Annotated in this window: 850 protein-coding genes, 24 tRNA genes, 3 rRNA genes, 1 other RNA gene, 11 pseudogenes and 4 riboswitches (2 of these 893 only partly in view); of the genes and pseudogenes, 421 read left to right on the plus strand and 468 right to left on the minus strand. The window is 70.2% G+C overall.

The genetic code is table 11. The annotated features are described in order from the left end of the window. The 3 genes in view from tsaD to tsaB are tightly spaced (each overlapping or abutting the next) and all read right to left on the minus strand, a layout consistent with a single transcriptional unit that may run on beyond the window. A protein-coding gene (tsaD, locus tag OG623_RS13350) for a tRNA (adenosine(37)-N6)-threonylcarbamoyltransferase complex transferase subunit TsaD (protein WP_406146575.1) crosses the window boundary here: on the minus strand, positions 1 to 324 show its start. The gene continues 786 nt to the left of window position 1, outside the view; only the first 324 of its 1,110 coding nucleotides appear in the window; it begins with the start codon at positions 322 to 324; its stop codon lies beyond the left edge, outside the window. After that, positions 324 to 812, minus strand: a complete 489-nt coding sequence (rimI, locus tag OG623_RS13355; protein WP_406146576.1) for a ribosomal protein S18-alanine N-acetyltransferase — start codon at positions 810 to 812, stop codon at positions 324 to 326. Before rimI ends, tsaD begins: the two co-directional genes overlap by 1 nt. Then, positions 809 to 1,456: a tRNA (adenosine(37)-N6)-threonylcarbamoyltransferase complex dimerization subunit type 1 TsaB gene (gene tsaB / locus OG623_RS13360; RefSeq protein WP_406151806.1), complete on the minus strand. Its 648-nt coding sequence runs from the start codon at positions 1,454 to 1,456 to the stop codon at positions 809 to 811. The genes rimI and tsaB overlap by 4 nt, the downstream gene beginning before the upstream one ends. A 169-nt stretch (positions 1,457 to 1,625) precedes the next feature. On the opposite strand from tsaB, the gene OG623_RS13365 reads away from it, so the two are divergent. Next, positions 1,626 to 2,183, plus strand: a complete 558-nt coding sequence (locus OG623_RS13365; protein WP_406146578.1) for a hypothetical protein — start codon at positions 1,626 to 1,628, stop codon at positions 2,181 to 2,183. 76 nt (positions 2,184 to 2,259) lie between these two features. On the opposite strand, the gene OG623_RS13370 is transcribed toward OG623_RS13365, so the two are convergent. From OG623_RS13370 to glmS, 8 genes are all read right to left on the minus strand, one after another. Beyond that, on the minus strand, positions 2,260 to 2,445 hold the full coding sequence (locus OG623_RS13370) for a hypothetical protein (RefSeq protein ID WP_406146580.1): 186 nt from the start codon (positions 2,443 to 2,445) through the stop codon (positions 2,260 to 2,262). A 160-nt stretch (positions 2,446 to 2,605) separates the two neighbouring features. Further along, a complete protein-coding gene (gene tsaE / locus OG623_RS13375) occupies positions 2,606 to 3,139 on the minus strand; it encodes a tRNA (adenosine(37)-N6)-threonylcarbamoyltransferase complex ATPase subunit type 1 TsaE (RefSeq protein ID WP_406146581.1) in 534 nt (177 codons plus the stop codon). Positions 3,140 to 3,158: 19 nt separating this feature from the next. Then, positions 3,159 to 4,379, minus strand: a complete 1,221-nt coding sequence (locus OG623_RS13380) for an alpha/beta fold hydrolase (protein ID WP_406146582.1) — start codon at positions 4,377 to 4,379, stop codon at positions 3,159 to 3,161. Between the two features lie 74 nt (positions 4,380 to 4,453). After that, complete coding sequence (gene alr / locus OG623_RS13385) at positions 4,454 to 5,635, minus strand: alanine racemase (protein ID WP_406146584.1); 1,182 nt, start codon at positions 5,633 to 5,635, stop codon at positions 4,454 to 4,456. Between the two features lie 60 nt (positions 5,636 to 5,695). After that, positions 5,696 to 6,079 carry a DUF488 domain-containing protein gene (locus tag OG623_RS13390; RefSeq protein WP_406146585.1) on the minus strand — a complete coding sequence of 128 codons (384 nt, stop codon included), beginning with the start codon at positions 6,077 to 6,079 and terminating at the stop codon, positions 5,696 to 5,698. A 37-nt stretch (positions 6,080 to 6,116) separates the two neighbouring features. Next, the gene (locus OG623_RS13395; RefSeq protein ID WP_406146587.1) at positions 6,117 to 7,565 is read right to left on the minus strand and encodes an NAD(P)H-hydrate dehydratase; all 1,449 of its coding nucleotides are present in this window, start codon (positions 7,563 to 7,565) and stop codon (positions 6,117 to 6,119) included. 4 nt (positions 7,566 to 7,569) lie between these two features. Then, on the minus strand, positions 7,570 to 7,938 hold the full coding sequence (locus tag OG623_RS13400) for a holo-ACP synthase (RefSeq protein WP_406151807.1): 369 nt from the start codon (positions 7,936 to 7,938) through the stop codon (positions 7,570 to 7,572). Positions 7,939 to 7,950: 12 nt separating this feature from the next. Further along, positions 7,951 to 9,798: a glutamine--fructose-6-phosphate transaminase (isomerizing) gene (glmS, locus tag OG623_RS13405; RefSeq protein WP_406146589.1), complete on the minus strand. Its 1,848-nt coding sequence runs from the start codon at positions 9,796 to 9,798 to the stop codon at positions 7,951 to 7,953. A gap of 136 nt (positions 9,799 to 9,934) precedes the next feature. Between glmS and OG623_RS13410 the strand changes: the two genes are divergently transcribed. Continuing rightward, positions 9,935 to 10,402, plus strand: coding sequence for an HIT family protein (locus tag OG623_RS13410; RefSeq protein ID WP_406146591.1), 468 nt, complete (start codon positions 9,935 to 9,937; stop codon positions 10,400 to 10,402). 111 nt (positions 10,403 to 10,513) lie between these two features. Here the strand turns inward: OG623_RS13410 and OG623_RS13415 are convergent, their stop codons facing one another. Then, the gene (locus tag OG623_RS13415; RefSeq protein ID WP_406146593.1) at positions 10,514 to 10,924 is read right to left on the minus strand and encodes a PIN domain-containing protein; all 411 of its coding nucleotides are present in this window, start codon (positions 10,922 to 10,924) and stop codon (positions 10,514 to 10,516) included. After that, positions 10,921 to 11,142 carry a type II toxin-antitoxin system VapB family antitoxin gene (locus OG623_RS13420; protein ID WP_406146595.1) on the minus strand — a complete coding sequence of 74 codons (222 nt, stop codon included), beginning with the start codon at positions 11,140 to 11,142 and terminating at the stop codon, positions 10,921 to 10,923. The genes OG623_RS13415 and OG623_RS13420 overlap by 4 nt, the downstream gene beginning before the upstream one ends. A gap of 150 nt (positions 11,143 to 11,292) precedes the next feature. Between OG623_RS13420 and coaA the strand changes: the two genes are divergently transcribed. From coaA to OG623_RS13435, 3 genes are all read left to right on the plus strand, one after another. Continuing rightward, on the plus strand, positions 11,293 to 12,285 hold the full coding sequence (coaA, locus tag OG623_RS13425; RefSeq protein WP_406146597.1) for a type I pantothenate kinase: 993 nt from the start codon (positions 11,293 to 11,295) through the stop codon (positions 12,283 to 12,285). Between the two features lie 16 nt (positions 12,286 to 12,301). After that, the gene (locus OG623_RS13430; protein ID WP_406146598.1) at positions 12,302 to 13,258 is read left to right on the plus strand and encodes a DUF389 domain-containing protein; all 957 of its coding nucleotides are present in this window, start codon (positions 12,302 to 12,304) and stop codon (positions 13,256 to 13,258) included. Positions 13,259 to 13,428: 170 nt separating this feature from the next. After that, positions 13,429 to 15,015: a PH domain-containing protein gene (locus OG623_RS13435; RefSeq protein ID WP_406146599.1), complete on the plus strand. Its 1,587-nt coding sequence runs from the start codon at positions 13,429 to 13,431 to the stop codon at positions 15,013 to 15,015. Between the two features lie 7 nt (positions 15,016 to 15,022). On the opposite strand, the gene glmM is transcribed toward OG623_RS13435, so the two are convergent. From glmM to OG623_RS13455, 4 genes are all read right to left on the minus strand, one after another. After that, positions 15,023 to 16,381 carry a phosphoglucosamine mutase gene (gene glmM, locus OG623_RS13440; protein ID WP_406146601.1) on the minus strand — a complete coding sequence of 453 codons (1,359 nt, stop codon included), beginning with the start codon at positions 16,379 to 16,381 and terminating at the stop codon, positions 15,023 to 15,025. A 212-nt stretch (positions 16,382 to 16,593) separates the two neighbouring features. After that, positions 16,594 to 17,121: a 30S ribosomal protein S9 gene (gene rpsI, locus OG623_RS13445; protein WP_356714199.1), complete on the minus strand. Its 528-nt coding sequence runs from the start codon at positions 17,119 to 17,121 to the stop codon at positions 16,594 to 16,596. Positions 17,122 to 17,167: 46 nt separating this feature from the next. Beyond that, positions 17,168 to 17,611 (minus strand): 50S ribosomal protein L13, encoded by a 444-nt coding sequence (gene rplM / locus OG623_RS13450; RefSeq protein ID WP_030914195.1) that lies wholly within the window; start codon positions 17,609 to 17,611, stop codon positions 17,168 to 17,170. 225 nt (positions 17,612 to 17,836) lie between these two features. Continuing rightward, positions 17,837 to 19,456, minus strand: coding sequence for an ABC-F family ATP-binding cassette domain-containing protein (locus OG623_RS13455; protein WP_406146602.1), 1,620 nt, complete (start codon positions 19,454 to 19,456; stop codon positions 17,837 to 17,839). Between the two features lie 81 nt (positions 19,457 to 19,537). Here OG623_RS13455 and OG623_RS13460 point away from each other — a divergent pair, with 81 nt between their 5' ends. Beyond that, positions 19,538 to 20,398 carry a hypothetical protein gene (locus tag OG623_RS13460; RefSeq protein WP_406146603.1) on the plus strand — a complete coding sequence of 287 codons (861 nt, stop codon included), beginning with the start codon at positions 19,538 to 19,540 and terminating at the stop codon, positions 20,396 to 20,398. 62 nt (positions 20,399 to 20,460) lie between these two features. After that, positions 20,461 to 22,350 carry a hypothetical protein gene (locus OG623_RS13465; protein WP_406146605.1) on the plus strand — a complete coding sequence of 630 codons (1,890 nt, stop codon included), beginning with the start codon at positions 20,461 to 20,463 and terminating at the stop codon, positions 22,348 to 22,350. Here the strand turns inward: OG623_RS13465 and truA are convergent. The 32 genes from truA to OG623_RS13625 all read right to left on the minus strand — a co-directional run bounded on the left by truA (position 22,319) and on the right by OG623_RS13625 (position 40,777). Beyond that, a complete protein-coding gene (gene truA / locus OG623_RS13470) occupies positions 22,319 to 23,173 on the minus strand; it encodes a tRNA pseudouridine(38-40) synthase TruA (RefSeq protein ID WP_406146606.1) in 855 nt (284 codons plus the stop codon). The two genes, OG623_RS13465 and truA, sit on opposite strands and share 32 nt — an antisense overlap. Positions 23,174 to 23,251: 78 nt before the next feature. Then, entirely contained in the window at positions 23,252 to 23,758 is a 507-nt protein-coding gene (gene rplQ / locus OG623_RS13475) for a 50S ribosomal protein L17 (RefSeq protein WP_205018356.1), read from the minus strand. A gap of 229 nt (positions 23,759 to 23,987) precedes the next feature. Continuing rightward, entirely contained in the window at positions 23,988 to 25,010 is a 1,023-nt protein-coding gene (locus tag OG623_RS13480) for a DNA-directed RNA polymerase subunit alpha (RefSeq protein ID WP_003966937.1), read from the minus strand. A gap of 137 nt (positions 25,011 to 25,147) precedes the next feature. Then, positions 25,148 to 25,552 carry a 30S ribosomal protein S11 gene (gene rpsK / locus OG623_RS13485; protein WP_003956432.1) on the minus strand — a complete coding sequence of 135 codons (405 nt, stop codon included), beginning with the start codon at positions 25,550 to 25,552 and terminating at the stop codon, positions 25,148 to 25,150. 105 nt (positions 25,553 to 25,657) lie between these two features. Then, the gene (rpsM, locus tag OG623_RS13490) at positions 25,658 to 26,038 is read right to left on the minus strand and encodes a 30S ribosomal protein S13 (RefSeq protein ID WP_362836198.1); all 381 of its coding nucleotides are present in this window, start codon (positions 26,036 to 26,038) and stop codon (positions 25,658 to 25,660) included. Positions 26,039 to 26,234: 196 nt separating this feature from the next. Further along, entirely contained in the window at positions 26,235 to 26,348 is a 114-nt protein-coding gene (rpmJ, locus tag OG623_RS13495; RefSeq protein WP_003956441.1) for a 50S ribosomal protein L36, read from the minus strand. Between the two features lie 60 nt (positions 26,349 to 26,408). Next, positions 26,409 to 26,630 carry a translation initiation factor IF-1 gene (gene infA, locus OG623_RS13500; protein ID WP_014047798.1) on the minus strand — a complete coding sequence of 74 codons (222 nt, stop codon included), beginning with the start codon at positions 26,628 to 26,630 and terminating at the stop codon, positions 26,409 to 26,411. A 303-nt stretch (positions 26,631 to 26,933) separates the two neighbouring features. Next, complete coding sequence (gene map, locus OG623_RS13505) at positions 26,934 to 27,770, minus strand: type I methionyl aminopeptidase (RefSeq protein WP_406146607.1); 837 nt, start codon at positions 27,768 to 27,770, stop codon at positions 26,934 to 26,936. Positions 27,771 to 27,933: 163 nt separating this feature from the next. After that, complete coding sequence (locus OG623_RS13510) at positions 27,934 to 28,593, minus strand: adenylate kinase (RefSeq protein WP_406146608.1); 660 nt, start codon at positions 28,591 to 28,593, stop codon at positions 27,934 to 27,936. After that, entirely contained in the window at positions 28,593 to 29,912 is a 1,320-nt protein-coding gene (secY, locus tag OG623_RS13515) for a preprotein translocase subunit SecY (protein WP_406146609.1), read from the minus strand. The genes OG623_RS13510 and secY overlap by 1 nt, the downstream gene beginning before the upstream one ends. 223 nt (positions 29,913 to 30,135) lie before the next feature. Then, positions 30,136 to 30,591: a 50S ribosomal protein L15 gene (gene rplO, locus OG623_RS13520; RefSeq protein WP_362888549.1), complete on the minus strand. Its 456-nt coding sequence runs from the start codon at positions 30,589 to 30,591 to the stop codon at positions 30,136 to 30,138. Position 30,592: 1 nt separating this feature from the next. Further along, entirely contained in the window at positions 30,593 to 30,775 is a 183-nt protein-coding gene (gene rpmD, locus OG623_RS13525) for a 50S ribosomal protein L30 (protein WP_093594204.1), read from the minus strand. Next, positions 30,775 to 31,374, minus strand: a complete 600-nt coding sequence (gene rpsE / locus OG623_RS13530) for a 30S ribosomal protein S5 (RefSeq protein ID WP_103514101.1) — start codon at positions 31,372 to 31,374, stop codon at positions 30,775 to 30,777. Before rpsE ends, rpmD begins: the two co-directional genes overlap by 1 nt. A gap of 47 nt (positions 31,375 to 31,421) precedes the next feature. Then, a complete protein-coding gene (gene rplR, locus OG623_RS13535; protein ID WP_033297607.1) occupies positions 31,422 to 31,805 on the minus strand; it encodes a 50S ribosomal protein L18 in 384 nt (127 codons plus the stop codon). A gap of 2 nt (positions 31,806 to 31,807) precedes the next feature. Beyond that, positions 31,808 to 32,347 (minus strand): 50S ribosomal protein L6, encoded by a 540-nt coding sequence (gene rplF, locus OG623_RS13540; RefSeq protein WP_406146610.1) that lies wholly within the window; start codon positions 32,345 to 32,347, stop codon positions 31,808 to 31,810. A gap of 21 nt (positions 32,348 to 32,368) precedes the next feature. Continuing rightward, positions 32,369 to 32,767 carry a 30S ribosomal protein S8 gene (gene rpsH, locus OG623_RS13545; RefSeq protein ID WP_356714189.1) on the minus strand — a complete coding sequence of 133 codons (399 nt, stop codon included), beginning with the start codon at positions 32,765 to 32,767 and terminating at the stop codon, positions 32,369 to 32,371. A gap of 221 nt (positions 32,768 to 32,988) precedes the next feature. Continuing rightward, positions 32,989 to 33,174 carry a type Z 30S ribosomal protein S14 gene (locus tag OG623_RS13550; RefSeq protein WP_003948630.1) on the minus strand — a complete coding sequence of 62 codons (186 nt, stop codon included), beginning with the start codon at positions 33,172 to 33,174 and terminating at the stop codon, positions 32,989 to 32,991. Positions 33,175 to 33,176: 2 nt separating this feature from the next. Further along, positions 33,177 to 33,734: a 50S ribosomal protein L5 gene (gene rplE, locus OG623_RS13555; RefSeq protein WP_362888554.1), complete on the minus strand. Its 558-nt coding sequence runs from the start codon at positions 33,732 to 33,734 to the stop codon at positions 33,177 to 33,179. Next, positions 33,734 to 34,057 carry a 50S ribosomal protein L24 gene (rplX, locus tag OG623_RS13560; protein ID WP_406146611.1) on the minus strand — a complete coding sequence of 108 codons (324 nt, stop codon included), beginning with the start codon at positions 34,055 to 34,057 and terminating at the stop codon, positions 33,734 to 33,736. Before rplX ends, rplE begins: the two co-directional genes overlap by 1 nt. A gap of 2 nt (positions 34,058 to 34,059) precedes the next feature. Continuing rightward, complete coding sequence (gene rplN / locus OG623_RS13565; protein ID WP_003966950.1) at positions 34,060 to 34,428, minus strand: 50S ribosomal protein L14; 369 nt, start codon at positions 34,426 to 34,428, stop codon at positions 34,060 to 34,062. A gap of 100 nt (positions 34,429 to 34,528) precedes the next feature. Then, positions 34,529 to 34,816, minus strand: coding sequence for a 30S ribosomal protein S17 (gene rpsQ, locus OG623_RS13570; RefSeq protein ID WP_362888558.1), 288 nt, complete (start codon positions 34,814 to 34,816; stop codon positions 34,529 to 34,531). After that, positions 34,816 to 35,040: a 50S ribosomal protein L29 gene (gene rpmC / locus OG623_RS13575; protein ID WP_014047786.1), complete on the minus strand. Its 225-nt coding sequence runs from the start codon at positions 35,038 to 35,040 to the stop codon at positions 34,816 to 34,818. The genes rpsQ and rpmC overlap by 1 nt, the downstream gene beginning before the upstream one ends. Further along, the gene (rplP, locus tag OG623_RS13580) at positions 35,040 to 35,459 is read right to left on the minus strand and encodes a 50S ribosomal protein L16 (RefSeq protein WP_014154587.1); all 420 of its coding nucleotides are present in this window, start codon (positions 35,457 to 35,459) and stop codon (positions 35,040 to 35,042) included. The genes rpmC and rplP overlap by 1 nt, the downstream gene beginning before the upstream one ends. Positions 35,460 to 35,464: 5 nt before the next feature. Continuing rightward, positions 35,465 to 36,301, minus strand: coding sequence for a 30S ribosomal protein S3 (gene rpsC / locus OG623_RS13585; protein WP_103492852.1), 837 nt, complete (start codon positions 36,299 to 36,301; stop codon positions 35,465 to 35,467). After that, on the minus strand, positions 36,301 to 36,648 hold the full coding sequence (gene rplV / locus OG623_RS13590) for a 50S ribosomal protein L22 (protein WP_073733141.1): 348 nt from the start codon (positions 36,646 to 36,648) through the stop codon (positions 36,301 to 36,303). Before rplV ends, rpsC begins: the two co-directional genes overlap by 1 nt. 42 nt (positions 36,649 to 36,690) lie before the next feature. After that, positions 36,691 to 36,972, minus strand: a complete 282-nt coding sequence (gene rpsS, locus OG623_RS13595; RefSeq protein ID WP_015610726.1) for a 30S ribosomal protein S19 — start codon at positions 36,970 to 36,972, stop codon at positions 36,691 to 36,693. Between the two features lie 12 nt (positions 36,973 to 36,984). Further along, a complete protein-coding gene (gene rplB / locus OG623_RS13600; protein ID WP_406146613.1) occupies positions 36,985 to 37,821 on the minus strand; it encodes a 50S ribosomal protein L2 in 837 nt (278 codons plus the stop codon). A gap of 39 nt (positions 37,822 to 37,860) precedes the next feature. Further along, positions 37,861 to 38,184, minus strand: a complete 324-nt coding sequence (gene rplW / locus OG623_RS13605) for a 50S ribosomal protein L23 (RefSeq protein WP_003966958.1) — start codon at positions 38,182 to 38,184, stop codon at positions 37,861 to 37,863. Then, a complete protein-coding gene (rplD, locus tag OG623_RS13610; protein ID WP_362888562.1) occupies positions 38,184 to 38,834 on the minus strand; it encodes a 50S ribosomal protein L4 in 651 nt (216 codons plus the stop codon). The genes rplW and rplD overlap by 1 nt, the downstream gene beginning before the upstream one ends. Before the next feature lie 4 nt (positions 38,835 to 38,838). Next, the gene (gene rplC, locus OG623_RS13615; RefSeq protein ID WP_014154591.1) at positions 38,839 to 39,483 is read right to left on the minus strand and encodes a 50S ribosomal protein L3; all 645 of its coding nucleotides are present in this window, start codon (positions 39,481 to 39,483) and stop codon (positions 38,839 to 38,841) included. Between the two features lie 14 nt (positions 39,484 to 39,497). Continuing rightward, positions 39,498 to 39,806 (minus strand): 30S ribosomal protein S10, encoded by a 309-nt coding sequence (gene rpsJ, locus OG623_RS13620; RefSeq protein ID WP_003948644.1) that lies wholly within the window; start codon positions 39,804 to 39,806, stop codon positions 39,498 to 39,500. 512 nt (positions 39,807 to 40,318) lie between these two features. After that, positions 40,319 to 40,777 (minus strand): MarR family winged helix-turn-helix transcriptional regulator, encoded by a 459-nt coding sequence (locus OG623_RS13625; protein ID WP_406146615.1) that lies wholly within the window; start codon positions 40,775 to 40,777, stop codon positions 40,319 to 40,321. Between the two features lie 186 nt (positions 40,778 to 40,963). On the opposite strand from OG623_RS13625, the gene OG623_RS13630 reads away from it, so the two are divergent. From OG623_RS13630 to OG623_RS13655, 6 genes are all read left to right on the plus strand, one after another. Then, on the plus strand, positions 40,964 to 41,938 hold the full coding sequence (locus OG623_RS13630; protein WP_406151809.1) for an alpha/beta hydrolase: 975 nt from the start codon (positions 40,964 to 40,966) through the stop codon (positions 41,936 to 41,938). A 137-nt stretch (positions 41,939 to 42,075) separates the two neighbouring features. Continuing rightward, complete coding sequence (locus OG623_RS13635; RefSeq protein WP_406146616.1) at positions 42,076 to 42,960, plus strand: hypothetical protein; 885 nt, start codon at positions 42,076 to 42,078, stop codon at positions 42,958 to 42,960. A gap of 53 nt (positions 42,961 to 43,013) precedes the next feature. Next, complete coding sequence (locus tag OG623_RS13640) at positions 43,014 to 43,235, plus strand: hypothetical protein (protein WP_406146618.1); 222 nt, start codon at positions 43,014 to 43,016, stop codon at positions 43,233 to 43,235. Positions 43,236 to 43,288: 53 nt separating this feature from the next. Continuing rightward, a complete protein-coding gene (locus OG623_RS13645; RefSeq protein ID WP_406146620.1) occupies positions 43,289 to 43,558 on the plus strand; it encodes a hypothetical protein in 270 nt (89 codons plus the stop codon). Between the two features lie 12 nt (positions 43,559 to 43,570). Continuing rightward, positions 43,571 to 44,050 (plus strand): GNAT family N-acetyltransferase, encoded by a 480-nt coding sequence (locus tag OG623_RS13650; protein ID WP_406146622.1) that lies wholly within the window; start codon positions 43,571 to 43,573, stop codon positions 44,048 to 44,050. Positions 44,051 to 44,083: 33 nt separating this feature from the next. After that, complete coding sequence (locus OG623_RS13655) at positions 44,084 to 44,830, plus strand: SDR family NAD(P)-dependent oxidoreductase (RefSeq protein WP_406146624.1); 747 nt, start codon at positions 44,084 to 44,086, stop codon at positions 44,828 to 44,830. 35 nt (positions 44,831 to 44,865) lie between these two features. On the opposite strand, the gene OG623_RS13660 is transcribed toward OG623_RS13655, so the two are convergent. After that, positions 44,866 to 45,072 (minus strand): DUF397 domain-containing protein, encoded by a 207-nt coding sequence (locus tag OG623_RS13660; RefSeq protein ID WP_406146625.1) that lies wholly within the window; start codon positions 45,070 to 45,072, stop codon positions 44,866 to 44,868. After that, the gene (locus OG623_RS13665) at positions 45,069 to 45,896 is read right to left on the minus strand and encodes a helix-turn-helix domain-containing protein (RefSeq protein ID WP_406146626.1); all 828 of its coding nucleotides are present in this window, start codon (positions 45,894 to 45,896) and stop codon (positions 45,069 to 45,071) included. Before OG623_RS13665 ends, OG623_RS13660 begins: the two co-directional genes overlap by 4 nt. 156 nt (positions 45,897 to 46,052) lie before the next feature. Here OG623_RS13665 and OG623_RS13670 point away from each other — a divergent pair, with 156 nt between their 5' ends. The 4 genes from OG623_RS13670 (at position 46,053) to OG623_RS13685 (ending at position 49,593) form a co-directional block, all read left to right on the plus strand. Then, positions 46,053 to 46,487: an ATP-binding protein gene (locus OG623_RS13670; RefSeq protein ID WP_406146628.1), complete on the plus strand. Its 435-nt coding sequence runs from the start codon at positions 46,053 to 46,055 to the stop codon at positions 46,485 to 46,487. Positions 46,488 to 46,802: 315 nt separating this feature from the next. Next, positions 46,803 to 47,759, plus strand: a complete 957-nt coding sequence (locus OG623_RS13675; protein ID WP_406146630.1) for a helix-turn-helix domain-containing protein — start codon at positions 46,803 to 46,805, stop codon at positions 47,757 to 47,759. A 145-nt stretch (positions 47,760 to 47,904) separates the two neighbouring features. Next, positions 47,905 to 48,363, plus strand: coding sequence for a peptidoglycan-binding protein (locus tag OG623_RS13680; RefSeq protein WP_406146632.1), 459 nt, complete (start codon positions 47,905 to 47,907; stop codon positions 48,361 to 48,363). Positions 48,364 to 48,573: 210 nt separating this feature from the next. Beyond that, positions 48,574 to 49,593, plus strand: a complete 1,020-nt coding sequence (locus OG623_RS13685; protein ID WP_406146634.1) for an ArsR family transcriptional regulator — start codon at positions 48,574 to 48,576, stop codon at positions 49,591 to 49,593. Here OG623_RS13685 and OG623_RS13690 read toward each other — a convergent pair. Next, positions 49,579 to 50,028, minus strand: coding sequence for a hypothetical protein (locus tag OG623_RS13690; protein WP_406146635.1), 450 nt, complete (start codon positions 50,026 to 50,028; stop codon positions 49,579 to 49,581). The genes OG623_RS13685 and OG623_RS13690 overlap by 15 nt on opposite strands. Before the next feature lie 27 nt (positions 50,029 to 50,055). After that, positions 50,056 to 50,997, minus strand: a complete 942-nt coding sequence (locus OG623_RS13695) for an alpha/beta hydrolase fold domain-containing protein (protein ID WP_406146637.1) — start codon at positions 50,995 to 50,997, stop codon at positions 50,056 to 50,058. 75 nt (positions 50,998 to 51,072) lie between these two features. Here OG623_RS13695 and OG623_RS13700 point away from each other — a divergent pair, with 75 nt between their 5' ends. Beyond that, the gene (locus OG623_RS13700; protein WP_406146639.1) at positions 51,073 to 51,663 is read left to right on the plus strand and encodes a TetR/AcrR family transcriptional regulator; all 591 of its coding nucleotides are present in this window, start codon (positions 51,073 to 51,075) and stop codon (positions 51,661 to 51,663) included. Positions 51,664 to 51,765: 102 nt separating this feature from the next. On the opposite strand, the gene OG623_RS13705 is transcribed toward OG623_RS13700, so the two are convergent. From OG623_RS13705 to OG623_RS13770, 14 genes are all read right to left on the minus strand, one after another. Further along, positions 51,766 to 52,929, minus strand: a complete 1,164-nt coding sequence (locus OG623_RS13705; RefSeq protein WP_406146640.1) for a hypothetical protein — start codon at positions 52,927 to 52,929, stop codon at positions 51,766 to 51,768. Positions 52,930 to 53,278: 349 nt separating this feature from the next. Further along, positions 53,279 to 54,472 (minus strand): elongation factor Tu, encoded by a 1,194-nt coding sequence (gene tuf / locus OG623_RS13710; RefSeq protein WP_406146641.1) that lies wholly within the window; start codon positions 54,470 to 54,472, stop codon positions 53,279 to 53,281. A gap of 158 nt (positions 54,473 to 54,630) precedes the next feature. Further along, complete coding sequence (fusA, locus tag OG623_RS13715) at positions 54,631 to 56,760, minus strand: elongation factor G (RefSeq protein WP_406146643.1); 2,130 nt, start codon at positions 56,758 to 56,760, stop codon at positions 54,631 to 54,633. 38 nt (positions 56,761 to 56,798) lie between these two features. Continuing rightward, a complete protein-coding gene (rpsG, locus tag OG623_RS13720; protein ID WP_018101248.1) occupies positions 56,799 to 57,269 on the minus strand; it encodes a 30S ribosomal protein S7 in 471 nt (156 codons plus the stop codon). 2 nt (positions 57,270 to 57,271) lie between these two features. Further along, positions 57,272 to 57,643, minus strand: coding sequence for a 30S ribosomal protein S12 (gene rpsL / locus OG623_RS13725; RefSeq protein ID WP_003948652.1), 372 nt, complete (start codon positions 57,641 to 57,643; stop codon positions 57,272 to 57,274). Between the two features lie 501 nt (positions 57,644 to 58,144). Continuing rightward, a complete protein-coding gene (locus OG623_RS13730; RefSeq protein WP_406146645.1) occupies positions 58,145 to 62,044 on the minus strand; it encodes a DNA-directed RNA polymerase subunit beta' in 3,900 nt (1,299 codons plus the stop codon). A 129-nt stretch (positions 62,045 to 62,173) separates the two neighbouring features. Then, complete coding sequence (rpoB, locus tag OG623_RS13735; protein ID WP_406146647.1) at positions 62,174 to 65,659, minus strand: DNA-directed RNA polymerase subunit beta; 3,486 nt, start codon at positions 65,657 to 65,659, stop codon at positions 62,174 to 62,176. 608 nt (positions 65,660 to 66,267) lie between these two features. Then, the gene (gene rplL / locus OG623_RS13740) at positions 66,268 to 66,651 is read right to left on the minus strand and encodes a 50S ribosomal protein L7/L12 (protein ID WP_099173857.1); all 384 of its coding nucleotides are present in this window, start codon (positions 66,649 to 66,651) and stop codon (positions 66,268 to 66,270) included. Between the two features lie 86 nt (positions 66,652 to 66,737). Beyond that, positions 66,738 to 67,301, minus strand: a complete 564-nt coding sequence (rplJ, locus tag OG623_RS13745; RefSeq protein ID WP_406146649.1) for a 50S ribosomal protein L10 — start codon at positions 67,299 to 67,301, stop codon at positions 66,738 to 66,740. A gap of 403 nt (positions 67,302 to 67,704) precedes the next feature. Then, complete coding sequence (gene rplA, locus OG623_RS13750; protein WP_406146651.1) at positions 67,705 to 68,427, minus strand: 50S ribosomal protein L1; 723 nt, start codon at positions 68,425 to 68,427, stop codon at positions 67,705 to 67,707. A gap of 82 nt (positions 68,428 to 68,509) precedes the next feature. Next, positions 68,510 to 68,944, minus strand: coding sequence for a 50S ribosomal protein L11 (gene rplK / locus OG623_RS13755; protein WP_018550660.1), 435 nt, complete (start codon positions 68,942 to 68,944; stop codon positions 68,510 to 68,512). Between the two features lie 178 nt (positions 68,945 to 69,122). Next, entirely contained in the window at positions 69,123 to 70,046 is a 924-nt protein-coding gene (gene nusG / locus OG623_RS13760; protein ID WP_406146653.1) for a transcription termination/antitermination protein NusG, read from the minus strand. A 74-nt stretch (positions 70,047 to 70,120) separates the two neighbouring features. Further along, a complete protein-coding gene (secE, locus tag OG623_RS13765) occupies positions 70,121 to 70,408 on the minus strand; it encodes a preprotein translocase subunit SecE (protein ID WP_406146654.1) in 288 nt (95 codons plus the stop codon). Positions 70,409 to 70,514: 106 nt separating this feature from the next. Further along, a tRNA-Trp gene (locus tag OG623_RS13770) sits at positions 70,515 to 70,587 on the minus strand. A 213-nt stretch (positions 70,588 to 70,800) separates the two neighbouring features. On the opposite strand from OG623_RS13770, the gene OG623_RS13775 reads away from it, so the two are divergent. Both OG623_RS13775 and OG623_RS13780 read left to right on the plus strand, forming a co-directional pair. Next, positions 70,801 to 72,027 carry a pyridoxal phosphate-dependent aminotransferase gene (locus OG623_RS13775; protein ID WP_406146656.1) on the plus strand — a complete coding sequence of 409 codons (1,227 nt, stop codon included), beginning with the start codon at positions 70,801 to 70,803 and terminating at the stop codon, positions 72,025 to 72,027. Between the two features lie 125 nt (positions 72,028 to 72,152). Continuing rightward, a complete protein-coding gene (locus OG623_RS13780; RefSeq protein WP_406146658.1) occupies positions 72,153 to 73,172 on the plus strand; it encodes an adenosine deaminase in 1,020 nt (339 codons plus the stop codon). Positions 73,173 to 73,367: 195 nt separating this feature from the next. Here OG623_RS13780 and OG623_RS13785 read toward each other — a convergent pair whose 3' ends face one another. The 6 genes from OG623_RS13785 to OG623_RS13810 all read right to left on the minus strand — a co-directional run bounded on the left by OG623_RS13785 (position 73,368) and on the right by OG623_RS13810 (position 75,948). Then, the gene (locus tag OG623_RS13785) at positions 73,368 to 74,423 is read right to left on the minus strand and encodes a UDP-N-acetylmuramate dehydrogenase (protein WP_406146660.1); all 1,056 of its coding nucleotides are present in this window, start codon (positions 74,421 to 74,423) and stop codon (positions 73,368 to 73,370) included. Between the two features lie 78 nt (positions 74,424 to 74,501). Beyond that, complete coding sequence (locus OG623_RS13790; protein WP_406146662.1) at positions 74,502 to 74,930, minus strand: MaoC family dehydratase; 429 nt, start codon at positions 74,928 to 74,930, stop codon at positions 74,502 to 74,504. Beyond that, positions 74,930 to 75,382 carry a MaoC family dehydratase N-terminal domain-containing protein gene (locus OG623_RS13795; RefSeq protein ID WP_406146664.1) on the minus strand — a complete coding sequence of 151 codons (453 nt, stop codon included), beginning with the start codon at positions 75,380 to 75,382 and terminating at the stop codon, positions 74,930 to 74,932. The genes OG623_RS13790 and OG623_RS13795 overlap by 1 nt, the downstream gene beginning before the upstream one ends. Before the next feature lie 120 nt (positions 75,383 to 75,502). Continuing rightward, positions 75,503 to 75,667 carry a 50S ribosomal protein L33 gene (rpmG, locus tag OG623_RS13800; protein WP_003956487.1) on the minus strand — a complete coding sequence of 55 codons (165 nt, stop codon included), beginning with the start codon at positions 75,665 to 75,667 and terminating at the stop codon, positions 75,503 to 75,505. A gap of 89 nt (positions 75,668 to 75,756) precedes the next feature. Beyond that, a tRNA-Met gene (locus tag OG623_RS13805) sits at positions 75,757 to 75,829 on the minus strand. Positions 75,830 to 75,875: 46 nt separating this feature from the next. After that, a tRNA-Thr gene (locus tag OG623_RS13810) sits at positions 75,876 to 75,948 on the minus strand. 285 nt (positions 75,949 to 76,233) lie between these two features. Between OG623_RS13810 and OG623_RS13815 the strand changes: the two genes are divergently transcribed. From OG623_RS13815 to OG623_RS13825, 3 genes are all read left to right on the plus strand, one after another. After that, the gene (locus OG623_RS13815) at positions 76,234 to 77,457 is read left to right on the plus strand and encodes an amidohydrolase family protein (protein WP_406146666.1); all 1,224 of its coding nucleotides are present in this window, start codon (positions 76,234 to 76,236) and stop codon (positions 77,455 to 77,457) included. A gap of 34 nt (positions 77,458 to 77,491) precedes the next feature. Then, positions 77,492 to 78,148: an SDR family oxidoreductase gene (locus tag OG623_RS13820; protein WP_406146668.1), complete on the plus strand. Its 657-nt coding sequence runs from the start codon at positions 77,492 to 77,494 to the stop codon at positions 78,146 to 78,148. Positions 78,149 to 78,316: 168 nt separating this feature from the next. Next, positions 78,317 to 79,513: an MFS transporter gene (locus tag OG623_RS13825; RefSeq protein WP_406146670.1), complete on the plus strand. Its 1,197-nt coding sequence runs from the start codon at positions 78,317 to 78,319 to the stop codon at positions 79,511 to 79,513. Here the strand turns inward: OG623_RS13825 and OG623_RS13830 are convergent. From OG623_RS13830 to OG623_RS13850, 5 genes and pseudogenes are all read right to left on the minus strand, one after another. Further along, positions 79,500 to 79,799: an alpha/beta hydrolase gene (locus tag OG623_RS13830; RefSeq protein ID WP_406146672.1), complete on the minus strand. Its 300-nt coding sequence runs from the start codon at positions 79,797 to 79,799 to the stop codon at positions 79,500 to 79,502. The genes OG623_RS13825 and OG623_RS13830 overlap by 14 nt on opposite strands. A gap of 70 nt (positions 79,800 to 79,869) precedes the next feature. Then, positions 79,870 to 80,202 carry a hypothetical protein gene (locus tag OG623_RS13835; protein ID WP_406146674.1) on the minus strand — a complete coding sequence of 111 codons (333 nt, stop codon included), beginning with the start codon at positions 80,200 to 80,202 and terminating at the stop codon, positions 79,870 to 79,872. A 49-nt stretch (positions 80,203 to 80,251) separates the two neighbouring features. Then, positions 80,252 to 80,548, minus strand: a pseudogene (locus OG623_RS13840) (transposase); the annotation flags it as partial. Between the two features lie 96 nt (positions 80,549 to 80,644). Then, positions 80,645 to 81,997: an MFS transporter gene (locus tag OG623_RS13845; RefSeq protein ID WP_406151810.1), complete on the minus strand. Its 1,353-nt coding sequence runs from the start codon at positions 81,995 to 81,997 to the stop codon at positions 80,645 to 80,647. A gap of 730 nt (positions 81,998 to 82,727) precedes the next feature. Then, a tRNA-Tyr gene (locus OG623_RS13850) sits at positions 82,728 to 82,809 on the minus strand. A gap of 163 nt (positions 82,810 to 82,972) precedes the next feature. On the opposite strand from OG623_RS13850, the gene OG623_RS13855 reads away from it, so the two are divergent. Next, entirely contained in the window at positions 82,973 to 83,461 is a 489-nt protein-coding gene (locus tag OG623_RS13855; protein WP_362888621.1) for a YajQ family cyclic di-GMP-binding protein, read from the plus strand. A 97-nt stretch (positions 83,462 to 83,558) separates the two neighbouring features. Here the strand turns inward: OG623_RS13855 and OG623_RS13860 are convergent, their stop codons facing one another. From OG623_RS13860 to OG623_RS13925, 14 genes are all read right to left on the minus strand, one after another. Then, positions 83,559 to 83,831, minus strand: a complete 273-nt coding sequence (locus OG623_RS13860; protein WP_406146676.1) for a GlsB/YeaQ/YmgE family stress response membrane protein — start codon at positions 83,829 to 83,831, stop codon at positions 83,559 to 83,561. A 108-nt stretch (positions 83,832 to 83,939) separates the two neighbouring features. Beyond that, complete coding sequence (locus OG623_RS13865) at positions 83,940 to 84,332, minus strand: YccF domain-containing protein (protein ID WP_406146678.1); 393 nt, start codon at positions 84,330 to 84,332, stop codon at positions 83,940 to 83,942. Beyond that, complete coding sequence (htpX, locus tag OG623_RS13870; protein WP_406146680.1) at positions 84,329 to 85,192, minus strand: zinc metalloprotease HtpX; 864 nt, start codon at positions 85,190 to 85,192, stop codon at positions 84,329 to 84,331. Before htpX (OG623_RS13870) ends, OG623_RS13865 begins: the two co-directional genes overlap by 4 nt. 307 nt (positions 85,193 to 85,499) lie before the next feature. Continuing rightward, positions 85,500 to 85,964 (minus strand): large conductance mechanosensitive channel protein MscL, encoded by a 465-nt coding sequence (gene mscL, locus OG623_RS13875; protein WP_406146682.1) that lies wholly within the window; start codon positions 85,962 to 85,964, stop codon positions 85,500 to 85,502. A gap of 110 nt (positions 85,965 to 86,074) precedes the next feature. Beyond that, the gene (locus OG623_RS13880; protein WP_406146684.1) at positions 86,075 to 87,631 is read right to left on the minus strand and encodes an NADH-quinone oxidoreductase subunit N; all 1,557 of its coding nucleotides are present in this window, start codon (positions 87,629 to 87,631) and stop codon (positions 86,075 to 86,077) included. Beyond that, complete coding sequence (locus OG623_RS13885; RefSeq protein ID WP_406151811.1) at positions 87,628 to 89,208, minus strand: NuoM family protein; 1,581 nt, start codon at positions 89,206 to 89,208, stop codon at positions 87,628 to 87,630. The genes OG623_RS13880 and OG623_RS13885 overlap by 4 nt, the downstream gene beginning before the upstream one ends. Positions 89,209 to 89,235: 27 nt before the next feature. Then, on the minus strand, positions 89,236 to 91,236 hold the full coding sequence (locus tag OG623_RS13890) for an NADH-quinone oxidoreductase subunit L (RefSeq protein WP_406146686.1): 2,001 nt from the start codon (positions 91,234 to 91,236) through the stop codon (positions 89,236 to 89,238). Continuing rightward, positions 91,233 to 91,682 carry an NADH-quinone oxidoreductase subunit NuoK gene (gene nuoK, locus OG623_RS13895; RefSeq protein WP_406146688.1) on the minus strand — a complete coding sequence of 150 codons (450 nt, stop codon included), beginning with the start codon at positions 91,680 to 91,682 and terminating at the stop codon, positions 91,233 to 91,235. The genes OG623_RS13890 and nuoK (OG623_RS13895) overlap by 4 nt, the downstream gene beginning before the upstream one ends. Continuing rightward, positions 91,682 to 92,293 carry an NADH-quinone oxidoreductase subunit J gene (locus OG623_RS13900; RefSeq protein ID WP_406146689.1) on the minus strand — a complete coding sequence of 204 codons (612 nt, stop codon included), beginning with the start codon at positions 92,291 to 92,293 and terminating at the stop codon, positions 91,682 to 91,684. The genes nuoK (OG623_RS13895) and OG623_RS13900 overlap by 1 nt, the downstream gene beginning before the upstream one ends. After that, positions 92,290 to 92,886, minus strand: a complete 597-nt coding sequence (locus tag OG623_RS13905; protein ID WP_406146691.1) for a NuoI/complex I 23 kDa subunit family protein — start codon at positions 92,884 to 92,886, stop codon at positions 92,290 to 92,292. The genes OG623_RS13900 and OG623_RS13905 overlap by 4 nt, the downstream gene beginning before the upstream one ends. Continuing rightward, entirely contained in the window at positions 92,886 to 93,854 is a 969-nt protein-coding gene (locus OG623_RS13910; protein WP_406146693.1) for an NADH-quinone oxidoreductase subunit H, read from the minus strand. Before OG623_RS13910 ends, OG623_RS13905 begins: the two co-directional genes overlap by 1 nt. After that, positions 93,851 to 94,837, minus strand: coding sequence for an NADH-quinone oxidoreductase subunit C (locus OG623_RS13915; RefSeq protein WP_406146695.1), 987 nt, complete (start codon positions 94,835 to 94,837; stop codon positions 93,851 to 93,853). Before OG623_RS13915 ends, OG623_RS13910 begins: the two co-directional genes overlap by 4 nt. Beyond that, positions 94,834 to 95,502: an NADH-quinone oxidoreductase subunit B gene (locus OG623_RS13920; RefSeq protein ID WP_406146696.1), complete on the minus strand. Its 669-nt coding sequence runs from the start codon at positions 95,500 to 95,502 to the stop codon at positions 94,834 to 94,836. The genes OG623_RS13915 and OG623_RS13920 overlap by 4 nt, the downstream gene beginning before the upstream one ends. Further along, the gene (locus OG623_RS13925; protein ID WP_406146697.1) at positions 95,493 to 95,894 is read right to left on the minus strand and encodes an NADH-quinone oxidoreductase subunit A; all 402 of its coding nucleotides are present in this window, start codon (positions 95,892 to 95,894) and stop codon (positions 95,493 to 95,495) included. Before OG623_RS13925 ends, OG623_RS13920 begins: the two co-directional genes overlap by 10 nt. Before the next feature lie 261 nt (positions 95,895 to 96,155). On the opposite strand from OG623_RS13925, the gene OG623_RS13930 reads away from it, so the two are divergent. The 5 genes from OG623_RS13930 (at position 96,156) to OG623_RS13950 (ending at position 103,066) form a co-directional block, all read left to right on the plus strand. Further along, the gene (locus tag OG623_RS13930; RefSeq protein WP_406146699.1) at positions 96,156 to 97,367 is read left to right on the plus strand and encodes a sensor histidine kinase; all 1,212 of its coding nucleotides are present in this window, start codon (positions 96,156 to 96,158) and stop codon (positions 97,365 to 97,367) included. Positions 97,368 to 97,608: 241 nt separating this feature from the next. Continuing rightward, complete coding sequence (locus OG623_RS13935) at positions 97,609 to 98,961, plus strand: sensor histidine kinase (RefSeq protein ID WP_406146701.1); 1,353 nt, start codon at positions 97,609 to 97,611, stop codon at positions 98,959 to 98,961. Between the two features lie 205 nt (positions 98,962 to 99,166). After that, on the plus strand, positions 99,167 to 99,826 hold the full coding sequence (locus tag OG623_RS13940; protein ID WP_362888678.1) for a response regulator transcription factor: 660 nt from the start codon (positions 99,167 to 99,169) through the stop codon (positions 99,824 to 99,826). A 233-nt stretch (positions 99,827 to 100,059) separates the two neighbouring features. Then, complete coding sequence (locus OG623_RS13945; protein ID WP_406146703.1) at positions 100,060 to 102,015, plus strand: 2-oxoacid:acceptor oxidoreductase subunit alpha; 1,956 nt, start codon at positions 100,060 to 100,062, stop codon at positions 102,013 to 102,015. After that, positions 102,008 to 103,066, plus strand: a complete 1,059-nt coding sequence (locus OG623_RS13950) for a 2-oxoacid:ferredoxin oxidoreductase subunit beta (protein WP_406146704.1) — start codon at positions 102,008 to 102,010, stop codon at positions 103,064 to 103,066. The genes OG623_RS13945 and OG623_RS13950 overlap by 8 nt, the downstream gene beginning before the upstream one ends. A 49-nt stretch (positions 103,067 to 103,115) precedes the next feature. Here OG623_RS13950 and OG623_RS13955 read toward each other — a convergent pair whose 3' ends face one another. After that, complete coding sequence (locus tag OG623_RS13955; protein WP_406146705.1) at positions 103,116 to 103,586, minus strand: winged helix-turn-helix transcriptional regulator; 471 nt, start codon at positions 103,584 to 103,586, stop codon at positions 103,116 to 103,118. 110 nt (positions 103,587 to 103,696) lie between these two features. On the opposite strand from OG623_RS13955, the gene OG623_RS13960 reads away from it, so the two are divergent. The 5 genes from OG623_RS13960 to OG623_RS13980 all read left to right on the plus strand — a co-directional run bounded on the left by OG623_RS13960 (position 103,697) and on the right by OG623_RS13980 (position 107,587). Next, positions 103,697 to 104,557: an SDR family oxidoreductase gene (locus tag OG623_RS13960; protein WP_406146707.1), complete on the plus strand. Its 861-nt coding sequence runs from the start codon at positions 103,697 to 103,699 to the stop codon at positions 104,555 to 104,557. Positions 104,558 to 104,712: 155 nt separating this feature from the next. After that, on the plus strand, positions 104,713 to 105,702 hold the full coding sequence (gene rarD, locus OG623_RS13965) for an EamA family transporter RarD (RefSeq protein WP_406146709.1): 990 nt from the start codon (positions 104,713 to 104,715) through the stop codon (positions 105,700 to 105,702). Between the two features lie 55 nt (positions 105,703 to 105,757). After that, a complete protein-coding gene (locus OG623_RS13970) occupies positions 105,758 to 106,216 on the plus strand; it encodes a hypothetical protein (protein ID WP_406146711.1) in 459 nt (152 codons plus the stop codon). Positions 106,217 to 106,241: 25 nt separating this feature from the next. Further along, positions 106,242 to 106,691, plus strand: a complete 450-nt coding sequence (locus OG623_RS13975; protein ID WP_406146712.1) for a VOC family protein — start codon at positions 106,242 to 106,244, stop codon at positions 106,689 to 106,691. An 86-nt stretch (positions 106,692 to 106,777) separates the two neighbouring features. Next, positions 106,778 to 107,587 carry an HAD family hydrolase gene (locus tag OG623_RS13980; RefSeq protein ID WP_406146713.1) on the plus strand — a complete coding sequence of 270 codons (810 nt, stop codon included), beginning with the start codon at positions 106,778 to 106,780 and terminating at the stop codon, positions 107,585 to 107,587. Positions 107,588 to 107,597: 10 nt separating this feature from the next. Here OG623_RS13980 and OG623_RS13985 read toward each other — a convergent pair whose 3' ends face one another. The 5 genes from OG623_RS13985 to OG623_RS14005 form a co-directional block, all read right to left on the minus strand. After that, a complete protein-coding gene (locus OG623_RS13985) occupies positions 107,598 to 108,221 on the minus strand; it encodes a TetR/AcrR family transcriptional regulator (protein ID WP_406146715.1) in 624 nt (207 codons plus the stop codon). Positions 108,222 to 108,484: 263 nt separating this feature from the next. Then, positions 108,485 to 109,366: an ABC transporter permease gene (locus OG623_RS13990; protein WP_406146716.1), complete on the minus strand. Its 882-nt coding sequence runs from the start codon at positions 109,364 to 109,366 to the stop codon at positions 108,485 to 108,487. Further along, positions 109,353 to 110,339, minus strand: coding sequence for an ABC transporter ATP-binding protein (locus OG623_RS13995; RefSeq protein WP_406146718.1), 987 nt, complete (start codon positions 110,337 to 110,339; stop codon positions 109,353 to 109,355). Before OG623_RS13995 ends, OG623_RS13990 begins: the two co-directional genes overlap by 14 nt. Before the next feature lie 115 nt (positions 110,340 to 110,454). Beyond that, the gene (locus OG623_RS14000) at positions 110,455 to 111,723 is read right to left on the minus strand and encodes a LolA family protein (protein WP_406146719.1); all 1,269 of its coding nucleotides are present in this window, start codon (positions 111,721 to 111,723) and stop codon (positions 110,455 to 110,457) included. A gap of 209 nt (positions 111,724 to 111,932) precedes the next feature. Further along, positions 111,933 to 112,943 carry a polyprenyl synthetase family protein gene (locus tag OG623_RS14005; protein WP_406146720.1) on the minus strand — a complete coding sequence of 337 codons (1,011 nt, stop codon included), beginning with the start codon at positions 112,941 to 112,943 and terminating at the stop codon, positions 111,933 to 111,935. Positions 112,944 to 113,099: 156 nt separating this feature from the next. Between OG623_RS14005 and OG623_RS14010 the strand changes: the two genes are divergently transcribed. The 4 genes from OG623_RS14010 (at position 113,100) to OG623_RS14025 (ending at position 118,592) form a co-directional block, all read left to right on the plus strand. Continuing rightward, positions 113,100 to 114,599, plus strand: a complete 1,500-nt coding sequence (locus tag OG623_RS14010; RefSeq protein ID WP_406146721.1) for a peptide MFS transporter — start codon at positions 113,100 to 113,102, stop codon at positions 114,597 to 114,599. 9 nt (positions 114,600 to 114,608) lie between these two features. Beyond that, entirely contained in the window at positions 114,609 to 116,603 is a 1,995-nt protein-coding gene (locus OG623_RS14015) for a CocE/NonD family hydrolase (RefSeq protein WP_406146722.1), read from the plus strand. 109 nt (positions 116,604 to 116,712) lie between these two features. Next, entirely contained in the window at positions 116,713 to 117,942 is a 1,230-nt protein-coding gene (fahA, locus tag OG623_RS14020) for a fumarylacetoacetase (RefSeq protein WP_406146723.1), read from the plus strand. Then, a complete protein-coding gene (locus OG623_RS14025) occupies positions 117,939 to 118,592 on the plus strand; it encodes a GPP34 family phosphoprotein (protein WP_406146725.1) in 654 nt (217 codons plus the stop codon). The genes fahA and OG623_RS14025 overlap by 4 nt, the downstream gene beginning before the upstream one ends. Before the next feature lie 50 nt (positions 118,593 to 118,642). Here the strand turns inward: OG623_RS14025 and recQ are convergent, their stop codons facing one another. The 15 genes from recQ to OG623_RS14100 all read right to left on the minus strand — a co-directional run bounded on the left by recQ (position 118,643) and on the right by OG623_RS14100 (position 136,792). After that, entirely contained in the window at positions 118,643 to 120,646 is a 2,004-nt protein-coding gene (gene recQ, locus OG623_RS14030; RefSeq protein WP_406146726.1) for a DNA helicase RecQ, read from the minus strand. A gap of 124 nt (positions 120,647 to 120,770) precedes the next feature. Further along, complete coding sequence (nuoN, locus tag OG623_RS14035; RefSeq protein WP_406146728.1) at positions 120,771 to 122,435, minus strand: NADH-quinone oxidoreductase subunit NuoN; 1,665 nt, start codon at positions 122,433 to 122,435, stop codon at positions 120,771 to 120,773. Beyond that, the gene (locus OG623_RS14040; RefSeq protein WP_406146730.1) at positions 122,432 to 124,003 is read right to left on the minus strand and encodes an NADH-quinone oxidoreductase subunit M; all 1,572 of its coding nucleotides are present in this window, start codon (positions 124,001 to 124,003) and stop codon (positions 122,432 to 122,434) included. The genes nuoN and OG623_RS14040 overlap by 4 nt, the downstream gene beginning before the upstream one ends. Before the next feature lie 4 nt (positions 124,004 to 124,007). Then, positions 124,008 to 125,903 carry an NADH-quinone oxidoreductase subunit L gene (nuoL, locus tag OG623_RS14045; protein WP_406146732.1) on the minus strand — a complete coding sequence of 632 codons (1,896 nt, stop codon included), beginning with the start codon at positions 125,901 to 125,903 and terminating at the stop codon, positions 124,008 to 124,010. A gap of 12 nt (positions 125,904 to 125,915) precedes the next feature. Next, positions 125,916 to 126,215, minus strand: coding sequence for an NADH-quinone oxidoreductase subunit NuoK (gene nuoK / locus OG623_RS14050; RefSeq protein ID WP_099173920.1), 300 nt, complete (start codon positions 126,213 to 126,215; stop codon positions 125,916 to 125,918). Next, positions 126,212 to 127,084: an NADH-quinone oxidoreductase subunit J gene (locus OG623_RS14055; RefSeq protein WP_406146733.1), complete on the minus strand. Its 873-nt coding sequence runs from the start codon at positions 127,082 to 127,084 to the stop codon at positions 126,212 to 126,214. Before OG623_RS14055 ends, nuoK (OG623_RS14050) begins: the two co-directional genes overlap by 4 nt. Next, the gene (gene nuoI / locus OG623_RS14060) at positions 127,081 to 127,677 is read right to left on the minus strand and encodes an NADH-quinone oxidoreductase subunit NuoI (RefSeq protein WP_406146734.1); all 597 of its coding nucleotides are present in this window, start codon (positions 127,675 to 127,677) and stop codon (positions 127,081 to 127,083) included. Before nuoI ends, OG623_RS14055 begins: the two co-directional genes overlap by 4 nt. Next, the gene (gene nuoH, locus OG623_RS14065) at positions 127,670 to 129,103 is read right to left on the minus strand and encodes an NADH-quinone oxidoreductase subunit NuoH (protein WP_406146735.1); all 1,434 of its coding nucleotides are present in this window, start codon (positions 129,101 to 129,103) and stop codon (positions 127,670 to 127,672) included. The genes nuoI and nuoH overlap by 8 nt, the downstream gene beginning before the upstream one ends. Beyond that, positions 129,100 to 131,607: an NADH-quinone oxidoreductase subunit G gene (locus OG623_RS14070; protein ID WP_406146736.1), complete on the minus strand. Its 2,508-nt coding sequence runs from the start codon at positions 131,605 to 131,607 to the stop codon at positions 129,100 to 129,102. The genes nuoH and OG623_RS14070 overlap by 4 nt, the downstream gene beginning before the upstream one ends. Continuing rightward, the gene (gene nuoF / locus OG623_RS14075; protein ID WP_406146738.1) at positions 131,604 to 132,977 is read right to left on the minus strand and encodes an NADH-quinone oxidoreductase subunit NuoF; all 1,374 of its coding nucleotides are present in this window, start codon (positions 132,975 to 132,977) and stop codon (positions 131,604 to 131,606) included. The genes OG623_RS14070 and nuoF overlap by 4 nt, the downstream gene beginning before the upstream one ends. Beyond that, the gene (nuoE, locus tag OG623_RS14080; protein ID WP_406151813.1) at positions 132,977 to 133,795 is read right to left on the minus strand and encodes an NADH-quinone oxidoreductase subunit NuoE; all 819 of its coding nucleotides are present in this window, start codon (positions 133,793 to 133,795) and stop codon (positions 132,977 to 132,979) included. Before nuoE ends, nuoF begins: the two co-directional genes overlap by 1 nt. A 29-nt stretch (positions 133,796 to 133,824) precedes the next feature. Continuing rightward, the gene (locus OG623_RS14085) at positions 133,825 to 135,147 is read right to left on the minus strand and encodes an NADH-quinone oxidoreductase subunit D (RefSeq protein WP_406146739.1); all 1,323 of its coding nucleotides are present in this window, start codon (positions 135,145 to 135,147) and stop codon (positions 133,825 to 133,827) included. Further along, positions 135,147 to 135,863 carry an NADH-quinone oxidoreductase subunit C gene (locus tag OG623_RS14090; RefSeq protein ID WP_406146741.1) on the minus strand — a complete coding sequence of 239 codons (717 nt, stop codon included), beginning with the start codon at positions 135,861 to 135,863 and terminating at the stop codon, positions 135,147 to 135,149. Before OG623_RS14090 ends, OG623_RS14085 begins: the two co-directional genes overlap by 1 nt. Continuing rightward, the gene (locus tag OG623_RS14095; protein ID WP_406146742.1) at positions 135,860 to 136,414 is read right to left on the minus strand and encodes a NuoB/complex I 20 kDa subunit family protein; all 555 of its coding nucleotides are present in this window, start codon (positions 136,412 to 136,414) and stop codon (positions 135,860 to 135,862) included. Before OG623_RS14095 ends, OG623_RS14090 begins: the two co-directional genes overlap by 4 nt. An 18-nt stretch (positions 136,415 to 136,432) precedes the next feature. After that, entirely contained in the window at positions 136,433 to 136,792 is a 360-nt protein-coding gene (locus tag OG623_RS14100; protein ID WP_003992243.1) for an NADH-quinone oxidoreductase subunit A, read from the minus strand. Positions 136,793 to 137,569: 777 nt separating this feature from the next. Between OG623_RS14100 and OG623_RS14105 the strand changes: the two genes are divergently transcribed. Next, positions 137,570 to 138,385 carry a C40 family peptidase gene (locus OG623_RS14105; RefSeq protein ID WP_406146744.1) on the plus strand — a complete coding sequence of 272 codons (816 nt, stop codon included), beginning with the start codon at positions 137,570 to 137,572 and terminating at the stop codon, positions 138,383 to 138,385. A gap of 55 nt (positions 138,386 to 138,440) precedes the next feature. Here the strand turns inward: OG623_RS14105 and mptB are convergent, their stop codons facing one another. Together mptB and OG623_RS14115 are read right to left on the minus strand one after the other, a co-directional pair. Continuing rightward, positions 138,441 to 139,922, minus strand: a complete 1,482-nt coding sequence (gene mptB, locus OG623_RS14110) for a polyprenol phosphomannose-dependent alpha 1,6 mannosyltransferase MptB (protein ID WP_406146746.1) — start codon at positions 139,920 to 139,922, stop codon at positions 138,441 to 138,443. Positions 139,923 to 139,977: 55 nt separating this feature from the next. Beyond that, positions 139,978 to 141,261, minus strand: a complete 1,284-nt coding sequence (locus tag OG623_RS14115; protein ID WP_406146748.1) for a geranylgeranyl reductase family protein — start codon at positions 141,259 to 141,261, stop codon at positions 139,978 to 139,980. Between the two features lie 96 nt (positions 141,262 to 141,357). Between OG623_RS14115 and OG623_RS14120 the strand changes: the two genes are divergently transcribed. Beyond that, positions 141,358 to 141,876 carry a GNAT family N-acetyltransferase gene (locus OG623_RS14120; protein WP_406146749.1) on the plus strand — a complete coding sequence of 173 codons (519 nt, stop codon included), beginning with the start codon at positions 141,358 to 141,360 and terminating at the stop codon, positions 141,874 to 141,876. A gap of 45 nt (positions 141,877 to 141,921) precedes the next feature. Here OG623_RS14120 and OG623_RS14125 read toward each other — a convergent pair whose 3' ends face one another. Further along, the gene (locus OG623_RS14125) at positions 141,922 to 142,614 is read right to left on the minus strand and encodes a demethylmenaquinone methyltransferase (RefSeq protein ID WP_406146751.1); all 693 of its coding nucleotides are present in this window, start codon (positions 142,612 to 142,614) and stop codon (positions 141,922 to 141,924) included. Positions 142,615 to 143,013: 399 nt separating this feature from the next. Between OG623_RS14125 and OG623_RS14130 the strand changes: the two genes are divergently transcribed. Further along, a complete protein-coding gene (locus OG623_RS14130) occupies positions 143,014 to 143,784 on the plus strand; it encodes a DUF3152 domain-containing protein (RefSeq protein WP_406146752.1) in 771 nt (256 codons plus the stop codon). A 40-nt stretch (positions 143,785 to 143,824) separates the two neighbouring features. On the opposite strand, the gene OG623_RS14135 is transcribed toward OG623_RS14130, so the two are convergent. The 4 genes from OG623_RS14135 to OG623_RS14150 form a co-directional block, all read right to left on the minus strand. Then, on the minus strand, positions 143,825 to 144,472 hold the full coding sequence (locus OG623_RS14135) for an imidazolonepropionase-like domain-containing protein (protein ID WP_406146753.1): 648 nt from the start codon (positions 144,470 to 144,472) through the stop codon (positions 143,825 to 143,827). Positions 144,473 to 144,479: 7 nt separating this feature from the next. After that, positions 144,480 to 145,679: a cyclic dehypoxanthinyl futalosine synthase gene (mqnC, locus tag OG623_RS14140; protein WP_362895193.1), complete on the minus strand. Its 1,200-nt coding sequence runs from the start codon at positions 145,677 to 145,679 to the stop codon at positions 144,480 to 144,482. Positions 145,680 to 145,751: 72 nt separating this feature from the next. After that, entirely contained in the window at positions 145,752 to 147,416 is a 1,665-nt protein-coding gene (locus OG623_RS14145; RefSeq protein WP_406146755.1) for a serine/threonine-protein kinase, read from the minus strand. A gap of 395 nt (positions 147,417 to 147,811) precedes the next feature. After that, positions 147,812 to 148,690, minus strand: a complete 879-nt coding sequence (locus tag OG623_RS14150; RefSeq protein WP_406146756.1) for a menaquinone biosynthetic enzyme MqnA/MqnD family protein — start codon at positions 148,688 to 148,690, stop codon at positions 147,812 to 147,814. Between the two features lie 285 nt (positions 148,691 to 148,975). On the opposite strand from OG623_RS14150, the gene OG623_RS14155 reads away from it, so the two are divergent. The 4 genes from OG623_RS14155 to OG623_RS14170 all read left to right on the plus strand — a co-directional run bounded on the left by OG623_RS14155 (position 148,976) and on the right by OG623_RS14170 (position 153,728). After that, positions 148,976 to 149,179: a cold-shock protein gene (locus OG623_RS14155; protein WP_003967102.1), complete on the plus strand. Its 204-nt coding sequence runs from the start codon at positions 148,976 to 148,978 to the stop codon at positions 149,177 to 149,179. Between the two features lie 194 nt (positions 149,180 to 149,373). Next, positions 149,374 to 150,198 carry a MerR family transcriptional regulator gene (locus tag OG623_RS14160; RefSeq protein WP_406146758.1) on the plus strand — a complete coding sequence of 275 codons (825 nt, stop codon included), beginning with the start codon at positions 149,374 to 149,376 and terminating at the stop codon, positions 150,196 to 150,198. 178 nt (positions 150,199 to 150,376) lie between these two features. Beyond that, positions 150,377 to 153,346 carry an AfsR/SARP family transcriptional regulator gene (locus tag OG623_RS14165; protein ID WP_406146759.1) on the plus strand — a complete coding sequence of 990 codons (2,970 nt, stop codon included), beginning with the start codon at positions 150,377 to 150,379 and terminating at the stop codon, positions 153,344 to 153,346. 208 nt (positions 153,347 to 153,554) lie between these two features. Continuing rightward, positions 153,555 to 153,728 (plus strand): hypothetical protein, encoded by a 174-nt coding sequence (locus OG623_RS14170; protein WP_406146761.1) that lies wholly within the window; start codon positions 153,555 to 153,557, stop codon positions 153,726 to 153,728. A 145-nt stretch (positions 153,729 to 153,873) separates the two neighbouring features. Here OG623_RS14170 and OG623_RS14175 read toward each other — a convergent pair whose 3' ends face one another. Then, positions 153,874 to 154,416 (minus strand): hypothetical protein, encoded by a 543-nt coding sequence (locus OG623_RS14175; RefSeq protein ID WP_406146762.1) that lies wholly within the window; start codon positions 154,414 to 154,416, stop codon positions 153,874 to 153,876. A 214-nt stretch (positions 154,417 to 154,630) separates the two neighbouring features. Between OG623_RS14175 and OG623_RS14180 the strand changes: the two genes are divergently transcribed. Next, positions 154,631 to 155,347, plus strand: a complete 717-nt coding sequence (locus OG623_RS14180) for a hypothetical protein (RefSeq protein WP_406146764.1) — start codon at positions 154,631 to 154,633, stop codon at positions 155,345 to 155,347. An 8-nt stretch (positions 155,348 to 155,355) separates the two neighbouring features. Here the strand turns inward: OG623_RS14180 and OG623_RS14185 are convergent, their stop codons facing one another. Continuing rightward, the gene (locus tag OG623_RS14185; protein ID WP_406146765.1) at positions 155,356 to 157,740 is read right to left on the minus strand and encodes a PQQ-binding-like beta-propeller repeat protein; all 2,385 of its coding nucleotides are present in this window, start codon (positions 157,738 to 157,740) and stop codon (positions 155,356 to 155,358) included. 204 nt (positions 157,741 to 157,944) lie between these two features. Continuing rightward, the gene (locus tag OG623_RS14190; protein ID WP_406146766.1) at positions 157,945 to 158,751 is read right to left on the minus strand and encodes a VOC family protein; all 807 of its coding nucleotides are present in this window, start codon (positions 158,749 to 158,751) and stop codon (positions 157,945 to 157,947) included. Positions 158,752 to 159,098: 347 nt separating this feature from the next. Between OG623_RS14190 and OG623_RS14195 the strand changes: the two genes are divergently transcribed. The 5 genes from OG623_RS14195 (at position 159,099) to OG623_RS14215 (ending at position 163,420) form a co-directional block, all read left to right on the plus strand. Next, complete coding sequence (locus OG623_RS14195; RefSeq protein ID WP_406146767.1) at positions 159,099 to 159,746, plus strand: TetR family transcriptional regulator; 648 nt, start codon at positions 159,099 to 159,101, stop codon at positions 159,744 to 159,746. A 107-nt stretch (positions 159,747 to 159,853) separates the two neighbouring features. Further along, positions 159,854 to 160,531 (plus strand): pyridoxal 5'-phosphate synthase, encoded by a 678-nt coding sequence (locus tag OG623_RS14200; RefSeq protein ID WP_406146768.1) that lies wholly within the window; start codon positions 159,854 to 159,856, stop codon positions 160,529 to 160,531. A gap of 94 nt (positions 160,532 to 160,625) precedes the next feature. Beyond that, positions 160,626 to 161,537, plus strand: a complete 912-nt coding sequence (gene htpX, locus OG623_RS14205; protein ID WP_406146769.1) for a zinc metalloprotease HtpX — start codon at positions 160,626 to 160,628, stop codon at positions 161,535 to 161,537. Between the two features lie 9 nt (positions 161,538 to 161,546). Then, positions 161,547 to 162,137, plus strand: coding sequence for a hypothetical protein (locus OG623_RS14210; protein WP_406146770.1), 591 nt, complete (start codon positions 161,547 to 161,549; stop codon positions 162,135 to 162,137). A gap of 95 nt (positions 162,138 to 162,232) precedes the next feature. Beyond that, on the plus strand, positions 162,233 to 163,420 hold the full coding sequence (locus tag OG623_RS14215) for a flavin-containing monooxygenase (protein ID WP_406146771.1): 1,188 nt from the start codon (positions 162,233 to 162,235) through the stop codon (positions 163,418 to 163,420). A 10-nt stretch (positions 163,421 to 163,430) separates the two neighbouring features. Here the strand turns inward: OG623_RS14215 and OG623_RS14220 are convergent, their stop codons facing one another. Both OG623_RS14220 and OG623_RS14225 read right to left on the minus strand, forming a co-directional pair. Beyond that, complete coding sequence (locus tag OG623_RS14220; protein WP_406146773.1) at positions 163,431 to 164,780, minus strand: MFS transporter; 1,350 nt, start codon at positions 164,778 to 164,780, stop codon at positions 163,431 to 163,433. Positions 164,781 to 164,859: 79 nt separating this feature from the next. Further along, positions 164,860 to 165,285, minus strand: a complete 426-nt coding sequence (locus OG623_RS14225; protein WP_406146774.1) for a DUF2809 domain-containing protein — start codon at positions 165,283 to 165,285, stop codon at positions 164,860 to 164,862. Positions 165,286 to 165,351: 66 nt separating this feature from the next. Between OG623_RS14225 and OG623_RS14230 the strand changes: the two genes are divergently transcribed. Next, positions 165,352 to 166,341, plus strand: a complete 990-nt coding sequence (locus OG623_RS14230) for a GlxA family transcriptional regulator (protein ID WP_406146775.1) — start codon at positions 165,352 to 165,354, stop codon at positions 166,339 to 166,341. An 81-nt stretch (positions 166,342 to 166,422) separates the two neighbouring features. On the opposite strand, the gene OG623_RS14235 is transcribed toward OG623_RS14230, so the two are convergent. The 3 genes from OG623_RS14235 to OG623_RS14245 form a co-directional block, all read right to left on the minus strand. After that, the gene (locus OG623_RS14235) at positions 166,423 to 166,884 is read right to left on the minus strand and encodes an ATP-binding protein (RefSeq protein WP_406146776.1); all 462 of its coding nucleotides are present in this window, start codon (positions 166,882 to 166,884) and stop codon (positions 166,423 to 166,425) included. A 473-nt stretch (positions 166,885 to 167,357) separates the two neighbouring features. Next, complete coding sequence (locus tag OG623_RS14240) at positions 167,358 to 167,894, minus strand: EF-hand domain-containing protein (RefSeq protein WP_406146777.1); 537 nt, start codon at positions 167,892 to 167,894, stop codon at positions 167,358 to 167,360. Positions 167,895 to 167,976: 82 nt separating this feature from the next. Continuing rightward, positions 167,977 to 168,351 carry an STAS domain-containing protein gene (locus OG623_RS14245; RefSeq protein ID WP_406146779.1) on the minus strand — a complete coding sequence of 125 codons (375 nt, stop codon included), beginning with the start codon at positions 168,349 to 168,351 and terminating at the stop codon, positions 167,977 to 167,979. A gap of 289 nt (positions 168,352 to 168,640) precedes the next feature. Between OG623_RS14245 and OG623_RS14250 the strand changes: the two genes are divergently transcribed. Together OG623_RS14250 and OG623_RS14255 are read left to right on the plus strand one after the other, a co-directional pair. Then, a complete protein-coding gene (locus tag OG623_RS14250) occupies positions 168,641 to 169,222 on the plus strand; it encodes an RNA polymerase sigma factor (protein WP_406146780.1) in 582 nt (193 codons plus the stop codon). Beyond that, positions 169,219 to 170,466 carry a maleylpyruvate isomerase N-terminal domain-containing protein gene (locus OG623_RS14255; protein WP_406146782.1) on the plus strand — a complete coding sequence of 416 codons (1,248 nt, stop codon included), beginning with the start codon at positions 169,219 to 169,221 and terminating at the stop codon, positions 170,464 to 170,466. The genes OG623_RS14250 and OG623_RS14255 overlap by 4 nt, the downstream gene beginning before the upstream one ends. Before the next feature lie 21 nt (positions 170,467 to 170,487). Here OG623_RS14255 and purU read toward each other — a convergent pair whose 3' ends face one another. Continuing rightward, the gene (gene purU / locus OG623_RS14260) at positions 170,488 to 171,387 is read right to left on the minus strand and encodes a formyltetrahydrofolate deformylase (RefSeq protein ID WP_406146783.1); all 900 of its coding nucleotides are present in this window, start codon (positions 171,385 to 171,387) and stop codon (positions 170,488 to 170,490) included. Positions 171,388 to 171,415: 28 nt separating this feature from the next. Further along, a complete protein-coding gene (locus tag OG623_RS14265) occupies positions 171,416 to 171,862 on the minus strand; it encodes a hypothetical protein (RefSeq protein WP_406151815.1) in 447 nt (148 codons plus the stop codon). Between the two features lie 174 nt (positions 171,863 to 172,036). Here OG623_RS14265 and OG623_RS14270 point away from each other — a divergent pair, with 174 nt between their 5' ends. Beyond that, positions 172,037 to 173,305 carry an ABC transporter substrate-binding protein gene (locus OG623_RS14270; protein WP_406146784.1) on the plus strand — a complete coding sequence of 423 codons (1,269 nt, stop codon included), beginning with the start codon at positions 172,037 to 172,039 and terminating at the stop codon, positions 173,303 to 173,305. Between the two features lie 59 nt (positions 173,306 to 173,364). Here the strand turns inward: OG623_RS14270 and OG623_RS14275 are convergent, their stop codons facing one another. Further along, positions 173,365 to 174,903 (minus strand): hypothetical protein, encoded by a 1,539-nt coding sequence (locus tag OG623_RS14275; protein WP_406146785.1) that lies wholly within the window; start codon positions 174,901 to 174,903, stop codon positions 173,365 to 173,367. A gap of 160 nt (positions 174,904 to 175,063) precedes the next feature. Then, a complete protein-coding gene (locus OG623_RS14280) occupies positions 175,064 to 176,446 on the minus strand; it encodes a transcriptional regulator (protein ID WP_406146786.1) in 1,383 nt (460 codons plus the stop codon). Between the two features lie 256 nt (positions 176,447 to 176,702). Between OG623_RS14280 and OG623_RS14285 the strand changes: the two genes are divergently transcribed. Genes OG623_RS14285 through OG623_RS14295 form a run of 3 tightly spaced genes read left to right on the plus strand, consistent with a single transcriptional unit; the run spans position 176,703 to position 179,889 of the window. Beyond that, complete coding sequence (locus OG623_RS14285) at positions 176,703 to 177,380, plus strand: bifunctional DNA primase/polymerase (protein WP_406146787.1); 678 nt, start codon at positions 176,703 to 176,705, stop codon at positions 177,378 to 177,380. A 38-nt stretch (positions 177,381 to 177,418) separates the two neighbouring features. After that, positions 177,419 to 178,249, plus strand: a complete 831-nt coding sequence (locus tag OG623_RS14290) for an ABC transporter ATP-binding protein (RefSeq protein WP_406146788.1) — start codon at positions 177,419 to 177,421, stop codon at positions 178,247 to 178,249. After that, positions 178,246 to 179,889 (plus strand): transporter, encoded by a 1,644-nt coding sequence (locus OG623_RS14295; RefSeq protein WP_406146789.1) that lies wholly within the window; start codon positions 178,246 to 178,248, stop codon positions 179,887 to 179,889. Before OG623_RS14290 ends, OG623_RS14295 begins: the two co-directional genes overlap by 4 nt. A gap of 43 nt (positions 179,890 to 179,932) precedes the next feature. Here the strand turns inward: OG623_RS14295 and OG623_RS14300 are convergent, their stop codons facing one another. Both OG623_RS14300 and OG623_RS14305 read right to left on the minus strand, forming a co-directional pair. Continuing rightward, positions 179,933 to 180,826 (minus strand): alpha/beta fold hydrolase, encoded by an 894-nt coding sequence (locus tag OG623_RS14300; RefSeq protein WP_406151817.1) that lies wholly within the window; start codon positions 180,824 to 180,826, stop codon positions 179,933 to 179,935. A 683-nt stretch (positions 180,827 to 181,509) separates the two neighbouring features. Beyond that, a complete protein-coding gene (locus OG623_RS14305) occupies positions 181,510 to 182,202 on the minus strand; it encodes a metal-dependent transcriptional regulator (RefSeq protein WP_406146790.1) in 693 nt (230 codons plus the stop codon). A gap of 208 nt (positions 182,203 to 182,410) precedes the next feature. On the opposite strand from OG623_RS14305, the gene OG623_RS14310 reads away from it, so the two are divergent. Further along, positions 182,411 to 183,166 carry an SIS domain-containing protein gene (locus OG623_RS14310; protein WP_406146792.1) on the plus strand — a complete coding sequence of 252 codons (756 nt, stop codon included), beginning with the start codon at positions 182,411 to 182,413 and terminating at the stop codon, positions 183,164 to 183,166. 45 nt (positions 183,167 to 183,211) lie between these two features. Here OG623_RS14310 and OG623_RS14315 read toward each other — a convergent pair whose 3' ends face one another. Together OG623_RS14315 and pdxH are read right to left on the minus strand one after the other, a co-directional pair. Beyond that, a complete protein-coding gene (locus OG623_RS14315) occupies positions 183,212 to 184,609 on the minus strand; it encodes a PAS domain-containing protein (RefSeq protein ID WP_406146793.1) in 1,398 nt (465 codons plus the stop codon). 408 nt (positions 184,610 to 185,017) lie between these two features. Then, entirely contained in the window at positions 185,018 to 185,650 is a 633-nt protein-coding gene (gene pdxH, locus OG623_RS14320; RefSeq protein ID WP_406151818.1) for a pyridoxamine 5'-phosphate oxidase, read from the minus strand. 257 nt (positions 185,651 to 185,907) lie between these two features. On the opposite strand from pdxH, the gene OG623_RS14325 reads away from it, so the two are divergent. After that, the gene (locus OG623_RS14325; RefSeq protein ID WP_406146795.1) at positions 185,908 to 187,017 is read left to right on the plus strand and encodes a citrate synthase 2; all 1,110 of its coding nucleotides are present in this window, start codon (positions 185,908 to 185,910) and stop codon (positions 187,015 to 187,017) included. A 12-nt stretch (positions 187,018 to 187,029) separates the two neighbouring features. Here the strand turns inward: OG623_RS14325 and OG623_RS14330 are convergent, their stop codons facing one another. From OG623_RS14330 to OG623_RS14380, 11 genes are all read right to left on the minus strand, one after another. Then, entirely contained in the window at positions 187,030 to 187,272 is a 243-nt protein-coding gene (locus OG623_RS14330) for a hypothetical protein (RefSeq protein ID WP_406146796.1), read from the minus strand. 44 nt (positions 187,273 to 187,316) lie between these two features. After that, positions 187,317 to 187,841 carry a hypothetical protein gene (locus tag OG623_RS14335; RefSeq protein ID WP_406146797.1) on the minus strand — a complete coding sequence of 175 codons (525 nt, stop codon included), beginning with the start codon at positions 187,839 to 187,841 and terminating at the stop codon, positions 187,317 to 187,319. A gap of 35 nt (positions 187,842 to 187,876) precedes the next feature. After that, positions 187,877 to 188,026 (minus strand): hypothetical protein, encoded by a 150-nt coding sequence (locus OG623_RS14340; protein ID WP_406146799.1) that lies wholly within the window; start codon positions 188,024 to 188,026, stop codon positions 187,877 to 187,879. A gap of 124 nt (positions 188,027 to 188,150) precedes the next feature. After that, positions 188,151 to 188,729, minus strand: a complete 579-nt coding sequence (locus OG623_RS14345; protein WP_406146800.1) for a TetR/AcrR family transcriptional regulator — start codon at positions 188,727 to 188,729, stop codon at positions 188,151 to 188,153. After that, positions 188,717 to 189,457: an enoyl-CoA hydratase family protein gene (locus tag OG623_RS14350; protein WP_406146802.1), complete on the minus strand. Its 741-nt coding sequence runs from the start codon at positions 189,455 to 189,457 to the stop codon at positions 188,717 to 188,719. The genes OG623_RS14345 and OG623_RS14350 overlap by 13 nt, the downstream gene beginning before the upstream one ends. Further along, on the minus strand, positions 189,454 to 191,031 hold the full coding sequence (locus tag OG623_RS14355; RefSeq protein WP_406146803.1) for a 4-coumarate--CoA ligase family protein: 1,578 nt from the start codon (positions 191,029 to 191,031) through the stop codon (positions 189,454 to 189,456). The genes OG623_RS14350 and OG623_RS14355 overlap by 4 nt, the downstream gene beginning before the upstream one ends. 73 nt (positions 191,032 to 191,104) lie before the next feature. Then, complete coding sequence (locus OG623_RS14360) at positions 191,105 to 192,271, minus strand: acyl-CoA dehydrogenase family protein (RefSeq protein WP_406146804.1); 1,167 nt, start codon at positions 192,269 to 192,271, stop codon at positions 191,105 to 191,107. Next, positions 192,268 to 194,289, minus strand: coding sequence for an acetyl/propionyl/methylcrotonyl-CoA carboxylase subunit alpha (locus tag OG623_RS14365; protein WP_406146805.1), 2,022 nt, complete (start codon positions 194,287 to 194,289; stop codon positions 192,268 to 192,270). Before OG623_RS14365 ends, OG623_RS14360 begins: the two co-directional genes overlap by 4 nt. A gap of 8 nt (positions 194,290 to 194,297) precedes the next feature. Further along, positions 194,298 to 195,893, minus strand: coding sequence for an acyl-CoA carboxylase subunit beta (locus OG623_RS14370; RefSeq protein ID WP_406146807.1), 1,596 nt, complete (start codon positions 195,891 to 195,893; stop codon positions 194,298 to 194,300). Continuing rightward, entirely contained in the window at positions 195,890 to 197,620 is a 1,731-nt protein-coding gene (locus OG623_RS14375) for an acyclic terpene utilization AtuA family protein (RefSeq protein WP_406146808.1), read from the minus strand. Before OG623_RS14375 ends, OG623_RS14370 begins: the two co-directional genes overlap by 4 nt. Beyond that, complete coding sequence (locus tag OG623_RS14380) at positions 197,617 to 198,426, minus strand: TIGR03084 family metal-binding protein (RefSeq protein WP_406146809.1); 810 nt, start codon at positions 198,424 to 198,426, stop codon at positions 197,617 to 197,619. Before OG623_RS14380 ends, OG623_RS14375 begins: the two co-directional genes overlap by 4 nt. Positions 198,427 to 198,568: 142 nt before the next feature. Between OG623_RS14380 and OG623_RS14385 the strand changes: the two genes are divergently transcribed. Continuing rightward, on the plus strand, positions 198,569 to 199,309 hold the full coding sequence (locus OG623_RS14385; protein WP_406146810.1) for a hypothetical protein: 741 nt from the start codon (positions 198,569 to 198,571) through the stop codon (positions 199,307 to 199,309). Between the two features lie 38 nt (positions 199,310 to 199,347). Here the strand turns inward: OG623_RS14385 and OG623_RS14390 are convergent, their stop codons facing one another. Further along, positions 199,348 to 199,728, minus strand: a complete 381-nt coding sequence (locus OG623_RS14390) for a signal peptidase I (protein ID WP_406146811.1) — start codon at positions 199,726 to 199,728, stop codon at positions 199,348 to 199,350. Positions 199,729 to 199,800: 72 nt separating this feature from the next. Between OG623_RS14390 and OG623_RS14395 the strand changes: the two genes are divergently transcribed. Together OG623_RS14395 and OG623_RS14400 are read left to right on the plus strand one after the other, a co-directional pair. Beyond that, complete coding sequence (locus tag OG623_RS14395; RefSeq protein ID WP_406146812.1) at positions 199,801 to 200,043, plus strand: ribbon-helix-helix domain-containing protein; 243 nt, start codon at positions 199,801 to 199,803, stop codon at positions 200,041 to 200,043. Continuing rightward, complete coding sequence (locus OG623_RS14400) at positions 200,040 to 200,474, plus strand: type II toxin-antitoxin system VapC family toxin (RefSeq protein ID WP_406146813.1); 435 nt, start codon at positions 200,040 to 200,042, stop codon at positions 200,472 to 200,474. Before OG623_RS14395 ends, OG623_RS14400 begins: the two co-directional genes overlap by 4 nt. Before the next feature lie 278 nt (positions 200,475 to 200,752). Here OG623_RS14400 and OG623_RS14405 read toward each other — a convergent pair. After that, positions 200,753 to 201,709: pseudogene (locus OG623_RS14405) on the minus strand (EamA family transporter); the annotation flags it as partial. Positions 201,710 to 201,899: 190 nt separating this feature from the next. Here OG623_RS14405 and OG623_RS14410 point away from each other — a divergent pair. Together OG623_RS14410 and OG623_RS14415 are read left to right on the plus strand one after the other, a co-directional pair. Next, positions 201,900 to 202,820, plus strand: a complete 921-nt coding sequence (locus OG623_RS14410; RefSeq protein ID WP_406151820.1) for a LysR family transcriptional regulator — start codon at positions 201,900 to 201,902, stop codon at positions 202,818 to 202,820. Between the two features lie 74 nt (positions 202,821 to 202,894). Continuing rightward, positions 202,895 to 204,049 carry a serine hydrolase domain-containing protein gene (locus OG623_RS14415; protein WP_406146815.1) on the plus strand — a complete coding sequence of 385 codons (1,155 nt, stop codon included), beginning with the start codon at positions 202,895 to 202,897 and terminating at the stop codon, positions 204,047 to 204,049. Positions 204,050 to 204,206: 157 nt separating this feature from the next. On the opposite strand, the gene OG623_RS14420 is transcribed toward OG623_RS14415, so the two are convergent. Then, on the minus strand, positions 204,207 to 205,979 hold the full coding sequence (locus tag OG623_RS14420; protein WP_406151821.1) for an LCP family protein: 1,773 nt from the start codon (positions 205,977 to 205,979) through the stop codon (positions 204,207 to 204,209). Positions 205,980 to 206,440: 461 nt separating this feature from the next. Between OG623_RS14420 and OG623_RS14425 the strand changes: the two genes are divergently transcribed. The 7 genes from OG623_RS14425 to serC all read left to right on the plus strand — a co-directional run bounded on the left by OG623_RS14425 (position 206,441) and on the right by serC (position 213,084). After that, entirely contained in the window at positions 206,441 to 207,988 is a 1,548-nt protein-coding gene (locus OG623_RS14425; RefSeq protein WP_406146816.1) for a sensor histidine kinase, read from the plus strand. Next, entirely contained in the window at positions 207,985 to 208,419 is a 435-nt protein-coding gene (locus OG623_RS14430) for a roadblock/LC7 domain-containing protein (RefSeq protein WP_406146817.1), read from the plus strand. Before OG623_RS14425 ends, OG623_RS14430 begins: the two co-directional genes overlap by 4 nt. Beyond that, positions 208,416 to 208,787 (plus strand): DUF742 domain-containing protein, encoded by a 372-nt coding sequence (locus OG623_RS14435; protein ID WP_406146818.1) that lies wholly within the window; start codon positions 208,416 to 208,418, stop codon positions 208,785 to 208,787. Before OG623_RS14430 ends, OG623_RS14435 begins: the two co-directional genes overlap by 4 nt. Then, positions 208,768 to 209,427, plus strand: a complete 660-nt coding sequence (locus OG623_RS14440) for a GTP-binding protein (protein WP_406146819.1) — start codon at positions 208,768 to 208,770, stop codon at positions 209,425 to 209,427. The genes OG623_RS14435 and OG623_RS14440 overlap by 20 nt, the downstream gene beginning before the upstream one ends. Positions 209,428 to 209,438: 11 nt before the next feature. Beyond that, positions 209,439 to 210,659, plus strand: coding sequence for a cytochrome P450 (locus tag OG623_RS14445; RefSeq protein WP_406146821.1), 1,221 nt, complete (start codon positions 209,439 to 209,441; stop codon positions 210,657 to 210,659). Further along, positions 210,656 to 211,870, plus strand: a complete 1,215-nt coding sequence (locus OG623_RS14450; protein ID WP_406146822.1) for a cytochrome P450 — start codon at positions 210,656 to 210,658, stop codon at positions 211,868 to 211,870. Before OG623_RS14445 ends, OG623_RS14450 begins: the two co-directional genes overlap by 4 nt. 95 nt (positions 211,871 to 211,965) lie before the next feature. Then, a complete protein-coding gene (gene serC / locus OG623_RS14455) occupies positions 211,966 to 213,084 on the plus strand; it encodes a phosphoserine transaminase (RefSeq protein WP_406146823.1) in 1,119 nt (372 codons plus the stop codon). Positions 213,085 to 213,212: 128 nt separating this feature from the next. Here serC and OG623_RS14460 read toward each other — a convergent pair whose 3' ends face one another. Further along, positions 213,213 to 214,958: a GAF domain-containing SpoIIE family protein phosphatase gene (locus OG623_RS14460; protein WP_406146824.1), complete on the minus strand. Its 1,746-nt coding sequence runs from the start codon at positions 214,956 to 214,958 to the stop codon at positions 213,213 to 213,215. A gap of 128 nt (positions 214,959 to 215,086) precedes the next feature. Next, complete coding sequence (locus tag OG623_RS14465) at positions 215,087 to 215,644, minus strand: GNAT family N-acetyltransferase (RefSeq protein ID WP_406146826.1); 558 nt, start codon at positions 215,642 to 215,644, stop codon at positions 215,087 to 215,089. A 75-nt stretch (positions 215,645 to 215,719) separates the two neighbouring features. On the opposite strand from OG623_RS14465, the gene OG623_RS14470 reads away from it, so the two are divergent. Beyond that, entirely contained in the window at positions 215,720 to 216,121 is a 402-nt protein-coding gene (locus OG623_RS14470; RefSeq protein ID WP_406146828.1) for a PPOX class F420-dependent oxidoreductase, read from the plus strand. A gap of 42 nt (positions 216,122 to 216,163) precedes the next feature. Here OG623_RS14470 and OG623_RS14475 read toward each other — a convergent pair whose 3' ends face one another. After that, on the minus strand, positions 216,164 to 217,141 hold the full coding sequence (locus OG623_RS14475) for a WD40 repeat domain-containing protein (protein WP_406146830.1): 978 nt from the start codon (positions 217,139 to 217,141) through the stop codon (positions 216,164 to 216,166). Between OG623_RS14475 and OG623_RS14480 the strand changes: the two genes are divergently transcribed. Beyond that, the gene (locus OG623_RS14480; RefSeq protein WP_406146831.1) at positions 217,140 to 217,898 is read left to right on the plus strand and encodes a GDSL-type esterase/lipase family protein; all 759 of its coding nucleotides are present in this window, start codon (positions 217,140 to 217,142) and stop codon (positions 217,896 to 217,898) included. The two genes, OG623_RS14475 and OG623_RS14480, sit on opposite strands and share 2 nt — an antisense overlap. A gap of 94 nt (positions 217,899 to 217,992) precedes the next feature. Then, a complete protein-coding gene (locus tag OG623_RS14485; protein ID WP_406146832.1) occupies positions 217,993 to 218,958 on the plus strand; it encodes an endonuclease/exonuclease/phosphatase family protein in 966 nt (321 codons plus the stop codon). Between the two features lie 29 nt (positions 218,959 to 218,987). On the opposite strand, the gene OG623_RS14490 is transcribed toward OG623_RS14485, so the two are convergent. From OG623_RS14490 to OG623_RS14500, 3 genes are all read right to left on the minus strand, one after another. Further along, positions 218,988 to 219,629 (minus strand): TetR/AcrR family transcriptional regulator, encoded by a 642-nt coding sequence (locus tag OG623_RS14490; RefSeq protein WP_406146833.1) that lies wholly within the window; start codon positions 219,627 to 219,629, stop codon positions 218,988 to 218,990. A gap of 269 nt (positions 219,630 to 219,898) precedes the next feature. Beyond that, positions 219,899 to 220,762 (minus strand): DUF4429 domain-containing protein, encoded by an 864-nt coding sequence (locus OG623_RS14495; protein ID WP_406146834.1) that lies wholly within the window; start codon positions 220,760 to 220,762, stop codon positions 219,899 to 219,901. Positions 220,763 to 220,807: 45 nt separating this feature from the next. Further along, a complete protein-coding gene (locus tag OG623_RS14500; RefSeq protein WP_406146836.1) occupies positions 220,808 to 221,434 on the minus strand; it encodes a TetR/AcrR family transcriptional regulator in 627 nt (208 codons plus the stop codon). Positions 221,435 to 221,588: 154 nt separating this feature from the next. Here OG623_RS14500 and OG623_RS14505 point away from each other — a divergent pair, with 154 nt between their 5' ends. Continuing rightward, positions 221,589 to 222,707: a hypothetical protein gene (locus tag OG623_RS14505; protein WP_406146838.1), complete on the plus strand. Its 1,119-nt coding sequence runs from the start codon at positions 221,589 to 221,591 to the stop codon at positions 222,705 to 222,707. Positions 222,708 to 222,711: 4 nt separating this feature from the next. Here OG623_RS14505 and OG623_RS14510 read toward each other — a convergent pair whose 3' ends face one another. Beyond that, positions 222,712 to 223,740: an aldo/keto reductase gene (locus OG623_RS14510; protein WP_406146839.1), complete on the minus strand. Its 1,029-nt coding sequence runs from the start codon at positions 223,738 to 223,740 to the stop codon at positions 222,712 to 222,714. Positions 223,741 to 223,855: 115 nt separating this feature from the next. On the opposite strand from OG623_RS14510, the gene OG623_RS14515 reads away from it, so the two are divergent. After that, entirely contained in the window at positions 223,856 to 224,467 is a 612-nt protein-coding gene (locus OG623_RS14515; protein ID WP_406146841.1) for a TetR/AcrR family transcriptional regulator, read from the plus strand. Positions 224,468 to 224,543: 76 nt separating this feature from the next. Here OG623_RS14515 and OG623_RS14520 read toward each other — a convergent pair whose 3' ends face one another. After that, a complete protein-coding gene (locus OG623_RS14520) occupies positions 224,544 to 225,605 on the minus strand; it encodes a zinc-binding dehydrogenase (RefSeq protein ID WP_406146842.1) in 1,062 nt (353 codons plus the stop codon). A gap of 72 nt (positions 225,606 to 225,677) precedes the next feature. Between OG623_RS14520 and OG623_RS14525 the strand changes: the two genes are divergently transcribed. Then, entirely contained in the window at positions 225,678 to 226,259 is a 582-nt protein-coding gene (locus tag OG623_RS14525; RefSeq protein ID WP_406146843.1) for a TetR/AcrR family transcriptional regulator, read from the plus strand. On the opposite strand, the gene OG623_RS14530 is transcribed toward OG623_RS14525, so the two are convergent. Both OG623_RS14530 and OG623_RS14535 read right to left on the minus strand, forming a co-directional pair. Then, complete coding sequence (locus OG623_RS14530) at positions 226,243 to 227,595, minus strand: FtsX-like permease family protein (RefSeq protein WP_406146844.1); 1,353 nt, start codon at positions 227,593 to 227,595, stop codon at positions 226,243 to 226,245. The genes OG623_RS14525 and OG623_RS14530 overlap by 17 nt on opposite strands. Before the next feature lie 3 nt (positions 227,596 to 227,598). Next, the gene (locus OG623_RS14535; RefSeq protein WP_406146846.1) at positions 227,599 to 228,402 is read right to left on the minus strand and encodes an ABC transporter ATP-binding protein; all 804 of its coding nucleotides are present in this window, start codon (positions 228,400 to 228,402) and stop codon (positions 227,599 to 227,601) included. 203 nt (positions 228,403 to 228,605) lie between these two features. Between OG623_RS14535 and OG623_RS14540 the strand changes: the two genes are divergently transcribed. Further along, positions 228,606 to 228,884, plus strand: coding sequence for a metal-sensitive transcriptional regulator (locus OG623_RS14540; RefSeq protein ID WP_406146848.1), 279 nt, complete (start codon positions 228,606 to 228,608; stop codon positions 228,882 to 228,884). 60 nt (positions 228,885 to 228,944) lie between these two features. On the opposite strand, the gene OG623_RS14545 is transcribed toward OG623_RS14540, so the two are convergent. From OG623_RS14545 to OG623_RS14570, 6 genes are all read right to left on the minus strand, one after another. Continuing rightward, complete coding sequence (locus tag OG623_RS14545; RefSeq protein WP_406146850.1) at positions 228,945 to 229,445, minus strand: hypothetical protein; 501 nt, start codon at positions 229,443 to 229,445, stop codon at positions 228,945 to 228,947. 100 nt (positions 229,446 to 229,545) lie between these two features. After that, positions 229,546 to 231,231 (minus strand): ABC transporter family substrate-binding protein, encoded by a 1,686-nt coding sequence (locus tag OG623_RS14550; protein ID WP_406146851.1) that lies wholly within the window; start codon positions 231,229 to 231,231, stop codon positions 229,546 to 229,548. Positions 231,232 to 231,275: 44 nt separating this feature from the next. After that, entirely contained in the window at positions 231,276 to 233,366 is a 2,091-nt protein-coding gene (locus OG623_RS14555; protein WP_406146853.1) for a dipeptide ABC transporter ATP-binding protein, read from the minus strand. Further along, on the minus strand, positions 233,363 to 234,235 hold the full coding sequence (locus OG623_RS14560; RefSeq protein ID WP_406146855.1) for an ABC transporter permease: 873 nt from the start codon (positions 234,233 to 234,235) through the stop codon (positions 233,363 to 233,365). Before OG623_RS14560 ends, OG623_RS14555 begins: the two co-directional genes overlap by 4 nt. Before the next feature lies 1 nt (position 234,236). Further along, positions 234,237 to 235,220: an ABC transporter permease gene (locus tag OG623_RS14565; RefSeq protein ID WP_406146856.1), complete on the minus strand. Its 984-nt coding sequence runs from the start codon at positions 235,218 to 235,220 to the stop codon at positions 234,237 to 234,239. A 292-nt stretch (positions 235,221 to 235,512) separates the two neighbouring features. After that, the gene (locus tag OG623_RS14570; protein ID WP_406146858.1) at positions 235,513 to 236,739 is read right to left on the minus strand and encodes a S8 family peptidase; all 1,227 of its coding nucleotides are present in this window, start codon (positions 236,737 to 236,739) and stop codon (positions 235,513 to 235,515) included. A gap of 252 nt (positions 236,740 to 236,991) precedes the next feature. Here OG623_RS14570 and OG623_RS14575 point away from each other — a divergent pair, with 252 nt between their 5' ends. The 6 genes from OG623_RS14575 (at position 236,992) to OG623_RS14600 (ending at position 241,719) form a co-directional block, all read left to right on the plus strand. After that, entirely contained in the window at positions 236,992 to 237,270 is a 279-nt protein-coding gene (locus OG623_RS14575; RefSeq protein ID WP_406146860.1) for a hypothetical protein, read from the plus strand. Further along, entirely contained in the window at positions 237,267 to 238,097 is an 831-nt protein-coding gene (gene nadE, locus OG623_RS14580; RefSeq protein WP_406146862.1) for an ammonia-dependent NAD(+) synthetase, read from the plus strand. The genes OG623_RS14575 and nadE overlap by 4 nt, the downstream gene beginning before the upstream one ends. A 105-nt stretch (positions 238,098 to 238,202) precedes the next feature. Beyond that, positions 238,203 to 238,811 carry a hypothetical protein gene (locus OG623_RS14585; RefSeq protein WP_406146863.1) on the plus strand — a complete coding sequence of 203 codons (609 nt, stop codon included), beginning with the start codon at positions 238,203 to 238,205 and terminating at the stop codon, positions 238,809 to 238,811. Between the two features lie 31 nt (positions 238,812 to 238,842). Then, a complete protein-coding gene (gene pip / locus OG623_RS14590; RefSeq protein WP_406146865.1) occupies positions 238,843 to 239,817 on the plus strand; it encodes a prolyl aminopeptidase in 975 nt (324 codons plus the stop codon). 45 nt (positions 239,818 to 239,862) lie between these two features. Further along, entirely contained in the window at positions 239,863 to 240,858 is a 996-nt protein-coding gene (locus OG623_RS14595; protein WP_406146866.1) for an aldo/keto reductase, read from the plus strand. Positions 240,859 to 241,137: 279 nt separating this feature from the next. Then, the gene (locus OG623_RS14600) at positions 241,138 to 241,719 is read left to right on the plus strand and encodes a Uma2 family endonuclease (protein ID WP_406146867.1); all 582 of its coding nucleotides are present in this window, start codon (positions 241,138 to 241,140) and stop codon (positions 241,717 to 241,719) included. A 52-nt stretch (positions 241,720 to 241,771) separates the two neighbouring features. Here OG623_RS14600 and OG623_RS14605 read toward each other — a convergent pair whose 3' ends face one another. Continuing rightward, entirely contained in the window at positions 241,772 to 243,106 is a 1,335-nt protein-coding gene (locus tag OG623_RS14605; protein WP_406146868.1) for an MFS transporter, read from the minus strand. 90 nt (positions 243,107 to 243,196) lie between these two features. After that, the gene (locus OG623_RS14610) at positions 243,197 to 243,637 is read right to left on the minus strand and encodes a MarR family winged helix-turn-helix transcriptional regulator (protein WP_406146870.1); all 441 of its coding nucleotides are present in this window, start codon (positions 243,635 to 243,637) and stop codon (positions 243,197 to 243,199) included. A 133-nt stretch (positions 243,638 to 243,770) separates the two neighbouring features. On the opposite strand from OG623_RS14610, the gene OG623_RS14615 reads away from it, so the two are divergent. Further along, a complete protein-coding gene (locus OG623_RS14615) occupies positions 243,771 to 243,986 on the plus strand; it encodes a hypothetical protein (RefSeq protein ID WP_406146871.1) in 216 nt (71 codons plus the stop codon). Between the two features lie 42 nt (positions 243,987 to 244,028). On the opposite strand, the gene OG623_RS14620 is transcribed toward OG623_RS14615, so the two are convergent. Then, entirely contained in the window at positions 244,029 to 245,480 is a 1,452-nt protein-coding gene (locus OG623_RS14620; RefSeq protein ID WP_406146873.1) for an NCS2 family permease, read from the minus strand. A gap of 185 nt (positions 245,481 to 245,665) precedes the next feature. Here OG623_RS14620 and OG623_RS14625 point away from each other — a divergent pair, with 185 nt between their 5' ends. Both OG623_RS14625 and OG623_RS14630 read left to right on the plus strand, forming a co-directional pair. Then, positions 245,666 to 246,001 carry a DUF2530 domain-containing protein gene (locus OG623_RS14625; RefSeq protein WP_406146874.1) on the plus strand — a complete coding sequence of 112 codons (336 nt, stop codon included), beginning with the start codon at positions 245,666 to 245,668 and terminating at the stop codon, positions 245,999 to 246,001. 92 nt (positions 246,002 to 246,093) lie between these two features. Continuing rightward, positions 246,094 to 248,502 (plus strand): HAD-IC family P-type ATPase, encoded by a 2,409-nt coding sequence (locus tag OG623_RS14630; RefSeq protein WP_406146876.1) that lies wholly within the window; start codon positions 246,094 to 246,096, stop codon positions 248,500 to 248,502. A 41-nt stretch (positions 248,503 to 248,543) separates the two neighbouring features. On the opposite strand, the gene OG623_RS14635 is transcribed toward OG623_RS14630, so the two are convergent. Further along, the gene (locus OG623_RS14635) at positions 248,544 to 249,395 is read right to left on the minus strand and encodes a DUF5707 domain-containing protein (RefSeq protein ID WP_406146878.1); all 852 of its coding nucleotides are present in this window, start codon (positions 249,393 to 249,395) and stop codon (positions 248,544 to 248,546) included. 222 nt (positions 249,396 to 249,617) lie between these two features. On the opposite strand from OG623_RS14635, the gene OG623_RS14640 reads away from it, so the two are divergent. Next, the gene (locus OG623_RS14640; RefSeq protein ID WP_406146879.1) at positions 249,618 to 249,878 is read left to right on the plus strand and encodes a hypothetical protein; all 261 of its coding nucleotides are present in this window, start codon (positions 249,618 to 249,620) and stop codon (positions 249,876 to 249,878) included. 31 nt (positions 249,879 to 249,909) lie between these two features. On the opposite strand, the gene OG623_RS14645 is transcribed toward OG623_RS14640, so the two are convergent. Both OG623_RS14645 and OG623_RS14650 read right to left on the minus strand, forming a co-directional pair. Then, positions 249,910 to 253,089 (minus strand): sacsin N-terminal ATP-binding-like domain-containing protein, encoded by a 3,180-nt coding sequence (locus OG623_RS14645; protein ID WP_406151823.1) that lies wholly within the window; start codon positions 253,087 to 253,089, stop codon positions 249,910 to 249,912. Between the two features lie 296 nt (positions 253,090 to 253,385). Then, a complete protein-coding gene (locus tag OG623_RS14650; protein ID WP_406146880.1) occupies positions 253,386 to 254,321 on the minus strand; it encodes a DUF3027 domain-containing protein in 936 nt (311 codons plus the stop codon). Positions 254,322 to 254,782: 461 nt separating this feature from the next. On the opposite strand from OG623_RS14650, the gene OG623_RS14655 reads away from it, so the two are divergent. From OG623_RS14655 to OG623_RS14670, 4 genes are all read left to right on the plus strand, one after another. After that, entirely contained in the window at positions 254,783 to 256,291 is a 1,509-nt protein-coding gene (locus OG623_RS14655; protein WP_406146881.1) for an MFS transporter, read from the plus strand. Positions 256,292 to 256,318: 27 nt separating this feature from the next. Continuing rightward, a complete protein-coding gene (locus OG623_RS14660) occupies positions 256,319 to 256,801 on the plus strand; it encodes a DUF2771 domain-containing protein (RefSeq protein ID WP_406146883.1) in 483 nt (160 codons plus the stop codon). A 70-nt stretch (positions 256,802 to 256,871) separates the two neighbouring features. Continuing rightward, complete coding sequence (locus OG623_RS14665; protein ID WP_406146885.1) at positions 256,872 to 257,591, plus strand: futalosine hydrolase; 720 nt, start codon at positions 256,872 to 256,874, stop codon at positions 257,589 to 257,591. After that, positions 257,563 to 258,468: a 1,4-dihydroxy-6-naphthoate synthase gene (locus OG623_RS14670; protein ID WP_406146886.1), complete on the plus strand. Its 906-nt coding sequence runs from the start codon at positions 257,563 to 257,565 to the stop codon at positions 258,466 to 258,468. The genes OG623_RS14665 and OG623_RS14670 overlap by 29 nt, the downstream gene beginning before the upstream one ends. A gap of 50 nt (positions 258,469 to 258,518) precedes the next feature. Here OG623_RS14670 and OG623_RS14675 read toward each other — a convergent pair whose 3' ends face one another. Then, positions 258,519 to 258,902: a cold-shock protein gene (locus OG623_RS14675; RefSeq protein ID WP_406146888.1), complete on the minus strand. Its 384-nt coding sequence runs from the start codon at positions 258,900 to 258,902 to the stop codon at positions 258,519 to 258,521. A 165-nt stretch (positions 258,903 to 259,067) separates the two neighbouring features. Here OG623_RS14675 and OG623_RS14680 point away from each other — a divergent pair, with 165 nt between their 5' ends. Further along, complete coding sequence (locus tag OG623_RS14680; protein WP_362893081.1) at positions 259,068 to 259,304, plus strand: hypothetical protein; 237 nt, start codon at positions 259,068 to 259,070, stop codon at positions 259,302 to 259,304. Positions 259,305 to 259,329: 25 nt separating this feature from the next. On the opposite strand, the gene OG623_RS14685 is transcribed toward OG623_RS14680, so the two are convergent. Further along, entirely contained in the window at positions 259,330 to 259,947 is a 618-nt protein-coding gene (locus tag OG623_RS14685) for an HAD family hydrolase (protein ID WP_406146890.1), read from the minus strand. A gap of 156 nt (positions 259,948 to 260,103) precedes the next feature. Between OG623_RS14685 and OG623_RS14690 the strand changes: the two genes are divergently transcribed. The 4 genes from OG623_RS14690 to OG623_RS14705 are packed head-to-tail and all read left to right on the plus strand — an operon-like array spanning position 260,104 to position 264,053. Next, on the plus strand, positions 260,104 to 261,114 hold the full coding sequence (locus OG623_RS14690; protein ID WP_406146892.1) for a FecCD family ABC transporter permease: 1,011 nt from the start codon (positions 260,104 to 260,106) through the stop codon (positions 261,112 to 261,114). Continuing rightward, the gene (locus tag OG623_RS14695; RefSeq protein WP_406146893.1) at positions 261,111 to 262,196 is read left to right on the plus strand and encodes a FecCD family ABC transporter permease; all 1,086 of its coding nucleotides are present in this window, start codon (positions 261,111 to 261,113) and stop codon (positions 262,194 to 262,196) included. Before OG623_RS14690 ends, OG623_RS14695 begins: the two co-directional genes overlap by 4 nt. Next, entirely contained in the window at positions 262,193 to 263,065 is an 873-nt protein-coding gene (locus tag OG623_RS14700; RefSeq protein ID WP_406146895.1) for an ABC transporter ATP-binding protein, read from the plus strand. The genes OG623_RS14695 and OG623_RS14700 overlap by 4 nt, the downstream gene beginning before the upstream one ends. 1 nt (position 263,066) lies before the next feature. Further along, the gene (locus OG623_RS14705) at positions 263,067 to 264,053 is read left to right on the plus strand and encodes an ABC transporter substrate-binding protein (RefSeq protein WP_406146896.1); all 987 of its coding nucleotides are present in this window, start codon (positions 263,067 to 263,069) and stop codon (positions 264,051 to 264,053) included. A gap of 62 nt (positions 264,054 to 264,115) precedes the next feature. Here OG623_RS14705 and OG623_RS14710 read toward each other — a convergent pair whose 3' ends face one another. From OG623_RS14710 to OG623_RS14725, 4 genes are all read right to left on the minus strand, one after another. Further along, positions 264,116 to 265,033: a DUF6891 domain-containing protein gene (locus tag OG623_RS14710; RefSeq protein WP_406146898.1), complete on the minus strand. Its 918-nt coding sequence runs from the start codon at positions 265,031 to 265,033 to the stop codon at positions 264,116 to 264,118. Positions 265,034 to 265,054: 21 nt separating this feature from the next. Beyond that, the gene (locus OG623_RS14715) at positions 265,055 to 265,600 is read right to left on the minus strand and encodes a TetR/AcrR family transcriptional regulator (RefSeq protein ID WP_406146899.1); all 546 of its coding nucleotides are present in this window, start codon (positions 265,598 to 265,600) and stop codon (positions 265,055 to 265,057) included. Positions 265,601 to 265,613: 13 nt separating this feature from the next. After that, complete coding sequence (locus tag OG623_RS14720; protein WP_406146901.1) at positions 265,614 to 266,195, minus strand: sugar O-acetyltransferase; 582 nt, start codon at positions 266,193 to 266,195, stop codon at positions 265,614 to 265,616. A gap of 124 nt (positions 266,196 to 266,319) precedes the next feature. Next, positions 266,320 to 267,621: a hypothetical protein gene (locus OG623_RS14725; protein WP_406146903.1), complete on the minus strand. Its 1,302-nt coding sequence runs from the start codon at positions 267,619 to 267,621 to the stop codon at positions 266,320 to 266,322. Between the two features lie 64 nt (positions 267,622 to 267,685). Here OG623_RS14725 and OG623_RS14730 point away from each other — a divergent pair, with 64 nt between their 5' ends. Then, positions 267,686 to 270,196, plus strand: coding sequence for a helicase-associated domain-containing protein (locus OG623_RS14730; protein WP_406146905.1), 2,511 nt, complete (start codon positions 267,686 to 267,688; stop codon positions 270,194 to 270,196). 50 nt (positions 270,197 to 270,246) lie between these two features. Here OG623_RS14730 and OG623_RS14735 read toward each other — a convergent pair whose 3' ends face one another. Next, the gene (locus OG623_RS14735; RefSeq protein ID WP_406146906.1) at positions 270,247 to 271,083 is read right to left on the minus strand and encodes a uracil-DNA glycosylase; all 837 of its coding nucleotides are present in this window, start codon (positions 271,081 to 271,083) and stop codon (positions 270,247 to 270,249) included. A 191-nt stretch (positions 271,084 to 271,274) separates the two neighbouring features. Between OG623_RS14735 and OG623_RS14740 the strand changes: the two genes are divergently transcribed. Continuing rightward, entirely contained in the window at positions 271,275 to 271,655 is a 381-nt protein-coding gene (locus OG623_RS14740) for a DUF5980 family protein (protein ID WP_406151824.1), read from the plus strand. Positions 271,656 to 271,835: 180 nt separating this feature from the next. Beyond that, positions 271,836 to 273,497, plus strand: a complete 1,662-nt coding sequence (locus OG623_RS14745) for a DNA repair helicase XPB (protein ID WP_406146907.1) — start codon at positions 271,836 to 271,838, stop codon at positions 273,495 to 273,497. 20 nt (positions 273,498 to 273,517) lie between these two features. Here OG623_RS14745 and OG623_RS14750 read toward each other — a convergent pair whose 3' ends face one another. Then, positions 273,518 to 273,709 (minus strand): hypothetical protein, encoded by a 192-nt coding sequence (locus OG623_RS14750; protein WP_406146908.1) that lies wholly within the window; start codon positions 273,707 to 273,709, stop codon positions 273,518 to 273,520. Between the two features lie 118 nt (positions 273,710 to 273,827). Then, positions 273,828 to 274,808 (minus strand): zinc-dependent alcohol dehydrogenase family protein, encoded by a 981-nt coding sequence (locus OG623_RS14755; protein WP_406146909.1) that lies wholly within the window; start codon positions 274,806 to 274,808, stop codon positions 273,828 to 273,830. Between the two features lie 179 nt (positions 274,809 to 274,987). Between OG623_RS14755 and OG623_RS14760 the strand changes: the two genes are divergently transcribed. The 3 genes from OG623_RS14760 to OG623_RS14770 all read left to right on the plus strand — a co-directional run bounded on the left by OG623_RS14760 (position 274,988) and on the right by OG623_RS14770 (position 279,017). Then, entirely contained in the window at positions 274,988 to 275,362 is a 375-nt protein-coding gene (locus OG623_RS14760) for a winged helix-turn-helix transcriptional regulator (RefSeq protein ID WP_406146910.1), read from the plus strand. 270 nt (positions 275,363 to 275,632) lie between these two features. Next, positions 275,633 to 277,693 (plus strand): HelD family protein, encoded by a 2,061-nt coding sequence (locus OG623_RS14765; protein WP_406146911.1) that lies wholly within the window; start codon positions 275,633 to 275,635, stop codon positions 277,691 to 277,693. A 364-nt stretch (positions 277,694 to 278,057) separates the two neighbouring features. Beyond that, positions 278,058 to 279,017 carry a lytic polysaccharide monooxygenase gene (locus tag OG623_RS14770; RefSeq protein WP_406146913.1) on the plus strand — a complete coding sequence of 320 codons (960 nt, stop codon included), beginning with the start codon at positions 278,058 to 278,060 and terminating at the stop codon, positions 279,015 to 279,017. Positions 279,018 to 279,263: 246 nt separating this feature from the next. On the opposite strand, the gene OG623_RS14775 is transcribed toward OG623_RS14770, so the two are convergent. From OG623_RS14775 to OG623_RS14805, 7 genes are all read right to left on the minus strand, one after another. Next, positions 279,264 to 279,953: a copper homeostasis protein CutC gene (locus OG623_RS14775; protein WP_406146914.1), complete on the minus strand. Its 690-nt coding sequence runs from the start codon at positions 279,951 to 279,953 to the stop codon at positions 279,264 to 279,266. 213 nt (positions 279,954 to 280,166) lie between these two features. Next, positions 280,167 to 281,585 (minus strand): lipase family protein, encoded by a 1,419-nt coding sequence (locus tag OG623_RS14780; RefSeq protein ID WP_406146915.1) that lies wholly within the window; start codon positions 281,583 to 281,585, stop codon positions 280,167 to 280,169. A 150-nt stretch (positions 281,586 to 281,735) separates the two neighbouring features. After that, a complete protein-coding gene (locus OG623_RS14785) occupies positions 281,736 to 282,695 on the minus strand; it encodes a CU044_5270 family protein (protein WP_406146917.1) in 960 nt (319 codons plus the stop codon). Next, positions 282,688 to 283,344, minus strand: coding sequence for an RNA polymerase sigma factor (locus OG623_RS14790; RefSeq protein ID WP_406151825.1), 657 nt, complete (start codon positions 283,342 to 283,344; stop codon positions 282,688 to 282,690). The genes OG623_RS14785 and OG623_RS14790 overlap by 8 nt, the downstream gene beginning before the upstream one ends. 226 nt (positions 283,345 to 283,570) lie before the next feature. Then, positions 283,571 to 284,485, minus strand: a complete 915-nt coding sequence (locus tag OG623_RS14795) for a biotin-dependent carboxyltransferase family protein (RefSeq protein ID WP_406146918.1) — start codon at positions 284,483 to 284,485, stop codon at positions 283,571 to 283,573. Next, complete coding sequence (locus tag OG623_RS14800; protein ID WP_406151827.1) at positions 284,482 to 285,117, minus strand: allophanate hydrolase subunit 1; 636 nt, start codon at positions 285,115 to 285,117, stop codon at positions 284,482 to 284,484. Before OG623_RS14800 ends, OG623_RS14795 begins: the two co-directional genes overlap by 4 nt. Before the next feature lie 80 nt (positions 285,118 to 285,197). Then, the gene (locus OG623_RS14805; protein ID WP_406151828.1) at positions 285,198 to 285,947 is read right to left on the minus strand and encodes a LamB/YcsF family protein; all 750 of its coding nucleotides are present in this window, start codon (positions 285,945 to 285,947) and stop codon (positions 285,198 to 285,200) included. Between the two features lie 119 nt (positions 285,948 to 286,066). On the opposite strand from OG623_RS14805, the gene OG623_RS14810 reads away from it, so the two are divergent. Together OG623_RS14810 and OG623_RS14815 are read left to right on the plus strand one after the other, a co-directional pair. Continuing rightward, on the plus strand, positions 286,067 to 286,711 hold the full coding sequence (locus OG623_RS14810) for a hypothetical protein (protein ID WP_406146919.1): 645 nt from the start codon (positions 286,067 to 286,069) through the stop codon (positions 286,709 to 286,711). Positions 286,712 to 286,847: 136 nt separating this feature from the next. Further along, positions 286,848 to 288,089 carry a Cmx/CmrA family chloramphenicol efflux MFS transporter gene (locus OG623_RS14815; protein WP_406146920.1) on the plus strand — a complete coding sequence of 414 codons (1,242 nt, stop codon included), beginning with the start codon at positions 286,848 to 286,850 and terminating at the stop codon, positions 288,087 to 288,089. Positions 288,090 to 288,164: 75 nt separating this feature from the next. On the opposite strand, the gene OG623_RS14820 is transcribed toward OG623_RS14815, so the two are convergent. After that, the gene (locus tag OG623_RS14820; protein WP_406146922.1) at positions 288,165 to 288,509 is read right to left on the minus strand and encodes a DUF4031 domain-containing protein; all 345 of its coding nucleotides are present in this window, start codon (positions 288,507 to 288,509) and stop codon (positions 288,165 to 288,167) included. A gap of 7 nt (positions 288,510 to 288,516) precedes the next feature. Next, complete coding sequence (locus OG623_RS14825; RefSeq protein WP_406146923.1) at positions 288,517 to 288,885, minus strand: hypothetical protein; 369 nt, start codon at positions 288,883 to 288,885, stop codon at positions 288,517 to 288,519. Positions 288,886 to 289,058: 173 nt separating this feature from the next. Between OG623_RS14825 and OG623_RS14830 the strand changes: the two genes are divergently transcribed. The 6 genes from OG623_RS14830 (at position 289,059) to OG623_RS14855 (ending at position 294,742) form a co-directional block, all read left to right on the plus strand. Beyond that, positions 289,059 to 289,976, plus strand: coding sequence for a MurR/RpiR family transcriptional regulator (locus OG623_RS14830; protein ID WP_406146924.1), 918 nt, complete (start codon positions 289,059 to 289,061; stop codon positions 289,974 to 289,976). 115 nt (positions 289,977 to 290,091) lie between these two features. Next, positions 290,092 to 291,060, plus strand: coding sequence for an N-acetylmuramic acid 6-phosphate etherase (gene murQ / locus OG623_RS14835; protein WP_406146925.1), 969 nt, complete (start codon positions 290,092 to 290,094; stop codon positions 291,058 to 291,060). Positions 291,061 to 291,095: 35 nt separating this feature from the next. After that, complete coding sequence (locus OG623_RS14840) at positions 291,096 to 292,763, plus strand: PTS transporter subunit EIIC (RefSeq protein ID WP_406146927.1); 1,668 nt, start codon at positions 291,096 to 291,098, stop codon at positions 292,761 to 292,763. 172 nt (positions 292,764 to 292,935) lie between these two features. Then, complete coding sequence (locus tag OG623_RS14845) at positions 292,936 to 293,103, plus strand: hydrophobic protein (protein ID WP_406146928.1); 168 nt, start codon at positions 292,936 to 292,938, stop codon at positions 293,101 to 293,103. Between the two features lie 162 nt (positions 293,104 to 293,265). Beyond that, positions 293,266 to 293,619 carry a PRC-barrel domain-containing protein gene (locus OG623_RS14850; RefSeq protein WP_406146930.1) on the plus strand — a complete coding sequence of 118 codons (354 nt, stop codon included), beginning with the start codon at positions 293,266 to 293,268 and terminating at the stop codon, positions 293,617 to 293,619. Positions 293,620 to 293,716: 97 nt separating this feature from the next. Further along, positions 293,717 to 294,742, plus strand: coding sequence for a hypothetical protein (locus tag OG623_RS14855; protein ID WP_406146931.1), 1,026 nt, complete (start codon positions 293,717 to 293,719; stop codon positions 294,740 to 294,742). On the opposite strand, the gene OG623_RS14860 is transcribed toward OG623_RS14855, so the two are convergent. Both OG623_RS14860 and OG623_RS14865 read right to left on the minus strand, forming a co-directional pair. Continuing rightward, entirely contained in the window at positions 294,717 to 294,950 is a 234-nt protein-coding gene (locus tag OG623_RS14860) for a hypothetical protein (RefSeq protein ID WP_362893006.1), read from the minus strand. The genes OG623_RS14855 and OG623_RS14860 overlap by 26 nt on opposite strands. After that, positions 294,940 to 295,179: a hypothetical protein gene (locus tag OG623_RS14865; RefSeq protein WP_406151829.1), complete on the minus strand. Its 240-nt coding sequence runs from the start codon at positions 295,177 to 295,179 to the stop codon at positions 294,940 to 294,942. The genes OG623_RS14860 and OG623_RS14865 overlap by 11 nt, the downstream gene beginning before the upstream one ends. A 118-nt stretch (positions 295,180 to 295,297) precedes the next feature. Here OG623_RS14865 and OG623_RS14870 point away from each other — a divergent pair, with 118 nt between their 5' ends. The 4 genes from OG623_RS14870 to OG623_RS14885 all read left to right on the plus strand — a co-directional run bounded on the left by OG623_RS14870 (position 295,298) and on the right by OG623_RS14885 (position 298,907). Next, positions 295,298 to 296,140: a Scr1 family TA system antitoxin-like transcriptional regulator gene (locus OG623_RS14870; RefSeq protein WP_406146933.1), complete on the plus strand. Its 843-nt coding sequence runs from the start codon at positions 295,298 to 295,300 to the stop codon at positions 296,138 to 296,140. Further along, a complete protein-coding gene (locus OG623_RS14875; RefSeq protein WP_406146934.1) occupies positions 296,121 to 296,387 on the plus strand; it encodes a DUF397 domain-containing protein in 267 nt (88 codons plus the stop codon). Before OG623_RS14870 ends, OG623_RS14875 begins: the two co-directional genes overlap by 20 nt. A gap of 170 nt (positions 296,388 to 296,557) precedes the next feature. Next, positions 296,558 to 298,228 (plus strand): histidine kinase, encoded by a 1,671-nt coding sequence (locus tag OG623_RS14880; RefSeq protein WP_406151830.1) that lies wholly within the window; start codon positions 296,558 to 296,560, stop codon positions 298,226 to 298,228. A gap of 25 nt (positions 298,229 to 298,253) precedes the next feature. Then, a complete protein-coding gene (locus OG623_RS14885; RefSeq protein WP_406146936.1) occupies positions 298,254 to 298,907 on the plus strand; it encodes a response regulator in 654 nt (217 codons plus the stop codon). A 10-nt stretch (positions 298,908 to 298,917) separates the two neighbouring features. Here OG623_RS14885 and OG623_RS14890 read toward each other — a convergent pair whose 3' ends face one another. After that, positions 298,918 to 299,871 carry an NAD(P)-dependent alcohol dehydrogenase gene (locus OG623_RS14890; RefSeq protein ID WP_406146938.1) on the minus strand — a complete coding sequence of 318 codons (954 nt, stop codon included), beginning with the start codon at positions 299,869 to 299,871 and terminating at the stop codon, positions 298,918 to 298,920. 59 nt (positions 299,872 to 299,930) lie between these two features. Here OG623_RS14890 and OG623_RS14895 point away from each other — a divergent pair, with 59 nt between their 5' ends. Next, positions 299,931 to 300,629, plus strand: coding sequence for a TetR/AcrR family transcriptional regulator (locus OG623_RS14895; protein WP_406146939.1), 699 nt, complete (start codon positions 299,931 to 299,933; stop codon positions 300,627 to 300,629). Between the two features lie 33 nt (positions 300,630 to 300,662). On the opposite strand, the gene OG623_RS14900 is transcribed toward OG623_RS14895, so the two are convergent. Next, a complete protein-coding gene (locus OG623_RS14900) occupies positions 300,663 to 303,407 on the minus strand; it encodes a LuxR C-terminal-related transcriptional regulator (RefSeq protein WP_406146940.1) in 2,745 nt (914 codons plus the stop codon). A 336-nt stretch (positions 303,408 to 303,743) separates the two neighbouring features. On the opposite strand from OG623_RS14900, the gene OG623_RS14905 reads away from it, so the two are divergent. The 3 genes from OG623_RS14905 to OG623_RS14915 all read left to right on the plus strand — a co-directional run bounded on the left by OG623_RS14905 (position 303,744) and on the right by OG623_RS14915 (position 307,407). Then, entirely contained in the window at positions 303,744 to 304,403 is a 660-nt protein-coding gene (locus OG623_RS14905; protein WP_406146942.1) for a LuxR C-terminal-related transcriptional regulator, read from the plus strand. Between the two features lie 194 nt (positions 304,404 to 304,597). After that, positions 304,598 to 305,281 carry a DUF4255 domain-containing protein gene (locus OG623_RS14910; RefSeq protein ID WP_406146943.1) on the plus strand — a complete coding sequence of 228 codons (684 nt, stop codon included), beginning with the start codon at positions 304,598 to 304,600 and terminating at the stop codon, positions 305,279 to 305,281. Further along, entirely contained in the window at positions 305,278 to 307,407 is a 2,130-nt protein-coding gene (locus OG623_RS14915; protein WP_406146945.1) for an ATP-binding protein, read from the plus strand. The genes OG623_RS14910 and OG623_RS14915 overlap by 4 nt, the downstream gene beginning before the upstream one ends. Before the next feature lie 36 nt (positions 307,408 to 307,443). Here the strand turns inward: OG623_RS14915 and OG623_RS14920 are convergent, their stop codons facing one another. Further along, positions 307,444 to 308,832, minus strand: coding sequence for a hydrolase (locus OG623_RS14920; RefSeq protein ID WP_406146946.1), 1,389 nt, complete (start codon positions 308,830 to 308,832; stop codon positions 307,444 to 307,446). Between the two features lie 257 nt (positions 308,833 to 309,089). On the opposite strand from OG623_RS14920, the gene OG623_RS14925 reads away from it, so the two are divergent. The 4 genes from OG623_RS14925 (at position 309,090) to OG623_RS14940 (ending at position 311,859) form a co-directional block, all read left to right on the plus strand. Then, positions 309,090 to 310,682, plus strand: a complete 1,593-nt coding sequence (locus OG623_RS14925) for a phage tail sheath subtilisin-like domain-containing protein (protein ID WP_406146948.1) — start codon at positions 309,090 to 309,092, stop codon at positions 310,680 to 310,682. 69 nt (positions 310,683 to 310,751) lie between these two features. Beyond that, positions 310,752 to 311,195, plus strand: coding sequence for a phage tail protein (locus tag OG623_RS14930; RefSeq protein ID WP_104787890.1), 444 nt, complete (start codon positions 310,752 to 310,754; stop codon positions 311,193 to 311,195). Then, the gene (locus tag OG623_RS14935) at positions 311,195 to 311,704 is read left to right on the plus strand and encodes a hypothetical protein (protein WP_406146950.1); all 510 of its coding nucleotides are present in this window, start codon (positions 311,195 to 311,197) and stop codon (positions 311,702 to 311,704) included. The genes OG623_RS14930 and OG623_RS14935 overlap by 1 nt, the downstream gene beginning before the upstream one ends. Continuing rightward, complete coding sequence (locus OG623_RS14940; protein ID WP_362892978.1) at positions 311,701 to 311,859, plus strand: DUF6760 family protein; 159 nt, start codon at positions 311,701 to 311,703, stop codon at positions 311,857 to 311,859. Before OG623_RS14935 ends, OG623_RS14940 begins: the two co-directional genes overlap by 4 nt. A gap of 53 nt (positions 311,860 to 311,912) precedes the next feature. On the opposite strand, the gene OG623_RS14945 is transcribed toward OG623_RS14940, so the two are convergent. Then, positions 311,913 to 312,227 (minus strand): hypothetical protein, encoded by a 315-nt coding sequence (locus tag OG623_RS14945; RefSeq protein ID WP_406146952.1) that lies wholly within the window; start codon positions 312,225 to 312,227, stop codon positions 311,913 to 311,915. 2,062 nt (positions 312,228 to 314,289) lie between these two features. Here OG623_RS14945 and OG623_RS14950 point away from each other — a divergent pair. The 8 genes from OG623_RS14950 (at position 314,290) to OG623_RS14985 (ending at position 323,520) form a co-directional block, all read left to right on the plus strand. After that, positions 314,290 to 315,852, plus strand: coding sequence for a hypothetical protein (locus OG623_RS14950; RefSeq protein ID WP_406146954.1), 1,563 nt, complete (start codon positions 314,290 to 314,292; stop codon positions 315,850 to 315,852). A 77-nt stretch (positions 315,853 to 315,929) separates the two neighbouring features. Beyond that, positions 315,930 to 316,352, plus strand: a complete 423-nt coding sequence (locus OG623_RS14955; RefSeq protein WP_406146955.1) for a phage tail protein — start codon at positions 315,930 to 315,932, stop codon at positions 316,350 to 316,352. Positions 316,353 to 316,380: 28 nt separating this feature from the next. Continuing rightward, the gene (locus OG623_RS14960) at positions 316,381 to 317,103 is read left to right on the plus strand and encodes a LysM peptidoglycan-binding domain-containing protein (RefSeq protein WP_406146956.1); all 723 of its coding nucleotides are present in this window, start codon (positions 316,381 to 316,383) and stop codon (positions 317,101 to 317,103) included. Next, on the plus strand, positions 317,103 to 319,013 hold the full coding sequence (locus OG623_RS14965; RefSeq protein ID WP_406146958.1) for a VgrG-related protein: 1,911 nt from the start codon (positions 317,103 to 317,105) through the stop codon (positions 319,011 to 319,013). Before OG623_RS14960 ends, OG623_RS14965 begins: the two co-directional genes overlap by 1 nt. Before the next feature lie 97 nt (positions 319,014 to 319,110). Continuing rightward, positions 319,111 to 319,566, plus strand: a complete 456-nt coding sequence (locus OG623_RS14970) for a GPW/gp25 family protein (RefSeq protein WP_406146960.1) — start codon at positions 319,111 to 319,113, stop codon at positions 319,564 to 319,566. After that, entirely contained in the window at positions 319,566 to 321,524 is a 1,959-nt protein-coding gene (locus OG623_RS14975) for a putative baseplate assembly protein (RefSeq protein ID WP_406146961.1), read from the plus strand. The genes OG623_RS14970 and OG623_RS14975 overlap by 1 nt, the downstream gene beginning before the upstream one ends. A 23-nt stretch (positions 321,525 to 321,547) precedes the next feature. Beyond that, positions 321,548 to 322,105: a phage tail protein gene (locus OG623_RS14980; RefSeq protein WP_406146962.1), complete on the plus strand. Its 558-nt coding sequence runs from the start codon at positions 321,548 to 321,550 to the stop codon at positions 322,103 to 322,105. Then, on the plus strand, positions 322,102 to 323,520 hold the full coding sequence (locus tag OG623_RS14985; protein ID WP_406146963.1) for an NADase-type glycan-binding domain-containing protein: 1,419 nt from the start codon (positions 322,102 to 322,104) through the stop codon (positions 323,518 to 323,520). Before OG623_RS14980 ends, OG623_RS14985 begins: the two co-directional genes overlap by 4 nt. A gap of 148 nt (positions 323,521 to 323,668) precedes the next feature. Here the strand turns inward: OG623_RS14985 and groL are convergent, their stop codons facing one another. The 4 genes from groL to thrC form a co-directional block, all read right to left on the minus strand. Then, positions 323,669 to 325,291 (minus strand): chaperonin GroEL, encoded by a 1,623-nt coding sequence (gene groL / locus OG623_RS14990; RefSeq protein WP_406146965.1) that lies wholly within the window; start codon positions 325,289 to 325,291, stop codon positions 323,669 to 323,671. A gap of 302 nt (positions 325,292 to 325,593) precedes the next feature. Continuing rightward, a complete protein-coding gene (locus tag OG623_RS14995) occupies positions 325,594 to 325,800 on the minus strand; it encodes a cold-shock protein (protein ID WP_003967346.1) in 207 nt (68 codons plus the stop codon). 415 nt (positions 325,801 to 326,215) lie between these two features. Beyond that, complete coding sequence (locus OG623_RS15000) at positions 326,216 to 326,491, minus strand: MoaD/ThiS family protein (protein ID WP_406146967.1); 276 nt, start codon at positions 326,489 to 326,491, stop codon at positions 326,216 to 326,218. Positions 326,492 to 326,524: 33 nt separating this feature from the next. Next, positions 326,525 to 327,823 carry a threonine synthase gene (thrC, locus tag OG623_RS15005; protein WP_406146968.1) on the minus strand — a complete coding sequence of 433 codons (1,299 nt, stop codon included), beginning with the start codon at positions 327,821 to 327,823 and terminating at the stop codon, positions 326,525 to 326,527. A gap of 18 nt (positions 327,824 to 327,841) precedes the next feature. Beyond that, positions 327,842 to 327,969: riboswitch (SAM riboswitch) on the minus strand. Between the two features lie 153 nt (positions 327,970 to 328,122). On the opposite strand from thrC, the gene OG623_RS15010 reads away from it, so the two are divergent. Together OG623_RS15010 and OG623_RS15015 are read left to right on the plus strand one after the other, a co-directional pair. Beyond that, positions 328,123 to 329,073 carry a glucosyl-3-phosphoglycerate synthase gene (locus tag OG623_RS15010; protein WP_406151832.1) on the plus strand — a complete coding sequence of 317 codons (951 nt, stop codon included), beginning with the start codon at positions 328,123 to 328,125 and terminating at the stop codon, positions 329,071 to 329,073. A 64-nt stretch (positions 329,074 to 329,137) separates the two neighbouring features. After that, positions 329,138 to 330,514 (plus strand): trehalose-6-phosphate synthase, encoded by a 1,377-nt coding sequence (locus tag OG623_RS15015; RefSeq protein WP_406146969.1) that lies wholly within the window; start codon positions 329,138 to 329,140, stop codon positions 330,512 to 330,514. Between the two features lie 40 nt (positions 330,515 to 330,554). Here OG623_RS15015 and otsB read toward each other — a convergent pair whose 3' ends face one another. From otsB to OG623_RS15035, 4 genes are all read right to left on the minus strand, one after another. Continuing rightward, the gene (gene otsB, locus OG623_RS15020) at positions 330,555 to 331,397 is read right to left on the minus strand and encodes a trehalose-phosphatase (protein ID WP_406146971.1); all 843 of its coding nucleotides are present in this window, start codon (positions 331,395 to 331,397) and stop codon (positions 330,555 to 330,557) included. Positions 331,398 to 331,459: 62 nt separating this feature from the next. Then, positions 331,460 to 332,917, minus strand: coding sequence for a hypothetical protein (locus tag OG623_RS15025; protein ID WP_406146973.1), 1,458 nt, complete (start codon positions 332,915 to 332,917; stop codon positions 331,460 to 331,462). Positions 332,918 to 333,141: 224 nt separating this feature from the next. After that, positions 333,142 to 333,462, minus strand: coding sequence for a DUF3263 domain-containing protein (locus OG623_RS15030; protein WP_406146974.1), 321 nt, complete (start codon positions 333,460 to 333,462; stop codon positions 333,142 to 333,144). A gap of 22 nt (positions 333,463 to 333,484) precedes the next feature. Beyond that, positions 333,485 to 334,759: an extracellular solute-binding protein gene (locus OG623_RS15035; protein ID WP_406146975.1), complete on the minus strand. Its 1,275-nt coding sequence runs from the start codon at positions 334,757 to 334,759 to the stop codon at positions 333,485 to 333,487. A 235-nt stretch (positions 334,760 to 334,994) separates the two neighbouring features. Here OG623_RS15035 and OG623_RS15040 point away from each other — a divergent pair, with 235 nt between their 5' ends. From OG623_RS15040 to OG623_RS15050, 3 genes are all read left to right on the plus strand, one after another. Continuing rightward, positions 334,995 to 335,888, plus strand: coding sequence for an ROK family protein (locus tag OG623_RS15040; RefSeq protein ID WP_406151834.1), 894 nt, complete (start codon positions 334,995 to 334,997; stop codon positions 335,886 to 335,888). Next, entirely contained in the window at positions 335,888 to 337,042 is a 1,155-nt protein-coding gene (gene nagA / locus OG623_RS15045) for an N-acetylglucosamine-6-phosphate deacetylase (protein ID WP_406146976.1), read from the plus strand. Before OG623_RS15040 ends, nagA begins: the two co-directional genes overlap by 1 nt. A 194-nt stretch (positions 337,043 to 337,236) precedes the next feature. Continuing rightward, entirely contained in the window at positions 337,237 to 338,169 is a 933-nt protein-coding gene (locus OG623_RS15050; RefSeq protein ID WP_406146978.1) for a 1-phosphofructokinase family hexose kinase, read from the plus strand. 18 nt (positions 338,170 to 338,187) lie between these two features. Here the strand turns inward: OG623_RS15050 and OG623_RS15055 are convergent, their stop codons facing one another. Next, a complete protein-coding gene (locus OG623_RS15055) occupies positions 338,188 to 339,138 on the minus strand; it encodes an NADP-dependent oxidoreductase (protein WP_406146979.1) in 951 nt (316 codons plus the stop codon). A 48-nt stretch (positions 339,139 to 339,186) separates the two neighbouring features. Here OG623_RS15055 and OG623_RS15060 point away from each other — a divergent pair, with 48 nt between their 5' ends. Continuing rightward, complete coding sequence (locus OG623_RS15060) at positions 339,187 to 339,810, plus strand: TetR/AcrR family transcriptional regulator (RefSeq protein ID WP_406146980.1); 624 nt, start codon at positions 339,187 to 339,189, stop codon at positions 339,808 to 339,810. Positions 339,811 to 339,990: 180 nt separating this feature from the next. On the opposite strand, the gene OG623_RS15065 is transcribed toward OG623_RS15060, so the two are convergent. After that, positions 339,991 to 341,103, minus strand: coding sequence for a saccharopine dehydrogenase NADP-binding domain-containing protein (locus tag OG623_RS15065; protein ID WP_406146982.1), 1,113 nt, complete (start codon positions 341,101 to 341,103; stop codon positions 339,991 to 339,993). Between the two features lie 93 nt (positions 341,104 to 341,196). Between OG623_RS15065 and OG623_RS15070 the strand changes: the two genes are divergently transcribed. Next, entirely contained in the window at positions 341,197 to 341,835 is a 639-nt protein-coding gene (locus tag OG623_RS15070) for a TetR/AcrR family transcriptional regulator (protein WP_406146983.1), read from the plus strand. Between the two features lie 65 nt (positions 341,836 to 341,900). On the opposite strand, the gene OG623_RS15075 is transcribed toward OG623_RS15070, so the two are convergent. Together OG623_RS15075 and cdgB are read right to left on the minus strand one after the other, a co-directional pair. Beyond that, entirely contained in the window at positions 341,901 to 342,911 is a 1,011-nt protein-coding gene (locus tag OG623_RS15075; RefSeq protein ID WP_406146984.1) for a carbohydrate-binding protein, read from the minus strand. A 132-nt stretch (positions 342,912 to 343,043) separates the two neighbouring features. Continuing rightward, a complete protein-coding gene (gene cdgB / locus OG623_RS15080; RefSeq protein ID WP_406146985.1) occupies positions 343,044 to 344,699 on the minus strand; it encodes a diguanylate cyclase CdgB in 1,656 nt (551 codons plus the stop codon). 369 nt (positions 344,700 to 345,068) lie between these two features. Here cdgB and OG623_RS15085 point away from each other — a divergent pair, with 369 nt between their 5' ends. After that, on the plus strand, positions 345,069 to 345,575 hold the full coding sequence (locus tag OG623_RS15085; protein WP_406146987.1) for a flavin reductase family protein: 507 nt from the start codon (positions 345,069 to 345,071) through the stop codon (positions 345,573 to 345,575). A 90-nt stretch (positions 345,576 to 345,665) separates the two neighbouring features. Here OG623_RS15085 and arfB read toward each other — a convergent pair whose 3' ends face one another. Then, positions 345,666 to 346,100, minus strand: a complete 435-nt coding sequence (gene arfB / locus OG623_RS15090; protein ID WP_267074401.1) for an alternative ribosome rescue aminoacyl-tRNA hydrolase ArfB — start codon at positions 346,098 to 346,100, stop codon at positions 345,666 to 345,668. A gap of 172 nt (positions 346,101 to 346,272) precedes the next feature. On the opposite strand from arfB, the gene OG623_RS15095 reads away from it, so the two are divergent. The 4 genes from OG623_RS15095 (at position 346,273) to OG623_RS15110 (ending at position 350,477) form a co-directional block, all read left to right on the plus strand. After that, a complete protein-coding gene (locus OG623_RS15095) occupies positions 346,273 to 346,848 on the plus strand; it encodes a TerD family protein (protein ID WP_406146988.1) in 576 nt (191 codons plus the stop codon). A 274-nt stretch (positions 346,849 to 347,122) separates the two neighbouring features. Beyond that, complete coding sequence (locus OG623_RS15100; RefSeq protein WP_406146989.1) at positions 347,123 to 348,709, plus strand: M4 family metallopeptidase; 1,587 nt, start codon at positions 347,123 to 347,125, stop codon at positions 348,707 to 348,709. Between the two features lie 119 nt (positions 348,710 to 348,828). Further along, positions 348,829 to 349,890: a hypothetical protein gene (locus OG623_RS15105; RefSeq protein ID WP_406146990.1), complete on the plus strand. Its 1,062-nt coding sequence runs from the start codon at positions 348,829 to 348,831 to the stop codon at positions 349,888 to 349,890. Between the two features lie 89 nt (positions 349,891 to 349,979). Beyond that, a complete protein-coding gene (locus OG623_RS15110) occupies positions 349,980 to 350,477 on the plus strand; it encodes a hypothetical protein (RefSeq protein WP_406146991.1) in 498 nt (165 codons plus the stop codon). 13 nt (positions 350,478 to 350,490) lie between these two features. On the opposite strand, the gene OG623_RS15115 is transcribed toward OG623_RS15110, so the two are convergent. Further along, positions 350,491 to 351,198: a pentapeptide repeat-containing protein gene (locus OG623_RS15115; RefSeq protein WP_406146992.1), complete on the minus strand. Its 708-nt coding sequence runs from the start codon at positions 351,196 to 351,198 to the stop codon at positions 350,491 to 350,493. 98 nt (positions 351,199 to 351,296) lie between these two features. Between OG623_RS15115 and OG623_RS15120 the strand changes: the two genes are divergently transcribed. Beyond that, positions 351,297 to 352,493: an NAD(P)-binding protein gene (locus OG623_RS15120; protein WP_406146993.1), complete on the plus strand. Its 1,197-nt coding sequence runs from the start codon at positions 351,297 to 351,299 to the stop codon at positions 352,491 to 352,493. 66 nt (positions 352,494 to 352,559) lie between these two features. Next, entirely contained in the window at positions 352,560 to 353,549 is a 990-nt protein-coding gene (locus OG623_RS15125; RefSeq protein ID WP_406146994.1) for a zinc-binding dehydrogenase, read from the plus strand. Positions 353,550 to 353,562: 13 nt separating this feature from the next. Here the strand turns inward: OG623_RS15125 and OG623_RS15130 are convergent, their stop codons facing one another. Together OG623_RS15130 and OG623_RS15135 are read right to left on the minus strand one after the other, a co-directional pair. Next, positions 353,563 to 354,042 carry a GNAT family N-acetyltransferase gene (locus OG623_RS15130; RefSeq protein ID WP_406146995.1) on the minus strand — a complete coding sequence of 160 codons (480 nt, stop codon included), beginning with the start codon at positions 354,040 to 354,042 and terminating at the stop codon, positions 353,563 to 353,565. A gap of 37 nt (positions 354,043 to 354,079) precedes the next feature. Next, positions 354,080 to 354,964: an aminoglycoside phosphotransferase family protein gene (locus OG623_RS15135; protein WP_406151835.1), complete on the minus strand. Its 885-nt coding sequence runs from the start codon at positions 354,962 to 354,964 to the stop codon at positions 354,080 to 354,082. A gap of 104 nt (positions 354,965 to 355,068) precedes the next feature. Between OG623_RS15135 and OG623_RS15140 the strand changes: the two genes are divergently transcribed. Then, complete coding sequence (locus tag OG623_RS15140) at positions 355,069 to 356,469, plus strand: NAD(P)/FAD-dependent oxidoreductase (protein WP_406146996.1); 1,401 nt, start codon at positions 355,069 to 355,071, stop codon at positions 356,467 to 356,469. A 22-nt stretch (positions 356,470 to 356,491) separates the two neighbouring features. Here OG623_RS15140 and OG623_RS15145 read toward each other — a convergent pair whose 3' ends face one another. The 4 genes from OG623_RS15145 to OG623_RS15160 are packed head-to-tail and all read right to left on the minus strand — an operon-like array spanning position 356,492 to position 361,467. After that, positions 356,492 to 357,688 (minus strand): XdhC family protein, encoded by a 1,197-nt coding sequence (locus tag OG623_RS15145; protein ID WP_406146997.1) that lies wholly within the window; start codon positions 357,686 to 357,688, stop codon positions 356,492 to 356,494. Further along, the gene (locus OG623_RS15150; protein WP_406146998.1) at positions 357,681 to 359,813 is read right to left on the minus strand and encodes a xanthine dehydrogenase family protein molybdopterin-binding subunit; all 2,133 of its coding nucleotides are present in this window, start codon (positions 359,811 to 359,813) and stop codon (positions 357,681 to 357,683) included. Before OG623_RS15150 ends, OG623_RS15145 begins: the two co-directional genes overlap by 8 nt. Continuing rightward, on the minus strand, positions 359,810 to 360,802 hold the full coding sequence (locus OG623_RS15155; protein WP_406147000.1) for an FAD binding domain-containing protein: 993 nt from the start codon (positions 360,800 to 360,802) through the stop codon (positions 359,810 to 359,812). Before OG623_RS15155 ends, OG623_RS15150 begins: the two co-directional genes overlap by 4 nt. Then, the gene (locus OG623_RS15160) at positions 360,799 to 361,467 is read right to left on the minus strand and encodes a 2Fe-2S iron-sulfur cluster-binding protein (RefSeq protein WP_406147001.1); all 669 of its coding nucleotides are present in this window, start codon (positions 361,465 to 361,467) and stop codon (positions 360,799 to 360,801) included. Before OG623_RS15160 ends, OG623_RS15155 begins: the two co-directional genes overlap by 4 nt. Before the next feature lie 198 nt (positions 361,468 to 361,665). Between OG623_RS15160 and OG623_RS15165 the strand changes: the two genes are divergently transcribed. Beyond that, positions 361,666 to 362,295, plus strand: a complete 630-nt coding sequence (locus OG623_RS15165; RefSeq protein ID WP_406147002.1) for a TetR/AcrR family transcriptional regulator — start codon at positions 361,666 to 361,668, stop codon at positions 362,293 to 362,295. Between the two features lie 12 nt (positions 362,296 to 362,307). Here the strand turns inward: OG623_RS15165 and OG623_RS15170 are convergent. After that, positions 362,308 to 362,385, minus strand: a tRNA-Thr gene (locus OG623_RS15170). 176 nt (positions 362,386 to 362,561) lie between these two features. Between OG623_RS15170 and OG623_RS15175 the strand changes: the two genes are divergently transcribed. From OG623_RS15175 to OG623_RS15185, 3 genes are all read left to right on the plus strand, one after another. Further along, the gene (locus tag OG623_RS15175) at positions 362,562 to 363,698 is read left to right on the plus strand and encodes an ABC transporter ATP-binding protein (RefSeq protein ID WP_406147003.1); all 1,137 of its coding nucleotides are present in this window, start codon (positions 362,562 to 362,564) and stop codon (positions 363,696 to 363,698) included. Positions 363,699 to 363,903: 205 nt separating this feature from the next. Further along, a complete protein-coding gene (locus OG623_RS15180; RefSeq protein ID WP_406147004.1) occupies positions 363,904 to 364,317 on the plus strand; it encodes a hypothetical protein in 414 nt (137 codons plus the stop codon). Between the two features lie 36 nt (positions 364,318 to 364,353). After that, positions 364,354 to 365,073 (plus strand): NDP-sugar synthase, encoded by a 720-nt coding sequence (locus OG623_RS15185; RefSeq protein WP_406147005.1) that lies wholly within the window; start codon positions 364,354 to 364,356, stop codon positions 365,071 to 365,073. 75 nt (positions 365,074 to 365,148) lie between these two features. On the opposite strand, the gene OG623_RS15190 is transcribed toward OG623_RS15185, so the two are convergent. The 10 genes from OG623_RS15190 to OG623_RS15235 form a co-directional block, all read right to left on the minus strand. After that, complete coding sequence (locus OG623_RS15190) at positions 365,149 to 366,816, minus strand: DoxX family membrane protein (protein ID WP_406147007.1); 1,668 nt, start codon at positions 366,814 to 366,816, stop codon at positions 365,149 to 365,151. Positions 366,817 to 366,943: 127 nt separating this feature from the next. Then, positions 366,944 to 367,900 carry a 23S rRNA (guanosine(2251)-2'-O)-methyltransferase RlmB gene (rlmB, locus tag OG623_RS15195; RefSeq protein ID WP_406147008.1) on the minus strand — a complete coding sequence of 319 codons (957 nt, stop codon included), beginning with the start codon at positions 367,898 to 367,900 and terminating at the stop codon, positions 366,944 to 366,946. Positions 367,901 to 368,007: 107 nt separating this feature from the next. Continuing rightward, positions 368,008 to 369,405, minus strand: coding sequence for a cysteine--tRNA ligase (gene cysS, locus OG623_RS15200; protein WP_406147009.1), 1,398 nt, complete (start codon positions 369,403 to 369,405; stop codon positions 368,008 to 368,010). A 60-nt stretch (positions 369,406 to 369,465) separates the two neighbouring features. Beyond that, positions 369,466 to 370,728, minus strand: coding sequence for an MFS transporter (locus OG623_RS15205; RefSeq protein WP_406147010.1), 1,263 nt, complete (start codon positions 370,726 to 370,728; stop codon positions 369,466 to 369,468). Next, entirely contained in the window at positions 370,725 to 372,437 is a 1,713-nt protein-coding gene (locus tag OG623_RS15210; RefSeq protein ID WP_406147011.1) for an ABC transporter permease subunit, read from the minus strand. Before OG623_RS15210 ends, OG623_RS15205 begins: the two co-directional genes overlap by 4 nt. Positions 372,438 to 372,441: 4 nt before the next feature. After that, positions 372,442 to 373,959: an ABC transporter substrate-binding protein gene (locus tag OG623_RS15215; RefSeq protein ID WP_406147013.1), complete on the minus strand. Its 1,518-nt coding sequence runs from the start codon at positions 373,957 to 373,959 to the stop codon at positions 372,442 to 372,444. A gap of 27 nt (positions 373,960 to 373,986) precedes the next feature. Then, positions 373,987 to 374,568, minus strand: a complete 582-nt coding sequence (locus OG623_RS15220; protein WP_406151837.1) for a GNAT family N-acetyltransferase — start codon at positions 374,566 to 374,568, stop codon at positions 373,987 to 373,989. 121 nt (positions 374,569 to 374,689) lie between these two features. After that, on the minus strand, positions 374,690 to 375,217 hold the full coding sequence (ispF, locus tag OG623_RS15225) for a 2-C-methyl-D-erythritol 2,4-cyclodiphosphate synthase (protein WP_406147015.1): 528 nt from the start codon (positions 375,215 to 375,217) through the stop codon (positions 374,690 to 374,692). Then, a complete protein-coding gene (ispD, locus tag OG623_RS15230; RefSeq protein WP_406147017.1) occupies positions 375,207 to 375,974 on the minus strand; it encodes a 2-C-methyl-D-erythritol 4-phosphate cytidylyltransferase in 768 nt (255 codons plus the stop codon). The genes ispF and ispD overlap by 11 nt, the downstream gene beginning before the upstream one ends. Positions 375,975 to 376,355: 381 nt before the next feature. After that, a complete protein-coding gene (locus OG623_RS15235; RefSeq protein ID WP_006380568.1) occupies positions 376,356 to 376,838 on the minus strand; it encodes a CarD family transcriptional regulator in 483 nt (160 codons plus the stop codon). Positions 376,839 to 377,473: 635 nt separating this feature from the next. Here OG623_RS15235 and OG623_RS15240 point away from each other — a divergent pair. Then, positions 377,474 to 378,172 (plus strand): DUF461 domain-containing protein, encoded by a 699-nt coding sequence (locus tag OG623_RS15240; protein ID WP_406147018.1) that lies wholly within the window; start codon positions 377,474 to 377,476, stop codon positions 378,170 to 378,172. Positions 378,173 to 378,233: 61 nt separating this feature from the next. Here OG623_RS15240 and OG623_RS15245 read toward each other — a convergent pair whose 3' ends face one another. Continuing rightward, a complete protein-coding gene (locus OG623_RS15245) occupies positions 378,234 to 378,914 on the minus strand; it encodes a response regulator (RefSeq protein WP_406147019.1) in 681 nt (226 codons plus the stop codon). Next, positions 378,911 to 380,179, minus strand: coding sequence for a sensor histidine kinase (locus OG623_RS15250; protein ID WP_406147021.1), 1,269 nt, complete (start codon positions 380,177 to 380,179; stop codon positions 378,911 to 378,913). The genes OG623_RS15245 and OG623_RS15250 overlap by 4 nt, the downstream gene beginning before the upstream one ends. 191 nt (positions 380,180 to 380,370) lie before the next feature. Between OG623_RS15250 and phoU the strand changes: the two genes are divergently transcribed. After that, the gene (phoU, locus tag OG623_RS15255; protein ID WP_406147022.1) at positions 380,371 to 381,045 is read left to right on the plus strand and encodes a phosphate signaling complex protein PhoU; all 675 of its coding nucleotides are present in this window, start codon (positions 380,371 to 380,373) and stop codon (positions 381,043 to 381,045) included. A 168-nt stretch (positions 381,046 to 381,213) separates the two neighbouring features. After that, positions 381,214 to 381,360 (plus strand): hypothetical protein, encoded by a 147-nt coding sequence (locus tag OG623_RS15260; protein ID WP_406147024.1) that lies wholly within the window; start codon positions 381,214 to 381,216, stop codon positions 381,358 to 381,360. A gap of 84 nt (positions 381,361 to 381,444) precedes the next feature. Here the strand turns inward: OG623_RS15260 and OG623_RS15265 are convergent, their stop codons facing one another. Then, entirely contained in the window at positions 381,445 to 382,773 is a 1,329-nt protein-coding gene (locus OG623_RS15265; protein WP_406147025.1) for an MDR family MFS transporter, read from the minus strand. 219 nt (positions 382,774 to 382,992) lie between these two features. Between OG623_RS15265 and OG623_RS15270 the strand changes: the two genes are divergently transcribed. From OG623_RS15270 to OG623_RS15285, 4 genes are all read left to right on the plus strand, one after another. Continuing rightward, positions 382,993 to 383,754, plus strand: coding sequence for a phosphoglyceromutase (locus tag OG623_RS15270; protein ID WP_362892855.1), 762 nt, complete (start codon positions 382,993 to 382,995; stop codon positions 383,752 to 383,754). 179 nt (positions 383,755 to 383,933) lie between these two features. After that, positions 383,934 to 384,182 (plus strand): hypothetical protein, encoded by a 249-nt coding sequence (locus OG623_RS15275; protein WP_406147028.1) that lies wholly within the window; start codon positions 383,934 to 383,936, stop codon positions 384,180 to 384,182. Then, positions 384,179 to 384,421 carry a hypothetical protein gene (locus OG623_RS15280; protein WP_362892851.1) on the plus strand — a complete coding sequence of 81 codons (243 nt, stop codon included), beginning with the start codon at positions 384,179 to 384,181 and terminating at the stop codon, positions 384,419 to 384,421. Before OG623_RS15275 ends, OG623_RS15280 begins: the two co-directional genes overlap by 4 nt. A gap of 10 nt (positions 384,422 to 384,431) precedes the next feature. Then, positions 384,432 to 385,463 carry a phosphotransferase family protein gene (locus OG623_RS15285; RefSeq protein WP_406147030.1) on the plus strand — a complete coding sequence of 344 codons (1,032 nt, stop codon included), beginning with the start codon at positions 384,432 to 384,434 and terminating at the stop codon, positions 385,461 to 385,463. Here the strand turns inward: OG623_RS15285 and OG623_RS15290 are convergent. After that, complete coding sequence (locus OG623_RS15290) at positions 385,435 to 385,941, minus strand: YbjN domain-containing protein (protein WP_406147032.1); 507 nt, start codon at positions 385,939 to 385,941, stop codon at positions 385,435 to 385,437. The genes OG623_RS15285 and OG623_RS15290 overlap by 29 nt on opposite strands. A 114-nt stretch (positions 385,942 to 386,055) precedes the next feature. Continuing rightward, positions 386,056 to 387,405 (minus strand): D-inositol-3-phosphate glycosyltransferase, encoded by a 1,350-nt coding sequence (gene mshA, locus OG623_RS15295; protein WP_406147034.1) that lies wholly within the window; start codon positions 387,403 to 387,405, stop codon positions 386,056 to 386,058. 192 nt (positions 387,406 to 387,597) lie between these two features. Here mshA and OG623_RS15300 point away from each other — a divergent pair, with 192 nt between their 5' ends. The 3 genes from OG623_RS15300 to OG623_RS15310 all read left to right on the plus strand — a co-directional run bounded on the left by OG623_RS15300 (position 387,598) and on the right by OG623_RS15310 (position 391,393). After that, positions 387,598 to 388,383: a class I SAM-dependent methyltransferase gene (locus OG623_RS15300; RefSeq protein WP_406147035.1), complete on the plus strand. Its 786-nt coding sequence runs from the start codon at positions 387,598 to 387,600 to the stop codon at positions 388,381 to 388,383. Positions 388,384 to 388,651: 268 nt separating this feature from the next. Further along, entirely contained in the window at positions 388,652 to 389,761 is a 1,110-nt protein-coding gene (locus OG623_RS15305) for an NlpC/P60 family protein (RefSeq protein ID WP_406147037.1), read from the plus strand. 306 nt (positions 389,762 to 390,067) lie between these two features. Next, positions 390,068 to 391,393, plus strand: coding sequence for a PP2C family protein-serine/threonine phosphatase (locus OG623_RS15310; RefSeq protein WP_406147039.1), 1,326 nt, complete (start codon positions 390,068 to 390,070; stop codon positions 391,391 to 391,393). Here the strand turns inward: OG623_RS15310 and OG623_RS15315 are convergent. The 3 genes from OG623_RS15315 to OG623_RS15325 all read right to left on the minus strand — a co-directional run bounded on the left by OG623_RS15315 (position 391,375) and on the right by OG623_RS15325 (position 393,103). Then, complete coding sequence (locus OG623_RS15315; RefSeq protein ID WP_406147041.1) at positions 391,375 to 391,710, minus strand: DUF2516 family protein; 336 nt, start codon at positions 391,708 to 391,710, stop codon at positions 391,375 to 391,377. The genes OG623_RS15310 and OG623_RS15315 overlap by 19 nt on opposite strands. A gap of 165 nt (positions 391,711 to 391,875) precedes the next feature. Then, the gene (locus OG623_RS15320; protein ID WP_406147042.1) at positions 391,876 to 392,565 is read right to left on the minus strand and encodes a hypothetical protein; all 690 of its coding nucleotides are present in this window, start codon (positions 392,563 to 392,565) and stop codon (positions 391,876 to 391,878) included. A gap of 28 nt (positions 392,566 to 392,593) precedes the next feature. Continuing rightward, a complete protein-coding gene (locus tag OG623_RS15325; RefSeq protein ID WP_406147044.1) occupies positions 392,594 to 393,103 on the minus strand; it encodes a helix-turn-helix domain-containing protein in 510 nt (169 codons plus the stop codon). Between the two features lie 262 nt (positions 393,104 to 393,365). Between OG623_RS15325 and OG623_RS15330 the strand changes: the two genes are divergently transcribed. From OG623_RS15330 to OG623_RS15365, 8 genes are all read left to right on the plus strand, one after another. Then, positions 393,366 to 394,145: a TnsA-like heteromeric transposase endonuclease subunit gene (locus tag OG623_RS15330; RefSeq protein ID WP_406147045.1), complete on the plus strand. Its 780-nt coding sequence runs from the start codon at positions 393,366 to 393,368 to the stop codon at positions 394,143 to 394,145. Next, on the plus strand, positions 394,111 to 396,186 hold the full coding sequence (locus OG623_RS15335) for a Mu transposase C-terminal domain-containing protein (protein ID WP_406147047.1): 2,076 nt from the start codon (positions 394,111 to 394,113) through the stop codon (positions 396,184 to 396,186). Before OG623_RS15330 ends, OG623_RS15335 begins: the two co-directional genes overlap by 35 nt. Continuing rightward, positions 396,177 to 397,232, plus strand: coding sequence for a TniB family NTP-binding protein (locus OG623_RS15340; RefSeq protein WP_406147049.1), 1,056 nt, complete (start codon positions 396,177 to 396,179; stop codon positions 397,230 to 397,232). The genes OG623_RS15335 and OG623_RS15340 overlap by 10 nt, the downstream gene beginning before the upstream one ends. 2 nt (positions 397,233 to 397,234) lie before the next feature. Next, positions 397,235 to 398,134 carry a hypothetical protein gene (locus tag OG623_RS15345; protein WP_406147051.1) on the plus strand — a complete coding sequence of 300 codons (900 nt, stop codon included), beginning with the start codon at positions 397,235 to 397,237 and terminating at the stop codon, positions 398,132 to 398,134. Between the two features lie 59 nt (positions 398,135 to 398,193). Next, on the plus strand, positions 398,194 to 398,901 hold the full coding sequence (locus tag OG623_RS15350) for an N-acyl homoserine lactonase family protein (protein ID WP_406147053.1): 708 nt from the start codon (positions 398,194 to 398,196) through the stop codon (positions 398,899 to 398,901). A 585-nt stretch (positions 398,902 to 399,486) separates the two neighbouring features. Then, positions 399,487 to 400,455, plus strand: coding sequence for an SDR family NAD(P)-dependent oxidoreductase (locus OG623_RS15355; protein WP_406147055.1), 969 nt, complete (start codon positions 399,487 to 399,489; stop codon positions 400,453 to 400,455). After that, the gene (locus tag OG623_RS15360) at positions 400,452 to 401,084 is read left to right on the plus strand and encodes a TetR/AcrR family transcriptional regulator (protein WP_406147056.1); all 633 of its coding nucleotides are present in this window, start codon (positions 400,452 to 400,454) and stop codon (positions 401,082 to 401,084) included. The genes OG623_RS15355 and OG623_RS15360 overlap by 4 nt, the downstream gene beginning before the upstream one ends. Beyond that, the gene (locus OG623_RS15365) at positions 401,081 to 402,358 is read left to right on the plus strand and encodes a M24 family metallopeptidase (protein ID WP_406147058.1); all 1,278 of its coding nucleotides are present in this window, start codon (positions 401,081 to 401,083) and stop codon (positions 402,356 to 402,358) included. The genes OG623_RS15360 and OG623_RS15365 overlap by 4 nt, the downstream gene beginning before the upstream one ends. A gap of 133 nt (positions 402,359 to 402,491) precedes the next feature. Here the strand turns inward: OG623_RS15365 and OG623_RS15370 are convergent, their stop codons facing one another. Continuing rightward, entirely contained in the window at positions 402,492 to 403,217 is a 726-nt protein-coding gene (locus OG623_RS15370; RefSeq protein ID WP_406147059.1) for a class I SAM-dependent methyltransferase, read from the minus strand. Positions 403,218 to 403,427: 210 nt separating this feature from the next. On the opposite strand from OG623_RS15370, the gene OG623_RS15375 reads away from it, so the two are divergent. From OG623_RS15375 to OG623_RS15385, 3 genes are all read left to right on the plus strand, one after another. Further along, a complete protein-coding gene (locus tag OG623_RS15375) occupies positions 403,428 to 404,507 on the plus strand; it encodes a protein phosphatase 2C domain-containing protein (RefSeq protein ID WP_406147061.1) in 1,080 nt (359 codons plus the stop codon). A gap of 214 nt (positions 404,508 to 404,721) precedes the next feature. Further along, the gene (locus OG623_RS15380) at positions 404,722 to 405,162 is read left to right on the plus strand and encodes a VOC family protein (RefSeq protein ID WP_406147062.1); all 441 of its coding nucleotides are present in this window, start codon (positions 404,722 to 404,724) and stop codon (positions 405,160 to 405,162) included. Between the two features lie 205 nt (positions 405,163 to 405,367). Further along, entirely contained in the window at positions 405,368 to 406,201 is an 834-nt protein-coding gene (locus OG623_RS15385) for an NAD(P)H-binding protein (protein ID WP_406147064.1), read from the plus strand. 134 nt (positions 406,202 to 406,335) lie between these two features. Here OG623_RS15385 and OG623_RS15390 read toward each other — a convergent pair whose 3' ends face one another. Continuing rightward, complete coding sequence (locus tag OG623_RS15390) at positions 406,336 to 406,719, minus strand: cupin domain-containing protein (protein WP_406147066.1); 384 nt, start codon at positions 406,717 to 406,719, stop codon at positions 406,336 to 406,338. Positions 406,720 to 406,796: 77 nt separating this feature from the next. On the opposite strand from OG623_RS15390, the gene OG623_RS15395 reads away from it, so the two are divergent. Both OG623_RS15395 and OG623_RS15400 read left to right on the plus strand, forming a co-directional pair. Continuing rightward, on the plus strand, positions 406,797 to 407,237 hold the full coding sequence (locus OG623_RS15395) for a MarR family winged helix-turn-helix transcriptional regulator (RefSeq protein ID WP_406147067.1): 441 nt from the start codon (positions 406,797 to 406,799) through the stop codon (positions 407,235 to 407,237). A 149-nt stretch (positions 407,238 to 407,386) separates the two neighbouring features. Beyond that, the gene (locus tag OG623_RS15400) at positions 407,387 to 408,001 is read left to right on the plus strand and encodes a DinB family protein (RefSeq protein WP_406147068.1); all 615 of its coding nucleotides are present in this window, start codon (positions 407,387 to 407,389) and stop codon (positions 407,999 to 408,001) included. Between the two features lie 205 nt (positions 408,002 to 408,206). Here OG623_RS15400 and OG623_RS15405 read toward each other — a convergent pair whose 3' ends face one another. Continuing rightward, on the minus strand, positions 408,207 to 408,896 hold the full coding sequence (locus OG623_RS15405; RefSeq protein ID WP_406147069.1) for a TetR family transcriptional regulator: 690 nt from the start codon (positions 408,894 to 408,896) through the stop codon (positions 408,207 to 408,209). Positions 408,897 to 408,994: 98 nt separating this feature from the next. Between OG623_RS15405 and OG623_RS15410 the strand changes: the two genes are divergently transcribed. From OG623_RS15410 to OG623_RS15420, 3 genes are all read left to right on the plus strand, one after another. Further along, positions 408,995 to 409,912 carry an SDR family oxidoreductase gene (locus OG623_RS15410; RefSeq protein ID WP_406147070.1) on the plus strand — a complete coding sequence of 306 codons (918 nt, stop codon included), beginning with the start codon at positions 408,995 to 408,997 and terminating at the stop codon, positions 409,910 to 409,912. Positions 409,913 to 410,138: 226 nt separating this feature from the next. After that, on the plus strand, positions 410,139 to 410,627 hold the full coding sequence (locus OG623_RS15415) for a MarR family winged helix-turn-helix transcriptional regulator (RefSeq protein ID WP_406147071.1): 489 nt from the start codon (positions 410,139 to 410,141) through the stop codon (positions 410,625 to 410,627). A 244-nt stretch (positions 410,628 to 410,871) separates the two neighbouring features. After that, entirely contained in the window at positions 410,872 to 412,227 is a 1,356-nt protein-coding gene (locus OG623_RS15420) for an MFS transporter (protein WP_406151839.1), read from the plus strand. A gap of 60 nt (positions 412,228 to 412,287) precedes the next feature. On the opposite strand, the gene OG623_RS15425 is transcribed toward OG623_RS15420, so the two are convergent. Next, complete coding sequence (locus OG623_RS15425) at positions 412,288 to 413,061, minus strand: TetR/AcrR family transcriptional regulator (protein ID WP_406147072.1); 774 nt, start codon at positions 413,059 to 413,061, stop codon at positions 412,288 to 412,290. Between the two features lie 130 nt (positions 413,062 to 413,191). Between OG623_RS15425 and OG623_RS15430 the strand changes: the two genes are divergently transcribed. Both OG623_RS15430 and OG623_RS15435 read left to right on the plus strand, forming a co-directional pair. After that, positions 413,192 to 414,190 carry an ATP-binding cassette domain-containing protein gene (locus tag OG623_RS15430; RefSeq protein WP_406151841.1) on the plus strand — a complete coding sequence of 333 codons (999 nt, stop codon included), beginning with the start codon at positions 413,192 to 413,194 and terminating at the stop codon, positions 414,188 to 414,190. Then, positions 414,183 to 414,995, plus strand: a complete 813-nt coding sequence (locus OG623_RS15435; RefSeq protein WP_406147073.1) for an ABC transporter permease — start codon at positions 414,183 to 414,185, stop codon at positions 414,993 to 414,995. Before OG623_RS15430 ends, OG623_RS15435 begins: the two co-directional genes overlap by 8 nt. Positions 414,996 to 415,044: 49 nt before the next feature. On the opposite strand, the gene OG623_RS15440 is transcribed toward OG623_RS15435, so the two are convergent. From OG623_RS15440 to OG623_RS15450, 3 genes are all read right to left on the minus strand, one after another. After that, complete coding sequence (locus OG623_RS15440; protein ID WP_406147075.1) at positions 415,045 to 416,298, minus strand: GNAT family N-acetyltransferase; 1,254 nt, start codon at positions 416,296 to 416,298, stop codon at positions 415,045 to 415,047. A 99-nt stretch (positions 416,299 to 416,397) separates the two neighbouring features. Beyond that, entirely contained in the window at positions 416,398 to 417,369 is a 972-nt protein-coding gene (locus OG623_RS15445) for an asparaginase (protein WP_406147077.1), read from the minus strand. Between the two features lie 52 nt (positions 417,370 to 417,421). Next, positions 417,422 to 418,099, minus strand: a complete 678-nt coding sequence (locus OG623_RS15450; RefSeq protein WP_406147079.1) for an ABC transporter substrate-binding protein — start codon at positions 418,097 to 418,099, stop codon at positions 417,422 to 417,424. 115 nt (positions 418,100 to 418,214) lie between these two features. On the opposite strand from OG623_RS15450, the gene dtd reads away from it, so the two are divergent. Next, positions 418,215 to 418,664, plus strand: a complete 450-nt coding sequence (gene dtd / locus OG623_RS15455) for a D-aminoacyl-tRNA deacylase (RefSeq protein ID WP_362894858.1) — start codon at positions 418,215 to 418,217, stop codon at positions 418,662 to 418,664. 96 nt (positions 418,665 to 418,760) lie between these two features. Here dtd and OG623_RS15460 read toward each other — a convergent pair whose 3' ends face one another. From OG623_RS15460 to OG623_RS15470, 3 genes are all read right to left on the minus strand, one after another. Then, on the minus strand, positions 418,761 to 419,726 hold the full coding sequence (locus OG623_RS15460) for a YgfZ/GcvT domain-containing protein (protein WP_406147081.1): 966 nt from the start codon (positions 419,724 to 419,726) through the stop codon (positions 418,761 to 418,763). 58 nt (positions 419,727 to 419,784) lie between these two features. Further along, on the minus strand, positions 419,785 to 420,273 hold the full coding sequence (locus OG623_RS15465) for a Fur family transcriptional regulator (protein WP_406147083.1): 489 nt from the start codon (positions 420,271 to 420,273) through the stop codon (positions 419,785 to 419,787). Between the two features lie 122 nt (positions 420,274 to 420,395). After that, the gene (locus OG623_RS15470) at positions 420,396 to 420,968 is read right to left on the minus strand and encodes an FABP family protein (RefSeq protein ID WP_406147084.1); all 573 of its coding nucleotides are present in this window, start codon (positions 420,966 to 420,968) and stop codon (positions 420,396 to 420,398) included. A gap of 312 nt (positions 420,969 to 421,280) precedes the next feature. On the opposite strand from OG623_RS15470, the gene OG623_RS15475 reads away from it, so the two are divergent. Continuing rightward, positions 421,281 to 421,643, plus strand: coding sequence for a DsrE family protein (locus OG623_RS15475; RefSeq protein WP_406147085.1), 363 nt, complete (start codon positions 421,281 to 421,283; stop codon positions 421,641 to 421,643). 286 nt (positions 421,644 to 421,929) lie between these two features. On the opposite strand, the pseudogene OG623_RS15480 reads toward OG623_RS15475, so the two are convergent. From OG623_RS15480 to OG623_RS15515, 8 genes and pseudogenes are all read right to left on the minus strand, one after another. Further along, positions 421,930 to 422,166: pseudogene (locus OG623_RS15480) on the minus strand (DUF3099 domain-containing protein); the annotation flags it as partial. Positions 422,167 to 422,250: 84 nt separating this feature from the next. After that, positions 422,251 to 422,538: a DUF1416 domain-containing protein gene (locus tag OG623_RS15485; protein WP_362894863.1), complete on the minus strand. Its 288-nt coding sequence runs from the start codon at positions 422,536 to 422,538 to the stop codon at positions 422,251 to 422,253. Between the two features lie 48 nt (positions 422,539 to 422,586). Then, positions 422,587 to 423,426, minus strand: coding sequence for a sulfurtransferase (locus OG623_RS15490; RefSeq protein WP_406147086.1), 840 nt, complete (start codon positions 423,424 to 423,426; stop codon positions 422,587 to 422,589). 154 nt (positions 423,427 to 423,580) lie between these two features. Then, positions 423,581 to 423,661: a putative leader peptide gene (locus OG623_RS15495; RefSeq protein ID WP_350310325.1), complete on the minus strand. Its 81-nt coding sequence runs from the start codon at positions 423,659 to 423,661 to the stop codon at positions 423,581 to 423,583. A 298-nt stretch (positions 423,662 to 423,959) separates the two neighbouring features. Next, positions 423,960 to 424,658 (minus strand): DUF2993 domain-containing protein, encoded by a 699-nt coding sequence (locus tag OG623_RS15500; RefSeq protein ID WP_406147087.1) that lies wholly within the window; start codon positions 424,656 to 424,658, stop codon positions 423,960 to 423,962. A gap of 184 nt (positions 424,659 to 424,842) precedes the next feature. Continuing rightward, on the minus strand, positions 424,843 to 426,066 hold the full coding sequence (locus tag OG623_RS15505; protein WP_406147088.1) for a hypothetical protein: 1,224 nt from the start codon (positions 426,064 to 426,066) through the stop codon (positions 424,843 to 424,845). 10 nt (positions 426,067 to 426,076) lie between these two features. Further along, positions 426,077 to 426,331 (minus strand): MoaD/ThiS family protein, encoded by a 255-nt coding sequence (locus tag OG623_RS15510; protein ID WP_406147089.1) that lies wholly within the window; start codon positions 426,329 to 426,331, stop codon positions 426,077 to 426,079. A gap of 41 nt (positions 426,332 to 426,372) precedes the next feature. Then, a complete protein-coding gene (locus tag OG623_RS15515) occupies positions 426,373 to 427,395 on the minus strand; it encodes an alpha/beta hydrolase (protein WP_406147090.1) in 1,023 nt (340 codons plus the stop codon). Between the two features lie 372 nt (positions 427,396 to 427,767). Here OG623_RS15515 and OG623_RS15520 point away from each other — a divergent pair, with 372 nt between their 5' ends. From OG623_RS15520 to OG623_RS15545, 6 genes are all read left to right on the plus strand, one after another. Beyond that, positions 427,768 to 428,592, plus strand: a complete 825-nt coding sequence (locus tag OG623_RS15520) for a winged-helix domain-containing protein (RefSeq protein ID WP_406147091.1) — start codon at positions 427,768 to 427,770, stop codon at positions 428,590 to 428,592. 24 nt (positions 428,593 to 428,616) lie between these two features. Beyond that, entirely contained in the window at positions 428,617 to 429,660 is a 1,044-nt protein-coding gene (locus tag OG623_RS15525; RefSeq protein ID WP_406147092.1) for a LacI family DNA-binding transcriptional regulator, read from the plus strand. 218 nt (positions 429,661 to 429,878) lie between these two features. After that, positions 429,879 to 431,093 carry a S1C family serine protease gene (locus OG623_RS15530; RefSeq protein WP_406147093.1) on the plus strand — a complete coding sequence of 405 codons (1,215 nt, stop codon included), beginning with the start codon at positions 429,879 to 429,881 and terminating at the stop codon, positions 431,091 to 431,093. Between the two features lie 33 nt (positions 431,094 to 431,126). Further along, positions 431,127 to 431,339 carry a hypothetical protein gene (locus OG623_RS15535; RefSeq protein ID WP_406147094.1) on the plus strand — a complete coding sequence of 71 codons (213 nt, stop codon included), beginning with the start codon at positions 431,127 to 431,129 and terminating at the stop codon, positions 431,337 to 431,339. Positions 431,340 to 431,388: 49 nt separating this feature from the next. Next, positions 431,389 to 432,120 (plus strand): response regulator transcription factor, encoded by a 732-nt coding sequence (locus OG623_RS15540; RefSeq protein ID WP_406147096.1) that lies wholly within the window; start codon positions 431,389 to 431,391, stop codon positions 432,118 to 432,120. Beyond that, a complete protein-coding gene (locus OG623_RS15545) occupies positions 432,117 to 433,541 on the plus strand; it encodes a sensor histidine kinase (RefSeq protein ID WP_406147097.1) in 1,425 nt (474 codons plus the stop codon). The genes OG623_RS15540 and OG623_RS15545 overlap by 4 nt, the downstream gene beginning before the upstream one ends. A 7-nt stretch (positions 433,542 to 433,548) precedes the next feature. Here OG623_RS15545 and OG623_RS15550 read toward each other — a convergent pair whose 3' ends face one another. Further along, complete coding sequence (locus OG623_RS15550) at positions 433,549 to 434,091, minus strand: putative toxin-antitoxin system toxin component, PIN family (RefSeq protein ID WP_406147098.1); 543 nt, start codon at positions 434,089 to 434,091, stop codon at positions 433,549 to 433,551. A 34-nt stretch (positions 434,092 to 434,125) separates the two neighbouring features. Then, positions 434,126 to 434,572 carry a helix-turn-helix domain-containing protein gene (locus OG623_RS15555; RefSeq protein ID WP_406147099.1) on the minus strand — a complete coding sequence of 149 codons (447 nt, stop codon included), beginning with the start codon at positions 434,570 to 434,572 and terminating at the stop codon, positions 434,126 to 434,128. Between the two features lie 217 nt (positions 434,573 to 434,789). Here OG623_RS15555 and OG623_RS15560 point away from each other — a divergent pair. Further along, positions 434,790 to 434,984, plus strand: a pseudogene (locus OG623_RS15560) (alpha/beta hydrolase); the annotation flags it as partial. 23 nt (positions 434,985 to 435,007) lie between these two features. Here the strand turns inward: OG623_RS15560 and OG623_RS15565 are convergent. Further along, entirely contained in the window at positions 435,008 to 436,018 is a 1,011-nt protein-coding gene (locus tag OG623_RS15565) for a GlxA family transcriptional regulator (protein WP_406147100.1), read from the minus strand. Between the two features lie 69 nt (positions 436,019 to 436,087). Here OG623_RS15565 and OG623_RS15570 point away from each other — a divergent pair, with 69 nt between their 5' ends. After that, positions 436,088 to 437,062, plus strand: coding sequence for an NADP-dependent oxidoreductase (locus tag OG623_RS15570; RefSeq protein WP_406147102.1), 975 nt, complete (start codon positions 436,088 to 436,090; stop codon positions 437,060 to 437,062). Positions 437,063 to 437,094: 32 nt separating this feature from the next. Here OG623_RS15570 and OG623_RS15575 read toward each other — a convergent pair whose 3' ends face one another. The 3 genes and pseudogenes from OG623_RS15575 to OG623_RS15585 all read right to left on the minus strand — a co-directional run. Further along, positions 437,095 to 437,322: a helix-turn-helix domain-containing protein gene (locus tag OG623_RS15575; RefSeq protein WP_406147104.1), complete on the minus strand. Its 228-nt coding sequence runs from the start codon at positions 437,320 to 437,322 to the stop codon at positions 437,095 to 437,097. After that, on the minus strand, positions 437,322 to 437,906 hold the full coding sequence (locus tag OG623_RS15580; protein WP_406147106.1) for a DUF2975 domain-containing protein: 585 nt from the start codon (positions 437,904 to 437,906) through the stop codon (positions 437,322 to 437,324). The genes OG623_RS15575 and OG623_RS15580 overlap by 1 nt, the downstream gene beginning before the upstream one ends. Before the next feature lie 90 nt (positions 437,907 to 437,996). After that, positions 437,997 to 438,362 (minus strand): annotated as a pseudogene (locus OG623_RS15585) (alcohol dehydrogenase); the annotation flags it as partial. Between the two features lie 30 nt (positions 438,363 to 438,392). Between OG623_RS15585 and OG623_RS15590 the strand changes: the two are divergent. After that, on the plus strand, positions 438,393 to 438,548 hold the full coding sequence (locus OG623_RS15590; RefSeq protein WP_406152138.1) for a hypothetical protein: 156 nt from the start codon (positions 438,393 to 438,395) through the stop codon (positions 438,546 to 438,548). A gap of 101 nt (positions 438,549 to 438,649) precedes the next feature. Here the strand turns inward: OG623_RS15590 and OG623_RS15595 are convergent, their stop codons facing one another. Next, positions 438,650 to 439,276, minus strand: a complete 627-nt coding sequence (locus tag OG623_RS15595; protein ID WP_406147108.1) for a hypothetical protein — start codon at positions 439,274 to 439,276, stop codon at positions 438,650 to 438,652. Positions 439,277 to 439,632: 356 nt separating this feature from the next. On the opposite strand from OG623_RS15595, the gene OG623_RS15600 reads away from it, so the two are divergent. Continuing rightward, entirely contained in the window at positions 439,633 to 440,835 is a 1,203-nt protein-coding gene (locus tag OG623_RS15600; protein WP_406147110.1) for an IS110 family transposase, read from the plus strand. Positions 440,836 to 441,085: 250 nt separating this feature from the next. Beyond that, the gene (locus OG623_RS15605; protein WP_406147111.1) at positions 441,086 to 441,592 is read left to right on the plus strand and encodes a hypothetical protein; all 507 of its coding nucleotides are present in this window, start codon (positions 441,086 to 441,088) and stop codon (positions 441,590 to 441,592) included. 7 nt (positions 441,593 to 441,599) lie between these two features. Here the strand turns inward: OG623_RS15605 and OG623_RS15610 are convergent, their stop codons facing one another. Together OG623_RS15610 and OG623_RS15615 are read right to left on the minus strand one after the other, a co-directional pair. Then, complete coding sequence (locus OG623_RS15610) at positions 441,600 to 442,493, minus strand: phosphatidylinositol-specific phospholipase C (RefSeq protein WP_406147112.1); 894 nt, start codon at positions 442,491 to 442,493, stop codon at positions 441,600 to 441,602. Between the two features lie 128 nt (positions 442,494 to 442,621). After that, a complete protein-coding gene (locus OG623_RS15615) occupies positions 442,622 to 444,445 on the minus strand; it encodes a bifunctional metallophosphatase/5'-nucleotidase (protein ID WP_406147114.1) in 1,824 nt (607 codons plus the stop codon). Positions 444,446 to 444,633: 188 nt separating this feature from the next. Here OG623_RS15615 and OG623_RS15620 point away from each other — a divergent pair, with 188 nt between their 5' ends. The 12 genes from OG623_RS15620 (at position 444,634) to pstB (ending at position 457,495) form a co-directional block, all read left to right on the plus strand. After that, complete coding sequence (locus OG623_RS15620; RefSeq protein ID WP_406147116.1) at positions 444,634 to 445,710, plus strand: YhcG family protein; 1,077 nt, start codon at positions 444,634 to 444,636, stop codon at positions 445,708 to 445,710. A 42-nt stretch (positions 445,711 to 445,752) separates the two neighbouring features. Beyond that, positions 445,753 to 446,676 (plus strand): mycothiol synthase, encoded by a 924-nt coding sequence (mshD, locus tag OG623_RS15625; RefSeq protein WP_406147117.1) that lies wholly within the window; start codon positions 445,753 to 445,755, stop codon positions 446,674 to 446,676. Between the two features lie 92 nt (positions 446,677 to 446,768). After that, entirely contained in the window at positions 446,769 to 447,176 is a 408-nt protein-coding gene (locus OG623_RS15630; protein ID WP_406147118.1) for a GntR family transcriptional regulator, read from the plus strand. Continuing rightward, positions 447,176 to 448,075 (plus strand): ABC transporter ATP-binding protein, encoded by a 900-nt coding sequence (locus tag OG623_RS15635; RefSeq protein ID WP_406147120.1) that lies wholly within the window; start codon positions 447,176 to 447,178, stop codon positions 448,073 to 448,075. Before OG623_RS15630 ends, OG623_RS15635 begins: the two co-directional genes overlap by 1 nt. Continuing rightward, complete coding sequence (locus OG623_RS15640) at positions 448,072 to 449,055, plus strand: hypothetical protein (RefSeq protein WP_406147121.1); 984 nt, start codon at positions 448,072 to 448,074, stop codon at positions 449,053 to 449,055. Before OG623_RS15635 ends, OG623_RS15640 begins: the two co-directional genes overlap by 4 nt. A 277-nt stretch (positions 449,056 to 449,332) precedes the next feature. Further along, complete coding sequence (locus OG623_RS15645; protein ID WP_406147122.1) at positions 449,333 to 451,579, plus strand: RNA degradosome polyphosphate kinase; 2,247 nt, start codon at positions 449,333 to 449,335, stop codon at positions 451,577 to 451,579. After that, the gene (locus OG623_RS15650) at positions 451,566 to 452,594 is read left to right on the plus strand and encodes a CHAD domain-containing protein (protein WP_406147123.1); all 1,029 of its coding nucleotides are present in this window, start codon (positions 451,566 to 451,568) and stop codon (positions 452,592 to 452,594) included. Before OG623_RS15645 ends, OG623_RS15650 begins: the two co-directional genes overlap by 14 nt. Continuing rightward, positions 452,591 to 453,004 (plus strand): NUDIX hydrolase, encoded by a 414-nt coding sequence (locus OG623_RS15655; protein ID WP_406147124.1) that lies wholly within the window; start codon positions 452,591 to 452,593, stop codon positions 453,002 to 453,004. Before OG623_RS15650 ends, OG623_RS15655 begins: the two co-directional genes overlap by 4 nt. 330 nt (positions 453,005 to 453,334) lie before the next feature. Continuing rightward, on the plus strand, positions 453,335 to 454,468 hold the full coding sequence (pstS, locus tag OG623_RS15660; protein ID WP_406147126.1) for a phosphate ABC transporter substrate-binding protein PstS: 1,134 nt from the start codon (positions 453,335 to 453,337) through the stop codon (positions 454,466 to 454,468). 132 nt (positions 454,469 to 454,600) lie between these two features. Next, the gene (gene pstC, locus OG623_RS15665; protein WP_406147128.1) at positions 454,601 to 455,596 is read left to right on the plus strand and encodes a phosphate ABC transporter permease subunit PstC; all 996 of its coding nucleotides are present in this window, start codon (positions 454,601 to 454,603) and stop codon (positions 455,594 to 455,596) included. After that, complete coding sequence (pstA, locus tag OG623_RS15670) at positions 455,593 to 456,681, plus strand: phosphate ABC transporter permease PstA (protein ID WP_406147129.1); 1,089 nt, start codon at positions 455,593 to 455,595, stop codon at positions 456,679 to 456,681. The genes pstC and pstA overlap by 4 nt, the downstream gene beginning before the upstream one ends. Positions 456,682 to 456,718: 37 nt before the next feature. Next, a complete protein-coding gene (gene pstB / locus OG623_RS15675; protein WP_362894906.1) occupies positions 456,719 to 457,495 on the plus strand; it encodes a phosphate ABC transporter ATP-binding protein PstB in 777 nt (258 codons plus the stop codon). 161 nt (positions 457,496 to 457,656) lie between these two features. On the opposite strand, the gene OG623_RS15680 is transcribed toward pstB, so the two are convergent. Next, a complete protein-coding gene (locus OG623_RS15680) occupies positions 457,657 to 458,655 on the minus strand; it encodes an anion permease (protein WP_406147132.1) in 999 nt (332 codons plus the stop codon). Positions 458,656 to 458,660: 5 nt separating this feature from the next. Next, positions 458,661 to 459,281 carry a DUF47 domain-containing protein gene (locus OG623_RS15685; protein ID WP_406147134.1) on the minus strand — a complete coding sequence of 207 codons (621 nt, stop codon included), beginning with the start codon at positions 459,279 to 459,281 and terminating at the stop codon, positions 458,661 to 458,663. 220 nt (positions 459,282 to 459,501) lie between these two features. Between OG623_RS15685 and OG623_RS15690 the strand changes: the two genes are divergently transcribed. Next, positions 459,502 to 459,849 carry a metal-sensitive transcriptional regulator gene (locus OG623_RS15690; protein ID WP_406147136.1) on the plus strand — a complete coding sequence of 116 codons (348 nt, stop codon included), beginning with the start codon at positions 459,502 to 459,504 and terminating at the stop codon, positions 459,847 to 459,849. A 40-nt stretch (positions 459,850 to 459,889) separates the two neighbouring features. Here the strand turns inward: OG623_RS15690 and OG623_RS15695 are convergent, their stop codons facing one another. Then, positions 459,890 to 460,099, minus strand: coding sequence for a hypothetical protein (locus tag OG623_RS15695; RefSeq protein WP_406147137.1), 210 nt, complete (start codon positions 460,097 to 460,099; stop codon positions 459,890 to 459,892). A gap of 99 nt (positions 460,100 to 460,198) precedes the next feature. After that, the gene (locus OG623_RS15700; RefSeq protein ID WP_406147139.1) at positions 460,199 to 461,083 is read right to left on the minus strand and encodes a hypothetical protein; all 885 of its coding nucleotides are present in this window, start codon (positions 461,081 to 461,083) and stop codon (positions 460,199 to 460,201) included. Positions 461,084 to 461,239: 156 nt separating this feature from the next. Here OG623_RS15700 and OG623_RS15705 point away from each other — a divergent pair, with 156 nt between their 5' ends. After that, on the plus strand, positions 461,240 to 461,455 hold the full coding sequence (locus OG623_RS15705) for a hypothetical protein (protein WP_406147141.1): 216 nt from the start codon (positions 461,240 to 461,242) through the stop codon (positions 461,453 to 461,455). Here the strand turns inward: OG623_RS15705 and OG623_RS15710 are convergent. The 3 genes from OG623_RS15710 to OG623_RS15720 form a co-directional block, all read right to left on the minus strand. After that, positions 461,452 to 464,439 carry a tetratricopeptide repeat protein gene (locus tag OG623_RS15710; protein ID WP_406147143.1) on the minus strand — a complete coding sequence of 996 codons (2,988 nt, stop codon included), beginning with the start codon at positions 464,437 to 464,439 and terminating at the stop codon, positions 461,452 to 461,454. The two genes, OG623_RS15705 and OG623_RS15710, sit on opposite strands and share 4 nt — an antisense overlap. 149 nt (positions 464,440 to 464,588) lie before the next feature. Further along, positions 464,589 to 465,320: a phosphatase PAP2 family protein gene (locus tag OG623_RS15715; protein ID WP_406147144.1), complete on the minus strand. Its 732-nt coding sequence runs from the start codon at positions 465,318 to 465,320 to the stop codon at positions 464,589 to 464,591. Between the two features lie 302 nt (positions 465,321 to 465,622). Further along, a complete protein-coding gene (locus OG623_RS15720) occupies positions 465,623 to 466,630 on the minus strand; it encodes an NlpC/P60 family protein (protein ID WP_406147145.1) in 1,008 nt (335 codons plus the stop codon). A 377-nt stretch (positions 466,631 to 467,007) separates the two neighbouring features. On the opposite strand from OG623_RS15720, the gene OG623_RS15725 reads away from it, so the two are divergent. Together OG623_RS15725 and OG623_RS15730 are read left to right on the plus strand one after the other, a co-directional pair. After that, positions 467,008 to 467,637 (plus strand): histidine phosphatase family protein, encoded by a 630-nt coding sequence (locus OG623_RS15725; protein ID WP_406147147.1) that lies wholly within the window; start codon positions 467,008 to 467,010, stop codon positions 467,635 to 467,637. A 103-nt stretch (positions 467,638 to 467,740) separates the two neighbouring features. Then, a complete protein-coding gene (locus OG623_RS15730) occupies positions 467,741 to 469,339 on the plus strand; it encodes an adenosine deaminase (protein WP_406147148.1) in 1,599 nt (532 codons plus the stop codon). A 147-nt stretch (positions 469,340 to 469,486) separates the two neighbouring features. On the opposite strand, the gene OG623_RS15735 is transcribed toward OG623_RS15730, so the two are convergent. Further along, on the minus strand, positions 469,487 to 470,341 hold the full coding sequence (locus tag OG623_RS15735) for a helix-turn-helix transcriptional regulator (RefSeq protein ID WP_406147149.1): 855 nt from the start codon (positions 470,339 to 470,341) through the stop codon (positions 469,487 to 469,489). 86 nt (positions 470,342 to 470,427) lie between these two features. On the opposite strand from OG623_RS15735, the gene OG623_RS15740 reads away from it, so the two are divergent. Next, positions 470,428 to 471,225 (plus strand): SDR family NAD(P)-dependent oxidoreductase, encoded by a 798-nt coding sequence (locus OG623_RS15740; protein WP_406147151.1) that lies wholly within the window; start codon positions 470,428 to 470,430, stop codon positions 471,223 to 471,225. Between the two features lie 10 nt (positions 471,226 to 471,235). On the opposite strand, the gene OG623_RS15745 is transcribed toward OG623_RS15740, so the two are convergent. Continuing rightward, complete coding sequence (locus OG623_RS15745) at positions 471,236 to 471,973, minus strand: Uma2 family endonuclease (RefSeq protein ID WP_406147152.1); 738 nt, start codon at positions 471,971 to 471,973, stop codon at positions 471,236 to 471,238. Positions 471,974 to 472,014: 41 nt separating this feature from the next. Further along, complete coding sequence (locus tag OG623_RS15750; protein ID WP_406147154.1) at positions 472,015 to 472,494, minus strand: ATP-binding protein; 480 nt, start codon at positions 472,492 to 472,494, stop codon at positions 472,015 to 472,017. Between the two features lie 214 nt (positions 472,495 to 472,708). On the opposite strand from OG623_RS15750, the gene OG623_RS15755 reads away from it, so the two are divergent. The 3 genes from OG623_RS15755 to OG623_RS15765 are packed head-to-tail and all read left to right on the plus strand — an operon-like array spanning position 472,709 to position 474,051. Further along, positions 472,709 to 473,560: a Scr1 family TA system antitoxin-like transcriptional regulator gene (locus tag OG623_RS15755; protein WP_406147156.1), complete on the plus strand. Its 852-nt coding sequence runs from the start codon at positions 472,709 to 472,711 to the stop codon at positions 473,558 to 473,560. Between the two features lie 10 nt (positions 473,561 to 473,570). Then, a complete protein-coding gene (locus tag OG623_RS15760) occupies positions 473,571 to 473,759 on the plus strand; it encodes a DUF397 domain-containing protein (RefSeq protein WP_406147157.1) in 189 nt (62 codons plus the stop codon). Beyond that, complete coding sequence (locus OG623_RS15765; protein WP_406147158.1) at positions 473,752 to 474,051, plus strand: DUF397 domain-containing protein; 300 nt, start codon at positions 473,752 to 473,754, stop codon at positions 474,049 to 474,051. Before OG623_RS15760 ends, OG623_RS15765 begins: the two co-directional genes overlap by 8 nt. A 28-nt stretch (positions 474,052 to 474,079) precedes the next feature. On the opposite strand, the gene OG623_RS15770 is transcribed toward OG623_RS15765, so the two are convergent. Together OG623_RS15770 and OG623_RS15775 are read right to left on the minus strand one after the other, a co-directional pair. Beyond that, the gene (locus OG623_RS15770; protein ID WP_406151843.1) at positions 474,080 to 476,296 is read right to left on the minus strand and encodes a WD40 repeat domain-containing serine/threonine protein kinase; all 2,217 of its coding nucleotides are present in this window, start codon (positions 476,294 to 476,296) and stop codon (positions 474,080 to 474,082) included. A gap of 161 nt (positions 476,297 to 476,457) precedes the next feature. After that, positions 476,458 to 477,192, minus strand: coding sequence for a dienelactone hydrolase family protein (locus OG623_RS15775; protein ID WP_406147159.1), 735 nt, complete (start codon positions 477,190 to 477,192; stop codon positions 476,458 to 476,460). Positions 477,193 to 477,482: 290 nt separating this feature from the next. Here OG623_RS15775 and OG623_RS15780 point away from each other — a divergent pair, with 290 nt between their 5' ends. From OG623_RS15780 to OG623_RS15825, 10 genes are all read left to right on the plus strand, one after another. Beyond that, the gene (locus OG623_RS15780; protein ID WP_406147161.1) at positions 477,483 to 478,043 is read left to right on the plus strand and encodes a GNAT family N-acetyltransferase; all 561 of its coding nucleotides are present in this window, start codon (positions 477,483 to 477,485) and stop codon (positions 478,041 to 478,043) included. Between the two features lie 58 nt (positions 478,044 to 478,101). Beyond that, positions 478,102 to 478,755, plus strand: coding sequence for a class I SAM-dependent DNA methyltransferase (locus tag OG623_RS15785; RefSeq protein ID WP_406147162.1), 654 nt, complete (start codon positions 478,102 to 478,104; stop codon positions 478,753 to 478,755). 88 nt (positions 478,756 to 478,843) lie between these two features. Further along, positions 478,844 to 481,489 carry a polysaccharide lyase family 8 super-sandwich domain-containing protein gene (locus tag OG623_RS15790; protein WP_406147163.1) on the plus strand — a complete coding sequence of 882 codons (2,646 nt, stop codon included), beginning with the start codon at positions 478,844 to 478,846 and terminating at the stop codon, positions 481,487 to 481,489. Next, positions 481,486 to 481,641 carry a hypothetical protein gene (locus tag OG623_RS15795; RefSeq protein WP_406147164.1) on the plus strand — a complete coding sequence of 52 codons (156 nt, stop codon included), beginning with the start codon at positions 481,486 to 481,488 and terminating at the stop codon, positions 481,639 to 481,641. Before OG623_RS15790 ends, OG623_RS15795 begins: the two co-directional genes overlap by 4 nt. Positions 481,642 to 482,209: 568 nt before the next feature. Further along, positions 482,210 to 482,518: a hypothetical protein gene (locus OG623_RS15800; RefSeq protein ID WP_014047394.1), complete on the plus strand. Its 309-nt coding sequence runs from the start codon at positions 482,210 to 482,212 to the stop codon at positions 482,516 to 482,518. 194 nt (positions 482,519 to 482,712) lie between these two features. Continuing rightward, on the plus strand, positions 482,713 to 483,582 hold the full coding sequence (locus OG623_RS15805; RefSeq protein WP_406147165.1) for a hypothetical protein: 870 nt from the start codon (positions 482,713 to 482,715) through the stop codon (positions 483,580 to 483,582). Beyond that, entirely contained in the window at positions 483,572 to 484,918 is a 1,347-nt protein-coding gene (locus tag OG623_RS15810; RefSeq protein ID WP_406147166.1) for a hypothetical protein, read from the plus strand. The genes OG623_RS15805 and OG623_RS15810 overlap by 11 nt, the downstream gene beginning before the upstream one ends. Beyond that, positions 484,915 to 486,465, plus strand: coding sequence for an SCO6880 family protein (locus tag OG623_RS15815; RefSeq protein ID WP_406147167.1), 1,551 nt, complete (start codon positions 484,915 to 484,917; stop codon positions 486,463 to 486,465). The genes OG623_RS15810 and OG623_RS15815 overlap by 4 nt, the downstream gene beginning before the upstream one ends. Positions 486,466 to 486,483: 18 nt before the next feature. After that, a complete protein-coding gene (locus OG623_RS15820; RefSeq protein ID WP_406147169.1) occupies positions 486,484 to 487,902 on the plus strand; it encodes an ATP-binding protein in 1,419 nt (472 codons plus the stop codon). Between the two features lies 1 nt (position 487,903). Beyond that, positions 487,904 to 489,547, plus strand: coding sequence for a type VI secretion protein (locus OG623_RS15825; protein ID WP_406147170.1), 1,644 nt, complete (start codon positions 487,904 to 487,906; stop codon positions 489,545 to 489,547). A 76-nt stretch (positions 489,548 to 489,623) separates the two neighbouring features. Here OG623_RS15825 and OG623_RS15830 read toward each other — a convergent pair whose 3' ends face one another. After that, entirely contained in the window at positions 489,624 to 490,973 is a 1,350-nt protein-coding gene (locus OG623_RS15830; protein ID WP_406147171.1) for an alpha/beta hydrolase, read from the minus strand. A gap of 79 nt (positions 490,974 to 491,052) precedes the next feature. Here OG623_RS15830 and OG623_RS15835 point away from each other — a divergent pair, with 79 nt between their 5' ends. Further along, positions 491,053 to 491,670: a TetR/AcrR family transcriptional regulator gene (locus tag OG623_RS15835; protein ID WP_406147173.1), complete on the plus strand. Its 618-nt coding sequence runs from the start codon at positions 491,053 to 491,055 to the stop codon at positions 491,668 to 491,670. A gap of 40 nt (positions 491,671 to 491,710) precedes the next feature. Here the strand turns inward: OG623_RS15835 and OG623_RS15840 are convergent, their stop codons facing one another. The 6 genes from OG623_RS15840 to OG623_RS15865 all read right to left on the minus strand — a co-directional run bounded on the left by OG623_RS15840 (position 491,711) and on the right by OG623_RS15865 (position 496,679). Continuing rightward, the gene (locus tag OG623_RS15840) at positions 491,711 to 492,259 is read right to left on the minus strand and encodes a GNAT family N-acetyltransferase (protein ID WP_406147175.1); all 549 of its coding nucleotides are present in this window, start codon (positions 492,257 to 492,259) and stop codon (positions 491,711 to 491,713) included. Between the two features lie 171 nt (positions 492,260 to 492,430). Next, positions 492,431 to 493,078, minus strand: a complete 648-nt coding sequence (locus OG623_RS15845) for a response regulator (RefSeq protein WP_406147177.1) — start codon at positions 493,076 to 493,078, stop codon at positions 492,431 to 492,433. Beyond that, entirely contained in the window at positions 493,068 to 494,351 is a 1,284-nt protein-coding gene (locus OG623_RS15850; RefSeq protein WP_406147178.1) for a sensor histidine kinase, read from the minus strand. Before OG623_RS15850 ends, OG623_RS15845 begins: the two co-directional genes overlap by 11 nt. Positions 494,352 to 494,568: 217 nt before the next feature. After that, on the minus strand, positions 494,569 to 495,315 hold the full coding sequence (locus OG623_RS15855) for an ABC transporter permease (protein WP_406147180.1): 747 nt from the start codon (positions 495,313 to 495,315) through the stop codon (positions 494,569 to 494,571). Then, on the minus strand, positions 495,312 to 496,229 hold the full coding sequence (locus tag OG623_RS15860) for an ABC transporter ATP-binding protein (protein ID WP_406147182.1): 918 nt from the start codon (positions 496,227 to 496,229) through the stop codon (positions 495,312 to 495,314). The genes OG623_RS15855 and OG623_RS15860 overlap by 4 nt, the downstream gene beginning before the upstream one ends. An 81-nt stretch (positions 496,230 to 496,310) precedes the next feature. Further along, positions 496,311 to 496,679 (minus strand): MerR family transcriptional regulator, encoded by a 369-nt coding sequence (locus OG623_RS15865; RefSeq protein WP_406147183.1) that lies wholly within the window; start codon positions 496,677 to 496,679, stop codon positions 496,311 to 496,313. A gap of 48 nt (positions 496,680 to 496,727) precedes the next feature. Between OG623_RS15865 and OG623_RS15870 the strand changes: the two genes are divergently transcribed. Beyond that, the gene (locus OG623_RS15870; RefSeq protein WP_406147185.1) at positions 496,728 to 497,612 is read left to right on the plus strand and encodes an SDR family oxidoreductase; all 885 of its coding nucleotides are present in this window, start codon (positions 496,728 to 496,730) and stop codon (positions 497,610 to 497,612) included. Between the two features lie 111 nt (positions 497,613 to 497,723). On the opposite strand, the gene rrf is transcribed toward OG623_RS15870, so the two are convergent. From rrf to OG623_RS15890, 4 genes are all read right to left on the minus strand, one after another. Further along, a 5S ribosomal RNA gene (rrf, locus tag OG623_RS15875) occupies positions 497,724 to 497,840 on the minus strand. A 79-nt stretch (positions 497,841 to 497,919) separates the two neighbouring features. Further along, positions 497,920 to 501,044 (minus strand): 23S ribosomal RNA (locus OG623_RS15880). Between the two features lie 296 nt (positions 501,045 to 501,340). Then, positions 501,341 to 502,866 (minus strand): 16S ribosomal RNA (locus OG623_RS15885). Together the 16S, 23S and 5S rRNA genes form the textbook arrangement of a ribosomal RNA operon. Before the next feature lie 681 nt (positions 502,867 to 503,547). Continuing rightward, on the minus strand, positions 503,548 to 504,105 hold the full coding sequence (locus OG623_RS15890) for a MarR family winged helix-turn-helix transcriptional regulator (protein ID WP_406147186.1): 558 nt from the start codon (positions 504,103 to 504,105) through the stop codon (positions 503,548 to 503,550). A gap of 142 nt (positions 504,106 to 504,247) precedes the next feature. On the opposite strand from OG623_RS15890, the gene OG623_RS15895 reads away from it, so the two are divergent. Next, positions 504,248 to 505,564 (plus strand): MFS transporter, encoded by a 1,317-nt coding sequence (locus OG623_RS15895; protein ID WP_406151845.1) that lies wholly within the window; start codon positions 504,248 to 504,250, stop codon positions 505,562 to 505,564. Positions 505,565 to 505,618: 54 nt separating this feature from the next. Here OG623_RS15895 and OG623_RS15900 read toward each other — a convergent pair whose 3' ends face one another. Next, positions 505,619 to 507,292: a SpoIIE family protein phosphatase gene (locus tag OG623_RS15900; protein WP_406147188.1), complete on the minus strand. Its 1,674-nt coding sequence runs from the start codon at positions 507,290 to 507,292 to the stop codon at positions 505,619 to 505,621. Between the two features lie 322 nt (positions 507,293 to 507,614). Further along, positions 507,615 to 509,048: an NAD(P)/FAD-dependent oxidoreductase gene (locus tag OG623_RS15905; protein ID WP_406147190.1), complete on the minus strand. Its 1,434-nt coding sequence runs from the start codon at positions 509,046 to 509,048 to the stop codon at positions 507,615 to 507,617. Between the two features lie 338 nt (positions 509,049 to 509,386). On the opposite strand from OG623_RS15905, the gene OG623_RS15910 reads away from it, so the two are divergent. Both OG623_RS15910 and OG623_RS15915 read left to right on the plus strand, forming a co-directional pair. Continuing rightward, positions 509,387 to 510,202, plus strand: coding sequence for a TetR/AcrR family transcriptional regulator (locus OG623_RS15910; protein WP_406147192.1), 816 nt, complete (start codon positions 509,387 to 509,389; stop codon positions 510,200 to 510,202). A 223-nt stretch (positions 510,203 to 510,425) separates the two neighbouring features. Next, positions 510,426 to 512,438 carry a sigma-70 family RNA polymerase sigma factor gene (locus OG623_RS15915; RefSeq protein ID WP_406147194.1) on the plus strand — a complete coding sequence of 671 codons (2,013 nt, stop codon included), beginning with the start codon at positions 510,426 to 510,428 and terminating at the stop codon, positions 512,436 to 512,438. A 50-nt stretch (positions 512,439 to 512,488) separates the two neighbouring features. Here the strand turns inward: OG623_RS15915 and OG623_RS15920 are convergent, their stop codons facing one another. Then, positions 512,489 to 515,815 carry a BTAD domain-containing putative transcriptional regulator gene (locus OG623_RS15920; RefSeq protein ID WP_406147195.1) on the minus strand — a complete coding sequence of 1,109 codons (3,327 nt, stop codon included), beginning with the start codon at positions 515,813 to 515,815 and terminating at the stop codon, positions 512,489 to 512,491. Between the two features lie 71 nt (positions 515,816 to 515,886). Then, positions 515,887 to 517,995, minus strand: a complete 2,109-nt coding sequence (locus OG623_RS15925) for an asparagine synthase-related protein (protein ID WP_406147197.1) — start codon at positions 517,993 to 517,995, stop codon at positions 515,887 to 515,889. A gap of 953 nt (positions 517,996 to 518,948) precedes the next feature. Between OG623_RS15925 and OG623_RS15930 the strand changes: the two genes are divergently transcribed. From OG623_RS15930 to OG623_RS15945, 4 genes are all read left to right on the plus strand, one after another. Beyond that, positions 518,949 to 520,457, plus strand: a complete 1,509-nt coding sequence (locus OG623_RS15930; RefSeq protein WP_406147198.1) for a sporulation protein — start codon at positions 518,949 to 518,951, stop codon at positions 520,455 to 520,457. A gap of 99 nt (positions 520,458 to 520,556) precedes the next feature. Next, complete coding sequence (gene lhgO / locus OG623_RS15935) at positions 520,557 to 521,807, plus strand: L-2-hydroxyglutarate oxidase (protein WP_406147200.1); 1,251 nt, start codon at positions 520,557 to 520,559, stop codon at positions 521,805 to 521,807. A gap of 130 nt (positions 521,808 to 521,937) precedes the next feature. Beyond that, complete coding sequence (gene trmB, locus OG623_RS15940) at positions 521,938 to 522,774, plus strand: tRNA (guanosine(46)-N7)-methyltransferase TrmB (RefSeq protein WP_406147202.1); 837 nt, start codon at positions 521,938 to 521,940, stop codon at positions 522,772 to 522,774. 76 nt (positions 522,775 to 522,850) lie between these two features. After that, positions 522,851 to 524,287, plus strand: a complete 1,437-nt coding sequence (locus OG623_RS15945; protein ID WP_406147204.1) for a PrsW family intramembrane metalloprotease — start codon at positions 522,851 to 522,853, stop codon at positions 524,285 to 524,287. A 105-nt stretch (positions 524,288 to 524,392) separates the two neighbouring features. Here OG623_RS15945 and OG623_RS15950 read toward each other — a convergent pair whose 3' ends face one another. The 5 genes and pseudogenes from OG623_RS15950 to OG623_RS15970 form a co-directional block, all read right to left on the minus strand. Further along, the gene (locus tag OG623_RS15950; protein ID WP_406147206.1) at positions 524,393 to 525,337 is read right to left on the minus strand and encodes an aldo/keto reductase; all 945 of its coding nucleotides are present in this window, start codon (positions 525,335 to 525,337) and stop codon (positions 524,393 to 524,395) included. 263 nt (positions 525,338 to 525,600) lie between these two features. After that, on the minus strand, positions 525,601 to 526,644 hold the full coding sequence (locus OG623_RS15955; RefSeq protein ID WP_406147208.1) for a M23 family metallopeptidase: 1,044 nt from the start codon (positions 526,642 to 526,644) through the stop codon (positions 525,601 to 525,603). A gap of 11 nt (positions 526,645 to 526,655) precedes the next feature. Next, a riboswitch (cyclic di-AMP (ydaO/yuaA leader) is annotated at positions 526,656 to 526,808 on the minus strand. 233 nt (positions 526,809 to 527,041) lie between these two features. Next, positions 527,042 to 528,199 (minus strand): PP2C family protein-serine/threonine phosphatase, encoded by a 1,158-nt coding sequence (locus OG623_RS15960; RefSeq protein ID WP_406147209.1) that lies wholly within the window; start codon positions 528,197 to 528,199, stop codon positions 527,042 to 527,044. A 168-nt stretch (positions 528,200 to 528,367) separates the two neighbouring features. After that, positions 528,368 to 528,694: pseudogene (locus OG623_RS15965) on the minus strand (TipAS antibiotic-recognition domain-containing protein); the annotation flags it as partial. Next, positions 528,656 to 528,729: transfer RNA gene (locus OG623_RS15970), tRNA-Met, on the minus strand. The gene OG623_RS15970 and the pseudogene OG623_RS15965, both read right to left, overlap by 39 nt. A 393-nt stretch (positions 528,730 to 529,122) precedes the next feature. Here OG623_RS15970 and OG623_RS15975 point away from each other — a divergent pair. Together OG623_RS15975 and OG623_RS15980 are read left to right on the plus strand one after the other, a co-directional pair. Then, positions 529,123 to 529,281 (plus strand): hypothetical protein, encoded by a 159-nt coding sequence (locus tag OG623_RS15975; protein WP_406147211.1) that lies wholly within the window; start codon positions 529,123 to 529,125, stop codon positions 529,279 to 529,281. A gap of 111 nt (positions 529,282 to 529,392) precedes the next feature. Beyond that, positions 529,393 to 529,614, plus strand: a complete 222-nt coding sequence (locus OG623_RS15980; protein ID WP_406147212.1) for a hypothetical protein — start codon at positions 529,393 to 529,395, stop codon at positions 529,612 to 529,614. A gap of 24 nt (positions 529,615 to 529,638) precedes the next feature. Here the strand turns inward: OG623_RS15980 and OG623_RS15985 are convergent, their stop codons facing one another. The 3 genes and pseudogenes from OG623_RS15985 to OG623_RS15995 all read right to left on the minus strand — a co-directional run. Then, complete coding sequence (locus tag OG623_RS15985; RefSeq protein WP_406147213.1) at positions 529,639 to 530,979, minus strand: ABC transporter substrate-binding protein; 1,341 nt, start codon at positions 530,977 to 530,979, stop codon at positions 529,639 to 529,641. A gap of 213 nt (positions 530,980 to 531,192) precedes the next feature. Then, complete coding sequence (locus tag OG623_RS15990) at positions 531,193 to 531,327, minus strand: hypothetical protein (protein ID WP_406147214.1); 135 nt, start codon at positions 531,325 to 531,327, stop codon at positions 531,193 to 531,195. Positions 531,328 to 531,347: 20 nt separating this feature from the next. Further along, a pseudogene (locus OG623_RS15995) lies at positions 531,348 to 531,554 on the minus strand (MFS transporter); the annotation flags it as partial. A gap of 171 nt (positions 531,555 to 531,725) precedes the next feature. On the opposite strand from OG623_RS15995, the gene OG623_RS16000 reads away from it, so the two are divergent. Both OG623_RS16000 and OG623_RS16005 read left to right on the plus strand, forming a co-directional pair. Continuing rightward, complete coding sequence (locus OG623_RS16000) at positions 531,726 to 532,181, plus strand: MarR family winged helix-turn-helix transcriptional regulator (RefSeq protein WP_406147216.1); 456 nt, start codon at positions 531,726 to 531,728, stop codon at positions 532,179 to 532,181. Between the two features lie 169 nt (positions 532,182 to 532,350). Beyond that, positions 532,351 to 533,106 carry a hypothetical protein gene (locus OG623_RS16005; RefSeq protein ID WP_406147217.1) on the plus strand — a complete coding sequence of 252 codons (756 nt, stop codon included), beginning with the start codon at positions 532,351 to 532,353 and terminating at the stop codon, positions 533,104 to 533,106. Between the two features lie 88 nt (positions 533,107 to 533,194). On the opposite strand, the gene OG623_RS16010 is transcribed toward OG623_RS16005, so the two are convergent. The 5 genes from OG623_RS16010 to OG623_RS16030 form a co-directional block, all read right to left on the minus strand. Further along, a tRNA-Lys gene (locus OG623_RS16010) sits at positions 533,195 to 533,268 on the minus strand. A 91-nt stretch (positions 533,269 to 533,359) separates the two neighbouring features. Next, positions 533,360 to 534,916, minus strand: coding sequence for an amino acid permease (locus OG623_RS16015; protein ID WP_406147219.1), 1,557 nt, complete (start codon positions 534,914 to 534,916; stop codon positions 533,360 to 533,362). A gap of 116 nt (positions 534,917 to 535,032) precedes the next feature. Beyond that, complete coding sequence (locus OG623_RS16020) at positions 535,033 to 537,252, minus strand: DEAD/DEAH box helicase (protein WP_406147220.1); 2,220 nt, start codon at positions 537,250 to 537,252, stop codon at positions 535,033 to 535,035. Between the two features lie 239 nt (positions 537,253 to 537,491). Then, positions 537,492 to 538,052, minus strand: a complete 561-nt coding sequence (locus OG623_RS16025) for a hypothetical protein (protein ID WP_406147222.1) — start codon at positions 538,050 to 538,052, stop codon at positions 537,492 to 537,494. A 461-nt stretch (positions 538,053 to 538,513) separates the two neighbouring features. Beyond that, the gene (locus OG623_RS16030; protein ID WP_406147223.1) at positions 538,514 to 538,867 is read right to left on the minus strand and encodes a metallopeptidase family protein; all 354 of its coding nucleotides are present in this window, start codon (positions 538,865 to 538,867) and stop codon (positions 538,514 to 538,516) included. Positions 538,868 to 538,990: 123 nt separating this feature from the next. On the opposite strand from OG623_RS16030, the gene OG623_RS16035 reads away from it, so the two are divergent. The 9 genes from OG623_RS16035 to OG623_RS16075 all read left to right on the plus strand — a co-directional run bounded on the left by OG623_RS16035 (position 538,991) and on the right by OG623_RS16075 (position 547,438). Then, entirely contained in the window at positions 538,991 to 540,553 is a 1,563-nt protein-coding gene (locus OG623_RS16035; protein WP_406147224.1) for a metallophosphoesterase, read from the plus strand. 80 nt (positions 540,554 to 540,633) lie between these two features. Beyond that, positions 540,634 to 540,706: transfer RNA gene (locus tag OG623_RS16040), tRNA-Glu, on the plus strand. Between the two features lie 39 nt (positions 540,707 to 540,745). Further along, positions 540,746 to 540,820, plus strand: a tRNA-Asp gene (locus OG623_RS16045). 22 nt (positions 540,821 to 540,842) lie between these two features. Continuing rightward, positions 540,843 to 540,919: transfer RNA gene (locus OG623_RS16050), tRNA-Phe, on the plus strand. 241 nt (positions 540,920 to 541,160) lie between these two features. Continuing rightward, positions 541,161 to 541,751, plus strand: coding sequence for a TetR/AcrR family transcriptional regulator (locus OG623_RS16055; protein WP_406147225.1), 591 nt, complete (start codon positions 541,161 to 541,163; stop codon positions 541,749 to 541,751). 110 nt (positions 541,752 to 541,861) lie between these two features. After that, positions 541,862 to 542,596: an SDR family NAD(P)-dependent oxidoreductase gene (locus OG623_RS16060; RefSeq protein ID WP_406147227.1), complete on the plus strand. Its 735-nt coding sequence runs from the start codon at positions 541,862 to 541,864 to the stop codon at positions 542,594 to 542,596. 218 nt (positions 542,597 to 542,814) lie between these two features. Next, positions 542,815 to 546,735, plus strand: a complete 3,921-nt coding sequence (hrpA, locus tag OG623_RS16065) for an ATP-dependent RNA helicase HrpA (RefSeq protein WP_406147229.1) — start codon at positions 542,815 to 542,817, stop codon at positions 546,733 to 546,735. A gap of 116 nt (positions 546,736 to 546,851) precedes the next feature. Beyond that, a tRNA-Asp gene (locus OG623_RS16070) sits at positions 546,852 to 546,926 on the plus strand. Between the two features lie 149 nt (positions 546,927 to 547,075). Beyond that, on the plus strand, positions 547,076 to 547,438 hold the full coding sequence (locus OG623_RS16075; RefSeq protein WP_406147230.1) for a DUF6274 family protein: 363 nt from the start codon (positions 547,076 to 547,078) through the stop codon (positions 547,436 to 547,438). A gap of 566 nt (positions 547,439 to 548,004) precedes the next feature. Here OG623_RS16075 and bldC read toward each other — a convergent pair. Together bldC and OG623_RS16085 are read right to left on the minus strand one after the other, a co-directional pair. Further along, positions 548,005 to 548,211, minus strand: coding sequence for a developmental transcriptional regulator BldC (gene bldC / locus OG623_RS16080; protein ID WP_003949541.1), 207 nt, complete (start codon positions 548,209 to 548,211; stop codon positions 548,005 to 548,007). Positions 548,212 to 548,872: 661 nt separating this feature from the next. Then, positions 548,873 to 549,709, minus strand: coding sequence for a hypothetical protein (locus OG623_RS16085; RefSeq protein ID WP_406147232.1), 837 nt, complete (start codon positions 549,707 to 549,709; stop codon positions 548,873 to 548,875). Positions 549,710 to 549,908: 199 nt separating this feature from the next. Here OG623_RS16085 and OG623_RS16090 point away from each other — a divergent pair, with 199 nt between their 5' ends. Beyond that, entirely contained in the window at positions 549,909 to 551,000 is a 1,092-nt protein-coding gene (locus tag OG623_RS16090) for a Leu/Phe/Val dehydrogenase (protein WP_406147233.1), read from the plus strand. Positions 551,001 to 551,346: 346 nt separating this feature from the next. Beyond that, positions 551,347 to 551,604: a DUF3073 domain-containing protein gene (locus tag OG623_RS16095; RefSeq protein WP_362886814.1), complete on the plus strand. Its 258-nt coding sequence runs from the start codon at positions 551,347 to 551,349 to the stop codon at positions 551,602 to 551,604. A 141-nt stretch (positions 551,605 to 551,745) separates the two neighbouring features. Here the strand turns inward: OG623_RS16095 and purM are convergent, their stop codons facing one another. Then, complete coding sequence (purM, locus tag OG623_RS16100; RefSeq protein ID WP_406147234.1) at positions 551,746 to 552,819, minus strand: phosphoribosylformylglycinamidine cyclo-ligase; 1,074 nt, start codon at positions 552,817 to 552,819, stop codon at positions 551,746 to 551,748. Positions 552,820 to 552,879: 60 nt separating this feature from the next. After that, the gene (gene purF, locus OG623_RS16105) at positions 552,880 to 554,406 is read right to left on the minus strand and encodes an amidophosphoribosyltransferase (protein ID WP_406147235.1); all 1,527 of its coding nucleotides are present in this window, start codon (positions 554,404 to 554,406) and stop codon (positions 552,880 to 552,882) included. Between the two features lie 422 nt (positions 554,407 to 554,828). Here purF and OG623_RS16110 point away from each other — a divergent pair, with 422 nt between their 5' ends. Both OG623_RS16110 and OG623_RS16115 read left to right on the plus strand, forming a co-directional pair. Beyond that, on the plus strand, positions 554,829 to 554,948 hold the full coding sequence (locus OG623_RS16110) for a putative leader peptide (RefSeq protein ID WP_406147237.1): 120 nt from the start codon (positions 554,829 to 554,831) through the stop codon (positions 554,946 to 554,948). Positions 554,949 to 555,170: 222 nt separating this feature from the next. Further along, on the plus strand, positions 555,171 to 556,664 hold the full coding sequence (locus tag OG623_RS16115) for a sulfatase (protein WP_406147238.1): 1,494 nt from the start codon (positions 555,171 to 555,173) through the stop codon (positions 556,662 to 556,664). 99 nt (positions 556,665 to 556,763) lie between these two features. Here OG623_RS16115 and OG623_RS16120 read toward each other — a convergent pair whose 3' ends face one another. The 7 genes from OG623_RS16120 to purS all read right to left on the minus strand — a co-directional run bounded on the left by OG623_RS16120 (position 556,764) and on the right by purS (position 563,306). After that, positions 556,764 to 557,606: an META domain-containing protein gene (locus tag OG623_RS16120; RefSeq protein WP_406147239.1), complete on the minus strand. Its 843-nt coding sequence runs from the start codon at positions 557,604 to 557,606 to the stop codon at positions 556,764 to 556,766. Positions 557,607 to 557,643: 37 nt separating this feature from the next. After that, positions 557,644 to 558,453, minus strand: a complete 810-nt coding sequence (locus tag OG623_RS16125; RefSeq protein ID WP_406147241.1) for a sterol carrier family protein — start codon at positions 558,451 to 558,453, stop codon at positions 557,644 to 557,646. 65 nt (positions 558,454 to 558,518) lie between these two features. Continuing rightward, positions 558,519 to 559,415, minus strand: coding sequence for a M23 family metallopeptidase (locus OG623_RS16130; protein ID WP_406147242.1), 897 nt, complete (start codon positions 559,413 to 559,415; stop codon positions 558,519 to 558,521). Between the two features lie 26 nt (positions 559,416 to 559,441). Continuing rightward, the gene (locus tag OG623_RS16135; protein WP_406147243.1) at positions 559,442 to 559,993 is read right to left on the minus strand and encodes an ArsR/SmtB family transcription factor; all 552 of its coding nucleotides are present in this window, start codon (positions 559,991 to 559,993) and stop codon (positions 559,442 to 559,444) included. 138 nt (positions 559,994 to 560,131) lie between these two features. After that, a complete protein-coding gene (gene purL, locus OG623_RS16140; protein WP_406147244.1) occupies positions 560,132 to 562,381 on the minus strand; it encodes a phosphoribosylformylglycinamidine synthase subunit PurL in 2,250 nt (749 codons plus the stop codon). Then, positions 562,378 to 563,058, minus strand: coding sequence for a phosphoribosylformylglycinamidine synthase subunit PurQ (purQ, locus tag OG623_RS16145; protein ID WP_406147246.1), 681 nt, complete (start codon positions 563,056 to 563,058; stop codon positions 562,378 to 562,380). The genes purL and purQ overlap by 4 nt, the downstream gene beginning before the upstream one ends. Beyond that, on the minus strand, positions 563,055 to 563,306 hold the full coding sequence (gene purS, locus OG623_RS16150) for a phosphoribosylformylglycinamidine synthase subunit PurS (protein WP_362886794.1): 252 nt from the start codon (positions 563,304 to 563,306) through the stop codon (positions 563,055 to 563,057). The genes purQ and purS overlap by 4 nt, the downstream gene beginning before the upstream one ends. Positions 563,307 to 563,690: 384 nt before the next feature. Here purS and OG623_RS16155 point away from each other — a divergent pair, with 384 nt between their 5' ends. From OG623_RS16155 to OG623_RS16180, 6 genes are all read left to right on the plus strand, one after another. Further along, positions 563,691 to 564,026 (plus strand): Lsr2 family protein, encoded by a 336-nt coding sequence (locus tag OG623_RS16155; RefSeq protein ID WP_406147249.1) that lies wholly within the window; start codon positions 563,691 to 563,693, stop codon positions 564,024 to 564,026. 152 nt (positions 564,027 to 564,178) lie between these two features. After that, positions 564,179 to 564,250 (plus strand) — tRNA-Gly (locus OG623_RS16160). A gap of 79 nt (positions 564,251 to 564,329) precedes the next feature. Then, positions 564,330 to 564,402 (plus strand) — tRNA-Gly (locus OG623_RS16165). Positions 564,403 to 564,569: 167 nt separating this feature from the next. Beyond that, positions 564,570 to 566,048 carry a sensor histidine kinase gene (locus tag OG623_RS16170; RefSeq protein ID WP_406147250.1) on the plus strand — a complete coding sequence of 493 codons (1,479 nt, stop codon included), beginning with the start codon at positions 564,570 to 564,572 and terminating at the stop codon, positions 566,046 to 566,048. Then, entirely contained in the window at positions 566,045 to 566,671 is a 627-nt protein-coding gene (locus OG623_RS16175) for a response regulator (RefSeq protein WP_406147252.1), read from the plus strand. The genes OG623_RS16170 and OG623_RS16175 overlap by 4 nt, the downstream gene beginning before the upstream one ends. A 22-nt stretch (positions 566,672 to 566,693) precedes the next feature. Then, positions 566,694 to 566,769 (plus strand) — tRNA-Gly (locus tag OG623_RS16180). 65 nt (positions 566,770 to 566,834) lie between these two features. Here the strand turns inward: OG623_RS16180 and OG623_RS16185 are convergent. The 6 genes from OG623_RS16185 to ffs all read right to left on the minus strand — a co-directional run bounded on the left by OG623_RS16185 (position 566,835) and on the right by ffs (position 575,670). Next, the gene (locus tag OG623_RS16185) at positions 566,835 to 567,761 is read right to left on the minus strand and encodes a phosphoribosylaminoimidazolesuccinocarboxamide synthase (RefSeq protein ID WP_406147254.1); all 927 of its coding nucleotides are present in this window, start codon (positions 567,759 to 567,761) and stop codon (positions 566,835 to 566,837) included. Between the two features lie 104 nt (positions 567,762 to 567,865). Then, positions 567,866 to 569,329, minus strand: coding sequence for a N,N-dimethylformamidase beta subunit family domain-containing protein (locus tag OG623_RS16190; protein ID WP_406147255.1), 1,464 nt, complete (start codon positions 569,327 to 569,329; stop codon positions 567,866 to 567,868). Between the two features lie 227 nt (positions 569,330 to 569,556). After that, entirely contained in the window at positions 569,557 to 571,269 is a 1,713-nt protein-coding gene (locus OG623_RS16195; protein ID WP_406147256.1) for a hypothetical protein, read from the minus strand. A gap of 397 nt (positions 571,270 to 571,666) precedes the next feature. Then, the gene (purD, locus tag OG623_RS16200; protein ID WP_406147257.1) at positions 571,667 to 572,920 is read right to left on the minus strand and encodes a phosphoribosylamine--glycine ligase; all 1,254 of its coding nucleotides are present in this window, start codon (positions 572,918 to 572,920) and stop codon (positions 571,667 to 571,669) included. A 210-nt stretch (positions 572,921 to 573,130) separates the two neighbouring features. Then, positions 573,131 to 575,482, minus strand: a complete 2,352-nt coding sequence (locus tag OG623_RS16205) for a DNA polymerase III subunit gamma and tau (RefSeq protein ID WP_406147259.1) — start codon at positions 575,480 to 575,482, stop codon at positions 573,131 to 573,133. A 91-nt stretch (positions 575,483 to 575,573) separates the two neighbouring features. Continuing rightward, positions 575,574 to 575,670: signal recognition particle sRNA small type (gene ffs / locus OG623_RS16210), an RNA gene on the minus strand. Between the two features lie 132 nt (positions 575,671 to 575,802). Between ffs and OG623_RS16215 the strand changes: the two genes are divergently transcribed. Further along, positions 575,803 to 575,890: transfer RNA gene (locus tag OG623_RS16215), tRNA-Ser, on the plus strand. 64 nt (positions 575,891 to 575,954) lie between these two features. On the opposite strand, the gene OG623_RS16220 is transcribed toward OG623_RS16215, so the two are convergent. The 5 genes from OG623_RS16220 to OG623_RS16240 all read right to left on the minus strand — a co-directional run bounded on the left by OG623_RS16220 (position 575,955) and on the right by OG623_RS16240 (position 581,012). Then, on the minus strand, positions 575,955 to 577,232 hold the full coding sequence (locus OG623_RS16220; RefSeq protein ID WP_406147261.1) for a tyrosine-type recombinase/integrase: 1,278 nt from the start codon (positions 577,230 to 577,232) through the stop codon (positions 575,955 to 575,957). Positions 577,233 to 577,307: 75 nt separating this feature from the next. Beyond that, on the minus strand, positions 577,308 to 577,535 hold the full coding sequence (locus OG623_RS16225; protein WP_406147262.1) for an excisionase family DNA-binding protein: 228 nt from the start codon (positions 577,533 to 577,535) through the stop codon (positions 577,308 to 577,310). Positions 577,536 to 577,986: 451 nt separating this feature from the next. Further along, entirely contained in the window at positions 577,987 to 579,459 is a 1,473-nt protein-coding gene (locus tag OG623_RS16230; RefSeq protein WP_406147264.1) for an ATP-binding protein, read from the minus strand. 3 nt (positions 579,460 to 579,462) lie between these two features. After that, positions 579,463 to 580,290, minus strand: a complete 828-nt coding sequence (locus OG623_RS16235; RefSeq protein ID WP_406147266.1) for a DNA primase — start codon at positions 580,288 to 580,290, stop codon at positions 579,463 to 579,465. Further along, positions 580,287 to 581,012, minus strand: coding sequence for a DNA methylase (locus OG623_RS16240; protein WP_406147268.1), 726 nt, complete (start codon positions 581,010 to 581,012; stop codon positions 580,287 to 580,289). Before OG623_RS16240 ends, OG623_RS16235 begins: the two co-directional genes overlap by 4 nt. A gap of 377 nt (positions 581,013 to 581,389) precedes the next feature. Here OG623_RS16240 and OG623_RS16245 point away from each other — a divergent pair, with 377 nt between their 5' ends. Further along, a complete protein-coding gene (locus OG623_RS16245; RefSeq protein WP_406147270.1) occupies positions 581,390 to 581,593 on the plus strand; it encodes a hypothetical protein in 204 nt (67 codons plus the stop codon). Between the two features lie 47 nt (positions 581,594 to 581,640). Here OG623_RS16245 and OG623_RS16250 read toward each other — a convergent pair whose 3' ends face one another. The 10 genes from OG623_RS16250 to OG623_RS16295 all read right to left on the minus strand — a co-directional run bounded on the left by OG623_RS16250 (position 581,641) and on the right by OG623_RS16295 (position 588,008). Beyond that, positions 581,641 to 582,099 carry a hypothetical protein gene (locus OG623_RS16250; protein WP_406147271.1) on the minus strand — a complete coding sequence of 153 codons (459 nt, stop codon included), beginning with the start codon at positions 582,097 to 582,099 and terminating at the stop codon, positions 581,641 to 581,643. 206 nt (positions 582,100 to 582,305) lie between these two features. Continuing rightward, the gene (locus OG623_RS16255) at positions 582,306 to 584,423 is read right to left on the minus strand and encodes an ATP-binding protein (protein WP_406147273.1); all 2,118 of its coding nucleotides are present in this window, start codon (positions 584,421 to 584,423) and stop codon (positions 582,306 to 582,308) included. Positions 584,424 to 584,489: 66 nt separating this feature from the next. Next, entirely contained in the window at positions 584,490 to 585,044 is a 555-nt protein-coding gene (locus OG623_RS16260; protein WP_406147274.1) for a hypothetical protein, read from the minus strand. Positions 585,045 to 585,070: 26 nt separating this feature from the next. Beyond that, a complete protein-coding gene (locus OG623_RS16265; RefSeq protein WP_406151847.1) occupies positions 585,071 to 585,403 on the minus strand; it encodes an RRQRL motif-containing zinc-binding protein in 333 nt (110 codons plus the stop codon). Continuing rightward, the gene (locus tag OG623_RS16270) at positions 585,403 to 586,269 is read right to left on the minus strand and encodes a protein spdB (protein ID WP_406147276.1); all 867 of its coding nucleotides are present in this window, start codon (positions 586,267 to 586,269) and stop codon (positions 585,403 to 585,405) included. The genes OG623_RS16265 and OG623_RS16270 overlap by 1 nt, the downstream gene beginning before the upstream one ends. Continuing rightward, positions 586,266 to 586,556, minus strand: coding sequence for a DUF6303 family protein (locus tag OG623_RS16275; protein WP_406147277.1), 291 nt, complete (start codon positions 586,554 to 586,556; stop codon positions 586,266 to 586,268). The genes OG623_RS16270 and OG623_RS16275 overlap by 4 nt, the downstream gene beginning before the upstream one ends. Continuing rightward, positions 586,556 to 586,840, minus strand: coding sequence for a DUF6303 family protein (locus OG623_RS16280; RefSeq protein ID WP_406147279.1), 285 nt, complete (start codon positions 586,838 to 586,840; stop codon positions 586,556 to 586,558). Before OG623_RS16280 ends, OG623_RS16275 begins: the two co-directional genes overlap by 1 nt. Next, positions 586,840 to 587,103 carry a DUF6284 family protein gene (locus tag OG623_RS16285; RefSeq protein ID WP_406147280.1) on the minus strand — a complete coding sequence of 88 codons (264 nt, stop codon included), beginning with the start codon at positions 587,101 to 587,103 and terminating at the stop codon, positions 586,840 to 586,842. The genes OG623_RS16280 and OG623_RS16285 overlap by 1 nt, the downstream gene beginning before the upstream one ends. A 189-nt stretch (positions 587,104 to 587,292) precedes the next feature. After that, on the minus strand, positions 587,293 to 587,496 hold the full coding sequence (locus tag OG623_RS16290; RefSeq protein ID WP_406147282.1) for a hypothetical protein: 204 nt from the start codon (positions 587,494 to 587,496) through the stop codon (positions 587,293 to 587,295). A gap of 89 nt (positions 587,497 to 587,585) precedes the next feature. Then, positions 587,586 to 588,008, minus strand: coding sequence for an NUDIX domain-containing protein (locus OG623_RS16295; RefSeq protein WP_406147284.1), 423 nt, complete (start codon positions 588,006 to 588,008; stop codon positions 587,586 to 587,588). Positions 588,009 to 588,884: 876 nt separating this feature from the next. On the opposite strand from OG623_RS16295, the gene OG623_RS16300 reads away from it, so the two are divergent. Next, entirely contained in the window at positions 588,885 to 589,643 is a 759-nt protein-coding gene (locus OG623_RS16300) for a helix-turn-helix domain-containing protein (protein WP_406147285.1), read from the plus strand. A gap of 2 nt (positions 589,644 to 589,645) precedes the next feature. After that, a complete protein-coding gene (locus OG623_RS16305) occupies positions 589,646 to 590,119 on the plus strand; it encodes an NUDIX domain-containing protein (RefSeq protein WP_406147287.1) in 474 nt (157 codons plus the stop codon). Here OG623_RS16305 and OG623_RS16310 read toward each other — a convergent pair. From OG623_RS16310 to OG623_RS16320, 3 genes are all read right to left on the minus strand, one after another. After that, on the minus strand, positions 590,107 to 590,673 hold the full coding sequence (locus tag OG623_RS16310) for an HD domain-containing protein (RefSeq protein ID WP_406147289.1): 567 nt from the start codon (positions 590,671 to 590,673) through the stop codon (positions 590,107 to 590,109). The two genes, OG623_RS16305 and OG623_RS16310, sit on opposite strands and share 13 nt — an antisense overlap. Position 590,674: 1 nt before the next feature. Then, a complete protein-coding gene (locus OG623_RS16315) occupies positions 590,675 to 591,136 on the minus strand; it encodes a GntR family transcriptional regulator (protein WP_406147290.1) in 462 nt (153 codons plus the stop codon). A 97-nt stretch (positions 591,137 to 591,233) separates the two neighbouring features. Next, entirely contained in the window at positions 591,234 to 592,436 is a 1,203-nt protein-coding gene (locus tag OG623_RS16320) for a HEPN domain-containing protein (RefSeq protein ID WP_406147292.1), read from the minus strand. A 652-nt stretch (positions 592,437 to 593,088) separates the two neighbouring features. On the opposite strand from OG623_RS16320, the pseudogene OG623_RS16325 reads away from it, so the two are divergent. The 13 genes and pseudogenes from OG623_RS16325 to OG623_RS16385 all read left to right on the plus strand — a co-directional run. Continuing rightward, positions 593,089 to 593,843 (plus strand): annotated as a pseudogene (locus OG623_RS16325) (phosphorothioated DNA-binding restriction endonuclease); the annotation flags it as partial. Positions 593,844 to 594,021: 178 nt separating this feature from the next. Further along, the gene (locus tag OG623_RS16330) at positions 594,022 to 594,708 is read left to right on the plus strand and encodes a Crp/Fnr family transcriptional regulator (protein ID WP_406147293.1); all 687 of its coding nucleotides are present in this window, start codon (positions 594,022 to 594,024) and stop codon (positions 594,706 to 594,708) included. Between the two features lie 169 nt (positions 594,709 to 594,877). After that, entirely contained in the window at positions 594,878 to 595,786 is a 909-nt protein-coding gene (locus OG623_RS16335; protein WP_406147295.1) for a hypothetical protein, read from the plus strand. Next, positions 595,783 to 597,858, plus strand: coding sequence for a hypothetical protein (locus tag OG623_RS16340; protein ID WP_406147297.1), 2,076 nt, complete (start codon positions 595,783 to 595,785; stop codon positions 597,856 to 597,858). Before OG623_RS16335 ends, OG623_RS16340 begins: the two co-directional genes overlap by 4 nt. Beyond that, positions 597,855 to 598,763 carry a hypothetical protein gene (locus OG623_RS16345; protein ID WP_406147299.1) on the plus strand — a complete coding sequence of 303 codons (909 nt, stop codon included), beginning with the start codon at positions 597,855 to 597,857 and terminating at the stop codon, positions 598,761 to 598,763. The genes OG623_RS16340 and OG623_RS16345 overlap by 4 nt, the downstream gene beginning before the upstream one ends. Positions 598,764 to 598,819: 56 nt before the next feature. Then, positions 598,820 to 599,284, plus strand: a complete 465-nt coding sequence (locus OG623_RS16350) for a Pycsar system effector family protein (protein ID WP_406147300.1) — start codon at positions 598,820 to 598,822, stop codon at positions 599,282 to 599,284. A gap of 109 nt (positions 599,285 to 599,393) precedes the next feature. Further along, positions 599,394 to 599,612 (plus strand): WYL domain-containing protein, encoded by a 219-nt coding sequence (locus tag OG623_RS16355; RefSeq protein ID WP_406151849.1) that lies wholly within the window; start codon positions 599,394 to 599,396, stop codon positions 599,610 to 599,612. A gap of 63 nt (positions 599,613 to 599,675) precedes the next feature. Beyond that, a complete protein-coding gene (locus OG623_RS16360) occupies positions 599,676 to 601,097 on the plus strand; it encodes an ATP-binding protein (protein ID WP_406147301.1) in 1,422 nt (473 codons plus the stop codon). Between the two features lie 514 nt (positions 601,098 to 601,611). Then, complete coding sequence (locus OG623_RS16365; RefSeq protein ID WP_406147302.1) at positions 601,612 to 601,827, plus strand: type II toxin-antitoxin system VapB family antitoxin; 216 nt, start codon at positions 601,612 to 601,614, stop codon at positions 601,825 to 601,827. Continuing rightward, positions 601,824 to 602,246, plus strand: coding sequence for a PIN domain nuclease (locus tag OG623_RS16370; protein WP_406147304.1), 423 nt, complete (start codon positions 601,824 to 601,826; stop codon positions 602,244 to 602,246). The genes OG623_RS16365 and OG623_RS16370 overlap by 4 nt, the downstream gene beginning before the upstream one ends. 458 nt (positions 602,247 to 602,704) lie before the next feature. Further along, entirely contained in the window at positions 602,705 to 603,046 is a 342-nt protein-coding gene (locus OG623_RS16375; protein ID WP_406147305.1) for a PadR family transcriptional regulator, read from the plus strand. Then, positions 603,043 to 604,002: a hypothetical protein gene (locus OG623_RS16380; RefSeq protein ID WP_406147307.1), complete on the plus strand. Its 960-nt coding sequence runs from the start codon at positions 603,043 to 603,045 to the stop codon at positions 604,000 to 604,002. Before OG623_RS16375 ends, OG623_RS16380 begins: the two co-directional genes overlap by 4 nt. Before the next feature lie 170 nt (positions 604,003 to 604,172). Beyond that, the gene (locus OG623_RS16385; protein ID WP_406147309.1) at positions 604,173 to 605,132 is read left to right on the plus strand and encodes a phosphatase PAP2 family protein; all 960 of its coding nucleotides are present in this window, start codon (positions 604,173 to 604,175) and stop codon (positions 605,130 to 605,132) included. Between the two features lie 105 nt (positions 605,133 to 605,237). Here the strand turns inward: OG623_RS16385 and OG623_RS16390 are convergent, their stop codons facing one another. Together OG623_RS16390 and OG623_RS16395 are read right to left on the minus strand one after the other, a co-directional pair. Next, on the minus strand, positions 605,238 to 606,590 hold the full coding sequence (locus OG623_RS16390) for an LCP family protein (RefSeq protein WP_406147311.1): 1,353 nt from the start codon (positions 606,588 to 606,590) through the stop codon (positions 605,238 to 605,240). Continuing rightward, on the minus strand, positions 606,587 to 608,677 hold the full coding sequence (locus tag OG623_RS16395; protein ID WP_406147313.1) for a bifunctional polysaccharide deacetylase/glycosyltransferase family 2 protein: 2,091 nt from the start codon (positions 608,675 to 608,677) through the stop codon (positions 606,587 to 606,589). Before OG623_RS16395 ends, OG623_RS16390 begins: the two co-directional genes overlap by 4 nt. Before the next feature lie 550 nt (positions 608,678 to 609,227). On the opposite strand from OG623_RS16395, the gene OG623_RS16400 reads away from it, so the two are divergent. Then, positions 609,228 to 610,361, plus strand: coding sequence for a metallophosphoesterase (locus OG623_RS16400; RefSeq protein WP_406147315.1), 1,134 nt, complete (start codon positions 609,228 to 609,230; stop codon positions 610,359 to 610,361). 66 nt (positions 610,362 to 610,427) lie between these two features. Here the strand turns inward: OG623_RS16400 and OG623_RS16405 are convergent, their stop codons facing one another. After that, complete coding sequence (locus tag OG623_RS16405) at positions 610,428 to 611,228, minus strand: class I SAM-dependent methyltransferase (protein WP_406147316.1); 801 nt, start codon at positions 611,226 to 611,228, stop codon at positions 610,428 to 610,430. A gap of 257 nt (positions 611,229 to 611,485) precedes the next feature. On the opposite strand from OG623_RS16405, the gene OG623_RS16410 reads away from it, so the two are divergent. Together OG623_RS16410 and OG623_RS16415 are read left to right on the plus strand one after the other, a co-directional pair. Further along, complete coding sequence (locus OG623_RS16410) at positions 611,486 to 612,727, plus strand: sensor histidine kinase (protein WP_406147317.1); 1,242 nt, start codon at positions 611,486 to 611,488, stop codon at positions 612,725 to 612,727. Next, complete coding sequence (locus tag OG623_RS16415; RefSeq protein ID WP_406147318.1) at positions 612,724 to 613,407, plus strand: response regulator; 684 nt, start codon at positions 612,724 to 612,726, stop codon at positions 613,405 to 613,407. Before OG623_RS16410 ends, OG623_RS16415 begins: the two co-directional genes overlap by 4 nt. Before the next feature lie 63 nt (positions 613,408 to 613,470). Here OG623_RS16415 and OG623_RS16420 read toward each other — a convergent pair whose 3' ends face one another. Beyond that, a complete protein-coding gene (locus OG623_RS16420; protein ID WP_406151850.1) occupies positions 613,471 to 613,845 on the minus strand; it encodes a MerR family transcriptional regulator in 375 nt (124 codons plus the stop codon). A 177-nt stretch (positions 613,846 to 614,022) separates the two neighbouring features. Between OG623_RS16420 and OG623_RS16425 the strand changes: the two genes are divergently transcribed. After that, on the plus strand, positions 614,023 to 615,042 hold the full coding sequence (locus OG623_RS16425) for an alpha/beta hydrolase family protein (RefSeq protein ID WP_406147319.1): 1,020 nt from the start codon (positions 614,023 to 614,025) through the stop codon (positions 615,040 to 615,042). On the opposite strand, the gene OG623_RS16430 is transcribed toward OG623_RS16425, so the two are convergent. Next, positions 615,043 to 615,918 carry an alpha/beta fold hydrolase gene (locus OG623_RS16430; RefSeq protein WP_406147320.1) on the minus strand — a complete coding sequence of 292 codons (876 nt, stop codon included), beginning with the start codon at positions 615,916 to 615,918 and terminating at the stop codon, positions 615,043 to 615,045. It lies immediately after the preceding gene. A 110-nt stretch (positions 615,919 to 616,028) separates the two neighbouring features. Here OG623_RS16430 and OG623_RS16435 point away from each other — a divergent pair, with 110 nt between their 5' ends. Beyond that, positions 616,029 to 616,589, plus strand: a complete 561-nt coding sequence (locus OG623_RS16435; protein ID WP_406147321.1) for a CGNR zinc finger domain-containing protein — start codon at positions 616,029 to 616,031, stop codon at positions 616,587 to 616,589. 21 nt (positions 616,590 to 616,610) lie between these two features. Here the strand turns inward: OG623_RS16435 and OG623_RS16440 are convergent, their stop codons facing one another. After that, entirely contained in the window at positions 616,611 to 617,534 is a 924-nt protein-coding gene (locus OG623_RS16440) for an SDR family oxidoreductase (RefSeq protein WP_406147322.1), read from the minus strand. Positions 617,535 to 617,667: 133 nt separating this feature from the next. Between OG623_RS16440 and OG623_RS16445 the strand changes: the two genes are divergently transcribed. Continuing rightward, positions 617,668 to 618,240: a TetR/AcrR family transcriptional regulator gene (locus tag OG623_RS16445; protein WP_406147323.1), complete on the plus strand. Its 573-nt coding sequence runs from the start codon at positions 617,668 to 617,670 to the stop codon at positions 618,238 to 618,240. 59 nt (positions 618,241 to 618,299) lie between these two features. Here the strand turns inward: OG623_RS16445 and OG623_RS16450 are convergent, their stop codons facing one another. Beyond that, entirely contained in the window at positions 618,300 to 619,049 is a 750-nt protein-coding gene (locus tag OG623_RS16450; RefSeq protein WP_406147324.1) for an IclR family transcriptional regulator, read from the minus strand. A gap of 100 nt (positions 619,050 to 619,149) precedes the next feature. After that, entirely contained in the window at positions 619,150 to 622,749 is a 3,600-nt protein-coding gene (gene cobN, locus OG623_RS16455) for a cobaltochelatase subunit CobN (RefSeq protein WP_406147325.1), read from the minus strand. 69 nt (positions 622,750 to 622,818) lie between these two features. Then, a riboswitch (cobalamin riboswitch) is annotated at positions 622,819 to 622,963 on the minus strand. Positions 622,964 to 623,195: 232 nt separating this feature from the next. Between cobN and cobG the strand changes: the two genes are divergently transcribed. The 4 genes from cobG to OG623_RS16475 all read left to right on the plus strand — a co-directional run bounded on the left by cobG (position 623,196) and on the right by OG623_RS16475 (position 627,313). Then, positions 623,196 to 624,515, plus strand: coding sequence for a precorrin-3B synthase (gene cobG, locus OG623_RS16460; protein ID WP_406147326.1), 1,320 nt, complete (start codon positions 623,196 to 623,198; stop codon positions 624,513 to 624,515). Positions 624,516 to 624,588: 73 nt separating this feature from the next. Beyond that, positions 624,589 to 625,215, plus strand: coding sequence for a precorrin-8X methylmutase (locus OG623_RS16465; protein ID WP_406147327.1), 627 nt, complete (start codon positions 624,589 to 624,591; stop codon positions 625,213 to 625,215). Continuing rightward, positions 625,212 to 626,741, plus strand: coding sequence for a precorrin-2 C(20)-methyltransferase (locus OG623_RS16470; protein WP_406147328.1), 1,530 nt, complete (start codon positions 625,212 to 625,214; stop codon positions 626,739 to 626,741). Before OG623_RS16465 ends, OG623_RS16470 begins: the two co-directional genes overlap by 4 nt. Before the next feature lie 56 nt (positions 626,742 to 626,797). Further along, positions 626,798 to 627,313, plus strand: coding sequence for a DinB family protein (locus tag OG623_RS16475; RefSeq protein ID WP_406147329.1), 516 nt, complete (start codon positions 626,798 to 626,800; stop codon positions 627,311 to 627,313). A 19-nt stretch (positions 627,314 to 627,332) separates the two neighbouring features. Here the strand turns inward: OG623_RS16475 and OG623_RS16480 are convergent, their stop codons facing one another. Next, positions 627,333 to 628,082 (minus strand): cobalt-precorrin-6A reductase, encoded by a 750-nt coding sequence (locus OG623_RS16480; protein ID WP_406147330.1) that lies wholly within the window; start codon positions 628,080 to 628,082, stop codon positions 627,333 to 627,335. Between the two features lie 15 nt (positions 628,083 to 628,097). On the opposite strand from OG623_RS16480, the gene OG623_RS16485 reads away from it, so the two are divergent. Beyond that, positions 628,098 to 629,237: a cobalt-precorrin-5B (C(1))-methyltransferase gene (locus OG623_RS16485; protein ID WP_406147331.1), complete on the plus strand. Its 1,140-nt coding sequence runs from the start codon at positions 628,098 to 628,100 to the stop codon at positions 629,235 to 629,237. A 19-nt stretch (positions 629,238 to 629,256) separates the two neighbouring features. Here the strand turns inward: OG623_RS16485 and cobM are convergent, their stop codons facing one another. Together cobM and cbiE are read right to left on the minus strand one after the other, a co-directional pair. Then, on the minus strand, positions 629,257 to 630,006 hold the full coding sequence (cobM, locus tag OG623_RS16490) for a precorrin-4 C(11)-methyltransferase (RefSeq protein ID WP_406147333.1): 750 nt from the start codon (positions 630,004 to 630,006) through the stop codon (positions 629,257 to 629,259). Further along, positions 630,003 to 631,274, minus strand: coding sequence for a precorrin-6y C5,15-methyltransferase (decarboxylating) subunit CbiE (gene cbiE, locus OG623_RS16495; RefSeq protein ID WP_406147334.1), 1,272 nt, complete (start codon positions 631,272 to 631,274; stop codon positions 630,003 to 630,005). Before cbiE ends, cobM begins: the two co-directional genes overlap by 4 nt. Positions 631,275 to 631,456: 182 nt before the next feature. Between cbiE and OG623_RS16500 the strand changes: the two genes are divergently transcribed. The 6 genes from OG623_RS16500 to OG623_RS16525 all read left to right on the plus strand — a co-directional run bounded on the left by OG623_RS16500 (position 631,457) and on the right by OG623_RS16525 (position 635,531). Continuing rightward, a complete protein-coding gene (locus tag OG623_RS16500) occupies positions 631,457 to 631,882 on the plus strand; it encodes a YciI family protein (protein WP_406147335.1) in 426 nt (141 codons plus the stop codon). Between the two features lie 10 nt (positions 631,883 to 631,892). Beyond that, positions 631,893 to 632,015, plus strand: coding sequence for a hypothetical protein (locus tag OG623_RS16505; protein WP_406152140.1), 123 nt, complete (start codon positions 631,893 to 631,895; stop codon positions 632,013 to 632,015). A gap of 65 nt (positions 632,016 to 632,080) precedes the next feature. Continuing rightward, positions 632,081 to 632,692 (plus strand): HhH-GPD-type base excision DNA repair protein, encoded by a 612-nt coding sequence (locus OG623_RS16510; RefSeq protein WP_406147336.1) that lies wholly within the window; start codon positions 632,081 to 632,083, stop codon positions 632,690 to 632,692. 81 nt (positions 632,693 to 632,773) lie between these two features. Continuing rightward, positions 632,774 to 634,378 carry a M28 family metallopeptidase gene (locus OG623_RS16515; protein WP_406147337.1) on the plus strand — a complete coding sequence of 535 codons (1,605 nt, stop codon included), beginning with the start codon at positions 632,774 to 632,776 and terminating at the stop codon, positions 634,376 to 634,378. Between the two features lie 118 nt (positions 634,379 to 634,496). Continuing rightward, the gene (locus OG623_RS16520; RefSeq protein WP_014155093.1) at positions 634,497 to 634,793 is read left to right on the plus strand and encodes a type II toxin-antitoxin system VapB family antitoxin; all 297 of its coding nucleotides are present in this window, start codon (positions 634,497 to 634,499) and stop codon (positions 634,791 to 634,793) included. Between the two features lie 141 nt (positions 634,794 to 634,934). After that, entirely contained in the window at positions 634,935 to 635,531 is a 597-nt protein-coding gene (locus tag OG623_RS16525) for a LytR C-terminal domain-containing protein (RefSeq protein ID WP_406151852.1), read from the plus strand. A 55-nt stretch (positions 635,532 to 635,586) separates the two neighbouring features. Here the strand turns inward: OG623_RS16525 and upp are convergent, their stop codons facing one another. After that, positions 635,587 to 636,222 (minus strand): uracil phosphoribosyltransferase, encoded by a 636-nt coding sequence (gene upp / locus OG623_RS16530; protein WP_406147338.1) that lies wholly within the window; start codon positions 636,220 to 636,222, stop codon positions 635,587 to 635,589. 115 nt (positions 636,223 to 636,337) lie between these two features. Between upp and OG623_RS16535 the strand changes: the two genes are divergently transcribed. From OG623_RS16535 to OG623_RS16550, 4 genes are all read left to right on the plus strand, one after another. Next, a complete protein-coding gene (locus OG623_RS16535) occupies positions 636,338 to 636,574 on the plus strand; it encodes a hypothetical protein (protein ID WP_406147340.1) in 237 nt (78 codons plus the stop codon). 218 nt (positions 636,575 to 636,792) lie between these two features. Beyond that, positions 636,793 to 637,374, plus strand: a complete 582-nt coding sequence (locus OG623_RS16540) for a hypothetical protein (protein ID WP_406151854.1) — start codon at positions 636,793 to 636,795, stop codon at positions 637,372 to 637,374. A gap of 81 nt (positions 637,375 to 637,455) precedes the next feature. Continuing rightward, entirely contained in the window at positions 637,456 to 637,884 is a 429-nt protein-coding gene (gene tadA, locus OG623_RS16545) for a tRNA adenosine(34) deaminase TadA (protein WP_406151856.1), read from the plus strand. A gap of 78 nt (positions 637,885 to 637,962) precedes the next feature. After that, positions 637,963 to 638,047: transfer RNA gene (locus OG623_RS16550), tRNA-Ser, on the plus strand. 64 nt (positions 638,048 to 638,111) lie between these two features. On the opposite strand, the gene OG623_RS16555 is transcribed toward OG623_RS16550, so the two are convergent. Next, positions 638,112 to 638,903, minus strand: a complete 792-nt coding sequence (locus OG623_RS16555; protein WP_406147341.1) for a hypothetical protein — start codon at positions 638,901 to 638,903, stop codon at positions 638,112 to 638,114. A 262-nt stretch (positions 638,904 to 639,165) separates the two neighbouring features. On the opposite strand from OG623_RS16555, the gene OG623_RS16560 reads away from it, so the two are divergent. The 6 genes from OG623_RS16560 to OG623_RS16585 all read left to right on the plus strand — a co-directional run bounded on the left by OG623_RS16560 (position 639,166) and on the right by OG623_RS16585 (position 644,591). Then, complete coding sequence (locus OG623_RS16560; protein WP_406147342.1) at positions 639,166 to 639,813, plus strand: TetR family transcriptional regulator; 648 nt, start codon at positions 639,166 to 639,168, stop codon at positions 639,811 to 639,813. Between the two features lie 112 nt (positions 639,814 to 639,925). Continuing rightward, a complete protein-coding gene (locus OG623_RS16565; protein WP_406151857.1) occupies positions 639,926 to 641,554 on the plus strand; it encodes an MDR family MFS transporter in 1,629 nt (542 codons plus the stop codon). A gap of 423 nt (positions 641,555 to 641,977) precedes the next feature. Beyond that, positions 641,978 to 642,142: a hypothetical protein gene (locus tag OG623_RS16570; protein ID WP_362886675.1), complete on the plus strand. Its 165-nt coding sequence runs from the start codon at positions 641,978 to 641,980 to the stop codon at positions 642,140 to 642,142. A gap of 10 nt (positions 642,143 to 642,152) precedes the next feature. Continuing rightward, entirely contained in the window at positions 642,153 to 642,446 is a 294-nt protein-coding gene (locus OG623_RS16575; RefSeq protein WP_406147344.1) for a Dabb family protein, read from the plus strand. A gap of 186 nt (positions 642,447 to 642,632) precedes the next feature. After that, positions 642,633 to 643,490, plus strand: coding sequence for an RNA polymerase sigma factor SigF (locus OG623_RS16580; RefSeq protein WP_362886671.1), 858 nt, complete (start codon positions 642,633 to 642,635; stop codon positions 643,488 to 643,490). Positions 643,491 to 643,724: 234 nt separating this feature from the next. After that, positions 643,725 to 644,591, plus strand: coding sequence for an RNA polymerase sigma factor SigF (locus OG623_RS16585; RefSeq protein ID WP_362886669.1), 867 nt, complete (start codon positions 643,725 to 643,727; stop codon positions 644,589 to 644,591). A 193-nt stretch (positions 644,592 to 644,784) separates the two neighbouring features. Here OG623_RS16585 and OG623_RS16590 read toward each other — a convergent pair whose 3' ends face one another. Then, positions 644,785 to 645,000: a hypothetical protein gene (locus OG623_RS16590; RefSeq protein ID WP_362886667.1), complete on the minus strand. Its 216-nt coding sequence runs from the start codon at positions 644,998 to 645,000 to the stop codon at positions 644,785 to 644,787. 327 nt (positions 645,001 to 645,327) lie between these two features. On the opposite strand from OG623_RS16590, the gene OG623_RS16595 reads away from it, so the two are divergent. From OG623_RS16595 to OG623_RS16615, 5 genes are all read left to right on the plus strand, one after another. Next, complete coding sequence (locus OG623_RS16595; protein WP_406147345.1) at positions 645,328 to 645,840, plus strand: MarR family winged helix-turn-helix transcriptional regulator; 513 nt, start codon at positions 645,328 to 645,330, stop codon at positions 645,838 to 645,840. A 23-nt stretch (positions 645,841 to 645,863) separates the two neighbouring features. Next, positions 645,864 to 648,353, plus strand: a complete 2,490-nt coding sequence (locus OG623_RS16600) for an MFS transporter (protein WP_406147346.1) — start codon at positions 645,864 to 645,866, stop codon at positions 648,351 to 648,353. A gap of 207 nt (positions 648,354 to 648,560) precedes the next feature. Beyond that, entirely contained in the window at positions 648,561 to 649,376 is an 816-nt protein-coding gene (locus tag OG623_RS16605) for a YceI family protein (protein ID WP_406147347.1), read from the plus strand. 39 nt (positions 649,377 to 649,415) lie between these two features. Next, positions 649,416 to 649,886 carry a PPOX class F420-dependent oxidoreductase gene (locus OG623_RS16610; RefSeq protein ID WP_406147348.1) on the plus strand — a complete coding sequence of 157 codons (471 nt, stop codon included), beginning with the start codon at positions 649,416 to 649,418 and terminating at the stop codon, positions 649,884 to 649,886. A 7-nt stretch (positions 649,887 to 649,893) separates the two neighbouring features. Next, positions 649,894 to 650,859, plus strand: a complete 966-nt coding sequence (locus OG623_RS16615; RefSeq protein WP_406147349.1) for a D-2-hydroxyacid dehydrogenase — start codon at positions 649,894 to 649,896, stop codon at positions 650,857 to 650,859. A gap of 58 nt (positions 650,860 to 650,917) precedes the next feature. Here OG623_RS16615 and OG623_RS16620 read toward each other — a convergent pair whose 3' ends face one another. The 8 genes from OG623_RS16620 to OG623_RS16655 all read right to left on the minus strand — a co-directional run bounded on the left by OG623_RS16620 (position 650,918) and on the right by OG623_RS16655 (position 661,588). Further along, positions 650,918 to 651,691: a TetR/AcrR family transcriptional regulator gene (locus OG623_RS16620; protein WP_406147351.1), complete on the minus strand. Its 774-nt coding sequence runs from the start codon at positions 651,689 to 651,691 to the stop codon at positions 650,918 to 650,920. A 69-nt stretch (positions 651,692 to 651,760) separates the two neighbouring features. Beyond that, positions 651,761 to 653,266, minus strand: coding sequence for an MFS transporter (locus OG623_RS16625; protein WP_406147352.1), 1,506 nt, complete (start codon positions 653,264 to 653,266; stop codon positions 651,761 to 651,763). Positions 653,267 to 653,449: 183 nt separating this feature from the next. Beyond that, complete coding sequence (locus OG623_RS16630; protein ID WP_406147353.1) at positions 653,450 to 655,693, minus strand: ArnT family glycosyltransferase; 2,244 nt, start codon at positions 655,691 to 655,693, stop codon at positions 653,450 to 653,452. Further along, entirely contained in the window at positions 655,690 to 656,994 is a 1,305-nt protein-coding gene (locus OG623_RS16635) for a glycosyltransferase (protein WP_406147355.1), read from the minus strand. Before OG623_RS16635 ends, OG623_RS16630 begins: the two co-directional genes overlap by 4 nt. Positions 656,995 to 657,020: 26 nt before the next feature. Further along, the gene (locus tag OG623_RS16640) at positions 657,021 to 658,757 is read right to left on the minus strand and encodes an ATP-binding protein (RefSeq protein ID WP_406151859.1); all 1,737 of its coding nucleotides are present in this window, start codon (positions 658,755 to 658,757) and stop codon (positions 657,021 to 657,023) included. A gap of 22 nt (positions 658,758 to 658,779) precedes the next feature. Beyond that, on the minus strand, positions 658,780 to 659,517 hold the full coding sequence (locus OG623_RS16645) for a response regulator transcription factor (RefSeq protein WP_406147357.1): 738 nt from the start codon (positions 659,515 to 659,517) through the stop codon (positions 658,780 to 658,782). Positions 659,518 to 659,712: 195 nt separating this feature from the next. Continuing rightward, positions 659,713 to 660,594, minus strand: coding sequence for an amidohydrolase family protein (locus tag OG623_RS16650; protein WP_406147359.1), 882 nt, complete (start codon positions 660,592 to 660,594; stop codon positions 659,713 to 659,715). Between the two features lie 88 nt (positions 660,595 to 660,682). After that, positions 660,683 to 661,588: a DUF2797 domain-containing protein gene (locus OG623_RS16655; protein WP_406147361.1), complete on the minus strand. Its 906-nt coding sequence runs from the start codon at positions 661,586 to 661,588 to the stop codon at positions 660,683 to 660,685. 130 nt (positions 661,589 to 661,718) lie between these two features. On the opposite strand from OG623_RS16655, the gene sigJ reads away from it, so the two are divergent. Beyond that, positions 661,719 to 662,663, plus strand: coding sequence for an RNA polymerase sigma factor SigJ (sigJ, locus tag OG623_RS16660; RefSeq protein WP_406147363.1), 945 nt, complete (start codon positions 661,719 to 661,721; stop codon positions 662,661 to 662,663). A gap of 105 nt (positions 662,664 to 662,768) precedes the next feature. Next, positions 662,769 to 663,965, plus strand: coding sequence for an NAD(P)/FAD-dependent oxidoreductase (locus OG623_RS16665; protein WP_406147365.1), 1,197 nt, complete (start codon positions 662,769 to 662,771; stop codon positions 663,963 to 663,965). A gap of 584 nt (positions 663,966 to 664,549) precedes the next feature. Here OG623_RS16665 and OG623_RS16670 read toward each other — a convergent pair. Further along, a pseudogene (locus tag OG623_RS16670) lies at positions 664,550 to 665,306 on the minus strand (GntR family transcriptional regulator). Between OG623_RS16670 and OG623_RS16675 the strand changes: the two are divergent. Beyond that, positions 665,299 to 665,430: pseudogene (locus tag OG623_RS16675) on the plus strand (site-specific integrase); the annotation flags it as partial. The pseudogenes OG623_RS16670 and OG623_RS16675 overlap by 8 nt on opposite strands. 216 nt (positions 665,431 to 665,646) lie before the next feature. Here the strand turns inward: OG623_RS16675 and OG623_RS16680 are convergent. From OG623_RS16680 to OG623_RS16690, 3 genes are all read right to left on the minus strand, one after another. After that, positions 665,647 to 666,060: a signal protein gene (locus OG623_RS16680; protein WP_406147366.1), complete on the minus strand. Its 414-nt coding sequence runs from the start codon at positions 666,058 to 666,060 to the stop codon at positions 665,647 to 665,649. A 407-nt stretch (positions 666,061 to 666,467) separates the two neighbouring features. Continuing rightward, a tRNA-Arg gene (locus OG623_RS16685) sits at positions 666,468 to 666,540 on the minus strand. Positions 666,541 to 666,744: 204 nt separating this feature from the next. Further along, positions 666,745 to 666,835: transfer RNA gene (locus tag OG623_RS16690), tRNA-Ser, on the minus strand. Between the two features lie 373 nt (positions 666,836 to 667,208). On the opposite strand from OG623_RS16690, the gene OG623_RS16695 reads away from it, so the two are divergent. Together OG623_RS16695 and OG623_RS16700 are read left to right on the plus strand one after the other, a co-directional pair. Then, entirely contained in the window at positions 667,209 to 667,679 is a 471-nt protein-coding gene (locus OG623_RS16695) for an SSI family serine proteinase inhibitor (protein WP_406147368.1), read from the plus strand. A gap of 616 nt (positions 667,680 to 668,295) precedes the next feature. Continuing rightward, positions 668,296 to 672,459 carry a PAS domain-containing protein gene (locus OG623_RS16700; RefSeq protein WP_406147370.1) on the plus strand — a complete coding sequence of 1,388 codons (4,164 nt, stop codon included), beginning with the start codon at positions 668,296 to 668,298 and terminating at the stop codon, positions 672,457 to 672,459. A gap of 161 nt (positions 672,460 to 672,620) precedes the next feature. Here the strand turns inward: OG623_RS16700 and OG623_RS16705 are convergent, their stop codons facing one another. The 3 genes from OG623_RS16705 to OG623_RS16715 form a co-directional block, all read right to left on the minus strand. After that, positions 672,621 to 674,267 (minus strand): long-chain fatty acid--CoA ligase, encoded by a 1,647-nt coding sequence (locus OG623_RS16705; RefSeq protein WP_406147371.1) that lies wholly within the window; start codon positions 674,265 to 674,267, stop codon positions 672,621 to 672,623. A 286-nt stretch (positions 674,268 to 674,553) separates the two neighbouring features. After that, on the minus strand, positions 674,554 to 675,108 hold the full coding sequence (locus tag OG623_RS16710; protein WP_406147373.1) for a SigE family RNA polymerase sigma factor: 555 nt from the start codon (positions 675,106 to 675,108) through the stop codon (positions 674,554 to 674,556). A gap of 239 nt (positions 675,109 to 675,347) precedes the next feature. Next, positions 675,348 to 675,659 (minus strand): hypothetical protein, encoded by a 312-nt coding sequence (locus OG623_RS16715; RefSeq protein ID WP_406147374.1) that lies wholly within the window; start codon positions 675,657 to 675,659, stop codon positions 675,348 to 675,350. A 290-nt stretch (positions 675,660 to 675,949) separates the two neighbouring features. Between OG623_RS16715 and OG623_RS16720 the strand changes: the two genes are divergently transcribed. Next, the gene (locus tag OG623_RS16720) at positions 675,950 to 676,834 is read left to right on the plus strand and encodes a bifunctional DNA primase/polymerase (protein ID WP_406147376.1); all 885 of its coding nucleotides are present in this window, start codon (positions 675,950 to 675,952) and stop codon (positions 676,832 to 676,834) included. Positions 676,835 to 676,898: 64 nt separating this feature from the next. Here OG623_RS16720 and OG623_RS16725 read toward each other — a convergent pair whose 3' ends face one another. Then, entirely contained in the window at positions 676,899 to 678,908 is a 2,010-nt protein-coding gene (locus OG623_RS16725; protein ID WP_406147378.1) for a hypothetical protein, read from the minus strand. Positions 678,909 to 679,184: 276 nt separating this feature from the next. Here OG623_RS16725 and OG623_RS16730 point away from each other — a divergent pair, with 276 nt between their 5' ends. Together OG623_RS16730 and OG623_RS16735 are read left to right on the plus strand one after the other, a co-directional pair. Beyond that, entirely contained in the window at positions 679,185 to 679,883 is a 699-nt protein-coding gene (locus OG623_RS16730) for a FadR/GntR family transcriptional regulator (RefSeq protein WP_406147379.1), read from the plus strand. A 102-nt stretch (positions 679,884 to 679,985) separates the two neighbouring features. Next, the gene (locus tag OG623_RS16735) at positions 679,986 to 681,260 is read left to right on the plus strand and encodes a CynX/NimT family MFS transporter (RefSeq protein ID WP_406147381.1); all 1,275 of its coding nucleotides are present in this window, start codon (positions 679,986 to 679,988) and stop codon (positions 681,258 to 681,260) included. Positions 681,261 to 681,524: 264 nt separating this feature from the next. Here OG623_RS16735 and OG623_RS16740 read toward each other — a convergent pair whose 3' ends face one another. Beyond that, a complete protein-coding gene (locus OG623_RS16740; RefSeq protein WP_406147382.1) occupies positions 681,525 to 682,139 on the minus strand; it encodes a helix-turn-helix domain-containing protein in 615 nt (204 codons plus the stop codon). A 106-nt stretch (positions 682,140 to 682,245) separates the two neighbouring features. Here OG623_RS16740 and OG623_RS16745 point away from each other — a divergent pair, with 106 nt between their 5' ends. Together OG623_RS16745 and OG623_RS16750 are read left to right on the plus strand one after the other, a co-directional pair. Then, positions 682,246 to 682,887, plus strand: a complete 642-nt coding sequence (locus tag OG623_RS16745; RefSeq protein WP_406147383.1) for a class I SAM-dependent methyltransferase — start codon at positions 682,246 to 682,248, stop codon at positions 682,885 to 682,887. Positions 682,888 to 682,929: 42 nt separating this feature from the next. After that, positions 682,930 to 683,430: a DinB family protein gene (locus OG623_RS16750; RefSeq protein WP_406147384.1), complete on the plus strand. Its 501-nt coding sequence runs from the start codon at positions 682,930 to 682,932 to the stop codon at positions 683,428 to 683,430. A 93-nt stretch (positions 683,431 to 683,523) separates the two neighbouring features. On the opposite strand, the gene OG623_RS16755 is transcribed toward OG623_RS16750, so the two are convergent. Then, a tRNA-Ser gene (locus OG623_RS16755) sits at positions 683,524 to 683,610 on the minus strand. 418 nt (positions 683,611 to 684,028) lie between these two features. Here OG623_RS16755 and OG623_RS16760 point away from each other — a divergent pair. Next, positions 684,029 to 684,694, plus strand: coding sequence for a DnaB-like helicase N-terminal domain-containing protein (locus OG623_RS16760; protein WP_406147385.1), 666 nt, complete (start codon positions 684,029 to 684,031; stop codon positions 684,692 to 684,694). Positions 684,695 to 684,864: 170 nt separating this feature from the next. Here the strand turns inward: OG623_RS16760 and OG623_RS16765 are convergent, their stop codons facing one another. The 12 genes from OG623_RS16765 to OG623_RS16820 form a co-directional block, all read right to left on the minus strand. Then, positions 684,865 to 686,043 (minus strand): tyrosine-type recombinase/integrase, encoded by a 1,179-nt coding sequence (locus OG623_RS16765; protein WP_406147386.1) that lies wholly within the window; start codon positions 686,041 to 686,043, stop codon positions 684,865 to 684,867. Further along, positions 686,043 to 686,264 (minus strand): helix-turn-helix domain-containing protein, encoded by a 222-nt coding sequence (locus OG623_RS16770; RefSeq protein WP_364619172.1) that lies wholly within the window; start codon positions 686,262 to 686,264, stop codon positions 686,043 to 686,045. Before OG623_RS16770 ends, OG623_RS16765 begins: the two co-directional genes overlap by 1 nt. A 2-nt stretch (positions 686,265 to 686,266) precedes the next feature. Beyond that, positions 686,267 to 687,682 (minus strand): replication initiator protein RepSA, encoded by a 1,416-nt coding sequence (repSA, locus tag OG623_RS16775; RefSeq protein WP_406147387.1) that lies wholly within the window; start codon positions 687,680 to 687,682, stop codon positions 686,267 to 686,269. Positions 687,683 to 687,773: 91 nt separating this feature from the next. Next, complete coding sequence (locus tag OG623_RS16780; RefSeq protein WP_364619178.1) at positions 687,774 to 688,088, minus strand: SpdD-like protein; 315 nt, start codon at positions 688,086 to 688,088, stop codon at positions 687,774 to 687,776. Positions 688,089 to 688,115: 27 nt separating this feature from the next. Next, on the minus strand, positions 688,116 to 688,271 hold the full coding sequence (locus OG623_RS16785) for a hypothetical protein (RefSeq protein ID WP_010060553.1): 156 nt from the start codon (positions 688,269 to 688,271) through the stop codon (positions 688,116 to 688,118). 12 nt (positions 688,272 to 688,283) lie between these two features. Next, entirely contained in the window at positions 688,284 to 688,475 is a 192-nt protein-coding gene (locus OG623_RS16790) for a mobile element transfer protein (protein ID WP_003967784.1), read from the minus strand. A 5-nt stretch (positions 688,476 to 688,480) separates the two neighbouring features. After that, a complete protein-coding gene (locus tag OG623_RS16795; RefSeq protein WP_406147388.1) occupies positions 688,481 to 688,669 on the minus strand; it encodes a hypothetical protein in 189 nt (62 codons plus the stop codon). Positions 688,670 to 688,687: 18 nt separating this feature from the next. Next, a complete protein-coding gene (locus OG623_RS16800; protein WP_406147389.1) occupies positions 688,688 to 689,353 on the minus strand; it encodes a DUF2637 domain-containing protein in 666 nt (221 codons plus the stop codon). Then, the gene (locus OG623_RS16805; RefSeq protein ID WP_406147391.1) at positions 689,353 to 689,538 is read right to left on the minus strand and encodes a hypothetical protein; all 186 of its coding nucleotides are present in this window, start codon (positions 689,536 to 689,538) and stop codon (positions 689,353 to 689,355) included. The genes OG623_RS16800 and OG623_RS16805 overlap by 1 nt, the downstream gene beginning before the upstream one ends. A gap of 79 nt (positions 689,539 to 689,617) precedes the next feature. Beyond that, on the minus strand, positions 689,618 to 690,970 hold the full coding sequence (locus OG623_RS16810) for an FtsK/SpoIIIE domain-containing protein (RefSeq protein ID WP_406147392.1): 1,353 nt from the start codon (positions 690,968 to 690,970) through the stop codon (positions 689,618 to 689,620). A 2-nt stretch (positions 690,971 to 690,972) separates the two neighbouring features. Further along, positions 690,973 to 691,332, minus strand: coding sequence for a hypothetical protein (locus OG623_RS16815; protein WP_086670847.1), 360 nt, complete (start codon positions 691,330 to 691,332; stop codon positions 690,973 to 690,975). 139 nt (positions 691,333 to 691,471) lie between these two features. Next, complete coding sequence (locus tag OG623_RS16820; RefSeq protein ID WP_406147394.1) at positions 691,472 to 692,251, minus strand: GntR family transcriptional regulator; 780 nt, start codon at positions 692,249 to 692,251, stop codon at positions 691,472 to 691,474. Between the two features lie 18 nt (positions 692,252 to 692,269). Here OG623_RS16820 and OG623_RS16825 point away from each other — a divergent pair, with 18 nt between their 5' ends. The 4 genes from OG623_RS16825 (at position 692,270) to OG623_RS16840 (ending at position 696,842) form a co-directional block, all read left to right on the plus strand. After that, entirely contained in the window at positions 692,270 to 692,734 is a 465-nt protein-coding gene (locus OG623_RS16825; protein ID WP_406147395.1) for an NUDIX hydrolase, read from the plus strand. A 483-nt stretch (positions 692,735 to 693,217) separates the two neighbouring features. After that, a complete protein-coding gene (locus OG623_RS16830; protein ID WP_351774338.1) occupies positions 693,218 to 694,402 on the plus strand; it encodes an ABC-three component system protein in 1,185 nt (394 codons plus the stop codon). Further along, positions 694,399 to 694,905 (plus strand): three component ABC system middle component, encoded by a 507-nt coding sequence (locus OG623_RS16835; protein ID WP_351774341.1) that lies wholly within the window; start codon positions 694,399 to 694,401, stop codon positions 694,903 to 694,905. Before OG623_RS16830 ends, OG623_RS16835 begins: the two co-directional genes overlap by 4 nt. Next, positions 694,902 to 696,842 (plus strand): DUF3732 domain-containing protein, encoded by a 1,941-nt coding sequence (locus tag OG623_RS16840; RefSeq protein WP_403944324.1) that lies wholly within the window; start codon positions 694,902 to 694,904, stop codon positions 696,840 to 696,842. Before OG623_RS16835 ends, OG623_RS16840 begins: the two co-directional genes overlap by 4 nt. Before the next feature lie 177 nt (positions 696,843 to 697,019). On the opposite strand, the gene OG623_RS16845 is transcribed toward OG623_RS16840, so the two are convergent. The 4 genes from OG623_RS16845 to OG623_RS16860 all read right to left on the minus strand — a co-directional run bounded on the left by OG623_RS16845 (position 697,020) and on the right by OG623_RS16860 (position 699,091). After that, complete coding sequence (locus OG623_RS16845; RefSeq protein ID WP_365772917.1) at positions 697,020 to 697,328, minus strand: hypothetical protein; 309 nt, start codon at positions 697,326 to 697,328, stop codon at positions 697,020 to 697,022. Continuing rightward, a complete protein-coding gene (locus OG623_RS16850; protein ID WP_351774349.1) occupies positions 697,325 to 698,068 on the minus strand; it encodes a GntR family transcriptional regulator in 744 nt (247 codons plus the stop codon). The genes OG623_RS16845 and OG623_RS16850 overlap by 4 nt, the downstream gene beginning before the upstream one ends. Beyond that, complete coding sequence (locus OG623_RS16855; protein WP_365772919.1) at positions 698,065 to 698,289, minus strand: hypothetical protein; 225 nt, start codon at positions 698,287 to 698,289, stop codon at positions 698,065 to 698,067. The genes OG623_RS16850 and OG623_RS16855 overlap by 4 nt, the downstream gene beginning before the upstream one ends. 523 nt (positions 698,290 to 698,812) lie before the next feature. Further along, positions 698,813 to 699,091 (minus strand): hypothetical protein, encoded by a 279-nt coding sequence (locus OG623_RS16860; RefSeq protein ID WP_351272929.1) that lies wholly within the window; start codon positions 699,089 to 699,091, stop codon positions 698,813 to 698,815. A gap of 78 nt (positions 699,092 to 699,169) precedes the next feature. Between OG623_RS16860 and OG623_RS16865 the strand changes: the two genes are divergently transcribed. Together OG623_RS16865 and OG623_RS16870 are read left to right on the plus strand one after the other, a co-directional pair. Next, positions 699,170 to 699,925, plus strand: coding sequence for a GntR family transcriptional regulator (locus OG623_RS16865; RefSeq protein ID WP_351774355.1), 756 nt, complete (start codon positions 699,170 to 699,172; stop codon positions 699,923 to 699,925). Between the two features lie 47 nt (positions 699,926 to 699,972). Further along, positions 699,973 to 700,311 (plus strand): hypothetical protein, encoded by a 339-nt coding sequence (locus tag OG623_RS16870; protein ID WP_403944319.1) that lies wholly within the window; start codon positions 699,973 to 699,975, stop codon positions 700,309 to 700,311. 149 nt (positions 700,312 to 700,460) lie between these two features. On the opposite strand, the gene OG623_RS16875 is transcribed toward OG623_RS16870, so the two are convergent. Together OG623_RS16875 and OG623_RS16880 are read right to left on the minus strand one after the other, a co-directional pair. Further along, positions 700,461 to 700,547: transfer RNA gene (locus tag OG623_RS16875), tRNA-Ser, on the minus strand. Between the two features lie 175 nt (positions 700,548 to 700,722). Then, a complete protein-coding gene (locus OG623_RS16880; RefSeq protein WP_406147399.1) occupies positions 700,723 to 701,310 on the minus strand; it encodes a hypothetical protein in 588 nt (195 codons plus the stop codon). 229 nt (positions 701,311 to 701,539) lie between these two features. On the opposite strand from OG623_RS16880, the gene OG623_RS16885 reads away from it, so the two are divergent. Next, the gene (locus OG623_RS16885; protein WP_406147401.1) at positions 701,540 to 702,463 is read left to right on the plus strand and encodes an FkbM family methyltransferase; all 924 of its coding nucleotides are present in this window, start codon (positions 701,540 to 701,542) and stop codon (positions 702,461 to 702,463) included. Positions 702,464 to 702,477: 14 nt separating this feature from the next. Here OG623_RS16885 and OG623_RS16890 read toward each other — a convergent pair whose 3' ends face one another. The 4 genes from OG623_RS16890 to OG623_RS16905 form a co-directional block, all read right to left on the minus strand. Then, the gene (locus tag OG623_RS16890; protein WP_406147403.1) at positions 702,478 to 703,245 is read right to left on the minus strand and encodes a glycosyltransferase family 2 protein; all 768 of its coding nucleotides are present in this window, start codon (positions 703,243 to 703,245) and stop codon (positions 702,478 to 702,480) included. Between the two features lie 5 nt (positions 703,246 to 703,250). Continuing rightward, a complete protein-coding gene (locus OG623_RS16895; RefSeq protein ID WP_406147405.1) occupies positions 703,251 to 704,039 on the minus strand; it encodes a GntR family transcriptional regulator in 789 nt (262 codons plus the stop codon). Positions 704,040 to 704,520: 481 nt separating this feature from the next. Further along, complete coding sequence (locus tag OG623_RS16900) at positions 704,521 to 708,516, minus strand: hypothetical protein (protein WP_406147406.1); 3,996 nt, start codon at positions 708,514 to 708,516, stop codon at positions 704,521 to 704,523. A gap of 462 nt (positions 708,517 to 708,978) precedes the next feature. Next, a complete protein-coding gene (locus OG623_RS16905) occupies positions 708,979 to 710,469 on the minus strand; it encodes a S1C family serine protease (protein ID WP_406147408.1) in 1,491 nt (496 codons plus the stop codon). A 197-nt stretch (positions 710,470 to 710,666) separates the two neighbouring features. Here OG623_RS16905 and OG623_RS16910 point away from each other — a divergent pair, with 197 nt between their 5' ends. The 3 genes from OG623_RS16910 to OG623_RS16920 all read left to right on the plus strand — a co-directional run bounded on the left by OG623_RS16910 (position 710,667) and on the right by OG623_RS16920 (position 713,385). Continuing rightward, entirely contained in the window at positions 710,667 to 711,494 is an 828-nt protein-coding gene (locus tag OG623_RS16910; protein ID WP_406147409.1) for a glycerophosphodiester phosphodiesterase, read from the plus strand. A gap of 140 nt (positions 711,495 to 711,634) precedes the next feature. After that, positions 711,635 to 712,225: an ATP-binding protein gene (locus tag OG623_RS16915; protein ID WP_406147411.1), complete on the plus strand. Its 591-nt coding sequence runs from the start codon at positions 711,635 to 711,637 to the stop codon at positions 712,223 to 712,225. Positions 712,226 to 712,419: 194 nt separating this feature from the next. Beyond that, positions 712,420 to 713,385 (plus strand): DUF5926 family protein, encoded by a 966-nt coding sequence (locus OG623_RS16920; protein ID WP_406147413.1) that lies wholly within the window; start codon positions 712,420 to 712,422, stop codon positions 713,383 to 713,385. A gap of 652 nt (positions 713,386 to 714,037) precedes the next feature. On the opposite strand, the gene OG623_RS16925 is transcribed toward OG623_RS16920, so the two are convergent. After that, on the minus strand, positions 714,038 to 714,721 hold the full coding sequence (locus OG623_RS16925; protein WP_406147415.1) for a bifunctional DNA primase/polymerase: 684 nt from the start codon (positions 714,719 to 714,721) through the stop codon (positions 714,038 to 714,040). A 598-nt stretch (positions 714,722 to 715,319) separates the two neighbouring features. On the opposite strand from OG623_RS16925, the gene OG623_RS16930 reads away from it, so the two are divergent. After that, positions 715,320 to 716,744, plus strand: coding sequence for a PP2C family protein-serine/threonine phosphatase (locus OG623_RS16930; protein WP_406151861.1), 1,425 nt, complete (start codon positions 715,320 to 715,322; stop codon positions 716,742 to 716,744). 139 nt (positions 716,745 to 716,883) lie between these two features. Further along, entirely contained in the window at positions 716,884 to 718,347 is a 1,464-nt protein-coding gene (locus tag OG623_RS16935) for an aminopeptidase P family protein (RefSeq protein ID WP_406147417.1), read from the plus strand. 41 nt (positions 718,348 to 718,388) lie between these two features. Here the strand turns inward: OG623_RS16935 and OG623_RS16940 are convergent, their stop codons facing one another. Continuing rightward, positions 718,389 to 718,946 (minus strand): ATP-binding protein, encoded by a 558-nt coding sequence (locus OG623_RS16940; RefSeq protein ID WP_406147418.1) that lies wholly within the window; start codon positions 718,944 to 718,946, stop codon positions 718,389 to 718,391. Between the two features lie 262 nt (positions 718,947 to 719,208). Here OG623_RS16940 and OG623_RS16945 point away from each other — a divergent pair, with 262 nt between their 5' ends. The 9 genes from OG623_RS16945 to OG623_RS16985 all read left to right on the plus strand — a co-directional run bounded on the left by OG623_RS16945 (position 719,209) and on the right by OG623_RS16985 (position 729,065). Further along, positions 719,209 to 720,036, plus strand: coding sequence for a hypothetical protein (locus OG623_RS16945; RefSeq protein WP_406147419.1), 828 nt, complete (start codon positions 719,209 to 719,211; stop codon positions 720,034 to 720,036). 103 nt (positions 720,037 to 720,139) lie between these two features. Beyond that, entirely contained in the window at positions 720,140 to 720,871 is a 732-nt protein-coding gene (locus OG623_RS16950; RefSeq protein ID WP_406147420.1) for a YcnI family protein, read from the plus strand. 50 nt (positions 720,872 to 720,921) lie between these two features. Next, a complete protein-coding gene (locus OG623_RS16955; protein ID WP_406147421.1) occupies positions 720,922 to 721,578 on the plus strand; it encodes an SCO family protein in 657 nt (218 codons plus the stop codon). Further along, positions 721,575 to 722,021, plus strand: coding sequence for a copper chaperone PCu(A)C (locus tag OG623_RS16960; protein WP_406147423.1), 447 nt, complete (start codon positions 721,575 to 721,577; stop codon positions 722,019 to 722,021). Before OG623_RS16955 ends, OG623_RS16960 begins: the two co-directional genes overlap by 4 nt. Positions 722,022 to 722,033: 12 nt before the next feature. Further along, a complete protein-coding gene (locus OG623_RS16965) occupies positions 722,034 to 724,040 on the plus strand; it encodes a copper resistance CopC/CopD family protein (protein WP_406147425.1) in 2,007 nt (668 codons plus the stop codon). 5 nt (positions 724,041 to 724,045) lie between these two features. Continuing rightward, entirely contained in the window at positions 724,046 to 725,317 is a 1,272-nt protein-coding gene (gene efeB, locus OG623_RS16970) for an iron uptake transporter deferrochelatase/peroxidase subunit (protein WP_406147427.1), read from the plus strand. Positions 725,318 to 725,385: 68 nt separating this feature from the next. Then, on the plus strand, positions 725,386 to 726,321 hold the full coding sequence (gene pheA / locus OG623_RS16975) for a prephenate dehydratase (RefSeq protein WP_406147429.1): 936 nt from the start codon (positions 725,386 to 725,388) through the stop codon (positions 726,319 to 726,321). A gap of 630 nt (positions 726,322 to 726,951) precedes the next feature. Further along, complete coding sequence (serS, locus tag OG623_RS16980) at positions 726,952 to 728,229, plus strand: serine--tRNA ligase (RefSeq protein WP_406147430.1); 1,278 nt, start codon at positions 726,952 to 726,954, stop codon at positions 728,227 to 728,229. 20 nt (positions 728,230 to 728,249) lie between these two features. Beyond that, entirely contained in the window at positions 728,250 to 729,065 is an 816-nt protein-coding gene (locus OG623_RS16985; RefSeq protein ID WP_406151862.1) for an HAD-IIB family hydrolase, read from the plus strand. 159 nt (positions 729,066 to 729,224) lie between these two features. Here the strand turns inward: OG623_RS16985 and OG623_RS16990 are convergent. The 6 genes from OG623_RS16990 to OG623_RS17015 form a co-directional block, all read right to left on the minus strand. Further along, positions 729,225 to 729,310 (minus strand) — tRNA-Ser (locus OG623_RS16990). A gap of 263 nt (positions 729,311 to 729,573) precedes the next feature. Beyond that, entirely contained in the window at positions 729,574 to 730,266 is a 693-nt protein-coding gene (locus OG623_RS16995) for a hypothetical protein (protein WP_406147432.1), read from the minus strand. A 282-nt stretch (positions 730,267 to 730,548) separates the two neighbouring features. Then, on the minus strand, positions 730,549 to 731,268 hold the full coding sequence (locus OG623_RS17000) for an ABC transporter permease (RefSeq protein WP_406147433.1): 720 nt from the start codon (positions 731,266 to 731,268) through the stop codon (positions 730,549 to 730,551). Between the two features lie 30 nt (positions 731,269 to 731,298). Continuing rightward, on the minus strand, positions 731,299 to 732,210 hold the full coding sequence (locus OG623_RS17005; RefSeq protein ID WP_406147435.1) for an ABC transporter ATP-binding protein: 912 nt from the start codon (positions 732,208 to 732,210) through the stop codon (positions 731,299 to 731,301). Further along, positions 732,207 to 733,118, minus strand: coding sequence for an ABC transporter permease (locus tag OG623_RS17010; RefSeq protein ID WP_406147437.1), 912 nt, complete (start codon positions 733,116 to 733,118; stop codon positions 732,207 to 732,209). The genes OG623_RS17005 and OG623_RS17010 overlap by 4 nt, the downstream gene beginning before the upstream one ends. Next, on the minus strand, positions 733,115 to 734,119 hold the full coding sequence (locus tag OG623_RS17015) for an ABC transporter ATP-binding protein (protein ID WP_406151864.1): 1,005 nt from the start codon (positions 734,117 to 734,119) through the stop codon (positions 733,115 to 733,117). Before OG623_RS17015 ends, OG623_RS17010 begins: the two co-directional genes overlap by 4 nt. Positions 734,120 to 734,367: 248 nt before the next feature. Here OG623_RS17015 and OG623_RS17020 point away from each other — a divergent pair, with 248 nt between their 5' ends. The 4 genes from OG623_RS17020 (at position 734,368) to OG623_RS17035 (ending at position 739,160) form a co-directional block, all read left to right on the plus strand. Further along, positions 734,368 to 736,230 carry an SDR family oxidoreductase gene (locus OG623_RS17020; protein ID WP_406147439.1) on the plus strand — a complete coding sequence of 621 codons (1,863 nt, stop codon included), beginning with the start codon at positions 734,368 to 734,370 and terminating at the stop codon, positions 736,228 to 736,230. A 348-nt stretch (positions 736,231 to 736,578) separates the two neighbouring features. Further along, a complete protein-coding gene (locus OG623_RS17025; protein ID WP_406147441.1) occupies positions 736,579 to 737,136 on the plus strand; it encodes an RNA 2'-phosphotransferase in 558 nt (185 codons plus the stop codon). 79 nt (positions 737,137 to 737,215) lie between these two features. Further along, complete coding sequence (locus tag OG623_RS17030; protein WP_406147443.1) at positions 737,216 to 738,127, plus strand: LLM class flavin-dependent oxidoreductase; 912 nt, start codon at positions 737,216 to 737,218, stop codon at positions 738,125 to 738,127. A gap of 190 nt (positions 738,128 to 738,317) precedes the next feature. Then, entirely contained in the window at positions 738,318 to 739,160 is an 843-nt protein-coding gene (locus OG623_RS17035) for a Cof-type HAD-IIB family hydrolase (RefSeq protein ID WP_406147445.1), read from the plus strand. A 21-nt stretch (positions 739,161 to 739,181) separates the two neighbouring features. Here OG623_RS17035 and OG623_RS17040 read toward each other — a convergent pair whose 3' ends face one another. The 5 genes from OG623_RS17040 to hisC form a co-directional block, all read right to left on the minus strand. Next, positions 739,182 to 740,957, minus strand: a complete 1,776-nt coding sequence (locus tag OG623_RS17040) for a GAF domain-containing protein (protein ID WP_406147446.1) — start codon at positions 740,955 to 740,957, stop codon at positions 739,182 to 739,184. A 92-nt stretch (positions 740,958 to 741,049) separates the two neighbouring features. After that, complete coding sequence (gene cydD / locus OG623_RS17045) at positions 741,050 to 744,613, minus strand: thiol reductant ABC exporter subunit CydD (RefSeq protein ID WP_406147448.1); 3,564 nt, start codon at positions 744,611 to 744,613, stop codon at positions 741,050 to 741,052. Between the two features lie 56 nt (positions 744,614 to 744,669). Next, positions 744,670 to 745,671, minus strand: a complete 1,002-nt coding sequence (gene cydB, locus OG623_RS17050) for a cytochrome d ubiquinol oxidase subunit II (RefSeq protein WP_406147449.1) — start codon at positions 745,669 to 745,671, stop codon at positions 744,670 to 744,672. 19 nt (positions 745,672 to 745,690) lie between these two features. Further along, positions 745,691 to 747,199 (minus strand): cytochrome ubiquinol oxidase subunit I, encoded by a 1,509-nt coding sequence (locus tag OG623_RS17055; protein ID WP_406147450.1) that lies wholly within the window; start codon positions 747,197 to 747,199, stop codon positions 745,691 to 745,693. A 381-nt stretch (positions 747,200 to 747,580) separates the two neighbouring features. Then, positions 747,581 to 748,660, minus strand: a complete 1,080-nt coding sequence (hisC, locus tag OG623_RS17060) for a histidinol-phosphate transaminase (protein ID WP_406147451.1) — start codon at positions 748,658 to 748,660, stop codon at positions 747,581 to 747,583. A gap of 402 nt (positions 748,661 to 749,062) precedes the next feature. Here hisC and OG623_RS17065 point away from each other — a divergent pair, with 402 nt between their 5' ends. The 3 genes from OG623_RS17065 to OG623_RS17075 all read left to right on the plus strand — a co-directional run bounded on the left by OG623_RS17065 (position 749,063) and on the right by OG623_RS17075 (position 752,414). Further along, on the plus strand, positions 749,063 to 750,175 hold the full coding sequence (locus tag OG623_RS17065; RefSeq protein ID WP_104787461.1) for a LacI family DNA-binding transcriptional regulator: 1,113 nt from the start codon (positions 749,063 to 749,065) through the stop codon (positions 750,173 to 750,175). 174 nt (positions 750,176 to 750,349) lie between these two features. Then, the gene (locus tag OG623_RS17070; protein WP_406147452.1) at positions 750,350 to 751,408 is read left to right on the plus strand and encodes a metallophosphoesterase; all 1,059 of its coding nucleotides are present in this window, start codon (positions 750,350 to 750,352) and stop codon (positions 751,406 to 751,408) included. Between the two features lie 181 nt (positions 751,409 to 751,589). After that, complete coding sequence (locus OG623_RS17075) at positions 751,590 to 752,414, plus strand: hypothetical protein (RefSeq protein WP_406147453.1); 825 nt, start codon at positions 751,590 to 751,592, stop codon at positions 752,412 to 752,414. Here the strand turns inward: OG623_RS17075 and OG623_RS17080 are convergent. Further along, positions 752,371 to 753,045 carry a hypothetical protein gene (locus OG623_RS17080; protein WP_406147454.1) on the minus strand — a complete coding sequence of 225 codons (675 nt, stop codon included), beginning with the start codon at positions 753,043 to 753,045 and terminating at the stop codon, positions 752,371 to 752,373. The two genes, OG623_RS17075 and OG623_RS17080, sit on opposite strands and share 44 nt — an antisense overlap. A gap of 121 nt (positions 753,046 to 753,166) precedes the next feature. Between OG623_RS17080 and OG623_RS17085 the strand changes: the two genes are divergently transcribed. Continuing rightward, positions 753,167 to 753,808 (plus strand): TetR/AcrR family transcriptional regulator, encoded by a 642-nt coding sequence (locus OG623_RS17085; RefSeq protein WP_406147456.1) that lies wholly within the window; start codon positions 753,167 to 753,169, stop codon positions 753,806 to 753,808. 11 nt (positions 753,809 to 753,819) lie between these two features. On the opposite strand, the gene OG623_RS17090 is transcribed toward OG623_RS17085, so the two are convergent. Further along, entirely contained in the window at positions 753,820 to 755,511 is a 1,692-nt protein-coding gene (locus OG623_RS17090) for a DUF885 domain-containing protein (protein ID WP_406147458.1), read from the minus strand. Positions 755,512 to 755,674: 163 nt separating this feature from the next. Then, positions 755,675 to 757,483 carry a phosphomethylpyrimidine synthase ThiC gene (thiC, locus tag OG623_RS17095; protein ID WP_406147460.1) on the minus strand — a complete coding sequence of 603 codons (1,809 nt, stop codon included), beginning with the start codon at positions 757,481 to 757,483 and terminating at the stop codon, positions 755,675 to 755,677. Then, positions 757,476 to 757,609: riboswitch (TPP riboswitch) on the minus strand. Its footprint overlaps the gene before it by 8 nt. A 71-nt stretch (positions 757,610 to 757,680) precedes the next feature. Here thiC and OG623_RS17100 point away from each other — a divergent pair. Continuing rightward, complete coding sequence (locus OG623_RS17100) at positions 757,681 to 759,036, plus strand: YibE/F family protein (protein WP_406147461.1); 1,356 nt, start codon at positions 757,681 to 757,683, stop codon at positions 759,034 to 759,036. Between the two features lie 16 nt (positions 759,037 to 759,052). Here OG623_RS17100 and OG623_RS17105 read toward each other — a convergent pair whose 3' ends face one another. The 4 genes from OG623_RS17105 to OG623_RS17120 all read right to left on the minus strand — a co-directional run bounded on the left by OG623_RS17105 (position 759,053) and on the right by OG623_RS17120 (position 761,297). Further along, positions 759,053 to 759,490 (minus strand): SsgA family sporulation/cell division regulator, encoded by a 438-nt coding sequence (locus OG623_RS17105; RefSeq protein WP_073750747.1) that lies wholly within the window; start codon positions 759,488 to 759,490, stop codon positions 759,053 to 759,055. Positions 759,491 to 759,591: 101 nt separating this feature from the next. Further along, positions 759,592 to 760,359 carry an IclR family transcriptional regulator gene (locus OG623_RS17110; protein ID WP_406147462.1) on the minus strand — a complete coding sequence of 256 codons (768 nt, stop codon included), beginning with the start codon at positions 760,357 to 760,359 and terminating at the stop codon, positions 759,592 to 759,594. 251 nt (positions 760,360 to 760,610) lie between these two features. Further along, positions 760,611 to 760,823 (minus strand): DUF5326 family protein, encoded by a 213-nt coding sequence (locus tag OG623_RS17115; RefSeq protein WP_406147464.1) that lies wholly within the window; start codon positions 760,821 to 760,823, stop codon positions 760,611 to 760,613. 156 nt (positions 760,824 to 760,979) lie between these two features. Beyond that, on the minus strand, positions 760,980 to 761,297 hold the full coding sequence (locus OG623_RS17120) for a cupin domain-containing protein (RefSeq protein WP_406147466.1): 318 nt from the start codon (positions 761,295 to 761,297) through the stop codon (positions 760,980 to 760,982). A gap of 78 nt (positions 761,298 to 761,375) precedes the next feature. Here OG623_RS17120 and OG623_RS17125 point away from each other — a divergent pair, with 78 nt between their 5' ends. From OG623_RS17125 to OG623_RS17145, 5 genes are all read left to right on the plus strand, one after another. Then, positions 761,376 to 761,753: a phage holin family protein gene (locus OG623_RS17125; RefSeq protein ID WP_406147468.1), complete on the plus strand. Its 378-nt coding sequence runs from the start codon at positions 761,376 to 761,378 to the stop codon at positions 761,751 to 761,753. A 64-nt stretch (positions 761,754 to 761,817) separates the two neighbouring features. Then, a complete protein-coding gene (locus tag OG623_RS17130) occupies positions 761,818 to 762,942 on the plus strand; it encodes a cystathionine gamma-lyase (protein WP_406147470.1) in 1,125 nt (374 codons plus the stop codon). Between the two features lie 271 nt (positions 762,943 to 763,213). Then, positions 763,214 to 764,110 (plus strand): LysR family transcriptional regulator, encoded by an 897-nt coding sequence (locus OG623_RS17135; RefSeq protein ID WP_406147472.1) that lies wholly within the window; start codon positions 763,214 to 763,216, stop codon positions 764,108 to 764,110. Positions 764,111 to 764,162: 52 nt separating this feature from the next. Next, positions 764,163 to 764,642 (plus strand): NUDIX domain-containing protein, encoded by a 480-nt coding sequence (locus OG623_RS17140; protein WP_406147474.1) that lies wholly within the window; start codon positions 764,163 to 764,165, stop codon positions 764,640 to 764,642. Between the two features lie 167 nt (positions 764,643 to 764,809). Then, positions 764,810 to 765,322, plus strand: coding sequence for a DUF2269 domain-containing protein (locus OG623_RS17145; protein WP_406147475.1), 513 nt, complete (start codon positions 764,810 to 764,812; stop codon positions 765,320 to 765,322). On the opposite strand, the gene OG623_RS17150 is transcribed toward OG623_RS17145, so the two are convergent. Beyond that, on the minus strand, positions 765,222 to 766,466 hold the full coding sequence (locus OG623_RS17150; protein ID WP_406147476.1) for an MFS transporter: 1,245 nt from the start codon (positions 766,464 to 766,466) through the stop codon (positions 765,222 to 765,224). The genes OG623_RS17145 and OG623_RS17150 overlap by 101 nt on opposite strands. A 142-nt stretch (positions 766,467 to 766,608) precedes the next feature. Between OG623_RS17150 and OG623_RS17155 the strand changes: the two genes are divergently transcribed. From OG623_RS17155 to OG623_RS17165, 3 genes are read left to right on the plus strand one after another with little or no spacing between them, the layout of a single operon-like run. Beyond that, positions 766,609 to 767,067 (plus strand): MarR family transcriptional regulator, encoded by a 459-nt coding sequence (locus tag OG623_RS17155; protein WP_362886368.1) that lies wholly within the window; start codon positions 766,609 to 766,611, stop codon positions 767,065 to 767,067. Between the two features lie 27 nt (positions 767,068 to 767,094). Continuing rightward, complete coding sequence (locus tag OG623_RS17160; RefSeq protein ID WP_362886366.1) at positions 767,095 to 767,547, plus strand: GNAT family N-acetyltransferase; 453 nt, start codon at positions 767,095 to 767,097, stop codon at positions 767,545 to 767,547. A 45-nt stretch (positions 767,548 to 767,592) separates the two neighbouring features. Beyond that, positions 767,593 to 768,756, plus strand: coding sequence for a winged helix DNA-binding domain-containing protein (locus OG623_RS17165; protein ID WP_406147478.1), 1,164 nt, complete (start codon positions 767,593 to 767,595; stop codon positions 768,754 to 768,756). Between the two features lie 99 nt (positions 768,757 to 768,855). On the opposite strand, the gene OG623_RS17170 is transcribed toward OG623_RS17165, so the two are convergent. Both OG623_RS17170 and OG623_RS17175 read right to left on the minus strand, forming a co-directional pair. Beyond that, positions 768,856 to 770,235 carry a serine hydrolase domain-containing protein gene (locus tag OG623_RS17170; protein WP_406147480.1) on the minus strand — a complete coding sequence of 460 codons (1,380 nt, stop codon included), beginning with the start codon at positions 770,233 to 770,235 and terminating at the stop codon, positions 768,856 to 768,858. A 37-nt stretch (positions 770,236 to 770,272) separates the two neighbouring features. Beyond that, entirely contained in the window at positions 770,273 to 770,881 is a 609-nt protein-coding gene (locus OG623_RS17175) for a helix-turn-helix domain-containing protein (protein WP_406147481.1), read from the minus strand. Positions 770,882 to 770,950: 69 nt separating this feature from the next. Here OG623_RS17175 and def point away from each other — a divergent pair, with 69 nt between their 5' ends. Both def and OG623_RS17185 read left to right on the plus strand, forming a co-directional pair. Beyond that, on the plus strand, positions 770,951 to 771,517 hold the full coding sequence (def, locus tag OG623_RS17180) for a peptide deformylase (RefSeq protein WP_406147482.1): 567 nt from the start codon (positions 770,951 to 770,953) through the stop codon (positions 771,515 to 771,517). 98 nt (positions 771,518 to 771,615) lie between these two features. After that, complete coding sequence (locus OG623_RS17185) at positions 771,616 to 772,182, plus strand: dihydrofolate reductase family protein (RefSeq protein WP_406147483.1); 567 nt, start codon at positions 771,616 to 771,618, stop codon at positions 772,180 to 772,182. A 27-nt stretch (positions 772,183 to 772,209) separates the two neighbouring features. Here OG623_RS17185 and dnaB read toward each other — a convergent pair whose 3' ends face one another. Beyond that, the gene (gene dnaB / locus OG623_RS17190; RefSeq protein ID WP_406151866.1) at positions 772,210 to 773,667 is read right to left on the minus strand and encodes a replicative DNA helicase; all 1,458 of its coding nucleotides are present in this window, start codon (positions 773,665 to 773,667) and stop codon (positions 772,210 to 772,212) included. Positions 773,668 to 774,143: 476 nt separating this feature from the next. Between dnaB and OG623_RS17195 the strand changes: the two genes are divergently transcribed. Next, positions 774,144 to 775,481 carry an MATE family efflux transporter gene (locus tag OG623_RS17195; protein WP_406147484.1) on the plus strand — a complete coding sequence of 446 codons (1,338 nt, stop codon included), beginning with the start codon at positions 774,144 to 774,146 and terminating at the stop codon, positions 775,479 to 775,481. A gap of 129 nt (positions 775,482 to 775,610) precedes the next feature. Here the strand turns inward: OG623_RS17195 and rplI are convergent, their stop codons facing one another. From rplI to rpsF, 4 genes are all read right to left on the minus strand, one after another. After that, positions 775,611 to 776,057, minus strand: a complete 447-nt coding sequence (rplI, locus tag OG623_RS17200; protein WP_362886356.1) for a 50S ribosomal protein L9 — start codon at positions 776,055 to 776,057, stop codon at positions 775,611 to 775,613. Positions 776,058 to 776,075: 18 nt separating this feature from the next. Beyond that, complete coding sequence (gene rpsR / locus OG623_RS17205) at positions 776,076 to 776,312, minus strand: 30S ribosomal protein S18 (protein WP_003967857.1); 237 nt, start codon at positions 776,310 to 776,312, stop codon at positions 776,076 to 776,078. Between the two features lie 43 nt (positions 776,313 to 776,355). Further along, the gene (locus OG623_RS17210; RefSeq protein ID WP_406147485.1) at positions 776,356 to 776,976 is read right to left on the minus strand and encodes a single-stranded DNA-binding protein; all 621 of its coding nucleotides are present in this window, start codon (positions 776,974 to 776,976) and stop codon (positions 776,356 to 776,358) included. 71 nt (positions 776,977 to 777,047) lie between these two features. Continuing rightward, positions 777,048 to 777,338, minus strand: coding sequence for a 30S ribosomal protein S6 (gene rpsF, locus OG623_RS17215; RefSeq protein ID WP_280887590.1), 291 nt, complete (start codon positions 777,336 to 777,338; stop codon positions 777,048 to 777,050). Between the two features lie 285 nt (positions 777,339 to 777,623). Between rpsF and OG623_RS17220 the strand changes: the two genes are divergently transcribed. The 3 genes from OG623_RS17220 to OG623_RS17230 all read left to right on the plus strand — a co-directional run bounded on the left by OG623_RS17220 (position 777,624) and on the right by OG623_RS17230 (position 780,335). Beyond that, the gene (locus OG623_RS17220; RefSeq protein ID WP_406147486.1) at positions 777,624 to 777,977 is read left to right on the plus strand and encodes a hypothetical protein; all 354 of its coding nucleotides are present in this window, start codon (positions 777,624 to 777,626) and stop codon (positions 777,975 to 777,977) included. Between the two features lie 138 nt (positions 777,978 to 778,115). Then, positions 778,116 to 779,234 carry a lipid II:glycine glycyltransferase FemX gene (locus OG623_RS17225; protein WP_406147488.1) on the plus strand — a complete coding sequence of 373 codons (1,119 nt, stop codon included), beginning with the start codon at positions 778,116 to 778,118 and terminating at the stop codon, positions 779,232 to 779,234. 69 nt (positions 779,235 to 779,303) lie between these two features. Continuing rightward, entirely contained in the window at positions 779,304 to 780,335 is a 1,032-nt protein-coding gene (locus tag OG623_RS17230; protein WP_406147489.1) for an alanine racemase, read from the plus strand. A gap of 16 nt (positions 780,336 to 780,351) precedes the next feature. Here OG623_RS17230 and OG623_RS17235 read toward each other — a convergent pair whose 3' ends face one another. Next, the gene (locus OG623_RS17235) at positions 780,352 to 781,857 is read right to left on the minus strand and encodes a glycosyltransferase family 87 protein (RefSeq protein ID WP_406147490.1); all 1,506 of its coding nucleotides are present in this window, start codon (positions 781,855 to 781,857) and stop codon (positions 780,352 to 780,354) included. A gap of 127 nt (positions 781,858 to 781,984) precedes the next feature. Continuing rightward, positions 781,985 to 784,663, minus strand: coding sequence for a transglycosylase domain-containing protein (locus OG623_RS17240; protein WP_406147492.1), 2,679 nt, complete (start codon positions 784,661 to 784,663; stop codon positions 781,985 to 781,987). Between the two features lie 386 nt (positions 784,664 to 785,049). Between OG623_RS17240 and OG623_RS17245 the strand changes: the two genes are divergently transcribed. The 3 genes from OG623_RS17245 to OG623_RS17255 all read left to right on the plus strand — a co-directional run bounded on the left by OG623_RS17245 (position 785,050) and on the right by OG623_RS17255 (position 788,278). Further along, complete coding sequence (locus OG623_RS17245) at positions 785,050 to 785,751, plus strand: helix-turn-helix transcriptional regulator (protein WP_406147494.1); 702 nt, start codon at positions 785,050 to 785,052, stop codon at positions 785,749 to 785,751. A gap of 62 nt (positions 785,752 to 785,813) precedes the next feature. Next, complete coding sequence (locus OG623_RS17250) at positions 785,814 to 786,896, plus strand: inositol-3-phosphate synthase (protein WP_406147495.1); 1,083 nt, start codon at positions 785,814 to 785,816, stop codon at positions 786,894 to 786,896. Positions 786,897 to 786,988: 92 nt separating this feature from the next. Further along, the gene (locus OG623_RS17255; protein WP_406147496.1) at positions 786,989 to 788,278 is read left to right on the plus strand and encodes an MFS transporter; all 1,290 of its coding nucleotides are present in this window, start codon (positions 786,989 to 786,991) and stop codon (positions 788,276 to 788,278) included. 102 nt (positions 788,279 to 788,380) lie between these two features. Here the strand turns inward: OG623_RS17255 and OG623_RS17260 are convergent, their stop codons facing one another. Beyond that, entirely contained in the window at positions 788,381 to 789,823 is a 1,443-nt protein-coding gene (locus OG623_RS17260) for a CCA tRNA nucleotidyltransferase (protein WP_406147498.1), read from the minus strand. Positions 789,824 to 790,005: 182 nt separating this feature from the next. Here OG623_RS17260 and OG623_RS17265 point away from each other — a divergent pair, with 182 nt between their 5' ends. The 7 genes from OG623_RS17265 to trxA all read left to right on the plus strand — a co-directional run bounded on the left by OG623_RS17265 (position 790,006) and on the right by trxA (position 799,482). After that, entirely contained in the window at positions 790,006 to 792,303 is a 2,298-nt protein-coding gene (locus tag OG623_RS17265; protein WP_406147499.1) for a DUF6049 family protein, read from the plus strand. 49 nt (positions 792,304 to 792,352) lie between these two features. Continuing rightward, positions 792,353 to 794,512: a murein biosynthesis integral membrane protein MurJ gene (gene murJ, locus OG623_RS17270; protein WP_406147500.1), complete on the plus strand. Its 2,160-nt coding sequence runs from the start codon at positions 792,353 to 792,355 to the stop codon at positions 794,510 to 794,512. A gap of 130 nt (positions 794,513 to 794,642) precedes the next feature. Next, the gene (locus OG623_RS17275) at positions 794,643 to 796,349 is read left to right on the plus strand and encodes a serine/threonine protein kinase (protein ID WP_406147501.1); all 1,707 of its coding nucleotides are present in this window, start codon (positions 794,643 to 794,645) and stop codon (positions 796,347 to 796,349) included. Between the two features lie 42 nt (positions 796,350 to 796,391). Further along, positions 796,392 to 797,096 carry an RNA polymerase sigma factor SigM gene (gene sigM / locus OG623_RS17280; protein ID WP_406147503.1) on the plus strand — a complete coding sequence of 235 codons (705 nt, stop codon included), beginning with the start codon at positions 796,392 to 796,394 and terminating at the stop codon, positions 797,094 to 797,096. Beyond that, positions 797,093 to 798,004 carry an anti-sigma factor family protein gene (locus tag OG623_RS17285; RefSeq protein WP_406147504.1) on the plus strand — a complete coding sequence of 304 codons (912 nt, stop codon included), beginning with the start codon at positions 797,093 to 797,095 and terminating at the stop codon, positions 798,002 to 798,004. The genes sigM and OG623_RS17285 overlap by 4 nt, the downstream gene beginning before the upstream one ends. Before the next feature lie 125 nt (positions 798,005 to 798,129). After that, the gene (gene trxB, locus OG623_RS17290) at positions 798,130 to 799,101 is read left to right on the plus strand and encodes a thioredoxin-disulfide reductase (RefSeq protein ID WP_406147506.1); all 972 of its coding nucleotides are present in this window, start codon (positions 798,130 to 798,132) and stop codon (positions 799,099 to 799,101) included. Positions 799,102 to 799,146: 45 nt separating this feature from the next. Further along, positions 799,147 to 799,482, plus strand: coding sequence for a thioredoxin (trxA, locus tag OG623_RS17295; RefSeq protein WP_362886322.1), 336 nt, complete (start codon positions 799,147 to 799,149; stop codon positions 799,480 to 799,482). A gap of 100 nt (positions 799,483 to 799,582) precedes the next feature. Here the strand turns inward: trxA and OG623_RS17300 are convergent, their stop codons facing one another. The 9 genes from OG623_RS17300 to rpmH all read right to left on the minus strand — a co-directional run bounded on the left by OG623_RS17300 (position 799,583) and on the right by rpmH (position 806,529). Next, positions 799,583 to 800,200, minus strand: a complete 618-nt coding sequence (locus OG623_RS17300) for a GNAT family N-acetyltransferase (protein ID WP_406147508.1) — start codon at positions 800,198 to 800,200, stop codon at positions 799,583 to 799,585. 306 nt (positions 800,201 to 800,506) lie between these two features. Continuing rightward, on the minus strand, positions 800,507 to 801,607 hold the full coding sequence (locus OG623_RS17305; RefSeq protein ID WP_406147510.1) for a ParB/RepB/Spo0J family partition protein: 1,101 nt from the start codon (positions 801,605 to 801,607) through the stop codon (positions 800,507 to 800,509). Continuing rightward, entirely contained in the window at positions 801,604 to 802,701 is a 1,098-nt protein-coding gene (locus tag OG623_RS17310) for a ParA family protein (protein WP_406151868.1), read from the minus strand. Before OG623_RS17310 ends, OG623_RS17305 begins: the two co-directional genes overlap by 4 nt. Positions 802,702 to 802,994: 293 nt before the next feature. Then, on the minus strand, positions 802,995 to 803,711 hold the full coding sequence (gene rsmG, locus OG623_RS17315; protein ID WP_362886314.1) for a 16S rRNA (guanine(527)-N(7))-methyltransferase RsmG: 717 nt from the start codon (positions 803,709 to 803,711) through the stop codon (positions 802,995 to 802,997). A gap of 99 nt (positions 803,712 to 803,810) precedes the next feature. Continuing rightward, positions 803,811 to 804,320, minus strand: a complete 510-nt coding sequence (locus OG623_RS17320) for a protein jag (protein ID WP_406147512.1) — start codon at positions 804,318 to 804,320, stop codon at positions 803,811 to 803,813. Positions 804,321 to 804,334: 14 nt separating this feature from the next. Further along, positions 804,335 to 805,642, minus strand: a complete 1,308-nt coding sequence (gene yidC / locus OG623_RS17325) for a membrane protein insertase YidC (protein ID WP_406147514.1) — start codon at positions 805,640 to 805,642, stop codon at positions 804,335 to 804,337. A 3-nt stretch (positions 805,643 to 805,645) separates the two neighbouring features. Beyond that, positions 805,646 to 806,005, minus strand: a complete 360-nt coding sequence (yidD, locus tag OG623_RS17330; protein ID WP_406147515.1) for a membrane protein insertion efficiency factor YidD — start codon at positions 806,003 to 806,005, stop codon at positions 805,646 to 805,648. Next, a complete protein-coding gene (gene rnpA, locus OG623_RS17335; protein WP_406147517.1) occupies positions 806,002 to 806,373 on the minus strand; it encodes a ribonuclease P protein component in 372 nt (123 codons plus the stop codon). Before rnpA ends, yidD begins: the two co-directional genes overlap by 4 nt. A gap of 18 nt (positions 806,374 to 806,391) precedes the next feature. Then, the gene (gene rpmH / locus OG623_RS17340; protein ID WP_014047156.1) at positions 806,392 to 806,529 is read right to left on the minus strand and encodes a 50S ribosomal protein L34; all 138 of its coding nucleotides are present in this window, start codon (positions 806,527 to 806,529) and stop codon (positions 806,392 to 806,394) included. 381 nt (positions 806,530 to 806,910) lie between these two features. On the opposite strand from rpmH, the gene dnaA reads away from it, so the two are divergent. The 9 genes from dnaA to OG623_RS17385 all read left to right on the plus strand — a co-directional run bounded on the left by dnaA (position 806,911) and on the right by OG623_RS17385 (position 819,552). Beyond that, entirely contained in the window at positions 806,911 to 808,692 is a 1,782-nt protein-coding gene (dnaA, locus tag OG623_RS17345; RefSeq protein WP_406147519.1) for a chromosomal replication initiator protein DnaA, read from the plus strand. 935 nt (positions 808,693 to 809,627) lie between these two features. Further along, complete coding sequence (gene dnaN, locus OG623_RS17350; RefSeq protein WP_406151870.1) at positions 809,628 to 810,758, plus strand: DNA polymerase III subunit beta; 1,131 nt, start codon at positions 809,628 to 809,630, stop codon at positions 810,756 to 810,758. A gap of 144 nt (positions 810,759 to 810,902) precedes the next feature. Next, positions 810,903 to 811,781 (plus strand): phosphogluconate dehydrogenase (NAD(+)-dependent, decarboxylating), encoded by an 879-nt coding sequence (gene gnd, locus OG623_RS17355; protein WP_362886305.1) that lies wholly within the window; start codon positions 810,903 to 810,905, stop codon positions 811,779 to 811,781. Positions 811,782 to 811,843: 62 nt separating this feature from the next. Then, entirely contained in the window at positions 811,844 to 812,974 is a 1,131-nt protein-coding gene (recF, locus tag OG623_RS17360) for a DNA replication/repair protein RecF (protein ID WP_406147521.1), read from the plus strand. Between the two features lie 74 nt (positions 812,975 to 813,048). Further along, entirely contained in the window at positions 813,049 to 813,552 is a 504-nt protein-coding gene (locus tag OG623_RS17365) for a DUF721 domain-containing protein (protein WP_406151872.1), read from the plus strand. A gap of 403 nt (positions 813,553 to 813,955) precedes the next feature. Beyond that, complete coding sequence (gene gyrB, locus OG623_RS17370) at positions 813,956 to 816,025, plus strand: DNA topoisomerase (ATP-hydrolyzing) subunit B (RefSeq protein WP_406147523.1); 2,070 nt, start codon at positions 813,956 to 813,958, stop codon at positions 816,023 to 816,025. 43 nt (positions 816,026 to 816,068) lie between these two features. Continuing rightward, the gene (gene gyrA / locus OG623_RS17375) at positions 816,069 to 818,696 is read left to right on the plus strand and encodes a DNA gyrase subunit A (RefSeq protein ID WP_406147525.1); all 2,628 of its coding nucleotides are present in this window, start codon (positions 816,069 to 816,071) and stop codon (positions 818,694 to 818,696) included. A 93-nt stretch (positions 818,697 to 818,789) separates the two neighbouring features. Then, positions 818,790 to 819,404: a DUF3566 domain-containing protein gene (locus OG623_RS17380; protein WP_406147526.1), complete on the plus strand. Its 615-nt coding sequence runs from the start codon at positions 818,790 to 818,792 to the stop codon at positions 819,402 to 819,404. Positions 819,405 to 819,475: 71 nt separating this feature from the next. Further along, positions 819,476 to 819,552 (plus strand) — tRNA-Ile (locus OG623_RS17385). Positions 819,553 to 819,781: 229 nt separating this feature from the next. On the opposite strand, the gene OG623_RS17390 is transcribed toward OG623_RS17385, so the two are convergent. Further along, on the minus strand, positions 819,782 to 820,141 hold the full coding sequence (locus tag OG623_RS17390; protein ID WP_406147527.1) for a DUF6344 domain-containing protein: 360 nt from the start codon (positions 820,139 to 820,141) through the stop codon (positions 819,782 to 819,784). A gap of 282 nt (positions 820,142 to 820,423) precedes the next feature. Between OG623_RS17390 and OG623_RS17395 the strand changes: the two genes are divergently transcribed. The 3 genes from OG623_RS17395 to OG623_RS17405 all read left to right on the plus strand — a co-directional run bounded on the left by OG623_RS17395 (position 820,424) and on the right by OG623_RS17405 (position 822,573). Further along, positions 820,424 to 820,558 (plus strand): DLW-39 family protein, encoded by a 135-nt coding sequence (locus OG623_RS17395; protein ID WP_003958712.1) that lies wholly within the window; start codon positions 820,424 to 820,426, stop codon positions 820,556 to 820,558. 495 nt (positions 820,559 to 821,053) lie between these two features. After that, entirely contained in the window at positions 821,054 to 821,224 is a 171-nt protein-coding gene (locus OG623_RS17400; RefSeq protein WP_406152141.1) for a hypothetical protein, read from the plus strand. Next, on the plus strand, positions 821,221 to 822,573 hold the full coding sequence (locus OG623_RS17405) for a hypothetical protein (RefSeq protein WP_406147528.1): 1,353 nt from the start codon (positions 821,221 to 821,223) through the stop codon (positions 822,571 to 822,573). Before OG623_RS17400 ends, OG623_RS17405 begins: the two co-directional genes overlap by 4 nt. A gap of 46 nt (positions 822,574 to 822,619) precedes the next feature. Here OG623_RS17405 and OG623_RS17410 read toward each other — a convergent pair whose 3' ends face one another. Together OG623_RS17410 and OG623_RS17415 are read right to left on the minus strand one after the other, a co-directional pair. Continuing rightward, positions 822,620 to 824,014 carry a serine/threonine protein kinase gene (locus OG623_RS17410; RefSeq protein ID WP_406147529.1) on the minus strand — a complete coding sequence of 465 codons (1,395 nt, stop codon included), beginning with the start codon at positions 824,012 to 824,014 and terminating at the stop codon, positions 822,620 to 822,622. 105 nt (positions 824,015 to 824,119) lie between these two features. Beyond that, positions 824,120 to 824,668, minus strand: a complete 549-nt coding sequence (locus tag OG623_RS17415; RefSeq protein ID WP_362886289.1) for a DNA-binding protein — start codon at positions 824,666 to 824,668, stop codon at positions 824,120 to 824,122. A gap of 170 nt (positions 824,669 to 824,838) precedes the next feature. Between OG623_RS17415 and OG623_RS17420 the strand changes: the two genes are divergently transcribed. Next, positions 824,839 to 824,911, plus strand: a tRNA-Ala gene (locus tag OG623_RS17420). 227 nt (positions 824,912 to 825,138) lie between these two features. Continuing rightward, a pseudogene (locus OG623_RS17425) lies at positions 825,139 to 825,267 on the plus strand (LuxR C-terminal-related transcriptional regulator); the annotation flags it as partial. A gap of 154 nt (positions 825,268 to 825,421) precedes the next feature. On the opposite strand, the gene OG623_RS17430 reads toward OG623_RS17425, so the two are convergent. Beyond that, positions 825,422 to 826,144 carry a DUF5324 family protein gene (locus tag OG623_RS17430; RefSeq protein ID WP_406147531.1) on the minus strand — a complete coding sequence of 241 codons (723 nt, stop codon included), beginning with the start codon at positions 826,142 to 826,144 and terminating at the stop codon, positions 825,422 to 825,424. A 347-nt stretch (positions 826,145 to 826,491) separates the two neighbouring features. Between OG623_RS17430 and OG623_RS17435 the strand changes: the two genes are divergently transcribed. Together OG623_RS17435 and OG623_RS17440 are read left to right on the plus strand one after the other, a co-directional pair. Further along, complete coding sequence (locus OG623_RS17435) at positions 826,492 to 827,019, plus strand: peptidylprolyl isomerase (protein ID WP_406147532.1); 528 nt, start codon at positions 826,492 to 826,494, stop codon at positions 827,017 to 827,019. Positions 827,020 to 827,184: 165 nt separating this feature from the next. After that, positions 827,185 to 828,099 (plus strand): rhomboid family intramembrane serine protease, encoded by a 915-nt coding sequence (locus OG623_RS17440; RefSeq protein ID WP_406147534.1) that lies wholly within the window; start codon positions 827,185 to 827,187, stop codon positions 828,097 to 828,099. 243 nt (positions 828,100 to 828,342) lie between these two features. Here the strand turns inward: OG623_RS17440 and crgA are convergent, their stop codons facing one another. Then, the gene (crgA, locus tag OG623_RS17445; protein WP_362886269.1) at positions 828,343 to 828,597 is read right to left on the minus strand and encodes a cell division protein CrgA; all 255 of its coding nucleotides are present in this window, start codon (positions 828,595 to 828,597) and stop codon (positions 828,343 to 828,345) included. A 178-nt stretch (positions 828,598 to 828,775) separates the two neighbouring features. Between crgA and OG623_RS17450 the strand changes: the two genes are divergently transcribed. The 5 genes from OG623_RS17450 (at position 828,776) to OG623_RS17470 (ending at position 832,593) form a co-directional block, all read left to right on the plus strand. Next, complete coding sequence (locus tag OG623_RS17450; protein WP_406147536.1) at positions 828,776 to 829,501, plus strand: DUF881 domain-containing protein; 726 nt, start codon at positions 828,776 to 828,778, stop codon at positions 829,499 to 829,501. A 76-nt stretch (positions 829,502 to 829,577) separates the two neighbouring features. Beyond that, the gene (locus tag OG623_RS17455; RefSeq protein ID WP_362886265.1) at positions 829,578 to 829,766 is read left to right on the plus strand and encodes a hypothetical protein; all 189 of its coding nucleotides are present in this window, start codon (positions 829,578 to 829,580) and stop codon (positions 829,764 to 829,766) included. Next, positions 829,763 to 830,401, plus strand: coding sequence for an aminodeoxychorismate/anthranilate synthase component II (locus OG623_RS17460; protein ID WP_406147537.1), 639 nt, complete (start codon positions 829,763 to 829,765; stop codon positions 830,399 to 830,401). Before OG623_RS17455 ends, OG623_RS17460 begins: the two co-directional genes overlap by 4 nt. Continuing rightward, positions 830,398 to 831,828: a class E sortase gene (locus OG623_RS17465; RefSeq protein ID WP_406147539.1), complete on the plus strand. Its 1,431-nt coding sequence runs from the start codon at positions 830,398 to 830,400 to the stop codon at positions 831,826 to 831,828. The genes OG623_RS17460 and OG623_RS17465 overlap by 4 nt, the downstream gene beginning before the upstream one ends. 36 nt (positions 831,829 to 831,864) lie before the next feature. Further along, on the plus strand, positions 831,865 to 832,593 hold the full coding sequence (locus tag OG623_RS17470) for a class E sortase (RefSeq protein ID WP_406147541.1): 729 nt from the start codon (positions 831,865 to 831,867) through the stop codon (positions 832,591 to 832,593). Between the two features lie 91 nt (positions 832,594 to 832,684). On the opposite strand, the gene pknB is transcribed toward OG623_RS17470, so the two are convergent. From pknB to OG623_RS17500, 6 genes are all read right to left on the minus strand, one after another. Then, positions 832,685 to 834,649 carry a Stk1 family PASTA domain-containing Ser/Thr kinase gene (pknB, locus tag OG623_RS17475; RefSeq protein WP_406147542.1) on the minus strand — a complete coding sequence of 655 codons (1,965 nt, stop codon included), beginning with the start codon at positions 834,647 to 834,649 and terminating at the stop codon, positions 832,685 to 832,687. 168 nt (positions 834,650 to 834,817) lie between these two features. Further along, on the minus strand, positions 834,818 to 836,275 hold the full coding sequence (locus OG623_RS17480) for a peptidoglycan D,D-transpeptidase FtsI family protein (protein WP_406147544.1): 1,458 nt from the start codon (positions 836,273 to 836,275) through the stop codon (positions 834,818 to 834,820). Beyond that, on the minus strand, positions 836,272 to 837,672 hold the full coding sequence (locus OG623_RS17485) for an FtsW/RodA/SpoVE family cell cycle protein (protein WP_406147546.1): 1,401 nt from the start codon (positions 837,670 to 837,672) through the stop codon (positions 836,272 to 836,274). Before OG623_RS17485 ends, OG623_RS17480 begins: the two co-directional genes overlap by 4 nt. A gap of 21 nt (positions 837,673 to 837,693) precedes the next feature. Further along, positions 837,694 to 839,190, minus strand: a complete 1,497-nt coding sequence (locus OG623_RS17490) for a Stp1/IreP family PP2C-type Ser/Thr phosphatase (RefSeq protein ID WP_406147548.1) — start codon at positions 839,188 to 839,190, stop codon at positions 837,694 to 837,696. Positions 839,191 to 839,319: 129 nt separating this feature from the next. Next, positions 839,320 to 839,841 (minus strand): FHA domain-containing protein, encoded by a 522-nt coding sequence (locus OG623_RS17495; RefSeq protein WP_362886249.1) that lies wholly within the window; start codon positions 839,839 to 839,841, stop codon positions 839,320 to 839,322. A 10-nt stretch (positions 839,842 to 839,851) separates the two neighbouring features. After that, positions 839,852 to 840,715 carry an FhaA domain-containing protein gene (locus OG623_RS17500; protein ID WP_406147551.1) on the minus strand — a complete coding sequence of 288 codons (864 nt, stop codon included), beginning with the start codon at positions 840,713 to 840,715 and terminating at the stop codon, positions 839,852 to 839,854. A 327-nt stretch (positions 840,716 to 841,042) separates the two neighbouring features. Here OG623_RS17500 and OG623_RS17505 point away from each other — a divergent pair. After that, positions 841,043 to 841,125, plus strand: a tRNA-Leu gene (locus OG623_RS17505). Between the two features lie 240 nt (positions 841,126 to 841,365). Here OG623_RS17505 and OG623_RS17510 read toward each other — a convergent pair. After that, positions 841,366 to 841,977: an FMN-dependent NADH-azoreductase gene (locus tag OG623_RS17510; protein WP_406147553.1), complete on the minus strand. Its 612-nt coding sequence runs from the start codon at positions 841,975 to 841,977 to the stop codon at positions 841,366 to 841,368. Positions 841,978 to 842,106: 129 nt separating this feature from the next. Here OG623_RS17510 and OG623_RS17515 point away from each other — a divergent pair, with 129 nt between their 5' ends. The 4 genes from OG623_RS17515 (at position 842,107) to OG623_RS17530 (ending at position 845,422) form a co-directional block, all read left to right on the plus strand. Further along, positions 842,107 to 842,451, plus strand: a complete 345-nt coding sequence (locus OG623_RS17515; protein ID WP_406147555.1) for a winged helix-turn-helix transcriptional regulator — start codon at positions 842,107 to 842,109, stop codon at positions 842,449 to 842,451. Positions 842,452 to 842,596: 145 nt separating this feature from the next. Further along, positions 842,597 to 844,054 carry a DUF2252 domain-containing protein gene (locus OG623_RS17520; RefSeq protein WP_406147556.1) on the plus strand — a complete coding sequence of 486 codons (1,458 nt, stop codon included), beginning with the start codon at positions 842,597 to 842,599 and terminating at the stop codon, positions 844,052 to 844,054. 57 nt (positions 844,055 to 844,111) lie between these two features. Continuing rightward, positions 844,112 to 845,017: a J domain-containing protein gene (locus OG623_RS17525; protein WP_406147558.1), complete on the plus strand. Its 906-nt coding sequence runs from the start codon at positions 844,112 to 844,114 to the stop codon at positions 845,015 to 845,017. A 60-nt stretch (positions 845,018 to 845,077) separates the two neighbouring features. Then, a complete protein-coding gene (locus tag OG623_RS17530; RefSeq protein WP_406147559.1) occupies positions 845,078 to 845,422 on the plus strand; it encodes a rhodanese-like domain-containing protein in 345 nt (114 codons plus the stop codon). 218 nt (positions 845,423 to 845,640) lie between these two features. Here the strand turns inward: OG623_RS17530 and OG623_RS17535 are convergent, their stop codons facing one another. The 5 genes from OG623_RS17535 to paaA are packed head-to-tail and all read right to left on the minus strand — an operon-like array spanning position 845,641 to position 849,198. Next, on the minus strand, positions 845,641 to 846,702 hold the full coding sequence (locus OG623_RS17535) for a 2Fe-2S iron-sulfur cluster-binding protein (RefSeq protein ID WP_406147560.1): 1,062 nt from the start codon (positions 846,700 to 846,702) through the stop codon (positions 845,641 to 845,643). After that, a complete protein-coding gene (gene paaD, locus OG623_RS17540) occupies positions 846,703 to 847,200 on the minus strand; it encodes a 1,2-phenylacetyl-CoA epoxidase subunit PaaD (RefSeq protein ID WP_406151873.1) in 498 nt (165 codons plus the stop codon). Next, positions 847,197 to 847,898 (minus strand): 1,2-phenylacetyl-CoA epoxidase subunit PaaC, encoded by a 702-nt coding sequence (gene paaC, locus OG623_RS17545; protein WP_406147561.1) that lies wholly within the window; start codon positions 847,896 to 847,898, stop codon positions 847,197 to 847,199. The genes paaD and paaC overlap by 4 nt, the downstream gene beginning before the upstream one ends. Further along, positions 847,895 to 848,182, minus strand: coding sequence for a 1,2-phenylacetyl-CoA epoxidase subunit PaaB (gene paaB / locus OG623_RS17550; RefSeq protein WP_406147562.1), 288 nt, complete (start codon positions 848,180 to 848,182; stop codon positions 847,895 to 847,897). The genes paaC and paaB overlap by 4 nt, the downstream gene beginning before the upstream one ends. Then, positions 848,179 to 849,198, minus strand: coding sequence for a 1,2-phenylacetyl-CoA epoxidase subunit PaaA (paaA, locus tag OG623_RS17555; RefSeq protein WP_406147563.1), 1,020 nt, complete (start codon positions 849,196 to 849,198; stop codon positions 848,179 to 848,181). The genes paaB and paaA overlap by 4 nt, the downstream gene beginning before the upstream one ends. 115 nt (positions 849,199 to 849,313) lie before the next feature. On the opposite strand from paaA, the gene OG623_RS17560 reads away from it, so the two are divergent. The 3 genes from OG623_RS17560 to OG623_RS17570 all read left to right on the plus strand — a co-directional run bounded on the left by OG623_RS17560 (position 849,314) and on the right by OG623_RS17570 (position 852,185). Beyond that, complete coding sequence (locus tag OG623_RS17560; protein WP_406151875.1) at positions 849,314 to 850,174, plus strand: DUF5819 family protein; 861 nt, start codon at positions 849,314 to 849,316, stop codon at positions 850,172 to 850,174. 104 nt (positions 850,175 to 850,278) lie between these two features. Further along, positions 850,279 to 851,478, plus strand: coding sequence for an HTTM domain-containing protein (locus tag OG623_RS17565; RefSeq protein WP_406147564.1), 1,200 nt, complete (start codon positions 850,279 to 850,281; stop codon positions 851,476 to 851,478). After that, the gene (locus OG623_RS17570; RefSeq protein ID WP_406147565.1) at positions 851,475 to 852,185 is read left to right on the plus strand and encodes a TrmH family RNA methyltransferase; all 711 of its coding nucleotides are present in this window, start codon (positions 851,475 to 851,477) and stop codon (positions 852,183 to 852,185) included. Before OG623_RS17565 ends, OG623_RS17570 begins: the two co-directional genes overlap by 4 nt. A 34-nt stretch (positions 852,186 to 852,219) precedes the next feature. Here OG623_RS17570 and paaN read toward each other — a convergent pair whose 3' ends face one another. Continuing rightward, positions 852,220 to 853,920, minus strand: a complete 1,701-nt coding sequence (gene paaN / locus OG623_RS17575; protein ID WP_406147566.1) for a phenylacetic acid degradation protein PaaN — start codon at positions 853,918 to 853,920, stop codon at positions 852,220 to 852,222. 122 nt (positions 853,921 to 854,042) lie between these two features. Between paaN and OG623_RS17580 the strand changes: the two genes are divergently transcribed. Continuing rightward, positions 854,043 to 854,633 (plus strand): TetR/AcrR family transcriptional regulator, encoded by a 591-nt coding sequence (locus tag OG623_RS17580; RefSeq protein ID WP_406147568.1) that lies wholly within the window; start codon positions 854,043 to 854,045, stop codon positions 854,631 to 854,633. 59 nt (positions 854,634 to 854,692) lie between these two features. On the opposite strand, the gene OG623_RS17585 is transcribed toward OG623_RS17580, so the two are convergent. Beyond that, positions 854,693 to 855,199 carry an Lrp/AsnC family transcriptional regulator gene (locus OG623_RS17585; RefSeq protein ID WP_406151877.1) on the minus strand — a complete coding sequence of 169 codons (507 nt, stop codon included), beginning with the start codon at positions 855,197 to 855,199 and terminating at the stop codon, positions 854,693 to 854,695. Between the two features lie 225 nt (positions 855,200 to 855,424). Here OG623_RS17585 and pdhA (OG623_RS17590) point away from each other — a divergent pair, with 225 nt between their 5' ends. The 7 genes from pdhA (OG623_RS17590) to OG623_RS17620 all read left to right on the plus strand — a co-directional run bounded on the left by pdhA (OG623_RS17590) (position 855,425) and on the right by OG623_RS17620 (position 863,898). After that, positions 855,425 to 856,588, plus strand: coding sequence for a pyruvate dehydrogenase (acetyl-transferring) E1 component subunit alpha (pdhA, locus tag OG623_RS17590; RefSeq protein ID WP_406147570.1), 1,164 nt, complete (start codon positions 855,425 to 855,427; stop codon positions 856,586 to 856,588). Beyond that, the gene (locus tag OG623_RS17595; RefSeq protein WP_362886213.1) at positions 856,585 to 857,616 is read left to right on the plus strand and encodes an alpha-ketoacid dehydrogenase subunit beta; all 1,032 of its coding nucleotides are present in this window, start codon (positions 856,585 to 856,587) and stop codon (positions 857,614 to 857,616) included. The genes pdhA (OG623_RS17590) and OG623_RS17595 overlap by 4 nt, the downstream gene beginning before the upstream one ends. Then, a complete protein-coding gene (locus OG623_RS17600; RefSeq protein WP_406147571.1) occupies positions 857,616 to 859,112 on the plus strand; it encodes a dihydrolipoamide acetyltransferase family protein in 1,497 nt (498 codons plus the stop codon). Before OG623_RS17595 ends, OG623_RS17600 begins: the two co-directional genes overlap by 1 nt. A 51-nt stretch (positions 859,113 to 859,163) precedes the next feature. Continuing rightward, positions 859,164 to 860,039 (plus strand): NTP transferase domain-containing protein, encoded by an 876-nt coding sequence (locus OG623_RS17605; RefSeq protein ID WP_406147573.1) that lies wholly within the window; start codon positions 859,164 to 859,166, stop codon positions 860,037 to 860,039. After that, on the plus strand, positions 860,036 to 861,709 hold the full coding sequence (locus tag OG623_RS17610; RefSeq protein WP_406147574.1) for a molybdopterin molybdotransferase MoeA: 1,674 nt from the start codon (positions 860,036 to 860,038) through the stop codon (positions 861,707 to 861,709). The genes OG623_RS17605 and OG623_RS17610 overlap by 4 nt, the downstream gene beginning before the upstream one ends. Then, positions 861,667 to 862,809 carry a potassium channel family protein gene (locus tag OG623_RS17615; RefSeq protein WP_406147575.1) on the plus strand — a complete coding sequence of 381 codons (1,143 nt, stop codon included), beginning with the start codon at positions 861,667 to 861,669 and terminating at the stop codon, positions 862,807 to 862,809. Before OG623_RS17610 ends, OG623_RS17615 begins: the two co-directional genes overlap by 43 nt. 102 nt (positions 862,810 to 862,911) lie before the next feature. Continuing rightward, positions 862,912 to 863,898: an NAD(P)H-quinone oxidoreductase gene (locus OG623_RS17620; RefSeq protein WP_406147576.1), complete on the plus strand. Its 987-nt coding sequence runs from the start codon at positions 862,912 to 862,914 to the stop codon at positions 863,896 to 863,898. A 232-nt stretch (positions 863,899 to 864,130) separates the two neighbouring features. On the opposite strand, the gene OG623_RS17625 is transcribed toward OG623_RS17620, so the two are convergent. The 6 genes from OG623_RS17625 to OG623_RS17650 all read right to left on the minus strand — a co-directional run bounded on the left by OG623_RS17625 (position 864,131) and on the right by OG623_RS17650 (position 871,459). Further along, a complete protein-coding gene (locus tag OG623_RS17625; RefSeq protein ID WP_362886201.1) occupies positions 864,131 to 864,679 on the minus strand; it encodes a bacterial proteasome activator family protein in 549 nt (182 codons plus the stop codon). A gap of 129 nt (positions 864,680 to 864,808) precedes the next feature. Continuing rightward, positions 864,809 to 867,679, minus strand: a complete 2,871-nt coding sequence (locus OG623_RS17630) for an FtsX-like permease family protein (RefSeq protein ID WP_406147578.1) — start codon at positions 867,677 to 867,679, stop codon at positions 864,809 to 864,811. Further along, complete coding sequence (locus OG623_RS17635) at positions 867,676 to 868,440, minus strand: ABC transporter ATP-binding protein (RefSeq protein WP_406147579.1); 765 nt, start codon at positions 868,438 to 868,440, stop codon at positions 867,676 to 867,678. Before OG623_RS17635 ends, OG623_RS17630 begins: the two co-directional genes overlap by 4 nt. Positions 868,441 to 868,536: 96 nt before the next feature. After that, on the minus strand, positions 868,537 to 869,172 hold the full coding sequence (locus tag OG623_RS17640; protein ID WP_406147581.1) for a PadR family transcriptional regulator: 636 nt from the start codon (positions 869,170 to 869,172) through the stop codon (positions 868,537 to 868,539). Positions 869,173 to 869,278: 106 nt separating this feature from the next. Continuing rightward, on the minus strand, positions 869,279 to 869,740 hold the full coding sequence (locus tag OG623_RS17645) for a hypothetical protein (protein WP_406147582.1): 462 nt from the start codon (positions 869,738 to 869,740) through the stop codon (positions 869,279 to 869,281). A gap of 108 nt (positions 869,741 to 869,848) precedes the next feature. Continuing rightward, positions 869,849 to 871,459 (minus strand): protein kinase domain-containing protein, encoded by a 1,611-nt coding sequence (locus OG623_RS17650; RefSeq protein ID WP_406147584.1) that lies wholly within the window; start codon positions 871,457 to 871,459, stop codon positions 869,849 to 869,851. Between the two features lie 294 nt (positions 871,460 to 871,753). Between OG623_RS17650 and OG623_RS17655 the strand changes: the two genes are divergently transcribed. Further along, positions 871,754 to 873,322 (plus strand): protein kinase domain-containing protein, encoded by a 1,569-nt coding sequence (locus OG623_RS17655; protein WP_406147586.1) that lies wholly within the window; start codon positions 871,754 to 871,756, stop codon positions 873,320 to 873,322. Between the two features lie 67 nt (positions 873,323 to 873,389). On the opposite strand, the gene OG623_RS17660 is transcribed toward OG623_RS17655, so the two are convergent. The 3 genes from OG623_RS17660 to OG623_RS17670 all read right to left on the minus strand — a co-directional run bounded on the left by OG623_RS17660 (position 873,390) and on the right by OG623_RS17670 (position 875,658). Further along, positions 873,390 to 874,445, minus strand: a complete 1,056-nt coding sequence (locus OG623_RS17660) for a phosphotransferase (RefSeq protein ID WP_406147587.1) — start codon at positions 874,443 to 874,445, stop codon at positions 873,390 to 873,392. Positions 874,446 to 874,470: 25 nt separating this feature from the next. Next, positions 874,471 to 874,917: a pyridoxamine 5'-phosphate oxidase family protein gene (locus OG623_RS17665; protein ID WP_406147589.1), complete on the minus strand. Its 447-nt coding sequence runs from the start codon at positions 874,915 to 874,917 to the stop codon at positions 874,471 to 874,473. A gap of 81 nt (positions 874,918 to 874,998) precedes the next feature. Continuing rightward, positions 874,999 to 875,658: a response regulator gene (locus OG623_RS17670; protein ID WP_406147590.1), complete on the minus strand. Its 660-nt coding sequence runs from the start codon at positions 875,656 to 875,658 to the stop codon at positions 874,999 to 875,001. Positions 875,659 to 876,004: 346 nt separating this feature from the next. Here OG623_RS17670 and pdhA (OG623_RS17675) point away from each other — a divergent pair, with 346 nt between their 5' ends. The 4 genes from pdhA (OG623_RS17675) to OG623_RS17690 all read left to right on the plus strand — a co-directional run bounded on the left by pdhA (OG623_RS17675) (position 876,005) and on the right by OG623_RS17690 (position 880,452). Beyond that, on the plus strand, positions 876,005 to 877,165 hold the full coding sequence (pdhA, locus tag OG623_RS17675) for a pyruvate dehydrogenase (acetyl-transferring) E1 component subunit alpha (protein WP_406147592.1): 1,161 nt from the start codon (positions 876,005 to 876,007) through the stop codon (positions 877,163 to 877,165). A gap of 2 nt (positions 877,166 to 877,167) precedes the next feature. Next, positions 877,168 to 878,148 carry an alpha-ketoacid dehydrogenase subunit beta gene (locus OG623_RS17680; protein ID WP_406147594.1) on the plus strand — a complete coding sequence of 327 codons (981 nt, stop codon included), beginning with the start codon at positions 877,168 to 877,170 and terminating at the stop codon, positions 878,146 to 878,148. Between the two features lie 10 nt (positions 878,149 to 878,158). Further along, positions 878,159 to 879,562: a dihydrolipoamide acetyltransferase family protein gene (locus OG623_RS17685; protein WP_406147595.1), complete on the plus strand. Its 1,404-nt coding sequence runs from the start codon at positions 878,159 to 878,161 to the stop codon at positions 879,560 to 879,562. A 221-nt stretch (positions 879,563 to 879,783) separates the two neighbouring features. Then, positions 879,784 to 880,452, plus strand: coding sequence for a DUF4232 domain-containing protein (locus OG623_RS17690; RefSeq protein WP_406147597.1), 669 nt, complete (start codon positions 879,784 to 879,786; stop codon positions 880,450 to 880,452). 96 nt (positions 880,453 to 880,548) lie between these two features. Here OG623_RS17690 and OG623_RS17695 read toward each other — a convergent pair whose 3' ends face one another. Beyond that, the gene (locus tag OG623_RS17695; protein WP_406147599.1) at positions 880,549 to 881,448 is read right to left on the minus strand and encodes a D-alanyl-D-alanine carboxypeptidase family protein; all 900 of its coding nucleotides are present in this window, start codon (positions 881,446 to 881,448) and stop codon (positions 880,549 to 880,551) included. Between the two features lie 193 nt (positions 881,449 to 881,641). On the opposite strand from OG623_RS17695, the gene OG623_RS17700 reads away from it, so the two are divergent. Then, complete coding sequence (locus OG623_RS17700; RefSeq protein WP_406147601.1) at positions 881,642 to 882,328, plus strand: GntR family transcriptional regulator; 687 nt, start codon at positions 881,642 to 881,644, stop codon at positions 882,326 to 882,328. After that, a complete protein-coding gene (locus OG623_RS17705) occupies positions 882,325 to 883,632 on the plus strand; it encodes a nitrate/nitrite transporter (RefSeq protein ID WP_406147602.1) in 1,308 nt (435 codons plus the stop codon). The genes OG623_RS17700 and OG623_RS17705 overlap by 4 nt, the downstream gene beginning before the upstream one ends. Before the next feature lie 63 nt (positions 883,633 to 883,695). Here the strand turns inward: OG623_RS17705 and OG623_RS17710 are convergent, their stop codons facing one another. Further along, on the minus strand, positions 883,696 to 884,520 hold the full coding sequence (locus tag OG623_RS17710; protein WP_406147604.1) for a maleylpyruvate isomerase family mycothiol-dependent enzyme: 825 nt from the start codon (positions 884,518 to 884,520) through the stop codon (positions 883,696 to 883,698). Positions 884,521 to 884,719: 199 nt separating this feature from the next. Between OG623_RS17710 and OG623_RS17715 the strand changes: the two genes are divergently transcribed. Further along, entirely contained in the window at positions 884,720 to 885,517 is a 798-nt protein-coding gene (locus tag OG623_RS17715) for a carbon-nitrogen family hydrolase (RefSeq protein ID WP_406147605.1), read from the plus strand. A 78-nt stretch (positions 885,518 to 885,595) separates the two neighbouring features. Here the strand turns inward: OG623_RS17715 and OG623_RS17720 are convergent, their stop codons facing one another. Further along, positions 885,596 to 886,090 carry an LURP-one-related/scramblase family protein gene (locus OG623_RS17720; protein ID WP_406147606.1) on the minus strand — a complete coding sequence of 165 codons (495 nt, stop codon included), beginning with the start codon at positions 886,088 to 886,090 and terminating at the stop codon, positions 885,596 to 885,598. 64 nt (positions 886,091 to 886,154) lie between these two features. On the opposite strand from OG623_RS17720, the gene OG623_RS17725 reads away from it, so the two are divergent. Further along, positions 886,155 to 887,966, plus strand: coding sequence for an NHL domain-containing thioredoxin family protein (locus tag OG623_RS17725; RefSeq protein WP_406147607.1), 1,812 nt, complete (start codon positions 886,155 to 886,157; stop codon positions 887,964 to 887,966). 13 nt (positions 887,967 to 887,979) lie between these two features. On the opposite strand, the gene OG623_RS17730 is transcribed toward OG623_RS17725, so the two are convergent. The 3 genes from OG623_RS17730 to OG623_RS17740 form a co-directional block, all read right to left on the minus strand. Then, positions 887,980 to 888,201, minus strand: a complete 222-nt coding sequence (locus OG623_RS17730) for a DUF6458 family protein (protein WP_406147609.1) — start codon at positions 888,199 to 888,201, stop codon at positions 887,980 to 887,982. Positions 888,202 to 888,305: 104 nt separating this feature from the next. Then, positions 888,306 to 889,604 carry a M18 family aminopeptidase gene (locus tag OG623_RS17735; RefSeq protein WP_406147611.1) on the minus strand — a complete coding sequence of 433 codons (1,299 nt, stop codon included), beginning with the start codon at positions 889,602 to 889,604 and terminating at the stop codon, positions 888,306 to 888,308. Positions 889,605 to 889,706: 102 nt separating this feature from the next. Beyond that, the gene (locus tag OG623_RS17740; protein ID WP_406147613.1) at positions 889,707 to 891,533 is read right to left on the minus strand and encodes an acyl-CoA dehydrogenase; all 1,827 of its coding nucleotides are present in this window, start codon (positions 891,531 to 891,533) and stop codon (positions 889,707 to 889,709) included. Positions 891,534 to 891,703: 170 nt separating this feature from the next. On the opposite strand from OG623_RS17740, the gene OG623_RS17745 reads away from it, so the two are divergent. The 3 genes from OG623_RS17745 to OG623_RS17755 all read left to right on the plus strand — a co-directional run bounded on the left by OG623_RS17745 (position 891,704) and on the right by OG623_RS17755 (position 894,477). Continuing rightward, positions 891,704 to 892,144, plus strand: a complete 441-nt coding sequence (locus OG623_RS17745; protein WP_406147614.1) for an SseB family protein — start codon at positions 891,704 to 891,706, stop codon at positions 892,142 to 892,144. Between the two features lie 156 nt (positions 892,145 to 892,300). Further along, positions 892,301 to 893,257 carry a pirin family protein gene (locus tag OG623_RS17750; RefSeq protein ID WP_406147615.1) on the plus strand — a complete coding sequence of 319 codons (957 nt, stop codon included), beginning with the start codon at positions 892,301 to 892,303 and terminating at the stop codon, positions 893,255 to 893,257. 140 nt (positions 893,258 to 893,397) lie between these two features. Next, a complete protein-coding gene (locus tag OG623_RS17755) occupies positions 893,398 to 894,477 on the plus strand; it encodes an AI-2E family transporter (RefSeq protein ID WP_406147616.1) in 1,080 nt (359 codons plus the stop codon). Here the strand turns inward: OG623_RS17755 and OG623_RS17760 are convergent. Then, on the minus strand, positions 894,472 to 896,595 hold the full coding sequence (locus OG623_RS17760) for a SpoIIE family protein phosphatase (protein WP_406147617.1): 2,124 nt from the start codon (positions 896,593 to 896,595) through the stop codon (positions 894,472 to 894,474). The two genes, OG623_RS17755 and OG623_RS17760, sit on opposite strands and share 6 nt — an antisense overlap. Positions 896,596 to 896,779: 184 nt before the next feature. Between OG623_RS17760 and aspS the strand changes: the two genes are divergently transcribed. After that, positions 896,780 to 898,597, plus strand: a complete 1,818-nt coding sequence (gene aspS, locus OG623_RS17765; protein ID WP_406147619.1) for an aspartate--tRNA ligase — start codon at positions 896,780 to 896,782, stop codon at positions 898,595 to 898,597. A 219-nt stretch (positions 898,598 to 898,816) separates the two neighbouring features. Beyond that, on the plus strand, positions 898,817 to 899,578 hold the full coding sequence (locus tag OG623_RS17770) for a hypothetical protein (RefSeq protein WP_406147621.1): 762 nt from the start codon (positions 898,817 to 898,819) through the stop codon (positions 899,576 to 899,578). A gap of 99 nt (positions 899,579 to 899,677) precedes the next feature. On the opposite strand, the gene metG is transcribed toward OG623_RS17770, so the two are convergent. Then, complete coding sequence (metG, locus tag OG623_RS17775; protein ID WP_406147622.1) at positions 899,678 to 901,291, minus strand: methionine--tRNA ligase; 1,614 nt, start codon at positions 901,289 to 901,291, stop codon at positions 899,678 to 899,680. Between the two features lie 147 nt (positions 901,292 to 901,438). Between metG and OG623_RS17780 the strand changes: the two genes are divergently transcribed. Together OG623_RS17780 and OG623_RS17785 are read left to right on the plus strand one after the other, a co-directional pair. After that, positions 901,439 to 902,092: a response regulator transcription factor gene (locus OG623_RS17780; RefSeq protein ID WP_161198899.1), complete on the plus strand. Its 654-nt coding sequence runs from the start codon at positions 901,439 to 901,441 to the stop codon at positions 902,090 to 902,092. Positions 902,093 to 902,157: 65 nt separating this feature from the next. Further along, positions 902,158 to 903,354 carry a sensor histidine kinase gene (locus OG623_RS17785; protein ID WP_406151879.1) on the plus strand — a complete coding sequence of 399 codons (1,197 nt, stop codon included), beginning with the start codon at positions 902,158 to 902,160 and terminating at the stop codon, positions 903,352 to 903,354. On the opposite strand, the gene OG623_RS17790 is transcribed toward OG623_RS17785, so the two are convergent. Then, positions 903,288 to 903,881, minus strand: the end of a protein-coding gene (locus tag OG623_RS17790) for a VWA domain-containing protein (protein WP_406147623.1). It continues 783 nt past the right edge of the window; the window shows 594 of its 1,377 coding nt (coding positions 784–1,377); its start codon lies off the right edge, out of view; the stop codon is at positions 903,288 to 903,290. The two genes, OG623_RS17785 and OG623_RS17790, sit on opposite strands and share 67 nt — an antisense overlap.

The raw sequence follows: 903,881 nt of genomic DNA on the forward strand, positions 1-903,881 counted from the left end.
CGGCTTGTTCAGCGCGTACGCGTACGCCTTGGCGGCCGACACCCCGACGAGCAGCGCCCCGGCGAGCCCGGGTCCCGCCGTGACGGCGATGCCGTCGAGGTCACGGGCGCTGATCCCGGCGTCCTTCAGCGCGCGCTCGATGGTGGGCACCATCGCCTCCAGATGGGCGCGGGAGGCGATCTCCGGGACGACACCGCCGAAGCGGGCGTGCGTCTCGACGCTGGAGGCGACGGCGTCGGCGAGGAGCGTCGTGCCGCGCACGATGCCGACACCGGTCTCGTCGCAGGAGGTCTCGATGCCGAGTACGAGCGGTTCGTCAGCCATCAGTCTGTCTCTGTTCCTTGTACGGTCAGGCGCATGACGAGTGCGTCGATGTTCCCCGGCTGGTAGTAGCCACGGCGGAAGCCGATGGGTTCGAAGCCGAAGCGTTCGTAGAGTTTCTGCGCGCGGGTGTTGTCGACACGGACCTCCAGGAGCACGGCGGTGCACTCGAAGGCCGTGGCGTGCCTGAGCAGGTCGGTCAGCAGCTCGGATCCGAGGCCGCCGCCCCACTGACCCCGGCTGACCGCGATCGTCTGGACGTCGGCGAGGTCGCCGGCCGACGCGAGGCCCGCGTAGCCGACGAGCCGGCCTTCGGGGTCCTCGGCGACGACATAGCGGTGGGTGGACCCCGGCCCGCGCGCACGGGCCAGCTCGGACCAGAACATGCCGGCCGACCAGGCGTCGTCGGGGAACAGCTCGTGTTCAAGATCCAGCACCGGCTCGATGTCCCACCAGCGCATCTCGCGGAGCACAGCGGTCGCGGTCGTCACTGGGGGGTGACCACCTTGTAGTTCTTCGGGACCTGGGCGTCGGGCCTGCGCAGATAGAGCGGCTGCGGTGGCAGCAGCGCGGCGCCGGCGGCCAGCCGTTCGGCGGCCAGGGCGGCGAGCGCTCCGGCGCGGACGTGTTCCGGGCCGCGGGCCTCGGTGAAGACCTCGGGGTAGAGCAGCGCGCCCGCACCGGCGACGGGCAGTCCGGCGAGCCGGTCCGCGATGTCGGCCGGCCGGTCGACTGCGGGTTCACCGTCCCGGGTGCGGAAGTCCTCGTACCGCGCCCAGTAGACCTCCTTGCGGCGCGCGTCGGTCGCGACGGCGAAGGGGCCTTCGAGGCCGTCCGAACCCGCGGCGTACGCGAGGGCGTCGAGCGTGCACAGCCCGTGCACCGGCACGGAGAGGGCGGAGCCGAAGGTCGCGGCGGTGACGAGGCCGACACGCAGCCCGGTGTAGGGGCCGGGGCCGACCCCGACGGCCACATCGGTCACGGCGTCGAGCGTCACCCCGGCCTCGGCGAGGACCCGGTCGACGGCGGGCAGCAGCAGCTCCCCGTGCCTCCGGGCGTCGATCCGGCCGGTCTCGGCCACGACGGACGACCCGTCGTGGAGGGCGACGGTGACGGCGGGGGTGGCGGTATCCATGGCGAGCAGCAGCACACAAACAGCCTACGGCTCCGCCGACCCGGTCATGGCAGCCCGTGCATCGTCCCGGTCTCCCCTTCCGCTGCTGGTACCGTCGCCGGGTATACGCGTGTACGACGTAAATGCTTGTACGACATATCGCGCACGGCATGTGAAAGGGGACCTCACGGTGGCAAGGGGCAGCTCGGGAATCGTGGCCGGGCTCACTGCCGCGGCGCTGGCCGCGGTCTGTTTCCTCGCCTACCAGGCGTCCGCGAACGCACCCGATTCGGTCGCGGCGCCCTCGGCCGCCCCCTCGGGGGCCACGCCCGCGCCCTCGCCGAAACCGAAGGCCCCGAAGCAGCCGCTCGCGATCCCCGAGGACTCCGACACGGGGACCCGCGTCGTGTACGCGCTGAAGGACCGCCGGGTGTGGATCGTGAACGACAAGGAGAAGGCGCTCCGGACGTTCACCGTCATGCCGAGCTCCGTGAGCCCGCTGCCCGGCGTGTACCCGGTGACCTCGCGCTCCGGCAGCATCAAGGGCTCGGACGGCGTCATGATCGAACACGTGGTGCGTTTCGCGAACGTCGGCGATGTGTCGGTCGGCTTCAGCGCGGCGCAGGACGACTCGATGGCGAGCCCCGACCCCACGATCAAGACCGGCGGGGTGCGGATGAAGCGGGCCGACGGCAACGCGCTGTGGACCTTCGCCACGATCGGCGTGAAGGTCGTCGTCGTCCCCTGAGGTCGCTACGGGCTGCCCCCGGCAGCACGCGCCACCGGCAGCACACCCGCCACCGGCACGGCGGCCGACGGCCGGCTCACGCCGCGTCGCGCCCCACGTCTTCGGCCTCGTCCTCGTCGGCGTGCCCGTCGTCGCGGGGCGGTGTCGAGACCGCCGTCGCTGCCGCGCAGGAGGCCAGCAGGTCCTTCATCGACACCGCGGACACCGACGGCTGCTCCGCCTGCGACGGCTGCGGCCGCACTTCACGCTCGGGTACCGGCATGGATGCCTCCTCGGGCTTCGGCGAGAGACCTGGTTAGGTAGACCTAACCAGTCTCCGTGTCCCATGTGACCACGACGGGCCTCCCCCGCGCAACATTTTACCGACAGGCCGTCGGAAAAAGACGACGCGCGGGGCCCGGGATGCCACCTGGCCGGGCGGTTCAGTCCTTCGCCAGCTCCGCGCCCAGTCGGGCCCAGCGCGCGCCGATCCCCACCAGGGTCACCGTGCGGCGCTCGTCGTCCGTGTCGCCGACCGCGCGGTCGATCACCACCCGCAGCCGGTCGTCGGAGAGCTCCTCGACCTTGCCGTCGCCCCACTCCACGACGATCACCGAGTCCGGCAGCGACACATCGAGATCCAGGTCCTCCATCTGGTCGAGGCCGCCGCCCAGGCGGTACGCGTCGACGTGGACCAGGGCGGGGCCGTCGCCCAGCGGTGGGTGGACCCGGGCGATCACGAAGGTCGGCGAGGTGACGGCGCCGCGCACCCCGAGGCCTTCGCCGAGGCCGCGGGTCAGGGTCGTCTTGCCCGCGCCGAGCTCGCCGGTGAGCATCACCAGGTCGCCGGGGGCCAGCACACCGGCGATGCGGCGGCCCAGCTCCTTCATCTCTTCGGGGGACTCGACGGCGACGTCCAGGGTGACGGTGCCCGGTGCGGCGGTGCCGGCCACCGAGCCGTTGTGCGCTGCTTCCATGCCGACCAACGGTAGAGGATCAGCCTCCCTGGGCCGGAACCGCTCCGATCCGCACCAGCAGGTCCGCGAGCCGGTCGGTGACCGTCTCGGGGTGCTCCAGCATCACCAGGTGACCGGCGTCCGGCACGATGACCAGCTCCGCGTCCGGAAGCTCGTCCGCGATGGCCTCGCTGTGCGAGCTGGGCGTCACCAGATCCTTGTCCCCGGCCAGGATCAGCACCGGGATGTCGCGGAAGGCGGGCAGCGCCCCGCTCTTGTCGTGCTCGGTGAAGGCCGGATAGAACTCGGCGACCACATCGATCGGGGTGGACTCGATGAGCCGCTCGGCGAACCGCGCGACGGCCGGATCCACGTCCCGCGAGCCGAACGAATACCGTTTGATCAGCCCCGCGAACAGGTCGGCGGTCGCCCGCCGGCCCCGCTCCACCAGCTCCGCCTGCGAGCCGAGCGCCTTCAGCACCCCGGGCAGCACCCGGCGCACCGCGTTCACCCCCGCCATCGGCAGCCCGAAGTTGACCTCGCCGAGCTTCCCGCTCGACGTCCCGACGAAGGCGACCGCGGCCACCCGGTCGCGGATCAGCTCCGGGTACCGGTCGGCGAGCGCCATCATCGTCATGCCGCCCATGGAGTGCCCGACCAGCACCAGCGGGCCCTCGGGCGCCGCCGCGTCGATGACCGCCCTGAGGTCGCGGCCGAGCTGGTCGATGCCCACCGGTACGCCATCGGCCTGCGCCCTGCCCCGCTCGGAGCGGCCGTGGCTGCGCTGGTCCCAGTGGACGGTGCGGACCAGGCCGCGCAGCGCGGCACGCTGGAAGTGCCAGGAGTCCTGGCCGAGGCAGTAGCCGTGGCTGAAGACGACGGTCAGCGGGGCGGGGTCCTTGCTGCCGAAGAGTCTGCGCCGGCGCGAGCCGGAGCCCGCTGCCGCACCGGCGCGCGTGGCCGCACGGCTCGTCCCGCCGCCCGGATCGATCTCGTCGACCTCGTAGTACAGCTCGGTGCCGTCGTCCGCGACGGCACGGCCCGGCATCCCGCGCAGCGAGCCGTACGGACCTGAGGCGTCCAGGGCGAGACGGGCCTTCTTGCGCATGCCCCGGCCCACGGTGAGCCGCTCGACGGCGACGCCCGCTGCGGCGCCCGCTGCGATGACGCCTATCGCCGCCCCCGCGACGCCTGCCCGGCGCCAGCCGGCCGCCGCGACGGCCGCTGTCGCCACCACGTCCTCCGCGCTGGTCTCGCTCACCGTGCCGTGCTCCTTCGTCGTCGTTGTGGCCGCCGTCGTCGGGCCATGATCCCCGCCGGGCCCGGGCCGGGGTCTCAGCCCCGGCCGGAGTCCTCCGGGTCCTCGGAGTCCTCGGCGTCCTCGTGGAGATGGACGCGGGGGACGCGGGTTCCGATACGTGTGACGATCTCGTACGCGATCGTGTCCGCCGCCCGTGCCCAGTCTTCGGCGCTCGGCTCGCCCCGATCCCCGGGCCCGAACAGCACCGCTTCCGCGCCCGCGTCGAGCCGGTCGCCCCCGAGGTCGACCACGAACTGGTCCATCGCCACCCGCCCCGCGATCCTGCGGACGGCGCCGCCGACGAGGACGGGGCCACGGCCCGAGGCATGGCGCGGGACGCCGTCCGCGTACCCGACGGGCACCAGGGCGAGCGTCGTCTCTGCGGGCGTCGTGTAGTGGTGTCCGTAGCTGATGCCGTGGCCCGGGGGCACCTGCTTGACGAGGGCGACGGACGCGGCGAGCGTCATGACGGGCCGCAGCCCGAAGTCCGCCGGGGTGCCGAGCTCGGGGCTGGGCGAGATGCCGTACATCGCGATGCCGGTGCGTACGAGGTCGAAGTGGGACTCCGGCACCGTGAGCGTCGCCGGGGAGTTGGCGATGTGCCGCACCTCGGGCCTGACGCCCTCCTTCTCGGCGTAGGCCACCATGTCGCGGAAGACCTTCAGCTGGGCGGCGATCGAGGGGTGGCCCGGCTCGTCGGCGCAGGCGAAGTGCGACCAGAGGCCGGTGACGCGCAGGGTGCCCGCGTCCTCGGCCGCGCGGGCGGCCGAGACGAGCTCGGGCCAGTCGGCGGGCTGGCAGCCGTTGCGGCCGAGGCCCGTGTCGGCCTTGAGCTGGACCCGGGCCGGAATCCCGGCTTCCGTGGCGGCGGCGACGACCTCGTCAAGGGCCCACATACCGCTCACCGAGACATCGATGTCCGCCTCGACCGCCTCGCGCCAGGGGCCGCCCGGTGTCCACAGCCAGCACATCACCCGGCCGCCGATCCCGGCCTCCCGCAGCGCGAACGCCTCCTGCGGGGTCGCGGTGCCCAGCCAGGCCGCGCCGGCCTCCAGCGCCGCCCTGGCGCAGGGCACCGCCCCGTGCCCGTAGGCGTCGGACTTCACCACGGCCATGAGCTGCGCCCCGGACGCCCGCGCACGCAGCACGCGCACATTGGCACGCAACGCGGCGAGGTCGATCTCGGCACGGGCTCTCAGGGTCGCTGTCTCGTTCATCGCGCCCAGTGTCTCAGAGCCGTACGCCTGTGCCCTCGACCTCCGTGCCCGGTGAGGCGGTCACCGGTGGTCGAGTGAGTGCTCCAGGTGCTCGACGAGAACCGGGACCTGGCTGGTCGGTACGTCCTTCACGGCCGTGACGAACGTGACCGCGCCACCCCGGCGCAGCAGGGCGAGCAGCTCCTGGACGGCCTCGGTGTGCGCGGGGTCGCCGAGCTCGGTGCGGTAGCGGTCCACGAAGTCGTCGTACCGGTTGCCGGGGTCCTCGTGGTACCAGGTGCGGAGTTCCTTCGACGGCGTCACCTCCTTCGCCCACAGGTCGACCGCCGCGTGTTCCTTGGAGATCCCGCGCGGCCAGAGCCGGTCGACGAGCACCCGGGTGCCGTCGTCCTCCTCCGGCGGGTCGTAGACCCTGCGTACGCGGATGTTGCTGCCGCTGCTCACGTCCGATCGCCTCCGTTCCGGTCCTTTCCAGCGTGGCTCAGGCCCTTACGTCCCGCCAGGCGGCCGGCACCGCGTCCGCGACGTCCTGCGCGGTGAGCGGCGCCCCGCCCGCGGCGCGGCGCGCCGCGAGCCCGTGCAGATGGGCGCCCACCGACGCGGCGTCGCGCGGCGCGAGACCCGCCGCCAGCAGCGAGCCGGTCAGCCCGGAGAGCACATCGCCGCTGCCCGCGGTGGCCAGCCAGGGCGTGCCGGTCGGATTGACCCGCACAGGCGTGTCGCCGGGCCCGGCGACGAGGGTCGTCGACCCCTTCAGGAGCACCGTGGCGCGGTAGCGCGCGGCCAGTTCCCGTACGGCGGCGAGCCGTCCCGCCTCGACCTCCTCGCGCTCCACACCGAGCAGGGCGGCGGCCTCGCCCGCGTGCGGGGTGAGGACGGTGGCGGCGGTCCGCTCGCGTACGGCGCCCGCGTCCATCAGCCGGAGCCCGTCCGCGTCGACCAGTACGGGGACGTCCATGGCCAGCGCGTCGGAGACCGCCGTGGCGGCCTGCGTGCCGTCGCCGAGCCCGGGTCCCACCACCCACGCCTGGACACGCCCGGCCTTCGACGGCGGCCCCGGGTGCACCAGCGTCTCCGGGAAGCGGGCGATCACCGCGTCGGCGCCGGGGCCCGCGTACCGGACGGCTCCGGCGCCGCCGCGCAGCGCGCCCGCGACCGCGAGGACGGCCGCGCCCGGGTAACGCCCGGACCCCGCGGCCACCCCGACGACCCCCCGCCGGTACTTGTCGCTCTCGGCGTCGGGCTGGGGCAGCAGGGCGGCCACATCGGCGTACTGGAGTGCCTCCAGGTCGGGGCGGTCCGGCAGTTCGGGGCCCAGGCCGATGTCGACGAGCCGGAGCGCGCCCGCGTGCTCGGCGGCCGGGTCGATGAGCAGCCCCGGCTTGTACGCACCGAAGGTGACCGTCGCGTCGGCGCGTACCGCCGGGCCGAGCACCTGCCCGGTGTCCGCCTCGACTCCGCTCGGCAGATCCACCGCCAGCACGGGCGCGTGGCCGGCGGTGACCGCGCGGACCAGCTCCGCCGCCTCGGGACGCAGACCGCCGCGGCCCCCGATCCCGGTGATGCCGTCCACGACGAGGTCGACACGGCCCAGCCCCTCGGAGGTGTCGAGGACGACCTGCCCGCCCGCCGCCAGCAGGGCGGCCAGTGCGGCCCGGTGCACCTTGCCGGGCGCGGTGAGCACGGCCCTGACACCGGCCCCGCGCCTGGCCAGCCTGGCCCCCGCGTACAGCGTGTCGCCGCCGTTGTCACCGCTGCCGACAAGGAGCAGCACCCGGGAGCCGTACACCCGGCCGCGCCGCCGGAGCAGGTCGCCGCAGGCCACCGCGAGCCCGGCGGCGGCGCGTTGCATCAGCGCACCCTCCGGCAGCCGTGCCATGAGCGCCTTCTCGGCGGCCCTTACGCTTTCGACGCTGTACGCATGTCGCATACCGTCAACCCTCCGCGATCACCACGGCGGACGCCACCCCCGCGTCGTGGCTCAGCGACACGTGCCAGCTGCGCACGCCCAGTTCGGCCGCCCGCGCGGCGACGGTGCCGCGGACCTCGATGCGCGGCTTCCCGCTGTCCTCGACACACACCTCGGCATCGGTCCAGAGCAGCCCGCCCGGGGCTCCGAGCGCCTTGGCCAGGGCCTCCTTCGCGGCGAACCTGGCCGCGAGCGAGGCGATCCCCCGCCGTTCCCCGCCGGGCAGCAGCAACTCCCGCTCCAGGAAGAGCCGCTCGGCCAGCTGCGGCGTGCGCCCCAGCGCGGCGCCGAAGCGCTCGATCTCCGCCACATCGATCCCGACCCCAATGATCACGCGCTCACTCACTCACTCGACTGTCACGGACTTCGCCAGATTGCGCGGCTGGTCCACCTCGTTGCCCCGGGCTGTCGCCAGTTCGCAGGCGAAGACCTGCAACGGCACCGTGGCGACCAGCGGCTGAAGCAGCGTAGGCGTAGCCGGGATCCTGATGAGGTGATCGGCGTACGGGACGACCTCCTCGTCCCCCTCCTCCGCGATGACGACGGTACGGGCGCCACGGGCCCTGATCTCCTGGATGTTCGACACGATCTTGTCGTGCAGCACCGAACGGCTTCGCGGTGAGGGCGCGATCACCACGACCGGCATGCCCTCCTCGATCAGGGCGATCGGCCCGTGCTTGAGCTCCCCGGCGGCGAAGCCCTCGGCGTGCATGTAGGCGAGCTCCTTGAGCTTCAGCGCGCCCTCCAGAGCCACCGGGTACCCCACGTGCCGGCCCACGAAGAGCACGGTGTCGCGGGTGGCCAGCGAGCGGGCCAGCGCGCGTACGGGCTCCATGGTGGCCAGGACGCGGTCGACGGCGCCCGACATCTCGGAGAGCTGGCGTACGACGGTGCGGATCTCGTCGCCCCACTTGGTGCCGCGCACCTGCCCGAGGTACAGCGCGACGAGATAGCAGGCGACGAGCTGTGTCAGGAACGCCTTGGTGGAGGCGACGGCGACCTCCGGCCCCGCGTGCGTGTAGAGGACGGCGTCCGACTCCCTCGGGATGGTCGACCCGTTCGTGTTGCAGATGGCGAGGACCTTCGCCCCCTGCTCACGGGCGTGCCTGACCGCCATCAGGGTGTCCATCGTCTCGCCGGACTGCGAGATGGCGACGACGAGGGTGCGCTGGTCCAGGATCGGGTCGCGGTAGCGGAACTCGCTGGCCAGCTCCGTCTCGCAGGGCAGCCTGGTCCAGTGCTCGATGGCGTACTTCGCGATCATCCCGGCGTGGAAGGCGGTCCCGCAGGCGACGACGACGACCTTGTCGACCTCCCGGAGCACGGCCGCCGGGATGCGCACCTCGTCGAGACGCAGCACCCCCTCCCCGTCGATCCGGCCCAGCAGCGTGTCCGCGACGGCCTTGGGCTGGTCGGCGATCTCCTTGAGCATGAAGGAGGCGTAGCCGCCCTTCTCCGCCGCCGACGCGTCCCAGTCCACGTGGTACTCGCGTACGTCGGCGGGCAGACCGTCGAAGCCGGTGACCGTCACCCCGTCCCGGCGCAGCTCGACCACCTGGTCCTGGCCCAGCTCGACGGCGTCCCTGGTGTGCGCGATGAAGGCGGCCACATCGGAGGCGAGGAACATCTCCCCGTCGCCCACCCCGACGACCAACGGCGAGTTCCGCCGGGCCCCGACCACCGTGCCGGGCTCGTCGGCGTGCACGGCGACCAGGGTGAACGCGCCCTCCAGCTGCCGGCACACCTGCCGCATGGCCTCCGCGGGGTCACCGCTGGACGAGTACGCCTCGGCGAGCAGATGGGCGACCACCTCGGTGTCGGTCTCGGACGCCAGGTCATGACCGCGCCCGGCCAGCTCGTCCCGCAGCGCCGCGAAGTTCTCGATGATCCCGTTGTGCACGACGGCCACCCGGCCCGCGTTGTCGAGGTGCGGGTGGGCGTTGGCATCGGTGGGCGCGCCGTGCGTGGCCCAACGGGTGTGCCCGACCCCGGTGTTCGCGGCCGGCAGCGGCCGGTCCTTGAGCTCCTTCTCCAGATTGAGGAGCTTCCCCGCCTTCTTCGCCGAGGCCAGCCCGCCGTCCGCGAGGACGGCGACCCCCGCGGAGTCGTACCCCCGGTACTCCAGCCGCTTGAGCCCCGCAACCACGACATCCTGCGCCGACTGCGACCCGACATAACCTACGATTCCGCACATATCGGCACCATAAGGCCGCGCGGGGAGGAGGGACAGCAGGGGTGGTCCGTCGCGGTCGGACCCGGACCGTCGCTACGCACACATACGCAAGCCGGCCATCGGCCCCACGTGACACCGGGCCCTACGCTCTGGGGTCATGACAACGTCCGAGTGCTACATATGCGTGAAGGAAGCGAAGTTCGACGATCTGCCGCCCAGGGAGTGCGTCGCTTTCGACCAGCACTGGCGGGTGGCCCATGCCTTCGACACCGCGCTTCCGGGCTGGCTGGTGCTCCTACCCCGTCGCCATGTCACGGCCGTCCACGACCTCACCGACGCGGAGGCCGCCGCCCTGGGAACGTGGCAGGTCGGCCTCTCCCGGGCGCTCCGCGGCGTGACCGGGTGCGACAAGACCTACGTCGTCCAGTTCGCCGAAGCCGAGGGCTTTGCCCACGTGCACTTTCACATCGTGCCGCGCACGGCGGATCTACCGCAGGAGCAACGCGGTCCAGGCGTCTTCGAGCTGCTGAGGCGCCCGAAGCCCGAACGGGTGACGGACGAGCAGGCGGACCGGATCGCCCTCTCGCTCCGAGCCCGGCTTCGCGAGCACCCGGATCTCGCGTAGCCCGGCAGCAGGGCGGGGCCGCACGGCCCGTAGCGCGCGTACGGGTCGCCGCAGACGGGTACCTCGGTCACCGCCAGGCGTCGACCCACCCGATCGCCCCCTGGTCAGCCGTCAGCCGACGTCGTGGATACGGTGCTCCCGCAGGTCCGGGGCGTGTTGAGCGACGGTGCGGTAGTCCGCGTCGTCGTGGAGGACGGTCAGCCCGTGGTGCGCGGCGGTAGCAGCGATGATCAAATCCACGGCCGAGGCGCTCCGATGCTGTCCCGCCCTGGCCATGCGCTGTTGCACCGCCCCGATCCAGCGCCCCGCGTTCTTCGGGACCGAGACTTCGGGATACAGGTCGGTGAACATCTCCACGATCTCGTCGTACTCTCCGCCGGTCCGAGCGCTGAACAGGAACTCCGCGCGCTGCGGATAACAGGAGCCCACCGCGCCGGCGCAGATGGTGTCGTACCAGGCGGACTGCAGCTCGGCGTCGCCGAGCAACCGCACAAGGCCGGACGTGTCGAGCAGGTAGATCACCGATCGGCCTTCTCCGCACGATGACGGCGCTCGGCATCCTCCACAGCTCCCCAACGCTGCGCACGCTCGAAGTGCCTGCTGATTCGCGCCGCGCGGTCCTGCTGGTCCGCGTAGTACCGGAGCGCCAGGTTGACGGCCTCCTTCTTGGTCCTGGCCTTGGACAGCGCCATGGTGCGTTCCAGTGCGTCATCGTCTATGTCGATCTGGGTCACGGACATCCGGCGCCTCCCATCAGGTCAAGGCGATGTGGGTCATGTACAAAAAATTGTAGGCCATCCACACACGGGTCCGCCCCTCAGCCCGCAGAACCGCGCCCACGTGACCGAGCCCACCCTCCACTCCGTTCAAACTCCCGCAACAATGAGTAGGTGATCACCTCACCCGCACGGAGCCCCCGTCGCACCGAGCACGCGCCGACGCCCTACGTCGACCTGACCAGGGACGAGTGGAGCGCTCTGCGTGACAAGACTCCGCTGCCGCTGACCGCCGACGAGGTCGAGAAGCTGAGAGGGCTCGGCGACGTCATCGATCTCGACGAGGTCCGGGACGTCTATCTGCCGCTCTCCCGGCTGCTCAACCTCTACGTCCAGGCCACATCGGGCCTGCGCGGCGCGCTGAACACCTTCCTCGGGGACGCGGGCAACGGGCACGGCGAGCAGCGCGGTACCCCGTTCGTCATAGGGGTCGCCGGGAGTGTCGCCGTCGGCAAGTCCACCAGCGCCCGCATCCTCCAGGCGCTGCTGGCCCGCTGGCCGGAGCACCCCCGGGTGGAGCTGGTGACGACCGACGGGTTCCTGCTGCCGATGAAGGAGCTCCAGGCGCGCGGCCTGATGTCGAGGAAAGGCTTCCCCGAGTCGTACGACAGGCGGGCACTGACCCGGTTCGTCGCCGACATCAAGGCCGGCAAGGACGAGGTGACGGCCCCCGTCTACTCACACCTGATCTACGACATCGTGCCCGGCGAGCGGCTGACCGTACGCCGCCCCGACATCCTGATCGTCGAGGGGCTGAACGTGCTCCAGCCCGCGCTGCCCGGCAAGGACGGCCGCACCAGGGTCGGGCTCGCCGACTACTTCGACTTCAGCGTGTACGTGGACGCGAAGGCCGAGGACATCGAGAACTGGTACCTGCACCGCTTCCGCCGGCTGCGCGAGACGGCGTTCCAGAACCCGTTCTCCTACTTCCGCAAGTACACGCAGGTGTCCGAGGCCGAGGCGCTCGACTACGCGCGCACCATGTGGCGGACCATCAACAAGCCGAACCTCCTGGAGAACGTGGCTCCGACGCGCGGCCGTGCCACTCTGGTGCTGCGCAAGGGGCCGGACCACAAGGTCCAGCGCCTGTCACTGCGCAAGCTCTGACCAGGAAAGGTGCACCGTGCTGCATCTGCGCCTCATCGTGCCCGCCGACCGTACCGACGAGGTCGTGGAGCTGGTGGAGCGTACCGTCGGCGCCACGCATCTCGCGGTGCTGGCCGGCGCCGCCCGGGGCCCCGCGGGTGACGTCGTGGTGTGCGACGTGGCGCGGCAGGCGGCCGACGAGCTGATCGACGCCCTGCGCGAGCTCGGCATCGACAGGTCCGGGGCGATCACCGCCGAGAAGATGGACCTGGCGCTGTCCACCCACGCCGAGGAGGCGGAGAGGCAGGCGCCCGGCGACAGCGCGGACGCGGTGCTCTGGGAAGAGCTGACGGAGGTCACGCACGAGGAGTCCACCTTCAGCGCCACCTATGTGTCCTTCCTCGGTGTCGCGATGATGCTGGCCGCCTGCGGGGTGATGCTCGACAACGTGATTCTGATCGTCGGCGCGATGGCGGTCGGCCCGGAGTTCGGCCCGCTGGCCGGTGTCTCCACGGCCCTGGTGCAGCGTGCACCGCGTCTGGTCGCCACGTCCCTGTGGGCGCTCATCGGCGGGTTCGCCGCCGCCATCGCGCTGACGATGGGGTTCGTGTGGCTGATGGACGCACTCGGGTCCTTCGACGCCGCCATGCTCACGGCCGACCGGCCCAACACCAACTTCATCTGGCACCCGGACCGGCTCTCCTTCGTGGTGGCGCTGCTCGCGGGCGTCGCAGGCACGCTCTCGCTGACCTCCGCGAAGTCCGGGGCGCTGATCGGCGTGGCGATCTCCGTGACGACGGTCCCGGCCGCCGCCAACGCCGCCATCGCCTTCAGCTACCAGGATCTCCAGCAGGCCTGGGGGTCCTCCCAGCAGTTGCTGGCCAACCTCGGCGGGATCGTCCTGGCGGGCACCCTGACGCTGCTGGTCCAGAAGGCGCTGTGGAACCTGCAACGCAGGGCGGACCCGGCCGTGAAGCCGAACCCCGGGAAGTAGGAACCGGCGGCAGGGACCGTCGGCAGGAACGGGCGGCAGGAACAGGCGGCAGGAACCGTCGGCAGGAACAGGCGGGAGGAACCAGCGGCAGGAACCGGCAATGCGGCGGCCCCGAAGCTGCCGTACACCGCACAAGCGGCCGCGACCCCGCCGATGAAACGATCCCGGGCATGAACGCTGTCCCGGAAGTGACCTACAGTCCGCTCAGAGCGCGCGCCCTGTGGTGGTTCGTCGCGCTCGGCGCCGCCGGTGCCGTTCTCGCCGCGATACGCGCGGCCGACCGGGGCACGCTCCTGGACGTCTGGGCGGGCGTGGGCCTGCTGCTCGCGTTCACGGGCGTCATCTGCCTGTACTCCGTCACCGTCCGGGTGAGTGCGGGGCCCTACGGCCTCCGCTCCAGGACGCTGCTGCGCCGTCGGAACATGCCGTGGTCGGACATCGTCGACCTGCGCGTGTACGTCCAGTACGGCCGGAACCATGAGATCCACCGCGTCAGCGTGCTGCTGCGCGACGGACGCACGCGGCGGCTCCCCCTGCCGGTGAGCGCGTCCTCCGACGACCGTCCGGAATTCGACGCGAAGCTGGACGCACTCCGCGCGCTGCACCGCCGCCATGGATCTCCGGCGTCGGACCACGTCCCCGTCATCTCGTACCGCGCCGCCGGACGCGGCTCGACCGTGTCGTGGGTCCTGTGCGTGCTCCTGCTCGCGGGCGCGGGCCTGGCCGCGTGGTTCGTACCGCCCACCGCGTCGACGCGACAAGCGTGGATCTCGGCCGTCCCCTGCACCGCCGACACGCCTGCCGCGCAGCACGCCGAGTGCCTGAGCTCCCAGCGTGCGGTGATCGAGCGGGCGCAGATCGGCCAGGGGAAGCAGACCAGCTGGCTGTACTTCACCGACGACCGACCGGTTGACCGGATCGGCGTCTCGCGGGAGGGGGCTCGGGGATTCCTCCCCGGTGACAGGGTCGGGCTGACTCTCTGGCGCGGCCAGGTGCGGGAGGTCGCCGGCGAACACCACGTGTGGCGCGAGCACTTCCCCGACGCCGGTGAGGTGGCCGTCATCGCCGCCGGGCTCGCCCTCGCGGCGGGCTACCCGGGCGCCCGTCTGCTGCTGAGCCGGCGCGGGCGCCGACTGCCGGACGACGAGGTCCTTCCCTCGGCCCTGCCGTTCGCCTACGCGCTCGTCTGTACGGCCGGGTGGCTGCTGCCCTTGTGCTACCGGCGCCCCATGGACCCGCTCGGCTCTCCGGCGGCCCTCGCCTGGGCGGCCTCGGGCACCGTGGCCACGCTGGGAATGCTCGCCTGGGCCTGGCACGCCACCCGCATCCGTACGCCGGAAGCCGCCACGGCACCGGAAGCCGCCATGACGCCCGAAACCGGGGCGGTCGAGGAGCAGGAGGACCGGTTCCTCGCCGCCCGGTTCCTCGAACACACTGAGTACAACCCGAACGGCTTCGGCACCCACATCGTCCTGGGTGGCGGCGGTCCACCCGCGGTGACACCCCACCCCGGCCCCGGCAGGTTCGCCGCGAGACGCATCCCGGTGGAACGGCTCACCGTCACGAAGGTGCGGCGCGCGAGGGGCAGCGACGGCGACACCGTCCACCGGAGCTGGCACATCGCCGAGATCGACGACGCCGGGGAGCCGGTCCGCCTCGCGGCCGCACCGGCCGACCTGATCCGCATCACCGCCGAGCTGGAGCGGGCCCGACGCGCGAAGGACCCGGCCGCGGGGCCGGGCCCTTCCGGGAGTTGACGGCAGGTCAGCCGAGCGCGGACTTCACCACGTCGGCCAGCTGCCCCGCCACGGCGCGCGCCTGTTCGAGGTCGGCGGCCTCGACCATGACCCGTACGAGCGGTTCGGTGCCGGACTTGCGCAGGAGTACGCGCCCTGTGTCGCCCAGCGCGTGCTCGGCCTGGGCCACCGCGGTGGCCACATCGGGCGAGGTGTCCACCCTGGACTTGTCGACGTCCGGCACATTGACGAGCACCTGCGGGAGGCGCTGCATCACGCCCGCCAGGTCGGCGAGTGTACGTCCGGTGGCGGCGACCCTGGCCGCGAGCATCAGCCCGGTCAGCGTGCCGTCACCGGTCGTGGCATGGTCCAGGACGATGACATGGCCCGACTGCTCGCCGCCCAGCGCGAAGCCTTCGGCTTTCATCGACTCCAGGACGTAACGGTCACCGACGGCGGTCTGGACGAGCTGGATGCCCTCCCGCTCCATCGCCGTCTTGAAGCCGAGGTTCGACATGACCGTGCCGACGACGGTGTCCTTGCGCAGATGGCCCGACTCGCGCATCGCGACGGCGAGCACGGCCAGGATCTGGTCGCCGTCGACCTCCTCACCGGTGGCGTCCACGGCCAGGCAGCGGTCCGCGTCGCCGTCGTGCGCGATGCCGAGGTCGGCGCCGTGCTCGACGACGGCGGCCCGCAGCAGGTCCAGATGGGTGGATCCGCAGCCGTCGTTGATGTTCAGGCCGTCCGGCTCGGCGCCGATGGTGATGACCTCGGCCCCGGCCCTGGCGAACGCCTCGGGCGAGACACGGGCCGCGGCGCCGTGCGCCTCGTCCAGGACGACCTTCAGCCCGTCGAGCCGGTTCGGGAGTACACCGATGAGATGGGCGACGTAACGGTCGAAGCCCTCGTTGTAGTCGGTGACACGGCCCACGCCGCCGCCGGTCGGGCGGCTCCACGGCTCACCGCCCCGGTGCTGCTCGTAGACCGTCTCGATGCGGTCCTCCAGCTCGTCGGCGAGCTTGTGCCCGCCCCGCGCGAAGAACTTGATGCCGTTGTCGGGCATGGCGTTGTGGCTGGCGGAGAGCATCACACCGATGTCCGCGCCGAGCGCGCCGGTGAGGTACGCGACGGCAGGAGTGGGCAGCACCCCGACACGCAGCACGTCCACGCCCGCGCTGGCCAGGCCCGCCACGACGGCGGCCTCCAGGAACTCCCCGGACGCGCGTGGGTCACGGCCCACCAGAGCGGTCGCCCGATGCCCTTCGAAGGTGCCCGCCTCGGCCAGTACGTGCGCCGCCGCGACCGAGAGTCCGAGCGCGAGCTCGGCTGTCAGGTCCGCGTTGGCGACGCCGCGCACGCCGTCCGTGCCGAAGAGTCGTCCCACTGGTGTCCTCCGAAGGTGCTCCGAAACCGCAAACCAAAGTAATCAAAACAGGGCAGAGCGAGGCAAGGCACAGCAAAGAGAGGGTGCGCCTGAGGCTTCCGACCCTATAAACGTGCAAACGTCTTAAGCCGTTATACGCCCGCGAGGGCCGATAAACGAACGCCCCAGCAGCACGAGGTGTGCCGCCGGGGCGAACGGGTAAAGCAGGCGATTTAGCGCTTGCTGTACTGCGGGGCCTTACGGGCCTTCTTGAGACCGGCCTTCTTGCGCTCGACCGCACGGTCGTCGCGGGAGAGGAAGCCGGCCTTCTTCAGCGTGGCGCGGTTGTTGTCCGCGTCCGCCTCGTTCAGCGCGCGGGCCACGCCGAGGCGCAGGGCGCCGGCCTGACCGGAGACGCCGCCACCCGAGATACGGGCGATGACGTCGTAGCGGCCGTCGAGCTCGAGCACCTTGAAGGGCTCGTTGACTTCCTGCTGGTGCACCTTGTTGGGGAAGTAGTCCTCAAGGGTGCGACCGTTGATCTTCCACTTGCCGGTGCCCGGGACGATCCGGACACGGGCGATGGCGTTCTTGCGACGGCCAAGGCCGGCGGCGGGCTGCGGGTCGCCGAAGCGGCCGGCGAGCGACTCGGAGGTGTACTCACCCTCGACGGGGACCTCCGACTCGAAGGTGGTCACCTCGGCGAAGGTCTCTTCGCCCTCGGTGCCCTCGACGGGCGTCTCTGCAGTGGTCTCGGCCACGATTCTCCTCAGATCTTTCTTTAACGTCTTAGGGGGGAGGCCGGAACTACTGCGCGACCTGGGTGATCTCGAACGGGACCGGCTGCTGCGCAGCGTGCGGGTGCTGGTCGCCCGCGTAGACCTTGAGCTTCGAGAGCATCTGACGGCCCAGGGTGTTCTTGGGGATCATGCCCTTGATGGCCTTCTCGACGGCCTTCTCGGGGTTCTTCGAGAGCAGCTCGTCGTAACGCACGGAACGGAGACCGCCCGGGAAGCCCGAGTGGCGGTACGCCATCTTCTGGGTCTTCTTGTTACCGGAGAGGTGAACCTTCTCGGCGTTGATGATGATGACGAAATCGCCCATGTCCATGTGGGGGGCGTAGATCGCCTTGTGCTTGCCTCGGAGGAGGTTCGCAGCCGTGGTGGCAAGACGGCCCAGGACGATGTCCTCGGCGTCGATGATGTGCCACTGGCGAGTGACATCGCCGGGCTTGGGGCTGTACGTACGCACTTCGTAGCCTTCGCTTCTTCAGTGGATGGGGTGAAGACACACTGCACCTCTGAAGCGATCATGCAGCTGGGGCTCACAGTGCCGGGACGCCGCCCGTATGCGAGCCACTGGTAACTGCTCCAGAGAACCTACGCAAGGCCCTTCGCGTGAGAACGACCAGGCCCATACGTATAACAACAGTCGAGACTACCCGCCCCGCCCCGGACCGGTCAAAACGCCCCGTCCCTACCGTGCGCGCTCCACCCTGCGCTCGTCCCAGACGGGCTCCGCGGACTCCCGCACCACCCCGTCGGAGCCGAAGACCAGGTAGCGGTCGAAGGACTTCGCGAACCAGCGGTCGTGCGTGACGGCCATGACCGTCCCGTCGTACACCTCGAGACCGTCCTGAAGGGCCTCGGCCGACTCCAGGTCCAGGTTGTCCGTCGGCTCGTCGAGCAGCAGCGCGGTCGTGCCGGCCAGCTCCAGGAGCAGGATCTGGAAGCGTGCCTGCTGCCCGCCGGACAGCCTCTCGAAGGCCTGGTCGCCCTGGCGCTCCAGCTCGTAGCGCCGCAGCACCCCCATCGCGCCACCGCGGTCCTTGGCGTGCTCCGTCCACAGGATCTCGACGAGCGTCTTGCCGAGCAGCTCCGGATGGGCGTGCGTCTGCGCGAAGTGGCCGGGCACGACCCGCGCGCCGAGCTTCCACTCACCGGTGTGCGCCACGGGCTCCCCCGCCAGCAGCCGCAGGAAGTGCGACTTCCCCGAGCCGTTGGAGCCGAGCACCGCGACCCGCTCGCCGTAGTAGATCTCCAGGTCGAACGGCTTCATCAGGCCGGTCAGCTCAAGCCCCGTGCACGTCACCGCCCGCACCCCGGTCCTGCCGCCGCGCAGCCGCATCCTGATGTCCTGCTCGCGGGGCGGCTCCGGAGGCGGGCCCGCCTCCTCGAACTTCTTGAAGCGGGTCTGCATCGCGTGGTAGCGGTTCGCCATGTCGGGACTGTTCGCCGCCTGCTGCCGCATCCGCAGGACGAGTGCCTTCAGCCGCTTGTGCTCCTCCTCCCAGCGCCGCAGGAGCTCCTCGAAGCGCGCGAACCGCTCCTTGCGTGCCTGGTGGTAGGTGGCGAATCCGCCGCCGTGCACCCAGACGTCCGAGCCGGCCGGGCTGGGCTCCACACTGACGATCTTCTCGGCGGCCCGTGAGAGCAGCTCCCGGTCGTGGGAGACGAAGAGCACCGTCTTACGGGTCTCCTCGAGCTTCTCCTCCAGCCACCGCTTGCCGGGTACGTCCAGATAGTTGTCCGGCTCGTCGAGCAGCAGCACCTCGTCAGGGCCCCGCAGCAGCGCCTCCAGGACCAGCCGCTTCTGCTCGCCGCCACTGAGCGTGCGCACCTCGCGCCACTGCGCCTTCTCGTACGGGACACCGAGCGCGGCCATGGTGCAGACGTCCCACAGCGTCTCGGCCTCGTAGCCGTGGGCCTCCGCCCAGTCGCTCAGGGCCTGCGCGTACGCCATCTGCGCGGCCTCGTCGTCAACCGTGAGGATGCGCTCCTCCGCCACGTCGACCGCCCGGGCCGCCTCCCTGATCCGGGGCTGGGCCACCGAGACCAGCAGGTCACGCACGGTCCGCTCGTCCCGCACCGAGCCCACGAACTGGGCCATGACCCCGAGCCCGCCGCTCACCGAGACCGAGCCGCCGTGCGGCTGGAGCTCCCCGGCCAGCAGCTTCAGCAGGGTCGTCTTGCCCGCCCCGTTCGCGCCGACAAGGGCGACGACCGCGCCGTCGGCCACCCGGAACGAAGCGTCGCCGAGCAGCACCCGCCCGTCCGGTAGGTAGTACTCCAGGTGGCCCGCTTCGAGATGTCCCATGCAGAGCATTGTCACGGCATGCGAACCGTTGACCCAACCGGATTACGGTCGGTCGCCTGCCGCGGCGCTAGGATTCGCCGCATGAGCTACGGGCAAGGGGGGCCCTCCTGGGGGCCGGGAGGACCGGGAGAGAGCCGGACTCCGGACTGGGCGGCGCTGGCCGAGGCGTCCGCCGCGCGCGGCAGACGCAGGAAGTGGCTGCTGATCGGCGGTGGCGCACTGGCCACCGCCGCCGTGGCCGCGATCGTCGCCACCGCCGTCATCACGACCAACGGGAGCAGCAGCTCGGGGTCGGACAAGAACGCGAGCGAGCTGCCGGCCCCCGCCGAGCTGCCCTCGGAGTCCTCCGCGCCCGAGCCCTCCTTCTCCTCGGTCGCACCGCCGCCCCCGCCGGACCCGAAGGACTACATAGCCGACGAGAAGAAGGACAGGACCCCGGTCACCGTCGACGCCTTCTTCCCCGGCAAGAAGCTGACCATGGGCGACCGCGTCTACGCCAAGGGCGCCACCGCCCGCACCAGCAGCTGCGCCACGACGACCCAGGGCGCCCTCGGCTCGATCCTCGACAGCAACGGCTGCGACCAGGTCATCCGCGCGACGTACAGCAAGGGCGGCACGGCGGTCACCGTCGGGCTCGCCGTCTTCGGTACCGAGGCCGAGGCCAAGAAGGCCGCCCAGCAGGCGTCCGGCGGCATCGCGTCCCTCAGCGGTGCGGGAGTCCCCACCTTCTGCCGCGGCGGATCCGTCTGCCGGCGCACCGCCAACTCCTACGGCCGCTACGCCTACTTCACCATCAGCGGCTACACCAGCGGCAAGAACGTCACCACGTCCGCCAAGGACGTGTACGCGGTCGGTGACGACCTGACCGACTTCACCTTCCGCCAGATCCGTCACCGCGGCGAGGTCCAGGCCTCGGCTGCCGCAGGAGCCCCCGCCGCCTGACCGGCCGTGCTCTCCCCCCACGCACAGTCCCAGTCCCTCCCCTCGACCGAGGACCCGTCGCCGTGCGTCTGACCACCCTCTTCAGCCTCCCCCGCGTGCTGCGCCACAGCCACGCGATGGGCGCAGGGCTGCCACCGGACGAGGCCGTGGTCCTCGACGCCCCCGACCCCTCGCTCCGGGTGGCGCTCGCCGCCGCCGCGACGGGGAACCACGCCCCGGCCGCCGAGCTGCTCGCCCTCACCAGGGAGCACGCCCAGTGGGAGCGCAGGGACACCTGCGTCTCCCGCCTGGCACGGGCCTCGCTGCACCACCCGGGCTGGCTGGACAGCTGGCTCGACGACTCCCCGGAGAACCCGGACGCCGTGCTGGTCAAGGCCGACCAGTACATCTACGAGGCCTGGCAGATACGGACCGGGGCCCGCGCGAGCCATGTCGAGGACGACCAGTTCAGGGCGTTCCACGCGGTGCTGAGGGACGCCGTTCCGGTGATCTCCACCGCCGCCGAGCTCAACCCCGACGACCCTGTCCCCTGGCGCGTGGCCCTGACCCAGGCCCGGGGCATCCAGGCCCCCAGGAACGTCTTCGACACCTATCTCGCCGAGGCGAACGCCCGCGACCCGCACCACGAGGGCTGCCACGTCCAGGCGCTCCAGTACCTCTGCACCAAGTGGTACGGCTCCCACGAGGAGATGTTCGCCTTCGCCGAGCGGGCCGCCGGCCAGGCACCCCCCGGCTCCAGGCTGCACGCGCTGCCCCTCCAGGCGGTCGTGGAATACCTGATCTCCGAGGAGGAGACACCCGGCGCCGCCCCGTACACCGCGCGGGCCGAAGCGGCGGTGGCGCGCGCACAGGCCCTGTCGGACAGCTACGCACCCGGGGAGCGGGAGGCCGCCGGCTTCCGCAACCACCTGGCGCTCGTCCTGTGGTCGATGAACCGCTACGAGGAGGCCCTCACCGCCTTCCGCACCATCGGCGTGCACGCCACCACGTTCCCCTGGACCTACTTCGGCGAGCCACGTGCCGAATTCCTCGAAGCCCGCTCCGACACCTGTGTGGAGCTGGCGATGAAGGTCCCCTTCTTCCGCGCCGCCCCCGAGCCCCCGGCCGCCGACCTGCCCGACTGGGAGCGCGACCTGGCACCGCGGTCCCTCGCCATCGCGTCCACCGGTCCCACGGAGGTCGCCCGGGCCGCCCTGATCTGCGGTCAGAGCCTCAGGACCGCCCCCGCCGGCAACCACCACACCTACGTCGAGATCGTCCCGGACCCCGTACGCGGCAAGCGCGCGGTCCTGCTCCCCGAGGACCCGCTCACCTCGGCGGCGGACAACTTCACCACGGCCGAGGAGTGGCCCACCCTGGTCCTGCACCGCACCCCGGAACGCGGCAGCTTCACCCTGCTGCACCGGGGCAAGCAGGTGGCGGACCACACCTGGGAGACCGCCGCCCCCGCCGCCGACCACGCCGAAGCGACCAGGACGGCCGCCGCGCTCGCCCGGGTGTACGGACTGCCCGACCCGCGCCCCCTGGCGCACATCCTGCGGGCCACGGACGACCCCGCCCGCCACCAGAGCGAGCTCGTCGCCGCGCTGCGCCTTCCGCCGCTGCCCGCCGGATACGGCGGTGAGCAGGAGATACTCGCGGCACTCCCGGGCGCCCGCCTCCTCGCCCGGCGGGGCTTCCTCGCGGGGATGCGGGACACCATGACGACGAAGGCCGGTGTCCACCCGGAGGCTCCCGCCTCCGACGAACCGCGCCCTGTCCACTGGTGGGTGCTGCGCATCGCGGCCCTGCTGCTCTTCACCGCGGCGGCGGTCTACGCCTGGTGGACCCCGGACATCGGCTGGTTCCGCTCCAGCGCTTCCAGCGCCCTCGCCCTGTACTTCGCGGCCAAGCTGTACCGCGCCGTGCGCCGGAGACCCGTCAGCAGCAGCCCGCCCCCGGAAGCGTCCTGACGTTCCGCGCCTCAAGGGCCCTGGCCGCCAGCAACTCATCGGCCGGGTACGCCACTTCCTCCAGCGTCAGCCCGTGCGGCCGCACCACGTGCACCGCCGGATCCCGCACCTTCGCGGCCAGCACATCGGCGGGCCACCCGGCCGGCCTGCGCCCGTCCCCGACGAACAGCGCCGCACCGATCAGCGCCCGCACCATGTTGTGGCAGAACGCGTCGGCCTGCACGGTCGCCGTCAGCACACCGGACTCCGCGTCCCGTACCCAGTGCAGCTTCTGGAGCGTACGGATGGTCGTGGCACCCTCACGCTTCTTGCAGTACGCGGCGAAGTCGTGCTCCCCCGTCATCAGAGCCGCCGCCTCGTTCATCGCGCCCACGTCCAGCGGCCGGTCGTGCCACAGCACATGCCCGCGGGTCAGCGGGTCCACCCCGCCCGGCCTGTCCCCCACGCGGTAGGCGTAACGCCGCCACAGCGCGGAGAAGCGCGCGTTGAACCCCGCGGGCGCCTCGGCAGCCCGCCAGATCCGTACGTCCAGCGGCAGGCGCCCGGCCATCCGCCGCAGCAGCTTCTCCTCGTGCTCGGCCCACACCTCGGCCGGCAGGTCGACGTGCGCCACCTGCCCGCGCGCGTGCACCCCGGCGTCGGTGCGCCCCGCGACCGTCAGGTCGTACGTCACCGCCGACCGCGTCACGGTCCGCAGCGCGTCCTCGATCTCGCCCTGCACGGTGCGCCTGCTGGTCTGCTTCGCCCAGCCGGAGAAATCCTTCCCGTCGTAGGAAAGGTCCAGTCGTACCCGTACAAAGCCGGGCTCTGCCTCGTCACTCACCCGCAGATCCTCTCAAAACCGAACGGGCCCGCACCGCCCCGAAGGGTGATGCGGGCCCGTACCTGGGTCTAGGTACGCTCAGGCGTCCTTGGACTCCTCAGCAGCGGCGTCGGCCGGCTTGGCGTCCTCGACGGTCTCGGCCGGAGCCTCGTCCTTCTTGAGGGCGTCTTCCTTGACCGCGCGCTTCGTGGCGGCCTCGGCCTCACCGGTGGCGGCCTGCGCCACGGTCAGTGCCTCGACCAGCTCGATGACAGCCATCGGGGCGTTGTCGCCACGACGGTTGCCGATCTTGGTGATGCGGGTGTAACCACCGGGGCGGTTCTCGTACCGCGGGGCGATCTCGGTGAAGAGCGTGTGCACGATGCTCTTGTCCGTGATCGACTGCAGCACCAGGCGACGGTTGTGGATGTCGCCCTTCTTGGCCTTGGTGATGAAACGCTCGGCGACCGGACGCAGGCGGCGGGCCTTGGCCTCGGTCGTGGTGATGCGGCCGTGCTCGAACAGCGACTTCGCGAGGTTGATGAGAAGAAGCTTCTCGTGCGCAGCGCTGCCGCCCAGACGGGCACCCTTGGCGGGCTGAGGCATGGTGTTTCTCCTTGTGTGCTGCACCGGCCGTATCAGGTACCGGTGTCAGTTCCCGCGAGGCGGCCGCCCCGCGGAAGTCTTCGTACGTCAGCCGGACATCGGCCAGGATCCAAGCCGGTCCGACTTCCACCGGACACGAGCCAAAATCCAGCCCGTCCGGCGATTGAGGACAAAGCCTCAGCCCGGCACGGGGGCACCCTCAAAACCGGGCACCCCCGCCGGGAGGCGCTCAGTACTGCTCGGTCTCCACGAAACCCGCATCCGCGTCATCGTCCGCGCCGAAGGCGTCCGCCGCGGCGGTCGGGTCGAAGCCGGGAGGCGAGTCCTTCAGCGCCAGGCCCATACCGGCCAGCTTCGCCTTGACCTCGTCGATCGACTTCGCACCGAAGTTACGGATGTCGAGCAGGTCCGCCTCGGAGCGAGCCACGAGCTCACCCACGGAGTGGATGCCCTCGCGCTTGAGGCAGTTGTACGAACGGACCGTGAGCTCAAGCTCCTCGATCGGCAGCGCCAGATCGGCGGCGAGCGCGGCGTCCGTCGGGGACGGGCCCATGTCGATGCCCTCGGCGTCGATGTTGAGCTCGCGCGCCAGACCGAACAGCTCGACCAGGGTCTTACCGGCCGACGCCATGGCGTCACGGGGACGCATGGCCTGCTTGGTCTCGACGTCGACGATCAGCTTGTCGAAGTCGGTGCGCTGCTCGACACGGGTCGCCTCGACCTTGTACGTGACCTTGAGCACCGGCGAGTAGATGGAGTCGACCGGAATACGCCCGATCTCCTGGCCCACCTGCTTGTTCTGGACGGCGGAGACGTAGCCGCGACCGCGCTCGACGGTCAGCTCCATCTCCAGCTTGCCCTTGCCGTTGAGCGTGGCCAGGACCAGGTCCGGGTTGTGGACCTCGACACCGGCCGGCGGGGCGATGTCAGCAGCGGTGACCAGGCCGGGACCCTGCTTGCGCAGGTACATCACGACCGGCTCGTCGTGCTCCGAGGAGACGACCAGCTGCTTGATGTTGAGGATGAGGTCGGTCACGTCCTCCTTGACGCCCGGCACGGTGGTGAACTCGTGCAGGACACCGTCGATCCGGATGCTGGTGACAGCGGCACCGGGGATCGAGGAGAGGAGCGTGCGACGCAGGGAGTTGCCGAGGGTGTAACCGAAGCCCGGCTCCAGCGGCTCGATCACGAACCGGGAGCGGAACTCGTCGACGACCTCTTCGGTCAGCGACGGACGCTGAGCGATAAGCATGGTGTGATCCTTCAGTCGTGGGCACCCGCTATTTGATGCCCGACAGATGAGACAAGGGTACGGGCGACACGCCCCCGAAGGGACATGCCGCCCGCAACCAGCGCTACTGACGCACGGTCGTCACCGACCGTAGCGACTCAGACGCGGCGACGCTTCGGCGGACGGCAGCCGTTGTGCGGCGTCGGGGTGACGTCCTGGATCGAACCGACCTCGAGGCCGGTGGCCTGGAGGGAGCGGATCGCGGTCTCACGGCCGGAGCCGGGACCCTTGACGAAGACGTCGACCTTGCGCATGCCGTGCTCCTGCGCGCGGCGGGCGGCCGACTCGGCGGCCATCTGCGCGGCGAAGGGGGTGGACTTGCGCGAGCCCTTGAAGCCGACGTGGCCGGCGGAGGCCCAGGAGATCACGTTGCCCGAGGGGTCCGTGATCGAGACGATGGTGTTGTTGAACGTGCTCTTGATGTGCGCGTGGCCGTGAGCGACGTTCTTCTTTTCCTTGCGACGCACCTTCTTGGCTGCGCCCTGACGACCCTTGGGGGGCATGTCTTGACTCCAGATGGAGAGGGGAGGTGATCGGTCCTACAGCGAAGACCGCTGGTTTCCGCGAACATCCGGTGGCCCGGACCCCCGCGGTGCGTCCGCTGAGGACTACTTCTTGCCCGGCTTCTTCTTACCGGCGATGGCGCGACGCGGGCCCTTGCGGGTACGCGCGTTCGTGCTGGTGCGCTGACCGTGGACCGGCAGACCACGACGGTGCCGGATGCCCTGGTAGCAGCCGATCTCGACCTTGCGGCGGATGTCGGCCTGGATCTCGCGGCGAAGGTCACCCTCGGTGCGGAGGTTGGCGTCCACGTACTCGCGGATCTTGACCAGGTCCTCTTCGGCCAGGTCACGAACGCGGGTGTTCGGGTTCACGCCGGCGTTGGCGAGGATCTCCTTGGACCGGGTACGCCCGATGCCGAAGACGTAGGTGAGGGCAACCTCCACGCGCTTTTCGCGCGGGATGTCAACACCTGAAACGCGTGCCATTCAATGGCTCCAGTTGTTATTTCGGGGGTCTTCCGCAGTGCCGCTCCCGGACGCCGACCTCGACCGCGTGGAGGAAGTGGTACGCCCAGGTCCCCGGCCCCCGCCGGAGGTGTCGTCAGCCGAAGCTTGGACGGGCACTGCGTATGTACGTTTACGTGCGTCGCGCGAAGAACTGCGAGATGCAGGTGGTCGTGCGTCAGCCCTGGCGCTGCTTGTGGCGCAGGTTGTCGCAGATGACCATGACCCGGCCGTGACGGCGGATCACCTTGCACTTGTCGCAGATCTTCTTGACGCTCGGCTTGACCTTCATGGGATGTCAGGTTCTCCGGGTCAGTGCCCTCACCACGCCGAAGCGGGATGGCGGCAAGATCTACTTGTACCGGTAGACGATCCGGCCACGCGTCAGGTCGTACGGAGACAGCTCCACGACGACCCGGTCATCGGGAAGAATACGGATGTAGTGCATCCGCATCTTGCCGCTGATGTGCGCGAGGACCTTGTGACCGTTCTGGAGCTCCACCCTGAACATCGCGTTAGGGAGAGACTCGATCACGGTGCCCTCAATTTCGATGGCACCTTGCTTCTTGGCCACGCTTCGCCTTTCGAATCGGCTACCTTGATCGACTCACGTCCCGCCGCATGTGGACACACGGATGCACGAGAGCCGACGAGTCAGTCTACGTCAGCGGACTCCAAAAGACGAATCCGTCAAGTTTGCCCACTCCCGCTGATCCTTAGACACGGATCAGCCGGACAGTCCTGTCGGACGGCTACTTCAGCGGATCCGGCGCCGCCTCGATGCCGGCCCCTCCTTCACGCAGCCCTCGCGAGCTCGGCGCCGGAGCGCCTCACAGGCTTCGGCCCGCTGGGCCGGACTCCGTCCGGCGCCCGGGCGTCAGCCCAGCGGATCCGGCGCCGCCTCGATGCCGTACTGGGCGAGCTTCGCCCGGCCGCAGTCCGGGGAGGTCAGGACCAGCGGGCCCTGCTCCGTGAGGGCGATCGAGTGCTCCCAGTGCGAGGACCAGGTGCCGTCGGTCGTCAGGACCGTCCAGTCGTCCGCCAGGACCTTCGTCCGCGCCGTGCCCAGCGACACCATCGGCTCGATGGCCAGGCAGACGCCGGGGACCAGCTTGATGCCCTTGCCGCGCTTGCGCGAGACGTAGTTCAGCAGGTGCGGGTCCATGTGCATCTCGGTGCCGATGCCATGGCCGCCGTAGTCCTCGATGATCCCGTACTTACCGGTCGCCGGGCGGGGCTGGCGGCGGATGTAGGACTCGATGGACTTCGAGATGTCGACGAGCCGGTTGTTCACCTTCATCGCGGCGATCCCGGCCCACATGGACTCCTCGGTCACCCGGGAGAGCTCGATGAGCTCCGGCGCGTGCCCGGTGCCCACGAACGCGGTGTACGCCGCGTCCCCGTGCCAGCCGTCGATGATCGCGCCGGCGTCGATCGAGATGATGTCGCCGTCCTTGAGGACGGTCTTCTCGTCCGGGATGCCGTGCACCACGACCTCGTTGACCGAGGTGCAGATCGTCGCGGGGAATCCGCCGTACCCCAGGAAGTTCGATGTGGCGCCGTGGTCGGCGATCACCTTGCGGGCGACCTCGTCCAGATCCTTCGTGGTGGAGCCGGGCACGGCCGCCTCGCGGGTCGCGGCGTGAATGGCAGCGACCACGAGGCCCGCCTCGCGCATCTTCGCGATCTGCTCGGGGGTCTTGATCTGCACCATTGCGCGGCGCCTCTCTGCGTACGAAGGGGACGGTGGAAAGGAAGGGGACGACGGAGAAGAGGGGACGGTGGAAAAGCCCGTACTCCACGATACGGCGCACACGCAGTCGGCCGCGACGCCCGAGGGGCGCCGCGGCCGGACGCGGTGACTGCGGACGAGAGGGTCAGCCCTCGTCGGACTTCTTCAGGGCCTCCATGGCCCGCTCGGTCACCTCGGTGACCTTCCCGAGCGCGGAGATCGTCGCCACCAGTCCCTGGGACCGGTAGTAGTCGATGATCGGCTCGGTCTGCGAGTGGTAGACCTCGAGACGGGTACGCACCGTCTCCTCCGTGTCGTCGTCCCGCTGGTAGAGCTCGCCGCCGCAGGTGTCACAGACACCCTCGGTCTTCGGCGGGTTGTACGTCACATGGAAGACATGCGCGCTGTCGTTACGGCAGATACGGCGGCCTGCGATGCGCTTGACCACCTCGTCCTCGGGGACTTCCAGGTCCAGAACCGCGTCGAGCTTGACGCCCTTGCCGTGCAGCATCTCGTCGAGCGCCTCGGCCTGCCCCACATTGCGGGGGAAGCCGTCCAGGAGGAAGCCGTTCTCGGCGTCCGACTGGGACATGCGGTCCTCGGCCATGGCGTTGGTGACTTCGTCCGGCACCAGCTGCCCCGCGTCCATGTAGGAGCGGGCCTGCTTGCCAAGGTCCGTGCCCTGGCTGATGTTGGCGCGGAAGAGGTCGCCCGTGGAGATGTGCGGAATCGAGAGATTCTTGGCAAGAAACGCGGCCTGCGTTCCCTTGCCGGCACCGGGCGGCCCGACGAGGACGATTCGCATCAGCGGAGGAACCCTTCGTAATTGCGCTGCTGGAGCTGACTCTCGATCTGCTTCACGGTCTCCAGACCCACACCCACGATGATCAGGATGCTTGTCCCGCCGAACGGGAAGTTCTGGTTAGCGCCACCGAAGCCTGCCAACGCCATTGTCGGCACCAGAGCGATCAGACCCAGGTACAGCGAGCCCGGCCAAGTGATCCGGTTGAGCACGTAGCTCAGATACTCGGCGGTAGGTCGACCAGCCCGGATACCCGGGATGAAGCCACCATACTTCTTCATGTTGTCCGCGACTTCCTCGGGGTTGAACGAGATCGCCACATAGAAGAATGCGAAGAACACGATCAACAGGAAGTACGTCGCGATGTAGTAGGGGTGGTCGCCCTTGACGAAGTGAGCCTGAATCCAGGTCGCCCAGCCCGCGGTGGAGTTGGAGAACTGAACAATTAGAGCAGGAATGTAGAGCAGCGAAGAAGCGAAGATGACGGGGATCACACCCGCCTGGTTCACCTTCAACGGGATGTAAGTGGACGTACCGCCGTAGGACCGGCGTCCGATCATCCGCTTCGCGTACTGCACCGGAATCCTGCGCTGGGCCTGTTCGACGAAGACGACGAGACCGACCATCACGAATCCGATGAGGATGACGGTGATGAACTCGATCCAGCCCTCGGCCAGCTTGCCGCTCGTCTTGATGGCCCAGAGGGCGCCGGGGAAGCTGGCGGCGATCGAGATGAACATGAGGATCGACATGCCGTTGCCGATGCCGCGGTCGGTGATGAGCTCACCGAGCCACATGACGGCCGCGGTGCCGGCGGTCATGGTGATCACCATGATGATGGTGGTGAAGATCGACTGGTTCGGGACGACCTGGTCGGCCACGGAGCAACCGCTGAAGAGCGCGCCGCTGCGAGCGGTCGCCACCAGCCCGGTGCCCTGGAGGATGGCCAGCGCGACGGTCAGATAACGCGTGTACTGCGTGATCTTGGCCGTGCCCGACTGCCCCTCCTTCTTCAGGGCTTCGAGTCGTGGGATGACGACGGTCAGCAGCTGGAGAATGATGCTGGCCGTGATGTACGGCATGATGCCGAGCGCGAAGATCGTGATCTGCAGCAGCGCACCACCGCTGAACATGTTGACCAGGCCGAACAGGCTGTTGTTGCCCTGACTCGCCTGGTCGACACATGTCTGGACGTTCTCGTAGCTCACTCCCGGTACGGGAATGTGTGCCCCGAGCCGATAGAGCACGATGATGCCGAGCGTGAAGAGCAGCTTCTTGCGCAGGTCGGGCGTCTTGAACGCCCGGGCGAACGCGGTGAGCACGGTGCCTCCTGCGACCCCCGCGCAAAGCGTGAGGTGACGGTCTTGAGGATCGACGAATAGGTAACAGCCAAAGGACCCCGGGCGGTTGCCCAAGGCGTACCACAGCTACAGTGCCCGCCACCTTACCGGCGGACATGCCCCCCTAGGAACGACCAACCGGGGATGCCCCAAATGAGAGGCATCCCCGGTCGGATGTTCAGTCCACCTGCTTGTCCGAGTTGTCTCAGACGAGTTCGGTGACGGTGCCACCGGCGGCGGCGATCTTCTCCTTGGCGGAGCCGGAGACGGCGTCAACCGAAACCTGCAGCGCAACGGAGATCTCGCCCTGTCCGAGGACCTTGACGAGGTGGTTGTTGCGGACGGCGCCCTTGGCGACCAGATCGGCCACCGTGACCTCTCCACCCTCGGGGTAGAGCGTCGCGAGCTTGTCCAGGTTCACGACCTGGTACTCCGTCTTGAACGGGTTCTTGAAGCCCTTGAGCTTCGGGAGACGCATGTGGAGGGGCATCTGGCCACCCTCGAAGCGCTCCGGAACCTGGTAACGGGCCTTCGTACCCTTGGTACCACGGCCTGCGGTCTTACCCTTGGACGCCTCACCACGACCCACACGGGTCTTGGCGGTCTTGGCGCCCGGGGCAGGCCGGAGGTTGTGGGCCTTCAGCGGGCTGTTCTCCGCCATGTCAGTCAACCTCCTCAACCGTCACGAGGTGGCGGACGGTGTGCACCATTCCGCGGAACTCGGGGCGGTCATCCTTGACAACCACGTCGTGCAGGCGCTTCAGCCCGAGCGAACGCAGGGTGTCGCGGTGGTTCTGCTTGCTGCCGATGTACGACTTCGTCTGCGTGATCTTGAGGCGAGCCATTACGCACCCGCTCCCGCACGTGCACGAAGCAGAGCCGCGGGGGCGACGTCCTCGAGGGGCAGACCGCGGCGGGCCGCGATCTCCTCGGGACGCTGCAGGCCCTGGAGGGCCGCCACGGTCGCGTGCACGATGTTGATCGGGTTCGAAGAACCGAGCGACTTCGACAGGATGTCGTGAACGCCGGCGCACTCCAGAACGGCGCGCACCGGGCCACCCGCGATCACACCGGTACCGGGGGAAGCAGGCTTGAGCAGGACGACGCCCGCAGCCTTCTCGCCCTGGATCGGGTGAGGGATGGTGCCCTGGATACGCGGGACCTTGAAGAAGCTCTTCTTGGCCTCTTCGACGCCCTTGGCGATGGCCGCGGGAACTTCCTTGGCCTTGCCGTATCCGACACCGACGGTGCCGTCACCATCGCCCACCACGACCAGCGCGGTGAAGCTGAAGCGACGACCACCCTTCACAACCTTGGCGACGCGGTTGATCGCGACGACACGCTCGACGTACGCGGTCTTCTCGGCCGCAGCACCGTCACGGCCCTTCCGGTCCCGCCGCTCGCCGCCACCGGCACCGCTTCCGCGGCGCTGGGGTCCAGCCATTGGATTTACCTCTCTCTGTTACGTCCGCTGTGCGTTGGAACCGGGGCTTAGAACTTCAGCCCGGCTTCACGGGCGGCGTCAGCCAGAGCGGCAATCCGCCCGGCGTACTGGTTACCACCGCGGTCAAACACGACGGCCTCGACGCCTGCAGCCTTCGCACGCTCGGCGACCAGGGCGCCGACCTGCTTGGCCTGGGCGCTCTTGTCACCCTCCGCACCGCGGATCGACGTGTCCAGGGTCGACGCGGACGCGAGCGTGTGGCCCGCGATGTCGTCGATGACCTGGGCGACGATGTGGCGGTTGGAACGCGTCACGACCAAGCGGGGACGCTCCGGCGAACCGGAGATGTGCTTGCGGACGCGGATATGGCGCCGCTTGAGAGCGGCACGCTTGTACGCGTCGCCCTTGGCGATCTTCACACCGTATGCCATGGCTACTTACCAGCCTTTCCGACCTTGCGCCGGATGACCTCGCCGGCGTACTTGACGCCCTTGGCCTTGTACGGGTCGGGCTTCCGCAGCTTGCGGATGTTGGCGGCCACCTCGCCGACCTTCTGCTTGTCGATGCCCTCGACGCTGAGCTTCGTGGGCGACTCGACCTTGAAGGTGATGCCTTCCGGAGCCTCGATGAGGATCGGGTGGCTGTAGCCCAGGGCGAACTCCAGGTTGGAGCCCTTCGCCTGGACGCGGTAACCGACACCACTGATCTCGAGCGCCTTGCTGTATCCCTGGGTCACACCGGTGATCATGTTCGCCACCAGCGTGCGGGACAGGCCGTGAAGGGCCTTGTTCTGACGCTCGTCGTTCGGGCGGAGGACGCTGAGCACGCCGTCCTCACCCTTGGTGACCTCGATCGGCGCTGCGACAGTGTGGGAGAGGGAACCCTTGGGGCCCTTCACCGCGACCGTGCGGCCATCGATGGTGACGTCCACACCGGCGGGAACCTGGATGGGGAGCTTGCCGATTCGCGACATGAGCTTTCCTTCCTTTCCCGACTACCAGACGTAGGCGAGGACTTCCCCACCTACGCCCTTCTTGCCTGCCTGCTGGCCGGTCAGGAGACCGTGGGACGTGGAGATGATCGCCACGCCCAGGCCGCCGAGAACCTTCGGCAGGTTGGTGGACTTTGCGTACACACGCAGACCCGGCTTCGAGATGCGCTTGATGCCGGCGATCGAACGCTCGCGGTTCGGCCCGAACTTCAGCTCGAGAACGAGGCTCTTGCCGACCTCGGCGTCCTCGACCTTCCAGCCGGTGATGAAGCCCTCCTGCTGGAGGATCTCCGCGATGTGCGACTTGATCTTGCTGTGCGGCATCGAAACATCGTCGTGATACGCCGAGTTCGCGTTACGCAGACGCGTGAGCATGTCTGCGATGGGATCAGTCATGGTCATGAGTTGGCCTTCGGCCTCTCTCGCCGGGGTTTCCTGTATGCGCCATCCCTCTCCCCACTCAGTGGCGGGACGGGTGCGGTGCGGGGACCTACGGCGTAGTAAGTCGGTCAGGGCGGCAGGCGCCCAACCCTTCAAGCCTACGGCATGAAGAGCGGGGCTCCTGCCGTCCGGATACTTACCGAGAGCCTCCTGGTCCTACGACGCCCGAGGGCGACGGAGGATTACCAGGAGCTCTTGGTCACGCCCGGCAGCTCGCCACGGTGAGCCATCTCACGAAGGCACACGCGGCAGAGGCCGAACTTGCGGTAGACGGAGTGGGGCCGGCCGCAGCGCTGGCAGCGGGTGTAACCGCGCACACCGAACTTCGGCTTACGGGCGGCCTTAGCGATCAGAGCCTTCTTCGCCACGGTCAGTTCTCCTTGAACGGGAAGCCGAGGTGACGAAGCAGGGCACGACCCTCGTCGTCGTTGGTCGCCGTGGTGACCACGGTGATGTCCATGCCCCGGACCCGGTCGATCTTGTCCTGGTCGATCTCGTGGAACATGACCTGCTCCGTGAGACCGAAGGTGTAGTTGCCACGGCCGTCGAACTGCTTCGGCGACAGACCACGGAAGTCACGGATACGCGGAAGCGCGAGCGACAGCGTACGGTCCAGGAACTCCCACATGCGGTCACCGCGGAGGGTGACGTGGCAGCCGATCGGCTGCCCCTCGCGCAGCTTGAACTGCGCGATCGACTTGCGGGCCTTCGTGACGGCCGGCTTCTGGCCCGTGATCGTGGTGAGGTCCTTGACGGCACCGTCGATCAGCTTGGAGTCGCGGGCGGCGTCGCCCACACCCATGTTGACCACGATCTTGACCAGACCGGGGATCTGCATGACGTTCTCGTACGAGAACTCCTCACGCAGCTTGCCGGCGATTTCCTCGCGGTACCGCGTCTTGAGACGCGGCGAAGTGGTGGTCGTCATCAGATGTCCTCACCGGTCCGCTTGGCAACGCGGATCTTCTTGCCCTCGTCGTCAAAGCGGTAGCCGACGCGGGTGACGACCTTGTTGCCGTCCTTCTCCACGACCAGCTGCACGTTGCTGACGTGAATCGGGGCCTCGGTGGTGACAATGCCACCCGTCTGCGAACCGCGAGCCGTCTGACCGGCCTTGGTGTGCTTCTTGACCCGGTTGACACCCTCGACGAGGACGCGGTCCTGAGCGGGGTAGGCCACGATGACCTTGCCCTGCTTGCCCTTGTCCTTACCGGTGATGACCTGAACCAGGTCGCCCTTCTTGACCTTCATGCTTACAGCACCTCCGGCGCGAGCGAGATGATCTTCATGAACTTCTTCTCGCGCAGCTCACGGCCCACCGGGCCGAAGATACGGGTGCCGCGGGGGTCGCCGTCGTTCTTGAGAATGACAGCGGCGTTCTCGTCGAAGCGGATGTACGAGCCATCCTGACGACGACGCTCCTTCACGGTGCGAACGATGACCGCCTTGACGACGTCACCCTTCTTCACGTTGCCACCGGGGATCGCGTCCTTGACGGTGGCAACGATGACGTCACCGATGCCCGCGTAGCGGCGACCCGAGCCACCGAGAACACGGATGGTGAGAATTTCCTTCGCACCCGTGTTGTCGGCGACGCGCAGTCGCGACTCCTGCTGGATCACGTCTATCTCCTGATCGTCTGCCGGTTCCCGGCGGGGGCTCCGGTGAAGGAGCCCCCGCCGAGCCTGGCGGAACTTACCTGTGGGGGATGCCCCTCAGGGATTACTTGGCCTTCTCGAGGATCTCGACGATGCGCCAGCGCTTCGTGGCGGACAGCGGACGCGTCTCCATGATGACAACGCGGTCGCCGACGCCCGCAGCGTTCTGCTCGTCGTGGGCCTTGAGCTTGTTCGTACGGCGGATGACCTTGCCGTACAGCGCGTGCTTGACGCGGTCCTCGACGGCGACGACGACGGTCTTGTCCATCGTGTCGCTGACGACCAGACCCTCACGGGTCTTGCGGAAACCGCGGTCGGTCTTGGTGGTCTCAGTCACAGTCTTCTCGCTCATCAGACGCTCTCCACCGTCTCGATGCCCAGCTCGCGCTCGCGCATCAGGGTGTAGATCCGGGCGATGTCCTTACGGACGGACTTGAGCCGACCGTGGTTCTCGAGCTGGCCCGTCGCCGCCTGGAAGCGGAGGTTGAACAGCTCTTCCTTGGCCTCGCGAAGCTTGTTGAGAAGCTCCTCGTTGCCCAGCTCGCGCAGCTCGGACGCCTTGGTACCGGCCGACATCACGACTCACCTGCCTCGCGCCGAACGATCCGGCACTTCATCGGAAGCTTGTGAGCAGCGCGGGTGAGCGCCTCACGAGCAATCTTCTCGTTCGGGTAGGACAGCTCGAACATCACCCGGCCAGGCTTGACGTTCGCGATCCACCACTCGGGAGAACCCTTACCGGAACCCATGCGGGTCTCGGCAGGCTTCTTCGTCAGGGGGCGGTCCGGGTAGATGTTGATCCAGACCTTGCCGCCACGCTTGATGTGGCGGGTCATCGCGATACGAGCTGCCTCGATCTGGCGGTTCGTCACGTACGCCGGGGACAGCGCCTGGATGCCGTACTCGCCGAACGCAACCTGCGTGCCACCCTTGGACATACCGCTGCGCTTCGGGTGGTGCTGCTTGCGGTGCTTGACCCTACGGGGGATCAGCATTTCGGTCAGGCCTCCGTTCCGGTGCTCTCAGCCGGAGCAGCGGCGGCGGGAGCCTCGGCCTTGGGGGCCTCGGCTGCCGGCGCGGACTGCTGCGGCTTACGGCCGCGACCGCCACGCTCGCCACCACGGCCACCACGGCCGGCCGGGCGGTCAGCGCCGCCACGAGCCGGACGGTTGCCGGCGCGAGCCGCTGCGTTCTCGGCGCGGACCTCGGCGATGTTCTTGACGTCGCCCTTGTAGATCCAGACCTTCACACCGATACGGCCGAAGGTCGTCTTGGCCTCGAAGAAGCCGTAGTCGACGTTCGCACGGAGCGTGTGCAGGGGCACGCGGCCCTCGCGGTAGAACTCCGAGCGGGACATCTCGGCGCCGCCGAGGCGGCCACCGCACTGGATCTTGATGCCCTTGGCGCCCGCCTTCATCGTGCTCTGCATGCTCTTACGCATGGCACGACGGAAGGAGACACGGGAGGAGAGCTGCTCGGCGACGGCCTGGGCCACCAGCTGAGCGTCCACCTCGGGGTTCTTGACCTCGAGGATGTTCAGCTGGACCTGCTTGCCGGTCAGCTTCTCCAGCTCGCCACGGATGCGGTCGGCCTCGGCGCCGCGGCGGCCGATGACGATGCCCGGGCGGGCGGTGTGGATGTCAACGCGGACGCGGTCGCGGGTGCGCTCGATCTCGACCTTCGAGATGCCGGCCCGCTCCATGCCCTTCGTCATCATGCGACGAATGGCGACGTCTTCCTTGACGTAGTCCTTGTACAGCTTGTCGGCGTACCAACGGGACTTGAAGTCCGTGGTAATGCCGAGCCGGAACCCGTGCGGGTTTACCTTCTGGCCCATTACCGGGTTCCTTCCTTGCTGCTGACGACCACGGTGATGTGGCTGGTCCGCTTACGGATCCGGTAGGCACGGCCCTGAGCACGCGGACGGAACCGCTTCAGGGTCGGGCCCTCGTCCACGAACGCCTCGCTGATGACCAGCGAAGAGGCGTCAGGGTGGTCGTAGTTGTGTGCAGCGTTGGCGATGGCGCTGTCCAGCACCTTGCCAACCGGCACGCTCGCGGCCTGCGGGGCGAAACGCAGGACCGCCTGAGCCTCCGTGGCATCCATGCCACGGATGAGGTCCACCACGCGGCGGGCCTTCATGGGCGTGACGCGGATGTACCGCGCCTGGGCCCTGGCTTCCATGGTTGTCCCTTCGGTGTGAGTCATAGTCGTTTCCACCCCGCGCTAGCGGCGCTTCGACTTCCGGTCGTCCTTGACGTGGCCGCGGAAGGTGCGAGTCGGCGAGAACTCGCCGAGCTTGTGGCCGACCATCGACTCGGTGACGAACACCGGGACGTGGATCTTGCCGTTGTGCACCGCGATGGTGTGACCCAGCATGGCCGGGATGATCATCGAGCGACGGGACCAGGTCTTGATGACGTTCTTGGTGCCAGCTTCGTTCTGGACGTCCACCTTCTTGACGAGGTGGCCGTCGACGAAGGGCCCCTTCTTGAGACTGCGCGGCATCTAAACCCGCTCCTAGCGCTTCTTGTTCGTCTTGCGGCGGCGGACGATGTACTTGTTCGATGCCTTCTTCGGCGAACGCGTACGACCCTCCTTCTGACCCCACGGCGAGACCGGGTGACGTCCACCGGAGGTCTTGCCTTCACCACCACCGTGCGGGTGGTCAACCGGGTTCATCACGACACCGCGGACGGTCGGGCGGACGCCCTTCCAGCGCATGCGGCCGGCCTTGCCCCAGTTGATGTTCGACTGCTCGGCGTTGCCGACCTCACCGATCGTGGCGCGGCAGCGGGCGTCGACCAGCCGGATCTCTCCGGACGGCATACGAAGGTGGGCCATGGTGCCCTCCTTCGCCAGCAGCTGCACGGAGGCACCCGCGGAACGGGCGAACTTCGCGCCGCCGCCGGGCCGCAGCTCGATGGCGTGGAGGGTCGTACCGACCGGGATGTTACGCAGCGCCAGGTTGTTGCCCGGCTTGATGTCGGCGCCCGGACCGTTCTCGACGCGGTCACCCTGCGACAGGCCACGGGGGGCGATGATGTAGCGCTTCTCGCCGTCCGCGTAGTGCAGCAGCGCGATGCGCGCGGTGCGGTTCGGGTCGTACTCGATGTGCGCGACCTTGGCCGGCACGCCGTCCTTGTCGTGACGACGGAAGTCGATCACGCGGTAGGCGCGCTTGTGTCCGCCACCCTGGTGGCGAACGGTGATCCGACCGGCGTTGTTACGGCCGCCCTTGTTGTGCAGGGGGCGGACCAGCGACTTCTCCGGCGTGGACCGCGTGATCTCGACAAAGTCGGCGACGCTGGAGCCACGACGGCCCGGGGTCGTCGGCTTGTACTTGCGGATACCCATTTCTCAGTCCTCGTCCGATTCCGGACGACTCGACCTCACTTAAGAGGTCGGGCCGCCGAAGATGTCGATACGGTCGCCCTCGGCGAGGGTCACGATGGCGCGCTTCGTGTCGGCGCGCTTGCCGAAACCGGTGCGGGTGCGCTTGCGCTTGCCCTGCCGGTTGATCGTGTTGACCCCGGTGACCTTGACCGAGAAGACCGCTTCCACGGCCTGCTTGATCTGGGTCTTGTTGGAGCCAGGCGCGACGATGAACGTGTACTTGTTCTCGTCGAGCAGCGCGTAGCTCTTCTCGGACACGACGGGCTTGACGAGAACGTCACGCGGGTCCGAGTAGGTCTTGCTGGTAACGGTCGCCTCACTCATCAGGCGGCGCTCCCTTCGGTCTCAGCGGTCTGGGGGCCAGACACGAAGGACTCGAAAGCGGCCTGGGTGAAGACCACGTCGTCAGAGACGATCACGTCGTACGTGTTCAGCTGGCCCGGCTCCAGGATGTGCACCTGGGGCAGGTTGCGAGCGGACAGCCACGCGGCCTCGTCGGCGCGGTCGACGACCAGGAGCAGGTTGCTGCGCTCCGAGATCTTGCCGAGCAGCGTCTTGGCGGCCTTGGTGGAGATCCCACTCTCGACCACGCCGGTGACGACGTGGATGCGGGAGTGACGCGCCCGGTCCGAGAGGGCACCGCGCAGAGCGGCGGCCTTCATCTTCTTCGGGGTGCGCTGCGAGTAGTCACGCGGCTGCGGGCCGTGGACGACGCCACCGCCGGCGAACTGCGGCGCACGGGTCGAACCCTGGCGCGCGCGGCCGGTGCCCTTCTGGCGGTACGGCTTGCGCCCACCACCGCGGACCTCGCCGCGGGACTTGGTCTTGTGCGTGCCCTGACGGGCAGCTGCCAGCTGTGCGACGACGACCTGGTGGATCAGCGGAACGCTGGTCTTCGCGTCGAAGATCTCCGCGGGGAGCTCGACGGTACCGGCCTTGTCGCCTGCCGGCGAAAGGATGTCAATGGTGCTCATTACCTCAAGCCCCCTTGGCCGCGGTACGGACCAGGACGAGGCCGCCGTTCGGACCGGGGACCGCGCCCTTGATGAGCAGCAGACCCTTCTCCGCGTCAACCGCGTGGATGGTCAGGTTCTGGGTGGTGACGCGCTCGTTACCCATCCGACCGGCCATGCGCATGCCCTTGAAGACACGCCCAGGGGTGGCACAGCCACCGATCGAACCGGGGGAACGGTGCTTGCGCTGGACGCCGTGACCGGCGCCGAGGCCCTTGAAGTTGTGACGCTTCATGACACCGGCGAAGCCCTTGCCCTTGCTCTTGCCCGTGACGTCGACCTTGACGCCGGACTCGAACACCTCGGCAGTGACCTCCTGGCCCAGCGTGTACTCGCTGGCGTCAGGGGTGCGGAGCTCCACCAGGTGGCGGCGCGGGGTGACGTCGGCCTTGGCGAAGTGGCCCTTGAGGGGCTTGTTCACCTTGCGCGGGTCGATCTCGCCGAAGGCGATCTGGACCGACTCGTAGCCGTCGCTGTCGTTCGTACGAACCTGCGTCACGACGCACGGCCCGGCCTTGACGACGGTCACCGGGACGACCCGGTTGTTCTCGTCCCAGACCTGGGTCATGCCGAGCTTCTCGCCCAGGACGCCCTTGATGTTCTTGCTCATCTCGGCCCGTCCCCTCAGAGCTTGATCTCGATGTCGACGCCCGCCGGCAGGTCGAGGCGCATCAGCGAGTCAACCGTCTTCGGCGTGGGGTCGAGGATGTCGATGAGGCGCTTGTGCGTGCGCATCTCGAAGTGCTCGCGAGAGTCCTTGTACTTGTGCGGCGACTTGATGACGCAGTACACGTTCTTCTCAGTGGGCAGCGGCACCGGGCCTGCGACCGACGCACCAGTGCGGGTCACCGTCTCGACGATCTTCTTCGCCGAGGAGTCGATGACCTCGTGGTCGTAGGCCTTGAGCCGGATGCGGATCTTCTGTCCCGCCATGGCTACTAGTAGTCCTGTCTCTCAATAACGCTCTGGAACCCGGGAGTTCTCGTAACTCCGCCTCCGACCCACGCGGTCGGGCGTGTCGCATCCCCTCTACGTAGATCTCCCGAAGGATTTCCCAACCAAGGGGGTGCGGGCCGAAACCGCGCTGCCGGGGGCGAAACCCCACCGGGTGCCTGGTCAGTGCCCCACTGACACTTCCCGGAAGATTCCCGTACGTCCGGCCCTGGGGGGCCGACGAGTACTGTGGGACTCGCTTCCGGTCCTCCCGGCGGGAGGCGCGCAGCATTGACACTCAACCGAGCAACCTGGCTAGTGTGACACACGGGCCATGGCACTGGCCAATCGGGTCGGGGATCTTACCCCCTGCGAGGGACCGGTCAAACGCGGGCGCGCCCTGGGGGCCCTCACCTGCGGTCACACATCCACCCGGCGTGGGCCCGGCGCAGGCCCGGCGTGGGCGTCAGGCGTGGGCGGCGTTCCCGGTCAGGCGCGGGTGACGTTCTCGGTCAGGCGCGGGTGACGTTCTCGGTCAGCAGTCGGAGCAACTGCTTGGCAGTCGCGTCCTGTTCGGGCGTCAGGCCCATCACGTCACCGATGGCGAGCGGCACCGCCTGCGCCCGCTCCCGCAGGTCCGCGCCGGCCTCGCTGAGGCGCACCGACACCGAGCGCTCGTCGTCCACCCGGCGCTCGCGGCGGACCAGGCCGTTCGCCTCGAGGCGCTTGAGCAGCGGCGAGAGCGTGCTCGACTCCAACTGCAGCGCGCCGCCCAGCTCCCGCACGGAGACGTCGGCCCGCTCCCACAGGACCAGCATCACCAGGTACTGCGGATAGGTCAGGCCCAACTCGTCCAGCAGGGGCCGGTAGCGCGCCGTCACCGCGCGCGAGGCGGCGTAGAGAGCGAAGCAGAGCTGATCCTGCAGCTGGAGCGAGCCCTCGGCGGGCGGGGTGTTCGCTGCGGCGGCCATGGACCTGACTCCTCACTTCACTTCGGTACGACGACGGACACTCCAGCCTACCTCCAGGTACTCGCTACCCCTTCGTACTCGATTAAGTTGTGCACGACTTAATCGAGCGCTATGGTTTCACTCGTGTCCACCACACCACCCCGGACGGCCACCCCGTCCACCGGCCCTCACCCCAAGGAGACCGACATGTCCTCCGAGCAGAACACTCCCCGCCCGGTCGTACTGGAACCCGCAGCAGCCGCCTTCGCCGAGGCGACAGCGAACCCGCCGTATCTGTTCGACCTCGGCCCGGTCGAGGGCCGCAAGGCCGTGGACGAGGTGCAGTCCGGCCCCGTCGACGCCCCCGAGGTCGCCCAGGAGTGGGTCACCGTCGAAGGCGGCCCGACCGGATCCGTCCGGGCCCGCATCACCAGGCCCGCCGGCGTCGAGGGACCGCTGCCCGTCGTGCTGTACGTCCACGGGGCCGGCTGGGCGTTCGGCAACGCCCACACCCACGACCGCCTCGTGCGGGAACTGTCGGTCGGAGCCCGGGCCGCCGTCGTCTTCCCGGAGTACGACCTCTCCCCCGAGACCCGCTACCCGGTCGCCGTGGAACAGAGCTACGCGGTCGCACGCTGGGTCACCACCGAGGGAGCGGCTCACGGGCTCGCCCCCGCACGGCTGGCCGTGGCCGGGGACTCCGTCGGCGGCAACATGGCGACCGTCCTGACGCTGCTGGCCAAGGAGCGCGGCGACGTCACCTTCGCGCACCAGGTCCTCTTCTACCCGGTGACCGACGCCGCCTTCGACACGCCCTCGTACCACGAGTTCGCCGAGGGCTACTTCCTGCGCCGCGACGCGATGCAGTGGTTCTGGGACCAGTACACGACCGACGAGAAGCAGCGCGCCGAGATCACCGCGTCGCCGCTGCGCGCCACCGTCGACCAGCTCACCGGACTGCCGCCGGCCCTGGTCATCACCGGCGAGGCGGACGTCCTGCGCGACGAGGGCGAGGCCTACGCGGCCAAGCTCCGCGAGGCGGGCGTGCCGGTGACCGCCGTCCGCTACCAGGGCGTCATCCATGACTTCGTGATGCTCAACGCCCTGCGTGAGACCCACGCCGCCGAGGCCGCCATCGCCCAGGCCGTCGCGACCCTGCGCACGGCGCTCGCCACCTCCTGAGGCACCGAGCCCGTGGTGGCGGCGGTGGCCGCGGTGGCGGTGGCGGTGGCCGCACGAAAGTGCGAGGCATCCCCTGCCCGGGTGAAGCTGTCGCCTCCGGCATATGCCGGAGGCGACAGGGCCCTAGCGTCCTGACCATGGTCAACTCATCGCACGAGGCGATGCACCGGATCTTCCAGGAAGATCCGGGCATCTTCACGAGGACGTTCAGGACACTGGGCATCCCGTTCCCCGACACCACCGAGGTGTCGGTGCTCACCACTGATCTCACCGAGACCCAGCCCCTGGAGCGCCGTCTCGACACCCTGCTACAGGTGGGGACCGTCGACGGCAGGAGCTATCTGCTCGCCGTGGAGGCCCAGGGCCGGAAGGACCCGGCCAAACACAGCAGCTGGACGTACTACCTGGCGCACCTGCACGCCAAGTACGGCCTCGATCCAGTGCTGCTCGTCGTCTGCCAGGACGAGTCGACGGCACGGTGGGCCGCGCGGACCATCCACATCGGGCCCCCGGAGTGGCCATCCCTCACCGTCCGGCCCCTGGCGCTGGGTCCGCACAACGTGCCCCGCGTGACCGACCCCTCGGCTGCGGCGCGCGATGTCCCGCTCGCGGCATTCTCGGCGATTACGCATGGTAAGGATCCGAATGCGGCTGCCATACTCGAAGCGCTGGCCACCGCACTGAAGACCGTCGACGAAGAGACCGCCACCATCTTCGGCGAGCTCACCGAACTCGGGCTGGGCAACACCCCGGCCGCCCAGATCTGGAGGGACCTCATGGCCATCGACCTTTCCTTCTTCCGCTCCGAGTCCTCACAACGACTGCGCGCGGAAGGCAAGGCGGAAGGCAAAGCTGAGGGCAGGGCCGAAGCCGTGATCACCGTTCTGGAGCGACGCGGAATCGCAGTCGGGGACACCGTCCGCAGCCGCGTCCTCGACTGCACCGACGTAGAGACGCTCGACCTCTGGCTGGGCAAGGCACTCACAGCAACCACTGCCGAGGAGCTCTTCAACCAAGCCTGAGACCGCCAGCAGTGCCGGGCAACATCCCGGCCGCCCAGATCTGGAGGGACCTCATGGCCATCGACCTTTCCTTCTTCCGCTCGGAGTCCTCACAACGACTGCGCGCTGAAGGCAAAGCGGATGCGGTGGTGCAGGTCCTGGAGGAACGCGGGATTACGGTCACCGCCGAGGCCAGGCAGCGCATCCACGCGTGCACCGACACGGAGACCCTCAGCCGCTGGCTGACTCGCGCACTCGCGGCAACCACGGCGCAGGACCTGTTCGCCGGGTCCTGAAGCCGTCGACCGTACCGGGCAACACCCCCGCCGCCCAGATCCGGAGGCACCGCATGGCCATCGACCTTTCCTTCTTCCGCTCAGAGTCCTCACAACGACTGCGCGCGGAAGGCAAGGCTGAGGGCAGGGCGGAAGGCAGGGCGGAAGGCAAGGCTGAGGGCAGGGCCGAAGCCGTGGTCGCCGTTCTGGAGCGGCGCGGAATCGCCGTCGGGGACGACGTTCGCAACCGCGTCCTCGGCTGCACCGACATGGAGACCCTGGACCTCTGGCTGGGCAGGGCACTCAAGGCCACCACCGACGAGGAGCTCTTCGGCCAGGCCTGACAGAATCCGGCCATGCCGACAAGCACCGTCCAGGCGTGGAGCCTGCGTCCTGCCACGGCCGAGGACCTCGATGTCATGGCCGAGCTCCGGGCCGTCGTCATGCGCCCCGACCTGGAGCGCCTGGGCCGGTACGACGAGCACCGCGTCCGACAGCGCCTGCGTGACAGCTACGTCCCCGAGCACACCTCGGTCGTGGAGGCGGACGGGGCCTTCGCCGGCTGCGTCACCCTGCGCCCCTTCGAGGACGGCCGGGTGCTGGAGAACTTCTACCTGGACCCGGCCCTCCAGGGCAGGGGCATCGGCGGCGCGCTCCTGGCCGGGCTCCTGGCCTGCACGGACACCGAGGGCGTGCCGGTCCGCCTACAGGTCCTCCAGGGCAGCGACGCCCGCAGACTGTACGAGCGGCACGGGTTCGTCCTGGAGCGTGAGGACGCGGTGGACGTATACATGGTGCGGGCACCCCGAGATCGCGGGATGCCTGTGACCTCTTAGCACTCATTCATATGCCCAGCCCGGAGGACCGACATGGCGGAACAAGGAGAGCGGCAGCAGCAGCGGGTGACCGTGGTCACCGGCGGCAGCCGGGGGATCGGCGCGGCGATCTGCCTGCGGCTGGCGGCCGAGGGGCACGACGTCGCCATCGGCTACCGGTCGGACGCCGAGGCAGCCGAGGGCGTGGCCGAAGGTGTGCGCGCGCTGGGCCGGGCGGCCGTCGCGGTCGCGGTCGACACCGCCGACGCCACGGACGTGGACCGGCTGTTCGACACCGCCGTCGCACACCTCGGCCCAGTCACCGGCCTCGTGAACAACGCCGGGGTGAGCGGGCCGGTCGGCCCCTTGGCCGACGCCGATCCGGAAGGGATGCGGCAGGCCCTGGAGGTCAACATCCTGGGTTACCTGCTGTGCGCCCGCCGAGCCATCAGCGGTATGACGGCCGGCGGGGCGATCGTGAACATCTCCTCCGCCGCCGCGACCCTCGGCAGCCCCGGCACCTACGTCCACTACGCGGCGGCGAAGGCCGCCGTGGACGCCATGACGGTCGGGCTGTCCAAGGAGGTGGCGGCCAACGGCATCCGGGTCAACTGCGTCGCCCCCGGCACGATCTGGACCGATTTCCATGCCGACCCGCAGCGGCCCGCCAAGGTGGCGGCGATCATCCCCATGGGCCGCGCAGGCCGGCCCGAGGAGATCGCCGGATCGGTCGCCTGGCTGCTCTCGGACGACGCCTCCTACGCCACCGGCACGGTGATGCGGATCGCCGGCGGTATGTGAGCACGGACGGGCGGTTCCGCCTCCCGGAGCGGGGGTCAGCTCGCGGACGCGTGCGACACGAAAGCCGTCCACGCGCCGGGCGCGAAGCCCAGCTGCGGGCCCTGCACGTTCTTGGAGTCGCGCACGTGCACCGTGGCCGCCGTTGCTGCGACCTCTATGCAGTCCGGGCCGTCGTTGCTGCTGTAGCTGCTCTTGAACCACCTGAGCACGGAGTCTTCTCCGGCGGCGGACTTGATGATCATGTCTCCCCCCGCACTTTCTCGATGAAGGCCAATGACTCACGCGGAGTGAGTGCCTGGGCACGGATCATTCCATACCGCATCTCGAGGATCTGCACCTCTCTGGGGTCCGAGATCAGGCGGCTGGTGAGCTGCGCTTCCGAGTAGCCCACCGTCGTACCGTCTTTGATCTTCAACACCCGCAGCTCCCCGGCCATACCTGCGTGTTCGTCGCGGTCGGTCGGCATCACCTGGATTGCGACATGGCGTAACTCGCCGACCTCCGCGAGGCGTTCGAGCTGGCGCCGCAGAATTATCGTGCCACCGATCGGCCGTCGCAGCGTCACCTCCTCCAGGACGAAGGTGATGAGTGGAGCGGGTCGACTGTCGAAAATCAGCTGCCGGGCCATACGGGCAGCCACATGCCTCTCGATCTCTTCCTCGCCGTATGCCGGACGACGCATGGTGAACAGCGCTCGCGCGTACTCCTCCGTCTGGAGCAGGCCGTGCATGTTGTGGTTGCTGTAGGCCCCCAGCTCAACCGCATCCGCCTCCAGCTTCGCGAGGTCCCGCACCTTTTTCGGGTACCGCGCCTCCGCGACGTCCCCCTGCATCGCCGCGATCTTGCCGCCCGCGCCCAGGACCCGGTCCGCGTTGTCCAGGAACTCGGGCTTCGGGGCGCGGCGGCCGCGTTCGACGCAGGAGACCATCTCCTCGCTGTACCCGATGGCCTCGCCCAGCTCCGCCTGGCGGAGGCCCGCCGACTCCCGCCAGAGCTTGATCTGCCGACCGACCGCCTTCATCACCGCTCCGGAGTCGTCCTCCAGCCCCGCATCGACACCACCCATGCGCGTCCACCCCCGTCGTCCCCTCGTGAGCAACCGGATCCGTTGCCGTGCGTCACGGCGTACAGGCCGGGCCGATCCAGGCCGCAGCCGGACAAGAAGCCTCCGCACGGGCTTCGCTTCTTCCGAGAATAGCTACGAATGGCCACTCTGAGTGACGTGAGCAGAGAAATCACCCGAACCGGAAATTCCGCTCCCACCAGGGAGTTCAGGGAGTTCACCGTGCTGCTGTCCCCCACCCGCCGCGGAGCGCGTCTGGCCCGGTTGCTGGCCACAGCGCAACTGGCCGACTGGGGCGTCTTCTCCGACCCGGCGGCGCACATCGTCGCCGAGCTGGCCGCCAACGCCGCCGTCCACGGCCGGGTGCCGGGCCGGGACTTCCGGCTGAGCCTCACGGTCCACGAGGACGGACTGCTACGGATCGAGGTCACCGACACCCGGGGCGATCAGTCGCCCGCACCGAGGGCGCCCACCGGCGACGCGGAGAGCGGGCGCGGTCTGCTGATCGTCGAAGCCCTCGCCGACCGCTGGGGCGTCGACCAGGGGCCCGTGCCCCGTAAGACCGTCTGGGCCGAGATCGACCTCGCGCCATGACCCGTCGCCACCGGGTCGCGGGATTCCGCGACCCGGTGAGCCGCGACCCCGTGAACGGGGTCCCCGCGAACCGCGTCCCGGTGGCCCACGACGCATAAAGCTTTTGAGTATGTGGAGAAATGACTTCCCCCACCCCACCCAAACCCACCCCAATTCGGTCTCGTCACTCACTCGGGTGACATAGGGCAACTGGGCTGGATTAGGGACGGGTTGCCGTGCATATGCTCGGCCCGACAACCACAGACATGAGACGGCCCCCGACGGGACAGGAATCCCGGCCGAGGGCCTGACCACCGAGGAAGCAGGACCTTCCCGATGGGTACCCAGCAGGTTAGCGCGCCTCCGTGCGCCCCACCCGGCCCGGCCGGGGTTTCCGGACCCACGTCCGGCGTCATTCACGTCAATGTCCGGCACACGGCAGGCTTCACGGTCATCGGCAACCACCTCAGCCAGCACAGAGGGCTGTCCCTGGTCGCCGTCGGGCTCGCCGTGCACATCCAGTCGCTGCCCGCCGGAGCGAAGATCGGCATCAAGCGGCTCGCCGAGCGCTTCCCCGAGAGCGAGACCCGCATCGCTGCCGCCCTGCGGGAGCTGGAGGCCGCCGGTTATCTGCACCGCAGCCGCCTACGCCTGGCCGATGGCCGGGTCGTCACCCGTACCGTCTCGTACAACCAGCCCGGCGCCGAGGCCCCTGCCGTCGCCGTTCCTCAGCAGCGGCAGCGGCAACGGACCGCACGGCCCGTAGCGGCGGCTCCCGCGTCACCCCCGGCCCCGGCCCCGGCCCCGACCCCGCCTCCCCATCCGCCGAGCGCGCCCCTGCCCGTCCACGGGCCCGCCCCCACGGCCCGTACGGCGCCGCCCCCGCCACTCCCCCGGCCGTCGACGGCCGCCCCCGAGCTGCACCGGGCCGCCGCCGCGCTCCTCGCCGATCTGCGCCGCCACGCACCGGAGTTGGCCCTCGCCGAGCGCGACGTCGAGGCACTCGCCCCCGGTGTCGCCGCCTGGCTCGAACGCGAGGCCCGCCCCGAGGACGTACGCCGCGCCCTCACCGCCGACCTGCCGGTGCCGCTGAAGCACCCGGCGAAGCTCCTGCGGCACCGGATCACGGCTCTTCTGCCCCCTCCGCTGCCGGGCGCCCACGAACTCACACCCGTACGCCGGGCCGGCATCGTGATCCCCCTCCAGAACTGCGACCACTGCGACCGCGCCTTCCGCTCCCGACACCCCGGCCCCTGCCGCGACTGCCGCGCCGACGCGCACCTGGCCGCCTGACCGGAACATGCGCTTCCTCCCTTGCGCACAGGGCTTTTCGGGCGGAGCCGAAAGACCTGGGCCTGGCATGCACGGGTCCGGGATGCTCAGGTCCATCGCGGTACGGGGAAAGCGAACCCCGCCGCCCGAACCAACGGGGGAACACATGCGACAGAAGATGCTGGCAAGGACGCTCGTCAGTCTCACCGCGGTCGTCGGGATCGCCGCCGGGAGCCTGGCGGGCGCGAGCGCGAGCTTCGCGGCGCCGGCGCAGAGCACGACGGCGGCGGAGGCGAGCGTACTCGCTACGAACAACCTCGGCCTGAGTGCGGCGCAGGCCAAGCGCGTCCAGGACGCGTTGAGGCGCTGGGGCTACACCGGTGAGGCCGACGGGGTACTCGGCACCCAGAGCTGGATCGCGATGCAGCACTTCCTCAAGAAGCACCACGGCTACACCGGCGCATACGACGGAGACCCCGGGCCCAAGACGATAATGGCCCTGCAGCGTTACCTGAAGAAGCGCTACCAGTACAAGGACGCGATCGACGGAGACGCAGGGAAGAACACCCAGGCCGCCTTCAGCCGGATGGCCAACACCTGCCCCGGCGGTTGCCTGGTGCCCTGACCCACCGGTCGCGCAAGCCCGGCCCGCCCCAGCACCACGCGGGCCGGGCCTGCGCACGTCCGGAACCCGTGCCACGGAACGAACGTCACGGAATCCATGGCACAGCCCCCTCGCGCCGCTTTGCCCACGTCCCCCGGTGGCGCCAGCATGGCCGGGCAAGGGCTTTCGTACGGACCGACAAGCCCGGCACGCGCATCAGGGGGAGATGCCATGCTTCGCATCCACTTCACCGACGCCGACCTGGTCAGGACCCGTGTGGCTGCCGGGCCCGACCCGCTGTGGGAGATCTGCACGAGCCTGCACCGGTTCCAGACCCGTCACGGCCGCTGGGCCTACGCCGACTGGTACCGCACCGCCCGCGACCGGCTGCATGCCGACCACTTCACCCGCACCCTGCGCACGCTCCTGCTCCCGCTGGTCCCCCGGGCCGCCTACTTCCCGGACTTTCTGACCCCGCCCGAGGCCTCCGAAGGACTGGACAGCGGCCTGGAAGCCATCCTGGCCACCCCGCCGCGCCGGGTCCTGGACGAGGTACGCGTCCTCGGGCGCGGCGGCGGGGCTCCTGCCTGGGCGCCGCGTCTGGCCGAGCCGGACATACGGAAGGAGCTGGTCCAAGCGATGCGGACGTACTACGACACGATCATCGCACCGCACAGTGATCGTGCCCTGGCCCGTATCGAGGCGGAACGGTCCGCCCGCGCACGCGCCGTGCTCGACCACGGGAACGAGGGGATCCTCCGGGATCTGGGCCCCTGTCTGCGATGGCGACGGCCCGTCCTGCACACCGTCTATCCGGAGGACCGCGACCTGTATCTGAACGGCCGCGGGCTCCGGCTGGTCCCGTCGCACTTCTCCTGGGGCAACCCGGTCTCCTTCGCGGAGCCGACGCTCGAACCGGTCCTGATCTATTCGCTCAACCATGAACCGCACCACTCCACGCTGCCCGGGGATCTCGGATCGGGCGCGCCCCTGGGGATACTGCTGGGTCGCACCCGCGCCACCGTCCTGCGCGCTGTGGCCAACGGCGCCACCACGGGCGAACTCGCCCGTGTCGCCGGGGTCTCGTCGTCCTCAGCCAGCCAGCACGCCACCACGCTCCGGGACAACGGTCTGATCGTCAGCAGCCGCCACGCCTCATCCGTCCTGCACACCCTCACCCCGCTCGGGGCCGCCCTGTTACGGGGCAGCACCCGAGCTCCGCGCGCGTGCGGGCCGTCACGCCGGTCGTGATCGCCTCCACAGCAGCGTGACCGCCAGGAGCGCGGCCAGGCTGGGGGCGGTGCCGGCCAGGCCCAGTACCGGGGGCAGGCCGGTGTCGCCCGAGGTGTCCCTGGTGAGCAGCCCGGTCAGTGCGATGCCCGTGCCGATCACGAACAGCACGGTCGCGGCCGGGCGCGCCCACCGCTTGCCTGCCTTGACCGCCCGGATCGTCCAGAGCCAGCCGAGGACGCCCAGCGCTCCGACGACGGACAGCAGGACCAGATAGGTGGTGACGGCCGAATCGACACGCTCATCGGTGTACGAGGGGTAGCCGGCCCGGATGTGGTCGGCCAGCAGGTGGGTGGTGGCGCGGTCGACGTACGGCAGGATCGTCGCGACGACGGTGAGCCCCAGCCCTGTGTACATCGCTCCGAGGGTCATTCGCTCATGACCTGTCTTCGTCATAGGTGCTTCCTTTCGTACCAAGAACGGTCATGCCGCGAGAGCGGTCCTCAGGAACTCCACGATCTCCGCCCGCGCGGGCACGGCCTGTTCCGCCAGGCCCGGCATGCTGAGGAACCCGTGCCCCGCACCCGGGTATTCGGCCAGCCGCGCGCTCGTGCCCGCCGCTCTCAGCCTCTCGGCGTAGCGACGGCCGTGATCGGCGATGGGGTCATGGGTCGGCACCACCACGAGCGCCGGGGCCAGCCCGCCCAAGTCGTCGGCGTACAGCGGTGACAGCGCGCGAGCGTCGGCCCCCGAGGGGACCGCGAGGCGCTGGAACACCCGCAGTTGCTCCACCGCGAGGGTCGGGGTCTGCGCGTGCTCGGTGATGGAGGGGTGGTCGAGCATCGTCCCGGTGAGGTCGACGGCCGGGTTGACCAGCACCTGCGCCCGGAGGGACAGACCGGCCCCGCCGGCCCGGATCGACGTCAGGGCGGCGATCAGCGCTCCGCAGCTCTCGCCGAACACGGCCGTACGCGACGGATCGATGCCCCACCGACCCGCGTGCCGCAGCAGGTGCTGGAGCACGTCCCAGCCGTCGTCGACCGCGTCCGACAGCGGGCTGTCCGGGGCGAGGAGACGGTGCTCGACCGAGACGACGACCGCGGGCAGGTCGACGGCGGTGTGGCTGGCGACCCAGTCGCACTGCGCTGCCGTCCCGACGAACCCGCCTCCGTGCACATGGACCACCAGGGGCAGGCCGCCGGCGCTCCCGTGCGCCGGCCGGTACACCCGGACCGGGAGGTCGCGGCCGGGCAGCGCCACCTGCTGCCAGGCGATCACCGCACCGGGGTCCGGCTGCCCGGTCATCGCCCGCGCCGCTTCGGACGCCCGGAAGCGGTTCTCCGCGTCGCGGTAGGCGAACAGTTCCTCGGTCGTCACCGTCTGCCAGTCCGGCGGGGCCGGCCGTGGCGCAATGACCTCACTCATGCCTTCTCCTCACACAGAGGGTTTCGCTACCTCGGGTATCGAAACCAAGAGTAGCGAAAAGGTACTGTGGGGGTCATGCCTTCGCACACATCCGCCGGACCGCCGTCCGCGCGACCGCCCGGCCGTCCACGTGCCGGTGTCCACACGGCGGTGTTCGCCGCGACGCTGGGCACGGTCCAGGAGCTCGGCTACGCACGCGCCACCGTCGAGCGGATCGCCGCCGCGGCCGGCGTCGCGAAGTCGACGGTCTACCGGCGCTGGCCGTCCAAGGGGGAGCTGATCGTGGACTGCCTCCTCGACGCGTTCGGTCCGGCACCACTGGAGGGCGCGGACCGGGCGGAGCTCATGTCCTCGGCCATCCACTGGATCGCGGCGAAGATCGGGGAGCCCGGCGTGGGCGACGCGTTCGCCGGGGTGTTCAGCGACGCCGTCAGTGACCCGGCCCTGCGCGTGGTCCTGTCCACGCGGCTTCAGGACCCGTACCGGATCGCGCTCCAGGACGCACTCGACGAGCCGGAGGAGCGGGTCCTGTTCTTCATCGACACCGTGGTCGGTACGTTGCTCCACCGGATGGGCATGACCGGTGAACCGATGGTCGAGGCCGACGTGGCCGCGCTCGTCGAGATGGTCCTGCCGCACTTCGCCGAGGCACCCGGCCGACCGTAGGGCCTTGTCGGCGCACCCCGGCCGACCGTAGGGCGTCGTCTGCGCACCCCGGCGGGTCCGGCAGGGCCCAGCACAGGGCCCCGCCGGCGGACCGCACCTGCGTCAGGTGCGCGTGACCGTGCCGCAGGAACCGTCGCTCTGCCACGCGTCGCGGTCGTACGGGTCCACGTCCTCGCCGCCGGCCCCCGGGGCAGGCATGTCGCTCGGGAAGGACGGGTGCAGGAAGCCGTCGTTCACCTCGCAGGCGGTGTTGCCGAAGTTCTGGTCGGACGAACGGATGGAGAGCTTGCCGCTCGTCGCCTCGAACCGCTTCGGATCGTGCAGCACCGTGGTCAGCCGCCGCCGCACGATGGTGCGCGCCACCTCGTCGCCTCCCGGCTTCACCAGCGGGTACACGAAGCTGTAGTCGGCATGCACCTCGACCGAGCCGGGGTCGCCCGCCTCGAACGTCATCACCCCGCGGGTCTTGACCACATCCCCCGCCAGCTGCGCCTCGTCCGGATCGAACCGGCTGAACATCATCAGCGGGTCCTGCTCTTCGGTGGGCTCCACGAGCGACCGCTCCAGCCGCTTGCGTTCGCCCTTCTGCAAGGGGTCGAGCAGGTCCAGTGCCGCGCCGGGCCTCTCCCCCCGCAGGGTGGCCGGATCGAGGTTGGCGGCGATGAGCAGCTGACGGGTCGACCGCAGGGCCTGCTCGACCTCGGCCCGGCTCATCCCGCCGGCCGCCTCCGCCTCGGGCAGCTCGATGCCCTCCGCCGCGTCCGCCCAGTTCAACGCGGGTGAGCCGTCGAAGGGGCGCGCCAGGGTCGGCCGGTCCGCACCGGACTCAGCGGCCCCTCCCGCCCCACCTGCCCCGCCTGCCCCGCCTGCCCCGCCGGGAAGGTGGTCGGTGACCAGGCTCGGCCGCATGGTGACCACGAAGATCCCCAGGATCACGCAGAACCCCAGTACCGCGGCGATGCGCCGCCCCTTCCGGGGGCGCCCGGCTCGGGTCTGCGCACCGGGTCCCGTGCGCCAGCCGTCGGGCTGCCACGGTTCGGCCGGCTTCCTGCGCCAGGGCCGCCCCCCGCCGCTGGCCTTCGCGGCCTCCTCGTCCAACGCCCGCAGACGTGCGGTGACCATCCGCGCGCGGGCCGACGGTTCCTTCGGCGCGCCGCCCCCACCGCTCTCGGCCTGCCGGATGAATTCCGCCCACTGTTCGTCCGGGACGGAGCCCCCGCGGTCCGGATGCTCGGACGACTCCCCCGGTGGCGTACTGGTGCTCACTGTTCTGTTCAACTCCCCCACACCGTGCTGGCACCTCTACTCCATTGCGCCGCGCCGATCCGGACAAGAGTGCGGAAGAAACTGTGACGAGCACGTGACGATCATGTGCCGCCCACCCCGCGCCCCCGCCCCGTTCCTCACCCGGCCAAAGTGAGTTAGGGACGACGAAGGGTCACAAATGTCCGTTACGGGTGTCCGTAACTCCCGTCCGAGGGGGAGTTACGGGTGTCCGTAACTCCCCCTCGGACGACAGACGGCAAGCGAAGGGGCCCCGGCCCACCGCTTGCGCGGCGGGCCGGGGCCCCTCTCGGTGCTCTGTGCGGAGCGACCAGGTCAGACGATCAAGTAATTACTTGATGATCTTGGTGACCTGGCCGGCGCCCACGGTCCGGCCACCCTCACGGATGGCGAACTTCAGGCCCTCTTCCATGGCGACCGGCTGGATCAGCGCGACGTCCATGAGGGTGTTGTCACCCGGCATGACCATCTCGGTGCCCTCGGGAAGGGTCACAACGCCCGTCACGTCCGTGGTACGGAAGTAGAACTGCGGGCGGTAGTTGTTGAAGAAGGGGGTGTGACGGCCACCCTCGTCCTTCGACAGGATGTAGGCCTGGGCCTGGAACTCGGTGTGCGGCGTGACCGAACCCGGCTTGATGATGACCTGGCCGCGCTCGACGTCCTCGCGCTTGATGCCACGGAGGAGCAGACCGACGTTCTCACCGGCCTGGCCCTCGTCGAGCAGCTTGCGGAACATCTCGATACCGGTGACCGTGGTGGTGGTCTTCTCCTGCTTGATGCCCACGATGTCAACGGTCTCGTTGACCTTCAGGACACCACGCTCGATGCGGCCGGTGACGACCGTACCGCGACCGGTGATCGTGAAGACGTCCTCGATCGGCATGAGGAACGGCTTCTCGACGTCACGCTCGGGCTGCGGGATGGCCTCGTCGACAGCCTTCATCAGGTTGAGGACGGACTCACCCCACTCCTTGTCGCCCTCGAGCGCCTTGAGCGCCGAGACCTTGACGACCGGAACGTCGTCGCCCGGGAACTCGTACTCGGAGAGGAGCTCACGGACCTCGAGCTCGACGAGCTCCAGGATCTCCTCGTCGTCCACCATGTCGGCCTTGTTCAGCGCGACGACGATGTACGGCACGCCTACCTGGCGGGCCAGGAGCACGTGCTCCTTGGTCTGCGGCATCGGGCCGTCGGTGGCCGCGACCACGAGGATGGCGCCGTCCATCTGCGCAGCACCCGTGATCATGTTCTTGATGTAGTCCGCGTGACCCGGGCAGTCGACGTGCGCGTAGTGACGCGACTCCGTCTGGTACTCGACGTGCGCGATCGAGATGGTGATACCGCGCTGGCGCTCCTCGGGCGCCTTGTCGATCATGTCGAAGGCCGAGGCCTCGTTCAGGTCCGGGTACGCGTCGTGCAGCACCTTGGTAATGGCGGCCGTGAGGGTCGTCTTACCGTGGTCGATGTGACCGATGGTGCCGATGTTGACGTGGGGCTTAGTCCGCTCGAACTTTGCCTTCGCCACTGGGGTCCTCCTGAGTGGTTCTGTACGCCTTGCTTCATCGGCGCCAGGTGATCTTTGCTGGAATGCCGGTGCCGGGGGCATCCGCCACGCCGCCTACGCGGTGTGACGCATGCCCGACCGGGCTCCGGTGACAAGCCTAAAGCGTGAGCTCGGGAGAGCTACTCGCCCTTGGCCTTCGCGATGATCTCCTCGGCGACGTTCCGCGGAACCTCGGCGTAGGAGTCGAACTGCATCGAGTAGCTTGCGCGACCCGAGGTCTTGCTACGGAGGTCTCCGACGTAGCCGAACATCTCCGAGAGGGGCACGAGGCCCTTCACGACGCGAGCGCCGCTGCGCTCCTCCATGGCCTGGATCTGGCCACGGCGGGAGTTGATGTCGCCGATCACATCGCCCATGTAGTCCTCGGGCGTGGTGACCTCGACGGCCATCATCGGCTCGAGGAGCACGGGGGACGCCCTGCGGGCACCCTCCTTGAACGCCTGCGAACCGGCGATCTTGAAGGCCAGCTCCGAGGAGTCGACCTCGTGGTAGCCACCGTCGAGAAGGGTGATGCGGATGCCGACCATCTCGTAACCGGCCAGGATGCCGAACTGCATGGCTTCCTGGGCGCCCGCGTCCACCGAGGGAATGTACTCACGGGGGATGCGGCCACCGGTGACCTTGTTGACGAACTCGTAGGACGCGTCGCCACCCTCGATGGGCTCGATGGCGATCTGCACCTTCGCGAACTGGCCGGTACCACCAGTCTGCTTCTTGTGCGTGAAGTCGATACGGTCGACGGCCTTGCGGATCGTCTCGCGGTACGCGACCTGGGGCTTGCCGACGTTCGCCTCGACGCGGAACTCGCGCTTCATGCGGTCGACGAACACCTCGAGGTGAAGCTCGCCCATACCACCGATGATGGTCTGGCCGGTCTCCTCGTCCGTGTGCACCTGGAAGGAGGGGTCCTCCTCCGAGAGCCGCTGGATGGCGACACCCAGCTTCTCCTGGTCACCCTTGGACTTGGGCTCGATGGCGACCTGGATGACCGGCGCCGGGAAGTCCATGGACTCCAGGATCACCGGCTGCTTGTCGTCGGACAGCGTCTCACCCGTGGTGGTCTGCTTCAGGCCCATGACGGCGACGATGTCGCCGGCGCCCACCGAGTCGATCTCCTCACGCTTGTTCGCGTGCATGCGGTAGATCTTGCCGATGCGCTCCTTCTTGCCCTTGACCGAGTTCAGCACCGCGGTGCCGGCCTCGAGGCGACCGGAGTAGATCCGGACGAAGGTGAGCTTGCCGAGGTGCGGGTCGCTCGCGATCTTGAACGCCAGGCCGGAGAACGGCTCGTCGTCCGAAGGCTTGCGCGAGACGACCTTCTCCGGGTCCTTGACGTCGTGGCCCTCGATGGCCTCGACGTCCAGGGGGGAAGGCAGGTAACGGACGACCGCGTCGAGCAGGGGCTGGACGCCCTTGTTCTTGAACGCGGTGCCACAGAACACCGGGGTGACCGTGACGGAGTCGGCGCTGCCCTTGGACGCGAGCGTGATGCGGCGGATCGCCTCGTGCAGCTGGTCCTGGGTGGGCTCGGTGCCCTCCAGGTACAGCTCCATCATCGCGTCGTCGTTCTCCGAGACGGCCTCGAGGAGCTTGCCGCGCCATTCCTCGGCGGCCTCCTTGAGGTTGTCCGGGATCTCGACGACGTTGTACATCTCGCCCTTGGCGGCCTCTGCGGGGTACACGAAGGCCTTCATCGACACGAGGTCGACGACGCCCGTGAAGTCCGCCTCGGCACCGACGGGGAGCTGCATGACGATCGGGACGGCGCCGAGGCGCTCCACGATCATGTCGACACAGCGGAAGAAGTCCGCACCGGTCCGGTCGAGCTTGTTGACGAAGCAGATACGCGGCACGCCGTAGCGGTCCGCCTGACGCCACACGGTCTCGGACTGGGGCTCGACGCCGGCCACACCGTCGAACACGGTGACGGCACCGTCGAGGACGCGGAGCGAACGCTCCACCTCGACGGTGAAGTCGACGTGACCCGGGGTGTCGATGATGTTGATCGTGTGATCGACATCATCGAGCGGCCAGTGGCAGGTCGTCGCGGCGGACGTGATCGTGATGCCGCGCTCCTGCTCCTGCTCCATCCAGTCCATCGTGGCTGCGCCGTCGTGGACTTCACCGATCTTGTACGAAACGCCGGTGTAGAAGAGGATCCGCTCGGTGGTGGTCGTCTTGCCCGCGTCGATGTGGGCCATGATCCCGATGTTGCGGACCTTGGCCAGGTCAAGCGAAGTGGTGGCCATGAGGCTCAATCTTCTCTCGGTCTCGATGGGGTGAGCGACTACCAGCGGTAGTGCGCGAAGGCCTTGTTGGACTCGGCCATCTTGTGGGTGTCCTCGCGCTTCTTGACGGCAGCGCCAAGACCGTTGGAGGCGTCGAGCAGCTCGTTCATGAGGCGCTCGGTCATGGTCTTCTCGCGACGGGCGCGGGAGTAACCGACGACCCAGCGGAGCGCGAGGGTGGCGGCGCGACCGGGCTTGACCTCGATCGGCACCTGGTAGGTGGCGCCACCGACACGGCGGGACTTGACCTCGAGCGAGGGCTTGACGTTCTCAAGCGCGCGCTTCAGCGTGATGACCGGGTCTGCACCGGTCTTCTCGCGCAGGCCTTCCATCGCGCCGTACACGATCCGCTCGGCGGTGGAACGCTTACCGTCGAGGAGGATCTTGTTGATCAGCGAGGTGACAAGAGGAGAGCTGTAGACCGGGTCGATGATGACCGGGCGCTTCGGGGCGGGGCCCTTACGAGGCATTCTTACTTCTCCTTCTTGGCGCCGTAGCGGCTGCGGGCCTGCTTGCGGTTCTTGACACCCTGGGTGTCGAGCGAACCGCGGATGATCTTGTAACGAACACCCGGCAGGTCCTTCACACGGCCGCCACGCACGAGCACGATGGAGTGCTCCTGCAGGTTGTGTCCCTCACCCGGGATGTAAGCCGTGACCTCGATGCCGGAGGTCAGACGCACACGCGCGACCTTACGGAGCGCCGAGTTCGGCTTCTTCGGGGTGGTCGTGAAGACACGCGTGCAGACGCCACGGCGCTGGGGCGAACCCTCGAGCGCGGGCGTCTTGTTCTTCTCGACCTTGTCCTGCCGGCCCTTCCGGACCAGCTGCTGGATCGTAGGCACTACTTCTCCGGTTTCTGTGTGCCGTTCGTGAAACTAACCTGGAACACGCTCCGACCCACGCGGTCGGGTGTGTCGAATACTGCAGGCCCCTGCCGAAAGGCAGGAGAGACACAGATTGCGGTGGCCACTTACGGACTCGCCATGCGGCTGAGGACACGCACCCGAGCCCAGGCACACCCCAGGCACAAGGCTTGAGCGTACCTACCTCACGGAGCTGGGTCAAAACAAATGCCGTCCACCACGGGCCCATGACCTCGGCGATCGGACGCAACCGGACGTGACGGCCACCCCCGGCGACTGCCGTACGGCACGCACACCCGCTCCCACCAGCGCGAACGACCCGCCCGGCAGCCGTGACCACGCCATTTGTCCGGACGTCCCCCGCCGCCCATCGGTCACCCCGGGTGACCGACCTCACGGCGGCACGCGCACGCCACCCGGCGGGCACGCAGAAGGGCGGCCACCCCGCCGTAGCAGGATGACCGCCCCTCTCACTCACTTCTACTGGTTGTACGGACCGTAGTCGTAGTCCTCCAGCGGAACGGCCTGGCCGGAGCCCGTGCCGAACGGCGAGTAGTCGATGTCGTCGTAGCCGACGGCCGAGTACATCGCGGCCTTGGCCTCCTCGGTCGGCTCGACCCGGATGTTGCGGTAGCGGGACAGGCCCGTACCGGCCGGGATGAGCTTACCGATGATGACGTTCTCCTTGAGGCCGATCAGGGAGTCCGACTTGGCGTTGATCGCCGCGTCGGTCAGGACCCTGGTCGTCTCCTGGAAGGACGCCGCCGACAGCCACGACTCGGTGGCGAGCGAGGCCTTGGTGATACCCATCAGCTGCGGACGGCCGGAGGCGGGGTGACCGCCCTCGGTGACCACACGACGGTTCTCGGTCTCGAACTTCGAACGCTCGACGAGCTCGCCCGGCAGCAGCTCCGCGTCGCCGGACTCGATGATCGTCACACGGCGCAGCATCTGCCGGATGATGATCTCGATGTGCTTGTCGTGGATCGACACGCCCTGCGAGTTGTAGACCTTCTGGACCTCGCCGACCAGGTGGACCTGGACCGCGCGCTGACCGAGGATCCGCAGCACGTCGTGCGGGTTGGTGGCACCGACGGTGAGCTTCTGGCCCACCTCGACCGCGTCGCCCTCGCCGACCAGGAGACGGGCACGCTTGGAGATCGGGAACGGCGTCTCCTCGCTGCCGTCGTCCGGGGTGACGACGATCTTCTTGGTCTTCTCGGTCTCCTCGATACGGACCCGGCCCCTGGCCTCCGAGATCGGGGCGACACCCTTGGGCGTACGCGCCTCGAAGAGCTCGACGACACGCGGCAGACCCTGCGTGATGTCGTCACCCGCCACACCACCGGTGTGGAAGGTACGCATCGTCAGCTGGGTGCCGGGCTCACCGATGGACTGGGCGGCGATGATGCCGACCGCCTCACCGATGTCGACCAGCTTGCCGGTGGCGAGCGAGCGTCCGTAGCAGAAGGCACAGGTGCCGACCGCGGACTCACAGGTCAGGACCGAGCGGGTCTTGACCTCCTCGACGCCGGCGCCCACCAGGGCGTCGATCAGGACGTCACCGAGGTCGACGTTGGCAGGCGCGATGACCTTGCCGTCGACGACGACGTCCTCGGCGAGCATGCGGGCGTAGACCGAGGTCTCGACGTCCTCCGTCTTGCGGAGCACGCCGTCGGCGCCCTTGACGGCGATCTTCAGCTTGAGGCCGCGGTCGGTGCCACAGTCCTCCTCGCGGATGATCACGTCCTGCGAGACGTCCACCAGACGACGGGTCAGGTAACCCGAGTCGGCGGTACGCAGGGCGGTGTCCGCCAGACCCTTACGGGCACCGTGCGTGGAGATGAAGTACTCCAGGACGGTGAGGCCCTCACGGAAGGACGCCTTGATGGGACGGGGAATCGTCTCGTTCTTGGCGTTCGACACCAGACCACGCATACCCGCGATCTGACGCATCTGCATCATGTTTCCTCGGGCACCCGAGTCGACCATCATGAAGATGGGGTTCGTCTTCGGGAAGTTCGCGTTCATCGCCTCGGCAACCTCGTTGGTCGCCTTGGTCCAGATCGCGATGAGCTCCTGCGTGCGCTCGTCCTTGGTGATCAGACCGCGCTCGTACTGCTTCTGGACCTTCTCGTCCTGGTCCTCGTAGCCCTTGACGATGGCCTTCTTGGCCTCGGGTACGACGACGTCGGAGATGGCCACGGTCACACCGGAGCGGGTCGCCCAGTGGAAACCGGCCGCCTTCAGGTTGTCGAGCGTCGCCGCCACGATCACCTTGGGGTAGCGCTCGGCCAGGTCGTTGACGATCTCGGAGAGCTGCTTCTTGCCCACCGAGTAGTCGACGAACGGGTAGTCCTCGGGCAGCAGCTCGTTGAAGAGCGCGCGGCCCAGGCTCGTACGCAGCCGGAAGGTGTCACCCGGCTGGTACTCGGGCTCGCCCTCCTCGGCGACCGGCGGCACCCAGCCACGCGGCGGCATGGTGCCGACCGGGAAGCGGATGTCGACCTTCGCCTGGAGCGAGAGCTCCCGGGCGTCGAAGGCCATGATCGCCTCGGCCGTGGAACCGAAGGAACGGTCCGCGCCCTTGACGTCGCGGCCCTCGTCGTCCGTGGTGAGGAAGAAGAGGCCCAGCACCATGTCCTGGGTCGGCATGGTGACGGGACGACCGTCGGCCGGCTTCAGGATGTTGTTCGAGGACAGCATCAGGATGCGGGCCTCGGCCTGCGCCTCCGCGGAGAGCGGCAGGTGCACGGCCATCTGGTCACCGTCGAAGTCCGCGTTGAACGCGGTGCAGACGAGCGGGTGGATCTGGATGGCCTTGCCCTCGACCAGCTGCGGCTCGAAGGCCTGGATGCCGAGGCGGTGCAGGGTGGGCGCACGGTTCAGCAGCACCGGGTGCTCGGCGATGACCTCTTCGAGGACGTCGTACACGACGGTGCGGCCACGCTCGACCATGCGCTTGGCCGACTTGATGTTCTGCGCGTGGTTCAGGTCCACCAGGCGCTTCATCACGAACGGCTTGAAGAGCTCCAGCGCCATCGCCTTCGGCAGACCGCACTGGTGCAGCTTGAGCTGCGGACCGACGACGATCACGGAACGCGCGGAGTAGTCCACACGCTTGCCGAGGAGGTTCTGACGGAAACGGCCCTGCTTGCCCTTCAGCATGTCGCTGAGGGACTTCAGGGGACGGTTACCGGGACCGGTGACCGGGCGACCACGACGACCGTTGTCGAAGAGGGCGTCCACGGCCTCCTGGAGCATGCGCTTCTCGTTGTTCACGATGATCTCGGGCGCGCCGAGGTCGAGAAGCCGCTTCAGGCGGTTGTTGCGGTTGATCACACGGCGGTACAGGTCGTTCAGGTCGGAGGTCGCGAAGCGGCCACCGTCCAGCTGCACCATCGGACGCAGGTCCGGCGGGATGACCGGCACGCAGTCGAGCACCATGCCCTTGGGCTTGTTGCTGGTCTGCAGGAACGCGGAGACGACCTTGAGGCGCTTGAGCGCACGGGTCTTCTTCTGGCCCTTGCCGGTACGGATGATCTCGCGGAGGCGCTCGGCCTCCTCGTCGAGGTCGAAGGACTCCAGGCGCTTCTGCAGGGCGGCGGCGCCCATGCAGCCGTCGAAGTACGTGCCGAAGCGGTCACGCAGCTCGCGGTAGAGCAGCTCGTCGCCCTCGAGGTCCTGGACCTTGAGGTTCTTGAAGCGGCTCCACACCTCGTCGAGACGGTCGATCTCGCGCTGCGCACGGTCACGCAGCTGCTTCATCTCGCGCTCGGCACCTTCGCGCACCTTGCGGCGAACGTCGGCCTTGGCGCCCTCGGCCTCCAGCTCGGCCAGGTCGGTCTCGAGCTTCTTGGCGCGGTTCTCCAGGTCGGAGTCACGGCGGTTCTCGACCTGCTGGCGCTCGACGGAGACATGCGCCTCCAGCGACGGGAGGTCACGCGTGCGGCGCTCCTCGTCGACGAACGTGATCATGTACGCGGCGAAGTAGATGACCTTCTCGAGGTCCTTCGGCGCGAGGTCCAGCAGGTAGCCCAGACGCGACGGGACGCCCTTGAAGTACCAGATGTGGGTGACGGGAGCGGCAAGCTCGATGTGACCCATGCGCTCACGGCGCACCTTGGCACGCGTGACCTCTACGCCACAGCGCTCACAGATGATGCCCTTGAAGCGGACACGCTTGTACTTGCCGCAGTAGCACTCCCAGTCCCGGGTCGGACCGAAGATCTTCTCGCAGAAGAGTCCGTCCTTCTCGGGCTTGAGCGTGCGGTAGTTGATGGTCTCCGGCTTCTTCACTTCGCCGTGGGACCAGGTCCGGATGTCGTCCGCGGTGGCAAGGCCGATCCGCAGCTCGTCGAAGAAGTTGACGTCGAGCACTTGTCGTCAATCCCTCTTTCGGGGGTTCGAGCCCCCTCGCGTCACGCGAGAAATCGGGGCACTTCAGCAATGGTCTGAACGGGTCCGGGGAGAGCCGGCCGGATCACGAGGATCCGGCCGGCCAACCCGTCAGACCTCTTCGACGCTGCTCGGCTCGCGCCGGGACAGGTCGATACCGAGCTCCTCCGCCGCGCGGAAGACGTCCTCGTCCGTGTCACGCATCTCGATGGACATACCGTCCGAGGACAGCACCTCCACGTTGAGGCAGAGCGACTGCATCTCCTTGATGAGCACCTTGAAGGACTCGGGGATGCCGGGCTCGGGGATGTTCTCGCCCTTGACGATCGCCTCGTACACCTTCACGCGGCCGGTCACGTCGTCGGACTTGATCGTCAGGAGTTCCTGGAGGGCGTATGCGGCGCCGTAAGCCTCAAGGGCCCACACCTCCATCTCACCGAATCGCTGACCACCGAACTGCGCCTTACCACCCAGCGGCTGCTGCGTGATCATGGAGTACGGGCCGGTCGAACGGGCGTGGAGCTTGTCGTCGACCAGGTGGTGCAGCTTGAGGATGTACATGTACCCGATCGAGACCGGGTCCGGGAACGGCTCGCCGGAGCGGCCGTCGAACAGGTTGGCCTTGCCCGAGGGCAGGACCAGCCGGTCGCCGTCGCGGTTCGGGATCGTGGCCTGGAAGAGGCCGGTGATCTCGTCCTCGCGCGCACCGTCGAAGACGGGCGTGGCGACGTTGGTGCCGGGGTCGACCTGGTCGGCGCCGATGGCCTGCAGGCGCTGGGCCCACTCGTCACCGAGGCCGGAGACGTCCCAGCCGCGGCTGGCGAGCCAGCCGAGGTGGATCTCCAGGACCTGTCCCGGGTTCATTCGGGACGGGACACCCAGCGGGTTGAGGATGATGTCGACCGGGGTGCCGTCCTCAAGGAACGGCATGTCCTCGATCGGGAGGATCTTCGAGATGACGCCCTTGTTGCCGTGACGGCCGGCGAGCTTGTCACCATCGGTGATCTTGCGCTTCTGCGCGACGTAGACGCGGACCAGCTGGTTCACGCCGGGCGGCAGCTCGTCGCCCTCCTCGCGGTCGAAGACGCGGACGCCGATGACCTTGCCGATCTCGCCGTGCGGGACCTTCAGCGAGGTGTCGCGCACCTCGCGCGCCTTCTCGCCGAAGATCGCGCGGAGCAGACGCTCCTCCGGGGTCAGCTCGGTCTCACCCTTGGGCGTGACCTTGCCGACGAGGATGTCGCCGGCGACGACCTCGGCACCGATACGGATGATGCCGCGCTCGTCGAGGTCGGCGAGGACCTCCTCGGAGACGTTCGGGATGTCCCGGGTGATCTCCTCCGGGCCGAGCTTGGTGTCACGGGCGTCGACCTCGTGCTCCTCGATGTGGATCGAGGAGAGGACGTCGTCCTGCACGAGGCGCTGCGACAGGATGATCGCGTCCTCGTAGTTGTGACCCTCCCACGGCATGAACGCCACGAGCAGGTTCTTGCCGAGCGCCATCTCACCGTTCTCGGTGGCGGGCCCGTCGGCGAGCACCTGGCTCTCGATGACCCGGTCGCCCTCGGAGACGACGACCTTCTGGTTCACCGAGGTGCCCTGGTTGGAGCGCGAGAACTTCGAGATGCGGTACGTGGTGTACGTGCCGTCGTCGTTCGTCACGGTGATGTAGTCCGCGGATACCTCCTGGACCACACCCGCCTTCTCCGCCTTGAGCACGTCACCGGCGTCGGTGGCACAGCGGTACTCCATGCCGGTACCGACCAGCGGCGCCTCGCTCTTGATGAGCGGGACGGCCTGACGCATCATGTTCGCGCCCATGAGGGCACGGTTGGCGTCGTCGTGCTCCAGGAACGGGATCATCGCGGTGGCGACCGACACCATCTGGCGCGGCGAGACGTCCATGTAGTCGACGTCGTCGCCGGGGATGTAGTCGATCTCGCCGCCACGACGGCGGACCAGGACGCGCGCCTCGCTGAAGCGCATGTCCTCGGAGAGCGTCGCGTTCGCCTGGGCGATCACGAAGCGGTCCTCTTCGTCGGCCGTCAGGTAGTCGACGTCGTCGGTGACGACGCCTTCGACGACCTTGCGGTACGGCGTCTCGATGAAGCCGAACGGGTTGATGCGCCCGTAGGAGGCCAGTGAGCCGATCAGACCGATGTTCGGGCCTTCGGGCGTCTCGATCGGGCACATGCGGCCGTAGTGCGACGGGTGAACGTCACGGACCTCGAAGCCGGCGCGCTCACGGGACAGACCACCCGGGCCGAGTGCGTTGAGACGACGCTTGTGCGTCAGACCCGACAGCGGGTTGTTCTGGTCCATGAACTGGGACAGCTGGCTGGTGCCGAAGAACTCCTTGATGGAGGCGACGACCGGCCGGATGTTGATCAGGGTCTGCGGCGTGATCGCCTCGACGTCCTGGGTGGTCATGCGCTCACGCACGACACGCTCCATACGGGCGAGACCCGTACGGACCTGGTTCTGGATGAGCTCACCGACGTTACGGATACGGCGGTTGCCGAAGTGGTCGATGTCGTCGGTCTCGACCATGATCGAGCGACCGGACTCGCCGACCGTCTCGGTCTCACCGGCGTGCAGCTTCACCAGGTACTTGATGCTGGCGATGATGTCGTCGCTGGTGAGGACACCGGCGTCGAGCGGCTCGTCGGCGCCGAGCTTCTTGTTCACCTTGTAGCGGCCGACCTTCGCGAGGTCGTAGCGCTTCGGGTTGAAGTAGAGGTTCTCGAGCAGCGTCTGAGCGGCCTCACGCGTGGGCGGCTCGCCCGGACGCAGCTTGCGGTAGATGTCGAGCAGCGCGTCGTCCTGGCCCTGGGTGTGGTCCTTCTCCAGGGTGGCGCGCATGGACTCGTACTCGCCGAACTCCTCCAGGATCTGCTCGGTGGTCCAGCCGAGAGCCTTCAGGAGGACGGTGACGGACTGCTTGCGCTTGCGGTCGATGCGGACACCGACCATGTCGCGCTTGTCGATCTCCATCTCCAGCCAGGCACCCCGGGACGGGATGATCTTGGCGGAGAAGATGTCCTTGTCGGACGTCTTGTCGATGGAGGAGTCGAAGTAGACACCCGGCGAGCGCACGAGCTGCGACACGACGACACGCTCGGTGCCGTTGATGACGAAGGTGCCCTTGTTGGTCATGAGCGGGAAGTCGCCCATGAAGACCGTCTGAGACTTGATCTCGCCGGTCTCGTTGTTGGTGAACTCGGCCGTGACGAAGAGCGGCGCGGCGAACGTGAAGTCGCGCTCCTTGCACTCGTCGATCGAGTTCTTCGGGGGCTCGAAGCGGTGGTCGCGGAACGTGAGCGACATCGACCCGGAGAAGTCCTCGATCGGGGAGATCTCCTCGAAGATTTCCTCCAGGCCGGACTTGGTGGGGACGTCTTGTCCGCTGTCCAGAGCAGCCTCGACGCGAGCCTTCCAGGCGGCGTTGCCGAGGAGCCAGTCAAAGCTCTCGGTCTGCAGCGCGAGGAGGTTCGGAACCTCGAGGGGCTCCTTGATCTTTGCAAAAGAGATGCGCAGCGGGGCGGTGCTGGCACCGTTGTTCGTATTCGAGGTCGAGGCGTTGCGCGAGGCGGCCAAGAGGGGGTCCTTCCGAGGGCTCGGACTCACTACGCGCGTACCGGCCCCAAGCCGCACACAGAGACAGGAATCCCAAGGTCAGGGAATGTCCGGTCATCGGTGCTAGGCGTGGGCATGCCCCTGGTGACGGGCAGGAGGCAGCTAACAGGCAGCGCAAAGGGTCAGTGTAGCCAAGCGGCACACTGATGTCCAGTCGGGGTTCTCAGAGACCCACGTTGCTCTCAACAGCTGTTCTCAACACCTATGAATAGCCCTCGCGCGGTGTGCGCTCTTCTTTACTGCCCTCTTCGCTCCCGATCCATGCCTCGGATGCGGATCGAGATGACGACGCGTCCTGAGAATTGCGCGCCGCGTGCGGTTCGTCAAGGCCCCCGAGTCCCGGCGAGCGCTCGTCGATCTTCACCTGCGCCCGAGGGACGCCTGTTGACGCCCCGCGGCGCCCCGGAGAAACGCACGGCGAAAGATCACCCTACTCGTCGCGCGCGGAAGATCAAGGCAGCCTCCGATGGCACGCCAAAGGGCGATCACCCGGATGGGTGATCGCCCTTTGCGATGTGACATCCCGCCTCGCGGCGGGACGGTCCTACGGAGTCAGAGGACTCGCAGGGTCACTTGACCTCGACGGAGGCGCCGGCGGCCTTGAGGGACTCGGCAGCCTTGTCCGCGGCCTCCTTGGCGACCTTCTCGAGGACCGGCTTCGGGGTGCCGTCGACGAGGTCCTTGGCCTCCTTCAGACCCAGCGAGGTCAGCTCACGCACGACCTTGATGACCTGGATCTTCTTCTCGCCGGCACCCGTGAGGATGACGTCGAACTCGTCCTGCTCGGCCTCGGCCTCGGCGGCGGGGCCACCCGCGGCGGGACCGGCGACGGCGACCGCGGCGGCGGCGGTGACGTCGAACTTCTCCTCGAACGCCTTAACGAACTCGGAGAGCTCGATGAGGGTGAGCTCCTCGAACTGGGCGAGCAGGTCTTCCTGGCTGAGCTTCGCCATGATGGCGTCCTTCCACTAATTCGGCAGGTGCCGGATGTATATGTAGGCGGGCGTACGGGCCCGCTTCGAGCCGTGGACGCGGAGTGTTACTCCGCCGCCTCGGCGTCGGCGGGAGCCGACGTGTCGGCACCGCCCTGCTCGGCCTTCTTGGCGCGAAGCGCTTCCGCGGTGCGGACGAACTTCGACGGCAGAGCCTGGAAGAGCTGCGCAGCCTGAGTCTGCTTGCCCTTCATGGCGCCGGCCAGCTTGGCGAGCAGAACCTCGCGGGACTCGAGGTCCGCGAGCTTCTTGAACTCGTCGGCGGTCAGCGCCTTGCCGTCAAGGACACCGCCCTTGATGACGAGGTCAGGGTTCTCCTTGGAGAAGTCACGAAGACCCTTCGCCGACTCCACCGGGTCACCGGTGACGAAGGCAACCGCCGTCGGACCCGAGAACAGGTCGTCCAGCGTGTCGATCCCGGCCTCGTTGGCCGCAATCTTGGTCAGCGTGTTCTTCACCACGGCGTACTGGGTGTTCTCACCGAGCGAACGGCGCAGCTCCTTGAGCTGTGCCACGGTGAGACCCCGGTACTCGGTCAGCACGGCGGCGTTCGAGCTGCGGAACTGGTCCGCCAGCTCGGCTACCGCGGCAGCCTTGTCGGGCCTTGCCATGAGCGTCGGCCTCCTTCCGGGTGATGAGGACCGCTCAGAAGGGACCGGGAAAGAAAAAACGCCCCGGCACAGGCGCCAGGGCGTAGCTCGACCGAATGAATCCGGGAGCCTTCCACAGTCACCTGCGCAGGTCGTCCGTTCTCGACGGATCCTTCGGTCACCGTCCCCTCTTACGAAGGAAGCGGCGACGACCAGCGGTCTTTGGCTTCTTATTGAGACTACGCGACCGGGACCGTTCGGAGCAAATCCGTCCCGGTTCGACCACTGCGAGAGGTTTAAGGGGCTTCCCGGCCGGCCACGAGCGGCCCCGGGCCCCCAGGTACGAGCGCGGGCCCCGCGGTCTCCGAAGAGGCTGCGGGGCCCGTGCCATGCCGTGACGCGGCTACCGGGTGAGCACGGGGGCTCAGACGGCGGCCGGGTCCTCCTCGACGAGGAGGTTGCGCACGCGGTTGGCGTCCAGCGGGATGCCGGGGCCCATCGTCGTGCTCATGGTCGCCTTCTTGATGAAGCGACCCTTGGCGGCGGACGGCTTCAGACGGAGGATCTCCTCCAGCGCCGCACCGTAGTTCTCGACCAGCTTCGTGTCATCGAAAGAGGTCTTTCCGATGATGAAGTGCAGGTTCGAGTGCTTGTCGACGCGGAACTCGATCTTGCCGCCCTTGATGTCGTTGACAGCCTTGACGACATCGGGGGTGACGGTGCCGGTCTTCGGGTTCGGCATCAGACCACGCGGACCGAGCACGCGGCCCAGGCGGCCGACCTTGCCCATGAGGTCCGGCGTGGCGACGACGGCGTCGAAGTCCAGACGGCCCTTCGCCACCTCGTCGATGAGCTCGTCGGCGCCGACGATGTCGGCTCCAGCGGCTTCCGCGGCCGCAGCACGGTCACCGGTCGCGAAGACCAGGACCCGGGCGGTCTTGCCGGTGCCGTGCGGGAGGTTCACGGTGCCACGGACCATCTGGTCGGCCTTGCGCGGGTCGACACCCAGCGTGAACGCGACCTCGACGGTGCCGTCGAACTTGGTGGTGGAGGTGTCCTTGGCGATCCGGACGGCCTCGAGCGGGGCGTACGTACGCTCCCGGTCGATCTTCGCGTCCGCAGCGCGGAGGTTCTTGCTGCGCTTCACATCTACTCCTGTGGTTTTCAGAGTGTGGAGTCGTGGTGCGGACCAGCGCTTGGTCCTACCACTGTGGGGCTACGAGGCTGACTCAGCCTTCGACCGTGATGCCCATGGAACGGGCGGTGCCAGCGATGATCTTCGACGCGGCGTCGAGGTCGTTGGCGTTCAGGTCGGGGAGCTTGGTCGTGGCGATCTCGCGGACCTGGTCGGCCGTGAGCTTGGCGACCTTGGTCTTGTGCGGCTCGCCGGAGCCCTTGTCCACACCAGCGGCCTTGAGGATCAGCTTGGCGGCCGGCGGGGTCTTCGTGATGAAGGTGAAGGAGCGGTCCTCGTAGACCGTGATCTCCACCGGCACGACCATGCCACGCTGCGACTCGGTCGCGGCGTTGTAGGCCTTGCAGAACTCCATGATGTTGACGCCGTGCTGGCCCAGTGCGGGACCGACCGGCGGCGCCGGGTTGGCCGCACCGGCGTTGATCTGGAGCTTGATAAGCCCCGTGACCTTCTTCTTCTTGGGAGGCATTGCTCTCTCCGGGTCCTAGTGAGAGTGTTTCGCCGCCATTCCGGTCATCCGGATGGAGGCATACCGCACAACGATAACGGGTATGGCTGCGCGACCAAAAACCAAGCAGGTCAGACCGGCTGCGAAGCCTGTCTGACCTGCTCGGTAGGCATGTGTCCAGGAACGGGCGGAAAGACCGTCAGTTCTTCTGGATCTGGTCGAAGCTGAGCTCGACCGGGGTCTCACGACCGAAGATCTCGACGAGGCCCTTGACCTTCTTCGAGTCGGCGTTGATCTCGTTGATCGTCGCCTGCAGGGTCGCGAACGGGCCGTCGGTGACGGTGACCGAGTCGCCCACCTCGAAGTCCAGGACCTGCACCTCGACCTTGCGGGCCGGAGCCGGCTTGCCCTCGGCCTCGGCAGCCTCGCGGGCAGCCTTCTCCTCGGCCTCGGGGGCGAGCATCTTGACGATCTCGTCCAGGGTCAGCGGGTACGGGTCGTAGGCGTTGCCCACGAAGCCGGTGACGCCCGGGGTGTTGCGGACGACGCCCCAGGACTCGTTCGTCAGGTCCATGCGCACCAGGACGTATCCCGGGAGCTTGTTCTGACGGACGTTCTTCCGCTCACCGTTCTTGATCTGGACGATCTCTTCCTCGGGCACCTCGGCCTGGTAGATGAAGTCCTCGACGTTGAGCGAGACGGCGCGCTGCTCCAGGTTGGCCTTCACGCGCTTCTCGTAACCGGCGTACGTGTGGATGACGTACCACTCACCGGGAAGGCCACGCAGCTCGTCACGGAGGGCGGCGACGGCGTCCACGGGGGCGGCCGGCTCGGCGTCCCCGGCATCGGACTCGTCCGGGGTCTCGTCGGCCTCTGCGCCCTCGGCAGCCGCTTCGTCCTCCGCGACCTCTTCGGCCGCCGCGTCCTCGGCGGCCTTCTGGTCCTCGTCGGACTCGGCACGCACAGCATCCTGCTCGGCGGGCTCGCCCGCGGCGGCGTCAGCAGCGTCGACCTGGTCCGGGGCCACGGCATCCGCCGCCTCGACGATGTCGAGCTCGTCCTCGGCGGACTCGACGGCGCTCGCCGTGGGCTCGGCGTCGTCGTTCAGGTTCGGGTCAGACACGATGGCTGCTTCTTCCTGGATACATATGGGTGGAACATGCGAAAGGGGCGCCGGTGAGGCGCCCTCCGCGGGGATCAGCCGAAGACGTACTTGACGAGCCGCGCGAATCCGAAGTCAATCACGGTGACGAGGCCGATCATCACGACCACGAACACGATCACCACGGACGTGTAGGTCGTCAGCTGGCCGCGCGTGGGCCAGACGACCTTGCGGAGCTCGGCGACGATCTGGCGGTAGAACAGCGCGAGACGGCCCAGAGGGCCCTTCTTTCCGCGCTTGCCGCCCTTCCGTGTCTTCTTCTTCGACTCGGGGGCTTCATCCTCGGCATCAGGCATGTCGATGGAGCCCACGGCGTCCGTCACGCTACTCACCTGATTCCGGGTCGTGGCCGTGCCGCGCCCGGTGGAGCCGCACGGCGGTGCATTGAAGTACGTACATGCGCACACATCCTGGCGAAGGAGTGTGTAGCAGGGCCGGAGGGACTTGAACCCCCAACCGCTGGTTTTGGAGACCAGTGCTCTACCAATTGAGCTACGACCCTTTGTGGTTTCCACCAACCTACCGCATCCTCCCCGGCGGGCCGGTCGGGAAAACGGTGTGGCTGATGAAGGCCAACGACAGGTGAGTGTACGTGTTCAGGGCCGCCGCGTCGAACAGACAACTACCGACCGGTCCTGTCCGGATGCTGTCCGAGTCCTGTCCGGTCCCTGAAACCCCTGTGCCGGGGGGATTTCCGGTCTGCGAGCATGGGGGCATGAGCGCTGCAACTTCTCCGTCCGAGCGCCGGGTTTCGGCCCGCATCGGTGCGATCTCCGAGTCCGCCACCCTCGCCGTCGACGCCAAGGCCAAGGCCCTCAAGGCCGCCGGACGTCCGGTGATCGGTTTCGGCGCCGGTGAGCCCGACTTCCCGACCCCCGGTTACATCGTGGACGCCGCCGTCGAGGCGTGCCGAAACCCGAAGTACCACCGCTACACCCCGGCGGGAGGACTCCCCGAGCTCAAGGCGGCCATCGCGGCGAAGACTCTGCGCGATTCCGGCTACGAGGTCGACGCCTCGCAGGTCCTGGTGACCAACGGCGGCAAGCAGGCCATCTACGAGGCCTTCGCCGCGATCCTCGACCCGGGCGACGAGGTCATCGTCCCCGCCCCGTACTGGACGACCTACCCCGAGTCGATCCGTCTCGCCGGCGGTGTCCCGGTCGACGTGGTGGCCGACGAGACCACGGGCTACCGCGTCTCGGTCGAACAGCTGGAGGCCGCGCGCACCGAGCGCACGAAGGTCGTCCTGTTCGTGTCCCCCTCCAACCCGACGGGCGCGGTCTACAGCGAGGCCGAGACCGAGGCGATCGGCCGCTGGGCCGTGGAGCACGGTCTGTGGGTGCTGACGGACGAGATCTACGAGCACCTGGTCTACGGTGGCGCGTCCGCCGTCTCGCTCCCCGCGGTCGTGCCCGAGCTGCGTGACAAGTGCATCGTGGTCAACGGTGTCGCCAAGACGTACGCCATGACCGGCTGGCGGGTGGGCTGGATCGTCGGCCCCAAGGACGTCGTGAAGGCCGCGACCAACCTGCAGTCGCACGCCACCTCCAACGTCAACAACGTGGCGCAGGCCGCCGCGCTGGCCGCCGTCTCCGGGCCGCTGGACGCGGTCGCCGAGATGCGGACGGCCTTCGACCGCCGGCGGACGACGATCGTGCGCATGCTCAACGAGATCGACGGCGTGCTCTGCCCCGAGCCCGAGGGCGCGTTCTACGCGTACCCGTCGGTGAAGGGGCTGCTCGGCAAGGAGATCCGCGGCAAGCGCCCGGCGGACTCCGTCGAGCTGGCCGCGCTCATCCTGGACGAGGCCGAGGTCGCGGTGGTTCCCGGGGAGGCGTTCGGCACGCCGGGTTACCTGCGGCTGTCCTACGCGCTGGGTGACGACGACCTCGTCGAGGGTGTCTCCCGCCTCCAGAAGCTGCTGGGCGAGGCCCGCGACTGACCCGAGGCCGGCACGGCGACAAGGGCGACTCCCGGCTCAGACCGGGGGTCGCTTTTTCGTTCGAGTGGTAACTCACAGGGGGATCCCGCTACCGCGACACGCCCCACGTGCGGCAAGATCTTCCAATGGAGCGTGACGTACGGCTGTTGCCCAAGGCCCACCTGCACCTGCACTTCACCGGGTCGATGCGGCCCACGACCCTGCTCGAACTCGCGGACAAGTACGGCGTCCGCCTGCCCGACGCACTGACCGGCGGTGAGCCGCCCAAGCTGCGGGCCACCGACGAGCGCGGCTGGTTCCGTTTCCAGCGCCTCTACGACATCGCCCGGTCCTGCCTCCGCTCGCCCGAGGACATCCAGCGGCTCGTGCGCGAGACCGCGATGGAGGATGTCGCGGACGGTTCGGGGTGGCTGGAGATCCAGGTCGACCCCACCTCGTACGCCCCGCTGCTCGGCGGGCTGATCCCGGCGATCGAGATCATCCTGGACGCCGTGGACCGTGCGGCCCGCGAGACCGGGCTCGGGATCCGGGTGGTGATCGCGGCGAACCGGATGAAGCATCCGCTGGACGCCCGGACACTGGCCAGGCTCGCCGTGCGGTACGCGGACCGTGGCGTCATCGGCTTCGGTCTCTCCAACGACGAACGGCGCGGGATGGCCCGGGACTTCGACCGTGCCTTCGCCATCGCCCGCGAGGGCGGGCTGCTCGCCGCCCCGCACGGCGGCGAGCTCTCAGGTCCGTCCAGCGTCCGGGACTGCCTGGACGACCTGGACGCGGCCCGGATCGGGCACGGCGTACGGGCGGCCGAGGACCCGAGGCTGCTGCGCACGCTCGCGGAGCGGGGGGTGACCTGCGAGGTCTGCCCCGCGTCCAATGTGGCGCTCGGGGTCTACGAGAAGCCCTCCGACGTGCCCCTGCGCACCCTGTTCGACGCCGGGGTCCCCATGGCGCTCGGCGCGGACGACCCGCTGCTCTTCGGTTCCCGGCTGGCCGCGCAGTACGACCTCGTACGGCGGCATCACGCGTTCACCGACGAGGAACTGGCCGACCTGGCCCGGCAGTCCGTGCGGGGCTCGGTTGCGCCCGTCGATGTGCGGGAGAAGCTGCTGAGCGGGATCGACGCGTGGCTGGCGCCGGTCGGCTGATACCGGTCAGCTGATGCCGGCCAGCAGGGTGCGCGCCAGGGACACCGCGAACTCGTCCGCCGACTGCGGGGCCTCGTCCATGTCGTACGCGAAGGCACGCTGCGCGTAGGTGTCCGCTCCGGGGCCGGGGGCCCGCGCCCCTCTCGCGCAGCGCCGCTTCGTGACGGCGCTCGAGCCGGGGCCCGGCCCTGCGGGCTACAGGCTGACGCCCACCGTCACCGGTTCGTTGACGAGGGTGACTCCGAAGGCCTCGTGGACACCGGCGACGACCTCGCGGGCCAGGGCGAGCAGGTCCTCGGTGGTGGCGCCGCCCCGGTTGGTGAGGGCGAGCGTGTGCTTGGTGGAGATGCGCGCCGGGCCTGTGCCGTACCCCTTGGTGAAGCCCGCCTTGTCGATGAGCCAGGCGGCCGAGGTCTTCACCCTGCCCTCCCCCGCGGGGAAGACCGGGGGTGTGGCCTCCGCTCCGAGACGCTCGGCGACCCGGCCGACGAAGGCGGCGTGCTCCGCCTCGTCGAGGATCGGGTTGGTGAAGAAGGAGCCGGCGGACCAGGTGTCGTGGTCCTCCGGGTCGAGCACCATCCCCTTGCCCGCCCGCAGCCGCAGGACGGTCTCGCTGGCGGAGGCGGCGGGCACACGGTCGCCCTGTTCGACGCCCATGGCCCTGGCCGTCTCGGGGTAGCGCAGCGGCGCGGACAGCCCGCCCGCGTCCTCCAGGCCGAACCTGACCCGGAGCACGACGTAACGGTCGGGTTCGCCCTTGAAGCGGCTGTGGCGGTACGAGAACGCGCAGGCCTCGTTCGGGAGGGTGACGGTCTCCCCGGTGTGCCGGTCGTAGGCGACGACCTCGGTGATGACCGAGGACACCTCCTGCCCGTACGCACCGACGTTCTGGATCGGTGTCGCCCCGGCCGATCCGGGGATCCCGGCCAGGCACTCGATCCCGGCAAGGCCCGCATCGACCGTACGGGCCACGGCGTCGGTCCAGACCTCGCCCGCGGCCAGTTCGAGCGTCGTACCGGAGAGGGCGAAGCCCTTGGTCGCGATGCGCAGGGCCGTTCCGTCGAAGCCCTTGTCGCCGATGACGAGGTTGGATCCCCCGCCGATGACCAGGAGCGGGGTGCCGGTGTCGTCGGCCTCGCGTACGGCGGCGATCACCTCCGCGTCGGTGGTGGCCGTCAGCAGCCGCCCGGCAGGACCGCCGAGCCGGAAGGTGGTCAGGGGGGCGAGGGGGGCGTCATGGAGTTCCTGCACGGGGACAAGACTACGGTCCATGACCCCGGTACGGGGCCATGGACCGTAGTGGGCGCATCCGCCCCCGACTGCGCGTGGTCAGGCGAGGCGGACGACCGCGCGGGCCATCCCCAGCACCTTCTTGCCGTCGTTCATCGCGGTCAGGTCGACCCGCACCATGTTGTCGTCGAGCTTCGCGGCGACCTTGCCGCTGACCTCGATCAGCGCACCGGTCTCGTCGTTCGGCACGACGACCGGCTTGGTGAACCGCACCCCGTACTCGACGACCGCACCCGGGTCACCGGCCCAGTCGGTGACGACGCGGATCGCCTCGGCCATGGTGAACATGCCGTGCGCGATCACGTCCGGCAGGCCGACCTCGCGCGCGAACTTCTCGTTCCAGTGGATCGGGTTGAAGTCGCCGGACGCACCCGCGTACCGCACGAGCGCCTCCCGGGTCACCGGGAACGACTGCGCCGGCAGCTCCGTACCGACCTCGACCGCCTCGTAGGCAATGCTCGCTGTCATCACGCCTCCTCGGCGGCGCGCGCCACCAGCTTCATCCACGCGGTCACCACGTGTTCACCGGACTCGTCGTGCACCTCGCCGCGGACGTCCAGGATGTCGGTGCCCGCCATCGTCTTGATGGCCTCGATGGTCGAGGTGACCGTCAGCCGGTCCCCCGCCCGCACGGGGCGCGCGTAGGCGAACTTCTGGTCGCCGTGCACCACACGGCTGAAGTCCAGGCCCAGCTGCGGGTCCTCCACCACCTGGCCCGCGGCCCGGTAGGCGATCGAGAAGACGAACGTGGGCGGAGCGATCACATCCGGATATCCCAGGGCCTTGGCGGCCTCCGGGTCCGTGTACGCCGGATTCGCGTCACCCACCGCTTCCGCGAACTCCCGGATCTTCTCCCTGCCGACCTCGTACGCCGGGGTGGGCGGATAGGTCCGCCCCACGAAGGACTGGTCGAGCGCCATGTGCCCGGTACCTCCTGAAGAAAAGTCGAATGGGGCGACGAGGCGACGAATCACCCGAGTCGCCGGATAAACGACACGAGGCCGCCCCCAGGTGGGGACGGCCTCGTGTACGAGCCTGTTTCAGCGCGTTTCGCGGTGCGCGGTGTGCGAGTTGCAGCGCGGGCAGTGCTTCTTCATCTCAAGACGGTCCGGGTTGTTACGCCGGTTCTTCTTGGTGATGTAGTTCCGCTCCTTGCACTCCACGCAGGCCAGCGTGATCTTCGGGCGGACGTCGGTGGCAGCCACGTGAGTGCTCCTTGGACGGACGGATGGACGGATGAACGCAAAAAAGAGTAGCCGATCGAAGGACCGACCCCACAATCGGCTACCGTTAGTAGCGGTGACCGGACTTGAACCGGTGACACAGCGATTATGAGCCGCTTGCTCTACCGACTGAGCTACACCGCTTTGATGACGGCTTTCCCCCGCCGAAGCGGGGTTACCCGATCACCAGAGCCCCAATGCGGAATCGAACCGCAGACCTTCTCCTTACCATGGAGACGCTCTACCGACTGAGCTATTGGGGCGAGCGAGGAAGACATTACACGCTCCGTCGCCGATCGCCCAAATCCGTTTCCGCCGCCCTCACCCGGCCCCCCGCCACCCCTGCGAACACCCCCCTGATCAGGGGCTTGATCAGCCGGTACGGCACCTCCGCGCACCGGCACGCGGGCCCCGGTGACGCACCTCTCCCCACCCCGCCCCGCGGAGCCACATTCGTATGACTGATCCGCTGCTCCTCGGAGCCGGCGGGACAGCCCTTAGGCTCGGCGCACTCTGCGTGATCTTGTATTCCCTCCAGGAGCGGCGCGATGCCCGAAACCCCCGGCGAGGCACCAGCGCTCCTCCTCAGCGGGGCGCGGCTGGCGGACGGGCGCACCGTCGACGTACGGATCGGCGGCACCCGTATCGAGGCCGTCGGCACAGCGGGCAGCCTCAGCACCGCCAGGAACCGCCTGGACCTGCGCGGATACCTCCTGCTTCCGGCCCCGGCCGAGCCTCACTCGCACGCCGACACCGCGCTCACCGGCGACTCGGGCGGCCCGCCCTCCCGCCGCCCGGAGGACGTGAGGCGCCGCGCGACCGAGGCCGCACTGCTCCAGCTCAGCCACGGGGCCACCGCGCTGCGCGCCCATGTGCGCGTCGGCGACGTACAGGGGCTCGGCCCGCTGGAGGGCGTACTGGCGGCCGGCCGTTCCCTGCGGGGCCTCACCGAGCTGTCCGCCGTCGCGGTGCCCCGGCTCCTCACGGGCGTCGCGGGCGCCGACGGCCGCGCCGCGCTCCGCGACGCCGTGGACATGGGGGCCGGCGCCATCGGCGGCTGCCCCGACCTCGACCCCGACCCGGCCGGCCACACCGAAGCGGTCCTGGAACTCGCCGCCGCCCACGGACTCCCCGTGGACCTGCACACGGACGGTGACGACCCGGCCCGCCTCGCCCGGCTGACCGCCATGGCAGGCGGGCTCCGCCCCGGCGTCTGCCTCGGCCCCTGTACGGGCCTTTCCCGGCTCCCCTCCGAAGAGGCGGCCCGCGCCGCCGACCGGCTGGCCGCGGCCGCCGTGACCGTGGTCTGCCTCCCCCAGGGCGGCTGCTCGGGCGCCCGGCTGCGCGGAGCCCCTCCCGTGGGGCTGCTGCACGCCGCGGGCGTACGGGTGGCCGCGGGCAGCGGGGCCCTGCGCGACTGCGCCAACCCGGTCGGCCGGGGTGACCCGCTGGAGGCGGCGTACCTGCTGGCCTCGCGGGAGGGCCTCGGCCCCGAACCCGCCTACGACGCCGTCGCCGGCTCCGCCAGGGCGGCACTCGGCCTGCCCCGCGTACGCGTCGAGGCCGGCTTCCCCGCCGAACTGCTCGCCGTGCGCGGGGATGGGCTGGCCGGGGCGTTGTCCCTCGCGTACAGCAGGATCGTGGTGCACCGCGGACGCGTGGTGGCCCGGACCAGCGCCGTACGCGAGTACAGCGATTCGGGGGCGGCGGCGGAGGCCCTGGACCTCCCCCGCCAGGGCCGCGCCGATTCCGGCCCCTGCGGCGGGCCTTGAGCGCACGAGCTCCCCGCGGCGTACGGTCGGACGTATGCGCATTGTCATTGCAGGTGGACATGGTCAGATCGCGCTGCGGCTGGAGCGGCTGCTCGCCGCGCGCGGTGACGAAGCGGTGGGCGTCATCCGCGATCCGCAGCAGAGCGAGGACCTGAGGGCGGCAGGGGCCGAGGCCGTCGTGCTGGACCTCGAATCGGCGTCCGTCGCGGATGTGGCGGAGGTCCTGCGGGGCGCGGACGCCGCGGTGTTCGCGGCCGGCGCCGGCCCGAACAGCGGTTCGGCACGCAAGGACACGGTGGACCGCGGAGCGGCCGTGCTCTTCGCGGACGCGGCGGAGCAGGCGGGGGTGCGGCGCTATGTCGTGGTGTCCTCCATGGGCGCCGACCCCGCGCACACCGGGGACGAGGTCTTCGACATCTACCAGCGGGCCAAGGGCGAGGCGGACGCGTACGTACGCTCCAGGGGCGGCCTGGACTGGACGGTCCTGCGCCCCGGGATGCTCACGAACGAGGCCGGCACCGGCCAGGTCCTGCTCGCGGCATCGACGGGCCGCGGCCCGGTCCCGCGCGACGACGTGGCGGCGGTACTGCTGGAGCTGCTGGACACCCCGGCGACGGCCGGGCTGACGCTGGAACTGATCAGCGGGAGCAAGCCGGTCGCGGTCGCGGTGAAGGACATCGCGGGGAACTGAGCGGGGGCGGGTGCGGGGGCCTCGCGCGGGGGCGGGGGCCTCGTGCGGGGCGGCCGGGGCCTCGTGCGGGGGCCGGGCTCCCGGAGGTACGGAGGTACGCGTACCCGCTGCCACGCTGCGAGGCGTTGCTGCCGCCTGTCGGCCCGTCAGCGGGATAGCGTCGGCCGCATGGACGGTGGCCCGAACAGCCGGGGCTGGATCCCCTGCTACCTCAGCGGAATGGTGTTCGCCGTATGCATGGCCGGGACCACCCTGCCGACCCCGCTCTACGGCCTCTACCAGGACAAGCTCGGGTTCTCCGAGCTGACGGTGACCGTCGTGTACGCCGTGTACGCCTTCGGCGTCATCGGGGTGCTGCTGCTGGCCGGAAACGCCTCCGACGCGCTCGGCAGACGCCCCGTCCTGCTCTGGGGCCTGGTCTTCGCGGCGGCGAGCGCCGTCTGCTTCCTGTGTGCCGACGCCCTGGGCTGGCTCTTCGTGGGGCGGCTGCTGTCGGGCCTGTCGGCGGGGCTGTTCACCGGGGCGGCCACCGCGTACGTCATGGAGCTGGCGCCCCGTAAGGGCTCCTCCCGGGCCTCGTTCGTGGCGACGGCCGCCAACATGGGCGGTCTGGGCTGCGGACCGCTGCTCGCCGGAATCCTCGCGCAGTACGCACCCTGGCCGCTGCACCTGCCGTTCATCGCGCACCTGGCGCTGGTGGCCGTATCGGCGGCCCTTCTGATCGGCCTGAGGGAGACGGTGGCCGAGCGGCGGCCGCTGCGCACCGTACGGCCGCAGCGTCCCGGGCTGCCGCCGCAGGTCCGGGCGGTGTTCGGGCCCGCGGCACTCGCCTCCTTCGTGGGGTTCGCCCTGTTCGGGGTGTTCACCTCGGTCAGCCCCGCGTTCCTCTCCGAGTACCTGGACGTGGACGACCACGCCGTGAGCGGACTGGTCGTCGCACTGGCCTTCTTCGCCTCGGTCGCCGGCCAGTCGACGGTCGGCCGGATCGGCGAACAGCGTTCACTGCCGCTGGGCTGTGTGGGCCTCCTGGCCGGTCTGGCGCTGCTCGCCGGCGCGCTCCAGTGGCAGCTGCTGCCCCTGGTCGTGCTGAGCGCGCTCCTCGGCGGCGCGGGTCAGGGACTCGCGTTCCGGGCAGCCTTGTCGCAGGTGGCAGCGGCATCGCCCGCGGACGGGCGCGCGGCGGTGATCTCGACGCTGTTCGTGGTGGCGTACGCGGGCATCTCACTGCCGGTGATCGGCGTGGGCATCCTTTCGAGCCCCCTCGGGCTCCAGGACGCGGGACTCGTCTTCATCGCCTGCATGGCCGTCCTGGTCATCTGCGCCGGCGTCTACCTCCTGCGCCGCCCGGCCCCTACCCGGCAGTGAATCCGGCCGGCTCGACGGCGAGGCAGCCGGCACCGCGGGGCGGGACCTTCAGCGAGATCAGATGGGCGTCGGCCACGTCCCGCACGCAGGGGCTGCTGTTGTACGTCCCGTGGCCCCAGCCCTCATAGGTGTGCAGGACCGCGCTGGTGCCGAGCGGCCCGGACACGTGCGTGGCCCAGTTGTAGCCGGGGGCCTGCCCGGCCGCCTGCGCCGCTCGTCCCGCCGGCGGTGTGTGCGACGGAACGGGGCGCCCCCAACTTCGGCGCTCGTGCGCCCGGCCATGCAAAAGGGCCCATGAGCAGCATTTCTGCTGTTCACGAGCCCTCCCCTCGGTGAGCTTCCCCCGAAAGGGCGGGCTACGAGGCGCCTGTTCCTTGGTTCTGGTAAGAGGCGGCCCTGGTGGCTACCAGGGTGCCGTTGGCTCCCGGGTCCTGCGGCACGGGAAGCACCTTCTCGCTGCTGCAAATCAACTGAACCTTGCCCGCCGTCGCCAGGGTCACAACTCCGGTGGCGCTCAATGACGCCTCGTTGTACCCGCTGCCTCGGGGCGTTGCCATTGTGGGGCCACCCGTGACGTAGCAGCTCGCCTTGTCCGCGTATTTGAGGTGGGCGGAACCGGTCAAGGTGTAGGTCCCTGCAGGAAGCGACAGAGCGACAACCTGCTTGTTGGTCGTGCCGATCGAGTTCACCGCTGCGGCCTTGTAGACATCACCCGGGGCTGCGGACGCGGCGGCGGCCGAGGCCGATGGCCTCGTCGTATGCCTCGCGCGCCAGCCGGTGTAGCCGCTCGAAGAGGCCACGGGCGATCCACTCGTCCCGCCGAGCCCTCATCGTGGTTGCCGAGCAGGTGTGGTCGGCATGCTGCTGGTAGGTGCCTCCGAGCACGAGGCGGGCCAGGAGCTTGTCGAACACGACCCGATCGGGGATGCGCGGACGGTGGCAGCCCAATGGATGAACGGCCACTGCCCGCTTTGGCAGGAGGGCTTGGAACTGGTCCCACAACGGGTCGGTCATGGATGAGGGCAGGACGGGCACGTGACCTTCGCTCGGCCGTGGAGGACGTTGACCAGCAAGTCCCGCCGAGGTGCACCGCCCTGGCCCTCGGGGAGGCACACCCCGGCGGGGCGAAGGTCACCCGGCCTGTTCCTGCAGGTCCGCTACGCAAACGGGCGCGGGCATGCGCCAAGCCACAACCGCACCGGTCACGAGCCCCATGACGGCCAGCAGGGTGGCCACCAGGAACGGATCGAAGGAGTGCAAGGACGGGGCGAACCCGATCCCGACGCAGACTGCTACCCCGGTCGCACCGCCCAGCTGGTCAGCCGCGCGCTGGATGCCCGAGGCGGTCCCGGCGTCGTCCTCGGTGACGCCGCTGACCGCGAGGTACTGGAGCCCCACGATGCCGAACCCCATCCCGGCCGCGATCAGGAGCATGGCCGGGATCATCGTCAGGCCGCTTGCCCGCAGGGCCGCGATGGCCGCGATCGCGGCCATCGCGGCCGCGGTGAACCCGATGCCGGCAAGCACACACGCGCGTGCTCCCCAGCGGCGCAGCAGACGAGGCACGAGCATGGAGAACACGATCAGCGAGACCGCCAGAGGCAGCATCGTCAGACCCGCGCCCAACGGGCCGATGCCCAACCGGTCCTGCAGATAGAAGGTGAACAGCAGAAACGAGGTCGACAACCCCCCGCTCAACAGCATCGTGGCCAGGTTGGCCGCTACACGCGTGCGGTTCGCGAAGAAGCGCAGCGGCAGCAGCGGGTTGCGCGAGCGTGCCTCGACCCGCACGAACCCGGCCCCGGCGGCCACCGCCCCGGCCAGCGCCCCCAGGACCACCCATGCGTGCGTTCCGGGTTCGCCGGCCTCGACCACGCCGAAGATGAACAGCAGCGGGCAAGCGGTCAGCAACAGCGCGCCGCGAAGGTCCAGCCGCGGGGCGTCCTTGGCCACTGGCCGGTCCCCCTCGACGAGGAAGACAGCGGCCAGCAGCACGACCAGGACGAACGGAACCGAGACCAGGAAGATCCACCGCCACCCCAGGTGGGCGGTGACGATTCCGGACAGGACGAATCCGAGCACGAGACCGCAGCTGGCCACCGCCGCCCACACGCTCAGGGCCCTCGACCGACGCGGACCTTCGGGGAACATCAGGACGATGGTGGCCATTGCAGCGGGCAGCGCGATGGCCTCACCGGCGCCCTGCAACAGGCGCGCGACCACCAGTAGAGAAAACGTGGGGGCCAGGCCCGCCAGCAGCGACGCGGCGCCGAACAGGCCGGTGCCGAGCAGCAGCACGCGCCGCCGCCCGAGCAGGTCGCCCAGCCGGCCACCGAGCATCAGCAGCCCACCACCGGCGACTGTGTACCCGACCACAACCCAGGTCAGGGAGTGCCCGTCGATGTCGAAGTCGGCGCCGATCGAGGGCAGGGCGATGTTGACCACGGTCACGTCGACCGCAATGAAGAACTGCAGCATGGACACCGCGCACAGCACCAGCCATGCGCGTGCCGGGGACGGGCTGTGCCCGCGGAAAGAAAGGATGCCTGGAAGCATCAGGTGCTCCGTCGCTCAGAAGAAGTTCTGAGCAGCACAAACGTGCCGCTCCGGTCTGATCACGAAGCGGCTGGACGTCCAGGAGTGTGTGAGTCGAACGTCCCGCCGCTAGCGGGACGTCCTGGTCACTGCGGCGCAAGCGGCCGCACACGAAGTAGCAGACATGCCGTGAACGCTACCAGGGCGGAGACGCGCTCAGACACCTGCCTGACGTCTCATCTCTTCACTCGTAGGCCCGTTGTACAGAGCTTCCTGGGCACGGGAAGCGCGTCGCCGCGGAGTACCTATCCACGCGATCTCTTAGGCGTAGATCTTGTTGCGGCGGCGTTCACGGGACTGCTGCACGGATGGGTGGCACCTTGACCTGACCTGGTTTGCTGAGAGGCGGCCTGGAAGGATGTTGCCGTGCCCGTGCCCGTGCCCGGACGGAGCCGCAGCAACAGCGAACGCCCGGATCGAGGCGATGCTGCGGGGCGGGCGGCCGGTAGCCGCCGAAGGTGCCCCATGCCCGCCCCACACAGGCTGGTCAACGGTGGGATTTGGGTGAGACAAGGTGAGAACACCGGCCGCCCGGCACCTTCCGCGGCCACGCCTCCACACATGCAGAAACCCCGCCCGACCTGGTGTTTAAGCAGGTCGGACGGGGTTTCCCGTCCTGTGGCGGCGCCAGGGTTCGAACCTGGGTAGGCTGAGCCGGCAGATTTACAGTCTGCTCCCTTTGGCCACTCGGGCACACCGCCTGGAACGACGCGTCGGATCCCGGTGAGAGGTCCTTGGCGACGTCGTAAACGATACCTGATGCCCAGGGGTGCTACGCCACCTGGTTGATCAGCGCCGGGCGCGCGCGGCGGTGGCTAGGCTTTGCGCTGTACCCACCGCATACGACGCAAGGAGCCACACGTCATGGCCGACTCCAGTTTCGACATCGTCTCGAAGGTCGAGCGGCAGGAGGTCGACAACGCCCTCAACCAGGCCGCCAAGGAGATCTCCCAGCGCTACGACTTCAAGGGCACGGGCGCGTCGATCGCCTGGTCCGGCGAGAAGATCCTGATGGAGGCGAACGGCGAGGAGCGGGTCAAGGCGATCCTCGACATCTTCCAGTCCAAGCTGATCAAGCGAGGCATCTCCCTGAAGTCGCTGGACGCGGGCGAGCCGCAGCTTTCCGGCAAGGAGTACAAGATCTTCGCCACGATCGAGGAGGGCATCTCCCAGGAGAACGCCAAGAAGGTGGCGAAGATCATTCGCGATGAGGGCCCGAAGGGCGTCAAGGCGCTGGTCCAGGGCGACGAGCTGCGGGTCAGCTCCAAGAGCCGTGACGACCTGCAGACCGTGCAGGCGCTGATCAAGGAGAAGGACCTCGACTTCGCCGTGCAGTTCGCCAACTACAGGTAGCGGACTCGCTGTCAGATGCAGTGGCTACGGGGCGGGTCGTACCGAGGGGCACGACCCGCCCCGTAGCCGTGTTCGACAAGGGATATGCGGGACGCGGTCAGCGGCGGCTGCGGGAATTGCCGAAGAGCAGCCGGTAGGCGATCAGCAGGACGAGGGAGCCGGCGATGGCCGCGACCCAGGTGGCCGTGTCGTAGAAGTCCGTGCTGATCGGGCGGTCGAGGAAACGGGACGACAGCCAGCCGCCCAGGAAGGCCCCCACGATGCCTATGAGGGTCGTGCCGACGATGCCACCGGGGTCGCGGCCCGGCAGAATGAACTTGGCTATGGCTCCGGCCAGCAGCCCGAGGATGATCCAACTGATGATGCTCATGTTCGCGTACCTACCCGTCACTTGTTCCTGCAAGCCAAGACGTTTGCGGGGAGGCGTGCGGTTGCTTGCCGGGGCCCCTTTCCAGCAGGTCCGGCAGGTCCGGCAGGTCTAGCGGGTCGCGAACGGTCGGTCCGTGCTGACGATCTCCTTGCCGAAGGGCATCAGCGAGACCGGGATGAGCTTGAAGTTCGCGATGCCCAGCGGGATGCCGATGATGGTGATGCAGAGGGCGATGCCGGTGAAGATGTGGCCGAGTGCGAGCCACCAACCGGCCAGGATCACCCAGAGGACGTTGCCGATGAGGGAGGCGCCTCCGGCGTCGCGGCGCTCGACGACGGTGTAGCCGAAGGGCCAGAGGGCGTAGACGCCGATACGGAACGACGCCAAGCCGAAGGGGATGCCGATGATCGTGATGCAGAGCAGGACTCCCGCGGCCAAGTAGCCGAGGAACATCCAGAATCCGCACAGGACCAGCCATATGACGTTCAGGATTGTCTTCACGGTCGATACCCTGCCATCTGCTCGAGCCTGGCGATGCGTTCAGCCATGGGCGGGTGGGTGGAGAACATCTTCGCCATGCCCTGACCCGGGCGGAACGGATTCGCGATCATCATATGGCTCGCGCTCTCGATCCGCGGTTCGGGCGGGAGCGGAAGCTGCTTCGTCCCGGCGTCGAGCTTGCGGAGGGCTGACGCCAGAGCGAGCGGGTCGCCGGTGAGCTGGGCGCCTGACGCGTCGGCCTCGTACTCACGGGAACGGCTCACGGCGAGCTGGATCACGGAGGCGGCGAGGGGGCCGAGGATCATGACCAGGAGCATCCCGACGAGGCCGGGACCCTCGTCGTCGTCGGACCGGCCGACGGGAATGAGCCACGCGAAATTGACCAGAAACATGACGACGGACGCCAGGGCGCCGGCGACGGAGGAGATGAGGATGTCGCGGTTGTAGACATGGCTCAGCTCATGGCCGAGTACGCCGCGCAGCTCGCGCTCGTCGAGGATCTGGACGATCCCCTCGGTGCAGCACACGGCTGCGTTGCGCGGGTTGCGGCCGGTGGCGAAGGCGTTGGGCGCCTGCGTCGGGGAGATGTAGAGCCGGGGCATGGGCTGGCGGGCCGCCGTGGAGAGCTCGCGGACGATGCGGTAGAGCCGCGGCGCCTCGAATTCGCTGACCGGGCGTGCCCGCATCGCGCGCAGGGCGAGCTTGTCGCTGTTCCAGTACGCGTAGGCGTTGGTGGCGAGCGCGACGAGGAGCGCCACGATCAGGCCGGCCCGTCCGAAGAAGCTGCCGATGACGATGATGAGGGCCGAGAGGCCCCCCAGGAGTACAGCGGTTTTCAGCCCGTTGTGCCGGCGGTGCACGGTACGCCCTCCAAGTGGTGCAGCAGGGGAACCCTTGCTCTGTGGTGCTCCACTCCCCCAGTGGAGCCTCCCGTACTGGTCAACGCGAGGCGGCGGAAGCTAGTTCCCTTGTGCGAGGTGGCCACAGGCACAGGCGAAAAGGGGCGGATCCGGGTGGATCCGCCCCTGAGCCGTACGGGTGGATGTGCGCCTGCGTGCGCCTGCGTGGGGCTGTGTGGCCGGGACAGTGCGCCTGTGTCGGGCCTCTGCGGGCCTGTGCGGGCCTCTGCGGCCGGAGGCCAGGCTGTGCGGCCGGCGCGGCAGCGGGTCAGCGCTGGGCGGGGAGTCCCGCGAGCGCGAGGGCTTCCGCGTCCGGTTCGACCTCGCTGGTGCAGTGGGCGCAGCGGGTGGCGACGGACGGGATCTCGCTGAAGCAGCGGGGGCAGTCGCGGAGGGCGGCCTTGATGTCGGCCTTCTCCTCCTCTTCCTTGGTCGTGAAGCGGTTCTGGACCTTGGCCATGGGGACGACGACCAGGAAGTAGAGGACCGCGGCGGTGATGATGAAGGCGATGGCCGCGCTGATGAAGAGGCCGTAGGGGAAGATCGCGCCGTCGACGGTGAAGGTGGCCTCGGCGAAGTCGCCGGTGCCTCGGGTGACGAGGCCGATCAGCGGCACGATGAACGCGTTGCTGAAGCCCGTGACCACGGCGGTGAAAGCGGCTCCGACGGCGAGGCCGATCGCCATGGAGATGACGTTCCCGCGAAGGATGAAGTCCTTGAACCCGTTCAGCACCGCTCTGGCTCCTCTGTGCTCTTCTGATCTGTTCCTCATGCGTCCAGGCGACGCGTGCACGCATGACCATGCCCTGTGCGCGGCTCCCCGGGCAAGCCGGGCCGAGTCGGTCAGAAGAGGCTGAGGGCGGCGAAACGGAGGATGAGCTGGGGGGCTCCGGAGAGTGTGATTCCGGCTACGGCGGTGAGGGCGATCACCAGGGTGAGCGGGGCGGGGACCCGGTGCTCGGGTGTGGTGGGCGCCTTCCTGGAGGCCGTGTCGGAGGCCTCGGACGCCGGGGCCGTGTCCGGGGTCCTGAAGAGCGCGGCGGTCCACCGAAGGTAGTAGTACAAGGCGATCACCACGTTGACGGCCATGACGACGGCGAGCCAGCCGAGCCCGGCGTCGACGGCCGAGGAGAAGACGGTGACCTTGGCGAAGAGACCGATGATGCCGGGCGGCAGGCCGGCCAGGCAGAGCAGGAAGAAGCCCATGGCGAGCGCGGCCAGGGGGCGGGTGGCGTAGAGGCCGCGGTAGTCGCCGAGCCGGTTGCCCGGGTGGGTGCGGGCGACGAGTGCGGCCACCGCGAAGGCGCCGAGGTTCACGACGGCGTACATGAGCGCGTAGGCCACGGTCGACCCGGCCTGTGCGTCGTCGGCGTACGCGGCGGCGGCGATCGGGACGAGGAGGTAGCCGGCCTGGCCGACGGACGACCAGGCCAGGAGGCGTACGGCGCTGCGGGCGCGGGTGGCGGTCTGCCGGAGCGCGGCGAGGTTGCCGACGGTCATCGTGAGCGCGGCGAGGACCGCCAGGGCGGGTCCCCAGACGTGCGCGTAGGACGGGAAGCCGATCACCGTGACGAGGATGAGGCCGGAGAAGCCGACCGCCTTGCCGACGACCGAGAGATAGGCGGCGACGGGGAGCGGAGCCCCCACGTAGGTGTCCGGGACCCAGAAGTGGAACGGTGCGGCTGCTGTCTTGAAGGCGAAGCCGACGAGGGTGAGGACGACGCCTGTCTCGGCGAGGGTGGAGAACCCGCCCGGTACGTCGTCGAGGCGGCCCGCGATCTCCGTGAGGTGCAGGGTCCCGGTGGTCGCGTAGACGAAGCTGACGCCCAGGAGCATCACGGCGGTGGCGACGACGGATGACAGGAAGAACTTCAGGGCCGCTTCGGAGGAGCGGCGGTCGCCGCGCTTGATGCCGACGAGCGCGAACGCGGGCAGCGAGGCGACTTCGAGGGCGACGACGAGGGTGGCGAGGTCCCGTGCCGCCGGCAGCAGTGCGGCGCCCGCGGCGGAGGACAGCAGCAGGAACCAGAACTCGCCCGCGGGCAGCTTGCGGGTGTCGCCGATCGAGAGCAGCGCGGTCAGCAGGGCTCCGCCGAGCACGAGCGCCTGGATGACGAGGGCGAAGTGGTCGGCGGTGTAGCTGCACGCCTGGGTGGTGCCGGTGAGGCAGAAGGTGGAGCGGTCCCCGGTGTGCAGCGGGATGAGCATGGCGAGCGCGGCGACGAGCCCGACGACCGCCCCGTAGCCGAGGAGGGGCTTGCGGCGTTCGCCGGTGAAGAGGTCGGCGACGAGGACGAGCAGGGCCGTGGCCGCCGCGATGACGGGGGGTGCGATCGCGAGCCAGTCGACGGACTGGACGAGGCTTGCCGCCCCGGTTGCGCTGCCGGCTGCCACGGTCACGACTTGCCTCCTGCGAGGAGCTTCTGCACGGCCGGGTCGGTGAGGCCGAGGAGGACGGCGGGCCAGAGTCCGGCGAGGACGGTCAGGGCGGCGAGCGGGGTCCAGGCGGCGAACTCGTGGCGCTGGATGTCGGCGACCGGGTGCGGCTGTTCACGGTCGCCGACAACCGGGTGCGGCTGCTCACGGTGCTCGCCCATGCAGACGCGGCGTACGACGATCAGCATGTACGCGGCGGTGAGCAGGGTGCCGATGGCGCCGATGGACATGAAGGTGAGGAAGGCGGGGCGGCTGAGCCCTTCGGCCGGGTCGAAGGCGCCGAACAGGGTGAGCATCTCGCCCCAGAATCCGGCGAGGCCGGGAAGTCCCAGCGAGGCGACGGCTGCGAAGGCGAGGAGGCCGCCGAGGCGGGGCGCACGGCCGTAGAGAGCGGCCCCTGTGGCGCCGGACAGGGTGTCGAGGTCCGCGGTGCCGTAGCGGTCCTTGATGGCGCCGACCAGGAAGAACAGCAGGCCGGTGATGAGGCCGTGGGCGATGTTCGCGAAGAGCGCGCCGTTCACACCGGTGGGGGTCATCGTCGCGATGCCGAGGAGCACGAAGCCCATGTGGCCGACGGACGAGTAGGCGATGAGGCGCTTGAGGTCACCCTTGGTGCCGGGGCGGGCGAGGGCCAGGCAGGCAAGGGACCCGTAGATGATCCCGGCGACGGCGAACGCCGCGAGATAGGGCGCGAAGATCCGCATCCCGTCGGGGGCGATCGGGAGCAGGATCCGGACGAAACCGTACGTACCCATCTTCAGCATGACGCCGGCGAGGAGGACCGAGCCGACGGTCGGAGCCGCGGTGTGGGCGTCGGGGAGCCAGCTGTGCAGGGGCCACATCGGAGTCTTCACCGCCAGCCCTATCCCGACCGCCAGTACGGCGATGACCTGCACGGATGTGGTCAGGCCCCGGCCGTTGTCAGTGGCGAGTGCCACCATGTCGAATGTGCCGCTCTTCAGTCCGATGAGGAGCAGCCCCAGCAGCATGATCACGGAACCGAGCAGCGTGTAGAGGATGAACTTCCAGGCGGCGGGCTGTTTCCGGTCGCCGCCCCAGCGGGCGATGAGGAAGTACATCGGGATGAGGACCATCTCGAAGGCCAGGAAGAACAGCATCAGGTCGAGGACGGCGAAGGTCGCGAGGGTGCCGGACTCCAGGACGAGGATCAGGGCGACGAAGGCCTTCGGGGAGGGGCCCGCGGGGAGCTTGAAGTAGCTGTAGAGCGCGCAGAGGAAGGTCAGCAGCGCGGTCAGCACGAGAAGGGGGAGCGAGATGCCGTCGGTGCCGAGGTGGATCCGCACGTCGAGTGCGGGGATCCAGCTGATGTCCGTGGTGGCCTGCATCTTCGACGGGTGGGCGTGGTCGAAGCCCGCGGCCAGGACGAGCGCCGCGAGCAGCACGGCGCCGGTCACGGTCACTCCGTGGCGGAGCACGGCCTGGTCGGGGTTCCTGCCCTTGAGCCCGGGAGGGGCGGGCAGGAGCGCGGCGACCGCGCCGAGGAGCGGGACGACGACGGTGAACGCCAGAAGGAACTGCATCACGGACGCGCTGATATCGAACACGGTTCACGCCCCGGCGTAGACGTTGGCAAAGACGACGGCGGCGATCGCCAGGACAAGGGTTCCGGCGAGCAGCGCGCCGAGGTAGGTCTGCACGTTGCCGGTCTGGGCGCGGCGGATCAGTGTGCCGAGTCCACGGGCGATGCTGCCCGCGCCGCGTACGTAGGTGTCGACGACCTCACGGTCCAGGAAGCGGACGAGCCGTGCGGCGGCCCCCACGGGGCGGACGAACAGCGCCGTGTACAGCGCGTCGAGGTGGAAGCCGGTGACCGCGTGGCGGTGCAGTGGGCCGAGCAGGAGCCTGCCGGGGTCCGAGGGGTCGGGGGCGTCCGCGACCGTGCCGTACGCGGCGGTGTGCGAGGTGATCGCCTCGGCCTCGACCAGCGCGGGCTCGGCCTGGGGGTGGGCGGCGACCGCGCCGACCGGGGGGCGGTCGGCGAGCGCCGTGGTGTGGCGCCATGCCCCGTAGGTGACGAGTCCGCCGACGAGCCCGACGCCGGTGGACAGGACGGCTGTCGTGAGGGAGGGGGTGAGGCTGTGTCCGTCGAACCAGTCGGTGAGGACGCCGGTGGTGAGACCGAAGGCGATGGTGGGGACGGCGAGGACCCAGAGGACGGAGGTCATCGCGGCGGGCTGCCTGCCGTGGTCGGGGGCCTCCGGGCCGCGCCCGCGGAAGGCGAGGAGCCACAGCCGGGTGGCGTAGGCGGCGGTGAGGACCGCGGCGGCGAGTCCGGCGACGAGGACCGTCCAGCCGGCCGCGGCCGGGGCGATGTCGCGGTCCCCCAGGGCGGTGTGCTCGGCGGCGACGAGAACGGCTTCCTTGGAGAAGAAGCCGGCGAACGGAGGGATGGCGGCGAGCGCCAGAAGGGCGACGGTCATCGTCCAGTAGGCGTCGGGGATGCGCTTGGCCAGTCCGCCCATGCGGGACATGGCGGCGAGTGAGTTGGTTCCCGCCGCGTGGATGACGACACCCGCCGCGAGGAAGAGGACGGCCTTGAACGCACCGTGCGACAGGAGGTGGAAGACGGCGGCCCCGCGGTCGCCGACGGCCAGGGCGCCGGACATGTAGCCGAGCTGGCCGATCGTCGAGTAGGCGAGGACGCGCTTGATGTCGTCCTGTGCGAGCGCGGCGAGTCCGGAGCCGACCATCGTGACGGCCGCCATGACGGCGAGGACGACGAGGGCGGCGCCGGAGGCGGCGAAGACGGGGAGGAGCCGGGCCACGAAGTAGATGCCGGCGGCGACCATCGTCGCGGCGTGGATGAGCGCGGATACGGGGGTGGGGCCGGCCATCGCGTCGGGCAGCCAGGTGTGCAGGGGGAACTGCGCGGACTTGCCCGCGACCCCGGCGATGAGCAGCAGGGCGATGAGGGTGGGGTGGTCGAGTCCGCCGTTGGTGACGGCGGCCAGGATCCCGGTGATGCGGAAGGTGCCGGTGTCGGCGGCGAGCGCGAACAGGCCGATGAGGAAGGGCACATCGCCGAGCTTGGTGACGAGGAAGGCCTTGAGGGAGGCCGCGCGGGCCTCGGGGGTCTCCCAGTAGTGGCCGACGAGGAAGTACGAGCAGATGCCCATGATCTCCCAGCCGACCAGGAGCACCATGAGGTCGCCGGAGTAGACGACGAGCAGCATCGCGGAGGTGAAGAGTGAGACGAGTGCCGCGTACGAGGGGTAGCGGGCGTCGTCCTTGAGATAGGCCGTCGAGTAGATCTGCACGCAGGTCGCGACGAGCCCGACGAGTACGGCGACGAGTACGGCGAAGCCGTCCAGGTGCAGGGCGAGGTCGATGGGGACCGAGCCGGTGGGAGTCAGCTGGGTCGCGGCGTCGATGGCCCGGCCGCCGCCCTGGCGTGCGGCGACGACGGCTGCGATGACGGCGGCCGTGAGGGTCGGTAGGACGGCGAGGGGGCGGACGAAGCCGGGCGCGGACCTGCCCAGGAGCAGTCCAGCGGCGGCGCCCAGGAAGGGGAGGAGGGGGACGAGGACGGCGAGGGTCGTGGTGGTCACGGGGTGGCCTCTGCCTTCTTTGCCTTCCCTGCCGGAGCAGTGGCCTGGTCTGCGGGGGTGTCCCGGGCGGCGTCGGTGGCGTCCACACCGCCGGCGTCGAAACCGACGTCACCGGCGTCGGGGAGGCTTTCGGCGTCGTCGGTCTCCGCGGTGTCGCGGAGGCGGTCGACGTCCGAGCTGCCTCGGTTGCGGTACACGGCCAGGACGATCGCGAGGCCGATACCGATCTCGGCCGCGGCGATGGCGATCGTGAAGAGGGTGAGCGCCTGGCCCGCGTGGAGTGCGTCGCGGAGCCAGACGTCGAAGGCGACCAGGTTGAGGTTGACGGCGTTGAGCATGAGCTCGACGGACATCAGGACGAGGATCGCGTTGCGCCGGGCGAGTACCCCGTACAGCCCGATGCAGAAGAGGAGGACGGCGAGGACGGCCGGATAGGCGAGGTGCATCAGTTCGTGTCCTCCCCGTTCGCGGCTGCCGGCTGTTCCTGCCCCTGCTCCTGTCCCGTCGAGTCAGCCTGGCGGCCCTTGCGGGACAGGATGATCGCGCCCACGAGCGCGGCGAGCAGCAGGACGGAGAGCGCCTCGAAGGGGAGCACCCAGTTCCGGAAGAGGAACTCCCCGGAAGCCTTGGTGGATCCCTGGGCGGGGCCGTCCAGATTGATCCAGGTCGTACGGAAGGCGTCCACGACGACCCAGACGAGGGCGGCGGCGGAGGCGACGGAAGCAGCGAGCGCGATCCACCGGTTGCCCGAATCGGCGTCCGGTGAACGGCCGATGGGGGCTCTGGTCAGCATCAGCCCGAAGAGGAGGAGGACCACGATGGAACCGACGTAGATCAGGACCTGCACCCAGGCGATGAACTCGGCCGTGAGGAGCAGGTACTCGACCGCGATTCCGCCCAGCGCCACGACCAGCCAGAGGGCCGCGTGCACGAGTTGCTTGGTCGTGACGGTGATGAGGGCCGCGCCGAGGGTGGCGAGGCCGACCAGGAGAAAGGTGATCTCGACGCCGGTCGGTGAGAGGAAGCCGGGATGACCGGCAGCAGCAGCGAGGGTCACTCCTGGCCCTCCTGTTCCCCGGCCTCCGCGGCTTCAGCTGCTTCGGCGGCTTCCGCGGCCTCTGCGGCTTCCTTGGCCTGGAGCTTGTCGGCCGTCTTGCGGGCGGCGGCGATCTCCTTGGGCTCCTCGGCTCCCGGGTCGAGCGCGGGCGGCTCGGGGACGGTCCACATCCACTCCCGGAGCTTGTCGCGCTCATGGGTGAGCTCGTGGATGTCCGTCTCCGCGTACTCGAACTCGGGCGACCAGAACAGCGCGTCGAAAGGACAGACCTCGATGCAGATACCGCAGTACATGCACAGGGCGAAGTCGATCGCGAAACGGTCCAGGACGTTGCGGCTGCGCTCACGGCCACCGGGGGCGGCCGGGGGCACCGTCTCCTTGTGGGAGTCGATGTAGATGCACCAGTCGGGGCATTCACGGGCGCAGAGCATGCAGACCGTGCAGTTCTCCTCGAACAGTCCGATGACACCCCTGGTGCGGGGCGGCAGTTCGGGCTGGACGTCCGGATACTGCGCGGTGACCGTGCGCTTCGTCATGGTCCGCAGGGTGACGGCGAGACCCTTGGCCAGGCCTGAGCCGGGGATCGGGGGCACTAGTTGATCGCCACCTTCACGATGCCGGTGAGCGCGATCTGCGCGAGAGCGAGGGGGATGAGCGTGGTCCAGGCGAGCTTCTGCAACTGGTCCTCGCGCAGCCGGGGGTAGGTGACCCGGAGCCAGATGACGACGAACGCGAGGACACCGGTCTTGAGCAGGGTCCAGACCCAGCCGAGCCCGTCACCGCCGAGCGGTCCGTGCCATCCGCCGAGGAAGAGGACGGTGGTCAGACCGCACAGGACGACGATCCCGGCGTACTCCGCGAGCAGGAACAGCGCGAACCTGAGGCCGGTGTACTCCGTGTATGCCCCGAAGATGATCTCCGAGTCGGCGACCGGCATGTCGAAGGGCGGGCGCTGGAGTTCGGCGAGTCCCGCCACGAAGAAGACCAGGGCGCCGACGATCTGCCACGGCAGCCACCACCACTCGAAGGCGTCGAGGATGCCGGGCAGCGAGACAGTGCCGGCCGCCATGGCCACGGAGGCGGCGGCGAGCAGCATCGGCAGTTCGTAGGCGAGGAGTTGCGCTGCGGTGCGGAGGCCGCCGAGGAGGGAGAACTTGTTGGCCGATGCCCAGCCCGCCATCAGCGAGCCGAGCACGCCGACGCCCATGACGGCCAGCACGAAGAAGATGCCGGCGTCGATGACCTGGCCGACCGCGCCTTCGCCGGGTCCGATCGGGATGGCGACGATCACGAGGAGGTACGGGAGCAGGGCGACGGCGGGTGCCAGCTGGAAGATGCGGCGGTCCGCCTCGGCGGGTACGACGTCTTCCTTCTGCGCGAACTTCACCCCGTCCGCGACGAGCTGGGCCCAGCCGTGGAAGCCGCCCGCGTACATGGGGCCCAGGCGGCCCTGCATATGGGCCATCACCTTGTGTTCGGCCTGTCCCACGACGAGCGGGAGCACCATGAACACGGCGAAGACGATGACGAGGCGGAGGGCGACGTCGAGTACGTCGTTCACGCGGTATCGCCTCCGGCGGGGGTGTCGGTGTCCGGGGTGTCGGTGGCGGGGCTGTCGGTGGCAGGGGTGTCGGTGGCAGGAGTGTCGCCGCGCGGGGCCTCTTGCTTTTTGCCGGGTTCGGCGGGGGTTTCCTCGGATGCCGGGCGCGGCTCGTGCCACGGTGCGTCCGGCTGCGGGGCCGCCGGCGGCTGCTGGCTCGCCGAGCCCTGGGAGGCGCTGCGGGCGCGACGCGGGCGCGACGGTTCCTGCGCCGGCGGAGTGCCCTCGGCAGGCGGGGTCGCCTCGCTCGCGCTGCGGGACCGGCGCACCGGGCGGTCGCCCGCCGCGCGCGCTCCCCTGGCCGGGCGCGCCGGCGCGGGCGGGAGCTGCCCCTTGAGCGGCCCCCATTCGTTGGGGTCGGGCACCCCTGGCGGCAGCATGGTGCGCCTCTTGGGCCCACCGTGTTCGGACTCGCCCGGCTCCTTCGCGCCCGGCCAGGCCTTGGCGACCCTGGCCGCCAGGACGAAGTCCTTGCGCAGCGGGTGGCCCTCGAAGCTCTCGGGCAGCAGCAGCGGCACCAGATGGGGGTGGTCCTCGAAGCCGATCCCGAACATCTCGTGCGTCTCGCGCTCGTGCCACGCGGCGCCCGCGTAGACACCGACGGCCGTGGGCAGGGTGGCCGCGTCGTGCGGGACGGTCGTACGCACCAGCAGGCGCCGGACCCTGCCGCCGCCGACGGCCGCGACATGGGCGCAGACGCGGAAGCCGGTACCAGGTTCGTCGACGGCGCTCAGCCAGTCGAAGTAGGTGCAGGCCAGCTCGTCGCGTGCCGTCCGGAGGGCGGCGGTCCAGGAGCCGGCGGGGACGTCGACCGTCAGCAGGTCGTACGCGTACGCGGCGGTGGCCTCATCGCCGAACAGGTCGGTGACCGCGTCGGGCAGCCGGTCGTACGCCTCCGAGGCGGACGCGGAGGTGGGGGCCGGGGCGGAGTCCGGAGAGGTCACTTCGTCTCCTCCGCCGGTGCCGGGCCCTTCGGGGCGTTCGGGTCCTCAGGAGCGTTCGGCGCCTCGATGAGACCGCTGCGCAGCGCGGCGGCCGAGGGCCGGGCCGTGTCCTGCGTGCTGTAGCGCTCGGCGAGCGATTCGCGGGCGATCTTCTCCTGGAGCTTGAGGATGCCCTGGAGGAGCGCCTCGGGCCGGGGCGGGCAGCCCGGCACGTAGACATCGACGGGGATGATCTGGTCGACGCCCTTGGTCACGGAGTACGAATCCCAGTACGGCCCGCCGCAGTTGGAGCAGGCGCCGAAGGAGATGACGTACTTCGGCTCGGGCATCTGCTCGTAGAGCCGCTTCACCGCCGGGGCCATCTTGTCCGTCACCGTGCCGGACACGACCATCAGGTCGGCCTGCCGTGGGCCGGGCGCGAAGGGGATGACGCCCAGCCGGATGAAGTCGTGCCGCGCCATGGAGGCGGCGATGAACTCGATGGCGCAGCAGGCGAGTCCGAAGTTGAAGACCCAGAGGCTGTAGCGGCGGCCCCAGTTGAGGACCACCTTCATCGGTTCGGGCGCGAGCCGGGACAGCACGCCGAGCTTCTTCGGCTCGGGCAGCGTCGTCGGGTCGGGCAGTGACACGGGGGGTTCCGGGTTCGGCCGGCTCGTCACGCCCATGCGAGGACGCCCTTCTTCCATGCGTAGAGCAGTCCCACGGCCAGGAAACCGAGGAAGATGAACATCTCCACCAGCGTCGTCGCCCCGTATCCGGGGGCCGCGAACACCGTCGCCCACGGGAACAGGAAGATCGAGTCGACGGCGAAGATCACGTACAGGAAGGCGTACACGTAATAGCGAACCTGGGTGTGGGCCCAGCCCTCGCCCACGGGGTCGACACCGCACTCGTACGTGAGGAGTTTCTCCGGCGTCGGGACCACGGGCCTGAGCAGCTTGCCGCCCCCGAAGGCGACGGCGACGAAGAGCACGCCGACCAGGGCGAGCAGTCCGACCACGGAGTAGCTCTGGAAGTAGTCCGACGCGAGAACGTTCGGATCCGGCACGTCCGCCACGTCCGCCCCTCGCTCCCTCAACCTGTTCGACGGTCTGTACGCACGGGAGTCTAGGCCCTGTTAAAGAGACCGTAAGCAGCCCCGTCGCGGAACAGGTGGGGCAGGAGGCGACAGGGGAGCCGCGACCCGGGGGACGCAAGGTCGTGACGCGCGGGGCACGCGAGGCCGTCACGCGCAGTGGACGCAAGGTGGGGTTATCCCTACCCGGCCTCACCCACGAACCCCATGGCGTGGGCGGGCCCGGCCCGGCACGCTGGGTGTATGACCATGAGCCCCTCCCTGCCGGACCCCGACCGGCCGCCGCCTCCGCGCTTCGCCTTCGACCGGTGGACGTGGAAGGAGATCGCGTTTCTCCTCGCCAATCTCCCGATGGCGATCGTCGGGTTCGTGTACACGGTGGTCCTGGTCTCCGTGGGCGCCGCACTCTCCATCACCGTGATCGGGCTGCCGCTGCTCGCACTGGGGCTGCAAGGTGCGCGCGGACTCGGCCGGGCCGAGCGCGGCCGGGCGCGGAAGCTGCTCGGGGTGCGGATCGAGGAGCCGAGCCCCATGCCGCGCGGCCGCCGGGGCCAGGGGTTCTTCAGCTGGCTGTGGTCGGGGCTGAAGGACCCGGTGGGCTGGCGGGCATTGCTGTACGCGTTCATCCGGCTGCCGTGGGGCGTGGCGACGTTCGCCGTGGCCCTGGTGAGCCTGTTCGTCCTCTGGCCCGTGCTGCCCTATCTCGCGCGCGGGCTGGCGAACGTGGACCGGGCCATGGTGCGGGGGCTGCTCCCGCCCTCCGACGAACTGGAGCACAGGATCGCCGAGCTGGAGTCGGACCGTGGTGTGGTCGTGGACACGGCCGCCGCCGACCTGCGCCGTATCGAACGCGACCTCCACGACGGCGCGCAGGCCCGCCTCGTCGCCCTCGCGATGGGGCTGGGGCTGGCCAAGGAGAAGCTCACCGACGATCCCGAAGCCGCGGCCCGCATGGTCGACGAGGCACACGGCGAGGTCAAGGTCGCCCTCCAGGAACTCCGCGACCTCGCACGCGGCATCCACCCCGCCGTCCTCACCGACCGAGGCCTGGACGCCGCACTCTCCGCCATCGCCTCCCGCTGCACCGTCCCCGTCGACGTGACCGTGCAGCTGTCCGGCCGGCCGGCCGAGGCCATCGAGGGCATCGCCTACTTCACGGTCTCCGAACTCCTCCAGAACGTCAGCAAGCACAGCCGCGCCAGGTCGGCGTCGGTCGACGTATGGCGGTCGGGCGAGCGGCTCATGCTCCAGGTCATGGACAACGGGGTGGGCGGCGCGCGGCTCGACGGCGGTACGGGCATGGCGGGGCTGGCGGAACGACTGGACGCGGTCGACGGGCTGTTCGTCCTGGACTCCCCCGAGGGCGGCCCCACCACGGTCACCGCGGAGCTGCCCTGGCGTGACCGCCTGCCCGCCGGAACCGGGGCAGGCGCCGAACGGGCCGGTGCGGCATGACACGACCACGCGCCCGGCCGATGTCCGCGGCCCGTGTGTCCCCGGACCCGATGTCCCCGACCCCCGTGTCACCACCCCCGATGTCCCCGCCCCCGGTGCGCCCAGGGTGGGGAAAACCCCCTGCCGGATACGGAGACCCCCCTCATGGCGTGGCGATCCCCGGCACAGCAGTCTTGAGACATCAGCCGTTGTATCGGCCCGCGGGGAGTTCCCGCCCAGAAGAAACGGACGGACGCCACTGATGGCCACGGCATACGGACCGGACACGCGGGACCAGCACAGGCCCGGCACCGGAGCGGGGGACCACCCGCCGGCGAAGCACGTCCTCCCCGCCCCACTGCGCGCCCCCTTCGAGGCACGTGCATGGCGCGAGCTGGCCTATGTGTTCCTGAGCCTGCCGATCAGCGTGGTGATGTTCAGCTTCGCGGTCACCATGACGTCCCTGGGCCTCGGACTGCTGATCACCTTCCTCGGCATTCCGGTGCTCGCCGCCGCCCTCGGCATGTGCCGGGGCTTCGGCGTCATGGAGCGTGGCAGGGCGCGCGGACTGCTGAAGCTGGACGTCGCGGAGCCCGCGCCGGTGCGCGGGAAGGGCGGCCTGATGTCCTGGGTCGGCGCGGCGCTGAAGAGCGGGGTGTCCTGGCGGCATCTGCTCTACTCGGTGCTGCACCTGCCGTGGGCGATGTTCTCGTTCACCGTCGCCGTGATGTTCTGGGCGTACGGCTGGGCGGCGTTCACGTATCCGCTGTGGCGGTGGGTCTTCCCGGCGTACGTGGGAGTCGACGGCATCCAGCTGTACGGCGACAGCACGCACCAGGTCTACCTCGACTCGCCCTTCGAGCTGGCCGTCACCTGCGCCATCGGCCTGGCGCTCGTCCTGATCACCCCGTGGGTCGTCCGCAGCCTGGTGTTCGTGGACCGGCTCATGGTCCTGGGTCTGCTCAGCCCTTCCCGGCTGGCCACCAGGGTCTCGGAGCTGGAGTCGGACCGTGGTGTGGTCGTGGACACAGCCGCCGCCGACCTGCGCCGTATCGAACGCGACCTCCACGACGGCGCGCAGGCCCGCCTCGTCGCCCTCGCCATGGACCTCGGCCTGGCCAAGGAGAAGCTCACCGACGATCCCGAAGCCGCGGCCCGCATGGTCGACGAGGCACACGGCGAGGTCAAGGTCGCCCTCCAGGAACTCCGCGACCTCGCACGCGGCATCCACCCCGCCGTCCTCACCGACCGAGGCCTGGACGCCGCACTCTCCGCCATCGCCTCCCGCTGCACCGTCCCCGTCAACGTGACCGTGGACCTGGAGTCGCGGCCCGCGCAGGCCATCGAGGGCATCGCCTACTTCACGGTCTCCGAACTCCTCCAGAACGTCAGCAAGCATGCCCGGGCCACCCGGGCCACCGTCGACGTGTGGCGGGTGGCCGACCGGCTGATGCTCCAGGTCGGGGACGACGGCCGCGGCGGGGCGGGTACGGCGACGGGCAGCGGGCTGGCCGGGCTGGCGGAGCGGCTGGGCGCGGTGGACGGCATCCTCGTCGTCGACTCCCCCACCGGCGGCCCGACGACCGTCACCGCCGAGCTGCCCTGGCGGGGCTGACCCGGGCGGAGGACGCCCGCCGCGAGTGCCCCGGCCGCCATCACGGCGGCCGGGGCACCCTGGCGCGTCGGGCCCCGGCCGAACTGCCGGTGTACGGCCCATCGGGGCCCCGATGCTGGGATGCTGGACACACGGGCGGCTGTGCGAACAGCGGCGTACACAGGGAACACGGAACAGTGGGGGACTCAACGTCGTGGAGGAAAGAGTGCGGGTCGTCATCGCCGAGGATTCGGTGCTGCTCCGGGAGGGACTCACCCGGCTGCTGACCGATCTCGGGCACGATGTCGTCGCGGGAGTCGGGGATGCCGAGGCGCTGATCAAGACGGTGGACGACCTCGCCGGCCAGGACGCCCTGCCGGACGTGGTGGTCGCGGACGTACGGATGCCGCCGACCCATACCGACGAGGGGGTGCGGGCGGCGGTGCGGCTGCGCAAGGACCACCCGGGCGTCGGGGTGCTGGTGCTCTCGCAGTACGTCGAGGAGCAGTACGCCACCGAACTGCTGGCCGGCAGCAGCCGCGGCGTCGGGTACCTCCTCAAGGACCGGGTCGCGGAGGTCAGGGAGTTCGTGGACGCCGTCGTGCGGGTGGCGCAGGGCGGAACCGCCCTGGACCCCGAGGTGGTGGCTCAGCTCCTGGGTCGCAGCCGAAAGCAGGACGTCCTTGCGGGGCTCACCCCGCGCGAGCGGGAGGTCCTCGGCCTGATGGCTGAGGGGCGTACGAATTCGGCCGTCGCCCGACAGCTGGTGGTCAGCGACGGAGCGGTGGAGAAGCACGTCAGCAACATCTTTCTCAAACTCGGTCTGTCCCCCAGTGATGGGGATCACCGACGCGTTCTCGCCGTTCTCACTTATCTGAACTCATGACGAAGCGATGATCTACTCGCGATGATCCGGTTGATCCGCCCTCAGCCAGGGTGGATCATCCGGTGACCGATGGATCCGGAAAAATATGGCAAAGCGTGATGCATTCACGTCTCGAAAACGCGTCCGCCATATGACCGGTCCGAGGAAGGCGACCCTTACAGAAGTAGGGTGGGGCCTGGACCGCCGGCGGGCCGGCCGGTCCCGAGCCGCCGCCCCGAGGGAGGTCCAGTTCAGTGACCAGCCAGGTCAGTAGCCCAGCCGGAAAGTCCGATGAGGCCAGCGAGACTGTCGTCGGGGAGCAGCGAGCCCCGCACATTGATCGTACGGGTGCCACCGAGAAGGAAATCCGCCGTCTGGATCGGGTGATCATCCGTTTTGCGGGTGATTCGGGTGATGGTATGCAGTTGACGGGTGACCGGTTCACGTCGGAGACGGCGTCGTTCGGGAATGATCTGTCGACGCTGCCGAACTTCCCGGCCGAGATCCGGGCGCCCGCGGGTACGTTGCCGGGTGTGTCGTCGTTCCAGCTGCATTTCGCGGACCATGACATCCTGACTCCGGGCGACGCACCGAATGTGCTGGTCGCGATGAATCCCGCCGCACTGAAGGCGAATATCGCCGATGTGCCACGCGGCGCGGACATCATCGTGAACACCGACGAATTCACGAAACGCCCGATGGCGAAAGTCGGCTACACCCGGTCCCCGCTGGACGACGGGTCGCTGGAGGCGTTCAATGTCCATCCGGTGCCGCTGACGACGCTGACGATCGAGGCGCTGAAGGAGTTCGGGCTTTCCCGTAAGGAAGCCGAACGCTCGAAGAACATGTTCGCGCTCGGTCTGCTGTCCTGGATGTACAACCGTCCGACCGAGGGCACCGAAACATTCCTGCGGTCGAAGTTCGCGAAGAAACCCGATATCGCCGAGGCGAACGTGGCGGCGTTCCGGGCGGGCTGGAATTTCGGCGAGACCACGGAGGACTTCGCTGTCTCCTACGAGGTCGCTCCGGCATCCCGGGCGTTTCCGACGGGCACCTACCGCAACATCTCGGGGAATCTGGCCTTGTCCTACGGGCTGATCGCGGCGGGCCGGCTGGCGGACCTGCCGGTGTATCTGGGCTCGTATCCGATCACTCCCGCATCGGACATCCTCCACGAACTGAGCAAGCACAAGAACTTCGGTGTGCGCACGTTCCAGGCGGAGGACGAGATCGCGGGCATCGGCGCGGCTCTGGGGGCCGCGTTCGGCGGCTCGCTCGGCGTGACCACGACCTCCGGCCCCGGGGTGGCCCTGAAGTCGGAAACCATCGGCCTGGCGGTGTCCCTGGAGCTGCCGCTGCTGATCATCGACATCCAGCGGGGCGGGCCCTCGACGGGGCTGCCGACGAAGACGGAGCAGGCGGACCTGCTCCAGGCCATGTACGGGCGAAACGGTGAGGCGCCGGTACCGGTCGTGGCACCGAAAACCCCCGCCGACTGCTTCGACGCCACGCTGGACGCCGCCCGCATCGCCCTCACCTACCGCACCCCCGTCTTCCTGCTCTCCGACGGCTACCTCGCCAACGGCTCCGAGCCGTGGCGGATTCCGGAGACCGACAGTCTCCCGGACCTACGGACCCAGTTCGCGACCGGCCCCAACCACGAACTCGCCGATGGCACCGCGGTGTTCTGGCCCTACAAACGCGACCCGCAGACCCTGGCCCGCCCCTGGGCGGTACCGGGAACACCGGGTCTGGAGCACCGGATCGGCGGGATCGAGAAGCAGGACGGCACCGGGAACATCTCCTACGACCCGGCCAACCACGACTTCATGGTCCGCACCCGCCAGGCCAAGATCGACAACATTGTGGTCCCGGACGTGGAGGTCGACGACCCGGCGAACGCCCGCACCCTGGTCCTGGGCTGGGGCTCCACCTACGGCCCGATCACCGCAGCCGTCCGCCGGCTACGCGCGGCCGGGGAGACGATCGCCCAGGCCCACCTGCGCCACCTCAACCCCTTCCCGGGCAACCTGGGCGAGGTACTCAAGCGCTACGACAAGGTCGTCATCCCCGAGATGAACCTCGGCCAGCTCGCCCTGCTGCTGAGAGCCAAATACCTCGTCGACGCCCAAAGCTACAACCAGGTCAACGGCATGCCCTTCAAGGCCGAGCAACTCGCCACCGCCCTCAAGGAGACCATCGATGCCTGACGCCGACAATCTCCTCCAGCTGGTCCCCAAGGCCGAGGGCAAACAGTCCATGAAGGACTTCAAGTCCGACCAGGAAGTGCGCTGGTGCCCCGGCTGCGGCGACTACGCCGTCCTGGCCGCCGTCCAGGGCTTCATGCCCGAACTCGGCCTCGCCAAGGAGAACATCACCTTCGTCTCCGGCATCGGCTGCTCCTCCCGCTTCCCCTACTACATGAACACCTACGGGATGCACTCCATCCACGGCCGCGCCCCCTCCATCGCCACCGGCCTGGCCACCTCCCGCCGCGACCTGTCCGTCTGGGTCGTCACCGGCGACGGCGACGCCCTCTCCATCGGCGGAAACCACCTCATCCACGCCCTGCGCCGCAACGTCAACCTCAAGATCCTCCTCTTCAACAACAGGATCTACGGCCTCACCAAAGGCCAGTACAGCCCCACCTCCGAACTCGGCAAAATCACCAAATCCACCCCCATGGGCTCACTCGACGCCCCCTTCAACCCCCTCTCCCTCGCCCTCGGAGCCGAAGCCACCTTCGTCGCCCGCACCATCGACTCCGACCGCAAACACCTCACCAGCGTCCTGCGCGCCGCAGCCGACCACCCCGGCACCGCACTCGTGGAGATCTACCAGAACTGCAACATCTTCAACGACGGCGCCTTCGAAGCCCTCAAGGACAAGGACCAAGCCCAAGAAGCGGTCATCCGCCTCGAACACGGCCAGCCCATCCGCTTCGGCACCGACCACACCAAAGGCATCACCCGCGACACCTTGACCGGAGACCTCTCCATCGTCACCGTCACCGAAGACAACCAGTCCGACATCCTCATCCACGACGCCCACAACCCCAGCCCCACCACCGCCTTCGCCCTCACCCGCCTCGCCGACGCCAACACCCTCACCCACACCCCCATCGGCATCCTGCGCAGCGTCCAACGCCCCGTCTACGACACCCTCATGGCCGACCAACTCGACACCGCCGTCGAACAGAACGGCAAGGGAGATCTGAGCGCCCTGCTGGCGGGCAAGGACACCTGGACCGTGGTCGGCTGACCCGCCGCCCGTCACGGCCCACGAGGCCCGGAGCGCCGGCCCGGAAGGGTCAGCCCCGGGCCTTGTCCTTGTCGTGAGCGGCACGGTCGTCGGCAGCGCGGTCGTTGGCAGCGCGGTCGTTGGCAGCGCGGTCGCGGTCGTAGGCAGCGCGCGCCGACTCGACCTCGTCCAGCCGCTGCTCGGACCAGCGGGCGAGCGCCCAGACCTGGTCGGCGGCCTGCCGGCCGAGCGGGGTCAGCGAATAGTCCACGCGGGGCGGGATCACCGGCTTCGCGTCCCGGTGCACGAATCCGTCGCGCTCCAGTGTCTGGAGGGTCTGGGCCAGCATCTTCTCGCTGACCCCGCCGACCATGCGACGCAGTTCGCTGAACCGGTAGGAGCGTTCGAGCAGCGCGGCGAGCACGAGGACTCCCCACCGGCTGGTGACGTGTTCGAGGACCAGCCGGGAGGGACAGGTCTGCTGGTTGACGTTCGGGCGGCGACCGCCCACTTCGTCCAGAATGCTTGTGGTTATGGGCATAGTAGTACCTTACTTCAAAGTGGGTACTTTCCCAGAGTTAGTACAGCTCCTAGGGTGAGTGGTGTTCCATTCGTACAGCACGCGATCAGCACCTCCAGGAGAGAACCCTCATGAGCATCGTCGTCACCGGAGCCACCGGAGCCCTCGGCCGTCTCGTCGTCGAGCAGCTGCTCGACACGGTCCCGGCCGACCAGATCGTCGCCGTCGTCCGTGACAAGGACAAGGCCGCGCCGCTCGCCGCCCGGGGCGTCGAGCTCCGTATCGCCGACTACGACCGCCCCGAGACCCTCTCCGGCGCGTTCCGGGCCGGCGATCGGGTCCTGCTGGTCTCGGGCAGCGAGGTCGGCAAGCGGACCGCCCAGCACACGGCGGTGATCGACGCCGCGAAGGCGGCCGGGGTCGCGCAGCTCGCCTACACCGGCATCCTGGGCGGACCCGACGCGGACTTCCTGCTGGCCGACGAGCACAAGGCGACGGAGCAGCTGATCCTCGACTCGGGTCTCCCCCACACCTTCCTGCGCAACGGCTGGTACACCGAGAACTACACGGCCAATCTGGCACCCGTCCTGGAGCACGGCGCCGTCATCGCCAACGCGGGCGACGGGCGCATCGCCTCCGCCACGCGGGCGGACTACGCGGCGGCGGCCGTCGCCGTACTGACCGGCGATGGGCACCTCGGCGCCGCGTACGAGCTGAGCGGCGATGTGGCCTGGTCGCTGGCCGAGTACGCCACCGTGATCTCCGCCGCCACCGGCAAGGAGATCGTCTACAAGAACGTGCCGGCCGCCGCGCACCAGGAGATCCTCGTGGCCGCCGGACTTCCCGAGGCCTTCGCCGCGATCATGGTCGACGTCGACGAGGCCATCGCACGTGGTCGGCTCGCCGGGACGAGCGGCGATCTGGCCCGCCTGACCGGCCGGCCGACCACTCCGCTGGCCGACACGGTCGCCGAGGCCGTCGCCGCCGCCTGAGGGGGCGCCCGCGCCGCCTGAGCGGGGCCCCGGCCGCCCCCGTCATGGCCACCGTGTCACGACCGTTTCCGTGAGACGGCAATGACAGAGGGCTCCTTCCGGCGCTACCGTCGTGCAGTCGGCCGACCGCCGGCGCAGGACGGCCGGGAGGGCCCGTGAAGGGGAAGAACGAACAGCGGGCAGGTCTGCTGTACGGAATCGGCGCGTACGGGATGTGGGGCCTCGTGCCCCTCTTCTGGCCACTGCTCGAACCGACGGGTGCGGTGGAGATCCTCGCCCACCGGATGGTGTGGTCGCTGGGCGTCGTCGCCGTCGCCCTGCTGTTCCTGCGCCGCTGGGCGTGGATCGGCGAGCTGATCCGGCAGCCCCGGCGGCTGGGACTGATAGCGATAGCCGCGACCGTGATCTCGGTGAACTGGGGTCTCTACATCTGGTCCGTCAACAACGGCCATGTCGTGGAGGCTTCACTCGGCTACTTCATCAATCCGCTGGTCACGATCGCCATGGGCGTCCTGCTGCTCGGTGAGCGGCTGCGGCCCGTGCAGTGGACCGCGGTGGCGACCGGTTTCGCCGCGGTGCTCGTGCTGGCGATCGGCTACGGTCAGCCGCCGTGGATCTCGCTGGCGCTCGCCTTCTCGTTCGCGACGTACGGCCTCGCGAAGAAGAAGGTCAACATGGGCGGGCTGGAGTCCCTGGCCGCCGAGACCGCCGTGCTGTTCGTGCCCGCGCTCGGGTTCCTGCTGTGGCTCGGGGCGAGCGGCGACGCGACCTTCCTGGCCGGGGGCGCGGGGCACGGGGCCCTGCTCGCCGCGACCGGGCTCGTCACCGCCATCCCGCTCGTCTGCTTCGGCGCCGCGGCGATCCGGGTGCCGCTCTCGGTGCTCGGCCTGTTGCAGTATCTGGCCCCGGTGTTCCAGTTCGGGCTCGGCATCCTCTACTTCCACGAGGAGATGCCGCCCGAGCGATGGGCGGGCTTCGCGCTGGTCTGGGTGGCTCTGATACTGCTGACCTGGGATGCGCTGCGGACGGCACGGCGTACGAGGGCCGAGGCCCTGCGCCTGGCCGTACAGGCCGCAAAGGCCGCGGCCCCCACCGGGACTGCCTCCGCTTCTACGCCGGACGCGGACACCCCTGCCGTCACGTAGGACCGCTCGCGCAGGCATGGTGGACGGCACCCGCAAAGGCTGGTTGAGTGCCCGGATGGGGACGATCCTGAAGGACATGAGGCACGTTCAGTGGCATGAGCTGCGCCATGCCCAGGGCTCCGCCTCCCAGGTCCCCGGGATGCTGTCACGGATCGCCTGGGGCGACAGCGAGTCGGCCGAGGACGCGCTGAGCGATCTGGAGCAGTGGATCGGCGCCCTTCCCGTGTTCGACGCGACGGTCGCCACGGTGCCTTTCCTGTGGGAACTCGCCGCCATGGAGACCGTGAAGGACCGCGCGGGGGTCATCGGGCTGTTGGGGACGATCCTCGCCCACGACCACGCGCACCGCCAGGAGTGGACCAGGGACGCGCACCTGGCGGTCCTGGCCGGCCGTGCGACCGCCGAGCGGCTGGCCACGGACAGCGATCAGGTGGTGAGCACGGCGGCGGCCGAGCTTCTGACCGCCTGCGACGCACACATCTGCGCGATCTGCCCGCCCCGCGCCCTCCCGTAGCGCCGGGACGGTATAAACGCTGTCCATGACCCTGCACTGGAAGCTCGTCATCGATGCCCAGGATCCGCACGCGCAGGCCGACTTCTGGGCCGAGGCGCTCGGTTATGTCGTCGAGGACCACAGCGCCCTGATCGAGGAACTGCTCGGCGCCGGTGCCGCGCCCGAGGCCGCCACCGTCGAGGCGCACGGGCGCCGCGCCTGGCGCGATCTCGCGGCGGTGCGGCATCCGGACGATCCGTACGAGGAGAAGAGCGGGACCGGGCTCGGGCGGCGGCTGCTCTTCCAGCGCGTACCGGAGCCCAAGACGGTGAAGAACCGCCTCCACATGGACGTCCACTCGGCTCCTGGGCAGCGCGAGGCCGAAGCGGAGCGGCTGGTGGGGCTGGGCGCGAGCGTGCTGCGCCGTGTCGAGGCGCAGGGCGGGTCCTGGCAGGTGCTCCTTGACCCGGAGGGCAACGAATTCTGCGTCCACTGACCGCCCGCGACCGGCGTCGACCGGTCCCGACCGTCCGCGCAGGTCAGCGGCGTACGGCGGAGAAGCGATCTCTCTAGGCTGATCCCATGTTCACGCCACCCGCCGCATACACCCTCGTCGCCACGGATCTGGACGGCACACTGCTGCGTTCCGACGACACCGTGAGCGCACGCTCCCGCGCCGCCCTCGCCCGTGCGGCGTCGGCCGGCGCAGCGCATCTGATCGTCACGGGCCGGCCGGTGCCCGGCATACGCACCCTGCTCACGGACCTCGGCTACGACGGGGTCGTGGTCTGCGGGCAGGGCGCCCAGGTGTACGACGTGGGGGCGGCCCGCATGCTGCGTTCCGTGACGCTGGACCGGGATCTGGCCGACGCCGCGCTCGGCAAGATCGAGGCAGAGGTGGGGCAGCTGTTCGCGGCGGTGGACCAGGACGGCGCCGACGGCCGGACCCTGACCGAGCCGGGCTACCGCATGCCGCACCCTTCACTTCCCGCACAACGGGCCGCGAGCCGCGCGGAGCTGTGGGCGGCGCCCCTCATCAAGGTGCTGATACGCCACCCGGAGCTGACGGACGACGCGTTGGCGGCTGCCGCGCGCGGGGCGGTGGGCGATCTGGCGTCCGTCACGATGGCGGGCCCGGGGACGGTGGAGCTGGCGCCGTTCGGCGTGGACAAGGGCACCGGGATCGCACTGGCCGCCGAGGCGCTGGGACGTGACCTCGCCGGCGCTGTGGCGTTCGGGGACATGCCGAACGACCTGCCCATGTTCCGCCGCGTCGGCCACCGGGTGGCGATGGCCGGCGCACACCCGGAGCTGCGGGCCGCCGCCGACGAGGTCACGCTCTCGAACGAGGACGAGGGCGTCGCGGTGGTCCTTGAGCGGCTGTTCCCCTGACCACCGTTCTTCAGCCGACCTGTCCCGGGGCGGCGGCCTCCTCCGGGGCACTGCCCGCGGACAGGGACCGCAGGGCATGGGCCACCAGTGCGGCGACGGTCGCCTCGTCCTGCGGAGGCTTCCGCAGCACATGGCGGTAGTAGACGGGGCCGTAGAGCAGTTCCACCGCGAGCGGCAGATCGGCGCCCTCCGGTATCTGCCCCTGCTCCTGGGCGCGCCGCAGGCGCCCCACCGCGGCCTCGAAACGAGGGTCGACCAGCTGCTCACGGACCGACCGCGCGAGCTCTTCGTCGTGATGCATCTCCGAGAGGATCCCGGAGTAGGCCGGGCCGTACGGCGGCGTCGAGATCAGTCTCACCAGACTGTTGATGTGGGCCCTGAGGTCGGCCGCGATGTCGCCCGTCTCCGCGAACGGCGTGGCGCCGACGAGCACCTGGGCGAAGGCCTCCAGCATCACGGCCACCTTCGACGGCCACCAGCGGTAGATCGTCTTCTTGCTCACCCCGGCACGGGCCGCGATGGCCTCGACGGTGACCCGGCCGTACCCCTTCTCCGTGCACAGCTCCAGAGCGGCGTCCAGCGTCGCCCGTCGTGACCTCTCGCTGCGGCGGAGAGAACTCGGCGATGTGATCATTCGGTGAGCATAGGGGGATTCCACCCACCGCTTATTGACAGGTCGTCGCCAAAAGTCGAACAATAACCAGGCTGGAAACGGAACGTACCGTGTCGTGACGTTCCGTGCATTGCACCGTTCGTGCCGTTCGTGCCGCGACGAGCCGATCGGGGGACGGCTCGACCGGCCGACGGTACGGACGGGTCGGTGCCGCCCCTCCCCGGACGCAGCGACGTCCCGATGTCCCGGCGCCCTGACGTTCCGGCGCCCCGGGTCCCGACGGGTCAGACAGTGATGTCCTTCGTCGTGAAGCGCGCCCAGGCCGCGGAGCCGAACACCCCCGCGTACACCACTTGAAGGCCCAGATTCCTGACCAGCTCGTCCCAGTAGACCGGGTCGCGCAGCAGGTCGGTGAAGGACAGCCAGTAGTGCGGGAAGAGATACGGGTGGATCCCGTCCAGCTGCGGCATCGTGTCGAGGATCTGCACGGTGATCAGCACCCCGACGGTGGCCGCCATCGCGGCGATCCCGCTGTTGGTGAGCGTCGAGACGAAGAGACCCAGCGCCGCGAAGCCGGTGAGGGACAACGCCACCACGACCGCGATCAGTCCGGCCCGCAGCAGTCCCTCGCCGAAGCCGATCCGGGTCCCCGAGATCGTCGTGACCTCACCGACGGGGAAGAGCAGCGCCCCGGCCGCGAGCGCGGACACCGCCACGACCACCGTGGCGACCAGGCAGAACACCAGCACGGACGCGTACTTCGCGAGCAGCAGCCGGGTACGGCCGGCCGGCGCGACCAGCAGATAGCGCAGGGTGCCTCCGCTCGCCTCCCCCGCGACGGAGTCCCCCGCGATGACACCGACGGCCATCGGGAGGAAGACCGGGAGCGTCGCGGAGAGGGCCGCGAAGACCAGGAACAGGCCGTTGTTGGTGACCTGCGAGAGGAAGGCGGGGCCGCCGCCCGGTCCGCCCCGCCCGCCGCCGCCCGTCTCGATCCGGACGGCGATCCCGATGAGGACGGGCACGGCCGCCAGGACACCGAGCAGGGCCAGGGTGCGCCCCCGGCGGAGTGTGGTGACCAGCTCGGAGCGCAGGATCCCGAAGGTCCACAGCGCACGGCGCGCCGCACGGGGTGCCGGGAGCGCCGTGAGTTCAGCCTGCGACATCGAATCCCTCTCCGGTGAGTGCGACGAAGGCGTCCTCCAGCGAGGCGCGTTCGACGCCGAAGGCACGTACGCGGACGCCGCCGCGCACCAGGGCCGCGTTCAGATCGGCCAGTTCCACCTCGCCGGGCGGCGCGTCGGCGCTCACCCGGTCCCCGTCGGTCACCAGGCCCGTCGCCCCGTGCTCCGCGAGGACACGGGCCGCGTCACCGGCGTCGGGGGTGGTCACGGCGAGCCGGCCACGGGCGCCCGCGGAGAGCGCGGCGACCGGGCCCTGGACGAGGAGCCGGCCGCGGGCCATCACCGCCGCGTGGGTGCAGACCTGTTCGATCTCGTCGAGCAGATGCGAGGAGAGGAAGACGGTGGTGCCCTCGCCCGCCAGCTCCCTGACCAGGGCGCGGATCTCCCGCATGCCCTGCGGGTCGAGCCCGTTGGTCGGTTCGTCCAGCACGAGGAGTCTGCGCGGCTGGAGCAGTGCGGCGGCCAGCCCGAGGCGCTGCTTCATCCCGAGTGAGTACGCCTTGGCCTTCTTGCCCGCCGCCGACGCGAGCCCGACGCGTTCCAGGGCGTGCTCCACCCGTGCGCGCCGGGTGCGGGGATCGGCCGCCGGGTCCGCGGAGTCGAGGCGTACGAGGTTGTCGCGGCCGGTCAGGAACCCGTACAGCGCGGGTCCTTCGATGAGCGCGCCGACCTGCGGGAGCACCGTGCGGGCCGCGGCCGGCATGGGGCGGCCCAGGACGTGCGCGGTGCCGGATGTCGGGGCGATGAGCCCCATGAGCATCCGGATCGTGGTGGTCTTGCCCGAGCCGTTGGGCCCGAGGAAGCCGAAGACACTTCCCGGGGGGACGGCGAGGTCGAGCCCGTCGACGGCGAGCTGTCCACCGCGGTAGCGCTTGGTGAGCCCGCGCGTCCCGATCACCGCGCCCTGCTCCGGCTCCGTGTCCGGCCCGGCCGTCGCGGCCGCTGTCTCGGTCATGCGCACTCCCGGTCCTGTTCCCGCCGTGCCCGGCACCCGCGGCCCGTGTCCGCCCCTGTCGCACGAACCGCCCCGCCGTACGGAGCGTACGGCGGGGCGGGGCGTACGGGGTGTCCTACTTGGCGGTGTCGGCCGCCTTCACCAGCGCGTCCTTGGTGACCGCGCCGACGTAGACCTTGCCGTCGTCCGTCAGCAGGGCGTTGACCAGGCGCGTCTTGAAGAGCGTGCCCGAGCCGAAGTCGCCGGTGACCTTGTCGCCGAGCGCGTCCAGGAACTGCTCCGCCTGCGCGGGCATACCCTCGGAACCCTGGGTGGGCAGCCCCGCCCCGCCCGGGATCTCGATCTGGGCGACGGCGTTCCAGCCCTCGCCGATGACGTTGGCGCCCTTGAAGTCCTCCAGTGCGCCCAGGTCCTCCAGCGCCTTGCCGGCCGCGCCCTTCTCCGCCGCGCCCTTCTGCTCGGCGCCCTTCTTCTCAGCCTCGGCCTGCACCTCGTCGGCCTCGGTCACCTTCGCGCCCTTGGGCGGGGTGAAGGAGAAGGAGGAGGCGTCCGGCTTCGCGAAGTCGACCTTCGTGAAGCCGGCGTCGACCGCGGCCTTGCCGCCGCTGCTCGGTGCCAGCGTGAACTTCAGCGGTACGCCGGTCGAGGCGTCGACCGCGACGGTGATGGAGCCGATCGTCGAGCCGGACTGCTTCGGCTTGATCACGAGCTTGTAGGCGTCGCGCCCCGCCACCTGCGCCGTGCCGCCGACGGTGACGGACGTCGTGTCACCGGCGGCGGCCAGGGCCTCGTCGGCGAACTGCTTCGGGGTGCCGGGCGCCGCCTTGTGCTCCCCGCCCTTGCCGCCCGCACGGGCCTTCTTCCCTTCGGCCTGCGCGTGGTAGACCTCGTTGCTCTCGCTGTCGTAGCCCCAGACGTCGTCCCCGTTGTGGACGAGGCTGTACTCGGAGCCTTCGCCGAGGATCGAGAGGCGCTGCCGCTCCTCGCCGTCGACCGCGACCCGGAGCGTGTGCGTCCCGGAGGCCAGCTCCATCAGCTTGGTGTCGGGGGACGCGCTCGACCCGTCGGACCCCGGTCCCGCTCCGGCGCCCTGGGCGAAGGAGCCCGCGAGCCCGCCGAGCGACGGGATGCCGAGGTCGGTGCTGACCTTCACCGTGCCGGAGAGCTGCTCCTCGTCCGACGCGGCGATCTTCTCGATGAGTTTCTGCGCGGTGATGTCCGGCAGCTCCGGGTCTCCGGAGTCCGCGAGCGCCGGGACGAGTCCGATCGTCGCCGCCGCCACACCCGCCACCGCGAGCGGGACGATGTAGCGCGCCGCCTTCCGACGGCCCACGACAGTGCCCGTGGCCTCGCCGTTGGTCTCTGCGCTGTCGTTCGGTGCCATGTGTGCTCTACCTCCGTGGTCGGCGGCTGCCATCCCGTTGCGCGTTTCCACTCCCCGCCGCCATTCTCACCCGATGTGGTCAGGAGTGGTTGTTCTCCATCTGACCAAATCGGGCGCGGACAAGCGTCAGCCCCCGGGAGCAACTGTGCGTACCTCTACGGGATGACCCGGGTCGAAAGACCCTAGGGGTCGGCCCGAGGCCCCAGGGGTCAGCCCGCGCGGTGCACCACAGCGTCGCACAGCTCCTCGAGCGCCGCCTTGGCGTAGCACTCGGGCAGCGGTGCCAGCGTCGCCCGCGCCTCCTCGGCGTAGCGGACGGTGTCGCGCCGCGCCTGTTCGAGGGCCGGGTGGGCGCGCAGGGCGCTCAGCGCCTCCGCGAGCCTCGCGTCGTCGGCGAGGTCGCCGTCCAGCAGCGCCACGAGCTCCTTGTCCTCGGGACGGCCCTCGGCCAGTGCCCTGGCGCGCAGATGGAGGACCGGCAGGGTGGGGATGCCCTCGCGGAGGTCGGTGCCGGGCGTCTTGCCCGACTCGTGGGAGTCGGAGGCGATGTCCAGGACGTCGTCGGCGAGCTGGAAAGCGATGCCGAGGCGTTCGCCGTACTGGGTGAGGATGTCGACGACCGACTCGTCGGCCCCCGCCATCAGCGCGCCGAACCGGCCGGACACGGCGACCAGCGAGCCGGTCTTGCCGCCCAGCACGTCCATGTAGTGGTCGACGGGGTCGCGTCCGTCGCGCGGGCCCGCGGTCTCCAGGATCTGACCGGTGACCAGGCGCTCGAACGCCTCCGCCTGGATACGGACGGCCTCGGGCCCCAGGTCGGCCAGGATGTGCGAGGCGCGGGCGAAGAGGAAGTCGCCCGTCAGGACCGCGAGGGAGTTGCCCCAGCGGCTGTTGGCGCTCTCCACCCCTCGGCGTACGTCCGCCTCGTCCATCACGTCGTCGTGGTACAGCGTCGCCAGGTGCGTCAGTTCGACGACCACGGCAGCGGGGACGACACCCGGGGCGTCGGGATCTCCGAACTGGGACGCGAGCATCACCAGCAGCGGCCGGAAGCGCTTGCCCCCCGCGCTGACGAGGTGCTGCGCGGCCTCCGTGATGAACGGGACCTCACTTTTGGTGGCATCCAGAAGCCCCGCCTCGACAGCGGCCAAACCGGTCTGGACATCGGCCTCAAGAGCCTGGTCCCGCACGCTCAGTCCGAACGGCCCGACGACGGTCACGAGGGGATCTCCTGTCTGCTGACGATCACATGGATTGTCGATGTGTCGCTGTCCTCACTCAACTCAGCGTATCCGGTCCCCTTTGGATCACCGTGGGCGCCTTCCCGCCACCGCCGGTATGTTCGGCATGAGCTCATACGATCAGGAGTTGTCGCTTTGTCCCACGCCCCGGCCGATACGGAACCGTCCCAGCCACCGTCCGAAGACGATCGCGCCTTCTTCGGTCAGCCACGGGGCCTGATGACCCTGTCGGGACTTGAGGTCTGGGAGCGTTTCTCGTTTCTCGGGATGCAGGCGATCCTGGTCCTCTTCTTCGCCGACACGGTGAGACACGACGGCATGGGCATGGACCCGGGCACCGCCGCTTCCGTGTCCGCCGCCTACGGCACCCTGGTCTATCTGGTGTCCGTCGCGGGCGGCTGGCTGGCCGACCGGATCCTCGGTTCGTACCGCGCCGTCCTCTACGGCGGCATCCTCATCGCCTGCGGCCACTACTCCATGGCCGTGCCGACGGCCACGATGACCTGGGTGGGCCTCGGCCTGATCAGTGCGGGAACGGGCCTGCTCAAGCCCAATGTCGCCTCGATGGTCGGCAAGCTCTACAGCACCGAGGACCAGCGCCGCGACGCCGGCTTCGCGCTCTACTACATGGGCATCAACATCGGCGCCTTCGCCGGGCCGCTGGTCACCGGATGGCTCGGCGACCACGCGGGCTGGCACTGGGGTTTCTCGGCCGCCGCGATCGGCATGACGTTCGGTCTGATCCAGTACGTCGCCGGCCGGCGTCACCTGGCCGGGCGAAAGCACGCGGCGGAGTACGCGCTGGCCCCGGGGCCGATGCGCCGGGCCGTTCTGACGATCGTGGCCGGCGTCGCGGTGGTCGCCCTCGTGGCGACGGCCCTGGCGCTCGCCGGCTGGCTCACGATGGACCGGTTCGTCGACCTGCTCACCCTGGTCTCGGTGATCGCGCCCGTCGTGTACTTCGTGGTGATGTTCAAGAGCCCCCGGGTCACCCCGGAGGAACGCGGCAGGCTCCGGCCGTACGTCGTGCTGTTCCTGGCCTCCGTGGTCTTCAACTTCATCCTCTTCCAGGCGTACTCGACGATGATGCTGCTCGCCTCGACGAACGCGCGTACGGAGATCTTCGGATTCCACTTCCCCGCGAGCTGGTACGCCTCCGCGCTGGGCGCCTTCGAGGTCGCGCTGGCGCCCGTCGTGGCCGCGGTCTGGGCGCGGATGGGGCCGCGCCAGCCGCACGCCTCGAACAAGATCGCGTTCGGGGTGATCCTCGGCGGGCTCTCCTTCCTCCTGATGGTCATCCCCACCTCGGGTCACTCCGACGAGACGTACCGGATGGCCGCCTGGTGGATCGTCGGCTCCTATCTCCTGCTCGGCCTCGGCGACATCCTGCTGGAGACCTCCGGCATGTCCGCCACCACGAAGCTCGCCCCCAAGGCCTTCGCCAGCCAGACGATGGCGCTGTGGTTCCTGTCCCTGGCCCTCGCCAACGGCATCCAGGCACAGATCGTGAAGCTCTACGGCGAGGTCTCCAACCCCGCCTACTTCGGTGTCAATGGCGCTGTCGCGGTCGCGGCCGGTGTGGCCGTGATCGCCGCCGCTCCCTGGCTCAAGCGCACCATGCACCCCGTCCACTGAGGTACGACCATGCAGATCCGCACCGATTTCCCGTACCAGACCACCCATGAGGACCTCTACATCCCGCTCCCGGACGGGACCCAGCTGTACGCCAGGATCTGGCGGCCGATCACCGACGAACCGGTGCCCGCCCTGCTGGAGTACCTGCCCTACCGGCTCAGCGACTGGACGGCGCCACGCGACTGGCAGCGCCATCCCTGGTACGCGGGCCACGGCTACGCCTCCGTACGGGTCGACGTCCGCGGGCACGGCAACAGCGAGGGCATGCCGGGCGACGAGTACGACGCGACCGAGCTCGCCGACGGGGCCGCCGTCGTGCACTGGCTGGCCCAGCAGGAGTGGTGCTCGGGGCGGGTCGGGATGTTCGGCATCTCCTGGGGCGGCTTCAACTCGCTCCAGATCGCCGCGCTCGCCCCCGAGCCGCTGAAGGCGATCGTCACCGTGTGCTCCTCCGACGACCGCTACGACAACGACGTCCACTACATGGGCGGCTCCGTCCTCGGTGTGGACATGCACGCCTGGGCCTCCACCATGCTGGCCTTCGTCTCCCGGCCCCCGGACCCGGCGGACGTCGGCGACGACTGGCGGGACATGTGGCTGCGACGGCTGGAAAAGGTGGAGCCGTTCATCCACACGTGGCTGGCGCACCAGACCCGCGACGCCTACTGGAAGCACGGCAGCGTCTGCGAGGACTACGGCGCGATCAAGGCGAAGGTCCTGGCGGTGGGCGGCTGGCACGATCCGTACCGCGACACCGTCCTCAGACTCGTCGAGCATCTGGACCCGGAGCAGGTCCGCGGGCTGATCGGCCCCTGGTCCCACCAGTACCCGGACCGCGGACTGCCGCCGGGCCCCGCGATCGGCTTCCTCCAGGAGACGCTGCGCTGGTGGGACCAGCACCTCAAGGACGAGGACACCGGGGTGATGAACGAGCCCCTGCTGCGGTCCTGGATCAGCGGCTCGCACCCGCCCGCCACGGTCTACGAGACGCTGCCGGGACGCTGGGTCGGCGACGCGAGCCGGCCGTCCGAGAACGTCGCCCCGGTGACGTACGCCCTGGGGGGCGGCGAGCAGCTCGTCCGCTCGCCGCAGCAGACCGGACTCGACGCGGGCCGCTTCTTCCCGTTCGGCAACGACGCCGACCTGCCGCCCGACCAGCGGGACGAGGACGCCAAGTCGGTGTGCTTCGAGTTCCCGGTCGAGGACGCCCCGATCGAGATCCTCGGCCGTCCACGGGTGACGCTCCTGATCCGGATGGACGTACCGCGCGGCCAGGTGATCGCCCGGCTCTGCGACGTGGCCCCGGACGGGGCCTCCACCCTGGTGACCCGTGGGGCCCTCAACCTGGCCGTCCGGCACGGGCGCGACCGCGCGGAGGACTGGCCCGTCGGGGAGACCGAGTACGTGAACTTCGAGCTGAACGGTATCGGGCACACCTTCCCGCCCGGCCACCGGATCAGGGTCGCCCTCTCCTCCTCGTACTGGCCGTGGATCTGGCCCCAGGCCGGTTCGGCGGGCTTCACGCTCCAGGCGGAGGGCAGCCTCGTCGAACTCCCGGTGCGCCGGCACACCGAGGACCCCGGCATCACCTTCGGTGAACCCGAGCAGTCGGAGCCGCTCGGTGTCGTCACCCCGGCCACACTCGACGAGCAGCGCCCCGAGCGCCTGGTGGTCAGGGACGTCGCCAAGGGCGAGTGGCGGCTCGAGGTCGACCCCCGCTACGGCGGCACGCGCGTCTACCCCGACGGTCTCGAATTCACCGAGGACGCCCTGGAGACGTACACGATCCAGGAGGACGACCCGCTGTCGGCGCGGGCCCGTTCGGACTGGACGATCAGGCTGCACCGGCCCGAGATCCCCTGGGACGTGCGGATCGAGACGCATTCGGAGACCAGCGCCGACGCGGACGACTTCATCACGTCCAACGAGGTCGTGTGCAGGGACGGTGAGGAGATCGTCTTCCACCGGACCTGGGAGAAGCGGATCCCCCGCACGGCGGGCTGACCAGGGTTAACGTGTAACTTTCCGGGCATTACGCCTACTTGAGGCTCTGCCGCCGTCCGGTGGCGCCGACGTACCGTGTCCTCAAGCGACTGGAAAGGGGCAGCGACAGATGCCCGAGCAGAGCAGCCCGCTCGACCTGGCCGAGGGCGATCCCTTCGGTCCGCACAACCTTCCCTACGGTGTGTTCTCCACCCCTGAACACCCCGAGGACCGAAGGGTCGGAGTCCGTGTGGGCGCACATGTGCTGGATGCCGGAGCGGCGGCCCACGCACTCGGTTCGCCGTACGCCAGACTGCTGGCGCAGCCGAGCCTCATGCCGCTCCTGGCGGCGGGGCGCACCGCGTGGCGGGATGTGCGGCGGGCGCTGACGGCCTGGGTGACGGTCCCGTCCCACCGCCCGGACCTGGAGCCGCTGCTGTATCCGCTGGACTCGGTGACCCTGCACCTGCCGTACGAGGTCGCGGACTACGTCGACTTCTACGCCAGCGAGCACCACGCCACCAATGTGGGGCGGATCTTCCGCCCCGACAGCGCGCCCCTGACCCCCAACTGGAAGCATCTGCCGATCGGTTACCACGGGCGGGCCGGCACGGTCGTCGTCTCGGGTACGGACGTGGTGCGCCCCTCGGGCCAGCGCAAGGCGCCGGCCGACCCCGCGCCCGTCTTCGGCCCCTCGGTGAAGCTGGACATCGAGGCGGAGGTCGGCTTCGTCGTCGGCGTCCCCTCGGAGCAGGGCTCCCCCGTGGCGCTCGGCGACTTCCGCGAGCACGTCTTCGGGCTCTCCCTGCTGAACGACTGGTCGGCGCGGGACATCCAGGCCTGGGAGTACGTGCCGCTCGGCCCCTTCCTCGGCAAGTCCTTCGCCACCTCCGTGTCGGCGTGGGTCACCCCGCTGGAGGCCCTGGACGCGGCCCGCACGGCGCCGCCCGCCCGGGACGCCGAGCTGCTCCCCTATCTGGAGGACGCGGACGACGAGGAGCCGGGCGGCTTCGACATCCGGATCTCGGTGGAGATCAACGGCCAGGCCGTCTCCGAGCCGCCGTTCGCCTCCATGTACTGGACGGCGGCCCAGCAGCTGGCGCAGATGACGGTGAACGGCGCCTCGCTGCGCACCGGCGACCTCTACGGTTCCGGCACTGTCAGCGGCGCGGATCCCGCTCAGCGTGGCTCCCTGCTCGAACTCACCTGGAACGGCCGCGATCCGCTGGATCTGCCCGAAGGCAAGCGGACGTTCCTGGAGGACGGCGACACCGTCACACTGACCGCCTGGGCACCCGGACCGCACGGCACCCGGGTCGGGCTCGGTGAGGTCACCGGCCGGATCACGGCCTCGGCATGACCGGGGCCGTGCTCACACTCCCCGAGGAGCTGCTGCTGCTCGCCCTCGATCCCGTACGCGGCAAGCCGTACTGCCGGGGCCGGTTCCTGGCGTACGGCATCGCCGGGGCGGCCCTGGCGGAGCTGGAGCTCCAGGGCCGGATAGCCGAGGAGCGCGGCCGGGTGGTCGTCGTGAAGCCGCTGGCCCCGCCGGATCCGCTGCTTGCGGAGTTCCTGCGGGGCCTTCCGCCCGCGGGCAAGAGCCGATTCGGGTCGGGGGTCCCGGCCAGGCGCTGGGTGCGGCGGTCGGCGCGGCGGGCGGAAGGGCTGTATCTGGACGCCCTGGTGAAGCGCGGTGTCCTGCGCAGGGAGCGCCATCGCTTCCTCGGCCTGTTCCCGTACCACCGCCACCCGGCGGGCGCCGCGTCCACGGCGGAGCAGGTGTGGCAGAGGTTCGATGCGTCGCGTGCGGCGGGCCACCCGGACCGGAGGGGCCGGCTGCTCGCGGCGCTGGCGGCGGCGGTGGAGCTGCCGTCGGTGGTGAGACAGGGCGACCGCCGCACCCGGAAGGCGGCGCGGGCCCTGGCCCGCGAGGAGTGGCCGGCGCTGGCCGTGCAGCGCAATGTGCGCCAGGACAGGGCGGCGCAGGCCGGTGGCGGCGACGGGGGCTGAGGCCGCGGGCCGGGCGGCGGACCCCCGGTAGCGCGCGTCCGCCGTCCACCTCAGTCGAACTCCGGCGGCTCCTCGTCCCAGCCGAACTCCGGGCTCGTGTCCTGGGCCGGGGTCTCGGTCCTGGCGGGTGGCACAGCAGGGGTGGGGGCCCTGTCCGGGGCCGGGGCGGCCTGTGGGGCCGTATCCGGCGCCGGGGCGGCCGGGGCCGTGTCGCCCAGGCCCGCCAGTACCTCCAGCACCCCCTCGCCGTACGTCGCGAGCTTCTTCTCGCCCAGGCCGCTGACGCCGCCCAGCTCCGCCAGGGACGCGGGGCGCAGTGTGGCGATCTCCCGCAGCGTCGCGTCGTGGAAGATCACGTACGCCGGGAGGCCCAGCTCCTTGGCCTGGGCGCCGCGCCAGGCGCGCAGCGCCTCGAAGACCGGGACGGCCTCGGCGGACAGGTCTGCCGCCGCGGCGGCCTTGCTCTTGCGCTCACCGCCGGACGACGACCGCGTCGTCGGCCGCTTCGGCTCCTTGCGCAGCATCACCTCGCGCTCCCGGCCGAGCACGGAGCCGCTCGCCTCCGTCAGCACCAGCGTGCCGTACTCCCCCTCGACGGCGAGCAGCCCCTGCGCCAGCAGCTGGCGGACCACGCCCCGCCACTCCGCCTCGGCCAGCTCCTCGCCGATACCGAAGACCGAGAGCTGGTCGTGGTCGAACTGGATGACCTTCGCCGTACGGCGGCCCAGCAGGATGTCGATGATCTGCCCGGCGCCGAACTTCTGGTTCCGCTCGCGCTTCAGCCTGACCACCGTGGACAGCAGCTTCTGGGAGACGACCGTGCCGTCCCAGGTCTCGGGCGGGGTGAGGCAGGTGTCGCAGTTCCCGCAGGTCTGCTCGCCGGGCTCCTGGCCGAAGTACGTCAGGAGCTGGGCCCGCCGGCACTGAACCGTCTCGCAGAGCGCCAGCATCGAGTCCAGGTGCGAGGCGGCGCGGCGCCGGAAGGCCTCGTCGCCCTCGCCGCCCTGGATCAGCTTGCGCTGCTGGACGACGTCCTGGAGGCCGTACGCCATCCAGGCCGTGGACGGGGCCCCGTCACGCCCGGCGCGGCCCGTCTCCTGGTAGTACCCCTCGACGGACTTGGGCAGGTCCAGATGGGCGACGAAGCGCACATCCGGCTTGTCGATGCCCATGCCGAAGGCGATCGTCGCGACGACGACCAGGCCCTCCTCCCGCAGGAAGCGCGACTGGTGGGCGGCGCGCGTGGAGGCGTCCAGACCCGCGTGGTACGGGACGGCCTCGATGCCGTTACGGCAGAGATAATCGGCGGTCTTCTCCGTGGAGTTGCGCGAGAGGCAGTAGACGATGCCCGCGTCCCCCGCGTGCTCCTCCTTGAGGAAGGTCAGCAGCTGCTTCTTCGGGTCGGACTTCCCCACCACGCGGTACTGGATGTTCGGCCGGTCGAAGCTGGCCACGAAGTGCCTGGCGTCGGGCATGCCGAGCCGCTGGGTGATCTCCTTGTGCGTGGCGTCGGTCGCCGTGGCCGTCAGCGCGATGCGGGGTACGCCGGGCCAGCGCTCGCCGAGGACGGACAGGGCCAGATAGTCGGGGCGAAAGTCGTGGCCCCACTGGGCGACGCAGTGCGCCTCGTCGATGGCGAAGACGGAGATCTCACCGCGGGCCAGCAGCGCGAGCGTCGAGTCCAGGCGCAGCCGCTCGGGGGCCAGATACAGCACGTCGAGCTCGCCCGCGACGAACTGGGCCTCCATCGAGCGGCGCTCGTCGAAGTCCTGCGTGGAGTTCATGAAGCCCGCACGGACACCGAGCGCGCGCAGGGCGTCTACCTGGTCCTGCATGAGCGCGATCAGCGGGGAGATCACGACGCCGGTGCCGGGCCTGACCAGGGCGGGGATCTGGTAGCAGAGGGACTTGCCGCCGCCGGTGGGCATGAGCACGACCGCATCGCCGCCCTCGACCACATGCTCGATCACCGCGCCCTGCTCGCCGCGGAAGCTCTCGTACCCGAACACCCGGTGCAGCGTCTGCTGCGCGGCACTCTCGGTCGTCACACTCATGGTCGCGCCCGTCCGTCCGTTCACCCGCTTCACCCGTCCACAGCAACCATAGGCGCCGCCTACGACAACGCCGGACGGGCTTGACTTTCCAAGGCCCGTCCGGCGTCACCGCGTACTTCTGCCGTTACCGCACGAACACACCCGCCTGGCTCGCCAGGTCGAGGAAGTACTGCGGGGCCAGGCCCAGCACCAGGGTCACGGCGACCCCGACGCCGATCGTGGTCATCGTCAGCGGGGACGGGACGGCGACCGTGGGGCCGTCCGCCTTCGGCTCGCTGAAGAACATCAGGACGATGACCCGGATGTAGAAGAACGCGGCGATGGCCGACGAGATCACACCGACCACGACGAGACCGCCGGCGCCGCCGTCCGCCGCCGCCTTGAAGACGGCGAACTTGCCGGAGAAGCCCGAGGTGAGCGGGATACCGGCGAAGGACAGCAGGAACACGGCGAAGACCGCCGCCGTCAGCGGTGAGCGCCGGCCGAGTCCGGCCCACTTCGACAGATGCGTCGCCTCGCCCCCCGCGTCCCGCACCAGGGTGACGACGGCGAAGGCGCCGACGGTCACGAAGGAGTACACCCCGAGGTAGAAGAGGACCGAGGAGACACCCTCCGGGCTGGCCGCGATGACACCGGCGAGGATGAACCCCGCGTGGGCGATCGAGGAGTAGGCCAGGAGCCGCTTGATGTCGGTCTGGGTGATCGCGACGATCGCCCCGCCCAGCATCGTGACGATCGCGACGGCCCACATGACGGGACGCAGGTCCCAGGTGAGGCCGGGCAGCACCACGTACAGCAGGCGCAGCAGCGCGCCGAACGCGGCGACCTTCGTGGCGGCGGCCATGAAGCCGGTGACCGGGGTCGGAGCCCCCTGGTAGACGTCCGGGGTCCACATGTGGAACGGGACCGCGCCGACCTTGAAGAGCAGGCCCATGAGAACCATCGCCCCGCCGATCAGCAGCAGCGCGTCGTTGCCCATGGTGTCGGCGAGCGCCGGGTCGATGTTCTGGACGGTGCCGTCGACGACGTTCGCGATGCCCGCGTAGGAGACGGTGCCCGCGTATCCGTAGAGCAGGGCGATCCCGAAGAGCAGGAAGGCCGAGGAGAAGGCGCCGAGCAGGAAGTACTTCACGGCGGCTTCCTGCGACATGAGCCGCTTGCGACGGGCCACGGCACACAGCAGGTAGAGCGGGAGCGAGAAGACCTCCAGCGCCACGAAGAGCGTCAGAAGGTCGTTGGCCGCCGGGAAGACCAGCATGCCCGCCACGGAGAACAGGGCGAGCGGGAAGACCTCGGTCGTGGTGAAGCCGGCCTTGACCGCGGCCTTCTCCCCCTCGCTGCCGGGCACCGAACCGGCCTGGGCGGCGAAGGAGTCCACCCGGTTTCCGTGCGAGGCGGGGTCGAGGCGCCGCTCGGCGAACGTGAACACGGAGACCACGGCGACGAGCAGGATGGTGCCCTGGAGGAACAGGGCGGGTCCGTCGACCGCCACCGCGCCCATCGCGGCGATGTGGGCGTTCTTCGTGGCGTATCCGTCGGCCGCGAGCCCCACCACCGCGGCGAACGCGGCGGCGATGGCGACGATCGTCAGGAACACCTGGGTGGTGTAGCGCGCCCTTCGCGGGACGAAGGCCTCCACCAGGATCCCGAGGACGGCTGCGCCGACCACGATCAGGACGGGTGCCAGCTGGGCGTACTCGATGGCCGGTGCGGTGATCTTGTCGCCCGCGGCAGCCGATGTCACCCCGCTCGCCGTCGTCCACAGGCTGTGGACAGCTGTTGCGCTCACTTGGCGGCCTCCACCTCGGGCTGGGGGTCCTTCTTCTGTACGTCGTGCATGGTGTGCTGGACCGCCGGGTTGACGACCTCGGTGAGCGGCTTCGGGAAGACGCCCAGGAAGATCAGCAGGGCGATCAGCGGAAGGGCCACCACCAGCTCACGGGCCTTGAGGTCGGGCATGCCCCTGACCGGCTCCCTGACCGGTCCCGTCATCGTCCGCTGGTAGAGGACGAGGACGTACAGCGCGGCGAGCACGATGCCGACGGTGGCGATGATGCCGACCACCGGATACGCGCTGAACGCGCCGACCAGGACCAGGAACTCACTGACGAACGGGGCGAGTCCGGGCAGCGAGAGGGTGGCCAGACCGCCGACGAGGAACGTCCCCGCCAGGATGGGCGCCACCTTCTGCACCCCGCCGTAGTCGGAGATGAGCCGCGACCCCCGCCGGGTGATCAGGAATCCGGCGACGAGCATCAACGCGGCCGTCGAGATCCCGTGGTTGACCATGTAGAGCGTGGCACCGGACTGGCCCTGGCTGGTCATCGCGAAGATCCCCAGCACGATGAAGCCGAAGTGCGAGATCGACGCGTAGGCGATGAGCCGCTTGATGTCCCGCTGGCCCACGGCGAGCAGGGCGCCGTAGACGATGGAGATCAGCGCCAGGACGAGGATCACCGGCGTGGCCCACTTGCTGGCGTCCGGGAACAGCTGGAGGCAGAAGCGGAGCATCGCGAAGGTGCCGACCTTGTCGACGACCGCGGTGATCAGGACGGCCACCGGGGTGGTCGCCTCTCCCATGGCGTTGGGCAGCCAGGTGTGCAGCGGCCACAGCGGGGCCTTCACCGCGAAGGCGAAGAAGAATCCGAGGAACAGCCACCGCTCGGTGGAGGTCGCCATGTCCAGCGATCCGTTGGCGCGGGCCTCGGCGATCTCCGAGAGCGAGAAGCTCCCCGCGACGACGTAGAGCCCGATGACGGCGGCCAGCATGATGAGGCCGCCGGCCAGGTTGTAGAGGAGGAACTTCACGGCGGCGTAGCTGCGTTGCGCCGCGGCGTTCTCGTCGCTCCCCGAGTGCGCCCGGTCCCCGAAGCCGCCGATGAGGAAGTACATCGGGATGAGCATGGCTTCGAAGAGGATGTAGAAGAGGAAGACGTCGGTGGCCACGAAGGAGAGGATCACCATCGCCTCCACCATCAGGATCAGGGCGAAGAAGCCCTGGGTGGGGCGCCATCGGCTGGAGTGCGTCTCCAGGGGGTCCGCGTCGTGCCAGCCGGCCAGGATGACGAAGGGGATCAGCAGCGCGGTGAGCGCGAGGAGCGCCACCCCGATGCCGTCGACGCCCAGTTCGTAGCGGACGCCGAAGTCCTTGATCCAGGCGTGCGATTCGGTGATCTGGTAGCGCTCGCCGCCCGGTTCGAAGCGGGCGAACACGATGCCGGCCAGGACCAGCGTCGCCAGCGAGACGACCAGGGCGAGCCACTTGGCCGCGGTGCGCCGGGCGGCCGGGACGGCGGCGGTGGCGATCGCGCCGACCGCCGGAAGCGCCGCCGTCACTGTCAGGAGGGGAAAGGACATGGGATCAGACCGCCCTCATCAGCAGGGTCGCGGCGATGAGGACCGCCGCACCGCCGAACATCGAGACCGCGTAGGAGCGGGCGTAGCCGTTCTGCAGCTTGCGCAGCCGGCCGGAGAGCCCGCCCATCGAGGCGGCCGTGCCGTTGACGACACCGTCGACCAGGGTGTGGTCGAGGTAGACCAGGGAGCGGGTGAGGTGTTCGCCACCGCGGACCAGGACCACATGGTTGAAGTCGTCCTGGAGGAGATCCCGGCGGGCCGCCCTGGTGAGCAGGGAGCCGCGCGGGGCGACGGCGGGGACGGGCCTGCGCCCGTACATCGCCCAGGCGATGGCGACACCGATGACCAGCACCACCATGGTGGCGGCGGTGACCGTGGTCGCGCTGACCGGGGCGTGTCCGTGGTCGTGTCCTGTGACCGGCTCCAGCCAGTGCAGGAAGCGGTCGCCGATGGAGAAGAAGCCTCCGGCGAAGACCGACCCGAAGGCCAGCACGATCATCGGGACCGTCATGGACCTCGGTGACTCGTGCGGGTGCGGCTCATGGCCCTCAGCGTCCGGCTGCCAGCGCTTCTCGCCGAAGAACGTCAGCAGCATCACGCGTGTCATGTAGAACGCGGTGATCGCGGCGCCCAGCAGAGCCACGGAGCCGAGGATCCAGCCCTCGGTGCCGCCCTTGGCGAAGGCCGCCTCGATGATCTTGTCCTTGGAGAAGAAGCCGGACAGACCGGGGAAGCCGATGATCGCGAGATAGCCGAGGCCGAAGGTGACGAAGGTGACCGGCATGTACGTCCGCAAGCCGCCGTACTTCCTCATGTCCACCTCGTCGTTCATGCCGTGCATGACCGAACCCGCGCCGAGGAAGAGCCCGGCCTTGAAGAAGCCGTGCGTCACCAGGTGCATGATCGCGAAGACGTAGCCGATGGGGCCGAGGCCCGCGGCGAGGATCATGTAGCCGATCTGCGACATCGTCGATCCGGCGAGTGCCTTCTTGATGTCGTCCTTCGCGCAACCGACGATCGCACCGAAGATGAGCGTGACGGCACCGACGACCACGACGACCAGCTGGGCGTCGGGCGCCGCGTTGAAGATGGCACCGGAGCGGACGATCAGATAGACGCCCGCGGTCACCATCGTGGCGGCGTGGATGAGGGCCGAGACCGGGGTCGGGCCCTCCATCGCGTCACCGAGCCAGGACTGCAGCGGCACCTGGGCCGACTTGCCGCAGGCGGCGAGGAGCAGCATCAGGCCGATCGCGGTGAGCTTGCCCTGGCCGGTGTCCCCGGTCGCTTCGAGGACAGGCCCGAAGGCGAACGTCCCGAAGGTGGTGAACATCAGCATGATCGCGATGGACAGGCCCATGTCGCCGACCCGGTTGACCAGGAAGGCCTTCTTCGCGGCGGTGGCCGCGCTGGGCTTGTGCTGCCAGAAGCCGATGAGCAGGTACGACGCCAGACCGACGCCCTCCCACCCGACGTACAGCAGGAGGTAGTTGTCGGCGATGACCAGGATGAGCATCGCCGCGAGGAACAGATTCAGATAGCCGAAGAACCGGCGGCGGCGCTCGTCGTGCTCCATGTAGCCGATGGAGTAGATGTGGATCAGCGTGCCCACACCCGTGATCAGCAGGACGAACGTCATCGACAACTGGTCGAGCTGGAAGGCCACATCGGCCTGGAACCCCTCGACGGGGATCCAGCTGAACAGCTTCTGGTGCAGGGCGCGGTCCTCGGCGCCCTTGCCCAGCATGTCGGTGAACAGCACGACACCGATGACGAACGACGCGGCGGCGAGCACCGTGCCGATCCAGTGGCCGGCCCGGTCGAGCCGACGGCCGCCGCAGAGCAGGACCGCCGCTCCGAGCAGGGGCGCCGCGACCAGCAGCGCAATCAGGTTTTCCACGATTCCGACCCCTTACAGCTTCATCAGGCTGGCGTCGTCGACCGAGGCCGAGTGACGGGAGCGGAAGAGCGACACGATGATCGCGAGCCCGATGACGACCTCGGCGGCGGCGACGACCATCGTGAAGAAGGCGATGATCTGACCGTCGAGGTTGCCGTGCATCCGGGAGAACGCGACCAGCGTGAGGTTGCAGGCGTTGAGCATCAGCTCGATGCACATGAACACCACGATCGCGTTCCGCCTGATCAGCACGCCGGAGGCGCCGATCGTGAACAAAAGGGCCGCGAGGTAGAGGTAGTTGACGGGATTCACTTGGCGACCTCCTCCTCTTCTTCCGCCTGGTCACTGGATGGTCCGCGGTCAGGAGCCGGTGTGCGGCCACGGCCGAGCCGCTCCCCCGAGCGCTGCTCCAGCGCCTTTAGATCGGCGAGCGACTCGTCGGACACATCGCGGATCTGACCGCGCTGCCGCAGCGTCTGCATGACGGTGAGCTCGGACGGGGTGCCGTCCGGGAGCAGTCCCGCGATGTCCACGGCGTTGTGCCGGGCGTAGACACCCGGGGCAGGCAGCGGCGGCACATGGCTGCTGCGCACCCGCTCCTGGGAGAGCTCCCGCTGTGTCCTGGCCCGCTCGGTGCGCTCGCGGTGCGTGAGCAGCATCGCGCCGACGGTCGCCGTGATCAGCAGCGCACCGGTGATCTCGAACGCGAAGACGTACTTGGTGAAGATGAGGTTGGCGAGGCCCTCGACGTTGCCGCCGTGCAGGGCGTTCGCCGCTCCAAGGCCGTTGAAGCTGCTCAGCGACGCCTGTCCGATGCCGGCGATCAGGAGGATACCGAAGCCGAGTCCGCAGGCGGCGGCCAGCCAGCGCTGGCCCTTGAGCGTCTCCTTGAGCGAGTCCGCCGCCGTGACACCGACGAGCATGACCACGAAGAGGAACAACATCATGATCGCGCCGGTGTAGACGACGATCTGGACGATGCCCAGGAAGTAGGCGCCGTTGGCGAGGTAGAAGACGGCCAGCACGATCATGGTGCCGGCGAGCGAAAGCGCGCTGTGCACCGCCCGCTTCGCCAGGACGGTGGAGAGGGCACCGATGACCGCGACGGTGCCGAGGATCCAGAACTGGACGGCCTCGCCGGTCGAGGTGGCGGTGGCCGCTGCGGCCAGCGTGGCGGTCATGCGTCCACCTCCTTGTCCGACTCACCCTTGGACACGGCCACCTGACGCTCCGCGCCGGGCGCCGCCTCGGTCACCACACCGCGGTAGTAGTCCTGTTCGTCCATGCCGGGGAAGATCGCGTGCGGGCTGTCGACCATGCCCTCCTCGAGCCCCGCGAGCAGCTCGTCCTTGGTGTAGATGAGGCTCTCGCGGGTGGTGTTGGCGAGCTCGAAGTCATTGGTCATGGTCAGCGCACGGGTGGGGCACGCCTCGATGCAGAGCCCGCAGAGGATGCAGCGCGCGTAGTTGATCTGGTAGACGCGGCCGTACCGCTCGCCCGGGGAGTAGCGCTCCTCCTCGGTGTTGTCCGCGCCCTCCACATAGATCGCGTCCGCCGGACACGCCCAGGCACACAGCTCGCAGCCGATGCACTTCTCCAGCCCGTCCGGGTGGCGGTTGAGCTGGTGCCGGCCGTGGAAGCGCGGCGCTGTCACCTTCTGCGTTTCCGGGTACTGCTCGGTGAGCCGCTTCTTGAACATGGCCTTGAAGGTCACGCCGAAGCCGGCCACAGGATTCTGGAACTTCTCCCCTGAGGGTTCTGATGACTCAGACACCGTCAGCCTCCCTTCCGTCACTCGAACTTCCGCCACTCGAACTTCCGGCACCCACAGGGTCGTCACTCTGAGTATCGGGCCCACCACTGACAACGAGCTCCCGCTCCCGTCGCGGGCGCCGTCGCGGCACCGGTGGCAGGGTCTGCCCGGGCAGGGGTGGCACGGGATAGCCGCCCGCCATCGGGTCGAACGCCGGCTCCGGCCCGGCCGCTTCCTCCGCGGCCTTGGCCTGCCGGTCGCGGAAGATGTCGATCACGAAGGAGATCAGCAGGACCGCGATCACGGCCCCCGCGACATACAGAAGGATCTTCGAGTAGTCGTAGCCCTCGTTGTTCAGCGCCCTGACGGTGGCCACCAGCATCAGCCAGACCACGGAGACGGGGATCAGGACCTTCCAGCCGAGCTTCATCAGCTGGTCGTAGCGGACCCGTGGCAGGGTGCCGCGCAGCCAGATGAAGAAGAACAGGAGCAGCTGCACCTTGATGACGAACCAGAGCATCGGCCACCAGCCGTGGTTCGCGCCCTCCCAGAAGGTGCTGATCGGGTAAGGAGCCCGCCAGCCGCCCAGGAAGAGGGTCGCGGAGACCGCGGAGACCGTGACCATGTTGACGTACTCGGCGAGCATGAACATCGCGAACTTGATCGAGGAGTACTCGGTGTTGAAGCCGCCGACCAGGTCGCCCTCGGACTCCGGCATGTCGAACGGCGCACGGTTGGTCTCACCGACCATCGTGACGACGTAGATGATGAAGGAGACCGGCAGCAGCAGGACGAACCAGCGGTCCTCCTGCGCCGCCACGATCTCCGACGTCGACATCGAGCCCGAGTAGAGGAACACCGAGGCGAACGCGGCACCCATCGCGATCTCGTAGCTGATCATCTGGGCGCAGGAACGCAGACCGCCGAGCAGCGGGTACGTCGACCCGGAGGACCAGCCGGCCAGCACGATGCCGTAGATCCCGACGGAGGCGACCGCGAGGATGTACAGCATCGCGATCGGCAGGTCGGTCAGCTGCATCGTCGTACGGTGGCCGAAGATCGAGACCTCGTTGCCCGCGGGGCCGAACGGGATCACCGCGATGGCCATGAACGCCGGTGCGGCGGCCACGACCGGGGCCAGGATGTACACCACCTTGTCGGCCCGCTTGACGATGACGTCTTCCTTCAGCATCAGCTTGACGCCGTCGGCGAGGGACTGGAGCAGACCCCAGGGGCCGTGCCGGTTCGGGCCGACGCGCAGCTGCATCCAGGCGACGACCTTGCGCTCCCACACGATGGCGAACAGCACCGTCGCCATCAGGAACGCGAAGCAGAACACCGCCTTGACGACGACGAGCCACCACGGGTCCGTACCGAACATCGAGAGGTCCTCGGCGGCCAGGACCGTGCCCTGCGGTGCCGCGGCGAGTTGGGCGAGGCCGGTCACTCTCCTACCTCCGTTGTCACGACGTGCGAACCCGGGGCGGCCGGGCCGATCCGGACCAGTCCGCCCGGCTGGGCGCCGGTGTCGGCGGGAACGCCCCGGCCGACGGAGTTGAGCGGCACCCACACCACCCGGTCCGGCATCTCGGTCACCGTCAACGGGAGTTCGGTGGTGCCGGCCGGGCCGGTGACGGCCAGCAGATCGCCGTCCTTCACTCCGGACTCGGCCGCGGTGGCCGGGGAGAGCCGGGCGACGGCCGCGTGCCGGGTCCCGGCCAGCGCCTCGTCACCCTCCTGGAGCCGGCCCCGGTCGAGCAGCATCCGGTGGCCCGCGAGGACCGCCTCGCCGTCACCGGCCCTGGGCACCGGGCTGGACGCCACCCGGGGATCGTCGGCGAAGCCGTCCTCCCGGCCGCCGAGGCGGTCGAGCTCACCTCGGGCCGCCCTCAGATCGGGCAGGCCCAGGTGTACGTCGAGGGCGTCGGCCAGCATGTGCAGCACCCGCGCGTCGGTCGGGCAGAGCGTCCTCGGCAGCTGCTCGGGCTTCAGCGCGGCCTCGAACATCCGCGCCCTGCCCTCCCAGTTGAGGAAGGTGCCGGCCTTCTCCGCGACGGCCGCGACGGGCAGGACCACGTCGGCGCGGTCCGTGACCGCGCCGGGCCGCAGCTCCAGCGAGACCAGGAAGCCGACCTCGTCCAGCGCCCGGAGCGCACCCGCCGGGTCCGGCAGGTCCTCCGGGTCGACCCCCGCGACCAGCAGCGCGGCCAGTTCGCCGGTGGCCGCGGCCTCCACGATCTGGCCGGTGTCACGGCCGTAGCGGGCGGGGAGCTCGGCGACGCCCCAGAGGGCCGCCACCTCCTGACGGGCCCGCGGGTCCGTCGCCGGACGGCCGCCGGGCAGCAGCGACGGGATCGCGCCCGCCTCAAGCGCGCCGCGCTCGCCGGCCCTGCGCGGGATCCACACCAGTGCGGCGCCGGTCGCCGTGGCGGTGCGCAGCACCGCGGTCAGCCCGCCCGGCACCGCGGCGAGCCGCTCGCCCACCACGATCACGGCACCCTCGCCGCGCAGCGCCTCGGCCGCCACCGCCCCGTCGTCGTCCAGGCCGACTCCGCCCGCGAGGGCGTCGAGCCACGCGGTCTCGGTGCCCGGTGCGGCGGGGAGCAGGGTGCCGCCCGCCTTCTCCAGGCCCCGGCTGGTGTGCGAGGCGAGCGCGAACGTCCGCTGCCCATGCTTGCGGAAGGCCTTGCGCAGCCGCAGGAAGACGCCGGGCGCCTCCTCCTCGGACTCGAAGCCGGCCAGCAGGACCGCAGGCGCCTTCTCCAGAGCGGTGTAGGTGACCCCACTGCCGTCCAGATCGCGCCCGCGCCCCGCCACCCGCGAGGCGAGGAAGTCGGCCTCCTCACCGCTGTGGACGCGGGCCCGGAAGTCGATGTCGTTGGTGTCGAGGGCGACCCGGGCGAACTTGCTGTACGCGTAGGCGTCCTCGACGGTCAGCCGGCCTCCGGTGAGCACCCCCGTCCTGCCACGCGCCCCGGAGAGACCGGCCGCCGCGGCTTCCAGCGCCTCCGGCCAGCTCGCGGGCTCCAGCACACCCTCCGCGTTGCGGACCAGCGGCGTGCTGAGCCGGTCGCGCTGCTGGGCGTAGCGGAAGCCGAAGCGGCCCTTGTCGCAGAGCCACTCCTCGTTGACCTCGGGCTCGTTGGCCGCGAGTCGCCGCATGACCTTGCCGCGCCGGTGGTCGGTCCTGGTCGCGCAGCCGCCGGCGCAGTGCTCGCACACCGAGGGCGTCGACACCAGGTCGAAGGGCCGGGAGCGGAAGCGGTACGCCGACGAGGTCAGCGCCCCGACCGGGCAGATCTGGATGGTGTTCCCGGAGAAGTACGACTCGAAGGGGTCGCCCTCACCGGTGCCGACCTGCTGGAGCGCGCCGCGCTCGATCAGCTCGATCATCGGGTCGCCCGCCACCTGGTTGGAGAACCGGGTGCAGCGTGCGCAGAGCACGCACCGCTCACGGTCCAGCAGCACCTGGGTGGAGATGGGCACGGGCTTCTCGAAGGTGCGCTTCTTCCCGTCGAAGCGGGAGTCGGCGCCGCCGTGCGACATCGCCTGGTTCTGCAGGGGGCACTCGCCGCCCTTGTCGCAGACCGGGCAGTCCAGCGGGTGGTTGATGAGCAGGAGCTCCATCACCCCCTTCTGGGCCTTCTCCGCGACGGGAGAGGTGATCTGCGACTTCACGACCATGCCGTCGGTGCAGGTGATGGTGCAGGAGGCCATCGGCTTGCGCTGGCCCTCGACCTCGACGATGCACTGCCGGCAGGCGCCGGCCGGGTCGAGGAGCGGATGGTCGCAGAAGCGCGGGATCTCGATGCCGAGGAGTTCGGCGGCCCGGATGACCAGGGTCCCCTTGGGGACGCTGATCTCGATGCCGTCGATGGTCAGCGTGACCAGGTCCTCGGGCGGAACGGCCGCCTCGCCGCCCCCGGAGGGCGCACTCGTCGTGACTGTCATGCGTTCACCCCCCGGTGAGCGTTCTTGTCGTCCTCGTCGTCGGCCCAGAGGGTCGACCTGGCCGGATCGAAGGGGCAGCCCTTGCCGGTGATGTGCTGCTCGTACTCCTCACGGAAGTACTTCAGGGAGGAGAAGATCGGCGAGGCCGCGCCGTCGCCGAGTGCGCAGAAGGACTTGCCGTTTATGTTGTCGGCGATGTCGTTCAGCTTGTCGAGGTCGGCCATCTCGCCCTTGCCCGCCTCGATGTCACGGAGCAACTGGACCAGCCAGTACGTCCCTTCGCGGCAGGGTGTGCACTTGCCGCAGGACTCATGGGCGTAGAACTCGGTCCAGCGGGTGACGGCGCGCACCACGCAGGTGGTCTCGTCGAAGCACTGGAGCGCCTTGGTGCCGAGCATCGAGCCGGCGGCGCCGACGCCCTCGTAGTCCAGGGGGACGTCGAGGTGTTCGTCGGTGAACATCGGGGTGGACGAGCCGCCCGGTGTCCAGAACTTCAGGCGGTGCCCGGCCCTGATGCCGCCGCTCATGTCGAGCAGCTGGCGCAGGGTGATGCCGAGCGGGGCCTCGTACTGGCCGGGGCTGGTGACATGCCCGCTGAGCGAGTACAGCGTGAAGCCAGGGGACTTCTCGCTGCCCATCGACTTGAACCAGTCCTTGCCCCTGTTCAGGATCGCGGGAACCGAGGCGATGGACTCGACGTTGTTCACCACGGTGGGGCAGGCGTACAGACCGGCGACCGCGGGGAAGGGAGGACGGAGCCGTGGCTGGCCACGCCGTCCTTCGAGCGAGTCGAGCAGCGCGGTCTCCTCACCGCAGATGTACGCACCGGCACCCGCGTGCACCGTGAGTTCGAGGTCGAGCCCCGAACCCAGGATGTTCGTCCCCAGGTAGCCCGCCTCCCGGGCCTCACGCACCGCCTCGTGCAGCCGCCGCAGTACGGGGACGACTTCGCCGCGCAGATAGATGAAGGCGTGCGAGGAGCGGATCGCGTAACAGGCGATCACGATGCCCTCGATGAGGCTGTGCGGGTTCGCGAAGAGGAGCGGGATGTCCTTGCAGGTCCCGGGCTCGGACTCGTCGGCGTTGACCACGAGGTAGTGCGGCTTGCCGTCGCCCTGCGGGATGAACTGCCACTTCATCCCGGTGGGGAAGCCCGCGCCCCCGCGTCCGCGCAGACCGGAGTCCTTGACGTACGCGATGAGGTCGTCGGGCTCCATGGCGAGGGCCTTGCGCAGGCCCTCGTATCCGTCGTGGCGGCGGTAGGTGTCCAGCGTCCAGGGCTCCGGCTCGTCCCAGAAGGAGGAGAGGACCGGGGCCAGAAGCTTCTCCGGGCTTGTCCCGTTCTTGTCGATCTCGGCGGCCACGGTCATCACTCCCCCTCCTCGGCTGCCGGCCCGGCCGGGTGCTCCGGGTCGGAGGCCGACGTCGGCTGCGGTGCGTCATGGGAGCTGAGGTGCTCGGCGCCCTTCTGCGGCGGTGCGTCCCGCGGCGTCTCGCCCCGCTGTCCGACGACGCGTGCGTGCGGTACGGCCTCGCCCTTGGCCAGCTTCAGACCGATCAGCGAGGCGGCGCCCGCTCCGCCGCCGGCCTCGACGGCGCCGGGGCGCTCGTCGGGGAAGCCGGCCAGGATCCGGGCGGTCTCCTTGTACGAGCACAGCGGCGCGCCGCGGGTGGGTTCGACGGTGCGTCCCGCGATCAGGTCGTCGACGAGCCGCGTCGCGCTCTGGGGCGTCTGGTTGTCGAAGAACTCCCAGTTGACCATCACGACGGGCGCGAAGTCGCAGGCCGCGTTGCACTCGATGTGTTCGAGGGTGACCTTGCCGTCCTCGGTCGTCTCGTCGTTGCCGACGCCCAGGTGCTCCTTGAGCCGGTCGAAGATGGCGTCGCCGCCCATGACCGCGCAGAGCGTGTTGGTGCAGACGCCGACCTGGTAGTCGCCGCTCGGCTTGCGCCTGTACATCGAGTAGAAGGTGGCGACCGCGGTGACCTCGGCGGTGGTGAGGCCGAGCTGGTCGGCGCAGAAGGCCATGCCCGTACGGGAGACGTAACCCTCCTCGGACTGCACCAGGTGCAGCAGCGGCAGGAGAGCCGAACGGCTGCCCGGGTAGCGGGCGATCACCTCCTTCGCGTCCGCTTCGAGCCGGGCGAGCACCTCGGCCGGGTAGGCGGGGGCGGGGAGCTGCGGCATCCCCAGGCTGACTTCTTGGTTGGATGCGGTCACCGGTCGACGCCTCCCATCACGGGGTCGATGGACGCGACGGCGACGATGACGTCGGCGACCTGGCCGCCCTCGCACATCGCCGCCATGGCCTGCAGATTGGTGAAGGACGGGTCGCGGAAGTGGACCCGGAACGGGCGCGTGCCGCCGTCCGATACGACGTGCACGCCGAGTTCGCCCTTGGGGGACTCTATGGCCGTGTACGTCTGTCCGGCCGGGACCCTGAAGCCCTCGGTCACCAGCTTGAAGTGGTGGATCAGGGCCTCCATGGAGGTGCCCATGATGTTCTTGATGTGGTCGAGGGAGTTGCCGAGTCCGTCGGGCCCGAGCGCGAGCTGCGCGGGCCAGGCGATCTTCTTGTCGGCGACCATGACCGGGCCCGGCTCGAGCCGCTCCAGGCACTGCTCGATGATCCTGAGCGACTGGCGCATCTCCTCCAGACGGATGAGGAAGCGGCCGTAGGAGTCGCAGCTGTCCGCGGTGGGGACCTCGAAGTCGTAGGTCTCGTAGCCGCAGTACGGATCGGACTTGCGCAGGTCGTGCGGGAGTCCGGCGGACCTGAGGACCGGCCCTGTGGCGCCGAGCGCCATGCAGCCGGCCAGGTCGAGATAGCCGACGTCCTGCATACGGGCCTTGAAGATGGGGTTGCCGGTCGCGAGCTTGTCGTACTCCGGCAGGTTCTTCTTCATGGTCTTGATGAATTCGCGGAGCCGGTCGATCGCACCCACGGGCAGGTCCTGGGCGAGCCCGCCGGGCCGGATGAACGCGTGGTTCATCCGCAGTCCGGTGATCAGCTCGAAGAGATCGAGAACGAGTTCACGATCGCGGAAGCCGTAGATCATGATCGTCGTGGCGCCGAGTTCCATGCCGCCGGTGGCGATGCACACCAAGTGCGAGGAGAGCCGGTTGAGCTCCATCAGGAGCACACGCAGGACCGTGGCACGGTCCGGGATCTGGTCCTCGATACCGAGGAGCTTCTCGACCCCGAGGCAGTACGCCGCCTCGTTGAAGAACGGGGTCAGGTAGTCCATGCGGGTGACGAAGGTGGTGCCCTGCGTCCAGTTGCGGAATTCGAGGTTCTTCTCGATGCCGGTGTGGAGGTAGCCGATGCCGCAGCGGGCCTCGGTGACGGTCTCGCCGTCGATCTCCAGGATCAGCCGCAGCACGCCGTGGGTGGACGGGTGCTGGGGACCCATGTTCACGATGATGCGCTCGTCGTCCGACTTGGCTGCGGACTCGACGACCTCGTCCCAGTCGCCGCCGGTGACTGTATATACAGTCCCCTCGGTCGTGGTGCGGGGTGTTGCTCGGGGAGTGGTCATCAGCTGTACGACCTCCGCTGGTCCGGAGCCGGGATCTGGGCGCCCTTGTACTCGACGGAGATGCCGCCGAGCGGGTAGTCCTTGCGCTGCGGGAAGCCCTGCCAGTCGTCCGGCATCATGATCCGGGTCAGGGCGGGGTGCCCGTCGAAGATCAGCCCGAAGAAGTCGTAGGTCTCGCGCTCGTGCCAGTCGTTGGTCGGGTAGACCTCGACGAGGGACGGGATGTGCGGGTCGCTGTCCGGGGCGGACACCTCAAGACGGATCAGCCGCCCGTGGGTGAGCGAGCGCAGGTGGTAGACCGCGTGCAGCTCGCGTCCCTTGTCCTCCAGGTAGTGGACTCCGCTGACGCCCGTACAGAGTTCGAAGCGCAGGGCCGGGTCGTCGCGCAGGGTGCGGGCGACCTGGACCAGGTGCTCGCGCGCGATGAAGAAGGTGAGTTCGTCCCGGTCGACGACCGTCTTCTCGATGGCGCTGTCCGGGAGCAGGTCCTGTTCCTCCAGGGCGCCTTCCAGCTCGTCCGCCACCTCGTCGAACCAGCCGCCGTACGGCCGGGAGGTGGCCCCGGGCCGCGTCACCGTGCGGACGAGTCCGCCGTAGCCGGAGGTGTCGCCGCCGTTGTTGGCGCCGAACATGCCCTTGCGTACGCGGATGACCTCACCGGAGTCGTCGCGCGGGGCGGGCGCCCGGCCGTCGTTGCCGTTCTGCTCGTCGCTCATCGCAGCAGCCCCTTCATCTCGATCAGGGGAAGTGCGTTGAGCGCCGCCTCCTCCGCCTCGCGGGCGGCCTCCTCCGCGTTGACCCCGAGCTTGGTGCCCTGGATCTTCTGGTGGAGCTTGAGGATGGCGTCGATCAGCATCTCGGGGCGCGGTGGGCATCCCGGCAGATAGATGTCGACCGGGACAATATGGTCAACACCCTGAACAATGGCGTAATTATTGAACATTCCACCTGATGATGCGCAAACCCCCATGGAGATCACCCACTTGGGGCTCGGCATCTGGTCGTAGACCTGCCTCAGGACGGGCGCCATCTTCTGACTGACCCGCCCGGCGACGATCATCAGATCCGCCTGCCGCGGCGATCCGCGGAAGACCTCCATCCCGAAACGGGCCAGGTCGTACCGCCCGGCGCCGGTCGTCATCATCTCGATGGCGCAGCAGGCGAGGCCGAAGGTGGCCGGGAAGACGGATGACTTCCGTACCCAGCCGGCGGCCTGCTCGACAGTGGTCAGCACAAAGCCGCTCGGCAGCTTCTCTTCGAGTCCCATGGTGTGCCCCTCAGCCCCTCAGTCCCATTCCAGGCCGCCCCGACGCCACACATACGCGTAGGCGACGAAGACGGTGAGCACGAAGAGCAGCATCTCCACGAGCCCGAAGATCCCCAGGGCGTCGAAGGTGACCGCCCAGGGATAGAGGAAGACGATCTCGATGTCGAAGACGATGAACAGCATCGCCGTCAGGTAGTACTTGATGGGGAAACGGCCGCCTCCGGCTGGCGTGGGGGTGGGTTCGATACCGCACTCGTACGCTTCGAGCTTTGCTCGGTTGTACCGCTTCGGGCCGATAAGCGTGGCCATGACCACGGAGAAGATCGCAAACCCTGCCCCGAGGGCGCCGAGCACGAGGATGGGCGCGTAGGCATTCACGCTCCTCGCTCCTTCCAGTCGTCCTTGACCGTTGGACCGCATCGGGCGACCGGCTCGCCACCTCACCAAGATCGCTTTCATGTGAGGCAGTTCACAAGCCCGACTGCCCCGCATCCTATGCCCGCCGTCCTGTGATCTGCGACACGGGGTACACCAACGTCTTTGTGATCTCCACCACCTGACGAACGATCATGAAGTCGGATGAGCGGTGATCTTCGTACGCGAAGCGGCCGTCCGGCTACGAGACGTGACATCTTGCGGCGTTACCGCTGGTCAAAGGCGCGTGGCTCTATCAATGGACAGCCCTTACAAGCAAATTGGCGATGGACACCGCAGCGGTGATATAGGGCGCGACCATGGGTGACGGACACCCGGACGAGGGGCTCGGAGGTACCGATGTGGACAATGCGCACGCATTCACGAACTTCCGGACGCCGGGAGGGTGCGGGCCGGCACACCGGCGGCCGGCCTCGCCCCGCACGCGACGCACGGCCGCGCGGTTGCCCCTCACGGGAGAGTCATGCTGTGACCTGCGCCACTCCACGCCCACTTCAAGACAAGCGGGCTTGGCCAACCGTGTGAACGGATGGTAAGCGACGGGCAATTCGGACGTATTGCAAGAATGCCGTGATCACAGCCGTGTTCAAGGGTGCCCGTTTTGCCCGTTAGGGCGTCAATAAAGGCCGCTAATAAGCGGATTCATAGATTCCGAACGTAACTGTGTCGCAACACACGTTTCTTGAAGGGACCCCTGAGGCCCTGATAGCGCTAGTACCCATGTCCCACACCGCTCACATACCCAGCCACCGGAAGCCCCGCCAAAGCGCCTCGAAGACGGCGCTGCGGGCAGGAGTTGCCGGTGGCGTCCTCAGCACCATCGCGGTCGCGGGTGCCGCGGGCCCCGCTCAGGCCGAGCCCGTGACCCGGACCGTCGAAATGCCCACCATCACGGCCGGGCTCTCCACTTCCGTCGCCGCGTCCGCGCAGGCGACCCAGGCGGTCGCTCTCGACCTCGAGACGCAGGCCCACGAGGACGCCGAGGCAGCCACCGCGGCCAAGACCGCCAAGAAGGCCAAGGCCGAGGCGGTCCGCAAGGCAGAGGCCAAGAAGAAGGCCGAAGCAGCCGCCAAGGCAAAGGCGGAGGCCGCCGAGCGTGCCTCGCGCACCGCCGAGCGCACCACGCTCAGCGCCTCCACCGAATCCTCCACCACCTCCGCACCCGTGTCGTCCAACGCCACCGGGTCCGCCGCGTCCGTCATCGCCTTCGCGCAGTCGCACGTCGGCGACGCGTACGTCTCCGGTGGCACAGGCCCGAACTCGTGGGACTGCTCCGGTCTTGTCCAGGCCGCCTTCCGCACAGTGGGCGTCGAGCTTCCGCGTGTGTCGCAGAGCCAGTCCACGGCCGGGACCCAGGTCTCGCTCGACAACCTCCAGCCCGGCGACATCCTGTACTGGGGCGGCGCCGGCAGCGCGTACCACGTGGGGATCTACGTGGGCGACGGCCAGTTCGTCGGTGCGCAGAACTCCAGCACCGGCGTCGTACAGAAGTCCCTGGACTACGACCCGCCGTCGGGCGCCGTCCGCGTTCTCTGATTCACAAGCTCCACAGCCCGGCACCGCGCACTCCGCACGGCACGATGACGACCCGTCATCGTGCCGTGCGCGCGTCCGGCCCCACGACGGGTTCCGCCGGCCGGCGCTGGCCCGGCACCTCCGCCTGACCCTCTCCCCCGCGCTCCCGGCGCAGGAGCAGCACGCCCGCCGCGCACGCGAGAGCGGCCAGCACGAAGCCGTAAGCGGGGGTCGACCCGGACGGCTGGGTCTCGTAGACGAGCGCCGCCGACAGCACCGTCACGGCGACCGGTGCCCGGCCGCCGCCCGCGGTGGCGGCGAGCACCGCCGTCGGCCACAGCAGATACCACGGCTGCACCATCGGCGAGAGCACGACCAGGGCCAGCAGCGCGAGCCCCAGGGCGTGCGCCGGTTCCGTACGCCCGGTCGTCGCCTGCCACGCGAAGCGGGCGATCAGCACCAGGGCGACCAGCAGACCGAGGTTCTGCACGGCGGACTTGACCGGCTCGGGGTCGGTCCCGGCCAGCAGCCGCAGGAGCTCACCCAGGCCCAGGCCGAGGTCGCTGCTGAGGGACAGCGCGGTGTGGATGCGCCCGGCGACTCCCTGGGTCCCGGCCCAGCCGAAGCCGGTGCCGCTCATGAGCGTCATGCCGACGGCGACCGCCCCGGCGACCAGGCCGGGCGCCAGCAGCCCCTTCGCCACCCGCCGTACGGCAGGACCGCGCGCCGCCCGGCCCACCACGACACCGATGAACAGCAGCGCCACCGCCGCGGGCGACTTCACCATCACGGCGAGCCCGACGAGCGCCGACCCGGCGATCCATCTCCCGCGCAGGGCGAGGAGCACACCGGCCAGCATCAGGCCGATCATCAGCCCGTCGTTGTGGATGCCGCCGACCACATGGATGAGCAGCAGCGGATTCAGCGCACCCAGCCACAGCGCCGCGCTCTCGCCGCGGCCGTGCTCCCGGGCGAGCCCCCGCAGGGCCCACACGAGCAGCACCAGCCCACCGAGGGCGATCAGACGCATCCCCAGCACTGCGGGCACCAGCGTGCCGCCCGTCGCCCAGGCCACGCAGCGCGCGAGGACGAGGAAGAACGGCCCGTACGGTGCGGGAGTATCGGTCCAGTGCCGCCCGACGCTCGCCGCGGCATCGCCGCCCTGTCCGCCGGGATCGAGGACGGACGGCCCCGCGCTGTAGACGTCGTGCCCTTCGAGGACCATCGTCCCCTGCGCGATGTAGCTGTAGACGTCGGCGCTGTACAGCGGCGGCGCCAGAACCAGCGGAGCCGTCCACCAGGCGAGAGTGACCAGGGTGGCGCGTACGGGCGCTCCGGCCCTGCCGTGCAGCCACCAGGCGACGACGAGCACCGTCAGACCGGCGTACGCCAGGGCGTACCCCGCGACGTTCACCGCCGTCCCGTGGGGCACCCAGAGCCCCCAGGGATCGCGGGCCGGCAGCGTCCCGACGGCCCAGCCGCCCGACGCGACGGCCCCTGATCCGGCCGCGCCCAGCCATCGGCAGCGGCGGGTGGTCCATGCCCCTGTAGCCCCCATGGGCCGAACCTACCGCAGGGGCGTACCGCGGGGGGCGGGGGCCGGGGCGGACCGCTCAGGCCTTCGGGGCGACCTTCGAGAGGCCGTTGATGATGCGGTCCATGGCGTCGCCGCCCGTCGGGTCGGTGAGGTTGGCGAGCATCTTCAGCGTGAACTTCATCAGGACGGGGTGGGTCAGACCGCGCTGCGTCGCGACCTTCATGACCTTCGGGTTCCCGATCATCTTCACGAAGGCGCGGCCCAGCGTGTAGTAACCGCCGTAGGTCTCCTTGAGGACCTTCGGGTAGTGCTGGAGGGCCAGTTCGCGCTGGGCGGGGGTGGCGCGGGCGTGCGCCTGGACGATGACGTCCGCGGCGATCCGGCCCGACTCCATGGCGTACGCGATGCCTTCGCCGTTGAACGGGTTGACGAGCCCGCCCGCGTCGCCGACGAGCAGCAGGCCCTTGGTGTAGTGCGGCTGGCGGTTGAAGGCCATCGGGAGCGCGGCGCCGCGGATCGGCATCGTCATGTTCTCCGGGGTGTAGCCCCAGTCCTCCGGCATGGAGGCGCACCATGCCTTGAGCACCTCGCGCCAGTCGAGCTCCTTGAAGGCGGCCGAGGAGTTGAGGATGCCGAGGCCTACGTTGGACGTGCCGTCGCCCATGCCGAAGATCCAGCCGTAGCCGGGCAGCAGACGGTCCTCGGTGCCGCGGCGGTCCCACAGCTCCAGCCAGGACTCCAGGTAGTCGTCGTCGTGGCGGGGCGAGGTGAAGTACGTACGGACCGCGACGCCCATCGGGCGGTCCTCACGGCGGTGCAGGCCCATGTTGAGGGAGAGCCGGGTGGAGTTGCCGTCGGCGGCGACGACGAGCGGGGCGTGGAAGGTGACCGGGGTCTTCTCCTCGCCGAGCTTGGCGTGGACACCGGTGATGCGTCCGGTGCGCTCGTCCTTGATCGGCTCGCCCACGTTGCAGCGCTCGTACAGCCGGGCGCCCGCCTTCTGGGCCTGGCGGGCCAGCTGCTCGTCGAAGTCGTCGCGCTTGCGGACGAGGCCGTAGTCCGGGTACGAGGCGAGGTCCGGCCAGTCGAGCTGGAGGCGGACGCCCCCGCCGATGATGCGCAGGCCCTTGTTGCGGAGCCAGCCGGCCTCTTCGGAGATGTCGATGCCCATGGAGACGAGCTGCTTGGTGGCGCGCGGGGTGAGCCCGTCGCCGCAGACCTTCTCACGGGGAAAGGCCGTCTTCTCCAGGAGAAGGACGTCGAGTCCGGCCTTGGCGAGGTAGTACGCGGTCGTGGAGCCGGCTGGACCCGCTCCGACGACGATCACGTCCGCGCTCTGTTCGGAGAGGGGCTCGGTCACGGTCGGATCTCCCGAAGACTCGAAATCGCGTGCCGCGCGGCACATGTCGCGTGCAGTCTATGGGTGCCTGCTGATCGACTCCCGAAGGGCTCCCCGATGCCGCGTGTGCCTGACCCGACTCCCTCCGTACATCTGCGCGTCCCGACCGACGAGGACGCCCTGGCCTGGTACCGGGTGTTCGACGACCCGGAGGTGATGGAATTCCACGGCGGCCGCCCGGCGGAGTACTCCGTGTACGAGGAGTTGACCGCACGCCAGCGCCGCCACGACGCGGAACTCGGCCACTGTCTGTGGACGGTGCTGGACGACGCGGATGAGGTGCTCGGCTTCACGGGCGCCCAGCCGTGGCCGCACGCCTCGTTCGGCCCGGTGGGCGAGATCGAGCTCGGCTGGCGGCTGGGCCGGGCCTCCTGGGGGCACGGTTACGCGACCGCCGCCGCGCGGACCACGCTGGAGCGGATACGGGACCTCGGGGTGCGGGAGGTCGTGGCGATGATCAACGTACGCAACGCCCGCTCGGTGGCGGTGGCCGTACGGCTCGGTATGCGGCAGGCCGAGACGTACACGTCCCCGGTGTCGAAGCAGGAGGCGTACTGCTTCCGTCTTGAGCTCTGAGGCCCCGCCGCCCCCGGTCCGAGCTCCGGGCCCCCGCGGGGGCTCTCAGTCGCGCACGCCTCGGTGGAGTGCCACCACGCCGCCGGTGAGGTTGCGCCAGGCCACCTTCGACCAGCCGGCCTCACGCAGCAGCGTGGCCAGGCCGGCCTGGTCGGGCCAGGCGCGGATCGACTCGGCCAGGTAGACGTAGGCGTCGGGGTTCGACGACACGGCACGCGCCACCGGGGGCAGTGCGCGCATCAGGTACTCGGTGTAGACGGTCCTGAAGGGCGTCCACGTCGGCTGGGAGAACTCGCAGATCACCACGCGTCCGCCCCGCTTGGTGACCCGGTACAGCTCGCTCAGCGCGGCGCGGGTGTCCTGGATGTTGCGCAGCCCGAAGGAGATCGTGACCGCGTCGAAGGTCTCGTCCTTGAAGGGCAGCCTGGTGCCGTCGCCCGCGGTGAACGGCATCCAGGGGTGGCGCGCCTTGCCGACCTGGAGCATCCCGATCGAGAAGTCGCAGGGCACCACGTAGGCGCCGGTCCTGGCGAACGGCTGCGACGAGGTGGCCGTGCCCGCCGCCAGGTCGAGGATCTTCTGCGCGGGGCGGGCGTCGACGGCGCGGGCGACCTCCTTGCGCCAGAGCCGCGCCTGTCCGAGCGACAGCACGTCGTTGGTGAGGTCGTAGTTCGCCGCCACGTCGTCGAACATCGAGGCGACTTCGTGCGGCTGCTTGTCCAGGGAGGCTCGGGTCACCCTCCCATTCAAGCAGCCCGGTCCCCGGCCCCCGGCGGCGGCGTGCGGCGGGGCGCGCCGCGGTCCGCCGGAGCGGACGGGGACATCCTCGTCATCGGATCAGGGAACAGCACCGGCCGGATCCACGTCTCTTCCCGTGAGGGGAACGGAGGTTGTGCACAAGACAGCGTGTGGGGCGGGTGAACGATCCGTCCTGGACGTCCACACCGAAACCACGGATGATCGTCGGAAATGCACAGAGACGGCACAGATCGAATACGCAGCGCCACCGGTTCACGCCGGGCGGCCGGGGGTCCCTCATCGGGCGGCGGTCCCTCGCGCGCGCGGTCGCGCAAGCGCTTGGCCCGGCGAAGACGGACACGGAGACGGCGGGCGGGCCTCGCGGGGGCGGTGGTCGCGGTGACCGCAGCCGCCGCGTTCCTCTACCTCGACGCCCCGTGGCAGGACGAGGACGCAGCCGCGGCCGGCCGGGAGGCGTCCAGGGCCGGTTCGGCCCCGGCGACGCCCACTCCGGAGGTGTCCGCCTCGCCGAAGGCGTCCAGGAGCCCGAAGGCGTCGAAGTCCCCCACGGCCTCACCGGAGGCCGATGAGTCCGTCGATCCGGCCTCCGTGCCGAAGTCGGGTCCCGGCACCTTCACCGTGGCGCGCAAGGGTGTCTCGTCCGGTGGCGGCGGCAAATACCGCTACCGCGTCGAGGTGGAGGACGGCATCGGCGTGGACCCGGACAGCGCCGCCGACGACGTGGCGGAGATACTCTCCGACCCACGGGGCTGGAGCACCGGAGGGGCCAGTTTCCGCCAGGTCGCGGACGATTCCGCGGGTCTGGTGGTCCGGATAGGGACGGCGAAGACCACCGACAAGCTCTGCGGGGACTACGGGCTGGACACCGGGGGCGAGGTGAACTGCCGCGGCGGGAAGAACGTCATGGTCAACCTGGACCGCTGGCAGCTGGGTTCGCCGACCTTCGACGGTCCTGCGACCGGCTACCGCGCCCTGATCATCAATCACGAGGTGGGCCACTGGCTCGGGCACGGTCACGAGACCTGCCCCGGCAAGGGAAAGCCGGCCCCCGCGATGATGCAGCAGATCAAGGGCCTCGAAGGCTGTACGTCCAACGCCTGGCCCTACGACCGGAACGGCCACTATCTGGGCGGCCCTTCGGTGCCGTAGGCCACCGCCCCGCTCAAGGGCTCACCTTCGCCCAAGGGCCTCACCGTCTCCGGTGGACCAGCCGTCCGCCGAGCACCGTGGCGACGCAGGTCCCGGCGCCCGCCGCGACCAGCGCCGCCTCGTCGGGGGCGTCGAAGACCGCGAGATCGGCGCGCCCGCCGACGGTGAGCGGGGCGTGCACGGAGCCCGGCAGGCCGCCGCCACGGGCGAACGGATCGAGGTCCGGCTCCCCGGGCGGCCCGCCGGGAGCCCCGGCGACGGCCGTGAGACCCGAGCGGGCCACGGCGGTGCGTACGGCGTGGTCGTCGAACGGACCCGCGACATGAGTGGTCCCGTGCCGCAGCATCCGCTGCAACCCCCGGCGTACGCTGCCGGCCCGGCGCGGCTCGTCCATCCGCCCGGCCAGGGCCTCGAAGTCCGCCCCGGTGAGCGGCTGTTCGCCGAGCTCGTCCGCCTCGCGCGGGTCGGGGTGGTAGCAGCGGGTCAGCAGGGCGACGCCGTCCCACTGACGCAGGCCCGGCGTGAGGACGCCCGGCCACCGCCGGACCCGGGCCGTGGGGTGTGCGGCCGTCACCCCGTCGTACGGTCCGATGGCCACGATCCGGTCGCCCTCCACCGCGACCGCGCCCCCGGCGACGGCCGCCGCGCCGACCGGCAGGACCAGCGGCGCGGCGTGAACGGTCAGCACGGGCGGCTCAGTTGGCGTCCAGGAGCTTCAGCTCCGGGTGCGCGGTGCCGCCGCTGATCGCCGTGGAGGAGATGTGCGAGACGACGCGCTCGTCGACCGGGTCGTTCGCCGGGTCGTCGTGCACCACCAGGTGCTCGTAGGTCGTGGCGCGCTGGGCGGGGACGCGGCCCGCCTTGCGGATCAGGTCGATGATCTCCAGCCGGTTCGAGCGGTGCTTGGCGCCGGCCGACGAGACGACGTTCTCCTCCAGCATGATCGAGCCGAGGTCGTCCGCGCCGTAGTGCAGGGACAGCTGGCCGACCTCCTTGCCCGTGGTCAGCCAGGAGCCCTGGATGTGGGCGACGTTGTCGAGGAAGAGCCGGGCGATGGCGATCATCCGCAGGTACTCGAAGAGCGTGGCCTGCGTCTGCCCCTTCAGCTTGTTGTTCTCCGGCTGGTAGGTGTACGGGATGAAGGCGCGGAAGCCGCCCGTGCGGTCCTGGACGTCGCGGATCATCCGCAGGTGCTCGATGCGCTCGGCGTTGGTCTCGCCGGTGCCCATCAGCATGGTGGAGGTGGACTCGACGCCGAGGCCGTGTGCGATCTCCATGATCTCCAGCCAGCGCTCGCCCGACTCCTTGAGCGGGGCGATCGCCGTACGCGGCCTGGCGGGCAGGAGTTCGGCGCCCGCGCCGGCGAAGGAGTCGAGCCCGGCGGCGTGGATCCGCTGGACGGCCTCCTTCGCGGAGACGCCCGAGATGCGGGCCATGTGCTCGATCTCGGAGGCACCGAGCGAGTGGATGACCAGCTGCGGGAACGCCTTCTTGATGGCGGAGAAGTGCTCCTCGTAGTACTCGACGCCGTAGTCCGGGTGGTGTCCGCCCTGGAACATGATCTGGGTACCGCCCAGCTCGACGGTCTCCGCGCAGCGCCGCAGGATGTCGTCGAGGTCGCGGGACCAGCCCTTGGCGGTGTCCTTGGGCGGCGCGTAGAACGCGCAGAACTTGCAGGCCGTGACGCAGACGTTGGTGTAGTTGATGTTGCGTTCGATGATGTACGTCGCGATGTGCTCCGTACCGGCGTAGCGGCGGCGGCGCACGGCGTCCGCGGCGGAACCGAGCGCGTGCAGCGGTGCCGACCGGTACAGGTCGACGGCCTCTTCCGGAGTGATCCGGCCGCCTTCGGCTGCGCGGTCGAGGATGGGCTGAAGGTCGGCCTTCTCGGTCACCGGGCTGTCACCTTTCGGCGGTTTTTCAACGGTTCTACGGACCGATCCAGCCTACGCCAGCCCCTGCCGGGGTCAGTCGCCGGACCGGCTGAGCGTGCCCTTCGGGTTGCCCGCCGCCTCCTCGTGGGACTGGTAGCGGAGCGTGCCGGCCGATGTGAGCGTGAAGACGAGGTCGGCGTCGCCTCCGGTGCACAGGGAGTCGTCGGTGTGGTCCGGGTCGGTGCGCTCCCGGATCTTCACCTCCTTCGCCGTGCCGGAGGTGAGCTTGCCGATGCCCTTGCAGACGACGCTCGTGCCCAGCACATCGAGCCGATGGGTCAGCCGGACCACGTCGTCGCCCTTCGCCCCCTCGGTGAACACGGCGGTGACCGTGCCGTGCGGCAGCCCGCTGCGCTCGGTCGCCGGCCCCTTCCAGGTGCCGGCGAACTCCTCGGGCAGCGCGCTCACCGGCGCGGAGGCGGCGGGGGCTTCCGAGGCGGAGTCCGTCGGGGTGCCCGAGCCGCTCGCCGCCGGGGGCTTCGCCGCGTCGCTGCCGTGGCTGTCGTCGTCGCTCCTGAAGAGGTCCCCCATCGTCGCGGCGCCCAGGGTCACCACGGCGAGCGCCCCGGCGACGGCCAGCGCGACGGTGCAGCTGATCCGTCTCCCCCGGCGCGCGCCGGGCTGCGGGCCGGTGTCCAGGGTGACGGCGACACGGGCCCCGGAGCCCCGGTCCCCCGGGGTGTCCGCGGCCGCCGGCGGCCCCGGCGGCATCGGGGGCAGCGGCGGTCCGAAGGTGCCGAGCGCCGCGTTGCCCAGGGAAGCGCTGCTGAACGGCACGGGCCCCGACTGCACGGGCGCGTCCTGCGGCTCCAGGTCCAGCAGGGCCACCGCCGAGCTGCTGACCTCCCGCACCAGCGGGCCCGGCAGCCAGCCCGGCGCGACCAGGGACGCGGCGCCGCCGGGCGCGAGCCCCCGGGCGAGCTCGGCGGGGGCGGGCCGGAGGGCTGGGTCCTTGGCCAGGCACGCGGCCACCAGCTCCCGGAGTTCGCCGTCCAGGTCGCCGAGTTCTGGTTCCTCGTGCACCACCTTGTAGAGCAGTACGGCCGACGAGTCGCCGAGGAAGGGCGCGGCGCCGGTCGCCGCGTAGGCGAGGACCCCGCCGAGCGAGAAGACATCGGCCGCGCCCGAGATGTCCTCGCCGCGGATCTGCTCCGGCGCCATGTAGCCGGGCGAGCCGACGGAGACCCCGGTGGAGGTGAGGGAGACGGTGGCGCCCAGGGCACGGGCGATACCGAAGTCGATCAGCCGTGGGCCCTCCAGTGCCAGCAGGACGTTGGACGGCTTCACGTCCCGGTGGATCAGGCCGTGCGCGTGTACGGCGTCGAGCGCCTCGCCGAGCCCTGCCCCCAGGGTCCGTACGGCGTACTCGGGCAGCGGGCCGTGCCGGGTGACCGCGTCCGAGAGCGGCGGCCCCGCCACATAACCGGTCGCCACCCACGGCACCGCCGCGTCGGGGTCGGCGTCCAGGACCGGGGCCGTCCACCGCGCGCCCAGGCGCCGAGCGGCCTCCACCTCACGCCGGAAACGCGCGCGGAACTGCTCGTCCAGGGCGAAGTGCGGGTGCACCACCTTGACCGCGACGGTACGGCCGCCGGCGCTGCGGCCCAGATAGACGCGGCCCATGCCGCCGGCGCCGAGCCTGCCGAGCAGCCGGTAGGCGCCGATGGTGCGCGGTTCGCCGGCTTCCAGCGGCTGCATACGGTCTCCCCCTGAGATCCCCGGGACTCGGACGGCAGCCTAGGCGGACCGCGTCGCACGGTCACGGAGACCCCTTACGCCGATTTCGCCCCTATGGGCACGAAGCAGGGATTTCGCCACACCGAAAGGCGTGAATACGTCGTTCGTCCGCACCGATCAGGGTTCACCGGAGGGAAACCGGAAGGGGTTCCCCGAGCCATCCCCTATTCGCCCGAGCGTCCATGAGGAGTCACCCCGCGACGGAACTCCGGACATTCACCCCCATTCAAGGGAACGGAATGCCGGAGTCACGCATCAGGGGGTAAAGGGCGGCCGGTGAAGGAAGGCGCGGGAAGGTACGGGAAGGCGGGCGGCATTCCTCTCGTCCGCCGCGCCATTCCCGTACGCCCACGGTGTCAGCCGCCGAGGAGTTCGACGTTCACATCCGCCGGGAAGCCGGACGTCGGGCCGGTCCGCCGGGCGAACTCACGCACGCCCGCCAGCTGGTCCGGGCCGAAGCGGAAGTCCAGCGTGGTGAAGTAGCGCTCCAGCACCTCGGCGTCGAAGGACTCCCAGCGCGCCGCCTGCTCCGCGACCTTGGTGACCTCCTCCAGCGAGAGGTCCCGGGAGGCCAGGAACGCCTCGTGCACCTTCTCGACGTACTCGGGGTGCGAGGCCAGGTAGTCCTTGCGGGCCGCCCAGACGGCGAAGACGAACGGCAGCCCCGTCCAGTCCTTCCACATCTGTCCCAGGTCATGGACCTTCAGGCCCAGCCTGGGGGCGTCGTGGAGGTTGGCGCGCAGCGCGGCGTCACCGATGAGGACGGCCGCGTCGGCCTCCTGCATCATCAGGCCGAGGTCCGGCGGGCAGGTGTAGTAGTCGGGGGCGACGCCGTAACGCTCGGCCAGCAGCAGCTGGGCCAGCCGTACGGAGGTGCGCGAGGTCGAGCCGAGGGCCACCCGGGCCCCGTCCAGCTGCTCCAGGGGGAGCTGGGACACGATCACGCACGACATGACGGGGCCGTCGCAGCCGACGGCGATGTCGGGGAGAGCGACCAGGTCATCGGCGTTGCGGAGGAACTCGACCAGCGTGACGGGGCCGATGTCGAGGTCCCCCCTGACCAGCTGCTCGCTGAGTCTTTCCGGGGTGTCCTTCGAGAGCTCTAGATCGAGCAGGGTCCCGGTCCGTGCCAGACCCCAGTAGAGGGGGAGGCAGTTCAGGAACTGGATGTGGCCGACGCGCGGCCTGCTGCGACGGTCGTCGCCTTCTGCGGGAGAGACGGTTGAATTGTCCACATCGCGAGGCTAGACCTCTCTCCCCCGACCGGCATCATCGGGTCGCCCGGAGTCGCCCGCGGGGGCCTTGTCCGTCAGCTCTCCGACGGCTCAATCAAACATCCGGGTGAAGTGATCTTTCCCTCTACCGCTCTCCACAGAGTGCGTGCTAGGCTCGCCGCAAGTTGCAGTTTGGTTTCCCTTGCAGTACAGAGCCTGCGGAGCATGTAACCCGCAGGCTTTTGTAGTTTTCAGACTTGTTTGCAGGTTCTGGAGCAGGGCAACCCTTTGGCCCAAGGAGGGCTTATGGCTACCGGAACCGTCAAGTGGTTCAACGCTGAAAAGGGCTTCGGCTTCATCGCCCAGGACGGCGGCGGCCCGGATGTCTTCGTCCACTACTCCGCGATCAACGCGTCCGGGTTCCGCTCCCTCGAGGAGAACCAGGTCGTGAACTTCGACGTCACTCAGGGACCCAAGGGTCCGCAGGCTGAGAACGTCACCCCGGCCTAGTTGCCCGGGTCGGCCGATCGCGGCCGAGTGAGCAGTACCCAAGGAGCCCCGCTCCCCCGCTTCGGCGGAGGAACGGGGCTCCTGCCTTTTCCTCGTGGAAGGCCTCGGCCTCGCCTGCGGAGGGCCTCAGCCCTCTCGTCCTCACGTCCCTTCTTGACCTTCCCCCCGTGTGAACCGTTGCAGTGGGAGTCGTCATGTTCACCATCGGAGACTTCGCCCGCCACGGACGGGTGTCGGCCCGGATGCTGCGCCACTACGACGCCATCGGCCTGCTGCGCCCGGACCGCACCGACCCCGACACCGGCTACCGCTACTACGGCGCCGCCCAGTTGGCGCGCCTCAACCGCGTCATCGCGCTCAAGGACCTCGGCTTCACGCTCCAGCAGGTGCGGGCCGTACTCGACGAGCGGGTGGACGCGGACGAGCTGCGCGGGATGCTGCGGCTGCGCCGCGCCGAGCTGGAGGCCACGATGGCCGCGGCGGCGGCCAGGCTGGCCCAGGTCGAGGCGAGGCTCCGGTCCATCGAGAGCGAGGGACACATGCCCGAGAACGACGTGATCGTCAAGACGGTGCCCGCGGTACGGATCGCCGAGCTGACCGCGACGGCCGGGAGCTACCAGCCGCAGGACATCACCCCGGTCATCGGCCCGCTGTACGAGCGACTGTTCACCCTGCTGGCCGCCGCGGGCGTCAGCCCGTCGGGGCCCTGCGTCGCCCGGTACGAGGACGACCCGGCCGGCGACGACGCGGTCACCGTTCACGCCGGGGTCACCGTCGAGGCCCCCGCCGGGCCCCTCGGCGACACCGGTTTCACCGCCGTCGAACTGCCCGCCTTCGAGGCGGCCACCATCGTGCACCGGGGCTCCATGGACCATGTCCTGGCGACCGAGCAGATCCTGGCCCGCTGGCTCGACGACCACGGACGACGCCCCGCCGGCTACGCCAGGGAGGTCTCCCTGGAGTGCCCCGACGACCGTGCGAAGTGGGTCACCGAACTCCAGCTGCCGCTCCTCGGCTGACCTGACGTCACGCTCCGTACAGGCCCTCGCCCCCCGGCTCATGTCGAGGGCCTGTGCAGAGCACCACCCGATACTGACGAGCCCGCGCATAACAAGGCAGACTGTTGACGGCGACACCAACTGCTCTGAGCGGAGCGGTATCAGCAGGACCGGCGGGGCAGGCAGGACAGGGGGCATCATGGACCGCGACAACGGACCCGGCATGCGCGTTCCGGAGCAGCGCGCCGCACGGGAACGGGCCGCCGGCACCGCACTGCGCTTCACCGTGCTCGGCCCGGTACGCGCGTGGCGCGGGAGCGAGCTCCTGCCGTCCGGGTCCCCGCAGCAACGGGCCCTGCTGGCCGCCCTGCTCCTGCGGGACGGCCGCACGGCCACCGCAGGCGAGCTCATCGACGCCCTCTGGGGCGAAGACCCCCCGTCCCAGGCCCTGGCCACCGTACGGACGTACGCGTCACGGCTCCGCAAGATCCTCGGCCAGGACACCCTGGTCAGCGAGTCAGGGGGCTACGCGGTCCGGATCCCGCGCGAGACCCTCGACCTGACGCTCGCCCAGGATCTGGCCGCCGAGGCCGAGAAGGTCCGCGGCGGCGACCGTGCGCAGGCCCGCGCCCTGATCAACAAGCTGCTCGGCCTCTGGGACGGCGAGGCGCTCGCCTCCCTCCCCGGCCCGTACGCGGAGAACCGGCGTACGAGCCTGGAGGAGTGGCGCCTCCAGCTCACCGAGACCCGTCTCGACCTGGACCTGGAGGTCGGCTCCCACGCGGAGGCCGTCTCCGAACTGACCGCGCTCACCGCGGCGCACCCCCTGCGCGAGCGGCTGCGCGAGCTGCTGATGGTCGCCCTGTACCGCAGCGGCCGGCAGGCCGAGGCGCTCGCGGTGTACGCCGACACCCGCCGGCTGCTCGCCGAGGAGCTCGGCGTCGACCCGCGCCCCGAGCTCGCCCAACTCCAGCAGCGGATCCTTCAGGCCGACGAGGAGCTGGCCCGCCCGGCCGACGAACCTGCCCCCGCCCCCGCGCCGGTCCGCCCGGCCCAGCTCCCGGCCACCGTCCCGGACTTCACGGGCCGCGCCTCCTTCGTACGCGAGCTGAGTGACCGGCTCGGCGCCGCCGAGGGCTCCGTGATGGCCGTCTCCGCGCTCGCCGGCATCGGCGGCGTCGGCAAGACGACCCTCGCCGTGCACGTCGCCCACCAGGCTCGCCCGCACTTCCCTGACGGCCAGCTGTACGTCGACCTCCAGGGCGCCGGCGCGCGGGCCGCCGAACCCGAGACCGTACTCGGCGCGTTCCTGCGCGCGCTGGGCACGGCCGACTCCGCCATCCCCGACACCCTGGACGAGCGGGCCGCGCTCTACCGCTCCACACTGGACGGCCGCCGCATCCTGGTCCTGCTCGACAACGCCCATGACGCGGCCCAGATACGGCCCCTGCTCCCCGGCACCGAGGGCTGCGCGGCGCTGGTCACCAGCCGTGTCCGCATGGTCGACCTGGCCGGCGTGCACCTCGTGGACCTGGACGTGATGTCCCCCGAGGAGGCCCTCCAGCTCTTCACCCGCATCGTCGGCGACGAACGCGTCCGCTCGGAGCGCCAGGCGGCCCTGGACGTGGTCGCCGCGTGCGGCTTCCTGCCACTGGCCATCCGTATCGCCGCCTCCCGGCTGGCCGCCCGCCGCACCTGGACAGTCTCCGTGCTGGCCGAGAAGCTCGCCGACGGACGCCGCCGCCTCGACGAACTACAGGCCGGCGACCTCGCGGTGAAGGCCACCTTCGAGCTCGGCTACGGCCAGCTGGAGCCCGCCCAGGCCCGCGCCTTCCGGCTGCTGGGCCTCGCGGACGGCCCCGACATCTCACTCGCCGCGGCGGCAGCCGTCCTGAACCTGGACCTCCACACGGCGGAGGACCTCCTGGAGACCCTGGTCGACACCAGCCTCCTGGAGTCCGCCGCCCCGGGCCGCTACCGCTATCACGACCTGGTGCGCCTCTACGCGCGTGCATGCGCGGAACGCGACGAACAGCCCCCGGTGGAACGGGAACTGGCGCTCTCGCGACTGCTGGACTTCTACCTGGCGACGGCGGCGGGGGTGTACGCGCTGGAGCGGCCGGGTGAGCGGGTGCTCGACCACTTCGCGCCCACCGCATACCCGGGGCTCACCTTCCAGGTCCGGGAGACCGCGCTGGACTGGCTCTTCTCGCAGTCCAGCGGGCTGTTGGCCTGCGCGACCCAGTCGGCCGGGTCCGGCATGCCACGGCGCGCCGCCGATCTGCTCATGGCGATGGTGGACCTGGGGGAATCCGGGGCCAACTCCCATCAGTTCGCGACCGCGGCCAAGGCGGTAAGCGACGCGGCCCGGACGGCGGGCGACGCACAGGCCGAAGGCCGGGCCCGGACGATGCTGACGCATGCCCTCAGCGTCTCCGGACGGTTCGCCGAGGCCGAGACCGAGGCCCTGCGCGCGCTGGAGCTCGGGCGGCTGGCCGATGACCCCGTCTCCCTCGGGCAGGTCCCGAATCAGCGGGGCATCATCGCCCTGTACGAGAACCGGCACTCCGACGCCGAGGACCACCTGCGCGAGGCGCTGGCCGCCTTCCGCGCCGACGGCAACAAGCCCGGTGAGGCGTCCGCCCTCTGCAACCTCTCCCGTGTCCATCTGGCCACCGGGAGGACGACGAGCGCCGTGGACCTCGCCCAGCAGGGCGTCAGCATCTACGAGGCGGACACCTCGGGCCTTGCCCTGCGCCTCGCCAACGGCAAGTACGCCCTGGGGCTGGCGCTCACCGGAACCGGGCGGACCGTCTCCGCCCAGGAGGTGCTCACCGAAGCCATGTCGATATTCCGCGACAGCCGGCAGCAGCTCTGGCACGGAATGACGCTGTTCCGGCTGGCCGAGCTGCACCTCACCATCCGACAGCCCGCCCACGCCGCGTCACACGCCGAGCAGGCGCTGGCGATCCTGCGCGGCATCGGTGGTGAATGGCGACGCGCCAACGTGCTCACCACGTTGGGCCGTGGGCTCGCGGGTATCGGCCAGACCGACCGCGCCCAGGTCTGCTGGAACGAGGCTCTCTCGATCTTCGACGACCTCGGCTCACCCGAGGCCGCCTCCGTGCGTGAGCTTCTGACCCCGGCCCCGGTCGCCACAGCATCCTGACCCGCGCTTCCGACAGGCGTTCATCAATCGTTTATCGCCTGACGGCACTCTCTACTCATCGATCCGTCGCGTCGGGGGGCAGACGGATTGGCGAGTGGCCTCACCGTTAGGGTGATCGGCCCTGGGAGACCCGCCCGGAGATCCACGGGGGAACCGCCGGGCGGGCTCTCCATCCGCAGTCCCCATATTTTTTCAGGAGTTGAACTTCATGGCCGACAAGAGCGACATCCTCAAGCCGACGGACGCGCACGCGACCGGCGAGGAGATCACCACCCAGGACGCCCACGCCACCGGTTCGCCGCTCAAGCCGACGGACGCGCACGCGACCGGCGACGAGGCCACCACCGATGACGCGCACGCCACGAGCGAGCCTGCCAACTAGACCTGTCCCGCACGGGGAGCGGCCGCGGCGGCGCGGAGGGGGAGCCGTCGCGGCCGCAGGACATCCGCACCGAGCAGGGCCCGAGCCGGTCGGCTCGGGCCCTGCTCGTGGTCGCGGTCTTCCGGGCTGCCGAGCCCCCGTCGAGTCAGTAGCCCACATCCGCCGTGACCCGGCAGCCCTTCACCCGGGAGACCGAGCGCGGGCTGTCCATGGCGACCGTGAGGACCTTCGTCTCGCCCGCGCCGACCTCGACGTCCGCGTCACCCGTGTCCACGGTCAGCCCCTTGGCGTCGACGAACTTCACGTCCACCTCGTACGTCTCCGACTGCGCCGCCGTCGAGCGGATCTCCACCGACGAGGACGTCATCGCCCTGCGCTTGCCCTTCTTCGGCTGGGCGCAGCGGATGACACGCACGGCCGGCGCGTCCGACGCGTTCGCCGCCGGGGTGGCGGACTCGTACGTCGACCCGCCGGTCGTGCTGCCGTAGTCGTCATCGTCGTCGTAGTCGTGGTGGTGGTAGCTGCCGTTGCTCTTCTTGGAGTTGGAGCAGCCGCCCCCCGAGCTGCTGCTGCTCTTGCCACTGCGGCTCTTACCGCTCTTGCCGCCGTGGCTGGACGTGGAGAATCCGGTGAGTGCGAGCACCACCACGACCAGTACCGCCGCGAACCTCATCTGTCGCCGCACCATCGATGCAGTCCCCCTGCTGTGAGTCGGATCCCTTGGCCGTCGCACGGTCGCGCGGCGCTGTCACGCACAGCATCCCGGTTGATCACCCAAGGTCAGGTCATGCCCCTGTCACAGTCTCGTCATGGTCCCCGATGGCAGGGAACGGGGGCCGGGCGTAGCGTCGATGCGGGGAAGCGGTGCGCACCTGTGTGCGCCAAGGCCCGGGAGGCTGTTGATGATCCGCAATGTCCTCGGTTCCGTCGTCGCCCTCCTGGGAGCGGCGGCGGCCGTGCAGAGCCCCTTCCACAGCTGGTACGAGGACCGCCTCGGGCGGGACTACCGCATCCAGGACCTCTTCGACGGCATCACCGGGGTCTCGTCGTCCGTCCTGGGCTCGGTCCTGCTGCCGATGCTGTTCGCCGCCCTGGTCACCCTCGTGGGCGTCCTGCTCCGCTCCCGCTGGGTGGTCGCCGTCGCCGGGCTGGTCGTCCTCGGCTTCACCGTGCTGTGGATGGTGCGGCAGGGGCAGGAGGCCGGAAGCCTGACGGTCGGCGGGGACGGGGCCGGGCTGCGGTGGGGCGTGGCGCAGGCACTGGCGGGCGGTGTCCTGCTCCTGCTGGGCGCGCTGCTGATGTCCGGGCGCCGGGGCGCACAGCAGAGGCAGCGGCCTGCCGCCGAGCCCTATCCCGTGCCGCCCGACGACCGCCCCGACACCTGGCCGCCGACCCAGGAACCCGGTCCCGCCTCGCAGACGTCCCCGGGGCCGGAGCCCGAGGCCGATCCGTACACCGGGCCCGGCCGGCACCGGGCGCCCCGCGACACCGAGGGCGCCCCCGGCGCCGCGGACACCGCGGACACCGCCCAGTACCCCGTCGTGCGGGACCCGAACGCCTACCCGGAGGAGCAGGACGGGACACAGGGCCAGGACCGGTACCACCCGCCGCACCCCTGAGCGGCGTCTCAGGCGCGGGCCGCTCTGTTGCCCGTTCCCGTCCCCGTGCCCTTCAGCGCGTCCAGGGCGTACACACAGCGGTCCTTGCTGCACGCGTACACCACACCCGCCTGCGCCACCGGGGAGCCGGTGATCTCGCCGCCCGTGGCCAGCTTCCAGCGGAGCTGGCCGCCCGCCGCGTCCAGGGTGTAGAGGACATGGTCCGCCGAGCCGAAGTGGACCCGGCCGTCCGCGACCACCGGTGCGCCGACGACCTCGCCGCCCGCGGCGAAGCGCCACTTCGGCGTCCCGGTCACCGCGTCCAGCGTGTACAGCGCACTGCCGCTGCCGACGTGCACATTGCCCGCCGTGACCAGCACGGGCTCCATGGAGTGCCTGGCCTCCGTCGCGATTCGCCACCGGTCCTTGCCCGTCGCGGCGTCCAGGGCGTACACGGTGCCCAGGTAGTCGGCGAGGTACACCCCGCCGCCCGTGACCGCGGGGCCGGGCGCGAAGGCGGCCGGGGACAGGAAGACGGCCGGTGACTCGAAGTGCCAGCGCACCCGCCCCGATCCGGTGTCCACGGCCAGCACCCGGGTGCCCGCCACGATGTACACGAAGCCGTCGGGCGCGGGCGTGACCCGGACCGGGACCCCGCCGCAGGAGGCGGCGTCGCCGATGGGGTAGGACCAGCGCTCGGCGCCGGTGCGCGCGTCGACGGCCCGCAGCCGGGCGTCCTGCCACAGGTACACCGTGCCCTCGTGTATGACGGGGCCGGCCTCCGGCGTCTCGAAGTCCGTCTGGACGCCGCTGGTCTCCCACAGCTTCTCGCCGTTCGACGCCTCCCACGCCTGTACGCCGCCGCCCCGCGTCCCGGTCACGACGGTGCCCCGGTCGGCCTTGAGGGCGTACACCCAGGCGTCGCTACGGAGCCGCCAGCACTCGCTTCCGGTGGCCGCGTCCAGCGCGTACAGGGACGGGCCGTCCGAGGCGTGGATCCGGCCGCCGTCGACGGCCATCGACCAGGCCACGTCGCGGGTCTTGAACTGGCGTCGCCCGTTGCCCACGTCCAGGGCGTGGACCTCGAAGGAGGTGACGTACAGCAGGTCGCCCACCACGACGGGCGTGCCCCACACGTCGTTCGACATACGGAAACGCCACGGCCGCCAGCGGTCGGGCGCGGCGGGCTCCGCGTCCGGTGCCTGCCCCGGGGCGGGCACCGGAGCCACCGGCGCGGCCGCGGACTGCCCGCCGGGCGGGCGCACCCAGCCGGTCGCCGGGTCGGGGTGCGCGGCGGCGGGGCCCCGTACGTCAACGGGGCGCGGCCCCGGGCCGATCGGCACCTGGGCGCCGGCCAGCCGCACGGGGCCGCCGTCGGGCGCGGGGCCGGTCGGCGGCGCCACGGTGGGTGCCGTTGACGGCAGGCCGTTGCCGCGCCCGAGTCCGGCGAGGTCGGGGCCCGGCGGCGGCTGCGTCGGGGGCGGGGGCACGGCCACAGGCGGTGCGACGGCGACCGCGCGGCCACCCCCGCGACGCTGCTCGATCATCGCGGTCGCGACGGTCGGCAGCCAGGCCGACGCCGTGCCGCTGTCGTCGCCTCCGGAGGCGAACAGATGCGGGGCCAGCTGGGACTGCAGATCCGCCGGGCTGGGCCGCAGGGAAGCGTCCATCTGCATACAGGACTCGATGAGCGGACGCAGGTCGTCGGGCAGCCCTTCGGTGTCGGGACCGTCCCGCAGCAGCATGAACACGGTCTCCACGGGGTTCGCCCCGTGGAAGGGCGCGTGCCCCGTCGCCGCGAAGACGAGGGTCGAGCCGAGCGAGAACACATCGCTGGCCCCGGTCACACTGCGCGAGTCGCGTGCCTGCTCGGGAGACATGTACGCGGGGGTGCCCACCGCGACGTTCGTCATGGTCAGCCGGGTGTTGGAGACGCCGGACGCGATACCGAAGTCGATGACCCGCGGCCCGTCCTCGACCACGAGCACATTGGACGGCTTCAGGTCCCGGTGGACGAGACCCGCCCCGTGGATCGACTGCAGGGCCTCGGCGATCCCGGCGGCCAGCCAGCGCACGGCCTGGGTCGGCATCGGCCCGCACTCGTTCACTATCTCCTCGAGGGAGGGGGCGGGGACATAGGCGGTGGCCAGCCAGGGGACCGCGGCCCTCGGGTCGGCGTCGACCACGGCGGCGGTGTAGAAACCGCTGACCGCGCGTGCGGCCTCCACCTCACGTGTGAAGCGGACCCGGAACAGCTGGTCCTCGGCCAGTTCCGTACGGACCGTCTTGATCGCCACCCGTCGGCCCGACGCCGACCGCGCCAGATAGACCAGCCCCATGCCGCCGGCCCCGAGCCGTCCCAGCACCTCGAACGGGCCGATCCGCCTCGGGTCATGCTGCGTCAGCTGCTCCACTTGCCTGCCACCTCCCCGTACGGACCTCAGGAACAGAAGCCCGCGAAATCCCGCCCTGTGCAGCGTCTCACCACTGGGCACCACTTGGCGGTGCGCACCCTGATTCTTCCTGGCTCGGGGCCTGGTTGCGAACCCGGGGGCGGAACGGAGTGTTGTGTGGCACTCCATCCCTTTCAGGACACCCGCGGACAGCCGCCGCTGCGGCTACGTGATCGGCCCGGTCGGCCGGAGCACACCGAAAGCCGCACCCTGATCGTCCTGGAGGACCGCCACCCGCCCGTACGGGATGTCCAGGGGAGGCGCTGTGATCCGGCCACCGAGGCGTACGGCGGTCTCGGCGGCCCGGTCGCAGTCGGCGACGGCGAAGTAGCTGAGGAAGGAGCTGGGCAGCATCGCGGGGACCGCGTCCGTGATGACCGCGCGCCCGCCGACCGCGGTGTCCCCGCCGGGCTCGGTCCCCGCGAGGGACCAGGTCCGGAACGGCGGCGTGGCCCCTGCGGGGCCCTCGGCGACCGGCAGTGCGGGGTCGTCGCTCCCCCGGAAGCCGAGCACCTCCTCGTAGAAGGCGTCCACGCGCTCCGGCTCACGGGTGTGGACCTCGGTCCAGCAGAACGCGCCGGGCGCGTATCGCTTCTCGAATCCCGCGCGGTCGCCCGCCTGCCAGAGGCCGAAGACCGCGCCTCCGGGGTCGGCCGCCTGGGCGAGTACCCCGGCACCGCCGGCCCGTACCGGTTCGGTGATCACCTGTCCGCCCGCCTTCCTGACGAGGGCGACGGTGGCGCGGATGTCGTCGGTGGAGAAGTAGACGCCCCAGGCCGTGGGCATGCGGCCGTCCTGCTTGGCGGCGAGCGCGGCGACCAGGGCGCCGTCGCTGTACGCATCCGCGAAGGGCATGCCGTCACCGGCGTGGAAGGTCCAGCCGAAGAGCCCGCCGTAGAAGCGCTTGCCGGCCTCCAGGTCGGAGAGCTGCACATCCACCCAGCAGGGCGCGGACTGCGCGAATACGGCCATGGCCCGGGTCCTTCCGTCGCGGTGACGCACATCACACTCAACGTAGCGTCGAGGGCCTTCCCGCGCGCCCCGAGGGGCCGAATAGAACCTTTGCCCGAATCGTGAAGGTTCTGCGACCCGTGTGGACGAAAGTTGTCCACCGAAGTTATCCACAGGCTGTTGATAACACCATCGCACCGGAGGGGGTCCGCCGCCGTGAGAAGGGCAATTCCATAAACACGCACAGCCGGACGGGAAATGGATCACACCGCATCGGGAATTGCGTTCTTCGCCCCGTCCGCACTGGGTCGTTCCCCATTTGCAGTCGGTCAGATCGCGCTCGGTTCACCCCTCGGTAAGCTGACGGCATGACAGGACAAGTACGCACCGTCGACGGCCGCGTGGCTGGTCGGCGAGGCCAGGCGACGCGGCAGAAGCTGCTCGACTGCCTCAGCGAGATGCTCAGCTCCTCGCCGTACCGTGACGTCAAAGTCATCGACGTCGCACGGAAGGCGGGGACTTCACCCGCGACTTTCTACCAGTATTTCCCCGACGTCGAGGGCGCCGTTCTCGAACTCGCCGAGGAAATGGCCAAGGAAGGTGCCGGACTGACCGAACTGGTCGGCGGCCGCTCCTGGGTCGGCAAGGCCGGCCGGCAGGCCTCCGAAGAACTCGTCGAGGGATTCCTCGACTTCTGGCGGCGCCACGACGCGATCCTCCGCGTCGTCGACCTGGGCGCCGCCGAGGGCGACAAGCGGTTCTACAAGATCCGCATGAAGGTCTTCAGCTCCGTCACCAACCCCCTGACGGACGCGGTCAAGGAGCTGCAGTCCAAGGGCAAGGTGGACAAGGACGTCAACCCGGCCGCGATGGCGGGTTCCCTGGTCGTCATGCTCGCGGGGGTCGCCTCGCACCAGAAGGGCTTCACCACCTGGGGCGTGAAACAGGCCGAACTCCGGCCGAACCTCGCCCTGTTGGTCCATCTGGGCATCACCGGCAAGAAGCCGGTCAGATAGGCCCCGGCGGCTCCGCCTCCCCACGTCCTGTCTCACCGACGGCGGACCACCCCTGTGGTCCGCCGTCGGCGTTTCCGCGGCGGCGCGGGACGCGGTGGAATGAGCCCATGAACGAAGCACAGAGTGACACGCAGAAGGAATTCCGCGCCCTGCTCCACGCGCAGCGCGTCTGGGACGTGCCCCTGCCCTCCTTCGACCCGTCCGCCGCCCCCTCCGCGCCCCTCCCCCTCTTCCACAGCTGGTTCGCCGATGCGGTGGCGGCCGGGCAGACCGAGCCGCACACCATGACCCTGGCGACGGCGGACGCGGAGGGCAGGCCCGATGTGCGCACGCTGATGCTGCACGACGCCGACGAGCGCGGCTGGCACTTCGCCACGCACACCACCAGCGCGAAGGGCCGCCAGCTCGCCGCCCGCCCGGACGCGGCGCTCGGCTTCTACTGGCCCGCCCAGGGCCGCCAGGTGCGCGTACGGGGTACGGCCTCCCCCGCGAGCCGCGAGGAGAGCCGGGCCGATCTGCGGGCCAGGTCCACCGGCGCGCTGGCCGCCGCGCTGACCGGTTCGCAGAGCGAGGTGCTGCCCGCGCTCGACGCTCTCGTACGGGCCTCCGAAGCGGCCTGGGAGCGCGCCGTGGCCGAACCTGACGCCGAGGCGGTGACCTGGACACGCTATGTGGTCGAACCGCGCGAGGTGGAGTTCTTCCAGGGCGACGGCCGGCGCCGGCACGTGCGGCTGCGCTACCGCCGCGAGGGCGCGGCCTGGACCCGCGAGCTCCTCTGGCCCTGATCCGCGCGCGTCCCGGACCCTCTTCACCCCCACTTCACACGGTTTCCCCGCGAAAGGAGCACTATGGGAGTCAGGTGAGCTGATGGAGGCACCCATGGCACGAACCCGTTCCCGTTACGCCCCGGACCGCGGCCTTACCACCCGCATGGTGAGCACGATGTTCTTCATCGGCCTGCTGTACGTGGTCCTCGTGGGCGTCCTGCTGGCTGTCCTGCGCGGCTCCTGGCCCATCATCCTGATCATCGCGGGCGGTCTGTTCATCGCCCAGTTCTGGTTCAGCGACCGCATCGCGGCCTACGGCATGGGCGCCCGGGAGGTCACCCCCGACGAGGCCCCCGAGCTGCACGGCGCGATCGACCGGATCTGCGCACTCGCCGACATGCCCAAGCCACGGGTGGCCATCGCGCAGAGCGACGTACCGAATGCCTTCGCCACCGGCCGCAGCGAGAAGACCGCCCTGGTCTGCGCCACGACCGGGCTGATGCGCAGACTCGAGCCCGAGGAGCTCGAAGGGGTGCTCGCCCACGAGATGTCGCACGTCGCGCACCGCGATGTGGCCGTGATGACGATCGCGTCGTTCCTCGGGGTCCTGGCCGGCATCATCACCCGGGTCGCCCTGTGGGGCGGCTTCGCCCGCAACAGCCGGGGCAACGACCCCGCGGGCATCATCATCATGCTGATCCCGCTGATCAGCGCGGTGGTGTACGCGCTGAGCTTCCTGCTGACCCGGCTGCTCTCCCGCTACCGGGAGCTCTCCGCCGACCGTACGGCCGCCCTGCTCACCGGCCGGCCGTCGGCGCTCGCCTCCGCCCTGACCAAGGTGAGCGGACAGATGGCGAGGATCCCGACGGAGGACCTGCGGAAGGCGGAGCCGTACAACGCCTTCTACTTCGTGCCCGCCTTCGCCGCCAAGGAGAGCCTGGGGCGGCTGCTCTCCTCCCACCCGACCCTCGAACAGCGTCTGGACCAGCTGGCCCGCATCTCCGCCGGCCTCTCCCACCCGTAAGGAGCTTCTGTGGGCCTGCTCGACAGCATCCTGGGGCGCAGCAAACCCGTACGCCCCGATCTGGACCAGCTCTTCGCCGTACCGTCCGCCGCGCTCACCCTCCAGGCCGGCACCGGTTTCACGCCCACCGGGCTGGGGTCGGTGTGCTTCGCGGGGGTGGAGGGCGGCACGTTCGCCCGTGTCCAGCAGGACGTGCGGGAGCTGCTCGACGCGGACACGGGGCGGGGCGGGATCCCGGTGGAGTTCAGCCGGGACACCTATGGCTACACCTGGCTGCTCGCACGTCAGGACCCCGGCCCCGATGGCACAGCCGCCCTGGTCAACGACCTGCACGCGGTCAACACCCTCCTCCAGGACGGCGGCTTCGGGCCGCATCTGCTCTGCTCGCTGATCGGGTTCCGGAACCCGGAGGGGCGTTCGCTGGCACTGGTCTACCTCTACAAGCGGGGGACCTTCTATCCGTTCGCCCCGGCCCCCAGCAGCGGCGAGAAACGCGACAACCAACTGGAGCTCCAGGTGCGGGCCACTCTGGGCGACGACCTCCGGGTGGAGGACGACCTGGGGCGCTGGTTCCCGGTGTGGGGCGCGCCTGGGCTCTGAGCGGGGGCGGGGTGAGCCGGGTTCGTGATCATTTCGCAATCGATTCCCGCCCGGACCGGAACCCATCATGTTCATGTCCTATTACGCTCCGAAGCATGCCCGAATCAACCCCCACCGCCGGCTACGCCCTGCCCTCCTCCATCGACCGCACCGACGGCCGGCCGGTCTATGTGATCGGCGGCGGCCCCGGCGGCCTCGCCGCCGCGGCGGCACTGCGGGAGCAGGGCGTACGAGCGGTGATCCTGGAGAAGTCCGGCAGCGTCGGGGCGTCCTGGCGCCGCCACTACGACCGGCTGCACCTCCACACGACCCGGCGCTGGTCCTCGCTGCCCGGTCTGGCGATGCCCCGCCGCTTCGGGCGCTGGGTGTCGCGCGACGACATGGTGCGCTACCTGGAGAAGTACGCCGAGCACCACGAGCTCGAGGTGGTGACGGGCGTCGAGGTGTCCCGGATCGAGCGGGCCGGCGACGGCACGGGCTGGCAGCTGAGCGCGACCGGCGGCCGGGTGCTCACCGGGCGGGCCGTCGTGGTCGCCACCGGCTTCAACCACACCCCGAGGATCCCTCGGTGGCCCGGCAGCGAGGCCTTCACCGGCGAACTCACGCATGCGTCGGAGTACCGCGGCCCCGCCCCGTACGCCGGCAGGGACGTCCTGGTCGTCGGCGTCGGCAACACCGGGGCCGAGATCGCCGTGGACCTGGTCGAGGGCGGCGCGGCCCGGGTGCGGATCGCGGTCCGTACCGTCCCGCACATCGTGCGCCGGTCCACGGCCGGCTGGCCCGCCCAGGCGAGCGCCGTGCTGGTCCGCAGGCTGCCGGTCGGGCTCGTCGACCGGGCAGGGCGCCTGATGTGCCGCATCACCGTCCCCGACCTCACGGAACAGGGCCTTCCGCGACCTGACACGGGGCTGTACTCCCGGGTCAAGGAGGGTGCGATCCCCGTCCAGGACGTCGGTCTCGTCGACGCGGTGAAGACCGGCCGTGTGGTGCCCGTGGCGGCGATCGAGTCGTTCGACGAGGACGGGGTGACCCTGGCCGACGGAAGCCGGATCACCCCGGACACCGTGATCGCGGCCACCGGCTACGACCGCGCCCTGGAGGACCTGGTCGGCCACCTCGGCGTACTGGACCACCGGGGCCGCCCCGTGGTCCACGGCGCCCGCACCCCGGACGGTGCCCCGGGCCTCTACTTCACCGGCTTCACCAACCCGATCAGCGGGATGCTCCGCGAGATGGCCCTGGACGCCCGGAAGATAGCCACCCGCCTGGCCAAGGCGGGCTGAAGCCGGACGCTCAGCGGGCGGCGGGCACCGGCTCCACCGCGCCGCGGCGGATCACCAGGGCCATCAGGGCCGCCGTCGCGCACAGGGCGCCCGCGGCGTACCAGACCAGGTCGTACGACCCGGTCTGGTCCCGGACCACCCCGCCTGCGAACGCCACCACGGCCGCCCCCACCTGGTGCGAGGCCAGGACCCAGCCGAAGACGATCGCGCTGTCGTCGCCGTACTGCTCCCGGCACAGGGCCAGGGTCGGCGGGACCGTGGCGACCCAGTCGAGGCCGTAGAAGACGATGAAGAAGACCATCGGCGGGTGCACCGTCGGGGCCATCAGCATCGGCAGGAACAGCAGCGAGATCCCGCGCAGGGCGTAGTAGACCGCCAGCAGCCTGCGGGCCTCGAAGCGGTCAGTGAGCCAGCCGCTGAAGACCGTGCCGATGATGTCGAAGACGCCGATGACGGCCAGCAGCGACGCCGCCGCGGTGATCGGCATCCCGTGGTCGTGGGCCGAGGGCACGAAGTGGGTGCGGATCAGGCCGTTGGTGGAGGCACCGCAGATCGCGAACGACCCCGCCAGCAGCCAGAACGGGCCCGTGCGGGCCGCGTCGAACAGAACGCGCAGCGCACGGGCCGCGGCGCCCGTCGCGGGTGCGGGCTTCTCCACGTACGCGCCGCCGTACGGAGCCACCCCCACGTCGGCCGGGTGGTCGCGCATCAGGAGCCAGACGAAGGGGACGACGACGAGGGCGGCCAGCGCGACCGTCACGGAGGCCGGCCGCCAGCCGTGCCGGTCGACGATCCAGGCGCACAGCGGAAGGAAGATCAGCTGGCCGGAGGCGCCGGCAGCGGTCAGGATGCCGGTCACCAGGCCGCGCCTGGCCACGAACCAGCGGTTGGTGACGGTCGCCGAGAAGGCCATCGCCATCGAGCCCGTGCCCAGGCCGACCAGCAGGCCCCAGTAGAGCATCAGCTGCCAGGACGCCGTCATCCAGACGCTCGCCAGCGCCCCGGCCGCGACGGCGGCGAGCGCGACGACCACGACCCGGCGGATGCCGAACCGGTCCATCAGCGCGGCGGCGAACGGCGCGGTCAGCCCGTACAGCGCCATGTCGAGGGAGACGGCGAGACCGATCTCGCCGTGCGACCAGCCGAACTCCGCGTTGAGGGGGTCGATGAGCAGGCCGGGCAGCGAGTTGAAGGCGGCGCCGCCGATGATCGTCACGAAGGTGACGGCGGCGACGATCCACGCACGGTGGACCCGCGGACGGGGGCGGCCCCGGAGGGCGGCCCCATCGGCCGCGCTGCCGGTCGCCGTGCCGTCTGTTGCCGCGCCGTCTGTTGCCGCGCTGTCGGTTGTCGGGGTCACGCCGCTCAGCTTCCGGTCGGCGGCCACCCCCGGGCGAGTGGCTGGTAGGACACCCTTCGCAGGGATCGGGCCATCCGGATCAGGGCCGCCCCGGACCACGCCCGGTCCTGAGGCGGCTGTGGACGGCCCAGGCCAGGCCCGCCCCCGCTACGTACCACAGGAGGTCAGGGGCGTTGAAGGTCGAGCCGAGCACCAGCCGTGCCAGCGCGCTCCGGCGCGACAGCTCGGCCGGCACACCGGTGAGCTGGGCAAGCTCCACCGCCCAGCTGAAGGCCAGCGCGGCGCCCGCGGCCGTCAGCGGCCTGACCCGGGGCGCGACGAGGACCACCAGGGTGTGGATCAGCACGGTGTACAGGGCGTCGCCCGCGTACTTCGCCACGTCCCCGTCCACCGCCGAGCGGACACCGAGCCCCGCCAGCACGGTCACGAGCGCCGCCGCGGCGGCCGTCGCACGGGCGGGGACGGCGCCGGGAATGGATGCGGGGAGGATCGGCTTTGCCTTCATGGCCAGTACGTCTATCAGGTGGCCACCACCCGGCCGGGGCCCGGCCGCACGAGAGCAGGAGTCCGGATGCGTCACCGCGTCGCCGTGCTCGCCCTGGACGGGGTGATCCCCTTCGAACTCGGCATCCCCCAGCGGATCTTCGGCCGCGCGCGGATCCTGGAGTCCCCCGGCGCCGACGAGAAGCTCTACGACGTCGTGACCTGCTCCGTGCGCCCGCCCGGCCCGGTCCGCACCGACGCCGACTTCAGCATCATGGTCGAGCACGGCCCCGAGGCTCTCGCCACCGCCGACACCGTCGTCGTCCCCGCCTCCTACGAGCTGGGCCCGGTCCACGAGGAGGGCCGGCTGACCGACGAACTGGCCGCCGCCTTCACGTACATCGCGCCGGGCACCCGGATGGTCTCCATCTGCACGGGCGGCTACGTCCTGGCCGCGGCCGGGCTGCTCGACGGACGCCCCGCCACCACCCACTGGTCGTCGGCCGACCACTTCCAGCGGCTCTTCCCGAAGGTCCGTGTCGATCCGGACGTCCTGTTCGTCGACGACGGGGACGTGCTGACCTCGGCAGGGGTCGCCGCCGGGATCGATCTCTGTCTGCACATCGTGCGCCGCGACCACGGCACGGCCGTCGCCAACGACATCGCCCGCCGCAACGTCGTACCCCCGCACCGTGACGGCGGGCAGGCGCAGTTCATCCGGCGCCCGCTGCCCGAGGCAGGGCTCGCCACGACGACGGCCGCGCGTACCTGGGCGCTCGGACGGCTGGAACAGCCCATCCTGCTCCGCGACATGGCGCGGCGGGAGTCCATGAGCGTGCGCACCTTCACCCGTCGCTTCCGCGAGGAGGTCGGCGTCAGCCCGGGGCAGTGGCTCGCCCAGCAGAGGGTGGAGCGGGCGCGGCATCTCCTGGAGTCCACGGAGCTGTCCATCGACCAGGTGGCGCGGGACGCCGGTTTCGGCACGGCCACCTCCCTGCGCCAGCATGTGCGGGCCGCGCTCGGGGTGTCCCCCACGGTCTACCGGCGTACGTTCCGGTCGACGGCCGCGAGACGCTGAGACGGCCGCAGGACGCCGGGAAGGCCACGGCGCCGGTAAAGCCACGGCGCCGGTAAAGCCGCAGAGCGCCGGGCGGCCTGCTCAGAGAGTGGCCCGGTCGCCGGGCTGCTCCTGGATCACCGGGACCATCACAGGGCCCCCGCGGTCGACCTCGCACCAGATCCGCTTGCCCGCGCCCTCCGGCTGCCAGCCCCAGCGGTCCGCCAGGCCGTCCACCAGCTCAAGACCACGGCCGTTCGTGTCCTCGCCCTCCGCGTGACGCGGCTGGGGCGGACGGCAGCTGGTGTCGGCCACCTCGACCCGCACCGTCCCCGCCGAACCGGCCGGGCTCGCCGAGCCGAACAGCATCCGCAGCACGGCCGGACAGCCCGTGTGGACCACCGCGTTGGTGACGAGCTCGGAGATCAGCAGGATCAGCGTCTCCGCGAGCGGTTCGTCGTCCTCCATCCCGGACCCGATCAGCCGCGACCGCGCCCATCTGCGGGCCCGTCCCACTTCCGCGGGATCCGGCCCGACCTCCAGCTGAACCTGAAGCACCTGCACCGCTCACACCATCCGAACCGGCGGACACATCGCCTAGCGCCTCCTCGGGGTCACGGAACGTGACTCCCCTGCGAGACAGCATGGTTGACGTACAGTCACCGCAACAAGCGCTTCGGGCATATTCCAGCGCGAAGGAGTACGCGTGGTCCATACTGTGCGACGCGTGCTGCGGAGAGTCGAACAGAAGCGTGCCGTCGCCCCGGGGACCGAGTCCCCCGCGGGTCCTTCGCAGCTCCGTGGGGTGCGAGCAGCACACCGTGCGCCGTCCGGGGCAGCCTCTGGGGCCACGTCCGGATCCTCCGCCTCCCGTGCCACTCGCATCCAACGGAGCGTACCCGAGGGCAGGCCCGTGACTCCGCCCCGTGACAGAAATCCCCGGGGCGCACATGCGTTCCGGAAGCACTGCGTCACCCCAGGGGCACGATTCGTGCGCCCCCCGGCCCGCCACGACAGCCCGAACGCGACCCCGTCGGCTAGGCGTCGGGCTCGATCACGGTGAAGTACGCGGAGAAGGCGGCCACGGCGTCCGGCTCCGCGATCCGGCCGTCCTGGTCGGTGTCCAGGCTGCGGGCCGCCACGCTCGCGATGTCGTCGGCGGCGCCCAGCACCCGCAGGGCCCGCTCCACCGCGGCCACCGGGGCCGAGGCAGGGGCGGCGCCCTCGAGGTCCGTACCGGCGGCGACGGCGAGGGCCGCGCGCAGGAAGGGGCGCGCGATCTCCGCGAAGCGTTCCGGGTTGTCCCGCAGCCGCTTCACGGCGCCGCCCACGAACTCCTGCCGGTTGACGCGCTGGTCCCCGTCGACGTCGGCGATGCCCGCCATGCCCTGCCAGAAGGCCTCGGCACCCGAGTAGAGCGACTGGCCCAGGTCACAGCGGGCCTTCGTGCCGAACTCGGCGAGGAGCCGGGCCGCGGCGGCATTGAAATCGGCGCGATCGATGTAACCGTTGCCGTCCTGGTCGAAGGCGGCGAAGCGGTGCGCGATCTTACGCTCGTACTCTGCGCTGTCCATGCGGGGAGCGTACGACGCCGGGAGGCGTCACGTGTCACCGAGCCTCGTCGGGGCTGTGACGACTTCGTGTCGGGCCGGCCCGTCAGGCGGTGAGCGGGCGGCTTTCGTCGTCGGTGGCGGCGTCCGAGTCGGGGTACACCTCGAAGAGCCGTCGTACGCCCAGGGCGCCCAGCACCTTGTTGACGTGCGAGCCGTCGACCGCCCCACGGGCCGGGAGGACGATCCTCAGCCGGCCGCCGCAGGACTTCATGAGGCGGCGGGAGGCGATCAGGACACCGACCCCGCTGGAGTCGCAGAACAGGACACCGGAGAGGTCGAGGATCACGTCGTGGCGGCCCGCGGCCACCGCCCCGTGGACGGACTGACGCACGACGGGTGAACTCACGAGGTCGAGCTCGCCATGGATCCGCAGCACGGTCCACGCGTCCTGCTCCGTCTCGTACACCTTCAGCGTCACGCGACTCGGCCTCTCGTTCCGGGGGCTCCGGAGGATCCGGAAGTTTCCGTTCCTCCTCGCGGCTGCCCGCGTACCGGCCCGTGAAACACTCTTCTACCCACCGGCCTGGTACAGGATTCATCCAGAAACGATCACTCCAGGATCGTTTACATGATCAGGAATCGGCAAGGGGTTGAGCATTCTCTATCATCCGGCGCCACTTGAGGGACGTACTTGCTGTAAAGGTACGTGCTCGGACTATGCCGCCGACTACATTCGACATGACGAGGGGCACAGGGCTGGGGGCTGGATGGCGAAGGACGCACCACCGCGCTGGGACCGCCGGATGCAGCAGCGGCTGGCGCGCGGCGAGGCGGCGGCCCTCGGCGAGCTCTACGACCGTTTCGCCGCCCTCGTGCACAGTCAGGCCCACCGCATGCTGGACGACGACGACGCGGCGGACCAGGTGACACGCGAGGTCTTCGGCTACGTCTGGGAGAACCCCGAGGCCTACGACCCCAAGCACGGCTCCATGCGCTCCTGGGTGGCGCGGCTCACCCACCGCAGTTCCGTGCGGCGGCTGCGCACGACGCACGGCGAGACCGAGGGCCCGGACGCCGAGGCGCGGGCCGACGAACTGGAGCACCGGGTGCGGAAGGCCACGGCGGCGGCCAGGGCCGACTACATCGTCTCCTCCATGCCCGCGCCGCTGCGCGCCGCCCTCGAACTCGCCTACGTCCAGCGCAGGGACTACCGGCAGGCCGCCGCCGACCTGGGCGTCACCGGGGACGAGGCCAGGCGCAGACTGCGGCTCGGCCTCCAGCTGCTCTCCACCGCGAACACCCGGACGTCGGCCGACTCGGCGCCTCCCGGATACGGACCCACCCCGTGACCGGCGGCCACCGCGGCGACGGCCGCGACGGGGAGCAGCCGGTGGAACGGCGCATACCGGGGCCGAGGCGGGCCGCGGACGACCGGGAGAGGCTGCCCCGGGCCTGGCCCGAACGGCCGGAACGGCTCGAACGGCCCGCCCCGCCGCTCCCCCACCAGGTGCTCACGTCCCTCCTCGGCGCCTGGGCGCTGGCCTCCTGCTCCCCCGAGGAGACCGCGGCCGTAGAGGATCACCTCACCTCGTGCGCGCCCTGCGCCGACGAGGCGCTGCGGCTGCGGGACGCGGTGGGCCTGCTGCACACCGACGGCAACCTCGACCTGGACCCGATGCTCAGGTCCCGCGTCCTCGAAGGCTGTCTCGGCCGCCGCCCGGCGCGCATCCCCGTACCGGAGTGGGCCGCTCCGTACGACGCGGAGACCGCGCGGCTCGACGCGCTCCTGCGGGACATCGGCTCAGCGGAGTGGCACGCGCCGGTGCGGCTCAAGTGGTTCGAGGACGACCGGCAGGTGAACCGCAGGACGACGGTCGCCGGGGTGATCTGCCATCTGACGGCGGTCGACGGCCTGGTGTCCAGGGCCCTCGAACTCGACGACCCGCTCGGCAAGGGCGACCAGCCCCTCGCACCGGCCGAGCGCACCGAGGCGTGCTGGTCGGGCGCGGTCCAGCCACCCACCCGGGTCGTGCGCGAGCCCTGGCGTGACCAGAGCCACTCCCTGATCCGTACGGTGTCGTTCGCCGGCCGCGGCGTCGCGGAGCGCTCCGTCCCCTACGGGCGCTTCACCCTCCCGCTTCAGGACTCGCTCCTGGAGCGGGCCTTCGAGTGCTGGGTGCACGGCGGTGACATCGCGGACGCGGTGGACTACCCGTACGAGCCGCCCGCCGCCGCCCATCTGCACCGGATGATCGACCTGGCGGCCCGGCTGCTGCCCGCCACCCTGGCCGGACGCCGCCGGGCCGGGCTGGCCGCACCGGCGCGCCGTCTGGTCACAGCGGGCTCGCCCGGCCGCTCCCTCCATCTGGAGGTCGAGGGCCATGGCGGCGGCGACTGGTACATCGCGCTGGATTCACCGGCCGCCCTCGGCTCCCCCGCGCACACGGTGGCGCAGGTCGCGGTGGACGGGGTGGAGTTCTGCCGGCTGGTCTCCGGCCATGTGCCGCCGGCCGAAGCCGCCGCGGGGCAGGACGGCGACCGCGAGGCGATCCGCGACGTCCTGTTCGCCGCCGCCTCCCTCAGCCGGCTGTGAACCGGATCGGCCCGCGGCCCCTCAGGCGAAGACGACCGTACGGCGGCCGTTGAGCAGGATGCGCCGCTCCGCGTGCCACTGCACGGCGCGGGCCAGTGCCTGGCACTCCACGTCGCGTCCGACGGCGACGAGCTGGTCCGGCGTGACGCCGTGCCCGACGCGCTCGACCTCCTGCTCGATGATCGGCCCCTCGTCGAGGTCGGCGGTCACGTAGTGCGCCGTCGCACCGATCAGCTTCACCCCGCGCGCATGGGCCTGGTGGTAGGGCTTCGCACCCTTGAAGCTCGGCAGGAACGAGTGGTGGATGTTGATGATCCGGCCGCTCAGCTGCTTGCAGAAGTCGTCCGAGAGCACCTGCATGTAGCGCGCGAGCACGACGAGTTCGACGTTCTCCCCACGGACGAGCTCCAGGACCTGCGCCTCGGCCTCCGCCTTGTTCTCCTTGTTCACCGGGATGTGCCGGAACGGAATGCCGTACGAGGCGACGAGCTCGGCGAAGTCCGTGTGGTTGGAGACGACCGCCACGATCTCCACGGGCAGCGCACCGGTGCGGGAGCGGAACAGCAGGTCGTTCAGGCAGTGCCCGAACTTGCTGACCATCAGCACGATCCGCATCCGCTCGCTCGCCCGGTGGATCTGCCACTCCATCCGGAAGGATTCCCCGATCGCGGCGAAACTGGCACGCAGCTTGTCCACCGTGACCGTGGCGTCCGCCGAGAAGTGGACGCGCATGAAGAACAGGCCGGTGTCGTGGTCGCCGAACTGCTGGCTGTCCTCGATGTTGCAGCCGGTCATGAAGAGATAGCTCGACACGGCGTGCACGATGCCCTGCTTGTCGGGGCAGGAGAGCGTGAGGACGTACTGCTCGGCGACGGTGTCCGAGGCAGCGGGTACGGATTCGGCGGGCTGCGGCGCGGTCATTCCCGTAGGGTGCCACACCGCCCGTGGGTCACGCGGAACTGGTCATGATGCGGAGCACATCCAGGGAGCGCGGCGGAATGTCGGGATCCTCCCCGTCATGGGTGGCGAGCATCACATGGGCCTCGCGGGCGGCCACGACCGCCTCCTGCCAGCCCGGATGTTCCAGATAGGCCGATACGGGGGCGTCCGCGCCGATCTGGTGCATGATGCGCAGCACCCGCAGGGCGGCGACGTCCACGAGAGCCGCCTCGGCGGAGTCGCGGAAGATCGTTCCCACGTATTTCTCGGCGGACCAGTTGTCCAGCCAGGTGTCCTCGACCAGGCGGTACACGGCGTCGGTGACGTCGCCGTACCCCTCCCGGCCGGCCAGCCAGCACTCGTGATGGAAGACGGGGTCGGAGAGCATGTGCAGCGCCGAGCGCACGTTGCTGCGCCAGCGCCACCACGGCATGTCATTGAGCGGCATGTCGCCCATGGTGGAGGAGCGACGGCCGCGACGGGAAGTGTTCTCCGAACCTTGCTGCACGGTTGCCGATCGTACGTTCCCTTGCCGAGCCCCTGCGCGGCCCCCCGTAATTCATCTCCACGTCACCCTCCGTTGACCGTCCCTCAGCGTGGCGTTGCCCGTGAGCCTGGAGGGTCCCTATCCATGACCGGATGGCGACGCCTCACCTCTCCCCGCCCCCTCGGACTCCTCGCATCGGCGGCGGCCGGGGCCCTGCTGATATCCGGCTGCGGTGTCATCCCAGGAATCTCGGAGGACTCCAGGGAGACCGTCACCGTGATGACGTGGGCCCCCGACACCACCGCGGCCGACGCGGTGAACATGGCGGGGATGACGGCCATGGCGAGCACCTACGCCCGCTGGATCAACGAGAACGGCGGGCTCGACGGCCACGAGCTGCGGGTCCTGACCTGCAACGAGCAGGACACCTCGTCCGGTGCGTCGAAGTGCGCCCGGAAGGCGGTCGACTCCGGCGTCGCGGCGGTCGTCGGCTCGTACAGCAGATACGGGCGGTCGTTCCTGGCCCCGCTGGAGGCGGCCGGGATCCCGTACATCGGCGGGTACGGCGCCTCGGCCGACGAGTTCACCAGCTATCTCTCCTATCCGGTCAACGGCGGCCAGCCGGCGCTCGTCGCGGGCAACGGCGAGCAGCTGGCGGCCGGCTGCGAGCGGGTCTCGCTCGTGCGGCCCGACACCCTGGTCGGCGACACCATGCCGGGCCTGCTCGACACGGGTCTCAGCCGGCGCGACCGGCCCGCCTCCTACGACATCAGCGCGGCCGAGGGAGCCACCTCGTACGACCCCGAGGCGGCCAGAGCCCTCGAACACGCGGACGGCGGCTGTGTGACCGCGGTGCTCGGCCAGGGCACGGAGACGTTCTTCGACTCCTTCCGCCGGCTCGAACCCGAGGGCAGCGACGTACAGATCTCCTCCGTGCTCGGCAGCGTCGGCCAAGGCCTCATCGACGGCTCCGGCGGCCGGAACAGCCCCTTCGAGGGTGCCCGCGTCACCGGCTGGTACCCGGTGTCCGAGGACGCCCGCTGGGACGAGATGCGCGAGGTGATCCGGAAGTACGCCTTCGGGGACGACCGGATCGATCCCGAGGACACGGGCGTGCAGACGACCTGGATCGCCTACACCGTCCTCAAGGCGGTCGTCGAGGCGATGGACCAGCCGGAGATCTCCGCGGGCGGGATCTCCGTCAGCCTCAACCGCGGCACCGAGGTGGACACCGGCGGCCTCACCCCGGTCCTGCGCTGGCGCTTCCAGGACATGGTCGGCACGGCCGCCTACGGGCGCATCGTCAACGGGCAGGTGACGTTCCAGGTGGTCCGTGACGGGCGGCTCATCCCGGAGAAGAAGGGCTTCGTGGACGTCACCGAGACCCTCGCGGACGCCCCGACCGGCGGCTGACGCGCGCCGTGCGCTCCGGTTTCCTGCCCCGGCCGGGGCAGGAAGCCGGGGCGCTGCCGTCAGAGGTCCGTGGGGGCGCGCTCGGTCAGTTCGTACTTCTTCGCGATGGCGTTCCACAGCCCCGAGGCCTTCTTCTTGGCCTCGGTGGCCTCGCCGCTCGACGCGTTGGCCTTGGCGGTCGCGCCGGTCGACGACGCCTTGCCGCCCTTGCAGACCTTCTTGTTGTTCTTGGCCTGGCCGGCCCACGTGGCGTAGTGGTCGTCGGCCTCCGCCGACGCCTGCCACGCCTTGGTCAGGGAGGCCTTCAGCTCCGCGTTCGCGGGGAGCTTGTCGACACTCAGCGCCTCCAGCTGGGTCACCAGGCCCCGGCGCTGCTCGGCCGCACCCTTCAGATCGGATGCCGCCTGGTCGAGTGCCTTGCAGCCCTTGATCTTCTCCACGGCGCCGATCACCGCCGAGCGGCTGTTGTTGCTGTCCGCGAGCAGCTTGTCGAGCTCCTCGGCCTGGGGCTTCGCGGGATCCTCGGCCGGCTCACCCGCACCGTCCGCGGGTGAACTCTGCGCGGCCACCGGCTGCTTGTCGTCCGCCGGCTTGTCGTCGCCCCCGCTCATCAGGGCCCCGGCACCCAGCCCGATGACGGCGCAGCCGACGACGACGGCCCCGATCAGCGGGATGTGCGCGGACCGCTTGCGCGGCGCGTCGCCGCCCCGGGCCCGGTCATCGCCGCCGTAGCCCCCGTGACCGCCCTGGAAGCCCGCCGGGCCCGACTGGTAGGGCTGGGCGCCCTGTGGCGGCTGCTGGGCGGCCGGAGGGCCCTGGTAGGGCTGCTGAGGCTGGTTGGGCGGCTGCCCGGCTTCGTCGAAGCGGGGTATCTGCTGCGTGGCGCCCGCGGGCTCCTCGCTGCGGAAGAGGCTGTCGAACTCCGCGGGCGGCTGCCGGTCACCCGGGGCTCCCGGCCGGATCCCGTACGGAGCGCCGCCCGGGACCGGGGGAATGTACTGGGTCGCGTCGGCGTCGGACGACTGCGCGGGAGCGACGGGCTGCCCCAGATACTGGGTGGAGTCCTGATGCGCGGGCGGCAGCCCTCCGGGCGGGCCCTGGCCACCCGGGACCGGCGCGATGTACTGCGTGGCGTCCGCGTCCCCGCCAGGTCCCATACCGAGTCCGGCGTGCTGACCCGCGTGCTGCCCGGCGCCCGGCCCCGGTGGAGCGGCTTCGGGCGGCAGGGGCTGGGCGTACGGCTGCTGCTGTGGCGGCTGCTGCTGTGGCGGCTGCTGCTGGTAGGGGTCCTGCTGATAGGCGCCCTGCTGCGGCGCGTACTGCTGCGGGGGCTGGTACTGCCCCTGCTGCTGGTACCCACCCTGCTGGGGCTGCTCAGGTGGCAGCTGCCCCGGGGGCGGACCGTCCTGGTGCGCGGCCTCCGGCCCCCAGGCGTTGCCCCACGGCTGCCCGCCCGCGGGGACGGCCTGGTCCGGCTGCCCGCTCTCCGGGCCACCCATGCGCCAGCGGGGGCCACCCTCCGCGGGCAGCACGACACCTTCGTGGGCGTGCCGTACAGCGGGAAGCTGCGGCTCGTCACCCTGTCCGCTCTGCGTCACCGGGACTCCTACGTGTGAACCTATGGAATCGTCGGCTCACGCTACCGGGTGCCCCGAGCCCGGCGCCAAGCGCCCGAGGGCGCTCACCACCCCTTCACACCGGGGGTAACACCTGCGGCACCCCTGGCGCTGTTCATGGTCAACTCGCCGAACACGCCGGTCAGGCGGCCTGGAGCTCCAGCCTGGCGCCGAACTCCCGGACCGCGGGCTCGTTCGCGTACGGCTCGAACCGCTGCTGGAGGTCGTCGAGATATTCGGCACCCCTGCTGGAGCGCACCGTCCCCAGCAGCTCCATCGCGCGCAGCCCGGTGTGGCAGGCCTGCTCCACCTCACGCTGCTGCACCTGCGCCGAGGCCAGCAGCACGAGCCCGATGCCCCGGCGCCTGGCCCGGGACTCCGGGAGGGCCGCCAGGGCCTCCTTCGCCCGGCGCGCGGCCGGCTCGGCCTGCCCCAGGTCCCGGTGGCAGTGGGCGAGTTCATCGGCGAGATAGCCCGCGTCGAAGTGGGCGATCCAGACCGGGTCGTCGCCCTTCGCCGAGTCGGCCTGCTCCAGGGCGGCCAGCGCACGGCCCGCCGAGACCTGGCAGGTGCGGGCATCGCCCATCAGCGCGTGGCCCCGGGCCTCCGCCGCGTGGAACATCGCCTCCGCCCGCGGGGTCACCCGCCCCCGCGCACCCTCCTGCGCGGCCCGCGCCAGCTGGGCGATCTCGCGCGGATTGCCCAGCTGGGCCGCGAGATGGCTCATCGACGCGGCCAGCACATAGCCGCCGTACGCCCGGTCACCCGCGGCCTGGGCCAGCCGCAGCGCCTGGATGTAGTACCGCTGGGCAAGACCCGGCTGGCCGGTGTCCACCGCCATGTAACCGGCGAGCTCCGTGAGGGTGGCGACCGCGCCGAACAGCTCACGGCCGACCGATTCGCGGTAGGAGCCCGCGAGCAGCCCGGACACCACGCTGTTGAGGTAGTGCACGAGGACGGGCCGCACATGCCCGCTGCCGAAGCGGTGGTCCAGGTCGACGAGCGCGGCCGTCATCGCCCGCACCGCCGTCACGTCCGGCATGCCGACCCTGTTCCCCGCCGTCCGCGCCACCTGGGGGTCGGCGCCCGTGATCAGCCAGTCGCGGCTGGGCTCGACCAGGGCGGAGGCGGCCACCGCCGATCCGGACAGCAGGTCACGGCGGCCCACGTCGCTGCGCCAGAGCTCGCAGACCTGCTCGACGGCGCCGACCACGGTGGGCGCGAACTGCAGACCGACACCGGAGGCCAGGCTCTTGCCGTTGGCCATGCCGATCTCGTCGATCGTGACCGTGCGGCCGAGTTTTCGGCCGATGGCCTCGGCGATGATTCCCGGCGCCCTGCCGCGTGGTTGCTGGCCGCGCAGCCAGCGGGCCACGGAGGTCTTGTCGTACCGCAGATCGAGTCCGCGCTCCGACCCGACCATGTTGACCCTGCGGGCAAGGCCGGCGTTGGAACACGCCGCCTCCTGGATGAGCGTCTGGAGCCGTTCGTTCGGCTGGCGGGCGACGAGAGGCCTGGCTGCCATATTTCCCCCTGAGACCGCAGTGATCCGATGAGGGGATCACTGCCCGGCACGACACGAGAAATGCGCATATTCATCTGTATCGGGTACGAGCGATGGTGAATTGGCGTGGTCCTGCACCTGGTTACCCGTACAACGGTGCATTTCCTACCGCGCGCCCCCGGACATGCACCCGTGCGCCCCACATGCAGGATCGATCCGCCCGGAAGGGGCGCACGCGCCCCCGTAACCCTTGCTGACAGCGGGAGTTGAGCGGAACGTGGAAGAGCCCATCGGAGTGACGGAAGCCGCCCGCATCCCCCAACAGCGAGGTGAACAGCTGCTCGAAGCCGCCACCTGGTACGCCCAGGCCCGCCACTGGGACGTGTTCCCCGGCGCCTGGCTCGATGCCGACGGGGGGACGGAGCGCTGCTCGTGCGGTGACGCCGGCTGCGCCTCCCCCGGAGCCCATCCGACCCGGCCCGACTGGGCGGGCCAGACCACCGGCAACGCCGCCGCGGCCCGCCGGATGTGGTCCAGGCACCCCGGGGCGTCGGTCCTGCTCCCCGCGGGCCGGACCTTCGACGCCCTGGACGTACCGGAGTCCGCCGGTTTCCTGGCGCTGGCCAGGATGGAGCGGATGGGCCACACGCTCGGCCCGGTGACCCGCACCCCGGACCGCCGGATGCTGTTCTTCGCCCTGCCCGGCACGGCCGCCAAGGCACCCGGGCTCGTGGCCGGGCTCGGCTGGAACGCCGAGGCGATCGGCCTGGTGGGGCGCGGCGAGGGTGACTACGTCGCCGGGCCGCCGACCCGGGTGGCGGGGCGCGGCGCCGTGCAGTGGGTCCGCCGCCCCTCCCGCGGCGATCTGTGGCTGCCCGACGCGGACGAGCTGATCAGCCCCCTCGCGTACGCCTGTGCCCGGGAGACGGCCGACGCCCGCGCACGTCTTTCGTAGGGTGGTCCCCACACGTGGGGATATCGAAAGGCAGTGCCATGCCGGACCAGGCGGACAGCACAGGCGGGACGGACACGGCGGCGGGGGTGGCCAGGACGCCACCGCCCGCCGTGCGGGTGGAAGGGCTTTGGAAGCGGTTCGGGGAACAGGTGGCGGTCGCCGGGATCGATCTCGATCTGCCGGCCGGCAAGTTCGTCGGTCTGGTGGGCCCGAACGGCGCGGGCAAGACGACCACGCTCTCGATGGTGACCGGACTGCTCAGGCCCGACATGGGCCGGATCGAGGTCGGCGGCCACGACGTGTGGAGCGACCCGGTCGAGGTGAAGTCCCGGATCGGGGTGCTCCCCGAGGGACTTCGGCTCTTCGAGCGGCTCTCCGGGCGTGAACTCCTCGGCTACACCGGCCGGCTGCGTGGGCTCCCTGGGGCCGAGACGGACAAGCGGGCCACCCAGCTGCTCGACGTGCTGGACCTCGCGGGCTCGCAGCACAAGCTGGTCGTCGACTACTCCACCGGGATGCGCAAGAAGATCGGACTGGCGTCCGCGCTGCTGCACAACCCCGAGGTGCTGTTCCTCGACGAACCCTTCGAAGGCGTCGACCCCGTGTCGGCACAGACCATCCGCGGGGTTCTGGAGCGCTACACACGCTCCGGCGCGACCGTGGTCTTCTCCAGCCATGTGATGGAGCTGGTGGAGTCCCTCTGCGACTGGGTGGCCGTCATGGCGGCCGGACGGATCCGGGCGCAGGGCACGCTGGCCGAGGTCCGAGGCGACGCGGCCTCGCTCCAGGACGCCTTCCTCGAGCTGGTCGGCGCGGGGGCCCGGGACACCGGCGCCTCCCTCGACTGGCTGGGCGGTGCTGCCCGATGACGGTGCTGGACGCCCCCGCGGGATCCGCGGTCCCGGCCGTTCCCGGCCGGGGCATCGTCCCCGTCTTCGTACGTCTCAAGCTGGCGCTCCTGCGCAACGGGCTGCGCCAGTCGACGGGGCGGCGGGCCGCCTACGTCACCTCGCTCGTCGTCACCCTGCTCTTCGCCGCGGGCCAGCTGATCGGCCTGGTCGCGCTCCGCGGTCATGCGGGGGCCGACACCCTGGTCGTGCTGCTCGCCGTGGTGGTGGCGCTGGGCTGGGCGGTGCTGCCGCTGTTCTTCGCGGGCGGCGACGAGACCCTGGACGCGAGCCGTCTGGTGATGCTGCCGCTGCGTCCCCGCGCCCTGATCGGGGCGCTGCTGGTGGCCTCGCTGATCGGCATCGGGCCGCTCTTCACGCTCACCCTGGCCCTCGGCTCGGTGATCGCGGTGGCGCACGGCGCGGCAGCGGTCGTGTTCGGTGTGGTCGCCGTGCCGCTGACGCTGCTGGTCTGTGTGGCGCTGGCGCGCTACGTCGCCACGGCCAACATTCGGCTGCTGACCTCGCGCAAGGGCCGTGACCTCGCGGTGCTCAGCGGTCTCGTGATCGCGGTGGGCGCCCAGTTCGTCAACTTCGGCGCACAGCGTCTGGGCCGGGCCGGCGGGCTGTCCTCGCTCGAACCCGCCGCGGACGTGGTGCGCTGGCTGCCGCCCGCATCGGCTCTCGGAGCGGTGGGTTCCGCTTCGGAGGGTTCGTACGGCACGGCGCTGGGCCAGCTGTTGATCTCGGTGCTCGCACTGGGCGGCCTGATGTGGCTGTGGCAGCGGAGCCTGGTGAAGCTGATGTCGTCGCCGGACGGCTCCACGATCGCCGCCGCCGAACCCTCGCGCGACCGGTCGCGCGCGGACCGCTCCGGGCTCGCCTCGCTGCTTCCCGAGGGGCGTACGGGCGCGGTGATGCAGCGGAGCCTGCGGTATGTCGTACGGGACCCGAAGACCAAGGCGTCCTGGGTGACGGCGCTGGCGATCGGCCTGATCGTGCCCGTGCTCAACGCGTTGCAGGGCACCGGGTCGATCTATTTCGCGTGCTTCGCGGCCGGAATGCTCGGCATGCAGATGTACAACCAGTTCGGGCAGGACACCTCCGCCTTCTGGATGGTGGCGCTCTCGGTCTCGTCGACCCGGGACGCGTATCTCGAACTCCGGGCACGGGCCCTGGCGTTGCTGCTGATCACCCTTCCCTTCACGGTCCTGGTGACGGCGGTGACCGCGGCGGTGCTCGGGAACTGGACGGCGCTGCCCGGGGTCATGGGGCTTTCGTTCGCCCTGCTGGGCTCGATGCTGGCGACGGGCGCCATGGCCTCGGCGCTCTTCCCGTACTCGATCCCCCAGGAAGGGGCGCTCAAGAACGTCGCCCCTGGCCAGACCGGGATCGCCTGGATCTCCATCTTCGGCGGAGTGATCGCGTCCGCGGTGCTCAGTGGGCCCGTGATCGGGCTGACGATCTGGCTGCATGTCGCCGACCACCAGGGCCGGCTGTGGCTGCTGCTGCCGGTGGGCGCGGTGTACGGGGCGGCCATCGGGTGGCTGGGTGTACGGCTGGCCGCGCCGCGCATGGCGAACCGGCTCCCGGAGATCCTGGCCGCCGTCAGCAAGGGCTGAGGGACTCCCAGGACTGCCGGGGGAGACCGGGAGGGTCAGAGGGTCAGGGGCTGACGGACTCCCGGTCATCCCTGAAGCCGTCCGAGAGGCGCTCCAGGAAGGGCTCCACCGCCCTGCGCCAGCCCTCGGGCCGGTCGTAGTGGACGAGATGGCCGGCGTCCTCCACCTCCGCGTACTGCCCGCGCGGCAGGACCCGGACCATCTCCTGGGCCTCGGCCCTGCCCAGCTCCCCCTCGATCCCGCGCAGGACCAGGGTGGGGCAGCGCACCTGCGCCAGCTCCTCCCAGTGCGCGTCATGGACCCAGGTGGCCCGGGACGTCAGCATCTGCTCCTGGGAGAAGACGGGCCGCCAGCCGTCGGAGCTCTCGGCCATCACCTCCGCGAAGAACTCCCCGCGCGAGGGGTTGGGCCGCTCCACCCAGGGGTCGTCCTCGCCGAACCACTTCCGCACATCGGCGAGCGTCGCGAAGGGGAGCGGCCAGGTCCTGAACCAGTCCTCCCACTCGCGCTGCGAGGCCGCTCCGAGCGCGGAGGCCCGCATGTCGCAGATGACCAGCGCCTTGACGAGATCGGGGCGCTTCGCGGCGAGCTGCCATGCGGTGAGCGCGCCCATCGAGTGCCCGATCAGGGTGACGGGGCCGAGGCCGAGCTGTTCGATCGCGGCCTCGGCGTCCGCGACGTAGGCGTCACGGGTGTACGCGCCGTCGGCCGGCTTCTCGCTGCGTCCGTGCCCGCGCTGGTCGAGGCCGACCGGACGGTGCCGCTCGGAGAGCCAGCGGGCGGTGGAGGCCCAGTGCGTGGCCCGGCCCATCAGGCCGTGGAGCATTAAGATCCCGGGGGCCTGCCCGGCCTCCGGGCGCCCCTTGGGCTGATCGGCGAACTCCCAGGCCGCGAGGCGTACGCCGTCCGATCCGGTCACATCGATGCGCCGCACCATAGGTTCTGGCACCCCCTTCTGGTCCTCGATCACCGTGTGTGCCTACGCGCCAGACTATCGAACCTTTATTCGAAAACTCGCTTCCGGCTCGCAACATCCCACGTTTGAGTGACAGCGGTTCAGGATTGACGACGGCCCCCAGGGGGAGACCTTCTCCGGGAAGCGGACCACTCGGGGACAGGGGTCCGCAGGGACTGACCTCGAGAGCTCGGGGCTCCAGGTCAGCGCAGGGGAGGACCGGCCCCGGCGCCTTCGGGCGCCGGGGCCTTCTCCCGTCGTGGAACACATGGGTCCGCGCGCGTCGCGGACCGCAGGGAGCCTTCGGCCGACCACCGGAGCGGCACGGTGACCGGCCATGGCGATTCGAACACCCCGAACACCCTCGACGGCGCGGGGAGGCGTGACGACGCCGCAGCGGACGAGGGCATCGAAAAGCCCGGCAGCCACCTCGCGGTGCGCGTGCCAGTGCGACGGGCGCATTCCCTGCTCCCTCCCCGACCGCGCGGCAGTCTCTGCCGGCACCCTCAGGTCATAGGCCTGGCCACAGCCTGGCACGCGTTTCGCCCGGGCGCTGCGATTCCGGACGGAAAACCGAAAGCGGGCTTACCCGCTCAGATCTGCACGTGCATCCGCACCGGCGCCTGCATGTGCGATCAGGCCGCCGGTGCCCTCGAAAGCCCTGCTCAGCGCTTCGCGACGAACACGTGCGAAGCGACCTCGGAGTCCAGCTCGGCCGCCTCACCGCTGGAACCGACCAGCACCCCGCCGGCCGACTCGGTCACGCTGACGACCGAGCCGGGCTGCACGCCCGCACGCCGCAGCGAGTACATCAGCTGTGCGTCGGTCTGGATCGGCTCACCGATCCGCCGCACCACCACGGTCTTGCCGTCCGCGCCCGGGTCGAGGTCGGCCAGGCTGACCAGGCCCTCGTCGAGGAACGGATCGGCCTCGGCCTTCTCGCCCAGTTCCTCGAGCCCCGGAATCGGATTGCCGTACGGAGACTCCGTCGGGTGCCGCAGCAGCTCCAGCACCCGGCGCTCCACGGCCTCACTCATCACGTGTTCCCAGCGACACGCCTCGGCGTGGACCTGCTCCCACTCCAGGCCGATCACGTCGACCAGCAGGCACTCCGCCAGCCGGTGCTTGCGCATCACCCGTGTCGCCAGACGGCGCCCTTCCTCGGTCAGCTCCAGATGGCGGTCACCCGCGACCCGGACCAGCCCGTCCCTCTCCATACGCGCCACCGTCTGGCTGACCGTCGGACCGCTCTGGTCCAGCCGTTCGGCGATCCGGGCGCGCATGGGGACCACGCCTTCCTCTTCGAGCTCGAGGATGGTGCGGAGATACATCTCCGTTGTATCGATCAGTCCGGACATACGTGCCCCTCGATGCTGTGACATGAAGTCGTCGTGCGATGGCCCTGCACCAATTCTGACGCATACCGCCGACAACCGTGCCCCGCCGTCGGGAGTCGGCGCCCGCCGCCCCGCCCCAGCGGTATTGACAGCCCACTGGTCCAGACCGCAACGTGATCCGCGACACGGGCACCGCACGGGCCCCACCCCCGCAGGAAAGGCCTCCTCGATGAGCGACAGCAAGCTCGCCGGTCAGTTCTTCGACGCAGCGATCGGCCTGCTGGAGCGGGTGCGCGACGAGGAGTCCGGAGCGATCGCCGCGGCCGGAGCCGCCATCGCCGACACCGTCGCCGCGGGCGGCCGGCTCTTCGCCTTCGGCGCCGGGCACTCCTCGCTCGCCGCGCAGGACGTCGTCTACCGTGCGGGCGGCCTGGCCCTGATGAACGTGCTCGCCGTGCCCGGCACCCTCGGCGTCGATGTCATGCCCGCCACCCTCGGCTCCGCCCTCGAACGCGTGGACGGCCTGGCGAGCGCGGTGCTCGACTCGAGCCCGGCCAGGGCCGGCGACCTCCTCGTGATCATCTCCCTCTCCGGGCGCAACGCGCTGCCCGTCGAGATGGCGCAGAACGCGCGAGCACTGGGGCTGAAGGTCATCGGCGTCACCTCGGTCGCGTACACGACGGGCACCAGATCCCGGCACGCGTCCGGCGGCTTCCTCCGGGACCACTGCGACATCGTGCTCGACAGCAAGATCGCGATCGGTGACGCGGAGCTGACCACGGAAGGCGTCGAGACACCCTTCGCACCCGCGTCGACGGTCGTCACCAGCGCACTGATGCAGGCCATGATGGCCACCGCCACGGAGGAGCTCCTCACCCGGGGGATCGAACCGCCCCTGCTGCGCTCGGGCAACGTCGACGGCGGGCACGAGTGGAACGGGCGCGTGATGCGGGAGTACGGCGACCGCATCTTCTACCGGCACTGACGGCCGCCGGCACCGGACGCACGCGCGGTCCACGGCCCCCTGGGCTCAGACCCCGCCCGCCCCGGGCCCGGCCGTCAGCCGCGCCAGGTCGACCGCCGAGGCGACCCGCACCGCCACACTCTCCGCGTACATCACATCCGGACGTTCGAACGCGCCACGGTTCGCCGCGCGCAGGAACGTCACCACACCCAGCGTCCGCCCCCGGCTCCGCAGCACCGCGCACAGCGCGTGCGCCGAGTCGCCGGGCCACTGGTGCTCCACCGCCCACTCCTCGCCCGCACCCGCCGGCACCACGGCACGGACCGAACCCGTACGCTCCACCGCCTGGAGCGCCGGGTGCCCCGGCGCGTACCGCACGGGCAGCGAACCACCGGAGACCGGCAGACACGGGCCCGGCGCGTCGGACGGCGTGGACGCGGCCCGTACGAGCTTCTCCCCCGCCGCCAGATCCTCCAGCAGGTCGACCACCACATGATCGGCGAACCCCGCCAGGGCGAAGTCCAGCGACGTGGTCGCCGCCTCCATGGGGTTCTCGCACTCCGCCGCCTGGCGGGCCGCCCGGTGCAGCTGGTTGGAGCGGAAGCGCACCCGGTCCGCGTCCTGCTCCGCGAGCTTCGCCGCCGTGACATCCCGGAACAGCCAGCCGACCCCCAGCGGAACGGGCTCCTCGGCCAACGGCGACGCCAGCCGCAGGAACCCGCTGCGCCAGCAGCGCCGCCGCTCGCCCTCCGCGGTCCGCAGCGTCACCCACAGCTCCGCCGGAGCCGACGGGGCACCCTCGGCGAGCACATGCTGCAACGCGCCCTCCAGGTCCTCGACCCCCCGCACGATCAGCTCACCCAGCGGACGCCCCAGCAGCGCGGTACGCCCGCCGCCCAGCGCCCGCGCCGCGTACGCGTTGACCACGGTGGGCCGCAGGTCGACGTCCACGGCGACGACACCCCAGGACGCCTCCTCGAACAGTGCCTCGCTGAGCGCGATGGACCGCTCCAGATCGATCTGCGCGTGCACCTCGCTGAACGCGCAGTACACCCCGGCGGGCTTCCCGTCCTCCCCGCGCACCCCGGACGACTGGGTCCGCACGAGCACACGCCCACCGTCCTTGCGCAGCAGCGCGAACTCATGGACCTGACGCCCCGGTGCGTCCATGACGGCCAGCAGCCGCTCCTGCACGTCCTCCGCGTCCGCGCTCCGCGCGGCCCACCCCGCGAAACCCCGGCGCCCGACGGCCTCGGCCGCGGTCCAGCCGAGGACCCGCTCGGCCTCACGGTTCCAGTGGGTGATGGTGCCGTGCGCGTCGAAGGCACAGAGCGCGGCGTCCATGCCGTCGAGCAGCGCGGCGAGAAGCCGGGACCCCGGAATCACCGCCGCCGACGGATCCCGCCCGGGGTCCTCGTCGGGACCGAGCGCGTCGGTGGTCCCGGTGCTCCTGGACGCACTCACTCCGTACCTCCCGCAGGACGTATTCCGCTTCGCGTTCCGCATTGCCGCACGTCAGACCATTGAACTCGAATGTGAGCCACCACACAGCCACTTCCAGGAAATCCGGTGTCCACCGGTGGTCCCACGAGAGTCCCGTTAATTCACTTGTGTGGCTCCGGGGGAGATTCGTAGGCTGCTGCCAGCGAAGAAAGGAGGTGTTCCGGAAGTGATTTCTTCTCGGACTCGTGAGGTGGCTGCGGGCTGACGCCCGTCGTCGCGCTCTTTGCAGTGCAGGCCGGTAGTCGGCCAATCCCAAGCAGTCACCGACCCGCAGGCTCGCCGGTAAGTCCGGCCGGCTCCTCCGCAAGGAGGGACCAGAGCCTGCGGGTTTCTGCGTGCCCGGGGCGGTGGGCGGGCCCGGCCGGTGGCTCAGGGGCAGAGGCGCTCCACCCGCCAGGCGGCCGCCGGGCTCTCCCGGACGTACCGCAGCCGGTCGTGCAGCCGGTTCTCGTGGCCCTGCCAGAACTCGATCGCGTCCGGTACGACGCGGAATCCGCCCCACTGCGGCGGGGCGGGGACCTTCTCGCCCTCCGGGTAGCGGGCGGCGAGCTCCTCGTAGCGGTCGACCAGCTCCTGGCGGGAGCCGATCACCGTGGACTGGTCGCTGGCCCAGGCGCCCAGCTGGGAGCCGTGGGGCCTGGTGCGGAAGTACGCGACCGTCTCCTCGCGCCCGACACGCGCGGCGGTGCCCGTGACGATGACCTGGCGGGCGAGCGGGTGCCAGGGGAAGAGCAGCGAGACGTACGGGTTCGCGGTCAGCTCGCGGCCCTTGCGGGAGCCGTAATTGGTGTAGAAGACGAAGCCCCGGTCGTCGTAGTGCTTCAGCAGCACGGTCCGGGAGGACGGCCGGCCCCGGGGGTCGGCCGTGGAGACCACCATCGCGTTCGGCTCGTGGAGCGCGCCGCCCCCGGCGATCTGGCGGAACCAGTGGGCGAACTGCTCCATGGGGTCACCGGCGAGATCCTTCTCGGTGAAGTCCTCGGAACGGTACTGCTCGCGCATCGCGGCCGGATCGGTGGTGCAATCGGATGACGGGCCACGGGAGGAGGCGGAAGCGGAAGACGGAGTGGCATCTGCTGTGGACACGGGGCCCATCCTGCCGCAGCGGGCCGGAATCCCCGAGGGAAGGGTCTTTCGGCAGGTGCGAGCGACGACGGTTGTGCCGGATGTCACCCTTCCCCGTGTCGTGGTAACCCGCCAGTATGCGTGGACCGGCCTTTGTGGCCGTCGTACAGCCGCCGAGTCGAGGGAGCCGCCCGATGTCCGACTTCGTACCCGGACTTGAAGGAGTCGTCGCGTTCGAGACGGAGATCGCCGAACCTGACAAGGAAGGCGGCTCGCTCCGTTACCGCGGTGTCGACATCGAGGACCTCGTCGGCCATGTGTCGTTCGGCAACGTCTGGGGTCTGCTGGTGGACGGGGCGTTCAACCCCGGTCTGCCGCCCGCCGAACCGTTCCCCCTGCCCGTGCACTCCGGCGACATCCGCGTCGACGTGCAGTCCGCGCTCGCCATGCTGGCGCCGGTGTGGGGCCTGAAACCGCTGCTCGACATCGACGAGCGGACCGCGCGCGACGACCTGGCTCGGGCCGCTGTGATGGCCCTGTCCTACGTCGCCCAGTCGGCCCGCGGCCAGAGCATGCCGATGGTCCCGCAGAGCGAGATCGACAAGGCGGAGTCCGTGGTGGAGCGGTTCATGATCCGCTGGCGCGGTGAACCGGACCCCAAGCACGTCAAGGCGGTCGACGCCTACTGGACGTCGGCGGCGGAGCACGGGATGAACGCGTCGACGTTCACCGCTCGTGTGATCGCCTCGACCGGCGCCGACGTCTCGGCGGCGCTGTCCGGCGCGGTGGGCGCGATGTCCGGCCCCCTGCACGGCGGTGCGCCGTCGCGGGTGCTCGGCATGATCGAGGAGATCGAGCGGACGGGCGACGCCCGGACCTATGTGAAGCAGGCGCTGGACAAGGGCGAGCGTCTGATGGGCTTCGGCCACCGTGTCTACCGTGCCGAGGACCCCAGGGCCCGCGTCCTGCGCCGTACGGCCCGCGAGCTGGCGGCCCCGCGCTTCGAGGTGGCGGAGGCCCTGGAGAAGGCCGCCCTGGAGGAGCTCCACGCCCGCCGCCCCGACCGTGTCCTGGCGACGAACGTCGAGTTCTGGGCGGCGATCGTGCTGGACTTCGCCGAGGTACCGGCGCACATGTTCACCTCGATGTTCAGCTGTGCCCGTACGGCGGGCTGGTCGGCGCACATCCTGGAGCAGAAGCGGACCGGCCGCCTGGTGCGCCCCTCGGCGACGTACGTCGGCCCCGGGACGCGCGACCCCCGCTCGATCGACGGCTACGACCAGCTGTCCGACCTGGGGAACTGACGGGGGCGGCCCTCAGCTCCTCCGGTCCTGGTTCAGGACCCAGGCCACCGAGAGCAGCACTCCGAGGACCCCCACCGCGAACGTCCCTGCGACTTCGAGGAACCCCCCTTCCTCCACGACCGCCCGGATCGCGCCGGCGATCCCGCCGACCGCCGCGCACAACCCGAGCACGAACGTGCGTGACCCCTGCGGCGCGTACCGGTACCAGGGCCTGCGTCGGGGAGTGGAGGGGGTGTCGCGTGAGTGGGTGGTCATGGCTGCCTCCGTCGCTGTGGTGCGTTTCCAGGTTCTCGGCCCCACTATGCCGACCTGGTCCCCCAGGCCAGCGCGGTGGAAGCGGCGAGGAGCACCGTGGCCCACAGAGCGGCCGTCCAGGGCGAGGTGTCGCCCTGGACGGCCGGGGACACCCGCCGCTCGGGGTCGTAGGCGACACGTACGTCGTCCCCGGTCGCGGCGACCGCGCGGTCGGCCTTGAGCACGGCGGGGTAGCCGCCCGGGCAGCGCAGGTCGAGGCGGTACACGGTCGACCGGGGCGGCCCGCCCTCGCCGTAGGAGGCGAGGCGCTCGGTGTGGACCTCACGCACGGCGCACCTCGCGACCTCGCTGCGCGCCGTCGCCCGGTCGGCTGCCGCGACGGAGGCCAGCAGGCCGGCGGCCAGCAACAGCCCGCCGAAGAAGCCCCGGCCGCCGCTCACCCGGGCGAAGTACACCGCGCAGGCGCCGAGTCCCAGGAGGCCGCCCCCCGCCCACGCCAGCCATGCGGGCGGTGCCGATGGGCCCTGGAAGCACCAGTGTGCCCAGCCGTACACGGCCCCGGCCGCCACCGCGGGCAGGGCTGCGGCGATCCACCACGAGCGGCTCAGTCGGACTCCCTGAAGTAGGTCTCCGGCATGGTGTTGTCGTGCTTCAGCGGCTCCTTCGTCCCCAGCCGCACCCAGAGCAGGAAGACGCCGAGACAGACGGCGATCAGCCCGACGGGAACGAGCACCGCGAGAGCCCGGTCGGGCATGCGAACCGCCTCCTGTGCCACCTCACCGTTGGACACACAGGATCGTCCCAGCCGGAAGTGCCCCTGAGGGCAACAGCTGTTGAACCTCCGGGGTGGCGGCGGGACTTCGATGGGACCGGGGCGCTCAGCCCAGGGCGTCGTCGAGCAGCGCCGCCCACTGCGCCACCACCTTCTCGCGTCGCGCCGTGTCGTCGGTGAGCAGGTTGGCGAGGCCCAGGCCCCGGGCCATGTCGAGGAGTCCCTGGACCGTTTCGCGCACCCCGGGCCGGGTCTCGTCGGCGCCGAGGAGCTCCACGGCGATGCGGTGGGTCTCGCGGCCCACCCGCGCTTCGAGTTCGGTGACCCTGGGCCTGAGCTGGGCCTCGTTCGACGCGGCGACCCAGAGCTGGAGCGCGGCGCGGAAGAGCGGCCCGGTGTACAGGTCGACGAGCGCGGCGACGACCTCGGCGCGGCCCTGGACGGGCAGGGCGCGCAGCGCGGCGGAGCGTGACTCGGCGACGTGCTCGACGGCGCCGGTGAACAGGTCCTCCCTGGTGGGGAAGTGGTGCTGGGCGGCGCCCCGTGAGACCCCGGCGTGTTCGGCGACGACGGAGACGGTGGAGCCCGCCCAGCCGTGTTCGGCGAGGCAGGCGACCGCCGATGCCAGGAGCCGCTGCCGGGTGGCGCGGCTCCTGTCCTGCTTCGGGGGCGTCACAGCACCCATGCGGGATCCCGTCGTTCCAGGAAGGCCGTCATCCCCTCCTGTGCGTCCTCGGAGGCGAAGAGTGCCGCCGACCGGGCGATGACGTCTTCGGTGTGGCTGTCGAAACTCCTCAGCACAGTAGCTGTGACCAGCTCCTTCGACGCCGCCAGCCCCTGTGGGGAGGCCCTGCGCAGTCCGTCCAGTACCGGTACGAGTGCCTTGTCCACGCCGTCGGGACCCGCGGCGACGCTCACCAGACCGATCCGTGCGGCCTCCGTCCCGTCGAAGCGTTCACCGGTGAGGGAGTAGCGGGCGGCGGCGGTGGGGTCGAGGCGGGGCAGCAGCGGCAGGGAGATCACGGCGGGGGCGAGGCCCAGGCGTGATTCGGTGAGCGCGAAGGAGGCCCCGGGCCCCGCGACGGAGATGTCGCACGCCCCGAGCAGCCCGAGGCCGCCGGCCCGTACGTGTCCGGTGACCCGGGCGACGACGGGTTTGGGCAGGGCGATGACGGTGCGGAGCAGGGCGACCAGGGTGTGCGGGTCGGGCGGTGCGGTGAGGTCGGCGCCGGCGCAGAAGGTGTTGCCGGTGTGGGTGAGGACGACGGCCCGTACGGTGTCGTCGGCCCCGCAGGTCTCCAGCGCCCCGGCGAGCTCGCCGACGAGGCGGGCGGAGAGCGCGTTGCGGTTGGCCGGGGAGTCGAGGGTGAGCGTGGTGATGCCGCGCTCGTGGGACGGGGGCGCCAGGGTCATCGCGGCTTCTCCCGGTCGCGCAGCTCGCGCCGCAGGATCTTGCCGGACACCGCGCGGGGTACCGCGTCGATGAACTCGGCCTGTCTGACCTTCTTGTACGGGGAGACGCGCTCGGCGACGTACGCCATGACGCCGGCCTCCGTGAGGTCGTTCGCTCCGGCCCGTCGGACCACATAGGCCTTGGGGACCTCGTTGGCCTCGGCGTCGTGGACGCCGATGACGGCGGCGTCGGCGATCCCGGGGTGGGTCAGGAGCAGGGCCTCCAGGTCGGCGGGGGCGACCTGGTAGCCCTTGTACTTGATGAGTTCCTTGACCCGGTCGACGACGTACAGCCAGCCGTCCGTGTCGACGCGGCCGACGTCCCCGGTGTGCAGCCAGCCGTCGGCGTCGATCATGGCGTCGGTGGCGTCGGGGCGGCCGAGGTAGCCCTTCATGACCTGGGGGCCGTGAATGAGGATCTCGCCCGGGGTGCCGGTGGGGACGTCGATGCCCGGGTCGGTGAGCGAGACGATCCGCATCCGGGTGCCGGGCAGCAGCTTGCCGACGGTGCCGGGCGGCGGGTTCTCCGCGTCGAGGGGCACGACGTGGGTGCCGGGCGAGAGTTCGGTCATCCCGTAGGCCTGTCGTACGGCGGGGAGGCCGAGCCGGGTGGAGCAGGCGGCGGCGAGTTCGGCGTCCAGGGGTGCGGCGGCACTGACGATGTACTCCAGCGAGGAGAGGTCGTAGTCGCCGACGAGCGGGTGTTTCGCGAGGGCCAGCACGATGGGCGGGGCGACGTACAGGCCGGTGATGCGGTGGGTCCGGATCGTTTCGAGGAACTGGGCGAGGTCGAAGCGGGGCAGGACGACGACCGTGGCGCCGTAGCGCAGCGGCCCGTTCATCAGGGCGGTCAGTCCGTAGATGTGGAAGAAGGGCAGCACCGCCAGGATCCGGTCGCGCTCGCCGAGGGGCACGAAGGGGCGCAGCTGCTCCAGGTTGGTGGCGATGGAACGGTGGGTGAGCATGACGCCCTTGGGCGCGCCGGTGGTGCCCGAGGAGTACGGGAGTACGGCGACGTCCTCGGCCGGGTCGAAGGTGAGGGTGGGTTCGGGGGCGGTGGAGCCCAGCATGTCGAGCACGGAGGTGTGTCCTTCGGCCCGGTCGCAGACGTAGATCCCCTCGATGCCGCCCGCGAGCGCGGCGGCGCGGTGGGCGACGTCGAGGAGCGGGGACACGGTGACGATCCAGCGGGCGCCCGAGTCCCCCAGCTGTTTGGCGAACTCCTCGGCCGTGGCGAGCGGGTGGCTGGTGGTGACGGTGGCGCCGGCCCGTGTCGCCCCGTAGAAGACGGGCGGGTAGGCGATCGTGTTCGGGCTGTGCAGGGCGAGTACGTCGCCCTTGCGCAGCCCGGCCGCCGCGAGGTGCGCGGCGATCCGCCGGTGGAAGGTGTCGAGCTGGCTGTAGGTGACGGTCGTCCCGTCGGTGCCGTCGATCAGGGCGGGGGTGTCGCCGAAGTCCGTGGCGTGGCCGAGGACCGCTTCGTGGATGGGTGTTTCGAGGGGCGGGACGTCTGCGTACTCGCTGTGGAACACCATTGCGGTCCCCTTCGACGCGGGTGGAGAGCCAGAATCGCCCCCGTGGGGGCGGATGGGGAGACCCGGGACGACGTCAGTAGGACTTCGGCAGGCCCAGGGTCTGGTGGGAGACGTAGTTGAGGATCATCTCCCGGCTCACGGGTGCGATACGGGAGACACGGGCGGCCGTGATGAGCGAGGCCAGGCCGTACTCGCGGGTGAGGCCGTTGCCGCCGAGGGTGTGGACGGCCTGGTCGACGGCCCTGACGCAGGCTTCGGCCGCGGCGTACTTCGCCATGTTGGCGGCTTCGCCCGCCCCTGTGTCGTCGCCGTCGTCGTAGAGCCTCGCGGCCTTCTGCATCATCAGCCGGGAGAGCTCCAGCTCGATGTGCGCCTGGGCCAGCGGGTGGGCTATGGCCTGGTGGGCGCCGATGGGCGCGCCCTTCCAGACGGTGCGGGTCCTGGCGTATTCCACGGCCCGTTCGACGGCGTAGCGGCCCATGCCGATGGAGAAGGCGGCGCCCATGATGCGCTCGGGGTTCAGCCCGGCGAAGAGCTGGAGCAGCCCGGCGTCCTCCTCGCCGACCAGTGCGTCGGCCGGCAGCTTGACCTCGTCGAGCACCAGCTCGAACTGCTTCTCGGCGGCCTGGAGTTCCATGTCGATCCGGGTGCGGCTGAAGCCCGGGGTGTCGCGGGGGACGATGAAGAGGCAGGGCTTGAGGCTGCCGGACCTGGCGTCCTCGGTGCGGCCGACGATCAGTGTGGCGTCGGAGATGTCGACGCCGGAGATGAAGACCTTGCGCCCGTCGAGTACCCAGCCGCCCCCGGCCTCGCGGCGCGCGGTGGTGGTGATGCGGTGCGAGTTGGAGCCGGCGTCGGGCTCGGTGATCCCGAACGACATGGTCAGGGAGCCGTCGGCGAGACCGGGGAGCCAGGCACGCTTCTGGGCCTCGGTCCCGAAGCGGGCGATGACCGTGCCGCAGATCGCCGGGGAGACGACCATCATGAGGAGGGGGCTGCCGGCGGCGCCCAGCTCCTCCAGGACGATGGAGAGTTCGGCCATCCCGGCGCCTCCGCCGCCGTACTCCTCGGGGAGGTTGACCCCGAGGTAGCCGAGCTTGCCCGCCTCCTCCCAGAGTTCACGGGGGTGTTCACCCTTTCGCGCCAGGCCGGTGCTGTACTCGCGGCCGAAGCGCTGCCCGAGGGCGGCGACGGCGGCGCGGAGCGAGGTGTGCTCTGCGGTTTCGAGGACGGTACTCATGACGTCGTCTCCTCCTGGTGCGCGGGGGCTTCAGCGGTTGCGTCCTGTACGACGGCGAGCAGGGCGCCGACCTCGACCTGGAGTCCGGGGGCGGCGTGCAGCGCGGTGAGGGTGCCGGAGGCGGGGGCGAGGACGCGGTGCTCCATCTTCATCGCCTCCAGCCAGATCAGCGGCTGCCCGGCCTCGACGGTCGTGCCGGGCGCGAGCCCGTCGGCGACCCGGACGACGGTGCCGGGCATGGGGGCGAGCAGGGAGCCGGGTTCGGCGCGTTCGGCCGGGTCGGTGAATCGGGGCAGGGCGGTGAAGGTGTACGAACCGGACGTGGTGTCCACATAGGTCAGCTCGCGGTGCACGGTGACGGTGAAGTGCCTGGTCACGCCGCCCGTTTCGAGGGTGACGGCGCCGGGGCCGACGGCGACGACCCGCTCGCCGGTCTCGGGGGCGGGGGTGGAGCCGCGGCCCGTGCGGTAGGCGATCTCGTACACCGGGCCGTCCGGCTCGGCGGTCGCCGCCCGGTAGCTCCTGGTCTGCGGCTGCGAGGGGAGGTTGCGCCAGGCACCGAAGCGGGCGGGACCGGTGAGGGGCCGAGCGGGGCCCGTGACGGACCGAACGGCCGATGCGGCGGCGAGCGCCGCCGCGGTGGCGGCCAGCTGCCGGGCGGCGTCGCCGCCGCCGCTGCCCTCGCCGTACGCCCCGGTCCCCGTCAGGGCCGCCAGGTGCCGGTCGTAGAAACCGGTGTCGAGGCGCGCCGCGACGAAGTCCGGGTGGCGCAGGGAGCGGACGAGGAGCTCCCGGTTGGTGACCGGGCCGTGGATGCGGGCGCGTTCCAGGGCGCGGGCGAGGAGGCGGACGGCCTCGGCTCGGGTGGGGGCGTGGGCGATGACCTTGGCGAGCATCGGGTCGTAGTGCACCCCGACGGTGTCGCCTCCGGTGTAGCCGGTGTCGAGGCGGATGCCGGGCCCGTCGGGCACATCGAGCGTGAGGAGCGTCCCGGTCTGTGGCTGCCAGTCACGCGCGGGGTCCTCGGCGTACAGCCGGGCCTCGACGGCGTGCCCCGAGGCCGGCGGTGGCGTGGCGGCGGGCAGCGATCCGCCCTCAGCGACGCGCAGTTGCAGGGCGACGAGGTCGAGCCCGAACACCGCCTCGGTGACGGGGTGTTCCACCTGGAGGCGGGTGTTCATCTCCAGGAAGTACGGGTGCCCTTCGGCCGACACGAGGAACTCGACGGTCCCCGCGCCCCGGTAGCCCACCGCCTGCGCCGCGGCGACGGCCGCGTCGTGCAGCCGCTGCCGCAGTGCGTCGTCGAGGCCGGGCGCCGGTGCCTCCTCGATGACCTTCTGGTGGCGGCGCTGGAGCGAACAGTCGCGGGTGCCGAGCGCCCACACCGTGCCCTGCCCGTCGGCCATGACCTGGACCTCGACATGCCGGCCCCGCTCGACGTACGGCTCGGCGAAGACCTCGCCGTCCCCGAACGCGGACGCGGCCTCGGCGGAGGCCGCCGTCAGCTCCGCCGACAGCGCTGAGAGCTCCCGTACGATCCGCATCCCGCGCCCTCCGCCGCCCGCCGCCGCCTTGAGCAGCAGGGGCAGATCACCGGCGGTGGCGCGCCCCGGGTCGACGGGGGCGAGCAGCGGCACTTCGGCGGCGGCCATCAGCTCCTTGGCCCGGGTCTTGGACGCCATCAGCTCGACGGCCTTGACCGGCGGCCCCACCCAGACGAGCCCGGCGTCCTGCACGGCCCGTGCGAAACCGGCGTTCTCCGAGAGGAAGCCGTACCCCGGGTGCACGGCGTCGGCCCCGGCGGCGAGCGCCGCGGCCACGACGAGGTCGCCCCGCAGATACGTGTCGGACGCCGCGGCCCCCGGCAGACGTACGGCGGTGTCGGCCTCCCGTACGTGCAGGGCGTCCGCATCCGCGTCCGAGTACACGGCGACGGTGGAAATGCCCAGATCACGGCAGGTACGGAAGATCCGGCAGGCGATCTCGCCCCGGTTGGCGACAAGCAGTGCGGTGATCATCCTCTGCCTCACATCCGGAAGACGCCGAAGCCGCGCGCGCCTTCGACCGGTGCCGTGTGGATCGCTGACAGGCACATCCCGAGGACGGTCCTGGTGTCACGGGGGTCGATGACCCCGTCGTCGTACAGCCGCCCGGAGAGGAACATCGGCAGCGACTCGGATTCGATCTGCTGCTCCACCATGGCGCGCAGCCCGGCGTCCGCCTCGTCGTCGTAGGGCAGGCCCTTCGCCGCGGACGATGCGCGGGCGACGATCGAGAGGACGCCGGCGAGCTGTTGGGGGCCCATGACGGCGGACTTGCTGCTCGGCCAGGCGAAGAGGAAGCGCGGGTCGTAGGCCCTGCCGCACATGCCGTAGTGCCCGGCGCCGTAGGAGGCTCCCATCAGCACGGACAGGTGCGGGACCGTGGAGTTGGACACCGCGTTGATCATCATCGCGCCGTGCTTGATGATGCCGCCCTGTTCGTACTCCTTGCCGACCATGTAGCCGGTGGTGTTGTGGAGGAAGACCAGCGGGATGTCGCGCTGGTCGGCGAGCTGGATGAACTGGGCGGCCTTCTGCGACTCCTCGCTGAACAGCACGCCCTGCGCGTTGGCGAGGATGCCGACGGGATAGCCGTGCAGCCGGGCCCAGCCGGTGACCAGGCTGGCCCCGTAGAGCGGCTTGAACGCGTCGAAGTCCGAGCCGTCGACGAGCCTGGCGATGACCTCGCAGGGGTCGAAGGGGATCTTGAGGTCACCGGGCACGATCCCGATCAGTTCGTCCTCGTCGTACTTCGGCGGTTCGGCGGGCCCCGGATCGGGGTGTGCCTTGCGCCAGTTGAGCCGGGCGACGATCCTGCGGGCCTGGCGCAGCGCGTCGTGCTCGTCGACGGCGTAGTGGTCGGCGAGGCCCGAGGTGCGGGCGTGCATCCCGGCGCCGCCGAGCGACTCGTCGTCGCTCTCCTCGCCGGTGGCCATCTTGACCAGGGGCGGGCCGCCGAGGAAGACCTTGGACCGCTCCTTGATCATCACGGTGTGGTCGGACATCCCCGGGACGTACGCCCCGCCCGCGGTGGAGTTCCCGAACACCACGGCCACGGTGGGGATCCGGGCGGCGGACAGCCGGGTGAGATCGCGGAACAGCGCCCCGCCCGGGATGAAGATCTCCTTCTGCGAGGGCAGGTCGGCGCCCCCGGACTCCACCAGGGAGATGCAGGGCAGCCGGTTGGCGAAGGCGATCTCGTTGGCGCGCAGGGCCTTCTTCAGGGTCCAGGGGTTGGAGGCGCCGCCGCGTACGGTCGGGTCGTTGGCGGTGATCAGGCATTCGACGCCCTCCACGACCCCGATCCCGGTGACGAGCGAGGCGCCGACGGCGTAGTCACTCCCCCAGGCGGCGAGCGGGGACAGTTCGAGGAACGGGGTGTCGGGGTCGACCAGCAGCTCGATCCGCTCACGGGCGAGCAGCTTGCCGCGCCTCCGGTGCCGGTCCACGTACTTCTCGCCGCCACCCGCCAGGGCCTTGGCGTGCTCGGTGTCCAGCTCGGCGAGCTTCGCGAGCATCGCCTCGCGGTGGGCGGTGTATTCGGGGCCCGTGGTGTCGAGTGCGGTGGGCAGGACGGTCATGCGTGCACCTCCGGTCGGTCCGGGTCCAGCAGCTGTACGGGCACGGGCAGATGCCGGGACCGCAACCACTCCCCCACCGCCTTGGCCTGCGGATCGAAGCGCGCCTGCGCGGCGACGCCCTCGCCGAGCAGGCCGTGGACGACGAAGTTGAGCGCCCGCAGCCGGGGCAGGACATGGCGTACGACGGTGAGCCCGCCGGTCTCCGGCAGCAGCTCCACGAACCGCTCGACGGTCAGCTCATGGACCAGCCACCGCCAGGCGTCGTCCGTGCGGACCCACACCCCGACGTTGGCGTCCGCGCCCTTGTCGCCGCTGCGGGCGCCGGCGACACGGCCGAGGGGGGCGGAACGGGTGGGCCCCGCGGGCAGCGGCGCGGGCAGATCGGGCTCCGGGACCTCGCCGAGCTCCCGGTACGGACCCGGGGCCGGCGGGACGGTCTCGCGGGACCCGTCGGGCAGCACCGCGATGTGCTCGACCTCCCCGGCCGGTACGTACGCCGCCTCGAACACCCCGTACGGTGCGCCCTTCCCCGGCGGGGCCGTCACATGGAAGCCCGGGTAGCTGCCGAGCGCCAGCTCGACGGCGGCCCCTGACACGGCCCGGCCGACGGCCTCCGCGTCCGGGTCGCGCACGACGAGCCGGAGCAGGGCGCTCGCGGTCTCCTCGGTGCGGGCGTCGGCCCGGTCGGTACGCGCGAGCTCCCACCGCACCTCGGCAGGCTCCGACCCGGCACGGTCGAGGGCGTCGGCGAACTGCTCCCGCACGAGCCGGGCCTTCGCCTCGATGTCGAGCCCCGTCAGCACGAAGACGACCTCGTTGCGCCACCCGCCGAGCCGGTTGAGCCCGACCTTCAGCGTGGGCGGCGGCGCCTCGCCCCGCACACCGCCGATCCGCACCCGGTCGGGTCCGTCCACCGCCAGGCCGACGGTGTCGAGCCGGGCGGTGACGTCGGGTCCCGCGTAGCGTGCGCCGCCGGTCTCGTACAGCAACTGGGCGGTGACGGTGCCGATGTCGACGACGCCGCCCGTGCCGTCGTGCTTGGTGATGACGCTGCTTCCGTCCTCGTGGATCTCGGCGAGCGGGAACCCGGGGCGGCGGACTTCGTGGTCGCCGAAGAAGGCGTAGTTGCCGCCGGTCGCCTGGGTCCCGCACTCCAGGACATGCCCGGCGACGACCGCCCCGGCGAGGGCGTCGTGGTCATCCGGGCCCCAGCCGAAGTGGGCGGCGGCCGGCCCGGTGACGAGGGCCGCGTCGGTGACCCGGCCGGTGACGACGACGTCGGCCCCGGCCCGCAGACAGGCGGCGATGCCTGCGCCGCCGAGGTAGGCGTTGGCGGTGAGGTATCCCTCGGGCACGGGGCGGCTGTCGCCCTCGACGTACGCGACGCGCACGGGGACGCCGGTCCGGTCCGCCAACTCCCTTACGGCACCGGCGAGTCCGGCCGGATTGAGCCCGCCGGCGTTGGTGACGATCTTCACGCCCCGCTCGTGGGCGAGCCCCAGGCTCTCCTCCAACTGCCGCAGGAAGGTGGACGCGTATCCGCGAGCGGGGTCCTTGAGACGGCTGCGGCCCAGGATCAGCATGGTGAGTTCGGCGAGGTAGTCCCCGGTGAGGACGTCCAGCGGGCCACCGGTGAGCATCTCGCGCACGGCATCGAAACGGTCACCGTAGAACCCGGACGCATTACCGATACGCAGCGGCGGGGACGGTGACGCCCGCCTGTTCACCGGCCCTCCTTCCGTGGCGGCCTGCCCGGTCCCGCCGGGCCGGCGAAGGCCTGCGCGATGTCGAGCCACTGCCCGGCGTCGGCGCCCACGGCCCGGACGGCGAGATCGTCCCGGTGGGCGCGCTGGGTGACGAGCAGGCAGAAGTCGAGCAGCGGCCCGGTGACCCGCTGGGCGGCGTCCTCGGGCCCGTACACGGTCAGCCCGCCGTCCTCGGCCCGGAGTTCGACCCGGAACCGCTCGGCGGGCGGACTCATCCCCCGTACGGCATAGGCGTAGTCCCGGGCCCGTACGCCGATCCTGGCGACGTGCCGCAGCCTGGCGGTCGGCTTCCTGCTCACCCCCAGCGCGTCGGCGACGTCCTGGCCATGGGCCCAGGTCTCCATGAGCCGTGCGGTCGCCATCGACGCGACGCTCATGGGCGGCCCGTACCACGGCAGTTTCGCCCCGGCGGGCGCCGCCCGGAGCGCCTCCTGGAGCCGGGCCCGGCCGGTCCGCCACTCCACGAGCAGCGCCTCGGGCGTCAGGGCGGCGACGGCCGCGTCGGCCGCATCGCCGACGAAGGTCTCGGGGGCGGCGAGCGCCCTCTCGACCTCGACGGCGAAGGCCTCGGGCTCGGTGACGGCGGTCAGGGCCACCTCGTCGGTCCAGTTGAGGTGGGCGATCTGGTGGGCGACGGTCCAGCCCTCGGCGGGGGTCGGCAGGGCCCACTCCTGGGCACTCAACCCGGCCACCATCAGGTCGAGTTCGTCGCTCTCCTCACGCATGTCGTCGAGCACGGCGGCGGTCACGGCCGATGCGTCGGGCACGGTGCGCTCCCCTCGGGGCGTGGCGGTGTGCCCCGGAGCATGCCAGCGCCCCAGAAAACAAGCAAGCATGCTTGCATGATTTTCTCGGCCACTTCGACGGCGGCGGAGGGTTCGCCGGCGCGGCGCGGCCTACAGTTCCGGCATGACGCCACCCGCCGCTTCCCAGCTCCGCCATCGCGGACGTCGGCGGTGGCTCGCCACGGCTGTCGCTCTCGCCCTGGTCGCCGGAGGCGTGTGGTTCATGTCCGGCACCGGGCCCGAACCGGGCGACCACGCACCCATGGCCCTATGCGCCGTCGGCGACAGGGTCCTGCGCGCAGACGTGGACGCGGACGGACATCTGGACGAGGTCCTCGACCAGCAGCGCGACGGCACCGGCTCCGTGGTCTTCCGGAGAGGCGATCACCGCGCCCCTGTCGGCGTCGGCGACGCGCGCGGGTGGTGGCAGAAGCTCCGAGGCGCACTGAAGGAAGACATGGAGACGCGGGGGACGTTCGGCGACTTCGACGGCGACGGGTACCTCGATCTGGCGCTCTTCTACAGCCAGGACGACAAGGGCGACAGCCCGCGGTTCGGCATGGTGGCGCATGAGGTGCGCTACGGGCCTCTCGCCCGTGATCTGAGCAGCGCCCGGACCGGCACCATCCGCATGCCGTCCGCGACGTTCGTACGAGAGCTGCGGGCCGGCGACACCGATCACGACGGGCGCGCCGAGCTCCAGATCCTTCAGTCGACCGGGGACGGCCAGGCTTCCCACCACATCGGCCGGCAGGACGGCGACGGGATCTCCGTGAAGGCGGAGGAGACCGACCAGAGGCAAGGGGACTGGCCCCCGCCGCTCGACCTCGGCTGGCTCGACTTCGACGGCTGCCCGGACCGTTAGCTCCGGCCGTGCGAGGCAGCCGGGGAAGCGGCGGCCGCTCACCTTTCTCCGGATTCTCCGGCCCGGTAGCCAGGGACGGAGGGCCAGCGCACCGTCAGCACCACGGACTCCTCCTCCGCGCACCAGGAGTGGTCAACACCCTGCCCCCACACCACGTAGTCCCCTTGGCGCTCCAGCAGCACATCCCGCTCGGGAAACCGCATCCGGAACCGACCGCTGATGAGCACGAGCAGCGCGGTGCGCTCCTCACCCCGTACCCACTGCGCCCGCTCCTCGCCGGGAGGATGAACGCCCCACTTGATCTCCAGGGCCTCGCTGTGGCGCGGGTCGGACGGATGCTTGAAGTGACCGAGCAGCCACCCACGGTCCAACGCCGCATCAGCCCCCGCACGCCCCACGTACACGCCGCCGCCGTTCATGGCCCGGAAGGTAGCAGCCCGACCCAGTGGTACCACCCTGCCCTACGTAGGGCAGGGTGGTACGCTGCAGGCATGATAAAGACGACCGTGTACCTCCCGGAGGACCTGGAAGTACGGCTGGACGCCGAGTCGTCGGCCACCGGCACCAGCAAGGCCGAGCTCATCAGGCGAGGCATCGCCATGGTCCTCGACGAGGCGGAACGACCCAAGCGCAGCCAGAAGCTCCCGGTCTTCGACAGCGGACGCCCGCTCACCCCCGAGGCGATGGACGACGCGGTGTACGAGCACATCAAGGAACGAGCAGCGCGCCGTTGATCATCGTCGCCGACACATCCGCTCTCTACGCAGCTTTCGACACCGCACAACCGGAGCATTCCGGCGCCGCGAAGATCCTCGAGAACGAGACACTGACGATCTCCCCACTGGTCGTCACGGAACTGGACCACCTCGTCCACCGGGACCTCGGTTTCCCCGCCGCCATGCACGTGATGGAAGCACTCAACTCGCGCATGGCGGACGGTCAGTACAGGCTCGCGGACCTGAAGCCGGCTGACCTGGGCGCCGCGCACGACGTGCGCCGTACGTACTCGGGGCTACGGCTGGACCTCGCGGACGCGGTGGGTGTCGTCCTTGCCGACCGGTATCGGACCGACCGCATCTTCACCCTCGACCAGCGGGACTTCCGGGCCATCACACCGCTGACGCCCGGCCTGACCGCGTTCCGGATTCTGCCCGTCGACGGCTGAGCCGCCCCCGCAGCTCCGCCCTACTCCGTGCGGTCACCCTCGGCCTGGGAGGGTTCGGTGCGGGGTACGTCGGGGTGGGCCTCGGGGGTCCGGCCGCGCACGGACGGTTCGTCGCGGTCGCCCTCGGCCTGCGAGGGGGTGTGGGCGTACAGCCCGGCGTACTCGTCGGTCCCGTCGGTTTCCTTCGCGGATCCCATGCGCGGGCCTCCTTCCTCCGCTCCCTTCCATCGTGCCTCCCGCGCCCGCTCCCGGCGCGACGACGCGGTGCGCAACGTCCGGCGGGACGTCCGGCGCGACGTCTGGCTGCGCACCGCGCCCATGCTCGCCCCGATGACCAGGGCGATGGCCAGCGCGTCGGTCGTGGAGAGGGCCTGGTCGAGGAGGAGGAAGCCCGCCATGGCCGCGATGGCCGGTTCGAGGCTCATCAGGATCGCGAAGGTGGGAGCGGGCAGCCTGCGCAGGGCCATGAGTTCGAGGGTGTACGGGAGGACCGAGCTCAGCAGCGCCACGGCCGCACCGAGCGCCAGGGTGGTGGGCACCAGGAGCTTCGAGCCCGCCTCCACGATGCCGAAGGGCAGCGAGAGGGCGGTGGCCACCACCATGGCCAGGGCCAGCCCGTCCGCCTGCGGGAAGCGGCGGCCCGTGCGGGCGCTGAAGACGATGTACGTCGCCCACATGGCGCCCGCACACAGGGCGTACGCCGCCCCGACCGGATCCAGCCGGTCGAAGCCTCCGCCGCTGAGCAGGAGGACGCCGCCCAGTGCCAGCGCCGCCCAGAGCAGGTTGACCAGGCGGCGGGAGGCGATGACGGACAGGGCGAGCGGGCCCAGCACCTCCAGGGTCACGGCGACGCCGAGGGGAATGCGGTCGACGGACTGGTAGAAGAGCATGTTCATGCTGCCCATCGCGATGCCGAACGCGAGCACCGTGCCCCAGTCGGCGCGCGAGTGCCCCCGCAGCTTCGGCCGGCAGACGGCCAGCAGGACGACCGCCGCCACGGCGAGACGCAGGGTCACAACGCCCAGCGCCCCCGCCTTCGGCATCAGCAGGACGGCGACCCCCGCGCCGAACTGCACGGAGAGCCCGCCCGCCACGACCAGCGCGACCGGGCCGAGCGCGGCTCTCCGGGCCCCGGGCCGCTCCGGTCGGCCGTGGCCCGGCTCGTCGAGCGCGGACACCGCCTCGGGTACGGCAACGGCAGCGGCCGGCTCTGCGGCAGCGCGCGGGTCGTTCACCGGAAACCTTTCATCGGTCGTTCGCTATCGAGTCCATTAAAATGCACCAGCGGGTCTACGTTACGGCACTGCCCGGCGAGGGTCACGCCCCGTACCGTTCGGCCGTTCACGACCTCACCGTAGGGATTCGCGCGCCTCCCGTGAAATGCCGATTGCGCTCCCGTTATGCTCCGCAGACATGAGCGCTGGCATGAGCACAGGACAGGGCGCGGGCAACGGCGGACGGGGCATCGAGGTCCGGCATCTGCGGGCTTTCCTCGCCATCGCCGACGCGGGCAGCGTCACGCGCGCCGCCGACCGGCTCCGGGTCACCCAGCCCGTCGTCTCGCGTACGCTCGCCGCCCTGGAGAAGCACCTGGGCGTCCGGCTCGTCGACCGGTCCACCCACCATCTCGCCCTCACCCCCGAAGGCGTCGCCTTCCGTGACAGGGCGGCCGCCGCCGTCGGGGCCTTCGACGCGGCCATCGACCCCGGCCGGCTGCACCACTGGCCGCTGCGGATCGGGCACGCCTGGTCCGCGCTCGGCCCGTACACCACGCCGCTGCTGCGGACCTGGCAGCAGCGGCATCCCGACACCCCGCTCGAACTGCTGCGCATCGACGACCGTACGGCCGGCCTCACCCGCGGCGAGGTGGACGCGGCGCTGCTGCGCGGGCCCGTGGACACCCCGGGGCTCATCACGGAGGTGCTGTTCACCGAGGCGCGGGTGGCGGTCGTGGCCGCCGACGGCCCGCTCGCCGCCCGCGCCTCGCTGTCGCTGACCGAGCTGACCGGCGACGCGGTCGTCCTGAACACGGTCTCGGGCACCACCACGCTCGCCCTGTGGCCCCCGGACGCCCGGCCTGCCGCCACCGTGACCGTCGTGAACACCGACGACTGGTTCACCGCCATCGCGGCCGGGCGGGGCGTCGGGGTCTCGGGGACGTCCACCGCCCAGATGCACCCGTACGCCGGTGTCGCCTACGTGCCGCTGACCGACGCCCCACCCCTGCCCGTCCTGCTGGTCCGCCGGGACGGGCCCGGGCACCCCGCGCTCCCCCGACTGGCGGCGCTCGCCCGGGAGGTCGTCGCCCGCGAACATCCGCGGCATCCCGGAAATTTCCTGGCGTAGCCGGGAATGGACCTGCGCTGCACGGGAGTTGGGACCCGTATATCGAACGGGCCGATCGTTTCCGGGGGCGCTACATGACCAACACCGTCGACACCACCACCGCCACCGCCATCACCGTGCACGGCACGGTCGCTGCGGGCTTCGAGGGCGTACGGGAGGAGTTCGCCGCCGTGCTGGCCGCGGACCACACGGAGCCTGGCAGTCAGCTGGCGGTGTATCACCGTGACCGCCTCGTCGTGGACCTGTGGGCCGGGGACGGCATCACCGGGGACTCGCTGCCCTCCGTGTACTCCTCCACCAAGGGCGCCGCCCACCTCGTCGTCGCCCTGCTCATCCAGGACGGCGTCATCGATCCCGACCGTACGGTCGCGTCCTACTGGCCGGAGTTCGCCGCCGAGGGCAAGGGCGAACTGACCGTGCGCGAGCTGATCTCGCACCGGGCCGGACTGATCTGGGCGGACGGCGGGTTCACCGTCGAGGAGCTGGCCGACGACCGTGTCATCGCGGCGCGGCTGGCGGGACAGCGGCCCTACTGGACGCCCGGCACGGAGAACGGCTACCACGCGCTGGTGATCGGCGCCCTCACCGGCGAGGTGGTCCGCCGGACCACCCGGCGGTCGATCCAGGAGATCTTCGAGGAGCGGGTGCGCGCACCCTACGGGCTGGACTTCCATCTCGGTCTGCCCGAGGAGCTCGAACATCGGCATGTGCCCGTCCGGCCCGCCGTGGCCACGCCCGAGCAGGCGGCGGAGGCCGCGGCGAACCCGATCGACCTGGACGGCCTGATGGCGCTCGCGTTCGGCTATGCCTCGGACCCGCCGCTCGACCTGGTCGACCTCGGCAACAGCCCCGCGGTACGCGCACTCGGCCCGGCCTCGGTCGGCGGGGTCGGCTCGGCACGTGGACTGGCGGGGATGTACGCCGCGGCGGTCTCCGGGCTGGCCGGGAGGCCGGCGCTGCTCACGCCGGAGACGGTGGCCGATGTGGGGCGTGTGCGGTGGAGGGGGACCGATGTGGTGACCGCGGCGATCGACCCGTTCGCCTTCGGCTTCGAGTCGCTTCGGCAGCTCTACCCGGCCCTGGGCGACGGTGCCTTCGGGCACTCGGGGGCGGCGGGGTCGCAGGCGTACGCCGATCCCGTCAGCGGCGTCGCCTACGGCTACACCGGCGCCGGTTCGCCCTCCCGGGGGGAGCGGCGCCGGAGAACGAGCGGCTGTCCGCGGCGGTGAGCGCGGCCGTGTCGAAGCTCTGACCCTCTTCCGCGCGGGCCAGCCGTGCCGGGTGGCGGCTTACGGACACGACTCGCCGGGATCCACGCGAGGATTCCGTCCTCAAACGCCGGACGGGCCGGGTGCGCCGGGCCGAGGTGCGCCGGGCCCTCCTCGGTTACTCCGCGCAGACCGCCTTGTCCGCCTCCACCCGCTGGACGCCGTCCGGCGTCTTGTCGGGGGCCGAGAGCGGGCTGCCCGCCTCCGTGAAGTCCGGGCCCAGGGTCAGCGCCATCGGGTCCATCTCGCCCGCGTCCTCCTTCGTCGGCTTCAGGGCCGAGGCCGTCAGGCCCATCATGTCCGCCAGCCGGCGGGCCTGGTCCGCCTGGTTGGGGGCGTAGACGAGCTGCGTCTTCTTGACGTTCTCCTCGGCGTTCGCCTGGTTCGTGGACTTGAGCACGCCCTCTTCGTTCTGCAGCCAGTCCAGGGCGGCCTGCGCGGAGCCGGCGGGGGCTCCGCCGTTGTAGACGTCGACCCGTACGTCCGCCGCCGCGGCCTTCTCGCCCTTCAGCTTGGCGTCGTTCTTGGCCTTCGCCGCGGCCTTCTCCTGCTTCGCGACCGCGGTGAAGGAGACGTCCTCACGCATCATCGAGAAGACCTTCTTGGCCTTGGCCTCGTCCAGCACGACGGTCGCCGCGTCATCCGGGTTGTCCAGCACCGGGACGGTGGCGAAAGTGATGTTCTTGGGGTCGACCGAGGCCAGCTCCATGCCCAGCTTGCGGAGCTGGTTTATGTCGGAGATCTTGTCGTCGACGGTGAGCGCCTTGGTGGCGGCCTCCGCGAGCGTCCACATCTTGGTGGGGCTGGTGAGGGTGTCGTTGGACTTCAGCTTGCGCATCAGCGAGCCGAGGAACTGCTGCTGGATCTCGATGCGGCTGAGGTCGCTGCCGAAGCCGACGGAGTGCCGGGTCCGCAGGAAGGACAGAGCCTCTTCACCCTCGATGGTGTGCTTCCCCTTGGGGAGCTTGAGGTGGGAGTCCTTGTCGTCGATGTCCTTGGCGAGGCAGACCTCCACACCGCCGACGGCCGTCGTCAGGGACTTGACCGCGTTGAAGTCGGCCACCATGAAGTGGTCGACCTCCAGGCCGGTGAGCTCGGTGACGGTCCGCATGGTGCAGCTCGGGGTGCGTTCGGACTGTCCGAGGCTGGTGTTGAAGCGGTCGCCCGTGGTCCCGGGGATGTCCTTCTTGTCCCCGTTCTCCAGGGTCGTCGGGCAGTCCGGGATATCCGTTATCAGGTCACGCGGGATGCTGAGCGCGGTCGCGTTCGTACGGTCCTTGGAGACATGGAAGAGGATGTTGGTGTCGGCGTGACCGACGCTGCCCGCGTCCCCGTAACCCTCGTTGCCCTCGCCGGTCCGCTTGTCGGTGCCGATCACCAGGACGTTGATCGCCCGGTCCTTGCTGAAGCCGCCGGTGCCGGCCCCGTCGGTGGACAGGGCCGTGATGTTCCCGTTGAAGTGCTGGTACACGAGATAGCCCGCGGTGCCTGTACCCACCAGCAGGAAGGCCAGCACGCCGCCGGTCCACACCAGGGCCTTCTTCTTGCGCGACTTCTTGGGCTTGGCCTTGCGGCGTCCGGTGGTGGGCGCCGCCGCCCGGCTCCCCGGCTTCCGCGCGTCGTCCCGGTCCCCCCGGTCGCCGCGCCCGCCGCCCGAGCCCCGGCGCCCGCTGCGCTGGCCGGGCACGGAGGCCCGGTCGCCGGACGGTGCCGCCTCCGGCGTCGTCGTACGGCGCGCCCCGGGCGTTCTCGCCTCGGGAGCTCCGGCCGACGCGGACGATCGCCCTGGGGAAGGGGTCAGTCGCAGTTCGTAATCACCGGTGTCCGGGTTGAGTACCCACTGGTCTGCGGGGTCGATTCCCTCGTCCCGCCCACGGCCTTGCGCGTCCACGGTTGCTGCGTCCTCCGTCGGGGCCACGCGGCGCCTCCCCCTTCAAGGCGCGCGGTGTGTCTTACGGCAGTGCCGACCTGGGAGGTCGGACGCACCGGAGCGCTCACACTAGCTGGCCACCGGCTCACGAGCGACGATCGTGACAAATCAAGCCTCACACAGGGGACATATCGCCACATTCATCACGACTCACCCTCCTGTCCCGTCACTCACACCCGGGAACACCGACAACAGGACACGAATCGAGTCGGTTCACGCCAGATTTCATACAGAAGTAGCCACAAGGAATCCCCAAACAAGTCGCCAATTCTCCTATAGTTGCCGTGACTTGATCGGGAACAATCAGCTCCAGTTGTGGTTCTTTCACCATCACCACACCGATATATCCCGGATGTCCTTACGCATCTGCCCGTCCGTCGCACCTGCCCCTCCCGCCGCACCGTCCGCCCCGAGGACTTCGATTGCGCCCTTCACTCCGGCCGACCGCATACGCCCTGCTGATCTCGGCAGCCATCACCTGCGCTCTGTGCCTGTGGGCGGTCGCCGCCGCTCCTGACTCGGTACGGACCCCGCTCGCCTGGGGCGCGGGCGCCACCGCCGTGCTGCTGTGCGCCGCGGTGGCCGTCACGGTCCACACACTCGCCACCGCACGCCAGCTGCGCGCTCTGAAGGCAGCCGAGGCGCAGCGCTTCACCGCCGAGACCTCCCGCCTCGTCTCGAACTCGGCCGCCGAGGCCCAGCGCTTCACCGCCGAGACCGCCCGGCTCAAGGCGGCCGCCGCCGCCGAGACGGCCCGGCTCACCGCCGAGGCCGACGCCCGGATCAGCCGGCTCACCACCGACGCCGCCGAGCAGCACGAACGGCTCACCACCGAGACCGCGCGGCTCACCGCCCGCGCCCGGCGCAGTGAGACCGAGCGCTCCGCCGCGGTCGCCGCCTGCGCCAACGCCGCCGGCAGGATGCAGGCCCTGGCCACGAGCATGCTGGCCGACCTGCGTGAGATGGAGCACCGGCACACCGCGGAGGACGTGCTCGGTGATCTGCTGCACCTGGACCACCGCACCGCCCAGGCAGGCAGGCTCGCCGACTCCATCGCCGTGCTGACCGGGGCGCGCTCCGGACGCCGCTGGGCCAAGCCCATCGTGATGGAGTCCATCCTGCGCGGCGCCATGGGCCGTATCGGCGGCTACCAGCGCATCCGCCTCCACTCGACCAGCGATGTGGCCATCGCGGGCCACGCCGCCGAAGGCGTCATGCACGCCCTGGCCGAACTCCTCGACAACGCGGCCAACTTCTCGCCGCCCACCGCCGAGGTGCATGTGTACGTCGAGGAGGTCCCCGCGGGCATCGTCGTCACCGTCGAGGACAGCGGCCTGGTGATGAGCGATGTGCAGCTGCGCCGCGCCGAGCGGGCCGTGTCCGCGTCAGACCAGGACCTCACGGGTCTCTCCGGCACCCGGCTCGGCCTCACCGTCGTCGGCCGGCTGGCCAGGAAGCACGGGCTGACCGTCTCCTTCCGGCCGTCGGCGCGCGGCGGCACGGGCGCGCTGATGATGCTGCCGCAGGAGCTCATCTCCCGGACGTCCGCACCGGCCGCGGCCCCGGAGCGGCCCGCACGGCGCCCCGAGCCCGAGCCGGCCCACACCACGCCCGACGCGGAGAACCCCGACACGGAGAACCGCGACGCGGAGAACCCTGACACGGAGAACCACGCCCCGGCCGCCGCGGTCTCCCCCGGGTCCGCGTCCCGTACGGACGGCGGTGCCGCGGAGTCCGTGTCCGAATCCACCGGTGCCGTCCCCCAGTTCGGCGAGAGCGGACTGCCCAAGCGCCGCCGTGGCCGCACCCTGGCCGCCGCGGAAGCCCGTACCGCCGGCAACGGCGCCCCCGGCGAAGCCGATTCCCCCAGGCCTCGTACCACCGACCCGAAGGTGCAGGCTGCCCGCTTCAGCACCTTCAGCCAGGCCGTACGAGCCAATTCCCCGCACCCGGAAGGCAACACCCGATGAGCGCGACCACCGACGAGAAGCTGAACTGGCTGCTGGAGGGGCTGCTGGACCGCACCCCCGGCGCCCGGCACGCTCTCGTCCTGTCCCGGGACGGCCTGAAGCTGTGCCGCACCCCCGAACTCTCCGTCGACCAGGCCGACCAGCTGGCCGCGATCTCCGCCGGCATCCAGAGCCTGTCGCACGGCGCGTCCGTCGAGTTCGGTGACGGCACCGGCGGCGTACGGTCCGCGATGACCGAGTTCTACGGCGGCGTGCTCTTCATCGTCGAGGCGGGCGCGGGCGCCCACCTGGCCGTCGTGGCGGCCGAGGACTCCGACGTCGGCCTCGTCGGCCACAACATGAGCGAACTCGTCGAGCAGCTCGGCGAACACCTCGTCGCCCCGCCACGCGGCGGGACGGGCACCCCGGCGACGGAATCCGCCGACGTATGACTCCGGTCCCGCGCCCCCGACCCGGACGCGACGACGACCCGGACCGGCTGTACACCCTGACGGGTGGCCGCAGCCGGTCGGACTCGGCCGCGTTCGACCTGGTGACGCTCGTCGTCGCCGAGTGCGAACCGACCCCCGGGATGCAGTCGGAGCACGTCGCGATCCTGCGGATGTGCCAACGACCCACCGCGGTCGTCGAGATCTCGGCCACCCTGAACCTGCCCATCAGCATCGTCCGCATCATGCTGTGCGACCTGCTGGACACCGGCCGGATCAGCGCCCGCCACCCCCGTACTGCACGTGTCGAGGACCGGCTCCCCGACACCGACACCCTGGAACAGGTGCTCGTTGGACTCCGCAACCTCTGACCGTGCCGCCCTGCAGGCGACGGCCGACAACGGACTGAAGATCGTCGTTGTCGGCGGCTTCGGGGTCGGCAAGACCACCATGGTCCGATCCGTGAGCGAGATCCGTCCGCTCAACACGGAGGAGACCATGACCACCGCGGGCGAAGCCGTCGACGACCTCGACGGGGTGCACTCCAAGACGTCCACCACGGTCGCCTTCGACTTCGGCCGCATCACGCTCGACGCGCGTTCGGTCCTCTACCTCTTCGGCGCGCCGGGCCAGGAGCGCTTCTGGTTCCTCTGGGACCGCCTCTTCTCCGGCACCCTCGGAGCCGTCGTGCTCGTCGACACCCGGCGGCTCGCCGACTCCTGGTACGCGATCGACCGGCTGGAGCACCACGGCACGCCGTTCATCGTCGCGTGCAACGACTTCGGCGGCCCGCTCCACACCGCTGAGCAGATCCGCGAGGCCCTCGACCTCTCTCCCGACGTGCCGCTCGTCGAGTGCGACGCCCGGGACCGCTCCTCCAGCAAATACGTCCTGATCACGCTGGTCGAGCACGTCCACGCACTCGCCGTCGCCCGCGCGAAGGGCGCCGCGGCTCCCGCCCTCAGCGGCGGCCAGGGCGCGGCGGCCATGACCCCGGAGCACACCCCGTGACCAAGTGCCCCATGTCCGAGACCTTCACCCCGCTGTCCGGGCCCAGGTTCCAGACGGACCCCGCGCAGCTGTACCGGGACATGCGCCGCGACCAGGGCTCCGTGGCCCCCGTGCTGCTCGACGGTGACATACCCGCGTGGCTGATCCTCGGCTACCGGGAGCTGCACCAGGTCACCAACGACCCGGTGCTCTTCAGCCGGGACTCGGACCTGTGGAACCAGTGGGAGCACATCCCGGACGGCTGGCCGCTGCTGCCGATGATCGGCCACAAGCAGCCGTCGATCCTCTACACGGTCGGCGAACGGCACACCGTGCGCGCCGCGATGATCAGCAACGCGCTCGAAGGCGTCGACCCGTTCGTGCTCAAGCGGTACGCCGAGGAGTTCGCCGACGACCTCATCGACGGCTTCTGCTCCACCGGCCGCACCGACATCATCGCGGACTACGCGATGCTGCTGCCCGCGCGTGTCCTGGCGAGGATCTACGGGTTCGGCGACGAGGTCATCGGCCCTCTCGTCGACGCGATCAACAACCTGGTCGACGGCGGTGAGCGGGCCCTCGCCGGCCAGCAGCTGCTCGGCGGGGCCACGTTCCGGCTCCTGGCCGACACGCACGACCGGCCCGGCGACGACGTCGCGACCCGGATGCTCCAGGACCCGGGCGGCTTCACCGACGAGGAGATCGCCCAGGACCTCATGGTGATGATCGTCGCAGGCCACCAGCCGACCGCCGACTGGATGGGCAACTCGCTACGGCTGATGCTCACCGACGACCGCTTCGCAGCGTCGCTCTCCGGCGGCCGGCACAGCGTCGCCGAAGCCATGAACGAGGTGCTCTGGGAGGACACCCCCACCCAGAACGTCGCGGGCCGCTGGGCGTCCCGTGACACCCACCTCGGCGGACGCCACATCCGCGCCGGGGACCTCCTGCTCCTCGGGATCGCCGCCGCCAACGGCGACCCGCAGGTACGCACCGACGGCTCCGCGCTGACCGGCGGCAACAGCGCGTTCCTCTCCTTCGGTCACGGCGAGCACCGCTGCCCGTTCCCCGCCCAGGAGACCGCGGAGGTCATCGCGCGTACGGGGATCGAGGTGCTCCTGGACCGGCTCCCTGACGTGGACCTCGCCGTCACCGAGGACCAGCTGACCCGGCGCCCCTCCCCGTGGCTGCGCGGGCTGACGGAACTGCCGGTGCACTTCACGCCCACCCCCGCACTTGGAGGCCAGAAATGACCCGGATCGCCCTCGATCCCCTCGTCGCCGACCTCGACACCGAGAGCGCGGCACTGCGCGCCGCAGGTCCGCTGGCCGAGGTGGAACTCCCCGGCGGGGTGCACTGCTACGCGGTGACGCACCACGCCGAGGCGCGCCAGCTGCTCACCGACAGCCGGGTGGTCAAGGACATCGACGTGTGGAACGCCTGGCAGCGCGGTGAGATCCCGCTGGACTGGCCGCTGATCGGCCTGGCCAACCCCGGCCGCTCCATGCTGACCGTCGACGGCTCCGAGCACCGCAGGCTGCGCAGCCTGGTCGCGCAGGCGCTGACGGTGAAGCGGGTCGAGCGGCTGCGCGCCGGCATCGAGGCGCTGACGAACGCCTCACTCGACCGGCTCGCGGCGCTGCCCAAGGGCGAGACGGTCGATCTGAAGGCCGAGTTCGCCTACCCGCTGCCGATGAACGTCATCAGCGAACTGATGGGTGTCGACGCGGCGGACCACCCCCGGCTCAAGGAGCTGTTCGAGAAGTTCTTCTCGACGCAGACCCCGCCGGACGAGGTCCCGCAGGTGATGGCGGACCTGGGCATCCTGTTCACGAAGATCGTCGACGCCAAGCGGGGAGACCCGGGCGACGACCTGACCAGCGCCCTGATCGCGGCCTCCGAGGACGGTGACCACCTCACCGACGAGGAGATCGTCAACACGCTGTCGCTGATCATCGCGGCCGGTCACGAGACCACGATCAGCCTGGTCGTCAATGTCGTCGAGGCGCTCCAGACCCACCCCGAGCAGCGCAGGCGCGTGCTGAGCGGCGAGGTGCCCTGGGAGAACGTGATCGAGGAGACGCTGCGCTGGAACACCCCGACCTCGCACGTCCTGATCCGCTTCGCGACCGAGGACATCGAGGTCGGCGACAAGGTCCTGCCGAAGGGCGAGGCGCTCATCGTGTCCTTCGGCGCGCTGGGCCGTGACGAGAAGCAGTACGGCGAGACCGCGGGCGAGTTCGACATCACCCGCTCCCCCAACCGCAACCGCCACATCGCCTTCGGCCACGGCCCGCACGTCTGCCCGGGCGCCGCGCTGTCCCGGCTGGAGGCAGGGGTCGCGCTGCCCGCGCTGTACGAGCGCTTCCCCGACCTGGACCTCGCGGTACCGGCCTCCGACCTGCGGAACAAGCCGATCGTGACGCAGAACGACCTGTACGAGCTCCCGGTCGATCTGGGCTGACCGCCCGCCGGTCCCGTCGCCCACGGCCCGAGGCGCTCGTCTCATCCGACGGACATGGTCCTCGACCGCCCCCGGGAGGGACTACGCTCCGGGTCGTGGCTGACATCCAGATTCCCGCAGACCTCAAGCCCGCCGACGGACGTTTCGGCGCCGGGCCCTCCAAGGTGCGGACGGAGGCGGTCGACGCGCTCGCCGCGACCGGCACCTCCCTTCTCGGTACGTCCCACCGCCAGGCTCCTGTGAAGAACCTGGTCGGCGAGGTACGTGACGGCGTACGCAGCCTCTTCTCCCTCCCCGAGGGGTACGAGGTCATCCTGGGCAACGGCGGGTCCACCGCCTTCTGGGACGTCGCGACGCACGGTCTGATCGAGTCGAAGTCCCAGCACCTGAACTTCGGCGAGTTCTCCTCCAAGTTCGCGAAGGCCGCCAAACTCGCCCCGTGGCTGGCCGACCCGACCGTCATCGCCTCCGACCCGGGCACCCACCCGGACCCGAAGGCCGAGGCGGGCGTCGACGTCTACGCCTTCACCCACAACGAGACCTCCACCGGTGTCGCGGCCCCCGTGAAGCGCGTCGCGGGCGCCGACGACGGCTCCCTCGTCCTGGTGGACGCCACCTCGGGCGCGGGCGGCCTGCCGGTGGACATCACCGAGACCGACGTCTACTACTTCGCCCCGCAGAAGTCCTTCGCCTCCGACGGCGGCCTGTGGATCGGCGTGTTCTCCCCGGCGGCCCTCGACCGCGCCGCGCGCGTCCACGCCTCCGGCCGGCACGTCCCGGAGTTCTTCTCGCTGCCCACGGCGATCGACAACTCCCTGAAGAACCAGACGTACAACACCCCGGCGCTGGCCACCCTCTTCCTGCTGAACGAGCAGCTGAAGTGGATGAACACCCAGGGCGGCCTGGACTTCACGACCGGCCGCACGGCCGCGTCGTCGCAGCACCTGTACGGCTGGGCCGAGGACTCCAAGTACGCCACCCCGTTCGTCACCGACCCGGCGAAGCGCTCGCAGGTCATCGGCACGATCGACTTCGAGGACGGCATCGACGCCGCGGCCGTCGCCAAGGTGCTCCGCGCCAACGGCATCGTCGACACGGAGCCGTACCGCAAGCTGGGCCGCAACCAGCTGCGCGTGGCGATGTTCCCCGCGATCGACCCGGCGGACGTACAGGCGCTCACGGCCTGCATCGACCACGTGATCGACAAGCTGTGACCCAGTGGCACCCGGAACGGCCCCGCACACCTCGGTGTGCGGGGCCGTTCCTGCTTCACTCAGCCGCCGTCCCTGCTTCGCTCAGCCGGCTGACGGCCTGAGGTCACGAAGGGAACCGGGCCGCCGCCCTACGTCTCCTGCCGCGTCCCCGCTCCCGTGACACGGACGACCAGTACCGCCACATCGTCCCGTTGCGGGGCGTCCGCCAGCCCGTGCGAGAGCGCCTCGAGGAGCTGACGCAGCGGCTGGTCGCCGTGTGCCGACAGGGTGGCCGCCGCCTGGGCGATGGTCGTGTCGATGTCGGTGTCACGGCGTTCGACCAGCCCGTCGGTGTACAGCAGGAGGACGCTGCCCAGGGGGAGTTCACACGCGTGGTCATGGCGTGGGAGGCCGCTCGGGGCACCGAGCAGGATCAGGTCGTGCGGGTCCAGGAGCGAGACACGGCCGTCGGGGGTCCGCAGCAGCGGCGCCGGGTGGCCCGCGTTGGACCAGGTCAGATGCCAGCGGCCGGCGTCCGCGTCGAGGCGGGCGTGCACGGCGGTGGCGCCGGGGCCGAGCGGCAGCGCCTCGAAGGCCCTGTCGACCGCGTCCAGCGCGGCGGCGGGCGAGTGCGCCGAGTGGCCGAGGGTGGCCTGGCGGAGCATGCTGCGGACCTGGCCCATCACGGCCGCGGCCTGCACGTCGTGTCCGATGATGTCGCCGATGGACAGCATCAGGGCGCGCCGCGGGGTGTCCGGGAGCGGGGGCAGCTGATAGGCGTCGTACCAGTCGCCGCCCACCATGTCCTGGTCGGTCGCCGGCAGATACAGGGCGGCCATGTCCAGGCCGGGCACGGTCGGCAGTTCGGTCAGCATCGCCGCCTGGAGCTGCGCGGCGGTGCTGAGCCGGGTCTCGACGAACAGGGTGCGGTCCACCGCCTGGCTGACGTATCCGGCCACCGCGGTGAGGGACGCCTCCTCCGTCAACGACAGGGTGTGGGGGTTCGGCCAGCACCACACCAGCACGCCACGGCGGGGCAGCGGCACACAGAGCACGGAGCGGAGCCCCAGCTCGTCGTACGCGGCCACGGCCTCCGGGCTGAAGCCGGCCACGAGTGCCTCGCGGTCGGGAACGAAGACGGTGCGCTGCTCGCGCACGGCCTGGACGCTGGGGAAGCCCGCGTCCAGGCCGAGACGGCCGATGGCGCTCTCCACCGGCTTCACGTCGTCCGGGTCGATGACGCGCCACAGCCCCTCGCGGTCCGCGAGCAGCAGGACCACGAAGGCCGGCTCGGAGGGGGTGGCGAACATGCGGCGCAGCCGGCGGGTGAGGTCCGTCAGGTCGTGGGAGTGGCCCAGCTCGACGGCGGCACGCAGCAGCACCTCCGCGTGGTCGCGGTCCTGCCGGATCCGCTCGGTGGCGATCCGCAGCTGCATCTCCACCGAGCAGGCGGTGGTGAGGTCCTCAAGGTCCTGCAACTCCTCCGCGCTCCACTCCCGGGGCTCGTGGTCGATGGCGCAGAGCGACCCCAGGACGTGCCCGTCGGCGTCGGTCAGTGGCATTCCGGCGTACGCGATCACCTGGAGATCGGGGATGGCGAGACTCGCGCAGGTGCGCGGATGCTCCCGGGTGTCCCGGAGGATCAACGGACGGCCGTCGATCACGACGTGCTGGCAGAACGAGTGGCTCAGCGGGGTCGCACGCTGTCCTGCCCAGGGTTCGGCGAGTCCGACCATGCCGGGGAAGACCTGCCGGTCGGACTCCAGCAGCGAGACCAGCGAGACCGGGACACGGAGCAGCCGGGTGACCAGCCGCGCGAAGCGGTCCATGCCGGGATCGGCCGATGCCGAGAGCCCCGCGAGCCGCAGGGCTTCCAGCCTCTCCAGTTCGCTCACCCCAGGGCCTCCCCGTCGGTCGCGTCGGCAGGAGCTCACAGCGTCCACATCACCGTGTAGAACGACGGTATAAGACAATCCATGCCATGTCGTGATCAGTCATGGCACCCGGGGCCCGCCGTTCACCCTCACCCGACGCCCCTGGGCGCGTCCCTGGCAGCGTCCAGCCGCCACCGCACCTCGCCGTCCTCCCACTCCCCCGTCGGCAGCAGCCCTGCGGCCGTTGCCACGGCGGCGGAAGCCGCGTGCCCCGGGTGGATGTGGGCGACAACCGTACGGACGGGGCCCCGGCCCTGCCCCTGGACCCCACCCTGGTCCAGCAGGTGCCGGACCAGGCCGGCCGCCGCCTCCTTGGCGTACCCCCGGCCCTGCCAGCGGACCCCGACCACCCAGGCGACCTCCGCACGCGCCCCGCGCACGGTCGCCTGGACGTAACCGGCCAGGCAGCCGTCGGTACGCACCCTGAGCACCCAGTTCCACCAGAGCTCGGCAGGGTCGGGCGAACCGGCGCTCTGCCGCTCGTAGCGGGCCCGGAGGGCGCCGGCGTCCTCCGGGGCGCCTCCCGTACGGACGTACAGGGCGGGGTCGAAGAGCACCACGGCCATCTCGTCCGCGTGCGAGACGTCGAGCGGCAGCGCGTCGAGGCGGGAGGTGGAGAAGGGCTGGGGAGCCTGGTGGGCCGGCATGGGCCGACTGTATGCCGGGCGGGGAGGGTGCGGCCCTGAAGCACACTTTGCCCCATTTTCCTGCACCATGGATATATGGACACGATCCGTGAGCTGGAGCCCTTCGTGAAGCAGTACACCGTCCTGCTCAGCAGCCGCAGGCCGGACGGATCGGCTGCCCACACCCCCGTCAGCATCGCCGTCGAGGGCGACCACGCCTACATCCGTACGTTCTCCTCGGCCTGGAAGGTCGACCGGATGCGTAACCACCCGGTGGTGGAGATCGCCCCGTGCACCGTGCGGGGCGCACCGACAGGACCGCCCGTGAAGGCATGGGCACGACTCCTGCCGGCGGACTCGAAGGAGAACACCCACGCGGCCCGGACGCTCTCCCGGAAGTACCCGGCGCTCCACGGGGTGGCCGTCCCCCTCACCCACCGGCTGAAGCGTGACCGCACGCTCCACTACGAGCTGCGGCCGATCACCGACGAGGACTGAGCGGACCGGGACCCGCGGCAGCCGGTCACCACGGCGCGCGCCCTACTTCCGGCGGCGCCTGGCCAGGGCGAGCGCCAGCACGACGACCCCGACCGCCACGGCGGCACCCGTCGCGGTGCCCGTACCGCCCGTCCCCGAACCGCCGTCGCCCCCGGACGACGTCCCGCCGCCCCCGCCGGCCGGGGAGGCCGACCTGCCCTCCACGTCCACGCGCGCCACCTCGCTGTTCTTCCCCTCGGAGCCGAACATCATCGCCGAGCCGTCCGCCGTGTACGTCACCGACTCGGACTGGCCCTGGAGCGGCGCGCTCACCGCGTGGTCGGCGCCGAGCCTGCCCTTCGCGAAGACGTAGGCGCGGGCGCTGAAGTACGAGCGCAGCACCAGCTCCTTGCCGTCGGGCGAGAACGCCCCGTCCGTCACCCACGGCACCTCCCCCACCCGCCGGAAGACGTTGTTCCCGCCGGTGGCCAGCTTCTCCGGGCCCTCGTAGAGCCCGCCGCCGCCCTCCCTCTTCGACGCGATGTACACCCGCCCGGTCTTCGGGTGGACCATCAGCGCCTCGGCGTTGCGCGCCCCGTCCGCGTAGGTCACATCGAACTGCGTGGCCCGCACCGTCGCGTCGGCGAGCTCCTTCGGCTCGGGGAAGCGGTAGATCCAGACGTGGTCCCAGGTGCCGTCGAGGTTGTCGCCGATGTCACCGACGTACAGGTTCCCGTCCGGCCCGAGCGAGATGGCCTCCACGTCACGGGGCTCGCCCACGCCCTTCATCGTGATCGTCGCCACGGTCTTCCCGGTCCTGGAGTCCACGGCGTAGACGTACGGCCCGTCGTCGCTGTCGTTGTGCGTCCAGTAGATCCCCGGGTGGATACGGCTGGCGGCGAGACCGCTGGACTCGGTGATCCGGGGGTCCTCGATGGTGAAGCTCTGGTCCGCCCCGTCCCCGTCGTCCGCGACAGCGGGCACCGGCCCCGTCAGGAACAGGAGGGCGGCGGCAGCGGCGACGGTCAGCAGCGATCTCATGGCACAAGTGTCCACTGTCACGTCGCAGGCCGGAGCAGTGATCCGCCATGATGTCGCCATGCGTTTTCTCTTCGTCGGCGACTCCATGACCATCGGGCGTTCCGGCGACTTCACCTGGCGCTACCGCATGTGGCAGCACCTCGAAGCGACCCTCGGCACCGATGCGTACGCGATCACGGGCCCGCGTACCGAGTTGTACGACGCGGACGCGAACGCCCCGCTCTCCCACGCGTACGGCGACACCGCCTTCCCCGAGCCCGCGCGCCGGCACCTGGCCGGCTGGGGCGAGGGGTGGCTCCACATGGCCCCGGTCATCGCGGACACGGTCACGGCGACCCGCGCCGACATCCTGCTGGTGTCGCTCGGGCTGATAGACCTCGGCTTCTACACCGACAGTGCGCAGACGGCCGCGAACGCACGGGAGTTCATCACCGCGGCCCGCACCGCGAACCCCCGTGTCCGGCAGGTGCTGCTCCCGGTCATACCGAACGTCAGGGCGGAGTCCGACGCCCCCTTCGCCGCCGAGTGCGACCGCTTCAACACGCTGCTCGCGAAGGCCGTCGCCGACCTGGACACACCCTCGTCCCCGGTGCTGCTCGCCGCGCACCCCGCGGGTTACGACATCCACACGGACACCTACGACGGCACCCACCCGGGCCCGGCCGGCGAGCACAAACTGGCCGGGGCGTTCGCCGACACGATGCACCGGGCCTGGGGCGTGGGCGGCCCGTACGCGGGAGCCCTGGCGGCTGTCTGAGCCGGCTCCGCGCCCCGGAACCGGATCAAGGGCACAGGCGTCCTCCTCACGTGCGGGGCCTTACGGGGAGGCCCCTGGACCGGAGCGTGAACGAGTGTCGACGAAGCGGGCCGCGAAGGCGCGTAACTGGAGCTGGAAGCGGGGCCGCGTGACCGCCCTGCTCTGCCTGTCGGCAGCCGTCCTGCTCGTCTTCCCTGGCCTCGTCCCCAACACCCCGGGCCATGTGGGCAGTCTGCTGGAGACCTTCCTGCCCTGGCTCGGCCTGGCCGTCCCCGTCCTGCTGGTCCCGGCACTCCTGCGCCGCTCGCTCCTGGCGTCGGCCGCGCTGCTGCTGCCCGTGGCCGCCTGGTCCGCCCTCTTCGGGAGTCTGCTGTTCACCTGGGGCCAGGCTCCCGACAGCACCTTCACCGTGGTCCAGCACAACATCAGCGACGAGAACCCCGATCCTGCCGCCGCCGCACGGTCGTTGGCCGCTGCGGACGCCGACCTCATCGCCCTGGAGGAAGTGACGGCCCCGGCCCTGCCGGCCTTCGAGAAGGCGCTGGCCGGTGACTACCCCCACCACGCGACGAAGGGCACGGTCGGCCTCTGGTCGAAGTACCCGCTCACCGGCGTACGGCTGGTGGACATCAGGCCCGAGAGCGTCGGTGCGGGCTGGGACCGCGGGCTGCGGGCGACGGCCCGTACACCCCGGGGCGAGATCGCCGTGTACGTCGCCCACCTGCCCTCCGTACGGATCGGCCCGACGAGCGGCCTCACCTCGGGCCTGCGGGACGAGAGCGCCGCCCTCCTGGGCAGGGCCATCGCCGCCGAACCGCTGGACCGGGTGATCCTGTTCGGTGACCTCAACAGCACGGTGGACGACCGCGGTCTGGAACCGGTCAGCTCGCAGCTGAACCCGCCGGGCCCCGGCTTCGCGTTCAGCTGGCCGGCGAAGCTCCCGGTGGCCCGGATCGACCAGGTCCTCACCCGCTCGGCGGAGGTCACCCGCGTCCGCACGCTGCCCGCGACCGGCAGCGACCACCTGCCCATAGCGGCGGACATCAAGCTGCCCGGCTGACACCCTGACGCACCGCCGGGGGTCCGCGCTCAGTCCGTGGTCTCGATCCCCAGCATCGCGAGCCCCAGCTTGGTCAGCTCCTCCGACACCTCGTCGGGCCGGGCACGGCGCGGGCGCCGGGCGTGGTGCGCCATGAGCTCGTGGACCGTACCCACCATCACCATCACCACGACCCGGTGGTCACGCTCCGGCACCTCGCCGCGCACCGCCGCACGTTCGGCCTCACCGGTCAGGAAGTCCGTCCACAGATCACGCCACCGTTTGCAGTGCGCGTCCACCGCCGGGCTCACACCCAGCACCTCGACGAACGTCACCCGCGCCTCCCGAAGGTCCCGGGTCACCGCCGACACGTACGCGTCGAAGAGCCGCCGGAAGCGCTGCCCGATCGGACAGTCGTCCATCCCCTCGGAGAGCAGGGCCACTTCGGACGCCCGCAGACCGGCGGTCGTGATCTGGTTGTGCAGGGCCATCAACAGGCCCTCCCGGGAGCCGAACTCCTCCCGGAGCGCCTCCTCCGGCACACCGGCCATCGCACACAGGGCGTAGTCCGACGTCTGCGCGTAGCCGTACACCCCGAAGAGCTCAAGGGCAGCGTCGAGGAGCTGCCCACGGGCCCGCGTACGCGCACCGTCGACCGCACCGGTCACTTGGTCCACCGGGACATCCACCACGGGTCCTCCTTGGTCTGCCGCCCCTCCGGTGCCCACGGCCGCGGTCGAGCGGATCGCGAGCGCCGTAGAGAGCTCGGGCGCCTCTGGATGGCGCGTGCGCCATTGTCACGGCACATCCCGTCCGACACGCCCCACGCCGCGCCGTCGCACGCACAGTCCGCCAGGACCGGTGAGCGCTCGCACAGTTGTGCCGCGCGCGCCGGGTACATCCGTCGCCTGGAGGGAAGTCACGGACAGCGCCGGCCCGCGCCCGGCGGTCTCCCGCCGTCTCAGAGACGCTTCAGCACGGCCTGTTTGGCGGTGGTGAACTCCTCGTCGGTGAGGATGCCCGACGCGTGCAGCTCGCCGAGTTCGCGGAGCCGGCGCAGCAGGACGTCGTGGTCGTCGGCGGGCGGGGCCTGGGGCGCTTCGAGTGCGGCAGGGGGCGCGTCGGGCTCGGCGGTCGCCGGCATGCGTACGAGTACGGCGGCGGCGACCAGGACCGCCGTGTACTCCCGCTTCGACAGCCCCCACAGATCCAGGGAGTACAGGTCGAACTTCGCGGGAGAGGCCGAGACCGCACCTCCCCTGTCGAAGCGCAGCGAGCCGTTCTCGAGACCGATCGCGGGCACCCAGCGCACCCCGGTCACCTCCGCCAGCGGAAGGGTGACGGGGCCGGTCTCGGTCTTCGACTCCTCGGCCTTCCAGTTCCAGGTCAGGCGGACCGTCTCCCCGTCGAAGGACGCCGTGCCGTCACCGCCGCCGCCCGAAACCGGCACCGAAGGGCCGGGCAGCAGGAAGCGTTCCACCGGGCCTTCGGGCACCTGCTCGATCAGCAGGGCGTTGCGTATCTCGTCGACGAGGTACTCCGCCACGCCCGTACGGTCCTTCTCCACCACCAGCTGATACGGGTCGGCGGCATCCTTGAGCCGGCCGTCCGCGGCCCGCAGCACGGGGCAGGCCCCGGTGCGCAGCCGCAGGCGCAGACGGCCTCCCTTGCGGTCCGGCTCGAACGAGACGCCCGCCACCGCCCGCAGCGGGACGGCGAGTTCGCCGAGGTCCTGCCGCACCGGGTGCACCTTGCTGCCGGGGACGATGCGCACCGTGTCTCCGTCGAAGTTCCACGTTCCGTCGCGCGAGATGATGTCCGCCATACGACGATTCTGCCAGGCCCGTCCGCGCGCGAGGGCGGGCCGAAGCTACCCCTCGGCCCTGCCGTGGACCAGCGGCAGGAACACCTCGTCGACGATCTCGACCAGGACGGCGTCCGGGACCGCCGGGATGCCCCGCGTCATGTACTCGTTGCGCAGCAGCGCGACCGGCGCCGACGCGACCCTCGGGTGCATCGCCCCGGGCGCCGCCTCGCCGCGGGCCACCGCCCGGCCGAGCGCCGTCGTCCACGCGGCACCGTAGGCGCCGCCCTCGGGCCCCTGCCCGTCGCGCAGCTCGGCGAGCAGCTCCGGAGCACCGCCGGCCGCGGCGATCAGGCCGCGCAGGATCTCCCCGTACGGCGACGACCAGGTGCTGTTGGCGCGCCGGAGCAGCTCCAGCGCATCGCCCCGCAGCGATCCGGTGTCCGGCACCGCGGTCTGCGCCTCGGTCATCCTGCGGTACGCGGCAGTGCCGAGGGCGACGCGGTTGGGCCAGCGGCGGTAGATGGCGTTCTTGTTCGTGCCCGCCCGCCTGGCCACCTCGTCCATGGTCAGCCCGGCGAAACCGGACTCCCGCAGCACCTCGGCCGCCGCCCGGAGGATCGCCTCCTCCAGCACGGCCCCGCGCCGCCGCCGCACCCCGGCCGCCCGCTGCCCGTCACCGGCTTCCGGCACCGGTCGCCCCCTCTCACCGTCCTCCGTCCCCGTCCGTACGCCGATATCTACGGCACGGAGCGTGCGCGCGCCAAATCCGGGCGGGCGAGCACGGCAGACACGGCCTTAAGGTACTCTCAGTACCCTAATTTCGGTCGCGTAGAGAGGCCCCCCCGTGCGCACGTTCGGCATCAACTTCGACACCGGCTTCACCAGTGCCGGAACCACCACCCGCGAGCCCTTCGACCCGGCCGTCGTCCGCCGCGAGATGGAGATCATCCGCACCGGTCTGCGCTGCGACGCCGTACGGATCACCGGCGGCGACCGCGACCGCCTGGAGACGGCCGCCCGGCTCGCGGCCGAGGCCGGACTCGCCGTCTGGTACTGCCCGTTCACCAACGGCCTCACCCAGGACGAGCTGCTCGACCTCCTCACCGACAGCGCGGGCCGCGCGGAGAAGCTGCGGCGCGACGGCGCCGAAGTCGTCTTCCTCACCGGGTCGGAGATCTCCCTCTTCACCGACGGCTTCCTCCCCGGCGACACCACGGCCGACCGGGTCGCCGTACTCTCCGACCCGCAGCGGCTGCGGGCAGCCCTCCCCGACCTGCACGCCCGGATGAACGCCTTCCTCGGCACGGTGATCACCGCCGTACGAGCGGAGTTCGGCGGCCGGATCGGATATGCCTCGCTCCCCTTCGAGGGCGTCGACTGGACGCCCTTCGACCTGGTCGCCACCGACGCCGGCTACCGGGACGCGGGAAACGCGGATCAACTCGCCGACGGGCTGAGGGCGCTGACCTCGCACGGCAGGCCCGCGGCGGTCACGGAGTTCGGCTGCGCCGCCATCCGCGGAGGCGCCGCCATCGCCGGCCGGGCGGACACGGCCATCGAATGGGACGAGCGGGCCCGTCCCGCGGGGTTCACCCGCCCGGTCGTCCGCGACGAGCGGGAGCAGGCCGACTACCTCACCGAACTCCTCGGCCTGTTCGAGAACTCCGGGATCGAGGCGGCCTTCGTCTACACCTTCGCCCGCTACGACCTGCCGCACGACGGACCGGAGTCCGCGACCGGGGCCGGGGCCGGCGCCGCCGCGACGCACACCGACGGCACACCCCCCGAAGACCGCGACTTCGACAAGGCGTCCCTCGGCGTGGTCAAGGTCCTCACCGACGGCCGCACCGGCACCGCGTACCCCGGACTCCCCTGGGAGCCCAAGGCCGCCTTCCACGCCCTTGCGGAGTACGGACGCCGCCGGGCGAACGGAGCCCCCGAGCCTGCCGCCCCCGGAGCCTGACCGCTCAGGCGGCGGAGCGCGCGTCGGGCAGGCGGCGGCGCAGCCTGGCCTCCTGGATGGCCGGCGGGTCGTACGCCATGTCGAGCGCCCCGATGTCGGTGCCCGGCGGCACGACGGCGTCGATCCGGTCGAGGATCTCGTCGTCCAGCGTGATCTGCGCACCCGCGAGGAGGTCGTCGAGATGAGCCATCGTGCGCGGGCCGATGATCGCGGAGGTGACGCCGGGGTGGGCGATCGCGAAGGCCGTCGCCAGGTGCGTCAGTGACATTCCGGCGTCCTGCGCGACGGGAATCAGCTGCTCGACCGCGTCGAGCCGCCGCTCGTCACTCAGATGCCTGAAGCCGAAGCCCGCCCGGTGGGTGTCGGCCGTCTTGCCCTTCCGGTAGCGGCCGGTGAGCAGTCCGCCCGCGAGCGGGCTCCAGACCAGGGCCCCCATGCCGTAGCGCTCACAGGCGGGCAGCACCTCGCGCTCGATACCCCGGTTCAGGATCGAGTACGGCGGCTGCTCGGTGCGGAACCGCTCCAGGCCCCGTCGCTCCGAGACCCACTGCGCCTCGACGATGTCCGATGCGGGGAAGCTCGATGCGCCGATGTTGCGCACCTTCCCCGCGCGCACGAGGTCGGTCAACGCGGAGAGCGTCTCCTCCACATCGGTGTCGGGCGCGGGCCTGTGGACCTGGAACAGATCGACGTGGTCGGTCCCCAGCCGGCGCAGCGAGTCCTCCAGCGCGCGGACCAGCCAACGCCGCGAATTGCCACGCTGGTTGGGGTCGTCCCCCATCGGGAGATGGGCCTTGGTGGCCAGCACGACTTCGTCCCTGCGGCCCTTGAGCGCCTTGCCGACGATCTCCTCGGACTCGCCGTGCGAGTAGAAGTCGGCGGTGTCGACGAAGTTGATGCCCGCGTCGAGCGCCTTGTGGATGATCCGCACCGACTCGTCGTGGTCGGTGTTTCCGACGGCGCCGAACATCATCGCGCCCAGGCAGTACGGGCTGACCTTGATGCCGGTCCGGCCCAGCGTGCGGTAGTGCATGGAAGCAGCTCCTCATCCCTTGGCCCCGCCCGGCCAGGGCAGTAGCCTGACCTAAACGGAACAACGTTCAGCAACGACCATACGGAACACTGTTCCGCTTAGCAAGGGAAACGCCGTGCACGAGGACACGCGTCCGGGAACCGACACCGGAGCCACCGGGCCACAGCCCCCCAAGCGGGTGCGCGCCGACGCACAGCGCAACACCGACGCCCTGCTCACGGCGGCCGCGGACGTGTTCCTCACCTCGGGGGTGGACGCGCCGGTACGCCAGATCACCGCGAAGGCGGGAGTCGGAGCCGGCACCCTCTACCGCCACTTCCCGCAGCGCTCCGACCTCATCGCCGCCGTCTTCCGCCACGAGGTCGACGCCTGCGCCGACGTCGCACCCGCCCTCGCGGCGAAGTACGGCCCCGCCGAGGCACTCACCCGGTGGCTGCAACGTTTCGCGCTCTTCTTCGCCACGAAGCGCGGCCTCAGCGCGGCCCTTCACTCGGGGGACTCGACGTACGACAGCCTGCCGGCCTACTTCGAGCAGCGGTTCATGCCCGTGCTCACCACCCTCATCGACGCGGCGGCGGCGGCCGGCGAGATCCGCTCCGACGTCGACCCCGAGGACCTGCTGGTCGCCACCCGCAATCTGGCCCTGCCCGCCGCGGAGGACCACAACGGCCACACCCACCGCATGATCGCCCTGCTCGTCGACGGACTCCGCTACGCGGCGAGCTGAAGTAAGGGACGAGGACACCACCCGAACCGGACACCTTGGCGTCCTCAACCCCCCACCGGCCCGTGGAGGACCGGGCTCAGGGGCGTAGGACGATCTTGCCCACGTGGTCCCTGCGGGCGAGCCGTTCCTGGGCCCGCGCCGCCTGCTCCAGTGGGTACGTCGCGGCGACGACGGGGTGGATCCCGGCACCGCGGGCCAGGTCCATGAGCAGCTCGAAGTGCGTGGGTGCGTGCATGGAGGAGCCGATCACCTGGGCGTTGTGCAGGTAGAGCCGGCGTACGTCGAAGGTGACGTCGTATCCGCCGAGCGCACCGGCGACCACCCAGCGGCCGCCTTCGCGCAGCAGCGGCAGCCCCTCGCCCACCAGGTCCCCCGCGACGACGTCGAGTGCGACGTCGATGCCCTCAGGGGCCGCCGCGCGCAACTGCTCGGCCAGGGGGACGCCGCTCGCGCGGTCGATGACTTCGTGTGCGCCGGCTTCGCGCACCGGCCCGGTCTTGGAGCCGCTGCTGATGGCCAGCACCTTCGCGCCCCGGGCGCGGGCGAGTTGCACCAGGGCGAGGCCGACACCGCCGGACGCTCCCGAGATCAGGGCCGTCTCGCCCTTCCGCAGCCGGCCCCGTTCGATCATGCCCAGGGCGGTGCCGTAGGCGGTCGGCAGTGTCGCCAGCTGTTCGTCCGTGAGCGGGGACCCCGTCACGTCGTGGACCCGCTCGGCCGGTGCGGTCACGTACTCCGCGTAGCCGCCGTCGCGCTCGCTCCCCATCAGGCCCACCGGGTTCGCGTCCGGGCCTTCGGCGTCGTAGACCGCCGGGTCGACGACCACGCGGCGGCCGGTGAGGGCCGCGTCCACGCCGGGTCCGACCGCCACGACCCGGCCTGCCACGTCGGCGCCCTGGATGCGCGGGAAGTCGACCGGGCCCCGCCAGCCCGACAGGGCCTCGGGGTCTCCCGGGCGGCCGTAGGAACCCTCGCGGGTCCACAGGTCCGTGTTGTTGAGCGCCACCGCGCCGACCCGGACCAGGACCTCTCCCGGCTGCGGGGCGGGCACGGGCACCTCGGCCGGTTCGAGAACCTCCGGGCCTCCGTGTTCCGTGATCCGTACCGCGCGCATGGTGTCCGGTGCTGCTGCGATCATCGCTCCGACCTCCATCAGGTATACCGATCTGTATACTCGACCACGGTACACCGATCAGTGAAGGAGCGCCCGATGCAGGAAGCGCAGCCCATGACACCGGCCGCCCGCCGGATCGTGGAGACCGCCGAGGAGCTGTTCTACAGCCGTGGGATCACAGCGGTAGGCGTGGACCTGATCGCCGAGCGCTCCGGGGTGACCAAGCGGACGCTGTACAACCGCTTCGGCTCGAAGGACCAGCTCGTGGCGGCCTACCTCGTGGAACGCGACCGGCGCTGGTGGGCCCTGGTGCGCGCCGCCGTCGACGCGAGCGAGGGCCCGGCCGAGGCCGTCACCGCGCCCTTCGACGCGCTGCGGACCTGGAGCGCGTCCAACAGCCGGGGCTGCGCCTTCATCAACGCGCTGGCCGAGCTCCCGGACACCTCGCATCCCGCGTACCGCGTCGCCGCCGACCAGAAGCGGCGGCTGCTGGACCTGTTCAGGGAACGCGCCACGGCGGCGGGCTGCGCGGAGCCCGCCGCCCTCGCCACCCGGCTCCTCGTGCTGCACGAGGGCGCTCTCGCCACGCAGCCCCTCCCGCTCGACACCCTCCCGGAGAGCGCCGCCCTGGCGCGGGCTCTGGTCCTGGCGTCCTTGGGGGTCACGCGGCCAGGGTGACCGCGTCGATCGCCGGCGTACGCAACGTCCTGCGCGCGGTCCCGAGGCTCGTGCCGAGGGTGGCCACGGCGGCGACGGCCATGATGGCCAGCCAGGTGCCGGGGCCCTGGTCCGGCAGGGTCTGGTCGGTGCGGACCATCGTGAAGGGGACGATGCCCGCGATCCCGGCGAGCGTGCCGAGGACGAGTCCGGTCAGCGTGAGGACCGCCGCCTCCAGACCGACCACCCGCAGGACCTGGCCGGGGGTCGCCCCGGTGAGGCGCTGCCGGCCGAACTCGCGGCTGCGGTAGGAGGTGGCCGCGTAGAGGCTGTTGATGAGCATGATGCAGGAGAAGACGACGATGATGCCGACGACGACCAGGTTGAGGGTCTCCAGATTCTTGTCCTCGACGGTCTTGTCCAGGCCGGACCTGGTGACCCAGTCGCTCTCGGCCCCCTGGATGTAGAGGGTGGCGGTGGCCACGCCCGTGAAGATGGTCATCGGCATGAGCACTCCGGCCGCTTCCGCGCCACGGCGGCGCAGATTGCTCGTACTCAGATGGGCGCCCGCGCCGCCGATCGCGGCGATGGGGCGTCGCAGCAGCCCGAGGACCCCGCCCAGCAGCGTCGGTGCGAGGACGGCGAAGCCGACGGAGAGCAGGATGGCCCCGTAGGCGGGGAACATCATCAGCATCTCCTCGGTGCTGTCCATGGCGTACGTGGTCAGGACCGAGCCCACGCCGGCCACCACCGCGACGCAGCCCGCCACCGTACGGCCCCTGCGCCTGCGCCTGGCCGGGGCACCGGCTCCGGCAGCGGCAGCGGCCCTGGTCGCGCGGCGTACGGCGAGGAACGCGGCGCCGACGGAGGCGAGGAACGCCACGGCGAAGCCGGAGCCGAGTGCCATCACGCCGAACGCGGGACCCACGTCCGCAGCGACCTGGCCGCTGTCCTTGAACAGATCGAGCAGGATCCGGCCGCCGAGCACGGCGGGCCCGACGGCGAGCGCGGCGCCGATGAGGGCCACCACGGCGGCCTCTCCGACGATCATGCGCGTGACCTGGGCGGGAGTGGCCCCGGTGCAGCGCAGCAGATGGATCTCGTCGGCGCGCTGGCGGACGCTGACGGTGAGGGTGGACGCGATGGCGAAGAAGACGAGGAGGGAGCCGTAGCCGCCGACGACGGTCGCGGAGAGGGTCATGGACTCCGAGCTGACCTTGTCGACCCCAGGGGCCGCCGCGGTGTCGTTGAGGGACCCGAAGGTCATGATGATCACGGCGCCGAGGAACGCCGAGAGCAGGGTCGCGACGAAGCGCCCGGGGCGCTTACGGACGGACCGCATGGCCAGGAAGAACATCGCTCACACCTCCATCAGGGGGCTGTCGTCCACGCGCCGTTCGGCCACGCGGTCGCCGAGGTGGGTCATGCGTTCGGCGACGGCCTCGGCGGTGGGGGCCGTGAGATGTCCCGCGAGCCGCCCGTCCGCGAGGAAGAGCACCGAGTCGGCGTAGGAGGCGGCCACCGGGTCATGGGTGACCAGCACGACGGTGCCGCCGTGCAGACGGACGCTCTCCTTGAGCAGGCTCAGCACATCGCGTGCGCTGCGCGTGTCCAGGGCGCCGGTCGGCTCGTCGGCGAAGATGACGCCCGGCCGGGCGACCAGGGCGCGGGCGATGGCCACGCGTTGGCGCTGCCCGCCGGAGAGTTCGTCGGGGAAGTGGCCGAGCCGTCCGCCGAGACCGACCTGCGCGAGGACCGCTCGGACGCTCTCCGGGTCGGCCCTGCGGCCGGTGAGCCTGAGCGGCAGCGCGGTGTTCTCCTCGACGGTCAGGGTCGGCAGCAGGTTGTACTGCTGGAAGATGAAGCCGATCCGGTCCCGCCGGAACTTCGTGAGCGCCGCCTCACCGCCGCCGGTCATCTCCTCGCCGTCGACGAGGATCTGCCCCCGGTCGGGGCGGTCCAGGCCGGCCGCGCACTGGAGCAGCGTCGACTTCCCTGAGCCCGAGGGGCCCATGACCGCGGTGAAGCTCCCCCTCGACAGGCTCAGGGTCACCCCGTCCAGGGCGGTCACCGCGCCGTCGCCGGTTCCGTACACCTTGCTCACCGAAACCAGCCGAAGAGCCTCGGCCGACCGGCTCGTGGGCTGTCGCTTGCGATCGAACATGGCTGTCCACCCTCTGCTCGTCGGACGCGCTCTGCGCCACGTCGACGACGCTACGGACGGGGACCCGCGACCACACTGGGTCCCGCACCCGAGTACGGGAGGGGTGCTGGCTACACCCCGGCCGGGGACGGCACCCCGGTACGGTACCCCCTGGGGTATATGCACACACGCGGGCAGGCCCCGCCCCGAACGTGGGAGGAACCATGCAGCTCGACATGGCGGCCGACGAACTGAAGTCCGTCCTCAACCGGTTGCGCCGGGCGCAGGGCCAGATCGCCGGGGTCATCAGGATGATCGAGGAGGGCAGGGACTGCGAGGAGGTGGTCACACAGCTGGCCGCCGCGTCCCGGGCCCTGGACCGTGCGGGGTTCTCCGTCATCGCGACGGGACTCCAGCAGTGCCTGGCCGACGAGGCCCGGACACCAGCCGACAAGGACCTGATGCGCGCCCGCCTGGAGAAGATGTTCCTCTCCCTGGCCTGAGCCCGCCCACGACCCCCGCCCGGGTAGCGCCCGCGTCCACCGCTCGGGTGGCGCCCGCGTCTACCGCTCGGGGAACGGCTTCCCGCACGCGCTGCAGAACTTCGGCGCCCGGTCCGCCGACAGCCGTCCGCACTCCGGGCACACCAGGTCCAGCATGCAGGGCGCCTCGCCGCCCTCGTACGCGGGAGTACGCACGGCCGGCTTGATCGTCAGCCCCGGACGCCGCCGGTGCACCGTGAGGTACGTCAGCCCCTCGGGCCCCGCCGCGAGCGAGCGGCGCGAGGTGCGCGGCAGCCAGGTGACCGTCGTCGGGGCCAGGTCAAGGGTCGCGCCACCGCCCGTACGCAGGCTGCCGCCGCCCGCGAGGACGACGAGCAGCACGTCCAGGACGTCCTCCTGGTGCTCGCCGACCCCCGCGCCCGGCGGCAGGTGCACGACATTGGCGTCCAGCTCCCGGCCCTGCTCGGCGAGGTGCCAGAGCGCGCCGCGTTCACCGGGTGCGGCGGACGCGAGGAGCTCGTCCAGCACGGCGAGCACCCGCGGGGTGGCTTCGTCGTCCATGCCGCGGCCTCCTGGTCGTGTCGCTCACAGGCCGTCGGTCCGGCCTGGTCGAAGCGGGCCCGCCCAGTCTTTCACGGTGTGCGGCGTCCGGACGCGTGCCTCACTTCTCCCAGCCGACGGTCTCCGGGAGCGGGGTGTAGAAGATGGTCGCGCCGACGTTGGCGAGGCCCTTCTTCACGCCGTACGTCGAGGGGCCGCTGAACAGCGGCAGGAAGGCGTACTCCTGGAGCGCCTTCTTCTCGACCTTGTTGACCGCCGCGGCCTGCTCGTCGAGATCGGCGATCTCTGTGGTGGCGCGGATCTCCTTGTCCAGCGCCTCGTTACCCGCACCGGTCAGGTTGGAGTCGCGGTCCGAGCAGTAGAAGTCGCACAGGTAGCGGGCGCCGAACGGGTCCATGGAGCGGTTGCCCGACAGGAAGATGTCGAAGCTCCGGTCGCTGAGGACCTTGGAGAAGTCCGCGTCGTCGCCCTTCTTGATGACGAGGCGGATGCCGACCGGCTTCAGCATCGCGGCGAAGGCTCCGGCGGTGGCCTTGCCCAGCGGATCGTCACCGAGCAACGTGTACCCGACTTCGAGCTTCTTGCCGTTCTTGACGCGGACGCCGTCCGAACCGGGCTTCCAGCCGGCCGCGTCGAGCGACTTGCCCGCGTCGTCCGGTGCGTACTCCAGTACCTCCGAGAGGTTGTCCTCGTAGCCCTTCTGGAAGCTGTACAGCACGGCCGAACCCGGCAGCGGCTCCTTGTAGTCGAGCCCCTGGAACTGGATCTTCGCGATCTGGGCGCGGTCCACGCTCTGTTCGATCGCCTTGCGGACGACCTTGTCCGCGAGGACCGAGGACTTGGTGTTGAAGTAGAGCGAGTACTCGAAGGGGCTGCCGCCGCTGCGGATCTCCGTGCCCTTGAGCCCCTTGACCTGCTTGAGGCTCTCCGCGTCGACGGCGGAGGTGTAGTCGAGCTGGCCGTTCTTGAAGGCGTTGACCGCGGCGGTCGGCTCCAGGTTGACGTAGACGCGCTTGTCGAGCTTGCCCTTCTTGCCCCACCACTTCGGGTTGCGGACGAAGGTGATGTTGCCGGAGTGCGTGTCCCACTTGCCGACCGTGTAGGGCCCTGCGCCCCACTCCGGGTGTGCCTTCTTCACGTACGCCTTGTTGAAGTGGGCGACCGTGGCGGCCTCCGGGTGCAGGAAGGTGGTGAACAGGGTCGACCAGGAGGCGTTGACACCCTTGAAGCTGATGACGGCCTGCTTGGCGTTCTTGCCCTGCTCGACCGAGGTGATCCGGTCGTAGCCGTCCGTGGACGACGCTGCGAAGTCCTTGTCGGAGCCGTTGTTGGCCTTCCAGGTGGCCTCGATCGCCTTCCAGTCGATCGGGGTGCCGTCGTTGAAGGACGCCTTGGGGTTGATCGTCAGGGTGACCTTCTGGTTGCCGCCCTCGACCGCGACCTTCACATCGCTGTAGTAGTCGGGGTTGTACTGCACCTCACCGGTGGGTGAGTAGGTGATCGCGGCGGCGTTGTACCAGCCCCAGACCCGGGACGCGGTCAGCGTGGCGTTGACGTTGAACGGGTTGCCCTGGTCGTCGAAGGTGCCGGCCGTCGTGTAGGTGCCGCCGTCCTTGATGTTCTCGTACGGCTGCGGGTTGTAGTCGACGGCGGCCGTCGCGGCCTTGGGTGTGTCCGTCCCGCCCTGGCCGTCGGTGTCGTCCTTCCCGGAGGAGGACTGGCACGCGGTGGCGACGACGGAGACGGCCGCGACGAGGGCTATGGGCAGGGCAAGTCTTGTGCGCATGACGGAGGTTCCTTCTGGATCGGCGGAGCGGGCAGAGCCTGTGCTCAGACGGCGTGACAGGCGTACTGATGGCCGGGGTCGTCGGCCACCGCTGTCGGCGCGGGACGTTCCGTGCGACAGCGCAGACGGATGTCCTCGTCGGCGATGCGGTGGAGCGGACAGCGGTCGACGAAGACGCACCCGGCGGGCATCCGTACGGCGCTCGGCTGCTCGCCGCTCAGCACGACACGTTCCCGGCTGCGTTCGAGCCGCGGATCGGGCACCGGGATCGCCGAGAGCAGCGCCCGGGTGTACGGGTGCCGGGGGTCGGAGAAGAGGGTCTCGGTGTCCCCGGTCTCCACGATGTGGCCCAGGTACATCACCGCGACCCGGTCCGAGATGTACCGGACAACGGCCAGGTCGTGCGCCACCACCAGGTAGGCCAGAGCGAGTTCACGCTTGAGCCGGGCCAGCAGATTGATCACCCCGGCCTGCACCGACACGTCCAGCGCCGAGAGCGGCTCGTCCAGGACGAGCAGCTTCGGCTCGGTCGCCAGGGCGCGGGCGATACCGACCCGCTGGCGCTGACCGCCGGAGAGCGCGGCCGGGAACCGGTCGCTCACGGCGTCGTCCAGACCGACCAGCCTCAGCAGTTCGCCGATACGGGAGCCGATCGCCTCACGGTCCTGCCCGATGGCCTGGAGGGGCTCGGCGAGCAGTCGATGGACGGGCAGCCGTGGGTCCAGGGTCCCCATCGGGTCCTGCATGACGATCTGTACGTCCCGGCGCAACTCCCGTACGCGCGCCTCGGCTCCGGCCGCGCCGATCTCCGTACCCGCGATCTCGATCCTGCCGCCCTCGGGCCGCCTGAGCCGCAGGATCTCCAGCAGCGTCGTGGTCTTGCCGCTGCCGGACTCGCCCACCAGCCCCAGCGTCTCCCCGGCGCGCAGGTCGAAGCTGACCCCGCTGACGGCGTGCAGTGTGCCCACCCGGCGCTTGAGGACCGCGCCCTTGGTGACCGGGAAGGTCCTGACGAGGTCCTCGACCCGGAGCACCACATCGCCGGGGGCGGGGTCCGACCCGGGTGCCACGGATGGCACGTCGGCACCGACAACTCCCGCCGGGTCCAGGGCCCCGTCGGCGACCTCGTCCGCGCGCAGGCAGGCCACGTCCCCGTGTCCGGTGATCGCGCGCAGCTCGGGCTCGTCGGCGCGGCAGGCGTCCAGGGCGACCGAGCAGCGGTCCGCGAAGGGGCAGCCGGACGGGAGGCCCACCAGGGCGGGCGGCTCCCCACCGATCGGGACCAGAGGCCGGTGGACCCCGCTGTCCACGGTCGGGACCGCCGCGAGAAGCCTCGCGGTGTACGGCATGACGGGGCGGCGGAACAGTTCGTCGACGCCGGCCCGCTCCACGAAGCGGCCCGCGTACATGACGGCGACGTCGTCGGCGTGACCCGCGACGACCCCCAGGTCATGGGTGATGAGGACGAGGCCGGCTCCGGTCTCCTCCTGTGCCAGTCGCAGGACGTCGAGGATCTGCGCCTGCACGGTGACGTCGAGGGCGGTGGTGGGCTCGTCGGCGACGAGCACGGACGGCTTGTTGGCGATGGCCAGGGCGATGACGACGCGCTGGCGCATGCCGCCGGAGAACTCGTGCGGGAAGGATCCGGCCCGGTTGCGCGGGTCGGGGATGCCGACGAGGTCGAGCAGCTCGACGGCCCGGTCCCAGGCCGCCTTCTTCGTGAGGTCCTGGTGGATACGCAGGGCGTCGGAGAGCTGCCGGCCCACGGTGAAGATCGGGGTGAGCGCGGACAGCGGGTCCTGGAAGACCATGCCGATGGCGTTGCCCCGTACCTCGGAGAGCGCCCTGTCGCCGAGACCGATCAGTTCTCGGCCGCCGAGCACCACCTGACCACGCAGCTCGGCGGACGGCGGCAGCAGACCCATGATGCCCATGGCGGTGGCCGACTTGCCCGAGCCCGACTCACCGACGATGCCGAGGGTCCGGCCGGGCAACAGGTCGAAGCTGACACCGCGCACCGCCTCGACGGTCCCGGCCTCCGAGGGGAAGGAGATCCGCAGGTCCCGCACGGAGAGGGCGGGGGTGGTGGCGGCGTCGGACGGTCCGGCTCCGGGCAGCGTCGTCGTACGGGTCATCGTCGGCCTCCCGCGCCGGTCACGGACAGGGGGTCGAGTGCGTCGCGCAGCCCGTCGCCGACGAAGGTCATCGACACGGTGAGCAGCACGACCAGGCCCGCGGGGAAGGCGAAGAGCCAGGGTGCGCTGGTGATGGTGCTCGCGCCGTCCGCGAGCATCGTGCCGAGGGAGACGTCCGGGGTCTGCACGCCGAACCCGAGGAACGACAGGGCGGTTTCGCTGAGTACGGTCGCGACGACACCGAGCGTCAGGTTCACGATCAGCAGCGAGCCCAGGTTGGGGATGATGTGGCGCAGGATGATGCGCAGGGGTGTCACGCCCATGAACTCGGCGGCCGTCACGTAGTCCCGCTCGCGCAGTGACGTGGAGACGGACCAGATCACCCGGGCGGTGGACATCCAGCCGAACACCGTCAGCACGACGATGAGCACCCGCCAGTCACCGGCGAGGCGGTTGGAGACGAGGGCGAGGATGAGGAAGGAGGGGACGATCAACAGGAAGTGGATGACGGCGAGCGTCACCTTCTCCACCCGGCCGCCGAAGTACGCGGCGCTGGAGCCGATGACCGCGGCGACGACGATGGTCAGGACGGAGACGCTGACCGCGATGACCAGGGACCGCTGGAGCCCGTGCACGGCGGAGGCGTAGATGTCGTTGCCGCCCTGGTTGGTGCCGAACCAGTGGGTCCCGCTCGGGGGTTGGGTGAGCGCCGCGAAGTCGGCGTCGGAGTACGCGTACGGGGTGAACAGCCCGCCTGACGCGCCGAACAGCACCAGCGCCAGGAAGATCACCACTCCGACGACGGCGAGGCGGTTGCGCAGGAAGCGCCGCAGATAGAGCCGGCCGAGACCGAGGCTGCGCCCGTCCATGTCAGCTCACCCGCACTCTCGGGTCGAGCAGGGCAGTGGCGATGTCCGCGAGGATCGCGCCGATCGCGGTCAGGGCGGCGGCGAAGGCGGCCGTCGCGACCGCGCCGTGCACATCGTTCTTGTTGATGGTCTGGATGAAGTACTGGCCCATGCCGTTCCAGCCGAAGACCGTCTCGGTGATGACGGCCCCGGTGAAGATGGCCGGAATGCTGAACGCCACGGACGTCGCCGTCGGGATGAGCGCGGTCCGCAGTGCGTGCCGGCGGATCGCCTGGGTCCGGGTGAGCCCGGTGGCCCGCGCGGTGCGTACGAAATCGGCGTTGATCGTGTCGAGCAGCAGTGAGCGCTGCGTCAGGTGGTAGCTGACATAGCCCACCAGGGTCAGGGTCAGGGTCGGCAGGATCAGGTGCAGGAAGCGGTCCCCGATCGTCGGGAGCAGCCCGTCGACGTTCGGTGAGTTCTCCCCGGCGACGTAGAGGAAGTGCAGCCCGGCGTGCTGGTTGAGCCAGATGGCGACGAAGACCATGCCGAGGGCGGCGACGGACGTCGGGATGTTGAACACCGCGATGGAGACGGCCTGCGACACCCGGTCGGCCCAGCCGTACTGCCTGGCTGCCGTGTACACACCCAGCGATACGCCGATCACCACGGAGAGGATCGTCGCGATGGTCACCAACTCCGCGCTGATGACGGAGCGGTAGCCGATCTCGCCGTTCACAGAGACCCCGGTGGGCGACCTCCCCCAGTCGAAGTGGACGACGACGGAGGTGAGCCAGTCCCACCACCGCTGGACCACCGGTACCTGAGGGTCCAGGTTGTAGGGCGCGAGGGCCCGGTCGATCTGCGCCTCGCTGCGGACGGGGCGCAGCTCCTTGTAGTTCGACCGCGGGTCCAGGAACCAACTGGACAGGAAGTACGTGGCGTTGGTCGCGACCACGATCATCAGCAGCCAGCCCGCCGCCTTGCGCGTCACATAGCGCGTCATGCGCGGCGCCCCCTCACCGCACACGGACGGTGTGCTTCGGGATCGCCGGATGCGGGGGGCGTTTCCATGTGCTGTGGTGCCTTCTGGGGAGACGAGCTGCCTATGGGGGGTCGAGCGGGCGTCAGTCTGGTCCGCGCGTCCCCCGCACCACCAGATCCCGGCCGATCTCGCCACGACACCGAAATACCGCCGCAGCAAACAGTCCGGACATGTCGGGGTGTGACCGGATGAGGCGCGTACGGGGGATCGCCCCGTACGCGCCCGGTCATCAGCTCGTCAGGTCGTCAGGTCGTCACGGGACGAGCTTGAGCAGCTTGTTCGGGGATCCGGTTCCGACGCCGGTGAGGGTGTCGGACGTCGCGCCGTTCACGAGGGCCGTTGCCACCGCCGCCGGGGAGGCGCCGGGGTGGTTCGTCAGGTAGACCGCCGCTGCACCGGAGACGTGCGGCGCGGCGAAGGACGTGCCGTCACCGGTGTAGGTGGCGGTGTCCGAGGTGTTCCAGCCGGCGGTGATGCCGGAGCCAGGGGCGAAGATGTCCACGGCGGGGCCGTAGTTCGAGTAGCTCGCGCGGGCGTCCGTCCGGGTCGTGGCTCCGACCGTGATCGCGGTGGCGACCCGCGCCGGGGAGTAACCCGATGCGGGCGCCCCCGCATTGCCGGCCGCGATGGAGTACGTGACCCCGGACGCGATCGACTTGGTCACCGCCTGGTCCAGCGTGGTGCTGGCGGCGCCGCCGAGCGACACGTTCGCCACGGACGAGGCGACGTGGTTCGCGGTGATCCAGTCGACGCCGGCGATGACCCCGGCCGTGGTGCCTGAGCCGTCGTCGCCGAGGACCCGCACGGCGACGATCTTCGCCTTCTTCGCCACCCCGTAGGTGCTGCCCGCGACGGTCGTGGCCACATGGGTGCCGTGGCCGTAACCGTCCTGGGCGGTGGTGTCGTCGTCGACGAAGTCGTAGCCGTACGAGGCCCGGCCGCTGATCTCCTGGTGGGTGATGCGTACACCGGTGTCGAGGATGTAGACGGTGGTGTCACCACCGGCCGTGTCCGGGTAGGTGTACGTGCCGCTCAGCGGGAGGGCGGCCTGGTCGATCCGGTCGAGGCCCCAGGGCGCGTTCGTCTGGGTGGCGGTCGCGTGGACCTTCTGGTCCTGCTCGACCGATGCGACGGCCGGGTCCGCGGCGAGCCGCTTGGCCTCGGTGCTGCTGAGCGTGGCCGCGTAGCCGTTCAGCGCCGAGGTGTAGGTGCGCTCGACCGTGCCGCCGTGGTCGGCTATCAGCTGCTTGCCCTGCGCTGCGGACGCCTTGAACCCGGCTGTCGGCTCAAGCGTGACGAGGTAGCTTCCGGGCACCGCCTCGGCTGCCCCCGCGTGCAGGACTCTGCCCTCGGGCTGGGCGGCCTGAGCAGGTAAGGCCGCGCCCACGCCGACCGCCAGGGCCACGGTCGTCGCGGTCGCGATCGCTGCCGCGATCCGCCTCCTGGTGTGACGCACCGCTGTGTTGCGCACTGCTGCCATCGGGATTCCTCCTCGAACCACCGGCACGTCAGGGGTTTGACGTGCCGTCGGGTGTGGCGTACGGGGTTCGTCCGCCGATCACGACGATGTCCCGGTGCCATCCGGCGGAGCAAGGAAGTCGAGGCGACTGTCATGAGCGCGCCACGATGTTGACCGTGTGTCCATCCGGCGTCACACGCGGCAACACGGCCTTCGCCTGCCGTCCACGATGCGGACACCGGGTGCGGTGGCCACACGGGAGCAGCCCCGCGAGTGGAGGACCGGCCGCCGCCCCTCAGGCGCCTGCCGCCGCTGCCGGCGCACGGCCTGTACGACGGTGTGGCGCGGGCCCTGTTCGCGCTGTGGCAGGCGTACGCCCTCACCCACGGCGGCCCGCGGCTGCTGTGGCTGTTCCTCGTCGTCGAGGTGGCATTCGGCCTGGTCCAGCTGGTGCCGTGGGTGGGACGACGCTCCGGCGGGACGGTCGGACAGCCCTCGGTAGGGTGGGCGCGACAGCGCACCATACGGACCCGAACCGAGGAGCAGACGTGAGTGAGCCGGCGTCCATCGCCCTGCAGAAGGCGATCGCCCAGGAGCTGGAGGTCGCCGAGACCTTCGACGCCGAGCAGGAGATCGAGCGCCGTGTGGCCTTCCTCGCCGAGCGGCTGACCTCCACGGGGCTGCGCTCCCTGGTGCTCGGCATCAGCGGCGGCGTCGACTCCACCACCGCGGGCCGGCTCTGCCAGCTCGCCGTCGAGCGGGCCCGTGCCGCGGGCCACGAGGCCAGGTTCTACGCGATGCGGCTCCCCTACGGGGTCCAGGCCGACGAGCACGACGCCCAGCTCGCCCTCTCCTTCATCCGGGCCGACCAGGTGCTGACCGTGGACATCAAGCCCGCGACCGACGGCGCGGTGGAGTCCCTGCTCACCGGCGAGGTGGCCTTCCGCGACCCCCACCACCAGGACTTCGTGGTCGGCAACGTCAAGGCACGCCAGCGCATGATCGCCCAGTACGCGGTGGCCGGAGCGCACAGCGGCCTCGTCGTCGGCACCGACCACGCGGCCGAGGCGGTCTCCGGCTTCTTCACCAAGTACGGTGACGGCGCCGCCGACCTGGTCCCGCTCACCGGGCTGACCAAGCGCCGGGTGCGCGCCGTCGCACAGGCGCTGGGCGCGCCGGCCGAGCTGGTGGAGAAGGTGCCCACGGCCGACCTGGAGACACTCGACCCGGGCAAGGCCGACGAGCACGCGCTCGGGGTCACCTACGACGCCATCGACGACTTCCTGGAGGGCAAGCCGGTCGACGAGCAGACCTTCGACACGATCGTCCGCCGCTACCGCCTCACCGACCACAAGCGCCGGCTGCCGATCGCCCCGTAGCGCCATTTCCTCGCCTGACGGGGGTAATTGGGCGGCAGGCGGCGTACGTCCGTCGGTATCCTGAGCGGCTTCGACGATCTTCACGAGCCAGCAGGGGGCCCGCCCGTGTCCAGCTCCATCCCGCCGCTGCCTTCTGACCCGCCGAGTCCCCCGCCGCCACCTTCCCCTCCGGCCCCGCAGGGCGGACGCCAGCATCTGACCGCCGCCGTGATCACGGCGGCTGCGACGATCATCGCCGCGGTCATCGCCGCCGTAGCGGTGTCCGGCGGGGACGCGCCCCGGGACGAGGCGTCGGCGGCCGGCCCGGTGCAGACCTCCGCGGCGGCCTCGGCCTCTCCGACGCCGACCAACTCCCCCGCGACTCCCTCGGACCCACCGCTCCAGACCCTGCCGGTCGAGGCGTCCTCCGCGACACCGAAGGGCAGGCCGCGCGTGGTCGCCACCCCCGACAGGGCGGCGGCGGGAGCGGTGGTGACGCTCAGGGCGAGCGGCTTCGCGCCGGACGAGCAGATCCGCATCACCTTCAGGGACAGCGGGGCGGCCGAGGCCGACCTGCGCGATGTCACCGCGGGGCCCGACGGGAGCTTCGCGGCGGAGGTCACCGTCCCCGGCGACGAGGGGGACGGCTCGGACACCCCCGTGTTCCGCGTGTGGAGCCTGGACGACGTCGACACGGACAATCAGGCCGACACCCCGTTCACCGTCATCGACTGACCATCGACCGGCCCGGAGAAGGAGCACCGTCATGCCCCGTGACCCCGACGCGCAGTACCCGCCGATCGAGCCGTACGACTCAGGGATGCTGGATGTCGGCGACGGCAATCACGTGTACTGGGAGGTCTGCGGCAACCCCGCCGGCAAGCCCGCCCTCGTCGTCCACGGCGGGCCAGGATCCGGATGCGGCCCGGGGGCGCGGCAGCGCTTCGACCCGGACCTCTACCGCGTCGTGCTCTTCGACCAGCGCAACTGCGGCCGCTCCACCCCGCACGCGAGCGACCCCGCCGCCGACCTGCGGCACAACACGACGGCGCATCTGATCGCCGACATGGAGCTCCTGCGCGCCCACCTGGGCATCGAGCGATGGCTGCTGCACGGGTGGTCCTGGGGCTCCACACTGCTCCTCGCGTACGCCGAGCAGCACCCCGAGCGCGTCTCGGAGATCGTGATCTCCGCGGTGACGACGACCCGGCGCAGCGAGATCGACTGGCTGTACCGGGGTGCCGGGCAGTTCTTCCCCGAGGCATGGGACCGGTTCCGGGCGGGCGTCCCGGAGGCGGCGGGCCCAGGTGACCTCCTCACCGCCTACGCCCGGCGGACCGAGAGCCCCGACCCCGAGGTACGGGCGAAGGCCACGGCCGACTGGTGCGCCTGGGAGGACGCGGTGCTGTCCACGGAGACACACACCGGCCCGGCCCCGTACAGCGGCCGGCCTGGCCGCGACCAGCTGGCGCTGGTCCGGATCTGCGCGCACTACTTCTCCCACGCCGCCTGGCTGGAGGAAGGACAGCTGATCCGCGACGCAGACCGCCTCGCGGGCATCCCCGGCGTCCTGGTCCACGGCCGCTTCGACCTGGGCGGCCCGCTGGGCACCGCCTGGGAGCTGGCCAAGGCCTGGCCCGACGCCGAGCTGACGGTGATCGACGACGCGGGCCACCTCGGCTCCCCGGCGACCCGCCGCGCGGTCCTCGCGGCGCTGGACCGGTTCGCGCGGCGCGCCTGAGCCGCCCTTGCTTCGAGCGCGCTCGAAGGAGTTGGCTTGGGACTCATGAAGTACACACAGCTCGGACGCACCGGACTCAAGGTCAGCCGCCTCGTGCTGGGGACGATGAACTTCGGCCCCCAGACCAACGAGAGCGACAGTCACGCGCTCATGGACGCCGCCCTGGAGGCCGGCGTCAATTTCTTCGACACCGCGAACGTCTACGGCTGGGGCGAGAACAAGGGCCGCACCGAGGAGATCCTGGGCACCTGGTTCGCGCAGGGCGGCGACCGCCGTGACAAGGTCGTCCTCGCCACCAAGGTCTACGGCAACATGGGGGCCGACGGCGAGGCGTGGCCCAACCACGACAAGCTGTCCGCCCTCAACATCCGCCGCGCCGTCGACGCCAGCCTCAAGCGGCTCCAGACGGACCACATCGACCTGTACCAGTTCCACCACGTCGACCGGGACACCCCGATCGACGAGATCTGGCAGGCCATCGACGTACTGATCCAGCAGGGCAAGATCCTTTACGCGGGCTCGTCCAACTTCTCCGGCTACAAGATCGCCCAGGCGAACGAGCGGGCCGCGCGGCGGGGCAGCTACGGCCTCGTCAGCGAGCAGTGCATCTACAACCTGATGGAGCGCGGGGCCGAGATGGAGGTCATCCCGGCCGCCCAGGAGTACGGCCTCGGCGTCATCCCCTGGTCGCCCCTGCACGGCGGGCTGCTCAGCGGCGCGATCCGCAAGGAGCGCGAGGGCGGCAGCGCCCGGTCCACCTCGGGCCGCGCGGGCGCCGCTCTCGCCGACCCGAAGCAGCGGGCGCAGATCCAGGCGTACGAGGACCTCCTGGAGAAGCACGGCCTGGAACCCGGCGAGACGGGTCTGGCCTGGCTGCTCACCCGCCCCGGCGTCACGGGCCCGATCTCGGGCCCGCGCACCCGCGAGCAGCTCGACTCGGCGCTGCGCGCGGTGGAGCTTGAGCTTTCGGACGAGGTGCTGGCCGCCCTGGACGAGATCTTCCCGGGCCCTGGCCCGTCGCCGGAGAACTTCGCCTGGTAACACGCGAGGCGTGTACGGCTTCCGCCCCGGGGTTCAGCCCCCGAGGGCGGAAGCCACTGCCACGACGACGAACATCAGCACGAGCACGACCGCCATGATGCGGTTTCTGGTCTTGGGGTCCACCCGACGAGCGTAACCGCCCACCCCACCACCCCGACGCCCAGGCCCGGCACCACCGCGCCGGAAGGTTGCTCGGCATCCGGGCGTGTCCCCTGGTCCGGGCCTATCGTTGTGCTACGCGGCTGCCCGCGCCGTGCGGCAGCGGGGAGGAGCGCCACGATGACCGTCGTAGACGACAGGATCGAGATGGCCGACACCAGCGACGAGCGCACTCTGGACATGATGTTCGAGTGGCTTGAGCCCGCCCCCGAGGGATTCAAGGTCGAGATCGTCGAGGGGAACGTCTTCATGTCGCCGCAACGGGGCACTCACTGGCAGATCATTCTCGACATCATCGAACAGTTGCGCACCGGATACCCGCGCAGGCGGCTGATGTCGGACGTACGCATCGATTTCCCGGGCCGTCTCAACGGCTTCGCCTCCGACGTCGTAGCTCTCGCCGAGGGCGCGTCCGCGGACTCCAAGGGTCACTGGCGCTATCAGGACATCGAGTTCGTCGCCGAAGTGATCTCCAAGGACACCGGCGCCAACGACTACGGCTCGAAGAAGGCGACGTACGCGACTGCGGGCGTGCCCGTCTACCTCATCGTCGACCCGTACACGGGAACGTGGCATCTCCATACGATTCCCAAGGACGACGAGTACCGCAGCGTGCTGAGCCTCGATTTCGGCACACCGATCGACCTCACTGGAACGGTCGCCGGCCTCACGCTCGGGACGGACGACTTCCCCCGGGACTGAACCGCGAACACTGCCCTCCCCGGCGCAGGGAGGGCAGCGCCGACCTGACCCCTCAGACCGCCGTCGCCAGCTGCTCGCGGGGGACGAACCGCACATGCGGGCGGCCGGGGCGCAGGTCGACCTTGAGGCGCAGCCCGCCGACGCGGGTCAGCATGAAGCCGACAGCCAGCGCGGCCACCATCGAGACCGCCCCTCCGGCCGCCATGCCGGTCCGGGCGCCGTAGGTGTCGCTGATCCAGCCGACGATCGGGGCGCCGACCGGCGTGCCTCCGGCGAAGACCATCATGTAGAGGCTCATCACCCGGCCCCGCATCGCGGGGTCGGCGGCCATCTGGACGCTCGTATTGGCGCTGATGTTGGTCGTCATGCCGATCATGCCGATCGGGACCAGCAGCACCGAGAACAGCCAGACGGACGGCGACACGGACGCGGCGACCTCCAGCAGCCCGAACACCGTGCCGGCGCCCACCACCATCCGCAGCCGCGAGGAGCGGCGACGGGCGGCGAGCAGGGCCCCGGCGAGGGAGCCGGCCGCCATGAGGATGTTGAAGAACGAGTACATCCCGGCGCCGCCGTCGAAGATCTCGTCCGCGAAGGCCGTCAGGAAGATCGGGAAGTTGAACCCGAACGTGCCGACGAAGCCGACCAGGACGATCGGCCAGATCAGCTCGGGCCGCCCGGAGACGTAGCGCAGGCCGTCACGCAGCTGGCCCTTGGCCCGCTTGACGGTCACGGACGCGTGGAACTCGCTCGGGCGCATCATCGTCAGGCCGACGAGCGGCGCGATGAAGGACAGCCCGTTGAACATGAACGCCCAGCCGCTGCCGACCGACGTGATCAGGACACCCGCGACGGCGGGGCCGATGAGCCGGGCGGACTGGAAGTTCGCCGAGTTCAGGCTGACCGCGTTGCGCAGCTGCGCCGGGCCGACCATCTCGGAGACGAACGACTGACGCGCCGGGTTGTCGACGACGGTCACCATGCCGAGCAGGAAGGCGACCAGGTAGACGTGCCACACCTCCACGACGCCGGAGAGGGTCAGGACCGCGAGTGCGATGCCGCACAGGCCGAGCGCTGTCTGGCTGAAGATGAGGAGACGCCGCTTCGGGAGCCGGTCGGCGATGACGCCGCCGTACAGGCCGAAGAGCAGCATCGGGAGGAACTGCAGCGCCGTGGTGATACCGACGGCGGTGGCTGACCCGGTGAGGCTCAGGACGAGCCAGTCCTGCGTGATGCGGGACATCCAGGTACCGGTGTTGGAGATCACGGCGCCCGTGGCGAACAGGCGGTAGTTACGGATCTTCAGCGACGAGAAGGTCCCGCCGGTCTTGCTCTCGTGGGTGGAAGTCGGTGCGGGGGCGGAGTCTGCTCCGGATCCCGTACTCAAAAGGGTTCGCCTCCTCGGGCGTCTACGGCGTTCTTACTGACGGGGACGTGACTGCGGACGCTGCGGACCTGAGTCCGACGGCGCCCGCGGTCACAGATGGGCGAGCTTCTCCAGCACGGGCGCGGCGGCCCGCAGCGTCTCCCACTCCTCCTCGTCCAGGCCCTCGGCGAGGTTGGCCAGCCAGGCGTTCCGCTTGTCGCGGCTCTCGGCGAGCATGGCTTCCGCCTGCTCGGTCCGGCTGACCATCTTCTGTCGACGGTCATCGGGGTGCGGTTCAAGTCTGACGAGGCCCTTGGCTTCCAGCAGTGCGACGATGCGGGTCATCGACGGAGGCTGTACGTGCTCCTTGCGGGCGAGGTCACCAGGAGTGGCGGAACCCCAACGGGCCAGTGTACCGAGCACCGACATTTCGGTGGGGCTCAGTGACTCGTCGACGCGCTGGTGCTTCAGGCGCCGGCCCAGCAGCATCACGGCTGAGCGAAGGGAGCTCACGGCGGCGGCACTTTCACCGTCGTGGATCAGGTCAGGCATGTTCCTTAGCGTAACTCATTAGCTATGCTAAATACCAGCTCGTGGTACACGCGCGAGAAACTGATCACCCGAACGAGTGAGTATGAGGCGGAAAGAGCCTCGAAAAGGCCACGTGTGCCGCGACCCTGCTGGCATGGGATCGACAGTGCTCAGCCTGCGCATAGACGGTGAGCTGCTCGACCGGCTCCGCCAGCACGCCGCCAGACGCGGCATGAGCGTCCAGGACTACGTGGTCCGGACGCTCGTCCGCGACGATTTCGACGAACGTTTCCACGCGGCCGTCGACGAGACGGAGAAGTTCTACGGGGCGGAGACCCGTCACCCGGACCCGGCCGACCGGGTCACCTGACGGGTCCCCGCCCCGCAGGGGTGGGACAGCGCGCGTACGCGCCTACGTGAGGCCGAGCGCCGGCATCGCGTAGTAGAAGACGAAGACCGCGGACACGACGTACATGGCCACCGGGACCTCCCGGCCACGGCCGGACGCCAGGCGCATCGCGCTGAAGGCGATGCAGCCGATACCGATGCCGTTGGTGATCGAGTACGTGAGCGGCATCATCAGCATGGCCATGAAGGCGGGGATGGCGAGCGTGTAGTCGCTCCAGTCGATGTCCCGCACATTGCCCGCGAGGATCAGGAACCCGACCGCGATCAGTGCCGGAGTGGCCGCCTGCGAGGGGACCATCGTCGCCAGCGGCGTCAGGAACAGCGCCACCGAGAAGAGCAGTCCGCTCACCACGCTCGCCAGGCCCGTACGGGCGCCTTCGCCGACACCTGCCGTGGACTCCACGAAGCAGGTCGAGGCGGAGGAGGAGCTCGCGCCACCCGCGGCGACGGCGACGCCGTCGACGAGCAGGACCTTGTTGATGCCCGGGAAGTTGCCGTCCTTGTCCATCAGCTTGGCCTCGTCGCCGACGCCGAGGATGGTGCCCATCGCGTCGAAGAAGCAGGACAGCAGCACCGTGAAGACGAAGAGGATGCCGGTCAGGAGACCGACCTTCCCGAAGCCGCCGAACAGACTGACCTCGCCGAGCAGCCCGAAGTCGGGCGACGAGACGGGGTTGCCGGGCCACGCGGGGACGGTCAGGCCCCAGGCGTCGGCCGGCAGGTCCGCGATGGCGTCGATGACCAGCGCGACGACCGTCATGACGACGATGGAGATCAGGATCGCGCCCGGCACCTTGCGGACGATCAGCCCCAGGGTCAGCAGCACGCCGAGGACGAAGACCAGGACGGGCCAGCCGTTCAGGTGGCCGTCGTTGCCGAGCTGGAGCGGCACGGTGGTGTGCGCGACGTCCGGGATGCGGGAGACGAAGCCCGAGTCGACCAGGCCGACCAGCAGCACGAAGAGGCCGATACCGATCGAGATGCCCTTGCGGAGCGAGCGCGGCACTGCGTTCATCACGCGCTCCCGCAGCCCGGTCGCGACGAGCAGCATCACGACGATGCCCGCCAGGACGACCATGCCCATCGCGTCGGGCCAGCTCATCCGGGGGGCGAGCTGGAGGGCGACGACGGTGTTGACGCCGAGACCGGCGGCGAGCGCGATCGGCACATTGCCGATGACGCCCATCAGGAGCGTGGAGAACGCGGCCGCCAGCACGGTGGCCGTGACGAGCTGCCCTCCGTCGAGCTGGTGCCCGTACATGTCCTTCGCGCTGCCGAGAATGATCGGGTTCAGCACAATGATGTACGCCATCGCGAAGAACGTGGCGAGACCACCACGGACCTCACGCGCGACCGTCGACCCCCGCTCGGAGATCTTGAAGTAACGGTCGAGGCCGTTACGAGGCTGCTGCGGCATCGGAGGCTGATCGACCGGAGCGGTGGCCGAGGAGGACATGTATGACCTTCAGTCGTGCATCGAGGGGATGAAAGTAGTCAGATTTAGATGTTCACACGAATAATTTGAGTCATCCGTAAGCAGATTCAGTATGAATACATAAGGCAAAGATCGCTATCTCCGCGCGTAGACCCTTGGGCCGACTGGCCAGCGGCGTTCCGGCCACGCACGGCTAGACTGGCCGCATGGAGAAGTGGACACCGAAGCACGAGGCGCCCGAGCCCCTGGAGGGCCCCGTCGTCGCCACCGTCACCGGCGGCACGATCCTCTGGTTCGTCCTCTTCGTCGTGCAGGTCCCCTTCTACGGCTGGTTCGACGACCGGGGCCACGCCTGGTGGATCTGGGTCTGTCTGGCCGGCGCAGGACTGGGCCTGATCGGCATCTGGTACGTCCGGGGACGGGACGCCGCGCTCAAGCGCGCCGCTGCCGCACAGGCCGCTGCCGCACAGGGCGAGAGCGCACCGGGCGAGACCGCGCAGGCCGACGGAGCGACCGCTTCCGGCAGCACCGCCGCCTCCTGACGTACACCCGGGGGACCATCCTGGTCCTCCCCCGGTCGGATCTTCCGGTCCCCGGCGGGTGAACCGTCCCCTCCGCCCGTACGGTCGGAATCATGACGCAGCGGGCACTCGATTCCTCCGGTGAGCAGCCGGATTCCCTACGGACCCCCACAGCGCCCGCGCCGGCCGGCGGACTGACCACCGCCGAGGTCGCCGAACGCGTCGCACGGGGCGAGGTCAACGACGTACCCGTCCGCTCGTCCCGTTCCGTCACCGAGATCGTCCGCGCGAACGTCCTCACCCGGTTCAACCTGATCATCGGCGTGCTCTGGGTGATCATGCTGTTCGTCGCCCCGCTCCAGGACAGCCTCTTCGGCTACGTGATCATCGCGAACACCGGGATCGGCATCGTCCAGGAGTGGCGCGCCAAGAAGACCCTGGACAGCCTCGCGGTGATCGGCGAGGCGAAACCCACCGTGCGGCGCGACGGGAACGCCGCCGAGATCTCCGTCTCCGAGATCGTCCTCGGCGATCTCGTCGAGCTGGGCCCCGGGGACAAGGCCGTCGTCGACGGCACGGTCGTCGAGGCCGACGGCCTGGAGATCGACGAGTCGCTGCTGACCGGCGAAGCCGACCCCGTGCTCAAGCGGCCCGGCGACCCGGTGATGTCGGGCAGCTTCGTCGTCGCCGGAGGAGGGGCGTTCACCGCGACGAAGGTCGGCCGCGAGGCCTACGCCGTCCAGCTCGCCGAGGAGGCGTCCCGCTTCACCCTCGTCCAGTCGGAGCTCCGCAGCGGCATCAGCACGATCCTCAAGTACGTCACCTGGATGATGGTGCCGACCGCGCTGGGGCTCGTCATCAGCCAGCTGGTCGTCAAGGAGAACAACTTCAAGGACTCGGTGGCCCGCACGGTCGGCGGCATCGTCCCGATGATCCCCGAGGGCCTGGTCCTGCTCACCTCGGTCGCCTTCGCGATCGGTGTCGTCCGGCTCGGCCGCAAGCAGTGCCTCGTGCAGGAACTCCCCGCCATCGAGGGCCTGGCACGGGTCGACGTCGTCTGCCTGGACAAGACCGGCACCCTCACCGAGGGCGGCATGGACGTCACCGAGCTCCGCCCGCTGAACGGCTCGGACGAGGACCGTGTGCGCCGCGTCCTGGGCGCTCTCGGCGCCAGCGACCCACGGCCCAACGCCAGCCTGAAGGCCATCATCGACGCCTACCCGGACGGCTCGGGCTGGGACGTCACACGGACCCTGCCCTTCTCGTCGGCCCGCAAGTACAGCGGCGCCGCCTTCGCCGAAAGCGACGGCACCGCGTCCGCCTGGCTGCTCGGCGCCCCCGATGTGCTGCTGGCGCCCGGTGACCCGGCCATCGCCGAGACCGGCCACCTCAACGAGCAGGGGCTGCGGGTCCTGCTCCTCGCCCGGGTGCCGGGCGAGCTGGACGCCCCGGACGCCGCATCGGGGGCATCGCCCGCCGCGCTCGTCGTCCTGGAGCAGCGGCTGCGGCCCGACGCCGGGAGGACCCTGAGCTACTTCGACGACCAGAACGTCGCCGCGAAGGTCATTTCGGGCGACAACGCGGTCTCCGTCGGCGCGGTCGCCCAGAAGCTGGGGATGCCAGGCGCCGAACATCCCGTGGACGCCCGCCGGCTGCCCGACGACAGCGACGACATGGCGTCGGAGATCGAGCGGAACGCGGTCTTCGGCCGGGTCACCCCGCAGCAGAAGCGGGACATGGTGGCGGCCCTCCAGTCACGTGGGCACACGGTCGCCATGACGGGGGACGGCGTCAACGACGTCCTCGCGCTCAAGGACGCCGACATCGGGGTCTCGATGGGCTCGGGCTCCGAGGCGACCCGTGCGGTGGCCCAGATCGTGCTGCTCGACAACAGCTTCGCGACGCTTCCCTCGGTGGTCGCCGAGGGCCGCCGGGTCATCGGCAACATCACCCGGGTCGCCACGCTCTTCCTCACGAAGACCGTGTACTCGGTGCTGCTGGCGATCCTGGTGGTCTGCTTCCAGGTGGAGTACCCGTTCCTGCCGCGCCATCTCACCCTGCTGTCCACACTGACGATCGGCGTCCCGGCGTTCTTCCTGGCGCTCGCCCCCAACAAGGAGCGGGCCCAGCCGCACTTCGTACGCCGTGTCATGCGGTACGCGATCCCGTCCGGGGTGATCGCGGCGGTGGCCACCTTCCTCACGTATCTGATGGCCGGACACGCCTATTCGGGTCCTGGCTCGCTCGACGCGGAGACGAGCGCGGCGACCCTCACGCTGTTCCTGGTCTCCATGTGGGTCCTGGCGATCATCGCCCGCCCGTACACCTGGTGGCGGGTGGCGCTGGTGGCGGCGATGGGCGCGTGCTTCCTCGTCGTGCTCGCGGTGCCCTGGCTCCAGAAGTTCTTCGCGCTGAAGCTGGTGGGGGTGACCATGCCGTGGACCGCGGTGGCGATCTCGGTGGTGGCGGCGGCCGTCCTCGAAGTGGCCTGGCGTATGGTCGGCCGCCGCTTCCCCTCGTAGGGAGCGTCCCCCTCCCGGGGAGGACCGCTACTTCACGTCGACTACTTCACGTCGACGAAGTCACCCGCGGCCTTGACGGCGGGCGTGGTCGACGTGCCGGCGAAGGCGTAGCGCCAGTAGCCGTCCACCGATGCCTTGGCGGTGGTCTTCAGCGCACCGGTGCTGCTCGACTTGATGGTCTTGACGGTGGTGTAGGTGCTGCTGTTCTTCTTGCGGAACTGCAGCTTGACGGACTGGGTGGCGTAGCCCTTGTAGGTGTTGGTCTCCCAGTTGGCGCGCGAGAGCTTGCCGGTGATGGTGAGGGTCTTGCCCTTCTTGACCGGCTCAGGCGCGGCGTTGACGGTCAGCTTGGAGAGGCGCTGGAGGTTGGTCCTGGCGAACGCGTCCTGCTGGACGACCTGGCCGTCGTTGCTGAGCACCGCCGCGCCGACCTTCCAGGTCCTCGAGTCGGAGTTGAGCAGCCACGCGGGATCGACGGTGACCGTGAGCGTGCAGGTGGACGTCGTGGCGCTCGCCGCCTTGCACGTGGCGGACTCCTCGTTCTGCGCGAAGCCGAAGCTGTCCTCCGAATCCAGCGAACTGCCGGTCCACAGGATGGTGCCGGCGTCGGCGATGCCCGAGTCGTCCGTGGCGGTGATGGCCACGGTGACCTTCTTGGGAGCGGTGGTACCCACCACGACGGCCTTGCCGCCGTTCACCACGGCCTTGGTGATCTTCAGGTCGTTGTCGGAGGTGAGCGCGCGGGCAGCCGCACGCCCGGTGGGCTTCTCCGGAGCGGAGAATCCGAAGTCGGGCGTCCAGGTACGGCCGTCGTCGGCCGTCGCGGCCGGAACGGCGAGAGCGGAAAGAGCCAGGGCGCCGGAAACAGCGGCGACGGTGGCACGCATACGCATGTGGTCCCCTGTGGGGCAGGGGGACCCGCCGAGGTGGTTTCCCTCGGACAGGTCCCAGCTGATCGGTGAGTCTGGTGACTCGCACGGTCAGACAGCGCACAGAAGTGAATAGTTGTGCCCAGGATGTGTATTTCTGGTGAAGATCACTCGGGAGTGCCTGGTCGGGCAGGTATCAACACCCGTACGCCGGGGCAGGTGTCCCGGAACAGAGAGGGGACACCAGTGATCGGCACGCTCACCGGAACCATCGCGTTCGTGATCGTGGTGGCGCTGGCCGTCGTCGGCGAACGCACCACCCGCAGGCGGAAGCGCGCGTTCTGGGACCGCTACGGAAGCTACGAAGGGTTCAGCAGCCAGGTCGACGAGGACAAGGTCCGCTCCGTGCGCGGCGCCCATGGCGACGTCGCCGCGGTCAAGGCCGTCCGGGAGGACCACCCGCTCGCCTCGCTGCTCATCGCGAAACGGTACGTCGAGGAGCTGTGAGGCCCGCACGGTCGCGGGCCCCGCGCGTACCTCAGTCGAACCAGCGGTCCCTGGCCAGCTCCTCCGTGCGCGACGGATCCTCCAGCAGGGCGGCCACCTCGAAACGGCGCGGCCACTGCCCCGCCGCCCAGGCGAGACCGGCCGCCACGCCCTCCAGCGTGGACGCGTGGACCACACCGTCCGGAGTGCGACGCCAGTCCAGCTCGACGCCGCCCGCGCGCAGTTCGCTGTGCTCGACATACGAGGCGGGGGTCCCCGCGCCGAGCAGGATCCGTACGGACTCCGGTACCTGGTGCTCCTCGCCCTCCGTCGTCACCACCGCATCGACGCTCTCGCCGAGCCGCCGCACCTGGAGCAGGTCCGCCAGGTCGGCCGCCCGCGCCGGGGCCACCGGGAGCAGCGGCAGTCCCCCGGTCAGCGGCAACAGGTCGGGGGCGTCGGCGATCACCACGTCCGCGGCGTCCGCCACCCGCACCTCGTCGTCCACGACGGCCCGCAACTCGTCGGGCAGCGTGACCTGTTCGGGGTCCAGTTCGGCGAGCGCCGTGTAGAGCGAGTGCAGCTGTACGGGCCCGACGGGACGCTCCTCGTCGGCGAGCCGGCCCAGCAGCTCGGCCGCCCCGCCCGGCTCGTCGAGGAGCGCGGCCACCGAGGTCCGTACGCCGAGGGCACGCAGCACCTGCGCGTCGTCGAAGCCCGTCGCGTCGGCGGAGTCGTAGAGCCCCGCCAGCCGCGGGTCGCCGCCCGCGGCGCGCAGACCGGCCGGGCGGCGGCCGTCGAGCACGGGGTGGTCACGCAGCCACCACGCGGTGTAGGGCCGCACCGACTGCGTCGTACCGTCCGGGAGCAGCACCCGCACCGGCTGGGTCAGCGCGTCGCGCAGCGGCGGGCGGGCGAGCATCGCCAGCGCCTGCGGCCAGGCGTCGTCGTCGACGAGGTCCAGGTCACGCACGGCGACGAGTTCGGTGGCGACCGGCGGTACGGGGGTGTCGGGGAGCTGGTCCAGGACGTCCTCGCACCACACGTCGACGGCGTCGAGCAGGCCCGCGTCGTCGGGCTCGGCGAAGTCGCTGTCGCGGGGCTCCAGTTCGTCCGGGTCCAGGACGACATCGGTGGCCCGCACGAGGGCGAAGGTGGCGAGCACCCCGCAGGCGGTCAGCGGCTGTTCGCCCCAGCGCCCGGTCAGCTCGGTGTCGCACAGGGCGAGTTCGCCCACCCGCATCACCTGGGCGAACGGGCTGTCCGGCAGGACGAGTTCACCGGCGGGCGCCGGCTCGCCGTCCTCGTCGGGCAGGGCCAGGGCGCCCAGCCACGGCTCGTCGCCGGGCGCGAGGTCGGCGTCGCGTACGAGGGTGAGGACGGTGTCGGCGAGCTCGTCCGCGTCCAGGGCGTCCTCGTCCCAGATCTCACCCGCGTCCAGCGACCCCGCCACGGCGGCCCGGACCTGCGGGGTCGTCAGGACGGCGCGCGGGGTGGCGGGCAGCGCGCCCAGCTTCTCCAGGAGGGGGTGGGCGGCGTCCGGGTGGGCCACCTTGAGACCCAGCCTGGCCAGCCGGGCCAGGACCGGCGCGGTCAGCGCGTCGGGCAGCGGCAGCAGCACCTGGCGGGGGCCGATGGTCGTGCGGGGCGGCGCGTCCTCGGAGCCGGCGAGGGGCACGGGCAGTCCGGAGAGCCGGTCGGGGTCGACGCCGGCCAGGCTGTCGTACAGCCGGCGCCACCAGGCGGGGTCACGCTCAAGACCGGCCAGCCGGTCGATGGCCTCGGTCAACGGCACCCGGGCGACCCCGAGGGTGCGCAGCTCGGGGCGGCGCTCGAGCCCGGCGGGCAGCAGACAGGGCAGGACCTCGGCGAGTACCCGTACGGTCCTGTCGCCCACCCCTTCGACCACCTCGGCCTCGACGGGCCGCAGCGCGGTCGTCGCCGGGCCCGGGGCCCCCGATCCGTCCCAGTCGTCCCACTGGGCGGCGGCCTCGGCCGGGTCGCGCGGCGCGGCCGGCTCCAGGAACGCGATCCGGGGCAGCCGCTCCAGGATCGCCGCCCGCAGCGCACCGTCCAGCGGCCCCTTGCCGAGCACGGCAGGCACCAGCGCGATCGTCGCGACGGACACGGGCTCCCACCCGGCGAGCAGCTCCGCGTACGCGTCGGCCGCGCGCTGCACCAGGAAGTCGGTCAGCGGGCCCGGCGCGGGGTGCCGGCGGGTGGTGTCGAGCGGCAGCGAGGCGATCAGCAGCGCGGGGACGCCGAGGGGCTCGTCGGTGGGGGTCGGGGCGTGCACGACCGGCGCCGTACGGGGACGCTGCGGCGCCCCGTCCTCACCGACGGGCACGGCCCACGTCACCGACCAGTGCGGACGCAGCCGCTCCTCCACGGGCCTGTCGGCCAGCAGAGCGGGTTCCAGGGGGCCCTGGGCGGCGACACTGCGCCAGCGGTGCAGCCCGTGCGCGGAGTCGTCGACGTGCGTGTACGGGCCGTGCTGCGAGCGCCGCAGTGTCCGTACGCCCTCGGGGGTCTCGATGACGACCTCGGCGAGGCCGGGCAGCGTCAGGAGCAGCGCGTCGTCGACTCCGCCGAGCAGCCTGCTCACGAGGTCCTCGGCGACACCGTCGCGCAGCGGCAGGACGACGACCGTGTCGTAACCGTCGGGCGCGGTGCCCTCGGCGGGCAGCGGAAGCCTGAGCAGCGGTACGTGTCCGTCGCGGCGCCGCAGCTCGTCACCGAGACCTGGACTGCCGACGGCCGCCTGCCGCGCGAGGTCGCGGGCCTCCGCGAGTGACCAGCGGACACCGCCGTGGCGCCCGATCACGGCGGGCTCGTCGCTGACGGCCAGCACGGCGGCGAACCCGACGCCGAAGCGGCCGACGGACGACTCGTGGCCCTCGCGCTTGGCGGACGCCCGCAGCGTGCTCAGCGACTCGACGCCGGTCGCGTCCAGCGGGGCACCGTTGTTGGCGGCGGCCAGGACGGCGGGGCTGCCGTCGCCCGCCTCGTGCAGGGTGAGGCGGAGCCGGCCGGGTACACCGGCGCGGGCGGCGGCGTCGGCGGCGTTCTGGGCCAGCTCGACGACCAGCCGGTCACGGTAGCCGCCGAGCGCGAGGTCCTCCTCGGCGTTGGCGTCCTCCCGGAAGCGGGCGGGACCCGCGCCCCAGGCGTCGAGCACGCCGCGCCGCAGTCGCGCCGTCCCGAACGGATCGGCCCCCTCGGTCGCATTCATGCTCACGCTCGTACTCCGCTCTTCCGGTGACCCGTGACGCCGGGGGTCTCTCGTCTGGATCAGGCGAGAGACCCAGTGTGCGCCCGAAGGTACCGCGAAGGGACAGCCCCCAGGACCAGCCGTCCAACGGGCACAACCAGCCCGTCCGGCGATTGAGGACAAAACCCGCACCCGGAACCTCGGCCCGGCAGAATCAAGCCCGTCCGGCGATCGAGGACAAAGCCCGCACCGGGAGCGACCCGGGGCCCCGCGATACCCGGGGGCCGCACGCCCGGACCCCACAGCGGGCAGGAGCGTCAGGAGTGGCCGAGATCCTCCGCAGAGCCGTCCGCCCGGTCCGGGACCGAGCCCGAGTCCTCGGCCGGACGCAGGGAGTAGTCGTCCACCCGCATCGTGTCCAGCGCATGCGGCGTCGGCTTCGGCGGCTTCGGCATGACCGCCGCCTCGGAGTGCCCCCCGCAGCCGTACGCCAGGGAGACCACCCGGCCGTCCGCCGGGGCGAACTCGTTCGCGCAGACCCCGAAGGCCTGCTTCAGCGAGCCCGCCATCGGCACCAGGAACGCACAGGTGACGCACGACGCCGGCGCGGCCTGCGCCATGGGCGTCTTCGCGCCGAACTCCTCGTCCCACCGGTCCGCCGCCAGCCGCAGCCCGTACCGGGACAGCACCCGCGCACGTCGTGTGCCGAGCTCGTCCGCGACCGAGGCGATCGAGCCGCGGCGCGTCCCGGGCAGCGTCGTCAGCTCCGCGTCCTCCGCGTCGGCGAGTGCCGCCAGCTCCTGCGACACCTCCGAGACCGGGGAGTTCGGCAGGGGCTCGTCCTCGCCCGTCCAGCCGGGCTCCAGGCGCGGGTCCTCCGCCTCGGTGGGCAGGAGGTCGCCGGGGCCCATGTCGCCGGGCCTCAGCCGCTCGCTCCAGGGCACCCACTCGGGGGCCAGGAGCGCGTCGGAGCCGGGCAGCAGCACCGTTTCGTCAAGGGTGACGTTCTTGGCGCGGGAGGCCCTGGCGACGGTCACCGCCCAGCGCCAGCCCCGGTAGCCGGGCTCCTTGGACTCGAAGTAGTGCGTGACGACCCGGTCCCCCTCGGAGACCAGCGCCACATGCTCACCCACCACTCCCGGTGCGGCAGCCTCTTCCGCCGCCGCGCGTGCGAGGTCTACCGCCTCGGCGCACAGGCGGTCGGGGGCGGGGGTACGGGCCGTACGGCTTCGCGTCGTCGTCGCAGCACTCACAGGTCTCGCTTCTCTCCATACGCCGTCTCACGAGCGCGCCAGCAGCTCCATCGATGTCCGATTTCGGCCATGACAGTTGTGGGCGGAGCGGACCTGGGGGCCGCGTCGACGTCCACACCCGTTGTGCCTGCCTCGGGCGCGCCTTCTGCCACCCATTCTGCGGGATCGCGGAGAGGCGCGCGGCCAAGAACAACCGCCGGTGGCGCGTGAGTGCACGCTACCCTCTCCGCCGCCCGCCGCCCACCTGCCCGTCCCAAACAGGTCGGGAACCCTTCCGTAACGGTCCGGATCCGCCCTCGGGCGGCGGGCGGGACCGCCCGGAACCCCGCCCTGGACCAGCGGCGGATCCCGGCCATGTTCCGGCCGTTTCCGGACGGGCCGACTCGCCCGACGGAGCGGCCCGTACCGCGCCCCGGCCGATCATGGGTTCGTGACCCCGGGGGGTGGGGCACTATGACCACGTGACCGCCGCCAGGTCGTCCGACGGATCCGGTCCGCTCCGCAGGGTGGGCCGGACGATGGCCCGTGCCCTGCGCGCCCCGTTCACCGGAACCGCGCGGGGAATCCGGAAGGCGACCCACGCGCACGGGGCGGGCGAGTCGGGCCTCGGCAAGCTGATCGAGCTGCACGCGGTCAACGGCGCGGGAGACGTCATGATCACCGTGGCGCTCGCCTCCACCGTGTTCTTCTCCGTACCGACGGACGAGGCGCGCGGGCGCGTCGCCCTCTACCTCGCCGTCACCATGGCCCCCTTCACCCTGCTCGCCCCGGTGGTCGGCCCGCTCCTCGACCGGCTACCGCACGGCCGCCGCGCCGCGATGGCCGGTGCGATGTGCGCGCGGGCCGTGCTCGCGATCACGATGTCCGGCGCGGTCGCCACGGGCGGCCTCGAGCTCTATCCGGCGGCCCTGGGGGTCCTGGTCTGCTCGAAGGCGTACGGGGTCGTCCGCAGCGCCGTCGTGCCCCGGCTGCTGCCGCCCCGCTTCTCCCTGGTGAAGGCGAATTCGCGGGTCACTCTGGCCGGTCTGCTGGCCACCGGTGTCGCGGCGCCGATCGGGGCGGTGCTGCAGAGCATCGGGTCGCCCTGGCCTCTCTACGGGGCCTGCGCGATCTTCCTCGGCGGGACCGTCCTCGCCTTCACGCTGCCGCCCAAGGTCGACTCCGCGAAGGGCGAACGCAAGGCCCGCCTCGTCGTCCCGCACGAGGACACGGTCCCCGCCCCCGCGGGCCAGGCCAAGGAGGCCGGGAGTGAGAGGACCGCGAGCGAGAAGACCGGGGGCGGGAGGACCGCGAGCGGGAGGACGAGCAGCGCCGGCCGGGCCGGCAGGACGGGCAGCACGCTGTCCGGCCGGAGGAACGGGCGGGAGAAGCCACCGGGACTGCGTTCCGTCGGGCCGTCCGTCCTGCACGGCCTCCAGGCGAACGCCGCGCACCGCGGGCTCTCCGGCTTCCTCATCTTCTTCCTGGCGTTCCTGCTGCGCGAGCACCCCATGTCGGGACAGAGCGCCGCCGTCTCCCTCGGCATCGTCGGGGTCGCGGCCGGCGCCGGGAACGCCTTCGGCACCGCGGTGGGCTCATGGCTCAGGGCGCGCGGCCCCGAGCTGATCGTCGCGACGGTGCTGGGACTCGCCCTGGGGGTCGCCGTGCTCGCCGCGGTGTTCTTCAGCACGGTGATGGTCGCCGCCCTCACCGCGATCGCGGGTTTCACCCAGGCCCTGTCGAAGCTGTCGCTCGACGCGATGATCCAGCGCGATGTGCCGGAGGAGGTGCGTACATCCGCCTTCGCCCGGTCGGAGACGCTGCTCCAGATGTCCTGGGTCGTGGGCGGCGCGATCGGTATCGCGCTCCCCCTCAACGGAGTACTCGGCATGTCCGTCGCAGCGGGGCTGCTCGCGCTCGGCGCCGCTGCCTCCGTACGGGGCCTACTCGGGGCCGCACGGCGCGGCTCACCGCACCCCCGCGTGGCGTGAGCGGCACCGACCGATAACCTTCGGCGCATGACCGTTGCGTTCTTCTCCGGTAAGGGCCGTCGAATCGGCGTCGCTCTTGGAGCCGTGTCCGCGGGACTCCTTGTCCTGTCCGCCTGCGACAAGCCGACGCCGCTCGCCACCGTGACGGTCGGCGACAACTCGGTGAGCACCGAGGCCGCCTGCTACAACGACGGCGACGCCCTCAAGGAATCCGAGATCCAGGGCTGCCTCAACAAGAAGGCGGACAAGACCGTCAAGGTCGCGATGGACGACAAGGTCCACTTCGGGGTCGACCCCGAGGTCGCCGACCACGGCTGGACCCTCTTCATCAACGGCCAGCAGGCCGAGCAGGAGCCGTACAAGAAGACCTACCGGACGATCCCCGGCAGCGCTTTCTTCGCCAGCCAGACCGGCGAGACCACGTCGAGCAAGACGCAGGTCAGCGTCGTCGAGACCAAGGGTCAGAAGCTCACGGGCGTCTGGCACTTCCAGCTCACGAAGACCTCCTGACGCCCTGGCGCCCTGACGTCCCGACGTTTCGGCCCTTCCGATCCGCCCTCCGAACCCGAGGAACACCGCCGTGCGGGTGCTTGTCGTGACCGCTGTCCCGGCTGAACGGGACGCGGTCACGCGTGCGTTCGGGGGTGATCCCGCGATACGTGAGGTGCCGGGAGCCGAGCTGCACAGGGCCGGGCCGTTCGATGTCGTGGCGGGCGGCGCGGGACCGGCCGCCGCCGCCGCGGTCACCGCCTTCGCACTCGCCGCCGCGCCCGGCGCCACCGCGTACGCGGCCGTCGTCTCGGCCGGTATCGGCGGTGGATTCGCGCCCGCAGCGCCCGTCGGCTCCCTCGTCGTGGCGACCCGGATCGTCGCCGCCGACCTGGGCGCCGAGACCCCGGACGGCTTCGTGCCTGTCACCGGTCTCGGCTTCGGCAGGGACACCTTCCTGCCGCCCGAAGCCCTCGTGGGGGACGTCGCGGAGGCCACCGGCGCCGTGCCGGGCCCCGTCCTCACCGTCTCCACCGTGACCGGCAGCGCGGCCCGCACCGCCGAGCTGCTGGCCGCGCACCCCGGAGCCGTCGCCGAGGCCATGGAGGGCTTCGGCGTCGCGGAGGCCGCCGACAGGTTCGGTGTGCCCGCGCTGGAGCTCCGGGCCGTCTCGAACACCGTGGGGCCGCGTGACCGCGAGGCCTGGCGGATCGGCGACGCCCTGGCGGCGCTCACCGAGGCGTTCGGGAAGACCGCACCCGTAGTGGAAAGTTGGAACCGGCATGACCGACTCGACCGACACCGTCACTGACACCGTGACCGGCTCCGCCGGCGCCCCGCTCCCCGCGCTGCGGATCGCCTTCTCGCCGTGCCCGAACGACACCTTCGTCTTCGACGCCTGGGCGCACGGAAGGGTCCCCGGAGCGCCGGCCCTCGATGTCACCTTCGCGGACATCGACCTCACCAACGGCATGGCCGAGCGCGGTGAACTCGACGTGCTGAAGGTGTCGTACGCCGTCCTGCCGTGGGTGCTCGACGAGTACGCGCTGCTGCCGTGCGGCGGGGCGCTGGGGCGCGGCTGCGGTCCGCTCGTCCTCACGAAGGAGCCGGGCGCGGACCTGACGGGGAAGACCGTCGCCGTGCCGAGCGAGCGTTCCACCGCCTATCTGCTGTTCCGGCTGTGGGCGGCCGAGGTCGTGCCGGACGGCGTCGGCGAGATCGTCGTGATGCCGTTCGACGAGATCATGCCGGCGGTGCGCGACGGCCGGGTGGACGCGGGCCTCGTGATCCACGAGGCCCGGTTCACCTACCAGGACTACGGTCTGCACAGCCTCGCCGACATGGGCGAGCACTGGGAGTCGACCACCGGTCTGCCGATCCCGCTGGGCGCGATCATCGCGAAGCGCTCGCTGGGCGAAGAGACGCTGAACCGGCTGTCGGAGTCGATCCGTATCTCGGTGCGGATGGCCTGGGACGACCCGGAGCGCTCCCGTCCGTACGTCCTGGAGCACGCCCAGGAGATGGACCCGTCCGTGGCCGACCAGCACATCGGGCTCTATGTGAACGAATTCACCGCCGACCTCGGTGAGAGCGGCTACGCCGCGATCCGGGGCCTGCTGACCCGGGCCGCGGCCGAAGGCCTCGTACCCGCGCTGGCCCCGGACGCGCTGGCCTTCACCGGGCGCTGACACCGGGCGCTGACACCAGGCGCCGGCTCCGGGCGCCGGCCTGACCGGTCTCAGACGTCGAGCTGGTCGGCGACCGCCCTCAGCAGGCCGGCGATCTGCGCTCCCGCCGCCTTGTCGGGGTAGCGGCCCCGCTCCAGCATCGGCGTGATGTTCTCCAGCACCGTCGTGAGGTCCTGCACGATCGAGGCCAGCTCGTCGGGCCGGCGCCGCTGCGCGGCGGCGACGGACGGCGTCGGGTCGAGAATCGCCACGGAAAGGGCCTGGTCACCGCGCTGGCCGGCGACCACGCCGAATTCGACGCGCTGACCGGGCTTCAGCGCTTCGACGCCTGCCGGGAGGACGGAGGAGTGGACGAAGACGTCGGCGCCGTCGTCACGCGAAAGAAAGCCGAAGCCTTTTTCCGAATTGAACCATTTGACCTTACCCGTGGGCACGTCTGTCCTCGTCCTCGTCCTCGTCGGTGCGCGGGGGAACCGCGAAACGGCTCCGGATAGCAGTACAGCGGGTCCGAGACCCGCCATGCCCCAGGCTAATGGCCCAGGCTCCGTACACAAGACGGCACTGAACGGTGCCGTCGAGCTGGGAACTACCCTGACCGGGTGAGTACTACTCCTTCCGGCGCAGGCGACCGGCTCGTACAGGTCGGCGCGATCGTCTTCTTCATCGGCGCACTGGCCACACTGGTCACTGTGGCCCCACTGTTCCTGGGCACCGACCCGTTCCCGTCCATCGCCTACGCGGTGTGCATGCTCATGGGTCTCGGCTTCCTGATCGCGGCCGCCGGGGTGGTGCGGTCCGTGTGGAAGAGCTCCCCGAAGCGCGCCGCGGCGAGGTAGCGGCCCTCGGCCGGCCCGGTGGGTTTCACCCCGCCACGAAGGTCCGCAGCCAGGCGGGAAACGCCGTGAGGTCCGGCAGGATCACATCGGCTCCGGCCTCCCGCAGCTCCTGCTCGTCGCACGGACCGGTGGTGACCCCCACCGACAGGGCGTTCGCGGCGCGTGCGCCCCGTACGTCCCCGGTGTGGTCGCCGACGTAGATCCGCGCACCGTGCTCCAGGAGCGCTTCCGCCTTCCCCTCGGCCCAGAGCCCGCCGATCAGCAGATCGGCCGCTATGCCGAGGTGGTCGAGGTGGAGCTTGGCGTTCGGCTGGTACTTGGCGGTGACGACCATCGCCCGTCCGCCGAGCGCCTGGACGGCCTCGACGGCCTCCCGGGCGCCGGCGAGCGCGGTCGTCCCGGTGATCGCCGTCTCCGGGTAGAGCGCGCGGTACCGGTCGCAGACCGCGGCTATCTCATCGGCGGGGAACCAGTGCGCCATCTCCTCCTCCAGGGGCGGCCCGAGCCGGCTGACGACCAGGTCGGTGTCGATGTACACACCGGTCTCGGCGGCCAGTACCTCGTAGGCGGCCCTGATGCCGGGCCGCGAGTCGATGAGCGTCATATCGAGGTCGAAGCCGACCGTCGGAGCGTGTGTGGGCATGAGCCCCATTGTGCCGAGTACCCGGACCGGGCCGGCCTGCCGCCCAACATCCGGAAGCCCTGACGGACCCACAGGTCACCCATAGACTTAGCCAAGCCTTACTTCGTGTCCGCCCGGGGCCCACGCCCCCGATCCTCGTTCACCCGATTGGTTCCGATGGCAGCTGCCGCTCCCCGCCTGTCCCGACGCGCGACGGCGACCGCCGCCGCAGTCGTCGCCCTGCTGCTCGCCGTCCTGCTCAGCCTCGCCGTGGGAGCGCGGACCATCGCGCCGTCGGCGGTCCTGGACGCCCTGCTGCACGGCGGGCACTCGGACGCCGCCGAGGTGATCCGGCAGATGCGGGTGCCGCGCACCGTGACCGGCCTGATGGTCGGCGCCGCGCTCGCCCTCGCCGGCACCGTGCTCCAGGGCATCACCCGTAACCCCATCGCCGACCCGGGGATCCTCGGGATCAGCCAGGGCGCTTCGGTGGCCGTCGTCCTGGCCATCGCCTACGCCGGGATCCACACCTTCACCGGCTATGTGTGGTTCGCCTTCGTGGGGGCCGGCGTCGCCTCCGTCGCCGTGTACGCCATCGCCTCCCGGGGCCGTGGCGGCGCGACACCCGTGAAGCTGGCGCTGGGCGGAGCCGCCGTCAACGCGCTGCTGGTGTCGGTGACCATGGCCGTGCTCACCACCGACGCGGCGGCGCTCGACGAGTTCCGGTTCTGGCAGGTGGGCTCGATCGCCGGCCGCGAGGACCTGGTAGCCCAGCGGATCTGGCCGTTCCTGCTGATCGGCGCCGTCCTCGTGGTGTCCGTGGCCCGCGGTCTGGACGCACTGGCGCTCGGCGACGACGTCGCGAAGGGCCTCGGGCAGAACGTCGCCGCCGTCCGCATCGTCGGCGGCATCGGCGCCACCGTGCTCACCGGCGCGGGCGTCGCGGCGGCCGGACCGATCGCCTTCGTCGGCCTCGCCGTCCCGCACATCGCCCGCGCGATCGTGGGCGGTGACCACCGCTGGCTGCTGCCGATGGCCGCCCTCGTAGGGCCCGTGATGCTCCTGGTCTCCGATGTCGTCGGCCGGATCCTCTTCCCGCCGGGCGAGGTCCCCGCAGGGGTGATGACGGCCCTGATCGGTGTGCCGTTCCTCGTCGCCCTCGTACGCCGGAAGGCGGTGCCCGCGTGACCACGGACACGGCGCCGGCCGTACGGACCCCGGTCCGCCCCGCCGGCTACCAGGTCCTGCGGCTCGGGAAGCGGGCCGGCTTCCTGCTCCACCGCCGGGCGGGCCTCGTCGCCCTCACCCTCGCCCTGCTGCTCGCGGCGGCCTGCGTCGCCTACCTCTGCGTCGGCGAGAGCTTCGTGGCACCCGCCGAGGCCGTGAAGGTCGTGCTCGGCAGGCCGTCACCGGCCGAACTGGTCGTGGGTACCCTGCGGCTGCCCCGCATGGTCGTCGGGCTGCTCGTCGGCGCGGCCTTCGGGATCGCCGGTGCGCTGATCCAGACCGTCGCCCGCAACCCGCTCGCCAGCCCCGACATCATCGGCGTCAGCCAGGGTGCGGGCGCCCTCACCGTCGGCGCGCTGACCTTCGGCCTCACCTCGGGCACCGTCCTGCCCCTCCTCTCCATCGCCGGCGGCATCGCGGCCGCCGCGCTCGTGTATGTCTTCGCGTGGCGCGGCGGCCTCCACGCGACCCGCTTCGTCCTCATCGGGATCGGCTTCGCGGTCGCCCTGCGGTCGGTGACGACCCTGTTCCTGACGAAGGGCGACTACCTGGTCGCCCAGCAGGCACAGATCTGGATGACCGGCTCGCTCAACGGCCGCGGCTGGGACGAGGCCGCCCCGATCGGCTGGACACTCCTCGTCCTGCTCCCCGCCGTGCTGTGGGCGGCACGCGCACAGCGCACCGTCTCGCTGGACGACGACACCGCGACCGCCCTGGGCGTACGCCTCGGGCGCGTACGGCTGGGTCTCGTCGCCCTCGGGGTGATCCTGGCGTCCGTGGCGACGGGCACGGCGGGACCGGTCGACTTCGTGGCGCTGCTCGCCCCGCAGATCGCCCGGAGGATGACGCGTACGGCGCAGATCCCGCTGCTGTGCTCGGCCCTGCTCGGCGCCCTGATCGTCGTCATCGCGGACCTGCTGGCCCGCAGGCTCTTCTCCCCCACCGAACTCCCGGTGGGCGTGCTGACGGCGGCGGTCGGCGCCCCGTATCTGATCTGGCTGATCATCCACGGCCACGGCGGCCGCACGGGAGGCAACGCATGAGCACCACCCGCCCCATGGACACCGCGACGCCCTCCAGGCTCACGGCGCACGCCCTGACCCTCGCCTACGACGACCGCACCGTCGTGCACGAGCTGGACCTGGCCGTGCCCGACGGATGCGTGACGGTCATCGTCGGCCCCAACGCCTGCGGCAAGTCGACGACCCTGCGCGCTCTCGGCCGGCTGCTGAAACCGGCCGGCGGGTCGGTGCTCCTGGACGGTACGCAGCTGTCGCGCATCCCCACACGCACCATCGCCCGGTCGGTCGGGCTGCTCCCGCAGACGCCCGTGGCACCCGAAGCGATCACCGTCTCCGACCTCGTCGCCCGTGGCCGTCAGCCCCATCAGCGCTGGTGGCAGCAGTGGTCGGACGCCGACGAACGCGCGGTGACGGACGCCATGGAGCGCACGGACATCACCGCGCTCGGCGACCGGCCGGTGGACGAACTGTCCGGGGGCCAGCGCCAGCGGGTGTGGATCGCGATGGCGCTCGCGCAGGACACGGACCTGCTGCTGCTCGACGAACCGACGACGTATCTCGACATCGCGCACCAGGTCGAGGTCCTGGACCTGGTGCGCAGGCTCGCCGCCCCGGCGGCGGACGGCAGCCGCGGACGGACCGTCGTCACCGTCCTGCACGACCTCAACCAGGCCGCCAGGTACGCCGATCACCTCATCGCGATGAAGGCGGGCCGCATCGTCGCCGAGGGGCCGCCGGGGGACGTCGTCACCGCCGGACTCGTACGCGAGGTCTTCGGTCTGGAGGCCGTCATCATCCCGGACCCGGTCACCGGCTCACCGCTCGTCGTGCCGGGCCCGCCCCGGAGCCCCACGCTTCCCTCCCCTTCCCCCTCCGGAAAGGCTCTCTGACATGCCCTCACCTTCTACGGCTCGTCCGCTCGTCACCGGCTCGCTGGCCGTGGCCGTGGCGCTGGCGCTCACCTCCTGCGGCTCGTCCGACTCCGGTTCGGGTTCCGGTTCCGGCTCCTCCGGCTCGTCGGGCGGCAAGACGCACACGGTCGCCACGGCCATGGGCAACATCCAGGTCCCCGTCGCCCCGAAGCGGGTCGTCGTCCTGGACACCGCCGAGCTGGACTCCGCCCTCACCCTCGGCGTCAAGCCGGTCGGCGCCACGCACACCGGCACCGAGTCGGGCTATCTGAGCTACCTGCCGAAGGACGAGGTCGCGGGCATCAAGGACGTCGGCGAGATGATGACGCCGAATCTGGAGGCCATCGCGGCGCTCGAACCGGACCTGATCCTCACGAGCAAGATCCGCCACGGCGCCATGTACGACGAGCTCTCGAAGATCGCGCCGACGGTCATGACGGAGAACACGGGCTACCCCTGGAAGGACAACTTCCAGATCCACGCCAACGCGCTCGGCAAGGTCCCGGCCGCCGAGAAGGCCATCGCCGCGTACGACACGCACGTCGGTGAGGTCACCGAGGCGCTCGGCGGCACGAAGAAGGCGGCGGCCACCGAGGTCAACCTGGTGCGGTTCGTCGAGGGCGCCGACATCCGCATCTACGGCCGCGAGAACTACATCGCGACGATCCTCGCCGACGTCGGTCTCGGCAGGCCCTCGATCGTGGACAAGGCGAAGGACGGCTTCTCGTACGACGTCAGCCCGGAGAAGATCGACCAGGCGGACGCTGACGTCATCTTCCACTCGACGTACGGGGACGCGAAGAAGTCCAAGGAGACACAGACGGTCGGCAGCGGCCTGTGGAAGAACATGGCCGCGGTCAAGGCCGGCCAGGTGTTCCCCGTCGACGACGAGCTGTGGGTCCAGGGCATCGGCTACACGGCGGCGGACGAGATCCTCGACGAGCTCGAGGCGGACCTGACGAAGTAGGGGCTGAAGCCTGTGGGGCACGGTGTCAGGTCCGCGCCCCACAGGCGGTTCGGGGGCCGGCCTCAGCCGACCAGACGGCGGCGCCAGTCCAGCGGGGTGACGCTGATGACCCGGGCGGGGTCCTCGTCCCACTCGGTATGCAGACCGGCCGCCTCCAGGGCGGCGACGATCTCGCGGCCGACGGCGACGGTGGTCCCCGCGGAGTCGTCGAAGCCGCCGTAGTGCAGGGGCAGCCCGTGGCCGGTCGCGGCGGAGTCCGTGCACTGGGTGTGGAAGTAGACGTAGCCGCGGGCGCCGGGCCGGGCCTCGGCGCCGATCTCGGACTGCCCGCAGTGACGGCAGCAGGAGAAGTGCTCGCGGGCCGTGATCCCGGCGTCGTCCAGAGCGGTGAACGCGCGGGTGAGCCGCTCGGGGTCGGTCTCGCCCTGCCAGCGGGTCTGCTCCTCGACGCGCTCCAGCCACAGGCGGTCGGCCAGCGCCGCCGCCTGCTGCCGTGAGACGGGCCTGCGGTCCTCCGTGACCAGGTAGTCCTCGGCGAGCTCGGCCAGTTCGTCGCGCGTGGTGTAGCCACCGGCCAGCACCTCGCGCAGGCGATTCTCCAGCGTGTCGCGTTCGTCGTCGTCGAGGTCGAGCGGGGGCACCTCGGGGGCCGGGTCCATCTCCAGCAGCGACCAGGCCGGACCGGCCTCCCAGCCGTCCGTACGGCCGGCCCAGCCGGTCAGCGCGGCGCTCACGTCCTCGGGCCGGTCGATGCGCGCCTCGTAGTGCCGGTCGGCGGCGCCGTCGCGGTACTCCAGGGTGTAGTCGCCGCCCGCCTCGTGCCACACCTGGGCGAACTGGTCCGGCAGGTCGGGTATCCGCTGGACCACGAGGAAGCGGTCACCGTCACCACCGATCCTCCCGACCAGCCCGGCCAGTTCTCCCGCGGACATACGGACATGCCGCTCCCCGCGCTCCGTCTCCACCGTGATCTCGAGCATGGGAAGACTCTGGCACACGGCTCAGACACCCGAGGTCATCCGCAGGACCGCCAGCTTCGTCAGCTCGCGGCCCTGCGGCTCGGTGTCGAGGGAACGGTGCAGGGCCACGCCCTCGATCAGCGCGTCCAGCTGACGGGCCGTGTCCGGGTCGAAGTGCTGTTCGAGCAGGCGGCGGCTGCGGTTCATCCACGCATGGGTGAGCTCGCGGTACTCATCACGCCGCGCGGCCAGCGTGTAGAGCTCCTGGGTGAGGACGAGCTCCCTGCGGGGACCTTCGGAGAGCACATGGATGAGGTCGACGACGGCCTCACGGGCCTCTTCGAGGGTGCCGGCCCGGCCCAGATACTGCTCGAAGACCGCCACGAACTGGTCGGCGAACCGAGTGAAGGCCTCCATCAACAGGTCGTCCATGCCGTCGAAGTGATACGTCATCGAGCCCAGCGGGACATCGGCGCGCGTGGCGATCTTCCGGTGCGAGACACCGGCGACGCCCTCCTCGGCGATGTGGTCGAGCGTGGCGGCGAGGATGCGTTCGCGCCGCTGCGGGTCCGTACGTCCGGTGGCCACGGGGCAGCCCCGGTCAGACGCCGCGGATGACGCGGGCGGGGTTGCCCACGGCGACGACGTCGGCGGGAACGTCCTTCGTGACCACGGCTCCCGCACCGATCACGGAGTTGTCGCCGATGCTCACCCCGGGGCACACGATGACGCCGCCGCCGAGCCAGACGTTGTCACCGATGGTGATGGGGAGCGCGGCTTCCAGCTTGTCGCGGCGGGGCCCCGGCTCCACGGGGTGGGTGGGCGTGAGGAGCTGGACGTTCGGGCCGATCTGGCAGTCCTCGCCGATGGTGATGCGCGCGACGTCCAGTGCGGTGAGGTGGTAGTTGACGAAGGTGCGGGCCCCGATGGTGATGTTGCTGCCGTAGTCGACGTACAGCGGGGGTCGCAGATCGACGCCTTCGCCCATGGAACCCAGCAGCTCGGCCAGGATCTCCCTGGCGGCGTCGGCGTCCTCGGTGTGCGCGGCCTGGAAGCGGGCGGCGAGGCGCATCGCCCGCTGCTGCCGCTCGGCGATGTCCGGATCGTCGGCGATGTAGAGGTCGCCCGCGAGCATGCGCTCGAGGTTGGTGCGCGGATCGTTGGCGAAGTAGTCCGTCGGCATGCGTACGATCGTAACCCCTGGGATGTACGAACGTACACTCCCTCCCCGCTCACCCGCGCGCCACGCCCCGCACGCGTCTCACCGCGACGGCCTGCGCGCCCTCATCGCGACGGCCTGCGCGCTCTCACTCCGACAGCCTGCGCGCCCTCCACACCAGGTACAACGCCGACGCCACCGCGGCCACCCGCACCACCACGGGCCAGACGTCCGCGACCGCGTCGCCCAGGGTGCCCTCAGCGATGGGTTCGCCCCAGCGGCCCTCCAGGCGCCCCCACAGCCAGACGAAGGCCCCGGCCACGACCACACCCGGCAGGCCCATCGCGACCCACTTGGCCTCGGCCCGCGAGAACTTGCGTGAGCTGTACGCCAGCAGCCAGCCGCCCGCGAGCGCCAGCCACGCCCCGAACACAGCGCCCGCCACGAGCAGCGCGGCGGCCAGCAGCAGCAACGGGTTCGAGAGCCGGGGCCGCGCAACCGCGTCGCCGCCCCCTCCGCCCCGCCGCAACCGCGGAATCCACCGCCGCCGGGAGCCCGCCGCGATGTCCTCCCCCAGCTCCTCCCCGTCCTCCTCCTCGGCCCCCTCGGCCGATCCGGGCTCATCGGCCTCGACCGGCGCGCGGGGACCTGGGGTCCTTGGAGTGCCCGGCAGCCCGAACAGCTCGGGGCTCTCCAGTCCGCCCACGAACCCCGGTACTGCGGTACCGGCCCCCATGACCCCGGGCATGCCCTGCGCGCCCTGGCCGTCCTGCCCGCCTTCACCGAAGGGCCCGGGCTCGATCCGCCACCACTCGGGCTGGGCCCCGGACGGCGCCTGGTCCAGGCCCGCCATGTGCGGCGCGGAAGCCGCCGGCCAGTCGGGCGCGGGCCCCGCACCGACATCCGAGTCCGCCGTCGCACCCCCGGCCCCTTTCTTGGCACGCCCCCACGCGCCCCCCTTGGCGGCCTCCCTCGCACTGTCCCGCGCGCCGCTCTTCGCACCGCCCTGCGTCCCGCTCTTCGCACCGTCCTGCGCGCCGCTCCTCGCACCGTCCTGCGCGCCGCTCTTCGTACTGTCCTTCGTGCTCTCCCCCGACGACGCGCCCTTGCGGAAAGCGGCTTTCCTGAGCACTCCCCGCCGCGCCCGGGGCACCCCGCCCGATTCCGCCGCACCCTTGGCCGCGTTCGCCCGCGGCGACGGCAGCGGCACCGTCCCGTCGCCCGACTCGGCCGCAGCGGCCACGAGTTCACCCGGGGCTCCGAGCCTGCCGATGATGCGCCGGACCACGGCGGGAGAGTCCGAGCCGTCCGTGCCACGCTGTCGGTCGATCTCACCCCGGAGCGTCGCCACGAGCCTCATCCGGGCGCCCGACGACAGCTGTTGCTGCTGCGCCAAGTCACCGACCCGGCTGAGATAGTCGTAGACAAGCTGGTCGCTCTCGATGCCCACGCGATCGTTCTCCCTCCACCGGCCCTGCCCCGACGGTAGCGTTCCAGGGGCTACCGTGGGACGGATGGGGACGACCACACCACCGCGCACGCTCGCCGAAGCTCTGCGCGCCCGGGGCGACGAATCGCTGGCGGGGCTGCTGCGTGCCCGCCCCGACCTGCTCAGTCCCGTGCCGAACGACATCACCCAGCTGGCGACGCGGGCCGGCACGCGTGCCTCCGTCGTACGCGCCCTGGAGCACCTCGACCGCTTCGCCCTTCAGACGGCCGAGGCACTGGCGGTGGCGCCGGACCCCGCCCCCTACGACACGCTGCTCGCGCTCCTCACCGGCGACGGCCAGGACGACGGCGACGGGCGCGACGACGCGGGCGCCGCGATCACCGCCGCGCTGCCCGCCGCCCTCACCACCCTGCGCGAACAGGCCCTGGTCTGGGGCGAGGACACCGGACTGCACCTCGTACGCACCGCACGCGAGCTGCTCTCCCCCTCCCCGCAGCACCCCTCCCCCACCGGCCTCGGCCCGACCGTCGCCGAGGCCACGGCCGGCATGTCGCCCGGCAGGCTGCAGGAGATCCTGACCACCGCCGGGCTGCCGGCGACGCACGACCCGGTGTCCGCCGTGACCGCGCTGGCCGGGCTCTTCACGGACCGGGCCAGGATGGCGGAGCTGCTGGACACGGCTCCCGTCGAGGCGCTGGCCGTGCTCGACCGGCTGGTCTGGGGCCCGCCCTACGGCGAGGTCACCCCGAATCCCGCCCCTCCCGTGCAATGGCTGCGCGACCGCGGGCTGTTGCTGCCCGTGTCCACGCGCACCGTCGTCCTGCCACGCGAGGCGGCACTGCACCTGCGCGCGGGCCGCGCCCACCGCACACCCGAACCCGTACCCCCGGCGCTCGTGACCGCGGCCGAGCGGGATCCCCAGGCTGTGGACAGAGCGGCGGCGGGCCAGGGCTTCACGGCTCTGTCCACCGTCGAGGAACTCCTCAAGCTCTGGAACAACGGCGGCCCGGCCATCCTCCGCGCGGGCGGCCTGAGCGTCCGCGAGCTGAAGCGCGCAGCCGTCGCGCTCGACGTCCCTGAGCCCGTCGCCGCCTTCTGGATCGAACTCGCCTACGCCGCAGGCCTGCTGGCCCCCGACGGTGAGACCGACGAGCGGTACGCCCCGACACCCGCCTCCGACGACTGGCTCGACCTCCCCGCCCAGGACCGCTGGACCCACCTCGCCACCGCCTGGCTCGCCGCCACCCGCACCGCGGGCCTCATCGGCGGCCAGGACGCCAAGGGCCGGGCCCTGTCCACACTCGGCCCCGACCTCGACCGCTCGGCCGCACCCGAGGTACGCCGCCGGGTACTGGCCCTGTTCGCCTCGCTCCCTCCGGGCACCGCGCCCGACCCGCAGTCCCTCCTGGCCCGGCTCCGCTGGGAACGCCCGCTACGCACCCCGGTACCGAGCGGCGGCGGCGGAGCAACCACACCCACGACGCCCCAGAGCGGCAGCGACCCCACCACCACACCCTCCGACCTCCGCTCCCGGATCGCCCTGTGGACGGTCAACGACGCGGAGCAGCTCGGGATCACCGGCCGCGGAGCCCTCTCCTCCCAGGCCCGCGCCCTGCTCGACGAGGGCCCGGATGCCGCCGCCGCCCTCCTCGCCCCGCTGATCCCCGAACCCCTGGACCACGTGCTGCTCCAGGCCGACCTGACGGCCGTCGCCCCCGGCCCGCTGGAACGCCCGCTCGCCGACACGCTCTCGGTGCTCGCCGACATCGAGTCCAAGGGCGGCGCGACGGTCTACCGCTTCACCCCGGGCTCCGTACGCCGCGCACTCGACGCCGGGCGGGCCGCGACGGACCTGCACGCCTTCCTCGCCACCCACAGCCGCACACCGGTGCCGCAGCCGCTGAGCTACCTCATCGACGATGTGGCGCGCCGCCACGGCCATCTGCGGATCGGCGCCGCCTCCGCCTACGTACGCTGCGACGACGAGGCCGTGCTCAACGAGATCCTCGCCGACAAGCGCTCGGCCACCCTGCGGCTGCGCCGGCTGGCACCGACCGTCCTGGCCGCGCAGGCCGACCCGGGCTCACTCCTCGACGGGCTGCGCGAGATGGGGTACGCCCCCGCCGCCGAATCCGCCGACGGCGACGTCCTGATCACCCGCGCCGGCGCCCGGCGCACCCCGCCGCGTACCCCTCCCGTCCCCGTACCCGAGGGCCCGCCGGTCCCGGACACCACCCTGCTGAGCGCCGCCGTCCGGGCCATCCGGGCCGGCGACACGGCCGCCAGGGCCGTCCGCAGGGACCCGGACGCCCGGGACACGGCCACCGCGGGCTCACTCCCCCGCACGACCCCGGCCGAGACACTGGCCACGGTGCAGGCGGCGGCGATGACCGGCTCGGCCGTCTGGATCGGCTACGTCAACGCGGACGGCGCGGCGAGCCAGCGGGTGATCGCGCCGGTCAAGGTGGAGGGCGGCTTCGTGACGGCGTACGACCACACGGCGGACGAGGTCAGGACGTATCCCCTGCACCGCATCACAGGCGTGGCGGACCTCCCGGACACCCAAGCACCATAACGACGGCCCCCGTCCCTTCGGCGGGGGGTTTACGGACACCCATCCGCCCGTTATGCCGGATATCGACGTCCGTAACTCCCACGTGAAAGGGGCGGGGGCTGCGCCGGAACGGGGAGGCCGCCGGCCGTGGCCGCCTCCCGGAGCACGTCGATGAGCATGGGCATGGTGAGCTTGCCCGTGAACGTGTTGCGCTGGCTCGGGTGATAGCTGCCCAGCAGGTGCAGCTCCTGCCTGCGCTCGGTGGCGGGCAGGACGACATGCGCTCCGTGGCCGAAGGCGGGACGCGGGCGTGGGATCTCCCAGCCCGCGTCGGCGAGTACCGGGAGCACCGCCTGCCAGCCGAATCCGCCGAGGACCACCACCGCGCGCAGCCCCGGGCTCAGCAGGTCGAGCTCGGCGGCCAGCCACGGCCGGCAGGTGTCGCGCTCCTGAGGGGTGGGCTTGTTGGCGGGAGGTGCGCAGTGCACGGGAGAGGTGAGGCGGACACCGTGCAGGGTGAGCCCGTCGTCGGCGCTGACCGCGGTCGGCTGCGAGGCGAGGCCCAGGGTGTGGAGTGCGGCGAAGAGGAAGTCGCCGGTCGCGTCACCTGTGAACATCCGGCCGGTCCTGTTGCCGCCGTGCGCGGCGGGCGCGAGCCCGACCACCGCCACCGCGGCGTCCGGCGGACCGAAACCGGGGACGGGCCGCGCCCAGTAGTCCCAGTCCTGGAAGGCCGCCCGCTTGACCTCGGCGGTCTCCTCCCGCCACGCCACCAGCCGGGGGCAGGCGCGGCAGTGCGTGACCAGCGCGTCCAGCTCCCCCAGGCCGGCACACCTGGCCGCGTGGTGGGCCGGGAAGCCCGGGTCGTCGGGGTCCGGCACCCGCCCCGCCACTTCCGCTCCGTCCATCCCTCCACGCTACGGCGGCATCGCGCCTTGTCAGTGGCCACCCGCTGGGTGACACTCCTCGAAATGGCTGCCAGGTCGGTACCGACCGGTAGACATCCGGTAGCTCCTCATGTGCACATGACCAGGAGGTATTGATGAGATCAGCCCAGCGTGGGACCGGCTTACTGTTCGCTCTGTCCGCAGCATGTGTGATGACACTGTCCGGCGCGGTGCAGGCCTCGGCGGCCGACGCGACGGCGACCTGGACCCTGAGTCAGGCGGAACAGCGGATATGCGTCACCCCCGAGCGTGGGTGGCCGAACACCTACTACATCGCCTCCGTCACGGGAAGCTCGGAGAGCCCCATCGATCATGAGATCCGGGAGCTGCCGTCGGGCTCGTTCAGTAACGGCGGCACGATCCACCCCGGCGAGCTGAACCCCAGCGGCAAGTTCCTCGGCTTCGGCCACATATCGATCGCTCCGGCCCCGGTCGGCGAGTACATCGCCCAGATGTGGGCCTCGGACGGCACGACGACCCAGACCGCCCCGTTCCGGATCAGCGTCAAGGAAGACTGCCTGAGCGGAACGTGACGTGAGGTGTCCATGCCGTGGCGCCCGGGTGATCGTCCGGGTGCCACGGCACGTCCTCTCGTCCTCTGTACCGTCCCTCACGCACGGGCCTTCCCTGCCGCGCCCTCCGATGCGGCACACTGGATGTTTGGCCGTTCGCACCCGGGCAGCCACCCCGTAGGAACAGGAAAGGGCCGACGCGTGACCGGACCCCTCATCGTCCAGAGCGACAAGACGCTGCTCCTCGAAGTCGACCACGACCAGGCCGAGGCCTGCCGCCGTGCCATCGCACCCTTCGCCGAGCTGGAGCGTGCCCCCGAGCACATCCACACCTACCGGGTGACTCCGCTCGGCCTGTGGAACGCCCGCGCCGCGGGGCACGACGCCGAGCAGGTCGTCGATGCCCTCGTGGAGTACTCGCGCTACCCCGTGCCGCACGCGCTCCTCGTCGACATCGCCGAGACGATGGCACGGTACGGCCGTCTCACCCTGTCCAAGCACCCCGTCCACGGTCTTGTGCTGACGTCCAACGACCGGCCCGTGCTGGAGGAGATCCTCCGCTCCAAGAAGGTCCAGCCGCTGGTCGGGGCGCGCCTCGACCCGGACACCGTGGCCGTGCACCCCTCCGAGCGCGGCCAGATCAAGCAGACGCTGCTGAAGCTGGGCTGGCCCGCCGAGGACCTCGCCGGGTACGTCGACGGCGAGGCGCACCCGATCGAGCTCGACCAGGAGAGCTGGTCGCTGCGTCCGTACCAGAAGCAGGCGGTCGAAGGCTTCTGGCACGGCGGCTCGGGCGTCGTGGTCCTCCCCTGCGGCGCGGGCAAGACCCTGGTCGGGGCCGGTGCCATGGCCGAGGCCAAGGCGACCACGCTGATCCTGGTCACCAACACCGTGTCCGCCCGGCAGTGGAAGCACGAGCTGGTGAAGCGGACCTCGCTGACCGAGGAGGAGATCGGCGAGTACAGCGGTACGCGCAAGGAGATCCGGCCGGTCACCATCGCCACGTACCAGGTGCTGACCACTCGCCGTAAGGGGATCTACCCGCACCTGGAGCTGTTCGACTCGCGGGACTGGGGTCTCGTGATCTACGACGAGGTGCACCTGCTGCCCGCTCCCGTCTTCAAGTTCACCGCCGACCTCCAGGCCCGACGGCGCCTCGGGCTCACCGCGACGCTGGTGCGTGAGGACGGGCGGGAGTCGGACGTCTTCTCGCTCATCGGGCCCAAGCGGTTCGACGCCCCGTGGAAGGAGATCGAGGCGCAGGGCTACATCGCGCCCGCCGACTGCGTCGAGGTCAGGGTCAATCTGACGGACACGGAACGCCTCGCCTACGCGACGGCGGAGGCCGAGGAGAAGTACCGGTTCTGCGCGACGACCGCGACGAAGCGGAAGGTCACCGAGGCGCTCGTACGCAGGCACCAGGGCGAGCAGACCCTCGTCATCGGGCAGTACATCGACCAGCTCGATGAGCTCGGTGAGCATCTGGACGCCCCGGTGATCAAGGGCGAGACGAGCAATGCGCAGCGGGAGAAGCTGTTCGAGGCGTTCCGTCAGGGCGAGATCAGCGTGCTGGTCGTGTCGAAGGTCGCGAACTTCTCGATCGACCTGCCGGAGGCGACGGTCGCCATCCAGGTGTCGGGGACGTTCGGCTCACGCCAGGAGGAGGCGCAGCGGCTCGGCCGGGTGCTCAGGCCGAAGGCTGACGGGCACGAGGCGCGGTTCTATTCGGTGGTCGCCCGCGACACGATCGACCAGGACTTCGCGGCCCACCGCCAGCGGTTCCTGGCCGAGCAGGGATACGCGTACCGGATCGTCGATGCGGACGAGCTGCTCGCGGGGAGCCCGGAGAGTCCGGAGAGCTGACGGGACGGGGGCGTCCTGGGTCAGTGGTGGCGGCGGACGATGCCCGCCTCCTCCTCGTACTCCCCGAGTACGGCCACACCGAACGCGGCGCGCGCGAAGACCGATACGGCGCGCACCGCGTTCCCCATACGGTGGCTCTGCGGTTGACCGGTGGCCGCGGTCGCGCCGTGTGCCGGGCCGGTCCTGCGGGGGTTCAGGTAAACGCTGCTCATGTATCCATGGTGCTCCGGGCCCCCGTGTCACTGCATCGGCCCATGGGTCTAAAGTCCCGTGCGTTCCTATCGGCCTAAAGTTGCACGCGGTCCCCTACGGGGGAGGGACGCATCCCGTTCACACGGTGACGACGATCTTGCCGATCTGGTGGCCCTCCTCCAGGTGCCGGTGCGCGTCGACGATGTCGTCGAGGCCGAACACCGTGTCGACGGTGGGCCGCAGCACGCCGGTGCGCAGTCCTGCGTCCAGGAACGCCGCGATACGGCGCACCACCGTGGGGTTGAGCGTGTGCTCGAAGCTGGCGTGACGAAGGATGGTGCGGGGCCCTGCCATCGGGAACGGCGCGGGCCGGCCGTCCAGCCGGCCGACGGTCACCAGAGTCCCGCCTGGCTCCGCCGCCTTGACCAGATCGGCCAGTCCCGGCCCCATGACCGAGTCCAGGATGATGTCGGCGCCGGCCCCTCCGGTGTGCCGGTGGGTGGCCTCGGCCACGTCCTCCTCGTCGGTGGCGATGACGGCGGCGGCTCCGGCGGCCAGCAGGCCGTCCTTCTTCGCACTGCGCCGGGTGACCGCCAGGGGCACGGCGCCGATCTGGCGGGCCACCTGGATGGCGGCCAGGCCGACGGAGCTGGAGGCCGCGGTGATCAGGACATGGTCGCCGGGCCGCATCCCGGCCTTCTCGATCAGCGCGCCGTACGCCGTGGAGTACGCCACCCACAGAGCCGCGGCCGCGGTGGCGTCCAGTCCGGCGGGCCGGGCGATGGCGGTGCCGGCCGGCACGGTGACGTATTCGGCGTAGGTGCCGTTGAGGTCCATCTCGGGGACCGCGGTGATGATCACCGCGTCACCGACCGCATGGCCCTCGACTCCGGGGCCCACGGCGTCGATGATGCCGGTCCCTTCGCAGCCCAGCCGGGCGTGGGGCAGGCGGAAGGGCCCGGGGTAGTGGCCGGTACGCATCATCTGGTCGAGCCGGTTGACGCCGATGGCCTCGATCTTGATCCGCACCTCGCCGGCGGCGGGCCCGACGACCGGTTCATCGACGATGTGCAGGACGTCAGGGGCACCGGTCTCGTCGAATACGACTACGCGTGGCATGGGGTGAACCGTCCTTCTGTCCATGGGGTGCTGTCCGTGGGGTGCTGTGTGTGCGGTGGCGCGTTGATGCGTGCTGTTCTGCCGGCTGCTGTGCTGGTGCACTGCTCAGCTCCGCGCTGCTCTGCCGCACACAGACGAAATTACTGAGCCGGCAGGTACCTCCTGGTACCTTCCCCTCCATGACTCACCCGGCCGGAGATGTCTTCCTCGCCGATTGCCCGGCCCGGCTGGCGATCGAGATCATCACCGACAAGTGGGCCGTGGTCGTGGTCTTCGCACTCAGCCGGCGGCCGTGTCGCCACGGTGAGCTCGTCACCCTCATCGGCGGCATCTCACGCAAGGTCCTCACCCAGACGCTGCGCAGGCTCCAGGGCTACGGCCTCGTCGAGCGGCACGCGTACACCGATGCGCCCGCGCGCATCGAGTACAACCTGACCGACCTCGGCCGGACGCTCGTGGTGCCCATCGCCGCCCTGACGGAGTGGGCGACCCTGCACGGCGAAGCCGTCGTCGACTTCCAGGAGTCGGAGCAGGACGGGTCCGCCGACCGGTAATTGGCGCCGGACGGTGGAGGCCACGATCAATTCGTTCGCCTCCGGCGGCGACGGTCGATACAATCGCCGGTCTGCCCGCCTCCCGCACCGTGGTACCGGCCAGCCCTTCGAGCGGCCGGCAGCCGGGGGAGCGCCGCCGACCGGACGGAAACCGGCCGACAACAGCCGCACGCACCCCACCCGCGTGCGCATCTGTGTGTGAACGTCCCCGAGCGGACCGGGCGGTGAGCCCTGTCCGCCGTCCTGCGTCGAAAAGCCGGAGGCAACACCGTGCCCGCGCACGAAGAGTCAAGCAATCCACTGGTCAGGGAGCGGGAGCATCTCGCCGCGTCCCGTGCCGCGCTGCGCGCCATGCGTGAGGACGTGCAGGCACTCGATATCCGCGACGTCACAGCGAACTGGGTCAACGCCGCAGTCCTCCAAGCGCAGATGGACGACCGCATCAAGGCGCTCGCCGACCTCGCCCACACCCCGCTGTTCTTCGGGCGCCTCGACTATCTGCACGAGGTCGGCGCCGAGAAGGCGGAGGGTTCGGAGGGAGAGCAGTTCTACATCGGGCGCCGCCATGTCCACGATGCCCATGGCGATCCGATGGTCATCGACTGGCGCGCGCCGGTCTCCCAGCCCTTCTACCAGGCGTCCAGGAACAACCCGCTGGACGTCGACCGCCGGCGGCGCTTCGGTTACACCGGCGGTGAGCTGACCGCGTACGAGGACGAGCACCTCACCGACCCCGCGGAGACAGAGCAGACCAGCAACCTCCTCCAGACGGAGATCGAGCGGCCCCGTGTCGGTCCGATGCGTGACATCGTGGCGACGATCCAGCCGGAGCAGGACGAGATCGTCCGCAGTGACCTCGGCGGAACGGTGTGTGTCCAGGGCGGTCCGGGGACCGGCAAGACAGCTGTCGGTCTGCACCGTGTCGCGTACCTCCTGTACGCGCACCGCGAGCGCCTCGCCCGCACCGGCACGCTCGTCGTCGGCCCGAACCGGTCGTTCCTCCACTACATCGAGCAGGTCCTGCCCGCGCTCGGCGAGCTCGATGTGCGACAGGCGACGGTCGAGGACCTGGTGGCGGCGCGCGTCGATGTGCGTGGTCAGGACGAGTCCGGCGCGGCGGTGATCAAGGGCGACGCCCGGATGGCGGAGGTCCTGCGGCGGGCGATCCGCTCGCACGTGACACCGCCGGTGGAACCGGTCGTGGTGGTGCGCGGCTCGCGTCGCTGGAGGATTCCCGCGTACGAGGTCGAGGAGATGACCACCGAGCTGCTGGCCCGCGACATGCGGTACGGGGCCGCCCACGAGGCGCTTCCGCAACGGATCGCCCACGCCGTCCTCGTACGGATGGAGGAGGCGGGCGAGGCACCGGACGACCGGGTGCAGAGCGCGGTGGCGCGCAATCCGGCGGTGAAGGCCGCCGTGAAGGCGGTCTGGCCCGCGGTGGATCCGACGAAGCTCGTGCTGCGGCTGCTGACCGACGCGGAGTTCCTGGCCACGCACGCGGAGGGGATCCTCACCGGCGACGAGCAGAAGCAGATCCTGATGGCCAGGCCCGCCCGCAGTGTGAAGTCGGCGAAGTGGACGGCGGCCGACGCGGTCCTGATCGACGAGGCGGCCGACCTGGTGGCCCGCACGCACTCGCTGGGCCATGTGGTCATCGACGAGGCGCAGGACCTGTCCCCGATGCAGTACCGCGCGGTGGGCCGGCGCTGCTCGACCGGTTCGGCGACGGTGCTCGGTGACCTGGCGCAGGGGACGACACCCTGGTCGACGGAGAGCTGGGAGCAGGCTCTGTTCCATCTCGGCAAGACGGACGCGCTGGTGGAGGAGCTCACTGCCGGGTTCCGTGTGCCGCGCGAGGTGATCGCGTACGCCTCCCGGCTGCTTCCGGCGATCTCGCCCGGCCTCGCCCCTGTGGAGTCGGTGCGTGAGACGCCCGGTTCGCTCGCGGTACGTGAGGTGGCGACGGCCGGTGAGCTGGACGCGGCGGTGGTCGCGGCGTGCGAGGAGTCGCTGCGCCACGAGGGCTCGATCGGGCTGATCACCGCCGATGCCCGCGTACCCGCACTGGCGGCGGCACTGGACGCCGCCGGACACGGGCATCTCTCCCCCGGTGAGGAGACGACGGCCGCCTCCCGGCTGACCCTGGTACCGGCCTCGCTGGCCAAGGGCCTTGAGTACGACTACGTGGTGCTGGACGAACCGGCGGCCGTGGTCGACGGCGAGCCCGACGAACGCACGGGCCTGCGGCGGCTGTACGTGGCGCTGACCCGTGCGGTGTCGGGCCTGATCGTGCTGCACGCGGCGCCTCTGCCGGAGAGGCTGGCGTAGGGGACGGGCTCAGGGGCCACGGGCTCAGAGGGTTGGTTAGGGGCTTGGGGCTTGGGGCTTGGGGCTTGGGGCTTGGGGCTTGGGAGGGCCGTAAGCCCCACCCCTCCGGGGAAGTTGAGGCAGGCGCTGCACGGGCGTTTACAGACCACCCGGCGCGCGCTACGTTGATGGGAGCGCTCCCATAAGCCTCTGCTCCCCCCCATCCGCACGACCCGACGAGAGGTCGGCCGCCGGGCCAGGGACTGCCCGGGGGCACACAGCTCCATGCGCACGAGCGGGTCACCAGGGTCATCTGCCCCAACAGAGAATCCCGAAGGAGATCAACCTCATGGCCATGCGAAACGTCATCCGAAGAACAGCTCGGATGCGCACCCCACGCACGCTGAGCTTCCTGGGAGCCGGCCTCCTGGCCCTCACCCTGGCCGGGCTCCCCTCCCCCGCGTCCGCCCACGGCGTCGCCATGGAGCCCGGCTCACGCACCTACCTCTGCTACCAGGACATGGTCGCGAGCTCCAACCAGACCCCGTCCAACCCGGCCTGTGCCGCCGCGGTCGCGGAGACCGGCACCACACCGCTGTACAACTGGTTCGGCGTCCTGGACTCCAACGGCGGCGGTCAGACCGCCGGTTACATCCCCGACGGCCAGCTGTGCAGCGGCGGCACCAAGGGCCCGTACGACTTCACCTCGTACAACGCGGCCCGTGACGACTGGCCGACGACGCATCTCACCTCGGGCTCCACCATCGAGGTGCAGTACAGCAACTGGGCCGCGCACCCGGGCAAGTTCAACGTCTACATCACCAACGACGGCTGGTCGCCCGACCAGCCCCTGGCGTGGGACGACCTGACGCTCACCCAGACCGTGGACAACCCGCCGCAGGTGGGCGGTGCGGGCTCGGACGGAGGCCACTACTACTGGGACCTCCAGCTCCCCGCGGGCAAGTCCGGCAAGCACATGATCTTCATCCACTGGATCCGCTCCGACAGCCAGGAGAACTTCTACTCCTGCTCCGACGTCGACTTCGACGGCGGGAACGGAGAGGTCACCGGCCTGAGCGGCGGCCAGATGTCGGGCGAGGAACTCGCCGCGGCCGCGGAGAAGTCCGGCACCCAGGCCGCACCGGCCCACGCCGACCACGCCGCACACGCGGGTGACGCCGTAGCGGCCGACAAGGCCGGCCTGGTGGCCTCCACACAGGACTCGTCGGCCGGTTATCTGCCCGCCGCGACGGCGATCTCCCTGACCGGCGCCGCCCTGGCGTTCGGCGCGGGAGCTGTGGCCCAGAGCCGACGTCGCCGCCGGCAGGCCGGACAGAGCCACTGACCGGACCCGGAGCCCACCGACCGCACAGAGCCACCGCCCGGACCCGGAACCCACCGACCGAGCGGGACCACTGACCGAACGAAACCACTGACCGGTCGGATCCACCGACCGAACGAAACCACTGACCGGTCGGATCCACCGACCGAACCGCTGACCGTGGGGCATCCGTCCCCGGGCCCGAGCCGTGACCCCCGGCCCGGGTTCGCCCCACCGGCCCCCGGCGCCTGGACGCGGCCCCGGGGGCCTTCAGCTGTCCAGCACCGCACGCCATTCGCGTACCGCGTCGGCGTCCACCGGGCCGCTCCAGCCGCCGGGCCGCGCCGCGCTTCCGATGTGGAAGGCGTCGATGCCCGCGGCACGCAGGCGCGGCAGATGGTCGAGGCGCAGGCCGCCGCCCACCATGATCCGGGCTTCGTAGCCGGGCTGGTCCGCGCGCGCCACCTCGGCGAGCAGCGTGTCCATGCCCTCGTCGACACCGTTCGGCGAGCCCGCCGTGAGGTAGGTGTCGAGGCCCGGCAGGTCGGCGAGGTGCTTGCGCAGCACGTCGCGGTCGGTCGCGCGGTCGATGGCGCGGTGGAAGGTCCACGCGCAGCCGTTCAGCTCGGCGACCAGCCGCTCGACGGCCACCAGATCGGCGTGACCGTCCTGGTCGAGGAAGCCCAGGACGAACTCCTCGGCACCCGCGGCGCGCAACGCGCGGGCCTTACCCACGAGGACGTCGATGTCACCGGCCGCGAACCCGTCCGCGACCCTGAGCATGACGCGCAGCGGGATCCGGACGGCGTCCCGGATCGCCGCGAAGTCCATGATCGAGGGCGTCAGTCCGTCGGCCGCCATGTCGGTGACCAGTTCGAGACGATCCGCACCCCCCGCCTGCGCCGCGACCGCGTCCTCCGCGTCGAGGGCGATCACCTCCAGGAGTGCACGGTTACTCATGGTGTTCCCATCCTTCGGAGCGGCACGGACTACAGGTCTAGTCCAATAACCAGACTACGGGTCCGCCACCCGAGGCGCAGCTCCCCATGTGAACGCACACGTGAAGATACGCGAGGCCGCGGCGGCATCCGGTGATCGGACGCGCCGCGGCCTCAGGGATCGCAGAAGGCACGGGGAAGGGACAGGGGAAAGGGTCCCCGAGGGTGGAGAACCTCAGGGCTGGATCGGCATCGACGCGCAGTTGGAGGATGCCTTCTTGCCGGCGAGGCGGTCGGTCAGCCACGAGATGGCGCTGCCCTGGTCTGCGAGGAGCGGGGCGATGTGATTGGTGAGGATCTTGTCGCCGAGGTTGGGCAGCAGGACGGCCTTGTACGTCACGTCACCGCCCCGACCGCACCAGTCCACCGCGAGCTGCCTGGCCTGCTTGTGACCGACGATGTCGTCGTGCACTCCGGTCGCGAGCCGCACCGGAGCCGTCGGCTTCAGCTTGCCGATGCGCTGCTGGTCGAGGATCGCCTGCAGCTTCGGCTCGGCCGCGATGATGTCGGCGAGCGGCTTGCCGTTCGCGGTCCACTTCTTGCTGTTGGTGAAGGCGTAGCCGAGGATCGCGTCGCCCACACACATGGTCGAGGTGTCCTTCAGCGCGGCCTTGCCCGCGTCGTTCGTGTTGGCCTCGACGACCGCCTCCAGGGACGGGTCGGACTGGGCGAACCCGTTGATCGACCAGCCCAGCGCACCCGCGAGCGCGCTGCCGTCTATGCCTTTCATGACCTCGGTGAGGTCGGCGGGCGGAGCGCCCGCGTAGGTGCCCGCCAGGTTGACGTCGGGTGCGTACGACGCCTGGAGTTCGGCCGCCGCCGCACTGGCGCCGCCGCCCTGGCTGTAGCCGTAGAGCCCGACCCGCGAGTCGGGAGTGATCGAGGCACCCGCGACGGAGCGGGCCGCGCGGGCCGCGTCCAGGAGGGCGTGACCCTCGTCGACGCGGTTGACGTAGGTGTGGAGCCGGTCGGTCGTGCCGAGGCCTGCGTAGTCGGTGACGACGACGGCGGCGCCGGATGCGAGGAGGCGGTAGACCGCGATGTTGTCGTAACCGATGGACACCGTGCCCTCGCCGATGCTCAGCGGGTGTTCGAGGGCCAGCGAAGGGGCGCACTGGTCGCCCTGGCCCATAGTCCCCGAGGCCAGCGCCACCAGGGGGCGGGGGCCGTCGCCCTTCCAGGCCGCGGACGGCTCGATGTACGCACCGGTAACGGCGACGGGCCCGCCACCCGCGTCGGTGGACTTGTACATCAGCCGCGTCGCGGTGCCCGGCATCTGACGGCCATCCAGGCCGGGGAGGCTCAGCCCGAGGGGCAGTTCCTCCGTACGGACGAGGTCCCCGTCGGCGGAGGGCAGCTGCGCCGGCGGGTCGTAGAAGTCGGGGACGGCCGCTCCCCGGGAGGCGGCCGTCGTCGATCCGGCAGCGGCGTCGGCGGCGGAGGCCGGCAGGGCCACCGCGCCCAGACAGGCTGCGGCCACCGACGCGACCAACAGGCGGCCCGTACGGCGTCCCGGCCGACGGGGTTCCTGAAGGTCCGGGAGGTGGGGGGTGTTCACGGTCGAGCTCGAACGGGTGGTCTTGCGCGGACTCACGGCTCACTCCTCGCTCTGCTCCGATGAATGTCAGCGCAAGCTAGCACTGCGGAGTTACCCGAGGTAACTCGTCGGTAAGTTACGCTTCGGTAACGTAAAGGGGGCAGGCCCGGCCCCCCGACCGCCCTGCCCCCGGCTCTGATGCGTACGTCAGCGGGGCCGCTGCCCGAGACCGTCCACGACGCCGGACTTCACGAGCGCCCTGACCTCGATGTACTTCTCGCCGCCCGTCAGTTCCTTGCCGGCCGAGCGCGCCCCCTTCACGCCCTCCATCCGCAGCCCCAGGTAGGCGTACGTGTCCCGCTCGAAGACGGGGCCGAACGACGCCCGGCGGTGCGAGACCCCGATCCCGTGCCGGCCCAGCGCGTCCACCTCGTCGTCCTCCAGCACGATGCCGGGCAGCTCGGCGAGCGCGTCGAAGGCGGCGGCCTGGAGTCCCGGCGGCATGACCCGGGGACCCCGCATCAGCATGACCAGGTCCATGTAGGCCGACTGCACGTCGAGTTCCGTGGACAGGCCCCCGTGCCCGAGCTCCCGCAGGAGGACCTTCGGATCGGTCGGCAGCTTCGCCAGCTTCGCGTACTCGGTGGGCGGCCACTGCACCGAGTGGGCATCCGGGGGCTCGTCCTTGACCCGCCCGCTGTAGACGTACCGGGAGAGCCGGGAGCCGTCCACGGAGATCCAGAACTCGTCCATGTGCGTCGTCTGCTTCCCGCTCTTCAGCGGGGTCCGCGTGTAGACCTCCATGGCGTAGAGGTACTGGTCGTCACGCGGCGCCTTCGTCCCGGCGCCGTCCGCGCGCGTCCGGTCCGCCGCGCGGTGCAACACCTGCGCCGCGGACAGCATGGACCCGCCCGTACGACCGCCCCGACCGTCCCGACCGCCGGTGGCACCGTCGGGGCCGCCCTTGGCCACGACGACCGTCCCGGCCGCTGCGGCTGCCAGCGCGGTGAAGGAGGTACGCAGCACCAGCCGCCTGGACAGCAGGCCGGTCCGCCGGCCCTCCCGTTCCATGGCGTCCGCCAGCCGGGCGCGGCCCGCGGCACGGGCGTCCGTGGTGAGCGCGGGCACATCGGCCTCCAGCTCCCGCAGCGCGGTGAGGTCATCCATGGCCGGGCTCCTCGTGCTCGTCGTACAGGCGGGTGGGATCCGAACCGCCCAGCGCCTCACGGAGTTTCTTCCTGGCCCGGTGCAGCCGCGAGCGCACGGTGCCCACGGGCACACCGAGTGCCTCTGCCGCCTCCGCGTAGTCGAGGTCGCCCCAGGCGATGACCAGCAGCACGTCCCGGTAGCGGGCGGGCAACGCCGCGAGTGCGCCGGCGAGTTCACCGCGTACGCCCTCGGCGCTGACCCTGGCGGCCACCCGGTCCGCCAGGGGCTCGCCTTCACCGCTCGCGTCGCCGCTCCCGTCGCCGGGGCCGGTGGACGCGGCGCGTGACAGCGCCCGCAGCCGTCTGGCCTCGGCGCGCCGATGCCCTCCCACCAGGTTCGTGACGATGCCGTACAGCCAGGGCCGGGCCTGGGGCCTCGAAAGGTCGTACCGTCGGCGCTGCTGGAAGGCGATCACGAAGGTCTCGGCCATCAGGTCGTCGGCCGCCTCGGTGCCGAGCCGCCGGGCCGCGTACCGGTGGATGTCCTGCGCGTACCGGTCGAACAGTGCGGCGAAGGCGTCGGGGTTTTCCAAGGACCGCCGAACGACCGAGGCATCGGACTCGGCGCAGTCACCCTCCGCCTCTCGCGCCTCCCCCTCCCGCGCCACCCCCTCCGTCTCCCGCGACACCCCCTCCGGCTTCCGCTTCCACGCCGTCTCCGCCCCTTCCGCCCCCTCTGCCCCCTTCGTCCCTTCGGCACCGGGGTGTTCGGTCGGCTGCCGGACTTCGAGGCCCGGTGGGGCGGTCACTGGTCGGCTCCTGCGCACATGGGCTTCCCTCGAAGAGGCGGGCTCGGTCATCTCCTGTTGGCCGATCCCCGCATCCGGGTTCCCGTCACGCCCGTACGAATCGCACGGGGGTCCCCGGGACCGCCTGCGCCGCCCCCGCCAGCGCGGCTTCGGCGATCACGCCCACGACCGGATAACCGCCCGTCGTCGGATGGTCGTTGAGGAACACCACGGGATGCCCGTCCGGCGGCACCTGCACGGCGCCCAGCACCATGCCCTCGCTGGGCAGTTCATCGTCCCTCGCGCGCCGCAGGGCCGGTCCCTCCGTGCGCAGCCCGATCCGGTTGCTCCGCTCCGAGACCCGGTACACGGCGGTCGTCAGCGTGCGCAGGGCATCCTCGGTGAACCAGCCGTCGCGCGGGCCCCGGTGCAGGGGCAGCACCAGTTCGGCGGGGACTCCCGGCCAGGGGACGGTGTCGGCGCACGGGACACCGCCGGACCGCCCCGGCGGCAGCGCGTCACCCCCACGCAGGACCGGCGGCGGGCCGAGCGGCAGGACGTCGCCCTCGCGCAGGACCGGCGGGCCGAGCCCCGAGAGCAGATCGGCGGATCGGCTGCCGAGCACCGGCTCGGGTACCAGGCCGCCCGCGAACGCCAGATAGCCGCGCAGCCCGTACTCCGCGGGCCCCGCCTCCAGCACCGCGCCCCCGGGCACCAGGACCGGCGCGCCCCAGGCTGCGGGACGGCCGTCCACGATGACGCGGCATCCGGCTCCGCCGACGACGGCGAGCACCGGCCGCGCTCCGGTGACCCGGACCGCGCACCCGCTGAGTGTGGTCTCCAGCACGGCCGCGTCCTGCGCATTGCCGACCAGCCGGTTGGCCAGCCGCCGTGCGGGCCCGTCCAGCGCCCCGGACCTCGGTACGCCGAGGTGCGCGAAACCGGCCCTGCCGTCGTCCTGCACCGTGGTCAGGGCGCCGGCTCTGACCACTTCCAGCCCTGGTTCAGGCGCCTGGCTCACCCGGGCACCTCCGCCGGCACGAAGCGCACCCGGGCCCCGGGCCTGAGCAGCGCCGCGGGCTCCCGCCCCGGATTCCACAGGGCCTCAGGACCCGGCATCCGGCCGATGAGCTGCCAACCGCCGGGCGTGGGGCGCGGATAGACCCCGGTGTACGGCCCTGCGACGGCCAGCGCCCCGGCCGGCACCCGGGTCCTGGGCGTGGCCCGCCGCTCGACGTTCAAGTGCGCGGGCAGGCCCGTGAGATACCCGAAGCCGGGCGCGAACCCGCAGAAGGCCACCCTGAATTCCGTACGGGCATGGATGCGGGACACCTCACCGACATCGACACCCCACGCCCCCGCCACATCCGCGAGGTCCGGACCGTCGTAGACCACGGGTATCTCGACGACCTCCCCCGCACCCCGCTCCAGCGGCGGCACGGTCCATGTCCGCAACCGCCCCGCGAGCGCCGGATCCGCCACCCCGTCCAGCAGCACCGTCCGGGCGCCGGGGACGATCTCGCGTACGCCTGGGAGCTCCCCGGCGGCCCGGCGGCGCAGCAGCTCCGCGTGGAACGCCTCCGCGTCCTCCGCCGAGCCCAGCTCCACGAGCAACGCATGCGGCCCCGCGGCCAGCACACGCACCCCGCTCACCGTGTCCACCCTGCTCGCCTCGTCCCCGCCGTCACCGCCGCTGTCCCCGTCGCCGTCCCCGCCGTAGCCGTCTCTGTCGCTCATGAGAACGCCCGTATCCGCACGCCCGCCCCCTCCAGCGCCGTACGGACCCGCCGGGCGAGTGCGGCGGCGCCCGGGGTGTCCCCGTGGACGCACAGTGACCTGGCCGCGAGGGCTATCCGGCTGCCGTCCACCCCGGTCACGGCCCCCTGTACGGCCATGCCGACACTGCGCCGTACGACCTCGTCCGCGTCATGCACCACCGCGCCTGCCTCCCCGCGCGGGACAAGCGTGCCGTGCGGGGTGTACGCGCGATCGGCAAAGGCCTCCTCGACAGCGGTCAGACCCGCCGCCTCCGCATGGGCGAGCAGCCGCGAACCGGGCAGCCCGAGCACCGCAGGGCTGCCGCCCGCGAGCCGCACGCCCGCGACGACGGCGGCGGCCTGCTCCTCGTCCCGGACAACACGGTTGTAGAGAGCGCCGTGCGGCTTCACGTACGAGACCGTGGACCCTGCCGCCTCCGCGAACACCCGCAGGGCGCCGACCTGGTACGCGACCTCGGCCGCCAGTTCGCCCGCCGGCACATCCATGGCGCGCCGCCCGAACCCGGCCAGATCGCGGTAGGAGACCTGCGCCCCGATGCGTACGCCCCGCTCGGCCGCCGTGTCGCAGACCCGCCGCATCACGGACGCGTCGCCCGCGTGGAAACCACAGGCCACATTGGCGCTGGTGACACAGGTCAGCAGCGCCTCGTCCTCGGTGAGGGTCCAGCGTCCGAACCCCTCACCCAGGTCCGCGTTGAGATCGATGAGATACGGGGACTCCGCCGGTTCCGTCACGGCCGAACGCTAACCAGCGGCCGCCCCGCCCGACAAGGACCCCGAGGCCCCCGGCCGGCAAGGAGCCCCCCGGCCCTACAGTTCGGACCATGACCGACGCCACCGCGCTCCGCACCCGCTGGCAGGACGCCCTCGTCGCCGCCCGGGGCGGCGCACCGGGCCCCGACCCCCTGCCGTACGCCGACAACCTCCTGGACCGCTGGGCCGAACCCCAACGCCGCTACCACACCACCGCCCACCTCACCCAGGTCCTGGACCGCGTCGACACCCTGGCCGGCCACGCCGCCGACCCGGACCTGGTGCGCCTCGCCGTCTGGTTCCACGACGCGGTGTACCGCCCCGACCGCTCAGAGAACGAGGAGCGCAGCGCCGCACTCGCCGAGCTCGCGCTGCCCGAGGCGGGCCTCCCCGACACCGCGACGGCCGAGGTCGCCCGGCTGGTCCGGCTCACGGTCACGCACGACCCGGCGGACGGCGACACCAACGGCGAGGTGCTGTGTGATGCGGACCTCGCGATCCTGGCATCGGCCCCCAAGGACTACGCGGCGTACGCGGCGCAGGTGCGGGAGGAGTACGGCTTCGTCCCCGACGACGCGTTCCGCGAGGGCCGCGCCGCCGTCCTGCGCCAGCTGCTGGAGCTGCCCCGGCTGTTCCGTACACCGCACGGGACGGCGGAGTGGGAGCCGAGGGCCAGGCAGAACCTGACCACGGAACTGGACCTGCTCACCCACTGAGACGGCGGAATGACAGGGAATGACAGGGCTGAAACCACTGTTGGCCACTGTCATGCCCGACTCCATCTCCGACTCAGCTTCCGCCCCTGTTCCTGACCCCGCCCCCAGCCCCACTCCGCCCTCTTCGCGCGCCCGTATGCCGATGGCCGTGTACATCCTCGGCCTCTCCGTCTTCGCTCTCGGTACCAGTGAATTCATGCTGTCCGGGCTGCTGCCGCCCATCGCTGACGACATGGACGTCTCCATCCCGCAGGCCGGCCTCCTCATATCCGCGTTCGCGATCGGCATGGTGGTCGGCGCCCCGCTCCTGGCCGTGGCCACGCTGCGGCTCCCCCGGCGTACGACCCTCATCGCGCTCATCTCGGTCTTCGGCCTCGGCCAGATCGCCGGGGCGCTGGCACCGACGTACGAGGTGCTGTTCGTCTCCCGGGTGGTGAGTGCGCTGGCGTGCGCCGGCTTCTGGGCGGTGGGCGCGGCTGTCGCCATCGCGATGGTGCCGGTGACCCAACGGGCCAGGGCGATGGCCGTGATGATCGGCGGACTGTCGATCGCCAACGTGCTGGGGGTGCCGCTGGGCGCCTTCCTCGGCGAGAGCTTCGGCTGGCGTTCGGCGTTCTGGGCAGTGGGCGCCGCCTCCGCCGTGGCACTGGCCGGTGTCGTCACACGCATCCCGCGCATCCCACTTCCCGACGAGAAGCCGCAGCTCAAGCGGGAGGTAACGATCTACCGCGACCGTCAGGTGTGGCTGTCGATCGTGATCACGGCCCTCGCGGCCGGCGGTGTGTTCTGCGCGTTCAGCTATCTCGCGCCGCTGCTGACGGACGTGGCCGGACTGAGTTCGAGCTGGGTGCCGTGGGTACTCGCCCTCTTCGGCGTCGGCGCACTGATCGGTACGACGATCGGCGGCCGCGTCGCGGACGCCCACCTCTTCGGCGTGCTGCTGACCGGCATCAGCGCCTCGACGGTCTTCCTCGTGGCCCTGGCCCTCTTCGCGTCGAACCAGGTCGCCGTCGTCATCCTGGCGTTCCTGCTGGGCCTTTCGGCATTCTACACGGCCCCTGCGCTCAACGCCCGTATGTTCAACGTGGCGGGCGTCGCCCCGACGCTGGCCGGTGCGACGACGACAGCCGCGTTCAACCTGGGCAACACGAGCGGCCCGTGGCTGGGCGGCGCGGTGATCGACGCGGACTTCGGCTTCCGTGCCACGGCCTGGGCGGGCGCCGCGATGCTGCTGCTCGGCCTCGTCACGGTGACGGTCTCCCTGCGGCTACGCGGCGACGGCGACAGCGGCAGGCCGTCCCGCCGCGTAGCAGGCAGCACACCGACACACTCGGACGCGGAACGGACGGCCGGCGCGGTCCAATCGGTCACCTCGTAGCCGCCCGGCGGCTACCGGATCACCGACGCGGCGCGAAGCGCGACCCTCAGCGCGAGGCCGGCGAAGCCGCGACCCTCAGCGCGAGGCTTGCGAGGCCGGTGCAGTCGGTGCACCTGGCGCACCTGGTGAAGGCGGAGGCGGCGGCGATGCGGGCGAAGCAGGCCGCCCCTTGGGCCTCCGCAACCCCGCGTCGGTGATCCGGCGCACGATCTCCTTCGACCCGACCTCCCGCGCCCCGGCGCGCACCGCGTCCGCGTAGTGCGCCTCGGGCACGTCGTAGTGATCGCGCTCGAAGGCGCGGGGCGGGCAGCCGATCGAGGCGGCGAAGGCATGCAGCTCCTCGAACGACACATCGCTGACCAGGTGCGACCACATGCGGCCGTGCCCCGGCCAGGTCGGCGGGTCGATGTAGATGGTCACCGGCCGCTCACCGGCCGAACACCTGGGCGAGCCCGCCCACCCGCGCGACGGACACCGTCGCCTTCGTACACACCCAGTGCGGATCCGGTCCGAGCTCCGGCTCGACATCCAGAGCGTGCGGCCCTTCGTCCGTACACACCGGGCACAGCGGCCAGCGCCCGTAACGCTCCAGGAGCGCGTCCTGGACGTCCTGCGCCACGAGCCCCGTGACGAACGCCACGCCCTCGGGCCACTGTTCGACCCACCATCGCCGGTGGACCACCGCGTCCTCGACCATCGAGACGATGCCGGCCTCGGCCACATCGCCCGCGACGAGGTCGGCCATCACCAGCGCACGCGCGGTGTGCAGCTCCTGCTCCAGCCTGTTCAACTCCATGCCCCCATTGTCCCGCCCCCACCACCCCCGAGCGGCGGCCCACGGGGTGGCCCGGAGAAAGGGGTGGGGATTAAGGACGGGACAAACGGACATTTCGCCCATTTTCGCGTCCTCAACCTCCCTTCACGGAACGAGGGATTGACGGGAGCGGGGGGTGGAAATAACTTTCAAGTGTGACCAATGACGTGAAGGAAAGTTTCAACCCGGACTCACCGCCCGCCCCCGCCGCGCTGGCGGCGAAGGTGCGGACCCTCGCTCCGTCCATGACCCGTTCGATGCAGCTGGTCGCCGAAGCGGTGGCAGGGGACCCCGCCGGGTGTGCCGCCCTCACCGTCACCGGTCTCGCCGAGCTCACGGGCACGAGCGAGGCGACCGTGGTCCGCACGGCCCGCCTCCTCGGCTACCCGGGCTACCGCGACCTGCGCCTCGCGCTCGCCGGCCTCGCCGCCCACCAGCAGTCGGGCCGGGCTCCGGCCGTCACCGCGGACATCGCGGTCGACGACCCGATCGCCGACGTCGTGACGAAGCTCGCCTTCGACGAGCAGCAGACGCTCGCCGACACCGCGGCCGGACTCGACACGGTGCAGCTCGGGGCCGCCGTGGCCGCAGCCGCGACCGCGCGTCGCATCGATGTCTACGGCGTCGGGGCGTCCTCCCTGGTGGGGCAGGACCTGGCGCAGAAGCTGCTGCGGATCGGGCTGATAGCCCACGCGCACATGGACCCGCACCTCGCCGTGACCAACGCGGTGCAGCTGCGGTCCGGGGATGTGGCCATCGCGATCACCCACTCCGGTTCGACGGGTGACGTCATAGAGCCGCTTCGGGTCGCCTTCGACCGGGGCGCGGCGACGATCGCGATCACCGGCCGTCCGGACGCCCCGGTCTCGCAGTACGCCGACCATGTACTGACGACGTCCACCGCGCGGGAGAGCGAGCTGCGGCCTGCCGCAATGTCGAGCCGTACGAGCCAGCTGCTCGTCGTCGACTGCCTGTTCATAGGGGTCGCCCAGCGGACGTACGAGACGGCGGCGCCCGCACTGTCCGCGTCGTACGAGGCGCTCGCCCATCGCCATACCCCGCGCGTTCGCTGACGACCACGACCCCACGTCCACGCCCACGCTCATATCCACGGCGCCACCGCACCACGCCACGCACCCGCACCCGCACCCGCGAACCGTACGAGCACGAGAAAGCTGAGCACCGTCCATGACCTCCACCACCGACGCGAATGCCGACGAAGCCACTCCCGATGGTTACGGCGAACTCCGCGCCCAGCTCGCGACCCTCACCACCGAGGCCTTCCGGCCGGAGCTCGCCGAGATCGACCAGCTGCCGACGCGGGAGATAGCCCGCATCATGAACGGCGAGGACGCCACCGTCCCCGCCGCCGTGGCCGAGAAGCTGCCGGAGATCGCCGCAGCGATCGACGACACCGCCGAGCGCATGGCGCGCGGGGGCCGGCTGATCTACGCGGGCGCCGGCACCGCGGGACGTCTCGGTGTGCTCGACGCCAGCGAGTGCCCGCCCACCTTCAACACCGACCCGTCCGAGGTCATCGGCCTGATCGCGGGCGGCCCTTCCGCCATGGTCACGGCGGTCGAGGGGGCCGAGGACAGCAAGGAGCTGGCCGCGGCCGACCTCGACGCCCTGGGGCTCACCGCTGACGACACGGTGGTCGGGATCTCCGCCTCCGGCCGCACGCCGTACGCCATCGGGGCCGTCGAGCACGCCCGCAGCAGGGGCGCGCTCACCATCGGCCTTTCGTGCAACGCGGACTCCGCGCTCGCCGCAGCGGCGGAGCACGGTCTGGAGATCGTCGTCGGCCCCGAGCTGCTCACGGGCTCGACCCGTCTCAAGGCGGGCACGGCACAGAAGCTCGTCCTGAACATGCTCTCGACGATCACGATGATCCGGCTCGGCAAGACGTACGGGAATCTCATGGTCGACGTGCGCGCTTCCAACGAGAAGCTGCGCGCCCGTTCCCGCCGGATCGTCTCCCTCGCCACCGGCGCCGGTGACAAGGAGATCGAGGCGGCGCTCGCCGCCACCGACGGCGAGGTGAAGAACGCCATCCTCACCATTCTCGGGGCGGTCGACGGTCCCACCGCCGCCACGCTCCTGGCCGACTCCGACGGCCACCTCCGCGCCGCTCTCGCGGCTGTCCGAACCACCTGACGCACCACTCCTCGCACAGCAAGGCACCACGCACCATGGCTACTGAAGACAAGAACCGCGCCACTGCCGCCGCGATCCTGCCGCTTGTCGGTGGCGCCGCGAACGTCAGCTCGATCGCCCACTGCATGACCCGGCTCCGGCTGGGCCTGCACGACCGTTCCCTTGTCGACGACGAGGCGCTCAAGGCGGTCCCCGCCGTGATGGGCGTGGTCGATGACGACACGTATCAGATCGTCCTCGGCCCGGGCACCGTCGCCCGGGTCACCCCCGAGTTCGAGAAACTGGTCGAGGAGGGCCGGGCGGCGTCCGAGAACCTCGTTCCGGATGGTCCCGCGTCCGACGGCTCCGCGTCCGGCGACTCCGCGTCCGACGGCCCCGCATCCGACGGCCTCGCGTCCGGCGGCTCCGCGTCTGGCGGCCCCGCAGCCGACGGCTCCGCTCCCGCCCCCGCCCACACGGCCGAGGAGCTCGCCGGTAAGGGTGCGGCTCTCAAGGCGCGGCAGAAGGCGAAGAACGCCACCCCGTTCAAGCTGTTCCTGCGCAAGATCGCGAACATCTTCGTCCCGCTGATCCCGGCCCTGATCGGCTGCGGCATCATCGCCGGTCTCAACGGGCTGCTGGTGAACCTCGGCTGGCTGACCTCGGTCACCCCCGCCCTGGCTGCGATGGCCTCCGGCTTCATGGCTCTGATCGCGGTCTTCGTCGGCTACAACACGGCGAAGGAGTTCGGCGGTACGCCGATTCTCGGCGGCGCGGTCGCGGCGATCATCGTCTTCCCCGGTGTCGCTGACATCCATGCGTTCGGCCAGACCCTCGCCCCGGGCCAGGGCGGCGTCCTCGGCGCGCTGGGCGCGGCGGTCCTCGCGGTGTACGTCGAGAAGTGGTGCCGCCGCTGGGTGCCGGAGGCCCTGGACGTCCTGGTCACTCCGACCCTGACGGTCCTGATCTCCGGCCTCGTCACGATCTTCGGCCTGATGTACGTGGCCGGTGAGGTCTCCTCCGCCATCGGTACGTTCGCCGACTGGCTGCTCTCCACGGGCGGCGCGGGTGCGGGCTTCCTGCTCGGCGGCTTCTTCCTGCCGCTGGTGATGCTGGGCCTGCACCAGGCCCTGATCCCGATCCACACGACGCTGATCGAACAGCAGGGCTTCACAGTCCTGCTGCCGATCCTCGCGATGGCCGGAGCGGGTCAGGTCGGTGCGGCAGCTGCGGTCTACCTCCGCCTCCCGCGCAACGAGTCGATCCGAAAGACCATCAAGTCCGCGCTGCCTGCGGGTCTGCTCGGTGTGGGCGAGCCTCTGATCTACGGCGTCTCGCTGCCGCTGGGCCGTCCGTTCATCACGGCGTGCGTGGGCGGTGCGTTCGGCGGGGGCTTCGTGGGGCTGTTCAACCAGCTCGGCGACTCGGTCGGCTCGACGGCCATCGGCCCGTCCGGCTGGGCCCTGTTCCCGCTCCTGGACGGCAACCACGGCTTGGGCTCCACGATCGCGATCTACGCGGGCGGGCTGCTCGTCGGGTATGTCGCGGGCTTCGTGGCGACGTACTTCTTCGGCTTCAGCCAGGCTCTGCTGACCGAGTTCAACGTCTCCCAGGAGCCGGACCCGTCCCTGGTCGCGGCCGGCGACAGGTCCGGCACCGCCAGCGACTCCCGCGGAAGCGGCACCCCCGGCGACACCCCCGCGAAGGAACCAGCGGGCGTCTGAGCTGGGCGGGGGAAGGGGGTTACGGACACAGGAATCGGGCAAAACGTCCGCTCGTGCGTCCGTAACCTCCCCTCGACCCTGGAGACGTCTCCCTCTCGGGATCCCATGTTCGAGCGGGCGGGTGTGTAGGGAATTGCTTTCCGGGCACTAGATGCTGCGGAGGTTGATAACAATGGTTCCCCTGCTTCTCGTTCTTCTGCTCGCCCTGATCCTTTTCGGTGCGGGTTTCGCACTCAAGGCACTGTGGTGGATCGCAGTGATCGTGCTCGTGGTGTGGCTGATCGGCTTTCTCGTCCGTCCGACGACGGGTGGCAAGCGCGGCCGTTGGTACCGCTGGTAGACGACCTCGACCAGCAACGACGCGGGTGGTTCAGGACCTTCGGGACCTGAGCCACCCGCTTTTTTCGCTGCCGCAGAATTCGCCGGGTGTGGGCGGGATGATTGCGGGCAGCCGAAATGGTGAGCGGTACGGCTCATTTGACCGTCGCGGAAGGAGCCAGTTATGAGCGACAACCTGTGGAGCTTTCAGCCCATGAGCGGCCACACCGCGGGCGCCGACCTGACCGGATTCTCGGTCGAGGCGACGGACGGAAATATCGGAAAGGTCGACAAGCAATCCGACAAGGCCGGTTCCGCCTATCTCATCGTCGATACCGGAGTCTGGATCTTCGGAAAGGACGTCCTGCTTCCGGCAGGCACGATCAAAGGCATCGACACGGAACAGAAGAAGATACGCGTCGACCTGACCAAGGACCAGATCAAGGACTCCCCCGAGTTCGACAGGCACTCGCACGCGAACGACCCCGGCTACCACGCCCAGGTCAGCGGCTACTACGACAACTACCGCATCCTGTAACTCCTGGTCGCCCGGAGAACCGATCGCCGGCCCGTCGGCATCTGTCTGTGTAGAAACCCACAGCTCAGAGACGACAAGCGGCGGAAGAGCAGCAGACATGACGCACGGGCCGGCAGCAACACCCGACGAGGGACGACGCATCGAAGGGGAGATCGAAGGGGAGCACGGGGCACGAACCGGCGTCGTCCGCACGACGTTCGCCGTCCTGCGCCGCGACGGGCTCGCCCTGTACGGCCAGGCCGCCCGTGCCGCCGGAGTCGCCGCGCTGGGCGGTCTGCTGGTGACGGTCGTGGCGTTCCTCGTCACCTGGCCCACGTTCACCGCGATCCGTCAGGGCGCGATCCGGGCCCACATCAACGAGGACTCCTACGCCCCCGACGGCAGCCGGGTGAATGACATGTGGCTCACCCTCCTCGCCTGCCTGCCGTTCCTCATCCTCCTGCTCCACCTCGGATGCACCGCCATCCAGACCGCGTCCACGCGTGCCGTCGCAGACGGGCACCCGGGCGGGCGCGTCGAGGGGCAGGGGCGCGGGCGCTTCCGTGCGGTCCTGGGTGTGTACGTGCTGCGGGGCGTGTGCGTGTGGGCGCCGTTGGTGCTCGCCGTCCTGCTGGAGGAGTACCTCACCACCACCATGTTCCGGGAGTACACCGCGATCGTCCCGAAGTGGGAGTACCCCCATCTGTTCCCTCTGCTGCGCTACGGCCTGCCTCTGCTCGGCCTGGTGTTGACGCTGGTGCTCCGGTTCGGCTGGACCCTGGCCCCGGCCACCGCCGCGACGGAGGGCCTCGCGCCCCTGGCCTCCCTGCGCCGTTCCTGGTCGCTGACCTGGGGCCGGGTCGGCGCCTGGTTCCGGACCATGGCCCTTGCCCTGCCCCTGGGCGCGCTCGCCGTCGGGCTGTACCTGCTGCTCCACCTCGCCGCCCGGCCCCTGCGCTCCGCGACGGTCTCCGTCTTCCTGGAGTGGGGCCCGGACAACACCTATGCCGCGTACGTCGTCGGGCTCCTCGTCCCGATCGCCATCGCCCTGCTGCTCGCCGGCGCCCTGATCCTGCCGCCGGCGCACACCGCCCTCGCGGTCCTCCACCGGCGGCTCCTCACGGCAGCCGCCCCTCGCGGTTGATCTCCCGCACCCGCGCCCGCAGCACGAGCCCCGGCGGGGCCGGCCGGACCGCTTCGGGCGGGCAGTCCCACTCCGCGCCGCCGCCCGGCGGACGCAGTTGTACGTACGGTCCGACTCGGCCCATCACCCGGCCGATCCGTCCGTCCCTGCCGTCCACTGCGAACGTCCCCGGCTCAGGCGTACACGGTTCCAGTCCTTCAACTGTCATGTGCGGCCTTCGCTTCGAGCTCAGCACTCAGCCGCAGAGCCGTCTCGACCGAGCACCGGCCGAGGTCGACCAGCGGGGTCGGCTCGTTGCTCGCGCACGACACCGGGTCGATCCGCAGCGACGGCAGCTTCACGCCGACCCCCGCGAGCCCGGCCCGGAGCCGGGCTGCCGCGTCCTCCGCCGCCCGCACTCTGCTCGCTGCTTCTTTGCGCCGTTCCGTAGCCGTCATCATGATCTTCCCCATTTCCACGCTGAGTAGTGGCTATGCGTACTCAGCGTGGCCAATTCCTCGCTACCGTGGAAGAGGCGCAGTTCCAACACCCGCCGATGTGTCACAGGGAGTCGCCTTGCCCGGACCGAAGAAGCTGGACCCCTCCTCCTCGCCTCGCGCCCTCCTCGGCGCCGAACTCCGTCATCGAAGGGAGGCCGCGGACCTCTCCCAGGAGGACCTCGGCGCCCCGCTGTTCGTCAGCGGCTCCTTCATCGGACAGCTCGAATCCGGTACGCGCCGCATGCAGTTGGACCAGGCCCAGAAGCTGGACGAGGTCCTGGGCGCGGGCGGCTTCTTCGTGCGCAACTGTGCCGCCCTGAAGAAGTCCAAGTACCCCGACCACTTCGCGGAGGCCGCCGAGGCGGAGCGCGAAGCGACCTCGATCCGGGAGTACGCGCCCCTGTTGATCCCGGGGCTGTTGCAGACGGAGGGGTACGCGCGAGCTGTGTTCCGGGGCGGCCTACCGACGGCCACCGAGGACACCATCGACGAGCTGGTTGCCGCGCGCCTGGAGCGCGCACAACTGTTGGCCGATCCAACAACGCCCCTGGTTTGGGTGGTGCTCGATGAGGCTGTGCTGCGCCGCCACAAGGGAGGGCGGGCCACCATGGCGGACGCTCTCCGCCACCTCTGCACCCTGGCCGGCCACCATCGCATCATCGTGCAGGTTCTGCCGTTCTCAGCGGGTGCACACATGGCTCTCGAAGGTCCACTCAAGCTGATGGCCTTCGACACCGCGCCCCCGCTCGCCTATCTGCAAGGCCTGGGCACAGGCCAGTTGCGCGATGATCCGGCTACCGTCAGGCAGTACGAGCTGACCTACGATCTAGTCGTGGCCAGCGCATTGTCACCCGAAGCATCCCTGGCCCTGATCCATTCCGTGGCGGAGGATTACGCCCATGAAGATCAGCAGCTCTGACTACGACCTGACCACGGCGACCTGGCACAAGTCCTCGTACAGCGGTGCAAGCGGTGGCGACTGCCTGGAGGTCGCCACCTGGCGGAAGTCCACCTACAGCGGCGGAGACGGCGGCAACTGCCTCGAAGTCGCCGACGGCCTCCCGCACATCGTCCCCGTCCGCGACTCCAAGGTCACCGACGGCCCCGCGCTCGTGTTCCGGGCTGAGGCCTGGTCCGGCTTCGTCGATGGGCTGAAGCGCGGCTGAGTCGCGGCAGCGGAGCGACTTTCGTCGTCCTCCGTCGCGACCATCGGCTACAGCGGTGTCGGGCCGGGGGTCTCTACCGTGGGCGTGTGACTCGTCTGGATTCCATGACCCCCGCGCGCCCCGCACCCCTCATATCGGCCGTGCCGGGGCGCGCCCTGCTCTCGCGCGACATGTGGCCGGCTCAGCGCATCGTGGGTGAAGCGTTCCTGAGCCTGGTGCTTGCCCTGGTGGGGGTGGGCGCCGGGCTTGTGGAAGACCAGAGCACGGCGGTGGCCGTCGGGGTCGGCGTGCTGGCCGGGGTGTTGTCGCTCCTGCGCCGGGCGCTGCCCGCGTCGGTGCTGCTGGTGGCCGCGGCCGGTTCCGGGCCGTTCTTCGAGTTCGCGCCTCTGCTCGTCGTCGTCGCCTGGTCGGCCGGGCGACGGATCGACGGTATCGGCAGGGCGGGCGGTGTCTTCGCCCTCGCCTACGGCCTGGCCCTCGGTCTGGCCGCGCTCCAGGAATCGCACGTGTCGTTGCCGGTGCTGGCCATCGCCGGGATGTTCATCCTGGTCGCGCTCGTCGTCCCGGGACTCGCGGGACGCTACTGGTCGCAGCGCAGGACCCTGACCGACACCCTCCGCGAGTACAACGCCCAGCTTCTGCGTGAGCGGGCGATGATCGCGGGGCAGGCCAGGATGCTGGAGCGTCAACGCATCGCGCAGGACATGCACGACAGCCTCGGCCATCAGCTGGCGCTGATCGCGGTGCACACCGGTGCGCTGGAGGTGGACCGCGAGCTGACGGGCCAGCAGCATGAGGCCGTCGGTGTGCTGCGTGAGGCGTCGGTGGCCGCGATGCACGAACTGCGGGATGTGGTCGGCGTACTGCGGGACGGTGCGGATTCCTCCCCGGCCGGCGGGACTCCCCAGAGTGCGGGCGGTGAGGAGACCGGGGCGCCGTCCCGTGGGGTGGCGGGCATCGACGACCTGGCCGAGACGTCCCGGAAGGCCGGTACGGCTGTGGAGCTCCGGCGCTCGGGCGAGGTACGCCCGCTCGCGACGACGGCCGACCATGCGGCGTACCGGGTCGTGCAGGAGGGCCTGACCAACGCCTACAAGCACGCTCCCGGGGCGCCGATCACCATCGGTCTGCGGTACGAGCCGGACTCGCTGGTCGTGGAGGTCACCAACGGCCCGGCGGCGCAGCCGGCGCCCGGGGGCGTGGCGAGTGGCGGACAGGGGCTGACCGGCCTGGAGGAGCGGGCGCGGCTCGTCGGCGGCATGGTGCACGCGGGTCCCACGGCCGACGGTGGGTTCCGGCTGGCCGGCGTCCTGCCGTACTCCTCGCCCGGTGACGCGAGGAAGACGTTCGTCGCTCCGCCGGACGACTTTCGGGCGCAGAATCCGGCGGGCTCCGGGGATGAGGCTGGACCGGTCAGCGAATGGAACGTTCTCCCGAAGGAGTTGGCCAAGGCGATGAGCAAGACCAAGAGGGGCAACGGGATAGCCATCGGATGCGGGATCGCGACACTGGTCGGCGTCGTGGTCGTGGTCGCGGTGGTCGTCGGGATCGTCTTCCTCGTACGCGAGGGGGACAAGGCGATGATCGAGCCCTCGCAGTACGACGCGGTGAAGATCGGTCAGTCCGAGCAGTCCGTCCGCGACTCGCTGCCGCACGGCGACTCGTTCATCAACACGGGCCCGGGGGACGGAGCGCCGCCGGAGCCCGACGGTGCGACCTGCCTGACCCTCCTTTCCACGGAGTTGGGGGACGACTGGGACTCGGACCCGGTGTTCCGATTCTGCTTCAAGGACGGCAAGCTGATCGAGAAGAAGTCCTTCGATGCTGCTGAGGGAACATGACCGGTCAGAACCAGTCAGGAGAATCGTGATCAGGGTGCTGGTGGCTGATGATGAGCCGCTGATCCGGGCAGGCATCCGGATGATTCTCTCCTCGGCCGATGACATCGACGTCGTCGCCGAGGCCGCCGATGGCCGTGAGGCGGTCGAGCTCGCCCGTTCCCAGCGGGTGGACGTCGCGCTGCTGGACATCCAGATGCCCGTCATGGACGGGCTGACGGCTCTGGGCGAGCTGCGCCGGGCGGTCCCTCAGGTGAGGGTGTTGATCCTGACGACGTTCGGGGAGCGGCACAACGTGCTGCGTGCCCTGACCGGGGGGAGCGCCGGCTTTCTGCTGAAGGACTCGGCCCCCGCGGAGCTCATACGGGCGGTGCGGGCGGCGGCGGGCGGTGAGGCGTATCTGTCGCCGGGAGCCACCCGGCACGTCGTGGACTCGCTGGCCACCGGTGGTGCGACGCAGCGGGCGGAGGACGCCCGCCGGAGGCTGGAGAAACTGACCGGCCGCGAGCGCGACGTCCTGGCCCTCCTCGGCGAGGGCCTCTCCAACGCGGACGCGGGGCAGCGGATCCATATGAGCGAGGCGACGGTGAAGGCGTACGTGAGCCGCATCCTCGCCAAGCTGGAGTGCGAGAACAGGGTGCAGGCCGCTCTGCTGGCCCGGGATGCCGGTCTCGGCGTGTGAGCACCGGGATTCAGACCACCTGGATGACGTGCTTGCCGCGTACGCCGCCCGCTTCCAGTGCCCGGTGGGCGGCGGCGATCTCGGAGAGCGGGTGGACGGTGTCCACCACGGGGCGGATCTGGCCGCTCTCCACATAGGCGGCCAGTTCGGCGAGGCGGTCGTGCTTCGGGTTGTCGCTGAAGAACTGGACGCGTCCACGGCCGTGGACCGTCGAGGCGAGGATGTAGCCGAGGCTTGCCGCGAGGTGGTCGATGTCGAAGGAGATGGAGATCATCCGGCCGCCGGGGGCCAGCAGCCGCCGGAAGGCCCGGAGTTCGGTGCCTGCGGTGTCCATGATGACGTCGAAGCGGCCCAGGTCGGACGGCCCGGTGGTCGTGTAGCTGAAGGCCTCGTCGGCGCCGAGCTCCCGGACGAAGTCCAGGTTCTTCGGGCCCGCCAGGGCCGTGACATGGGCACCCAGGACCTTGCCGAGCTGGACGGCGATGCTGCCGACGCCACCGCTCGCGCCGCGTACGAGCAGTCGCCGGCCCGGCTTCAGGCGCCCCCTGACCCTGAGGGCGGTGATGGCGGTCACGCCCACGGGGAGGGACGCGGCTTCGACGAGGCTGATGTTCTCGGGGGCGTAGGCCAGATTGCGGGGGCGGACCGCGATGTATTCGGCGGCGCTGCCGAAGGTGCGGGGCAGGACGCCCCATACGCGGTCGCCCGGCCGAAGTCCGGTGACGGCGGGGTCCACCTCGGCGATCTCGCCGGCGAAGTCGATCCCGGTGCGCTGGGGGAACTTGCGGCCGGTCACCAGGCGGACGCGCCCGGCACGGCCGTACAGCTCGCCGCCGTTGACGCCCACCGCGTGGACCCGGACCAACACCTGGCCCTGCTGGAGTGTCGGTACCGGGACCGTGCCGATGCGGAGCACCTCGGGAGGTCCGTAGCTGTCGTAGAGCGCCGCGCGCATGTCGTTCATGTCTTCCAGACTAAGCGGCTAAACGGATGGCCCCCTCCATTTGAGCTAAAGTGAGAAACATGCCTGCTCAGACCTCTCACAAGCCACCCGTTGACGGCCCTGACGGTCCCGACGGCTCTGGCGGTCCTGACGGCTCTGGCGGTCTGCGCGCCGATGCCAGGGAGAACCGTGACCGGATACTGAGGGCCGCGCGTGAGGCGTTCTCGCAGCAGGGCATCGATGTGCCCATGGCGGCGATCGCCCGGCGGGCCGGGGTCGGGGTCGCCACGCTGTACCGGCGGTTCCCCACCCGCGACGCGCTCGTGACGGAGGCGTTCGCGAAGGAACTCACCCACTGTGTGTCCGTGCTCGACGAGGGGCTGGCCGACCCTGACCCCTGGCGGGGGTTCTGCACGGTGCTGGAGAGGGTCTGCCTGATGCAGGCGGTGGACCGGGGGTTCACGCAGGCGTTCCTCACCGATTTCCCGGACCAGCTGGACTTCTCGGGCGAACGCGCCCGCGCCGAGGAGAGCCTGGCGCTGCTGGTCCGGCGGGCCAAGGACGCGGGCGGGCTGCGCCAGGACTTCGAGACGAGCGACATCACCTTGCTGCTGCTGGCCAACTGCGGCGTCGCGACCGGAGCGGGCGAGGAGGAGGCTGCGGCGGCATCCCGGCGCCTGGTCGCCTACCTGCTCCAGACCTTCCGGGCGGAGACGGCCGCCGCCCTGCCGCCGCCCACCCGGCTGGATCTGGGACGGATCCACGGGGCCGGCGGCTGAGCGGGAAGCACAGGGCCCATAGCCACCTCCCCGTCACGTCGTGCGGTTCAGCACGGCCGTGAGTTCGGCCCGCCGTCGTATCCGCAGCTTGCGGTAGGCGTGGGTGAGGTGGGTCTCCACCGTGCGGCGGGCCAGGTGCAGCAGTTCGGCTATCTCCGCGTTGGTGCGCCCGTCGGCGGCCAGTTCGGCGATACGGCGCTCGCTTCCCGTCAGGGCGGCGGACCCCGTGCGTGCCGAGGTGGGGAGCCGGCCGCCTCCCTCGCGCAGCGCTCGGCCGGCCAGCGTGTGGAGGCGGGCCGCGCCCTTGCTCTCCGCGCGTTCGGCCGCCTCGCGCAGGCAGTCCCGGGCGCGGGAGCGCTCCCCCGCACCCATGAGCTGGCGGCCCTGTGCGAGCAGCGCCGGGATCAGCTCCATCTCGGTGTCGGCCGGGGCGCCCCGCAGCATGCGTACCGCCTCATCGGCGAGCTCCAGGCCGCGCCGTCCGCCGGTCACGGTGCCCAGGACCCGCAGGGCGCGGCCCACCGTGCGCGGGGTGTTCCAGACGCGGGCCAGCCGCAGTTCCTCCTCCGCCAGCCGCAGGGCCTCCCGGGTGCGTCCCGTCGTGGGCCCGCATTCGGCTATCGCGGAGCGCCACGGTGTGACGACGGGGCTGGTCACTTCGCGTGCCAACTGGCGGCGCCCGCACTCCAGTAAGTCGTGCAGCGCACCCGCCGAATCGCCCACGGCGTTCCGCACCAGGCCCCGGGCGTACAGGAAGCGGTTCAGCTCCCAGGAGTCGCGCGCCCTGCGCAGGTCGAACCCGGCGGCGAGCCGCTGTGCCTCGTCGGTGCGGTCGGCGTGCAGGAGCGCCAGCAGTACGTGCGCGTCCCTGTTGTCGGGGCCCGCCCCCGACCGTGCGACGCACAGGTCGGCGACATCGGCGAGCAGTACGGCCTGATCGCCCCGGGCCGCGGTGATGTCCGCACGGATGTTGACGAGGGCGAGGCGCATCGGGTGCAGCCGGGAACAGCTCTGCAGTGCGAGGCCGCGTTCCACGAGCCGTTCGGCCTCGTCGAGTTCGTCGGCCCACTGGGCGACGGCCGCAGCGGTGCCCACCAGGAAGGGCTCGCCGGTCGGGTCGGCGGGCTCGGCGAGCAGCGCGTGCAGTTGTGCCATCGCGTCCTGCGCGGAGATCAACCCGGCTGTCGCGGCGTACCGGACGAGGAGGGCCTGTCCGGCGGTGCCGACGAGCTCGGGCGAGCGCGCGGCCGACTCGCCCAGCCACCGGTACGCCTCCTGCCGCTGGACCTGATCGTGGTCGGAGAGCATCGCCGATGCCGCCTGCACGGTACGGGCGAGCCCCGGGTGTCCTGACAGGCCTGCCTCCGTCCTGCGCAGCATGCCCATGGCCGTACGGACTTCACCCTGGCCGGCGAGCGCGGTGCCGAGGGCGATGGCGGTGTGCACCCGGTCGCTGGGCTCGCCCTCCAGGTCCAGGGCCTCGGCCAGGCGTGAGATGGCGGCACCGGCGTCGGCCGAGAGGTATTCCAGGGAGCCGAGTTCGGTCAGCAGCCGCTGCCTGCGGCCGTCGGACAGCGGCTCGTCGAGCGCCCGGCGCAGATAGCGGACGGCGTCGTCGGCCCGGAAGGCGTCGATGGCCACGGTGACCGCGTCCCGCAGGACGCGCAACGCCCAGGGCCTGCCGACGGCAGGGGCGCGCAGCAGATGGCGGGCGACGGCCTCCACCCGCCCGCCCCTGGACAGCAACGCCTCGGCTGCGGCCAGATGCACCTCCTGCCTGCGTGTGGTCGGCCAGCCGGTGAGCACCGCGTCCCGCAGGAGCGGATGGGCGTAGCGGCGCTGCCCGTTGGCGTCGGTGCGCAGCAGTCCGAGCCGGGTCATCGCGGTGAGCCAGCCGGCGACCCGGGCCGGGTCGGCGCCGGACGCGTCGGCGAGCAGGACCTGCTGATCGGTGGCACTGTCCGGTGCGGCCGCCTCCTCCAACGCGGCGAAGGCACGGGCCACATCGGCGGTCGCCTGCCCTGCGCTGTCCAGCCACCAGGAGACCGCCGCCGGATACGCACCCGGGTACAGGGCGGCGCAGGTCTCCGGCAGCGGGAGGGGCGGGGTGCCGCGCAGATCGTCCACCAGGGCGAGCAGCAGGAGTGGAAGGCCCGCGCCGGCACGTACGCAGTCCGCCGTCCACCCGGGGTCCGCCCCGGGGAGCAGGGCTTCGACCATCTGTGCCGCCGCCGTGTCGCTGAGCGGGGCGAGGGTGTGCGTGCGGACGAAGGACGCGGAGAGCGCGTGGGTGAAGCCGCTGGGCTGGGGGTCGATGTCGTACTGGCGCCGCTCGGTCGCCACCAGCAGCACGGGCAGCCGGTCGAGTTGGCGGGCAGCCTCGGCGAGCCAGCGGCGTGAGGACAGGTCGGCCAGGTGGATGTCGTCGACGGCCAGCAGCAGGGGGGACTGCGCGGCGAGCGTGTCCAGCAGCTCCCACAGCCGGGCCGCTCTGCGGTGGTAGTCGGCGGACGGCATGCCCGCGTACTCCGGTACGTGGCCGAGGAGTCGCCCTGCCGTGGAGAGGGGCGCACCGGCGTCCTCCGGGGAGCAACGCACACGCAGCACCCGCAGGCCACGTTCCGCGGCATGCGCGGCGGCTGCCTCCAGAACGGCGGTGCGGCCGGTCCCGGTGGCACCGCTCAGCAGGACGAGGCCGCCCGTGCCTTCGAGGGCGCGGGCGCTCTCGGCCGCCAACAATTTGTGTGCGTCGCCGCGTTCGCGCAGCGCGTGGATCATCGAGGCCTCCCGGGAAGATGGTGCGCGCCCTCTCTGTGTCAGAGGTACAGACGCGAGCCGGGGTGGCGTGATATGACCCACACGCCGGGTCGGCAACCGGCCCGCCGGCCGGCGGTGTGTCCAGGCTCACGGCGCCTTGCGAACGCCGCGTCCGCACGCTCCGCACACGTCGCTGACCTGCCTTGATTTGACGTCAGGCGGCGCTTCCACTTTCCTCTCGTGGTCCACCTCGTGGTCCTCCACGATTGCGAACGCTGCGACACTCGCAGAAGTGTGGATCGTGTCCCATCCGCGGTGGCGTTCGCTCACAGCGGATCCGTGAACAGAGGAAATCGGTTGCTCAGCTCACCTCGGACCACCTCGGACACCACTGCCCAGGGCGGTCGGGTGCCCGTGTCCGTGACCGCCCCCGACCCGATCAGCCGTGAAGGTGCCGTCAGCCAGCTGCGCCGGCACCCGGAGGTCGAACTGCGCGAGGAGTCCCGCCCCGGCACGGTGGCCCTGCTGATCGAGGACGCGCTCGACGAGACGGCACTCACCCGGCTGCGCAGAGTCGTACGCAGTGAGGGGGCTCGTGCCGTGCTCGTCGTGGACACGATCCGCGAGAACGAGCTGCTGGATGTCATCGAGTGCGGCGTGGGGGCCATCGTGTGGCGCCGTGAGGCCACCGCCCACCGGCTGGTGCAGGCGGTACTGGCAGCCGCCCGCGGCGAGGGCGACCTGCCCGCCGATCTGCTCGGCCGGCTGATCAACCAGGTGGGCACCCTGCACCGGGGCGGCGCCGGACGCCACGGCAGCCCCTCCCTGGGACTCACCGCCCGCGAGGTGGACGTGCTGCGGCTCGTCGCCGAGGGACTCGACACCGGCGAGATAGCCGGAAAGTTGGCTTATTCCGAACGCACCGTCAAGAATGTGATGCACGGACTCACGACCCGTCTTCATCTGCGTAACCGTGCGCACGCCGTGGCCCATGCCCTCCGGGAGGGCTACATCTGACCGTCGGGGCAGGCGCGGGCGGGCTACGGGGCAGAACCGCTGTCCGCCGGCCGTCCCCGGCGTGCCTGGGTTCCGGGCGGCACACAGGGCACGATCGATGGCGTACGGCACCGAACGGAGCCGGACAGTACGGAGCCGGACAGTACGGAGCCGGACGGTGCGGCAGGCACCACGGCAGGGCGGGAGCGGCACGCGTGATCCACGAGGTGGACGAGGTCCTCAAGCGCCTCCTGACCGGCGGGGCGTTGACGGGTTCCGGCATCGAGGTGTCCTTCGAGGCGCCCACGCGTGACTGGGCGGCCCGGCGCAATGCCCCTGTGGTCAACACCTACCTGTACGACATCCGGGAGGACGTGGCCCGGCGTCAGCGCGGCCACACGTCGGTGCTCGACGAGCGGAACATCGTGGTGCGCCGCAGCCAGCCGCCCCGCTGGTTCCGGCTCTCGTACCTGGTGACGGCCTGGACGAAGACCCCGCAGGACGAACACCGGCTGCTGTCGGCCGTGCTTGCGACGCTGCTCCCCCGGGAGCTGCTGTCGCCCGACGAACTCCCCGGCTCACTCGGACGGCTCGGGCTGACCCTGCCGCTGACGGTGGCCGGACTCCAGACGGAGTCACGCTCCTTCGCCGAGATCTGGTCCGCGCTGGGCGGCGAACTCAAGCCGTCCCTGGACCTCGTGGTGACCGCGCCCTTCCCGGCCTTCCCCGAGTACGACGTCGGGCCGCCGGTCACCGAGGGCGCGACGGTCGGGGTACGCGACATCGACAGCGACAGCCGCGAGCCCGTGGGACGCTCGCACCGGCCCCACCACGTGGCGGCGGCCCGCGCCGCCCGCGAGGAGGCGGTGGCCGCCCGCCGAGGGGAGAAGCCGCGTTGAACACCTCGCTCCAGGCCCCTGAACGCCACCCCTCGCTCCCGCTGTTCACCCGGCTGGACGGGCTGCGGAGGTCGGTGGCCACGCTGGTCGAACGCCGCTCCGCCACCGACCCGACGGCCGACGACCCGCTGCGCGGCCTGTACCTGTCCGACGAGGCGGTACTGCGTCTGCTGCACACGGGCACGGACGGGGACACGGGCTCGGGCTCGGACGGGGACGCAGACGGCGGCTTCCCGGCGGCGGAGGCAGCGGACGGATGGGCCGACGACGCCCACACCGACGACCGGCTGGCCAGGACGGCCGCCAGGCTACGGCTGACCGAGCTGGACACGGCCATCCTGCTCATCGCCCTCGCCCCCGACCTCGACCGCTCCTTCGAGCCGCTCTACGGCTACCTCAACGACGACGTGAGCCGCCGCCGCGCCACGGCCGGCCTCGCCTTCGATCTGTGCGGGCTCCCCGCCCATCTGCCGCAGGCCCGCGCCCGGCTCCATCCCACCGCGCCGCTGCGCGCGTTCGGTCTGCTGGACGTCGAAGATCCCGAGCGCCCCTTCCTCTCCCGCGCGTTGTCCGTGCCGGACCGGGTGGCCGCACACCTCATCGGTGACGACACCCCGGACGCCACGCTGCGGGGGCGCCTGCGCCCGATGCCGGACCCGCTGTCCGCGGCCGAGCACGACGAGGCCTTCGGCCGGCAACTGGCCGCCGGGCTGTACGACGGGCCGCTCGCCATCTATCTGCGGGAACACCGGGAGGGTGACGGCCTGGCCGCGCTCGCTGCCGCCCTGCGCACGGTGGGCGTCGAAGCGCTGCGCTTCTCGGGCCACACCGGCGGCTCAGGCCCGGCAGGCCCCCCGGACCCCCACGACGCATCCGGCGGCGCATCCGGCTCGCCCGTCGCCCAGGGCGATGACGACCATCACGTACGCGCGCTGCTGCGCGAGGCGCGCCTCAGCGGCCGGGCGGTCGTGGTGTCCGGTCTGCCCGACCGGCCGGGCCCGCTGGTCGAAGCGCTGACCGGGGCCACGGACGTGACCGTGCTGCTGGCGGACCCCCGCCCGTACGACCCGCAGTGGTCCTCGCGCGACCCGCTCGTGCTCCAGGCACCGCGACGCCCGGCCGGCGGCACCGACGCCTGGCAGGCCGCGCTGGGTCCTGACGCCGGCCATCTCGACCTGGCCGCCACCGTGGCCCCGTACCACCTCGGCGGTGAGCGCATCGGCCGCGCGGCCCGTGCCGCCCTGGCGCTGGCCGACTTCGACGGAACCCCGCTCGGCGCCCACCACATCCGGCTCGCCGCCCGCCAGCAGTCGGCGTCCGGCCTGGAGAAGCACGCGCGCCGGATCCAGCCCGCGGTGGGCTGGGACGACCTCGTCCTGCCCGACGAGCCCCTGACCCAGCTGCGCGAACTCGCCCTCCGCGCCCGCCACCGCGACCGGGTGCTCGGTGACTGGCGGCTCAACGCGGGCGGGGGACGCGGGCGTGGCGTGGTCGGCATGTTCGCGGGGTCGTCCGGTACCGGCAAGACACTGGCGGCGGAGGTCGTCGCGGCCGATCTGGGCCTCGACCTCTACGTGATCCAGCTGTCCTCGATCGTCGACAAGTACATCGGCGAGACCGAGAAGAACCTGGAGCGGATCTTCACCGAGGCCGACAGCACGGACGCCGTGCTCCTCTTCGACGAGGCCGACGCCGTCTTCGGGAAGCGCTCGGAGGTCAAGGACTCCCACGACCGGTACGCCAACATGGAGAGCTCCTACCTCCTCCAGCGGCTGGAGTCGTTCGACGGATTCGCGCTGCTCACCACCAACCTGCGCTCCAACATCGACGAGGCGTTCACCCGCCGTCTCGACCTGGTGATCGACTTCCCGTTCCCGGACGCCGGCCAGCGGCTGGCCCTGTGGCACCACAGCCTGTCGCACGTGCCGTCCGTCGCGGAGATCGACGCAGCGCCCCTGGCCGAGGACTTCGAGCTGGCGGGCGGGACGATCCGCAGCGCGGTGGTCACCGCCGCCTACCTCGCCGCGGGGCGGGACGAACCGGTCGGCGCGGGCGACCTGCTGGAGGGCGCCCGCCGCGAGTACCGCAAGGCGGGACGGCTGGTGCCGGGCGAGGCGAACTGGTGAGAGAGCCGTGGCCCGCCTTGCGGCGGACCGCGCTCGTCACACCCTGAGCCTGATGGCTTCCAGCTGGAGCTTCAGATTCATGGGGCTGCCGCTGTAGACCCACTCACCGGGCTTGGTGCAGGAATGGCCGTACCATCCCTTCTCCTTCACGTTGCTGTCCTGGCAGACGCTCCCGTCGGTGACCCCGATGGTGAAGCCCTCCATGACGGAGTACGACTCCTTTGTGGAGCCCAGGTACATGTCCTTGCCCGTGCCCTTGCCCTGCCACTTCTCGCCCTCACGCCAGCCCTCGACCACGTAGGCGCCGGCGCCCCGTACGCCCCCGGTCTTGGACACCGCGATGTTGAGGGCCTTGATGGGCTGTCCCTTGCCGACCTCGCCCGCCGTCGCGCCGTCGCACACCGGGTTCGTCCAGCCCTTGTCCGCCACGTAGACGCGGTAGCAGATGTGGCGGCCCTCGCTGAGTGCGGCGATCTCGTGCACCGCGACGGCCGCGGTCCGCTCCGGCGGCTTCGCCGACTTCGAAGCGCCGCCGTCGCCACCGCCGCTGTCCCCGGGGCTCTTGTCCTCGGTCGTGGGGGTCACCTCGGGCGCGGGGGCGGACGGCGACGTCTCGGGCGGGGCACTCTCCTTGGGCGGCGGGATGGCGCTCACGGCCTGATCGGTCTTCTCCAGCGCCAGGCTCTTCACCTGAGGCTTGTAGGCGATCCAGATCGCGACGAACGCGATGGCCAGCGTCACGACGAGGCCGAGCACGGTCGCCAGCCAGCGCGGCAGGAACCCCCGCTGGATGTACGTACCGTTCACATCCACGTTGTTGGCACCGGAGCGTCGCAGCGCCACCGCGTAGGGCTGTTCCTCCTTGGGCCCGAACCAGATGATCTGCTTCGGCTTCAGCGTCGCCTTGACGAACGCGGCCCGGCCCGGCTCGACCTGGACGTTGCTCGGCTGCATCTCGTACGAGATCCGGTCACCGGAGTCGCTGCCGCTGAGCGAGGCGGTGACCTTGGTGTTGCCGAGGTTGTCGACCGCGATCCTGGGCCGGCCGCGGAAGCGGCCCTTGACGACCGGCGGCACCAGTTCGGCCCGTACCTCGGTGAACGGGGTGATGGTGAGGTTGCCCTCCGGGACGGTCACCGCCTCGGGATGCTCGGTCGGCGTGATCCGCACGGCGTACGGATTCGGCCCCGCGGTGGCGTCCGAGGTGCGCGGCGGGGCGAACGTCAGGTCCACCGAGCCCGTGGTGCCCGGGTAGAGGCGCAGCGACTGCGGCTCCACCACGGCCCAGGGGGCGAGGGGACCGATCGGTTCGAAGCGGTATTCGTCCACCACGTCACCGGTGTTGCGCAGCCGCAGCCGTACTGTCGTGCTGCTGCCGGGGTCGACGGTGGTGGAGAGGGGCTCGAGGGAGGTCCAGAGGCTCACCTCGCGAGGCTATGGCGGTCCTGGCGCCCAGTCAGCAAGCTCAGGGGCACCGTCGTTGCCCGATCGTCGCTGCGTACGCGCACAACCGCGCCTCAGGGGCCCCGGAACCGGCCGCAAGGCGCCGCTCCAGTCGCACAGAAGTGCCCTTGTGGGCAATCGAAGTGCCCCCGATCGGGCCCCGTAGGACGTTTCAGGTGACGCGCTTCGCGCGTGAGGGTGAGAGGACGTCCTGTCTCGTACCCCGAGGAGAGCAGAGCATGCCGTCCTACCTGTCGCCCGGTGTATACGTCGAGGAGGTGGCAAGCGGCTCGCGTCCCATCGAGGGAGTGGGAACCTCGGTTGCGGCCTTCGTCGGTCTCGCGTCGACCGGCCCCCTGAACGAGCCCACCCTGGTGACCAACTGGACGCAGTACGTCGCTGCATTCGGCGACTTCACCGAGGGTTACTACCTGGCGCACTCCGTCTACGGCTTCTTCAACAACGGCGGCAGCGCCGCCTACGTCGTGCGGGTCGGTGGCACCTCCGAGGGCGCGTCCGACCAGGCCGCCCCCGCCGCGGTGGCCGGCTCCAAGGCACCCGCCGCACTGACCGCCGGTGAACCGCAGCAGCTGGGCACCTTCACGGTGACCGCGCTCGCGCCCGGTCAGAGCGGCTCGCTGACCGTCGAGGTCGCCGACCCCGAGGGTGAGGGCCCCGCCGAGCGGTTCAAGCTCGTCGTCAAGGACGGCGAGAAGACCGCGGAGACCTTCGACGTGACCGCCAAGAAGAGCGGCCGCAACTACGTCGTCACCCAGGTCAAGGAGCGCTCCAAGCTCATCGCCGTGACGGAGGCCGCGCCCGCCGCGCAGCTCGCACGGCCCGACAACCAGACGGTGGCGCTCGCGGCCCCCGCCCCTGCCGCTTCCGCACCGGCCGTCCCCGCGGCCGACACCACGTCGAGCCCCGGGCCCGCCCAGTACCTCGGCGACTCCGCGGACCGCACCGGCTTCGGTGGCCTGGAGGCCGTGGACGAGATCTCCATGGTCGCCGTTCCCGACCTGATGGCCGCCTACCAGCGCGGCGCGATCGACCTGGAGGCCGTCAAGGCCGTCCAGCTCGGCCTGATCGCGCACTGCGAGCTGATGGGCGACCGCGTCGCGGTCATCGACCCGCCGCCCAGCCTGAACGCCCGTGAGATCCGCGTCTGGCGCCAGGAGACCGCAGGCTACGACTCGAAGTTCGCGGCCCTGTACTACCCCTGGGTCAAGGTCTTCGACCCGGCGTCCGGCCAGTCGAAGCTGGTCCCGCCGAGCGGCCATGTCTCCGGCATCTGGGCCCGTAACGACTTCGAGCGCGGAGTGCACAAGGCTCCCGCCAACGAGGTCGTACGAGGAGCGGTGGACCTGGAGATCCAGATCACCCGTGGCGAGCAGGACCTGCTCAACCCCATCGGCGTCAACTGCATCCGTGCCTTCCCCGGCCGTGGTGTCCGCGTCTGGGGTGCCCGCACCATGTCGTCGGACCCGGCGTGGCGCTACCTGAACGTGCGCAGGTACTTCAACTACCTGGAGGAGTCGATCCTGATCGGCACCCAGTGGGTGGTGTTCGAGCCGAACGACCAGAACCTGTGGGCGCGCATCCGGCGCAACGTCTCGGCGTTCCTGGTCAACGAGTGGCGCAGCGGCGCCCTGTTCGGCTCGCGGCCCGAGGAGGCCTTCTACGTCAAGTGTGACGAGGAGACCAACCCCCCGGAGTCCGTCGACGTCGGCCGGGTCATCTGCGAGATCGGCATCTCCCCGGTCAAGCCCGCCGAGTTCGTGATCTTCCGGCTCGCGCAGTTCTCCGGCGGCAGCGGGGAGCTGGAGGAGTAGGGCCACGCCCCGCACGCCTCACAGCTCTCGTACGTGATCCACCAAAATTTTCGGTAGGACGGACAAAAGATGAGTATCGGCCCGGGTGACGCGTTCACCTCACATAACTTCGGCCTCCAGATCGACGGCGTGATGGTCGAGTACCTGGCTGAGGTCAATGGCCTCACCATTGAGCAGGACGTCATCAAGCACCTCTCCAACTCCGCGCAGGGCAAGCCCGAGGTCAGCCTCATGCCCGGCACGCAGAAGGACGGGCAGTGCACGGTGGTGCGCGGTATGACGCCGTCGGCGTCGTTCACGACGTGGATCAACGACTCGATCGCCGGTCAGATGTCCACGGCCCGCAAGAACGCCTCCATCATCGTGATGGACTACCAGAACAACCCGACGAAGCGTTACAACATGCGCAACGCCTGGTGCAGCAAGATCGACGCCAGTGCCCTGAAGGCCGGTGAGGCCTCGGCGCTGACGGAGACCGTGACCATCGTCTTCGAAGAACTGGTCATCGAGTAATGCGGCGCACTTCGGCCAGGGCCGGCGCGGGCCAGCTCGCGGACGTACCGGCGCCCCAGGCCGTGGAGGGGCCGGAGCAGACACCTGCTCCGGCCCCTGCACCCGCCCCAGCCCCTGCCCCCGCTCCGGTGGTCCAGCGGATGCAGACGGAGTTCCCCTTCGAGCTGCCGCGTGGCTACGTCGACGAGGCGGGGACCGTGCACAGGGACGGCGTGATGCGCCTGTCCACGGCCCGGGACGAGCTGATCCCGCTGCGGGACGTCCGTGTGCAGGAGAATCCGGCGTATCTTTCGGTGGTGCTGCTGGGCCGCGTCATCACGCGGCTCGGCACGCTGTCGATGGTGCACGACGGGACGGTGGAGAACATGTTCGCCTCCGACCTGGCGTTTCTCCAGGACTTCTACCGGCAGATCAACGCCGAGGGCCACACCAGGGCAGCGGTGGAGTGCCCGCACTGTTCCGAGCCCTTCGAGGTGGAACTCGGCGGGAGCCGCCTGGGGGAATCGTGACGTACGCGACCGACCGGCTGCATGAGGAGATCGCGTACGTGGCCTATCACTTCCACTGGAGCCTGGACGCGATCCTGGATCTGGAACACCCGGACCGCCGCCTGTACGCGGACCAGATCGCGTCCTTCGTGACAAGGGCCGGGGCGGAGGGCTGAGCCGTGGGGTTTCTGGACCGGTTGCGCGGCCGTGAGGATCGCGCGGAGACACATCACACCGCCCCTGCGGGGCCGTCGGCCGGGTCCCCGGGGCCTGTCGGTCCGGCTGGGCCTGTCGGCTCGGCCGGGTCCGGCGGTGCTTCCGACGCGGCGGGCGCGGTGCCTGCTGTCGTTGCAGCCGCCGGGTGGACCGGCCTGCCGCCGATCCAGCGGGCCGTGGACTCGCGGCGGTCGGTGGTCGCCGACGCCGGTTTCGGCGGACGACTGCCGACCTGGCAGAACCCGTCGTTCACCGGGTCCGCGGCCGGGTCCTCCACGTCCTCGGCCGGGTCCTCCACGGGGCTGCCGTCCCTCGGCGTCATGGACATGGCGCCGGACAGTCTCCTTTCGGGGGCGCAGTCCGGCTCGTCCCGCCCCGCGGCAGGACTCGAAGGGCCTTCACGCGCCCTCCCGTTGGCGACGGGCGCGGCGGAGCCGGCAGTGCAGCGGGCCCCGGCGGTACCGCTGCGGGCCCTGCCCGCGGCGGGCTCCCAGGGCCACGGCGGGGCCGCGCGGGCGACCGGGCGCGCTGCCGCGGCGTCGGCGGCGCCCGCCGTTCCGGCTCCTGCTCCGACCGCTGCTGCTGCCCCTGCCCCTGCTGCCCGGCCGGTGGCTGCGGGCGCTGCGGAGACCTCGGCAGCGGCCGGACCGGCCGCATCCGGCCCCGCTCCTGTTCCCGCTCCCGCCTCCGCTCCTGTTCCCGTACGAGCGGTACGGGACGCGAGCCAGGGACCGAGGAGCGCCCCGGCTCCGGCGCACGGTGTCCGGGTGGCGCATGTACCGCCCACCTCGTCCAGGACTCAACCCCTGACCAGGGCACCGGCGGTGCAGCGCCGGGTGCTGCCCGCAACGCCACGGCGACAGCCCGCAGCGTCAGGGGGCGCCGGAGGTACGCAGGGTGCGCCCGGCGGAACCACGGCATCGACCGAGCCCGACCGAGGGGGAGACGGCACGCCCGGCTCCCCCTACACCGCACCCCTGCCGCAGACCCCCGACGACCGTGGACCGGCCGGCGGCGGCGCCGGCCCGGTACAGCGGGCCGTGGCCCAACGGCCCGGCACTACCGGCACTACCGGCACGGAGGCGCGCCGTGCGGGGGCGTCCGGGGCCGGGGCGCCTGGGGCCGCAACTCCCGGCGCGGGGTCTCCCGGCACGGGATCGTCCGGTGCGGGGGCGCGCGGGGCCGGAACACCCGGAGCTGCGGCGTCCGGAGCGGGAGCGCCCGGCGCATCGACGTCCGGCGCCGGAATGCCCGTTGCCCGAAAGCTTGCCGCCGGAACCTCCGGCTCAGGAACGCCCGGTGCAGGAGCGCCCGGAACCGGAAGGTCCGGCGCCCGTACGTCCGGCCCGGTATCGCCGAGTGCCACGACACCCGGTGCGGGAACGCCTGACGCTGGATCACGCGGTGCCGGAACACCCATGGCCCGTAAGACCGCGGCCGGAACCTCCGGTGCGGGAACACCCGGAGCCGGGACGCCCGGCGCCCGTGCGTCCAGCACTGGTTCGGCCGGTTCGGGGACGCCTGGCGCGGGTTCAGCCGGTACGGGGTCTTCCGGCGCCCGGACGTCCGGCGCGGGATCGCCCGGAACAGGGGCATCCGGCGCAACCTCCGGCTCGGGAACGACCGGAGCGGCGACGCCCGGTGCGGTGACGCCCGGCGCCCGGACGTCCAGTGCGGCAGCACCCGGTGCCGGTACCCCCGGAGCGGGATCAACCGGCGCGAGTACACACAGCGTCCAGAGGTCCGGCGCAGGATCACCCGGCTCCGGAACACCCCGCGCCGGCTCACCCGGCGCGGGAACGCCCAGCGTCCAGAGGTCCGGCTCGGCATCACCCGGCCTCGGAACACCCCGTACAGACTCACCCAGCTCGGGAACGCCCAGCGCCCGGACACCCGGCGCCGGTTCGCCCGGTCTCGAAGCGCCCCGCGCCGGCTCGCCCGTCGCGGGTACGCCCAACGTCCAGAGGTCCGGCGCAACATCACCCGGCCTCGGAACACCCCGTACAGGCTCACCCGGCGCGGGGACGCCCGGCACCCGGACGCCCGCGGCGGGCTCAAACGGTGCAGGGTCGACCGGCACGGGATCATCCGCTGCCCGAACACCCGGTGCGGGGACGCCTGGCGCGGGATCAACCGGTGCGGGGGCTTCCAACGCCCGGACATCCAGCGCGGGATCGCCCGGCCCCGCAACACCCGCCGGCGGCCCGCGCACTGCCGGGACCCCCGGCGCCGGCGCCTCCGGTGCCGGCACGCACGGAGCCGGAGCACACGGCGCCGGAATGCCCGTTGCCCGAACGCCCGCAGCCGGATCCAACGCCCCCGCAACACGCCCCGCAGGGGCGGACGCTGCACGTGGTAACACCGGCCCCGCCGCCCCGTCCTCCGCCCCCGTGCAGCGGGCCGTTGCCGACGGCGCGGCGTCCTCGGCCCCTGGTCCGCGCGACCCGGCCGGGCCCCCGCCCGTACGGCCGGCAGCCCCCCGTGGAACGACGCCCGCCGGACCTGGCGCCCCGCGTGGCCTCGGGCGTCCCACCGACGCGCCCAGGACACCGTCCGCGAGCCCGCAGGACCTCGCGGCCGCCGTTCCGCCGCCCACCAGCGGTCCGGCCCAGGCCGGGCCGTCGCGTACGGCCGCGGCCTCCTCGCCCAGCGGCGCCGCCGCCGTGCCCCCGGCCGGCCGGGGGCCCCATGTACAGCGCTCCGTGACGCCGGCGGCTGCCACCCGGCCCGTGGCGGCAGCCGGCTCCGGCGCCACCGAGGTCCGACGCACCACCGCGCCTGGCGCCTCCTCCGCCGGCCACTCGGCCTCGGCAACCCCCGCTCCAGGCAGCGCCCTCCAGCGCGCGGGCGCCCAGAACCCCGCCACGCCGGCCACACCCACCATGCGCCCCGCACCCGCACCGGCCCCCGGTGACCGGCCGGTCGGCCCACGCGCCACGGCGCCGAACGCGGCCCGCCCGGGTCTCGGCGCCCCGATGCCCTCCGCGCCGCCGCACATGCGTACGTCCGCCGGGGAGCCGCAGGGCCCGCGTACCCCAGCCGCGTCACCGGCCCCAGCCCCGACCCCGGCCCCGTCCTCCCCCGCCACCGCTCCCGTCCAGCGCCGCACCACGCTCGGCGCACCGCTCAGCGCACCGCTCGGCGCACCGCTCGGCGCACCGCTCGGCGCGGCGCCCAGGGACGCGGCTCCGCTCATCGCCCCACCCGCGCCGCCGGCCATCGCCTCCCGGACCACCGCGCCGACAGCGCCGGTCGTCCAACGGGCCTCCGCCGCCCCCGCACCGAACACCCCCACCCCGCCGTCCCTTCCCGTCCCCGCCCCTTCGCAGGCCCCACAGACACCGCATCTCCCACCGCCGCCCCCGGCCGCCGCCGTCCCGCCCGCACCCGCCGGCCGTACCCTCGTCCAGCGCCGTGCCACACCCCTCACGGCCGTCCCCCTGCGCGGCCTCACACCCCCGGGTGCCACCGCCGCGTCGCCTCTGCCCGTCGCGGTCCTCACCCCGCCCCCGGCGTCGCCGGCGGCCCCCGCGCGGCCGGTCCTGTCCAGCAGCGCGTCGGATCCGACCGTCCAGCGCCTCGGCAAGGGTTCGGCCATCGGGGCACTCGCCGCGGCGACCGCCGACACCGTGTCCTCCACCCTGGGCCGGATGCGGCCCCACCGGAGCGGCAACAACGCCAAACCGCCGCCCTCCGAACCGCCCGTCGGCCAGAATCCTCCGGCACCGCCACCACCCCCGTCCGGCGGGAGCGGGAGCACCTCGCCCAGGCAGGAGGAGCCGCCGCCCGAGTACGCGGCGGTCCAGCAGGGCGGATTCGACCCGCGTGACCTCACCGACTTCCAGCTCGACGAGCTCGTGCACCGGATGATCGGCCGCATCACCCGCCTGATCCGTACCGAACTGCGCATGGACCGCGAACGGATCGGCAGACTCCGCGACCCCCGTCACTGACCGGCGAGCCCACCGGCACCGGCTCCCTCCCCGACCACCGCCCCCGACAGACGTATCCGACGAAAGGCCCACCCGCGATGCCCCGCCAGGACCCGGGCTCCACCATCTGGTTCACCCTCACCATCGACGGCGAGAGCCTCGGTTACTTCAACGGGTGCGAAGGCCTGGCGTCCCAGGTGGAGATCGAACAGCGCCAGGAGGGCGGCAACAACGGGTTCGTGTGGCAGCTGCCGACCCGCGTCTCCTTCTCCAACATCCGGCTGACCCGCCCCCTCACCCCGGACACCGCCAAGGTCGCCAAGTGGATCTCCTCCGTCCAGACGGGGATCAAGCGGCCGACCGCCCAGATCTCCGCCCTGCGCGCGGACGGCTCGCTGGTCGCCCGCTGGGGGCTGATCGACGTCCTGCCCGTCAGCTGGCAGGGCCCCAGCCTCGACCCCGGCAACCCTGCCGTGGCCAACGAGGTCCTGGAGATCGCCCACCACGGATTCACGGACTGACGGCGCCCAGGAGGAGAGAGGAAGACCCATGGCAACCAGCAGCAATGGCGCCGGCAAGAGCCTCGTACGCGCCGGCCTCGCCATCCACGAGCCCCCGGTGGGCACGAGCACCACGCCCGGCGCGCTCATGCGGACGTTCGACTTCGAGTTCAACCCGTCGCAGCTGTCCCTGACCCAGCGTGCCCAGTGGAAGGCGACCCCGACCGCGGCCGTACGGGACGGCTCCAAGCCGGAGTTCATGGGCGCCGAGCCCCGGGAGATGACTCTGGAGATCTTCCTGGACTCCTCCACCGAGCCGACCGGCAACTCGGTGCTCAAGAAGGTGGAGTCGCTCCTGGGCTGCTGCGAGGTGACCGCCAAGAGCATCGCCGCCAACCAGCCGTCGCCGCCGTGGGTGGTGTTCCAGTGGGGGTCGTTCTCCACGTCCCGCTTCACCGCGTACGTCAGTTCCATCGAGGCGTCGTACACCCTCTTCGGCACCACCGGCGTGCCCATCCGCGCCACCTGCCAGGTGCAGCTGCACGAGATCCCCGGCAAGACCAGGGGCCAGAACCCGACCTCCGGCGCGCTCAGCGCCCAGCGTGTGCACCAGGTCGTCGCGGGCGACTCGCTCCAGTCGCTGGCCTGGCGTGAATACGGCAACGCATCGGCCTGGCGTGACATCGCCGAGGCCAACGGCATCGACGATCCGTCCAAGCTGCCCACCGGCACCGAGCTCGTGCTCCCGGCGGCGGAGGAGGTGCGTCACTGATGGTGCAGACCGCGTTCTCCAGCATCATGCAGGTCACCTTCGGTGGCGCGAAACTGCCCACCGCCATCGCCCCGATGCTCGTCGAGGGCTGGGTCGACCAGGGTGTCGGTGTGCCCGCGGCGTTCCGGCTGACCTTCCGCGACCCCTACCACCTGGTGCTCGGCGAGCTGAGCGTGAAGTTCGGCACGAGGGTCGTCCTCACCCCGATCGCGGACGGCCAGGGCATCGGCAAGCCGCTGCTGACCGGCGAGGTCACCGGCATGGAGGCCGACTACGACGGCACAGGCAGCTTCACCGTCGTCCGCGGCTACGACTTCGGGCACCGGCTGATGCGCCAGCGCAGGGTGGCGGCGTACCGGAACCAGACGGCCTCCGACATCGCCCGTAAACTCGTCGGCCTCGACGGGGTGCCCGTCGGCAAGATCCAGGCGACGAGGGGTGCGTACGGATTCATCAGCCAGTCCAACATCACCGACTGGGACTTCCTCGCCCGGCTCGCGGACGAGAACAACATGGTGATGTCCGTGGACCCCAAGGGGAAGTTCCGGTTCGTCAAGCCGAACCCGTCATCCAGCGCGCCCTCGCCGAGCACGGACGGCGACAAGAGCGCCTTCGTCCTCCAGGCCGGCCACGACATCCTGCGGCTGCGTGCCGCTGTCACCGCCGCCGACCAGGTCGGCGAGGTCGAGTCGCGGGGCTGGAACGTCACCACGAAGAAGAAGATCACCGAGACCACGCCCGCCCTCACCGACCCGGGCATCTCCATCGGCCTCACCCCCGGCGAGGCCGCGGGCAAGTTCAAGTCCGCCAAGCTCGTCGAGACCGGTACCCCCTACGACAAGCAGGACGAGGTGGGGCACGCGTCGAAGGCCCTTGCCGCCGACGTCACTTCCTCGTTCGCCGAGCTGGAGGTCGCGGTGCGTGGCAACCCCGACCTGCGGCCCGGGGTGGCCGTGGCGCTCGCGGACGTCGGTGAGCCCTTCGAGGGCAAGTACACCGTCACCTCCGTACGCCACGTCTTCGGCGACGGCAAGCACTACGAGTCCTGGGTCACCGTCAGCGGACGCCAGTGGCGCTCGCTGTACGGTCTCGCCTCGGGCGGCGGCAACGCGGACGGCGGGAGCTCCCGGCTGCCCAGCGTCGCCAACGCCATCGTCACCGATGTCCAGGACCCGCTGAAGCAGGGCAGGGTCAAGCTCCAGTTCCCGTGGCTGGACGACACCTACGTCAGCGACTGGGCGCGCAGCGTGCAGATGGGCGGCGTGGGGGGCGGCGGTGTCTTCCCGATGGACGTCGGCGACGAGGTGCTGGTCGCCTTCGACCGGGGGGCGCTGGACCACCCGTTCGTCATCGGCGGGCTCTACAACGGCCGCGACGTACCGACCAAGGTCAACGACGTCCCCCTGCACGACGGTCTGAAGAAGAAGGCCACCCGGCACACCCTGTCCGACCGGCAGAGCAACCGCGTCGACCTGCTCAGCCAGCGGACCGGCGGGCGGAAGCAGGGCGTCCGGATCGCCAGCGGCGATGACAAGCTGACCATCAACCTGGACCGCACCAAGACCGAGATCACCGTCGACAGCAAGGGCTCGGTCAGCATCAAGGGCAGCCGCTCGGTGTCGGTCGACGCCGGCACCGACCTCTCGCTGAGCGCACGCCGGGCGGTGACGATCAAGAGCGGTGGTCCGCTCACCCTCCAGGGGCAGGGCGTGGTCAACCTCAGGTCCACGGGCGGTGTCGTCAGCGTCAACGCGATGGGCGCCCTGAATCTGTCGGCGACCGGCGCCGCGTCGCTGTCCGCCACGGGGATCGTGTCGGTCCAGTCCGTGGCCAACGTGAACATCAAGGCCGTGAAGCTCGACCTCATGGGCGGCTTCTTCGTCAACACCATCAAGTACCCGTTCGGATGACCGGCCGCCGCCCGCACCGGCACGCCGGGACCGTGCCGAGAAGAAGTCCCGTATCGAGCAGAAGTTCCGTATCGAGAAGAAGTCAGGTGGCTCTCTGATGGCCGAACAGTTCGTCGGCTCCGGCTGGGCCTTCCCGCTGCGTATCGGCCCCACCGGCGGCATCGCTCTCGTCAGCGGGGAGCGGGAGGTCGAGGAGGCCATCAGACTCGTGCTGTCCACCGCCCCGGGCGAGCGGCCGATGCGCCCCGAGTTCGGCTGCGCCATCCATGACCTCGTCTTCGCACCGGTCAACGAGCAGACGGCAGGGCGCATCCAGCACGAGGTCCATGTGAGCCTGGACCGCTGGGAACCCCGTATCGAGGTCCACGAGGTCGAGGTCACCGCGGGCGGCGAACAGAACGTCCTGTTCATCGACGTCCGTTACGCGATCCGCGGCACCAACAACCCGCGCAGCCTGGTCTTCCCGTTCTACGTCATCCCCTCTCACGAGGAACCGGGAGATCCGGGCCCCTCCGGCGGCCCCGGTGCTGCCCACTCCGAAAGCGAAGGCTGATGTCCCTGCCCTCCCCCAACCTCGACGACCGCCGCTTCCAGCAGTTCGTCGACGACGCCAAGCGCTACATCCAGCAGCGCGCCCCGGAGTGGACCGACCACAACGTCTCCGACCCCGGCGTCACCCTCGTCGAGACGCTCGCCCACATGGCCGACCAGATCGTCTACCGCCTCAACCGGGTCCCGGAGAAGAACCACCTGGCGTTCCTCGACCTCGTCGGCATCACTCTCTTCCCTCCGGCCGCTGCCCGTACCGACGTCACGTTCTGGCTGTCCGCGCCGCAGGAGGACGCGATACCTGTCCCGGTCGGCACAGAGGTGGCGACCGTGCGCACGGAGCGCGACACCGCCGTCGTCTTCGCCACCGAACGCGAACTGACCGTGGTGCCCTGCTCGCTCAGCCACCTCGTGGTGCAGCACCAGGGCAAGCCCGTCACCGACCGGACGGCTGACCTCGCCGAGGGCAAGGACCTGATGTGCTTCGCCGAGGCGCCCGCCCCCGGCGACTGCATGCTGTTCGGCCTCACCGCCGCCGTCCCGTACTGCGCCCTCGCCCTCGAACTCGACAGCCGCGTCGACGGTGTCGGTGTCGACCCGCGGCAGCCGCCGCTCGTCTGGGAGGCGTGGACCGAGGACGGCTGGCGGCCCTGCGAGGTCGACCGCGACGGCACCGGTGGTCTCAACCGGCCCGGTGACGTCGTCCTGCACGTCCCCGGCGGCCACGTACTCTCCCGCAACGGCGGGCACGAGGCCGGCTGGCTGCGCTGCCGTGTCACCGAACCCCAGCAGGGCCAGCCCTTCTACGCCACCTCACCGACCATCAGGTCCGCCGAGGGCTACACGATCGGCGGCACCACCCGCGTCATGCACGCCGAGTCGGTGTACGACGAGACACTCGGCGAATCCATCGGGCTGCCCGGCCAGCGGCTGCGGCTCGCGCACACCCCTGTGGTCGGCGACAACCCGCCCGTGCTGCTCCAGACCTCCGGCCACGACGGCTGGGAGGACTGGGAGGTCGTCCCGCACTTCGCCGCGTCACGGCCCGACGACCGCCACATCACCCTCGACGCGGTCACCGGCGAGATAGCCTTCGGCCCCGCCGTACGCGAACCCGACGGCACGCTCCGCCAGTACGGCGCCGTAGCCCCCAAGGGATCCGTCATCCGCGCCCGCCGCTACCGCACCGGCGGCGGCCGGGAGGGCAACGTGGCCCGCGGGACCGTACAGGTGCTGCGCACCTCCATCCCGTACGTCTCCGAAGTCGTCAACCGCGAGGCCGCACGCGGCGGTGTGGACGGGGAGACCGTCGAGGAGGCCAAGCTCCGCGCCCCCATCACCCTGCGGGCCCAGGAACGCGCGGTGACCCTGCGCGACTACGAGGAACTCGCCCGCAGGGCCGCCCCCGAGACCGCCCGCATCACCTGCCTCGAAGGCAAGGAGAGCGAGTACGGGGCCTACGCGATACGGGTCCTCGTGGTGCCCCAGGCCGTCCCCGACCCCGGCGGCCGGCTCCGCTTCGAGCAGCTCGTGCCGGGCGACGCGCTGCTCGACCGGGTCACCCGCCACCTCGACGAACGCCGTCTGATCGGCACCAGGGTGGCCGTGGGCCCGCCCTACTACCAGGGCGTCACCGTGGTCGCCACCGTCCACGCCTTCCGCGGCGTCGACACCGACCGGGTACGCCGGCAGACCCATGACGCGCTCTACCAGCACCTCGACCCGCTCACCGGGGGCGCGGACGGACGCGGCTGGCCCTTCGGCCGCCCGGTCCAGGCCGGCGAGGTGTTCGCCGTCCTGCAACGCGTGCCCGGCGTGGAACTCGTCGACGAGGTCATCCTGCACCCCGCCGATCCGCTGACCGGCAAGCGCGGTGACCCGACCGACCGCATCGACCTCGAATCGCCGTCCCTGGTCTTCTCCTTCGACCACCGCGTACGGGTGATCGGGGACGGCGCGTGAGCGACCTGCCACGGAAGCAAGCGATGAGGGGCTCCATCGACGGCCTCGGCTCGTCGACGCCCATCAGCACGATGCTCCCCGCCGTCTTCGCCGACGACGATCTCGCCCAGCGCTTCGTCGCCGGGCTCGACGACGTCCTGGCACCCATCCTCAACGTGCTGGACTGCCTGGACACCTACTTCGACCCCGCCCTCACCCCGGCCGACTTCGCCCAGTGGCTCGGCACCTGGGTCGGCGCCGAGACCGACGGCACCGAACCCGAGGCACGGCTGCGTGCCGCCGTGGCCGCCGCCGCGGGACTGCACCGCGTACGGGGCACCAGGCGCGGCCTCTCCGAAGCCGTACGGCTCGCCTTCGGGACCGAACCGGAGATCTCCGAGAGCGGCGGCGCCGACTGGAACGCCCGGCCGCTCGGCCCCGTACCCGGCAAGCCCAGACCCCATCTCCACGTCACGCTCAGCCTCCCCGACCCCACCCCGACGGACACGCACCGCCTGGACGCCCTCGTGGCAGCCGCCCGCCCCGCGCACATGCCCTACACCGTCACCGTGACGGCAGCCGAAAGGACCCCGGAGAGATGACCACGCAGAACTGCGCCGAGTGCGGCACACGCGCGGAACCGGGTCAGTCGTTCTGCGACGCCTGCGGCGCCGTGCTCGGCTGGGACCAGGCCGGCTCCCGCGCCGGCCAGGCCCAGACCTCAGGTTCCCCCTCGTCCGCCTCGTCCGGCCCCGCCGCCTCCACCCCCGCGGAGGGCACAGGAACCGGCCGGGACGCCTTCGGGAGCCCCGGCGACGCCGGTGCCGCCCGCACCCAGCGCCCGCTGCCCGACGGCGGCCCCGCCCCGACGCCGTCCACCGCCACCGGGAGCCACCCCACGGGCTCCACCTCCACTTCCACCTCCACCTCGGTGTCGATGCCCGGCGATGCCGCCTCGGGAGCGACAGCCGACGCCTCGCGCCTGCCCAACCCCAGCGAGACCGGCGGCTGGGCCACGACGGCCCCGCCCGCGGCCTCCGGCGGCTCCACGGCCTCCGGTGGCCGGACGCCCGGCGAGAACAACCCCACCGTCCCGCTGCCCACCTCGCAGCAGAGCGCGGCCGACCGTGCCCGCTCGCTCCTCGTCCCGCTCAGCGAGCCCGAGCCGGCCCATGACTCGCCGCCCCCGGCCGCCGCCCCGGTCCTGCCCGGACGCCCGGACACCGACCGGCCGCAGGTACGCGTCCCCGGCCCGCAGCAGGACACCGGGAACGGCCCGCCCTGCTCCTGGTGCTCCACCCCCAACCGCCCCGACCGGCACTTCTGCGTCCGCTGCGCGATGCCGCTGGCCGACAACGACGAACGCCCGGCGGCCCCCCGCCCCTGGTGGCGCCGTCTCACCGGCTCCCGCCGGCGCGAGATCCCGTGGGCGGGCGACCGGCCCCGCATCCGGCGCGCGTTCGACCGCATCGGCACCTGGATCACCGCGGCCGTCGTGGCCACCCTCGCCATTCTCGGCGTGGTGTACATCCCCGACGGTGTCCATGCCACCCAGGACCACTTCGCCAAGCGCGCGCCGGTCGCACCCAGCAAGAAGACGGCGTCCCGCTCCTACACCGGCCACAAGCCGCAGCTCGCCTTCGACAAGCTGAACAACACCTGGTGGGGCCCCGGGGTCACGTCCGAGGGCAAGGGCGAGTGGATCGAGGCGGAGTTCGACCGGCCGACCCGTCTGCTGAACGTGGTCATCACGCCGGGTGTGTCCATCCGCCCCGACGATCTCGACGAAGCCAACCTTCCGCAGCGCATCAAGGCGACGGTGACGACGAAGGACGGAAAGAAGACGGAGCGCGAACTCACCCTGGACCAGGGATCGGGCGAGCAGAAGCGCAACTTCCGCTTCCGTGACGCGGTGAAGGTGCGGTTCACCGTCGAGTCGTCCTACATCGTGGCCGACAAGAAGCAGGTGGCCATCGCCGAGATCGAGTTCTTCGGCCCGGCGAACTCGGACTCCTGACCCCGCGCCCCTCCTGGCCTCTTGGCCTCCTGCACCTCCCGCACCTCTGAGACACGACGACGGCGGCCCCCGGGACGAATCCCGGGGGCCGGCGTCGTACGGATACTGCGGGTACTACGGATACCGCCTGGAGTTCCTGATCCGAGGATCAGAAGTCCATGTCACCGCCCGGCATGCCGCCCGGAGCGGCCGCAGCGGCCTTCTCCGGCTTGTCGGCGATGACGGCCTCGGTGGTGAGGAAGAGCGCGGCGATGGACGACGCGTTCTGCAGGGCGGAGCGCGTGACCTTCGCCGGGTCGATGATGCCCTCGGCGATCATGTCGACGTACTCGCCGGACGCGGCGTTGAGGCCGTGACCGATCGGCAGGTTGCGCACCTTCTCGACGATGACGCCACCCTCGAGACCACCGTTGACGGCGATCTGCTTGAGCGGGGCCTCCAGCGCGAGCTTCACGGCGTTGGCGCCCGTGGCCTCGTCGCCGGTCAGGTCGAGCTTCTCGAAGACGGCCGAGGCCTGGAGCAGAGCCACGCCACCACCGGCGACGATGCCCTCCTCGACGGCGGCCTTGGCGTTGCGCACCGCGTCCTCGATGCGGTGCTTGCGCTCCTTGAGCTCCACCTCGGTGGCGGCGCCGGCCTTGATGACGGCCACGCCGCCGGCCAGCTTCGCGAGGCGCTCCTGGAGCTTCTCGCGGTCGTAGTCCGAGTCGGAGTTCTCGATCTCGGCGCGGATCTGCTTGACGCGACCCTGAACCTGGTCGCTGTCGCCGCCGCCGTCGACGATGGTCGTCTCGTCCTTGGTGATGACGACCTTGCGTGCGGTGCCGAGCAGGTCCAGGCCGGCGTTCTCCAGCTTGAGACCGACCTCCTCGGAGATGACGGTGCCACCGGTGAGGATGGCGATGTCGCCGAGCATGGCCTTGCGGCGGTCACCGAAGCCCGGGGCCTTCACGGCGACGGACTTGAAGGTGCCACGGATCTTGTTGACGACCAGCGTCGACAGCGCCTCGCCCTCGACGTCCTCCGCGATGATCAGCAGGGCCTTGCCCGACTGCATGACCTTCTCGAGCAGCGGAAGGAGGTCCTTCACGTTGCTGATCTTGGAGTTGACGATCAGGATGTACGGGTCGTCGAACGACGCCTCCATACGCTCCATGTCGGTGGCGAAGTACGCCGAGATGTAGCCCTTGTCGAAGCGCATACCCTCGGTGAGCTCAAGCTCCAGACCGAAGGTCTGGGACTCCTCGACGGTGATGACGCCTTCCTTGCCGACCTTGTCCATAGCCTCGGCGATCTTGGCGCCGATCTCGGTGTCAGCAGCGGAGATGGAGGCCGTCGAAGCGATCTGCTCCTTGGTCTCCACGTCCTTCGCCTGCTCCAGCAGAGCGGCGGAGACGGCCTCGACGGCCTTCTCGATGCCACGCTTCAGAGCCATCGGGTTGGCACCCGCGGCGACGTTGCGCAGGCCCTCGCGGACGAGCGCCTGCGCGAGAACGGTTGCGGTGGTCGTACCGTCGCCGGCGACGTCGTCCGTCTTCTTGGCGACCTCCTTGACCAGCTCCGCACCGATCTTCTCGTACGGGTCCTCGAGCTCGATCTCCTTGGCGATGGAAACACCATCGTTGGTGATCGTGGGCGCGCCCCACTTCTTCTCGAGGACGACGTTACGGCCCTTGGGGCCGAGGGTGACCTTGACGGCGTCGGCGAGCTGGTTCATCCCGCGCTCGAGACCGCGCCGTGCCTCCTCGTCGAACGCGATGATCTTGGCCATGTGAAGTGGTCCTCCCGGACAGGGGTGGATTTCTCCGGACCGGGAGGCGCCCGCGACGGACGGCCAGCGACTCGGTGGTTCCTTGCCCCACCGGGCCTGCGGGCCTCACCGGCCCGATCCAAGTTCTGTCACTCTCACTTGGAGAGTGCTAACGCCAATGATTAGCACTCGACCCCGGAGAGTGCAAGCTCCTTCGGAGAAGGAGCGGCTCCCGGGCGACGGGTGGACGCACGTGAGGCCCGTACCCCGGTGGGAGGTACGGGCCCCGCGTGTGTGAGTGTCGTTGGCCGACCGCGCCGAGCTCAGCCGACGGCGAGCTTGACCATGTCCGCCTGCGGCCCCTTCTGGCCCTGCGAGATCTCGAATTCAACTCGCTGACCCTCTTCGAGGGTGCGGTACCCGTCCATCTGGATCGCACTGTAGTGGACGAAAACATCCGCACCACCGTCGACCGCGATGAAGCCGTACCCCTTCTCCGCGTTGAACCACTTGACGGTGCCCTGAGCCATGCCCAACTCCCCTATTACTGGCCCTTGCACGAGCCCGCACTTCGCGGGCCCGGGTCAGAACTCACCCTCCGAAAGGAGAGGGTGGCGTGCGCCGGAACGCGTCGACCGCGGCCGAATGTATCTGCCCAACTGCCCTCTGCAACAGGTCAATCGGACGAGAATTCTGGGCACAGGCGATCGCACGCATGGGGCGGATTCACAGGATTCCCGGGCAAGTCGGGCCCGACAAAGGCCACTTATGCCGCAAGGGGTTCACTTACTTTGGCTGCTTCTTGTCGCGGCCGGGCGCATTCTCATATGCGGCTGGCATGCGCGGCGGCGGGGACTTCCCCAACTGTACCGCGCTCAACCATGCAGAATGGCCCCCTCCGCTTCTCTCGCGGACGGGGCCATTCTGCTCACGCTGTGCGGTCGGTCAGCCTCCGGCGACGGCCGGGATGATCGAGACGCCCGCGCCGTCCGGCGTGGCCGCGTCCAGGCCGCCCTCGAAGCGCACGTCGTCGTCGTTGACGTACACGTTCACGAAGCGGCGCAGCTTGCCCTCGTCGTCCAGGACACGGCCGCCGATGCCCGGGTGGTTCTGCTCCAGGGACGCCAGGACCTCGGAGAGGGTCGCGCCCTCGGCCGGGACCTCGGCCTGACCGCCCGTGTAGGTGCGGAGAATGGTGGGGATACGGACCTTGACGCTCATAGGGGTGCCTTCCTCGGGTCTCGGGTGGTCGGGTCAGCCGGCGGCGGCGAGGCCCGCGTCGCGGAACGCGTCCAGGCTGGGCCGGATCGTCGCCGACAGGCCGGTCGTCGGGGCGACCGCGTCGAGCGTCTTCAGACCGTCGCCGGTGTTCAGGACGACGGTGGTGAGGGCCGGGTCGAGCAGACCGGCGTCGATCAGCTTCTTCGTCACACCGACCGTCACACCGCCCGCGGTCTCCGCGAAGATGCCCTCGGTGCGGGCCAGCAGCTTGATCGCGTCGACGACCTGCTCGTCGTTCACGTCCTCCACCGCACCGCCTGTGCGGCGCGCGATGTCCAGGACGTACGGGCCGTCGGCCGGGTTGCCGATCGCCAGGGACTTGGCGATGGTGTCCGGCTTCTGCGGGCGCACGACGTCGTGGCCGGCCTTGAAGGCGGTGGACACCGGCGAGCAGCCCTCGGCCTGGGCGCCGAAGATCTTGTACGGCTTGTCCTCGACGAGCCCGAGCTCGATCAGCTCCCGCAGACCCTTGTCGATCTTCGTGAGCTGCGAGCCGGACGCGATCGGGATGACGATCTGGTCGGGCAGCCGCCAGCCGAGCTGCTCGCAGATCTCGTACGCCAGGGTCTTGGAACCCTCGCCGTAGTACGGGCGGAGGTTGACGTTGACGAAGCCCCAGCCCTCGCCGAGCGGGTCGCCGATGAGCTCCGAGCAGAAGCGGTTGACGTCGTCGTAGTTGCCCTCGATGCCGACCAGTTCGCCGCCGTACACCGCGGCCATGACGACCTTGCCCTGCTCCAGGTCGTGCGGGATGAACACGCAGGAGCGGAAGCCGGCGCGTGCGGCGGCGGCGCCCACCGCACCGGCGAGGTTGCCGGTGGACGAGCAGGACAGGGTGGTGAACCCGAAGGCGCGGGCGGCCTCGACGGCGATGGCGACGACACGGTCCTTGAAGGAGTGCGTCGGGTTGCCGGAGTCGTCCTTGACGTACAGACCGCCGGTGACGCCCAGCTCACGGGCGAGGTTGTCGGCCTTGACCAGCTTCGTGAAGCCGGGGTTGATGTTGGGCTTGTCCGCGACATCGGAGGGGACCGGCAGCAGCGGCGCATAGCGCCAGATGTTGTCCGGTCCATCGGCGATGCGCTTCTTCAGCTCTTCCGGGGAGCCGCTCGGCAGGTCGTACGCCACTTCGAGCGGCCCGAAACAGGACACGCACGCGAAAATGGGACCGAGCTCGAAACGTTCGCCGCATTCGCGGCAGGAAAGCGCCGCGGCGGGACCGAGGTCCACTGCGGAGGAATTGGTGTTCGCTGCAACTGTCTGCACAGCCATGATGGCGGAGGCCCTTTCTCCTCATCTTCCCTGCGACGTATTTCGCCACAAGACGGAATTGGCACCTTCCCCACCGTGACCTCGCGGTCGGCAGGAGGGTTGCCGGGACTTCGACGGGCCGTTCCCTCTGTCCCTCTGGATGAGCGCTGTGGCACCGGACCATGGATCCGGGCGTTTATTCGCGGACCGACCCCGACATGCGAGGGTCATCCGCGTTGTTCAAGACTGTAACCGAAGCAGCGGACGGTTGAGGTAGTCGTCCGAACCGCGAGATGGATCACATACAGGGAGTACCGACCGTGCTGGAAGAGGTGGAACGCTGGCTGACCAGGCGTTCCTGGTCAGCCGCCGACCGCCCGCTCGGCCTGCTCACAGCCGCGCGGGCGAGGGATCCGCACCGCTCGCGCGTCAGCGTCGTCCTGCCCGCGCTGAACGAGGAGGCGACGGTCGGCGCGATCGTCACGGAGATCCGGCGCGAGCTGATGGAGAAGGTCCAGCTCGTGGACGAACTGGTGGTGATCGATTCGGGATCCACCGACGCCACGTCCGACGAGGCGCGGCGGGCCGGCGCCCACGTCGTGCACCGTGACGCCGTACTCCCCCGGATCCCCGCGCTCCCCGGCAAGGGCGAGGTGCTGTGGCGGTCACTGTTGGTGACCGGCGGGGACATCGTCTGCTTCGTCGACGCGGACCTCAAGGACTTCTCGGCGGACTTCGTCTCCGGGATCATCGGCCCGCTGCTGACCGACCCCTCGGTGGACTTCGTCAAGGCGATGTACGACCGCCCGCTCGGTGAAGCCGCAGGCCAGGGCGGCCGGGTGACCGAGCTGGTGGCCCGCCCGCTGCTCAATCTGCACTGGCCGCGCCTGGCCGGTTTCGTCCAGCCGCTGGGCGGTGAGTACGCGGTACGGCGCTCCCTGCTGGAGCAGCTCCCCTTCCCTGTCGGTTACGGAGTGGAGCTGGGCCTGCTCGTCGACGCGCTGCACACGGCCGGCCTGGACGCACTGGCCCAGGTCGACGTCGGCGTACGCAGACACCGCCACCAGGACGGCCAGGCGCTCGGCCGGATGGCAGCCGCGATCTACCGCACGGCGCAGCTGCGGCTCTCCCGGGGCCCCCTGGTGCGCCCCGAGCTCACCCAGTTCGAGCGGGGCCCGGACGGATTCGTCCCGCGCACCCATGCGGTGGACACCGAGGAGAGGCCGCCGATGCGGGAGATCGCCGAGTACGCCTCCCGCCACGCGGCGTAGTGGCTTCCGCTGGAGGGACCGGCTTCACGTTTGGCGGCTTCCCCGACGGGCTAGGTTCGGGTACATGGTCTCCGAGCACGCTGCCCAGGTCCTCGTCGCGTCCAACCGCGGCCCGGTGTCGTACGCACGTCGGGAGGACGGCACGCTCCACTCGAAGCGGGGCGGCGGCGGGCTCGTGTCCGGTCTGAGCGCGGTCGACGACAAGCTGTGGGTCTGCGCGGCCCTCGGCGAAGGCGACCGCGAGGCGGTCAGGCGCGGTGTGTCCGAGCCGGGTGTCCGGATGCTCGACATCGACGCCGGGGTCCATGCCGACGCGTACAACGGCATCGCGAACTCGGTGCTCTGGTTCGTCCACCACATGATCTACGAGACGCCGGTGGAGCCCGTCTTCGACGCGGAGTTCCGCCGGCAGTGGGCGTCCTTCGAGACGTACAACCGCGCCTTCGCCGACGCGCTCGCCGAGGAAGCCGGCGACGGCGCCTCGGTCCTGGTGCAGGACTACCACCTCTCGCTGGTCCCCGGCATGCTCCGCGAGCTCCGCCCCGACCTGCGGATCGGCCACTTCTCGCACACCCCCTGGGCGCCCGTCGACTACTTCCGGCTGCTGCCCGACGACATCGGCGAGCAGCTCCTCAACGGCATCCTGGGCGCCGACCGCGCCGCGTTCCTGACCCGCCGCTGGGCGGACGCCTTCATCAGCTGCTGCACGGAGATCATCGGCGGCACCGGCCGCACCCGGATCGGGGTGCACGGGCTCGGCGCCGACGCGGACTTCCTGCGCCGCCGCTCCCACGAGGCGGACGTGGACGAGCGCATGGAGATCCTGCGGGAGCAGGTGGGTGCGGACCGGCGCACGATCGTGCGCGTGGACCGCACGGAGCTCTCGAAGAACATCGTCCGCGGACTGCACGCCTACCGCGCGCTGCTGGACGAGCGCCCCGAGTGGCGCGGGCGTGTGGTGCACATCGCCTTCGCCTACCCCTCCCGGCAGGACCTCGCGGTCTACCGCCACTACACGGCGGAGGTCCAGCGGGTCGCCGACGCGGTCAACGCGGAGTACGGCACCGAGGGCTGGACGCCCGTCCTGCTCCATGTCGACGACGACTTCGCCCGCTCCCTGGCGGCGTACCGGCTGGCGGACGTGGCCCTGGTCAACCCGATCCGCGACGGCATGAACCTGGTCGCCAAGGAGGTCCCGGTCGTCTCGGACCACGGCTGCGCGCTGGTGCTCTCCCGCGAGGCCGGGGCGTACGAGGAGCTGGGCGAGGACTCGCTCGTGATCAACCCGTACGACGTGTCGGCGACGGCCGCCGCGCTGCACGAGGCGCTCACGATGGACCCCGACGAGCGGGGCGCCCGCTCGAAGCGCCTGGCCACCGCCGCGACGGCGCTGCCGCCGCAGCAGTGGTTCCTGGACCAGCTGGACGCGTTGCGCGCCTAGGGTGTGTCTGACCTCAGGCGCCCCTGGGGCCCCGGGCGCCCTAGGTGAGCTGCCGGGCGACGGCGTGAAGGAGGCCCGCCACCGCTGCCGGGTCCGGGAGCAACAGGTCGGCGCGGTCGGCGAGTTCGGGGACCCCGGTGCCGCTGCACACCAGCAGTCCCGCGGTCCCGTCGGCGCGGAGCTTCTCCACGGCGGCGTACGCGGCCAGGTCACCGAGGTCGTCGCCGGCGTACAGCACCGTCTCCGCGCCGGTCTCCTTCACGTACTCCTCGAGCGCCACACCCTTGTCCATGCCCGGCGGGCGCAACTCGAGGACGAGGCGGCCCGGTTCGACGATCAGGCCGTGCCGCGCGGCCAGGCTGTCCAGGGGGGCGCGCAGCGACTCGAAGGCCGCCTCCGGGTCGGCGGCGCGGCGGGTGTGCACCGCGACCGCGCGGCCCTTCTCCTCGATCCAGGCGCCGTCGCCGGCGCCGGCCCCCTCCAGTACGGCCGGGAGCTCCGCCAGGGCGGCCTCGACCCCCGGGTCGGGCGGCGGGGCGTGGACGGTGGCGGTCGAGGCGTCCCAGCGTTCGGCGCCGTAGTGACCGAGTACGACGAGATGGTCGAGGCCCGGCGCTCCGGCGAAGCCGCCGTAGCGCACGGCGGTGCCGGCCGGGCGGCCCGTGATCACGGCGACTGCGGCGACCTGGGGGGCGAGCGCGGAGAGGGCCGGGACCACCGAGGGGTGCGCCCGGGACTGCTCCGGGTCCGGGACGATGTCGGCGAGCGTGCCGTCGAAGTCCAGCGCGACGACCGCGCGGGCGGGACGGGCGAGGAGTGCGGCGAGGCCTTCGCGGCCGGCCTGGGTGGACGGGGTCGGGATGGGGTGTGCCGGGTTACCCATGGCCCGAGCGTAGCGGTGACCGGGCGGGCGGTGCGGTCCGCGCCGCGCGCGTTCCCCGGCTGTCACCCCGAAGCCAGCTGCTCCGCTATCTCCTGGATCCAACCGGAGCTCTTCGCCGGGTCGTTGAGGGTCTCGACCCATGCCTCGGGCTCCAGCTTGTGCTTGGCGGGGCCGGCTTTGAGTGCGATGAGCAGGGCCCTGGCGGACTCCCGCATCTCGTCCGTCGTGCCGTCGCTCCCGGCGATGGCGGGGCCCGCCGCCAGCGCGTAGATCTCGCGTGCCATGGCCTGGCGCTCGCCCTTCGACACCTTCTTCCAGAACTTCAGGGCATGCGCCAGCGAGTCCGTGCGGGACGCCTCCGCCGGGGTCTCGCCCGCCGGCGCCCAGCGCTCCGGGTGGCGGACCTCCTCGTAGCGCTTCGTGGCGGCGCGGAGTGCCTTGTACATGGTGACGCCGAAGACGAGACCGGCCCCGGCCCCGGCGAGGCCCCATCCGACCGGGTTGCTCGCCAGCAGGCCCGTTCCCGCCGCGACCGCCGTCACGATGCCGGCCGCGGCCTTGGTGGACTCGCCGCCGCCGCTGACCGCCTCCTTGCCGATCTTGGTGAGCTGCTTCTTCTTGGCGTACCCCTGCGCCGTGCTCAGCTTCTCCACGTCCTTCTCGGCGCGCTGGAGGCTCTCGGCGGCTTCACGGGCCTCGTCCATCGCCTCCTGGGCGGCGTCGACAGCCTCGGAGACGGCTTCGAGGCCGCCGCCCTGATCCTCGGGCCTCCAGTACGCGTCCAGTGCGACGTAGGCCTCCGCCGCTGCCCAGTTGGCCTGCACCCGCGACTCGTCCAGCCTGGCCAGCGAGGCCTCGTGGACGAGATGGGGATCCCCCAGCGCCTTGACCTGCTTGTACTTGCGGGCCGCGCCCCCGATGCGGAAGGCGGACCTGGTCGCCTTGATCGCGCCGATGGAGGCGCTGGCGATGCCGCTCGCCTCGGCGGACACCGCGGCGTCCGCCGCCTTCTGGACCTTGGTCGCCTCCTTGGCGATGCCGGCGCTGTAGCTTCCCGAACCGGCCGCGCTGACGACCGCGTCGGTCCCCTTGGTCTTGGCCTTCTTGTTCGCGACGTGGTGGCCGGCCCCGGTCTTCTGCTTCCTGGCGCCCAGCAGGTTCTTGTACGCGTCCATGCCGCTGGCCAGGGCGCCGGCGCTCTCCGTGAGGAGGTTGCCCGACGCGGCGGAGACTCCCGAGATCGCGGCGCTGTTCTTGAGCCCCTCGTCGGCCGCGGCTGCGGCCTGCTGGGTGAGGCCCGCGTTGGTGGGGGTCTGGAAGCCCTTGACGAAGGTGTCGATGGGTTCGAGGTTCTTCTTGAACCTGTCGATGAGGCCAGCGATCCGGTCGCGGTAGTTCTTCTTCCCCTTGGCTCCCTCGGGGCCCCGGGCCCGCTGTACCGCCGCGGTCGCCGCCCGGTTGCCCGCGCGGGACTGCATCTCCAGGAGGGCGTGCTCCGTCGGCCGTACGGAGGCACCCACCGCCCGGCTCCCCGTCCGACGCTGCCGGACCGGCATCGGGGCGGACCGCTGTGCCGGGGGGTGAGGGACCGGGGTGCTCATGGACGTGCCTCTCCTGCGACGGACCGTTCCTGCGGCGGACCGGGAGAGGGGAGAGTAGCCAGGCCGGGCCAACGGAAGGGGTGCGGCAGGAAAACTCTGCGGGTGGCACGGAACGCGCCTGTCGTGGCCCGGCCCCTGGCGCCTCAGCGGCGCCCGCGTCTCGCGTCCCTGACCCGTCGCAGGCGGTTCACCGTCACCGGATCCGCCTCCAGCGCACGGCGGTCGTCAAGGAGCGCGTTGAGCAACTGGTAGTAGCGGACCGGCGAGATGCCCAGCTCCTCCCTGATCGCCCGCTCCTTCGCCCCGGGGCCCGGCCAGGACCGCCGCTCCACGGCCAGCACCGCGCGCTCCTGGGCGGAGAGCGGGGCCGCGGAGTCGGAGGATCCGGAGCCGGGGCAGTCGGGGTCGGGGGAGCCGGGGTCAGGGGAGTCGGAGTCGGGGGAATCAGGAGGACCAGCGGTCATATGAACCAACCTACCCAGCTGCCTAGCTCGCGCTCTCCGCCTGCCGTGCCTCGGTCGCGATCTCCCCGAGCACACTCTCCGGGCTGCCACCGGGCTCGACCGCGGAGCCGATCTTCTCCTTGATGGTCTCGCTGGCCTGCGCCCAGGACGTCTTGCCGAACGGGTACAGCTGCGAGTTCGGCAGGGCCGACAGGAACGGGCGGAGCGACTTGTGCTTGTCGTCGGTCTCCATCGCGGTGGACGCACTGGTGGTCACGGGCAGCAGGTCGTACTGATCGGCGAAGGACAGCACGTTCTCGTCCGTGTAGGCGAAGTCGAGGAACGTGCCGATCTCGGCGCGGTGGCCGTTCTGCTTGAAGCCCATCATCCAGTCGGCCACGCCCATCGAGCCCTCGGTCGGCCCGTCGACCCCGGGCAGCGGGACCATGCCGACCTCGATGCCCTTCTTCTCCGCGTCCTGCATCAGCGTCGGGTGGCCGTTGAGCATGCCCACATCGCCCTTGGTGAACGCGTCGAAGGCCTTCGCCCGGTCGAGCTTGCCGGGGGCGACGGGGCCGGTGAGGCCCTTGCCGACGAGGTCGTTCTTCAGCCAGTTGAGGGTCGCCGTGTTGGCCGCCGAGTCGATGTCGTAGTTGCCTACGTCGTCCGTGTAGCCGCCGCCCCCGCTGAGCAGCCACATCAGGGTTTCGGCCTGGGACTCCTCCTGGCCGAGCGGCAGGGCGAAGGGATAGGTCACACCGCCCTGCTTGAGCGCGGCGGCGTCGCTCCTGATGTCGTCCCAGGTCTGCGGGGCCCCGAGACCCGCCTTGGCGAACAGGCCCTTGTTGTAGAAGAGGAGCCGGGTGCTGGCCACGAACGGCAGGCCGTACACGGTGCCGTCGACCTCACCCGCGTCGGTGAGCGAGGGCAGGAAGTTGGACCCCGTGCGGATGGCGACCATGTCGTCGGCGGGGTAGAGCTTGCCCGCCTTGGCGTAGTCGGCGTACGCCCCGATCTGCGCGATGTCGGGGGCCTTGCCGGCCTTCACCATCTCGGCGACCTTGCGGTCGACGTCCTTCCACGAGTAGACGCTGACCTCGACCTTGATCTTCGGGTTGGTCTTCTCGAACTTCGCAGCCACGTCGTCCCAGTACTTCTGGGAGCTGTTCTGCGCACCGGTGCCGTAATCGGCCGCCACCAGCCGCAGGGTGACGTCGCCTCCGGTGTCCGAGCCGCACCCCGACAACGTTGCCGTCATACCGAGTGCGGCCACCGCCGCGGTCAGTCCCACAATGCGCCGCTGCACAGCCTTGCCCATCTCTTGATCGTTCGACGCAGGGCGCCGCATGAGGCGACGGTCCCGCGTTCCTTGCTCACCCCCGCACGGAGGTCTAAACCAGTCACACGGGGACCGGTCAATCTAGCAGGGCTGTTCAGGGCGTTTTGTATGGGTGCTCAACAAACCGCGCTAGTGGACTAGACCTTTTAGGGGTCGACGGGCGAAACTGTCTCCCGTGAGACACGTCATCGCCCTCGATGTGGGCGGCACAGGAATGAAGGCCGCTCTGGTCGGGGCCGGCGGCGCCCTGCTCCACGAGGCGCGCAGGGCCACCGGCAGGGACCGCGGGCCCGAGGCGGTCGTGGAGTCGATCCTGAACTTCGCCACCGAGCTGTACTCCTACGGCGAGGAGCGCTTCGGTGAGGGCGCCGTCGCCGCCGGGGTCGCGGTGCCCGGCATCGTCGACGCGGACCGGGGGACAGCCGTCTACTCCGCCAATCTGGGCTGGCGCGACGTGCCCCTGCGCAAGCTGCTCGGCGAACGGCTCGGCGGCACGCCCGTCGCGCTCGGCCACGACGTCAGGACCGGCGGCCTCGCCGAGGGGCGGATCGGCGCCGGCCGGGGAGCGGACCGCTTCCTGTTCGTGCCGCTGGGCACCGGGATCGCGGGTGCCATCGGCATCGGGGGCTCCATCGAGGCGGGCGCCCACGGTTACGCGGGCGAGATCGGCCACATCGTGGTCCGTCCCGACGGGCCGGACTGCGGCTGCGGCCAGCGCGGCTGTCTGGAGACCCTCGCATCGGCCGGCGCCGTGTCCAAAGCCTGGGCCGCCGCGTCCGGCGACCCCGGCGCGGACGCCGCCGGCTGCGCGAAGGCCGTCGCCTCCGGCGACCCGGTGGCCCTGCGCGTATGGCAGGACGCCGTCGACGCGCTCGCCGCCGGACTGGTCACCGCACTCACTCTGCTGGACCCCCGCACGCTCATCATCGGTGGCGGTCTTGCCGAGGCAGGAGAAACCTTGTTCACACCACTGCGTGCGGCCGTCGAGGAACGGGTCACGTTCCAGAAGCTGCCCCACATCGTCCCGGCGGCCCTCGGGGACACCGCCGGATGCCTGGGCGCAGGGCTGCTCGCCTGGGATCTACTCTCCACGGAGGTATCCGCCTGATGGCCGGACGCGCAGACAGCACGGTTCTCACAGGGGCCCGGGTGGTACTTCCCACCGGCACCGTCGAGAACGGCCGGGTGATCGTCGAGGGCACCCGGATCGCCGGCAGCACGCGGGAGGACGCCAGGACCGTCGACCTCTCGGGCCACTGGGTGGTTCCCGGATTCGTCGACACGCACAACCACGGCGGCGGCGGAGCGTCCTTCGCCACCGGCACCGCCGATGACGCCCTGACCGGAGCGCGCGCGCACCGCGAACACGGCACGACGACCGTCGTCGCCTCCACAGTCACCGGCGACATGGACTTCCTGGCCCGTCAGGCCGGCATGCTCTCCGAGCTGGTCGAGCAGGGCGAGCTCGCCGGAATCCACTTCGAGGGCCCCTTCATCTCCCCGTGCCGCAAGGGCGCCCACAGCGAGGCGCTCCTGCGCGACCCCGACCCGGCCGAGGTCCGCAAGCTGCTCGAAGCGGCACGCGGGAGCGCCAGGATGGTCACCCTGGCCACCGAGCTCCCGGGCGGCATCGAGTCCGTACGGCTGCTCGCTGAGCACGGGGTGATCGCCGCCGTCGGCCACACGGACGCGACGTACGAGCAGACCGTCGAGGCGATCGACGCGGGCGCCACCGTCGCCACGCACCTCTTCAACGCGATGCCCCCCTTCGGCCACCGCGCCCCCGGGCCGATCGGGGCGCTCCTCGAGGACGAGCGGGTCACCGTCGAGCTGATCAACGACGGTACGCATCTGCATCCCGCAGCCCTGGAGCTCGCCTACCACCACGCGGGTGCCGACCGGGTCGCGCTGATCACCGACGCGATGGACGCGGCCGCGGCGGCCGACGGGTTCTACGAACTGGGACCGCTCGCCGTCGAGGTCAAGGAGGGTGTCGCGCGGCTGGTCGAGGGCGGTTCGATCGCGGGCTCCACTCTCACCCTGGACACCGCCTTCCGCAGGGCGGTGACGATCGACCGGATCCCCGTCGAGGACGTCGTACGGTCCATCTCCGCCAACCCGGCCAGGCTCCTCGGCCTGTACGACAGGGTCGGCTCGCTCGACCCGGGCAAGGACGCCGACCTGGTGGTCCTGGACGCGGACTTCGTGCTGAAGGGCGTCATGCGCCGGGGCGAGTGGATCGTGCGGCCCCCTGCCGTCTGACAGCCGGCCCGGAAGGGCGGCCCGTCCCGCGCGACGGTCCGTGGAACACGTGACAGCCTGTGGAACACGTAACGAAGAGACGGCGGTTGTCCCGGAAACCTGGGACGACCGCCGCCTCTTTGGCATGATCACCGGGACAGTGCCGCGGGGAGACGGCGCGCGACGGACGACCAAGGAACCGGGGGACGGTACAGGTGATACTCACCGTCACGCTGAACACGGCACTCGACCTGACGTACTCCGTACCCGCCCTCGTCCCGCACAGCAGCCACCGTGTCCACGAGGTGAGCGAACGCCCCGGCGGCAAGGGCGTCAACGTGGCCCGGGTGCTCGCGGCGCTCGGGCACGACACCGTGATCACGGGCTTCGCGGGCGGCGCCACCGGAGCCGTCCTGCGCGAGCTGCTCGGGGAACTCCCCCACCGCCCCGCCGACGCACTGGTCACCGTCGCGGGCAACACCCGCCGCACCCTCGCCGTCGTCGACGGTTCCAGCGGTGACACGACCCAGCTCAACGAGCCGGGACCACACATCGGCGCCGGTGAATGGGCTTCCTTCCTGGGGACGTTCGGGGAGCTGCTGGCCGGCGCCGACGCCGTCGCCCTCTGCGGCAGCCTGCCACCCGGCATCCACGTCGGCGCGTACGCGGAGCTCGTCCGGCTCGCCCGGTCCGCCGGCGTACCCGTGCTCCTGGACACCGGCGGCGAACCCCTGCGCCGTGGCATCGCCGCCCGCCCCGATCTCGTCAAGCCGAACGCCGACGAACTCGCCCAGCTCACCGGCGCCCGCGAGCCGCTGCGCGCCACCCGCGACGCCCGCCGCCGTGGCGCGCACAGCGTCGTCGCCTCGCTCGGCGCCGACGGGCTCATCGCCGTCACCCCCGAGGGCGTCTGGCAGGCCGCACCGCCCTCCGCCGTACGGGGCAATCCGACGGGCGCGGGCGACTCCGCCGTGGCCGGGCTGTTGTCCGCCCTGGTCGAAGGGCTGGGCTGGCGCGAGCGGCTGACCCGCGCGGTGGCCCTGTCGGTGGCGACCGTACTGGCACCGGCGGCCGGCGAGTTCGACCTCGCCGCCTACGAGGACCTGCTGCCCCGGGTCACCGTCGACCGGCACGCCCCGGCCGTCTGAACCGTCCCGCGCGGCCTGTCAGTTCACCAGCACGATCTTCCCCCGGGCATGCCGGCCCTCGCTCAGTTCATGCGCGGCGGCGGCCTCGTCGAACGGGAACGCAGCCGCGACCGGTATGCGCAGCCGGCCCTCATGGGCGAGCGTGACCGCCGCCGCGAGGCCGTGCACCGCCAGCGGGTCGGCCGAGGCCCTCACCGCATCGCCGGTGTCATCGGCCGGTGCCCCGTGCGACAGATGCACCCCGTGGGCCGCCGCGCCGAGATCCGCGATCGTCACCACGCGTGCCGGGTCCCCGGCCACGGCGACCAGGTCGGGCAGTGCTCCTCCGGCGCAGTCGAACACGGCGTCCACCCCGGCCGGCGCCAGCGCGCGCACCCGCTCGACGAGCCCCGCGCCGTAGGTCGTCGGCTGCGCGCCGAGCGAGCGCAGGAAGGCGTGGTTGCGCTCGCTCGCCGTACCGATGACGGTGGCACCGCGCGCGACCGCGAACTGGACCGCGACGCTCCCCACCCCGCCGGCCGCACCCTGCACGAGCACGGTGTGCCCGGCGTCGACGGCGAGCCGGTCGAGCACCCGGGTGGCCGTCTCCACGGCGCCGGCGGCTCCGCCCGCCTCCTGCCAGCTCCAGCCGGCCGGCTTGGGCGCCCAGGCCGTCAGAACCGCGAAGTCGGCGTTGGCGCCCCGGGTGGCCGGGTCGGTCATGCCGAACACCTCGTCGCCGGTGCGCACACCGGTGACGCCGTCGCCGACCTCGTCGACCACCCCCGCGGCGTCGAACCCGGTCCGGTAGGGGAACGTCAAGGGCACCACGTCACGCATCGCCCCGGACCTGATGCGCATCTCCCCTGCCGAGATCCCGGAGGCCCGTACCGCGACGCGGATCTCGTGCGGCCCTGCGTGCGGCGCCTCGACCTCGGCGACATGCACCACATCGGGCGGACCGTATGCGTCGAACTGAATCGCTCTCATGCGCCGAACGTAACGGAGCGCCCCGTCCGTTTGGCTAAAGTGAGAGTGATGACCGGACAAGTGGGAACGCCCCTGCGCTCGGACGCCCGCGACAACCGCGGACGCATCCTCGCGGTCGCCCGTACGGCGTTCGCCGCCGAAGGCATCGATGTGCCGATCCGGGAGATCGCCCGGCGCGCGGAGGTCGGGGTGGCCACCGTCTACCGGCACTTCCGGACCAAGGAGGAGCTGCTGGCCGATGCCTTCGCCGAGCAGATGGCCTCGTGTTCCGCGGTCATGGAGGAGGGCCTGGCGGAGCCCGATCCCTGGCGTGGGTTCTGCCGGGTGATCGAGAGGCTCATGGAGGTGCACGCCCTCGACCGGGGCTTCGCCCGCGCGTTCACCTCGCAGCTCCCCCGGGTCGCCGGCTTCGCCGACGAGCGCGACCGCACGTTGCGCATGATGTACGAACTGGTGCGGCGCGCGAAGGAGACGGGCTCCCTGCGGGCGGACTTCGTGGTGGAGGACATCAGCCTGGCGCTGATGGCGAACGAGGGCATCCGCGCCGAGTCGCCCGGAATGAGAGCTGCGGCGTCGCGGCGCTTCGCCGCCCTGATGATCCAGTCGTTCCGGGCGGACCCGGTGGCACCGGCACCGCTCCCACCGGCCGTCCGGCTGCCCCTGTCGCGCTGAGGGCGGCCTGTCCTTCCAGGAAGCCCCGCCCGGTCGCGACGTGCCGCTGTCGGCGAATTCCCGCCCTGTCACGACGTCCCGCTTCCGGTGAATTTCCGCCCGGTCGTGACGTACCGACCTGCCGCGAAGTACCACTGTCCGCGAAGTGCCGCCCGTTCACGGCGTGCCGCCCTGCCGCGCTCAGCCGGACACGAACTCACCCCCGGCCGCGGTGGCCAGAGCGGGTCCGAAAGCCGCCGTCGGGGTGTAGGCGCCGGGTTCGGCCTCGCCGCGTGCCAGCCGCAGGGCGGTCTCCGTGGCGACGTCGGCCGTGTAGTCCATGCCGTCACCGGCGCGCAGCCAGCCCTCGCGACTGGTGCCGTCGGACCACGTGACGACAGCGTGCCCCCAGGAGTGCTGTCGGGGCCTGGGAGTGGCCCGCCCTGTCATCCGTGCCATCCGGCGGACAGCGAGCCGGCGCAGGGTCGGGACGGACAGCAGCGTCCCCAGCAGGGGCAGTACGGCCCGGACGCCAGGTGAGGCCGGGGCCAGTGCGGACGTCACGGTGACGGACGGCGCTCCGCTCGCCAGCCGGGCGGCCACGAGCTCGCCCGCCGGGACACCGGCCGACCTCACGCGCTGCCCGTCGGGCAGGGAGAGGTGCTGCGGGCTCCCGCCGATCCTGGCCCTGACCAGCCGGCCGTTCTCGTAGCGGCGCCCGCCGGTGGTCAGCACGTCGACGACGGAGAGGGCGAAGGCGGTGCCCATGGCCCCGGCCTCGACCGCCACCGACGCCAGGGCGTCCACCCGCACCTCGTGCGGAGTGGGCCGGCCCTCGCAGAGTGTCGCCACGACCGCCTCGGTCGCCAGGACGCCGAAACCCGCGCCGGTCACCAGGGTGCTGCCCGCGGCCCTCGCGTCCTGGTGCAGGCCGAGCAGCAGGGGGATGGCGGTCAGATCGGCGGCCAGGTCCACGTAGTGCCCGCCCGGCATGCAGGCTCGGGCGATCAGCGTGCCCGTCGCTGCGTAGTCACCGATGGTGTTGACGACCACGGAGGGCCGCTGCCGCGTGATCTCGGCGGCGATGCGTTCCGCCGTGCCGGCGACGACGGTCCTCGGCCCGGCGTCCGGGCCGAGAGCCGCCCCGGCCGTGCGCAGACGCTCCTCGTCACGCCCCACCAGCACGGGCACGACTCCCTGGGCCACGAGGCGCCCGGCGACCGCACGGCCGATCCGGCCCGCGGCTCCCAGGATCCACACCTCGTCGGTCCGCCTGCCTCGCACCGCTTCGTCCGACGTCGTCCCGCTCGGCATCGTGATCACTCCCGCCCTTGCGATGTCTCACTGTGTCATCACCGAGGCTAGCACCGATGACACAGTGAGACATCAGCTTGGTAGGATCGGACCATGTCGAGATGGGATCCCGGGACGGAAGAGCGCCTCAAGAAGGCCGCACTGGAGCTGTGCGGCGAGCACGGATACGACAGCGTCACCGTGTCGCAGATCGCCGAGCGCGCCGGAATCACCCGGCGTTCCTACTTCCGCTACTTCCCCGACAAACGCGAAGTCCTGTTCGCCGGCTCCGAGCAGCTGCCCGTCGCGGTGGCCGCCGCTGTCCTGGACGCCGAAAAGGGCCTCTCCCCCCTGTCGACGGCGCTCGACGCCCTCACCCGGGTCGGCGCCCAGCTCGCCGGGCTCATCGACCACGCCGCGGAACGCCGCGCCGTGATCAACAGCAGCGCGGAACTCCAGGAACGCGAGCGCACCAAGCACGCCGCGGTCACCACGGCGATACGGGACGGGCTCCGACAGCGCGGAGTGGATCCCGACAGAGCCGGCCTCGCTGCCCAGATCGCAACGGTCGTCTTCCAGAACGCGTTCGCCCGGTGGGTCGACTCCGAGGGACGGGCCGACCTCCCGTCCTGCCTCCGGACCGTCACCGCGACGGTCCGCGAAACCCTGACCGACGACGAACAGCCGAAAACACCGCGTCCCGGCTCGCTGGGCGATGACCGGGACGACGGTGTTGTTGCCGGGGACTCCTGAGCGGGCGGGGCTGCTCCTGAGCGGCGGGGGCTCCTGAGCGGCGGGGCTCCTGAGCGGGCGGGCGGTCAGCCCTTGACGTGGCCCGACTTCAACGACAGCTGGTCGAGGTTGGCGTCACACGAGTCGCCCTCGTTGCAGGACAGCATCAGGGTGTTCGACCCTTCCTTCAGCTGCACGAAGGCGTAGGTGTTCGTCCAGCCCTTCTCCAGATCGCCTTCCGCGGCCTGCGCATAGTTCTTCATGTTGATCGCGCGGGGGTCCTCGTCGTTGACCGTGAGGGACGTCTTGGCGTCCTTGCCCGGCACCCCGTACGTCACGAACAGCGTGTACTCGCCGCCCTTCGGCACCTCGACCGTCCAGGTCGCCGACCGGCCGACCTCGTTGAGGCTGATGTACTGGCCGTTGGCGCTCTTGGCGCCCTTGACCGTGTTGTCCAGGGCTGCCGTACCGCCGAGCGTCAGCGTCGCCGCGTCCTGCTCGGGCAGATCGACGGGCTTCTCGGACGCGTCGGCGGACTTCTCCGGCTCCGGGGACTCCTGGACCTCCTCGGCCGGGCCCTCCGACGAACCGGCCTCGGCCTTCTTGTCCCCGTTGTCGTCGCCCGTCATCAGCGCGGCACCGATACCGATCAGCACCACCGCGACCACGGCGACAGCCGCGATCAGCAGCGCCTTGGTGTTGGGACCGCCACGGCCGGGACCTGAATTCCTGCCGTCCCTGCCGTCCCCGCCCCCGCCGTACGGCGGGACCTGGCCCTGCGCCATGGGAGCGCCGGGATAGGTCTCCGGCGCCGCGTACTGCGCGTTCGGCTGCCCGTACTGCTGGTTCGGCTGGCCGTACTGCTGGGACTGCTGTCCGTACGCCTGCTGCGGCGGGACCTGCCCGTACTGGCGCTCACCGACCGTCCGCACCTGGTTGTACGACGTCCTGGGCACGCCGGGCTGCGCGGCCGGGCCCGGGTAGCCGTATCCACCCTGCCCGGGCGGCTGCGCGCCTGCCGCCTGTCCGTCCGCGTACAGGTAGCCGAACGGATCGTCGTCCTCGGGCTTGCTCGCGCCGTTGTTTCCGGCCGTCATCCCTGGGTCACTCCTCACCATGTCGCCAGCCGTCGCCGACCGGCCGAGCCTACCCCGAACGGAGCACGCGTCGAATTGCCATCGGTCCCCCGGAAAACCGGGCGGTGTACGGGGACAGCCGGGGCATGAACGTCAGCCGGCTCTGCGGTGAACCTTCGACCGGGACCGCTTCTCCACATACATCCGCTGGTCGGCGGAGTGCAGGACCTCTTCCTCGGTCATGCCGCACTCGGCCCAGCCGATACCGAAGCTCGCCCCGACCCTGACCGCCCGGCCGTCCACCCGGATGGGCGGAATAATGGCATTACGCAAGCGTACGGCCAGATCTGCGGCGTCTGCCGACCCGAGACCGTCCGCGAGGACGACGAATTCGTCACCCCCGAGCCGAGCGACGGTGTCACCGTCCCGTACGCAGGTGGTCAGCCGCCTGGCGACCTCGATGAGAACCGCGTCACCCGCGTGATGCCCGAAACGGTCGTTGATGGACTTGAAGCCGTCCAGGTCGCAGAAGAGCACCGCGAGCCCCTTGGCCCCGTCGTCGCGGGCCGGATCGGGCGCCACGATGTGCACATGGTGGTCGTAGGGTCCGACACCCGGAGCCACATCCCCCTCGTGGCCGTCCGCCCGGTAGCCGTGGGCCGTGCTCTCGACGTCGCCGTAGGCGGCGTCCAGCGCCTCGATCGCGGTGGAGGTCACGGCGTGAGGCCTCTCACACAGCCGCGCGCCGAGCCGGGCGCGCAGCTCGGCGCTGTTGGGCAGACCGGTGAGCGCGTCGTGCGAGGCGCGGTGCGCGAGGTGCAGCTCGTTGCGCTTGCGCTCCTCGATGTCCTCGACATGGGTGAGCAGGAAGCGGGGGCCGTCGGTGGTGTCGGCGACGACGGAGTTGCGCAGGGAGACCCAGAGATACGTGCCGTCCCTGCGGCCGAGCCGCAGCTCCGCCCGGCCGCCCTCCGCGGAGGTGCGCAGCAGGGTGCCGATGTCCTCGGGGTGGACGAGGTCGGCGAAGGAGTAGCGGCGCAGGACGGACGCGGGGCGTCCCATGAGGCGGCAGAGCGCGTCATTGGTGCGCAGCAGCCTGCCGTTCTGCTCGCCCCCGATCTCTGCGATGGCCATGCCGCTGGGCGCGTACTCGAAGGCCTGCCGGAAGGACTCCTCGCTGGCTCGCAGCGCCTGCTGTTCGCGCTCCAGTCTGACCAGGGCGCGCTGCATGTTTGCTCGGAGCCGAGCGTTACTGATCGCAATGGCTGCCTGGGATGCATACATCTGGAGGGCTTCACGGCCCCAGGCGCCGGGACGGCGGCCGTTGCGCGGCCGGTCGACCGAGAGGACCCCGAGGAGATCGAGGCTTCCCCCGCCGGAGGCGTACATGGGGGCGTAGAGGCGGTCCAGGGGGTGCCACTCGTCCTCGAAGCGGGGCTCGGGCCCGTCGGTGTGCCACTGCGGTACGTCGTCGTCGAGGAGCACCCAGCCCTCGGTGTGCGGTATGAACCGGAGCTCGTCCCAGGCCTCACCCATCGACAGCCTGCGCTCCCAGGACTCACGGGAGCCGACACGGCCGGTGATCAGGGATTCCGCGGCCCTGTTGCCGGCGAACGCGGCGACGACCAGATCGCCGTCGGGCCGGACGAGATTCACGCAGCCCAGTTCGTACCCGAGGCCGGCGACGATGCCGTCGGCCACGGACTGCAGCGTGTCCGCCAGGCTCCGCGCCGTATTGAGATCAGCGACGGCCTGGTGCAACTGCCGCATGGTCGCAAGGCGGACGTACGGCTCCGACTCGGCCTCCATTGCTCGCACTCCCTGAGACCTCGACAGCAACTCCAGGTTTCATATCGACGTACTTGTTGCACTGTCACGGCCACTGAATCACAGTGAGCTGTGCACCCGGTACACAGGGTCAACAAATATTGCTCTCTGTGACTCAAGTCACAACAGATGGTAAAGAGTTGTTCGAGGCACCCCCAGGGACTGCTGTTGTTCTCCACAAGCAAATCGCCGCCCTTCGGGCCGCCCCCGACCATCCCAGGACCGAGGTCCTAGGACCCGGCTGGTCCTGTGGCCCGATGCGACGGCGCATACCGCGGGACTAGCGTGCCCGGTGTGCTGCAGAAGACTCCCTCCACCTCGCGATCCGAAGCCGTCCCCCATGCTGAAGGGGTGAGCAACGACGAATTCCGTGCCGCCCTGTCCCGTCTGGCCGCGGGCGTGGTGCTGGTCACCGCGCAGGAGCCGCCGCTGGAGGAGGACGGCAGGGGCGAGGACGTCGGGATGACGGCGACCGCCTTCATGTCGGTGTCCCTGGACCCGCCGCTGGTCATGGTCAGCCTGCGCAACGACTCACGGATGGACGACCTGCTGGCCGAACAGCCCCTGTGGGCGGTGTCGGTGCTCGCACAGAGCCAGCGGCAGATCGCCGGCCGGTTCGCCATGAAGGGGCGGATCAGTGACCGGCTGCTGTTCGAGGACATCCCCTGCACACGAGGCGACGCCACGGGCGCGCTCCTGATGGGCGGGGCGCTGGCCACCCTGGAGTGCCGCACGGAGCAGCGGGTCCCTGCGGGCGACCACATGCTGGTGATCGGCCGGGTGCTGACGGCGTCGCTGCCGAGCTCGGACGGCGAGCCGCTGACGTACTTCAAGGGCCGCTACCGGCAACTGGGCTGACCACCGGCCCCCTTCGCGGCGGGCCTTCCCCCACGGGGCCGCTCGCGGGGCGGGCTTCTCCCCCACCAGCCCCTCGCGGCGGGCTCCGCCCTACCAGTCGCGGCCGGAGCGCCCGCGCTTCGTGTCGCCGCGCTGCTTCTTCTCGCGCAGCCTGCGCTCGTTGATCCCGCGCGGGATCTTCTTCTTGAGGCGCGGCTTGGGCGGTGGCGCGGTGGCCTCGGCCAGGAGCGCGGCGAGCCGCACGGCGGCCGTCTCACGGTTGCGCCACTGCGAGCGGTGCTCCGATGCGCGTACGGACACGACACCGCCGACCAGGCGGCTCGCGAGGCGTTCGAGCGCACGGGCCTTCCACACCTCGGGCAGGGAATCGGTCGCCGCGAGGTCGAAGCGGAGCTCCACCTGGGAGTCGCTCGTGTTGACGTGCTGCCCGCCGGGCCCGGAGGACCGCGAGAAACGCCACATGAGTTCGGCCTCCGGCAGGGAGACCGAACCGCGGATGACATAGGGCCCGGACATGACACCCATGTTCCCTGGCCCGCGGCTGGTTCGTCACCTTGTTTTGCGCGCCTTCGGCCGGAAATTCGGCAAAGAAAGTAAAGCGAACAGGAACCTCGTAGTCTCTTGCCTGCGTTAGGACGGGTGACGGTAGCTTTCGTGATGGCACGAAGCCCGCACACGACGAGGAAAGGGACTTCCCATGGCTGTAAGCCTGTCCAAGGGCGGCAACGTCTCGCTCACCAAGGAGGCCCCGGGCCTGACCGCCGTCACGGTCGGCCTCGGCTGGGACGTCCGCACCACCACCGGTACGGACTTCGACCTCGACGCCTCGGCGATCGCTGTCAACGCCTCCGGTCAGGTCTACTCCGACGGCCACTTCGTCTTCTTCAACAACAAGGCGACGCCGGACCAGACCATCGTCCACACCGGTGACAACGTCACGGGCCAGGGCGAAGGCGACGACGAGCAGATCAACGTCAACCTCGCGGGCCTCCCGGCGGACATCGACAAGATCGTCTTCCCGGTCTCCATCTACGACGCCGAAGCGCGCAGCCAGAACTTCGGCCAGGTGCGGAACGCCTTCATCCGCATCATCAACCAGGCCGGCGAGACCGAGATCGCCCGCTACGACCTGAGCGAGGACGCCGCCACCGAGACCGCCATGGTCTTCGGCGAGCTCTACCGCAACGGCGCCGAGTGGAAGTTCCGCGCCGTCGGCCAGGGTTACGCCTCGGGCCTGAGCGGCATCGCCCAGGACTTCGGCGTCAACCTCTGAGGTAGCCGCCTCCCGCGAGCCCTCGTCCGACTCCGGTCGGCCGGGGGCTCGCGTGCGTCCGGGCGGTGTTCGCGCGACGCCGGGCCGACGCCAGGGCGGTGTTCGCGCGACGCCCGTAGCTGACTTCGCTTCATATAGCGGACACAGAACAACTCCAGTCGGACAAGAACTGGTCAAAAACTTGTGAGGTAATTGTTGGCGTCCGGTCAAAGTCGTTCATTCAGTGGCACGCTCTCTGCTCGTAACCCCCACAGGCACGAGCAACGGAGAAGGCATGACCCCCCACATGAACACCCGTCGCGCCGCCGCCCTGGCCGCAGCCGCAGCGATGGTCGTCGTCGGCATCCAGACCGGCACGGCAACGGCCGGTTCCCGGACCGCGGATGACACCGCCTCTTCCACCCGCGTCGCGGGAGCCGCCGCGCTCGGCGTGAACACGGCGACCCAGCGCGCCACCGCCCTCCAGGCCGCCCAGTCCGACGCCCCGGCCGCCGCGAAGTCCCTCGGACTCGGCAGCCAGGAGAAACTGATCGCCCGTGATGTGATCAAGGACGCCCACGGCACCGTCCACACCCGCTACGAGCGCACCTACGCGGGACTGCCGGTCCTCGGCGGCGACCTCGTCACCCACACCGCCGCCGACGGCGCGTCCAAGGGCGTGGACAAGGCCACCGACGCCCGCATCACCGTCCCCTCGACGCAGCCGAAGCTGAAGGCCGCGGCGAACGCGCGCACCGTCGTCTGGGCGGGCAGCGGCAAGCCCGCCCTCGCCTTCGAGACCGTCAAGACCGGTGTCCAGAAGGACGGCACGCCCAGCCGGCTGCACATCATCACGGACGCCACGACCGGCAAGCAGCTGCACAGCTACGAGGCCATCGAGACGGGCGCCGGCAACAGCCAGTACAGCGGTGAGGTCGAACTCTCCACCACCAAGAGCGGTTCGGGCTTCGAGCTGACCGACGGCGACCGCGGCGGCCACACGACGTACGACCTCAACCAGGGTGAGAGCGGCAAGGGCGACCTCATCACCGACGACGACGACACCTGGGGCGACGGCACCGGTGACGACCGCCAGACCGCCGCGGTCGACGCCCACTACGGCGCGGCGACGACCTGGGACTTCTACAAGTCGGAGCTGGGCCGCGACGGCATAGCCGGGGACGGCAAGGCGGCGTACTCCCGCGTCCACTACAGCAGCGGCTACGTCAACGCCTTCTGGGACGACAGCTGCTTCTGCATGACCTACGGCGACGGCGCCGACGACAAGAGCGCGCTCACCGCGGTCGACGTCGCCGGCCACGAGATGAGCCACGGCCTGACCGCCGCCACCGCCAACCTCGACTACTCCGGTGAGTCCGGCGGCCTCAACGAGGCGACCAGCGACATATTCGGCACCTCCGTCGAGTTCTTCGCCGACAACGCGAGCGACCCCGGTGACTACCTCATCGGCGAGAAGCTCGACATCAACGGCGACGGAACCCCCCTGCGCTACATGGACGAGCCGAGCAAGGACGGCGGCTCGGCGGACTACTGGGACGCCGACCTCGGCGACCTGGACGTCCACTACTCATCGGGTGTCGCCAACCACTTCTTCTACCTGCTGGCCGAGGGCAGCGGAGCCAAGACCATCGGCGACGTCGACTACGACTCCCCGACCGCCGACGGCTCCACGGTCGAGGGCATAGGCCGCCAGGCGGCCTACCAGATCTGGTACAAGGCGCTCTCCGTCTACATGACGTCGAGCACCGACTACGCGGACGCCCGTGTCGCGACCGAGAAGGCCGCCACCGACCTGTTCGGGGCAGACAGCACCGAAACCGCGGCCGTCGACGCCGCCTGGACCGCCGTCAACGTCAAGTAACGGTTCATCCACGGGAGTCGGCCGGCCTCGCGCCGGCCGACTCCCGCCGTCCACGCGCCGATGGAGCGCGAACCGGTCGTACTTGTATGTTGACGTGCGGGCAGCAACGCTCATCAGTCATGACCGAGCGGGCGGGGGCCGAAGCCATCGACGAGCACAACCTCGGTGACACACGCACGAGAAGCCGCAGCAAGCACCGCAGGGCGTGGCTGCTCACGGCCGGCGCCTGCGTACTTGCCCTGGCCGGCGCCACGGTGGCGACCAACACCAACGCTCTGGGGCCCCGTGAGCTGTGCGGCGGCCGTCTGAGCAGCGAGGACGCCGGGAACGGTCTCGACGGCTACGGCCGGGTGACCGGGAAGACCGATCACGTGGACAGCTGCTTCGTGGAGCAGTCCGGCTGGCTGCCGGGCGCCAAGGACGCGCAGGTGGCTCTTGAGCCGATGTCCGTCAACGCCGTCGATCCCTTCGGCAGAAAAGTGTGGGACATATCCGGTGCCCAGAACATCCTGCCGGGCGAACTGCCCGGCGCCTTCGACCAGCACGGCAACGGCTGGGTGGCTCTGCCGTCCGACTGCGCGTCCATAGGCGAGGGGACGGCACCGGGCTCCCGTACGGTCCTGCACGTCAATGTCAGGCGGGGGGACGTGGACCCGGTGGAACTCGCCCGGCTGGCCCGGTCGGCCGCCCGTGGGCTCGCCGCCGATCACGACTGCGCACCTCCCGTTCCGGATTCTGAGAAAGCCGGGACGGACCTCATCGAAGCGTCCGCGGTCACCAGAAGCGATCCAGCCGCAGTATGTGGCCTGACCGGCTTCACCCTCGCCGCCACGCCCCCTGCGGGCAGCCCCCTGCAGGAGCAGACCTCGGGCTCTCGCGACGACGCCTGGTTCTGCGACCTCTCCCTCGAACAACCCGCCCGGGACAAGGACCAGGATCACGGGGCCTTCGCCCGCCTCGCGATCATCCAGAACCCCACACTGCTGCCCGGCGCGAAGGAGCGGGAATTCGAGCATGCCGTCTGCGGCGGCAAGGAAACCTACTTCGCGACGGACAGCCTCACCTTCGAATGGGCCTCCCCGGAGACCGAGAAGGAACGCTCCGCAGCCTCCTTCTTTCCCGAGTCCGACGTATGGGACCGCTTCACCGCCGCCGCCCGCAAGGCACTCGCCTGCGACTGACCGGACGGGTGGGCCGCACTGGGCGAGCCGGACAGGGGCGTGCTGGCCGGGCAGCGCAGTCCACCCGCGCGGCATGACACCATCGGACCGTGCTCGACATCGGCTACTCCCTCTCCCGGCGCTTCCCGGACCCCCCGCAGACCGACTACCGCCGCGCGGACGTCCACGCCCTGCGGCACGACCTCTTCTCCGGGGACGTCTACCTCGCCGACACCAAGGCCGACCGGGAACTGTCCACAGCCTGGGGATGGGTGCCCGTACTCGACTTCGCCTGGGCGCTCTGCGACATCGTCGAGCAGATCGACCGCGACCCCCGGGGCAACCGCTCGCACCGCCGGCAGTACGCCGAGCTCGACTTCACCGAGTCCTCCGACCGCATGCTCTTCGAGCGCCGCTTCGGCTGGGTCGACGTCGAGGCCGACTGGATGCCCGGCGACGAGCCCCCGCTGACCTTCAGCCACTCCCTGCTGCGCCGCGAGGCCCGCGACTTCCTGCACGACCTCGTCGCCGACCTGGCCGACATGCACGAGGGCCTCGCCGACAACCCCGTCGTCTGGGACCTCCAGGCCCGCTTCCCCCGCCTCTGAGCGGGTCCACGCTTCACGCCTCCACCCGCACCCCGATCTGCGCCGCGAACGCCGGAGCCAGCTCCATCAGCTGGGACGGGCTGATCACCGCCCCCGCCAGCCGCTCCACACCCCGCGCGATGTCGAGCTCGGCGACCGTCCGCAGATCGACGGACTCCATCCGCACCGCCGTGAAGTCCGCCCGCTTCAGCACACAGTCCCGGAACTCCACCCGGACCAGCTGTGCCTCACCGAAATCCGGCTCCGAGAGCACGCACCCCTCGAACACGACGTCCTTCAGCCGCGCCTTGCGGAGATTCAGATAGTCGATCTTCCCGCCCCGCACCAACACCCGCTCCAGCACCCCGCCGTGCAGCTGCACCCCTCCCAGCCGTGCGTCCAGGACCTCCACATCACGCAGCGACGCGCCCGCGAGATCCGTGCCCACACCCCGCACCCCCGTCAGCACCGAGTCGATGAACCTGGCCCGCACCAGCTCCGCCCGGTCCAGGGCGCAGCCGCGCAGCTCACAGTCCATGAAGCGCGCTCCAGGACCCGACGCGTCGGCCAGGTCCGTCTCATCGAACCGCACCCCGTCGTAATCCCCGTCGGGCTCCAGCCCCTCCCCGTCGAACTCCACCAGCGGTGGCAGCCGGACCTCCGGCCGCCGCGCCTCGGCCACCCCGTCCTTCGCGCCCGCGCCCCTGCTGCTCCTGTTGCCTGTGCGTGCCATGCCCCCCATCGTGACGCACACCACTGACACCGACCGCGGCCAGGTGTCACAGAACCGGCCGGCCGAACCGTCCACCAGGCAGCAGCGCCCACCGCGAGGAGACAGCCATGCAGCGCATCCACATCGTCGGCGGCGGCCTCGCCGGACTGACCGCCGCGATCACCGCCGCCGAATCCCGGGTCCAGGTCACCCTCCACGAGGCCCACCACACCCTGGGCGGCCGGGCCAGGACCTCCGAAGGCCCCTACCTCACCAACGAGGGACCACACGCCCTGTACCGCCGCGGACCGCACTGGACCTGGCTCGAACGGCGAGGGCTCCTGGGCCGTCCCGCCTCCGTACCGCCGCTCGAAGGCACCCGTTTCCTCTTCCACCGCGACGGCGCCCTGCGCAGGACCCCGCCCCTCGCCATGCTGCGCCTCACCCGCCGCGCCGCCCACCGGGCACCGGTCGACGCCGACTTCCTCAGCTGGGCCACCCGCCAGGTGGGCGAGGAAGGCGCACGCGCGGCAGCGAACTACATGGGCGTGGCCCTCTTCCACCACGACCCGGGCTCGCTCTCCGCCGCCTTCGTCCAGGAACGCCTGCGCCGCGCCACCGCCCTTCCGCCCGAGGCCCACTACCCCGTCGGCGGCTGGGCGGAGCTCGTCGACCGGATGGCGTCCAGGGCCTGGAATCTCGGCGTGCGCATCGAGACCGCCGCACGCGTCGGCCCCCGCGATCTGGCCGGCTTCCATCGCAGCGGACCGGTGATCGTCGCCACCCATCTGGACTCCGCCCGCACCCTGCTGGAGGACCCCGCCCTGACCTGGGACAGCGGCCGGACCGCCCTGCTCGACCTGGCCCTGCGGACCCGGCGCGGCGACCCGTTCATCATCTCCGACCTCGACGCCCCCGGCTGGATCGAACGGTTCACCGCCCAGGACCCGACCCTCGCCCCGGCGGGCGAACAGCTCGTCCAGGCACAGATCCCCCTCGCCCCCACCGCCCCGCGCGCCGACGCCGTACGCCGCGCCGAGCACCTGCTCGGCCTCGGCTTCCCCGGTCTGCACGACCGCACCACCTGGCGCCGGGAGGCCCTGGCGTCCGGACGTACCGGTGCCGTCGACAAGCCAGGCACCACCTGGCGCGACCGGCCCGCCGTCGACCGCGGCGACGGAATCCTCCTCGCGGGCGACCAGGTCGCCGCCCCGGGACTCCTCAGCGAAGTCTCGTTCAACAGCGGCATCGAAGCGGCGGTCCTGGCTCTGGGACTCCTCGGTAAGGCGGCACAGGACACTCCCCGCACCGCGGGAACTCCTTGACCTTAAGCGCACCTGAGGTCGGAGGGTGGGAACAGCAGCCACGCACCAGCACCCGGGAGTCCCACCATGTACGCCATCCGCCTCCATGCCTTCGGTCCAGCGGAGCATCTCGTCCACGAGCGGACCGACGATCCCGTCCCCGCTCCCGGCCAGGTCCGCATCGCCGTCGCGGCGTCCGGGGTACATCTCGTGGACACCCACCTGCGCGAAGGCCGCCCGGGCCCCTACCCGATCAGCGCCGCCGACCTCCCCACCATCCCCGGGCGTGAGATCGCGGGCACCGTCGAGTCACTCGGCGAGGGCACCGACCCCGGCTGGCTCGGCCGCGCGGTCGTCGCCCACATCGGCGCGGGCCCCGGCGGCTACGCCGAACTGGCCGTCACCGAAGCCGAGAGGCTCCACCCGATTCCCGCGGGCCTCGGCCCGGCCGAGGCCGTGGCCATGATCGGTACGGGCCGCACCACCCTGGGGATCCTGCAGTTCACCGACCTCGGCCCCGGATCCGTCGCCGTCGTCACCGCGGCGGCCGGCGGCATCGGCACGCTCCTCGTCCAGTACGCCAGGAACGCCGGAGCCACCGTCGTCGGTCTGGCCGGCGGACCCGCCAAGGTCGCCCGGGTCACGGCGAACGGGGCCGACCTCGCCGTCGACTACACCCTCGCTGACTGGCCGCGCCGTGTCCGCTCCCACCTCGAAGCGCTCGGCGGGCCCGCCACCGTCGTCTTCGACTCCGTCGGAGGGATCACCGCCCGCGCCGCCGTCGACCTGCTCGGCAGGGGCGGCGAGCACCTCGTCTACGGCGCCTCCGGCGGCCAGATGCTGACCCTCGGCGATGAGGAACAGGCCGAGCGCGGCATCACGTCCCGGAGCGTCCTGGGTCCCGCCATGGTCGAGAGGGGCGGCGGCATGAGGGCCCTGGAAACCCGCTCACTGGCCGAAGCGGCGGCCGGCCGCCTCCGCCCAGCGGTCCAGCTCTTCCCACTCGCCGAAGCGGCAGCCGCCCACCGCGCGCTGGAGACCCGTGGCACGGTGGGCAAGGTCGTCCTCGTGCCGTAATCGACAGGGGCCCTCAGACCGCCGCGCCCAGCTCCGCCAGCGCCCCGTCGTCGAGCCGGTACACCGTCCAGCCGTCCTGAGGACGCGCGCCCAGGGACTCGTAGAAGGCGATGGACGGGGCGTTCCAGTCCAGCACCGACCACTCCAGGCGCCCGTAACCACGCTCCACACAGATCCGCGCCAGCTCCCTGAGCAGCGCCTTTCCGTAACCGCCGCCGCGTCGCTCGGGGCGCACGTACAGGTCCTCCAGATAGACCCCGTGCACCCCACGCCACGTCGAGAAGTTGAGGAACCACAGCGCGAAACCGACCACTTCGCCGTCGTCGTCCGACACCGCGACATGCGCGTACGCGGCGGGCCGGTCGCCGAACAGGGCCTCGCGCAGCTGCTCCTCGGTGGCCTTCACCTCGTCGAGCGCCTTCTCGTACTCGGCGAGATCACGGACCATGGCGTGGATCGCGGTGACATCTTCGGAAGTGGCCGTACGAATCATGGAGGCAGCCTAAACAGCCGCCGCGAGCCCGTGATCCTCAGCCCCGCTCCAGCAGTAGGCGCCCGATCTCCGCATGGTCGGGCCACAGCCGCGGCCTCCCGCGCCGGATCCCCCACAGCGCGTTCTGCAGCACCCGCCCCAGCGTCCACGCCCGCGCACGCTCCCGGTCGAGGCCCAGCACCCCGCACAGCAGATCGAACCTCCACAGCACATCGTCCGCGTCGAACCTCTGGTCCAGCGCCGGGAAGAGATCGAATCCCGGATCGCCCGCGAGAGGCTTGGGATCCAGCACGACCCACTCCCCCGCCCGGTGCTCGTCCGCGCGCCCGGCCAGGATGTTCGCGTAGTGCAGATCCCAGTGCAGCAGACGGTCCCCGGGCTCCCCCGCGACCTCCCGTACCGCGGCCGCGCAGTCCAGCAGCAACCGGCGCTCCCGCTCATCCGCCAGCAGGCCGACCGCCCCGGGCGTCTCCTCCAGCATCGTGGCCGCCTGGTCCGCCAGCCGCCGCATCCCCGGCGGAGCCGGCACACGCACCAGCCGGGCCAGCGACCTGGCGAGCACCCGCACCGCCTCCCGAACGTCCGGCACGCCGGTCAACGACCGCCGCTCGTCGAGCCGTTCCAGCAGCATCGTCCCCGTCGCCGCGTCATGGTCCAGCAGGCCCACCACCCCCGCGCCCGCCGCACCCCAGGCCCGCAGCGCGACCGGCTCCCCCACCGTCTCCGCGTCCACCATCTGCAACTTCAGCGCCGCCCCACGGCCATCGGCCTCCCGCACCACGGGAACCACCAACGCGCACATCCCGCACATCGGCGCCCCGTCGGGCCGCAGCCCCCACTCCTCCAGGAACCTCCCCGCAAGACCCGGCAGCCCGAGCGCGAACTCCCGTCCCGCAGCGCCCTTGTGCTCACTCAGATTCATGGCCAGGTCATCCGGAACGTCGATCACGCCGACAAGCGTAGGGGCCTCACCAAGCGGTACCGTCCCTCCAGCTACTGGGCTGCACACGGACAAGCAGGGGACACATGAGCACCGTCAGTACCGTCAACGGCGGCATATCGTTCTGGTACGCGAACGAGGGCACCCCCGCCCCACGCGAACCCCTGCCCGGCGACACGAGCGCCGACGTCTGCATCGTCGGCGGCGGCTACACCGGACTCTGGACGGCGTACTACCTCAAGAAGGCCGTCCCCTTCCTCAACATCACGGTCCTCGAAGCGAAGTTCTGCGGCTACGGCGCCTCCGGCCGCAACGGCGGCTGGCTCTACAACGGCATCGCGGGCCGCGACCGCTACGCCACACTGCACGGCCACGAGGCCGCCGTCCGCCTCCAGCAGGCCATGAACGACACCGTCGGCGAGGTCATCCGCATCGCCGGCGAGGAGAACATCGACGCCGACATCCACCACGGCGGTGTACTCGAAGTCGCCCGCACCCCCTCCCAGCTCGCCCGCCTCAAGGACTTCCACTCCGTCGAGATCGCCTTCGGCGAGACCGACCGCGTCCTGCGCGGCGCCCGCGAGACCGCCGAACGCGTCCGGGTATCCGGAGCCGTCGGCTCCAGTTGGACCCCGCACGGCGCACGCCTGCACCCCGCCAAACTCGTCAAGGGCCTCGCCGACACCGTGGAGGCACTCGGCGTCACGATCCACGAGTCGACCCCCGTCACCGAGATCGAGCCCAAGCACGCCGTCACCCCGTACGGCACGGTCCGCGCCCCCTACGTGCTGCGCTGTACCGAGGGCTTCACCGCGGGGCTCAAGGGCCAGAAACGCACCTGGCTCCCCATGAACTCCTCGATGATCGTCACCGAGCCCCTGTCCAAGACCCTCTGGGACACCATCGGCTGGGACGGCCGCGAGACCCTGGGCGACACGGCACACGCCTACATGTACGCCCAGCGCACCGCCGACGACCGCATCGCCATCGGCGGCCGCGGGTACCCCTACCGCTACGGCTCCGCGACCGACCACGACGGACGCACCCGCCCCGCGACCGTCGAGGAACTGCGCGACCTGCTCGTCCGTTTCTTCCCCACTACCGCGGGCGCCCGCATCGACCACGCCTGGTCCGGCGTGCTCGGCGTCCCCCGCGACTGGTGCGCGACCGTCACCCTGGACCGCTCCACCGGCCTGGGCTGGGCCGGCGGCTACGTCGGCTCCGGCGTCGCCACCGCCAACCTCGCGGCCCGCACCCTGCGCGACCTGATCCAGCAGGACTCAGGACAGGCCGGCCCCACCGACCTGACCGCCCTGCCCTGGGTCAACCACAAGGTCCGCCGCTGGGAACCCGAACCCCTGCGCTGGCTCGGCGTCCACGCCCTGTACGCCGCCTACCGCACGGCGGACCGCCGGGAGACCACCTCACCGCGCCTCGGCACGGACCGCCTCGCGAAGGTCGCGAACCGTATCGCGGGCCGCCACTGAACCGGCCGGTCCGCGGCGGCCTTCACGCGGCCTCCGCGCCGTCCCGGTGGCCGTCCCTGCGGCTGCCGTCCCGGTCGTCGTCCCGGTGGCCGCCGTCCCGCCTGCCGTCCCGGTGAATCGGCGTCGCGGAACCCGTCAGCGGGACGCCCGTCCCACCGCGCCGGGCCGCCACGATCTCCGCCGCGATGGACAGGGCCGTCTCCTCGGGCGTACGGGCCCCGATGTCAAGACCGATCGGCGACCTCAGCCGAGCCAGCTCCTCGTCCCCCAGACCCGCTTCCCGCAGCTTCCGGTCACGGTCCGCATGGGTCCGGCGCGACCCCATCGCCCCCACGAACGCGACCGGCAGCCGCAGGGCCTGCTCCAGGAGAGGTATGTCGAACTTCGCGTCGTGGGTGAGCACGCACAGCACCGTGCGCCCGTCCGTCCCCGTACGCCGCAGATAGCGGTGCGGCCAGTCCACGACGAGATCGTCGGCCTCCGGGAAGCGGGCCCTGGTCGCGAAGACCGGACGGGCGTCGCACACCGTCACGTGGTAGCCGAGGAACTTGCCGACGCGGACGAGCGCCTGGGCGAAGTCGATCGCGCCGAACACGATCATGCGCGGCGGCGGCACATTCGACTCGACGAGGAGAGTGAGGCCACCGGGGCAGTGCGTTCCGTCCTCCGCGAGTTCGAGGGTGCCCGTGCGCCCGGCATCCAGCATCGCCCCAGCCTCGGCCGCCACCGTCCGGTCCAGCTCCGTGGAGCCACTGCCGTACGACCCCTCGTACGATCCGTCGGGGTGCACCAACAGCGCCCCGCCCAACAGCTCGGCCGGGCCCCGGACGACCCGGGCCAGGGCCAGGGGTTCGCCCGACGCGGCGGCCGGGAGCGCCGACCTGAACACCTCCCGGACAGGCGCCGGCGCACCGACCGGAGTCACCATGACATCGATGACCCCACCGCAGGTCAGGCCCACCGCGAAGGCGTCCTCGTCGCTGTAGCCGAACCGCTCCAGGACGGTCTCACCGTCCTGGAGCGCCTGGAGACACAGCTCGTACACCGCCCCCTCCACACAACCGCCGGAGACCGAACCGACCACCGTGCCCTCGCTGTCGACAGCGAGCGCGGCGCCGGGCCCGCGCGGCGCACTCCCGCCGACGGCCACCACCGTGGCGACGGCGAACTCCCGGCCCTCATCGGCCCAGCGGGCCAGCTCGTCGGCGATGTCAAGCATGCGGGCCTGCCGTGAGAACACGGTCCGGCCTGATGGGCAGGGTCCGGTGGCGTACACCGGTCGCGTGCCAGACGGCGTTCGCGATCGCCGCCGCGGCCCCCACGATCCCGATCTCACCGATGCCCTTGATCCCGACCGGGTCGTCCGGATCCGGGTCATCCACCCAGTCCGCCTCGACGAGCGGCACATCGGCGTTCGACGCGACGTGATAGCCCGCGAGATCCGCACCGTAGAGAGCACCGGTGTTCCGGTCCCTGACCGCCTCCTCGTGCAGGGCCATGGAGATGCCCCAGATCATCCCGCCGGTGAACTGGCCACGCGCCGTCAGCGGGTTGACGATCCGCCCGGCGGCGAAGATGCCGAGCATGCGACGTACGCGCACCTCCCCGGTGGCCGCGTCCACGGCGACCTCGGCGAACTGCGCCCCGAAGGAGTGCCGCTCCTTCTGCGCGAGGGCCCCGATGGCGGCGGTGGTGTCCGACCGCACCGTGATGCCCTCCGGCGGAATCCCGTCGCCCAGGGCGATCCGCTCCCGCAGTTCATCGGCCGCGGCCGTCACCGCCCACGCCCACGACCGGGTGCCCATCGAGCCGCCGGCGATCATCGCCGGGCCGAAGTCACTGTCACCGATCCGTACGCGCACCCGGTCGGTCGGCACATCGAGGGCGTCGGCGGCGACCAGGGTGAGGGCCGTCCGTGCCCCGGTCCCGATGTCCGCAGCATTGATCCGCACGGTGAAGGTGCCGTCGGCCTCCGCGGTCGCGGCCGCCGTGGAAGGCGCCGCCCCCGCGAAGAACGAGGCCGCCGCCGTCCCCGTACCGAGCAGCCAGCGCCCGTCCCTGCGCACCCCGGGACGCGGGTCCCGGTCGGCCCAGCCGAACCTGCGCGCGCCCTCCCGGAAACAGGCGGGCAGACCGCGGGTGCTGAACGGCAGCCCGGAGACCGGACCCACCTCGGGCTCGTTGCGCGTGCGCAGCTCGATCGGATCGATGCCGCACTTCTCGGCGAGTTCGTCGAGCGCCGACTCCAGCGCGAACGATCCGGGCGCCTCACCGGGAGCGCGCATGAACGTCGGACTCGGCACATCGAGCCGCACGACCCGGTTGGCGGTGTGGTGAGCGGGGGCGTCGTACATCACCCGGGCCACACCCGCGCCCGACTCGATGAACTCGTGCACGGTCGAGGTGAGACTCAGGCAGCTGTGCTCCAGCGCACGCAGCCGCCCCTCGGCATCAGCACCCAGCCGCACCCGCTGCCTCGTGGGGCTCCGATAGCCGGCGAGCGAGAACATCTGACGGCGCGTCATGACGACACGGACCGGGCGCGCCAGGGTCGTGGCCGCCATCACCGCCGCGACCTGGTGCGCGCGTACGCCCTTGCTCCCGAACCCACCGCCCACGTGCTCGGACCGCACCCGTACCGAAGCCGGGTCGAGCGAGAAGAGGTTCGCGAGCTCACCCGCGACCCACACCGTGCCCTGGTTGGAGTCCACGACCTCCAGTCGGCCGCCGTCCCACAGGGCCGTCGCCGCGTGGGGCTCCATCGAGTTGTGGTGCTCCTCCGGAGTGGAGTACTCGGCGTCCAGGACCACGTCGGACGCGCCCAGTTCCGCCTCCAGGTCGCCCTTACCCGTCACTCCCTCCCCACCCGGACCGGAGATCGAGTACGCGTCCGGGTGCTCACCGGCGAACGTGACGTCGTGCGGCTCCTCCTCGTAGTGCACCACCAGCGCCTCGGCGGCCTCCCTGGCCTGCTCGGAGGTCTCGGCCACGACCAGCGCGACCGGCCAGCCCGCATGCGGCACCCGGTCGTGCTGGAAGACGGCGACGGTCGGGTCCGGCCGCATCCCGAGCATGCCGACGTAATCCGTGTCGACCCGCGGGGCGTTCCCGTGGTGCAGGACAGCGAGGACACCCGGCATCTCCAGGACCTCCGCCGTCTCCACCGAGCGGATGCGGCCACGGGTGATCGTCGACAGCACCAGCCATCCGTGCGCGAGGCCGGCGAAGGGGATCTCCCCCGCGTAACGAGCGGCGCCGGTGACCTTGTCCCGGCCCTCCACACGGGTGTGCGCGGTACCGATGGCCTTCGCCGCCCTGGCTGCCCTGGTCGTAGTGGTGGTCATCGGGCTGCCTCCTCGGCGAGTTCGCTCAGCACGGCGACGACGAGGTTGCGCATCAGCGTCACCTTGTATCCGTTGTGCGGCAGCGGCCGGGCGGCCGCCAGTTCGGCGTCGGCAGCCGTGGCGAAGGCCGCGGCATCAGCGGGCCTGCCGACCAGGGCCTGCTCGGCCGTACGCGCCCGCCACGGCCGGGAGGCGACTGCCCCGAAGGCCAGTCGCACCTCGCTCACCACACCGTCACGGACCTCGAGCGCCGCGGCGATCGAACCGATCGCGAAGGCGTACGACGCCCGCTCGCGGACCTTGCGGTAGCGGGAGTTGGCCGCCACCGGAGCGGGCGGCAGGATGACGCCTGTGATCAGGGCGCCCACCGGAAGAGCGGTCTCCCGGTGCGGGGTGTCGCCCACCGGCAGATAGAAGTCGGCGAGCGACAGCCGGCCCGCCCCGTCGGCCGTCTCGTACTCGACGACGGCGTCGAAGGCCGCCAGTGCCACCCCCAGATCGGACGGGCTGGTGGCCACGCAGTGGCCGGAGGCCCCCAGCACCGCGTGGTTGTGGTGCTCCCCCTCGATCGCGGGACAGCCGCTGCCGGGCAGGCGCTTGTTGCAGGGCTTGGTCACGTCGGCGAAGTAACCGCAGCGGGTCCGCTGCAGCAGGTTCCCGCCGACGGTGGCCATGTTGCGCAGTTGGCCCGACGCACCTGCCAGCACCGCCTGGGTCAGCGCGGGGTAGTTCCGTCGCACGTCCGGGTGCGCCGCGAGGTCGCTGTTGGTGACGGTCGCGCCGATACGCAGCCCGCCGTCCTCGGCCGTCTCGATGCGGTCCAGCGGGAGTTCACGTACGTCGACGAGCCTGCCGGGCCGCTCCACACCGGTCTTCATCAGGTCGACGAGATTCGTACCGCCGCCGAGGAACCTGGCGTCCGGGTCGGCGTCGAGCAGCGCGAGGGCGCCGGAGACATCGACCGCGCGCTCATATCCGAACTCCCTCATGCCGCCGCCCCCTCACGCTTCACCACGGGCTCGCTCCCAGCGGCCCGTTCACCGTCCGCTGCCCGTTCACCGTCCGCTGCCCGTTCACCGTCCGCGGCGCATTCACCGTCCGCGGCGCGCGCCGCCGCATCGGCCTCGGCCGCCCTGGCGACCGCCTGCACGATCGACACGTAGGCGCCGCAGCGGCACAGGTTGCCGCTCATCCGCTCCCGGATCTCCTCGGCCGTCAGCGGCGGTGGCCCCGCTTCGGGGCGTACGTCATCGGTGACGGCACTCGGCCAGCCGGCTGCGTGCTCCTCGATCACCGCGACGGCCGAACAGATCTGGCCGGGCGTGCAGTACCCGCACTGGTAACCGTCGAGGTCGAGGAACGCCTGCTGCACCGGGTGCAGTTGCTCACCCTCGGCGACGCCCTCGATGGTGGTGATCTCCCGGCCCTCGGCCGCCACCGCCAGCTGCAGGCAGGCCACAGCACGGCGCTGGTCGAGCAGGACCGTGCAGGCACCGCACTGCCCCTGGTCGCATCCCTTCTTGGTGCCGGTCAGATCGAGCCGCTCACGCAGGGCGTCGAGCAGAGTGGTGCGGTGGTCGACGGTCAGCGTGTGCTTCTCGCCGTTGATGTTCAAGGTCACGGGGCTGTACGTCGACGTGGGCGCTGGGGCCATGATCAGCCTTCTCTCACATTCCGGGCGGACACCGTCGCCGCGCGGCGACGGGGGCCAGAAGTACGGCTGTCCGCCGGGGCCGCTCACCGCTAAGGTGAACCTAACCGGACAGCTGTCCACTCGGCGGAAAAAACGTAGTGGACAGTTGTCCACTTAGCAAGGGCAGGATCCGGCCACGCAAAGGCACGGGGAGGACGAGTGCGGCAGGACAAGCAGGACAAGAACGCACCTCTGCGCTCGGACGCACAACGGAACCGCGAGCGCATCCTGCACGTGGCCCTGACGGAACTGACGCTGTGCGCGCAGGCCCCGCTCAGCGTGATCGCCAGGAAGGCGGGCGTCGGGCAGGGCACGCTCTACCGCAACTTCCCCAGCCGCGAGGCCCTCGTCCTCGAGGTCTACCGCCATGAGATGCAGCAGGTCGCCGACGCCGCGACCGAGCTGATCACCACCCATGAGCCGGACCACGCCCTGCGCGCCTGGATGGACCGCCTCGCCCGCTTCGCCATGGCCAAGGCCGGCCTCGCGGACGCGGTCCGGCTGGCCACCAGCGCACCGGGCAGCCCGGAGAAGCCGGGCCACACACCGCTGATGTCCGCGACGGAAACCCTGCTCCGCACCAACGAGAAGGCCGGCACGATACGCCCCGGAGTGACCGCGGACGACTTCATCCTCGCCATAGCCGGCCTCTGGCAGCTCGACCCCCGCAGCGACTGGCAACCACGGGCCGCCCGCCTCCTGGACCTCGTCATGGACGGCCTGCGCGCGGGGGCCCCGGGTCGGGACAGCGCAGAAAGCACAGAAAGGCCCAGATCAGAGGATTCCTGACCTGGGCCTTCGTGGAGCCCCCTGTCGGATTCGAACCGACGACCTACGCATTACAAGTGCGTTGCTCTGGCCGGACTGAGCTAAGGAGGCATGCCGGAGCATTGTAACCAACGCCAGGACCGGAACCCGCCCGATATTCGGGACCTCGGACTGCTGACAGATTCGAAAACGCCAGGTAGCGTCACCTCAGGTTCACTCCAGTGGACCACACCACTCCCTACTCGGATCGTCCGGCACGTTCCTGCCGGTGGAGGAGAAGAATCGTCATGGCCAGTGTCACGTTCGACAAGGCGTCCCGCGTCTACCCCGGCTCCACGAAGCCGGCTGTGGACCAGCTCGAGATCGACATCGAGGACGGCGAGTTCCTCGTCCTCGTCGGTCCTTCCGGTTGCGGCAAGTCGACCTCCCTGCGCATGCTCGCGGGTCTCGAGGACGTCAACGGCGGTGCGATCCGCATCGGTGACCGTGACGTCACGCACCTGCCCCCGAAGGACCGGGACATCGCCATGGTGTTCCAGAACTACGCGCTCTACCCGCACATGTCCGTCGCGGACAACATGGGCTTCGCCCTCAAGATCGCCGGTGTGAACAAGACCGAGATCCGGGCGAAGGTCGAAGAGGCCGCCAAGATGCTGGACCTCACCGACTTCCTGGACCGCAAGCCGAAGGCGCTCTCCGGTGGACAGCGCCAGCGTGTGGCGATGGGCCGCGCGATCGTCCGTGAGCCGCAGGTCTTCCTCATGGACGAGCCGCTGTCGAACCTCGACGCCAAGCTCCGTGTGTCGACGCGTACGCAGATCGCCTCGCTGCAGCGCCGTCTCGGCATCACCACCGTGTACGTCACCCACGACCAGGTCGAGGCCCTCACCATGGGCGACCGTGTCGCGGTCCTCAAGGACGGTCTGCTCCAGCAGGTCGACTCGCCGCGCAACATGTACGACCGCCCGGCGAACCTCTTCGTCGCCGGCTTCATCGGCTCCCCGGCGATGAACCTCGTCGAGGTCCCGATCACCGACGGTGGCGTGAAGTTCGGCAACAGCGTCGTCCCCGTCTCCCGTGAGGCGCTCAGCGCCGCCGCGGACCGCGGCGACCGTACCGTCACGGTCGGCATCCGCCCCGAGCACTTCGACATCGTCGAGCACGGTGGCGCCGCCGCGCAGGGCCTCTCCAAGGGTTCGGCCAACGCCCCGGCCGGTCTGGCCGTCGCCGTCAACGTCGTCGAGGAGCTCGGCGCCGACGGCTTCGTCTACGGTGCCGCGCAGGTCGGTGGCGAGCACAAGGACCTGGTCGTCCGTGTCGGCGGCCGCGCCGTGCCGGAGAAGGGCACCGAGCTGCACGTCGTGCCGCGCCCGGACGAGCTGCACGTCTTCGCGACGTCGACCGGTGAGCGCCTGACCGCCTGATCGTCGAGCGTCCGACCCGCACATCTTTGAAGCGGACGGCCCGCGTCCTCCCCAGGACGCGGGCCGTTCGCGTGGCCGGAATCCCCGGCACACCGGTCAATTCCCCCGCCCCCGTCAACGCGTAATTCGAAAGAGGCTCTCGAACCATCCCCCACAGGGGTGACGAAATGTCGCCAAGTCATCACTGCCCGCTACGCTCGCCTGCGTGACCCACACCGCGCGCCGAATCGGCCGAACCCTAGCCCTCGTACTGCCCGTCGTCATGGTTCTGTCCGGGACCCTCGCGGTCACCCGTGTGCAGTGGTCGGGGCAGGACACCGAGACCCAGCTGCTGACCGCCGCATCCGAGACCAACGCCAAGAAGGCGAAGGCCCAGGCACCCCAGGACATCCTGCGGGACAAGCTCCTGCTCGAACTCCGTGAGAAGGACCCGGGGGTGGCGCTGACGAGCCTTCAGCGCACCGTCGAGGGGCGGCCCTCGCTGGCCAAGCACTGCATGTCGATCGCGAAGGCGCTGGGCAAGGCCGCCGTGGACCAGTACGGCCCGACGCGTGCCCACCGCTTCTCCCGTCCGGTCTGCGACACCTCGTTCGCCTCGGGCGTCGCGCAGTTCAGCTGAGCCGGGTGTGCCGGGGCACGGCCTATCGTGCCTGGCATGCATACGTTTCCGACGCAGGCCGTGATCCTGGCGGGTGGTCAGGGCTCACGGTTGCGCCCGTACACCGATGACCGCCCCAAGCCGATGGTCGAGATCCCGGGGACCGGGACCCCGATCATCGGCCATCAGCTGTCCTGGCTGGCCGCCGAGGGTGTCACCGACGCCGTGGTCTCGTGCGGCCATCTTGCCGATGTGCTGGAGGAGTGGCTGGACTCGGCCGTTCTTCCGTTGCGCGTCACGACCGTCGTCGAGACCGAGCCCTTGGGCCGGGGCGGCGGTCTGAAGCATGCCGCGGCGCGGCTGCCCGACCCGTCGGAGCCCTGGTACGCGACGAACGGTGACATCTGGACGCGCTTCTCGCTGCGGGAGATGGCCGCGTTCCACGCCGAGCGGGACGCCACCGCGACGCTCGCGCTGGCCCGTCCACGGATCCCCTGGGGGGCCGTGGAGACGGACGCGTTCGGGCACATCACCGACTTCATCGAGTCGCCGCCGTCGCCGTATCTGATCAACGCGGGTGTGTACGTCTTCGCGCCCGCGTTCACCGCGATGCTGCCGGACCGCGGCGACCATGAGCGTACGACGTTCCCGCGGCTGGCCCGTGAGCGCCGGCTGGCCGGGTTCCCGCTGCCGCACGGGGCGTACTGGCGGGCGATCGACACCGCTAAGGACCTCACGGAGGCGGCGAAGGAGCTGGGCGGCCGGACGGACGGCTGAGACCGACTGCACGCGCTTGAGGACGGCCACCAGGGGTTCGGTGGCCGTCCTCAAGCGTGCGGTGCCTCGCGGGTGTCAGCCGAGCAGGCCCCCGATGGGGTTCTGTCCCGCGCTGCCGGACGAGCCACCGTCGGAACCGCCGGTGGAACCGTCGCCGTCCGAGCCGCCGGTCGTGCCGCCCGCGGAGCCGTCGGAGCCGGTCGAGCCGGTGCTCGCGTCACCGGACGGCGGCTCCTGCGGCGTCGGATCCTGCGGGGGCGCCTGTCCGGTGCCCTGGGTCTGGCTGGGCTGCCCGGTGCTCGCCCCGGCCGTCGGGCCGGTCTCCTGCGAGGAACCGGAGCCCGGGGTGGACTTCTCCGCCTCCGGGGTGCCGGGGGCGCTGGACGGGGAGGTCTCGGGGGTGCGGTTCTCCGGGGTGGTGGAGGGCTCGCCCTTCTTGTCCTCGGTCTCGTCGGGCAGCGGGGAGCCAGGCAGCTGGTTGGACGGGTAGCGGTCGGGCCCCGGCACGGTGACGACCTCGGTGGAGCGGACGGCGCCGCCGAGCATGGAGCCGACCAGCAGGGTCAGACCGACGACGACGGTGGCGATAGCGGCGCCGCGGCGCAGTACGCGGCGGCGGAGGTCCCAGAGCTCCGAGCGGGGACCGAGTGTGCGCCAGGCCTCTCCGGCGAGGCGTCCGTCGAGGGAGTAGACGGGGGCGCCGGCGATGACGAGGGGGCTCCAGGCGGCCAGCAGGATGATGTCGGGGGTGTCGTAGGCGGCGGCGGTGCGCCAGCTGACCGTCACCAGGATCGCGGCGGAGAGCAGGGCGCCGAAGCCGGCCGCGATCCGCTGCCAGAGGCCGAGGACGGTGAGCACACCGACGACCACCTGGAGGAAGGCGACGGTGAGCCCGGCGGCGACGGGGTGGCCGAGCGCGAAGTCACGCAGGGGCTCCGCTGCGGCCCAGGGGTGCAGTGAGGTCAGCCACTTGACCATCGAGCCGCGGTCGCCACCGTCGAAGTAGGCGGGGTCGCAGAGCTTGCCCATGCCGGCGTAGATGGAGAGGAAGCCGAGGATGACGCGCAGCGGGAGGAGCACGACGCCGAGGTTCATACGGCGGCCGGGGTAGTAGGCGTGCCGTACGGAGTCGTTGGCGCGGCGCCTGTCGGCTGCGGTGTCGCCGTCCTGGCCGTCGGCGTCGGTGCCGTCGGCGTCGTAGGCGTCGTAGGCGTCGTCGTGGGTGAGGTCGTACGCGCCGCGGGGCGGGGTGTCGGTGGCGTCGTAGGCCCCGACGGCCTGCCGCATGGGGGGCAGGAGCGGGCCCGTGCGGCCGCCCCCGGGCTGGTGCGGCGTCCTGAGCACGGGGTTGGGCTGGGTCTCGTCGAGGCGCGGGATGACCTGGGTGCCGCCGCCCGCGTCGTCGTGGCCGCCCGTGCCGAAGTCGCCGCCGGGGCCGGCGTCGAGATGGCCGGCGGTGGAGTTCCGTACGGCCTGCAGGAGTCCGGTCGCTCCGGGGTCTCCCGGTTGGGACCTGCCGCTCCAGACGACGGGAGCCCGCCTGCGGGCGCCTGCGCCGCTCATGGCGGGGATCCTGGCCGGTCCGGCGGGGCCCACGGGGCGCAGACGGGTGCGCTGGCCCGGGGCGAGCTGCACCCGGAAGCTGGCGTGGCTGACGATGACCTGCGCGGGGTCGCTGTCCACCTTCGTCATGCTCAGGGCGGGTTGGTCGTCGAACCGAGGCGTTCTGGTGTCCACACTCATCTAACCGAGTGATGTGTGATTAGGACACTGCCTTGACGCGTCCGAAGTGTCCGAGACCCGTCAACCCTCCTTCGGGGCGCGCCGATCCGCCGCGCGCGCGGGCCGGTCGAGGCCCGCGCGCGGCGGGTCACGCCCTGCGGCGCGCCACCTCGTAGAGCACGATGCCCGCGGCCACACCGGCGTTCAGGGATTCGGCGCCGCCCGGCATGGAGATCCGCACCCGGTAGTCACAGGTCTCGCCGACGAGGCGGCCGAGGCCCTTGCCCTCGCTGCCGATGACGACGACGACGGGGCCCGCCAGAGCCTCCAGGTCCTCGACGGTGTGTTCGCCGTCGGCGGCGAGGCCGACGACGGTGAGGCCGGCCTTCTGGTAGCCCTCCAGGGTGCGGGTCAGGTTGGTGACGCGCGACACCGGCGTACGGGCCGCGGTGCCGGCCGAGGACTTCCAGGCTCCGGCCGTCATGCCGGCCGCCCTGCGCTCGGGGACGACGACGCCGTGGCCGCCGAACGCGGAGACGGAGCGGACGATCGCGCCGAGGTTACGGGGGTCCGTGACACCGTCGAGGGCGACGATCAGCGGGTCCTCGTTGTTGTCGTACGCGGCGGAGGTGAGGTCCTCCGGGTGGGCGTACTCGTACGGCGGGACCTGGAGGACGAGGCCCTGGTGGTTCAGGCCCTTCGTCATCCGGTCGAGCTCGGGGCGCGGGGCCTCCATGAGGTGGATGTTGCCGCGCTCACCGGCGAGCTGGAGGGCCTCGCGGACCCGCTCGTCGTTGTCGATGTACTGCTGGACGTAGAGGGTGGTCGCGGGCACGCCGTCACGGAGCGCCTCGAAGACCGGGTTGCGGCCGACGACCATCTCCGACGTGCCCTTGGCGCCACCGCGGCGCGGGGCGGGGCGGCGGGCGGCGGCCTGCTTGGCCTGGGCGTTCGCCACCCGGTTCTTCTTGTGTCCCTTGCGGGCGGAGGCGGGCGGCGTCGGTCCCTTGCCTTCGAGACCACGGCGTCGGTTACCGCCGCTGCCGACCTGCATGCCCTTCTTGTTGGACGTGCGGCGGTTCCTGCGCTGGCTGTTCCCGGCCATGACCTACCTGTTTCGTTGCTTAAGAAAAACGTCGTCAAGTGAAAGTGTGCCGCCCGGACGGCCGGGCGGCACAGGTGCGCTGCTCACGCACGGTGCGAAAGGTCCGCTCAGCGCGGCCCGAGTGTCCACCGGGGTCCGCTGGGGCTGTCCTCGATGACGAGGCCGGACTGGTTGAGCTGGTCGCGGATGGCGTCGGCCGCGGGCCAGTCCTTGCGCGCCCGTGCGGACTGGCGCTGGTCGAGGACGAGGCGTACGAGGGTGTCGACGACGCCGTGGAGGTCTTCGCCCCGGTCGCTCTCGCCCGCCCAGTGCGGGTCGAGCGGGTCTAGCCCGAGGACACCGAGCATCGCACGGACCTCGGCGAGGCGGGCGACGGCGGCTTCCTTGTCGTCGGCGGCGAGGGCGGAGTTTCCCTGGCGGACGGTCGTGTGGACGATCGCGAGGGCCTGCGGGACCCCGAGGTCGTCGTCCATGGCCTCGGCGAACGCGGGCGGCACTTCGGCCGCCGCCTCGACCGGTCCCGCCTTCTCCACCACGCGCTGGACGAAGCCCTCGATCCGCGCGAAGGCGGACTCGGCGTCGCGCAGCGACTCCTCGCTGTACTCGATCATCGACCGGTAGTGCGGGGTGCCGAGGTAGTAGCGAAGGACGATCGGGCGCCAGTTCTTGACCATCTCGCTGACCAGCACGGAGTTGCCGAGGGACTTCGACATCTTCTCGCCGGCCAGGGTGACCCAGCCGTTGTGCACCCAGTACTTCGCGAACGCGTCGCCGAAGGCCTTGGCCTGGGCGATCTCGTTCTCGTGGTGCGGGAAGATCAGGTCGATGCCGCCGCCGTGGATGTCGAAGGCGCTGCCGAGGTACTTGTGCGCCATGGCGGAGCACTCCAGGTGCCACCCGGGGCGGCCACGGCCCCACGGGGTCTCCCAGCTGGGCTCACCGGGCTTGCTGGCCTTCCACATGGCGAAGTCGCGCTTGTCGCGCTTGCCGGTCTCGTTGTCGCCCGAGGGCTGCCGCAGGTCGTCGAGGTCCTGGTTGGAGAGCTCCAGGTATCCCTCGTACGAGCGGACGTCGAAGTAGACGTTGCCGTCGGCCTCGTAGGCGTGGCCACGCTCGATGAGGCCGCGCATCATCTCGACCATCTCGGTGATGTGGCCGGTGGCGCGCGGCTCGTACGTGGGCGGGAGGCAGCCCAGGGCGTCGTAGCCGTCGTTGAACGCGCGCTCGTTCTCGTAGCCGATGGACCACCAGGGGCGGCCCTGTTCCGCGGACTTCTTGATGATCTTGTCGTCGATGTCGGTGACGTTCCGGATGAACGTCACGTCGTACCCGCGGTATTCGAACCAGCGGCGCATGATGTCGAAGTTCAGCCCGGACCTGATGTGCCCGATGTGCGGGGCGGCCTGCACCGTGGCGCCACAGAGGTAGATCGAGACACAGCCCGCGGTGAGCGGGACGAAGTCACGGATCTGCCGGGCGTTGGTGTCATGCAGGCGAATAGTCACCCCTCAAGGGTAGTGGGCCCGCACCAGTGCCCAGCGCCCCCTGTGGAAAACGTGTCACAACTAATCGGTGACGGTGGTACGGGACCCCTGCGTGCGCCGCCCGCCGGACAGGGTCAGGGCGAGTGCCGCGCCGGTCAGGGGGACAGCGGCGAGCACTGTCCACAGGACGGCCCCGGGGGCGTCGAGGAGAGTGCCGGTGGCCGCGCTGCCCAGGAGCACGGCGACTCCGGAGAGCGAGGACAGGGCCCCGGTGGCGAGCCCGAGCCGGTGGTCGTCGACCAGGTCGGGTACGAGGCCCCGTGCGGCGGGGACCAGCAGCATCTGGCCGAGTGTGAGCAGGACGACGAGCGCGGCCCCGGGGAGCAGCCCGGCGGGGCCGCCGGGGGCGAGGGGCACCACGGCGAATCCGGCGGCCACGACGGCGAGCCCGCCGACGAGGGCGGTCCGGGGCGCGACGCGGCGGGCCGCCCAGCGGGTCAGCGGCAGCTGGGCGACGACGACGAGCAGGGACGACAGCGCGAAGAGTCCGCCGAGCGCGCTCTGGGAGCCGGTGGCGCGCTCCACCTCCGCCGGCAGGGCGAGATAGAGCTGGTTGTAGGAGACGAGGTAGCTGCTGTACACGAGGCAGAGCACGAGGAACGGCCGGTTGGCGAAGACCTCGCGGGGCAGGACGGCGCCCGCTCGGGCGGTCCGGGCTCGGCGCGGTCTGCGGGGCATGAGACGCGCGTGTCCGGCGAGTACGCCGACGAAGACCACGGCCCCCGCCAGGCACGCCGTCCGGAATCCGCCTCCCAGGAGCAGCAGCAGACTGCCGAGCAGGGGGCCGATGAACGCTCCGGCCTGGCCCGCGGCGGAGAAGACGGCCAGCACCTGGGCGCGCGGCGTCCCGGTGGCGGTCTCGTGGGCGACGGCAGCCCTGGCGGTCTCGGACTCGACGGCGGGCGAGAAGAGGGCGGCGGCGAAGCCGATGAGCAGGACGGCGCCGATGACGGTGCCGGTGCTGCCGGCCTGGGCGAGCCAGCAGAATCCGGCGATGCGCAGGACGCAGCCCGTGAGGACGACGGGCCTGGGGCCGTAGCGGTCGGTGAGGGCGCCTCCGACGACGAAGAGGCCCTGCTGGCTGAAGGTGCGCAGGCCGAGCACGAGCCCGACGAGCCATCCCGCCATGCCGAGCCCGTCGCCCCCTTCGCCGAGATGGGCGGCGAGATAGGGCAGGACCGCGTAGAAGCCGGTGTTGAAGGCGCACTGGGTGGCGGTCAGGAGCCGGAGGTAGGGAGTGAGCGGGGCTGACCCCGACCGGGTGCGCGCTGTGGTGGCCGTCATGTGCGGTGCCTGCCGCGTACGGCCGCCGAGGTGAGCACCGCGAGCGCGCCGAGGGCGGCGAGAGCGGCGGCCGGGGCGAGGACCGCCCAGGGGGCGCGTTCGGCGTAGGGCATGTTCTCGGAGAGCATGCGGCCCCACTCAGGTGCCGGGGCGGGGGTGCCGAGGCCGAGGAAGCCGAGGGAGGCGAGCGCCAGGGCGACGGCGGGGACGCGCAGGACGGCGTGGCGTACGACGGGGGGCACGACGCCCGGCAGGAGGTGGCGGCGCAGCCGGTGCCACCGCCCGGCTCCGAGGGCGCGGGCCACGGTGAGGTGCGGGGCGGCGCGTTCCTGGGCGTACAGCGCGGAGGTGTGGGCGGCGAGCGGTGCCCAGGCGACGGCGGCGACGGCGACGGCCGCGCCCAGGGCGCCGGGGCCCGCGATCCCCGCGACGACGAGGCCGGCCAGGACCGCGGGCAGCGCGTTGGCGGTCTCGGTGAGGGCCCCGGCGCGGGCGAACCCGGCGAGCAGTCCGAGGAGCAGGGTGACGGCGCCGACGGCGACGGCGGTGAGCACGGTGGTGGCGGCCCCGTGGCCGAGGCGGGCCAGGACGTCGCGGCCCAGCGAGTCGGTGCCCAGCGGGTGTACGGCCGACGGCGGGGCGAGACGGGCGGCGGCATCGGCGTACAGGGGGTCGCGCAGCAGCCCTGCGACAACGACTGCGGCGACGAGGACCGCGAGGACGCCGGCGCCGACGGCCACGGTGCGGCGGGTCGGCAGGGGCGGCGCGACGAGCGGGGGCAGTGCGCCGTCGGTCCGTGCGGGGCCGAGCAGGGAGCGGGAACCGAGCCTGGCGGCGAGTCCTGCGGCGACGCCCAGGAGCAGCAGGAACAGCACGCAGGCCTGGAGGACGGGCAGGTCCTGGGCGAGGGCGGCGGCCAGCGCCGTGCCGCCGAGCCCGGGAATGGCGTAGAGCGTCTCGACGGCGACCGCGCCGCCGGTGAGCCCGACGACGACCAGGCCGAGCTGGGGCAGCAGTGCGGGCACTGTGCGGCGCAGGGCATGCGCGGCGATCCTGCGGGCGGGTATCCCGTGGGCGGTGGCGGCGCGCGCCCAGGGTTCGGCGAACGCGGCGGGCAGCGCGTCGTCGAGCAGCCGCCCGAGCAGTGCGCCGGCGGGCACACCCATGGCGAGGGCGGGCAGGACGGCCTGCTCGGGGCCGCCCCAGCCGAGGGCGGGGAACCAGCCCGCCTGCACGGCGAGGACGGTGGCCAGGACCGCGGCGAGAAGGAACTCCGGCAGTGCGGCGAGCACGGCGGCGCCGACGCCGGCCCGGGTGGTGACGAGCCTGCGGTGCGCGCCCCGCCGGAGCGTTCCGCCGACCAGGGCGAGCGCCAGGAGGACGGCGACGGCGAGTGAGACTCCCATGAGGGTGAGGGAGATGCCGAGAGCCGAGGTGACATCGGGGCCGACCGGCTGTCCGGAGACCCAGGACTCCCCCAGGTCGCCGTGCAGCAGTCCGGACGCCCAGCTGCCGAGGACGTGCAGGGGGCCGCCGTCGAGGCCGGTCTCGGCACGGATCGCGTCGAGCACGGCAGGTGTGGGCGGACGGTCGGCGTAGCGCGCGTGCAGGATCGTCAGCGCCGGGTCGGTGCGGGTCAGCCTGGGCAGCAGGCCGATGACGGCCACGACGGCCAGCAGCGCGCCGAGCCGTCCGGCCAGGTACTTCACCCGGTCACCCGACGTGGGTGTCGGCGGTGATGAGGGTGCGTTCCATCGGGTCGAGTGCGACGCCTTCGACGCGGGCGTCGTCGTAGCCCTGGATGAAGCGCTCGTGGACGAGGGGTACGAGGGCGTCGGCGGCCAGGACGGCGGCCTCGGCGGTCATCTCGGCGTTGTGGCGGGCGTCGGTACCGGCCAGCGAGGCGGCCCTGCCCACCGCGGCGTCGACCTGCTCGTCGCAGAGCTGGGAGATGTTGAAGCTGCCGTCGCAGGTGAAGTCGGAGGCGAGGTAGGAGACGGGGTCGGCGGTGTCCAGCAGGGTGTTGCGGGCCTGGATGAACGCGTCGTACTTCCCGGCGAGCGCGTCGGCCTCCATCTGCGCGTAGTCGCGGACGACCTGCTTGACGGTGAAGCCCCGCTTCTCCAGCTGCTGCTGGACGAGCGTGGCGGCCTCGGGGAGTTCGGGGCGGTTGGTGTAGGTGGCGAGGGTGATCTCCTTCGTCCTCCCCACCTCGGCGCGGCTCGCCGCCGGGGCCCGGCCGCCGGGCGTGGCGCGCTTCTCGGCGGCCCAGGGGATGCCGGGGCCGAGGAGCCCCTGCGCGGTGTCGGCGCGCCCCTCGTACACCCCGTCGGCCAGGGCCTTGGAGTCGATGGCCTCGCGGGCGGCGGCGCGCATGGCGGGGTCGGCGAAGACTCCGTGTGCGGTGTTGAGCGAGAGACCGTTGGTCCTGGCGGAGGGGAATTCGTGGACGTACGAGTCACCGAGCAGCGACGCCTGTGCGATCGGTACGTACTCCGCCATGTCGACGGTTTTGGTGCGCAGTGCGTTGGCGCGTGCGGTGCCGTCGGCGGCGAAGGTGACATCCACGCCCGGGGCCTTCGCCTTGCCGCCCCAGTAGTCGGCGTTGCGTTCGAGGGTGGCGGAGACCGCGCCCTTGACGCCGGTCAGGGTGAACGGGCCGCTGGCGTGCCCGGCGGGGTTCACCTTGCCGTTCTTGTAGGCGCCCGCCGACAGGATCGTGAGGGAGGGGTTGGCGAGCCGTTGCGGGAGCAGCGGGTCGGCCTCGTCGGTGACGATCCGTACGGTGCGCGCGCCCGCGTCCGTCGCCTTCAGAGTGGTGTCGGACAGCACCCTGGGCAGCGGGGACGCCTTGGACGCGGCGGTGAGCGACCGTACGACGGCACCGGCGTCGACCTTCGAGCCGTCCTGGAAGACGGCGTCGCGCAGGGTGAACGTCCAGGTGGTGGGGTTGTCCTGCTTCCAGGACGTGGCGAGGGCCGGCTTGGCGGCGCCGTTCTTGTCGAGGCTGGTGAGCCCCTCGACGACGGCGAGCCTGCTGAGGGTGACGGCGTCGTCCCCGTACGGGGACATGGCCTGGGCGGGCGGGAAGGCCATGACGACCCGGAGCCGCTGTGCGTCGCCCGACGCGCCGGAGTCGCTCGAGGAGGAGCAGGCGGCGAGCGGGAGCAGCAGTGCCGCGGTGGCGGCGGCGACCGGCAGCGGAGAGCGTCGGCTTCGGGGCGTAGACATGACGGGAACCCTATATGGAAACGATTGTCATCTGATATGAGGGGCGGCCGGAGCCGCGGGAGAGGGCATCGGCAGCTCGAAGTGGACGATGCCCTGACCACCGTCCGGCAGTGCGCGCTCGTCGCAGACCTCATGGGCGAGCGACCGCCAGAACGGCTCGGCGCCGGGGACGGCCGGATCGGTGTGCAGATAGAGCGAGGTGTAGCCGCCCGCCCGCGCCGCGAAGTCCCCGAGCTCCCGCACCAGCCTGCGGGCCAGACCGTGCCTGCGGTGCTCGGGGCGTACGTAGATCCGGCACAACTGGGCCGTCGAACCCGAAGGGAAGCGGTCAGCGACCCACTGGGGATTCGGCGGTGCCTGCGGGCCCCGGTCCCGCACCGCGCCCGTTGCCACGACCTCGTCGCCGCGCACGACGACCAGCAGGGTGCAGCGCTCGGGGAGCAGATAGGCGCCATCGAGATCGATGATGTCGGCGTGCCAGCGGGGCACGTAGCCCGAGCGCAGGTCGTGGTAGACGGTGTCCAGCATCACGGCCCTCGCGCCGCCGACGTCCTGCGCGGTGGCGGTCCGCAGGACGTACCCGTCCGCTCCGGCCGGCGCGTCCGGCATCCTTGTCGCCCCGGCGGTCGCGGTCACCACTGACGCTCACCCTCGCTCTCGGCCGTACAGCACACCACTTGCCGTACCAGCGTACGTGCGAGTGATGTGCAACAAGACCTCGGGCTCCAGGTCAGCCGGCCACGCGGTAGACGAGAGCGGTCGCGATCCCCGCGATGCCCTCGCCCCGGCCGGTGAACCCCAGACCGTCGGAGGTCGCGGCGGAGAGCGAGACGGGGGCGCCGATCGCGTCGGACAGCACCTTCTGGGCCTCGTCCCGCCGCTTGCCGATCTTCGGCCGGACCCCGACGACCTGCACGGCGACATTGCCGATCCCGAAGCCCTCGCCGCGCACGATCCGGGCGGCCTCGGTGAGCAGCGTCACCCCGGACGCACCCGACCACTGCGGCCTGCCGGTCCCGAAGTGCTGCCCGAGGTCACCGAGCCCGGCGGCCGAGAACAGGGCGTTGCAGGCGGCGTGCGCCACGACGTCGGCGTCGGAGTGCCCGGCGAGACCGGGCCCCTCGCCCTCCCACAGCAGCCCGGCGCACCAGAGCTCGCGGCCCTCCTCGAAGGCGTGGATGTCGGTCCCGATACCGACCTGCGGAATCACGGGAGCCGGCTGCTGTGCTGCTGCTCCTGCTGCTTCTTCAGAACCCATCGTTCGCCCTCCGGCGTGCGAGAACCGCCTCGGCCAGGACCATATCCAGGGGCCGGGTCACCTTGAACGCCTCTTCGTGCCCGGGTACGACGACGACCGGCGCGCCCAGCCGTTCGACCATGCCCGCGTCGTCGGTCGCACCCTCACCGTCGACGGCCACCCGCTCGTGCGCCTCGGCCAGGGTGCCCCGGTCGAAGCCCTGGGGCGTCTGCACGGCCCGCAGCCGCGCCCGTACGGGGGTCGAGAGCACCGGCTCCGGCGCCCCGGCACCATCGCCCGGCTCGACCTCCTTGACGGTGTCGGCGAGGGGCAGCGCGGGTACGACGGCCGGAGCCCCGCCCCGTACGGCCTCGATCACGCTGTCCACGGTGTCGACCGGCACCAGCGGCCGGGCCGCGTCATGGACGAGCACGACGGAGACGTCATCGGGAAGGGCGTCGAGCCCGAGCTTCACGGACTCCTGCCGCGTCGCACCGCCGGGGACGACCACGTAGTCGGTGTGCTCGGGCAGCACATGCCCGTCGATGAGGTTCTTCACCTCGGGCGCGCCGTCCGGGGGCGCGACCACGACGACGAGGGTGACGGCGCGGGACGCGGCCATGGCCCGTACGGCGTGGATCAGCATCGGGACACCTCCGAGCGCGCGCAGCGCCTTGGGGGTGCCGGGGCCGAGCCGGACACCGCGGCCCGCCGCGGGGATCACCGCGGCGGTGCGGGAGTGGCTCGATCCGGCGGGCGTCTGGGACATCGGTGACATCGGTTGCACTCCGAAGCTTGGGCAGGTTTGTTTCCACGGCCGACATGGGTATGGCCACACCAAGCCGGGCTCGACGCCTCGGCCTGACCGGGAACCCTTCCGTGACCCCCGGTCGGCCAGGACGGAGCAAGCTCGGCGAAGGCCCGAAGGGACGGTGCCGGAGCTCAGCACCCGGGTCTGGATCCGAGTGGATCGCGCCGGGTCCGAACATGCCGCAGCGCCCGACGACTCACCGTAAAACGGCTGGTCAGCGGGCACCACGGCAGATATTCGTCGCACCGGACACCGGTTGAACATCGACACCAGTCACACACTGGTTGAACACCGGATCCGGCTACCGGTGGGGTCCGGTCACTGTCCGGTCACCGGTGTCGTCCGATTTCAGGACGCGAGGACCTCGTCGAGCAGTGCCTCGGCCTTGTCCTCGTTCGTGTTCTCCGCGAGAGCGAGCTCGCTCACCAGAATCTGGCGGGCCTTGGCGAGCATGCGCTTCTCACCTGCGGAGAGTCCACGCTCGCGCTCGCGACGCCACAGGTCACGCACCACTTCGGCGACCTTGATGACATCGCCGGAGGCGAGCTTCTCGAGATTTGCCTTGTAGCGTCGGGACCAGTTCGTCGGCTCTTCGGCGTACGGTGCGCGCAGCACCTCGAAGACCCGGTCCAGTCCCTCCTGCCCGACTACGTCGCGCACACCGACGAACTCCGCATTGTCCGCCGGTACACGAACCGTCAAGTCGCCCTGGGCGACCTTGAGCACCAAGTAGGTCTTGTCCACGCCTTTGATCTGGCGAGTTTCGATAGCCTCGATCAGCGCGGCCCCGTGATGGGGATAGACCACGGTGTCGCCAACCTTGAACGTCATGTGACAGGTACCCCTTCCGTGGCTATCCAGAGTAACACGAGAACGGCTTCTCCTGAATGGCGTTTTCGCAGGTCAGGGCATATCTCGGGGCTTGACAACTGCAACACGAACGTGCTGCGGGAGCCTTCCGGAAGGCGATATTCGCAGGTCGGAGCAGGCGTACGGGCAGCCCGAAACACGCGCGTCACAGGCGTCGGAAGCCCTCAAGAAGGGGCCGAAAGTCCCGTTTTGCCGGATTCTTGATGGTGAAGTTTCTGTGCTCCGTTCGAGTCTCGATCACCCGTACGGCTCTTAGCGTCGATGGCCATTGAAATTGATCTACGCCCGGGCCGGGCGGATTATGCGCGGGAAATGCGCCGCCGTCCGGAAATCGATCATCGGCCGATCGGCCCTCTGCCCCCGCGTTTTGTGAACGCTGTGCGAATCACCATGTCTCGCCATGTCCGGGGCCGCCCGGTCCCCGTGTCGGCCGGAGCCGGGACCCCGCAAGGGGCGGGTCGGGTGCGGGCCCTGGACCCCGGCTCGGTAACCTGAGCCCGCTGACACACACTTAGGGCGGCTTTACAGCCGCTCGGGCCTTCCTGTCCGCAGAGTCCGAAGTCCGCAGTCCGAACGTTCAAGGAGTTGCCGCCGCCGTGAGCCGCAGCCTTCGACACGGCGCCTTCGCCGCCACTGCCCTCGTGTTCTCGATCGCCGCGCTGTCCGCGTGCAGTGCCGGCAACGACGCGCAGACGCTTCAGGTCAGGCCGGACAACGCAGCCACCGCTGTCGACTCCATCAAGATCCAGAACCTGAACATCATCACCCAGCCCGAACCGGACGCCGAGGGCCCTGCGGTCATCTCCGCCACCCTGTTCAACGACGGCCCCAAGCGCGAGGTCGTGGAGAAGGTCGCCCTGCCGGGCACCAACGCCACGGTGACGCTGCAGCCGGCCAAGGGCAAGGGACCGCTCGTCGTCCCGGCCGGAGGACGGCTCATCATCGGCGGCGAGAACAACGCGTCGGCCGTGATCGAGAACGGGCGCCAGGCGGGGAGCAACGGCAGCGTGCAGACCGTCGCCTTCACGTTCAGCGAGACGGGCGACATCGACCTGGGCGCCGCCATCGTCCCGGCGACCAGCTTCTTCGAGAAGTTCGGCCCGAGCGCCCTGCCCTCGGCCGAGCCCACGCCCTCCCCCTCGGACTCCGCGTCCGACACACCGGGCGACGAGGCCGACGCCGAATCCGGCAACCCGTCGGGCGCCGGCACCGGGGACGACGCGAGCCCCTCCACGGGCACGAACACGGACACCGACGCGGCGAACTCGACGGACGAGGCGACCGTCGGGCAGTGAGCGCGCGCGTGGGGGGTGCCTCCGGCCGGAGGCACCCCCCACGCGGTCCGTGGTGCCGGGCCTACGGCTCGAACTTGTAGCCCAGGCCCCGCACCGTCACCAGATAACGCGGCGCTCCGGGGTCGGGCTCGATCTTGGCCCGGAGCCGCTTGACGTGGACGTCCAGGGTCTTGGTGTCGCCCACGTAGTCGGCGCCCCAGACCCGGTCGATCAGCTGCATACGCGTCAGTACGCGCCCGGCGTTGCGCAGCAGCATCTCCAGCAGGTCGAACTCCTTCAGCGGGAGGTCGACCTTGGCGCCCGCGACCGTGACGACGTGCCGGTCCACGTCCATCCGTACCGGGCCGGCCTCCAGGGCCGCCGGGGTGACCTCCTCCGGCTCGCCGCGACGGCGCAGGACCGCCCGGATGCGGGCCACCAGCTCCCGCGAGGAGAAGGGCTTGGTCACATAGTCGTCGGCTCCTATTTCCAGGCCGACGACCTTGTCGATCTCGCTGTCCTTGGCGGTGACCATGATCACCGGAACGTTGGACTTGACACGCAGCTGCCGACAGACCTCCGTACCGGGCAGTCCCGGCAGCATCAGGTCGAGCAGCACGAGGTCGGCGCCGTTGCGCTCGAACTCGTCGAGGCCCTCGGGGCCGGTGGCCGCGATGGCCACCTCGAAGCCTTCCTTGCGGAGCATGTAGGACAGGGCGTCGCTGAAGGATTCCTCATCCTCGACGACAAGCACTCGGGTCACGGAAGAGCCTCCGGGGCAGGGAATGGTTCATAGGAATCGGTCTCGTACGGCCCGTCGTCGTCAACAGCACCGTTGACGACGAAGGGTCCGCCGGTGGTACGACCCCGTACGACGCCCGACTCGGGCAGTCGCAGGGTGAACGTGGAGCCCTGGCCCTCCGAGCTCCATACGGTGACCTCCCCGCCGTGCGAGGCGGCCACATGCTTGACGATGGCGAGGCCGAGACCGGTGCCACCGGTGGCCCGTGAGCGGGCCGGGTCGACGCGGTAGAAGCGCTCGAAGACGCGCTCACGGTCCTTCTCCGAGATGCCGATGCCCTGGTCGGTCACAGCTATCTCGATCTGGTCCCCGCCGGGCGCCGCCAACTTCCGGGCGGCGATACCCACACGGGTGCGGGCGGGGCTGTAGTTGACGGCATTCTCCACGAGATTGCCGAGGGCTGCCGCGAGCTGGCTCCGGTTGCCCCAGACGAAGAGGTCGGCGGTGCCGCCCGAGGCCATGGTGATCTGCTTCGATCCCGCCTGCTGACGGCACCGGTCGACGGCCTCGACGACCAGCTCCTCCACCCGTACCGGCTCGGCGTCCTCCAGCGGGTCGTCGTTCTGCACCCGGGAGAGGTCGATGAGCTCCTGCACGAGGTTGGTCAGCCGGGTCGCCTCGATCTCCATACGGCCGGCGAACCGCTGCACCGCCTCCGGGTCGTCGGAGGCGTCCATGACGGCCTCCGAGAGCAGCGAGAGCGCTCCGACCGGGGTCTTGAGCTCATGGCTGACATTGGCCACGAAGTCGCGCCGCACCGCTTCGATGCGACGGGCTTCCGTGAGGTCCTCGACCAGCAGGAGGACCAGGCGTGAGCCCAGCGGAGCGACCCGGGCGGAGACGGCGAGCGCCTCCCCCCGGCCCGTGCCCCGGCGCGGGAGGTCCAGCTCGACCTGTCGTATCTCACCGTCGCGCCGGGTGTCCCTGGCCATGTGGAGCATCGGCTCCACCGCCAGCCGCCCGCCCCTGACCAGGCCCAGCGCATACGCGGCCGAGCTGGCCTTGACCACGCTGTCGCTCTCGTCGAGCACCACCGCGGACGAGCTGAGCACGGAGAGGACCGTGTCCACCCCTGGGGGGAGCGCGGCATTTCCGTCGGGCCGCAGGGACGTACGCGTCGGCCGCTTCTGCTCGCGTTCGCTCCAGCGGAACGCCAGCATCGCGATCACGCCGGTACAAAGCCCGGCAATCGCGGCAGCTGCGGCAACTGCCGCGTTCACGTCCATGCCTCAAGGTTATGCGGGCGCGCCGACAGTCTCACAGCCATCCGGGTGCCATCTCGAACACTCGTCGCCCAGAGTTCACCAAGGGGATAGTGCTGGTTCACTTGAGCGGCCGGATCCCGACGCGTTGGGCCCCCACCGTGGCAGCGTGGGGGTCGGCCCCCACGACCCCGGGATCTGGAGAGGGACTTCTCATGCGCGACGCTTATCACGAGGAACTCGATTCGATCGGTGAGGACCTGGTCGAGATGGCCCGGCTCGTCGGCTCGGCGATCGGGCGGGCCACGACGTCCATGCTCGACGCCGATCTCAAGCTCGCCGAGAGCGTGATCGCCGCGGACCAGAAGGTCGACGACCTCCAGCACGACCTGGAGGCACGCGCCATCGCGCTGCTGGCCCGCCAGCAGCCGGTCGCCACCGATCTGCGGATCGTGGTCACCTCACTGCGGATGAGCGCCGACCTGGAGCGCTCCGGCGACCTGGCCCAGCACGTGGCCAAGCTGGCGCGGCTGCGCTTCCCGGAGTCGGCGGTACCGCACGACCTGCACGCCACCATCCTGGAGATGGGCCAGCTCGCCCAGCGGCTGATGGCGAAGGCCGCCGAAGTGATCGTCTCCAAGGACGTCGACCTGGCACTCCAGCTGGAGCAGGACGACGACGAGATGGACCTGCTGCACCGCACGCTGTTCCAGCACCTGATGGACGACCGCTGGAAGCACGGCATCGAGACCGCTGTCGACGTCACCCTGCTCGGCCGTTACTACGAGCGCTTCGCCGACCACGCCGTGTCCGTCGCCAAGCGCGTCGTCTACCTGGTCACGGGTGAGCACGCGGACGAGATCCAGGCGGCGCCGGTGGAGGGGGCTTAGGGCCTGTCGGCCGGCGCCGACGGGGGCGTAGGGGGCGCGGGCGTCACGGCGGCCGCACTTCTGTTCCCGTGCTCGTGCGCCGTTGATGCGCCCTCCTGGCTGGGCATGCAATGGGTGCGGGGGCGGCGGGCCATGCCGTAGCCCCGCCCTACGCCCTGAGGAGGGACCATGGCCGATTCCCCCGTGACCGAACCCCAGCAGCAGGAGACGACCCCGACCGAAGTGGTGCATCTGACCGTGCTGGGGGCCTGCGGCTGCGGCTCGGGCTGTGGGTGCGGCTGCCAGTCGGGGGCGCCGTGCCAGTGCGGTGGCTGAGTGGCTGAGTGGCGCCGCGTAGGGCCGAGTGCGGTGCGCCGCGCGGTGGACGGGGGTCCGCCGCGGGGCGCTGCCGCGCGGCGCTCAGGCCGCCGGGCCGGTCTCGGCCTGCTCGGCGGGCGGCGCCGATGCGGCGGCGGGTGCCCCAGCGACGACCGGGGCGGCCGGGGCGACGGCAGCGACCGGGGCGACCGCGACCGGTTCCTGCGGGCTCAGGTTGCGCATCAGCAGCCAGTAGCCGAACCCGGCAGCGCTGCCCAGCACCGCGCAGATCCCCCACAGCCAGGCGGCGCCGTAGTGGTCGATCACGAAGCCGGACATCAGCGGGGCGACGAGCGCGGCCACCGACCAGGACATCGTGTACATGCCCTGGTAGCGGCCCCGGCCGTGCGCCGGGGACAGGCGTACGACGATGCCCGTCTGCGTCGGAGCGTTGACGATCTCGGCCAGGGTCCAGACGCACACCGTCAGCGCGTACACCCCGACCGACCCCGCGAAGGCGGTCAGCCCGAAGCCGTAGCCCGCGAGCAGGGACGAGAGGATCAGCAGCCGGCGCGGGTCACGGTGCTGGATGTACCGGGTGACCGGAATCTGCAGCGCCACGATCAGCACACCGTTGACGGCGATGGCCGTGCCGAAGTCCGAGCTGGACAGCCCGTCCGTACCCATCGCCACCGGCAGGCCCACATACCCCTGCTGGAAGATCAGCGCGACCAGGAACGACAGCCCGACGACACCCATGAAGCGCCCGTCGCGCAGGACCGTACCCAGCCGTACGGCGTCCGGGGCGGGGCTCCCGACGGGCCGGACGGTCGGCTCGGGCCGGGACTCCGGCACCTTGAGGAAGACGACGACGGCACAGAGCAGGGTCAGGGCCGCCTCCCCCATGAACCCGGCGAGATAGCTGTACTCGGCGATGAATCCGGCTCCGGCCGACGAGACGGCGAACCCCAGGTTGATGGCCCAGTAGTTGAGCGAGAAGGCCCGCACCCGGTCCTCGGGCCGCACGATGTCGGCCATCATCGCCTGCACGGCCGGCCGGGACGCGTTGCCGGCCATCCCCACGACGAAGGCCACACCCGCGATGGCCACCGGATGGACCATGAAGCCGAGCACGGCCACGGACACGGCGGTCGACAGCTGGGCGATCAGCATGGTCGGGCGGCGCCCCAGCCGGTCCGTCATCACCCCGGCACCCAGCGACGACACGACCCCGCCGAGCCCGTGGAGGGAGGCGACAAGACCGGCGTACGAGGCCGAGTAGCCCCGGTCCAGGGTCAGATAGAGCGCCATGAACGTGGCGACGAACGCCCCGAGGCGGTTGACCAGCGTGCTGGTCCACAGCCACCAGAACTCCCTGGGGAGGCCGGCGACCGTCTCGTGTGCCGCCTTTCTGAGACCGGCGACAGGCATAGGGCTTCCCCCGTGGGACGTGCGGACGGATCAGGCCCGGGCAATGTAAGTGGCCCGATGGCCACCCGAACATTACGAAGCCGGAATCCCCGGCCGCCACTCAATTGACGCCGCCCGTCAACAGTCGTACGCGATGACGCCCCGCCCGATCCCCCATCCCCCGTTCCGCCCTTTGGCCGAGCGAGCGGAGGGCGCACGGGTTCGATTACGCTCGGACCCATGGCCGACGCACCGTACAAGCTGATCCTCCTCCGCCACGGCGAGAGCGAATGGAACGCGAAGAACCTGTTCACCGGATGGGTGGACGTAGACCTCACCGACAAGGGCGAGAAGGAGGCGGTCCGCGGCGGTGAGCTGCTCAAGGACGCCGGCCTGCTCCCCGACGTCGTGCACACCTCGCTCCAGAAGCGCGCGATCCGCACCGCCCAGCTCGGGCTGGAGGCCGCCGACCGCCACTGGATCCCCGTGCACCGCTCCTGGCGGCTGAACGAGCGCCACTACGGCGCCCTCCAGGGCAAGGACAAGGCGCAGACGCTCGCCGAGTTCGGCGAGGAGCAGTTCATGCTCTGGCGCCGCTCGTACGACACCCCGCCGCCCGCGCTCGAGGACGGCACGGAGTTCTCGCAGAGCGCCGACCCGCGCTACGCGACGATCCCGCCGGAGCTGCGCCCGCGCACGGAGTGCCTCAAGGACGTCGTCATCCGCATGCTGCCGTACTGGTACGACGGCATCGTCCCGGACCTCCTCGACGGCAAGACCGTCCTGGTCGCCGCCCACGGCAACAGCCTCCGCGGCCTGGTGAAGCACCTGGACGGCATCTCCGACGATGCCATCTCGGGCCTCAACATCCCGACCGGCATCCCCCTCGCCTACGAGCTGGACGCCGACTTCCGCCCCCTGAAGCCGGGCGGCACCTACCTCGACCCGGACGCGGCGAAGGCCGCGATCGAGGCAGTGGCGAACCAGGGCAAGAAGAAGTAGCAACGCCCAACGCGAGCCCCCTACCTGTGGTTTCTCCACAGGTAGGGGGCTCGTTCTTTGCGCCGTCCCGGCCGGTACCGGCTAACCTGACCCCCACACCTGCCTGTTGCCCGGATTCACGCCCCTGACGGGACGGGGCAGGCGGGTGCGGAGAGGCAAGGAGATCGGGGAGAGCGATCATGGGCGAGTCTCTGAAGACCTTCGTCGGCGGCACCGAGGTCGAGGTGCCGAACAGCATCCCGGCGATCCGCGCCACGCTGCCCGAGGAGAGACGCGAGGAGTTCGACCAGGCGATCAACGAGGCCGGGGTGAACGAGATCCAGGCCGTCATGCGGCACTGGATGCTCGAGGCCGTGCCCGATCCCGAGGCCGAACAGATCCTGGACCGGCTGGCGCAGGACGAGGCCGAGAGGCGGAACGTCGCTTGAGCTTCCGCATCTCCTACGCTCCGCCTGCCGACGACACCCTGGCCAAGATGCGCGACGGCGAGTCGTTCCGGGACGAGATGGCGCGCACCCTGGGGCTCGATCCGTACGGTCATGCCTCCTCCGCCGTGAAGCGGGAACGCGACCGGCGCGAGGCGACCGTGTACGGCGCCATCGTCCTCTACTACGTCTCCGGTTCCGTGCTGACGGTCACCGTGGTCAGACTCGTGCCGCTGCCATGACGCCGCTGCCATGACCGTCGATGTGACAACAGCCGTGCTGGAGGCCGTCGGTGCCCACGGCCCCGCGTCCCGCCGGCCGCTCACCGGAGGCACGTACAACACCGTGACCCGCGTGACGTTCGATGACGGACGCGACTGGGTCGTCAAGATCCCGCCGGCGCACGCCACCGGACTGAGCTACGAACAGCGCCTGCTCGTCAACGAGGTCACCTTCTACGAGGCCGCCGCCGGCGGCCCGGTCCCGCAGGTCGTGCACAGCGAGCTGGACCCCGGGGCGCCGACCGGGGCGTACGTCGTCATGACCGCGCGCCCCGGACTGCCCTGGAGCGCCGTCACCGACGGCCTGACGGGCGATGAGAACCGGTCCCTGCGCGCCGAGTTCGGTGCCGCTGTCGGACGGCTGCACGGGGTCGCGGGCCCCGGCGGTTACGGGTATCCCGCCGAGCCCCTGGGGCCGCTCGCCCCCACCTGGCGCGAGGCGTTCACCGCGATGACCGACGCCGTGCTCGCGGATGCCGAGCGGTTCGACGCGCGGCTGCCCTGGCCGGTGGGGCGGATCCATGAGGTGCTCGCCGGGGCGTCGGACGTACTGGACGAGGTGACCCGGCCGGTCCTGGTCCACTTCGATCTGTGGCAGGGCAATCTCCTGGTCGCCGGGGAAGCCGGCGCACGGCGCATCGGAGGGATCGTCGACGGTGAGCGGATGTTCTGGGGTGATCCGGTCGCCGATCTCGTCTCCACGTCCCTGTTCGGCGATCCGGAGACGGACGTGGACTTCCTGGCCGGATACGCGGCCGCGACGGGCTCACCGCTGGTGTTCACCCCGTCCGTGCACCGCCGGCTCGCCCTCTGCCGCAGCTATCTCTACCTGATCATGCTCACCGAGACGGTGCCCAGGGGCGCGGGGCCCGAGGCCGTGGAGGCGACATGGAACGCGGTGGCACCACGGCTCGTCGCGGCGCTCGACGCGCTCGGGCAACCCCCCTCCGGCAGGGGATCCAGCGGCAAGGGTCTCAGGAGGGGCGCCGCGTCAGATGGGTGAAGGCGTCCAGGTTTCGGGTGGATTCGCCGCGCTCCACACGCCAGGCGTACTCCTTGCGGATCGCGCTCGCGAAGCCCAGCTCCAGCAGCGGGTCGAAGGCCCCGTCCGCCGCCTCCAGCACCGCGCCCAGCAGCCGGTCGAGCTCCGCGGGCGTGACGACCGAGAGCGGTAGCCGGCCGACGAGGTAGATGTCGCCCAGCTGGTCGATGGCGTAACTGACCCCGAAAAGACGGAGGTTGTGCTCCAGGAGCCAGCGGTGCACGGCCGCGTCGTTCTCGTCGGGATGGCGGATGACGAACGCGTTGACGGAGAGCGAGTGCTGCCCGACGACCAGGGAGCAGGTCGTGGACAGCTTGCGCGTACCGGGCAGCTTCACGACGTAGTTGCCGGGCCCCGGGCTCTCCCATTCGAGCTCCGCGTCCTCCAGCGTCGCCTCGATGACCTGCGCCGCTGCTGCCTCGTCGGATACGTCAGCCATGATCCGAGCGTACGACAACGCGCCCGGGCAGTCCGCCGGTGCGCACGCCGGGGCACCGACCGGGCCCGGCGCCGGAGTGCACTCCTCGCCGGTACGCACGCCGGTGCGCGCCCCTCAGCCGTGACGCGAGCGGGCGCCTCGCCGGTGGTCGTACATCGCCGCCGTGTAGACATCGGCGGTGGCCGACGCCGCCGTGTCCCAGCCGAACGACTGCGCGTGCGCGGCCGCGGCCTCGCCCATCCGGTCGGCCAGTTCGGCGCTGTCCGCGAACCGGCCCAGCGCCTGCGCGTACGCCTCCGGGTCATGGCCCTGGACCAGGAAGCCGCTGACTCCGTCGCGTACGGCGACCGGAAGGCCGCCCACCGCCGCCGCGATCACGGGTGTGCCGGCCGCCTGCGCCTCTATGGCGACGAGCCCGAAGGACTCGCTGTACGAGGGCATGACCAGCACGGACGCCGCCCGGAACCAGTCGGCGAGCTGCTCCTGCCCGACCGGCGGGTGGAACCGTACGACGTCGGCGACGCCCAGGCGCGCGGCCAGCTTCTGGAGGACCTCCGGCTTGGCGAGCCCGCTGCCGCTGGGGCCGCCGACGACGGGCACGACGATGCGCGAGCGCAGCGCGGGGTCACGGTCCAGGAGCACGGCGACGGCGCGTAGCAGCACATCCGGGGCCTTCAGCGGCTGGATACGCCCCGCGAACAGCGGGATCAGGGCGTCCTGGGGCAGACCGAGGCGGGCGCGCGCGGCGGCGCGGCCGTCGCCGGGGCGGAAACGCTCCAGATTCACGCCGGGGTGCACGACGGCGACGGACGCCGGGTCCGCGTCGTAGAAGCGGACGAGTTCGTCGGCCTCCCCCGCGGTGTTGGCGATGAGCCGGTCGGAGGCGTGCACGATCTGGGTCTCGCCGATGACGCGGGCGGCCGGCTCAGGGGTGTCGCCCTCGGCGAGCGCGGCGTTCTTGACCTTCGCCATGGTGTGCATGGCGTGGACCAGGGGGACGCCCCAGCGCTGGGCGGCGAGCCAGCCGACCTGACCGGAGAGCCAGTAGTGGGAGTGGACCAGGTCGTAGTAGCCGGGGCGCTGACCTGCCCAGGCCTGCATCACGCCGTGGGTGAAGGCACAGAGCTGCGCGGGCAGCTCCTCCTTGGCGAGGCCCTCGTACGGCCCCGCGTCGATGTGCCGGACCAGGACTCCGGGTTCCAGTTCCACCGTGGGCGCGAGCCCGCCCGTAGTGGCCCGGGTGAAGATCTCAACCTCGACGCCGATCGCGGCGAGGCGCTTGGCCAGCTCCACGATGTAGACGTTCATGCCGCCGGCGTCACCCGTACCGGGCTGGTGCAGCGGAGAGGTGTGCACGGAGAGCATCGCGACACGGCGCGGCTTACGGTGCCCGGCGAACGCACCCGGAAAGCGGATACGGGGTGCCGCACGGCTGCTGCCGAGCCGGGAGACGTACTGGCTCACGGGTCCGCTCCTCCTCGCTCAGGGCATGACGCGTACAGGGCGCACGGCCCTTCCGAAGAGCCAGAACAGCGGAACCCGACCTTTCATTTCCACTTTGCCAAATCATTGCGTTCGCTCCGGCGTGCCGGGCAGCGCCCCCGCGCCCACCGCTGCTCGGCCTGCGCCCTCGGCACTTCGCATACGCTCCCTTGCATGCACCAGCGCCCCATCGGCACCGCGACCCGCGGGACCACCAACCCCAACCGGCTCCGCCGCATGGACCGCTGGATCGCCGCCACCCACGGCCCCGCGCTGCGCCGCAGCGACACACCCCTCGCGGTCGACCTCGGCTACGGCGCCGCGCCGTGGACCGCCGTGGAACTGCTGGGACGACTGCGCACCGCCGAGCCGCGCACGGCGGTCGTGGGCGTCGAGATCGACCCCGTACGGGTGGAGGCAGCACGGCCGTACGAGCGCGAGGGGCTGACCTTCGTGCACGGCGGCTTCGAGATCCCCACCGCGGACAGGCCGGTCCTCATCCGGGCCGCGAACGTGCTGCGCCAGTACGACGAGGGCGAGGTCGCCGCGGTCTGGCAGCGGCTGTGCGCCCGGCTCGCCCCGGACGGGCTGCTGGTCGAGGGCACCTGCGACGAGATCGGCCGCCGGCACGTATGGGTCGCCCTCGGCCCGGAGGGCCCGCGCACCGTCACCTTCGCGACCCGACTCGGCTCACTGGAGCGCCCCTCCGACCTCGCCGAACGCCTCCCGAAGGCCCTGATCCACCGCAATGTGCCGGGCGAACCCGTCCATGCCTTCCTGCGCGACCTCGACCGGGCCTGGGCCACGGCCTCGCCCTACGCACCGCTGGGCGCGCGGCAGCGCTGGATCGCCGCGGTCCGCGCGGTCTCCGCCGACTGGCCCCTGACGGACGGCGTACGCCGGTGGCGGCAGGGTGAGATCAGCGTGCGCTGGTCCGCGCTGCGGCCCGCCACGGGGTGAACGGCGCCGACGCCGCTCCGAGGTGAACGACACCGGGCGGACCGCGGAACCGCTTCGGAACGTGCGAACACGAACGGTGGGACCTGGCCCGATCCGGGAACACCGATGGATCACCGTTCGTCCCCTGAGAGACGGAGCAGGTGTGACGCGGGCCTCTGTTGCTTTACGGGACAACATGGCACGATCGCGTCGTCACCTAAATGTTACTGACGGTAAGTCACATGTGCGCGATACGGCTTTCGTTGCCTTTCGCCCGGAGGGGGAGCTTGTGAACCGACGCCACTGCGCCGCTGCCGCGATCACACTGGTCTGCGCCCTGGCCGTGCTGTCCGCGCCGGCTCAGGCCATGGCCGCACCGCCCCCCGCCCCCACGGCCACCCCCTCCGCCACACCGACGCCGACGCCCACGCCCGATGCCACTCCCACTACTCCCTCCCCCTCCGAGAAGCGCCTCCAGGAGGTGCGCGAGGAGATAGAGACCCTGTACCGCAAGGCCGAGGCGGCCACGGATGCGTACAACCTCGCCGAGGGGCAGGCGAAGAAGCAGTCCGGCGAGATCGTCAGGCTGACCAAGTCCATCGCCGAGGGCCAGGCGAGGATCGCCGAGCTGAAGGACCGGGCAGGCGCCCAGGCCCGCGAGCAGTACCGCAACGCCGGGCTCCCGCCGGGCGCCCAGCTGGTGCTCAGCGGCGACCCCGATCTCTTCCTCGACGGCGTCAACCAGGCCAAGCAGGGCCAGCAGGCCACGAAGGGCATGCTGACCGAACTGGAGCAGGCCCAGGAGGACTTGGAGACGTACACCGCGGACGCCAGCCTCAACTGGGAGAAGATCGAGGCCAACCGCGTCAAGCAGGCCAAGGCCAAGAAGCGCGTCAAGGCACAGATCGCGGCGGCGAAGAAGCTCGAATCACAGCTCGCGAAGAAGGAGCAGGCCAGGCTCCTCAAGCTGGAGCAGGACGCCGCCTCCACCGCGCAGGCCGCCTGGCTGTCCTCCGGCGCGCTCAAGGACATCAACCGCGAGGCCAGCCCGGCCGGCAAGAAGGCCCTGGCCTTCGCCACCGCCCAGATCGGCAAGCCCTATGTATGGGGAGCCGAGGGCCCCGGTTCGTACGACTGCTCGGGGCTGACCTCACAGGCCTGGGCCGCGGCGAAGCAGCCGATCCCCCGGACCTCGCAGGAGCAGTGGCGGCAGCTGCCCCACATAGCCATCCAGGACATGCGCCCCGGCGACCTGATCATCTACCACAGCGACGCCAGCCACGTCGGGATGTACGTCGGCGACGGCTCGATCGTGCACGCCCCCCGACCAGGACGGCAGGTCACCCTGACCGGAGCGGGTTCGATGGAGATCCTGGGCGTGGTCCGGCCGGACAAGTAGCCGGCACCACGAGCGCGCCGACGCTCCCGCCGACGCGCTCCCCGGCGGGAGCGTCGGCGGGAGCGTTCGACGAGTTGTGCACGGTGCGTGTCGAGCGCGTGATGTTTGTCATGGCCCCATGTCCGTTTCGTGCGCGCACATCACGCCGGATCCGTGTCGGGACGCGGCTTATGGCCGCGCATATGACAAAGGATGATCGCCGAGCGCCATTCCGTTCCCCTGCCGCGGACCGCTATCGTCCCCGTCGGCGGGTCGTCGATCGTCGGTCCGCCGCGCCCTCGGGGGGAGGGAAGGAAACCCGAACCGATGCCCGTACCCGTACCGCAGCAACGGACCGTTCCCGCTGCGGAGACCACTCATGGCGCCGACCTCACCCTTCTGGTGATCGAGGACGACCCTGCGGGCACCTTCGCCGTCCCCGAGCCCTCGTCCACCACAGGGGCGCGGGTCCGCGTCCGTACCGCGCGTAACCTCACCGAAGCCGTCCGGCTGCTCACCGACGACGTCGACTGCATCCTGCTCGACCTCGACCTGGAGGCGGCCGCCCTGCCCACCGGCGCACGCGTCGACGGCACCGACGACGCCGGCGGCACCCCGGACGAGCTGGCCGCCCTCAAACACGTCCTGCACATCGCACCGCGCCACGCCGTCCTCGCCCTCACCGCTGAGGACGACGCCGAGCGGGCCGCCGAGGCCGTACGCGTCGGGGCCCAGGACTATCTCTTCCGCGGCGAGCTCGACGGGCGCCTCCTCAGCCGTGCCATCCGGTACGCCGTGGAGCGCAAGCGCGCGGACACCGCCCAGCACCAGCTGACCGAGTCCAGGCTGCGCGCCCAGGAGAACGCCCGCCTCGAACGCGGGCTGCTGCCCACCCCGCTCCTGGACGGCTCCGACCTCGCCTTCGCCGCCCACTACCGGCCGGGCCGCAGCCGCGCCCTGCTCGGCGGTGACTTCTACGACACGGTCCGCACACCGGACGGCACGGTCCACGCGATGATCGGCGACGTCTGCGGGCACGGCCCGGACGAGGCCGCGCTCGGTGTCGAGCTGCGTATCGCCTGGCGGGCGCTCACGCTGGCCGGGCTCTGCGGCGACGACCTGCTCTCCACACTCCAGCAGGTCCTGGAGCACGAACGGCAGAGCGAGGAGATCTTCGCGACGCTCTGCACCATCGACATCGCCCCCGACGGCCGGGCCGCCGGCCTGTGCATCGCGGGTCACCCCGCACCGTTGATCGCGCGCCGGGGCCGGGCCGCGCAGCTGCTCCCGCACGAGGACGGCGGCCCGGCCCTCGGCCTGCTGCCGCAGGCCAGGTGGCCCCACCGGCAGGTCGAGCTGGGCAGCTCCTGGAGCCTGATGATGTACACCGACGGGCTGATCGAGGGGCGCGTCGAGCAGGAGGGGACCCGGCGGCTGGGCCAGGACGGCATGGTCGAAATGGTCAACGGGCGGCTGGACCAGGGGCTCGGCGGCGAGGCCCTGCTGGAGGCCGCGGTCACCCAGGTGCAGGCGCTGAACGGCGGCGAGCTGACCGACGACGTGGCGGTCCTGCTCCTGGAACGCGCCGAAGCCGGGGCCCATGGCCCCGGCGCCGCGTGGTCGGCGGGCGCTTCTCAGCGCCCGCCGTTGTAGGGGCCGTACGGTCCGTCACTGCTGGAACCTCCGCGACGGCCGCCACCACCCGTCACGGCCTTGATCGCCGGCCGCACGTCCACCATGAAGACGATGGACGCGATCACGCCCGCGATCTGCAGGAACAGGATCGGGATGACGAGGTTCACGAAGACGGTGGCGCCGAGGATGATCAGCCAGAACGACTTCTTCTGCTTGTCCGCGGCCCGGTAGGCGTCCTCGCGCGCCGTCACGGCGAAGACCAGCGCGACCACGGCCAGGACGAGCATGGCCAGGTACAGCAGCTGGAGGAACGAGCCGAAAGCTTCGAGCAACACGGTGGGTACCGCCTAGTCAGTGGATGAACGCCTAGGATCTTCCGCTCGGGTCCGGCCGGCCGGCCCCGGAACGAAATGCCTAGCGGCCAAGGTACCGGGACAACGACCCGGGCACCCTCAAAGGTGCCCGGCCCGTTCTTCCGGCAACCCCCGAACCGCTTCCGGCTACTTCGCGGAAGGCGGAGTCGTCTTCTTGGCCGCGGGCTTGCGCGCCGGCGCCTTCTTCTCCGCCGGGGCGGACTTCTTCGCGGCGGGAGCCACGGGCTTCGCGGCCGGAGCCACCGGCTTCGCAGCACCGGCGGGCTTCCCGGGCGTCGCGGGCTTGGCCGGGGCGGCGGGCTTCACCGGGGTCACGGCCGGCTTCGCCACCGCCTCGGACTTCTGCTTGGGCACGGCCTTCGGCTCCGTCTCGACGACGGCGGCGATCTCGACGATCTCCCCGGCCGTCTCGCCGCGCCACGTCCGTACGCTCTGCTCGCCACGCTCGGCGACCTTCTCGTACGTCTCCCGGGCCCGGACCGCGTACTCGGCGGCCACGCCCACGCTGCGCAGCGCCAGGTCCTGGGCGCTCTCGCCCCACTTCTTCAGGTCGGTGTCCAGGGCCCCGAAGACCTCGGTCACCTTCGCCTGCACGGTGGCCTGAGCCTCCTTGGCCTGCGTGGTGACCCGCTCCTGCACTGCCTTCGGGTCGGTGTTGCGCACGGCCTCGATCCGCTCGGGCGCCTCGGCCCGCAGCTGCTCGATCAGAGCCGGAACCCTGCGCGCCTGCTCAACGGCGAGATCGGCCGTGCCGGCGGCGAAGTAGAGGGGGGTGGGGTCGGTGAGGGTCTTACGCAGGTCATCGGTGATGGCCATGACTGTGGTCCTCCCGGATCATCAGAAGTCAGTTCGCTGGTGGGTCTGCATCACTGCCGCCGGCCGTGCGGGGGCCGCGGGCATCCGGACCGGCACCGTCCGCGTCTCCGGCACCGCTTTCCGCGTCGGCACCGATTCTGCTCTCCGCGTCGGCGGCACCGTGGAACCCGGCGCCGGTGTCGGGCTCGACATCGAATCCGTTCTCCCGGCGGAAGGAGTCGTAGATCTGCAGCAGCACGCTCTTCTGCCGCTCGTTGATCGACGGATCGGCCAGTACGACCGCCCGTGTCTCCAGCTCCTCCCGCTCCCGCTCATCGAGAATCCCGGCCCGCACATACAGCGTCTCGGCGGAGATCCGCAGGGCCTTGGCGACCTGTTGCAGCACCTCGGCACTCGGCTTGCGCAGACCGCGTTCGATCTGGCTGAGATACGGATTGGACACCCCGGCGGCGTCGGCGAGCTGCCGCAGCGAGAGCTGAGCGGTACGCCGCTGCTCACGCAGGTACTCACCGAGATTGCCGACGTTGAGTGATGCCATGCCCCGATGGTGCCCCACCCTTGCTAACTATTGCAAGCGCATGCTTGCAATAGTGTCCCACGCCACGCCGGACGAGGCTTGGGCATGTCGACGGTTGTCCTGTCTCCGCGATGTGTAGGCAGTCCCGCTCGTCTGTAGGCATGCGCGGCCGCGTCCCGGTCATGTGTAGGCAAGTTCTGGAGAGTTCCGGTCTTGTGTAGGTACGGCGGTCACGGCGCTTCTACGGTCGAAGTGGCTGGTCGGCGTCGTACCGGAGGCCCGGATGGATGTGCGCGAGGTGGCGGCGGATGTCGAGCTGGAGTACGTCAGCGCGGCCGGGGTCCGCGAGCGAGGGTCTTTGGGACATCTGTGGTCGGTCCCGTTCGAGTCGGTACGGCCCGAGCGCCGGTTCCCGGCTTTCCGAGGTCAGGGCAACTGGTGCGGCTGGTACTGGTCGGCGACCTGCGGCGGGCATGTGGGATATGAGTCGTGGCTGGAGCGCGACCACTTGATGCTGCTCGACTTCGATCCGCTGGTGATGGGCATGGCTTCGCAGCCGTTCCGGCTGTCGTGGACCCGGCCGGACGGGAAGCGGGTGCGGCACACACCGGACTTCTTCGTCCGCCGCGTCGACGGCACGGGCCTGGTGGTGGACGTGCGTCCGGACGAGCGGATCGGGCCGGATGACGCGGCGAAGTTCACGGTGACGGCGGCGGCCTGCCGGTCGGTGGGCTGGGACTTCGCGCGGGTGGGGACGCCGGAAGGGGTGCTGATGGCGAACGTGCGATGGCTGGCCGGCTACCGCCATCCGCGGGTGCACTGCCCGGAGGTCGCCGCCCGGCTGGTGAAGGTGTTCGCCGACGGCGGCGGGTTACTGGCCGGGGCCCTGCGGGTGGGCGATCAGATCGCGGTGCTGCCGGTGCTGTTCCACCTGCTCTGGCGCGGGGTCCTGGCCGTGGATCTGGAGGCCGGGCTGTTGTCGGCTGATTCGCAAGTCCGGCTCGGCATGGTGCGGGAAGGGGGCGGGGATGCCTTCGCGTCCACGGCTGCTGCGAGCGGGTGACCTGGTCCGGTTCGACGGACGGCTCCACACGGTGGCCGCGCTGGAGGGGACTGCGGTCCGGCTGGTCGACGAGGCACAGTCGGCGAGCGTGGTGATGCTGGCCCATCTGCTGTCCTCGGAGGGCTTCGGGGTGGTCACCCCCGTCTCGGTGCGGACGGTCGTCCCGGCGGCCGGCGTGCTGGAGGGGCTTCCCGCCCAGGCGGTCGAGCGAGCCGAGTGGTGGCAGCGGCACCTGGCGGAGATGCTCACGGGCCGCCCGGTGGATGATCCGCAGGGCCCGGTGCGGGCCGAGTACGACCCGGCGGTGAGGTCGCTGCGGCAGCGTGAGCTGGCCAAGGCCGCAGAGCTGGCCGGGGCCGGGCACACGACGTCGCTGGCCCTGATCCAGAGGATGCGGCGCCGTTTCGAGGACGAGGGGGTGCTGGGGCTGGTCGACCCGCGGCTGCGGGCCGTCTCGGACGGCACGGGCCGCGCCGACCGGCGGGTGGTCGAGGCCCTGCGCAGGGTCGTGGACGATCAAACGGGCCGGTCCACGGTCTCCGCACAGGTGCTGCGGCGCCGGATGGAACGCCTGTTGGAAGCCGAACACGGGCCCGGAGTCGTGCCGTTGCCATCGCGCACGGCGTTCTACCGGCTGCTGAAGACAGTCAGCTCCGGCCGTCACACGCTGGGTTCGGCCCGCACCCGCCGTTCGCTGGCCAAGCAGCCGGACGGCATGTTCGGTCAGCTGACCGCGGCCCGGGCGGGCGAGGTGATGGAGATCGACTCAACTCCGCTGGATGTGCTGGTCGTGCACGACGACGGCACGGTGGACACCGTCGAGCTGACCGGCATCGTGGATCTCGCGACGCGCACGCTGGCCGCGGCGGTGCTGCGGCCGTCGACGAAGGCGGTGGACGCCGCGCTGCTGCTGGCACGGGCGATGACGCCGGAGCCGATGCGTCCGGGCTGGGCAGACGCGCTGCGGATGTCCCGTTCGGTGCTGCCGCACGCCTCGCTCATGGCACTGGACGAACGGTTGGCCCACGCCGCGGCGATTCCGGTAATCACGCCGGAGACGATCGTCTGCGACCGGGGCAAGGCCTACATCTCCGACACGTTCCGCTCCGCCTGCCAGGCACTGGGCATCTCCTTCCAGCCCGCCCACCCCGACACCCCGACGGACAAGCCGCACATCGAGACGACGCTCGGATCGGTGGCCACGATGTTCGTCCAGCACCTTCCCGGCTACAAGGGACGCAGCACCGAACATCGCGGCACCGATCCGGCAGCAGAGGCGGTCTGGACGATCCACCGGCTCCAGGAGCTGCTGCAGGAATGGATCGTCCACTGGCAGAACCGGCCGCATGACGGCCTGCGGGACCCGCTGATGCCCGGCAAGGCGTTGAGCCCGAACGAGAAGTACGCCGCCTTGGTCGCGGCTGCCGGACACGTCCCGGTCGCGCTCAGCCCGGACGAGTACATCGAGCTGCTGCCCCGCTGCCGACGGAGGATCAACTCCTACGGCATCCGCCTGGGCCACCGCACCTACGACAGCGCGGAGTTGAACCCCTTCCGCCGTCAGCCGTCCGGCGCCGGCCAGGACGGGCGGGGTTGGGAGGTCCACTACGACCCCTACGACATCTCCCGCGTCTGGGTACGCAATCACCGCGAGGGCGGCTGGATCACCGCCGTCTGGCGGCACCTTCGCACTGTCCCGACGCCGATGGGCGAACTGGCCTGGGACCACGCCCGCCGCATCCTTGCCCAGCGAGGCACCGACCCGGCGCACGAGGACGAGATCGCCGAGGCCGCCGTCGCTCTGCTGGACCGCGCCGCCGACGGCCCGGAGGAGAAACCCGCGAAGGCGTCTCGCGCATCGCGCCGGGGCCGCAAGGTCGCCGCCCGGACCCGGGCCACCGCTGAACCTTCCTGGCCCCGGCCCGACGAGCCGGCCGAAGAGCCCGCCGCCGAGCCGGTGGAGACGGACGAGGACGAACTCGCCGACGTGATCCCGCTGGAGATCTTCGACGCACGCAAGGAGGCCGAACGGTGGTGGTGAACATGCCGGAGCCGGAAGGCGAGGAAGTGCCTGAGCCCGTCGAGGACCGCACGGACCCGTCCACGCGCCTGGAGGGATGGCGCCGGTTCGTCGAAGAGGACCCGGCCGTCTTCCACCTGCTGCCTGAGCAGCAGTGGCAGTCTTTGAGCCCGCCGACGCGGGACGCCTACGACGAGGCCCGCATCGCTTACCACTCCGAACTGCAGGTCGTGCGCACGTCCACGGTCAAGGAGATCGCCCACCAGGGACGGCTGCTGACCCTGCTCAACCAGCGTGAGCACGGCGCCCGCCGCGGGCTCATCGTCTCCGGGGAGTGGACCACCGGGAAGACCACCGCGCTCAAGCAGCTCGGCCGCCTGCACGAACTGCGCGTCCGACAGCGCTACCCGGGAAGCGACCGCATCCCGGTCGTCTACATCACCGCCCCGCCCAAGGGGTCCCCGCGCAAACTCGCCCTGGAGTTCGCCCGTTTCCTCGGCCTGCCCGTGATCGGCCCGAGGCACAACACCATCGACGTGACCAGCGCCGTCTGCCAGGTGCTCATCGAGGCCCGCACGGACCTGGTTCTGGTCGACGAGATCCACCTGCTCAACCACGCCACCATCGCCGGGGAAGACCTCTCCGACCACTTGAAGTACTTCACTGAGCATCTGCCCGCGACGTTCGTCTATGCCGGGATCAACGTCGAACAGTCGGGGCTGTTCACCGGGATCCGCGGCAAGCAGCTTGCCGGCCGCTGTGTCCTCATCCGCACCGGCCCCTTCCCGCTCAACGCCGAGTGGCGGTCCCTGATCGCCTCCATGGAGAACACCATCCGTCTCCACCGGCACGAGCCGAACACCCTGGTGAAGATGGCGAAACACCTGCACCAGCGCACCGGCGGCATGATCGGAAGCCTCTCCCACCTGATCCGGGCGGCGGCGATCTCCGCGATCCTGGACGGAACCGAGCGCATCACCCGGACGACGATCAAGAACATCCGCATCGACCACAGCAGCGAGTCCTCCACCCGCGGACGCACCGCCTCTCTGCCCCGCACTGGCTGACCATGACATTCCACCCGGCACTGATCCGCCCTCTGCCCATCACGCTGCCGCCCTTCCCCGGCGAGTGCGAATCGTCCTACTGGAACCGCCTGGCCCTGGCGAACCACGTCCCCCTGGCCCGCCTGCGCTCTCCCTCACGCTGGTTGGACTCCCATCTCACCAGCCTCGACACTCTCTGCGTCCTCAGCGGCCAGTCTCGGGAGACCCTGGCCGGAGCGATCCCCGACCTCCGCATGGACGACGCCTCACTCACGACGGAAACCCCCGTCGCGGCCCCCGACCACACGCTTCGCTGGGCCTGCCGCCGTTGCGTCGTCACACGCACCGGTTCGACGCTGCCCGCCCAGGTCTGGGCCTCCATCCACAACGAAGTCTGCATCCGCCACAACCTCTGGATCGGCAAGAACGTCCTCGCCCCTGAACAACAGCTTGACCTGTCCCGAACCCCCGACGTCATTCGCGCTCAACGCCACTACTGGCGACTCCGACGGCGATACGGCCCGACCCTCATCGACGCGTGCTACGTCGCCACCGGCAAGCTCTGGAGCGGTCTGGCCCACCGCCACTACCGGCTCACCCACCGCGCCGAACTCCTCCACGACCTGGTCGTGGTCAAGGCACCCACCGTCGAACCGGACAAAAAGGCCCCATGGCTGGAAGCCGCTGGATACCCCGAACACATCACGCTGATCAGCCTGTTCTCATCAGGTCATTGGAGGCGATCGATTCTCAGCGACGACCTTCTCGTCGTCACCCGGGCCATTGCCGAATTCCACCGCCGCTTCCCGCTGCAGGCACCCCTGCGAGGCACCAGCCGCACATGGCTCAGCACCACCATCGAGGCCACGGCCAGAAAGGTCGAAACTCTCTTGCCCGCCACACGACCCGCAGAAGATCCATAAGCGGTTCTGCTGTCGGCAGACTCGCTGGATGTCATACGGCGGCCTGCCAGGATGGCCGCATGGGGAAGAACATGGCGGTGCGTCGACTCGATCTCGGGTACTTCATCCGGCCTGCATCGGAGACGGGCGGCCCACAACCACGAGTCGAACCTGTCCTTGCCTACCTGGTGCAACACGACCAGGGGTTGATCCTCTTCGATACCGGCATCGGCGGCGCGGACCCCGAAACCGAAGCACACTACCGACCCCGACGGCGAGCGTTGCAGGACGCCCTGTCAGCGTCCGGAGTCGCCCTTGATGACATCTCCATGGTCGTGAACTGCCACCTGCACTTCGACCACTGCGGCGGAAATCCCCTCCTGGGTGGCAAGCCCATCCTGGTTCAGGACGTCGAACTGGCCACCGCTCGTCAGGGCAACTACACCTTCGATGAACTGATCGACTTCCCCGGCGCAACCTACGAGGAAGTCGCCGGCGAAACCGAAGTCTGGCCGGGAGTCTGGATCATTCCGACGCCTGGGCACACCCAAGGGCACCAGTCGCTGGTTCTCCGGCAAGGCGACGGCACAGTAGTCCTCGCCGGCCAGGCACACGACTTCGCTTCTCATTTCGCGTCCGACCAACTGGCCCGTCACGCGGTACTCCAAGGCGTGGAGCAGCCGCTTCCTCCTTATCAGCACTGGCTGGAGCGACTCGCCGACTTCGACCCACGACGTGTGCTCTTCGCCCACGACTGCTCGGTCTGGGAACCGCCGCGGACCGCCTGACCGCGTCGACTACCGGGCCGCTGAACCCGACGCTCCAGCACAAGCCACACACCGAATTGCCCACACATAAGCGGGACAACTTCGCCCAGCGTGTCCCAGACAAATCGAAGCACCGCAGGTCACAGCCTCGCACTACCCACACTTAGCTGGGACAGGACAACGGTGGACGGCGGGGCGAGAGCCCCGGCACCTCGCCCCCTCACCCATCGGAGGCGGGCCGCGCAGATGCCGATGAGCTGCCGGCCGGGAACGCTGCCGCCCCGTACGACGAAGTCGCCTCCTCCGAGAAGCGCCGCCCCGCGGGCTCACAGGCCGCCACCCTGTCGGTGGACTCCACGGCTGTCCGGGCTCACCAGCGCACTGCCGGAGCACTCAAAAAGAGGCCCCCCGCACGGTGAGCCGCCGATTCTCGGCCAGGGCGAGGGCGCCCCGCGCTTCCACCGCGGCCGGGCCCCACGCCACTCCACCCCGACGGAAATGACGGTCCACACCTCACGCATCGCGGTCGAGCCGCACCCTCACCCCCTGGTTGACGGTGTCCACCTCGCCGGGTAGGTTGACACTGTCAACCAGGAGGTATTGATCATGCCCACCATCCTCATCACGGGCGGTCACTCAGGCATCGGCCTGGCGGCGGCCCGCGAGCTCGCAGCCAAGGGAACGGACCTTGTGCTGGCCGGACGCAGCGCGCAGCGAATGCAGCCGGTCAAAGATGAACTCACGGCGAAGTACGGCGTGTCGGTAACCTTGCTGACGCTCGACACGTCATCACTGGCCTCGGTTCGCGCTGCCGCTGCCGAGGTGGCCAAGCTCTGTGAGGCAGGCCAGGTCGGCTCGCTGGCCGCGCTCGTCTGCAACGCCGGGGGCCGTTTCGACGGCGAGGTCACCTACAGTCCCGAGGGCTACGAGACCACGTTCGCCACGAACTACCTCGGGAACTTCCTGCTCGTCGGTCTGCTGCTGCCGTATCTGGGGGAGGCTGCCCGCGTGGTCTTCACCGCCAGTGGCACACACGATCCGGACTCGATGGACGGCAGGATGGTGGGTGCCGCGGTCGAGCCGGACGCGGCCCTGTTGGCCGGCGACGGCAAGGACGGACACAAGGCACTCAGCGCCGGCAAGCGCTATGCCACCTCGAAGTTGTGCCTGATTACGTACGCCTACGAACTGGACCGTCGACTCCGCGGCGCCGGGAGCACGGTGGTCTCGATCGCCTACGACCCGGGTTCCGTGCCGACCACCGGCTTCCTGCGTGACATGCCCAAGGCCGTCCAGTGGTTCGCCGCCACCTCGGTGTTCTCTTGGCTGACCAAGCGCATTGGTGGTGTCGTCTCCGACGTCGAGTTCTCCGGCGCGTCCCTGGCCGAGCTCGCGAGTTCCCCGGAGTACGGGGACCGCTCCGGGGAGTACTTCCAGGCCAACGACGGGACCTTGTCCTCCGTCCGCTCCGCCCATCTGACCTACGACAGGCGGCGTGCGAAGAAGCTGTGGGATGACTCGGAGCGGCTCGTCGCGCGGTCGGCGGACGACGGCGGCACCGGCCGGGTCCGATGAACACCGCCCAACGGCTGGTGGCGGCAGCCGCGGAGCTTCTCGACGAGGGCGGGCAGGCGGCTGTCACGCTGCGCGCGGTCGGCTCCGCGGCCGGGGTCTCGCACAACGCTCCCTATAAACACTTCACGAACCGTGACGACCTGCTCGCCGCTGTCGCAGCGGCCGACTTCACCGCGATCACCGAGTCCTGGAGAACGATCGGGGCATCGCCTCTGGACCCGGCCGAGCGCCTGCTCGACGCGCTCGATGTCGTCATCCGGTTCAGCGGGGACCACCCTGCGCGCTACCGGTTGCTCTTCGGTACGCCCGACGTTGCCGCGCGGGGCGGACCCTTGGGTGACGCCGCAGAGACGGCATTGCAGGTGTTCTCCGACATCGTCGTCGACTGTCAGACGGCCGGTGCTCTTCCACCGTCCTCCAGCAACAACCTCGGGATCATCATTTTCGCGACCGCCCACGGCCTGATCGACGCCGACGCGAGCGGCCGACTGCGATCCCGGTCCGGCTGGACCGACGTGCGGGCAGGGCTACGGTTCCTGATCGGCCTCCTCCGTGATCAGCCGACCGCACACGCATCACCCCCCACCACTCCATCGGACACACCTGCCCAGGAGGCGCGAGAGGTATGAACACGAGCACCACCGACGTACCGACCTTCTCCCTCGCCGAGCGCGACCGCCGCTACACCCTGGCGAGGTCCTTCATGGCCGATGAGGGCCTGGACGCGCTGCTGGTCTACGGCGAGCACGAGGACGCCGGCCCCGCGCCGGTCGCCTATGACACCTGGTTCACCAACAGCCGACCGGGATCACTCGTCATCTTTCCGCAGGCCGGTGAGCCGATGTCGCTCATGCCGGGCCCCATGTTCATGATGGACCATCTCGAAGCCTCCCGGCGCGGCGGGAAGATGTGGATCCCACCGCACAACCTGCGCGGCACCCGCCATTCCTCCACCATCATCGAGACGCTGTCCGAACTGGGTCTGCAGAAGGCTGTCATCGGGGTCGTCGGCCTCGGAGCGCACCTGCCGTGGAACCCGGAGGGGATCATTCCGTACGGTCAGTGGAGCCGGGTCCTCGATCGGTTTCCCCAGGCGGAATTCCGGCCCGTCGACCTGGCCTTCGGACAGCTGATCATGCCGCTGGGCGAGGAGGAGATCGCCGTGCTCCGGCACTCCGCCCGGATCGGCGACGCCATGGTGCGGGCCATGGTCGCAACTGCGGCGCCCGGCGTCCCGGAGAGCCACGTCTATGCGGCGGGCATGGCCGAGGGTTACCGCAACGGCTCGATGCCGCCGTCGATGCACCTGTGGTCCGGTCCGGATGTGGTCGCCGCGGGGATCCCGTCGTGGGGACAGCGGCCTGAGGTGCCGCGCGTCCTGGCCGAGGGCGACGTCATCTACGCCGAGGTGTTCTCCAACTTCGGCGGGCGTCACGCCCAGAGCCAGGTCACCATCACCGTCGGCGAGGTGCACGAGGACTTCCACCGCGCCGGCCGCGCCGCCCGCGCCGCCTACGACGCAGGGCTGACGGCCCTGCGCCCTGGCCGCACCTTCGGCGACGTCGTCGAAGCCATGCAGGAGCCCATCGACGCCGCCGACGGCTGGCCATTCCTCATCGCCGTTCACTCACTCAACCCCGGCCTCTCGGTGGGCAAGGGCCGAGGCGTCTTCAGCACCCTCCCCGGCACCGAGGGATACCCGCGCGTCCTGGACTACCCCGCATTCCTCGCCGAGATGACACTCATACCGGGCATGAGCTTCGCCTTCGAGCCCAACTACGCCTACAACCGTCACCTCGCCCACCTCGGCGGCACCGTTCTCGTCGGCGAGGACGGACCCATCGAACTCAACCCCTACTCAGCACAGCTCCTCCCCGCAGCGGGACACAGCGCCCTCGCCTAGGTCTGTCCCTTCGGGAGGCGTGCCGTCACATTCAGAAGGACAACAACTTCGCGACGGCCCGCTTCTCCTGGGACGGGACACCGACCTGTCTCGTGTCCGTTCCAAGGTTTCTGTGGGGCGGCCAACGGGCGGTCTACGGGCGCCGCGCGACGAAGACGAACTCCTTGCCCGGTCTGTCAGGCGCGTCGCGAACGCCCTCCACCTCGTACCCCTGCGCGATCAGCTCCGCCTCGACCTCCTGTCGCTCACGGAAGCGCAACGTGGAATCCGACGTGAGTACCTGCCCGTCGGCGGCGAACACGTAAGTCCAGCGGAACGTCACCAGAGGCTCGCTCACCTCGCTCACCTGGACCCAGCTTTCGACGGAGCCGACATCCGGGATCTCCGTCACGCGCCGAGAAGCTTCGCGATTCCACTCCTCCCAGGCACGGCCGGCCGGATCGCGGGTCTCGAACACCAGACGGCCGCCAGGCTTCAGCGCCTCGTACGCGCCGCGCAGGGTCTCGCGCCATGCCTGCAGATCGATGATCTGCTGGGCGGCGTTCGCGGTCATCGTTGCCAGGTCGACCCGCATCGGCCGAAGTGTCGAGGCATCTCCACAGACCCAGCGCACGCGCTCGCCGCCCGGCTTGGCTCGGGCCACGTCGATGGACGCCTGAGCGGGATCGACACCCACGACCTCGATCCCGCGACCAGCCAGCAGAAGCGCGAACACACCTGTCCCGCAGCCGATGTCCAGCACCTGGCGCGCTCTGAACTCTTCCGTCATCCGGACGTACGCGTCGAGATCGCCTCGGTCCGGGTCGAGTTGGTCGTAGATCGCGGCCAGCCGTGGATGTCCAAAGCATTCGTCTGTCATGCGGCCGAACCTAGGGCCGCTGAGCTCGGCCGCCTACTCGATTTTTGCCATGAGCCCCGGTCAGCCTCGGTCAGGAGTGCGCCATGGTGATGCGACGTATCGACCGCTGCGCGGAAGAGGGGTCAGCTACCCGATAGTTGACCTTCACCTTGGGGAAAGCCACAGCATCGGTGGGGCCGGGCGATGTGCTCGGCATGAGGAGGAACGAGCATGGGGTTGCTGACCATCGGGACGTTCGCGAAGGCGTCCCGCCTGTCGCCGAAGGCGCTGCGTCTCTATGACGAGCTCGGGCTGCTGCGCCCCGCTCGCGTCGACCCCGTGAGCGGCTATCGCCTTTACGCACCGGAACAACTGGAGCAGGCCCGGCTGGTCGCCTGGCTCCGGCGCCTCGGGATGCCCCTGGCCCGCATCCAGCACGTCAGCACGCTGGAATCCGCTGCGGCGACCCAGGAGATCCGCGCGTTCTGGGCCGAGGTCGAGGCCGACACCGCCGCGCGGCGGGACCTCGCTTCCTTCCTCATCAACCATCTGTCCTGGAAGGACCCCGCCATGTCTCCCACCGCCAAGCCCCTGGGAATCCGATACGCCGCCCTTTCCGACACAGGCCTTGTCCGCGAGAGCAACCAGGACACCGCCTACGCCGGGTCCCGCCTGCTCGCCGTCGCCGACGGTTTCGGCAGCACGGGAGCCCCGGCGAGCGCGGCCGCCGTCGAGGCGCTCAAACGCCTCGAAACGAACAGCATCCCGGCGGGCAATCTCCTCAACGTCCTCGAAGACGCCATCGAGCAGGCCAAACAGGCCGTCAACGGCATCGCTGGACCCAGCTCAACCCCCGATGAGGCCGGCACCACACTCACCGCGATGCTCTGGACCGGCTCACAGCTGGCCCTCGTCCACATCGGTGACTCCCGCGCCTACCTCGTGCGCGACGGAGAGCTGTTCCAGATCACCCACGACCACACCATGGTGCAATCGATGGTCGACGAAGGGCGTCTCACCCCGGAAGAAGCCGTCTCCCACCCCCAGCGGGCGCTGCTGATACGAGCCCTGGGCCAGGGAGCCGATGCCACCCACGACATGCGCCTTCACGACACTCAGCCCGGAGACCGATACCTTCTCTGCTCCGACGGCCTGTCGACCGTCGTGCCGACCGAAGAAATCCGACGCGTGCTCTCCGAGATCAGCGAGCCCGAGCAGGCCGTACACGAACTCATCGCCCTCGCCAATGGCTGCGGCAGCCCCGACAACGTCAGCTGCGTGGTTGCCGACGTCATGGAGCTCCAGCAGTAGGAGCCAGGCGGGTCGAGCCGACACCGGGTCCAGGCCGGTCAGCACCTCGCAACCGACCCCGCGGCGCCTGCCGGCCTGGCTCCGCGGGTCAGAGCACCACCCCGTCCCAGAGCTGTCCGGGACCGGCCACCACGCAGCAGTAGCAGTAGTAGCGGCGGCGGTCCGTCCCCTCTACTCGGCCTCGACTGTCAGAGGTGCGCCGTACGCTCCGACCATGACCACCAGGATCAGTCTGACCTTGGACTGCAAGGACGCGAAGCTCCTCGGCCGCTTCTGGAAAACGGCGCTGGGCTACGTCGACGAGCCGCCGCCCGCTCCCTTCACGACCCGCGAGGAGTGGCACGCGAGCTTCAACCTCCCGGCGGACGACTCGGTGGACGACGTGGCATGGCTCTGCGATCCCGACGGCATCGGGCCCCGGCTCTCCATCCTCAAGGTCCCTGAACCGAAGACGGCGAAGAACCGACTCCATATCGACGTCCGGGTGCCAGGGCACGGCACTCCCGAGGAACGGTGGGCACGGATCAGGGCGAAGGCCGAACTGCTGGTGAAGGCGGGCGGTATCACCGTGGAGGAGTTCGACGGGCACCACATCACGATGGCCGACCCGGAAGGCAATGAGTTCTGCGTCGCCGCCACCCGGCCCGCCGGCTGACAAGGTTCGGGACGGCGCCTGAGACATCGACCCGACAACCGTCCCAACCGTCCCAACCGTCCCAGGCGTGCCGTGCCTGGTGTGCCGTGCCTGGTGTGCGAGGCGTGCCCGGCGGCAGAGGCGGCCGGGCATGCCTTGACCTCAAGTGTGATTGAGCTTCTACCGTCTCCTCCAGTTGCTCATCCGACGACGGGAGAACGCGTCCATGATCCTCGTGACCGGAGCCACCGGAAACATAGGCAGTGCGCTGCTGAGGGAGTTGCATGCCCGCGGCGCCGGACCGCTGAGAGGGCTCACCCGTGACACCGCGCAGGCCACCTTCCCCGAAGGGGTCGAGGCCGTGCAGGGCGACTTCGCGGAGCCGGCGTCGTTGAAGCCCGCGCTGGAGGGGGTGAGTTCGCTGTTTCTCGTGTCGCGTCTGGGTTCGGACGCCGACATCCTCGAAGCCGCCCGGCAGGCGGGTGTCGAGCATGTGGTGCTGGTGTCGTCGATCACCGCCCAGACCCATCCGCACCTGGGCCCCGCCCGCGAGAACCTGGCGGTTGAACAGCTGCTCAAGGACAGCGGTATGGCCTGGACGATCTTGCGGCCGACGCAGTTCGCCTCGAACGCGCTGATGTGGGCTGCCCCCATTCGTGAGCACGAGGCCGTCCACGCACCGTATGCGGACACAGCACTGCCGACCATCCACCCCGCGGACATCGCGTCGGTGGCACGGGTGGCGCTGACCGAGCCCGGCCACCGGGGGCGCACGTACGCCTTGACCGGTCCCGAGCCCGTGACCGCCCGCCAGCAGGTCGAAGCCATCGCAGCAGCACTGGGCCGGGAGGTGCCCTTCGCCGAGATCAGCCGCCGGCAGGCCCACGCGCAGATGGCCGCGGTCTTCGGGGCCGAGGCCGCAGACGCGGTGCTCGACGTCACGGGCGGAGACGTGAACGACGAGCTGCTGACGGTGCGCGACACGGTTACGCAGATCACCGGAACCCCGGCCCGCCCGTTCCAGCAGTGGGCATCGGAGAACGCCAACGCCTTCCGCTGAATCACCCGGGCCCGAGCGGATCACAGACCGCGGCGTGGGGGGGGAAGTTACGGACACCCATATCGGGCATTGAGGACCAGTTCCCGTCCCCAAGTGGCCAGCCCGAAGGGCTGTCGCGGCCGGCGGGCGCGTCCTCACCCGGCCCCTAATGCCCAGGGCGGCGTGACGGTGCTGCCGTCGGCCAGCTCGGCGCTGAGCCCCACCCGTGTCGTGACCCACATGTGCGCGGGCTGGTCGGTGGTGTTGGCAACTGCCAGCTCGGAGCCCGCCGGAGCCACCGCCGCATCACCGACGCCGAGTTCGGCGCTCTCGCCGCCGATGGTGAGCCGGAGGTGGCCGGACAGAACGTAGAACGTCTCCTCGTGGCTGATCCTGTGGGCCGGGCTCACCGTCCCGGCCGGGATCTCGCCGCGCCAGGCGGCGAGATCCCGGGTGCCTGTGCCCGGACGGAGATAGGAAACGAAGCGGACACCGTGGATCTCGTGCACGACGGCCTCGTCACTTCGGATGAAGGGCATGACAGCTCCTTGCAGGGAAGAATAGACAAGTTCCTTGTCTATAAAGACAAGCAACTTGACGAGTTATAGTCAAGCCCATGGATGACGCTCTGGCCTTCTCCGCACTCGTGCTCGCCCTCTCGGGACAGCTGGTGCAGGAGATCCACACTCGGGTGTCCCAGCGAGGGTTCGAAGATCTGCGGCCAGCACACGGCTTCGCCTTTGCCCGCATCTCCCTGGGCGACGCCACCACGGCCGACCTGGCCGAGCATCTGGGGGTGACCAAGCAGGCCGCCGCCCAGCTGGTCGATGAACTGGTGCGCAAGGGGTACGTGGTACGGCATCCACATCCCCACGATGCCCGCGCCCGCCTCCTGGGGCTGACCGAGGCCGGCTGGTCCGCAACTCGCGCCGCCGACGAGGCGGCCCGGGCTGCCGTCGCACCATGGCGAGAGGCGCTGGGCGAGGTGCGCTTCGGTGAACTCGTCGCCGACCTGACCCGGCTTTCGCCACCGGGGCCGATCCGCCCCACCTGGTGAGCCGGTAAGCCACTGATCTGGACCGTCACAGGTCGCCAAGGAGGAGTCAGGGCAACGGACTTGCGCATCCCGTGGCAGAGGTGTGCAGCAGGCTCCGGGCTTCACTCCACATCGCCCGCCCGGGGTGGTTGGTGGGGGAGAGTGGTGCCATGAGCGCATCTGACGCCAAAGGCGATCTCCACCGTTATCTGCAGTCGGCCCGGGAGGCCCTGCTGTGGAAGATCGAAGGGCTCTCCGAGTACGACGCCCGGCGCCCCCTGACACCGACCGGTACGAACATCCTGGGCCTGGTCAAGCATGTGGCCGGCGTGGAGCTGGGCTACCTCGGCGACACCTTCGGGCGGCCGTCAGGTGAGTCGCTGCCGTGGGTCGAGGAAGGGGCCGAGGCCAACGCGGACATGTGGGCAACGGCCGACGAGTCGCGTGAGCAGATCGTGGGGCTGTACCACCGGGCCTGGGCGCACTCGGACGCGACGATCGAAGCGCTGTCGCTGGACACGGTCGGCACGGTGCCGTGGTGGCCTAGCCATCGGGCCGAGGCGACGCTGCACCACATCGTGGTGCGCGTGATCGCCGATACGCACCGGCACGCCGGGCACGCCGACATCGTCCGGGAGCTCATCGACGGCGCTGTGGGGATGGACGAGGGCAACGACAGCATTCCGCCGGGCGATGCCGCGTGGTGGGAAGAGCACCGGAACAGGCTGGAGCGGGCGGCTCTTGAGGCCGACCGACCCCCTCACGGGAAGCCGGTGGTGCCGTAGCGTCGACGGGGGATGCGCGAGCGGGTTCGGGTTCGGGCGGGGGCGCGGGTTCGTGCGCGGGCGCGGGTTCGGGTTCGGGCTCGGTGAGCCGGGTGCGGGGCACCGCCTGGGCCCGGATCTCGTGGTGGGCGTCATGGGCCGTCACGCGTGCGTAGAGCGGGCGATCCGGTGGCGTGCGCGGGCTGGGCCGCGGGCATGCCGCCCTTCAGCCGGCCGGGCCGGCGTCGGCCGGCTGTTGGCGTCGGGTCAGCAGGCCGGTAGCGGCCACAGCTGTCGCGCGGCGGACCAGGTCGGTGAAGTCCAGGCGCATGGCGGCCAGTTCGGGGTCCGAGGCGTAGACCGCGAGCATCGCGTCCGAAGGACGACTGCACTGCCAGGCGGACATGGCCATCAGCAGAGTCGTTTCCACCAGCGCGGCGGCGCCCTCGGGGCCGAGTTCGGGGACATGGCGCAGGACCAGCCGCACCAAGCTGTGCAGTGACTCCCGGGCATCACGCTTGTGGCGGATGCCGGCCTCGGTGGAGATGTTCTGCTCCAGCACCGCGCCCTGCGCGCTGAACAGGTCGCACAGCACCGGTCGCCCCGCCATCGACGTGGCGAGCAGGTCGGCCAGGGCGTCGCCGCGCTCCCGCGCGGTGCCGCGACCGTCCACCGGTGTTCGCTCCAGGTCGGCGATCCAGTCGCGGATCTCGGTGTCGAGCAGGTCGAGCAGCACTGCTTCGCGGGATTCGAAGTAGCGGAGCACGTTCGCCTTGGCCAGGCCGACGCGGCGGCTCAGTTCGTTCAGGCTCAGCTTCGCGACCGGCATCTCGGTCAGCATCGCCGCCGCGGCGTCCAGGATCTGGCGCCGCCGCTGGCTGCGCTGTTCATCGGTGCGGGCGCGTTGGAAGGTCACGGTCCCATATTACAAACCGCCGGTACTTTGCTTACGTACTGGTGGTCCTTTATCGTGGAACGGAGACAAGATACCGGCAGTCCTTAATGAGGTTCGTCATGTACCAGGTTCCTGACCAGCACGGAAAGCTCGCCGTGGTGACCGGCGCGAACAGCGGAACGGGCAAGGAGGCCGCCAAGCGACTGGCCGGCGCCGGGGCCCAGGTCCTCCTCGCGGTGCGTACGCCCGCCAAGGGCGAGCAGGCCCGCGACGAGATCCTCGCCGCGCACCCCGACGCCCGGGTGGAGGTCCGCCGACTGGACCTGGCCGACCTGTCGTCGGTCCGTGAGTTCACCGACGGGATGGCCGCCGACGGCAAACCGCTGGACCTGCTGCTGAACAACGCCGGCGTCATGAATGTGCCCCGGCGCACCGAGACCACCGACGGCTTCGAGCTGCAACTGGGCAGCAACTTCCTCGGCCCCTTCGCCCTCACCGTCCGGCTCCTGCCGCTGCTGCTGGCCGCGCCCGCGCCGCGAGTGGCGACGATGAGCAGCGGCACCGCCAACCGGGCCCGCATCGACTTCGACGACCTGCAGTCGACCCGCGCCTACAGCCCCACCCGGGCCTACGGCCGGTCCAAGCTCGCCGACATGCTGATGATGATCCATCTCGCCGAACTCGCCGCGCGGCACGACTGGCCCCTGTTGTCGGCGGGCGCCCACCCCGGCTACACGCGTACCAACCTGATGACTTCCGGCCCCACCCTGAACGGCGGCCGGCCCGGCTTCGTCGAATCGCTCCTCTACAAGATCGTCCCGTCGCAGGGCCCTGAGCAGGGTGCGGAGCCCCTGTTGTACGCGGCCACCGGCCCAGACGCCGTGGCCGGCGGCTATTACGGTCCACGCTGGGCGATGGTCGGCCCGACCAAGGTGACCGCCCTGCCGCGCAGCGCCCAGGACAAGGCCGTCGCAGCGCGCCTGTGGGCCGAGGCCGAACGTCTCACCGGCGCCTCCGTCCCGGCTGTGCGCCCCTGATCACCTGGACGCAGGCAGGAGCGCACGACTCCGCCCCCGGGACTGACAGGCGCACACGTTCAGGAGTCGCGTATGCGTCACAAGTGTCCTCTCACTCCGCCTCCCGAAGCCATGAAGCCGCGGTCCGGCGCGAATTGGCGTGAATTTGCGCGAAGGGGTGCGGACAGGCGCAGCAACGTCCCCTTACGGACGATCTGCCACAGTACGAATTGTTACGCTGGGCAGCATGACCGCCCTGACTCCCGCCCGCACGGCACCCGACCTGTCCTTCCTCCTCGACCACACCAGCCATGTCCTGCGCACCCGGATGGCGGCGGCGCTCGCCGAGATCGGGCTGACCGCACGCATGCACTGCGTCCTGGTCCATGCTCTGGAGGAAGAGCGCACCCAGATCCAGCTCGCCGAGATCGGCGACATGGACAAGACCACGATGGTGGTCACCGTCGACGCCCTGGAGAGCGCGGGCCTCGCCGAGCGGCGCCCCTCCAGCCGCGACCGGCGGGCCCGGATCATCGCCGCCACCGAGGAGGGCGCCCGGGTCGCCGTGCGGAGTCAGGAAATCGTCGACCGGGTGCACCAGGAGACCCTGGGGACGCTCCCCGAGGGCGACCGCGAGGCCCTGCTGCGTGCCCTGACCCAGCTGGCCACGGACCACCTGGCCACGCCGGCCGAGAACCCGCGGCCCGTCCGGCGTGCGCGTCAGGGGCAGAGGTAGCGCAGACAGCAGCAGAGGGAACCGAGGAAACCGCTCCGAGCGGGACCGTTAAATATAGTCTGCAACAAAACCATCTGTTACGGTCTCTCTTGTCGACCCGTCCGACAGGAGAAGACCGATGACCGTTGCCGCCTCCAGCGATACCTTCGACACCCCCGAACCGCCCGGTACGGACAAGCCGTCCGGGCACGCCCCCGCCACCGCCCGCCATCGCGGCCTCGCCCTTGCGGTGATCGCCGCCGGGATGCTGACGCTCACGCTCGACGGCTCGATCGTGACCGTGGCCATGCCCACCATCCAGCGCGACCTGGGATTCACCTCCGCCGGCCTCAGCTGGGTGGTCAACGCCTATCTGATCGCGTTCGGCAGCCTGCTCCTGCTCTCGGGACGGCTCGGCGACCTGATCGGCCGCACCCGTATGTTCCTGGCGGGCACCGTCGTCTTCACCGTCGCGTCCCTGCTGGCCGGTGTGGCCACGACCCCCGCGATGCTCATCGGCGCCCGCTTCCTCCAGGGGGTCGGCAGCGCGATGGCCTCCGCGGTCGGTCTGGGCATCCTCGTCACCATCTTCAGCGAGCCGCGCGAACGGGCCAGGGCCATCGCTGTGTTCTCGTTCACCGGGGCGGCGGGCGCGTCCATCGGACAGGTGCTCGGCGGGGTTCTCACCGACGCCCTCAGCTGGCACTGGATCTTCTTCATCACCCTGCCGATCGGCGTGGTGACCTTCCTGGTCGCCCGCCGGGTCCTGCCCACCGACCGGGGCATCGGGCTCGCCGCCGGCGCCGATGTCATCGGGGCCGTCCTCGTCACGACGGGCCTGATGCTGGGGATCTACACCGTGGTCGAGGTCGAGGAGTACGGCTGGGTCTCCGCCCCCACTCTCGGCCTCGGGGCCGTGGCCCTCGCGCTGCTGGGGGCGTTCGTCGTCCGCCAGGCCACCGCCCGGACCCCGCTCATGCCCCTGCGGATCCTGCGTTCACGCAGCGTGTTCGGGGCGAACCTGGTCCTGGCCTTCATGGTTGCCGCGCTGTTCTCGTTCCAGATCGTCGTCGCGCAGCACCTGCAGAACGTCCTCGGATACAGCGCCGCCGCGACCGGTCTCGCCCTGCTCCCCGCCGCCGTCGCCATCGGCAGCGTCTCGCTCGGCGTCTCGGCCCGGCTGAACGCCCGGTTCGGCGAACGCACCGTGCTGCTGACCGGGATCATCCTGCTGATCGGGGGCCTGGGGTTCCTGACCCGGATCCCCGTGGACGCCCGGTACGTCACCGACGTACTCCCCGTGATGTTCCTCGCGGGCGGCTTCGGGCTGGCGATTCCCGCACTGACGACACTCGGGATGTCCGGTGCGGGCAAGGACGACGCCGGGCTCGCCTCCGGGGTCTTCAACACCACCCAGCAGGTCGGCATGGGCGTGGGCGTCGCCGTGCTGACCACACTGGCGGCAGCCAGGACCGACCGGATGCTCGGCGAGGGCCACGGCCGGGCCGACGCGCTGACCAGCGGTTACCAGCTCGCGTTCACCGTCGGGACCGGCCTTCTCGTCGCCGCCTTCGTCGTGGCGTTCCTCGTCCTGCGCCCCGCGTCGTCATCGGCGTCGTGATCCACGTCGCTGTCATCGTCTTCCACCGCACGCTCCTGAGGCGTCCTCACGACAGCGGGGCTACGACGGTGCGCCCTTGTCGATGAGTGCCTCGACCCCGTCGAGGACCCGTTCGAGGCCGAACAGGAACTCGTGGTCAGGGGCGTCGGGTTCGCTCAGCACCTCGGTGGTCAGCAGCCTGCACAGCGCCGGATGGCGTACGGGGTCGACGAGCCGTTGCACCGTCCGCTCCCACTGCGCCATCACCTCCACGTCCGAGACGCCCTTCGCCTCGACGGCGGCGGCGAGATCGCTCATCAGCAGTGCCTCGTTCCGTACGAAGCCGGAGACCAACAGGATGACGGAGATCTTGTCACCCTCGTCGAGTCCGCTGCCTTCCAGCGCCTGAAGTCCCTGTTCCCACCAGGCGATCGAACGCGGGCTGGCCGGCGGTCCCGCGATCGGGATGCGCAGCTGCCAGAGGTTGCGCTGGAACATCCGGCGCTGGGCCCAGGCCCACTGGCGAACAGCCTCCCGCCAGCCCGCCCCTTCCGTCAGCGCGGGCAGCGGCTCGGGGTCGCCCATGGCCGCCTCCTGCATGAGGACGTACAGCTCCTCCTTGGCGGAGACGTAGCGGTAGAGCGACATCGTGGAGGCGCCGAGCTCCTTGGCGACCCTGCCCATCGAGACCGCGGAGAGCCCCTCCGTCGCGGCGACCTCCACGGCCGCCGCGACGATGCGGTCCAGCGTCAGGCCGGGCTTCGGGCCCTTGGCCGGGCGGTCGCGCAGTCCCCACGCGGCCTCGATGCTGGCCGGCAGTCCCGTACTGCCCGACGCGCTGCTGTTCTCGGTCACCCGAAGCCGCCTTCCCCAGTAGTGGCTTGCCACCATCCTAAGTTTGCGTAATGCTTACGCAGTAACGCGTACATCATACGCAGAAGCCGGAGGGGGATCATTCATGAGCACAGCCATGAGCGACGGCGCCATGGACGAAGCGATGGACGACGTCATGATCGAGGCGCGCGAACTGACGAAGTCCTACGGAAAGAACAGAAGGATCGGAAGGAACCGAAGGAACGGAAGGACGGGAGCCCGGGTCCTGGACGGCGTCGGCCTCCAGGTGCCCCGCGCCGGGATCCACGCACTGCTCGGCCCCAACGGCGCGGGCAAGACCACCACCGTGCGGATCCTCGCCACCCTCACCACCGCCGACTCCGGCACCGCGCGCGTCGCCGGGTACGACGTCGTCGGCGACCGGCGCCAGGTACGCCGCGCCATCAGCCTCACCGGGCAGTTCGCCGCCGTCGACGAAACGCTGACCGGCGAGGAGAACCTCCGGATGATGGCGCGGCTGTCCGGCCTGACCCGCACCGGGGCCAAGCTCCGCGCCGAGGAGCTGCTGGAGCGCTTCGGCCTCGACGACGCGGGCCGGCGCCAGGCGCGTACGTACTCCGGGGGGATGCGGCGGCGTCTGGACCTGGCGGCGGGGCTGGTCGGTTCACCCGAGCCGGGTGTCTTCTTCCTCGACGAGCCCACCACCGGCCTCGACCCGCGCAGCCGCCGCGAGCTCTGGCAGGTGGTCCGTGACCTCGCCGGGCGGGGCGCAGCCGTGCTGCTCACGACGCAGTACCTGGAGGAGGCGGACCAGCTCGCCGACCGCATCACCGTCCTCGACAAGGGCGCCACCGCCGCCGAAGGCACCCCGGATGCCCTGAAGTCACGTGTCGCCGGGCACCGTCTGGACCTCGTCCTCCACACCCACGAGGCCTACCTCAGGCTCGCCACCCGAGCCGTCCACCACTCCCCCGAGACCCTCACGCTGGGCATCCCCACGGACGGCACCGCCGCCCACGCCCGTGCCCTGCTCGACGAGATCGACCCGGGCCGCACCGACGTCGACCGCTTCACCGTGCACAGCGCGACCCTCGACGACGTGTTCCTCGCCCTCACCGCCGAGAAGACGGAGGTACCCGCCCATGTCTGACGCACCGATCGCGACCAGAGCCATGACGCCTGGACCAACAGCACCCGGAGTACTCACCCACGCCGCCGTCATGACCGGGCGCAGCCTGCTCATCAGCCGCCGCAACATCGACGCCGTCATCACCTCGATGATGCTGCCGATCATGCTGATGCTGATCTTCGTCTACTTCTTCGGCGGCGCCATCAACACGGGCAGCGCCTACGACTCGTACGTCATGTACGTCGTGCCCGGCGTCCTGTTCCTCTCCGCCGGCTTCGGCTCGGCCACCACAGCGGTGGCCGTGAGCGAGGACATGAAGGGCGGCATCATCGACCGCTTCCGCTCCCTGGACATCGGCGGTACGCCGATCCTGGCCGGCCATGTCGCGGCGAGCACCGCCCGCAACCTGATCTCCACCACCCTCGTGTTCGCGGTCGCACTGCTCATCGGCTTCCGCCCCGCGGCGACCCCGGCCGGCTGGCTCGCCGTCGCCGCCGTGCTGCTCGCCTACATCGTCGCCCTGTCCTGGATCTCCGCCGCGATCGGCCTGCTCGCCCGTACGCCGGAGGCGGCCGGTGGATTCACCTTCTTCATGTCGTTCCTGCCCTACCCGAGCAGTGCGTTCGTCCCGGTCGACAGCATGCCGGGCTGGCTCCACGGCTTCGCCGACCACCAGCCGGTCACCCCTGCCATCGAGTCCCTCCGCGGTCTCCTGCTCGACCAGCCGGTGGGCAACGCCCCCTGGACCGCGCTCGCCTGGGCGGCAGGGATCCTGCTGGTCGCCATTGCCCTGTCGGGGGCGCTCTTCAGGATGCGGACGCGGTGACGCCGGTGCACCCCGTGTCCCACCCTGGAAGGGCGGCGCGCCGTGAGCCTCAGAACGTGTCCGGGCACCACGGGCGACGCAGGGTGCGGAACACCGCGTCCGCCGTCGCCGTCGCGCCCGCCCTGTGCTCGGCGAGCCGGCCCAGCGCGGCCAGTCGCACCGGCGACTCGTCGCCGAGGTAGACGCTGCTCAGGTCCGCGACGTCCAGCGTGAGGTCGGCGTCCCGCGTCGTGGGGACGCAGGACGCGCCGGACGGGGACACCTCGAGCAGGAAGCGCCCGCCTGCCAGGCCCGCCGTGTCCTGGATGTCCAGGACCAGGGTGGCCTCGGTCGTGTACGTACGGGCCTCCAGGGCCCGGGGGACGTCGAGGACGCGCAGCCACAGCCAGTCCGCCTGGGTCGCGACGCGGGCGGCGCGCGGGTCCGGGAGGAGGAGCGGGAGCAGGTCGTCGGGCGCCCGGTTGCCCGAACGGACCGTGGTGATCCAGTCGATGGAACAGACGAAGTGCCACAGGGCGCGTTCGGCCGCCGGGGTCGCCGCGATCATGCCGGCCACGTTCGCCGTGTTGAGCGGCTGCTTGCGGTCACCCCACTTGTCGTCGGCGCGGTAGGCGATCAGCCCGTCCGTCTCGCCGTCCGCCGACCGGTGGACCGCGTAGAACGGCTCCGTCCACGGTTCGGGTGTCGGGGTGTTCACACCGGTGTTGCGCTCCCACCAGCGCTCGTCCCTGGACACCACACCGTGCTGCCGTGCGGCGATCCGGGCGTGGAGTTCGGGGCCGAGCTTGCGTACGTCCGCGCCGTCCACCAGCTCGATACGGCCACCGTCCGCCTCGGCGGGGACCCGGCCGCGCAGGTCGAGGCCTGTCCTGGGGACGTCGATCTCCCATTCGGTGCTCGTCGTGGCCGGCCCGAATCCGTACCGCCCGTAGATCGGGTACTCGGCGGCGATCAGCGAGGCGACCACATCGCCGCGCTCCTTCGCCGCCGCGAGGTCCTTGGCCATCATCCGGCTGAGCAGACCGCGCCTGCGGTGGGTGGGGGACACCGTGACCACCGTGACCGCGTCGGCCCGCACCTTCGCGCCGCCGACGACGGTCAGCTCCTGCGTGAACGACCGGAAGGTGGCCACACAGCGCCCGGCGTCGAACACACCCTGGACGCGGGAGAGATCGACCTGGGCCAGACGCATCGCGACCTCCTCGTCCGGCACCGCGGCCGGTGCCCTGAGGAACCCGGTCTCCACAGCACGCAGCCAGTCGGGGAACTCGGCTGCGGTGACGGTGCGCGGATCAAGGGTCATGCAGCCCACGCTACACAGCGCGTTCGAAATGCCACACGGAATTTCCCACCGCCCTCCACGCCCCCGCAGCCCTCCACACCCCCGCAGACGCCCGAGCCGTCAGAACGTCGCCCTGATCTCCCCCACCTCCACGTCGCCCCCCAGCAGCGGCGCCCGTCCGATGCGGGACACCACCGGGGCGTCGACGCCCAGCAGTTCGAGGGAGCGGGCCAGCACCGGGCCGAGGGCGCGGGCCGAGCCGTCGTCGATCTTGAAGGCCAGGGCCCTGCCGTCCGGGAGCGCCAGCGCCTGGACCGCCTCAGCGCCCATCTTGGAGAGCGTTCCCGGCACTTCGCGCATCAGCCAGGTGTCCGGCCGCCGCGTCCCCGCGACGTACTCCGGGTGCGCCCGCATCGCGTCCGCGACCCGGCGCTCCGCCGTGCCGGGCTCCGCCAGCACGAACGTACGGAACGCACGGGCCAGGCCCACCAGGCCGATCGCCATCAGCGGTGCCCCGCAACCGTCCGTACCGATCGCCGCGACGGGCTCGCCCGCCGCCTCCGCGACGACCTCGCCGACCAGCCGTTGCAGCGGGTGGGCCGGGTCGAGGTAGGTGGCGGTGTCCCATCCGTTGTGTACGCAGGCCGCGAGCATCGCCGCGTGCTTGCCCGAGCAGTTCATGGTGAGGGGCTCCCGCACACCCCCGGCGGCGAGGTACGCCTCCGCCTCGACCGGGTCCAGCGGCAGGTCGGGCGGCGTCCGCAGGTCCCCCTCCGTCAGCCCGTGCTCGGCGAGCATCGTGCGCACCAGGGCGAGATGGAAGCCCTCGCCCGAGTGGCTCGCACCCGCCAGTGCCAGCCGCTCCCCCTCGAGGTCGAGACCGGCCCTGAGGATCGCGGCGGCCTGCATCGGCTTGTTGGAGGAGCGCGGGAAGACCGGGGCCGCCGGGTCGCCGAGCGCGAGCTCCACGCTCCCGTCCGGAGCCAGGACGACCAGCGAACCCCGATGGTGGCCCTCGGTGAAACCGGACCGCACGACCTCGGCCAGAACCGGGAGCGCGGGCGACGAGGACGGGGCTGTGGAGGAGGTCATGGGCGGGTGGCCTTCCGGGACACGGGCGTGACCCGCCCCCGGAAGGGTCGCCTCAGGCGAGCAGGTCCTGGACTTGTGCTTCCCCGTCACGGTACCTGCGGGCGATCTCCGCACTGCAATCGTCGACGGTCCGCTGGAGCCGGTGACGGCGCCGGGACACCTGCTGCTCGTAGCGGACGAGCCGCCCCATGGCGTCCAGGAGCTCTTCGTCCGTCCTGGCGTCCAGGTCGGAGAGCTCGACCTCGGCGAGTGTGTCCGCCGCCAGCTGCCGGTACTCGTCGCTGCGCGGCGTGGTGAGGGTGACGTGCCTGGCCGAGGAGCGGTGCACGGACGGGGTGTCGGCGAGGATCTCCGAGAGCCGGTCCACCACGGGCGACTCGGGGTCCACCCGCCGTGCCAGCTCGGCCCGCAGGATGTCGATCCGGCCCTGGACCAGCCGGCGTACGTAGCTGAGGTCCGCCTCGTCGCGCTGGGCGTCACGGCGCAGGGTGCGCAGCTCCGTCAGCCGCAGCCCGCCGAATTCGGGCAGCGGACGCACGGACGCCAGCCCTTCGACCGCACCGCCCCCGGACTGTCCGGGCACGGACACCGCCCCCGGCAGCGGTACGGGCGGCAGAGCTGGCAGCTGGCCGGGCGCGGTACCGGTCCGCTGCACCGGCGGCCGGGGACCGGCCGCCGTGCGTGTCCCCGGTACGGCACCGGGTGCTGGCCCGGTTCCATGTGTCGTCATGATGTTCCGTCCCCTCGACCGGTGCGTCGGCACACCGACACCGTGCATGGTGCCACTACGCACGGTGTTCACGCAGGTGCTCTGTACCCGTTCAGCCCAAGATAGGTTGGTCTGTATGCGTGCAGTGATACAGAGAGTGGACGGCGCGAGCGTCACCGTGGCGGGCGCCGCGGACGATCCGTCGGGGACCGGGACGGTCGGCGAGATCGTCGGCGAGGGACTGTGTGTGCTGGTGGGGGTCACTCATGACGACACCGCGGCGAAGGCGGCGCAGCTCGCCCGCAAGCTGTGGACCCTGCGGATCCTGGAGGGCGAGAAGTCCTGCTCGGACGTGAATGCACCGCTTTTGGTCATTTCGCAGTTCACTCTCTACGGGGACGCCAGGAAGGGCCGCAGGCCCACCTGGAACGCCGCCGCGCCGGGCGGAACCGCCGAGCCGCTGGTCGACGAGGTGGTGGCCCAGCTGCGTGCGCTCGGCGCGCAGGTGGAGACGGGCCGGTTCGGGGCGGACATGCGTGTCTCGCTCACGAACCACGGCCCGTTCACGGTGCTGGTCGAGGTGTAGGGGCTCCCAGCCCCTCAGGCGCCAGCAGGCGCCCTTCAAACGCTCTCGGGCGCTCTCGGGCGCTCTCGGGCGCTCTCAAACGTTCTCGGGCAACCCCTACGGCTCGACGACCGTCTCCTGCGCCGCAGCGGTGTCACCCGCGAGCAGCTCCGCGTCCACCGCGACGTTCCGCTTCACCAGCGCCAGAGCGATCGGCCCCAGCTCGTGGTGGCGGGCCGAGGTGGTGATGAAGCCCAGCTGGCGGCCCTCCGCGCCGTCGGCGGCGAGCCTGACCGGCGTCCCATGGCCCGGCAGGTGCACCTCGCTGCCGTCGAGGTGCAGGAAGACGAGGCGGCGCGGCGGCTTCCCCAGGTTGTGGACACGGGCGACCGTCTCCTGCCCCCGGTAGCAGCCCTTCTGGAGGTGCACGGCGCTGCCGATCCAGCCCAGCTCGTGCGGGATGGTGCGGTGGTCGGTCTCGAAGCCGAGGCGCGGGCGGTGCTCCTCGACGCGCAACGCCTCGTACGCCAGGATCCCGGCCACCGGGCCGTGCTCCGCCGCGTACGTCTCCAGCCCGGCCCGGGGCAGGAACAGGTCGCGGCCGTGTGCCGTCTCGCGTACGGCCACGCCGTCGGGGACCTCGGCGATCGAGCCGGCCGGGAGGTGCGCGACGGCGATGTCCTCGGTGCGGTCGGCGACCTCGACCCGGTAGAAGAACTTCATCGACTCCAGGTACGCGATCAGCTCCGCCTGGGTCTCCGGCTCGGTGTGCATCCACACCGTCGTGCCGTCGTCGACCAGATAGAGGGCGTGCTCGATGTGCCCGTTGGCGGAGAGGATGAGCGCCTCGGTCGCCTGGTTCGGCACGAGGTCGCTGACGTGCTGGGTGAGCAGCAGATGCAGCCAGGCCAGCCGGTCGTCGCCGGTGACCGTGACGACTCCGCGGTGCGAGAGGTCGACGAGGCCGCTGCCGTCGGCGAGTGCGCGTTGTTCACGGAACAGATCGCCGTAGTGCGCGGCGACGCCTTCGTCGCGCCCCTCGGCGGGGACGGCGCCGGGCAGGGACAGCAAGGGGCTCTTCATGCGACCAGCCTACGACCCGGCCACGACCCGCGTGGAGCGGTCCACCGCACGCTCCCGGTCACTCCGGCTGTGCGGCCCCCGCCGAGTCGGCCGATGCCGCTGATTCCGCCGAATCCGCTGCCTTCTCCGCCTTCGCCGTGCAGTCGGCGCAGCGTCCGAAGATCGCGAAGTGCTTCATGTCGGTATCGAAGCCGAAGGTGTCCGACAGCTTTGCCGTGAAGTCGGTGACCACACCGACATCCGCCTCCACGACGTTCGTGCAGTCCCTGCAGACGAGGTGGATGTGGTGGTGGCGGTCCGCGAGGTGGTAGGTCGGGGCGCCGTGCCCGAGGTGGGCATGGCTGACCAGCCCGAGCTCTTCGAGGAGCTCCAGGGTCCGGTAGACGGTGGAGATGTTCACGCCGGACGCCGTCCTGCGCACCTCCCCGAGGATGTCGTCGGGTGTCGCGTGCTCCAGCGCGTCGACGGCCTCCAGGACCAGCTGGCGCTGAGGCGTCAGCCGGTAACCGCGCTGCCGAAGATCGGTCTTCCAGTCGGTGCTCACCACAGGCCCAGTGTAGAGCCGGGTGGGCACCGTTCCGACGGTTCCGGACGGAAGAGGCCTCGACGGGCCGGGGACCGGCCGGGACCGACCGGCTTGAGGGCGGCCCGCTCGACGAGGGGAACGGCCTACTTGAAGAACGCGATGCCGTCGTCCGGCATGTCCCCGAGGCTCTTCGCCATCTCGGCGACGTCCTCCGGGGTGACGACCTTCTTCAGGTGCGCCGACATGTACGGCCGCAGCTCCACGTCGGGGGTGGCCTTCTCGCCGACCCACATCAGGTCGCTGTTCACATAGCCGTAGAGGCGCTTGCCGCCGCTGTACGGGCCGGAGGCCGCCGTGCGGGCCACCGCGTCGGTGGCGATGTCGATCTGCGGCTTCTGGTGCGCCAGCTCGCCGTACCAGACCTCGACCACGCCGTCGTCGCGGACCATCACGACCTCGACCTTGCGGTCCTTGTCGATACGCCAGAAGCCGGACTCGGACTCCAGCGGCTTGACCTTGCTGCCCTCGCCGTCGAGCACCCAGGAGTGCGAGATGTACTCGATGAAGTCACGGCCGTCGTGGCTGAAGGTCACTTCCTGGCCGAAATTGCACTTCTCGGCGCCGGGGAAGTCGGAGACGCCCGCTCCCGCCCAGTGCCCGAGAAGGAAGGCCAGCGGCACGAGGTCCGGATGGAGGTCTGACGGAATCTCGATCATGAGCGGCTCAGACGATCTGTGAGGGTGTACGGAAGGTGTTCGGCGAGGGTCAGCGCTGGCCCTGGTACAGCTTCTTCACGGTCACGGCGGCGAAGGCGAGCACGCCGACGCAGACCAGGACCAGCAGGGCGGAGAAGAAAGCCTCAAGCACGGGAGCTCCTCGGAACGAACGACGTGACGGCAGCGGGCGGCCGGGCCCCCAGCCTAATGGGTGGGGGCCCGGCACGGCGGCCCGGGGTTTCCCCCGGGCGCGGTCGGGCGGTGCCCCGGGGCCGCCCTACGGAGCCCCCGGCCGGGATTACAGTTCGGTGCATGCCGAAGAAGCTCGTGATCAAGGTGACCGCCGGAGCCGATGCCGCCGAGCGCTGCTCGCAGGCCTTCACCGTGGCGGCCGTGGCCGTGGCCAGCGGGGTGGAGGTGTCGCTGTGGCTCACCGGTGAGTCCGCCTGGTTCGCCCTGCCGGGGCGCGCCGCCGAATTCGAACTGCCGCACGCCGCGCCGTTGCCCGATCTGATCGACTCGATCCTGGCGGGTGGCGGGATCACACTCTGCACCCAGTGCGCGGCACGGCGCGACATCAACGAGACGGACGTCCTCGACGGCGTACGGATCGCGGGCGCCCAGGTCTTCGTGCAGGAGGCCATGGCGGACGGCACCCAGGCCCTCGTCTACTGATCCGTCGGCTCCGTCGGCCCGGATCCCGCCATCCCGCCATCCCGCCGCCTGCCTACCGGCGGTGGTCCCTGCCGTCGAGTTCGTCCCACCAGCGGTCCGAGGTCGGGTCGCCGGTCCCGCTCCCCCGGGGCGCGCGGGGCGCGGAGTCACGGGACGCGAGGTCCGGCGGGTCGCGGGGCGCGTCCGTGGGTGGGTCGGGCGGGTCCGGGGGCGCTGAGCCCCGGGGCGGGCGGCGTGGCGCGTCACGCGCCGCGGGAGCCTCGGGGCGGCCCCCCGAGGCGTTACGGGACGGGTCGTCCCACCAACGGTCCTCGGGCCCCCGCCGGTTGGCGACGATCGCGGCGGCCGGCGGGATGATCATCGCGACCACGCACATCGCCACGGCCGCCGGGACCGACCACAGGCGCACGAAGGCCCAGGCGGAGACGAAGAGAAGAAGGCATCCGCCCATCATCAGGAAATAGGCGCGTCGGCGCCGGGCGTACATGCTTCCAGCGTAAGGCTGTTCGGCCCTGGCGCACATGCGGACGGCGCGAAGGGCCGCACCCCTTGTCAGGTGGCGTCCAACCCCCTGGGGTGCGGCCCTCCGGCCGAATGTGCGCGGGAACTACACGGCGATGGCGATCTCGGCGAGACCACCGGTCTGCGCCACGACCGTGCGGTCGGCGGTGCCGCCCGGAACCAGGGCGCGGAGCGTCCAGGTGCCCTCGGCCGCGTAGAAGCGGAACTGTCCGGTCGCCGAGGTCGGGACCTCGGCGGTGAACTCACCGGTCGAGTCCAGCAGCCGGACGTAGCCCGTGACGGGCTCGCCGTCGCGGGTCACGCTGCCCTGGATCGTCGTCTCGCCCGGCTTGATCGTCGAAGCGTCGGGGCCGCCGGCCTGTGCTCCACACATGGTGTTCTGTCCTTCTGGTCGGGGTCCTGCTGATCGGGTCGTGCGGAATTACTTGTTGGCGCCGAGCTCGATCGGCACGCCCACGAGGGAGCCGTACTCGGTCCACGAACCGTCGTAGTTCTTGACGTTGTCGACACCGAGCAGCTCGTGCAGCACGAACCAGGTCAGGGCCGAACGCTCACCGATGCGGCAGAGCGCGATGGTGTCCTTCGACAGGTCGACCTGCTCGTCCTCGTAGAGGGCCTTGAGCTCGTCGTCCGACTTGAAGGTGCCGTCGTCGTTGGCGTTCTTCGACCACGGGATGTTGCGCGAGCTCGGCACGTGGCCGGGGCGCTGCGACTGCTCCTGCGGAAGGTGCGCCGGGGCCAGCAGCTTGCCGCTGAACTCGTCGGGCGAACGCACGTCGACGATGTTCTGGTTGCCGATCGCGGCGACGACGTCGTCACGGAAGGCGCGGATCGAGGAGTCCTGCGGCTTGGCCTTGTACTGGGTGGCCGGGCGCGACGGGACGGCGTCGGTCAGGTCGCGGGAGTCGAGCTCCCACTTCTTGCGGCCGCCGTCGAGCAGCTTGACGTTCTCGTGGCCGTACAGCTTGAAGTACCAGTAGGCGTACGAGGCGAACCAGTTGTTGTTGCCGCCGTAGAGGACGACCAGCGTGTCGTTGCCGATGCCCTTCTCGGACAGGAGCTTCTCGAAGCCGGCCTGGTCGACGAAGTCACGGCGGACCGGGTCCTGGAGGTCCTTGGTCCAGTCGATCCGGATCGCGTTCTTGATGTGGTTCTTCTCGTACGCCGAGGTGTCCTCGTCGACCTCGACGATGGCGACCTGCGGGTCGTCGATGTGGGCCTCGACCCAGTCGGCGTCGACCAGAACGTCTGCGCGGCTCATGTGTTTCTCCTCCGGGGCAGTCTGCGGCGGGGTGGTGCGGAGTGCGAGGTGCTCGGTGTACGCGCGGAAGCTGGGAACGGAGCGCGTACGGAAGGCACGGGTCCGGCCCTGACAGCGCAGTCGAAGGGCCGGGGGAAAACGGGGAAGGTCCCGCTCAGAAGGTGCGACAGAGCATGGCGGCGACGCGGCACAGGTCTACTGCCCGCCGCTTCGTGAGATCCGCCTGTCGCTTCATGCGTCCGATCGTAGGGAGGTACGGGCGGAGATGTCACCGCCGTGTCGGATGATGAGACACGATCGTCCGCGATGTGGGACGAGTGTGGGTCCGGTCCGTTCCGCGGCCCCGGATCCCACAGCCCGCGAGCGTCGTTCATCTGCGGAACGGACGAGCTTGTCTCATTATCCGGATCTGCCGGTGCGGACCCTCTCACGGACGCCCTACCCCGCTCGGCCGGGAGTTACCCACGGCGTGCGGGATGCGGGGTGTGGCGTGCGAGATGCGTGGTGCGGGATGTGGCGTGCTGCCGTCGCGGTCAGCCCGCGAGCCGGACATCGGAGCCGCTCATCGATATCTCCAGGCCGTCGGGCGCCACGTCGATCTTCTCCAGCTTCAGGCCGTCGGGCAGCCCGCCGATCGTGCGCTCGAAGTCGGTCTTCTTCCTGACCAGGTCCTCAAGGCCGGGGACGCCCTCGCCCGGGACCTCGTCGGCGCGCACCTTCACCGTGTCGCCGCCGACCAGGGTGACCGTGGAGAGCACGCTCCGCGTGACCGCCTTCCCCGTCAGCGGGATCTGGACGGAGCCGGTGACCTTGACCTTGCCGTCGCCGCCGTAGGAGACCGTGACGCCCTCGTCGGCGGCTTCGGTGAGGGCCGCGTACGGGATGACGGCCGTCCCGGTCGCCCGTGCGGCCGTCGCGGTGCTGTATCCGGAGTCCAGCGTCACCTGGCGCAGCTGGGCCTTGATCTCGCTGATGCGCACCTCGTGGCCCGCCGCACCGGCGCGGACGTCCTTGACCGTGACGTCGACATGGTCGAGCTCCTTCCCCGCCACCTGGGTGAGGAAGGGGAAGCCCTTGATCGAGACCTCGGTCGAGCCGGCGCCGCCGGCGTCACCGAAGGTGACCCGCTCCTCGGCCTCCGACTCCGCGAAATACAGGGCCGCGCGGTCCGCGGCGACGAAGATGCCCCCCAGCACCACAGCGATGATCAGAAATATTCGCAGTGCTCGCATGCCTGTTCTTCCCCCACTCCGACCGGCCGGGCGCCTCGCCTGGTGCACGTGACACTACTGCCGCGGCGCGGCGTGCCCGGACTGATCGACGAGCGCGGGGCCTCGCGGGTTCCCCGGGTGCCTCAAGTGTGAGTGAGGAAACGTCAGAAACAGTCCCGGTACGTCAGTAGATCGCCTCAGGACGTCAGACGATCGCCCGGCCGATCAGATAGACGGCCGGTGCCGCGGCGGTGAGCGGCAGGGCCACCCCGGCCGTCATGTGCACGAAGCGGGACGGATAGTCGTAGCTCGCGACCCGGAGACCGATCAGCGCACAGCCGCCCGCCGCGAACCCGAGGAGCGCCGCCTGCGCGCCGAGGTCCGTGATCGCTCCGGCCACCAGCCCCGCACCCGCCGACGCGAGCAGCGCCACGACGACCGAGAGCGGTCCCGGCAGCGGGAGGGCCCTGACGAGAACGGCCACGGCGACGGCGATGCCACCCACCGTCACCGCGTCAGGGACGGCCGCCAGGTGCCCGGCTGCCAGCACGGCGAGCGCGGCCGAAGCGACGGTGGCCGTCAGCCCGTACATCCGCTCGTCGGCCCCGGCACGGCTGCGCAGCTGGAGGACGATGGTGAGCAGCACCCAGACTCCGAGCGTGCCGAGGATGGCCGCGGGGGCGTTGCTGCGGCCCGCCGCGAGCAGCACGACATCGGCCACCACACCGCCGGCGAACGCGAGCGCGATGCCCTGCCTGGCCGGCCACATGCCGTTGAGCCTGAACCATCCCGCCGCCGTCACGGCCTGGAGCAGCACCAGGGGCACGAGCAGGGCGTACGCCCCGATCGCGGCGCCCAGCGCGAGGAGCAGGCCGAGGCCCGCGGTGATCGCGGCGGGCTGCATCCCCGGCGCGATGATCGGCGAGCGGCCCTCGGCACGGGCCCGCTGTGCGTCGGTGATCCGGCTGTTGCCCAGGGTGGTCGGCTCGCTGTACCCGTCGCCGCCGGGCGGCGCGGCAGGGGCCTCCGGGGCGGGCCGGGCGGACGGAGCAGACGCGACCGGCGGGGCCATCGGGACCTCGGGCGGCAGCGGGTAGGCGCCCGGGACGCCCTGCGGCTGTGCGGCAGGGGCCGCGGCCTGGTGCTGCGGCTGGATCGTCGGCTGGTACTGGGTGTCCCAGGTCTGGCCCTGCCACGTCTGGGTCGCGCCCTGGTCCACGGAGGGCTGGGGCATGCCCTGCTCCGGGTAGGCGGGGGGCTGCTGCCGGCCGTAGGGCTGCTGCTGCCCGTACGCCGCCGGGTCGTACGGCTGCTGTTGCTGCTGCGCCTGGTACCGCTGCCCCTGCCCCTCCCGGTACGGGTCGGACGGGGCGTAGGGGTCGGACGGGTCATACGGTTCGTACGGATACTGCTGATCGCTGTTGCTCATGGTCTGCGGTTCACCCTCCTGCGAACGGCGGGAGCACCTCGACCGTGCCGCCCTCGGCAAGCCGTACGGTCTCATGGCGGCGGGTCCCCACGGGATTCCCGTCGATCAGGAACGAACATCTGAGCAGTACGCGCGTCAGCTCGCCCGAGTGCCGCTGCCGGACCCCGGCGAGCGCCTCGGCGAGCGTCTCCGCCCTGTACGGCTCCTCCGCCGCCCCTGCGGCGGCCTTGGCCGCGGCCCAGTAGCGGATCGTCCCCGCTGCCATGGCGGCACCCCTTTCGTCGTACGTCGACTGTCCATCATGGATCACGCCGGGTCCGCCCAGTCGGCGATACGGGTCAGCAGTTCCTCGTCCGCGGCGTTTTCCGCATGGCCCATGCCGTGCTCCAGCCAGAGCTCCGCACGGCCCTCCGCCGCCTGCGCCAGCATCCTCGGGTGGTCGACGGGGAAGTACGGGTCCCGGTCTCCGTGCACGATCAGCAGCGGCGCGGTGATCAGCGGGACCGCCTGCACCGGGGAGAGCGGTACGGGGTTCCAGTCCTCGCGATGGATCCGGGTGCCGAAGCCGTAGCGGCCGACGAGCCGGCCCGCGGGGCGGGTGACGACCCAGTGCAGGCGGCGCATCGGGGCCGTGCCCCGGTAGTACCAGCGGGCGGGCGCGCTCACCGCGACGACCACATCCGCGTGGGCGTCCGGGATCGCGTCCGGGATCGCGTCCCGGGTCGCGTCCGGGGTCGTGTCCGGGTGCACCTCCGAGTGCACCGGCGTGCGCTCCCTGCGCCCCCTCTGCGCCCCGTGCGCCTCTGCGCGCCGGCCCACCCGTTCGGCCTCCGCAGGCCTGGATTCCTCAGATTCCGCAGATTCCCGGGATTCCACGCATTCCCCATCGGCGGAGTCGCACGAGTCGACGGATACGCCGGAGTCACCGGCTACGGCGAAGTCCTCGGCTTCCTCCGCCGTAGCCGTATACAGGGCGGCGTGCCTGAGCACCACGGAACCGCCCATCGAGAAACCGACCGTAACCACACGCCGGTGCCCCAGCGATCTCGCCCAGGCGACCGCCGCCGCCAGATCCAGCACCTCGCGGTCGCCCACCGTGGACCGTCCGCCGGACTTTCCATGACCGCGGAAGGAGAACGTGATCACGGCCGCACGCTGGGCGAACACCCCGGCGGCCCGCAGCAGCGCAGGCCGGTCGGCGGCCCCGGTGAACCCATGCGCGAGGACGACGGCCGTCTCACCACGCCCCTCGCCCCCGGCGGCCCCGGAACGTGCCGTACACGGGGTGTACACCGCCTCGATACGGACCCCGTCACCTGCGGTCAACATCGTGCGCCGGGGGGTCGGCGTGATCGAGGGAACGGAAGAACTCGGGAATCGACCCTCGGACACAGAACTCATGTGGGCTATTCTGCTTCGAAGAGGATCCGGGCAATGCAGCCCCCGGGTCCTTTTGTGCTTTCCGGACGTTGTTACGACGGCGTTTCCACAAGCTCAGCGGTCCCCGCGTACGGGACCGCACAGTAAAAGTCGTATGACAGCCGTCGCTGGTGATGGCCGTCATACAGGAGTACGAAGCAGTGCCGCATACTCCCCCGGGTCCGACCCGGGAGTGCCCCTCTCGCAGGGAACGAGGAGGACCGACGTAATGGGCGAGCTGAACGTGCACGATCGACCGACGACCCAGGCAGGTGGGCGGCGATGAGTTCACTGCTGCTTCTGACGAATGCCCTTCAACCGTCGACGGAGGTGCTCCCCGCCCTCGGCCTTCTGCTGCACAGCGTGCGGGTGGCCCCCGCCGAGGGGCCCGCGCTCGTCGACACCCCTGGTGCCGACGTCATTCTCATCGACGGCCGGCGCGACCTTCCCCAGGTGCGCTCCCTCTGTCAGCTGCTGCGGTCCACCGGGCCCGGCTGTCCGCTGATCCTCGTCGTGACGGAGGGCGGCCTCGCGGCCGTCACCGCGGACTGGGGCATCGACGACGTGCTGCTCGACACCGCGGGCCCCGCCGAGGTCGAGGCCCGGCTGCGGCTGGCCACCGGCCGCCAGCAGATCACCGCCGACGACTCCCCCATGGAGATCCGTAACGGCGATCTGTCGGTCGACGAGGCGACCTACAGCGCCAAGCTGAAGGGCCGGGTCCTCGACCTGACCTTCAAGGAGTTCGAACTGCTCAAGTACCTCGCGCAGCACCCGGGCAGGGTCTTCACCCGGGCCCAGCTGCTCCAGGAGGTCTGGGGCTACGACTACTTCGGCGGCACCAGGACGGTCGACGTCCATGTGCGGCGGCTGCGGGCCAAGCTCGGCCCCGAGCACGAGTCGCTGATCGGCACCGTGCGTAACGTCGGCTACCGCTTCGTCACCCCCGAGAAGGGGGACAGGACCGCGGAGAAGGGGGACAGGGCCGCCGACGACGCCAAGGACAGGACATTGCCGGAGCCGGTGAACGAGGAGGTCACCCGTTCGGAGCAGCCCGCGAAGGCCGAGACGGCGGAAGAAGCCCCGGTCCGGCCTGCCAAGAGGTAGTTCCATCCGCGTAGACTGCCGCGCGTGGCCAAGGTGACGCGGGACGATGTGGCGAGACTGGCGGGGACCTCGACAGCGGTCGTCAGCTACGTCATCAACAACGGACCCAGGCCGGTTGCCCCGGCCACGCGCGAGCGGGTGCTCGCCGCGATCAAGGAGCTGGGCTACCGGCCCGACCGGGTGGCCCAGGCCATGGCATCGCGGCGCACCGACCTCATAGGAATGATCGTGCCGGACGCCCGGCAGCCCTTCTTCGCCGAGATGGCACACGCGGTCGAACAGGCGGCGGCGGAGCGCGGGAAGATGGTGCTCGTCGGCAATTCGGACTACCGCGACGAGCGCGAGGTCCACTATCTGCGGGCCTTCCTCGGCATGCGGGTCTCCGGGCTGATCCTCGTCAGCCAGGGCCCCAGCGAGCGCGCGGCGGCCGAGATCGAGGCCTGGGACGCCCGTGTGGTCCTGCTGCACGAACGCCCCGAGGCGATCGACGACGTCTCGGTCGTCACCGACGACATCGGCGGCGCCCAGCTCGCCACCCGCCACCTCCTGGAGCACGGCAACGCCTATGTGGCGTGCCTCGGCGGCATCGAGTCGACCCCGGTCGTCGGTGACCCGGTCGCCGACCACATCGAGGGCTGGCGCCGTGCGATGCAGGAGGCCGGGCTGCCGACGGACGGCCGGCTCTTCCACGCCCCGTACAACCGCTACGACGCCTACCAGGTGTCCCTGAAGCTGCTCTCGGGACCCGACAGGCCCCCGGCGATCTTCTGCTCCACGGACGACCAGGCCATCGGTGTGCTGCGGGCGGCGCGCGAGCTGCGGATCGATGTGCCGGGTGAGCTCGCGGTCGCGGGCTTCGACGACGTCAAGGAGGCCGGGCTGACCGACCCTCCGCTCACGACGGTCTTCTCGGACCGTCCGGCGATGGCCAGGGCGGCCGTGGATCTGGTCCTGGACGACTCGCTGCGGGTCTCGGGGTCACGGCGCGAGCGGCTGAAGCAGTTCCCGTCCGCGCTGGTGGTACGCCGCTCGTGCGGCTGTGGCGAACCGCCCGTCACCGCGCGCTAGTTGGGTGCTCCTCCGGGGGGCCGGGACCGTGCCGGTACGCTTTCGCCCACGACGACACCGGCCCCGACCCTTGAGTGGTGCATGAATTCTGCCGGCGCGCTGAGACCGCGCGTCCGGGTCGCCCGGCGGTCGGCCTTTATATCGGGCATACAAGCTTCTGCCGGGCTTCTCAGGACGTACTCAGGCTGCTCTCATGTTCACTGGCCACTCTCGTAGACATGACCGACAGCCACCGCCCGAGCGGCGAGTACCCGATGTCCCCCTCGCACGACAACGGTTCGCACGAGTACGAGAACGCGCCGCACGGCGACAGCTCGTACGACAACGCTTCGTACGGCCGCGGTTCGTACGGCAACGCTTCGTACGGGAGCGGCTCGCACGGCAGCGGTTCGTACGGCGGGGGTTCGTACGGCGGGGGTGACGCCTCCTACCCGCCGCCCCCGGCCTTCGAGCCCGAGCGCCCGGCCTCCGATGTGCCCACCGCCGCGTACGCCTGGCCCGCGCCGGCCCCCGAGCCCGCCCCCGCCGCTCCGGCCTCCGAGCGCCGGATCAAGCGGCCGTTCGCCCTGCTGGCGGCCGTGGCCATCGCCGCCGCCGCGATCGGCGGCGGCACGGCCACGCTCATCGGCCAGCTCTCCGACGACGGCTCCAGCGGATCGGGCACCGGCGTCGTCAGTGGCACCACCGTCTCGCAGAGCAGCGCCGGCACCGTCGCCGGTGTGGCGGCGGCCGTGTCACCGGCCATCGTCGAGATCAGCGCGACGTCATCGGCGGGCGATGCCACCGGCTCCGGTGTCGTCACCACGGCGGACGGCGAGATCGTCACCAACAACCACGTCATCTCCGGCGCGTCCGCCATCAAGGTGACCCTCAGCACCGGCAAGACGTACACCGCCGATGTCGTCGGCACGGACGCCGACAAGGACCTGGCGCTCATCAAGCTCCAGAACGCGAGCGGTCTGAAGACGGCCACGCTCGGCGACTCCTCCTCGGTGAAGGTCGGCGACGAGGTCGTGGCGATCGGTTCGCCCGAGGGCCTCACCGGCACGGTCACCAGCGGCATCGTCTCGGCACTCGACCGCGACGTCACGGTCGCCAAGGAGGACGGGCAGAGCCAGCAGCAACAGCAACAGGGCGGCGAGAACTGGCCGTTCGAGTTCGGCGGCCGGCAGTTCAACGGCGACACCGGCTCGTCCCAGACCACGTACAAGGCCATCCAGACCGACGCCTCGCTCAACCCCGGCAACTCCGGCGGCGCCCTGATCAACATGAACGGCGAGATCATCGGCATCAACTCCGCCATGTACTCCCCCAGTTCGGAGAGCACCTCGGGCAGTTCGACCAGCGCGGGAAGCGTGGGCCTCGGCTTCGCCATCCCGGTCGACACCGTCAAGGCCGACCTGGACTCCCTGCGAGCCGGCGACGGCTCCTGACCGCACCTGACCCCATCTGACCAGGAGAGCACCATGAACCCCGACACCACCGAAGTGGCGGCCGGCCCGTCCGCGCTGGCCCTCCCGCTCGCCCTGGTCGCCGAGCTCGCCGGCCGGAGCGCCGACGAGGCGGGCACCACCGAGGCGGGCACCCGCCCGTCGGAGGTCCGCACCACCGGCACGGGCACCGGCACCGGCCGCAAGCGCCGTGCCGCGCGACGTCGCAGGGCGGCCGTGCGAGGCTGAGAGCCCCGCACACCGCGCGCACCGCCCGAAGGAAGAGGACGAAGACCCGATGAGCCCCGCCGAAGACGATCCGCAGCGCGTCCTGATCGTCGACGACGAGCCCGCCGTGCGCGAGGCCCTGCAGCGCAGCCTGGCCTTCGAGGGGTACGGCACCGAGGTGGCCGTGGACGGCTACGACGCCCTCGCCAAGGCCGAGTCGTACGCCCCTGACCTGATCGTCCTGGACATCCAGATGCCCCGCATGGACGGCCTCACCGCCGCCCGGCGCATCCGGTCCACCGGGTCGACCACGCCCATCCTGATGCTCACCGCCCGCGACACCGTCGGCGACCGGGTCACCGGTCTCGACGCCGGAGCCGACGACTACCTCGTCAAGCCCTTCGAGCTGGACGAGCTCTTCGCCCGTATCCGCGCCCTGCTGCGCCGAAGCTCGTACGCGGTCGCGGCGGGCGCCGACCTTCCGGACGACGACGTGCTGTCCTTCGCGGACCTCCGCATGGATCTGAACACCCGCGAGGTCACCCGGGGGACGCGCCGGGTGGAGCTGACCCGCACCGAGTTCACCCTCCTGGAGATGTTCCTGGCCCACCCACGGCAGGTGCTGACCCGGGAGCAGATCCTCAAGGCGGTCTGGGGCTTCGACTTCGAACCCAGCTCCAACTCCCTGGACGTGTACGTGATGTACCTGCGCCGCAAGACGGAGGCGGGCGGCGAGCCCCGCCTCGTCCACACGGTCCGTGGCGTCGGCTACGCCCTGCGCTCGGGCGGCGGTGACGGGTGACCGGTCTGCGCCGCCGGCTGCGCGCCCTGCCGCTGCGCTCACGGCTTGCCCTGCTGGTCACCACGGCGGTCGCTGTGGCGGTCGCCGCGGCGGCAGCGGCCTGCTGGTTCGTGACGCAGCAGCAGCTGGAGCACCAGCTGGACAAGACGCTGCGCGCCTCCAAGGTGGACCAGCAGTACCTCCTGGAGCTGTACACGTACTGCAAGAGCGACACCTCCCAGGAACCCCGGCCCTTCACCGGCGTGACCGTGCAGCTCATCGACGCCCAGGGGACGGTCTGCATCGCTCCCGAGGCGGTGTCGCAGAAGCTGCCGGTGAGCCAGGAGGACTTGGACGTCGCCAAGCGGCAGCGGGCCTACACCCTGCACTCGGAGACCGCCGACAACGGCGTGGACATGCGGGTCTACACCTCCCCGCTGGACGTCCGGGGCCCGGGTCCCGCGTCCGGGAGCCTCGCGGTCTCCATCGCCCGCCCCATGAGCGAGGTCACCGCCCCGCTCTCCACCCTGGCCTGGGTGCTGGTCCTCGTCGCGGGTATCGGTGTCGTCGGCGCGGGCGCGGCGGGTCTGTGGATCGCCCGTACGGGACTGCGCCCGGTCGACGACCTGGCGCACGCCGTCGAGCGCGTGGCCGAGACCGAGGACCTGACCATCCGTATCCCGGCCGAAGGCGAGGACGAGATCGCCCGTCTCTCCCGCTCCTTCAACTCCATGACCAGCTCCCTTGCCATCTCGCGCGACCGTCAGTCCCAGCTGATCGCGGACGCCGGGCACGAGCTGCGTACGCCGCTCACCTCGCTGCGCACGAACATCGAGCTGCTCTCCCGCAGCGACGACACGGGCCGCGCCATCCCGCCCGACGACCGCAAGGCCCTGATGACCTCGGTCAAGGCCCAGATGACGGAGCTGGCCGCGCTCATCGGCGACCTCCAGGAGCTGTCCCGCCCCGACGCGGCCCAGCCGGGCCCCCTCCAGGTCGTGGCGCTGCACGACATCGCCCGTAACGCCCTCCAGCGCGCCAGGCTGCGCGGCCCCGAGCTGACCATCACCGACGAGCTGGCCCCCTGGTACGTACGCGCCGAGCCTGCCGCGCTGGAGCGGGCGGTGGTCAACGTCCTGGACAACGCGGTGAAGTTCAGCCCCGCGCGCGGATCGATCCAGGTCACCCTGCACCGCGGTGAGCTGACCGTACGGGACCACGGCCCCGGCATCCCGACCGAGGAGCTCCCGCACGTCTTCGACCGCTTCTGGCGCTCCCCATCGGCCCGCCAGCTCCCCGGCTCCGGCCTCGGCCTGTCCATCGTGGCCCGTACGGTCCAGCAGGCGGGCGGCGAGATCTCCCTGCGCCCGGCGGACGAGGGCCGCGGCACGGTGGCATCGATCCGGCTGCCGGGGGCACCCCAGCCGCCGCCGTCGGGGTGACCGGGGTTCAGAGGCGTCGACGGAACTCCGCAGCAAACTGAGGGGCCCCGCCGGCGTCGAGGCGGTCCAGCAGCCCGTGTAGGTCGCGTGGCTCGCGGCGGTAGTTCGCGACCTGCGCACGCAGAACCGAGGTCATCTCAGCCGGGGCGAGATCGAGCAGGTCGAGCAGAAAGTCGTCCGGGCACCGCACCTCGATCTCGTGCGGATCCGATGACTCGGGTGGGAAGTCCTTCACGTTCAGCGTGACCACGGACTGCGCCTGCCCGCGCACGGCGGCAGCCAGAACGTGTCGGTCCTTGGGGTCGTTGACCATCTGGGTCACGAGCGCCCCGTACCCGGACACCAGGCTGTCGGGAAACGTAGCGGCCATGGCGTCCACAAGCCTCTTGGCCTTGAGCTCTCCGATCCGCTCGGCGACGTTCCTCGTCAGCTCGTCCAGGATGTCGGGCGACCAGAGCGGCTCATAGAGTTCTGCCTCGGCAAGGCGGAGCAGTGTGTCCCTGAGGTAATTCGGAAAGAGAACACAGGTATCCAGGACGGCGCGCTGCACGTCGCTCCAGTCGGGTTCGGCGGGATCGTGGCGATCAGCTGTCGTACAGGCCCGCGTCCTCGGTCAGTTCGACGAGCTGGTCCAGCCCCTTACGACGCCACGAACGCCTCTTCTCCTTGTAGGCGAGCACATCCGCCAGCAGAACCCGGCGGTGCCTGCCGGGACGTGAAAAGGGAACGTCTCCCTCGTCCAAGATCTTGACGAAGGTCGGACGGCTGACTCCGAGCAGGTCAGCTGCCTCCTGCGTGGTGAGCGTGGTATTCACAGGGGCGACAGTCACCGCCTTGCCGTCCGACAGGGCTCGGACCACCGCCATCAAGGCTTCGTAGACCTCCGGGGGCAGGGCGCGTGTACTGCCGTCTGGCCCACGCAGCAGAGCGGGCTCGACCGCTTGCGGCGTCCGGTCCAGGAATGCGCAGAGCTCCGCAATCTCCGCGCGGTGCTCGGGCATGAGCGTGCGGTCCTCAGCAGTACTGCGCATGGCGGCCCTCCTCAAGCTCTGAGCGTCCATCCAGGATCACATAATTCGAAAGAAACGCAAGCGGGTGGCGGGTGGGCGGCGAGATCTCCCTGCGCCCGGCGGACGAGGGCCGCGGCACGGTGGCCTCGATCCGGCTGCCGGGCGCACCGACGCCCCCGCCATCGGGGGTGTGACGCCCGCGTCAGGCCAGGTCGTCCAACTCGCCCTCCTTCGCACCGCCGACGGCGGACTCCGCGCGGCCCTGGCCTACTACCGGGACGCCGCCGAATCGGCGCGGAAGAACCACGAGGCACTCGAACGGCGGCACCTGACCGTGCCCGTCCTCGGGATCTCCAGCAGCCACGGCTCCATCCCCGACGAACAGCCCGAGGCCGTCGCCGCCCTGGCCGGCTTCATCACCGAGTCCGGCTGACACCTGCCGCCGGCGCGCCCGGTTCAGCCCCGGCGGCCGTCCGCCGCCGCACCCGAGGCCCGGAACGTGCGCCGGTACGCCGACGGGGCGACCCCCGCCTCCGCCGCCAGGTGCCGCCGCAGCGAGGTGGCGGTGGCGAAACCGACCTCATGGGCGACCCGTTCCACCGGCAGGTCGCTGGACTCCAGCAGCTGCCGCGCCCGCCTCAGCCGCTGCTGGGTCAGCCAGCGGCCGGGGCTCAGACCCGTCTCCTCCTGGAAGCGCCGGGCGAAGGTGCGGGGGCTCATCGCCGCGTGCGTGGCCAGCTCGTCGAGGCGCAGCGGCAGTTCAAGCCGCCCCAGCGCCCAGTCGCGGGTGGGCCCGGTGCCCGTACCGTCGGCCGGCGGCAGCGGCCGCTCGATGTACTGGGCCTGCCCGCCGTCCCGGTAGGGCGGCACGACACAGCAGCGGGCCACGTGGTTGGCCACCTCGCTGCCGTGGTCCTGGCGCACCAGATGCAGGCAGACATCGACACCGCTCGCCGCCCCCGCCGAGGTCAGCACGTCGCCGTGGTCGACGAACAGCACATCGGGGTCGACCTCCACCCGGGGGAAGAGCTCGCGGAATTGGTCGGTGAGCGCCCAGTGGGTGGTGGCCCTGCGCCCGTCCAGAAGCCCCGCGGCGGCCAGCAGGAAGGCGCCGGTGCAGATGGACACCAGCCGGGTGCCGGGGCGGACCCGGGACAGGGCGGCGAGGGCCCGCGGGTCGGGAACCGCGGCCGCCGCGACGGCGTACGGCGGGATGACCACGGTGTCCGCGTCGGCCAGCACCTCGGGGCCGTACGCGGGGGTGACGGTCAGGTCCGAGTCGGTACGCACGGACCGCCCGTCCACGCTCGCGGACAGCACCTCGTACCGACCCCCGGCGGAGCCCAGGACCCGGTGCGGGATGCCGAGTTCGAAGGGGTAGACACCGTCGAGGGCCAGGACGACGACCTTGTGGGCGCAGGGAACGTCGGGAACGCGGCGGGTGGCAGGATCAGGATCGCAGGGCATGGCAGAAATATATCGGAAGCTGACTTTCTTGCCATCGCCCCGGGCCCGGTACTGCGCCAGGATCGAGACATGACTTCGACGGACACCCCTGAGAACCCCGACGGCGCCCCCGTCATGCTCGCCCTGCACCAGACGGCCCTCGGCGGCCCCGAGGTCCTGCGGCTGACCGAGCTCCCGCGGCCCGTGCCCGGCCCCGGACAGATCCTCGTCGCCGTGCACGCGGCCGGGCTCAACCCCACGGATTTCAAGCACCGCGCCATGACGCTGTTCCTGCCGCCCCCGCCGCTGACCCTCGGCTGGGACGTCTCCGGCACCGTGGTGGAGACCGGCTACGGCGTCACCCTCTTCCGGCCGGGTGACGAGGTGTTCGGCATGCTGCCCTACCCGTACGGAGCCGGCTCCCACGCCGAGTACGTGACCGGCCCCACCCGCGCCTTCGCCGCCAAGCCCGCCGGGATCGACCACGTACAGGCGGCCGCCCTCCCGCTGGCCGCGCTCACCGCCTGGCAGGCCCTCGTCGAGACCGCGGACCTCCGCGCCGGACAGCGGGTGCTGATCCACGCCGCGGCGGGCGGTGTCGGCCATCTCGCCGTACAGATCGCCAAGGAGCGCGGCGCGCACGTCACGGGGACCGCGAGCGCCCCCAAGCACGACTTCCTGCGGGAGCTCGGCGCCGACGCCTGCGTCGACCACCGCTCCGAGGACTTCACCGACACCGAGGAGCGCTACGACGTCGTCCTCGACGCCCTCGGCGGAGAGACCGCCACCCGTTCCGTGGGCGTGCTCCGCCCCGGCGGTGTCCTCGTCTCCCTGGTGCCGGCCGGCGATGACACCCGGGCCGCGGCGGAGAAGGCGCAGGTACGCGCCGTCACCATGCTCGTGGAGCACGACCGGGCCGGCATGGATGCCATCGCCGGGCTCGTCGAGCGGGGCAAGCTCCGCGCCCATGTCTCCGGCACCTTCCCGCTCGCCGAGGGCGCACGGGCCCACGCCCAGGGGGAGACGGGCCGCACCACGGGCAAGCTGGTCCTCACCGTCCGCTGAGGCGGGACGTGACCACCCTGGGCCCGGGGCTGTCAGGCCTCGGGTTCATGGGTGATCAGGTCCCCCGGCTGGCACTTGAGGACATCGCAGATCCTCGACAGGGTCGAGAAGCGGACGGCCTTGGCCCGCCCGTTCTTGAGCACCGACAGGTTGACGACGGTGATACCCACGCGTGCGGAGAGTTCGGTGAGCGTCATGTCCTGCTCGGCGAGGATCCGGTCGAGATGGATCCGGATTCCGTGCTGTTCCTCATCGGGCATCAGATGGTCCCTTCGAGGTCCTCTCGCATGCGCACGCCGTCACCCATGAACTTACCTATGATCACGGCCGCGAGACCCGGAATGACGAGCACGAGCGGCCCGTCGAGTGTCGGCCCCGAGCCGATGTTCGGCGACATGCTGTCGACGAGCCAGGACGTCGACCAGCCGGCCACGAGTCCGGCCAGCGGCGTGCCCAGGGCGACGGACCAGCCCAGCACGGTGAGCCGGTTCGCCACCGCGCGGGTGAACGGCCCCTCCCGCATCACGGCCTTCAGGACCCGGGAGAAGAGCAGCAGCGCGACGGAACCGAACAGCAGCCACGGCAGTTGGCTCCCGAGGTCGGCGGCGCGCTGTCCCCCGGAGGGGTCGTCCTGGCAGAGACGCGTGACACTGCTGGACTCCTGCACGCCGTTGCCGGTCGACAGCTTGTCGGCCAGTGAGGCGTTGGCCCAGAAGTCGGTCTGTACGCAGACCGCCCCGTCGTCGAGCAGGTGCGAGACACCCGTGCCGACGAAGGCGAGCCCGAGGAGCACCGCCAGCACATAGGTCGCCGACGCCAGGATCCTGGTGATTCGTGTGTGCATCGCAACCTCGTCCCATCGATTTTCGATATGGCCGAGACTAGGGGACCATATCGATATTCGACAAGCCCCCGGCTGCGGGCGAGCTTCCCGTCAGCCGGCGGACGGGGTCAGGACCGTGCGCTCGAAGGGCCCGCCGTGCACGGCGGCGTACGCGACCGCGTCGTTGACGGCGTCCAGGGGGAAGCAGCGGATCCGCTCGGGCGCGAGGTCCGGCGCGCCCGCGGCGAGAAGCCGGATGATGCCCGTGTTCGCGGTGCGCGGGTACATCCACTGCCCCCGCACGGTCACCGAGTTGCGCATGATCCACGGATACGGGAGTGCCAGGTCGTCGCCGGACAGCATGCCGACGCCCCCCATGAGGACGACGCGGCCGTACTCGCGCACCGTCATCGCCGCCGTGCGCGCCACCGAACTGGGGGCGCTCGGCGGCAGCATGTCGATCGGGCCGTCGGCGGCGACTTCGGCGTCACGACGGTGCCGTCCCGGATGTCGGCGGTACTGCCGCCCGGCGTAAGCCTCCTGCACGTCGACGGCGCGCCCCCGGAGATCCGCAGAATCCTGGTGGCGCGTCTCCCGGGCCGCCCCACCCCCGCGTTCACGGCCGTCACCCGGGCGATCGGCTCGGCGGCCCTGGAGCCGTGACGGACACCGTAGATTTTCGGCCACCCCGGCGTCGGCCCCCAGGACCCTGAACGGGTCCTGGGGGCCGATGTCGCACAGGGTGTCGCTTCAGACGGTCCGGCTCACGCTGCGCTGGAGGCGACGGGGAACTTCGTGACGCTGGCGACGGTGTCGTCGCTGTCCCCGGCCGCGAAGTCGACCTGGTTCTGGAGCGTCAGGAACTCGCCGCTCGGCGGGAACTTGTTGAGCGAGCCGGTGAGTTCGGCCGGGTTCTTCGTGTGGAGCACCAGCGGCGCCGCGGCCTGACCGTTCTGCGCGGCGGTGGGGGTCTGGACGCTGACCGTGGCGGTGGCCGAGAGCTCCAGCTTGGCCGGGAACGGGTCCAGGACGCTGTTGAAGGACGCGGTGCCGACGCCCGTGCTCTCCATCACGATCTGGCCCAGCTCGGAGTCCTCGGCGGTGACGCTGAGGGTGCCGGTCACCTGGGTCTTCAGGTTGCCCGCGGTGGGCGCGTCGATGGTGAGGGACGCCTCGCCCTTGAGGTCCAGGGTGTGCTCGGTGCCCTTGAAGTTCAGTACCGCGCCCTTGATCTCCACCGGGATCTCGGCCTGGAGCGGGGCGGCCGCGCGGGCGGCCGGAGCGGTGGCTGTGCCGGCGGCGGGGGCCACGGCGATGGCGGCGGGGGCGACGCTCAGGATGACGGCGCCGGCCGCGGCCGCGATCGCGGTTGAGGTGAACCGGATGTTCACGTGAATCCTTCTCCTTGGAACAGGGGATGGGAACAGGGACGGTGGCCGGTGGCACCGAAGCGTCCGTCCCGCCGGGGATCAGCTGGTCGCACGGTTCAGCGATGTCCACACGGTCGTTCCCCCCATTACCGTTTTGGTGCCCCGCAACGGGGCGCCCGGCCTCCGGAGTTGGCATGACTGTCTCCCCCTGTCGATCGCATGTCTTGGGGGGTGGTGTCACCGGCTCCGGAGGCATCGACAGACCGCTGATTAGGGGCATGACCACCGGCTTCTTCGCAGGTCGGGAGGCTCTTCGTAATGTGGATGTGGCGATCGGTGCCGTGGGACGGCCGGGTGGGGACGATCGGAGGACGAACGTGATCGACACCAGCGAGATCGGTGCCTTCCTCGGCCTGGATGTCGGCAAGGGCGAACACCACGCCACCGCCGTCACGCCTGCGGGGAAGAAGGCCTTCGACAAACGGCTGCCCAACAGCGAGCCCAGGCTCCGTGAGGTCTTCGGCAAGCTGCAGGCCAGACACGGAACCGTGCTGGTGGTAGTCGATCAGCCGGCCTCGATCGGGGCTCTGCCACTGGCGGTGGCCCGGGACATGGGCTGCCCGGTCGCCTATCTGCCCGGGCTGACGATGCGACGGATCGCAGACCTCTATCCCGGCGAGGCCAAGACCGACGCCCGCGACGCCTTCGTCATCGCGGACGCAGCCCGCGTCATGCCGCACACACTTCGCTCGGTCGATCTCGAGGACGAGACCATCGCCGAGCTGGAGATGATCGTGGGGTTCGACGACGACCTGGCCGGCGAGGCGACCCGGATCAGCAACCGGCTTCGCGGCCTGATGACACAGATCCACCCGCATCTGGAACGAGTCCTCGGTCCGCGGATCCAGCACCCGGCCGTTCTGATGCTGCTGGAACGGTTCGGGTCCCCGGCCCAGATCCACAAGGCCGGACGCCGACGGCTGATCACGTTGATACGTCCGAAGGCGCCGAGGATGGCCGAGCGGCTGGTCGAAGAGATCTTCACCGCGCTGGACGAACAGACCGTCGTGGTCCCGGGCACGGACGCGGCCGCGCTGATCGTCCCGAGCCTGGCCGGCTCCCTCACCGCCGTCCTTGACCAGCGCAAACTCTTGGCGGCGCGGATTGAGGAAGTGTTGGAGAACCACCCTCTTTCCAAGGTCCTGACGTCCATGCCGGGGATCGGCGTCAGGACCGGAGCCCGGATCCTCATCGACGTCGGCGATGGCAGTTCGTTCCCCTCCGCCGCCCACCTCGCCGCCTACGCCGGCCTCGCTCCAGCAACCCGAAGTTCGGGCTCCTCGATCCGCGGCGAGCAACCATCCCGGCGAGGAAACAAGCAGCTCAAGCGGGCCTTCTTCCTCTCCGCGTTCGCCGCCCTGGCCGACCCGGCCTCCCGCACCTACTACGACAAGAAGATCAGCCAGGGCAAGCACCACACCCAAGCCCTCCTCTGCCTCGCGAGACGACGAGCCGACGTGCTCTTCGCGATGCTCCGCGACGGCACCTTCTACGACCCTCAACCCGCCCCATCAGCTTGACCAAACCCATAGGGGCACCCCCATGTATGCGTTCAGGGTCCCGGGATCTCACACCTGGCGCCGCGGCCCCTCCCAGTGGCCCACGACGGCCACCCGATCGGCAGACGCGGCGCCCGCGGCGGCCCCGCGCCCCGCACCGGCCGGCCCCGTGCCGTACGCCGCCCACCGTGTCGTACGCCGCCCGGGTGGTCCCGCTTCGGTACGATTCCGCGGCAGGTCCGGGCGAAGCGCGAGGTCAAGGGAGCGGCCTGTGTCCGAACAGTGGCCGACGGGACCGACCGGGGCCCGCCTGGTGTGGGTCCGCAGCTGCCTGGCGCTGCTCGCCGTCGGCGAGGGCCTCCCGGCCGCGTGGGCGCTGCTGTGGCCGCGCCACTTCTATGACACCTACCCGCTTCCCGGACACCCCTGGGTGGCCGGATTCCCGCCCTACAACGAGCACCTGACGCGCGACTTCGGCGCCGCCGTACTGGCCCTGACCGTGGTACTCGGCTGGGCGGCGTGCACCGCGCGACGCGGGCTCGTGCGGGCCGCCGCCGTCTCCGCGCTCACCTTCTGCGTCCCCCATCTGATCTTCCACAGCGCCCACTTGGGTCACCCCTTCGGGCTGGAGGAGGCCTTCCAGCTGGTGTCGCTGTCGGTGCCCGTGGCCGCCGCGGTGGTCGCGCTCCTCGCGGCGGGCGGGACGACGGCGCTGACCGCCACCCCGCCCGGACACGGGCCCGTACGGTCTCCCGCTCAGGAGGAGACCCCGGGATGAGCGCCGCTCAGCCGCCCGGGTTGTGCCGGATCAGCGACTCGACCAGACCGGCCCTGGTCGCCGGGTAGTCCAGCGGGACGATGCCGAGCCCGGTCAGGTCCGAACCGTCCGCCCCGTCGAGGAACGTGTGCACCTGCGGGTTGAGCCGGTCCGCGTTCGAGCGCGGGGGCAGCAGGGCCGCGGTGCTCACGTAGTTCATGTACAGCTTGCCCGGCTGGTCCGCCGCCTTGCGGAACTGCGCCTCGATCTTGGGGTACTTGGCGAACGGCTCGGCCATGTAGTCGTCCTGGATGTCGAAGACCTCCGGGTCGGCGTACCGGACACCGGGCAGGCCGCCGTTGTCCGCGAGCACCACGACCTTGCCGCGTGCGCCGCCGAGGTCGGGGAGGCCGGAGTCGAGGTGGAGGAGGGAGCGCCAGCCCTTGGGGTCGAGGTAGAGGTCGAAGATCCGCCGGAACTCGGCGTCGCTCTCCTCCGAGTACTCCTGCTTGACCCTCATCAGCACGGTCTCGGACGGCTGCCGTTCCAGGAAGTCCCGGCAGGCTCCCAGCACATCGTCGAAGTTCAGGTTCTGGTAGTACGCCCCGTGGTGGATGGCGTACGCGTCGTCGCTGATCCTGCAACGTATGTCGAGGAAGCGGATTCCGCTGTCCAACTGCTCGGCGATGGTGGTGTTCTGGCACTCCGTCCAGGGTCCTCCGAACCGCGCTCCGGAGTCGTGCGTGCCCGGGATCGTGAGGCTCCGCAACGGGGTGGTGTCGGGGACGGCGCCCATCCAGTCCTGGACCCCGTAGGTCCTGCGGGTGTCGGCGACGGCGGGCGCGAGACCGGCCAGCGCGGTCGCGGAGAGCGCCAAGGCTCCGGTCAGAAAGCCTCTGCGGGTGCTCAGGCGTGCGGACATACGAGGGTGCCTCCATCGGGCCGTGGGGGGTCGGGCCCCCGCATTGTGGCGCGATCACGGCACAGCTGGAAGAGGGCGACGAGCCGTCCGGCCCGCCGCCCTCACTCCGCTGTGTGGCCCTCTCCTGCCTACTGCACGACCGTGATCCGGTCCGCGGCCGGCGGGGCCAGCGGAGCGTCGGCGGTGGAGTGCGCCGCCAGGTAGTCGTTGAAGAGGTCGAGGTCGGAAGGTCCGACCAGCTTGTTCGCGCCTTCACCGAGGGCCGCGAATCCGTCGCCGCCACCGCCGAGGAACTCGTTCATCGCGACGCGGTACGTCTTCGCCGGGTCGATCGCCTCGTCGTTCAGCCGAATCGTGTCCGTGACCACCCGGTCGGCGCCCGACTTCGTCATGTCCAGCGTGTAGGTGAGGCCGTCCGAGACCTGGAGGATCTTCGGGGACGCCTCGTTGGAGCCGCTGACCTGCTGCTGGAGCGCGGTGACGAGCTGCTCGCCGGTCAGGTCGACGACGTTCATCATGTTGGTGAACGGCTGGACCGTGAAGGCCTCGCCGTACGTCACCACTCCGTCGCCCTCACTGCCGGAGGCCGCGTAGGCGAGGTCGGCCCGGATGCCGCCCGGGTTCATGAACGCGACGTCGGCGCCGCCCTTGTCCTCAGGGGCCAGACCCTCCAGCTGGGCGTCGGCGATCAGGTCGCCCAGCGGCTGCTCGGGGGAGGTGGAGCCGCGGCCGTTGATGTCGGCGGAGATGTAGCCCTGCGGCTTGCTCGCGATGGGAGCGGCGAGCGTGTTCCAGCGGGCGATCAGGGCCGTCATGTCCTCGGCCTTGGGCTGGTCCCGGCTGACGATGTGGTTCGCCGACTCCACCGACGTACGCACGATGTCCTGGGTGCGACGGTCGTAGGTGAGGGTCGTGTCGGTGTAGAGCTTGCCGAACGACGAGGCCGAGGTGACCATGCGCGGCTTGCCCGACGGGTCCGGCACCGTGCACACGTACGCCTGGTGGGTGTGGCCCGTGACCAGGGCGTCGACCTTCGGCGTGATGCCCTTGGCGATGTCGACGATCGGCCCGGAGATGCCGTCACCTGCACCCGGGCTGTCGCAGTCGTAGTTGTACGACTGCGAGGCCGGCTCCCCGCCCTCGTGGATCAGCGCGACGATGGACTTGACGCCCTGGCGGTCCAGCTCCTTGGCGTACTTGTTGACCGTCTCGATCTCGTCGTGGAACTTCAGCCCCTTGACGCCGTTGGCCGTGACGATGTCCGGCGTGCCCTCCAGGGTCACCCCGATGAAGCCGATCTTGACGCCGTTCTTCTTCCAGACCGTGTACGGCTTGAGGATCGGCTTGTCGGTCTTCTCGTCCGTCACATTGGCCGCGAGGTACGGGAAGTCCGCTCCCTTGAACTCCTTGCCCTCCTCGTAGCAGCCGTCGTCCGGGTGACAGCCGCCGTTCTGCAGCCGGGCGAGCTCGGTCGCCCCCTCGTCGAACTCGTGGTTGCCGACGGCCGTGACATCGAGGTCGAGCCCGTTGAGCGCCTCGATGGTGGGTTCGTCGTGGAAGAGCCCCGACAGCAGCGGGCTCGCACCGACCATGTCACCGCCGGCCGCCGTGACGGAGTACGGGTTGCCCTTGCGCGCGTTGCGCAGCGAGGTCGCGAGGTACTCGACGCCACCGGCCGGTACGGACGTGACGGTGCCGTCGGGCTGCGTCTCACTGACCGTCCCGGCGGAGCCGTCCGGCGGCTCCAGGTTGCCGTGCAGGTCGTTGAAGGAGAGCAACTGCACGTCCACGGTGCGGGACTGCTGGCCGTGCCCATGCCCATGCCCGTGTCCGTGCCCCCGGTCGTGCGCACCGGCCGGCATGGCCGCGACGAGCGCACCTACGGTGACCAGCCCCGCCGTGGCGGCGAGCACCCGCCGGGACACACCGTTCTTCTGTGGAATCGCTGACATCGGCCCCTCAGTCCCCTTCGAGTCTTTGGATCCTGCGAGCCGCAGCCTAGAGTCAACGCGCGTAGCGCGACAGCCATCCGGGGTTACGAACTGGTTGCCGCGGGCCCGGAATGGGACCGATCACTCCTTCGGCGTACAAATGCAAGCAGAAACGTCACCGCGCACATACGGCACGGGAGTCTGGACGCGTGAACAACGAACTCGCGGCCGAGGCCGCGGTACCGGCCCAGCACCGGTCCGAACTCCCGCCGGGCTTCTACGAGATGCTCGATGACCTCAAGTCGATCGTGCGGGGCGCGCATGTGCGCGCCCAGCTCAAGGTGAACACCGAGATGCTCCAGATGTACTGGGAGATCGGGCGGACGATCCTGGAGCGGCAGGGGGAGGAGAAGTGGGGGAGCAAGGTACTCGACCGGATCGCCACGGAGCTGCGGACCGAGTTCCCGAACCAGCGGGGCTTCAGCCGCAGCAACGTCAAGTACATGCGGCAGATGGCCCGAACCTGGCCCGGGCCAATGGGCCAACAGCCTGTTGGCCAATTGCCCTGGGGACACATCGTCACCCTCATGAGCGCCTGCAAAACCCCCTTCGAGCTGGACTTCTATGCCCAGCACGCCGTCCACCACGGATGGTCCCGCGACCGTCTCACCACCCACATCCGCAGCGAACTCCACCTGGCCCAGGGTGCTGCCGCCAACAACTTCGACGTCACCATCCCTGAGCAGTCCGAGGCCGCGAAGCAGATCTTCAAGGACCCGTACCGCCTGGACTTCACCCAGCTGTCGGACACCGCGGCGGAGCGCGACCTCGAGGACGCGCTCACGTCGAAGATCATCCAGTTCCTCACCGAGCTCGGCTTCGGCTTCGCCTTCGTCGGCCGGCAGTACCCCATCACCGTGGGAGACACCGAGTTCCGCATCGACCTGCTCTTCTACCACTTCAGGCTGCACCGCTTCGTCGTGGTCGAGCTGAAGACCACCAAGGCCCAGCCCTCGCACCTCGGGCAGCTCAGCTTCTATGTCACCGCCGTCGACCGCCTGGTCCGTGACCCGGAGCGGGATGACCAGACGCTCGGCATCCTGATCGCGGAGAGCAAGGACGAGACCACCGTCGAATTCGCCCTCCAGTCGCAGAACCAGCCCCTGGCGGTCAGTACGTACGCGGCCCTCCCCTCGCGCGTACGGGAGCTGATGCCCAGCTCGGACGATCTCTCGCGCATCGCTCATGAGGTCCTGCACGGCGGGGCCGGGGCGGACTCCGGCTGACGGCGCTGCCGCCTCCCTGCCCCGCCCCGTACGCTCGTGGTCATGACGACTGACGCACCCCTCCCCTCCCCCGGGCGCGAGATCGAGACTCTCGACGCGCTCACCTCCGAGCAGGCCGACGCCGTCCTCGCCCTCCTCGGTGAGGCCGCCGGGACCGACGGCCGGGAGGCCGTTTCCGAGCAGGGGCGGCTGCAGTTGAGGGGCGGGCACCGTGAGGGCGTCCGGCATTTCCTGCTCATCGCCGATGGTGAGCTGGCCGGCTACGCGCAGCTGGAGGACACCGACCCCGTCGAGGCCCCCGCCGCCGAGCTGGTCGTGGCGCCCGCGCACCGGGGCCGTGGGCACGGCCGGGCCCTGGGTGCCGCGCTACTCGCCGCGACCGGGAAGCGGCTACGGGTCTGGGCGCACGGCGGCAAGTCGGCCGCCCGGCATCTCGCGCAGGTGCTCGGGCTCTCCCTCTTCCGCGAGCTGCGCCAGCTCCGCCGTCCGCTGGACTCCCTCGACGTCGCCGAGCCGGTGCTGCCGCCCGGCGTCACCGTGCGCGCCTTCGTCCCGGGGCAGGACGACGCGGCCTGGCTCGCCGTGAACAGCGCCGCGTTCGCCCACCACCCCGAGCAGGGCTCCCTCACCCAGCGCGACCTGGACGACCGCAAGGCCGAGCCCTGGTTCGACCCGAAGGGCTTCTTCCTGGCCGAGCGCGACGGCGCGATCATCGGCTTCCACTGGACGAAGGTGCACGCCGATGACCAGCTCGGCGAGGTCTACGTCGTCGGTGTGCTCCCCGGCGCGCAGGGCGGCGGCCTCGGCAAGGCGCTCACCGCGATCGGGCTGCGGTATCTGGCCTCCCGGGGGCTGCCCACGGCGATGCTCTACGTCGATGCCGACAACCCGGCAGCCCTGTCGGTGTACGAGCGGATGGGCTTCGCCACCCACGAGGTCGACCTGATGTACCGCACGGAGTCCTGAGCAGGCCGGACACGGTGAGGGGCGGCGTCACTTGACGTCGCCCCTTCTTTGCACCACCCTTTCACTACTCAATTAGTGAAAGGGTGGTGCACATGGCAGAGTCCGCAGCGGTCGAGTTCCGCATCGACCGGCGCAGCGGCGTCGCCACCTATCTCCAGATCGTCCAGCAGACCAAGCAGGCGCTGCGCCTCGGTGTGCTGGAGCCGGGCGACCGGCTGCCCACGGCCCGTGAGGTCGTGGAGGCCACGGCGATCAACCCGAACACCGTGCTCAAGGCCTACCGCGAGCTGGAGCGCGAGGGCCTGGTCGAGGCACGGCGCGGTCTTGGCACCTTCGTCCGCCGCACCCTCGGCAGTGCGGCGGTCACCACGGACGCGCCCCTGCGCGCCGAACTCACCGAGTGGGCCCGCAGAGCCCGCGCCGCCGGCCTGGACAAGGACGACGTGAGCGCGCTCTTCACCGCCGTACTGGACAACACTTTCAAGGGGGACCAGCACTGATGGCAGGAGCCGCGATCGAGGCACAAGGCCTCGGCATGACCTACGGACGAAAGCGCGGGTGGGCGCTGCGCGACTGCTCGTTCCGGCTGCCCGCCGGGCGCGTCTGCGCGCTCGTCGGACCCAACGGCGCGGGGAAGTCCACACTGCTCGGCATCGCCGCCGGCCTGCTCCGGCCCACCGAGGGCCATGTGCGCGTACTCGGCACCGACCCCGGGGAGGCGCGGCCCCGCATCGCGTACGTCTCCCAGGACAAGCCGCTGTACCCACAGCTCACCGTCGCCGACACCCTCTGGGTGGGGGCCGAGCTCAACCCCGCCACCTGGGACCGTGAGGCCGCCGACCGTGTCGCCGAGCCCCTCCCGCAGGACGCGAAGGTGCGGGCCCTCTCCGGCGGACAGCGCACCCGGCTCGCCCTCGCCCTGGCGCTGGGCAAGCGGTCCGAACTGATGTTGCTGGACGAGCCCATGGCCGACCTCGACCCTCTCGGCCGACACCAGCTGATGGGTGTCCTGATGGCCGAGGCGGCCGAGCACGGGACCACCATCGTGATGTCCTCGCACATCCTCACCGAGCTGGAAGGCGCCTGCGACTACCTCCTGTTCGTCGACGGCGGCCGGGTCAAGCTCGGCGGCGAGTGCGAAGAACTCGTCTCCGCACACGCCCTGTTGACCGGGCGGACCGGTGACCTCTCCCCGCACACCGTCATCGAGTCACGTGCGACGGGCCGTCAGCTGACCGCGCTGGTACGGAAGGAGGGCCCGGTGGACGCCGGCGTCTGGGAGATCACTGAACCCTCCCTGGAGGAGCTGCTGCTCGCCCACCTCCGCTCCCCGGACGCGCCGCCGCTCCTCACATCCAGCGCGACCGACGAACCGGCCGGAAGGGCGGTGTCCGTATGAGCACCCTGACCGAACTCCGCGGCCCCGCCCGCGTCGTCGTACGCCAGCACCGATGGACGCTGAGAGTCGCGGGTGGGCTCGCCCTCGTCGTGGCGATCGGTCTGATCGCCGTGTGCCTGCGCTCGTCCCATGTCGCCGAGGTCTTCGCGGCGAGCGACTGCCCGGTGAACGGAGGGGCGGGGAGAGCCTGCGATGTGACCACCCGCGCGTACCTGGACAGCATGTTGACGTACCGCGATATTTTTCACTACGCCGCCGCGCTCCTGACCGTCCTGCCCGTGCTTCTCAGCGCCTTCGTCGCCGGGCCACTGATAGCCCGGGAGCTGGAGAGCGGCACCTTCAGGCTGTCCTGGACCCAGTCGGTGTCACCCGCGCGCTGGCTCGCCTCCAAACTCGCCGTGCCCGCAGTGCTCCTCGTCGCCGGTGTGACCGTGCTGTCCGCGATCCTCACCTGGGCACGGACACAGACGGCCGACGACTTCTCGGTCGACTGGCTCGACCCCCAGTTCTTCGACACGACTCTCCCCCTGGTCATCGGCTACACCCTGCTCGGCATCGCCGTGGGCGCGCTCACGGGTCTGCTGCTGCGCCGCACCGTGGCCGCGATGGCGGTCGCCGTGGCCGCCACCGGCACCGTGATGGTGACCCTCAGCAACTTCCGGCGCGACCTCTGGCCCCCGCGGACCGCGAACGCCGCGGCCCCCGAGAACCTGGGTATTCCGCTCGATTCCTGGGTGCTCGACAGCGGCCGTGTCAACGCGAGCGGCAACCGGGTGTCCCCCGACGTGTGCTGGGGACAGGCGAGCGAGGCTCAGCAGGCCCGGTGCATGGCCGACCACCACATCACCGGCTGGTTCTTCGACTACCACCCCGCCTCCCACCTCTGGCCCCTCCAGCTCGTCGAGACGGGCATCGTGCTCGCCCTCACCGCCCTGGCCGTCGCCGTGGCGTTCCGCGTCCTGCGCCGACGCACCGCCTGAGGGCCCGAGTCACCCCTGTCCGGGCCTCCGGGGGGAGGCCCGGACAGGGGTTCACCGACGGTGAGCGCCGGGTACGCACCGCAGCCACACCGCTTCCTGTACGTCATGTCATCGTTACCGGCCATTCAGACGGGCTTGCGACCCTCACGGGATGCAGCCAGCTGTGCCCACCCCCCGCAACGGGAGCGGCCCCGGTCCAAGGGCCACGCCCGCTTCCTCCGCGATCTTTACGGGCTCCGACGCGCCCCATGGGCGGAACGCGCGGAAGAATAGGCCCATGAGCCAGCAGCCCAGCTCCGAGGTCCCGGTCCAGCCCGCCCAGCCGTCGGTCGGCTCTCTCGCCGCCCACCGGCCTCACGCGGTCGCGGGTGCGATGCCCACGGGGCTGTCCACGGCCGCCGATCTGGACCCCGACCTGGACAACGACCCCGACGCCTACGAGCCCGAGCCGGACGGTGACGAGCTTCCGCAGGGCAGGTTCCTCGACCGGGAGCGCAGTTGGCTCGCGTTCAACGAACGCGTTCTGGAACTCGCCGAGGACCCCGCCACACCGCTACTCGAACGGGCTAACTTCCTCGCGATCTTCGCCTCGAACCTCGACGAGTTCTTCATGGTCCGGGTCGCCGGACTCAAGCGACGTATCGCGACCGGCGTCGCCACCCGGTCCGCGTCCGGGCTCCAGCCCCGCGAGGTCCTCGACCTGATCTGGACCCGCTCCCGCGAGCTCATGGCCCGGCACGCCGCCTGCTACCAGCAGGACGTCGCGCCCGCCCTGTCCGACGAGGGCATCCAGCTGGTCCGCTGGCCCGAGCTGACCGAGAAGGAACAGGCCCGGCTGTTCACCTTCTTCCGGCAGCGGGTCTTCCCCGTGCTGACCCCGCTCGCCGTCGACCCGGCGCACCCGTTCCCGTACATCTCCGGGCTCTCGCTGAACCTCGCCGTCGTCGTCCGCAACCCCGTCAGCGGACACCGGCACTTCGCACGCGTCAAGGTTCCGCCGCTGCTCACCCGCTTCCTGGAGGCGTCACCGCAGCGCTACGTCCCGATAGAGGACATCATCGCGGCCCACCTCGAAGAGCTCTTCCCCGGCATGGAGGTACTCGCCCACCACATGTTCCGGGTCACCAGGAACGAGGACCTGGAGGTCGAGGAGGACGACGCCGAGAATCTGCTCCAGGCCCTGGAGAAGGAGCTCATGCGCCGCCGGTTCGGCCCGCCGGTCCGCCTGGAGGTCGAGGAGTCCATCGACCCGTACGTCCTGGACCTGCTCGTACGCGAGCTGAAGATCTCCGAGACCGAGCTCTACCCGCTGCCGGGCCCCCTCGACCTCACCGGTCTCTTCGGCATCGCGTCGCTGGACAGGCCGGAGCTGAAGTACCCCAAGTTCGTCGCCGGCACCCACCGCGACCTCGCCGAGGTCGAGTCCGCCTCGGCACCCGACATCTTCGCCGCCCTGCGCGAACGCGATGTGCTGCTGCACCACCCGTACGACTCCTTCTCCACTTCCGTCCAGGCCTTCCTGGAGCAGGCGGCGGGCGACCCGGACGTGCTGGCGATCAAGCAGACCCTGTACCGGACCTCGGGCGACTCACCGATAGTGGACGCCCTGATCGACGCGGCCGAATCCGGCAAGCAGGTCCTCGTACTCGTCGAGATCAAGGCACGCTTCGACGAGCAGGCCAACATCAAGTGGGCCCGCAAGCTGGAGGAGTCCGGCTGCCACGTCGTCTACGGCCTCGTCGGCCTGAAGACCCACTGCAAGCTGTCGCTGGTCGTCCGTCAGGAGGGCGACACACTGCGCCGCTACTCCCACGTCGGCACCGGCAACTACCACCCCAAGACGGCCAGGCTCTACGAGGACCTCGGCCTGCTGACCGCCGACCCGCAGGTCGGGGCGGACCTCTCCGACCTCTTCAACCGGCTCTCCGGCTACTCCCGCCGCGAGACCTACCGCCGGCTGCTCGTCGCCCCCAAGTCCCTGCGCGACGGGCTGATCGCCCGCATCAACAAGGAGATCACCCACCAGCGGGCGGGCCGCCCCGCCTACGTCCGCATCAAGGTCAACTCGATGGTCGACGAAGCGGTCATCGACGCCTGCTACCGGGCGGGACAGGCCGGGGTGCCGGTCGACATCTGGGTGCGCGGCATCTGCGCGATCCGCCCCGGCGTCAACGGCCTCTCCGAGAACATCCGGGTCCGCTCGATACTCGGCCGCTTCCTCGAACACTCCCGGGTCTTCGCCTTCGGCAACGGCGGCGAACCCGAAGTGTGGTTCGGAAGTGCCGACATGATGCACCGTAACCTCGACCGCCGGATCGAAGCACTGGTCCGCGTCACCGACCCCGCGCATCGCGCCGCCCTCAGCAGGCTCCTGGAAACAGGCATGTCCGACACCACCTCCTCCTGGCACCTGGGCCCCGACGGAAACTGGACCCGGCACTCCCTGGACGCGGACGGGCAACCGCTGAGGCACGTACAAGAGATGCTCATTGACGCCCGGAGGCGCCGGCGTGCGACGCCCTGACCACCAGACGACCGCACTCGCCGCGGAATCCTCGACGGATGTCCCGGCCGAAGCCTCCGTGGAAGCGGTCCTCGCGCCCTACCTGCGCGAACAGGCCGCCTGCTTCCTGCGGAGCCTGCGGCTGCACCGCGAGCACAGCGCCCCCGCCGACGCCGGCACACACGGCGCCGACGAGGCCGCCCGCGCGCTGCGCCACGCGGCGCGCCGGATCAGCGGGACGCTGCACACCTTCCGGGGTGCGCTCGACCCGGCCTGGGCCGACCAGCTCCGCGCGGAACTGGCCTGGCTCTCCGGCACCCTGGCCCGCGAGCACGCCTACGCCACCCGGCTCGGCCGGCTCCTCGAGGCCCTGCACCAGCTCTCCGGCGCCTCGCTGCCGACGGCCAGGCCGCCCTCGGGAAGCGAGCCCGACACCGGCGACAAGGAGCGGGCCGCGCTCGGCGTCGGCGCGGCCAGGGCCGGGGCCCTGCTGGAGCGCCGGCTGACCCTCGCCAGGACCCGCGCCCACTCGGCGGCGCTCCAGGCGCTGGGCTCGTCCCGCTTCCACGCCGTCGCCGACGCCGTCGCGCTGCTCGCGTCGGAGGTGCCCCTGGCGTCGACGGCGGCCGGGCCGGCCCAGGCGGTGCTGCGCGCCCCGGTCGAGCTGGCCGAACAACTGATGCTGGACGCGGTGGCCGCTCTCCCGCCCGACGAGGCCGTCGAGCCGTACAACGAGGCCCACGACACCCTCTGGCACCAGGCCCGTCTGCTGCTGCGGCTGCACCGGTACGCGCACGAGATGCTGCGGGGCGCCCCCGATCCGGCACTCGCGGGTCCTGGACACGCCCTGGACCTGCACCGGGACGCGGCCGAGGCCGCGGCGGCCGCTTCGGCTGCGGCGCGCACCCCGCGCATCGCCCCCGCGACGGCGTACGCCCTGGGGGTGCTGCACGCCGACCAGCGGCACGAGGTGAAGGCGGCGCGCGCCGTGTTCCGGGAGACCTGGCCGTACGCGGCGGCCGTGACGGCGCCATGAGCGGTTCGACCGTACGGGCCGCGGGGTGCGTCCTGTGGCGGCGCGCCCCGGACGGCGACGGCCTGGAGATCTGTCTGGTCCACCGGCCACGCTACGACGACTGGTCGCATCCGAAGGGCAAGCTGAAGCGCGGCGAGACGCCCCTGGAGGGCGCCCTGCGCGAGGTCCTGGAGGAGACGGGCCATCACTGTGCGCCGGGCGCCGCCCTGCCGACGGCACGCTACGCGGCGAACGGACGCCCCAAAGAGGTCAGCTACTGGGCGGCGGAGGCGACGGGTGGCGCGTTCGTCCCCAACGACGAGGTCGACCGGCTGGCCTGGCTCCCCCCTGACACCGCGCGGACCCGGCTGAGCCGCCCCGGCGACCGCGTCCAGCTGGACGCCCTCCTGGAGCACGGCCCGCACGCCTGAGGCGTACCCGAGCCGTGCGCGCCATGCCCGCGGAGCCCGGAAGCCCTGCGCCGTACCCACGCGCGCCTGCGGTGTGCCCGGAAACCGTGCGCCGTACCCACGGAGCCCGGAAGCCGGGCTCCGCACCCACGCCTCCGAGGTCCCGGAGCAGCCGGAACCAGCCCGCCCCGCACGGTTCACCTGTCGTTCACTCTGCCCCGTAGGCCGCTTCACCTGTTCTGCCTAATTTCGGACGTACGAGGTGCACGGCGCCAAGCCACGCACCACTCCTCATCGCACGCCGCCTCGCCCCCACCAGCCGCGGCGGCTCCTGGAAGGAACACCCCGAAAGTGAAGCTTCAGCGCAAGAACCGGCTTCGTGCCACCGCGCTCGGTGCCCTCGCCGTCTCCGGCGCCCTGGTCCTCACGGCGTGCGGTTCGGACGACAACACCGGCGCCGACGCGGACGGCGGCAAGACGACCAGCGCCGCCTCGGACATCAAGTGCGACGACGCCAAGGGCCAGCTGCGCGCGTCCGGGTCGAGCGCCCAGAAGAACGCGATGGACCTCTGGGTCAAGAACTACATGGCCGCCTGTTCAGGGGTGGAGATCAACTACAGCTCCTCCTCATCCGGCGAGGGCATCGTCGCCTTCAACCAGGGCACCGTCGGCTTCGCCGGCTCGGACTCGGCCCTGAAGCCCGAAGAGGTCGCCGACTCGAAGAAGATCTGCAAGTCGGGCCAGGGCATCAACCTCCCGATGGTCGGCGGCCCGATCGCGGTCGGCTTCCACCTGGAGGGCGTCGACAGCCTCACGCTGGACGCCTCGACCCTCGCCAAGATCTTCGACACCAAGATCAAGAAGTGGAACGACCCGGCGATCGCCGCGCTCAACGACGGCGTCGACCTCCCGGACAAGGCCATCCAGCCCTTCCACCGCTCCGAGGACTCCGGCACCACCCAGAACCTGGGCAAGTACCTCGGCGCTGCCGCCGCGGACGACTGGAAGTACGAGGCCGAGAAGAACTGGCCCGCCCCCGGCGGCCAGGCCGCGTCCGGCTCCTCCGGCGTCGCCAGCCAGGTGAAGGCCGTCGACGGCTCGATCGGCTACTTCGAGCTGTCCTACGCCTCCTCGCAGGACATCAGCACCGTCGACATCGACACCGGTGGCTCCGCCCCGGTGAAGGCCACGTCGGAGAACGCCTCCAAGGCCATCGCCGCCGCCAAGGTCGAAGGCACCGGCAAGGACCTGGCGCTCGGCCTCGACTACACCACGAAGGCCGAGGGCGCTTACCCGCTGGTCCTGGTGACGTACGAGGTCGTCTGCGACACCGGCAACAAGGCCGACACCCTCGACACCGTCAAGTCCTTCCTGACCTACACCTCGTCCGAGGACGGCCAGAAGGTCCTGACGGACGCCGGCTACGCCCCGATCCCCGAGGCGATCAACAGCAAGGTCCGCGAGACCGTCGCCGGCCTGAAGTAACCGACACCGCACGACACGCACGCGAAGACGGGCCGGTCCGGCGCACCCCTCCGGACCGGCCCCCACCGCCCGACCCATCCGGTGCACCGCCGCCAGGGGAGCCCCCGCTCCCCCACACAGACCGGAAAGACCATGGCATCCACGACACCGCTCGACATCCCACCGGCCCCGCCGGCGCCCAGTGGCCGCCCCAAGTCCAGCGGGCAGGCCGGCGACAAGATATTCCTGGGCCTCTCACGAGGCTCGGGCATCCTGCTGCTCGTGATCATGGCGTCGATCGCCGTGTTCCTCACCTACCGCGCCGTCCTCGCCATCTCGAAGGACGAGGGCAACTTCCTCACCACCTTCGACTGGAACCCGGCCGGTGATCCGCCGGTCTTCGGCATCGCGGTCCTGCTCTTCGGCACGGTCGTCAGCTCGATCATCGCGATGGTCATCGCGGTTCCGATCGCTGTCGGCATCGCCCTCTTCATCTCGCACTACGCGCCGCGCAAGCTGGCCGCCCCCCTGGCCTACGTGATCGACCTCCTCGCCGCGGTGCCCAGCATCGTCTACGGCATCTGGGGCGCGCTCGTCCTCGTCCCGTACCTGGAGGGCCTGAACCTCTGGCTCGACCAGTTCTTCGGCTGGACGTACGTCTTCGAGAAGACCGAGATCGGCGTCCCCCGCTCGCTCTTCACCGTCGGCATCCTCCTTGCGATCATGATCCTGCCGATCGTGACCAGCGTCAGCCGCGAGGTCTTCCTCCAGGTCCCGAAGATGAACGAGGAAGCGGCGCTCGCCCTCGGCGCCACCCGCTGGGAGGTCATCCGCCTGTCGGTCCTGCCCTTCGGCCGCTCCGGCATCATCTCGGCCTCCATGCTGGGCCTCGGCCGTGCGCTCGGCGAGACGATGGCCGTCGCCACGGTCCTGTCGCCGAGCTTCCTCATCTCGCTGCACGTGCTCAACCCGGGCGGCGGGACCTTCGCCCAGAACATCGCGGCGAAGTTCGGCGAGGCCGACGAGTTCGTCGGGCGTGACGCCCTGATCGCCTCGGGCCTCGTCCTCTTCTTCCTCACCCTGCTGGTCAACGGCGCGGCCCGGCTCATCATCGCCCGCCGCAAGGAGTACTCGGGGGCCAACGCATGAGCCACGTCACCACCACCGACGTCCAGGACGACCGTCCGAGGGTCTCGCCCGAACCCGGCAGGACCTCGCTCAGCAGCCGCAGCCTCCCCCGCTGGGCCCCGCTCGGCTTCGCCGCCGTGTCGATCGCGCTCGGCGTGGGGATCTCCCTCGCTGCCGGCTGGCAGAGCCGCGTCCAGTGGGGCCTGATCTCCGCCCTGTTCTTCCTGGCCATCTCGTACATCGCGACGACCGTGATCGAGAACCAGCGCCAGGCCAAGGACCGCCTCGCCACCAGCATCGTCTGGGTCTGCTTCCTCGTCGCCGTCGTCCCGCTCGCCTCGCTGCTCTGGACCACGGTCCGCAACGGCTCCGAACGCCTCGACGGCTACTTCCTGACCCACTCGATGGCCGGGGTGCTCAGCTCCGACACCACCGGCGGTGTCTACCACGCGTTGATCGGCACCCTGGAGCAGGTCGGGATCGCCACTGTGATCTCCGTCCCGATCGGCCTGCTGACCGCGGTCTACCTCGTGGAGTACGGCAAGGGCGGGCTCGCCAAGGCCGTCACCTTCTTCGTGGACGTCATGACGGGCATCCCGTCCATCGTGGCCGGCCTCTTCATCCTGTCGATCATGCTGATGGCGTCGCTGGAGCCCTCCGGCCTGATGGGTGCGCTGGCCCTGACGATCCTGATGATCCCCGTCGTGGTCCGCTCCACCGAGGAGATGCTCAAGCTCGTCCCCAACGAGCTCCGCGAGGCCTCACTCGCGCTCGGCATCCCGAAGTGGCGCACCATCCTGAAGGTGGTCCTGCCCACCGCGATCGGCGGCATCACGACCGGCGTCATGCTCGCCATCGCCCGTATCGCGGGAGAGACGGCCCCGATCATCCTGCTGGTCTTCGGCAGCCAGCTGATCAACTCGAACCCCTTCGAAGGCGCCCAGTCCTCGCTGCCCTTCTACATCTACGAGCAGTACAAGGTCGGCGAGGCCGCGTCCTTCGACCGCGCCTGGGCCGCAGCACTGGTCCTGATCGCGTTCGTCATGATCCTCAATCTGGTGGCCCGCGGCATCGCCCGCTGGAAGGCCCCCAAGACCGGTCGCTGACGCGGCCATCAGCGACCCGAAAGAAGTAGTGATCCACATGGCCAAGCGCATCGACATCGGCGGCCTCACCGCCTACTACGGCTCCCACAAGGCCATCGAGGACATCTCGATGACGGTGGAGCCCCGCTCCGTGACCGCCTTCATCGGCCCGTCCGGCTGCGGCAAGTCCACCTTCCTGCGCACCCTGAACCGTATGCACGAGGTCACCCCCGGCGGCCGCGTCGAGGGCAAGGTGCTGCTGGACGACGAGAACCTGTACGGCTCGGGCGTCGACCCGGTCACCGTGCGCCGCACGGTCGGCATGGTCTTCCAGCGCCCGAACCCCTTCCCGACGATGTCGATCTTCGACAACGTCGCGGCGGGCCTGCGGCTGAACGGCTCGTACCGCAAGAGCCAGCTGTCGGACATCGTCGAGAAGTCCCTCAAGGGCGCCAACCTCTGGAACGAGGTCAAGGACCGCCTGAACAAGCCGGGCTCGGGGCTCTCCGGCGGTCAGCAGCAGCGCCTGTGCATCGCCCGCGCCATCGCGGTCGAGCCCGAGGTGCTGCTGATGGACGAGCCGTGCTCGGCCCTCGACCCGATCTCGACCCTCGCCATCGAGGACCTGGTCGGTGAGCTGAAGGAGCGCTTCACGATCGTCATCGTGACGCACAACATGCAGCAGGCGGCCCGTGTCTCCGACCGGACGGCGTTCTTCAACCTCTCGGCGGTCGGCAAGCCCGGCCGGCTGATCGAGATCGACGAGACGGAGCGGATCTTCTCCAACCCGTCGGTGCAGGCGACCGAGGACTACATCTCCGGCCGCTTCGGATAACCCACAGACGGCCTTGGGGTGCTGCATGGCGGTGCCACCACAAGGCAAAAGGGTCCGCCCCCGCTCTCCACACGGGAGCAGGGGCGGACCCATTGGATTCACAGGTGGATTCACAGCTGAATTCACAGGTTCGGGTCTCGCGAATCAGGCGAACCGGACACTCACCCGAAGAGCAGTACGACGATCCCGTAGCTCGCCGCGGCCACCAGCGCAGCGGCCGGCATCGTGATGAACCACCCCAGGATGATGTTCTTGGCCACCCCCCACCGCACCGCGTTCACCCGCTTCGTGGCGCCGACACCCATGATCGCCGAGGTGATCACATGAGTCGTGGAGATCGGTGCGTGGAACAGGAACGCCGAGCCGAACATGATCGAGGCACCGGTCGTCTCGGCCGCGAAACCCTGCGGCGGGTCCAGCTCGATGATCTTCCGGCCGAGTGTCCGCATGATGCGCCAGCCACCGGCGTACGTACCGAGCGACAGCATCATCGCGCAGACGAGCTTCACCCAGACCGGGATCTCGTCGTTCGGGCCCTCCACATCGGCGATGACCAGCGCCATCACCACGATGCCCATCGTCTTCTGGGCGTCCTGCAGACCGTGGCCGAGCGCCATGCCGGCCGCCGAGACCGTCTGCGCGATACGGAAGCCGCGCTTGGCCTTGTGCGGATTGGACTTCCTGAATATCCACATGATCGCGACCATCACGAGATAGCCGACGACCAGGCCGATGACCGGGGACAGGAACATCGGGATGACGATCTTCTCCAGCACCCCGTCCCAGTGCACCATCGTCCCGCCGGCCAGCGCCGCGCCGACCATGCCGCCGAACAGGGCGTGCGAGGACGACGACGGCAGGCCGTAGTACCAGGTGACCAGATTCCAGATGATCGCGCCGACCAGTGCCGCGAAGAGGATGCCCATCCCCTTCTGGCCCTCGGGCGTGGCGATCAGGCCTTCGCTGACGGTCTTGGCGACCCCCTGGCCCAGGAAGGCGCCTGCGAGGTTCATCACAGCGGCCATCGCCAGAGCCGCACGCGGGGTCAGCGCCCGGGTGGAGACCGAGGTGGCGATGGCGTTCGCCGAGTCATGGAAGCCGTTCGTATACGTGAAGCCGAGCGCGACACCGATGGTCACGATCAGCGCAAAGGTGTCCACGAGGTTCAGGACTCCTTGACCGCGATGGTCTCCACGGTGTTGGCGACGTGTTCGAACGCGTCAGCCGCCTCTTCCAGCACATCGACGATCTGCTTGAGCTTCAGCACGTCCATGGCGTCGTACTTGCCGTTGAAGAGGTGGGCCAGGAGCTTGCGGTGGATCTGGTCGGCCTGGTTCTCCAGGCGGTTGACCTCGATCCAGTACTCGGTGAGGTTGTCCATGGTCCGCAGACTCGGCATGGCCTCAGCCGTCAGCTCCGCGGCCCGCGCCAGCACCTCGATCTGCTGCTCGACGCCCTTCGGCAGCTTCTCGATCTGGTACAGGACGACCAGGTCGACGGCTTCCTCCATGAAGTCCATGATGTCGTCGAGCTGCGAGGCCAGGTTGTAGATGTCCTCGCGGTCGAACGGCGTGATGAAGGAGGAGTTCAGCTGGTGGAAGATCGCGTGGGTGGCGTCGTCCCCCGCGTGCTCCGCTGCCCGCATACGCTCCGCGATCTCGACTCGGGAGGCAGAATCCGCCCCGAGCAGTTCCATCAGGAGCTTCGAGCCCGTGACGATGTTGTCCGCGGATGCGGAAAACATGTCGTAGAAGCTCGTCTCCCTGGGGGTCAGACGAAAGCGCACGTGGGGTCCTCGGGGTGCTTTGGATTCGGTCAGGCTGATGCTAGGCGCATCATCCGGCCACGGCTAACCGGCGTTCTTCAGTGTCGCGCATCGGGCACAGTGATCAGCACGGCCCCCCGGTCACGTTTCGGCAGGATTCGTTACGATATACCCGGCAGGGGTATACAGACGGCACAGAACGGCACGCCACCGCAGGCCACGAGGACAACGGGAGGACCCCATGACCACCACCGAGGCCACCGACCCAGGCGGTACGGAAGCGGTCGTCACCGACCATGACCGCGGTATCCACGGGTATCACCATCAGAAGGAGGAGCACCTCAAGCGGCTGCGCCGCATCGAGGGCCAGATCCGCGGCCTCCAGCGGATGGTGGACGAGGACGTCTACTGCATCGACATACTCACCCAGGTCTCGGCGTCCACGAAGGCCCTGCAGTCCTTCGCGCTCCAGCTGCTGGAGGAGCATCTGCGCCACTGCGTCGCGGACGCGGCCGTCAAGGGCGGCGCGGAGATCGACGCGAAGGTCGAGGAGGCCACCAAGGCGATCGCCCGGCTCCTGCGGACATGACCGAGGTCCCGGAGGCCGAGATCCTGGAGGGCGGAGGCGGTCATCCCCGGTGGCGGCACTGCCGGGGGATCGTCGGCACCGGTTCGGAGCAGGCCGCCCCGACGTTGAGTACCTCGTCGATACGGTCGGGACTGAGCCGGTCCTCGTGCGCGTCCGCCGCCGCGATCATGAGCTCGCCGCACAGTTCGATCTCGGCCAGGGCCACACAGTCCTGAGCGTTCGGAGCGCTGAGCGTCACCACCTGCGTCACCTCTCTCTGCCGTCGCCGACTCCTGGCGCACCGACTCCCTAGAGTAGGGAGCGCGACACACACGGCGCATGGCACGGACGGACCATTTCGGCCCCCTCCCTACGGCGTTTCCGGGCCACTTCCGCTCTGCTGGACCCGCCCCGTGTAGATGTCGGCCTCGGGCGGCAGCTCCACGGAGACCCGCGTCCCGAACCCGTACAGCAGCATCGTCGAGACCACGGCCGCCGCCGGACCCTCCGTCGCGAAGGTGAAGCGGTGGCGCACCTTCCGCAGCAGCCCGTCGTCATCGAGATAGGCGTCGAAGGGCACCGCGTCCGTGCTGAACCCTTTCGCCGCGGCAGCCAGTGCCCCGCGCGCCGACGGCGACGCCTCCCGCGCCGCCTGCCCGAGATCCGCCGTCCCCCGGTAGTGCCTGACCGCCACCCCGGCCAGCTCCGTCCGCCCGATGTACGTCACCTTGTCCGCGCCGCGCAGCAGTTCGGCGGCGGCCGCCGGGTCGGTCACACCGCCGGTGACCAGATTGCCGTCCTCCAGGGCCGTCGTGTCGATCCGCACCCACTTGTCGTCGGGCACCCCGGCACCGCGGTTCTTCATGTAGAGCGCGCCGGGCGCGAGCAACTCCGTGATCGGCCGGTGCTCCTCGGCGCCGGCCGCGTCCTTCGGCAGGACGACCTTGATGTGGCCCAGCTGCCTGCGGAAGTCGTACGTCCCCTCGCCCCTGATCGTCACCCTTGTCCCGCCGGCCGCGGTCTCCATCGACGTACGCGTCTCGGCGCTGCCCGCGGCGGCCAGTGCGTCGGCCGCCTGTCGCACCACGGCCGCCGGGGTGCCGGTGGGGCCCGCGCGTGCGATGCGCTCACCGGCCCCGTCGCCCGGGTCACCGCCGGCGCCGGAGCAGCCGCTGCCCATCGTCATCACACCCGCGGCGGTCAGGGCCAGCACAGCCAGGGCCCCGCCTCCGCACCTGCGCTGCTGCACCACCATCGCCTGCCAACCCCCAACGACGCGCACCTGACCGAGTTCCCGCCCGCCTCGCCTAACGACGGCCGGGGCGCCTCGTCACGCCACCGGGACTCTTCCGGGCCCCTTCCGGACGCCGACGGGCCCACCCCCTGACGGCCGTACGCCGTCCCCAGTACCGTGGAAGGCGTGTATCAGGACCCCCCGGACTCCCCCGTCCACAGCACCGCTCCGGCACACAGCACCACGACCGTCGAACGGGGCGCGTTCTGTCTCGCCCGCTGTGACTGCGGCTGGTCAGGTCCTGCCCGCCGGGCCCGCGACCGGGCCCGCGCCGACGCGCAGAAGCACCGGGCATCCACAGGCGGACCCAAATCGCCCGTGGGCGGACCCTAGAGCGCTTCCCGCAGCCGGCTCACGGCCGCGTCGACGCACGGTCCCGCTTCCGGTACGGCCCCGGGAAGGAACATGAGGTCCTCGATCGTCTCCGCGATCACGCCCCTCCCTGGCGCGAGCCCGACGAGCGCTTCGCACCGGGCGGCGGCCTGATCCGCGTCGAGCATCGCGCAGGAGAGCACGAGCAGGGCCTCCTCCTCACCGGCACCGGTGAAGAGGCTCAGGGCACGCGCGAAGCACTCCTCCGCCCCCTGGCCGTCACCCGCCGCCCGCAGCGCGACACCGTGCAGCATCTGGTTCCAGCCGTCCTCCGGATCGATCTCGACGGCTCGTACGCAGTCGGCCACGGCTTCGTCGTACCGGCCCAGGCGCAGATACGTCCGGGCGCGGACGTTCAGGAGCCAGTCGGCGGACGGGTCGCTCTCGATGGCTCGCGTGATGTCGACGAGGGCCTCCTCGTGACGGCCGAGCCTGCCGTACAGCTCGGCGCGGCCCCCGATGGCCCAGTTGAACCCGGGGCTGATGTCGATGGCCCGGGTGTAGTCGGCGAGGGCCTCCTCGTGGTTGCCCATCGTGTCGTGCAGCCGCGCCCGGCTGCCGAAGGCCCAGGCGTACCGCGGATCGAGCTCCACGGCACGGGCGAAACCGCTCAGCGCCTCCTCGAACCGGCCCAGCTCGGCCAGGACCTGAGCCCCGCCGGCGTGGGCCCAGGCGTACTGCGGGTCGAGTTCCACGGCACGGGCGTAATCGGCGAGCGCGTCCTGCCGGCGCCCCATGGCCTCGTACGTCCTCGCGCGGCTTCCGTAGGCCCAGGCGTACTGCGGGTCGAGCTCCACGGCACGATCGAAATCGGCCAGAGCCTCATCGAACCGGCCCATCCGCTCGAACAGCTGCGCGCGGCTGCCGATCGCCCACTCGTACAGCGGGTCGACCCCGATGGCACGGTCGTAGTCGGCGAGCGCGTCCTGCCGCCGCCCCATGGCCTCGTACACCTGCGCCCGGCTCGCGTAGGCCCAGGCGTACTGCGGGTCGAGCTCCACGGCACGATCGAAATCGGCGATGCCCTCGTCGTGGCGCCCCAGATTCCGGTAGGCATCACCGCGGCTGCCGTAGGCGATGACGTACCCCGGGTCGAGCTCCAGCGCACGGGTGCAGGAGGCGACCGCTTCCTCGTGCCGGCCCAGGTTCCGGTACGTCTCCCCGAGCGCGGCATGGGTCAGGGCCGTGTCCGGGGCGAGCGAGACGGCCCGCACACCGTCCGCGAGCGAGCCTTCCCCGTCACCCCCGCCCCGGCGTTCCGCGGCACGCAGAGCATGCACCAACGCCCGCCCGTCCGCGTCGAGTTCGGCCGCGCTCAGCAACAGGGTCAGGACGGCTTCGCCCGGCCTCTCCTGTTCGGCGGCGGAATCCAGGCGGCTGCCCCAGGAGATGAGGTCGGCCGAGTCGGTGTCGGCTCCCGCGCGGCCGAGGATCTGGGCCCAGCGGCGCAGCGTCGCGACATCGAGGTCGATGGCGTACGCACACTGGCGGAGCGCTTCGGGCAGGCCCGTACGGGGGTTCGCGCACAGTCGGTGATACGTCTCGTTGAGCTGGTGCTCCCGCCAGGCGGCGTCCAGCCAGCGGTCGTCGGGGTCGGCGCGGATGTCCGCCTCCAACTCCGTCCGCCCCCGCCGGAACAGGTCGGCCAGGCGGATGTGCGCCCGCTGCCACCGGGCGGGCGACCGGGTCCGCTGGAGCCGCAGCATCGCGGCGCGTACGACGTCGTGGTAGCGGCAGCGGCCCTCCTGGGGTGAGACGAAGGCCAGGCCCCGCAGCCAGGCGTAACTCCCGGCGGCGGCCTCCGGGACGATCGCGCGGTAGATGTCCTCGTCGATCTGTAAGGGAAGCGCGCAGGCCAGCGCGGCCTCGCGCCGCTCGGCGTCCTGCTCCCACTTCAGGAACCTCTCGACCGCGGTCTCGGACGGATCGCCCCTGCCCGCGCCCGTGCCGGGGTCGCTCCGCGCCAGCATGTCGACCAGCAGCGGGAGCCGGCCCGACAGACGCAGGACCAGCTCGACGCTCGGTTCGTCGGTGACGCCGTGGGTGGCGAGCAGCGTGCGGGCCTCCTCCTCGGTGAACACCTCCAGGCTGACGTCGGTGACCTGGCCGAGACGGTCGCCCCAGACCCGGCTGTCCAGGCGCAGTTGCCCGGACAGCACGATCTGCACATTGACCGGCAGGCCGCCGTACTCCTCGCCGAAGACGATGTCGTGCAGCCACCCGTCGAGCACCGGCCCGGTCCGCTCGTACACGTCGAAGAACAGCACCACCCGCTCGCACCGTTCCGCGACCTCGGCCAGGTCGTCGAGGAAGACCGGAGCGAGAACCGCCACCGGGTTCATCACCAGCTGGACGTCGTCATGGCTGCGCAGCCGCATGTTGAGGGCCGCCCGCAGCCGGTCGGCACCCAGCGCGACCTGCTGCGGATCGACCGCGCCGACGAACGCCCCGACCCCGGGCACCATGCCAAGACCGACCAGGCCGACCTGGGCCGCGACCGTGCCGGCCGGCGAGGCCTCCCGGCCGCCCTGGAGTTCTGGCTGCGGTGCGGGGACGACGCTCTCGGCCTGGTGCCGGCGCTGCCGGTAGGCGGCCAGCTGCTTGTCGAACCGCTTCAGCGGGTGGCCTTGCCGGCCCAGCCTGGCGCTGACCGCTTCCATCGCCTCGAACACATCGTGCACATCGTCGTCCACGTACGCCGTGACGACGGAGGGCCGCTCGCGCGCCGCGCCCTCCCACTGGCGCACCAGCGTCGACTTCCCGACGCCGCCGTTGCCGCGCACATGGAACAGGAACGGGAAGTCGGGCTCCTCGGGATTCCTGGCGAACGTCTCGCGGAAGACCGCGAGCTCGCCCCGGCGTCCGACGAACTGCGCGCCCTCGCGCCGCCGGTTGACCTCCTGCCGCGTCGGCCGCCGTCCGGCCCCGGAACCGGCACCTGCCACATGAACCACCCCACACCCACACCCCGGATCTCCGGCCATGATGCCGCGCCGCCGGGGGCTCGGGGAGCGAACACCCGAAGTGATCGCTGGTGGATGGTGGATGCTCTGCGGGCGTGAGGGCGTGCGGGAGGCGGGGGGCGCTCCTCCGGCTACGCGGCGAGGTCCCTGTCGCCGGGCACATCGCCACGGCCGGACCCGGGGCTCGGCTCGGGGATCCCCCGCGACTCGTCCCGTCCGTCGGCCGGGGCGACGGCCTTGCGCGAACGGACGAGGAAGCCGACCGATCCGGTCCTGGCCACGGCCCCCGTCAAGGGGGTCAGCATCATCATGGCGAGCGGGGCGAGCAGCAGGGCGACGGCCGTCCCGAGCGCGAAACCGCCGATCACATCGGTCGGATAGTGCACGCCCATGTAGACACGGCAGAAGCCCTCCAGGAGCGCAAGACCGATGGCCGCCAGGCCGAACTTCCGGTTGGCGACGAAGAGCCCCACGGCGATGGCCATCGCCATCGTCGCGTGGTCGCTCACGAAGGAGAAGTCCGTCTTGCCCTTCACCAGGACCTCGACACCCTCGTGGTCCATGAACGGGCGTGGCCGCTCCACGAAGCCCCGGATCGGGATGTTGATGAGCAACGCGATCCCGGCGGCGAGCGGCGCCCACACGAGCCCGGCGACCGCCGTGACCGAGTCCTCGACCGTCCCGCGTCGGCGTACGCTCCACCAGCACCACAGGACCGCCAGGACCATGCCGATCATGATCCCGAATTCACCGACGAACTCCATGACCCGGTCGAACCAGGTCGGAGCGGACTTCGCCAGCCCGTTGATGTCGTAGAGCAGGCTGACATCGGGGTTCGACCCATCGAGTGCGAGTCCAGCCATCTGCCGCGGCCCCTTGCCTTGTCTGCTGCCGCGACGCACGAGCATGTGCGCCGCTGTGGTCTGACCCCCGTGGTCGGTGCGGATTCAGTGCCGCGTCACGCCATGATGCCGTCACGCCGGGACCGGTCTGGTCAGTCACACATGGTCATGTGCGCATGTTGTCCCAGTCCAGGGAACGGTCTGTCAGCTCTCTGCGTTCCGTTCTCCACCGAATGATCACCATGACGTTATCGAAGAGTGACTCATCGTCGCAGCTCAGGGCCTGGGCTTCACGGAGAGTTCCAGCTGAGGCCGACTGGTCGTCAGCTCTCCGGAAGTGCGGTCGGAAGCGCCGCGGCCCCGTCCTTCGTGACTCTTGTCGCACCGAAGTAGTCGGGGGTGTCGATCTTGTCGAACCGGATCACCGCGCCGGTGTACGGGGCGTTGATCATATAGCCCCCGCCGACGTAGAGCCCCACGTGATGGATGGCCCGCGAGTTGTTCAGGTCGTCCGAGAAGAACACCAGATCGCCGGGGAGGAGCTCCTCGCGCGAGGGGTGCGGCCCGGCGTTGTACTGGTCGTTGGCCACCCGGGGCAGCTCGATGTCGACCGTCCGGTACGCGGCCTGGGTCAGCCCCGAACAGTCGAACCTGCCGCCCTGGTCGGCCGTGCCGTTCCCACCCCAGAGATAGGGGGTGCCGAGCTTCTTCTGCGCGAAGTAGATGGCCCCGGCCGCCTGCTGGGAGGGCTGCACCCGGCCGACCGGCTTGGCGAAGCTGTCCTCGAGGGACCGGATGATCTTTACGTAGTTCTGCGTCTCGCTGATCGCGGGCACCCCGCCGGACTGGATCACCCGGTAGGCGCCCGCGTTGTACGCGGCGAGCATGTTGTCGGTCGCGTCGCCCGGCACCTTCTTGACGTACCCGGCGAGCTCGCAGTCGTAGGAGGCGGCGGACGGAATCGCGTCCGCGGGGTCCCATACGTCCCGCTTCCCGTCCTCGTTCCCGTCGATGCCGTGCGAGGCCCAGGTCCCGGGGATGAACTGCGCGATGCCCTGCGCGGCGGCCTGGCTCTGGGCGCGGGGGTTCCAGCCGCTCTCCTGATACAGCTGGGCGGCCAGGAGGGCGGGGTTGATGGCGGGGCAGAGGTTGCCCCACTTCTCCACGATCGGCTGATACCGCGCGGGCACGGCCCCCTTGGCCAGCCCGACGGCACCGCTCGCCGCCCCGGACATCCCGGCGGCGGCGGAGTACGTCCCGACGAAGAGCAGGGCGATGAAGCACAGGCCGAGCCCGATCCCACCGCCGGCGAACACCCAGTATTTCCGCACGCCTCAACCATCCCCCATTCGGGCGCGGTTCAGGGCACGATTCGCTGGTGTGTACGGGTGGAGGGGGGCATGAGGGGGCGTCAGGGGCGGCCGGACGGGGTCAGGGGGCGCCTGCGGATCGGAATGCCTGGCTTTCACCGCCGAATCGCGGACTCACCGTGTCTCGGCCGACGCCGGCACCGCCCCCGCAGGGAATGCCCCGCACAGGCATCACCCGAAGGAGGCAGCCCGGAGCGCGACCCCGAACGCACCCCGGACCGCGACCCGAAACGCGCGCCGGACCACGCCCCGGAACACGCCCCGGAACACGCCCCGGAACCGATCGGAGGAGGACACCGTCCCTCCCGGCACCCACCGGACCAGCCGAAAGGGCGCCCATGACCACTCCGACCGCACCGCGCTTCCTCTACATCGCCCGGCACGGCGAGGCGACCCCCGACGAGACCGGACTGACCGAGCGGGGCCGCCGACAGGCCGCCCTGCTCGGTGGGCGGCTCCGGGACGTACCCCTGTCCGCCGTCCACCACGGCCCGCTCCCCCGGGCCGCGCAGACCGCCCGGCTGGTCCACGAGCAGCTCGGGCGGGACATCCCCCTCCAGGTCTCGGAGCCGGCCGGGGACTACGTCCCGTACGTCCCGCACCGTGAGGAGCTCCCCGAGGGCTCGGCGGACCGGCTTCTCGCGTTCGTGGAGCAGTTCCCCGAGGCCGAGCGCAGCCGGGGCCCCGCACTGGCCGAGGCCGCGATGGCACGGTTCACGGGGCCGGCGGAAGGCGATGAGCCCCGTCATGAGCTGGTCGTCACCCACGCGTTCCTCGCCGCCTGGGTGGTTCGGGACGCCCTGGACGCCCCGGCCTGGCGCTGGCTGGGCCTCAACCACTCCAACGCGGCGCTGACCGTGGTCCGTTACGCCCCCGGCAGACCCGCGGCCCTGCTCATGGTCAACGACATGGGCCACCTCCCGACGGACCTCCGCTGGACCGGCTTCCCACCGGAGCTCCACGTCTGAACCGGCCCTGTCCGGGGGCCGGATGTCCCCCGGACGGATGGTTTACGGGCCACCGCCCTCGCGGCCCCGGGCCAAGCGGGCCGTTCTTCGTGATCATGCAGGCGTGATCTCCGTACACCACAACTCATCGCGCACCCGCCGGTTGTTGACGGCCGCAGGGCTCGTCGCGGCGGCCCTGGCCGCAACGCTGCCCGGCGGCACATCCGCACGGGCCGCCGGCTCCGCATCCGTACCGGTGCCCCCGCCGAAGGCGCCCTCGGCTCAGGCGCCCCGCGCTTCCACCCCCGCCGAGGCCCGCACCGCCGCCTGGCTGAAAGCCCATCCGAAGGACGCCGCCCGCTTCTTCAAGGACCTGCCCAAGGGCGGTGACCTGCACAACCACCTGTCCGGAGCGGTACGGACCGAGTACCTCATCCAGCTCGCGGCCGACGACGGCCTGTGTATCGACGCCACGATGACCGCCGTCGCACCGCCGTGCGGTCCCGGCACCCGGCCGGCCGCCGACGCCCTCACGGACGCCGGCTTCCGGCAGGAGATCGTCCGGGCCTGGTCCATGCAGGACTTCCCCGAGGGCGAGTCGGGCCACGACCACTTCTTCGACACGTTCGGGAAGTTCGGCGCCGCGACATCGCACCGCGGGAAGATGCTGGCCGATGTGGCGGGCAGCGCGGCGGCACAGAACCAGACGTATCTGGAGACCATGGTCACCCCCGCGTCGGACGGCGCCAAGAAGCTGGCCGCCGAGGTCGGCTGGGACCCCGACCTGGCCGCGATGCACCGCAAACTGCTCGCAGGCGGCCGGCTGGACCAGCTGGTGGCCACATCGAAGCAGGAGGCCGACGCCTCCGACGCCGAGTTCCGCGACACCGCGCACTGCGCGACCGCCAACCCGGGCCCGGCCTGCCGAATCACGGTGCGCTGGGTCTCCCAGGTGTCACGCAACAGCGCCCCGGAGCGCGTCTTCACACAGATCGCGCTGGGTCTGCGCCTGGCCGAACGCGACCAGCGGTTCGTCGCGGTGAACCTGGTCCAGCCGGAGGACGGCGAGATCTCCCTCCGCGACTACCGCCTGCACATGCGCATGCTGAACTACCTGCACAAGGTCTACCCCCGCGCGCACATCACCCTGCACGCCGGTGAGCTCGTCGCCGGCCTGGTGAAGCCCGAGGACCTCACCTTCCACATCGACGACGCCGTACGCACCGGCCAGGCCGAGCGCATCGGCCACGGCGTCGACCTCGTGCAGGAGGACGACTGGCAGCGTCTCGCCCGCGACATGGCGCGCCGTCAGATCGCCGTCGAGGTCCCGCTCACCAGCAATGCGCAGATCCTCCAGGTCGAGGGCGACGAACACCCCTTCCCGGTCTACCGGAAGTACGGGGTGCCCGTCGTGCTGTCCACGGACGACCCCGGCGTCTCACGCGGTGACATCGGCCAGGAGTACCGCCGGGCGGCCCGTACGTACGCACTCGGCTACCCGGAGCTGAAGGATCTGGCCCGCGCGTCCCTGGAGTACAGCTTCCTGCCGGGCCGCAGCCTGTGGCGTTCCGACCCGGTCCGCCAGGGCTTCCGCCCGGTCGAGGAGTGCCAGGTCCTGCAGTCGGCGCGCTGCGCCCGGTTCACCGCCCAGAACCCGAAGGCCCAGCTGGAACGGCGCCAGGAGGCGTCCTTCCGCACGTTCGAGATCCGGTACGGGGGCTGACCTCCGGACGGGGCTGACCTCACCCGCCCTCGCCCGCCCTCGGCCGCATCGGTGGCCGAGGGCGGGCGCAGGTGTTTCCTCCCCGAGTCGCCGGTCCAACGCCGGTACCCGTCTAACGCTTGTACTCGTCTACCGCCGGGTACTCGTCTACCGCCTGTACTCGTCGGCGTCGGCCCCCAGCACGTTCAGAAGAGCCAGGGCCTCGGCGTCGGGAGAACCCGCCGGCGCGCTGTAGAGCACGAGGTGCTGGTCCCGGTCCGTGAGCGTGAGCGAGTCGCAGTCGACGGTGATCTCTCCGACGACCGGGTGCCGGAAGGTCTTCGTGAGCGCCGGAGCGGCCCGCACATCGTGCCGCTCCCAGAGCCGTACGAAGTCGGGGCTGGCCTCGCACAGCTCGTCGATGAGGCCGGTCACCGCGGGATCCGTCGGATAGCGGGCGACGGTGGCGCGGAGCTCCATGACGACGTGATGCCGGAACTCGGTGGCGTCGGAGACCCCGTACAGCGGGGCGTCGGGCCGCTGCACGGGCCCTGGGAATGCCCGTCGCGCAAGATTGCGGTCCCTCGGGTCGAGGTCGGCGAAGTCCTCCATGAGCGCGGCGGCGAGTCCGTTCCACGCGAGCACCTCGAACGCCGCCGACATGACAATCCCGGCGGTCTGCGGCAACCGCTCCAGCAGCGCGAGGATGCTCGGGCGTACGTCGCGCCGGTGCAGCCGGGTACGCAGCGGCGCGGTGCCGGCGAGGACGTGGAGGTGGTCGGACTCGGCGTCGGTCAGCCGCAGCGCGCCTGCGATCCCGGCGAGGACCTCACCCGAAGGGCGCGGCGCTCTGCCCTGCTCCAGCCGGACGTAGTACTCCGTGGAGATGTGCGCGAGGACCGCCGTCTCCTCGCGGCGCAGACCCGGTGTGCGGCGCCGCGGTCCCGAGGGAAGGCCGACGTCCTCCGGCCTGAGCCGCTCGCGACGGCTACGGAGGAAGGCCCCGAGCTCCTGCCTGTTCATACGCCCAGTCTGCACCCGGCCCGCCGCCGGATCCTGGTACCGCTTGTGCCTGTATCCGCACCGGACGCCGTACCAACACTGGGGACATGACGAACCCCACCGACATCGCACCCATCGACATCGCGCCCATCGGCCTGCTCAGCGGCAAGGTCGTGTTCATCACCGGCGCCAGCCGCGGCATCGGAGCCGCAGCCGCCAGGCTCTTCGCCTCCGAGGGCGCCGCCGTCGTACTCGCGGCCCGGAGCGAGGACGCTCTCGCCGCCCTCGTCACCGAGATCCGCGCCGCCGGAGGCGCCGCCGACGCCGTCACCACGGACCTCGCCGACCGTACGAGCATCCGCGCGGCGGTCGACCGCGTCGAGGAGCTGCACGGACGGCTGGACGGCGCCTTCAACAACGGCGCGGCGATCCAGCAGCCCGGCCCGCTCGACGCCACGAGCGAGGAGGACATCGACCAGCAGTTCGCCGTGAACTTCCGCTCGCACTGGACCGCCATGACCGCCGAGGCCGCACTGATGCGGCGCAGCGGCGGCGGGGCGATCGTCAACACATCGAGCATCGGCAGCCGCCGCGCGAACCCCGCGCTGCCCGCGTACGGCGCGATGAAGCGCGCGCTCAACAGCATCACCGAGACGGCAGCCGTGACCTGGGGCGGACAGGGCATCCGCGTGAACGGCATCACCCCTGGCGGCACGGCCACGGAGATGATCGACCAGTGGGAGGCGGCGACCCCCGGCATCGTCGAGCAGATCACGACGACGATCCCGCTCGGGCGGATGGCCGAACCCCGCGAGGTCGCCGAGGCCGCCGCATGGCTGCTCAGCGACCGCGCCTCGATGGTGACGGGCGCGATCGTGCCCGTCGACGGGGGCGCGGGCGCCTGACGGGAGGTGCTCACCCGCCCCCGTACGGCTCCCCGGGCACGCCGTACAGGGGGAACGAGTCCGTGGTCACCGCCGGGGCAAGGGGCGAAGGGAGAGGGACGTCCTCCCCGTACTTGCCGCGCCGCGAGTCCTCGTACCTGCCGTCACCGGGCCGCGTGTGCACCGCCCACGTCCCGTGCCGGGGGTCAAGGACAAGCAGCGCACGCACGCCTGCCACCGCGTACCAGTCGATTTTCTGGGTGATGGCTCTGGCCTTCTCGGACTGGGAGACGACCTCCACAGCCAGCTCCGCTTCCACCGGGTCGGCCAGCCAGTGATCGTCGTCGTCCCACTCCTCGGGCAGGACGACGAGGTCCGGCGTGGCGTAGTCGTCGAGGTCGCCAGGCATCGCGACCGAGGTCACCTCGTACGCCGCAAGCCCCGCCGCAAGCCCCGCCGGAAGCCCCGGGTCCAACTGCAGACGCAACCGCCTGATCGTCCCCGCGCGCTTACCGCGCGGCGTCGGTGACATCACAAGACTTCCCCCGATTACCTGCACGCGCAGGCCCGTTTCTTCCTCGATCTTCGCGGCGATCTCGCGCAGGTTTCCCGGGCGCGGCCGCAAGGACGGCTGACCAGACATGGCGGGTGGCCTCCGTCCGTGCGTCGGGGGTGCGGTGCCCGCGCGGCTGGGATCGGGGGGAGGACCCGCATCCCGTCCTGCGGCGATTCCACCGTACTGCCAGTCGTATCCGTGAGCCTCTGACATCGAAAGCCCCTTTCACCGAGCCATCGGACAACTACACACCGTCACGATAGGTCGCCCCACTGACACTCCGGCTTCCCTGCACATTCGACCCACAGCACCTTGCCGCCCTGGCCGGGCAGCCCGCCCCGGATCGGGTAGGCACCCCAGCTGTCCGCGCATTCGCGTACAAGGTGGAGCCCACGCCCCCGCTCGGCCAAGGCGTACGGCTCGGCCGGGGCATACGGATCGGCCTGGGCGCCGCCGGCGAACGGAGCCGGGATCTCCGGGTTGCTGTCCCACACCCCGACCCGCACGCGATTACGGCCGGCCCCGCGCAGCCGCAGCGAGTACGAACCCGATGAGTGCTGGTAGGCGTTGGTGACCAGCTCGCTCGCGAGGAGTTCGGCGGTGTCGGTGAGATCCCGCATCCCATGGACGAGGAGCACGGTCCGCAGCGTCGCCCGCGCGATCCCGGGCCCACGGGGATCCTGCGGAAGTTGGAGGGTGTACGCCCAGGGCGGCATTACGGTGGCCATAGCCATGGAAGTCTCCGTTCGAGGAGGAGCGTTGGGGTGTGCGTGATGCATGACCCGGTGACCAGGTCGCTCCGTCGAGCGGGGTTCTTCCGGGCGGGTGGCCTGAGTCAGAGACTAGGCTTCCGCAAGGATTACTTGCACCATTAGACCGGAATCCTTGAGCCGAACCACTCGTGTGAGTGACGCTCCGCAACGCCGCTGATCCCAGGGAGAGTTCGACATGGCAGGCAGGGCCGCACCCACTGCGCGCCGCATGCGGCTGGGCGCGGAACTGCGCAAGCTGCGCGAGCGCGCGGGGCTGACCACCACGCAGGCCGCCGACCTCCTCGGCACAAGCGCAGGGCAGCTCAGCAACATAGAGGTCGCACGCTTTGGCGTCAGTGCCGAACGCGTACGCGTCGCGGCGCACACGTACTCCTGCACGGACCAGGCTCTGGTAGAAGCGCTGGTCGAGATGACCGGCGAACGCAAACGTGGCTGGTGGGAGGAGTACAGGGAGATCCTCCCCCCGAAGCTCCTGGACCTGGCCGAGATCGAGCACCACGGCACAAGGCTTCGGGCCGCGCACAGCGTGCACATTCCTGGCCTCCTGCAAACCGTCGATCACGCACGTGAGATCTACCGGCAGGCCGTACCTGAGATCTCACCACCCGAGATCGAGCACCGGGTCTCGTACCGCGTGAAGCGGCAGGCGGTCCTGTACCGGGAAGACGCCGCCCCGTACAGCTCCCTCGTCCACGAAGCCGCCCTCCGCATGCGATTCGGGGGGCCGGACGTCGCCCGCAGCCAGTTGCAGCATCTGCTCGCACTGGGCGAACGGCCGCATGTGTCCATCAGGGTGATCCCGTTCTCCGCCACGTACTACCCGGGGTCCGGCCAGTCCGTGTACTACGTGGAGGGCCCGGTCCCGGCCCTCGACACCGCTCAACTCGACCAGTCCCACGGCCCGGTGTTCATCGACTCCGAGGCCCAGCTGGCCCAGTACCGGCTCCTGCTCGAACGGCTCGATGCCACCGCCCTGCCGACCGAACAGTCCCGAGACCTCATCCACGCCATCGCTCAAGAACTGTGAGGCACCGTCGATGACCACGCCCGACTGGCAGAAGTCCTCCTACTGCGCGCAAGGCGAAGCCTGCATACACATCGCCGCCGACCACGGATCCGTCGCCCTCACCGAGAGCGGCGACCCCAGCGGCGCGATACTCCGGACCAGCCCCTCCGCCTGGGCCGCCCTCATCCGTACCGTCAAGGAGTCCCACAGCCGTGGCTGACGTCCCGTCGGACCTCACCTGGAAACGTGCGGCGCCTGAGGACGCCCAGGGCCCCGGGCCCTGGATCGAGATCGCGTTCGGCGCGGGAGAGCTGGTGTACCTCCGTGGGACCGGCGACCCCGCCACGGTCGTCACCACCACCGTGGAGAAGTGGGAGGCCTTCGCCAAGGGCGTCGTGGCCGGCGAGTTCGACCACTTCGCCGAGGCCGAGACCGGGACCGGGGCCAGGACCGAGGCCGGGACCGATGGTGCCGACGCCGGCGCTGCCGCCGACGAGGCCGCGGGCATCTGACCGACCGCGCCCCGCCGGACGCCCGGTCTCAGCTGCCGCCCTTCGGAACCTTCCACAGCTGCACCGTGCGGCCCTTGGGATCGTTGCCCGCGAGGAGCCGGCCGTCCGGGCTGAACGCCACCTCCTCGATCGCGTCCTCCTCCTGGGCCGCGCGGTTGGCCATGTTGCTGCGCGGCTTGCCCGTGGCCACGTCCCACAGCATCGCCCCGTGGAGGGCACCGGTCGCGAGTGACCTGCCGTCCGGGCTGAACGCCAGGTCCCGGACCTCGTCGACGTAACCGTCCCTGAGCGTCGCCCTCTTGCGGCCGCTGGCCACGTCCCACAACAGCACCGTGCCGTCCGTGCCGCCGGTGGCGACCGTCTTGCCGTCCGGGCTGAACTCCACGGTGGTGACCGGGGTGGGGGCGTCCAGGGTGGTACGCGGGCCGCCCTGGCCGTGGCTCTCCGGACGGAGGTGCGTCAGGTCCCACAGCAGCGCCGAGTTCTCCCCTGTGCCGTAACGGCGTTCGGAGTTGTCGCCCACGGAGGCGAGCGTGCGGCCGTCCGGGCTGAACGCCACGTCGGCGACCGGCAGATTGTGGCTGAAGAAGGCGCGCGGCTCCTCGCTGCGGCTGTTGGCGTCCCGCAGGTCCACGCCGGCCACGCCGGCCGCGGCGATCCATCGTCCGTCCCGGCTGAACGCGAGACCGGCGGCCGAGTCGTAGAACCCGTGGGTCTCCTGGCGCTTGGCCGTGTCCCACACCCCCAGCCAGGTGTACTTGCCGGCGGTGACGAGCGTCTTGCCGTCAGGGCTGAACGCCAGGCACTCGACCGAGATCAGGTTCCCTGCCGGGTCGTGCTGGGTCAGGGTGGCGCTCGTCCTACGGGTGGCGACGTCCCACAGCCGAATTGCGCCTTCCTTGCCGCCCGTGACGAGCGTGCCGCCGTCCGGACTGAAGGCCATTCCTTCCGCGCCCTCGGACTTGGCGGGCAAGGTGAGGGGAGCCATGGCCTTCACCACGGGGTAGGGGTAGGTGAGGCCACGAGGACCGGGATCCGAGGGAAGGTTCACGACGATCAGGACGATGGCGAGGGCGAGAACCCCGACACCGCCGATCCATGCGGCCAGCTTCCCGGGTATCGCCCCGGGCACGTACGAGAAGTCCGCAACCGGGGGCACGTCTCCGTCACCGTCGGGAGCGGGTGTCTGCGCCGGTGTTCGTGGCGCCTCGGGGTTCGGGGCGGCCGAGGCAGCCGGGGCGGCCGGAGCCGTACGGGTCTCGGCGTCGGGTCCGTCCGCCGGTACGACCGCGCCGGCGAACGGACGCTGCCCGGGCACGACCACGGTCGGCGTACGGACATCGTCCGCAACCCCCACGCCCTCCCCGCGGCACAGCGCGATGACCTCGGCGGGGGTGGGGCGCCGAGCCGGGTCCTTCTCCAGGCAGCGGGCCGCGATGCTCCTGAGCGGTTCCGGGCAGCCGTCGAGGTCGGGGGCCTGCTCCAGGATCCGGTAGGCCACACCGTGGTCGGAACCGCCCCCGAAGGCGAGCCGCCCGGTGGTGGCGAAGTGGGCGATGACCCCGAGCGCGAACACGTCACCGGCCTCGGTGACCGTCTGCCCCCTGATGTACTCAGGCGCCATGTAGGCCGGAGTACCCGTACGCATCCCCGTCGCGGTCACCGCCGTGACGTCCGCTGCACGCGCGATCCCGAAGTCGATGACCTTCGGCCCGTCGGCACTGAGGAGGATGTTCGACGGCTTCAGGTCACGGTGGATCACATCGGCCGCATGGATGGACTGAAGGGCTTCGGCGACCCTGGCGATGAGCCCCAGGGCCGCATCGGCCGACAGCGGTCCGCTCTCGGCGACGGCCTGCTGGAGCGAGGGCCCGGGTACGTACACCGTGGCCAGCCATGGCTCCTCGGCGCCCAGGTCCGCATCGACGACCGGCACGGTGTAGAGCCCCTGGACGCGCCGGGCCGCAGCCACCTCCTGCTCGAAGCGCTTACGGAAGGAGGGATCGCCCGCGTAGGCACGGTGGATGACCTTGACCGCGACGGGGCTGCCGGCCGGGGTACGCCCGAGGTAGACGCGGCCCATCCCGCCCTCGCCCAGCAACGCCTCCAGCCGGTACGGACCGGCCTCGGCGGGATCGTCCGCCCGCAACCGGCCGTGGGGCGGGCCTGAACTCGGCGACCACGGCTGCCGCACCGGTCCTCCGGCTTGAGCCGCCGGTCGGCCATCGTCCGGTCGGGCGGCCATGCTTCCCGTCACGGGCGACAGCGTAAAACGACCTTGCCCGGCCGCACAGGCTGTCCGTGAGAACGCCGTAGCCCGGCAACTCCGGGCGGCGCCGCGCGCCCCTGCCCGGCAGGCGGGCGGGCAGGGGCGCGCGGCATGACCGGTCTCCTACTTCAAGTACCTCAGGGCTTCAGGTGCCGGTCGTAGAACCTGTTCGCGTCGTCCAACTCGAACCGGGGCGTGCCGGTGTGGCCGCCCAGATTGGCGTGCAGCGTCTTCTCCTTGGCGCCGAAGGTGTCGAACAGATCCAGAGCCCGCTGCCGTGGGTTCCCTTCGTCGTCCCACTGCAGGAGCATCAGCAGCGGAATGGTGACCTGCCGGGCCTCCTCGCGCTGGGCGAGGGGCACATAGCCCCCGGCGAAGAAGCCGGCGGCCTCGATGCGCGGCTCGGTCACCGCGAGGCGGATACCGAGGGCGGTCCATCCCGAGTACCCGACCGGGCCGCCGATCTCGGGCAGCGCGAGAAGCGCATCCAGGGCGGCCCGCCATTCCGGGACCGCCCCTTCGACCAGCGGGCCGATCATGGACTCGAAGATCTCGTCGACCGGCTCACCGGCCTGCATCGCCCTGCGGAGATCGGCGCGAACCTGCTCGTCGGCGGCGGAACGGGGCCGCTCACCGCACCCGGCGGCGTCGATGGTGGCCACCGCGTAGCCACGCGCCGCGGTGAGCCGCGCCCGGGCCACCAGCCGGGGTTCCGCCTTGGGCAGGCCGTTGTTGTGGGCCATCAGGATCAGCGGGGCGGGTGCGGCGGATTCTGGCGTCCACAGGGTGCCGGGGATCTCGCCGAGGGTGAACTCGCGCTCGACGATGCCGTCGTCGAGGCGCTGTTCGGAAGTGAAATGAGTGAAATGCATGATCGTGCCTTTCGGGAGCGCTCTGGAAACGGCGCTCCCGGACGACGACCTGCCTATCGCCCGACCGTGACTCCAGAGGGGAGCACCCATGTCGATACTGCGTTCACGGGTACCACCTCCTCGTTCTCTCGCACGGCCTCCGGGAACGTAGCAGGGGCCCGCAACGGCCCGCAATCGAATTCCGTGCCGGCCCCGTGCCGCCCCGTGGAGCCATGAGCCATGGGGCCCCACGAACGCCCTCGCATAGGCTGGCCGGCCGCCTTCCCACGCACCGCGACGAGGATCAGCTCATGCCCAGCAGCACCAGGATCCGTCTGATCGAGCCCGCCGACGCCGCCACGATCGCCGCGCACCGGGTGCGGGACGTCGAGGCCTTCCGGCCGTGGGAGCCGGCCCAGCCGGCCGCGTTCCTCACTCCCGAGGGCCAGGAGGAGCGGATCGGCACACTGCTGGCCGGACACCGGGCCGGCACGGTCTGGCCCGGCGTGGTCCTCGCCGACGACCGGGTGATCGGGCAGATCACCATCGGGGGCATCCTGCCGCAGCCGCACCTGCGGCGCGGCTCCGTCGGATACTGGATCACCGGCGTCGCCCAGAACCAGGGGCACGCCGGGCGCGCGGTCGGGCTCGCGCTCCGGGTCATGACGGACGAGCTCGGGCTGCACCGCGCCGAGGCAACCACCCAGCTGGAGAACCTCCTGTCGCAGCGGGTACTACGCCGCAACGGCTTCACCCCGTACGGCGTCGCCCACAGCGCGATCCACCTGGACGGCGCCTGGCGCGACACCCTCCTGTGGGAGCGAACGCTGCCCGAGCAGGGGGATGTCAAGGACGCTCCGAGCAGCGTCTAGGGGCCGTTGGATGTCCTGAACCACCCCCACCACGACCTCCGCCCGCTACGGTCTGCGGGTGACCGAATCAGAGACCCTGCCTGCCACCCGTGAGTCCTACGACGCCATCGCATCCACCTACGCGGAGATGTTCCAGGACTCCCTGCGCGACCGGCCCTTGGAGCGCGCCCTCCTGGGCGCCTTCGCCGAGCTGGTACGGGCGGCGCACGGTGACGGCGGGGAGGTCGCGGACCTCGGATGTGGGCCCGGCTACGTCACCGCTCATCTGCGCGGGCTCGGCCTGAACGCCTTCGGCGTCGACGCCTCCCCCATGATGGTCGGGCTCGCCCGCGAGGCGCACCCCGCGCTCCGGTTCGAGGTCGGCTCCATGGCCGCGCTGGGCATCGAGGACGGTGCGCTGGGCGGGGTGCTCGCGCGGTGGTCCGTCATCCACACCCCGCCGCGGGAGCTGCCGGCCGTCCTCGCCGAGATCGCCCGGGTTCTGGCGCCCGGCGGGTACCTGCTGATCGACTTCCCGGCCACCGACGGCCCGCACGTCGAGACGCAGGCCTACGACCACGCGGTGGTGACGGCCTACCGCTGGTCCCCCGGCCACCTCGCCGCGCTCCTGCGCGACCACGGACTGGCCGAGTCGGCCCGCACGGTGATCGAGCCCGCCCCTACCGACAAGCGCCAGTTCCAGGAGGTCCAGCTCCTCGCCCGCAAGGAGTAGTCCTGGCCGTTGACATCGGTGAGCCGCCGTTGCTTGTCTGGGGCGCGAGGGCAACAAGCGCTTACGGGCCGGACTTTGGAGCGTACTGGTGGAGTTCTCGCGTCGTTCCGCACTGTCCGTGATCCCCGCCGCCACCCTCTGGGCACTGTCCGGCACGCTGCGGGCGCAGGCCGTCCCCCGGCGTGACCCGGCCGTCGTACACACTGACACCGGGACCGGCACAGCCGCCGTACTCACCAACGCCACCGCCGTGTTCGCCGGTACGTCCGAGTCCAACGCCCGCCCCGAGGTCGCCCCCAAACTCGCCTCCCTGCAGGCGACAGCGCAGGCGCGGCTCGACTCGATGGACCGCGCAGGACAGGACGAGCTCTTCTATGGCGTACCGCTCGGCACCAGCGATCCCAACCTGAGCACGTCGTACCAGTACCTCTACGAGATCGCCCTCGCCACCTGCCTCCCCGGAGCCGAAGCAGCCGGCCTGTCCGACGACACCGCCGTCCGCCGCCGGGTCATCGAGGGGCTCGGCAGGCTCCACGACGACTGGTTCGGCGACCAGTCGAAGGGCTACTACGGCAACTGGTTCACCTGGGAGATAGGGATCCCGGCCTACGTGACCAAGACCCTGGTCCTCCTCAGGGACGAACTCGCGGCATACCGGCCGGACCTCACAGCGACGTACATCGCCTCCATGGACGCCTATCTCCGCAACGGCAAGGACGGCGACGTCGACCTCGACTCACGCTTCCACACCGGCGCGAACCTCGCCGACATCACGACCAACCGGATCCTCCAGGGCGCCCTGCTCGGCGACGAGGCCCGCATCACCAAGGCCGTCGCCGACCAGTTGACCGTCTTCTCGACCGTCGACCCCTATCAGCCGCGCCACGGGGTCACCGACGGCTTCTACGCGGACGGTTCCTTTGTTCAGCACGCCTCCGTCGCCTACACCGGCTCCTACGGCACCGGACTCCTGACCCGGAGCGTCCAGACCATCAAGGTCCTCGACTCCACGGGCTATCTCCCCGCCGAGGAACTGGTCGGCGTCGTACAGGGCTGGGTCGCGGGCGGCTTCGCCCCGCTGATCTTCGAGGGCTGGATGATGGAGATCGTCAAGGGACGGGCGGTCTCACGGGCGGCCGGCACGGGATACGCGGACGTCGTCGCCGTCGTGGAGGCCGTCGTCGACCTCTCCGCGTACGCGTCCGGCAGCGACGCCGAGGCCCTCGGCGGTTACGTCAAGTTCGTCCGGCAGACCTCGAAGGCGAGCCTCGACACCACGTCGTTCGTCTCCCCCGTGAGCATCGCCCGTTACGCCGACATCCTGGATTCACCCGTGCCCGCCCGGGATCTCGTCCCCGCCTCATCCCACTCCGCGTTCAACGCGATGGACCGGACCGTCCACCGCAGGCCCGGTTACGCTTTCGCCCTCGCCCGCAGCTCGGACCGCATCAGCAAGTACGAGTACATGAGCGGCGAGAACCTGATGCCCTGGTTCCAGGGCGACGGCGCCCACTATCTGTATCTGTCCGGCGCGGACCAGCGGCAGGCGTTCGGCGTCGACTACTTCACCGCTGTACCGCCCGACCGCCTCGCGGGGGTCACCGCCCCCGTCGAGACGCGCCGCAGCGTCCCCGAGCTCTACGGCACCCTCTGGTACGACAACCCCGAGCGCGGCTTCACCTCGTCGTCCGAGTCCCAGAACACATACGTGTACTTCCCCCGTGGCACCGGTTCGCTCGCAGGCGGCACCCATCTCGGCGGTTATGGCGTAGCCGGTCTCGTGCAGTCCGACGACGCCGCGTACGCCGCCCAGCAGGCCGGCACGCTGCCCGAGGACTTCGTGGCCTACCGGTCGGCCGGTGCCACCAAGTCCTGGTTCATGTTCGACGACGAGATCCTCGTGCTCTCGGCGGGTGTGACCGGCCTGTCGGGCCGTGCGGTGACCACGACGATCGACAGCCGCATCGCCGATTCCTCATCGAGCGTCACCCTCACCGGCGGGCTCCGCGACGGATCACCCTGGTCCCCCGGACAGGGGACCGGGGCAGCCGCCGCGCCTCCCGCCTGGCTGCGGTACGCCGACGAAGGGCAGCGGACCGCGGTCGGCTACGTCTTCCTGTCCGGCCCGCCGCCGGTCGTCGCGCTCGACACGGTCACCCGCAGCCGGCGTCTCGTACGTCTCGACAACGAGGACGTGAAGGTGACCAAGCAGCTCTTCACACTGTCCTACGAGCAAGCCGCCGGAACGCGGGCCTCCGGAGAGCAGGACTCCGGAGAGCAGGACTCAGCAGAGCGGTCCTCTTCCATGGCGCACGCCCTAGTCCCGAACGCCTCCGCGCGGCAGTTGGCCACCTACTCCGCACACGGCCCGCGCTCCGTGCTCTCCGTCCTGTCCAACACCGTCCACCTCCAAGCCGCCGCGCACACCCGTCTCGGCATCACCGCCGCCAACGCCTTCACCCCGGGGACGCACCGTGCGGGGCGGCTCTCGATCGACGGCCCGGCGTCGGTCATGCTGCGCCGCACCGGAAACGGCAGGTACGCCATCGCCGTCTCCGACCCCACGACGACGCGGCGCACCGTGTCGGTCACCGTCCACGGCCGGTCCCTGCGACGCGTCTCGGCGGACACCGGGGTCCGCGTCCGCCACGTTCCCGGCGGCACCCGCATCGACGTCACGACCCACCACGCCTACGGGCGCAGCTTCGCGGCGACGCTGACCGAGGGCCCATGACGTACGGGCCGATCCTCCACCGGAACGGGGCCCACCGCGAGGACATCGACGTGACCGACCACGAGCTGGACGTCACCGTGGCGGCGGACCGCAGCCGACGATGGAAGGACGAGCGGTCGTTCGCCGAGAAGACCGGGCACCCGGCGTACTGATCGGCACGGCAGCCGGCTGCGATCCGGCGGAGGGCCAACGCGTGCCCGGTCTCGCGGAGTCGAGGGCGTTCCCGTTCGACGGCTCCCGGTGCGACTTCAAGCCACCTTCCCACCGGACAAATCCGGCCAGGGGGCCCGCACCCGGACGCACCGCGCTCCGACCGTGAGGGCTGTGCGTGGGCTGTGAGGGCATGGCTGGCGTGAGGGCGAGGGGTCTTCCCCGTCAGGGCCCTGACGACGCATCGGCCGGAAGCCACCGGCGCACACACGGCTCTCGAACAGCGCGTACGAATACCTCGCGTCCCGTGAACGCATCAACCGCGCCTTGATCCATGACCGCCCGTCGTTGCTAGCCGTCACTGAGCGTGATACACAGAGTAACGATGCATATGCGGGCGGATCCCTACGCGAGCCGCAGGTCAGGGCGGCTCCTCCGGTCAAACGTGCGAGATCCGGGTAAAGAGACCCGGGAAGGCGTCGTGCGATGCCGGTTTCATCAGCGAAGATAGAGGTTGACCCGTGTCGCACGGCACGGGCTGCGAACTACCCAACAGGGGCGGTGACTTACATGATCCTGGCAGCTGAGAAGGGCGACATCACCACCATCATCGGCGGAATCGCCCCGAACTGGGGGCCGTTCGGGACCCTGGGCAACGAGGCGCGCATCATGATCGAGGTGGTGATGGCGGTCGCCATCCTGCTCTGTCTCGGCATCGCGATCTGGGGTGCGGCAAAACAACGCATCGGCGCGACGGCGCTGCGCGACACCTTCAGCGCGGAACAGGGCAAGGGCCTCATCGTGGCGGGGCTGACCGGGGTCTTCATCATCGGTTCCCTGGGCACGCTGTTCACCATTGTGTACGGCATGGCTGTCTGACCGGCCGTCATCCGGCCGTCCTTTCCCCGGGCCCGTCCCCGTCCGCCCCCTCCCCCACCATCCGTCCGTCGTGCCCACCGGCAGAGGTTGCGTCCCCTGATGTCGAGTCACCACACCGCGTCCACGCGGAAACCAGCACCGCCAGCGTCGTCGTACCACGCGGAACTGCACACGGCTGAGGGGGCGTACGCGGCATGAGCCAGGGCGACGAGCGCGGTTACGGCGGCAGCGAGCCAGGAGGCCGTGGCGAGGACGCGTACAGCACCCTCGGCGGGACGCGCCAGACACGGACCCGCCTCCCCGGCGGCGGTGACGACGGCGACGGCCACGGCCGCCGGCCGACCCGGAACTCCCGCTCGCTGATCATGGCGGTGGGCGTGGTGGTCCTGCTGATCGCGGCAATCGCGTTCGCGAACCAGGGCGGGGGCGGCGGCTCGGACGGCGGCAGCTCGAAGAAGTCCGACGCGGCGGGTGCGGGGCCGACGGCCGCGACGGGCACGAAGCCGGTCGAGGGCAAGAACGGCACGATCGCCTCGGGCTTCGCGCATGACGAGCAGGGAGCGCAGAGCGCGGCGGCGAACTACGCGGTGGCGCTGGGGTCCGCGGACATGTTCGACAAGACGAAGCGGGACGGCATCCTGGAGGCCACCCACGACCCCGCCGTCGTGGCAGCGCTCAAGGCCGACACAGGCAAGGCGTACTCCGCCGGGTTCCTCACAAACGTCGGACTGAACGAAGACGGCAGCACACCCAGCGGCCTGACGTTCGTCTCCAGGACCATCCCGGTCGGGACCCGGACGACTGCCCAGGGCGAGGACACCGCAACCGTGGAGGTCTGGTGCACCGGCCTCGTCGGCATGGCAGGTCAGGGCTCCACCAAGCCCGTCAGCGCGTCCTGGTTCACCATCACGGAGAAGCTCAAGTGGGTCGCCGGCGACTGGAAAATCGAATCGTCGAGTCAGGCCGAGGGCCCCACCCCCGTCAACGGCGACAACCGGGCTTCGACCGCAGATGAAATCGCCGGTGCGGTCGAGGGATACGGAGGTTTCACCTATGCCCGATAACCGCCGGTTCCGCGCCTTCTCTCTCGCCGGAATTCTGGGAAGTCTTCCGCCAGCGATCATCCTGCTGGCGTCCCGCGCCCATGCTGACCCCACACCGACCCCGTCACCGAGTACCAGCGAGAGCGCCTGCGATCTCATCGTCGGACAAGCCAAGGACTACTGCGAGGACGGCGACGCCGCCCGAGGCAGCAACAACACCCCCCTCAACGAAGACGCCCTGGACCCCCTCACCTCCCTCGCCCGCGGCTGCGCGGACGCCGCCGCCTACCTCGTGGGCAAGCTGAGCGAAGCCGTGGAGAGCACGGCGACCGTCGACTTCACCAACTCCACCTTCCGCACCCAGTACGCCGTCGTCTTCGCCGCCTCCACCGTCCTCACCCTGGTCCTGTGGCTGTTCGCCGTGGCCAAGCGCGCCATCAGGGGCGTGCCGTTCACCACCGCCATGTCCGAGGCCATCGGCTTCCTCTGGCTCACGGTCCTGGCATCCGCCTTCACCCCGCTCATCCTGTACGTGGTCGTCTCGGCCACCGACGGCGTCACGGAGGTCATCTCCTCCGCCACAGGCGGGCAGAACGACGTCTTCTTCGGGTCGTTCGCCGAAGCGCTCAAGAAGGGCAACGACATCGGCGGCGGGCCGATCATGCTGATCGTCGTCTCGCTCGTGTCGATCCTCGCCGCCGGCATCCTGTGGCTCGAGCTGGTGATCCGGGCCGCCCTGCTCTATGTGGGCGCCCTGCTCGGTGTCGTCGTGTACTCCGGGCTCGTCGACAAGAACATGTGGGGCCATGTCCGCCGCTGGGCGGGCATCATGATCGCTGTGATCATGGTGAAACCGGTCATCGTCATCGTGCTCGGGCTCGCCGGGGCGCTCTCCGCCGACGACGGGCCGAACGCCTTCTCGGCCGTCGTGTCCGGCCTCGCCATCATCCTGCTGGCGATCTTCGCCTCCGCCATGATCTACCGCTTCGTCCCCGGCTTCGGCGACGAGATCCAGGGCGCCCGCACCAACCGCAAGCAGGCCACCGACGGCTCCCAGGCCGCCGCGCTGATCAGCTCGCCTGCCGCTCTCGTCTCCCAGGGCATCAAGACCCACAGCGGCCGCAACAGCGGCGGCGAAGGCGGGGGCGGCGGTGGAGGTGCCAGGCCCGCCAACCCGGCCAGCGGCGGTGTCGCCGCCCACAGCTCCCGTAACCCGGGCGGCGGAGGCGGCGGCTCCGCCGCGCCCTCGCCACGCAGCGGGTCCGGACCCACCTCCGGGACCCCCCACGGCAGCCGCACCCCACGAGGCGGTTCAGGCAGCACAGGTAACACGAGCACAGGAGGGGGAGGGCGTTGACGACCCAGTCCCACACCATCGCGCCCCGCCGCACGTATCTCATCGGCCGCGCCAGGCCGAACGCGATCGTCGGCAAGAACCGTGAGACGGGCGAGATCGCGCTGATCATCGCCGGAGCGTTCCTCGGCATGATGAGCGGGCTCCTCGTCCCGGTGCTCTCCCTGCGGATCGTGACGCTCATGGGCTTCCCCCTGTTGGCCCTGGCCGTCGTGTACGTCCCCTACAAGGGCCGCACCTTCTACAAATGGTTCGAGATCAACCGCAGTTTCAAGCGCACCCTGCGCCGTGGCACGGCGTACCGCTCCTCCGCGATGGAGGCCGGTGTCGGCGTCGACGGGCGTGAGGTGGAGATCGGGCCGCCGCCCGGCATCGGCAGGATCAGCTGGCTCGCCGCCCCCTTCGGGCCCGACGAGATCGCCGTACTGCTGCACGCCGACCGGCGCACGGTCACGGCCGCCATCGAGATCGAGGGCCCCGGGGTCGGGCTGCGCGACAGCGAGGACCAGGAAGCCCTGGTCGACCGTTTCGGGACCCTGCTCAAGCATGTGGCCAACGGCGACGGCTTCGTGACGCGCCTTCAGATGCTGGCCCGTACGCTGCCCGCCGACCCCGACGCGCACGCCAAGGACGTCGCCCAGCGCGGCGACCGTGCCGCGCCCGGCTGGCTCCAGGAGTCCTACGACCAGCTCCAGTCGATGGTGTCGACTTCGAGCGAGCAGCACCGCGCCTATCTCGTCGCCTGCATGCACTTCAGCCGTGACCTGGCGGCCGAGGCCAACGCCATGGCCCGTGCCGCCCGGCCCAAGGGAGGCCGCAGGGTCGACCGCGACGCGGGGCTCGCGGTCGTCATGGCCCGCGAGCTGACCGACATCTGCGCCCGGCTCGCCGAGGCCGACATCCGGGTACGCCAGCCGCTCGGGCAGAGCCGGCTGGCCTCCCTCGTCCACTCGATGTACGACCCGGACCACCCCATCGACCACATCCAGGCGATGACGAAGCGCAACGCCTGGCCGGCCGAACTGGACGCGGTGGAGCCGACCTTCCTCCAGGCCAAGACCCGCGAGTCGACGACGCGCGCCCCCTGGTGCCACTCGACGGCCTGGGTGAAGGAGTGGCCGATGACACCGGTCGGTGTGAACTTCCTGGCCCCGCTTCTCGTCCACACCCCGGACGTGATCCGTACGGTCGCCGTCACCATGGACCTCGAACCCACCGAGATCGCCATCGAGCGGATGCTCACGGAGAAGACCAACGACGACGCCGAAGCCAGCCGTCAGGCCAAGATGAACCGCACGGTCGACCCCCGCGACATCGCCGCCCACGGCAGGCTCGACCAGCGGGGTGAAGATCTCGCGAGCGGCGCCGCCGGGGTGAACCTGGTGGGGTACATCACCGTGTCGTCCCGGTCCCCCGAGGCTCTCGCCCGTGACAAGCGGACGATCCGGGCCTCGGCCGGCAAGTCGTACCTCAAGCTGGAGTGGTGCGACCGGGAGCACCACCGCGCCTTTGTGAACACCTTGCCGTTCGCCACCGGCATCCGTCGCTAACGAGAGGGCAGTCACGCCATGCGAGATCCGCTGTCCGCGTTGTCGGATGCCTTCACCTCCTTCCTCTTCGGGAGCGTGGAGACGACCCGGCTCCCCGTGCGTACATCGACGGGCCAGGCCCAGGCCGTCTATCTGCCGACCGCCGCGCCCGGCCTCGGCGACTCCGGCGTGATCATCGGGCGTGAGGTGTATTCGGGCAAGGGCTACATCTACGACCCCTTCCAGCTGTACGGACAGCAGCTTCCCGCCCCGCACTGGCTGGTGCTCGGCGAGTCCGGCAACGGCAAGTCGGCGCTGGAGAAGACCTATGTGCTCCGCCAGCTCCGCTTCCGCGACCGCCAGGTCGTCGTCCTGGACGCCCAGGGCGAGGACGGCGTCGGTGAGTGGAACCTCATCGCCGAGGAGCTGGGCATCACGCCCATCCGGCTCGACCCGACGGCCGCGCTGAACGACGGGATCCGGCTCAACCCGCTCGATCCGTCGATCACCACGACGGGGCAACTGGCCCTGCTCCGTACGATCATCGAGGTCGCCATGGGGCACGGCCTCGACGAGCGGTCCGGCTTCGCGCTCAAGGTCGCGCACGCCTACGTCAACGACACCATCGTCGAACGCCAGCCGGTCCTCATGGACATCGTGGAGCAGCTGCGCCATCCGAAGCCCGAGTCCGCCGAAGCGATGAACGTGGACCTGGACGACGTACGGGCGTGGGGCCTGGACGTGGCCCTCGTCCTGGACCGGCTCGTCGACGGTGACCTGCGCGGCATGTTCGACGGCCCGACCACGATCGGCATCGACCTCGACGCCCCGCTGATCGTCTTCGACCTCTCGCACATCGACCGCAACTCCATCGCGATGCCGATCCTCATGGCCATCGTCGGCGTGTGGCTCGAACACACCTGGATCAGGCCCGACAGGAAGAAACGCATCTTCCTGGTCGAGGAGGCCTGGCACATCATCAACTCCCCGTTCGTCGCCCAGCTCTTCCAGCGTCTGCTGAAATTCGGTCGCCGCCTCGGGCTGTCCTTCGTCGCGGTCGTCCATCACCTCAGCGACGTCGTCGACGGAGCGGCGGCGAAGGAAGCGGCGGCCATCCTGAAGATGGCGTCCACCCGCACGATCTACGCCCAGAAGGCGGACGAGGCCAGAGCGACGGGCAAGGTCATCGGTCTGCCCAGATGGGCGGTCGAGATCATCCCGACGCTCACCCCCGGTATCGCCGTATGGGACGTCAACGGCAATGTGCAGGTCGTCAAACACCTGATCACCGAGGCGGAACGCCCTCTGGTCTTCACCGACCGTGCGATGACCGAGGGTTCCGCACAGGATCTGCTCCCCGAGGACGTACGGGCCGCGGAGCTGGAGGCGGAGCAGCGGGCGGCACGGATCGAGCACCAGCAACGGCTGAACGAGTCGTCCGAGTCAACGGTGGCATGACATGGCACGCCAGGCACCATCCGGTCCGGGGCGCGGCGGCGAGGGCCAGGGCGGCGGCGTCCCTGACGGGCTGCTGATCGGGCTCCTGGTCTTCCTCTTCGGGCTGACTGTCCTGGCCTGGACGGCCACCGGCCTGGCCGGGCTGTTCGCCCACGGCGGCTGGCCGGACGGCGTCAGCTTCACGCGGACCCCGCTGGCCCTGCGCGCCCTCGTCGGCGACCCGACGGATCTGCCGGGCGCCTGGCCTGACAGCCCGCCGGCCGAGCTCTCCGGATACGGGCTGTTCTGGGGCCTGTTCATCGGCGAAGTGATGGTGCTGCTGGTCCTCACGGTGTTCGTGGTGGGGGTGGTGACGCGCTGGCGCCTGGTCCGGAAGCAGAAGCAGAGGAGCGCGGAGCCGGTGGGGGCGCCGGAACCGCCATCGGCTCCGTACGCGGCCGAGGGCGACCCCGTACACAGCCGGCCCGCGCCCCAGGCCAGGCAGGCCCCCACCCAGGAAGCGGCACCGCACGCCGAGGCGCCCGTGGAGGCCGCCACAACGCCGTCAACGGCACCGTCCGCAGTACCAGCACCAGGCACCGAGGATGTACGGGAGCACGCGCACGCCCCCGGCGCCACCGCCGCCCCGTACGCACAGGAGCAGGAGCCGGCCGCCGTCACGCCCCTCGTCGCGTACGCGCACGAGACCGCCCCGCTGGTCCCCACGCCCCGTACCCCCCACGTCCTCTACGGCGCAGCGGCCACCCGCCGCCCCACCGTCGTCCAGGCCATCCGGGACGCCGACGGCCCCGCCCTCGTCGTGACCTCCGACCCCAGCGTCTGGGCCGAGACGAAGGATGCCCGCAGCAAGCTCGGCCCGGTCCTCGTCTACGACCCCGGCCACCTCTGCGACACCCCGGCCCGCCTCCACTGGTCGCCCGTCGCCGGCTGCGACGACCCCGCCGTCGCGGGCTCCCGCGCCGCCGCGCTCCTCACTCCGGTCCGCCCCCTGGCCAGGGCTGACGCGGCCGTCGCCGACACCGCCGAGACGCTGCTCAGGTGCTGGCTGCACGCCGCCGCCGTGGACGGCCGGCCCTTCCGCCAGGTCCACCGCTGGGCCTCCGGCTACGGCGCCCAGGACCCGGTCCGGGTGCTCCGCACCCATCCCAAGGCGGCCTCCGGGCTCGCCGGGCTCCTGGAGTCCGCGCTCACCGCCTACCCCGAACGCCGGGAGGTGGCCCAGGAACTGACCGTACGGGCCTTCGAGGCCCTCTCCTCGGTCCACATCCGCGAAGCGTGCACACCCAACCGAGCCGATGCGCTCGTGCTGGATTCCTTCGCTCGCGAAGGGGGAACGCTCTATGTGGTCGGCGAGCCCATCGAGGATCCTCGCCACCGCCCCGGTGCGATGCCCCTGCTCACCGCACTCGCCTCGCACGTGGTCGAGCACGGCCGCCGCATGGCCGCACGGTCAACCGACGGTCGGCTCGACCCACCAATGACGCTCGTCCTCGACGATGTCGCCGCCGTGGCCCCGCTTCCCCAGCTGCCGGAGCTGCTGTCGGCCGGCCAGGGCCAGGGGATGCCCACGCTGGCGTTGCTCCGCTCCGAGGAGCAGGGCCGTGCCCGCTGGCGGGTACGTCTGCCGGCACCCGGCCCGAGCTGACGCCGGTCGAGCGGTCTCCCGTCGAGCGGCCTCCCGTCCAACGGTCTCCCGTCCAGCAGGCCCCGGCTGCCCCCGCCTACCTGTGGTCGCGGAGGAAGGCCGGGATGTCGGCCCGGGTCGGGTGGTCGGGCAGGGGTGCGGGCTTGTCCTGGAGGAATGCGGCGATGACGGCTGCGGCTCGTCGGTCGTTGTCGTCCAGGCCGTTCCACATGTGGTGGCCGACGCCCGGCATGTACTGGGTGCGCTGGACGGCGGGGTCGTTCGCAAGGATGGTCGTCGCCCACCGGCGGACCTGGGAGGAGCACTCGGCGATCATCAGCATCGCAGGGGTCCGGGAGCGCCTCAGCTGCGGGGCGATGGAGGGGGAGTCCTTGATCGTCTGCTGGATGCGGAGGCTGGCGGCGGCGCTGAAGGCGAAGGTGCCCTCCGTGTCCTCGACCGGGATGCGGTGCGCGTCCTTCGCACAGTAGGCGGACGCGGTGTCGCTGCCGAGATCGGCGGCGGTGAAGGCATTGACGCCCTCCGCCTGCCCTACCAACCCGGTAGCCGGACTGAGCAGTCCCAGCCGCATGAGGCCGAACGCGACGGCATACCGCGGGATGTGTGTGGAGCGCGGTCCCGCTGTGGCCGGTGCGATCCCGCGGGCGGACGGCCGCCCCTTCCGGCCGGTCATCCCCGCGGTGGGGCCGTCCATCGGACCCGGCTCGGCGATGACCGCCCGATGCAGGTGGGCGGCGGTGGCCCGGTCGGCCAGCGCACGGGTGAGCACGGCGGCGCCCGAGGAGAACCCCAGCACGTCGACGCGGCCCTTGCCGAGCTTGCCGGCGAAAGCGCCGAGGTCACGGACGGACCGGGTGATCGAGTACTGGTCCATGGGCAGCAGGTCACTGCGTCCACCGCCGGCCTGCTCGTAGGCATACACGTCGTAGCCCTGTCCTGCGAGCCTCTGCAGGAAGTGGTGATCGAGCACCGAGATGCTGCGCACCGGCCCGCCGTGGAGGTAGACGAGCGGCACGCGCTGCCGGGGGCTGTTGCCGGTGGGCGGGTAGTGGTAGACCGCGACCCGGCTGCCGGTGGACAGGCGCCAGTGCTCGGTGGTCACGAACGTCAGGTCGGACGGGGGGCGATGTGTCGTGGGGACGGTGGGAACGCACACCGACAACGTCAGAGCCACCGCGACGAGCACCGGCAGGAAGGGAACCAGCCGCCCTCGCCAGGGTCGGCGGCGGCCCCGCCACAGCGCCGCGGCGACCGCGACACCGGCCGTCGCGGACCATGCCGGGAACCCCGATCCCGCCCCGTCGGTGGCGACGACAAGGGCCAGGAAGAAGGCGGCCAGCCCCACCACCGCGGCGGTAGCCGCCAGTAGGCGGCCGACGAAACGTAAAGGACGTATGGCGGACAGTGGCACGGTGATCTCCCCCATGTTCCGGCACATCGTTTTGACACGCCGTTTTGAAACACTGTTCCGAAACGACTGTACCAGCCCGGGTAGGCTGTTCCTCGTGGGAAGGCCGAGAACGAACGACGCCGCCGTCAGAGAACGTCTCGTGGCATGCGCGACCGAGATGTTCGCCACCCGCCCCCAGGAGTCGGTCAGCGTGCGGGCCCTGGCCACGGCTGCCGGAACGTCGACGGCAGCGGTGTACACGTTGTTCCAGGGCAAGGACGGACTGATCCATGAGGTGCGCGACCGAGCGGTCGCCGGCCTCTTCCAGGACCTGACGGCCGTCCCTGAGGCGAAGTCCGGCCTGGAGGACCTGTACGCGTTGGCCGCGGCCTATCGCCGCTGGGGCCGCGAACACCGGCACCTGTACACGGTGTTGTTCGGTGGCGCGCAGTCCTTCGTCCCGTCGGAGCGGGTCGGCGACCGCGACCCGGTGCGTCCGCTTGTCGCGGCGGTCGACCGCGCCGTGGCGGACCGTATCCTCACGGGGGACACCACGCTCATCGCCGTCTCGTTGTGGGTCGCCCTGCACGGGCTGGTGACCCTTGAGATCGCCGGCAGCCTCAACGGCACCGCGGCCGAGACCGCGTTCCGGTCAACGATCGACGCCGTACTACGCGGCTGGGCGGCCCCCACCGCCTTCCCCGGCATCCGGCGCACCGACCCGGCTGCGTGAAGTCCGCGCGAGCGCACAGAAAGGGGGCATCCATGGGCCCCTACCGCCGGATCTCGAACTCCAGCTCCAGGGACGTCGGATCGCCCTCCATCGGCAGCGTCCGCCCGGTCGGTACGAAGCCGATGCGGCGGTAGGAGGCCTCGGCGCGGGCGTTGGTCTCGTGGACGTAGAGCCGCACCCGCTCCAGCGGCGGCCCGGCCAACGACCAGGCCCAGTCGATCGCTTCGCGGAACAACGCGTCCACGACCCCACGCCCTCGGTGCCCAGGCCGGACGAACACCCCCACCAGATGGGCCTGGTCGACCTCGGCAGCCTCACCGAAACCCGGCTCGCCCGCCGACCGCTCGACGAGCACCGACACCGTCCCCGCCCACTGCCCGTCGGGCGCCTCGGCGACGAACTGACGGCTGCGCTCACCCGCGGCGGCTCCCGCCGTCCGCTCCTGCCAGAACACATCGGGCTTGGCCAGCGCATGCTCGTACGTCTCCAGGAAGGCGACCGGGGCGGCCGGATCCCGCAGCGCCACCAGCCGGAGCTCCTTGGCCCGCGCCCACTCCTCCGCCCGCACCGCACGTATGACGTAGTCCATCCACCGATGGTGCCCGGCCGCCCCCACCACGGCAAACGAGATGCGCGCCACCGCACCGTCCGACATGCGCGTACTGCTCCACAGGCCCCGTACCGCTCTACATCCAAGGACGGCCCTTCCCCTGTCACCGAGCGCCGGAACACGCCCTGAACCCCGTGCCCGTACGGCCGCCTAGCCGAGGATCTTGCGGTCGTACGCCACCGCGACCGCAGCCGCCCGGTCCTTGACGCCCAACTTGGCGTAGAGGTGGGTGAGATGGGTCTTGACCGTGGCCTCGCTGATGAACAGCTCGCGGGCGATCTCCCGGTTCGACGTACCGCGCGCGACGAGGACGAGGACCTCGCGCTCCCGGGCCGAGAGGGTCGCCCCGGCCGGGACCGGGGGCGTACGCACCGCGGTGACCAGGCGGGACGCCACCGCCGGGGAGAGCACGGTGCGCCCCTCCGAGGCGGCGCGCACCGCCGTGAAGAGCTCCTCGCGCGGCGCGTCCTTGAGGAGGTAGCCGGTGGCGCCCGCCTCGATCGCGGGCAGCGTGTCGGAGTCGGTGTCGTACGTGGTGAGGACCAGGACGCGGGCGCGCGCACCTCGCCGGAACAGCTCCCTGATGGCGTCGACACCGCCACCGCCCGGCATCCGCAGATCCATGAGGACGACGTCGGGATCGAGGGCGAGGGCTCGGGCGACGCCCTCGACCCCGTCGGAGGCCTCACCGAGAACCCTGAATCCGTCGACCGACTCGAACATGCCACGCAGACCGTCCCTGACCACCGGGTGGTCGTCGACGATCAGCAACGTGACGGGAGGGGGCTCACTGGTCATGGCGGACCAACGGTACGCGAGCGGAGATCGCCGTGCCCCCGTCCTGCTCGGACTCGACGGTGACCGTGCCCGCGATGCGTTCGGCACGTGCCCGCATACCGTCCAGGCCGAAGCCGCCGCTGCCCGTGTGGGCGGACAGCGCCCTCGGGTCGAAGCCGCGGCCGTCGTCGCGTACGTCGAGGGTGACCTCGCCCGCCATGAACGACAGGGTGACACCCAGCCGGGAGGCACGGGCGTGCCGGGCGGTGTTCGACAGCGCCTCCTGCGTGATGCGCAGCAGCGTCGCCTCGATCTCGTCGTGCAGGTGCTCCGCCGCACCGGTCAGGGTGAACTCGGCGCGCACCCCCGTACGGGCCGACCACTCCTCGACGGTCTCGTGCAGCGCCTCGGCGAGCGTGGCGTCGGCGAGCGCGACCGGCGACAGGTTGTGCACGGACCGCCGGGCCTCCCCCAGGCTGCGGCGGGCCAGGTCGGAGGCCCGGCCGAGGTGCTCACGGGCCAGGTCGTGGTCCGGGCTGTTCGCGACGACCTGGAGCTGGGCGATGATCCCGGCCAGGCCCTGCGCGATGGTGTCGTGGATCTCGGCGGCAAGACGCCTGCGCTCGTCGGCGACCCCGGCCTCGCGGGCCTGGACGAGGAGCTGGGCGTGCAGTGCGGCGTTCTCGTCGAGGGCGTCGTGCAGCGCCTGGTTGGTGCATTCCAGTTCGGCGATGGTGGTGGCCTGGGCGCGGGCCCGCTCCTCGTCCTTGGCGTCGAGGTGGATCATCACGCCGACCAGCGCCATGTTCACCGCGAGCAGCGCGCCGAACAGCGCCCAGGCTCCCCCGTTGCCCGGCGGCAGCCCGCCGGCCTGGGCCCCGGCCAGGATCACCGCCGTACCGGCGAGACCGGGCCTGACCAGGCGCGGGACGAGGAGCCGGGTGGCGCCGAAGTAGCCGAGGCAGCCGTAGAACGCGAAGAACGGGCTGCAGACGGCCAGCATGAAAGCCACGGCCCAGCGCACCAGGTAGTAGACGGTACCGATGGCGGACGGCCCCCGGCGGGCCACCCCGTACCAGATGGACCACCCCTCCAGGACGACCGCCACCACGACCAGCACGGCCATCAGGACCCAGGCGGCGTGCTCGATCCCGATCACACCGCCCGTCGGAACGGCCAGCAGCACGCTGAAGGCGAGCAGTGAGAAGGGCGCGTACCGCTGGAAGGCCTGCCACCGGTCCTCGACGGCTGCCGTGGCGGCGGCGTGGCCGGGCTGCGTATCCGGTCGGTCCATTGCTCCAGTGTGCCGGGAACCGTTCGACACGCCCCGCATGTCCATGCTCACCGCCACCGCCACCGCCACCGCCTCCGCCACCGCCACCTCTGCCTCCGCCTCCTCCATCACGCCCGTCTCACCCACCGCCTGACTCCCTGCCTCCGCCTCACCGCCCCACCGTCACCGCCTCACCCTCTCCGCCCCACCGTCACCGCCTCACCGTCACCGCCTCGCGTCACTCCCAGCGGAACCAGCGCGTAGCCCCGCCCGTCAGCACCACGACCCACAGCGCGAGCACACCCAGGTGGGACCAGGCCGGCCAGTCGCCCGCCGCGGCCTGGTTCAGGGCCTGCGCGGCGGCACCGAACGGCGTGCACTCGACCATGCTCCCCAGCACGTCCGGCATCGCCTGCACCGGGATCCACACGCCCGCGCAGAACATCGACGGGAAGAAGATCACCGAGCCGATGGCGCTCGCGACCTTCGTCGTACCGGCGAGGGCGCAGACAAGGGCGCCGAGCGCCAGCGCGACGACGATCGACAGGACGAGCGCGAGCAGATAGCCGGCGAGCTGACGGGGCAGAGGCACATCGAAGACGACGCGGCCCACGACGAGCACCAGCACGGACGAGAGCAACGCGGCCGCCCCGTGGATGGTCATCTGCGCCCCCAGCAGCGCGGAGGGGCGCACCGGCGTCGTCGACATCCGGCGCAGGATGCCACGCTCGCGATATCCGGTGACGACCGGCGGCATCGCCTGAAGCCCCGCGACAATCATGCCGAGGAGCACGGCGATGGGGACGTACACATCGATGGTGCGCAGCCCGCCGAAGTCGTCGCTCGGATCACGGAACGACGGGATGGACCCGAGAATCACGAGCAGGGCCGTCGGAAAACCCAGGATCCAGAAAACGCTGCCGGGCTCGCGGCTGAACAGCCGGAACTCGGCCTTCAGCACCGGCGCTCCGGTGACGGTACTCATGACTGTCCGGCTCCCGTGAGGTCGAGGAAGGCGTCGTCCAACGTGGCGTCGGACACGCGGAGTTGATGGGCGGTGACGTGCCGGCGAGCCAGCAGTGTGATGACGGCGTTGACCGTGTCGTCGGTGCCGGTCAGCGTCACACGGGAATCCTTGTGCACGATGCCCACGAGCCCCGGCAGCACGCCGAGCTCACGCTCGTCGAGCGGCGAGGACGGCGTGAACGAGATGACGGTCGCGCCGGCCGCCTGGCTGATCAGTCCGGCAGGCGAGTCGAGGGCGGCGACCCGCCCCCGGTCGATCACGGCGATCCGGTCGCACAGCCGCTGCGCCTCCTCCATGAAGTGCGTGACGAGCAGCACGGTGACCCCACGGTCCCGCACGTCCTCGATGAGCTCCCAGGTGTCACGGCGGGAACGCGGGTCGAGGCCGGTGGTCAGCTCGTCGAGTACGACGACCCTGGGATCGCCGACGAGGGCGAGCGCGATGAACAGGCGCTGCTTCTGACCACCGCTCAGCTTCGCGAACCGGGTGGTGAGCTTGTCCGTCAGCCGCAGCCGCTCGGCGAGCGGCTGCCAGTCGAGCGGGGCCGCGTAGAACGCCGAATACAGCTCCAGCGCCTCCCGCACGGTGAGCTTCGGCTGGATCTCGCTCTCCTGGAGCTGGGCTCCGAGGATGCGGGTGACCTGGTCATGGTCGCGTACGGGGTCGAGGCCCGCGACGCGCACCTGCCCCCCGTCGGGCACCCTCAGCCCCTCGACGCACTCGACGGTCGTGGTCTTCCCCGCACCGTTCGGCCCGAGGATCCCGAAGATCTCGCCCTCCTCGACGGCGAACGAGACCCCGTCGACGACGGTCCGCCCGGCATACGCCTTGCGCAGTCCGGCGACCTCGATGAGTGGTGTGGTGGTGGTCATGGCACCAGCGTCCCCGAGCGGGCCCGCCCGCGGTATCGCCCATCGCGCCGGAAGCGGCATCAACCGATCGGCTGACCGCACCTACGACCGGACGAACGTCGCACAGTCCGGACAGTCGTCGAGATACCGATGCCGACAGTCCACGGTGTGCCGCAGGAACGTGATCGCCCGCTGCCTGGCGCGCACCTCACCCTCCAGCGCGGCGATCTTCCGCGCCACGACCGCCTGCGCCTCCGACTTCACCGGGGCCATCGCGGCGGTGACCTCGGGCAACGACAGCCCTACGCGCCGCAGCTTCAGCACGGTACGCGCCTGTTCGAGAGCCCTGTCGTCGAAGACGCGGTAGCCGTTGCCGTCACGGGGCACGGAGAGCGCACCGACCTGCTCCCAGTGCCGGAGCACATGGGCCTCGATCCCGAGTTGTGCGGCGGCTTCCCCGATCGTCCTCACGATGCGCGCCTTGCCTTCATGTCGACGTGAACGCCTAGCGTCTCCAATATGCCTCAGACCACCAGCGCCACGGGCGCCCTTCGGAGTTCATCGGTCCTGGTCACCGGCGCGACCGGCAAGCTCGGCCGTGAGGTGGTCGACCGCCTCCGAGCGCAGGACGCGCGGATACGCGCCCTCTCCCGCCGCCCGGCAGGTGCGCTCCCCGGGGTAGAGCCCCTGGCCGGCGACCTCACGGAACCCACCACGGTCCGCACCGCACTTGAGGGCATCAACACCGTCCTCCTTCTCTGGCCGCTGCTCGACGCCGCGCCCGCGTACGGGCTGGTCGAGGAACTCACGACCACGGCACCCCGCGTCATCTACCTGTCCTCCACAGCCGTCGACGACACGGCCGCGCGGCAGAGCGACCCCATCGTGCAGGTCCACGCCGACATGGAAACCATGCTCCGCGACGCCGGTCTGCGACCCGTCGTCCTGCGCAGCGACACCCTGGCCTCCAACGCCCGTGGCTGGGCGGCCCAAGTAAGAGCCGGGGACGTGGTGACCGGCCCCGACATCGCGCGCACAGCCGTCATCGACGAGCGTGATGTCGCCGATGCGGCCCTCGCCCTACTGTGCGCGCACCAGGACGACGAACTGGACGACGCACCCCGCCTGTTGACGGGCCCCGAGGTGCTCAGCCGCGCCGACCAGGTCGACCGCCTCGGGGCAGCGCTCGGACGGCCTCTGCGCTTCGAGACGGTCCCCGCCGATGTCGCACGGACACGCATGCTCGCCGACGGGCGGCCGGAGCAACTGGTGGACGCACTGATCGCCGCATCGCAGCACCGCCCGGAGTCGCGCCGCGTCACCGACCACGTCGAGCGCCTCACCGGACACCCGGCCACCTCTTTCGAACAATGGGCCACCGACCACGCAGCCGACTTCAGCTGACCCGAGCCCTGGCGAGAGCACCACGCCCACACGCAGCAACGCCGACAATGATGGCTGTAGAACGCAGAAAAGCCCCGTGCCACAAGGGCACGGGGCTTTCCCGGAATAATAGTTCGGCGGCGTCCTACTCTCCCACAGGGTCCCCCCTGCAGTACCATCGGCGCTGAAAGGCTTAGCTTCCGGGTTCGGAATGTAACCGGGCGTTTCCCTAACGCAATGACCACCGAAACACTATGAAATTAACCAACACCGGACAAAAACACGGCAGTTCGTTATTTCAGAACCAACACAGTGGACGCGAGCAACTGAGGACAAGCCCTCGGCCTATTAGTACCAGTCAGCTCCACCCGTTACCGGGCTTCCACATCTGGCCTATCAACCCAGTCGTCTACTGGGAGCCTTAACCACTCAAGGTGGTGGGAACACTCATCTCGAAGCAGGCTTCCCGCTTAGATGCTTTCAGCGGTTATCCTTTCCGAACGTAGCCAACCAGCCATGCCCTTGGCAGAACAACTGGCACACCAGAGGTTCGTCCGTCCCGGTCCTCTCGTACTAGGGACAGCCCTTCTCAATATTCCTACGCGCACAGCGGATAGGGACCGAACTGTCTCACGACGTTCTAAACCCAGCTCGCGTACCGCTTTAATGGGCGAACAGCCCAACCCTTGGGACCGACTCCAGCCCCAGGATGCGACGAGCCGACATCGAGGTGCCAAACCATCCCGTCGATATGGACTCTTGGGGAAGATCAGCCTGTTATCCCCGGGGTACCTTTTATCCGTTGAGCGACAGCGCTTCCACAAGCCACTGCCGGATCACTAGTCCCGACTTTCGTCCCTGCTCGACCCGTCGGTCTCACAGTCAAGCTCCCTTGTGCACTTACACTCAACACCTGATTGCCAACCAGGCTGAGGGAACCTTTGGGCGCCTCCGTTACTCTTTAGGAGGCAACCGCCCCAGTTAAACTACCCATCAGACACTGTCCCTGATCCGGATCACGGACCCAGGTTAGACATCCAGCACGACCAGAGTGGTATTTCAACGACGACTCCACAACCACTGGCGTGGCCGCTTCAAAGTCTCCCACCTATCCTACACAAGCCGAACCGAACACCAATATCAAACTATAGTAAAGGTCCCGGGGTCTTTCCGTCCTGCTGCGCGAAACGAGCATCTTTACTCGTAGTGCAATTTCACCGGGCCTATGGTTGAGACAGTCGAGAAGTCGTTACGCCATTCGTGCAGGTCGGAACTTACCCGACAAGGAATTTCGCTACCTTAGGATGGTTATAGTTACCACCGCCGTTTACTGGCGCTTAAGTTCTCAGCTTCGCACACCCGAAAGTGCACTAACCGGTCCCCTTAACGTTCCAGCACCGGGCAGGCGTCAGTCCGTATACATCGCCTTACGGCTTCGCACGGACCTGTGTTTTTAGTAAACAGTCGCTTCTCGCTGGTCTCTGCGGCCACCCCCAGCTCACCGAGTAAATCGGATCACCAGAAATGGCCCCCCTTCTCCCGAAGTTACGGGGGCATTTTGCCGAGTTCCTTAACCATAGTTCACCCGAACGCCTCGGTATTCTCTACCTGACTACCTGAGTCGGTTTAGGGTACGGGCCGCCATGAAACTCGCTAGAGGCTTTTCTCGACAGCATAGGATCATCCACTTCACCACAATCGGCTCGGCATCAGGTCTCAGCCTTAACGTGTGACGGATTTACCTACCACACGGCCTACACCCTTACCCCGGGACAACCACCGCCCGGGCTGGACTACCTTCCTGCGTCACCCCATCGCTTACCTACTACAAGTCTGGTTCATCGGCTCCACCACTACCCTCAACTCCGAAGAGATCAGGCCGGCTTCACGGACTTAGCATCGCCTGATTCAGTACTGGGCGTTTCAAAGCGGGTACCGGAATATCAACCGGTTGTCCATCGACTACGCCTGTCGGCCTCGCCTTAGGTCCCGACTTACCCTGGGCAGATCAGCTTGACCCAGGAACCCTTAGTCAATCGGCGCACACGTTTCTCACGTGTGTATCGCTACTCATGCCTGCATTCTCACTCGTGAACCGTCCACAACTCGCTTCCACGGCTGCTTCACCCGGCACACGACGCTCCCCTACCCATCCCAGCCCCCGTTAGGAGTATGTGCTGGAATGACACGACTTCGGCGGTACGCTTGAGCCCCGCTACATTGTCGGCGCGGAATCACTTGACCAGTGAGCTATTACGCACTCTTTCAAGGATGGCTGCTTCTAAGCCAACCTCCTGGTTGTCTCTGCGACTCCACATCCTTTCCCACTTAGCGTACGCTTAGGGGCCTTAGTCGATGCTCTGGGCTGTTTCCCTCTCGACCATGGAGCTTATCCCCCACAGTCTCACTGCCGCGCTCTCACTTACCGGCATTCGGAGTTTGGCTAAGGTCAGTAACCCGGTAGGGCCCATCGCCTATCCAGTGCTCTACCTCCGGCAAGAAACACACGACGCTGCACCTAAATGCATTTCGGGGAGAACCAGCTATCACGGAGTTTGATTGGCCTTTCACCCCTAACCACAGGTCATCCCCCAGGTTTTCAACCCTGGTGGGTTCGGTCCTCCACGAAGTCTTACCTCCGCTTCAACCTGCCCATGGCTAGATCACTCCGCTTCGGGTCTAGAGCGTGCAACTCAAACGCCCTATTCGGACTCGCTTTCGCTACGGCTTCCCCACACGGGTTAACCTCGCTACACACCGCTAACTCGCAGGCTCATTCTTCAAAAGGCACGCAGTCACGACTGACAACACAAGTGCTGCCAGCGACGCTCCCACGGCTTGTAGGCACACGGTTTCAGGTACTATTTCACTCCGCTCCCGCGGTACTTTTCACCATTCCCTCACGGTACTATCCGCTATCGGTCACCAGGGAATATTTAGGCTTAGCGGGTGGTCCCGCCAGATTCACACGGGATTTCTCGGGCCCCGTGCTACTTGGGTGTCTCTCAAACGAGCCGCTGATGTTTCAGCTACGGGGGTCTTACCCTCTACGCCGGACCTTTCGCATGTCCTTCGCCTACATCAACGGTTTCTGACTCGTCTCACAGCCGGCAGACTATGAAAAAGAGATCCCACAACCCCGCATGCGCAACCCCTGCCGGGTATCACACGCATACGGTTTGGCCTCATCCAGTTTCGCTCGCCACTACTCCCGGAATCACGGTTGTTTTCTCTTCCTGAGGGTACTGAGATGTTTCACTTCCCCTCGTTCCCTCCACACTGCCTATGTGTTCAGCAGCGGGTGACAGCCCATGACGACTGCCGGGTTTCCCCATTCGGAAACCCCCGGATCAAAGCTTGGTTGACAGCTCCCCGGGGACTATCGTGGCCTCCCACGTCCTTCATCGGTTCCTGGTGCCAAGGCATCCACCGTGCGCCCTTAAAAACTTGGCCACAGATGCTCGCGTCCACTGTGCAGTTCTCAAACAACGACCAGCCACCCACCACCCCACCCTTACAGGCGAGTTCACTGGGGCCGGCAACCAAAGGCAGCCTTACGGCCATACCTTCAGATACCCAACAGCGTGCCCGACCCGATCAACTTGTTCCGCTTTCCACGCCGAAGCAGTACTCACACAACAAGCTCACCGCGCCGAATAGTCAACGTTCCACCCATGAGCAACCACCGTCGAACATTTGCCGACGAAATGGTCTCTGGATTCCCCGAAAGGAACCTAGATGCTCCTTAGAAAGGAGGTGATCCAGCCGCACCTTCCGGTACGGCTACCTTGTTACGACTTCGTCCCAATCGCCAGTCCCACCTTCGACAGCTCCCTCCCACAAGGGGTTGGGCCACCGGCTTCGGGTGTTACCGACTTTCGTGACGTGACGGGCGGTGTGTACAAGGCCCGGGAACGTATTCACCGCAGCAATGCTGATCTGCGATTACTAGCAACTCCGACTTCATGGGGTCGAGTTGCAGACCCCAATCCGAACTGAGACCGGCTTTTTGAGATTCGCTCCGCCTCACGGCATCGCAGCTCATTGTACCGGCCATTGTAGCACGTGTGCAGCCCAAGACATAAGGGGCATGATGACTTGACGTCGTCCCCACCTTCCTCCGAGTTGACCCCGGCAGTCTCCTGTGAGTCCCCATCACCCCGAAAGGCATGCTGGCAACACAGAACAAGGGTTGCGCTCGTTGCGGGACTTAACCCAACATCTCACGACACGAGCTGACGACAGCCATGCACCACCTGTATACCGACCACAAGGGGGGCACCATCTCTGATGCTTTCCGGTATATGTCAAGCCTTGGTAAGGTTCTTCGCGTTGCGTCGAATTAAGCCACATGCTCCGCTGCTTGTGCGGGCCCCCGTCAATTCCTTTGAGTTTTAGCCTTGCGGCCGTACTCCCCAGGCGGGGAACTTAATGCGTTAGCTGCGGCACCGACGACGTGGAATGTCGCCAACACCTAGTTCCCAACGTTTACGGCGTGGACTACCAGGGTATCTAATCCTGTTCGCTCCCCACGCTTTCGCTCCTCAGCGTCAGTAATGGCCCAGAGATCCGCCTTCGCCACCGGTGTTCCTCCTGATATCTGCGCATTTCACCGCTACACCAGGAATTCCGATCTCCCCTACCACACTCTAGCTAGCCCGTATCGAATGCAGACCCGGGGTTAAGCCCCGGGCTTTCACATCCGACGTGACAAGCCGCCTACGAGCTCTTTACGCCCAATAATTCCGGACAACGCTTGCGCCCTACGTATTACCGCGGCTGCTGGCACGTAGTTAGCCGGCGCTTCTTCTGCAGGTACCGTCACTTTCGCTTCTTCCCTGCTGAAAGAGGTTTACAACCCGAAGGCCGTCATCCCTCACGCGGCGTCGCTGCATCAGGCTTTCGCCCATTGTGCAATATTCCCCACTGCTGCCTCCCGTAGGAGTCTGGGCCGTGTCTCAGTCCCAGTGTGGCCGGTCGCCCTCTCAGGCCGGCTACCCGTCGTCGCCTTGGTAGGCCATCACCCCACCAACAAGCTGATAGGCCGCGGGCTCATCCTTCACCGCCGGAGCTTTTAACCCCGTCCCATGCGGGACAGAGTGTTATCCGGTATTAGACCCCGTTTCCAGGGCTTGTCCCAGAGTGAAGGGCAGATTGCCCACGTGTTACTCACCCGTTCGCCACTAATCCACCCCGAAAGGCTTCATCGTTCGACTTGCATGTGTTAAGCACGCCGCCAGCGTTCGTCCTGAGCCAGGATCAAACTCTCCGTGAATGTTTTCCCGTAATCGGGATCACAACACGAGAGCGGAACAACCAAGTCGGAATAAGACCGGTCGTTCACAGCGTCCTCGCTGTTGTTGCCTACCCGACCCGAAGGACCGGTAGGACTTTTCAAAGGAACCACCAACCTGCCGAAGCAGGCCGGGGTATCAACATATCTGGCGTTGACTTTTGGCACGCTGTTGAGTTCTCAAGGAACGGACGCTTCCTTCGGTCCCGTTTCACCGGGCCCCTCCGGGCGCTTCCCTTCGTGTTCTTGCGTTTCCGACTCTATCAGACTCTTTCGTGTCCGATTCCCGGCCGAAGCGGGATCCTGCGGGTTACTGCTTGATTCGCTTTCCAGTTCTTCGCTTTCGCGTTTCCCTTTCCGGCGAGTCCGACTCTATCAGATCCTTTCGGGCCTGATTCCCAGTCAGCGGGGTTTGTCATCCCGACCCTTCGGCCGTTCCGACTCCCGAACTCTAGCGGATCCCTCCGGCGACTCATAATCGAGCCCGGGAATTGAATTTCGGCATGCCGAAATTGTCCCCGACGGGAGATCGTGCTGAGTTTGGTTGCCGCATTCGCGGCGAATCGGCTGCCTCAGAACCGTACCGGCTCCGTGACAACTCGAAGAACCTTACTGACGCGAGGGAGGGCTGTCAAGCCCGCCCCTGCCCGGCCTCGGCGGCCATCAGTCCAGGTCGGTGAGTCTGCCGTCGGCGTCCGGCTGCTCGTCCTCCACGCGGCGCAGGAGCCGGATCAGGATCTCGCCCAGCGCCCCGCGCTCGTCACCCGAGAGGTCCTGGAGAAGGTCCTCCTCGAAGGTGGTGGCCATCCTCATCGCCTCGAGCCACTTCGTGCGCCCCTCGTCCGTCAGCTCGACGATGACGCGCACCCTGTTCTTCTCGTCCCTGTCCCTCGTGACCAGGCCCTCGCCCGCCATGCGGTCGATGCGATGAGTCATCGCGGCGGGAGTGAGCCCGAGCCGCTTGGCCAGCTCACCCGGGCCCAGCCGGTACGGGGTGCCGGACAGGACCAGAGTCTTGAGCACCTCCCACTCGGTGTTGCTGATGCCGAGGGCGGCGACCTGCCTGCCGTAGGCGACGTTCATCCGGCGATTCAGCCGGCCCAGCGCGGAGACGATCTGCTCGACCTGCGGGTCGAGATCCCGGAACTCGCGCTGGTAGGCGGCGATCTGCTCGTCGAGGCTCGGCTCATGGAGCTCGGGCTGCTCGGTGGTCTCAGACATGGCGGGCAGTATCGCACGCCCCTCGTCGCCTTCGAAGTCCTTCAGGCTGAAGACTTCAGCTTCTAACTTTAGTGCTAAAGTCTACGGGTCTGTGTTCTTGAAGGTTCTTTCTGTCTTGAGGTAGGTGAGTGTGACCAGGGAGATGGGTGCAGCGCTGCGGCGGATCCAGCTGGGCAGCGCGCTGAGCGCGTTCGGCCTCGGATTCACCGTCCCGTATCTGTACGTCTACGTGGCGCAGGTGCGGGATCTCGGTGCCGGTACGGCAGGTGTCGTACTGGCTGTCTTCGCCATGGCGGCGCTGGCCGTGCTGCCGTTCACGGGCAGGGCCATCGACCGGCGTGGTCCCCTGCCGGTGCTGATCGTCGCCGCCGCCGCGTCCGCCGTGGGCGCGTGTGCGCTGGGCGTTTCGAGCGGTGTGACGTCTGCCGTGCTCTCCGCCGCCGTCCTGGGCGCGGGCACCGCTGTCATGCAGCCGGCCCTCGCGACGATGCTGGTCTGGTGCTCCAGCGCCTCGACCCGCACACGCGCCTTCGCCATGCAGTTCTTCCTGCAGAACCTCGGGCTCGGCATCGGTGGTCTGGTGGGCGGACAGCTGGTGGACGTCGACAGGCCGTCGAGCTTCACCCTGCTGTTCCTCATCGAAGCTGCGATGTTCGTGGTGCTCGGCGTGGTCGCCGTAACGGTACGCATGCCGCGTGCCCCCTCCCTCGCCGCTCCTGTGCCCGCCGACGGCTCAGCGCCGAAGGCCGGGCTGCGGGTGCTGCTCTCGCACCGGGCCATGGTGCAGCTGTGCGTGCTGGGCTTCGTGATTTTCTTCGCCTGCTACGGCCAGTTCGAGTCCGGTCTCGCCGCCTACGGCACCGAGGCCGCCGGAATCGATCCGTCCACCCTGGGCATCGCGCTGGCGGCCAACACGGCCGTCATCGTCGTCGCGCAGTTCGTGGTGCTCCGTCTCGTGGAGCGTCGGCGGCGCAGCCGCGTCATCGCGGGTGTCGGTCTGATCTGGGCCTTCGCCTGGATCGTGGCGGGATACGCGGGTCTCGGGCACGGCAGCCAGACCATGGCGACGGCTGCGATGATCTCGACGTACGCGCTGTTCGGGCTGGGTGAGTCGATGCTGTCACCGACGGTGGCGCCGCTGGTCGCCGATCTGGCGCCCCAGGCCATGGTCGGTCAGTACAACTCGGCGTTCGCCCTGGTGAAGCAGCTTGCCCTGGCTGTCGGGCCTGCCGTGGGCGGTCCCATGGGCGCCGCGCTGCACGGGCCGTACGTCGTGACGTTCGTGCTGTTCTCGCTGGCTGTCACCGTGCTGGCGCTCAGGCTGGGCCGCCGGCTGACCCCCGTGCAGGACAATCCGTCGCTCGCGGCGGTGCCGTCCCGGGTGGTTGCCGTGTCGTTGCCGGAGAGCGGTCCCGCGGTCGCCGCGCCCACCACCGTGCACGGGGAGACCGTGCGCTGAGAGGCCGTTGCACGGAGAGACCGCGCGCCGAGAGACCGCGCGCCGATAGCGAGCTCAGCCCGGGAGCGCGAATTCGCACCAGACCGCCTTGCCTCCGCCCGGGGTGCGGCGGCTGCCCCAGGACGAGGCGATGGTCGCGACGATGGAGATGCCGCGTCCCGCCTCGTCGGCGGGTTCGGCGCGGCGGCGCCGGGGCAGGTGGTCGTCCCCGTCCGTCACCTCGATGATCAGGCGGCGGTCGGTCCGGCGCAGACCGAGGCGCATGGGCGGGGTGCCGTGCTGGAGGGAGTTCGCCACGAGCTCGCTCGCGGCGAGTACCCCCAGGTCGCACAGCTCCATGGGAAAGCGCCAGGACGTCAGGACGCCCGTGGCGAAGGCACGGGCCCTGGGGGCGGCCTCGATGCCGCCGAGCAGTTCGAGCGAGGCGTTGTGGAAGAGCTCCGCGCTCGCACCCGTACGGGCGGGGTGCTGGACCACGAGGACCGCCACGTCGTCGTCGTGCTCCGCGGTGACACCCAGGGAACGGATGAGCCGGTCGCAGACGACCTGAGGTGATCCCTTGGCGCCCGAGAGTGCGCGCTCCAGGGAGGCCACCCCCTCGTCGATGTCCTCGCTGCGGCGTTCGACCAGGCCGTCCGTGTAGAGGACGGCCGTGGAGCCGGGCGGCAGGGGAATCGTCCCCGAGGTGTGGACCCAGCCTCCCGTACCTCCCGTGCCGAGCGGCGGTCCTGTCGGGTCCTCGGCGCGGTGGACGGTGCCGTCCTCGTCGCACACGACGATCGGTAGGTGCCCGGCGGAGGCGTAGACGAGATGGCCCTCGTTCGGGTCGTGGACGGCGTAGGCGCAGGTGGCGATCTGGCTGGCGTCGATCTCGGCGGCGAGTACGTCGAGGAGCTGAAGCACCTCGTGCGGCGGCAGATCGAGGCGGGCGTAGGCGCGGACGGCGGTGCGCAGCTGGCCCATGACGGCGGCGGCCCGCACACCGCGTCCCATCACGTCGCCGATGACGAGCGCGGTCCGGCCGGCGCCGAGGGTGATGACGTCGTACCAGTCGCCGCCGACAGCGGCGTCCGTGCCGCCCGGCTGATACGTGGCGGCGATGCGCAGGTCGTCGGGCTGTTCGAGATCCTGCGGGAGCAGGGAGCGCTGGAGGGTGACGGCCGTTTCGCGGTGGCGGCGCTCGCTGGCGCGGAGCCTCTCCGCCGCCTCGGCGTGGTCGGTGACATCGGTGGCGTAGACGAGGACGCCCGCCTCACCTTCGGGCCCGTCCGGGCTGCCGGTGGCCACGGGGGTGCAGGTCACCGTGTACGAGCTGCCCGCCAGGACCTTGCGGGACTTGACCGTGCGGGGAGTGCCGCTGCGCAGGACCTGGTCCATGAGAGGCAGCAGGCTGAGCTCGGCGAGCTCGGGCATGGCCTCGGCCGCGGTCGCGCCGCAGGGGCGTGGGCCGAAGGCCGCCGTGTATGCGGCGTTGACATAGGTGATGCGGTGCTCGGAGCCGTGGAGCAGCGCGACGGGGGCGGGCAGCCGCCCGAGGAGCTCTCCGGCGGGCAGGGCCTCCGGCGAGGGGTCGGCGGCCGGGGGCTGCGAGGCCTCGTCCGGTGGTGTGGCCGCGGTCCTGGGCCGTAGGGACTCGGCGCGGGCAGCGGGTACGGAACTCTGGTCGTCCCGCGCGGCGGCTCGGCGCTGCGTTCCGGGAAGGCGGGCGCTCCAGCGCGTGAAGTTCACGGAATTTCTGGCCTCGTGTGTCGGTCTGGTCCGCTCGGGCGAGCTGCTTCTTCTGCTGGTCCTGCCGGCCGGTGGTTCCCCGTCCGCTTCTCATGTCTCACGCGGGGTCGGGGTGCCGGGGGCCGGGGCTTCTTCGTGCTGGTGGCCGTCGCTGCCGGTCACTTCAGGTGACTGCCTGCCGGGTGACTCTGCGCAGGTGTGAGCCCACCTATGGTCACACGTCCAGTGTGATCGGCCGTACTGACAGTTGCCGTACGGCGGTCGGTCCATCCGCTGAACTGCGGGCGTTCCAGGGGCGTACCGGTGGGCGGCGTACGGCGGATCAGCCGGACGTGCCCGGTGGCCTGCCGTTCTTCGGCGGGGCGTCGTCCGGCGGGCCCGGGTGCGCGTGTCCCCGGGCGGCGAGGGCGAATTCGGCACGCGGGTGTTCGAGCGAGCCGAGGGAGACGATCTCTCGCTTGAAGAGTCCGGCCAGGGTCCACTCGGCAAGGACACGCGCCTTCCGGTTGAACGTGGGTACGCGGCTGAGGTGGTAGACGCGGTGCATCAGCCAGGCCGGATATCCCTTGAGCTTGCGCCCGTAGACATGGGCGACGCCCTTGTGCAGGCCGAGCGAGGCGACGGATCCGGCGTAGGAGTGCCGGTAGTCGGTGGCCGGCCGTCCCGCGAGGGTGGCCACGATGTTGTCGGCGAGGACCTTGGCCTGGCGCACGGCGTGCTGGGCGTTCGGCGCGGTGTCCGTGCCGGGCTCGGACGAGGTGAGGTCGGGGACGGCCGCGGCGTCACCGGCGGCCCAGGCATGTTCGGTGCCGTCGACGGAGAGGGCGGCGGTGCAGCGGATGCGGCCGCGCTCCGTGAGGGGGAGGTCGGTGGCGGCGAGGATCGGCGCGGGTTTGACGCCCGCGGTCCACACCAGGGTGCGGGTCGGGAAGCGTGAGCCGTCGCTGAGCACGGCGACCCGGCCTTCGCAGCTGTCCAGGCGGGTGTCGAGCCGTACGTCGATGTTGCGGCCCCGCAGTTCCCTGACGGCGTACCTGCCCATGGCCTCGCCGACCTCGGGGAGGATGCGCCCCGTCGCCTCGACCAGGATCCATCTCAGGTCCGTGGGCTTGATGTTGTGGTAGTAGCGCGAGGTGTACCTGGCCATGTCCTCGAGCTCGGCGAGCGCTTCCACACCGGCGTATCCGCCGCCGACGAAGACGAAGGTCAGGGCGGCGTCACGGATGGCAGGGTCCCGGGTGGCCGAGGCGATGTCCATCTGTTCGATGACGTGGTTGCGGAGCCCGATGGCTTCCTCGACGGTCTTGAAGCCGATGCCGAAGTCGGCGAGGCCGGGGACGGGCAGGGTGCGCGACACGGATCCGGGCGCGAGGACGATCTCGTCGTACGGGATCTCCAGGGCGCCGGTGCCGTCCTCGCCGGTGGCGAGCGTCGCTACGGTCGCGGTGCGCTTGGCGTGGTCGACGCGCTCCGCCTCGCCGATGACGATCGTGCAGTACTTCAGTACCCGGCGCAGGGGCACGACGACATGGCGCGGCGAGATCGAACCGGCGGCGGCTTCGGGCAGGAACGGCTGGTACGTCATATAGGGCTCGGGGGTGACCACCACGATCTCGGCCTCACCGCTCTTCAGTCTCTGCCGGAGCTTCCGCTGGAGACGCAGCGCGGTGTACATCCCGACGTAGCCGCCGCCGACGACGAGAATGCGCGCACTTGGCCGGGTGCCGGGGGGTGCCCCCCGGGAATCTGGTGCCATCACCATCCCATGACGCAACGGAGTCCGGAGTTTGTCCACAGGCCCGGCAAATTGTGTGACCGGAGCTCCTCCGCCGCCCCGCGGCCCGCGGTCCTCGCCGGTCTCCGGAGCTGTGCAGGTCAGGTGGGGCGGAAGGGGTGAAGGAGAGGGGGCGAATCAGGGTCCAACCGGTCCTTGCTCCGATCGGGGGGCGCTCCGTGCGGAACTACCCCCTTCTGAATTGACCCGGGCTCAACTATGTTCGTACCCCGTTGGGGTGTCGGATTCGGACTGAGGTCCACACCCCGACCGACAGGCGGGGAAGTCTCCGGGGGGAGACGTCATAACCGGGGGAAGTTATGCACATTCAGGATTTGCATGGGCCGAGCGCTGTCTCCTCCACAGATGAGGACCACGGGCGGCTGAGCCCCGTGGCAGCGGTCGGTACGGTCGCGGCGGCAGGAGCGACGGGCCCCACCGCCCGGTCCGCACCGCTCCGCGTGGACGCACAGCGCAATCTCGAGCACGTCCTGCGCGCCGCGCGCGAGGTGTTCGGCGAGTTGGGTTACGGCGCGCCGATGGAAGACGTGGCACGCCGCGCGCGGGTCGGTGTCGGGACGGTCTACCGCCGTTTCCCGAGCAAGGACGTGCTGGTGCGCCGGATAGCCGAGGAGGAGACCGCCCGGCTGACCGACCAGGCGCGCTCCGCCCTCGGCCACGAGGACGAGCCGTGGTCGGCACTCTCCCGCTTCCTGCGGACCTCGGTGGCATCGGGCGCGGGCCGGCTGCTGCCGCCGCAGGTGCTGCGCGTCGGCGCGGAGGCGGACGACCAGGCCGAGGCGGCGGCGGGCATGAGCACGGCCGACAGCGAGACGCGTGTCCCGTATCAGCGGCAGGGAGTGGACCAGCCCGGACTCCGGGTGGTCGGTGCCCCCTCGTCGGAGGAGGAGGGGCTCGACGACGACCCGGGCGCTGCCGAGCTGCTGGAGGTCGTGGGCAGGCTGGTGGACCGGGCCCGTGAGTCGGGTCAGCTGCGGGGTGATGTGACGGTGGGCGATGTGCTGCTGGTCATCGCCACGGCGGCACCGGCTCTGCCCGACCCGGCCCACCAGGCCGCTGCGTCGGCCCGGCTGCTGGACATCCTGCTGGAGGGTCTGCGGCCGCATCAGGCATAAGCACTCCGTGGCCGGCGGGAGCGGCTCCGTCGCCCGAACATCTCGGACACCCGTGCGGGCAGGGGGCGTTGCTCCTTCCCCGTCCGGGTGACATCACCCCCCGGGGGACCGGAAGACACCCCGGACGAGTGGTTGCTTGCGCTCCGGGGTTCGCCGTGCCATGGCTCTGTGGCACTGTTGCCCGGGAATTCAGGGTCCGAGGGTGCATTACGGGGGCTCCGCGATGAGCGGTGACGCGCAGCAGCAAGAACCGTCCGACGGTGTCGCTGCCACGGGCAAGGGCAGCAGCGGAGTGGCGCCGCAGGGCCAGTCGTCTCCGGAGCGTTCCGGGGAGGACGTGCGGCCGGACGGCTCCGCCGAGGGTGGCACCGTGCTGCCCGGCCCGTGGCCGCCCGCGTCCGCCGGTGACGGGACGCCCTCGCAGCCCGGCGCGACGGACGCCGTGAACACCGACAGCGCGTACACCGACTCCGTGTACGCGGTCCCGCTGCAACGTGAGGGTCGCGCCGGATCGGCCGACCTCGGCCCCTCCGACGCCCAGTTGATCCAGGGGATGCGCGAGGGCGACGACCAGGCGTACGAGGAGCTCTTCCGCCGCCACTCCGGCGCGGTGCGCCGCTATGCCCGTACCTGCTGCCGGGACGCGCACACCGCCGACGACCTGACGGCCGAGGTGTTCGCGCGGACACTGCAGGCGGTGCGCGGCGGTAAGGGGCCGGAGGAAGCCGTCCGTGCCTACCTCATGACGGCCGTCCGGCATGTCGCCGCCGCGTGGACCAGGAGCGCGAAGCGCGAGCATCTCGTCGACGACTTCGCGGTGTTCGCCGCGCAGGCCACCCGCTCCGCCGGTCTCTCGGAGACCGACACCCTCGATCTGGGCGCCGATGTGCGGGCCATGCACGAGGCGGACAGGTCGATGGCCATGCAGGCGTTCCGCAGCCTGCCGGAGCGCTGGCAGGCCGTGCTGTGGCACACCACGGTGGAGGAGGAGTCGCCCAGCGAGGTCGCCCCCCTGTTCGGTCTGACGGCCAACGCCACGGCGGTTCTCGCCGTCCGGGCCCGCGAAGGCCTCAAGCAGGCTTACCTGCAGGCCCATGTCAGCCAGTCGCTGACAGCGGGCGGTGACTGCGCGCAGTACGCCGACCGGCTCGGCGCCCATGCCAGGGGAGGCCTGCGCACCCGGGCGGAACGCGGGCTGCGCAAGCATCTGGACGAGTGCGCGAAGTGCCGGATCGCCGCCGGTGAGCTGGACCGGGTGAACGCCGGGATTCCGGCCGTTCTTCCGATCGCCGTCATCGGCTGGTTCGCCGCGGGCTATTCGCTCAAGGCGGCCGGCATCGTGGCCGGCGGCGCAGCGGGGGCCGCCGGTGCCGGAGCCGCCGCTGCGGCCACCGGAGGCGCGTCCTCCGGGAGCGGCGCGGCAGGCGGGGCCGCCGCGTCGGAGGGCCTCGGCGCTCCGGTGAAGGCCGGGATCGCCGCCGCGGTGGCCCTGGCGGTCGCCGCCGGTCTGGTGTGGGCACTGGTCGGTGACGACCGGCCCGCGCCCGAGCAGAAGCCGGTGGCCAAGCCGCCGGCCGCGGCACCCGCCCCCACTCCCCCGCCCGCTCCTGAGCCGACGCCGAGTCCGGAGCCGCCGCCCCCGCCCGCCACGCCCGCGGCGAAGACGCCGCCCGCCCCTGAGCCCACTCCGACCCCGACACCCACACCCACGCCGACCCCGAGGCCGACACCTCCGAAGAAGCCCTCGCCGACCCCCACCCCGACCCCGCCCCCGCCGAAGGAGCCGCCGCCCGCGCCGGAGGTCTACCAGGTCAACGAGCTGGCGTACTCACTCACCGGCGATCACACGGGTCCTGAGATCGTGCTCGGCCGCAGCCGCGGTGTGTTCTGGCAGCGCCAGGGGCTGTCGATCGCGTCCACGACGTACGCGCACGGTGTGACCGCCCCCTCCAGCTCCTCGGTGACCGTCCAGCTCAACCGGAAGTGCACCCGCTACGAGGCGATGGCCGGGGTGGACGACCTGACCCTGGGGATCGGCGCCGTGCGCTTCTCCGTGTACGACGACGCGGGGGCGCGGCTGTGGCAGTCCCCCGTGGTCCGGGGCAACGAGCCCGCCGTACCGGTGGGCGTCGGCATCGAGGGCGTGGACGCGATCCGGCTCGTCGTGGAGCCGTCGGGGCCGCTGGGCGGGGTCGCGCTGGCCGACTGGGCGCAGTCACGCATCAGTTGCAGCTGAGCTCCCCGGACTCACGCATCAGTTGCAGCTGAGCTCCCCGGAGTCACGCATCAGTTGCCGCTGAGGTCCCCGGCGGTTTCGACCAGCTGGTCCAGCAGGTCCACGACCTCCTGAGACGTCAGGCCGCTCCCCAGGGCGCTCTCCTCCGCGTAGCGCCGGTGTCCGAGAGCCGTCCGCAGCTGGGCCGCCACCGCAGCCACCTGGTCCTCCTCAAGGGCGGAGCGAGGGCCGTTCAGGCGCCAGGTCCCGGCCGCCGCGAGGATCCGGGCCGCTGCCGCGTACCGGTCCAGCCGTACGAGGACGGTCACGGCAGACTCCGCCAGGTAGGCGGTGAAGTTCTCCGCGCAGCCGGACGACACGGCCAGACGCAGCGCCCCGGTCACCCCACGCAGCCCCTCGGCGGCCCCGCCGGACGGTTCGAACACGCTGATGCCGGCCGAGAGCGCCATGAGCGCCGCCTCGAACTGCGGGGGCCTGCTGCCGTACGCGTCGGCGCCGCCCGCCGCGTCCGCGTACCGGCGGGCCCGGGGGATCTCGCCCGCCGCCAGTGCGACGGAGGCCCGCAGGAAGTCGATGTAGGCACCGGCGTCCATCACATGCTGGCGTTCCGCTTCCGCCTCCGCCTCGTCCAGGCCCTTCGTCGCCGCGTCCAGGTCCCCGGCCCGGTAGGAGAGTTCGGCGAGACGGGCGACCAGGAAGGGAGCCTCGGCATGGGCGCCCACCTCGCGGGCGAGCTCCAGCGCGTCCTGGTAGGCCGCACGTGACTCCTCGTACCTCCCGCGCATCATTCCCGCCTCGCCGGCGGCGCTCGCGACCTGGGCGCGCAGATAGCGGTCGCCGATCCGGCGGCTGAGTACGCGCAGCTCGGCGAGGTCCTCGTCGATGCCCGCTGTCATCCCGAGGGGGGTGTCCACCAGCATGTGGGTGCGGAACATCAGGATGACGGCGTACTCCCAGACACCGCCGTGCACACGGCTGTTGGCGACGGCCGCGTCGAAGCTGTCCCCCAGGTCGGACGTGCGGGTACGGCGCATGTACGCGGTCATCGGCCAGAACAGGCCGGGGAAGCGTGCGGCTTCAGGGCCGCCCTCGCCGAAGACCTCGGTCACGCGGCCGACCAGGGCCTGGAACGTCTCGTCCTCGTGGATGGTGCCGACCGGCCGGCTCTCGGCGGCGAGGAAGAACCGCAGCATGTGCAGGTGCATGCGGGGCCAGTAGCGGGGGTCGGCCCGGTCCTGCGGGTCCTCGCCGATGGCGGCGGTGCGGTCGGCCCAGGCCAGGCCTTCGGCGCGGAAGTTGCGCAGCCACCAGAACCAGCCCATGGCCAGCACCAGGCGCAGCGCCTCCTCCTCGCTGGGGTGGGCGACGACGGTGCGGTGCAGGGCGGCGCGGATGTTGTCGAGGTCCGTCTCCAGGCGCCGGATCCACGGCAGTTGGCCGTCGGAGCGCAGCTGCGGATCGGCTTCCTCGGCCACCGCGGTGAAGTACGCGGCGTGGGCCGTTGCGGCGTCCTCCCGGACGGCGGGCGCGCCGGCCGCCTGCTCCGAGGCGTATTCGTGGATGGTCTCCAGGAGGCGGTAGCGCATCCGGGTGCCGTCGGCGTCGTGCACGGGCGCCGCGACCACGAGTGACTTGTCGACGAGCGCGCCCAGCAGGACGGCGGCATCCGGGCCCGCCAGCGCTTCGGCGGCGGCCAGGTCCCAGCCGCCGGCGAAGACGGAGACCTGCCGCAGCACGGTCCGCTCTTCCTGGGACAGCAGATCCCAGGACCAGTCCACGACCGCCCTGAGCGTCTGCTGACGGGGCAGCACGGTGCGACTGCCGCTGGAGAGCAGCCGAAAGCGGTCGTCGAGCCGGTCCGCGATCTGGCGTGGGGTGAGCAGCCTGAGCCGGGCGGCGGCCAGCTCGATGGCGAGCGGGAGCCCGTCGAGTCTGCGGCAGATCTCGGCGATGGCCCGTGGGTTGTCGGCGGATTCGGCACCGAGGTCGAAGTCAGGCCGCACGGCACGGGCGCGCTCGGCGAACAGGCGGTGCGCGGGTTCCGGCGGCAGTGGGTCGACAGGGCGCACGGCCTCGCCCGGTACGCCGAGGGGCTCACGGCTGGTGGCGAGGATCCGCAGCCGTGGGCAGTGTGTCAGCAGGGTCTCCGCGAGGGTCGCGGCCGCCGCGATGACGTGCTCGCAGTTGTCGAGCACGAGGAGGAAGGGGCCCTGGCGTGTCCGGTACGCGAGGTGCTCGACGAGTCGTGCGGTGGGGTCGGCGCCGGGGGCCTGCCCGTCGCGGGGGCGGCCCTTCAGGAGAGCCGTCTCGCGCAGGCCGAGGGCGGAGAGCACGGCTCCCGGGACGGCGGACGGGTCGTCCAGCGGGGCGAGTTCGGCGATCCAGGCGCCCTGCCCGGCCGCTGCCTCCTCGGCCAGCCTGGTCTTGCCCGAGCCACCGGGGCCTGTGAGCGTGACGAGGCGGGCGTGGGACAGGTCGGAGCGGATGTCGCGGAGTTCGGGCTCGCGGCCGACGAAGGAGGTGAGCCGGGGGCGGATGTTGCCCTCGCTCACGCCCTCGCTCATGTCCTCGGTCCTGCCCTCGCTCCTGTGCGGGTCGTCGTCCGGGGACGGCGCGCTCGGCTCCCCGGCGCCGAGAAGCTCCCCGGCGCCCAGGAACTCCCCGGCGCCGAGGAGCTCCCGGTGGAGTGCGGTGAGCTCCGGTCCAGGATCGGTGCCCAGCCCGTCGGCAAGAGCGCGGCGGGCATCCTCGTACGCGACGAGCGCATCGGCCTGCCGGCCCTCGGCACGCAGGCCGCGCAACAGCTGGGCGCGCAGCGGCTCGTGGTACGGGTGGGCTGCCGTGAGCTCTCTGAGCTCCGGTACGAGGCCCGCGGTGGCCCCGCGCCGTAGGTCTGCCTCGATGCGCTGCTGGAGCGCGGTGAGCCGGTGGGCCTCGGCCTGGATCCCGTGTTCCCGCCCGGGGAGGTCGGCGAGCACGGGACCGCGCCACAGGGCGAGGGCCTCGCGCAGGGTACGGGCCGCCGCCTCGGGTGTGCCCGCGTCGAGCTCGGCGGCGCCCCTGCGGGCGAGCCGTTCGAAGACGCACAGGTCGATGTCGTCGGGGCCGGCGGCCAGCCGGTAGCCGCCCGGGGTCCCGGCGACCGTCTCCCTGCCGAGGACGCGCCGCAGCCGGCTGACGAGGGCCTGGAGGGCGGCGGGGGCGTCCTGCGGGGGGTCGTCGTCCCATACGTCGTCGATGAGCGCGGCGACGGTCGCGGGCCGCCCGGCGCGCAGGGCGAGTGCGGCGAGCAGGGTGCGCAGCCGCGCGCCGCCGACGGGCAGCTCCCCGCCGTGTTCGTCTCGCGCCTCGGTGACGCCCAGGATCAGATACCGCACACGGCCATTGTGTCCCGGCTGGATCGTGTCCCGCTGTGCCCGGGCGGTGGGCAAGTGGCGCGAGTGGGGCGCTACGACTGGAGGGTGCGGCGCGCCGGGACGACGCCGCCGGCCACCGCTCGCTGCCGTGGGGCCGCCGTGCCGGTCCAGCAGGTGCCCCGTCGGGTGACCAGCCGGCGGAGCCAGAGCTCCGTGGACGCCAGTTCGGCCAGGCCGTCCAGGGGCAGGGGCTCGCCCTCGGCGGCGGCGCGCAGCGCCTTGCGTACGACGCGTGCCTCGATCAGGCCCGCCTCGGCGAGCAGCGGGGCGTCGAAGAGGGCGATCAGGTCCGGCAGGGCGGTCCGCAGACCGATGCGTCCCGCGGCGGTCGATGTGGCCTGCGACGGGGCGCCCCAGCCGGGCGGCAGGTCGTGGATACCGGCGCCTGCGAGGACCCGGCGCAGGATCGCGGCACGGGCGCCGGGCTGGACCCGCAGCGATTCCGGGAGGGCGCGGGCCGCGCGTACGACCTGGTTGTCGAGGTACGGGGCATGCAGCCGCTGGCTGCGGATCTCCGCGGCCTGTTCCAGGATCCGCTGGTCGGCCGCGTGCCGGGCCAGGGCGGCACGGGCCCTGGCCTCCCCGGGGCGCTGCACCGATGCGGGCCTGATCGCCGCCGCCTGGAGGCGAACCGATACTTCCGCCAGTGCTTCCCCGGTGAGCCAGCGCGCCGCAGGGCCCGGCCGTGACCAGGCGAGGGAGGCGAGGGACGCGTCGGCCGGGGTGTCGAGTCCTGAGGTGTCACGCCTGGCGTCGGGCAGCAGGGCTGCGGCCGTTTCGAGCCCGGTGCGGTACGACGTACGGGCCAGTCTGCGGGCGGCCCTGTAGACGGCGAGCGGTACGAACAGGGAGTGCGTGGACGGCCCTTCGGCTCTCGCCAGCGCGGCGACGGGCCTCAGGATATGGCGCCTGCGCCGGTCCATGAGGAGGTCGGCCAGCCGCGCGGGGTGCGCGTCCAGGACCTGACGGGCGCCGTGGCCGACGAAGTGGTCGGCGCTCCCGGCTGCCAGTCGGCGGCGGTGGCGTTCGGCGACGACGAGGGAGGGGGCGGGTTCGTCGGTGAGCGGGCCGTCCAGCGACGCGTACGGCAGGGCCTCCTCGCCCGCCGCGACGACCACGTGGTGCAGCCGGGGATTGGCGGCGATGGACCTGGCGCGCTCCAGCTCGTCCTCGCGGCCCTGTACGGACAGGTCGTTGAAGGTGACGGCGAGCAGCCGTTCGCCCGCGCCCGTGCCGTGGCCGAGCACCGTGCCCGGCAGCCCTGGCAGTCCCGCGGCCAGCAAGGCGAGGGTGGCGGACGCGCTGCCGCCCGAGAGGTCCGAGCCGATGCCGGGTACGGGCGCGCCCCTGGCCGCGCGGCGTTCGGCCGGGCCCATGCCGGGGACGGGTCCGGGGTCGGGCGGCAGGGTCTCCGGGGCGTGCCGCGGGGCCATGAGCCGTGCGCGTACGGCGTCGACCAGCGCGTCCCGCACGCCTTCGACGGCACTCACCGGGTCGGTCTGGGGGGCAGCCACGGCGAGTGAGGCCACCGCCTCGTACCCGGTGATCTCGCGCGAGCCCTCCCGGAGGATCAGCGCGTGCCCGGGCGGGATCCGCTTCACCCCTTCGTACGGTGTGCCGTCGCCCAGCGCCTCCGGGGTCTCGGGGCAGGCCAGCAGCGCGGCGAGGTGGCCGATGTCGAGCTGGGCCTCGATGAGGTCGGCGAGAGGGAGGGCCGCGGTGGCGTACGCCGTGCCGTTGGCCCAGGGCGTGTGGAAAACGGGGCGGGCTCCTGCGAGGTCTCCGGCGACGGTGATGCGGCGGCCGATCTGCACGACGGCGGTGTAACTGCCGGACCAGGCGGTGAGATGGCGCAGCGCCCCGCCGCGCGCGGCGAGCAGCCCGACGCGGAGCTGTTCGTCGGTGGCCCCGCAGCAGCCGAGGACGGCGAGCCGGGTGGTGGGCGCGCCCTCGGGGGTCGCGACCGTGATGATGCGGATCTCGTCGGGGCGCCAGTCGCCCACGGCCCACAGCGGATCCGGGTCGCCCCACAGGAGTTGGGAGCCCACCGGCTGGACGGTGCGCCCGTCCCCGTGGTGGCCGACAGCGCCCACCGTGCCGAAGCTCGCGGCGATACTGCTCCACCCCACCAACCAACGCATCGCCGCCTCCACAGGCTGTGGACGAACCGGCGCCCCAGGATCACGTGAACGCCGTTGCGGGACATGCTGCCACGACAACGGCGCCCGGGAGGGGGTACGGGCGGCGCACACCGGATGCGCATGCGCCCCTGGCAAGAGCCTGGCCACGGCTCCGCGACGGCCTCCGCAACGAGAGCGGAGCGTCCGGGAGTTGTGGCGGCAGGACCCCTGTACAGGCCGCACCTCGGCCTGGCCGCGCAACAGGCGTAATCCGGCCATACTCGGGCGGTCTCCCGACGCCCTGCCCGAGCGACACTATTCAGCCATTCTCCGCTCGCGGCAGAACCGGGTGTTTCGCTCACGGCGGCGCACCCGGGCCACGCCCCGAACACCTCTTCCCCGCCCACGGACCGTGCCTCCGACGGCCCGCGACGGCACCCCGGGACCCCCTGCGACATCCAGCGGCATCCGGCGACGTGCGGGCCGGCGCATCCCCCCGGTGCGCCGACCGGCACGCCCTCTTCTCCGAACCCCGCCCGTGCGGCGCACAGTCCGGGAGGTGTTCGTCACCTCCCGGACCGGTTCGCCGCCCGCGGGGATTGGGGCGGCGGTCTCCCCCAGCCCGCCGAGTCCAGTTCGGCGGGCCGACCCACGCAGAACCCATCGAAGCGCTTGCACAGCGGCCGAACCAGAGCGCACGGCCGGGCGCACGGCCACACATCAGGAGCACGATGCCCGGAGCCCCGCTCCCCACGGACAACATTCCCGCCATACGGAGGTCTGCCCCTTAACGGTAGGGATGCGGCGAACTACGCTGGGTTTACCGATGTTCTCAGCAGGGCGGCATATTCCACGGGGCTCGGCCAAATGCGTGTGCGGCCGGAGTGCCCAGGACCGTACCTGGGGAGAACACGGTACGAATGCCGCGCGCCTGACGGTGACGCGGCGGCCGTCTGTGTGTCGAGGGGTGACGCATGTCCAGGGAGCAACGCGGGCCGAACGAGAAGCTCGGCACGGTTCTCGCCCTCGCGGGAATCAGCAACGCCGGGCTCGCCCGGCGCGTCAACGACCTCGGAGCACAGCGCGGTCTGACACTTCGTTACGACAAGACCTCGGTGGCCAGATGGGTCGCCAAGGGCATGGTGCCGCAGGGCGCAGCGCCCCATCTCATCGCGGCGGCGATAGGGGCCAAACTCGGCCGTCCTGTCCCGCTGCACGAGATCGGGCTCGCCGACGCCGATCCGGCGCCCGAGGTCGGTCTGGCCTTCCCGCGCGACGTGGGCGAGGCGGTCCGGTCGGCGACCGATCTCTACCGGCTGGATCTGGCGGGCCGCCGGGGCGGCGGCGGGATCTGGCAGTCACTGGCGGGCTCCTTCGCGGTGAGCGCCTATGCGACCCCCGCGTCCCGCTGGCTCATAACCCCGGCCGATCCGTCGGTCGCGCGGGACACGGCCCCCGCCCAGGAGGCGCTCATCGGCCCGGAGGGCGCACCCGGGGCGCAGGGCACGATCCCCGTCCAGCCCGGCCCGGACACGGCGGGCGCCGGGGGTGTGGAGGGACCGCTGCTGCGTGTCGGCCACAGCGATGTGACCAAGCTGCGCGAGGCCGCCCAGGACGCGCGCCGCTGGGACTCCAAGTACGGCGGCGGCGACTGGCGTTCCTCCATGGTCCCGGAGTGCTTACGGGTCGACGCCGCACCGCTCCTGCTGGGCTCGTACAGCGACGAGGTGGGCAGGGCGCTCTTCGGCGCATCCGCCGAGCTGACCAGGCTCGCCGGATGGATGGCCTTCGACACCGGCCAGCAGGAGGCCGCCCAGCGCTACTACATCCAGGCGCTGCGCCTGGCCCGCGCCGCCGCCGACGTGCCGCTCGGGGGATACGTCCTGGCGTCGATGTCCCTCCAGGCGACCTACCGTGGCTTCGCCGACGAGGGCGTGGACCTGGCCCAGGCCGCGGTGGAGCGCAACCGAGGGCTCGCCACCGCCAGGACCATGAGCTTCTTCCGGCTGGTGGAGGCGCGCGCCCATGCCAAGGCGGGCGACGCACCGGCCGCGGGGGCCGCTCTCCGGGCCGCCGAGAGCTGGCTCGAGCGCTCCAGGGCCGGTGACTTCGACCCGACCTGGCTCGGGTTCTACTCCTACGACAGGTTCGCCGCCGACGCGGCCGAGTGCTATCGCGACCTGAAGGCCCCCCGCCAGGTGCGGCGCTTCACCGAGCAGGCCCTGTCGAAACCCACCGACGAATTCGTCCGCTCCCACGGGCTGCGGCTCGTGGTCTCCGCGGTGGCCGAGCTGGAGTCGGGCAACCTCGACGCGGCCTGTGCGGCCGGGACGCGGGCGGTGGAGGTGGCGGGCCGCATCTCATCGGCGCGCACCACCGAGTACGTACGCGACCTGCTGCACCGCCTGGAGCCGTACGGGGACGAGCCCCGCGTCGCCGAGCTGCGGGAGCGGGCCCGCCCGCTCCTGGTCGCCCCGGCCTGATCCGGACGAGAGGCCCTGGGGCCGGTCTTTTCCTGGTGCGTTCCTGGTTCGAGGCCGTTGTCAGTGGGGCAGTGCAGTATCGGGGTGGGAGGTGGCGTGATGATGACGCACGCGGCGTACGACTGCGATGTGCTGGTGATCGGTGGCGGGATCGTCGGTCTGTCGACCGCGTACGCGCTCACGCGCACCGCGCCCGGCACCCGGGTCACGGTGCTGGAGAAGGAGTCGGACCAGGACCGGCAGCGGACCTGGCGCGGCAGCGGGGTCATCCACAGCGGTATCCACCACCAGCCGGGCTCGCTCAAGGCGCGCTACACGGTGCGGGGCGCGGCCGAGCTGGTGGACTTCTGCGCGGAGCACGGGATCGCCCACGCGGTGACGGGCAAGCTGATCGTCGCCACGGAGAGCGCCGAGCTGCGCCGGCTGCACGCCCTGGTGCAGCGCGGCCGGGCGCACGGCCTGCCGGTCAGGGAGCTGGGCCCCGCCCAGATCGCGGAGTACGAGCCGCGGGTGCGCGGCCTGGCCGCGATCCGGGTCGGGACCGCGGGGGTGTGCGACTTCGGCGCGGTCGCCACCAGGTTCGCGGCCGAGGTGAGCGCTTCGGGCGGGCAGCTCCGCCACGGCGCCCGGGTCGTCGCCGTCGACCGGCGCCCCTGGGGTGTCGCGGTGCGCACGGCCGACGGCCGGGTGGTCAGGGCCCGCGTCCTGGTCAACTGCGCGGGGTCGCAGAGCGACCGGGTGGCGCGGCTCGCGGGCGACGACCTGGGCGTGCGCGTCGTGCCGTTCCGCGGGGCGTACTACGAGCTGGCCGAGCCCGAGCTGGTGCGCGGGCTCGTCGATCCGGTGCCCGACCCCGCGTCCCCCTTCCCCGGGGTCCGTCTGGTCAGATCCGTCGACGGCACGGTCCTCGTCGGACCGAACGCCGTGCCGGCGCTGACGCGCGAGGGGCACGGCGGGGCGGCCGTCCGTCCACGCGAGCTGGCCGGCGCCCTGGCCTGGCCGGGTTCCTGGCGCACGGCCCTGCGGCACTGGCGGTACGGCGCGGGTGAGGTGCACAGATCGCTGTCGAGGAGCGCGTTCACCCGGGCCGTCCAGCGGCTGCTGCCCGAGGTGTCGGAGGCCGGTCTGCGGCCCGCCCCGGCCGGGGTCAGGGCCCAGGCGGTCCTACGGGACGGCACGCTGGTGGACGACTTCCTGATCCGGGACGCCCCGCACACGGTCCATGTGCTGAACGCCCCGTCGCCCGCCGCCACCGCGTCCCTTCCCTTCGGGAGAGAGGTGGCGCGGCGGGCCCTGCTGCGGGCCCGCGCGACGGGGTGGGTTCCTCCTGCCGTAGGGGCTGTCCCCTGACCCGCTGCCCCCTGCCCGGCTGCCCCTCCCCTGGCCCGCTGCCCCCTGATCCACTGTCCCCTGGCCCTCCGGGGCCGCCAGGGATCAGCCCGCCGGGGTGCGAGGGGACAGCCCTTAGAATCAGGGCATTGTGTCTGAGCCCCTGAACCCCACCCCAGAGACGCCCGGCGCCCCCTCCGCGGAAGCGGCAGCGGACGCGGACGCACGGCGCGCCGCGTCCTTCGAGCGCGCGCGCAGGCTGCGTCAGGAGCCCCGCTTCCCCGGCGGCCCGGCCGCCGACCCCGCGGGGTCGCACCACGAGCGTCGTATCCGCAGCTTCCAGCCCCGCCGCAGCCGGGTGACCGCCGGCCAGGAGGATGCCCTCCAGCGGCTGTGGCCCAAGTGGGGCCTGGACATCGACGGCCGGGGCGTCCTCGATCTCCCGGCCCTGTTCGACGGCCTCCCGGTGGTCCTGGAGATCGGCTTCGGCATGGGAGAGGCGACGACCCAGATGGCGGCCGACGACCCGGACACCGGGATCCTGGCCGTCGATGTGCACACCCCGGGCCAGGGAAATCTGCTGGGCCTCGCGGACCGGGCAGGGCTGTCCAACGTCCGTGTCGCCAACGGCGACGCGATCATCCTGCTCCGCGAGATGCTGGAGCCGGCGGCGCTGGACGGGCTCCGGGTGTACTTCCCCGACCCATGGCCCAAGAAGCGGCACCACAAGCGGCGGCTGATCCAGCCGGAGTTCCTCGACCTGGTGGCGGGGCGGCTGAAGCAGGGCGCGGTCGTCCACTGCGCCACGGACTGGGAGCCGTACGCGGAGCAGATGCTGGAGGTCCTGACGGCCCACCCGCTGTTCGAGAACACCCAGCCGGACGGCGGGTACGCCCCCAGGCCCGCGTTCCGGCCGCTGACCCGCTTCGAGGGCCAGGGCCTCGACAAGGGACACATCGTGCACGACGTGCTGTTCACCCGTCGCTGATCGGCCACCACCCGCCGTCGCGGCGTGGCCAGGTGTCAGTGCCCGTCGTTAGGGTCGTCAGGTGCACGAAGGGGCCATGCGGCATCAGCAGCCGGCTGTCCCGGTTCTCGAGGGGCAGCAGCTCGACGAGTTCCTGGGGGCCGTCCCGGAGCGGGGCCACTGGCGTTACCGGCCCCGCCGCGTCGGCATGGTCTGGCGCAGCAAGGCGTTCCGCGCCGGCGCGGTGGTCACCGTGCTGGCGCTCTGCGGTCTGGTGATCCTTGCCCTGGTGCGCCGGCAGACGGGCAGCGAGGGCTTCCTGGTGGGGCTGGGGCTCGCCGTGCTGCCCGTGCCGCTGCTGATGGCGGCGTTCCGCTGGCTCGACCGGGTCGATCCAGGACCGTGGCGGAATCTGCTGTTCGCGTTCTCCTGGGGGGCGTGCGCCGCCGCGCTCGTGGCGATCATCGCCAACTCCTTCGCGACCCGGTGGATAGCGACGGCCACCGCCGATCCCGGGAGCGCCGACACCCTCGGGGCCACGGTCGTCGCGCCGGTCGTCGAGGAGAGCGCGAAGGCCATCGCGGTTCTGCTGATCTTCCTCTTCCGCAGACGGCAGTTCGGCGGGATCGTCGACGGCATCGTGGTCGCCGGTTTCACCGCGACCGGCTTCGCCTTCACCGAGAACATCCTCTATCTGGGCAACGCTTTCGGCGAGGACCAGCAGCTCGGCACCACGGGCCTCGTCTCCGTCACGGCGGGGACGTTCTTCGTCCGCGTGGTGATGTCGCCGTTCGCGCACCCCTTGTTCACGGTGCTCTCCGGCATCGGCTTCGGCATCGCCGCGCTCGGCGGCGCGCGTCACCGGGTGCGCCGTGTCCTCGTGCCCCTGCTCGGACTCGTCCTCGCCATGGGCATGCACGCCCTGTGGAACGGCTCGTCGTCGTTCGGACCGTACGGCTTCTACGCGGTGTACGGGGCGTTCATGGTGCCGTGCTTCGGGCTGGTGACCTGGCTGGCGATCTGGGCGCGCCGCCGGGAGCTGCGCACGCTCTCCACCGAGCTGCCGGTGTACGCGGCAGCCGGCTGGCTGGCCCCTGAGGAGCCGCTCGCGCTGGCCTCGATGAGGGCGCGGGGCATGGCCCGCGACATGGCCAGGCACTGGAACAGCCACCCGGACCGTGCCCGGGGCAGGGCCGCGGCCCGCGCCGTCGCTGAGTACGAGTCGTTCGCGACGTCCCTGGCCATGCTGCGCCGGAGGGCCCGCCGTGACGGTGCGGGAGAGGACTTCGCCCTCCGCGAGCAGGAGTTGCTGCACCATCTGTGGCACCGCCGGGACATCGCGAGGCCGGCCCTGGCGTATGCGGCCCATGCGACGGGCCGACTGCGCCTCCACCGGCCTCCACCGCCCCCGTTCCCCCGTCAGCTCCCCTACGGCGGCCCGCCGCCGCAGCACCTCCCGGCGCCGCACCGGCACTACGGCGGGCCCAACCCGTATCTGGAGGACGGCGGGCGGCACGCAGGCCCGCCCACCTGAGACCATCCGGGCCGGGACCTGGAGGGCGTCACGGCATCCATCAGGACGTCGGAGCGTCAGCGTGCCAGGACGTCAGGGCCCTCAGGGCCTCAAGCCCCCAGCGTGTCAGGCGGACGCCTCGGTGAGCTCCGCCAGCTCCTGCTCGGTCAGCCGGAGGTCGGCCACCGCGACGAGCGCGGGCAGCTGTTCGACCGTACGCGCGGACGCGATCGGCGCGACGACGGTCGGCCGGGAGAGCAGCCACGCGAGCGCGACCGTGGCGATCTCCGCGTCGTGCTCCTGCGCGATCCTGTCGAGCGCCGCCAGCACCTTGCGTCCGCGTTCGGTCTCCAGGTGCTTGCGCGCCCCCTCCGCCCGGGCGCTCTCGACCGACGTCCCCGGCCGGTACTTGCCGGTGAGGAAGCCCGAGGCGAGCGCGAAGTAGGGGACCCCGGCAAGACCGGCGCCGGCCGCCGTGTCCTGGAGCGCGCCCTCGTAGGTGTCGCGCGAGACGAGGTTGTAGTTCGGCTGCAGGGCGACGTAACGCGCCAGGCCCTCGCGCTCGGAGAAGTCCAGGGAGGCCTGGAGCCGCTCGGGGCTGATGTTGGAGGCGGCGATCTCCCGCACGGTGCCGGCCTTCACCAGCTGGTCGAGCGCGGTGATGATCTCCTCGACAGGGACGCTCTCGTCGTCGTGGTGCGTGTAGTAGAGGTCGATGTGGTCCGTGCCGAGCCGGCGCAGCGAGGCCTCGGCCGCCGCCTTGATGTTGGTGGCCGACAGTCCCTTGAAGTCGGGGTGGCCGCTGACCTTGGTGGCGATGACGACATCGTCGCGGCGGGCACGGGCCGCCAGCCACTTGCCGATGAGCGTCTCCGACTCACCACCCTGGTTGCCGGGGATCCAGGCGCTGTACGAGTCGGCGGTGTCGATGAAGTTGCCGCCGGCCGCCGTGTACGCGTCGAGGACGGCGAAGGTCTGCCTCTCGTCGGCCGTCCAGCCGAAGACGTTGCCGCCGAGGGAGAGGGGGAAGACCTGGAGGCTCGAGGTACCGAGCGGGCGCAGAGATGTCATACCCCGCGACAACCAGTTGACCGAAGCGGCTATTCCGGATGCGCGGGCCGCACCGGGCCCGTCAGGACGCACCCGGCCCGTCAGGGCGCACCCGGCCCGTCAGGCCGACGCCTGGTCCCGTCACCCGGTCGTCGGCGCCTCACGATCCGGGCAGGCCGATCCGGGCAGGCCGACGGCCCTGACGTCGGGGGGTCGTGCGTCAGGGCCGCCGGGGTTACGGTGCGCCGGTCACCGGCGCGGTCGAGCAGGCTCTCCCGCCGAGGTCAGACCGTGAGGCCCTTGCTGCGCAGCCAGCTCATCGGGTCGATGCCGGAGCCGTCCGGGGTGTGGACCTCCAGGTGGAGGTGCGGGCCGGTCACGTTGCCCGTGGCGCCGACACGGCCGATGGTGTCGCCCGTGGTGACCTTCTGCCCGGCGGTGACGTCCATCGAGGACTGGTGGCAGTACCAGATCTCCGTGCCGTCATCGAGCTCCAGGACCGTGCGGTAGCCGTACGCGCCGGACCAGCCGGCCGACTTCACGGTGCCGCCGTGCACGGCCTTGACCGGCGTACCGGTCGGAGCCGCGAAGTCCAGCCCGGTGTGATAGCCGGACGACCACATCGAGCCGGCCTCGCCGAACGTCGAGGTGATGGTGTACGAGGAGGTCGGAATGGCGTAGCTGGCGGCGAGCTTGGCGAGGCGCTCGGCCTCTGCCTTCTTCTTCGCCGCCTCTTCGGCCGCCTTCTTCTTCGCGGCGGCCTTCGCCTCGGCCTCGCTCTGCTGCTTCGCCGCCTCGGCCGCTGCGGCCTCTTCGGCCGCCTTCTCCTGGGCGGCCCTGGCCTCCGCGTCGGCCCCGGCCTGCTGCTGCTCGGCCTGCTGGAGGATACGGGCGCGAAGCGCCTCGCCTGCGTCGGTGGCGCCCTGGTCGGCCTCGGCTGCGGTGATGCCCGCGCTGGTCAGCGGGGCTGCGGTCTCGGCGACCGCCTCCTGGTCCGCGGAGGAGTCGTGGGACATGAACGCGCCGACGCCGGGAAGGGACTTGGCGTCGGGGAGGTTGTCCACGATGGAATCGGGAAGAGAGATGGAGACCGGCGGCTTGCTCTGCGCGGTGGCCATGCCACCCGCACCGACTGCCGCGATGACGCCGACGCCGAGGACGGTGGAGCTACGGGCGAGACCTCGCTGCTTGGCCACGCGATGCCGACCGCGTACGGGACGGATGGACTCCTCGTCGGGGTTCCATTCCTCCCATGTCCTGTCCTCATCACCGAAGCTGTCGGTCCTGAAGGGTGACGGGGCCTCGGGGGCAGGCTTGTTGGACGCCACGTGGGCGCGCTCCTTTCCTTCCTTCTCGCCTACCGGGTTAGCTGACGGGTTCGGAGCAGGAAGGTCTCCTACGGGCCCCTTCGCCTCTCGCGAGACACAGGTGTCCGATTCACCCCATGTAGGTGGTTCCCCGGTTCCCTTGCGGAATTCGGCGCTGCGCGCGGTGCCACCTCTGGCGGCGGCAGGTACAACCGCGCTGCGTTATCGAACGTTAATAGACACCCGGGTCCGATTCCAAGCTGTTCCCATAGATCAGTCAGGACTCCGGCCTGGACTTTAAGGGGTCAACCGGGTGCAAACGGGCGACTTGAGTGCGCTTCATCCGCCCGACAGTTTCTGACGGTGCGTCAAATGTTATGCGGAGCGAGGTTCTTCGGCTACACACCGTCGCGACGGGTCATCCACCGTCCCGCCCCACGATCTTCACCGTCGTCCGCCGCTCCTGCTGACCGTGCGCGGGACGGCCGACCGCGAGGAGCGCCAGGTCGTCCGTCGACCTTCCCCCGGTGTGCAGCCGTACGTCGTCGGTGAGCGCGGACAGCAGTTCGTCGGGCCCGGGGAACAGCCGGCCGCGCAGCCGGGCCGCCGGGTCGTAGAAGACGCCTTTCGTGTTCCGCGCCTCGGAGAGCCCGTCGGTGAACGCCAGGAACATCGACCCGGCCGGCAGGGTCCACTCGTCCGCCCGGTCGGTCCAGGTGCCGAGCCCCATCCCGAGCGGCAGCGCGGGCGCCGACGGCGTCAGCACGTCGAGCGCCCCGTCCCCGTGCAGCACGAGGGGCTCGGGATGCCCGCGGTTGATGACCCGCAGCGTCTGGGATCCGGACGGGATCTCCGCGATGACGGCGGTGACGAACCCCTCCACCGTGTCGAAGCCTCCCCGCCGCGAGCCCTCACGCTCCAGCGCCCGCTCCAGCCGCTGGACCACCGCTTCGAGCGACAGATCCCGCTCGGCGGCCTCCCGGAACGCCCCGATCACGACGGCCACCGCGCCTACGGCGTCCAGCCCCTTGCCCCGTACGTCCCCGAGGACCAGGCGCACCCCGAACGGCGTGTCCGCGACGGCGTACAGGTCGCCGCCGACGAACTCGTCCGCCTGGGCCGCCTCGTACCGCGCCGCGACCAGCAGCCCGCCGACCCGGTCCTCGGGCCTCGGGAGCACCGCGCGCATCGCGGTCTCCGCGATGACCCTGGCCGAGGCCAGCTGCTCGTTCATACGGCGCACGACGCGGTTGATGAGAAGGGACAGCACGGAGACGGTGACCAGGGTGAAGAGGTCGGTGAGCGGCACGACCTCGCCGAGCGCGCCGGACGAGATCCGGATGACCAGCACCACGAGGGTCGCTGCCATGCCGATACGCGCGGTGCCGCCCGGCGAGAAGAAGGGGGCGGCGATCAGCGGGGCCGCGGCGAAGAGCGGTACGGCGGTGACCTCGGTCGGCGTCGCGAAGTCGAAGATCACACCGGCGCAGATCATCAGGACGGGCAGCACCCGCACGAACCGCCGGGAACGGGAGTTCCCGACCGTGCCGCCCCGCCGTTCGTCCCGCTTCCCCACCTGTTCGCTCCTGCCCGCTCCGCCCACGGGTGCGGACGGTACCGCGCCCCACCCAGGCCGGCCGGAGCCGCGCCGAACGACGCATCGCCATCGGCCAAAGGGAGGAGCGCGCCGAGCCCCGTCCCCCGGTGGTCGGTCGGAGAGCCGGCGCTGCGCGTAGAGCGTCAGTGCGTCCCGTACGAAGACGGCGGTTCCGTCCCCGTGGCGATCGTAGTTCCTCCCGAAGCGGGAATCGGCGACGTACATCTCCGCGATGCCGGTCACATGCGCCCGCGTGACCTCCATGGTCACCGACAGCCACTCGCTGTGCCGTCGCGCGCTGTCCTGCACCGCGTCGTCACCCGCCGCCAGACCGGCCGCCGCGCCCGTACGCCTCCTGGCCGTAGGCGCCGTAGCCGGACGACGGCATACGACAGAGGCCCGGATCCTCGAAAGGATCCGGGCCTCTGTCTTCAGTAGCGGGGACAGGATTTGAACCTGCGACCTCTGGGTTATGAGCCCAGCGAGCTACCGAGCTGCTCCACCCCGCGCCGTTGTGATGACAACTCTACGCCATCCGGGACGGCGCTCCGACCAATACGGTCCGCGGCCCCCGCCTCGCTCCAGGCCCGGCAGCCCTCCGACCTCGACACGACGCGCCAACTCGGCCCGCATTCCGGAAAATTGTCAGGCACATGGGCGCAAACCAGAACATCGGGCCCTCTGCGCACCGACGGCCGTCACGCCGGGCGCGCAATACCGAGGGAAAGCCGTGCTGGGAGGGTTACAGTCTGCATGCACCGCACGATGATCCGGACGCCCCCGGAGCGGCGCGGCACCGGTAGCGGCGTTTCTTCGCCCTACCGGTCGGGACCGGTCCGGCTTCTGTCGCGGCACCTCGGTCACTGGGCTCTCACCACACACCTACGTACAGGACACCCGAGATGACCGACACGTCTGCCCGCACGACCCAGCGGCGCTCCGACGGCACGTCCGCCGTCACGACCGCCGACACGGGCACCGCGGCGCCGCTGCCCACTCCGCAGTACGCGGGCCTGTTCGTCGAGCCCGACCTGCCGCCGGTCCCCGACGACCACGAATGACCGGGCGGCAAGCCGTACCCGGCCGGAGCGCCCGGCCCGTCCGGCCGGCCTGTGACCGACCCGGCTGACCGACCCGAGTGACCGGCCCGGCCGCGCGGTCGTTGGGAGACCATGCGCATCCGTATCGGTGTGGTCGTCCTCGCGGTGGTCCTGCTCATCGCCGCGTTCATCTCGAACATCCCGTCCGAGGCCGAGACCGTGGCCGCCTGCCGAAAGGCACTCGACAACACGTCGACGCTGACCAACCGGCCGGACGTCTGCATGGACGTGTCCGCGGACACCTACCGGACGTTCCTCCTGATGTACGAGTTGCGGGAGGAGGGCCTGGACTGAGGGGAGGGCGCGCCTCCCGATCCGTCAGCCCTGCTGCTCCTTCCACTCCGCCTGGGCCTCGTCGAGGTCTTCGGCGAACGTGTCCAGGAAGTCCTTGGCGCTCATCTTCCCGAGCAGCACCTTCTGGAAGCCCGATTCGCTGTCGGCCTTGGACAGGGTGTTCCAGTCGGGCAGGTAGTAGGGAAGCTGGACGATCGTGGTGTCGCCCGAGAACAGCGCCTCGGCGCCGAGCTGCGTGGTCTCCGACTCGTCGAGCCAGGGGTCCTCGGCGGCCTCCTTGTTGGCCGGGATCAGGCCCGCGGACTCGCTGAACTTGGAGTTCGACGCGTGCGAGGCCGCGAACTCGATGAACTTCCAGGCCGCCGCCTTGTTCTCGGAGGACTTGAGCAGACCGAGGCCGGAGACCGGGTTGGAGACCATCACCCGGGTCCCGTCGGCCAGTTCGGGCTGCGGGATCCCGCGGAACGTGTCGCCGCCCAGCGAAACCACATGGTCCTGGTAGGACCCCAGGTTGTGGTTGAGCATGGCGATGCTGCCGGAGTCGAACTGGGCGACCATCTTGGTGAAGTCGTTGTTGAGGTCGGCCTCCGGGGTGGTCTTCCGGTACAGGCCGGCGTACTTCTCCAGCGCCGCGACGTTCTTCGGGTCGTTGACCGTGGTCTTCTTCCCCGAGTCGTCCCAGAAGGAGTCGATGCCCGACTGCCCGTACATCGCGTCCAGCGCCTGGGCGATCGAACCCGGGCCACCGCGGATGGTGTAGCCGAACTGGTTCTTCTTCCGGTTCGTCAGCTTCGCCGCGGCCTCGTAGAAGGCGTCCCAGGTGTCCGGCTCCCCGAGACCGGCCTTCTTGAACAGGTCCGTGCGGTAGTAGAGGACACCGTTGGTCGCGCTGATCGGCACCGTGTACATCTCGTTGCGGCCCGCGGCGCTCCGTACGCTCTCGACCATCGCGTCGTTGAGCTTGCCCTTGAGCGAGCTCGCGTCGACCCGGTCGTCCAGCGGCTCCAGCGCGTCCTGCGCGGTGATTCCGGCGACCATCGCGGCGCCCACACCCCCGACATCGGGTAGCCCGCCGCCCTGGATGGCGGTGTCGTACTTGGACTGGGCGTCGGTGGACGCGATGCCCACGTACTGCACCTCGATGTCCGGGTTGGCCTTCTCGAAGTCGGCGATGATCTCCTTCCAGACCTCCGTGTTGACACCGCCGTTCTCGTCCCAGAACACGATCTTCCCGGTGCCGGGGCCTTCGGCGCCCTTCGCACCGGCGATGCCGCTGCCGTCGTCACCGCAGGCGGTGGCGGTGAGGGCCAGGACGGACACCAGGGATATCGCTGCGGCCAGGCGGGTGTTGCGGGCGTTGATCACGGTCGGCTCTCTTCTCTGGCTCTCGTATCACGTCTCATATATGACATACGAAGGGCAACGCGAAGAACGTAAATCGGCCTACTGCCATGGTCAATGCCCGTGCAGGAGAAAGTTTTTGGCCACGGGAACGCCGAAACGCCCCACCCGGTCGACCCGGTCGGGGCGCTTCCGGTGCTCCGGTGCTCTGCGGCGCTTCAGCCGCTCGCGGTCAGGTCAGGCTTCGACCGAGACCTCGCCCGCCGTCGCGGGACCGGCCTTGTCGCCGGATTCGTCCCCCGCGGCACGGTTGAGGCCCGGGATGAATCCGGCGACCGCGGCGGCCACGAGAGCGACCCCGCAGCCGATCATCAGGCCGACACGGAATTGCGCCGGCCGGTGACCGGAACGCACACACCGGCGACCAGCAGGGTGACGGCGACCACCCAGGCCGCGTTCGACGACGAGGTGCCGAGGATCTTCGGCAGCTCGGCGATGAGCGGGGTCACCAGCGTCTGCATCACCGCGGCGACGGTGCCGGCGAGCGCCGGCGTCGCGATCACAGCACCTGAGCGGGCTGCGGGCCGGGAGGCGTCCATATCCCAGATCCTCGGCTATCGGTCGGCAGGTGTTTGGCATCGTGCACTTCTATTGCATCATGCACATCATGTGGTCCATGCACTTCGCCGTGAACATACGATGAAACCAGCACGCACGACGGCACGACGACACACCGGCAAGGCCCGGCAGGAAGCAGGAGGTGCCCGCGCATGAACAGGGCGACGCAAGAGGTCGAGTACGAGCAGATGCTGCTCAGCCGACACGGCCTGCTGACCCACAGAAAGGGACGCCGCGAGGGCGGTCTCCTGGAGCGCAGCGCGTACGTCCTGCTCAGCCGCATCCGTGTCCAGGGCCCGATGTCCGTCGGCGAGCTCAGCGAGGCCTTCGACCTCGACGTCTCGACCCTCAACCGGCAGACCGCGGCGGTCATGCGCGCCGGCTACGTCGAGCGCATCCCCGACCCGGACGGCGGCATGGCCCGCAAGTTCCGGATCACCGAGGAGGGCGCGAAGACCCTCGACGCGGAACGCGAAGGCATGGTCAGTTCCCTGCAACGGGTCATGTCCGACTGGCAGGACGACGACATCTCCGCCTTCGCCGGCTATCTGCGGCGCTTCAACACCGACCTGGAACGCATCGGCGGCCGCCCCTGGCCGCGCCCCTGAGCCCCCGCGAGCGACGAGGGACACCCGGAGGGCCAGGAGAAGAACCCCATGAACTCCTGGCCCTCCCCCATGGATTGCTCCGTGCCCAGCGTGACCGACCGGTCGCGGAGGCCGCATCAGAGATGGGAGACTGTGACTCGCACCGGACATGACAGATAGAGGCTGACTCGTGCACCGATCACATCCCGCCCTCCGTTCGATCGCCGTCACCGTGCTGCTCGCCGGTGCCGCCATCGGCTGCGGCGGCGACTCCGACGAGGGCTCCTCCACCGATCCCGCTCCGGGCAGTGACGCCGTCTCCCTGCCGGCCGACGGCAAGAGCAGTGAGGGTTCCTCCGCCTCGTCCCTGATCGAGGCCGTCAACAAGACCATGCGCACGACCGCGTTCAGCAGCGTCGGTACGTCGACGGCCTTCGAGGGCGCGTCGCAGCAGACCCGCTGGAATCCGGACCAGGGCTTCTCCATGAAGGTCACGGGCACGGGAGACTTCACAGGCGGCGAGATGTACTGCAAGGACGGCACCAGCTACATCAGCACACCCCTGCTGGCCGAGATGCTGAAGGAGAAGGGCACGATCATCACCGTGCCCGAGGAGTACGAGGATGTCTATGTGACCAGCGAGACGGGCCAGGGCTGCGACGCCTACTTCGCGGTCTCCCCATCGGGCACGTTCGCTCCGGCCGAGGACACCACGATCGACGGCGAGAAGGCCCGCGCCATCGAGGTGTCCACCGCCGAGACGACCGACACCTACTTCATCAGCGACAAGGCACCGAACCACCTGCTCAAGCTGAAGTCGAAGCGCGACGGCATCACCAGCAGCACGACGTACACCGACTTCGGCTCGGCGAAGCCCGTCCAGATCCCGGCAAAGGACAGCACGATGCCGATGGCCGACTTCCAGAACGCCGCAACGACCGGCTGACCCGGACCACAGCGAAGTGCCCCGGCCGGACGAAACCGGACGGGGCACTGCATAGCAGGTCAGAAGGGATCTCTTCCCTTGCATCAAGTAGGCCGTGTGGGACTCGAACCCACAACCAACGGATTAAAAGTCCGCTGCTCTGACCAATTGAGCTAACGGCCCCTGATGGATCACCCCCGAGCATAGCTTCCCCGGACCCGGCAGCCGATCGGGTATCGGGTGCCGGGCCCTGTCGTGGCCGGGGTGGGGGTGGTCAGGCCGTGGTTTCGTCCGTGATCGTGCGTTTGTGATCCGGGGCGGGCGGTACGAGGAACCAGTGGCGGGCCGATACCAGCCACCAGACGGCGGCGAAGCCGAGCACCACCAGCACGGCCAGCGGCGCGTAGTTGAAACTCTCCCAGGTGACCGGCGAGACCTGGGGCAGCATGAAGAGCACCGTGATGACCCCGACCCAGGTCACCGCGATGATGCCGATCGGCCGGGACCACCGGCCCAGGTGCCAGGGGCCCCGGACGAAGTCGTCGCCCCGTAGCAGCCTGAGCAGGGTGGGGATGACGTAGGCGATGTAGAGGCCGATGACCGCGATGGACGTCACGGCGGCGTACGCGGTGTCGTTGATCAGGTACGGCAGGCCGAGGGCGAGCGCGCCGAGAGCGGCCAGCCAGACCGCCGCCACGGGCGTGCGGGTGCGGGGGCTGACCGTGTGCCACACCCGGGAGAAGGGCAGCGCCCCGTCGCGTGAGAAGGCGTAGATCATACGGCTGTTGGCGGTCACCGAGGCCATCCCGCAGAACAGCTGGGCCCCGATCACGACGAGCAGCAGGAGCTTGCCCGTGGTGGCGCCGAGCGCGTCCAGGAGGATCTGGGCGGGCGGCGCACCGGTCGGGGAGTTCAGGGCGCCGTCGTACGACTGGATGGCATAGGTGAAGCCCAGCAGGAGCACGAAGCCGGCGATCCAGGACGTCCAGATGGACTGCACGATGCCGCGCGGGCCCGCCACGGCCGCGTCGCGGGTCTCCTCCGTCATATGGGCGGAGGCGTCGTAGCCCGTGAAGGTGTACTGCGCCATCAGCAGGCCGATCATCACGACGTAGAAGCCGCTCCCCCAGCCGGTGTTGTTGACGAACTCGGTGAAGACGTACGACGTTGACTGATGCGAGTCCGGCACGAAGGTGAGCGCGCCGACGATCACCGCGACACCGATGACGTGCCACCACACGCTGACGTTGTTCAGGAAGGCGACGATCCCGACCCCGAAGGTGTTCAGCAGGCCGTGCAGGACCAGGATCGCCGCGAAGAGCAGGATCGTACGGCCGGGTGTGACCTCGAAGCCGAACTGGAGGTTCAGGTACGCCCCGAGGAAGGACGCCGCCCCGAAGTCGATGCCCGCGGTGACGGCGACCTGACCCAGCACGTTGAACCAGCCGGCGAACCATGCCCAGGCCGCGGCGGAACGCGGTGGGGCCAGGCGGTGGGCCCAGAAGTACAGGCCCGCCGATGTCGGGTACGCCGAACAGATCTCGGCCATCGCGAGGCCGACGAACAGCGTCATCAGCCCCACGCCGACCCAGCCCCAGGTGATGACGGCGGGGCCGCCGGTGTTCATCCCGAACAGATACAGCGTCAGGCAGCCGGAGAGCACCGAGATGATCGTGAACGAGACCGCGTAGTTGGAGAAGGCGGACATCCGGCGCGCGAGCACCTGGGTGTAGCCGAGTTCGGCCAGCCGTTCCTCGTCGGAAGTAGGGGTGGGGGCAGGGGTGGCGGCATCCGGGGGCGGCTCGGCGGACACCGCTTCGTCGTTTGTCATGCCCCCAGCGATGCCCTCGGGGGCCCACCGGAAACGCCGCAGGGCCCGCGCGCCACCGAAGTGACGTACACGGGCCCTGCGGGTCAGTCGGACGGACAGGCAGCCGTCAGCTGGACTCAGCCGTTGCGCTTCCAGCGCGGCTTGTCGTCGCGGCGGCCGAAGGTGCCGGTGCCGGTACCCGTGCCGGTGCCACCACGGTGGTCGTCACGGCGGCCGTTCGGGCGGTCGCTGCCGCCGGAGCGGAAGCCACCGGACGGGCGGTCGTCACGACGGTCGCGGTTGAACGGGCGGTCGCTGCCGCCGGAGCGGAAACCACCGGACGGGCGGTCGTCACGACGGTCGCGGTTGAACGACGGACGGTCGTTGTCACGACGCTCGAAGGAACGGCCACCACGGTCGTCCCGACGGTCACCGCCACCCGAGCGGAAACCACCCGAGGAGCGGTCGTCACGACGGTCGCGGTTGAACGACGGACGGTCGTTGTCACGACGCTCGAAGGAACGGCCACCACGGTCGTCCCGACGGTCACCGCCACCCGAGCGGAAACCACCGGAGGAGCGGTCGTCACGACGGTCGTTGCTGCCGCGGAACGACGGACGGTCGTTGTTTCCGCGGTAGCCGGACCCACCGGTGGGACGGCCACTGCGCTCGCCGGTGCCACGGTCGTTGCCGCCGCGGTAGCCGCCACGGTCGCCACCGCGGTCGTCACGGCGGTTGAAGTTGCCCCGGTCGTCACGACGGTCGTCGCGGGCGGCCGGCTGCTCGGGGACGGACACCGCTGCGATGAGCGCGGCCTCGGCCTCGGCGGCGACCTCTGCCACCGCCGCCTCCGGGTCGTCGCCCCGCTCGCGGGCGGCACGGGCGACCAGACGGTCGGCCTCCTCGCGCAGCTCGACGGCACGACGCTGGACGCGCTCCAGCTGCTTGGTGAGGTCGGCGGCCTCGCGCTCGGCCTGCTTGGCCGCGTTGTTCGCGGAGTCGGCCTGGACCTCGGTGAGCGAACGGGCGCCGGTGATCTCGGCGACCTCGGGCTCGAAGACGCCCGCGCCCTGCACGATGTGGCGCGAGGCGTCGACGCCCGCGTCCTCCATGAGGCGGAAGATCTGGCGGCGCTGGTGCGGAAGCGCCAGCGAGACGACGACACCGGACTTGCCGGCCCGGGCGGTACGGCCCGAGCGGTGCAGGTAGTCCTTGTGGTCGCCGGCCGGGTCCACGTTGAGGACGAGGTCGATGCCGTCGACGTGGATGCCGCGGGCGGCGACGTCGGTGGCGACGAGGGCGTTGACGTAGCCCTTCTTGAAGTCCTCGAGCACGCGGGTACGAGCACCCTGCGTCATGCCGCCGTGCAGCGCGTCGGCCTTCACACCGGACTCGATGAGCTGCTCGGCGATGCGGTCGGCGCCCAGCTGGGTGCGGACGAAGATGATCGTGCGGCCCTTGCGGGCGGCGATCGCGGCCGTGACCGGCGCCTTGTCCTTCGGCTTCACGACGAGGACGTGGTGCGACATCGTCGAGACGTTGCCCTGGGCGCTGTCGACCTCGTGGGTGACCGGGTTGGTCAGGTAGCGCTTGACCAGCGTGCCGATCTCGTTCTCCATGGTGGCGGAGAAGAGCATCCGCTGGCCGCCGCCGGGGATCTGGTCGAGCAGCTCGGTGACCTCGGGCAGGAAGCCCAGGTCGGACATCTGGTCGGCCTCGTCGAGGACGGCGACCTGAACGTTCGCGAGCGAGCACGCCCCACGGTTGATGATGTCGCGCAGACGGCCGGGCGTGGCGACGAGGATGTCGACACCGCGCTCCAGCGCGTAGATCTGGTTGCCCATGGACGTACCGCCGCAGACGACCTTCATCTTCAGGCCGAGCACGTCGCCGTACGGCTGGAGGGCGTCCGCGACCTGCATGGCGAGCTCACGGGTCGGCGTGAGGATGATCGCGCGGGGCTTCTTCTTCTCGGTGTGACCACCGGCCAGCGCGGCCAGGGTCGGCAGACCGAAGGAGAGCGTCTTGCCGGAGCCGGTACGGCCTCGGCCCAGGATGTCCTTGCCGGCCAGGGCGTCCGGGATGGTCGCGGCCTGGATCGGGAAGGGCGCCGTCACGCCGTTCTGCGCGAGCTTACGGACGATGCCGTCGGGCAGTCCGAGCGAGGCGAAGGTGACGCTCGGCTCGGCGTCCGCGGTGTTGCCGGCCTCGGCCTCGGCGGAGTCCGCAGCGTCGGCGGAGGTCTCCGCGACGGGGCTCTCGGTGACGGGGGCCTCGTCGGCTGCCTCGGGGGCCTGGGCCACCACGGCTTCGGCTGCCTCCACGACCTCGATGCTCTCGACGTCGTTCTCGGGCATGACGGTGTGGTCAGAACTGGAAATTGACATGCGAAATGCGAAACCTTCCGGAGTCTCGGCACGCGCCCGTAACTCCGTGTTTTCGCAATTTCGACCGCCTCAATGCGGTCCAGCCACGGCAAGGGAGAGTACGCGCCACACGGCGCTCTTCTGTGTCGGCGCCGGGCATAGGATCAAACGATCTACTACCATACGCACCCTCCCCCCATTCGTGCAAACCAGGCCGGTCCCGCCCGGTCTCAGACCGGCGCGACCTGCGGTGATACCCGAGGAGTGGGCCACGCCTCGGGCGTCCCCGGCGCCCCCATCGCATCCGCACGGGACAGTGCCGCCGGCGAGGCCGAAGGCTCCTCGGGACGCGCCGAAGGTTCCGGCTCGGGCGAGGGCGGCGGCTCCTGAGGGGTGTCGGGCTCGGGCGGCGGTTCACCCGGTCCTGGATCGCTGGGCTCCTGGGTGGGCGCGGGCCCGCCCCGGGTCGGCTCCGGGGTGCCGGGGCCACCGGGCGCCGGGCGGGTGGCCCCTGGACGGGCCGACGGGTCACGCGAGCCCCGCTCCTCGGCGTCCGGCTCACGAGAGGCACCCCGGTCGGACTGCGCCTCGGCGCCTCCGCCACCGGATCCCGACCGGCCGGAGCCGGACGCCGTGCCGCCGTCCGGCCTGGCCGAGGCCTCCTTCTGGCCGGCGGAACGCGAGGGGACCGGCTCCCCGGCGTCGTCGCCGACGCTCACACAGCCTGTGGACGCGGCGATCGTCAGCGCGGTGACGGCTGCCCAGCGGACGCGGGCGGACAACTGGCGCACGGGGTGGCACCTCCGGGGAGGACAGGAACGGCGGGAAGGGGGAGCGCTGTGTCCAACTCCCCTGCCCCCGCCGGGGACACGCGCGCAGCCGCACGGACACAACACCCCCACACACGCCGGGCCGCCCGGTCGGGCGCCGAGCACCCCGAAGCCCCTCGCGAGCCCGGCCACCAGGAACACCGCGCCGTGCCGCGCCCGTACCGCGCGGCCCGTCAGACGGCGCATCGTGAGGCCCGTCGGACAGCGCATCGCACGGTCCGTCAGACGGCGCACCGCACGGCCTGTCGGACGGCGCACCGCGGTCCGTCAGTCAGCGCAGCGGCGCCCCGGCAGCACCCCCGCTGACGACCGGAGGTCAGGACCGGCCGCACCGGCGGATGCGTGATCCGCCCCCGCGCGACGGTCAGCACCATCGGCGCCCCGATCAGGACGCAGCCCGTCACCCTGACGGCGAAGACCGCTCATCCGTAGCCCAACGCGTGCAGCCGCTCGTCGTCGATGCCGAAGTGATGGGCGATCTCGTGCACCACGGTGATCTCGGTCTCGGCGACCACGTCCTCGCGCGTCTCGCACATCCGCAGCGTCGGCCCCCGGTAGATGGTGATCCGGTCCGGCAGCACCCCCGCGTACCACTCGCCTCGCTCGGTGAGCGGCGTGCCCTCGTAGAGCCCGAGCAGCTCCCGGTCCTCCGTGTCCTCCGGCTCCTCCTCCACGAACACCGCGACGTTGTCCATCAGCCGCATCAGCTCCGGCGGGACCCGGTCAAGAGCCAGGCTCACCAGCTCTTCGAACTCCTCGCGCGTCATCTCCAGCACCCCGCCATTGTCCCGTACGCCGGGCCGGACGGCCGGGCCCGGCCCGCCCCCGCGGACACCCGCCCGGCCCATACGCCGCCGCAGTCCCGCATGCCCGCCGTCCGATCGGGGCATACGGGCCCAATGGCACGCCCGTTCCACGCCGCAGCCGTCCGTGTCCGCCGCCTCCGCAGCTCCCGCCCGCGTGCCACCGCCGGCGGCCTCGTCCCCGCCGCGCGCCCCTGGCAGCGCGCGCTGGGCATGCTGGCGGTGGTCGTGCTGGGCGCCTGGCTCGGGCTGCTCGTCGTCGGCAGTGTGCGTACGCCGGTGGGCCCCATGGACACCACCATGACCCTGCGCCCCTCGGTGAGCGGCGGCACCAAGATCAACGTGTCACCGCTCGGCGCCCTGGAGCTGGACTCCCACCGGGGCCCCGTCCGCCTGGACGTGGACGTCGACCGGCTGGACCCGGAGCGCTCGCAGGCCCTGGTCAAACACCCCGAGCGCCTCTCGGGTCTCCAGGACGAGGTCGCCGACGACGTCGCGTCCGGCACCCTGGAGCTGGCCGTCCGCTCCTGCGTGGCCGTGGTCTCGGGCGCCACCGCCCTCGGCCTCGTCGTCTACCGCCGCCCCCGCCGCGCCCTCGCCGCCGGCGGCCTCGCCCTGGCACTGCTCGCCGCGTCGGGCGTCGGCGCCTACGCCACCTGGAATCCGAAGTCCGTCCTGGAGCCGAAATTCTCCGGGCTGCTCTCCAGCGCCCCTTCGGTCGTCGGTGACGCCCGCTCGATCGTCACCGACTTCGACGTCTACCAGCAGGAGCTGGCGCGGCTCGTCACCAACGTCACCAAGCTGTACGACGCCACCTCCACGCTCCCCGTCTACCGGCCCGACCCGGGGACCATCCGGGTCCTGCACGTCTCCGACATCCATCTCAACCCCGCCGCCTGGCACATCATCGCCTCGCTCGTGGAGCAGTACGAGATCGACGTGATCATCGACTCCGGCGACACGATGGACCACGGCACGGCCGCGGAGAACGGCTTCCTCGACCCGGTCACCGACCTCGGCGCCCCCTATGTGTGGGTGCGGGGCAACCATGACTCCAAGGAGACCCAGGACCACCTGAAGAAGACCAGGAACGCGCACGTGCTCGACGAGGGCAGCGCCGTGGACGTCGCCGGGCTGCGGATCGGCGGCACCGGTGACCCGCAGTTCACCCCGGACCGCACCCGCCCCACCGGCGGCAAGGCGTCCGAGCAACTGGCGGGCATGCGCCTCGCCTCGGCGCTGCGTGACCAGAAGCAGGCGGGCACCCCGGTGGACATCGCGGTGACGCACGACCCGAACGCGGCGCGGGAGACCGACGGAACGGTGCCGCTGGTCCTGGCCGGCCATGTGCACCACCGGGTCAACGAACTCCTGCCCCTGGGTACGCGGCTGAAGGTCGAGGGCTCCACGGGCGGGGGCGGGCTGCGCGCCGTGCAGAACGAGAAGCCCGAGAAGGTGCGTGCGTCGGTGCTCTACATGGACCGCACGACCCGGCATCTGCAGGCCTGGGACGAGATCACCCTCGGGGGTCTCGGCCTGACGACGGCGGAGGTCAGCCGTCACCTCCCGGAGGAGAACCTGAAGACCCCCTCCCCCTCCCCGGGCCTCCCGTCCTCCTCGCCGCGTACCTCTCCGCGCACCCCGACGACCTCCCCGTAAACCGTTTTGGCGATACCTCCCCGCATCCCATATGCTTCTCACGTCCCCGACGCGCTGCGAAGCGCGCAGGTGGGCCCTTAGCCCTCATCGTCTAGTGGCCCAGGACGCCGCCCTTTCAAGGCGGTAGCACGGGTTCGAATCCCGTTGGGGGCACGCTTTACGGTGTGCGAGACTTGTCTCGCACATTAGCCAGGTCCTGTGGAGCAGTTTGGAGTGCTCGCCACCCTGTCAAGGTGGAGGCCGCGGGTTCAAATCCCGTCAGGACCGCTGCAGCTTGTACGAGCTGCGTGGCTGGGTAGCTCAGTTGGTACGAGCGATCGCCTGAAAAGCGATAGGTCGCCGGTTCGATCCCGGCCCCAGCCACCAAAACGAGTAGGTCCCGGACGGCATGCCGTCCGGGACCTACTTGTTCTGTGTCTCCGACCGTCATCACCGAAGGGCCATCTCGCCCTACCCGTCCGACCGTTGAGTTTTCCGGTCAGGAGCGCAGGAGTGATGTCGGCACGTCGGAGGTCCGGACGGCGCGAGCTCCCCGGCCCGATCCTCGCACCCGCGACCGACTCACAGATAGTGGACCACACCGTCCATAACCCGGTATCCTCGCACCATGCCACGCCCACGCCAGTTCGATGAAGAGCGCGTACTCGCTGCCGTGCAGGCGGCATTCTGGGACAACGGCTATGCGGGCACGTCGCTCGAGACCCTGCTGGCGGCCAGCGGTCTGGGCAAGGGGAGTCTCTACGGGGCCTTCGGCGACAAGCAGCGCCTGTTCCTGCGCGTGCTGCGCGCATACGACGAGGCCAATGACCGGATGTTGCGGGAGTGGCTCGACCAGGCCGAGCGCGGCACCGACGTGCTACGCGATTTCGTGACCGGGCCGGCACGCGACCCCAGCGGCGAGCAGGCCCGCCGCGGGTGCCTTCTGGCCAACACCGCGGCCGAGCTCTCGACCAGCACACCCGAGGTCGCCGCCGAAGCCCGGCGCAGCTACGCCGCGACCACCGCCGCCCTGGCCGACGCGGTACGACGCGCGCAGCGCGAGGGAGACGTCGCAGCCCGCATCGACCCGATCGAGACCGCGCAGGCGGTCCTCGCCGGCCAGCTCGGACTGCTCATGCTCGGCCGGATCGGCCAGGACCCGGCCGTCCTGTCGACCATGGCCGAGACGCTGCTGGACCGCCTGCTGCCCGCACTCTGAGCCTCCCCGCAGTGGCCTGCGGCACTGCGCCACCCTGGTTATTGACTGATCGGTCCATATCGTGCAGAGTTATGGACCGATTGGTCAATGACGAGGGATCGGGAGCGGTCATGAAGGTGCTGAAGGACAAGGTCGCAGTGGTGACAGGGGCGAACTCGGGCATCGGTCTGGCGATCGCACGCGCCTACCGCGCCGAGGGCGCACGGGTGTTCGTCACAGGTCGCCGCCAGGCACTGCTCGACGCCGTCGAGGCCGAGCTCGGCCCCGAGGTGAGCGGGGTCCGTTGCGACGTGGGCAAGCTGGAGGACCTCGACGCGCTCTACGCGACGGTCGCAGAGCAGGCGGGTCGAATCGACGTTCTGGTCGCCAACGCCGGGATCGGGATCGCGGCCCCGCTGGGCGAGATCACCGAGGAGCAGTTCGACGCGATGTTCACCACCAACGTCAAGGGCTCGCTGTTCACCGTGCAGAAGGCGTTGCCGCTGCTCTCACCGGGGGCCTCGATCATCCTCACCGGCTCGACGGCCGCCTCGCGCCCCCAACCGTCCCTGCCCGTCTACGGGGCGACCAAGGCCGCCATCCGTAATCTGGTCCGCGGGTTCGCCCACAGCGCCGAAGCACGCCGATTCAGGATCAACGTGCTCTCACCGGGCGGCACACGCACCCAAGGTCTGCTCGACCTCGTCCCCTCCGACGAGCTCGCCGCCACCGAAGCCCTGGTTCCCCTCGGCCGGCTTGCCGAGCCCGACGAGGTCGCCGCAGCGGCCGTCTTCCTCGCCTCCGACGCGTCCAGCTACGTCAACGGCTCCGAGCTCGCCGTCGACGGCGGCTTCGCCCAGACCTGACCCACGCCGGTCAGGGCCGGAGGTCGTTCCCCAGGTCCCGTAGAAGACGTCGGGTGCCGGTGACGTGTGGCCCCAGCCATCACCCGAAGGCCCCCGTCCACGGACGGGGGCCTTCGTCGTACCCACGCCCGCCCCCCGGTCTCCCGGGAGCGGTGTGACGCGGCCCGGACGAAATACGTTCGCCAGTCCTTGCGCGCGGGTGAGATCCTGGAGTCCGTATGTCTACTTCCTTCGCCGATCTCCAGTCCCAGCTCGGGCAGCTCTCGCTCCGCGACGCGCACAGGCTCGGCCGCCGCCTGGAGGGTGCCCGCCGCATCCGTAAGCCCGAGGCCCGCCAGTCCGTGCTGGACGAGATCTCCGCCGAGGCCGGCAAGGCGTCCGAGCGGCTCGCCGGACGCGCCGCGCGGATGCCCGCCCTGACGTACCCGGAGCAGCTTCCGGTCAGTCAGAAGAAGGACGAGATCCTGGAGGCGATACGCGACCACCAGGTCGTGATCGTCGCGGGTGAGACCGGCTCGGGCAAGACCACGCAGATCCCCAAGATCTGTATGGAGCTGGGGCGTGGGGTCCGCGGCATGATCGGGCACACCCAGCCCCGCCGGATCGCCGCACGCACGGTCGCCGAGCGGGTCGCGGACGAGCTGAAGACCCCGCTGGGCGAGGCCGTCGGCTGGAAGGTGCGCTTCACCGACCAGGTGAATCCGGACGCGACCTTCGTGAAGCTGATGACGGACGGCATCCTGCTGGCCGAGATCCAGACGGACCGCGAGCTGCTCGCCTACGACACGATCATCATCGACGAGGCGCACGAGCGGTCGCTGAACATCGACTTCCTGCTGGGCTATCTGGCCCGGCTGCTGCCGAAGCGACCCGATCTGAAGGTCGTCATCACCTCGGCGACCATCGACCCGGAGCGCTTCGCCAAGCACTTCGGCGCCGCGCCCATCGTGGAGGTCAGCGGGCGGACGTATCCGGTGGAGGTGCGGTACCGCCCCCTCCTCGAAGAGGATTCCGAGGACTCCGACCGCGACCAGATCACCGCGATCTGTGACGCCGTCGACGAGCTGGACCACGAGGCGAACGGCGACGTCCTGGTCTTCCTCTCCGGTGAGCGGGAGATCCGCGACACCGCGGACGCGCTGAACAAACGCAAGCTCAGACATACCGAGGTGCTCCCCCTCTACGCCCGCCTCTCGCACGCCGAGCAGCACCGGGTGTTCCAGCGTCACACGGGGCGCAGGATCGTTCTGGCGACGAACGTCGCCGAGACCTCGCTGACCGTCCCCGGCATCAAGTACGTGATCGACCCGGGCAACGCCCGCATCTCCCGCTACAGCCACCGCACCAAGGTCCAGCGGCTGCCGATCGAGCGGATCTCCCAGGCCAGCGCCAACCAGCGCAAGGGCCGCTGCGGCCGTACGTCGGACGGCATCTGCATCCGGCTGTACTCCGAGGACGACTTCCTGACCCGTCCGGAGTTCACCGATCCCGAGATCCTGCGGACCAATCTCGCCTCCGTCATCCTCCAGATGACCGCGGCCGGTCTCGGTGACATCGAGAAGTTCCCCTTCATCGACCCGCCGGACCACCGCAACATCCGCGACGGCATCCAGCTGCTCCAGGAGCTCGGGGCGCTGGATCCGCAGGAGAAGGATCCGAAGAAGCGGCTCACCCCGCTCGGCCGCAAGCTCTCCCAGCTGCCCGTGGACCCGCGGCTCGCCCGCATGGTGGTGGAGGCCGAGAAGAACGGCTGCGCGCGCGAGGTGATGGTGATCGCGGCCGCGCTCTCCATCCAGGACCCGCGTGAGCGGCCGGCGGAGAAGCAGACCCAGGCCGATCAGAACCACGCCCGGTTCAAGGACGAGACGTCGGACTTCCTGGCGTTCCTGAATCTGTGGCGCTACATCAGGGAGCAGCAGAAGGAGCGCGGCTCCTCCAGCTTCCGCCGGATGTGCAAGCAGGAGTATCTGAACTTCCTGCGGATCCGTGAGTGGCAGGACATCTACGCGCAGCTGCGCACGGTGGCCAAGCAGATGGGCATCGAACTCAATGAACAGGACGCTCCGGAGCAGTCGGTGCACACCTCGCTGCTCGCGGGGCTGCTGTCGCACATCGGGCTGAAGGACACCGAGAAGAACGAGTACGTGGGCGCCCGCAACGCCAAGTTCGCGATCTTCCCCGGGTCGGCGCTGTTCAAGAAGCAGCCGCGCTTCGTGATGTCGGCGGAGCTGGTCGAGACGTCCCGGCTGTGGGCGCGCGTCAACGCGAAGGTCGAGCCGGAGTGGATCGAGCCGCTCGCCCAGCACCTGCTGAAGCGCACGTACAGCGAGCCGCACTGGGAGAAGGACCAGGCGGCGGTGATGGCGTACGAGCGGGTCACCCTCTACGGGGTACCGATCGTCGCCCAGCGCAAGATCAATTTCGGCCGTATCGACCAGGAGGCGTCGCGCGATCTGTTCATCCGCAACGCCCTGGTCGAGGGCGACTGGCGGACCACGCACCAGTTCTTCCATGACAATCGCAAACTCCTCGGCGAGGTCGAGGAGTTGGAGCACCGTGCCCGGCGCCGCGACATCCTCGTGGACGACGAGACGCTCTTCGACTTCTACGATCGACGGATCCCTGAGCACGTGGTCTCCGGCGCCCACTTCGACTCCTGGTGGAAGCACAAGCGCCGTGACGAGCCCGACGCTCTCGATTTCGAGCGCTCGATGCTCATCAACGAGAAGGCCGGGGCCGTCACCAAGGACGACTACCCGGACTCCTGGCGGCAGGGGAAGCTCAAATTCCGGGTCACCTACCAGTTCGAGCCGGGCGCGGACGCCGACGGTGTGACCGTCCACATCCCGCTCCAGGTGCTCAACCAGGTCACGTCCGACGGCTTCGACTGGCAGATCCCGGGCCTCCGCGAGGAGGTGGTCACCGAGCTGATCCGCTCGCTGCCCAAGCCGATCCGCCGGCACTACGTCCCCGCCCCGAACTACGCGACGAAGTTCCTGGACCGCGCCGTGCCGCTCCAGGAGCCGCTGCCCCTCACGCTCGCCCGTGAGCTCCAGCGGATGGTCGGTGTCCCGGTCACGGCCGACGACTTCGACCTGTCCCGGATCCCGGACCACCTCAAGATCACTTTCCGGATCACCGATGAGCGGCGCCGCAAGGTCTCCGAGGACAAGGACCTGGACGCGCTGAAGATCCGGTTGCGCCCCAAGGCGCGCCAGGCCCTCTCCAAGGCCGCCGCGGCGACCGCGGGGCCCTCGGGTGAGTCCATCGAGCGTCCGGGCCTCACCGACTGGACGATCGGCACACTCGACAAGGTCTTCGAGACGCGGAGGGCGGGCCAGCCGGTGAAGGCGTACCCGGCGCTCGTCGACGAGGGCACGGCCGTCGCCGTACGGCTCTTCGACACGGAGGCCGAGCAGCGGCAGGCGATGTGGCGCGGCACCCGGAAGCTGATCCTGCTGAACATTCCGGTCAATCCCGCGAAGTTCGCCTCGGACCAGCTCACCAACCAGCAGAAGCTGGCGCTCTCGCGCAATCCGCACGGCTCCATCCAGGCGCTCTTCGACGACTGCGCCATGGCGGCGGCCGACCGGCTGATCGCCGCGCACGGCGGTCCCGCCTGGGACGAGGCGTCGTTCCGGAAGCTGTACGACAAGGTGCGCGCCGACCTGGTGGACCTCACCGTCCGCACGATCGGCCAGGTGCAGCAGGTCCTGGCCGCCTGGCAGGCCTGCGAGCGCCGGCTGAAGTCCACGAACAGCCTGGTCCTGATCAACAACGTCACGGACGTACGGGATCACCTGGCCCGCCTCGTGCCGCCCGGGTTCGTCACCGCGACGGGACTGCGCAGGCTGCCCGACCTGATGCGCTACCTGATCGCCGAGGACCGCAGGCTCCAGCAGATGCCGACGAACGTCCAGCGCGACACCACGCGCATGGAGAAGGTCCACGAGATGCAGGACGAGTACGCCTGGCTGCTCGAACAGCTGCCGCAGGGACGGCCCGTGCCCCAGGAGGTCCTGGACATCCGCTGGATGATCGAGGAACTGCGGGTGAGCTACTTCGCGCACGCGCTGGGTACCGCACAGCCGGTCTCCGACAAGCGGATCGTGAAGGCGATCGACGCCGCCGCCCCGTGAACCCGCCCTGAACGGGGGCGTAGCGGCACCCGCACGGTGAGTGAGTTCGACCTGGCCCCGTGACCTCCTGTAGAGTCTGTCTTCGCAGCCAGCCGCAAGGCAGGCAGCGAAAACCTGGTCCTGTGGAGCAGTTTGGAGTGCTCGCCACCCTGTCAAGGTGGAGGCCGCGGGTTCAAATCCCGTCAGGACCGCAGTAGACGGAAGCCCGGATCCTCATGGATCCGGGCTTCCGTGCGTCTTGACTCCGGCTCCCGGCGCGGGTAACTCCGTAGGACAGAGTCCGCCCCCTTTCACTTTTCCCTCGACGCGGGGCGGCCGGGTCCACCGGGAGGCCGCACGCATGTCTGCGCCCACGGAAAGGCACGAGACCCGCGCGCTGCTGCGCGCCCATCTGGCGGCCGCATCCGGCTACCGCCACCTCACCCGGCACTGCCCGGTCTGCCATCGCCTGCTGCGGCTCGCGATGGAGCCCCTGCCGACCCCTCCGACAGCTCCCCTGACGACCCCACAGACGGCTCCACGGACGACCCCACAGGCGGCCCCACGGACGCCGCACGCGCGACCGGGGTCCGGCAGTGGGACCGAGCCGCAGTCGGCCCCCGAGGCCGCCACCCACGCCCCCGTGGCGGGCGCCTCCGCGGAGGCGGTGTCACCGCAGGGTGACGCGGCCGCCTCCGGGGACGAAAGTCCTCCCGCGACATGACCATCTGCCGCAGCCAGGCACCCCCGGCCAGTGGCAGGCTCGTAGTTGGCAAGACCTCACGGGTGTGACGGGAGTCACCGAACAAGTTTTACGGAGGGGCGACTTTACGCACTTCCTACAACTGGCGAATTTAATATGTGCCATTGCACTGCCCGGGAAGTACATCCCGGACCGTTCCACCCGAGCCGTCCCACGACGCCCGGGACCCGGGCGAACAGTCCCGAACAACCCCGACCGGAATCGCACTCGGACACCCCGCAAACCGACTCGTCGGCAGGTTCGGGCGGACGTCCGGACCGTTCGGGCCGCCCTCCGAACAGCGTGCGGCCCACCGGACAGCCACCATGCGCCGGCCCCAGGGGCACAAAAAAGCCCCGGCACAGACCCCGGGCACAAAAAAGATCGCGCTGGACCCGGCGGAGTCCAGCGCGATCGAACGACGTACCCGCATGTCACAGGCATGGCGCCCGTTGGGGCAGGCGCCCGTCGTATGGAGCTATGTGTGCGGACACCTGGGGTTGGGGGACCCTTCAGTGCCCTGTTGTGGCTGCGGCGACAGGGGTGTGTCAGGCCTCGCTGCGCTGCTGCGGAATACCCGCAAGCAGTGCGCGGACCTCTGCCTCGCGATACCGGCGATGCCCACCGAGCGTGCGGATGGACGTGAGCTTGCCAGCCTTTGCCCAACGGGTGACCGTCTTCGGGTCCACGCGGAACATCGTGGCAACCTCAGCCGGGGTCAGCAGCGGCTCGGCATCAGGGGTGCGAGCGGTCATGAGCGGCCTCCTCGGGAGAACCGAACCATCTCGGTTCTTTCCTCTAAATTCTGCACCTTGACCCGCGTTGCCCGAAATGGCGGACGCGGGCCGAGTCGGTTATAGGACGAACGGCTTGTCTTCGGCACTACAACTACACCATCCGTCCAGCCACGTCGGCCAAACCGATGGAATTGCCCTCCCAGGTGCTCATCAGCGACGGAAGCCGATGGACCATGCCATAGCGGACAGTCATGACCCAGTAACGATCAGTCACAGGACAAGCAGGAGTCGTCAGAAGTCGTCAGACCCCCCATAGCGTGCAATGCTGAGCATTCCACCCAGAGTTGGGCGGACAGAGTCCTCCCCCGAACTCCTTGTCCTATTTTGACATGAGGAGTAGGGAAGGGCGCAAGGGCCCTGTAAGTGCTATCCATCACGCTTGAGGCAAAAGCCCGGTTCGGGACGTAGGTCCCGGGCCGGGAGAGCGACTCCCCGCCCCACCTGTCGCACGCGTCACACCAAGCACCGGTTCACGGCCCATCAGTTGCCCTCAGGACATCTCCGTTCACCTCCGCCGGGGTCCATCGGCGCCCAAAGATGTCGGACACCTCACAGGATGTCTCTTCCCTGCGGATAGCGCCTCTATGCGGCGGTGCGTTCTGGTTCACACCGCTTCGGGCTAGTTGGAGGATTGTAGGTCACGTACGGCACGCCAGCGGTCGGCGAGACGGCCGTACGCGATGCCCGCCGCGTCACCGTCCCCGGAGCGCAGCGCCGCGATGCCCTCGGCCACATCCGCGGCCGAGCGGTCGGCCGCGAGTTGCTCGCCACTCAGCGCGTGGACGAGACCGCCGTAGTCCAGCTCGACCATGGCGCGCGGGTGGAACTCCTCCAGCCAGCGCCCCACCTCCACGAGCCCCTCGGTCAGCGGCCCTTCGTCGATGGTCTCCCGCAGGGTCCGCAGCGCCCGCGCCAGCCGGCGCCGCGCCTGCACCATCGGGGTCCGGTAGCGGAGCAGCCGGTCCCCCGCACCGCTCACGTACTCCCGCTCCTCGTCGTCGAAGAGCACGAACCAGCGCACCGGCACGTGCCACACCGTGGTCCTGATCCAGGGACGGGCGTCCGGGTTCCGCTCGGCCCACCGCTCGTAGTCCGCCTCCGCCTGCCCCCGCACCACCGGGGGCAGCACCGCGTCCAGCACAGTGGCCGGAAACAGACCCCCCAGTTCGCTCATCGCCATCCAGCCCCGCATCCGGGTCCGCCACGGGCAGACGCAGACGACCCCGTCGACCAGAGCGATGAAGGCGTCCCCGCTCTCGTGCACCGGCACCGCCACCGGAGGGGTGGGAACCAGATCCGCCAGCGAACGACGGAGTTCGTCCTGGGCGGTGGGGAGTTTCGTACGTTGCGCGTAGCGCGTCCAGTGGCTCCGTTCGGGCTCGCGGAAGGCGGCGAGCGGCTCGTACACCCGCAGATAGGACGCGTATGGGACGAGCACCGAAGACACCACCGACATGCGGTAAATCGTGTCACGCCGCTACTCCGCCGGAGGGTGATCCGGAGCACGGGAACAGATCTACGTGTCACGAGGACGTGCGACGCGCGCCAGGTCGTTACGCTCTTGCCCAGTCGGACCGGCCGCTCGCACGGTCGGTCCGGGGCCCTCCCCACCTTCAGGAGGGTCTTCCGCCGCTTCGTACTTGGGAGTCACCACAGTGACCGATGTGACCGGCGTACCCGTCGACGTGCTGCACACCCTGTTCCACTCCGACCAGGGTGGCCACGAGCAGGTCGTGATCTGCCAGGACCGCGCCAGCGGCCTCAAGGCCGTCATCGCCCTCCACTCCACCGCCCTGGGCCCGGCCCTCGGCGGCACCCGCTTCTACCCGTACGCCTCCGAGGCGGAGGCCGTCGCCGACGCGCTGAACCTCTCGCGCGGAATGTCGTACAAGAACGCCATGGCCGGACTCGACCACGGCGGTGGCAAGGCCGTCATCATCGGCGATCCCGACCTGATCAAGTCCGATGAACTGCTCCTGGCCTACGGCCGGTTCGTGGCCTCGCTCGGCGGGCGCTACGTGACCGCCTGCGATGTCGGCACATACGTAGCCGACATGGACGTCGTCGCCCGCGAGTGCCGCTGGACCACCGGCCGTTCGCCCGAGAACGGCGGCGCAGGCGACTCCTCGGTCCTCACCGCGTACGGCGTCTTCCAGGGCATGCGGGCCTCCGCGCAGCACCTGTGGGGCGACCCCACGCTGCGTGGCCGCAAGGTCGGCGTCGCCGGGGTCGGCAAGGTCGGCCGCCACCTGGTCGAGCATCTGCTGAGCGACGGCGCCGAGGTCGTCGTGACGGACGTCCGCGAGGAGTCCGTACGCCACGTCACCGGCCCGCACCCCGAGGTGTCGGTGGCCGTGGACACCGACGCGCTGATCCGCACGGAGGGCCTGGACATCTACGCCCCGTGCGCGCTCGGCGGCGCCCTCGACGACGACAGCGTCCCGGTGCTCACCGCGAAGGTGGTGTGCGGAGCGGCCAACAACCAGCTGGCGCACCCGGGCGTCGAGAAGGACCTCGCCGACCGTTCGATCCTGTACGCACCGGACTACGTGGTGAACGCCGGAGGCGTGATCCAGGTCGCCGACGAGCTCCATGGCTTCGACTTCGACCGGTGCAAGGCGAAGGCCACGAAGATCTTCGACACCACGCTGGCCATATTCGCACGTGCGAAGGCGGACGGGATCCCGCCGGCCGCTGCCGCCGACCGGATCGCCGAACAGCGGATGGCCGACGCCCGCCGTCACTGACGCGTCACCGGAGCGTCGAGCCCCCGTCACCGGACTGTGAGCACGGACCGGGTGACGGGGTCCCGCGGGGCGCGGGAGGACGGCCGGCGGGCCACGGGGAGACAAGACTCACTCCGGTCGGCGGGTCGGCCGTCCACAAGAGGTTAAAATCGGGGTTGACCAGCGAGGACAGGCTCCTCGGAGGTCCTGTACCGAGGCACGTGATGCGGGCGGCGTACCGTATGGCCGAGGAAGCAGGTACGGTTAAAGCCACGGGCGCGGTCTCTCTGCTGAGAGTCCGTCCTGAAACATGAACGCGTGTCAAGACTCTGGGGCCGTCGAGCCCCGTCACCGAGGGGGTCGAGCCATGGGGCGCGGCCGGGCAAAGGCCAAGCAGACAAAGGTCGCCCGCCAGCTGAAGTACAGCAGCGGCGGAACGGATCTGTCGCGTCTGGCCAATGAGCTGGGCGCATCGCCTTCGAGTCAGCCACCGAACGCCGAGCCGTTCGAGGACGACGACGAGGAAGATGACCCGTACGCACAGTACGCGGATCAGTACAACAACGACGATGACTCGGACGAGGACGATCAGTCCGGCCCATCGTCACAGCGCCGCGGCGCTTGACCTCGCGCTGACACATCAACCCGGTCCGGGCCTGCTCGGACCGGGTTCTGTGCTGTCCCGGCACGGACGGACCGAAGTCCCCCGCGGTCAGCGCCGCCCACCGCCGGTCCTTCGCTGTGCGGGACCAGCGGTCATGGCGTCCTACCGTGCGTAGTCACCGGTCAGCTCGGCGCCCGTGGTGCGGTCACCGCGATCGGTGATCTCGCCGGCGACCCAGGAGTCGACACCCCGGTCGGCGAGCGTGGTCAGCGCCGCGTCCACCGAGTCGGCGGGCACGATCGCGATCATGCCGACGCCCATGTTGAGCGTCTTCTCCAGCTCCAGCCGCTCGACCTTCCCGGCCTTGCCGACCACGTCGAAGACGGCGCCGGGCGCCCAGGTGGACCGGTCGACCGTGGCGTGCAGCCCGTCCGGGACGACCCGGGCCAGGTTGTTGGCCAGGCCGCCTCCGGTGACATGGCTGAAGCCGTGCACCTCGGTCGTGCGGGTCAGCGCCAGACAGTCCAGGGAGTAGATCCTGGTGGGCTCCAGGAGCTCCTCGCCGAGCGTCCTGCCGAACTCCTCGACCTCGCGGTCCAGGCTCCAGCCTGCCCGGTCGAAGACCACGTGGCGCACGAGCGAGTACCCGTTGGAGTGAAGACCGGACGACTCCATCGCGATCACGGCGTCACCCTTACGGATACGGTCAGGGCCCAGCAGCCGGTCGGCCTCGACCACACCGGTCCCGGCGCCCGCCACGTCGAAGTCGTCCGGGCCCAGCAGGCCGGGGTGCTCGGCCGTCTCGCCGCCGACCAGCGCGCAGCCCGCCAGGACACAGCCTTCGGCGATGCCCTTCACGATGGCCGCGACGCGCTCGGGGTGCACCTTGCCGACGCAGATGTAGTCGGTCATGAAGAGCGGTTCGGCGCCGCAGACGACCAGGTCGTCGACGACCATGCCGACCAGGTCATGGCCGATGGTGTCGTACACGCCCATCTGCCGGGCCAGATCGACCTTCGTGCCGACGCCGTCGGTGGCGGAGGCGAGCAGCGGGCGCTCGTACCGCTTGAGCGCCGACGCGTCGAAGAGGCCGGCGAATCCGCCGAGGCCGCCGAGGCCCGCGACCTCGGGGCGCTGCGTCTTCTTCACCCACTTCTTCATCAGCTCGACGGCGCGGTCACCGGCTTCGATGTCGACGCCTGCCGCGGCGTAGGAAGCACCTGTTGTCTCAGACATGGCCCGGGATCTTTCGTGTGTGAATACGGGGCTGGTGGGAAAGCAGCCGGCCGGTCCGGGTCACGGACGACGCAGCGCGTCGGCCGCCGCGGTCGCGGCGGGACCGGCCGCCAGCTCGGTCTCCAGCAGCTGCTTGCCGAGCAGCTCCGGGTCCGGAAGCTCCATCGGGTATTCGCCGTCGAAGCAGGCGCGGCACAGATTCGGCTTGGCGATCGTCGTCGCCTCGACCATCGCGTCGAGCGAGATGTAGGCGAGGGAGTCGGCACCCATGGAGGTGGCGATCTCGTCGACGGACATGCCGTTGGCGATCAGCTCGGCGCGGGTCGCGAAGTCGATGCCGAAGAAACAGGGCCACTTGACGGGCGGGGAGGAGATCCGGATATGGATCTCGGCGGCGCCCGCCTCACGGAGCATCCGCACCAGGGCGCGCTGGGTGTTGCCGCGGACGATCGAGTCGTCGACGACCACGAGGCGCTTGCCCTTGATGACTTCCTTGAGGGGATTGAGCTTGAGCCGGATGCCCAACTGGCGGATGGTCTGTGAAGGCTGGATGAAGGTCCGGCCGACGTACGCGTTCTTGACCAGCCCGGACCCGAACGGAATTCCGCTCGCCTCGGCGTAGCCGATGGCCGCGGGGGTTCCGGATTCCGGTGTCGCTATGACCAGATCGGCGTCGACGGGGGCCTCGGCCGCCAGCTTCCGGCCCATCTCCACGCGCGAGAGGTAGACGTTCCGCCCGGCGATGTCGGTGTCGGGGCGGGCCAGATAGACGTACTCGAAGACACAGCCCTTGGGCTTCGCTTCTGCGAAGCGGGAGCTGCGCAGACCGTTCTCGTCGATAGCGACGAGCTCGCCCGGCTCGATCTCGCGGACGAAGCTGGCGCCGCAGATGTCGAGGGCGGCGGACTCGGAGGCCACCACCCAGCCACGCTCGAGACGGCCGAGGACCAGGGGGCGGATGCCCTGCGGGTCACGGGCGGCGTACAGCGTGTGCTCGTCCATGAAGACGAGCGAGAAGGCGCCCTTGACCTCGGGGAGGACCTTCGGGGCGGCCTCCTCGACGGTGAGCGGCTTGTCGTCGTCATCCCGCTGGCCGGCGAGCAGCGCGGTCACCAGATCGGTGTCGTTGGTCGCGGCGACCTGGGTGGCGCGACCGTCCTTGCGGGGAAGGTCGGCGACCAGCTCGGCGAGCTGAGCCGTGTTGACCAGGTTGCCGTTGTGACCCAGCGCGATCGAGCCGTGCGCGGTGGCACGGAACGTCGGCTGCGCGTTCTCCCACACCGAGGCACCGGTGGTGGAGTAGCGGGCATGACCGACCGCGATATGGCCCTGGAGCGATCCCAGAGATGTTTCGTCGAAGACCTGCGAGACCAGTCCCATGTCCTTGAAGACCAGGATCTGGGACCCGTTGCTCACTGCGATGCCCGCGGACTCCTGTCCACGGTGCTGCAGGGCATACAGTCCGAAATAGGTGAGCTTGGCGACCTCTTCGCCCGGAGCCCAGACACCGAAGACGCCGCAAGCGTCCTGGGGGCCTTTCTCTCCGGGGAGCAGGTCGTGGTTGAGTCGTCCATCACCACGAGGCACGCCACCGAGTGTAGGCGAGATCGACCACCGGTCCGAATTGGGTGACCGCCCCGCCCCGCCCATGGGCAGGGCGGCAGGGGGTTTCACGGGGGTGCGGGGACCGGCACCGGACGATCACTCCGGGTGATCACGACCGTCTTGCCGCCGTCGCCCCGGAGGACCCCGGATGCGGACGACGCCCGGGATGGAGGGCGGTTTCCGGCCGGTCGGGCACCTGCGGCCGTGCCGCCATCGGCGCCCTCCCTCGTGGCACTCGGTGAGCCGGGACGCCCGGCGGTACGGGGACCGACCGAGCGCTCGCTTCGTGGCGAGCCTCACACTGCGAACGCCCTGCCACCCCGCCCGGTTCGGCCGCGAACGGGCGGAACCTGAGGCTTTGCGGGACGGCTTGTCCGCAGTACGAGACCACCGTTGACAGGCTCATGGCCCGTTGGGCAGGCTCCTTCCTCATGCAGCCTCTCGGTGATCACTCGGTCACGCTCGTGGAGCGCCGCCACGTCGATCTGGGACGCGTCGCGAGCGCCATCTGTCGCCACGCCTGAGAGTCCGTCGCCACGCCCGGCAGGCTCTGAGCCCGCCGCAGCGCACTCCGGGGCCTTCCCGAGGAATCCCGGCACAGGGGTGCGCCTTTCCTCTCTTCCTCCGCACGGCCCGTCCTGACCCGGTGCGCCCTTCGGCGCTCCGGTCCCCGACGGGATCCGTCGCGCCCGCCCCTCGCGCTCCGCCGTCCCCCAACGGCGCCCGAGGCCTGCCCAGGAGACCTCATGCCCTCTCGTGACGCACACGCACGCCCGGACGAACAGCCCCCTTCATCTCCTTCGTCTCCTTCATCTCCTTCGTCCCTGAGCCGACGCGCCTTCACCACCGCCGTGGGCGCGACCGCCGCCGCCGCAGCCGTCGGGATACAGGCCGCCTCCCCCGCGGCCGCCGCGACCGGGGCTGCCTCCGAGGAGGTGGAGCGGGAGCGGCCGTTCCGCGCGGCCCGCGGCAAGCACGCGCGCCGTCCCAACATCCTCTTCATCCTCGGCGACGACCTCGGCTGGGCGGACCTCTCCTCGTACGGGGCCCCGCACATCCGCACCCCCAACCTGGACAGGCTGGGGCGCGAAGGCGTGCGGTTCACGGACGCCTACTCCGGGTCCGCCACCTGCTCGCCCACCCGCTTCAGCCTCTACACGGGGCGCTACCCGGGGCGTACGAAGGGCGGGCTCGCCGAGCCCATCGCCGACAGGTCCGTGGGCCTTGAGCCCACCCATCCGACGCTGGCCTCCCTGCTGCGCGGCGCCGGCTACTCGACCGCGCTGATCGGCAAGTGGCACTGCGGATACCTGCCGGACTACAGCCCCACCAAGTCGGGTTGGGACGAGTTCTTCGGCAACTTCGGCGGAGCCCTGGAGTACTACTCCAAGCTCGGTCTGGCCGGAGAGTACGACCTGTACGAGGGCGACGCCGAGTACAAGGACCTGCGCTACTACACCCGGATCCTGACGGAGCGCGCGAGCGAGTACGTGCAGCGCGACCACGACGAGCCGTGGCTGCTCAACCTCAACTTCACCACCCCGCACTGGCCGTGGATCGCCGAGGGCGACACTGCGGAGAGCGCCGAGATCGTACGGAAGATCAAGGAAGGCGGCCTCGACGGGCTCTTCCACGCCGATGGCGGCTCGGTCGAGAAGTACACACAGATGGTCGAGGACCTGGACCGCTCGGTCGGCGAGGTGCTGAAGGCCCTGAAGCGGTCGGGGCAGGAGGAGGACACCCTGGTCTTCTTCGCCAGCGACAACGGCGGCGAGCGGTTCTCCTACAACTGGCCGCTGTCAGGCAACAAGAGCTCCCTCCAGGAGGGCGGCATCCGCGTGCCCTCGGTGCTGCGCTGGCCCGCGCGCATCGACGCCCACCAGGTCAGCGATCTCCCGGTGTTCTCGCCGGACTGGACGGCGACGCTGCTGGAGCTCGGCGGGGCGCGCCCCGACCCCGCGCACCCGCTGGACGGCGTCAGCCTCGCCGGATATCTGCTGCGGGGCGAGACACCGGAGGAGCGCGACCTGTTCTGGCGGGTGCGCGGGGAGCGGGCGCTGCGGCGCGGCGACTGGAAGTACTACCGGGGGACCGGTGGGACGGACCAGCTGTTCAACCTGGCCGACGACCGGCGCGAACAGGCGGACCGCGCTGCGGCCGAACCGGAGCGGGTGGCCGAACTGCGGGCGTCGTGGGAGAGGACGGACTCCGGCCTGCTGCCGTATCCGACGGCCTCCTGACGGCGTCATGAGGTCTTCCGGCGGCCCCATGACGGCGTCATGACGGCCTTCCGGCGGCCATCCGACGCCCTTGACCGCTCGCTCCGGTTCCCGGACGGATCAGCCCCGGTCAGGCCGGTCGTCGGCGGCCGGGGCGGATGCGTCGAGCCCCTCGCCGTTGCCGCCGTCGATCGACAGGGTCCGGTGGTCGACCGTGTACGTCGTCCTCCCGTCAAGCACCCGGAGCAGCGCGCGCTCCAGCTCCATCCGGGGGCCCGCGCACATCATCTTGGTGGAGGCGAGCCGGCCGAAGGTGAGGGTGGAGCCGGACACCTTCGCCTTGCCGTGGAAGGAGTTGCAGCCGAGGTTCCCCGCGACCGAGCCGTCCTTGCCGAAGGTGAGGTGCGCCTTGCCCTTCGTACCGGCGGGCAGGGATGTGGCGGTCTTGCCGGAGACCAGTGCGGTGACCTTCCAGGCGGTGCCGACGAGGGGAGCCGCCGGTTCGGACGCGAGGGCGATGGAGTCGCCCCGCGCGGTGGTCAGGGTCAGGGTCCGCTCGTCGTCCTCGCCCGCCACCTCGGCCCTGAGCTCGCCGTGGAGCGCCTTGCCCAACGCGTTCTCGAACCGCTGGACATCCTTCGCGCACCCCATTCCGGTGGTGGTGCCCGGCCCGATGGTGACCTTGTCGCCTTCGAGGCCGGCATCGGCGGTGAAGCGGTTGCAGCCCAGACTGCCGGTGGCCTTCCCCTCGGCGTCGATCTCGATGTGCGCGTCGGCGGGGGCGGTGCTCTTCTGTCCCTGGACGGTGAGCGAGGACACCTTCCAGCGGACCCCGGTCACGTCGGGTCCTGCCCGTACCGTGCCACCGCCGTCCCCGGAACCCGCTCCGGATCCCGACTCGGAACCGCAGGCGGCAAGGGTGAGGAGGGCCAGGAGGCTGAGGGCCATACGTCGTGTACGCATGGCGATGGGACGGAACGACCGGCCGGTCCGGTTCCCTTCAGCCCATCAGCGGGAGCAGCGGGGCGAGGTCCGCCCGCTCACCGCTGGCACTGACCTGCGCCGCTTCGAGCGCCTGCGTCCACCGCGTACGGCCGGTGGCCAGCCTGATCCAGGTGAGCGGGTCCATCTCCACGACGTTGGGAGGCGTGCCCCTGGTGTGCTTGGGTCCGCCGATGCACTGGACGACCGCGAAGGGCGGGACCCTCACCTCGACGGAGCCGCCTGGCGCCCTGTCCGCGAGCGCGTCGGCGAGCAGCCGGGTGCAGGCGGCGAGCGCCTGGCGGTCGTACGCGATGTCGAGGCCGGTCGCCCGATGCAGATCGTCGGTGTGGACGACGAGTTCGACGGTTCGGGTCACCAGGAAGTCGCCCAGCCGCATCGTGCCCGCCCGGGTCGTCACCAGCCGGTCGCCCGCGTCGGTGGGGACCAGCTGCGCGAACCGGGCGGCCGTCTCCTCGTACAGCGCGTCGAGGTCGGATCCGGCCGCGGCCGGATCATCGACCAGGCCGGCGATGCCATCGGCCGAGCCCTTGGTGCAGTTGGCGGAGAAGGGCCACTCCACCAGGGTGAGCTGCGGTTTCACCCCGGGCGGCGCCGGCAGTTCCAGCTGCCGGCTGACGCACTCCAGCGCCATGGCGAGGTGGGTGGCGAGCTCCCGCACGGTCCACTCCCCCAGCCCGGAAGGCCCTGCCAGCTGATCCTCCGTAAGCGCGGCCACCGCCTCCCGGACACGGTCGAACTGCGCCAGGACCGCGGTGCGGGTCCGGCTGAGGTCGTAGGCGCGCGGGCGCTTCTTGGCCGGGGGCATACGGGCGAGACTAACCGGCGCCTCTGACAACGCCCGCCCCGTACGGCCCGACGCCGGCCGTGCGATCAGCCGTTGCTGACGGCTCCCTCTGCCTCGAACACCTCGCCGTTGGCCGGTACGCCGATGCCCCGCCAGGTGAAGGGGATCCCCCGGGCCTTTTCGAGGTCCGGGTGGTCCATCAGCTGGAAGTGCACATGCGGCTCCGTGGTGTTGCCGGAGTTACCGCACCGGGCGATCCGCTGTCCCGCCCTGACGGTGTCGCCGGCGCGCACCTGGAGTGAGCCGCGCTGGACATGGGCGTAGGCCGCGTACGTCCCGTCACCGAGGTCCAGCACGACGCGGTTGCCGAACACCCGGTGCGCGCCCGCCAGTCCGCGCGCCTCGCCTTCGGCGAGCAGGAGATAGGCGAGCCCCAGCAGGGAGTTGCGGCTCAGATGGTCGCGCTGCGTGTCGTCGGCGGCGACGACCGTGGCGTCCGCGACCGCGAGCAGGGGGGCGCCGAAGCCGGGGAAGGCCCGGGGCCTGCGCGCCACGGGCCACAGCCAGGCGAACCCGGGTCGCCCGCCCGTGGTCCCCGCCGGTCCTTCCGGTCCCTCCGCCACGGTGCCGTCCGCGTCATCCGCCGCGATCCCCACCGGGGCGTCCGCCGTCACGATGTCGATGGCGTACGTCTGGCCGAAGGTGTGGAGGCCATGGCTCGGCACCCGGTCGGCCGGACTGTTGAGCGCGGACCAGCGGCCCGCCACCGGCGGGAGCACCTCGACGGCCTCGCGGCGCGCGGCCCTGAGGTCACGGCTCGCCATACGGCCTCCCGCGATGCTCGCCGTCCACGCGAGTACGAGGGGGAGGAAGACCAGCCAGGACGGGAAGGGGTACTCGACGAAGAGCCCCGTGACGACGAGCGCCACGAAGACCAGAACGAACACCCGGGCGAGCAGCCCCGGCAACCTGCGTGCGGACATGGGATCTCCCCCTGCTGTCGTGTTCCTCAGGGCCAGGCGGCCGTGAGCACCACCAGGAGCGGCACCACCCGGGCAGCAGGCACCTCGTAGCGCCCGCGTCCCGCCGAGTGCAGCCAGCCCGCGCCGGTCAGGAGGCGCAGGTGGTGGTAGATCTGGCCGGTCGTCCCCGTGTTGTCGAGCTCGGCCAGTTCGGCGGCCGTGCGGCGGCCGCCGAGGATCTCGCGGAGCAGCCTCAGCCGTACCGGATGGCCGAGCGCTGCCAGGGGTTCGGCGGCTTCCGCCCAGTCGGGGCGGTCCTCCCGCGTGTTCCCCAGAAGCCCGACCGTGAGCGCGCCGTACTGCCACTCGTACCGCTCGCCGGCCGGCAGCTTCACCGCGCCCGTGAACAGCACCCCGCCGTCGGCCGCGGCCTCCCCGACGTGGCCGAGCTGTTCCTTCAGCCCCTCCAGCGCCCAGAAGTCCCCGGCTCCCAGCTTCGGCTTCGCACTTCCGGCGACCGGTTCGGCGGCCGATTCGGCGACCGACTCCAGCACCGCGAGGCGCCGCTCCAGCTCGGCGACACGCTCCTCGAGCTCCATGACATCCACCTTACGTAATTACGTAATTTCATTCAACACCTACGACGCGGGAACGCCGAAGCCCCCGTCCGGTCGGTCGGACAGGGGCTTCGGTGCAGGGCTGCGGTACAGGCTTCGGTACGGACGGAGCCTGGAACCCTAGGCGAACAGGCCCGTCAGGGTCCCCTCGTGGGCCGTGCGCAGCTCGCTCAGCGGAATGCTGAACTCGCCCTGGATCTCGATCTCCTCGCCGTCCACGACACCGATACGGGTGACGGGCAGCCCCCGCGCCCCGCACATGTCGTTGAAGCGGAGCTCCTCGCTGCGCGGAATCGAGACGACCGCGCGGCCGGCCGACTCCGAGAACAGGAAGGTGAACGCGTCCAGACCCTCGGGGACGACCAGCCGGGCACCCTTCCCGCCGCGCAGGCAGGACTCGGTGACCGCCTGGATCAGACCGCCGTCGGAGAGGTCGTGCGCCGCGTCGATCATGCCGTCGCGCGAGGCCGAGATCAGGATCTCGCCGAGCAGCTTCTCGCGGCCCAGGTCGACCTCGGGCGGCATCCCGCCGAGGTGCTGGTGGACGACCTCGGACCAGGCCGAGCCGCCGAACTCCTCGCGGGTGTCGCCCAGGAGGTAGAGCAGCTGCCCCTCCGCGGCGAAGGCGACCGGCGTGCGCCGGGTGACGTCGTCGATCACACCGAGGACGGCGACGACCGGCGTCGGGTGGATCGCGGTCTCGCCGGTCTGGTTGTAGAGCGAGACGTTGCCGCCGGTGACCGGGGTGCCCAGCTCCAGGCAGCCGTCCGCGAGACCGCGGGTGGCCTCGGCGAACTGCCACATGACGTCCGGGTCCTCGGGCGAACCGAAGTTCAGGCAGTCCGAGATGGCGAGCGGCTTGGCGCCGGACGCCGCGACATTGCGGTAGGACTCGGCGAGCGCGAGCCGCGCACCCGTGTACGGGTCGAGCTTGGCGTAGCGGCCGTTGCCGTCGGTCGCCATGGCCACGCCCAGGTTCGACTGCTCGTCGATCCGGACCATGCCGGCGTCCTCGGGCATCGCCAGCACGGTGTTGCCCTGCACGAAGCGGTCGTACTGGTCGGTGATCCAGGACTTGGAGGCCTGGTTCGGGGAGCCGACCAGCTTGAGGACCTGCTCACGCAGCTCGGCGCCGTTCGACGGACGGGCCAGCTTGCCGGCGTCGTCGGCCTGCAGCGCGTCCTGCCAGGAGGGGCGCGCGAACGGGCGGTGGTAGGTCGGGCCCTCGTGCGCCACGGACCGCGGCGGTACGTCCACGATCTGCTCGCCGTGCCAGAAGATCTCCAGCTGCGAGCCCTCGGTCACCTCACCGATGACGGTGGCGATGACGTCCCACTTCTCGCAGATCTCCATGAAGCGGTCCACGTGCTGCGGCTCGACGATCGCGCACATGCGCTCCTGCGACTCGCTCATGAGGATTTCCTCGGGCGAGAGGGAGGAGTCGCGCAGCGGCACGGTGTCCAGCTCGACGCGCATCCCGCCGGAGCCCGCGGAGGCCAGCTCACTCGTGGCGCAGGAGAGCCCGGCGCCGCCGAGGTCCTGGATGCCCGCGACGAGCTTCTCCTTGAAGATCTCCAGGGTGCACTCGATGAGGAGCTTCTCCTGGAACGGGTCGCCGACCTGGACGGCGGGCCGCTTGGTGGGCTTGGTGTCGTCGAAGGTCTCCGAGGCCAGCACGGAGACGCCGCCGATGCCGTCGCCGCCGGTGCGGGCGCCGTACAGGATCACCTTGTTGCCGGGTCCCGAGGCCTGGGCCAGGTGGATGTCCTCGTGCTTCATCACGCCGATGCAGCCGGCGTTGACGAGCGGGTTGCCCTGGTAGCAGGCGTCGAAGACGACCTCGCCGCCGATGTTCGGCAGACCGAGACAGTTCCCGTAACCGCCGATGCCCGCGACGATGCCGGGCAGCACCCGGCGGGTGTCGGGGTGGTCGGCCGCGCCGAAGCGCAGCGGGTCGACGACCGCGATCGGACGGGCACCCATGGCGAGGATGTCGCGGACGATGCCGCCGACGCCGGTGGCCGCGCCCTGGTAGGGCTCGATGTACGAGGGGTGGTTGTGCGACTCGACCTTGAAGGTGACCGCGTAACCCTGGCCGACGTCGACCACACCGGCGTTCTCGCCGATGCCGACGAGCATCGCGTCGTTGGCCGGGACCTTCTCGCCGAACTGCTTGAGGTGGACCTTGCTGCTCTTGTACGAGCAGTGCTCGGACCACATCACGGAGTACATGGCGAGCTCGGCGCCGGTGGGACGGCGGCCCAGGATCTCGCGGATCCGGGCGTACTCGTCCTCCTTGAGGCCGAGCTCCTTCCAGGGCTGCCCGGCGTCCGGGGTTTCGGCCGCGTGCTTGACCGTGTCCAGGCTCATGCGTTGACCAGCTTCTTGATGATCGAGGTGAAGAAACCCAGGCCGTCGGTGCGACCGGTGCCGATCAGCGGCTCGACGGCGTGCTCCGGGTGCGGCATCAGACCGACGACGTTGCCCGCGGCGTTGGTGACGCCCGCGATGTCGCGCAGCGAGCCGTTCGGGTTGACGTCGGCGTAACGGAAGGCGACACGGCCCTCGGCCTCCAGCGCGTCGAGCGTGCGCTCGTCGGCGGTGTACCGGCCGTCCACGTTCTTCAGGGGTACGGAGATCTCCTGGCCCGCCGTGTAGTCGGAGGTCCAGGCCGTCTCCGCGTTCTCCACCCGCAGCTTCTGGTCGCGGCAGATGAAGTGGAGGTGGTTGTTGCGCAGCATCGCACCGGGCAGCAGATGCGCCTCGGTGAGGATCTGGAAGCCGTTGCAGATACCGAGGACCGGCAGGCCGGCCTTCGCCTGCTCGATGACGGTCTCCATCACCGGCGAGAAACGCGAGATGGCGCCGGCGCGCAGATAGTCGCCGTAACTGAATCCACCGGCCAGGATGACCGCGTCGACCTGGTGGAGATCCTTGTCACGGTGCCAGAGCGACACGGGTTCGGCGCCCGCGATCCGCACGGCCCGCAGGCTGTCCTGGTCGTCGAGCGTGCCGGGAAAAGTGACGACGCCGATACGGGTGGTCACTTCTCCTCCTCCACCTTGACGGTGAAGTCCTCGATGACGGTGTTGGCGAGGAAGGTCTCGGCGATCTCGTTAATACGGGCGAGGGCGGCATCGTCGACCGGCCCCTCGACCTCGAGCTCGAAACGCTTTCCCTGACGAACGTCCGCGATTCCTTCGAAGCCGAGACGGGGCAGTGCGCGCTGCACAGCCTGTCCCTGCGGGTCGAGGATCTCCGGCTTGAGCATGACGTCGACTACGACGCGTGCCACTGGCACTCCCGGTGGTGTGGTGCGGCTGTGTCTCCGAGGGGTTCCCCAGATCCCCGCGGGTCCACTCAGCGTACCTGGCCAGAAATTCTACGCGGGTAGATATCGGGCGGCCCCGATCACGGTGAGATATCGGAGGCGGCAACGCCCGGGAAAAGTCTGGAAAAAAATCTTCACCCGGATTGCACGCGGACACACACCGGCAACACGCGGATGCAATTGGTCGGGCTTCACAATGCGGCTCCCACCGCTGTACAAATGAATACCGGGGAAAGCACGATTGCCCCGGAACAGTCGACAGCCGTCGATCCGTATCCGCCCAGCCGCCAGAAGGCCGGCGTCAGCGCATGTCAGACGCGCGGATGCCGTAGGAAAGGACCGATATCCGTGGCTCAGCGCGTCGTGGTCACACTCTCCGACGACATCGACGGGGGAGAAGCGGCGGAAACGGTCACCTTCGCCCTGGACGGGAAGTCGTACGAGATCGACCTCAATCCCGCCAATGCAAAGAAACTGCGTAAGTCGCTGGCTCCGTACGTGGCCGCCGGCCGAAAGCAGACAAATACTGGCAAGCGCGGCAAGGCCCCGGTGGCGTACCACCACACGTCGCTCGCGCCCGACCCGGCGGCCGTGCGCGCCTGGGCGCGCTCGCACCGGATGGAGGTGCCGGCCCGCGGCCGGATCCCCAAGAAGGTCTACGAGGCGTTCAACGCGGCCAGTTGAGGACTGCGCCCGGAATGTTCCATTCCAGTTCGACCCCCTCCGGCCGCCCGGACCGCTCCTCGGGGAGCCGACTTGCACAACACCCCCGCAGGTCGGCTAGAGTCTGGAGCACGCCGAAGGGCAAGGCCGAAAAGCCGGGTCCGACGCAGCGTGCGGGTGTAGTTCAGTAGTAGAACATCCCCCTTCCAGGGGGAAGGCGCAGTGTGCAATTCCTGTCACCCGCTCTGCACTGCCTTACCGAGCCACTGAGTGGATCAGGTAGAGTGGTGAGCGCTCCACCGGTGAAAGCCGAGTGGCAGCAATGCGGACGTAGCTCAGTTGGTAGAGCGCAACCTTGCCAAGGTTGAGGTCGCCAGTTCGAACCTGGTCGTCCGCTCCGGATTCAAAGGCCCCGGTCGATATCGACCGGGGCCTTTGACGTTTCCTCCTCCGATGTCATCACGGCACATGACAAACGTCATGGTCGGTGATGACACCACGTACTGGCCGCGGCCGTGAGCCGGCGGAAGTCTTGGTCCATGGCCGCGAAGAGGTGAGGAAGGCATGTGGGTACGGGCGCAGGTGCGCGGATGGCAGAAGCGCGAAGCATTCGACAAGATGGATCTCTACACCCGCGGGACCATGCACTCCCTGGTCTGGGGAATGATCTTCTCCATGTCGCTCCTGTCGGTGACACGGCCGGTGCGGCACTCGGACGCGCCCGACGCCCTGATCGTCGCCACGGTCCTGACCGCCGTCGCCCAGGGCGTCTGCTCGGTACCGCTGGTCCCGCGGGCCCTCGACAGCTACCTCGGCCGCGGGAGCGTCGGGCGGCCGCGGCTCGCCTTCGCGGTTGTCCTGTGCCTGGCGAACGCGGCAGGTCTGCTGGCGCTCGGCGGGTACGCGGGCACGGAGGCGTTTCCCGAAATGCAGGTGGCGCTGGCGTCCGTGGCGTGCCCCTTCCTGACGCCTTTCGTCCTCACCGTCCCGATGTGGGTGTCCAGCCTGTGCATCGGGGTGTTCGCGGCGGGGATGAGCGGTGGCGCCCTGCTCGCCGGAGCGTCCTGGCCCTTCGCGCTCACCACCTTGGCGGGAGTGGGTTTCGGCGGTGTGCTGGTCTCCAGCACCATACGTCTCTCCGCGTGGACGCTCGGGATCATGCAGAAGCTCCGTGACACCCGGGATGTGGAGGCCCGGCTGGCGGTCGCGGAGGAACGGCTGCGGTTCGGGCGGGACATGCACGACGTCCTGGGCCGGAATCTGGCCGTGATCGCGCTGAAGAGCGAGCTCGCGGTCGAGCTGGCGCAGCGCGGAAAGCCCACGGCGGTCAACCAGATGATCGAGGTGCAGCGCATCGCCCGCACCTCCCAGCAGGAGGTCCGGGAGGTCGTACGGGGATACCGGGAGGCCGATCTCCAAACGGAACTCCTGGGAGCCCAGGGCGTCCTGCGGGCCGCGGGAATCGAGTGTGCCGTCCACGGCGACGGCGGACGGCTGCCCTCCCCGGTGCAGTCGGCGCTCGGCTGGGCCGTACGCGAGGCGGCCACCAATGTGCTGCGGCACGGCGATCCGCAGCGGTGCGACATCCTGCTGGAGACCACGCGGGACGGGATCCGGCTGGTGGTGGAGAACGACGGCCTGACGCCGGACAAGGCCGTCGTCTCCGGCGGCGGCTCGGGGCTCCACGGGCTACGGGAACGGCTGGCCGAGGTCGGCGGTTCGCTGGAGGCGGGGGCGATGGACGGCGGACGGTTCCGGCTGACCGCCACGGTCCCGCTGCCCCCGCCAGGGCCCACGGCTTCCCCGCCGCACACGACGGACACGACGGGCACGGCGGACACGGCGGGCACAGCGCGCACTGCGGGCACGGCGGGCACGGCGGGCACGGCACGACGACCGTCCGCTTCCCCGCCGCACACGGCAGAGACACCGGGCGCTGCACGGCCGTCCGCTTCCTCGCCTCCCTCGCTCTCACCCCCGTCGCCCACGCCCCCGCTGCCCGCATCACCGAGTACCGCGCCCTCGCCGCTGGAGAAGACATGACCTCACCCGCACCGGGCCCCGTCCGCGTCCTGCTCGCCGACGACGAGCATCTGATCCGGGGCGCGTTGGCCGCGCTGCTCGCTCTGGAGGACGACATCGTCCTGGTCGCCGAGGCGGCGACCGGACCTGAGGCCATCGCCATGGCCATGGCGCACCGGCCCGATGTGGCCGTCCTCGACCTGGAGATGCCGGGCGCCGACGGTGTGAAGGTGGCCACATCGCTGCGGGCCGGACTGCCCGGCTGCCGGACCATGATCGTGACGAGTCACGGCCGGCCCGGCAACCTGAAGCGGGCACTCGAGGCGGGCGTCCGCGCGTTCGTCCCGAAGACGGTCAGCGCCCGGCGGCTGGCCGAGATCATCCGTACCGTGCACGCGGGAAACCGCTATGTGGACCCGGAGTTGGCGGCCGACGCGATCTCCGCCGGGGACTCCCCGCTGACCGCGCGTGAGGCGGAGGTGCTCGAACTGGCGGCGGACGGGGCGCCGGTCGCGGAGATCGCCGAGCGGGCGTCGCTCTCGCAGGGCACCGTACGCAACTACCTGTCGGCGGCCGTCTCCAAGCTCGGGGCCGAGAACCGTCATGAGGCCGTGCGTCTCGCACGGCAGAGAGGTTGGGTATAGTGAGCAGCGCGCTTCGGCGCTTGCGGACGTAGCTCAGTTGGTAGAGCGCAACCTTGCCAAGGTTGAGGTCGCCAGTTCGAACCTGGTCGTCCGCTCCACGCAAGAAGGCCCCGGTCCTCGTGACCGGGGCCTTCTGCCGTTACGTCTCTCTACGCCCCGGCCGTCACACGCCCTGGGCCGGCCAGCTCGTGCCGGTCAGGAGCTCGTACGCGTCGATGTACTTGGCGCGGGTCGCGTCGACGACCTCCCGCGGGAGCGGCGGGGGCGGCTGCTCGCTGTGGCGGTCCCAGCCGGAGACCGGTGAGGTCAGCCAGTCGCGCACGAACTGCTTGTCGTACGAGGGCTGTGCCTGGCCCGGCTTCCAGCTCTCGGCCGGCCAGAAGCGCGAGGAGTCGGGCGTCAGCACCTCGTCCGCGAGGATCAGCTCCTCACCGCCGTCCTCGGTGGGCGCGAAGCCGAACTCGAACTTCGTGTCGGCGAGGATGATCCCGCGCTCACGCGCGATGTCCTGTGCGCGGCCGTAGACGTCCAGCGTCGTCCGGCGCAGCAGGGCGGCCGTCTCGGTGCCGACCTCGCGGGCGACCTCCTCGTACGACACGTTCTCGTCGTGGTCGCCGACCGCGGCCTTCGTGGCGGGGGTGAAGATCGGCCCCGGGAGTTCGGAACCGTCGACGAGTCCCTCGGGCAGGCCGAGACCGCAGACCGTGCGCGTCGCGTCGTACTCGATCAGGCCGGAGCCCGTCAGATAGCCGCGTGCCACGCACTCGACCTGGACCATCCGCAGCGAGCGGCAGATCAGGGTCCGGCCGGCCCAGTCGGCGGGTGCGCCGGCGGGGAGCTCCGTCGACAGCACATGGTTGGGGACGAGATCGGCGAGCTGGTCGAACCACCACAGCGACAGCTGGGTGAGCACACGGCCCTTGTCGGGGATCTCGGTGGGCAGGACCCAGTCGTACGCGGAGATACGGTCGCTGGCGACCATCACGAGGTCACCCGCCTCGTTCCGGTACAGGTCGCGCACCTTGCCTGTGTGCAGGTGGGTGAGCCCCGGCACCTGCACGGGCTCGGGCTTTTCTACGAAACCGGACACGCTGCCTCCGCGTAGGTTGATCCAGGAGTCGTTCCGATTGTCCCGCATGCACCCTGGCCACGCCGCCAGGGGTCGCTCCGTGGACGGACCGGCGCCCTGGCGGCTCAGTCCCGCTTGCAGATCCGGTCGAGCAGATTGGCCGTCGCCCGCTGGATACGGGAGTCGACATGGCCCGGACGGTCGAGGGCCGGGGACCAGGCGAAGGTGCCCGAGGCGAAGACGAGCGCGCCCGAGGGGGCGCGGTACAGCGAGGTCTCCTGGTGCCGGGTCGCTCCCTCGCTGTCCGTGTACGGGGAGTGCGCGAGCAGCATGCGGCTCTCGTGCTCAGGCAGTGTGGTCCGCGGGAAGTAGCGGTCGGCCTCGCCGGCGACCAGTCCGTCGATCTCGTCGTCCTCGGCCGCGCCGGTGGCCTCCCAGAGCCAGTGGCTCGCGTTGCGCACGACCAGCGGGTGCGGATCGGGGACCCGGCCCGCGTACTGGATGCCGAGCAGCTGTTGTTCGGGGCGGTCGATCTCGCGCCAGAGCGCGGATTTCCCCGGGCCGCGGCGCTTGCGGCAGGTCAGCAGACGGTCGGGGACACCGGAGGGCGACGGGCCGAGGCCGACCTGCCAGTACATGGTGTTGGCCGAGAGGAAGACGAGCGAGGTGCCGGTGTCCCTGGCGAGCTCGGTGGTGCGGCGCATCGGCACCGACCAGTACTCGTCGTGGCCGGGGAAGACCAGGCCACGGTAGCGGCTGGGGTCGACGCGGCCCGCGTGCAGATCGCGGGCGTCGGCGTACGCGAGGTCGTAGCCGTAGCGCTCGGCCCAGCGGATGAAGTCGTAGGCATGGCCGACGTGCAGGGGGAGGCCGGCGCCCGCGTAGGGGCGGTCGAAGGAGAGAGTGACCGCGGCGTCCTCCTCGCCGAGCAGCCGGCCCCGCTCGTCCCAGGCGTGGTAGAGGCTGGCGCCCGTGCGGCCGTCCTCCGGGTAGAGGTTGTACGCCTGCCAGGTGACGTCGGGAAGCAGGAGCAGCAGGTCCGCCGGGTGGTCGTCGCGGACCGTGAAGGGGACGTGCGAGCGGTGGCCGTCGGCGGTGGTCAGCACGGCGACATAGGCGCCGACCGACCAGTAGGTGGGGATCTGCAGGCGCCAGGACAGCCACCAGTGGTGGCAGGAGACCGTCCGCTCGGCGGCCAGCGGGGTGGGCTGGACGATGCCGGAGAGGCGCGGGCTGGTGGTGATCTTCGCGGCGCCGTCACCCGCGTAGTGCCCGATGCGGTAGACGTCGACGGAGAACTGCTGGGGCGGGTCCACGGTGATGTGGAAGTCGATCGCCTCGCCGGGTGCCGCGGCTCCGGGCGAGACGAACCCCTTGATCTGCTGGCGCACGTCGTCGGCCGTACGCGTGCCGCCGCCGGCTCCACCGCGGCCGAGGTCGGGGTCGGCGTACCAGGGGACGACCTGGCCGGTGTCGTCGAAGTAATTCTCGCTGCCCCTGAGCCAGGGCAGCGGGCCCTGTCCGAAGGGGTCGCTCACGGCATGCGCGAGGGCACCCGATTCCCATCGCCGGATCTGCTCCGCCCCCATCCCGCTCCCCTCCCTCGTCCCCCGGATGTCTGCCGCGCCGGGATGCCGACGCGGTCCCCAGCACATCACATTACGCGCGCGGTCCGTCACACTTCGTCGCGAATAGATGGGAACGGATACTGATCTTCCAGCTATCCAGGGGATATTCCGGGTATTTCGCTACTTGGGTGGACGGACGGTCGTTCAACTCCGTTCAACTCCGGGCCCCCTCGGCCCAGACGCACCGCTCAGCCCAGGCGTACGGGTTTGTCCGTACGCACTCCCACCGCCGTGAGCCAGGAGCGCAGCGGATCCGCGTCGCCGTCGTCGACGAGGCTGAGCACCGGGACGCCGAGGTCCGGCCTGCGGACACCGTCGACGAGCAGCGCGGGGCCGTCGAGCCAGTCGAGCCCGGGTGCGGCTCCCGCCGTGTCCACGGCGGCGCAGCAGACCATCGCCACGACGTGGTCGGCGAGCAGCTCCGTGCCCGAACGGGGCGGCTGGAGGGGGAAGAGCGGGAGCGGCCCCGACAGGTCGATGGGGTCGGTGTCCGCGCCGTCGGCCGGGGCGCTGCCGCCGGGGCGCGAGCGTGGTGCCGCCTTCTCCTCGTCGCGGGCGACCGCGGCGCCGATCCCGGCCGCGAGCGCCTCACTGTCGGCGCCGGGGGCGGCCAGGTGGTCGATCACCCGCGCCAGCGTGGGCATCGGGGAGCCGTCGGCCGCCGTCGTGTCCGGCGCCCCCACGGAGACGCTGGTCGCCACCCCCATGGCGTCGAGCACCCGGTGCAGACGGGCGGCCTCCGTACGCCACTTCCGGTCCACGACCTCGTCCGGATACTGCTGCCAGTCGACCGGCGCCCAGTCGGGACCGGCTTCCGCCGGACCCCCGTGGAAGAGGCGGGCCGCGAGCAGCGACGCCGCCTCGTCGGCCGCGCCCGGCTCCTCGATGAGGTCGCAGGCGGGGCGCTCCCCCAGCCGGGAGGTGAAGCCCTCTGCCAGCCGGTCGCGCCGGGAGAGCTCCGTGAGCGCGGAGACGACACCGGCGTCGAGCCTGGAGGGCCAGCGCCCCATCCGCCAGGCGGGCAGCGCGACCCGGGTCAGCAGCCGGTCCCAGCCCGCGTAGGCAAGACCGACCTGCTCCTGGGCGGCGATCCGCAGCCCGTAGTCCACCTCCTGCGCCCGCCCCGAAGCGGCGGCTGCGACGCCGCGCTCCATCTCCGCCGCGTGCCCCTGACAGCCGCGCAGCAGCACCCTGGCGATCCATCCCACGAAGGCCGCGGACAGCCTGCGCACCTGCCCCTGCCCGGGCGCGGTGGCGTCCGCGACCGCGGCGTCCAGGCCACGGACGAAACGACGGGCCGCCGCTATGTCGGGATGCGCGGACGGCCCGGTGCCCGCGACGACCGGGGCGAGAACCGCGCGCAGCTCGGCGACCCTCATCCACCACAGGAAGGGGGACCCGATGACCAGCACGGGCGCCGCCGGGATCCGGCGGCCGCGTCTGTTCCCCTTCGGACCTCCGCGATCCTTCGCGCCCGGCTGGGCGGCGGGGTGCGTACGGTCCTCCAGCCAGCTGTCGCAGTCCGGGGTCAGCGCTATGGCCGAAGGCGCCGGGACGTCGAGCCGGTCGGCCAGATCCCTGACCAGCCGGTAGAGGTCGGGGGCCGCGGCCTCGGTCAGAGGCACGGTCGGGCTGACCGCCGGCCTGGCGCGCGCCACCGCGACGGCGACCGCCGCCGCGAGCAGCAGGATCACGACGGCGCAGGCCGTCACCGTCCAGCTGACCGTGGACCAGACGCCCGGGCCGATACGGCCCTGGGCGAGCGCGACGAGCAGCACGACGGCCACGGCCGCCGGCAGGATCGCCAGCGCCGCGGCTCTGCTCCGGATGCGCAGCAGAGCCACGGCCCTGGACCGCGCTGCGTGCGCACCCAACTCCTCAACCGAACCGGTGGTGGACACGGCCGGACGTCACCCCCTCTGCCCCCGCGACGGTGTTGGTCACTCCCCCACTGTGGCACCCGTCACTGACATCGCAATGCCGGTGGGCCAAGTGCCGGAAAGCTTGCGCCGCACCCTAGTTGGGGCCTCGGCGGGCGTCATCCGGATGGCCGAGCCGTCACCCGATGGAATGGCTTTGGGTAAAGCTGCTGACGTACCGGTGCACGGTCGTTCGGTGATACCGCGGGCCTCGCGGCTGCGCCGGACACCCCTGTGCCCGGCGCTTCCCGTGGGGGCGCCGGGCACAGGGGACGGACGAGCACGAGCGGAGGCTCAGGCGGCTCAGGCGGCTCAGCGGCTCGGGTGGGGGCAGGGGCTTCCCGGTGAGGAGCTGGGGCGCCCGGTGAGGAGCAGGGGCTCAGGCTTCCTCGGCGGCCTTGCGGGCGATGTCCGTACGGTGCTGGGAACCGTCGAGCCTGATCCGGCCCACCGCCGCGTAGGCGCGCTCCCTGGCCTGCGTCAGGTCCTTGCCGCTCGCCGTCACGGAGAGCACGCGCCCTCCGGCGCTGACGACCGCGTCGCCGTCCTGCCGGGTACCGGCGTGCAGGACGAACGCGTGCGGTGCATCCTTGGCCACCACATCGGCGAGGCCCTCGATCGGGTCTCCCGTGCGGGGGGTGTCCGGATAGTTGTGCGAGGCGATGACCACGGTGACGGCGGCGTCGTCGTGCCAGTTCAGCGCGGGCGCGACATCCAGGGTGCCGTTGGCCGAACCGAGCAGGAGCCCGGCGAGCGGCGTCTTCAGCCGGGCCAGGACCACCTGGGTCTCCGGATCGCCGAAACGGGCGTTGAACTCGATGACCCGTACGCCGCGCGAGGTGATCGCGAGGCCCGCGTACAGCAGCCCGGAGAACGGGGTGCCACGGCGGCGGAGCTCGTCCACGGTCGGCTGCAGGACGGTCTGGAGGACCTCGCCGACCAGCTTCGGGTCGGCCCACGGGAGCGGGGAGTACGCGCCCATGCCGCCGGTGTTCGGGCCCTCGTCGCCGTCCAGGGCGCGCTTGAAGTCCTGGGCCGGCTGGAGGGGCAGCACCGTGGTGCCGTCGGTGATCGCGAAGAGGCTGACCTCGGGGCCGTCGAGGAACTCCTCGATGACCACACGGTCGCAGGCCAGGGCATGGGCCCGCGCGACGTCGACGTCGTCCGTGACGACGACGCCCTTTCCTGCCGCGAGACCGTCGTCCTTCACGACGTACGGAGCACCGAAGGCGTCCAGGGCCTCGTCGATCTCGGCGGGCGTGGTGCAGACGTAGCTACGGGCGGTCGGGACGTTGGCACCGGCCATGACGTCTTTGGCGAACGCCTTGGACCCTTCGAGCCGGGCGGCCTCGGCCGAGGGGCCGAAGCAGGGGACGCCGGCCGCGCGCACGGCGTCGGCGACACCGGCGACAAGCGGTGCCTCCGGGCCGACGACCACCAGCTCGGCACCCAGCTCGGTGGCGAGGCGCGCGACGGCGGTGCCGTCGAGTGCGTCGACCGGGTGCAGTTCGGCCACCTCTGCGATTCCGGCGTTGCCGGGGGCGCAGTACAGAGCGGTGACTTCGGGGTCGAGGGAGAGAGAGCGGCACAGGGCGTGTTCGCGGGCGCCGCCGCCGATGACGAGGACCTTCACGGGGTGCAGCCTAGCCGCCGGGGGCCGGGTGCCTCGACGGGCGCCGCTCCGTGGACAGCGGGCCGGCAGATGACCCCGTCGACGGACAGCGCCATCGGCCGCCGGCCCCGGCGTTGGATGACGGGCGGCCCCGGCGGCGCGACGACTCGGCCTGCGGACCCGACCGGCTACGCGGGTGCGGGCTCGGGTGCGGTGCGGGTGCGGGCTCACTCATTGGTCATTGGTGAACTCCTCGACGACCGTGGCACCCAGCTCGCGCACGATCAGGTCGTGCCCGGAGAGCGCGGAGTCCACCAGATCGGGATCGTCCGCCTCGGCGGTGTCGTCCTCGGGCGCGACCGCCCGGGGCGGCTCGGGAGCCGCACGGTCGTACGAGGACCGGTCATGCGAGGACCGGTCGTACGAGGACTCCTCGGGCGGCCGCCCGGACGACTGCTGCTGTGCCGGGGGCTGCTGAGCGGGCGGCGGGGCCTGCGGGGCGGGCGCGGACGACCGGGACTCGTACGACGGAGCCGGCGGCGCCGCGGGCGGGGGCTGGTACGGGGCGGCCGGGGGCCTGCCACCGCCGCCGCCGGTCGGCACGGGCTGACCGCCACCGCCCGACGGGTCGACGACCGCGTCGACCCGCCACGTGGCGTTGAACTGCTCGGCGAGTGCCTGCTTGAGCACCTCTTCGCTACCGCTGCTGGAGAAGGTGTCGCGGGCCCCGGCGTTGAGGAAGCCGAGCTGGAGGGTGCTGCCGTCGAAGCCGGTGACCTGGGCATTCTGGCTGAGCAGGATCCAGGTGAACCGGCGGCGGTTCTTCACGGCTTCGAGGATGTCCGGCCACATGTTCCGCACCTGGGCCGCGCCCTGCGCCATGTCCTGCCCGCCGGCTGCGGGGGCGCGCCCGGCGGGGGCAACGGGAGCCTGTGCGGCCGGGGCAGGCGGGGGCGTCTGCGCCTGGGGTACATGGGGCGCCTGAGGCGCCTGGGGGACGCCGCTTCCGGGCGCTGAGGCGGTCGGCCATCCGCCCGGCCTGCGTGCCGGTTCCGCACCACCCGCACCACCACCACCGGCTCCGGCAGCCGCAGGCCAGGCACCAGGACGCTGCCCGGCGGGAGCGGGAGCCGGGGCCTGAGGGGGCTGCTGAGCCGCCGGCTGCTGGGCCTGGGGCGCCTCCTGCGGCGCCACCGGCTGAGGCTGCTGGGCCTGGGCCACCGCAGGGGGCGCCACGCCCTCGGCGGGTACACCGCCCGGGGCGGCACCCGGAGCGCCACCCGGAACCTCGCCCCGGACGGCCGCACGGGCCGCGGCGGGACCGCTGACGCCGCCGCCGGGCATCCCGACGCCGGGCCCATGGGCCTCCGGCCCCGGCACGTACCCCACGGCGGCCCCGGGCCCCGGCCCGGCTGCGGCAAAGGACCCGCCGCGCTCCAGCCGGTCCAGCCTGGCCTGGAACGAACGCTCGTCGTCGAAGGCGGCGGGCAGCAGCACACGGGCACAGATCAGCTCCACCTGGAGCCGGGGCGAGGTCGCCCCACGCATCTCGGTGAGCCCTTCGTTGACCAGGTCGGCGGCGCGGCTCAGCTCGGCGGCGCCGAAGACGGATGCCTGGGCCTGCATCCGCTCCACCACATCGGCGGGCGCGTCGATGAGCCCCTTGTCCCCTGCGTCCGGCACCGCGGCGAGGATCACCAGGTCGCGGAGCCGCTCCAGCAGATCCGCGACGAAGCGCCGAGGGTCGTTGCCGCCCTCGATCACCCGGTCCACGACCTCGAAGGCCGCAGCCCCGTCGCCCGCCGCGAAGGCGTCGACGATCGAGTCCAGGAGAGACCCGTCCGTATATCCGAGGAGCGAGGTCGCCATGGCGTATGTCACACCGTCGTCACCCGCTCCGGCCAGCAGCTGGTCCATCACGGACATCGAGTCACGCACGGATCCCGCACCGGCCCGCACCACGAGCGGCAGCACACCGTCCTCGACGGAGCTGTCCTCCTTGCCGCACACCTCCGCGAGATAACTACGGAGCGTCCCGGGCGGCACCAGCCGGAACGGGTAGTGGTGCGTGCGCGACCTGATCGTGCCGATGACCTTCTCGGGTTCGGTGGTCGCGAAGATGAACTTGAGATGCTCCGGCGGCTCCTCGACCACCTTCAGCAGGGCGTTGAACCCGGCCGGGGTGACCATGTGCGCCTCGTCGATGATGTAGATCTTGTACCGACTCGACGCGGGCCCGAAGAACGCCTTCTCCCGCAGGTCACGGGCGTCGTCCACGCCACCGTGCGATGCGGCGTCGATCTCGATGACATCGATCGAACCCGGCCCGTTGCGCGCGAGGTCCCGGCAGGACTGACACTCCCCGCAGGGAGTCGGCGTGGGCCCCTGCTCGCAGTTCAGACAGCGGGCGAGGATGCGCGCACTGGTCGTCTTTCCACAGCCACGCGGCCCGCTGAACAGATACGCGTGATTGACCCGGTTGTTCCGCAGGGCCTGCTGCAACGGGTCAGTGACATGCTCCTGACCGATGACCTCGGCGAAGGACTCGGGGCGATAGCGGCGGTAGAGCGCAAGGGACGACACACATACGAGGTTATCGGGGCGGACCGACAACCGGCCCCGCCCGGACCTGGAACCCGGCGGACGATCACACACACCTGGCACACCCCGGACACACAAGGGCCCCCCACGCACCCGCCAGAGCCAACTTACCCTTGCTGCCTTCCGGCCCTGGGGGAGTTCAGTCAGATAGCGCCACGTGAGGGGCTGACGCCCACCTTAGCCGATCCCAGCCCCCTGTCGTCCACCCGCTCCCCACCCCCACCCCTCCCGAAGGCCGGTCCGGAACGATCTACCGGGAACGTGTTCGCGAGCACCCTCCAACGTCTTGTATTGTTTGCCGCGGAGGATTCGCCTAGTGGCCTAGGGCGCACGCTTGGAAAGCGTGTTGGGGGCAACCCCTCACGAGTTCGAATCTCGTATCCTCCGCCATTGCTCTCACCGGGCAATACGTCGAAGGCCCCCGCAGCTTGCTGCGGGGGCCTTCGACGTTGGCTCAGGCCTCGTTGTTCTGGTCTTTGTCCACAGGGGCGCTCGTTGCGGGCCCCCAGATGGCATCCGCGAGCTTCTGCGCCACGTCCTTCAGCATGGCGTCAGGCACGTGCAGGTACCGCGCGCGCATCCGTGAGGACGTGCCCGCCTCCCAGCCCATGATCTGGTCGATCACACGGTCCGGGATGCCGAGCAGCATGAGGACCGTGGCTGCGGTGTGCCGGGCGTCATGCAAGCGCCCGTCACGTACACCCGCGTCATCGAGCAACTTCTTCCAGTCGTGGTAGTCCGTGTTCGGGCTGAGCGGCCCCCCGAGCGGCTTCGTGAACACATAGTCCGACTCGGTCCACAGGTTGCCGGCGGTCTTGCGCTCCCGGGCCTGAGCATCCCTATGCTTCCGCAGCATCACGACCAGGGGGCCCGGCAGGGGCACCGCACGACGGCCGGCGCGCGACTTGGTGTTCTTCGTCTCGCGCCGCACCTGCTTGCGGTCCGGGCAGTACCCAGCCTTCCGGCCGCAGGGGGCTGCTTCCTTGCACCCGTGCTCGTACTTGGGGCGCAGCCGATTCCGACGCAACTTCAGGTACTCGTGGTCCAAGTCCACATCGACCCAGCGCAGGCCCAGTGTCTCCCCCTGCCGCAGACCGAGGGCCAAGGCCAGCATCCAACGGGCACTGTTTCGGCGCTCGTTCACCTCGATCAGCAGGCTCTGCACCTCGTCGACGGAGTAGGGCTCGATCTCCTCCTCCGGCTCCTCCATCCGCGGCGGCTTGGCCAGGGCGGCGGCGTTCTTCGCTGCGTGGCCACGGCGCACCGCCTCACTGAGGGCGGTACGGGCGGTGCGGTGGGCTTGGTGGGCAGTGGCCGCCTTGCTGCCGTTCTTCTGCATCCGGCGGTACAGGCTCTCCAGGTGTTCCGGCTCAAGGCGATCGATGCGGTGCTTGCCGATGCCGGGCACGAGGTGCACACGAACCGCCACCTCGTAGCCGTCGTAGGTGTTCTCGCTGACGACGTCCTTGGCGATGTTCTCGACCCAGTGCCACAGCCACTTCTCAACCGTCCACAGCTTGCCGGGCTGCTGTGCAGTTCCCTGGTCGCGCTGCTTCTCCAGTCGCTTGACCTCTGCGGCCAGAGCGTCCTCGGTCGGGCGGGTGATGTGCCTGCGGTAGGGCTCGCCGTCGTCCTTGTAGCCCATCGGTACTCGGGCGTGCCAACGGCCGTCCTTGCCGAAGTAGACGGCCGTTTCACCGTTTGCCCGGCGAGTGCGCTTCTTCTCCGCCACGGGCGGACTCCTTCAAGTTCAGGTGCGAACGCGGGACGCCGCCCGGCTTGGGCGGCGTCCCGCATGTGAGGTGGTTCAGGCGGCGTGCCGCTCGGCGCGACGGCGTGCGAGGTACGCAGCCGGCGCGTCGGCGGGGACACGGCGAAGGCTGCCGATCGTCAGCGACTCCAGAGCACCCGAGCGGATCAGGGCGAAGCAGGTGGTCCGGCCGACGCGGAGACGGCGGGCGGCCTCCTCCACGGTGAGCAGGATCAGCGTCGGGTCGTCCGCCGCATGGGGTGCGGCTGCATAGATCTGGTGCACGAGCTCGCTCCTTGGCGGTGAGATAGCGCGAGATGTGTCCGAGGTTGTGATTTCTGCGTCATCACGTCATCCGCGTCACTCGTTACCTCTGACCTGCGGTTATGTGGTGACGCAGGGCGCCAGGGGTGCGTCATCGGTGACGCAGACCTGCGTCATGGGGTGACGCAGGTGACGCGGGGTGACGCGGTCTAAGCCGTCCTGCGTCATCTCGATCGCGGCAGCTCAGGGGTTGTTTCGGGCCTTGTGGTGACGCGGGTGACGCAGGTTTCCCTTTCTTAAGAAAAAAGAGAGGGGGTGTCTGTTGTGGTGTGGTGCTGTTTCAGGCGTGAAGTGGGGAGCCGCTGCGCGGCGCGACCCTTGGGCGGCGTTCCGCCGAACAGCAAGAGGAGCACCCGCCTCCGTGGCGGGTGGTGCTCCTCTTGCTTGTCCGTAGCCCGGTCGCCGGTACCGGTCAGAGTGACTGCTGTTCGTGGGGCGACAGGGCCGGGCGTCGGGTCATTTCGACGTAGCGGCCCGCTTTGGTGCGGCCCCAGTCGACGAGGACGCCGCGGGCGGCGAGGGTGGGCTGAAGGCGCTTGAGGCGGTCGGAGAGGACTTTCCCGGTGGTGGGCCACCCTTTGGGCAGGGCCCGCAGTTCGTCGCCGCTGTAGAGGCCGCCAAGGAGGTGCAGCCACTCCGAGGACGTCATGCGCGTCTCGGTGCCGGGGTCGAGGGTGGCGGCGTGCTTGAGGACGGTCTGCGCGAGGAGGTCTCCTTCGATGACGTCGTCGTTCAGCTCGTCTAGGCTGCTGCGGTAGGCGGGGAGCGTGCCGAACCCTGTGGCGGCGTCGATTTGCGCGCACAGGTGGGCGAAGTCCGCCATCCGTAGATCGCTCGGGATGTCCGCCTCGGTAGCCCGGACCTTGACCGTCAGGTCGAGGAGGGAGCCGAGGATCGCGGGCAGGGCCGTTTCGAACTCCCGCCACAGCTCCGCTTCGGTCCGACGCACGCTCGGGCGTTCCAGTCGCAGCGGCAGGAGGCGTTCGGCGAGGTCGGGGCGGATGACGCCGACGTCGATCCCGGTGAGCAGGAGGGGGCGGCGGTAGCGGGAGCGGACGACGTCGCCGTCGCTGAACAGGGCCCTTTTGATGCTCTCGGCTCCGGTGACGATGCAGCACATGAGGTCGGAGAGGTCCGGGGCCAGGTGCGAGAGGTTGTCCAGCGCGGTGACCCATCCTGCGGCGACGGCCGTGATCAGGTTCTCTTCGTCCTTCGGGGCCCGGCGCAGGTCGCCGGTCATGCCCTCGATGATCCGCACCAGCATCCGGCCGGCCGTCGACTTCCCCGCTCCCTGCGGCCCGGTGAGGAACGGGGCCGGGACGGGGACGGAGGGGCCCAGGCAGCCGATGAGCCAAGCCAGGGCCAGGCTCTCGGTGTCGGCGGTGGCGAAGTTCGTCAGCCGCAACAGCTGGTCGATGCCCTTGCCCTCGGTGTCCCGGGCGGGCATCGGGAGTTCTCCGGTGAGCTGGGTGCGCCGCCAGCACACCTCACGCGGGTCGGGAACCTTGATCTCCCACCCGTTGGGGTGGATGCGGACGGACTGCCCGTCGTCGCGGCCCAGGTCCAGCCACGTCGCCCCGTCGAACCCGGGGGCGACACGGATGTGTGTGGGCTGCACGTCCTGGCTCAGCGCGAGTGCTTCGATCAAGTCCAACGCCTCCTTGAGCGACGTCCCGTTGAAGACGCCGACCCCGTCGTTGAAGAGGTCGACCATGAGTTCCTGCCGGTGGCTGCCGGTCGTGCCCTGGGAGCGGATCGGGCGGGCCACGGGGTGGCCGATCCGCTGGGCGTAGACGGTGCCCTCCGTGGTGCGGAAGTACCGGAAGTGCGACTGCGCGTACTCGGTGATCACCTCACGCGCCGGAGTCTTCTCGTCCTCGGACATGGCTCACATCCCCAATGCCGTACGTGCGTTGGACCACGCGTCGGTGCAGTGCCGGGCACTTTCTCCCTTGGCCTGCGCGGCGGCGAAGAGCCGGGCGGCGTGGGCGTCGGTGAGGCACCCGCACCGGCCGTGGGCGGACAGGACGGCGAGAAAGGTGCGGTACACGGTCGCGTGCACGGCGCCCGTGGCCTCGGTGATCCGCTGCTCAGCCATCGCGATGCCCCGCTCCAGATAGACAGGCGAGCGGTGAGGGCACTCCCCGCCCCCGGCGGGAACGGGCACGGTGACGAGCCGTACCGGCGACGGCTTCCTGACGATCAGAGCGCGGACGGCGTCGGGCAGGGTGGTCACGGTGCCGGTGCCGGGGCCCAGCCACCGGGCGTAGACCATCGTGGACTTGATGTCGACGCCGTCACGAACCGCGTTCACGGAGGACATCGCCCCCCGGTAGATCCAGTGCTCGCCCCGCGTGGTGGGAACGGTGCGGGTCGCGGGGAGCGTGCGGCGGGCCCAGGTGATGGCGTCGGCGTGGTCGAGGTCGACGACGGTCAGGCCGATGCCGCCGGGGTGGTAGGCCACGGCGGCCGCGTGCTTCCAGGCCGGTTCCCATGCGGGCCCGGTAATGACGGCGGGATCGGTGGTGGCGGCGGCCCACGCGTGGCACGGCCGGGGGCACGCGCACGGGCCGGGGGTCTTCATGTTCGGCCGGCCGCCGCAGGCATTGTCCCGGCAGGCCGGGCAGTTCCCGAACGGGACCTTCCCCGCCCTCAACGGCAAAACGGGAACCGAGCGTGTGGCGAGGTCCAGTGCGGACTGGATAGGGGCGTTCACGCGGCCACCTCCTGAAGCGTCTGGAGTGCTGCGGTGCCGATCCAGTGGGTGTAGGCGGGTGGGATGGCTTCGGTGAGTTCCTCGCGGACGTCGGTCCAGGTGATGTCCATGGCCTGCTGCATCTCGGGCACGGTGGCTTTGCCACCGCCGGCGCCGTACGCGGCGACGTAGGGGCCGTCGAAGTACTGGCCGTGTCGCCATCCGCGCACCCTGCCCCGGTGGGGGCGGTGCGGCATGTGGGGGACGTTCCAGCCGCTCAGTTCGAAGTTGCGGTGCCGGATGACGCCCAGCCCGAACATCTCCCCGCAGAGCGAGAGGTCCTTGCGGACCGGGGCCTTCCCGTTGGGCTGCTCGATGACGTACGGAAGACCGGTCTTGTCGAGCAGGTGCCGGAGTTCGGGGATGAGCTGGACGTGTTCACGGCCCCAGCCGCGTGAGGCGTTGGTGCCCACCGTGAGCGCGCATCCGGCCTGGCAGGGCGGAGAGGCGTGCACGGCCGCGTACCGCGCGATCTTCCCGGACGCGATCAGGGCGGCGAGGTATTCGAGGGCGTCACCCCGGTGGAAGGTGAAGGGGTAGTTCGGGCGGTCGACGACGTCCACGCCGGTCACCTCGAACCCCGCCCGGTGATAGCCCATGGCTGCGCCGCCGGCGCAGGAGAAGAGATCGAGTAAGCGGGGCCGGTGGCCGAGGGCTCGCCGGATCGGGACAGGTTGAGTCATGCTGGATGTCTCCAGTTCTCTCATAGGGGTTGCTGGATGAGGGCGGTCCCGGACTTTGGCGAGACGGGGCCGCCCTAGGTATTGGTCAACTTCGTCGAAGGCACCAACGCGATCTGACCTGCGCGTTTTTGACACAACATCAGCTGTTGCGAAACCGTTACTTTGGGCGCTGGTGTGGCGCGGAGAGTCGGGGGTGGGGGCTGGTTAGGGTCCCCCTCACCCCTTGGGGGGAGGGGGACCCTAACCAGCCCCCACCCCCGAAAAGCTCTCCGCGAGCTGCGAAACGCTGTTTGCGATCTTGTTTTCCCGGCCGTGATCCTTGAGGTGTGCCGAGGCGCCCGGCGCATCACTGATCACAACGCTCAAGGGGGAAACCCGTGTTCGACCTGATTGCCCAGACCGTGCCCGTCACGCTGGGCTGCCTCTCTCTCATCGCTCTCGGTTCTGACCCGGTCGCGCCGTGCGGCCCGTCGGCCAAGCAGTCGGCGGAGACCATCACTGATCACCTCCGGGCCATGGCGAACCACGCCCGGTCCATCTCGGTGCTGATCATCCGGAAGTCCGGGGTGGCGGGGGACTAATGAGCTGTGCCCCGGCGGCAGGCGCCACCGCCGGGGCGCTGTCCGCGTCAGCCGTGGAAGTGGTTGCGCTTGATGACGGCCTTGCGGATGTTCACCGTCGTGGGCCCGTGCTCGCGGCCGGCGGTGAGGACCTGGACGGCGATGAAGCCGCCGAAGATGACGGCGGCCAGGATGATGAGCTGTTGAACCAGGGCGGCGAGTGCGGCGATGAACGTGGTCAGCAGAACCAGCCCACCGCAGACCGCGGCGAACCCGATCCCACCGAGCGCGATGTTCACCGCCGTCCGCGACACGAGCGGCTTGGCGGTGACCGGCTCGGGCCGGTTGTGGTCGATGGCGTAGCCGGTGGTGACCCGACCGTCCGGCAGCACGATCGACGTCACGGCCGGGACCGGTCCGGGCTGCACTGGGATGACCGGGGCCGCCGGAACGGGGACGATCGGGGTGGGCTGGTGGATGGTCACGGCCTGCTCGGTGGGCCGGTGGTAGGTGTTCTCGGGGAACATGCGGAATCCCTTCCTCTATACGGTCAGGGAGGCGGAAGCACCCCCTCTCGGGGCGCCCGGTGAGGGGGTGCTGGGGCTGTGAGCTGGGGTGACTCCCTGCTTCCCTGAACATCATTTGTGCAGGTCAGGTCCAGGGAGGCAGGCCAGGGAGGCACTTAGGGAGTTCTCCCTCCCTCCCTGACCCGCCAGGGATGCGCTCCCTGTGATCAGGAGGCGGAAGCGGAACCGTCGGTGTCCCGGTTGGCGAGGGCGCGGGCGATGCGCTCACGCCCGACGACCATCCGCCCGTCGGACTTGTAGGGCTCGGCGGCGGTGCCGTCGAGGACGCGCTTGAGGTCGGCGTGTGTCCAGTCCCCGTAGCTGTCCTCGGACAGCACCGCGAGGCGCTGCAGCACGTCCTGGGTGAGGACGCGCTTGGTGTCGCCGATGACGGTCGCGATGTCCGTGAGCGGGTCCCGCTCCTCGTCGCGCTCGATGACGTGCAGCGTGGTGACCCCGTCGCGCATGGCCCGGGCGCGAGCCGTGATGAGGGCAGCCTCGTCGGTGTCGATGAAGTGCGTGCGCACCGTGATCGACGCCTGGCCGGCCGGAATCGCGATGCCGTCCGACGCGACAACGAGCGTGCCCTTGTCCAGGCCGGGACGGAGCAGGTTCGGAGCGGCGCCTCCGTCGACCGCCTTGTCACCGAGGGCCATGCGGGCCTGCGACTCCGTGCCGAGGGCGAGAGACGCGCGGGTGTGGGCGCCCTCACGGACCAGCTTGGGCAGGTTCTGATCGGTCGGGTCCTGCGTGCCCTGCCACAGCGTGACGTTCACCGCCCGCCCCTGGTTGTGAATCTTCCGCGCCGCCATGAAATACCGGGAAGTGGCCTTGGACCCGCCGTACGGCCGCTTCTTCTCGTCCACGGTCGGGCACATGAACGCCACCTGCGCTTCGTCGACCAGCAGCACGAGCGGCGGGAACACAGTCCCCGGCGCCGCCTGCAGGCGGCGTTCCATCTCGGACACGCCGTCTTCGAGCATCTCGGTCGTGTCGACGACGTGGTCGTCGGTCGGCCCCTGGATGAGCACCGTGGCCAGGCCGTCGAACATGGCCCAGTCCCCGGCACCCTTCAGATCGGCGATGCGGAACTCCACCGTGCGGTCCAGGACCAGCCACAGCGCGAGAGCGCGCAGTGCTGCGGTCTTGCCCTGGTTGGACAGGCCGGTGATCAGGAGGTGGCGCTGGTAGAGGGACAGGGCTGCCGCGTCGCCGCGCAGGTCCTGGCCCCACGGGGCCTTGCCGGACTTGTAGTCGGCCTTGCTGTCGGGGTCGGTGACCAGCGGGGAGGGGCCGATCGGCTCATCCAGCGCCCCGGAGTCGGCGACCCAGAGCCGCACGGTGCGGGCGGCCTGCGGGATCGTGATGAACACTTCGTGCTCATGCCGGGCCAGGTTCTCGGCGAGCTTGCGCCGCTTGCCCTGCACCTCGTTGGTGGAGACACCCGACGGCAGAGTTACGTCCACCTCGACACCGCATCCGGCGATCCGGATCGGGCCCAGCATCGACGCGCCGGCGTCACCCATCTCCTTGATCGCGTTCCGCAACGGAGCGATACCGAGGTTGCGCAGCGCGAGGACGACGATGGACGGGGTGATCGGCTCCCCCTCGCCGGAGCGGGCGTTGGCGGGCAGGGCCCACTGGGGTGCGGCCTGCTGGTTCTTGCCGACCGCCCACAGTCCGAGCAGGACCGCCCACGGGCCGATGGTGACCAGGGGTCCCCAGGTCACGGTGATGATGAAGACGATCCAGCGGACCAGCTCGATCAGCGCCATCGTCGGCGCGCCGATGTCGGACCAGTCCTTCGTACCGACGGCGATCATGATGCCGAGCAGCAAGAGACCGCCGGCCGCGATCCCGGCACCCGCGGCGATGCCCTTGGCCGCATCCATGGGGGCGGTGAGCAGGTCCATGCGGCGGCGGTGGCGTTCCTGGCGGAAGCGCTGCCCGCGCTCTTCCCACTCGGTGGCGGCCTCCATGTTGCCCGCGGCTTCCGCCGCACGGAGCATGCGCTCGTAGCGGGAGGCGGTGCGGCCCTCCCACGTGCGGCGGGCCACGATCCGCGTGCCACCGAGGACGTAGAGGCCGTGACGGGCCATCGCCCGGCACGTGGTCTTGGTGGTGTCGTGGGTGGCCACCGTGCGAATCCCGCGTGCGGAGCGCACCCACAGCGGCACAGGCGCTGTTTCAACGGCCGGGGCTGCTACAGCAGCCGTGACAACCGCAGAGGGCTCTACGGGGGCGGTGGCGGTCTTCTCGAAGAGGGGAACGACGTTGTCGCTCATGACGGAACGACTCCTGACTGCCCCGGGGCACCAGGGCGAGAGATGGCGGAAGGTACGGGGGCGGGGTCAGGCTGCGGCGGCGGGAACGAGACGGCCGGCGAGGTACTCGGAGCCGTACGCCTCCTTCTCCTCTGCTTCCAGGCAGCGTTCGTGCTCCCGGTACAGGCGGCGGCTCTGCTTCTCGACACCGAGGTCGTGGCGCAGCCCCGCGATGAGGCGTTCGCGGACGTCCTTGCGGCTGGTCTGCATCGCGTGGACCAGCTCGTGCACGAGCGTGATCGCGAAGACCGCTTCGTTGGGGTGCTGGTCGACGTTGATGACGACCAGGACCCCGCCGTCGGCGAGCGGGACCGCCCGCCCGGCGGTGTCACGGGCCAGGCGCTTCGCGGAACGCAGGGCACGGGCCTGGATCCGTTTGTCGGTGCATCCGGCGGTCTCCCACTCGGCAGCCGTGGCCACATCGGCGAGGTTCCGCTCGCCCGTGAGGACGACCTGCACGTCGGGCATCCGGCCGGCCACCGACCGGTCCACGATCCGCACGGCCTCTTCGCTCAGGCGCTTCGCGGTGCGCAGGGTGGATCCGTAGCCGAAGAGCTTGTGTGTGCTGACGGTCAGCTTCACTACGTCACTCCGTCTCATGCCGCAGCTCAGGCGGCAGTCTCAAGGTCTGAGCAGGGCACGCACATGCCGAGCGAGGCCGGGATGCAGTACCCGGCATCGGTCCGGCAGTTCGGGCAGGTACGCCGGGCCCGCATCGCCGCTTCGAGAGCGGCCATGCGGGCGGGCGTCATGGGCCGTACGGGCTTGGCCCGGTCGATGCGGTAGAGGTAGGCGACCAGCGGCCCCCGCCGTCGGCGGGGGCGTTCGAGCTGGGCGGCCACGTCCTGCCCGCCGGGCCGCAGTCCGAGGGCGCGGAGCTGGCGGCGGGTGGCGTATCCGTCCGGGGCCAGGCGCCACCGGTAGACCGGGAGCGCGGCCATCACGCAGCCACGCGCTTCCACGCGGCCCGCAACCTGACCTCGGAAGCCGAGTGCCCGGCGGTGCGGAAGCGTGCGGCCATCTCCCGGTACGACAGGGCCGGGGTCTCACTGTGCCGGATCCGGTCTACCAACGCGTCCAGCGCCTCATCCGTGATGGCGCCGGCCGACTCCAGCGCGAACGCCGAAACCGGTTCGGTGGGACCCCAAACCGGGAGCTCCCATCGAGGTGTGACGCCGGGCGTGACGCGGCTCGTCACGCTGGTCAGGGCCCGTCCGGTGTCCTCACCCTCCCGCGCCGTCTCCAGCGTCGACCACGCCTTGGAGAGGGTGTCGGCGGTCCTGGCCTGGACGCGTGCGACGCGGGCACCGGCCTGCGTCACGGCCGTCAACCGCGTCTCCTCCGTGGCCGCTTCGGCCCGCAGTCGGGCACGGGCCACGGCGGCTTCGTCGCGCGCTTCCTGCTGAATCCCCTGGATCGCGACCAGCGCCTCACCGGTGAGCGCGGTGCGCTCCCACAGCCCGTGAACCAACCACAGCGCCTTGGCCGCGATCGGCAGCCAGGCGACGGCCAGCCACGCGCCGGCCGACTCCTCGGTGAGGGCGTGGGCGATCAGGACGCCGGTCGCGATGAGGCCGAAGGACCAGCCAACCAGGGTGACCGGGGTGGAGTGGTCGCCCTGCGCCGCGAGGCGGCGTTCGTAGGCCAGGGTGGCGAGCCATCCGCCGTCGATCCCGAGACCGACGACCAGCGCGACCGGCCACGGCATCGCCGTGCCCAGCCACATCACCACCACAGCCAGGGTCAGGACCATGGACACGGCCGTCATGCCGACGGCGGGCAGAACTGTCTTGGCCTTGCCCTTCATGCCCCCTCACCTCCCACACCGGACGCGTTGGCCGGGCGGACCGCGATGGCGGCCCACAGGTGGCGGGGGGCGGGCGTGTGGCGGGTGGCGTTCCACTCCCACTCGGGCCCGCCCTCGACGGCGTAGCCCAGGGCGGCCAGCGCTCGTACGCGCTCCTGCACGGTGGGCATCGGGAACGCGCGGCCGAAGTCGTGCATCGGCCACTCCATGCACGGAGCGTCGGTCAACACGTAGAGCGCCCACGTGCCGGACGCCCCCGTGGCCATACGAGCCTGCGGCAGCACCATTACGACGCACCCCCCAGCACACGGGGAGCGATCAGCACCGTGGCGATCAGCCGGACGGACGACGTGGGGTCGTCGTAGATCTCGCTGTCCTCGGTCCAGATCCAGTGGTGACCCGGCGCGCTCTCGTAACCGAGATCGTTCAGCGCGCGCTCACGCTCGGCCACGGTCGGGGCCGGTGCCGAACGAGCCCAGTCGTGCGCGGGCCACACCGACGCGTTCATCAGCGGGACGAACAGGTGCCACGTGCCACCACTGTTCGACATCTGCGCGGGAAGCGTGTTCATCACGCCACCTCCGGCGAACCGGACGCGGCCCGGTTCGACAGATCCCGGCGAGCGGCCAGCACCCGCCGGCGTGCCCGGCGAACGCGCCGTACGTCCAGCTCGTTCGCCGGGCGGTCGATGGTCATGATCTGCGCGTCCAGCAGGGCGACTTCCGCCCGGATGAGCGGCATCTCCTGCTCGATCGCGTCCAGCTCGGCGGCCGACGGCTCCCCGTCGAACGGGATGGCCGTAACAACGGCCTGAAGTGCAGCGATGGTCTTCATGGGTCGTTTTCTCCCTGGTAGGTGGAACGGCCCGAAACAGCGGCCCCGGTGTCTTCAGCACCGGGGCCGCGCGCCGTTCACGGATGCCCCACCACGCGGTGGTGGGACCGGCCGCCAGAGCTGGCGGCGAGTGCCCCGGGCCGGATTCGATCCGGCGCCCTCACGGCGTGTATGCCGAGGCTGCGGGAGTCAGGCGGGGGTGATGTCGCGTGCGCGGATGATGCCCTCCCGCAGGACGTTGTTGCTGTCCATGGCGACACGGACGGCACCGTCACCGAAGTCGTCCAGGAGCGTGACCCGCTGCCCGGTGGCCTTGAGGCGGTACTGGTCGCTGGGCTGTGCGGTGGGGATGGCGGTCGTGGTTGCGGCCGTGCGCTTGTTCTTGCCGAACATGGGGCTGCTCCTTCGGGTTGGGCTCCGGGCTGGTCCGGGCCTCTCTGCCGCCACCAGCCGCGAGGCTGGGGACGACAGGGCGGGCCGGGTCAGCGGGCTACGCGGGCGGCAGCGCGGATGATGTCGGCGTGGTCGAACGCGAGCGGCGGCAGGTTGTCGAGCGGCCACCAGCGGACGTTGACCGCGTCGTCACCGGCCTCGGCAGGCGTGCCGGGGATGACGGTGAGCTGGTAGGCGACAGTGACGTACCGGCCGCGCGGGTCACGCCCGGGGGCGTCCCACGTCCCGACCTGGGACAGCTCCTCCGGCGTCGCGTACACGCCGGCCTCCTCGGCGAGCTCGCGGGCAGCAGCAGCGCGGCTGGTCTCGCCCGGGTCGACGTGCCCTCCGGGCAGCGCCCACTGCCCCTTGTGCGGGTCCCAACCGCGCTCGATCAGCAGGACGCATCCGTCGGTCGTGGTGACGACGACGTCAGCGGTGTAGCGGATGGTCTCGAACGTCTCGGTGCTCATGTCTCTCCCTCAAACAACGACCCGCACGGCAGGCGCCGTGCGGGGTGGAGCGCCCCGGGCCGGAGTCGATCCGGCAGCCTCACGCCGTGGTCCGGGGCGGTACACGCTCAGCGGCCGGAACTGCCTGAGGAACGGCGGTTGGCCTCGCTGACCTTCTTGGAGAGTTCGTCGCGTTCCTGCTCTGTCAGACTGGTGATCACAGGTGCCTCCTACGCAGGTGCCTGTTCGCGGCACCCCGGTCGCACCCGGGGTGCCGCTCCTGGTTCCGGACCATCCGGCTCCCCTCAGCCCCGCCCGTACGGCCCGTGCGAAACGGGCTGGACGGGCAGGGGAGGCAACCGGCCGCAGCGGCCATGGGCGCTGCGAACGTGGTGGGTGAAGCGGGTTCGGTTCTCCCGATGTCGCACGGCGCTGCTCGTTCCGGGGAGCTCCGAGATCCCGGAAGTCGTCGCAGTTTCGAAGGTGTGCCGTGCGGTTCTTAGAGCCGATGGCGTTCCCCGGTCAGGGGGTGTGGGCCCCGGTGTGAAGGGGGCCGGTTCTCGGTCGGCTGGTCTCCACTCGCCTCGGCCGGAACGGTCACGGCCGTACTGACGCGGTGGATCACGCTGTGCAGTTGTCTGGTCATGCAGATCGAGGAACCCCAAAACAGATCCCTCGTATCGCTTCCGCCTCACGGCTGATGCGATACCTGTATTACAGGTCCTGCATGAAGTTCCGTCAAGTTGGCTGGCGGAACTTCTTGGTTTTACGCCGTGAACTTCTTGGCGCCCCATCAGCATCGGTGCAGGCCAGGGGCGTTGGTTACCCCGTGCGTGGACAGCTCAGATTCATCTCGCTACCTTCAAGAGGTCCCAAGACGTCCCACCGGGGGTTGCGATGTCCAACGAACGCTTACGGTCGGCCCTGCTCGCGCAGGGAATGACTGTGCAGGACCTGGCCGACTCGATCGAGGTCAACCCGAAGACGGTCGAACGCTGGATCACTCAGGGCAAGGTTCCGTACCGGCGCCATCAGTACGCCACGGCATCACTGCTCAAAGTGGATGTGACGACCCTGTGGGACGACTCCCGTGCAGTCGACACCGCAGCTGACCTGAGCAAGGCAGAGATCGTCACGATCTACCCGCACCGGCACATGGTGCCCAACACCTTGTGGCGCGACATCTACGAACGGGCAGAGTCGCGCATCGACGTTCTCGTCTACTCCGGTCTGTGGCTGTCGGAGGATCCGCTCTTCCACGAGCTGCTGAAGAGGAAGGTGCAGGGGACGACTCAGGTCAGGATTCTGCTAGGAGATCCTGTCTGTGATGCTGTGCGACAACGCGGCATAGACGAGGGGCACCGCATCATGGACGGCAAGATTCGCAACGCCCTCGTGAACTACCGCCCGCTCTTCGCCAGCCATCCTGACATCGGCTTTCGCCTGCACGATGGGACGCTGTACAACTCCCTCTTCCGGTCCGACGACGAGATGCTCGTGAACGCTCACGTCTACGGGATCGGGGCGTACATGGCGCCGGTCCTACACTTGCGGCGGCTCCCCGGAGGCGGGCTCTTCGACACCTACGCGAATAGCATCGAACAGACCTGGGGCAGTGCCCGCCCGGTCGAGGATCACGACATCACGGGAGCTTGAGCATGGGACGCATCGACTACCTTCACGATCCTGCCGCCCCGCCGGCCAACTCGGTCGTTCCCTCCGTCGTGGCATTTGTGCAGAACGACACCGGGGCCGTCTTGCTGATTCAGCGGTCGGATAACGGCCGTTGGGCCCTGCCAGGGGGCGGCCACGACGTGGGCGAATCCATCAGCGACACCGTCGTGCGTGAGGTGTGGGAAGAGACAGGGATCAAAGCCGAGGTCGTCAACATGTCGGGGATCTACACCGATCCCGGCCACGTGATGCTGTACGACGACGGCGAGGCTCGGCAGCAATTCAGCATCTGCTTCCGCGCACGGCCGGTCAGTGGCGACGTTCGTACGAGCGACGAAACGACTCAGGTCCGCTGGGTTTCCCCAGCGGACCTGAACGACTTCGACGTCCACCCCACCATGCGTCTCAGGATCGAGCACGCGATGGATCAGGGCCGGACAGCGCCCTACATCGGTTGACCCTTGGCCGTGGCGAGCCGCTCGACGACCCGCGCGGTACTGGCGAGGATCTCCGGCTCGGCACGGCGAATGAACGTACCGATCAGGCTGTCCGGTCCGTAGCGCCCGGCGATCTCGTTCACCCGGTCCACAGGGTTGGTCGGTACGCCGTCCGGTGTCGTGTTCATGTCGCAGTAGCAGAGCGCGTCATTCAGGTGCGCGCTCTCGCGGGGGAACTCTCCCTCCAGCTCTGCACGGAGTCCCCGGGCCTCAGCCTCCATCCATGCACAGGAGTGGTGGGCAACGAGGTTCACGACCCGTTCGTCCGCGCGGGCGATGTCTCGAAGGTAGCGCGCGCCATCGAGCGGGTGAAAGCCAGTCTTGGCAAGGTCTGGCGAGTAGCCGATGTCATGCAGGACGGCAGCGGCTTCCAGCAGCTCAGCGTCCTGTCCGAGGATGGGCGCGATGGTGCGCGCTCGCTCGGCGACCCCCAGCGAGTGCTTCCAGCGGCGCGGTAGCGGCTCCGCGAGCAGGGACTCAGCCAGGGGATAGGCCCACTCTGTCAGCTCCGACAAGCTAGGAACGCTCCTCTCGAATCGGCACAGCACGGACCGTCCGCACCCTGCCCTGTCCTCCACTCGCGAGCACGCCGGCGGCCTCCAACTTGTCGAGAGCCTTGGTCACGGTCGGGCGCGAGACCCCGAACCGCTCGGCCAAAACGGAGGCGCTTGGAAACGCTGCCCCGACCGTCAGGCCGTCATCCGTGATTACGTCCGCGATTCGCTTGTCTAGCGGCCGCCGGTCGACTCGCACACCTTCGCGCACGACTCGCCATCGGCCACCCCGGACAGGTTCAGCGACATCATCCCTCTCAAGCGCCCTGAACGCCCGAAGTACCACCCCGCGCGAGACATCATGGTCACGCATGAGGTCTGCGGCGGGCGGAAGCTCCATCATCTGCGGGTCCGCCTTGATCTGAGCCTTCATCACCTCCGCGATCTGCAAGAAGGTCCCCCGAGGGCTGGCCTGTTGCGACACGTGTTCTCCCTCCCCTGTCTGTTTGCCGTCCGTCTCAAGCTTCCCATAAAGTCCGCAAGGGAGTAGCGGCTCACATAGTGAGTTCTTGGTGACAGAACTACGTCGTCGCATCCAAGACACGCTGTTGGATTTTGGTGTCGCACCCGAGGAGACGCAGCAGATGGGCGCGTGCCACTCTTTCGAGAATCAGAGCGACATCTTCTAGTTCATGCGCCGGATGACCTTTACTGCCGTGAGCGAGATCGTTTCTGATGCCACGCAGAGCGTTCGCAACTGCAAGATCCCCGCCATGCCGGGAGACGGCATCTTGAATCAACGGAGTCTTTGCAAGTTCCGCCGTGACATCCCCGGGCAAGCTAGTGAATGATTCACTCAGGCAGCGATCCAAGTTGCCGTGCGGGTACTTCATCAAGAATTTCTTGATAAACCGCTTATGGTCCGAGGCCAGGGAATCGCATGACTCAATTTCCTCTAGAACTTCCTGGCGCCTTTCTCTATGGCGCGCCCTACGCTCCTCATCCTCATGTTGGTTCTCGTGTCCATAGAGACCTTCGAGGGCCTGAATCAGCAATAGATAGCGCGCTCTCGGATGCTGCCCTTTCACCTGCAAGAAGGAGCCGTAAGTTTCCAATAGCGGGTGATGTTCATTTTCCAACTCCTGCCACCGGCGAAGCAAACGAAGGAACGAAACTTGGTCTCCTGCGGCAGTCAGAGCTGATTGATTGGATCTCACTTCCTTAGCTGATGACGCGAAGGGTGACTGGGTTACGCCAAGACCAAACGCCTGGAACTCTCCGCCCAACGACGTGCCGCCCACATTTACCCGGAGCGACAGGGCCGTGATCTCCTGAGGCTTCCCGAGGCAGAGCGTCCCTATACGCAGCGTAGGCAGTACCCACCGTTCAAGGATCTCATTGAATGGAATCCCGTTGGTGAGTTTGATGAAGACTACGGGACTGTACTGCATTTCGAAGCGGAATGGGTCTGCAATCGAAACTGAGCTATGAAAGGAAAGGCGTACGAGCGCATCCTCGTCATCCCACTCCTGCACACTACCCTGATCTTCAGAGATCGTCCAAGAGCCTGAAAAGCGGGGCCGATCAAGCGCCGGAAATCCGTACGACTGAATAGGACCTATACCGAAGATGGAGTCAAGGTGAGTGAACTGGACCGTCAAGCCTTCGAAGACTGGTTCTCCCTCCAGACTCCCCGTTCCTCTAAGGCCGACCAGTGCGCAACGCAGGAAAACTCTTGCCCGCTCAGGAGCCCAAGCACTCACAATGGCGTCGATGCCGATCAACTCAAAACCATTAATGAGCTTCGCCCTGAGAATTGGGAACCTCGACTCCTGAGGGAACCCAGCCGACCTTACACCGTTCGTAATTTCCCAGATTCCGGGGACGTCCCCGTAGACATCTCCCCGAGGTATAGAGCCGCCTGTCAGCTCGATATCACCTTGCAACTCAAGCGGTCGGCCGTCCTCCGCCGGGATGGTCCAGGTACACCGGTACGTCCCCGGTTCCAGTCGCAGTCTGAGCGGCACCTTGTCTGTCATGACCTACCTCTAGCAGAACCGATAGCCCACCGGCTACCTACTTCCGCCGCGACGAGCCGAAGGAGTCGGACCTCGGCTAAAGCACCGCGCGTTGTCCTGGTCTTTGTCCAGTGCACCGACGGACGCCACCGTTCACCGCCGTACACACACCCCGTCTGACCAGGTACGTGAACCCCCACGGACGCCCCCGTACAGCCGCGCGGACAGTTGGAAAGCGTGTTGGGGGCAACCCCTCACGAGTTCGAATCTCGTATCCTCCGCCATTGCTCTCACCGGGCAATACGTTGAAGGGCCCCACCGCTTGCGGTGGGGCCCTTCAACGTTGCTTGTGCCGCCCCTCCCAGTCGCGGTCGGGCTACCCGCTCCCCTCCCGGTGACGTCGCTACGATCGCCGACCATGGACTGGCTCGGATGCGCGGCGAAGCGCGGGCAACGGAACGGGATACGGGCTCCGCACAAGCCCCTGCTGCTCGCCGAGTACGGGCCGGCCAACAGGACAACGCCCGCCCGTCCCTCCCAGCATCTGGCCAGCGACGGGGTGTGGGAAGTACGTACCGATCGGGGGCCCGGCAGCCCTGGCACCGGCGTGCGGGAGCTGCGGGTAGCCCTGCTACGTGAGCCGTCGCTGCCGGCCGGATCGCCCGGGTGCTGATCGATCAGCACTTTTCGCCGTCGGTCCACGGCGAACTGCACGAGGCGGCGGGGCTGGGGCTGGAGCCGGTGGAGTCCGGACCGCTCCCAGTCGGGCGGCGGCAACGAAACCGGCGGATGCGGAAGGCGGTGCTGACTGCCTACGAGATACCAGTGCGTCCTCTGCGGCTACGGCGGCAGAATCGGCGCGGTGTCGGTCGGGTTGGAGGCCGCGCACGTGCGCTGGGGGGCGTTCGACGGTCCGGACCACGTCGACAACGGTCTGTGCCTGTGCGTACTGCATCACAAACTGTTCGACAAGGGCGCCCTCGGCGTCGGCGAAGACCGCCGCATCCTGGTGTCGCAAGAGTTCGTCGGACGACGCCCGGCGGCCGGCGAGCATGTGACAGCGCTGGGGGCCGCCCTTGACCGGCCCCCAGCCAGGCACGAGCCCCGATCGCGGCGTGCCACCGGTCCTGGCACACCAGGCAGGTCTTCCACGGCGTCCCGCGCCCCGTCTCCAGGACGTGGTCGTCCGCCCCGCATGCCCGTGCTCGGGCGACAGCCGTTATCGGACAAGGTCGCCCGAACCGCAGTGGAAACGGTCGGGGCGACGTAGGACTCATGGAGGCGGGCGGCTCAAGAGGTCGCGTACGGGGCAGGGCGGGGCCGCGTACAGGACGGACGGGGAAGGCGACGAGTGCTGTCAAACGAGGCATGGCGCGAGCTACGGGACCAGGGGGCGACCCGCTCTTTTCGCGAACGCAGCGTGATGCTGAGACAGGGTTCTGCGGGAACGCACCTGCTCGCCCTCACCGACGGCCTCGCCAAGGTCGTGTGCCGGGAACCGGGCGGAGTCGTGACCTGGCTGGCCTTCCGGGGGCCGGGCGCCCTGTTGGGCGAAGTGTCCGTCTTCAACGGCACGCCACGCATGGCAGAAGTGGTCGCGCTCACCCCCTGCACGGCTGTCGTACTGGAGGCGGAACGGTTCCGCCGATTTATCGAACAGCGTGGTCTCATCATGGACTTGATGCGCCAGGCCCTCTCCCGACTGCGAGAGTCCGACGCCCACCGCACCGAACTGCTGACCCTGCCGCTGGTCGTCCGGCTGGCGCGGGCACTCCTGCGCCTTGCCGAACTCACCGCGCCCGGCTCCGAATCGGGCGTCGTACGGCTGACCGGCCTGAGCCAGGAGGAGATCGCCCAGGCGACCGGAGTGACCCGCAATGCGGTCATCACTGGACTGCAACGGCTGAGAGAGTCCGGCGCGGTGGAGACTGCCCGCAGAGTGATCGTCATCAAGGACATGAAGGCGCTGCGCGACTGGGCGACGACCGCACCGGGGACCACACCCGCCTCGGCCTTCTCACCGTCCTCGGCTGAATGAACGCACCCGCGCCGGGAGCGGGAACCGTCGCCTGAACACGCCCACGCTGTGACGTGGGACACCCGCGGAGTGCCCTGCGCTGTGCAGTCGGACGGACGGAACCGACGGAACCTCGAATCAGCCGGCCACCGGCTTCGTCACCGCCCCACCGTCCACGAGGAGATCACGTATGTCCACGCCCGTGCCCGCCCCGTACACCGAGAGCCGATCGCTTCCTCCCTACCGCGCCCTGTTCGCCGTCGATGCAAAGGACTTCACCGGTCTTCCCGCCGTGCAGCACGGTCCGGTAAGCCAGTTGATCCCCGAACTCGTTGACCAGGCGCTGGAGCGAGCCGGGCTTCACGAGCTGCGCGACTCCAAGCGGTTTCCGGCCAACACCGGCGACGGCGTGGTGTTCGGCTTCGATCCGGCGTTGCTGCCCTTTGTCCTCTGGCCGTTCTTGGGCGTACTGGACGACATCCTCGGCGCGTACAACAGGCAGTGCGTGGGCCCTCGTATCCGGCTCCGGGCCAGCGTCCACGTCGGGGCGCTGCCGGACGCGGGCGGTGCCGGCGACGGCAACGGCACCGCCCGCAACGACACGCACCGGCTGCTGGACTCCCGTCCGGTCAAAGCCATCTTGGCTGCGGCGAGCGAGCAGGTCACCCACCTGGCCGCGGTCATCTCCCAGCGCGTCTACGAGGACGTCGTGCTCGGCGCGTACACCGGGCTGCACCCCGACCGCTGTGTGGAGGTCCCGGCCACCGTGGAGGGAAAGAACTTCTCGCAGCGGGCATGGCTGTACGTCCCGTCGCCGTCCGGAAACCTTGTACAGGCAGGTGTGCGACCACGCGAGGAATCCGCAGCACCGGCCGGCGCATCCACCGGTCAGGAACAGGACCCGGTGACGCGACCCGGCACGCACTACAGCGGCAACACGCAGCATGTGGGCGAGGGCGCTGCCGTGATGGGGAACGTCGGACGGGACATCACGTACACCGGCGGTTCCACCTCGTACCGCGGCACCAACCAGCACTGGGGCGGCGGCGACAACGTTGCGGGCGACAAGCGGGTCGGCGGAGCCGGAGACCACCGGTGAGCGCCGACGCGGACACCTCTCCTGGCCCGGGCGGTCCGGACGCCGACGGCCGACCGGATCCGAGGAACTCCTACCACGACAACCAGCAGCGCCTGGATCAGGGCATGGCGGTCATGGGCGGAATCGCTGGCGACGTCACCGTGATGATCGGCACCTCGCTCGACGAGACCGCCACGGACCACATCGTCAAACCTCGCCTGCGGGAAGGTCCGTACCCTGCGGACGACGTCCACGCCCGTTTGCGCGGATTCGTCGAGCCACCGGCCTACGCACAGTGCCGGAAGACTCTGGACTGCCACATCCTGCTGCTGAGGGCCGGCAGCGGCTCAGGCGCGAGCACCGCCGCGTTCTCGCTGCTGGCAGAACGGCACGGAGTCGGTGGCATCACCGGCCTGGACTCATCGGACGACCTCGCACGCTGGCGCCCCAAGGAGGGGCGCGGCTATCTGCTCCAGGGTCTGTCCCTGTCGGGCGCCGCCTCGCTCGGCGAAGTCGCGGTCACCGCGCTGGCCGCGCTGCTGCGTCGATCGGGCGCCCATCTGGTCGTCACCGTGCGGGCGGAGATGGCGCTTCCCGGCGACACTGCGCCCTGGCAGGTCGTGCACCGCCCGCCGCCGTCGGCCGAGGTGGCCACGAAGCGCCTGAATGCCATGATCAAGGCGGGTGAGCTCACTTCTGAGCAGGGGGCTGACACACTGGGGCACCTAGCGTCCACAGACTTCACCGGCTATCTGCACGCTCACCCGATGCCCAGCGACGGTGTTGACGTGGCGGAGGGGCTGCGTGACCTCGTCGTGTCGGGGAAGTCCGCCGCTTCCGTACTCGACGAACTGCAAACCGGCAGTCCCGCGGCGGCCCGCAAAGCGCTGGCGGAGTCGAGCCACCGGGCCGACAGTCTCTCCCTGATGGCCGCCATCTCGCTGCTGTCCGGACAGGACCGTACGGTCCTTGAGGAGTTCAGCGCGATTCTCCGCCCCCACATCGACGAACGCGGCGGCCCTGCACCGGTTACCGCCGGGCGGCCGGAGCGTATCGATACGCGGGGACCGGTCACGGAAGGGCCGCAAACGCGGCGCGACGTTCTCGGACCGGCCTTCGAGGACCGATTGGCGGCCGTCGGTGCACGCCTGCTGCCGCCCCGTTTCGAGCGCTATCCGGTCCAGCCGGTCGTCTTCTCCGGCCGGCACCGGTCGGACGCCCTGCTCCGGTGCCTGTGGCTGGACTACGAGGGCATGGCGGGCCTGCTGTGGAGGACCTTGGACGAGGCCCCCCACCGCTCCGGCATCGAACTGACGGCGGGTCAGGCGATCGGGAAGGTACTGGCCCACGCGACCGGCCCGGACACTCTGCGCCAGCTGCGCCCCTTCGCCGCGTCGGACAAGCGCTGGCGCCGCCGTCTGGTGGCCTACGCGCTCGGGGAGATCGTCCAGTATCCCGCCCTCACGGGCGCGGTACTGGATCAGTTACGGCAATGGAGCCGGGCCACCCTCGTCACTCTCCGCTGTACCGTGGCCGAGACCTGCGCCGGCAGCTACGGCCTGGCCCGACCCGCCGTCGCTCTGAAACTCCTGGACGCCGTACTGGATGAGTCGGACAAAGACCTGGAGCGCGGATTGCGCACAGCGGTGTCCTTCGCTCTCAGCACCCTTCTCTCCGAGGACGCCAACCACGCCGCAGTCCTCGACCGCCTGAGGGAGTGGCAGGGGGCCGATCCGGGATCACAGCGTCACGCCATGGCGGTGCATGTCATCGAATCGATGAGCCAGACGGCCTTCCCTCGCCCCGGAGCGCCGGGCGTACGGCGCGTGAGTCTCGCCGACCTGCTCGTGAACCACCGTGAGCCGGCCTTCGACCTCGTGGTCGCAGCCCTGGACGACCCTGCCACCCACGAAGTGACAGCGACGGGCCTGTCCCTGATCGAGAGCGACCCGGACTTACGGCACCGAACTGCCCTCCCGCACTTCCTCGCTTCACTCTCCGGCACGGCCCGGAGCCACCGTGGCGTCATGCGATTCGCCCTGCGCCGCCATCGCGTCCGTACGGCCCCCCCGGCAGAAGGGTTTGCCTCATGACCGGCCCGCTCATCACACCTCTGAACTCCTCGCCAGCCTGGCAGCTGTTCCGCCTACGCCTCGGTACCCCGGAGGACCGCGCCCTGGTGTTTCTCGCCGACGACGAAGCCGACGGAATGGTGCCGCCCCGCGGCGGCGACTACTGGGGCTATCCGCGACCGACAGCGCGCGCGGTGCGTCAGGGGGACTTCTTCGACGTCGTGTGGGTCTCGCTCACGGAACGGCGGATTTCGGTCGACATCCCGCGTCGGCCGCCGAAACCCCCTGCCCGTTACGGGGTCGCCTGGAAGATCACCAACCCGGTCATCGCGGCGAGGAACCGGATGACCGAGGAACGGGCCCGACACCTGGTGGTCAGCCACATCAGCGAGAACGCCACGTTGCCCGGCACCGCCGATCCGTTGCGGAGGCCCCCACCCCACTTCGGTACGACCGAGGTCGAACCGCCCGGCCAGCCACAGGTGATAAACGGCTTCGGCCTCACGTACTGGTTCCTGGACCCTCCGGCCGCGCTTCTTCCTACCCCCGGCACCGGTGCGGAACCCACCCTTCCGCCAGGCTTCGGCGAAGCCCACCGCGCGGCGTACCACTTCTACCGGGAGGTTGTCGCGGGCGGTCCCGTCGGCCTGGCGGCTCTCTGGCTCTTGCACCAGCCGGAACAGGCGAGGGACGTGCTCGACTGGACGGTGACTCACCGCAGTCTCCTGTCCGACCGGGACGGCTGGGAACGCACCCTCGCGGCGACGCTTCAGTCACTGACACCTGAGGACCGGGGCTTCGTCGGCGTCAACCTGGCGCGTGTCCTGAGTGACGTGGGGGTCTCGCAAGGCGACGAGATTCTGCGCAGAATCGGCCACACCGACGCGGCGGAGGACGAGAACGGCCCGTACGGGGATCACCGGTGATCCCCCGCCTGCCCTCCGCCCGCCGCCCCCCACGAGGGGCCGAGCCGGAGGACGTGGTGGAACTGTCACGCGAGCTGATCGCCCAGAACCACATCGAGATAGGACGGGCAGACGGCAAGGCCGCCGTCCTGCTCGCCACCGGGGGATCGCTGCTCGGACTTCTCCTTATCCGCCGCCCGCCCGGCACCTTCTGGCCCCACCCGCTGTGGTGGACGGCGGCGGTCACCACCACCGTAGCCCTGCTGTTTCTCCTGGCGGCGCTGCTGCCCCGCCACGGACCGAGAATCAGGGAGAGCTCCCGCATCCTCGCCTACTACGAGGACGTGGTCCGGGCGGAGAAGCGTGCGGAACTGTCGTCCGGACTCCTGCTGAGTAGCTCCGATCCGCACTCCCGCCTGTTCCGCGCCCTGACAGTAACCAGCCGCATCGCGCGCACCAAGAACAGATGCGTGCACGGCGCCGTCCTCATACTGCTGCCAGCAGTCACGGCTGTCAGCGCGGCGCTGCTCTCCGGCGTCTGAGGCACTTCGGAGCGACTGGTCTGCAGCGGCGTCCCGCGACCGGAAAGGAGGCCACAGACCATTCGTAGCCACGGACACCGAGGAGATCGTCGCAGGGTGGGCGAAGCACCTGCCGTACAGCGATGTCCGCCAGCTCGCCCACGCCATCGATGCCGGCGCACCCATCACCGTCGACTACGTCGCCACCTCGGGGAACCGGACGGTACGCACGCTCAGTCGCCTCGAACTCGACCCGCCCTACCTCGAAGCCTGGTGCCACCTGCGAGAGGACGATCGCGTTTTCACCCTCTCCCGCATCCACGGCGTCATGAGCCCCGTGCCCGAATGAAGGCAGGATGGTATCGGTAGGGATACTATCTCTGCCGATACTATCCCTACCGGGAGGCATGCTGTGCGTCGTTTCATCGGGCGGGATCGCGAGCTGAACGTGCTCGGCAACGCCTTGCGGGCGGTCCATGATGCCGTCGGGTCGGCGAAGCCGGGGCGGTGCGTCCTCATGCGGGGAAGGCGGCGGGTCGGCAAGTCCAGCCTCGTCGAGAAGTTCCTCCGGCGTACCGAGACGCCGTACCTCTTCTTCACCGCCGCGGGCGGCACCGCGGAGGACGAACTGACGGAACTGCTCGACGCCGTCGCCAGATCCACCCTGCCGGAGCGGGAACTGTTCTCCGAGGAGACCCCGGCGCAGTGGAACGCGGCCTTGAGGCTGCTCGCGGAGATCCTTCCCGACGACGGCCCGAGCGTGGTGGTCATCGACGAGGTTCCGTATCTCATGGACCGCATCGATGCCTTCGAGGGCATGCTCCAGCGGGCATGGGACAGGCTGCTCAGCCGCAAACCGGTGCTTCTCCTTCTGGTCGGGTCCGATCTGTCGATGATGGAGGCGTTGAACAGCTACAACCGTCCCTTTCACCAGCGGGGCCGGGAAATGGTCGTAGGACCCCTGAATCCGGCCGACATAGGCGAGATGCTCGGTCTGCCTCCGGCGGCCGCGTTCGACGCCGCGCTGATCACGGGGGGACTCCCCCTGATCTGCGCCGAGTGGCGGGCCGGAGCGGATGTCCGGGAGTTCCTCCGCGACTCGCTGGACAACCCGATCTCGGCGCTGTTGGTATCCGCCGAGCGCTCACTGGCCGCGGAGTTCCCACCGCAGGCGATGAGCAGGGAGGTCCTGCGGGCCATCGGTTCCGGGGAGCGGAGCTTCACCAACATCGCGCGCGCGGCCGGCGGCATCGCCCACACCACGCTCACCCGAGCCCTGGACGTCCTGACCGAGAAACAGGTCGTGGCCGCCGAGCTGCCCCTCTCGCTGAGACCGTCGAAGGAACGCCGCTACCGGGTGGCGGACCCCTACCTGCGGTTCTGGCTCGCGTTTCTGGGTCCGCACATGGCGGAGATCGAGCGGATGCGGGGAGACCTCACGCTGAGCCGCATCGGGGAGCAGTGGACGAGCTGGCGCGGCCGCGCGATCGAACCCCTGGTCCGGGAATCCCTCGCCCGTCTCCTGCCGGACGGGCTCCTGCCCGCCGCCCCGGCGATCGGGGGGTACTGGACCCGCAGCAACGACATCGAAATCGACCTCGTGGGCGCCGACCGGCAACCGGTGGCCAAGCAGCTGCTCTTCCTCGGCTCGGTCAAGTGGCTGGAGAACTCCGCGTTCGACAGCCACGACCTGGCCGCACTGCACAAGCACCGGGCAGCGATCACCAACGAGCCGGTACCGCTCGTCGCGGTCTCCCGCAGCGGCGTCGGCTGTTCCGGCCTCCAGGCCGTGTACGGCCCCGAAGAACTACTCGGTGCCTGGCTCAGGACGTGAGCGGGAACTGAACCCCCGGTGGTTGCAGTCATGGTTGCATTCGCTGCCGTTCAGCACCGTCCACCACCTGCCCTCAGCCCCGCTCCGCCGCAGGTCAGAACGTCACCGCCCCTTCCCGGACCCCCATACGAACATTTGGAAAGCGTGTTGGGGGCAACCCCTCACGAGTTCGAATCTCGTATCCTCCGCCATTGCTCTCACCGGGCAATACGTCGAAGGGCCCCACTGCTTGCGGTGGGGCCCTTCGACCAGGACGCCGCAGTGAACCACCACACGGGGCCGCCTCCCCACCCGGTCGCGTTCGGCGTAGGGGGCGGCGAAAAGTGCGGACTCCCCGCACCCCGCACCCCGCACCACCAGGCTCGCTGCCCGACAACAAGCCCCGTGTCTGCAGCAGAACCGACGCTTTCTGTGATCTTCGCCCGCCTCGTGACGGCGTCATCGGTCGAGACATACCTGAGTATATCCAGTGAGATATACTTGCAACACGAGCTGATATCACCGGAGGTACTCGATGAGTCGCACAGTGATCGACCTCGACGACGAACTACTGGCCGACGTGGCTCAGGCACTGGGGACCGGCACCAAGAAGGAGACGGTCAACACTGCCTTGCGCGAGGTACTCGAGAACCGCCGACGGGCCCTCGCTCTCACTCGGCTGCGGGCTGCAGCGGACGAGGGAGGCTTCGATCTGGACATCTTCGAGGACAAGAGGAACTACCGGCGGTGAACGCGGCACAGTTCCTGATCGACACCAGCGCGCTCGCCCGATTCTTCCGGGCCGACGCCGAACAGTACGGCTGGGACAAGGCCGCCACGGCAGGGCTCATCGCCACCTGCCCTATCACCGAGCTGGAGTTCTTCTACAGCGCCCGCTCCGCCGCAGACCGTGCGCGCGGCATCGAGGACATACGACTGCTGTTCGGATGGGTGCCCGTCGATGACCGCGCATACGACCGCGCCTGGCAGGTTCAGGAGCTGCTGACCCAGCGCGGTCAGCATCGCGGTGCGGGAGCCGTGGACCTCGTCGTTGCCGCCACCGCGGAACTGCAGGGCTTGTCCCTCCTGCACCGCGACCACGACTTCGATTGCGTCGCTGCCGTCACCGGCCAAGCCATGCAGTGGTACGGCCCGGAGGCCGGCAAATGAGAGCGCGCCCGACCTCAGTCCTGGTCCCATTCGCAGACGTACACCACAGTTCGGCACACCTGTAGCCGTCGGCTTTGGCCGCAGGTCGGGACACCGCAACCCCCGCCGGACCCCCATACGAACATTTGGAAAGCGTGTTGGGGGCAACCCCTCACGAGTTCGAATCTCGTATCCCCCGCCATTGCTCTCACCGGGCACCGACGTCGACGCGATGGGCGGGGGCTTCTCGACGCCGCGTGGGAGGCCGGCGAGAAGGCCGCGAAGGATCTTGCCGAGCGCGGGCACCGCCTCGACCGTGCCCGCGGCGGACGGCCACGGGGCGCGGGGCGTCGAGGGGATCGCCGTCGTGCCCGCGTCGGGAGAGGGTGACGCTCGTCGCGGGCGTGGAGGTGCTGCCGGTGCTCGCCCAGGACTCAGGACCGGTGGGCATATTTCGGCGCTCGATATATGCTCGATGCGTGACCATACAGAATCCACGCTTGACGGAACCGCAGTACTTCATCCTTGCTGCCCTCATGGATGGCCCGTTGCACGGTTACGGGATCATCAAGGCTGCCGAGCAGGTCACCGACGGGCGGCTCCGGATCGCTGTCGGCACTCTCTACGGCGCGCTGGAGCGGATGGAGCGGGCCGGGCTGGTGGCGGCCGGCCATGAGGAGATCGTGGACGGGCGGGCGCGGCGCTACTACCGGCTCACCGAGGACGGCACCGAGGCGCTCGGCCGGGAGGCGCTGCGGATGCAGCAGGCGGCGGCCGTCGTCGTCGGGCGTTCGCGGGATGCCGGAGCGGCCCCGGCATGAATCGTCTGCTGCTTGCGGCCTACCCCGAGCCCTGCCGTTCCCGGCAGGGAGAAGAGGTGCTGGCCTGTCTGTCCGAGGCGTATCCAGGCCGCTCCTGGCCCCCGCCGCGGGAAGTTGCGGCCCTGGTGCGCGCCGGGGTGGGGGCCCGTGCCCGTGCCGTCGTCGACGACACGGCCCGGCCGTGGTGGCTGGACGGCATCCATCTGGCCGCCCTGGCCCTCGCCGCGCTGGCGCTGGTTCCGTACTTGCAGGATGTGTGGCACTGGGCTCTGCACATCGATCCCGGCCAGAACTCCATCGCCTTCCCCTTCTCCGGCTGGTACCCGTGGGCGCAAGGTCCCGGCGGCATGACACGGCTGTTGCCCTACGGGGTGCTTCCGCTGATCTGCCTGATCGCCCTGCTGCGCGGCAGACCGTGGATCGCGCTGCCGGCCACGGCAGCCATGATCTGGGCCGGCGCCACGTCCCAGGGCCGTACCGTCTTCGGCAACGAGGGCATATCGGGACTGAGTTACTACGGTCTCGGCGCCCCGATCACGGCCCGTGACCTGGTGCTGTCGGGGGCACTGTGCGCCGCGTGCGCCGTGCTGGCGCTCTGCCGTCCCGGTCGGCTGCGGCGCCGCTCCTACCGCTGGCTGGCCCCCGTCGTACTCGCCATGTTCATTGCCGGGAGCCTGCACATCATCTACGTCAGTCCGGCTTTCCAGCGCGGCTTGTTCGTCGTCGAAGCCACCGCACTGATCGCCGCCTGGGTTGCGACGGCGGCCACCGGCGACCATCGGTGGCTGATCCCCGTCGCGGCGGTCGCGATCATCCGCACGCAGGCGGTCGTCGTCCGGCCGGCCGCGTTCATGCAGTCCTTTCCCGACCTGGTCGTCCTCATCCTGCTGATCGCACCCCTCCCCGCCCTGGCGATCGCCGCCCAGCGCCGGCAGCGGCAGGCACTCGCCGAATAGGAGCAGCCGGACAGGGACAGCCGAACAGGAGCCGGCACCCGGCGGGGCGGCCGCGCCCGGCTGCCCACCTCGTGACGGAAGACGTGCGTGACCGAGGACGTGCGTGACCGAGGACGTGCGTGACCGAGGACGTGCGTGACCGAACTCCCCCCGACGGAAGAAACAGAGCAATGAGCCAGTACGAATCCCCGTCCCTGCCCGCGCACCGTCCCGGGGCATCGCGACAGGCCCCCGACGACCCCGCCCCGTCGCCTACGACCCGGCCGTGGATGCCCGCTCTGCTCTACAGCCTGGGGTTCCTGACGGTCTATCTGCTCGCCATCTGCACCCCGTGGGGGCAACGAGCCGAGAACGCCCTGTTCCGTCTCGGTACACAGGGCGGCAAAGAAGCGTGGATCTACCCCCTGTCAGGAGCTGCCTACGGCTCGACGCCCCTGCCGCCGATGGAGTTGAGCGCCAAGCCCACGCTGATGGTGGGCCTCGCCCTCATCGTGGTCCTCACCCTGGTGCGGCGGTGCTGGCGGCAGGGGTGTGCGGCGCTCGGGATCGTCATTCTCACGACCGGAGGCAAGGAGGTGCTCAAGTCGACTGTCCTGCCCCGCCCCGATCTGGTCGGCGCGCCGGAGAATCTCCTTGATCAGGGTTTCCCCAGCGGGCACACGGCCATACCCGCCGCGCTGACCCTCGCCGTCGTCCTCGTGGTTTCCCCTCGCATCCGCCCCTACGTCGCCACGGTCGGCGTGTTGTGGCTCGCCTGCATCGCCGCCGCCAGCGCGACCATGGGCGGCCACCGCCCCAGCGAAGTGCTGGGGGCCACGCTGCTGGCCTGTGCCTGTTACGGCCTCGCTGTCTGGCTGCTGAAGCTGCAGCCGGCCGCCGTACCGGGCGCCGCGCGGAGTCCCCTCGCCGCCGCCGTGCCGGGCGCCACGCGGAGTGCCCGTGCGCTGCCCGTCATCACCCTGGCGCTGGCACTGGCCGTCGCCCTCCTCTCCGGCGCACGGAACGACACCCTCACGAGGTCACTGGTCTCCGCGGCGACGGCCTTCATATGTGCGGCCCTGGTCTGGTACGCCGCAGTCGGGCGGCCCGTACACACTGCACGCCGCCGCACAGGCCCCGCACCCGACTGACCACCCGGCCGACTCCGGGCGGGAACCGGCGCCCGGCGTGTCCTCCCGTACTCCGTCCGGTCGAGGCTGCGGGGCCTTCGGCGTCGGCCAGCTGCTGACCGGTGCTCAGGACCCGTCGTCCTCCTCCGGGACCGGGCGGTCCTTCCTGAGCTGCTCGAAGACCTTCCTGGCCGGCTTCCAGTCCACCTCCACCGCGGAGCCGGCCGGGGTCGACAGGCCTCGGCCGGTCACCGGGATGTTCAGCCGCGCCAGGCCCGCACCGCCGCGCATCATCCGGAACACCGAGACCAGGTCCTGCGGGTGCGTGTCGTTGTCGACCGTGAGCGCGCCGAGGCCGGTGGAGGCCGCCGAGAAGGCCTTGCGCGGATTGCTCAGCACCTCCGGGGACGCCGCCTTCTCGCCCAGCGCGGCGAGGAACCTCTGCTGGTTCCTGGTCCGGCCGAGGTCGCCCTCCTTCTCCTGGTGGCGCTGGCGTACGAAGGCCAGGGCGCCGCGTCCGTCGAGGGTGTGGCAGCCCTCGGTCAGGTCCAGGCCCGACTTGGGGTCCCGTACCGCGTGGTCCAGGCACATCCGTACGCCGCCGACCGCGTTCACGATCCCGACGAAGCCGCTGAAGCCGATCTCCGCGTAATGGTCGATACGCAGCCCGGTGTTGGCTTCGACCGTGCGGACCAGGAGCGGTGCACCGCCCAGGGAGAAGGCCGCGTTCAGCTTGTGCTTCCTCGCCGGGTGGTGGACCCCGGTGTCGGTGCGTACGTAGGCCGGGACGGTCATCCAGGAGTCGCGGGGCAGGCTGACCATCGTGGTGCCGTGCGCTCCGGTGTGCAGCAGCATCATGGAGTCGGTGCGCCGGCCCGCGTCCGCCGAGCCGCCGGTGTGCAGGGCCTCGCGGTCCTGGGCGGACATCCCCTCCCGGCTGTCGGAGCCGACGATGAGGTAGTTGGTTCCCTTGCCCGGCGCAGGGCGGTCCTTGACGGCGCCGAGGTCGATGCCCTTGGTGAGCGCGGAGTCGGCCCAGACGTAGCCGCTGACCGAGACCGTGACCAGCGCCACCACCAGGGTGAGGACCAGCAGGGCGAACTTACGGCCTCGACTGCGCGGCGGCCTTGGCCTGCGCTCGCTCCTGCCGTAGCCGCCCGACCTGCCGTCACCGATGGCATCGCCGACGTCGCCGGACGGCGCGGGGGCGGCCGGCTCCCGCACCGCGAGCGGTACGGCCGGCGATACCGCGGGCGGTACGAAGGTGTCGGCGGACAGGCCGGCGTCGTACAGCCCGTCGTGCAGCCCGTCGTAGGGAGGGGGCGGCGCGGTATGGGCGCCGGCGTCGGCGCCGTAAACCGGCCCGTCGACGATCCGGCCGGACACCACCCGGGACGGCTCCGTACCCTGCGCGGACGCGCCGCGTACCCCGCCGCGCTTCCCACCGCCCCTGAACCGTCGCGGTCTCCTGTGGGTCATCTCGACTCCAGACTGCGGGCCCGCGGCCGGCCTCTGAGCTCCTGCGCCGCCGTACCGGAACGCTGCATCCGCTGCCACTTCAGCCGGGTGCCCGACACCGTGGCCGCCACCGACTGGATCACCACCAGGTACATCAACTGCCGGTAGACGAACAGCTGGAACGGCATCACCCACAGCGACGACAGACGCTCGCCGTCCAGCTTCAGCGCGTATCCCGCGCAGAACATCTGAACGGCCAGGAAACCGCCCCAGACGGCCATCGCGCCGGAACCGTCCTGGAAGAGGATCCCGTACAGCGCGTAGACGTCGATCACCGGCGCGAGGAGCGGCAGCGCCATCTGGAACACCAGCAGATAGCTGATCCCACGGCGTGCGAACCGTCCTGCCGGGCCGAACTCCCGTACGGCCGCCGAGTGCTTGTGAGCCGCCTGCAACGTGCCGAAGCACCAGCGGTAGCGCTGGCGCCACAGCTGCCGCAGCGAGGTGGGCACCTCGGTCCAGGCGATCGCGGTCTCCTCGTAGACCACCCGCCAGCCGGCCCGCCACAGCGCCATGGTCAGGTCGGTGTCCTCCGCGAGGGTGTCGGTGCTGACACCGCCGACGCCGAGGGCCGCGTCCCTGCGGAACGCCCCGATCGCACCCGGCACCGTGATCATGCACTCCAGCACCTCGAACATACGGCGGTCGAGGTTGAAGCCGAAGCAGTACTCCAGATGCTGCCAACGGCCTAGCAGTCCGCGCCGGTTGCCGACCTTGGTGTTGCCGCTGACCGCGCCGACTGCGGGGTGCGCGAGCGGCTGGATGAGCCGCCGGATCGCGTCAGGTTCCAGGACGGTGTCGGCGTCGACCATCACGACGATGTTGTGGCGGGCATGCCGAAGGCCGGTGTTGAGGGCCTCGGCCTTGCCGGCGTTGGCCTGCCGTACGACATTCAGCCGCGGGTCGCGGACGGACTCGGCGATGGTGGCCGTGCGGTCGCTCGAACCGTCGTCGATCACCACGATCTGCAACTGCCGGTGGGTGGAGGCAAGGAGCGAGCGAAGCGTCGACTCGATCCCCTTCTCCTCGTTGTAGGCGGGCACCAGGACCGTCACAGGGTCACGGATCTCCCGCAGCCACGGTGAGCCGGGCCGGTACCGCTCCAGGCGCCGCACATGCACCCGGGCGAAGAAGACCAGCATCAGCAGCCGCAGCACACCGAGCCCGCCGGCGACGACGAGCAGCCAGCCCATGACCGTGAGGAACCAGTCACCCGCCCGGACGGACACCAGCAGCAGTTGTCCACGCACCTGTTGCCATGGCGTCGCGGTGCGCTCGGAGTCCTCAAGACCGGTGGCCACGGACACGGTGTCGAACGCCTCGACGTCCTTGTCCTTGTTCTTCAACAGCGCTTCGGCCTGCCCGAGGCCGTGCGCGTTCTGCTCGTACTGACGCAGCACCCCGGTGCCGGCCTTCTTGTTCCACGGGGAGGCCGCGACGACGGTGTACCCGTCGGCCGAGGCGCGCTGCACCGCGGGCCACATGGCGCCGCACAGTGTGGGCACCGAGGTCGTCCTGGGCATCCGCAGCAGGTCGGTGTGGGCGCCTGCGGAGCCGGCCAGGGTCGCCTGGGTCAGCGCGAGCTCCAGGCCCGCACGCTGCGAGGAGGCGTCGTCCATCGCGGCACCGGTGTAGGTGCCGGAGCCGATCTCATGGCCCTCGGCACGGATCCGCCGTACGAGCCCGGGGTACTTGGCCGCGTCCGCTCCACTCACGAAGAACGTGGCATGGGCGTGGTGGCGGCTCAGCAGGTCGAGGACGCGTGGGGTCCACACGGGGTCGGGGCCGCCGTTGAAGGTCAGTGCGACCTCGCCCGGGGGGACCGGCAGCGACACGGCCGTGCCGCCACGGACCTTCGTCAGCACCGGGCTCTCGGTGTTCACGCCGTCGGGTACGGGCTCGTCACAGTTCAGCCTGGCCCTGGCGGCGTCGACCTCGTGCTCGGTCCAGCCGTGGAAGACGAGCACCACCGCCACCAGGGCCAGTGAAAGGGCCAGCAGCAGCCAGTGGGCGCGCGGTTGGCGCTTCTGCTTGTGTCGCGCAGCCATCAGGTGGAGACCAGACCACCCGGCCTGCCGGTCGTGCGTATGACCACCCTCGGGGACAGCTCCTGCGCGCGCCTCTTCCTGTTGCTCATGCGCAGCGAGTGTAGCCAGAGGTCGGTTACCCTTTGCAAACTACGATCAAATCAGCCCACTTGCGACCAATGCCCCCACTTGTTCGGACCTTCTGCGGAACTATCTGGATATACAGCTAGATCCATGGCCGAAATTCACGCGCCGACCCACGCCCACGCACTGTTCGACACATCGATCGATCGTCACGGTTGCAAATTTTCGGGGTGGCGGACGCGTCGGAAGAGCTCGGCCGGGACGAAAAGCGAGACGCTCCCGTTCCGTCGGACACCCCGTGCCGGATGATGGGAACCGAACCGATGGTGTGACAGGCGACATGAGGGGCGACGCAGTGACAGAGAGCGATTCCATCCGGTCGGAGCCGGACCTTCCGCCGGTCGGTGAGAGCAACGTCGGTGAGAACAACGTCGGTGAAAGCAACGAAGGCTCTCGGCGGTCCCTGCGTGCGCGACTGGGTGGGGCCGTGGTGGTACTCGTCCTCGCTGTGCTGTTCTTCCTGCCCTGGTGGACGCTGTTCGGCTCCGGCACGGACTGGCCGTTCCCGGTCGTCCTGGTCGGCACGGTCGTCCTCGCCGCGATGCTGGTCGCCTTCCCCTTCCTCATGGCCGCGGGCCACGGGCGCCGGCGGTCCGACCGGGCGGCTCGCATCGCCGACAGCACCCTCGGGGTGATCTGGGTGCTGTTCACCTGGTCGGCGCTGGGCGGCCTGGTGCACCTCGTGCTGATCGGGCTCGACGCGGGCGGCGCCGGCCGGGCCAGGGCCATCGCCGTGGCCGTCGCGGTGATCTCGGCCGTGCTGCTGGCCTGGGGACACCACGAGGCCATGCGCGTGCCCCGGGTGAAGCGGCTGGACGTCCACGTCCCGCGGCTCGGTGCCGGCCTGGACGGGACCCGTGTCGTCGTGCTGGCCGACACCCATTACGGGCCGATCGACCGGGCCGACTGGTCGGCGCGGGTCACCGAGGCGGTCAACGAGCTCGAAGCGGACGTGGTGGTCCACGCCGGAGACATCGCCGACGGCACACCCACCCAGCGCCACGCGCAGTCGGCGCCGCTCGGGACGATCAGGGCCCGGCTGGCGAAGGTCTACGTCACGGGGAACCACGAGTACTTCGGGGAGGCGCAGGGCTGGCTGGACCGCATGGCCGAACTGGGCTGGGAACCGCTGCACAACGCCCATGTCGTGGTGGAGCGCGGCGGGGACTCCCTCGTACTCGCGGGAGTGGACGACGTGACAGCGGAGTCCTCCGGTCTGGCAGGACACCGCACGAACCTCACGGGCGCGCTCGCGGGTACGGACCCGGACCGGCCCGTCCTGCTCGTCGCGCACCAGCCGAAGTTCATCCGGCAGGCGGCTGACGCCGGCATCGACCTACAGGTCTCCGGGCACACCCACGGCGGCCAGATCTGGCCGTTCAACTTCCTCGTCCGGATCGACCAGCCGGTGGTGCACGGCCTGAGCCACCACGGGGAACGGACCCAGCTCTACACCAGCCGGGGCGCCGGCTTCTGGGGGCCGCCCTTCCGGGTCTTCGCACCGAGCGAGATCACCCTGCTCACCCTGCGCTCGGGCGGCGGCGACGACAACCCGAGCTGACCACGCGAGCCGACCACCCGAACCGACCACCTGAGCCGACCACCCGAACCGGCGGCACGAGCCGAGTCATCGACCGTCGCCGTCGGTCACGGCGGGGCCGTGCGTGACCCTGATCTTGGACTGCCCGTGGGGGAGGTCCTCCCAGTCCTGCATGAAGCGGGCCTGGAGGCCGTGCTTCTCCGCCAGGGCGACGAGCGTCTCGGTGCGGTAGTAGAAGTCCTCCCGCAGGACCTGGTGTTCCTCGCCCTCCGTACGGTCGAAGGTGAAGTCGAACCAGCCGCCCGGCGCCAGCACACGGCCGACATGGGCCAGGCACTCCTCGATGACCGGGAGCGGCGAGTGGGAGAAGACACTGTGCGCGTGCACCACGTCGAAGTGGGCGTCGGGCAGGAAGCGCAGGGTCAGGTCGCGGACCGGGGTCAGCGTCGGGAGGCGCTTCTGGAGGTCCATGGTGACCACCGTGTCCTGTGCGGCGGAGAGGATGTCCGGCGAGATGTCCAGGCCGTAGTAGTGCCCCGGCTCCAGGTGGCGGATGAACCGCCAGCCCGCCCGCAGGTTGCCGCAGCCGATCTCCAGCATCCGGTGTTCCGGGCGCAGGCCGTGGCCGATCAGATAGTCGAACTGCATCTCCCCCAGCGCGAGCCACCGGTCGTGACTGGCGCTGCCGACCGCCGCCTCCGGATTCGCGCGGGTGTCTGAGCGCATCACCGCGCGGTAGTAGGAGACATGGTCGGGCGAGCGGTGGCGCAGCCAGGCGTCGCGTGCCGCGCGGGTCAGGTGACGCGGCACCCGCCCGGGGTGGCGCAGTGCGTACGAGATGCGGTGTCCGAGGGCGGCGCGGTTGGCGTTGAGGTTCTTGGCCGGCATATGAGTTCTTCCTCCTGGCGGGGTCACTCCAAGCCTCCTTCCCGGGGCGGGTGCCGGGCCGGGCCGTCCGGCTGTGCTGTGGGGGCCGTCCGGCTGTGCCGTGGGGGCCGTTCCGGGGATGTCCTCACCGACCGACCGGGGACGCCTTTACCAACCGATCGGTGGTTGCCTCAGCGCGTTCGGCACGGTAGAGACGCGGAGGGGGAGGCAACGGTCCGTGAAGTGGCGAGGTGGGGTGGGGCGGGGTGGGCGAGGCGATGGATCGGAACGACCCGGACGGCCGGTGGCTGGGTGTGGTCATGGACGCCGCGTTCTTCCTGTTGCTCGGATCGTCGCTCGTACGTTTTCTGAGCCGGGACCAGGACGGTGCGCGTACCGCGTGGGTCGTCGTGCTGTTCACCGTCTTCTGTCTGGTGTACGTCATCGGCCGGTGGTCGGCACCCGCACCGCGTCCGGGCGCCCGGCCCACCGCCCGGCATCTGGCCTGGCTGGGTGTGGTGTCGAGCGTATGGATCGTCCTGCTCGCGCTCGCGCCGAGCGCCACCTGGTGCGTGATGCCGCTGCTGTTCGCCGGGCTGCACACACTGCCCGCACGGATCGGCGTACCGGTCGCCGCGGGGCTGACCGCGCTGATCGTCGCCTCACAACTGCGTACGGCGGACGGAACGTTCAACCCCAACATGGTGGTCGCCCCCTTCGCACTCGGCGCGGTGGCCACCGCCGTTCTGGTCCATCTCCAACGCCAGTCGGCCCGCCAGCGCGCACTGATCGACGACTTGGTACGCACCCGCCGTGACCTGGCAGCCACCGAGCGGCGGGCCGGCACCCTCGCGGAGCGGCAGCGGCTGTCGGGCGAGATCCACGACACCCTCGCGCAGGGCCTGTCCAGCCAGCAGATGCTGCTCCAGGCGGCAGACCGCGTGTGGCGGGCGGATCCGGCCGCGGCCCGCGAGCACGTACGGGGCGCCGCCGGGATCACCGCGCGGAGCCTCACCGAGGCACGCCGGTTCGTCCATGACCTGGCCCCCGCCGACCTCGCCGAGCACACCCTGGCCGAGGCGCTCGGTGCGCTGGCCGAGCGGGAGAGCGGTCCCGGTCTCGGTGTGGTGTTCCGGCTCGACGGCGCTACCGGCCCGGTTCCCGAGCGGGTCGACGCGGCGCTCCTGCGCATCGCACAGGGCGCGCTGGCCAACGTGCGAGAGCACTCCGCGGCGACACGGGCCGTGCTGACCTTGACCTGTGTGGACGACCAGATCTCGCTGGACATCGCCGACAACGGCCGCGGCTTCGATCCGGGTGCCGTCCAGCCCCGGGCCCCGGGGGCGGACGGGTCCCGAGCCCCGGGGGCGGACGGGTCCCGCGGGCACGGGCTGCCCGCCATGCGCATCCGGGCACGGCAGTCGGGCGGTGTGCTCACGGTGGAGTCGACCAAGGGCGAGGGCACCGTGGTGTCGGTGGCCGTTACGCTTCACGACGTAGCGAGGGAGACCGCACCATGACCGCAGCTGATCCCCCGGCTCCCCCTGCCCCGGAGCCCCGGGCACCGATACGCCTGCTGTTGTGCGACGACCACGCGGTGGTGCGGGCCGGGCTGCGTGCGCTGCTGGCCAGCGCCGACGGCATGGAGGTGGTCGGTGAGGCGGGCAGCGGCGAGGAGGCGCTCGCCGTCGCCGCACGCGTACGGCCCGACGTCGTGCTGATGGATCTCCAACTCGGCGACGGCATGGACGGTGTGACGGCCACACGCCATCTGGCATCGGGAGGCGGGGCGGGACGCGGGGACGGGCCGCGGGTGCTGGTGCTCACGATGTTCGACACCGACGCCGACATCACCCGGGCCGTCGAGGCGGGCGCCACCGGCTACATCCTCAAGGCGGAACGCCCCGAGGAGCTGTTCGCGGCGATCCAAGACGCGGCTTCCGGCCGCACCGCACTGTCGGCCCCGGTCGCCGAACGGGTGCTGGCCCAGCTGCGCAGCCCGCGCCCCTCCCTCTCCGAACGCGAACGGGACATCCTTCAGCAGCTGGCGAGCGGTCTCGGCAACCGGGAGATCGCCCGGGTCCTGTTCATCAGCGAGGCCACGGTCAAGAGCCATCTGGGGCGGATCTACGGCAAGTTGGGCGTGGACACCCGGGCGGGAGCGGTGGCGGTCGCCAAGGAGCAGCGGCTGGTGCCGTGACGGCGTTGAGGGCGTTGAGGGCGTTGAGGGCGTGAAGCGTCGCGCCCGAGGGGCGACGGCGCGCTACTGGGGCCGGCAGTGCCGGCCTGTCCGCAGGTTCGTGGTGGCGGTGGTGATGACGGCGTCCAGCCGTCCCCGCACGCTGACCAGGTCACCGATCTGCTGGTCGATACGGGCCCGTTCGACCGCGAGCCGGTCGAGCAGCTCCGGGGTCGCCTCACCGTTCACGACGCAGGGCAGCAGTTCCGAGATCGCCTTGCTCGGCAGCCCCGCGCCGTAGAGCTGCTGGATCAGCTGGACACGGTCGACCGCGCTGTCCGTATAGAGCCGCTGACCGCTGGTGCTGCGCTCCGAGGTGAGCAGCTGCTGTTGCTCGTAGTACCGCAGCGCCCGAACGCTCACACCCGCCTTGGCGGCGAGCTCGCCGATGCGCATCATGCCTCCCGACATCTCCGGGCCGACATCCTTCGGGCCACGTTTCTTGCCCCTGACGTCAACGTCAGGTTCTAGCGTAGCCCGTACAGGCCCCGCCCGTCCGGCATGCCGGAGGGGGAATGCCCTGACCTGCTGGTTCGACGGCCTGGCCCGTCAAGAAACGCGAAAGAAGGCCCCCCAATGAGCGCATCGGACGCCACCCCCACCCCCACCCCCTCGCCCTCACCCTCGCCCTCGCCCTCGCCCTCGCCCTCGCCCTCGCCCTCGCCCACGTTCAAGGACGTGGCCACCACCGCTGCCTCCCCCGTCGTCTCCGTGAAGCCGGTCCCGCTGGACGTACCGGGCCGGGGCGAGGCACTGCGGGTGAGGGTCTCCGCGCCGACCACCGGAAGCGTGCTGCCCGTCGTCCTCCTCTCGCACGGCTTCGGCTCGTCGCTGGACGGATACGGGCCCCTGGCGGACCACTGGGCAGCGCACGGCTTCGTGGTCATCCAGCCCACCCACCTCGACTCCAGGACGGTGGGCCTTCCCCAGGACGACCCCCGTACGCCGCGGATCTGGCGCTCCCGCGTCGAGGACATGACGTACGTCCTGGACCGGCTCGAACTGCTGGAAGCCGCCGTCCCGGGTCTCGGCGGGCGCGTCGACCACAGCCGTATCGCCGTGGCCGGGCACTCCTTCGGCGGTCAGACGGTGGGCAATCTGCTGGGCCTGCGCGTTCTCGATCCGGTGAGCAGGACGGAGGAGGACCTGTCCGACTCACGCATCAGGGCGGGTGTGCTGCTCGCCACGGCCGGAACCGGCGGGGCCGACCTGACCCCGTTCGCCGCCGAGCACTTCCCCTTCATGAACCCGAGCTTCGCCCACATGACCACGCCGGCTCTCGTCGTCGTCGGGGACCAGGACGACTCCCCGCTGTCCACGAGGGGACCGGCATGGATGGCCGACCCGTACGTCCTGAGCCCCGGCGACAAGAGTCTGCTCACGCTGTTCGGGGCAGAGCACTCGCTCGGCGGGATCGCGGGTTACGAGGTCCGGGAGACCACGGACGAGAGCCCCGAGCGCGTCGCCCTGATCCAGCGGGTCACCCTGGCCTACCTCCGCCATGCCCTCGGCATCGGGAGCGCAGAGTGGACATCGGCGCGGGAGGCCCTGTCGGGGAGCGCCTCCCCCATCGGCCGGATCGAATCCAGGAGCTAGTCACTCCTGGGCCGCGGTGGCCGTCAGGAATCCGCGTACGTACCCGGCCACCGTGTCCAGGTGGCTCTCGAGCAGGAAGTGTCCACCCCCGCGGACCAGGTGGATCTCCGCATCCGGCAGGTCCCTCGCGAAGGCACGTGCTCCGGCCGGGCCGAAGATCTCGTCGCCCGCGCCCCAGACCGCGAGCAGCGGAACCTGGCGTTCCCTGAAGTAGGCGTGCACCCGGGGGTAGAGGGGCCGGTTGCCCGCGTAGTCGCGGAACAGGGCCAGCTGCACCAGGTCGTTGCCCGGCCGGTTGACCTCGCGGTGGTCGGCGGCCCAGGTGTCGGGGTCGACCAGCTCGGGCCGGTCCACTCCGTGCAGGTACTGCCAACGGATGGCGTCGAGTGAGAGCGCGGCGCGGACGGCGGGCTCGGTCGCGGGGCCCGGATTCTCGCAGTACGCCCATACGGGCTTCCAGAAATCCGGTACGAAGCCGTCCTCGTAGGCGTTGCCGTTCTGGGTGATCACGGCGGTGACCGCGTCCGGGGCGCGCAGGGCGAGCCGCCAGCCGATGGGGGCGCCGTAGTCCTGAACGTACAGGGCGTAGCGCGTGACGCCGAGCTGGTCCAGCAGAGCCTCGGTGATGTCGGTCAGGGAGTCGAAGGTGTAGGTGAACGCGTCCACGGGCGGGGCTTCGGAGTTGCCGAAGCCGAGGTGGTCAGGGGCGATGACGTGAAATCGGTCCGCCAGCGCCGGAATGAGGTGGCGGAACATACGTGAGCTGGAGGGGAATCCGTGCAGGAGGACGAGCGTGGGCGCCTCACGGGATCCCGCCTCGCGGTAGAAGACGCGGTGTCCCCGCACGGTCGCGTACCGGTGATGGACCTCAACCATGACTAACTCCCTCAGAGCCTTTTGGTGGTTATCGCTCGACGTCCAGTAGATGCCTCCTGGAGTAACCTGTCAAACAATCCGATGCAGTTAGACGGGAGAAGGTGGGGACCATGCTGGACGACCAGGCCCTGATGCAGGCGCTGAACAGCACTCCTGTCGTGGATGGCCGATGCCAGGACCTGTGGGCCGACGATCACGAGGTGACCCGGTGGGCGCGGGAGCACGGGGGAACCGGCGGCGAGGAGGAGAGCCGGTGGCTGCGAACGGCCCGGGACGCGCTCCAGGCAGTGGAGTCGGGTGCGGCGGTGCCGGCACCGGCACCGGCACCGGAATCAGGGACGGTATCGGCATCGGCATCCACGGAGCCCGGTCTGCGTCACGTCCTCGCAGACGTCCGCAAGGTCCCCCGGCCCACGGCCTCGGGTATCGGGTGGCAGCTGGAGGCGGAGCCGGAGCGCAGGCTCGCCGTGGAGCTCGTGCTCGCTTGGGCGGACGTCAAGGAGCAGATGCCCGGCCGGCTACGGCCGTGCGGGAACCCTGAATGCCGGCTCTTCCTCCTGGACCGCAGTCGCGCCAACACCGCGCGGTGGTGCTCGATGAAGACCTGCGGGAACCGGCTCAAGGCCCGCAGGCACCAGGCCCGGGTACGGGAGACCCCGAGTCCCGAGTGACTGCCCGCGGGCCCCGGCGGCTCAGGCGGCGGCGGTGGGCGCGTCGAAGTAGTGGCCCTTCTCCAGGTCTTCGAGAAGCCCCGGGCCGGTCGGCCGCCAGTCCAGCAGTTCGCCGGTGAGGGCGTGCGACGCCGGGGCGTCGAGGCCGACGAAGGCGCTCAGCCAGGAGAAGTGCTCCGCCGCGTCCGCCGGGGGGACGGACGCCACCGGGATGTCGAGCCGGCGGCCGATCACCCCGGCGACATCGCGGAGTGCGACGCCCTCCTCCGCGACCCCGTGCAGCACCGAACCCGCGGGGGCCTTCTCGGCCGCCAGCCTGAACAGCCGCGCGGCGTCGAGGCGGTGCACGGCCGGCCAGCGGTTGGCGCCGTCGCCGACGTAGCCCGAGGTGCCCCGGGTGCGGGCGATGGCGACCAGGGCCGCCATGAAGCCGTTGTCCCCCTCGCCGTGGCAGGTCGGGGAGAGCCGCACCACGGACGAGCGGATGTCGCGCGAGGCCATGGCGATCGCCGCCTGGGCGGTCGCACCCCGCGTCGAGGCCGGCGAGCCGTCGAGCGTGGGCACGTCCCGCTCGGTCGCCACCCGCCCCGGGGCGAGCCCGGCGACACCCGAGGCGAGGACGAAGGGGCGGCCGGTGCCGGCCAGCGCGTCCCCGAAGGCGTCCACGGCCCGGCGGTCGGCCTCCGCCGCACCCTGGAAGTCCCCCGTGAAGGCGAGGTCGTGCTTGAAAGCGAGATGGATCACCCCGTCCGAAGCGGCGGCCGCGTCCCGCAGGACGTCGAGGTCGTCGACGGTTCCGCGGACCACATCGGCGCCGGCCTCGGTGAGCGCGTCGGCCGAGGAGTCGGAGCGGGCCAGGCCCACCACCTGATGCCCGGCGTCGATGAGCTCGGGGACGACCGCGGAGCCGATCCAGCCGGACGCGCCGGTCACGAAGATACGCATGGAAACTCCAGAACTGTCGAGTTGGTCGAGGTACCAGCCGTCGGCGTACCGGCTGTCGCGGTACAGCGATGGCAGTGACTGACATCGACAGTAACACCCGACGACAGTCACTGCCATCGCGTAGAATCGCCGCATGGGTAGATGGGAGCCGAACGCGCGCGGGCGCCTGGCGGAAGCGGCGTTGGAGCTCTACAGCGAGCGAGGCTTCGAGCAGACCACCGTGGCGGAGATCGCCAAGCGGGCCGGGCTCACCGAGCGGACCTACTTCAGGCACTACGCCGACAAGCGCGAGGTGCTCTTCGGCGGCTCCCAGCTCCAGGACCTGCTGGTCGGGGTGGTCGCCGGTGTTCCGGAGTCCACGGCGCCGATCGACGCGCTCGCGGTGGGCCTGGGCGCGCTGTCGGAGATGTTCGACGACCGTCGTGCGTACGCGCGCAAGCGGCAGGCCGTGATCGTGGCGAACGCGGAGCTCCAGGAGCGCGAGCTGATCAAGCTCGCTTCGCTGTCGGCCGCCCTCGCGGACACCCTGCGCCGGCGCGGCGTACCGGAGCCGGCCGCGAGCCTCACCGCCGAAGCGGGGATCGCCGTCTTCAAGGTCGGCTTCGAGCGATGGCTCTCGGCGTCCGACGACCGGTCCATGGCACCGCTGATGCGGGAACTGCTGGACGAGCTCAAGGCCGTGACGGCGGGCTGGAACGGCTCGTAGGTCTCCCCGGTCGCGGAGCGCCCGAGACGCCGATCGCCGATCGCGAAGCGCCGAGCCGCTCACGCGTCGAAGTGCAGGTCCCTGGTCACACGGTCCGCCGATGCCAGCAGGCTCGCCCTGACCTGGCTGGTCCGGTACATCCGGTCCGCCCGGAAGGAGACGCCGAGCGAGCCGACCGTGCTGCCCCGGTAGACCGGCACCGCGATGCAGACCGTACCGAGGTCGTACTCCTCCCGGTCCATGACCATCGGCGCCGGCAGTGAGGATTCGAGCTGGCGGATCAGGTCCTCGCGATGCGTGATCGTGCGGCAGGTGAGGTCGGGCAGGCTGTGCCGCGAGAGGTATTCGCCACGCGCCTCGTCGTCCAGTTCACGCAGGACGCACTTGCCGAGTGCCGTGGCGTGCCCGGCGTCCTCGAACCCCACCCAGAGGTCGACCCTCGGTGTCTGCCGGCTGTCGACGATCTCGGCGATCCTGATCTCACCCTCCTCGTAGAAGGTGAGATAGGCCGCGGCCGAGAGATCGTCGCGCAGTGAGGCCAGGGCGGGGCGCACCCGGCCGGCCAGGTCCCGCTCGCCGTGGACGCCGTGCGGCACGTCGCCGAGGACGAAACTCCCGTCCTCGAGCCGGCGCAGATGTCCGTCCCGGGTGAGGGCCCGCAGCAGCTCCATGGCCGTGTCGAGAGGCAGCCCCGCGAGGTGCGCCAGCTCGTTCGCGGGTGCGCCGCCCGCGTGCACGGTCACGGCTTCCATCAGGCGGATCGCGTGCTGGACAGAAGCAATCTGCGTGTGGCCCGTTCGGTCACCCATCCCACAAGCGTGGACCCGTGGGCGGGACCCGGCAAGGCAGGACCGTGGCCCACCGGCGGGGCCTCACCGGCCGTGAGGCCCCCACCGACCCGGGTACGGGTCAGTCCTCGCCCTCCAGGTCGCCCTCGGACTCCAGGAACACCTGGCGCAGCGCTTCGAGCACCGCCGGGTCCGGCTTCTCCCACATGCCCCGGGACTCCGCCTCCAGGAGGCGTTCCGCGATGCCGTGGAGGGCCCAGGGGTTGGCCTGCTGGAGGAACTCGCGGTTCGTCGGGTCCAGGACGTACGTCTCGGTCAGCTTGTCGTACATCCAGTCCGCGACCACGCCGGTCGTCGCGTCGTACCCGAAGAGGTAGTCGACCGTGGCGGCGAGCTCGAAGGCACCCTTGTAACCGTGGCGGCGCATCGCCTCGATCCACTTCGGGTTGACCACCCGGGCGCGGAACACCCGGGACGTCTCCTCGACCAGGGTGCGGGTGCGGACCGTCTCGGGGCGGGTCGAGTCCCCGATGTACGCCTCGGGGGCGGTGCCCTTCAGCGCGCGTACGGTCGCGACCATGCCGCCGTGGTACTGGAAGTAGTCGTCGGAGTCCGCGATGTCGTGCTCACGGGTGTCGGTGTTCTTCGCCGCCACCGCGATCCGCTTGTACGCGGTCTCCATCTCGTCCCGGGCCGGGCGTCCGTCCAGCTCGCGGCCGTAGGCGTAGCCGCCCCACACCGTGTAGACCTCGGCGAGATCGGCGTCCGTGCGCCAGTCGCGGGAGTCGATGAGCTGGAGCAGCCCGGCGCCGTACGTCCCCGGCCTGGAGCCGAAGATACGGGTGGTGGCCCGCCGCTCGTCCCCGTGTTCGGCCAGGTCGGCCTGGGTGTGGGCGCGTACGAAGTTCCGCTCGGCTGGCTCGTCGAGCGAGGCCGCCAGGCGTACGGCGTCGTCGAGCAGGCCGATGGTGTGCGGGAAGGCGTCGCGGAAGAAGCCGGAGATGCGCAGCGTGACGTCGATGCGCGGGCGGCCCAGTTCCTCGTACGGGATCGACTCCAGGCCGGTCACTCGGCGGGAGGCGTCGTCCCAGACGGGGCGCACGCCGAGCAGGGCGAACGCCTCCGCGATGTCGTCGCCCGCGGTGCGCATCGCGCTGGTGCCCCACAGGGACAGGCCGACGGAGGTGGGCCAGTCGCCGTTGTCGGCGCGGTAGCGCTCCAGGAGCGAGTCGGCGAGTGCCTGGCCGGTCTCCCACGCGAGGCGGGAGGGCACGGCCTTCGGGTCGACGGAGTAGAAGTTACGGCCGGTCGGCAGGACGTTGACCAGGCCGCGCAGCGGGGATCCGGACGGGCCGGCCGGGACGAAGCCGCCGCTCAGCGCGTGCACCGCGTGGTCCAGCTCGTCGGTCGTCGCGGCGAGGCGGGGCACGACCTCGCGGGCGGCGAAGTCGAGGATGTCGGCGACGGCCCGGGGATGCCCCTCGGCCACACCGGCGACGGCCGCCGGATCCCAGTCGGCGTCGTCCATGGCCTGGACGAGCGCGCGGGCCTGCTCCTCGACCGTGTCGGCGGCGGTGCGGGTGGCGGCCGACTCGTCGAGGCCGAGCGCCTCGCGCAGGCCGGGCAGCGAAGCCGTGCCGCCCCAGATCTGCCGGGCGCGCAGCACGGCGAGCACCAGGTTGACGCGGTCCTTGCCGGCCGGGGCCGCGCCCAGGACGTGCAGTCCGTCACGGATCTGGACGTCCTTGATCTCACAGAGCCAGCCGTCGAGATGCATGATGAACTCGTCGAAGCCCTCGTCCTCGGGGCGGCCTTCGATGCCCAGGTCGTGGTCGAGCTTCGCGGCCTGGATGAGCGTCCAGATCTGGGCGCGGACGGCCGGCAGCTTGGCCGGGTCCATGGCGGCGATCTGGGCGTGCTCGTCCAGGAGTTGTTCGAGGCGGGCGATGTCGCCGTAGCTGTCGGCGCGGGCCATCGGCGGCACCAGATGGTCCACCAGGGTGGCGTGCACACGACGCTTGGCCTGGGTGCCCTCGCCGGGGTCGTTGACCAGGAACGGGTAGACGAGCGGGAGGTCACCCAGCGCGGCGTCGGGGCCGCAGGCGGCGGACAGGCCCGCGTTCTTCCCGGGCAGCCACTCCAGATTGCCGTGCTTGCCGAGGTGGATCATCGCGTCGGCGCCGAAGCCGTTGTCGTCGGCGGACGCGGCGATCCAGCGGTAGGCGGCGAGGTAGTGGTGCGAGGGCGGCAGATCGGGGTCGTGGTAGATCGCGATCGGGTTCTCGCCGAAGCCGCGCGGCGGCTGGATGAGGATCAGCAGATTGCCGCGGCGCAGCGCCGCCAGCACGATGTCGCCCTCGGGGTTGCGGGACCGGTCGAGGAACATCTCGCCGGGCGCGGGGCCCCAGTGCTCCTCGACCGCCTCACGGAGTTCGGCGGGCAGCGTGGCGAACCAGCGGCGGTAGTCGGCGGCGGGGATACGGACCGGATTCCGGGCCAGCTGCTCCTCGGTCAGCCACTCCTGGTCGTGGCCACCGGCCTCGATGAGCGCGTAGATCAGCTCGTCGCCGTCGCCTGAGACCAGGCCCGGGATGTCTTCCTCAGGGCCGAAGTCGTAGCCCTCGGCGCGCAGGCGGCGCAGCAGGGCGACGGCGCTGGCGGGGGTGTCGAGGCCGACCGCGTTGCCGATGCGGGAGTGCTTCGTCGGGTACGCGGACAGGACGAGCGCGATCCGCTTGTCGGCGGCCGGGATGTGACGGAGCCTCGCGTGCCGTACGGCGATCCCGGCGACCCGGGCTGCCCGCTCGGGGTCGGCGACGTACGCGGGCAGACCGTCCTCGTCGATCTCCTTGAAGGAGAACGGGACAGTGATCAGACGGCCGTCGAACTCGGGCACGGCGATCTGGGTGGCTGCGTCGAGCGGCGAGACACCCTCGTCGTTCTCCTCCCAGGCGGCGCGCGGGCTGGTGAGGCAGAGCGCCTGGAGGACGGGTACGTCGAGGCCGGTGAGGGCGCCCGCGTCCCAGGACTCGTCGTCGCCGCCCGCGGACGCCGTGGCGGGCTTGGTTCCGCCCGCGGCGAGGACGGTGGTCACGATGGCGTCGACGGACCGGAGTTCGTCGATGAGCTCGGGCTCGGGGGTGCGCAGCGAGGCGACGTACAGCGGGAGGGGGCGGGCGCCCGCGTCCTCCACGGCGGTGCAGAGCGCGTCGATGAACGCGGTGTTGCCGCTCATGTGGTGGGCGCGGTAGTAGAGCACCGCGACCGTCGGGCCCGTGACATCGCGGGCGGTCCGCTCCAGCGGACCCCACGCGGGGGCCGGGGCGGGCGGCTCGAAGCCGTGGCCGGTGAGCAGCACGGTGTCGGAGAGGAAGCGGGCCAGCTGCTCCAGGTTGGCGGGGCCGCCGTGCGCGAGGTAGGCGTGCGCCTCGGCCGCGATGCCGATGGGCACGGTGGAGGCCGCCATCAGCTGGGCGTCGGGGGCCTGTTCACCGGTCAGTACGACGACGGGCCGGCCGGTGGCGAGCACCTGGTCGAGGCCCTCCTGCCAGGCGCGTACGCCACCGAGGAGGCGGACGACGACCAGGTCGGTGCCGTCCAGGAGCTGCGGAAGGTCATCGGGGCCGAGCCGGGAAGGGTTGGCGTAGCGGTAGCTGACCGGGCCCTGGGAGGCGCGGGCGCTCAGCAGGTCGGTGTCGGACGTCGACAGGAGCAGGATCATGCGGCGTCAGCCCTTCCCCGGGGTGTCCACGCCCCAGGCAGTTGTCCGATTGGGATCTCCCCTGCTCGGGCGGAGCCGAGAGCGTGGGGAAAGGAGTTCCTGACTCGCACGGCCTCAGGGGGCCGGGCTCACAGTGGCGGGACCGCGCCGGAATCTCACCGGGCTTCCTCCATGTCACCTTTTGGTGATGACGGCCCGAACGGACCGCCGCTAGGCATAGTAGGCGGCAGGTGGGGGGTCCTGACCAGACGGCCCCCCGCTCCGACCGGCACGGCAGCGGCTGTCCGGTTAGGTCACGTACGAACGCGGCACCAGATGTCCGGCGGGCCACGGACCGGCGCGGCACCGGGTGTCCGGCGGGCCACGGACCAGGCCACCGACCGGCACGGCGCCGGGTGTCCGGTAGGTCACAGTGACGGCAGGGCCCCGCCACGGTCACGGTCGGTATGCTCGCCGCCATGCCCGCCTCCCCCCTCACGACCTCGTCCGAGGCCGTCACGTCCCGGTCCACGGGCGACGCATGTGCCCGGAGCAGCGGTGACGCCTGCCCCGGCGCGCTGCGTCTGCACCGGGCGGACGACGGGGCGCTGGCGCGGATCCGCATACCCGGCGGAGTGCTGACATCCCGCCGTGCGGCGGCGCTGGGGCAGGCCGCCGAGCGTTTCGGTGACGGTGAGTTGCATCTCACCTCCCGTGGCAACGTGCAGCTGCGCGGGCTCGCCCCTGAGTGCGGTGCCGAGCTGGCCGGGCTGCTCGACGAGGCCGGGCTGCTGCCCTCCGCCCGCCATGAGCGCGTACGCAATGTGGTCGCGTCCCCGCTCTCCGGGCTCGACGGCCTCGGGGCCCTCGACATCCGCCCCTGGCTGACCGGCCTTGACCGCCTTCTGTGCGGAAGTGAGAGCGCGACTGCGCTCTCCGGACGCTTTCTGTTCGCGCTCGACGACGGCCGCGGTGACGTGGACGCTCTCGGCGCCGACCTCACCCTGCGCGGCGACGCCGGCGGCGCCCTGCTGCGCGTCGGGGACGGCGACGCCGTACACCGCGTCCCCTCCCCCGACGCCCCCCGCGCCGCGCTGCTCGCCGCCGAAGCCTTCCTCGACGCGGCCCGCGGCAGCGGCGCCTGGCGGATCAGGGACCTGCCCGACAGCGGGGCGGCGCTGCCCTCCGAGGTCGAGCGCCGGCTGCGCAGGGCAGGCGTCACCGTGACCCCGGGCCACCTCCCCCGCCCCCTCGAAGCACTGCACCCGGCCCCGGGCCCCGTCCCCGGCGGCACCCACGAGACCGCGCTGTCCGTCGGCGTACCGCTGGGGCGGCTGGACCTGGCGCAGTGGCGGCTGCTGTCGAGCGCCGGGGAGCTGCGCCTCACCCCCTGGCGCGGAGCCGTGGTCACCGGGATCGCGCCCGGCCGTACGGAGGACCTGCTCACCGCCCTCTCGGAGTCCGGCCTGATCACCGGGCCAGGCTCCCCCTGGGCGGGTGTCGGAGCCTGTATCGGACAGCCAGGCTGCGCGAAGTCGCTGGCAGACGTACGGGCCGATGCGGGGGCCGCCGTCGGACCGGCCGGCCGGCTGCCTGTGTACTGGTCCGGGTGCGAACGCCGCTGCGGCCACCCCCACGGGGAGTGGATCGACGTGGTCGCGACCCCCGAGGGACACCGGATCTCCCATGTACGGAGGGACCGGGCAGCCGAGACGACGACGGTCCTGGCCGGCGACCCGGCCGCGCTCGCCGCCGCCGTGGCGGCAGCCAGGGGCCCACGCACCTGACCACCACGCATCACCCCGCACGCATCACCCCCGCGCGCATCACCCGAAGTTCGAAGACGAAAGCGACAGCACTGTGCATCAGTACGAGAAGGACGGACCGGCGATCTACCGCCAGTCCTTCGCGACCATCCGCGCGGAGGCGGACCTGGCAGGGCTGCCCGCCGATGTGAGCCAGGTCGCCGTCCGCATGATCCACGCCTGCGGCATGGTCGACCTCGTACGCGATCTCGCCTTCTCACCGGACGCGGTGGCCGACGCCCGTGCGGCCCTGCGCTCCGGCGCTCCGATCCTGTGCGACGTGGCCATGGTCGCCAGTGGTGTCACCCGTAAGCGGCTGCCCGCGGACAACGACGTGATCTGCACCCTGTCCGACCCGACCGTCCCCGCTCTGGCCGCGAAGCTCGGCACCACGCGCAGCGCCGCCGCGCTCGAACTGTGGCGGGACCGGATGGAGGGCGCCGTCGTCGCCGTCGGCAACGCGCCCACCGCCCTCTTCCGGCTGCTGGAGATGATCGAGGAGGGCGCCCCCCGCCCCGCCGCCGTCATCGGGGTGCCCGTCGGTTTCATCGGGGCCGCCGAGTCCAAGGAGGCCCTGGCCACCCACCCTTCGGGACTTGAGCACCTCGTCGTACGGGGCAGGCGCGGTGGCAGCGCCATGGCCGCCGCCGCCCTCAACGCCATCGCCAGCGAGGAGGAGTGAGCGTGCCCGAGCAGCAGCGCACCGAGGGCGCCGGGCGGCTGTACGGCGTCGGGCTCGGCCCGGGTGATCCGGCCCTGATGACCGTGCGGGCCGTCCAGATCATCGGTGAGGCCGACGTCGTCGCCTACCACTCCGCCCGGCACGGGCGCTCCATCGCCCGCTCGATCGCGGAGCGGTACATCCGCCCCGACCACATCGAGGAGGCGCTGGTCTACCCGGTCACGACGGAGACCACCGACCATCCGGGCGGTTACCGGGGCGCGCTGGACGCGTTCTACGCCGAGGCTGCCGCCCGTCTCGCGGTGCACCTGGACGCCGGACGCACCGTCGCCGTGCTCGCCGAGGGCGACCCGCTCTTCTACGGCTCGTACCAGCACATGCACAAGCGGCTCGCCGACCGGTACGACACCGAGGTCATCCCCGGTGTCACCTCGGTCAGCGCCGCCGCCGCGCGCTTGGGCACCCCGCTCGTCGAGGCCGAGGAGGTGCTGACGATCCTGCCGGGCACCCTGCCCGAGGAGGAGCTGACAGCGCGTCTGGCGGCCACCGACTCGGCCGTGGTGATGAAGCTCGGGCGGACGTTCCCCGCCGTGCGCCGCGCGTTCGAGGCGTCCGGGCGGCTGCCCGAGGCGCGGTACGTCGAGCGGGCCACCATGGCCGGGGAGCGGACCGGCGAACTCGCGGACACCGACCCCGACTCCGTGCCGTACTTCGCGGTCGCCGTGCTGCCCAGCCGGATCGACGCGGTCCGTCCCTCGCCCGCCGCGGCCCCGGGTTCCGGCGAGGTCGTCGTGGTCGGCACCGGTCCTGCCGGGCCGCTGTGGCTGACGCCCGAGACCCGCGGCGCGCTGGCCGCCGCCGACGACCTGGTCGGCTACACGACGTATCTGGACCGGGTGCCGGTGCGGCCGGGCCAGCGGCGCCACGGCTCCGACAACAAGGTCGAGTCGGAGCGCGCCGAATTCGCCCTGGACCTGGCACGCCGTGGCCGCCGTGTGGCCGTGGTGTCCGGGGGCGATCCCGGGGTCTTCGCGATGGCGACGGCCGTGCTGGAAGTGGCCTCGCAGGACGCGTACACGGACATCGAGGTGCGGGTGCTTCCCGGGGTGACCGCGGCCAACGCCGCCGCCGCCAAAGCCGGTGCGCCGCTGGGCCACGACTACGCCACCCTCTCCCTCTCGGACCGGCTCAAGCCGTGGGAGGTCATCGCCGAACGGCTGCGCGCCGCCGCCACGGCGGACCTCGTCATGGCGTTGTACAACCCCGGCTCCCGCAGCCGGACATGGCAGGTCGGCAAGGCCCGTGACCTGCTCCTCGAACACCGCTCCCCGGACACCCCCGTGGTGCTCGGCCGCGATGTCGGGGGGCCCGCGGAGAGCGTGCGGACGGTGCGGCTTGCCGATCTGGATCCGGACGAGGTGGACATGCGGACGATCCTCATCGTCGGTTCCTCGCAGACACGGTGGGTGCGCCGGGGCGACGGACGGCAGATCGTCTGGACACCCCGCCGCTACCCGGAGGGCTGAGGGGCGGCCACCGGTATGCGGACCCGCTGTCGGACCCCCGTGCCACGATGGCGTTCATGAGTACTCCCGAACGCCCCATGCCTCCTTTGGACGCCGACGAGCGGACCTCCCTGGAGAGCTGGCTCGACTTCTACCGCGTCACGCTCGCCCAGAAGTGCGACGGCCTGGCGGACGACCGGCTCCGTGAGCCTGCCGCCGAGCCTTCGCCGATCACCCTGCTGGGGCTCGTCCAGCACCTGGCCGAGGTCGAGCGGAACTGGTTCCGCCGGGTCCTCGCCCAGGAGGACGCACCCCCGATCTACGACCCCGAGGCCGATCCGAGGGGCAGGGCCGAGGGGTTCGACGTGGCGCAGGACGCGACGTACGAGAAGGCGCGGGCCATATGGCAGTCGGAGATCGACCGGGCCAGGGAGAACTGCGCGGCGCACGGGCTCGATGACACCGTCCCGTTCGCCGGCGGCAGCCGGGTCACCCTGCGCTGGATCTACACGCACATGATCGGCGAGTACGCACGCCACTGCGGCCACGCCGACCTGGTGCGGGAGCGCATCGACGGCCGTACGGGCATCTGAGCAGGTCGGCGCACCGGGCTCACGAGCCTGTGAGCCTCCGGAGCAGGGCGAGGGCCTCCTCCGGGGTCCCCGCCACCGGCACCCCTTCGGGGACCGGCGGCCGTCCGACCACCACCACCGGGATCCCGGCCTCGCGGGCGGCGGCCAGCTTGGGCGCGGTCGCTTCGCCACCGCTGTCCTTCGTGACGAGGACATCGATGCGGTGGAGCCCGATCAGCTCCCGCTCGCCCTCCAGGGAGAACGGCCCGCGGTCGAGCAACACCTCCATCCGCGCCGGGTGCGGGGCATCGGGGGCATCCACCGAGCGCATCAGGAACCACAGCGAGTCCAGTCCGGCGAACGCCGCCAGACCCATGCGTCCCGTGGTGAGGAAGACGCGCGAGCCGAGCTCCGGCAGCAGCTCCGCCGCACCCGCGAGCGAGCCGGTGCGGTGCCATCGGTCGCCCTCGACCGGCACCCAGCCGGGCCGCCGCAGAGCCAGCAGGGGAACATGGACGGCGGCGGCAGCCGAGGCCGCATTGAAACTGATCGTTCCGGCGAAGGGATGGGTGGCGTCGATGACCGCATCCACATCGTGTGCGCGGAGCCACCGGGCCAGGCCCTCGGCCCCGCCGAAGCCCCCGACCCGTATCTCGCCGGGCGGCAGCCGTGGCCGGGCGACGCGTCCCGCGAGTGAGCTGGTCACCCGGAACCCGTCCACCGCCACCAGCAGCTCCGCGAGCCGACGGGCCTCCGTCGTGCCGCCGAGGACGAGTATGTGCAAGGCCATCGGATCGGTCCGTCCATGAGCGGTGAGGCGCGGGGCAACAGCGGTGAGGCGCGGGGCGGGCGCACCGCCCAACTCAAGCACACCGGTCTCCGGCCGGGATGGACCACCGGGGCCTGTGCCACGGCGGCGACCACGGCCGCCTACACGGCCCTCCTGACCGGCGAGTTTCCCGATCCGGTGACCATCACCCTGCCCAGGGGCCAGACCCCCGCCTTCGCACTCGCGGTGGAGGAGCTCTCCGAGGGCCGGGCCACCGCGGGCGTGGTCAAGGACGCGGGCGACGACCCGGACGTCACACACGGCGCCCTGGTGCGCTGCACCGTGCGGCTGCTGCCCGCGGGGTCCGGAGTGGTGTTCCGGGCCGGGCCCGGCGTGGGCACGGTGACGCTTCCCGGGCTGCCGCTCGATGTCGGGGAACCCGCGATCAACCCCGTGCCCCGGCAGATGATGCGGGACCATGTCGCGCGGGTGGCGGCGGAGCACGGCGGGACCGGCGATGTCGAGATCACGGTCTCGGTGGACGACGGCGAGGAGATCGCACGTTTCACGTGGAACATTCGCCTGGGCATCCTGGGCGGAATCTCGATCCTCGGCACGACCGGCATCGTCGTGCCGTACTCCTGCTCGGCCTGGATCGACTCGATCCGCCGTGGAGTGGACGTGGCACGCGCGGCCGGACACCGGCACGTCGCCGGGTGCACGGGCTCGACCTCCGAGAAGACCGTGGTCACCGAGTACGGACTGCCTGAGATCGCCCTGCTGGACATGGGGGACTTCGCGGGCGCCGTGCTCAAGTACGTACGCCGTCATCCGGTGGAGCGGCTGACCGTCTGCGGCGGGTTCGCGAAGCTGTCCAAGCTGGCCGCCGGGCATCTCGACCTGCACTCGGGCCGTTCCCAGGTCGACAAACCCTTCCTGGCGCGGCTGGCGCGGGAGGGCGGCGCGAGCGAGGCGCTGGCGGCGGAGATCGAGGTGGCCAACACCGGGCTCGCGGCGCTGCAGTTGTGCACGGCGGCCGGCGTACCGCTGGGCGACCTGGTCGCGGTGGCCGCCCGGGACCAGGCGCTGTCGGTGCTGCGCGGGGCGCCGGTGGCGGTGGACGTCATCTGTATCGACCGGGCGGGTACCGTCGTGGGACGCAGCGAAGCACGCTGACCCCCGGTGACCGCTGCCGTCAGCAGGTGTGGCGGTCGCGCCCCGGGGAGTACAGATGGCTGTCGCGGAACTGCTCCGCACCCAGCGTCCGGCCGACCATGATCACGGCTGTACGGATCACCCCGGCCGCCTTCACCTGCTCCGCGATGGAGTCCAGCGTCCCGCGCAGGACGATCTCGTCGGGGCGTGAGGCCATGGCGACCACGGCGGTGGGGCAGTCCGCCCCGTAGTGCGGCAGCAGCTCGTCGACCACCCGGTCCACGTAGCGCGCCGCGAGATGCAGGACGATCAGCGCGCCGCTGCGGCCCAGTGTGGCCAGGTCCTCGCCCTCGGGCATCGCCGTGGCCCGCTGGGCGATGCGGGTGAGGATCACGGTCTGGCCGACCGTGGGCACCGTCAGCTCCCGCTTGAGCGCCGCCGCTGCCGCCGCGAACGCGGGGACGCCGGGCACCACCTCGTAGGGCACGCCCGCCTCGTCGAGCCGCCGCATCTGCTCGTTGACCGCGCTGAAGACCGACGGGTCGCCGGAGTGCAGCCGGGCCACGTCCTGGCCGTCCCCGTGGGCCCGCACCAGCTCGGCGGTGATCTGGTCGATGTCGAGCAGGGCGGTGTCCACGAGCCGGGCGTCCTGCGGGCATGCGGCGAGCAGTTCGCGCGGCACCAGGCTGCCCGCGTACAGGCAGACCGGGCTGGCGGCGAGGAGGCGGGCGCCGCGCACCGTGATCAGGTCGGCGGCGCCGGGGCCCGCACCGATGAAGTACACGGTCATCTGTCGTCTCCTGGAGCGTGCGAGGTTTTCTGTACGGACCACTGGGTGACGGGCATGGCCTGACGCCATCCGGTGAACCCGCCGACGGGCACGGCGTGGGCCACCGCGAGGCGGACCAGATCACCACCGAGCCGCCGGTACCACTCGGCGAGCAGCGCCTCCGACTCCATCGTGACCGTGTTGGCCACCAGCCGGCCGCCCGGCGGCAGCGTCTCCCAGCAGGCGTCGAGGAGCCCGGGGGCGGTCAGTCCACCGCCGATGAACACCGCGTCGGGCACGGGCAGTCCGGCCAGGGCGTCCGGCGCGCGGCCGGTGACCACGCGCAGCCCGGGGACGCCGAGCCGGTCCGCGTTGCGGACGATGCGGCGCGCCCGCTCGGGGTCGCGCTCCACGGTGACGGCACGGCAGGACGGATGGGTGCGCATCCACTCCACCGCGATCGACCCCGAGCCGCCGCCGATGTCCCACAGGAGCTCACCGGGGGCGGGCGCGAGCACGCCGAGCGTGGCGGCCCTGACATGGCGCTTGGTGAGCTGGCCGTCGTGCTCGTACGCCTCGTCGGGGAGCCCGGGCACGGCTCCGACGCGCAGGGCGTCCGGGGCGCGGCGGCAGTCCACGGCGATGATGTTGAGCGGGTCGCCCGGCGGATGTTCCCAGGTGTCGGCGGCGCCGTCGAGGCAGTGCTCGGCCGCGGAGCCGAGCTGTTCTAGCACCCGCATCCGGCTGGGCCCGAAGCCCCGCTCACGCAGCAGCGCGGCCACGGCGGCGGGTGTGCCGGCGTCGGCGGAGAGCACCAGCACCCGGCGCCCGTCGTGCAGCGCCGCGGCCAGCCGAGCCGTGGGACGGCCGACGAGGGTGACGGTCTCGGTGTCCTCCACCGGCCAGCCGAGCCGGGCACAGGCGTACGACACCGAGGACGGGTGCGGCAGTACGCGCAGCGCCCCGGGGCCCAGCTCCTCGGTGAGGGCACGGCCGATGCCGTAGAACATGGGATCGCCGCTGGCCAGCACGGCGGTCCTGCTGCCCGTGTGCGCCGCGAGCAGACCGCGTACGGCGGGCCGCAGCGGTGACGGCCACGGCACCCGCAGGCCCGCGCAGTCCGGCGGGAGCAACTCCAGCTGGCGCGCGCCGCCGACCAGGACCTCCGCGTCCAGGAGCACGCTCCGGGCGCTCTCCGCAAGACCTGCCCAGCCGTCGGCGCCGATCCCCACGACGCTCACGGCGGACGCGGGTGCCGGAACGGCGGGCGGGGGTGACACGGGTGACACAGCCGGTACCTCGGTGTTGGTGGGACGACGCAGCCGAACTCTACGGGGACGGCCTCCGGACCCGCGCGGCGGAGTGATTCCGAAAAATCTCCCGCGTGGTGTCGAGAACCCGTCATCGGCTCCGACGTCCCCTGTGAGAGTTGCCCACCAGGGGCGGCGACCGAGAACCGAGGAGCGACACCATGAAGTACCTCGTGATGATTCAGGGCTCGCAGGCCGACTACGACGCCATGTCCGGCAAGCCGTCCGCTGAGAGCCCCGTCTGGAGCGAGAAGGACATGAAGGCGATGTTCGCCTTCATGGGCGGGATCAACAACGACCTGGCCGAGTCCGGCGAACTGATCGACGCCCAGGGCCTCGACGCACCCAGCAGGACCCGCGCGGTGCTGCCGGGCACGGACGGGCGGCCTGTCGTCACCGACGGCCCCTACGGAGAGACGAAGGAACAGCTCGCCGGATTCTGGGTGCTCGACTGCGAGAGCCTGGAAAGGGTCACCGAGATCGCCGCACGCATCGGTGAGTGTCCGCAGCCCGAGGGCGCACCCGTCCACCCGGTGCTGATCAGGCCGATGGACGCCGCCAGCGATCCAGAGGGTGCCGCGGGCTGAGAGGCGCCGTGTGAACGCCGTACCGACCCGGATCGAGGACCTGCTGCGCCACCACGCGCCGCAGGTCCTCGGCGCGCTCGTACGCCGCTACGGCCACTTCGACACGGCGGAGGACGACGCGGACGCCGGGTAGCGGAGCCGGCACCCACAGCCACGCACGAGTCGCCGATCCCGCTCACTCTCGCGATCATCGACAGCATGACCAAGAGCGACAACGGCAAGGCCCGTGCGGTGCGGATCGCCCAGGAACCCGAAGCGGACGAGCTGCTGGGCCGTAGCCCGCTGGCCGCCCTCGTCGGCATGCTGCTGGACCAGCAGGTCCCCATGGAATGGGCGTTCACCGGACCGTTCACACTCGCCCGGCGGATGGGTTCGGACGACCTGGACGCCCGGGAGATCGCCGCGTACGACCCGGACGCCTTCATCGAGCTGTTCACCACGAAACCGGCCCTGCACCGGTATCCGGGCTCCATGGCCAAGAGAGTGCAGCAGCTCTGCCAATACCTGGTCACCGAGTACGACGCGCGGCCCGAAGCGGTCTGGGCGGACGCCGCCACCGGGGCCGAGCTGCTGAAACGGCTCAACGCACTGCCCGGGTTCGGCGCCCAGAAGGCACGGATCTTCCTGGCGCTGCTGGGCAAGCAGTTCGACGTACGCCCGACGGGCTGGCGGGAGGCCGCGGGGCCGTACGGCGAAGAGGGCTCGCACCGCTCGGTGGCCGACATCACCGGCCCCGAATCGCTCGCCGAGGTGCGGGCGTACAAGCAGCAGGCGAAGGCGGCGGCCAGGGCGGCCGGCCGGTCCCGCTGACCCGCTCGAACCACCCGCTCGAACCACCCGCTCGAACCACCCGCTCGGGCCACTCTCTCGGGCCACCCGGAAGGAACCCCTGTGCGCTCAACACGTCGCAGGGTCACGGCGGTCGCGGCCGCCGTGACCCTTGCCACACCGCTGCTCATCGCCGCCTCGCCCGACCACGTGTCCGCGGCGCACGACCCCGCCCGGGACGCCGCCGAGCTCGCACAGCAGCTGGTCGACGGCGCGTCCGCCGAGAACGCCTACCGTCACCTGGAGCGGTTCCAGGCCCTGGCCGACGCGTCGGACGGCCACCGCGCGGCCGGCTCACCCGGGCAGGAGGCCTCGGCCGCCTATGTCCTCGGGCTGCTCCGGAAGGCCGGCTACCGGGCCGGCTACCAGGCCTTCGACTTCGTCTACACCGAGACGCTCGCCGAGAAGCTCTCCGTGGTCTCCCCCACGCCCCGTGACATCGCGATCAGGGCGATGACGTACTCCGCCTCCACCGACGAGGGCGGCATCACGGCGGCCCTCACCGCCGTCCCCGCCGACGGCACCGCGGGCTGCGAGGCCGCCGACTACGCGTCGTCGGACTTCACCGGCCGGATCGCCCTGATCGAACGGGGCGGCTGCACCTTCGCCGAGAAGCAGACGGCGGCAGCGGCGGCGGGCGCGGTCGGCGCGGTGATCTACAACAACACCGAAGGGGCCCTCTCCGGCACCATCGGCGACGCGAAGACCGGGAAGATCCCCACCGGCGGGCTCACCCGGGACGAGGGCGAGAAGCTCCTCGCCGAGCTGGCGAAGGGCGAGGTGAAGGTCTCCTTCGAGATCCGTGAGTTCCGGGAGGACCGAGTCACCCGCAACGTCGTCGCCGAGACCCCCGGCGGGGACGCCGCCAGGACGGTCATGCTCGGCGCGCACCTCGACTCGGTCACCGACGGCCCCGGCATCAACGACAACGCGTCCGGCTCGGCGGGGCTCGTCGAAGTCGCCCTCGAGCTGGCCAGGACCCACAAGACACCCGCCAACAAGGTGCGGTTCGCCTGGTGGTCGGCGGAGGAGAACGGCCTGCTGGGCTCGGAGGCGTACGTCGCGAAGCTCTCCGAGGACCGACGCGAGAAGATCGCGCTCTACCTCAACTTCGACATGATCGCCGCACCCAACGGAGCCCAGTTCGTCTTCGACGGCGACGACTCCGACGGTGTGGGCGCGGGTCCAGGACCCGAGGGATCCGCCCAACTGGAGCGCGACATCAACGCGTTCCTGGACAGCCAGGGCAAGCCGCACACCGGCACGGACTTCAGCGGACGCTCCGACTACGGGCCGTTCGTCGAGGCCGGCATCCCCTCCGGCGGCACGGACACGGGCGCCGAGGGCATCAAGACGGCCGCCCAGGCCACGACGTACGGCGGGACGGCCGGCGTCGCGTACGACCCCTGCTACCACGCGGCCTGCGACGACCTGGACAACATCGACATGGGGCACTTCGACACCAACATCGATGTGATCGCCCACGCGGTGGGCACCTACGCCCAGGACCTGAGCTCCCTGACCCGACCGGTGACCGCAGCGTCCGGGACCGCATCCGGGACCGCGTCCGGAGCCGTATCCGGAGGCCCGTCCGGAGGCGCGTCCGGGGCCGGCAAGGAACACCGCGGCGTCCTGCGCCAGGGCCATGCGCAGAGCGTCACCGAATAGCGCGCGGCTCGCGAGCACCTCGCACGCGCCGGTTTGAACACCTTCACACCGTTCTGGCCGGACTTGCGGTCATGTTCCGTGGCTGCGCCCGGAGGCCGTTGCCCGGTAGGCTTTCCGTGTGATCTTCAAGCGCATCGGAAATGGGCGGCCATATCCCGACCACGGCCGGGAAAGCACCCGGCAGTGGGCGGATGTCGCGCCGCGCCCGGTCCGCCTCGACCAGCTGGTGACCACCAAGGGCCAGCTGGACCTGGAGACCCTGCTCGCCGAGGACTCCACGTTCTACGGCGACCTGTTCGCCCACGTCGTGAAGTGGCAGGGCGACCTCTACCTCGAGGACGGACTGCACCGCGCCGTGCGCGCCGCTCTGCAGCAGCGCCAGGTGCTCCACGCACGTGTGCTCGAAATGGGCTGAACCCGCCACTCCCACCCATGGAGCATTTCGGGCCTTTCGGGTGCTTTTGTGCTCGTACGGGTGCCATAGGCTGATCGTTTAGTAGGCATCATCACCAGGTCGCACTACGCTGCGGCCATGAGCATGCTGACCCCTCCCGGCATGGGCGGAAAGTACCGCATCACGGGTGACAAGTACCCCCGGCTGCGCCGCCCCCGTCATCGCCGCAAGCTGGTCCTTTCGACGGCCGCCGCCGTGGTGGCTCTCGGCCTGGCCGGTTGGGGCACGCTTCAGATCATCGACGTCTTCACCGGCGGCGACAAACAGGCCAGCGCGGCGGACCGCCCGAAGGCCTGCCCCTCCCCGAGCGCGTCCGCGCCCGTGAAGACGCTCCCGAAGCCGGCCGCCATCAAGGTCAACATCTACAACGCGACGACCCGCAGCGGACTGGCCAAGACCGCCGCCGACGAGCTCAAGAAGCGCGGCTTCGCCATCGGCAAGGTGGACAACGCCCCGGCGGCGTACGACAAGAAGGTGCCGGGCACCGGGGTGCTGCTCGGGGGCACGACCGCGATGAACGGTTCGTTCCCGGTGCTCGCCACCCAGCTGCCGGGGGCCACGCAGAAGACCGACACCCGCAGCACGAAGGATGTCGATCTGATCATCGGCACGAAATTCAAGGCGTTCAGCACGCCCGCGGCGGCGGCGACCGCCCTCACGGCCCTCACCCAGCCGTCCCCGGCACCGTCCTCCTGCTGAGGAGCGGCACCGCGGGCCGGGGCCGCCGGGGCCGTCGACAGGCCCCGGCAGCAGGTCACTCGGCGGTGCCGTACATCCGGTCGCCCGCGTCCCCGAGCCCCGGCACGATGTAGCCGTTCTCGTTGAGCCGCTCGTCGACCGAGGCCGTCACGACGGTGACCGGGGTGCCGGACAGCTCGCGCTCCATCACCTCGACGCCCTCGGGCGCCGCGAGCAGCACGACGGCGGTGACATCGTCCGCGCCGCGCTTGATCAGTTCCCGGATGGCCGCGACGAGCGTGCCGCCGGTGGCCAGCATCGGGTCCAGGACGTAGACCTGGCGGCCGGAGAGGTCCTCCGGCATCCGCGTGGCGTACGTCTCCGCCTGGAGCGTCTCCTCGTTGCGGATCATGCCCAGGAAGCCGACCTCGGCCGTCGGGAGCAGCCGCACCATGCCGTCCAGCATGCCGAGTCCGGCGCGCAGGATCGGGACGACCAGGGGACGCGGATACGACAGCTTCACACCGGTCGTGGGCGTCACCGGGGTCTCGATGTCGACCTGCTCGGTCCGCACATCCCTGGTGGCCTCGTACGCGAGGAGGGTGACCAGCTCGTCGGCGAGCCGCCGGAAGGTCGGGGAGTCGGTGCGCTTGTCGCGCAGCGTGGTGAGTTTGTGCGCCACCAACGGGTGGTCGACGACGTGGATCCGCATGGCGTCAACAGTAACCGGGCCCCGGAGGGGCTTCTCGCCAGTCCGCGCTGGCATCAAGCACCTGTTCGGGGGGAAGGTGGGGACATACGGACCCAGGCTTGGGGTGGTGTGTCGATTGCCCGACGGGGAGCAGCTGAATCAGCGGCAGGCCGGACGCGACGCGCGCGACCTGCCCGACGCGCCGGACGACGTGCCGGACGCGCAGGAGAGTGACATGGCCCGCCGCAGGCGCAGGGCGCAGTTCCTCCGTGAGCTCAACGAGGCGAAGCAGCTGCGCGACCGGGTTCAGCCACGCCGGGCCCGCGCGGCCCGTATGCGCCAACAGATGCGGATGCGTACGTTCCGCTGGTGAGTACTCCTCCCGGGGCTGCCGGAGCGCACCCGGACGGGCCACGGAAGAACCGCAGGCGGACGCACACCCGGAAGAACTGATGGCCGACGCAACGGCCGAAGAGGTCTCGCATCGCGCTCGTTTCTGCCACGATGCCGATTGGGCGGGGCCCAGAGCAGCCGGATGACCGTCTGCCCTCCCGTCGGACCGATTCCCTTATGACCAGTGGGAGAGTCACGGTGTACTTCGCCGCACTGCTCGCGCGCACCGAAGACGGGTGGGAAGCGAGCGATACAGAGCTCGACGATGTGGAAACCCTGTCCGACCTGACGGATCTGGCCCGTGAGGCCTCGGTGGACGAGGACACGGTCCTCGTCTACATCGAGCAGGAGGACGCCTGGTTCGGCGTCGTCCGGGTGGACGGTGAGGAGGACCCCCGTATCTACATCTCGGACGCGTCCGCCGCCGCCCGCTCCTCGTACGGGGAGATCCTGCTCACCGATGAACTGCTCGGCCGCGAACCGGGGGCCGAGGACGAGATCGCCGCACTCGAGGAGCTCGTCGACCTCGACGACACGGAGGACGTCGAGCCGGATCCCCCTCAGAGCGACACCGACAACGAAGGCAGCGCCGGCACCGCTGTCACCGACCCCGACCTGGACCAGGACCCCGACGCCGTACCGACCGGGCCGCTCGGCGAACTCGGGGTCCTCGCCGACCTCGGTCTGTCCGAGAAGGATCTGCTGACCCTGCGCACCGACGCCCTCTCGGAGATCGCGGACGCGCTGGGAGCGGCCGAGGTCCTGGAGGCCGTCCGTTAGGGTCCGCGGGTGAACGCACCACCACCCACGCCCTCCTCACCACCTCCACCCGATCCCGTACGGGACCCGTGGCAGGCATCCATGCGCCAGGCCCTCGACGAGGCGGCGCAGGCGGCGTCGGCCGGCGATGTGCCGGTCGGCGCCGTTGTCCTGGGCCCGGACGGCGCACTGCTGGCCACCGGCCACAACGAGCGCGAGGCGGCCGGTGACCCGACGGCGCACGCCGAGGTGCTCGCCCTGCGCCGCGCAGCCGCCGCTCTCGGCGCGTGGCGGCTGACCGGCTGCACGCTGGTCGTCACCCTGGAGCCCTGCACGATGTGCGCGGGCGCACTCGTCCAGTCCCGGATCGCCCGGGTGGTCTACGGCGCACGCGACGAGAAGGCCGGCGCCGCGGGCTCCCTGTGGGACGTCGTACGCGACCGCAGGCTCAACCACCGTCCCGAGGTGATCCACGGCGTCCTGGAGGACCGCTGCGCCGCGCTGCTCACGGCGTTCTTCCGGGACCGCTGAGGCCACCGACCGGGCGCCGCGGCCGGTCGCCGGGAATCGGATTTCGGACCAGGCCCGGCATGGTCTAAGCTCTCTCTCGGTAGCGTGTCCGAGCGGCCGAAGGAGCTCGCCTCGAAAGCGAGTGTGGGGAGACTCACCGTGGGTTCAAATCCCACCGCTACCGCAGATGAATGAAGGGACCGACCCGGACGGGTCGGTCCCTTCACTGCGTTCCGCCTCAGTTCCCGTCAGGCCCGTCGCGTCCGCACGCCGTCGGCCTCGAAGTCGTAGACGGTCCGGTTGATGCGGAGGCCGTCGACCGCGCCGATCCACATGTGGTCGCGGCCCTTGCTGATACCGGCCGAGAGGATGGTGGCTCCCGTGCCGCCGTCGTCGAGTGCGGTCTTGAGCTCCTCCAGGGAGCACTGCACCGCTCGGGTGCAGGTGGGGATCTCGTTGCCCGTGAGGTACCAGGAGCCGGTCGAGGTGGCGTCGATGTAACCGCTCCAGCGGTTCGTCACCGGAGCGGCTTCCGGAACCCACACCATCGTGGAGTAGTTGTCGTCCGGCAGCGCGGTCAGATTCGGGTCGATCTCGAACCTGATCGTCGGCATGTTCTCGGCGCCTCCGTAGCCCACGTTCTCCTGGGTCTGGAAGACATGGAATCCGATATTCCGCAGGCCCTGCACCGGGTCGCCGTAGAAGTCGACCTCGTTGCCGAAGTCGGCCTTCTCGCTGGGCGGGCTCAGCGAGGTGGAGTTGTCCGCCACCTCGATACCGAGGCTGCCCCGCCCGTACGGCGGGCTCGCGGAGGGGCCGGTCACACCGAACGAGCCGAACGGCCCGTTCCGCGGAGCGGCGACCGGAGAGCCGATCGTGTTGCGGGCGATCACGCCCCAGTGGTCCGAACGGCCCCCGTGGTCCCCGCCGTTTCCGTCCGAGGCGGCGGACGCCGGCCCCGAGAGGGTCGAGGCGATGATCGCGGCCAGTGCTGCGACCGCGAGGGCCTTCCCCCGGGTGGCGCCAAAGCGAGTGCTCACACTCACTCCTTCCGAGTAGTTGAAGAACACGCGGCGTGCGCCGGGTGCTCCACCGACGCGACCACCGGGAATGACCCTCGGTGACGGCGTAATCACCATATGGGGGTATGAGCGGGCATTCTGCAACGGATGGACCAAGGAGACGGTCACCCTCAGTGGCGAATCGGCGGTCGCCACATCGACGGTCGCCGCATCGACGGGAGAAGCGGCCGCATCCGCGGGCGGCGCAAATAATTTTGCAGGGTATGCATTTTTGCTTACTATGCACGACGTGCCGAAGACGACAACCTCCACACCCGGGCTGCGGGAGCGCAAGAAACAGGCCACCCGTACGGCACTCGCCGAGGCCGCCGTGCGGCTCGCCGCCGAGCACGGTGCCGAGAACGTCACCGTCGAGGCCATCAGCGAGGCCGCCGGTGTCTCGCCCAGGACGTTCTTCAACTACTTCCCCAGCCACGACGACGCGTTCGTGCTGGTGGACGACGCGGTGGGCGAACGGATCAGGGAGTCCGTGCGCCGCGCCCCCGCCGACCGGTCGCCGCTCGATGTCGTGCGCGACGCCCTCGTCACCGAGCTCGACGGATTCGAGGGGCGTCAGGAGCTCTGGGCCCTCCAGTCCAAGGTGCTCCAGCGGTCACCGCACCTCATCCAGCGCGGTCTGAAGGCGCACGTGGCGGACGAACGCGCCCTCGCGGTCGCCATCACCGACTGGCTGGACACCACCACGCCAGGGCCTGACGGGCCGTCCGGAGCCGGCATCTTCCCCCGGCTCCTCGCCGCCGTCACCCAGACCGCCCTGCGGGTCGCCATCGAGCACTGGTGCGAGCACCCGGGCGAGACCGTACTGGCGGATGCCTTCCAGGACGTCTTCGCCCAGCTGGCTCAGGGCCTTCCACGGCCGCCCGGGTGACCCTGCCCGCCGCGGTTCCCGGCCGCCCGCACACCCACCGACCCGTTCCGATCCCGTACCGAAGAAGGACACCGTGACCGCAGCCGAGGCGCCTGACCAGGCGCCCACCTCCATGTCCAACCGTCAGATACTCCAGGCGATGTCCGGCCTGATGGCGGGCATGTTCGTCGCCATCCTCGCGGGCACGGTCGTCGCCAACGCCCTGCCGCGGATCATCGCCGATCTCGGGGCCAGCCAGTCCTCGTACACCTGGGTCGTGACCGCCGAGCTGCTCGCCATGACGGCCACCGTGCCGCTGTGGGGCAAGCTCGCCGACCTCTTCAACCAGAAGCTACTGCTCCAGCTCTCGCTCGGCCTGTTCGTGGTCGGTTCGCTGGTGGCCGGCTTCTCCCAGGACGTCGTCACCCTGATCGTCAGCCGTGTCATCCAGGGCATCGGCGCCGGTGGCCTCACGGCACTGGCCCAGATCGTGATGGCCGCCATCATCCCGCCGCGCCGGCTCGGCAAGTACGCGGGCATCTTCGGCGCCGTCTTCGCCGTCGGTACGGTCGCGGGACCGCTGATCGGTGGCGTCCTCGTGGACACCTCGTGGCTCGGCTGGCGCTGGTGCTTCTTCATCGGTGTGCCGTTCGCGCTGGCCGGGATCCTGCTGCTCCAGCGCACCCTGAAGCTGCCGACCGTACGCCGCGAGGTCAGGATCGACTGGCTGGGCGCCTTCCTCATCGTGACCGGCGTCTGCGCGCTGCTGATCTGGACGTCCCTCGCGGGCAACAGCTTCGACTGGGCGTCCTGGCAGACGGCCGCGCTGGTGATCGTCGGGCTCGTGCTCCTGGTCGCGGCGGTCTTCGTGGAGCGCAGGGCAGCGGAGCCGATCATCCCGCTGGACATCTTCCGCAACCGCACGGTGTCGCTCACGACCCTGGCGAGCTTCTTCGTCGGTATCGCGATGTTCGCCGGGACCGTGTTCCTGTCCCAGTACTTCCAGATCTCGCTGGGCAAGTCCCCGACGACCGCGGGGCTGATGAGCCTCCCGCTGATCGGTGGTCTGCTGGTGTCGTCGACGGTCGCCGGCCAGATCATCTCCGCGACCGGCAAGTGGAAGATCTACCTCATCGCGGGTGGCGTCGTCATGACGGCCGGCCTCGGCCTGCTCTCCACCATCGACGCCGACACGCACTTCGGCCTGCTCAGCGTCTACATGGCGTTCATGGGGATCGGCGTCGGCATGCTGATGCAGAACCTGGTGCTCGCCGCGCAGAACGACGTACCTGCGCACGAGCTGGGCGCCGCGACCTCCGTGCTGTCCTTCTTCCGCAGCCTCGGCGGCACCATCGGCACCAGTGTGCTCGGCGCGATCCTCGCCAACCGGGTGGCCAGCGAGATGACCAAGGGCCTCTCGGAGGCCGGGATGCCGACGGCGGGCGGCGGCCACGGCAGCGCCGTGCCCGACATGACCACGCTCCCCGAGCCGGTGAAGCAGATCGTCGAGCACGCCTACGGCATCGCGACCGGCGACCTCTTCCTGATCGCGACCCCGTTCGCCTTCCTGGGCCTCGTCGCGGTGTTCTTCATCAAGGAGAAGCCCCTCAAGACGACGAGCGGCATGGAACGCCTCGCCGCCGAGGAGGCCGACGCGGTTTCGGGCGCGGGCGCGGCCGCGGCCGTTCCCGCACCCCGCAGCCCCGGGGACGCGGACATCGCGGACACCGCCCCCGGCGCGGTCGGCCTCCAGAAGGGCTGACCGGACGGACGACCTGTCCCGTCGTACGGACGGACGGATCGGACGGATCGGACGGATGACACGAAGGGCCCGGCGCGTGCGCCGGGCCCTTCGGATGTCAGGTCGGGGGAAGCGGCATCGGGGGGACAAGCCGCTCCCCCCGATGAGAACGGGCCCTGGGCCCTCGCCGCGGTCGGGGGGAAGTCACGCGGTGGGGACCTCGTGGAGGTCCCGTTCCTCGGCCCGCGCATACCTGCTGGTGCTGCGGGCCCACTGCCCATCCTCCTCCCCGCCGTATGCCCCGCACGCCGACAAAGGGCCCGAATCGACAGGTCCTTAGGCCTTAAAAGCCACATCAGTGATCCGGAACGACCACTGGATACGGCCGTATGTGCGGCTAGAATCACCCGACTGCACAGGTGATCGAAGGGGAGGGGCAAGGCTGTGGTGCAAGCGAGGAAGATCGCGCTCTACATGATCGTGGTCTTCGTGCTGTACACGATCATCACCTCTCCCGAGCGGAGCGCCGACCTCGTCCAAATAGGGTTCGAGGGAGTTTCGAGCGCCGCACAGAGCGTCGGAGACTTCATGTCCGAGCTCGTGAAGTAGGAGTCGCACCATGATCCGCCACCTGGTCCTGTTCAAGCTGAACGACGGCGTCGAGCGGGACGACCCACGCGTCGTCGCGGGCGCCGACGCCTTCCGCCGGCTCGGCGGGAAGATCCCCGAGCTGCAGTTCTGGGAGTGCGCCTGGAACATCACCGACCGGCCGATCGCGTACGACTTCGCCATCAACTCGGCGGTCGCCGACGAGGACGCGCTCAAGCGGTACGTCGAGCATCCCGACCACCAGGCCGCGGCCGGACAGTGGCGCGCGTTCGCCACTTGGGTGATCGCCGACTACCCCTTCTGACCCTTCCGAATCGCCGGTCCCACTCGCCCCTCCCCTACAGGAGAGGGGCTTTTAGGCATGTTTAAACCAAAACACCCTCAACACGACTCTATGCGGTGCTTGCACACAGTGGACATGTCTTGTGATGCTATGACCGCTTTTGACGGATGAGTTGACCGTAGTTGACCGCAAAGGGGTGGCGACACCGTGCCGGCCAGTACAGCGCCTCAAGTCCCGCCCCAGAACGTCCAGACGGACGACATCCAGACCGAGACGCCCGACCCCACCACCCCGGCCAGAACCCGGGGCGCGGACACCAGAGCGCTGACCCAGGTGCTCTTCGGGAGGCTCAAGGACCTCGAAGCCGGCACCCCGGAGCACCACAGGGTGCGCGCCGCGCTGATCGAGGCGAACCTGCCGCTCGTGCGGTACGCCGCGGCCCGCTTCCGCAGCCGCAACGAGCCGATGGAGGACGTGGTCCAGGTCGGCACCATCGGCCTGATCAACGCCATCGACCGCTTCGACCCGGAACGCGGCGTCCAGTTCCCCACGTTCGCCATGCCCACCGTGGTCGGCGAGATCAAGCGCTACTTCCGCGACAACGTACGGACCGTGCACGTCCCGCGGCGGCTGCACGAGCTCTGGGTCCAGGTCACCGGTGCCACGGAGGACCTGACGACCGCTCACGGCCGCTCACCGACCACCGCCGAGATCGCCGAGCGTCTGAAGATCTCCGAGGACGAGGTGCTCGCCTGCATCGAGGCGGGCCGGTCGTACCACGCGACCTCGCTGGAGGCGGCGCAGGAGGGTGACGGGCTGCCCGGACTCCTGGACCGCCTCGGCTACGAGGACCCGGCGCTGGCCGGGGTCGAACACCGTGACCTGGTCCGGCACCTGCTCGTCCAGCTGCCCGAGCGCGAACAGCGGATCCTGCTCCTGCGCTACTACAACAATCTGACGCAGTCACAGATCAGCGCCGAACTGGGCGTCTCCCAGATGCATGTGTCAAGGCTTCTGGCCAGAAGTTTCGCCCGACTGCGATCCGCAAACAGGATCGAAGCGTAACCGGAACGGGTAGACCCCGAGGAGACAGGATCCCGGGGCGTAAAAGCCGCACACCCCCTGTTTCCTGCGCGGTTCCGGCGCTGACTTGTCGACAAGTCACTACAGCGTGTTGCCGACATGTGACATTCTGCTGGAACCGCGTTTGCCGCAGCCCCACCTCCGGTATTCAGGTGGGGGCTGCGTTCCTCCGATGGTCGTGGCCACCGCGACCGTCCGCGACCTCAAGGGGGTGGCATGTCCACAGAACAGGGCAGCTCGAAGGTGCTCACGCTCACCAAGAGCGTGCCGGCACCTGCCGTGCTCACCAGCTCGCCGGAAGCCATCGACACCCGCACGCTGTCCCGCTCCCTGTTCCTGCGGCTCGCCGCACTGGGCCCCGCACCGGGCCCCGACGGAACGGACAGCCCTGAGCGGGCCTATGTGCGGGACACACTGATCGAGCTCAACCTCCCGCTGGTGCGGTACGCGGCGGCACGGTTCCGGAGCCGTAACGAACCCATGGAGGACATCGTCCAGGTGGGGACGATCGGCCTGATCAAGGCGATCGACCGCTTCGACTGCGAACGGGGCGTGGAATTCCCCACGTTCGCGATGCCGACCGTCGTGGGGGAGATCAAGCGCTTCTTCCGCGACACCTCGTGGTCGGTGCGGGTGCCGCGCCGGCTCCAGGAGCTGCGGCTCGCCCTCACCAAGACCAGCGACGAGCTCGCCCAGAAGCTGGACCGCTCGCCGACGGTGCCCGAGCTGGCCAAGGCGCTCGGGGTCTCCGAGGAGGACGTGGTCGACGGCCTGGCCGTGGGCAACGCCTACACGGCCTCCTCCCTGGACTCACCGTCCCCCGAGGACGACGGCGGCGAGGGCTCGCTGGCGGACCGCCTGGGGTACGAGGACGCGGCGCTGGAAGGCGTCGAGTACCGCGAGTCCCTGAAGCCGCTGCTGGCCAAGCTCGCCCCGCGTGAGCGCCAGATCATCATGCTGCGCTTCTTCGCCAACATGACGCAGTCGCAGATCGGCGAGGAGGTCGGCATCTCGCAGATGCACGTCTCCCGGCTGCTGACCAGGACGCTCACCCAGCTCAGGGAGGGGCTCATCGCCGACTGACCCGCGCCGGGGTCACCCATCGCCCCGGAAGGTCCGTACGCAACGGCTCACGAGGCCGCCGGGGCACCACGCAGCGCCGCCCCGGCGGCTTCGCCGCGTCCAGGGCGGCCCCGCACAGAGCACCGACGCAGACGCTCCCGCACCGGAGGCCGGTGCGGGAGCGGAAGCTGGTGCGGAAGGGGACGGGCGGCGGTCAGCCGAGTGCGAGCCAGGCGACCGCGCCGAGGACGACGATGACCGCGACGACGGCCACGATCACCCCGGTCTTCGAGCCGGACGTGGTCGCTGCGGGCTGCTGCCTGCCCTGCGGCTCGCCGTCGTCGACGAACGCGCGGAACATCTGCGTGCTGCCCGCCGGGTCGTGAGTGCCCTCGGGGCCCGGCTGCGGGGCGTGCGGGTTGTGTGCCATGGCCCAGGACCCTAGCGAACCCAGGCGTTCCACCCAACCCCCGGGGCCACAGGGGCCGATGCCCTTCCCTCGTGTCCACCTCCTCTTCACCCGTTCGCCGGAGCGCTCCGCGCCCCCTCCACACGCCCCCTGACCTCATGGAGGGCTGTGGCGAGGAACACATCCGGCGCACCCCACCCCCTCTGCGCTGCGGGCTTGACCGTGCCCCTACGTGGGCTTTTGCCTTCCTTTACTTCTGCAAGGCCCATTTCGTTTGCCTGCGGCAACCAACCGCTTCTATCGTTGCCCTAAGCAACAAGATGACCTCGCGAGACGTCTGGAGGGTCAGTGGCAGCACGGAGCCAGTACGAAGAACTGGCCCGGCAGCTCAGCGCCGTCGGTGCCGTCAAACGGGGCCTCAGCCGCATCCTGCCCGCCGAGTGTCCCGGTGGCTCGGCCACCGTGCTGACGCTGCTGGGCAAGTACGGCGAGATGCGGATCTCCCGCCTTGCCGAACTCCTGTCCGTCAACATGTCGGTGACCAGCCGTCATGTCACCCACGCGGTGGACAGCGGCTGGGTGGAACGGTCTCCTGACCCCGCGGACAAGCGGTCCCGCATCCTGCGGCTGACCCCCGCGGGCAACGAACTGATCGATGAGCTGAGCCGGCGGACGACCGAGATGTTCGCCGACCACCTGGTCGACTGGTCCGACGACGACGTCGGTCAGCTCAACACGTTGTTGTCCCGGCTGCGCGACAGCTTCTCCTGCCGCGGCCCCGGAGGGTGTGCCCCGGGAAGGCACAGCGGCGACTGCCGCGCCGGGCACTCCGACGACGCACACACCCGTACACCCGTGTAACAGAAGCAAAGAGAAGGAATTCAATGGCTACGACCACACCATCCGGTGTGCGGGGCGGCCACGCCAAGCACGGGGCTCCCGAAGCCCCCGCAGGCACGCCGATGACACACCGGCAGATCATGGAAGCACTGACCGGGCTGCTGCTCGGCATGTTCGTCGCGATCCTGTCGTCGACGGTCGTCTCCAACGCGCTGCCGCAGATCATCTCGGACCTGGGCGGCGGACAGAGCGCCTACACCTGGGTCGTGACGTCCTCGCTGCTGGCCATGACCGCCACCACCCCGCTGTGGGGCAAGCTCGCGGACCTGTTCAGCAAGAAGCTCCTGGTCCAGATCGCGCTGCTCATCTACGTGGGCGGTTCCATAGTCGCCGGTCTCTCGACCAGCAGTGGCATGCTCATCACCTGCCGTGTGGTGCAGGGCATAGGCGTCGGCGGTCTCTCCGCCCTCGCCCAGATCGTGATGGCCGCGATGATCGCCCCGCGCGAGCGCGGTCGCTACAGCGGCTACCTCGGCGCGGTCTTCGCCGTCGCCACCGTGGGCGGTCCGCTCCTCGGCGGTGTCATCACCGACACCAGCTGGATGGGCTGGCGCTGGTGCTTCTACGTGGGTGTGCCGTTCGCGGTCATCGCTCTGATCGTCCTCCAGAAGACCCTGAAGCTCCCCGTGGTCAAGCGCGAGGGCGTCAAGATCGACTGGTTCGGCGCGTTCTTCATCAGCGCCGCGGTCTCGCTGCTGCTGCTCTGGGTGACCTTCGCGGGCGACAAGTACGACTGGATCTCCTGGCAGACCTGGACGATGCTGGGCGGCACCGCCGTGCTCATCGCACTGTTCCTGGTCGTGGAGTCCAAGGCACGCGAGCCGATCATCCCGCTGCGCCTCTTCCGTAACCGCACCATCACGCTGGCCTCCGCGGCCTCGCTGTTCGTCGGTATCGGGATGTTCGCCGGAACCGTCTTCTTCAGCCAGTACTTCCAGCTGGCGCGGGGCAAGTCGCCGACGATGTCCGGCGTCATGACGATCCCGATGATCGCCGGACTCTTCCTGTCCTCGACCGTCTCGGGCCAGGTCATCACCAGGACGGGCCGCTGGAAGGCCTGGCTGGTCAGCGGTGGCTTCCTGCTCACCGCCGGTCTCGGGCTGCTCGGCACCATCCGGTACGACACGGACTACTGGCAGATCGCGGTCTTCATGTTCGTGATGGGCCTCGGCGTCGGCATGATGATGCAGAACCTGGTGCTCGCCACACAGAACCAGGTGGCACCCTCCGACCTGGGTTCGGCCAGCTCCGTCGTGACGTTCTTCCGTTCCCTCGGTGGTGCCATCGGCGTCTCCGCGCTGGGTGCCGTCCTGGGCAACCGCGTCACCCACTACGTGAAGGACGGCGTAGCCGGCCTCGGCGCCGACGGAGCGGCGGCGAACGCCACGGCCGGCGGGGGCATCCCCGACCTGGACACGCTCCCCGGTCCGTTCCGCACGGTCGTCGAGTCCGCCTACGGGCACGGTGTCGCCGACGTCTTCCTGTTCGCCGCCCCTGCCGCGCTGGTCGCCTTCTTCCTGACGATCTTCATCAAGGAGGTCGCCCTGAAGACCAGGGCGGGCAACGACACCACGTCCGACGAGGTCGCCCCCGCGACGGAGTCCGTCGAGGCCACCGTCGGCGCCGCCCCGATCGCCGAGGGAGTCGCCGGGGTCGCCCCGGCCGACACCCTGGAGCAGACCACCGCCACCACGGAACTGACCATTCAGGGAACACCCGTACGCGGTGTGGTCCGGGGCGCCGAGGGCGCACCCGTCGCCCAGGCCGCCGTCACACTGATCTCGCTGGGCGGCCGGCAGCTGGGGCGCTCCGTCGCCCGGGCCGACGGCGGCTACGTACTGGACGCTCCGGGCTCCGGCAGCTACGTCCTGATCGCCTCCGCCGACGGTTTCCAGCCGCAGGCGTCCACGGTGGTCGTCGGCGACGAGCCGCTGGCCTTCGACATCCTGCTGGCCGGTACGAGCGGACTCACCGGGACGGTGCGTACCGCCGACGAGGGCACCCCGGTCCGGGGCGCCATGGTCGTCGTGACCGATGTGCGCGGCGACGTACTGGCCACGGGCGTGTCGAGCGACTCGGGTGAGTTCACCTTCGGTGAGCTGATCCCCGGCTCGGTGACCGTCGCCGTCACCGCCGCGGGCTTCCGTCCGCTGGCCCTGCCGGTGGAGGTCGGCGGCCAGGGTGTCACCCGCGCCGACGTGGCCCTGCGGGCCGGTGCGCAGGTGCGGGGTGTCGTCAGGGCCGGCTCCGGCCGGACACCGCTGAACGACGCCCGGGTCACCCTGATCGACGCGGCCGGAAACGTGGTTGCCACATCGACGACCGGCGAGGACGGTGTGTACGCCTTCCCCGACCTGGACGCCGGTGAGTACTCCGTGATCGCGACCGGCTACCCGCCGGTGGCCGGCTCGCTGAGCGTGAACGGCGCCGGAGTCGACGGTCACGACATCGAGCTCGCCCACCCGGGCGAGTAGGACCGGGCCGTAAGGTCCACGCAAAGACCTCCGGTGGCGCGGCGCTTCGAGCGGAGACGCCGTGCCACCGGTGGAAATGGGCCCCGGGGTGGGAACGGCAGGCAGGGGACGGCCTGCTGATCCCGCCCTGGGGCCCGGCTTATGAAGACCGCCCGGTCGGTCTGAGTCGCTGCTTCACGAGTGATTTGAGCAAGGAGAGAACACGGGATGGGACTGCGCGCACAGGTACGTACGCGAGACGGCTGGGCGGTCCAGCACGCCGTCGTGACGGTGACCGACATGACGGGCACCCAGGTGCTCCGGGCCTCCGCCGACGAGGACGGGGCCGTCCGCACCGACGATCTCCTGCCGGCCGGCGCGTACACGGTGATCGTCACGGCGGTGGGTTACGCCCCCGCCGCGTCCACCGCGCTCGTCACGGCCAGCGGACGGGTCGAGGCCGGGACCGTGGTGCTGGCCCGGCAGGGCGGCGTGGAACTGCCTCCTCCGGGAACCTGGTCGCTCGACCCGGTGCACTCATCGGTGGCCGCGGTCGCCCAGCACCTGGGGATCTCCAGCGTGCACGGCCGGTTCACGGAATTCGGCGGCCGTATCGAGATCGCCGAGGACGTCCACAACTCACGGGTGGAGGCCTTCATCGCCTCCTCCAGCATCGACACGGGCAACGGCACGCGGGACAAGCACCTGTGCTCGGCGGACTTCCTGGACGTGGAGACGTACCCCGAGCTCACCTACAGCTCCCACGGCCTGACCCCGGCCGGGCCCGACCGCTGGACGGTGCACGGCGTGCTCACGATGCACGGCATCGCGCGCGACGTGGACCTCGACCTCAGCTACCTGGGCACGGGACCCGACCCGTGGGGCGGAGTGCGGGCGGCCTTCCACGCCACGGCGGAGCTGCGCCGCGACGACTTCGCCATGAACTACAACCAGGTGCTCCAGGCGGGCATCTCCGCGATCGGCACGACCCTGCGCGTGGAACTCGACATCCAGGCGGTCCAGGGCGAATCCGTCCAGGGATAGGACGAGCCGAGGGGCCGGAGGGGTCCTAGGGTTGGCGGTATGGCACCCAACATCGCGACCAACACCGCCGTGGAACTCGCAGAGCTGCTGGACTTCGTGCGGCCGAGGCACCGGGCGATCCTGCTGACCACCCGGGCCGACGGCCGCCCCCAGGGCTCCCCCCTCACCTGCGGCGTCGACGACCTCGGGCGGATCGTGGTCTCGACCTACCCCGAACGGGCCAAGACCCGTAACGCCAAGCGGGACGAGCGGGTGAGCCTGATCGTCCTCTCGGACGAGTGGAACGGCCCCTGGGTCCAGATCGACGGGTCGGCCGAGGTGATCGACGCACCGGATTCGGTCGAGCCCCTCGTCGAGTACTTCCGCAACATCTCCGGGGAGCACCCGGACTGGGACGAGTACCGGGCGGCGATGCTCAAGCAGGGGAAGTCCATCATCCGGGTCACCCCGGAGCGCTGGAGCCCGATCGCCACCGGTGGCTTCCCCGCCCGTCTGGCCGAGGGCAGTTGACCCACCGATGTCACCTCTCCACCCGGGCCCGCTCGCGCGCGCCCGGCTACTGACCTCCCCGTCGGTGGCCCCCGAAGTGATCCACGAGCTGGAACGGATCACCGGGCGTCCGGCGGGCCCTTCGCCCGCCACCGCGCCCGACGGGCCCGTCGGGTACGACGGGCCCGTCGTGTACGTCGGGGACCTGCTGCCCGAAGCGCTGCGGACCCCGGACCTGTTGTGGTTCCACAGCGTCAGCGCGGGTACGGACGCCCTGCTCGCCGCCGGGCCCTGGCCCGAAGGGGCCCTGCTGACACGGACCGTGGGACGGATGGGCGAACGGATCGCCCAGTACACGCTGGCCTGGATGCTCGCCGAGTGCCAGTCCGTCCCGGAGCACACCGCACAGCACTCCAGGTCCGAGTGGCGCCGCCTGCCGTCCGGACTCATCGCCGGACAGACCGCCGTCATCCACGGCACGGGCCGCATCGGCTCCGCTGTCGCCCAACTGCTGCGGGCCTGTTCGGTGCGTACGGTCGGCGTGAGCCGCACCCCTCGCGACGTGCCCGTCGGCTTCGAGCGGGTGGTCCTGGCCGGCACCGGGGAGGAGACGACGGCGCTGGCGCAGGCCCGGTGGGTGGTGTCCACCCTGCCCCTGACCGACGCCACGGAGCGGTTCTTCGACGAGGCCAGGTTCTCCGCGATGCGGGGCGCCGGATTCGTCAACGTGGGCCGGGGCGCGACCGTGGACATGCCGACCCTGGAGGCCGCGCTGCACAGCGGGGCGGTCCGCCGCGCCGTACTCGACGTGCTGCCCGACGAGCCCGCGGGTCCGGGCGACCGCGCCTGGCGGCTGCCGCGGACCGTGATCACGTCGCACTCGGCCGGCATCACGGCCGACGAGGATGTCGTCACCGACTTCGCGGCCTGCTGGGAGGCGGTCGCCGAGGGGCGTACGCCCGCGCTCGCCGTGGACACCCGACGCGGCTACTGAGCGGACGAGGGACGGGGACGGGGACGGGGGGCAATCCGCCTACGCGCCCGTACGCCGCTCACGCGCTGCGTGCCTCGCGTGCGCAGGTCGCCTCGATGCCCGCGATCAGGAGGTCGAGCGCGAACGTGAAGTCCCGGTCGCGCATCTCCTCCACCGTCGCCCCGCCGCGCGCGTCCATCAGCTCCTCCGACGGCCGCATGGCCCGGTGCGCATCGGGATCCGCGCGGATCATGCCCATCGCCCGCTCGACGTACTCGTCCTGGGTGAGCCCGGCCTGTGCCGTGCGCTGCACGAAGTGCCCCTCGGTGGTGCCGAATCCGTAGACGAACTGGAAGACGGCCGCCATCGCGCCCGTCCGCCGTTCGAGGGGCAGCCCGGTGACCCGGATGACGTCCTGGACGGCGTACGAGAACAGCATCGCGTGCGGACCGATGTTCAGGAAGCTGCCGATGAGGGCCGACACCCAGGGGTGACGGACGAACATCTTCCGGTAGCTGGTGGCCAGTTCACGCAGCCGGTCGTGCCAGTCGGCGTCCTCCGGCGTGGCCGGGATCTCGCCGAAGACGGTGTCGAGAGCGAGTTCCAGCAGGTCGTCCTTGGTGTCGACGTACCAGTACAGGGACATCGCCGTGACGTCGAGCTCGGCGGCGAGGCGTCGCATGGAGAACTTCGCGAGGCCGTCGGCGTCCAGCAGCCGGACACTCGCCGCGGTGATCCTCTGCACGTCGAGGCCGGCCGGCTGATCCGTCCTGCGGGTGCGCGTCGGTGTCCGCCGCTCCAGCCACACACTGACCCGGGAAGGCTTCTTCGCACGGTCTGCCGCGGACCCCATGGCGCACACTCCTTGTCTTGCGGTGGCACTCCTGCGTACGGGCGGTGCCCCTGTCCGATGCTATGCCTGTCACCTGCCCTTCCCGGTCCGCTCCGCACGCCTCAGGAGGACCGCGGCCAGCAGTCCACCGGCCAGAACCGCTGCCGCGCCGACCAGTTGGCTCGTCTCCAGGCCCGAGGCGAAGGCGTCCGTGGCACGCTCACGCTCCGCCGCCCCGCCGGCTGCCGCGAGCGCGGCGGGCAGGGACGCGGCCCCGGCCACCCCCGGTACGAGCGCGGCGAACCGGGAGTTCAGGACAGCTCCGAGCACGGCGACCCCGAGGCCGTTGCCGAACTCGGCGAGCGTGCCGTTGACTCCGGCGCCGACGCCGGCCTTCTCCGGCGGGATGGCACTCATGATCGCGTTGGCCATCGCGGGCATGGCGATGGCGACCCCCGCGCCCATGACGACCAGGCCGAACAGCATGCCGTCGTAACCCCGCCCGCCGAGCAGCGCGATCGCCACGAGCCCGGCGGCCAGCAGGCTCATCCCGGTGGCGATGACCACGGGCGTCCCCAACTTCCGCACGAGGCGGGCGCCGAGCCCCGTGAGGTTGAGCGCGACGACGGTGAGGGCGAGCGGAGCCGTGCGCAGCCCCGCGTCGAGCGGCTCGTAGCCGAGCACGAACTGCAGGTGCTGGGTGAGCAGGAAGAGCGAACCCGTCATCCCGAACGCGACCAGGATCGCGCCCGCGACGGCTCCGGTGAACCTCTGGTCGCGGAAGAAGCGCATGTCCAGCATCGGGTTCGGGACATGGAGTTCCCACAGGACGAAGCCGGTGAATACGGCGGCTCCGGCGAAGGCGGACAGCAGAACCGGGCCTGAGCCCCAGCCGTGTTCGGGGCCGGAGATGATCGCGTACACGACGGACGCCATGCCGAGGGTGGAGAGCAGCGCACCGACCAGGTCGGGGCGTGCACCGTCCGAATTCCTGGACTCCGGGACGAGCCGTACGACCGCGATCAGGCCGATGGCCGCCACGGGGATGTTGATCAGGAAGATCGCACCCCACCAGAAGTGGTCGAGCATCGCCCCGCCGATCAGCGGACCGGCCGCGAACCCGAGGGAACTGACGGTGGACCAGATGCCGATCGCCTTGACGCGCTCGGTCTCGTCGAAGATCTGCACGACAACGGCGAGCGTGGTCGTCATCAGCAGCGCGCCTCCGACCCCCATCCCCGCGCGGGCGGCGATCAGCTGTCCCGAGGACTGCGCGAGCCCCGCGGCCAGCGAGCCGACGCCGAACAGCGCGAGACCGGCGACCAGCATCTTCTTACGGCCGTAGCGGTCGGCGGAGCTTCCCGCGGTGAGCAGGAGTCCCGACTGGACGAGCGAGTAGGCGTTGATCATCCACTGCACATCGGCGGTGGAGGCGTGCAGATCCGCGGTGAGGGAGGGGATCGCGACGTTCAGGACGGTGTTGTCGAGCAGCACGGTGAGCTGGGCGAGGCAGATGACTCCGAGGATCATCCAGCGCCGCGCATGGGCGCTACGGGGGACGAGGTCGTCGCGTCGCTCGGGGGCGGTCGCCGTCATGGGGACTCCTGATTCCGGGCACTTGTACGGTGTACGGGAGAGGTTGCTATACACCGTAAGGCATCTCCTGTACGCCGTACAACACCGCCCTCGGGTCCCGCCGCGCCGCTTTCAGCCTGTCGGCCGGGGTCGGCTCGGTTCGGCTGCGTTCAGGTCGTCGGCTGGGTCAGGTCGTCGGCTGGGTCAGGTCGTCGGCTGGGTCAGGTCGTAGAAGGTCGCGCTGCCCACGGTGACCTCCTTGAAGTTGTCCTCCACCCACGCCGAGATCTGGGACGAGGTGCCTTCGTCGCCGCCCATGCCCCCGCCGCCCACGCCTTCGCCGCCCATCCCGCCGCCGCCCATGCCGCCCGAGATGAAGTAGTGGATCTTTCCGTCCTCCACGTACTTCTTGAACTGGGCGAGCGTCGGGGACGGGTCGCTGCCGTTGAAGCCACCGATCGCCATCACCGGGTCGCCGGTGGCGAGTTGGTAGCTCGCGGCGTTCTGCGAGCCGATGGCCGCGGCGCTCCAGGTGTAGGCGTCGGCGTTCTGCTTCAGCAGCGTCTTCGCCTCGGAGTCCACGGAGGCGCCGTCGAGCAGACCGCCCATACCGCCGCCACCGCCGCCGCCCATGCCGCCTTCGCCGGTGCCGCCACCGGGCATGCCGCCCTGCTGGCCGCCGGCGGCCTGGCCCGTGCCCTGACCACCCTGGCTCTGACCCGCGCCCGTGCCCTGGCCCGGGGTGCCCCCGCCGGGGAAGCCGCCGCCCTGCGCGTTGCCGGGCGCCTGGCCGCCGCCCTGCTGTGTGCCCTGGCCGGGAGGCTGCATCCCGCCGCCGCCAGGACCGCCGCCGTCACCGCCACCGCCGGGGCCACCGCCCGGGGCACCACCGGGACCGCCCATGCTCGCGCCCGAAGGACCGGCGGTGACGATCGAGCCCTGGTGCCCGGTGTTCAGCGTGCTGATCGTGTACGCCGTCGGACCGGCCAGCGATGCCGCGAGGCCCAGGCCCGCCGCGCCCAGCGCGAGCGGCCGGCCCAGCCGTGCCGCGAGCAGCAGCCCCACAGCGCCCACCAGGCCGCCGATCAGGACGGCCCAGCGCAGCCACGGGACGTAGTCGGGCGTGCGCCCGAGCAGGACGTACGACCAGACGGCCGTCGCCGCGACGGTCACACCGAGCGCGCTGCCCGCCCACCACTTGGCCCGTTCCTCCCAGAGGACCGTGGCTCCCATACCGACCAGCGCCGCGATGTAGGGCGCCAGGGCCACCGTGTAGTACTGGTGGAAGATCCCGGCCATGAAGCTGAAGACCAGAGCCGTCATCAGCAGCGACCCGCCCCAGGCGAGGAACGCCGCACGGGCCGTGTCGGTCCGCTTGGCCCGCCAGGTCAGCCAGACGCCCGCGACCAGCAGGATCAGCGCGGCGGGCAGCAGCCACGAGATCTGGCTGCCGATCTCGGAGTTGAACATCCGGCCGAGGCCGGTCTCACCCCAGCCGCCGCCCTGGCCACCACCGCCACCGCCGCCACCTCCGACGCTGCCGGTCTCCTCGCCGTTGATCCGGCCGAGCCCGTTGTAGCCGAAGGTCAGCTCCAGGAAGGAGTTGTTCTGCGAACCGCCGATGTACGGGCGCGACGAGGCGGGCCACAGTTCGACGATCGCCACCCACCAGCCGCCGGCCACGACCATGGCCAGCGCCGAAAGACCGAGCTGGCCGAACCGCTTGCGCACGGACACCGGCGCGAACACCGCGTACAGCACGGCCAGCGGCGGCAGGATCAGGAACGCCTGCAGGGTCTTCGACAGGAACGCGAGACCCACCGCGACGCCTGCCCAGACCAGCCACTTCGTCCGGCCGCCCTCGATCGCGCGCAGCACGCAGTAGACGGTGACGGTCATCAGGAGCGCGAGCAGCGCGTCCGGGTTGTTGAAGCGGAACATCAGCGCGGCGACCGGGGTCAGCGCGAAGACCGCCATCGTGATCAGCCCTGCGCCTGCGCTGAAGCGGCGGCGTACGGCGGCGTAGAGGACACCGGCCGTGGCGACGCCCATCAGCACCTGGGGTGCGAGGACCGCCCAGGAGTTCAGGCCGAAGATCCGCACCGACAGGGCCATCGGCCAGAGCGTGGCCGGCGGCTTGTCGACGGTGATCGCGTTCGCGGCGTCCAGCGAGCCGAAGAAGAAGGCCTTCCAGCTCTGGCTGCCGGCCTGGACGGCCGCGGAGTAGAAGGAGTTGGCGTAACCGGACGCGCTCAGATTCCACAGGTACGCGAGCGCGACGACCAGCAGCAGTCCGAGGAACGCGGGCCTCGCCCAGCGCGGGTCCTCGGGCCTGCCCCTGACGATGCGCCGCGACAGCGGATCCCGCCCGCCCGCGGCGTGCGCGGGCGCACCTGGGGTGCCGGACGCGGCCGGCAGATGGTCGGAGTGGGTGGCGGCGGCGGTCATCGGACGTTCCTCAGTTCGTGTGCGGCACCCTTACGGGCGTCCTCGGGGTCGGTGCGCCGGTCGGGGAAGACCCAGGCACGGAAGAGCAGAAACCGCAGCACCGTTGCCGCGAGGTTGGCGGCGATCAGCACGGCGAGTTCCGTGCCGTGCGACGCCGATCCGGAGGCCGTGTCAAGGGCGGCGAGCGAACCGCTGGTGAGGGCGAGCCCGATCGCGAAGACCACGAGGCCCTGCGCCTGGTGGCGTACGGCACTACCCCGGCCGCGTACGCCGAAGGTGAGCCTCCGGTTCGCCGCCGTGTTGGCGACGGCGGACACCAGGAGGGCCGCCGCGTTGGCGAACTGCGGGCCGACGCCCAGCCGGAAGAGGGAGTACAGGGCGAGATAGGCCAGGGTGGAGAGCGCGCCCACGACGCAGAAGCCGACCAGCTGCCTGGCGAGTCCGCGCGGCACCCCGGGCACCGCCCGGTCGCGCGGGTCGTCGCCGAAGGGCCGGGCCAGCCGGTCCAGCGGCAGCGCTCCGGTGGCCAGGGCGCGGCCCACCCGCCAGACGCCCTTGAGGTCGTCGGTCGCGGTCCTCACGATGTGCACGGTCGAGTCAGGGTCGTCGACCCAGTCGACCGGCACCTCGTGGATGCGCAGTCCGGCACGCTCCGCGAGCACCAGCATCTCGGTGTCGAAGAACCAGCCGGTGTCCTCGACCATCGGCAGCAGCCGCTGCGCGACCTCACGCCGTATGGCCTTGAAGCCGCACTGGGCGTCGCTGAACCTGGCGGCCAGCGAGGAGCGCAGGATGAGGTTGTAGGCCCGCGAGATGAACTCCCGCTTCGACCCCCTCACCACCCGCGAACTGCGCGCCAGACGGGAGCCGATGGCCAGGTCGGAGTGGCCGGAGATCAGCGGGGCGACCAGCGGCAGCAGGGCGTTGAGGTCGGTCGAGAGGTCGACGTCCATGTAGGCGAGTACCGGGGAGTCCGAGTGGGACCAGACGGTCCGCAGCGCCCGGCCCCGGCCCTTCTCCTCCAGCCGGTACGAACGCACCTCGGGGATGAGGTCCGCGAGCCGGGCCGCCACCTGGGGGGTGCGGTCGGTGCTCGCGTTGTCCGCCACGGTGATCCGGAAGCCGTAGGGGAACGTACGCGCCAGATGGTCGTGCAGGCGCAGCACGCACGTTTCGAGGTCCTTCTCCTCGTTGTACACGGGGATCACGATGTCGAGTACGGGAGCGCCGGCTGCGCCGACCGCTGTGGCCAGGAGATGGTCCCGGGCCGGCAGGGTGCTCCAGGGAGTGTCGGTTCGCATGACACCGACACTCGCCAACCGCGCTGTCACATCCGTGTGCTGAGCCTGTGGTCGGCCTGTGAGTGCACCACGGGTGCGTCGCCGGGTGTATTTCCCCGGTTCACGGGCCTGTCATGAGGCCGTTGACCTGGTGTGCCGCAGAGGTTCTCCGGCCCTCCTCCGTAGACCGCGTCGGCCGGCAGATGGACCGCGAACACGGTGTCACCCGGCACCGAACGCACCTCGGCCAGCCCTCCGTGGGCGGAGACGACGGCCTGCACGATGGCGAGCCCGAGCCCCGTCGACCCGGCGTGCCGGGAGCGCGAGGCGTCACCGCGCGCGAACCGTTCGAAGACCCGTGGCTGGAGCTCGGCCGGAATGCCCGGCCCGTTGTCCTGGACCTCCAGGGTCACCCAGGGAAGATCCCTGCGCGCCTGCCGCAGACGAACCGTGACCGTGGTACCCGGCGGGGTGTGCGTGCGCGCGTTGGCGAGCAGGTTGACCAGCACCTGCTGAATCCTGGTCGGGTCGGCCGACACCGTCGTGGGCACCTCGGGCAGTTCGAGCCGCCAGTGATGGGTGGCTCCGGACGTGCCGTCGGGGGCCCGGTCCGCGACTCCGGACGTGGCTTCGGGGGCCCGGTCCGCGACGCGCGCATCGCTCACCGCGTCGATGACGAGCGGCGAGAGGTCGGTGCTCTCGTACGAGAGGGGTCGACCGGCGTCGAGACGTGCCAGGAGGAGCAGGTCCTCGACCATGCCCGTCATCCGTTCCGCCTCGGACTCGATCCGTCCCAGGGCGTGCCGGGTGTCGGGTCCGGTGTTCTCCCGTCCCCTGCGTGTCAGTTCGGCGTACCCGCGGATCGAGGCGAGCGGTGTGCGCAGCTCGTGGCTGGCGTCCGCGACGAACTGCCGTACCCGCGTCTCGCTCTTCTGCCGGGCCTCCAGAGCCGAACCTACGTGGCCCAGCATCCTGTTGAGTGCCGCGCCGACCTGGCCGACCTCCGTACGAGGATCGGCCTCGGCCTCCGGGACGCGTTCGAGGAGGGCGACCTCACCGCTGTGCAGCGGGAGTTCGGATACTCGGGTCGCGGTGGCGGCCACTCTGCGCAGCGGGCGCAGGGCGACACCGACCATCGCCGCACCGGCGATTCCGGCGGCGATGAGACCGGCCCCGGTGACGCAGACCTCCACGACGATGAGGGTGTTGACGGCCTTGTCCACCTCGGCCGTGGGAATGCCGACCAGCACGGACGTGCCGTCGCCCGAGGGGACGACCTGCACGCGATAGCCACCGAGCCCGGGAAGCTCGACGTCATGCGCTTCGCCGTCCGGGGCCACGTCGGCGGCTGCGAGAGCGTTCGCCTGCGCGCCGGTCAGCTCCTCGGCACTCTGCCTGGCGTCCGGGCCCTTGATGACCTTCGAGCTGGTGACGGACCCGCCGGAGACCACGGCGCCGAACGTGTCGAGCGTGCCCCTGCCTATGAAGGCCAGCGGATCCTCGGCATTGGCCTCGGGGCCGCCCCGGTCGAGCTTGCCGCTGCCCGGCGGAGGCTCCTTGGCCAGCATGGCGATGTCGTGCAGCTGACTGTCCAGCTTCCCGTCCATGTAACTCTGGAAGGCGATCGCGGTGACCGACCCGATCACGGCCGCGACGACCGCGATGAGCGTCACCGCGTACACGACGAGCCGGGTACGCAGAGTCCAGGGACGGCGCGCGCTCGTGCGCGTGCGCGTGCGCGTGCGCGCACGGTTACGCGCGCTCGTACGACTACCCGAGCCCATACGGCTGCCCGTGCCCATACGGCTACTCACCCGGCTTGATGAGGTATCCCGCCCCACGCCGGGTGTGGATCATCGGGGTGCGCCCCGCGTCGATCTTCTTGCGCAGGTATGAGATGTACAGCTCGACGACGTTGGCCTGGCCTCCGAAGTCGTAGTTCCACACCCGGTCGAGGATCTGCGCCTTGCTGAGCACCCGGCGCGGATTGCGCATCAGGAAGCGCAGCAGCTCGAACTCGGTCGCCGTGAGGTGGATGGAGTCATCACCCCGGGTCACCTCGTGGCTGTCCTCGTCCAGCACCAGATCGCCGACGACGAGCGTCGACTCGCTGCGGACCGTGGCGGTGCCCGAGCGCCGGATCAGCCCGCGCAGCCGCGCCACGACCTCCTCCAGGCTGAACGGCTTGGTGACGTAGTCGTCGCCACCCGCCGTGAGCCCGGCGATCCGGTCCTCCACCGCGTCCCGCGCGGTCAGGAACAGCACCGGCACGTCGTTCAGCTCCCGCCGCAGCCGGCCGAGCACGGCAAGACCGTCCATGTCGGGGAGCATCACATCGAGGATCACCGCGTCGGGGCGGAAGTCACGCGCCGTACGGACAGCACCCGCGCCGTCCCCCGCGCTGCGCACCTCCCAGCCCTCGTAGCGCAGGGCCATGGAGAGCAGCTCGGCAAGCGGAGCCTCGTCGTCCACGACCAGTACGCGGATCGGGTTGCGGTCGGGCCTGAGCAGTTCTGTACGCCCCAGGGGCGAGGTCGTCGTCATGGCTCAAGCCTGTGAGACGGCCGTGAGAGAGACCTTTCGCCCACCTGTGAATTTCCTGAGAATCGCGTCGGTGGAGGCGGCGGGGGAGGCGTGGGTGGAGGCGTGGGTGGAGCTTCGAGGTGCCGGTTACGGTCGCGTCAGGCCCGGTGGGGGCGGTCAAATGTGTCCTCAAGTCCCGGTCCCACGCTTGGGGGCCTAACCGAACAGCCGGCTCGCGTTGTCGTGGCAGACCGCTCGCAGCCACGCGTCACCGAGCCCCAGCTGTTCGAGGGCGTGCAGCTGGTGGGCGTACGGATACGGGATGTTCGGGAAGTCCGTGCCGAGCAGGATCCGGTCCCCCAGATCGGCCAGACGCCCGCGCTCACCGGCCGGGAACGGCATGAAACCCTCGGCGAAGTCCGTGAACGCCACGGTCGTGTCCAGCCGCACCTCGGGATGCGCCGCCGCCAGCGCCAGGAATTCCGCGTACTCCGGCATCCCCATGTGCGCCACCACCAGCTTCAGCCGGGGGTGGCGGGACAGCGCCCGGCCGATCGGCCCCGGGCCCGTGTACGCACCTGGCGCAGGACCGGAACCGCAGTGCGTGACCACCGGGATCCCGGCCTCCGCCAGCAGTCCCCACACGGGATCCAGCAGCGGATCGTTCGGGTCGTAGGCCCCCACCTGGAGGTGCGCCTTGAAGACGCGCGCCCCCGCCTCGACCGCCTCACGCACATAGGTCCCCGCGTCCTCCTCCGGGAAGAACGTCGCGGTGTGCAGACAGTCCGGGACCCGCGCGGCGAAGTCCGCCGCCCAGCCGTTCAGCCAGGCCGCCATGCCGGCCTTGTGCGGATACAGCATCGAGGTGAAGCGGAGCACGCCGAAGGAGCGCAGCAGCGCGAGGCGCTCGTCCTCGTCCCGGCGGTAGGTGATCGGCCACTCGAGCCCGGTCAGCGGGCCTGCCGAGTCGAAGTACGCCCACACCTTGTCGAGCACGCGCTCGGGCATGAAGTGTGTGTGGACGTCGATGATCCCGGGCAGCCCGAGTCGCTGCCAGAACCGCACGACATCATCGCGGTCACGCTCGTCGCCGCTCATCCGCCCGCCCCACCTGTCTCGTATGCCCTGCCCGCCCCCGTACGCCCCGTACAGCACCGGGAACGGGGAACGCTCTCCGGCGACGATCTCAGAACAGCCCGTCCTGCACTCCACCGGCCCCGGCCCCGGCCCCGGCCTCCAAGGCCACGACCGGCACACCGACTCCCGCCCCCGCGTCCGCCGCCACCAGCTCCCACCCGGGGAGGAGTCGGGTGTCCAGCACCACGATCCCCGCATCACCGGTCTCCAGATGCAGATCGGGCCCGGCCGCCGCCACCAGCCGCCCGGCGACCACCCCGCCGTCCGAAAGCCCGGTCACCACTCGTGCCGCCGGCCCGGCGCCGTCGAGACCGAACACCCCGGCGTGGTCGACCGCCTCGAACGGCAGCCGCTCCAGCGTCTCCGGCCACCCGGCACCCTCCAGGGCTGCGGACCGCCGGTACAGCTCCTCGATCTCGGCGGCCCGTTCCGCCGCCCCCGGCAACTCACCCCGCGCCGCACGCTTGCGCGCGTACGGGATCCGGTCGGGCACCCCGAGCGCCGAGCGCAGCAGCTCCTCCGTACGCCGCGCGGCCATCAGCGGGCCGCGCCCCAGCCAGCTGAACACCACGGCACCCTGCTCACGCAGCCGCGCCGCGTCGCGCGCCTCACCGGTGATCCCGACCTTGACCATGCCGGGACCGAACCAGGCCAGATAGACCCGGTACGTACGCGGGTCGTCGGCGATCGTGTCGGCGGCCACCGAATGCGCCCGGTCCAGCCGTGCGCATTCCGCGCACCGCGCCCCCGTACTCCGTACCGGCACCACGGCCGCGACAGGACAGCGGGTGCCGCGCGCCCCCACGCAGTGCCGCTCCCCCTCGGCCCGGAACCCGAGCTCCTGCCCGTACGCCAGGACACTGGCCCGCCCCCGCCCGGCCCCGTCGCTCCGTGCCCAGCCGAGCACGGGTCCGTCGTGGGGCCAGCGAAGCCCGGTGCACCGCCAGCCGCTCATGCCACCCACCTGGAAATCGAAGATCCGAGGACACCACTCTCGCTCACAGCACTCGCTCACAGCGCGCCCGTCCGCCGACGGCGCCCGGGGAGGGGCGAACACGAGCCGCCCCGGCGCTAGGATCCGGACCATGGCTCTGACCGCGAACGACATGGACCGGTTCGAGACCTTCATGCCCCGCCTGAAGGCCATCGCCTACCGCCTGCTCGGCTCCGCGAGCGATGCCGAGGACGCCGTACAGGACACGTTCCTGCGCTGGCAGGCCGCCGAGACGGACCGCATCGAGGTCCCGGAGGCGTGGTTGACGAGGGTCCTCACCAACCTCTGCCTCAACCAGCTCACCTCGGCCCGTGCCCGGCGCGAGACGTATGTGGGCCAGTGGCTGCCCGAGCCGCTGCTCGCCGGGGACCCGATGCTCGGCCCCGCCGACACCGTCGAGCAGCGCGAATCCGTGTCGTACGCCATGCTCCGCCTGATGGAGCGCCTCTCCCCCGACGAGCGCGTGGTGTACGTGCTGCGGGAGGCCTTCGACTACCCGCACCGGAAGATCGCGGAGATCCTCGACATCACCGAGGGCAGCTGCCAGCAGATCTTCCACCGCGCCAAGAAGCACCTGGCGGACGGCAGGTCCCGTACGGAGATCGACGGGCCCGCGGCCCGGCGGATCGTCGAGGAGTTCCTCGCGGCCGCCACCAGCGGCCGCACCGAGCCGCTCGTACGCCTGCTCACCGACGACGCCGTCTCGATCGGCGACGGCGGCGGGAAGGTCCCGGCCCGCACCAAGGCGTTCGAGGGCGCCGTCGCGGTCGCGAAGTTCATGCGGGGCCTCTTCAAGCCCGGCAAGGCCAAGCAAGTCATCGTCGGCGGCTCCCCCGAGGTGTACATCTCGGGCGCCAACCACGCCCCCGCAGTCTTGGTGGTACTCGACGGCCGGGTCATCGGCGTCATGTGCCTGGACATCACGTCCGAGGGCATCACCGCGATCCTCGGCCAGGCCAACCCCGACAAGCTCGAACGAGCGACCCGGCAATGGCAGGCCTCCGACCACGGAGAACCCCTGTTCCACGCCTTCTGACCGCACCTCCGCCCACGATGTGACCCGCTTCACACCACACCCCTGTCAGGAATCGACGGGCTGCCCGGTTCAAGGGGCGAACCCGTCGAGACAGGAGCCAGGAAAATGAAGCATCGCATCATCGTCCTCGGAGCCGGATACTCCGGAGCCATCGCCGCCGGCCGCCTCGCCAAGAGGCTGCGCCGCGAGGATGTCACCATCACCCTCGTCACCGCCGAGCCCGACTTCGTCGAGCGGGTGAGAATGCACCAGCTGGCGGTCGGCCAGGAACTCAGGCCCCGGCCCTTCGACAAGATGTTCGCGGGCACGGGCGTCGACCTCAGGCTCGCGAAGGTCACCTCGCTCGACGTCGACCGAAGGACTGTCGCCGTCATCGACGCGAACGGCGCCGAGGAACTGGAGTACGACAGCCTCGTCTACGCCCTCGGCAGCGGCTGGAACAGCCAGGGCGTGCCCGGCACCGCCGAGCACGCCTACGAGATCGCCGGCCGCCCCGGAGCACTCCGGCTCCGCGAGCGCCTGGCCGGCCTGGAAGCCGGACAGCCCGTGGTCGTCATCGGCGGCGGCCTCACCGGCCTGGAGGCCGCGACCGAGATCGCCGAGGCCCGCCCGGACCTCGACGTCGCCCTCGCCGTACGCGGCGGATTCGGGGAGACGCTCTCACCCAAGGGCCGCGGGCACCTGCGCAAGGTCTTCGGCAAGCTCGGCATCACCGTCCACGAACACACCGACGTCACAGGCGTGGAGGCCGACCGCGTCACCACCGCCGACGGCACGGCAGTCCCGTCCGCCGCCACCGTCTGGACCACCGGCTTCGCGGTCCACCCGATCGCGGAGGCCACGGCCCTGGAGGTCAACGGCACGGGCCAGATCGTGGTCGACGGGGCCATGCGCTCGACCTCCCACCCGGACGTGTACGCCATCGGCGACGCGGCCATGGTGAGGGGCCCGGGCGACAAGCCGCTGCGGATGTCGTGCGCCTCGGGCATCCCCACCGCATGGCAGGCCGCAGACGCCATCGCGGCGGCCCTGACCGGCGCAAAGCCCCCGAACACGCCGCTGCGCTACTTCAACCAGTGCATCTCCCTCGGCCGCAAGGAAGGCCTGATCCAGTACGTCACAGCCGACGACCGAGCCGTCCCATCGGCCCTGACCGGCCGACTCGCCGCGATCTACAAGGAAGTGGTCTGCAAGGGCGCGGCCTGGGGCGTCGCCAACCCAACACTCGGCCTCCCGACAAGGCGCCGCCCGGTCGTACGAACCCAGCCCCAGCAGCCATCCCCCATCCCGGAGTCGGCCTGACCACGGTCAAGGAGGCGGTGGCAACGACGCTGCCACCGCCGGGACTGATGCTGCGCGTCGCGTCACCGTCTGAACGTCCATGCGGAATTCCGCTTCCGCCTTCTTCGCACTAACGACATCGGGTCCGCCTGCATGCTTCGCAGTATCGAAGCGCGCCGATCCCGCTCAGCCTTCGCAGCCCACTCTCCTGGCTCACCCCAGCCGAGCGTGGGATCTTGAGGCCCCGTCAGGTTGAGTACGATCCAGATGCTCGCCATAAATGACAGGACAGCCCCCATTTCGAGGGCATGGCTGGTACCGACTGCCAGGTGGGACAGCAGCCCGGGAAGCCAGCCGACATCGGCTCCTTCCCCGGAGGTGAACCCGTACCCCTTGTGATCGGCGGAGATGCCTCCGATGGGGGCCAGCGTCACGTGGTAGATGCACGCTGCGGCACCGGCCGTGAGCAGGGCGGCCGGCACGTTTGTGACCTTCTCCGAGTGCAGCGACAGATAGCGCAGGCTCCACAGCGGGTGGCTGCCGCGGAAGGGGCGTGGGGGAGGCAGGGTTGGGCGCCGCTTTGGAGCTGCCGGGGAGTCCGCCCGCTATCGGCTGATCGGGATCTCGTAGACGATCTCGCAGTGCGCTGCGGGCACGACGATGTCTGCTGTTTCCACGGGGCGGCCTCGGTCGCTGTAGTACGTCCGCCGGATGTGCGTCACCAGTGCGGCCTTTTGGACGCCGAGGAGCGACGCTTCCTCGGCGGTCGCCTGCCGTGGCTCCGGCTGCTCCACAGCGTGGCTGACGGTGACTCCGATTGCGGCCATGCGGTTCACGACACCTGCCCCGGCGTGCGGCCCTCCCTCGGGGAGGACGACGAGTGTGCCGGCGGTGAGGTCGTACGGTTCCCAGCTCGTCGACAGCTGCACCGGCCTGCCCGTCCGCCAGAAACTCGTAGGTCGTCCGCACGCACAGTTCGCCTTCGGCGATCCCGAGCCGCGTCGCGACCTCCGCCGGGACCGGCACCTTCGCGTCGGTCCGGCTCTCCCAGTCGCTCTGTCGGCGAAGGGCCTTCATGTCCTCGCGGAACGGGGACCCGCTGGACTGCTCACGCGCCGATGACCGGACGACTCTCACTCGCTGCCGGGGCTCGGCGACGTACGTGCCCGATCCGGCCCGGCCTTCAAGCACTCCCTGGGAGATCAGCAGCTCCTGTGCTCGGCGCACCACGTTCTCGCCCACGCCGCACTCCTGCCCGATCTGGGCGCGGGAGGGGAGGCGGTCCCCCGGCCCCCAGACGTGCTCCGCAATGCGCCGCCGGAGTTCATCGGCGATGCGGAGATACGGCGGTCCCCCGAAGATCGCTCAGCGGATCCTTCGGCACTCACAGATCGCCATGACGATGGAGGTCTACGCCGAGGCCAGCGAGGAAGAGGTACGCGCCGCGATCGGTCAGCTGTCCGACGCGATGGGCGATACCGGCTGAGCCGTCCCCCAGCCGCCGGTAGCGGCCGGCCCACCGTGCAGCGACGGAGTCAGCGGAGCATTACGGTGGGACACGAGGGCCTCCTGAGCTTCGGCGGTAGATGTCGCAATCCCCACCGAACCCAGAAGGCCCTCACCCGTTCAAGGACCCAGCACGCGTGTCACCAACGTCCCGGGACAACACAGCTAGCCCCTAGGCCTTCTCTATGCGGCTCGTCTAGACCGATGAGGCGCCGACGGTCAACACGTAGTCCACGTCGACAGAGAAGTCGCCTGACTGCCCAAGGATCTTCAGTGAGTGTGCGCCGGGAGCCAGGGATGGCAGCTGCACCCAAAGACCGCACCCTGTAGCTGTGAAGCGCCCTTCCTCTCCGGTGACCTGGTTGTTTTGAACGCCTTCCATCGTGATCGAGTCACCTTCGTAGGTCTCCGGTTTCACCGGTTTACCGTCGAGTGCCACGGTCCCTTGCGCGCTCCCCATGAAGGCCGCACAGCTCTGGTGGTCTCCGACAAGATTGATGACAGGCATAGCGATCGGACGACCGTTGGGAATCTCGCACGCGCGTACGGCCCGACCGCCGTGGGTGCCGGCCAGAAACCACACGTCGGGCGGTTGATTGCGTCCGCACATGCTCCCGTCCGTGTCAGCGACAGGGCTGGTCGCCTCAGGCTCCGAGGCAGCCCATGTCCACCATCGGCCCTGTAGCTCTGCGGAAGGAATGTTCCCGTTCTCCGTCACCGGCGCGGTGCTCGTCGATGCCGGTCCCTCCGTGTCACCCGAGCCTCGGGCTGCCCGTGTCCCACACCCCGCCATCGCCGCCAGCACTACAGCTGTGAGGCCCGCTGCCCCAACCCTGAACCACATGTAGCCCCCTCCGGCCGTACGCGCCGCCTCGGCATCACAGCCGACGCGACATGAGCGGACACCGTATCCAGGGGTTGGGAACCCGGCTGCTTCGAGTCCGTTGCTGTACTTCGCTGCTGTACGCACAACACGAGAGGCCCCCAGGATTTCTCCTGAGGGCCTCTGGCCTGCTGTGCACTCGGCAGGATTCGAACCTGCAACCTTCTGATCCGTAGTCAGATGCTCTATCCGTTAAGCTACGAGTGCGTGTCCTCGGCCTGAGCCTCGGTCCCGCTTCCGGGTTTTTCGTCCCCGTCGGCGTTGCGAGAACAACATTACATGACCTGCGCCGTGACGCGAAATCCTTTAGCCAGACCCTGCCTGGCCTGCGGATACGGCCTTCTGGAGCCCGATTTTCCGGGCCGGGTACGGCCGAAGCCCCGTGCCTGGGGCACGGGGCTTCGGGTCCTGCGGAGGCGGAGGGATTTGAACCCTCGATGGGCTTTAAGACCCAAACCGCATTAGCAGTGCGGCGCCATAGACCGGACTAGGCGACGCCTCCAGCACACCCCGCGCAAGCGCGGGTGGTGCGTGCAGATGATGACACAGACGAGCGTGCTGCCACCAATCGCTGCTCACGGTACTAGGCGGGTGGGCGGCGAGGCAAAGCGCCCTGCGGTGGGTGTTCCTGGTGGACGGGGTCCGTCGCGACCACCGGTCGGATGTTCGAAGCCTCGGATGTTCGGACCGTCGGATGCGGCTCTTCCGGTCGGCCCTCCATGAGTTGCGCAACGTGCGGGCGTGACGAGCGTTAGAGAGGACGAGGGCTCCGCCCTCCGTCCGTCACCCCCGTGTGCCCGGTACGCGCCTCCACCCGGCGTGCACCGGAGCAGGCAGGCGCGCTCCTGGGCGCGCCAGAGCAACAGGAGCCCCGCATGCTGCGCCGTCTCGCCCTCACCGCCGTCGCGTCCCTCGCCGCCCTGTCCGCGGCCGCGCCCGCCGCCACGGCCGCTGCCCCCCTCATCCCATTGCCTCCGCTCCCCGTGCTCCAGGGGGACTGGCCCGCGGCGCGCGACACGGCGACCCGACTCACCGTGACGGTCTCGGAGTCGGGCAACCCGGCGGCCGACGGGGCGTTCGAGCTGGAGTGCGCCCCGGCGGGCGGCAGCCACCCCGAGGCGCAGAGGGCCTGCGACCTGCTGGACGAGGCCGTGGAGTCGGGGGACAACCCCTTCGTGGCCACGGACCGCAACGCCATGTGCACCCAGCAGGCCGGCGGACCGGCCACCGCCCGGGTGCAGGGCACCTGGCAGGGGGAGGACGTCGACGCGCACTTCAGCCGGGCCAACGGCTGCGAGATCTCGCGCTGGAACAACCTCGTGCCGGTGCTGCCCACCGCCAGGTGACCGACCCGTTCCGCCCGTTCCACCCGTTCCGCCCGTTCCACCCCGTGTGACGCCCGGGTCCGGCTCGGCGAGATGCCCGCGAGGTTCCGCAAGGTGCACCGCTCGGGCTCGCGAAGTGCCCCGCTCGGGCTTGCGAGATGCCCCGTACGGCCTCGCGAAGTGCCTGGTCCGGCGCCGCGAGGTAGCCGGTCCGGCCCCGTCAGGTGACCTGTTCGGCGTCGCGAGGTGCCCGTTCCGGCCCTGCCGGATGCCCGGTGCGGCTCCGCCGAGTAACCGGTTCGGCGGGGCGTACGCCGGGACTTCGGGATGGCCGGACAGCGCGCGCCGGGGCGCGTACGGGTGCCGCTGAAAGCCTCGCCGGCCGGTTCGGAGGGCGTTTCGGGCGGCCTCCGAACCGGCCCAGGGTGGCATCGCCGCACGTCAGATGGGGCGCTCACCGTCACGAGTCGGGCCACCGGCGTACACCGTGTGCACAGAACCTTGGTGAGAGCTCCCCCTCATCCGCCGCCCGTGATGCGCTCCCTGCCTTTAGACTCCTCCAGTGACAGCCTGAGGCCCGAGGGGCAGGATGGGGCCCGCTGTCGGCAAGGTGCGGTATTCAGGGAGGAAGCGTCTCGTGAGCAGCAGGCCATCCCGAGGCGCTGCTCGCCTCGCAGCCATACTCGATGCCCTCCCCGACGGGCTCCTGCTCGTCAATTGCAACGGCACGGTCGTCAACGCCAACACCATCGCCCTCGAAATGTTCGAGACACCGGGCACCGCGCTCGTGGGACGCGGGCTGCTCGATCTGCTTCCGGAGTTCGACTCCAGGCTGATCCCGGGGTCGATGCGCAGGCCGGACGCTGCGGACGAGCAGGGCAGGACCAAGCCGACGCGGATGATCGCGCGCCGTACCGACGGCACCGACTACCCCGTCGAGGTCACCAGTGCCTCGCTGGACAGCGGCCAGGCCGCCTACAGCGACATCCACTCCAGCTACACGGGCGACGAGTTGCTCATGCTCGTCGTGCGCGACCTCTCGGGCACCGTCGACACCGAGGCCGAGCTGGCCCGCTCGCAGCGCCAGACCGAGATGATCCTGCGCGCCGCGTCCGAGGGTGTCGTCGGCACGGACACGGACGGCCGGGTCGTCCTGGTCAACCCCGCCGCCGCTCACATCCTCGGCTTCCGCGCCAGTGACCTCGGCGGCCAAGAGCTCCACCCGCTGATCCTGCACTCACGCGCGGAGGGCGAGCCGTTCCCGTACGAGGAGTCGCCGCTCGCCGACACCCTGCGGTCCGGCCGCAAACACCGGGTGCGCGGTCAGGTGCTCTGGTCCAAGAGCGGCGACCAGGTCCCGGTGGACCTGACGACCGCCCCGGTACGCGACGGGGACCAGCTGGTCGGCGCCGTCATGACGTTCACCGACCGCAGGCCGTACGAGGAACTGGCGCAGCAGCACACCGAGGAGGTCTCGGGGCTGACCGAGCGGCACGCCGCCGAGATCGCCGAGCTCACCGAGAGCCACCGCGCGGAGGTCACCGCGCTCACCGAACGGCACGCGGCGGAGACCTCCGACAGGACCGAGCGGTACGCCTCCGAGCTGGAGCAGCAGAAGGAGCGTCTGACCGGTCTCGGCGAGCGGCACGCGCAGCTGACCGCCGTGCTCGGCGAGTCCCTGCGCGGGCCGCTGGAGGAGCTGCGCGGCGAACTCTCGGCCCTCGCCGCCGACCCGGCGGGCCAGCTCTGGCCCGAGGCCAACCAGATCCTGCACCACCTCGCCGCGGGCTATGCGCGCATGACGACGCTCGTCGACAACGTACTGAGCTATCAGCGCCTGGACACCGGCGCCGAGGAGCTCGTCAAGCAGGCCGTGCTGTTGGACTCCGTGGTGACCGCCGGCATCGACGGTGCCGTCGAACTGATCGGTCCGGGGCGCGCGCAGTTCGCGGTGCACGCCCCGCCGATCGAGGCCGAGGTCGACGCGGGCCGGCTGATCACGGCGCTCGCCCATCTCGTCGCCGACGTCGCCGGGGTCGACTCGACCGGCAAGGCCAGGCCGGTGCCGGGCGGCGGCTATGTCGATTCCACGGTCGTCGTGGCCGCGGCGCAGCGTGGTGACGTCGTACGGATCGAGGTGCGCGGGCCGTTCGCCGGGGGCGACCCCGTGCACGTTCCGATCGTGCGCGGGATCGTACGCGCGCACGGCGGTGTGCTCCAGACGCACGAGATGCCGGGGATGAGCGGCAGCGCGTATGTCCTGGAGGTGCCGCTCGGCGCGGGCACCGGGACCATCGCGCCGGAGCCGCCCCCGGTGTCCGAGGAGCCGGCCGTACCGGAACCAGCCCCCCAGCAGCCCGCCCCGCAAGGTGGGCGGCGCAGGGCGCGCAGGGCGTCGACGGACGCCTTCCTGGACAGCCCCGTCGACCCGGGAGGAGCCGCAGGTCCTGAGTCCGGTGGCACGGCGGCCTCCGAGCCGACCGGGCGGCGCAGGGCACGCCGTGAGCCCACGGCCCCGCAGGTGCCGCAGCCTGAAGGGGACATGACCCCGCCCCGGCGCAGCGAGGGCTCAGGTCGCAGGCGCGGTCGGCCCAGCCCCGCGGAGGCGGGCGCGGAGCCCCGGCAGGCGCTGGCGCTCCCCGCGGCGGCCCCGTCCCCCTCGGAGGGGTCCGTCGTCACGGCGGCCGAGGGCGCGCAGGGCGGTAACGGCCGCCCGCAGCGCGGGCAGACGGTGCCGCCCCAGGGCGTGCCCCAGAGCGCCTCCGCCCCGCAGAACCTCTCCGCCCCGCAGAGCGGCGGCCGGCCCGCGCTGCCCGCCCTCGCGCCACCCGAGGACCAGAGCCAGGGCCAAGACCAGGGCCAGGGCCCGGCCTCCGCCCAGGATCCCGCCCAGGCGCAGGCGTCCGGGTCACGGCAGCTGGAGCAGTCGCGGCCTGAGCACCTGGAACACCCGGAGCAGACGGCGCAGCAGCCCAGGGGGCGGCGCGCCCGCCGGGCCCTGGCCGCGGCGCAGGAACGCGCCGCCGCGGCCGAGCCCTCGGGCCCGCGTACCGCCTTCGCGCTGCCGCCCGCCACGGCGGACCGGATCCCGCCGGTGGCCCCGGGCCCGCCCGTCGTGGCACCGCCGTCCGCCGCGTCCCCGGCCTCGCCCGCCCCGCAGCCGGCCCCGGTTCCCCCGGGTACGGAGCCGCTTCCGACCGTGGACGGGGACGGCCCGCTGCCCGAGCGCCACGACGCCGTACGGAACACTCCGGACGCCGACCACACCCCGCCGCAGCCGCACCCCGTGCCGTCCGGCCGTCGCAGGGCACGGAACCCGGAGCCGGAGGCACAGGTCAGGCCCGGTCACCCCGTTCCCGGGCAGCCGTTGCCCGCAGTGCCTCCGCAGCCCGACTGGGCGCAGCCGGGCGCCCCGGTGCAGGGTCCGGCCGCGCCGGCGGCGCACGAGGACGGCGTGGGCCCGGCCGCCGACGAGGCCTGGGCGCCCCCCGGCGCCACCACACACACCACGGGCACCGTCGCCGCTCCGGCCGGCCCCGCGCCGGAAGCGACGTCCGTACCCACGCCGCCCGCGCCGGAGCCGCATCCGGCCGACAGCGACGCGCCCTCCCCCGTCCGGGACGCGCGGCGTCAGCCGTTGCCCGCCGAGGCGCCCATGCCGGCGTCATCGGACTCGACCCAGGGCCGTGCGTTCAGCGTGCGGACACTGGGCCAGGGGGTGCCCTTCGCACAGCACCTGGCGCATCAGCAGAACCAGACGCTCGGCGGTGCCGGGCGTCGCCGTAAGCTCGCCGCCCCGCCCGAGGCCGAACCCCCGGCCCCGACCGCTGCGGCTCCCGTGCCGCCGCAGCCCGCACCGGCTCCTGCCCCTGTTCCGCCGCAGCCGGGCGGCACCCAGGGCAGCACCGTGCAGGGCTCCGGTTCCAGTCGGCTGCTGTCCCCGCCCGCGTCCGAGGGACGCTCGTACGCGATAGGGGCGCCCGACGCGGGCGCCGAGGGGCCTGAGCCGCTGGACGGGCCCGGTGGCGCGGTCGAGGTGGCGAACCGTCCGCAGCCGCAGCCCGTCGACGACGAACTGCCCCCGGAGCCGCTGGACAACCCGAGGCGGCTGCTCGTCTGGCCCGCCCCTGACGTCTCCACCCAGCAGGCCCTCAGCGACCGCGGCTACCGTCCGGTGATCGTGCACTCCCGCGAGGAGGTGGACGCCCAGATCGCGGCGTTCCCCGCCGCGCTGTTCGTGGACCCGCTGACCGGGCCGATCACCCGTACGGCGCTGCAGTCGCTGCGTCAGGCGGCCGTGGCGGCCGAGGTCCCGGTGCTGGTGACGGCGGGCCTGGGGCAGGCCACCAGGGAAGCGGCGTACGGCGCCGACCCGGCGGTCCTCCTCAAGGCGCTCGCCCCGCGCGACAGCGACCAGCACCCGCCGAGGGTCCTGGTGATCGAGGAGCACGAGGAGGTCGCGCTGGCGCTGACCGAGACGCTGGAGCGGCGCGGCATGCAGGTCTCCCGGGCGTCGGGGGACAGCGAGGCGGTCGACATCGCCACCCGGATGCGGCCGAATCTGGTGGTGATGGACCTGATGCAGGTACGCCGCCGGCGCGCCGGGATCATCGACTGGCTCCGCGCGAACGGCTCGCTGAACCACACCCCGCTGGTCGTCTACACCTCGGCCGGCATGGAGGAGGCGGAGCTGCCGAGGCTCGCCTCCGGTGAGACGGTGCTCTTCCTGGCCGAGCGCTCGACGAGCGACGAGGTGCAGTCCCGGATCGTGGATCTGCTGGCGAAGATAGGGACCAACTGACGCCCGGAGAGCACCGGGCGCGTACGACGAGGGCGGTACGGATCTTCCCGTACCGCCCTCTCGCAGCTTCGGAACAGCAGCACAGCAGCTTCGGAACCGGCGGCCTCGGAACCCGGCGGCTTCCGAACCCGGCGGGGCGCCACCGCGCCCCGCCGGCCGCCTCAGAGCTGCGTGATGTCCAGCTCGCCGTCGGCGTACTGCCTGCGGATCACCTTCTTGTCGAACTTGCCCACGCTGGTCTTCGGCACCGCCGGGACGATCGTCCAGCGCTCCGGCAGCTGCCACTTGGCGACGGACCGGGCGAGGAAGGTCCTGAGCTCCGCATGGTCGGCGGTGGCGCCCTCCTTGAGGACGACGGTCGCGAGGGGGCGCTCGCCCCACTTCTCGTCGGGGACGGCGACGACCGCGGCCTCGGCCACATCCGGGTGCGCCATGATCGCGTTCTCCAGGTCGACACTGGAGATCCACTCACCGCCGGACTTGATGACGTCCTTGGCCCGGTCGGTCAGCGTGAGGTAGCCCTCGCCGCTGATCACGCCGACATCGCCGGTCTTCAGCCAGCCGTCCTCGCTGAACTTGTCCTCGGGACGCAGGTCCGCGCCGTCCGCACCGCCGTAGTACGCACCGGCGATCCAGGGCCCACGGACCTCGAGCTCACCCGCGGACTCACCGTCCCACGGCAGCTGTTCCCCGCCGGGCCCGGTGAGACGCGCCTCGACACCGGCCGGGAAGCGGCCCTGAGTGATGCGGTACGGCCACTCCTGCTCCTCGGTCAGTCCGGCGGGCGGATTGGACATGGTGCCGAGCGGCGAGGTCTCCGTCATGCCCCAGGCCTGGCAGAGGCGGACGCCGAGCTTGTCGTACGCCTCCATCAGCGAGGGCGGACAAGCGGCGCCGCCGATGGTGACGCGGGCCATGGAGGAGAGGTCGCGCGGCTTGGCGATGACCTCGGCCAGCAGTCCCTGCCAGATGGTGGGAACCGCCGCGGCGTGCGTCGGGCGCTCCTGTTCGATCATCTCGGCGAGCGGAGCCGGCTGCAGGAAGCGGTCGGGCATGAGCATGTTGACGCCGGTCATGAACGTCGAGTGCGGCAGCCCCCAGGCGTTCACGTGGAACTGCGGCACGACGACCAGCGTCGTGTCCTTGTCGGTCAGCCCCATCGACTCGGACATGTTGACCTGCATGGAGTGCAGATAGATGGAGCGGTGCGAGTAGACGACGCCCTTGGGGTCCCCCGTGGTGCCGGAGGTGTAGCACATGGCGGCTGCCTGGCGTTCGTCCAGCTCGGGCCAGTCGTAGGAGGTGGGGCGGCCGGCGATCAGCTCCTCGTACTCGTGCACCCGGGGCGCGGCGCCGTCGAGCACGGAGCGGTCGCCCGGCCCTGACACCACCACGTGCTCGACGGACGGCAGGTGGGGGAGCAGCGGTGCGAGCAGCGGCAGCAGCGAACCGTTGACGAGGACCACCTTGTCGTCGGCGTGGCCGACGATCCAGACCAGCTGCTCGGCGGGGAGGCGCAGATTGAGCGTGTGCAGCACGGCGCCCATCGAAGGGATCGCCAGATACGCCTCGACATGCTCGGCGTTGTTCCACATGAGGGTCGCGACGCGCTGGTCACCGTCGACCCCCAGCTCGTCACGCAGGGCGTGCGCCAACTGCGCGGCACGCCTGCCGATATCGGCGAAACTCCGCCGGTGCGGCTCCGGCTCGCCGGTCCAGGTCGTCACCTGCGACTTCCCGTGGATGGTCATCCCGTGGGTCAGGATGCGGGTCACAGTCAGCGGTACGTCCTGCATGGTGCTCAGCACGGCGTCCTCCCGGTGGGCGCTACGCGGCGGTAGGTATGCGCTGATTCTGCGCACATACCACGCGGTATGTCACTACTCCCGGGAGTACGAATCGGTGTCGGCCCGCAGAACCGGACGGCGGGAGGCCCGCGGAACCGGGCCGGTGGCGCCCGTGGAACCGGACCTCAGGAGGGGCCGCGGAGAAAACGGGAAGGCGCCGCGGGCACAGGTCCGACCGGTCGCACTGGTCGACCGATCGCACAGGTCGCCGGTCGCACAGGTCGACCGATCGCACAGGTCGCACCCGTCAGCGGACCGGAGTGAGCTCGGGGTCCTCGCGGAGCTTTCCGAGCGCCCGTGACACGGCGCTCTTGACCGTACCGACGGACACGCCGAGCACCTCGGCCGTCTGTACCTCGCTGAGGTCCTCGTAGTACCTCAGGACGACCATGGCGCGCTGGCGGTCCGGAAGCTTCAGCACGGCGCGCCACATCGCGTCGTGAAGCGACTGCTGCTCGGCCGGGTCAGGCGCGGGTGCCGCCTCCTTCTCAGGCAGCTCCTCACAGGCGAACTCGTCGACCTTCCGCTTGCGCCACTGCGAGGTACGGGTGTTCACCAGGGCACGGCGGACGTAACCGTCGAGCGCCCGGTGGTCCTCGATCCGCTCCCAGGCGACGTACGTCTTGGTGAGGGCCGTCTGCAGCAGGTCCTCGGCGTCGCTCGGGTTCGCGGTGAGGGAGCGTGCGGTGCGCAGCAGTACGGGTCCCCGGGCCCGCACGTACGACGAGAACGACGGGTAACGGCGGTGTCCGGCGGTGGCAGCGACCGCCCTGGAGGCGCCGGTGCAGACTGGCGTGGTCATAACCTCCACGCTAGGAGCGGGTGCGTACGAGGGGATCGGCCCCAGGTCCCGAAGCCGCGTCCGCCTCAGGTTGTAGGGGCGGACCGGGCTCCACCTCCTGTAGGTGGAGGGAGGGCCCAGCCGCGTCAGGGTCCTCACCCTGAGGCCCCCGGGGCCGCACCTCCGGGGGGGGGGCAGCGCGGAGGCGGCCTGTGCGCCGGCGCCGTGACCGCCGCCGCACAGGCCCACCCCCGCTCAGCTCACCAGAGCGGCGTGAAGTGCACCGCGACGATGTCCGTGGACTGGTCGATCGCCGTGAACGCGGACCCGTTCACCTGGGCGGAGTTGCTGTGGTTGGAGGCGCCGAGGCCGACGGCCTGCTGCTGCGACGTCGATGAATTGCCGGAGTTGTTCCCACCGACACCTGCGGACCCGATGGTCGCCACCGCCGCGTTCGATCCGTCGTCCGCGAACGAGCCGTTGTCGGCCACGGCGACCCCTCCGAACAAGGCAGCCGCGAGGGGCAGAGCGGCGACAGCGGCGAGGGCGCGAGCGGTACGGATACTTGCCATGTCAATTCCTCCAGGAACGGAAAACGCTGCTAGCTACGGCTGGTTGATACGGCTGGTCCGAAGCAGTTGGCCGACCGCCTCGGTGCTGGTCACGACGTCGCGGAAGCAAAACTGCCCGCCACATCCCCGGCGAACCGCCCATGGCATGCGATTCCCCCTCACGTATGACGAACAGCCGATAAACCTCCCGCGCCAGGCGAAGCGTTCCGCCCCGTGCGGGGCCCGGCGATCTCCCGGGCGAACCCGATTACCCCCTTCCTTTCTTCGAACGCTTGTACGAACATGGCTTCATGGCCACCACCGACCGGCAGACCGCCACCCTGGCGCTGGCCCACGCGCTCTCCGCCGCCGAACGTGGGCTCCCCGTCTTCCCGCTGTCCGCCACCAAGCTCCCCGCACTGCGCTCACCGCACCACGGCGAGGACCCTCCCGTGCACTGCCGGGGCGCCTGCGGACTGCCCGGTCACGGAGTGCACGACGCCACCACCGACCCGGCCACCGTCCGGGCGCTCTTCGCCGCGGCACCCAGAGCCACCGGATACGGCATCGCCTGCGGGCGGGAGCCGCACCGCCTCATCGGTATCGACCTCGACATCGACACCGCCCACGGCAACGACTCGGTCGCCGCACTCCAGCACCTGGCCCTGCAACACCTGTTCACGATCCCGGCCACGGTCACGGTGCTCACGCCGAGCGGCGGCCGGCACCTCTGGCTGACGGGCCCGTCCGGCGTCCCCGTACCCAACTCCGCAGGCCGCCTCGCTCCCGGCATCGACGTACGAGGAGCGGGCGGCTACCTGGTCGGCCCCGGCTCGGTCACGACCCACGGCAGATACCGGCTCGCCCCCGGCACCGCCCACCTCGCACCGGCCCCCTGCCCACGCGCGCTCCTGCGCCTGCTCACACCCCCACCGCGCCCCCGCCACGCGGCCGCCGGCGGGACCTCACCCGCCCGCCAGGGTCAGGGCCTGGTCCAGTTCGTACGTGCCGCACATGAGGGCCAGCGCAACACCCGGCTGTTCTGGGCAGCCTGCCGGGCCTACGAACACGGCTTCGGCGAGGCACTCGCGGATGCCCTCACCGACGCCGCGATCGGCATGGGCCTCACCGAACAGGAGGCCCGTGCGGCGATCGCGTCGGCCGCCCGCCTGACCGACCCACGCCGTACTCCCTGACTTCAGGGCGCGTCGGTACCGACACGGGCACCGGCACCGACACCGGCACGCGTACCGCTTCCGCTCACCCGAGCCCGGTCCGCTGCAGCACGGTCATGGCGCCTGCCTCGTACGTCTCCATCTCGGCCTCTGCCCGTTCCGCCTCCCCCTTCGCCGCCAGGGCGTTGGTGGCGGAGTTGAAGCGTTCCATCGAGGTGGGACGGTCAGCGCCCAGGACGTACTCCTTGAGGGTGCGGCGGTCGAGAACCAACGGGTCGGTGTGCGGGGCACGGACGGAGTCGAGGATCTCCGGGAGGCGGGTGCACGCGCGGTCGAGGAGGTAGGCGCCGCCCGCGGTGGTGTAGGCGACCCGGAACTCATGGTCGGGCAGGTCGCCCGCGTTCGTGAGGACGTACGGCTTGAGGCTGGCCACGAAGTCGGCGACCACCGAGGAGACATCGCTGATGAGCATGTCCGCCTGGTTGAAGCACTCGTAGAGGTTGGGCAGTTGATCGACGATCACGTTGTGACGGACGGCGCCCTGGCTCTCCCAGAAGATCCGGTGCCACTCGTCGCGCAGTTGCTGCCACTCGGCCGCCCCGGCACGGTCGGGAACCCGGGCCTCGCGCATCTGCTCGGCGTCGTCCTCGCCGTCGTGCCGGCCGGCCAGCTCGTCCAGACGGGCCTGGAGCTCCCGCAGACGGGGCCGTACCGCGGCGGCCGCGGCCTCCGCCCGCGCGGGGTCACGCCGCACGTTGTCCGCGTCCAGCAGCTCGCGGATCGCCCGGTCGGCCGCCTCGGCCTCGGCCGAGCGCTTGCCGGTGAGCGGGTGCGGCTTGTAGATGACGCGTACGTTCTCCGCCAGGAGCTTCTCGATGAGGGGTACGCCCATCGGGATCAGAGAGGTGTGGCAGTCGTCGTCGCTCCAGCCCTCCCAGGTGGGCGCGTAGAGGACGACCGGCAGCGGCCCGGGGACGTGCTCGGTGTGCAGGCGTATCGGGGACAGCTGCGGGCGGCCCACCTCCACGATCGCGCTGTCACTGATCGCGTGCCGCACCCGCTGGTAGCGGTCCCGGCCCGCGCGGCCGGCCACCCAGATCTCGTCGTACACCTTGCTGACCCGGTTGCTGCTGGCGAGCTTGTCGCTGTCGCCGTGCCCGATGAAAACATGCTTGGCCTCGGCCACCCGGAGCATGTGGACGTTCTTGCCCGCGTTGCCGGGATACAGCACGACCCGTACGCCGGACAGTTCGAGCTCGGCCAGGTCGTCGGCCTTCGGCACGCAGACCACCGGGATCCACGTACGGCTCAGGTAACGGAACGAGGCACGCTCCCGAAGGATGATCACCGGGCGCAGGTCGAGCTGTTCGAGCGTCTCGATCCACATGTTGACCTGGTACATGAAGTCACGGGATACGGCCGCGAAGCTGAAGTAGAGCGCCACCTCGGGCCGGTATCCGTCCAGCCGCCGGTTGACCTCGGCGAACACCTCGTCCCGCGCGGGCACCCGGCGCACCTTGCGGTACTGGCCCACCAGCGCGAGGACGGCCACCAAGGTCACCACGACGGTGAGCGCGAAGCCCACGTAGGCCGACTCCCAGGTCCCGGCGGCGAGCGCGGCGAGAAGCCCGGCGTGGGCCGGCAGGTCCAGATGAAGGAGCTTGCGCAGGTGGCGCCTGTACAGCACCGCGGGCGGCTGCTGCGGTATCGGCAGCTCGCTCAGGTCGAGGTTGCGCACCACCAGCGGCAGCACCCGGCGCCGGCGAATGGCGTGGTGCACCGCCGTGTACAGCGTCATCATCGCGAAGTGACCGCTGAAGACGGCGAGCGCGGCGACCAGAACCGCGCCCGGCGCGTCCATCCGGCTGGCCAGGGCGAACAGCATCGCCGTACGGACCGCGAACCGCATCGTGCGGTCGAGATGCAGTGTCGCCAGCCGACGCACGAAACCCGGAGCCCGCACATGCAGGACCTCGTCCACCACATACGTCACGGCCGCCGCCGCCACGAAGCCCCACAGGGACGGCACCAGCGCGAAGACCGGCAACGCGGCGAAACCGACGCCGAACAGCAGCACCAGGAGCAAGTCGATCACCCCGCGCACACGAAGGACTTCACACAACCGACGGATCATCATGGGCAGGCTTCCTCTTGCGAGACGCTCGCCCGGACGCAGATGGGGCGAACTGGTATACACCAGTTCGACTCACGAGGAAGGTGAAGAGTTGTACACCTTCTTCACAGGAAAAGTTCATGTTCCGTTGGTGGCGCCCAGGGTCGCGAGCGGTACCCGGTCCACCGGCACGTGAAAATCCTGACTGAAACATGGGATGTTACGGTGATAGGACTGATGAGGGGAGCTGAGGTCACCATGCCTCTGCAGAGTGCGCCGCGTACGAACCTGGTGGATTTCGTGATCGGGCAGATCGAGGAGCTCATCCGGCAGGGCGAGTGGCCGGTCGGTTCGAGGATCCCGGCCGAGCCCGTTCTGGTGGAACAGCTCGGAGTGGGCCGCAATACCGTGCGGGAAGCCGTGCGGGCCCTGGCCCACACGGGGCTGCTCGGCCCCCGGCCGGGCGACGGCACGTACGTTCTGGCGCGCGACGGCCTGGGTGCGGCCGTCCGGCGCCGACTTCGGTACAGCGACGCCCTGGAGGCGTACGAGGTCCGTGCAAGCCTTGAACGAGACGCCGCCCGGTACGCGGCGGTGCGGCGCACGCAGGAGGACATCACCCGGATCCGGGAGGCGCTGGCCTGGCGGGAGGAGGCGTGGGGGCGGGGCGATGACACGTCCGCGTTCGTCGAGGCCGACCTGGCCTTTCACCGCGCGGTGGCCACCGCCGCCGGAAACTCGGTCCTGGCCGAGTTGTACGACCAGTTCAGCGACTCTTTGCGGCTGACGCTCCATTCAGTGATCGGGGCGCCCTTGCCGGAGGCGGTGCGCCGGCAGGTGGCCGAGCACACCGCCATCGCCGACGCCGTCGAGCGGGGTGACCCGGAAGCCGCGGAGAAGGCGGCACTGCACCATCTCGACGCCGCAGCGGAGGCCCTGCGCGGCCTGTCCGGCTGACGGACCCGACCGCGAGCCTCACCGGGCGTGGGCCTTTTCTTCCGCCCTCGCTCTGAGCTGCGTGTGCCGTCACAGCCCGACCGGAGAAGAACGGACCACAGCATGACATCGAAGACGACGCCGGGTGCGGAGGACCGTGCGGTCTCACCGGACGACGCCTCGCCGCGCCACCACGAACGGAGCGGGGGCCGCGCCGTATGGATGACCGTGGCGGGCATCGTGCTCCTCGCCCTCAACCTGCGCCCGGCGCTGGTCGCGGTCTCACCGCTGACCCCGGTCATCGGGCGGGAGGCCGGCCTCAGCTCGCCCGCCATCAGCCTGCTGACCTCGCTGCCGCTGCTCTGCTTCGGTCTGCTCGCCCCGGTGTCCCCACGGCTGGGCCGCCGCCTGGGCATGGAGCGGGCCCTGCTGATCGCCATGGTCCTGGTCGTCGCCGGAACCCTGGTGCGCCTGCTGCCGAACATGGTGGCCCTGTTCGGGGGCACCGTGGTCATCGGCGCCGGAATCGCCGTCGGTAACGTACTGCTGCCCGGCCTCATCAAGCGTGACTTCCCGCACCGGGTGGGCCCGATGATGGGCGTGTACTCGATGACGCTGTTCGCCGGAGCGGCGTCCGCGGCCGGGCTCACCGTGCCGCTCCAGCACCTGTCGGGCCTGGGCTGGCGCGCGATGCTCGCCTGCTGGGGAGCCCTGGCCGTACTCGCGCTGGCCGTATGGCTGCCCCAGCTGCGCAGCCACCACCGCGTCTCCTCCCACACGGCGACCGAGGCCGCCCACCCCGTCCGTGGTCTGTGGCGCCAGCCCCTGGCCTGGCACGTGGCCGCCTTCATGGGCCTGCAGTCCCTCACCTACTACGCGGCGACCGCATGGATCCCCACCCTGCTCAAGGGCGCCGGCCTCAGCCAGGGCGTTGCCGGATGGATGCTGTCGTTCTCCTCGCTCCTCGGCATCGCCGGCTCGTTCCTCGCCCCCGTTCTCGCTGAACGCCGCATGCCCGCCGGACTCGTCGCGGTCGTCTCCACCGTGCTGTGCGCGGCAGGCATCGTCGGACTCCTCGCGGCTCCCGCCGGGGCGCCGTACCTGTGGATGCTGCTGCTCGGCCTCGGCCAGGGCGGCGCGATCAGCCTCGCGATGCTCTTCATCGTGCAGCGCGCCCCGGACACCCGTCACGTCGCCCAACTCTCCAGCATGGCCCAGTGCTTCGGCTACATCCTGGCTGCCTGCGGGCCCCTGGCCCTGGGCACCCTGCACGACGCCACCGGCACCTGGACCGTTCCCCTGCTCGCGCTGCTGGCGCTGCTCGTCGCGCAGGCATTCTTCGGGGTGCTGGCCTCCCGCGAACGCCACGTGCGGGAGAGCGAGCCCGTGCGGGCCTGAAGGCAGACGGCAGACGGCGGACGGCCGCCCGGATACCCGGATACCCGGAAGCGCGGCACACGTCCCGTCCTGCATGGCACCGACATGTCGCCGGGCCTGGTCACTCGCCGGGGGTCGCGCTGCCGACGTCCGTGTCCGCCGCGGTTCGTGTCCGCCGACGTTCGGCCGGTCGATCTTTCCGGGCGCGACATCGCCGACCGCGGCATTGCACGGCGAGGCTCGCCACTTAGGTGAATTACGGAAATACAGAACCGTTCACCGAGTTCACCGTCGGCCCCCGGCCTGAGACGACCGATGAGGGTCGTCGCGTACGTGCGCACGCATCCCTTGCAGGCCGAACAGGATGAGAAGCTCGACCACGCCGCCGTCGGCGCTGCCCAGCCAGTGAGGCAGGGACGTGTCGAACTCTGCTGCCTCACCGGGCGGCAGTGTCAGGTCACGCTCGCCGGTCACGAGCCGCAGGCGTCCGCTGAGCACGTAGAGCCATTCAAAGCCTTCATGGGCCTGCGGGGCCGGTTCGAGTGGTTCCGGCCGGGCGGGGATGATCATCTTGAACGCGTGCACACCGCCCGGTCGCCGGGACAGGGGCACGAACGTCATCCCGAACCGCCTGATCGGCTTGAGATGGATCCGGGGGTCGCCGGTGCGCGGGGCACCGACGAGATCGTCCAACGGAACGTCATAGGTGCGGGCCAGCGGCAGCAGCAGTTCCAGGCTCGCCCGGCGCTGCCCGCTCTCCAGCCGGGACAGGGTGCTCTCCGACACGCCGGTCGTCGCCGCGAGGTCGGCGAGGGTGATGCCGCGGTCACGACGCAGCGCACGCAACCGCGGCCCCACCGCGTCGAGCACGTCTTCGTCCGTCTTGGGATTGGGGTCCATGGAGCCATCTTGGGTCCATGGACCCATCTTGCCGTTACCGCAAGATTGCGTGCCCGCTTGGGCTGCGTCAGGCCACGCTGAACTCCTTCCGACGCAAGGAGTCATGATGAACACCACCGATAGGAGCACCACCGATGCGGTCGGCTTCTGGGACGGCGTATACGCGACACGACCGGCAGCCGACAACCCGCAGCCGAACGCTCGCCTCACCGAGACGGTGACTGGCCTGCCGCCTGGTGACGCGTTGGACCTCGGGTGCGGCGACGGCGGCGACGCGCTGTGGCTCGCCGGCCTGGGGTGGCAGGTCACCGCCGCCGACATCTCGGCCGTGGCGGTCGAGCGGCTCGCCGCCCTCGCCCGCTCACACGGTCTGGGAGACCGTGTCACCACCGTGCGGGCCGACTTGCAGACGGCTTTCCCGCGCAGTGGATTCGACCTGGTCTGCGCCTGCTATCTGCACACCCCCTATGCCCTGGACCGGGCGACCGTACTGCGCGCGGCCGCGCACGCACTGCGCCCGGGCGGGAGGCTGCTGGTCGTCGACCACGGCTCGGCCGCGCCGTGGTCATGGAACCAGGACCCCGACGTCCGCTACCCCAGTGCGCAGGAGGTCGCCATGGGTATCGATCTGGCCCCGGATACATGGGCGGTCGAGCGGGCCGACTCACCCCGCCGCATCGCGACCGGAGCTGACGGACGCACCGCCGAGGTCACCGACCACGTCCTCCTCATCCGCCGCACAGCCTGAGGCAGCGTCAGCGCCCGCCCCGGCAAAGGAAGGAAGACCACGATGCCCAGCACCACGCGCCGCGACCACCGCGGTGACACCCCGCCGCCCCGGACCGGAAGCAGTGAGATCGAGGTCCTGCGCGGATTGCTCGACTACCTTCGGACCTCGGCCGCCACGAAGGTCGACGGTGTGCCCGAGCCTCAGGCCCGAACAGCCGCAGTGCCGTCGGGCACGAACCTGATCGGCTTGCTCAACCACCTGACCGTCGTCGAGCGCTCGACGTTCCTCGGGGATCACGTCACAGACTGGCAAGCTACGTTCCAAGCCGCGCCGAAGGACAGCGTGGCCGATGTCGTGGCCCGCTACCGGAACGCGGTCGAGCGCGCGAACGACGTCCTCGACGGGTGCACCGATTTGGGTGCTCCGGTCCCCCGACCGCGGCAGGACCGTCCCGCTCCCAACATCCGCTGGGCGCTCACCCACCTGATCGAGGAGACCGGACGGCACGCGGGCCACGCCGACATCCTCCGCGAACTCATCGACGGCACGACCGGCCGCTGACCCGCCCTCTCCGGGAGGGGGGAACAGCGGTGCCGGCGGGAGCCGGCATGGCAAAGGCCCCCGACCATACGTACTGGTCGGGGGCCTCTCGCCTGCGGTGGGTGTGGGATTTGAACCCACGGTCACATCGCTGCGACGACGGTTTTCAAGACCTTTCTCTAATCCTAACGGACAAACCGCTACGTCGCAGGTCAGCGCCACGCAAGCGCTCCAGAGAAGCGATCCGAACCCTCTCTGTGCCCTCTACGTGCCCGCCAGTCGTCTTGCCCTGTCGAACACCCTGGAGCACGAGTTATCGCCGCAGAAGCTCGTGCAGCAGGGTCACTACCGCAACAGCTACACCAAGGGCTGCCCCCAGTGCCGGATACTGCAAGACCAAGTACACCGTGAAAGCCCCGGTGAGCATGAGCAGAAGAGTGCACGTTCTGATTTGGTCCATTGAGCCCTCCAAGTAGGTTCCTTGAACCAGCGTCAGCGTCGAGTGGGCTCAGTTGACGGCTCCTGACAACCTATGGCGATCTCTTACAATCTCTGACAGAACATGACGGCAGGTGCCATCATGAGCAGGCTCTGCGGAGCTCAGGCCAGGGGGGATTGCATGCCACAGTGGCTTCGGCCAAGGCTTCCGGAAGGTCCTCTCAAGGACCTCAATCGCGAACTGCATGCGCTGCATGGCAAGGCGGGGTACCCGTCAGCCCGGCATCTCTACCTGGCCGTAGGGAAGGCTGCCAGCCATACGAAGATCCACCACGCCTTCGTAAAGCCCACGCTCCCGTCCTGGGGCGTGGTCGAAGTAGTGGTAGAACAGCTGGCACGCCAAGCCAGGCCCCGCCTCTCGACCGAGGACGAGATCAACCGCTTCAAGGGTCTGTGGGACAAGGTGCATGCATCAGTCTTCGCTCCCCCAGTGTCAGCCGAGCACCAGACGTTTACGAACACGCATCAACCATCATCTGGAGCAGTCCCCCCAGCACTCATGCCAAGCGCCTTCACCGGGCAGAACGCCTTGATCTATCAGGCAATCCTCGACCTCTATAGGGCGGGAGAACCGGTGGGAGTGCCACAAGTGGCCGCGGAGCTTCAGCGACGTGGACAGCTCGCTCTATGTGGCGGCGAGGACTACCTCTTCGAGTGTGTGAAGCGCGCTATCAAGGGTGCGTTCGAGGCCGGCCTAACCATCCCCGAGTTCACCGCCCTCAACGCACGCAAAGTACGTGCCGCTGCGAGCAGACGCGAGGAACTTGCCTCGTCGGAGTCTGAGTAATTCAGACAGAATCGGCGCGTGGATCCGTAAGCCACTCCTGAGCACCCGCGCCTAGTACTCCTTGCCTACGCATCCGTTGATCAACAGCACGACGGAGCCACAGAGAAGCTGCCAGGACACGCACGTTGGGTACCCCTCAGCTGAGGGGTACCCAACGCAACCAAGCGACTTCAAAGGGGCGCGATCGCCTCCGTGGTGCCATCATCACCGTGGTTACGCCCAGCGCCTGTCTTCACCACGGGCTCGATCCCGCTGAACCAGGAGTCCGACGCTTCCGCTACCTGCTCATCACGACCGGCGACCGGCCTAGCGTAGTGCCGGGTCGTAACGCTCGCGTTCGAGTGCCCGAGCCGGTGCGCGGCGGTCATCACGCCGTACCGGTCGGCAACCCACGTCCCGTGCGAGGCGCGGAGATCGTGCGGCGTGACGTCAGTGAGCCCGGCAGCCGCCACGGCGGGATCGAAGTACGCCTTGCGCCACTGGTTGTAGCGCAGAGGCTTGCCGCCGGGCGTGACGAAGAGGAGAGAGTCCTCCCCGCCGGGCAGCGTCTCCAGTTGCCGACCGATCCGCGCCGCGAGTGTCGGCCCGATCCGCAGGACCCGCTTCTGATGGGACTTGGGAGTGTCGAAGACGAGGGTGCCGTTCGCTTCGGCCAGGTTCTCATCGACGAGGACCAGGCCTCCCGACACATCGATGTCCGCTCGCCGCAGCGCGAACGCCTCCCCGACCCGCAGACCCGCGTAGGCGAGCAAGGAGATCAGCAAGTCATGCGGTTTCGTCGCGCTCCGCACGATCCGTGAGGCTTCCAGCGGGGTGAGGATGTGCGGCTCGGTCTGCGGCATGCGAGGCAGCTTCACGCCCCTGCACGGGGTCTGCCCGATCATCTCGTTGTCGACGGCAGCCCGCATGATCTGCGAGAGCACCCGGTAGGCCTGCCTGATCCGCGATGCGCTGAGACCACGGGTCTTCATCGCACCGACCCATTCGACAATGGTAATAGGCCGGAGGCTGGACAGCTCACGGTCGCCGAGCGCCGGAACGATCAGCGAGTTGATCAGGGATCGGTACGACGCCTGTGTCTTGTGCTTGAGCTGCGGGGAGACCGCGGTCAGCCATCGTGCCGACCAATCGCGGACGGTGGTCTTCCCCTCAGCGGGGTCGAGCCAGCGGCCCTCCTCCATCTCGATTCGCTTCCGGGCCAGCCAGCGATCAGCGTCCGTCGTTGTCGCGAACGTCTGATCAGCGGCTCGCAGCACGCCGTCAGGCCCCGGATACCGAGCCTGAAACCGGCCGGACGGCAGCTTCCGGATCCGACCGAAGGCGCGTCGAGACTTACGCTTGGCGGCCATCAGGCAGCCCTCCGGTACGAGCACGCCGAGGCGGGCCTCAGGACGACCGGCGCCACCGTGTGAGCACTGACGTACTCCTCCACAGCGCTCTCGGGGATGCGGACGTGTCGACCGACCTTGACGAACGTGATGCGGCGTTCCTCGATGAGCCGGCGGGGGAAGCGGAGACCGGTGCCGAGGCGTTCGGCGACCTGATTCACGGTGAGCAGTTGGTCCGCCATGGTCACCACTCCCCTTCGTTGGCAGAGCGCTCCTTGAGTGCGTCGCGGGCGGTCTCGCGGTTGGTCTGGAGGTCACGGGCGATGGTGGCGGCAAGGGCCCCTTCACCGGGGGTGTGCCCGTGGCCGACGTACTGCCAGTCGGTCAGGACGAGGACGGTGTCCGGTTCGCGGTCGGCGAGGCCGAGAGCAGGCGATTCCTGGGCGGCGCGGTAGTCGGCGCGTTCCTGACGGAGGGCACCGAGGGTGGTCGAGTAGGTGCGGGACTTGGACGAGAAGTGGCCGCGGAAGCCGAGCATGTGGGCCCAGGCCCAGAGACGTCGGTCCGGGTAGAGGCTGTCGAGCTCACGGCATGCGGTGATGAGCCGACGGGTGTGATCGGGGACGCGGTGGCGGTCGAGTTCGGCGAGCTCACCGATGCGGCGGTCCAGGGTGCCGGTGTTCTCGGCGGCTTTGGTGGCGTACTTGGCCACGTACGAGGCGACGGCCTGTTCGGTGACATCTGAACCGTCGCCGAAGGCCTTGACCGGGCGGACGTCGAGCTGTCGGCCCCATCGAAAGGTCCGGGCCAGCTGTTCACCGGCAGCCGGGACGGAGACCGACGTGTACGAGTGCGCGGCTGCGGCGCGGATCGCGTCGGTGAGGAGATCGACCGTGGCCCAAGAGGGCGGCGGCGTACAAGGTCCGTCCGCGCCGTCGAGACGTACGACGGCATGGAAGTGGAGGGCTCCGCGCTTCTGGAATTCAGCGACCTTGCCGAAGGAGAGGCGGAGATGGTCACCCAGCTCACGGCGTGGGATTCCTGCGTGGATGGCGAGTTCGCGGCGGAGTCGGGTGGTGAAACGCTGCCAGAGCTCCCCGGCATGGTTGTTGAAGAGCACGGCGCCCGCGTAGTCGTAGGTCTCCGGATCAAGGGCGGAGCCCAGGTCCCCGGAGTCCGAGGCGTGCGCCGTGCCGCAACGGCAGGTGCCCCGGTCGGGCCGGTTGTGGACAGGGCCGAACGAGGGTGCGGTGAGGGTGGCGAAGACGCGCGGGTGGTCGCGGACTGCGGCGGTGATGTCGCGGCGGTCGTCTCCGGCGAGGCCGGCACGGATCAGGTGGTAGGTGTCGCCCGCGTAGGTCCAGGCGCAGGAGGGGCAGCGGGAGGCGCGGCGGTTGCCGCAGGCGATGCGGAGGCGTCCGCCCGGCTCGTACGCGGTCGAGTAGCGGTGCAGAGTATCGCCGGTGGTCTTGTCCTTGTGGGTTACCCAGCCGCTCAGATGGACGGGGTCGGCACAGCCGCCCGTGCGGCGGATCTGGTCCTCCCAGCGGGTGTAGTCGGAGGCCGAGGCCACCCGGAGGACGTCCCCGAGGACGGTCGGGTCGAGCCGTGGGGCGGGCATGGACGGCTTCTCTTTCGAGGGTGAGGGCCGGTGGGCCATGCTGGGGGTTCCTTCCGGTTGCGAGATCGATCGGTGGGCACGGCTCCCGGGCGGCGGATGCTTGGCGGTATCGAGGCCGCCCGGGGGCCGGTCAGCGGCGTTTGGCGTCGGACGCGATCAGGGAGCGCAGGACGACCGCGCAGACGGCGACCGAGGCGCTGGTGACGGCGACCGCCAGGAGCAGCGAGACCAGGACGGTGCCGACGACCAAGACGACGGCAGTGCCAGCACCAACGACCGCGACCGCAGTGCCGGGGGTGAGCTGTACGACCGGACGGGCCGGCGCAGAGGCGGCGGCGGGTGCCGGGGCAGGCGTGCCCGGCGTGATGGTGGTCGGCTGGACGACGGCGGGCGGGGTGACCAGGCCCGAGGGCTGCGGCATCGTCGGGATCTTGGGCTGGAACATGGGTGGTTCTCCTCTCCTGGGCGCGGGTTACTTGACGGCGGTGTCGATGACGGAGGCGAAGAGGCTGTCGGCGAGGAGGTAGCCGCCGAGGAGGAGCACGCAGATCAGCCACACCGGCGGGCGGAAGAGCTTGATGCCGAGGTAGCCGACGACCAGCAGGGCGATCCAGAGGGGGACGTCCATGGACGCTGTCTCCTAACGGACGGTGCAGCGGTGGGTACGGGCGGCGAGTTGGGCGGCGGTCCGGCTGGAGTAGTCGGCGGACCAGCCGCAGCGGTCGGCAGTGCAGACGGCGGCGTGGGCGGTGCGGCCGGTGCGGTCGCGGTGGGTGCCGATCTGCACGGGGCCGATCCGCATCACGGAGTGGAAGCTGTCGCGGGCGGGCATGCCGGTCAGCCCCTGTCGGTCGTCGGGTCGGTGTACTGGGCGCGGATGCTGCGGGCGGTGTCCGGGGCGTCGACGCGCCGTGCGGCTTCCTCGGCGAGCAGGTGGGCGAGGAAGGAACGTCCGGCTGCGGCCATCTCACGCGCTCCGTCGAGGTAGTCGGCCACGGTCAGGGCGGGGGGGGGATCGTGGGTCATCTCAGTTCTCCTTTGCGGTCAGCTGAGGCGGGCGGCGATGGCGTCGGCGAGGTGGGGCGGAACGCCGAGGCGGGAGCGGAGGGTGTCGGTGTCGATCGGTGATCCGGTGCGGGTGCGGTACTCGTCGGCGACCTTGCGGGCGTGGTCGATCAGCACGGCGGGAACAGGCGGCTCCGGGGACGGGGCCGGTGGCGAGGACAGGACCGTTGTCGCAGGGGGCTCATCGGCCTGGGATGGGATCGGGGCGGCGTCAGGCACACGCGCCGGCCCGGCGTCCTTCGTCTCCGTGACGGCGGCTGACGGAGCTGGCTCCGGCCTCCCCGACGAGTGGGCGAGGAGAGTGCCACCGAGGAAGGCGAGTGCGGGCCATCCGGCGATGCCGAGCCGGAGCGGGGCCGGCGGGTCGGCCAGGTCGAGGAACCCGGCGGTGGCGACGTTGGCGCCGAGCGAGGCGAACAGGGCGATCAGGAACCAGCACCAGGCCAATCGGGACGGGCCCTCACTGCGGAGCCGACGCCAGGCGGCGACAAGGAGCAGGTCGACGCTGACCGGGTAGGCCCATGCCTTCCAGCCGTCCTGCCCGGCCGCGGCGGCGAGGTCGTGCAGGTGGGCGAAGGACAGAGCTCCGGCGATGACCGCCTGGATCAACACCGCGTCGATCCGGAGACCGTGCCGGGCGCCCATCAGGAGTCCTCAGCGGGGTCGGAGTCGCCCGGGAACGTGCCCGGCGGCGGCTCCGGCAGCGACACGGCGAGGGACGGACTGACGACGTCCACGAAGTCGAGGTCGGCGCCGGCCATGTCGGCGTACAGGGCGAGTTGGCCGAGCAGAAGCACGGTTCGGGCGAAGTCCTCGCAGTCGGGGCACATGGCGGTTCTCCCTTCTCTGGGCATGGCAGTGGTAGGGACTCGGCGCGAAGACGGTCACGCCTACCGGGTGGGGGAGAGATCAGGCGGTGGCCGGAGCGGCCTTCGCCGATGGCACGAGCTCGGTGGCAGTGCCGGTGTTCGGCCGGAAAGGGGCCAGCTCAGGCAGGTCCGGGGTCCTGTCGGCGTACCGGTTGCAGAGGTTCACGGCCTGGCGGAGCGAGGTGTGCGGAGCGCGGATGCGGTGCCAACCGCCGGACGCGTCTCCCGCGATGGCGAGGCCTCGCAGTTCGGCGGGAATCTGGATGGCGGCGAGGACCGCGTCCGGGGCGATGTCGCCGAAGGCCATGTTGGCGGAGGTCTCGTCATTGAGACGGTGGGCGGTACGGCCGGTGAGTTGGGCGCGGAGCATGGTGATGCCCTTGCCGAGTTCGGAGCCGAAGCGCTGTCCGCAGATTTCGAGGTAGATACCGGCGGCGCGGCCGAGCTGCGCGAGACGGACCAGGGCGGTGATGATGCGGTCCCGCCGCTTCTCCTCCTCCTCCGTTGCGTACAGGGCGAGTTCGGCCACCTCGTCGACCAGGACGACGACCGGGGTCGGGCGGAGCTCATCAGGCAGGTCCCAGATGTCGGCGGCGATCTCCGCGTCCGGCACATCGACGGTGATGCGCTGCTGGGTACGAATGAGGCGGTAGACGTCCGCCATCCGCGCCACGAGTGCATCGAGGAGTTCGGCAGCGGTGTCCGGGCTGTCGGCCAGCGCTGAGAACCGGCGCGCCAGCGGAAAGAGTTCGACCCCCTGCTTGCAGTCGATGCCGACGAGGGCAACGTCCAGAGGAGCAAGGCCGGCGATCAGGTTGCGTTGGTAGACCGACTTGCCGGACTCCGTGGCGCCGAGGGTGAGGGCGTGAGGCATCGCGCGGTAGTCGCGGTAGTGCACCGACCCGTCCTCCCGCAGGGCGACCGGTACCCGCATCGGCAGGGCCTCCGTCTCAGCAGGCATCTGCACCCGCTTGAGCACGTCGTATCCGGTCATCCGCACCTCGACGACACCGGACCGCACCTCACGCGAGGTCACGCCGAACATCGAGAACGAGTGCCGAAGCCGGTCCGAGGCCGCAGCGATGTCGAAGACGTCCTGGCCGGGACGGAGCTTGAGTCGGAGGACCAGGCCGGTGCGAGTCGGCCGGAGTCGCCGGATACGCGGTGGGCGGGGCTCAGGTATCGGCTGGTTGGTGGCCCGAGCCAGAGATAACCGCCACCGCGCCGGCGGAACGGTCAACCCGCACGCGTCCATGACCGAGCGGTACCGGACCAAGACCCGCAGCGCGGCCAGAGTGACCCCGAAGGCCAGCCAGTACCAGGCGGGCCGCCGCCACCGCAGGAGACCCGCAGCGGCGACGACCAGCACCAGAGCGACCGTGAAGGCGGTCATGACTAGGCCGCCTTCGACCCTGCGGCGGCGACGTCGGCGAGCGAGGTGACCGCGACCGCGCGGAACGCGATGCCGTGCCGCCGCTGACCGTTGAAGTCGTTCTCCCACGGACGTGCGACCAGGCCGGTGAGCGCGACCGGCGTGCCCATGGACAGCTCACCGGTGATCCCGGGCTCCGGAACGGTGACGGACAGGATCTCCACCTCCTCGTTCGCCGCGAACATCACGTCCACGGTCATGAGCTGAGCACCGGTCTCCATGTCGGTGGCGATCTCACCGGTGCGGCGGTCACGGACCTTGACCTTCGGAGTCTTGGCGACCATCACGACAGCGCTGGAGGTGTCGACGGGAATCTGACGCACAGCAGATCACTCCTCTATAGATGCTGAACTCCGCCACTCATGTATATGAGTGACATGAAGAAGAGTGCATGACTCCTGTACATGAGTCAACCCGCCGCGAGGAAGAACTCGCGACGGGTTGAGGGAAGTTGAGCGGACGTCAGTCGTCGGCAGGGATCCGATATTCGAAAACGAACTGGTCAGCGGCCATGAGCGTGTCGCAGACCTCGACCACCCGACCCGCGGTCGTACGGGCCTCCCGGATCAGGTGAACCACGGGCGCGCCAGGGCTGAGCGCCAGTTCCGACGCCTCCGACTTCGAGGCCGGGCGCGCTTGCAGCGTCTCGACGAACTCCGCGAACTCATGCCCGTGGTCTTCGAGTCGGGCGTAGATGCCGCCGCCCCCGGGGTTCTCGGCGAACAGCTCGGGGATCTCCTTCACCACGTCCCAGGGCAGGTACGACGAGGCGGTCTCCACCGGGGTGCCGTTACGGAAGTAGAGACGCCGGCGGGCCAACACCTGCGTACCGGCGGGAACGCCCAGGCGCTCGGCGGCATCCTCGGGCGCGTCCATAGGACCGATGTAGAGGACGCTGACTTTCGCGGTGGCGCCGGACTGTGCGGATTCCGCGAGGTAGGCGGCTCGGCCACCTTGCCGGAGCGAGCGCCGGAAGCGATCGGACGAGCGGTGCCGTACGGGGGGCCGGTTCTTCACAATCGAGCCCTTGCCATGCCTGGTCTCGACGAGCCCACTCGCCCGTACCTCGACCATGGCCTTACGGATCGTCCCGCCGGAGACGCCGTAGCGGTCAACCAGCTCGGATTCGCTCGGCACCATATCGCCGGCCTTGAGAACCCCCGCCCGGATCTGCTGCACGAGGTCATCAGCGATCTGCACATACCGAGGACCGGAACCGGCCCCTCCCGCCGCAGTTCCCATAGTCCTTCCCTGCCTCCTATGCTCCTCTACATGAGTCAATCACAGGAAGCGGCACCCACTCCCCTGCACTCCGTGTCCGTCGCCGGAGTAGTGGTGCGCGAGGACGGCCGCCTCCTGGCGATCCGCCGAGCCGACAACGGCACCTGGGAGCTCCCCGGCGGCATCCTCGAACTCAACGAGACACCCGAGGCAGGCGTTGCCCGCGAAGTCTGGGAAGAGACAGGCATCCACGTCGAGGTGGACCGGCTCACCGGCGTCTACAAGAACACGACCCGAGGCATCGTCGCCCTGGTCTTCCGCTGCAAGCCCTCCGGTGGCACTGAGCGCACATCAAGCGAGTCGACAGCCGTCTCCTGGCTCACCCCCGACGAGGTCAGCGAGCGCATGGCCGAGGTCTACGCGGTCCGCCTCCTGGACGCCCTGGACAGCAACGGCCCCCACGTGCGGAGCCACGACGGCAAGCAGCTCATCCCAGCGGGATAAGACTTTCTCTACTTCATCAAGGCCCGCGCACGGCGCGGGCGCGCGCCGCCTCAGCGGCGCGGCCTGCCTCCTGTCTCCGCCCCGGCTGGCCGCGCCCGGCGGCGCGCTCGGCGGCTGCGGGCATGAAGTGGGGGACACCCTCTGTGGCTGGGGCGGTCGGCTCCACGGCTTTAGCCACCTCCCCGGTTCGGGTCCCGCGTCGAGCAAGACCAGGGGGCCACTCGTTCAAATTCCGGGCAGGATCACAGCCTGCCCGAGTTGCCGGCCAGCGTACGGCCCCCTGATCATGCTCGACCCCAAACCGGGCAGGACACCGGCCAAACCCGCTCCGCCGACCTACGCTCCCAGCGCGGCGAGCGCCTGAGCGCACCGATGCACGGGCTGTCTTGTATCAATGCGTACAAGCGGCTTCACAACGGGTAATCTTCGAGGTTAGGCTTGGGAAATCTTTATGCTGTTGGTCGCACTCACCTGGGGGCCCGCATGGCCGACTATTCTGCCAGTGAATCCATGCTCGGCTACCTTTATCAGGCGAGATACGCCTTGCACGCCGCCCTGAGTCGAATCCAGTCCGGATCAAGCGCAAGTGTTCGAATTGAACAATTGGACGATGTCAGCTTTGACGGTCCAGGGACACCGACGGAACTGCTGCAGCTGAAATACCACACAGATCCAAACACCACAATCCCTAACGCCTCGGCTGACATCTGGAAAACTCTCAGAGTTTGGCTAGATCAAGCTCCCGGACATTCCTTCTCGCAGGAAAATCCTGTGTCTCGCTATCTGATCACAACGGGAAGGGCAGCAAAAGGATCAGCCGCACACTTTTTGCGTGACCGCGACCGAGACCTAATTGAGGCGACAAGGATACTGACGAATACTGCAGAGACTTCCAAGAACGAAAATCAGCAAGACGTGTACAGCATGTTCCTCAGGTTGAAACCAGAGGAAAAAAGCGCCTTGGTTTCAACAGTCATTGTAGTTGATAGTGAACCACTACTAGAAGACTTGGAAGTTGAACTACTGAAAAAGCTGTACTTCGCCGCCTCGGAGGACAAACGACCAGCTTTTCTTCGTCGACTTGAAGGCTGGTGGTTCCAACGATGCGTTCAGCATCTGAAGGATAAGACCGCACCGCCAATCACGGTTGCAGAGATTCAGGAAGAGCTGGAACTGATAAGAGAGGAGTTTAGGCGCGATAACCTCCCCATCAATCCAGAGATCTACGATATCGTCGAAGAAGAGGGGGCGGAAAGCGATTTCGTTCGCCAGCTCACCCTAATTAATGTAACCGGGCCACGGCTGGCAGCAGCCGTTTCTTGCTACATTCGAGCTTTTGCACAGCGATCAGAATGGGTCCGAGATGACCTACTGACGCCGGGAGAACTCTCTCGCTACGAAGACCGGCTTAAGGAGGCTTGGCGGGTAAGATTCTGGGAATCACGAGAAGAAATCGGAGAATCTGCCGCCGAAGCAGAAAAGATCAAAGTCGCACGAGTGCTATACAAGTGGGTTGAACAAGAAGCTGATATCAGAATCCGCGATATGTGCCGCGAGCCATTCGTAATGCAGGGCACCTACCATGGCCTCGCTGACCACCGAGAAGTCGGATGGCATCCCGACTTTGAAGTAAGGTTGGCAACCTTGCTTGAGAGTGAGTCGGCATGAACCAGTGGCTTCAGCCATTCACCAGCCAGGAAGAATCAGCTCTTTTCAATCCAGCGTTTCTTGCCGCTGTCATTCGCAAGTCTGCTGAATATTACCAAACCGAAGCAGACGAGCCAATGCCGATTTCCTTGGCCTTTTTGGTAGTTCCCGCAGCTATGAGTAAACAGATTCGCGACACATTCCCCCTCACCAAAGCAACATCACTTGTAGTCTGGGTTGAAGCTCACGAGAGAGAGCGTTTGATCTTGCAAACGAACACCCCTGCTCTGGCACCGGCCGTGAGGAAGGGACTGATCCTAGGTGTGCAAGCTGATCTATTTTCATTGCGAGACGCAAAAATTTCCGCGACGTCAGCGCGAAGAATCAAAAATTTGGTATCGCTCTCACAAGGATCCGCCGAGGTAAAACACATACTCAAAGTAGCCGAGCGTCTAGGGAAAAGTTTCGCTAGATCCGGTGACGTAGCTTCAATTTTCTCGACATGGGGAGTCAGCGCACGATGATGCAGATCCGTGAAATTGTGCTCTACTCCTGGACCGGAAAGCAGCGACGCCTTCCCCTAAAGCTAAATTCTGTCAACATTATCACCGGAGATTCCGCGACCGGAAAAACTGCCCTTACGGACATCATTGACTACTGTCTCGGTAGCGGAACTTGCGAGGTCCCGCGGGGAAGAATCACTGAGACCGTGTCATGGTACGCGCTGCATCTTCAAGTGAATGACTCCGAAGTATTTGTAGCAAGGCAGGCGCCCGAGGACAAGGCTCAATCCTCACAGCGAGTTTTCATTAAACAAGGATCGACAGTAAGTATTCCCAGCTATGCGGACCTTGGTCCAACCACAAATGTCGACGGCCTCATTAGCCTCCTGTCGCGACTTCTCGAATTTCCGGATACCGGAAACTCTGAGTTGCAAGGGATCCCCAACTATGCTGTAACCTTGCGCCACGCGGCATTTTTCCTTTATCAGCAACAAGACGAAATCATCAGCCGGCAGCGGCTTTTCCACCGACAAGGCGAATCCTTCGTTTCAAACTCCATCCGAGAGACGTTGCCGTTCTTTCTAGGCGCTATCACTGCGGAGGACGTGCGCGTAGCACGTCGAATCAGTCGACTAAAGAAACGCGTGAGGGATACTTCTAAGGAGGTAGCTGACCTTGAGGCAGCGGCCGACCGCGGCGGCATGCGGGCCCAGCAACTTCTGGCCGAAGCGGCAAACGCAGGTTTGACCACACTAATCTCGTCGGGTGACAGTTCTCTGACCGTCGATGCGCTGGCTGAGTTGCGAACCATTCTGGCCCTAAGGCAAAGCACAGGGGCCAGACCTGAAGATCCTGATAATACGCAACTCGGCCATCCTAATAGGGCACGTCAAGCTCTACTTGAGGAACGCGACCGAATCCGGATCAGGTCGAAGCGCGCTCAGAGCTCCCTCGAATCAATCGCTACGGTGATAAGCGATAGAAGAAGCTTCGAGAGGGAGGCTAGTGAGCAACGGGCTAGGATTTCCTTTGTACAGCTAATTCCGGAAAACGAGAATTCCGAATGCCCACTATGCGGATCCCAAGTAGAGGGGCACCAGGAAGAGGTCGCGGGGCTTCGTGAGCATTTTGCCTCACTGAATAACATGCCTCGGTCTGTTTCATCCGAATCACCTAGGCTTAAGGACCTTGCCGAGACTCTCAAGCGCGAGATCGATGAGTGCCAGCAGGCAATCAGGAACAACTCCGCGCAGCTCGAATCAATCGAGCGGACTAGCGAACGCGAACGAAATCTTGCCCTGCAGGAGAGTGTCCAGGCCACCGTAATTGGTCGCATCGACTTCTACCTTGAGGGCGTTGGCGGGGACGAGCGCCTTCGACTAATTAGGCAAGAACTTGAGTCTCTGAAGATTCAGCTTGAAGCGGCCGAGAGTGAGGTCGACTCGGACGTAATTCGCGACAGAACGCAGTCAATTGTTTCGCGACTGAATCAGCGGATGACTAACTGGTCCAGCCAGCTCCCGATCGAACACTCGGCAGATCCCATGAGGTTCGACATTAAGAAGCTGCAGATCGTGCTGGACACTCCGAGAGGGCCGCTAGCAATGCCCCAAATTGGCAGTGGTCAAAGCTGGGTCGCCTATCACTTGCTAGTACATATGGCGCTCCACGAATGGTTCGCTGAACATAGCAGGCCAGTTCCCGGGTTTGTGTTTTTTGACCAGCCTTCACAGGTCGGCTTCCCGGCGGATTCCGAGTATAGAGACAATGACGCAGTACCAGGCGATAGGCATACCATCGCCGATACCTTCCGTTTTATTATCGACGCTGCAGGTCGTGCTGAAAAGCCCTACCAAATCATCATTGCCGAACATGCCGACTTCGACGAGCAATGGTTCCAAGACTGCGTTCGAGAAAAATGGAGAAATGGCACTGCCCTAATTCCTCAAGATTGGTGATGAATTTCAGGCGAACCGGTCCGTGGTTATGCTAAGTACCCAGCTACTTCGGGACGAAGCGGGTCTAACGCCGTCCAAGGTTGACGGAATTCAGTTGGCAATGACAGAGGTCCGTGGAATCTGATCTGGTCAGATTCCACGGACCTCTCTCGCCGTGCAAGTTGGAAAAGCCGTAGATCAATAGGCGGCCTCACCCGGATCACACGTTGCCGGGAGGCGACCGCGGCTCGTTGCAACGCGGAAGATGTCCCGCAGAGCCCCAGTCAGCTCCTTCGCCAGACGTCGCATCTCGTCTGGGGACGTGTCCTGGCTGTCCAGAACTTCCGATGCCTCTTCCAACAGTTGGCTTGCCGTGCCGAGTTGGATCGCTTCAACTCGGTCCGCGAAGCGGGACATGTAGCCGTCCGGGTCGTCGGTGCTCAGGTAGCAGGGCTTGTCCCCCGGGCCCAACCACGGGAGGAGCCGAAGTTCGTTCGGTGTCGTCATCCTTGGGTTGGCCTCTCGTTGAGCACGTGGTGGGCGGTGAAGACGGCGTCGACTCGGTCTCCCGGAAAGGTCAGGAGCGCGGCTTCAACGACGCGGCCGGCGGCGTCGGTGGCGATGCGGGTGATCGCGAGAACGGCCATGTTGTTTCCGATCCGGAGGGACGATGCTTCGTCTGGGGTGGCAGAGCGGGCGCAGACCGTCTCTCGGATGGTGGCCGGCGACGGGCCGAGGACGGCGAATCTCGTGACCGCCTCCCGGCACGCGGAGTCGTCGTCGAGGACTCCGGCCGGGGCCAGGTCGCGCGGGATGTAGATGCGGGCCAGGCCGTGCGGCGTCCCTTGTTCAAGGCTGAGGCAGGAGTACTCCGCGAGAGGGCTTCCCGTTGGCACCTTCAGCAACGTCGTCAGGTGCACGGAGGCCGGAACCGTGGTGCTGCGAACCGTGAAGCGCAACGTCGGCTCAGCAGCGGTCCAGGGGTCCAGCGTGCCCCAGCCGCCGACGTACATGATCTTGCGGCGGGGGTGACGGACGTAGTTGCCCTTGCCGTGGATCTTCTCGACGAGTCCCTCGCCCTGGAGCACAGCGAGAGCACGTCGCAGGGTCACTGTGCTGACTCTGTACCGGACGGCCAGGCCAGCTTCGGACGGGAGGCGTTCGCCAGGCTTGATGCTGCCCGTCGTGATCTGGTGGCGTAGGTCGTCGGCGATGTCGTGGTGACGAGAACGCACGGCGCCGGTCACCGCCTTCTCAGCAGGCGCAGGGCAACGAGCCGGGTACGCGCGTGTATGGCCAGCAGTTCCCCCGACTCGAAGACCAGTTGCTTGGCCCCCCGGGGAAGCTGGAAGAGGTCTCGCACCCGGCAGGCCTGGCCGCCGAGTTGGATGATGTCGCCGCGTTGCACGGTGGCCGCGGTGATTTCGACGGGCGAGGCCAGCGCACCGCCGAGGGCTCGGTCCCTCACGCCGTCACCGCCACGGGCACAGACGGGTCGGGCGTCGGGTGGCACGGGCAGTCACACACCTCGTAGATCACCGGTACATCGGCCGGCGCCAAAGACGGGGAGGGCTCGATGCAGGAGGGGTGCGTGCCGATCCAGCACGCGATCGAGCGGTACGGGACGGGAGCTGTGCCCGTGGGGCGCGGTTGTCGGCAAGGAGCCATCAGAGGGCCCCTGCGAGGGCCGACCAGGCATCGGCGGGGAGTTGGGGGGCGACGAGCACCGTGCGCGTCCGGACTCGCTCTTCCCACGCCAGCAGGTACGGACGGACGAGCGCGACGTCCTCACCTCTCAGCGGGTAACGGTGGACCGCGCCCGCCGAAGCCCGACCCAGGGCGACGGTCGAAGCGTCAGCGGGTGCGATGACGGTGCGAGCGGCCAGCGGCCGGGAGGGCGTTAAGGGGCGGCGGTGCCGGCCCTTTGAGAAGTACCGCTCTCTGGTGAGCGAGGCGGCACGGCGGATACGGTTGAGCATGCTGGTCAGCTCCTATCGCTGATAGCCCGGTCCCCCGACATCGCCCGTCGTGGGGACCGTTTTGCGTACAGCCGCCCATAAGGTGCGGCCGTTCAAACTGGTAGCCAGGAGTCCAAATCGATCGGCCTCAGCCACCACGTCCAGGACCTCCCGCCATGACTCGGCGGAGAGCGTTTCCGGCACTTCCGCCTCGACCGTCGTGAACCGCGTGTGCTCCTCCACGCGGGTGGGGAGCCCGATGGCGGACAGTCGGGCGGCGATGGCCGCCGCGGTTACTCCCGAAGCGGGCACAGGGCAGCCTCCGTCACCAGCGATCACTTTCAGTGAAGCTAGTTAACTAGATTAGAGCTAGTGGACTAGATTTTCCATATGTCTGAGCAACCGCCGTATCTCCGCATCGCCGACGAACTCCGGCGGCGCATCGCGGAGCACGTCTGGGAACCGGGCGACCGCCTCCCCTCCCGCGCCCAGATCGGCCAGGAGTGCGGCGTGGGAGAGAACGTGGTGCGCCGGGCACAAGAGCTGCTGATCTCCCACGGAGTGCTGGAGGGCCGGGCCGGATCGGGCACATACGTCGCCGAACCTCGACAGCGAGTACGGGTCGTCCGGTCATCGGCGCGCGAGCAGTCCAGCGAGTCGCCGTTCCGCGAGGACATGAAGGCCCTTCGCCGACAGAGCGACTGGGAGAGCCGGACCGACGCGAAGGTTCCGGCCCCGGCGGAGATCGCTACGCGGCTCGGGATCGCCGAGGGCGAACTGTGCGTGCGTACGACGTACGAGTTCTTGGCGGACGGCAGGCCGGTGCAGCTGTCGACAAGTTGGGAGCCCTACGACCTCACCGCCGGCACACTCGTCGTCCTCCCCGAGGGAGGGCCACACGCCGGGGCGGGAGTCGTGAACCGCATGGCCGCCATCGGAGTAACCGTCAGCCATGCGGTGGAGCAGCCTGAACCGCGGCACGCGACCGCCGAAGAGGCCTCGCTACTCGGCATCCAGAAGGCAGCACTCGTGACGCACATCCGCCGGACGTACTACAGCGACCAGGGCCGCCCCGTGGAGACGGCGGACATCGTGGTGCCCGCAGCGCACTGCGAGATCGTCTACGAGATCCCGATCCATCGCTGAGCGGCCGTACCCCCTTGCGGGAAGTGTCACTACGGCATCATGCGTGCGTGGGAATCGATGTGGAACTGCACTCTGCTCGCCCGGCGCGCAACTGGAAGAAGGCACGCAGGACGTTTCTGCGAGGCTGCTACGGGCACGCCGAGGCGTTGGCCGACGCGCTCGGGTCGCTTCACTATCTCGGCGTCCCTGGGCGCCTTCCAGCCGTCGATCTCTACGGAGACACGGTGATGAACGAGCAGGAAGCCTCAGCAGCACTCATCGAAGTGCCCCGCCTGAAAGAACAGTGCGAGGACGAGCGCCAGCGCGCGGCGCTGGACGATCTCTCGGCGGTACTCCAACAGTGCGCAGCCACCCCGGGCAGCTATGTGTGGTTCGCAGGCGACTGAGGTGCAGGTGCTGGTGTCTGCGTCCGTGCCCCCGCGTGCCCCTTCCGTGCCCGATAAAGCGGGAAACCACGGGGAACAACGGTGCCCGGCGGAGAACGGGCATGGCAAAGGCCCCCGACCATACGTACTGGTCAGGGGCCTCTCGCCTGCGGTGGGTGTGGGATTTGAACCCACGGTCACATCGCTGCGACGACGGTTTTCAAGACCGTTCCCTTAGGCCGCTCGGGCAACCCACCCTCGCCCCGCCTACCTGCTGCGGAGCGCCTACAGCGTACCGGTTCGCCGAACCTGCTGGGTGATCCCGGCCAGAGGATGGCCACGGGTCTGCCTGCCGGCCGCGAATTCGGCTGCATCGGCGGTGCGTCGGCCGTGTGAGTCTCGCCCACTCGCCCGCAGCACGCCACCACGGCCTCAGGTGCCTGGGGCGCCCGCGGTGCCTGCCGTGTCGCCGTCCCTGCGCGATGACGGGAGCACCAGGTCTCGCTGGCGATGCTTCTCGCCCTTGACGCTGCCCTGCACGCCGAGGTCTGTCCTGGCGGCCTCGTGGAACTCGTTGATCTGCCGGAAAGCCGCTCGGTGCCGTGTGCGCCACTCGTCCAGCGTGCCGACAGTGCGGCCGTCGGCCTGCCAGTCGATCGCGAGCGCCACGGCGTTCAGCTCGTGCCCCGCCTCCACGGTGGAGTCGCCACCCAGAAGCATGACCCGCTCGAAGGCCCGCCCTCGAAGTCGGGCGGCTTCCCGCAGCTCCTCGTGCAGGTCGCTCTCGGGCTTGCCGCTCGGGCAGAGGCCTTCCCTGTGCTCGTAGAGCTGAACGGCCAGGAAGATGCCGGCCCTGACCCGGTCGACATAGCCCTCGTACGCGTCGATCTTCCTGTCGTCCCACCGCGTGAGCAGGGCGTACTTGTTGCGGCTCCGCTCCATGATGAAAGTGGTCAGGTGCGTGGTCAGTGCGCCTAACAGAACGGCCGCGATCGTGACGAGCTGCTCGCCGGTTCCCAACTCGTCCTCCTGATACGCCTTTTGAGAATGACTGGGTGATCGTACGAGGCGAGACAGCCGGCCGGAGTGGCTCCACCGGAATTGGGCCGTGAATCTGTACGCCGTGAACGCCTGCTCCGGCCGCTGCACCATTCCTCGGACCGAAAATGGGGGACGGACCGTAGTGGACCATGGAGGCAACCGGCCCCGGGCGCTCAGGTCCCCGGGCGCACTGCGGAGAGGCGAGGCGATGGCGAATCCCCTGGTAGAGGCGCTGATCACCTTGGAGCGCGGCTATGTGCGCCGTGCCTCCGGTCCGGTCGGTACGGCTTCGATCGCCGCCCGCCACTTGAACCCGCTCCTACGGGACAACCCCCGCCGACGCGTGGTCGACACCGTTTACGGGGCGAAGTTCGCCGTCGATACGCAGGACCTCATCCAGCGCTACATCTACATGTTCGGCGTGTGGGAGCCCAACATGTCCCGCTGGCTGCGGCGGAGGCTTCGTCACGGCGACACGTTCGTCGATGTCGGCGCCAATGTGGGGTACTTCAGCGTGCTCGCCGCACAACTCGTCGGCGAGGAAGGTCGGGTGGTGGCCATCGAGGCCTCGTCCGTCTTCCATCGACGGCTCTTGCAGCAGGTCCGGCTCAACGGATACGGAAGTGTTCGTGCTGTGAATCTTGCCGTCGATGACGAGCGCAAGACGCTGACCTTCGTACTGGCCAGCTCGGCCAACATGGGGGCGAACAGCATCGTCCCGTACAGCGGGCCCGCTGAGTCGACGTTCGAGATCGAGGCCATCCCTCTGGCCGAGGCACTCGAACCGTCGGAGATTGCCCGTGCGCGCGTGATCAAGATCGACGTGGAGGGCGCCGAGGGCGGTGTCGTCCGGGGGCTGGCTCCGTTGCTCGACAGACTGCGGCCTGATGCGGAAATCACGGTCGAGGTCACTCCGTCCCGCATGGCCCAACTCGGGGATTCCGTCGACGAGCTGTTGGCGACCATGCGCCGCCACGGCTTCCACACCTACCGCTTGGCCAACGACTACTCACCGGGCAGCTACCCCAGGATGCTGCGTGACGAGTCGGTCGTGCCGGTGCGTTGGCGGGGGCCCGTCGTCGAGGAGAGCGACCTGATCTTCTCTCGCGTCGATGCCGAGACCCTCCCCTGACATGGCCCGATCGTCTACGAATCGACCACCGCCGCCGGGTAGCCCCACCCCAGGCGGCCCAACTCCCGGGCCCGCGCCTCGACGACCGCCATGCGTGCGTCGCGTTCGCCCACCGCGGTGTGCTCGGCCTGGCTGGTGGCCTGGCCGGGCCACTTCCGGTACAGCAGTCCCACCTCGGGCGAGAACCAACCGCGGCTGGTCGCGTTCAGCGCCAGGAGCAGGCCCGTGTCCTCCGATGCCGGCAGGGCCATCCAGCCGCCGAGCGCCAGGAGCAGGCCGCGTCGGGCGAACAGGGTCGCCGGATGCACCTGCGCCCGGAACCCGTTCGCCTTCCAGAAGTCGAGTACAGCTCCTCGCTCGATCGCGCCGGCCTCAGGGTCGCCCGGGAACCCTGCCGTCGAGCCGTCAGGCAGCAGGTCCAGGACGCGTGAGGTCGCCCATCCGATGCCGGGGTCGGCCTCGAGAGCGGCCAGGTCCCGCGCCAGCGCACCGGCGGGCAGCTGGTCATCCGCGTCAAGGATCTTGATGTACTCGCCGTCCGCATGCGCGAGGGCCATCGTCCGGGCGACGCCGGGGCCACCCGATCGCCCCTGCCGGAAGGTGATGCGCTTGTCGTCCGGGACGTGAGGGGCGACCTCGTCGGTCCGCCCGTCCTCCTGGATGAGCCAGTGCCATTCCCATCCGTCCGGGAGCTCCTGCTCGCAGAGGGACCTGTAGGCGTCCGTCAGGAACGGCGCGGACGGAGGATGCACAGCGGTGACGATGATGATGCGCCGGCGCACGGCACTCACCACCTTTCCAGGGGAGTGGTGAAAAGCATTTCCGTACGGTCACCGGGCAGAGTGACGTCGGACATCTCCACAACGCGGCCGTCGGTGTCGAACGATGTCTTCCTGAGGACCAGGACAGATGTTCCCGGAGGGAGCTCCAGCTCCGCCGCCTCCTCCGGAGTGGGAGGCCGAGCCGTCACATGCTCCTCCATACGGTCGAGCTCGATGCCGACCGTGAAGAGCTGGTTCTGCGTGCCCCCTGGCCAGGGCTCGTTGCCTTCGTCCAGGAGGTCCGGGTTCCCAGCGATCAGGTCCCGGACGATGTACGAGGTCACGAGGCCGAACGGGGCCGTCTCGACGGTGTACCGCGTCCGGTACGCCCGCTCCAGCATGGTCGTGCCTTCGGGGACGTCGAAGATCCCCGACAGCCGTTCGTCCGCCTTGATCTCGCGGTAGGACGCCCGGAAAGCGAGATCGTTCATCTGCAGCCCGGTGTCATGCTCCGTCGCGCCTGTCTCCAGCCGCACAGGCTTCGGCTCGCGCGCCCGGTCCTTCTCCCACTGATGGCGGACGTTGGAGCGCGACACGGTGGTACGGGGCTGCCGGACGAAGTTGCCGCGCCCGTGCTGCTTCTCGATCAGCCCTTCGTCCCGAAGCAGGCGAAGTGCGTCCCTGATCGTCGGGACACTGCGCCTGTACTGCTCGGCCAGCTTCGACTCCGCGGGCAGACGGTCTCCGGGTCTCAGCTCACCCGCACGAATGGACTGCCTGAGCTCGTCCGCGATCCGCTCGTATGCGACTGCCATGTGGTGCCCACCGTCCTGTCGGTCCGACGGCCTCACCCTACGACTCCTCAAGAGGTCTTGATGAGTCAGGGACAGGCAAGTCCGCTCACAGCGTTCGGGCTTACGACGGCCGGCCATGGGACAGCTCGCACACTCGACGTGCGTTCAGGGCCTCTGCACAGTGCCGCAGGAGCAGATTCCGCTGCCGCGCGCGGGGATTGCCCACAGCTCGAAAGCCGCCGGGGCGCCTTCACCGATGCGCACGACCAGCGGGGAAAGGCATCGAAACCTACAAGCCCCTGTGCCTGTAAGGGGCTCCACCGACTTCCACCGGGACCGCTGGACATGAATGCGCCCGACCGCTGGAGACGGGGGATGCACCAGCGGTCGGGCTGCCGTCAACAGTAGCAAGGCCGTTCGACCGGCGAGAGAACTACCCTGCGGCCGCCATGAGTTGTGACCCAGGTCACGCGGGCTGCCGGAGTCGCCCCTGGTACCTCCGTCACTGTTCGCACGGGGGCTTGTACGAGAGGCGGGGAAGGTACTCGTGCCATTTGTCCGGCGTCAGGACGCCCCGGGTGCGCGAGCAGATGCGGCTGATCGCCTTGTCGACGCTCAGGTTCCACAGCCGGACCGTATCGGCGCCGCTCGACACCCCCAGCATCCGGCTTCTTCGGTTGAACGACAAGAAATTGCCGGTCTTGGCATTCGGGCTCATCGACTGGCCGACAGGAGTCGCTGCGGACGGGTGCGTGACGTTCCAGAGCCTGACCGTGTCGTCGTTGCCGCCGCTCGCCAGAGTGCGGCCGTTCCCGCTGAAGGTCAGTGACACGACCGCTTGGGTGTGCCCCGTGAGGACGGAGCCCAGCCGGGCTCCGTCGAGGGGGTCGGTGACGTTCCAGAGCCTGACCGTGCCGTCGTCGCTGCCGCTGGCCAAGGTACGGCCGTCCGGGCTGTAGGCGAGCACGTTGACGGGGCCCAGATGCCCACGAAGAGGTGTGCCGAGCGGAACGGCGTGGTGCGCGTCGCTCACGTCCCAGAGCCGGACGGTGGCGTCGGCACTGCCACTGGCGAGAGTGCGACCGTCGGGGCTGAAGACAAGGCTGTTGACATAACCCTTCGGACCGGTGAGCGGCGCACCGACCGGGTGTGGAGCGGACGGGTCGCCGACGTCCCACAGCTGTACGGTGCGGTCGTCGAGGGCGGTTGCCAGAGTGCGCCCGTCCGGGCTGAACGCCAGCGCGTCGGGGCCCGCGAATCGTGTCTCCAGCATGACGGACGGCCCATGGGCGACAGGACGGGCAGGGTCCTCGACATCCCACAACTGCACCGCGCGATTTCCGGTCAGCACCGCGAGCGTGTACCCGTCGGGGGAGAACGCCAGCGTACGCACGTCGCCGTCGCCCGGCATGAACGGTTCGCTCACCGACTCGGGCCGGGTGGGAGACTCCACGTTCCACAGTCGGACCCTGCCGTCCCGCGCGGCCGTGGCGAGCACTCGCCCATCAGGGCGGAACGCTCCGATGCGGCCGATCATGTCCATCGTCGGTATCGACCACAGGCGGACCTTGTTGTCGCCGCTCCCGGTGGCAAGGGTTCGGCCGTCGGGGCTGAAGCCGACGGCGTACATCTCGCCGCTGCTGCCGGTGAGACGCTCGCCCACCTGCGAGGGGTAGGCGGGATTGATGACGTTCCACAGACTGGCCGTGCTGTCCGCACTGCCGACCGCCAGCATGCTTCCGTCGGGGCTGAAGGCCACTGACCAGATGGGGCCGGTGTGACCGGTGAGGCGCTGGCCGAGCTTGGTGGCATGGCGTGGGTCGGTCACGTCCCAGAGCCGGACGGCATGGTCCGAACCGCCGGTGGCGAGCGTACGGCCGTCGGGGCTGAAGGCCACGGAGTGCACGGTGCTCTTGTGCCCGGTCAGCGCCGAGCCGATCGACTCCGGGTGACCCGGAGCAGTCACGTTCCACAGCCTGATCGTTCCGTCGTCGCCGCCTGCCGCCAGCGTCCGCCCGTCGGGGCTGAAGGCCACGGAGCGCACGGCGGCCGTGTGGCCGGTCAGGGTTCCGATCGCTTTCGGCCGTCCCGGGTCGTCCACATCCCAGAGCCGCACGGTGTGATCTTCGTTCGCGGAGGCCAGGGTGTGTCCGTCGGGGCTGAACGCGAGGAGATAGCCCGTGCCGCCACGGCCGGCCACCGGTGAACCGAGCGGCTTCGGGCGGCTGGGATCCCGTACGTTCCACATCCGGATCGTGCCGTCGTCCGAAGCGCTGGCGAGGGTGTTGCCGTCCGGGCTGAAGACCGCGCTGCTCACCCAGCTCTCATGGCCTTTGAGGGGCTTGCCCAGTTGTTCGGGACGAGTCGGGTCCGTCACGTCCCACAGCCGAACGGTCCGGTCGTAGCTGGCGGTGGCCAGAGTGCGTCCGTCGGGGCTGAAGGTGGTGAGGTAGACGGCACCGGAGTGGCCCACGAGCGGCGTGGCCAGTGGCGCGTTCACTATCGAGATCAGCCGGTTGTTCGTGCCCTCGTCGTCCGGCCGCAGACGGTGTGCCACCATGCTGAGCTGCGCCGACAGCGACGGATCGGTTCCCTGGACGCGATCGGCCTCGGCGACCACCTGCTCGAACACGGCGTCGTCCCGCTCCTGCCACGCCAGCACCGCCGAACTGGCAGCCAGGATCGCCAGGACGACCAGAGCCGCCACCGCACCACGGCTGATCCAGAGTGTGCGCCTGCGCAGCCTGGCCGAAGCAGCCAGGAAGTCCACCGCGCTCCGGGTCAGAAATCCCTCACCGACCGATTTCTCCCAGCGGCCGGCCTGTTCAAGGCGGGAACCCCGGTAGAGCAGCGACGTGTCGCGACTGGCGTTCTCCCAGGCGCGGCCGTCCTCCTCCACCTGCTGGCGCAGCAGATTGCCGTTCCTGTCCTCGTCTATCCAGTCACGCAGGCGCGGCCAGGCGTGGAGCAGTGCCTCATGGGTGATCTCCACGTTCTCCGCGTCGAGCGTCACCAATCGGGCGTGCACCAGCGCCTCGATCGACTCCTCCGTCCTGTCGGGGTCGGTCGACTCCTCCGCCAGCTGGCGCCGTGTCTCCCGCCTACGCGTCGCCTGCGTGTCTTCGCTCAGGCGGACCAGCCTGAGAAGGAGCAGTCTCGCGGCCGTGCGTGCCGCAGGACCGAGGCCGGACCAGGCCCGCTCGGCGGTCGCCGCCACCGCTCCTTGGATTCCGCCCGCCGCGCCGTAACCGGCCAGCGTCAGCCTTCCCCCGTTCCGTCGCTGCCACGTGGCGAGCAAGGCGTGGGAGAGGAGCGGCAGCACCCCCGCGTGGGTGCCGCGGGGACTGTCAGCGCTCACATCCCGGACGATCAGCTCCGCCAGCCCCGGTTCGAGTGACAGACCCACCGCCTTCGCCGGGCCTGTTATCGCCTCGCGCAATTCCGCGGTGGTCAGCGGCCCGAGCACCATGTGCCGGTGTTGCAGAGCGTCAGCCAGTTCGGGATAGCCCAGGCATTGCTCGTAGAAGTCGGCGCGTATGCCGAGGACCACCAGTGCCGGAGCGGAGTCGTCCTCTTCGGCCGGCGTGCACGCGGCATGGAGGAGATGGACGAAGGCGCGCCGGTCCTCCTCGTCGGAGCAGAGGGTGAAGGTCTCCTCGAACTGATCCACGACGAGGACCGGACGGGCACGGGACGAGGCTGCCTCACGGTGTGCCCATGCCGAGACTGCGTCCCTCGCCAGGCGCGCGAACTGGCGTGTTCCGGGTTCCTCGGCGGCGGAGAGAACGTCCGCAAGCCCGGGTATCCGGCGAGTCAGCTCCGCGAGGGGATCACTTCCCGGGACCAGCTGGAGCACCTGCCGTGCCTGGACGCCCTCGTCGCCCGGCTCGCCGCCCCGCAAGGTGGGCACCAGGCCCGCGTTCAGGAGGGAGGACTTCCCTGCTCCCGAGGCGCCCACCAGCATGACCAGGCCGCCGCCCGTGTTCTCCGCTGCCAGGAGCTGGGCGACGAGGGCCTCCTTGCTCCGCTCCCGGCCGAAGAACCACTGGGCGTCCTGCTGCCGGTACGGAGCCAGTCCTCGGTAGGGGCACACGCCACCCGGGACGGCCGGGGCTTCGGCCGGGGACCGTTCCTCCTCCTCCGCAGCGGCTGCGGGGCGATCACCGGCCGGGTCCTCCACCGCGCGCTCCCACAGGCGCTGCCACTGGGCCAGGTCGTACAGGCCTGTGGACACGGGCACCGTTCGCGAGCGCCGCGCTTGGGGGACCAGGACCTGAAGGACGGCTGCGAGGGCGACGAACTGGGCAGGGACGTTCTTGGCTCTCCGCCAGTCGCTGATGCGCTGAGCGGACACCCGCACCGGGCGTCCTCGTTCGTCGACCCGCTGAAGCCGGACGACCGCCTCGGACACGCTCTTGAGAGGAGGGTTGCCGGCCTCCCTGTACAGCAGCGCAAGGCGTTCCGCCAACGCTGTACGTGCCCCTGAGTCGGGCCTCAAGGTCCCTGCTCCTTACTTCCCTGCGCCTGGACATCCGGACCGGAAAACTCAGCCTATCTGTCTGACCTGCGGATAAATGCAGACCGGAACCCCGGAACATCCTGGGCGAGAGCCATGGCTGAGAGGATCACGAGGCAGTAGCGCATCGACCGGACATCACCCGGAAGGTGCCGCCACCCGCTCGCAGAGACCCTCATGCTGCCGCATGTTCTCCGCTGAATTCCGCCGTAGCCCGAAACGGTGACAGGGGTCATTGCACGGGGCTCGAAAGACCGTGGAACCCGCCTCGCCCGGGCCGCTGTCGCACAGACCGCGAGTCCGCCCTCTTTGATTAGCGCCGAACACAGCACGCGCCGGCCTCACACGCGTTGTTCGGTACCGGTCCCCACGAGGGGAGGGACTGGTACCGAACGACGCGTGTGAAGTCGGCGCGGGTCACGGGCCGACGACCTGACCGACCGGTCAGCTGTCGCCCTTGCGCTCGCCCAGAGTGAGTTCGGCCGTCGCCGTCCTGCCGTCGCGCTTGTAGGTGAGCGTGACCTTGTCGCCCGCCTTGTGGGTCCAGATCTCACCGATCAGCGTCGGGCCGCTCTCGACCGCCGTGTCGTTGAACTTGGTGATCACGTCACCGCCCTTCAGGCCGGCCTCGGCCGCAGGGCCGTTCGGGGTGACGGCGGGGGTGCCGTCGGTGCCCTTGTCCGAGATGACGGCGCCGCCGGTCTTCTCCTCCATCGACACCGTCGCGCCGATCACCGGGTAGACGGGCTGCCCCGTCTTGATCAGCTGCTCGGCGACGTTCTTCGCCTGGTTGACCGGGATCGCGAAGCCGAGGCCGATGGAACCGGCCTGGGACTGGCCGGTGCCGCCGCTGGTGGACTGGATGGCCGAGTTGATGCCGATGACGGCGCCGCCGGCGTCCAGGAGCGGTCCGCCCGAGTTGCCCGGGTTGATGGAGGCGTCGGTCTGCAGCGCGCTCATGTACGAGTTCGCACTGCTGGAACCGTCACCGGAGGCGACCGGGCGGTTCTTCGCGCTGATGATGCCCGTGGTGACCGTGTTGGAGAGGCCGAAGGGTGCGCCGATCGCGATGGTGGAATCGCCCACCGCGACCTTGTCGGAGTCCCCCAGGGACAGCGGGGTCAGTCCGTCCGGGGCGTTCTTCAGCTTCAGCACGGCCACGTCGTAGCCCTGGGCCCGGCCGACCACCTCGGCGTCGTACTTCTTGCCGTCCGAGAACGTCGCGGTCAGCTGGCCGCTGTCCGCCGCGGAGGCCACCACGTGGTTGTTCGTGAGGATGTGGCCCTCCTTGTCGTACACGAAGCCGGTGCCGGTGCCGCCCTCGCCGTCGCCGGACTGGGCGTCGATGGTGACGACGCTGGGCAGCGCGCTCTGTGCGACGCCCGCGACCGTGCCGGCGTCGCGCTTGAAGTCCTTGGGGCTGTTGGAGGCGGCGACCGTGGTCGACCCGGAGGAACCCGAGTCGTTGCTGTCGGCGGCCCAGTAGCCGAGGGCCCCGCCGACTCCGCCCGCGACCAGTGCGGCCACCGCCACGGCGGCGATCAGGCCGCCGGCGCGGCGCCCACGGGGGCGCTCGTGCTCCGAGTGCTCCGGGGCTCCCCACGCAGGGGGGCTGCCGCCGTCGGCGTACGAGGGGATGGCGGGAGGGGGCGGCGGCCAGCCGGCCGAGGCGGCAGGGGGCTGCTGCGGCGACGGCGGCGCGTACGGGTACTGCGGCTGCCCCGCGGCGGGCGGCTCGGCGCCTTCCTGGTGCGTCGCGGCCGGGACGGGCGCCGTCGGCGCGTCCCCGGAACCGGCGGCGGGCGCGGCCTCGGGCGCGGGCGGGGCATCCTGCGGGGTGCCCTCAGGAGCGGCAGCCGGCACGGGAGGTGCGGACGGAACAGACGGTACGGACGGAACCGCGTTGCCCTCGTTGCCCTCGTTCTCGGTGCTCACAGCTCTTTACTCCTCGGTTCCACTCGGCATTCGGCAAGAGATCCGCTGTGCACGTGTCTGCGGTCAGCTTTTCCCACAGCACGTCAGGCCACTGTAAACAGGACCTGTGCATCCGCACACCAATCTTTACATCAGGCAAAACGGTCCTACACAACAAGGTGTCGGCCCCCGGCCCGTCTCGGTGACACGATGACGCGGTGACCCACGCACGCCTGCCTTCGCACCAACCTCCCATCCAGGTCATCGCACACCGCGGCGCCTCGGACGACGCCCCCGAGCACACCCTGGCCGCATATCTGAAGGCCATCGAGGACGGGGCGGACGCTCTGGAGTGCGATGTACGCCTCACCGCGGACGGACAGCTCGTCTGTGTCCACGACCGCAGGGTGAACCGCACGTCGAACGGCAGGGGCGCCGTGTCCGCGCTGGAGCTGGCCGATCTCGCCACCCTCGACTTCGGCTCCTGGAAGGACCACGAGGAGTCCCCCGACTGGGACCCGGTGCCGGGCGAGCTGACGTCCGTACTCACCCTGGAACGGCTCCTCGAACTGGCCCACGACGTCCGGGCGGGCGGCAGGCCCCTCCAGCTCGCCATCGAGACCAAACACCCCACACGCTGGGCCGGCCAGGTCGAGGAGAGGCTGCTCCATCTGCTCAAGCGGTTCGGCCTGGACACTCCGCCGGCCGACGGTCCTTCCCCGGTGCGCGTCATGAGCTTCTCCGCCCGCTCCCTCTACCGCGTCCGGGCGGCCGCGCCGATGCTGCCCACCGTCTTCCTGATGCAGTTCGTCACCCCGAGGCTGCGGGACGGCCGGCTCCCTGCGGGGGCCCGGATCGCCGGTCCGGGGATGCGGATCGTACGCAGCCATCCCGGGTACATCGAGCGGCTGCACCAGGCGGGGCACCGGGTGCACGTGTGGACGGTGAACGAGCCGGAGGACGTCGAGCTCTGCGCGCGCCTCGGAGTGGAGGCAATCATCACGAACCGCCCGAAACAGGTGCTGTCGCAACTTGGCCGCTCATAACATCAGTTACAAGGAGTGCACCGGCGCGTTCACTCCGCAATCGATCGTTACGAGTGCATCACTGACAGGGCTTTGGCCGGTTTCCGGCGCAGTCCAGGGGGGCATCCAATCCGTGGCGTGGGGCAAAGGAGGTCTCGGGGGTGGCGTTTGTGGTGGCACAGGAAGTGCCCGCGTCGTCGAGCATGGCCGTACCCCATGGCCCTGCCGGCGTGGGCCAGGCACGACACCGTATGCGCGAGCAGCTGCGCAGCAACGGGGTCTCGGACACCGTGGTCGACGATGCCGTACTGATCCTTTCCGAGCTTCTCAGCAATGCCTGCCGGCACGGCAGGCCGCTGGGGCAGCACCCGGAGACGGGGGACGGCGACATCCGCGCCGCGTGGCGCGTGGACAGAAGGGGTGACCTGACCGTCGAGGTCACCGACGGTGGCGGGCCGACCAGGCCGGTCCCGGCCACTCCGTCGGTCACCGCGCGTGGCGGGCGCGGGCTCAACATCATCAGCGCCCTCGCCCAGGAGTGGGGCGTGCGGGACGACGCGGTCGGCGAGGTCACGGTCTGGGCCCTGGTCTCCACGGGCCACGGCCGCAGCGGCTTCGCCACGGCGGGTCCCGCGAGGTCCGGGCACCGCGAGCGGTCCGGGCTGAGCGGACTGAGCGCCGTGGGCGGCTTCGGCTCGCTCGACGGGCTGGAGCTCGCCGACGCTCTCGACGCCTTCGACGACGCGGGCTGAGAGCGGGTCGAGGGTGAGCGCGGAGCGGGCAGAGGGCGTACGCGGAGCGCGTCGAGGGTGAGCCGACAGCCGTACGGAGCGCGGCGCGGCCGAGCGGGCCGCAGGGGGCGGCACGACAGGTGTCCCCCGGCGATGACGGGGACGGCTAGGCTCGCGCCCGAGACCGCACTGTCGCAATCGGGAGAACGCCCACCATGGCCAAGAAGCGCCCTCAGTCCAAGGCCGGGAAGCCGCAGCTCAAGGACGGTGAAATCCCGGTCGTAGGGGCTCGTGAGCCCTGCCCGTGCGGTTCGGGCCGCCGTTACAAGGCGTGTCACGGACGCGCCGCCGCCCATGCCGTGACCGAGCTGGTCCAGCGCCCCTTCGAGGGAATCTCCGGAGAGTGCGACTGGATCGCGCTGCGCGAGCTGGTCCCCGCCGCCACCGTCGAGCTGACGCTGAAGGGCGGGCTTCCCGAAGGCGTGCCGTCCGTGTCGCTCGCGACGGTGCTGCCGATGGCCTGGCCGGCGCTGCGCCGCGACGACGGCTCCGTCCTGCTCGCCCTGCAGAACGACACCTCGTCCGGCGACCTCAGCCGGGACCTCGCCGACACCCTGCAGCGTGCGCTGGAGGCCGAGCCCGGCGCGCCGGTCACCGCCCGCAGGGTGCCCGCCGACGGCCCCCGTCTGCAGGACATCCTCGAACCCGACGCCGCGTTCGAGCCGGTCGTGCATTCCGGGTTCGAGTTCTGGGTCCCGGACGCTTCGAACGCCACGGCTGATGTGTCCGCGTCGCTGGAGCGGGCCAACGAGGCGGCCATCCCCACGACCCGGCTCTCCGGCGTGGACGCGGCCTACTGGTGCGAGACGCCTGAGAAGAACCACCTGCGCTGGGTCATGCCGCATCCCGAGGAGCAGCTCCTCGACGCACTCGCCCGGCTGCACGCGGCGGGCACGTCGTCGCTCGGCGAAGAGACCCGCCTGGTGGGCTCGTTCCGCGCCCATGGGCTCATGGTCCCGGTCTGGGACCTGCCGAGCGCCATGGGGGCCGAGGAGTGCGAGAAGCCCGCCGCGAGGTTCGCCGAGCGGCTCGCCGAGGCACTCGCGTCGGACGCCCCGCTGACGGCTGACGAGCGCCGGGCACGCGGTGGGCTCACCAATCGCCAGGTGACGCTCAGCTGACGGTGCCGAAACCCGCGACGCGGCGGTGACACCCGTCACAACTCCCCGCGCCTGTCGGTAAATCGCTGTCCGAATAGGCGAGATCGAATTTGCTAACGGCAGATCTCTTGTTACGGTTCTGGAAGTCCGGTCGCTGGTGCATCCCCCGTCGCCAGCGGCCGGACGTCCTCGTTTCCGGGCCCTGACGGCCGGGGCGCACGCCGGAGCACTCAGCAGCTCCCAACCTGCGGCGCCCGTCCGGCCCCCCACCTGCCTCCCGCTCTCTCGAAGCGGTCACGCAGCAGGCTCACGCCCCGTCAACTCCCGCTCACAGGACCGGACCACCGCCGCGCCGACGTGATGCGCGGCGCCGGACGCCGGCTTGACCGGGCGTTCGCTTTCGGACAGAAATCCCGGGCACCTGCCGGACACCTGGAATGCCCCCATCGCACCCGGGAAACACACGGGAACCATTCACACCGGCGCCACCACGCGGCGTTTCCGCAATCCGCGAAAGGGCCGCCGAAATGGCCACGAGCACCGGTTCGTGAGCATGCAATTACGTATGCACCGTGCACGCCGCGCCGGCACACCGCCGACCGCTGTCGACACACCGCCGACCGCTGTTGCGCACCACCGACCTCGCCGACCACCGCCGGCACACGCCGACCGCTCAGTACGCGAGCCGGCTGCCGCCGTCCGGAGCGCTGTTGCTCGCCTCGACGAGCGCGTCCAGGACCGACTCCACATCCGGGAGCCACGGCGCGGCGTTCCCGGCCTCGGGCGCGCGCTCCCAGCGCACCTGCCCCGTGCCCACCTCGGACGGGGGCAGGAGGAGATAACCGCCCTCCCCGTGGAACCGCAGGGAGCTGGGAACCCAGTCCTTGGCATGCAGCAGTTCGCCGAGCCGCTCCAGGGTGTACGGGGCGACCAGCAGCGACCATCTGGTGGGGGTCGCCACGACGGGGCCGAGCCGCAGCCCCATGCCGTCGAGCGCGCTCAGCGCCCGGGCGCCGGCGACGGCCGGCAGGCTCAGCGCGCAGGGCGCCTGGCCGCCTGTGGCCAGGACCACGGGCGCGGTGGGCCGGTTGGTCCACCACCAGCGCACCATGCGCGCGTCGGTGGTCGCCGCGAGGAGACCAGGGTCGAAGGGGTGTGCGCCTGGTACGGCGCACTCGGGGTCGGGGCAGGCGCAGCCGCGACCGCGTTCGCCGCGTACGGCTCCCGCCGCCAGCCCTGCTCCGGGGAGCACGGGCCACTTCCGGACAGTGGCACAGGTCAGCGCCGCGTCGAGCTGGGCGGAACTTTCCTTGCGCCGGGGCCGGTGCCTGCGTCGCCTTCCGAGGATCTCGCGCATGAGCGCTCGTTCCTTTCCGTTGAACGCCGAGGTCCACATCGCACACGTGCTCGTTACACCACGTGTGCGTCTCTTGGCTGTGCGTGCTTGCTCATCGGGTCTGCGGTACGGACGGTCGAGTCGGTGCCGAGCATGAGCGAGCCGAGCAGAGTGGAACCGAACAGAATGGAGCTGAGCCGAGTCGAACCGGGTTGAGCCGAACCGAGTCCAGTCAAAACATCGCGCGGTCGGCGTGCGCATCGCGCGTGCCGTCCCTTGTGCAACCCCGCCACTCGGGGGGTGGGCGGGCGGCCGTCACCTATGAGGACGCCCGGGCTCGCTGTCGGGTTCCAGGGCGTCACAACTGCCCCTGGCCATCCACGATTACGTACCCCGCACGACCTGGATGACGCTCCCTCCGGCATTTCACCCCGAGGACGCCCCTGTCGAGCGCACCCAGTCGATCGCAAATAGCCGCGCGGGGGTGCATTTTTCGGCCAAGTTCGCCGCCTCGTGGACACCATAAATACCGTAAGGACAATGCTGGACATCACCTCAGTTGTGCGTGTACATGTGGGTGCGTGTACATGTGGTTGCACCGATAGCGGCGCAGAACGACATGGGGGTTTGCGATGCTATTCGACAGAACGCACCCGTCGGAGAGCCGACTGTCATGAGCGCCCCCCACCTTCCGAAAGTGGCTGGAATCGATCCCGTGGTTCCTGTTTCAACGCAAACTGCCGCGCCCACGGAAGGCGTGCCCGCCCCTCCGGGAGCCTTCATCCAGGACCGGCTGGCCGGCTGGGTCTCCGACCTCACCACCCTGCACGAACTCACCGAACGACTGGCCGGGACCAGCACCCTGGACACCGCCCTCCATGAACTCCTGAGTGCCGGGGCGGCCCTCGTGGGAGCCGGCCGGGGACTTCTCGTCCTCGAACCCGCCGACGGGGCCGGCCCGTCCCGCACGATCGGTCTGGGGCTCGCCCACGCGGAACTGGGACACATCGAGACGCTGCCGCGCAGCGCCACCGCGTACGGCCGCTTCCTCGACGGCCTCCCGGATACCGACGGCCCGCTGGCCAGCCCCGACATCCTCGGTGACACCGGCCTCGACCCCCGCTGCCGCGAGGTCGCCGCCCGGCTCGGATACGCCGCGAGCTACGCCCTGCCCCTCGCCACCGAGACCGCGGGCCGGCTCGCCGTGGCCGTCTGGCTGTACGACGAGCCGGCCGAACCGCTGGAACGCCAGTGCCACCTCGTCGGCGTGTACGCCCGCTACGCCGCCGAACACCTCGCCCGGCTGCTCGAACTCGAACGCGCCAGGGCGGACGCCGCAGTCGTCGCCGAGGAACTCCTGCCCAGCAGGCTGCCCCGGATCCCAGGAGTACGGCTGGCCGCACGACGCCGGGCAGGACCCGCGGGCGGTGGCGACTGGTACGACGCGCTGCCGCTCCCCGACAACACCCTCGGCCTGGCCGTCGGCTCGGTCGGCGGCTCCGGACCGGCCGCCCTGGCCGCCACGGGCCGGCTCCGCGCCGGTCTGCGGGCCTATGCCGTGATGGAGGGCGAGGACCCCGTCGCCGTACTCTCCGACCTCGAACTGCTGCTGCGGCTGACCGAACCCACCACAGCGGCGACCGCTCTCTACGCGTACTGCGAGCCCGGCCTGCGCACGATCGTGCTCGCGGGCGCCGGGCACACCCCGCCCCTGGTGACCGGCGAACGGCGCACCGCATTCGTGGAGACCACGCTCTCCGCGCCGCTGGGCATGCTCTCCTGCTGGGAGGCGCCGAGCGTGCAGTTCACGGCCAGGCCGGGCGAAACGATCCTGTTCTACACCGACGGGCTGCTGCGCCGCACCGGGGACTCCAGGGACCGGGCGTTCGCACGGCTGCACTCTGCGGCGGCGGGTGTGCCGAAAACCCTGCGCCAGGACCCCGGTACGGTCGCGGACCACATCCTGCGGACCGTCCTGCCCGACTCCGTGGAGCGGAACGGCGGCGCCGAGGACGTCGCCCTGCTGGCCGTGCGCTTCGACTGAGCGGCGCGGAACAGCCGCAGGGCGCGGCCCTGGACCCGTAACCACGCGGGTGGGGCAGTAAGAGGTCTTCCGACACCGGGCCCCCTTCCGTACGCCCGTACGATGGAGAGGGTCCAGTGTCGTACAAGGAGGACAAAACGTGTCTGAGGAGCTCGCCCCGGAGACCCCGGAAGCAGCAGAGGCAGAGCCGGTCAAGCAGCGGAAGAACGGCCTGTACCCGGGCATTTCCGATGAGCTCGCCGAGAACATGAAGTCCGGCTGGGCCGACACCGAGCTGCACGGCCTGGGGCCGATCGCCCAGGCCTCGCACACCGCCGCGCGCCGGGCCGCGCTCTCCGCACGCTTCCCCGGCGAGCGGCTCGTCATCCCCGCGGGCAACCTCAAGACCCGCTCCAATGACACCGAGTACGCCTTCCGCGCGTCCACCGAGTACGCCTATCTCACCGGCGACCTCACCCAGGACGGCGTCCTGGTCCTCGAACCGGCCGATGGCGGGCACGAGGCCACGGTCTACCTCCTGCCCCGCTCCAACCGTGAGAACGGCGAGTTCTGGCTCGACGGCCAGGGCGAGCTCTGGGTCGGCCGCCGCAGCTCCCTCACCGAGGCCCAGCAGCTGCTGGGCGTACCGGCGAAGGACGTCCGAGAGCTCCCGGCCGCGCTGGCCGAGGCCACAGGGCCGGTGCGCAACGTCCGCGGACACGACGCGGGCATCGAAGCCGCACTCACCGACAAGGTCACCGCGGAACGCGACGAAGAACTGCGCGTCTTCCTCTCGGAGGCCCGTCTGGTCAAGGACGCCTTCGAGATCGCCGAGCTGCAGAAGGCCTGCGACGCCACCGCGCGCGGCTTCGAGGACGTCGTCAAGGTCCTCGACAGGGCCGAGGCCACGAGCGAGCGCTACATCGAGGGCACCTTCTTCCTGCGCGCCCGCGTGGACGGCAACGACATCGGTTACGGCTCGATCTGCGCGGCAGGCCCCCACGCCACCACGCTGCACTGGGTCCGCAACGACGGCCCGGTCCGCTCCGGGGAGCTCCTGCTGCTCGACGCGGGCGTGGAGACCACCGAGCTCTACACCGCGGACGTGACCAGGACACTGCCCGTCAACGGCACGTTCTCACCGCTGCAGCGGAAGATCTACGACGCCGTGTACGAGGCCCAGGAGGCGGGCATCGCGGCCGTGAAGCCCGGCGCCGCCTTCCGCGACTTCCACGACGCCGCTCAGCGGGTGCTCGCCGAGAAGCTGGTCGAGTGGGGCCTGCTGGGCGACCTGAGCGTGGAGAAGGTCATCGAGCTGGGTCTCCAGCGCCGCTGGACGCTGCACGGCACGGGTCACATGCTCGGCATGGACGTCCACGACTGCGCCGTGGCGCGCACCGAGGCGTACGTCGACGGCACCCTGGAGCCCGGGGTCTGCCTCACGGTCGAGCCCGGTCTGTACTTCCAGGCCGACGACCTGACCGTGCCCGAGGAGTACCGCGGGATCGGCGTCCGGATCGAGGACGACATCCTCGTCACCGAGGACGGCAACCGGAACCTGTCCGCCGCGCTGCCGCGCCGCGCTGCCGAGGTCGAGGAGTGGATGGCCGGGCTCAAGGGCTGACACGGCCCCGCAGGGCCGGGAGGACTCCGGGGGCCCGCTGCTCAGGACACCATGAGCAGCGGGCCCTCCCGCCATTTCAGGACCTTGTCGAAGCTGACCACCGCGCCGTGCCCCGGCCGGTTGCCGAAGTGGACATGATCGGCGAGCTCCTCGATCAGACAGAGCCCGCGCCCGCTCTCGGCCGTGACCGGAGGCTGCACCACGGTACGCGGATGCGAGGGGTCGCCCGCCGGATGGGCGGCGGACGGCTGCGCGGCGGTGCGAAGCGTGCGCCGGGAGGGAAAACCGGGCCCCGAGTCGGCGACTTCGATACGGCAGGTCTCGCCGTCCAGATATGCGGTGACCCGGTACTCCCCGCAGGCGGGCCCGCCCGGCCCACCCCCGACGGTGACGAGGCCCGGCTCTCCGGCGTCGTCCGCATCCCGCAGGCCACCGCCGTGCTCGACGGCGTTCGCACAGGCTTCGCTGAGCGCGACCGAGAGGTCGTAGGAGATGTCGGGGTCCACCCCCGCGGTCTCCATCGTGCCGAGCAGAAAACGACGGGCGAGCGGCACGCTCGCAGCATCGCGCCGCAGATGGAGTGACCACCACATGCTCATGCTCCAGCCTCCCGGCCTGCGGCTCGACATATGGATACGTATTGCCGCAATCAGCGCGTCGTAAGCGCGGATCGGCTGTGACAGCGCTCGTTCGGCGGATGCGGACATTCCACCCACCGGTGTATGCCGGACCCGGATCCCGGCCGGCGGAGCCCCCATGAACAGGTGCAACACCCCCTGATCACTCCCCGATGGGGACGGATGCCGACCTTACGGACCTGCCGTACGGAGACGGGGGGTGCAGTGGGATGATGACCCGGCCATGTCTATGCCTGTCGCACGCGCCGGAGCCGGTATGCGGCTTTTGAGGACCGCGGTGTTCACCGCGGTCTGCGTCGTGCTCGCCGCCGCCGGACATGGCATCGCCGCAGGCGTGGGAGTGTCCGGCTGGAGTCTGCTCGCCGGCCTGGCCGGAGTCTTCGCCGTCACCGCGGCGCTCGCCGGACGTGAGCGGACCCTCCTCTCGATCACCGCGGCACTCGCGGCAGGACAGCTCGCCCTGCACATCCTCTTCGGGCTCGGGCGGCACACACCGGCCGCCGTCGCGGGGTCGGGGGACGACTCGCTGATCCGCTTCGCCGCCGGTCTCGTGTGCGGTGCCGGGCCGGCGCAGCTGAGCGCGGGGGACGCCCACCGCATCGTGACCACCGCGGGCCTGGACCCGGCCACCGTGGCCCAGGGCCACACCCACCTGGCGTCGGCGGCGGCGCCGGACGTCGCTTCCGCGATGGATCCGACGCTCCTGGCCACGCTGACGGGCTGCCTTCCCAGCCTGCCCATGTTCCTGGGGCACCTGCTCGCCGCACTCGCCACGGGCTGGCTGCTGCGCCGCGGCGAGATCGCGCTCTTCCGGCTGGCCAGGCTCTCGGCGCACGGTGGCCGACAGCTCGCGGCCGGGGCCAGGCTGCGCGCGCTGCGGGCGGCGATGGCGCTCGTACGCGCACTGCGTGCGGGACTTCCGGGCCGGCCCACCACCGGGCCGCGCCCTCTCCGCAGCGCCGTCGACGCTCCCGCGCCGGCCACCGGGGACCCCTTGCAGCACATGGTGATCAGGCGCGGGCCGCCGCCCGTCTACGTACGCGCAGCCTGACGCGACCCCCTCCGCCGGGATTCCCGGGACGAGGCGGTCGTGATGCCGTCGCGCCTCCGCGCGCCGGACCACCGTTCCTCCTTCCTGTGGAGTGATCCCTGTCATGAACGTTTCCCGTATCGCCCTGGCCGGCGGCGTCGCCGCGTCCACCGTCCTGCTGCTCGCCGGTACCGCGTCCGCGCACGTCAGCGTGCAGCCGCAGGGCGAGGCCGCCAAGGGCGGCTACGCCACGGTCAACTTCAAGGTCCCCAACGAGCGCGACAACGCCTCCACCGTCAAGGTCGAGGTCAGCCTGCCGACGGACCACCCGCTGGCGTCCGTCAGCCCGCAGCCGGTGGCCGGCTGGAAGATCAAGGTCACCAAGAGCAAGCTGGCCGAGCCGCTCGAGGTGCACGGCAAGAAGATCGACGAGGCGGTCTCCAAGGTCACCTGGACCGCGGACGACGACGGGATCGAGCCCGGCTTCTTCGAGCAGTTCCCGCTCTCGGTCGGGCAGCTCCCCGAGGACACCGACCAACTCGTCTTCAAGGCCCTCCAGACGTACAGCAACAAGGAAGTCGTCCGCTGGATCGAGGAGCCCACCGAGGGTGGCGAAGAGCCCGATACCCCGGCTCCCGTCCTCACACTGACCGCCCCGGCGGCCGACACCGACGGCGCGGCCGCCGCGGATGACAAGGGCGGTGCGGCGGAGCAGACGAAGGAAACGACGACGGCATCGGACGACACGTCCTCGGACACCGACGGCACCGCCCGTGTCCTGGGCATCGTCGGCATCGTCGTCGGCGCCGCCGGGGTCGCCTTCGGCGTCCTCGCCGGCCGTCGCCGTAGCGCCTGATCCGCCGGCGCACCACCACCCGTACTTCACAGATCAGGAACCAGCTCTCCATGCACAGCAAGAAGACGGTGCTGGCCGCGGCGTTCGCCGCCGTGGCCGCACTGACCCTCTCGGCCTGCGGCAGCGACGGAGACTCGGCGGACAATGCCGTCGCCGACGTCTCCGCCGAGACCGAGTCCAAGCCCGCGACCGTGCTCGACCAGCCGTTCACCAAGCCCGACCTCGTCCTCACCGACACGCACGGCAAGAAGTACGACCTGCGCGAGAAGACCAAGGGCAAGCCGACCCTCATCTACTTCGGCTACACCAACTGCCCCGACGTGTGCCCGCTGACCATGAGCAACATCGCCCTCGCGAAGCGGGCGCTGCCCAAGGCCGACCAGGAGAAGCTCCAGGTCGTCTTCGTCACGACGGACCCCGAGCGGGACACCCCTGCGTCGCTGGGCAGCTGGCTCAACGCCCAGGATCCCGACTTCACCGGTCTCACCGGCGACTTCCCGACCATCCAGGCGGGCGCACGGCAGATCGGCATCGGTATCGACCCGCCGAAGAAGGAGAAGGACGGCACGGTCGTCTCGATGCACGGCTCACAGGTCATCGCGTTCTCCCCGAAGACGGACAAGGGGTACGTGCTCTACAGCGAGGACACCACGGCCGAGAACTACACCGAGGATCTCCCCGAGCTCGTCAAGGGGGAGACCCCGTGAACCGCCGTACGGCCGTCGCCGGCGCCCTGACCCTCACCACCGGGCTTGCGCTGTCGGCGTGTTCATCGGACAGCGTGCCGCGGCTCGAGGTGACCGGGGCGTTCATGCCACAGCCCGTCAGTGACATGGCGGCCGGCTTCCTCCTCGTGAAGAACAGCGGGGACGCCACCGACCGGCTCACCTCGGTGACGAGTTCCCTCTCGGATCATGTCTCGATCCACGAGACGAAGAACAGCACGATGCGGATGGTCACGTCGTTCGAGGTGCCCGCCGGTGGCGAGCTCGATCTCGAACGGGGCGGCAACCACATCATGTTCACGGAGCTGAAGGAGCAGCCGCGGCAGGGAGAGAAAGTCTCCGTGGAGCTGCACTTCGAGAAGGCCGACCCCATCAAGGTCGACATTCCCGTGAAGGAGACCACCTACAACCCGAAGAAGCAGTGAGGTACTGACACCGTGACAGCCACCGCCCCGCACTTCGGGCCCTCCCCGGCACGACGGCCGCTCGCCTCGGTCGCGCTCATCGCCACGCTCATCAGCCTGCTGTTCGGCCTGGTGCTGGCAGGCGCGAGCCCCGCGTCCGCGCACGCCGCCCTCACGGGGAGCGATCCGCAGGACGGGGCGGTGGTCGCCACCGCACCCGAGGAGGTCGCCCTCACCTTCTCCGAACAGATCGCCGTCAGCGACGACTCGATCCGGGTCCTCGATCCCAGCGGGAAGCGGGCCGACGAGGGTGCCCCCCGCGAGCTGACGAACGGTGGGGCCGTACGGTACGGCGTCCAGCTCCACAGCGGCCTGCCGGACGGCACGTACACCGTGGCCTGGCAGGCCGTGTCCGCGGACAGCCATCCGGTCTCGGGAGCCTTCACCTTCTCCGTCGGCGCCCCCTCGGAGACCAGCGTGGCGCTGCCGTCGAGCGAAGCCGGCGGCGGTCTCGTGGGTGCGCTCTACGGCATCGCGCGCTACGCCGCGTACGCCGGATTCATCCTTCTCGCGGGCGGATCCGCCTTCGTGCTCGCCTGCTGGCAGCGCGGGGCGGGGGCACGCCCGATGCAGCGCCTCGTCGTACGCGGCTGGATCACTCTCACCGCCGCGACCCTGGCCATGCTGCTGCTGCGCAATCCGTACACCGGATCCGGCAAGCTCGCGGACGCCTTCGACCTCGACGGCCTCCAGTCCGTCCTGGACACCAAACCGGGGGCCGCGCTGGTCTCCCGGCTGCTGCTCCTGGGCGCCTCCGCGCTCTTCATCGCCGTCCTCTTCGGTGCGTACGCCAAGCGCGAGGACGAGAAGGAGAAGCAGGACCTGACCTTCGGGCTGGCGGCGGGCGGTACCGTCATCGCCGCCGGGATCGCCGGTACATGGGCCCTGGCCGAGCACGCCTCGACCGGGATCCAGCCGGGCATCGCCATGCCGGTCGACGTCCTGCACCTGCTCGCCGTCGCGGCCTGGCTCGGCGGGCTCACCGCGCTGCTGGTCGCCCTGTACCGGACGCCTGACATCACGAGCACCGCGGTACGTCGCTTCTCGCGCATGGCGTTCGGCAGCGTGGTCGTCCTCGCCGCGACCGGGCTCTACCAGTCCTGGCGGCAGGTGGGCTCGTGGTCCGCGCTGACCGGGACCCGCTACGGGCAGCTGCTGCTCGTCAAGGTGGTGCTCGTCGCCCTGCTCCTCGGGGTCGCGTGGATATCGCGGCGGTGGACGGGGCGGCTGACCGAACGCACCGCGTCCACGCCGGAGGATGTCGCTGCGGGGGGCGGTTCGGTGGAGGCCGTGGAGGCGGTGAAGCCTGCGGAACCTTCGGAGCCGGCGGGGTCTTCGGAGTCTGTGCAGCCTTCGGAGCCCTTGGAGCCGGCCGTCGCGTCCGATGAGGAGGAGGCGGCTCCGGAGCGCGCCGCTCAGCTCCTCCGGCAGCGCGCCGCTCTGACGGCGACGAAGGAGAAGCGCGCCCGCGACGCCGATCCGGAACGCTCCGGGCTGCGGCGTTCCGTGATGATCGAGACATGCATCGCCGTGGTGCTGCTCATCGTGACGACGATCCTGACGTCCACCGAGCCCGGCCGCACCGAGGAGGAGGCCGGCCGCGGCAACACGGCCGCGGCGCCCGCTCCGGCGAACAGCGGCCAGGTGAATCTCAGCCTGCCCTTCGACACCGGCGGCCAGAACGGCAAGGGGACGGTACGCCTGGACATCGCGCCCGGCGGAACCGGTTCGAACAGCGTGCACCTCTGGGTGGACGGCCCGGACGAAGGCCCGCTGGACGTCCCCGAGGTGAAGCTCGCCTTCACGCTGGAGGCCAAGGACATCGGCCCGCTGCCGGTCGTTCCCGACCGCCTCGCGGAGGGGCACTGGACGGCGAGCGGTGTGCAGATCCCGATGGCGGGCGACTGGAAGGTCGCCGTGACGGTACGCACGTCGGACATCGACCAGACAACCATCACCAAGAACGTGAAGATCGGCTGAGCAGGGTGAGCAAGAAGAAGGACGACCACGCCCCCGCGAGCACCGTGTCTCGCAGGCGGCTGATCGGCAGCGCGGGAGCGGCCGGGGCGGCGGGCCTCGTCCTGGGCGCGGCGGGCGGCGCGGGGGGCTATGCCGCGACGCGCGAGGACCCTCCGACGCCGCTGACCTCGGTCGGCTCGACCGAGGCGATGTTTCACGGGAAACATCAAGCGGGGATCACCACTCCGCTTCAGGCCCGTGGGCATCTGATCGCCTTCGACCTGAAGGCCGGCATGGGGCGCAGAGAGGCAGCCGCCCTGATGCGCCGCTGGTCGGCCGTGGCGAAGCGGATGATGGCCGGGGAGCCGGCGGACGGCGGACGGGAGCACGACACCGGGGTGGCCCTGGACGCCGGCCCGTCCTCGCTGACCGTCACCTTCGGATTCGGGCGGTCCTTCTTCACCCGCACCGGTCTGACCGACCGGCGGCCGGATGTCCTGGACCCGCTGCCGGCCTTCTCCTCCGACCATCTCGACGCCGGGCGCTCCGAGGGCGATCTCTGGGTGCAGATCGGTGCCGACGACGCGCTCGTCGCCTTCCACGCGCTGCGTGCCTTGCAGAAGGAGGCCGGCTCGACGGCCCGGGTGCGCTGGCAGATGGACGGCTTCAACCGCGCCCCGGGTGCGACGGCCCGTCCGATGACCACGCGCAATCTGATGGGCCAGGTCGACGGCACCAACAATCCGAAGCCCGACGAGAGCGACTTCGACGAGCGGATCTTCGTCCCGTCCGGCGGTTCGTCGGCCGACGCCTGGATGGCCGGCGGCTCGTACGCCGTCGTCCGGCGGATCAGGATGCTCCTGGACGACTGGGAGGAGCTCACGGCTCTGCGGCAGGAACAGGTCATCGGCCGCCGCAAGGCGGACGGTGCCCCGCTCAGCGGCGGCTCGGAGGACACCGCGATGGACCTGGACAGAACAGGCGCTGACGGCAAGCTGCTGATCCCCGACAACGCCCATGCCCGGATCTCCGCGCCCGAGAAGAACGGGGGCGCCGCGATGCTGCGCCGCCCGTTCTCGTACCACGACGGCCTCTCCGACGACGGCACCCCGGACGCGGGTCTGCTCTTCATCTGCTGGCAGGCCGATCCGTTCAAGGGCTTCATTCCGGTCCAGCGCAAGCTCGACCGCGGGGACGCGCTCGCGCCGTTCATCCGGCACGAGGCGAGCGGGCTCTTCGCCGTACCGGGCGGTGCCGCGACCGGGGAGTACGTGGGGCAGCGGCTGTTGGAGGCGTGAGGCGTACGCCTTCCCGTCGCCCGGCGCACGGCGCACGGGCCCGTCCGTCGGCCCATTAGGGTGACCGTATGTCAGCCACGCGCTACGCCTACCTCGGCCCCGAAGGCACCTTCACCGAGGTGGCCCTCCGTACGCTTCCCGAAGCCGCCACCCGCGAACTCGTCCCCATGGTCTCGGTGCCGGCCGCGCTGGACGCGGTGCGTTGCGGGGAGGCCGCGGCAGCACTCGTCCCCATCGAGAACTCCGTGGAGGGCGGGATCAGCGCGACCCTCGACGAGCTGACCGCGGGCGCTCCGCTGATGATCTACCGGGAAGTGCTGCTCTCCATCACGTTCGCCCTGCTGGTGCGCCCCGGGACGAAGCTCTCGGACATCAAGACCGTCACCGCCCACCCGGCAGCCCAGCCTCAGGTGCGCAACTGGATGTCGGCTCATCTGCCGAACGCGCTGTGGGAGTCGGCGGCCTCGAACGCCGACGGGGCCCGGCTGGTCCAGGAGGGTCGCTACGACGCCGCCTTCGCCGGTGAGTTCGCCGCGGAGACCTACGGTCTCGAACCGCTGGTGACGGAGATCCATGACGCGGAGAACGCCCAGACGCGCTTCGTGCTGGTGGGACGCCCTGCCAGGCCGTCCGCGCCCACCGGAGCCGACAAGACCTCCGTGGTCATCTGGCTCGGCGCCGACCGGCCGGGTGCTCTCCTGGAACTGCTCCAGGAGTTCACGGTCCGCGGGGTCAACCTGATGCTGATCCAGTCCCGGCCCACCGGGGAGGGCATCGGGAACTACTGCTTCGCCGTGGACGCCGAGGGGCACATCGCGGACCGGCGCGTCGGTGAGGCGCTGATGGGGCTGAAGCGGATCTGCCCGAAGGTGCGGTTCCTGGGGTCGTATCCGCGCGCGGGGACGACGCCCGAAGAAGTGAGCGCCTTGCGGATCGGGACATCGGACGCGGCTTTCACCGAGGCATCCGACTGGCTGGCTCGCAGCCAGGACGGCCGGGTCTGAAGCTCGGCGGATCAGCAGACCGGCGGACGAGCAGACCGGCCCGTGCCTGCTCCCGGCGGCCGCACCTGCGGAGTCGGTCCTATCTGCTGATTTTCAGTCCGCACAAAGTTATCCACAGGGTCATCCCTTCACCTGGGGACAAGTCGACACCACAGGGCGACATGGTCGACAAATCACCCCAGGCCTCCCGGATCCCCCATGAGGTCAGGACCCCTCCCGTGTCGCCTCAATTCCGTTGATCAACTCATTGAGGTGGGGAATACCCACCCGAATGAGTGCGCGGGTGGGGTTTGAGTCGCGAATCCCCGCCCCGCCATGCGGCTTTCGGAACGATCTCTTCCGGCATCCACAGATCTTCTTCACAGCCTGTGGATAACTAATTGGATCACCGCGAACCTGTGGACAACACCCTCTCACCGACACCCCAACTCCCCGCGCAGGCACCGGTGATGCGTCAAGCAGCAGGGCCACTTGTTCCCTTTTCGAGGCAATGAGTCCCTTTTATTGACGCCCCGGCCGCACGACGACCCCCGGTTCTCCCCAGATTATTGATTCCGGCAATTCGGGCAAAGCGCCACGCTTGTCGATATCGGTTCGAGCGGTGGATCCCCGCACCGGTAGCCTTGAGGGGTGATTGACCTTCGCCTGCTCCGTGAGGACCCCGACCGTGTTCGCGCCTCCCAGCGCGCCCGTGGAGAGGACGTCGCGCTTGTCGACGCCCTGCTCTCCGCCGACGAGCTGCGCAGGTCGTCCGGCATCCGCTTCGACGAACTCCGCTCCGAGCAGAAGTCGCTCGGAAAGCTGATCCCCAAGGCCGGCCCCGAGGAGCGCACCGAGCTCCTCAAGAAGGCCGATCGGCTGAAGTCGGAGGTCAAGGCAGCCGACGTCGCACAGGACGAGGCCGACGCCGAGGCCAAGCGGCTGCTCCTGCTGCTCGGCAACATCGTCCACGAGGACGTGCCGATCGGCGGCGAAGAGGACTTCGTCGTCCTGGAGACGCACGGCACGATCCGTGACTTCGGCGCCGAGGGCTTCGCACCCAAGGACCACCTGGAGCTCGGCGAGACGCTGGGCGCCATCGACATGGAGCGCGGCGCCAAGGTGTCCGGATCGCGCTTCTACTACCTGACCGGCGTCGGCGCGCTGCTCGAGCTCGCCCTGGTCAACGCGGCCGTCGCCCAGGCCACCGAGGCCGGCTTCGTCCCCATGATCACGCCTGCCCTGGTGCGTTCGCGCGCCATGGAGGGCACGGGCTTCCTCGGCCAGGCCTCGGAGAACGTGTACCACCTGGAGAAGGACGACTACTACCTGGTCGGCACGTCGGAGGTTCCCCTCGCGGCGTACCACATGGACGAGATCATCGAAGCCGACAAGCTGCCCCTGCGGTACGCCGGCTACTCGCCCTGCTTCCGCCGCGAGGCGGGCACGTACGGCAAGGACACCCGAGGCATCTTCCGGGTCCACCAGTTCGACAAGGTCGAGATGTTCTCGTACGTCGACCCGGCGGAGGCCGAAGCCGAGCACCTCAGGCTCCTGGACTGGGAGAAGCAGTGGCTCACCGGCCTGGAGCTGCCGTTCCAGGTGATCGATGTCGCCACCGGTGACCTGGGTGCGTCGGCCTCGCGGAAGTTCGACTGCGAGGCGTGGATCCCGACCCAGGGGAAGTACCGCGAGCTGACCTCCGCGTCGAACTGCGACAGCTTCCAGGCGCGCCGGCTCTCCGTCCGGATGCGCGACGGGAAGAAGGTCCAGCCGCTGGCCACACTGAACGGCACGCTCTGCGCCGTACCGCGCACGATCGTGGCGATCCTGGAGAACCACCAGCTGCCCGACGGCTCGGTGCGTGTGCCGGAGGTGCTGCGTCCGTATCTGGGTGGACGCGAGCTCCTGGAACCGGTCTCCAAGTGACCTCCCCCGTGGCCTCCCCCGTGACCTTCCCCTACAAGCTCGTCGCGACCGACCTCGACGGCACGCTGTTGCGCGACGACCACACCGTTTCCGGTCCCACCCGGGAGGCGCTGGCCGCGGCGACCGCGGCCGGCGCGGCGCACATCGTCGTCACGGGACGAGCCGTTCCGTGGACCCGGCACATCCTCGACGACCTGGGCTACGAGGGCCTCGCGGTGTGCGGCCAGGGGGCGCAGGTCTATCACGCGGGCGAGCACAGGCTGCTGACCTCCCTCACCCTGGACCGGCAGCTCGCCGGGCTCGCGCTGGCCAAGATCGAGGCGGAGGTCGGTCCGCTCGCGCTGGCCGCGAGCCGTGACGGGCTCGACGGCGAGGTGCTGGTCGGGCCCGGCTACCAGGTGCAGGAGGGCCCGCTGCCCGCCACCTTCATGTCGGACTCGGCGGAGATGTGGACCGCTCCGCTGAACAAGATCTACATCCAGCACCCGGAGCTCGATGACGACGCCCTGGCCAAGGCCGCGCGGGAGGCCGTCGGCAGCCTGGTGAACATCGTCATGGCGGGCCCGGGCGTCGTGGAGGTCCTGCCCCTGGGGCTGAGCAAGGCGACCGGCCTCTCGCTGGCCGCACGCCGGCTGGGCATCAAGGCGTCGGACACGATCGCGTTCGGCGACATGCCGAACGACATCCCGATGTTCGGCTGGGCGCAGCACGGCGTGGCGATGGCCAACGCCCACGACGACCTGAAGGCCGTCGCGCACGAGATCACCGCGTCGAACGAGCACGACGGCATCGCGGTGGTGCTGGAGGAGCTGCTCCGGACCGCCGCACGCGCGTAGCCGGGCCGACTGCTCTCAAGACCCGGGCCCGCGGGCCCGGGTCTTCGGGCTTCCGGCCTGCCGGCTTCTGGTCTACGGGCTCTGAGCTTTGGGCTTCTGAGCTTCGGGCTTCTGGCCTTTCAGCTTCTGGTCTTTCAGCTTCTGGTCTTTCGGCTCCGGCGGAGGATGCGCGGATCGAACGCGCGCGGGGCCACGCCCCGACGACGGCTTAGCAAGCCGCTGCCTTACCACTCGGCCAATCCTCCGGGAGGGTGGCCTCGCGCGATGCGCGGTGACGGCCACCCGGGGGCCCAGCTGGCGGGCGACTGCGCGGGCAGCTGATGAAGCTACCGCGGTGCCGGCTGCGGACCACCCTGTCGGGAACACGACGGACTCGAACTCCTGGTCATCGCCGCGCTCCTCTCCCGGTCTTCAGAGGCGCCGTACTCCTGCGCCGTCCCCTTCACTCTGCCCGACCCCGCCGTCCGGGGACCACCCATTTATTTCCCGGTGGTCCCCGGCGGGACCGTCAGCCGCTCGTGCGGCGGCCCAGATCCCTCAGCCCATGGGCCAGATCGTCCATGCGGGCGTCGAGCCGGATGACGTCCTGCGAGACGTCGGTGAGCCGGAGGCTCATGGCGCCGATGACCTGATGCGTGACATCGAGCTTCCGGTCGAGCGAGTCGAGCCGCTGAGACATCCGGCCCAGCACGGGACCGAGCTCCTGCAGCGCGCTCCCCACGCCGGCCAGGCAGCCCTCGATGCGGGTGACGCGCCGGTCGAGCGAGACATAGGACGTCCTGAGCTCCTCCTCCGCGTCGAGCAGGTGCGTACGAACGCTACGCGCGATGTCGCTGTCGCGAAGAAGCATCGCGACGTTGAGCACGGTCCTGCGGGTGTAGAGCCGCAGCTGAGTGACTGCCTGTGGATAACTTTCCGCTTCCTCCCCTCCCCATAGGGACAACATGTCCCTATGGAAGATGCGCAGCTCAGGGCCACGCAGCAGCGTGAGACCGTTCTCCTCCACCTCGGCACGGTGGCGTTGGGTCACCTTTTTGACGACCTCTGTGGATACTTCGAAGTAACGAGCCACATCCTCTGTGCGAAGGTGAATTCCGTCAGGAAGCATGACAAGGCTCTTGACCTTGTCGAGGACTTCGACGCGCCCCATCTGCTCGACCCGGAGGGCCGGGGATTCGAGCAGGGCGACTTCCGTGGGCATAGGTATGCCTTTCGTGCGCGGGCATGGCAAGGACGGCCCTGTCCCCGGGCTGCGGGGTGGAGGACGCTCACGGTTGCCACTTGCTCGATGACCGGTCGGGTGGGCGCTGCCTCACCTCTGCCGGCATTCCCCGAATTCACGAAAGCTCGACGCCACAGATTCCAGTTGCCTCCACGCACCCTGCACAACGAGCCGATCACCGCACAGTCACGCGATCAGCTCATCCCACACATGGAACAACCCCCGCCCACCGGGCAGGGGTTGCACGCGTGTCGACCGGTCTCACTCCTCGCCGGCGAGCTTCAGCGCCCTCAGCTTCTGGCCCGCGTACCACGTGGCAACGACGGTGACACCGACCAGCAGGACGGTGGCGAGCGGCAGGCCGACGTCCGAGGTGACCAGGCCGTCCCCGGCGACCTTCTCGGCGACCGAGAGGGACCACTGCTGCACGCTGAGCGTCCTGGCCCCCGGCACCAGGCTGCCGAAGAGCGCCTCCCACACCAGCGCGTACACCAGGCCGAACACCACGGCGTGCCGGCTGACCGTGCCGAGCAGCAGGAACAGCGCGCTGTACGCGATCGACGCGACCAGCGCCGCGATCGTGTAGGCCACGGCGATCTGTCCGCCGTTGCCGTTCAGGATCAGTCCCGCGATCAGCGTGGGCAGCGCCGAGAACAGCATCGTGACGGCGATGGCGACGACGAGTTTGGTGACGATGATCGTGGGCCGCTTCACCGGCTTGGCGAGCAGGTAGACGATCGAGCCGTCGTCGATCTCCGGACCGATGGCGCCGGTGCCCGCGATGACACCGATGAGCGGGACCATCGTGGCGATGGCGAAACCGCCCAGCACACCGGAGGCGACGTCGTCATCGACTCCGGCGAACGCCCTTACCGCCACGGCGATGGCCACCAGCAGCACCGGCAGGACGAACAGGATGGCGGCCCGGCGCCGACCGAGCAGGGCCCGGTAGGTGAGCCGGGCGACTGTGGGGTCGTACATGACGCTTCACAGCTCCTTATCGGCCACTACTCAGGCCGCTACGAGATAGGAAAAGACCGATTCGAGGGACTCGTCGGACGGGGAGACGGTGAGCAGCCGGATGCCGTGCTCGCGCGCGACCTTCGGCAGCAGCGTCGTGAACCGTCCGAAGTCGACCGCCTGGATGCGCAGAGCGTTCTCCGTCACGTCGACCTCGATCCCCGCCGTGGAGGGGTCGGCGATCAGCGCGGCGGCGAGGCCGCGGTCGTCGCTGGACCGGACGAGGTAGCGGTGCGGCCGGTCCGTCATCAGCCGACGGATCTTGCGGAAGTCGCCCGAAGCGGCATGGCGGCCCGCCACGATCACCTCGATGTGCGAGGCGAGCTGTTCGACCTCTTCGAGGATGTGGGAGGAGAAGAGCACCGTACGGCCCTCCGCGCCCATCCGGCGCAGCAGCTCCATCAGCTGCATCCGCTGGCGCGGGTCCATGCCGTTGAAGGGCTCGTCGAGCAGCAGTACCGAAGGGTCGTGGACCAGCGCGGACGCCATCTTCACGCGCTGGCGCATGCCCTTGCTGTACGTCGAGATCTTGCGGTCCTGCGCGTACTCCATCTCGACCGTGGCCAACGCCTTGTGCGCGGCCGCGTCGCCGAGACCCTGAAGCTCGGCATTGGCGACGACGAACTCGCGGCCCGTCAGGAAGTCGTACATACCCTCGCGCTCGGGCACGATCCCGATCGCCTTGTAGACCGCCTCGTTGCGCCAGATCTGCGTGCCGTCGAGCGTCACCTTGCCCGTGGACGGCGCGAGGAACCCGGCCATCATGTTGATCAGTGTGGACTTCCCGGCACCGTTCGGGCCGAGCAGCCCGGTGACCCCGGGGCCGACGGTCATGCTCACGTCGTTGACGGCGACCACGTTGCCGAACCAGCGGGAGGTGTGGTCGATCTCGATGGTGGTCACAGCCCGACCCTCCGGTAGCGGCGCATCAGTACGGCGTACGAGCCGGCGACGAGCGCGAGAACAACGAGCAGATAGACGACACCGGCGCCGGCTCCGGGCGCTCCCTCGCCGCCTGGGAAGGCGGAGGAGGCACCGAGGAACGCGGTCTGCACCCCGTCGATCAGCGTGATGGGCGAGAACAGCCCCAGCCAGGTGATGGCACCGGTGGAGCCCGTGTCCCAGGCGATCGCCTGGACCGTGGAGACCGCACCGTAGGTGATGGTCAGCACGGCGATCACGGCGGCGACGCCGAAGCCCCTGCGCGGCGTCAGCGCGGCGACCACCAGGCCGAGACCGGCGAACAGCACGGAGAGCAGCGCCACCGAGACCATCCCCTGCCCGAAGCCCTTGGACTGGTCGACGAAGTCGAACTTCGCCAGCAGCGCGCCCACATAGAGGATGACGAGCGGGAGCCCGGTGAGGATCAGAAGGGCCGACGCCATGGCGGCGAGCTTGGCGAGGACGTAGTCCCCGCGCTCGATCGGCCGCGAGAAGTACAACGGCACGCTCTTGAAGCGCAGGTCCCTGGAGACGGACTGCGGGGCCTGGGAGGCGAGGAAGAGGCCGATGACGGCCTGCAGGTAGATCGCGAAGTCCGTGTACTTGATCGGGAGCTTCGTCATGCCGGGTGCGTAGATGGCGACCGCCACGAGGATCAGCGCCACCAGGCACATCACCCCGCACAGGAGCATCGGCAGCACCTTGGACTTGGCGGACCTGCCCAGTCCGAACGAGCCCCGCAGGGACTGCGAGTACAGCGAGCGGCGGGCATAGGCCCGGCCCAGGCGGACGCCGTCGTAGGAGCGGTATCCGATGTTGTGGATCCGGGAGGTGTCGCTCCCGGCCGCGGTTCCGGTCTCCGTACTCATCGGCCGCTCCCCTTCTGCTGTACGGCACCCGCGGTCACGGCAACGGCCGCCCGCGGTGCCTCTTCGGTGCGGAAGACCTCGGAGATGTGGTGGCGCCGCTGTTCCATCCGGATGAGACCGAGGCCGAGGCCGGCGACGGTGTCGCGGACCACGTCGTACGTCTCCTCCCCCGTGGCCTCCATCAGGAGGATGTGGCCGGCGCCCGGCAGCCCTTCGGCGTCGAGGCCGTCGAGCCCGACGAGCGTGACTCCGGCCCCGGTCAGCGCCCGGCGCAGGGCGTCCGTACCGTCCGGGTGGGTGTCGCTGTCGGTGACCTCGACCGCGAGGGTCGTGGTCGTCTGGGTGAAGTCACTGGTGGAGCTGGAGCGCAGCAGCGCGCCGCCGTCGATGACGACGACGTGGTCGCAGGTCCTCTCCAGCTCTCCGAGCAGGTGCGAGGTGACCAGCACCGAGATGCCGAAATCGGTGTGGATACGGCGGATCAGGCCGAGCATCTCGTCCCGGCCGACGGGGTCGAGGCCGTTGGTCGGCTCGTCGAGCAGCACCAGCTTCGGGTCGTGGACCAGGGCCTGGGCCAGCTTCACCCGCTGCTTCATACCGGTCGAGTAGCCGCCGATGGGCCGGTAGCGCTCCTCGTACAGCCCCACATGACGCAGGGTGTCCGCGGTGCGCTCGCGGGCCGCGGTGGGGGGCAGTCCGGACATCCGTGCCATGTGGACGACGAACTCGGTGGCCGAGACGTCCGGTGGCAGGCAGTCGTGCTCGGGCATGTACCCGACGCGCTCCCGGATGGCGGCGCCCTCGGTGGCGACGTCGAGCCCGAGCACCGCGGCCCGGCCTTCGGTGGCGGGGGACAGACCCAGCAGGATCTTGATCAGTGTGGACTTGCCGGCCCCGTTGGAACCCACCAGGCCGGTTACGCCCGGTCGGATGTCCAAGGAGAGCCGGTCAAGAGCGGTCACCCTCGGGAACCGCTTGCTCAGGCTTTCGGTTGCGATCACAGTCACGTCATCGACGGTAGTGGCGCGTGCCACAGCAGTCGTCAGACCAGGCGGTTGTATCCGCGTCAGACTCCAGATGTACGGACCCGTAGGGGGAGGCCCCACGAGGGAGGACACCACGGGGGCGTGCCCGGGGTTGTCCACAGGTTCGGGGCATCCCTTGACGCGGGTGTCCGTCGGTTGCCACATTCAGCGGTGTCACGTTACGGACACGTACCGCGACGTCGGCACTGGGACGAGGAGGCGGCGTGGAGCTGCGAGGCGCGCGTGAGCGCTGGGTGCGTACGGGCGGGATCGAGCTGTGCGTCGCCGAACTGGGCGATGCGGCACGGCCGACGATCGTGCTCGTGCACGGCTATCCGGACAGCAAGGAGGTCTGGTCCGAGGTCGCCGCACGGCTCGCTGAGCAGTGGCATGTGGTGCTCTACGACGTGCGGGGCCACGGCAGGTCGACCGCGCCCAAGCCGCTGCGCGGCGGCTTCACGCTGGAGAAGCTGACCGATGACTTCCTGGCCGTCGTGGACGCGGTGAGTCCGGACCGTCCTGTCCATGTGGTCGGCCACGACTGGGGATCGGTCCAGTCCTGGGAATTCGCGACGGTGGAGCGGACCAAGGGCCGCATCGCCTCGTTCACATCGATGTCCGGCCCTTCCCTCGACCACTTCGGGCACTGGATCGGGCAGCGTGTGGCCCACCCGAGCCCGCGCCGTGCAGGGCAGTTGATCGGCCAGGGCGCCAAGTCCTGGTACGTGTACGCGCTCCATACGCCGGTGCTGCCCGAGATGGCCTGGCGCGGTCCGCTCGGCAGGCAGTGGCCGCGGATCCTGCGGCGCATGGAGAAAGTGCCGGCGGACGGGTATCCGACGGCGTCGCTCCCCCGGGACGCGGCGCACGGGGCCTGGCTCTACCGCGACAACATCCGGTACCGCCTGCGCCGTCCGCGTCCGGACGCATACGCACATGTGCCGGTGCAGCTGATCACACCGACCGGTGACGCGTTCCTCTCACCGTCGCTCTACGACGAACTCGACGCATGGGTGCCCAGGTTGGTCCGGCGCACCCTGCCCGCCAAGCACTGGGTGCCCCGCACGAGACCGGATCAGCTGGCTGCCTGGATCAGCGAGTTCGCCGACGACCTGGAGTCCGGCGGTCCGGACGACTCCGTCGGTTCCGTCGGTTCCGTCGGTTCCGTCAGCTCCGCCGGTTCCGTCAGCTCCGCCGGTTCCGCCGGTTCCGTCGGTTCCGTCGGCTTCGGCTCGGCGGCTCTGGCGGCCACCGGTGCCCACGCGGACCGTTTCGGAGGGCAGTTGGTCCTGGTGACGGGAGCGGCCGCGGGCATCGGGCGAGCCACAGCACTGGCCTTCGCGGAGGCGGGGGCACGGGTGGTCGCCGTGGACCGGGACGCGGAGGGCGTCGCCAGGACCGCGGAGGCCGCCCGGCTGGCCGGCGCTTCCGACACGTGGGGCGAGGTGGTGGACGTCGGCGACGAGCAGGCGATGGAGAAGCTCGGGGAGAAGGTCGCCGCCGAACTGGGCGTCGTGGACGTGCTGGTGAACAACGCGGGCATCGGGCTGTCCGGTTCGTTCCTCGACACGACGGGCGAAGACTGGCGGCGCGTTCTCGACGTCAATCTGTGGGGCGTCATCCACGGCTGCCGGATCTTCGGCAGACAGATGGCCGAGCGGGGTCAGGGCGGCCATATCGTCAACGTCGCCTCTGCCGCGGGCTATCAGCCGTCGCGCGCGCTGCCCGCCTACAGCACGTCCAAGGCGGCGGTGCTGATGCTCAGCGAATGCCTGCGCGCGGAACTGGCCGAGAAGTCCATCGGTGTCAGTGCGATCTGCCCGGGTCCGGTGAATACGGGAATCACCGGCACGGCGCACTTCGCGGGAGCCGATGCGGTGGAGGAGGAACGCCTCAGGAAGCGGACGGCCCAGCTGTACACGCTCCGCAACTACCCGGCGGAGAAGGTGGCTCGGGCGATTCTCGGGGCCGTGGTGCACAACCGTGCCGTGGTGCCGGTGACGCCCGAGGCCCGAGGCGTGCGGCTGCTGTCACGGATCAGCCCCGGGTTGCGACGTGGCATCGCGCGGCTGAAGCCGCCTCTGTGAGAGGCGGGTTCGCCGGCCGGACGGCCCATGACAACTGCGGGTGCGTCGGTTTGACCACGCCTGGGTTCCACTCGCTACAACCGGCCTGTCGGAGAGGCGCGTTGGCCATATGGCGCTGTGGAGAGCGTGGTTGGAGTGCCTTCAGCACGCACCCGAACTCAAAACCCCTATTAAAAGGGTGAGTTGCACAAATACCGCTTGTAGGACAGGAGTTGTCCACAGAATTACCAAAAGCCCTGTGGATAACTCAAGTTGGCTGTGGATCAAACCTGTTCAGGGCTATGGGTGCGAGGAACTCCGGATGAAATCGAGGTGCGCCCGGAGCGGTGAGCCGGGCACTCTGACGGGATGGACGAACGACGCACCGTCAAGGTGTCCAGATTCCTCTCGAAGCATCTGAGACATGAACCCGACCGGCTCGGGATCACTCTCGATCCCCACGGCTGGGTGGCCGTGGACGAGCTGCTGCGGGCCTGCGCCCGGCACGGCTTCACCCTCACCAGGGACGACCTCGACCACGTCGTCGCGGTCAACGACAAGCAGCGGTTCACCATGACCGGTGATCGCATCCGGGCGAACCAGGGCCACTCCGTCCCCGTCGACCTCGACCTGCCCCCGGCCGAGCCTCCCGCGCACCTCTTCCACGGCACCGTGGCCCGGGTGCTCGACGCCATCCGCGCCGAGGGGCTCCGGCCCATGAACCGCCACCATGTCCACCTCTCGCCCGACCACGGGACCGCGGTCCGAGTCGGCTCCCGGCGCGGCACCCCTGTCGTCCTCGTCGTGGACGCCGGAGCCATGCACAGGGCTGGGCATCTCTTCCACGTCAGCGCCAACGGCGTCTGGCTCACCGCGTCCGTGCCACCGGACTTCCTGTGTCTGCGAGAGCGCACACCGCCCGCCTGAACGCCCTGGCTCCACGGCCCCCGCCCGTCCCCGCTCACGTACCGACGGAGCCCGGAGCCGCCGCCGTAGAGTCGTGGTCATGACCTCCCCCCGTCGACTGAGCACCGTGATCCTTCCCATCCACCGCTGGCACGAGGGCGGCCGGCCCCTGTGGGTACGCGCCGAGGAGCTGGGATTCCACGCCGCGTACACCTACGACCACCTGGCCTGGCGGACGTTCCGTGACGGCCCGTGGTTCGGAGCCGTCCCGACCCTGACGGCCGCCGCCGCGGCAACCGAGCGGCTGCGTCTCGGCACGCTCGTCACCTCGCCCAACTTCCGGCATCCGGTGACGCTCGCCAAGGACCTCATCACGCTGGACGACGTCTCCGACGGACGGATCACACTCGGTATCGGGGCAGGTGGCAGCGGCTTCGACGCCACCACCCTGCGCGGGAGCGACGAGGAGCCCTGGACCCCGCGTGAACGCGCCGACCACTTCGACGAGTTCGTCCCCCTGCTCGACCAGCTGCTCCGGGAGCCCTCCGTGACGTACGAGGGCCGCTTCTACGCCGCGAACGAGGCGCGGAACATCCCCGGCTGCGTACAGCGCCCCCGGCTGCCCTTCGCGGTGGCCGCCACCGGACCCCGCGGGCTGAGGCTCGCGGCGCGGTACGGCCAGGCATGGGTGACCACGGGAGACCCGAAGCTCTACGAGACGGGCACCGCCGAGCAGTCCGTGGCGGCCATCGGCGGCCAGATCAGCCGTCTCGGTGAGGCCTGCGAGGAGGCGGGCCGGGATGTCGCCGATCTGGACAAGATCCTTCTCACCGGTTTCACCCCCGGCCGGCCGTTGCGGTCCTTCGACGCGTTCGTCGACTTCGCGGGAACGCATTTCGACCTCGGGTTCACCGAGATCGTCGTCCACTGGCCGGTGCAGGACTCCGGCTTCGCCATGGACACCGAACTGTTCGAACGCATCGCCACCGAAGCGCTGGGCCCGTTCGGCTGACCCCTCGGCTCCCGCCTCCGGCCGGGGTGGAACATGCTCCGGATCCACGGACCACCCCCTCCGGCCTGGGCGGGTTGCCTCAGAGAGCCCTTGGCATATGCCCCTGACATGTTCCCCAGCTCAGGGACTCGCACTCTCACATGGGCGCCCCTCTGCACGCCCGTGCAGCCTCGTACGGGAGAATGGCCGGGTGACCCCAGCTACCGACTCGCCTCTGCCTGCCGTGACCCGGCTGATCGCCACCGATCTGGACGGCACTCTCCTGCGCGACGACAAGACCCTGTCGGACCGCACGATCGCCGCCCTGGCAGCCGCCGAAGAGGCCGGAATCGAGGTCTTCTTCGTCACCGGGAGGCCCGCCCGCTGGATGGACGTCGTCAGCCCCCATGTGCAGGGCCACGGCATGGCGATCTGCGCGAACGGGGCCGCGGTCGCCGATCTCCATGACGGGCGGCTGATCAAGGTCCGTCCGCTGGACCGCTCGACCGCCATCGGCGTGGTCGACATCCTGCGCGGGGTCGCACCCGGGGTGTCGTTCGCCGTCGAGCTGAGCACCGGCATCCACTACGAGCCGGCCTATCCCCCGTTCCACATGGACCCGGGTGCCACGGTCGCCGTCGCCGAGAAGCTGCTGCACGAGGAGGCTCCTGGTACCGGTGCGCCGGTCCTGAAGATCCTGGCCCATCACCCCGAGCTCGCCCCGGACGCCTTCCTCGCAATGGCCCGCGAACTCGCGGGGGACCAGGCGTCCTTCACCCGGTCGAGCCCCACCGCACTGCTGGAGATCAGCGCCCTCGGCGTCTCCAAGGCCGACACGCTCGCCGAGTGCTGTGCGGAGCGCGGGATCGCTCCGGGCGAGGTGGTCGCGTTCGGGGACATGCCGAACGATGTGGAGATGCTGAGCTGGGCCGGTGCCTCGTTCGCCATGGGCAACGCCCATCCGGCCGCCCTGGCCGCGGCGTCCGGTGTGACGCTCACGAACAACGAGGACGGCGTCGCGGTGGTCATCGAGCGGATCATCGCCGGGCGCTGAGCCGGTCTCCCCTGACGTCCGTCAGAGCGGGACCTGCCAGGTCACCGTCGTACCGCTCTCGCCTGTCGTCCCGCTCTCGCCCGTCGTGCCGCGGTCGCCTGTCGTCCCGCTCTCGCCCGCCTTGTGCCCCTCCTCCCCGAGCCCCGGCCCGAACCAGCTGGCGCCGCCCAGCGACTCGGCACGCCTGGCGAGGTTGCGCAGACCGCTGCGGCGGCCCCCCTCCGGGATGCCCACCCCGTCGTCCGCGACGGTCAGCCGTACGGCGTCCCGCCCGTCCGGCAGCACCGCGGTCGCGTCCACCCGCACCTCGACGCGCGAGGCCCCCGCGTGGCGGAACGTGTTGGACAGCGCCTCGCGCAGAGCCGCGATGAGGTTCTTGCCCGCGAGCTCCCCCACCAGCGAGTCGACCGGCCCCAGGAACCGGTGCGAGGGCATGAACCCCAGCGGCACCGCGGCCATGTTGATCTCCCGCAGCACTCGCGTCCGCAACGCGGACGGCGCCTCGGCCGGTTCCTGCTGCAGCGCGAAGATGGCCGTACGGATCTCCTGGATGGTCACGTCCAGTTCGTCCACGGCCCGTCCGATACCGGCCCGCACCTCGGCGACCTGAGAGCGCCGCTGAGCTCCCTCCAGCATGATCCCGGTGGTGAAGAGGCGCTGGATGACCAGGTCGTGGAGGTCCCGGGCGATCCGGTCCCGGTCCTCGTAGACAGCGAGCCGCTCCCGGTCACGTTGCGCCTCCGCCAGCTTCAGCGCAAGGGCGGCCTGCGCGGCGAAGTGGGTGGCCAGCGTCCGCTCCGCCGGGGTGAACGGCCGGCCGCCCCTGACCCGCGGGATCGACAGCGCGCCGAGCACCCGGCCCCCGCTGCGCAGCGGCAGCAGCATGTGCGGCCCGAACCGGTCGGCCAGTCCTGTGGTCATGCGGGGGTCGGTCGCCGAGTCGTCCAGGAACACCTCCTCGCCCCTCAGGAGCGCCGCCACCACGGGGCTCTGCGGCGGGATGATCACCCCGAGGGCCCCTGACGGCTTGTCGCAGGCGATGGCGGCGATCTCCAGACCTCCCGACTCGGCCGGAAGCAGCACGATGCCGGCCGCGGCGTCGGCGAGCCGGCGCGCCTGCTCCGCGACGACGGCGAGTGCCTCGTCGGCGTCACCGGCCGAGAGCAGCGCCGTGGTGACGGCTACCGAGCCGTCGATCCACTGCTCACGCTGTCGTGCGGCGTCGTACGTCCGTGCGTGGCCGATGGCGATCCCGGCCTCGGTGGCCAGCACGCGCAGCATGTGCAGTTCGTCGTCGCCGAAGGGCTCCCCGTCCTGTCTCTCCGCCACGTAGAGATTCCCGAAGATCTTGCCCTGGACCCGGATCGGGACCCCGAGGAAGGTCCGCATCGGCGGATGTCCGGCCGGAAACCCGGCGAACCGTGGGTCGCCCGTCAGATCCTCCAGCTGGATGGGAACGCCCTCCTGGATCAGCGCTCCCAGCAGTCCGGTGTGCCCGTCGGGCCACCGGCCGATCTCCCGGGCGGCCTCGTCGGACACCCCGTGGCTGATGAAGTCGGAGAGAGTCTCACCGGGGCTTTCGACGACACCGATGGCCGCATAGCGGGCACGGGCGAGTTCGGCCGTCGTCTCGCAGATGCGCTCCAGGGTGGAGTGGAGCTCGATGCCCGAACCGACCGACCTCGTCGCCTCCAGCAGCTCCGGAACGCACGCGGTCAGCTCGGGGGAGAGCCCTCGCAGGATTCCGCCGGTCTGCTGCGCGGCTCCGGGAGAGTCCTTCGGGTCCTGCTCGGCCATGACCCGAGCCTAGTAAGAGGTGAAAGGTCCGGAAAGTCGGAACCGGTGCCGGGAGCTGCCCGCCGCTCTCGGACGAGTGCTGCCCGCCGCTCTCAGACCCGTGCGGGCACAGGCCCCATGAGCTCCGGCCCCGTACGCACCTGCTCCTCCTCCCGTGCGAGCATCCGCCGCAGCGGGCCGTCCTGCGCGGCCAGAGCGGCGTACGGTCCCCGCTGGACCACCCGGCCCCCGTCCATCACCAGGATCTCGTCCACCGCGTCGAGCCCGGCCAGCCGGTGCGTGATCAACAGGGTCGTACGGCCTTCGGTGGCGGCCAGCAGATCCGCGGTCAGGGCGTCCGCCGTCGCCAGGTCGAGGTGCTCAGCGGGCTCGTCGAGCACGAGTACGGGGAAGTCGGCCAGGAGCGCGCGGGCCAGCGCCAGCCGCTGCCGCTGGCCGCCCGACAGCCGGGCCCCGTGTTCGCCCACCAGTGTGTCGAGGCCGTCGGGCAGCGACAGGACCCAGTCCAGCAGCCGGGCCGCTTCGAGGGCGTCCCGCAGCCTGTCGTCCGTCGTGCCGGGCCGGGCGAGCCTCAGGTTCTCGCGGATGGAACTGTCGAAGACATGGGCGTCCTGGGCGCACAGCCCCACGAAGGTCCGGACCGTGTCCCCGTCGAGCGAGGACGCTTCGACGCCGCCGAGACGGTACGTCCCCTCCCTGGCGTCCAAGAAGCGGAGCAGGACCTGGGCGAGCGTGGTCTTGCCCGAGCCGGACGGCCCCACCACGGCGACCCTCCTGCCGGGGCGCAGTGTCAGATCGACGGAGTGCAGGGCGTCGTGCTCCGCGCCCTCGTAGCGTGCCGACAGCCCTCGTACGTCGAGAGGGAAGGGCGATGCGGGTGCCTCGGCGGGCTCCGCCGGTTCCCCGACCGGTACGGAGCCGTCCAGCACCTCGTAGACCCGCTCGGCACTCCGCTCGACCCGGCGGCGGTACTGCACGGCGAGCGGAAGTCCCGTGACGGCCTCGAACGCCGCCAGCGGCGTGAGGACGACCACCGCGAGCTCCACCCCGGCCAGCCGTCCGTCCGACACGGCGGGCAGCGCGACGATCGCCGCGCCCACGACGGTGAGCCCGCAGATCAGGGCGGAGAGCCCGCCGCCCAGCGCGGTCGCGGTCGCCGCACGCGCGGCGATCCGCGTCAGGACGCTGTCCGCCGCGCGCACCTGCTCCTTACGGGCGGGCAGCGCACCAGCGACGGTCAGCTCCGCCGTCCCGCCGAGAAGATCGGCGACGCGGACGGCCAGCGCGGCCCGGGCGGGCGCCAGTTGGCGCTCGGCACGGCGCGCGATGGCCCCACTCAGCCAGGGCACGCCCACACCCGCGAGCAGCAGCCCTGCGGCCAGGACCGCGCCTGCCTCCGGCAGCAGCCAGCCGGTGAAGGCGACGGCCCCCGTGGCGACCAGGAGTGCGGTCGCCGCGGGCAGCAGCCAGCGCAGCCAGTAGTCCTGCAACGCGTCCACGTCGGAGACCAGCCGGGACAGCAGGTCGCCTCGGCGCGTGGCCCGGAGGCCCGCGGGCGCGATGCGTTCAAGACCGCGGTACACCGCCACCCTGAGCTCGGCGAGCATCCTGAGCACGGCGTCGTGGGACACCAGCCGCTCCGCGTAGCGGAAGACGGCCCGGCCCAGGCCGAAGGCCCGGGTCGCGGTGACCGCCACCATCAGATACAGCACCGGGGGTTGCTCGGAGGCCCGGGAGATCAGCCATCCGGAGACGGCCATGAGTCCGACGGACGATCCCACGGCGAGGCTGCCCAGCAGCAGAGCCAGGCCCAGCTTCCGGCGCTGGGAGCCCGCGGCCTCCCTCACCCCGGCCAGCACACGGCCCCCGGCCCGGGGGGCTGCGTCCCTGAGCAGTTCGGGCTCCCCCGCACCCGGACGCCCGGCATCGCCCGCGGCCGGCTTCTCGCCGTCCGGGATGCCCGAGGCGCCCTTCGCCTCATCCGCGAGGCCATGGGCACCCACGGCTGTCCTGCCGGGCTGAGCGGAGGGCTCCAGGGGCACCACCCGGTCGGCGACCGTGAGCAGCGCCGGCCGGTGCACGACCAGCAGCACCGTGCGTCCCGCCGCCAGCCTCCGTACCGCCTCGACGATGCCCGCCTCCGTCTCACCGTCCAGGCTCGCCGTCGGCTCGTCGAGCAGCAGCAGAGGCCGGTCGGCGAGGAAGGCCCGCGCCAGAGCGAGCCGCTGACGCTGCCCGGCGGAGAGCCCGGCACCGTCCTCCCCCAGCTCCGTCCCCATGCCCTCCGGCAGCGCGGCCACGAAGTCGTACGCCCCTGCCTCCCGCAGCGCGGCCATGACCGCCGCGTCGTCCGCGTCCGGGCGGGCCAGGCGTACGTTCTCCGCGATCGTCCCGGCGAAGAGATGGGGGCGCTGGGGCACCCAGGCGATCTGCTCGCGCCAGCGCCCGGGGGAGAGGGCGGACAGATCGGTTCCGCCGATCAGGACCTGCCCCTCGTCGGGCGCCGTGAATCCCAGCACCACGCTGAGGAGCGTGGACTTGCCGACCCCGCTGGGACCGACCAGAGCGACGGTCTCGCCCTCCTCGATCACCAGGGAGGCGTCGTTCAACGAGGGTTCGGTGCGGCCCTGGTGCCGGACCGTCACCCCGTCCAGCTCCAGCCGCAGAGACCGCGGAACGTCCTGGGACCCACCGGCCGCCGGCTCGTTCTCCAGCACCCCGAAGATCTCCTCAGCGGCCGAGAGTCCCTCCGCGGCCGCGTGGTACTGGGCGCCGACCTGTCGGATCGGCAGATATGCCTCCGGCGCAAGGATGAGCACCACCAGACCCGTGTAGAGGTCGAGCTCCCCATGGACGAGCCGCATCCCGATCGTCACCGCGACCAGAGCCACGGAGAGAGTCGCCAGCAACTCCAGGGCGAAGGAGGAGAGAAAGGCGATCCGGAGCGTCTTCAGCGTGGCCCGGCGGTACTGCGAGGTGATGGTCCGGATCGATTCGGCCTGCGCCTTGGCCCGTCCGAAGACCTTCAGCGTCGGCAGTCCGGCCACCACATCGAGGAAGTGCCCTGAAAGACGCGACAGCAGCCTCCACTGACGGTCCGTCCGGGACTGGGTGGCCCAGCCGATCAGGATCATGAAGAGCGGGATCAGCGGCAACGTGACCACGATGATCGCCGCCGAGACCCAGTCCTCGGTGACGATCCGGGCCAGCACCGCCACCGGCACGACGACAGCGAGGCCGAGCTGCGGGAGATACCGCGAGAAGTAGTCGTCGAGGGCGTCGACGCCCCGGGTGGCCAGAGCGATCAGCGAGCCGGTGCGCTGCCCGCTCAGCCAGTCCGGCCCCAGCCCGGACGCGCGCTCCATGAGCCGGCCGCGCAGCTCGGACTTGACCGCGGCACTCGCCCGGTACGCGGCCAACTCGGTCAGCCAGGCCACGAGCGCCCGGCCCAGCGCGACGGCGGCCAGCAGGAGCAGCGGTGTGCGGAGTCCGGCGACGGTCAGCCCGTCCTCGAACCCGCCCACCACCACTTCGGCGACGAGCATCGCCTGGGCGATGACCAGCACGGCTCCGACCAGGCCCAGCGCCACCACGGCCGCCAGGAAGAACCGGGTGGCTCGGGCGTACCTGAGCAGTCGCGGGTCGATCGGTTTCACGTGAAACAGCTCCCCAGTGAGCTCATGGCGTCCGTCCTCATTCGTTCAGCGCAGGCTCAGTGCGCGTCGGCGATGTGGTGCGTGCCGATGCGCTTGCGGAACACCCAGTACGTCCAGCCCTGGTACAGCAGCACCACCGGAGTGGCGACACCGGCGCACCAGGTCATGATCTTGAGGGTGTACGGGCTGGACGAGGCGTTGGAAACCGTCAGGTTCCAGGCATCGTTCAGCGAGGACGGCATCACGTTCGGGAAGAGCGTCAGGAAGAGCATGGCGACGGCCGCCGTGATGGTCACCCCGGAGAACGCGAAGGACCAGCCCTCGCGCCCCGCCGCGATGGTTCCGAGGGCCGCGACCAGCGACACCACGGCGACGATCATCGCCACGAGGCTCCAGCCGTTGCCGTTGTCGGCCTGGGTCCAAGCGAGGAAGCCCAGCGCGAGCACCGCGGTGGCCAGGCCCAGCTTGAGGGCCAGCCCGCGCGCCCGCGCCCTGATGTCCCCGACGGTCTTGAGCGCGGCGAACACCGCGCCGTGGAAGGTGAAGAGGAACAGCGTGACCAGCCCGCCCAGCACGGCGTACGGGTTGATCAGGTCCCAGAGGTTGCCGACGTACTCCATATCGGCATCGATCTTGACGCCGCGGACGATGTTCCCGAAGGCCACGCCCCAGAGAACGGCCGGGATCAGCGAGGTCCAGAAGATCGCGTGCTCCCAGTTGGTCTGCCACCGCTCCTCCGGACGCTTCGCCCGGTACTCGAAGGCCACCCCGCGCACGATCAGGCAGAGCAGGATGAGCAGCAGAGGCAGGTAGAAACCGGAGAACAGGGTGGCGTACCACTCCGGGAAGGCCGCGAAGGTCGCGCCGCCCGCGCTGAGCAGCCACACCTCGTTGCCGTCCCAGACCGGCCCGATCGTGTTGATCAGGACCCGGCGCTCCTGGCGGTCACGGGCCAGCAGCTTGGTGAGGACCCCGATGCCGAAGTCGAATCCCTCCAGGAAGAAGTAGCCGGTCCACAGGACGGCGATGAGCACGAACCAGACGTCGTGGAGTTCCATCTCTCAGCTCCGCTTGATCTCAGTAGGAGAAGGCCATCGGCCGGTCGGCGTCCTGGTCGTGACCGCCGATCCGGGTGGGCGGGTTGAGGTCGGCCTCGGTGAGCTCGGGCGGTCCGGCCTTGACGTACTTCAGGAGGAGCTTGACCTCGATGACGGCGAGCACCGCGTAGAGGGCGGTGAAGCCGATCATGGAGGTGAGGACCTCGCCCTGTGAGACCCCGGGGGAGACCGCGTCGCGCGTCTGGAACACCCCGTAGACCACCCAGGGCTGGCGTCCGGTCTCGGTGAAGATCCAGCCCCAGGAGTTGGCGATCAGGGGGAAGAGCATGGTCCACAGGGCGGTGATCCAGTAGAGCCTGGCGAGCTTCGGACTCAGGGCCTTGTTCTTGAAGAGCACCAGATGCGGTACGTCGTCCTCGCCGGTGCGCAGCGCCTCCGGCAGCATGAACTTCTTCCGCGTCAGCCAGAGCCCCAGGATTCCCAGGCCGAAGGAGGCCATGCCGAAGCCGATCATCCAACGGAAGCTCCAGAACGCCACCGGGATGTTGGGCCGGTAGTCGCCCGGTCCGTACTTCTCCTGCTCCGCCTTGTTGATGTCGTTGATGCCGGGGATGTACGAGGTGAAGGTGTCGTCCGCGAGGAAGGACAGTATTCCGGGGATCGAGACCTCGACGGTGTTGTGTCCCTTGGCGACGTCGCCGACCGCGAAGAGCGAGAAGGGCGCCCCGTCCTCGCCCTCCCACAGAGCCTCGGCCGCGGCCATCTTCATGGGCTGCTGCTTGAACATCACCTTGCCGAGCACGTCGCCGCTGACGGCGGTGAGCAGGCCGGCGACCACCACGGTGACCAGTCCGAGCCGCAGCGAGGTCCGCATCACCCGGATGTGCCTCTTGCGCACCAGGTGGAAGGCGGCGATGCCGACCATGAAGGCGCCGCCCACGAGGAAGGCAGCGGTGATCGTGTGGAAGAACTGGGCGAGCGCCGTGTTCTGCGTGAGCACATGCCAGAAGTCGGTGAGCTCGGCGCGACCGCGTTCCTTGTTGATCCGGAAGCCGACCGGGTGCTGCATCCAGGAGTTGGCGGCCAGGATGAAGAACGTCGAGAGGATCGTGCCGATGGACACCATCCAGATGCAGGCCAGATGGATCTTCTTCGGCAGCTTGTCCCAGCCGAAGATCCACAGGCCGATGAAGGTGGACTCGAAGAAGAACGCGATCAGCGCCTCGAAGGCGAGCGGGGCGCCGAAGACATCACCGACGAAGCGCGAGTAGTCGGACCAGTTCATGCCGAACTGGAACTCCTGGACGATGCCGGTGACCACGCCCATGGCGATGTTGATCAGGAAGAGCTTGCCCCAGAACTTGGTCGCCCTGAGGTACTTCTCGTTGTCCGTGCGCACCCAGGCGGTCTGCAGGCCGGCGGTGAGCGCGGCAAGAGAGATCGTCAGGGGGACGAACAGGAAGTGGTAGACGGTGGTGATGCCGAACTGCCATCGCGCCAGAGTCTCTGGTGCCAGAGCCAGATCCATGACTCTTCTCCTTACGTCGCCGCGATCACACCCGCGGACTGCCCGTCGAACCACCCGATCTCGGGAGGAAACGGGACGCGCTTGTGAACGCGTTCACATTCACAAGCAATTATGGCGCACATGTCTTCGAGGCCATCGAGTGGGGGGTGCTTTCCGGCCGACCGGGCCGAGCCAGCCGAAACCGGACAGCTCTCCGGGGCACGGCCGGACGCCCGCAGCGGCTCTCCGGGGCACGGCCGGAAGCCCGCAGCGGCCATGGCCGCACCGTGGCCATGCACGGCACCTGGCCCGGACGCACCATGCCCCGGACGCACCATGGCCCCGGACCTCGGTGATCGAGGTCCGGGGCCACCGGAGGGGGTCCGGGCGGCTGCCGCGCCGCTACCGCTCCCGGCGGAAGGCCTCCGCCACCTTCAGGAAGACGTCGTTGGCCTCGGCCTCCCCGATCGTGACCCGTACGCCATCACCGGCGAACGGCCGGACGACCACGCCCGCCCGCTCGCAGATCCCGGCGAACTCGACCGTGCGGTCCCCGAGCCGCAGCCAGACGAAGTTCGCCTGGGACTCGGGAACGGTCCAGCCCTGCTCCACGAGCGCCTCGTACACCCGGGCACGCTCGCCGACCAGCGATCCGACCCGGCCCAGCAGCTCGTCCTCGGCGCGCAGCGAGGCGACAGCCGCGTCCTGCGCGACCTGGCTGACCCCGAAGGGCACGGCCGTCTTGCGCAGCGCCGCCGCCACGGGCTCGTGCGCCACCGCGAATCCGACCCGCAGACCCGCGAGGCCGTACGCCTTGGAGAAGGTCCGCAGCACCGCGACATTGGGACGCTCGCGGTAGATCTCGATGCCGTCCGGCACGTCCGCGTCCCTGATGAACTCCTTGTACGCCTCGTCCAGCACGACCAGGACATCCTCCGGAACACGGTCCAGGAAGCGCTCGAGCTCCGCCCGGCGCACCACCGTGCCGGTCGGGTTGTTCGGATTGCAGACGAAGATCATCCGGGTACGGTCGGTGACCGCGTCGGCCATGGCGTCGAGGTCGTGCACCTCGCCGTCCGTCAGCGGCACCTGGACCGACGTCGCACCACTGACCTGCGTGATGATCGGGTACGCCTCGAAGGAGCGCCAGGCGTAGATGACCTCGTCGCCCGGGCCCGATGTGGCCTGGAGCAGCTGCTGGGCGACGCCGACCGAACCCGTGCCGGTCGCCAGATGGGAGACCGGCACCCCGAACCGGTCGGCCAGCTCGCTCATCAGGCCGGTACAGGCCATGTCCGGGTACCTGTTGAACGTGGCTGCCGCGGCGAGCACCGAGTCCATGACGCCGGGCAACGGGGGGTACGGGTTCTCGTTGGAGGACAGCTTGAAGGCAACCGGCCCCTCCGCGGACGCCGGCTTGCCCGGCACATACGCAGGGACGCCGTCCAGCTCGGCGCGCAGCTTGGGGCTCGTCTCGCTCACCGCAGGTCCTCCTCGACCGTCCGTACAGTTCAATACTGCTCACCTTATGAGGATTGGGCACCCGTGCGAACGGCCGGGATCCGAAATCGTCTCCTCCGGCGGGAAACGCCCGCCGCACACGGCTCCGGCCGCCTTCGAGAGGGGGAGCGCCGCGCATTCTGCCGCGCGCCGGTCGCTCACTCCGTGGCGCGCATCCCTCGAACAGGTGAGTTGAGACCTCTTCGAGACATGGACCATTTGGCAGGTTCCTGCGCGTCGACACATGACACATCACTGTGGATCAGCTCAACGTCCTTTGTTCACAAGGTAATTACTCGTTTATGATCATGCAGAAACGTGCCTGTCAACGTGTGCATATGCGACCGGCCTGACCATGCGTCAGAGCCCTACTATCGGCTCGCCATGACAGCAGCAGGGAAGCACCAGGTGAGCCGGACAGAGACGCCCCGCCGCAGCGGCCGGCAAGGACGGGCGGGGATCCGGGACGTCGCCGCGGCGGCCGGGGTCTCCATCACGACCGTGTCCGACGCCCTCAACGGCAAGGGCAGGCTCCCGGACGCCACCCGCCGACATGTCCGCGAGGTCGCCGAACGGCTGGGCTACCGCCCGTCGGCGGCGGCCCGAACCCTCCGTACCGGCAAGTCCGGCCTCATCGGCCTGACCGTGACCACCTACGGGGACGAACCTTTCACCTTCACCGAGTTCGCGTACTTCGCGGAGATGGCGAGAGCGGCCACATCGGCCGCGCTCGCCCGTGGCTACGCCCTCGTGATCCTCCCCGCCACCTCACGCCACGACGTGTGGTCGAACGTCGCGCTCGACGGAACGGTCGTCATCGACCCCTCCGACCAGGACCCGGTGGTCACCGAACTCGTGCGCCAGGGACTGCCCGTCGTCTCCGACGGCCGCCCGGCGGGCACGCTGCCGGTCACCGCCTGGGTCGACAACGACCACCGGGCGGCCGTCCTCGACCTCCTGGACCACCTCGCCGCCGCCGGAGCCCGCCGCATCGGGCTGCTGACCGGGACCACCACCGACACGTACACTCGGCTCTCCACCACCGCCTATCTCCACTGGTGCGAGCGGGTCGGCCAGGATCCCGTCTACGAGTCCTACCCGGCCCACGACCCCTGCGCGGGCGCCGTCGCGGCGGACCGTCTCCTCGCCCGTCCCGACCGTCCCGACGCCGTCTACGGGCTCTTCGATCCCAACGGCACGGACCTGCTCGCCGCCGCGCGCCGCTACGGCCTGCGGGTGCCCGAGGACCTGCTGCTGGTCTGCTGCAGCGAGTCCACGGTGTACGCGGCCACCGAGCCCCCCATCACCACGCTCTCGCTGAAGCCGCGCAGAATCGGCACGGCTGTCGTCCAGCTCCTCATCGACGCCATCGAGGGGGTCGAACACGACGGTCCCGTGGAGCAGGTGATACCGACAGAGCTCATCGTCCGGACGTCCTCACAGCGGCGCCCGCCGCGCACCACGGTCAGCCCTCCGCGATCACCGGCCGGGGACTGATCGGCGCAATCCGGACTAAACGACCGATGAACCGGGTGCTCGCGCGGATTCAACACCCCTGGTGCGTCACACAGCACGATCCGCATTCCTATGATGGGCGCACGACACCGCGGACCACCACTACCAGGCAGGGACCGTCAGGTGTACGGAGGCGCGACGGTGGTGGAGGGGTCGATGACTCAGGGGGCCGGTCAGGAACCCGTGGTGCGGACAGCGACGTTGCGTGACTTCCGCGTACCGCCGTATGCGCAGGCGCCGGTGCCCGCGCCCTCGCCGCACCCGGGCAATGCCGTGGGGGGCGACGAACCGCCGGAGGGGTACACCCCCACCGAGCGCGATCTGCCCGTGATCAACCGGGGCGACACCGTCCAGGTGGAGGCCGTGCCGGAGCCCCGGCCCGCCGCCGACTCCGGACGGGGTCCGCTGTACGTCGTCGGCGACGTCCACGGCTATCTGGACGAGCTCATGGCCGCCCTGCACGAGCAGGGGCTCACCGACGCCGACGGCCGGTGGGCTGCGGGGAACGCCAGGCTCTGGTTCCTCGGCGACTTCACCGACCGCGGCCCGGACGGTATCGGCGTCATCGACCTCGTCATGCGCCTCTCCGCGGAGGCCGCCGCCGCCGGCGGGTACTGCAAGGCGCTCATGGGCAACCACGAGCTGCTGCTGCTCGGCGCCAAGAGGTTCGGCGACACCCCCGTGAACTCCGGCGCGGGAACCGCGACCTTCCAGGCCGCCTGGCTGCTCAACGGCGGCCAGAAGACGGACATGGAGCGGCTCCAGGACGTCCACCTCCAGTGGATGGCCCGGCTGGACGCGGTGGTCGAGGAGGATGGGCATCTGCTGATGCACTCCGACGCGACCACCTACCTCGACTACGGCTCCACCATCGAGGACGTCAACGACACGGTGCACGCCATTCTCACGCGCAACGACGCCGACGAGTGCTGGGACCTCTTCCGCAAACTCACCAAGCGGTTCGCCTTCCGTGACGAGGGCGGCACACAGGCCGTCCGCGAACTGATGTCGACGTACGGCGGGCAGCGCGTCGTCCACGGTCACAGCCCCATTCCGTACCTGCTCGGCGAGGTCGGTTCGGAGGAGGGCGAGGAGGTCGCACGGCCCGTGGTGAACGGTCCGCACGTCTACGCGGACGGGCTCGCCATCGCGATGGACGGCGGCGTGACCATGGCCGGAAAGCTATTGGTCGCCCAACTTCCCCTGCATGACTGACGGTCGCCGGGGCAGACGCATCTCGACCTGACACCGTCAGCCGCTGGGCCTATTTCCGGAAACACCCTGTCACCCCGTGCCGTAGGCGCTCTACCATCGGCGTATCAGTCGCAGGCTCTCCTCCGTTTCCGCCCGATCGCCCGGCCCGCACGGTCGATCAGGCCCTACGGAGCATCGGGGGATGCACATGAATAGCGCTCCGCACCTGCTGGCCGAGGACCGCCCCGAGTACGAGCGGATCCTTGCCGACGCGCTGCGTCATGCTCAGATACGACCGGATCCGGACGAAGTCGGCGACCGTCTCAACACGGAACAGCTGCGGACGATGGCTCTCAACGCCACGCCCTTGATCACCGCGGCGGCCGCCACCGAGTACGACCACTACGTGAAGGTCCGCGGCGAGGTCCGCGGGACGGGGGACCTGGACACCCAGGGGTCTCTCCTCGAACCCGCCACGGCCGAGGCCACCCCCAGCGGCGCCGGCACCCTCGCGGTCATAGCCGTGCTCGCACCCCTGCTCGCGGCTACGGCCGCGTTGATATTCCTGGTGATCGGCTACCCGCTCAAGGCGCTCAGCCCCGCCCCGGCCTTCGCCACGACCATGGTCACCGCCGGGTGGTTCTTCGCCGCCGTCGCCGCCGCCGCCATCCTCGTCGCCGCGGTGGGCCTCCTCGTCACCGCCCTGCGCAACGGCGCCACCGCGCTGCCGGCCGTGGACGAGGAGGAGGAACTGCCGGAGGACGTGGCGCGCGCCCGGGAGGCCTGGCGCCACGCCCTGCTGGAGCGCGGCGTCCTGCCCTTCCTCCGGGACGCGCTGGCCGATCCGACGGCGGGACCCGCGTCGCGGACGCCGCACCGCTCGCCCGAACGCATCCCGAAGATGGGTTACAGCAGGCCGGACTTCTCCGGGCCCGAGGAAGGCCCGTCCGCCGGCCCGCGCCCCACCTTCACCAGCCCCGACTTCACCAGCCCGGACTTCGGCGGCCCTGAGCACCGGCCGGAGTGACCCGGGCGGGCAGGCAGACCAGCCCGCCCAGGACGAAGCCGTACACGGCGACCAGCCCATGACCGTTGGACTGGGCGATCCACATCGCGAGGCCCAGCACGGGCACCCCGAGGGCGAGCAGCGCCTCCTTCGCGACCACGCCGCTCCGGCCGGCGCGCAGGACACGGAACAGGAGAGGCGCGGCGAGCGTGGCGGCCAGGAAGTAGGTCGCCCCTGAACTCCCCGCGAAGTTGCGCGGGTCGACGCCGCGGTCACTCGCGCCGAACAGCCTGTCGACGTATGTCGGCAGCAGAATCCCGGCGGCGAACAGGCCCAGCATGAGAGGGCCGCCCCAGAACCAGGCCGCCAGCGCCGCGATGACGGCGAGGGTGACGAGATTCCACGCGTCGCCGAACAGGCCGCCGTTCTGCATGAAGACCGAGGTGACGATCCGCCACCAGCCCGACCTGGCCGGGTCGGCGTCGAAGGCCGCCATCGCTCCTGACCAGCACAGCTGCGTCACCAGCCCGGCGACGACGAGGGCAGTCAGCCCCACCGCCGACCAGGGGACGCGTCGCTCCCGCAGGGAGTCATCGCCGAGCAGGGCCATCCCACCCTTGAACATCAAAACCATCAGTGCAGCCGTGGTCACGTTGAACACCAGAGAGCCCACCGCCACCACCCCCCTTCGGTCCGCCAGGTGATTCGAGGACGACGGTAACCTCACGGCGGACCAAATTCAAACAGTGTTAGAAAAACGGTAGGCTGCCTCCATGAAGTTGACGGAGGAGCGGATCATCGACGCCGGCATGGCGGAGTTCGCCGAGTCGGGTTACCACGGCCTGTCCATGCGCAGGGTGGCGCAGCGGCTCGACGCCCGCGCCGGGAGCCTCTACTACCACGTGCCCAGCAAGAGCGCCCTGGTGCAGCTGATGGCGGACCGCGTCGCCCGCCAGGCGTACGAGGCGGGGACCGCAGCCCTGGCCGAACTGGGGCCCGATGGGCGCTGGCAGGAGCGCGTCGAGGCGCAGCTCGTCACGCTGCGCCACGCCCTGCGCCGCCACCGCGGCGGAGCCGTGATGTTCGCCGACAGCCCCAAGGTCCTCAGCACCGGGGCGCTGGCCCTGATGGAGCGGCTGTTGGAGACCCTGCGCGACGGCGGTGTGCCCGCCACCCGTCTCGGCGTCGGCGCGGACGCGCTGCTCAGCCATGTCACCGGGTTCGTCCTCCAGGAGCAGAGCGAATCGCCCGCGATGAGCATCGACGCCGAGGAGGCCGTCGCGTTGCGGCAGCGGTTCCCGATGACGGTGGCCGCCGCCGCCGGCCCCGAGGAGGAGGCGCAGGACGCGAAGTACGTCCACAGTGTGCGGCTCCTGTGCGCGGGCCTCGCCGTGCTCCCCGATACGGGCCTCTGACGTGTCGCGGGCTACAGCTCCGCGAGATTGCCGGCCAGGTCGTCGAGGCCCAACGAGCCCTGGGAGAGCGCCTTCATGTGCCAGGCCCTGAGGTCGAAGGCGGCGCCCTGGCGGCGCTTCGCGGCCTCGCGGCCCTGGAGCCACACGCGTTCGCCGAGCTTGTAGCCGATGGCCTGTCCCGGCCAGCCGAGATAGCGGTCGATCTCCGATGCGCGGCGGGCGGCCGGGCTGCCGTTGTACGTGGCCATGAACTCCGCGGCGAGGGAAGCGGTCCAGCGCTCGCCGGGGTGGAAGCCCGAGTCGGCGGGGATGGCGAGTTCGAGGTGCATCCCGATGTCGATGATCACCCGTATCGTGCGCAGCATCTGCCCGTCGAGGAAGCCGAGGCGGCGCGCGGGTTCGGAATAGAAGCCCAGATCGTCCATGAAGCGTTCGGCGTACAGGGCCCAGCCCTCGACGTTGGCGCTGACCATGCCCTCGGTGACCTGGTAGCGGCTGAGCCGGTCGGCGACCGCGGCCCACCGGGCGAGTTGCAGATGATGCCCAGGGACGCCTTCGTGGTACCAGATGCTGACGAGCTGCCAGGTCGGGAAGCTCTCCTGGCCGAGGGTGGGCAGATAGGTGCGTCCGGGGCGGCTGAAGTCGAGGCTGGGACCCTGGTAGTAGGGCCCGGAGGCGCTGCCCGCCGGCGCGATCCGGGACTCGACCTTGCGGATCGGCCCCGAGAGGTCGAAGTGGCTGCCGTCCAGGGCGTCCACCGCCTCGTCCATCAGCTGCTGCAACCAGTCACGGATGGCCTCCTCGCCCTTGACCGCGTGGCCGTGCTCGTCCAGGTGGTGCATGGCATCGAGGAGCGTGGCGCCGGGCAGGACCCGCTCGGCCTCGACGCGCATCTCGGCGAGCGTCCGGTGGAACTCGTGCCAGGCCCAGGCGTAGGCCTCGTCCAGATCGAGCTCGGCACCCGTGTTGTGGCGGGCGGCGTGCAGATAGCGCTCCCGGCCGACGGCGTCCGGGGTGTCCGCCGCCGCGGGGGCGTAGGTGTCGCGCAGCCAGTCGCGGAACTCGGAGACCGCGGCGGTGGCCCGGAGCTCTGCGGCGTCGAGCTCGATGCGCATCCGGTCGGTGCCGCCCGCGACGAAGCCCGCGAACCATCCGGCACCGCCGCCACCTTGCTGCCGGTCGGCCTCCCCGGTCCAGTCGGTGAGCTGGCCGATGATCCCGGCAGCCTGCCGTGGGGCGGCGAGCAGACCGCGGGACATCCCTTCGGTGAGGGTGGCCCGGTATCCGTCGAGCGCGCCGGGGAGATTGCGCAGCCGCCCCGCGACCGCCGCCCAGTCCTCGTCGGTGGCCGTGGGCATGAGGGTGAAGATCGTCCGTATCTGGTCGACGTGCGCGCCCACGGTGCGCAGTTGCCGGAAGTTCTCGCCGGTGTCGTGCATCGCGAGCTCGGCGGTGAGGCGTTCACGCAGCAGCCGGGCGCAGGCCTGTTCAGCGGGATCGTCCGGTACAGGCGCGGCGTCGAGTGCGGCGAGACTGTGGCGGGAGACATCGGCGAGCGCCTCGAAGCCCTCGGGCGAGAGGTCCGGCTGCCGGTCGTCGCCCCGGTCGAGGCCCAGCCAGGCGGACGTCATGGGGTTGTGCGCGGCCACCTGATCGAGGTGGCTGTCGGCGATGCTGCGCGGGGTGACCGATTCGATGGGCATGGGGACATCCTGACGCGCCGCAGGTCCCCGCGCCGGGCTCTCGGACAGCCGGCCGTCCGGAACCCAGGGAACCGGACCACGCCCGTGGGCGGCGCCCTCCGGGAGGCGCTGTTCCGGAGGGGCTTCGTCCGCCCCACCGGAACAGCGCCTGCTCCGCAGGGTGTCAGTCGGCCAGCGGGAGGTACACCCGGTTGCCCCTGGCCGCGAACTCCTGGGACTTCTCCGCCATACCGGCGAGCGCCTCCGCGTCGAACTCGGTGTCGACGACCGTGGGTCCGACGCCGTGCTCCCGCCGGATGTCGTGGGAGATCTTCATCGAGCAGAACTTCGGCCCGCACATCGAGCAGAAGTGTGCCGTCTTCGCCGGCTCGGCCGGCAGCGTCTCGTCATGGAACTCCCGTGCGGTGTCGGGGTCGAGCGCCAGGTTGAACTGGTCCTCCCAGCGGAACTCGAACCGCGCGTCCGACAGCGCGTCGTCCCACTCCTGCGCCCCGGGATGCCCCTTGGCGAGGTCCGCGGCATGGGCGGCGATCTTGTACGTGATGACACCCGTCTTCACGTCGTCGCGGTCGGGCAGCCCCAGGTGCTCCTTGGGCGTGACGTAGCAGAGCATCGCAGTCCCCCACCAGGCGATCATCGCCGCGCCGATGCCCGAGGTGATGTGGTCGTACGCGGGCGCGACGTCCGTGGTGAGGGGGCCCAGGGTGTAGAACGGGGCCTCCTCGCAGATCTCCTGCTGGAGGTCGATGTTCTCCTTGATCTTGTGCATCGGGACATGCCCGGGGCCCTCGATCATCGTCTGCACACCGAACCGCTTGGCGACGGTGTTGAGTTCACCGAGCGTCCGGAGCTCGGCGAACTGCGCCTCGTCGTTGGCGTCGGCGATGGAGCCGGGGCGCAGCCCGTCACCCAGCGAGTACGTCACGTCGTACGCCGCGAGGATCTCGCAGAGCTCCTCGAAGTGTTCGTAGAGGAACGACTCCTTGTGGTGGGCCAGGCACCACGCCGCCATGATGGATCCGCCGCGCGAGACGATTCCGGTCTTGCGGCGGGCCGTCAGCGGGACGTACGGCAGCCGGACGCCGGCGTGCACCGTCATGTAGTCGACGCCCTGTTCGGCCTGCTCGACGACGGTGTCCTTGTAGATCTCCCAGGTCAGCTCCTCGGCCCGGCCGTCGACCTTCTCGAGCGCCTGGTAGAGGGGGACCGTGCCGATCGGCACGGGGGAGTTGCGCAGGACCCACTCGCGGGTGGTGTGGATGTTGCGGCCGGTGGAGAGGTCCATGACCGTGTCGGCGCCCCACGTGGTGGCCCAGGTCATCTTGTCCACCTCCTCCTCGATGGAGGAGGTGACCGCGGAGTTGCCGATGTTGGCGTTGACCTTCACCAGGAAGCGCTTGCCGATGATCATCGGCTCGATCTCCGGGTGGTTGACGTTGGCGGGCAGGACGGCCCGGCCCGCCGCGATCTCCTCCCGCACGACCTCGGGTTCGACGTTCTCCCGGATCGCCACGTACTCCATCTCCGGGGTGATCTCCCCCCGGCGGGCGTACGCGAGCTGGGTGACGGGACCGCCGTCCCGGCTGCGGCGCGGCTGCCGCGGGCGCCCGGGGAAGACCGCGTCGAGATTGCGCAGGCCGCCCCTCGGGGAGGTGTGCTTGAGCCCGTCGTCCTCGGGGCGCACGGGGCGGCCCGCGTACTCCGCGGTGTCCCCGCGGGCGGTGATCCAGTGCTGTCGCAGCGGGGCGAGCCCCCGGCGTACATCGGTGTCCGTGGTGGGGTCGGTGTACGGCCCCGACGTGTCGTACAGCGTCACGTCCTTGCCGTTGGTGAGGTGCACCTGGCGGACCGGCACCCGGAGATCCGGGCGTGAGCCCTGGATGTATCCCTTGTGCCAGCCGATGGACTTCCCGGCCTCGTCGTTCTGCGCGTTCCGCTTCGAGGCAGGCGTGCGTGCGTCCGCTGTGGTCATGAGACCTACTCCCTACGCCGGCATTACCCGGTAACAGGTTCGGCGGTCGGCGCAGCGTGTCCCGTATGGATATACGGAGGTCAGCGCCCTCTCAGCCCGGTGCTCCGAGCTCCCGCGTGTACAAATGCGTCCCCACGCTAACCCTCGTTCTGGCGCGCTGGCCAGAGGGCCTCCCCGGTTCTTGGGATGATCGCCGGGTGACGTCCCCTCCGAGTGCCCCCGAACCCCACGGCCCCGCATCAGGCAGCACCCAGAGCCATGCGCATGGCCACACCCACAGCCACGGCCCCGCAGCGCCGGTGTCCAAGCACCTTCGCAAGGTCATCGCGGCTGTACTGATCCCCTTCGCCGCCGCGGTCGTCGTCGGCCTCGTGGCCTTCTGGCCCGGCGGTGCGCCGGCCCATGAACGCACGGGTGTCGGCTTCGACCGGCAGACCCAGGACGGGCGGGTCACGAAGGTCGTGTCGGTCAACTGCGCGGATGTCAACGCCTCGCAGGTGCCGGCGACCGGCGACACGTCCACCGCGGCCGGTCAGGAAGCGGTCAACGAGCAGACCGGGAAGTGCAAGAAGGCCACGGTCGAGGTGACCAGCGGTAAGGACAAGGGCCGTACGTTCGTCGAGGTCGTCCAGCCCGACGCCCCGCGACAACTGCGCGAGGGCCAGGGGGTGGTCGTGGCGTACGCTCCCGACGCGCCCCGGGACCTGCAGTATTCGGTGACCGACGTGGACCGCGCGTTCCCGATGGCTCTGCTCGCCGGGATCTTCGCCCTCGCGGTGATCGTGGTGGGCAGACTGCGCGGACTCATGGCGCTGGTCGCGCTCGCCGTCTCCTTCGCCGTGCTGACCCTGTTCATCCTGCCGGCGATCCTCCAGGGCTCCAATCCCCTGGTCGTCGCGGTGATCGGGGCGAGCGCCATCATGCTGATCGCCCTCTACACCTGCCACGGACTGACGGCCCGCACCTCCGTGGCCGTCCTCGGCACACTCATCTCGCTGGTGCTGATCGGGCTGCTGGGCTCGCTCTTCATCGGCTGGGCCGTCCTGTCCGGGAACACGGACGACAACACCGGTCTGATCCATGGGCTCTACCCGGACATCGACATGAGCGGCCTGCTGCTCGCCGGTGTGATCATCGGCTCGCTCGGTGTGCTCGACGATGTGACCGTGACCCAGACGTCGGCGGTCTGGGAGCTGCACCAGGCCGATCCGGCCATGGGCGCGCGCGGCCTCTACCGGGCGGGTATCCGGATCGGGCGCGACCACATCGCCTCGGTCGTCAACACACTCGTACTCGCCTACGCCGGCGCGGCTCTTCCGCTGCTGCTGCTGTTCTCCATCGCGCAGAGCAGCGTCGGCACGGTGGCCAACAGCGAGCTGGTCGCCGAGGAGATCGTCCGTACCCTGGTCGGATCGATCGGGCTGGTCGCCTCGGTACCGGTGACGACGGCGCTCGCTGCCCTGGTGGTCTCCGCGGACCGCACGGGGCTCGGCGCGGGAGCCGGAGCTCCTGCACCCGCGCGGACCGGGAGGGGACGGCGCCGCAAGGCGTGAGCCGGACCTTCCTGTTTCAGCCGGCGTTCTGCTCCTTGGCGAGGATGCGGCCCAGCGCCTCTTCCAGATTGCCGTCGAAGTCACCCAGCGTGTGCTCCTGCCCCAGCGGCACCAGCTTGTCCGTACGGTCGAGAAATGCCACAAGAGGTGCCGTGCCGGCCCTGAAGAGCGCACGGTCCGCACCGACCTGAAGGCGGATGTGTACATCCGACAGCCCTTCGGGCTCGGTCGGGCCGATGTGCACATCGCCGTCGCCGCTGGGGCTGTTGAGACCGTCGAGCAGTAGCTCACGGCCGAATGCCCAGGTGACGGGGGCGTCACCCGGCAGGTGGAAGGTCATCCGGATCGCGTACGGATCACTGACCTCGTACCGGAGCTCCACCGGAATACGGAAGGAGAGCTCCTCGGAGACGAGGAAGCTCATCATGACCTCTGCTTGAACCGACTCGCGCATCGTTCAACCCCGCAGTAGATGAAACTGGCCAGGAATGATCCCCCATGGCCCTATTGACGCCATCGTGGTGCACGCGATAGCAGATCACAAGGAGTGATTTTTCAGATACTGATAGAGAACACGAACGAGCGCAAGAGAGTCGTCACTTCGCAGCGTAGTTGTTCGACTGCGGGGCGCAACCGTTCTTCCTGATGCAGGGGGAGAGATACAGCCATGGCCGCCACGGCGGAACCGACAGTGATCGGAATGGCCGCGCAGACCGTCCCCAAGGCGTACTCCTGCCGCTCGATGACGGGCTCCGTACGCTTCATCGTCCGCAGCCGGTGCAGCAGCGCCTGACGGTCCCTCACGGAGTAACGGGTCAGCGGCCGGACTGGGTGCCGGTCCAGATGATCCTCACGCGCACGCTCGTCCAGCTGCCCGAGGAGGCACTGACCGAGGGCGTGGGCATGGCCCGTCTCACGGAACGAGGCCCATTCGTGCACCGCGGAGACGGCCGGAGTCTCGGCGACAGCGATTATCTCGATCTCGCCGTCCTTGTAGAGGGCGCAGTACACGGGGGCGCCGATGACATCGGCCCAGTGCGCGAGCGACTCGACGATCACACCGGGACGCGGCGTCGCAGGGCCTCCGCCCAGGCGCTCGGCCGCCGCTCCGAACAGGAAGACGCCGTTCTCCCTGCGGAGATACCCCTCATGGGTCAGGGTCCGCAGCAGGTGGTAGGCGGTGGGGAGAGGAAGCCCCGCCTCCCGGGCGAGCTGCTTGGCCGGCGCTCCGTCCCGATGGGTGCCCACAGCCTCCATAAGTCTCAACGCCCGCTGAACCGAACCGATCAACGTCGGGACAGCGGTACTCGATGCCGTGGTCACAGGTCACCCCCAGGCATGGTGACGGGCTTTCAGCCCTCCCGCGGGGGCCGCCCCCACGGGCCCGCCGCGAGCCTGGGGTCCGGAGACCGGACGGTCGCACAAACCACTGGGCAGGGTGGTGACGGACCGTCGTTTCCCAGCTGGCGGCAGCGGTACGCCACTGTATCGGCACGGTCAGTCACGAGTGAGGTTTCGACCGTGACTTAGCTCAGCTGGGCTAATCGTCGAATCCCCGGTCCCTGCCGGCCGCTCTACCAGCCGCGGCCCGACGAGGACATGAACTTCCGCACGACGAAGACCAGGGCGCCCACCAGCACGACGAGCACCAGCACCTTGAACAGCAGACTGATGACGAACCCGACCACGCTGGCGATCAGGCCGCCGAACACGACGAGCACGATGAGAGGCACCGCGACCCACTTCACCCACCAGGGCATCCCTGCGAAAATCTCCTGCACCGCCATCGCCGCTACCTCGTCTCTATGAGTTCCTGCTTCGATGCTAGAGGCGCGGGACGGTCCACAGGGACCCGGGAGCCCTTGAACTCCCCTGAGTGATCCCCTAGGGAACATCGGGGCTTCTCGAGGCCCGGCACCGGTGAAAACCCCCGCGCGGGCCGGTCAGCCCTCCGGCGGGGAGAAGATCACCATCACCCTGAGGTCCTCGGTGACGTGGTGGAACTTGTGCACGGCACCCGCGGGTACGTACACGACGCTCCCCCGTCCCACCTGGGTGGTCTCCGTACCGACCGTGATCGAGGCGCGGCCGCTCACGACGAGGTACACCTCGTCCTGCCGGTGCGGCTGCTGCGGATCGAGCGCTCCCGCGTCCAGGGCGTACAGGCCGACGGACATGTTGCGTTCCCGGATGAACTGCAGATACGCGCCTTCGTTCGCAGCGCGTTCCGCCTCCAGCTCGTCCAGTCTGAATGCCTTCATCGTCCGTCCGCCCCTCGCGCCCGCACCGGTCGGTCCCGGCGGTGTTCGCCACCGATCATGTCTGCCACGATCAGACACATGAAGAATTTCGTAGTCAAGACGATCGCCAACGCGGGTGCGCTGGCGGTAGCCATCTGGTTGCTCCAGGACATCACGCTGACCGGTGACAACACGGGTCGCAAGGTACTCACGCTGATCGTGGTGGCGTTGCTGTTCGGTCTGGTGAACTTCATCGTCAAGCCGGTGGTGAAGGTGCTCACCCTGCCTCTGTTCATCCTGACGCTCGGGCTGATCACACTGGTGGTCAACGCTCTGATGTTGATGCTGACCTCCTGGCTGGCCGGCGTCATCGACGTGAACTTCCATGTCGAGGGCTTCTGGACCGCCGTCCTGGGCGGCCTCATCATCTCGATCGTGTCCTGGGCGCTCAACGTGGTGCTCCCCGACGACGACTGATTTCGCCCGTGCTGGCACAGTGCGACACGGACCGGCGGACGCCGGGGAGAGACGAGGAATCAGCATGAGCACCACGGGCGACGGGACACGGGCCGTACGAGCGGGCCTGCCCGAACCGGAGCAGTACGAGCCCACCCTTCCCGGCCCGGTCTTCGCCGCGCACTTCCATCTGTCCGGCGAGCCTGTCGGCCCCTACACGTACGGCCGGGAGACGAATCCGACCTGGACCCACCTGGAGCGCGCCATCGGCGAGCTGGAGTCACCGGGGGAGCAGGTCGAGACCACGGTCTTCGCATCGGGGATGGCCGCCATCTCGGCCGTGCTGCTGTCCCAGGCGCGCACGGGAGACGTCGTGGTCCTGCCCGACGACGGCTACCAGGCGCTCCCCCTGCTGCGGGAGCAGCTGGAGGCGTACGGCATCGAGGTGCGGACCGCGCCGACGGGCGGGGACGCCCAGCTGGCACTGCTCGACGGTGCGAAGCTGCTGTGGATCGAGACCCCGTCCAATCCCGGCCTCGACGTCTGTGACGTGCGCAGGCTCGTGGAGGCCGCGCACGCCGCGGGTGCTCTGGTCGCGGTCGACAACACCCTGGCGACTCCTCTCGCCCAGCGTCCCCTCGAACTGGGGGCGGACTTCTCGGTGGCCAGCGACACCAAGGGCATGACCGGGCACGGAGACATCCTGCTCGGGCACGTCAGCTGCCGCGCCCCGCAGCTCATGGCCGGAGTACGGCGCTGGCGCAAGGTGGTCGGCGCCATTCCGGGCCCGATGGAGGCCTGGCTCGCGCACCGGTCGCTGGCCACGCTGCAGCTGCGGATCGACCGTCAGTGCACGACAGCGCTGGCCCTGGCCGAGTCCCTGTCCAAGCGCGCGGACGTGAAGGGCCTGCGCTATCCGGGGCTGCCCGGAGACCCTTCGCACCCGGCGGCCGTCCGGCAGATGCGGCGCTTCGGTTCCGTGGTCTCGTTCGTGCTGGCGGACGAGGCCACCGCTGAGCGCTTCCTGGCCGGGCTCCGCCTCGTCGACGACGCGACGAGCTTCGGCGGCGTACGGTCCACCGCCGAGCGCCGGGCACGGTGGGGCGGGGACGCGGTACCGGCGGGCTTCATCAGGTTCTCGGTCGGCGCCGAGGACCCCGAGGATCTGCTGGCCGACGTGGAACGCGCGCTGGACGCCTCCGCGCGCTGATCCTGCCGTCCGGTCCTGGCAAAACCGGTCCGGGACGGGCGTCCCCGTCCACCGGACCGGTCCCGCCCGGGACGAGCGGTCCGAGCCTCCCCCCTCGTGACTCGGACCACCCCGGTTCCTGCGCCGAGAACCGCCTGGACAAGGCTAGTTGACTCTGCGTCAGTGTCCAATCACAGTAGCGACAGCGACCTATCGACATATTTATAGTTGGGGCGGTCGCGAGGGACGGTGCGGGACGGCGCGACGTTCGTGAGGGCGGAGGGGGCGGAGCATGGACCTGGCCCTGCTGCGCACATTCGTCACGGTGCACCGGGCCGGATCCTTCACCCGGGCCGCCGCCCTGCTCGGGCTGTCCCAGCCTGCCGTCACCTCGCAGATACGCACGCTGGAGCGACAGCTGGGCCGCCCGCTCTTCCTGCGCAGGGCCCGTGGGGTCACCCCGACCACCGTCGGCGACGAGCTCGCCCACCGTGCCGCCCCGCACCTGGACGCGTTGGTCGACATCGTGGAGGCGGGGCTCGACGAGGAGTCGGGGGCCAGAACCCTGCACCTGGCCGGTCCCCCGGAGTTCACTTCCGTACGGGCGCTGCCCGCCCTCACCCCGCTGATCGCCCAGGGGCTCGCGCTGCGCAGCACCTTCGTCGCGAACACCGAGGACACCCTGGAGGGGCTCGCGGCCGGGCACCACGATCTGGCCATCACCACCGCCCGCCCGCGCGGTGGGCTGCTGACGTCCACCACCCTCTGCGACGAGGAGCACGTCCTGGTCGCCGCACCGCGCTGGGCAGGGCGGCTGGGGCCGGGGGCGTTGCGGCACAAGGGTTCCGTGCTCCTGGAGCAGCTGCCGGTGGTCGAGGTGCACGAGAGCCTGCCCCTGGTGTCCCGTTACTGGGCGGCGGTCTTCGACAGCCGCCCCGCCGCTTCCGCGGCCGTGATCGCACCGGATCTCCGCGCGGTTCTGGAGTGCGCGGCGTCGGGTGCCGGTCTCGCCGTGCTGCCGCGTTATCTCTGTGAGGACGCGCTGGAGCGGGGTGAGGTCGTGGCGCTGCTCGATCCGCCGATACCGCCGCTGCGCACGTACTTCCTGCTGGCCAGGGCCGGGACACTCGGCCTTCCGCATATCGCGCGGGCGCACGAGTGGCTGGTGCGTGCTGCCGTGGACTGGTGACCGGTCGGCCGATGGGCGTTTCAGATGGGGTTTCCCGGGCCACGCTCTTGCCATGACCGAACGCCCGGTGGTCAAGCGCACAGCACGCGCCGTCCTGCTCGACGGCGATGAGCTCGTCCTGATCAAGCGCACCAAGCCCGGTGTCGACCCGTACTGGCTCACGCCGGGCGGTGGGGTCGAGCCGGAGGACGCCACCGTCGTCGACGCGCTGCACCGCGAGGTCGACGAGGAGCTCGGCGCCAAGGTCGTCGATGTCGTGCCCTGCTTCGTCGACACCGTCGAACATATCGCCGGCGGTGGCGTCAAAGGCGTCAAGGTGCAGTACTTCTTCCTCTGCCGACTGGTCTCGATGGACCTGTCGCGTCGCCATGGACCGGAGATCGACGAGCCCCGCGGGGAGTACGAGATCGTCCGGGTGCCCTTCAGCCGCGTCGGAATCGCCGCCGTGCACCTCGTGCCCTTGTCCCTGCGGCACTATCTGGACGCCAACATCGAGGGCGTGCGGGCGCTGCACGCACCCGATCTGGGCTGAGACCCGCGCGCCTCGGCGTGGGGACGGGTGCATGACGGCATACCGGGCGCTCCGCGTACATCGAGTGCTGGGCGTACGCCGCGCACCCCTCGTACGCCGAGGCCAGTAGCCGGGAATACTCCCGCTGTCAGATGTCGGCCGACTCCGCGCTTGACACCGTGTTTCACGTGAAACCACTCAAGCGTCCTGCTCGCCGGAGCCTCCTCGTCGCCCACGTAGCGGTGTCCGTGAGCTGGCTGGGCCTCACCGTGGGGCTGCTGGCTCTCGGCCTCAGCGCGTACCTCACCCACGACGCCACGATGGCTCAGGCCGCCACCCGCGCCATGAAGGTCTTCAGTGACTGGCTCATCGTGCCGGTCGCCCTGCTCTCCCTCCTCAGCGGCCTGCTGCTGGCGCTCGGGACCCCCTGGGGCTTGGCCCGGCACCGCTGGGTCTGGACGAAGTTCTGGCTGACCCTGATCACCGCGGGGTTGTCGATCTTCGCGCTCCGCCCGGGCATCGACGAGGCCGCGGCCCGGGGTGCGGCAGACATCGATCTGCTGATCGCGCCCTCGGTGGCCACGGCCACGTATCTCTTCATCACCGCGATATCGGTACTGAAGCCGTGGGGACCGACTCGCCGGGGCCTACGCCTGCGGCAGGCTCGGGAGCCTGCGCGACAACCAGCCTCCCAGCGGTGACCGCCCGCCGGTCGAGCGCACCCGAGAGCACGGCAAGCAGCAGCGCCGAGGCTGCGAGTACGGCGCCGACCCAGTTGGGCGCGGTGTAGCCGAACCCGGCCGCGATGACGATGCCGCCGAGCCACGCCGAGAGCGCGTTCCCGAGATTGAAGGCCCCGATGTTGACGGCGGAGGCCAGGGTGGGTGCGCCGGCCGCCTGGTCCAGAACGCGCTTCTGAAGCGGCGGTACGGTCGCGAAGCCGAGGGCTCCGATGAGGACGATGGTCACCGCGGCAGCGATCTTGTTGTGTGCGGTCAGGGTGAACAGGGCCAGGACCACGGCGAGCGCGCCGAGCGACACGTACAGCATCGGCATCAGATGGCGGTCGGCGAACTTCCCGCCGAGGAGATTCCCGCCGACCATGCCGAGCCCGAAGAGCACCAGCAGCCAGGTGACGGACGAGGTCGCGAAGCCGGCGGTCTCCGTCATCATCGGGGTGATGTAGGTGATCGCCGCGAAGACTCCGCCGAAGCCCAGAATCGTCATCGCCATGGCGAGCAGCACCTGCACATTACGGAACGCGGCCAGCTCATGGCGGATTCGGACACCTTGTGGCTTCGGCTGCTCGGGAACGAGCTTCGCCACGCCGACAAGTCCCAGAACACCGAGCCCCGCGACGACGAAGAACGTGACCCGCCAGCCGAAGTTCTGACCGATGGAGGTCCCCAGCGGGACTCCGACGACGTTGGCCGTGGTGAGCCCGGTGAACATCATGGCGATGGCGCCGGCCTTCTTCTCGGGAGCGACCAGTTCCGCGGCCACCACCGATCCGATGCCGAAGAAGGCGCCATGCGCGAGTGAGGCGATCACCCGTCCGGCGAGCATCACCCCGAAGACCGGAGCGAGCGCGGACACGACGTTCCCGACGATGAACAGGCCCATCAGAACCATCAGCATCCGCTTCCGGGTCACGCGAGTGCCCAGGACGGTCATCAGCGGAGCACCGAGAACCACACCCAGGGCATAGCCCGTGACCAGGAAGCCTGCGGTCGGGATCGAGACCTGGAAGTCCGACGCGACATCGGGGAGCAACCCCATGATCACGAACTCTGTGGTGCCGATACCGAATGCCCCGATGGCGAGGGCGAGGAGCGCGAGCGGCATGGGTGTCCTTCCCTGAAGATTGCGTCTGCGCCTTACGGGCGTCGACAATAATTGCAGACGCTCATTATTGGCAAGCACGGGCTATTGCGTTCGTGCCCTATCCTGGAACGGAAGCAGCTCCCGCACGGAGGAGAGACGGACGATGACAGCGACAGACCCCGCACTGACGGCCCTCGCCCAGAGCTGGTGTGCCCTCTCCCTGCTCCACGGGAAGATCGAGGCGCGCATCGAGCGGGCGCTGCAGTCCCACCACAGCATCAGCGCACGCGAGTTCTCCCTGCTCGACGTCCTGAGCCGCCAGCACAGCGGCACGGGCGGCCATCTGCAGATGAAGCAGGTGGCGGACGCGGTGGTGCTGAGCCAGAGCGCCACCACACGGCTGGTCACCCGGCTCGAGGACCGGGGCCTTCTCACCCGGTACCTCTGTGACACGGACCGGCGGGGCATCTACACGGACGTCACCGAAACGGGTCTCACCCTGCTGAACGAGGCCAGGCCGACCAACGACAACGCGCTCCGCGCCGCTCTCGACGAGGCAGCCGAGAACCCGGAGCTGGCCCCGCTGGTCCGGACGGTCGAGGACCTCAAGGTCCCCGCCTGAGCCGGCGCGTTGCGTAGTCTGCCGATCATGAGCGATCTCGACATACGCCCTGCGGCACTCGCGGACATCTCCGCCATCGTGGCCATGCTCGCCGACGACCCGCTGGGTGCACAGCGTGAGTCCCCGGACGACCTCGCGCCCTATCACGCCGCGTTCCGGCGACTGTCCGACGACCCGAACCAGCATCTGACCGTGGCCGTGCGCCAGGGCCGCATCGTGGGAACGCTCCAGCTCACGATCATTCCCGGCCTGTCCCGACGCGGTGCGACCCGCTCCCTCATCGAGGGTGTCCGCGTCCACGCGGACGAGCGCGGCAGCGGCCTCGGCACCCAGCTGATCCAGTGGGCGGTCGATGAATCCAGGCGTCAGGGCTGCCAGTTGGTGCAGCTGACGTCGGATGCCAGCCGCACGGATGCCCACCGTTTCTACGAGCGGCTGGGCTTCACCGCGAGCCATGTGGGCTTCAAACTCACCCTCTGAGCCGTTGATGAGCTCCGGACAGCTCCGTACTCCGGGAGGAAGCGCGTGCACCGCATCAGTGACGAGCAGCGCAGGATCAGGCTCGGCCGACGACATCTGCTGGCCCCGTCCGTGCGGGCCGCTTCCGCCGTCGATGTGGCCGATGCCGTCGTCGCCCTGCATTCGACCGACGCCGCCACGGTCTTCCTCTCCGTCTGCGCGCGGCTGACCGACCCGGGGGTCGCAGCGGTGGAACGGGCGCTCTACGAGGACGTCTCGCTGGTGCGGCTGCTCTCCATGCGGAACACGTTGTTCACCGTGTCCGCGCAGGCCGCACCCGCGGTCGCCGCGTCGAACGCCCGCGCCGTGGCCGCCAGGGAGCGCCAGAAGCTCCTCAAGCATCTACGGGAGGACGGCAACGGACTGGACGAGCGGTGGCTCGCGGATACCGAGCTGCGGACACTCGCCGCCCTCTCCGCTCGGGGCCGTGCCACGGGGAGCGAGCTGTCGGCCGCCGTACCCGCGCTGCGCACCAAGATCACCATCTTTCCCGGGACGAAGCAGGAGGCGGTGCAAGGAGTCGCCTCCCGGGTGATCCGGGTGCTGGCCGCCGACGGCCGCATCCGGCGGGACCGGCCCCGGGGGTCATGGACCTCCAGCCAGTTCCGCTGGACGGCCACCGAGCCCTGGCCCGTACTGGATCCCACCGAGGCCCGGGTGGAAGTGGCCCGCTGCTGGCTCCGCTCCTACGGCCCTGGGACCGAAGGCGATCTGAAGTGGTGGACCGGCTGGGGTGTCCGCGAGACGCGTGCGGCCCTGGCCGCCCTCGGCGCCGAGGAGGTCCTGCTCGACAACGGGACCGCCGGCCTGGTCGCCCCGGGGGATCTCGCCGCCGATCCCGCTCCGGAGCCCTGGGCCGCCCTGCTGCCCGGTCTGGACCCGAGCGCGATGGGCTGGGCCGACCGCGGCTTCCACCTGCCCGCTCATCATCGCGCCGACCTCTTCGACCGCGCCGGAAACATCGGGCCCACGGTGTGGTGGAACGGCGCGATCGTGGGTGGCTGGGCACAGCGCGCGGATGGCGAGCCGGTGTGGCGGCTGCTGTCCGATGTGGGCCGGGAGGCTTCACAGCGCATCGAGGAGGAGGCGGGCCGGCTGTCGGCATGGACGGGCGACGCCCGGGTCACGCCGCGCTTCCGTACACCTCTGGAACGCGAGTTGACGGCCTGATCCGTTCGCCGGAGGAGTCCCGGTCGTGGAGGAGTCCCGGTCGTGGGGAGCCGGGAGGAGCGCGGGTCGGTGTTTCACGTGAAACACCGACCCGCGCTCTCAGGTGGCGAGCCCCCGCCAGCCGCCCTCGTCCACGCCGCCGGGAACGGCCGCGCTCCGGTCGTACGGCTCCCGGGTGAAGACGAACGATCCCAGGTCGAGATGGTCCACAGTGCCGTCATCGCGCCGTACGACCCGGAGCGTCTCCCCCGCGTAGTAGCCGTTGAGGCCCGTCCAGGTCCCATCGGGGCGTGCCTCGAACCGAGCGCCGCGGCCGACGCCCCGCAGGGGCTGGAACTCCAGACCACCGTCCGCGAGCAACTTCAGTCCGTGGACCTGCGTGCCCCAGTACCAGGGCCCGGTCAACGCCAGCAGCTCCTCGTCGAACTCGGGCAGCGGGCGCCAGGGCTCCGGGATCCTCGGCTCCGCGTCAGTGACGATCTGCAGGAGGTCCGCGGCGACGCCACCGATCAGCGGGCCGGAGGTGGCGTTCGTGAGCACCACCGCCGCCACGTCGTCCTCGACACTGAACAACAGCGCGGCCAGGAAGCCGGGGAGCGAGCCCATATGGCCGAGGAGCGTGCGGTTGCCGCGGCGTACGGCCTGAAGACCGAGGCCGTACGTGCCACCCCAGTCACCCGCCTCGGACGGAGCGGCCGGGGCACGCATCTCCGCGACCGAGGACGCGCGGAGCACCCGCTCGTCCCCCTGCGCCAGGAAGGCGGCGAAGCGGAGCAGATCGGTGGTGGTGGACCAGAGCTGACCGGCCGGCGCCATCAGTCCCAGGTCCTCGGACGGCTCGGGCAGCATGACGTCGGCCCACGGGTGGACGGCCCAGCCGCCCGCATGCGGGGCACACGGCTGCGAGGTCGTGCGGTCCATCCCCAGCGGCTCCAGAATCTCCCTGCGCAGCACCTCGGCCCAGGAATCGCCCCGCAGCCTCTCCACAAGAGATCCGAGCAGCGTGTAACCGGGGTTCGAGTAGTGGTGCCCATGGCCGGTCGGGCGGATCACGGGCTTCTCCCCGAGCACATCCGCCAGCTCAGGACGCAGCGCACCCGGCGTCCTCTCCCACCAGGGGGCGGGCGCCTCGGCCGGCAGCCCGCCACTGTGGCCCAGCAGCTGGAAGACGGTCACCTGTCCGGCATCCGTGCCCGGCAGGTGCTTCTCCAGGGGGTCGTCCAGATCCAGCAGCCCCTCGTCGCGCAGGCGCATCACCAGCACGGCGGTGAACGTCTTGGTGATGGAGCCGATCCTGAACTGCGTGTCGCCGTCGGGTTCATGACCGTCCACACAGCTGCGGGCGCCGATCCAGGCGATCTGCCCCTCCCTCTGCACAGCTGCGACGAGGGAAGGGGTCCGGCCCTCGGCCTGTGCGGTGGCGACGCGGTGCAGCAACGCACGCCGGGTACTGGGGAGCAGAACTTCGGAAGAGGTCATGCCCAAGCATGACCCGCGTGTCACCGGTCTGACCAACTCATTCCGCAGCTGTCGGGCCGTCTTCCGCCTCGCCCGCCGTGTGGGGCAGCAGCGGGAACAGCCGGGTGATGAGGGCCACCGGCCGGGCCCCGTCGGGCCTGGCCAGGGGGCGTTGTTCGCGGACCTGGTAGGGCGCGAGAGCCTGTCGCACCACCTCGGCGACCCGGCTCATCTCGTCGGGAGTCAGGTAGGCGACGGCACTGAAGGCCTCGTCACGGCGCCATTCGGCCGGCGCCCCGTCCCGCTGGTTCAGCCAGCGCTGCCAGCTCTCGTCCTCCAGCCCCCGGGCCAGGTCGCCGAACTGCTCCTCCGCGGCGTCGGCCGAACCGGCGGCTCGGTCATGCCGCAGCAGACGCCAGGGGCGTGCGCGGCCGCCGTTGTGGGGCGCTTCCTCGATGTACCCATGACGCGCCAGCTGCCGCAGGTGGAACGAGCAGAGACCCGAGCTGTGGCCCAGCCGGGCAGCGGCTTCGGTCGCCGTGACGGTGCCGACTTCGGCGAGCAGGTCCAGGAGGGCCGTACGGACCTCGTGCGCACGCAGTTCCTCGCCGGTGCCGCTGGTACCGCCGGTTCGGCCGTGTGGAGTGGTGAGGTCATCTTCAGTCACTTTGCAAAGTCTGCTACTTTGCAAAGCAGTTGGCAAGCGAGCAGCGAACGAGCAGAGCAGGAGATGGATATGCCGGTGCGCCGGGTCACGGTGGTGGGTGAGGAGGTCCTCAGGGTCCCGTGCCGGGAGGTGACCGAATTCGGCACTCCCGAGCTGTCCGCACTGATCGACGACATGTTCCTGACGATGTACGTGGCGGACGGCGCCGGACTCGCCGCGAACCAGGTCGGCGTCGGCCTGCGGCTCTTCGTGTACGACTGCCCCGACGACCACGGAGTCCGGCACACAGGACACCTCATCAACCCCGTCCTGGACCGGGTCGATCCGGCCGACCGCCGGCTCGTCGAGGAATTCGAGGGCTGTCTCTCCGTGCCCGGCGCCACCATGACGGTTCCCCGCGTCGATCGCACCGTGGCTCGCGGGTTCGACAAGGACGGCAATCCGCTGGTCATCGAAGGGCAGGGCTATTTCGCCCGGTGTCTCCAGCACGAAACCGATCACCTCGCCGGCCGCATCTATCTGGACCGGCTCTCCGGGCGGGACCGCAAGGAGGCGCTGCGGCAGATGGAGGCCCGCATCGAGGGCGTCCTCGCCCTACGCGCCGAGAAGGCCGCTCGCCCTGGCACACCCCGCTGAGTTCCAGGAGGACTGGCGGCACATCCGGATCGCGCACCGATGAGTTCCCCGCGCCACGCTGGTCTGTACCCGGACACCCACGGACGGAAGGCTCGGCCATGCGGAAACTGATCTACGGCATGAACCTGACCCTGGACGGCTACGTCACCGCGGCCGGCGACGACATCGGCTGGAGCGGACCGCCGAGCGACGAGCTGTTCCAGTGGTGGCTCGACCAGGAGCGGGCGAGCGGGCTGTCGCTGTACGGGCGCAAGCTGTGGGAGACGATGAGCTCCTACTGGCCGACCGGCGACCAGCAGCCCGGCGCCACCCCGGCGGAGATCGAGTTCGCGCGGAACTGGCGGGACACACCGAAGGTGGTGTTCTCCTCGACGATCGACGAGGTCGGCTGGAACACCCGCCTGGTCACCGGCGACGCCATCGCCGAGATCACCCGGCTCAAGGCCGAGGACGGCGACCCGATGAACATCGGCGGCGCCACGCTCGCCGGGGCGGCCATGCGCGCCGGACTGATCGACGAGTACGTGATCGCCTCCCATCCGGTCCTGGTGGGCGGCGGCACGCCGTTCTTCACCGCGCTGGACAACTGGGTGGACCTGAACCTGGTGGAAACCCGGACGTTTCCCGGCGGCGTGGTCCTGACCAGGCACGAGACAAGGCGCTGAGCAGCAGCGTCCACGAGACCGCCCGCCTCAGGTCTGGGCCATGTCCACGAAGCGGGAGTAGTGACCCTGGAACGCCACGGTGATCGTCGCCGTCGGACCGTTACGGTGCTTCGCCACGATCAGGTCCGCCTCGCCCGCGCGCGGGGACTCCTTCTCGTACGCGTCCTCGCGGTGCAGCAGGATCACCATGTCGGCGTCCTGCTCGATGGAGCCGGACTCACGCAGGTCGGAGACCATCGGCTTCTTGTCCGTGCGCTGTTCGGGTCCACGGTTCAGCTGGGACAGAGCGATGACGGGAAGCTCCAGCTCCTTGGCGAGCAGCTTGAGGTTTCGGGACATGTCCGAGACCTCCTGCTGCCTGCTCTCCGCCCGCTTCGCCCCGCCGGACTGCATCAGCTGCAGATAGTCGATGACCACGAGCTTGAGGTCGTTCCGCTGCTTGAGCCGACGGCACTTCGCCCGGATCTCCATCATCGAGAGGTTCGGCGAATCGTCGATGTACAGCGGCGCGGCCGATACATCAGGCATCCGACGGGCCAGTCGCGTCCAGTCCTCGTCGGTCATGGTCCCCGAGCGCATGTGGTGCAGGGCCACCCTGGCCTCGGCCGACAGCAGACGCATCGCGATCTCGTTGCGCCCCATCTCCAGGGAGAAGATCACGCTCGGCAGATTGCTCTTGATCGAGCAGGCCCGGGCGAAGTCCAGGGCGAGCGTGGACTTACCCATGGCGGGGCGGGCCGCGATGACGACCATCTGGCCGGGGTGCAGGCCGTTGGTCAAGGCGTCGAGGTCCGTGAACCCCGTCGGTACACCGGTCATCTCGCCGCTGCGGGAACCGATCGCCTCGATCTCGTCGAGAGCGCCCTCCATGATGTCGCCCAGCGGCAGATAGTCCTCGCTGGTGCGCTGCTCCGTGACGGCGTAGATCTCGGCCTGGGCGGAGTTGACGATCTCGTCGACGTCGCCGTCGGCGGCGTATCCCATCTGAGTGATCTTCGTCCCGGCCTCCACGAGGCGCCTGAGCACGGCCCGCTCGTGGACGATCTCCGCGTAGTACGAGGCGTTGGCGGCGGTCGGCACGGACTGCACCAGCGTGTGCAGATACGGGGCGCCACCGACCTTGGTGATCTCGCCCCGCTTGACCAGCTCGGCCGCCACCGTGATCGGGTCGGCCGGCTCACCCTTGGCGTAGAGGTCGAGGATCGCCGTGTAGACGGTTTCATGGGCCGGGCGGTAGAAGTCATGGCCCTTGATGATCTCCACGACGTCCGCGATGGCGTCCTTGGAGAGCAGCATGCCGCCGAGGACGGACTGCTCGGCGTCGAGGTCCTGCGGGGGCACCCTCTCGAACCCGGACGACCCGCCGTCCCAGCCGCTCTCCCGGCCCCGCTCGTGCTGCTCGTCGCGCCCCTTGCCGTCTCCGCGGCGCTGACGGGATACGGGCAGACGGTCGCCGGGACCGACATCGGTCCAGGGATCGTCCAAAGGCTCGGGAATGCTCACCGGGCCACCTCCTCCCGTCCGCTTCGCGGACCTAGCCGTGCCACTCTTTCTTACGGCACGGCACCGACAAACAAGACGCCCGACTCCGGTTCCGGCGCGTCAAGTTCTGCGGTCTTCCATGCCGGAACGGAGTGCGGGCGCCGCCCCACGGTAGGCCGGTCCGCACCGTCAGCCAATCTGGTTATCCACAGGGCATGTGGACGACGGACCAGATGCTGTGGAGAACCCTTCCGTTCCTGTGCACGGACCGGGGGACAGCACTGTGGACAAACTCATAAGCGAACTCAGAAGGGGCCACTGACCTGGCATTTCTCCATCCACCGGCTGTGGGGGAGAAAAACTTTTGCCCTGAGCTCAAGATCACCGGAATCGACTCCCCGGCGAACCGGGCAACCCACACCTGGTAAGGACCACAGATCGATTGCATCTCTTACCTGTGGAAGATTAGATTGGCGTCCATGACCAAGGCGCACACGGCACAGGCACCCTCCCGCCGTCGGCATGACCGCGAGATCATCTCACTCGCCGTTCCGGCCTTCGGCGCGCTGGTCGCCGAGCCCCTCTTCGTCATGGTCGACAGTGCCATCGTCGGCCATCTGGGCACCCCGCAACTGGCGGGCCTGGCCGTCGCCGCCGCCCTGCTGACGACCGCGGTGAGCATCTTCGTCTTCCTCGCCTACGCCACCACAGCCGCGGTCGCCCGCCAGGTCGGCGCGGGAGATCTGTCCTCCGCCATCCGGCAGGGCATGGACGGTATCTGGCTCGCCCTGCTGATCGGTGCCGCCGTCGTCGTCGCCGCGCTCCCCCTCGCACCGTGGCTGGTCGACATCTTCGGGGCGTCCGACACCGCGGCACCCTACGCCACCACGTATCTGCGGATCTCCAGCCTCGGTATCCCCGCCATGCTCGTGGTGCTCGCGGCGACGGGTGTACTGCGGGGACTGCAGGACACCCGGACACCGCTCTATGTCGCCATCGGCGGATTCGCGGCCAACGGCGTCCTCAACGCCGTCCTGGTCTACGGCGCCGGGCTGGGGATCGCGGGATCCGCATGGGGGACCGTCATCGCCCAGGTAGGCATGGCGCTCGTCTATCTGTTCGTCGTGGTGCGCGGGGCACGTCGGCACGGGGCATCGCTGCGCCCTGATGCCGCCGGCATCCGAGCCAGCGCCCAGGCAGGCGTACCCCTGCTGATCCGTACGCTCTCGCTCAGGGCCGTGCTGATGATCGCCACAGCCGTCGCCGCCCGCCTGGGCGACACGGATGTCGCCGCGCACCAGATCATCCTGTCCCTCTGGAGCCTTACGGCCTTCGCACTGGACGCCATCGCCATCGCCGGGCAGGCCATCATCGGCCGCTATCTGGGCGCGAACGACGCCAAGGGCGCCCGGGAGGCCTGCCGCCGGATGGTTCAGTGGGGGCTGGCCTCGGGGGTGGTACTCGGAGCGGTCATCATCCTCGCCAGACCGCTCTTCGTCCCGCTGTTCACGGGCGACACGTCCGTCAAGGACACTCTGCTGCCGGCGCTGCTGGTCGTGGCACTCTCCCAGCCGATCTGCGGTGTGGTCTACGTGCTCGACGGTGTGCTCATGGGGGCGGGGGACGGCCGCTATCTCGCCTGGGCCATGGTCCTGACCCTGGCTGTCTTCGCCCCGGTCGCGCTGCTCGTCCCCAGCTGGGGAGGAGGCCTCACCGCCCTCTGGGCGGCGATGGCGCTGATGATGACCGTCCGGCTGGTGACGCTGTGGGCGCGCACGCGGTCCGGCCGCTGGATCGTGACCGGAGCTACGCGCTGAAGAAGCACGCCCGGGGGACCCTCGGTTTCACGTGAAACAACGAGGGGCGCGCAGCAAAGAGATACGACGAAGGGCCGCACCCAGAGGGTGCGGCCCTTCACCTAGCTCTCAGAGAACTGAGCTGTGCCCTTAGGCGGAGACGACCTCGATACCGAGCTTCGCCGCAACCTCGGGGTGCAGGCGGACGGACACCTGGTGTCCGCCCAGCGTCTTGATCGGCGAGCCGAGCTCGACGCGACGCTTGTCGACGTCCGGACCACCGGCGGACTTGATCGCCGAGGCGATGTCAGCCGGGGTGATGGAGCCGAAGAGGCGGCCGGCGTCGCCGGAGCGAACAGCCAGACGGACCTTCACGGCCTCGAGCTTGGCCTTGATCTCGTTGGCCTGCTCGATCGTCGCGATCTCGTGGATCTTGCGGGCGCGGCGGATCTGCGCCACGTCCTTCTCGCCACCCTTGGTCCAGCGAATGGCGAAGCCACGCGGAACCAGGTAGTTGCGGGCGTACCCGTCCTTGACGTCCACGACGTCGCCGGCGGCACCGAGGCCAGTGACCTCGTGGGTGAGGATGATCTTCATGATTCGGTCACCCTTCCCTTATCGCGCGGTGGACGTGTAGGGCAGCAGCGCCATCTCACGGCTGTTCTTGACTGCCGTGGCGACGTCACGCTGGTGCTGCGTGCAGTTGCCGGTGACGCGGCGGGCACGGATCTTGCCGCGGTCGGAAATGAACTTCCGCAGCATGTTCGTGTCCTTGTAGTCCACGTACTGGGTCTTGTCCTTGCAGAAAGCGCAGACCTTCTTCTTAGGCTTGCGCACAGGCGGCTTCGCCATGGTGTTTCTCCTGTGTGATCAAGAAGTGGGGGTACGAGCAGCCCTAGAAGGGAGGCTCGTCCGAGTAGCCGCCGCCGGAAGAGCCGCCGGAGCCGCCGGAGCTTCCGCCCCAGCCACCCCCGCCGCCCTGCTGGCCCCCGCCCTGCTGGCCGCCGGCCGGAGCGTTGGTCGCCCACGGGTCGTCGGCGGGAGCACCGCCGCCGCCCTGCTGGCCACCGCCACCGGGACCGCCGCCCCAGTTGCCGCCACCCTGCTGGCCGCCGCCGTATCCACCCTGACCGCCGCCCTGGCCACCGCGACCCGTGGTCTTGGTGACCTTGGCCGTGGCGTTCTTCAGGCTGGGGCCGACTTCTTCGACGTCCAGCTCGTAGACCGTGCGCTTGACGCCCTCACGGTCCTCGTAGGACCGCTGCTTCAGCCGGCCCTGCACGACGACGCGCATGCCTCGCGTAAGCGACTCCGCGACGTTCTCCGCCGCCTGACGCCAGACCGAGCAGGTGAGGAACAGGCCTTCGCCGTCCTTCCACTCATTGGTCTGCCGGTCGAAGATGCGGGGAGTGGACGCGACACGGAACTTCGCGACCGCCGCACCGGACGGGGTGAAGCGCAGCTCGGGGTCGTCGACGAGATTGCCGACGACCGTGATGACGGTCTCGCCTGCCATGGGTGAACCTCTCGGCGGGGATTGCTTCTGGCTGCTTGCTACTCGAACCCGATGACCGCTGAGCTAGATGCTCAGTGGGTCTCGGGACGGAGGACCTTGGTCCGGAGGACCGACTCGTTCAGGTTCATCTGTCGGTCGAGCTCCTTGACGACCGCAGGCTCGGCCTGCAGGTCGATGACCGAGTAGATGCCCTCGGGCTTCTTCTTGATCTCGTAAGAGAGACGACGACGGCCCCAGGTGTCGACCTTCTCGACCTTTCCGCTGCCCTCACGGACGACGGAGAGGAAGTTCTCGATCAACGGGGAGACTGCTCGCTCCTCGAGATCGGGGTCGAGGATGACCATCACCTCGTAGTGACGCATGTGGAACCCACCTCCTTTGGACTCAGCGGCCACGGTCGTTCCGTGGCAGGAGGGTCGTGATGCGTGAGCAACAGTGTCTCCGAGTAAAACAGCCGCCACTGACAACGCCCGTCTTCGGATTCGACGGGGGTCGCAGCGCTGGCTGGAGGCAGACACCGGTGCAGACCGTACAGAGTACCCGCAGACCACCTTCCGGTTGAAATCCGGTGTTCAGGGCGCACAATCGAGTCAGACGCGGTGTGAGAGGCACGACATTGCGCCGCCCTTCCCGCCAGGAGGTGCTCCATGGCACAGACCATCCGGCCCGCAGGCAGCCGTCCGTCTTCCCGGACGGCCACCCCCCGTCCGGCCACCGGTTCTCTCTTCGCAACGGACGGCAGGCCGCATCCGCTCCAGGAAACACTGATGGTGGTGGCCGGGGTACTCGGCGTGCTCGCCTTCGTGACGGCGATGTTCCACAACCTGCACCTGATCAGCTCGTGGGCGGGTCTCGTCGGCATCCTGACCGGTGCTTACGGCCAGTACATCTCCAGGACCACCTGGCAGCGGTTCGCCTTCATCATGAGCATCGGCTCGTCCGGCGTCGGTTTCCTCCTCGGCATGGCGCACGGCGGCCTCTTCGGCGGCGTGATCACCTGACCGGCAGAGCCGTGGCGCGGGCGGCACCCGGCCCGGTCCCGACGGGGCCGGGCCGGGTGCGCCTCGGCCACAGTAGGCTTCGGCGCGAGAGCCGGAGCCCCTGACCGATGGGGACACACCTGCCGAGGAGCGCCCCGCATGAGCCTGACCCTGAGGACCATCAGCCGAGAGCAGCATCTGGCGTACATCCAGAATCTGCCCTCGGCCAGTCACTGCCAGGTCCCGGCGTGGGCTGATGTGAAAACCGAGTGGCGCTCGGAGAACCTGGGATGGTTCGACAAGAGCGGTGAGATGGTCGGCGCCGGGCTCGTGCTCTACCGCCAGCTGCCCAAGATCAAGCGCTATCTGGCCTACCTCCCCGAGGGGCCGGTCATCAACTGGTACGCGCCGAATCTGGACGAGTGGCTCCAGCCGATGCTCGCCCACCTGAAGCAGCAGGGCGCCTTCTCGGTGAAGATGGGCCCTCCCGTGGTCATCCGCCGCTGGGACTCGCCCGCCATCAAGTCGGGCATCCAGGACCCCGATGTGAAGCGGCTGCGCGACGTCGAGGCCAGCCACATCGAGCCTCGCGCCTTCGAGGTCTCGGACCGGCTGCGGAAGATGGGCTGGCAGCAGGGCGAGGACGGCGGCGCCGGCTTCGGTGACGTCCAGCCCCGCTACGTCTTCCAGGTGCCGCTGGCCAACCGCTCGCTCGAAGACGTACTCAAGGGCTTCAACCAGCTCTGGCGGCGCAACATCAAGAAGGCCGACAAGGCCGGTGTGGAAGTGGTCCAGGGCGGCTACGAGGACCTCGCCGAATGGCAGCGGCTGTACGAGATCACCGCCGTGCGCGACCACTTCCGGCCACGCCCCCTCTCGTACTTCCAGCGCATGTGGTCGGTGCTCAACTCCGAGGACCCCAACCGCATGCGGCTGTACTTCGCCCGGCACAACGGCGTGAACCTGTCGGCCGCCACGATGCTGGTCGTCGGTGGGCACGTCTGGTACTCCTACGGCGCTTCGGACAACATCGGCCGTGAGGTCCGCCCCTCCAACGCCATGCAGTGGCGGATGCTCCGCGACTCCTACGCGATGGGCGCGACCGTCTACGACCTGCGCGGCATCAGCGACTCGCTGGACGAGACCGACCACCTCTTCGGCCTCATCCAGTTCAAGGTCGGCACCGGCGGCGAGGCCGTCGAATACATCGGCGAATGGGACTTCCCCCTCAACAAGCTGCTGCACAAGGCACTCGACATGTACATGTCGCGCCGCTGAGGGCTCCCTCCACCAGCCACTACGCTCTCTCACTCACACCGCAGCCACCAGAAAGGTTCCGGGCCGGCCATGGCGCTCTCCCTCTACGTCGACACCGCGCGCTGGCGGGCGCACCAGAAGTCAGTGCTGGACCAGTTCCCCGGTCTTGTCCCGGTCTGCAAGGGCAACGGCTACGGGTTCGGGCACGAGCGCCTGGCCGACGAGGCGATCCGCTTCGGGTCCGACACCCTCGCGGTCGGGACCACGTACGAGGCCGCCCGCATCAAGGACTGGTTCAGCGGCGACCTGCTGGTCCTCACGCCCTTCCGCCGGGGCGAGGAGCCGGTGCCGCTGCCCGACCGCGTCATCCGCTCCGTCTCCTCCGTGGACGGCGTGCACGCCCTGGTGGGCGCGCGGGTGGTCATCGAGTGCATGAGCTCGATGAAGCGCCACGGCGTGAAGGAGGAGGAGCTCGGCCAGCTGCACGCGGCCATCGAGGACGTACGTCTCGAAGGTTTCGCACTGCACCTGCCGCTCGACCGCACCGACGGGTCGGACGCGGTCGAGGAGGTCATCGCCTGGATGGACCGGCTGCGCGCCGCCCGCCTCCCGCTGCACACGATGTTCGTCAGCCATCTGCGGGCCGAGGAGCTGGCCCGACTGCGGCAGCAGTTCCCGCAGACCCTCTTCCGCGCACGCATCGGCACCCGGCTCTGGCTCGGCGACGACGAGGCGACGGAGTACCGCGGCGCGGTGCTCGACGTCACGCGCGTGGCCAAGGGGGACCGCTTCGGCTACCGCCAGCAGAAGGCCGCGTCCGACGGCTGGCTCGTGGTCGTCGCCGGCGGTACCTCCCACGGTGTCGGCCTCGAGGCGCCGAAGGCCCTGCACGGGATGATGCCGCGTGCCAAGGGCGTCGCGCGCGCCGGGCTCGCCACGGTCAACCGCAATCTGTCGCCGTTCGTCTGGGCGGGCAAGCAGCGCTGGTTCGCCGAGCCGCCGCACATGCAGGTGTCGATCCTCTTCGTGCCGTCGGACTCCCAGGAGCCGAGGGTCGGCGACGAACTGGTGGCCCACCTGCGCCACACCACCACCCAGTTCGACCGCCTCGTGGACCGGTAGACCGAACCGCCCGTACTCAGTCGGAGGCCGCTCGTCCCTCGGTGCCCCACTCCACCCGCGGTCCCTCGACCGCGGGTGCCGCGTGCCGGCCGGGATGGGCCTGGACCTGCAGGAGTGCCGTGCCGTCCCGCGCCCCGTCGAGCACCCCGCCCGAAGGATCGTCGGACCCGTCGCGCCGTACGGGGTCCCGCTCCGGCCTCAGGATGTCCCTGACGACCAGGGCGCACAGGTAGAGCGTTCCCGCCAGATGCAGGACGATCGCGACCTGATAGCCCTCCTGCGGCAGCCCCTGGTGCTTGTCGCCGCTGGTGGTGTACGCGAGGTAGAACCAGATCCCCAGGAAGTACATGACCTCGCAGGCCTGCCAGATCAGGAAGTCCCGCCAGCGAGGCCTGGCCAGCGCGGCCAGCGGGATCAGCCAGAGCACGTACTGCGGTGAGTAGACCTTGTTCGTCAGGATGAACGCGGCCACCACGAGGAACGCCAGCTGGGCGAAGCGTGGCCGGTGCCGGGCGGTCAGTGCCAGACCGGCGATCCCCGCGCACAGCACGACCATCAGCAGGACCGAGGCCGTGTTCACCGTGGACACGTCGATGGGCCGGCCGGTGCGCTGGGTGATGAGCAGCCAGAACGAGCCGTAGTCGATCTGCCGTTCCTGGCTGAACGTGTAGAACTTCTTCCACCCCTCCGGGGCGTACAGCATCACCGGCAGGTTCACCACCAGCCAGGCGGCCGCCGCGCCGAAGACCGCCGAGCCGTACTCCCGCCACTTGCCGGCCCGCCAGCACAGCACCAGAAGGGGCCCGAGAAGCAGCACGGGGTAGAGCTTGGCGGCGGTCGCGAGACCGATGAGGATGCCGAACGCGAGATTCCTGCCGCGCGACCACATGAGCATCGCCGCCGCCGTCAGCGCGACGGCGAGCAGATCCCAGTTGATCGTCGCGGTGAGCGCGAGCGCGGGGGCGAGCGCGACCAGCAGCCCGTCCCAGGGGCGCCGCCGGTGCGTACGGGCGACGCACACCGCGAGGATCACGGCGCAGACCAGCAGCATGCCCGCGTTGACCATCCAGTACATCTGCTCGCGCTGCTGCGCGGGGTCCGAGGACGGGGTCAACGTCAGCCAGGACGCGACCTGCATGAAGAGGCCGGTCAGCACGGGGTACTCGAGGTACGACATGTCGCCGCTCAGCCGGTCGACGTACGGCACGAGGCCGTCGGCGAAACCGCGCCCGACGTAGAGATGCGGGATGTCGGAGTAGCACGCGTGCGTGTACTGCGAACTGGTGCCGCGGAACCACGCCCAGTCGTAGCAGGGGATCTTCTGCACCATGCCGAGTGCGAACATCCCGATGGCCACGAGCGCGATGACACGCACCGGTGTGAGCGGTCCCGTCCCGAACCGCGCCCAGCGGCCCACGGGCCCGCCGATCAGCTCGCTGCCCGCCGCGGCGATCTCGTCCTGCCGCGTGGGCGGTACGACGGACGGCTCCTTGTGCACGTTCGTGTCTTCTGCGCTTGGCATGCCGCACATCCTGCCGTACGGCGCTGTGTGCGGGCGTGGCCCAGGCCCGGGACACACGGAAGGGCCGTCGGCACCTGGCAGGTGCCGACGGCCCTTCTGAAGCGCGCTGACGCCGCTCCTGGTGCGGTCAGCCGCCGCCCCAGATTCCGCCGCGACCGCCCTCGCTCGTCCCGTCGGTCGTTCCGTCGGTCGTCCCGTCGGTGGTTCCGCTGTCCGCCCCGCCGTCGGCCCCCGCGTCCGTACCGCCGTCGGAGGACCCGTCCGTGGTTCCTTCGTCGTCGTTGCCGCTGGTGGTCCCGCCGTTCTGGTTGTTCTTGCACTCCCAGTCGAGCGGCGCGCACGTTGTGTCCGGGGAGGGCGACGGAGTCGTCGCGCTGGGGGACGGCTCGTCGGGCTCCTTGCTGGACTCCGAAGGCGAAGGCGACGGGCTGCTCGGCGACGGGCTCGGGCTGGACGCGCCACCGCCGTAGAGCGTGTCGCCGATCGGTTCCGGCTTCGGGAAGCTGACGACCTTCATGCCCTTCACCGCGTCGGTCATGTAGTCGTGCCAGATCTGCGCCGGGAACGAGGCACCGTGGATGGATGTCTCACCACCCGTCCCGTACATCTCCAGGAACTCGCGGTTCTTCGTCTTCTCGTCGTCGTCCATCCGGAACATGCTGACGGCCGTCGAGACCTGCGGGGTGTAGCCGACGAACCAGGCCGACTTGTTGCCGTCCGTGGTACCCGTCTTTCCGGCCACATCACGTCCCGGGATCTGCGCGGGAGTACCGGTCCCGTTCTCGACGACGTTCTTCAGCACATCGGTGACGTTGTCCGCGACGGCACTGGGGAACGCGTTCTTGCTCACCGTGTCGTGCTGGTAGATGATCTCGCCCTTGTGCTTGACCTCGGAGACCGAGAAGGGCTCCCGCTGCTTGCCGCTGGTGGCGAAGGTGGAGTACGCGCCGGCCATCCTGATGGCGCTGGGCGACGACGTCCCGATGGAGAACGAGGGGACGGTCGAGTTCGCCATGTAGTCGTCGTCACGCAGCCCCGCCGCGACGGCGGCCTCCTTCACCTTGTCGGTGCCGACGTCCATACCGAGCTGGACGTACGGGGAGTTGGCGGACTCCTGCATGGCATGCCGGAGGGTGATATCTCCGTAGTCGTGGTCTCCGTCGTTGGTCTGGAGCCACTCCTTGCCTTCCTCGTTCTGCCAGACCGTGCCGTCGTACTTGTTGATCTTCAGCTTGTTGTCACCGTTGTAGACGCTCTTCGGCGAGACGGGCGTGCGCTCCGACTCGCCCTGCTGCTCGCCGCCCTCGGGATCACGTTTCCCGTACTCCATGGCTGCGGCCAGCACGAACGGCTTGAACGTCGAACCGACCTGCGCACCGGTCGCGTCGGCGTTGTTGGTGTAGTGCTTCGTCGCGTCCTGACCGCCGTACGTGGCGAGGATGGCACCCGTCTTGGTGTCCACCGACGCGCCGCCGAACTGGACGTGCGTGTCCTTGTCGGGACGCGCCTTCGGGTCGATCTTGGCCTTGTACACCTTGTTGACGGACTTCTCGAGCTGGATGACCTTCTTACGGTCGAAGGTCGTGTGGATCTCGTAGCCGCCCCTGGCCAGTTCCTTCTCGGTGACGCCTTCCTTGTTGTTCGCAAGGAAGTACTTCGTGGCCAGCTCGACCAGGTATCCGGTCTGGCCCCCCAGCTTGGCGTCCTTCTTCAGCTGCTTCGGCATGGGGAACTCTTTGAACGTCGCGCGCTTGGCCGCGCTCAGCCGGCCGTCCTTGACCTCCTCGTCGAGGATCCAGCTCCAGCGCTTCTTCGCCCGGGCCGTGTTCGCCTCGGGCGTGGCCGTGGAGATGACGTCCTGCGCCCCCGCGGGGTCGTAGAAGCTCGCGCCCTTGAGCAGCGTCGCCAGGAAGGCGCACTCGCTCTCGTCCAGGTCACCGGCGTCCTTGCCGTAGTACGCACGTGCCGCGGCCTGAAGGCCCGAAGCACCCCGGCCGTAGTAGGAGACGTTGAGGTACCCCGCCATGACGTCGTCCTTCGACACCTGCTCACCGACCTTGAGCGTGATGAAGAGTTCCTTGACCTTCCGGCTCAGGGTCTGTTCCTGGGACAACATGGAGTTCTTCACGTACTGCTGGGTGATCGTCGATCCGCCCTGGGTGTCACCACCCTTCGCCATGTTGTAGAAGGCGCGGGCGATACCCATCGGGTCGATGCCCTGGTCGGTCTCGAACGACTTGTTCTCGGCCGAGATGACGGCGTTCCGCATCGCCTTGGGGATCTGGGCGTAGTCGAGCTCCTGACGGTTGGCCGAACCTCCCGTGGCAACCATCTGTGTGTCGTCGGCCCAGTAGTAGACGTTGTTCTGTGCGGTGGCGTCGATGTTGGGCTTCGGAGGCACCACCAGCGCGTACGCGATGCTGGCCGCACCCATCAGCAGGCCCAGGAAGCCCAGACACAGTCCGGAGACCAGCTTCCACGACGGAACCCAGCGGCGGAACCCGTACTTGCCGGCCCGTGGGTAGTCGATGAAGCGCTTCTTGCCCGAGGCCTCGCGTCCCCGGCCACGGCCTTCGCCGGGTCCTCTTCGCCTGCCACCACCGCCACCGCCACCGCGCTGCGCGGCCCGACGGGCCTCGGCGCGGCCGCCGTACGACGCGTCCCCGTCGTGCGCTTCGGACGGTGATGACGTTGTGGCTCTGCGTGATGCGTCGGAACGGCGGCCGCCGGACTGCTGGGCGGCTCGTCTGGCCGCTGCGCGACCCCCACCTTGCGGTTGCGGCGCTTTACGACGGTGCTCGCTCATCGAACGACTACTCCTCGGGCAGGCGAGAGCGCCTGGAAGCGGCAGTTGAGATCCGGTCCCCCCGAATTGCGGACAAGCCCTGCGGAAGGCTCACCCGCAGTACATCCGGCAGTCCGCGATAACTGACGCGCGGCGGCGTCTCACGGTTCCCGGTGGTCTGCATGCCGCACAGACTACGCACGGTCAAAAACCTCCGGAGACCGAACTTCACCCCAAATTACGCAAGTCACTCCCTATGAATCCGGGATGTGACGCCGCTCACGGACCTCCCCCTTGTCGAACATCACGAGTCGATCTATCGTGCTGATGTATCGACTCGATACATCAGCACGGCATACGGTGGGTCCAGCGGCCCGCGGAAGCACCGGACGGAGGAGGAGGCGAAGGTGAGCAGACGCTCCGGCATCCTCGAATTCGCCGTACTCGGTCTGCTCCGTGAGTCCCCCATGCACGGGTACGAGCTGCGCAAGCGGCTCAACACATCGCTGGGGATCTTCCGCGCCTTCAGCTACGGCACGCTCTACCCCTGCCTCAAGACACTGGTGGCCAGCGGCTGGTTGATCGAGGAGCCGGGGAGCGTTCCGGCTCTGCCGCCCGCCACGGGCCGCGGGGTCGCCCCCGCGTCGTCCCTGTCCGGGCGCCGAGCCAAGATCGTCTACCGGCTGACGGCAGAAGGTAAGGAGCACTTCGAGGAGCTGCTCTCGCACACCGGTCCTGACTCCTGGGAGGACGAGCACTTCGCTGCTCGTTTCGCCTTCTTCGGGCAGACGGAACGCGACGTGCGGATGCGTGTGCTCGAAGGACGCCGCAGCAGGCTGGAGGAGCGCCTCGAGAAGATGCGCGCCTCTCTCGCCCGCACCCGCGAGCGGCTCGACGACTACACGCTCGAACTGCAGCGGCACGGCATGGAGTCCGTGGAGCGCGAGGTGCGCTGGCTGAACGAGCTCATCGAGAGCGAGCGGTCGGGGCGGGATCAGCGACGATCCTCGCCCGACGGCTCCACTCAGCACGACACATCAGGAGAGACGGGCGGCCTGCCCCGGCACCGGGACGACACCCGGCCGGATCCGTCCGACGACACCAAGTGATATCCCCGGGGACCCGCAAGGCGTGGTCGGGGAACACCGAGAACACACAGGGAGCAATCGGCATGGGTTCGGTTCGCGTAGCCATCGTCGGCGTGGGCAACTGCGCCGCCTCGCTGGTGCAGGGCGTCGAGTACTACAAGGACGCCGATCCGGCCGGCAAGGTGCCCGGCCTGATGCACGTTCAGTTCGGCGACTACCACGTGAGTGACGTCGAGTTCGTCGCCGCCTTCGACGTCGACGCGAAGAAGGTCGGCCTCGACCTCGCGGACGCCATCGGCGCCAGTGAGAACAACACCATCAAGATCGCCGACGTGCAGAGCACCGGTGTGACCGTCCAGCGCGGCCACACCCACGACGGTCTGGGCAAGTACTACCGCGAGACGATCGAGGAGTCGGCGGACGCCCCCGTCGACATCGTCCAGGTCCTCAAGGACAAGCAGGTCGACGTCCTCGTCTGCTACCTGCCCGTCGGCTCCGAAGTGGCTGCGAAGTTCTACGCGCAGTGCGCCATCGACGCCAAGGTCGCTTTCGTCAACGCTCTCCCGGTGTTCATCGCCGGCACCAAGGAGTGGGCCGACAAGTTCACCGAGGCCGGTGTCCCGATCGTCGGCGACGACATCAAGTCCCAGGTGGGCGCCACCATCACGCACCGCGTGATGGCGAAGCTCTTCGAGGACCGGGGCGTCATCCTGGACCGCACGATGCAGCTGAACGTCGGCGGCAACATGGACTTCAAGAACATGCTCGAGCGTGAGCGCCTGGAGTCCAAGAAGATCTCGAAGACGCAGGCCGTCACCTCGCAGATCCGCGACCGTGAACTCGGCTCGGACAACGTCCACATCGGCCCCTCGGACTACGTGGCCTGGCTGGACGACCGCAAGTGGGCGTACGTGCGCCTCGAGGGCCGTGCCTTCGGTGACGTCCCGCTGAACCTGGAGTACAAGCTGGAGGTCTGGGACTCCCCGAACTCCGCCGGTGTCATCATCGACGCCGTGCGCGCCGCGAAGATCGCCAAGGACCGCGGCATCGGTGGCCCGATCCTCTCGGCTTCCTCGTACTTCATGAAGTCCCCGCCGGTCCAGTACTTCGACGACGAGGCCCGCGAGAACGTCGAGAAGTTCATCAACGGCGACGTCGAGCGCTGACCCGACGGTCACCGCTTCACCGTTGCTTCTCCACGTGGGGGGTCTCCGGGCAATCCGCCCGGAGACCCCCCACATGTGTGACCCTTGCACACATGCCAGTCGTGCGTGATCTGGGCGCCCTCCTGCGCCTTCGGAACTTCCGTCGCCTGCTCGCCGTACGACTCCTCTCCCAGTCGGCCGACGGCGTCTACCAGGTCGCGCTCGCCACCTACGTCGTCTTCTCGCCGGAGAACCAGGCGACGCCGGGGGCCATCGCCTCCGCCATGGCCGTGCTGCTGCTCCCGTACTCGCTGATCGGCCCCTTCGCGGGAGTCCTGCTCGACCGCTGGCCCCGCCGCCAGGTCTTCCTCTACGGCAACCTGCTGCGTGCCGCGCTGGCCTGCTGCACGGCCCTGCTGCTCCTGAGCGCCGTTCCGGACTGGCTCTTCTACGTCTCGGCCCTCTGTGTCACCGCGGTGAACCGCTTCGTGCTGGCCGGGCTGTCCGCCGCGCTGCCCCGTGTCGTCGAGACCGAGCAGCTCGTCCTCGCCAACTCCCTCTCCCCGACGGCCGGAACGCTGGCCGCCACCGCCGGCGGAGGTCTCGCCCTGGCCATCCGGCTACTGACGGACGGATCCGACGCCGCCGTGGTCCTGCTGGGCGCGGTGCTCTACCTGCTGTCGGCCCTTGTCGCCATGACCTTGCCCCGCGCGCTTCTCGGCCCGGATCCGAATCTGCACCATGTGCCGTTGCGGGAGGCCATCACCACGACCGCACGCGGTCTGGTCGCGGGGTTGCGCCATCTGGCCGAGCGAAGGGACGCGGCGCACGCGCTCGCGGCCATAACGGTGCTCCGCTTCTGCTACGGAGCGCTCACGGTGACGGTGCTGATGCTGTGTCGCTACGCCTGGGCGGACGGCGAGTCCGACGGTCTGGCTCTCCTCGGCCTCGCGCTCGGCACATCGGCCGCGGGGTACTTCGTCGCCGCCGTCATGACTCCATGGGCGGTCGGGCGCTTCGGGCGCTACGGCTGGCTGGCCGGCTGCGCGGGAGCGGCCGCCGTCCTGGAGCCCGCCCTGGGGCTCCCGTTCACCCCTGGCCCGATGTTGGTGGCGGCCTTCGTTCTGGGGCTCGTGACCCAGGGGGCGAAGATCGCGACGGACACCGAGGTGCAGACATCCGTGGACGACGCCTATCGAGGCCGGGTCTTCTCGCTCTATGACGTGCTGTTCAACGTCGCCTTCGTCGCGGCGGCCGGCATGTCCGCGCTCGCGCTGCCTCCTGACGGTCGGTCCGTCGTCGTGGTCGTCACCGTGGCGGTGCTCTACGCCATCGTCTCGCTGGCCATGCTTCGGCGGCGGCGCGTCAGCATCGCACTCCAGCACGCCCGCACCAACGAATGAGGGGCGTTGTTTCACGTGAAACAACGCCGCTCACCCACCGCGCCGGATCACCCTCGGCGCACTGCTGTGTTTCACGTGAAACGTGAGCTGTGAAACACAGCCTCAGTTCTGTGTGGCCCACCAGTCCTTGAGGGCGGCGACCGCGGCATCGCGCGCCATCGGACCGTTCTCCAGCCGCAGCTCCAGCAGGAACGCGTACGCCTTGCCGATCACCGGGCCGGGGCCCACGTCCAGGATCCGCATGATCTCGTTGCCGTCCAGGTCGGGCCGGATCGCTTCCAGCTCCTCCTGCTCCTGCAGTTGCGCGATGCGCTCCTCAAGCCCGTCGTACGTACGCGACAGGGCATTCGCCTTGCGCTTGTTCCGAGTCGTGCAGTCGGAGCGCGTCAGCTTGTGCAGCCGGTCCAGCAGAGGCCCGGCATCCCGCACATACCTGCGCACCGCGGAGTCGGTCCATTCGCCGTCGCCGTAGCCATGGAAGCGCAGATGCAGCTCCACCAGCCGTGAGACGTCCTTGACCATGTCGTTGGAGTACTTGAGCTCGGTCATCCGCTTCTTGGTCATCTTGGCCCCCACCACTTCGTGATGGTGGAACGAGACACGGCCGTCCTTCTCGAAGCGCCGCGTCCTCGGCTTCCCGATGTCATGCAGCAGGGCCGCGAGGCGCAGCACGAGGTCCGGGCCGTCCTCCTCCAGATCGATGGCCTGCTCCAGGACCGTCAGGGAGTGCTCGTAGACGTCCTTGTGCCGGTGATGCTCGTCACTTTCCAGACGCAGGGCGGGGAGCTCGGGCAGCACATGGCCGGCCAGACCCGTGTCCACGAGAAGCCCCAGCCCCTTGCGGGGGTGTTCGGAGAGCAGCAGCTTGTTGAGTTCCTCACGGACCCTCTCGGCCGAGACGATCTCGATACGTCCCGCCATATCCGTCATGGCCTTGACGACATCGGCAGCGACTTCGAAGTCCAGCTGCGCCGAGAAACGTGCGGCGCGCAGCATGCGCAGCGGATCGTCGGAGAAGGACGCCTCGGGTGTGCCCGGGGTCCGCAGTACACGCTGAGCCAGGTCGTCGAGGCCGCCGTGCGGGTCGATGAACTCCTTCTGCGGCAGGGCGACCGCCATGGCGTTGACCGTGAAGTCACGGCGCACGAGGTCGTCCTCGATCGAGTCGCCGTAGGAGACCTCGGGCTTGCGCGAGGTCCTGTCGTACGCCTCCGAGCGGTAGGTCGTCACCTCGACCTGGTACCCGCCCTTCTGCGAGCCGACGGTGCCGAACGCGATCCCGACCTCCCAGACCGAGTCGGCCCAGGGGCGCACGATCTTCAGTACGTCCTCGGGGCGGGCGTCGGTCGTGAAGTCCAGGTCGTTTCCGAGCCTGCCGAGCAACGCGTCGCGGACCGACCCGCCTACCAGGGCAAGGCTGTATCCGGCCTCCTGGAATCGGAGGGCCAGGTCATCGGCGACGGGGGACACCCGCAGCAGTTCACTGACCGCGCGGTGCTGCACCTGACTCAGTGCACGGGGGCTGTCTTCGTTGGCGTTCGGCACAACAGAAAAGGGTACGTGCACCGACCGGCCCGGGCGTCATCGTTTGTCGCGGCCCTGCGAGACTCTCTCGATCATGTAAGTCCGGTGCCTGGCACTCAGGCCTCGGGCGCATCGTTACCATGCGGGGACGCAGAGACCGGCAAGGCCGGCACCAGCCGACGACGAATGAGGGACGGGTACGCGTGGCCGAGGCGGCAGACATTCAGGGGATGAATCCCTCCCCTGCCCGCCGGTGGCTCCGGCGCACGGCCTCCTTGATCGTCGGGGCACCGCTGATCGCCGGCCTTCTGGCCGGCCCGGCGGCGCCTTCCGCTCAGGCCGAGGGGACCACGAAGGCCCCGACCGGATCGAGCACCGTCGATGTGTCCCTGGACACGCTCGCCCCCGGCGCACCGGTGAAGGGCGACACACTCACCATCTCCGGCACGCTGACCAACAGGGGCAAGAAGACGGTCACGGACGCGGAGGTCGACCTGCGCGTCGGGCCGACGCTGTCCGGCAGGGGGGCGGTCGACCAGGCCGCCGAACGCACCGGGTACCTGCCCGGCAGCGACCCCGCGAAGCTCGGCGGCTCGTACACGCTGAAGGTCCCCGAGCTCGCCTCCGGCGTCAGCCAGGACTTCACCCTCGCCGTTCCGGTGGACAAGCTGGACCTGGGCGCCGAGGGCGTCTACCAGCTCGGGGTGTCCCTCACGGGCCGGACCACCGACTATGCCTATGACCAGGTGCTCGGTATCCAGCGGACCTTCCTGCCGTGGCAGCCGGAGGACACCGACAGCAGGACCAAGCTCACCTTCCTCTGGCCGCTGATCGCCTCGGCTCATGTCACCGCCGAGACCGGCTCCGACGAGCAGCAGACCCCCGTGTTCGCCGATGACGATCTGGCTCAGGAACTCGCTCCCGGCGGCCGGCTGGAACAGCTGGTCTCCTTGGGCCGACAGCTCCCCGTCACCTGGGTGATCGACCCTGATCTGCTGGCGTCCGTCGATGCGATGACCAAGAACTACCAGGTCAAGGTCGGGGACAGCACGGTCGCGGGTACCAACCAGGCCATCGCCAAGCAGTGGCTCACGGCTCTGCAGGCGGCCGTGAAGGACGGCACGGTGGTGGCTCTGCCCTTCGCCGACCCCGACCTCGCGTCCATCGCCCACCGCGGGAAGAACGTCTCGGGTGCCCTCAGCCACCTCCAGACGGCGACCGAGGTCGCCGGCACGACGGTGGAGACCGTCCTCCATGTGAAGCCGGACACCGACTTCGCGTGGCCGGTCGACGGTGCGATCGACCCCTCGGTCGTCGACGTCGCCACCTCGGCCGGAGCTCACAAGGTGATCGCCCGCAGCGACAGCCTCGACGAGACCGGCGGGCTTCCCTACACACCGACTTCGGCGCGGCCGATCGGTGGCGGCACCACCGCCGTCGTCGCCGACTACCGGCTCTCCACCGCGTTCACCGGCGACATGTCCAAGGCGGGTGCCTCCACCCTCGCCGTCCAGAAGTTCCTGGCCCAGACGCTGGCAGTGACGGAGCAGGCGCCCGACAACGAGCGCAGCATCGTCGTCGCCCCGCAGCGGACTCCCACCGCCGCCCAGGCACAGAGCATGGCGCGCGCCCTGCAGGCCCTCACCGCCGAGCACTGGACCCAGGCCGTCGATCTGCCCGCGGCAGCCGATGAGAAGCCCGACGAACAGGCCACCACGAAGGTGCCCTCGGCCTCCCAGTACCCGAAGAAGCTGCGACGCCAGGAGCTGCCCACCCAGGCGTTCCAGGACATCAGGACGACACAGGACTCGCTCAACAGCTTCCAGGTGATCCTCACTCAGCCCGACCGGGTGGTGACCCCCTTCGGGAACGCGGTCAACCGCGCCGTGTCGACGTCATGGCGCGGCAGGCCTCTGGAGGCACAGCGCTACCGTGACGAGGTCCGCACCTATCTGAAGGGCCTCACCACCGAGGTCCAGCTGATCACCAAGTCGGATGTCACCCTGTCGGGGCGCAGCGCGACGATCCCCGTGACCGTGCAGAACAAGCTGGTCCAGGGCGTCGATCACCTCGTCCTGCGTCTCACGTCGGGCAACTCCACCCGGCTCAAGCTCAACGACGGCGGAGCGGTCGCCGAACAGCCCGTCGAGATCGCGGGCGGCCACAGCCAGTCCGTGAAATTCGACGCCTCGGCCAATGCCAACGGACAGGCGCAGGTCACGGCGCGGCTCTTCACCGCGGACGGTGTGCCCTACGGCGAACCGATGACGTTCACGGTGAAGGTCTCGGAAGTCACTCCGACAGTGCTCCTGGTGATCGCGGGCGGACTGCTGCTCCTGGTCCTGGCGGGCATCAGGATGTACACCCACCGCAAGCGCACCGCCGCGGGCGGCGAGGTGGAGAACAACGGCGGTGAACCCGAGCAGCCGAGTGACCCGACGCCGGACACCGGTCCGGAAAGCGGCAACCCATCGGGCCCGGGTGAGAAAGTGGACCGTTGAGCGATGTCTGTCGGGGCCTGTCGGCCGGGGACAATGAGGTGGGGTTTCGATGAACGCGCCGTACGACGGTGACCGCGCGCAGGGCGCGGGCGGAGCTGGGTCTTCCAGCGGTCCGCCGGTGCCACCGGGCGCCGGCGAGAACGGGGAGGCACCCGACCCCTACCTGCAGCACGCGTACGACCACGACCCGTACCGTGCCCAGGACCTCGCCGCGCAGGATCCGGTGGCCGAGGCGCTCTACGACCGCGCCTCACATCCGCCACCGCCGCCGGGCACCTATCAGGAGCCAGGAGCCCTCTACCAGCAGCCTCCGGCCACCCAGTACGCCCCCGACCCCCGCATCTGGGCCCAGACGCCGCCTCCCGAGCCCGCAGGCCCCTCCCGGCACCTTCCCTACGGGGACAACGCCGCGACCACCCAGTACGTAGGCGTGGACGACCTGGTCACCCAGGCCTCCGGCGACCGCGAGGAGCAGGACGCCTTCGCGCACCTCTTCCGCGACCAGGAGGGCTCCGGCCGGCCTTCCGGTCCCCCCGCCGAGCCCGACGCGGCTCCGGCCCCGGTCCCTCCGAAGTCCGGCGGCCGGGGCGCGGGAATACTGAAGTCCAGTGCGCTGATGGCCGCCGGCACCCTGGTGTCACGGCTCACCGGCTTCGTCCGCAGCCTCGTGATCACCGCGGCGCTGGGCGCGGCGCTGCTCGGCGACAGCTTCACCATCGCCTACACCCTGCCGACGATGATCTACATCCTGACCGTGGGCGGCGGACTCAACTCGGTCTTCGTCCCTCAGCTCGTCCGCTCCATGAAGGACGACGAGGACGGGGGCGAGGCGTACGCCAACCGGCTGCTGACGCTGGTCATGGTGGCGCTCGGCGCCATCGTCGCGATCGCGGTGTTCGCGGCGCCGCAGCTGGTGCACCTCATGTCGCGCACGATCGCGAACGATCCGGCGGCGGACACGGTGGCCGTCACCTTCGCCCGCTACTGCCTGCCGACCATCTTCTTCATGGGCGTCCATGTGGTGATGGGGCAGATCCTCAACGCCCGCGGCAGGTTCGGCGCGATGATGTGGACCCCGGTCCTCAACAACATCGTCATGATCTTCACCTTCGGCCTGTTCATCTGGGTCTACGGCACCTCGGCCGAATCCCGGATGGGCGTGGAGACGATCCCGCCGGAGGGCGTGCGGCTCCTGGGCATCGGCACACTGCTCGGCCTGGTGGTCCAGGCGCTGGCCATGATCCCGTACCTCCGCGAGGCCGGCTTCCGCTTCCGCCCCCGCTTCGACTGGCGGGGTCATGGACTCGGGAAGACGATCAAGCTGGCCAAGTGGACGGTGCTGTTCGTCCTGGCCAACCAGGCAGGCGTCCTGGTCGTCACCCAGCTGGCGACATCGGCGGGCAAGCTGGCGGGCAAGGACGGCTCGGGCTTCCTCGCCTACTCCAACGCCCAGCTGATCTGGGGCATGCCGCAGGCCATCATCACCGTGTCCGTCATGGCGGCCCTGCTGCCCCGTATCTCCCGCGCCGCCCATGACAACGACCCCGGGGCCGTCCGCGACGACATCTCGCAGGGTCTGCGCAACTCGGCGGTGGCCATCGTGCCGGTCGCCTTCATCTTCCTGGCGCTCGGCCTGCCGATGTGCACCCTGCTCTACGCGTCGAGCGGCACCGAGGCCGCACGGTCGATGGGCTTCATCCTGATGGCGTTCGGGCTCGGCCTCATCCCGTACTCCGTGCAGTACGTCGTGCTCCGCGGCTTCTACGCGTACGAGGACACCCGCACCCCGTTCTACAACACGGTCATCGTCGCCGCGGTCAACGCTGCGGCCGCCGCCCTCTGCTACGTGATTCTTCCGGCCCAGTGGGCAGTCGTAGGAATGGCAGCCTCCTACGGGCTGGCCTACGCGGTCGGCGTCGGTATCGCCTGGCGCCGCCTGAGCAACCGGCTCGGAGGCGACCTCGACGGCGCCCGTGTGGTGCGCACCTACGCCCGTCTCTGTCTGGCCGCGATCCCCGCGGCCGTGGTCGGCGGCGGGCTGGGCTTCGTTCTCCTCAAGGCACTCGGCGAAGGCGCCGGCGGGTCCGTGGTGGCACTGGTGTGTGGCAGCGTCGCCCTGCTGGGTGTCTTCTTCGTCGCCGCGAAGAAGATGCGTATCGAGGAGCTCAACGGCATGGTCGGCATGGTCCGTGGTCGCCTCGGACGCTGATACACGATCCGGGCCGCACAACCATCGCTGGACACCGCGTGTCGTGCATAGCGCCGGAGTGTGGGCACAATTGGCGTGACTGTGCAGAGCTGGCTGGCATCGCGCAACGGATGGGGAGGCAGGAACGACGGTGGCGGAACGTAGCACGGCTGCTGTCGACGTGGCCGACAACAGCGGCGACGAGCCGCTGACCGCCAAGGCGGACGCGGCCACGACCGACGGGACGGCAGAAACCCAGGACGCAGAGGCGGAGGGCGCAGGCCCTCAGGACGCGGAGAGCGAACGGGACGGATCGGATGCCGTACCGGCCTCCCCCGACCTGCACAGCGGCCACAAGCTGGCCAGACGCTACCGCCTCGAGGAGTGCGTCACCCGACTGGACGGATTCAGCAGCTGGCGGGCTGTCGACGAGAAGCTGCGGCGCGCGGTGGGCGTTCACCTGCTGACCGCGGATCATCCGCGCGCCCGCTCGGTGCTGGCCGCGGCCCGTTCATCCGCGCTGCTCGGTGACCCGCGCTTCGTCCAGGTCCTGGACGCCGTGGAGGAGGACGACGTCGTCTACGTCGTCCACGAATGGCTCCCCGACGCCACCGAGCTGACGGCGCTGCTGGCCGCCGGCCCCTTCGAAGCCCACGACGCCTACCAGCTCGTGAGCCAGATCTCCCAGGCCATGGCCGCCGCGCACCGTGAAGGACTGGCGCATCTGTGCCTCACCCCCGGTGCCGTACTGCGCAGCTCGACCGGCCAGTACCGGATCCGCGGCCTGGCCGTCAATGCCGCACTGCGCGGCATCACCGCCGATCAGCCGCTCCGCACGGACACCGAGGCGATCGGCGCGCTCCTCTATGCGTCCCTGACCTGCCGCTGGCCCTACGAGAGCGACGCCTACGGTCTCTCCGGGCTCCCCAAGGACCTGGGCCTGATCCCACCGGACCAGGTGCGGGCGGGCGTCCACCGTGGTCTGTCCGAACTCGCCATGCGTGCGCTCGCCAACGACGGTGCCACCGCGTCGCGACAGGAACAGCCCTGCACCACCCCGGACGAGCTGGCGAAGGCCGTCGCGGCCATGCCGCGCATCCTCCCCCCGGAACCCACCTTCACCGCGCCGCCCGAGTACCAGCGCACGACCTATCAGCAGGGCACCTACGGGCGCCCCTCGGTGCGGCCGAGCTCAGCCACCCAGCCGGTCATCACCGCTCCTCCGCCGCCGCTCCAGAGCCGTACGGGCAAGGTCCTCAAGTGGGCCGTGTCCGCGCTCCTCATCGCCGCTCTGGGCCTCGGCAGCTGGCAGCTGGCGGAGACCGTCCTCAACCGCGACAGCGACTCCGGAGAGCCGACCCCGACGCAGACCGCCGGCGACGGAGGGGACGACAACAACGGCTCCGAGCCCAGCAAGCCCGTCACGATCGTGGGAGCCCAGGACTACGACCCGCTCGGCGCGGACGGCTCCGAGAAGCCCGGCTCGATAAAGAACGCCTACGACGGGGACACCAGCTCCTACTGGAGCACGGACGGCTACTACAGCGCCGACTTCGGGCGGCTCAAGGAAGGCGTCGGAGTCGTTCTCGACCTCGGCAAGGTCCAGCAGGTGGGCAAGGTCGATGTGTCCTTCCTCGGCGGCGACACCTCCGTCGAGCTGAGGACCACGCGGGCCTCGTCCGTTCCCGCGATGCCGGACGGCTTCAGCAAGGCCGCCACGGGATCCGGAACGAAGGTCTCCCTCAAGCCCGACAAGCCGGTGCAGGCGCGGTACGTTCTGGTCTGGCTGACCAAACTGCCGATGAGCGAGGACGGCAACTACAGGGGCAAGGTCTCGGACATCAAGGTCACGAGCTGACGGCGGCAGGCAGCTGACGGCACCAGGGGAGGGGGCTCACCGTTGAACGACGCCGGATTCGCCGACATCAGCGATCACGATCTCCTGGCCCGGCACGTCGCAGGCGAACCCGATGCCTTCGGCGAGCTCGTACGACGGCACCGTGACCGTCTCTGGGCTGTGGCCCTTCGCACGCTGGGCGACCGCGAGGAGGCCGCGGACGCGGTGCAGGACGCACTCGTCTCCGCGTTCCGCGCCGCCCACACCTTCCGTGGCCAGTCAGCCGTCACCACATGGCTGCACAGGATCACCGTCAATGCCTGCCTGGACCGTGCCCGCAAAATGGCCTCCCGGAAGACCGCTCCGGTCGATGACGCCGAGCGGCTCGACCAGCTCATGGAGCCTCATGAATCGGCCGAGGCCCCCGCCGAACGGCAGGATCTGCACCGAGAGCTGCTGGCCGCGCTGGCCACTCTGCCGGCCGAGCAGCGAGCCGCACTCGTCCTCGTGGACATGCAGGCGTACCCCGTCGCGGAAGCTGCCCGCATCCTCGACGTACCGACCGGCACCGTGAAGAGCCGCTGTGCGCGAGGCCGGGCCAGACTGCTCCCCCTGCTGGCCCATCTGCGTATCGACAGAGAGGACGGCAAGGACGTCCCCATGGAAAGGAACCGGAGGCGGGGGCCATCCGTCCCACCTGCGTCAGGACCAAGAGACGCAGGCGACAGCGACCCTGCCGGCGTGAAGGGTGGAGGTGGGCTCGCATGACATTCACAGCCGACGCGGCTCAGCACCCGGACGTCTCGGAGATCTCCGACCTGACCGAGGGCCTCCTGCCACCGTCCCGGGAGGCGGAACTCCGTCACCACATCGACGCGTGTGCAGAGTGCGCCGAAACCCACTCCTCGCTGGAAGAGATCCGCTCCCTGCTGGGGGCGGCACCGCCCCTCCAGGAGCGCATGCCCGAGGACATAGCTGAGCGGGTCGACGCCGCACTGGCATCGGAAGCCGAGGCCTACTCCCCGGCGCCCGCCGAAACCGTCGTTGTTTCACGTGAAACAACGACCGAGAGTACGGTCACCGCCGGGCCACCGGCAGGTCGTCCTCGTGGCGCCACCGGCCCCGGCCGGAGCCGGACCCGCCGCCGACGCCGGGCGGTCATCTTCGGCACCGCCTTCGGTGCCGCGGCTGTCGGCATGAGCGTCTTCCTGCTCCAGGCTTCCCAGGATTCGGCCGTCGGAAAGGCCGACCATGGAGTCAGCGCCGCGAAGAAGAGCCAGGGGGACTTCTCACAGGGCACGCTGGAGGGCCGCGTCCATACGCTGCTCAGCGCGACGCATGATTCCGAAGCTCAGGAATCCGACCCGGGCAAGCCGTCTCTGGACACCAAGTCGTCCCCGGTGGACACATCCCCCGATGCCTCGTCACCCCGTAGTCCCCTGCTCGCACCGATCGTGGATGTTCCACCCTGCGTACAGCAGGGCACGGGCCGGGACGCGCCTGCGCTGGCCATCGAAGAAGGAAGCTACGAAGGGACAGCCGCCTTCCTTGTCGTGCTGCCTCATGCAACCGACTCGACACGCGTCCAGGCCTATGTCGTCGACTCGGCCTGCGTGGATGCCACCCCCGCGGCCAAGGGGCAGCTACTGCTCACGCGCTCCTACGCACGGCCCTGAGCTCCTCGCGGGAGCCGGGCCGGTATTCAGGGAATGCATGGCCCGTAGGATCCGTTGGGTGGGGTGAGAGTCGTGGAACCGACCCCAGTAGGCAGTAGGCAGTCTGCAGAGACGAGGAAGAACCCGTGAGCGACGTCCGTAATGTGATCATCATCGGCTCCGGGCCGGCTGGTTACACCGCCGCCCTGTACACCGCTCGCGCATCGCTGAAGCCTCTGGTGTTCGAGGGCGCTGTCACCGCCGGCGGCGCACTGATGAACACCACCGACGTGGAGAATTTCCCGGGCTTCCAGGACGGAATCATGGGCCCGGAGCTCATGGACAACATGCGCGCCCAGGCTGAGCGCTTCGGCGCCGAGCTCATCCCCGACGATGTCATCTCCGTCGACCTCTCGGGAGACGTCAAGACCGTCACGGACACCGCAGGCACCGTGCACCGCGCCAAGGCCGTCATCGTCACCACGGGATCCCAGCACCGCAAGCTCGGCCTGCCCAACGAGGACGCGCTCTCCGGACGCGGAGTCTCCTGGTGTGCGACCTGCGACGGCTTCTTCTTCAAGGACCAGGACATCGCCGTGGTCGGTGGCGGCGACACCGCCATGGAGGAGGCGACCTTCCTCTCCCGGTTCGCCAAGTCCGTCACGATCGTGCACCGCCGCGACTCCCTGCGAGCCTCCAAGGCCATGCAGGAGCGCGCGTTCGCCGACCCGAAGATCAAGTTCGCCTGGGACAGCGAGGTCGCCACGGTCCATGGGGACCAGAAGCTCTCCAGCCTCACCCTGCGCAACACCAAGACCGGCGAGACCTCCGAGCTTCCGGTGACGGGCCTGTTCATCGCTGTCGGCCACGACCCTCGCACAGAGCTCTTCAAGGGCCAGCTCGACCTGGACGACGAGGGCTACCTCAAGGTCGAGGCTCCCTCGACGCGCACCAACCTGGAGGGTGTCTTCGGCGCCGGCGACGTCGTCGACCACACCTACCGCCAGGCCATCACCGCCGCCGGTACCGGCTGCTCCGCAGCTCTCGACGCAGAGCGCTTCCTGGCCGCGCTCTCCGACCAGCAGCTGGCCGAGCCGGAGAAGACCCCGGCAGTCTGATCATCTCCCCCGAACCCACACCCCCGCGAAGCTAAGGAGGCCGCCGTGGCCGGCGCCCTGAAGAACGTAACCGACGACTCCTTCGATGAGGACGTCCTGAAGAACGACAAGCCGGTGCTGGTGGACTTCTGGGCCGCCTGGTGCGGCCCGTGCCGCCAGATCGCGCCTTCGCTGGAGGCCATCGCGGCCGAGCACGGCGACCAGATCGAGATCGTCAAGCTCAACATCGACGAGAACCCGGCCACCGCGGCAAAGTACGGCGTGATGTCCATCCCCACACTGAACGTGTACCAGGGTGGCGAGGTCGCCAAGACCATCGTCGGTGCCAAGCCGAAGGCCGCGATTCTCCGCGACCTCGAGGGCTTCATCGCCGAGAAGTAGTACCCGCTGTTTCACGTGAAACGGGCTCACCCCTCGGGGTGGGCCCGTTTTGCATGCTCCCAAGCCGTCCATCGCGGGAGTCGGCGAGAATCCACGGGAGTCAGAGGGGCCGCAGCGCCGGTTCCTTCTGTACGGCACCCAGCAGCCTGTCCAAGGCCAGCTCGACGTCTTCCTTCCAGGAGAGCGTCGTACGCAGCTCAAGCCTCAGCCGCGGATGCACGGGGTGAGGACGTACCGTCTTGAAGCCCACCGCGAGCAGGTGCTCTGCGGGCAGCACACACGCGGGCTCCTTCCAGCGGGCATCGCCGAAGGCCTCGATCGCCTTGAAGCCGCGCCGCAGCAAGTCCTTGGCCACGGTCTGCACGATCACGCGCCCCAGCCCTTGTCCCTGGAAACCCGGCACGATGAACGCGGTCATCAGCTGAACGGCATCAGGGGATACGGGGCTGGTGGGAAACGCGGTGGAACGGGGGACGTACGCAGGCGGTGCGTAGAGAACGAAGCCGACCGCGACATCGTCCACATAGACGACCCGTCCGCAGGAGCCCCACTCCAGCAGCACAGCGGAGATCCAGGCTTCCTTCTCGTGTTCGGGTCTGCCCGCCTTTACCGCAGCTTCTCCACTGACCGGATCAAGTTCCCAGAAGACACATGAGCGGCAGCGCCTGGGGAGATCCGAAAGGTTGTCCAGTGTGAGCGGTACGAGTCGTCGCCCCATGTAGGCGGTTCCCCACTTCCTTCGCCCTCCGCACCACGTGCGGCTGCAAGCGCACTCCGTTCTCGGAACAGACTGCCGACGAACCCCCCGACAGCGCCAAGCCCCAAACCGACTGTCACCAGGTGGCTGCGATTCACTGATCGCACGGCCCCCGCCTCCTCTGAGGTGGATCACGGTGGTGGATACGCCCTACCAGAACGCATCGTAACCACCCAGAGGTGATGGGGACACCGCGAGACGGCAAAGGGCGGGCCCGGTTCCGGAAAGTTGCCCGGACCCGGCCCGCCCTCAGGGCCCTCGTGCGGATCAGCCCTCGTCCGCCTCGGCCTGCTCTTCCTCGATGCCCTGCTCCAGCACGCGTCCCTCGCCGGGAGCGAGGCTGCCAAGAATGCGGTCCAGATCCTCCATCGAGGCGAACTCGACGACGATCTTCCCCTTCTTCTGCCCGAGGTCGACCTTCACCCGGGTCTCGAACCGGTCCGAGAGACGCGAAGCCAGATCCGTCAGCGCCGGTGCGACCCGCCCGCCGGCCCTCGGGCCCTTGGGCTTCGCGGAGCTCGTGGGCTCGGACCCGAGGAGATTCACGATCTCCTCCACCGCACGCACCGAGAGCCCTTCGGCCACGATGCGGTGCGCCAGCCGGTCCTGCTCCTCCGAGTCGTCCACCGACAGCAGGGCCCTCGCATGCCCTGCCGAGAGAACCCCTGCGGCGACCCTGCGCTGCACCGGCGGGGAGAGCCGCAGCAGACGGAGCGTGTTCGACACCTGCGGACGTGACCGGCCGATCCGGTCCGCCAGCTGGTCATGCGTGCACTTGAAGTCCTTCAGCAGCTGGTCGTACGCCGCCGCCTCCTCCAAGGGGTTCAGCTGGGCCCGGTGCAGGTTCTCCAGGAGTGCGTCCAGGAGCAGCTTCTCGTCGTCCGTCGCACGGACGATGGCCGGGATACGTTCCAGCCCGGCTTCGCCGCAGGCCCGCCAACGCCGCTCGCCCATGATGAGCTCGTAGCGGTCCTCGTCGACCTTGCGCACGACGACCGGCTGGAGAAGGCCGACCTCCTTGATGGAGGTGACCAGCTCGGCCAGAGCGTCCTCGTCGAAGACCTCACGAGGCTGCCTGGGGTTGGGGGTGATCGAAGGAAGGGGGATCTCGGCGAAGTAGGCCCCGGCGGAGCCGCTCTGCCCGGTGGCGGGCTCCGGCTCGCCGACCGGAGAGCTCGGCTCCGGGACCAGAGGTCCGGAGGGGAGTGCGGCCAGTTTCGCTGCGGCCACTCCGCGCTCGGCGGTCATCACAGGGGACGGGCCCCCCGTATTCGTACCGGCTCCGGGGCTCGTGCCCGACTTCTCCGGGGGAGCTGCGGGGATCAGTGCACCGAGCCCACGCCCCAGCCCTCTACGACGCTCGCTCACTGCATGCCCTCCGAATGGCTCTGCTGACTGTTCTGGATGCCCGTGTGGGCGGGTTCACCCGCCGGTGCGTGCTGGGCGGCCTCGTAATGCACCCCGACGCCTCTCAGCGCGATCTCACGAGCCGCCTCGAGGTAGGACAGGGAACCGCTGGAGCCCGGATCGTACGTCAGCACGGTCTGCCCATAGCTGGGCGCCTCCGAGATACGCACGGAACGCGGGATACTGGTCCGCAACACCTCCTTGCCGAAGTGGCTGCGCACCTCCTCCGCGACCTGCGAGGCAAGCCTGGTCCTGCCGTCGTACATCGTGAGCAGAATCGTCGATACATGGAGATCGGGGTTCAGATGCCCCCGCACCAGATCGACGTTACGCAACAGCTGCCCGAGACCCTCCAGCGCGTAGTACTCACACTGGATCGGGATGAGCACCTCGGCTCCTGCCACGAGCGCGTTGACCGTCAGCAGGCCGAGCGAGGGCGGGCAGTCGATGAGGATGTAGTCCAGCGGCTGGTCATAGGCCTGGATCGCCCGCTGGAGCCGGCTTTCGCGCGCCACCAGCGAGACCAACTCGATCTCCGCGCCCGCGAGATCGATGGTCGCCGGTGCACAGAAGAGCCCTTCGACGTCCGGGACCGGCTGAACCACTTCGGAGAGCGGCATGCTCTCCACCAGCACGTCGTAGATGGAGGGGACTTCCGCGTGATGGTCGATTCCCAGAGCCGTGGAGGCATTCCCCTGCGGATCGAGGTCCACCACCAGGACGCGGGCACCATGCAGCGCGAGCGAGGCGGCAAGGTTGACCGTCGAGGTCGTCTTGCCCACACCGCCCTTCTGGTTGGCCACGACCATGACGCGTGTCCGGTCCGGCCGTGGCAGCCCCTCGCCGGCGCGGCCAAGGGCCTCGACCGCCAGCTGAGCCGCACGACCAATAGGTGTGTCGTCCATCGGCGGCGGTGTTTCACGTGAAACACCGTCCCCCAGGGACTCGGTACGGGGACCGGGGACCGGATCGGTCATCGGTCCCGCGATGTTGGCGTCGGACCGCAAGGATTCACTCTCCTCGACTTCAGGCTCGCAATGAACAGAGCCTGCCATGCTTTCGGGGTCGTGAACCAGCGAGGCCGACTCTTCTGTGGATGAATCCGGTTTTGTGGACAACTCGGGGGCCCGTACGGGCTTACGGTCGCGCGGCGCGGCAGCCGCACGACCGCGACCGATGATTCCCTGCAGCAGAGAGCGACGTTTCACGTGAAACACGATGCCTCCGCAGTACAGCGGCGAGCTCCCGACACTCCGCAGGCAGCACATATCGCTGCTTGCATGGAGCATCAGGGCAAAAGAGCTTTAAGTGCACTAACAGCGAGAAAAAGAACTCACCGAGTGAGCGCTCATCGACGTCGCCGCGTCCGGCTCACCCGTGCGGCCTTGGCCCGCTTTGCGGCGAACCTCACACCGCCAGGACTCTCCCCGACCACCACGCGCACCACCGTGGCCGCCGGATCGACCAGCCCCTCACCGACGTGCAGCACCTCGGTCTCCACCACTCCGAGCTTGCTCAGCGCGGCCCGAGCACCCTGGATCTCCTCAGCGGCCGTGCCTCCCTTGAGCGCCAGCATCTCCCCATACGGGCGGAGGAGGGGCACACCCCATCCGGCGAGCCGGTCGAGCGGGGCAACCGCCCTGGCCGTCACCACATGAACGGGCTGGAGCGTCCCGAGCACCTCTTCGGCCCGGCCGCGGACCACCGTCACATGGTCCAGGCCCAGAAGCTCGACAACCTCCTGAAGGAAGTTCGTACGCCGCAGCAGCGGTTCCAGGAGCGTGATCTTCAGGTCGGGGCGTACCAGGGCCAGCGGGATCCCCGGGAGTCCGGCCCCCGAACCCACGTCGCACACCGTGACGCCTTGAGGGACCACCTCGGAGAGCACCGCACAGTTCAGCAGGTGCCGCTCCCACAGACGCGGCACCTCACGCGGACCGATCAGACCTCGCTTGACGCCCGCGTCCGCGAGCAGCTCCGCGTACCTGACAGCCTCTGGGAAGAACTCACCGAATACCGCCTGCGCCTCCTGGGGCGCCTGAGGGAGCTCTGCTTCCTCCGTCACGGGGACCGTCCTTCCGTACCGCATTAGCGCGCTGACTATCAGGCTGACAAAGATCGGCCCCGCCTGTGATCAGACGGGGCCGACAGTACAAGGGTCCGGTCAGGCCGGGAGAACGACGACGAAGCGCTGAGGCTCCTCGCCCTCGGACGCGCTGCGCAGACCCGCTGCCGCGACCGCGTCGTGCACGACCTTGCGCTCGAACGGCGTCATCGGCTCCAGCTTCACGGGCTCGCCGGAGCTCTTGACCTCATCCGCGGCCTTGGCACCCAGCGCTGCGAGAACCTCACGCTTCTTGGCGCGGAAGCCGGCGATGTCCAACATCAGGCGGCTGCGGTCACCGGTCTCACGGTGAACGGCCAGTCGCGTCAGCTCCTGGAGCGCCTCGAGCACCTCACCATCGCGGCCCACGAGCTTCTGCAGGTCACGAGCCGATTCGCTGAGGATCGAGACCGCGGCCCGGTCCGCCTCCACATCCATGTCGATGTCGCCGTCGAGATCGGCGATGTCGAGCAGGCCTTCGAGGTAGTCAGCCGCGATCTCACCCTCCTGTTCGAGGCGGGTGAGAGTGTCGCTGCCCTCAGCGGCCGTGGTGGTGGTGCCTTCCGTCACGGATGGACTCCTTCTTACTTCTTGGACGGGTGCTTGGGCCGCTGCTGGCCGCCCTTGCGCTGTCCTGACTTGGCTTGGCGTGAGGAGCCGGACGCGGCGGACCTGCCCGCCGGCTTCGGCTTGTCGTCCTGCTTCGGCTTGTCGTCCGGGGATGCGTCCTGCTTGTCCAGCGAGGTCTTGGACTCCAAGGCCTTGGACTCCGAGCCGGAACCGGTGGTGTCGGAGCTCTTCGCCGTGCCCGACGTGGCCGCGGTGTGACGCTTCGCCTTGGTCTGGCGCTTGGGCTGCTGCCGCTTGGGCGCAGCACCACCCTCGGCCTCGAGAACGGCGGCGTCACTCTTCTCCACCGAGCCGTCCTCCTGGGCGGCGAGACCCAGCTTGGCCAGACCGGTGATGAACTTGCGCTCGATGTCGTTGCGGTCGGGCCCCTTGGCGACAAGCCGCTTGACGGTGTTGCGCCGCGTCCTGCCACGTACCTCGCCATGAGCGGTCACGCTCTTCAGCAGGCGGTTCAGGTACTGGTCCTGCGCCTTGCTGCCCGGGGTGGGGTTCTGGTTGATCACATACATCTGCTGACCCATGGTCCAGACGTTCGTGGTCAGCCAGTAGACGAGAACACCGACGGGGAAGTTGATGCCCATGACGGCGAAGATCAGGGGGAAGACGTACATCAGCATCTTCTGCTGCTGCATGTACGGGGTCTTGACCGTCAGGTCGACGTTCTTCGTCATCAGCTGGCGCTGCGTGAAGAACTGCGACGCGGACATCATCACGATCATGATCGCGGTCACGACTCGGACGTCGGTCAGGGAGGCGCCGAGCGCCTGCACCTTGTCCTCGCTGTCCATGAACTTCGCGGCCAGCGGGGCGCCGAAGATGTGCGCCTGCCGGGCACTGTCCAGCAGCGGCTGGTCGATGACACCGATCGTCTTGCCCGAGGCGATGGCCGAGAGCACGTGGTACAGGGCGAAGAAGAACGGGGACTGCGCCAGGATGGGAAGGCACGAGGAGAGCGGGTTGGTGCCCGTCTCCTTGTACAGCTTCATCATCTCTTCGGACTGACGCTGCTTGTCGCTCTTGTAGCGCTCCTGGATCGCCTTCATCTTGGGCTGCAGGACCTGCATGTTGCGGGTCGACTTGATCTGCTTGACGAAGAGCGGGATCAGGCAGATCCGGATCAGGACCACCAGGGACACGATGGACAGGCCCCAGGCCAGCCCCGTGTCATCGCCGAAGAGCGCTCCGTACAGCTTGTGGAACTGGACGATGACCCACGAGACAGGTGTGGTGATAAAGCTGAACAGACTGGCAATCGTGTCCACTAATCAGGCTCCTTGAGCTTTGGGCGAGGTCTCTGTGGCCGGGCTCAGAGGTTCGGAGACCGACCCCCCGGTAGGCACATCGGCGGTGGAGTCCCCGCCCTTGCCGCCACGCACCCAGCTGCGCAGCATTTCGTGCCAACGCGGACGTTTGCGTGGCGGTACGTAGTCCACGCCGCCGGGTGACCACGGATTGCACCGCAGGATGCGCCATGCGGTCAGCGCTGTTCCCTTGATCGCACCGTGCCGGTCGATCGCCGTATATCCATAGTGGGAACACGACGGGTAGTAACGGCAGACGGGCCCGAGAAGCGGGCTGATCGTCCACTGATACAGCTTGATGAGGGCCAGCAGCGGATACTTCATCGCGCACCCCCTCCCAGCAGCCGCTGAAGGGCGGCGTCCAGGTCTCGGGCCAGCTGTGCATGGTCGGCGTCGCCCGAACCGGGCAACGCTCGTACGACAACAAGGCTACCGGGGGGCAGCTGAGCAAGCCGATCGCGGACCAGATGACGAAGCTTCCGCTTCACCGCGGTGCGAACGACTGCTCCACCCACTGCTTTGCTGACAACGAAACCCGCACGCGGCGGGGGAGCACTCTCCCCTGTCACGTGCGGGTCCGTAACACCGCTGCGTAGATGTACGACGAGTAGCGGGCGTCCGGCCCGACGTCCCCGGCGTACAGCGACCGCGAAGTCCTCGCGCCGCCTCAGCCGATTCTCGGTAGGCAGCACGTCATGACCTGGCCGCGATCAGGCGGACAGGTTGGCGCGACCCTTGCCGCGACGGTTCGCGAGAATCGCGCGGCCGGCACGGGTACGCATACGCAGTCGGAAGCCATGGGTCTTGGCGCGACGACGATTGTTCGGCTGGAAGGTGCGCTTGCTCACTCGGGGGCTCCAGAAATGATTCGTGTGTTGGCGGGACATCGCCTGGCTGTCACCGTGCGCCCACGAGGAACTCGCGTAAACGCCTTAGTGCACCGCTTCACAATCACAGATCGTGATGTTTGCCCATCGGAGGCAGGCGGCAGCAGCCATCGACAACTCGACCTGGTCACGGTACGCGCGGCTACGCCATCCGGTCAAACCAGCTTCGCACGGCCCCCTGCTGTACACAGCCTGTGGACAACAACTTGAACCGCGCGGGTCGGCCTGACTACCGTGGCTGAACTCCGTTTCTTTTCCTTCCTGCCTGCCGGGCCTCACCCGTCCCGACCCATCCCGTCCCGAGAAGTACACATTCGTGGGACATGCGAGAGAGCGTGCCTTGTGGCTGACGTACCTGCCGATCTTGCCGCAGTGTGGCCGCGAGTGCTGGAACAACTCCTCGGGGAGGGCCAGCAGGGCATCGAGCCGAAGGATAAACAGTGGATCGAGCGCTGCCAGCCCCTGGCGCTCGTCGCCGACACCGCGCTTCTGGCCGTGCCCAACGAGTGGGGCAAGCGCGTCCTTGAAGGCCGGCTCGCGCCGCTGATCAGCGAGACGCTCACCCGTGAGTGCGGGCGGCCGATCCGGATCGCGATCACCGTCGACGATTCCGCGGGTGAGCCCCCGGCTCCGCCGGCGCCCCCGATGCACCAGCCCCACCAGGGACAGCAGTCCCACCGCTACCAGGGGCCGCCGCACGACGAGCCCCCGCGCAACGACGGGTACGACAACTACGGACCCCGGCCGTCCGACGACGGCATGCCGACGGCCCGCCCCGCCTACCCGGACTACCAGCAGCACCGTCCCGAGCCCGGAGCCTGGCCCCGCACCCAGGAGGACCTCTCCTGGCAGCCCAGGCACGGCGGCTACCAGGACCGCGACCCGTACGCGAGCCCCCGCCCGCAGCAGCCGCACCACGACTACCGTCCGCAGCCGCCCGAGCACCAGGGTTACGAGCAGCACGACAGCCGCGACCGCCACGATCCGCAGGACCAGCAGCCGCAGCACCGCCAGAACGGCCCGGGCACCGGCAGGACGGGCGGCGGCCCCATGGGCACGCAGTCCGCGCCACCGCCCGGGACCGGCGAGCCGCACGCCCGGCTGAATCCGAAGTACCTCTTCGACACCTTCGTCATCGGCGCGTCCAACCGCTTCGCGCACGCCGCCGCTGTCGCCGTCGCCGAGGCCCCCGCGAAGGCGTACAACCCCCTCTTCATCTACGGGGAGTCGGGACTCGGCAAGACCCACCTGCTGCACGCCATCGGGCATTACGCGCGCAGCCTCTACCCGGGCACCCGGGTGCGGTACGTGAGCTCGGAGGAGTTCACCAACGAGTTCATCAACTCGATCCGCGACGGCAAGGGCGACACCTTCCGCAAGCGCTACCGCGACGTGGACATCCTCCTGGTCGACGACATCCAGTTCCTGGCGAGCAAGGAGTCGACGCAGGAGGAGTTCTTCCACACCTTCAACACGCTCCACAACGCCAACAAGCAGATCGTGCTGTCCTCGGACCGGCCGCCCAAGCAGCTGGTGACCCTCGAGGACCGGCTGCGCAACCGGTTCGAGTGGGGCCTCACCACGGATGTGCAGCCTCCGGAGCTGGAGACGCGTATCGCGATCCTCCGTAAGAAGGCCGTGCAGGAGCAGCTCAACGCCCCGCCCGAGGTACTCGAGTTCATCGCCTCCCGGATCTCGCGCAACATCCGCGAGCTGGAGGGCGCTCTCATCCGTGTGACCGCCTTCGCGAGCCTGAACCGGCAGCCGGTCGATCTCGGCCTGACCGAGATCGTGCTCAAGGATCTGATCCCGGGCGGCGAGGACTCGGCTCCCGAGATCACCGCGCCGGCCATCATGGCGGCGACCGCCGACTACTTCGGGCTGACGGTGGAGGATCTCTGCGGATCGTCGCGCAGCCGCGTCCTGGTGACGGCACGCCAGATCGCCATGTACCTGTGCCGTGAGCTGACGGATCTCTCCCTGCCCAAGATCGGCGCCCAGTTCGGCGGTCGCGACCACACCACGGTGATGCACGCCGACCGGAAGATCCGGGCCCTGATGGCGGAGCGCCGCTCCATCTACAACCAGGTCACCGAGCTCACCAACCGCATCAAGAACGGCTGACGCACCGGCAGGCAGCCGCCTCACCCGCCGTTTCGGTTCAGCGCCCGAGGGCGCCTCCCAAGGACGTACGTCGTCCCTCGGGAGGCGCCCTTTCGTCGTCCTGAACCTGCGGGCTTCCTGCGCCCGGCTCCCTGTGGGCTTCCCGCTGGTTCCCTGCCGACTCCTGCGGAGTGTTCGAATACCGGCCCTGAACAGGCCCTTCTCCACAGAAAAACGCGAAATCCGGCGTCCACAGCCTGGGGACTGCGAAGTTGTCCAGATTGCGTCCACAGGGCCGACTGCCGATACTCCATCAGGCCAGGTCACATGCCTGGGGATTTGTGGTCAACGATGATCCACAACCTGTGGACAGACTTTTCGTCCACAGGGCCTCGATGACGTTGTCCACCGGCGGCCCACAGGCGCGGCCTTGTTGTCCCCAGCTTCTCCACACCCCTGTCCACTGTTCGGCAACGTGACACCCGCATTCACTGTCGAGAGTGAAAGGCGTCACACGTGGTCCCTTGGTTGGGCTGTGGGGAACGTGGGTAAAGCTGGGGACAGGCCTGGGGAGAAGTCACCCCGCCCTGTGCATCGGGTGTGCAGAACTTTCGCGTGTCCACAGAAACGCAGAGTTGTCCACTGGTGCCACCCACAGGGTCGGTGGACAAAAAACAGCTTCTGACCTGGGGAAACGACGTTATCCACGGTTTCCACAGGGCCTACTACTACTACCACTCAGAGTTAGCCAGGAATCAGCTTCGAAGCGGGGCCTGTGCACAACTCGAGCGGCGAGCTCGGCGAACCTCTTGGCGCGACTTGACCCCGAGCAGCAACGAGTGTCGGCGCCGTACGTCAGACTGGACCCCGGCGGTCTCCCCAGCCCCTCGGCGGGGAGCCCCGGTCAGACGACGAAGGCCAGCAGGGCGAGCGAGCAACAGCAGGAGGCGGTTCCGGTGAAGATCCGGGTGGAGCGCGATGTACTCGCGGAGGCGGTGGCCTGGGTGGCCCGCAGCCTCCCGGCCCGTCCGCCGGCGCCCGTTCTTGCGGGCCTTCTGCTGAAGGCTGAGGACGGGGCCCTCAGTTTCTCCAGTTTCGACTACGAGGTCTCGGCCAAGGTCTCGGTGGACGCGGAGGTCGAGGAGGACGGCACGGTGCTCGTCTCCGGCCGGCTGCTCGCCGACATCTGCCGCGCCCTGCCGAACCGTCCGGTGGAGATCTCCACAGACGGTGTACGGGCCACGGTGGTCTGCGGCTCCTCGCGGTTCACACTCCACACACTGCCTGTGGAGGAGTACCCGGCCCTGCCGGAGATGCCGACCGCCACGGGCACCGTCCCCGGCGAGGTCTTCGCCTCCGCCGCGGCCCAGGTCGCCATCGCGGCCGGGCGTGACGACACGCTGCCCGTCCTGACCGGCGTCCGGATCGAGATCGAGGGCGACACCGTCACCCTCGCGTCGACCGACCGCTACCGCTTCGCGGTCCGCGAGTTCCTGTGGAAGCCGGAGAACGCCGAGGCCTCGGCGGTGGCCCTGGTGCCCGCCAAGACGCTCCTGGACACCGCCAAGGCGCTGACCAGCGGTGACACGGTGACGCTGGCGCTGTCCGGCTCGGGTGCGGGCGAAGGGCTCATCGGTTTCGAGGGCGCGGGTCGCCGTACGACCACACGGCTCCTGGAGGGCGACCTCCCGAAGTACCGGACGCTCTTCCCCACCGAGTTCAACTCGGTCGCGGTCATCGAGACCGCCCCGTTCGTCGAGGCCGTCAAGCGTGTGGCTCTCGTGGCCGAGCGCAACACCCCGGTGCGGCTGAGCTTCGAACAGGGTGTGCTCATCCTCGAAGCCGGTTCCAGCGACGACGCACAGGCTGTGGAACGAGTCGACGCCGTGCTGGAGGGCGACGACATCTCGATCGCCTTCAACCCGACCTTCCTGCTGGACGGGCTCAGCGCGATCGACTCCCCGGTCGCGCAGCTCTCCTTCACGACGTCGACCAAGCCCGCCCTGCTCAGCGGCCGGCCGGCCGTCGACGCCGAGGCGGACGACGCGTACAAGTACCTGATCATGCCGGTCCGCCTCTCAGGCTGATCCGGCGGTCGTTCCCAGTCACGGCAGTTGTCGGCGGGCAGCTCAGCGCAGAGCGGGCCCTCCGTGCTGCACTCCGCCGTGCCGTCCCGGCCGGGCGTAGGCTCGGTCCGGGTACGAATCGGCACAACGCAAAAGGAATCTCTGATGGAGCTCGGTCTCGTCGGCCTCGGCAAGATGGGCGGCAACATGCGCGAGCGCATCCGCCGCGCAGGCCACACCGTCATCGGTTACGACCGCAACCCGGACGTCGCCGATGTCCACAGCCTCGAAGAGCTTGTGGGCAAGCTCAAGGGGCCGCGCGTCGTATGGGTGATGGTCCCGGCCGGTGCCGCGACCCAGTCCACCGTCGACGAGCTGGCCGAGCTGCTCTCCCCCGGTGACGTGGTCGTGGACGGCGGGAACTCCCGCTGGACGGACGACGAGAAGCACGCGGTCGAGCTGGGCATCAAGGGCATCGGCTTCGTCGACTGCGGTGTCTCCGGCGGTGTCTGGGGCCTGGAGAACGGCTACGCCCTGATGTACGGCGGCGAGACCTCGAACGTCGAGAAGGTCCAGCCGGTCTTCGACGCCCTCAAGCCCGAGGGTGACTTCGGTTCCGTCCACGCGGGCAAGGTCGGCGCCGGCCACTTCGCCAAGATGGTCCACAACGGCATCGAGTACGCCATGATGCAGGCCTACGCCGAGGGCTGGGAGCTCCTGGAGAAGGTCGACTCCGTCACCGATGTGCGCGAGGTCTTCCGCTCCTGGCAGGAGGGCACGGTCATCCGTTCCTGGCTGCTCGACCTCGCGGTCAACGCGCTGGACGACGACGAGCACCTCGACCAGCTCCGTGGCTTCGCCGCGGACTCCGGCGAGGGCCGGTGGACGGTCGAGGCCGCCATCGACAACGCGGTGCCGCTGCCCGCGATCACCGCGTCCCTGTTCGCGCGCTTCGCCTCGCGCCAGGACGACTCGCCGCAGATGAAGATGATCGCCGCGCTGCGCAACCAGTTCGGCGGCCACGCGGTCGAGAACAAGAAGTAGGGCGAGAAGCAGGACCAGAAGCAGAGCAGGAACAGAACACGCAGTCGGAAGGGTCGGCGACCATGCACGTCACGCATCTCTCGCTGGCCGACTTCCGCTCGTACGCCCGGGTCGAGGTCCCTCTCGACCCGGGCGTCACCGCGTTCGTGGGGCCCAACGGACAGGGCAAGACCAATTTGGTGGAGGCCGTCGGCTATCTCGCGACCCTCGGCAGCCACCGGGTGTCATCCGACGCTCCCCTGGTACGCATGGGCGCGGAGCGCGCCGTCGTACGGGCCGCGGTCACCCAGGGCGAGCGCTCGCAGCTGATCGAGCTCGAGCTCAATCCGGGCCGCGCCAACCGGGCCCGTATCAACAGGTCGTCGCAGGTCAGACCGCGTGACGTCCTGGGGATAGTGCGGACGGTGCTCTTCGCCCCCGAGGACCTGGCCCTGGTGAAGGGCGATCCGGGCGAGCGCCGGCGCTTCCTGGACGAGCTGATCACGGCGCGGTCCCCCCGCATGGCAGGGGTCCGCTCCGACTACGACCGGGTGCTGAAGCAGCGCAACACCCTGCTGAAGTCCGCCGCCCTGGCCCGCAGACACGGCGGCCGCTCGATGGACCTCTCCACGCTCGACGTGTGGGACCAGCACCTGGGCCGGGTGGGGGCTGAGCTGCTGGCGCAGCGGCTCGACCTGATCGCGACCCTGTCGCCGCTGGCGGACAAGGCGTACGCGGACGTCGCCCCCGGCGGTGGACCCGTCACGCTGGAGTACCGCAGCTCGGCCGGTGCCGATGTCGGACCCGAGCGCACCCGCGAGGAGCTGTACGAGCAGGTGATGGCGGCCCTGGTGGCGGCGCGCAAGCAGGAGATCGAGCGCGGGGTGACCCTGGTCGGTCCGCACCGCGACGACCTGGTGCTCGGCCTGCGCGGAATGCCGGCCAAGGGGTACGCGAGCCACGGCGAGTCCTGGTCGTACGCCCTGGCGCTGAGGCTCGCCTCGTACGAGCTGCTCCGCACCGAGGGCCCCGAGCCGGTGCTGGTGCTCGACGACGTGTTCGCCGAGCTGGACGCGCGCCGTCGCGAGCGGCTGGCGGAGCTGGTGGCCCCCGGTGAGCAGGTACTCGTGACGGCGGCCGTGGACGACGACGTCCCCGCGGTGCTGGCGGGAGCCAGGTACGCCGTGTCCGCGGGGTCGGTGGAGCGGCTGTGAGCGACCCGGACGCGCAGGGGCCCACGGGCCCGGCGGAGCAAGGACCCGCACCGGGCCAGGCCAAGCAGCCGGAGGTGTCCGGCGTGGACCTGGCGCGGGTGGCCCTGCGTGCGGCGAAGGAGCAGGCCCGGGCCAGGGGCGCAGCGGCGCAGCAGAAGAACCAGGCGAGGCGGGGTGGCGGTCTGCGGTCCGGGGCCCGGTCCGACGGCCGTGATCCGCTGGCCCTGGGCTCGGCGATCAACCGGCTGATCATCGAGCGGGGCTGGGAGACCCCGGCGGCGGTCGGCGGGGTGATGGGCCGCTGGCCCCAGATCGTCGGTGACGATCTGGCCAACCACTGTGTGCCGGTGCGGTACGACGAGGATCCGGCCGAGCGGGTTCTGACGGTGCAGTGCGACTCGACGGCGTGGGCGACGCAGCTGCGGCTGCTGGCGCCGCAGCTGGTGGCCCGGCTGAACACGGACCTCGGCCATGGCACCGTGCGGATGATCAAAGTGCTCGGTCCCGGCGGTCCGCAGCGCAGATTCGGCCCCCTGCGGACTCCTGGAAGCAGGGGACCGGGCGACACCTACGGCTGAGCAGGCCTTTTCCTCGTCCGCGTCCTGCGTGGACCGACATGTGGCGGAGACGACCGGGGAAGCGGTTCGCCCGTGTCTGTCCCGGTTCACCGGAACCTCGGGCTTTCCGTTCTGTGCGGCTATGGGTGGATCTGGATCGCGCGAGGAGTGCGATGCGTCCCTCACCGTAGCGGGAGGTTGACAGCCCGAAGCGCGCAATGACGTCGTGAGCCTCCCGGGGCCCCTTCCCCAATATGGGGAGTCGTGAGCCGCTCGTCCAGGGCGGCACATGCGTACTCAGGCACCGGCAAACCCCCATTCATGTCGGCGCTACCGGTAGACTGGTGCACAATCCCGCTCCTTCGCGGGAGTCGTCGATACAAGCCGAACGACGCAGCCGCTCCCGCCAGCCGGAGAACGGCCTGTGCTGTGCCAGAAAGGGCGCTTCGTGGCCGATTCCGGCAACCCCAACGAGAACATCCCGTCCACAGCCGGTGAGCACGGCGAGGTCACCACCTCGTACGACGCCAGCGCGATCACTGTGCTCGAGGGCCTGGACGCGGTCCGCAAGCGACCCGGTATGTACATCGGGTCGACCGGTGAGCGCGGTCTCCACCACCTCGTGCAAGAGGTTGTCGACAACTCGGTCGACGAGGCGATGGCCGGGCACGCGGACACCATCGACGTCACGATCCTCGCCGACGGCGGGGTGCGCGTGGTCGACAACGGGCGCGGTATCCCGGTCGGCATCGTGCCCTCCGAGGGCAAGCCGGCCGTCGAGGTCGTCCTCACGGTGCTGCACGCCGGCGGCAAGTTCGGCGGCGGCGGCTATGCCGTCTCCGGCGGTCTGCACGGCGTGGGCGTGTCCGTCGTCAACGCCCTGTCCACACGGGTCGCCGTGGAGGTCAGGACCGACGGCTACCGCTGGACCCAGGACTACAAGCTCGGTGTCCCGACCGCCCCGCTGGCCCGTCACGAGGCCACCGACGAGTCGGGGACGAGCGTCACCTTCTGGGCCGACGGAGACATCTTCGAGACCACCGACTATTCCTTCGAGACCCTCGCGCGCCGCTTCCAGGAGATGGCGTTCCTCAACAAGGGCCTCACCCTCAAGCTCACCGACGAGCGCGAGGCGGCGAAGGCAACGGCCGGTGCGGACAGCGCCGAGGCGGTCGACGTCCCCGACGAGGAGCCGACCCGGACGGTCACCTACCACTACGAGAACGGCATCGTCGACTTCGTCAAGTACCTGAACTCCCGCAAGGGAGACCTCATTCACCAGTCGGTGATCGACATCGAGGCCGAGGACAAGGAGCGACTCCTCTCGGCCGAGATCGCCATGCAGTGGAACACGCAGTACACCGAGGGCGTCTACTCCTTCGCCAACGCGATCCACACGCATGAGGGCGGTACGCACGAGGAGGGCTTCCGCGCCGCGCTGACCTCCCTGGTCAACCGTTACGCGCGCGACAAGAAGCTGCTGCGCGAGAAGGACGACAACCTCACCGGTGAGGACGTCCGCGAGGGTCTGACGGCGATCATCTCGGTGAAGCTGGGCGAGCCCCAGTTCGAGGGGCAGACGAAGACCAAGCTGGGCAACACCGAGGCGAAGACCTTCGTCCAGAAGGTCGTCCACGAGCAGCTGACGGACTGGTTCGACCGCAACCCCAACGAAGCGGCCGACATCATCCGTAAGGGCATCGCGGCGTCCACGGCCCGTGTCGCGGCCCGTAAGGCCCGCGACCTGACCCGCCGCAAGGGGCTGCTGGAGAGCGCCTCGCTGCCCGGCAAGCTGAGTGACTGCCAGTCCAACGACCCGACGAAGTGCGAGATCTTCATCGTCGAGGGTGACTCCGCAGGCGGCTCGGCGAAGTCCGGCCGTAACCCGATGTACCAGGCCATCCTGCCGATCCGGGGCAAGATCCTGAACGTCGAGAAGGCCAGGATCGACAAGATCCTCCAGAACACCGAGGTGCAGGCCCTGATCTCGGCCTTCGGTACCGGGGTCCACGAGGACTTCGACATCGAGAAGCTCCGCTATCACAAGATCATTCTGATGGCGGACGCCGACGTCGACGGCCAGCACATCAACACCCTGCTGCTGACCTTCCTGTTCAGGTTCATGCGGCCGCTGGTGGAGTCCGGGCACGTGTACCTCTCGCGCCCGCCGCTCTACAAGATCAAGTGGGGCCGTGACGACTTCGAGTACGCGTACTCGGACCGCGAGCGCGACGCCCTCGTGGCGCTCGGCAAGCAGAACGGCAAGCGGATCAAGGAAGACTCGATCCAGCGCTTCAAGGGTCTCGGTGAGATGAACGCCGAGGAGCTGCGCGTCACCACGATGGACGTCGACCACCGTGTGCTCGGCCAGGTCACGCTGGACGACGCGGCGCAGGCCGACGACCTGTTCTCCGTGCTGATGGGCGAGGACGTCGAGGCGCGGCGCTCGTTCATCCAGCGCAACGCCAAGGACGTCCGCTTCCTCGACATCTGAGTCGGCCCCTCCAAGCCGCAGCCCGAAAGGACTTTGACCAGCAATGGCCGACGAGAACACCCCTGTGATGCCCGACGAGGAGCCCGCCGTCCCGGGCGTCGGCATGCGTGTCGATCCCGTGGGGCTCGAGACGGAGATGCAGCGCTCCTACCTCGACTACGCGATGTCCGTCATCGTGTCGCGTGCGCTGCCCGACGTGCGGGACGGTCTCAAGCCCGTCCACCGCCGCGTGCTGTACGCGATGTACGACGGCGGTTACCGGCCCGAGAAGGGCTTCTACAAGTGCGCCCGTGTCGTCGGTGACGTCATGGGTACGTACCACCCGCACGGCGACTCCTCGATCTACGACGCGCTCGTGCGGCTGGCACAGCACTGGTCGATGCGCATGCCGCTGGTGGACTCCAACGGCAACTTCGGTTCCCCGGGCAACGACCCGGCCGCGGCCATGCGGTACACCGAGTGCAAGATGATGCCGCTGTCCATGGAGATGGTCCGGGACATCGACGAGGAGACCGTCGACTTCCAGGACAACTACGACGGCCGCAACCAGGAGCCGACGGTTCTGCCGGCGCGCTTCCCGAACCTCCTGGTGAACGGCTCCGCGGGCATCGCGGTCGGTATGGCGACCAACATCCCGCCGCACAACCTGCGTGAGGTCGCCGCCGGCGCCCAGTGGTACCTGGAGCACCCGGAGGCCTCGCACGAGGAGCTCCTGGACGCCCTCATCGAGCGGATCAAGGGCCCGGACTTCCCGACCGGCGCGCTGGTCGTGGGCCGCAAGGGCATCGAGGAGGCGTACCGCACGGGCCGTGGCTCGATCACCATGCGGGCGGTCGTCGCGGTCGAGGAGATCCAGAACAGGCAGTGCCTGGTCGTCACGGAGCTTCCGTACCAGACCAACCCCGACAACCTCGCGCAGAAGATCGCCGACCTGGTCAAGGACGGCAAGGTAGGCGGCATCGCCGACGTCCGCGACGAGACGTCCTCGCGTACGGGGCAGCGGCTGGTCGTCGTGCTGAAGCGTGACGCGGTCGCCAAGGTCGTGCTGAACAACCTCTACAAGCACACCGACCTGCAGTCGAACTTCGGCGCGAACATGCTGGCGCTCGTCGACGGGGTGCCGCGCACGCTGTCGATCGACGCGTTCATCCGGCACTGGGTGACGCACCAGATCGAGGTCATCGTCCGGCGTACGCGGTTCCGGCTGCGCAAGGCCGAGGAGCGGGCGCACATCCTGCGTGGCCTGCTCAAGGCGCTCGACGCCATCGAGGAGGTCATCGCCCTCATCCGTCGCAGCAACACCGTGGAGATCGCGCGTGAGGGCCTGATGGGCCTGCTGGAGATCGACGAGATCCAGGCGAACGCGATCCTGGAGATGCAGCTGCGCCGCCTGGCCGCGCTGGAGCACCAGAAGATCACCGCCGAGCACGACGAGCTCCAGGCGAAGATCAACGAGTACAACGAGATCCTCGCGTCGCCGGCGCGGCAGCGGCAGATCGTCAGCGAGGAGCTGGCGGCGATCGTCGACAAGTTCGGCGACGACCGGCGCTCGAAGCTCGTGCCCTTCGACGGCGACATGTCGATCGAGGACCTCATCGCCGAGGAAGACATCGTCGTCACCATCTCGCGCGGCGGCTACGTCAAGCGCACGAAGACGGACGACTACCGCTCGCAGAAGCGCGGCGGCAAGGGCGTGCGGGGCACGAAGCTGAGGGAGGACGACATCGTCGACCACTTCTTCGTGTCGACGACGCACCACTGGCTGCTGTTCTTCACGAACAAGGGCCGTGTCTACCGGGCCAAGGCGTACGAACTGCCGGACGCCGGCCGGGACGCGCGTGGCCAGCACGTCGCGAACCTGCTGGCCTTCCAGCCGGACGAGCAGATCGCGCGGATCCTCGCGGTCCGCGACTACGAGGCCGCGCCCTACCTGGTCCTGGCGACCAAGGGCGGTCTGGTGAAGAAGACCTCGCTCAAGGACTACGACTCGCCGCGCTCCGGTGGCGTCATCGCGATCAACCTCCGGGAGACGGAGAGCGGCGAGGACGACGAGCTGATCGGTGCGGAACTGGTGTCGGCCGAGGACGACCTGCTGCTCATCAGCAGGAAGGCACAGTCCATCAGGTTCACCGCGACGGACGAGGCGCTCAGGCCGATGGGCCGCGCCACCTCGGGTGTCAAGGGCATGAGTTTCCGCGAGGGCGACGAACTGCTCTCGATGAATGTTGTCCGGCCCGGTACGTTCGTGTTCACTGCCACCGACGGCGGGTACGCGAAGCGGACCGCTGTCGACGACTACCGCGTCCAGGGCCGTGGCGGCCTGGGTATCAAGGCCGCCAAGATCGTCGAGGACCGTGGTTCGCTCGTCGGCGCACTGGTGGTGGAGGAAGCGGACGAGATCCTCGCCATCACGCTCGGCGGTGGTGTGATTCGTACGCGAGTCAATGAAGTCAGGGAGACGGGCCGTGACACCATGGGCGTCCAACTGATCAATCTGGGCAAGCGTGATGCCGTCGTCGGTATCGCGCGCAACGCCGAGGCCGGTCGCGAGGCCGAAGAGGTCGACGGGACCGATGAGGCCGAAGGCGCCACGGTCGAGGCCGATGCCACGAGCGTGGTCGAGGGCACAGTCGAGGGCACGGCGCCTTCGGCCGGTGAGCACGAGGAGTAGAGCGTGAGTGGAGCCACGGGCGCCGGGTCGGCCGCTTCCGGAGCAGGCGCGCACGGCGCCCGTGGCCCTGCCACGGACTCCCAAGGGGGCACTGTGACGGACACTCGGGGACCTCAGCCGCAGTACGAGGGGTACGCGACCGGGCCACTGCCCGGTGAGCGTGAGCCCGCGCAGGGCCAGGCTGGGCCCTATCACCCGCCGCAGGCGTACCAGTCCCCTGTGGGCGGTACGCAGGGCGGCGGAGGCACACAGGGTGGTGGGACGCACGGCGGCGCACAGGGCGTGGGCGGCCCGCAGGGGGCCCGGCTGCCCCGGACCGGTGCGCGGACCACTCCGCGCACCCGTAAGGCGCGTCTGAGGGTGGCGAAGGCCGATCCGTGGTCGGTGATGAAGGTCAGCTTCCTGCTGTCCATCGCACTCGGCATCTGCACGGTGGTGGCGTCCGCGGTCCTGTGGATGGTCATGGACGCGATGGGCGTCTTCGAGACGGTGGGCGGCACGATCAGCGAGGCCACCGGTTCGAACGAGAGCAACGGCTTCGACCTCCAGTCGTTCCTGTCGCTGCCGCGCGTCCTCATCTTCACCTCGGTCATCGCGGTGATCGACGTGGTGCTGGCCACCGCGCTGGCGACGCTGGGCGCGTTCATCTACAACCTCTCGGCGGGCTTCGTGGGCGGTGTGGAGCTCACGCTCGCCGAGGACGAGTAGGACGCCGGGTATCGATTTTGGGACTGGCCCCGACGTGCGCTAATCTTCAGAAGTCAGCGCAGCAGCGCGGCGGGGCTATAGCTCAGTTGGTTAGAGCGCATCCCTGATAAGGATGAGGCCACAGGTTCAAATCCTGTTAGCCCCACCAGCACGAAAGGCCCCTCACCGGAGACGGTGGGGGGCCTACGTCGTACGTCGGGTGCGTGCGTGCACATGGGAATGGCCAATGGCCTTCTGGCGGGTGTCTGTACGCGTACGGGGACGCGTTACCGGCACGCGCAAAGGGCCCCGCAGGTGCAGGGCGTGCGTACGGGCACATGGAAAAGGCCCCCGCCGGTGTGTACCGGATCAGGGGCCTGGGGGCGTCAGCGGCGCCCTCAGGGTGGGAGAGGGGCTGAGCCCCCGGCAGGTGTGGCGCTGTGTGCGGAGTGGGTGCTGTGCGTCGCGTGCGCGGCGTCCGTGGTGTCGGTGGACAGCTGGCGGGTGGCCGGTGAAGAGCCGTGGGCCTCGGCGCGGATGCGCTGCTTCATCGTGGGTGGCAGCGCCCTGTCACGCGGAAGGGTCCATCGCACCGACGGCGTGGTCGCGGTTGCCGGGTTCGCACCCGTGTGCTCGTGGCTCGTGACCGTCGGCTCCGCGGCCGTGGCCTGGGCGGTGGCGAGGCCCAGCGACGCGAGAAGTGCGAAGAAGGCGGTGATGAAGGCGGTCCAGATGCTCTTGACCCTGAAGGTGCTCATGGCCCCTCGCTTTCAGGTGGTCCGGTTTGCTTACCTTTCCGATGATGTGGATCCGGGCCCTGGAAACCGGGACCGACGCCCCCGCTGCGTCGATCTTCCGATGAACACCACTCTTATGGTTCAACCGGCTCGGAAAAGCCGTCCCGGGGGGTGTGGGGAGGGTTCGACAGGGGTCGGGAGCGGCCGATGGCCGGGTGCCGGGGAGGTCACCGATCGGTATCGGCCGGTGTGTATAGTCGGGCGCCAGAAGTCCCTTACGTCAAGGAAAGACGAGGTCGCGCGGTGAAGAAGCTTCTCCTGGTCGCACTGGCCGCCATCGGCGGGCTCCTCGTGTACCGCCAGATCCAGGCGGATCGCGCCGAGCAGGATCTGTGGACGGAGGCGACCGACTCCGTGCCCGCAGGTTCAGGTGTGTGAGACGGAACAGTCTGCTACAAGCCCCGGTCGCCGAGCGGCCGGGGCTTTCTGCTGCCCGGGGCCCGCTGTCGCGGGACCGTGACAGCCGCACCCGTGAGTTCACCTCTGTAAATCATTAGCTTGCATGAGCAAAGTGATCGTGAGGTGCGGGTGGCCTGCGGGGAATCCGTGAGTACACGGATTCCGGCAGGGATGCACCGCCGCAGGACAGGAGCGGCCGTCATCGTTGGGGCGGGCAACGGGCGTTACTGCGACGCCCCGGACGCGGGCGCGCTCGCCCGGCAACTCCAGCGGTCCGCGCAGCTCTCGGCCGGCGGGTACCGCCTGAAGGGTGACCGGACAGCCCCTGGGGGCGAAGGTGGCCGAGATCGCCGAGAACCCGCGCATCGGCGTGGTGCTCCGGGTGGCGGTCGTCGGGGACGCGCTGGCCGGCCCCCCCCAGTACGGCTACGGGCCCCGCCCTGGCGGAGAAAGCCGACGGTACCAAGTCGGGCAATGGCGGCAATACGGCTGAGGCCCGCAGACAGCAGTGGTGCGGGCGGGGCAGGATGGACCGGCATCGCGGCCACGGGCGGAGCGGGCGCCCTGGTCGCACTGGTCGCCGGGTTCCTGCTCGTACGCGCCCGGCGCAGGACAGGCAGGCAGACGACGAGGGGACGTGCGTGAACAGGCAGCGCGACAGGGGCCGGGTGACGCACAGGGGCCGGGTGACGCTCGCGGTGATCGCGGCGGTGTGCGCGGCGGCGATGCCGGGGCAGGCGCACGCGGCCGACGGTCCTGCGGCGTACACCTTCGACCCCGCGGCGGCCACGGTGCAGGGGGCGGAGACCAACGCGGACGCGGCGGAGCTGAAGCCCGGGTCGGTCTACCGGAGTTCCATCAAGAACGGCCAGAAGCTCTACTACCGTCTTGAGCTGGACGACAAGACCGATGCGTACGTCTCCGCGGTGGCCGTGCCGAAGACCGGCGGGAAGGTGGCCTACGGCGACGGCATCACGATCAGCATCAGGGATCTCGATGACACGCAGTGCGGCTCCGAGGACGCGAGCTTCGAGTCGGCGGAGTTCCCGCGTCCGATCGCCGCGTACGTCGGCCGGATCGTGGAGAAGGACAGCACCACGTGTGCGGCGAGCGGTACGTACAACGTCCTGATCGAGCGGGAGAGCAAGGCGACGTCGTCCCCCGAGGCCTGGGACCTGGAGCTGCGCTACGAGTCCGAGCCTGCGCCGAAGGACGGTGCGTCCCTGCCGACCGAGGCACCGGAGAACTGGTCCTCGGCCTCGCCGGCCCCGCCGTCCGGACATCGGAAGCGGTCCGGTGGCACCAGTTTCTACGACGCCACCAGCCTGGAGTCCGGTGAGTGGGTCGACGCCATCGAGCCGGGGCAGACCCTCTTCTACCGGGTACCCGTCGACTGGGGCCAGCAGATCTTCACCACGGCCGCGCTGAGCAACAGCGGCAAGTCGACGGAATACCTCGGCAACGCCCTGGCGCTCGCCCTGGACAACCCGATGGGCGGCCATGTCGACGACGCGACCCTGTCGTACTCGGGGGCGCCCAACTCCGTGGCCATGGACCCGTTGCCCCCGGTGGCGTACGAGAACCGCTACGACGCGGGGGCGGACGTCAGCGCCATGCGTTTCGCCGGGTGGTACTACCTCTCGGTGTCCCTCTCGCCCGAGGTCGCCGAGCACTACGGGAACGCCCCCATCGGGCTGACGCTCAAGGTGAAGGTCGTGGGTGACAGCAAGGCGTCGCCCTACCAGGGGGACGCCGGGATCTTCGGGGTCACCGACGGCGACAGGGACATGGCCAGGAGCGGCCAGAGCGCGCCGGAGGCCGGTAGGAGCGACACGATGAGGACGGTCGCCGCTGCGGGAATCGGCGCGGGGTCCGTCCTGGTGCTGGGACTCGGGGCATGGATGCTGCTGGCCAGGCGCCGGGCCGTACCCGCGACGCCGCCGCCGACCCCGGGCGGGCAGCCGCCGTACGGCGGTCCGCCGCAGGCCTGGTAGGGCGCGCTCCAGGAAGGAGCGCCCGCGCTCCAGGAAGGAACGCCGCTCAGGCCTGGGTGAGTGCCCAGATCCCCACCGCGAAGCAGATCAGCGCCACCACGAGCACCGGGACCGTCACCTTCGGGGACGGTCCTGGCCGCTTGACGGGCAACGGCGCGGGCGCGGGCGCCGCCGCGTTCGAGGCCAGCGGGCCCTGGGCCGTGTAGGCGCGGGTGGGCGGCGTCCCGTACGGCACCGCGGAGGTGGCGGCCTGGGAGGGGTCCTGAGCGCCCTCGGAGGCGTAGGGCGACGCCGAGTGCGCCGGAACCGGGGCGGACGGTGTGTGCGGCTGCGCAGGGTGCGGAATCGGCGCGGAGTGCTGCGGGGGCGGGGCGAGATGGAAGCTGCCCGTCTCCGACATCGACGGCGGTGGCCCGTACGGCTGTTGGCCGGGGCCCTGCTGCGGCGCGTAGGGCTGCTGCGAGGGCTGGAGGGCCTGGGGCTGGGCGGGCGCTGTGCCCCCGGCGGCCGGCGCGGACGCCTGAGGGCTGCTGCCGGGTGCGTCGGGCCCTGTGGCGGGTCCCTCGGGGCCCTGGGGGCCGAAGCCCGCGGGCAGCGGACCGATCTGGTCGAACACCTCGACCGGATCGTCGTCAGGTCCGGCGTCCGGCAGCATCTCGACCGCTGCCGTCAGCGCCTTGCGCGCACCCGTGGCCGTACGGAAACGGGCGTGCGGGTCCGGTTGCAGCAGGCCCGCCAGAACCTGCCACAAGGGTTCCGGCACACCGTTCGGTGCGCCCGGGGTGCCGTGCGCGGCGAAGTACTCGATCAGCGCCTGGGAGTCCGGCTTCTGACCCTGCAGCAGATAGAGCGCGACGAGGCCGACGGCGAACAGGTCCGCCGGGAAGTCGGGCTCCGCTCCCATCATCTGCTCGGGTGCGAAGTAACCGGGCGTCCCCACCACGTAGTTGGTCTCCGTGAGCCGGGGCTCACCCTTGCGCATCGAGATGCCGAAGTCGGAGAGCCGCAGATGCGGCCGGCCCGTACCGGTCGCCTCCATCAGGATGTTGGCCGGCTTGATGTCGCGGTGGATGACCCCCTCGGCGTGCACCGTGGACAGCCCGGACAGCAGCTGATCGAGCAGGAGGCAGACGAAGCGCGGGGGGAGCGGGCCGTAGTCGCCGATGACATGGGCCAGCGACCCCCCGCTGACCAGGTCCATCGTGAACAGGACCTTGTCGTCGTCGGCGGCCCAGCTGGCCGGGGCGAGCACATGCGGATGCTCGATCCGCAGGGCCTGCTCACGGACGAAGCGCAGTAGCGTGTGCGCGTCGCTCTGCTGCAGGACCTTGGCCGCCACATACCGGCGGCGGCGGTGGTCCCAGGCGCGCCAGACGGCGCCGACCCCACCCCGTCCGATCGGATCGACCAGCTCGTACCGACCAGCGAAGACCTCACCCATTGCGCTGCGCCCGCTCCCGTTCCCGTTTCGGTTCGTGCCCCGGCTGTCGGGATACTGCCACGGCCCCGCCCCCCTGGGGACGCCCCCGGGGCGCTGGAGTCCGTGCTAGCTCTGGTGGCCTTCGTAGTGCGCGACCGCGTCCGCGGTGCGTCCCGCTCCGTACACCCGGAGGAACTCTGCCAGCTCGGGGTGGGCCGGGGCGAGGGAGTCCGCCGCATCGATGATGTCGCCGGCCGCCGACACCGACCGCAGCAGCGACTGGATCTCGCGGACCACACGACGCACGGTGGGGGCTCCACCCGTGGACGAGGTCTGACCGGTGTGGGTGAGGACCGATCCGCCCTGCGACTTCTTGATCTCTTCCATTCGGTCGGCCGCCTCTCCCGCGCTGACGCTGCCGTCCGCGACCTGGCTCGCGAGCTCCTGAAGGGCCTGGACCCGCTGTACGACAGCGGGGTTGCCGATCTTGGCCCGCTGTCCGCTCATCAGCTGGGACAGCATGGGGGCGGACAGCCCGAGCACGGCCGCGAGGCGTGCCTGGTTGAGGCCGAGGTCATCTATCAGCCGGCGGAAGAGCGCGCCCAACGGCTCTCCGTACCAGCTGCGCTGGAGCTCCCGGGCTCTGGCCGTCGCCTCTTGCTGCGCTGCATCCATTGCGTCTCCCCTTCGCTGCGGCTTCGCTGCTGCGAACCTCGTCCTGCATCTTACGGAGCGCCGTTGCGAGCCGGGAGCCCCAATCTTTTTGGAGGATTCGGGGGGTCACCCGGTACTCTGTACTGCGACGGACATCGCGGCAGGGATGTGTCCTGCGGTGTTCTGTATTCGGGGCCTTAGCTCAGTTGGTAGAGCGCTGCCTTTGCAAGGCAGATGTCAGGAGTTCGAATCTCCTAGGCTCCACATCTAGGAACCCCTCTGACCTGCGGAAACGCGGTCGGAGGGGTTCTTTTGTCCCGATTCTCTGTGCTGATACGTCAGCACCACGGGCATGGTCGAATCCGTCAGCCGAGGTGTCTGCGCGTCCACCGGACGCACAGCGCACCGAGGGCGACGGCGAGACCGAGGAAGACACCGGTCTCCGCCCATTGCAGGGTCCAGAAGGTGTCGGCGGCCTGATACGTGACGCGACCACGGTCAAGACCCACGTCTCCCGCATCCTGGCCAAACTCCAGCTGCGCGACCGGGTCCAGGCGGTGGTTCTCGCCTACGAGACCGGTCTGGTGAGGGCGGGGGAAGACGGTTCGACGAGGGGCTGATGCCCGCTGGCCCGTCGCGCTGACGTGTCTCCTTCCGATTCCTCGGCGTTTCCGGCCCGCCCCGCGTGGTGTTTCACGTGAAACAGAGAGGGGCGCCGGAGACCATGTGGTCTTCCGGCGCCCCTCTCCGCTGTCGGTCCAGGGTGGGCCGTGCTCAGCCGCGGTTGTCGCCGTCGCCCTTCGCGGTGTCCGATCCGGCTTCGTCCTTGGCCTGCTTGGCGCGGACCTCCGGGTCGAGCACGGTCGAGCCGCTGCCGTCGACCGAGGTCAGAGGCGCACGGTCGTCGGCCACCTCGGTGGGAGCGGGGGGCTCGACCAGCCAGTCCGGGTTGGCCTGCTTGTCCCACCACTTCCAGGCGGCAAAGGCTCCGCCGGCCAGGGCGCCCAGCACGAGGAGGCCCTTGGCCGCCCGGCCTGCCTTGGCCCGCCGCTCGTGCTTGCGCACCAGTTTCTGGATCTCCTGGGCGGTCACCTGGCCACGGAGAGCCGCAAGCGCGGCCGTGCTGCGTGCGGTGGCCTCCTCGGCAACGGGCCGGCTCGCCGCCACCGCGTACTCGACCCGCGGCACGGTGTAGTCCGCAGCGGTGCGGGCGGCGTTGCGTGTGCGGGTGGCGGCCCGCTGCGCGGCCTCGTCGACCTTGGGGGGCACATGGGCGAGCGCCTGCTCGATACGTGGTGCGACATACGCGCCGTACTGGACGCGGGCCTGCGCGGCTGCCTTCGACACCTTGGGCGCGAGCCGTGCGCGAGCCTCGGTCGCGTAGTGCGTGGCCTGTTCCTTGGCCGTGTCGGCGTAAGGCGCCACCACTTCCGCGGCGTGCTGCGCGCTGTCCTTCGCCGAGTAGGTTGCGGCGCGCACGCTGTCGATGCGGGTCACGGGATCCTCCTCATTGGTGGCGGGTAGGTACTCCGCCTATCCACCCAATTCGAAATCATGCCCGCCGACGAATGGAGCGCCATGCGGGACGGGCATCCGGGTCATGAACATCATTCTCGGGCAATGCGGTGCAAGGGGAGCGTGTCGCCGACGATGCCACGGTTCGCGCAGGCGCGCTCCGTGTCGTCGGGCAGTTGGCCGCATAAATCCCGCAGTACGTGTGGGAAAGGTGCAGGAAAGCGGGCAAGGAGGTGAGTGCCGCCCATCCCGCGCCGTGACCGTGCGGAGGACCCGGTACCGCGTGCGAGGATCGGTGGTCATCAGCGGAGACTCAGGGAAGGCAGATCGTGGCCGAGGAGCTTTACGCCACTTTGAAGACGAATCTGGGAGACATCGAGATCCGGCTTCTGCCGAACCACGCGCCCAGGACCGTCAGGAATTTCGTCGAGCTCGCCACGGGCGAGCGTGAGTGGACCAACCCGGAGACCGGGCGGAAGTCCACCGACAAGCTGTACGACGGCACTGTCTTCCACCGCGTCATCAACGGTTTCATGATCCAGGGCGGCGACCCGCTGGGCAACGGCACGGGCGGCCCCGGATACGAGTTCGGCGACGAGTTCCACCCGGACCTGGCGTTCGACAAGCCGTACCTGCTGGCGATGGCCAACGCAGGACCCGGCACCAACGGGTCGCAGTTCTTCGTGACGGTGTCGCCCACCGCCTGGCTGACCGGAAAGCACACGATCTTCGGTGAGGTCACCGACGAGGCGGGCAGGAAGGTCGTGGACGCCATCGCCGCGGCGCCGGCCAACCCGCGCACCGACCGGCCGCTCCAGGACGTGGTGATCGAGTCGGTCGTCATCGAGACGCGCTGACCGGAGGGTGGGCCCCGCCGGGGCCGCTGACCTGGCAGGCCGCCCACCGTGCCGGAACCGAGCGGGAACCAACCGCCTTGCTCATCCGTACTGCTACATAGCGGGCGAGCGGGGCGGTCGTATGTGTGCCCCCTGTACGGACGAGGACCGAAGGGGCCGTGACCGATGGACCAGCAGCCGCCGGAAGACCAGGACAGGTCCGTGGCCGCGGGCGGTCCACCCACCTGCTACCGGCATCCGGGCAGGGAGACGGGGATCCGCTGCACGCGGTGCGAGAGGCCGATCTGTACGGACTGCATGATCGGGGCCTCGGTGGGTTTCCACTGCCCCGAGTGCGTCCGTGAAGGCACCGGTACGGGCCACCACCCCGCGGCGAGCCGGCCCCGGACCCTGGCGGGCGGAAGCGTGGCCGCCGACCCCAGGCTGATCACCAAGATCCTTCTCGGTATCAATCTCGCGGTCTTCGTCGCGGTCCTGATCTCCAAGCAGTCCGGATATCCGCTGGTCGACGATCTGCTGCTGTTCGGCCGCGCCTACTCGGGCGATCCGTCGGCCGGCATCGAAGGCGTGGCGGAGGGGCAGTGGTACCGGCTGGTGACGTCGATGTTCCTGCACCAGGAGGTGTGGCACATCGCCTTCAACATGCTGGGGCTGTGGTGGCTCGGCGGGCCGCTGGAGAGCGCGCTCGGCCGCGCCCGCTATCTCACGCTCTACCTGCTCTCCGGGCTGGCGGGCAGCGCTCTCACCTACTGGATCGAGGACCCCGCGCAGGGCTCGCTCGGCGCCTCGGGGGCCATCTTCGGCCTGCTGGGTGCCACGGCCGTGCTGATGCGCCGGATGAACTACGACATGCGGCCGGTGATCGCGCTCCTCGTGGTGAACCTGATCTTCACGTTCAACCCGTGGGGAGCGATCGCCTGGCAGGCGCATGTCGGCGGGCTTGTCGCCGGGGCGCTGATCGGGATCGCCATGGTCCACGCCCCGCGTGAGCGCCGGAATCTCGTGCAGTACGGCACCTGCGCACTGGTCTTCGTGGTGGTCGTGATCGCCGTCCTCCTCAGGACGGCCGCGCTCACCTGAGCGGAATCCGTTGCTCCAGGGGTGCGGTTGTCCACAGAGCGTGCCGGATCTTGTGCATGACGTGGGGAACAGGTGTGCCCCTTGTCGCTGAACCGGGTTCTACCAGCCAGGACAAGGGGCACAGCCTCCCGTGATGCGTAAGTGTGTAGTCACACCGGCGTCAACTTCGAGGGAGGTTATCCACAGATCGTCAGACCTTTTCCCCCACCTGTGGATAACTCTGTGGGTAACTTCAGGGCAGAGCTACTTCCACTGCGTGGAGACGCCGAAGCCACCGGCGATGAAGCCGAAGCCCACCACGATGTTCCAGTTGCCGAGAGCGTCGATCGGCAGATCGCCCTCGGTGACGTAGAAGATCACGATCCAGGCCAGACCGACCAGGAAGAGCGCCAGCATCACCGGCGCCACCCAACTGCGGTTGGTCAGCTTTATGCTCGTCGACTGCTTCGTCGGCGGGGGCGTGAAATCTGCCTTCTTGCGGATACGTGACTTCGGCACGAGGGACTCTCCTGTCGATGCGCTGCGTGACCGCGCAGGGATCTGTGGCTGGCGCCGGGGCGCGAGGGGGAATGCTGCCTCCCCGGGGCGTCCGTTAGCGTAGTGCTTCCGTGGCGCCTAAGGAGATAAGGGTACGTTGAGCAATTCTGCCGACTCTCCCCGAGGTCCGGCCCGGCGTATGTCCCGGTGGCCGGTCCAAGGCCTCACCGCTGCCGTTTTCGCCCTGGCCGGGCTCATCTTCGTGACCAGCGCCAATACGGCCAAGGGGACCGACATCCGGACAGACTCCTCCTTGCTCAAGCTCTCCGATCTCATTCAGCAGCGCAGCGAGAAGAACGCGGAGCTGGACGAGTCGACCGCTTCGGTGCGCGAGGACATCGACACCCTCGCCCGGCGTGACGACGGGAGCACCAGCGCCGAGGACGCCCGGCTCGACGCGCTGGAGAAGGCCGCGGGCACCACGGAGGTCACCGGTGCGGCGCTCTCCGTCACGCTGAACGACGCCCCCGCCGACGCCACGGCCAACCCCGGGTACCCCGATCCGCAGCCCAACGACCTGGTCATCCACCAGCAGGATCTCCAGGCCGTGGTCAACGCCCTCTGGGAGGGCGGAGCCCGTGGGATCCAGGTGATGGACCAGCGGCTGATCTCCACCAGCGCGGTGCGCTGCGTCGGCAACACACTGATCCTGCAGGGGCGGGTCTACTCGCCCCCGTACAAGGTCACCGCCGTCGGCGACCGGGGGAAGCTGAAGCAGGCGCTCGACGACTCCACGGCGATCCAGAACTACCAGCTGTACGTGAAGGCGTACGGGCTGGGATGGGAGGTCGAGGAGCACGACAAGCTGAAGCTTCCCGGCTACGCGGGCACCGTGGACCTCCACCACGCACAACCTGTGGGCTGACAGCGGCTTTCCACAGCTGACCCACGCCTGAGCCCGGGCCGTTTAGTCTGGTGCCGTACCGAATGGAGGCAACAGCATGTACGGCTGGATCTGGCGGCATCTGCCGGGCAACGCATGGGTGCGGGGCTTCATCTCGCTCGTGCTCGTCCTGGCCGTTGTCTACGCGCTCTTCCAGTACGTCTTCCCCTGGGCGGAGCCCCTGCTCCCGTTCGGTGATGTGACGGTGGACGGCGATGGCACCAGCGGAGCGGGAGCCGGTCAGTGAGCGCACGCATTCTCGTCGTCGACAACTACGACAGCTTTGTCTTCAACCTCGTCCAGTACCTCTACCAGCTCGGCGCCGAGTGCGAGGTCGTGCGCAACGACCAGGTGACCACGGCGCACGCCGACGACGGCTTCGACGGCGTCCTGCTGTCACCGGGCCCCGGCACCCCCGAGCAGGCGGGCGTCTGCGTCGAGATGGTGCACCACTGCGCGGGGAGCGGGGTGCCGGTCTTCGGCGTCTGTCTGGGGATGCAGTCGATGGCCGTCGCCTACGGCGGTGTGGTGGACCGCGCCCCGGAGCTTCTGCACGGCAAGACCTCCCCCGTGCTGCACGAGGGCGAGGGCGTGTTCGCCGGTCTGCCGTCCCCGTTCACCGCGACGCGCTATCACTCGCTCGCCGTGGAGCCCGCGACCGTCCCGCCCGAGCTGGAAGTCACCGCGCGCACCGCCGACGGCATCATCATGGGCCTGCGCCATCGTGAACACGCGGTGGAGGGCGTGCAGTTCCACCCCGAATCGGTGCTCACGGAGCATGGCCACCTGATGCTCGCCAACTGGCTGGAACAGTGCGGTGACAAGGGCGCTGTCGGGAGATCGGCGGGGCTGGCCCCGGTGGTGGGCAAGGCCGCCGCGTGACCTCACCCCGCCCCCACGCCGGGCAGGAAGGCCCGTACGAACAGGGAGCGTACGAACCGGACGGCACGTTCGAGGCGGCGGTCGAGCAGCTCGCGGACCCGCTCAACGATCCGCTGCCCGGGCAGCACACCTCGCCCTGGTTCCGCGCGGAGAGTGCCCAGTCACTCGGCGGCGAGGCGGGGCAGATGCCACAGGCGGCGGCTCAGGGGCCGGAGGAGCCCCCGGGCGAGTGGTACGACCCGGAGGGGTATCAGAGGGACTGGTACGGGCACCAGGGGCCGGAAACGGCCCCTGCCGCGGGCACTGTGCAGGGGACGGCCGCGCTGTCCGGCCAGGGGACGCCTCCCCCGGCGCAGGCGGCACCCGTCCCCGAGCCGGCGTCTGAACCCACGCTGACGCCCACGCCTTCCACCGGGCCGGCCGCCACCGGGCGGGCCGACGACGCCCTGCCGGTCACCGACGTCCTGCCGGTCACTGACATCCTGCCGGTCCTGAACGACGAGACCGTCGCTCTGCGGACCGCCGATACGCGGAAGGCGTCCCGGGCGGACGGATCCGCCGCCTCCGGCCCCGCCCCCGACTCCGGCCAGGAACCGCCTCCCACGGGCGGCCGGGCGGAGCGGCGGCGGGCGGCGGCGGCCAAGGGGCGTGGCAGACGGCGTGGTGAACCTCAGCGCGCCAAGGAGCCCGAGACGTCGGCGCCCGCGGTCCCGATGTCACGGCTGGAGGCCAGGCGCGCGGCCCGCGCCGCCAAGGACAGCCCGGCCGTGGTCGCCAGCCGGGTCGTCGGCGAGGTCTTCATCACCCTCGGCGTGCTGATGCTGCTGTTCGTCACGTACCAGCTGTGGTGGACCAATGTCCGCGCGGACCAGATCGCCGGCCGGGAGACGAACAGGATCCAGGACGACTGGGCCAACGGCGCGCGCAGCCCGGGGGAGTTCGCACCCGGTAAGGGGTTCGCCATCATGCACATCCCCAAGCTGGACGTGGTCGCGCCGATCGCCGAGGGCATCAGCAAGGAGAAGGTCCTCGACCGCGGCATGGTCGGTCACTACTCCGAGGGCAAGCTGAAGACCGCGATGCCCTCGGCCGAGAAGGGGAACTTCGCGGTGGCGGGTCACCGCAACACCCACGGTGAGCCCTTCCGCTACATCAACAGGCTGAAGCCGGGCGATCCGATCGTGGTCGAGACGCAGGACGCCTACTACACGTACGAGATGACCTCGATCCTTCCGCAGACCTCACCGTCCAATGTGTCCGTGATCGACGAGGTGCCCGCGGGTTCCGGCTTCACCGGTCCGGGCAGGTACATCACACTCACGACATGTACGCCGGAATTCACGAGTACGTACCGAATGATCGTGTGGGGCAAAATGGTCGACGAACGGCCGCGCAGCAAGGGGAAGCCCGACGCGCTCGTCGGCTGACGCGGGCTGGACGACTTCAGGACAGGGACGGGTGCGGTGACAGCGAGGACCGAGCACGAAGAGCGCACCGACGAGCCGGCGGTCCCGGTGCGCCGCAGAGGCCGGCACCCCGTCGCGACGGCGGTGAGCGTCTTCGGTGAACTGCTGATCACCGCGGGTCTGGTGCTCGGCCTGTTCGTCGTCTACTCGCTGTGGTGGACCAATGTGCTCGCCGACCGTGAGGCCGACAAGCAGGGCAACACCATCCGCGACCGCTGGGCGGGCGGTCCCGGAGCGCTGGACACCGGGGACGGCATCGGCTTCCTCCATGTCCCCGCCATGAAGAACGGCGAGGTGCTGGTCAAGAAGGGCACCGACACCGAGACGCTCAACAGCGGTATCGCCGGCTACTACACGGACCCCGTGAAGTCGGCCCTCCCCTCGGACACGGAGGGCAACTTCGCGCTCGCCGCGCACCGCGACGGGCACGGCGCCAAGTTCCACAACATCGACAAGGTGAAGAAGGGCGACGCGGTCGTCTTCGAGACCAAGGACACCTGGTACGTCTACAAGGTCTTCGCGGAGCTGCCGCAGACGTCGAAGTACGACGTCGACGCGATCGCGCCGGTGCCCGAGGAGGCCGGCGTGAAGAAGGCCGGCCGCTACATCACGCTGACGACGTGCACCCCCGTCTACACGTCCAAGTACCGCTACATCGTGTGGGGTGAGCTGGTACGGACGGAGAAGGTCGACCGGGACCGTACGAAGCCGGCGGAGCTGCGGTAGGCGCGCGGAAGAGCTCCGGAACGCCGCAGGGCCCCGGTCACCGTCGAGGTGGCCGGGGCCCTGTCCGTCGCTCTTACGCGCGTCGGTCCGCCTAACCGGGCCAGCCGCTGCGGAAGTCGATGTCCCCGCCCGGCAAGGTCTGCACGTTGACCGCGCTGTCCTTGTCGACCATCTGGCCCGCCTGGGGCTGGAAGCCGATCACCCGTGCGTTGTCGTCGTTCTGCCCCTGCACGTCGCCCAGCTTCAGGCCCGCCTGGGCGAGCGCGTCCTTGGCCTCGGCCAGCGTCTTGTTCTGCAGGTCCGGTACCCCGACCTGCTCCGGCTCGGCAGGACCCTTGGAGACCTTCAGGACGATCTGGACGTCCTTGGACTCCTTGCTGTTCGCCTCGGGGGTCTGCTCGATCACGGTGTCGACGGGCTCATCCGAGTCGACATCGGTCCTGGAGACGTTGATGAAGCCGACGCCCTTCAGCTGGGCTTCGGCGTCGGTGAACGACCTGCCGACCACACCCGGCACGTTCTGGGTGGCCTCCTTGGCCACGGTGATCGTGATCTCCGAGTCCTTCTCGGCCTTCGTCCCGCCCTCGGGGTCCTGGGCGATGACCGTGTCCAGGGTCTTGTCGGACTCGGCCGTCTTGACGTTCACCGTGAAGCCCTTGTCCTCCAGGGCCTTGCGCGCGCTGTCCTCGGACTTCTCCAGGACATCGGGGACCTCGACCTTGGGCGCGCCGGTGGAGACGACGACCGTCACGGTCTCGCCCTTCGCCATCTGGCTGTCCTTGTCCGGGGTCTGGCTGCAGATCTTGCCCTTCTCCTGCGTCTCGCAGGCCTCCTTGGAACCGACCTTCAGCTCCACCTCGGCGTTGTCCGCGAGTTTTTGAGCCTCCGCGACCGTGGAGCCGACCATGTTCGGCACGTCGAGCTTGTCGTTGCCGCCACCGTTGGAGGTGAAGAGCTCACGGCCGATCAGGATCGCGCCGATGAGCACCAGAATGCCCGCGACGATCAGGAGGATCGTCGAGGTGCTGCTCTTCTTCTGGCGCCGGCGGTCGGGGCGGTCGTCGTAGCTGCCGTCCTCCGGATTGACCGGGGGCAGCATGGACGTCTGGGCGCCGCCCGGGTCGGTGGGCCGCAGGGCCGCGGTGGGCTGGTCGTTGCCGTAGGCGTCGTACGCGCCGTAGCCCGCAGCGCCCATGGCCGCCGTGGCCGCGACCGGCTGGCCGTCGAGGCAGGCCTCGATGTCGGCGCGCATCTCGTCGGCCGACTGGTAGCGGTAGTCGGGGTCCTTGGTCAGCGCCTTGAGGACTATGGCGTCCATCTCGGGCGTGATCTCGGGGTCGAAGTTGCTCGGCGGCTGCGGCTCCTCACGCACATGCTGGTACGCGACCGCGACCGGCGAGTCACCGACGAACGGCGGCCGGACCGCGAGCAGCTCGTAGAGCAGGCAGCCGGTGGAGTAGAGGTCGGAGCGCGCGTCGACCTGCTCGCCCTTGGCCTGCTCGGGCGAGAGGTACTGCGCGGTGCCGATGACCGCGGCGGTCTGAGTCATCGTCATGCCGGAGTCGCCCATGGCGCGGGCGATGCCGAAGTCCATGACCTTGACCTGGCCGGTGCGCGTCAGCATGACGTTGGCCGGCTTGATGTCGCGGTGGACGATCTGGGCGCGGTGCGAGTACTCCAGGGCCTGGAGGATCCCGACCGTCATCTCGAGGGTCCGCTCGGGCAGCAGTCTGCGGCCGGAGTGCAGGAGCTCTCTCAGCGTCGACCCGTCGACGTACTCCATCACGATGTACGGGATGGAGACGCCGTCGACGTAGTCCTCGCCGGTGTCGTAGACGGCGACGATCGCGGGGTGGTTGAGCGAGGCGGCCGACTGGGCCTCACGGCGGAACCGGGCCTGGAAGGACGGGTCGCGGGCGAGGTCGGCCCGCAGCGTCTTCACAGCGACGGTGCGGCCGAGCCGGGTGTCGTGGGCGAGGTAGACCTCGGCCATGCCACCACGGCCGAGCACCGAGCCCAGCTCGTACCGGCCGCCGAGGCGACGCGGCTCTTCCATAACTGATCCAGCCCTCTCCGTCAGTCCCGACCGCACCCGTGTGTGGTCCGGCGGTGCGCTGTTCGCGCATACGCTACCGGGCCCTCCCGGCGTGATCGGCCCGCACCCGTCAGCTGATATCCGACCGGTATCCCACTGTGCCGGTGTGGACAGAAGTTGTGACGGGTGTCACTGCTTTCCGTCGAGTACCGCCTTCATCACGTTCTTGGCGATCGGAGCCGCCAGGCCGCCTCCGGAGATGTCGTCCCGGTTGGCGTTGCCGTCCTCGACCACCACGGCGACGGCGACCGGGGAGCCGCTGTCGGTCTTGGCGTACGAGATGAACCAGGCGTACGGGTCCTCGCTGTTGCTGAGGCCGTGCTGGGCGGTACCGGTCTTGCCGCCGACAGTGACGCCATCGATCTTCGCGTTGGTTCCCGTGCCGTCGTTGACCACGGTCTCCATCATCTGCTGCACCTTCTGGGCGTTCTCCGCCGAGAGCGGCTCACTGAGCTGCTCCTTCTCGTGCGTGTAGATGACGTCCAGGTTGGGCGCCTGGCGCTGGGCGACCATGTACGGCTGCATGAGCTTGCCGTCGTTGGCGATCGAGGACGCCACCATGGCCATCTGGAGCGGGGTGGCGCGGTTGGACGCCTGGCCGATGCCCGCCATGGCGTTCTGCGGCTGGTTGTCCTTCGGGTAGACGCTGGCCTCGGCCCGGACCGGAGTGAAGACTTCCTTGTTGAAGCCGAACTTGTCCGCCTGCTCGATCATCTTCTTGTTGCCGAGGTCGTCGCTCACCTTGCCGAACACGCTGTTGCAGGACATCCGCAGGGCTTCCCGGAGCGAGACGTCCTTGCAGGGGATGTTGTTCTCGTTCGGCAGCGGCTGGGTCGACTGCGGGAGCTGCCAGGGCAGCGGGGAGTCCGTCTTCGCGTCGATGTCGGTGTAGAGGCCGTTCTCCAGGGCGGCGGCGGCCGTGACGACCTTGAACGTCGAGCCGGGCGGGTAGGTCTCCCGCAGCGCCCGGTTCAGCATCGGCTTGTCCTCGTCCTTGAGGAGCTTCTGCCGGGCGTCGGAGTCCTTCATGGAGTTGCCCGCGAAGACCGAGGGGTCGTACGAGGGGGTGCTGGCCAGGGCGAGGATGGCGCCGGTCTGTGGGTCGAGCGCGGCGACCGCGCCCTTCTTGTCGCCGAGGCCCTCGAAGGCGGCCTTCTGGGCGGCGCCGTTGAGCGTGGTGACAATGTTCCCGCCGGTCTTCTTCTCACCGGTGAACATCGACAGGGTGCGGTCGAAGAACAGGTCGTCACTGTTGCCGGTGAGGATGCCGTCCTCGATGCTCTCCAGCTGCGAGGAGTCGAAGGCCTGAGAGGAGTAGCCGGTGACGGGCGCCCACATGGGGCCGTCCTTCCAGACGCGCTTGTACGCGAAGTCGCTGCCCGAGGTCTTGACGGACCCCGTGACGGGCTCGCCGTCGACGATGATGTTGCCGCGCTCGTGGGCGTAACGCTCGATCTGGACGCGGCGGTTGTGCTCGTTGGCGTTGAGCTCGTCGGCACGGACGTACTGGATGTAGTTCGTGCGGATCAGCAGGGCCAGGACGAGGATGCCGCAGAACATCGCGATCCTGCGGAGCGGCTTGTTCATGGGCGGACCACCTGGGTCATCTCGGCGTCCGGGGACGGTGCGGGTGCCGGTGCGGGGCGCCGGGCCGTGTCGCTGATTCTGATCAGGATCCCGATGAGCGCCCAGTTGGCGATGACGGATGAACCACCGGCCGCGAGGAACGGCATGGTCATACCCGTCAGCGGGATGAGCCCCATGACACCGCCGGCGACGACGAAGACCTGGATGGCGAAGGAACCGGACAGGCCGATCGCCAGGAGCTTGCCGAACGGGTCGCGGGCCGCGAGGGCGGTCCGGACGCCACGCTCGACGATCAGGCCGTAGATGAGAAGGATGCACATCATCCCCGCCAGGCCCAGCTCCTCGCCGACGGTCGCGAGGATGAAGTCGGAGTTGGCGGCGAAGCCGATCAGGTCGGAGTTGCCCTGGCCGAGGCCGGTGCCGAGGGTCCCTCCGGAGCCGAAGGCCATGAGCGACTTGGCCATCTGCTCGCTGGCCGCGATCTTGCCCCAGCCCGCGAAGGGGTCGAGCCAGGCGGTGACACGGTCCTGGACGTGCGGCTCGAAGGTGGCCACACCGACCGCGCCGGCGCCCGACATCAGCAGACCGAAGACGATCCAGCTGGTGCGCTCGGTGGCGACGTACAGCATGACGACGAACATGCCGAAGAACAGCAGCGACGATCCCAGGTCGGTCTCGAAGACCAGGATGAGGATCGAGAACGCCCAGACCATGAGGATCGGTCCGAGGTCACGGCCGCGGGGCAGGTAGAGCCCCATGAAGCGGCGGCTGGCCAGGGCCAGGGCGTCACGCTTGACCATGAGGTAGCCGGCGAAGAACACCGCGATGATGATCTTGGCGAACTCTCCCGGCTGGATCGTGCCGGCGCCGGGGATCTTGATCCAGATCTTGGCGCCGTTCACGGCCGGGAAGAACATCGGCAGGATCAGCAGGAACAGCGCGACCAGCATGGAGATGTAGGTGTAGCGCTGCAGGATCCGGTGGTCCTTGAGGGCGATGAGGACGACGACCATGATGGCTACGCCCACAGCCGAGAACATCAGCTGCTTGGAGGCCGCCGCCGCGAAGTTCGGGGTCGCCTGGAAGCGCTCCGACTGGTCCAGCCGCCAGATGATGGCCAGGCCCAGCCCGTTCAGCAGCGTCGCCAGCGGCAGCAGCAGCGGGTCCGCGTACGGGGCGAATCTCCGTACGGCGATGTGTGCCACGCCTCCGAGCAGCGCGAGGCCCAGACCGTAGCCGAGCATGCCGGCGGGCAGTTCGCCGTTGAGGGCGAGGCCCACGTTGGCGTACGCGAACACCGAGATCAGGACGGCGAAAATGACCAGCGCCAGCTCGGTGTTACGCCTGCTCGGCGCGTCGATCGCGCCGATGGTGGTGGTGTTGGTGACAACGCTCATGTGCTGAAGGCCCCCTACGGCTTACTGCTTACCGCACTGCAGGGCCAGCTTCTTCTCTTCCTCCGAGAGGCTGGGGCCGGGAGTGGGAGTCGCGGTGGTCTTGGTCCCCTTGGCGGGCGACGTGGCTGACGTGCTGTCGGAGGCGGTGCCGGTCTCGCCCTTGTTCGTGTCCTTGGCGGTATCGGTTTCCGCCTCGGCGGCGCGGCGCTGCGCATCCTTCTTGCAGGCGGAGGCCTGTGCGTCGAGCTCGCTGATCTTCTTGCGGGCATCGGCGAGGTCACCCTGGGAGATGGTCGCCTCGACCTTCTTGCGCCAGTAGGGCGGGAGGTACTTCAGTTCGATCGTGGTGTCCTCTTCGACCTTCGAGAGGGACACCCAGGCGAGGTCCTGGCTGATGCCGCGGAACAGCGCGACGTTGTCGCCCTTCGCGCCGACGTAGAACTGCGTCTGGGTCCAGCGGTATCCGCCGTAGACGCCACCGCCGATGACGGCCAGCGCGAGCACGATGTAGAAGGACCGCTTCAGCCACCTGCGACGGCCGCGTGGCTTGATGAAGTCGTCGTCGGTGTACGCGTCGAAGGCGCCGTCCGGACCTGCGCCGTAGCCCAGGTCGTCGCCGCTGCCGGGAGGACCGAAGCCCCCGGCCGGCGGCGGCACGGGGCGGCCGAGGCCGGCCGCGCGGCCCGCGGGTGTCTCCATCGCGCTGCCGTCGTTCGCCTGGGCGGCCTGGTTCTCGGCGACCGCACCGACGATGACCGGGGTGTCGTTGAGTTGCTCGGCCACGGTGTCGTTGCTGTCGACGTCCAGGACGTCCGCGACGATGCAGGTGATGTTGTCGGGACCGCCGCCGCGCAGGGCGAGCTGGATGAGGTCCTGGATGGTCTCCTGCGGGCCCTGGTAGCTGGCCAGGGTCTCTTCCATCGTCTGGTGGGAGACGACGCCGGAGAGTCCGTCCGAGCAGATCAGATAGCGGTCGCCGGCGCGCACCTCCCGGACGGAGAGATCGGGCTCCACATGGTCGCCGCTGCCCAGCGCGCGCATCAGCAGGGAGCGCTGGGGGTGGGTGGTGGCCTCTTCCTCGGTGATCCTGCCCTCGTCGACGAGACGCTGCACCCAGGTGTGGTCCTGGGTGATCTGCGTCAGGACGCCGTCCCTGAGCAGGTAGGCGCGCGAGTCCCCGACGTGGACGAGGCCGAGGCGCTGACCGGTCCAGAGCAGGGCCGTGAGCGTCGTGCCCATGCCCTCCAGCTGGGGGTCCTCCTCGACCATGACGCGCAGCTGGTCGTTGGCACGCTGGACCGCCGTACCGAGCGAGGTCAGGATGTCGGAGCCCGGGACGTCGTCGTCGAGCTGGACCAGCGCGGAGATCACCTCTGAGCTGGCGACCTCGCCGGCCGCCTGGCCGCCCATGCCGTCGGCGATGGCGAGAAGGCGGGGGCCGGCATAGCCGGAGTCCTCGTTGCCTTCCCGGATCATGCCCTTGTGCGATCCGGCGGCGAAGCGCAGGGACAAGCTCATGCGCACCTCGCCCGTCGGCTCGGGGTACAGCCGGTCTCGAGCCACACTGCCCACCCTCCGGTCGGGAGCCTGGCCGGGTCCGTCGTGAGGACCGCGGCGGCTCGCTCGCTCCGCTCGCTCATTGTCGTACTACTTCCGCAGCTCGATGACGGTCTTGCCGATGCGGATCGGCGCGCCCAGCGGAACAGGTGTCGGGGTGGTGAGCCGGGTCCGGTCGAGATAGGTGCCGTTGGTGGACCCGAGATCCTCGACGATCCACTGGCCGTCACGGTCCGGGTAGATCCTGGCATGCCTGCTGGACGCATAGTCGTCATCCAGCACGATCGTTGAATCGTGCGCCCGTCCCAGGGTGATGGTCTGGCCCTGGAGCGCGACGGTGGTGCCGGTGAGCGTGCCTTCGGAGACGACCAGCTTGGTGGGTGCTCCGCGGCGCTGGCGCCCGGACTGCTGGCGCTGCTGAGGCGGCGCTGCTTGTTGCTGCTGTTGGCGGCCCTGTTGCGGGCGGGCGTCAGCGGCAGTGCGGCGTGAGCCGCGCTGCGTGACGCGCGTACCGAACAGGTCGCTGCGAATGACCTGGACGGCCACGATTACGAATAGCCACAGAACAGCCAGGAAACCTAGCCGCATGACCGTCAGGGTCAGCTCTGACATTGCCCCCGCTTCACCCTTCGGCTTGCCGGTAAACGATGGTGGTGCTGCCCACGACGATTCGCGAGCCGTCGCGGAGCGTAGCGCGGGTGGTGTGCTGCCCGTCCACCACGATGCCGTTGGTGGACCCGAGATCCTGGATGGTCGAGGGCGTTCCTGTCCGGATCTCACAGTGCCGACGCGATACGCCGGGGTCGTCGATCCGCACGTCGGCGTCGGTGCTTCGTCCCATCACCAACGTCGGGCGGGAGATCTGATGGCGGGTGCCGTTGATCTCGATCCAGCGCCGCACCTGGGCGTCCGGCACGGGGCCGGACGCGGCCGGTGGGCGCCAGTCGCTGGAAGGGCCTCCCGGGCGCCCGGAGCCCGGCGGTGGGGCCGCGGGCATGGGCGGGGCGGAAGCCGGCGGGTAGCCGTAGCCGCCCTGCCCCTGCGGGGCGCCGGGACGGTTCGGCTGGGCATGGGGGGCCGGGCCGTTCTGCTGGCCGCCCTGCTGTGACGAACTCGACGCCAAGGTCCGGCTGCGCACGCGGTAGAGACCCGTGTCGAGGTCGTCCGCCTTCTCCAGGTGGACCTTGATCGGCCCCATGAAGGTGTAGCGCTGCTGCTTGGCGTAGTCACGTACGAGGCCGGACAGCTCGTCGCCCAGCTGCCCGGAGTACGGGCTGAGCCGTTCGAAGTCCGGGGTGCTGAGCTCGACGATGAAGTCGTTGGGCACGACCGTCCGCTCGCGGTTCCAGATCGTTGCGTTGTTGTCGCACTCGCGCTGGAGGGCTCCCGCGATCTCGACCGGCTGCACCTCGGACTTGAAGACCTTGGCGAAGGTGCCATTGACAAGACCTTCGAGACGCTGCTCGAAACGCTTCATGACTCCCATGGGGCACCTCCTCCGGTGTCGTCGTCCCTGTACTGCTTACTGATCGTATCCACGCGTCGGGAAATCGGCTGGTTCCCCTTGTCTGCACAGTGGATGAGTGTCACCTCTCACACGGATCGTAGAGGTGGCCTCCTGACAGTGTCCCGCACTCCGGGTGCACTCAGGAGGAGTGGGGCCAGGCTTTCCGCGTTCCCGGTTCACCTCGCGTGTCCGATCACGTGTCCGGCGAAACAACGGATGTGAATCCACCCTGTCCAGCGTGCTAATCTTCCGGATGTCGCCAGGCGCTCACACCACTCGGTGGGAGAGTCTGAAAACACCACTCATGCGCGAGTGGCGGAACGGCAGACGCGCTGGCTTCAGGTGCCAGTGTCCTTAGGGACGTGGGGGTTCAAATCCCCCCTCGCGCACAACGGGCAGTCGCTTGCGACCGCCGGGTTGGTTCGACAGAACCCCCGCACCGGAGAGATCCGGTGCGGGGGTTCTTCGTTGTGTGACGATCCGCATCTGACGTTTCACGTGAAACATCGGATCCGGACCGTTATGCAACGAGACGCTTCGGGCGGGCCGACCCCTTCTGAGAGCTCCCGGGCTCCCGGGGCTCCTGGGCTCCGGAGGCTCCCGGGGCTCCAGCTGCTCCAGGTGCTCCGTCAGGCCGCGAGGCGTGCTGCCAGCGCCTTGGCCTTCTCTGCCGCGTCGGTGAACGCCTGGGTGCGGGAGGCGTCGGCGAGGGGGATGAGCTCGGCCATCTCCGGCTTCGTGTGTGCCAGCGTCAACTCCGGGACGATGAAGTCGACTTCGGCGCCCAGCATGCCCGTCAGGACCTTCTCCAGGTAGTTCCGGACGAACTCGAAGTCCTCGCGCGGGGTGCCGGGAGCATACGAACCGCCTCGGCTGGCCACCACGGTGAACGGCGTGCCGGCGACCGGGCTGTCCGGACCCGCGTTGTGGCCGACGATGATCACCTGGTCCAGCCATGCCTTCAGCGTGGACGGGATGGAGAAGTTGTACATCGGTGCGCCGATGAGTACGGCGTCCGCGGCGGCCAGCTCGGCCGCGAGCTCCCCGCGCAGTGTGTCCTCGGCGCCGGCGGCTATGGCCGAGGCGTCCAGGTGGGGCAGGGGCGTGGCGGCAAGGTCGCGGTACACGACGTCGCCGTCGGGGTGCTGCTCGCGCCAGGCCGTGACGAAGGCCGCGGTGACCTCCCGGGATGTGGAGCCCTGGGGGAAGGCGGCGGAGTCGAGGTGCAGAAGCGTGGCCATGGGGTTCTCCGTAGGGGTCGGGTGTGCGCGGCTCGGTGATCGCATTGCCGCTTTTCAGTGCGTACCTATTAATAACATAGCCCCTTACTTTTCATAAGCTCCGCACGCCCGAGCAGTACTCTGGGGGACATGGCGGATCACAGCGAGCAGTCCTGTCGGCAGGTGGATGCGAGCATCACGCGCGTCTTCGAGCTGTTCGGGAAGCGCTGGACCGGCCCGATCGTCTCGGTGCTGATGCAGCAGCCGGTGCACTTCGCGGACCTCAGGCGGGCGATTCCGGGGATCAGCGAGCGGATGCTCTCGGACCGGCTGTCGGAACTGGGTGCGGCCGGCCTCGTGGTGCGTGAGGTCGACGAGGGGCCTCCGCTGCGGGTCGCGTACCGGCTGACGGAGGCGGGGGCGGCCATGGAGCCCGCACTCAAGGAGCTCGGACGGTGGGCGGACGCCTATCTGGAGGGCTCGGGGGGCTGCTGAGCCCAGGACTCCCCAGGAGGTTGTCCACAGGCCGGATCCCGGGTTGTCCACAGGGGCAGACGGCTGCGACGGAGCGGCTGTACCGTCGTCCGCAGTTGATGTTGGTCGGGACGGAACGGCTGACGAGGGCGGGGGAGGCGGCTCCATGGGCGAGGTCGAGGCAGCTGTGCCGGGACAGCAGGCGGCGGGGGACAGGCGCATTCCGGTCGTTCCCGGTTTCGCGCGCCGTGTGGCCGGAGGTGCCCTGCCGTCCGGGACCGGGGCGGTGCCCCCCAAGGCGGCCGGCAAGGCACTCAGGCTCGAGGTGCCCAGGTCCGCGCACAGCTCCCTGGTCCTGCCCGCCGGGAGGCCGGACGCGGTGCGGGCGGTCGAGGAGTCGAACCACGGCCGGGTGCCGGGCCTCACACCGATACGGGTGGGGCGGATGGCGGAGACACCGTTCGCTTTTCTGCGTGGCTCGGCCGGCCTGATGGCACATGACCTGACGGGCACCCCGGTCACGGGGGTGGGCGCCCAGCTCTGCGGCGACGCGCACGCGGCGAATTTCGGTCTGTACGGCGACGCGCGCGGCAACCTGGTCATCGATCTCAACGACTTCGACGAGACGGTGTTCGGCCCGTGGGAGTGGGACCTCAAGCGGCTCGCCACCTCGCTGGTGCTCGCCGGCAGGCTGGCCGGGGCGGACGAGGACACCTGCCGGCAGGGTGCGTACGACACGGTGGGCGCCTACCGGCGCACGATGCGTCTGCTGGCCGGGCTGCCCGCGCTCGACGCGTGGAACGCCATCGCGGACGAGGAGCTCGTCTCGCACACCGACGCACGGGACCTGCTGGGGACGCTGGAGCGGGTCTCCGCCAAGGCGCGGAACAACACCAGCGCCCGCTTCGCGGCCAGGTCCACGCAGGACGCCGAGGACGGCGGTCGCCGCTTCGTCGACGCGCCGCCGGTGCTGCGCAGGGTGCCCGACGCGGAGGCGGCAGCCGTCGCTGCGGGGCTCGAGGGCTACCTCGGGACGATCTCGGAGGACCGGCTGCCGCTGCTCGCCCGCTACGCGATCCACGATGTGGCGTTCCGGGTGGTCGGCACGGGAAGCGTGGGCACCCGTTCGTATGTCGTCCTGCTGCTCGACCACCGTGGCGAGCCACTGGTCCTCCAGGTGAAGGAGGCCCGTCCCTCCGCGCTCTCCCCCTATCTCCCGCAGGCCGGCTTCGAGGTGCCTGAGGTGCTGCACGAGGGGCGCCGGGTGGTGCTCGGACAGAAGCGGATGCAGGTCGTCAGCGACATATTGCTCGGCTGGGCCGAGGTCGACGGCCGGCCCTATCAGGTACGCCAGTTCAGGAATCGCAAGGGCAGCGTGGACCCGGCCGCGCTCGCGGCGGAACAGGTGGACGACTACGGGCGCATGACGGGCGCGCTGCTGGCCCGGGCCCATGCGCACAGCGCCGATCCCCGGCTGCTCGCGGGCTACTGCGGGAAGAACGCCGAACTGGACACGGCGGTGGCCGATTTCGCCGTGACCTACGCGGACAGGACCGAGGCGGACCACGCGGAGCTCGTCCGGGCTGTGCGAGCCGGGCGGATAGCCGCCGAGCTCGGTGTCTGAGCGGGTCCTGCGGCCACCGTGTCTCCGCGGCGTCGGCCGTGGCCATACGCTGGACGGGTGACCCACGAAGCCGCCGGGGTGCCGACCACCCGGAACGACGAAGACCGGCAGAACCAGGACCGGCAGGACGAGCCTCCTGTGCGGGAGGAGCCCCCCGCGCAGGCGCAGGATGCGCCGAAGGCTGGTCCCGACCGGCCCGAGGAGCGGCTCGCCAAAGCTGTCCGGGTGGCCGAGCAGGCGCTGATCGAGTTCGAGATCGCGGTGGAGACCTTCCGGGTCGAGGTGGAGAACTTCTCCCGGCTGCACCATCAGAAGCTCGGCCCGATGTATGCGCGGCTCGACGAGCTCGACGCGCAGATCGCGGAGGCGCGGGCCGCGAGGACCGGAGATCCGGAGGATCTGCGCAAGGCCCAGGAGGCGCGGGCGATCGTCATGCCGATGCCCGGGGTCGACGAGCTCTTCCACGACTGGATGGACTCGGACGGTCTGTCGCCGGAGGCCTCGGCCATGCTCACCGAGCAGCCCGTCCGGCCGCCGAAGCGGGTCAGACCGAGCGAGGAGGCGCGCAAGCTCTACCGGGAGCTGGCTCGTCAGGCCCACCCGGATCTGGCACCGGACGAGACGGAGCGGACGCGGCGGGACGAGTTCATCACCCGTGTGAACGCGGCCTACGGGCGCGGCGATGTGGCGTTGCTGAAGGAGCTGGCAGCCGAGTGGGCAGCGGGGCCCCTGACGCCGGAGCGGCAGCTGAGCGAGAGCGAGGAGCTCTATGCGCGGCTTGAGTGGCTCAGCCGCCGCAAGGAGCTGCTGACGGTTCTCGCCCAGGAGCTGGAGGAGAGCGCGATCGGCTCGATGCTGAAGATGGCGCCGGACGACCCCGATGGGCTGCTGGACGACATCGGCGAGAAGCTTCTGGCGGATGTGGCCCGGCGTGAGGACGAGCTGGCGGGGCTGGTGCAGTAGCGTTCCGGATGCCCCTGGCGCGCACGTACGAGACGCGCACGTACGAGAGAAGGCTTACCCATGAATTTCGCTGCACTGCCCTCGGTGGATGCCGCGGCGGTCCCGTCCGACGGCTTCGTGCTGGACGTCCGGGAGAACGACGAGTGGGCGGCCGGGCATGTCGATGGGGCGCTGCACATTCCCATGAGTGACTTCGTGGGCCGCTTCGGCGAGCTGACCGAGGCGGCCGACGACGGTCGGCGTGTGCATGTGATGTGCCGTGTCGGGGGCCGGTCGGCCCAGGTTACTCAGTACCTGGTGCAGCAGGGGGTCGACGCCGTGAACATCGACGGCGGCATGCTGGCCTGGGACGGCGCCGGGCGCCCCATGGTCACGGACGACGGAAGCTCCGCCTTCGTCCTCTGAGGTCCCTGTGCCGGGGCTCCTGCGCCGAGGCCCGCTGTGTTGAGACGCGCTGTGTTGCGGCCCGCTGTGCGGACGAGTGCATGCCCCTGCGCGGACGGATCGCGGACGTGTTCCGGCCCCTGGCCGGACAACCGGACAACCGGACAGGGGGTGTGCGGGGCGGCCCTTGGGCCCTGTGGGCGGTCGTCGGCGGAGGTCAGCGGTTCGTCAGAGGCCCGTCAGCGGTCGAAGTCCAGCTCGACCTCCGGAGTGACGGGGTGCGACTGGCAGGCCAGGACGAAGCCGGCCCCGGTCTCCTCCGGCTCCAGCGCGAAGTTGCGGTCCATCCGCACTTCGCCCGAGACCAGGAAGGCCCGGCAGGTCCCGCACACGCCTCCCTTGCAGGCATACGGGGCGTCCGAGCGGCTTCGCAGCACCGTGTCCAGGAGCGATTCGCCGTCCTGCACCGGCCAGCTCCCCGACCGTCCGTCGAGTGTCGCCGTGAGCCTGCTCTCCGAGGGCGTGGCGACCCGGGCGGCCGCCGGCAGAGCCGTCGTCTCCTCGGCGACGTGGAAGATCTCCTGATGGATGCGGGACCGGTCGGCGCCGAGTGCCCGCAGGGCTTCCTCCGCTCCCCGGACCAGGCCGAGCGGCCCGCACAGGAACCAGCCGTCCACATCGGGCACCGAAAGCAGCGCGGGCAGCAGCCCGGTGAGCCGCTCGCGGTCCAGCCGGCCCGAGGGGAGCCCGGCAGCCTGTTCCTCCCGCGAGAGCGCGGTCACCAGCTGGAAGCGGTCCGGATAGCGGTCCTTGAGGTCCGCGACCTCGTCGAGGAACATCGTGGACGCGGCCGTCCTGTCGCTACGGACCAGACAGAAGCGCGCCGCAGGCTCCCGCGCCAGCAATGTCGCCGCGATCGACAGCACCGGGGTGATACCGCTGCCACCGACGATCGCTGCGAAGTGGCCCGGACGCGGGGGCAGGACGAAACGGCCCATCGGCGCCATCGCCGCCAACTGGTCCCCCACGGCCAGCTCCTTGAGCGCGTACGTCGAGAACGCGCCGCCGTCGACCAGGCGGATGCCCACCCGCAGCAAGGGGTCGCCCGGCTGCTCGGTGGCCGGTGCGCAGATCGAGTACGACCGCCGGATCTCCTCGCCGTCCACGCGGTAGCGCACGTTCAGATGCTGGCCAGGGGTGTGGCGGAAGGTCTCACGCAGTTCGGGCGGCACGGCGAAGGTGACGGCCACCGCGTCGTCCGTGATCCGTTCGATCGCGCTGACCCGGAGCGGATGGAACATCTACAACTCCTTGAAGTGGTCGAACGGTTCACGGCAGGCGACACAACGGCGCAGCGCCTTGCACGCCGTGGAGGAGAAACGGCTCAGCAGCTCCGTGTCCGTGGAACCGCAGTGCGGGCAGCGCACCGAGAGCGTCAGCGGGACCGGTCCGCCGGTCCCGCCCCCGGGACGCGGCGGCGCTATGCCGAACTCCGCGAGCTTGCGGCGCCCTTCGTCGCTGATGTCGTCGGTCGACCAGGCCGGGGCGAGCACCGTGACCACGGACACCTCGCCGACACCGTGCTCGTGCAGCACACGCTCGATGTCCGCGGACATGCTCGCGATGGCGGGGCACCCCGTGTACGTCGGGGTGAGTCGCACCGTGACCTTGTCCGGTCCCTCCACCCGCACTCCGCGGAGCACGCCGAGCTCGTCCAGCGTGATCACCGGCAGCTCGGGGTCGGGCACGGAGCCCGCCAGTCGGTGGAGCTCCGCCTCCAGCGGGGTCTCGGTGGTCACCATGACGCCCCCGGGTGGCTGCGGTGCAGATGCTGCATCTCGGCGAGCATCCGCCCGAACGGTTCTGTGTGCAGTCCCTGCCGGCCCGCTCCGGCTGTCCAGGACCCGGACTGCGGACCCTGAGGGACGGTCAGGGTGCCCCGCTCCACCACGGAGGTGACCGCCGCCAGCCAGGCGTCGCGCTGGGCGTCCCGGTCGACGTACACTCCCTCGACCGGTTCGAACAGCTCGCCGGTGAACCGCCACAGGGCGTCCAGCGCGCGCTGCATGCGCTCATGGCTTTCCGCGGTGCCGTCACCGAGGCGCAGGACCCACTGCTCCGCGTGGTCCCGGTGGTAGGCAACCTCCTTGACGGCTTTGGCTGCGAGATCCGCGAACTCGCCCTGACCGGCGGCCAGCTGCTCGTAGAGCAGGTGCTGGTGGACGGAGAAGTAGAGCTGGCGGGCGATCGTATGGGCGAAGTCGCCGTTCGGTTGCTCGACCAGCTGGACGTTGCGGAAGGCACGCTCCTCGCGGAGGTAGGCCAGCTGATCCTCGTCCCCCACCGTCGAGAGCAGCAATCTGGCCTGGCCCAGCAGATCCAGGGCGATGTTGGCCAGGGCCACCTCCTCCTCCAGCACGGGGGCGTGGCCCGCCCACTCCCCCAGCCGGTGCGAGAGCACCAGCGCGTCGTCGCCGAGGGCGAGAGCCGCGCTCACAGGTGCTTCACCCCGTCCGGGATCTCGTAGAACGTGGGGTGGCGGTAGGGCTTGTCGCCGGCCGGTTCGAAGAACGAGTCCTTCTCGTCCGGCGAGGATGCGGTGATCGCCGTCGAGGGAACCACCCAGAGGGAGACGCCCTCCGAGCGGCGTGTGTACAGATCGCGGGCATTGCGCAGAGCCATCTCGGCGTCCGGCGCGTGCAGGCTGCCCGCGTGGGTGTGGGACAGCCCGCGCCGGGATCGCACGAACACCTCCCACAGGGGCCAGTCGGTCGTGGTCATGCGGCCGCCTCCACGGGCCGGGCGGTCGCTCCGGGGGTACCGGAACGTGCCGCGTGTTTCTCCGCGTACGCCGCTGCCGCGTCGCGGACCCAGGCGCCCTCCTCGTGGGCCGTGCGCCGCTGGGTGAGTCGCTGTTCGTTGCAGGGGCCGTTGCCCTTGAGGACCTCCTGGAACTCCGTCCAGTCGATCGCTCCGTAGTCGTGCCGGCCCAGCTGCTCGTTCCACCGGATGTCGGGGTCGGGGAGCGCAAGCCCCAGCGCCTCGGCCTGGGGGACACAGATGTCCACGAAGCGCTGCCGCAGTTCGTCGTTCGAGTGGCGTTTGATCTTCCAGGCCATCGACTGTGCCGAGTGCGCCGAGGAGTCGTCGGGCGGGCCGAACATCATCAGAGAGGGCCACCACCAGCGGTTCACCGCGTCCTGCGCCATCTCGTGCTGGGCGGGGGTGCCCTGGCTGAGGGCGAGCAGCAGCTCGTACCCCTGGCGCTGGTGGAAGGACTCCTCCTTGCAGACCCGGACCATCGCGCGGGCGTACGGGCCGTAGGAGCAGCGGCACAGCGGCACCTGGTTGGTGATGGCGGCGCCGTCCACGAGCCAGCCGATGGCACCGACGTCCGCCCAGGTCAGCGTGGGGTAGTTGAAGATCGACGAATAGCGCTGCCGGCCCGCGTGCAGCTTGTCGAGGAGCTCATCGCGGCTGGTGCCCAGCGTCTCCGCCGCGCTGTACAGATAGAGGCCGTGCCCGGCCTCGTCCTGGACCTTCGCCATCAGGATCGCCTTGCGGCGGAGCGAGGGCGCCCGGCTGATCCAATTGGCCTCGGGCTGCATACCGATGATTTCGGAATGGGCGTGCTGGGCCATCTGACGGATCAGCGAGGCGCGGTAGGAGTCGGGCATCCAGTCCCGCGGCTCGATCCTGTCGTCGGCAGCCACCGTGGCGTCGAATGCCGCCAGACGCTCCGCATCCGCCGTGCCTGCCGTCCCCTGCGCCGTCTGGTCCGCAGTCACTGCCGTCATCCCGGGCTCCCTACCGACCGATCGTTCGGTTCCTTGGCTTCAATGGTGAGTCGGAGGCCCGTAGGGTGTCAACCCTGTGGATAACTGAGTGGTGATCGACGGTGAGCGGGGCACGATGGACGCGGACCACGGTGGGCGCACCGGAGACGGGAAGAAGCTCGCCTGGCCCGGCGTGACGAACCAACCGGAAGCGGATCAGGAAGCGCGCCAGGACACAGGTCTGGATCTGAATGCGGAGGCCGCGCCTCCCGGGGCCGAGGACGCCGCATCCGCCGACGGACCGGCCGGACGCCGAGCCGGCGGCGGCATGGCCGCGCTCTCGCTTCCGTACCAGATCGCCGCGGCGCTCGCGCTGTCCGGCATGGCGCTGCTGGCCTGCGCGCACATAGCCATGATCTTTCTGTACGTCGCACCGTCCAACACGCTGACGAAGCAGCATGGCGAGGTGGTCGACGACTGGGTGTTCCCGGAGTTCGAGCAGAACTGGAAGCTGTTCGCCCCCAATCCGCTCCAGCAGAACATCTCCGTCCATGTACGCGCCGAGCTGGCGGACGACGGGGCCGACGGCAGCAAGGTCACGTCCTGGATGGATCTCTCGCGTGAGGACGGCCAGGCGATACGCGGCAACCTCCTCCCCAGCCACGTCGACCAGAACGAGCTGCGCCGCGCCTGGGACTTCTTCACCGGGTCCCACGACAGCGAGAACCGGCCCAACGGCCTGCGCGGCGAGCTGTCCGAGCGCTACATCCGCCGCATCGTCATGCAGCGCCTCACCGAGCGCGGTTACGGAGGCACGGTCGAGCGCATCCAGGTGCGGTCCGGCACACGCTCCGTCAGTGCCCCGGAGTGGAGCGACGAGAAGATCAGCACGCGGACGGCATACCGGGAGCTCCCGTGGTGGACCGTCACCCCGTCCGACCTCCCGGGGTCGGCCACGACGGATCAGGTCTCGCAGGCAGCGAAGGTGGCGAAATGAGCGCCCCCGAGCCCGCCTCCCAGCCCCTGCCCTCCCCCACCCGCGCCCCGGGCGCCGGGAGCGCCGGGTCTGTGGGCCGGTCGCCCGCCCGTGCCCTCCAACGCGTGACGGCCACCCCCCTCGGTGCCTATCAGAGCGCTGTCGTCCGCATCGGTGTCTCCGCCACCTGGCTGCTGTTCCTGCTGCGCGAGCTGCCGCACCGCCACGAGCTGTACGGTCCCGACAGCCCGTGGAGCTGGGACATGGCGCGTCGGCTCATCGCCGAGAACGATGCCTTCACCGTCCTGATGTGGTCGGACGGCACGGTCTGGTTCGAGACCGTGTACGCGCTCGCGCTGGTGTCGGCCGCGCTGCTGCTGGTCGGCTGGCGGACCCGTGCCACGTCCGTCGTGTTCATGGCCGGGGTGCTCTCCCTGCAGAACCGCAGCATCTTCATGGGGGACGGCGGCGACAACGTCATCCACCTGATGGCGCTCTATCTGGTGCTGACCCGCTGCGCGCGGGTCTGGTCCCTGGACGCGCGCCGGGCGGCGAAGGACGCCGCATCCCTCGCGGAGGGAGGCCGGGCGGGCCGTGACGTCGCGGGACCGGTGCTGTGGGCGGTACTCGGCTGCGTCCTCCTGCCCGCCACCCTCATGGGAGGTCTCGGCGGCACCTGGTGGCTGCCGGTCCTGCTGTGGGTGGTGTGGCTGGGGAACGGGGCCTGGTGGGCGCTGAACCGCCGCTCGCCGGAGCATGAGCTGCGCGCCCTCCTCGAAGTCCTGGCCAACCTCGCCCACAACGCCGCCCTCTTCGTGATCATGGCCGAGGTGTGCCTGGTCTACGCGACCGCCGGCTGGTACAAGATCCAGGGTTCCCGCTGGCAGGACGGCACAGCGGTCTACTATCCGCTCAAGCTGGACTACTTCACCCCGTGGGCCGGGCTCTCCGGTCTGGTCGCCTCCAGCGCCCTGGTGATCATGGTGCTGACGTACGTGACGGTCATCGTGCAGGTGGCCTTCCCCTTCACGCTGTTCAACAGGGGCGTCAAGAACGTCCTGCTGGTCCTCATGATCGGTGAGCACGCGGGCATCTCCGTCCTGCTGGGACTGCCCTTCTTCTCCATGGCGATGATCGCGGCGGACGCCGTCTTCCTGCCGACGGCCTTCCTGGTGTGGCTGGGCCACCGGGTGTCGCGCGGCCGGCAGCGTCTCTTCTCCCGTGCGGCGGGCGGGCCCCGCCTCCCCGGGCAGCGCCGGGCGGGGCCGGACGACGAGGAGGCCACGCGCGGCGGCGCAGGCGATGGCCATACGCTCGTCGGGTGACCAGCGAGACCGGCAGTGCAGAAGAGCCCCGGGCGGCAGCCGAGCCCGGCCCGTCCGAGGAACCGATCCAGTACGACGAGGGGTACGGCTCCGCGATCGGTGTCGGGCCGCATCCGCTGCCCTGGCCCGAGGGGGAGCGCTACGACCCCGAGCTCCTCGCCCACGGCGACCGGCGCAATGTGGGTGACGCCTACCGGTACTGGACGCGGGAGGCGATCGTCGCCGATCTCGACCTGCGGCGGCACGACTTCCATGTGGCCGTGGAGAACTGGGGCCATGACTTCAACATCGGCTCGGTGGTGCGCACCGCCAACGCCTTCCTCGCGAAGGAGATCCACATCGTGGGCCGGCGGCGCTGGAACCGTCGGGGTGCCATGGTCACCGACCGCTACCAGCATGTGCGGCACCACCCGGACACGGAGGATCTGACCGCCTGGGCGGAGGCCGAGGGGCTGCCGATCATCGGCATCGACAACCTTCCCGGCGCCGTGCCGCTGGAGCGGACGGAGCTGCCGCGCCGGTGCGTCCTGCTGTTCGGGCAGGAAGGTCCCGGGCTGACGGAGGAAGCGCGCAAGCACGCCTCGATGGTGTGCTCGATCGCGCAATTCGGCTCGACGCGTTCGATCAACGCCGGTGCGGCCGCTGCCATCGCGATGCACGCCTGGGTGCAGCGGTACGCGGATGTCCCGGATCCGCGCAACGCGTGACAGCGGCCGGTGGCCGGTGGCCACAGGCACTCCCTCAGGCCTGGCGGCGGACCTCCACCACCCGGAAGCGGTTGGAGACGAACGCCCCGTCGCAGAGCGCCGCGTTGGCCGCCGGGTTGCCTCCCGACCCGTGGAAGTCGGAGAAGGCCGCCGTCTGGTTGACGTACACACCGCCGGTGAGATTCAGCGAGAGTTGAGCCGATTCGTCGAAGCAGACCTCTTCCACCGCGCGTTCCACCTCGGGGGAGGTGGTGTACGCGCCGACGGTCATCGCGCCCTTCTCGCGGATCGTGCGACGCAGCAGGTCCAGCGCGTCTCCGGTCGATTCGACGGCGACCGCGAAGGAGACCGGGCCGAAGCACTCCGAGAGATAGGCCGCCCCGTCGTCGGGCTTGGTGCCGTCGAGCTTCACCAGGACCGGCGTACGGACCACGGCGTCGGGGAAGTCGGGGTTGGTCACCCGGCGTGAGGCGAGCACGACGTCACCCAGGGACTCGGCGCCCTCCAGCCTGGCCCTGACGTCCGGGTTCACCAGGGCGCCGAGCAGCCCGTTGGCCCGGGCGTCGTCACCGAGCAGCCCCTTCACCGCCCCGGCGATGTCCGTCACCACGTCCTCGTAGGACTTGGCGCCCGCATCCGTCTCGATGCCTCCGCGCGGGATGAGGAGGTTCTGCGGGGTGGTGCACATCTGCCCGCTGTAGAGGGAGAGCGAGAAGGCCAGGTTGGAGAGCATGCCCCGGTAGTTGTCGGTGGAATCGACGACGATCGTGTTGACGCCGGCCTTCTCCGTGTAGACCTGGGCCTGCCGGGCGTTGGCCTCCAGCCAGTCGCCGAAGCCGGTGGAACCCGTGTAGTCGATGATCTTGACCTCGGGGCGTACCGCCAGGGTCTTGGCGATGCCCTCGCCGGGCCGTTCCGCCGCCAGCGCGACGAGATTCGGGTCGAAGCCCGCCTCGGTCAGCACCTCGCGGGCCAGCAGAACGGTCAGCGCGAGCGGCAGGACCGCCCTCGGGTGTGGCTTGACCAACACGGGATTGCCGGTCGCGAGCGAGGCGAAGAGGCCCGGATAGCCGTTCCACGTGGGGAACGTGTTGCAGCCGATGAGCAGGGAGATGCCACGCCCCGCCGCCGTGTACGACTTGTGCAGCCGCAGCGGGTCGCGCTTTCCCTGCGGCTTCGACCAGTCCGCGCCGGTCGGCGTGCGGGTCTGTTCCTCGTAGGCGTAAGCCACGGCTTCCAGGCCGCGGTCCTGGGCATGCGGGCCGCCGGCCTGGAACGCCATCACGAACGCCTGTCCGCTGGTGTGCATCACGGCATGGGCCAGCTGGTGCGTACGCGCACTGATGCGGGCGAGGATCTCCAGGCAGACCAGGGCCCGCGTCTCGGGCCCCGCAGCGCGCCAGGAGCCCATGGCGGCGCTCATGGCGGGGAGCAGGATGTCCGGGTCGGCGTGCGGATACTCGACGCCGAGCTCGGGTCCGTACGGCGAGACCTCCGCGCCTGTCCAGCCGTCGGTGCCCGGCTGGCCGAGATCCAGCCTGGTGCCGAGCACGGCGTCGAACGCGGCCTTGCCGTCGGCGGCGCCGAGGCTGCCGGGGAGACCCCCCTCGCCGTACGCCTTCGGGTGTTCGGGGTGCGGGGACCAGTAGGCGCGCGTACGGATCGCGTCGAGGGCCTGGTCGAGCGTCGGGCGGTGGATCTCGGACAGCTTCTCGGGGGAAAGCTCGGCGGCCATGACGGACCAACTCCTCGTCGAGCCGGGCAGGGATGTGCTGACGGAGTTAGAGTAACCGAACGATCGGTCGGGACAAGGCCCCCGAGAAACCTGTGGACAACTCATGGGGGAGGATCGCGGTCATGACCACGGCGAAGCGGGACACATACACCCCGGAGACACTCCTGGCCGTCGCCGTCCGTGTCTTCAACGAGCGCGGCTACGACGGCACGTCCATGGAGCACCTCTCCCAGGCGGCGGGTATCTCCAAGTCGTCCATCTACCACCACGTGGCGGGCAAGGAGGAGCTCCTGAGGCGCGCGGTGAGCCGGGCGCTCGACGGGCTCTTCGGGATTCTCGACGAGACGGGTGCCACGGATGGGCGGGCGATGGCCCGGGTCGAGTACGTCACGCGCCGCACGGTCGAGGTACTAGCGGCGGAGCTGCCGTACGTCACGCTGCTGCTGCGCGTGCGCGGCAACACGACGACGGAGCGCTGGGCGCTCGAGCGCAGGCGCGAGTTCGACCAGCGGGTGTCCGAGCTGCTCAAGGCGGCCGTGACGGAGGGGGACCTGCGCGCCGACGTGGACATACGCCTGGCGACCCGGCTGCTCTTCGGCATGGTGAATTCGCTGGTCGAGTGGTACCGCCCGCAGGTGAGCGGCTCCCCGGACGCGGAACAGCTCGCGGACACGGTCGTCCAGCTCGCCTTCGAAGGGATGCGGGCCGGCTGACCCCGCCCCTCCCGGCCGTCCCTGAGGGCTGTCCCCCGTAATCCCTGGCGGGCGCGCCCTCAGGCGAGCTCGGCCGGGCGCTCCGGGCGCGGGCCCAGGTCGGTCTCCTCGAACACCAGCAGTGTGCGGGTGGACAGCACCTCGGGAATGGCCTGGATCCTGGTGAGGACCAGCTCCCGCAGCGCCCTGTTGTCCGGGGTGTGCACCAGGAGCAGTACGTCGAAGTCGCCGCTGACCAGCGCGATGTGGGTGGCGCCGGGAAGCGTCTGGAGCTGGTCGCGCACGGTACGCCAGGAGTTCTGGACGATCTTGAGCGTGATGTAGGCGGAGGCGGCCTGCCCTGCCCGTTCGTGATTCACGCGTGCGCTGAAACCGCGGATCACGCCGTCCTCGACGAGCCTGTTGATCCGGGCGTACGCATTGGCCCGCGAGACGTGGACGCGCTCCGCGACGGCCCGTATCGAGGCGCGGCCGTCCGTCCGGAGGATCCGCAGGATGGAACGGTCGATGGAATCCAGCGGCCGTGCGGGCGGGGTGCGGTCCGCTCCCGCGCCCCCGTCGGCCATTTGTTCAGCTGCCATCTGCCCGCGCCTCCCTGTTGTGGACGACCTGTCCCTATCCCAGGCTGTGGATAACCGTTTGTCCACAGGCTGGAGGTGCCTGTAGCCAAATTGCCCCCACGACCGAACAATCGGTAGGTGAGGCACACCACACCGGTGCCCTGCTCACGCCCGACATTCCTGTGGATTTCGACACTCCTCGATATATCCCGATGCCAGGAGGTGCTTGTCATGACGGTTCAGGAGCTGCCCGGCGCAGCCGCCTACCGGCCCACGCCGCCCCCGGCCTGGAAGCCGCTCACCGATCCCGCGCCGCTGCTCCCGGATCCCCAGCCGTACCGCGTGCTCGGTACGGATGCGGCGGCCGGCGCGGAACCCGAGCTGCTGCTGAGGCTCTACGCCGAGCTGGTGCGAGGCCGCCGGTACAACGCACAGGCCACCGCACTGACCAAGCAGGGCAGGCTCGCGGTGTACCCGTCGAGCACCGGGCAGGAGGCGTCCGAGATCGCGGCCGCGCTCGTGCTGGAGGACCGGGACTGGCTCTTCCCCAGCTATCGCGACACGCTGGCCGCGGTGGCGCGTGGCCTGGACCCCGTGCAGGCGCTGACCCTGCTGCGGGGGGACCGGCACACCGGGTACGACCCGCGTGAGCACCGCATCGCCCCGCTGTGCACCCCGCTGGCCACCCAGCTGCCGCATGCCGTGGGCCTGGCGCACGCGGCCCGGCTCAAGGGCGACGACGTGGTGGCGCTCGCGATGGTCGGCGACGGAGGGACGAGCGAGGGCGATTTCCACGAGGCGCTGAATTTCGCGGCCGTCTGGCGGGCCCCGGTCGTCTTTCTCGTCCAGAACAACGGCTTCGCGATCTCCGTGCCCCTGGCCAAGCAGACCGCGGCGCCGTCCCTCGCCCACAAGGCCGTGGGGTACGGGATGCCGGGACGCCTGGTCGACGGGAACGACGCGGCAGCGATGCACGAGGTGCTCGGCGAGGCGGTGGCGCGGGCCAGACGGGGCGAGGGACCGACGCTCGTCGAGGCGGTCACCTACCGCATGGAAGCCCATACGAACGCCGACGACGCCACGCGTTACCGGGGCGACAGCGAAGTGGAGACCTGGCGCGCGCACGATCCGATCAGGCTTCTCGAACGGGAGCTGACCGGTCGCGGGCTGCTGGACGAGGACGGCATCGAAACGGTGCGGGAGGCGGCGGAGCGGATGGCGGAGGAGCTGCGGGAGCAGATGAACGCCGATCCGGTGCTCGACCCGATGGATCTGTTCACCCATGTCTACGGCGAACAGACCGGCCAGCTGCGGGAACAGGCGGACCGGCTGCGGGCCGAGCTGGACGCCGAGCACGGCGCGCACGACGAGAGCGGCGCGGAGGAGGGACGATGAGCACCGCTGCCGCGACGGCCGGGGAACGGACCGGCAGGGCCAAGCCGGCCACGATGGCACAGGCACTCGGGCGTGCGCTGCGCGACTCGATGGCGGAGGACCCGGCGGTGCACGTACTCGGCGAGGACGTCGGCACACTCGGTGGCGTCTTCCGAGTCACCGACGGCCTGGCGAAGGAGTTCGGCGACGACCGCTGTACGGACACACCGCTGGCCGAGGCGGGAATCCTCGGGGCGGCCGTGGGCATGGCGATGTACGGGCTGCGGCCCGTGGTGGAGATGCAGTTCGACGCCTTCGCTTATCCGGCGTTCGAGCAGCTGGTCGGTCATGTCGCCAAGATGCGGAACCGGACGTCGGGCGCCATGCCGCTGCCGATCACGGTGCGCGTGCCGTACGGCGGCGGGATCGGCGGGGTCGAGCACCACAGCGACTCCTCGGAGGCGTACTACATGGCGACGCCCGGCCTGCATGTCGTCGTGCCGGCCACGGTCGACGACGCGTACGGGCTGCTGAGGGAGTCGATCGCCTCCGACGACCCGGTGGTCTTCCTGGAGCCGAAGAGGCTCTACTGGTCCAAGGCCGACTGGTCGCCCGAAGCCCCTGCCGCGGTCGAGCCGATCGGCAGGGCCGTGATCCGGCGGCCCGGCCGCAGCGCCACTCTGATCACCTACGGCCCGTCCCTCCCGGTGTGCCTGGAGGCGGCCGAGGCGGCCACGGCCGAGGGCTGGGACCTCGAGGTGGTCGATCTGCGCTCGCTGGTTCCCTTCGACGACGGAACCGTCGCCGCGTCGGTGCGCCGCACGGGCCGTGCGGTGGTCGTGCATGAGTCGTCCGGGTTCGGTGGGCCCGGCGGGGAGATCGCGGCGCGGATCACCGAGCGGTGTTTCCATCATCTGGAGGCGCCGGTCCTGCGCGTCGCCGGATTCGACATTCCCTATCCGCCGCCGATGCAGGAGCGGCACCATCTGCCGGGTGTGGACCGGGTGCTCGACGCGGTCGCACGTCTTCAGTGGGAGGCGGAGAGCTGATGGCGCAGGTGCTCGAATTCAAGCTGCCGGACCTGGGTGAGGGGCTGACCGAGGCGGAGATCGTCCGCTGGTTGGTGGAGGTCGGCGATGTCGTCGCCATCGACCAGCCGGTCGTCGAGGTGGAGACGGCCAAGGCCATGGTGGAGGTCCCCTGCCCTTACGGGGGCGTGGTGACGGCGCGGTTCGGGGAGGAGGGCGGTGAGCTCCCGGTCGGCGCACCGCTGCTGACGGTGGCGGTCGGATCCGCAGAGCCCGTGGACGGCCATGAGGCGTCCGGCGGACCCTCGGGCAGCAGCAACAACAGCAACAACAGCGCCAATGGCGACGGAGGCGGAGACGGGGCCGGGAGCGGGTCCGGGGCTTCGGGCAATGTGCTGGTCGGATACGGCACGGGTGCACCGGCCGCACGGCGGCGCCGCGTCAGGCCCGCATCTGTCGCCTCGACGTCCCGTGCCCCGGCGACGCGCCCGGCAGACCGTCCGGCTCAGGCCACGGTCCACGGCCCGGTGCGGGCCATCCCTGCCACGCCGGGAGCGGTCGGGCCGGAGGGCCCCGTTGCCGTCATCTCCCCCCTGGTCCGGAAGCTGGCGCGCCGGCACGGCCTCGACCTCCGGCAGATCGTCGGTACGGGACGGGACGGGCTGATTCTGCGCACCGATGTGGAGTCCGCCATCAGGGCCTTGGACGAAAGGGCTCTGGACGAAAGGGTCCTGGACGAAAGGGTCCTGGACGAGGAGGCCCCCGTCGGCGCCTCCTCGGTGTCCAGGCCGGAGCCGGAGTCGGAGCCGGAGTCGTCGGGTGAGCGGATCGCGCTGCGCGGGGTCAGGGGCGCGGTCGCCGAGAAGCTGTCGCGCAGCCGGCGGGAGATTCCCGACGCCACATGCTGGGTCGATGCCGATGCCACCGAGCTGATGGCGGCCCGAGCCGCGATGAACGCCGCCGGTGGTTCGGCCGCGGGGCCCAAGGTGTCCGTGCTGGCCCTGCTGGCCCGCATCTGTACGGCGGCGCTCGCGCGGTTCCCCGAGCTCAACTCGACGGTGGACACCGAGGCGCGGGAGATCGTGCGGCTCTCCGGCGTCCATCTGGGCTTCGCCGCTCAGACGGAGCGCGGCCTGGTCGTCCCGGTCGTCCGGGACGCGCACACGCGGAACACGGAGTCGATCGGCGCGGAGATCGCCCGGCTGACGGAGGCCGCGAGGGAGGGGAAGCTGACCCCTGCGCAGCTCACCGGAGGGACCTTCACGCTGAACAACTACGGGGTGTTCGGCGTCGACGGCTCGACTCCCATCATCAACCACCCGGAGGCGGCCATGCTCGGCGTCGGCCGCATCGTGCCCAAGCCCTGGGTGCACAAGGGCGAGCTGGCGGTCCGACAGGTCGTCCAGCTTTCGCTCACCTTCGATCACCGGGTCTGTGACGGCGGCACGGCCGGTGGCTTCCTGCGCCATGTCGCCGACTGCGTGGAACAGCCGGCGGTGCTGCTGCGCACGCTGTGATTTCGGCCCCCGAGGGGCCGCCGGGCGCGGGCGGCCCGCATACTCGGGGGCATGACCGCGTACGACGCCATCGTGCTCGCCGGAGGCGCTGCGAAGCGCCTCGGAGGGGCCGACAAGCCAGGGCTCCGTGTGGGCGGCCGCGCGCTCCTCGACCGGGTGCTGGCCGTCTGTGCCGACGCGGGGTCCACCGTGGTGGTGGGTGGGCGCAGGCCTACTGTGCGCCCCGTCACCTGGACACGTGAAGTGCCCCAGGGCGGCGGCCCCTTGGCGGCCCTGGACGCGGGTGTGCGGCACACGGACGCGGAGAAGGTTCTGGTGCTCTCCGCGGATCTGCCGTTCCTGGGGGAGTCGACGGTCCGCTCGTTGCTGGCCGCCGCGGAGCCGGACACCCACGAGGGTGCCCTGTGCACGGACGAGGACGGCCGGGACCAGCCGCTGGTCGCGGTCTACCGGACCGAGCCGCTGCGCCGTGAGCTCGGCCTCCTCGCCACCGAACACGGGGGCCTCGCCGGCCTCCCCTTGCGGTTGCTGACCACCGAACTGGATCTGGCCCGGGTCCAGGCGGGCCCGCTGGCCTCGTTCGACTGCGACACCTGGGAAGACATTGCCGCTGCCCGGGCGCGGATCAGGGAGCATGGGACCGTGCTGGACGAATGGATCACCGCAGTCAAGAACGAACTGGGCATCGAGCTCGACGTCGACACCGGCGTCCTGCTGGACCTCGCCCGCGATGCCGCGCACGGCGTGGCCCGGCCCGCCGCGCCGCTGACCACCTTCCTGGTGGGGTACGCGGCGGCGATGGCGAGCAGCGGCAAGAGCCCGGAGGCAGCGGCTGAAGCGGTGGCCGAGGCCTCCCGCAAGGCCGTCGCCCTCGCGCTCCGGTGGGAGGAGGAGACGGCGGCGGGAAGCGGGTCCGGCACGCCATGACCGCCCACGGAGGTGACGCGCGAGCGTCCGGCGCACGGGAGTCCGGCGCACGGGCGTCGGGTGCGCAGGCGTCGGGCGCGCGGACGGCCGCGGAACGGGCCGCCGCGGAACGCGAGGCCGAGGAGGAACGGGCCGTCGAGCAGGCACTGGCTCTCGTCGGAGCCTGGCCGCCGGGGCCGTCGGACTCGGGCTCCCGGGGCGCGGGCACATCCAGAGCCTCAGGCCTTCCGGGCACGGGCGCGTCCGACACCTCCAGGGGCCCGGACACCTCCAGGGACTCGGACACCTCCAGGGACACGGACGCTCCCAGGGACCCCGGGTCCTCCAACGACCTCGGCTTCTCCAACGACCCGGGCTTCTGCAACGAACCGGGCTCCTCCGGCGCCCCCGGCTCCTCCAGTCGTCAGGCTCCGCCGTCGGCCCACGGGTCCTCGCCCTCCTCCCCCCACGCCCACCGGTCCACGGCCACCGCCTGGGCCGGGGCGCGCGCACTGGCGGAGCGCCTCGGCCGCGCCGCCCCCCTGGCCGTCCACCGCCTCCCCCTGGACCGGGCTCTCGGGCATGTCCTGGCCGAAGCCGTGGTCGCACTCACAGATCTGCCGTCGTTCGACACCTCGGCCATGGACGGCTGGGCCGTCGCCGGACCGGGCCCCTGGACCGTACGCGGAGGGGAAGGGCTGCTGGCCGGGCGTGCGTCCGCGGAGCCGCTTCCCGACGGGCACGCCCTGCGGATCGCCACCGGCGCACGGCTGCCGGCCGACGCCACCGCTGTGATCCGCAGCGAGCACGCGCACTGCGACGAGGCGAAGGGGCTGCTGCACGCCACCCGCGACGTCGTGCAGGGCCAGGACATCCGGCCCCGGGGCCAGGAATGCAGGTCCGGCGATGAACTCCTGCCCGTGGCCACGGTCGTGACCCCGCCCGTCCTCGGGCTGGCGGCTGCCGCGGGGTACGACGCTCTTGTCGCCATGCCCAGGCCCCGCGTGGACGTCTTCGTCCTCGGCGATGAACTCCTCACGGCTGGGCTTCCTCGGGACGGGTTGATCCGGGACGCGCTGGGTCCGATGCTCGCCCCCTGGCTGCGTTCTCTGGGCGCGGAAGTCGCCGAGCCCAGGAGGCTCGGCGATGACGCCGACGCTCTCCGCCAGGCCATCGTCTCCTCCGATGCCGATCTGATCCTCACCACGGGCGGTACGGCCGCAGGACCGGTGGACCATGTCCACCGCGTCCTGGCGGAGATCGGGGCCGAGCTGCTGATCGACGGTGTGGCCGTGCGTCCGGGGCACCCGATGCTTCTGGCGCAGCTCGCCGAGGGCCCCTGTCTGGTCGGCCTGCCCGGAAACCCCCTGGCCGCGGTGTCCGGACTGCTGACGTTGGCCGATCCCCTGCTCCGGGGGATCGCCGGCCGGCATGCTCAGGACCGCTACACCGCGCCGGTCCGCGAAGAGGTACACGGGCACCCCCAGGACACCCGGCTGATTCCCGTGGTCCATCGTGATGAGAGTGTCGTACCCCTGCATTACAACGGCCCGGCCATGCTCCGGGGCATCGCTGCCGCGGACGGGCTGGCCGTGGTTCCGCCCGGCGGGGTGCGGTCCGGTACCGAGGTCGAGATCCTCGATCTGCCGTGGGCCTCGGCAGCACCGTGGACAGAAGGGTGTTTCACGTGAAACTTCCCGGCCATGATGCGATGGCCCGGCGGGCGGACGAACATGTGGTCCCGACCCGGGTGCTTCTGCCCCGGCGGGAGGTCGACCGACCACTCGTCCAGGTGGCCAAGCGGCTGGCCATGGCTCTCACGGTGCTGGCCATAACGGTCTTCATCGTCTGGGCCGACCGGGGCGGCTACCACGACAACGCGGACAGCAAGGTCGACTTCCTCGACGCTGTCTACTACGCGACGGTGACCCTGTCGACGACCGGTTACGGCGACATCGTCCCGTACAGCGACCCGGCCCGGCTGGTCAACGTGCTGCTGGTGACGCCCCTGCGCGTGCTCTTCCTGATCATCCTGGTCGGCACCACTCTCGAGGTCCTGACGGAGCGGACCCGGGAGGACTTCCGGCTGAATCGTTGGAGAACCAACTTGCGTGAACACACCGTGGTCGTCGGCTTCGGAACGAAGGGCCGCTCGGCCATCCAGACGCTCTGTGCCACCGGTCTGAAGAAGGAACAGATCGTGGTCGTCGACCCTGCGGGCAAGGTGATCGAAGCGGCCAACGCGGAAGGGTTCGTGGGCGTACTGGGCGATGCGACGCGCAGCGATGTGCTGCTGCGGGCCGAGGTCCAGAAGGCGCGTCAGATCATCATCGCCACCCAGCGCGACGACACCGCCGTCCTGGTCGCCCTGACCGCACGCCAGCTCAACCGGGGCGCGAAGATCGTGGCCGCTGTGCGCGAGGAGGAGAACGCGCCGCTGCTGCGGCAGTCCGGCGCCGATGCCGTGATCACCAGCGCGAGCGCGGCAGGCCGTCTGCTCGGACTCTCCGTCCTCAGCCCCACCGCGGGCACGGTGATGGAGGATCTCATCCAGCAGGGCAGCGGGCTGGATCTCATCGAACGGCCGGTGATAAAGGCCGAGGTGGGCAAGAGCGTCCGGGAGACCGACGACCTGGTGGTCACCGTTCTGCGGGGTCACCGGCTGCTGGGTTACGACGATCCGGCGGCCAGTCCCCTGCAGTTGACGGACCGGGTGATCACGATCGTGCGTGCGTCGCCGCTCCGTACACCGCCGACGGGCCACCCACAGCAGCCGAACCAGCGGCCCTGAGGGATCCCGGCAGGGGGCGGGCCGGAGTCGAAGTCAGGGGCCGGGCGCGGCGCAGGCACGTCCGCCCCGGCCCGGGACTCTGTACGGAGTAGCCTCGCGGCCATGTATGCGATCACGATCCCCGAACCCGGCGGCCCCGAAGCGCTCGTATGGGCCGAGGTGCCCGATCCCGTACCAGGCGAGGGCGAAGTTCTCGTCGAGGTCGTGTCCAGCGCGGTCAACCGGGCCGACGTCCTGCAACGGCAGGGCTTCTACAACCCTCCGCCCGGCGCCTCCGCCTACCCAGGCCTGGAGTGCGCGGGCCGCATCACGGCACTCGGTCCGGGGGTGACCGGTTGGTCCGTGGGTGACGAGGTGTGCGGGCTGCTCGCGGGCGGCGGATACGCGGAGAAGGTGGCCGTGCCGACCGGCCAGCTGCTGCCCGTACCCGACGGCGTGGACCTGGCCCAGGCCGCGGCGTTGCCCGAGGTGGCCGCGACGGTCTGGTCGAACGTCTTCATGGTGGCCCACCTGCGCCCCGGTGAGACCCTCCTGGTCCACGGCGGGTCCAGCGGTATCGGCACGATGGCGATCCAGCTCGCCAAGGCCGTCGGCGCGCGCGTCGCGGTGACGGCGGGAGGGCCCGAGAAGCTGGCGCGCTGTCAGGATCTCGGCGCCGACATCCTCATCGACTACCGAGAGCAGGACTTCGTCGAGGAGCTGCGGCAGGCGACGGACGGGGCGGGAGCGGATGTGATCCTCGACATCGTCGGGGCGAAGTATCTGGACCGGAACGTGCGGGCCCTGGCGGTGAACGGCCGGCTCGCCATCATCGGGCTCCAGGGCGGTGCCAAGGGCGAGTTGAACCTGAGTGCTCTGCTGAGCAAGCGGGCCGCCGTCACGGCGACATCCCTGCGCGCGCGGCCCCTCGCGGAGAAGGCCGCGATCATCACGGCGGTACGCGAGCATGTGTGGCCGCTGCTCGCCGACGGCGTCGTACGGCCGGTCGTGGACCGCACGATGCCGATGTCGGACGCGGCGGAGGCCCACCGGCTGATGGAGTCCAGCAGCCACATCGGCAAGATCCTCCTGGCCGCACCGAAGGCCTGACACGAGCGACGCGGGGAGGCCTCCCTGACACGAGCGGCACGGGCAGGCCTTCCCGACACGAGCGCGAGCGGCATCGAACCCGCACGGGGCCCGGCACACACTGCGTGTGCCGGGCCCCGTCGGTGCGTACCGCAGCGGCCGTGCGGACTCAGGCCGTGGCCCGCCGCCCGTCCTGGAGGCTCACCGCCCGTCCTGGAGGCTCACCGCCAGGCCTGGCGGTGCACCGCCCCTCCTAGAGGTACGGGCCGGAACGAGCCGGACCGTGCGGATCGATGCCGCCTTCCTCCTCCTCATGGCCGGCGCCGGGCGGAAGGGCGCGGCGCATCTGCTCCAGCTGCGTACGGGCCGCCATCTGCTGGGCGAACAGTGCCGTCTGGATGCCATGGAAGAGGCCCTCGAGCCAGCCGACCAGCTGGGCCTGCGCGATCCGCAGCTCGGCCTCGGACGGCACGGACTCCTCGGTGAACGGCAGCGACAGCCGCTCCAGCTCCTCGACGAGCTCCGGTGCGAGACCGTCCTCGAGCTCCTTCACCGAGCTCGCGTGGATCTCCTTCAGCCTGACCCGGCTCGCCTCGTCGAGAGGAGCCGCCCTGACCTCCTCCAACAGCTGCTTGATCATGCTGCCGACGCGCATGACCTTCGCGGGCTGCTCGACCATGTCCGTGACCGGGATCTCGCGGGACTCGTCGTCTCCGCTGCCTCCGCCGATAGCCATTCCGTCCTGCCCCACCACGAGGACTTGGGGGTGCTCCTGCGACCGTTCATTCCTCGGCATTTCCATGCTGCCATTGTCGCCCACACCTGCCCCGCGACGCGGTGGTGCCCCCGGAAAGTGAAGATCCACTCGCTCGGGGGCACCGGCGGCATCGGTTCGCCGCCCCATGTCACGGGGACGGTTCCCCGAGGGCGATCACCCCGCGCGCCGCGCCAGGGCGGTGCGCGACCCGGCGAACGCGGCGGCCAGCAGCCCTGCCAGCACCGGTACGACCAGGGCCAGCAGCCCGACGGTCTCCCACGGCATCACGATGGGTGTGTACGCGGAGTCCATGGGCTCCTCACGCATCAGCTCCATCGCCTCCCGCAGATCGACCAGACGCAGGGCCACCGCGGGCACGATGCCCGCGGCCGTGCCGAGCAGCACGCCCGTGAGCGCGACGACCACGCACTGGAATCCGGAGAGTGAACGCCGCACGCCGGGCGGCGCCCCCACGGCGCTGAGTGTGGTGAGGTCGGCCTCCGCGTCCGCCTTGGCGAGACCGGTGGTGATGGCGGCCGCACCCAGGGTGACCACGCCCGCGAACAGCGCGAGGATCAGCAGGATCACATCCTCTTCGCCGCTCTCCACCGGGGTTTCCGCCTGGAGGTAGACCCCGCTCCCGGCCTGGGTGAGGGCGGCGGACACCGCCTGCTCCTCGGCGTCCGTCGGTGGGTGCGCGACGGTGTAGACCGTCCCGTACGCCGCGCTGTGCAGGCCGAGCCGGTCCGCGGTGTCCTGCGGCAGGATCATCCGGATCCCGGGGGTGGCGGCGTACCGGTCGGGCGCGACATAGACGTCCAGCCGGTCCGTGGTGGCTTTGGCCTTGCCCGGGTGGAGCTTGCGGTTCTTCTTGTCGCGCTCGTCGTACGTGTGCACGGCCTTGAGCGTGACCTGGCCGTTCCGCGCGTACGCCGAGTTGAGCAGCACGGGAGTCCCGGCAGCCAGGGCCTTGGCCGCCGCCGGGTCGTCGAGCTTCACGTAAGACCTGAGCAGTGCGGCGTCCCCTACGACGATATGGCTGTCACCCGTGTAGAGCGCGCCCGGCGTGAGGTACTCGTCGACGCACGCGGGGGAGTTCATGAGCTTCTTGTGCGCGTCGGCGGAGAGGCTCGCGGCGAGCTTCTTGGCGCCAGGACCCTGAAGCGGGCAGTCATGGCCCTTGCCGGTGGGTTTGACCAGTTCGAGGGTGCCGCAGCCGTTCTCCCCGTCATCCCTCGCGTAGTAGATCGAGCAGTCGGAGCCGGCCCAGGCCCGCCCGATGTCGGCGCGCCCGCCGCTGACCGCCAGATTCCGCTCCGCGGCAGCCCGAGCCAGGGGAAGCTGGTCGACGCCGGTCGCCTCGTCGGCCACGAGCGCCACGGTGCCCGGGGTGAGGGGACGCACGTGGTCGTAGTCGTGCTCCGCCATGACGCTGGAGGTGTACGTGGCGATGGCGACGGTCCCCGCAACGGCCGCCATGACGGCGGCGACGGCCGGCGCCGTACGGCCCCGGTTGCGCGCGGCGTCACGCAGAGCCATGCGGGGGGAGAGCGGCAGCCGGGTTCCGAGCCGCCCGAGGAAGCCGACGATCACCGGGATGCAGGCGAGGAGCCCGAGTTCGGCGATCACGGAGCCGCCGGAGACGAACCGGGTGTCGCCGGTGGTGCCGCCGTACACGGCGATCGCCACTCCGCCCGCGAGCGTCACGCACCCCACGACGGGCAGGAGGCGGGAGCTACGGCGTGTCCCGCGGCGGCCGGTGAGCGATTCGAGCACCGACTGCCTGCCGGCCACGATCGCCGGCGCCAGAGCCGCCAGGACGCCGGTGACGAGGCCGATGACGGCGATGGCCAGGAGTTCCCAGGGGCGGATGTCGAGCGTGCCGAAGCGGCTTCCGGTCCAGCCTTCGATCATCGGACGGAACAGGACGGTGAGACCGATCCCGGCGGCGACACCGGCCACGGCTCCGACCCCGCCGAGCACCAGGCCTCCGGACAGCACGACGGCGCGTACGTGACTGCGGTTGCCGCCGCACGTGCCCACCAGGCCGAGCTGCCGACGTGAGCGCCGGGCGCCGACGGCGAACGCGGGACCCGCCAGCAGGACGATCTCCAGGACCGCCATGGCGACGAGAGTCGCCGCCGCGGCGCTCAGCTCGGACGAGCTTTCACCGAGGGACATGCTCTGGTGGGCGAGCAGCGGGACATCGGAGGCCGGGGGCGGATCGAGAACGACCTGGCGGGACAGCACCAGGACGCCCTTCTTGTTCGCGGAGAGCACCTCCGACCAGGGGATACCGGCACCGGCGGGCCCCTGGACGAGCCAGGTCATGTCGTTGGGATACGGCGGGACGATCTTCTTGTCCCGGTCCGCGGCCGCCTTCCACGGGGCGATCACGGCGCCCGGGTCGGCGTACAGCGCATTCTTGTCCAGCTCGCCGGGCAGCTCGACGCTGCCGGTGATCGTGTACGTCTGCTCGGGGCCGCGCAGTGTCGTGCGGGAGCCGACACCGAGCCCGGCGGACTTCAGGAAGTGCTCGGTCGCGACGATCTCCCCCTCGCCGTCCGGGTACGCCCCGTCGACCAGGTCGAGCCGGCCTCTGACCGCCGGATCGGAGGTGCGCAGCTCCACGATCTCGGTGTTCGCGACACCGTGCCGTGTGCTGACGACGGCAGGTACGGACTGTTCGGTGAGGTACCTCGAACCCTTGGGGAACGAGCCCGGCACATCGACGGGGGCGCTCTGGGCATCGTCCGGGATATCGGCCCCGTCGTCAGGGGTGCCCCAGATGTCGGCGTCGGGCATCTGCTCGACAGGGGCGGGGCCGATGCCCGCCGAGCTGTACACGGCGTCGGCTGACCCCATCTTGGCCGTCAGATTCTCGGCGACGGTGGGCGTGGAGCTGCGGTACGTCACATCGGCGGCCGTGACACCGAGGACCGGCAGGGCGATCATCGCGACGACGAGTGCGCTGCGGCCCTTGGACCGCAGAGCGTCGCGCCGGGCGATACGGAGGGCGGCGCGCCACCCGGTGAAGACGCTCACTCGGCACCTTCCGAGGCGAGCAGGGATTCGGCTCCGGTGGCCAGCGTCTGGTCCACTATCGACCCGTCCCGCAGGAAGACCACTCGGTCCGCCCAGGCCGCGTACCTGGGCTCGTGGGTCACCATCACTCCGGCAGCGCCCTCGTCGCAGCGGTTGCGGAGCAGGGCGAGCACCGTCTCGCCGGTCTCCGAGTCGAGTGCCCCTGTGGGCTCGTCGGCGAGCACGAGCCGGCGGTCACCCACGAGGGCGCGGGCGATGGCGACGCGCTGCTGCTGGCCGCCGGACATCTCGTCCGGGAAGCGGTCGGCGACCTCCGTGAGGCCCATCTCCTCCAGGGAGGCCATGGCCTCCTTACGGGCCTTGCGTACGGGTACGCCGTCCAGTTCGCGCGGCAGGGCGATGTTCTCCGCCGCGGTGAGGGCGGGGATCAGGTTGTAGTCCTGGAAGACGTAGCCGACGCTGCGGCGCCGCAGGCGGGCGATGCCCTTGCGGCCGAGCGTGGAGATGTCCTGGCCCTCGATGACGACCTGGCCGCTGCTCGCGGTGTCGAGGCCTCCGGCCAGGGTCAGAAGCGTGGACTTGCCGGAGCCGGAGGGGCCCATCACGGCGACGAGTTCACCGGTGTGGACCGAGAGATTGATCCCGCGCAGGGCGTGCACCTCGGCGACGCCGGAGCCATGGGTCCGGGTCAGGGCCCTCAGTTCGAGGACGGGTGCGTCCACGGAGAGGCCGGTGGGCGGGGCGGGGACGGATGTGGACATGGTGAGGTGTTCCCCCCTGAGAACGGTGCGGATCTGATCCGGATGCGGATCTGGGAAGCGGTCGGAGGCTGTCGGTCAGCGGTCAGCGGTCAGCGGTCAGCGACCGGCGGACGGCCGGGAGGTCGCGGCGCGTGCGGTCCCGCGGCTCGTGGACGTGGCGGTACGGGCGGCAGGACGGGTGGCGGGTTCGGTCGCGGCGGCCGCGGCCAGGCGCACGAGGCGGGACTCGCAGTGGTCGAGCCAGCGCGCCTCTGCCTCCGCCTGGAAGATCAGCTGCTCCACCACGAGCAGCCAGGCGACCTCGTCGCGGTCGGCGGGTACGTCGGCGAGTGCCTGGGCCTTGAGCCGGGTGTAGTCCTGCATCGCCTTCAGCGTGTGGCTCCGCTGGGACTGGATGACCGCGCGGATGTCGACACCGGGCGCCCCGACCGCCATCGCGAGCTTGATCGCCAGCTCGTCGCGGGGCGGATTGCTGCGGTCGACAGGGGTCTCGAACCAACTCCTCAGCTCGGTGCGGCCGTCCTCGGTGATCGAGTAGAGCGCGTGACCCGCGTCGTCCTCGCCGTCCCGGGCGACCATGCCGTCGCGTTCCAGACGGCTGAGCGTCGTGTAGACCTGCCCGACGTTCAGCGGCCAGGTGGAGCCGGTACGGGACTCGAATTCGGTGCGGAGCTGGGAGCCGTACCGCGGCCCCCGCTCCAGGAGGGCCAGCAGCCCGTGACGGATCGACATACTGAGTATGTATACCCAGTATGCTGCTCGACGCAAGCCGCTCCGGACAGGGGCGGAGCTTCGGGGTGAGGCCGGCCGCGTCCTTCGACGGTCTGCCGGACCGGGGTCAGTTCGCGCGGCGCATACGGAGCGCCAGAAAGGCCAGGCCCAGCCCGACCAGGGCGATTCCGCTGCCCAGTGACACGTCACGCACCTGCTTCAGGCCGGGTGTGCCCACCGCCTGACGTTGCCGCGCCGTCTCGGCGGGATCGGGGAACGCCTCGGGCGGCGGCGTGAACGCCGGCACCTTCGCGGGGTCGGGGTCGGGCGGCACCTCGTCGGCCGCCGCCTTCGAGTGCCCGGCCTCCTGGGGGGAGAGCGACCTTCCCGGCCGCGCCCGGCCCTCCCCCGCCTGCCGCCCGGCCAGGGGTGAGTCCTCGGAGGAAGGGCTCGCGGTGGGGCGGGAGATGGAGGCGGCGGCCCCGTCGTCCGCGTGCGCCCAGGCCGGGGGGCCCAGTGCCACCCCGACCGCCATCACCAGACAGGCGACGCACCGTGACGACCGTGAAGCCGGGAGTCCTGGAGGCATGAGACCAGCGTCACACGACCGGATATCTCCGGCATCCCGAGCGCATCCGGAAGGAGCACCTCGACCGGCCGGCCGTCAGCGGTCAGCGGTAAGTCAGCCGTCAATCGGTCAGGCCGGGTCACCCGTGGAGATGCGCAGCTCGAAGTGCGCACCCCGCTCGGCCACGGCTGTGCCCGCGGTCGGGAACTGGTCGACGATCTGGTCCTCGGCGTAGGTGTTGCCCTCCACCTCGATGATCTTGACGGTCCAGCCGGCCGCGGTGGCACAGGACCTCGCCGAGATGATGTCCTTGTAGACGAAGTTCGGTGCCTGGACCTTCGCCGGGTCGTTGCTGTCCTCAGTGGCGTCGGTGCACTTCGTGGTCTCCATCGTCCGGTTCCGCTCCGGCGCCTTGTGCTCGCCGGCGGCTTCGCTGGAACCCGGGTCGCCGTCCTTGCCCTCCGTCGAGTCGTCGCCCCTCATGTTGAGGAAGACCAGCAGGCCGCCGATCGCGACCAGGGCGACCACGATCGACCCCACGACGACCGGCATGTTGCGCTTGGACCCGCCGCCGCCGGAGGCCGTGACCGTCTGCGGGGACATGGCGTACGGCGGCGGGGTCTGGTGCGCCATGGGCGCCGGCGTCCCGTACGGCTGGGCCGCCTGCGGGTAGCCGTAACCCGGCGTGGGGGTGGGGGCCGGGGTCGGTGCGCCGTAGGGCCCCGGCTGGTACGGCGTCTGCACGCTGTGCGGCGCCGGAGTGCTCTGGTCGACGGGCGGGAAGACCGCCGAGCCCACGCCCGAGCCGCTGTTGCCCGCGGGGGCGCCGCCGCCGATGATCACCGGGGCGCCGGCGGGGCCGCTCGCGCTCAGCACGCGGGTGATCTCGTCCTGCATCGCCGCGGCGCTGGGGAAGCGCTCGTTCGGGTTCTTCTTCAGAGCGCGTGCGACGAGGGCGTCCATCGCGGGGGTGATCGACCGGTTGATGCTCGAAGGGGCGACCGGCTCCTCCTGCACATGCGCGTACGCGATGGCGAGCGGGGAGTCGGCGTCGAACGGAATGCGTCCCGTGAGCAGTTGGAAGAGCATGATGCCGACCGAATACAGGTCGGAGCGCGCGTCGACCCCACGGCCGAGCGCCTGCTCGGGGGAGAGGTACTGCGGGGTGCCGACGACCATGCCGGTCTGGGTCATCGAGGTGACGCCCGACTGCATGGCACGGGCGATGCCGAAGTCCATGACCTTGACGACGCCGCGCTTGGTCATCATCACGTTGCCGGGCTTGATGTCGCGGTGGACCAGGCCCATCTCGTGGCTGGTCTCCAGCGCGGCCAGCACATCGGCCGTCACCTTGAGCGCCTTCTCGGCCGGCATCGCGCCGTACTGCTGGATGTCCGCCTGGAGCACGGAGCCGAGCGGCTGCCCCTCGACGTACTCCATGACGATGTACGGCATCAGTGCGCCGCCGAGCTCGTCCTCGCCCGTGTCGAACACCGAGACGATGTTGGTGTGCTGAAGCTTGGCGACGGCCTGCGCCTCACGCCTGAACCGCTCGCGGAAGGACTGCTCGCGTCCCAGCTCGGTGTGCAGCGTCTTGATGGCGACCTGCCGGTCCAGGGCCGAGTCGTAGGCGAGATAGACGGACGCCATGCCGCCCTCGCCGAGCAGGTCACGCAGCTGGTAGCGGCCACCGGCCACAGAACCGCCCGCGTAACGTCCCTGTGCGCCGTCGTGGCTCATGACTTGCATCCCCCTCGGCGCCCGACGGACGCGATCATCCCTATTACGCGCCAAGTCTGCCCGAGGGGTACGACACGTCAAGCCGGGTGCCCGTTCCGTGACCCTACGCACAAGAAGCGTCTCGGAAGCGTTACAGGACGCGCATGGAATTTGCCTGGACGGCGCGCGAGCCGATTGGATGACCGGTCACTCTGTGAACCGGCGTGTCGGACAGAGGCTGTAGCGTGACGTGGCAACGCAGCAAGGCACCGTGAGCACCCGCGGACGCGCGGACAGATACGACGGCGAGGACTGATGGCACCCGATTCCGAAGCAAACGGCGGCGGAGTCTCGGATGGCACCGACTCCTGGGGTGTCGGCGGTGTGGTCGGGGACGGCCGTTACCGCATGACCCACCGGCTCGGTCGCGGCGGCATGGCCGAGGTGTACGCCGCGGAGGACATCCGCCTCGGGCGCACGGTGGCGGTGAAGCTGCTCCGTTCCGATCTTGCCGAGGACCCGGTCTCCAAGGCCCGTTTCACGCGCGAGGCACAGTCGGTCGCCGGCCTCAACCACCATGCGATCGTCGCCGTGTACGACTCCGGCGAGGACGTCGTGGGCGGGGCGACCGTCCCGTACATCGTGATGGAGCTCGTCGAGGGCAACACCATCCGCGATCTGCTGCTGGAGGCGGAGGCCCCGCCGCCCGAGCAGGCGCTGATCATCGTCTCGGGCGTCCTCGAGGCCCTGGCCTACTCCCACCAGCACGGCATCGTGCACCGCGACATCAAGCCGGCGAACGTGATCATCACGCACTCCGGCGCGGTCAAGGTGATGGACTTCGGCATCGCCCGTGCGCTGCACGGCGCCCAGTCGACGATGACCCAGACCGGCATGGTCATGGGCACGCCCCAGTACCTCTCCCCCGAGCAGGCGCTCGGCAAGGCCGTCGATCACCGCTCCGACCTGTACGCCACCGGCTGCCTCCTCTACGAACTCCTCGCCCTGCGGCCCCCGTTCACCGGCGAGACCCCGCTGTCGGTCGTCTACCAGCACGTCCAGGACATGCCGGTGCCGCCCTCCCAGACCGCCGGGGAGGTCCCGCCGGAGCTGGACGGGCTCGTGATGCGCTCCCTCGCGAAGGACCCGGACGACCGGTTCCAGAGCGCCGAGGAGATGCGCGGACTCGTCCAGTACAGCCTGCAGATGCTGCAGGTCCAGGGCGGGCACACGGGCACCTGGAACACCGGCCCGGTCGACGCGCAGGACCGTGGCCACACGGCGGCGATGAACATGGGCGGCACCGCGGCCATGGGGCATCCCGTGCACGGGACCACCTCGCAGGGCCCGATCCTGCCGCCCATGAACCCCGACGACGGGGCGTACGCGGGCGGCGGCCAGGGCGGTGGCGGCGGTCGCGGCAAGATGGTGCTGTTCGTCCTGCTGGCGCTGATCGCGATCGGTGCGGGCGTCGCGTTCGCCCTCCAGGCGGCGAAGGGCGACGGGGACAAGGTGAAGACCCCGACCACGCCCTCCACCTCGGCCTCCCCTTCTCCGACCACGCCCTCACCGGAGCCGTCCGAGGAGGAGACGGAGGAGACCGAGGAGCCGGACAACTCGTCGGGCGGTCAGACCTGGCCCACCGAGGAGCCGACGTGGACCCCGACGGCCGAGCCGACCCAGACCACCGAGGAGCCGACGGTGACACCCACCGAGCCCACCCCGGGCACGAGTGAGGGCGGCGGCACCGAGGACGGCGGGACCGGTGACCACGGCGGCGCCACCGAAGGCAACGAGAACGGCGGCCCCGGTGGCGATGAGGGCGCCACGGACGGGACCGCGGCCGGCACCGCGGAGGGCGCCACGGACGGGACCAACGGCTGACCTGCCGCCGGCACGACATGACGGCGGGCCTCACCCGGTGACGGCCCCACCCGTGTGAGCGCGCGCCTCACCCCGTGAAGGCCTCGCCGACCGCCTCGTACTCGCGCGTCCACCACACCGCCAGGGCCGACACCGCAGGGAACTGCGGGTCGGCCCTGCGGTCGTTCAGGCGGTAGCGCCAGCGCAGTATCCAGAAGTCGTTGAGGCGCTCCCACCACACGCGGTGCACCGCAGCCGCCAGCTCGGCCGCCCCGGCGCCCGCCGAGCGCCGGTAGGCGCGGGCGTACGCCCGCACCTTCTCCAGTGCCAGCTCGCCGTCCGGCCGTACGAAGAAGATCGCCGCAGCCCGTACGGCCTCCTCGGCGCGCGGCTGCACGCCGAGCCGGTCCCAGTCCACGATCGCGACGGGGTCTGCTCCGCGGTAGAGCAGATTCAGCGGGTGGAAGTCGCCGTGCACCCATCCGCCGGCGGAACCCTCGGGGGTGGGCGGGCGGCGGTGCGCGTGCTGCTCCAGCAGGGCACGGCGTTCGACCAGCCGGTGCATGGCCAGCTCGTCGAACGCGTCCCGTGGCCCCATCCGCCGCGCGGCCGTCAGCAACTCGTCGATCAGCGTGAACGTGTCGGCGGGGTCGGGGCTCTGTCCCCCTGCCGGAGGCGGCGGGTCCGCCTCCATGACCTGCTCCAGGCCCATGTGCACGGTGCCGAGCAGCGCCCCGAGCCGGCGCGACTGTGCGGTCGTCAGCTGGGCGCCGTCCCGGTGGAGGCCGTCCACCCACCGGTGCAGGGCGTAACGCCGACCGCCGATCACCGTGACGGTGTCACCCTGGGTGTCCGCGAGGGGCGGAGCCACCGGGACACCGAGTGAGTGCAACTGCTGGGTCGCGCGGTGCTGCCGGACGATCGTGGCGTGATCGCCGCTGGGGTCGTCGAGGTGGTGCTTGTCCAGGTGGTGCTTGAGGAAGTACGAGCCGCGGGTGGTGGACACGCGGTATCCGTGGTTGAGCAGACCCTTGCCGATGGGTTCGCAGGTGAGGGGTTCACCGGCGTCCGGGTAGCGGCGCAGGACCTCGCCGATCGGTGGGACAGGCGGGTGGGTCACATATGAGCGCAGCACGTGCCACATGTTAGGTGACACTGAGTGGCTGGTTTTACGGACTTGCGTCGTAGGCCAGAGTGTGCATATGGGTGAGGTGCGGGTCGAGCCGCAGATACACCGGATCGAAGTGCTCGCCGTTCACGTCGGCGGGGCCGGCTCCGAAGCGTTCGCGCTGGTCGGAGGCCGGGTGCACGATCTCGGCGGGGCCGGTGAACTGCACCGACCAGAGCTCCTCCGCACCGCCGGACGTAGGGGAGTTGAAGTTGTCCGCGCCGTAGGCGATGACGCTCCCGTCGCAGGACTCGTGGAAGCCGAGCCCCCTGTGCATCCGCAGGACGACACGGCCCTCGATCACCAGGTGCCGGGCCACCGCCAGAAAGGGCAGTGCGCGCATGCTCATGGCAAGTCGGCCGTAGCGGACACTGCTGAGCAGTTCGATGGCCCGGGGTTTGTCCGTGGCGGAGGAGACGGACGAGACGGACGGGCGGGAGAAAAGCATGTCCCTACTCTCCGCCACAGGTAGGAGACGTGTAAGGGTCCCGGGCCCTCGACGGTCAGGACCAAAGTCCCTGACCGTCCCTCAGCGCTTTTCGGCCTGGAGCCTCGCCACGTACGCCGCCGCCTGGGAACGCCGCTCCATGCCCAGCTTGGAGAGCAGGCTGGAGACGTAGTTCTTGATGGTCTTCTCCGCGAGGTGCAGCCGCTCGCCGATCACCCGGTTGGTCAGCCCCTCGCCGATCAGGTCCAGGATCCTGCGCTCCTGGTCGGTCAGCCCGGCGAGACGGTCGTCGCCCTTGCCGTCCTTGCCCTCGCGCAGCCGTTCGAGGACACGGGCGGTGGCCGCCGGGTCCAGGAGGGACTTTCCGGCCGCCACATCGCGTACGGCGCTGAGCAGCTCGTTTCCTCGGATGGCCTTGAGCACGTATCCCGATGCGCCTGCCATGATCGCGTCGAAGAGTGCCTCGTCATCGGCGTACGAGGTGAGCATCAGGCATTTGATGTCCTCGTCCTTCGAGCGGACGTCGCGGCAGACCTCCACCCCGCTGCCGTCCGGCAGCCGTACGTCCAGGACGGCGACGTCGGGCCGGGTCGCCGGGATCCGTGCGAGCGCGTCGGCGGCCGTGCCCGCCTCGCCGACGACCTCGATGTCCTCCTCCGAGGACAGCAGCTCATGAACTCCACGCCGGACGACTTCGTGATCATCGAGCAGGAATACCGTGATTTTTCCTTCTTCGCGCACATTCGAAGTCTCACACACTCCTTTGTCGTCCGCCCTTCCCTGAGGCTGTCCACCGGGATAACGTGCCGTTGTTCCGGCTGCCTGCCAGGCTGTTATCAACGCTGTGACCAGCGGGAGTTCACGATTTTCGGGATTTACTTGGAAATCCAAGCAAAATCGCAGGTCACAAGGTGTTTCGCAGTTATGCGACGCACTGGGTAACGTGCTTAGGACAGGACGCTCGCCGGGGCACCTGTCACGCCTGTTCCCGGCCGAGTGGCACCCACCCCGTGCACGGGTCCGGACACAGGCGAGCCGCACTGGTTCCCGGCCATCCCGGGGGCCGGACCGACGGAGGAGCACGCACGTGACCGTGGAGAGCACTGCCGCGCGCAAACCGCGACGCAGCAGCAAGCGGACCAGCGCCGCGAAGACGACCGCGAAGACGCCGGAGGGTTCAGGCCCTCAGCTGGTCCAGCTGCTGACGCCCGAGGGTGAGCGCGTCGAGCATCCGGACTTCGAGATCGACCTGAGTGCGGACGAGCTCCGCGGCCTCTACCGGGACATGGTCCTCACCCGCCGCTTCGACGCCGAGGCCACCGCTCTGCAGCGCCAGGGCGAGCTGGGCCTGTGGGCCTCGCTGCTGGGCCAGGAGGCCGCACAGATCGGCTCCGGCCGGGCGCTGCGCGACGACGACTACGTCTTCCCGACCTACCGGGAGCACGGCGTCGCCTGGTGCCGGGGCGTGGACCCGACCAATCTGCTCGGGATGTTCCGCGGCGTGAACCACGGCGGCTGGGACCCGAACACCAACAACTTCCACCTGTACACGATCGTCATCGGCTCGCAGACCCTGCACGCCACCGGCTACGCCATGGGCGTCGCCAAGGACGGCGCGGACTCGGCGGTCATCGCGTACTTCGGTGACGGCGCGTCCAGCCAGGGCGATGTGGCGGAGTCCTTCACCTTCTCCGCCGTCTACAACGCCCCCGTCGTGTTCTTCTGCCAGAACAACCAGTGGGCGATCTCCGAGCCGACCGAGAAGCAGACGCGAGTGCCGCTCTACCAGCGCGCGCAAGGCTTCGGTTTCCCCGGGGTCAGGGTCGACGGCAACGACGTCCTCGCCTGTCTGGCCGTCACCAGGTCGGCGCTGGAGCGTGCCAGGAGGGGCGAGGGACCCACCCTCGTCGAGGCGTTCACCTACCGGATGGGTGCGCACACCACCTCCGACGACCCGACCAAGTACCGGGCGGACGAGGAGCGTGCGGCATGGGAGGCGAAGGACCCGCTCCTGCGCCTGCGCACCTACCTGGAGAAGCAGGACCTCGCCGACGCGGCGTACTTCACCGCGCTGGACGAGGAGAGCGAGAGCCTCGGCAAGCGGGTACGCGAAGCGGTACGGGCCATGCCCGACCCGGAGCGGCTGGCCATCTTCGACCACGCCTACGCCGACGGCAACCCGCTCGTCGACGAGGAGCGTGCCCAGTTCGCCGCCTACCAGGCATCGTTCGCCGAGGAGGGCAACTAGCCATGGCCGCCCAGAAACTGTCCCTCGCCAAGGCGCTCAACGAGTCGCTGCGCAAGGCTCTGGAGACCGACCCCAAGGTCCTGATCATGGGTGAGGACGTCGGCAAGCTCGGCGGGGTCTTCCGCATCACGGACGGGCTCCAGAAGGACTTCGGCGAGGACCGTGTCATCGACACCCCGCTCGCCGAGTCCGGCATCGTCGGTACGGCGATCGGCCTGGCCCTGCGCGGCTACCGCCCGATCGTCGAGATCCAGTTCGACGGCTTCGTCTTCCCCGCGTACGACCAGATCGTCACGCAGCTCGCCAAGATGCACGCCCGTGCACTCGGCAAGGTCAAGATGCCGATCGTCATCCGCATCCCGTACGGCGGCGGCATCGGCGCCGTCGAGCACCACAGCGAGTCGCCCGAGGCGCTGTTCGCGCATGTGGCGGGGCTGAAGGTCGTCTCGCCGTCCAACGCGAGCGACGGCTACTGGATGATGCAGCAGGCTGTCCAGAGCGACGATCCGATCATCTTCTTCGAGCCCAAGCGGCGCTACTGGGACAAGGGGGAGCTCGACACCGAGTCCATCCCCGGTCCGCTCCACAAGGCCGCCGTGGCCCGTGAAGGCTCGGACCTCACGCTCGTCGCGTACGGCCCGATGGTGAAGGTCTGCCTGGAGGCGGCCGCCGCCGCGCAGGAGGAGGGCAAGTCGATCGAGGTCCTGGACCTCCGGTCGATGTCCCCGATCGACTTCGACGCCGTACAGGCCTCGGTCGAGAGGACCGGCCGGCTTGTGGTGGTCCACGAGGCCCCGGTGTTCTACGGCTCGGGTGCGGAGATCGCGGCGCGGATCACCGAGCGCTGCTTCTACCATCTCGAGGCGCCGGTGCTGCGGGTCGGCGGTTACCACGTCCCCTACCCGCCGGCCCGGCTGGAGGACGAGTACCTGCCAGGGCTCGACCGGGTGCTCGATGCCGTCGACCGCTCGCTGGCGTACTGAGGAGAGGGCCGTGACGACGATGACCGAAACGTCTGCTCGTTTCCGCGAGTTCAAGATGCCCGACGTGGGCGAAGGACTGACCGAGGCGGAGATCCTCAAGTGGTTCGTCCAGCCCGGTGACGCCGTCACCGACGGCCAGGTGGTGTGCGAGGTCGAGACGGCCAAGGCCGCGGTGGAGCTGCCGATCCCGTTCGACGGGGTGGTGCACGAGCTGCGCTTCCCCGAGGGCTCGACCGTCGACGTCGGTGAAGTGATCATCGCGGTGGACGTGGCCCCGGGCAGCGGCGAAGCCCCGGCCGCGCAGGACACGGCTGCCGAAGCCGCACCTGAGGCGGAGGCCGCACCTGAGGCCGAGGCGCCCCAGGGGCGTCAGCCGGTGCTCGTCGGCTACGGCGTGGCCGAGAGCTCCACCAAGCGCCGTGCCCGCAAGGGTGCCGAGGTCCCGGGCCCGGCCGCCGCCGCGATCCAGGCCGAGCTCAACGGCCACCGGGCCGAGGCGGAGAGCCGTCCGCTCGCCAAGCCGCCGGTGCGCAAGCTGGCGAAGGACCTCGGGATCGACCTCGCCACGGTCACGCCGACCGGCGAGGGCGGGATCATCACCCGCGACGACATCCACGCGGCGGCCGCGTCCGAGGCGCCCGCCGAAGCCCCCGCACGGGCCGACGAGGCCGACCTGGCCCCCGTCCCCGCGGCGGCGCCGGCGGAGGGGGCCGGCCGGGAGACCCGTATCCCGGTCAAGGGCGTGCGCAAGGCCATCGCGCAGGCCATGGTCGGCAGTGCGTTCACCGCGCCGCATGTCACGGAGTTCGTGACCGTCGACGTGACGCGCACGATGAAGCTGGTCGCCGAGCTCAAGGAGGACAAGGACATGGCGGGGGTGCGGGTCAACCCGCTCCTGATCATCGCCAAGGCCCTCCTGGTCGCGATCAAGCGGAATCCGGGGATCAACGCCGCCTGGGACGAGGCCAACCAGGAGATCGTGCAGAAGCACTACGTCAACCTGGGTATCGCGGCCGCCACACCGCGCGGTCTGATCGTGCCGAACATCAAGGACGCTCACGACAGGACGCTGCCGCAGCTGGGCGAGGCACTGGGCGAGCTGGTCACCACCGCACGGGAGGGGAAGACGTCCCCCGCAGCGATGGCCGGCGGCACGGTGACCATCACCAATGTCGGGGTCTTCGGCGTCGACACCGGTACGCCGATCCTGAATCCGGGTGAGTCCGCGATCCTCGCGGTCGGGGCCATCAAGCTCCAGCCGTGGGTCCACAAGGGCAAGGTGAAGCCCCGCCAGGTGACCACGCTGGCGCTCTCCTTCGACCACAGGCTGGTCGACGGCGAGCTCGGTTCCAAGGCGCTCGCGGACGTCGCGGCGGTCCTGGAGCAGCCGAAGCGTCTGATCACCTGGGCGTAGATGTGTGCGATGGGCCCGCGTGAAGGCTGCGCGGGCCCATCGGCATGTCCGGGGCCGGGAGAGGGAGGGGCCGGTCCCCGTGCCTGTGTAACAGCCATGCATTAGGCGGTGGTCAGGTGGAACGGCCGAGCGCTCCGGACCTGTCCTGTTGGTCAGATGCGTTCGCTCGTACCGATCCGATCCGAGCGGCCCGCGCTGTCAATCGATGTGAGGAAGAAACGATGCGCGCTCGCAAGATCACCTTCGCTGCCCTGGTCGTCGCCGCGGGTCTGTCGCTCACGGCCTGTCAGGAGGACGACGCCGCCGTGGGGCAGCCCGACCCGTCGTCCGCGTCGGCGTCCGCCGAGCCCACCTCCGGCGGAGGGTCGGACTCGGGCGGCTCGGACCAGGACGGCGGGGAGAACTCCACCGCTCCCGACGACGGGTCGACCTCCGGCGGGACCGGCGGCGGTTCGGGCAGCAAGGCCCAGCAGTGCACCACCGACGGGCTGAAGATCACGGCGGTGGACGGCTTCATCGACGGCGACCCCGACGGCAGCGTCACGGTGGGGCTGAAGAACAGCAGCGGCGCCGACTGCGTGATTTCCGGGTTCGCCGGTGTCGACCTGAAGACCAACGCGGGGACGATCTCCGCCACGCGTAAGGGCGAGGCCGGCGACCCGTACACCCTCAAGAACGGCAAGGAGATCGACTTCTACGTCAGCTACCCGCTCAACAAGACGGGTGGTTCCGGCGTCCGCATCACGGGTCTTGTGGTGACCCCGCCGAACCAGACGAAGTCGGTCACCCTCGACTGGCCGGGCGAGAGCTCGCTGCCCGCGGGGGACAGTGGCAACGGTGACCAGGTGCTGGTCGGCCCGGTCGGCAGCGCCGGCCAGGGCGGCAGCTGATCCGCGTCGCCGCACGGACACGGAGTCGCCGCACGGACACGGAGGAGGGGCCCCGCACCGCGTGCGGGGCCCCTCCTCCGTCACCGCCGGACCGGGCTACTTCTTGAAGGCGTAGTCCAGGAGCTTCTTCGCGTCCGACGTGCGGTTCGCCGCCGACGAGGAGGTCAGGACCGTACCGATGACCGTCCTGCCCTTGCGGGTCGCGGCGAAGACCAGGCAGTACTTGGCCGAGGGGCCCGAGCCGGTCTTCACGCCGATCGCGCCGCTGTAACTCCCCAGCAGCGGGTTGGTGTTCGACCACGACATGTAGCGGTAGCCGCCGGACTTGGTCGTGACCTTCTGCTTCGTCGACTTCGTCTTCACGACCGTGCGGAACGTGGAGTTCTTCATCGCGCTCGCGGCGATCTTCGTCAGGTCGCGCGGCGTGGAGTAGTTCGATCCGCTGCCGATGCCGTCGAACGAGTCGAAGTGGGTGTTCTTCAGGCCGAGGCTCTTCGCGGAGGCGTTCATCTTGCCGATGAAGGACTTCACCCGGGCCGCACGCGTGGAACCCGAGCCGAACGTGTCGGCGAGCGCGTACGCGGCGTCGCAGCCCGACGGCAGCATCAGACCGTACAGGAGCTGACGGACCGTGACCTTGTCGCCGACGATCAGCCGGGCCGACGAGGCGGTGTTCTTGACGATGTAGTCGCTGTACGCCTTCTGGATCTTGACCTTGGAATCAAGGTTCAGATTCTTCTGCGCCAGCACCACCTTGGCGGTCATGACCTTCGTCGTGGAGCCGGTGGAGCGGCGGGTGTCCGCGGCCTTGCCGTAGAGCGTCTTCGCCGTCCCGCTGTCCATCACGAAACCGCCCTTGGCGGTGATCTTGGGCTTCGGCGGTGCCGCTGCCCGAGCGGTGGAGGCGAACGCGCCGCCCGCGAGTACCGCCCCTGCGGTCAGGGTGACCGTGGCCGTGACAGAGGCGCGACGGATACCCGTGATGCCGTGTTTCAACGTAGATGCTCCAAATGTCCCTGAAGGGGGCGCTGCACGGAAGTGCCGCCCTGGTCATGAGACTCATGAGGGCCCCGAAGGGCTGTACACCCGTAAGAGTGACAGTGCGCCGCGGGAGCGCCCGTGGAGGGGGCGGGGTCCGGATCGCGGACAGGGGGAGCAGACGTACGCATCTTGTATCTATGCTGTGTGCATGCCCGCCGCACCCACCGCATCGCCCATGGCCCGCAAGACGGCCGCCCCCAAGCCGCCACCCGCCGCCGAGCGCGTCTACACCCACATCAAGGAAGCGGTCCTCGACCGCCGCTACGAGGGCGGCACGCTCCTCACCGAAGGCGACCTGGCCGAGGCCGTCGGCGTATCCCGCACCCCGGTGCGCGAAGCGCTGCTCCGCCTGGAGGTCGAAGGGCTGATCAAGCTCTACCCGAAGAAGGGCGCGCTGGTGCTCGCGGTCTCCGCACAGGAGATCTCCGACGTGGTGGAGACCCGGCTGCTGGTGGAGGAGTTCGCCGCGCGCAAGGCCGTGCCCGCGCCGCCGCAGCTCATCGCCAGGCTCGAACAGCTCCTGGAGGAGCAGCGGGAGCTCGCCGACGCGGGCGATCTGGCCGCGGTCTCCGTCAAAGACCGCTGTTTCCACGCCGAGATCGTGAAGAACGCGGGCAACGAGATCCTCTCCCGTCTCTACGACCAGCTCCGTGACCGGCAGTTGCGGATGGGCGTCGCCGTGATGGAGGCGCATCCCGGCCGGATCGCCGCCAACATCACCGAGCACGGTGAGCTGCTGGAGGCCATCAGGTCAGGTGACGCCGACGGCGCGGCGCAGGTCGTACGGCGCCATGTCAGCAGGGTCAGGGTGCTGGTCCGGGGGGATGACCGATGACCTCCGCGGCTCCCACCCTCTCCCTGCCGGGGGACCCGCCCGGAGGCCGGCGAGCCGTCTGGGTCTGGGGCATCGGCGTCGCCGTCTACTTCGTCGCCATCATCTTCCGTACGAGCCTCGGCGTCGCCGGAATCGACGCCGCCGACCGGTTCCACGTCAACGCCTCGGCCCTGTCGACGTTCTCCATCCTCCAGCTGCTCGTCTACGCCGGCATGCAGATACCCGTCGGCCTCCTGGTCGACCGGCTCGGCACCAAGAAGGTCCTCACCATCGGGGTGGTGCTCTTCACGCTGGGGCAGCTGAGCTTCGCGCTCTCGCCCTCGTACGGCATGGCGCTCGCCTCCCGCGCGCTGCTCGGCTGCGGCGACGCGATGACGTTCATCAGTGTGCTGCGGCTCGGCGCCCGCTGGTTCCCGGCCCGCCGCGGACCTGTGGTCGGGCAGGTCGCAGGGCTCTTCGGGATGGCGGGCAACCTCGTCTCGACCCTCGTCATCGCCCGCGCGCTGCACGGCTACGGCTGGACCGCGACCTTCGTCGGCAGCTCGCTGGCGGGTGTGGTGGTGCTCGTCCTGCTGCTGCTCTTCCTCAAGGACCACCCCGAGGGACACGAGCCGCCGCCCGCCGAGCACGCCGGAGCGGCGTACGTACGGAAGCAGATCGCCGCGGCCTGGCGTGAGCCGGGCACCCGCCTCGGGATGTGGGTGCACTTCACCACGCAGTTCCCCGGGATGGTCTTCCTGCTGCTGTGGGGCATGCCGTTCCTGGTCGAGGCGCAGGGGCTGAGCCGGGGCACCGCGGGTGAGCTGCTCACGCTGGTGGTGCTCTCCAACATGGTGGTGGGGCTCGTCTACGGGCAGGTCATCGCCCGCCATCACGCCGCGCGTGCCCCGCTGGCGCTGGGCACGGTCGCGATGACCGCGCTGCTCTGGGGGACCACGATCTTCTACCCCGGGAACCACGCGCCGATGTGGCTGCTGATCACCCTGTGCGTGGTGCTCGGCGCCTGCGGCCCGGCCTCGATGATCGGCTTCGACTTCGGCCGGCCGGCCAACCCGCCGGAACGCCAGGGCACCGCTTCCGGCATCGTCAACATGGGTGGCTTCATCGCCTCGATGACGACCCTGCTCGCGGTCGGAGTCCTGCTGGACGCGACCGGTGACAACTTCCGCATCGCGTTCGCCTCGATCTTCGTCCTGGAGGCGTTCGGCGTCGTACAGATCCTGCGGCTGCACGCCAGCGCGACGCACAGGGAACGCGACCATCACGTCATCAGCCGGGTCGAAGCCGTGCACGTGCCCGCCTGACGGCGCACCGGCGGCGCGCCCGTGCCGGTCCCCGCCGGCGGACGGGCGCCGCCGGGCCGGGGGCTACGGGGTCACGGCGAAGTGGCGCAGGATCTCGGCCGCCAGGTCCTGGTCGCCCTCGACCTTGATCCGGTCCTCCACGGCCTGCGGCCTGACCCGGCCGCAGGCCAGCCGGTAGTACGTCTCCCAGTCCAACGCCAGGGTCGCCACGGGGCCGAGGGAGGGTGCACCGTCGACCGAACCGTGGCCGTCGCCGTCGACCCTGACGGTGCGCAGGAACTCCAGCGGACCGTGCACATCGAAGACCACGGCCGAATCGTGCGGTGCGCCCGCGTCCTTGGCGACCACCTTCGCCAGCCCGGCGAGCAGCGTGTCCCGGACGACCAGGGCGCCGGGGGAATCCAGATTGCCGGGCTGCCCCAGCGTCGTACGCAGATCCTGCTCGTGCACCCAGACGTCGAAGGCCCGCATGCGCAGGGACAGTTCCAGCGTCTGCTCGGCGCCGAGGGGCGCCCGCACCATGGTCTCGGGGTCACGTGACTCGTTGCGCAGCTGACGCATCCGCCGGATGAGCGTGTACTCCAGCTCCGCGGTCATCTCCGGCGCGGTGTGATGGCGCCGTACGTCGACCTGCATCTCCGTGTAGCGCTGGTGGTCGTTCTGCACGTGGTAGAGGTCGCGCGGCAGCGTATGGATCGGACGGGGGTCACCGAGCTGCTCGCACTCCATGCCGATGACGTGCGAGACGATGTCACGCACCGACCAGCCCGGGCAGGGTGTCCGGCGATTCCACTCCCCCTCTGCGAGCGGCTTGACCAGCTCGGCTATCGACTCGATGGACTGGGTCCAGGCATCGGCATAGGTCTGGAGGCTGGGATGGACGGTCACGGGACCCCTCGTGCGGTTCTGCGGTGCATGGGCTGGCGAGCAGGGAAGTGCCGACGGTAGGGCCGGCACCGACAGTGCTGTCTACGGCTACGTGGGAGGCTCGCCCGCTAAGTTACGCTGCGAGCAGGCACCCCGGCAGTGCTTTCGTGTGACGATCGTAGGCCCGCGTTGACGGCTTCCATGCCAGGACGGTGGTAGTGTGCTCGCCTCCCTCATCCAGATCGCAGTAAACCCGGATGAATCGGTCAATTCCCGTAGAGAGCGCGCGGCTTCACTGGTCGTGCGGCAGCGGGGAGCGGATCTGGTCGTCCTCCCCGAACTCTGGCCGGTCGGCGCCTTCGCCCATGACGCGTTCGCCGATGAGGCCGAGCCCCTGCAAGGCCCCACGCACGACATCATGGCGAAGGCGGCCGCCGAGGCCGGCGTCTGGCTGCACGCCGGGTCCTTCGTGGAGCGCGCCGATGACGGCACCCTCTACAACACCTCGCTGGTGTTCTCCCCCGAGGGTGAGCGAGCCGCCTCGTACCGCAAGATCCACCGCTTCGGCTTCGACAAGGGTGAGGCCGTGCTGATGGGGGCCGGTGAGGAGCTGGTCGCCGTCGCTCTGCCGGAGACCACGCTCGGCCTCGCGACCTGCTACGACCTGCGCTTCCCCGAGCTGTTCCGGGGGCTTGTCGACGCGGGGGCCGAGACCCTGGTCGTCGCGGCCGGCTGGCCGGAGCGCCGTCGCTCGCACTGGACGCTGCTCGCCCAGGCCCGCGCGGTCGAGAACCAGGCGTATGTCCTGGCGGTCGGGTCGTCGGGTACCCACGCGGGGATCGAGCAGGCGGGCCACAGCATCGTCGTCGACCCCTGGGGCGAGGTGCTCGCCGAGGCCGGAGCCGACGAGGAAGTGCTCACCGTGGAGTTCGATCCGGCGAAGGCCACGACCACCCGGGAGCAGTTCCCGGCGCTCAAGGACCGCCGGCTGGGTCTCGCGCCGAGGCGTCTGGGCTGACCCGCGCGCAACGCATCAGGGCGGTGGTCCGGTTTCACGTGAAACCGGACCACCGCCCTGATCCATGACGTATGCCGTTCAGTCCTTGTCGTGTTCCTTGTCCGCGAGGACGATGACGCACACCGCCACGGCGATGAGCAGCGGTGTGTCGGCGTCGTCCCGCACGATGTCCACGCCGTAGGTGTCGCGGACGGTCAGCCAGCGCCGGGAGATCTGGGCGAGCAGCTCACCGTCGTAGTCGATGGCGAACTCGCGGTCCAGGATCTTCCCGCTGACATCCAGTTCGGTCCCGTCCACCAGAGCCACCCGGTAGTGGTTGCGCAGGAGCGAGAGCCGCTTGCGCTTGACCTTGGCGAGCTCCTCGCCGTTCCGCTCGATGATCATCGTGTCGCGCAGGCTGATCAGCTTCTGGCGGATCTCCACCAGGACCCGGCCGTCCGTGTCCTTCAGCTCGAAGGTGTCCCGGAGCCGCATGGCTTTTCCATCGACGAGGAAGAGCTTCCGCCCGTCCGCATCCTCGATCCAGTAGTCGTCGCCGACGCCGAACAGTCGCTCACGTACGAGAAGTCTCATGGATCACAGGTTCCCCGATGCCCCGCCGGAATGCGTGCAGGCCGCGGTGCTGTTGACTGGTTACATGACAGCACGTGCACGTGTCCGCGCCCCCGAACTGATCGGCAAGGGCGGCTGGCTCAATACAGGCGACCGGCAGTACACCCTTGCTGACCTGCGGGGACGCATCGTCATCCTGGACTTCTGGACGTTCTGCTGTGTGAACTGTCTGCATGTGCTCGACGAGCTGCGTGAGCTGGAGGAGAAGCACCGCGACACCGTCGTGATCATCGGTGTCCACTCGCCGAAGTTCGTGCACGAGGCGGAGCACCAGGCCGTCGTCGACGCCGTCGAGCGGTACGAGGTGCACCACCCCGTCCTCGACGACCCCGAGCTCGCCACCTGGAAGCAGTACGCCGTCCGGGCCTGGCCCACGCTCGTCGTCGTGGACCCCGAGGGCTATGTCGTCGCGCAGCACGCGGGCGAGGGGCACGCGCACGCCATCGAGAAGCTGGTCGAGGAGCTGGAGAGCGAGCACGCCGCCAAGGGCACCCTGCGCCGCGGCGACGGCCCGTACGTCGCCCCGGAGCCGGTCGCCACCCATCTGCGGTTCCCCGGCAAGGCGCTCACGCTCCCCGACGGGGGCTTCCTGGTGTCGGACACCACCCGTCACCGGCTGGTGGAGCTGGACGCCGACGGTGAGACCGTACGGGGCCACTTCGGCACCGGAGAGCGTGGATTCACGGACGGCCGCCCCGACGAGGCCCGGTTCAGCGAGCCGCAGGGTCTCGCCCTCCTGCCCGACGGCAGGATCGCCGTCGCGGACACGGTCAACCACGCGATCCGGGCGCTCGACCTGGCCACGGGCACGACGAGCACGCTCGCCGGGACGGGCCGCCAGTGGTGGCAGGGCTCCGCGACCAGCGGCCCGGCCACGGAGGTGGACCTCTCCTCGCCGTGGGACATCGCCTGGTTCGGTGACCGGCTGTGGATCGCCATGGCGGGCGTGCACCAGCTGTGGACGTACGACCCGGAGGCCGGCGCCGTACGCGTGGCCGCGGGCACCACCAACGAAGGGCTGGTCGACGGGCCGGGCCCCGAGGCGTGGTTCGCGCAGCCGTCCGGTCTGGCCGCTGCCGCTGACCGGCTCTGGGTCGCCGACTCCGAGACCTCCGCGCTGCGCTGGGTGGACGCGGAGGGCGCCGTCCACACCGCGGTCGGTACCGGTCTCTTCGACTTCGGCCACCGGGACGGCCCGGCCGGCGAGGCGCTTCTGCAGCACCCGCTGGGGGTCACCGCACTCCCGGACGGTTCCGTGGCCGTGAGCGACACCTACAACCACGCGCTGCGGCGGTACGACCCGGAGAGCGGCGAGGTCACCACCCTGGCCACGGATCTGCGGGAGCCGAGCGACGCGGTGCTGGTGGACGGGGACCTGGTCGTCGTCGAGTCCGCACGGCACCGGCTGACCCGGCTGCGGCTGCCCGACGAGGCCGTGCGGGTCGCGGACCGTGCCCACCGGACCCAGCGGGCCCCCACCGAGGTCGCCGCCGGCACGCTGCGGCTGGACGTGGTCTTCCAGGCACCCGCCGGGCAGAAGCTGGACACCCGCTACGGCCCCTCCACCCGGCTGCTGGTCTCCTCGACCCCGCCGGAGCTGCTGGCCGAGGGATCCGGCCAGGGTACGGACCTGAGCCGTGACCTGGTCCTCGCGGACGGGGCCACCGAGGGCGTCCTGCATGTGTCCGCGATGGCGGCGTCCTGCGACGACGACCCGGCCAACGAGTACCCGGCCTGCCATGTGCACCAGCAGGACTGGGGCGTCCCGGTGAGCGTCACCGCCACGGGGACGGCGAGGCTGCCGCTGGTGCTGGCCGGGATGGACGAGCAGGACTGACGGGCCCGCCGGCTCACCGGTAGCGCTTCTCGTCGTCCGGGACGACCGTGGTGGTGGGCGGCACGATCATGCGGCGCCGGCGCGCGATGCTCACGTAGACGAAGACCCCGACGAGGCCGACGAGCATCATGATCCAGCCGACCAGGTCGACGTTGACGCTGTCCATTTCCCAGTCGGTGGCGAACGCGAGAATCGCGCCGGCACCGATCAGGAGAATGCATCCTCCGAGTCCCATGACTTCGCCTCCTCGACGGCCCGGTGAATCCGGGCCGGTGTACGTCTCGCGTACCCGGCCCGGCAACAACCATGTCCGAAGGGGCGGTTGGGACGGCGGAGGGATCAGGCCGCGAGGAACGCCAGGAGCGCGTTGGCCAGGAGATACGGGTCGTCGGCTCCGCAGAGCTCGCGCGCACTGTGCATCGAGAGGATCGCCACACCGATGTCGACGGTGCGGATGCCGTGCCTCGCCGCGGTGATCGGGCCGATCGTCGTGCCGCAGGGCATCGAGTTGTTGGAGACGAACGACTGCCACGGCACGCCCGCCTTCTCGCAGGCCGTGGCGAATACGGCGCGGCCGCTGCCGTCGGTCGCGTAGCGCATGTTGACGTTGACCTTGAGGATCGGTCCGCCGTTGGCCACCGGGTGGTGCGTCGGGTCGTGCCGCTCGGCGTAGTTCGGGTGGACGGCGTGGCCGGTGTCCGAGGAGAGGCAGACGGTTCCGGCGAAGGCCCTGGCACGGTCCTCGTACGAGCCGCCGCGGGCGAACACGGAGCGCTCGAGGACCGTGCCGAGCAGCGGGCCGTCCGCGCCGGTGTCGGACTGGGAGCCGTTCTCCTCGTGGTCGAAGGCCGCCAGCACGGGGATGTACGGGAGCTCGTCGTCGGGCTGGGTGACCACGGCCGCCAGCGCGGCGGTCGCGGCGTGCACCGAGAGCAGGTTGTCCATCCGGGGACCTGCGAGCAGCTCACGGTCCCGGCCCAGATAGGCGGGCGCCTCGACGGGGTGCGGCATGAGGTCCCAGCCGGTGACCTCGGCGGGGTCGACGCCCGCCGCCTCGGCGACGAAGCGGATCAGGTCGCCCTCCTCGACCTCACCGAGCCCCCAGATCGGCTGCATGTGCTTCTGCCGGTCGAGCTTGAGGCCGTCGGGGTTGGCGGACCGGTCCAGGTGCACGGCCAGCTGGGGGACCCGCAGCAGAGGCCGGTCGATGTTGACCAGCCGGTGCGTGCCGTCGCGCAGCGAGAGGCGGCCGGCGAGACCGAGGTCCCGGTCGAGCCAGGTGTTCAGGAGCGTCCCGCCGTAGACCTCGACGGCGATCTGGCGCCAGCCGTACGCACCCGTGTCGGGCCGCGGCTTGACGCGCAGGTTGGGGGAGTCGGTGTGCGCCCCCACGATCCGGAACGGGGTGTGGGCGCCGGCGCCCTCCGGCACGTACCAGGCGACGATGGCGCCGCCCCGCAGGACGTACTTCCCGCCGATGGAGCCGTCCCACGCGTCCGTCTCCTCGACCTGGCGGAATCCGGCCTTCTCCAGCCGCGCGGCGGCCTCGGCCACCGCGTGGTACGGGGAGGGTGCTGCCATCAGGAAAGCCATCAGGTCGTCGGTGTGCCCGCGGTCGAAGCGGAGGGGAGAGCTCATGTTCCTCACTTTAACGACGGCCCGTGAGGGCGCTTCACGGTGTACGACGATGCCGCCGCCCGGGAAGGATCCGGACGGCGGCATTCGGCAAGCGGGAAGGCCTCAGAACGCGGCCTCGCCCAGCTCCATCAGCGAGTTGTCGACGGACTCGGCCAGCGCGCGCTCGCCGGAGACCCCCGGCAGGACGTTCGCCGCGAAGAACTTCGCGGCGGCGATCTTGCCCTGGTAGAACGCCGCGTCCTTGGCGGAGGCGTTGCGCAGCTTCTCGGAGGCCACGACCGCGCCCTTGAGCAGCAGGTAACCGACGACGACATCGCCGGACGCCATCAGGAGGCGGGTCGTGTTGAGACCGACCTTGTAGATGTTCTTGACGTCCTCGCCGGTCGCGGTGAGGTCGGTGATCATCGTGCCGACGATCGCCTCCAGGTCCACCGCGGCCTTGGCGAGGTTGTCCAGCGAGCCGGACAGCTCCTCGTCGCCCTGGGCGCTCGCGAGGAACTTCTTGATCTCCTCGGAGAGCGCGTTCAGCGAGGCACCCTGGTCGCGGACGATCTTCCGGAAGAAGAAGTCCTGGCCCTGGATCGCCGTCGTGCCCTCGTACAGCGTGTCGATCTTGGCGTCACGGATGTACTGCTCGATCGGGTACTCCTGGAGGTAGCCCGAGCCGCCGAAGGTCTGGAGCGACTGCGCGAGCTGCTCGTAGGACTTCTCGGAGCCGTAGCCCTTGACGATCGGGAGCAGCAGGTCGTTGAGGCCGTTGAGCGCCTTGGCGTCCTCGCCCGCGGCCTCCTTCACCTGGATCGCGTCCTGGACGGACGCGGTGTACAGCACGAGGGAGCGCATGCCCTCGGCGTACGCCTTCTGCGTCATGAGCGAGCGGCGCACGTCGGGGTGGTGCGTGATGGTGACCTTGGGGGCCGTCTTGTCCATGAACTGCGACAGGTCGGTGCCCTGGACGCGCTCCTTGGCGTACTCCAGCGCGTTGAGGTAGCCCGCCGAGAGGGAGGCGATGGCCTTCGTGCCGACCATCATGCGGGCGAACTCGATGATGCGGAACATCTGGCGGATGCCGTCGTGCTTGTCGCCGATCAGCCAGCCCTTGGCGGGGTGCTGGTCGCCGAAGGTCATCTCGCAGGTGTTCGACGCCTTGAGGCCCATCTTGTGCTCGACGTTCGTCGCGTACACGCCGTTGCGCTCACCGAGCTCGCCGGTGGTCCAGTCGAAGTGGTACTTCGGGACCAGGAAGAGGGAGAGGCCCTTGGTGCCGGGGCCCGCGCCCTCGGGGCGTGCCAGGACGTAGTGGAGGATGTTCTCGGACATGTCGTGCTCGCCCGAGGTGATGAAGCGCTTCACACCCTCGATGTGCCAGGAGCCGTCCTCCTGCTCGACCGCCTTCGTGCGGCCGGCGCCGACGTCCGAACCGGCGTCCGGCTCGGTCAGCACCATCGTCGAGCCCCACTGCTTCTCGACGGCGATCTCGGCGACCTTCTTCTGCGCCTCGTTGCCCTCGTCGAAGAGGATGCCGGCGAACGCGGGACCTGAGGAGTACATCCAGACGGCCGGGTTGGAGCCGAGCACCAGCTCCGCGTAACCCCAGATCAGGGAGCGCGGGGACGTCGTGCCGCCGATCTCCTCGGGCAGGCCCAGGCGCCAGTACTCGGAGTCCATGAACGCCTGGTACGACTTCTTGAAGGAGGCCGGGACGGGCGCGGTGTTCGTCTCGGGGTCGAAGACCGGCGGGTTGCGGTCCGCGTCGGCGTACGAATCGGCGAGCTCGTTCTCCGAGAGGCGGGTGACCTCGTCCAGGATGCTCTTCGCGGTGTCGACGTCCATCTCGGCGAACGGACCGGTGCCGTACAGCTTGTCGCGCCCGAGGACCTCGAAGAGGTTGAACTCGATGTCGCGGAGATTCGACTTGTAGTGCCCCATGGGAAGGCTCCGTAATCAATAGCAGTGGCGCGCAGCGCCCCGTGGAGGAGTGAGGATCGGGCGACGGACGGCCTGGCGTGGGTATATCAGCTGACCTCTCGATGATGCTACCCGTCAGTAATAAGACGCAACCCCTCAAGGCACAGATGTGTCCGATTACTCTTTGCGGCATGTATGGCTACGACCAGAACCCGGGTGCACAGCAGCAGATGGGCGGCGGCTACGGCGAGCAGCCGTTGTACCCCGAGCCCTCGCCGCCGTCCCTGGCCGACGCGGTACGGGCCTTCACGACCGGTTCGCTGTCCGCGGAGGACTTCCAGCAGATCTTCGCCACGGCGAAGGTCTACTGCCCGCGCGGCGACAACCCCGGCTTCCTGGCGCTGCACAACACGCAGCAGCCGGTGATCCCGATGTTCAGCACGCTCAAGGAGCTCAGGAGCTACGCGGGCAAGGAGTCCAAGTACTTCGTGATCACGGGCGCCGAGGTGATCGACCTGCTGCCGACGGGCTACGGCTTCGTCCTGGACATGGAGGGTGATCACCGCATGGTCTTCGACGCCAAGGCGGTGGAGCAGATGGTCGACTTCGCGATGCGCCGCATGTACGGCTGAGGGCTGTCCCGTAGGCGCCGCATACGACAAGCCCCGAGGACCCGCACCGTTCCGGTGCGGGTCCTCGTCGCTGTCCGGGGGTGCGGGAATGGATGCCACCTTGCTGGATGTTCACCATTCAACTAAATTGGCAGCAGACTCCCGGAGGTGGCTCCCATGCCCGCAGTGACCGTCGAAAACCCGCTGACCCTGCCGAAGGTCGCGGCCGAGGCCGCGGCCGTGGCCCGCCCTGTACTGACCGTCACGACCGCGCCCAGCGGCTTCGAGGGGGAGGGATTCCCGGTGCGGCGCGCCTTCGCCGGGATCAACTACCGGCACCTCGACCCGTTCATCATGATGGACCAGATGGGTGAGGTGGAGTACGCGGCCGGCGAGCCGAAGGGGACCCCCTGGCACCCTCACCGCGGCTTCGAGACCGTCACGTACATCATCGACGGCAGCTTCATCCACCAGGACAGCAACGGTGGCGGCGGCGCGATCGAGAACGGTGACACCCAGTGGATGACCGCCGGCAGCGGTCTCCTGCACATCGAGACGCCGCCCGAGGCGCTCGTCATGTCCGGCGGCCTCTTCCACGGCCTCCAGCTCTGGGTGAACCTGCCCAAGGCCGACAAGATGATGGCGCCCCGCTACCAGGACATCCGCGGTGGCCAGGTCCAGCTCCTCGCCTCCCCGGACGGCGGCGCGCTGCTCCGTGTCATCGCCGGTGAACTCGACGGCCATGAGGGGCCGGGCATCACGCACACCCCGATCACCATGGTCCACGCGACGATCAGGCCCGGTGCCGAGGTGACGCTGCCCTGGCGCGAGGACTTCAACGGCCTCGCCTACGTGCTCGCGGGGCGCGGGAGCGCCGGAGCGGAGCGCCGCCCCGTCCGTACCGGGCAGACCGCGGTCTTCGGCAAGGGGTCGTCGCTGACCGTCCGCGCCGACGAGGCGCAGGACGGCAACACGCCGGACCTGGAGGTCGTGCTGCTCGGCGGGCGCCCGATCCGTGAGCCGATGGCGCACTACGGGCCGTTCGTGATGAACACCCAGGAGGAGCTCAAGCAGGCCTTCGAGGACTTCCAGGCCGGCCGCCTCGGCACGGTCCCGGCCGTCCACGGCATGTGACCTGACACTCCGGGCGCGGGTGACGCCGGGCGGTGGGTGACGCCCGGCGTACGGACGGCGCCCGGCGTGCGGATGACGGGGCGTCACCCGTACGCCCGTGCGGAAGGGACACCGCTCCCGGCCCGTGATCGGGTGGGAGGGTGCCGCCCAACCGGAAGCCCCTCCTGCCCGACGTCGCGCGGCGGACGGCCGCCTGGTGCGGCGTACTGCTCCTGGTCGCCGGCGTCGTGGCCGTGGCCGTCTGGCTGTGCGTGACGCTCAAGACCGCGGTCACCCCGGTCCTGCTGGCGCTGCTCGGCACGGCCCTGCTCGGGCCCGTCCACCGCTGGCTGACCGCCCACAAGGTGAACAGATCGGTGGCGGCGGGCCTGACCTGTGCCGCGCTCGTCGCGGTGGTCGGCGGTGCCGGATACATCGTGGTCACCGCCCTCGTCGACACCGGCGACCAGATCGTGTCCTCGCTGAAGGACGCGGGCCAGTGGGTCATCGACCACTTCGGCATCGCGGGTTCCGCGAATGTGGACGACCTGGCGGAGAACGCCAAGGGCCTGGTCGAGAAGTTCGGCGCGAGCGCGGCGGGCGGCCTGCTCACCGGGATCAGCCTCATCGGGTCGCTCCTGACCACCTCCGTCCTGGCCCTGCTGCTGACGTTCTTCTTCCTGCGCGACTCCGACCGCGCCGCCCGCCTCGCGCACTCGGTCGCCCCGCGCGGCACGGGCGACCTCGTGGAGGCCATGGGGCGCAGGGCCTTCGAAGCCGTCGAGGGGTTCATGCGCGGCACCACCTTCATCGCCCTGATCGACGCGGTGTGCATCACGGTGGGCCTGCTGATCCTTCGGGTGCCGGGCGCGGTGGGCCTGGGGGCGCTGGTCTTCGTCGGCGCCTACATCCCGTATCTCGGGGCGTTCATCTCAGGGGCCGTCGCCGTGCTGGTCGCGCTGGCCGATCGAGGCTTCGTGATCGCGCTCTGGGCCCTGGGCGTGGTGCTCGCCGTCCAGGTGCTGGAGGGCCATGTGCTCCAGCCCGTCATCCAGAGCCGTACGGTCCAGATGCACCCCGCCATGGTCATGATCGCGCTGACCGCGGGTGCGAGCGTCGCGGGACTGCTCGGCATGCTGCTGGCGGTGCCCCTGTGCGCCGCCGCGTTCGGGGTGATCGGCGAGCTGCGCCGTGGTTTCGAGGACGACGGCCCGGAAAGCGCGGTTCCGGAGGGCTCATGAGACGAGGCCGGCGCCCAGCTCCGCGGGCTCCGCCGCCTCGTACAGCTCGAACCAGATCGACTTCCCCTCGCCCCTCGGGTCCACGCCCCACAGGTCGGCGAGCATCTCCATCAGCATCAGTCCGCGGCCGCTGGAGGCCATCTCGCCCGGCCGCCGTTTGTGCGGCAGCTCGTCGCTGGCGTCGGCCACCTCGACACGCAGCCGCCGCATGCCCCGCTCTCCGGTCACCTCCGCCACGAGCAGCGCGTCCCCGTCCGTGTGCACGAGCACGTTCGTGGACATCTCGGAGACCATCAGCTCCGCGGAGTCGATCTGCTCCGCGTCACCCCAGTCGTGCAACAGCTCCCTCAGCTGCTGCCTGGCGGCCGCGACCCGCTCGGGCTCCGCCTGGGCGATGGTCATGGCCGAGCGCCGTGCCGGAGTCCTGCGCGTCCGCGCCCCTTCGCGGCGCAGCACCAGGACCGCGATGTCGTCCTCACGGCGGTCCGCCAGTGGCCCGGTCGTGTAGTGCGAGCCGGGACCGTGCACCGTCTGTACGAGGGCGTCCGCGAGCTCCTCCAGGTCCTCGACGGGCTTCTCCAGGACCGGCCTGAGCCTGGTCCATCCGGTGGCCATGTCGTGTCCGCCGGTCTCGATGAGCCCATCCGTGCACAGCATGATCGTCTCGCCCGACCCCAGGACGACACGGGTCGTCGGATAGTCGGCGTCCTTCTCGACGCCCAGCGGCAGCCCCCCGGCGGTCTGCCGGATCACCGCGGTGCCGTCGACGCTGATCACCACCGGGTCCGGGTGGCCGGCCCTGGCGACGTCGAGGGTCCCGGTCGTGGGGTCGGCCTCCGCGTACAGACAGGTCGCGAAGCGTGTCGCGTCGGACCGGTCCTCGCCGTCGAGCGGGTCGTACGTCTCGGTCAGCCCGGACAGGAAGCGCGAGGCCCTGGAGAGCACGGCATCGGGGCGGTGCCCCTCGGAGGCGTACGCGCGCAGGGCGATCCGCAGCTGGCCCATCAGGCCCGCCGCCCGGACGTCATGGCCCTGGACATCGCCGATGACCAGGGCGATACGGCCGTTGGGAAGCGGGATCACGTCGTACCAGTCGCCGCCGACCTGGAGCCCTCCCCCTGTCGGGATGTAGCGCGCCGCGACCGCCAGGCCCGGTACATCGGGGCCGAGGGACGGCCTCATCGACCTCTGGAGGCCCAGCGACAGCTCGCGCTCGTTCTCGGCCGCACCGGCGCGGGTCAGGGCCTGTGCCAGCATCCGGGCCACCGTCGACAGCACGGAGCGCTCGTCCGGCGAGAAGGCCACCCGGTGCTGGAACCCCGCCATCCAGGCCCCCGTGGTGTGCCCGGACGAGATCAGTGGCAGGAAGGCCCAGGACTGGCGCCGGAACCCCTTGGCGAGGGGCCAGGTGGCGGGGAAGCGCCGCCGGTACTCCTCGGGCGACTCCAGATAGATCGCCTGGCCGGTCCGCACGACCTCGGCGGCCGGATAGTCGGTCTCCAGCGGCATGTCGGTGAACGGCTCCTCGTCGCCGGCGTTCTGCCCGTGGTGCCCGATGACGGTCAGCCGCTCGCCCGAGACGCCGAAGAGGGCGAGTCCGTCAGGAGAGAAGCCGGGCATGGAGAGCGAGGCGGCGACCCGCAGGACCTCCTCGGTGGACGCCGCCTCGGCCAGCGCACGCCCCGCGTCCAGCAGGAACGCCTCGCGCGAGCGTCGCCAGTCGCCGGTGAGCGGGGTCTGCGCGGCGGCACCCGCCGGGGGCTCGGTGACCTCCTGGAGCGTGCCCATCAGCACATACGTATGACGCCCCGGGGTGTTCAGCGGGACCGGCTTCGACCGGGTGCGCACCGTGCGGACGACCGAGCCGTTCTCGTCCATGATCCGGAGCCTGGCCTCGGCCAACGTGCCCTCGGCGATCGCGAAGTTCACGATGCCGTCGATCTCGTCCCAGTCGGCCGGATGGAAGCGCGGGCGCACCTCGCCGCCGGGGCGGGTCGTGGGCTCGGCGGGCAGCCCCACCAGCCGTGCCGCCTCGGCGTCGAACGAGACCGAGCCCGATGAGCTGTCCCAGCTCCACAGGCCGGTTCCGATCGCAGCAAGGATCTCCTCGGTGCGCATTGCCCCACTTTAGGAAGATGTTCTCCGCGGTCGCCACCGAGGGAGACCGCCAGGCAGCGCCCTGTCGGACGCCTTCGGGCGCGTCCCGGACAGCCGTGCGGCAACAATGCCAATGAAGCGGCGTGTCCACGGGCGGTAACCTGAGGTGTCACACCCCCGCCCCGCGAAGACTGGATGAACGACGATGCATCGGTACAGGTCCCACACCTGCGGCGAGCTCCGCGCCTCTGACGTCGGCACCGACGTCCGGCTGAGCGGCTGGCTGCACAATCGCCGAGACCTGGGTGGCATCCTCTTCATCGATCTGCGCGACCACTACGGCCTGGTGCAGCTCGTCGCGCGCCCCGGCACCGCCGGCAACGACGCCCTGGCGAAGCTGACCAAGGAGACCGTCGTCCGGATCGACGGCAAGGTCTCCGCGCGCGGTGCCGACAACGTCAACCCGGAGCTCCCGACCGGTGAGATCGAGATCGAGGTCACCGAGGTCGAGGTGCTGGGCGAGGCAGGACCGCTGCCCTTCACGATCAACGCCGAGGACGGCGTCAACGAGGAGCGGCGCCTGGAGTACCGCTTCCTCGACCTGCGCCGCGAGCGCATGCACCGCAACATCATGCTGCGCTCGGCCGTGGTCGCCTCCATCCGCTCCAAGATGGTGGCCCTCGGCTTCAACGAGATGGCGACGCCGATCCTCACCGCGACCTCCCCCGAGGGCGCCCGTGACTTCGTGGTGCCCTCCCGGCTCAACCCGGGCAAGTTCTACGCCCTCCCCCAGGCGCCGCAGCAGTTCAAGCAGCTGCTGATGATCTCCGGCTTCGACCGGTACTTCCAGATCGCGCCCTGCTTCCGTGACGAGGACGCCCGCGCCGACCGTTCGCCGGGCGAGTTCTACCAGCTCGACGTGGAGATGTCGTTCGTCGAGCAGGAGGACGTCTTCCAGCCGATCGAGAAGCTGATGACCGAGCTCTTCGAGGAGTTCGGCAACGGCCGCCATGTCACCTCGCCGTTCCCGCGCATCCCGTTCCGCGAGTCGATGCTGAAGTACGGCAACGACAAGCCGGACCTGCGGGCCAAGCTGGAGCTCGTCGACATCTCGGACGTCTTCGCCGACTCCGGGTTCAAGGCGTTCGCCGGCAAGCACGTCCGCGCCCTCCCGGTGCCGGACACCGCGGGCCAGTCCCGGAAGTTCTTCGACGGCCTCGGTGAGTACGCCGTCGAGCACGGAGCCAAGGGCCTCGCCTGGGTGCGCGTCGGCGACGACGGCACGCTGGCAGGACCGATCGCGAAGTTCCTCACCGAGACGGATGTCAAGACCCTCACCGAGCGGCTGTCCCTGGCCCCCGGCCACGCGGTCTTCTTCGGCGCGGGCGAGTTCGACGAGGTCTCCAAGATCATGTCCGCCGTCCGTGTGGAGGCCGCCAAGCGCGCCGGACACTTCGAGGAGGGCGTCTTCCGGTTCTGCTGGATCGTCGACTTCCCGATGTACGAGAAGGACGAGGAGACCGGGAAGATCGACTTCTCGCACAACCCCTTCTCGATGCCCCAGGGCGGCCTGAAGGACCTGGAGGAGAAGGACCCGCTGGACATCCTCGCCTGGCAGTACGACATCGTCTGCAACGGCATCGAGCTGTCCTCCGGCGCCATCCGTAACCACGAGCCCGAGCTGATGCTCAAGGCCTTCGAGATCGCCGGTTACGACCGCGAGACCGTGGAGCACGAGTTCGCGGGCATGCTCCGCGCCTTCCGCCTCGGCGCCCCGCCGCACGGCGGCATCGCCCCGGGCGTCGACCGCATCGTGATGCTGCTCGCCGACGAGCCCAACATCCGCGAGACGATCGCCTTCCCGCTCAACGGCAACGCCCAGGACCTGATGATGGGTGCTCCGACCGTGCTGGACGAGACGCGGCTGCGCGAGCTGAACATCCAGCTCCGCAAGCCCGTCGCGGCGACGAAGGAGAAGGCCGAGGCCAAGGACTCGGTGGCGAGGGACACCGGCGCGAAGTAGGCGTCACCCCCTCCGCTTCGGTTCCACGTGAAACAGCCCCCGGCCACCCGGCCGGGGGCTGTTTCACGTGGAACTTGCCCGCGTACGGGTGGAACTCCTACGGCCTCGGGTACACGGGCCGGGTACATCCGGATGGCCCCGGTTCAGGTTCGGCGCCCTCGGGCCCGGCAAAGACTGGCACGGGAAGCTCGTCCGCCCTCCACCGAGGAGTTCCGCACCGTGTCCCTCCCGCGCCGCCCCTACGTCCTTCTCGTCGCCCTGTACCTGCTGGTCATCGGCTGTTCCGCCGGGACCGTGGGGACCGTCGACCCCTCCGCGCCCCGGGGCGCGGCCGGCCCCGAGGCCCCGAGCGCCCCGCCGCGCCCCGTGGAGAGCCTCCGCCCCCCGGCGGATATCCCGGATCTGGGCCCGGGGACCCGCGCGCAGATCCCGGCCACGGCCCGGCAGGCCGTCGTGGTGACCGGGCAGGGCCCCGACTCCAACAACTCATCGGTCGTGCTCTACAACCTCGACGACGCCGCCCTCGGATGGAGACCCGGGGCGGGCCCCTGGCCCGCCCACAACGGAAGGGAAGGCTGGACGGACCACCATCTCGCGGATGACCTCAGATCCCCCGTCGGGGTCTTCGGCCTCACCGACGCGGGCGGCCGGCTGCCCGACCCGGGCGCACTGCTCCCGTACGACGAACAGCACCGCTTCGCGGTGACCGGCGAGGGCTTCCTGGGCGAGCCCCTCGACGGCTCCTTCGACTACGTCGTCGCCATCAACTACAACCGGACCCCGGGCACCAGCCCGCTGGACCGCACCCGGCCCCTGGGCCCGGAGCGCGGCGGCGGTATCTGGCTCCACGTCGACCACGGCGGCCCGACCCAGGGCTGCGTCTCGCTGACCGAGGACCGGATGCGGGAGCTGCTGCTCACCCTGGATCCGGCGAAGCACCCGGTGATCGTGATGGGGGACGCCGCGTCGCTGGCCCTGTGAGACGCGGAATGGCTACTGCGGCCTGCCCGTCAAGGCTGTTGCCGACGGAGCCCGGGTCCCCGTGTTCGGGGAGCCGGGCTCCTGCGTGGTGTGCGTCGCTTACGCGGGCTTCTCCTCCAGGCGGGGGAACAGCACCGCGCCCTTCGTGACCGTCGCGCCCACGGGCAGCTGTCCCCAGCGGCCCGCGTCCTGCACCGGCTGGTCGGCCAGCGCGCCGAGGGAGGCCTCGGCGCCGAGGGACTCCCACAGCTTCTGCGAGGTGTCCGGCATCACGGCGTTCAGCAGGACCGCGACGGCGCGCAGCGCGTCGGCCGCCGTGTACAGGATGGTCGCGAGCCGGGCCTGTCCCTCCGGGGACGTGTCCTTGGCGACCTTCCAGGGCTCCTGCTCCGTGATGTAGCCGTTGACCTGCTTCACGAAGTCGAAGATCGCCAGGATGCCGCCCTGGAAGTCCAGCTCCTCGCCGACCTTCCGGTCGGCGGAGGCGACAGCCTTGGCCAGGCCCTCCTGGACCGCCAGCTCCGCGTCGCCGGCCGCCGTGGCCTCGGGGAGCGCACCGCCGAAGTACTTGCCGACCATGGCCGCCACGCGCGAGGCGAGGTTGCCGTAGTCGTTGGCGAGCTCGGAGGTGTAGCGGGCGCTGAAGTCCTCCCAGGAGAACGAGCCGTCGCTGCCGTACGCGATGGCCCGCAGGAAGTACCAGCGGTACGCGTCCACGCCGAAGTGCGAGGTCAGGTCCTGCGGCTTGATGCCGGTCAGATTCGACTTGGACATCTTCTCGCCGCCGACCATCAGCCAGCCGTTGGCGACGACCTTGCCGGGCAGCGGAAGACCCTGCGCCATCAGCATGGCCGGCCAGATGACCGAGTGGAAGCGCAGGATGTCCTTGCCGATCAGGTGCACGTCCGCCGGGAACGTGCCGTCGAACTTCTCCTGGTTGGCGCCGTAGCCGACCGCGGTCGCGTAGTTGAGCAGCGCGTCGATCCACACGTAGATGACGTGCTTCGGGTCCCACGGCACCGGGACGCCCCAGTCGAACGTGGAACGCGAGATCGACAGGTCCTGGAGACCCTGCTTGACGAAGTTCACGATCTCGTTGCGGGCGGACTCGGGCTGGATGAAGCCCGGGTTGGCCGCGTAGAACTCGATGAGCTTCGGGCCGTACTCGCTCAGCTTGAAGAAGTAGTTCTCCTCCTTGAGGAGCTCCACCGGCTTCTTGTGGATCGGGCACAGCTTGGTGCCGTCCTCGGCCTCGATCAGGTCACCCGGGAGCTTGTACTCCTCGCAGCCCACGCAGTACGGGCCTTCGTACCCGCCCTTGTAGATCTGGTCCTTGTCGTACAGGTCCTGCACGAACTCCTGCACACGGTCGGTGTGCCGCTTCTCCGTCGTACGGATGAAGTCGTCGTTCGCGACGTTGAGGTGCTCCCAGAGGGGCTTCCAGGCCTCCTCGACGAGCTTGTCGCACCAGGCCTGGGGGGTGACGTTGTTCGCCTCGGCCGTGCGCATGATCTTCTGACCGTGCTCGTCCGTGCCGGTGAGGTACCACACCTTCTCGCCGCGCTGGCGGTGCCAGCGGGTGAGCACGTCGCCTGCGACGGTCGTGTAGGCGTGGCCCAGGTGAGGAGCGTCGTTGACGTAGTAGATGGGGGTCGATACGTAGAAACTCTTCACGACGTCGCCCCCTTGCTTCTCGGATCCAGTGGCCGCCATGGTCGAAATCCTAACGGCCCGTGGGAGATCCACTCACATCGATAACGGCGCCCCGGGGTGCGGAGAGCTTTGCGAAACATCCTTTCCCGTACCAAAGACGCATCCTGGGAGGAGTGGGCACGCGTGCACGAGGCAGGGGACAACACGATGCGGGTACTGGTCGCCGAGGACGAGGAAATTCTTGCGGAGCTGGTGGCGACCGGACTGCGGCGGGCCGGATTCGCCGTCGACACCGTGTACAGCGGCGACGCCGCGCTCGCCTACCTCGGGCTCCACGACTACGACGTCGTCGTCCTGGACCGCGATCTGCCCCGGGTGCACGGCGACGACGTGGCGCGCAGGCTCGTCTCCGCGGGCTCACGGACCAGGATCCTGATGCTCACCGCTTCCGGGACCATGGAGGACCGGGTGGAGGGGCTCGACCTCGGCGCCGACGACTATGTGAGCAAGCCCTTCGAATTCCCCGAGCTGGTGTCCCGGGTGCGCGCCCTGCGGCGGCGCAGCGCCCGTCCCGTCCCGCCGCAGCTGGAGAGACACGGCATCCGGCTCGACAGCGTGCGCAGGGCCGCCACGCGTGACGGGCGGGACCTGGATCTTTCACCGAAGGAGTTCACCGTGTTGCAGCTGCTGCTGGAGGCAGACGGAGGCACGGTCAGTGCCGAGGAGCTGCTGGAGCGGGCCTGGGACGCCAATGCCGACCCCTTCACCGGCGCCGTCCGCGTCTGTATGAGCAAGCTGCGCGCCAAGCTGGGGGAGCCGGCGTTGATCCGCACCGTCCAGGGCGTCGGGTACGCCCTGTGAGCGGCGGGCTGCTACGCCTGGTGCGGGCGACCGGTACCTCGCACGTCCGGCACTCCACGATCCGGATGCGGATCGCCCTCGTGTACGGCGGGGTCTTCCTGGTCCTCGGCACGGCGCTGCTCACCACGGTCAACCTGGCGTCGCGCGCCGGCACGGACTCGCAGGCCCGGGCCATCGCCACATCCGCGGCGGTCGCCCAGCCGGGCTTCGCGGTCAACGGGCCCCTGCACACACGGGGGCGCCTCGGGCCGCCCACGGTCTACGACGTCACCGACGACGTCAGCAACGCGGCGAGCCGGGAGCTCCTGTACTGGTCGATCGCCGCGCTGCTGGTCATGACGGGCTGCGCGGTCGGCGTGGGCTGGTGGACCGCCGGCCGGGTGCTGCGGCCCGTCCACGCGATGACGGCGAAGGCACGGCGGCTCTCCGAACACACCCTGCACGAGCGGATCGCCTCCAGCGGTCCTGACGACGAGCTGAAGGAGCTGGGGGAGACACTCGACGCGCTGCTGGCACGGCTGGAGAAGGCCTTCGACAGCCAGCGGCGCTTCATCGCCAACGCCTCGCACGAGCTGCGGACCCCGCTGGCCACCCAGCGGGCGGCGATCCAGGTGGGGCTCGACGACCCGTCTCCCGAGGACCTCGTACGGACCCGGCAGACGCTGCTGGACAACAACCGGCGCAGCGAGCGGCTCATCGAGGGCCTGCTGGTGCTGGCCCGCAGCGAACAGGGGCTGGCCGGCACCGAGCGCGCGGAGGTCGACCTGGCGCAGGTGCTCAAGGAGGAGTCGGTCAGGACCCCCGCGGCGGCGGGGCGTTCGGCGGTGGACCGGCCGGAGGTCACGGTCGAGGCCGAGCCCTGCGTCGTACGCGGAAACCGGCAGCTGCTCGCGCAGCTCGTGGCGAACCTGCTGTCCAACGCGGTGCGGTACAACGTGCCCGACGGCCGGGTCAGGGTGTCACTGTCGGCTGTCGGGGTCCTGGTGGTCCGCAACACAGGACCCGCTGTGGCCGAGGCGGACATCGCCGGGTTCTTCCAGCCGTTCAGGCGTGGGGAGGGGCGGGACCGTATGGGGCAGGGCTCGGGGCTCGGCCTTTCGATCGTGCGGTCGATCGCGCTGGCCCACGGCGGTACGGTCACGGCGGTACCCGGCCCGGAGGGCGGGCTCGCCGTGACCGTACGGCTGCCGGTGGATCAGTCCTCCGCGCTGTCTCCGCGGGCGGCGGTCCAGGCGGGCAGTCCGGCCAGGACCTCCCGGTAGAACGTCGCGTCGGGCACCTCGCGCGGGGCGGGACCCGCGTGGAAGAAACCGGCGTTCTCAACGTCCAGCCTGCGCAGGAAGTCGAAGCCCTTCGCGTCCTCTTCGCCGAACGCGACGAACTGGAAGAACAGCGGCAGCCGTGCCGCTTCCGCCAGCGCCTGCTTGGCCGCGACCTTCGCGTCCGGGGCGCCGTCCGTCTGGAAGATCACCAGAGCCGGTCCTGTGGCGCCTGACTTCTCGTAGTGCGTGACGATCTCCTCGACGGCCCGGTGGTAGTTCGTACGGCCCAGGCGGCCGAGGCCCGCGTGCAGCTCGTCGATCCGGCCCTCGTGCGTGGCGAGGTCGACCGCCCCGGTGCCGTCGATGTCGGTCGAGAAGAAGACGACGGGCACGGTGGCGTTCGCGTCCAGGTGCGCGGCGAGCGCCAGCGTGCGGTCGCCGAGGTGCTGGGCGCTGCCGTCCTTGTAGAACGGCCGCATGGAGCCGGACCGGTCGAGCACCAGATACACGGTGGCCCGCAGCCCCGT

The sequence above is a fragment of the Streptomyces sp. NBC_01012 genome, from assembly GCF_045162755.1.
GTDB lineage: Bacteria > Actinomycetota > Actinomycetes > Streptomycetales > Streptomycetaceae > Streptomyces.

Excerpts from the sequence above, each read along its gene's own strand:
- pstB (WP_362894906.1), top strand. The coding sequence starts at position 456,719 with ATGGCCAAGCGCATCGACATCGGCGGCCTCACCGCCTACTACGGCTCC.
- OG623_RS14645 (WP_406151823.1), bottom strand. The coding sequence starts at position 253,089 with ATGAATGCGACCGAGGGGGCCGATCCGTTCGGGACGGCGCGACTGCGG.
- tsaE (WP_406146581.1), bottom strand. The coding sequence starts at position 3,139 with ATGGAAGCAGCGCACAACGGCTCGGTGGCCGGCACCGCCGCACCGGGC.
- OG623_RS14240 (WP_406146777.1), bottom strand. The coding sequence starts at position 167,894 with ATGGACAGCGCAGAGTACGAGCGTAAGATCGCGCACCGCTTCGCCGCC.
- OG623_RS15070 (WP_406146983.1), top strand. The coding sequence starts at position 341,197 with ATGTCGAGATGGGATCCCGGGACGGAAGAGCGCCTCAAGAAGGCCGCA.
- OG623_RS17645 (WP_406147582.1), bottom strand. The coding sequence starts at position 869,740 with ATGCCTCCAGGACTCCCGGCTTCACGGTCGTCACGGTGCGTCGCCTGT.
- OG623_RS16425 (WP_406147319.1), top strand. The coding sequence starts at position 614,023 with ATGAGCGCATCGGACGCCACCCCCACCCCCACCCCCTCGCCCTCACCC.
- OG623_RS15285 (WP_406147030.1), top strand. The coding sequence starts at position 384,432 with ATGACCGTCGATGTGACAACAGCCGTGCTGGAGGCCGTCGGTGCCCAC.
- OG623_RS15015 (WP_406146969.1), top strand. The coding sequence starts at position 329,138 with ATGGTCTCCGAGCACGCTGCCCAGGTCCTCGTCGCGTCCAACCGCGGC.
- OG623_RS16600 (WP_406147346.1), top strand. The coding sequence starts at position 645,864 with ATGGCTACGACCACACCATCCGGTGTGCGGGGCGGCCACGCCAAGCAC.
- cobN (WP_406147325.1), bottom strand. The coding sequence starts at position 622,749 with ATGATCCTGCTCCTGTCGACGTCCGACACCGACCTGCTGAGCGCCCGC.
- OG623_RS16995 (WP_406147432.1), bottom strand. The coding sequence starts at position 730,266 with ATGCCCACGGAAGTCGCCCTGCTCGAATCCCCGGCCCTCCGGGTCGAG.
- rplR (WP_033297607.1), bottom strand. The coding sequence starts at position 31,805 with ATGGCATACGGTGTGAAGATCGCCAAGGGCGACGCGTACAAGCGTGCC.
- paaB (WP_406147562.1), bottom strand. The coding sequence starts at position 848,182 with ATGACCACGACCGACTGGCCCCTGTGGGAGGTGTTCGTGCGATCCCGG.
- OG623_RS14635 (WP_406146878.1), bottom strand. The coding sequence starts at position 249,395 with ATGCGTATGCGTGCCACCGTCGCCGCTGTTTCCGGCGCCCTGGCTCTT.
- OG623_RS17640 (WP_406147581.1), bottom strand. The coding sequence starts at position 869,172 with ATGTCGATCCGTCACGGGCTGCTGGCCCTCCTGGAGCGGGGGCCGCGG.
- OG623_RS16760 (WP_406147385.1), top strand. The coding sequence starts at position 684,029 with ATGCCACAGTGGCTTCGGCCAAGGCTTCCGGAAGGTCCTCTCAAGGAC.
- OG623_RS16945 (WP_406147419.1), top strand. The coding sequence starts at position 719,209 with ATGTCTATGCCTGTCGCACGCGCCGGAGCCGGTATGCGGCTTTTGAGG.
- OG623_RS17620 (WP_406147576.1), top strand. The coding sequence starts at position 862,912 with ATGTATGCGATCACGATCCCCGAACCCGGCGGCCCCGAAGCGCTCGTA.
- OG623_RS14385 (WP_406146810.1), top strand. The coding sequence starts at position 198,569 with ATGACGCCACCCGCCGCTTCCCAGCTCCGCCATCGCGGACGTCGGCGG.
- OG623_RS17310 (WP_406151868.1), bottom strand. The coding sequence starts at position 802,701 with ATGGCAGGCTCTGTTCATTGCGAGCCTGAAGTCGAGGAGAGTGAATCC.
- OG623_RS14935 (WP_406146950.1), top strand. The coding sequence starts at position 311,195 with ATGCGGCGCACTTCGGCCAGGGCCGGCGCGGGCCAGCTCGCGGACGTA.
- OG623_RS17535 (WP_406147560.1), bottom strand. The coding sequence starts at position 846,702 with ATGTTCCATCCGCTCCGGGTCAGCGCGATCGAACGGATCACGGACGAC.
- OG623_RS14700 (WP_406146895.1), top strand. The coding sequence starts at position 262,193 with ATGAGCACCACCCGCCCCATGGACACCGCGACGCCCTCCAGGCTCACG.
- OG623_RS16230 (WP_406147264.1), bottom strand. The coding sequence starts at position 579,459 with ATGTCCGAGGACGAGAAGACTCCGGCGCGTGAGGTGATCACCGAGTAC.
- OG623_RS14630 (WP_406146876.1), top strand. The coding sequence starts at position 246,094 with ATGACGCAGCGGGCACTCGATTCCTCCGGTGAGCAGCCGGATTCCCTA.
- bldC (WP_003949541.1), bottom strand. The coding sequence starts at position 548,211 with ATGACCGCTCGCACCCCTGATGCCGAGCCGCTGCTGACCCCGGCTGAG.
- OG623_RS14985 (WP_406146963.1), top strand. The coding sequence starts at position 322,102 with ATGACCACGCAGAACTGCGCCGAGTGCGGCACACGCGCGGAACCGGGT.
- OG623_RS17760 (WP_406147617.1), bottom strand. The coding sequence starts at position 896,595 with ATGCGCACCGAGGAGATCCTTGCTGCGATCGGAACCGGCCTGTGGAGC.
- htpX (WP_406146769.1), top strand. The coding sequence starts at position 160,626 with ATGGCACGAACCCGTTCCCGTTACGCCCCGGACCGCGGCCTTACCACC.
- OG623_RS13970 (WP_406146711.1), top strand. The coding sequence starts at position 105,758 with ATGGGGACGATCCTGAAGGACATGAGGCACGTTCAGTGGCATGAGCTG.
- OG623_RS14710 (WP_406146898.1), bottom strand. The coding sequence starts at position 265,033 with ATGCTCGAGATCACGGTGGAGACGGAGCGCGGGGAGCGGCATGTCCGT.
- OG623_RS16055 (WP_406147225.1), top strand. The coding sequence starts at position 541,161 with ATGCCACGCCCACGCCAGTTCGATGAAGAGCGCGTACTCGCTGCCGTG.
- OG623_RS15000 (WP_406146967.1), bottom strand. The coding sequence starts at position 326,491 with ATGAGCGTCAAGGTCCGTATCCCCACCATTCTCCGCACCTACACGGGC.
- OG623_RS16640 (WP_406151859.1), bottom strand. The coding sequence starts at position 658,757 with ATGGGCTCGGGTAGTCGTACGAGCGCGCGTAACCGTGCGCGCACGCGC.
- purL (WP_406147244.1), bottom strand. The coding sequence starts at position 562,381 with ATGAGCCTGGACACGGTCAAGCACGCGGCCGAAACCCCGGACGCCGGG.
- OG623_RS15635 (WP_406147120.1), top strand. The coding sequence starts at position 447,176 with ATGGCAGGAGCCGCGATCGAGGCACAAGGCCTCGGCATGACCTACGGA.
- OG623_RS14960 (WP_406146956.1), top strand. The coding sequence starts at position 316,381 with ATGGCAACCAGCAGCAATGGCGCCGGCAAGAGCCTCGTACGCGCCGGC.
- OG623_RS15490 (WP_406147086.1), bottom strand. The coding sequence starts at position 423,426 with ATGAGCCGCGCAGACGTTCTGGTCGACGCCGACTGGGTCGAGGCCCAC.
- rplL (WP_099173857.1), bottom strand. The coding sequence starts at position 66,651 with ATGGCGAAGCTCAGCCAGGAAGACCTGCTCGCCCAGTTCGAGGAGCTC.
- OG623_RS15320 (WP_406147042.1), bottom strand. The coding sequence starts at position 392,565 with ATGGCCATCACCGATGACCTGCGTAAGACCCTCACCGACCCCACCCCC.
- OG623_RS16125 (WP_406147241.1), bottom strand. The coding sequence starts at position 558,453 with ATGCCCCCGGCCAAGAAGCGCCCGCGCGCCTACGACCTCAGCCGGACC.
- OG623_RS14040 (WP_406146730.1), bottom strand. The coding sequence starts at position 124,003 with ATGTCCTTTCCCCTCCTGACAGTGACGGCGGCGCTTCCGGCGGTCGGC.
- OG623_RS16365 (WP_406147302.1), top strand. The coding sequence starts at position 601,612 with ATGAGTCGCACAGTGATCGACCTCGACGACGAACTACTGGCCGACGTG.
- OG623_RS15840 (WP_406147175.1), bottom strand. The coding sequence starts at position 492,259 with ATGGACTACGTCATACGTGCGGTGCGGGCGGAGGAGTGGGCGCGGGCC.
- fahA (WP_406146723.1), top strand. The coding sequence starts at position 116,713 with ATGCCCGAGCAGAGCAGCCCGCTCGACCTGGCCGAGGGCGATCCCTTC.
- OG623_RS15590 (WP_406152138.1), top strand. The coding sequence starts at position 438,393 with ATGTCGGCGGTACTGCCGCCCGGCGTAAGCCTCCTGCACGTCGACGGC.
- OG623_RS15265 (WP_406147025.1), bottom strand. The coding sequence starts at position 382,773 with ATGCCTGTCGCCGGTCTCAGAAAGGCGGCACACGAGACGGTCGCCGGC.
- OG623_RS17085 (WP_406147456.1), top strand. The coding sequence starts at position 753,167 with ATGAAGTTGACGGAGGAGCGGATCATCGACGCCGGCATGGCGGAGTTC.
- OG623_RS15390 (WP_406147066.1), bottom strand. The coding sequence starts at position 406,719 with ATGCCCTTCATCCGAAGTGACGAGGCCGTCGTGCACGAGATCCACGGT.
- OG623_RS13775 (WP_406146656.1), top strand. The coding sequence starts at position 70,801 with ATGAGCGCTGCAACTTCTCCGTCCGAGCGCCGGGTTTCGGCCCGCATC.
- OG623_RS15770 (WP_406151843.1), bottom strand. The coding sequence starts at position 476,296 with ATGGCCGCCCGACCGGACGATGGCCGACCGGCGGCTCAAGCCGGAGGA.
- OG623_RS17125 (WP_406147468.1), top strand. The coding sequence starts at position 761,376 with ATGAAGAATTTCGTAGTCAAGACGATCGCCAACGCGGGTGCGCTGGCG.
- OG623_RS14840 (WP_406146927.1), top strand. The coding sequence starts at position 291,096 with ATGGCTACTGAAGACAAGAACCGCGCCACTGCCGCCGCGATCCTGCCG.
- OG623_RS15805 (WP_406147165.1), top strand. The coding sequence starts at position 482,713 with ATGAGCCAGGGCGACGAGCGCGGTTACGGCGGCAGCGAGCCAGGAGGC.
- OG623_RS14495 (WP_406146834.1), bottom strand. The coding sequence starts at position 220,762 with ATGGCGGACATCATCTCGCGCGACGGAACGTGGAACTTCGACGGAGAC.
- OG623_RS17750 (WP_406147615.1), top strand. The coding sequence starts at position 892,301 with ATGCCCGCAGTGACCGTCGAAAACCCGCTGACCCTGCCGAAGGTCGCG.
- OG623_RS16130 (WP_406147242.1), bottom strand. The coding sequence starts at position 559,415 with ATGTCCGCACGCAGGTTGCCGGGGCTGCTCGCCCGGGTGTTCGTTCTG.
- OG623_RS16730 (WP_406147379.1), top strand. The coding sequence starts at position 679,185 with ATGCCTCTGCAGAGTGCGCCGCGTACGAACCTGGTGGATTTCGTGATC.
- OG623_RS15645 (WP_406147122.1), top strand. The coding sequence starts at position 449,333 with ATGAGCCAGCAGCCCAGCTCCGAGGTCCCGGTCCAGCCCGCCCAGCCG.
- rpsS (WP_015610726.1), bottom strand. The coding sequence starts at position 36,972 with ATGCCGCGCAGTCTCAAGAAGGGGCCCTTCGTCGACGGCCACCTCGTC.
- gyrA (WP_406147525.1), top strand. The coding sequence starts at position 816,069 with ATGGCCGACGAGAACACCCCTGTGATGCCCGACGAGGAGCCCGCCGTC.
- OG623_RS14890 (WP_406146938.1), bottom strand. The coding sequence starts at position 299,871 with ATGAACGACATGCGCGCGGCGCTCTACGACAGCTACGGACCTCCCGAG.
- OG623_RS13860 (WP_406146676.1), bottom strand. The coding sequence starts at position 83,831 with ATGAGCATCATCAGTTGGATCATCCTCGGGCTGCTGGCCGGAGCCATA.
- OG623_RS15735 (WP_406147149.1), bottom strand. The coding sequence starts at position 470,341 with ATGAACAGGCAGGAGCTCGGGGCCTTCCTCCGTAGCCGTCGCGAGCGG.
- OG623_RS16820 (WP_406147394.1), bottom strand. The coding sequence starts at position 692,251 with ATGGGAACTGCGGCGGGAGGGGCCGGTTCCGGTCCTCGGTATGTGCAG.
- rplV (WP_073733141.1), bottom strand. The coding sequence starts at position 36,648 with ATGGAAGCCAGGGCCCAGGCGCGGTACATCCGCGTCACGCCCATGAAG.
- OG623_RS14525 (WP_406146843.1), top strand. The coding sequence starts at position 225,678 with ATGCAGGAAGCGCAGCCCATGACACCGGCCGCCCGCCGGATCGTGGAG.
- OG623_RS15310 (WP_406147039.1), top strand. The coding sequence starts at position 390,068 with ATGCCCGTACCCGTACCGCAGCAACGGACCGTTCCCGCTGCGGAGACC.
- OG623_RS16085 (WP_406147232.1), bottom strand. The coding sequence starts at position 549,709 with ATGTCGGTGGTGTCTTCGGTGCTCGTCCCATACGCGTCCTATCTGCGG.
- rpsK (WP_003956432.1), bottom strand. The coding sequence starts at position 25,552 with ATGCCCCCCAAGGGTCGTCAGGGCGCAGCCAAGAAGGTGCGTCGCAAG.
- OG623_RS14565 (WP_406146856.1), bottom strand. The coding sequence starts at position 235,220 with ATGACGCGCTATGTGACGCGCAAGGCGGCGGGCTGGCTGCTGATGATC.
- OG623_RS15725 (WP_406147147.1), top strand. The coding sequence starts at position 467,008 with ATGACCACTCCGACCGCACCGCGCTTCCTCTACATCGCCCGGCACGGC.
- OG623_RS16950 (WP_406147420.1), top strand. The coding sequence starts at position 720,140 with ATGAACGTTTCCCGTATCGCCCTGGCCGGCGGCGTCGCCGCGTCCACC.
- OG623_RS13640 (WP_406146618.1), top strand. The coding sequence starts at position 43,014 with ATGGCCATCGACCTTTCCTTCTTCCGCTCGGAGTCCTCACAACGACTG.
- OG623_RS15930 (WP_406147198.1), top strand. The coding sequence starts at position 518,949 with ATGTCCAGGGAGCAACGCGGGCCGAACGAGAAGCTCGGCACGGTTCTC.
- OG623_RS15775 (WP_406147159.1), bottom strand. The coding sequence starts at position 477,192 with ATGCATTTCACTCATTTCACTTCCGAACAGCGCCTCGACGACGGCATC.
- OG623_RS15950 (WP_406147206.1), bottom strand. The coding sequence starts at position 525,337 with ATGACATCTCTGCGCCCGCTCGGTACCTCGAGCCTCCAGGTCTTCCCC.
- OG623_RS14825 (WP_406146923.1), bottom strand. The coding sequence starts at position 288,885 with ATGGAGTTGAACAGGCTGGAGCAGGAGCTGCACACCGCGCGTGCGCTG.
- OG623_RS14295 (WP_406146789.1), top strand. The coding sequence starts at position 178,246 with ATGACGGTGCTGGACGCCCCCGCGGGATCCGCGGTCCCGGCCGTTCCC.
- OG623_RS13460 (WP_406146603.1), top strand. The coding sequence starts at position 19,538 with ATGAGCTACGGGCAAGGGGGGCCCTCCTGGGGGCCGGGAGGACCGGGA.
- OG623_RS14230 (WP_406146775.1), top strand. The coding sequence starts at position 165,352 with ATGCGTCACCGCGTCGCCGTGCTCGCCCTGGACGGGGTGATCCCCTTC.
- OG623_RS16925 (WP_406147415.1), bottom strand. The coding sequence starts at position 714,721 with ATGCGCGAGATCCTCGGAAGGCGACGCAGGCACCGGCCCCGGCGCAAG.
- OG623_RS16590 (WP_362886667.1), bottom strand. The coding sequence starts at position 645,000 with ATGGCACACAACCCGCACGCCCCGCAGCCGGGCCCCGAGGGCACTCAC.
- OG623_RS17485 (WP_406147546.1), bottom strand. The coding sequence starts at position 837,672 with ATGAGCGTTGTCACCAACACCACCACCATCGGCGCGATCGACGCGCCG.
- rpsQ (WP_362888558.1), bottom strand. The coding sequence starts at position 34,816 with ATGAGCGAGAAGACTGTGACTGAGACCACCAAGACCGACCGCGGTTTC.
- OG623_RS15205 (WP_406147010.1), bottom strand. The coding sequence starts at position 370,728 with ATGACGGCCACCACAGCGCGCACCCGGTCGGGGTCAGCCCCGCTCACT.
- OG623_RS15355 (WP_406147055.1), top strand. The coding sequence starts at position 399,487 with ATGCCCACCATCCTCATCACGGGCGGTCACTCAGGCATCGGCCTGGCG.
- OG623_RS16270 (WP_406147276.1), bottom strand. The coding sequence starts at position 586,269 with ATGAAGGGCAAGGCCAAGACAGTTCTGCCCGCCGTCGGCATGACGGCC.
- OG623_RS14200 (WP_406146768.1), top strand. The coding sequence starts at position 159,854 with ATGAACGAAGCACAGAGTGACACGCAGAAGGAATTCCGCGCCCTGCTC.
- OG623_RS15615 (WP_406147114.1), bottom strand. The coding sequence starts at position 444,445 with ATGTCAGCGATTCCACAGAAGAACGGTGTGTCCCGGCGGGTGCTCGCC.
- OG623_RS14120 (WP_406146749.1), top strand. The coding sequence starts at position 141,358 with ATGCCGCGTGTGCCTGACCCGACTCCCTCCGTACATCTGCGCGTCCCG.
- OG623_RS14980 (WP_406146962.1), top strand. The coding sequence starts at position 321,548 with ATGAGGGGCTCCATCGACGGCCTCGGCTCGTCGACGCCCATCAGCACG.
- OG623_RS14530 (WP_406146844.1), bottom strand. The coding sequence starts at position 227,595 with ATGTTCTTCCTGGCCATGCGGTCCGTCCGTAAGCGCCCCGGGCGCTTC.
- OG623_RS13645 (WP_406146620.1), top strand. The coding sequence starts at position 43,289 with ATGGCCATCGACCTTTCCTTCTTCCGCTCAGAGTCCTCACAACGACTG.
- pdhA (WP_406147570.1), top strand. The coding sequence starts at position 855,425 with ATGACGGTTCAGGAGCTGCCCGGCGCAGCCGCCTACCGGCCCACGCCG.
- gnd (WP_362886305.1), top strand. The coding sequence starts at position 810,903 with ATGGAGCTCGGTCTCGTCGGCCTCGGCAAGATGGGCGGCAACATGCGC.
- OG623_RS16280 (WP_406147279.1), bottom strand. The coding sequence starts at position 586,840 with ATGAACACGCTTCCCGCGCAGATGTCGAACAGTGGTGGCACGTGGCAC.
- OG623_RS17220 (WP_406147486.1), top strand. The coding sequence starts at position 777,624 with ATGGCACAGACCATCCGGCCCGCAGGCAGCCGTCCGTCTTCCCGGACG.
- hrpA (WP_406147229.1), top strand. The coding sequence starts at position 542,815 with ATGTCTACTTCCTTCGCCGATCTCCAGTCCCAGCTCGGGCAGCTCTCG.
- paaN (WP_406147566.1), bottom strand. The coding sequence starts at position 853,920 with ATGGCCGCCGAGCTTTCCCCCGAGAAGCTGTCCGAGATCCACCGCCCG.
- OG623_RS16450 (WP_406147324.1), bottom strand. The coding sequence starts at position 619,049 with ATGGGTGACCGAACGGGCCACACGCAGATTGCTTCTGTCCAGCACGCG.
- OG623_RS16715 (WP_406147374.1), bottom strand. The coding sequence starts at position 675,659 with ATGGCAAGTATCCGTACCGCTCGCGCCCTCGCCGCTGTCGCCGCTCTG.
- OG623_RS16955 (WP_406147421.1), top strand. The coding sequence starts at position 720,922 with ATGCACAGCAAGAAGACGGTGCTGGCCGCGGCGTTCGCCGCCGTGGCC.
- OG623_RS14815 (WP_406146920.1), top strand. The coding sequence starts at position 286,848 with ATGCCGATGGCCGTGTACATCCTCGGCCTCTCCGTCTTCGCTCTCGGT.
- OG623_RS16110 (WP_406147237.1), top strand. The coding sequence starts at position 554,829 with ATGGCCCGTTGGGCAGGCTCCTTCCTCATGCAGCCTCTCGGTGATCAC.
- nuoE (WP_406151813.1), bottom strand. The coding sequence starts at position 133,795 with ATGCCGCAGCTCCCCGCCCCCGCCTACCCGGCCGAGGTGCTCGCCCGG.
- OG623_RS13795 (WP_406146664.1), bottom strand. The coding sequence starts at position 75,382 with ATGGCGCTCGACCAGTCCTTCGTGGGGCGGACCTATCCGCCCACCCCG.
- OG623_RS13455 (WP_406146602.1), bottom strand. The coding sequence starts at position 19,456 with ATGGGACATCTCGAAGCGGGCCACCTGGAGTACTACCTACCGGACGGG.
- mshD (WP_406147117.1), top strand. The coding sequence starts at position 445,753 with ATGACGACTGACGCACCCCTCCCCTCCCCCGGGCGCGAGATCGAGACT.
- metG (WP_406147622.1), bottom strand. The coding sequence starts at position 901,291 with ATGGCGGCCACTGGATCCGAGAAGCAAGGGGGCGACGTCGTGAAGAGT.
- OG623_RS16480 (WP_406147330.1), bottom strand. The coding sequence starts at position 628,082 with ATGGCCTTGCACATACTCGTCCTCGGCGGCACGACGGAGGCCCGTCGG.
- sigJ (WP_406147363.1), top strand. The coding sequence starts at position 661,719 with ATGGCTCTGACCGCGAACGACATGGACCGGTTCGAGACCTTCATGCCC.
- OG623_RS14410 (WP_406151820.1), top strand. The coding sequence starts at position 201,900 with ATGAGCACAGGACAGGGCGCGGGCAACGGCGGACGGGGCATCGAGGTC.
- OG623_RS13975 (WP_406146712.1), top strand. The coding sequence starts at position 106,242 with ATGACCCTGCACTGGAAGCTCGTCATCGATGCCCAGGATCCGCACGCG.
- OG623_RS15845 (WP_406147177.1), bottom strand. The coding sequence starts at position 493,078 with ATGACCAGTGAGCCCCCTCCCGTCACGTTGCTGATCGTCGACGACCAC.
- OG623_RS15890 (WP_406147186.1), bottom strand. The coding sequence starts at position 504,105 with ATGTCTGAGACCACCGAGCAGCCCGAGCTCCATGAGCCGAGCCTCGAC.
- cobM (WP_406147333.1), bottom strand. The coding sequence starts at position 630,006 with ATGACCGTGTACTTCATCGGTGCGGGCCCCGGCGCCGCCGACCTGATC.
- OG623_RS16500 (WP_406147335.1), top strand. The coding sequence starts at position 631,457 with ATGAAGTACCTCGTGATGATTCAGGGCTCGCAGGCCGACTACGACGCC.
- OG623_RS15750 (WP_406147154.1), bottom strand. The coding sequence starts at position 472,494 with ATGGCTATGGCCACCGTAATGCCGCCCTGGGCGTACACCCTCCAACTT.
- OG623_RS15345 (WP_406147051.1), top strand. The coding sequence starts at position 397,235 with ATGACATTCCACCCGGCACTGATCCGCCCTCTGCCCATCACGCTGCCG.
- OG623_RS15555 (WP_406147099.1), bottom strand. The coding sequence starts at position 434,572 with ATGCGCAGTACTGCTGAGGACCGCACGCTCATGCCCGAGCACCGCGCG.
- OG623_RS14860 (WP_362893006.1), bottom strand. The coding sequence starts at position 294,950 with ATGACAGTTGAAGGACTGGAACCGTGTACGCCTGAGCCGGGGACGTTC.
- OG623_RS15420 (WP_406151839.1), top strand. The coding sequence starts at position 410,872 with ATGCTGACGCTCACGCTCGACGGCTCGATCGTGACCGTGGCCATGCCC.
- OG623_RS15140 (WP_406146996.1), top strand. The coding sequence starts at position 355,069 with ATGAGCACCGTCAGTACCGTCAACGGCGGCATATCGTTCTGGTACGCG.
- OG623_RS15485 (WP_362894863.1), bottom strand. The coding sequence starts at position 422,538 with ATGTGTGGAGCACAGGCCGGCGGCCCCGACGCTTCGACGATCAAGCCG.
- OG623_RS14195 (WP_406146767.1), top strand. The coding sequence starts at position 159,099 with ATGACAGGACAAGTACGCACCGTCGACGGCCGCGTGGCTGGTCGGCGA.
- OG623_RS15855 (WP_406147180.1), bottom strand. The coding sequence starts at position 495,315 with ATGAGTACCGTCACCGGAGCGCCGGTGCTGAAGGCCGAGTTCCGGCTG.
- OG623_RS14670 (WP_406146886.1), top strand. The coding sequence starts at position 257,563 with ATGACCGACTCGACCGACACCGTCACTGACACCGTGACCGGCTCCGCC.
- OG623_RS14570 (WP_406146858.1), bottom strand. The coding sequence starts at position 236,739 with ATGGCAGCAGTGCGCAACACAGCGGTGCGTCACACCAGGAGGCGGATC.
- OG623_RS15395 (WP_406147067.1), top strand. The coding sequence starts at position 406,797 with ATGGATGACGCTCTGGCCTTCTCCGCACTCGTGCTCGCCCTCTCGGGA.
- OG623_RS14975 (WP_406146961.1), top strand. The coding sequence starts at position 319,566 with ATGTCCCTGCCCTCCCCCAACCTCGACGACCGCCGCTTCCAGCAGTTC.
- OG623_RS14880 (WP_406151830.1), top strand. The coding sequence starts at position 296,558 with ATGTGGCCGGCTCAGCGCATCGTGGGTGAAGCGTTCCTGAGCCTGGTG.
- OG623_RS15120 (WP_406146993.1), top strand. The coding sequence starts at position 351,297 with ATGCAGCGCATCCACATCGTCGGCGGCGGCCTCGCCGGACTGACCGCC.
- groL (WP_406146965.1), bottom strand. The coding sequence starts at position 325,291 with ATGGCCAAGATCATCGCGTTCGACGAGGAGGCACGGCGCGGTCTCGAG.
- OG623_RS17195 (WP_406147484.1), top strand. The coding sequence starts at position 774,144 with ATGACCAAGGCGCACACGGCACAGGCACCCTCCCGCCGTCGGCATGAC.
- OG623_RS17495 (WP_362886249.1), bottom strand. The coding sequence starts at position 839,841 with ATGTCAGAGCTGACCCTGACGGTCATGCGGCTAGGTTTCCTGGCTGTT.
- OG623_RS14470 (WP_406146828.1), top strand. The coding sequence starts at position 215,720 with ATGGACACGATCCGTGAGCTGGAGCCCTTCGTGAAGCAGTACACCGTC.
- OG623_RS16610 (WP_406147348.1), top strand. The coding sequence starts at position 649,416 with ATGGCACCCAACATCGCGACCAACACCGCCGTGGAACTCGCAGAGCTG.
- OG623_RS13695 (WP_406146637.1), bottom strand. The coding sequence starts at position 50,997 with ATGAGTGAGGTCATTGCGCCACGGCCGGCCCCGCCGGACTGGCAGACG.
- OG623_RS17415 (WP_362886289.1), bottom strand. The coding sequence starts at position 824,668 with ATGGATGCAGCGCAGCAAGAGGCGACGGCCAGAGCCCGGGAGCTCCAG.
- OG623_RS13635 (WP_406146616.1), top strand. The coding sequence starts at position 42,076 with ATGGTCAACTCATCGCACGAGGCGATGCACCGGATCTTCCAGGAAGAT.
- murJ (WP_406147500.1), top strand. The coding sequence starts at position 792,353 with ATGAACGCGCCGTACGACGGTGACCGCGCGCAGGGCGCGGGCGGAGCT.
- OG623_RS14755 (WP_406146909.1), bottom strand. The coding sequence starts at position 274,808 with ATGCCACGCGTAGTCGTATTCGACGAGACCGGTGCCCCTGACGTCCTG.
- OG623_RS13885 (WP_406151811.1), bottom strand. The coding sequence starts at position 89,208 with ATGCAGTTCCTTCTGGCGTTCACCGTCGTCGTCCCGCTCCTCGGCGCG.
- OG623_RS14360 (WP_406146804.1), bottom strand. The coding sequence starts at position 192,271 with ATGAGTACCGTCCTCGAAACCGCAGAGCACACCTCGCTCCGCGCCGCC.
- OG623_RS17520 (WP_406147556.1), top strand. The coding sequence starts at position 842,597 with ATGGGCGAGGTCGAGGCAGCTGTGCCGGGACAGCAGGCGGCGGGGGAC.
- OG623_RS14660 (WP_406146883.1), top strand. The coding sequence starts at position 256,319 with ATGACCGTTGCGTTCTTCTCCGGTAAGGGCCGTCGAATCGGCGTCGCT.
- OG623_RS14995 (WP_003967346.1), bottom strand. The coding sequence starts at position 325,800 with ATGGCTCAGGGCACCGTCAAGTGGTTCAACGCGGAGAAGGGGTACGGC.
- OG623_RS14740 (WP_406151824.1), top strand. The coding sequence starts at position 271,275 with ATGACACTGTCCGGCGCGGTGCAGGCCTCGGCGGCCGACGCGACGGCG.
- OG623_RS15410 (WP_406147070.1), top strand. The coding sequence starts at position 408,995 with ATGTACCAGGTTCCTGACCAGCACGGAAAGCTCGCCGTGGTGACCGGC.
- OG623_RS14895 (WP_406146939.1), top strand. The coding sequence starts at position 299,931 with ATGCCTGCTCAGACCTCTCACAAGCCACCCGTTGACGGCCCTGACGGT.
- OG623_RS17390 (WP_406147527.1), bottom strand. The coding sequence starts at position 820,141 with ATGAGCACCTTCAGGGTCAAGAGCATCTGGACCGCCTTCATCACCGCC.
- OG623_RS14300 (WP_406151817.1), bottom strand. The coding sequence starts at position 180,826 with ATGGTGCGGCGCATCGATGTGACCGGATCGGACGGCGTACGCCTCGCG.
- OG623_RS16605 (WP_406147347.1), top strand. The coding sequence starts at position 648,561 with ATGGGACTGCGCGCACAGGTACGTACGCGAGACGGCTGGGCGGTCCAG.
- OG623_RS15610 (WP_406147112.1), bottom strand. The coding sequence starts at position 442,493 with ATGTCCGCACGCCTGAGCACCCGCAGAGGCTTTCTGACCGGAGCCTTG.
- OG623_RS14250 (WP_406146780.1), top strand. The coding sequence starts at position 168,641 with ATGGCGAAGGACGCACCACCGCGCTGGGACCGCCGGATGCAGCAGCGG.
- OG623_RS16630 (WP_406147353.1), bottom strand. The coding sequence starts at position 655,693 with ATGACCGCCGCCGCCACCCACTCCGACCATCTGCCGGCCGCGTCCGGC.
- OG623_RS17030 (WP_406147443.1), top strand. The coding sequence starts at position 737,216 with ATGACCTCCCCCCGTCGACTGAGCACCGTGATCCTTCCCATCCACCGC.
- alr (WP_406146584.1), bottom strand. The coding sequence starts at position 5,635 with ATGAACGAGACAGCGACCCTGAGAGCCCGTGCCGAGATCGACCTCGCC.
- OG623_RS15350 (WP_406147053.1), top strand. The coding sequence starts at position 398,194 with ATGGGGAAGAACATGGCGGTGCGTCGACTCGATCTCGGGTACTTCATC.
- OG623_RS17705 (WP_406147602.1), top strand. The coding sequence starts at position 882,325 with ATGACCTCCGCGGCTCCCACCCTCTCCCTGCCGGGGGACCCGCCCGGA.
- rlmB (WP_406147008.1), bottom strand. The coding sequence starts at position 367,900 with ATGGCCGGGAACAGCCAGCGCAGGAACCGCCGCACGTCCAACAAGAAG.
- OG623_RS15325 (WP_406147044.1), bottom strand. The coding sequence starts at position 393,103 with ATGGCATCACTCAACGTCGGCAATCTCGGTGAGTACCTGCGTGAGCAG.
- OG623_RS15260 (WP_406147024.1), top strand. The coding sequence starts at position 381,214 with ATGGCCGATTCCCCCGTGACCGAACCCCAGCAGCAGGAGACGACCCCG.
- OG623_RS15235 (WP_006380568.1), bottom strand. The coding sequence starts at position 376,838 with ATGACGTTCAAGGTTGGCGACACCGTGGTCTATCCCCATCACGGGGCC.
- OG623_RS14395 (WP_406146812.1), top strand. The coding sequence starts at position 199,801 with ATGATAAAGACGACCGTGTACCTCCCGGAGGACCTGGAAGTACGGCTG.
- OG623_RS17185 (WP_406147483.1), top strand. The coding sequence starts at position 771,616 with ATGCGGAAACTGATCTACGGCATGAACCTGACCCTGGACGGCTACGTC.
- OG623_RS14265 (WP_406151815.1), bottom strand. The coding sequence starts at position 171,862 with ATGGGCGACATGCCGCTCAATGACATGCCGTGGTGGCGCTGGCGCAGC.
- OG623_RS15575 (WP_406147104.1), bottom strand. The coding sequence starts at position 437,322 with ATGCCCGATGAGGAACAGCACGGAATCCGGATCCATCTCGACCGGATC.
- OG623_RS14930 (WP_104787890.1), top strand. The coding sequence starts at position 310,752 with ATGAGTATCGGCCCGGGTGACGCGTTCACCTCACATAACTTCGGCCTC.
- OG623_RS13930 (WP_406146699.1), top strand. The coding sequence starts at position 96,156 with ATGACCATGAGCCCCTCCCTGCCGGACCCCGACCGGCCGCCGCCTCCG.
- OG623_RS16840 (WP_403944324.1), top strand. The coding sequence starts at position 694,902 with ATGATGCAGATCCGTGAAATTGTGCTCTACTCCTGGACCGGAAAGCAG.
- OG623_RS14900 (WP_406146940.1), bottom strand. The coding sequence starts at position 303,407 with ATGATCCACGCGCTGCGCGAACGCGGCGACGCACACAAATTGTTGGCG.
- OG623_RS15700 (WP_406147139.1), bottom strand. The coding sequence starts at position 461,083 with ATGGTGGTGCAGCAGCGCAGGTGCGGAGGCGGGGCCCTGGCTGTGCTG.
- OG623_RS16710 (WP_406147373.1), bottom strand. The coding sequence starts at position 675,108 with ATGACCACGCCAGTCTGCACCGGCGCCTCCAGGGCGGTCGCTGCCACC.
- OG623_RS14025 (WP_406146725.1), top strand. The coding sequence starts at position 117,939 with ATGACCGGGGCCGTGCTCACACTCCCCGAGGAGCTGCTGCTGCTCGCC.
- OG623_RS15760 (WP_406147157.1), top strand. The coding sequence starts at position 473,571 with ATGACCACGCCCGACTGGCAGAAGTCCTCCTACTGCGCGCAAGGCGAA.
- OG623_RS14190 (WP_406146766.1), bottom strand. The coding sequence starts at position 158,751 with ATGGCCGTATTCGCGCAGTCCGCGCCCTGCTGGGTGGATGTGCAGCTC.
- OG623_RS16825 (WP_406147395.1), top strand. The coding sequence starts at position 692,270 with ATGCTCCTCTACATGAGTCAATCACAGGAAGCGGCACCCACTCCCCTG.
- OG623_RS14280 (WP_406146786.1), bottom strand. The coding sequence starts at position 176,446 with ATGGCAGCCAGGCCTCTCGTCGCCCGCCAGCCGAACGAACGGCTCCAG.
- OG623_RS14965 (WP_406146958.1), top strand. The coding sequence starts at position 317,103 with ATGGTGCAGACCGCGTTCTCCAGCATCATGCAGGTCACCTTCGGTGGC.
- OG623_RS16405 (WP_406147316.1), bottom strand. The coding sequence starts at position 611,228 with ATGCCGGCCAAGAACCTCAACGCCAACCGCGCCGCCCTCGGACACCGC.
- OG623_RS13655 (WP_406146624.1), top strand. The coding sequence starts at position 44,084 with ATGGCGGAACAAGGAGAGCGGCAGCAGCAGCGGGTGACCGTGGTCACC.
- OG623_RS15515 (WP_406147090.1), bottom strand. The coding sequence starts at position 427,395 with ATGTTGACCGCAGGTGACGGGGTCCGTATCGAGGCGGTGTACACCCCG.
- OG623_RS17560 (WP_406151875.1), top strand. The coding sequence starts at position 849,314 with ATGGACGCGGACCACGGTGGGCGCACCGGAGACGGGAAGAAGCTCGCC.
- OG623_RS15065 (WP_406146982.1), bottom strand. The coding sequence starts at position 341,103 with ATGCCGAGCGGGACGACGTCGGACGAAGCGGTGCGAGGCAGGCGGACC.
- OG623_RS15035 (WP_406146975.1), bottom strand. The coding sequence starts at position 334,759 with ATGGGCAAGGCTGTGCAGCGGCGCATTGTGGGACTGACCGCGGCGGTG.
- OG623_RS14545 (WP_406146850.1), bottom strand. The coding sequence starts at position 229,445 with ATGGACGACGAAGCCACCCCGCGGGTGCTCGCCGTGCTGGACGAGCTC.
- OG623_RS13395 (WP_406146587.1), bottom strand. The coding sequence starts at position 7,565 with ATGCGACATGCGTACAGCGTCGAAAGCGTAAGGGCCGCCGAGAAGGCG.
- OG623_RS14625 (WP_406146874.1), top strand. The coding sequence starts at position 245,666 with ATGGAGAAGTGGACACCGAAGCACGAGGCGCCCGAGCCCCTGGAGGGC.
- OG623_RS15460 (WP_406147081.1), bottom strand. The coding sequence starts at position 419,726 with ATGAAGAGCCCCTTGCTGTCCCTGCCCGGCGCCGTCCCCGCCGAGGGG.
- OG623_RS13985 (WP_406146715.1), bottom strand. The coding sequence starts at position 108,221 with ATGATCACATCGCCGAGTTCTCTCCGCCGCAGCGAGAGGTCACGACGG.
- OG623_RS15450 (WP_406147079.1), bottom strand. The coding sequence starts at position 418,099 with ATGACGACACATGGAACCGGGCCAGCACCCGGTGCCGTACCGGGGACA.
- rplX (WP_406146611.1), bottom strand. The coding sequence starts at position 34,057 with ATGAAGGTCAAGAAGGGCGACCTGGTTCAGGTCATCACCGGTAAGGAC.
- OG623_RS17210 (WP_406147485.1), bottom strand. The coding sequence starts at position 776,976 with ATGGCAGGCGAGACCGTCATCACGGTCGTCGGCAATCTCGTCGACGAC.
- fusA (WP_406146643.1), bottom strand. The coding sequence starts at position 56,760 with ATGGCCACCACTTCGCTTGACCTGGCCAAGGTCCGCAACATCGGGATC.
- pknB (WP_406147542.1), bottom strand. The coding sequence starts at position 834,649 with ATGGAAGAGCCGCGTCGCCTCGGCGGCCGGTACGAGCTGGGCTCGGTG.
- cydB (WP_406147449.1), bottom strand. The coding sequence starts at position 745,671 with ATGGAACTCCACGACGTCTGGTTCGTGCTCATCGCCGTCCTGTGGACC.
- OG623_RS14215 (WP_406146771.1), top strand. The coding sequence starts at position 162,233 with ATGCCCGAATCAACCCCCACCGCCGGCTACGCCCTGCCCTCCTCCATC.
- OG623_RS16420 (WP_406151850.1), bottom strand. The coding sequence starts at position 613,845 with ATGATGCGCATCGGCGAGCTCGCCGCCAAGGCGGGTGTGAGCGTTCGG.
- OG623_RS15870 (WP_406147185.1), top strand. The coding sequence starts at position 496,728 with ATGCCTCAGACCACCAGCGCCACGGGCGCCCTTCGGAGTTCATCGGTC.
- OG623_RS15820 (WP_406147169.1), top strand. The coding sequence starts at position 486,484 with ATGCGAGATCCGCTGTCCGCGTTGTCGGATGCCTTCACCTCCTTCCTC.
- OG623_RS13675 (WP_406146630.1), top strand. The coding sequence starts at position 46,803 with ATGGGTACCCAGCAGGTTAGCGCGCCTCCGTGCGCCCCACCCGGCCCG.
- OG623_RS13950 (WP_406146704.1), top strand. The coding sequence starts at position 102,008 with ATGCCTGACGCCGACAATCTCCTCCAGCTGGTCCCCAAGGCCGAGGGC.
- OG623_RS15380 (WP_406147062.1), top strand. The coding sequence starts at position 404,722 with ATGACCACCAGGATCAGTCTGACCTTGGACTGCAAGGACGCGAAGCTC.
- OG623_RS14095 (WP_406146742.1), bottom strand. The coding sequence starts at position 136,414 with ATGGGACTCGAAGAGAAGCTGCCGAGCGGCTTTGTGCTGACCACTGTC.
- OG623_RS15275 (WP_406147028.1), top strand. The coding sequence starts at position 383,934 with ATGGGCGAGTCTCTGAAGACCTTCGTCGGCGGCACCGAGGTCGAGGTG.
- OG623_RS15440 (WP_406147075.1), bottom strand. The coding sequence starts at position 416,298 with ATGACCCTTGATCCGCGCACCGTCACCGCAGCCGAGTTCCCCGACTGG.
- OG623_RS15580 (WP_406147106.1), bottom strand. The coding sequence starts at position 437,906 with ATGCACACACGAATCACCAGGATCCTGGCGTCGGCGACCTATGTGCTG.
- OG623_RS15220 (WP_406151837.1), bottom strand. The coding sequence starts at position 374,568 with ATGCCGGACGCGCCGGCCGGAGCGGACGGGTACGTCCTGCGGACCGCC.
- rpsM (WP_362836198.1), bottom strand. The coding sequence starts at position 26,038 with ATGGCACGCGTTTCAGGTGTTGACATCCCGCGCGAAAAGCGCGTGGAG.
- OG623_RS17730 (WP_406147609.1), bottom strand. The coding sequence starts at position 888,201 with ATGGGACTCGGAGGATGCATTCTCCTGATCGGTGCCGGCGCGATTCTC.
- thiC (WP_406147460.1), bottom strand. The coding sequence starts at position 757,483 with ATGACCACAGCGGACGCACGCACGCCTGCCTCGAAGCGGAACGCGCAG.
- rplF (WP_406146610.1), bottom strand. The coding sequence starts at position 32,347 with ATGTCGCGAATCGGCAAGCTCCCCATCCAGGTTCCCGCCGGTGTGGAC.
- OG623_RS17450 (WP_406147536.1), top strand. The coding sequence starts at position 828,776 with ATGTCCCGGTGGCCGGTCCAAGGCCTCACCGCTGCCGTTTTCGCCCTG.
- OG623_RS14225 (WP_406146774.1), bottom strand. The coding sequence starts at position 165,285 with ATGAAGGCAAAGCCGATCCTCCCCGCATCCATTCCCGGCGCCGTCCCC.
- OG623_RS13625 (WP_406146615.1), bottom strand. The coding sequence starts at position 40,777 with ATGGCCGCCGCAGCGAACACCCCGCCCGCCGAGGGCTCGCTCCAGCTG.
- OG623_RS15980 (WP_406147212.1), top strand. The coding sequence starts at position 529,393 with ATGCGCATCCGTATCGGTGTGGTCGTCCTCGCGGTGGTCCTGCTCATC.
- rpsF (WP_280887590.1), bottom strand. The coding sequence starts at position 777,338 with ATGCGTCACTACGAGGTGATGGTCATCCTCGACCCCGATCTCGAGGAG.
- OG623_RS15915 (WP_406147194.1), top strand. The coding sequence starts at position 510,426 with ATGAGCGGTGACGCGCAGCAGCAAGAACCGTCCGACGGTGTCGCTGCC.
- OG623_RS16380 (WP_406147307.1), top strand. The coding sequence starts at position 603,043 with ATGAATCGTCTGCTGCTTGCGGCCTACCCCGAGCCCTGCCGTTCCCGG.
- OG623_RS15100 (WP_406146989.1), top strand. The coding sequence starts at position 347,123 with ATGACCCCCCACATGAACACCCGTCGCGCCGCCGCCCTGGCCGCAGCC.
- rplP (WP_014154587.1), bottom strand. The coding sequence starts at position 35,459 with ATGCTGATCCCCCGTAGGGTCAAGCACCGCAAGCAGCACCACCCGAAG.
- OG623_RS14535 (WP_406146846.1), bottom strand. The coding sequence starts at position 228,402 with ATGTTCGATCGCAAGCGACAGCCCACGAGCCGGTCGGCCGAGGCTCTT.
- pheA (WP_406147429.1), top strand. The coding sequence starts at position 725,386 with ATGTCAGCCACGCGCTACGCCTACCTCGGCCCCGAAGGCACCTTCACC.
- OG623_RS15190 (WP_406147007.1), bottom strand. The coding sequence starts at position 366,816 with ATGAGTGTGGACACCAGAACGCCTCGGTTCGACGACCAACCCGCCCTG.
- OG623_RS14105 (WP_406146744.1), top strand. The coding sequence starts at position 137,570 with ATGTCCCACACCGCTCACATACCCAGCCACCGGAAGCCCCGCCAAAGC.
- OG623_RS14055 (WP_406146733.1), bottom strand. The coding sequence starts at position 127,084 with ATGACCGCCACGCTGGCCGCAGCGGCCACCGCCACCTCGACCGGCGAG.
- OG623_RS16810 (WP_406147392.1), bottom strand. The coding sequence starts at position 690,970 with ATGACCGCCTTCACGGTCGCTCTGGTGCTGGTCGTCGCCGCTGCGGGT.
- OG623_RS15150 (WP_406146998.1), bottom strand. The coding sequence starts at position 359,813 with ATGACCACCACTACGACCAGGGCAGCCAGGGCGGCGAAGGCCATCGGT.
- OG623_RS16305 (WP_406147287.1), top strand. The coding sequence starts at position 589,646 with ATGGGACGCATCGACTACCTTCACGATCCTGCCGCCCCGCCGGCCAAC.
- OG623_RS14170 (WP_406146761.1), top strand. The coding sequence starts at position 153,555 with ATGGCCGACAAGAGCGACATCCTCAAGCCGACGGACGCGCACGCGACC.
- OG623_RS16335 (WP_406147295.1), top strand. The coding sequence starts at position 594,878 with ATGTCCACGCCCGTGCCCGCCCCGTACACCGAGAGCCGATCGCTTCCT.
- OG623_RS14560 (WP_406146855.1), bottom strand. The coding sequence starts at position 234,235 with ATGGACGGGCGCAGCCTCGGTCTCGGCCGGCTCTATCTGCGGCGCTTC.
- OG623_RS16770 (WP_364619172.1), bottom strand. The coding sequence starts at position 686,264 with ATGGCGGACCAACTGCTCACCGTGAATCAGGTCGCCGAACGCCTCGGC.
- OG623_RS16655 (WP_406147361.1), bottom strand. The coding sequence starts at position 661,588 with ATGAGCGGCTGGCGGTGCACCGGGCTTCGCTGGCCCCACGACGGACCC.
- OG623_RS15370 (WP_406147059.1), bottom strand. The coding sequence starts at position 403,217 with ATGACAGACGAATGCTTTGGACATCCACGGCTGGCCGCGATCTACGAC.
- rplK (WP_018550660.1), bottom strand. The coding sequence starts at position 68,944 with ATGCCTCCCAAGAAGAAGAAGGTCACGGGGCTTATCAAGCTCCAGATC.
- OG623_RS16510 (WP_406147336.1), top strand. The coding sequence starts at position 632,081 with ATGACCAAGAGCGACAACGGCAAGGCCCGTGCGGTGCGGATCGCCCAG.
- OG623_RS13420 (WP_406146595.1), bottom strand. The coding sequence starts at position 11,142 with ATGTCCGTGACCCAGATCGACATAGACGATGACGCACTGGAACGCACC.
- rpsR (WP_003967857.1), bottom strand. The coding sequence starts at position 776,312 with ATGGCGAAGCCGCCTGTGCGCAAGCCTAAGAAGAAGGTCTGCGCTTTC.
- OG623_RS17140 (WP_406147474.1), top strand. The coding sequence starts at position 764,163 with ATGACCGAACGCCCGGTGGTCAAGCGCACAGCACGCGCCGTCCTGCTC.
- OG623_RS15030 (WP_406146974.1), bottom strand. The coding sequence starts at position 333,462 with ATGACCGCTGGTCCTCCTGATTCCCCCGACTCCGACTCCCCTGACCCC.
- OG623_RS15795 (WP_406147164.1), top strand. The coding sequence starts at position 481,486 with ATGACGTACGGGCCGATCCTCCACCGGAACGGGGCCCACCGCGAGGAC.
- OG623_RS17075 (WP_406147453.1), top strand. The coding sequence starts at position 751,590 with ATGCACATGAATAGCGCTCCGCACCTGCTGGCCGAGGACCGCCCCGAG.
- OG623_RS16795 (WP_406147388.1), bottom strand. The coding sequence starts at position 688,669 with ATGACCCACGATCCCCCCCCCGCCCTGACCGTGGCCGACTACCTCGAC.
- OG623_RS17680 (WP_406147594.1), top strand. The coding sequence starts at position 877,168 with ATGGCCGCCCAGAAACTGTCCCTCGCCAAGGCGCTCAACGAGTCGCTG.
- pstC (WP_406147128.1), top strand. The coding sequence starts at position 454,601 with ATGGCATCCACGACACCGCTCGACATCCCACCGGCCCCGCCGGCGCCC.
- OG623_RS17255 (WP_406147496.1), top strand. The coding sequence starts at position 786,989 with ATGCCAGTCGTGCGTGATCTGGGCGCCCTCCTGCGCCTTCGGAACTTC.
- OG623_RS16395 (WP_406147313.1), bottom strand. The coding sequence starts at position 608,677 with ATGGCTGCGCGACACAAGCAGAAGCGCCAACCGCGCGCCCACTGGCTG.
- OG623_RS16895 (WP_406147405.1), bottom strand. The coding sequence starts at position 704,039 with ATGGCAGTCGCATACGAGCGGATCGCGGACGAGCTCAGGCAGTCCATT.
- OG623_RS16835 (WP_351774341.1), top strand. The coding sequence starts at position 694,399 with ATGAACCAGTGGCTTCAGCCATTCACCAGCCAGGAAGAATCAGCTCTT.
- OG623_RS14855 (WP_406146931.1), top strand. The coding sequence starts at position 293,717 with ATGACGCACGGGCCGGCAGCAACACCCGACGAGGGACGACGCATCGAA.
- OG623_RS15495 (WP_350310325.1), bottom strand. The coding sequence starts at position 423,661 with ATGAAGCGACAGGCGGATCTCACGAAGCGGCGGGCAGTAGACCTGTGC.
- OG623_RS17515 (WP_406147555.1), top strand. The coding sequence starts at position 842,107 with ATGGCGGATCACAGCGAGCAGTCCTGTCGGCAGGTGGATGCGAGCATC.
- OG623_RS16940 (WP_406147418.1), bottom strand. The coding sequence starts at position 718,946 with ATGAGCATGTGGTGGTCACTCCATCTGCGGCGCGATGCTGCGAGCGTG.
- rpmC (WP_014047786.1), bottom strand. The coding sequence starts at position 35,040 with ATGTCGGCCGGTACCAAGGCGTCCGAGCTGCGCGAGCTGGGCAACGAG.
- OG623_RS17735 (WP_406147611.1), bottom strand. The coding sequence starts at position 889,604 with ATGAGCTCTCCCCTCCGCTTCGACCGCGGGCACACCGACGACCTGATG.
- OG623_RS14015 (WP_406146722.1), top strand. The coding sequence starts at position 114,609 with ATGCAGATCCGCACCGATTTCCCGTACCAGACCACCCATGAGGACCTC.
- OG623_RS15415 (WP_406147071.1), top strand. The coding sequence starts at position 410,139 with ATGACCGCCCTGACTCCCGCCCGCACGGCACCCGACCTGTCCTTCCTC.
- OG623_RS14600 (WP_406146867.1), top strand. The coding sequence starts at position 241,138 with ATGACCGTCGTAGACGACAGGATCGAGATGGCCGACACCAGCGACGAG.
- OG623_RS14390 (WP_406146811.1), bottom strand. The coding sequence starts at position 199,728 with ATGAACGGCGGCGGCGTGTACGTGGGGCGTGCGGGGGCTGATGCGGCG.
- OG623_RS16680 (WP_406147366.1), bottom strand. The coding sequence starts at position 666,060 with ATGTGCGGACGCAATCAACCGCCCGACGTGTGGTTTCTGGCCGGCACC.
- rplE (WP_362888554.1), bottom strand. The coding sequence starts at position 33,734 with ATGACGACCACCACTTCGCCGCGTCTCAAGACGCGGTACCGCGAGGAA.
- OG623_RS16035 (WP_406147224.1), top strand. The coding sequence starts at position 538,991 with ATGGCACGCCCGTTCCACGCCGCAGCCGTCCGTGTCCGCCGCCTCCGC.
- OG623_RS16625 (WP_406147352.1), bottom strand. The coding sequence starts at position 653,266 with ATGACGGCGACCGCCCCCGAGCGACGCGACGACCTCGTCCCCCGTAGC.
- OG623_RS14165 (WP_406146759.1), top strand. The coding sequence starts at position 150,377 with ATGGACCGCGACAACGGACCCGGCATGCGCGTTCCGGAGCAGCGCGCC.
- OG623_RS15185 (WP_406147005.1), top strand. The coding sequence starts at position 364,354 with ATGCATACGTTTCCGACGCAGGCCGTGATCCTGGCGGGTGGTCAGGGC.
- tsaB (WP_406151806.1), bottom strand. The coding sequence starts at position 1,456 with ATGGATACCGCCACCCCCGCCGTCACCGTCGCCCTCCACGACGGGTCG.
- OG623_RS15125 (WP_406146994.1), top strand. The coding sequence starts at position 352,560 with ATGTACGCCATCCGCCTCCATGCCTTCGGTCCAGCGGAGCATCTCGTC.
- OG623_RS16390 (WP_406147311.1), bottom strand. The coding sequence starts at position 606,590 with ATGACCCACAGGAGACCGCGACGGTTCAGGGGCGGTGGGAAGCGCGGC.
- OG623_RS13790 (WP_406146662.1), bottom strand. The coding sequence starts at position 74,930 with ATGACAGCGAGCATTGCCTACGAGGCGGTCGAGGTCGGTACGGAGCTG.
- OG623_RS14160 (WP_406146758.1), top strand. The coding sequence starts at position 149,374 with ATGTTCACCATCGGAGACTTCGCCCGCCACGGACGGGTGTCGGCCCGG.
- OG623_RS16300 (WP_406147285.1), top strand. The coding sequence starts at position 588,885 with ATGTCCAACGAACGCTTACGGTCGGCCCTGCTCGCGCAGGGAATGACT.
- OG623_RS17150 (WP_406147476.1), bottom strand. The coding sequence starts at position 766,466 with ATGCCGCTCGCGCTCCTCGCCCTCGCCATCGGGGCATTCGGTATCGGC.
- OG623_RS17605 (WP_406147573.1), top strand. The coding sequence starts at position 859,164 with ATGACCGCGTACGACGCCATCGTGCTCGCCGGAGGCGCTGCGAAGCGC.
- OG623_RS15400 (WP_406147068.1), top strand. The coding sequence starts at position 407,387 with ATGAGCGCATCTGACGCCAAAGGCGATCTCCACCGTTATCTGCAGTCG.
- otsB (WP_406146971.1), bottom strand. The coding sequence starts at position 331,397 with ATGGGTAACCCGGCACACCCCATCCCGACCCCGTCCACCCAGGCCGGC.
- OG623_RS16780 (WP_364619178.1), bottom strand. The coding sequence starts at position 688,088 with ATGTTCCAGCCCAAGATCCCGACGATGCCGCAGCCCTCGGGCCTGGTC.
- rplQ (WP_205018356.1), bottom strand. The coding sequence starts at position 23,758 with ATGCCTCAGCCCGCCAAGGGTGCCCGTCTGGGCGGCAGCGCTGCGCAC.
- OG623_RS17135 (WP_406147472.1), top strand. The coding sequence starts at position 763,214 with ATGGACCTGGCCCTGCTGCGCACATTCGTCACGGTGCACCGGGCCGGA.
- OG623_RS13955 (WP_406146705.1), bottom strand. The coding sequence starts at position 103,586 with ATGCCCATAACCACAAGCATTCTGGACGAAGTGGGCGGTCGCCGCCCG.
- OG623_RS17235 (WP_406147490.1), bottom strand. The coding sequence starts at position 781,857 with ATGCCAAGCGCAGAAGACACGAACGTGCACAAGGAGCCGTCCGTCGTA.
- OG623_RS17285 (WP_406147504.1), top strand. The coding sequence starts at position 797,093 with ATGACATTCACAGCCGACGCGGCTCAGCACCCGGACGTCTCGGAGATC.
- OG623_RS15385 (WP_406147064.1), top strand. The coding sequence starts at position 405,368 with ATGATCCTCGTGACCGGAGCCACCGGAAACATAGGCAGTGCGCTGCTG.
- OG623_RS14340 (WP_406146799.1), bottom strand. The coding sequence starts at position 188,026 with ATGCCCGACCGGGCTCTCGCGGTGCTCGTTCCCGTCGGGCTGATCGCC.
- OG623_RS16000 (WP_406147216.1), top strand. The coding sequence starts at position 531,726 with ATGAACAGGGCGACGCAAGAGGTCGAGTACGAGCAGATGCTGCTCAGC.
- rplB (WP_406146613.1), bottom strand. The coding sequence starts at position 37,821 with ATGGGTATCCGCAAGTACAAGCCGACGACCCCGGGCCGTCGTGGCTCC.
- OG623_RS16575 (WP_406147344.1), top strand. The coding sequence starts at position 642,153 with ATGATCCGCCACCTGGTCCTGTTCAAGCTGAACGACGGCGTCGAGCGG.
- OG623_RS15780 (WP_406147161.1), top strand. The coding sequence starts at position 477,483 with ATGCCCAGCAGCACCAGGATCCGTCTGATCGAGCCCGCCGACGCCGCC.
- OG623_RS13370 (WP_406146580.1), bottom strand. The coding sequence starts at position 2,445 with ATGCCGGTACCCGAGCGTGAAGTGCGGCCGCAGCCGTCGCAGGCGGAG.
- OG623_RS16930 (WP_406151861.1), top strand. The coding sequence starts at position 715,320 with ATGGGGGTTTGCGATGCTATTCGACAGAACGCACCCGTCGGAGAGCCG.
- OG623_RS17230 (WP_406147489.1), top strand. The coding sequence starts at position 779,304 with ATGGCGCTCTCCCTCTACGTCGACACCGCGCGCTGGCGGGCGCACCAG.
- OG623_RS17455 (WP_362886265.1), top strand. The coding sequence starts at position 829,578 with ATGTACGGCTGGATCTGGCGGCATCTGCCGGGCAACGCATGGGTGCGG.
- OG623_RS15830 (WP_406147171.1), bottom strand. The coding sequence starts at position 490,973 with ATGGGGGAGATCACCGTGCCACTGTCCGCCATACGTCCTTTACGTTTC.
- OG623_RS14510 (WP_406146839.1), bottom strand. The coding sequence starts at position 223,740 with ATGCACTACCGCACGCTGGGCCGGACCGGCATCAAGGTCAGCCCGTAC.
- OG623_RS15135 (WP_406151835.1), bottom strand. The coding sequence starts at position 354,964 with ATGAATCTGAGTGAGCACAAGGGCGCTGCGGGACGGGAGTTCGCGCTC.
- OG623_RS16440 (WP_406147322.1), bottom strand. The coding sequence starts at position 617,534 with ATGCGTATCTTCGTGACCGGCGCGTCCGGCTGGATCGGCTCCGCGGTC.
- OG623_RS16445 (WP_406147323.1), top strand. The coding sequence starts at position 617,668 with ATGGGTAGATGGGAGCCGAACGCGCGCGGGCGCCTGGCGGAAGCGGCG.
- OG623_RS16115 (WP_406147238.1), top strand. The coding sequence starts at position 555,171 with ATGCCCTCTCGTGACGCACACGCACGCCCGGACGAACAGCCCCCTTCA.
- OG623_RS17115 (WP_406147464.1), bottom strand. The coding sequence starts at position 760,823 with ATGGCGGTGCAGGAGATTTTCGCAGGGATGCCCTGGTGGGTGAAGTGG.
- pstA (WP_406147129.1), top strand. The coding sequence starts at position 455,593 with ATGAGCCACGTCACCACCACCGACGTCCAGGACGACCGTCCGAGGGTC.
- OG623_RS14415 (WP_406146815.1), top strand. The coding sequence starts at position 202,895 with ATGACCAACACCGTCGACACCACCACCGCCACCGCCATCACCGTGCAC.
- OG623_RS17225 (WP_406147488.1), top strand. The coding sequence starts at position 778,116 with ATGAGCCTGACCCTGAGGACCATCAGCCGAGAGCAGCATCTGGCGTAC.
- OG623_RS16430 (WP_406147320.1), bottom strand. The coding sequence starts at position 615,918 with ATGGTTGAGGTCCATCACCGGTACGCGACCGTGCGGGGACACCGCGTC.
- OG623_RS14270 (WP_406146784.1), top strand. The coding sequence starts at position 172,037 with ATGACCGGATGGCGACGCCTCACCTCTCCCCGCCCCCTCGGACTCCTC.
- OG623_RS14540 (WP_406146848.1), top strand. The coding sequence starts at position 228,606 with ATGCAGCTCGACATGGCGGCCGACGAACTGAAGTCCGTCCTCAACCGG.
- OG623_RS16265 (WP_406151847.1), bottom strand. The coding sequence starts at position 585,403 with ATGGCCGCGCTCCCGGTCTACCGGTGGCGCCTGGCCCCGGACGGATAC.
- OG623_RS15430 (WP_406151841.1), top strand. The coding sequence starts at position 413,192 with ATGGACGAAGCGATGGACGACGTCATGATCGAGGCGCGCGAACTGACG.
- OG623_RS16790 (WP_003967784.1), bottom strand. The coding sequence starts at position 688,475 with ATGCCCGCCCGCGACAGCTTCCACTCCGTGATGCGGATCGGCCCCGTG.
- OG623_RS13685 (WP_406146634.1), top strand. The coding sequence starts at position 48,574 with ATGCTTCGCATCCACTTCACCGACGCCGACCTGGTCAGGACCCGTGTG.
- OG623_RS17155 (WP_362886368.1), top strand. The coding sequence starts at position 766,609 with ATGACAGCGACAGACCCCGCACTGACGGCCCTCGCCCAGAGCTGGTGT.
- OG623_RS17160 (WP_362886366.1), top strand. The coding sequence starts at position 767,095 with ATGAGCGATCTCGACATACGCCCTGCGGCACTCGCGGACATCTCCGCC.
- OG623_RS15535 (WP_406147094.1), top strand. The coding sequence starts at position 431,127 with ATGAACCCCGACACCACCGAAGTGGCGGCCGGCCCGTCCGCGCTGGCC.
- OG623_RS15570 (WP_406147102.1), top strand. The coding sequence starts at position 436,088 with ATGACTTCGACGGACACCCCTGAGAACCCCGACGGCGCCCCCGTCATG.
- OG623_RS14480 (WP_406146831.1), top strand. The coding sequence starts at position 217,140 with ATGGCACAAGTGTCCACTGTCACGTCGCAGGCCGGAGCAGTGATCCGC.
- OG623_RS16665 (WP_406147365.1), top strand. The coding sequence starts at position 662,769 with ATGAAGCATCGCATCATCGTCCTCGGAGCCGGATACTCCGGAGCCATC.
- OG623_RS17745 (WP_406147614.1), top strand. The coding sequence starts at position 891,704 with ATGTATGGCTACGACCAGAACCCGGGTGCACAGCAGCAGATGGGCGGC.
- OG623_RS14610 (WP_406146870.1), bottom strand. The coding sequence starts at position 243,637 with ATGCCTGACCTGATCCACGACGGTGAAAGTGCCGCCGCCGTGAGCTCC.
- OG623_RS17610 (WP_406147574.1), top strand. The coding sequence starts at position 860,036 with ATGACCGCCCACGGAGGTGACGCGCGAGCGTCCGGCGCACGGGAGTCC.
- OG623_RS16240 (WP_406147268.1), bottom strand. The coding sequence starts at position 581,012 with ATGACTCAACCTGTCCCGATCCGGCGAGCCCTCGGCCACCGGCCCCGC.
- OG623_RS16585 (WP_362886669.1), top strand. The coding sequence starts at position 643,725 with ATGTCCACAGAACAGGGCAGCTCGAAGGTGCTCACGCTCACCAAGAGC.
- OG623_RS13990 (WP_406146716.1), bottom strand. The coding sequence starts at position 109,366 with ATGTCGCAGGCTGAACTCACGGCGCTCCCGGCACCCCGTGCGGCGCGC.
- OG623_RS15740 (WP_406147151.1), top strand. The coding sequence starts at position 470,428 with ATGACGAACCCCACCGACATCGCACCCATCGACATCGCGCCCATCGGC.
- OG623_RS15470 (WP_406147084.1), bottom strand. The coding sequence starts at position 420,968 with ATGATCGAGATTCCGTCAGACCTCCATCCGGACCTCGTGCCGCTGGCC.
- OG623_RS17785 (WP_406151879.1), top strand. The coding sequence starts at position 902,158 with ATGCGGATCGCCCTCGTGTACGGCGGGGTCTTCCTGGTCCTCGGCACG.
- OG623_RS13855 (WP_362888621.1), top strand. The coding sequence starts at position 82,973 with ATGGCCGACTCCAGTTTCGACATCGTCTCGAAGGTCGAGCGGCAGGAG.
- map (WP_406146607.1), bottom strand. The coding sequence starts at position 27,770 with ATGGTGCAGATCAAGACCCCCGAGCAGATCGCGAAGATGCGCGAGGCG.
- OG623_RS15755 (WP_406147156.1), top strand. The coding sequence starts at position 472,709 with ATGGCAGGCAGGGCCGCACCCACTGCGCGCCGCATGCGGCTGGGCGCG.
- OG623_RS16805 (WP_406147391.1), bottom strand. The coding sequence starts at position 689,538 with ATGTGCCCCGACTGCGAGGACTTCGCCCGAACCGTGCTTCTGCTCGGC.
- OG623_RS17065 (WP_104787461.1), top strand. The coding sequence starts at position 749,063 with ATGACAGCAGCAGGGAAGCACCAGGTGAGCCGGACAGAGACGCCCCGC.
- OG623_RS14090 (WP_406146741.1), bottom strand. The coding sequence starts at position 135,863 with ATGAGCGACGAGCAGAACGGCAACGACGGCCGGGCGCCCGCCCCGCGC.
- OG623_RS15330 (WP_406147045.1), top strand. The coding sequence starts at position 393,366 with ATGGATGTGCGCGAGGTGGCGGCGGATGTCGAGCTGGAGTACGTCAGC.
- OG623_RS16645 (WP_406147357.1), bottom strand. The coding sequence starts at position 659,517 with ATGACGACGACCTCGCCCCTGGGGCGTACAGAACTGCTCAGGCCCGAC.
- OG623_RS14925 (WP_406146948.1), top strand. The coding sequence starts at position 309,090 with ATGCCGTCCTACCTGTCGCCCGGTGTATACGTCGAGGAGGTGGCAAGC.
- OG623_RS15910 (WP_406147192.1), top strand. The coding sequence starts at position 509,387 with ATGCACATTCAGGATTTGCATGGGCCGAGCGCTGTCTCCTCCACAGAT.
- OG623_RS16525 (WP_406151852.1), top strand. The coding sequence starts at position 634,935 with ATGGGCGGAAAGTACCGCATCACGGGTGACAAGTACCCCCGGCTGCGC.
- OG623_RS16285 (WP_406147280.1), bottom strand. The coding sequence starts at position 587,103 with ATGAAGACCATCGCTGCACTTCAGGCCGTTGTTACGGCCATCCCGTTC.
- OG623_RS14865 (WP_406151829.1), bottom strand. The coding sequence starts at position 295,179 with ATGACGGCTACGGAACGGCGCAAAGAAGCAGCGAGCAGAGTGCGGGCG.
- rplI (WP_362886356.1), bottom strand. The coding sequence starts at position 776,057 with ATGAAGATCATCCTCACCCACGAGGTCACTGGCCTCGGTGCCGCCGGC.
- OG623_RS17400 (WP_406152141.1), top strand. The coding sequence starts at position 821,054 with ATGGCGGCAATACGGCTGAGGCCCGCAGACAGCAGTGGTGCGGGCGGG.
- OG623_RS14305 (WP_406146790.1), bottom strand. The coding sequence starts at position 182,202 with ATGTCCGGACTGATCGATACAACGGAGATGTATCTCCGCACCATCCTC.
- OG623_RS15975 (WP_406147211.1), top strand. The coding sequence starts at position 529,123 with ATGACCGACACGTCTGCCCGCACGACCCAGCGGCGCTCCGACGGCACG.
- OG623_RS17585 (WP_406151877.1), bottom strand. The coding sequence starts at position 855,199 with ATGGCCGACGGGGGCGCGGGAGCGGACCGCACCCCGCCCGCACGGCCG.
- OG623_RS14475 (WP_406146830.1), bottom strand. The coding sequence starts at position 217,141 with ATGAGATCGCTGCTGACCGTCGCCGCTGCCGCCGCCCTCCTGTTCCTG.
- paaA (WP_406147563.1), bottom strand. The coding sequence starts at position 849,198 with ATGACGGCAGTGACTGCGGACCAGACGGCGCAGGGGACGGCAGGCACG.
- recF (WP_406147521.1), top strand. The coding sequence starts at position 811,844 with ATGCACGTCACGCATCTCTCGCTGGCCGACTTCCGCTCGTACGCCCGG.
- OG623_RS16635 (WP_406147355.1), bottom strand. The coding sequence starts at position 656,994 with ATGCGAACCGACACTCCCTGGAGCACCCTGCCGGCCCGGGACCATCTC.
- OG623_RS14595 (WP_406146866.1), top strand. The coding sequence starts at position 239,863 with ATGAAGTACACACAGCTCGGACGCACCGGACTCAAGGTCAGCCGCCTC.
- OG623_RS15250 (WP_406147021.1), bottom strand. The coding sequence starts at position 380,179 with ATGGACGTGAACGCGGCAGTTGCCGCAGCTGCCGCGATTGCCGGGCTT.
- OG623_RS17170 (WP_406147480.1), bottom strand. The coding sequence starts at position 770,235 with ATGACCTCTTCCGAAGTTCTGCTCCCCAGTACCCGGCGTGCGTTGCTG.
- OG623_RS15510 (WP_406147089.1), bottom strand. The coding sequence starts at position 426,331 with ATGGCAGCGGGGACGATCCGCTACTGGGCCGCGGCCAAGGCCGCCGCA.
- lhgO (WP_406147200.1), top strand. The coding sequence starts at position 520,557 with ATGATGACGCACGCGGCGTACGACTGCGATGTGCTGGTGATCGGTGGC.
- OG623_RS14845 (WP_406146928.1), top strand. The coding sequence starts at position 292,936 with ATGGTTCCCCTGCTTCTCGTTCTTCTGCTCGCCCTGATCCTTTTCGGT.
- OG623_RS14945 (WP_406146952.1), bottom strand. The coding sequence starts at position 312,227 with ATGTCCATGACGCCGAGGGACGGCAGCCCCGTGGAGGACCCGGCCGAG.
- OG623_RS17690 (WP_406147597.1), top strand. The coding sequence starts at position 879,784 with ATGCGCGCTCGCAAGATCACCTTCGCTGCCCTGGTCGTCGCCGCGGGT.
- phoU (WP_406147022.1), top strand. The coding sequence starts at position 380,371 with ATGCGCGACGCTTATCACGAGGAACTCGATTCGATCGGTGAGGACCTG.
- OG623_RS15925 (WP_406147197.1), bottom strand. The coding sequence starts at position 517,995 with ATGCGTTGGTTGGTGGGGTGGAGCAGTATCGCCGCGAGCTTCGGCACG.
- OG623_RS17600 (WP_406147571.1), top strand. The coding sequence starts at position 857,616 with ATGGCGCAGGTGCTCGAATTCAAGCTGCCGGACCTGGGTGAGGGGCTG.
- OG623_RS13410 (WP_406146591.1), top strand. The coding sequence starts at position 9,935 with ATGACAACGTCCGAGTGCTACATATGCGTGAAGGAAGCGAAGTTCGAC.
- OG623_RS15060 (WP_406146980.1), top strand. The coding sequence starts at position 339,187 with ATGACCGGACAAGTGGGAACGCCCCTGCGCTCGGACGCCCGCGACAAC.
- OG623_RS14750 (WP_406146908.1), bottom strand. The coding sequence starts at position 273,709 with ATGAGCAGCGTTTACCTGAACCCCCGCAGGACCGGCCCGGCACACGGC.
- OG623_RS15335 (WP_406147047.1), top strand. The coding sequence starts at position 394,111 with ATGCCTTCGCGTCCACGGCTGCTGCGAGCGGGTGACCTGGTCCGGTTC.
- OG623_RS17120 (WP_406147466.1), bottom strand. The coding sequence starts at position 761,297 with ATGAAGGCATTCAGACTGGACGAGCTGGAGGCGGAACGCGCTGCGAAC.
- OG623_RS16015 (WP_406147219.1), bottom strand. The coding sequence starts at position 534,916 with ATGACAAACGACGAAGCGGTGTCCGCCGAGCCGCCCCCGGATGCCGCC.
- OG623_RS14955 (WP_406146955.1), top strand. The coding sequence starts at position 315,930 with ATGCCCCGCCAGGACCCGGGCTCCACCATCTGGTTCACCCTCACCATC.
- rplJ (WP_406146649.1), bottom strand. The coding sequence starts at position 67,301 with ATGGCAAGGCCCGACAAGGCTGCCGCGGTAGCCGAGCTGGCGGACCAG.
- rplC (WP_014154591.1), bottom strand. The coding sequence starts at position 39,483 with ATGAGCAAGAACATCAAGGGCGTCCTGGGCGAGAAGCTCGGCATGACC.
- OG623_RS15520 (WP_406147091.1), top strand. The coding sequence starts at position 427,768 with ATGAGTTCACTGCTGCTTCTGACGAATGCCCTTCAACCGTCGACGGAG.
- OG623_RS17635 (WP_406147579.1), bottom strand. The coding sequence starts at position 868,440 with ATGTCCACATCCGTCCCCGCCCCGCCCACCGGCCTCTCCGTGGACGCA.
- OG623_RS14180 (WP_406146764.1), top strand. The coding sequence starts at position 154,631 with ATGATCCGCAATGTCCTCGGTTCCGTCGTCGCCCTCCTGGGAGCGGCG.
- OG623_RS16885 (WP_406147401.1), top strand. The coding sequence starts at position 701,540 with ATGGCGAATCCCCTGGTAGAGGCGCTGATCACCTTGGAGCGCGGCTAT.
- OG623_RS15270 (WP_362892855.1), top strand. The coding sequence starts at position 382,993 with ATGGCCGACGCACCGTACAAGCTGATCCTCCTCCGCCACGGCGAGAGC.
- rpmJ (WP_003956441.1), bottom strand. The coding sequence starts at position 26,348 with ATGAAGGTCAAGCCGAGCGTCAAGAAGATCTGCGACAAGTGCAAGGTG.
- OG623_RS14615 (WP_406146871.1), top strand. The coding sequence starts at position 243,771 with ATGGGATCGACAGTGCTCAGCCTGCGCATAGACGGTGAGCTGCTCGAC.
- OG623_RS17410 (WP_406147529.1), bottom strand. The coding sequence starts at position 824,014 with ATGGGTGAGGTCTTCGCTGGTCGGTACGAGCTGGTCGATCCGATCGGA.
- OG623_RS17595 (WP_362886213.1), top strand. The coding sequence starts at position 856,585 with ATGAGCACCGCTGCCGCGACGGCCGGGGAACGGACCGGCAGGGCCAAG.
- OG623_RS15690 (WP_406147136.1), top strand. The coding sequence starts at position 459,502 with ATGACCACCACCGAGGCCACCGACCCAGGCGGTACGGAAGCGGTCGTC.
- OG623_RS15055 (WP_406146979.1), bottom strand. The coding sequence starts at position 339,138 with ATGAGAGCGATTCAGTTCGACGCATACGGTCCGCCCGATGTGGTGCAT.
- OG623_RS15365 (WP_406147058.1), top strand. The coding sequence starts at position 401,081 with ATGAACACGAGCACCACCGACGTACCGACCTTCTCCCTCGCCGAGCGC.
- OG623_RS14445 (WP_406146821.1), top strand. The coding sequence starts at position 209,439 with ATGTCCGAGACCTTCACCCCGCTGTCCGGGCCCAGGTTCCAGACGGAC.
- repSA (WP_406147387.1), bottom strand. The coding sequence starts at position 687,682 with ATGGCCCACCGGCCCTCACCCTCGAAAGAGAAGCCGTCCATGCCCGCC.
- OG623_RS17240 (WP_406147492.1), bottom strand. The coding sequence starts at position 784,663 with ATGAGCGAGCACCGTCGTAAAGCGCCGCAACCGCAAGGTGGGGGTCGC.
- OG623_RS13935 (WP_406146701.1), top strand. The coding sequence starts at position 97,609 with ATGGCCACGGCATACGGACCGGACACGCGGGACCAGCACAGGCCCGGC.
- OG623_RS16060 (WP_406147227.1), top strand. The coding sequence starts at position 541,862 with ATGAAGGTGCTGAAGGACAAGGTCGCAGTGGTGACAGGGGCGAACTCG.
- OG623_RS16475 (WP_406147329.1), top strand. The coding sequence starts at position 626,798 with ATGAGTACTCCCGAACGCCCCATGCCTCCTTTGGACGCCGACGAGCGG.
- OG623_RS13780 (WP_406146658.1), top strand. The coding sequence starts at position 72,153 with ATGGAGCGTGACGTACGGCTGTTGCCCAAGGCCCACCTGCACCTGCAC.
- yidD (WP_406147515.1), bottom strand. The coding sequence starts at position 806,005 with ATGAAGTATCCGCTGCTGGCCCTCATCAAGCTGTATCAGTGGACGATC.
- OG623_RS13510 (WP_406146608.1), bottom strand. The coding sequence starts at position 28,593 with ATGCGAATCGTCCTCGTCGGGCCGCCCGGTGCCGGCAAGGGAACGCAG.
- OG623_RS16745 (WP_406147383.1), top strand. The coding sequence starts at position 682,246 with ATGAACACCACCGATAGGAGCACCACCGATGCGGTCGGCTTCTGGGAC.
- OG623_RS14775 (WP_406146914.1), bottom strand. The coding sequence starts at position 279,953 with ATGAGTAACCGTGCACTCCTGGAGGTGATCGCCCTCGACGCGGAGGAC.
- OG623_RS13815 (WP_406146666.1), top strand. The coding sequence starts at position 76,234 with ATGCCCGAAACCCCCGGCGAGGCACCAGCGCTCCTCCTCAGCGGGGCG.
- OG623_RS13480 (WP_003966937.1), bottom strand. The coding sequence starts at position 25,010 with ATGCTTATCGCTCAGCGTCCGTCGCTGACCGAAGAGGTCGTCGACGAG.
- OG623_RS17725 (WP_406147607.1), top strand. The coding sequence starts at position 886,155 with ATGACAGCACGTGCACGTGTCCGCGCCCCCGAACTGATCGGCAAGGGC.
- OG623_RS14850 (WP_406146930.1), top strand. The coding sequence starts at position 293,266 with ATGAGCGACAACCTGTGGAGCTTTCAGCCCATGAGCGGCCACACCGCG.
- OG623_RS17580 (WP_406147568.1), top strand. The coding sequence starts at position 854,043 with ATGACCACGGCGAAGCGGGACACATACACCCCGGAGACACTCCTGGCC.
- OG623_RS17055 (WP_406147450.1), bottom strand. The coding sequence starts at position 747,199 with ATGGATCTGGCTCTGGCACCAGAGACTCTGGCGCGATGGCAGTTCGGC.
- OG623_RS15745 (WP_406147152.1), bottom strand. The coding sequence starts at position 471,973 with ATGTCAGAGGCTCACGGATACGACTGGCAGTACGGTGGAATCGCCGCA.
- OG623_RS15115 (WP_406146992.1), bottom strand. The coding sequence starts at position 351,198 with ATGGGGGGCATGGCACGCACAGGCAACAGGAGCAGCAGGGGCGCGGGC.
- OG623_RS15655 (WP_406147124.1), top strand. The coding sequence starts at position 452,591 with ATGAGCGGTTCGACCGTACGGGCCGCGGGGTGCGTCCTGTGGCGGCGC.
- OG623_RS16620 (WP_406147351.1), bottom strand. The coding sequence starts at position 651,691 with ATGGGGTCCGCGGCAGACCGTGCGAAGAAGCCTTCCCGGGTCAGTGTG.
- recQ (WP_406146726.1), bottom strand. The coding sequence starts at position 120,646 with ATGAGTGTGACGACCGAGAGTGCCGCGCAGCAGACGCTGCACCGGGTG.
- OG623_RS17780 (WP_161198899.1), top strand. The coding sequence starts at position 901,439 with ATGCGGGTACTGGTCGCCGAGGACGAGGAAATTCTTGCGGAGCTGGTG.
- OG623_RS16565 (WP_406151857.1), top strand. The coding sequence starts at position 639,926 with ATGTCCAACCGTCAGATACTCCAGGCGATGTCCGGCCTGATGGCGGGC.
- OG623_RS16800 (WP_406147389.1), bottom strand. The coding sequence starts at position 689,353 with ATGGGCGCCCGGCACGGTCTCCGGATCGACGCGGTGTTGATCCAGGCG.
- OG623_RS16415 (WP_406147318.1), top strand. The coding sequence starts at position 612,724 with ATGACCGCAGCTGATCCCCCGGCTCCCCCTGCCCCGGAGCCCCGGGCA.
- dtd (WP_362894858.1), top strand. The coding sequence starts at position 418,215 with ATGCGTGCAGTGATACAGAGAGTGGACGGCGCGAGCGTCACCGTGGCG.
- rpsC (WP_103492852.1), bottom strand. The coding sequence starts at position 36,301 with ATGGGCCAGAAGGTAAACCCGCACGGGTTCCGGCTCGGCATTACCACG.
- ispD (WP_406147017.1), bottom strand. The coding sequence starts at position 375,974 with ATGTCACCGATGTCCCAGACGCCCGCCGGATCGAGCCACTCCCGCACC.
- OG623_RS13660 (WP_406146625.1), bottom strand. The coding sequence starts at position 45,072 with ATGATCATCAAGTCCGCCGCCGGAGAAGACTCCGTGCTCAGGTGGTTC.
- rpsJ (WP_003948644.1), bottom strand. The coding sequence starts at position 39,806 with ATGGCGGGACAGAAGATCCGCATCCGGCTCAAGGCCTACGACCACGAG.
- rpsH (WP_356714189.1), bottom strand. The coding sequence starts at position 32,767 with ATGACCATGACTGATCCCATCGCAGACATGCTCACGCGTCTGCGTAAC.
- OG623_RS16615 (WP_406147349.1), top strand. The coding sequence starts at position 649,894 with ATGTCACCTCTCCACCCGGGCCCGCTCGCGCGCGCCCGGCTACTGACC.
- OG623_RS14970 (WP_406146960.1), top strand. The coding sequence starts at position 319,111 with ATGGCCGAACAGTTCGTCGGCTCCGGCTGGGCCTTCCCGCTGCGTATC.
- OG623_RS13820 (WP_406146668.1), top strand. The coding sequence starts at position 77,492 with ATGCGCATTGTCATTGCAGGTGGACATGGTCAGATCGCGCTGCGGCTG.
- nuoK (WP_406146688.1), bottom strand. The coding sequence starts at position 91,682 with ATGCACCTCGCCTATCCGGCCGTCCTCGCCGTCCTCCTCTTCTGCATC.
- OG623_RS15990 (WP_406147214.1), bottom strand. The coding sequence starts at position 531,327 with ATGATCGGCTGCGGGGTCGCTCTCGTGGCCGCCGCGGTCGCCGGATTC.
- OG623_RS14000 (WP_406146719.1), bottom strand. The coding sequence starts at position 111,723 with ATGGCACCGAACGACAGCGCAGAGACCAACGGCGAGGCCACGGGCACT.
- cdgB (WP_406146985.1), bottom strand. The coding sequence starts at position 344,699 with ATGGAGGCCGAGTCGGAGCCGTACGTCCGCCTTGCGACCATGCGGCAG.
- OG623_RS16290 (WP_406147282.1), bottom strand. The coding sequence starts at position 587,496 with ATGTTCGGCAAGAACAAGCGCACGGCCGCAACCACGACCGCCATCCCC.
- OG623_RS13995 (WP_406146718.1), bottom strand. The coding sequence starts at position 110,339 with ATGACCGAGACAGCGGCCGCGACGGCCGGGCCGGACACGGAGCCGGAG.
- murQ (WP_406146925.1), top strand. The coding sequence starts at position 290,092 with ATGACCTCCACCACCGACGCGAATGCCGACGAAGCCACTCCCGATGGT.
- OG623_RS16650 (WP_406147359.1), bottom strand. The coding sequence starts at position 660,594 with ATGAGCGGCGACGAGCGTGACCGCGATGATGTCGTGCGGTTCTGGCAG.
- OG623_RS16765 (WP_406147386.1), bottom strand. The coding sequence starts at position 686,043 with ATGGCCGCCAAGCGTAAGTCTCGACGCGCCTTCGGTCGGATCCGGAAG.
- pip (WP_406146865.1), top strand. The coding sequence starts at position 238,843 with ATGCCCCGTGACCCCGACGCGCAGTACCCGCCGATCGAGCCGTACGAC.
- aspS (WP_406147619.1), top strand. The coding sequence starts at position 896,780 with ATGCATCGGTACAGGTCCCACACCTGCGGCGAGCTCCGCGCCTCTGAC.
- OG623_RS14310 (WP_406146792.1), top strand. The coding sequence starts at position 182,411 with ATGAGCGACAGCAAGCTCGCCGGTCAGTTCTTCGACGCAGCGATCGGC.
- OG623_RS14435 (WP_406146818.1), top strand. The coding sequence starts at position 208,416 with ATGACTCCGGTCCCGCGCCCCCGACCCGGACGCGACGACGACCCGGAC.
- OG623_RS14620 (WP_406146873.1), bottom strand. The coding sequence starts at position 245,480 with ATGTCCTCCTCGGCCACCGCTCCGGTCGATCAGCCTCCGATGCCGCAG.
- OG623_RS17530 (WP_406147559.1), top strand. The coding sequence starts at position 845,078 with ATGAATTTCGCTGCACTGCCCTCGGTGGATGCCGCGGCGGTCCCGTCC.
- OG623_RS17070 (WP_406147452.1), top strand. The coding sequence starts at position 750,350 with ATGACTCAGGGGGCCGGTCAGGAACCCGTGGTGCGGACAGCGACGTTG.
- OG623_RS13980 (WP_406146713.1), top strand. The coding sequence starts at position 106,778 with ATGTTCACGCCACCCGCCGCATACACCCTCGTCGCCACGGATCTGGAC.
- upp (WP_406147338.1), bottom strand. The coding sequence starts at position 636,222 with ATGCGGATCCACGTCGTCGACCACCCGTTGGTGGCGCACAAACTCACC.
- OG623_RS15160 (WP_406147001.1), bottom strand. The coding sequence starts at position 361,467 with ATGGCCCCAGCGCCCACGTCGACGTACAGCCCCGTGACCTTGAACATC.
- OG623_RS14705 (WP_406146896.1), top strand. The coding sequence starts at position 263,067 with ATGCCCTCACCTTCTACGGCTCGTCCGCTCGTCACCGGCTCGCTGGCC.
- OG623_RS14730 (WP_406146905.1), top strand. The coding sequence starts at position 267,686 with ATGGGGACGACCACACCACCGCGCACGCTCGCCGAAGCTCTGCGCGCC.
- OG623_RS16095 (WP_362886814.1), top strand. The coding sequence starts at position 551,347 with ATGGGGCGCGGCCGGGCAAAGGCCAAGCAGACAAAGGTCGCCCGCCAG.
- OG623_RS14370 (WP_406146807.1), bottom strand. The coding sequence starts at position 195,893 with ATGACCGTCCTGCCCACCGCACTCGACACCACGGGCCCCGAATACACC.
- OG623_RS15290 (WP_406147032.1), bottom strand. The coding sequence starts at position 385,941 with ATGGCTGACGTATCCGACGAGGCAGCAGCGGCGCAGGTCATCGAGGCG.
- OG623_RS15075 (WP_406146984.1), bottom strand. The coding sequence starts at position 342,911 with ATGACGGCCGGAAACAACGGCGCGAGCAAGCCCGAGGACGACGATCCG.
- OG623_RS15155 (WP_406147000.1), bottom strand. The coding sequence starts at position 360,802 with ATGAGGGAGTTCGGATATGAGCGCGCGGTCGATGTCTCCGGCGCCCTC.
- OG623_RS16345 (WP_406147299.1), top strand. The coding sequence starts at position 597,855 with ATGACCGGCCCGCTCATCACACCTCTGAACTCCTCGCCAGCCTGGCAG.
- OG623_RS15530 (WP_406147093.1), top strand. The coding sequence starts at position 429,879 with ATGACCGACAGCCACCGCCCGAGCGGCGAGTACCCGATGTCCCCCTCG.
- OG623_RS16435 (WP_406147321.1), top strand. The coding sequence starts at position 616,029 with ATGCTGGACGACCAGGCCCTGATGCAGGCGCTGAACAGCACTCCTGTC.
- OG623_RS14350 (WP_406146802.1), bottom strand. The coding sequence starts at position 189,457 with ATGACCCTGGCGCCCCCGTCCCACGAGCGCGGCATCACCACGCTCACC.
- OG623_RS17665 (WP_406147589.1), bottom strand. The coding sequence starts at position 874,917 with ATGCTTTTCTCCCGCCCGTCCGTCTCGTCCGTCTCCTCCGCCACGGAC.
- OG623_RS15895 (WP_406151845.1), top strand. The coding sequence starts at position 504,248 with ATGGGTGCAGCGCTGCGGCGGATCCAGCTGGGCAGCGCGCTGAGCGCG.
- OG623_RS13825 (WP_406146670.1), top strand. The coding sequence starts at position 78,317 with ATGGACGGTGGCCCGAACAGCCGGGGCTGGATCCCCTGCTACCTCAGC.
- OG623_RS17500 (WP_406147551.1), bottom strand. The coding sequence starts at position 840,715 with ATGGGAGTCATGAAGCGTTTCGAGCAGCGTCTCGAAGGTCTTGTCAAT.
- OG623_RS14155 (WP_003967102.1), top strand. The coding sequence starts at position 148,976 with ATGGCTACCGGAACCGTCAAGTGGTTCAACGCTGAAAAGGGCTTCGGC.
- OG623_RS15850 (WP_406147178.1), bottom strand. The coding sequence starts at position 494,351 with ATGGACCGACCGGATACGCAGCCCGGCCACGCCGCCGCCACGGCAGCC.
- OG623_RS14365 (WP_406146805.1), bottom strand. The coding sequence starts at position 194,289 with ATGATCACCGCACTGCTTGTCGCCAACCGGGGCGAGATCGCCTGCCGG.
- tadA (WP_406151856.1), top strand. The coding sequence starts at position 637,456 with ATGCGCCAGGCCCTCGACGAGGCGGCGCAGGCGGCGTCGGCCGGCGAT.
- OG623_RS16175 (WP_406147252.1), top strand. The coding sequence starts at position 566,045 with ATGACCTCACCCGCACCGGGCCCCGTCCGCGTCCTGCTCGCCGACGAC.
- OG623_RS13650 (WP_406146622.1), top strand. The coding sequence starts at position 43,571 with ATGCCGACAAGCACCGTCCAGGCGTGGAGCCTGCGTCCTGCCACGGCC.
- cobG (WP_406147326.1), top strand. The coding sequence starts at position 623,196 with ATGCTCGCCGCCATGCCCGCCTCCCCCCTCACGACCTCGTCCGAGGCC.
- OG623_RS13630 (WP_406151809.1), top strand. The coding sequence starts at position 40,964 with ATGTCCTCCGAGCAGAACACTCCCCGCCCGGTCGTACTGGAACCCGCA.
- def (WP_406147482.1), top strand. The coding sequence starts at position 770,951 with ATGCCGGTGCGCCGGGTCACGGTGGTGGGTGAGGAGGTCCTCAGGGTC.
- OG623_RS15810 (WP_406147166.1), top strand. The coding sequence starts at position 483,572 with ATGCCCGATAACCGCCGGTTCCGCGCCTTCTCTCTCGCCGGAATTCTG.
- OG623_RS15040 (WP_406151834.1), top strand. The coding sequence starts at position 334,995 with ATGAAGGCCGCTCTGGTCGGGGCCGGCGGCGCCCTGCTCCACGAGGCG.
- thrC (WP_406146968.1), bottom strand. The coding sequence starts at position 327,823 with ATGGCTGTGCAGACAGTTGCAGCGAACACCAATTCCTCCGCAGTGGAC.
- rplW (WP_003966958.1), bottom strand. The coding sequence starts at position 38,184 with ATGAGTGAGGCGACCGTTACCAGCAAGACCTACTCGGACCCGCGTGAC.
- OG623_RS17625 (WP_362886201.1), bottom strand. The coding sequence starts at position 864,679 with ATGGAAATGCCGAGGAATGAACGGTCGCAGGAGCACCCCCAAGTCCTC.
- OG623_RS14085 (WP_406146739.1), bottom strand. The coding sequence starts at position 135,147 with ATGACCACTCCCCGAGCAACACCCCGCACCACGACCGAGGGGACTGTA.
- OG623_RS15715 (WP_406147144.1), bottom strand. The coding sequence starts at position 465,320 with ATGGCTGGACTCGCACTCGATGGGTCGAACCCCGATGTCAGCCTGCTC.
- rplO (WP_362888549.1), bottom strand. The coding sequence starts at position 30,591 with ATGGCGGAGAACAGCCCGCTGAAGGCCCACAACCTCCGGCCTGCCCCG.
- OG623_RS17010 (WP_406147437.1), bottom strand. The coding sequence starts at position 733,118 with ATGAGTACGGAGACCGGAACCGCGGCCGGGAGCGACACCTCCCGGATC.
- OG623_RS17660 (WP_406147587.1), bottom strand. The coding sequence starts at position 874,445 with ATGTGGCACGTGCTGCGCTCATATGTGACCCACCCGCCTGTCCCACCG.
- OG623_RS15095 (WP_406146988.1), top strand. The coding sequence starts at position 346,273 with ATGGCTGTAAGCCTGTCCAAGGGCGGCAACGTCTCGCTCACCAAGGAG.
- pdxH (WP_406151818.1), bottom strand. The coding sequence starts at position 185,650 with ATGCGCGAGCAGTACCGTTCCGAGGACTTCACCGAGAAGGATCTCGCC.
- OG623_RS16830 (WP_351774338.1), top strand. The coding sequence starts at position 693,218 with ATGGCCGACTATTCTGCCAGTGAATCCATGCTCGGCTACCTTTATCAG.
- OG623_RS16485 (WP_406147331.1), top strand. The coding sequence starts at position 628,098 with ATGAGCGGTGAGGCGCGGGGCAACAGCGGTGAGGCGCGGGGCGGGCGC.
- purU (WP_406146783.1), bottom strand. The coding sequence starts at position 171,387 with ATGACCGCGCCGCAGCCCGCCGAATCCGTACCCGCTGCCTCGGACACC.
- OG623_RS15435 (WP_406147073.1), top strand. The coding sequence starts at position 414,183 with ATGTCTGACGCACCGATCGCGACCAGAGCCATGACGCCTGGACCAACA.
- OG623_RS14785 (WP_406146917.1), bottom strand. The coding sequence starts at position 282,695 with ATGGATGACCTCACCGCGCTGCGGGAGCTGGAGGCCGATGTGCCCGCG.
- OG623_RS16385 (WP_406147309.1), top strand. The coding sequence starts at position 604,173 with ATGAGCCAGTACGAATCCCCGTCCCTGCCCGCGCACCGTCCCGGGGCA.
- OG623_RS16720 (WP_406147376.1), top strand. The coding sequence starts at position 675,950 with ATGGCCACCACCGACCGGCAGACCGCCACCCTGGCGCTGGCCCACGCG.
- OG623_RS15540 (WP_406147096.1), top strand. The coding sequence starts at position 431,389 with ATGAGCCCCGCCGAAGACGATCCGCAGCGCGTCCTGATCGTCGACGAC.
- OG623_RS17025 (WP_406147441.1), top strand. The coding sequence starts at position 736,579 with ATGGACGAACGACGCACCGTCAAGGTGTCCAGATTCCTCTCGAAGCAT.
- OG623_RS13700 (WP_406146639.1), top strand. The coding sequence starts at position 51,073 with ATGCCTTCGCACACATCCGCCGGACCGCCGTCCGCGCGACCGCCCGGC.
- OG623_RS14690 (WP_406146892.1), top strand. The coding sequence starts at position 260,104 with ATGGCAGCTGCCGCTCCCCGCCTGTCCCGACGCGCGACGGCGACCGCC.
- OG623_RS14290 (WP_406146788.1), top strand. The coding sequence starts at position 177,419 with ATGCCGGACCAGGCGGACAGCACAGGCGGGACGGACACGGCGGCGGGG.
- OG623_RS16735 (WP_406147381.1), top strand. The coding sequence starts at position 679,986 with ATGACATCGAAGACGACGCCGGGTGCGGAGGACCGTGCGGTCTCACCG.
- OG623_RS15130 (WP_406146995.1), bottom strand. The coding sequence starts at position 354,042 with ATGATTCGTACGGCCACTTCCGAAGATGTCACCGCGATCCACGCCATG.
- OG623_RS15860 (WP_406147182.1), bottom strand. The coding sequence starts at position 496,229 with ATGACCACCACCACACCACTCATCGAGGTCGCCGGACTGCGCAAGGCG.
- OG623_RS14330 (WP_406146796.1), bottom strand. The coding sequence starts at position 187,272 with ATGACCACCCACTCACGCGACACCCCCTCCACTCCCCGACGCAGGCCC.
- OG623_RS15825 (WP_406147170.1), top strand. The coding sequence starts at position 487,904 with ATGGCACGCCAGGCACCATCCGGTCCGGGGCGCGGCGGCGAGGGCCAG.
- OG623_RS17480 (WP_406147544.1), bottom strand. The coding sequence starts at position 836,275 with ATGAACAAGCCGCTCCGCAGGATCGCGATGTTCTGCGGCATCCTCGTC.
- OG623_RS13435 (WP_406146599.1), top strand. The coding sequence starts at position 13,429 with ATGAACGCTGTCCCGGAAGTGACCTACAGTCCGCTCAGAGCGCGCGCC.
- rpsE (WP_103514101.1), bottom strand. The coding sequence starts at position 31,374 with ATGGCTGGACCCCAGCGCCGCGGAAGCGGTGCCGGTGGCGGCGAGCGG.
- OG623_RS17720 (WP_406147606.1), bottom strand. The coding sequence starts at position 886,090 with ATGAGACTTCTCGTACGTGAGCGACTGTTCGGCGTCGGCGACGACTAC.
- OG623_RS14325 (WP_406146795.1), top strand. The coding sequence starts at position 185,908 with ATGTCCGACTTCGTACCCGGACTTGAAGGAGTCGTCGCGTTCGAGACG.
- OG623_RS14760 (WP_406146910.1), top strand. The coding sequence starts at position 274,988 with ATGACTCACCCGGCCGGAGATGTCTTCCTCGCCGATTGCCCGGCCCGG.
- OG623_RS15565 (WP_406147100.1), bottom strand. The coding sequence starts at position 436,018 with ATGCCCTGCGATCCTGATCCTGCCACCCGCCGCGTTCCCGACGTTCCC.
- OG623_RS17000 (WP_406147433.1), bottom strand. The coding sequence starts at position 731,268 with ATGTACGACCCCACAGTCGCCCGGCTCACCTACCGGGCCCTGCTCGGT.
- OG623_RS16785 (WP_010060553.1), bottom strand. The coding sequence starts at position 688,271 with ATGGACGTCCCCCTCTGGATCGCCCTGCTGGTCGTCGGCTACCTCGGC.
- OG623_RS14175 (WP_406146762.1), bottom strand. The coding sequence starts at position 154,416 with ATGGTGCGGCGACAGATGAGGTTCGCGGCGGTACTGGTCGTGGTGGTG.
- OG623_RS17440 (WP_406147534.1), top strand. The coding sequence starts at position 827,185 with ATGGACCAGCAGCCGCCGGAAGACCAGGACAGGTCCGTGGCCGCGGGC.
- OG623_RS15640 (WP_406147121.1), top strand. The coding sequence starts at position 448,072 with ATGAGCACCCTGACCGAACTCCGCGGCCCCGCCCGCGTCGTCGTACGC.
- OG623_RS17700 (WP_406147601.1), top strand. The coding sequence starts at position 881,642 with ATGCCCGCCGCACCCACCGCATCGCCCATGGCCCGCAAGACGGCCGCC.
- OG623_RS15630 (WP_406147118.1), top strand. The coding sequence starts at position 446,769 with ATGGCAGAGTCCGCAGCGGTCGAGTTCCGCATCGACCGGCGCAGCGGC.
- OG623_RS16560 (WP_406147342.1), top strand. The coding sequence starts at position 639,166 with ATGCACGACGTGCCGAAGACGACAACCTCCACACCCGGGCTGCGGGAG.
- OG623_RS17650 (WP_406147584.1), bottom strand. The coding sequence starts at position 871,459 with ATGAGCCACGACGGCGCACAGGGACGTTACGCGGGCGGTTCTGTGGCC.
- OG623_RS14465 (WP_406146826.1), bottom strand. The coding sequence starts at position 215,644 with ATGCCGGCCCACCAGGCTCCCCAGCCCTTCTCCACCTCCCGCCTCGAC.
- OG623_RS14345 (WP_406146800.1), bottom strand. The coding sequence starts at position 188,729 with ATGGGTGCTGTGACGCCCCCGAAGCAGGACAGGAGCCGCGCCACCCGG.
- OG623_RS15445 (WP_406147077.1), bottom strand. The coding sequence starts at position 417,369 with ATGACCTCCTCCACAGCCCCGTCCTCGTCGCCCGCGCTCCCGGTTCTG.
- ispF (WP_406147015.1), bottom strand. The coding sequence starts at position 375,217 with ATGGGTTCTGAAGAAGCAGCAGGAGCAGCAGCACAGCAGCCGGCTCCC.
- OG623_RS16250 (WP_406147271.1), bottom strand. The coding sequence starts at position 582,099 with ATGTTCCCCGAGAACACCTACCACCGGCCCACCGAGCAGGCCGTGACC.
- OG623_RS14070 (WP_406146736.1), bottom strand. The coding sequence starts at position 131,607 with ATGACAGTCACGACGAGTGCGCCCTCCGGGGGCGGCGAGGCGGCCGTT.
- OG623_RS17090 (WP_406147458.1), bottom strand. The coding sequence starts at position 755,511 with ATGCCCATCGAATCGGTCACCCCGCGCAGCATCGCCGACAGCCACCTC.
- OG623_RS15375 (WP_406147061.1), top strand. The coding sequence starts at position 403,428 with ATGGGGTTGCTGACCATCGGGACGTTCGCGAAGGCGTCCCGCCTGTCG.
- OG623_RS17655 (WP_406147586.1), top strand. The coding sequence starts at position 871,754 with ATGGCACCCGATTCCGAAGCAAACGGCGGCGGAGTCTCGGATGGCACC.
- OG623_RS14145 (WP_406146755.1), bottom strand. The coding sequence starts at position 147,416 with ATGCAGCCGCTGGAAGCCGGCGAACCGCGCACCATCGGCGCCTACCGG.
- OG623_RS16190 (WP_406147255.1), bottom strand. The coding sequence starts at position 569,329 with ATGGGGGCGGAGCAGATCCGGCGATGGGAATCGGGTGCCCTCGCGCAT.
- OG623_RS17040 (WP_406147446.1), bottom strand. The coding sequence starts at position 740,957 with ATGGCCGAGCAGGACCCGAAGGACTCTCCCGGAGCCGCGCAGCAGACC.
- OG623_RS17250 (WP_406147495.1), top strand. The coding sequence starts at position 785,814 with ATGGGTTCGGTTCGCGTAGCCATCGTCGGCGTGGGCAACTGCGCCGCC.
- OG623_RS14430 (WP_406146817.1), top strand. The coding sequence starts at position 207,985 with ATGAGCGCGACCACCGACGAGAAGCTGAACTGGCTGCTGGAGGGGCTG.
- OG623_RS15300 (WP_406147035.1), top strand. The coding sequence starts at position 387,598 with ATGCACCAGCGCCCCATCGGCACCGCGACCCGCGGGACCACCAACCCC.
- OG623_RS16075 (WP_406147230.1), top strand. The coding sequence starts at position 547,076 with ATGTCTGCGCCCACGGAAAGGCACGAGACCCGCGCGCTGCTGCGCGCC.
- OG623_RS16020 (WP_406147220.1), bottom strand. The coding sequence starts at position 537,252 with ATGCCCGAGAACGACGTCGAGAGCATCGAGGTCGTGGAGGCAGCCGAA.
- OG623_RS14550 (WP_406146851.1), bottom strand. The coding sequence starts at position 231,231 with ATGCGCACAAGACTTGCCCTGCCCATAGCCCTCGTCGCGGCCGTCTCC.
- rplD (WP_362888562.1), bottom strand. The coding sequence starts at position 38,834 with ATGAGCACCATTGACATCCTTTCGCCGGCAGGCGACAAGGCCGGTACC.
- nuoF (WP_406146738.1), bottom strand. The coding sequence starts at position 132,977 with ATGACCGTGGCCGCCGAGATCGACAAGAACGGGACAAGCCCGGAGAAG.
- OG623_RS13920 (WP_406146696.1), bottom strand. The coding sequence starts at position 95,502 with ATGGGCGTGACGAGCCGGCCGAACCCGGAACCCCCCGTGTCACTGCCC.
- OG623_RS16865 (WP_351774355.1), top strand. The coding sequence starts at position 699,170 with ATGTCTGAGCAACCGCCGTATCTCCGCATCGCCGACGAACTCCGGCGG.
- OG623_RS13665 (WP_406146626.1), bottom strand. The coding sequence starts at position 45,896 with ATGGGTGGTGTCGATGCGGGGCTGGAGGACGACTCCGGAGCGGTGATG.
- OG623_RS14735 (WP_406146906.1), bottom strand. The coding sequence starts at position 271,083 with ATGGACGGAGCGGAAGTGGCGGGGCGGGTGCCGGACCCCGACGACCCG.
- OG623_RS16845 (WP_365772917.1), bottom strand. The coding sequence starts at position 697,328 with ATGACGACACCGAACGAACTTCGGCTCCTCCCGTGGTTGGGCCCGGGG.
- arfB (WP_267074401.1), bottom strand. The coding sequence starts at position 346,100 with ATGGGTGTCATGTCCGGGCCCTATGTCATCCGCGGTTCGGTCTCCCTG.
- OG623_RS15215 (WP_406147013.1), bottom strand. The coding sequence starts at position 373,959 with ATGTCTACGCCCCGAAGCCGACGCTCTCCGCTGCCGGTCGCCGCCGCC.
- OG623_RS13960 (WP_406146707.1), top strand. The coding sequence starts at position 103,697 with ATGAGCATCGTCGTCACCGGAGCCACCGGAGCCCTCGGCCGTCTCGTC.
- OG623_RS14355 (WP_406146803.1), bottom strand. The coding sequence starts at position 191,031 with ATGGTGTTCCACAGCGAGTACGCAGACGTCCCGCCCCTCGAAACACCC.
- OG623_RS14520 (WP_406146842.1), bottom strand. The coding sequence starts at position 225,605 with ATGATCGCAGCAGCACCGGACACCATGCGCGCGGTACGGATCACGGAA.
- OG623_RS14770 (WP_406146913.1), top strand. The coding sequence starts at position 278,058 with ATGCGCACCCCACGCACGCTGAGCTTCCTGGGAGCCGGCCTCCTGGCC.
- OG623_RS16135 (WP_406147243.1), bottom strand. The coding sequence starts at position 559,993 with ATGGAGCTCGAGGAGCGTGTCGCCGAGCTGGAGCGGCGCCTCGCGGTG.
- rpmD (WP_093594204.1), bottom strand. The coding sequence starts at position 30,775 with ATGGCTCGCCTCAAGATCACGCAGACGAAGTCGTACATCGGCAGCAAG.
- OG623_RS14555 (WP_406146853.1), bottom strand. The coding sequence starts at position 233,366 with ATGACCCGTACGACGACGCTGCCCGGAGCCGGACCGTCCGACGCCGCC.
- OG623_RS15905 (WP_406147190.1), bottom strand. The coding sequence starts at position 509,048 with ATGGCACCAGATTCCCGGGGGGCACCCCCCGGCACCCGGCCAAGTGCG.
- OG623_RS14450 (WP_406146822.1), top strand. The coding sequence starts at position 210,656 with ATGACCCGGATCGCCCTCGATCCCCTCGTCGCCGACCTCGACACCGAG.
- OG623_RS15105 (WP_406146990.1), top strand. The coding sequence starts at position 348,829 with ATGACCGAGCGGGCGGGGGCCGAAGCCATCGACGAGCACAACCTCGGT.
- OG623_RS16120 (WP_406147239.1), bottom strand. The coding sequence starts at position 557,606 with ATGCGTACACGACGTATGGCCCTCAGCCTCCTGGCCCTCCTCACCCTT.
- OG623_RS17105 (WP_073750747.1), bottom strand. The coding sequence starts at position 759,490 with ATGCGCGAGTCGGTTCAAGCAGAGGTCATGATGAGCTTCCTCGTCTCC.
- OG623_RS17510 (WP_406147553.1), bottom strand. The coding sequence starts at position 841,977 with ATGGCCACGCTTCTGCACCTCGACTCCGCCGCCTTCCCCCAGGGCTCC.
- OG623_RS15505 (WP_406147088.1), bottom strand. The coding sequence starts at position 426,066 with ATGAGCAACAGCGATCAGCAGTATCCGTACGAACCGTATGACCCGTCC.
- OG623_RS14810 (WP_406146919.1), top strand. The coding sequence starts at position 286,067 with ATGACCGACGCCACCGCGCTCCGCACCCGCTGGCAGGACGCCCTCGTC.
- OG623_RS17490 (WP_406147548.1), bottom strand. The coding sequence starts at position 839,190 with ATGAGCTTGTCCCTGCGCTTCGCCGCCGGATCGCACAAGGGCATGATC.
- OG623_RS16295 (WP_406147284.1), bottom strand. The coding sequence starts at position 588,008 with ATGAGCACCGAGACGTTCGAGACCATCCGCTACACCGCTGACGTCGTC.
- OG623_RS17300 (WP_406147508.1), bottom strand. The coding sequence starts at position 800,200 with ATGGGGCGACGACTCGTACCGCTCACACTGGACAACCTTTCGGATCTC.
- OG623_RS13680 (WP_406146632.1), top strand. The coding sequence starts at position 47,905 with ATGCGACAGAAGATGCTGGCAAGGACGCTCGTCAGTCTCACCGCGGTC.
- mptB (WP_406146746.1), bottom strand. The coding sequence starts at position 139,922 with ATGGGGGCTACAGGGGCATGGACCACCCGCCGCTGCCGATGGCTGGGC.
- OG623_RS15175 (WP_406147003.1), top strand. The coding sequence starts at position 362,562 with ATGGCCAGTGTCACGTTCGACAAGGCGTCCCGCGTCTACCCCGGCTCC.
- OG623_RS16170 (WP_406147250.1), top strand. The coding sequence starts at position 564,570 with ATGTGGGTACGGGCGCAGGTGCGCGGATGGCAGAAGCGCGAAGCATTC.
- OG623_RS16410 (WP_406147317.1), top strand. The coding sequence starts at position 611,486 with ATGGATCGGAACGACCCGGACGGCCGGTGGCTGGGTGTGGTCATGGAC.
- OG623_RS16740 (WP_406147382.1), bottom strand. The coding sequence starts at position 682,139 with ATGGACCCCAATCCCAAGACGGACGAAGACGTGCTCGACGCGGTGGGG.
- OG623_RS16695 (WP_406147368.1), top strand. The coding sequence starts at position 667,209 with ATGCTGCGCCGTCTCGCCCTCACCGCCGTCGCGTCCCTCGCCGCCCTG.
- OG623_RS17130 (WP_406147470.1), top strand. The coding sequence starts at position 761,818 with ATGAGCACCACGGGCGACGGGACACGGGCCGTACGAGCGGGCCTGCCC.
- OG623_RS16920 (WP_406147413.1), top strand. The coding sequence starts at position 712,420 with ATGGCCAAGAAGCGCCCTCAGTCCAAGGCCGGGAAGCCGCAGCTCAAG.
- OG623_RS16275 (WP_406147277.1), bottom strand. The coding sequence starts at position 586,556 with ATGGTGCTGCCGCAGGCTCGTATGGCCACGGGGGCGTCCGGCACGTGG.
- glmS (WP_406146589.1), bottom strand. The coding sequence starts at position 9,798 with ATGTGCGGAATCGTAGGTTATGTCGGGTCGCAGTCGGCGCAGGATGTC.
- OG623_RS15360 (WP_406147056.1), top strand. The coding sequence starts at position 400,452 with ATGAACACCGCCCAACGGCTGGTGGCGGCAGCCGCGGAGCTTCTCGAC.
- OG623_RS16750 (WP_406147384.1), top strand. The coding sequence starts at position 682,930 with ATGCCCAGCACCACGCGCCGCGACCACCGCGGTGACACCCCGCCGCCC.
- purM (WP_406147234.1), bottom strand. The coding sequence starts at position 552,819 with ATGTCTGAGACAACAGGTGCTTCCTACGCCGCGGCAGGCGTCGACATC.
- OG623_RS14685 (WP_406146890.1), bottom strand. The coding sequence starts at position 259,947 with ATGCCCACACACGCTCCGACGGTCGGCTTCGACCTCGATATGACGCTC.
- OG623_RS15475 (WP_406147085.1), top strand. The coding sequence starts at position 421,281 with ATGCCGAAGAAGCTCGTGATCAAGGTGACCGCCGGAGCCGATGCCGCC.
- OG623_RS14720 (WP_406146901.1), bottom strand. The coding sequence starts at position 266,195 with ATGCCGACGGACTACTTCGCCAACGATCCGCGCACCAACCTCGAGCGC.
- OG623_RS15145 (WP_406146997.1), bottom strand. The coding sequence starts at position 357,688 with ATGCTTGACATCGCCGACGAGCTGGCCCGCTGGGCCGATGAGGGCCGG.
- nagA (WP_406146976.1), top strand. The coding sequence starts at position 335,888 with ATGGCCGGACGCGCAGACAGCACGGTTCTCACAGGGGCCCGGGTGGTA.
- OG623_RS13690 (WP_406146635.1), bottom strand. The coding sequence starts at position 50,028 with ATGACGAAGACAGGTCATGAGCGAATGACCCTCGGAGCGATGTACACA.
- OG623_RS15800 (WP_014047394.1), top strand. The coding sequence starts at position 482,210 with ATGATCCTGGCAGCTGAGAAGGGCGACATCACCACCATCATCGGCGGA.
- OG623_RS15945 (WP_406147204.1), top strand. The coding sequence starts at position 522,851 with ATGCGGCATCAGCAGCCGGCTGTCCCGGTTCTCGAGGGGCAGCAGCTC.
- OG623_RS14875 (WP_406146934.1), top strand. The coding sequence starts at position 296,121 with ATGAAGATCAGCAGCTCTGACTACGACCTGACCACGGCGACCTGGCAC.
- OG623_RS17740 (WP_406147613.1), bottom strand. The coding sequence starts at position 891,533 with ATGGGGCACTACAAGTCGAATCTCCGCGACATCGAGTTCAACCTCTTC.
- OG623_RS16255 (WP_406147273.1), bottom strand. The coding sequence starts at position 584,423 with ATGAGCGACAACGTCGTTCCCCTCTTCGAGAAGACCGCCACCGCCCCC.
- rpsG (WP_018101248.1), bottom strand. The coding sequence starts at position 57,269 with ATGCCTCGTAAGGGCCCCGCCCCGAAGCGCCCGGTCATCATCGACCCG.
- OG623_RS15500 (WP_406147087.1), bottom strand. The coding sequence starts at position 424,658 with ATGCGAGCACTGCGAATATTTCTGATCATCGCTGTGGTGCTGGGGGGC.